Origin of the sequence: Streptomyces sp. V4I2 (genome assembly GCF_030817655.1) — a bacterium.
GTDB lineage: Bacteria > Actinomycetota > Actinomycetes > Streptomycetales > Streptomycetaceae > Streptomyces > Streptomyces plumbiresistens.
In genome coordinates this window covers 113,698-1,024,545 of the sequence record NZ_JAUSZM010000003.1, presented here as the reverse complement: position 1 = coordinate 1,024,545, position 910,848 = coordinate 113,698, and the positions used below count along the sequence as shown (strand labels likewise).

Genomic DNA, 910,848 nt, shown 5'->3' with positions numbered 1-910,848 from the left:
TCTGATGCAGCTGTTGACGCGGGCCGAACGACTGGCCGCGCGGAGGCTTCAGACCGTCCTCGACGAGGACGGCTGCTCGCTCGATTCCTGGCGGGTGCTGGCCCTGCTCGCAGACGGCGAGGGGCACAACATGACGGCGGTGGCCGGAGCGGTGTTCCTGCCGCCGCCGACGCTCACCAAGCTGGTCGACCACCTCGTCGACCAGAACCTCGTCTACCGGCGGGTGGACCCCCTGGACCGCCGCCGCATCCTCGCCCACCTCACCCCGCGCGGCCAGAGCTACTGGCGGCGCATCAGCCGCGAGGTGCGCGAGCGCTGGCCGGTCATGAACAACGGCGACGACGAACTGCTGCGCGGCCTGCTGGAGCGGCTGGTCGACACCCTCGACGGGGCGTCGGCGGAGTCCGCTCGCTGATCGCCGACCGCACGCGTCACCTACGTAGGTGAAGGTTCTGGGCCCGTACGCAGGTGAAGGTCCGGGCCCGCTGGTTCCGTGCCGGCGGCGGGCCTGCGACCGCGGACCGCCCAGGCGCGGGCCGCTAGCTCGATCGTTCCGTCCGGACCGGTCCGCACCGCCTCCCGCAGGGTCTCCCGCAGCCGGGCTCGCACGTCCGGCGACAGCGCTGCCACGTAACCGGGAGCCGGGCCCTGGCCTGCCAGGAACGGCTCCCACAGATCGGCGAACCCGGCGAAGCGGGTCGGGACCTCGATCGGGGCGACGGCCGTCTCCACCAGCCCTGCCCCACTCCACAGCTCCCGCAGCGGCTCCGGGCCGCACAGCGGGAACCGGCCACCCTCCTCCAGCGCCCCGGCCGACGGATCCACCGCGATCGCGGCATCCCAGAAGCGGCGCAGGAACCCCATGCCTTCGGCGTAGTCCCACACATACGCGGCGACCAGCCCGCCCGGCCGCACCGCCCGGGCCGCCTCGGCCACCGCGCTGCCCGGCTCGGGCAGGAAGTTCAGGACGAGTCCGCTGACGGCCACGTCGAACACGGCGTCGGGCACCGGCAGCGACTGTGCGTCCGCCCGGGCGAAGCGCGCCGGTGCGGAGACGGCAGCCCGGGCCGTGGCCACGAACCCGGGGGACGGCTCCAACCCCAGCAGCGTCCGGGGGCGGCAGCGGGCGGCCACCGCCTGCGTCAACGCCCCCGAGCCGCAGCCCACGTCCAGCCACCGCAGACCGGCCTCGCAGCCGAGCCAGGACACGAACCGGGCCGCGACCAGCCGGCTCCACCGGCCCATGTACCGCTCGTAGGCATCACCGGCGGCCCACACGTCGACCTGCTGCTCGCTCATCTCCTCACCTTCTCCGACCGAGCCCCGACCCGCCATTCCCCGCGCCCCACGTGAGTTGACTGGTCTACACCCTTGACTGGTACAGACCAAAGGAGTTGAGTGTGCCACCACCACCCCCCACCACGGCCGCGCCCACGCCGTGCCGGGCCGACCGGCACGTGCGCTCAAGGCCCGGCTCCGCCCTGCCCTTGTCCGGGTGCGGCCGTGCTCCGCAAAGGAGTTGATCCTGTGTCGAGACGCCGTATCTCCGCCGTGGTCGCCGCTCTCGTCCTCGGCGGCGCTGTGCCGGTCCTGCTGCCGGCCTCGCCCGCGTCCGCCGCCGCCTGCTCGAGCTATCCGAGCTGGGTGGCGGGAAAGTCGTACGTCACCGGCAACGTCGTGCGGTACACCGACGGCAAGGCCTACATCGCCGAACACGACAACCCGGGCTACGACCCGACCATCAGCACCTGGTACTGGGAGCCGTACGCCTGCGACAGCGGCTCCGTCGCCACCTTCGTGGTGAGCGAGGCCCAGTTCAACCAGATGTTCCCGAGCCGGAACCCGTTCTACACGTACAGCGGCCTGACCGCCGCCCTCAGTGCCTACCCCGGCTTCGCCAACACCGGCAGTGACACGGTGAAGAAGCAGGAGGCGGCCGCCTTCCTCGCCAACGTCAGCCACGAGACGGGCGGGTTGGTGCACGTGGTCGAGCAGAACACCGCCAACTACCCGCACTACTGCGACTGGAGCCGGCCCTACGGCTGTCCGGCCGGGCAGGCCGCCTACTACGGGCGCGGCCCGATCCAGCTCAGCTGGAACTTCAACTACAAGGCCGCGGGCGACGCCCTGGGGATAGACCTGCTCAACAACCCCTGGCTGGTGCAGAACGACGCGGCCGTCGCCTGGAAGACGGCCCTGTGGTACTGGAACACCCAGAGCGGCCCCGGCACCATGACCCCGCACAACGCCATGGTCAACAGCGCCGGCTTCGGCCAGACGATCCGCAGCATCAACGGCTCCCTGGAGTGCGACGGCAAGAACCCGGCGCAGGTGCAGAGCCGGGTGACCAAGTACCAGCAGTTCACCCAGATCCTCGGGGTGTCGCCGGGCGGCAATCTGTACTGCTGAGGTGCCGTAAAGGAGTTCGTAAAGTGCATACGGCGGTGTGCCGCCCGTGTGCCAGACTCCGCCGATGACCTCCGAAACGATCGTCGCGGACGCCGCGGGCACCTGGAAACTCGGCGACCTCACCGTCAACCGCATCGGCTTCGGCGCGATGCGGTTGACGGGCAGCGCCGCCTTCCACCATGGGACGCCCAGCGACCGTGAACGCTCGATCGCCGTCCTGCGCAAGGCGGTCGAGCTCGGTGTGAACCACATCGACACGGCCGCCTTCTACTTCTCCGCCCTGCGCTCCGCCAACGAACTCATCAACAGCGCGCTGTCGCCGTACGCCGACGACCTGGTCGTGGTCACCAAGGTCGGTCCGTTCCGCCACTGCTCGGGGGAGTGGAGCACCTCGGCCCCCCGCCCCGACGCACTGCGCGGCCACGTCGAGGAGAACCTGCGCCAGCTCGGCCGCGACCACCTCGACGTCGTCAACCTCCGCCGCACCGGGCAGGATTCGATCGCCGAGCACTTCGGTGCCCTCGCCGACCTTCGCGCGGAGGGCCTGATCCGGCACCTCGGCATCTCCGGCATCGAGCCCCGGCATCTGGCCGAGGCGCAGGCTGTCGCGCCGGTGGTGTGCGTGCAGAACCGGTTCGGACTCGACTCCCACGACCCCGCCACCGACGAAGTGCTGCGGCTGTGCGGCGAACAGGGCATCGCCTTCGTGCCGTTCTTCGCCGTCGCGGGCGACGCCGGTCCCATGGGCGCGACCACCCACCACGAGGACGCGGTGCTCGCCGTCGCCCGGGCCCACGACGCGACCCCCGCCCAGGTCAGAATCGCCTGGACCCTGCACCAAGGCCCGCACGTGCTGGCCATCCCGGGCACCGGCAACCCGGACCACCTAGCCGAGAACGTGACCGCGGGCGCGATCCGCCTCACCGACGACGAGCTGGCCACGCTCAACGCGCTGCACCAAAAGGCCGGTTGACCGGCTCAGGCAACCCACACGCCGTCGCGCATCACATGCCGCCCGCGCAACTCATGCTCCCCGTGCCAGGACTGCACGGCGTACGGCAGGATGCGGAAGAACGCGTACGACGCGCTGTCCGCGCGCGGATCCCAGCCCGTCCTCGCCGCGAACGCGTCGGCGGCCGAGCCCGGCACCTCCCGCCCCTCGAACGTCCGCACCTCCCCGTCGAGAAGGACCACATCCTGGGTGTCGCCGAACGCCAGCCGGGCCCGGCCGCCGTCGCGGAGATTGCGCCCGGTGGGATTGGTGAGCCGCGTGGACACCCAGACGGCCTCGCCGTCCCAGACGAACCACAGCGCAACCAGACACGGCAGCCCGTCGGAGCCCGCCGACGCCACCCACACGTCCAACTCCCGTTCCAGACGGGCCAGTACGTCACGCTTGCGCTGCTCGGTGGTGCGGGGCGGCTCGGTGATCTTCATGCCGGGGACGGTACCCGCCCGCCCCTCTCGCCGCCTCGGGCCGGAGACCTAGGCCCGCTTTCCGGATCTCGTCGGGTGACCGTCCGCCCGGTGCCGCGCCGGTGGCAGAGTGTGGAGGCCCGCATCCGAGCAACGGAAAGAGAGCCTTCGGCATGGCCGTCATCCACCGCACCACCCTCAAGCCGACCAAGCTCGAACTGCTCACCGCCTGGCTGCCCACCCGCCCCTGGTACTCCGGCGGTCCCGGCGACCCTGAGCTGACCAAGGTCGGCGGGTTCCGCCTCGACGATCCGGAGGGCGAGGTCGGCATCGAGTTCATGGTGGTCACCGACACGTCCGCCACCCACCCGGTCACCTATCTGGTGCCGCTCACCTATCGCGGCGCCCCGCTCGACGGGGCGGAGGACGCCCTCGTGGGCACCATGGAGCACGGGGTCCTGGGGCAGCGGTGGGCCTACGACGGCTGCCACGACCCGGTGCTGGTGGCCGAGTTGCTCGCCCTGATCGAGGGCCGCGCGCAGGCCCAGGCCCAGAGCATCAACGACACGCCCGACCCGGACGTCATCCGCTCCTGCGCGGGCGCAGTCCCCGCCCCTTCGGCCGCCCTCACCGTCACCGACACCGACGAGGGCACCGAACTGTCCCTGCCGGAGGGCGCGACGCTCCGCCTGCACCGGGTCCTGCACCCCGCCCCGGACGACGCGCCCCTCCCACCGCAGGGCGCGACCGGACACGTCGCCGCCCCGTGGACCACGCCGGACGGGGCACGCCCACAGGGACTGTTCGCCGTCCTGTACCCGTAGAGCGGTTCAGTCAGGAGCGGTTCAGCCCAACTGCTCGTGCAGGAACGGCACGGTGCTTCGCCAGGCGCGGTCCGCCGACTCGGCGTGGTAGACCGGGCGGCCGTCGTTGAAGAAGGCGTGGTCGGCCGGGTAGCGGCGGAAGTCGGGGGTCACCCCCGACTGCCGCTGAATGGCCTCGGCCAACCGGTCGACGGTCTGGGCCGGGATGCTCTGGTCGAGTTCGCCGAAGTGCCCGAGCACCTGCGCCTTGAGCCCCGTGAAGTCGGGCAGCTCGCCCTGAATGACGCCATAGAACGGCACGGCGGCGCTCACCCGAGGATCGGCCGCGGCCAGGTACAGCACGAAGCCGCCGCCCATGCAGAAGCCGACCGCGCCGACCGTGTCGGAGGTGACCTCGGGCAGCGACAGCAGATGGTCGACGGCGCCGGACAGCAGCTCGACACCGCGCGACACCGGGAGGGCCTGCATCATCCGCAGGGCCTCCTGGCTCTCGTGGGCCACATTGCCGCCGTAGAGATCGGGGGCGAGGGCGACGAAACCCTCCCGTGCGAGCCGGTCGGCTATGTCGGCGATGTGGTCGGTCAGACCCCACCACTCCTGGATGACGATGACGCCCGGTCCGCGCCCGGACGGCGGCAGTGCCAGATAGCCGTGCGCGGTGGTCCCGCCACTGGGGAACGTGACGTTCTGACGGGCCGGGGCACCGGTCGACTTCGGCAGTTCGGTCATGGCACTCGACTCCTGTGCGGCAGTTCGTGGGTGGGGGCGCAGCCCCCGACGTGATCTCCAGCCTGTCATGCACCGACCGGGCCGCATCGACGCCCCCTCCCGGCTGACTGGCGCACGCGACGTTTTACGTATAACCTCTCGCGTCAATCACCCCTCCGGAAAGGCCCCGATGAGACGCATCGCCCTGGTCACGCTCGTCGTCGACGACTACGACGAGGCGATCCGCTTCTACACCGAGGCCCTCGGTTTCCGGCTCGTCGAGGACACCCCGCGCCCCGACGGCTCCCGCTGGGTCGTCGTACGGCCGGGCGCTCATCAGGACGGCACCGATCTGCTGCTGGCCCGCGCCAAGGACGAGGGCCAGCGCGCCCGCGTCGGCGACCAGACCGGCGGGCGCGTCGGCTTCTTCCTGCACACCGACGACTTCGCCCGCGACCACGCCCGCATGCTCGCCGCCGGCGTGACCTTCCTGGAGGCCCCGCGCCACGAGCCGTACGGCTCGGTCGCGGTCTTCCAGGACCTGTACGGAAACCGCTGGGACCTGCTTCAGCCCACCATCACCGCCTGAGCCCGAGAAAGACACACCGCACATGACCGCGCCCCGCATCGACACCGACACCCTCCGCCGGCTGCCCAAGGCCGTGCTGCACGACCACCTCGACGGCGGCCTGCGCCCCGCCACCGTGGTGGAGCTCGCGGACGCGGTCGGCCACACCCTGCCGACCACCGACCCGGACGCCCTGGCCGCCTGGTACTTCGAGGCCGCCAACTCCGGTGACCTGGTCCGCTACATAGCCACCTTCGAGCACACCCTGGCTGTCATGCAGTCCCGCGAGGGTCTGCTGCGCACCGCCGAGGAGTACGTCCTCGACCTCGCCGCGGACGGCGTCGTCTACGGCGAGGTGCGCTACGCCCCCGAGCTGCTGGTCAACGGCGGGCTGGCGCTGCCCGAGGTCGTCGAGACCGTCCAGGAGGGCCTGGCGGCCGGTATGGCGAAGGCGGCGGCCGCGGGCACCCCGGTGCGGGTCGGCACCCTGCTGTGCGGCATGCGGATGTTCGACCGTGTCCGGGAGGCCGCCGACCTGGCCGTCGCCTTCCGCGACGCGGGCGTCGTCGGGTTCGACATCGCCGGCGCCGAGGACGGCTTCCCGCCCGCCGACCACCTGGCCGCCTTCGAGCACCTGCGCGGGGAGAGTGTCCCGTTCACCATCCACGCCGGTGAGGCGCACGGTCTGCCCAGCATCCACCAGGCGCTGCAGGTGTGCGGCGCCCAGCGCATCGGCCACGGCGTCCGCATCACCGACGACATCGTGGACGGCAAGCTCGGCCGTCTCGCGGGCTGGGTGCGCGACCGCCGTATCGCCCTGGAGATGTGCCCGACGTCGAACCTCCAGACCGGCGCGGCCACCTCGATCGCCGAGCACCCGATCACCGAGCTGAAGGACCTCGGCTTCCGGGTCACCCTCAACACCGACAACCGTCTGGTCTCGGGCACGACCATGACCCGCGAGATGTCCCTGCTGGTCCAGGAGGCCGGCTGGACGGTCGAGGACCTGCGCACGGTCACGGTGAACGCCCTCAAGAGCGCGTTCATCCCGTTCGACGAGCGCGAGGCCCTCATCGAGGACGTCGTCCTGCCGGGTTACGCGGCGGCGCTCTGAAGCAGCCCGCGGACATAGGCGGCCTGTCCGACGTGCTCGAGATCGTCGGACAGGACGCTGACCAGCCGTACGCCCAGGGTGACCGGCGGATCCCAGCGCTCGTCCACGATGCGCTCGAAGTCCTTGGCGGCCAGCCCGCGCACGTACCCGAGGGTCTGCTCGTGCACGGCGTCGTAGTACCCGGTCAGCAGGTCGGCGGAGTCGACCCGCACCTTGGCGACCTTCGCCGAACTGTGTCCGTAGCCGGTGTCCAGGCGCGGCAGGTCGAGTCCGAAGCGCTTCTCCCAGCCCTGTGACAACCAGACCTGGTCGAGCCCGGAGGCGTCGGCCACATGGTCGTCCTGGACCCGGGTGAGGTGCCAGACCAGCCAGGCGACGGAGTTGGCGTCGGCGCCGGGGCGGGCGTGGAGATCGTCGGGCCCGAGGCCCTCCACGGCGGCATGGACTTCTTCCTGGATGCGGCTGTACGCGTCGATGAGGATGTCCTTGGCATGCATACGGTCCACCATCGCGCATCCGCGTCCGTCATGCGCCCTCTGTCTCCAGAAGCGTCATCAGCGCCCGTGCCGCCGGGCTGGCCGCCTGTGGGGGCGGCAGCAGAGCGACCGTCTCGTACACCGCCTCGCCGGTGCCCTTCAGCGGCAGGGCGGTGAGGGTCTCCCGCTTGTGCCGGAAGTGCCGAGGTACGACGGCGATGCCGAGGTTCTCGTCCACCAGGTCGAGGAGGCTGTGCACGTCGTTGACCTCGAGCGCGACCGTCCGCCTGACGCCCGCCGCGGCGAACGCGGCGTCGGTGATCCGGCGCGGCCCCCAGTCCGGGTGGAAGTCGACGAAGATCTCGCCGCCGAGCTCGTCCGGCGTCACCGCCGCGCCGGCGGTCGCGAGCCGGTGGCTGGGGTGGCACAGCACGGTCATCGGCTCGCTGGTCAGCGGTACGGAACGCAGCTGGTCGGAGTCCGCCTGCGTACGGACCGCGAAAGCGAGGTCGAGGCGGCCGGCGGCGACCTCCTCGGCGAGCGCCCCCGCCCCCGCCTGCCGCAGCCGGATCTCCACGTCCGGATGCAGCCGCCGGAACGCGGCCAGCAGCCGCGCCACGTGCACGCCCGCGATGCACTGCTCGGTGCCCAGCGCCAGCGTGCCGCGCAGAACGCCCTGCACGGCCGCGACGGCCTCGTGCGCCGACCGCACCTGCGCCAGGATCCGCTCGGCCTCGCCGAGCAGCGCCCGCCCGGCCTCGGTGAGCGTCACCCGCCGGGTCGTCCGGACGAACAGCGGGGTCTGCAGCTCCCGCTCCAGTGCGCGGATGGAGGCGGACAGACCGGACTGCGACACCAGCAGCCGTTCGGCGGCCCGGGTGAAATGCTGGTCCTCGGCGACCGCCACGAAGTGCTGAAGATGGCGTAGTTCCATGATTGAGAAGCTTATCCGCTGAATTCCATCGGATTCTTCTGTTGGACCACTGACCCCAGGTCGCGAAAGAGTGGGCAGCGGTTCTCAGGGAACCTGGTTCCACCGTGCCCAACCCCTCTGGAGTCGCGTTGTACACCGCACACCCCGACCGCTACGCCGACATGCCCTACCGGCGGACCGGCCGCAGCGGACTGAAGCTTCCCGCGCTGTCGCTCGGCCTGTGGCACAACTTCGGCCCGGCGGACCGCACGGTCGAGACGCAGCGGGCCATCCTGCGCCGCGCCTTCGACCTCGGCGTCACCCACTTCGACCTGGCCAACAACTACGGCCCGCCCCCCGGCGCCGCCGAGTCCGCGTTCGGCGAGGCACTGAAGGACGACTTCGCTGCGTACCGCGACGAGCTGGTCATCTCCACCAAGGCCGGCTACCTGATGTGGCCCGGTCCGTACGGCGAATGGGGTTCGCGCAAGTACGTGCTGTCCTCGCTCGACCAGAGCCTGAAGCGGATGGGCCTGGACTACGTCGACATCTTCTACTCGCACCGCCCGGACCCTGAGACTCCCATGGAGGAGACGATGGGCGCCCTGCACTCGGCGGTCCAGCAGGGCAAGGCGCTCTACGTCGGCATCTCCAACTACTCCGCGGAGCAGACCCGTCAGGCCGCCCGCATCCTGGGCGAGCTGGGCACCCCGCTGCTGATCCACCAGCCGCGCTACTCGATGCTCGACCGTCGTCCTGAGGACGAGGGCCTCCTGGACGCACTGGACGAGCTCCAGGTCGGCTCCATCGTGTTCTCCCCGCTGGAGCAGGGCCTGCTGACCGGCCGCTACCTCGACGGCATCCCCGAGGACTCGCGGGCGGCGAGCGACAGCCCGTTCCTGAACTCGGAGGCGGTCACCGAGGACCTGGTGGGCCGGCTGCGCGCCCTCGACGACATCGCCAAGTCCCGCGGTCAGAGCCTCGCCCAGCTGGCCCTGGCCTGGGTGCTGCGCGGCGGCCGGGTGACCTCCGCCCTGGTCGGCGCGAGCAGCCCGCAGCAGCTGGAGGACAGCGTCGGCGCCCTCGCGAACCTGGACTTCGACGCGGACGAACTGGCCCGGATCGACGCGGTGATCAAGCCGTAATCCGCTCTTCGAGCCGCACGGTCACGGTGTCGCCCTCCTCCTTCCCGATCGCCTTGCGCACCTCGGCCTTCACGGGCAGCTTGTGCGTGCCGTCGCCCAGGGCCATGAAGGAGCTGCGGAAGGGGTGCCCGTCGATCGTGCCCCGCACCTTGACCAGCCCTCGGGTGCCGAAGAAGGCGACGGAGTCGGGCCAGACCAGATAGGTCCAGCCGCCCTGCTGCGGACTCCTGCGCAGGACGGCGGTGAATTCCGTGTCCAGCTTTCCGGTCGTACCCATGATGGTCTCCGCTCCTGGTGGTCTTCTCTCAAGAGACCGCCGGGAGCGGAGAAACTCATCGCGGACCGGTCCCTCACGCCCCGGCGGGCACCCGGTCGAGGAAGCCGAGCACGGCCTTGATCCGGCCGTCCGCGTCCAGGACGATCACGTCGGAGCCGGCCACGGGCGCCGAGCCGTCGGTCTCGCTCACCAGTTCCCAGGAGAAGCGCGCCGTGTCGTGGTGCCCGTCCACCGCACCGGCGAGCCGGAAGGCGAAGCCCGGGAACTGCTCGTGGGTCCCGGCGATGACAGCGGCGATCTGCTCGTGACCGCCCGCCTCGCTGAACGGGTCGGTGTAGCCGCCGTCCGCGGTCCAGGCGGCGGCGACCGCTTTGGCCCGCGCCTCGGTCTCCCGGGCGTTCCAGGCCTCGAAGTAGCGGGCGACGGCATTCTCGTATCGGTCTGAGTTCATACCGGAACCATGCCCGGATCGCTCCCGGCGGTCGATTACCCCTCAGGTAATGACGGCGTCACCATGTACTCGTCATTTTTCGGCCAGGAAGGGCCGTGAATATGCCAGGAGACTGGCCAAAAAGTCGTGGTGACAGTGTTTCAGTAGTGAACATACTCGACTGTTAGGGCTTCACATCCAGCGAAGCACCCGTCACGCACAGCACATGAGCCGCATGGAAAGCGAGGCCCGGCCGACAGGCTAGCGAAGTAGCGGGGGAGTGGATCGTGCACGACGAATTCCTGTGCCATGTCACGGGGTACGGCACTTGCGGCGGGCGGCGCATCGGCGTGCCGCTCGGGACCTACCGGGCTCCCACCCTCGCCCTCGCCCTGTGGTGGCTGCGCGACCGCGCCGCCTGGATCGCCGACCGTCTCGACCCCCAGCCGGAGTCCGAGCACTTACCGGCGGGCGCGCTCGTCCCGGTGGCGGACACGGTGCTCGACGTGCCCGCCGTGCTCCGCTCCTGGTGCGGAGACCGGGACCAACAGGCCCTGGTCGCCGACGAGTTGGCCGCGGGGCGGCTGGTGAGGATCGCCGCCAGCGACGACACCACCGAGTACGAACTGCTGGCGGAGTCCGTGGACGCCCTGCGCATGCAGCGGACCGCCTCGACCCTGTTCACGCCCGTGGCCTGACCGGCGACGCCGGGCGCAGACCGGTACTAATCGATAGAATTCCGGTATGGCGCAGCAGCCGGTGGCACCGACGGCGCCCGAACTCGTGGTGGAGACCGAGACCGGCTCCACGGTGATGAGTCCGGGCCACGACTACCACGTCGGTCGCGATCCCCTGTGCGACATCGTCATCGACGACGCCCGGGTCTCCTGGCACCACGCGGTACTGCGGCCCGAGGCCGACCACTGGACCCTCGAGGACGAGAACAGCACCAACGGCACCTACGCCGACGGCCGCCGCGTCCACGAGTGGGGCGTCGGCCCCGGCAGCGTCATCCGCTTCGGCAGCCCCGCCGACGGCCCGTGCGCCGTCCTGGCCGGCCTGCCGCCCCCGGCCCCGGAGCGCCCGTCCGCGGTCTCGAAGCCCGCGCTGACCGGCACCTTCCGGCAGCCGACCAGCGTACGGCCGCTGCCCACCCGCACCGTGCGCATCGGCCGCGCCGAGGACAGCGACCTGGTCATCGACGACCTGGTCGTCTCGCGCCGGCACGCCGAGCTGCGCGCCCTGCCGAACGAGACGTACGAGATCGTCGACCTGGGCAGCCACAACGGCACGTTCCTCAACGGCCTGTCCATCACCCGCGCCCTCGTCCGACCCGGCGACATCGTCGGCATCGGCCACTCGGCGTTCAGCCTGGTCGGCGACCAGCTGCAGGAGTACGTCGACACCGGCGAGGTCTCCCTCGACGTGCAGGACCTCACCGTCGCCGTCGACCGCGGCCGAAAGACCCTGCTCGACCACGTGTCGTTCCCGGTCGGGGAGAAGTGCCTGCTCGCGGTCGTCGGCCCGAGCGGAGCGGGCAAGTCCACGCTCCTCAACGCCCTGACCGGCCAGCGCCCCGCCGACCACGGCACCGTCCTCTACGACGGCCGCGACCTCTACCGCGACTACGCCGAGCTGCGCCAGCGCATCGGCCTCGTCCCGCAGGACGACATCCTGCACGCCCAGCTGACCGTCCGCAGCGCCCTGTCCTACGCCGCCGAACTGCGCTTCCCGCAGGACACCGCCAAGGCCGAGCGCCGGGCCAGGGTCGACGAGGTCATCCGGGAGCTCGGGCTGGAGGAGCGGGCGGGCCAGCCCGTGCACAGCCTCTCGGGCGGCCAGCGCAAGCGGGTCAGCGTGGCCCTGGAACTCCTGACCAAGCCGTCCCTCCTCTTCCTCGACGAGCCGACCTCGGGCCTGGACCCCGGCATGGACCGCTCGGTGATGCACATGCTGCGCGGCCTCGCCGACGACGGCCGCACCGTCATCGTCGTCACCCACAGCGTCCTCAGCCTCGACGTCTGCGACCGGCTCCTCGTGCTCGCGCCCGGCGGGAAGATCGCCTACTACGGCCCGCCCGAGGACGCCCTCGTCTTCTTCGGCTTCGCCGAATGGCCGGAGGCCTTCGAGGCCTTCGAACGGGACCGCGAGCGCGACTGGGCGGAGGAGTTCCGCACCTCCCTGTCCCAGCGCCAGTACGTCCTGGACGCCACCGCACAGCCCCGGCGGCCCCGCGAGGGCCCCGTCCTCATCACGCCCCCGGCCCGGCCCCGCAGCCGCGGCGCTCAGCTCGGCACCCTGGTGCGCCGGTACGCGGCCGCCCTCAGCGCCGACCGCACCTTCCTCGCCATCATGATCGCGCTGCCGTTCGTGATGGGCGCCATGGGCCGGGCCCTGGCCGGCAGCAAGCTGACCCAGGAAACGGCGATGAACGCCCTGCTGATCCTGTGCGTCGGCGGAGTCCTCACCGGCGCGGCCAACGCCGTGCGCGAACTCGTCAAGGAACGCGTGATCTACCAGCGTGAACGGGCGGTCGGCCTGTCCAGATCGGCGTACCTGATGTCCAAGGTCGTCGTCCTCGGCACGATCACCGTGCTGCAGGCCGTGGTGCTGACCCTGGTCGCCCTGCTCGGCGTCGATCTCAACGCGCCCGGCGGCGAAGGCGTGTTGATGCCGCCCCTTGCCGAAATCACCGTCGCCGTCGCCCTGCTGGCGTTCACCGCGATGATGCTCGGCCTGCTGGTCTCGGCGCTGGTGCGCAAGGAAGAGGTGACGATGCCGCTGCTCGTGCTGCTCGCCATCGTCCAGGTGGTCTTCTGCGGCGCCCTGTTGAAGCTCGACGGCGTGCCGGGCCTGGAACAGCTGGCGTGGCTGGTGCCCTCGCGGTGGGCGCTCGGCGCGATGGCCGGCACCGTCGGCCTGGCCCGGATCGTGCCCGGCGAGCTCACCGGCGATCCGCTCTTCGAGCACTCGTCCGGGGTGTGGCTTCTGAACGTGGCCATGCTGGTCGTGCTGTCGGCGGTCTTCGGGTACGTCGTCTCCCGGCTGCTGCGCCGGCGCGAACCCGCCGTGATGCGGAAGTAGGGGCCGCGATGACAACCGTCGGCTTCCGGCCCACCCACGTCGTCCCCCAGAACGGGATGCCCGCCTGGGAGGCCCCCGACCCCGCCCGCCCCACCGTGCCCCTCGACGCGCTGCTGCCGGTGCAGCTCGTCGAGCGACGCGGCGACTGGGGTCACGTCCTGTGCGCCAACGGCTGGTCCGCCTGGGTCGACGGCCGCCACCTGGTCGCCGTACCCCAGGATCCACCGCTCGCCGACGGCCCCCTCACCCGCACCGCCGACCCCCGCCCTCTGCTCACCCGCGCCGAACGGACGCTGGCCCGATACCGGGCCGCCGTCGAGGAACTCGCGGCCGGGGGCCTTGCGGGCGAGGCCTTCCGCGTGCGTACCCGGGGACTGCGGCTCGGCGTCGTCGTGGACGGGGAGTCCATGTGGCTGTACGACGCCGAGGAGGGTCGGTGGGCGTACGCGGACGGGGCACGGCTGAGCACCTATGTCACGGACGACGGGCCCCGAGCCGCCGCCGCGGATCCCGGGCACGCCCCCACCCAGGTCGTGACGCCCGATGGCGCGTGAGGCGAGCCTCTTCTCCGGCCGGCCCTCCGAGCTGATCGGCAGGCAGGTCGCGGGCTACCGCATCGAGCACGAGATCGGCCGGGGCGGCATGGCCGTCGTCTACCGCGCCCGGGACCTGCGCCTGGACCGGACCGTCGCCCTCAAACTGCTCGCCCCCGAACTCGCCCGCAACGACACCTTCCGCCGCCGCTTCACCCACGAGTCCCATGTGGCCGCCGCGATCGATCACCCCAACATCGTGCCGGTCTTCGAGGCGGGCGAGACGGACGGCGTCCTGTACATCGCCATGCGCTACGTCCCCGGCAGCGACCTGCGCCACCTCCTGGACCGCGACGGCCCCCTGCCGCTCGCGACCGCGGTCCGCATCGCCGCCCAGGTCGGGTCCGCGCTGGACGCGGCCCACGAGCACGGCCTCGTCCACCGCGATGTCAAGCCCGGCAACATCCTGGTGGCCCGCGGCACCGACAGCGACCACCCCGAGCACGTCTACCTCACCGACTTCGGCCTGACGAAGAAGTCCCTGTCCCTGACCGGCTTCACCACGGTCGGCCAGTTCGTCGGCACGCTCGACTACGTCGCCCCCGAGCAGATCTCCGGCCGCCCCGTCGACGGCCGCTGCGACGTCTACGGCTTCGCCTGCGTCGTCTACGAGACCCTCGCGGGCCGCCCGCCCTTCCGCCGCGACGACGACATGGCCCTGCTGTGGGCCCACCAGTACGACGAACCGCCCCCGTTGACCGAGTCCCGCTCCGACCTTGCCCCGTACCTCGACACCGTGTTCGCCCAGGCCCTGGCCAAGAGCCCCGACGACCGCTACGACTCCTGCCTCGCCTTCGTCGCGGCCCTGCGCGGCGCCCCGGCGGCCGGCCACCCGCCGACCGAGGTCGACCGGGGTGTCGTGGAACCGGCTCACGACCGGCCGAAGCCGCCGCCGCGCTGGGCCGAGCCGGTCTTCCGGCAGAGGTAGGCGCTCAGCCCTGGCCCAGACCGTTCAGCGGTACGCGCCGCGCCAGCACTCTGCGGTGGGAGATGCGCCAGCCGTCGCCGACCCGCACCACGGTGTCCTCGTACGTCGCGGACCCGCACGAGCCGTCCGCCATGACACCGAGCCCCTTGGACCGGGCCCGCACCCGGTCGTCGGTCGCCTCCTCGATCACCACGTTGGTGATGTGGTGTGCGACGGGATTCGCCGCGCCCTGGGCCAGGGCCGCCTCGGTGAGGGCGGCGAGCCCGGTGAGCCGGCCCTGGCCGAAGTCCGACACGTCGTAGACGACGTCCGGCGTGAAGACCTCGGCCCAGCGGTCCAGTTCCCCGGCGTCTACCAGGTGCCCGTACAGGCTGATCAACTCGGTGACCGCCAGGCGGTCTTCGAGTGCCAGTTTCATGTCCTGCCCTTCTTCGACTGCACGCACCTTCCCATGCCCGACGTCACCGCTGCCGGCCGTTTCCGGCCGCGCCCCGCCGCCGTACCGGCCTGGCCAGCAGCGCGCCCAGGAAGCCGGTGACCAGCCCCCACAGCAGGGCCAGGCCGACCGCCGACCACAGTTCGGGTTTCAGGAACAGGTCGCCGCCCAAGTCGCCGCCCAGGTCGCCGATGCCGAGGACGGACAGGCCGTAGTGCGCGGAGATGCGGCCGACGAGGCAGATCATGAGCACCGTGAGCGCGAGGGCGACCGCCATGTGCACGGCGTGCTGCCAGGCGCGCATCCGGGCCGGTGAGCGGGCCGCCATGACGAAGGCGGCGGCCAGCAGCAGCACGGCGTCCACGACGACGAGCCACCACACCCTGCCGTCGTGCTCGGCGAGCGTGCTCAGATCGAGCGTGGCGGTGTCCGAGGAGCGCAGCACCTCGTCGAGCACGTGCGGCATGGGCAGCCCGAAGGGCCCTTCCACCCGGCCGTTCCAGGTGGCGCCGAGGCCGATCGTGAGGGTGAGCCACACCAGGTTGGGCATGCCGAGCAGGATCACCGCGAGCGTCTCAGGCGCATGGCCCCGCGTCGCCGCGACGACGAGGGCGATGAGGACGCCGAGGACGACGTACGCGAGCAGCAGCACGACCATGGCGTACGCGGCCGGCCGCACCGACGCCTGGAACCGCAGCAGCCGGGCCGGCAGTGGCGCCCCGCGCGAGACCGCCAGGGCCACCACCAGCACTCCCGCCAGCCACAGCAGACCGAAGAACAGGGTCGGGATCACGTCCGTGGTGAAACCGACCTCCGGCGACACACCGAACAGCTCGCCGAGATCGCTCAGCGTGCCCTCCCCGAGGGAGAGCCGGAACGTCTGGCGGGCCGCCAGAGCCAGCCCCAGAAGCGCGAGCAGCCACAGTACGGCGATCCGCGCCGCCCACCCGGCCAGTTCCCCGGCACCCGTGACCGCCCGGTGCCGCAGCGGCCGCAGAAAGCCCGCGCCGAGCGCCAGCGCCCCGACGAGCGTGACCGAGAGCGGAATCACGGTGAGTCCCGCGTTCGTGTCGGCGAGCCCGCCGGCGTTCCCCGACAGCTCGATCGTGCCGCCGACGGCCGTGACGACGGTCGCCGCCACCACCCGGGGGAACGCGTTGTCCGGAAGGTCCGCCGCACCGGCCGCCCACAGCCCCAGCGCGGCGACCACCCCCATGGCGATCAGCGCGCCCAGGACCGTGGCCACCGCCTGCACCCAGCCGTGGCGGGCGAGGACTGCCTGGTCGGAGCGGGTTCGGACACTCACCCTGCCACGCTAAGCAGCGCCCGGGGGACGCGCCTGCCGGGAGGGCCGTCCGCGTCGGCTTGCGGGAGGCACGGGATCGGAGCACACAATGGGGATGTTGCGGAAATCAGCTGCGAAAACCTGATAAAGCCGCTGGAAATCCTCGTAGGGAAGAAGAGCTCGTGAGAGTCGAACCGCCGTCCTCCGGCCGTCCCACAGGACCTCCCTCCGGCCCGCTGTCGGGTCCCTCCCAGCCGCCCTCGGGCCCGCCCTCACAGCCTCCGGGCAGCGGCGGAGCCCACGCGCCGGAACCGGGCCGCCCCTGGTGGCGGTCGGTCCCGCGGGTCGCGATCCTCGCCGCCCTGGTCGTGGCCGCCGTGGTCCTCACCGTCGTCTTCACCCGGTCCGACGGCGGCGGCTCGGCCAAGGGCGGCGAGGTCTTCCTGCAGGCCGCCGGCAAGTCCGGCCCCGACCCCTTCACCGAGTCCACGGCGACGGACAGCTCCGCCCCACCGCTCTCGGCCTCCCCGACCACCGAGTCGGCCCCCGCCAATGCGGTGCGCGGCGTCGACGGCGGGGCTCCCGGCCTCTACGGCGGCACCCGCAAGGTCGCCAGCTGCGACGTGGAGAAGCAGATCACCGCCCTGAAGGGGGCCCCGGAGAAGAACCGGGCGTTCGCCTCTGTCGCCGGCGTCGACCCGGCCGAGGTCCCGGCCCACCTCCGCTCCCTCACCCCCCTGCAACTGCGCATGGACACCCGCGTCACCAACCACGGCTACCGCGACGGCGCCGCGACCAGCTACCAGGCGGTCCTGCAGTCCGGCACCGCCGTCCTCGTCGACGGCCACGGAGTGCCCCGGGTCCGCTGCGCATGCGGCAACCCGCTCACCCCGCCCGTCGCGCAGCAGACCACGCTCCGCCGCACCGGCGACTCCTGGCCGTCGTACCAGCCCTCGAACGTGGTCGTGGTCGCCCCCTCGGCGCGGGTCGTCAACACCTTCGTGGTCTACGACCCCGACCGCGGCGACTGGTTCGCCCGGCACCGCGGCGACACCGGGGAGAAGGACAAGAAGACGGACCCGCCGGCGCGCCACCCCACTCCGTCGGTGAGCGTGTCCACGCCGACGTCCCCGACGACCGGCTCCCCGGAGCCGTGCGTCTCCCTCTCCGCCGGCAGTACGCGGACGCCCACCGGTGATGAGACTCCGTGCCCGGCCACTTCGACGTCGACCGCCCCGTCCTCGCCGTCGAGCTCCGAGCCGCCCACGCTCGACCCGGACACGACCGAGCCGCCGTCGCCCGAGTCCTCGCCTCCGCCGCCCCCTCTGACCTCCGACTCGACGACATAGCCCGCGTCCCTCGGATCGGCTACGACCTTCCCGGCGCTGTGACCCGTCCGGGTTGTTCGACGAGGGCGTAAGCGCCGTCACGGGGGCTGGGGGACTGCGGAGCGCGGCTCGGGGTACGAGCACTGGTGCAGCAGCGTCCGGCCAGTCCGGCTTCCGAGAGAGAAACGCATGATCGAGCATCTGGACGGGGCAGTGGTACCGACTGGTTTCGACGTGCCCGTGGAACCGCTACGGCGGGCGGCGCACTACACGGGCGAACCGGGTTGCATAGCCGAGGCGAGGTCCTTCGCCGCGGGCTTCATCGAGCAGCTCAGGACCGAGTGGTGCGCCGAGGTCGAGAGCCGGGCCGAGGACGCGGTGCTCCTCGTGGTGAGCGAACTGGTCACCAACGCCGACCGGCACAGCAACGGGCCGTACATCCTGGAGCTGGAGGGCACGGACGCGGCGGTGGCGGTGATCGTCTACGACAGCAGCGCCGCGCTGCCCCGGCGTTTCCCCAAGGATCCCGAACGCGTCGGCCGGCACGGCCTGGAGATAGTCCACGTGCTCGCGACCGACCTCGCCTTCGAACGGGTGCCGGTCGGCAAACGCGTACGCGCCGTCGTGGACCTGGGTACGGAGTGACGCACTGGGCCTGAGCCGCCCGTCGCGGGTGCCGCTCCACTCCTGATTCCTGTGATTCCTGCCTGTGGGGCGGCACCCGCTGCGCGGTGTGTGTTCGGGTCAGGCGCAGCCCAGCTCCCCCAGCATGCCCTGGCGCAGCCGCATGATGATCCGCTTGATCAGCCGCGACACATGCATCTGGGAGCAGCCGAGGCGTTCGCCGATCTCCGCCTGGGTGGCCTCCTCCACGAACCGCATGTGGAGGATCTGCCGGTCGCGTTCGCTCAGTTCCGCCATGAGCGGAGCCAGCGACTGGAAGTCCTCCACGAGCCGCAGCCCGTCCTCCTCCACGCCGATGAAGTCGGCGAGGACCGACTCGCCGCCCTCGGGGCCGTCGCCCGTCAGCGCGGCGTCCAAGGAGGAGGAGTTGTAGCCGTTGGAGGCGATCTGCGCCTCGACGACCTCGTTCTCGGCGATGTTCATCAGTGTGGCGAGCTCGGCGACGGTCGGGTCGCGGTCCAGGCGGCTGGCGAGTTCCTCGCGGGCCTTGGCCAGCTCCACGCGCAGCTCCTGGAGCCGGCGCGGCACGTGCACCGCCCAGGTGGTGTCACGGAAGAACCGCTTGATCTCACCCACGATGTAGGGCAGCGCGAACGACGTGAACTCGACCTCACGCGCCAGTTCGAAGCGGTCGATGGCCTTGATCAGACCGATCATCCCGGTCTGGACGATGTCCTCCATGTCGTCCCCGCGGCCGCGGAACCGGCCGGCCGCGAAGCGCACGAGGGACATGTTCATCTCAATGAGGGTGTTCCGTGCGTACTGGTATTCGTGCGTGCCTTCCTCAAGTTCGGTCAGGCGCTGGAAGAACTGGCGGGACAGCTCTCGCGCGTCGCGCGGAGCAACGGTCCGCGGATTCTCGACTCCCGGCAGCGGTCCGTCACCCGTCGTCCTGGTCCCGGCGGTCTCCTCGACGACCTGTGCCTCCGACCGGATCACGGCGGTGTCCATTACCTCTCCCACGAAAGTCACGGCTCGACGTCTGCCTCTTCGGCCTCGGTTGTCTCGGTTCCTGCTCAGCGCTCGTCGGCTGCGGGTACCCGGACAGCGGCGACGTATGCACGCCGACCGCCGAGCAGGTCCTTCCTGGCACGTACCCGGGCTGTGACGGCGCATGCCTGTTCTGTGTCCATGCGGCGAAAAACCGGTGGCGGTGCGGCCGCGGATTCCGCTCAGGTACGGGTGGCGACGATCAGCTCGTGCAGGTAGCGCTTGGTGACGCTGCCGCCGTGCCGGCTTTCGATCAAGTCCCGGATACAGGTCAGGAGGCCGCCCCGACGGGCCTCGTCGAGCGCGCGGTGGCCCGAGTAGGTGAGCAGCACGTCGACGTACCCGTCGGCGGAGTACGTGATGTCCTGGAGGTATCGGGTGGCCACGACGTTCCCGAAGCGCCCGCCGCGTTCCCACTCTGCCGTGTCCGTGGCGATCTCCGACTCGTCCTGGAGTCGCAGTCCGGGCGGGGTGGCCGGGTCCCAGCGTTCGTAGCAGCGCTGGGCCTGCGCGAAGAAGTCCGTGCTGCCGCCCGCCACGTGCTCGGTGGTGACGACCGCGAGCCGGCCTCCGGGGCGCAGCGCGTCCGCCGGCTTCCGCAGGCGCACGGCCGGATCGAGCCAGTGGAACGCGGTGGCGCACACCACCAGGTCGAACGGCCGGGGCGGCAGCGGCCAGTGCTCGAAGTCCGCCACCTCCACGTCGGCCAGCGGAAATTCCCGCAGCCGCCGCCGGGCCACGGCCGCCATGGCGGGCCCGAGCTCCACTCCCGTGACCCGGCAGCCGAACTCCGCCAGCGGGACGGTGAGTTGGCCGGTCCCCGGAGCCACCTCCAGGACCCGGCTGTCCGGCCCGAGGCCCGCTGCGCGCGCCAACTCGTCGACGAGGGCGCGGGGATAGCGGGGCCGCGCCCGGTCGTACAGCTCCGCGACCTCGTTGAACGTTTCTCGTAGCACTGTTCCCACGCCCCTCGGCCGCCGCGATTCCACCCAGGGCAGAATGCCGACCTCTTCCCCTGGCGTCCAGGAAATCTAGTCTGAAGAGGTGAGCAGCCAAGCGCCGAACCAAGCCCGCGTGATCCCCCTGCGCCCGCCCGCCGCGCGCCCCGGGACCACCGGCCCAGTGTCCGAACGCCCCGTCACCGCCCCTCCCGAGCCCGCCGCCAAGGAACCCCTCCTGCGCGACCTCGTCGGAGACGTCCTGCGGCGCGAACGCCTCGCCCAGGAACGCACGCTCAAGGACGTCGCCGATACGGCCAGGATTTCCATGCCGTACCTCTCCGAGGTGGAGCGCGGCCGCAAGGAGGCCTCCTCGGAGGTCCTCGCGGCCGCCGCCGGCGCCCTGGGCCTGGGCCTCGGCGACCTGCTGTCCCTGGCGCAGGGCGAGCTCGTCCGGCGGACGACGCCCCGGTCCGTCAGGAGCCACGGCCGCTCCACGGCGCCGTACAACGGGCTCTGCCTGGCCGCCTGACGAACCCCGCGGCCGGCGCCTCAGACCGTCACGAGGCGCCGGCTCAGCACCTGGTCGGCGAGCCCGTACGCCACCGCCTCCTCGGCGGTGAACACCTTGTCGCGGTCCATGTCCGCGCGCAGCTTCGCGATGTCGTGGTGCGTGTGCCGCGCCAGGACCTCCTCCACCTGGGAGCGGATCCGCACCATCTCCTTGGCCTGGAGCGCGAGATCGGACACCGTGCCCCGCTGTCCGCCGCTGGCCGGCTGCCCGAGCAGTACGCGTGCGTGCTCGAGGACGATCCGCCGCCCGGGATCCCCGCCGGCCAGCAGTACGGCCGCCGTGGAGGCCGCCTGGCCGACGCAGACGGTGGAGATCGGCGCCTGGACGTACGTCATCGTGTCGTAGATCGCCATCAGCGAAGTGAACGAGCCGCCGGGGGAGTTGATGTAGATCGCGATCTCGTTCTCCGGGGCCGACGACTCCAGATGGAGGAGTTGCGCGATGACGACGTTCGCCACGCCGTCGTCGATCTCGGTGCCGAGGAAGATGATCCGTTCCGACAGCAGCCGGCTGAAGACGTCGTAGGACCGCTCGCCCTGCGGGGTCCGCTCGACGACGTTCGGAATCGTGTAGGTCCCCATTGTCACAGCCCCATCCGTCGCTTCGAGGCGCCCGGGCGGACGTCCGCGAAGGACTCCACGACCCGGTCGACCATGCCGTACTCCCTGGCCTGCTCGGCCGTGAACCAGCGGTCGCGGTCGCCGTCCCGGGAGATGGTCTCCGGGCTCTGCCCGGTGTGCTCCGCGGTGATCCGCTCCATGGTCCGCTTCAGTTGCTCCAGGTTCTCCGCCTGGATCTCGATGTCCGCGGTGGTGCCGCCGATGCCCGCCGACGGCTGGTGCATCATGATGCGCGCGTTGGGGAGCGCGTAGCGCTTGCCGGGGGTGCCCACACTCAGCAGGAACTGGCCCATGCTCGCGGCGAAGCCCATGGCGAGTGTGGACACGTCGTTCGGGATCAGCCGCATCGTGTCGTAGATGGCCAGGCCCGCGTGCACGGAACCGCCCGGGCTGTTGACGTACAGGCTGATGTCGGTGCGCGGGTCCTCCGCGGACAGGATCAGCAGCTGGGCGCAGACCCGGTTCGCGGAGACCTCGTCGACCTGGGTGCCCAGCAGGACGATGCGCTGTGCGAGCAACTGGGCGGCCAGGTGGTCGTCGAAGCGCGTGGGCGCGGTGTCGCCCTCCTCGGCCCGCGGAGCGAGCATGGTGCGTGGAGTCATCGGTTCTCCTCGTGGTGGCGGGGATGCCGTCCACTCCACTCTTGACCTCGGACGATACTCTTCACTGCTTTCTCTGCCCGTGGCAGATTCGCCGAGGGCAGAGCGGGCGCTCAGCCCTTCTCGCGCAGCTGCCGGAAGAACGCCCGCACGTCGCCCACCAGCAGGTCCGGCTCCTCCATCGCCGCGAAGTGGCCGCCCCGGTCGAACTCCGTCCACCGCACGATGTTCTCGGTGCGCTCCGCCTTGTGCCGGAGGGGGACCTGGATCTCGGCGGGGAAGAGGGCGAGGGCGGTCGGCGCCGTCGACGGCTCGGTGGGGCGGGCCACCCGGTCGCCCCTGGCGTGTCCGCGCTCGTAGTAGATCCGCGCGGCCGAACCGGCGGTCCCGGTCAGCCAGTACAGCATCACGTTGGTGAGCAGTCGGTCCCGATCCACGGCCTCCTCGGGCCTCAGGTCCGAGTCCGTCCACTCCTGGAACTTCTCGACGATCCAGGCGAGTTGGCCGACCGGTGAGTCGGTGAGCGCGTAGGCGAGGGTCTGCGGCCGGGTGGAGTGCAAGATCGCATATCCGGTGCCCTCGCTCGTAAACGCGCTCCATCGGCGCCACGACTCGAGCGTGTTCTTCCGCTCCTCCGGGCCGAGCGCGGCGAGTTCCCCGGCGGTCGGTTCGTGGGTCGCCGCCGCGCCCGGCAGCAGGTTGAGGTGGACGCCGATGATGCGGTCGGGGTGGGCGCGGCCCAGCTCCCGGGAGATGGCCCCGCCCCAGTCACCGCCCTGTGCGCCGAACCGCTCGTAGCCGAGCCGCGACATCAGCTCGGCCCACGCGTGTGCCACCCGGCCCGCCTCCCAGCCGGTGTCCGCGGGCGGTCCGGACAGCCCGAATCCCGGAATGCCCGGTACCACGACGTGGAAGGCGTCGGCCTGGTTGCCGCCATGGGCCGCCGGGTCGGTCAACGGCCCCACGATGTCCAGGAATTCGACGATCGACCCCGGCCAGCCGTGCGTGATGATCAGTGGGGTGGCGTCGGGCTCGGGGGAACGGATGTGGGCGAAGTGGATGCTCGCCCCGTCGATGACGGTCGTGAACTGCGGCCACTGGTTGAGCTCCGCTTCGGCCGCGCGCCAGTCGTAGGAGTGCCGCCAGTGCTCGACGAGCTCCCTCAGGTAGTCCGCCGGCACGCCGTACGCCCAGCCCGTGGCGGACAGGTCATCCGGCCAGCGGGCGCGGTCGAGCCGTTCGTGGAGATCGTCGAGCTCGCTCTGCGGGATGTCGATGCGGAACGGATCGATTCTGCGGCTGCTGTCTGCGGGCGATGACGTCATGAATCGGAGCGTAGTTCCGAAGCGTCATGGGGCCACCTGGATTGATGGGCGGCCCGACCGATGAGTTCCGGGCCGAGGATCAGTCGACACAGATGACTGAAGTTTCCACGCCCCAGGAGGTACCCATGGCAACCGACGGTTTCACCACGTGTCTCTGGTTCGACGGCCAGGCGGAGGAGGCCGCCCACTACTACGTGTCCGTCTTCAAGAACTCCAGCGTCGGCAAGGTGGCGTACTACCCCGAGGGAGCGCCCCAGCCCGCCGGCAGCGTGCTGACCGTCGAGTTCACGGCCAACGGACACAAGTTCCTCGCGCTCAATGGCGGCCCCGAGTTCAAGTTCACCGAGGCGGTCTCCTTCATGATCTTCTGCGAGAACCAGGAGGAGATCGACTACTACTGGGCCAAGCTCACCGAGAACGGCGGCGAGCCCGGCCCCTGCGGCTGGCTGAAGGACAAGTACGGACTGTCCTGGCAGGTCGTCCCGGACCGGCTCCAGGACATGGTCACCGACCCGGACCCGGCGAAGGCGGCCCGTGTGACCAAGGCGTTCATGGCGATGAGCAAGTTCGACCTCGCCGCCCTGGACAAGGCCTACGCGGGCGAGTGACGCACCCGCCTCCCCGCACCACAGCGAACCGGCCGCGCCCCCGAGGGGCGCGGCCGGTTCGCCGTCACCGGCGTAACCACTGGGTTTCCGAGGTTAATTTCCGCGCCCGAAGGGTTGGCGCCGCACCGCGCCCTCGTTATCGTTCACGCACTTCACTCAATCGTTCCACTGAACGAATAGCGAGAGGGACGGTCGGTTCATGTCCGACATCCACCACCCGGGACGGCGGTCGGTGCTCGCCGCGGGCGTGGCCTCGGCGGCGTCGCTCGGTGCGTCCTGGCTGCTGTCCGGCTGTACCGGGGCAGCGTCCACCCCCGTCCTGCCGGCCGTCGCGGCGAAGGGCGCCCCCGACCGCGGCGGCACCCTGCGCATCGCCCGGCCGCCCGCCTCCGACGCCGAGACCCTGGACCCGGCGAGCGCCCTGTCGGCGTACGAGTACCTGGGCGCCCTCTACAACCGGCTGGTCCGCGTCGACGCGGACGGCGAACTCGCCCCCGACCTGGCCGAGTCCTGGGAGCCCGACAGCACGGCCCGCACCTGGACCTTCCGGCTCCGCAAGGGCGTCACCTTCCACCACGGCCGCCCCTTCACCGCCGCCGACGCGGCCTACACGCTCCGCCACATCCTCGACAAGGCGACGGCGTCCCCGCAGGCCGCCGTACTCGCCCCGCTCGTCGACCCGGAGCGGCTGCGCACCCCCGACGCCCACACCCTGGTCGTCCCGCTGAAGTCCCCGAACGCCGAGTTCCCGAGCCTCCTCACGCACTACAACTGTTATGTCGTCCCGGACGGCAGCGCGAAGTCGATCGGCCGCACCGGCATCGGCACCGGCCCCTTCAAGCTTGAGTCCTTCGCGCCCGCCGGACCCGGCCGCGTCACCGCGTACCGGGACCACTGGGCGGGCGCTCCCGTCCTCGACGCCATCGCCTTCTACTCGGTCGCGGACATGTCGGCCCGCTCGAACGCCCTGCTCGCGGGCCAGGTCGACCTGCTCTCCCAGACCAACCTCGACTTCGCGACCGCCCGAGTGGTCGCCGCCTCCGACCGGGCCACCATCGCGCGCGTGAAGAACGCCCAGTGGTACGTGCTGCCGATGCTCACCACGGAGAAGCCCTTCACCGACGTCCGGGTACGGCAGGCCATGAAGCTCGCCTACGACCCCGAGCACGTGGTGAAAGTCGCCCTCCAGGGCGCGGGCACCGCCGGCTGGGACAACCCCGTGCCGCCGAGCGACCCCGTCCACATTCCCGCGCATCCCAAGCACGACCCGGAACAGGCGCGCCACCTGCTCAAGAAGGCGGGCCAGGAGGGCCTGGCCGTCGACCTCCACACCTCCTCCTACGACCCGCTGTTCACGCCCATGGCCCTCGCCTACCAGGACTCGGCCAGACGGGCCGGCATCCGCATCCGGGTCAAGACGGCGTCGGCGGACTCGTACTACACGCAGATCTGGATGAAGAAGCCCCTGATGGCCACCTACTGGTTCACCGGCAGACCCGTCGACCAGCTCTTCACCCAGATCTTCCGAAGCGGCTCCTCGTACAACGAAACCGCCTGGTCCGACAAGGACTTCGATGCCCTCCTGGACCGGGCGCGCGCCGAGACGGACGACGCGCGGCGCCGCGAGCTGTACGGCGAGGCGCAGACGACGGTGATCGAGAAGGGCGGGGCGATGACCCCGATGTTCGCCGACCGGCTCGTCGGGATCTCGCGCGCGGTGCGCGGATACGCCGAGCACGGCTTCGAGTTCGACTACCTCGGCATCGGCCTGAAGGGAGCCTGAGCATGCTCTCCTTCCTGGCCCGCAGGATCGCGGCCGCCCTCGGCACGCTCTTCCTCTCCTCCGTGCTGGTCTTCCTCGCCGTCCAGGCCCTGCCCGGTGACGTCGCCACCCAGGTCCTCGGCAAGGACGCCACCCCGGACGCCGTCGCCGCACTGCGGGGGCAGCTCGGGCTCGACCGGCCCGCCTGGGAGCGCTACGCCGACTGGATCGCGGGCGCCACGCACGGCGACTTCGGTACCTCCCTCGTCTCCAGCCGGCCGGTGGGCGGCGAGGTGTCGTCGTACCTCGGCAACTCCGCGCTGATCGCCCTCGTGACCGTCCTCTTCGCCGTCACCGGATCGGTCGTCCTCGGCATCCTCGCGGGTCTGTACCGCGACCGCTGGCCCGACCACGTCATCTCGACCGCCGCCCTCGTCGGCATGAGCGTCCCCGAGTTCGTCGTGGCGACCGTGCTGGTGCTGTGCTTCTCGGTGGCGCTGCCGTGGTTCCCCGCGGTCGTCCTCTACGGCCCCGACGCCACCGTCGGCCAACTCCTGCCCGCCGTCTGGCTCCCCGCCCTCGCGCTCGCCGTGGTCATGGCCGCCTACATCGTCCGCATGACCCGTACCTCGGTGATCGACGTGATGGCGGGCGAGTTCGTCACGACCGCCCGGCTGAAGGGCCTGTCGACCTGGCGGGTCGTCACCCGGCACGCCCTGCCGAGCGCTCTGCTGCCCACCCTGCACGTGATCGCCCTCAACGTCGCCTGGCTCGCGGGCGGCGTCGCCGTCGTCGAGAACGTCTTCAACTACCCCGGCATCGGCAAGCTGATGCTCTCCTCGGTGCAGAACCGGGACCTGCCCGTCATCCAGGCCATCGCTCTGATCAGCGCGGTCGTCTACGTCGTCTGCAACCTCGCCGCCGACCTCGGCGCGATGGCCCTCAACCCCAGGCTCCGCACGCGCGGGAGGACCCGATGACCACGCTCGCCGCAGCCCCGGCGGCCGCACGCGCCTGGCGGACCCTGCGCACCTCGCGCACCGCCGTCCTCGGCCTCGCCGTCGTCGCCGTACACGTCGTGATCGCCGTGCTGGCCCCGCTCCTCACCTCCTACGACCCCATCGCCAACGACCCCGCGCAGGCCCTGCTCGGCCCGAGCCCGGAACACTGGGCGGGCACCGACCAGTACGGCCGTGACGTCCTGGCGCGCGTGCTGTACGGCGGCCGGTACGCGCTCGGCGTGTCCGTCGCCGCGACCGTGCTGACCGTCGCCCTCGGCACGGTGATCGGCTGTGCGGCCGCACTGCGCGGCGGCCTGTTCGACGACGTGCTCGGACGGGTCCTGGACGCGGTGCTGTCCGTGCCCTCCGTCCTGGCGCTGCTCGTCGTCGTGACCGCGCTCGGCACCGGCCCGGCCGTCATCGTCCTCGCCGTCGCCGTCGTGTACGTCCCTCAGGTCGTCCGCGTCGTGCGCGGCGCCGCCCTCGCGGTGGTCCCCGCCGACTACGTCACCGCCGCCCGCGCCCGCGGGGAGGGCACCTGGTCGATCCTGCGCCGGGAGATCCTGCCCAACATCACGGACGTGGTGTACGTCGAGTTCGCTATGCGGGCCTCCTGGGTCGTGCTGCTGATCTCCTCGCTGTCCTTCCTCGGCTTCGGCGCCGACCCGCCGACCCCCGACTGGGGTCTGATGGTCGCCGAGAACCGCACCGCCATCACCGTCGTCCCGATGGCGAGCCTCGCGCCGATCATCGCCCTGGCCACGCTCGTGGTCGGGCTCAACCTCGCGGCCGACGGCCTGTCCAAGGCGTGGGGCGTGGACCGGATCAGGGAGGGCTCCTGATGGCCTCGATCGTTTCCGTGAACTCCCTGTCGGTGGCCTACCGTTCGGGCGGCCGGGACGTGCCCGTCGTGCGCGAGGTGTCCCTGGAGGTCGCCGAGGGGCGGACACTTGCCCTGGTCGGCGAGTCCGGCAGCGGCAAGTCGACCGTCGCCGCGACCCTGCTGGGGCATCTGCGGCACGGCTCCCGCATCACCGGGGGCTCGGTCCGCGTGGACGGCCGCGACGTCTTCGCCCTGTCCGCACGGGAGTTGCGGCGGCTGCGCGGCGGGACCGTCGCGATGGTCGCCCAGAACGCGGGTCATGCGCTCACGCCCTCGATGCGGATCGGGAAGCAGATCGAGGAGGTCGGCGGTGATGTCCCCGTCGTCGAGCTGCTCGAACAGGTCCGGCTGCCCCGCCCCGCCGAGCTGGCCCGCCGCTACCCGCACGAGCTGTCCGGCGGCCAGCAGCAGCGTGTCGCCATCGCCATGGCCGTCGCGGCCCGCCCGAAGCTCCTGGTCCTCGACGAGCCGACCACCGGCCTGGACGTCGTCACCCAGCGCAGCGTCCTCGACCTGATCGCCGCCCTGCGGGACGAACTCGGCCTGGCGGCCCTGCTGGTGAGCCACGACCTGGGCGTGGTCGCGCACCTGGCCGACGAGGTGACCGTGCTGCGCTCGGGCCGGGCGGTCGAGTCGGCGCCCACGCGGAAGCTGTTCGCGGCACCCGAAGACCCGTACACCCGACGGCTGTTGGCGAGCGTGCCGCGCCTCGACGACGCCGGGCTCGCGCTGGTGGGTGAGGCGGGGGAGCGGGAGGTCAGGCCCAAGGCCGGCGTGGCCGCAGACGCCCCGGTCGTCCTCTGTGCGCGGGACGTCACCATCGACTACGGCAGGACCCGCGCCGTGCACGGTGTCTCCTTCGACGTCCGGCGCGGTGAAGTCCTCGCGCTCGTCGGCGAGTCGGGCAGCGGCAAGTCGACCCTCGCGTGGACACTGGCGGGCCTGCGCACCCCGTCCGGCGGCACCATGACGCACGAGGCCGGCGACCTGAACCCGCCCGCGCACCGGAGGCCACTGCCCCTGCGCCGCCGCGTCCAGCTGGTCTTCCAGAACGCGGACACCTCGCTCAACCCCCGCCGCTCGGTGGGCGAAGCGGTCCGACGGCCCCTGCGCTTCTTCGGCACCGCCACCGGTCGTACGGACGCGGCCGAGCGCGCCCGGCAGCTCATCTCGGACGTGCGCCTCGACCCGGCCCTCGCCGACCGCCTGCCCGCGCAGCTCTCCGGCGGCCAGCGGCAGCGCATCGGCATCGCCCGGGCACTCGCGGGCGAGCCGGACGTGCTGATCGCCGACGAGATCACCACCGCCCTCGACGTCTCCGTGCAGGCCGACGTCCTCAGGCTGCTCGACGACCTGCGCCGGGAACGCGCTCTCGCCTGCCTGTTCATCAGCCATGACCTGGCCGTCGTACGCGGCGTGGCGGACCGGGTTCTCGTCCTGCGGCACGGCGTAGTGGTCGAGGAAGGCCCGACGGAAGCCGTTTTTGCCGCGCCCGGGCACCCCTACACCCGGCAGCTGATGGCGGCCGCCCTCGAACCCGACCCTGACGCGCCGACGTTCGTCGAGGACGTCGCCGAGTGGGAGGACGCCGCCGCACCGGACGACCTGTGGACCGACCACGGCGACGGACACCGCGTCCGCCGCTGGAGCCCCGTCAACGCCCCGATCGCCGAAGGAGTTTCGTGAGGTACCGCGAGCAGTTCGAGCGCCAGGTGATCCGCGAGGACGTCTGGATCCCCACCCGGGACGGAAGGACCCGGCTGCACGCCCGCGTCTGGCGGCCCGCCGACGCCGAGTCCGACCCCGTGCCCGCGCTGCTCGAATACCTCCCGTACCGCAAGAGCGACTGGACCGCCCCGCGCGACGCCCAGCGCCACCCCTGGTACGCGGGTCACGGCTACGCCTCCGTCCGCGTCGACATCCGCGGCCACGGCGACAGCGAGGGCACGCCCGGCGACGAGTACGACGCGCAGGAGCTCGCGGACGGTGTCGACATCGTCCACTGGCTTGCCGCACAGCCCTGGTGCACCGGCAAGGTCGGCATGTTCGGCATCTCGTGGGGCGGCTTCAACGCACTCCAGATCGCCGCGCTCGCCCCCGAACCGCTGAAGGCGATCGTCACCGTCTGCTCGACCGACGACCGCTACGACAACGACGTCCACTACACCGGAGGCGCCGTCCTCGGCATCGACATGCCCGCCTGGGCCGGCACCATGCTCGCCTTCGCCTCCCGCCCGCCGGACCCGGCGACCGTCGGCGCCGACCGCTGGCTGCCGATGTGGCGCGAGCGCCTGGACGCCCTCGAACCCTTCCTGCACACCTGGCTGGACCACCAGCAGCGCGACGCGTACTGGCGGCACGGGAGCGTCTGCGAGGACTACGGGGCGCTGCGGGCGGCCGTCCTCGCCGTCGGCGGCTGGCACGACCCCTACCGGGACGCCGTGCTCCGGCTCGTCGAGCACCTGCCCGCCGACCGGGTACGGGGACTGATCGGCCCCTGGTCGCACCAGTACCCCGACCGGGGCCTCCCGCCGGGCCCCGCGATCGGCTTCCTCCAGGAGACCCTGCGCTGGTGGGACCAGCACCTGAAGGGCACCGACACGGGCGTCATGAAGGAACCCCTCCTGCGTGCCTGGATCAACGACCCGGTGCCGCCCGCCACCTCGTACGACGTGATGCCGGGACGCTGGGTCGGCGAGACCGACTGGCCCTCGGCGCACGTCACCTTCGAGAAGCGGGCCTTGGGTGCGAGCGCCCACCCGGTGCTCGTACGGTCCCCGCAGCACACCGGCATCGACGCCGGCCGCTTCTTCCCGTTCGGCAACGCGAGCGACCTGCCGCCGGACCAGCGCGAGGAGGACGGCCGTTCGGTCTGCTTCGACTCGGACCCCCTCGCCGAGCGCGTCGAGATCCTCGGCCGCCCGCGCGTACGGCTCCGCCTGGACAGCGCCACCCCGCGCGCCCACGTCATCGCCCGGCTCTGCGACGTCGCCCCGGACGGCTCGTCCACCCTGGTCAGCCGCGGTGTGCTCAACCTGCTGAGCAGGCAGGGCCGCGAGCGGGCCGTCGAGTGGACCCCGGGGACGTACGAGGACGTCGAGGTCGAGCTCAACGGCATCGGCTACGCCTTCCCGCCCGGCCACCGTGTCCGCGTCGCCGTCTGTGACGCGTACTGGCCGTGGGTGTGGCCGCACGGACAGCGCGGCGAACTGCGGGTGGTCCCCGCCGAGAGCGCCGTACTCCTCCCCGTACGGGAAGCCGTCGACGGCCCGCCGATCCGCTTCGAGGAACCCGAACAGGCCCCGCCGCTCGCCGTCACCTACGACCGGCCCGCCGACCCGGCTCCCGAGCGGCTCGTCACGCACGACGTGGCGAAGGGCGAGTGGACGTTGGAGGTCGACCCCAACTACGGGGGATCGCGGACGTACCCGGACGGACTGCGGTACGAGGAGAGCGCGCGGGAGACGTACCGCATCCGCAGCGACGACCCGCTGTCCGCGCGGGCCGTGTCGGAGTGGCACATCAGGCTGCGGCGCGGGGAGGACAGCGCCGACTGGGCCGCTGAGATCATGGTGCGCACGGAGCTGCGCGCCACGGCCGCGGACTTCGTCATGGACAGCCGCGTCGAAGCACGGGCGAACGGAGAGACAGTGGCCAAGCGCGCATGGCACCGCACCACCCCGAGGACGTCCGGATGACGCCCGCGAAGCCCTCCCAGGCCGCGAAGTCCCCACGTCGTGCCGTCGCCGCCGCCGACCGTACCCGCCAGCCCACCGAGGTGCGCCGACGGCTCATCGTCGAGGCGGCCGTCCCGCTGATCGCCGAACGCGGCTATGCCTCGGTCGGGGTGCGGGACGTGGCCGCCGCGGCCGGAGTGTCCGTCGGTACCGTCACCTATCACTTCGGCAGCGTGCAGGAGATCCTCTCCGAGGCGATGGTGCTGCACATCGAGCGGTACTACGCCGAGCTGAGCGAGGCCGCCGAGCAGGCCTCCAGCGCGGCCGAGGCGCTGCGGCTGCTGGTCGACGCCCTGTTCACCGAGGACACCGACCGGCACTGGCGCATGTGGTTCGACTACTGGAACGCCGGCGACCAGGGTACGGACGAGGCCTTCGCGCGCGGGCAGGCCCAGCGGTACGAGGCCTGGCATCAGCAGATCCGCGCCCTGGCCGAACGGGGCGTCGCCGAGGGCGAGTTCACCGGTGACGACCTCGACGGCTTCACCGTCCGCTTCTCCGCCCTCGCGGACGGACTCGCCCTGCAACGGCTGCGCCAGGTGCCCGCGCTGAGCACCGAGGACGCGCGCCGTCACCTCAACCGGCTCATCGAGACCGAGCTCGTTCGCCGATCACCCGCGTGACCTCCCGGGCGATGCGCAGGATGCCGGGGGAGCGGACCGGGCAGGGCTTCGGCGTGGCCGTCGTGGGCGCCAGGCAGAAGTGCAGGTAGTCCTTGTCGAGGTGGAGGGCGGTGCGGTCCCGGTCGGGCTGGGTGCAGTAGTCCGGGTGGTCGTGCTCGTAGGCGGTGCACGGCAGGTACTGGACCCAGGTCTGCCGGGCACCGGCGGGGCTGACCGTCTTTCCCGCGTCGGCGACGAGATCGCCCGCGGCGGCGGCCTGATCCTCGTAGAGGCTGTTCACGCGCCGTACCCGGTCGGGGGTGATCGGGTCCGGGCCCTGCAGCACCCAGACGATCTTCGGCCGCTTCGCCCCGCCGGCCGCCGCGATCTGCTCGGTGAGCCGCTCGGCGTCCGCGGCGTACCGCTCGAAGTAGTCAGTGGGCGAGTCGTTGTGGGTGATCCCGTCCATGCACCAGGTGTAGCCCCAGGCGTTGCCCCAGAACTGCAGGACCACGAAGTCCGGGTGCAGCGACCGCACCAGGGCGGCCGCCTTGTCCCGGTCGGGGACGAGCGACCGCGCCCCGGTGCCTTCCAGGTAGTCGCACACCGTGGTCCCCGAGTAGGGCGCGCTCGTGTACTTGGCGCCCAAGTCGCGGCGCAGCTCCTCGCCGAGCACCCGCTGGTTCTCCATCGCCAGGGAGTCGCCCAGGTACAGCACGGTGGGCGCCTTCGCCGGTGCGCGCGGCGAGGCGGGCGGCCGCCGGTGCTCGGTGGCGGGGGACGAGACGGGTACGTCGGGGGACGGCGGCGCATCCTCCGGACCGGACGCCGGATCCGTGCACGCGCCGAGCAGCAGCCCGGCCAGCAGCATCCCCACGGCCCACACCCTGCGCATACGAGCCCCCCCGCCCCGGCCGACGAAACGGCTCCCCAGGCAAGCACAGCCGGGCGCAGGGCGGAAGACACCGGACCGGCCGAGGTCCGACCGTGACTCACACCCGGTCGGCCGCGATCAGCAGGTACTGGAAGCTACCGTTCCGGTAGGCGGTCAGAAAAGTGTCCTCGATGCCCGTGACCAGGTGGTCCGCCTCCTTGCGCAGGTCCCAGTACGGGAGGGCCGCCTCCGTCAGATCCTCCACGTGGACGGGCACCAGCCGGTTCCTGGCCATGGCGCGAAAGTACTCCGAGCGCGGGTGGATGTCGCAGATGTAGTGGGTGAGACTGGAGGCCTGGGCCCGCCGGCTCGACCTGTTCCCGCACCCTGCCGGCCGCTCTCCGCTGATGATCCGGACCGTTGCGCGGACAGCGCGGAGCGCAATCCTCGTCGGCGAGCCGGAGACCGCCGCGCCTGCAGTGCCGGTCGGCGGGCACGTCGTCGCGGCCGTCAGGTCCACCCGTGGGAGAAGGCGGCGGACACGGTCGTGTACACCGCGTAACCCCTACCGCCCCGGCGACCCCGCACGCCTCGTTCTGTCCGCCGAACCGCTCCCGTCGCGCCGCAGATCTCGTCACGTTCTGTCGAAAGCCGCCCTCTTCTGTCCACTCCGAAACGGACCCGACCGTTCGACGCGCGGTCCGGCGAAGCGATGGCTAGCGTGAGGAAGCGGACAGCCGGAAACGGACCACCCACCGACTCGGAGAGGGCCGCAGCCATGGCCGTACAACCTGAGGGAACCCCCTGTTGGGCCGACGCGATGTTCAGGGACGTGGAGGGAGCCAAGAGCTTCTACGGCGACGTCCTGGGCTGGACCTTCGGCGAGGCGTCGTCGGAGTACGGCAACTACACGCAGGCCTACGCGGACGGCAAGGCCGTCGCCGCGGTCGTACCGCCGATGTCCGGCCAGGAGGGGCACTCGCAGTGGTGCCTGTACTTCGCGTCGCCGGACGCCGCCGCCACCGCCGGCAAGATCCGTGACAACGGCGGCGAGGTGGTGATGGAGCCGATGCAGGTGGGCGACTTCGGCACCATGTGCCTGGGCCGCGACCCCAGCGGCGTCGTCTTCGGCGTGTGGCAGGCCGGCGTCCACGAGGGCTTCGAGGCGCCGCCCGAGCAGCCCGGCGCGTTCTGCTGGGCCGAGGTCTTCACCCGTGAGCCGGAGAAGTCGGACGCGTTCTTCCCGGCCGTCTTCCCGTACACGGCCAAGCAGATGCAGGACGAAGCGGTCGACTTCCGCATGTTCGACGTCGAGGGCAACACGGTCCTCGGCCGTATGAAGATGACGGACGAGTTCCCGCCCGAGGTGCCGCCGTACATCAACGTCTACTTCACCGTCGACGACTGCGACGACGCCGTCGCCCGCGCGACCAAGCTCGGCGGCGTCCTCCGCTTCGGCCCCATGGACACCCCCTTCGGCCGCTTCGCCGCCCTCAGCGACCCGCAGGGCGCGAGCTTCTCGGTGATCGACGTCACGACCACCTCGGGAGAGATGCCGCAGGTCACGGACCTGTCCTGAGCACCGTCCGAACGCCCCGCGCGGCCATGGCATGATCGGGCGCATGGGTGAACGTGTGGTGGCCGCGTGCGACGGGGCTTCGAAGGGAAACCCGGGACCGGCGGGCTGGGCCTGGGTGGTCGCGGACGAGTCGGAGACTCCCTCCCGCTGGGAGGCGGGGCCGCTCGGCAAGGCCACCAACAACGTCGCCGAACTGACCGCGCTGGAACGCCTGCTGGCGTCGACCGACCCGGACGTACCGCTCGAGATCCGGATGGACTCGCAGTACGCCATGAAGGCGGTCACCACCTGGCTGCCCGGCTGGAAGCGCAACGGCTGGAAGACCTCCGGCGGCAAGCCGGTCGCCAACCAGGACCTGGTCGTACGCATCGACGAACTGCTCGACGGCCGCTCGGTCGAGTTCCGCTACGTGCCCGCCCACCAGGTCGACGGCGACCGGCTCAACGACTTCGCCGACCGCGCCGCCAGCCAGGCGGCCATCGTGCAGGAGCCCGCGGGCAGCGGTCTCGGTTCGCCGGAGCCGCCGCCCGCACCGGACGCACCGGTGGCCCGCGGCCCGCGCAAGCGGCCCGGCGGGCCCAAGGCGTCCGGCAAGAGCGGCGGCTCCGCACGGACCATCAAGGCGAAGTTCCCCGGCCGCTGCGTCTGCGGACGCCCGTACGCGGCCGGGGAACCCATCGCCAAGAACGATCAGGGCTGGGGCCATCCGGAGTGCCGTACGGCTGCCGCCGGATAGCGCGGGGCGGCTGTCACACGACGACGGCTGTCACACGACGACACCGCGCCATTCCCCGGTCTCCTGGCCGCGCTCCTCGATGAACTTCTTGAAGCGCTCGAGGTCACCCTTGGTCTGCCGCTTCACGAACCCGAGCTTGTCACCGACCTTCTCGGTGACCTTGTCCGGATGGAAGTCCATCTGCAGCATCACCTTGGTGTGCTGGTCGTCGAGCCGGTGGAAGGTGACCACGCCGGCCTGCTCGGCCTCGCCGGCGACCGTGGTCCAGGCGACCCGCTCGTCCGGGATCTGTTCCGTGATCTCCGCGTCGAACTCCCGGTGGACGCCGTTCACATTGGTCACCCAGTGGGTGAGCGTGTCCGTGCGCTGCTCGATGCGCTCCACCCCGCTCATGAACTCGGGGAAGGTCTCGAACTGCGTCCACTGGTTGTAGGCCGTGTGCACGGGGACGCCGACCTCGATGGATTCTTCGACCTGCGACACAGGTCATCGCCTCCTTCGTCTCGTCGGGTTGTCCGGCGCGAGTACCCGTGACCTGCGGAGCCAACCCCGGACCGGCGGCCGTCAGTCGGTGTCGAAGGTGTAGTGGGCGGTGTGGTCCAGCAGGTCGGCGGGACGCGTGTCGTGCCAGGGCTTCATGGTCTCGTCGAGGTCGACCACCTCCGGCGTCCCGGCGGCCGGGGCGTATCCGGAGCCGGGATGCCGGCGCTGTGCGGACGGTCATGTGCGGGTCTCCCAACGAACGGGCGGATCAGGTCAGTTGGCGGGGAAGGGGAGCAGCGCGGCGCCCTGCAGTTCGTCCACCGCGGCATGGGCGCCGGCACGCGGGATGGTCACCGGGTCGTAATGGCTGACGACGCTGATCCAGCTGCCGTCGGCGTTGCGCATCACGTGCAGCTCCACGCCGTCGACGAAAACGGCGTGTCCGGTGCCGTGTCCGGTGCCGTGGTGGTGACCGCCCCCGGCGGCCGGCCGGCCCTGTATCCGGCGGCCCTTGTAGACCTCGAAGAAGGGTGCGGGGAGTCGCGACGGCTGAGTTCGGGCATGCGGGACCTCCTGGGGTGTGTTCGGTCGGTGACCCGGCATGCCTATCGGCCCGGGCGAGAGGGGGAGAAATCCCCGGCGGCCGGTTGGCTCCGGTCCGGACAATTACCAAAATGTCGTACAAAGTTGAATGAAGTTGATTTTGCCGTGGAGAGGGCTCGCGGCGCCCCGGAAGGGGCAATTCCTTCTCGTGGATGCGGTGTTTCCGGTGGTCCTTCGCGGACCGGTGTGCCCCCTGTGGGCTGTCTCACCTGCGGAAGGTGACGCGATCAGGAAGGCCTCAGGAGTAGACCCTCGAGGCTGCTACCCTGCGTTGCCAATCGACCGCCATGGGTAACCACTAGGGGTGTGCGTGAAGGTCGCCTGCGTCGGCGGCGGGCCCGCCGGCCTGTATCTCTCGATCCTGCTGAAACGACGGGACCCGTCCCACGACATCACCGTCCATGAACGCGACCCGGAGGGCTCGACCTACGGCTGGGGCGTGACGTACTGGCGCGGACTGCTGGACAGACTCCACGAGTACGACCCCGAGTCGGCCCGCGCCCTGGAGAAACACTCGGTCCGCTGGGCCGAGGGCGTCGCCCACGTGGGGGAGGCGGCGACCCGGCAGCAAGGCGACGAGGCCTTCGGCATCGGCCGTCACCGCCTGCTGGAGATCCTCGCCGCACGGGCCCGCTCACTCGGCGTACGGCTGGAGTTCGAGCACGGGATCACGGACGCGAACGTTCCCGCAGCCGACCTGGTCGTGGCCGCCGACGGCGTGCACAGCACCCTCCGTACCCGCCACGCGGACCACTTCGGCACGGAGATCAGGACCGGCCGCAACCGCTACATCTGGCTCGGCACCACCAAGGTCTTCGACGCCTTCACCTTCGCGTTCGTCGAGACCGACCACGGCTGGATCTGGTGCTACGGCTACGCCTTCGGCCCCGAGCGCAGCACGTGTGTCGTCGAGTGCGCACCGGAGACCTGGACCGGCCTCGGTCTGGACGAGGCGAACGAGCCCGACGGCCTGGCCCTCCTGGAGAAGCTCTTCGCCGACGTGCTGGACGGCCACCCCCTGATCGGGCGCACCTCGGCCCGGGCGGGCGCCCAGTGGCTGAACTTCCGTACCCTCACCAACCGCACCTGGCACCGCGACAACCTCGTCCTGCTCGGCGACGCGGCCCACACCACGCACTACTCCATCGGCGCCGGCACCACCCTCGCCCTGGAGGACGCCGCCGCCCTGGCCGACGCCCTCGGCGCGCACTCCACCCTCTCGCAGGCCCTCGCCCGCTTCGAGCGGGAACGCAAGGCGCAGCTCCTGTCCCTGCAGAGCGCGGCCCGCTACAGCGCCCAGTGGTACGAGAACCTGCCGCGCTACATCCACCTCCCCCCGGACCGGATGTTCGCCCTGCTCGGCCAGCGCCACTCGCCCCTGCTGCCCCACGTCCCGCCCCAGCTGTACTACCGGATCGACCGCGCTGCCGGGCGGCTGGAGGCGTTGCGCAGGTTCAAGCGCTGGCTCGGACCGAAGGTGGCGCGGACCGTGCAGGCGCGGACCCTGGCGTCCCGCGAGTAGCTCCGCCGGCGAGCCTCATCGGAACAACCGGTCGAGGAAGCCGTTCCCGAAGACGCGGTGCGGGTCGAGCCGGTCGAGTGTGCCGGCCGCCTGCCCCCACACGCTCTCGCCGAAGGAGGCGGGCACCACCGTCCCCAGCACCTCCTCGTCGCTCCACACGGCCTCGTCCGTGTACGCCCACCCCTTGGACCACTCGACCCGGGTGAGGGCATGCCCGCCGTCGTAGGTGTCCAGCAGGAACCGCTCGATCTCGCGCAGGAACATCTCCGCGTACGGCGTCCCGGGCAGTGTCAGCACATCCAGCCACACGGCCGTGTCCCACTCGGGGTGCTCCTCGCTCGGCCGCAGCGCCGACAGCAGCGGGGTGCGGGCCTGGTCCACTGCGACGTCGCCCGGCTCGTCGAGGCCGGTCACCCGGATCTCGACGGTGCCGTTGACCGGGAACCGGCCCCGGGCCGCGTACGCCGTGAGCCGCTCCCGGTAGTAGGACGTGAACTCGGCGACGACTCGCTGCACGTGGTCCCGTGTCGTGAGCACCGCGTACCCGTTCGCGGTCACCCGGAGGGTGGTGGGCTTGAGGTACAGCAGCGTGTTCTTGGAGGGTCCCCAGATGTCGGCGGACAGCGTGGTCACGAGTCCGAGCGCCGCCGCGTCGTACTGGGCGTTGCCGAGCACCGGGGCCAGATACCAGGCCGCGTCCGACACCATCCGCCCGGCCAGGTCCGCCACCAGGGTCGGGACGTTGTCGGAGAACGGGTAGTTGTACGGCGACGTCACGCGGCGCGAGGTGAGCGGCCGGGTGGGGGAGACGCTCCACACCTTCAGCCAGGGGAACTCGGTGAAGGCGAACCAGATCGCCTCGACCCGCCCGGCCTCCTCCAGGAAGCTCGCGAAGGTCCGACCGTCCTCGCCGGGCGCCGCGAACAGCTCGCCCGCCGGGATGTCCACCCGGCTCACACACCGCAGGTTGGTGTTCGCGCCCACCCGCAGCACCACCTCGACGACCAGGGCCCGCCCGAGATGAGTGAGGAGCGTGGCACAGTCCGCCTCGTCCCGGCGGAACGTCCGCAGCACGTAGGCGCCGCCGTCCTCGTCCCACACCACCGCCGTCAGCGCCAGCACCAGATTGCTCAGCGAGCCGTACGTGTGCCCGGGCAGCCGCCGCTCGCCCTTTGCCGGTACGGCGGTGCCGTGCGCGTCGACGGCCAGGGCGCCGCCCAGGGTGAGGTCGCCGGGCGCGGGCGCGGCCGTGACGCCGAGGCCGTGGTCCTCGAGGTAGGTGAGCAGCGACTCCAGCGTGACGCCCGTGCCGGAGCGGACGGAGGAGTCGGACTCCAGGGCCAGACCGGTGAAGTGGGAGGCGGTGTCGACGAGGAGGACCGGCGCATCCGACGCCGTTCCCTCCGTGACGGTCAGCGGCGACCAGCCGTGCGAGGAACCCCGGGCCCGCACCGTCCAGCCGTGCCGCCAGGCCCAGTTGACGACGGCGACCGCCTGCTCGCCGTCCTGAGGGGCACAGGCCCAGAGCCCGTCGGCGGTGATCTCGCCGACCCAGTTCCGGTACGCCGAGCGGTACAGGGCGACGCCCGCCGGGAAGTCCGGCACTTCCTCGGCGGCGGCCGCCGGATCGGCGGCCACCAGGACGGGTACGGCGGCCAGGGCGGCGGCGGAGCTGAGGAAGCCCCGGCGGCTCCAGGACGAGTCTTCCGACGGGCGGTTGCTTACTGAACGATCAGTCACGGGCTCACGCTAGGGGCCCGTTGACACGTGCATGCCTTCCCGGTCGTCCAATCACTCGTGTGGGTGAACGACGTCCAGGTCACCGGCCGGAGCAGCCGGTTCCGCGCGGGGTGACGGCGGGTGACAGACTGACGCCATGGACGAGCGCACATTCGATAGGTCGCAGCAGCACGCATCCGTCGTCGGTCTCGGCACCTGGCAGCTGGGTGCCGACTGGGGAGACGTCGACGACAAGGAAGCCCTGACGGTGCTGGAGGCGGCGGCCGAGTCGGGGGTCACCTTCTTCGACACGGCCGACGTGTACGGCGACGGGCGCAGCGAGCAGACCATCGCCACCTTCCTCGGCAGCCGGCCCGACCTGCACGTGCTGGTCGCGACGAAGATGGGCCGCCGCGTCGACCAGATCCCGGAGAACTACGTCCTGGACAACTTCCGGGCATGGAACGACCGTTCCCGACGCAACCTCGGCGTCGACCGCCTCGACCTGGTCCAGCTGCACTGCCCGCCCACGCCCGTGTACTCCACGGACGAGGTCTTCGACGCCCTCGACACCCTCGTCGAGGAGGAGCGCGTCGCCGCCTACGGCGTCAGCGTGGAGACCTGCCAGGAGGCGCTGACCGCGATCGCCCGGCCGGGCGTGGCGAGCGTCCAGATCATCCTGAACCCGTTCCGCATGAAGCCCCTGAACGAGGTCCTGCCGGCGGCCCGGGAGGCCGGCGTCGGCATCATCGCCCGCGTCCCGCTCGCCTCGGGCCTGCTGTCCGGCAAGTACACCAAGGACACCGTCTTCCCTGAGAACGACCACCGCACCTACAACCGGCACGGCGAGTCCTTCGACCAGGGCGAGACCTTCTCCGGCGTGGACTACACGACCGGCGTCGAGGCCGCCGCCGAGTTCGCCGCGCTCGCGCCCGAGGGCTGCACCCCGGCCCAGCTGGCGCTGCGCTGGATCGTCCAGCAGCCGGGGGTGACCACCGTGATCCCCGGCGCCCGCTCGCCCGAGCAGGCCCGCGCCAACGCGGCCGCCGCCAAGCTGCCGGAACTGTCCGAGGCCACGCTCGCCGCGATCCGCGAGCTGTACGACCGGCGGATCAAGGACCAGGTGGAGACCCGCTGGTAGCTCAGGGCGTGAGCAGCAGCTGGCGTTCCTGCTCCTGGTCGCCGGACGCGGTTCCCTGGTCGTGCGCGGAAAAGGCGTGGGCCAGGGTTTCGCTCGCCTTGTCGACGGCCTCCGGCGTGCCCTGCACGGTGACCGTGACCGGCGTGGACAGCCGGCCGACGCTCCCCTGAGGATGCCCGGCCCCACCGACGGCGAACGTGGCCGTGTGAACGGTGGCGTTCTCGTCGGTCGGCAGCCGGTCGGGGGAGCCGAAGGCGGGCTCCAGGGCCCGTACGACCTGCTGCGCGTCGGTGGCGCTGCCGCCGGACAGTGTGACGGTGAGTTCGGTGCGGGGCGTGGTCAACGGGACTCCTCGGGTGCTGGATGTCATCGGGCGGGGCGTGACGGCCGTGGCCGTCACGCCGTTCGCCTCGGGCTCCGTGTAACCGCCCGGTGATCGTCGAAACAGCCGCCCCTCAGATGCGCCCGCCGGTCAGCCGGGTGACCGGCCCGTATGTGTGGCGCTCGGCCCGGCGGCCCGCCGCGAAGGACGCGGCGCCCAGCGCGGTCAGGCCCGCCCCGACGCCCGCGGCGACGAGCTTGCGGTGGCTGAGCACCGTCCACGCCGTCTTCGCGCCGGCCGCGACCTGGCCCGAGGCCGAGACGACCGCCTGCCGGCCCGCCTCGACGCTCTTGGCCGCCGTGTGCGCGGCCGCGCTCGTGGCGTCGGCCGCCCGCTGCGCACCTGCCTTGGCGGTCGACGCCGCCTCGTCGGTCTTCGTGGCTGCCGCCCGCGCCGTCTGTGAGGCCGGGGCCGTCGCCTTGTCCGCGCTCTGCCGCGCCTTGGAGGCGGCGGTCCTGGCGGCTGCTGAGTTCTTGCTCGTGTCCTTGTCCGATTCCGTCATGGGATCCGGATTGCCGTTCGACGGGTCCGCAAACACGTTCCGTCACGGCCGTTTCCTCCGCTGCCACGACCGGTCAGAAACGCGCGAAACAGGGAACCCGGTGCACAGGAACGAAGCGGGGCCGGTGCACAGGAACGAAGCGGGGCAGGAACGAAGCGGTTCGATCGGCCAGGGAGGAAGCTTGTCGGCCACCGGAAGCACAGCGGACACGACCAACACCGGGCGCCACGAGACCGAACTGGAGAGAGCCGACCGGAAGTGGGCGGAACTCATCCAGGAGGTCAGGGTCGCCCAGACGGGCGTGCAGATCCTGTTCGGATTCCTGCTCACCGTCGTGTTCACCCCCAGGTACGTGGACCTGTCGGACACGGACAAGACCATCTACATCGTCACGGTCGTCCTGGGCGCCGCCGCCACCGGTGCGCTGATCGGACCGGTGTCCCTGCACCGTCTGGTGGTCGGGCGCAGGGTCAAACCGCAGACCGTCGAATGGGCCGCCCGGCTGACCTTCGTCGGCCTGATCCTGCTGCTCGCCACCCTGACCGCGGCCCTGCTGCTGATCCTGCGCGTCGCGACCCACGACGGGTACGTGCCCTGGCTGGTCGCGGGCGTGGTCGTCTGGTACGTGCTGTGCTGGTTCCTGGTACCGCTGCTGGTGCGGTTCCGTCATACGACGAAGTGACGGCGCCCGGTGCGGGTGCCCCGGTCAGCTCCCGGCGATGACCTCCTGCAGGAAGTCGTCGATCCGCACTTCCTCCCGCCCCGGCGCCACGACCTCGCGGGTCTCCCGCAGAAAGGTCGCGAGCGCCGGAGCCCACGCGTAGACCACGGCGCACTGGCGGCCTCCGTCGGGACGGGCATCGCCGAGGAACTCCAGGCGCAGTTCCTCCCAGACCCCGGTCGAGACCGGCCGCATGCGCACGTCGCCCACGCCGACCGGGCGGCCCAGACCGTCCGTGAGCATCTCGCGGTCCAGCCGCCACCGCGCCAGCACACGGCCGTCATGGCTGAACACCACGGTGACGGCGAACGGGTCCGCCGCGTCATAGCTCAGGTGGGCGAGCACCGGAAAGCGGTCCGAGGCGCCGGCCTGGAGCTGCACGACGAGGGTCTTGTGCACGAAGGAGTTCACGAGAGGGCCTCCGGAAGGAACAGTCGTAGAGCCCTCTAGTACCCCCGTCGCGCACAAGATGCTCAGCCCTACGGGTGAATCCCACGCGCTCCGCGCAGCTCCGTGATGCACAGGGCGATGGCGTTCTGGAGTTCCTCCAGGCGCTGGACCATGTCGTCCTCGTAGAACTCCTGGGCGTCGTCGAACGTGAGCTCCTCGAACACCTTCGTGGCCTTCTGCAGGCTGCTGTAGAACTTCGTCCGCCGTTCCAGGACGCGCAGTTCGGGGTCGGCCTCCACGGCATCGGCGACGAGCGACTTCATGGTGTCGTAGGCCTCGGTCGCCCACTCGCCGGTGTCCTCGTCCTCCTCCAGCTCGTCGAGGAGCGACAGGTGCCGCTCGGCCTCCTGGCGGAGGTCGACGGGCGCGTCGATCGTCTGCCCGGCGGGCGTCCTGACCTGACCGGACTCGGCGATCTGGCGCACGTATCCGATCCGGTCGGCCGCCCGGCTCTCGGTGGCGACGGCCTTCTTCAGGTCGTCGGTGCGGACGACGTCACGCGCCAACTCGGCCTGGAGCTCCGGGTCCTCCCTCAGCCGGTCCAGGAGCGCGCTGCGGGCCGCGCGGGCGGTGGAGGGGTCGGCGAGGATCGCCGCGCGCAGCGCGGTCGGGTTCTCGGCGACCTCCAGCGCCTTGGTCGGCCGGATGCCCTCGGCCTCGGCGGCCTCCGTGATGGCGGTGCCGCGCTCGGAGGTGGCGCTGGAGCGGGAGACGTAGTAGCCGAGCCACAGGTCGGCGTCCGGCAGCTCCACCTCCTGGCCGGGCGCGAGCGCCTCGAAGTGGGGGACGAGACCGTCGTCGGCGGCCCGGTCCCAGGCCTTGTAGTAGCGCATGACACGCTCGGGCGAACAGCCGGCCAGTTCGGCGAACTCCTTCGCCGACACCTTCGGCGTCTCGTCCGCGCTCTGGCCGCCGGGCCGCACGCTGCGCGCCACCATCAGACCGAAGGCCCATCCGCCGGTTCGCGCGTAGACGCCGAACTCGCGCGCGTCCCGCGCCACGAGGTCGGACAGGGGCACGGGGGACGTCTCGGACGGAACGATCGCAAGGGTCACGGGTGATTCTCCTGGGCAGGCTGGTCGGACCGCACACGGTGCAGGTCAGAAGCCTATGTGGCACCCGCGGGTGCCGCCGGGGCGGCCCGGGCTCGCTCAGGCGAACGCGTCGCGCAGCTCCGGCAGCAGGGCCTTGCCCGCCCAGTCGAGATACTCGGGCTGCGACTCCCCGCCGATCTGCACCAGGGCGATCTCGGTGAAACCGGCCTCCGCGTACGGCCGTACCGCCTCGACGAAGTCCTCCGGGTCGTCGCCGCACGGGATCGAGGCGGCGACGTCGTCGGGGGTGACGAACTGCGTGGCCGACTCGAACGAATCCGGGTGCGGCAGCTCGGAGTTGACCTTCCAGCCGTTGCCGAACCAGCGGAACTGGGCGTGGGCGCGCTTGACCGCCGCGTCCCGGTCCGGGTCGTAGCAGACCGGCAGCTGGCCCACGCGCGGCTTGCCCGCGCCGCCGTGCCGGTCGAAGGCATCGAGGAGCCCCGCCTTGGGCTCGGTGGCGATGACCAGGTCGGCCAGCCGGCCCGCGAGGGCGCAGGACTGCTCGCCGGAGACGGCGATGCCGATCGGCGGCGGCTGGTCGGGAAGGTCCCACAGCCGGGCCGACTCGACGTCGAAGTGCGTCCCGTGGTGGTTCACATGGCCGCCCCTGAAGAGCGCGCGGATGATCTCGACCGCCTCCTCGAGCATCTCGTGCCGCGTGTCGACGGACGGCCAGCCGCCGCCCACCACATGCTCGTTGAGGTTCTCGCCCGAGCCGAGCCCCAGCCGGAACCGGCCCTCAGACAGCAACTGCATCGTCGCCGCCTTCTGCGCCACGACCGCCGGGTGGTAGCGGACGGTGGGACAGGTGACGTACGTCATCAGCGGAATGCGCGAGGTCGCCTGGGCCGCGGCGCCCAGCACACTCCATGCGTACGGCGAGTGCCCCTGGGTGCGCAACCACGGAAAGTAGTGGTCCGAGGTCACCGAGAAGTCGTAGCCCGCCTCCTCGGCCCGGACCACATGGTCGACGAGCTCACGGGGGCCGGCCTGTTCGGTCATCATCGTGTATCCGATTTGCACCATAAGGCCTGAGTCCCCGGTGAGCGGCAGGGAAAACAGGCCGACCGCCGCCTCTCGATCACGACGAGGGCTCGGGAGAGGATGCCCTCATGAGTACTGGCCGTGAGTCCCTTCGCCCGCTGCCCACGAGTACCCCGGCCGCCCAGGGCGTCGACGCGTCGGGTGTCCACGCCTTCCTCGACGCCCTCGAAGCCGCCCCGGGCATCGAGCCGCACGGCCTGATGATCCTGCGGCACGATCACGTGGTGGCGTCCGGCTGGTGGGCGCCGTACACCCCGGACCGCCTCCACCTCCTGTACTCCCTCAGCAAGAGCTTCACGGCGACGGCCGTGGGCTTCGCGGTCGCCGAGGGGCTCATAGGTCTGGACGATCCGGTCATCTCGTACTTCCCGGAGTTCGACGCCGACATCACCGATCCGCGCAGCCGCGCGATGCTCGTACGGCATGTGGCGTCCATGTCCAGCGGTCACCTCGACGAGACCTACGACCGGGCGCGCGCACTGGACCGGGACGAGTTGGTCCGGGGTTTCCTGCTGCTGCCGCCGGAGCGGGAACCGGGGACCGTGTTCGCCTACAACCAGCCCACCACCTACACGCTGTCCGCGATCATCGAACGTGTGACCGGTCAGTCGCTGACCGAGTACCTGCGGCCGCGGCTGCTGGATCCGCTGGGCATCGGCGAGGTGGCCTGGACGCGCGACCGGGCGGGCCGTGAGCTGGGCTTCAGCGGGCTGCACGCCACCACCGACGCGATCGCCCGGCTCGGCCAGCTCTACTTGCGGGACGGCGTGTGGGAGGGCGAGCGGCTGCTGCCCGAGGGGTGGGCGGCCGAGGCCACGCGCGTGCACACAGCGAACGACGACGGTACGCCCGAGGGCGCACGGTCCGACTGGCAGCAGGGCTACGGCTTCCAGTTCTGGCGGTCGCGGCACGGCTACCGGGGCGACGGGGCGTACGGGCAGTACTGCCTGGTGCTGCCCGAGTACGACGTGGTGGTCGCGATGACCTCGGCGAGCGAGGACATGCCGCAGATCCTGAACCTGGCCTGGGAGCATCTGCTGCCCGCCTTCGGGACCGAACCGCTGCCCGGCCGGCAGGCGACGGACGCGGCCCTGGCCGAACGGATGGCCCACCTGGCGCTGCCGACCCTCCCCGGCAAGCCGGCGCCGCCGGACCGGGCGGAGGCCTGGTCCGGCGCCGATTTCGCCCCGGACGACGTGGTGCGCGAGAGCCTGCCTGCGCTGACCGGAGCTCAGGTCTCGGTGGACGGGGACGGCTGGCGCCTGACGCTCGTCGAGGACGGCCACCGGCTGGAACTGCCGCTGGGACAGGGTGGTTGGACTGTCACCGAGGAGCCGCTTCCCGTCGCGGCGGGCGGGGGATGGACCGACGCGGACACCCTCGCAGTCGACCTGGCCTGCCTGGAGACACCGCACCATCTGGTGGTGACGTGCTCGCTCTCGGACCGTACCTTCACGGCACGATGGCGCCCGGAGCCGCTGAGCGGCGGGCGGCTCCGCTCGATGAAGGCTCCCCGACGGCCGTCAGTCTGAGGGCTGTCGGAACGTCTTGAGGAAGGTGTTCAGCGCCTCCCGGTTCGCGCTGTCGTTCCAGTCCGTGGCCGGGGTCGTCCAGCGCAGCGAGTAGCCGCGGCCTTCTCCGATGAGGAAGCCGCGGCCGAACGTGCGCACGCGGGTGCCGTCGACGTCGGCCAGCCACTCCATGTCGGCGGCCTCGCGCCCCTGGTACGTCGTCGCGCTGATCTCGCCGATCCGCCGGTAGTCGCCCGACGTCTTGAGCTCCGGCTCGACGTCGTCCCGCCAGACGGCGACGGCGTCCTCGCCCACGCGTTCGCTGTAGGTGACGGCGAGCGTGCGCGGGTCGCCCTTCGCGCCGAAGGTCACGCGGTACGCCAGGTCGGCCGCGCGCGTGGTGTCCAACGGCTTCCAGCCTTCTGGGAGGGCCACGGAGAAGCCCTCGGGGGAGCTGTAGACGCTGTATCCGGAAGGCAGCGCGTTGCCCGAGGGGGTTGCCGTCGGTGTCGGCTTGGGAGTCGGAGTCGGAGTCGGAGTTGGTGTGGGGGTGGGCGTCGGTGGTGTGGCTGTCGGCGTCGTCGGTGGTCGGGAGGCCTGTCCGTCGGTGCCGCCGCCGGGCGCGACGGCCGAGGCGGAGGGGGCCGGACTCGGCGGCGCGTCGCTCGCGGCGGTGCTGGTGCCCGGCAGTTGGCGCGTCACGGCCAGGACGGCGACGGCGACCGTGACGACGGCCAGGGCGGTTCCGGCGACCATGGTGCGCCTGCTCCACCCCGGGCCCGCCGTGTACATCCCGCGCAGCCGGGTTCGGGGCATCGGACTCACGGCCATGTCCGGGTCCTCATTCAGAACCCGGGTGAGCGCCTCGCGGACCACCGGGCGGGTCAGCCGCTCCTGGCAGTTCTTGCGCAGTAGCCCCTGCACGGTGCGGGTGAGCGGCCCCGCCCGCAACGGCGCCCGCAGCGGCAGCCGGTCCACGCCCTTCAGGGTGCTCTCGGGCCGGTCCCGGTCCCGGAAGGGCGGACGGCCCTCGACCATCGTGTAGAGGATCGCGCCCAGCGCCCACAGGTCCGCGGCCGGCCCGATGCGCTCGTCACGGGCCTGCTCGGGGGAGGCGTACGACGGCACCGTGACCCGGGGCGCGAGGGTCGCGCCGGCCAGGCCGAAGCCGGTGACGACGACCGTGCCCCCCTCCCGTACGAACACCTGGCCGGGGCTGAGTTCGCCGTGCGTGATGCCCTCGCCGTGCGCCGCCTCCAGCACGTCGAGCAACTCGAGACCGATGCGTGCCGCCCGTACGTAGTTGATCGAGCCCTGCCGGCCGATCACTTCGCCCAACGGGATGCCGTCGATGCACTCGGTGACGATCCACAGCGTGTCGGACTCCACCATGGCGTCGACGACCGGGGCGACCCGGCCGGGGCACAGCAGGGCCATGGTCTCCGACATACGGATGACCCGCGCGGTGGCCCGGCGCGTGCTCTCCCCGTCCGGGTCGGCCGGCAGCCCGATCTGGGTGAGCAGACAGGGGCGCTCGACCTGGATGTCCTCGCCGTACCAGCAGATACGGTTGGTCTCGCGGTGGAGGACCTCCAGGAGCCGGTACCTTCCGGCGACCAACTCGTGTGTGGAGACGTGCGCCTTGACCATGTCATCCCTCGCTGAACCCCTGGCTCTCACCTTTCACAGAGGTACGGCGCCCGCGGCGGGATGTGTTCAATGAATTCTCAACTGAACGGCGTCTCTTTTCATTTGTTCACCCGCTGTACGACAGCTCAGTAAGAACTGTCCGTCCGGCGATCGGAGTTGACCCGACTCAGCGCAGCCCGAACCGCTCGGACCAGTCCAGCACGTCGCCGGTCGTCGCGTTGCCCCCGCAGACCACGAGCCCCAGCCGGGCACCCTCACCGACCCGCTCCAGGACCCGCCGGGCCGCGGGAAGCAGGCACCCGGCAGCCGGTTCGGCCCACACCTTGGCGTGGTCGGCGAGTTCCAGCGAGCCTCGCACGGCCTCCCGGTCGGGGACCACCAGCACCTCGGTGACCAGGGCGGACACATGGTCGTACGTCAGCTGCGACACCGAGGGCGCGCTCAGCGTGGACACGATCGACGACAGCGGGACCGGCACCGGACCGCCCGCCGCCAGCGCCCGGGACATGGCCTCGGCGCCCTCGGTCTCCACGCCCCAGATCCGCAGGCCCGGACGGCGGGCCCGCAACGCGGCCGCGACACCGGCGATCAGCCCGCCGCCGCCGACACTCACCAGCACGTCGGTGAGGTCGTCGGAGTCCTCGGCGAACTCCAGCCCGACCGTGCCCTGTCCGGCGATCACCACGGGGTCGTCGAACGGGTGCACCAGCGTCAGCCCCTCGTCGCGCAGCCGGGTCACGAGTGAGAAGGCCCCGTCCATGTCGTCGGTCAGCTGCACCGACGCGCCCGCCTCCCGCACGATCTCGACGGAGCGGGCGGGCGCCGAACGCGGCATGACGACCGTCGCCTTCACGTCGAGGGCCGCCGCCATGACGGCGAGGGCGATCCCGTGGTTGCCGCCGCTGACCGCCACCACCCCGGCGGCTCGCTCGGCCCCGTTCAGCGCGAGCAGCCTGGCCGTCGCCCCGCGCGCCTTGAACGAGCCGGTGCGCTGGAGCAGTTCGAGCTTCGCGGTGACGGGGGCACCGAGCAGCGCGGACAGGCCGGGGCTCGGCACCGTCGGGGTGCGTACGACGTGTCCGGCGATCCGCTCGGCCGCGTTCTCGATGTCCGTGATCCCGATCAAGGCAGTCATCCTCCCGGCGCGGGGCGATGATCCACGCCGACTCGCACCCTGACGTGCGGGGCGGGCGCGGGTCAACCCGGTCTCAGAGGTCGCGCCGTACCAGGAAGCCCAGCAGCGACCGCAGGTCGCCGGCCGCTGGTGTCGCCGTCGCGCTCGCCCAGCTCGCAGCGATGTTCCCGGCGGCCTGAGGCGCAGATCACTGCATGGGGCCTCAGTGCTGCTGGGGTTTCTGGGGCGTGGCCTCGCTGGGCCGGACCACGACATATCCCTGGCCCTCGAGCATCAGCTGCACGGCCTCGCCGGAACCGCCGCGCAGCATCGACCCGATGGACTGCGAGCGGTGCAGCGAGGTCTTCAGGCCCGCCGTCCAGCCGACGACCGCGTCCGTGTCCACGTACACCGGGTACTGCGGCGAGACCGGAATGACCAGCGGAGTGCCGTCGCACACCAGGCCGAGCTTGCCGTGCCCGGTGAACACGCTGTTGAACAAACCACCACCGGTCATGCCGGCGCCTTTCACGGTGGCGATGCGGTACGACAACGAGGCGTCGAAACACAGGACGTTGCGGCCGTTGACGGTGAACTCGTCGCCGGGGTCGATCTCGACGACGAAGCAGCTCTGCGCCTCGTGCGCGAACCACGCCTCGCCCTGCCCGCGCACCGCCATGAGGGGGAGCCCCTCACCGGTGACCGCGCGCTTGAGCATGCCACCCACGCCCTGGCCCTTGCGCTCGAACTGGAGATTGCCGCGGTAGGCGACCATCGCCCCCTGGCGGGCGAGCATCTCGCCGTGCACCGCGTACCTGATGCACTTGGAGTTCTCGACCGTCATGCCCGGCGCTGTGGCCGGCTGCACCATGTGCTCGCTTGAAAACAGGTCACCCTTCATGCAGGCATCCTGGCCCGGAGGGACGCCTTCCGCCAAGATCGCGGACGGGGCGTTTCTTCGGGGACGGCTGGGGACGGCTGGGGGCGCCTGCCTCAGGCGCCGAACAGCTGTGTCCAGTACGTGCCCGCGGGGCCGCCGCCCGCGAAGCCGACCCCTATGTGGGTGAAGCCGGGCTTGAGGATGTTGGCACGGTGACCGGGGCTGTTCATCCAGCCCTCCACGACGTCGACGGGGGAACGCTGGCCGCAGGCGATGTTCTCGCCGATCGAGCGCCGGGTGGAACCCGCCGCGGCGGCCCGGTCCCAGGGCTGGGTGCCTTCGGGCGAGGTGTGGGAGTAGAACGCGCGGGCCGCCATGTCCGTGCTGTAGGCCTGCGCGGCGGCGGTCAGCGGCGGGTCCGGCGCGAGGGGCGGCAGCCCGGCCCGGGCGCGCTCACGGTTGGTGAGCTCGACGACATCGGCCTGCGCGCGCGCCAGTTCGGCCGGAGTGAGGGGCCTGGCCCACAGCGCGGTCCAGAACGTGTCACCGGAGCGGCTGTCGGTGACGTACCCCAGACCGGTGTGGGTGAACGCCCGGTTGTGCAGGGTGCGCCGCGGCTGTTCGGTGCGCAGGCAGTACGCGACGAACTCGGCCGGCGTGCGCGGGCCGGAGACCAGGTGCTCGCCGACGGTGACATACGCGTATCCGGCGGCGGTGACGCGCTGGTGGACGGAGACCCCGTCCGCGCCCTCGACGCCGAGCCGCCCCGCCGAGGCCATGGCGGACGCGTGGGCGCGTGCCGCGGCGGCCAGGCGGGCATCGAGGGCGACCGGCGGTGCACCGACCGCGGCCCGGGCGGAGTTGACGAGGCCGAGGAAGCCGTCGGGGTCGGGTGCCGACACGATCTGGCGTGCCGTCCGTGGCGGCAGCGACGGTACGGACGGCAGTGGCGGCCGGGCTGTCGGCAAGGAGGCGGGCGGCGTCGGGCGGGTCGTCGGCGCTGGTGGGGCGTCGGCGACGTCCACTCCGAAGTCGCGGGCCAGGCCCGCCAGGCCGTCGGTGTATCCCTGCCCCAGCGCCCGCAGCTTCCAGCCGTCGCCGCGTCGGTAGATCTCCGCGAGCAGCAGGACGGTCTCCTGGCTCGGGCGTGACGGGACGAACCGGGCGAGGGGACGGCCGCTCGCGTTGGTGACGTGGAGGGTGGGGGCGGGCAGCCGGCCCAGGGGAGTGGCGGGATCGGCGGGGCTGACGACCACCGTGAGGCGGGTGGCGCCGGCGCGCAGCCGCGACGGGTCGACGATCAGGGTGTCGCCGTGCAGGCGGGCGCCCTGAGTGGCCGGCTGGTTGTAGAAGACGAAGTCGTCGTCGCCCCCGACCTTGCCGTCGTCGTCCGTGATGAGCGCGGACACGTCGAACGGGCCGGGGACCCGGACGGTGACGGCACCGCCCGGGAGGGGCAGATTGCCCCCGGGGACCAACTCGCTCATCGTGCCGCCCTGCTGTCGTCGCTCGGGACCCCTGGGGGTCGTCCGGACAACGTGCGCAGGCGCGTGAGCGTTCCCCGCCCGCCTGTCCCGCGGTCAGTCCAGGGCGATTCCCGGAGCGATGTCCTCGTGCCGCTCGACCGGCGTGGCGGAACCACGCGCAGCCTTCGACCGCTTGCCGCAGAACGCCGACTCCAGCGTGCCCAGCATCGTGTTGAGGACCGTCCCGTTGTTGGACGTGGTGGCGAGCGCGCTGAGGCTGCGCCCGCCGTGCTTCGTGGTGAAGGCGTACGTGTAGTAGCCCTGGACGGCCCCCGTGTGGCCGTACACGGACACACCGCACGACAGGGTGCGGCGGCGCAGCCCGAGCCCGTAGGCCTGCGAACCGCCCGCCGGCACCCACCGCTGCATCTGCGCCAGTTGCGCGGCCGAGGTCAGCCGGCCGCCGAGCAGTGCCGCGAGGAAGGTGTTGAGGTCCCGGGTGCTGGAGATGAGCGCGCCGGCGCTCTGGGCCCAGGACGCCGTCTGCCTGGTGGCGTCGACCATGGCGGAGCCCGCCTGGTCCGGGGTGAGGTAGCCGCGGGCGTGGCGGCCGGGGATCTCTGTGGCCGGATGGACGTAGAAGGTGTCGCGCAGCTTCAGCGGCTCGATGATCCGGCTTTGGTACTCGGTCCGCAGGGAGTGGCCGGTCAGCTTCCTGACGAGCATCCCCGCGATGACGAAGTTGGTGTTGGAGTACGAGTAGCCGGCGCCCGGCGCGCCGGTCCGCGGCCGGCGCAGTGACCGCTCCACCAGCTGACGGAGGGTGAAGGCCTTGGTGCGGACCGCCTCGAACCCGGGGACGGTCCTCGCGAACATCTCGTTCGTGTAGTCGTACAGCCCGCTGCGATGGCTCAGCACGTGCCGCACCGTGATCCGGCTGTCGGGCAGCAGGCCGGGCAGATAGCGGTTGACCGACGAGTCGAGCGTCAGCTTCTTCTCGTCGACCAGTTGCAGCAGCACCGTCGCGGTGAAGACCTTGGTGACGCTGCCGATGCGGAAGCGGTCGGTCTCGCCGATGGCCCGCTGTGTCTTCCGGTCGGCGACGCCCTCGACGGCCAGACGGACCGTGCCGTCGGCGTGGTCGATCCGGGCCAGCGCGCCGGGTGCGCCCTGCTTCAACGCCGTGCGCAGGACTCCGCGCAGACCGGTCAGGTCGGGTTCCGGAAGCGCGCCCGGCGCGGTGGTCCCGGTCTCGGAGGCCGTCGATTCCCGGGGTGCGGCCTGTGCGGGAACCGCCAGCAGGGACAGCAGGACCGCCCCCACCACCGTGCCCCTGCGCACCGTTGCTGATGCCATGCGACTGCTCTCTCTTCCTGTCGACGAGTCACATCGGCACAGCGGACAGACGGTTGGAGATTCGCTGATCACTGCGCGATGCGGATTCGCGCAGTATTGCCGCTTAATCGCATGAAATCGACCATTTCGGCCCTTGGTTCGCTGTCGTTCCGCAGGGACCGGCCATCCAGCGGGCCGTCAATTCTGCTTCTTTTATTGACGACGGAAAAGAACCCCTCTAGGTTCCCGGCCATGCGCTTCACCCACCGCGCCGAGACCTTCCCCGTCAACACCCCGGCCGCCGCACAGATCTTCACCGTCGTCCTGTCCCAAGGCCCCCTCACCCGCCTGGAGCTGGCGCGGCGCGCCGGACTGTCCCCGGCCGCCGTCACCAAGGCGGTCCGGCCCCTGATCGAGGCCGGGTACCTGGTGGAGGACGCCGACGAGGAGGCGCGTCCCGCGCTCGGGCGGCCGGCGAACCTGGTGCGGGTCGACGGCGGCCGGGCGCTGTTCCTCGGGATCAAGGTGACCGGCGACGAGATCATCGGCGTGCTCACCGACCTGTGCTGCCGGATCCGCGCCGCCCGCCACGTACCGCTGACGGACCGTGACCTCAAGGTGGTGCTGGCCGCGACCGCGGAGGTGGTCCAGGAACTCCTCGTTGAGGCGGACGGCCTCGGCGTGGGAGTCCTGGGTCTCGGCATCGCCGTCTCCGGCGACGTCGACCGGGGCGCGGGAGTCGTCCGTTACTCGCCCTTCCTGGAGTGGCGCGACGTCCCGCTCGCCGAACTCGCCGCCACCACCACGGGGTTGCCGGTCACCGTCGACAACGACGTGCGCGCGCTGACCGTCGCCGAGCAGTGGTTCGGCGCGGGCGCCGGCCTGTCCGACTTCGCCGTGGTGACGGTCGGCGCCGGCATCGGCTGCGGTCTCGTGGTGCACGGCAAGGTGGTCGCCGGTGCGCATGGCGTGGCGGGCGAGATCGGCCATGTGACCGTCGACCCGGCCGGACCCCTGTGCCACTGCGGCAACCGCGGCTGCGTGGAGGCGATCGCGGGGGACGCCGCGATCCTGCGGCGGATCCGCGAGACCACGGGCGTCGACGTCACCGACACCGCGTCGGCCGTACGGCTCGCCCGCCGTGGGGTTCCCGGAGCCCGCGAGGCGTACGCGCGCGCGGGCGAGGCGATCGGCCGCGGCATCGCCACCGTCGCCAACCTGCTCGGCCCCGAGCGCGTGATCATCTCCGGCGAGGGACTGGCCGCCCACGACCTGTTCGCCGAGCAGATCCGCGACGCCTTCACCGCGGCCGCCTTCGGTTCCGCCGCGCAGTGCGACGTACAGACCCGCCCGCTGCCCTTCGAGGAGTGGGCGCGCGGGGCCGCGGCCACCGCGATCCAGTCCTTCCTCCGAGCCGACACCCAGGGCGCGCCGTAACGCGCCCCCGATCCCCCACCCGCAGAGCCGACACCCAGGAGGTACGACCCATGGGGTCATCCTCGTACTCCGTCCTGCCCGCACGCGCCCTCAGAGCCGTGGTGGTCCTGGCCCTCGCGGCCGGAGCCGTCACCGCCACCCCGGTGGCCGAGGCCGGCACAGCCGCCCCGGAACTCGCCGCCAAGCCCTACATGGGCTGGTCGAGCTGGAGCATGCAGTCGTCCAAGTACCCCGGCCTCAACCCGGACGGCGACTACAGCTACCTGACCGAGGCGAACGTCCTCAAGCAGACCGACGCCATGGCCGCCAAGCTCAAGAAGTACGGCTACGAGTACGTCAACATCGACGCCGGCTGGTGGCGCGACAGCACCTGGAAGCCCGGATTCGACGCGTACGGGCGGCAGCAGGCCGACCCGGTCCGCTTCCCCAGCGGCATGAAGTCCGTCGCCGACCGTATCCACGCCAAGGGCCTCAAGGCCGGCATCTACCTGCCCGCCGGCCTGGAGAAGGAGGCGTACGGCGCCGGCCAGGTGCCGGTCCGGAACGCTGACGGCTGCACGACCGCCGACATCGTCTACGACGACCTGCGCACCACCAACGGCTGGGACAGCTCGTACAAACTCGACTTCTCCCGCCCCTGCACGCAGAAGTACATAGATTCCCAGGCGCAGTTGATCGCCGACTGGGGCTACGACTTCCTCAAGCTCGACGGCGTCGGCCCCGGCTCCGGCAAGAGCGGAGACCAGTACGACAACGTTGCCGACGTGGCCGCCTGGAACCGGGCGATCGCCGCCACCGGCCGCCCCGTCCACCTCGAGCTGTCCTGGTCCCTCGACATCGGCCGCGTCGCCGACTGGAAGAAGTACTCCAACGGCTGGCGCATCGACACCGACGTCGAGTGCTACTGCAACACCCTGGTCAGCTGGGAGAACTCCGTCGACGACCGCTGGGACGACGCCCCCGGCTGGACCCGGCACGCCGGCCCCGGCGGCTGGAACGACCTCGACGCCCTCAACGTCGGCAACGGCGAGATGGACGGCCTCACCAAAGCCGAACGGCAGAGCTACGCCACCCTGTGGGCCATCGCCAAGTCCCCCCTCTACACCGGCGACGACCTCACCCGGCTCGACTCCTACGGCCTGTCCCTGCTGACCAACCGCGAGGTCATCGCCGTCAACCAGGGCGCCACCCCGCCCGCGCGCCCCGTCACGCCCTCCGACCCCCAGCAGGTGTGGGCCGCGAAGAACCCCGACGGCACCTACACCGTCGCCCTCTTCAACCTCGCCGACGCGCCCGCCGCCGTCACCGCCGACTGGTCCACCCTCGGCTTCACCGGCAAGGCGGCCGTCCGGGACCTCTGGAACCACGAGAACCTCGGCACGTACAAGAACAAGATCACCCAGGCTCTGCCCGCCCACGGCTCCCGCCTGTTCACCGTCACCCCGCAGGGCAGCGCGCTGACCACGACCGCCTACGAGGCCGAGTCCCCGGCGAACACCCTGAGCGGCAACGCCTCCCTCGCCGACTGCTCCGACTGCTCCGGCGGCAAGAAGGTCGGCAACCTGTACCTCGGCGGCAAGCTCCGCTTCAACGATGACGTCGTCGGCAAGGCGGGCACCTACTGGATCAAGGTCGCCTATGTCAGCGGTGAGGCCCGCTCGGTCGACGTCTCCACCAACACCGGCGGCGCCACCCGCCACAAGCTCCCCTCCACCGGTGACTGGGGAACCTCCGAGACGGTCAGCGTGCCGGTGCCCCTGAAGGCGGGCAGCAACACGGTCACCTTCGACAGCGGAACGGGCTACGCCCCCGACATCGACCGCATCGACGTTCCGAAAACGTCCTGAACCACCTCCCCGGAGCGGAGCACCCATGGACACCGACCGCCCTTCGGACCAGCTGCCCAGACGCAGGCTTATCGCCCTCGCCGCGATGACCGGCGCACTCGCCGGCCTGCCGACGTTCACCGCCACCGCCGCTCCGCAGCGGCCGGCCGACTCGCTCCTGCCCGGCGGCGACGCACGCCACGAGCTGTGGTGGCAGGCCCCCGCCGACGACCGCTCGATGATCGAACAGGGGCTGCCCGTCGGCAACGGCCGCCTCGGCGCCCTCGCGAGCAACGACCCCGGCCGTGAGGTCCTCCTGATCACCGACGCCACGATGTGGACCGGCGGCCTCAACGACTCCCTCGACGCCGACGGCCAGTTCCCCTACGACCGCGAGAACTTCGGCTCCTTCACCCTGCTCGCCCGCCTCACCGTCGACCTCCCCGACCACGACCTGTCCGCCGTCTCCGGCTACCGCCGCGCCCTCGCCCTCGACCAGGGCGTGGTGACGACCTCGTACGTCCGCTCCGGCGTGACGTACCGACGGCGGATCTTCGCCAGCCGCCCCGACGACGTCATCGTGCTGCACTTCACGCAGAGCGGCGGCGGCCACCACACCGGCACCCTCACGCTGGAGGGCACGCACGGCGAGGGCACCGCGACCTCGTTCGGCGCCGCCTTCCCCAACGGGCTGCGCTACGGCGCCGCGGTCACGGCGTACGGCAGCGGCGGCCGCGTCGCCGTCGAGGGGCCGCGTGTCTCCTTCTCCGGATGCCGGGAGCTCACCGTGGTCGTGAGCGGAGGCACCAACTACGCGCCCGACGCCGAAACCGGCTACCGGGACCCCTCCCTCGACCCCGAGCGACTGGCCCGTACCAAGGTCCGCGCGGCCGCGGCGCACTCGGCCGACTCGCTCCTGCGCACCCATGTCGCCGACCACCGAGCCCTGTTCGGACAGCTGGACGTCAGCCTGGGCACGTCGTCCGCCGAGCAGCGCTCCCTGAACACCTGGGAGCGGCTGAAGGCGCGGGCCCGGGACGGGGCACCCGACCCCGAACTGGAGGCCGCCTACCTGCAGTTCGGCAGGTACCTGATGATCTCGGGGTCCCGTGGCAGCCTGCCGCTCAACCTCCAGGGACTCTGGCTCGACGGCAACGACCCGGACTGGATGGGCGACTACCACACCGACATCAACATCCAGATGAACTACTGGATGGCCGACCGCGCGGGTCTGTCCGCCTGCTTCGACGCGCTCACCGACTACTGCCTCGCCCAGCTCCCGTCCTGGACGGACCTCACCCGCAGACACTTCAACGACCCGCGCAACCGCTACCGCAACTCCACCGGCGAGAACGCCGGCTGGACCGTCGCCATCTCCACCAACCCCCATGGCGGAAACGGCTGGTGGTGGCACCCCGCGGGCAACGCCTGGCTGTGCACCACGCTGTGGGAGCACTACGAGTTCACCCGGTCGTCATCCCATCTGGAGAGGATCTACCCGCTGCTGAAGGGTGCGTGCGAGTTCTGGGAGGCGCGATTGCTCACCACGACCCTGCCGGGCACCTCGGGGGAGGTCCTCGTCGCCGACAGCGACTGGTCGCCGGAACACGGACCGCTCGACGCCAAGGGCATCACCTACGCCCAGGAACTGGTGTGGGCGCTGTTCGGCATCTACTGCACCGCCTCGGCGGAGTTGAAGAAGGACACCGGGTACGCGGACACCATCGCCTCATTGCGGCGGAAGCTGTACCTGCCGCAGGTGAGCGAGAAGACGGGCTGGCTGGAGGAGTGGATGTCTCCCGACAACCTCGGCGAGACCACCCACCGCCACCTGTCCCCGCTGGTCGGCCTGTTCCCCGGCGACCGCATCCGCCCCGACGGCTCCACCCCCGCCGACCTCGTCGACGGCGCCACCGCCCTGCTCACCGCCCGCGGCATGGAGAGCTTCGGCTGGGCGAACGCCTGGCGCAGCCTGTGCTGGGCCCGCCTGAAGAACGCCGAGAACGCCTACCAGCTGGTCGTCAACAACCTCCGCCCCTCGACCGGCGGCGGCAACGGCACCGCCCCCAACCTCTTCGACATCTACGAAGTGTCACCGGGCCGGGGCATCTTCCAGATCGACGCCAATTTCGGCACCCCGGCGGCGATGCTCGAGATGCTCCTCTACTCCCGCCCGGGCCACATCGAACTCCTCCCGGCCCTCCCGGAGGCCTGGGCGGAGTCCGGCTCCCTCACCGGGGCCGGCGCCCGCGGCGGCTTCGTCGTCGACCTGGACTGGCGGGACGGCAGGCCGACCCGGGCGCGGCTGCGCAGCGTGGGCGGCCGGACCACGACGGTGGCGTACGGCGATAAAATCCGGACCGTGAGTCTGCAGCCCGGGGGGTCCGTGACGCTGAAGGACTTCGCTCGGTGAAGGCCCGTCTCGCGCGTGCGGGCCGCGCCGTCGCCGTACTGCTGCTGGCCTCCGCTTGCCAGTCCACGGCCACCCCTGCGGGGGCACCCGACGTCCCCGCCGGCGTCGTCACCTGGGCAGCGAGCGCAGACCGCTTCGGCGAGGCCGCCGCCGACCGCGGCTACCGGCTCGTCGTACACACCAGCGTCGGGGGCCACGATGCGCGGATCCGGCTCTCCAACGCCTTCGGGGACCGGCCGGTGACCTTCGACAGCGTGTACGCCGGCCTTCAGAAGCAGGGCGCCGAACTGGTCCGCGGCAGCAACCGGAGGCTGTCGTTCGGCGGGGCGCGCTCCGTCACCGTCCCCGCCGGTCAGACCGTACTGAGCGACCCGCTGCCGGGCAGGCTGCCCGCAGCGGTCAACCTGGTGATCAGTCTCCACACACCCGACGCGGCCGGCCCGGCGACCGGCCACTGGATGGCCATGCAGACGTCCTACGCCACCCGGGGCGACCACACCGCCGAGGAGAGTGCCGGGAACTGGACGGAGACCACCGGCTCCTGGTTCTACCTCGACGCGGTCTCCGTCCGGGCGGGCGCGGACATCGGAGCCGTCGTCGCCCTCGGCGACTCCGTCACCGACGGCTGGCAGTCCACCAGCGACCAGAACCGCCGCTGGCCCGACTACCTCGCCCGCCGCCTCCACCGGGCGGACACCACCGTGAAAGGTGTCGCCAACGAGGGCATCTCCGGCAACAAGGTCCTCGCCGATGGCGCCGGACAGAGCGCCCTGAACCGACTGGACCGGGACGTGCTCTCCCAGCCCGGCCTGCGCACCGTCTTCCTCTTCGAGGGCGTCAACGACATCAAGGCCCACACCGGCGTCACCGCGGACGAATTGATCGACGGCTACCGCGAGATCGTCGACCGGGCGCGCACGGCCGGCAAGTGCGTCGCGGCGGCCACCGTCGGCCCCTTCAAGGGCTGGTCCGAATGGGACCCGGAGGCCGAAGCCGTACGCCGGGAAGTCAACGAATTCATCAGAACCAGCGGCGAGTTCGACTCCGTCACCGATTTCGACTACATCCTCCGCAGCCCCTACGACCACGAGCGCATCCATCCCACCTTCGACGGCGGCGACCACCTGCACCCCAACGACAAGGGAATGCAGGCGATGGCCGATGCCGTCGACCTCAAGAGCCTCGACTGCGGCGACCCGCTGCCGTAGGTCAGGACGCCACTCCGCGGCCCGATCCGCTCGGCTCCGGAGCGATCAGGCCCTGCCGGTAGGCGACGGCCACCGCCTCCGTACGGCTCGCCGCACCCAGCTTGGCGAGGATGTTGGAGACATGGACGCTCGCCGTCTTGCCGCTGATGAACAGCTCCTCGCCGATCTGCCGGTTGCTGCGGCCGAGGGCGAGGAGCCGCAGCACGTCCTGTTCGCGGGCGGTGAGGATCGCGGCGCGGTCGGCGGTGGAGGCGGTGTCCGACAGGCGGCCGCGGCGGATCAGGGAGTCCAGCCGGCCGAGGAGCGGAGCCGTTCCGAAGCGGACGGCCGTCTCCCGGGCCGCGCGGGCCTGTACGGCGGCCTCCTCACGTCGCTCCTCCGCCAACAGTGCCTCGGCGAACCGAAGTTGACAGCGCGCCCGCTCGTACATGTCCCCGAAGTCGAAGGCTTCGACCGCCCTCGCCCAGGCCGCCGCGTCCGGCCCGGCCACCGCCCACGCCCACTCCGCCTCCACGCGGGCGAGCCACGCCTGCCCCTCCGGACCCTGCGGTGTGGCCTCGTCACCGCGCACGGCCGTGACCCGGGCCAGGTCGCGGAGTTCGGTCGCCGTGGCCGCCCAGCCGCGCGCCCCGTTCTCGTCGCCGGCGCGGCGCAGTGCGGCGGCCCGGTCGGCCACCGCCGAAAGCGCGAGGGCGGCCAGCCGGACCGTGACGTCCGGCGGGGTGCCCGCGTCGTCGGTGAGAGCCGCGACGGTGGACCGCATCCGCTCCACGGCCGCCTCCGGCTCCCCCTGCTGCGCCGCCGCGTCGGTCAGCACGATGGCCGCGATGAGCGTGCCCATCCAGTCGAACGGCCCCTCCAGCAGGGCGCGGGCGCGGTCGGCCGCCGTGAGGTCGCCGCGCGCCAGTGCCACGTACAACGCGGGCCCGACCGTGTACCCGCCGGCCGCCGGAAGCACCGCGGCGTCCGCGGTCGCCGCGTCGACGCACTCGTCCCAGCGGCCCAGCGTGTACAGCACCAGCAGCCGGAGATAACGCATCTCCAGCGGATACGGCGAGGACCGCAGCCCCGCGCGCCGGGCCCGGTCCAGCCCCTCGGTCAGCCACGGCAGACACTCGTCCAGCTCACCCGACTCGAAGCAGCCGATGGCCAGATTGAAGAGGGCGCGCAGCTCCACTTGCGCGTTGCCCGCACTGCGCGCCAGGTCCCGGGCCTCCCGCAACCGCTCCCGGGCCTCCGGCGTACGGCGGCCACCGCCTTCGAGAATTGCCAGGGAGACGAGCAGGTCGGCCCGGGCGTCCGCCGCGTCCAGTTGGTCGGCGACGGCCAGGGCCTGCCGGGCGACCCGCAACGCCGTCTCGTGCGCACCGACCTGACGCGCCGCCAGGACGTGTGTGGCCGCCGCCCACACCCAGGTGCGGGACGGGGGATCGGCGGGGATCAGGGCCAGCGCCTCGCTGCTGTAGGCGAAGGCGGCGGTGAGACTGTCCACGGTGATCAGGTTCCCGGCGAGTGTGTACCGCACCCGGGCGGCCAGTTCGGAATCCGCGTCCTGGTCGATGCCCGCGAGCGCCGCCCGGGTGAGGGAGACCGCCCGGTGCGCCTCCCCGGCGTGCGCGGCCGCCGCCGAGGCACGCAGCGTGAGCGCCACCCGGTCCACGCCCTCACCCGTGGGCCGGGCGGGTGCTTCCACCGCCGACCACAGGTCGAGGGCGGCTTCGAGGTGCCGTAGCTCCTCGGCGGGGGCGCCGACCCGCTGGGCGTGGTCCGCGGCCTCCAGCGAGGCGGCGAGCGCCTCGGGCAGGTCGTGGCTCGCCCGGTAGTGGTGGGCCCGCTCGGCGGCGCTCTCGGCCCGGCGGCCCCGGCCGGCGAGCAGCCGGGCGAACGCGCCGTGCAGTCGGCCCCGTTCCCCCGGGAGCAGGTCCGCGTACACCGCCTCGCGGGCCAGGGCGTGCCGGAAGGCGTACGTGTCGCCGTCCCCGAGTGCCAGCAGCTGTCGGCCCACCGCCTCGCGCAGAGCCGACTCCAACTCGTCCTCGGGCAGCCCCACGGCCTCCCTCAGCAGGTCGTGCTCGACGCGGCGCCCGGCGACCGCGGCCGTGCGCAGCACCTGCTGGGCGGTCTCGGACAGCTGCTCGAAGCGGATGAGGAGGACGTCCGCCAGACCACTGGGCACCCCGCCGACGTCCGTCTCCGTGGCCGCGACCAGCTCCTCCGCGTAGAAGGCGTTGCCCTCGGCGCGCTCGACGATCCGCCGGACCGTGACATCCGGCAGCGGGCGGTCCTCCAGCGCGCGCACCAGCCGCGCCACCTCGACGTCGGCCATCGGACGCAGCTCCAGCCGCTCCACGGCGGGCAGCCGCACCAGCTCGGCCAGCAGCGGGCGCAGGGGATGGCGACGGTGCAGGTCGTCCGCGCGGTAGGAGCCGAACACCGCCAGCCGGTGTGTGGGCGCGCCGCCCGCCGACCGCTGGAGGATGCCCCGGCTGAGCAGGAACCGCAGGAGATCCCGGGAGGACTGGTCGGCCCAGTGCAGGTCCTCCAGGACCAGGAGCAGGGGAGCGATGTCCGCCACGTCGGCCAGCAGCGCCGCGATGCCCTCGAACAAGCGCAGCCGTCCGCCCATGTCCCGCACGGCGTCGGTGCCGCCGCCCAGCAGACGGTCGACCACCGGATGCCCGGCGAGGACGTCCGCGAACCGCTCGTCGGCCGCGAGCACGCCCAGGACCTCGGTGAACGGCAGATACGGCAGGCCGACATCACCGAGGTCCACGCAATGCCCGGTGAGGACCGTCATCCCGGCCGCGGCGGCCTGCCCGGCCACCTCGTCCAGCATCCGCGTCTTGCCGACCCCGGCATCCCCGGCGACCAGCACCGCCCGGGCCTCACCGCCTCGGGCGCGCTCCAGCAACCCGGAGAGCCGGGCGAGTTCTTCGTCCCGGCCGATGAGCGGTGTGGTGAGCGAGGTATGCGACACACATCCATCCTGGCACGTGACACTGACAGCACCTCTGCGAGCAAGGGCCACTGGTCCGACCGTCAGGGGCGCGGGGCTGTATCAGTATGCGGCTCCGCCGCGTGGGCGCGACCGGCCACCCACAACCGGCAGCCGCCGTCGAACGCAACACCCCGAGCTCCTAGGCGTCACTGCCGCAACACCCGAGCCCAGTCATCCGGCACCCGCCCCGCAGGGCCGGGCGTCGGCTGGTCCGCGGGGTGACTGACCGGAGGGGCCAGCTCCGGCCCGGCCTCGAACAGTTCGTTCGTCGCGAAGTTCCAGTACCAGCCCTCACCCGGCTCGTAGCTCTGCACCAGCGGATGCCCGGTCTCCCGGAAGTGCCCGGTGGCGTGCTGCGCGGGGGAGGAGTCGCAGCAGCCGACATGTCCGCACTGCGCGCAGCGCCGCAGATGGAACCACCATCCGCCGGCCGCGTCGCACTCCACGCACCCGGCACCGGTCGGCGGAACGCCGGTGTCGACTCCCTCGATCGCCCTGTCGGTCATGCCGTCTCCTCTGGTGCTGTGTCGGACTCCGCGGCCGTGAGGGGGAGGAGGACCTGGAAGCGGGTGTCGCCCGGCTCGGACTCGACCTGGAGCGTGCCGTGGTGCTTGTTGACGACGATCCGCCAGGAGATGTCCAGTCCGAGGCCGGTCCCCTCGCCCACCGGCTTGGTGGTGAAGAACGGGTCGAAGATACGGCCCCGGATCTCCTTCGGTACTCCGGGCCCGGTGTCGCGGAACTCCACCAGCAGCCGGTCGTGGTCGAGCGCGGTCCGCACGGTCAACGTGCCTTCGTCGCCCGTGCCGTTGATGGCCTGGACCGCGTTGTCGATCAGGTTGGTCCACACCTGGTTGAGCTCCGCCGGATACGCCGGGATCCTCGGGACCGTACGGTCGTACTCCTTGACGACCTTGATCCGCGGGCCGATCTTGCCCGACAGCATCAGCAGGGTGCTGTCCAGGAGTTCGTGCACGTCGGCGACCTGGTAGGGCGCCCGGTCGAGCTGCGAGTACTGCTTGGCGGCGTCGACCAGATGGGAGATCCGGGTGGTGGAGTCCGCGATCTCGTCCATCAACAGCTCGGTCTCGACCGTGTAGTTGAGCCATCCGATCGCGCTCGGCAGGAGCTCCTCGTCCACGGCCGCGGCGACCTGGTCCAGCCAGTCGCTGTCGAGCCCGGCCTGGACGAAGGTGGGGGCGATCCGCCAGCCCTCGGGGATGTCGTGGTCGTCGAGCCAGTCGGAGAGCACGTCCTCGCGGTCCGAGGCCTCCAGGGGGCTCAACGCGGGTGCTTTGGCGACGCGTTCGGCGGTGCGTTCCTGGATGTCGATGAGGTTCGCCAGGGTCTCCGGCGAGAACGAGCCCGCGGAGATGACCCGCAGCTTGTGCCGCATCTTGCCCACGCGTTCCCGCAGGGTCGCGGTGGCCCGTACGGCCGCCGCCGCGGGGTTGTTGAGCTCGTGCGTGAGACCGGCCGACAACGAGCCCAGTGCCAGCAGCCGTTCGCGCTGCCCGATGGCCCGCTGCGTGCTCTTCGCGCCGAAGAACAGTCCCTCCAGCAGATGCACCGCCATGGGGAACCATTCCCGCATGATGTTCGCGAAGGTGTCCGCGGGCAGCACGAAGAACCGCGTCGGCTCGGTGACGCGCATGGAGTTGTTGTACATCTGCTGCACCCGGTCACCGAGGTACGCCTGCATGGACCCCGCGTACACCCCGCGCTGGGAGGTCCGGCTGACCTCGACGTCGTCGTGGCCGACCCGGCGGTAGAGCACGACCGTGCCCTCGAGCATGACGTAGAAGCAGGTGGCGGGCTCGCCCTCGGTGTAGACGGGACCGGGCTCGAACTTCTCCACCCGCCCCTCGCTGCACAGTCGCCCGAGCTGTTCGGGGGACAGCTTCTCGAACAGGAACAGCGACCCGATCTCCTGCGGGCTGCAGGGCATGAGGTCCCCGCTCACGACTGCTCCAGATAACGGTGGACGAGCATCACGGCCATGGCTCCCTCTCCGACGGCGGACGCGACCCGTTTCGCCGACTCGGCACGGGCGTCGCCCGCGACGAACACGCCGGGAATGCTGGTCTCCAGGTGGTACGGCGGCCGGTCCAGCTCCCAGTCCGCCGGTGGCCGCCCGTCGGGGGTGAGGTCGGGCCCGGCCAGGATGAACCCGTTCTTGTCCCGCAGCACCGTGCCGTCCAGCCAGTCGGTCAGTGGGGCCGCGCCGATGAACACGAACAGCCACTGCGCGTCGACGAGTTCGGTCGCCCCGGTCCCGACGTCGCGCAGCGTGAGCTGCTCGAGATGCTCGGAGCCGTGCGCGGCCTCGACGACCGTGCCGCAGCGCACCGAGATGTTGGACGACTCCTCGATCTGCTGGATCAGGTAGTGCGACATCGAGGCCGACAGCGACGCCCCGCGCACCAGCAGTGTCACCGACTTGGCGCCCTTGGCGAGATGCATCGCCGCCTGCCCCGCGGAGTTGGCGCCGCCCACGATGTACACGTCGTGGCCCTGGCAGGAGGCCGCCTCGGTCAGTGCCGAGCCGTAGAAGACCCCGCAGCCGGTCAGGTCGGTCGTGCCGGGCGCCTGGAGCTGCCGGTACGACACGCCGGTCGCCAGGATCACGCTGTGCGCGGCGATGGCCGAACCGTCCGAGAACCGCACGACCCGCGCGGCCCCGTTGATCTCCAGTCCCGAGACCTCTCGCGCGGTGAGGATCTCGGCGCCGAACTTCGTCGCCTGCCGCCGGGCCCGGTCGGTGAGCTGGGCCCCCGACACGCCGTCGGGGAACCCGAGGTAGTTCTCGATACGGGAGCTCTGCCCGGCCTGCCCGCCGGTCGCCGACCGTTCCACGAGCACGGTCCGCAGCCCCTCGGAGGCTCCGTACACGGCCGAGCCGAGCCCGGCCGGGCCGCCGCCGATGACGACGAGGTCGTAGAAGTCCGCCGCGGGCGTCGTGGCCAGCCCCACGTGCGCGGCCAGCTCGGGCGCCTCCGGCTCGACCAGGGGCGTGCCGTCCGGGGTGATCACCAGCGGCAGCCGCTGCGCGTCCTGCCCGGCCGCCGCCAGCAGGCGCTGCCCCTCGGGCTCGTCCGCCGAGTACCAGCGATACGGCACCTGGTTGCGGGCCAGGAACTCCCGTACGTCCGAGGAACGCGCCGACCAGCGGTGTCCGACCACCTTGGTGGCGGGCACCGGGCGGTAGTCGCTGGACCGCCACGCCTCCAGGAGGTCGTCCAGGACCGGGTACAGCTTCTCCTCGGGCGGATCCCACGGCTTGAGGAGGTAGTGGTCGAGGTCGACGACGTTGATCGCGTCGATCGCCGCGTTCGTGTCCGCGTACGCGGTCAGCAGCACCCGCCGCGCGCCCGGATACACGTCCAGGGCCTGTTCCAGGAACTCGATGCCGTTCATCTGCGGCATCCGGTAGTCCGCCAGGATCACGGCCACCAGATCCCCGCGCAGCTTCAGCTCGCGCAGCGCCTCCAGCGCGGACTCGCCGGACTCCGCGCGCACGATGCGGTACGACTCGCCGTAGCGGCGCCGCAGGTCCCGGGCGACGGCCCGGGAGACTCCCGGGTCGTCGTCCACGGTCAAGATGACGGTCCGCGTCGCGTCCGCGGCCTGTGCCATACGTCTCCCACCCCGAGGTCGGACTCACGGCGCGGTGCCCCGCAGTCCTGCAGCCAGGCATGCGGCCACCGGCCGGTTTCAGCCCATCGTATGTTCGATCGTCCGGCTTCGCTCAGCCATACGGGGCGCCCGCCGGGCGGTCAGCCCCTGCGCGGCCCGAGCACGCAGAACTCGTTGCCCTCGGGATCCATGAGGGTCACCCACGGCTGCTCGCCCTGGCCGACGTCCGCGTGTCGCGCGCCGAGGGCGAGGAGGCGAGCCACCTCGGCCTCCTGGTCGTCCGGCCGGAAGTCGAGATGGAGGCGGTTCTTGACCGTCTTGCCCTCCGGCACCGGCGCGAAGAGCAGCCCGGGAAGACGGTCCTTCTCCGGCCGGATCTCGAACTCGTCGGGAGAATCGCCCACGACCACCCACCCGAGCGCCTCGGCCCACCAGCGGCCCAGCGCGACCGGGTCGGCCGAGTCCACGACAACCTGTTCCCATTCCAAGGTCATGTCGTGAGCGTAGTAGTGAAGACTGGGTACCGGTCACGAATCACGACGCAGGGAGGCCGGCAGCATGACGCGCCCGATCACGGCAGGGGTCGACGGAACCGAGGAGAGCCTGGCCGCGCTGGCCTGGGCGGCCCGGGAGGCGGTCCGCCGGAGGCTGGCGTTGCGCGTGGTGCACGCCTGGCGGTACCAGCGGCACGAGGCGATCGAGGCGGCGGACCCCGACGTCCAGGTCGGCTGGGCCCGGGAGGCGGTCGGCGAGGCCGCCCGCACCGTCACCGAGCGGCACCCGGACCTCGAGGTGTCCACGGACGTTGTGGAGGGCGCCGACGTGGAGGCGCTGGTCGCCGCGGCGGCCGAGGCCGAGATGCTGGTCCTCGGATCGCGCGGCCACGGCCGGGTCGTCGGCTTCCTGCTCGGCTCGGTCGGCCAGCAGGTGATCGTCGAGGCGCCGAGGCCGGTCGTCCTGGTGCGCGCGGACGACGACCCCGCCGGCGAGGCCGCGGGGCGCGAGATCGTCGTGGGCCAGCAGGGCGACCCGCTGGACAGCGCCGAGGCGCTGCGGTTCGCGTTCGAGACGGCCGCGGCGCGCGGAGCGACCGTGCGCGCGGTACGGGCCTGGACCCTGCCGCCGGTCTTCGCCTACAGCCCGGGTTCCCTCAAGCTGCTCGACGAGGCCGGGGGACTGGAGCCGTACGAGAAGAAGGCCCTGGCGGCGGCGCTGGAACCCTGGCGGGGCCGCTTCCCCGAGGTGCCGGTCGTCGAGCACGTGGAGATGGGCAGCGCCGGGCAGGTGCTGCTGTCGGTGGCCCAAGCGGCCCAGCTGATGGTCGTCGGGCGCCGCGCCCACCGTACGGCCGTCGGCGCCCGCATCGGCTCGGTCGCCCATGGCGTGCTGCACCACGCGGGCTGCCCGGTGGCCGTGGTGCCGCAGGCCTGAGTCAGTCGGCCGAGGGCGTGGGCTGGAGGGTCTCGCGCGCCTTGGGGAGGATGTTGTTGATGTAGTCCTCGACGGCCGTGTCCAGCCCTATGTCGTGCTGGGCCCGCTCGGACAGGTACCAGCGGTGTTCCAGCAGCTCGTGGTAGATCTCGGCCGCGTCCATGGAGCCGCGCATCTCGAGGGGCACGGCCCGCACGGTGGGGCGGAAGACGTCCCGCACCCAGCGGTGGGCGAGGACTTCGGGGCGGGCCGCGAGGGGGTCGCCCGGGGCGTAGTCGTCCTGGGTGGCCATCCAGGACTCCAGGTCGCCCAGGAGCCGGCGGGCCTGGTTCTCCTCGGTGTCCAGGCCGGTCAGGCGCAGCAGCTGGCGCTGGTGGTGGCCCGCATCCACGACCTTCGGCACGAAGGTGACCGTGTCGCCGTTGGAGGAGTGCTGGATCTGCATCTCGGCCACGTCGAAGCCGAGTTCGTTCAGACGGCGGATGCGGCGCTCGATGTAGTGGTACTTGCCCGCCGGATAGACGGACTTCCGGGTCAGCTCCTCCCACAGGCGCCCGTAGCGCGCGCAGATCTCCATACCGAACTCGATCGGGTCCACGGAGGGGTGCAGCGCCCCGGACGCCTCCAGGTCGAGCAGCTCGCCGCTGATGTTCACCCGGGCCAGATCGAGGTCGTAGTCGCGCTGCCCGGTGCTGAGCTGGGCGTGCAGATCGCCGGTCTCCGCATCCACCAGGTACGCGGCGTACGCGCCCGCGTCGCGCCTGAAGAGAGTGTTGGACAGGGAGCAGTCGCCCCAGGCGAACCCGGACAGGTGCAGCCGCACCAGCAGCACCGCCAGCGCGTCCATCAGCCGGTGCATGGTCGCGGGCCGCATCGTCGTCTCGAACATCGACCGGTACGGCATCGAGCCGCCCAGATGCCGGGTGATCAGCACCGGCTCCAGCGGGGCGTCGCCCGCGTCGGTGCGGCCGGTGACCACGGCCAGCGGGTCGACCGCGGGGATGCCGAGCCGGTCCAGGTCGCGCAGCAGCTCGTACTCGCGCAGCGCCGGGCGCTCGGCGAGCTCCTTGACGGCGATCACCTCGTCGCCGGCGCGGGCGTAGCGCACGACGTGGCGGGAGATGCCGCGCGGCAGCGGCACCAGGTACTTCTCGGGCCACTCCTCCAGGGGGAGGTGCCACGGCAGTTCGAGCAGGAGCGCGGGATGCTCCGGGTTGGTCGCGCTGATCTGCAGTGCCATGGGTCGCGTGTCCTTGCTTCGCTGGTGATCGTCACCTCACCCTAAAGCGCGCGCTCCCTGGCCTGAAGTGCCGCTTCAAGGATCGGACCGCGATGCACGGGCCCGTGGCCGGGCAGCAGCAGGTCGCCCTTCAGCTCTTCGAACGCGTCCAGCGAGGCCACGGCACGCGCCCGCTCGTGGTGGAACATGTCGGGCAGCAGCTGCGGCCCCTTGACCCGCGAAGTCGGGTGCCCGCTCACCAGGGCGTCGCCCGAGATCACCACGCCGACGTCCGGGAGGTGGTAGGCGGTGTGCCCGTCGGTGTGGCCGGGCGTGTGCACCGGGACGGGCCGGCCGGGCAGGTCGAGCGGACCGGCCGTCGGGAACGGCTGGGGCGAGGCGACCGGGACGTGCGCGGTGCCGCCCGAGCGGATCGCGTGCACGGCCCAGGGCAGGACACCGGGCCGCCAGCCGTTCCTCAGGACCGTCGCGACGTTCACCTGGTGCGGGAACTCCCGCCGGGCGTGCGGTACTTCGGCCTCGTGCAGGTACACGGGCATGCCGTACACGGCACGCAGGTACTCCGCGGAGCCCAGGTGGTCGTTGTGGGCGTGGGTGATCAGCACGGCCGTGACCGCCTCGGGCGAACTGCCCACCTCTGTGAGGGAGGTGAGGAGCTGCTCCCGGTCGCCGGGGTAGCCGGTGTCGACCAGCGTGACGGCGTCCCCGTCCGTGAGGATCACCCAGTTCGTGTTGCTGCCGTGCACCAGATAGGTGCCGTCGGCGACTTGCTGGACAGCTAAGCGCATGACACGTCCCCGCGTGGTGAGGTCCCTGACCGACGGACCCAGCCAAGCAGATCAGGAGGCGGGCGGAGTCGGCGGGTCCGTTCGCATGCCGAACAGGAAACGGGTGAAGCGGGTGCGACGTACGAGGCACTCGTACGCGACGAGGATCACCGCCAGGGAACAGGCCACGATCACCGCGTACTTCACCACGATCGGCGCGGACCAGCCCACGACTCCATAGGCGAACGCGACCACCACGGGTTGGTGCAGCACGTACAACGGCAGGGCGGCGACGGCGAGATACGGCAGCACGCGCGAAGGCGGACCGGCCTCGCGCGGCTTGCGCCGGCGCGGCCGGTCCAGCAGCCCCAGGATGGCCACCACCCAGCACCAGCCCGCCGCCCCGAACAGTGCCCGGGTGGACAACGCGACCGCGTTCCACGCGGTGAACGGATCGTCCTCGGAGAGGAATCCGGGCGCGGTCCCCAGGAACAGGACGATCCCCAGGATCCCGACCGGAACGGTGAGCCGCCGCATGGTCGCGCGGATCCGCTCGTCGTCGGCCAGGGCGTACCCGAAGAGGAAGAAGAGCAGGTAGGCCCAGCGGTTCCAGCCCGCGAAGCCCTCCTCCATGCCGAGCAGCGAGTTGATCAGGGCGAGCGGCAGCGCGGGCAGCAGGAGCAGGACCGGCCGTCGCTCCACCGCGTCCCCGGAGCGCCGGGCGGCGGACTCCAGGGGTCCCGCAACGGGTGCGAGGAGGAGACTGAAGGCCAGCAGGAGGACGACGAACCAGAGGTGGCCGGTCTCGAAGTGTTCGCCTTCGAGGACGAACGGGAAGTCGCCGGGGTCCGGGTGGACGGTGAGGAAGCGCGGCCAGAACTCCCAGTACGACTCGTCGTAGCCGGGGTCGGCGGCGCGCAGCCGCAGCCACTGGGGCAGAGGGCACAGGACGAGCGTCGCGAAGACCAGGGGAACACCGAGGCGCAGCAGTCGTTCGCGGGCGAAGCCGCCCGGTCCGCGCCGGCGCAGCGAGTGGCGGGCGCCGAGACCGGCGACGAGGAACAGCAGGGGCATCGCCCACACCACCGCGAGCCCGGAGGCGACGGTGACGACGTCGGTCGTCTCCCGGTTCTTGACGTAGAAGTCGTCGTCCGGGGAGAAGACCAGCGCGGCGTGGAAGAAGACCAGGCCGAGTACGACGAGCGCACGGAGCAGGTCGAGTTCGACGCGCCGACGGACGGCCGGCGGCTGCCCGGTCCCCGCACTCATCCCGGCCCCCTCCCCAGATGTGCGCCAGTGTGGGGGAGAGGGGGCGGGGACGACAGCGTTCCGCCGGAACGGGACTGCCTCCGGCACCGTCCGCCGGAGGCAGCCCCCGCGTGCTGCCGAAGCGGCCGCCTCTCCGCCTCGGTGCACGCCGTCCCCGGGCCCTACTGCACGCCCTGCGGCCGGAACTGGATGCTGATGCGCGGCCCCGAGGCGCGCGTGGTCTTCGGTATGGAGTGCTCCCAGGTCCGCTGGCAGGATCCGCCCATCACGATCAGGTCACCGTGCCCCAGCGGCCGTCGGACCGTGTCCCCGCCGCGCGTCGGCCGCAGCAGCAGGTCCCGGGGCGCGCCCACCGAGAGGATCGCGACCATGGTGTCCTCGCGGGCGCCCCGCCCGATCCGGTCGCCGTGCCAGGCCACGCTGTCCCGGCCGTCGCGGTAGTAGCAGAGTCCGGCCGTGGTGAAGGGCTCGCCCAGCTCCTCGGCGTAGTGCGCGGACAGCGCCTCGCGCGCCTGCGTGAGCAGCGGGTGCGGCAGCGCGTCGTCGGCCCCGTAGAACGCCAGCAGCCGGGGTACGTCGACGACCTGGTCGTACATCTTCCGGCGCTCCGCACGCCAGGGCACCTCGGCGGCCAGCTGTTCGAACAGGTCGTCCGAGCCGCTCAGCCAACCGGGCAGTACGTCGATCCAGGCGCCGAGACCGAGCCCGGTCCGGCGGATCCCGTCGAGGGAGCCGAGGCGGAGCTCGTCGGTCTGGCCGAAGAGGGAGCCCTGGAGGTGCCTGGTCATGGATCCAGCGTACCTCTTATTCGAAAATCTGTTCCCATATAATTTCGGACACCCGAGGGATGTCTGCCCGGCCTTTCGATACATCGCTGTATCGGATACATTCTCGTATCGAACGGAGGTCCGAACATGGCGGTGGAGCAGACGACCCGGCGCGTCACCAAGCGCCGTGTCCGCACGCGGGCCAACCTGCTGGACGCCGCCTTCGAGGTGTTCGCCGCCAAGGGCTTCGGGCGGGTCTCCATCGAGGAGGTCTGCGAGGCCGCCGGCTACAGCCGGGGTGCCTTCTACTCGAACTTCGACAGCCTGGACGAGCTGTTCTTCGCCCTGTACCGGCAGCGGGCCGACCTGATCGCCGAGCAGGTGGCCGAGGCCCTGGCGCTCGACGGCCCCGAACTCGACGTACCGGCGTCCGTGGACCGGGTCACCGAGGTGCTCCTGCTCGACGTGGACTGGCTGCTGGTGAAGACGGACTTCCTGGTGCACGCGGCCCGGGACCCGGCCGTCGCGCACACCCTGCTGGAGCACCGCCGGCGGCTGCGGCGGGCAATCGAGGACCGGCTCGGCCGGGCCACGGGACGCACCGCACTGCCCGCCGTGCTCGGCGGCGTCGACGGCGCCGCCCGCGCGGTCGTCGCCGCGTACGACGGAGTCACCACCCAACTGCTGCTGGACAAGGACGTCGAGCGCGCCCGCGTCTGGCTGGGGCAGTTGCTCACCGCCCTGCTGACCGACGGCAGCGGCACACCCGAATGAAGCCCAGTGAGACCCCAGTGAGACCCCAGTGAGACCCCAATGAGAAGGGCAACGGTCGCCATGGATGCGGACGTCATCGTCGTCGGAGCCGGACTCGCGGGCCTGGTCGCGGCACACGAACTCACCAGCCGGGGCCGCAGGGTCGCGCTGGTCGACCAGGAGAACGCCGCCAACCTCGGCGGACAGGCGTTCTGGTCCTTCGGCGGGCTGTTCATCGTCGACTCCCCGGAACAGCGGCGCCTCGGCATCAAGGACTCCTTCGAGCTCGCCTGGAACGACTGGCAGGGCAGCGCCCAGTTCGACCGGGTCGACGACGAGGACTCCTGGGCGGTGCGCTGGGCGCGCGCCTACGTCGAGTTCGCGGCGGGCGAGAAGCGGTCCTGGCTGGAGGGGCACGGCATCAAGTTCCTGCCCACCGTCGGCTGGGCCGAGCGCGGCGATCTGACGGCCCACGGGCACGGCAACTCCGTACCCCGCTTCCACATCGCGTGGGGCACCGGCACCGGGGTCGTGGAGCCGTTCGTCGAGTACGCCAAGCAGGCGGCGCGCGACGGACTGCTCACCTTCCACCACCGCCACCAGGTCGACGAACTGGTCGTCGAGGAGGGCACCGCGCGCGGAGTGCGTGGCACCGTGCTGGCCGAGGACCGCTCGCCCCGCGGTGTCGCCTCCAACCGGGACCGCGTCGGCGACTTCGAACTCACCGCCCGGGCCGTCGTCGTCACCACCGGCGGCATCGGCGCCAACCACGACATCGTGCGCCGCTACTGGCCCGAGCGGCTCGGCACGCCGCCCGCCGAGATGGTCACCGGCGTACCGGCGTACGTCGACGGCCGGATGCTCGAGATCAGCGCCGAGGCCGGGGTGCGCCTGGTCAACCGCGACCGCATGTGGCACTACACCGAGGGCCTGCAGAACTGGGACCCGATCTGGCCCGGCCACGGCATCCGCATCCTGCCGGGCCCGTCCTCGATGTGGTTCGACGCCCTCGGCCGCCGGCTGCCCGAGCCGTGCCTGCCGGGCTACGACACCCTCAGCACCCTCAAGTACCTGCGCACCACCGAGGACATCGCGGGCCACGACCACTCCTGGTTCATTCTCACCCAGAAGATCATCGAGAAGGAGTTCGCGCTGTCGGGCTCCGAGCAGAACCCCGACATCACTGCCAAGGACCGGGCCGGTTTCCTGCGCACGCGGGTGCTCGGCAAGGGGGCACCCGGCCCCGTGGACGCGTTCCTGCGCAAGGGCGCGGACTTCGTGACCGCGCCGAACCTGGAGCAGCTCGTCGAGAAGATGAACGGGCTGACCGACAAGGCGCTGCTGGACGCGGCCGAGATCCGCCGTCAGGTAGAGGCCCGCGACCTGCAGATCGCCAACTCCTACAGCAAGGACGCCCAGGTGCAGGGCATCCGCAACGCCCGCCGCTACATCGGCGACCGGCTCGGCCGTGTCGCCACCCCGCACCGCATTCTCGACCCGGCCGCCGGGCCCCTCATCGGCGTGAAGCTGCACACCCTCACCCGCAAGACCCTCGGCGGCATCCAGACCGACCTCGACTCCCGTGCCCTCGGCACCGACGGCAAGCCCCTCGACGGCCTGTACGCGGCCGGCGAGGTGGCCGGCTTCGGAGGTGGTGGCGTGCACGGCTACAACGCGCTGGAGGGCACCTTCCTCGGCGGCTGCCTCTTCTCCGGGCGGGCGGCGGGACGGGCCGCCGCCCGGCAGACGGCCTGACCGCGACGGCCCGTCTCCTTATCCCTGGAGGAGACGGGCCAGCACGGCGGCGTGGCTCTGCTCGGGGGACTTGGCGGCGGTCAGCAGCGTGACGGCACCTTCGTCCGTCAACTCCCTCACCTGATCGAGGAGTTCGGCCGCCTCGGGAGCGGCCAGCTCGGCCTCGTACCGTCGGCTGAACTCCTCGTACGACCCTTCACTCCCGTGGTACCAGCGGCGCAGTTCGGTCGACGGCGTGAGGGCCTTGGGCCACTCGTCGACACGTGCAGCGTCCTTCGACAGGCCGCGCGGCCACAGCCGGTCGACCAGGACGCGTACGCCGTCCTCGGGCTCGGGCGGTTCATACACGCGGCGCACGCGCACACTCACGGGCGGGCCTTTCTCGAGTGGATCAAGGTGCCGGGAGCGTACCGCCGGGTACCCGGTATGTCCGGTCTGCGCAACGCGACGGGATGGCACAGCCCTCGAACCTGACGACTTCCTCACAAGTGTCGGTCAGAGTCGATCCGTGATGATCGGACACAGACCTTCCGCCGCACTGCTCGCCGCGTCCCTGCTGCTCACCGGGTGCGGCAGCGGCGCGGCGGCGATCTCGGACCACCGGCCCGAGGCCGCCCCGACGACGAGCACACCCCCACCCTCCCCGGAGATCTCCACAGAGGCAGCTCCGGCGGCTCCCCGGCACCTGCCCGGCCTGGGGCCGAAGACCCTCGCCCAGGTGCCGTCCCGGGCCCGGCAGGCGGTCGTGGTGACCGGCCGCGGGAAGGATTCCCCGCTGTCCACGGTCACGCTGTACGAGCGCACCGCGGCCGGCTGGGAGGCCGCCGGCCAGAGCCGGCCCGCGCACAACGCGCTCAAGGGCTGGACCGACCATCACCGGGCCGGTGACCTGCGCTCACCCATCGGGGTCTACACCCTCACCGACGCCGGCGGCCGGCTCCGCGACCCCGGCACCCGACTGCCGTACGACCGCGGCAGCGGGTTCACCGCGACCGGCACCGGATTCGAGGGGGAGCCGCTGGCCGGGTCCTTCGACTACGTGATCGCCATCAACTACAACCGCAAGCCGGGCACTTCGCCTCTCGATTGGACGCGCCCGCTCGGCGCGGGCCGCGGCGGTGGCATCTGGCTGCACGTCGACCACGACGGCCCCACACAGGGCTGTGTCAGCATCGCCCGCTCGGACATGAAGGAACTTCTGCTGGCACTCGACCCGGACCTGCACCCCGTCGTCGTCATGGGCGACGCCAAGTCGCTGGCCCGCTGAGGCCCCTGAAGTCTCCCCGACCGCTTAGGATCCGCCGCGTGTGCGCACATGTGCTGGTCGCCGAGGACGACGAGATGCAGGCCGAACTCATACGCCGCTCCCTGCTGGCGGAGGGTCACACCGCCACGGTGGTCCACGACGGCCGGGCCGCCCTCGACGCGGCCCGCAGGCTCCGGCCGGACCTCGTCGTGCTGGACCTGATGCTGCCGGTGATCGACGGCTTCGGCGTGTGCCGGGTGCTGCGGCGGGACGACGACGTGCCCGTCCTGATGCTCACCGCCCGCGCCACCGAGGACGACCTGTTGCTGGGCCTGGAACTGGGGGCCGACGACTACATGACCAAGCCCTACAGCCCGCGCGAGCTGATGGCGCGCATCCGCACGGTGCTGCGGCGCAGCGGGCGCGTCGTCGTCGACCGGCGGGAGGACCCCGTCGTACGCGCCGGGGGAATCACCGTCGATCCGGTACGGCACGAGGTGCGCTGCGACGGAGTGCCCGTGGAGTGCACGCCGGCCGAGTTCGAGATCCTCCTCGCCATGGCCACCGAGCCCGAACGCGTCTTCTCCCGGCGGCAGTTGCTCGAAGTCACCCGAGGCACCGACCGCTCCTCCACCGAACGGGCCGTCGACGTCCACATCATGAACCTGCGCCGGAAGACGGAGACGGACCCGCGCCGTCCGGTCCGGCTGCTGACCGTCTTCGGGGTCGGCTACAAGCTCAGCGGCGGCCGCGGATGAGCGGCCGGATACCGCTGCGCAAGCGCCTGCTGGTCCGGCTGCTGATCACCTCCGGCCTCATCGCCGTGTGCTCGGTGGCGGCCACCGCCTGGCTCGCCGTCGAGACCACCACCCGCGCGCTGCGGGAGGAACAGGGCCAGGCCCTCGCCGACGACATGGACGTCCTCTCCCGGCTCAGCGGCTATGCCGCCACCCATCCCGACTGGACGGGAGTGGAGAAGACCGTACGGGAACTGTCCGCGAAGACCGGGCGGCGCATCGCCCTCACCACCGCCGACCGCACGCCGATCGCCGACTCCGCGCCGCCCGGCACCTCGCTGCCGCGGAGCGCCGCCGCCACCGTCGACCCCCTGCGCACCGACACCTTCAGCGAACGCGGCGCCCAACTGGGCGGCACCGACCCGCGTGTGGTGGGCCCCTACCGGCTCACAGGGCCGGAACGCGGGAAACTCGAGGCCGTGGCCCGGGAACGGCAGCGGTGCTTCGACCGCTACGGCCTCGACACGACCCTCACCCGCACGCCGAGCGGCCGCCCGGTCCTCACCACGGCGGACGGTGTCGCCGACCCCGGCTACGTGCCCGAGCCGTGCGCCGACGGCAAGCTCAACACCCCGGTGCCCACGGAGGAGAAGGCGCTGATCGCACTCCAGAAGCAGGCCCGCGGCTGCCTGACCCGGGCGGGCCTGGATCCCGGCATGCCGCTGGCACTCGGGGCCGACTTCATCGGCTTGCCTGCCAAGACGCCGACCCGCGCGCCCGCGTTCGCCAAGGCAGGGGACGACAAGGCCTGGCGCACGGCCCAGGCATGCCTCGACGACGCCCGCCGCGCCCAGCTCGACCCGTACGTCGCCCCCGCCGCCGAGCTGTTCCTGGGCGGCGGCGGGGACACCCCCGCCGTGCGCTTCGACATGTCACCCGCCAACAAGACCAAGGTCATCGGCACCGCCGGGCTCGTCCTCGCCGTCACCGTCGCCGTGACCGCCGTGGTCGCAACGCGGCTCGTACGGCCGTTGCGCGCGCTGACCGAGGCGGCCCAGCAGCCACCGGACCGGCATGTCCGGGTCCCCGTCACGACCCGGGACGAGACCGGCATCCTCGCCGCGGCCTTCAACGAACTGACCGAGCGCCGTGAACGCCTGGAAGCCCAGCGCAGGGCGATGGTCAGCGACATCGCCCATGAACTGCGCAGCCCCCTCACCAACATCCGCGGCTGGCTGGAGGTCACCCGCGACGGCGTCGTCGACCCCGACCCCGCCCTGCTCGCCTCACTGCACGACGAGGCCCTCGTGCTGCAGCGCGTCATCGACGACCTGCGCGACCTCGCCGACGCCGACGCCGGCACCCTGCGCCTGCACCCCGAGCCCGTGCGCTGCGACGAACTCCTCGACCAGGTCGCCGCGGCCCACCGCGTCGCGGCCGACGCCGCCGGCGTGAGCCTGCGCACCGCGGTCGACGGCACGCCGTGGCTGAACGCCGATCCGGTGCGGATGCGGCAGGCGCTGGGCAACCTGGTGTCCAACGCGCTGCGCCACACGCCCGCGGGCGGCACCGTCACACTGGCCGCGCGCGGCGACGGCGACTCGGTCCTGCTGGAGGTCGCCGACACCGGCACCGGCATGGCGCCGGACGATCTCGCGCACGTCTTCGACCGGTTCTGGCGCGCGGAGAAGTCCCGCAGCCGCCGCACCGGCGGCAGCGGTCTCGGCCTGCCGATCGTCCGTCACCTCGTCGCCGCGCACGGCGGCACCGCCGAGGTCACGAGCGAACCCGGCAAAGGCAGCGTCTTCACGCTGCGGCTGCCCGGGACGGCGGGGCAGGACGGACCGCCGGGGGAGCCGACCACCTCCGTGGTCCCGGCGCGGTAGCGATCGGTCCGATTCCGCTCCCGCCGAGCGGGGTACTCCGTCACCGCGACGGCAAAGAGGGAGGTCAGGAACATGAGCACAGCGGACGACCTGCCAGTGGTACGGACGCTCGCCGAACTCGCCGACATGGTCGAGCGGCACCACGGCCTCTACGTCCGCTGGTCCCAGGGCCCCGAAGCCGATCTCGCCGACGCCTCCAGCACCGACGACCTGACGGGCGTCCGCATGTCGGGGCTGTCGGCGAACCCGCTCGACGTCGAGGACTGGTGGGACGACCGGCCCGTGGAGGTGTGGGTCGCCCGCCGCCTGTACGACTACTCCCATCTGCCGCACGAGAAGGGCCCCGGGGTGTACCCCTGGGTCCTCAGGGGCCGGGAGACGAGCCGAGGACCCGACAACGAGCCGCTGGTCGCGGACGTCCGGCCGATGTGCCGGCTCGACGCCCGCACGATCGACGAGGCACGCGACACAGTGGACCGCCAGGACAACGCCTGGGGTCCACTGCGCCGCCCCGGCCGCTGACGCGGCCCTGTTCACCCGTCCCGTGTTCGCCCGTCCCGCGTCACCCGGAGTTCCGCCGGGAGCCCGCACGCCTCCTCAGCGCACGGCGTTCGTTCTCGCTCGTACCGCCCCAGACGCCGAGGGTCTGCCCGGAGTCCAGCGCCCACCGCAGGCACTGCTCCTGCACCGGGCAGCGGCGGCAGACGGCCTTCGCCTGCTCCTGCTGCACCAGCGCCGGGCCGGTGTTGCCGATCGGGAAGAAGAGATCGGGGTCCTCGTGGCGGCACGCGGCGTGGTCTCGCCAGTTGTCCATGAAATGTCACCTGCGATCGAAAGTCGTGTGCCCTCGGGGATGCTTTACTCGTTTCCGGGTCACCTGTCGATGCGTGGGTGAAACAACCGAGTCCTGTGGGACACGGAAAGGACGCGGCCGGGGAGCGGTTATTGCTCGCGCACGCCCCACGGCGAGCCGTAGTCGGTCAGCAGATCCAGGAAGGGGCGGGCCGGGAACGCCTCCGGGCCGAGGACGCCCGCGCCGGACCAGGCGCCGCCGGCGAGGAGTTCGAGGGCGACGACCGGGTTGACGGCGGTCTGCCACACCACCGCCTGGCAGCCGTACTCCGCCATGGACCACTGGTTGTCGACCACGTGGTACAGGTACACCTCGCGCGGCGCCCCGTCCTTGACGCCCCGCACCCAGGTGCCCGCGCAGGTCTTGCCGTGCATCCGCTCACCCAGCGTCGCCGGGTCCGGCAGACAGGCGGCGACGACGTCCCGCGGCGAGACGGCGACCGGCCCGGCGGCGCTGGGCACGGTCACCGGGCCGGTACGGTCCAGGCCCAGCAGGTGCAGGGTCCTGAGGGTCTCGATGAACTCCCGGCCCAGGCCGTACTTGAAGGTGACGCGGCGCGCGCCGATCCAGCGTGGCACGAGCAGCACCTCCTCGTGCTCCACGTTCACGCACTCCACCGGCCCGATGCCCTCGGGGAAGTCGAACACCTCGGGCTCGCTGAAGGGTTCCGTGGTGAACCAGCCCCGGTCGGCCTCGTAGACGACCGGCGGGTTGAGGCATTCCTCGATGGTGGTCCAGATGCTGAAGGAGGGTGCGAAGTCGTAACCGTCGACCGTCAGATTCGCTCCGTCGCGGATGCCGATCTCCTCGATCTCGTCGAAGAGTTCGTCGGCCGCGTACCGGGCGAAGACGTCCGACAACCCCGGCTCGACCCCCATGCCGACCAGAGCCAGCACCCCCGCCTTCTCCCACTCCTCCGCCTGCGCGAACTGCTCGTCGCCGAGCTTCACCCCGCACTCCCCGTACGGACGTTCGGCGTGCGGTCGGGACAGTGACATCGCCATGTCCAGGTAGGTGGCGTCGGCGGTGCGTGCCGCCCGGAACAGTGGCATCACGAAGCGGGGGTCGGTGGCGTTGAGGAGGGCGTCGCAGCCGTGCCGCTCCAGCAGCGCCGCCACGGCCGCCTCGTCACGGGCGTCCACGCGCTCGGCCAGGAACCGGCCGCCGTCGTCGCCGAGGGCCGCGACGGCCGCCTCGGCCCGGGCCGGGTCGTGGTCGGCGACCACCATCGTGTCGAAGAACGGCCGGCGGGCCGCGATCCGGGTGATGGCGGTGCCCACACCACCGGCTCCCACGAGCAGTACACGCATGACAGAACTCCCTCGGTCGACACTCGGTCGGGCGGGCCCGGGGCAGATACAACGCCGCCTCCTCACATAAGGTCAATGGCGTTGGCATAAGGTCCGGAGGGAGACGGTCGTGCCGAAACCAGTGGTCCCCGAGGAGAAGCGGCGGCGGCGCCGGCCCACCAAGAGCGGCACCGTGCTGTCCGAGCGGCTCATCGTCGAGACCGCGCTGCGCATGCTGCGCGAACACGGCAGCGCGGGCCTCACCGCCCGCCGTCTCGGCCTCGCCCTGGACGCCGACCCGTCCACGCTCTACCGGTACTTCCGCGGCATGGACGACCTGACGCTCGCCATCGGCGACGCGCTCATCGGCCAGGCGCTGAGGGGCTGGCGGCCGACGGGGGAGTGGCGGGCGGACCTGCGCGCCGTCGGACTGCGCATCCACGCCGCGTACGTCTCCCACCCTCAGGCCGCCCTGCTGACCACGAGCCGGGTCACCGGCCGCCCGAACGAACTGGCCGTCGACGAGGCCGTCCTGGGCGTCCTGCGCACCGCCGGATTCCCCTTGCCGGACACCGTGCGCATCTACCACGCCTTCATCGACCAGACCCTGGCCTTCGCCGCCCTCGACGCCGCCTCGCTCGCCCTGCCGAGCGACTCGCTCCACGCCGACGAGGACATGTGGCGCTCCACGTACGCCCGCCTGCCCCGCACCACCCACCCGCGCATCGCCGAGGCCGCCCCGCTCCTGGCCACCCGCATGGTCACCAGCGCCTATCCGACGGCGCTGGAGATGCTGCTGGACAGCGCGCAGGCTCAGCTCCAGGAGCACTAGGGCTCCCCTAGCCGCGCAGTGCCTCCGCAGCGGTCGCCGCGACCGCATCGGCCACGGCGGCCAGCGCGGGCGAGTCCAGCTTCCACTGCTGCCAGTACAGCGGTACGTCGACCGGGCGGTCCGGCGCCAGGGAGAGCAGGCGGCCCTCGCGCAGCAGCCGGTCCGCCTGCACCTCGGGCACCAGGCCCCAGCCCAGCCCGGCCGTGACGGCGTCCAGGAACCCCTCCGAGGTCGGCATCGAGTGCCGTACGGGACTCGCCCCGCCCCGGCCCCGCCGCAGCCGCCGGACGAAGGCGTCCTGGAGGTCGTCGCTCCGGTCGAAGGCCATCACGGGTGCCTGGGCGAGGGCCTCCCGCAGCGGCCCGCCGAGGTGTCTCGCGGCGAACGCCGGGCTCGCCGCCGCGAGGTACCGCATCCGCCCCAGTGCCCGCACGGAACAGCCCGCCACGGCATCCGGCGACGAGGTCACCGCGGCCATCACCAGGCCCTCCCGCAGCAGCGCCGCGGTGCGGGTCTCGTCCTCGCGGCGCAGCTCGAAGCAGAGCGGCGGCTCCTGCGGGACGCGGGTGAGCGCTCCCAGGAACCACGTGGACAGGGAGTCCGCGTTCACCGCGACCGACACCCGGGTCGGCTCGCCCTCCCCGCGCATGCCGAGCTCGGCCCGCGCGTCCCGCTCCAGCCGGGCCAGCTGCCGGGCGAAGCGCACCACGACCTCACCGGACTCCGTCGGCCGCACCGGCTTGGTGCGCACCAGCAGCACCCGCCCCGTGCGCTGCTCCAGCGCCTTCACCCGCTGGCTCACCGCCGACGGCGTCACATGCAGGGCGGCGGCCGCCGCGTCGAAGGTGCCCTCGTCGACCACCGAGAGCAGCGTCCGGACCTGGTCCAGCGGGAGTGCGGTCATCATCACGACAGCTAATGATACGTAAGAATCTTTAGCTGTACTCCCGGTCATCGCTTCCCTAGCGTCGACGTCATGACCGCCTCCCTCAGCGCCGCGGCCGCCGGCTTCGGCACCGGCCTCTCGCTCATCGTCGCCATCGGCGCCCAGAACGCCTTCGTCCTGCGTCAGGGGGTCCGCCGCCACGCGGTCCTCGCCGTCGTCGGGATCTGCGCCCTGTCCGACGCCCTGCTCATCGCCCTGGGCGTCGGCGGCGTCGGCGCCGTGGTGGTGGCCTGGCCGGGCGCGCTGACCGCGGTCGGCTGGATCGGTGGCGCCTTCCTGCTCGGCTACGGCGCCCTCGCCGCCCGCCGGGTCCTCAGGCCGGGCGGCGCCCTGCACACCGAGGGGGAGGCGGCGGGGTCGGTCCGGCGGGCGGTGCTCACCTGTCTGGCGATGACCTGGCTCAACCCGCACGTCTACCTCGACACCGTGTTCCTGCTCGGCTCCGTCGCCGCCGACCGCGGCACCCAGCGCTGGACCTTCGGGCTCGGCGCGATCCTCGCCAGCCTGTGCTGGTTCACCGCGCTCGGCTTCGGGGCCCGGCTGCTCGGCCGGTTCCTGGCCCGGCCGGCCGCCTGGCGGGTGCTGGACGGCCTGGTCGCCGCGACCATGATCACCATGGGCCTGATGCTCGTCGCCGGAGCCTGAGAGGTCCCAAACGCCTGCCGGCGGAAGCTGAGCATGCGGATCCCGAACGCCCGGCCGGTGCTGCCATAGTGATCCCTGGTCCGAAAGATGTATCGAACAACCAGGAAGCCCGTGGACACCAGCGAGAGCAGCAGCGAACCACAGACACCGGCCGCGGACGAGGGGAAGCGGACCCGGCGCGGCCGGCGCCGCTGGGCCATGGACACCCGCCCGCTGCACCGGCCGGCCTACCGCCGGCTGTGGTCCTCGACGATCGTCACCGCCGTCGGCAGCCAGCTCACCGCGGTCGCCGTGCCCAAGCAGGTGTACGACATCACCGGCTCCTCGGCCTGGGTCGGCGCCGCCAGTCTCGCGGGGCTGCTGCCCCTGATCGTGTTCGCCCTGTGGGGCGGAGCGATCGCCGACAGCATGGACCGCCGCAAGCTGCTCCTGATCACCAACAGCGGCATAGCCGTGACCTCGGTGCTGTTCTGGCTCCAGGCCGTCACCGGGCTGGAATCGGTGGTCGTCCTGATGCTCCTGCTCGCCGTGCAGCAGGCCTTCTGGGGCCTGAACGCCCCCGCCCGCAACGCCTCCATCGCCCGACTGGTCCCCGAGCAGGAACTGGCCGCCGCGAACGCCCTGGGCTCGACGGTCATGCAGACCGGCCAGGTGGTCGGCCCACTGCTCGCCGGCGTCCTCATCCCCGTCATCGGCCTGCCCGAGCTGTACCTCATCGACGCCCTCGCCCTGTGCGTCACGGTGTGGGCGGTCCACCGGCTGCCCTCGCTGCCGCCCCTCGCCGGCACCGCGCCGCGCCGCGCGGGCGTGCGGGAGATCGCGGCCGGCTTCCGCTACATCTCCCTGCACAAGGTGCTGCTGCTGTCCTTCCTCGCCGACATCATCGCGATGGTCTTCGGCATGCCCCGCGCCCTGTTCCCGCAGCTCTCCTCCCAGACATACGCCCCCTACGGCGAGGGGCTCGCCCTCGGTCTCCTCTTCGCGGCGATCCCCATCGGCGCGGTGCTCGGCGGACTGTTCTCCGGCACGTTCTCCCGGGCCCGCCGGCACGGCTGGATGGTCATCGGCGCGGTCGTCGCCTGGGGCGCCGCCATCACCGGCTTCGGCCTCAGCGACAGCCTGTGGCTCGCCGTGGTGTTCCTCGCCCTGGCCGGGGTCGCCGACATGGTCTCGATGGTCTTCCGCGGGGCGATCCTGCTGTCCGCCGCCACCGACGAGATGCGCGGCCGTATGCAGGGCGTCTTCACAGTGGTGGTCGCGGGCGGACCCCGCCTCGCCGACGTCCTGCACGGTTCGGCGGGCTCGGCCTTCGGCGCCCGTACGGCGGTGGCGGGCGGCGGGATCCTGGTGGTGGTCGTGATGCTGAGCCTGGCCCTCGCGGTGCCGGCGCTGCGTCGCTACCGGGTCTGATGTCCTAGGGCCTGTCCGGCGGACCATGCCGCAGACGCGGGGTCTGGCACGCCCATCTGCGGCGTTGTCGTCAGTTGTCGACTCCCCCATCGCGTCGACGCCCTCCTCCGCCTTGCAGCTGGACGCACCAGACCCCGCTCACCTGCGTTGATGAGGCGCCGCCGATTTCCTGCGGCCTGATCCGCCGGACAGGCCCTACAGCACGCTCCGCCGGCCCGTCGTGTACTGCTCCATGAGCTTGCCCCGGGTCGTCTCCAGCCGGTGCGCGAGGATCTCGGCGACGGACCGCACCAGGATCATGCCGAGCTGCGCGTCCTCCTCGCACAGCCCGAGTACCGCCGCCGCGTCGAACTCGTGGGCGCGCACCGGGCTGAAGGCCTCCGCGCCGAAGTCCCACCGGTACGGCGGGAACAGCCAGGACCAGCCGAGCAGGTCGCCCGCGCCGAGCCCGGCGACGGTCACCCGCCGGTGGGCGGTCACCTGCTGGGTGAGGGAGACGGCGCCGGAGCGGATGACCCAGAAGCGGTCGGCCGTGCCGCCCGCCTCGAAGATCCGGGCGTCCTCCGGGAAGGAGACCTCCCGGGCGAGCGACATCAGCCGCTGGCGCTGGGGCGACGGAAGGGCGGTGAGCAGTTTGATCGCTTTGGTCATGACGCGGGGCTCCTCGCCGGCGATGGATTCCGGTTTTTTCCCTACGCCCATTTCAGCGGCTGCCGCCGCCCCGGGCACCTCGGCGGACGGAAGAATCGATCGCGGGGCGTCCGGGAGCCATGAGCGCGAAGGGGTGCCGAGGGCAAGAAAAAGCCCTGGCTGGACGGGGGAGGCCAGCCAGGGCAGTTCAGGGGTGGCACAGGGAGGACGCTGTGGTCGACTCCGTAGCCACTATGAATGAACGGTAAACCATACGTGGGGGTAGCGCGAAACCGGATCCGGGTCACGTGACCTGTTTCACTCAATCGTTACTCAGCGACCCGCGTGGCGACTCTGATCGTCTCCAACCCGGCGTCGGTGGCATCCGGCAGGTTCATGCCCGCCTCCAGGCCGGTGAGCAGGTACCGCAGCACGGGCTCCGTCAGGCGCTCACCCGGCAGTACGGCGGGGATACCCGGCGGATACGGCGTGATCATCTCCGCCGCGATCCGCCCGGCGGCCTCCGACACCGCCACCTTCTCCGCGGGACCGAAGAAGGCGTCCCGGGGCAGGCATGCCTGGGTCATCCGGAGTTCGGACGGCAAGGGCACCTCCACCCGGGGCCCCGGGTGGAGTTCCGGCGCGGCCTCGGCCAGGTCCTTGAGCGCGGCGAGCAGTTGGCCGGCCGTCTCCCGGTCGTCGGCGTGCGTGATCTGCGCGCCGATACGACGGTGGTCCGTCAGATGCATGTCGATGCTCCGGTGCTCCCGCAGCCAGTCCGCGGCCTGGTACCCGGTGATCCCGAGCGCGTCGACGTCGATGATGCCGGGCAGCGGGTCCAGGTCGTAGGCCATCCCCGCGCCGCAGTAGTCGTCGCGGTCATTGACGTGCATCCCGTCGATCGCCTCGACGGCGGTCCGCACCTCGGCGGCGAGATCCAGTGCGGCGCCCAGCAGTTCCTCGCCGTGCAGTGCCATCTGCCGCCGCCAGCCGTCGAGCCCCGCGTACAGCAGCACCGACGGGCTGGTGGTGCCCAGCAGATCGGCGCGCATCTGCAACAGGTCGGCCGGGACCAGATCCCCCTGCAGATGGAAGACCGAACCCTGCTCCAGACCGCTGCCCATCTTGTGGATGCTGGTCACGCAGATGTCGGCGCCCGCGTCCATGGCCCAGGACGGCAGAACCGGATGGAAGGGCAGATGCGCGCCCCACGCCTCGTCCACGATCAGCGGGACCGAGCGGCGGTGACAGACCTCGGCGACCGCGCTCAGGTCCGCGCAGGCACCGTACGGCGTCGGGCTGGTGATCAGCGCGCCCTTCGCGTCCGGATGCGCCTCGAAGGCCTGCTCGAAGTCCGCGGTGGACGGCGGATGCGCCAGATGACGCTCGGCGTCCCACCGGGGTTCGATCCAGACCGGCTCGATGCCGGAGAGGATCAGCCCCGACACCACGGACTTGTGGGCGTCCCGCCCGATCAGCAGCTTCTCGTGCGGGCCCGCGACAGCCAGCATCGCCGCCTTGACGGACAGCGAACTCCCGCACGTGGTGAAGAAGGTGTGGTCGGCATGGACGGCGTCGGCCATCAACTCCTGGGCCCGCTCCAGCACCCGGCCCCGGGTGAGCCGGTCGTCCAGCCCGCCCGACGCCAGTACGTCACCGAGGAACACCGCGTCACCGAGTACCTCCCGCACCGCGGGATCGGCGCCCCGGGCCTGCTTGTGACCCGGCGGCGCGAACGACATCCGGCCCTGGCGGTGATAGTCGGCCAGGGCTTCCAGAACCGGTGCGCGGGTGTGATCGGCAGCCATGGACGACGGGTTCCCGGACCGGGCGCCCGCCAATCCGCCGACTGTGCCCGTCACTCCTGCGCGCTGTGCCTGCCCGGCGTCAGGATCTCGTCCAGCACCGTGACCACGGCCTCGAACGCCAGCGTTCGTACGCCCGCGTCACGAGCCCCGTCCGGGTCCGCCCGGCGAAGGTCGTCGCTGCGGGTACGCCAGGTCCGTTCCTCCTCGGCCGCACAGGCCCGGGCGCGTTGGATACGTCGCAGCAGTTCGTCTGAGTCCACCACATCGGTCATGGCATCCGCGTACCCGCTTCAGGCGCAGGGATGGCACGGGTTCCCGCCCGGCACGAGAGGTTTGGCACGCCGGGGAAGGGTCAGCCGAAGAGGAGAGACCTGCGGAAGCTCACGCAGCGTGACACAGGAGCCGCTCGCAGCCGGGGCAGTCCGGCCGTCTGTCCGCGGGGGCCTGTGAGGTGTCCGCGCCCGGCCGCGATCGCCGCGGCCGGCACCGGGCGCGGTTCTCTTCTTCAGCGATTCAGGGAGCACAGGGATGTGCGAGGAGCACAGGACCGAATACGTCCTCCAGTCGTCGTTCGCCGCGGACCGGCGCGGGCAGCCAAGGCTGTGCAAACCGGCCGACGCCCGCCGGGCGGTCGAACGGGCCGTGACCGAACGCTGCCGTGCCGACCACACCCCGTGCGACGCGAACGCCCTCTCTGACGCCCTGCTCGTCGCCTCGGAACTCACCACCAACGCGATCCTGCACGGCGGCGGCATCACCGACTTCCACGTGGACATCGTGGGGCCCGGCGTCCGCGTGTCGGTGAGTGACCGCAGCGACGAACTGCCGGTGGTCGACCCGCCGGTGGACCGGTACGGCCGACGGCGCGTCGGCGGCCACGGCTGGCCGATCGTCTGCCGGCTGTCCCGCGACGTCCGGGTCACCGACCTGCCCGCGGGCGGGAAGTGCATCACCGCCGTGGTGCCCCTGTCCTGAAGACTTTTCGGAACCGGAGTTTGCACCCAGGGGGGCAGGGCAGACGCAGAATCGTGCTTCGGACCGGAGGCGCGCCAGCGGGAGCGGTATGGCTGCCCCGGGGCCCTTCCCGGTCATCCGGGCAGCGCCTTCACCTCCCGCGGTAACCACCTGAAACGACGTTCAGGAGCGATTCCGCATGCTCATCGATATGTCGACAAGCCGTCCCGGCACGCCCGCTCGGCAGACCACTACCACCCGGCGTAGGCACGACGACGCCCCCGACACGACCGCCCTGTTCACCCGACTGGCCGCCCTGGACGACGGCCCCGAGCGGGACGCCCTCCGCGACGAACTCGTCACCGCCTGGCTGCCCATGGCCCACCGGATCGCCGGCCGGTTCCGCGACCGAGGGGAGTCCGTCGAGGACCTCCGGCAGGTGGCGGCGCTCGGCCTGGTGAAGGCGATCGACCGGTTCGAGCCGGAGCGGGGCGCCTTCGAGAGCTATGCCGTGCCGACCATCACCGGCGAGGTCAAGCGTCACTTCCGGGACCGGATGTGGGCGCTGCGGGTGCCCCGCAGGGTGCAGGAACTGCGCAACAAGGTGCGGGTGGCCCGGCGCGAGCTGACCCAGAACCCGGGTTCCCCCGAGCCGTCGGCCGCCGACATCGCCGCCCACACCGGTCTGACCGAGGAGGAGGTCGCCGCGGGCATGGAGGCGCTCGAAAGCTTCAGCACCCTGTCGCTGGACGCCGAGCTCTCCGCCGGTGACGACGGCTACAGCCTCGCCGACACACTCGGCTCGTCCGACGCGTCCTACGACGTCGTCGTCGACCGCGAGTCGGCCAAGGAGGGGCTGCGCCGACTGCCCGAGCGTGAGCGGGCCATCCTCTACATGCGCTTCTTCGAGGACATGACCCAAAGCCGTATCGCCGACCGGCTCGGCATCTCCCAGATGCACGTCTCCCGGCTGATCAGCCGCAGCTGTGCGCGGGTGCGCGACGAGGTGCTGGGCCAGCGGGCGAACCGGGGCGGCCCCGGCGGCCGGGCACGGTGAGCGTGAAGGGAGCGAGACGGATGCTGAGGCCCCATCCGGAGTTCCTGCGCCGACTCGTCGAGCAGTACGAGTCGCTCCGGGCCGAGGAGACCGCGCGCGGCCCGGACGCACCGAGCCCGCGCTCCCTCGACCTCGCCTACACGCTCTGTGTGTCGACCGGCACGCGTGACGTGCGACTGGCACTGGACACGGCACACCGCCTGCTGAGGGCGGTGCCGGAGTCCGGGTCCGCGCCGCTGGCCGAGTGACGGGGCCCGCATGGCGATCTCCTGACGCGTCTGCGCCGCCGTACCGGGCGTCGCCACGGCGCGACGCCGAGCCGCCCGCGCCGTGGCACAGCCCGCCCCGCTCGCCGGGGTGTGCTCGTCCGGGACCAGGGCATTCGGATTCCAGGAGGTCGACATGAACACGAGTGCCACGGCGCGAACCCCCCGGATGGAAGCCCGCCGGGTAGCGAACGGGTCGGCACGTGAAGGGGCCGCGCGGGCCGGACTGACAGCGCGGGGAGTGATCTACCTGCTGGTCGGAGTCCTGGCCCTGCAGATCGCCTTCGGCGACGGCCGGCGTCAGGCCGACCGCGGCGGCGCCCTCGCCGAACTCGCCGACCAGCCGTTCGGCGCGGCACTGCTGTGGGCGCTCGGCATCGGCCTCGTCGGTATGGCCCTGTGGCGGCTGTCCGAGGTCCTTTTCGGCTCGGTCGGGCCGGACGGCCGTAAGGCGAGGAAACGACTGCTGTCGGCCGTGCGGTGCGCCTTCTACACCTTCGTCGCCTACTCCGTGCTGTCCTTCGCCGCGGGCTCGGGCGGCAGCGGCTCCAGCGACGAGCAGTCCAAGGACGTCACCGCGCGGCTGCTTGAGGTCCCCGCCGGGCAGTGGCTGGTCGGCGGGGCGGGCGCCGCGATCACCGTCGCCGGCGTGTGGATCGCCGCGCGGGCGGCGCTGCGCAAGTACCACGACAAGCTCAGGCTCGGCCAGATGTCGCTGCGCACCCGGCGACTGGTCGACGTCACGGGCGTGGCCGGCGGCGTGGCGCGCGGAGCGGTGTTCGCCGTGGCGGGTGCCTTCGCCGTGCGCGCGGCCGTCGACTACGAACCCGACAAAGCCAAGGGCCTCGACGACACCCTCCGCTCGTTCGCCGACACTCCGCTCGGGCCGTGGCTGCTGGTCTGCGTCGCGGCCGGCCTCGTGCTCTTCGGGCTGTTCTCCCTCGCGATGGCCCGCTGGCGCCGGGTCTGAGAGGCGGCGCAGGGTTCCGGGAGCCGGGATCGCGTCTGAGATCCGTCACACGGGGAAGACGGACCAGATGAACGAACCCGAGCTCCCGCCCGACGGCCGGCCCGTGGACGTCTACCTCGACCTGCTGCGCGTTCGCATGGAGACGGAGGACTACCGTCTCCTGCTCAGCGTGGTCGAACCGGTTCTGCGGGCGATCGAGGAAGAACGCCTGCCGGCACTCGACTTCGCCCTCGACGAGACGCATGCCGAGGGGCTGCCCCAGGAGGTCCGCGACGAGGCGGCGCTGGTCATCGCCACCGCCGTCACGGGCCGACTGGACAACGAGGTGGTCGAACTGCACGTTGAGGACACCGGCCCGGTCCGGGTCGTCACCGACGCGGCCACCGCCTCCGACCCCGTGCGCCTCGGCGAGATCGCCGACTACATCCGCGAACGACAGCGGATGAACGACGAACTGCGCGGCATCGCCGAAGTGAGCGACCTGCCGACGGACATCTGAGGCGAGCGCCCCGCTGTCACCGCCGGGGTGCCGGCACCGGCATGCCCAGCGGCCGGGCCAGCCCGGCCACCGACTCGTCCAGGCGTTGCAGATGCCGAAGCACGCGGTCGGTGACCCGGCCGTACCGGGGTGTGCCCGGGACGTCCGGCTCCAGGAGCGAGGCGATGCTCGGGCCGGTCTCGATCTCGACGGCGGCCCGCTCATCGGCGACGTGCGCGGCGACCGCCCCGATGTTGTGCTGGATCCGCCGCCCGGCCCGGCGCAGCCTCGGGTCCGCCGCGATCGAGGGGTGGGTGGGCAGCAGTTCGGCCGTCGCCGCCAGCGAACGCGCGTGGTACGCGCAGGTCTCGAGCAGCGCGACGACATAGCGGGCGGTGTCCCGGCGGGCCCGCAGCGGCGTGACCGGGTGGGTGAGCGGCTGGGTCGCGGCGCGCAGGTCGGCCAGGGCCTGGTCCAGGTCGCGCGCCTTGTCCAGCAGTTCGACCGGCGGACCGCCGCTGAGCTGGTCCACCGCCCCTTCGGTGACGTCCGCGAGCCGGTCCAGGACGGTGACCAGCAGTTCGTTCGTACGGCGGTCCGTGTGCACCGGCAGCACGAACGCCGCCGCGACGATCCCGCAGGCCGCGCCGAGCGCCGTCTCCGCCACGCGCAGCAACAGCACCGAGGCGCTGTAGGTGTGCAGGAGGGTGTAGAGCACGCCCAGCGCCGCGGTGACGAAGAAGGACATCAGGGTGTACGACAAGGGTGCCGTGTAGAACATCGCGAACACGCACAGCAGCACCAGCGCGAACGCGGTCCAGGTGTGCTGCCCGACCAGCGCGGCCAGCACGATCCCGGCCACCACCCCGAACACCGTGCCCAGCAGCCGCCGGTAGCCCTTGACCAGGATCTCGCCCGTGGACGCGGTGTTGAGGAACACGATCCAGCAGGTCAGCACCGCCCAGTACCAGCGGTGGCTGGAGAGGAACTCCCCGCCGACGATCGCGAGCGACGAGCCCACGGCGACCTGCACGGCGGCCCGTGTGGTCGGCCGCCGCAGCCCGGTCTGCTCCTCGTCGCCGGTGTCGTCCTCGCCGGCGTCGATGGCGGCGTCCTCGGCGTCGAGCTCCTCGCGCGAACGGGCCGTCGCCGGGGTGTCGTCCGAGTCGTCCTGAGGCCCGTCCAGGGCGATCCGCAGGCCCAGGACCGCCCGGGAGGCCTCGCCGATGCCTCGGAAGACGTCCTGGACGGCGGGTGAGGCGGGCGGCAGGTTCTCCTCGTCGCGGTACCCGAGCAGCCGGTTGCGGACATGGGACACGGCCGTGCCGGACTCCCCGGTGACGGGCCGCAGCACGAGCATGCGCAGCGCGTCCAGATCGCGGCGCAAGGTGGCACTCGCCTCGTCCCGCACGGGCAGATGACCTCCCGCCGGGACGGGGGCGCCGGGCAGATGCAGGGTCAGGGTGGTCGCCCGCTCGGCGCTGCGCGCGGTCAGCAGCAACAGGCCCAGCCGCTCGGCGGCGATCTCGGCGTCCGCGATACGGCGCTGCACGAGGCGGGCCGCGGCCTCGTCGGACGTGCCGTCCTCCAGCCGCCCCTGGATCATCATCGCCGTCTCGTTCAGGCGGGCGGTGCCGCTGCGCACGTCCTCCAGCGCCTTCTCCACCTCGTCCGGCCCGGCGTCGAGCAGGTCGAGCTGCGCCGACACCAGCTGGGCCAGCCTCGCGCGGAAGGCCTCGCGCAGCCGCTGAAGAATGTGCGCGGGCGTCTCGGGCACGAGCACGAACCGCACCAGCGCGCTGCTGAGGAAGGCGACGACGATGGCGCCGTACAACTCGGGCAGTCCCGAGACGGTGGCGCCGACGAACAGGGACAGGAAGTAGACCTGGAACCCGATCAGGCCGAGCGCGGTGCCGCGGTCGCCGAACCGGCGCCCGTAGACGGCGAAGAAGATGAGCGCGACGAAGAAGAGGTCGCCGGCCACCACACGGGAGCTGAGGAGCGCGCCCAGCGTCACCGACGTCAGCGCCACCGGCAGCCCCAGCGCGAGCGTGACGGCCTGCTGCCCGCGCTGCTTCTCGCGGATCGCGAAGGTGGCGACCATCGCCGCCATGGCCCCAGCGACCAGATGCGTGACGTCGACGTCGAGAAAACTGAGGACGGCCAGCGTCAGCGCGATCGCGCCCACGGTCCGCAGACCGGCGGTCAGTCTCAGCAGACCGGGATCGGACGCGGCGATGCCGTCCCGCAGTCGTGCCCGCACCGATCGTCCCGCTGCCCTCACGCCGCCGTACTCACTCCCGTGTCCCGTCATGATCTCCGGCATCAGCATGCCACGGCGGGGCGGGCCTCACCGGTCCCGGGTCTCGGCCAGGGTGTACGCCACGAGGGCGTTGGCATGGCCGTGGCCGAGGCCGTGCTCCGTCTTCAGCCAGGTGACCAGCTCCATGTGCCGGGTCAGCGGCGAGGAACGGATGAGTTCCTGCCACTCGGCGATCGGCCGGCCGTATTTCTTCTCGATCGAGGGGAAGTAGCTCGCGGGGCCCTTCACATTCTCGGCCATGGCGGTTGCCCTTTCGCTGTGACGCTGTCCTGTCCCTCCTTGGACCGCCGACCGGCCGGCAACTGATCGGCGGTCCAAAGTGACTCACGTCACGTTCGGGGAAGGGTCACTGCTCGATCCGCTCGGAGCCCTCGACATGGGCCCGCACCTTTTCCGGCGTCAGATAGGCGTCGACGGCCGCCAGGTCCTTCAGCTTGAGGGACCTGCCGTGCTGGAAACCGGTGCGGACGAAATCGTCGCCGGCGACCGCGTTGAGCACCCAGTTCGTCATGACCCGGGTCTTGGCGACGTTGGTGCGCAGCGCCGACCAGTGGTAGCCGCGGGCCACCGCCTGGGCGGGCAGGCCGCGCAGTTCGATGCCGAGCGGCTTGGAGACGGCGTCCGTGCCGCCGAGGTCGACGACCAGGCCGAGGTCCTTGTGGACGTACGGCTTCGTCGGCTGACCGCGCAGCGTCGCGATGACGTTGTCGGCGACGTGCTTGCCCTGCCGCAGCGCGTGCTGCGCGGTCGGCGGGCACACCGCGCCCTCCACTCCCTTGGCCTCGTCGGGCACCGCGGCGGCGTCGCCGAGCGCGAACACCCCGTCCTGGCCCGGCAGGTTCATGTCGGCCGTGACCGCGAGCCGCCCCCGCACGGTCTCCGCTCCGAGCGTGGCGATGAGCGGGCTCGCGACCACACCCGCGGTCCAGATCAGGGTGCGGGTGGGGATCACCCGGCCGTCGGTGAAGGTGACCTCTTCCGGGCCCGCCTTGTCGATCGAGACCCCCAGCGAGATCTCGATGCCGCGCCGGCGCAGGATCTGAGTGGCGCTGCGGCCGAGCTTGTCGCCCAGCTCCGGCATCAGCTTCGGGGCGATGTCGATCAGATGCCACTTGATCAGGCCCGGATCCAGGCGGGGGTAGCGCTTGACGGCGGCGTGCGTGAGGCGCTGCAGGCAGGCCGCGGTCTCGGTGCCGGCGTAGCCGCCGCCGACCACCACGAACTGCAGCCGCGCGGCGCGCTCGGCCGGGTCCTCGCTCGCGTCGGCGAGGTCCAGCTGGGAGATGACGTGGTCGCGGACGTACGCGGCCTCGGCGAGCGTCTTCATGCCGAAGGCGTTGTCGGTGAGGCCGGGGATGTCGAAGGTGCGGGTGACGCTGCCGGGGGCCAGCACGATGTAGTCGTACGGCTCGTCGACGATCTGGTCGGTGATGGTGCGGATGACGCAGACCTTGGCCTTGAGGTCCACGCCGATCGCACCGCCCGGAATGATCCGGGTGCGGTACTTCTTGCTGCGGCGCAGCGAGACGGCGATCGACTGGGGCGTCAGCACGCCGGAGGCGACCTGGGGCAGCAGGGGGAGGTAGAGCTGGTAGGCGCGCGGTGTCACCAGGGTGACGTCGGCCTCGTCGGGGGAGAGTTTGCGTTCCAGACGGCGAACGCACTCCACGCCGGCGAAGCCTGCGCCAACCACCAGGATCCTGGGTCGTGTCACGGTGTTCATCCCTTTCTGCGGCTCCAGGCGGTATGCCTCGGACGCCTTTCGCCTGCCCGTGGATCGCTGCTTGGCACCTCATCGATCCCGGGCGGACGAACGCGTCGAGCACCACCATGCCCGCCCGGCAGCCGTTGCGCACCGGGGCGCTCGTGAAGATCGTGGGACAGAAGCCGTGGACGGCGCCTCAGGCGGCCAGATGACACAGCAGCAGGCATACGTCGTCGTCCCGTTCGGAGTCGCTGAGCAGGGGGTCGAGGATCCGGTCGGCCGAACCCTCCAGGTCCGCGTCCAGCTCCGCGGAGTCGAACGAACCGAGCGCCCGGGCCAGGCGTTCGATGCCCGGGTCTATGCCCTGGGCGCGCCGCTCCACCAGGCCGTCCGTGTACAGCGCCAGCGTGGAGCCGGGCGTGAGCGGCGCGGTGTGGTCGTGGATCTCCTGCCGCAGCGGGATGCCGAGCATGGCGCCCGGTTTGGCGTCCAGCGTGTGCACCTGCCCGTCGGGGGTACGCAGCACCGGCGGCGGATGGCCCGCGGCCGCCCAGGTCAGCGTCGGGTCGCCGGGGCGGAAGCGGGCGATGACCGCGGTGGCGTACAGATCCGGCTGGAGATGGTGCAGGAACGTGTGCAGCTGCGTCAGCAGCCGTCCGGGGCTGCCGCCGTCGACGGCGTAGGCCCGCAGCGCGGTGCGCAGCTGGCTCATCATCACGGCCGCGTGCAGACCGTGTCCGGTGACGTCGCCGATGACGGTGATCAGGCTGCCGTCGGGCTGCCGGAACGCGTCGTACCAGTCGCCGCCGATGTTCAGCCCGCGCGTGGCCGGCAGATAGCGGGCGGCCAGACTCAGGCCCCGCGTGCTGGGCAGGTCGGTGAGCAGGGCACGCTGGAGCGTCTCGGCGATGTCCCGGTTGTGCTCGAAGCGCCGGGCGTTGTCGATGGCGATGCTGGCCCGTCTGGTGAGCTCGATCAGCATCACGGCGTCGTCCGGGTCCCAGCGGTCGCCGGGCGGCGACAGGGTCAGCACGCCCAGCGGGGTGCGCCGCGTCGGCAGCGGGATGCACAGCAGGGGCCGGGCCGGATCCAGCGCGGAGGGCGGCCGGTCCACGACGCCGGGCAGGCCGCCCGGATGGTCGGCCGCGTACTGCGGGCGGCCGGTGCGGGCGGCGAGTACGGCGGCGGCCGGGTGCGGGGCGGGCGGATGCCGGTCGTCGTCGCCGTCGAACAGCCAGACGTCGACGGTGCCGGCGTACTCGGGCACCAGCAGATCCGGCAGCCGGCGCACGATCTCGTCGTGGTTCAGCGACGCCGTCAGGACCGCGCTGGCATCCGCCAGGAACGTCAGCCTGCGGCGGGCGCTCTCCGCCTCGGTGCGGGCCTTGCGCTCGGCGGCGAACGCGTCGCGCTGGGCCCGCCCGGCGGCGTCCAGCTCGGCGTGCAGCGCCAGCACGCCCTGGTTGGTCTGGTGCAGCTCCTCCCGGTGGAAGGCGACCAGCTCCTCCTGTTCGCTGAGCCGCTCCAGCACCAGCGCGGTGTCCTCGTCGGCGCCCAGCAGGGCCTCCGCCAGGACCGCCGGGTCGTTCGCCACCGCCGTGCCGTCGGGTGCGTCCGCCGCCCGGTCGCAGCGGACCGTCGTACGCCACGGCGGCTGCGCGGCGGCGGCACCCGTGCCGTGCCACGGGGTCACCACCACCTGCAGCAGCCCCTCCTCGGCGGGCGCGGCCGTCGTTTCCAGGGTGAGCCGCCAGGTGCCGCCCTTGGTGAGGCACTGCCGCAGCTGGGAGCTGAGCGCCGTGGTCAGACGGGTGCGGTCGAGGGCCGACACGCCGTACGCGGCGGCGAGGCGGGCGGTGGCGATCCGGGCCCGGGCCGCGTCGACGACGGTGGTGATCTGCAGACTGCGGGTCATGGAGCCTCCGCCGGAGTCGGGGCGAGTACCGCCACGGCCGTGTCGTCCCGCACCGGCCACGCGGAACTGCTCGCGTCGCGCACCGTCACGGCGGCCACGACGGCCGGGTCGGCGGCCGGCAGGTCCGCGTCGGACGGCGGTGTCCAGCGGCTGGGCAGGCCGTCACTGTGCAGGATCAGCAGCCGGTCGGCCGCCCAGGTCAAACGGTCCTCCCGCAGCGTCGCGTGCCGGTGGACGCCCACGATGCCGGGCCGGGACAGCAGGGAACGCCACCTCTCGCCCTCACGCAACCGGGCCCCTATGTTGCCGACGCCCGCGAACCGCAACAGCCCGGCACCGGTGTCCACCTGGGCGACGGCGACGGCCGCGCCCCGCGTGCCGCGCAACGCCGTGTCGAGGTGCACCAGGGCCTCGGCGGGCGGGAGGTGGGCGGCGCGGTGCAGGGCCTGAACGGCCGCCGTCGACGCGCGGGCCGCCTGCGGACCGTGGCCCAGCCCGTCGGCCAGCATCAGGGTCAGCCGGTCGCCCGAGCGGGCCCACGCCCAGGCGTCGCCCGAGTACTCCGCCCCGGCGAACGGCACGTTCACCCCGCCGGCCCGCACCACGGCGACCGGCGCCGGGTCCTTCGGGCGGGCACCGACCCGGGCCAGCGCCACCGTGCCCCGGCCCGGCGCACTGTGCAGCCCGAAGCCGTCGGCGATACGGCGGCACGTGCCGAGCCCGGCCCCGAGGGAACGGGTGGTCGAGAAACCGTCGCGCAGGGCGGCGGCGACATCGGCCATGCCGGGACCGTGGTCGATCGCGGCGATCTGCACCAGACAGGCGCCGTCCGAGGGCATGGGCGGGGCCACGAGGTCGACGAGCATCCGGCCGCCCCCGGCGTGCTTGAGCAGGTTGGTGGCCAGCTCGGTCGCCACCAGCGCGGCGGCCGCCGTACGCGCCTCGTCGAGCCCGGCCAGGGCCGCCGCGCGCTCCGCGGCCACCCTCGCGTCCCGCACCCGGGTCGAGTCGTGGACCGGGACCTCCCACACGCGCGGCATCAGAACTCCCCGCGCGGGCGCGGCGACCGGTCCGCCCAGGAGACCACCGTGACCTTGGTGCCGACCCCCGGAGTGCTGTCGACGGCGAACTCGTGCACCAGGCGGCGCGCACCGCCCAGGCCCATCCCCAGCCCGTCGCCGGAGGTGTAGCCGTCGCCCAGCGCCCGCTCCAGGTCCGGGATGCCCGGCCCCTCGTCGGAGAACGTCAGCCGCAGCCCGCGCGTGTGCCCGTTGGTCAGGCCCGCCGTCTCCATCCGGCCGCCCCCGCCGTGCACCAGGGTGTTGCGGGCCAGTTCGCTGGCCGCGGTGACCAGCTTGGTCTGCTCCACCAGGCCGAAACCGAGCAGGCCAGCGGCCTGTCGCACATGCTGGCGCACCCACACCAGATCCATGTCCGAACGGATCGGCAGGCAGGCGTCGACGCCCGCGGCTGTCTCCATCACCGGCTCTCCTGGCGCGGGCCACCGGAGCGGGAGGCCGGATCGGACCCCGCGAGGAGGTCCATGGCCACCTCCGTGGACAGCGCGGTGCGCAGCCCCGGAAGCGTCAGCCCCAGCTCCACCAGCGTGATCGCGACCGCCGGACGCATGCCGGCCACCACGGTCCGCGCGGCCAGCAGCGAGGCCCGTGCCGCGATCTCGGCCAGCACCCGCCCGAGGAACGAGTCGACCATCTCGACACCGGAGATGTCGATGACCAGCCCGCTCACCCCGGTGCCCGCGACGGTCTCGCCGATGTCCTGCTGGAGCTGCTGCGCCGTGCTGTCGTGCAGGTCCCCCTGAAGGGTGACCAGGAGGACGTCGCCGAGCCTGAGGACCGGCACGTGCCCCGTGACGGGGCCGGAGAGGTCGTGGTTCACCGGTGCCCCGCACCACCGGGCGTCGCGTTGATGATGTCCGCCCCCAACTCGTGCAGCGCGTAGGCCAGGGCGTCGGCCAGGCTCGCCCGGGTGATCACCGTGCCCAGGTCCAGGCCCAGCTGGACGATGGTCTGCGCGATCGCCGGACGGATGCCGGAGACGACGCACTCCGCGCCCATCAGCCGGGCGGCCGCGACCGTCTTCATCAGGTGCTGGGCGACCAGGGAGTCCACGGTCGGCACACCGGTGATGTCCAGGATCGCGAACCTGGCGTGCTGGTCGACGACCGCCTCCAGCAGCGTCTCCATCACGACCTGGCTGCGGGCGCTGTCGAGCGTCCCGATCAGAGGGACGGCCACGATGCCGTCCCAGAGCTTGATGACCGGCGTGGCCACTTCCATCAGCTGCAGCCGCTGCCGCTCGATGAGGGCCTGTCCCTCGCTCAGCGCCGTCTCCAGCACGACCAGCCGCATCGTCCCCATGAGCACGGTCAGGGCCGTCGTGCAGTCCCGGACCAGCTCGGTCGGTTCGTCGGGGAGGTCGGCGACCAGGAGGTTCTCGACGGGCGGGCGCAGCGCGTCCACGTCGTTCGAGACCTGCGCGGTGGTGAAGCCGGCCCGGGAGCGGGCCGCGCCCATCCGCGACAACTGCTCGCGCACCACGGTGAATCCGGCGGCGTCGGGATCGTGCACCTGATCCGTGTCGGCGACCTGGGCCAGCGCGTCGACGACGATCCTGCCCGCTTCCACCGCCTCGTCCCGCGAGACGGTGAACACCGTACGGAACAGCGGCTCGTCGGCCCACCGCTGGGAGATCTGCTCGGCGCGGCGGCGCAGGAAGGCCCCGACCTCCCGTGCCGGCGACCCGTGCTGCCCTGTCGATGCGTGCTCCGGCACCTGTTGTCTGCTCCTAGCCCTGCTCGTCGGTGTCTTGTCGTACCCAACCGCTGTGGGAATCAGGCCCGTTGCCCGTCCGAACCGGCCTGGCTCTCGTCCCGGTCCTCGTCCGGGTCCTCGTCGTGGGCGTCGACGCGGGCGAGCGCCTCCTCCAGCCCCTCCGAGACCGGGACCGTGATGCTGACGCCGGTGAGGTCCAGGATCCGGCGCACGGCCGGTGTGGGGGAGATGATGTGCACGCTCCCCGGAAGGGTGCGGGCCTCCTGGTACACCCTCAGGATGATGTTCATGCCGGAGGAGTCCATGAACGGCACGGCCGACAGGTCGAGCAGGAAGTGCCGTCGGCCGTGGTGGAGTTGGTTCGCCAGATGGTGCTGGAACTCGGTCGCGGTGTCGACGTCCAAGTAGCCTTCGACCGTTATCAGGGCCACGTCCTCGCGGGGCAGGGTGACCTCGATGGACAGCGGGTTCTGGGCAAGGGGCACGGGTACCTCCAACAGGTGCTGACAGCCAGGGCCGGTTACCCCTGGCGGCGACTTCGATGCACACCGGTTCGGTTCCTGGGTGGTGATCAACCTCTCATCCGGGCTCAGTCGTTCACGCGGTCGCCTGGCAGTCGCCCGGTCTTCCACCGCGCCCCCGCGCATACCCCTGAATCACCCCCCCATTCACGGGCAACTGTGCCGAACGGCGCCGAATGCACGTGCGGGAGGCGGGTAACTGCTGCTGTGGAGGCCGGAGGAGGGAGCAGCGTGGCTGTTGACAGGATCTGGTCGTACGGGCCGGACAGCGGGTACGTCGAGGGGCAGGACCTGACGGGGTTCACCGTCGCCGCCGGCGACGGCGCCCTCGGCCGGGTGGACCGGCAGGCCGACCCCCGGGGCATGCGGCACCTGGTGGTCGACACCGGCGTCTGGCTGTTCGGCGGGAGCGTCCTCGTACCCGTCGGCGTCGTCACCGGGATCGACGCCGGGGCCCGCAGGGTCACGCTGGCCTGCACGGTGGGAGAAGTGAAGGCAGCACCCCGCTTCAAGACGGACAGCGAGACGAGGGATCCCGCGTATCTGACCGCCGTCGGCGACTACTACCACCGGCTGCCGCCGCGAGAGACGACCACGGTCTGACGGCCGGGGTGCGGGACGCACCGGCCGGGCGGATCTCAGGGACACGACACGCATGGAACACATCGACGCGGCCGCGACCGCGCTCTTCGACCACCACCCCTCCGGCGACCTGCCACGGGCTACGGTGACGAGTCCGGCGACGGCCCGCGCCTACGCGCGGTCGGTGGTGCGCGAGCGCTGGGAATCCCCCTCCCGCGGGGCGCGGGACGAGGACATCGTGGACCTGCTGCTGGTCGTCTCCGAACTGGTCACCAACGCCGTCCGGCACGGTGACGGGGTGGCCGGCTTCCACGTGACACCCACCGAGGAAGGCCTGCGGGTGGCCGTCCGCGACCACAGCGACCTCGTCCCCGACGTCTCGCAGGGCGCCGGCGCCTTCCCGGTCGGACACCACGGCAACGGGTACGGCTGGCCCCTGATCATCCGGCTGGCCCGCGAGATCACCGTCGACCGGCATCCCGGCGGCGGCAAGACCATCGGCGTGCTGGTGCCGCTGCGACCGGCACCGTGACCGGGCGGCGTCGGCTCACCAGGGCAGGAAGACGTGGATGTCCTTGCCGCCGTCGTCCGTGACCACGCTCACCTGGTCGCACAGCGCGTGCACCAGATGCCAGCCGATGCCGCCACCGCCGTGCCGCGGATCGAAGGGGCGCGGCGCGGGCGGAGTGCTGCTGGTGTCGTGGACGGTCACATGGACGCCGTCGAAGGTCCGGCGCATGCGCAGGGCGAACGGGCCGGGAGCGTACTGGACCGCGTTGGCGGCCAGCTCCGTGACGACCAGCAGGATGTCGTCCCAGTACTCGGGTGCGGCGGGACGCGCGGTGCGTGCGAGGTCACGGAGGAATTGCTCCGCGGCGAGTCGCGCACCCGTCACGTTCTGCGGCTCGCCCGCGAAACTGGTGCTGCGGCTCGGGATCGCCTCGGAAGCCAGTGTCTTGTCCCAACGCGGCTCGCTTGCCATGTCGCCTTTCCGGCCCCGGATCAGCAGGGCTGTCGTCCTTTCTCATGTGTCGCAGGGTTCGTGTTCCCGAGGGCGCGGAGCCTACGCGTTCTCGGGACGTCGGGTCGGCGGCAGGTCCCTCACCGGAACACGTTGTCCGCGTCGTCCCAGCTCGCCGAGTCGTCCGGCACGACCTGCCGCCCGCCGCGCGAGCGCGCCTGGTACATCGCGTCGATCTCGAACGCGTACGCCCGCACGATCAGGTCCCGGCGCAGCTTCATCGACGGCGTCATCAGCCCGTTGGCCAGGTCGAACGGTTCCGGAAGCACCCGGAACACCCGGATGGACTCCGAGCGCGACACGGCACTGTTGGCCGCCGCCACGGCCCGGGTGATCTCCTCCCGCAGCGCGTTCTCCTCCCGCGCCTCCCGGTTCGGCGCGTCGCTCTGCCACGCGAGGCCGGCCCGCCAGTGCGCGAGGAACTCCGGGTCCAGCGTGATCAGCGCCCCGACGCAGGGCCGGTTGTCGCCGACGATCACCGCCTGGTGGATGAGCGGGTGCATCCGCAGGCGGTGTTCCAGGGCGGCCGGGGCGACGCTCTTGCCGCTGTTGGTGATGATGACGTCCTTCTTGCGCCCGGTGATCGTCAGATATCCCTCGGGGTCCAGCTGCCCGATGTCCCCCGTGGCCAGCCAGCCGCCGTGCAGCGCGGCCCGGGTAGCCGCGTCGTCGCTCACGTAGCCCTGGAACACCGACGGCCCGCGCACCAGGATCTCGCCGTCGTCGGCCACCCGGATGTCCGTGCCCGGCAGGGCCTGTCCGACGGTGCCGGACTTCTCCCGCCCGAGCGGCTGCATCGTGATCCCGCCGCTGGTCTCGGTGAGCCCGTACCCGTCGTGGACGTAGATGCCGATGCCCTCGTAGAACAGGCACAGGTCACGGTTGAGGGGGGAGCCTCCCGACGTGGCGCGGCGCGCCCGGCCGCCGAGGGCGCCCCGCAGCTTGCGGTACACCGTGCGTTCGTACAGGGCGTGTTGCAGCCGGAGATCGAAGCCCGGTCCGGGCCCTGCGCCCAGCCGATGCCGCTCGCACGCCGCGGCGTAGTCCCGTGCCGTCTCGGCCGCCCGCTCGAACAGGGCGCCGCGGCCCATCTGCTGGGCGGTGCGCAGGAAGGTCTTGTAGATCTTCTCGAAGAGCGACGGCACGCCGTAGAAGTAGGTGGGCCGGAAGGAGCGCAGCGCCGACGTCAGCGCCTCGGCGCTCAGGTCGGGTTCATGGGCCATGAGCAGACCGCCGCGCACGCACATGCCCTGGATCATGAGGCCGTACACATGGGACAACGGCAGGAACGCCAGGACGGACCCCTGCTCCCCGGGCGGCGCGGCCGTGTGTCCCCAGCCCTCCAGAAGGGTGTCGCAGGGGTTCGCGAGGCCGCGGTGGCTCAGCGCGCAGCCGAGCGGGTGCCCGCTCGTGCCGGAGGTGTAGGCGACGACGGCGGTGGAGTCCGGCAGGACGATGCGGCGCAGCGAGTCGACGGTGGCGATCGGGATGAACTCGCCCCGCTGCACCAGGTCCCCGAGAGCCCCCGCGTCGAGCTGCCAGACGTGGCGCAGCCGGGGCAGTCCCGCACACACGGAACCGACCGTCATCACGCTCTGCTCGTCCTCGACGGCCACGGCCACACAGCCGGCGTCACGCAGGATCCATTCGACCTGGTCGCGCGAGGAGGTCGGATGGATGGGCACGACCTCGGCACCTATGGTCCACAGCGCGTACCCCAGGATCGTCCACTCGTACCGCGTGCGCGCCATGATCGCTACGCGGTGCCCCGGCGAGATCCCGGAGGCGACCAGCCCCTTGGCCACGTCCACCACCTCGTCCCGCACCTCCACGGCGGTCACCTCCTCCCACTCGGAGGCGGCGTCCGGGCGCCGGGCCAGCATCGGCAGGGTGGGGCTGTGCGCCGCCCTGTCGAAGACACTGTCGGCGAGACCGCCGGTCAGGTGCGAGACGGCCGGGGGAGCGAGGGCGAAGTCGCGCATGCACTGCTCCTGATGTGTACGGGGTGTGACGTCGCGGACGAGCACGGTTATCCGCGGTGCTCGAATCTAGCCCAGGTGTGGGGCGCCCGGTGCCCGGGAACGGAGAACTGGCCGACCGTCGATGATCTCGGCATATTCGGGGGACTCGGACGGCATGAGTTACACGAACCCCGACCCCGATCCCGAACGCACCCCCGGCCTGGAACCCGGCGGCGGCGTGCCCCCGGGCGAGACCCCGCCGGCCGAGAGCAGCCTGCCCGAGGCGGGCCCGCGGGAGACACACAATCCGCCCAAGGGCTGGGCCAAGGCACCGCTGACGCTGATCCTCGGTCTCGCCGTACTGATCGCCGCGTTCTTCCTGGTGTACGCCATCGTCCTCATCCTGTGACAGCAGTACGACAGCAGCACGAGACGTCCGGCCTCTCAACGTCCGGCCCTCTCACGCCTGCGTGATGCGCACGCACTCGGTGACCACGTCCCGCAGGCTGCCGGTCTCCTTCATCAGTGCCCGCTGCACTCCGGCGCCGCTGCCGATGCGCAGCAGCTCGGCGCAGGTGGCGCGGGCACGGTCGAGGTCGCCGGTCTCGGCGAGGGCCTCCCCGACGTGGTCCAGCAGGGCTCGCACCACCGTCTCCGCCGGCATGCGCCGCATGGTCGCCGGGTGCAGCAGTTCCTCGGTGAGCCCGGAGCGGGCGGCACGCCAGGCGGCCAGCCGGAGCAGGCTCACGCTGTGTCCCAGCGGCTCCCGGCCCGCCCGCCAGTCACGCGCTGCGGTCTCGACGAGGCCGCGGGCGAGGGTGGCGACGAGGACGGCGGTGCCGGAGTGCAGGCAGACGTCCGAGACCCGGATCTCCACGGTCGGGTAGCGCCGGGACAGCCGGGCGTCGAAGTAGATCATCCCCTCGTCGAGGATCACCCCGGTGGCCACCATGTCCGCGACCCGGCGGTGATAGCGCTCGGCCGAGCGGAACGGCTCGGTCGGACCGGCCGACGGCCACCGCTGCCACACCCGACTGCGGTAGCTGCTGTAGAAGGTGTCCTTGCCCTGCCAGAACGGGGAGTTGGCGCTCAGCGCGGACAGCACCGTCAGCCAGGGCTGGATCCGGTCGATGACGGCGACGCCCTCCTCGTCGGACTCCACGGACACGTGCACATGACAGCCCAGGACGAGCTGCTCCTGGGTGGCGATCCCGTACTGCTCCGCCATCCACTGGTAGCGGCGGCCCACCCCCACCGAGGGGCTGACGGGCAGCGGCGAGGTGGCGAGCGCGGCGACGGTGCAGCCGATCTCCCCGGCATGCCGGGCGGCCTCTTTACGGCAGCGGACGATCTCCGCCCGCAGTGCCTCCATGCCCGACTGCGGATGCGTCGCGAACTCGAGCATCTGGTTGTGCAGTTCCTTCTCGAAGACGTCCTGTTCGGCGTCGTCCTGCGCGGCACGGGCGAGCACCGCGGCGGACAGCGCCTGCGGTTCGCCGGTCTCCGGGTCGACCAGGAGGAGTTCCTCCTCCACTCCGACGGTGCGCACCTGATCAAGCCTTTCTGTGGCCCCTTGGCGGCGACGAGGATTGCTCGCTCGTGTACGACCCCGACTGCCCCTCCGGGGCCGTTCGAACACCTGCCGCCGCCGCGGAGCCTCAGCCGGGCTGCGGTACCAGCCACACCGTCGCGAGCGGCGGCAGTGTCAGCCGCAGGGCCCCGTCCTCCGGCTTGACGGGGTCGGGGAGGGTGAGGTCGCTGCCGCCGTACTTCGCCGCGTCGGTGTTGAGGGCTTCCTGCCAGACGGGGACGTCGTCGGGGACGCCGAGGCGGTAGTCGTGGCGGACGACGGGGGAGAAGTTGGAGACCGCGAGCAGCGGGTTGCCCTCGGCGTCGTACCGCAGGAAGGCGAAGACGTTGTCCTCGGCGGCGTCCCCGATCACCCACCGGAACCCGCCGGGATCGGTGTCGCGCTGCCAGAGGGCGGGGCTCTGGCGGTAGACGGTGTTGAGATCGCGGACCAGGTCCCGCACCCCACGGTGGTCCGGCTCCGCACTGTAGGCGGGGTCGAGGAGCCACCAGTCCGGGCCGTGCGCCTCGGACCACTCGGCGCCCTGCGCGAACTCCTGGCCCATGAAGAGGAGTTGTTTGCCGGGGTGGGCCCACATGAAGCCCAGATACGCGCGGTGGTTGGCGCGCTGCTGCCACCAGTCGCCGGGCATCTTCGACACCAGGGCCTGCTTGCCGTGGACGACCTCGTCGTGCGAGATCGGGAGGACGTAGTTCTCGCTGTACGCGTACATCATCGAGAAGGTCATCTCGTTGTGGTGGTACTTGCGGTGGACCGGCTCGTGGCTGATGTAGCCGAGCGAGTCGTGCATCCAGCCCATGTTCCACTTCAGCCCGAAGCCCAGGCCGCCGCTGTCGGTGGGCCGGGTCACCCCGCCCCAGGCCGTGGACTCCTCGGCGATCGTCACCACTCCGGGCGTCCGCCGGTACACGGTCGCGTTCATCTCCTGAAGGAACGCCATCGCGGCCAGGTCCTCGCGGCCCCCGAACGCGTTGGGTGCCCACTGGCCGGAGTCGCGGGAGTAGTCGAGGTAGAGCATCGAGGCGACGGCGTCCACCCGCAGGCCGTCGATGTGGAACTCCTCGCACCAGTACACGGCGTTGGCGACCAGGAAGTTGCGCACCTCGGTGCGCCCGTAGTCGAACTCGTACGTCCCCCAGTCCGGGTGCTCCGCCCGCCGGTCGTCTCCCGGCTCGTAGAGCGGGTCCCCGTCGAAGCGGGCCAGCGCCCAGTCGTCCTTCGGGAAGTGTGCCGGCACCCAGTCCATGATCACGCCGATGCCGGCCCGGTGCAGGGCGTCGATCAGGTACCGGAAGTCGTCCGGCGTGCCGAGCCGTGGCATCGGCGCGTAGAAACCGGTGACCTGGTAGCCCCAGGAACCGCTGAAGGGGTGCTGCGCGACCGGCATCAGCTCGACATGCGTGAAGCCCAGTTCCTTCACGTACGGCGGCAGCACGTCGGCGAGTTGTCGGTACGTCAGTCCCGGTCGCCACGACGGGAGATGGACCTCGTACACCGAGAACGGCGCCTCGTGCACGGGTACGTCCCCGCGCCCGGCCATCCACTCCCGGTCGCCCCACTCGTACTGCGAGGAGGTCACGATGGACGCCGTGTCGGGCGGCACCTCGGTGCGGCGGGCCATCGGGTCGGCCTTGAGGAACCGGCCGCCGTACCGGGAGGTGATCTCGAACTTGTACCGGGTGCCCTCTCCGATGCCCGGCAGGAACAGCTCCCACACGCCGGACGAACCCAGCGACCGCATCGGGAAGGCCTTGCCGTCCCAGAAGGTGAACTCCCCGGCCACCCGCACCCCTTGGGCGTTCGGCGCCCACACCGTGAAGCGGGTGCCGGTCACGCCCTGGTGGGTCATCGGCTCGGCCCCGAGCGCCTTCCACAACTGCTCGTGCCGGCCCTCGCGGATGAGGTGCAGATCGGTCTCGCCGAGAGCGGGCAGGAAGCGGTACGGGTCGTGCACCTCCTGCTCCTCGTCCGCGTACGCCACCAGCAGCGTGTACGCGGGGATCGCGTCGAGCGGCAGGACGCCGGAGAACAGCCCGTCGCCCTCGGAGGCCAGCTCTCTGCGCTCGCCGTCGACCACGACGCTCACCGAACGGGCGAACGGGCGCAGCGCCCGGAACACGATCCCGTCCGGCACCGGGTGGGCGCCCAGCAGCGCGTGCGGGTCGTGGTGGGCGCCCGACAGCAGACGTCCACGGTCGGCGGGGTCGAGCGGAGGGGCCGTACCGCACCGGCCAGGTCCGGACGGCTCGGGCAGCGAAGGATCGTCGCGCAGGGCCACGGGTCAGTCTCCTCTCACGGCGAGACGTTCGATCGCCGCCATGGGTACAGGGAGCCAGTCCGGTCGGTGCCTGGCCTCGTAAAGGACTTCGTACACAGCTCGGTCGGTCTCGTAGGCCCGCAGCAGGCCGTGCTTCTTGCGCGGGTCCCAGCCGGCGCGGGACGCGTAGCCCGCGCAGAAGGCCTCCCGGCAGCGCCGCGCCCACTCGGGACGCCAGGGGCGGCGCTGCCGGGCGGCGTAGTCGAAGGAGCGCAGCATGCCGGCGATGTCCCGCACCGGGGAGTGGGCGCTGCGCCGCTCGTTGAGCGGACGGGACGGTTCGCCCTCGAAGTCGATGACGAACCACTCCCGGCCCGCCCACAACACCTGCCCCAGATGCAGGTCGCCGTGGATGCGCTGGGCCGGTGGCCCGGCGTCGCAGGTGGCCAGCGCGCCGAAGGCGGCCCGCAGACCGGGCACGAAGGGCTTGAGCGCCGGCACGCAGTGTGCCGCGGAGTCCAGCCGCTCGGTCATCGCCTCCGCCGTGCGACCGCTCTCGCCGTGCGTACCGGCCGGGAAGGCCGCGGCCAGCGCGAGGTGCACCTCCGCCGTGGCCTGCCCCAGCTCGTGCGCCTGCGCGGTGAAGTCGTCACCGGTGGAGAGCGCGCGCAGCGCCAGCGTCCAGCCGTCCGAAGCGTCGCGCAGATACGGCTGGAGCACGCCCAGCGTCGCCTCCTGCGGCTGCGTCGTCCGGAACCAGGCCACCGGCGCGGGCACCCGGCGGCAGCCCTGTCCGGCCAGCGCGCCCGGCACCTCCAGGTCGGGGTTGACACCGGGCTGGATGCGCCGGAACAGCTTCAGGATGAACTCGTCGCCGTACACCAGCGAGGAGTTGGACTGCTCGGCGTCCAGCAGCCGCGGCGGCAGCCCGGCGGGCACCGACACGGACGGGTCGCACTCGAACCGCAGGGGACCGGCCGAGCCCGGATGCCGCAGCCGCTCCAGGAGCAGCTGCGCCGACCGGGGGTCGTGCAGCGCGTCGTACACCGTCATGCCCGCGAACGGGCCCTGTTCCGCACGGCCGACGAGCGCCCGTCCCAGGCGCGGCGACAGATGCTGCCGTACGCCGAGCAGCAGTTGGTAGCAGTCACCTGCCGGTGTGCCGCCGCCGGGGACCGGCACGGGCGCGTGGTCGGTCTGCACCAGCAGGTGCAGACAGCCCGGGAACAGCTCCGTCATCGACAGCAGGGTGAGGTCCGTGACGGGCCGGTCCTTGCCCGCGAACCAGCGCTGCCTGGGCAGCCAGTCGCGCAACAGGCCGCCGAGCGAGACCATCGGGTCGGCGACGACCGTACGTCTGGGGCGGAGGAATGCGGTCTTCGGCATGGTGACGCGTCCTTTCGTCGGCACGCTCAAAGTCGTCGACCGATGCGGGATGCCACTCGGGAGAGCCGGAACCAGTAGAAGCCGTGGCCGCCCAGGGTCAGCAGATACGGCAGTTCACCGATGGCCGGGAACCGGACCCCGCCGAACAACTCGACCGGGTGCCGCCCTGCGAACTCCCGCAGATCCAGCTCCGTCGGTTGCGCGAACCGGGCGAAGTTGTTCACGCACAGCACGAGGTCATCCTCGTACTCCCGCAGGAACGCCAGCACCGCCGGGTTGGAGGACTGCAGCTCGGTGAAGGAGCCGAGGCCGAAGGCGTGGTTCTGCTTGCGGATCTCGATCATGCGGCGGGTCCAGTGCAGCAGCGAGGAGGGCGACGCCATGGACGCCTCGACGTTGGTGACCTGGTGGCCGTAGACCGGGTCCATGATGGTCGGCAGGAACAGGCGACCGGGATCAGCCGTGGAGAAGCCGGCGTTGCGGTCCGGCGTCCACTGCATGGGCGTGCGTACGGCGTCGCGGTCGCCGAGCCAGATGTTGTCGCCCATGCCGATCTCGTCGCCGTAGTAGAGGATCGGCGAGCCCGGGAGGGACAGCAGCAGGGCCGTGAACAGCTCGATCGTGTCGCGGTCGTTGTCGAGAAGGGGCGCGAGCCGCCGCCGGATACCGATGTTGGCGCGCATGCGGGGGTCCTTGGCGTATTCCGCCCACATGTAGTCGCGTTCGTCGTCGGTGACCATTTCGAGGGTGAGCTCGTCGTGGTTGCGCAGGAAGATGCCCCACTGGCAATTCGAGGGAATTGCCGGTGTCTTGGCGAGGATTTCCGAGACGGGATATCTGGATTCCCTGCGCACGGCCATGAAGATGCGCGGCATGACCGGGAAGTGGAAGGCCATGTGGCATTCGTCGCCGCCGGCCCGGTAGTCGCCGAAGTAGTCGACGACGTCCTCGGGCCACTGGTTGGCCTCCGCGAGCAGCACCGTGTCCGGATACATCGCGTCGATCTCGCGGCGCACCCGCCGCAGGAACTCGTGCGTGGCGGGCAGGTTCTCGCAGTTGGTGCCCTCCTGCGCGTACAGGTAGGGCACGGCGTCGAGCCGGAAACCGTCGATGCCCAGATCCAGCCAGAAGCGGAGGGCGGCCAGGATCTCCTCCTGGACGGCCGGGTTCTCGTAGTTGAGGTCCGGCTGGTGGGAGAAGAACCGGTGGAAGAAGTACTGCTCCCGGACCGGGTCAAAGGTCCAGTTGGATGCCTCGGTGTCGACGAAGATGATCCGGGCGTCCTGGTACTGCTTGTCGTCGTCGGCCCACATGTAGTAGTCGCCGTACGGCCCGTCCGGGTCCTTGCGCGACTCCTGGAACCACGGGTGCTGGTCGCTGGTGTGGTTCATGACGAAGTCGATGATCACGCGCATGCCGCGCTGGTGGGCGGCGTCGACGAACTCCACGAAGTCGGCGAGGTCGCCGAACTCGGGCAGCACGGCGGTGTAGTCCGAGACGTCGTAACCGCCGTCCCGCAGCGGCGACTGGAAGAAGGGCGGCAGCCAGAGGCAGTCGACGCCCAGCCACTGCAGGTAGTCGAGCTTGGCGGTCAGTCCCTTGAGGTCGCCCACCCCGTCGCCGTTGCTGTCCTGGAAGGAACGGACGAGGACCTCGTAGAAGACGGCGCGCTTGAACCACTCGGGATCCCGGTCCTTGACGGGGGTGTCCTCGAAGGTGTCCTGGACGGGCTCGTTGACGGTCATGATGCGGGGGACTCTCCGATCTGCGGCGCGGCGGAAAACCGTTGGACGTGGAACACGTGCGCGGGCGCCCGACCGGGCTCCAGCCGCACGTAGTTGTTCCGGCCCCAGCGGTAGGTCTCGCCCGCCAGTTCGTCATGGACGGACGGGGACTCGTGCCACTCCAGGCCGAGTTGCGGCATGTCCAACGAGACCGTGGCCTCCTGGGCTCGGTGCGGGTCGAGGTTGACCACCACCAGAACCGTGTCCGAACCCGTGCGCTTGCTGTACGCGATCAGCGCGTCGTTGTCGGTCGGGTGGAAGCGGATGTTCCTGAGCCGTCGCAGGGCCGGATGGGCGCGCCGGATCGTGTTGAGCCGGGTGATCAGGGGGGTCAGGGAGCGGCCCTCGCGGTCGGCCGCCTCCCAGTCGCGAGGTTTGATCTGGTACTTCTCCGAGTCGAGGTACTCCTCGCTGCCGTCCCGCAGCGGGGTGTTCTCGCACAGTTCGTACCCGCTGTAGATGCCCCAGGCCGGCGACAGCGTCGCGGCGAGCACCGCGCGCACCTCGAACGCGGGCCGGCCGCCGCGCTGGAGGTACTCGTGCAGGATGTCCGGGGTGTTGGTGAAGAAGTTGGGCCGCATGTAGGCGGCCGCCTCGCCGGACAGCTCGGTCAGGTACTCGGTCAGCTCCTGCTTGCCGGTGCGCCAGGTGAAGTACGTGTACGACTGCTGGAAACCGGTCTGCGCCAGCGTGTGCATCATCGCCGGCCGGGTGAACGCCTCGGCCAGGAAGATCACGTCCGCGTCGGTGCGGTTGATGTCCGCGATAACCCGCTCCCAGAACACCACCGGCTTGGTGTGCGGGTTGTCCACGCGGAAGATCCGCACCCCGTGGTCCATCCAGTACCGCAGCACCCGCAGGGTCTCGCCGATCAGACCGTCCAGGTCGGCGTCGAAGGCGATCGGGTAGATGTCCTGGTACTTCTTCGGCGGGTTCTCCGCGTACGCGATCGTGCCGTCCGGGCGGTGGTGGAACCACTCCGGATGCTTCTGCACCCACGGATGATCGGGCGAGCACTGCAACGCGAAGTCCAGGGCGATCTCCATGCCCAGGGCCTGAGCCTGGCCTACGAACCAGTCGAAGTCCTCGATCGTCCCCAGGTCGGGGTGCACCGCGTCATGGCCGCCCTCGGGGGAGCCGATCGCCCAGGGCACCCCGACGTCCTCCGGTCCGGGTGAGAGCGTGTTGTTGCGGCCCTTGCGGAAGGTGTGGCCGATCGGGTGGATCGGCGGCAGATACACCACGTCGAAGCCCATCGCGGCGATCGCCGGCAGCCGGCGGGCCGCGGTGCGGAACGTGCCGTGCGGCCGCTGCGGTGTGCCCTCCGAGCGGGGGAAGAACTCGTACCAGGAGCCGTACAGGGCCCTCTCCCGCTCCACCAGCAGCGGCAGCGTCTCCGACGCCGTCACCAGCTCCCGCAGCGGATAGTGGGTGAGGACCGCGTCCACCTCCGGCGTCAACGCGGCGGCGAGACGTGTGGCGACCGGCAGGATGTCGTTGCGCAAGGTCTCCACGGCCGCCAGCACCGCCGTACGCTCCGGGCCCTGCGGGACTCCGGCCGCCGCCCGTTCGTACAGGTCGGCGCCCTCCTCCAGGACCAGCCCGGTGTCGATGCCGGCCGGGACCTTTATGCCGGCCGTGCGGCGCCAGGTGGCCAGCGGGTCGCTCCACGCCTCGACGCGGTACGTCCAGCGGCCCTCGACGTCGGGGGTGACCTCGGCGCCCCAGCGGTCGGTGCCGGGGGCCAGTTCCCGCATCGGCGTCCATGGGCCGTGTCGGCCCTCCGGATCCGTCAGGACGACGTTGCAGGCGACCGCGTCGTGGCCCTCGCGGAACACGGTCGCGGTGACCTCGAACGTCTCGCCCACGACGGCCTTCGCCGGACGCCTGCCGCACTCCACGGCGGGCCTGACGTCCCGCACCGGAATGCGGCCGATGACCTGGTTCGAACTCATGGGATGCACCTCCGCCGTGCTCGAGGCCGGGCTCGTGGCCCGGTCGGGGATCCAAGCTGCGCCGGAAGGTGTCTACCTCCCCGCGGGGGAACGCCGGCCCGTGGCCGGCGGGGCCCGTCTGTCCCGGACGCGGGTCCCGGGCCGCTCGCTCTCCTCCCGGAGATAGGCGGTCAGAGTGGTCCGCAGATAGCGCTCGGCGGCGTCCGCGGCCTCACGCGCGCAGCGCTTCCCCATCAGCACGCAGAGGGTGTAGCCCGAGTTCTCGAAAGTGGCCCGAACCCTGCGGTCGGTGGGGGCCGCCAGCATCATGCGTTCCCACGCCCGGTACCGCCGCAGTTGGCGGGCCACTTCGGCTTTGGCCGGCAGCAGCATGGTGCCGTTCACCTTCCAGGGGCTCGATGGCGCGTCTCCCGACCGTCGGGCGGTGGCCATGCGCGGGCGCGCACGGATCCGTTACGGGCATCGAGGTCTTCACACATGGTGCACGCGTCACGACTCAGCGTCTTGTTGGAGCTTCAACCACCTCGTGAGGCCCATCCACCTCGGTCACCTCGCCGCCTCTCTCGTGTTGCACGAATGGCGTAGGCCATCCACCCTTGAGGTGACTCAGAAGCGATCAGTGCTCACGCTTCGTGTTCGGGGCCCAGTCCCCGCAGGGGGTGAGGGGAAGCGAGAGCTTCGCCGGTGAGGAGCGAACGACGATGAAGACCGCATCGCCCTGCTACTACCACCTCGACGTGGAGGTCAGCCCGGAACGGGTCCGACAGGTCAGGCGCATCCTGGCCGCTCACCTCCGGTACTGGGACCTGGACATCCTGGTCGAGCCCGTCTGTCGAGGCACCGAGATGCTGCTGAAGGCCATCGACGAGCACGCCACGGACAAGAACACGTCGATCGAGATGTGGTGGAACGGCCAGCACCTCATCACCGCCATCGGTGAGAACGACTGCGAACTGCGCCCGGACCAGGACCTGCGCGGCTGTCTGGAGCACATCGCCGCGATGAGCGACGGCTGGGGCTGCTGCGCCACCGACACCGGCAGCAAGGTCATCTGGTTCTCGCAGCGCGCCCGCGCCGGCGAGCGTGTCCCGCTCGTTCCCACGACGCCGTGGCCCAGCCTGCCCGAGGTGCTCCAGGTGCCCCGCGAGGTCCCCGTCGCGGCCCTGGCCGGGCCCGCGAGCACACCGGACGGCGTTCTGGAGGACGCGCGGTGACCGCGCGCCGACCGCAGCGGAAAGGGGTGCCCGTGTGGAGCGGGCGCCCCTACCCGCTGGGCGCCACCCATGACGGGAACGGCACCAACTTCGCCCTGTTCAGCGAGGTCGCCGAACGCGTCGACCTGGTTCTCGTAGACGACCGCGGCGCGCACCGCGCCGTCCAAATGAACGAGGTCGACGGCTTCGTGTGGCACTGCTACCTGCCCGGCATCCGGCCCGGGCAGCGTTACGGCTTCCGGGTGCACGGCCCCTGGCAGCCGGCCCTCGGCCACCGGTGCAATCCGGCCAAGCTCCTGCTGGACCCGTACGCCAGAGCGGTGGACGGGCAGGTCGACAACCACGCCTCGCTCTTCGAGCGCGCGGCGGACGGCCCGACCCCCGCCGACAGCGCCGGGCACACCATGCTCGGCGTGGTCACCGACCCGGCCTTCGACTGGGGCGACGACCGGCCGCTCGGGCGGTCGTACGCCGACAGCGTGATCTACGAGGCGCACGTACGGGGCCTCAGCCGGACCCACCCCGACGTCCCGCCCGACCTGCGCGGCACCTACGCGGGTCTCGCGCACCCGGCGGTCGTCGAGCACCTGACCTCGCTCGGCGTCACGGCCGTCGAGCTGATGCCGGTGCACCAGTTCGTGCAGGACGGTGTGCTCACGGACCGCGGCCTGTCCAACTACTGGGGCTACAACACCATCGGCTTCTTCGCGCCCCACAACGCCTACGCCGCCCACGGCACCCGCGGCCAGCAGGTCACCGAGTTCAAGTCGATGGTGAAGGCGCTGCACGCGGCCGGCCTCGAAGTGATCCTGGACGTCGTCTACAACCACACCGCCGAGGGCAACGAGAAGGGCCCGACCCTGTCCTTCCGCGGCATCGACAACGCGTCGTACTACCGCCTCGTGGACGGCGACTGGGGCCACTACTACGACACCACCGGCACCGGCAACAGCCTGCTGATGCGCCACCCCTACGTCCTTCAGCTGATCATGGACTCGCTGCGGTACTGGGTCACCGAGATGCATGTCGACGGCTTCCGCTTCGACCTCGCGGCCACGCTGGCCCGGCAGTTCCACGAGGTGGACCGGCTGTCGGCGTTCTTCGACCTGATCCAGCAGGACCCGGTGATCAGCCGGGTCAAGCTGATCGCCGAGCCGTGGGACGTGGGCGAGGGCGGCTACCAGGTGGGCAACTTTCCGCCCCTGTGGTCGGAGTGGAACGGCAAGTACCGGGACTGCGTACGGGACTTCTGGCGCGGCCAGCCGCACACGCTCGGCGAGTTCGCCTCCCGGCTGACCGGCTCCGCCGACCTGTACCAGCACAGCCGGCGCCGCCCGCGCGCCAGCGTCAACTTCGTCACCGCGCACGACGGGTTCACCCTGCGCGACCTCGTCTCCTACAACGACAAGCACAACCAGGCCAACGGCGAGGACAACCAGGACGGCGAGAGCACCAACCGCTCCTGGAACTGCGGCGCCGAGGGCGCGACCGCCGACCCGGCCGTCCTGGACCTGCGCGCCCGTCAGCAGCGCAACTTCCTGGCCACCCTGCTGCTCTCGCAGGGCATCCCGATGCTCTGCCACGGCGACGAGCTGGGCCGTACCCAGGGCGGCAACAACAACGCCTACTGCCAGGACAACGAAGTCTCCTGGCTCGACTGGCGGCTGACCGAGGACCAGCAGGCCCTGGCCGACTTCACCCGCTACGTCATCGGGCTGCGCGCGGCCCACCCCGTGCTGCGCCGGCGCCGCTTCTTCCGCGGCGAGACCGTGACGCACGCGGGCCAGCCGCTGCCCGACCTGGTGTGGCTGCTGCCGGACGCACGCGAGATGGCCGACGAGGACTGGGACCGCTCCGACGCCCACTCCGTCGGCGTCTTCCTCAACGGCGACGCCATCGCCGAACCCGATCCGTGCGGCGAGCCCGTGGTGGACGACTCCTTCCTGCTCCTGCTCAACGGTTACTGGGAGCCGGTGGACTTCCTCCTGCCGGACGTCACCTACGGCGAACGCTGGACGACGCTGATCGACACCGCCGAGCCGCAGGGCGCCGACGAGGCCGAGCACAAGGCGGGCACGGAGATGACGGTCGAGGCACGCAGTCTCGTCCTGCTGTCGAGGCCCTCGCGCAAGGCCAAGTGACGCTCCGCGCGCGCAATCATCGCGGCCCCGGGCCATGTGCCCGGGGCCGCGTTCTGCTGTCCGTCAGCGTTCGCGTCGCGAGGTCACCGTGAACTGCGCGCCGTCGGGGTCGCGCAGGACGGCCTCCTCGCTGCCCTTGGACAGGACGCTGCCGCCGTGCACCTCCGCGGCCCGCACACAGGCCGCCACGTCCGAGACCGCGAAGTGGACCTGCCAGTGCGGCCGGATCGCGGGATCGGGAGCGGACCCCAGCGCACCCGACTCGATGCGCGCCACCACATCGCCCCGGCTGCGCAGGACGACCTCGCCGCCCTCGTAGTGCACCTCGCAGCAGCCGGGACGGTCCGACGCCCAGTCGAGGACCTCGCCGTAGAAGATCGCGGCGTCGAAGGCATCACGCGTGTGGAGCTTGATGAAGGCCGGCTGGGCCTCGCGCCAGCTCTCCCAGTTCGCGACGAGCTCGCCCTCCCAGATTCCGAAGGTCGCGCCGTCCCGGTCGGCGAGCAGCGCTGCCCGCCCGGGCGGGAAGGACAGCGGCCCCACCGCCGCCGTACCACCGCGCTCCTGGGCCCGTGCCGCCGCCTCGTCCGCGCTGGGCACGGCGAAGTACGGCGTCCAGGCCACCGCCATCTGCCACATGGAGGCCACCGCGGCGATCCCGGCCACCGGTGTGCCGTCCGCCAGCGCGACCCGGAAGCGGTCGCCGAGCTTCGCCGGCTGCCACTCCCAGCCCAGCACGGCTCCGTAGAACTCCTCCGTGGTCTGCTGGTCGCGGCTGGTCAGGCTCACCCAGCAGGGCGCGCCGAACACCGAGTGCGTGGACAGGACCTTCTTGGTGGCGCTGGGTCGTTTCAGGTCGTGGTTCATGGCGTTCCTGTCCTGCTCTCGTCGGCCGGGGGCCACAGGTTTCCTCCCAGTGTCCGACCGGAACCGCTCGGGGCGCCTGCCGAGTACCCCGGAGGCGGCACCGAAACGGTGGCCTGTCCGCGTCCCGTCCGGTGGCGCGGGGCCGGACGAGTGACAGGATGGAAGCGTGTCAGCAGTACCGGGCGAACCCGCCGACGAGTCGGACCGCATCTTCGAGCTGCAGGCAGAGATCGACCAGCTCAAGGAGGCGGTGGCCTCGCATGCCGTCGTCGACCAGGCGATCGGCATGGTCGTCGCGCTCGGCAGGGTCACACCCGACCAGGGGTGGGAAGTGCTGAAGGACGTCTCCCAGCACACCAACATCAAGCTGCGCAACGTCGCCGAACTGATCCTCCTGTGGGGGCGGGCCGGGCAGATGCCCCCGGAAATCCGCGCCGAGCTGGAAGAGGCCCTCGACCGCTACGGCCCCACGCAGATTCCCGGGGTGCCGCCGGAGTGACGGCGCGGCTCACTCGGCCTCGGTTCACTTGGCCTCGGTGAGGATCTCCTCGCGCAGCCGGTCGAAGCAGCTGCTGAGCAGCCGGGAGACGTGCATCTGGGAAATGCCGAGCTGCTCGGCGATGTGGCTCTGGGTCATGCCCCGGAAGAACCGCAGATAGAGAATGGTCCGCTCGCGCTCGGGGAGCGCCTCCAGGCAGGGCCTGACGGCCACCCGGTCGACGACGATGTCGAACGCCGGGTCCGGGCCGCCGATCGCGTCACCCAGGGCGTACCCCTCGGTGCCGGGCATCTCGGCCTCCAGCGACAGCGCGGTGAAGCACTCCAGGGCCTCCGTCCCGGTGCGCGCCTCGTCCTCGGTCATGCGCGCGAACTCGGCGACCTCGGCGAGGGTCGGCGCCCGGCCCGGAGTCGTCTGGGACAGCTCCTTCGTGGCCTGACGCACCCGGTTGCGCAGGTCCTGGACACGGCGCGGCACGTGCAGCGTCCACATGTGGTCCCTGAAGTGCCGCTTGATCTCGCCGGTGACGGTCGGCACTGCGTACGCCTCGAAGGCGCAGCCCCGCGCGGGGTCGTAGTGATCGACGGCCTTGACGAGGCCGAGGGCGGCGACCTGGTACAGGTCCTCCAGGGACTCGCCGCGCCCCCGGAAGCGGACGGCGATCCGCTCGGCCATCGGCAGCCAGGTCTCGACCAGCTCGTCGCGGAGCGCCTTGCGTGCCGGGCCGGCGGGCAGGCGCGCCAGCCGGGCGAAGTCGGCGGCGGTGTCGGGGGCGTCGTCGTGCGGGTGCGGCTTCGTTCTGCCAGTGACAGGCATGGTGCGCGCCTCCCTCAGCAGGGTGCTGGTGGGGACAGAAACCGTGGGGGCGCGGGCTCGGACCGGGCGGAGGCACCGGGGTCGCACGGCCCGGCTCCCACAGACGTGCCTCCTGTCCGAAGCACTGAATTGCGCATTCCCGGGACGGCCGGCGTCGAAACAATCCCGTGAGTACTTCTGCTGAATATGACGAGGGCGTGCGAACACGTGATTCTGGAAGGTTGAAAAGGCACCGGAATTACTGCCGACGGGGCACGTTCCGAAATCTTTGGAATTCACTGAGTGATATTCGCGCCCGGGGCGCTCGCCCGAACCCGTAGCTCTTGACCGGCCCTTGGGTCAGTTACCTCTGCTACAGAGGTAACCTCCTCGGTGTGGAACCGGAGACCTTTCCCGAGGAACTGGCCGACGCGCTCGTCGGTGTCCAGCGGCTGATCCGGCGCCGGCTGCGGCGGGACATGCCCGATCCCCGGCTGCGCGGCGCCGAGGTGGAGCTGCTGCGCCTCGTCGTGGACCGGCCCGGCATCGGGATCTCGGACGCCGCCAAGGAGCTGTATCTGGCAGGCAACTCGGTCTCGACGCTGGTCAACCAGCTGTCCCGGCAGGGCTATCTGGTACGCGAGACGGACCCGGCCGACCGGCGGGCCGCGCGACTGCTGCCCACCCCGGCGGCCGAAGCCCGGCTCAGCGAGTGGCGCAGACGCCGCGCCGACCTCGTACGACGCCAGCTGGCCCGGCTCGACGCCGCCGACCAGGAAGCGCTGCACGCGGCGATCCCTGCCCTGCGCGAGCTCGCCGTCAATCTGCACGAGGAGGCCGAGGAGTCATGACGCGGGACGATCCAGGGGCCGTCGCCTGCACGGGGCTCACCTACTCCTTCGGTGAGACCAACGCGGTGGACGCGCTCGACCTGTCGGTGGCGCGGGGCGAGGTCTTCGGGCTGCTCGGACCCAACGGCGCCGGAAAGACCACCGCCATCCGCTGCATCACCACCCTGCTGCCCGTCCCCGCCGGGATGGTCCATGTCTTCGGCCGCGACGCCGCCGAGGAGGCCATGGCCGTACGACGCCTGCTGGGCTACGTGCCGCAGCAGCTGTCCGCCGACGCGGGCCTGACCGGCCGGGAGAACATCGCCCTGTTCGCCCGGGTCTTCGACGTGCCCCGCCGCGAGCGCGCCGAGCGCGTCGCACAGGCCCTGGCCGCCGTCGACCTCACCGAGGCCGCCGACCGGCTCGCCGGCACCTACTCCGGCGGCATGATCCGCCGCCTCGAACTCGCCCAGGCCCTGGTCAGTGCACCCCGGCTGCTGATCCTCGACGAACCGACCATCGGGCTCGACCCGATCGCCCGCACCGACGTGTGGGAGCACATCAACGCCGTGCGCGCCGCCACCGGCATGACGGTCCTGGTGACCACGCACTACATGGACGAGGCCGACCAGTACTGCGACCGGGTCGGCCTGATGCACCGCGGCCGCATCCGGGCTCTCGGAACCCCCGTCGAACTGCGGCGGGGACTCGGTGAGCGCCGGGGCGCCAAGGCAACGGACCCGCTGCCCACCCTCGAGGACGTCTTCCGTGACGTGGCAGGCAGCGGTCTCGACGACCAGTCAGGAGAGTTCCGCGATGTCCGAAGCACCCGCCGCACCGCAAGGCGCGTCGGCTGACCGCGCCCGCGAGAGCGGCATCGGCCTGCTGCTGCGCCCGCCCGAGCCCCGCGCGGGCTGGCGGCTGCTGCCCACCCGGGTCGTGGCGATGTGCACCGTCGAACTGCAGAAACTGCGCCACGACCGCACCGAGCTGTACACCCGCGCGGTCCAGCCCGCCCTGTGGCTGCTGATCTTCGGCCAGACCTTCACCCGCATCAAGGCGATCCCCACCCCCGGCGTCCCCTACATCGACTACCTCGCGCCCGGCATCATCGCCCAGTCAGCGATGTTCATCGCCATCTTCTACGGCATCCAGATCATCTGGGAGCGGGACGCCGGCATCCTGAACAAGCTCCTCGTCACACCGACCCCGCGCTCGGCGCTGATCACCGGCAAGGCCTTCGCGGCCGGTGTGAAGTCGCTGATCCAGGCCGCCGTCGTCATCGTCATCGCCGCCCTGCTCGGCGTGGCGCTCACCTGGAACCCGCTCAAGCTGCTCGGCGTCGCGGCGGTGGTGATCCTCGGTTCCGTCTTCTTCTCCTGCCTGTCGATGACCATCGCCGGCATCGTCCTGAGCCGCGACCGGCTGATGGGCATCGGCCAGGCGATCACCATGCCGCTCTTCTTCGGCTCGAACGCCCTCTACCCGGTGTCCCTCATGCCCGGCTGGCTCCAGGCGATCAGCACGGTCAACCCTCTGAGCCACCAGGTGGACGCCCTGCGCGGCCTCCTCATCGGTACGCCCGCCCACCTGACACTCGACTTCGCGGTGCTGATCGTCGCTGCCGCGCTCGGCATCACCGCGGCCTCCTCGCTGCTGGGCCGGCTGGCCCGTTGACCACCCGTCCGGAAAGTGATGTGCGGCACGCGCGCGAATCCGGCCGCCCGGCCGGCCGGCGAATTGTTCCTGCGCACGGCTTGATCACCGATCAAGGGGACGAATTCGCTGGCCACAGCGCATTCTGCTCGTTTGACAGTGCGCTGAGCACACAGATAAGAAGCAGCTCTCTGAGGTCGAGAGGTGGATTGTGTACGAGCCGAATGTGGTCGGGGACTGGCAGGAGTACGACGAGCATGCCGGTCTGCGTGTCCGCGTCCACCGCCTGGAAGCGGCCGAGCCGCCGCGTGGGCGGGACGACGCCGCCGAAGGGCTGACGTATTTCCGGGTACGCGTGACCGTCGAGAACCGCGGCAGCCGGCACGCCACCGTGCACCTGGAGGACGGCCAGATCGACGTGCGCATCGGGCCCGACGGGGAGAGCGCCTTCATCGACTGGCGCAACTCGCAGTTCATCGAGGGCTTCGACGTCTACCCGCTGCGCCGGGCGACCGCCGTGCTGTACGCGGCCGGTCCGGAGGCGTCACTGAGCCAGGTGGACGTCCAGGTGCAGCTACGGGCCGACGACGAGTGGGCCGAGCGCCGGCTGTGGGCGGGCGGCATCGGACTGAAGGAGGGAGCCGTCGGCACCGGCGCGGTGCGTGACGGCCTCGCCTGCCAGGTGAGCAACTTCCTGCGGGACCAGGCCGAAGAGGGCACCGCCTGACGCGGGCCCCCGCCGCTCAGTGTGGAATCCCGTCGATGATCTCGCGGGCGCCCTGACGCAGCAGCGCCACGGCGACCGAGGTGCCGAGCGTTGCCGGGTCGAGACGGCCCGCCCACTCGTGGGCGTTCAGCCGCGTCTTGCCGTCCGGCGTGAACACACACGCCCGCAGCGACAGCTCGCCGCCGCGGTCCACGCGCGCGTACCCGGCGATCGGGCTGTTGCAGTGCCCCTGTAGGACGTGCAGGAACATGCGCTCCGCGGTCGCCTCGCGATGCGTGTCCGGATCGCCGAGCCCGCTGACCGCGTCGATGAGCTCGGTGTCGCCCTCCCGGCACTGCAGGGCGAGGATGCCCGCGCCGATCGGCGGCATCATCGTCTCGGGGGAGAGGACCTCGCTGATCACGTCCTGCCGGTCGATCCGCTCCAGTCCGGACACCGCGAGCAGCAGCGCGTCCGCCTCCCCGGCCGCCAGCTTCGCCAGCCGCCGGTTGGCGTTGCCGCGGAACGGCACGCACTCCAGCTCCGGGTGGGTGGCGGCCAGCTGCGCGACCCGGCGCACCGACGAGGTGCCGATCCGGGTGCCCGCGGGGAGCTCGTCCAGGGTGAGGCCGCCGGGGTGCACGAGGGCGTCGCGGATGTCGTCCCGCTTCAGGAACGCGGCGAACGTGGTGCCCGCCGGGAGCGGCCGGTCGGCCGGCACGTCCTTGACGCAGTGCACCGCGAGATCCGCCTCACCGGCCAGCAGCGCGGCATCCACCTCCTTGGTGAACGCCCCCTTGCCCTCGACCTGGGACAGATCCCCCATCCACTTGTCACCGGTCGTCTTCACCGGCACGACCGCGGTGCGCGCCCCGGGATACAGGGCCGCCAACTCGGCGCGGACACGCTCCACTTGGGCGAGTGCCATGGGTGAGTCGCGGGAGACGATACGGATCAGTTCGGGCACCGACATGTGGCCACGATAGACCCTCCCGGCACTCTCTCAGTGCCGTACCGCCCGACTCGTGCACGCCCCGCGGGCTGTAGCGCCTCGGCGACCACCGCGTCCATCAGGAGGCCGCCGACGCCGAGACCGCGGTGGCCGGGCTCCAGGAACAGGCGGTCGGGTGCAGGTGTTCGCACCCCGCCCAGCCGGAGATTTCGGCAGCGCGGGGCGGGTCCGGGAGGTGGTCGGCCACCTGGTGAAGGGGTACGCGCTGGAGGCGCCCGGCAGCGGCACGCGATCCGGTCCCGAGCGGCCCGGGCGGCGCGGGCGTGAGGGGACTCGCTCAGGGCGGTCAGGGCCTTGGCGTCGACGGCCACGAGCAGTTGCTCGAGGTGATCCATCCGGACATCAGGGGCCGCCGGATCCGCGCCCCTCCACGGCGGTGCTCCGGCCGTCGTTCAGGACAGCGGCGCACTGAGTTCGACCGAGCGGAGCGCGGCGGCGAGCGCCCGTTCGTCGCCGACGTCCAGTGCCGTGTCGGTGAGCTTGATGACGTGCTCGTCACCGTGGGCGAGGGCCCGCTCCAGGACCTCCTCGGCCGTCAGTCGGGCGGGCGGCGCGTACGCGACCGGCTCCGCGGGCGCGTACATCGCGGTCACCGCCGCCGATGCCGTCCAGGCCGCGCGCAGACTCGGCACCCACATCTCCCGGGGCAGCGCGCCCAGGGTGCGCAGCACGGCGTTGGGGGCCGTCGCCGCGTGCACGAGCATGGTCTCCTCGCCGTGGCCGTGGGTGGCGTAGCGGTGCGTCGCGGCACGGACGAGTTCGGCGAGCCGTGCCCTGGCCGTGTCCGGGTCGCTCACGTCGTCCGCCCAGTCGGGCAGTCGGCGTACGGCGGCGAGCCGGGCCGGGAATCCGCCCTCGGCCGGGTCGATCGCGGGCACGGCGTCGAGCGACCGCGCGGCGGAGCGCGCACCGGGCAGCGGGGTGATGCCGGAGGCCGGGTGGTGGCGGGCCGCCCAGTAGCCCAGGCCGTGGGCGAGTTCGGTGCGGCGGGGCGCGTTCTCCTCGGCCTGTAGGGCACGCACGGCGTGGCCGACCCGGATGACCGGGTGCGTGGAGCCGCCGTAGATGCCGGGCAGCAGGCGCGGCCACCACACGGCGAGGACGTCCTTCCACGTGTGTTCGGCGAGCGCGCGCCTGAAGTAGGCGATCCAGTCGGCGGCCCGGCGTGGATCACCCAGCGCCGAGGGCCAGTTGTCGTCGGTGACGGGGGCCACCCGGTCGGGGAAGGCCTCCAGCTGTCCGCGGTAGAGGTCCAGCCAGCGGTGCACGGCGCCGGCCTGCCCGTGCGCGGCGAGCGCCTCGACGACCATGGGGGCGTGGTTGGTGAGCCGGCCCAGGCGCTCCGGGCCAGACGTGTGCAGGCGTTCCAGCGCTTCCTCGAGCCGCCCGCTCGTGTCACTCATGTCGCTCGTGTCCATGCACAGGACGCTATGCCGCGCGGAGCGCATGGGGATCGGGCGCGGGACGTAGGCCGCAGGTGCCTCGGGTCCTACGTCCCGGGCCCGAACCGTGGTGCGCGGGCTCAGGCAGCCGGGTCGAAGGCGATCCCCGACGGCTTGGCCGACGACAGGTGGGGGGCGAAGTTGCCGTCCTTGAGGCCGAAGTTGGCGCTGCCGAAGTCGTACGCGCTCAGCTTGTCGCGCACGCCTGCGGGGTAGCCGTTCCAGCCGACCAGGGGCGGGTACTGCCAGCTGCCCTTGTGGTTCTCCGGCGGCTCGTCATTGGAGTTCGCCAGCCGGAAGCAGTGCGTGCTGACGCCGTCCTTGTGGTAGACGATCTTGGCGTGTGTGCCGTCGAAGCGGACCCCGGACGCCGCGGTCACCGTGAACGAGCCGTGGTTGGAGGTCGAGACGTACTGGACCTGGTTGTTCTGCACCCACACCACGACGTGCTCGAAGTCGTGGCGGTGGCCGCCGATGCTGCTGCCGGCGACGGCCTGGTCCTTCTCGAAGTACAGGCCGTACATGTAGGCGCACCAGCCGTTGTTGCACTTGTAGCGCGAGTAGCTGTTGGTGTTGTCGAGGTCCGAGGCGTCGCGGCAGTTGCCGTTGAGGGCGCCGGTCGGGTTGAGGCCGCCGTTGACCGTGCCGTCGGGGCCGATGGCGGGAGTGGGGTAGCAGCCGTCCGTGTCGTAGTCGAAGGCCGGCTGGAACGTCTTCTCGGCGGCTTCGGCGTTGCCGGGCAACGCCGTCGGCGGGGCCGCGAAGGCGGCGGTGGGGAAGGCGATGACGAGAGCGGCGGCGCCGCCCAGGACGGTGGTCCATCTCCTGCGGTGTGCCTTGAACGACGGTGACGACACTGCGTCCTCCTCTGGTCCGGGCGCAGCCCAACGGCTGTGGGGGGTTAGGGCAGTTCAGCTTGGCCGCTTTTCATGTCCGCGCCAAGATGGCGCGGGCGACTCTCTGGTAACGGCCGCCCCAACAGTCGGAACTTGACGAGCTGTCAGATGGGGTGCTCAGGCGAGGTCGTCCGGCAGATCGGCCGCCGACTCCTCGGGCGCGAGGTCCGGCCGCAGCCGCAGCCAGGACGGCTGGCGCAGCATCCCCGCCCGGGTACGCGTGCTGTAGCGGACCTCGCCGACCAGCCGGGGCAGCACCCAGTGCGCACCCGGCACCCGCGGCACCGGGTCGAAGGGGCACACGTCCGTCGCGGCGGTCCGCAGCAGCGCGGCGAGTTGCTCCCGCTCCGCCTCGCTCCAGCCGGTGCCCACACCGCCGACGTACCGCAGCCGCCCGGCGGCGCGCTGGCCGACCAGTACGGCGCCGGGCAGGCCGGTGAGCCGTCCCTTGCCGGGCAGCCAGCCGCCCACGACGACGTCCTCGCTGCGCATGTTGCGGATCTTGATCCAGGCACGGGAGCGGACGCCCGGCTCGTACGCCGAGTCCAGCCGCTTGCAGACCAGGCCCTCCAGACCGTGCTCAAGGGTGGCCCGCAGTGCCTGTTCGCCGTGGCCGACGAGCGCGGCCGGAGTCGACCAGTGGGGACCGGCCAGACCCAGCTCCTCCAGCAGCGTGCGCCGCCGGGCGTAGCGGAGCGCGACGAGGGAGCGCCCTGCCAGGTGCATCACGTCGAACAGCACGAGATGGACGGGGACCTCCGCCGCCCGGCGCGCCGCCCTGCCGGGTGCCTGCACCAGCCCCATCCGGGACTGGAGCAACTGGAAGTCGCCGCGGCCCTCTTCGTCCAGCGCCAGGACCTCCCCGTCCAGCACGGCCGGGGTGGCGCCGAGCGCGTGGCCCAGCGGCAGCAGCTCGGGATAGGCGACGGTGACGACCTCCCCGGACCGGGCCCGCAACACCACGCTGCCGTCCCCGGCGAGATAGACCACCACCCGCTGGCCGTCCTGCTTGGTCTCGTACGCCCACCGCGCGTCCTGCGCGCCGGGCGGCAGGGTGCCGGGGGTGGCGAGCATGGGAGGGATCAGCGGGAGGCTCACGGGTCAGTTGTCGACCGGCCCGCCCACCGCCACGCGCCCTCCGGGCAGGTTTCCCCTGAACGGGCGTCGCCCCCGGCTCAGCGGTCGGTGGTCGGCGGCAGGGCCTGCACCAGGCCCGACTGGTAGGCCATGACGACGAGTTGGGCGCGGTCGCGGGCGCCCAGCTTGGTCATCGCACGGTGCACATGGGTGCGTACGGTCAGCGGGCTGACGAAGAGCTTCCCGGCGATCTCCTCGTTGGAGTGCCCCTCCGCCGCCCACGCCATCACCTCGCGCTCACGGGTGGTCAGGATGCCGAGGTCCTCGGACGCCGCCAGCCGGGTGCCGAGCCCGGGAGCGGCCAGGAAACGGCTGATCACGGTGCGGATGGCGGCGGGGGAGAGGAGGGAGTCGCCGGCGGCCACCGTCCGGACGCCGTCGAGGAGTGCCTCCGCGGTGACGTCCTTGCCGAGGAAGCCGCTCGCCCCGGCCCGCAGCGCCTGCGCCACATACTCGTCGATCTCGAACGTGGTGAGGATCAGCACCCGGGTGCCGGCCAGGTCCGGGTCCGAGCAGACCACGGACGTGGCGGTCAGGCCGTCGGTGCCGGGCATGCGGATGTCCATCAGGACGACGTCGGGGCGGTGGATCCGGGCCAGGTCGACCGCCTCGGCGCCGTCGGTGGCCTCGGCGACCACCTCCATGTCCTCACAGGAGTCGATCAGGATGCGGAAGGTGGCCCGCAGCAGGGCCTGGTCGTCGGCGAGCAGCACACGGATGGTCATGGGGTCCGTTCTTGGTGGTGCGGAGCGGTGGGGTACAGGGGAAGGCGGGTGGTGACCTCGAAGCCGCCGCCCTGCCGGTGGCCGGCCTGGAGGGCGCCGCCGACCGACCGGGCGCGTTCGCGCATGCCGATCAGGCCGAAGCCGTGGCCGGGCTCGGGTGCTCCGGCGGTGGCCCGGCCGGTGCCGTCGTCGGTGACGGTGATCGTCAGCTGGTCCTCGCCGTAGCGCAGTCGTACCCGGGCCGCCTCGGCCGAGGCGTGCTGGGCGACGTTGGTCAGCGCCTCCTGCACGATCCGGTACGCCGTCAGGTCCACGCCGGGCGACAACGGCCTGGGCCTGCCCTCGGTGCTGACGTGGACGGCGAGACCGGCGGACCCGAACCCGTCCGTCAGCTCGGTGAGTTGGCCGAGCCCCGGGCTGGGTGCCAGCGGTGCGTGGGGCGCGTCCGCCTGGCGCAGCAGACTCACGGTGGCCTTCATCTCGCGCAGCGCCGAGGACGTCGTACCGGTGAGGTCGGTGAGGATCCGCCGGGCCTGCGCGGGATGCGTGTGCGAGAGGTGCGCCGCGGTGCCCGCCTGGGCGTTGGCCAGCGCCAGATGGTGCGCCACCACGTCATGCAGCTCACGGGCGATCCGCATGCGTTCCTCGGCGACCCGGTGCCGCGCCTCCTCCTCCCGGCTGCGCTCGGCGTACTCGGCGCGGGCCTGCACGGCCTCCAGGTAGGCGCCCCGCAGCCGGGTCGCGTTGCCGGCCGCGACCGGGAGCAGGAGGCAGGCGGCGGGGCTGAGCGTGTCGAGCTGCCAGGGATGGTCGAGGGGGTCGAGGAGCAGGGCCGCCGCGACCAGCAGGGCGAGGGCCGCCAGGAAGGAGAGGCGTGCCGTCCTGCGGTCGGAGGCGACGGCCAGCCGGTAGAGCGCCAGCATGAGCGGCCCCAGCAGCAGCGGCGTGAGCAGATGGCCGAGCGTGGCGGCACCGGCCGCGCCCAGCGCGGTCACGGCGACGGCGGCGCGGGGGCGGCTGCGCTGCCAGAGCAGCGCGGCCGCGGAGACGGCCGCCAGGGCGATCGTGGCCCCCATGGCGTCCGGCCGCCGGGTGCCCGGCACGCTGATCTCGCTGCCGAACAGGAAGGCGGCGAACAGCAGCGCGGCCGTCATAGTGTCGACCGTACCGACGTGGTCGTCGGCGTAGCGCTGCAGAGGGAAGCTCATCGGGTTCTCCGGTCGGTGTCCTGGAGACATGGTGGGCGATGCCGGCGGCAACGACGGGCGAGGGTCGCCCGTGTCCTGCAACACGGACGACCCTCTCGGGGAGGGAGGCGTCAGGCGAGAGAGGCCTCCCGCCCGACCGGGTATATGGGAGCCGAGACGGCCGGCGTGAGGATCGCGCCCCCGCTCGGGCCGGCCCCGACGGCGACACCGGCCGGCACCACGACCCACAGCGGGAGGGCGGGCAGGCGTCGGCGCAAGGCCGCTCGGCCCGGTCGACACAGAAGTACGGCCATGGAACGGAGGTCTCCCCGGCTGGTCTCGGCCACCTCCACAGCCTTCCGGTACCGGGCCGCCGTGTCGTCGTTCGTCTGCCGACAATCGGGGCTACGTAGAACGCAGTACGGGCGGCCTGCGCATCATCCTCGGGCAGGAGGGCACGGCCGGTGGTGCAGAGGGCTACACCACCGGTCCGGTAGCGCACTCCATCGAGTCGGGCGGCACGCGACGGAATCGTGGACGGCGCAAGGTCACGCGATACCCACCGAGCGCGTTCACCGTCCCGGAAGGAAACCCCCGATGAAGCCGATGCTGTCGTCCAGGCCCGTGCTCTGGTTCCTGTTCCTGTTCAACCTCGCGGTCGCCGCCGTCGCTCCTTTTGTCGTCGACGGCGACCAGGGCGTCATGACCAGCGTCGGCATGGGCGTCGTCTCGCTGGGAGCGGGCGTGAGCCTGTTGCGCACCCGGGGATAGCCCACCCGGCGGGATCAGTCGCGCGCCCTCACTTCACCGAGGGCGCGCCCGCCGCCGGCTCCGCGGCCGCGGGCGCCGACACGGCCGTGACCTCGGGCCGCCGGCCGGGGATGAACGAGGCGATCGCGAAGGCGAGGAGGGCGGCCCCCGCGCCGAGGGCCATGACGGTCTTGAAGCCGCTCTCGGACGGCAGGGCGTAACCGCCGAGGCTGATGGTCATCTGCGAGAGGACGACGCCCGCGATGGCGCTCGCCACCGACGTACCGATGGACCGCATCAGGGTGTTGAGGCTGTTCGCCGCGGCCGTCTCGCTCGCGGGCACCGCGCCCATGATCAGGGCGGGCATCGAGCCGTACGTGAAGCCGATGCCGGCGCCGATCACGCAGGAGACCATCACCAGGTGCCACACCTCGGACATCAGCACGATGTTCAGGCCGTACCCGCAGGCCACGATCACCGCACCGATCATCAGAGTGATCTTCGGCCCCTTGGCCTTGGACACGGCGGCGGAGACCGGCGCGGTCGCCATCATCACCAGCCCGGAGGGAGCCATCACCAGGCCGGCGGTCAGCAGGGACCTGCCCAGGCCGTAGCCGGTCCGCTCGGGCAGCTGGAGCAGCTGCGGCAGCACCAGGGACATCGCGAACATGGAGAAGCCGATCGCGATCGAGGCGAGGTTTGTCACCAGCACCTGACGGCGGGCCGTGGTGCGCAGGTCCACCAGCGGCTGCGAGGTGCGCAGTTCGAAGACGCCCCAGGCGAGCAGCACGAGAACCGAGGTCGTGAACAGGCCGAGCGTGGTGCCGCTGGTCCAGCCCCAGTCGGCGCCCTTGGAGATCGCCAGCAGCAGGCACACCAGGCCCGTCGCCATGCCGAAGGCGCCGACCAGGTCGAAGCGGCCGCCGGTGCGCACCTTCGACTCCGGTACGAACGACACGACGAGGGCGAAGGAGATCACGCCCATCGCGGCGGAGGCCCAGAACAGCACGTGCCAGTCGAAGTTGTCGGCGATCAGCGCGGCCGTGGGCAGACCGAGGGCGCCGCCCACTCCGAGGGAGGCGCTCATCAGTGCCGTCGACCCGGCCAGCCGCTCGGCGGGCAGCTCGTCCCGCATGATGCTGATGCCCAGCGGCACGACACCGGAGGCCAGCCCCTGCAGCGCCCGGCCGACGATCATCGGCACCAGGGCGTCGCTGAGCGCGCAGACCACCGAGCCGGTCACCAGCAGCACGATGCTGACCAGCAGCATCCGGCGCTTGCCGAACATGTCGCCGAGCCGTCCGACGACCGGGGTGGCCACCGCCGCGGCCAGCAGGGTCGCAGTGACCGCCCAGGCGGTGTCGGAGGCGGGAGCGTCCAGGAGCCGGGGCAGGTCCGGCACGATCGGGATGACCAGGGTCTGCATCAGCGAGACGACGATTCCGGCGAAGGCCAGCACCGCCACCACGGCGTTCGACCTCGGCGGGGCGTCGCTCCCCGCGTCGGCGGGTCTGGCGAGGGCGTCGGACATGCGGAGCCTCCGTAGGCGTCGTGAAAGGGTCTCGGCAAGAAATAAGTCAGCCGCTTGACTTACTTTAATGGCTTCGCTTGCTTGCGTAGGCTTCGGTCCTGGAACCGCTGCTCAGGCGGTGGACCCGCGGCGGCTCGAGGGACTGGCCGCCACGGAGACGCGGGAAGTCCCGGTGCGGTGGTGAGGGTGGTCATGGCGGGCGGGACGGTACGGGCCGAACAGGTCGGCGCGACACGGGAGCTGATCCTGACCTCGGCGGAGCGGCTGTTCGCCGAGCGGGGTGTGTACGCGGTGTCCAACCGTCAGGTCAGCGAGGCCGCCGGCCAGGGCAACAACGCCGCGGTCGGCTACCACTTCGGTACCAAGGCCGACCTGGTGCGGGCGATCATCCGCAGGCACGCGGCGCCCGTCGAGGAGATCCGCACCCGGCTGCTGGCCGCGACCGGCGACTCCACGGACGTACGCGACTGGGTGGGCTGTCTGGTGCGCCCGGTTCCCGAGCACCTCGGGGCGCTCGGCAGCCCCACCTGGTACGCCCGGTTCTGTGCCCAGGTGATGACCGACCCGGCGCTCCGGCCGATCATGGTGGAGGAGTCCCTGTCCTCGCCGTCCCTGCGCCAGATCCTCGACGGACTCGAGCGGTGTCTGCCCGAGCTGCCGGCCGAGGTCCGCGCCGAACGCGGGGACATGGTCCGTCATCTGATCCTGCACATGTCCGCCGAACGGGAGCGGGCCCTCGCCGAGGGTGCCCGCACGCCCCGGTCCAACTGGCACGACGCCGCCACCGGCCTCGTCGACGCGGTGGTCGGCATGTGGCTGGCGCCGGTCACGTCAGGTTCCTGACCGCTGTGGTGCCTTGCCTTGAACTGGCCTGAAATTAATTGAGTCAGGCAAGCAGGGCGGTAGGGTGAGGCGCATGTACGGCAGCACCCGTGACAGACCGGCGCTCGCCCGCGGGGCCGGTCAGCACCTCCTGGTCGTCGTCGGTGAGCCGGACGTCGCCGAACTGCTCTCCACCACCCTGGAACTGGCGGGATACCGGATCAGCCTGGCCGGCACCGGAACCGAGGCGCTGGCCCGGCTCGGCGAGGGACGGTACGACCTCGTGGTCCTCGACGCCGGTCTGCCGGACGTGGAAAGCATCGGCAGGGATCGTCCGGTCCTGGCCCATCGCCCGCCGGTGCTCCTGCTGACCGCGTACGACGCCCTGGACCGGCTGATTCCCGAACTGGGCCTCGGTGAGCGGGACTACGTCACCAAGCCCTTCCGGATGCCGGAGGTCCTGGCCCGCGTCCAGGTCCTGCTGCGAGGTGTGGGGCCGGGCCGGCCGCGGGACGGCTCACTCGGCTATCGCGACCTGGTGCTGGACGACACGCTGTGCGAGGCGCGCCGCGGTACACGGACGCTCGACCTCACGCCCGCCGAGTACCGCCTGCTGCGCCATCTCCTGGTCAACGCGCACCGGGTGCTGTCCAAGGAGCAGATCGGCCGGTACGTCTGGGGCGACCACCGCGGTGACAACGCCATCGAGCAACTTGTCTCCCGGCTGCGGCGCAAGGTGGACCGGGAGACTCCCGTGCTGATCCACACGCGCCGGGGGTTCGGCTACTGGCTGGGGCGTGCCGACGCCGAGGCCTGAGGCCGCCGCGCGGCGCGAATCTCTACAACTCCCTTACTGCACGGGGGAGTTGCCTGGCTCGCATGCGGTGTGATCTGGGTCACGTCAGCCTTCTGTCAGGAAACTGGCGGGAAGGCGTCAGCCCCCTCTGTTTGCATGTGCTCATCGATGTCCTCGACCACTTCACCCCGGCGCTCCGCCCGTCGAGCGGAGCACCCCCACACCGAGGAGAGCCATGGCCGACACCCTGACCGGCCCCGCGCCCGAAACGGCCGCACCCGTCCCCGAGTTCCCGATGGCGAGGGCGGCGGGCTGTCCCTTCGACCCGCCCCCGGCCCTCCAGGCCCAGCAGGACGAGGGCCGGCTCGTCAAGGTCCGTCTCTGGGACGGCAGCACGCCCTGGCTGGTCACCCGCTACGAGGACCAGCGCGCCCTGCTCCTCGACCCCCGGGTCAGCGCCGACATCACCAGTCCCGGATATCCGCTCCAGGCTCCCAGCAACGGCAAGAACAACATCAGCTTCATCCTCATGGACGACCCGGAGCACGCCCGCCTGCGCCGCATGGTGACGGCCCCGTTCGCGGTGAAACGCGTCGAGGCGCTGCGGCCCGGTGTGCAGAAGATCGTGGACGACCTCATCGACGACATGCTCACCGTCGGCGGCCCCGTCGACCTGGTGCAGGCGTTCGCCCTGCCGGTGCCCTCGCTGGTCATCTGCCGGCTGCTCGGAGTGCCGTACGCGGACCACGACTTCTTCCAGGAGAACAGCAAGACCCTCATCACGCGGGACGCGGCCATCGAGGACCGGATGGCCGCCCACGGCAGGCTGCTCGGCTACCTCGACGAGCTGATGGGCGAGAAGGTGGCCGATCCCGGTGACGACCTGCTCTCCGGGCTCGTGGGGAGGGTCGAGTCGGGTGAGCTGTCCCGGCAGGACGTCGCCCAGATGGGTGTGCTGCTGCTTCTGGCCGGTCACGAGACCACCGCCAACATGATCGCCCTCGGCACGCTCGCGCTCCTCGAACACCCGGACCAGTTCGCCTTGTTGCGCGACACCGACGACCCCAAACTCGTCGCGTCGGCGGTGGAGGAACTGCTGCGCTACCTGAGCATCGTGCACGGCGGACGGCGTCGGGCGGCCCTGGAGGACATCGAGATCGCCGGACAGGTGATCCGGGCCGGCGAGGGCGTCATCATGCCCAACGACATCGCCAACCGCGACCCGGAGGCCTTCGCCGACCCGGACCGGCTGGACCTCACCCGCGACGCCCGCCGCCACGTCGCCTTCGGCTTCGGCGTCCACCAGTGCCTCGGCCAGCCGCTGGCCCGCATGGAGCTCCAGGTCGTCTACAGCACCCTCTACCGCCGCATCCCGACCCTGCGCCTGGCGGCCGAGGTCGACGGACTGCCCTTCAAGCACGACGGCTCGGTCTACGGCGTCTACGAACTGCCCGTCACCTGGTGAAGCCACCGCAGACCGTCACTCCCCCCACAGAAAAAACGAACGAGGTACCGATCATGCGAGTGGAACTGGACGAGCCCAAGTGCGTCGCGTCGGGGCAGTGCGTGATGGCCGCCCCTGAGGTCTTCGACCAGCGGGACGAGGACGGCATCGCCTTCCTGCTGGAGGAGAAACCCGCGGCGGACTCCCTCGACGACGTGCGCGAGGCCGTGGCGATCTGTCCGGCCGCCGCCATCCGACTGGTCGAGCAGTGAGGCGGATCGTCGTCGTCGGCGCCTCGGCCGCCGGGCTCGCGGCGGTCGAGACACTGCGCCGCGAGGGCTACGACGGCACGCTCACCCTCGTCGGCGACGAACCGTGGACGCCGTACGACCGCCCGCCGCTGTCCAAACAACTGCTGGCCGCGGAGTGGGAGCCGGACCGGCTCGCCCTGCGCACCCCGGACGACCTGGCCGGACTCGGCCTCGACCTGCGGCTGGGTGTGGCCGCGACCGGCCTCGAACTCGCCGACCGGACGGTGACGTTGGCCGACGGCAGTGACGTGCCGTACGACGGACTGATCGTGGCCACCGGCGTCCGGCCGCGCCGGCTGCCCGGTGAGGGCGCGCACGTGCTGCGCACCCTCGACGACGCCCTGATGCTGCGGGAACGGCTCACGCCGGGGCGGCGTCTGGTCGTCGTGGGTGCCGGCTTCCTCGGCGCGGAGGCCGCCGCCGTGGCCTGGCGCCTGGGCGCCCACGTCACCCTCCTCGAACCCGCCCCCGTGCCGCTGGCCCACGCCGTCGGCACGGAGGTCGGCCAGGTACTGTCCCGGGCCCATGTGGACCGGGGCGTGGACCTGCGCTGCGGTGTCACCGTCATCGAGGTGACCGAGGACGGAGTGCGGCTCGCGGACGGCGAGGTGATCGACGCCGACGAGGTGCTCGTCGCCGTCGGCTCGCTGCCCAACACCGAGTGGCTCGACGGCAGCGGACTGGCCGTGGGCGACGGCGTGGTGTGCGACGAGTTCTGCGAGGCCGCGCGCAACGTGTACGCGGCCGGTGACGTCGCCCGCTGGTACAACCCGCTGTTCGGCACCTCGATGCGGATCGAGCACCGCACCCACGCCGCCGAACAGGGCATGGCCGCCGCCCGTAACCTCCTCCACCCCAAGGCACGCAAGCCGTTCGCGCCGGTGCCGTACTTCTGGTCCGACCAGTACGACATGAAGATCCAGGCGTACGGCTTCCTGCGGGGCCACGACGAGGTGGCCGTGGTGGACGGAGACCTGGCCGAGCGCCGGTTCGTCGCCGTGTACCGCACCGGGGACCGGGTGAGCGGCGCCCTCGCGGTCGGCATGCCGCCCAAGGCGATCCGGCTGTGGCGGCAGGCGATCGCCGCGGGCGCGGCCTGGAGCGAGAGCGTGCGCACGGAGGTCCCGGCAACCGGGGCCTGACAACAAGGAGGTTGTCCCATGGCGGGTCTTCCCTACGACGTACGCCGCGAGGTGGTGGTCGTCACCGGGGCCGGAGGCATCGGAACGGCGGTCGCGCGCCGGCTCGGCAGCGGCCGCATCCTCTTCCTCGCCGACGCCGCGCGCTGACAGCTGGACCGGACCGTCGCCACCTTGCGCGCCGAAGGGTACGAGGCGCAGGGCGTGGTGATCGACGTGTGCGACCGCGCGTCGGTACGGAAGCTCGCCGAGACCGCCGCCGGTGAAGGGCCGCTGGCGGCCGTCGTGCACACCGCGGGCGCCTGCGCCGCGATCGCCTCCGCGCGGACCAACTTCGAGGTCAACATGGTCGGTACCGCCCATGTGATCGACTGCTTCGAGGCCGTCGCCACCCGGGGCACGTCCCTGGTGTGCATCGCGGGCGTCGCCGGCCACTACGCCACCCTGTCCGAGGAGGACGAGTCCGCCCTGGCGACGACGCCGACCGAGGAACTCCTCGACCTGGACGTCGTCGCCGCGGCCGGGGACGACGCCGTGCCCGCGTACATCGTCTCCAACCGGGCCGTCCAGGTACGGGTCCAGGCTGCCGCGCTCGCCTGGAACCTGCGCGGCGCCCGGGTGAACTCGGTCAGCCCGGGCGCCGTCGTCACGGCGATGACGACGGCCGAGGCCGACTCGGTGTACGGGGAGCACCTGCGGAAGATGCTCGACGACTGCGGTGCCGACCGCGCCGCGACACCCGCGGAGATCGCCGACGTGGTGGCGTTCCTCGCGGGGCCGGAGGCGCGGTACGTCACGGGCACCGACCTGGTGGTCGACGGCGGGCAGAGCGCCTGGGTACGTCGGCACTGAGGGCCTCAGGGGGGTGCCGGCGACCGGCGGGCCGCCGGCATCCCACCCCGGTCAGCGGCCGATACGGACCCGCGTCACCTGGTTCTCGCCGGCCGCGCCGGCGCCGGACTTGTCGACGACGTAGGCGGTGCCGTCCACCGACTCCAGATGGTTCGGGTTGGCGCCGGTGGGGACGGTTTCCTCGACCGTGCCCGTGCGCGGGTCGACGACGGTGACATTGGCGGCCGTGCGGTTGACGACCAGGACGTCTCCGGAGCGGTCGTCCGCGGCCACGGACAGGGCGCCCGCACAGGTCACCACCGACCTGGTGACGGTGCCGGTGCGCAGGTCCACCACGGACATCGTGCCGGCCGTCTGGTCGGCGGTGTACGCGGTGCGGCCGTTCTCGGAGAGGGCGACCGCGATCGCGCCGTCACCGGCCGGGACGAACCGGGGGGTCGCGGAGCCGGGGGAGACCTCGATGATCCGGTCGTTGGACAGGTCGGCGGCGTAGACCGTGCCGGTGCGCTCGTCGACGGCGAGGCCCGCCGGTCCCGCGCCCTCGATGGTGATCCGCTCCTTCTCCTTGAAGGTCCGGCTGTCGTACGCGACGAGCGTGCCGTCGCCGAAACCGCTCGCCCACACCGTGTTGTGCTTCTCGTCGACGCGGATGTCGCGGGCGTGGTTCACGTCCGGCAGCGTGGCGAGGTGCTCGCCGGTGCGCCGGCTGTAGACGGCGACGGTGTTGTTGCGGGTGTTCGTCGTCCACATGGTGTTGTGCTCGTCGTCGACGGCGACACCGTAGACGGCCTCCACGGCGCCGGTGGTGGTGTCGGTGACCGGCGGGGCGTAGGTCGCCTCGACCTGTCCTGCCGGCCGCGTGGATGGGCGCCCTGCTGGTGTCCGCGGCCGATCTGCTCACCCAGCGCGTCACCGGCTCCGCCCTGCTGCTGGTCGGCGTGGTCACGGGCGTGGGCGGCGGCGCGTATCTGGCGTGGCTGCTGCGGGCGGAGCGCAAGGCGGACCGGGTGTAGGGAACGTCTCGTGGGCGGTGTCCCTCCGGCGCTTGACGGACCCGCCCCCCAGGCGGTGGGGTGGCAGCACGCCAGATCAACTCGGGGAGTTTCCATGCCACTTGACGTCCCGCTCATCGACAGCAGCGTGCCGCACTCCGCCCGGATATGGAACTACTGGCTGGGCGGCAAGGACTGCTACGAGATCGACCGGCAGGTCGGCGACCAGATCGTCGCGGCCAATCCGCAGATCCTCCACATCGCCCGGGCCCAGCGGGCGTTCCTGGTGCGCACGGTGGAGCACCTCGTCCGCGAGGCCGGCATACGCCAGTTCCTGGACGTCGGCACCGGACTGCCCACCGCCGACAACACCCATGAGGTGGCGCAGCGGATCGCCCCCGAGACGCGGATCGTCTACGTCGACAACGACCCCATCGTGCTGGCCCACGCCGAGGCCCTGCTCACCAGCGCGCCCGAGGGCGCGACGGCGTACATCGACGCCGACCTCCGGGACCCGCAAACGATCCTGCGGCGGGCTGCCGAGACGCTGGACTTCGGCGAGCCGATCGCGCTCGTGCTGCTGGGGATCACGGCCCACATCGTCGACGACGCCGCGTACGACCTCGTGGGCCGCCTGGTGGACGCACTGCCGTCCGGGAGCCACCTCGTGCTCTGCGACGACACCGAGGTCATCGATCCGGAGGCGATGCGCACCATGATCGAGCAGTGGAACGAGGCGGGGGACAACCCGCGGATCAACCGCAGCCCGGAGCAGCTGGCCCGCTTCTTCGACGGTCTGGAGCTGCTCGAACCGGGTGTGGTCTCGGTCACCCGCTGGCGCCCGGGACCGGCCGCCGGAACCGACATCCCGGAGGTCGACGACTTCGGCGGTGTCGGCCGCAAGCCGTGAGACGTAGTACAGGTGCAGTACTCATCCGAAACTCAGGCAGTAAATTACTTGAGTTACGCAACAAGATGGTAAAGTGGAGCCCATGTCCACATCACCGCTCCCCGACGTCCCCGCGTCCCCGGAAGTCATCGAGATCGAGCGGGCGCTCACCCGCATCACCTATCTGAGCACGCGTGCCCGGCAGCACGACCGGCTGATGGCCCTGGCCGAAGTCCCCCTGGACCGCGCTGCCGTGGCCCTGCTGCGACAGGTCGCCGACTCCGAGCCGCTGCGGCCCGGGGAGCTCGCCGCCCGGCTGGGCGTGGAGGCCTCCCACGTCACCCGCACCGTGCAGCAACTGCAGAAATCCGGATACGTCACCCGCGTACCCGACCCCGACGACCGCCGCGCCCAGCGCATCCAGCTCACCGAGACCGGCCAGCAGGCCATCGACCGCATCCGCGAGGCCGGCGCCCGCGGCATGCAGCTGGCGCTGTCCGACTGGGCGTCCGAGGATCTGCGCGAGCTCGCCACGCTCTTCCACCGCATGGTCGACGACTTCCTGTCGCACGCCGTCGACGACGAAGCCGAGCGGCAACCCACGGCACCGGCCGGCACCGCCTGAGCACGCCCGTCCCCCGCATCGCCGCCGTCCCCGAGGACTCAGTCAACTACTGTTCATGCGGTAATAGCTGGGCTGGTCAGGCGGCTGGATGAGGTCGCCCCGTGCACTCCGGCGTAGTCCCTCGCCATGCGTCCTCGGCACGGTCTACAACTGATCAACCGTCCCATGGAGGTCCCCCGCAAGAGTCCGCAACGCGATCTTGTAAGTTTGACGGCTCGTCGGCCCAGTCGTCGTCGGGGTCCAGTACGGGGCCAGCGAGAGCGTGGCAGGCACGTGGCGGTCTGATGGTCCTGCTCGCTTTGCCTCTGATTGTCGGCCTCACAGCATCGGCCCCGGACCCGCGAGCCGTCGGGCAACGGTCCGAACATGACCCGGACCGACGCACCCGCCCTACACGCCGCGCTACTACGCGACGCAACCAGTCCGTTGCCACCGCGAGACTGATCGGAAGTCTCTATCGTGGGCGCGGTAGCAGAGGCAGCGCAGGGGAGTGCCATGCAGGTCCAGATCAAGGTTGCCGAAGATGACGGCGGTACGACGCTCACCGATCTCTACCGCTGGTTCCGGGAGGACGACGATCTTCGGCGCCATGCCGAGGTGCGGCTGCGGCCACCGCGTCAGACGGGCGGCTTCATGGGGGCTCTGGAGGTCATTGACCTGGTCCTCAGCCAAGGTTTCGCGGCAGCCAATTTCGCGCTGGCCTACGCCGCTTGGCGCGCCGGACGGCCCGCGGCTCCTGCGGTGACGATCACGGTTGATGGAGTGTCGGTCACGGTACGGGACGGTTCTGACGAATCGGTACGCCAGATCGTGGAGCTGCTGCGGTCCAGGAACGACTGATGGACTTGCCCAATCCTGCGAGATCCCGTGCGGTCGTCATCGGAGTGGACCGTTACCAGCACTTGGAGAACCTGCCCGGGGTGCGCAATAACGTCAGCCATCTCGCTGGGCTGTTGAGGGATCCCGAGGTATGGGGCCTGCCCGCAGAGCACTGCGTGGAGTTGCGCAACCCCGAGTCCTACGAGGAACTGCTCGATGAAGTGCATAAGGCGGCGAACGCCGCGGAGGAGGCGTTCGTCGTGTACTTCGCGGGCCACGGGCTGCTGTCGCTGAATGGCGACCTGCATCTGGCGCTACCGAGGTCGGACAATGAGCGGCTGTACCGGGCCGTTCCCTATGACTCGCTGCCACACGAAATAGTCGTCACATGTACCGCGCTCAGCCGGGTGGTCATCCTGGACTGTTGCTACAGCGGACGCGCGCTGAAGGGATACATGAATCCGGCAGTCAAATTGGCGGACCTGGCCGACGCCGACGGTACTTATCTGATGACCGCGTCGTCCGAAACCAAACTCGCCTGGGCCCCGGAGGGCGAGGAGTTCACCGCCTTCTCTGGCGAACTGGTGAAGGCCCTGTCAGAAGGCATCCCCGGTGCGCCGGACCCTCTGCAGATGGACTCCCTGTTCCGCCATGTGCGCAGGGAGTTGAAGGCGAAGGGACGGCCGGAGCCGCAACAGCGGGCCCGCAACGCCGGACACAGCATTGCCTTGACACGCAATCGCTGGGCCGCGACCGCGACTGCAACCCCACAAGAGAGAACCGACGAGCCGCGGCAAGACACAGCTGTCCAGCACACGGCACCACAGCCCACGACGTCCGACCCCAAGACGCCGCAGCCCCTGAACGAGAAGCCCTTCGCGTCTGCAGCGGCAGGGCGGGCGCTTTCGCGGCGTCGGAGGGAAGTAAGAAACGTAGCCATTGCCCTGGGGACATTCATCGCCGTCGTCAGCGCTATCCTCATGGTTCTCTTTAAAGGATGATGATCGGTGCTTCTTGAGGCGTCGCCAGCAGGTGAGGCCGCAGGCCAGGGAGACGAAGGCGTCAGTCAAGCCGTGCTCATACAGTAACAACTTCGCTGGTCAGGGGGGCTGAGGCTATTCCGTACACCTGGCCTCGGCCTGCGCCAGGAATCCTCAGTGCGGTTGAAGCGTGTCCGGCGCACGTCGGGATTGGTCACCCGTAGGCGTGCGCCGGTTGGCTGATCAAGGCGCGTCGGGTGCTCGGATTGCGTGTGTCCTGCCAGGGCGCAGGTTTCACCCGCGCTGTTCGACGTCCGTGCTCCTGGCAACGCATCCGGGAACCGAGGTCGGGCGCGGAACTCAGGATGTGTTTAACCCAGTGTCAGCCATCGGCCGTCCAGGCGGTCGACCTCCAACGCTTCCTCCTTGGTGATCGGTTCGCGCCCCGTCGCCTTACGTAGGAAGCGAAGCTGTCCCCAGCCCAACTTCCCCAGCGCCGCTGCCCCATCCGGGCCACCTAGCAGAAGATCCTGCACCACATCTGCGGCCTGAGGAGTCAGCCATGGTTCGCGCCCCAGGGCGTCGGCCAGGTCCAGGCCGTGCACGGCTACCTCAACCACCCGCGTCAGCAGGAACTCCGACAGAAGCATCGGATCGCCGTGTCGGGTGCGAACTACACGACCTTCCGGCTCGGCCTGGCACAGTTGATCCACTTGCTGCCAGGTGGTGTTGAAGTCCTCGGCAAGCGCAGCACCGCTGAGCTGATCGGCCGCATGATCCTGGGCCAGAGCGATCCGAGCTGCGTTGGCATCCGGAGCGAAACGGTCGTCGGGCCGGTAGTACTCCACTGCCGAGACCTCGGCACGGATCGGCGCCGGCGCGGCCAGCATGCCCGGTAACCAGGCAATCACTACTCGGACATGGGCCAGCAAGTCGCTCACTGTCCACGGCGTGCACCGCGTCGGCAGATGCCACTCGGCCGCCGAGACCCCGGTCATGGCCCGTGCGAGCTGCCCAGCCTCAATACGAAACGCATCAACTACCCGCCCCTGGTCCATGCGATCAAGCTACCCGGCCAGGTCTGGTGCAGCAGCAGGTCTCGAACGCGCTCAGAGGGGCACGTCGGTCAAGCCTTGCTCATGCGGTAATAACGTCGCTGGTCAGGGAGTTGGCTGAGGTGATTCCGTACACACGGCCTCGTCCTGCGCCATGAATCCTCAGCAAGGTTGAAGCCGTGTTCGGGGCACGTCGGGATTGCTCACCCGTGGGTGCCGCGGTTGGCTGATCAGGCGCGTCGGGTGCGCGTGCGGAACGCCACGCAATTCCCCATGAGTAGCATCAGCTTCCCCAGCCAGACGTTCGAGCACGGCGACGGATGTCGTCTGTGCTCTCGCCCGAATAATCGCTGAGACGGCCTGCGACAACCTCCGTATCTTGGCGCCATGACGAACCAGGGAGAGCCGGCGCTCTTTGTGAACCGCTGGGGCGACACGTCGGACCCGGCCCCAGGACGGCGCGGGTCCTACAGGGACATCTGCTCGTGCTTCGACCAGTCCAGGCCGCGTCCGCGAGCCCGTGTTGGATTTCACGCCGAGCGACAGGACACCTCCGCTCCGGGCTGGCAGCATCTGCTGGAGCTGATCGACGAAGCCGCCGCCGACAGGCGCGAGGAGTTTCGCCCCCTGACCGAACTCAGCCCAGAAGAGCGACGGCAGATCATCACCCTGCCACCGAGCATCGCCACGCTGACGGCGGTCAAGCACCTCGTGCTCTACGGCAGCAACCTGGTCCGGATCCCGCCCGAGATCGGGGCCATGACGAACCTGGAGGAGTTCACCCCCTACACCTCCTACCGGCTGCACTGGTTCCCCTACGAGATCACCCGATGCCGGAAGCTGACCCGTAGCACTGTGAGCACGCGCGCGTTGTTCGGCAACTACAAGATGCGACCGCCGTTCCCGCGTCTGCAGCCTTCCCCGGACTCCGTCGCGGACATCGATCTGGGAAACCTGGATCCCCGGCGCTGGGGAGCCACCGCCATCCGCAGTTGCAGCGTCTGCGACCGCCCGATCGAACAGCACGGATTCCATCAGGTGTGGATCTCACTGCGCGTGGCCACTGATGTATTGCCGCTGCTGGTCAGCGCCTGCTCATCGGCGTGTGTCGCCGCGCTGCCCGGCGGTGCTCGCGACTACATCCCTACACCACACAAGGGCGGCCGAGTCGATCAGCCGACGTCCGACTGGGACTGAGCCGAACACCTCGCTCGCTGTTCGCCAAAGAAACGGCCACAGCCACGTGCTGATCCGCTTCAGCGGCCCGGCTTAGCCACGGCACCGACCGAGTTGCTGTCGGCGCTGATCGGCGCGCTGGAGACCGGGGGCGCGTGTGTGATGAACCTGCGGCTGGTCCCGCACTGGCTGATCGCCGGGGGTACCCGCTCGGGCAAGTCCACCCTGCTGGCCCGGCTCATCACCCAACTCGCCCCGCAACCGGTCGCCCTGGTCGGCATCGACTGCAAGGGCGGCATGGAACTCGGCCTGTTCTCCGGACGGTTGAGCGCGCTGGCCACGTGCCGGCGCGAAGCGGTCGCGGTGCTGGCGGCTCTGGTGGTCGACATGCAGGACCGGATGAGCGCGTGCCGGGCGGCGGGGGTCCGCTCGATCTGGGAGCTGCCGGACAAGCTGCGACCGGTGCCGGTCGTCGTCCTGGTCGACGAGATCGCTGAGCTGTACCTGTCCGATGGCACCCGTGAGGGCAAGGCGGAAGCGGAACAGTGCTCCACGCTGCTGCTGCGGCTTGCGCAGCTCGGTGCCGCCCTCGGCCTGCACCTGGTCGTCGCCGGGCAACGGGTCGGCTCCGACCTTGGCCCCGGCGTCACCGCCCTGCGCGCACAGCTCGGCGGCCGGATCTGCCACCGCGTCAACGACCCCGGCACCGCCGAGATGACGTTGGGCGACCTCAACAAGGACGCCGTCGCGGTCGCGCAGGCGATCACGGCGGAGGAACGGGGCGTGGCCGTGTGCACCGGCCCGGACGGCGGCTGGAGCCGTGCCCGCTCGCATCTGACGCCGACGGATGAGGCCGTGGCGACGTCCCGGAAGCACTCCGCCCTGACCCCGGAACTGCCCGCCATAGACCGCGCCCTTGCGGTGCTGGAAGGAGACGTCAAGTGATCAGCGAAGGAACGGCGTTCACGTTCGCGGTGATCTTCGGGATCATCACCGTCCTCCTCGTCCGCTCCCGCGACGTACGCGCCTGGGAAGCCGTCTGCGTCGGCCTTTTCGGCGTCTACCTCGGCCAGACCCCCGTGATCTACACCGTCCACGGGCTCGTCACCTGGGTCATCAGCGGCTTCTCCCACACCTGAGCAGAAAGGACACGACGCAATGCCTATGCCTCGCGTGAGGTGCCCGCACTGCAAGGGCGACGGAGCCCGGAGGACCTGGACCGGACGGCTGCGGCGCTGCCGCGTCTGCCGGGGCGCCGGCACCATCCGATGAACCCACCGCACCACACCTGATCAGGAAGGACGTGGTCCCCATGACCACCGGCGCACCACCAACCATCCGTGCCGCTACGGCGGCCCACCCCGGAAGGTCACCACCATCACCCCGGAGTTCACCCCGGCTGACCGGCGCGCCGCCCTCGACCGCGCGGCGCGCCTGCGTCAGCTCCCCGAAGCAGACCGCGACGCAATCCGCATCGCCCAAGACCCCAAATTCCGCCGCTGGCTGGAGCAGATCACCGCAACCGGCGGCTGCTCCCACCCCGTCCACCTGACCGGCTCCACCACCATCCTGGACGGTGCAACCGGCGAGATCCTTCGCCACTACGACACCCGCACCGAACCCGGCGAACGCCTCCTGATCCGCTGCAGCAACCGCCGCGCAACCATCTGCCCGGCCTGCTCCCGGCTCCACGCGGGAGACACCTTCCACCTCGTCCGCGCGGGCCTCCTCGGCGGCAAGAACGTCCCCGCCACCGGGCGTACCCGGCCCCGCCTGTTCGTCACCCTCACTGCCCCGTCCTTCGGGCCGGTCCACAGGACTGGGGAACTGTGCCGGCCTCGCCGCGGTGGCGGCACGTGTGAGCACGGCCGATCCCTCGGCTGCGGCGCCGTTCACGGCCCGGCTGACTCCCTCGTTGGCCAACCGCTCTGCCCGGACTGCTACGACTACACCGGCCACGTGCTGTGGCACGCACACGTCTCCCAACTGTGGGATCGCTTCGTCATCGACGTCAGACGCCGCCTCGCCACCTCGGCAGGCATCGTGCAGTCCCGCTTCGCCCAGCACACGCGGTTGTCCTTCGCCCGCGTCGCCGAGTACCAGAAGCGGGCGGCCGTCCACGTGCACGCCGTCGTCCGGCTCGACGGCCCGGACGGACCGGCTGATGACCCACCGGCCTGGGGTACTGCCGACCGGCTCACCGATGCCGTGCGTGCTTCGGCCGGTCGGGTCCTGGTCCGCACTTTGTACAGCCCTGCCGTGGGCGAGCTGGTGCTGCGCTGGGGCGCTCAGATCGACGTCCGGCAGCTACGTGCGGACGGCGACGGGCCCGACGATGACGCCGTAGCGGCTTACGTCGCCAAGTACGTCACCAAAGGGGCGGACGAGACAGGCTCCGGCACCGACCACAGGCTCACCACCTGGGCAGACGTCGACACGGCACCCGTGAGCGCACACGTTCGCGCCCTCATGCGCACCTGCTGGCGCCTCGGTGGGCTCCTCGAGTACGCGCCCTTGCACCTGCGCACCTGGGCCCACACGCTCGGCTACCGGGGCCACATCCTGACCAAGTCGCGCGCGTACTCGACGACGTACGCGGCACTCCGCGTCGAACGCGCCCACCACGTCGGCCACCTCGACATACCCGATACGATCACGGAGGCCCACTGGCGCTACGTCGGCTCCGGCCACACGCCCGGTGCCGCACTGATCGCCGCCGGACTTGGCGAAGACCTCGCCGCTAACCGCGAGATCGCCCGTGAAGAGCGTGAGGTGCCCCGGTGACGAGACGGCACAACGAGCAGTGGGCGCGGGCTGTCGAGCGCCAGGCGGCCAAGTTCCCCACACGGGTAGGGCCGAAGAGCGCTACGCGACTCGCACGGCTTCTCGGCCCTGCACGGAAAGGATAAACGGTATCACCCTTGACGAGGAGAGTGCTGTGAGCCAACTCGCTTACTGCGCCAAGTCCGTCCCGCTCTGTGCCCCTTCGCGCATAGTCATATCCCTGTGATGGGCGGGCTCCGGTAACGGAGTCTCGGGGTGGCTTGATCGTCGGCCGTTGGCTGACAGCTGCCGGGGTGGAGAGTGAGCCTCCATGGTCACCGTGGGCTGGGTCTCGGCGATCACCGTCCTCGTAGGTGGTGCCTTTCTGGTCCTCCGGTACGTCTGCGGTCAGTTGGTCATTCTCAGCACGGACCTGATCCGCGTCATTCGTGCATTCCGCAAGGTGCGTGAGGAGCTGAAGAACAATGCCGATCGACCTCCGACTAAGCCGGGCTCGCAGCGAAGTGACGAGACCGAGGCTGCTTAACCTCACGCTTTCATGAAGCGGGCTGTCCGGCAGCCCGGCAGGTGGTCAGGAAAGCAGAAAGTGCCTCTGACCAGCAAGAATGAGGATTGTCGAGGCCCTTGTTCCTGCCACCGCCGGAGGCACTTCCCAGGTGAAGCGCGCTATCGGGTTGTACCCCCGTGTCCGCGTCCAGGACGACGGCACCCCGAGTCAGTCAATCCGCAGACCTGTTCTTCAGGCCGAAACGGACGATGGCCCAATCGTCCTGGCCGACGACCTCGGAGTTGACCAGCCGTGTTTCATTTACGATGGGCTGTGATCCGACCGTGGCCTTTGGAACGACGAAGCGGAATGGCTGGGTGTCCTCCAAATCGCTACTGCTCGTTGACTCCCCCTCGTAGAACCGGCACTCACCCCACACCTCCATCGCTTCATCTCCAGTGGCAAGGAGCTTGGCATTCACGTCAACCTCCACCCTGCACTCGCCTCCCCACGTGAAACGCTGGGGAAGGTTTACGGCTTGATCGGTGAAGAGCAGGTGATCCACGACCCGCTCCTCGTGTATGAACTCGTCCGAACCGATGGTCTCAGCATCCCTGCCGTCGCAGCGAACCCTGCCCACGAGAGAGCGAACAGCCATGCCACTACCCCTTTCAACGAGTCGGCGGTTTGGGTTACTTCCATCCTGCTACGGAGGTGCCACACCTGCAAACGGGGTCATCCACTTGTAGTTGAACCTTCATTTCGTGAGTTCTTAAACAGATGAAACCGCGTCTTGTTCAACACATTGCCATCCATGCCCACTAGCCTCGCGCTTTCAAGAAGCGGAGCGCAGGATGAAGCCGGCGCCTCGCAGTCGGTTTTTGAGTTCGGCGAAGCCGTTCTCGATCTCCCAGCGTTGGTGGTAGAGCTGGGCCAACTGCCGTGCGGACACCTGACGGTGGTCGAGCAGGCTGGTCGCCAGGCGGAACTTCTCGGCATGGGGCGGCATGTCCTGGGACATCGGCGGACCGTCACGAAAGATCGAGGTTAACTTGGGAAGCCCTCACCATCACGGTGGGGGCTTCCCTTTTGAACGTATGAGTGACTAGTACTCCAGCTGTAGATCGTGATCTTCATGGGTGATGGGTGGCCTGCCGTTCGTAGTGGCAGACCCGGGACCGGGACCGGGACCGGGCTTGACCGAGAGAAGACGCGATTCACCACATCGACCCAGACATCGCTGTGCTCCGTCGGGTGATGTGCGACACGGGTCCGCCAGCTGATGTGCGACACGGCTGGATCGGCTCCCTGCGCCGGCGGCCCGTCGAGGACGGGCGTGACGAGGGCCCGGACTGGCGGACCGCGGCCACGGGGGCCTTTGGCACACAGTCGGCGGGACCCGCTGTGGACGGATATCACCAGTGCTGGTCAGCCTCCCGCGAATGCGGCGATCGCGTCCGCCAGGTCGCTGACCACGCGCTTGCGGTGGGACTCATGGGGATCGAGCGGCAGGTCCAACTGCAGGCCCATGAACGCGGCGTCCAGCAGCGCCACCGCGCGCCCCGCCCGTTCCCGCGTGCAGCCCGCAGCGACCAGATGGTCGGCGAGGGCTTCCACCCAGCGCTCGTTGGCCTCGCGGACAACCGACACGTAGGGCTCACGCCCGAGTAGACCCAGGGCGGCGGCCTCGACGTACACCCGGTGGCAGTGGTCGGACTCGTCCGAGGTGCTGGCCCGCCACAGGTCCAGGACCGCCGTGCGCACGCTCTGGGACCGCGGCAGCGCCCGGACGGCCTCGACCGACCGGTCGTTGGAAATCCGGAGCACGGTGGCGACGAGGTCGTCCTTGCCTGCGAAGTGGTAGAGCAGCATCCGGTCGCTGGTGCCGATCGCTGCGGCGAGGGGTCGCAGGCTCAGGCCGATCAGGCCGTGGTCGAGCACGTAGTCGGTCGCCAGCGCGGCCAGCTCCTCACGTCGCGCGGTGTTTCGGACCATGACGCCTCCTCGTCCCGTTGAGCCCGATTGTAGCGACTGCTACAGTCGTAGCAGTCGCTACACAAGAGGTGCGTCATGGGTTTGGCCTGGGTGCTGCTGTTGTCGGCCATCGGCGTCGAGGTCGCCGCGACCGCATCGCTGCCACGCACCGACAGCTTCCGCGACCCCCTCTGGACCGGGCTGGTGCTACTTGGCTACGCACTGTCGTACTGGCTGCTGGTCATGGTGATCCAGAACATCCCGGTTTCGGTCGCCTACGCGATCTGGTCGGGCCTCGGCACCGCCGGCATTGCGGTCATCGGCGTGCTGTTCCTCCAAGAGCGCCTCGACCTGGCCAAGGTCGCAGGGATCGCGATGATCATCGTCGGCGTCGCGGTCCTGAACCTGCACGAGGCGCACTGAGACGGGCACGTGTCGAGACAGCAAGCCTGGACTCCTGAGAGGTACGAGATCATGAGCATGAGCGAAGCGGAACTGGAAGCATTCCTCGCCCAGACCTTCCCCACCCCACTTGGTGTCATTGCAACCTTGCGTCGTGACGGATCACCACACGTCATCCCGGTCTGGTTTCGGTGGGACTCAGGCGCCGTGACGATCTGGACGACCGAAACACGCGTCTGGGTGCGCAACCTGCTGCGTGACCCGAGGCTTGCTTTCTCCGTCCAGACCTTCGAGGAGCCCTACCCAGCAGTCATGATGCGCGGAGGCGCGACCGTCGCGACTGCAAATGACGCCGCCACGGTCGAGCAGGCTCGGGCGATCGCCCGCCGCTACCTCGCCCCCGAGGACGTTGAGGGCTACGTTGCCCGCTGGTCGGACCTACGCACCATCGTCACGATCATCCCAGACCACATCGTGTCCTGGTCGGCCGGAGGCTGAGGCCTTATGAGCGAGGACCAGAAAGCTCCGCGTTCGCGAGACGACGATGACGGCTCTGCTCACCCTGGCCAGCGCGTTCACCTGCTACAAGATCCTGAACCGCCCGGGCCGGTTCTGAGTCGACCGACGGCGGTGCGTAGGTGGTCCCCGGGCTACAGGCAAGCCCAGTCCGTGGAATCGAAGGCCGCCGCCACGGACCGCATCAAGCTCCTGGAATTCCAGCTTAGATCGTGATCTTGCTGGTCGGAGCCGGTCCTGGAACGGCTACGGCCACCGGTGATCATCGGTGTGTGAAGACAGAAGATCAGAAGGTGGCCGCAGGTCACAGCATAGATCCTGCCCGCTGGCAGGACACGTTCGAGGTCCTGATGGGCCGTATTGCGGGGCGGTTTGCCCGGGTGGAACCGCGGCGGCGGGCACGGGAGTTCGTGCTCGGGCTCCTGTCGGACCTGCCACGCAAGAATTGCTGGACGCTGGCCGAGCACGCCGGGGATGCGACCCCGCACGGCCTGCAGCATCTCCTGTCGAGGGCGAAGTGGGATGCCGACGCGGTCCGTGACGACCTGCGCGGCTTCGTCGTCGAGGAACTGCACGACAAAGACGCCGTGTTGGTGGTCGATGAGACCGGGGACCTGAAGAAGGGCACGGCCACGGTGGGCGTGCAACGCCAGTACACCGGCACCGCCGGACGCATCGAGAACAGCCAGGTCGCCGTCTACCTCGCCTATTCCAGCCCGCGCGGCCACGCGGCGATCGACCGGGAACTGTATGTGCCGCGCTCGTGGACGCAGGATGCGACCCGCTGCCGGCTGGCCGGGATCCCCGAGGAGGTCGGCTTCGCCACGAAGCCTCAACTCGCCGCACGCATGATCAACCGGACCCTGGATGCCGGGATCCAGGCGCCCTGGGTGGCCGCTGACGAGGTCTACGGAGGCAATCCGCAACTGCGGGGCGCGCTGGAAGACCGCCAGGTCGGCTACGTCCTCGCGGTCGCCTGCGATCACCGGATCGCCACCCGGGCGGGCAAGGTACGGGCCGATGCCCTGGTCAAGAAGCTGCCGAAACGAGCCTGGCAGAAGCTCTCCGCAGGCGCCGGCGCCAAGGGGCACCGCTTCTACGACTGGGCCCTGGCCGACGTCGCCGACGACCGTCCCGGTCATCGCTATCTGCTCGTTCGCCGCAACCGTAGCAGCGGCGAACTCGCCTTCTACCGCTGCTACTCGGCCGACCCTGTTCCGCTGACCACGCTGGTGCGGGTGGCCGGGCGCAGATGGACCGTCGAGGAGACGTTCCAGACCGCCAAGGGCCTGGCCGGGCTGGACGAACACCAGGTCAGGCGTTGGACGTCCTGGCACCGCTGGGTCACCCTCACGATGCTCGCCCATGCCTTTCTGGCCGCGACCACCGCCCACGAACGCGGCCGCCATCCGGCCCCGGACGGGTTGATCCCGTTGACCTGCAACGAGATCCAGCACCTGTTCACCGCACTCATCACCGCCGTCCCACCAGCCGCACATCGCCTCGGCTGGTCCGACTGGCGACGACGCCATCAGGCCCGGTCCCGGGCCTGCCACTACGAACGGCAGGCCACCCATCACCCATGAAGATCACGATCTACAGCTGGAGTACTAGCGGCCGCGGGGAGCCGATTAGTCCAGCGGGTTCGGCTTGATGTCCACTCGGTCGGTGTCGAACCCCCGGCCCTTCCTCGTCGGGGGGCAGACGACCATGGCGGCGAATAGGAAGCGGTAGATCGCGTTCATGCGTGCGTAGTTCTGCTCCTTCTCCAGTCTCTCCCAGTTGGCTTCGGCGTCTGGGCCGGCGATCCCTTCCAGGACAGCGACAGGTCGTTGACGGTCTTCCGCTGCCGCTCCTTCATCCGCTTGACGATCGGTGTGCGCATGGCCTGGAAGTCGGCGGTCGTGAAGTCGTCGTCGTTGAGCCACATTTCCTTCAGCTCGTTCAGCTTGGCCCGGTCCATCTCGTCCGCCATGACATCGGCCTCGGGGCGTGTGGTCGCGGCGGGTTCGTAGCCAGAGGTGTCCAATTTGGTCAGCACCGTGATCGCGACGTCCCGCACGAAGTCCTCCAACGGCCCGGCCGAGACGGAGCGGTTGCACTTCTGCTGGTCGGTGTTGTCGGAGCGGGTGCAGCGGTAGTAGGCGTACCGGCCGCTGTTCGTGCCGCCCATGCGTGCGCCGCACGAGCAGGTGGCGACTCCGCGTAGGAGGTAGTTCCGAGCAGGGCGCTTCTTCGTGTCCTGGTGCTGCTGGGCGCGGTACTCCCGGAGCCGCTGGACCTCGTCCCACTGCCCCCGATCGATGATTGCGGACCATGCCCCGACGGCCACTTCTTCGCCCAGGTGGAACCGCAGCCCGGCCACGAAGTGGGACGCCAGCAGATGCCGAACGTTCTCGGGGTTCCACGCTTTCCCCTTCGACGTGGGGATGCCCCGGGCGACGAGGTCTTGAGCTATGACGTGCGGCGACTCCCCGTCCAGGTAGCGGCGGTACACCTCACGGACGATCTCCGCCTCTTCCTCGACGATCGCGTGGCCGTCTCGGGTGTAGCCGTACGGTCGGTTACCCACGTGTGGCCGACCTTCGCGGGCGTGGTCCTTCAGCGCGTCCTTGAGGCGGCGGGACGTGTCGTCGGAGGAGCGGCACGCGTGCGCGACCTCGATGCGGAGGATGAAGCGGTCATCGGGGTCCGAGAGATCGCGGCGGTTCGCCTCGCCATGGAGCAGGACGCGCTTGTCGTCGGCGATGGAGAGCAGCTCTTCGAGATCCTTGGGCTGCCGCATGAGACGGTCGGGGTGGTAGACGATGACGTGCCGGATCTCTCCGGCCCCCATCGCCCTCAGCATCGCTTCCCAACCGGGGCGCTTCCGGTCGCGCTGCCATGCCGAGCGGTTGTTGTCGACGTAGATGTGCGTCGGCTCGACACGGAGCTGGAGGCGTTCGGCGATCTCCCGGCAGATGCGTTCCTGTCGGTCGACGCCGGTCTGATCCTCGTCCCTGGTGTGAGAGATCCGGCAGTAGATAACCGCGGGCTCGCCGGGGGTGATGGCGGCCTTGGGTAACTCTGATCGGCTCATGACAAACACTGTATGAGCCGGGTATGACAACCCCGTCCGAAGGCGCGGCGATGCGCGCGACCCTCCCGGCGCGCCCTCGAAGGGAGTCGCCCTCGAGGAGACAGCAGGGGGCGGCGGGCCCACACACCTCTACCGTCCAGTAATATCGCGCGGCAGGTCACCAGAGGAGAAACCGTGTCACGGTCCGAACGCTCGCCCCTGCTACTCGCCGGCCTGTTGGCCGCCGCGGGTGTCGCCCACTTCGCCGCGCCGCGCTCGTTCGACGCGACCGTTCCGAGCAGCCTGCCGGGCACGCCCCGGACCTGGACGTACGCCAGCGGAGTCGCCGAACTGGCGCTGGCCGCCGGGATCGCCGCACCGCGCACCCGGCGGGCGGCCGCACGGGCCACCGCCGCGTTCTTCGTCGGCGTGTTCCCCGCCAACATCAAGATGGCCGTGGACTGGCGACACCGCCCCGCCCCTTTGAAAGCCGCCGCCATCGGACGGCTGCCGCTCCAGGTGCCCCTCGTCCTGTGGGCCCGCAGCGTCGCGCAGAGCGCGGAGGCCCGGTCATGAGCAAGCGTGTGGAGATCGGCGACAAGATCGAGGACTTCACGCTGCCGGACGAGACCGGCACGCCGCGCAGTCTGACCGACCTGCTCGCCGACGGTCCCGTCGTGCTGTTCTTCTACCCCGCCGCCCTCACCCCCGGCTGCACCGCGGAGGCCTGCCACTTCCGTGACCTGGCCGCCGAGTTCGCCGCCGTCGGCGCCCGGCCCGTCGGCATAAGCGGCGACGCCGTCGAACGCCAGCAGGAGTTCGCCGGACAGCACAACCTCGGCATGCCCCTGCTGTCCGACCCGGACGGGACGGTCCGGGAGCTGTTCGGGGTGAAGCGGGGCTTCTCCCTGGCACCCACCAAGCGGATCACCTTCGTCATAGCCGAGGACCGGACGCTCCTGGAGGTCGTCCGCAGCGAACTGCGGATGAACACCCACGCCGACCGGGCCCTCGACGCGCTCCGCGCCCACCGCGCCTGACGGACGGGACCCCAAAGGCCGCACGGACGGGGACCCAAAGGCCGCACCACGGTTGATGCCGTGCCGCAAAGGGACCATCCTGGACGATATGGAGCACGCCTCCGCTGCGGCGACCACCGATGCCCGAGGCATCGTGACGGGGTGGAGCGACGGTGCCCGGCGCCTGACGGGACACCCGGCCGAGGAGATCGTGGGACGCGCGGCACGGGAGCTGCTCGCCGAGGACCCCCCGGACCGGGCCGTGGCGGCCCTGACCGGCACCGTCGTACTGAGACACCGGGACGGTTCCCCCGTCCCGCTCCACCTGACGGCACACCCCGTGCTCGGCGGTGACGGCACGGCGAACGGTTACGTGATCACCGCCGACCCGCCCGGCGAGACGACGCTCGCCGGGCAGGCGTTCCAGCAGGCGTCCGTGTCCATGTCGGTCTTCGACACCCGGCAGCACTATCTGCGCCTCAACGACACGGCCTGCCGGGTGATGGGCGTGTCCGAGGACGTCCTGCTCGGCAGACCCTTCCCGGAGACCGTGGAGGACGCCGAGCACAGCCGGGGCTTCCACAGCAATCTGCGCCAGGTCGCCGAGACGGGCCGGCCGGTCCACTACGAGAGCTTCACCGGCGCGCCCGCCCTCAACCGGGAGCACGCCTGGAACATCGAGATGTGGCCGGTGCGGGACGCCTCGGGCGAGGTGACCGGAGTCGCCCTGGCGGCGCTGGACAGCAGTGACCAGTACTGGGCCCGGCAGCGCCTCGCGCTGCTGAACGAGGCGTCGGCCGCCATCGGCACCACCCTGGACGTGGTGCGCACCGCCGAGGAACTGGTGGAACTCCTCGTCCCGCGCTACGCCGACTTCGCCAGCGTGGATCTCCTGGAATGGGTCCTCGGGGCGGACGAACCGCCCACGATGCTCACCGGCGACCTCGTTCTGCGCCGCATCGCGCACGGCTCCGCCACCGAGGGCACACCGGAGGCCGCCGTACGTCTGGGCGGGGCGGACATCTATCCCGCGTACTCGCCGCCCGCGCGGGCGCTGAGGCAGGGGAGGGCGGTCCTCAGCCAGGCCGGCGAACCGGACTTCATGCGGTGGGTCGCCGAACGCAACGCGCGGGCCCCCGCCGGCCGCCCCCAGCGCAGAGGGGTCCACTCGATGATGGCGGTGCCGCTGCGCGCCCGCGGCACCACGCTGGGCGTCGCCGTCGGCGTCCGGATCGCCAACGTGGACGACTACGGAGACGACGACGCCGTCCTCGCCGAGGAACTCGCCAGCCGCGCCGCGGTCTGCATCGACAACGCCCGCCGCTTCGCCCGCGAACGCACCATGGCCCTGGCCCTCCAGCACAGCCTGCTGCCCCGCGGCCTGCCCGGCCAGGCCGCGGTCGAGGTGGCCCACCGCTATCTGCCCTCCGGGTCGATCGCCGGCATCGGCGGCGACTGGTTCGACGTGATCCCGCTCTCCGGCAGCCGGGTCGCCCTGGTCGTCGGCGACGTCGTCGGCCACGGCATCCCCTCCTCGGCGACCATGGGACGCCTGTGCACCGCCGTCCGCACCCTCGCCGACGTCGACCTGCCGCCCGACGAACTCCTCACCCACCTCGACGACCTCGTCACCCACCTCGCGTCCGACGACACCGACGAGGAGGCCGCGGAACTTGGGGCCACCTGCCTCTACGCCGTCTACGACCCCGTCTCCCGCCGTCTCACCGTTGCCGCCGCCGGCCACACCCCCCGCCGGCCCTCGTGCTGCCCGACGGCACCACACAGCTCATCCCCGTGGCCGCGGGTCCCCCGCTCGGTGTCGGCGGCCTGCCCTTCGAGGCCAGCGAAGTGGAACTGCCCGAAGGCTCGGTCGTCGCCCTCTACACCGACGGGCTCATCGAGGACCGGGACCGCGACATCGACCACGCCATCGACGAACTGTGCCGCGCCCTGACCGCCCGCACCGAGACCCTCGACGCCCTGTGCGACACCGTGCTGAAGGCCGTACTCCCGGAGGAGCCCGGCGACGACGTGGCCCTGCTGCTGGCCCGCACCCGGGCGCTGGGCGCGGACCAGGTCGCCACCTGGGACGTGACGCCGGACCCGGCCCACGTGGCCGCGACCCGGCAGGCCGCCACCGAGCAACTCACCGAGTGGGGACTGGACGAGGCCGCCTTCGTCACCGAACTCGTCGTCAGCGAACTGGTCACCAACGCGATCCGCTACGGCGAACCGCCCATCCAGCTACGGCTGATCCGCGACCGCACCCTCATCTGCGAGGTCTCCGACGGCAGTTCCACCTCCCCGCACCTGCGCCGCGCCCACGCCTTCGACGAAGGGGGCCGCGGACTGCTCCTGGTCGCGCAGCTCACCCAGCGCTGGGGCAGCCGGCAGACCGGCAGCGGCAAGACCATCTGGGCCGAGCAGACACTGACTCCGGAGTGATCAGTCGAAAGGCACTGATCACTCGAAAGGCAGTGAGTCTCGCGAGCGGCTCAGTCCTCCCGGTCCTCGGCGCCGACCTGGGCGAGCGTGCGGCCGGAGCGCACGGAACGGGCCCGGCGCGGATCCGGCGTGCCGTGCCCCTGGGCGCGCCCCTCGGCCTTCTTCACCAGCAGCCAGGACTCGTCGTCGCCCCGGAACCGGGTCAGGGCGTACGTGCCGTGCAGCTTCGCACCGTGCAGCCGGAACATCGCGTGCCCGTGCTCCAGCGACTCCCCGAAGTCGACGGGCCGGCCCTTCCGGTCGTGGCTCAGCGGCTCGTACGTGCCGTGGTCCCAGACGATGACCGTGCCGCCGCCGTACTCGCCCCGCGGGATCACGCCCTCGAACTCCTCGTACTCCAGCGGGTGATCCTCGGTGGGCACGGCGAGCCGCTTGTCCTTCGGGTCGGCGGAGGGGCCCTTCGGGACCGACCAGGACTTCAGTACGTCGTCCACCTGGAGCCGGAAGTCGAAGTGCAGGGTCCTCGCGTCATGGATCTGCACGACGAAGCGGGGCTCCTCGCCGGACGAGGCCTGTCGCCCGCGTGGCTCGGCGGTCCGGCCGAAGTCCCGTTTGCCGTGGTAGTCCCGCAGCCGGTCGCGCTCGCCCACCGTCGGCTCCTTCCCGGGCGTCCCGTACCACCGGGCCGCCCTGTCGTGCGGGCCTCCGAGTACCCCGCCGACGAGTCAGAACTCCTCGTGCGTCTCAGGGTCACCGCCGATCCGCCGAGGGGCGCGGTCGGCGATCGCCGCCATCTGGGCGGCGTCCAGTTCGAAGCCGAAGACGTCGAGGTTGTGGCGCTGCCGCTCCGGGTCCGCCGACTTCGGGATGGGGATCGCGCCGAGTTGGACGTGCCAGCGCAGCACGACCTGCCCGGGCGTCACCCCGTGGGCCTCGGCGACCGCGACGACAGCGGGGTCGTCCAGCAGAGTTGTGCCCCGGCCCAGCGGGCTCCAGCTCTCGGTGACAATGCCCTTCTCGGCGTGGAAGGAGCGCAGCTCGTCCTGTGGGAGGAAGGGGTGCAGCTCGATCTGGTTGACGGCGGGCAGGACGCCGGTCTCCTTCTCCAGCCGTTCGATGTGCTCTGCCGTGAAGTTGGAGACGCCGATCGAGCGGACCAGCCCCTCCTCGCGCAGCCTGATCATGGCCTTCCAGGAGCCGACGTACTTGTCGACGCGGGGGAGCGGCCAGTGGATCAGGTACAGGTCCACCTGGTCGAGGCCGAGGCGGGTGCGGGACTCCTCGAAGGAGGCGAGGGTCTCCTCGTAGCCGTGATGGCGGCCGGGGAGCTTGGTCGTCACCACGATCTCCTCCCGGGGCACGCCGCTGCCGGCCACGCCACGGCCGACGCCGGTCTCGTTGCGGTAGTTCGTCGCCGTGTCGACCAGGCGGTAACCGGACTCCAGCGCGCCGCGTACCGCCTGCTCCGCCTGCGTGTCGTCCATCGGCCAGGTGCCGAGGCCGAGGGCGGGGATCGTCGTACCGTCGTTGAGGGTGTGGGTCGGGATGCTGATCACTGCGGGACCTTCCCTTGACTGTGTCGTGCATCCAGGGTCAGGGACAGGGACAGCAATGATCAACCGGACGGGCGGGGTGCAGGGAGGTGTCGCGCGTGTGGGATGTGCGGGTGGTGCTGATCGGGGGACGTCCCACGCCGGGAAGAGGCGGAGTGGGAGATGCACCCGCACGTCGCCGAGCACTACGCGACTCTCGACGTCGACGACCTGATCCGTTCGGTCCTCGACCACTACGCCCGCCTGTGGCCGCGCATCGAGGAACTGATCACCGACCGCGCGACCGGCGACGGCCCCGGCCTGGTCCTGGAGGGCTCCGCGTTGTGGCCCACCCGCGTGACCCGGCTGACCGTCCCGCGCACCCGGGCCGGGAACAGTACTTGGTGGACAAGTTCCTGTCCCGTACCCGGCGTTATCAGCAGCTGATGCGCGACGAGGGCCACGGCCTGGCGCACATCGACACGTCCGGGCGCTCCGTCGCGGGCGTGGCGGACGCGGTGCTGGCTGTCGTACAGGCGGGACGAGGCCCTGTCGCCAGGCCCGCCGAACGCTGTCACGATCTCCCTGGAACCGGCCCGACCCGGGCCGGCGGGGACGGACCATCGGAGCGCGCATGACGACGGACAGGGCCACCGCGGACCGCTCGCACGAGGGGATCGAGGTGAAACCGGTCGCCGGACACATCGGAGCCGAGATCACCGGCGTCGACCTGGCCGGCGGCCTCGACGACGCCGTGGTCGCCGCGATCCGGGCGGCGGTGCTGCGCTGGAAGGTGGTGTTCTTCCGCGGGCAGCGGCTCGATCACGCGGGGCACATCGCGTTCGCTCGCCGCTTCGGCGAACCGGTCGTGCTGCGCAAGCGCGGCGGCGCCTCGACGCCGGACTTCCCGGAGATCGAGACGACCGCCGACCGGCTGGAGCTGGGCGGCAGGTTCGGCATGGAGCACGACGAATGGCTGCAGCGCCGACGGCACACCCTGCTGCGCGGCTGGCACTGCGACCACGGCGCCCGCGTCGACCCGCCGGCCGCCACGATCCTGCGCGCGGAGACCGTCCCGCCGTACGGCGGCGACACCACCTGGTCCAACCTGGCGGTCGCCTACGCCGGACTCTCAAGCCCGGTAAGGGAGTTCGTCGACGGGCTGCGCGCCGAGCACCGGCTCGGCGTGGGCTACCAGCCGCGGCCGGGCGAGGACGCGTACGTGCGGCATCTGCTGGACCATCAGGTCGCGTCCCTGCACCCCCTGGTGCGCGTCCACCCGGAGACGGCGGAGCGGATCCTGTACGTCAACGGCTACTACGTCGAGCAGATCGCCGACCTCTCCCGGGCCGAGAGCGCCGCGATCCTGGAGATGCTGCTGGAGCAGGCGACCCGGCCCGAGTACACGGTCCGGTTCCGCTGGGAGCCGGGCAGCGTCGCCTTCTGGGACAACCGGGCCACCATCCATCTCGCGCCCGGTGACAACGCCCACCTCGGCTTCCCGCGGACCATGCACCGGGTGATGCTCACCGGAGACGTCCCGGTCGGAGTGGACGGCAAGCCGTCGGAGCCGATCACCGGCACCGAGCCCGGGCGCTGGTGACCGTGCTCAGACGCCGGGTCGCCACCCCAGCGCCGGGCCCAGCTTCGTCGCCATGTCGGTGAGGATCTGCACGTAGTCCTCGTGCTCGAAGGTGAACGGCAGCGCGAACGCGACCTCGTCGACCTCGCGGAACGCGGCGTGCGCGTGCAGCCGTTCGGCGATCTCGGCCGACGTGCCGACGATGTCCGGGGCGAACATCAGACGGGCCGGGCCCTGCGGCGTCGCCGTGCGAGGAGTGCGCTTGGCCGCGTACTCCTCGTACTTGGCGCGCTGCTCGGGCGAGGCGGAGTCGGTGGGGATGACGACGAGGCCCTGGGAGACGCGGGCGGCCTCGCCGTCGGGGTGGGCGGCGCGGAAGGCGCGGATGTGGGACAGCTGGATCTCGGCGAAGTCCGGTGCCCCTTCGGCCCCTTCGGCCCTTTCGGCCTTGACGACGCTGCTGACCAGGAAGTTCATACCGTGCTCGCCGGCCCACCTCGCCGAGCCCAGGCTGCCGCCGCCGTACCAGAGGCGGCGGCCCAGCCCGGGGGAGTGCGGCTGCACCCGGTCACTGAACACCTCGAACCCCTCGACCCCGCTGAAGTCGGTGGCCGGCTCACCGCGCACGAAGCCCAGCAGCCGCCGCACCCGCTCGTAGCTGAAGTCCTCGGCCTCCGCCGTGTCCGGGTACAGGGCGCCCTTGACCTGGTCGTAGTGCATGGGCGGGCCCACGCTCACCCCGGGGTTGAGGCGGCCGCCGGACAGCAGGTCGACGGTCGCCAGGTCCTCGGCCAGCCGCAGCGGGTTCTCCCAGCCCAGCGGGATGACCGCGGTGCCGAGCTCGATCCGGCGGGTGCGCTGCGAGGCCGCCGCCAGGACCGCCACCGGCGACGAGATGCCGTACTGCAGATGGCGGTGGCGCAGCCATGCGCTGTCGAAGCCCAGCCGCTCGCCCAGCTCGATGATCTCCAGCGTGGACTCGTGGCCCCGGCGCGGATCCGCCTCGTCGAACAGCCCGATGGTCAGGAAGCCCAGCTTGCGCAGCGGTCGAGAAGTCGGCGGCACGGGCTCCTCCAGCGGTCGTGTCGTACAGCGGTCGGGTCTGGATTGTCGCAGGCGGTGAAGGGACGGCTGCGATCAGGTCAGCGGGATGGTGATCTCGTCCTCGACCGGTGGATCGATCTCCTGGGCGCGGTTGCCGGTGGCCGCGTAGCAGCGCAGCCGGATCGTCTCCGGCGTGACGTCCAGGCGCAGGAAGCACTTGAAGAACGGCGGGCTGTACGTGGCCGAGCTGGGCGAGAACAGCTGCGTGTAGATCTTGCGGACCGGGAGCCGGAACCGCGAGGTCCGGTCGGGGCGGCCGCCCGCGCCCAGCAGGCCGGCCACCAGACGGGTGCGCCGGGTGATCCGCGTGGGCTCGCCGGGGGTACGGGTCGGTGTGATGCCGAGCCGTTCGGCGATCACGGCCGTCGCCTCGGCCTCGGTGAGGGTGAAGAAGCGGCGCAGGCGCAGCCGACGGCCGTACAGCCTGCTGTAGAAGGCGAGGGAGTCGCCGCGCAGCGGATAGCAGCGGAAGTCCTTCTCGGTGACGTTCGCGACCGAGATGTGGGGGATCGTGTGGGTGGCGTGCATGAACGCGCCGCCGCCGCCCGCGACGACGTACTGGATGGTGCGGCCGTCCACCTGCACCGGGTAGCGCTGGTAGTTGTGGATGTCGCCGCCAATCGCCGCCACGTAGTGGTGGTCGGGGTCGCGCACAATGTCGTCGACCGTGCCGCCGCCGTCGATCGCGCACGGGTGGTGCTCGCCGTCCACGTACAGGGGCGACCCGGTGATCAGGATCTTCGGGCGGGGGCCCTGGGAGACCTCGCGCAGCCAGGCGCCCTGTTCGGCGTCGAGGGTGCCCAGCAGGCCCGTGTCGATGCCGATGATCCGCACCGGTCCGGCGTCGACGGCCCAGTACGGGCCGGGCTGGACGGCCTGTTGGGCGGCCGCGGAACGCAACGCCCGTACCTCGTCGAGGCGTTGGCCGTCGTTCGCGCGAGGCCGGTGCCACAGCAGGGACCGCAGCCAGGCGCGGGTGAGGGGGCGGGGCCTGCGTTCCGGTTCGAGGGGCGGGGCGTCGTCGCAGAAGACCCGCATGAAGGCGCCGAGGTCCTCGTACCAGTCGTGGTTGCCGGGTATCGCGTATATGGGCGCCCGGTAGTCCTGGTACGGGCGGAAGAACTTCGTGCCGTAGTCGTCCGCGCTGCCCACCGGGTAGATCACGTCACTGGCGACCACCGCGAACCGCGTGTCCTGACCGACCTTCAGGAATCCGGGCACGACCGCGTACTGGGGATCGTCGCCCTCGCCCGTGTCGCCGATGACCATGAAGGAGAACCGGTCCGGGTCGTCTCGCCGGATCACCTTGTCGGCCGGTGCGCCGGCCGCCGCCCGCTGCTCGACCCACCGGTTGCGGGTACGGGCGGTGGGGTCCCCGAACCAGGAGGCCACGACGCCGTTGCGGGCGGCCCAGAGCATCCGCGGGTCGAGCCAGGAGATCTTCTCGACCTTCTGCGGCATGAGTTGCTGGTACGCACCGCGTTCCGCGGAGCCCCAGCCGGCGCCTTCGGCGGTATCACGTGAGGAATCAGACACCGGTGCACCGTAACAACGATCTAGAATCGGACGGGAGTTGGGTCAGCTCACCGGCGGCGGGTGCGCGGTGGAGTCTCGTACGGCTGTCGCGGTCGCGGTACGGCACCGGCCGTGCTCCCGAAGACGGAGCGCGGCGGTTCGGCGGGCGCGGGCGGCGTGGCTCGCCCGAGCCGTGCGGACCGGCTCCAGTCGCCGTCGCCCAGGACCAGCAGCGGGTCGAACATCACCACCACACCCGCGAGTACGAGGAAGACGACCGGCCCCAGCAGCATGGGCAAGAGCAGCGAGTGGGGTGAGTCGCCGGCCCAGGTGCCGCTCCCGGTGCCGTGCAGGTGAACACTCACGGCGGCCATGCCCGTGTAGTGCATCCCGGACACGGCCACGCCCATGATCAGGCTGGCCCCGAGACTCGTCAGGAAGCCGCGGATCGTGACGGCCGCCCACAGGGCCGCCGTGGCGGCGACGATCGCGATCAGCACCGAGAGCGCGACGACGAGCGGGTCGTAGCGCACGTCTCCGTTCAGGTGCATCGCGGCCATGCCCAGGTAGTGCATGGCGGCGACACCGAGTCCGGTGACGACGCCCGCGGCGGACAGCGCGACCGGGCTCGCACCGCGATAGCCCACGATGAACACGCCGATGCCGACCACCACGATCGCCACGGCCAGACTGAGCACCGTCAGGCTCACGTCGTAGCGGATCCGGGTCTCCTCGACCTGGAAACCGATCATGGCGATGAAGTGCATCGTCCAGATGCCGCAGCCGATCGCGGCCGCGCCCAGCGCCAGCCAGCCGGCCTTCCACGACTGCGTGTCGAGCAGGGACCGGACCGTGCAGCGCAGCCCCAGCGCGCCTCCCAGACATGCCATCACATAGGCCACCACCGGGGTCACTAACCCATAGCGGAACCCGTCAACCGTGCCTTCCATATGCCAACTCCCCCCGAGTCATGGCCTGAGGGGGGAAGAGTTACGGGTAATGGCTGCGTATAGCAAGCGGTTCCTGAAGGTAACCCGGGGTAAGGGGTCAACTCACCTGCGGCAGGGTTGAACTTCGGTCAGGCAAGGGCGAGTTCCGGCCAAACCGGCTCTTGGGAGCGCCCGGGTGGGACACGCTCCAAACACACCTACCCCGCGTGACACCGCCGTCAGAAGGTGCGCTTCAGGAGGTCGAGCAGGGCCGCCCAGTGCCGCTCGTCGGCCGCGCGGTCGTACGTGTCGGTGTCGGCCTGCGTGAAACCGTGGTGCGCGCCGGAGTAGACCTCGCAGGTGTGGCGGACGCCGGCCGCGGTGAGCGCTTCCTCCAGGCGTTCCATCTGCTCGACCGGCAGCGACGGGTCCTGGTCTGCGTGCCCGAAGTACAGCTCGGCGGTGATGTCGCCGGCCACCAGATGCGGGCTGTCCGGGGCGTCGGTCGCCAGCCGCCCGCCGTGGAAGCCGGCCGCGGCGGCGACCCGGTCCGGGTAGGTGCCGGCGGTGAGGAGAGCCAGCCGGGCGCCCATGCAGTAGCCGGTGACACCGATCGGGCCGTCGGCGGCCACCGGCGAGTCGGCCAGCAGACGCAGATACGCGTCCGCGTCCCGCATCGCCAGTTCCGGGGTCAGCGCCGCCATGATCGGGCCGATCCGCTCGAAGAGCTTCGGCCGCGTCCCCTCGTCGATGAACTCCGGCAGCTCCGCCACGGGCGCCCGCCCGTCCCGGTAGAAGACGTTGGGCACCAGCACCGTGTAACCGGCCTCGGCCAGCCGGTCGGCCATGGACGTCAGCTGCGGCCGCAGCCCGAAGGCGTCCATGTAGAGCAGCACGGCCGGATGAGGGCGGCCGTCACCGGGATGTGCCAGATAGGCGTCGGCGGTGCCGTCGTCCGTGGTGATGTCCACTGCGGTTCCCTGTACGGCGGTCATGGCTGGGGCTGCCTCTCTGGGGGAGTGTCGGCCGGCTGAACCGTCCGGGCGACCGAACGGATCATGGGCATCGTGACACGCCCGATCAGGGGCACCTTCCGCGCCCCTGGTCCCCTGACCTCGCCGTGAACACCGCTTGAGGAACCCGTTACTCGAACCGTGACGTGTCGCCCGCGCCCTTTCGTACGATCTCGGCCTCGCCGCTGGAGAAGTCGATGACCGTCGTCGGCTCGGTGCCGCAGTCCCCGGAGTCGACCACCGCGTCCAGCACGTGGTCCAGCCGGTCCTTGATCTCCCAGCCCTGCGTCATCGGCTCCTCCTCCTCGGGGAGCAGCAGCGTGCTGGACAGCAGCGGCTCGCCGAGCTCGGTGAGCAGGGCCTGGGTGACGACGTGGTCGGGGATGCGCACGCCGACCGTCTTCTTCTTCGGATGCTGGAGCATGCGTGGCACCTCCTTCGTCGCGGGGAGGATGAAGGTGTAGCTGCCGGGCGTCGACGCCTTGATCGCGCGGAAGACGTCGTTGTCGATCCGTACGAACTGGCCGAGCTGCGCGAAGTCCTGGCACACCAGGGTGAAGTGGTGCCGGTCGTCCAGCCGGCGGATCGTCCGGATCCGGTCGATGCCGTCGCGGCTGCCCAGTCGGCAGCCCAGTGCGTAGCAGGAGTCCGTCGGATACGCGATGAGCGCGCCGGAGCGGACGCTGTCGGCGACCTGGGAGATGGTGCGCGGCTGCGGGTTGTCGGGGTGCACGTCGAAGTACTTGGCCATCTCTCGAGCTTATGCCGTGCGGGGTTGCGGGCCGCGCAGGCCCGGGTGCGGGCATGGTGTGCCGGTCGCGGGGTTGGCGTGGGTGGGATGGTGTGCCGGTCGTGGCAGCGGTGTGAGCGTGGCTATGAGGGCAGCGCGGGGCCGGGGCGGCATGGTGTGCGGGTCGGGGGGTTGGTGTGGGTGGGATGGTGTGCCGGTCACGGGAGCGGTGTGAACGCGGCCACGAACTCCGCCACCTCGGGCCGGGCGTCGTCGGCGCGCCACACCAGGGCCAGCTCCGCCGGTGCCAGGCCCCGCAGGGGGCGACAGATCACGTCGGGGCGCGGGTAGAGCCGGGCGTTGCCCTCCGCCAGCAGGGCCACGCCCAGTCCGGAGGCGACGGCCTCGAAGGTGTCGGCGGGAGATGTCACCTCGGTGCCGATCCGGGGCTCGAGGCCCTCGCGCGCGTCGGTGGCCAGCCAGAAGTCCCGCACCGGTCCGGCCGAGCGGGGCAGCGCCGCGAAGGGTTCGTCGGCGAGGTCGGCGAGGTCCACCGCCGGCCGGGCGGCGAGCCGATGGCCGGCCGGCAGGGCGACCCAGCGGTCTTCGCGGACCAGCGTGCGCGAGACGAGGCCGGGCACGGGAAGCGGCAGCCACAGGAACGCGACGTCAGACCCTCCGTCGCCGAGACCTGCGGTCGGATCCTCCCAGCTGACCAGCCGCAGGGAGATCCGCCAGCCCTGGTCCCGGAACCGGGCCAGCGCCTCGCGCTGCAGGTCACGGCCGACGGCCGTCTGCATGCCGACGGTGAGCGAGAACGTCGGACCGGCGGCCCGCGCCTCCCGCCAGGCCTCGTCCCAGGCCGCCACCAACTTCCGGGCCTTCGGCAGCAGAGCCTGCCCCTGGGGCGTCAACACGACCTCGCGAGGCCTGCGCTCCAACAGCGGAAAGCCCAACTGCCGCTCCAGCACCCGGATCTGTTTCGACTGTGAGGATGATCGGGTGCCGTTCCGGGCGGTGGCCTGACCCGTGTTTCGACTGGCGTTGTTGCCTTGGCGTTGATCTGTCGGCCACTGCCTGGAGCGGTACTCGCTGCCGCCGGGCAGGGGACGTGTCCCGATAGGGGCCTTCGCGACAGGCACCGTCACAGTCTTGACCGCCCCGGCCCGGCGACGGCCACCGGCACCCGAGGCGATCAGGAGACCAGCGGCCTTGACCAGGATCACGCAGCCCACGGCCCCATGTCACGTCCCAGCCGAAGCCGAGGAGGACATCCTGCTCGGTGTTGACACCCACAAAGACGTCCACGCCGCGGCCGTCATCACCACGCTCGGCGCCGTTCTGGACGGCCGCAGCTTCCCGGCGACCGCCGAGGGATATCGTCAACTTCTGTCCTGGGCACGCTCGTTCGGCAGGCTGCGGCGAGCCGGGGTCGAGTGCACCGGCTCCTACGGCGCAGCCTTGACGCGACACCTGCGGGCCGAGGGCATCGAGGTGACCGAGGTCAACCAGCCCGACAAGGCCGCCCGGCGGCGCCACGGCAAAACCGACGCCGTCGATGCCGAAGCCGCCGCCCGCGCCGTGCTGTCCGGTCGCGCCACCGCCGCAGCGAAGACGAGTGACGGCCCAGTGGAGATGCTGCGGCTGTTCAAGCTGGCGAAGGGGTCCGCGATCAAGTCCAGGACCCAGGCCATCAACCAGCTCAAGAGCGTTCTGGTCTGCACCGATGCCGAACTTCGCGAGTCCCTGGCAGGGCTGAGCAACCCGAAACTATTCCAACAGTGCGCTCTACTCGCGCAGTCGGAAGTCTCCGGGCCGGCAGGGGCCGCGCGGCACACCTTGCGACTGCTGGCCCGCCGCATCCAGCACCTGACCGAGGAGATCAACGACCTCAACAAGCGGATAACAGAAGCGATCCGAGCAAGAACTCCGGGCCTGCTCGACGTCCACGGCGTCGGCCCGGACACCGCAGCAGCCCTGCTCATCTCGGCCGGTGACAACCCCGAACGCCTCGACAGCGAGGCATCCTTCGCCGCCCTGTGCGGCACCAGCCCGGTCGAGGCATCCTCCGGCAAGACCCAGCGCCGCAGACTCAACCGCGGCGGCGACCGCCAGGCCAACGCCGCCCTCTACCGGATCGTCCTCAGCCGCCTGCGCTGGGCAGGCCCTTCCCAGGACTACCTGCAGCGACGCCTCGCGGAGGGCAAGACCAAACGCGAGATCATCCGCTGCCTCAAACGGTACGTGGCACGAGAGATCTACCGGCATATCGCCCCCGCAAACACCGCGGCACACCCCACGAAACCAGCCCGAGACGCCGCTTGACATCCATAGGGGCATCAACGCGGGCTGCGAGATGAAGAGCTTCTGGGCCGCCACGGTGAAATGCAGATGCTCCGCGAGCACCGTGAAGTACCGAAGGTCGCGCAGATGAACGTCCATAACCAACGGTTATAGCGCTAGGTCTTGGACGACGGCAGGGAACCGGGGACAGGCTGGGGCCATAAGAGACCGCAAGTCACAGCAAGTGGCCGAGACGACAAGAGACCGGACACCAGGAGCAACCCGATGACCACCCTGCCCCGCCGTTTCCTCGGCGACCTCGAGACCTCCGCGATCGGCTTCGGCGCGATGGTGCTGTCACCCGGCATGTACGGCGAGATCGACGACGAGCGAGCCGTCGCCGCACTGCGCGCCGCACTGGACGAGGGCGCCACCCTGATCGACACCTCCGACGGCTACGGCGCCGACGGCCACAACGAACGAGTCGTCGGCGAGGCACTCAAGGGCCGCCGGGACGGCGTGGCCGTCGCCACCAAGTTCGGCTTCCGCGTCCCCGAGGGCGCCGAGAGCCACCGCTTCCCGGTGTCGTACGCCTTCGGCGAGCTCGCCGTGAACGCCGAGCCGCGCTACGTACGCGGGTACGCCGAGCAGTCGCTGCGCAACCTGGGCACCGACGTGATCGATCTGTACTACCCGCACTTCCCCGACCCGCAGGTCCCGCTGGAGGACACCGTAGGCGCCGTCGCGGACCTCGTGAAGGACGGCCTGGTGCGCCACCTGGGTCTGTCCAACGTCACGGCCGACCAGCTGCGCCGGGCCCACGCGGTCCACCCGGTCGCCGCGGTGCAGACCCAGTGGTCGATGTGGCAGCCCGTCGAGCCCGAACTGCATGCCGCCGCCCGGGAACTGGGCGTCGGGATCGTGGCCTGGAGCCCGCTGGGCGGCGGCTTCCTGGCCGGCACCGTGCAGAACCTCGCCGAGGACGACTTCCGCCGCAACATCCCGCGCTTCGACGAGGCCAACCTCAGGACCAACAACGACCGTTACGCCCCGCTGCGCGGCATCGCGGCCGACCTGGGGCTGACGCCGGGCCAGTTGGCGCTGGCCTGGCTGCTGCACCAGGACGACCACGTGGTGCCGATCCCCGGCAGCCGCACCCCGGCCCACATCGCCGAGAACCTCTCCGCCGCCCGCGTCGACCTGCACGACGACACTCTCGCACGCGTCGACGAGGCCTTGGCCGGCTTCGCCCCCCAGGGAACGGGCTCGGTGCTCACCTGAACCCAGCCACGGCGAGCGGCCTTGACTCTCCCGACGACCACCGGCACGTTCGCGTGGGCGACAGGACGAGCGCTCGCACAGGCGGGCGTCCGGCAGGGGTGAGGTAACGTCCCTGACCGAAATGCCGGGTGATGCGATGGGCGAGGAGAGGGCCGACGTGGCTGGCCGAGAGGACGGATTCCGTCACCCGGAGGTGACGGGCACGGACGCGGCATGGGCGCAGGAGTTACTCGACCAGCTGCGGCCGACCGGGCGCGACGTACGCCGGGTCGTCGCGTGGCTCGCCGACGCCGTGCGCGGCGAGGCCTCCCTCCAGGACGGCGCCGGCGCGCTCCTCGGCGGCACCCCGGTGCGCCTGGACGCGGATCGTGACGCGGGCCTGGTCGCGGACATAGTCGCCGGGCGTATCGCCTCCGCCGCATGGGAGGGGGAGGGCCGGCACCTGCGGCTGGTCAGGGTGGAGCGGTCGGTCCCGTCGTCGGCCGGCGTCCTCGCGGTGGCGCGCACGACGCCGTTCGACCGGCGGGCGTCCGACATCGTGACGCACACCGCGCAGGTCGTCGAGCTGCTGCTGCGGGCACGTGAGTCGACCGTCGCCGGACGCCGGCTGGAGCGGGCGACCTCCGATCTGCGGCTGGCGATCCTGCAACTGCTGATGGTGGAGGACACCGTGTCCGCCCGCCGGGTCGCCGCGGGCCTGTGGCCGGGGCTGCTCGACACGGACACCGCCTGCGTCTACGTCCTCGAAGGCGACGCCGAGGAACGCGACCGCATCGCCGAGGAGTGCCTCGCGGCGATCCAGGATCAGGCCCTCGTCGTGCGCTGCCCCGCCATGGACGGGCACGTGATCGTCGTGACCCCCGGGGACGCGGTCGGTGAGGCCCTGCGATCGTTCATCGGGCGCAACCCCGGCGTCTTCCTCGGCGGCAGCGTCCGGCAGAGCCTGGCCCGCACCGCCACCGCCTACGGGCAGGCCGTCAGCGCCCTCGCCGTCGCGCACTTCCGGCCCGACAAGGCGGCCGTCTACGCCGAACGCACCCACCCCGAACGCCTGATGGACCCCGTCGCCCTGCGCGACTGGACCGCCCGGGTGCTGCGCCCGCTCGACACCCTGCCGCACCACACCCGCGCCGAACTCCTCGCCACCACGCGGCTCGGGCTGGAGTTCACCGCCGTCAACGCGGCGAAGGTCCTCGGCGTCAGCCGCAACACCGTCCGCGCCCGGATGGAACGCGTCGAAGGCATGCTGGGCACCGACTTCTCCGACCTGACCGTCCGCGCCGCCGCCCACCTCGCCCTGAACACCCAGGTCGGCCTGGCCGAGATCCCGGCCGCGCGGGGCGCGGAGCAAACCGCCCCCACCCGGCTCGCCGACCTTCTCGCCGGGACCGCGGTCCACACGTGGGCGCACGACCTCCTCGGCCGGCTGGACGCCGACGCCCGCGACCTGCGCCGGACGTTGCGCACCTGGATCGCGGCCGGCGGGAACTCCGAACGGGCCGCCCAGACACTCGGGATGCACGCGCAGACCGTGCGCGAGCACGTCCGCAGCGCGGAACCCGTTCTCGAACGCCGACTGCTGGCCGCCGGCAGCGATCTCTACGAGGTCGTCCTGGCCCACCTGGTCCTGGGCGACCTCGAACCGCCCGTCCTCGACCGGGCGAAACCGGGCCATCCGGACTCACCTGTGCACGGGTGAGCCCTGTGCACGGCACAGCGGGCATCGACGCGATTCACATCTGTTCCGTTTCACACGTAAGTTCTAGGCACCGCGGGGGCCCGACCGGAACGGGGGACCGGTCGCGCTCCCGCGCCTCACTTCCGTGCAGCCGTACTGACCCTCCGGTCAGCCGTGCAGCCGTACCGGAATCTCCTGCCAGCCGAACGCGATGAACGACGGCACCTGCCGCAGCTCGTCCGCGTCCACGGCCGGCCGCAGGTCCGGGAACCGCTCGAACAGCGCCGGCAGTGCGGTCAGAGCCTCCGTACGGGCCAGCGGCGCGCCGATGCACCGGTGCACGCCGATCCCGAACGCCAGGTGGTCGTCGGCCCCGCGCGCCGCGTCGAAGGCGTCCGCGTCCGGCCCGTAGTGCGCGGGATCCAGCCCCGCGGCGGCGTACGTCGTGATGATCGCGTCCCCGGCCGGAACGGTGACGTCGCCGACGGTGAGGTCGGTGACGGCGAACCGCAGCGGCAGCGAGGCGATGGAGGGGTGGACCCGCAGCGTCTCGTCGACCACCGCGTCCCAGCCGATCTCCCCGGACCGTACGGCCGCCAGCTGTTCGGGACGCCGGAGCAGGGCGACGACCGCGTTGCCGATGAGGTTGACCGTCGTCTCGAATCCGGCGCCGATGACCAACAGCAGCGTGTACAGGAGTTCCTCGTCGCTGAGCCGGTCGCCGTCCTCGGCCCGGACCCGGATCAGTTCCGTCGTCAGGTCGTCGCCGGGGTGCTCGCTGCGGTGCGCGATGAGCGCGGGCAGCACCGTGCCGATCTGCTGCTGCACGAACGCGGCGTGCTCCGGGCTCGGGTCGGAGGTGTCCATGATGGCCGCGATCAGCCGCCCGGTGTCCGCACGCAACTCCTCGGGCACGCCGAACAGTTCGCAGATGATCTGCATCGGCAGGGGCTGAGCGAGCCCCGCCTTGATGTCGACGACGTCGGTGTCGGCGGCCTCCAGCGCGTCCAGCAGCTCCGTGGTGATCGCCTCCACCCGCGGCCGCATCGCCTCGGTGCGCCGGTGCGTGAAGCTCGGCGCGACCAGCTTGCGCAGCCGGGCGTGGTCGGCGCCGTACGTCGAGAGCATGTTGACCACGCCCACCCAGCCCAGGACCCAGCCCCAGGACGGGTGTTCGCCGAGCTCGGGCCACAGCCGCCAGTGCTTGCGGGGATCTCTGCTGACCCGCGGGTCGAGGATGAGGCCCTTGAGGACGCCGTAGCCGGTGGGCGCCCAGGCGGGGATGCCGCCCGGCAGCTCCACGGGCACGATCGGGCCGAGGGCGCGCAGCCGGGCGCTCTCGCCGGCGATGTCGGATCCGAAGGGGTCGATGACAAAGCGGTCGATGCGGTCGGTCACGGTCACGACGGGGCTCCTGGCTGGTCGGGGGAGCGGGGGCTGAACCGGACGGGCAGTGAGGTGAGCGAGCGGTGGAAGGGCCCGGGCCGCCAGCTGAGGCGCTCGCGAGGCACAACGGGTTCGAGGCCGGGCAGCCACTGGGTGAGCTGTTCGATCGCCTCCGTCGCGATGAGCAGGGTGTGCTGCTTGACCGGGCAGGCATGCGGGCCGGCCGACCACGACAGGTGCGAGGCGTCCTTGGGGTGGCGCCCGCTGGTGACCTCCTGCTCGGCGCTGTGGGCGAGCGCCCCGTAGGAGATCACGACCGGGACGGCCGCCCTGATCCACACCCCGTGGAGGGTCACGGGACGGCGGGCGTAGTGGATGCCGTAGTTCGCCAGCGGCGTCTCGTGGTGGAGCACCTCGACCACGGCGTCCGTCACGGTCCGGGCACCGCTGGTGAGGGTGGAGTAGTAGAGCGGGTTGCCGAGGATCCGCGACAGCGCGTTGGACACCAGGTTCGCGGTCGGCTCGTGCCCGGCGCCGAGCGTCAGGAACACCTGCCAGGCGACCTCCTCCGGGGTCAGCCCGGCCGGATGGTCCAGGAGCCGGCTCGGCAGGTCGTCGCCGCGCCGCTCCGTCTTGGCGGCGATCAGCCCGAGGACGTACCTGCTGAACTCCACCTCGCCCCGGGCCGCTTCGGCGCCGCCCTCCATCATCTTGCCGAGCGCCGAGTCGAGCCGGTCGCTGCGACTGTCCGGCAGTCCGAAGAGGCTGTTGAACACCAGCGCCATCAGCGGCCGCGCGAACTCGCCCACCAGATCGGCCTCCCCGCGCGGCCCGATCCGGCTCACCAGCAGACGTACCGCCCGGTGCACCCGCGCCCGCAGGTCGTGCGGCTCGACCTGCTCGAAGGTGTCGATCAGCGCACCACGGTAGCGCAGGTGGGCGGCGCCGTCCGCGAACAGCGAGTTGGGCCGCCAGCGCATCATGCCGAGCACCGGCGAGTCGTCCGCGACCGTCGACTCCCAGGGCCGCGGGTCGTGCGAGAACGCGTCCGTGTCGTTGAGCAGATCCAGCGCGGCCCGCCGGTCCGTGACGACGTACGCCGGCACGCCCGGCGCCAACTCCGCCCAGCCGACGGTGCCTTGGGCGCGCAGGGCGGCGTAGTAGCGGTACGGGTCCAGCGCGAAGCCGTTCTCCCACAGCCGCACGGGCGTCGAACGGGAGAAGGACTGCTGGGGCGGGGGATAGGTGGTCACCGGTGCTCCGGGGGGTGGCGGTCGATCAGGTGGTGGACCAGCGCGAGCAGCGCGTCGATCGAGGAGTCGGCGTCCCGGGCGTCGCACGTCACGATCGGCGTGCCCGGCTCCAGGTCCAGGGCGGCGCGCACCTGCGCCTCGGTGTAGTGGCCCGGCGCGTCGGGGAAGGCGTTGAAGGCCACCGCGTGGGGCAGCCCGGTCTCCTCCACCAGCCCGAGCACGTCGAACGACGCGTCGATCCGGCGGCTGTCGACCATCACGAGGGCGCCGAGTGCCCCGTACGCGATGTCGTCCCACACCGACCGGAACCGCTCCTGGCCGGGCGTGCCGAACAGGTAGAGCACGATCCCGCCCGGCAGGCTGATCCGCCCGAAGTCGACGGCGATGGTCGTCGTCGACTTGTCCCGCGCCCCCTCAAGATCGTCCACCTGCGCGGACGCCTCGCTGAGAGGCTCCTCGGTGTGCAGCGGACGGATCTCGGACACCGAGTCGACGAGTGTCGTCTTGCCCACCCCGAAGGGGCCCGCGACCAGGATCTTCACCAGGTCACGAGCCGTGTCGGGCAGGTGGATCCCGCTAGTCGTGCTTGAGGGTGCGGAGGCCATCAGCCACTCTCTTCAGCAGGTCGGGGTCGAAGCGTTCGGCGGGCGGGATCGGCGGGCGGGCCAGTACCAGGTCCTGGTCGATCAGGTCGGCGGCCAGGACCCGGACCGCCGAGACCGGCAGCCGCAGCAGGGCCGCCGCCTCCACGACCGTGAGCGACCCGTCCTCCAGGGCGTCGAGCAGGGCGTGCGCGGCGGCGGGCAGATCGGCGGACAGCCCTGTCGCCACCGGCACACCGCTGCGGGTGAGCACCGACAGCCGTTCCAATGGCGGCCGGCCGGTCTGGGCCACACCGCCCGTCGACAGATACGCGGGAACCAAGGGACGGCCGGCCCGGCGGCCGGTCATGCCGGTGTGCCGCCGTCGGCCCCTCGGGTCGCCGCGGCCATCGCCTTCTCGCCCAGCCGTGCCACCTGCGAGTGCACCCGGTGCGCGAGCAGGTCGAGGCGCACGTCGCCGTCCCCGTAGGCGGCCACACAGGTGCCGTGGTCCGTCGGCACGATCAGGACGTAGCCGTGGTCCGACTCGACGACGACCTGCCGCACCTCGGCCCGGTCGGCGTCGGCGAACGCGGCGGCCGCGGCACGGCACGCGCCCTGCACGGTGCTCGTGATCGCGGCGACCCGCTCGGCCGAGGCCTGCGACAGCGCCTCCGTGTAACCCGTCACCAGTCCGTCCCTGGTCAGCAGGACGGCGGCGACGACATGCGGAACCTGCAGGATCGGTTCGAGCACCCACGCCGTGTCGCCCGCATCGCGGCTGGTCATCGAGCCGCTCCCCCTTCGTAGTCGGTCTGTTCGGTGTCGTGCACGGTCATGTCCGGTACGGCGGTCTCCTCCGGTACGGCGATCCGCGCGCTCTCGGTGTGTCCGCGGGCCGCGGCGGTGCCGGACTGCAGTGCGCCGAGCGCGGCCGCGGCCTCTTCCGGGCGGAGTGCCGGCTGCTCCGGCGCGGGTGGGGCCGGGGTTGCGCCCGGTGTCCGGCGGCGCCGCTGCGGTAGTCGGCTTGCGTCGGGTTGTGATGCCTGATGGCCCGGTACAGCGGTTTCCTCCGGTACGGCGATCCGCGCGCTCTCGGTGTGTCCGCGGGCCGCGGCGGTGCCGGACTGCAGTGCGCCGAGCGCGGCCGCGGCTTCTTCCGGGCGGAGTGCCGGCTGCTCCGGCGCGGGTGGGGCCGGGGTTGCGCCCCGTGTCCGGCGCCGCCGCCGCGGCAGACCGCCCGCGTCGGCCTGTGATGCCTGATGGCCCGGTACGGCGGTGGAGGCGTCGTCGCTCGGCTCGGCCCCGTACCCGTGGCTCTGCTCGCCACCGTCGTGGCCGTGGGAGACGGCGGCCGGTGCCTGTGGCGCGGACCTGCGGGTCGAGCGCGGCGTGCTGGCCGCCGGCGGGTGCTCGACCGGGTCGATGCGGCTCAGGAGGTGACTGTCGACCCGCAGCACCGCGCGCACCCCGCCGTAGGGCGACGGCGAGGACAGGTCCACGCCCAGGTCGAACTGCCGGGTGAGCCGGCCGATCGCGGCGAGCCCCATGCGCGGCGGATCGCCGAGGTCGGTGAGCAGGATCGGCTCGGAACCGGCCACCAGCCGCTGCGCACGGGCCCGTTCGTCCTGGGTCATGCCGAGGCCCGCGTCGTCGACGGTGACGCAGACGCCGTGATGGACGTGCTCCAGGTTGACCAGGACGTCGGTGTCCGGCGCGGAGTGCCGCAGCGCGTTGTCGAGGAGCTCCGCGACGATGATCGCGACCGGTTCGACGGCGTGCGAGACCAGCGCGGTGCCCGGTTCCAGATGGTTGTGCACCCGGACCCGGTGGTAGCCCGCCAGCCTGGCCTGGCCACCGGTCACCGCCTCCACCAGATGCGACTCCTCGCGGGCGAGTCCCACCCAGGCCCCGCACACCACCGCGGCGACCTGCGCGCGCCGCAGCGACTGCTCGTTCTCGTGGTCCAGTTGGAACAGCGTCTGTGCCAACTCGGGATCGTCATAGCGCTGTTGCAGTCCGCGCAGCGCGTCCTGGAGCCGGTACAGCGCGGCCTGGATCTCGCGGGTGGCCCCGCGCATCCCGGCCTGCGCGGCCGCGTCGATCCGGGTGCGCTGCTCGGCCAGCTCGGCCCGCAGCCCGCTCAGCACGTTCTCCAGCGCGAGGCCGAGCGGCGCCCCGGCGATCTGCGGATCCAGGGGGCCCGGGACGACCACGTGCGGATGGGCCAGTCGGCGGGCGGCGGCGGGTACGCGCTGCGCCGCCAGATGCTCCACCTCCGCCATGAACACCCGTGTCGCGCCGTCGTGTTGGGCGCGCAGTGCGGTGATCTCCGTGCGTTGCGCGGCCTGTTGGCGCCGAGACCGCAGCAACCCGCCGCCGAGGACGAGCGCGGACAGTGTGCCGGCGGCGAGACCGCCGGCCACCAGGTCCGGTAATTCGATCATCGAATCGGTTCCAAGGGAAAGTCGGGAGAGATCCGGGAGGAGGTGGGGGGAAACCGGGCAGCGGAGAGCACGAAGCCCTCACGCGAGGCACCCGCAGCACAGTACACACCGTCATCGACCGGTCTCGCACGGTCGATGGAAACATCGCTTCGAAAGTGCCCGGGCTCTGTTCGCTTCTGTGGCAACTGTCGGAATTGCTGGGCGGTGTGCCCGGCCGGAGGGCGGGTACCCGGGCGGTCCCGGAACGTCTACCGCTGGAGGAGGCCCGAATGACCAGCAGCACGGAGACCGGCGGCGTGACCGGTACGCCGGACAAGGACTACAACCTGATCTGGTATGTGGAAGCGTGCCTGAGCAACGCGCTGCGCCTGGAGAGCTACGTCCAGGACGCGGAGCGCGAGAAGGACACCGAGGTCGCCGACCTGTTCCGCAAGGCCCAGGCGGACAGCCGCAAGGGTGCCGAACTGGGCAAGGGGCTTCTGCGCGCCCGACTCGACGGCGGCTGACGGCAACCGGCCCGCAGGGCCCGGACACCGAGATGCTCGGTGTCGGGGCCTTTTGCGTGCAGCCATCCCTGGATGAGCGGGCATGTCGTTGAGCTCTCAAATTCCGTTTGATGCACAGGGTTTACACTGTGGCGGCCCGCCGGGGCCGTCGGGCTTGCTAGCGTGTTACTCGCCGGTAGCAAGTGGTGTTGCGGCACCTCGAGCGAGCGGTCGAGAGGGACGGACGGGCAAGGGGGCCGGTCCGCCCGCGGCTTGCGTGCGCACCCTTGCCGTGGCCCTCGAACTCCAGTTCCTCGCCACCTATCCAGACAGGTGAGACACGTACATATGGCTCGTTCCCTGGTCGACCTGCTGACCACGCACGCCTCGCACCAGCCCGACCGGACCGCGTACCGCTTCCTCGTCACGGGCGACTGCGGCGGGGAGATCCAGGAGATCTCCTACGGGCGTCTGGCCGGACGCGCCCGGGCCGTCGCCGCCTGGCTCCAGGAGTGCGGCCTGACCGGGACCAGGGCCATGCTGCTCTACCCGCCCGGCCTGGAGTTCATTACCGGCTACCTGGGCTGCCTGTCCGCCGGGGTCGTCGCCGTTCCGGGCGTGCCCCCGCAGGGCCGCGCGCAGAACCACCGTGCGCTGACCCGGATGAGACGTCTGATAGCCGATGCGGACGCCAAGGTCATCCTGGGCGGCCGCGAGGTGATCGACGCCCTGACCGGCATGGCCGAGCAGCTGCCCGAGCTGGCCGACATCACCTGTGTGGCCACCGAGGACATCCCCGACGGTCTGGCTGCCTCCTGGCGCGAACCCGACCTCACCGCCGACTCGGTCGCCTTCCTCCAGTACACCTCCGGCTCCACCTCCGCCCCCAAGGGCGTGGTCGTCACCCACGGCAACCTGCTCGACAACGAGCGGATCATCACCGAACGGATGGGCCACACCCCGGACATCATCGAGGAGTACGGCCGCGAACTGATCGTCAGCTGGCTGCCGATGTACCACGACATGGGCCTCATCGGCCCGGTCCTGAACACGCTCTACCTCGGCGTCACCGCCACCCTCTTCTCCCCGCTGCACTTCCTCCAGCGCCCCGACCGCTGGCTGGAGGCCGTCAGCCGGTACCGCCCGCACAGCAGCGGCGGCCCCAACTTCGCCTACGAGCTGTGCCTGAAGCACGCCACGCCGGAACTCGTCGACGAACTCGACCTGACGTCCTGGAAGGTCGCCTTCAACGGCGCCGAACCGGTACGGCCCGCCACCCTGCGGCGCTTCACCGAGACCTTCGCCCCGGCCGGCTTCCGCCGCGAGGCCTTCTACCCCTGCTACGGCCTGGCCGAGTCCACCGTGATGGTCACCGGCGGCCGGGTGGACACTCCGCCCAGCCTCCTCCGCCGCCGCGGACACCGGACCGCACGCGGGCGAGGCGGACGCGGCGGCGGTCGGCTGCGGCCGGCCCGGCCCGGGCGTGACCCTCGTGATCGCCGACCCCGAACGTCACGAGGAACTCCCCGAGGGCGAGGTCGGCGAAATCTGGGTGGCCGGCGCGAGCGTCGCCAAGGGCTACTGGCGCAATGCCCTCGCCACCCGCGAGACCTTCCGCGCCACCCTCGCCGGCCGCGCGGGCCGCTTCCTGCGCACCGGTGACCTCGGATTCGTGCGCGAGGGCGAACTGTTCGTCACCGGCCGCCTCAAGGACCTCATCGTCATCGACGGCCGCAACCACTACCCGCAGGACCTCGAACTGTCCGCCGAGATGGCCCACCCCGCCCTGCGCCCCGGCTGCACCGCCGCCTTCTCCGTCGACGGAGGAGACGGCGGAGTGGAGGGTGAGCAGGTCGTCCTCGTCGCCGAGGCGGCCCCGGAGGCCGCGGGCGAGGCGGAGAAGATCACCGACCTGATCCGCAGCGCGATCGGCGAGGCCCACGGCGTGCCCGTGCGGGACGTCGTCCTGGTCCACCCCGGCACGATCCCCAAGACGTCCAGCGGCAAGATCCAGCGCCACGCCTCCCGAGCGGCCCACCTGGGCGGCACTCTCGCCGTGCTCGCCACCAGCTGAGATCACCCGTCGTACCCCCGCCCTGCCGGCCGTATCGCCCCTTTCGCCCGTACGGGAATCAGCCCGAGCCCGACGTCACGAGGACACCTCCCCAGATGCCTGCGAACGAGTCCCCGAAGCAGTCCGTCACCACACCCGAGGGGGTGCGGGCGTGGCTGGTGTCCGCCGTGGCCGAGGCATCCGGGCTGGACCCGCTGGCCGTCGACCCGCACCGGCCGATCGCCGAATTCGGCCTGGGCTCCCGCCAGTTGGTGACCCTGGCCGCGGAACTCTCGGAGCGGACGGGCCGGACCCTCAATCCGTCCCTCGTCTTCGACCACCCGACCGTCGCGGCACTCGCCGACGCCGTGTTCGGCGACGCCCCGGCTCCTGCCGTCGTCGAGTCTCCGTCCGTGACTCCCGTACGCGCGGACGACGACATCGCGATCGTCTCCATGGCCTGCCGTTTCCCGGGCGGCGCCGACGACCCGGAGGCGCTGTGGCGGCTGCTGTCCGCCGGCCAGGACGTCGTCACCGAGGTACCGCCGGGCCGCTGGAACACCCAGGGCCTGTACGACTCGGACCCGGAGGCCACCGGCACGGCGTACTCCCTGCGCGGCGGCTACCTCAACGGCATCGACCGCTTCGACGCCGCCTTCTTCGGCATCTCGCCGCGCGAGGCCGCCGCCATGGACCCGCAGCAGCGGCTGCTGCTGCAGACCGCCTGGGAGACGATCGAGCGCGCCGGGATCGTCCCCGAGACACTGAACGGCAGCTCCACGGGCGTATACGTCGGCCTCTACGACAGCGGCTATCTGGCCTCTGCCCCGCTGGACCAGCTCGACGGGCACGTCGGCACCGGCTCGGCCGCCAGCGTGGCCTCGGGGCGCATCGCCTACACCCTCGGCCTCCAGGGCCCGGCGGTCACCGTCGACACCGCCTGCTCCTCCTCCCTCGTCGCCCTCCATCTGGCGGCGCGGGCGCTGGCGGGCGGCGAGTGCGACCTGGCGCTGGCCGGTGGGGCCACGCTGCTGGTGACCCCGCGCGGGCACGTCGAGTTCAGCCGGCTGCGCGGACTGTCGCCGTCCGGGCGGTGCGCGCCCTTCTCCGCCGGCGCGGACGGCGTGGTGTGGGCCGAGGGCTGCGGCCTGGTCCTGCTCAAGCGGCTGGCCGACGCCCGACGCGACGGGGACCGGGTCCTCGCGGTCGTCAAGGGCTCGGCGATCAACCAGGACGGCCGCAGCCAGGGCCTGAGCGCCCCCAACGGGCCCGCGCAGGAAAGGGTGGTGCGCGCCGCCCTCGACGCGGCCGGCCTCCGGCCCGACGACCTCGACCACGTCGAGACCCACGGCACCGGGACCCCGCTCGGCGACCCCATCGAGGGGCGGGCACTGGCCGCCGTGTTCGGCCCCGGCCGCCCCGCCGACCGCCCGCTCGGCATCGGCTCGCTGAAGTCCAACCTCGGCCACACCCAGGCCGCCGCGGGCATCGGCGGCGTCATCAAGACGGTACTGTCCCTCGCCCACGAGCAACTCCCGGCATCCCTGCACGCCGACACCCCGACCGACCACATCGACTGGCCCGACAGCGGCCTGACCCTGCTCACCACCGCCCGGAGCTGGCCCCGGGACGACGAGCGAATACGGCGGGCCGGCGTGAGCGCGTTCGGCATCAGCGGCACGAACGCGCACGTGGTGCTGGAGGAGGCGCCGCGGGAGCCGGATCGGGCGGGCGGGGAACCGGAGCGGTGCCCGGTTCGGGCGAGCGAGGAGCCCTCGAAGGACCCGGCCCGTCCGAGCGCCGACGACCGTCCAGCCCCGAGCCTCTTCCCGCTCTCCGCCCGTACTCTCCCCGCCCTTCAGGGGCAGGCCGACCGGCTCCACCGGGCCCTCGCCGGGGAGCCGTACGCGCCGCTGTCGTCCGTGGCCGCCACGCTGGCCCACCACCGCACGCACTTCGAGCACCGTGCCGTCGTGCAGGCGGGCGACCGCGACGCGCTGCTGACCGCACTGCGTCGGCTGGCCGAGGGACAGCCCGAGCCGGATCAGATCGTCGGCCCCCAACAGGCCAGACCGCACGGGAAGTTGGCTTTCGTCTTTCCAGGCCAGGGCTCCCAGTGGACCGGCATGGCCCGCGACCTGCTCGACAGCGACGCGGTCTTCGCCGACGAACTCGACCGCTGTGACGCCGCGCTGCGCCCCTTCACCACCTGGTCGGTCGCGTCCGTCCTGCGCGGCGACGCGGGCGCCCCCTCCCTGGACCGGGTGGACGTCGTCCAGCCGGTCCTCTTCGCCGTGATGGTGTCCCTGGCGGCCGTATGGCGGGCCCGCGGCGTACGCCCCGACGCGGTGATCGGGCACAGCCAGGGCGAGGTCGCCGCGGCCTGCGTCGCCGGGGCACTCAGCCTCAACGACGCCGCGGCCGTGGTCGCGCTGCGCAGCCAGGCCCTGACCGACCTGTCCGGCACCGGCACCATGGCCGTCGTCGCCCTCCCGCACACCGAGGTGACCGCCCGCCTCACCGAGCACGACGGCCGTATCTCGGTCGCAGCCGTCAACAGCGGCCGCTCGACCGTGATCGCCGGTGACCCGGACTCCGTGGAGTCCCTGCTCGCCGACCTCGTCCGGCAGCAGGTGTTCGCCCGCCGCCTCGACGTCGACTACGCCTCCCACAGCGCTCAGGTCGAGCCGGTCCGTACGGCGATCCTCGACGAACTCGACGGGGTCACCACCTACCCGACCTCCGTCGCCTGGTACTCCACGGTCACCGGCGAACCCGTCACCGGGGAACTCGAGGCCGACTACTGGTACACCAACCTGCGCGAGCCCGTCCGCTTCGCGCCCACCGTCGAGCGCATGGCCGCCGACGGGTACCGCCACTTCGTCGAACTCAGCCCCCATCCCGCCCTGCTGACCGCCCTGCGCACGGTCGCCGAGGACACCAACCACGACCTCATAGCCGTCGGTTCACTGCGCCGCGACGAGAACGGCCCCGCCTGCCTCGACCGCGCCGCCGCCGAACTCCACGTCCACGGACGGCACATCGACTGGCGCCGCCTGGTGCCGGACACCGCCCCGGCGGACCTGCCGACGTACGCCTGGGACCAGCAACGCCACTGGATCGAGCCCGCGACCGCCACCGGGAGCCCCGGCTTCTTCGACCGCGCGGCCCACCCCCTGCTCGGCATCCAGCTCCAGTCCCCGGACGAGACCCGCTGGACGTTCCGCAACGAATGGTCGACGGCCACCGCCGACTGGCTGCCCGACCACACCGTTTTCGGCCGCACGGTGGTGTCGGGCACCACCCTGATGGAACTGTGCCGCGCCGCGCTGGCGGTGGCCCGCCCGGGTGACCTCACCGACCTGCTCCTCCTCGCCCCCCTCGCCCTGCCCGCCGTCGGCACGGTCGAGGTGTCCGTCGAGGTGACCACCGCCGGTCCGGTACCGGAGATCACCGTGCACAGTCGCCCACGTGGCGACGAGTCCGTCGGGTGGACGCTGCACGCCACGGCGTCGGCCGCGGAGCCGGCCTCCGCGACGGCGGGGCAGCCACCGGTGTGGCCGGAGACCGTCGAAGAAGCCTGGAGCGAGCAGACGTACGAACGCCTGACCGGCCTCGGTCTGGGCTACGGCCCCTCCTTCCAGGGCGTACGGCAGGCCGTGGCCACCGGCGACGGCGAACTCCTCGCCCGGCTCTCCCTGCCGTCCGTGGCCCGGGAAGCGGACGACCCCTACCCGGTGCACCCGGCGCTCCTGGACGCCGCGCTGCACGTCGCCGCCGCGTTCGACGCGTCCGAGGACCGGGTCCTGCTCCCGGTCGCGGTCGGCCGCTGCGTCCTGCCGCCCGGCGGCGCCACCGAACTGACCGCGTCCGTACGGCGGACCGGCGGCTCGGGCACCGACGTGACCCTGGACGTGACGCTGTGGGACACCGACGGTCTCCTCGCGGGCCGCCTGGAGTCCGTACGACTGCGCGCGGCGAGCCCCGCGGACCTGCGGGGCGGTTCGGAGAACGGGCGGCATCTGTACGAGGTGGCGTGGACGGCGGTCGATGTGCCGGAGGCCGAGGCGCCCGGCACGGTGGGGAGCGTCGTCGGTGACCGCGCCGAACCGCAGGTCGCCGAGGCACTGAGTGGCCTCCTGACGTCAGGCGCGGGCACCGACGTTCGCGTACGGTTCTGGCCGCGCCCGGCGGCGGACGAGGAAACCGCCGCTGTCGCGCAGGAGTTGGCGGCCACCGCCCTCGCCGAGCTGCAGGCGCTGATCGCCCTGCCGGCCGAGGAGGCGCCGGCCCGGACCGTGTGGGTGACCCGGGGTGCGGTCGCGGCCGGCGACGGCGACACCGTGCCCGCTCTCGCCCAGTCGGTGCTCTGGGGCCTGGCCCGCAGTGCCCGCGCCGAGCATCCCGACCTCGGACTCACCCTGCTGGACCTCGACGCGTCGGACCCCGCCGCCGCTCTGACCGCCACCCTTGCGTCCACGGACGAGCCCGAACTCGTCGCCCGCGAAGGCGTGTTGCTCGCCCCCCGGCTGGTGCGGGCCCGCCCGGTCGACGCGGCGAGCATCCCGAACGAGATCCCCGCCGACGGCACCGTACTGATCACCGGCGGGCTGGGCGCCGTAGGCCGCCACATCGCCCGGCTGCTCGCTGAACACGGCGTTCCTCGCCTGTTGCTGACGTCTCGTCAGGGGCCCACAGACGCTCGAACCGCCGACGTCGTCGCCGAGTTGACCGCCCTCGGCGCCCGGGTCGAGGTGGCGGCGTGCGACATCGCCGACGCGGGGGCTGTGGCGGACCTGCTCGCCCGGGTCGGGGACGACCTGCCCCTGCGCGGTGTCGTGCACTGCGCCGGTGTCCTGGCCGACGGGATCGTCGCCGAACTGACCCCCGAGCGCCTCGCCCAGGTCCTGCGCCCCAAGGTCGACGGCGCCGCCCACCTGCACCGCCTCACCGCCGACCTGCCGCTCGACCTCTTCCTTCTGGTCTCCTCGGCGGCCGGTGTCCTCGGCAACCCGGGCCAGGCCAACTACGCGGCCGCCAACTCCTTCCTCGACCAACTCGCCCACCACCGCAGCGCCTTGGGCCTGCCCGGCGTCTCGGTGTCGTTCGGCGCGTGGGCGGGCGAGGGACTGGCCGCCGCGCACGCGGACCTCGACCGCATGGCCCGCCTCGGCCAGCACGCCCTCACCGCGGACCAGGGGCGCGACCTCGTCGGCCTCGCCCTGCGCCGCAGCAGCCCGCACCTGGTCGCCTGGGCCCTGGATCTGCCGCGTCTGCGGAAGAACGCGGCCACGACGGACGGCCCGACGTCCGCCTTCTGGCGCTCGCTGCTGCCCGCTCCCCGCGCCGGTCGTGACACCGGCCAGGGCCTCGCGGACCGCCTCTCCCGACTGCCCGAGGAGGAACGGGCCGCCCGTGTCCTCGCCCTCGTCCGGGAGGAGGCATCCCTCGCGCTCGGCCTGCGCTCGGCGCAGGCCGTACGCCCCGACCAGCCGCTGCGCGACCTCGGCATGGACTCGGTGACGGCGGTCGAACTGCGCAACCGCATCAGCACCCGCCTGGGCACCAGACTCCCCGCCACCCTCCTCTTCGACCACCCCACACCGACCCGCCTCGCCGACCACCTCCTGACCACGGTCCTCGCGGCAACCCGCCGCACGGCCCCGGCCCGGCCGACGACCCGCCCGGCGACGACATCGGCGACCGACGAGCCCGTCGCCCTGGTCGCCATGGCCTGCCGCCTGCCCGGCGGCGTGAACGACCCGGAGGGCCTGTGGGACCTCGTCACCCAGGGCCGTGACGCGGTCGGTCCGTTCCCCGCCGGGCGCTGGGACGTCGAGTCGCTGTACGACCCGGATCCGGAGGCGATGGGCAAGTCGTACGCCCGCGAAGGCGGGTTCCTCGACGACATCGAGTCCTTCGACGCGGGCTTCTTCGGCATCACCCCGAAGGAGGCCGCCGCCATGGACCCTCAGCAGCGACTCCTGCTGGAGACGACGTGGGAGGCGCTGGAACGCGCCGGAATCGTGCCGTCCCGGCTCGCGGGCAGCACCACCGGCGTGTACGTCGGCATGTTCAGCAGCGACTACCTGTCCGGCTCCCGGCTGGAACAGCTCGACGGATACGTCGGCACCGGCACCGCCCTCAGCGTCGCCTCCGGCCGGCTCGCCTACACGCTCGGCCTGGGCGGTCCCGCGTTGACCGTCGACACCGCCTGCTCGTCGTCCCTCGTCGCGGTGCACCTGGCGGCCCAGGCTCTGCGGGCGGGCGAGTGCGACCTCGCGCTCGCCGGCGGGGTGACCCTGATGGTGACACCGCAGACCTTCGTCGAGTTCAGCCGGCTGCGCGGACTGTCCCCGACCGGCCGCTGCCGCTCCTTCGCCGACGCGGCCGACGGTGCCATCTGGGCCGAGGGTGCGGGGATGGTCGTACTCAAGCGGCTCGGTGACGCCCGCCGGGACGGTGACGAGGTGCTGGCCGTGCTGCGCGGCACCGCCGTCAACCAGGACGGCCGCAGCCAGGGGTTGTCCGCGCCGAACGGTCCCGCGCAGGCACAGGTGATCAGGCGCGCCCTGGATCTGTCCGCGCTGGAGCCCGCCGACATCGACTATGTGGAGGCGCACGGCACCGGCACGACCCTCGGGGACCCCATCGAGGCGAACGCCCTCGCCGAGGTCTTCGGCGACGCACGCCCCCAGGACCGCCCGCTGTACCTGGGCTCGCTGAAGTCCAACATCGGGCACGCACAGGCCGCCTCGGGTGTCGCCGGGCTCATCAAGATGGTGCAGTCGCTGCGTCATGAGACGCTGCCGCGCACCCTGCACGCCGGTCTGCCCAGCCGTCATGTGGAGTGGGACGACAGCGGGCTGCGCCTGCTCCAAGAGCCGGTGCCGTGGCCGTCGTCGGCCGAGCGGCCGCGTCGGGCCGGGGTGAGCGCCTTCGGGATCAGCGGAACCAACGCGCACGTGATCGTGGAGGAGGCCCCCGCCTCACGCGTCAAGGCCGAGCCCAAGCCCCAAAGCGCCTTGGGCGAGCGGCTGTTCGTGCTGTCCGGGCGCAACGACACCGCCGTACGGCAACAGGCCGCCCGTCTGGCCGCGCACCTCACCGAGAACACCGACCTGTCCGACGTCGCTCACTCTCTGGCCCGGCACCGCAGCCACTTCGAGCGGCGCGCGGCACTCGTCGCGGCCGACCGGGACCAACTCCTCGCGGGGCTTGAGGCGTTGGTGGAGGGACGGACGCCGATCGCGCCGGTCCGGGAGGAGCACGCGGGCAAGGTCGCCTTCGTCTTCTCGGGGCACGGCGGTCAATGGCCCGGCATGGGTGAGCGGTTGCTCGCCGAGTCGGAGGTGTTCCGGGACGAGCTGACGCGGATCGACGAGGCGGTGGGCCGGCACGCCGGCTGGTCCGTGCTCGACGTCCTGCGCGACCCGCAGGACACCGCACGCCTCGACCGGACGGAGATCCTCCAGCCGGTGCTGTTCGCCGTCAACGCGGCACTGGCCGCCGCCTGGCGCTCCCTGGGCGTCACTCCGGACGCGGTGACCGGGCACAGCCTCGGTGAGATCGCCGCCGCGTACAGCGCGGGCGCGCTCACCCTGGACGACGCCGTGACGGTGGTGACCGGGCGGGCTCAGGCCGTCGTACCGCTGGCGGGCCGGGGCGGCATGCTGGCCCTGGAACTGGCCCGCCCGCAGGTCGAGGAACTGCTCACGCCCTACGCCGGCCGGCTGTTCGTCGCGGCGGTCAACAGCGCCCACTCCACAGCCGTTTCCGGCGACACCGAAGCCCTCGCCGACCTGGCCCGGCACCTGGAGGAGCGACGCATACCCGCCCGCCGGCTGTCGACGCCGTTCGCCTCGCACACCCCCTTGATGCATCCGCTGCGCGAGGAACTCCTCGGCCGTTTCGCCGCCGTCCGGGGAACCGCGACGCCGACCCCGCTGTACTCGACGGTCCTGGCTGAGCCGGTGTCCGGGGAGGGGCTGGACGCCGGGTACTGGTTCGCGAACCTCAGCGAGCCGGTCCGTTTCGCCGACACCGTCCGGCGGATGCTGGCCGACGGCTACCGCTACTTCGTCGAGCTGAGCCCGCACCCCTCCCTCGGCGCGTCGATCGAGGCCGTGGCGGCCGAGGAAGGCGTCGAAGCGGTCGGCGTCGGGTCACTGCGCCGAAGGGACGGCGGACCGGACGCCCTCCTGCGCGGACTGGGGGAGTTGTACACCGCCGGGCACACCCCCGACTGGTCGCCGCTGTTCCCGGCCGGGCGCCGCGTCGACCTGCCGACGTACGCCTTCACCCGCGAACGCCACTGGCTCGCACCCGCCCCGACCAGCAGCGGCTCGCCGCTGATCGGCACCCACGTCGAGACCAGCGACGAACCCGACCGCCACCTCTTCCAGACCGACATCGACCTGCGCGACCCGCGCTTCGCCTACCTGACCGACCACCGGGTCACCGGCGAGGTCTGGCTCCCCGGCGCCGCCTTCCTCGACATGGCCCTGGAAGCCGCCACCGCCGTGCAGGACGGCCGAGAGGTGCGGCTGGCCGACGTCAGGTTCGTACAGCCGCTGCGCCTGGACGCGGAGACGCCCGTACGGCTGCAACTCGTCCTCCAGCCGGCCGCGGACGGCTTCCGGGACTTCACCATCGCCTCGGCGGCCACGGGCACACCGTGGGAGCGGCACGTGGTCGGCCGGATCGGGGTCACCGCACCTGGAGAGGGCACGGGCGAGGACCTCGCCGCGTGGCGCGAGCGGTGCGAGGAACCGTCCGACCTCCCGGCCGTCTACGCCGGACTCACCGCCCTCGGCATCGACTACGGCCCCGCCTTCCGCGGCCTGGAGGAGGGCCGGCACACCGCCGAAGCGGCGCTCGGCAGGCTGACCCGCAGGCCCGCCGACGGCCACCTGCTGCACCCCGCCGTCCTCGACGCCGCGTTCCACACGGCCGCCCTGCCCGGTGACGCACCGCAGGGACGGGCGTTCGTACCCGCCGGAGTCGGCCGGCTCCGCTTCACCGGACGCGGCACCGTACCCACCTGGGCGACCTGCACTCTTCGCTCGCTGGACGGAGACACGGCCACCCTCGACCTGCGCCTGTACGACGAGGACGAACAACTCCTGCTGGAGGCCGAGGAGTTCGCACTCGCCGCCCTCTCACCCCTGGACGGCGCACTGTTCGAAACCCGCTGGCAGCCGCGCCCGGCCGCCAAGGAACCGCCGACCCGCGCCAGTTGGCTCATCCTGGCCGACGGGACGGGCGTGGCCGACGCCCTCGGGGAGCGCCTGCGCTCCGCCGACGTGCCCCATGTGATCGCCCGCAGCGGATCGGCGTACGCCATGGAGAGCCCGGGCCGCTACGTCCTCGACGCGGCCGATCCGGGCCAGCTGACCCGACTCCTCGACGAGGCCTTCGCCGGCGCACCGCCCGAGCGCGTGGTCCAGCTGTCGGCGCTCGACGCCCCGCCCGTCGAGGACGCCGGCACGGCACAGCGGGCGGCCCGGCTGTGCTGCCTGAACACCCTGCATCTGGTACGGACGTTCGCCGACCGGGCCCAGGGGCGCGCACCCCGCCTGTTCGTCGTCGTACGGGGCAGCCAGGCCGCCGGTGACAGCACCCGGGTCACCCACCCCGAGCAGGCGCTCGCCTGGGGCTTCGGCCTCGCCGTGGCCCAGGAGCACCCGGAACTGTCGACCACACTGATCGACCTGCCGCCCGCCGACGGCGTCGACGCGCTGTGGACACAGCTGCGGCACGCCGACGACGAACGCCTCGTCGCCCTGCGCGGCGACAGCCGCCTGGTCCCGCGCCTGACCCGCACCCGCCCCGACGACGGCGGCCACGGCGAGATCACCCCGGACGGCGTGTATCTGATCACCGGCGGTCTGGGCGGCCTGGGCCGGGTCGTCGCCGAACGACTGGCGGGCCGGGGCGCCCGCCGACTGGCCCTGCTGAGCCGCGGCACGCCCGGCGAGGACGCCGCGAACTGGATCGCGGAACTGGAGGAGCGCGGGATCACCGTGCACCTCGCCCGCGCCGACGTCGCCGACCGTGAGAGCCTGACGGCCGCCCTGGACGCCGTACGACACGAGGCCGGGCCCATCGCCGGGGTGGTCCACGCGGCCGGTGTGCTCGACGACGCCGCCGTCACCAACCTGAACGACGAACGCGTCCTGGGCGTCCTCGCCCCCAAGGTCCTCGGCACCGCCCTGCTCACCGAACTGGTCCCGGAGGCCGACAGCCTCGTCCTGTTCGCCTCGGCCGCCGGCCTCCTCGGCTCGGCCGGACAGAGCCCCTACTCGGCGGCCAACGCCTTCCTCGACGCATGGGCCCACCACCTGTCCCGCACCGGCCGCCGGGCGCTGAGCCTGGACTGGGGCGCCTGGGCGGGCGTCGGCATGGTCGCCGCGTCCGGCACCCGGGCCGCCGAGACCGGCCGGTCCGGCCTGGTCGCCTTCTCCCCGCAGGAGGGCGGCGAGTTGTTCGACCGGGTGCTCGGCACCGAGCGCCGCCAGCTCGCCCCCCTCGCCCTGGACTGGGAGCTGCTGGCCCTCGACCCGGACGCGGCACGCACCCGCCCGATCCTCGCCGACCTCGTCGGCGCCCCGACGCCCACGGCCGGCTCAGACGACCTCGTCAAGAGCGTGTTCGCGGCGACCACCGACCAGGAACGCGCCGAACGGCTCGAAACGTACGTACGGGCCCGGGTCGGCCAGGTCGCCGGCGGAGCCGGGGACGTGTCCGCGACCACGGCCCTGAAGGAACTGGGCCTGGACTCCCTCATGCTGGTCCGCCTGCGCAACGCCTTCGCCCGCGAACTCGGCGCCGAACTCCCGGCCGCCACCGTGTTCTCGGCGTCCGACATCCGCGGCCTGGCCCGCGCCCTGGCCACCGCCCTGCCCGAGGGAGAACGCGAGCACCAGCCGGCCGAGGCCGTCGCAGAGGTACCCGAGACCGCACTGTGGCCCGCCACCCGTGACGTCGTACGCCTCCTGCGCAGCGCCCAGCCCGGCATGCCGGACGCGGCCCACGCGGTCGGCCTCGCGCTACGGCTCACCACGCCGACCGGCCCAGACGCCCTCACCGGCATCCTCGACCGGCTCACCGCACGGCACGCGGCACTGCGTACCGCGATCGTCACGAGCCCGGAAATCGGGCGACAGTTGCTCGTCGAGCGGGAGTTGGTGCGGCCCGTGCTGCGTTGGACGACCGTCACCGACGGGACTCCCGATGCCGCCGACCGGCTGCGCCGCCTGCTGGAGCCACCGTTCGACCTGACGACCCCGGCGCTGTGGCGGTTCGAACTCCTCGACGCCGGTGCGCAGGGCCAGACTTTGGTCTTCGGCGCGCACCACGCCGTGAGCGACCTCCAGTCGCTGCTGCTGGTGGCCGGGGAGATCGACGCCGAGCTGTCCGGAACCGCACTGGACGGCACCGTCACCAACCGTGACATCGACCTGCTGATCAAGGCTCAGCAGACGGTCGACCCCGGCGTCGGCGCGGCCGAGTGGCGCGAGGCGTTCCAGGGCAGTGCCCGGCTCGACCTGACGCTCGCCCACCCCCGTCCGGCGACGCGGTCGTACCGCGCCGGCAGCGTGACCGTGACGATCCCCGACGGACTCATGGAACGCGTGGCCGCGACCGCGAGCCGACTCGCCGTCACCCCCGCCGCGTTCTGCCTGGGCACCCTGACCGTCCTGCTGGCCAGGCTGCGGGAGCGGGAGCGCTTCGTGCTCGCCGTGCCCGTGGACACCCGCATCCACGCCGACGCGTTCGACGCGGTGGGCTTCTACGGCGTCCCGGTCCCGTTCCCGGCCGAGGCCCGCTCGGACGAACGCGTCGAGGACGTACTGCGCCGCACCGACAGCCGCCTTGAGAAGATCGTCGCGAAGGGCGCGATGTTCTCGGACGTCCTGGCGACCCTGGCCAAGCAGGGCCTCCACCGCGCGAACGCGCCGCTGGTGGAGGTGTACTTCAACTACGTGCGCTCCGGCGCCGGCCGTCTCACCCACCTTGAGGTCCTGCCGGCCGGGACCGGCTACTCCGACCTCGACCTGATGATCACCATGACCCCGGACGCGGGCCGCATCCGGCTCGACCACAACCTCGACATCCTGGACGCGGCGAGCGCGGAACAGCTGGGGGAGGAGTTGGTGCGATTGCTGGAGGAGACGGCCGACGAGCCGACGGCGCCGGTGCGGACCACGACTCCCCTCGTTGTCGCGCACGGCACGCTCGCCCTCGCCGCCACCTTCGCCCTCGGCAACCTGCCGCCGCTGTACGAGGCGGCGGTCGACGAGGACGCGCAGGACGGTGGGCCGACGGTCGCGGAAGCCCCGTACCACCACGTGCTCGCGAGCCTTCAGGATCCGTCCGGCGCGTTCGCCGATCCCGCCATGGCGGTGGGCACGGTGCTGCTGCGGGCGGCGGACTTCGAGCGGTTCGGTCCGGTGGACGACGAGCTGCTCGCCGAGCTCCGCACCGCCTACCCCGCGGCGTTCCGGGCCCTGGTGGAGCGCACCCGAAAGCCGCTGCTCGTCGGCTTCCTGCCGTGCGCGCGCACAACGGACCGCTTCACCCGCTGGGAGCGCGAAGTAGCCGCCGAACTCGCCGAGTTGCCCGATATCGCGGTGCTCGGCCCCGACGACTGGACCCGCCACCACCAGGTCGACGAACGCTTCGACGAGCGGACCGAACGGCTGGCCCACCTGCCGTTCACCCCGCACTTCCAGGCGGCGGTGGCCCTGCGCCTCGCCGAAGTCGTACGGGCCGTCCGCCGGCCCGCGCCGAAGGTGATCGCGGTCGACGGCGACGAGACCCTGTGGGGCGGCGTCGCCGGTGAGATCGGCCCGGAGGCGGTCGACCTCACCGGTCCGCGCGCCCTGCTCACCCGCAGACTGCTGCGGTGGCGGGAGGCGGGCACGCTGCTGGCGCTGGTCAGCAACAACGACGAGGACACCGTACGGGCCGTCCTGGACCGCCCCGACAGCCTGCTGAAGGCCGACCACTTCAGCGTGCTCTCCGCCACCTGGGGACCCAAGTCCGGCCGCCTGGCGGACGCGGCCCGCACGCTCGGCCTCGGGCTCGACAGCTTCCTCTTCCTCGACGACAACCCCGTGGAGATCGCCGGCGTCCGCTCCGCTGTGCCGCAGGTGCTGTCGCTCACCTGCCCGCCGACGGACCGACTGGAGGAGTTCCTCGGCCGGTTGTGGCCGCTCGTCCCGGCCGCGACGACCGCCGAGGACACCCTCCGCGCCCGGTTCTACGAGCAGGAACGGGAGCGGGACGCGGCACGCGAACAGGCCGGCTTCGAAGAGTTCCTCGCGCGGCTGGAGTTGGAGGTCGACATCCGCGCCCTGTCCGAGGCGGACGTGCAGCGGGCCGAGCAACTCGTACGCCGCACCAACCAGTTCACCCTTCGCGCCCGGTCGGCCGACGGCGGCGACCTTGCCCGGTGGCGGGAGCACGGCGAGGTGTGGACGGCCGCCGCGCGGGACCGGTTCGGCGACTACGGCCAGATCGGCCTCCTCGCCGTACGGGCCGACGGCGACCGGCTCGACGTACTGGCCTGGCTGATGAGCTGCCGCGCCCTGGGCCGGGGCGTCGAAGAACGCCTGTTGCAGTGGCTCGCCGACCGCGCCGAACAACTCGGCTGCACCAAGATCCGACTGACGGCGGAACGGACCGCACGCAACGTACCGGCCCGGCGTCTGGTGGCCGCGCTAGGTGGTGGCGACCAGGACGACGAGCGACTGGAGACCGTGGTCACGCCGGAGCAGCTTCGGGGGTTCCGGTCGTGGCGGCAGCGGTGACGGGATCGGCAGCGGTGATCGGACCGGTGGCCGCGTGGGAAACAACAGCGCACATCTTTGAAGGGCACTCATGCGTGAGGTGAACGAGGCCGCGGCGGCACATGCCGCACAGCGGGCCACCGCCGAGGCGATCGAGCGGGGCGGGACGGGACTCAGCGTGAGCGAGCTGCTGGCGAAGGTGGCGCGAGCGGCCGACTCGGCGGGGCCGGATGCCGGTCCGCAGTCCGGGTCGGGGGGTGGTCCGGTGCCGGGCGTTGAGCCTGCGCCTGGTGTTGACCGCGGGGTCGGGGTGGAGGCTGGGCCTGGCATGGAGCCCGGCGTTGGCGTGGAGGCCGCGCTTGGCAGTGTCCCTGCGTCCGGCGTTGAGCCTGCACCTGGCATTGCGTCTGGGCCGGGCGTCGAGGCTGCGCTCGGGATTGAGGCGGCGCCCGGCAATGTCCCCGAACTCAGGGTTGCGCCGGCACCTGGCATGGAGCCCACGCCCAGCACTGAGCCTGTGCCCGGCATAGTGCCCGCGCATGGCATGGGGCCCGGGCCCAGCACTGAGTCCGTGCCCCGCACGGTGCCTGCGCCCCGCACGGTGCCCGCACCGGGCACCGATCCCGTGCTCGGTCAGGTGTCCGCGCCGGGAACGGATCCCGCCGCCGAACCGATGACCGACGCGGCATCCGACCCCACGCCCGCCTCAACCCCACTCCCGGACGTCGATGGCCTGGCCGCCCTGATCGCCACCGCCGCCGGCCGCCACCTCCCCGGCGGGCGCCTCTCTGCTGACGCCGACTTCTTCGACGTCGGCGGCAGTTCCGTGAACGCCGTGGAATTCGTTGCGGAGCTGGAGGACCTACTGGGCCTGGAGATCGACCTCGACGAGGTGTTCGCGGACGCCCGCCCGCGCAGCCTCGCCCAGCGCTGGCTCAAGGCCGCCCCCGCGGCAGGGCTCCGCATGCCCACGCCCGCGACAATCCAGCGAACACCCACACCCGCACCCTCGACCACTCTGGCCACGCCCGCCCCGGCAACACCCCACACCACCGCTCGCCGCGAGGACCTCGACCAGATCCTCGCCGACCTCGCCCTCGTCGACCGTCTGCCCTTCACCGGTTCCCCCGAGCCGCTGCCGCCCCGTCGGATCCTGCTGACCGGCGCGACCGGCTTCCTCGGCAGTCACATGTTGCTGGACCTGCTGCGGCACAGCGACGCACACGTCTACTGCCTGGTCCGCGCGGCCGACGAGGACGCGGCCGTCGTCCGACTCGGTGAGGCGCTGAGGAGTTACCGCCTGCCCTGGTCCTCGGAGGTGCGCCGTCGGATCACCGTGCTGCCCGGCGACATCCGTCGCCCGCACCTGGGCCTGTCCGACGACGTGTGGGGCACTCTCGCCCAGGAACTGGACAGCGTCGTGGGCGTCGCCGCCGCCGTGGACTTTCTGCGCGGCTACCAGTCACTGCGGCAGAGCAACGTCCTCGGCACCCTGACCCTGGCCGAACTCGCCGCGACCGGCCGCCCCAAGCCGCTGCACCACATCTCCTCGATCGCCGTCTTCAACGAGGTCGGCATCACCGCCATGGGGGAGGACGACCCGCTCGCCCACGTGGACCGCCTCGTCGCGGGCTACGACCAGACCAAGTGGGCCGCCGAGGTCGCCCTGCGCCGCGCCCGCGACCACGGCCTCGTCGTCACCGCCCTGCGCCCCGGCGGCATCGGCGGCCACACGAAGACCGGCGCCTACAACCCCCAGGACCTCAGCAGCGGCCTGTTCTCGGCCTTCGCCCGCTTCCGGACCGTACCGGCCTTCCGTCATCTGAACGCCGCCCCGGTGGACTGGGTGAGCCGGGCCGCGGTCGCCGCCGTCTGCGAGCCCGACGCCTGGGGCTACGACTACAACCTGACCGGCGTGCCCAACACCCTCGACGACGTCGTACGCGACATGACCCTCGGCGGCATGCACGTACGCGTCCAGGACTGGGAGGAGTGGCGTACGGACACCCTCGCCCGCCTCCAGGCCGACCCGGTGCCCGAACTGACCTTCCTGACCCGCGTGTTGCAGAGCCCCACCGCCCTCAAACTGTGCGAGGCGACGCTCACGGGCCCGGCCGCCACCATGGATCGCACCGCCACTCTCGTCGAGGCGCTCGGCCTCGAACCCGCCACCCGCTACGACGCACGGGCCCAGCTGAAGACGTTCGAGCGGCTCGCCGGCGACGGCCTGGCCCGGCTGCCGCACAAGGACGACCAGCCCTACCTGTGGTTCAAGGAGACCGCCGAGGGCGCCGTACGCCCCATCGGCACGTCCGCCCCCGCCACCCCCTGTTCCACGGAGCTCACCCTCTCCATCGCGAGCATGCACCAACTGGTGACCGAGCGCCGGGTAGACGTGCGCGGCGGGCTCCACTGCACCGCCGTACACCCCGAACCGCTCCTCGTGGAGCGTGGCGACGTCTGGATCCGCCCCGAGGAGGGCATCCCGCAGCAGCACGGCCTGCGCCACCAACTCCTGCGCTACCGGCTCCAGTTGCGCGACACCGACGGCGGACGCTGGTGGCTAGAGGGCCGCAAGTACGCCCGCGCCCGCCGCGACGTATGGCGCCAGACCCGCGCGCTGACCGTCGAGATCGGCCGGGAGGGCGAGAGCGCCCACCTGGCGGGCGAGATCGTCGTCCCCGCCGACAGCTACGTACGCGACCAGATCGACGGCATCAAGGTCGACCCGCGCCTCACCAGTCAGGAGAAGCGGGCCGCCAAGCTGACCTGGCTGGCCTGGTTCGGCCTGGAGATGGGCCGCGGCCTGCTCGGCCCCTTCGCCCGGGCCGCCGCCGACCTGCTCGACCTGCGCCGCACCCAGACTCCCACGGAGCACAACCGATGATCTTCAAGGCGACCGGCATCAGTGCCAGGCCCACTCTCCGCAAGGTCCGCACCACCACGGCCCTGCGCCCGCTCCGCCACCGCCTCGACCCGACGCGCGTCGAGGAGATCCCCTTCCGCGCAGGCGACGGGGTCCGCCTGGGCCTGACCCGCGTCGACGGCGGCGACACGGACCGTCCCGCCGTCCTGCTCCTGCACGGCCACACCGCCTCCGCCGACATGTTCCTGCTGCCCGAGACCCGCAACCTCGTCGACGTCCTCCTCGACGACGGCTACGAGCCGTGGCTGCTGGACTGGCGCGGCAGCTGCCGGCTGCCGTACAACGAGACCGGCCAGAAGTACACCTACGACGACGTCGCCCTGTACGACATCCCCGAAGCCGTCGCCCACATCCGTGCCCGCATCGGCGACCGGCCCCTGTTCGTCGTCGCCCACTGCATCGGCTCGCTCACCCTCTCGCTGAGCATGACGGCCGGCCTGGTGCCGGGCCTGGCCGGGGTGGTGTCCCAGGGCGTGTTTCTCACGCCGAAGCTCGCCGGACGCACCTCCCTGCGCATGACCCTGGCGGGAGAGCTGCTGAAGTCCCGCATCGACCACATCCCCGTCGACATCCGCAAGGTCGGCCTGTGGTCGAAGTACACCCCCCTGTTCGCGCTGGCCTCCCGCAAGGCGAGCTGCCCCGACCCGACCTGCCAGATCCTGCACAACTCGGCCTGGGGCACGGGCGCCTCGCTCTTCGTCCACGAGCACCTCACCGAGACCACCCACGACCGCCTCGCCGAACTCCTCGGCCCCGCGCCCCTGTGGATCCTGCCGCACCTGCGCCGCATCGAACTGGCCCGCACGGTGGTCCGCTGGCACGACACCGACCTGCGCTACCGGTCCCTGCCGCCGAACGCCCTGGACGCGGCGGCCCGCATCGACACCCCCGTCCTGCTGCTCTCCGGCAGCGAGAACGGCCTGTGGCAGGACTCCCAGAAGCTCTGCCACGACGTCCTCGCCCACCGGCAGCCCCAGCTGGACGTCACCTACACGGAGATCCCGGGCTACGGTCACCTCGACACGTTCCTCGGCCGGGGCGCCGCCCTCGACGTGTTCGGCCACATCCTCGATTTCCTCGGGCCGCTACGGTGACGGCGGCCCCCGGGCCCATTACCGTACTCGGCAGTAACTCCATCGCCATCGCCATCGCAGGAGGCCAGGCCCCATGCCAACGCTCGCTCTCGACGCCGCCACACTGACGTACGACGACGAGGGCTCCCGCGACGGTGAGGCCACCCCGCTGGTGTTCATCCACGGCTGGACGGCCAACCGCCACCGCTGGGACCACCAGATGGCCCACTTCGCCCCGGGACGCCGGGTGATCCGCCTCGACCTGCGCGGCCACGGCGAGAGCACCGGATCGGGCGCCCGCACGATCGAGGACCTCGCCGACGACGTCCTGGCCCTCCTCGACCACCTCAAGGTGGACCGCTTCATCCCTGTCGGTCACTCCATGGGCGGCATGATCGCGCAGACCATCGCCCTCGCCCACCCCGACCGGGTCGACCGCATGGTGCTGGTGAACTCCATCAGCAAGATGACCTACAACCGGGGAAGAGGCCTGCTGATGGCGGCCTCCACCCTGGTCCCCTTCAAGCTCTTCGTCGCAGCCAACATCCAGCGTGCCTTCGCCCCCGGCTACCCGCGCGAGGAGATCCGCGCCTACATCGGCGCCTCGGCGGCCACCCCGCGCGAGGTGGTGATGACGCTCTACTCCGCCATGCGCGCCTTCGACGTCCTCGACCGCGTCGGCGAGATCCGCACCCCCACCCTGCTGGTGCACGGCTACCACGACGTCCAACTGCCCGTCGCCCAGATGCTCCGCATGGCGAAGGGCTACCCGGACGCGGTCATCCGCATCCTGGACGCCGGCCACGAACTCCCGGTGGAGAAGCCCGCGGAACTCACCGTGGCGCTCGACTGGTTCGTGAGCCCCCGGGACTGACAGGTCAGCGAAGGCGGCGCCCGCTCGTTCTCCGCGATGTCTTCGGCGGCCGGAAAGCGGCGCTGAACCTGTGGGGAACCTGAGAAGTTGTGTGAACTCTGCCGCGCTGGGCAGGCGCCGTCGTCATGAGCACCCCCCATCGGAGCACGGTAGACGAGGCCGGCGAGGCTACGGAGTGGCAGAGCCCGGACGTGCGAGCGGCGCTGCCGCTCGTCCCCTCACCGGCGCACCGGCGCAGACGTGGCGGGCGGGGCTTTTCGTCGGCACTGCGTGGTGGGCGGGTGGCGGGGCTGGACGGACTGCGGACGGTCGCGGTGATGCTGGTGATCGTGTATCACGTGGAGCCGGATCCGCTGCCCGGAGGTTCCGTGGCCGTGGACGTCTTCTTCACGCTCAGCGGTTTCGTCATCACCCGGCTGCTGGTCGCCGAGTACGCCCGTACCGGCCGGATCGGCCTGGGGTCGTTCTACCGGCGGCGGTGGCTGCGGCTGGTGCCGGCCATGCTGGTGATGTGCGCGGTCACCACCTTGCTGTCCCTGGCGTTTGTGCTGCCGCTGTTCGACGGGGCATGGGTGGCGGCGGCTCTGGCCGCGGCGTCGGTGGTCAATCTCGTACGGGCCGGGGAGTCCGGGCCGTACTCGGACCTCACCGCGCCGCTCAGCCACACCTGGTCGCTGGGGGTGGAGGAGCAGTTCTACCTGGCCTGGCCGCTCCTGCTGCTGGTGCTGCTGCGGCACGCGAAGGCGCGGTCGGTGCTGGGCTGGGTCGCGGCGCTGTGCGTCCTGCCGGTGCTCTGGCGGGCGGTGCTCTGGGACCCCACGGCGGCGCACCGCATCTACAACGGCCCCGACACCCGCGCCGACCAGCTCCTCGTCGGAGCTCTGCTGGCCGTCGTCCTGGCCCGGCTGCGTGCCGACGACCCCCGACTGGCACTGCTGCGCCGATGGGCGGGACGGCTCTGCTGGCCCGCGCTCGCACTGCTGGGGCTGATCGCCTGGCAGGTCCCGATCACCGAACCGAGCCGGTGGAACCCCGTGTGGTACACGGTCGGATTCCTCGCCGTCGCCGTCCTGTCGGCCACGGTGGTGGCAGCCCTGGACCTGTGCCCCCGGTCGTGGCCCTCCCGTCTGCTGTCGGTGTCCGCCCTGGCATGGGTCGGACGCAACCTCAGCTACGGGATGTACCTGTGGCACTACCCCGTCATCCGGCTGCTCTCCGATCTCGGCGTGGACGGCGGCCGGCTGCTCCCGGCGGGTGTCGTGGCGACGGTAGCGGCGGCCCTCGCCTCGTACCTCCTCGTCGAGCGGCCCTTGCTGCGCCGCGACCGGTTCCGCGTGCGCCCACTGGAGCCCGTGGCCACTCCAGCGCGTGCGCCGGCCGCGTGACGGGCGCGGCGAGCTTCCCTACGGGGCGGCCAGTTTCCGCAGGAGCAGTGCGGACAGGGGTGTGGGCAGCGCGCGCAGTGTGCGGACCAGCGCCGCTGTGGGCCAGGGAAAGCACGCCTGCGCCGGTTCCTTCTCCAGGGCGCGTACGACGTGCCGGGCCGCCCGCTCCTGGCTGACCTGGAAGGGCTTGGGCAGTCCGTCTTCGCTGATGCGCTCGGTGGCCACGAAGCCGGGGTGGATCGTGGTGAACCGGATGCCCCGGGGAGCCAGTTCGACGCGCGCGGCGTCGATGAGCGTGCGCGCGGCCGCCTTCGCCGCCGAGTACGGCCCCCGGTGACCTGGTCCATGGACATGTCCGGTCCCTGGCCGGCGTTGAGCAGTGCTATGTCGATGGTCCCGTACTCCGCGGCCGCGGCCGCCACGACGTCGGCCGCTGCCTGCGGGTCGAGGGCGTCGGCGGCGATGTGCAGGCAGGCGCTGCCCGCGGCTCGTATCTCCTGCGCGACGGCGGCCAACTCGGGGGCACGGCGTGCGGTGATGACGAACCGGTTGCCGCCGGGGGCGAGGTGGCGCGCCACCTCGGCGCCGATGCCCGACGAGGCGCCGACGATCAGGATGGTCCTGCCGGTGATGCGCGCCATGGCGTTCCCTCGCTCGAAGACCCTTGCCCCGTTACAGCGGCCACAGGTGTCAGAGGTGTCACAGGTGTCACGAGCAGTGTCACGCCTCTGCGCGGTTCTTGGGCACGGCGGAGTCGGATTGTCCGACGGTCCGAGCCGGTGCGTCCTTGCGCCGTATGCAGCAGCACGAGGAGCAGGCGGCCTGCGCACCAGGTGAGGCTGGATCAGCCCCGAAGCTCACCCTCAGGAGCCGCCATGCCTCTGCGCCCCGCACCGCCCCGCACCCCCCTCCGTCGCCCACGGCTACGGCCGGCGCTCGTCATCGCGATCTGCCTGGCGGGCCTGGCCCCGGCCGCCGTCAGCAGCGCCGCCGACGCCACCCCGCGACCGCCGGACGACCGTACGCTGCAGAACCAGCTCGACGAGTTCGTACGCAGCCCGGGCGGCCCGCCCGGCATCATCGCCGTGCTCCGCCGCGGCCACGACAAGCAGGTCCTGCGGGCCGGCGTCGCCGACCTCGCCACGGGCCGGCCGCCCCGCACGGACGACCACATGCGCATCGCGAGCACGGCCAAGGCCTTCAGCGGTGCGGTGGCGCTCACCCTGGTCGACCGACACGCCCTGCGTCTGAACGACACCCTGCGCAAACGCCTGCCCCGGCTGCCCCGTGCCTGGGGCTCCGTGACGCTGCGGCAACTCCTGAACCACACCAGCGGCCTGCCGGACTACACGGACGACCCCGCCTTCCTCGAGGAGGTGATCGCCGACCCGCGGCACCGCTTCGACTCCCGTCGCCTCCTCGACTATGTGGCCGACGAACCCCTGCGGTTCCGGCCCGGCAGCCAGTACCGCTACTCCAACTCCGACAACATCGCCGTAGCCCTGATGGCGGAGGCGGTCACCGGCACGCCGTACGAACAACTGCTGCGCGAACTCGTCTACGAGCCGCTGCGCCTGCGCAACACCAGCCTTCCGCAGGGCTACCGGCTCCCCGAGCCCTACCTGCACGGATACGACGTGAGCCCGCCCGCGCCCCCGGAGGACGTCAGCGAGCTCCTCAGCGCCTCCGGCGTGTGGGCGTCCGGAGGGATCGTCTCCACCCCCGCCGACATGACCCGCTTCATCCGCGGCTACGCCGGGGGAGCGCTGTACGGCAAGGGCGTCGTACGCGCGCAGCGGCGCTGGATCGACGGCGCGTCCGAGCCCGCGGGGCCGGGGCGCAACTCCGCGGGCCTCGCAATCTTCCGCTACGCGACGCGCTGCGGTGTCGTGCTCGGGCACACCGGCAACATCCCCGGCTACACGCAGCTGATCGCCGCCACCCCGGACGGCAGCCGCTCGCTGACCTTCTCCGTCACTACCCAGATCAACCAAACCGCGGCCCCCGCGCAGTTGCGCCAACTGCGCGCCATCCAGGAGAACTTCGTCTGCGCGCTGCTGACCGACGGCGGTCGTTGAGACAGACAGCCGCATGGGGCTTGCCCGACCTCGCCGGGCAAGCCCCATGCACGCGGTGGCCGACGGACGTCAGCAGTCCGGGACGCCCTCGATCTTCACGCCGCCGCGGAGGTACAGGTTGTTGACCCAGGCGATGTCGCTGCCTGCGAACTCCTGTACCGCGGTCCACCAGTTGTTGGTGCCGACCGCGGGGTCGGTGACGGTCTGGCCCGGCGTCTGGCACACGGCGTCGAGCCAGTACTTCGAGCGGACGGCCAGGCGGTTGGACTCGCTGGTCGGCTGCTCGCGCAGATTGACGTTGGTGGCCCAGATGTAGACGTCGGTGAGCGTCGGGTCGCCGCCGCTCACCGCGGCCGGCGCGGCCGCGGCCGTGGTGGCCAGGACTCCCGCGCCGAGCGTGGCCACGGCCAGCGCGACGGCGGAGCGCTGCATCAGCTTCTTCATGTGTGTTTCCCCCTGAACTGATCTGCTGCTGCACGGCACTTGGCCGGCACTCAGGACTCTAGGGAAAGGTGTGGTGCCGCGGTCCCTGACAGATGTCAGGGTCAGTGCGCGTACCCGAGGAGGCGTTGGGGCAGCAGGGCCAGGTGCTCCTCGCGCACCAGGTCGAAGCGCAGCGCGAGCGTGACGAGGTCCTCCCGCTTGGCACCCACCCGCGTCTCGTCCTCGTTCCCGGTCCGCAGCCGGAGTTTGGCGGACGTTAGGTAGTCGATGTGGTAGTTCACGGCGGAACGGGTCAGATCCCGGCACGACTCCAGGGGCCGCAGCCGCTCCACGATCTCGCCGGCGCCGGGCAGCGCCACGCCGGACGCGGTGCGCAGCCGGGGCTCGCACAGCGCGACCAGGACGAGGAAGTACTTGGACGTCGGTCGAGGGAGAACGGGCTCACGGTCCGCTCCCCGTGGTCGGGCCCGGCGCCGTCCTGCGCATAGGCGTGCTGCGGCGCGAACACTTTGAAACTCGCGGTGCTGTCCAGAGCGGGCAGCACCACCCGGGAGAATTCGAACGGCACGGGCGCGCCGAGCCGCCCCGGAGCCACCTTGACGTATTCGCCGGCCCCTTCGAGATTCTCCACGACATATGTGGAGGTCGCGCTGAAGTTCGACAACCGCCAGAAGTCCCCGGCTGCCTCGATGCGTCCCGCGTGCCGCGACACACCGGGATCGGGCAGGGCAATGGGCAGCGCTCTGCCCGGGGCTCCCCGCCCGAAGTCCCTGGTCTCACCCGGCCCCATGTGAAGAAGCCGCGGCTTTTGATGAATTGCTCCCGGACGAGACTCTGTTTCGTCGGGCAACTGCACGATAACGGTGTCCATAACACTCATCCCCCGTGTCGGTCGCCAGAATTCTAAAGCGGCGACCGCGCTGTCCGGAGTGCTGGAACAGGCCGGTTCCCGGTCCTGAGGGGACCGGGAATCGGGCCGTGGCCTGAATCGTCCGGCACCGGGTAGGCGCAGCAACGAGGGAACGAAACCCGCCGACCGGAGGAGAGACGACCATGCCGAGCGTCATCCAGCGCATCAAGCAGTACACGCGGAGTCCTCAGGGCCGTCGCACCGTTGAGCAGGCGCGGCGCGCCGCATCCGACCCGCGCCGCCGCGCCCAGGCGAAGCGCCTGCTGAGCAAGTGGCGCACTCGCCGCTGACCGGACGGCCGTGACGGTTCGTCAGCCGTGGAAGGTGATGTAACCGTTGCGGTCGGGGTCGGAACCGCTCTTGGTGTACGCGTGTACGTCCGCCCGGCTTCCGCCCGGCTTGTACAGGTAGATCGTGTCCTTGTCGTTGTTCCAGATGAAGTTGCAGTTCTGGCGGTAGACGACGTTGTTCGCGTCCGAGTCGGTGCCCTTGCCGCCGCGCAGCTTCACGTAGTCGCCGGGCTGGAGATAGTGGTTGGCGGTGAAGGCGAAGCGGTTGCCCGTGGCGTCCTTGACGACGTAACCCTTGAGGTTGACGGTCTTCGAGGCCGAGTAGTTCTTGATCGTCAGGTACTCGCTCTTGGTGTTGCCGGTGGAGCAGCTGTTGGAGTCCGCGCCCGGTGCGTCGTACTGAACGCCCTTGAGCTTCAAGGCCGACGTGTATTCGGCGGCCTGCGCGGGCGCGGCCGACACGGCGGCTATCGCCCCGACGGCAGCGGACATCGCCAGCACATGGCGTATACGCATGAGAAATCCCCCCTGTGGTGCGAATGGAGCGCCCGGAGTCTATCCCGTCGATGAACGTGACGTGATGGGAACGTGTGGGAAATGTGAAGCTGCCAGTGTCCAGGCGGCCCGCCGACGGCGATAGGGTCCCGGCATGGTTCATACCGATGTGGGGATCGTGCACCCCGGAGCCATGGGTGCACAGGTGGCGGCACAGGTGAGGGCCGCGGGCAGCAGGGTCTGGTGGCTGCCGCAGGGACGCTCGGCCGAAACGCGGCGGCGGGCCGCGGAGTTGGGGCTGCTGCCTGCCGGGAGCATGGCGGAGCTGACCGCCGAGTGCACCCTGCTCCTCAGTGTGTGTCCGCCGGCCGCCGCCCTCGACGTCGCCCGTCAGACGGCGGCCGCCGGCTTCGAGGGTGTCTACGTCGATGCCAACGCGGTCAGTCCCCGGCGCATGGCACAGATCGCTGAGGCGCTGCACGGCACCGGCGCGACACTCGTCGACGGAGGCATCACCGGACCGCCGCCCCGTGAGGCGGGAACCACCCGGCTCTATCTGTCGGGCGACGACACGGTCGTATCAGGGATCCGGGCGTTGTTCGACGCCACTCTGCTGACGCCGGTCGTCCTGGCCGGCCCGGTCGGCCGGGCCTCGGCGCTCAAGCTGGCCTTCGCCGCCTACAACAAGATCTCGTACGCGCTCGCCGCCGAGGCCTGCGCCCTCGCGGAGGACCACGGCGTCCTGGACGACCTCCTCGACGTCGCCGCGCACCTGCTGCCGGACACCCCACTGGCCCGGCCGGAACAACTGGCGAGCGCCGGCCCCAGGGCCTGGCGCTGGGAGCCGGAGATGCGGGAGATCGCCGAGGCCTGGCGGGGGAGCGGTCTGACGGGCTCCTTCGCCGACGCCGCGGCGGACACCTTCGAGCGCTGGCACGCCCACAAGGACGACCGGAGCGTGACCAGCGGCCAACTGCTCGCCGACCTCCTCGGGCGCGGCCCGGAAGAGGCCGCGTGACGACCGGCCAAGGCGCCGCTCAGTTCCACAGCGAGTAGGTCACCGTGCGCGCCAGCCGCTCCGGCCGGTCACCGGGGAAGGTGAGCGTCATCCGCCCGTAGCGCTGCTGCTGCGGATCCTTGTTCCAGCTCTGCGGCTGGTCGAGCCGGACGACGACGCGATACGAGTGGAAGGTCCCCGCCGCACAGTACGGATCGCAGTCGTTCACCCAGTTGACGCCCCTCGCCTTCGCGGAATCGGCGTCCCAGTGCGTCCACCGGAGCGAGGCCAGGCGACTGTTGCCGTCGCCGCAGGCCAGGATGAAGTCGGCCGGACGCACCTGCGGCTTCGAGGAGCAGTCGACGAGCACGGTGTCCCTGACCGGCTGCGCCGCGGCCTGCACCGCCGACGACGGCGCCGCCGCGGGGGAGGCGGAGGCCGGGCCCATGGCCGCCACGAACGCCACCGCGGCACACAGCGCCGCCGCCTTGGTCACCGCGAGTCCTGGCATGTCCGCTCCCGGCCGCCGTCCGCACCCGTCCCTGCCTCGACGCTACGACCGTGACCGGCGGCGCACCACTCGAACGGCGCAACGCCGGCGATCGTGGGCCGCCCGGAGGAAGGCGGCACGCAGGCTCACGGCGCGATCCCGACGCAGGCGACCTGCTGGGCGTCAGGACGCGGCGTTCGCGCGAACCGGCTATGGACTTATGGACCACTCAACCCCGCACACTTTGGCTCTGTCGGCCGGACCAAGACCGCGACAGGGTGAGAGCACAACGAACCCTGCGGAGGCCCTCCTTGAGCATCGCGTTCCTACTGACCAGCCTCGTCGTGGTGGTCACCCCCGGCACCGGCGTGGTCTACACCCTCGCCGCCGGGCTGTCCCACGGCCGCCGCGCGAGCATCGTCGCCGCGTTCGCCTGCACCCTCGGCATCGTGCCGCACCTGATCGCGACGATCACCGGCCTCGCCGCACTGCTGCACACCAGCGCCGTCGCCTACGAGACGGTGAAGTACCTCGGCGTCGCATACCTCCTCTACATGGCGTGGGCCACACTGCGCGACAAGGACGCGTTGACGGTCGAGACGGAATCCGAGCCACGACCGGTGTCCCGCGTGATCGCCTCCGGGGTGCTGCTCAATCTCCTCAACCCGAAGCTCACGATGTTCTTCGTCGCGTTCCTTCCGCAGTTCGTCCCTGCCGGAGAGTCCGGCTCCCTCGGCGCGATGCTCCGGCTCGGCGCGGTGTTCATGGCCCTCACCTTCGTCGTCTTCGCCGCGTACGGCATGTGCGCCGCCGCCGTGCGCCACCGCGTGCTGGCCCGGCCCCAGGTGATGACCGGCATCCGCCGGGTGTTCGCGGTCTGCTTCGTGGGTCTGAGCGCACGACTGGCGGTGGCGTGAGCATGCGCTTCCGGCACGCGGACGCCCTCTGGGCCGACCATCCCGAACTCTCCGCCGGCGCGCTCCACGCCACCGGCATCGACATCTCCGCCGACGTCACCGCGCGCGTCGCCGAGTACACCTCCCGCGCCACGGCCCGGCTGGCCGGCGCCTCCGAGAGCGCGTTCCCCGAGGTACTGGCCTGGCGGCGGACCTTCTCTCGGATGGGGCTCAAGCCGACGCAGTACCGGTGCGCCTCGGAATCACTGCTGCGGCGACTGCGCAAGGAGGGCGAACTGCCCCGCATCCACCCGGTGGTCGACCTGTGCAACGCGCTCTCGGTCGCCTACGGCGTACCGGTCGCGGCCCTCGACGTCGACCGCATCTCCGGCCCCCTGCTCGAGGTGCGCCGCGCTCTCGGCGACGAGCACTACACGACCTTCGGCGGCGACACCGAACACCCCGCACCCGGCGAGGTGACCTTCGTCGACTCCGCCGGCCGGGCACACGCCCGCCGCTGGACCAACCGCCAGAGCGGCCACTCCGCGGTCGGCGAGCACACCGGCCGGATCCTCGTGGTCACGGAAGCGATGCACGAGGGCGGCGCGCAGACCGTATCGGATCTCCTGAAGACCGCCGCCGAGGAACTGACCGCGCACTGGCCGACCACCACGGCGTCGGCCGTCCTCACCCGCTCCGCACCGGAGTTCGTCTTCGGCGACTAGATTCCGCGCGAGACGCTCAGAGGACCCGTGACACCATGGACCCGATGAATGAGGGGGACCGAACATCGCAAGAACCCAGCTCCGCCAGGCCCACGCCGACGGACGGCGGCGCTCCGACGCAGGGCTCTGACGCGGCCCGGTCGGTGGGCGGCGAGATCCCGGCGCATGGCTGTGATGCGGCCCGGTCGGTGGGCGGTGGGATGGTGGCGTACGGCTCGGATGGGTCTGGGTCGGTGGGTCTGGGTTTCCCGTCCTTCGGCTCCGCCAGTTCTTCGTCGGTGGGTGGTGGGGCTCCGGGCCGGGGTGCTGAGGCGGCTCGGTCGGTGGGCGGTGGGATGGTGGCGTACGGCTCGGATGGGTCTGGGTCGGCGGGCTTGGGTTTCCCGTCCTTCGACTCCGCCGAGCCCGCGCCGGCGGACGGCGGCGCTCCGGTCCAGGGTTGTGATGCAGCCCGACCGGGGGACGGCGGGATTCTGGCGTACGGCTCTGATGCGGCCCCGTCGGCGGGCCCCGGCCCCTTGCCTCGCGGCTCCGACGAGGCCCCGTCGGCGGACGGCGGCTCCACGTCCCGCGGCTCCGGCAGAGTCCCGCCGCCAGACCCCGGCCTACCGTTCTACGGGTCCGGCAGAGTCCCGCAGTCAGACCCGGACCGACCGTTCTACGGGTCCGGCAGAGTCCCGCAGTCATGCCCGGACCGACCGCCCTACGGCTCCGGCCGAGCCCCGCAACCAGACCCCGACCCATCGCCCTACGGCTCCGGCAAAGCCCCGCAGTCAGACCCCGACCCACCGCCCTACGGCTCCGACTTCCTCCAGCTCGATGCCGGTGACGCATCAGGTTCCGGCAAGGCCGACTGGCTGGCTCGGCGGCTGCGCCAGGCGATAGCCGACGGTCGGCTCGCGGTGGGAAGCCGGCTGCCGCCCACCCGCGTGCTCGCCGGCGAACTGCGGGTCTCCCGCGGGGTGGTCACCGAGGCCTACCGGCGGCTCACCGAGGACGGTCACGTCGAGGGGCGTCGGCGCGGCGGGACGGTGGTGGTCGCGGCCCCGGCCCTGCCGCCGTCCGCGTCCCCCACCGGCCACGCCCGTGCGGTCGACGACTCCGCACCGGGCACCCTCTTCGTCGGCGAACCCGGCGCCAAGGTCTTCGACGCCCTGCGCGCCGTCCGCGCCCGCGTCGACTTCACCCCCGGTCAGCCCGACCTCGCCGCGTTCCCCCGCACCGCCTGGCTGCGCGCGGAGCGGGCCGTACTCACCGGCCTGTCCTCCGAGCAGCTCGGCTACGGCGACCCGCGTGGCGCCCCACAACTGCGCCGGGCCGTGGCCGGCTGGCTGGCCCGCAGCCGAGGCATCCGGGTGGAACCGGACGAGGTACTCATCGTCGCCGGCACCGCGCAGGCGCTCACCCTGCTGCACCCCGTGCTGCGGGCGGCAGGCATCGACAGCATCGCGGTGGAGGACCCGGGCTCGCTCGGCACCCGCCAGCACCTGGCGAACGGAGCCCTCGCCACCCCACCGGTACCCGTCGACGACGACGGCGTCCGCGTGGACGCACTGCGCGCCACCGGCGCCCGCGCGGCGCTGCTCACACCCGCCCACCAGTTCCCCACCGGCGTGGTCATGAGCGGCGAACGCCGCCGCGACCTCCTGCGCTGGGCCGAGGACGGCGGCCTGATCATCGAGGACGACTACGACGCGGAACACCGCTACGACCGGCCGCCGGTCCCTGCACTGCGCGCCCTGCTCGCCGACCACGTCTGCTACGCGGGCAGCGTCTCCAAACTCCTCGCCCCCGCCCTGCGGATCGGCTGGCTGGTACCCCCGCCCCGCTACCGCGACGCGCTGACCGAAGCGAAGCGCTTCACGGACCTGGGCAACGCGGTCCTGCCCCAGCTGGTACTCGCCCGGCTCATGGACTCCGGCGACCTGGAACGCCACTTGCGCCTGCTGCGCGGCCGTCACCGACGCCGCCGGGACGCGATGATCGACGCCATCGCCCGGCATCTCCCGGGCGCGACCGTGCACGGCGCCGCGGCCGGTCTGCATCTGACCGTCACGTACGAGCCGCAGGTACCCGACACCGATCTGGCCGCCGCCGCGCTCGCCCGGGGCGTGAAGTGCCAGCCCCTGTCCTGGCACCGCCAACTCCCCGGCCGCCCAGGCCTCGTCCTCGGCTACGCGGCCACCGCACCCGGCGCCATAGCCGAAGGCGTAGCGGCACTCGGCGAGGCGCTGCGCACGCTGAGCCGGACAGCATCGCGGCCGCAGGTGGATCCCCCCGCTTGATCAGAACAGAGGGGTACTAGCATATGAGCGCCACCTAGCTCGAAAGAGAAAACTGTGACTGTCAACGAGGACTCGTTCACCAACTGGAAGAACCGCGAGGAGATCGCGGAGTCGATGATCCCGATCATCGGGAGGCTGCACCGGGAGCAGGACGTCACCGTGCTGCTCCACAGCCGTTCCCTGGTGAACAAGTCAGTGGTCAGCATCCTCAAGACCCACCGGTTCGCCCGGCAGATCGCCGGGGAGGAACTGTCCGTCACCGAGACCCTGCCGTTCCTCCAGGCCCTCACCACCCTGGACCTCGGCCCGTCCCAGATCGACATAGGCATGCTGGCCGCGACGTACCGGACCGACGATCGAGGGCTGTCGGTGGCGGCCTTCACCGCCGAGGCCGTAGCCGGTGCCACGGGCGCCAACAAGATCGAGCGCCGGGAAGGACGCGACGTCGTCCTGTACGGCTTCGGCCGCATCGGCCGCCTCGTCGCCCGCCTGCTCATCGAGAAGTCCGGCTCCGGCAACGGCCTCAGGCTGCGTGCCGTCGTCGTCCGCGGCGGCGGCGAGCAGGACATCATCAAGCGCGCCTCGCTGCTGCGCCGCGACTCCATCCACGGCCAGTTCCAGGGCACGATCACCGTCGACGAGGCGAACAGCACGATCATCGCCAACGGCAACGAGATCAAGGTGATCTACGCCAATGACCCGTCGGAGGTCGACTACACGGCCTACGGCATCAAGGACGCCATCCTCATCGACAACACCGGCAAGTGGCGCGACCGCGAGGGCCTGTCGCAGCACCTGCGCCCCGGCGTCGACAAGGTCGTCCTGACCGCGCCGGGCAAGGGCGACGTGCCCAACATCGTGCACGGCGTCAACCACGACACCATCAAGCCGGAGGAGCAGATCATCTCCTGCGCCTCCTGCACCACCAACGCGATCGTCCCGCCGCTGAAGGCGATGGCGGACGAGTACGGCGTCCTGCGCGGCCACGTGGAGACCGTCCACTCGTTCACCAACGACCAGAATCTGCTGGACAATTACCACAAGGCCGACCGCCGTGGCCGCTCCGCGCCGCTCAACATGGTCATCACCGAGACCGGTGCCGCCTCCGCCGTCGCCAAGGCGCTGCCGGACCTCAAGGCGCCGATCACCGGCAGCTCGATCCGTGTCCCGGTGCCGGACGTCTCGATCGCGATCCTCAGCCTGCGGCTCGGCCGTGAGACCAACCGCGAGGAGGTCCTCGACCACCTCCGTGACGTCTCGCTGACCTCGCCGCTCAAGCGCCAGATCGACTTCACCACGGCCCCCGACGCGGTCTCCAGCGACTTCATCGGCTCCCGCCACGCCTCGATCATCGACGCGGGCGCCACCAAGGTCGACGGCGACAACGCCATCCTCTACCTCTGGTACGACAACGAGTTCGGCTACTCCTGCCAGGTCATCCGCGTCGTCCAGCACGTCTCCGGGGTGGAGTACCCGACCTACCCGGCTCCGCTGGCCTGAGCCCGGAGGCGGCGGCCCCGACCCACGGGGCCGCCGCTTCCCGGGCCGTGGACTACCGCCGGGCCAGGTCCGTCTTCGTGGCCCGGAACCGGAGCAACTCCGCTTCGGAACCCGCCAGATGGAAGCCGGCCTTCTCCAGCACCCGGACCGACGGCGGGTTGGACGACGCGACGTCGGCGTACACGGTGTGCACCTCGGGCGCGGCGAGGGCGAACGCGGTCAGGCGCCGGGTGGCCTCAGCGGCGTAGCCCAGCCCTCTGCGACTCGCCACGATTCCGTAGCCGATCTCGAGTCGGCCATCGGCAGGCGGCCAGAACAGACCGACCGAGCCCACCACCGGACCACTGTCGCGTTCGAGAACCTGACGGTGGCCGTACTCGCCGAGCCACTCGGGATGCTCGGCGAACAGGCCGGCGACGACCTGATCGCCTTCGGCGGGAAAGTCCTCGGCCCAATGGCAGAGCCGGACCCCGCGCAGCACGGCATCGATCTCGGCGGTGGCCCACGACCGCAGGACGAGGCGGTCGGTCAGCAGATCTGCGTGGGTGGGTGTGAGGAAGGAAGACACGTGACACTCCTGGTCGTCGACGCGACCCGGACCGTGCTCCTCGACAGGGGCGCGGACCGGACAAGGGCATGCTGAACACGGCCGACGGCAGCCATACTCATCAACCTCCCTTGCCGCACTGTGATCACGCGCTTCTCGCGCGGCGACGTTATCCACGCCCTCGTAGGCGCAGCAACTCCTTTTCACCTTCCTCATACCGTTTGGCCAGTTCAAGCAGCACAAATGTTCACTACGAAGTGGTAACGGGCGGCAACCCTAAGGGCAGTTGGCATGGTCTAGTCCGCCATGAAGATCTCTTTCCTGATCCACAACGCCTACGGGATCGGAGGCACGATCGCCACCACCTTCAACCTGGCCCACGCACTGGCCGAGCGGCACGAGGTGGAGATCGTCTCCGTGCTGCGGCACCGGGAGCGCCCGAACTTCACCCTGGACCCGAAGGTGTCGCTGCGGCCTCTGGTGGATCTCAGGCAGGAGAAGGAGCATCCGTTACATCTGAGACCGGCGAGGGTGTTCCCGCGGGCCGAGTACCGATACCGCCAGTACAGCGAGTTGACCGACCAGCGGATCGGTGAATGCCTCGCCACGATCGACGCGGACGTGGTGATCGGGACCAGGCCGGGGCTCAACGTCCATCTCGCGCTCCAGACTCCGCGCCATGTCGGACGCATCGGGCAGGAGCACCTCACCCTGGACAACCATCCGCCCAGGCTGCGCAACGCGCTGCGCCGGGCCTACCGTCGGCTCGACGTCCTCACCACGGTGACCGAGGCGGACGCCGCCGCCTACCGGCGCAAGATGAGGCTGCCCGGCGTGCGGGTGGAGGCCCTCCCGAACAGCGTGCCGGACCCCGCGCTCCCGGCCGCCGACGGCACCGCGAAGGTGGTCGTAGCGGCCGGCCGGCTGGTCCCGGTGAAACGGTACGACCTGCTCATACAGGCCTTCGCCGTGGTCGCCGCCGAACGCCCGGACTGGCAGCTGCGCATCTACGGCAAGGGTGAGGAACACGATCGGCTGCGCCAGCTCATCGTGGACCTGCGCCTGTGGAACAACGTCTTCCTGATGGGGGCCGCGGCACCCATGGAGGCGGAGTGGGTGAAGGGCTCGATCGGTGCGGCCGCCTCCAACTTCGAACCGTTCGGCATGACGATCGTCGAGGCGATGCGCTGCGGCCTGCCGGTGGTGAGCACCGACTGCCCCTATGGACCCGGTGAAATCATCAAGGACGGGGTCGACGGACGGCTCGTGCCCGTCGGGGACCGCGACGCGCTCGGCGCCGCCCTGCTGGACCTCGTCCGTGACGACGACCGGCGCCGCCGTATGGGCCGCGCGGCCCTGGAGAACGCGGGGCGATTCGCGCCCGGCCCCGTGGTCGAGCAGGCCGAACGGCTGCTCGCCGAGGCGGTCACGGCACGACAGGCAGGGCGACCGGCCGCACAGGAACGCGCCCGCGCCGGCCGTGTCCTGGTCAGCCAGGGCTTCGCCGCCCGCGACGCCGCGTTCGGCGCGGCCAGCGGCGCGCTGCGCATCGTACGGAAGGGACAGCGGTGAGCGTGGAACAGCACAGGGAGCCGCCACGCGTTGCCTGCGTGGTGGATGCGGACGGCCGGATCACCTTCGACCTCCCGCCGGGCTCGGCCCCGGGGCAGCAGCTGCTGCTGCGGCTGCGCCCGAAGAAGGGACAGCCCGAGAAGGACCTCCACCTCCTCGACCTGGAACCCGTCGACGACGGTCGCCAACGCGTCGTCCTCGGGCCGCAGCCCGTTCTCACGGAGGGCCGCTGGGACGTGTACCTGATCCCGGAACCGGGTTCCGGGCGGCAGCGTCTGCGTCCGGGCCCGCGCGACCTGCGGACCCTCGTCGACGGACACCCGCCTGACCGGCAGACTCCGCTGGCCGTCCGTATTCCGTACGCCACCCTGGACGGCTATCTCGCCGTACGGGCCTGGCTGCGCCCCGCCCACGCGGAGGTCGGTGCCCTCGATCTCACCGACCGATCGATGACCGTCGACGCACGTCTGCACGGCGCCACGTTCCAGGAGGGCGCCGTCGTGCGCCTGCGCCGACGGGGCAGTAGTGGCACCGTCCTCACCCTGGAGCCTGAGGTAGCACAGGACGGCCGAGGCTTCTCCTTCACGGTCGACCACGGCGAGCTGGCCGCAGCGACGGGCACCGAAAGCGGCGTCTGGAACGCCTTCGTCGAGCCCGCCGTACAAGCACCTGCCATCCGGATCGCCCGACTCCTGGACGACGTGGCAGACCGCAAGGATGTGTACGTCTACCCGACGGCCACGGTCGACGGCGCCGTCCTGCGCCCCTACTACACGGTCGACAACGACCTCTCCGTGGAGGTGAGGACGGGCGTGGTGTGATCACCCCGTCCCGGCGCGGGCCCGGGCGACCCCTGCGTTCGGATCCCGCCGGAACGCCCACGCCATCGTCGGCTCCATCACGCCTCGGAAGACCCGGCGGACGGGCGGGGTGCACAGCGCGGTGACGACCGCGCCGGCGACGAGGGTGACGGCGATCTCGCCGAGCGGCCGGTGGGTCCAGTCGAGGCGGGACCAGTGCCAGTGATTGGCGGCCTGGACCACGAAGCCGTGCAGCAGATAGCCGTACAGCGTGCCCGCGCCCAGCGCGGTGAACCACGTCCGGCGCCCGGGCACCCAGGCGAGGAAACAGGCGACCAGAGTCAGGGAGCAGCCGAAGAGAGCCAGCGTCATGAGGGGTCCGTACCACGCGGGCACACCGAGTTCCTGGGCACTGGCACGGTGGAAGAACCAGGCGTAGTCCATCCGCGGGACGGCCCAGTACGCCACGGCGAGAGCGCACGCGAAGACCGGCACGGCCAGGACGCGCGCCTCACGTCGCCGTACCAGCCGGAAGTGCTCGGGCTTCAGGCACAGACCGAGCACGAAGTACGGCAGGAACTGCAGAGTGCGCTGCAGGTCGAGGTCGCTGCCGATGGACGGTGACAGCGTCGCCAGCGCCGCGATGCCGAGCGCGAGCGGCAGCGGATGGCGCACGCTCTTCCAAAGGGGCGTGGTCAGCCGCCAGATGAACAGCGCCGCCAGGAACCACGTCAGATAGAGCGGGTCCAGCAGGGTGACCGGCCGGTCCGGAACGTCGTCGGTCCACCGCGTGAAGAGCGTGTACGCCGTCTCGAAGACGACGTAGGGGACGACCACACCGGTGATCAGGCGCTTGATCTTCTCCGGGCTCGCGTCGAAGCCACGCGAGAAGTACCCCGAGATGACGATGAACGCCGGCATGTGGAAGGCGTAGACGAGCGTGTAGAGCGCGGTGACGGTGCGGCTGTCGGAGCGCAGCGGCTCCCAGGCGTGCCCCATCGCCACCAGCACGATCGCCAGGTACTTGGCGTTGTCGAAGAACGAGTCGCGCTGCTTCGTCGGCGCGGGGGCGCTCCCGACGCGTGTTACTGGAGTCAAGGCTGTTGTGGGGGAAGACAGCATTCCGCGCGCCTCACCAATTCTCCGGGATGTAAACCACCTTGTTCGCCACTGAGACGGCCAGGTCGGCCGGGTGGGGTAACGGTGGGCGTGGAAGCCGTTCGGGGGATGTACTTTGCTGTCTACTGCCGGTGGCAGGCCGGGTTGGCGTGCCGGTGCGGAGGTGCGTGGATGACCGGACGAGCGGGCCGGGTGGCCGTCACCGTCGTCCTTGCCGGCGCGGTGAGCGCATGCGGCACGGTGTCGGAGCGGCGCGACGAGGTGCGGGACGCCGCGGTCGCGTTCGAGAAGGCGGTCGCCGCGGGCGCGTACGGCCGCATGTGCACGGCCCTCGCGCCCGGAACCGTGGAGGAGTTGGAGCAGTCGGCCGGCAGCCCGTGCGCGAAGGCGCTGAGTGAGGAATCACTGGCCTCGGGTGGTGCCGTGCGCGTGGTGGACGTCTACGGCAACCAGGCGCGGGCGGTGCTCGCCACGGACACGCTGTTCCTCTCCCGTTTCGCCGCCGGGTGGAAGGTCGTGGCCGCCGGGTGCAGCCCGCGGCCGGAACAGCCCTACCAGTGCCGTGTCAAGGGCGGGTGAGCCATGAGAGTCATGTTCACCACGGTCGTCCTGATCATCGCGGTCGGCCTCGCCTACCTCGCCGCGGTGGGACTGATGCAGCGATGACCCAGCACTCGTCCCGCACCACGCCCCCCGAACACCGTGGCCTGCGGGGCTTCGTGCGGGACAACGGGCTCGGCCTGTTCTTCACCGTCACGTTCCTGCTGGCCCTGGCCGGGCAGGCGATCGCCGGGCACGCCGACTTCAACAACCAGTTGGTCGCCGACCAGCTGCGGCCGATCAGTCTCGCCGAGTATCTGACGTCGTCCGACTTCGCGGTCGACGTGGCGGAGAACTGGCAGTCGGAGTATCTCCAGTTCTTCCTCTTCATCGGTGTGACCGTCTGGCTGGTGCAGCGGGGGTCCCCGGAGTCCAAGGAACTGCACAAGGGCGGCACCGAGTCCGACAAGCAGCAACTGGTCGGCAAGTACGCCAAGGAGGGCGCGCCCGCATGGGCCCGGGTCGGCGGATGGCGGCGCGCGGTCTATTCGCACTCTCTGCTGCTGGTGATGGGGGCGATCTTCCTGCTGTCCTGGCTGGTCCAGTCGATCACCGGCGTGGCCGCCTACAACGAACAGCAGTTGAGGCAGCTCCAGGCCCCGATCAGCTGGTCCCAGTACCTGGGCGCCGCGGACTTCTGGAACCGTACGCTGCAGAACTGGCAGTCCGAACTGCTGGCCGTCGCCTCGATGGCGGTGCTGTCGATCTACCTCAGGCAGCGAGGCTCACCGGAGTCGAAGCCGGTCGGATCCGCCCATGGCGCCACCGGCGTGGAAGGCTGATAGGGAATCAGCGGGGAGTTCACCGCGAAGCCGGCGCGGTCCTGCGCGACGATCGTCGGCCCGGCGGTACCCGATTCATCGTCCTCACCATGCCGCCGGACACCGCGATGGCCGACCCGGCCTTCGACCCCGTCGCCTTCGACCGCGAACAGCGAGCCGGCTCGCCGAACCGACCGTTGATGCGACGAACCGCGGACCGGCCCGGGCGTGCCTCGCCCGGTCCCGGTGTTCACCCGTACAGCAGGGCGCGTCCGAGCCAGTCGGATCGGTCGCGTACGCCGGGGAGGGCGAAGAAGTACCCGCCGCCGGTGGGAGTGATGTAGTCGACCAGGGGTTCGTCGACGAGCCGTTCCTGGGTGGCCTCGAACTGGCGGGCCACGTCCTGCTGGTAGCAGCAGAACACCAGCCCCATGTCGAGGTCGCCGACCTGGTCGATGCCGCGGTCGTAGTTGTAGCCGCGGCGCAGGATGCGTGAGGAGTCCGACTTCGCGGTACGCGGATTCGCGAGGCGGATGTGGGCGTCGAGCGGGATCGCCCGGCCGTGCGGATCCTTGGCGTAGTGGGGCGCGTCGGTCTCCCGGGCACCGTCGAGCGGGGCGCCGGTGTCCCGCCGCCTGCCGATCATCTGCTCCTGCTCGGTGAGCGAGACCCGGTCCCAGAACTCGACACGCATCCGGATGATCCGGATCACCTGGTAGCTGCCACCGACCGTCCAGGACGGCTCACCGTCGGCCTCGGCGACCCAGACCAGCTTGTTCATCTCGCGGGCGGAGGCGGTGTCGGGGTTGACGATGCCGTCCTTGAAGCCGAGGAGGTTGCGTTGGCTGCCGGACGGACGTGAGGGGTTCTGGAAGCCGTCGATACGCCACTTGACCTGCATGGCGCCGCGGGTGTGCCGGGCGATGTCACGCAACGCGTGCAGCACGGTGTCCGAGTGGCCCGCGCAGATCTGGAGGGACAGGTCGCCGTGGCACTGGCCCGCGTCGAGGTCGTCGTTGGGGAAGGTGCGCATCGGCGTGAGGCGCCGTGGCTTGGCGGCGGCGATACCGTAGCGGTCGTCGAAGAGCGAGGAACCCAGGCCCACGGTGACGGTCAGACCGTCGGCCGGGAGGTCCGGGCCGAGGATGCCGCTGTCGGACGGCGGCGCGCCCACGCCCAGGTCCTCGGGGGTGCCGCCGGCGGTCAGGAACCGGGCCCGCGCGGTGAGGGTGCGCAGCAGGTCGGTGAGTTCGGCGCGGTTGTCGGCGACGACGTCGAAGGAGACGAAGGCGGCGGCGGTCTGCTGAAAGGTGGTGATCCCGGCCTGGTGCACGCCGTGGAACGGCACCTTGTCGCCGTCCGTGGTGACGCCTTCCGCCGCGTCGGCACGCCCGCCGGTGAGCTCCGCACCGGCGAACCCGGCTCCGGCCAGCGCCGCTCCGGCCGCGCCGATTCCGAGTGCGGTCCTGACGAACGTACGACGGCCCGCGGGGCGGACACCCTCGTGACCTCCTTCGGGGCCCGGCTGCTGGGGCGTCATCGGGATGGTCCTTTCCTGGTGGTGCGGCGTGCGGCGGTGCGGCGGTGGTGAGGCGCAAGGGTGTTCAGGCTGACTTGCGGATCTCCAACAGGTCGGGAATCGGGGCGAGTTCCTCCAGCAGTTGACCCATCGCGCCGTCGAGCTTCTGGCGGGTGGCGGCGGGGAGTTCACCGACCGGCGTCCACCTCCCGTCACCGCGACGGGCGGAGAGCACCAGCCGCTCGGTGCGGCGCAGCCAACTGCCCACCGCGGGGGAGACCTTGGGGTCACGCTTGTCGATCAGGGGGCGCAGGAGGCCGAGCAGTTCCCGGGTGCCCTTGATGTCGGCCTCGGCGGTCGCCAGACCCGTGCCGCTGCCGTATTCGGTGGCACCGGTCAGCTCCTGCTGGAGGGTGCCCTCCAGGATCTCGTGGGTGCGCAGCGGCAGGTCGCCCGGGTCGAAGTCCTGGTGGGGGAAGTCCTTCCGCAGGGCGGCCACGTCGGCGGTGAGCTGCCGCGCGGCCCGGGCGAGCGAGCCGGCCGGCTCGCCGTGCCACAGGCCGTACTCGACCCGGTGGAAACCGGTGAAGCCGGAGTCCTTCACCCCGTCGGGCAGTCCGGCCGTCGTCCCGTTGATCTCCGCGTCGAAGTCCCCGAACGTGCCGTAGGCGGCGCCGAGCGAGGCGTACTGCTCGTGTGCGGGCAGCCAGTCCCTGCGCGCCCGGTCGAGCCGGCCGGCCTCGATGTCGTCTTGCAGGGTCCGGGTTCTGGTCAGCAGGAGGGCCAGACCCCTTTGTACGTAAGCGCGGTAGGAGGCGAGCGGCGCTGCGAGATCCTTCTCGGAGACGGGCAGTACGGCTCTCACCGTGCCGCCGCCCGTGACCCGGACCGCCGCGGAGGTGACGGCCTGCCCGCTGGTCGGCACGCAGCGCCAGGCGTAACTCCCGCCGCCGATCGTGGCGATCAGGGTGCGGGTCGTGCCGGGCGCGATGCCCTCGGCCTCGCCGTAGACGGCCGCCGTGGCCGGGTCGATCAGGTACGCCTCGACGGTACGGCTGCCGCTGTTGCGCACCTGGAAGGACTGCCGTCCGGGCTTGGGCGTGGTGAATCCCTTGCCGCAGTGCGCGGCGGAGACGGTGACGGTGGCCGCGGAGGCGGGCTTCGAGTCGCCGACCGCCACCAGGACGCCCGCGATCAGCGAGGGAGCGGCGAGCGCGGCCACCGGTAGGACCCACCGGGGCAGGCGTCGCCCGCAGGCGGCGGCGGGACGAGGGGCGGCCGGATCGGCCACGGACGCGGAGGCAGGCGCCGCCGCTACGGGCGGGGCGGCGACGGGCGCGTCCGTGCCGCGCACTCCGCGGACGAACAGCGTCATCACCACGACGAGATACGCGCCGTAGGCCATCACCTGAAGCCACGTCATCTGCGGCGTCAGGTTGAGTGTGCCGCTGAGCAAGGTGGCGTACCAGGAGCCGGAATCGATGCCGGCCGACAGGTCGAAGGCGTACGCCGTCGCCCCCGGCAGCACTCCGCCCTCCTGCAGATCGCGCAACCCGTAGCCGAGCACCCCGGACGCGATCACGATCAGTGCGGCACCGGTGTAGTTGAAGAACCGGGTCAGGTTGAGGTGCAGCACCCGCCGGTACAGGCCCCAGCAGACGACGGTGGCCAGCAGCAGGCCCGCCCCCGCACCGACGAGCGGGCCGGCGGACTCGCAGGCCGTCTGTCCCGTGGTCCACAGGAACAGGGCGGTCTCCAGCCCCTCGCGGCCGACGGCGAGGAACGAGGTGACGACCAGCACGCCCGAGCCCATGCCCAGCGCCGCGGTGACCTTCTCCTTGATCTCACCGGAGAAACTCCGCGCTGACCGGCGCATCCAGAACACCATGGCGGTGACGAAGGCGACCGCGACCACGCTGAGCGCACCGCTGAACGCCTCCTGCGCCTGCCCGGACAGGCCGGCCGAGGTGAACGTCAGCACCGCGCCGAACCCCATCGACAGCCCCACCGCGGCGAGGACCCCGGTCCACACGTGCGGCAGCCGGGAGCGGTGGCCGGAGCGGACGAGGGTGGCCACCAGAACAGAGACGACCAGGCCGGCTTCCAGGCCCTCACGCAGGCCGATCAGGAAGCTCGGGAGCGCGTTGTCCCACACCGGGGAACTCCTCTCAGGCACGCCCCGGTACGATCACGTGCCAGGGCGGGCTGAGTGTAGGCAAACCTAAGTAGCCATGACGATGGTCCCTCGATGGGATCTCGCGGCACCCAGCTCCCGGTGACCGGTCAAATGGGCAGCTCAGAAGGGGAGTTGGGGGACGAGTAAGAGTCCGGTAGGAAGCCGGGACGCGCTACTCGTAACGCGACATTTCGACCGTCGTGCTGCCTGTGCCACCGCTTCGTTCAGGCGCGCAGCGGGTTGGTGCGTGTCGCTGCCAGCAGGTACCAGGCCGTGGCCCCCGCATGCCGGTAGGGGTAGTAGCCGAACCCGAAGCCGGTGTCGAGCGGGCTGCTCGCCGAGACGACTCCGGACCTCTCGGCAACCGCCTTGCTCCCGATGGTCTGGTCGCCGCCCAGGAGGTCCTGGGCCCGCTCGATGGAGGCGATCAGCCGCCGGGCGCGTGTCTCGTCTCCGCGGGCGTGCCGGTTCCGCAGGGCGAGTGCGAGGTGGGCCGTCCCCTCGAACCACACGCCGTTGCGGTTCGGCTTGGGCTGGCCCTCCGCGATCGGGGCGTCCTCGTTCGCCAGGAGGGCGGCCGAGCTGAAGGTGACGCCTTCGTAGGACTGACCCGCGGGAACGGAGCTGTTGGGCCGGTCGGCCGTGTCCAGAACGGCCAGTTCGGTCGCGGCCCAGTCCAGCGACACGGAATGGGCGGGGGAGGACAGGGCGAGCTGAGTCCAGGTCTGGGTGTCCTCGGGGATCGGCGACTTGTTGATCGTCACACCGTCGTTGGTGCCGGTGTAGAAGAAGCCCCCGGACGGCTCCCACATCTTCATGACGAAGGCCTTGGCGCGCGCCCGCCGCTGCAGCCACACCGAATCGCCGGTGAGCCGGGCGAGCTGTCCGAAGAGGCCGATCAGGTCGGTGTTGTGCTCGGTCGAGGTAAAGGGCAGTTTCTCGTCGGCCCCGTTGACCCCGAACTTGTAACCGCCGAGGGGTTCGTCGGTGCGGCCGACCCGCTCGATCCACTCACCGATCCACACGGCACCCGTGAGGAAGCGGCGCTGTCCGGTCCGGCGGGCGAGTGCGCCCAGCGCGACGGCGGCCCAGGCCATGTCACCCACGGCCGTGCCGGTGAAGCCGAACTGCGTTCCGACGTTGGCCGTACCGTCCGCTCGCACGAAGCCGTCCGGCTGCGGCGAACCGTCGTAGAAGGTGTACGGCCCGACGTTGTAGGCCTGGCGCAGCCTGCCGTCGTCGTACACGGGGTCATGGGCCTGGGCGTAGAGAAGCGCGTCGCCGAGGGCCACGGCTCTGGAGCGGCCGTCCGTGGTGCGGGAGGCGAGCGCGGCCAGGATCACGAGGGCGTTGTCGTAGGTGAACGCCGTGCTGAACAGACCGGCCTGGTCGGTGTAGCTCTGGGCCAGCCGGACGGTGCCGTGGTCCGGATAGGCGTCCATGGCGGCGGCGAGGAAGGCGTACGCCCGGCGCTGCGCGGAGCCGGCGCCAACGGACGAGCCTTCCGCGGCCAGGGCCGCGCCGGAGCCGGCCGCGGTGAAGACCGCGGCGCCGACACCGAGCCCGGTCCCGATGAGCGCACGGCGGCTGAGTCCCGGGCCTGGGCTGCCGGTCATTGGTCTCCTCGAAGGTGTGGGGCGAAGCGAATGACATGGAGGCACTGAGAGCGCTCTCACACGCGCGCCCTCATTGTGCTGTTGCGTCAGATCCTGGTCAACGCCTGTGTCATGCGCGCCAATTGGGGGCGGAGGGAAGGAGTACAGCCTCACACGAAGCGCCCCGCTGCCGGGGCCCGGCTGGGCATACTGGCAGGCATGGCCGTCTATGACACGCTCGGCGCCTACGAGCCGCCGCGGACGGTCCTCGCCGTCGAGCCCAGTCACGTCATGCTCGCCCAGCGCCCGCCCCGTTCCGCGCCGGCCGTACGCGCGGTCGCTGAGCGTCTCCCACTGTGCGACGACGCCGCCGACGCCGTCATGGCGCTGCTCACCATCCACCACTGGACCGACCTGGCGGCCGGAATCGCCGAACTCCGCCGGGTCGCGCGGCGCCGCGTCGTCGTCCTGACGTGGGACCAGCAGATCTTCCGCGAGCGGTTCTGGCTCGTACGCGACTATCTCCCGCGGGCCGCCGCCTTCGACGACACCCGTGCCGTCCCGATCGGCCGGTTGGTCGCCCTGCTCGGCGGGGCGCGTCAGGAAACCGTCCCCGTCCCGCACGACTGCACGGACGGGTTCGGTGCGGCGTACTGGCGGCGCCCCCGTGCCTACCTCGACCCACGGGTGCGGGCCGGTATCTCCATGCTCGCCCAGACCGGAGAGGACGCCCTCGCGCCCGGCCTGGCAGCACTCGCCGACGACCTGGCCACGGGCCGCTGGCACGAGCGCCACGCCGAGCTGCTGGTCCTCGACGCCATCGATGTCGGCTACCGGCTCCTCGTGGCGGACATCTGACCCGCGTCACGGGGCACGGACCCGGCGGGCGTGCGGGCTGACGTACGCAGGTTCCGGCCACGACGGGTCAGGCCCCAGGGCTTCAGGACCGAGAGCACCGTCATGAAGAGGTAGGCGGACAGCGAGACGACCGGCCCGAACAGGACGTCGCCGGCATCGGGCAGCGGCCCGCCCGCGGCGACGGCCGACACCGCGGAGTTCACCCCGGGGCGCAGTGCGAAGACCGTGGCGGTGGTTGTGGCCAGGGTGAGCCAGAACTTCGTGCAGACCCAGCGGTGCTTCGCCAGTCCCCACGGGGTGCCCAGGGAGAGCACCAGGCCGCTGAGGAGGGTCAGGAAGGCGAGGGGGAGCAGCAGCCAGTCGGCGAAGAGCTTCATGGCTCTGACGGAGGCTTCCACGGTCACCGCGGAGCCGGTGGTGGTCGCGGTGATCCCGAGTGCGAGCAGCCCGAGCGTGAGCCCGAGCCAGCCGGCGGAGGCGGCGACATGGACGACGAGGGAGGCCCGGCGTGCGGGGCGGCTGAGTTTCACCTGGAACACGGTGCCGGGTACGAGCGGCGAGGACGTCCGGCGGCGGGAGTAACCGCGCGTACTCGTCCCGGCGTACGCCGAGCCCGCGGTGGGCCCGAGTGGCTCCGAGCCACCCTAATGGGTCAAATAGGTTTTTATACTCATAGGGACGCTAACCTTCCGGAGTGGTCGATGTCCCGCAAGCCCTCAAACGACGACGGTGACGAACTGCTCGCCCGGCTCGGGACGCTGACCGCTCAGGCGCGTGAGCGAGCCGAGCTCCAGCGGTCCCTGGTCGAGCTGGCCGTCGCCCTGCAGCGCGGCATGCTTCCCGGAGACCTGCCTGTCGCCCCCGGGTTCCACCTGGCTGTCCAGTACTCACCCGCCTTTCACGGTCTCAACGTAGGGGGCGACTGGTACGACGCCTTCAGGATGCTCGACGGGTGCATCGGGCTGTCCATCGGTGATGTGCAGGGCCACAACATCGAGGCCGCCGCGTTCATGGGACAGGTCCGGGTCGGACTGCGCGCGCTCGCCTCCGTCACGAGCGAGCCGGGCGAACTCCTGTCCCGAACGAACGAGCTGCTCCTGTCCCTCGGCACCGACCTGTTCGCGACCTGCACGTTCATGCGGCTCGACCCGTCCACCGGGGTGCTGGAGAGCGCCCGGGCGGGACACATCCCCTGCGTCTGGGCCACCGCGGACGGCAAGTCCGGTATCGCCGAGGACGAAGGGGGGCCGCCGCTGGGCATCCAGGAGGGGCAGGACTACCCGGTGACCCGGTACCGGCTCAGCACGGGTGGAGTGTTCGTCCTGCTGACGGACGGCGTGGTGGAGGGGCCCTTGCTGAACGTCGACGAGGGGCTCGACCAGGTGGTGCGGCTCGCGGGCATCGCCGCCGTGGCGGGCATGGACGCCGGCTCGCTCGCCGCCGCCGTGATCAAGGGCGCCGAGTGGGTGGGACACGAGGACGACGCGGCCGTACTGGTCGTCGGCCACGACGCACCCGACGTCCGGCGGTAGGCGGGCAGGGCCGCGTCTCTCGGCTCGCAGGCCGGGCGGCGTCGGTATCTGATGGCTGCTGTGGTGGGTATCCAGGATCTGCGTCGGCCTGCCCTCTTCGCCGTCCAGACGCTGGCGGTCGCCGCCTGCTACTTCGCGGCGGGGCGGCTGGGCCTCGTGCGTGAGCTCGTCGTCCAGGGTGCCGTGGTCACACCCATTTGGCCCCCCACGGGCGTCGCGGTGGCCTGCCTGCTGATCTTCGGGCTGCGGTCCCTGCTCGGAATCACTCTGGGTGTGCTGTTCGTGATCACGTCCATCACCACACTGCAGCCCGCTGTGCTCGGAACACTGGCGGGCAACACCGCGGCACCGGTCTGCGCGTACCTGATGCTGCGCCGGGTCGGGTTCCGGACGGACCTCAGCCGACTGCGGGACGGCGTCGCGCTGGTGTTCCTGGGAGCCCTTGCCAGCATGCTGATCAGCGCGACCGCCGGCGCGGGGCTTCTCGTCCTCCTGGACAAGCTCGACGCGTCCAGTTTCTGGCCCGTCTGGCTGGCCTGGTGGGTGGGCGACGCGATGGGCGTCCTGATCGTCACCCCCATCCTGCTGCTGCTCCACACAGCACGCCTGCCACCGCGCGTGTCCCGATGGAAGGAAGCCTCGGGGCTGGCCCTCATCGCCTGCGGCCTCGTACCGCTGGCCACGTACAGCGGCCTCAGCCTGCTGTTCCTCGTCTATCCGCTGCTGATCCTGGCCGCCCTGCGCTTCCAGTTGGCGGGCAGCATTCTGTGCGCCCTCCTCGCCTCCACAGCTGCCACCATCGCGGCGACGGACCAGAGCGGTCCCTTCGAAGGGCTGTCGCATATGGAAGTGATGTTCAAGCTCCAGGCGTTCAACGGCTCCATGGCCCTGACGGCGCTGCTGCTGTCAGCCGTCATCACCGAGCAGCGCAACACCAGACGCTCGGTGGAAAAGGCCTGCCAGGACCTGGTGGAGGTCCTGGAACACCTCACCGCGGGCGACTCTCCCCGCAGTCGGCCACCGCGGGACGCCGAGGGACTGCGCCACCAGCAGTGAGCCCGAGGGGACTGAGACGCGGCCCTCGTGTCATCCGCCCTGCCGGGTGAGAGCGGGACGTAGCGTGACCCGCACAGCAGGACGGATCCGCACGACGGTCGACCCTATGGTGGCGTGATGTGTTGGAGTGCGACGGCCGACCTCGTGGCGGGCGTCGGTGTCGCGGGCGTCGGGGCGGCCTGCGTGGCGCGGGTGCGCAGCATCGGAGACCTGCCGCTGGCCGCACTGCCGCTGCTGCTCGGGGCCCACCAGATCGCCGAGTCGGTGGTCTGGGCCTCGGACGGGGGCAGCGGACCGGCCACCGTCCTCTGGGCCGTCATCGCGCTGCCCCTGCTGGCGGTGTGGGTGCCTGCGGGCGTCCTGTGTGCCGCCCCGCCGCACGCCCGGCCGCGGCTGATCCTCCTGCTCGCAGTCGGGTCCGCGACTGCCGCGATACTTGCCCACGGCCTTGCCACCGGACCGGTGACGGCCGAGATCCGCGGCCGCACCGTCGGCTATGCGGTCGGCCTCTCCCATCCGGAGCTCCTGGTCGCGGGCTACCTGCTGGCCACCGTGGGCTCGCTGCTGCTGTCCGGCGACCGGCGGCTGCTGGTGCTGGGGATTCTGGTCACCGTCGGCGCAGTGGCCTGCTGGGCCCTGTGGCGGCTGGAGTTCGTCTCGACCTGGTGCGCGTTCGCGGCGGTGTGCTCAGTGGTGCTGCTCGGATGGGTACGTGCACGGCCGACCCCCTCGAAGACGCCCCACAGCCCGGCCGGAGCCCGCTGACGCCGCACCTGCGGCCGCCGGCGGGCTGTCCCCTACTGACGCAGTTCCAGGGAAATGTGCGCGGACAGTGCGCGCAGGAGGTCGGGAGCGTCGAAGATCTCGCCGGCGGACGCCACCCCGACCGCCTTGGTCTGCCCCGCGAGGATGCGGTGCACCGCTTCCACCGCGAGCGGCGCGGTGACCGCGTAAATGTCCTGGCCCCTGGCCACAGCGCGCCGTTCGGCGCCGCCGGAGCGCACGACGACGTCGACGAGGAAGGTCTGTGCGGACCGCCCACGCTCGTCGACCGCGGCCGGCGTCGGCGTGTCGGGGGCCGACACGTCCTTGGCCGCCTCGACCGTCATGTACGTGCGCACCTCGGGGATGGACAGGTGGCTGGGGATGGTGACGACATCGGCCATCGTGAACTCCCCGAGGACGGCCCGGGTGCCCATCGGCTCCGGGAAGGGCCACTCCAGGGTGGGCAGCTCGTCGGTGTGGTACTCCAGCCGCCCGTTCGTGTAGCGGACCCGTCGGCCGTTGCGCCGCTCCTGGACGGCCTTGCTCGCGGCGCGCGTCCCGGCGGTGGGGTGCCAACTGTTCAGCCCGTACGCGATGTGCGCCTCGTCGGCCGTCGTCCAGTCGCCCATCGCCGCGGTGGCCAACAGGTCGCCGAGGCCGCCGTAGAAGGCCATCGCGGGGACGATCACCGCTCCCGCGGCGCGGGCACGGTCCGCGAAGTGCGCGAACGTGTCGGCATTGGCCTCGATCTCGGCCGCCACATCCACGTACGGGATCCGGGCCCGCAGTGCCGCCTCGATCACGGGGGCTGCGGTCGTGCCGAAGGGCCCGGCACAGTTGATCACGGCCGAGGTGCCGGCCAGTGCGCGGTCGAGCGAGGCCGGGTCGGCCACCGACGCCGGCCGGGCGTCGAGGCCGGGCTCGGACGCCGCCAGCGCCCGCAGCTTGCCGGCGTCGCGGCCGGAGAGAACCGGGACGAACCCGCGATCCCGCAGCTGCGCCACCACGAACCGCCCGGTGTGCCCGTACGCGCCGAACACCGCGACTCTGTGCCCTGATCCCATGACGTCTCCCCCTGATCGAAATGATCTAGTGCGCACATCCTGGCAGAGGGAGCGCGGTCCGCTGTGAGTGTCTGGAACGCCACGCCCCGTACAATTCCGGACATGGGCACTGTCGCACTGGCCGTCACCGACGGAATGCTCCACTTCGAACTGTCCGTGGCGTACGAGGTGTTCGGCGCCGCCCCGGCCGGCGTGACCGCCCCCTGGTACGACATCGCCCTCTGCGGGACGGACGCCGTGCGGGTCGGACGGTTCCTGCTGGAACCCGACGCCGGGCTCGACCGGCTCCGGCGCGCCGACACCGTGATCGTCCCCGGCTGGGCGGACGTCGACGAGGACCCGCCCGCCGACCTGGTCGACGCGGTGCGCGCGGCCCACGCGGCGGGCGCGCGCGTGGCCTCTCTGTGCACCGGCGCGTTCGTGCTGGCCGCCGCGGGCCTGCTGGACGGGAGGCGCGCGACCACGCACTGGGCGCACACCGATGCCCTGGCCGCCCGCTACCCCGAGGTGCGGGTCGACCCGGACGTGCTCTACGCCGACAACGGCAGCGTGCTCACCTCCGCCGGCAAGGCCGCCGCGCTGGATCTGTGCCTGCACCTCGTCCGCCTCGACCACGGCTCGGCGACCGCCAACGCCGTCGCGCGCCGCCTGGTCGTGGCGCCGCACCGGGCCGGCGGCCAGGCCCAGTTCGTCACCACCCCGGTGCCCGCCCGGGACGACCGCCCGCTCGCCGCCCTGTTCCCGTGGGTGATGGAACGCCTCGACCAGCCGCTGACCGTGGAGGACCTGGCCCGCCAGGCACGGATGAGCTCACGCAACCTGGGCCGCCACTTCAGGGCGGCCACCGGCACCACCCCGCTGCAGTGGCTGCTGACCCAGCGGATCCGCCGCGCCCAGGAGTTGCTGGAGAGCACCGACGACGGTGTCGCCGCCATCGCGACGGCCACCGGCATGGGCACTTCCACCACGCTGCGCCGTCACTTCAACCGCACCGTGGGCGTGCCCCCGGACACCTACCGCCGCACGTTCCGCTCACGGTCCGACTCGGGCCCGTCTCGACTGTTAGAATGAGCGCGTTGGCCTTCGGCGCCCCAACCGGTGCGTGCGGAGGCTTTTTTCATGCCTTCCGACACGTCGGCGCCCGCCGCGCCGCCCCCTTCCAGCTACCGCGTCCTGCTCCGCACCAGCGAGTTCGCAGGCCTGTACATCAGCTTCACACTGACGGTCGCCGCGACCACCTTGTCGGGTTTCGCGCTCGGCACCCTGGTCGACCACCAGACCGGTTCGCCGTTCCTGACGGCCGTGAGCATGTACGGCGCCACCTTCGCGACGGTGCTCGGTGCCTTGACGCTGATGTCGGTCGCGGACGGGCGCCGTCCTCGCCGGACCCTCGTCGCGCTCCAGGGGGTCTCACTGGGGGGCGTCGCCGCGCAGGCGGTTCCGGGGCTGCCGTTGGCCGCCCGGTTCGGTCTGCTCCTGGTACTGGGATTCTTCCAGTCCCTGGGCACGGGCACGCGGATGGGGCTGATCGCCGAGGTCGTACCGACCTCCACCTATGCCCTGGCACGTTCGCTCATGAACATCACCTCGGGAGGCATGGCCGTCCTCGGCTATGCCGTCGGTGCCGTGCTGCTGCGGCACCTCGGCCCGCACGAGGTCTTCCTCGTCGCCGCGGCCCTGACCGGACTCGGGTCGGTCGTGGTGGCGACGACCGTTCGGGAGCACTCGATCCGTCCGACCTGTCGCCCCGGACTGCGTCAGACCTGGACGACGAACATCGCGCTCTTCTCCCACCCCGGCCGACGGGCGCTGCTGCTGAACCTGTGGGTGCCCAACGGGCTGATCGTCGGCTGCGCGGCTCTGTTCATCTCCTACGCCCCGGGACACGCAGGCGCTCTCCTCGCCGCCGGATCGGCAGGCATGCTCCTCGGGGACCTGGCCATCGGACGACTGCTCACCGCCCACCAGAGACGCCGCTGCGCCTTCGCCCTGCGGTTGCTGCTCGCCGCCCCGTACCTGGTCTTCGCACTCCATCCGCCCATGGTGGTGGCGACGGCCGCGGTGTTCGTCGCCAGTGCCGGATACGCCGCCACCCTGCCCCTGCAGGAGCAGCTTCTCGCGCTGACCCCCGATCCGGTCCGTGGCCAGGTCCAGGGCGTCGAGTCCGCCGGCCGGATGACCTGGCAGGGCATCGGTGCCGCGATCGCCGGCGGCGTCGCCCAGTACCTCACTGCCGGCACTGCGGTGACCGTCCTTGCCGCGGTCTCCCTTGCCGCCACGGTCGTCTCCCGGCCCTACGTGGTCCGGGCCCGCGCCGTGCCGGCGGTCGGCGCTACTGGCCCAGCGCCTCGCGCGCGGCCGTGCGGGCCGCCACCGCCCGGGGGAAACCGGCGTAGCCCGTGGCGTGGTAGATGACCTCGGCGAGCTCGTCCTCGGTCAGGCCGTTGGTCAGCGCGATCCGGACGTGGGTCGCCGGCTCGCTCTCCGCGCCGAGGGCGATGAGGATGCCCAGCGTGACCAGGCTGCGGTCACGGCGGCTGAGCCCGTCGCGCGCCCACAGCGCGCCGAACACACTGGTGACGCCGATCTCGACGAGTTCCTCGCCGAGGCGACCGTCCCGGAGGTCGATGTCGTCCCCCTCGGGGAACACGCCCGGCAACAACTCGCGCAAGGCCTTGAGACCCGCGGTTCGCAGATCGGATCCGCCGCCGGTTTCGGCAGTTCCGGCAGTTTCGGCGGAAGGAGGGGCGGGCTGTGCACCATCGGACTCGGACTCGGACTCGGACTCGGACACAGCCTCTGACTCAGCCGCAGGGGATCCCTTGACCGCCTTGGCTCTCACGTGACTCCCGTTCCATGCGTTGTGAGATGGATGCCGGGCCCGGAGCGATCTCGCTCCGGGCCCGGCCCGCGGCTCGGTCGGGCCTCAGGCGTCCTCCGAGACCGGAGCCAGCTTCTTGCTCTTGTCGAAGCCCACGACGTCGGCCAGCGTGCCGCCCAGGATGGCGGCGCGGTCCTCGTCGGACACCGTGTCGTCGAAGTTGTACGCGATGCAGTCGGCGCTGCTGCGGAAGGTGCCCTCGGCGTGGGGGTAGTCGTTGCCCCACATGATCGTCGACACCCCGGTGATGTGGCGGGCCTTGACGGCCGTGGGGTCGTCCGCGAACTGGACGTGGATCTGGCGCCGGATGTACTCGCTGGGCTTGAGGGGGTAGGGCCACTTGTCGTTGATGGTGAACAGCAGCCCCATGGCCGACTGCTCCTTCGGCGAGCGGTTGTCGTCCCAGAACCCGAGCCACCAGTCGAGGTCCTGGCCGATACCGGTCCGGAAGGACTTGTCCATCCCTTGATCTTCGCAGGGAATCGGGGCCTTCAGGCCGGGCGGGAATGCGATCCTCGGCCCGGAGGCGCGAAGCGGCGGAGATCTCTGCGCCTGGGTGGTGACGGTCAGGCTGGGCGCTTCTGGTTCTCGATGTAGTCCTTGACGATGCTCAGGGGTGCGCCGCCGCAGGACGCGGCGAAGTAGGACGGGGACCAGAACACCGAGCCTGTCCCGATCCGGTTGATCCGGCCGGTGTACTCCGCCCGCAGGTATCGCGAACTGACGCCCTTGAGGGAGTTGACCAGCTTGGACAGGGCGATTTTCGGCGGGTAGTGCACGAGCAGGTGGACGTGATCGCCTTCGCCGTTGAACTCCCGCAGCTGGGCGCCGAAGCTCTCGCACACGTCGCGCATGATCTCCTCGCAGCGTGTCAGCATCTCGCCGTTGAAGACCTCACTCCGGTACCTGGTGACGAACACCAAATGTGCGTGGAGGTTGTAGACGACGTGGTTTCCCCGTCTGATATCGGGATCTGGTTCCCAGCGTGGTGACATGCGCCAAGTGTAGTAGGATCAAGCGGACTCGACCGGAGGGGGGTGGGCTGAGTTGATCCGTGCGTACAAGTTCCTCCTGCGGCCCACCGTCCGCCAGGAACAGGCGCTCGGCGAGATGCTGCGGGACCACTGTTCCCTCTACAACGGTGCGTTGCAGGAACGCCGCGACGCCTGGCGGCACGTCTCGAAGACCAGCGTCAAATACGGGATGCAGTCCGCGCAGCTCAAGGAGATCCGGGCGTTGGATCCGGAGCGTCAGGGCCGCTGGTCGTTCTCCTCGCAGCAGGCCACCCTGCGCCGTCTCGACAAGGCGTTCGCCGCGTTCTTCCGCCGGGTCACGTCCGGTGAGACGCCCGGCTACCCGCGCTTTCGCGGGGTGAACTGGTTCGACACGGTGGACTTCCCGAAGGAGGGGGACGGCTGCCGGTGGGACTCCACCCCGCACGACCCCCTCACCCGCGTCCGCTTCCAGGGCGTCGGCCATGTCAGGGTCAACCAGCACCGCCCGGTGGCCGGCCGGGTCAGGACCGTGTCGGTCAAGCGCGAGGGCCGTAAGTGGTTCGTCGTGCTCACCGCCGGACAGGACCAGCCCGAACCGCTGCCCGCGACCGGCAGCGTGGTCGGGATCGACCTGGGCATCGCGAACTTCCTCGCCGACTCAAGCGGCGAGTTCGTGCCCAACCCACGCCAGGGCCGCCGTGCGGCCGAGAAGCTCCAGGCAGCGCAGCAGGCGCTGTCCCGGTTCCCGCGCCGCAAGGCCAAGGACCGCACCGCCAACCACCAGCGGGCCGTGGACAAGGTCGCCCAGCTCCACGGCAAGGTACGGCGTCAGCGCCTCGACCACGCCCACAAGACCGCCCTCGGCCTGGTCCGCGCGCACGATTTCATCGCGCACGAAGACCTCAAGATCCGCAACATGAGCAAGGCCCCCACGCCGAAACCCGACCCGGACCAGCCGGGCGTGTTCTTGCCCAACGGGGCAGCGGCGAAGGCCGGGCTCAACAAGTCGATCAACGATGCCGGTTGGGGGGTGTTCCTGACGATCCTGCACGCCAAGGCTGAAAGCGCCGGACGGGAAGTGATCGCCGTGGACCCCCGCAACACCTCCCGCACCTGCCCCGGATGCGGGCACACCGCCAAGGAGAACCGGCCCACACAGGAAAAGTTCCACTGCGTCGCATGCGGCCACACCGCCCACGCCGACACAGTGGCAGCCACCAACGTTCTACGGGCCGGGCTGGTCCGTCGCGACGCCAACCCAGCGTAACGAGAAGCCCCCGGCCTCAGCCGGGGGAGGAGTCACGTAGGAGACCAGCCAGCCGGCGCTGAACTCGATCAGGTTGAAATGCAGGTTCGGGTACCGTTCGCAGACACCGCCGCCGACGAGGTCGGCGATGATGCGCTGTGGGTTGGCGAACCCGGCCGCGGACTGCTGGAGCCGGCCCGACACCATGTCGTCGGTCAACTGGCCCTTGCCCGTGTTGACGGCCGTCATCATGCTCCGGACGGTCATCGCCGTCTCCGACGTGTCTTCCTTGGTCTTCACCCCGCCGGTGGCGACGTGGATGAACACCGGCATCCCGTTCGCCTGAGCGGCCGCCCACACCGGGTCGTACAGGCGGGAGGCGTACGGCACGGGCGGGGTCTCCGGGATCAGGATCGCGCCCAGGCCGAGGCGCGCGCACCGCTCGATCTCGGCGACGGCCTCGGGGATGTCTGTCATGGGGATCGCCGCTGTCGGGCGCAGCCGGTCCTTGTACGGGAGGAACCGCTCGACGATGTAGTCGTTCCATACGCGTGCGTGCGCCATCGACAATTCGTGGTCGTCGGTGAACAGGACGAACAGCGACAGGTTGGGGAATATCACCGAGGCGTCGACGCCGTCGAGGTTCATGTCCCGGATGATGTGCTCGGGCTCGCCGTCCGGGGTCTCCCCGCCGAACTGACGGTACTTGGAAATGGTCCAGCCGTCGTACCCGATGGTGTGCAGCTTCTTGAACTCGGTGTGCCCGCCCTCCACGATCGGCTCCTCGAGCGTGAACTCCTCTTCCCGGAGGGCCCGTTCGCGAAGAAGCTTGGGCAGGCGGGTCTTGAAAAGATCGACCGGCTCGATGATGTGCGAGTCGCCGGACACGACAAACTCTTTGAACACAGGGCTTACCTCTTTCCGAACCTCGTCGTTCGTTCCAGAACGTGCCCCCGGGTGATTGGTGTAGTTACCTGTACCGTGCGGTCTAGTCAACGATTCAGTGCATCTAATGTCCTGTGCCGTTCGGGGGTTCCGGTGCGGGTTCCGGTGCGACTCGTGCGCCTCACTCGTCGACTGACTGTAATTCAGGGTACTTAAAGCGGGTGGAATGGCGGACTGGTCAGGCAGTCGACGCAACGCCGACGAGCGCGGATTACCAATGTGGCCGTTGCCTTCGGCAGGATGGACGCCATGATCGAGATTCGCACGCCCCGCCTCCTGCTCCGTCGCTGGCGCGACGACGACCTCGTGCCCATGGCGGACATCAACGCGGACCCGCAGGTGATGCGGTGGATCGATGACGGCTCGGTGCGCGACCTGGAGTACACGGCGGAGGCCATCGAGCGGTGGGAGGAGGAGTGGGACGACGAGGGCTTCGGCCTCTTCGCCGTCGAGCTGCTGGCCTCGGGCGAGCTGGCCGGCTTCACGGGCCTGTCCGTGCCCGAGTCCCTGCCGGAACTGGCGGCCGAAGTGGCGATCAGCTGGCGGCTCGGCTCACCGTTCTGGGGCCAGGGATACGCGTCCGAAGCGGCCCACGCCACGTTGGAGTTCGCACTCCAGGACCGTGGCCTCGACCGGGTCATCAGCGTCGTCCGGATCGGTGACGAGGCCTCCGAGAACGTCATCCGCAAGCTCGGGATGGCGCTGGAGCGCGAGATCGAACACCCGGTGTACGGCTTTCCGCTGCACGTTCACGCCATCGACCTCACCGAGTTCGACGGGTGACTCGGCCGTACATCCCGCACACGGTTACGCGACGATCACCTCGCCCCCGGCCTGCCGGCAGAGGTCGAGGGTGTGCGGGTCGGCGCCGCCGGTCGTGACCAGGGCGTCCACATCGGCGAGCGAGCAGATGCGCAGTGAGCCCGTGCCGGGGAACTTCGCCTCGGACGCGATGAGGACGACTCGGTCGGCTGCCTCGATCATGGCCTGTTTGATCGGCGCCTCGACGGCCATGTCGTCCACGACGTGCCCGTTGGTGCGTACGCCCGTGCAGCTCAGCATCACCAGGTCGGCGCTGACCTGGCGCAGGGCCGTCTCGGTCAGCGAGCCGACGAAGGACTGGTAGTTGCGGCGCAGGACTCCGCCCAGCAGGATCAGCCGGACGGCCTCGTCGTCCCGCAGTTCATCCACCACGGCCAGGTTGCTGGTGATGACGGTGACGGGCCGGCCTTTCAGCCGGCGGGCGATCCGCTGGGTGCTGGTACCGATGTCCAGCACGACCACGCTCTCGTCCGGCACGAGCGCCGCGGCGCGCTCGGCCATGGCGTCCTTCATGGTTCCGTCGTGGGACGCCGAGATGCCGAAGGGCTCTTCCTCGGCCGGCGCGCGCAGGGACAGCGCCGCGCCCCCGTAGGTACGGATCAGTTCGCCGTTGCGGTCCAGGAGCTTCAGGTCCCGGCGGATCGTGGACTCGCTGACGTGGAGGCGCTCCGCCAGTTCGCGCACGGAGGCCACTCCGGTCGTACGGAGGGCGTCGACGATCCGCGCGTGTCGTTTGCTCGAAGTCACAGGGAAAGCTTAATCGGATGACCGACTTCGGTCATCCGGCCCAGGAAACAGGCTCGTTACTGACCGACTCTTGTCATGTCATGGCGTGCACGCTCATAGTTGAGCAGCATCCGAGGATGTCCCCCTAACTGCTCAGGAGCGTCTGGGATGTTGGCACAGTTGCGAAGAGCCCGGGCGGCGGTGGGGGCGTTCGCCCTCGGTGCGGCTCTGGTGCTGGTGGCGGGAGCCCTGCCCGCGCAGGCAAGTACACCGAGTACCTCGAGCGCACCGGGAGCGGCCGTGAACGCGCGCGACCGGGCCACCGCGGCCGTCGAAGCGATGATGGGGTTCTACGACGAGAACACCGGCCGCTGGGATCCGGACGCCCCGTGGTGGCAGTCTGGCAACGCGCTCCAGGCACTGCTCGACTACACGGCGAAGACCCGGTCCAAGAGATATCTGCGGCAGATCGAGAACACCGTCGAACAACAGCGCAAGCCCCTGCCCTGGTGGCCGGAGGGCGGCGGCGAGTTCCGCGCCGACTCCACGGACGACACCGGCTGGTGGGGACTCGCCATGACCAGCATGTACGACCTGACCCGCGACCAGGAGTACCTGACGATCGCGAAGCTCGACGAGGAGTACATGTACAAGTACTGGGACGACGTCTGCGGTGGCGGCGTCTGGTGGGACATCCCCGCCGCGACCTACAAGAACGCCATCAGCGTCGAGCTGTACATCAAGCTCGCGGCGGCCCTGCACAACCGGATCCCCGGTGACACCGTCTATCTGAAGCGCGCGCTCACCGCGTGGAAGTGGCTCAAGAGCAGCGGCATGATCAACGGCGACAACCTGGTCAACGACGGGCTGAACACACAGGGCGGCGGCTGCGCCAACAACGGCGGCATCACCTGGACGTACAACCAGGGAGTCGTCCTCGGCGGACTGGCCGAGCTGTACAGGGCCACCGGCGACCGCGGACTGCTCAGGGACGCACGGAAGATCGCCGACGCCGTGGTCGACAGCCCTCAGCTGTCACCGAAGGGGATCCTGACGGAGCCCTGCGAGGCGAGTGGCACCTGCGGGTCCGACGGCACGGCGTTCAAGGGCATCTTCGCCCGCAACCTCGGCGAACTCGACGCCCTGCTGCCCGGCCGTCCCTACCGGGGCTACCTCCTCACCCAGGCCCGCTCCGCCTACCAGTACGACCGCAACAGCTCCGACCAGTACGGGCTGAGCTGGTCCGGTCCGTTCGACCGGGCGAGCATCGGCCGTCAGGAGTCTGCCGTGTCGCTGCTGGTGTCCGTCCTCTGATCCAGGCGCTCGGACCTCGCACAGCGGTGAGCCGCGCGGCCGGTGTTCCGCCGCGCGGCTCCCTTCCTCAGAACGGGCGGTCGCCCGCGATGGCGACCCGTTCCGCCACCCGTCGGTGCGGTCCGTAGTCGTTCACCGCGTAATGCTGGGTGGCCCGGTTGTCCCAGAACGCGATGTCGCCCGGCTGCCATCGGAACCGCACCTGGTACTCCGGCACATGGGCCTGCTGCGTGAGGTACCGCAACAGCCGATCGCTCTCCTCGCGCTCCATGCCGGTGATCCGGGTGCTGAACGAGGTGTTGACGAAGAGCAGCCGCCGTCCCGTCTCCGGGTGGGTGCGCACCACCGGATGCTCCACGGGCGGAAAGGCGGACTGGAGCGGGATGAGCCGCTCGGGCGGATAGAAGCGGGCGAAGCCGGGGATGAAGTCGTGCACGGCGGTGGCCCCGTCGATACGGTCCTTCACCTCCTGCGGCAGATTGTCGTAGGCGGCGGCCATGTCCGCCCACATGGTGTCCCCGCCGAACGGCGGGACCTCGTGCAACTGGAGCACCGCGCCGAGCGCCGGCCGCTCCCGGAAGGTCACGTCGGCGTGCCACACGTTCTCGAAGGTGGGCATGGCTCCGTCGCCCTTGTCGAAGCGCACGACGTCCTCGCTGGACCCCTGGGCGAGCAGCGGGTTCGTCTCCAACTCGCCCCAGCGCCGGGCGAAGTCACGCTGCTGCGCGGAGGTCAGCCGCTGGCCGCGGAAGAAGAGAACCTTCCACTCCAGCAGCGCGCGGTTCAACTCCTCGCGCAGCGCGTCCCCCAACGGCCGCGCGAGACTGATGCCCCGTACCTCGGCCCCGATCGTGCACCCCTGTGGCACGAGCTCGACATGCTCGTACGGGCGCTCCTCCCACCCCTCGGGCAGCCGGCGCAGCACGCGGACACCCTCGTACATCCCGCCTTCTGGCACGCGGGCCTCGCGCAGTGTGGGCTGCGGCCCGGCGTTCACGACAGTCATCGCATCCATCTCCTTGTACATGTTCTGCAGGTGGCAGACGGCAGTTGGCTTCAAGGCGCGTGCTCTCGCGGGCCGTGTACGAAGGAGTTCGTGATCCAGTGCGGACGTATGCCGGGAGTCATCCGGAGCGTGGGGAAGGAAGATGACCGGCACGGCCTGGGCTGCGGCGCGCGGCGAGCACACGGCTCGGCGGCAGTCCGGTCAGCGGCCTGAACGCTCGCAGCCGGTCCGATCCGGGACGCGCAACGGCCCCGTCGTGTCGAACCAGTGTCCGGTCATGGTGTTGATTGTGTGAGTCCCGATATGCCCTGTCAACGGGACATTGCTGCCAGGCGCCTTGGGGCGGGGAGCCGGGGGTGCGCGACTCGTCGCGGCGAACGCTGCGGCGGACCGTGCGTCGACACGCTCCGCCGGGCAACAGTCCACGACCTCGGCGCGGCCGCCGTCGGCGGGTCCGCCGGCGCAGGCCGGGCCCTGGCCGCGACGTCCTCGCCGAAGCGCTCTCGGCCATCGACGATTCCGGTGTGGACGTGGCACAGCGCCTGGAGACCCTGCGCAGGCTCGTCCGCCTGAGCCGTGACGAGCCCGGACTGCGTGCCGTCTGGCTGGAGGCGCACTTCGACGCCGAGGGCATTCTCGCCGGCTTGATCGCCGAGGGCACCGATCGCTCCGCGGACGACCTCGCTGTCCGTCTGGAAGCGGGCATGATGAACACCGCGCTGCGCGTCGCGGCCGAGCACTGGGCCCTCCAGCCCCACGAGCCGACCCGTCTCCCGGCCGCCGGCCGATGATCCACCTCCCGGCCACCGACTCCCGGCGCCGGCGGTGAGGTGGAGGCCTGTTCCCGCCGGGAGTCGGGACGAGGCTCTGTTCGGAGGCCCGCCCGGTCCCGGGCCTCGTGGTAGCTTCCGTATACAAGGTGTATGCGACGGTTGGGGGTAGTGGTGGCGTCCGGTCGGGAGAAGGCGTACGCGTACCTCAAGGACACGGTGCTGACAGATCCGGCGATGCAGGGGGAGTTCCTCTCCGAGCAGGACCTCGCCGACCGGATCGGAGTCTCGCGCACCCCGATCCGGGAGGCGCTGCTGCTGCTCGCGGCCGAGGATCTGGTCGAGCTGGTGCCCAAGCGCGGGGCGCGGGTGGCGCCGTTGTCCGGCCGGCAGATCTCCGAGCTGATGGAGCTGCGCGGGATGGTCGAGCGGTACGCGGCCGAGCGGGTCATCGCCACGGACAGGGTGCCGCTCCGGCAGCTCAACGAACTGCTGGACCGTCAGGCCGGCCTGGACGGGCCCGAGCAGGCCAAGGAGTTCATCGCGGTGGACCACCTCTTCCACGCGACGCTGGTGTCGGCCGTGGGGAACACCCTGCTGGAGCGGCACTACGACGGGTTGCGCAGCCGTCAGGTCCGGGCCGGTGTGGTCGCGCTGTACAACCAGCAGGGGCGCCAGGAAGGGGTGCTCGACGAGCACCGGGCGATCGTGGAGGCGCTCGCCGCCGGTGACGCGGCGGCCGCCTGCCTGGCGATCGACAACCATCTGGATTCCACGCTGAAGGTCCTGCTCGCCGGCTGAACACGTGCCCCGTGGGTCAGTCCGGGTAGGTGATCACCAGCATGGTGACGCCTTCGGGCGCGGTCCACGGGCCGTGCGGCATGCCCGGCGGTCGGCACGCGTAGGTGCCCCGGGCGAACGTCTCGTCGAGGGTCAGATCGTGCAGGGCGCCGTCGAGGATGTACACCTCCTCCCAGAACGCGTGCCGTGCCACGCCCTGGGCGGAGCTGTCGGTGCCCGGATCCCAGCGCACGAGGACGGTACGGCGCGCCCTGCGCGCGTCCTCGGCCAGTACCCGCTCGGCCACCCCGGGGGCGGCGTTTTGCGGCGCCGTCCAGGGCCCGGCGGGCAGGTGGAACTCCAGTTCCGGCTTGGGCACGGCTATACCCCCAGTCGGCGGTTGGCGAGTACCGGGATCTTCTCCCGGACCGCGGCCACCTCGTCGATGTCCACGTCGGCCACGAGGAGCTCGGGTTCCGCGTCGAGGCGGTGGCGCAGAGTCCCGTCGGGGCCGACGAGCGCGCTGTGTCCGATGCCGGTGGGTGCCGTGCCGCGGGCGACGACTCCCGCAGCGGCCGGGTCGGCCTGGCCGACGGCGGCGACCCACACCGTCGCGTCCAGCGCCCGGGCCCGCACCAGCAGCTCCCACTGGTCGGCCTTGCCCGGGCCGGCCCCCCAGGAGGCCGCCAGCAGGGTGGCCACCGCTCCCGTGTCGGCGTGGGCGCGGAACAACTCGGGGAAGCGCACGTCGTAGCAGGTGGCCAGCCCGAGGCGTACGCCGTCCACGTCGATCGTGACGATCCGCTCGCCCGGGGCGACCGTCTGGGACTCGGCATACCCGAAGGCGTCGTAGAGGTGGATCTTGTCGTACGACGCCTCGACGCCCGGCCCTGTGGCCAGCAGGGTGTTGGTCACCCGCCCGTCGGCGGCCGGGGTGAACATGCCGGCCACCACCACGATGTGCGCCGCCTCGGCGATCTCGCGCACCGCGGTGGCCCACGGGCCGTCCAGGGGTTCGGCGACGGCTGTGAGGTCGGTGCCGAAGCAGGCCATGGACGCCTCCGGGAACACGGCGACGCTCGCGCCCGCTTCCGCGGCACGTGACGTCCACTCCTCGATGAGGCGGAGGTTCTTCTCGGGGTCGGCGCCGGTGGTCAGCTGGCTCAACGCGATGCGCACGGGGCACCGCCTTTCTGCGTCGGGAGGGAAGCGGGGCAGGGGCGACGGGAGGCCGTCACACCACTTGGGCCGGTTCGGCCCGCCGGGAGGCGGCGAGTCGGGCGTCCTCCTCCATGGCCGGGGCGGAGTCCCGGCCCAGGCAGAGCCCGCCGACGGTGACGACCGCCGCCACGGCGATGTACAGCGCCAGCGGGACCCAGCTGTCGTAGGAGCTCAGCAGCGCGGTGAACAGCAGCGGAGCGACCGCGCCGCCGATGAGTCCGGCGAGCGTGTAGGCCAGCGAGGAGCCGGTGTAGCGCAGCCGGGGCGAGAACTGCTCGGCGACGAAGGCCGCCTGCGGTCCGTACATGAAGGAGTGGATGGCCAGGCCCACGACGACGCCGGACATGAGCAGCATCCAGCTGCCGCCGTCGACCAGAAGGAAGAACAGGAAGGGCCACACCCCGGCGGCGACGGCGGAACAGCCGTACAGCAGACGCCGGTTGACGCGGTCGGAGAGGGCGCCCGCCAGCGGGATGAGGAACACCTGCAACGAGGAGCCGACCAGGACGGCCGTCAGCGCGGAGTCGCGCGACATGTCCAGCCTGTCGGTCGCGTAGGTGAGCACGAAGACGGTGAACATCGCATACAGCACGTCGGGTGCGACCCGGCTGAGGATCGCGGCGAGCAGGGCGCGGGGCTGGGTGGTGAACACCTCGCGGATCGGCGCCTCGGGGCGGGACTGCTCGGCCTCCATGGCCTTGAAGACCGGTGTCTCCTCCAGCTTGGCCCGGATCCACAGACCGAAGCCGACCAGTACTCCGGACAGCACGAACGCCACCCGCCAGCCCCAGGACAGGAACTGGTCCTCGGTGAGCAGGACGCCGAGGGCCGCCAGCACACCGTTGGCGAGGAGGTTTCCAGCGGGCGGTCCGACCTGCGCCGCGGAGGCGTAGAAGCCGCGGCGGCGCGGATCGCCGAACTCGCTCGACAACAGCACGGCCCCGCCCCACTCGCCGCCGACCCCGACGCCCTGCGCGAAGCGCAGCACGACCAGCGCGATCGGTGCGGCGACGCCGGCGGTGTCGTACGCGGGCAGCAGGCCGATGAGAAACGTGGCCACCCCGATGAGGACCAGGGTGGCGATGAGGACCTTCTTGCGGCCGATCACATCGCCGAGACGGCCGAAGACGAAGCCGCCGAGCGGGCGGGACACATAGCCGACGGCATACGTGGAGAACGCCAGGAGTGTGCCGGTCAGAGGGTCTTCCGAGGGGAAGAAGAGGTCACCGAAGACCAGTGCCGCGGCGGCGGAGTAGACGGCGAAGTCGTACCACTCCAGAGCGGTTCCGGTGAGGCTGGCGAAGAAGGCCCGGCGCATGCCGGAACGGTCGGGGAGAGCCGCCTGATCGCCCTGCGGGGTGTGCTGCATACGTCCGAATCCTTGCGTCGAGGGGACATCGACCTTTCGGCATACTTCTTGTATACAGGTCGTATGCGCAACCCCTGCGCCGGAAGTTAACCGCTTCGAAACGCCCCCCGAGGAGATCCTGTGGCCGTGCTGACCTTCGAGCTGCCCGACGGTTCCACCCGCGATGTCGACGTCCAGCGGGTACTCAACGCCGGCTACGCCGGGCGCAGCCAGGACGACGTCGCCGCGCACGTCGCGGAACTCGCCGAGCTCGGAGTCCCCGCCCCCACCGTGACGCCCGCGCTCTACCCCGTCTCGCCCTACCTGGCCCAGCAGACCGACCGCGTGGCCGCCCAGCACGCCCGCACGTCCGGTGAGGCCGAGTGGGCCCTGGTCGTGGCGGCGGACGGGGAACTGCTGCTCACCGCGGCCTGCGACCACACCGATCGCGATCTGGAAGTGCACGGCGTGGCCTGGAGCAAGAACGCCGGTCCGGATGTGCTCGCCCGCCGTGCCTGGCGCCTGGCCGACGTCGAGCAGCGGCTCGACGAGCTGACCCTGCGGGCCTGGGTCAGCCACGACGGGGAGGAGAGCGAGATCCAGCACGGCACGCTGGCCGAGTTGCTCACCCCCGCCTACTGGGCGGACGTACTGCGCTCCCGAGGTGACCTGGTGCCGGGCACGGTCCTCATCTCGGGGACCATCCCCATGGCCGAGGGCGTGGACCAGTTCGCCGACGGCTGGCGGGTGGAACTGGGCGACCCGGTCACCGGGGACAGCATCCGGCTCTCCTACGACGTGGTCCCCATGCCCGAGCCGATCGGCTGACCGCAGGGCATGGCACCGGGCCGCCCGCACCGCCCGGGCGGTCAGTCGTGCGGGTGCAGCAGGTCTTGGCGCTGACGGTCTCGTGGCCGTCGTCGGCCGGGGCGATTGTGCACGCGGAAGGGCCGCTTGCCGTGCCCGGTGTCGACGACCTCGACGATCGCGTGGTCGACCTGCGACACGTCGGCGTCGGCCGGGGCGAGGGCGGCCGGGCGCTGGGAGACCTGCTCCATCAGTCCGGCGTACTCGGCCTCGTAGTCGGGGGTGACGGTCTGGTCGCCGGGGTGGCCGCCGGTGGTGAAGTGGTTGGTGCCGGAGGTGAAGGAGCCGGGCACGACGATGGTCGTCTCGATGTTGTCCTCGCCGCGGCGGGAACGGCCGACGACCGCGACCCGTGCCCCCATGGCCACCGCGTAACGGATGGCCAGGGTCCCGATGCCGCCGGCGCCGATGACCGCGACGCGCGAGCCGGCCGTCGCGCCCCCCTTGCGCAGACCGTTGAAGGCGGTGAGGCCGGTGCACATCAGGGGAGCGGCGGCCACTGGGTCGAGCCCGGCGGGCAGGGGAGTGACGTAGTCGGCCTTGAGGACGGCGTAGTCGGCCAGGTCCGGCTCGGGCCTGCTGTAGGCCTGTTCCGTCTGTGACACGACTGTGGCCGGAGGTGTGGCTTCCACCACGCCGGACGGATCACCGCCGGACCAAGATCAACGGATGCCCAGAGACCTCACAAGTCCCAGACGTCCCTTACTCGTTGCACCAAGCCGCCCCGTCGTGGCGGTGCTCGCCGCGGTCGGCGTCGTCGCCGGCGTACTGACCGGCTGGCCGGCCTTCGACACCGTCAACGGCTGCGGGTTCCCCGTCGATCGGTACCCGTCCGCAACCGCACGGGACTGGGTCGACCACGCCGACGTCGTGATCGTGGGACGCGCCGTGCGGGAACGGGAGAGCGGCCGCAGGGAGTTGGCCGCCGGTGCTTACCTCTACCAGCTCGAGCGCACCGTCGAACTGACGCGAGAGTCCCTCCCGTTCACCTCTCCCGCCCGTTCGCACCCCAACGTCGGCGCCGCCGTCGACTACATCGCCCCCGGCTGGAAGATCCTCCGGTCCGACGGCAGCACCCGCGTCGACGACCTCGTGGGAGACGCCCCGCGGGTCGTCCCCGGCCATACCTACATCCTCGCCCTGCGGTGGCAGGACGACCGCTGGGTGGCCCTCGGTGAGGGCGCGGTCGTACCGTTCGACGACCAGGTCGTGGGCCGTGGGGAGTGGTGCGGGGACGTCCTGGATACCGACGGCTTCGCCGAGGGCGAGCGGGTCTCACGGTACGACGACCACAGCCTGGAGAAATCCATGATCGGCCGGGGCGAAGACGCGCTCACCCGCGAACTCGACCGTGCGGCACGGCAGAAGAGCAACGGCTGAGCCCCCTGGCCCGGGCGCCCCGCCCACAGTGCGTACAGCAGGTACGGCACCGCCCGGCCTCGCCGCCAGGGACGCCTGCGCTTCACCGACTTGCACCGGCAGGTACCGGGGATCCGCAACGGATGCTGACGCTGACACTCCGGAACCTGGAGCGCGACGGCCTCGTGTCCCGGACCGCGTACGCCGAGGTCCCGCCGCGAGTCGAGTACGACCTGCCTCCCACCGGGCGGAGCCTCATGCCGCCGGCGCTCGGGCTCGCCGGCTGGGCGATCGAGCACATCACGGAGATCGAGACCAGCAGGGCGGCCCACGGTGACCGAGCGGGATGATCCCGGTACGCCGGGGGGCGACGGGGTTACTGCTGCGGGCCACCACCGTTGGATCGGAGTGCAACTCGCGGGTTGCACCTGGAATCGCGATGTGCAACTCTGGAGTTGCACACAACGACGGCAACGAATGGAGTCACCTCATGAGCGAGGACCGGATCGAGCGCGAGACCCTGATCGCGGCACCCCTGGAGCGGGTCTGGTCGCTGGTGGCCCAGCCCGGGTTCTGGGTGGCCGACAAGGCGAGCCTGCCCGGCACCGTGGCCAGGGAAGGCGAGTCGATGGTGGCGAAGAACGCGGAGCACGGCGACTTCCCGGTGCGCGTGGAGAAGGTCGAGCCGCCCACCTACCTGGCGTACCGCTGGACCAGCGCCTTCCCCGGGGAGGAACTGCGCGAGGACAACAGCACCCTCGTGGAGTTCACGCTGACCCAGGAAGGCGAAGGCACCCGGCTGCGCGTCGTCGAGAGCGGCTTCGCGGCACTGGCCGGGTCCCAGGAACTGCGCAGCCAGAACCTGAAGGACCACACCGCGGGCTGGCCGCTGGAGCTCGACGCGCTCAAGACGCGCGCCGAACAGCCCTCCGCGTGACGGACGAACGTGCCGCCGCCGGCGAGGCGGTGGACAGCGTCCTCGCCGCGCTGGCGGACCCGACCCGACGCCGGCTGCTCGACCTGCTCGCCGCACGGGGCGAGGCCACCGCGACGACACTCGCCGAACCACTCCCCGTCTCCCGGCAGGCAGTGGTCAAGCACCTCGCCGTCCTGGACGCCGCCGGTCTGGTCTCCGGCAGCCGGGTCGGACGCGAGATGCGCTACGCGGTACGGCCCGCGGCACTGGACGCGACGGCCCGGTGGATGGCCTCACTCGCGGCCGACTGGGACCGGCGCCTGGCGAACATCAAACGCGTCGCCGAGGCAGCGGAGCGGGACTCGCGCTCGACACCACCCGACTGACTCGACACGAACCGACCGAAGGGAAGCACGCTGTGGACACGACAGCACTGCGCAGCGCCTACGACAGGCTGCTCGACGTTGCGGCCGGCCCCGACCTCGGCGACGCGGACGACGGAGGATGGAACGCCGACCAGATTCTGGCCCATGTCCTCAGCGTCGATGCCGGGACCGCAGCGGCCGCTCTCGCCGTCGTCGCCGGCTCGCGCCCCGCCTTCGACAACCGGGTCTCCCTCGACCCCTGGAATCTCGACCGGATCATCGCCGAGCACTCCGGCAGGGCGGACCTGATGGGCCACGTCCGCAACCAGGCCACCGTCCTGTGCGATATCGCCGATCAGCTCAACGAGGAAACCGCCGCGGTTCTGGTTCCGACGTTCCTCCAGTCCAACGGGGCCCTGGTGCTGGACCAGCCGATTCCGCTCGCGGCCCTCATCAATGGCCTCGCCACGGACCACGTACCGGGGCACACCCAACAGCTCCTCGACCTTCGCGTCGCTGCCCCTGGCCCACCTGGATGAGCAGCTCGCGGTCAGGCGGTGCGGCGGGAGCGGGCCAGGGCCAGCCCGCCGAGAACCAGCGCGATCAGCCCCACCACCAGGGCGACGATGGCCCCGCCCAGCCCGTTGCCGGTGCCGATACCACCGTCGGAGGTGGCCACGACCAGCCCACCGAGGGCCATGGCGATCAGTCCGGCCGCCAGCGCCAGGGTGGTTCCGAGCCGCCCGGAGCCGGAGCCGGAGCCGGTGCCGGTGCCGAAACGGCCGGTGGGGCGGGCCAGGGCCAGTCCGCCGATGACCACGCCGACCAGCCCCAGCACGGCGGCCGAGGAGGCCCCGAGGCGCCCGGCACTCATGGCGTAGACACCGGCGGCGACCGGTTGGACCGACATGCTCGCGGCCGCCGACGCGGCCATCACCAGTCCGACTGACGTCAGGGCTCCTGATGGGCTCATGTCCCTCTCCTCTTTCCTATTTCCTGTGTCTCGTTTCGTACGTCTCGTCTCCGAGGTTCGGAGGTGGCTCGAGCATGTCGCCGGACGGGCCGCCGGTCGTCCGTCAGACGGAGTCACTTCGCGCTGCCGCCGAGGACGCGCCCGGCTGCCGCGGACGCCGCTGGCGCCGTGAAAGTACTGCGTACGCGGTAGTCGGCCGCTCGTCCGCGAGCGGGACTCGCGGCTGGCGGCATCCGGCTAGGGTGCGCGCATGAGTACAGGACGGTCCGGTGTTCCGGCCGGCGTCAGAGACTGGGCGATCGCCGTCGGCGTGGCGGCGACGCTGCTGGTCACCGGGCTGTCCGGACAGCACTCCGTGACGGGCCTCGACCTGCTCGGCTACGCGCTGCTGGTGGCCGGCGGCCTGGCGCTGGCCGCGCGCCGCCGGGCTCCGGTGCCCGTCCTGGCCGTCACCGGGCTGTGCGCGGTGGGTTATCAGGCGGCCGGCTTCGACGTGCCCGCCGTCGCGTACCTCTTCGCGGTGTACGCGGCCGTACGGGCGGGACACCGCACCCTCACGGTGGCGGCGAGCGTGACCATGCTGGCCGCTCTCCCGCTCGCGGCCCTCGTCTCCCTGCACGATGCGAGCGAGGCGTTCGCGCAGGCCCGAGGCGCCCTCGAGCTGGCCTGGCTGATCGCGGCCGGCGCCGCGGGCGAAGCGTTGCGACAGGCCGAGCGGCGGGCGGACGAAGCCGAGCGCACCCGGGAGGAGACCGCGCGGCGCCGCGCCGACGAGGAGCGGCTGCACATCGCGCGGGAGTTGCACGATTCGCTCACCCACCAGATCTCGGTCATCAAGGTGCAGGCCGAAGTCGCCGTCCACGTGGCCCGCAAGCGCGGCGAAGAGGTGCCGCAGGCACTGCTGGCGATCCAGGCGGCCGGGCGTGAGGCGACCCGGGAGCTGCGCGCCACCCTGGGAGCACTGCGCGACGACGTCACGACCCCGCCGCGCGGGCTCGACCATGTCCCGGACCTGGTGGAACGGGCCCGTGTGATCGGCCTGGACGCGACATTGACGATCGAAGGACAGCGGCACGCCGTGCCGGCAGCGGTGGACCGGACCGCCTATCGGATCGTCCAGGAATCGCTCACCAACATCGCCCGGCACGCCGGCGCCGCTACCGCGTCGGTCCGGATCGACTGCCGTCCGGACTCCCTCGCGATACGCGTCGACGACGACGGCAGGGGCACACCGGACACCGCCGCGGTGCCCGGCGTCGGCCTGCTCGGGATGCGCGAACGCGTCACCGCCCTCGGCGGCCGGCTGCGAGCGGAGCCGCGTGGCGAGGGCGGCTTCACCGTCCAGGCCGAACTCCCCGTGGACCGGACGTCATGATCCGAGTCCTGCTGGTCGACGACCAACCGCTCCTGCGCAGCGGATTCCGCGCGCTCCTCGACCTCGAAGACGACATCGAGGTGGTGGCCGAGGCCGCCGACGGTGAGGAGGCCCTGGTCCTCACCGAGGAACACCTGCCCGACATCGTGCTCATCGACATCCAGATGCCGGTCGTCGACGGCATCGAGGCGACCCGGCGCATCGCCGCCGACCCGGCCCTGTGCCGGGGTACACGTCGTCATCCTGACCAACTACGGCTTCGACGAGTACGTCTTCGACGCACTGCGCGCCGGCGCAGCCGGGTTCCTCGTCAAGGACATCGTGCCGGAGGACTTCCTCCATGCCGTACGCGTCGCCGCGCGCGGTGACGCCCTGCTCGCACCGTCGATCACCCGCAAGCTGATCAACCGGTACGTCACCCAGCCGCTCCACACCGACGTCGGCGCGGGACTGAAAGAGCTGACCAACCGCGAACGCGAGGCCGTCGCCCTGGTCGCGCAGGGCCTGTCCAACGACCAGATCGCCGACCGCATGGTGATCAGCCCGACGACCGCGAAGACCCACATCAACCGGGCCATGGCCAAGCTCCACGCCCGTGACCGAGCCCAACTCGTCGTCCTGGCCTACGAATCCGGCCTGGTCACCCCACGCAACGCCTGACCTCGAAGGAACTCTTCCGGGGGCTCAGCCCTCATCCGTGCGTACCCTGTCCCCGTGTCAGCCTCCCGCCTCCGTCGCGTCGCCGTTCTCGTGCTGGAAGGCGCGAAGCCCCTCGATGTCGGCATCCCCGCCCAGGTGTTCACCACGCGCGCGAGCATGCCGTACGAGGTACGGCTGTGCGGTGCGGCACCTGGTCTGGTGACCGGCGGCGACGGCCTTTCCTACCACGTCGCCCACGGCCTCGACGCGCTTGCGTGGGCCGACATCGTGTTCATCCCCGGCTACCGGTTCCCGGACCGCGACGATCCGCCGCAGGCCGTCGTCGACGCGCTGGTCGCCGGCCATGAGCGGGGTACACGGCTCGCCGCCATCTCGACGGGCGCCTTCGCGCTCGCCGCGACGGGCCTGCTCGACGGCAAGCGCGCCACGACGCACTGGCATTACACACGGGCACTCAGGGCGAAGCATCCGCTCGTCCAGGTCGACGAGAATGTTCTGTTCATCGACGAGGGCAGCGTGCTCACGTCGGCCGGCGCCGCCTCGGGCATCGACCTGTGCCTGCACATTCTGCGCGGCGACCTCGGGGTGGCCGCGTCGAACCACGCGGCCCGGCGCCTGGTCGCGGCTCCCTACCGCAGCGGCGGTCAGGCGCAGTATGTGCCGCGCAGCGTGCCCGAGCCGCTCGGCGAGCGCTTCGGCGCCACCCGAGAGTGGGCGCTGCACCGGCTCGGCGAGCCCCTCACCCTAGAGATACTCGCGCGGCAGGCCGCGGTCTCGCCGCGCACGTTCTCGCGGCGCTTCGTCGAAGAGACCGGGTACACGCCGATGCAGTGGGTCATGCGCGCACGCATCGACCTGGCCCGCGAACTGCTGGAACGTTCGCAGCGCAGCGTCGAGCAGATCGCCGCCGACGTCGGCCTCGGCACCGGTGCGAATCTGCGGCTGCACTTCCAGCGCATCCTCGGCACCACACCGAGTGAGTACCGGCGCACCTTCGCCCCGGGCGAGTAGCCCTGCCACTGGCGCGATCCTTGCGAACCGTGGCGATCGCGCCACTGTCAGGGGCGGAAGCCGCGAGCGAACCTGGTGGGGAACCGAAGGGAGACCATTCATGACTCGCATCGCCGTCAACGGATTCGGCCGCATCGGGCGCAATGTGCTGCGCGCACTGCTCGAACGCGACAGCGACCTCGAGGTCGTCGCCGTCAACGACCTCACGGAGCCCGCCACCCTCGCGCGGCTGCTCGCCTACGACACCACGGCCGGCCGGCTCGGTCGTCCGGTGACCGTGGACGGGGACGCCCTCGTCGTCGACGGCCGTCGCATCACGGTGCTCGCCGAGCGCGAACCGGCGCAGCTGCCATGGGCCGAACTCGGTGTCGACATCGTCCTCGAGGCGACCGGCCGCTTCACGTCGGCCAAGGCTGCCCGCGCTCACCTCGACGCGGGTGCGAAGAAGGTGCTCGTCAGCGCGCCCTCGGACGGCGCCGATGTCACGCTGGCGTTCGGGGTCAACACGGACGCGTACGACCCAGCCGTGCACACGATCGTCTCGAACGCCTCGTGCACGACCAACGCGCTCGCACCACTGGCATCGGTGCTCGACGAACTCGCCGGTATCGAGCACGGCTTCATGACGACGGTGCACGCCTACACGCAGGAGCAGAACCTGCAGGACGGTCCGCACCGCGACGCCCGTCGTGCCAGGGCCGCCGCCGTCAACATCGTGCCGACGACGACCGGCGCCGCCAAGGCGATCGGCCATGTGCTTCCGAACCTGGACGGCAAGCTGTCGGGCGACTCGATCCGGGTACCGGTTCCGGTGGGTTCCATCGTCGAGCTCAACACGACCGTCGCCCGCGACGTCACACGCGACGACGTGCTGGAGGCGTACCGCTCCGCGGCACAGGGGCCGCTCGCCGGCATCCTCGAGTACTCGGACTTCCCGCTCGTCTCCTCCGACATCACGGGCAATCCGGCCTCGGCGATCTTCGACTCGGACCTGACCCGCGTCGACGGCCGCCACGTGAAGGTGGTCGCCTGGTACGACAACGAGTGGGGCTTCTCGAACCGTGTGATCGACACGCTGGAACTCCTCGCCACTCCCTGACGTCACGACGCGTGAACAAGGCCGGTCAGTCGGCGGTTTTCTCCCAGACCGAGACGTGCCGGCCGCTCTCGCTGGTGAAGGGCTCCCGCGTCCATCCCTCCCACCGCTCGCGCAGTCGCAGCCCGGCGAGCTGGGCCATTAGGTCGAGTTCGGACGGCCACACATACCGGAAGGGGATCGACCGGTACTCACCACGGCCGTCGACGACTTCGACGTAGTTCGAACTCGTCGCCTGGGTGGCGACGTCGTAGACGTCGAACGCCCACCGCGTCGGGCTCACGTGGAACGGCACGACGCTCTGCCCCGCCGGGAGCTTGCGCAGTTCGGGGATCATGACCTCGATGACGAAACAGCCCCCGGGTTCCAGGTGAGCCGCCGCATTGCGGAAACAGGCCACCTGGGCCGCCTGCGTCGTCAGATTCATGATCGTGTTGAAGAGCAGGTAGGCGACGGAGAACGTCCCGTCCACCCTGGTCGTCGCGAAGTCACCGATCGTGACGCCGATCGCGGCACCGCCTGGTTTGGCACGCAGCCGGGCCACCATCGCCCGTGACCGATCGATGCCGTGGACCGGGACTCCGTGACGTGCCAGCGGCAAGGCGATGCGTCCCGTCCCGATGCCCAGCTCAAGGGCCCGGCCGCCGCCGGCCAGCTCCGCCAGGAAGCCGGCCGTCGTCTCCACGACACTCGGGTCGAACATGTCCGCTGACGACTCGTCGTAGGCCGCCGCGACCCGTTCTCCGAAGTAACCGTCCTGATCGTCCATCGCCAGACCGTACTGCGGGAGCCCTTCGCGCCGCGCGTGGATTTCGCCCGGGGGCGGGGCCGGCAGCCGGCTTCGGTACTGACCGGTGGCCTGGCCATGACGGTGCCGGGTCGGGGCATTCGTAGCGGCATGAAGGCGATACCGACAAGGCGGGTGCTGTCCGTGACCGTCGTGCTGACGGTTCTTCCCGTCGCCGTGTCGTGCGGTGACCATGGGGGCGGGGCGTCCAACGGCTCGGTCGCGGCGGGACCCGCCCTTGGGGCCTCCGGTCGTCACCTGGTCATCACGACCGACAACGGGCTGCTGCTGCGCCCCGCGGACGGTCACCGGGCCATCGTGGACGACCGTGCCGGTGCCGATTGGTCGCACCGCGACGGCACATGGACCCTCGACCTCTCGTGTGCGGACCGGGCCCGGGGCGGGGGAGCGTGTCCCCGCATGCCCTACGTCAAGGTCCCGGACGGCGTGAGCGTCACGGTCAGTGCCCGCAACGCGGGCATCGACGCGGCTGACATCGCTGCCGCGTTGGACCTGACGACCCTCAACGGCGACGTGACGGTCACCCGATCCGGAGACGACGATGCCGCGGTACGGCTGTCCACCCGCAACGGCTCGGTGCGCGCGACGGCCCTCGACACGCCTCGGCTGTACGCGGCGACCACCAACGGCGATGTGAAGCTCGCCTGCGCTACCGCCCCGTCGAGCGTCACCGCGACGACCACCAATGGCTCGGTCGGCGTCACCGTCCCGCACAACGCCCCTGCCTACGCGGTCACCGCGGGCACGGACAACGGTCGCGCCACGGTCGCCGTCCCCACGCGGGACGTTCCCCACGGGCCCAGCATGACGCTGACCACGGTCAACGGTGACGTCGACGTACGCAGGGACTGAACCCGGCACCACACGTCGAGCCCCATACGGCGAGCCACGGCCGACGCCCGCCGGCTCCTCGTGCCGTGGGCCGACCTCGACCTGCGGATCACGGCGCCGGGTGTGAGGCTGGGGCCAGACGATCAGTCCACTAGGCGGTGATGACGTGACGGCCGAGGTCAGCGACGAGCAGCTCAGGGAATTCCTCGCCGACCCTGTCAACTCCACACTCGAGTTGTCCACCGCGGTGGCCCGCTGCACAAAGGCACTGGGACTTCAGCACGCCGTGGTGTACCTCGCCGACCTGCAACAACGCAGCCTCGTCCCGCTGACCGACATTGCCTCCACCCTGCCGATCGACGGCTCGCTGGCGGGCTGGACCTATCGCACACAGTCACTCCGGGTCGAGGAGTCGGGGACGGACGGGATGACGGCCTGGTTCCCACTGCTCGACGGAGCCGAGCGCCTTGGAGTCCTCGCCGTGCACGCCCGTGTGCTCACGGCGGCATCACTCACTCGCGGCAGAGCACTCGGCGCACTGCTCAGCAGGACTCCTTCGTCCGCCGGACGCGCGTCGAACCCATGCTGCTGCCCGCCGAACTGCTGCGGGCGTTTCTCCCTCCGCGCACGATCGGCAACGGGCACGTCATCTCCACGGCCGTACTCGAGCCTGCCTAAGAGATCGGCGGCGACGCCTTCGACCATTCCCTGACGGACACGACGCTGCACGCCACCGTCCTGGACGCCATGGGGCACAACCTCGCCTCAGGACTGACCAGCGCCGTCTCCCTCGCCGCATGCCGCAACGCCCGGCGCACCGGCGCGGATCTGTCCGAACTGGTCGACCTCGTGGACCAGGCGCTCGCCGAGTGTTTCCCGATCAGTTCTGTACGGGCGTACTGACCCAGTTGGACCGCGCCACCGGGATGCTGCGGTGGGCCAACTGCGGTCACCCCGCGCCCCTTCTCATCCGTGACCAGCAGTTGATTGTCGACGCGCTCGAACGTGAGCCGGACCCGCCGATGGGACTGCCGTTCCTCTTGGCAGGACGACCGCGCCGGATTCACGAATGCGCCCTGCAACCGGGCGACCGGGTGTTGCTCTACACCGACGGCGTCACCGAGGCGCGCACCCGCGACAACAACCTCTTCGGCCTCGAACGCTTCGCCGACTATGTCATCCGGGCGACGGCCGCCGGAGAACTCGCATCCGAAACGCTGAGGCGTCTGATCCACTCCATCCTGGACGCGAAGTCCAGTCACCTGCGCGACGATGCGACGATCCTGCTGCTCGAGTGGCAGCCGCCCACCCGGCTGGCGTAGCGCAGGGCAAGAGAGCGCGATCTTGGCGCATCAAGGAGCACCTCACTCGCACATTGAGTGGGAAATCTGCAGCACGTGTGCCCGAATGCTGAATATCTCTGGGGCGTGTAACACGGCGGCGGACCCATGACGCAGACATGCACGTACCCGTGTGCCGAGTTGCGCGGGAAACGCGGAGACATTGCCGTACTCCGGCTTGCAAGATCATGAGTCAGATGGGAAATCAGTGAGCAATCCCGACCCGGTGCCCGGATACCACTCCTACGACCAGCCCCCGACCGGCCCGCGCCCCTACCAACGGGACCAGGCCGGTGCCCGACGCGCAGCCCTGGCCATCCACACGATCGCTGACATCGCCGCCGGCTTCCTGGGCCTGTGGATTCTGCTCCACCTGCTCGGGGCCAACGAAGCGAATGTCTTCGTCGAGTTCGTGCACGGAACGGCCGATTGGCTGGCCTGGTGGTCGCAGGACATTTTCACCATGGAAACAGAGGGCCTTCGAGTGTTCCTCAATTACGGTCTGCCCGCCGTGCTTTATCTGCTCGTCGGTCACGGGATCGCCGCGCGGCTCAACCGTGCATGACCGCATTACCGGCCTTGAGAGCCCCCAGAATTTCGCGGCGCGGCCAGGCCGCCCGGAGTACGACACCGATAAGGATCAGCCCAGTGAAAACCAACTCAGCCGAAAACGATCACCTGCCGGTCTACGAGAGCTTGGTGCGTGAACGCGGGGATGCCGTGGCGGAAGCCCGCGTGGTGGCCGAAGAGACGCACCACCAGGTGACGCAAGCACTGAACTGGCATGACGCAGTTCAACCGGAGTCCGAGTCCTGAGCGATTTGGACTCCCTGCTGTTGACCACCGAGTGCGGAACTACGACCCGCATACCTGGGGAGCGCCCGGCTGGTGCGCCGAGCACGGCTACGACGGTCCGCCGGTCCCAGACCGGGCCAAGCGCATGACGCCGCAGGACTTCCAGACCCGGCGCGCTCGAAGTCGCCGTAGACCGGCTGCTCGTTGGCCGGGAGGTCCACCCCGCGGGCTGAGGAGATCGTGGGCGTCGACATCGAGGAGCTGGACCGGGCCGGGCATGAGGACTTCGTATCGGAGACGGACTTCTGGGAAGCCGACACTGGGCTGCTGCTGCCCGGCCTGATCAAGGGCCGCACGCGTGGCCCCCGACCGGGCAGGCCGTCTCGCCCGGAGATGTGTGCTCGTGCACCGGGCCGGCGCGGTGTCGTACGGGCAGGCCCGCCCGCTGCCGGACCCGCAATCCGCGCCGGCCGGGCGGGGCACCGGCTGGGACCTGCACCAAGGGAGGCGCTCCGGCCTGACCGTCTCGGGAGCCGGAACGAGCCTGCTGATGCCTTTGGCTGAGCGAGGCACGACAATCCGGAGAACGTGAAGCGCTGCTTCAAGTCGTCACCGGAGCCCATCGCATCGCGGAAGCCACCAGCTTGCCGGCACCCGGGGCGGCAGGCGCTTACCGGTCGTAGGCGTATGCGCGTTGACGGGGCCGGACAGCCTCTCGCGCAGTCCGAGGCGCCCCGACACGCCGGACTGCTGATCGTGGCACTAGCTCTGCGGGACGTCTTTGACGAACACCAGGCCGTCGCTGCCCGCCAAGTGGGCTGGGTCGAACGGGGCGTAGCCGAACCAGGGGGATACGCGGAGCGCGGGCCGCGTGGTGTCGAGGGCGGTGGCCAGCCGCGGAGCGTCGATGACGCAGCGGTCCTCCGGGAGTGCGTAGAGGAGTCCTTCGACGGTGTCCGGCGGCGGGGCGCCCACTCCCTGGTGCCGGATCGTGCCGAGGGCCGTGGCAAGGAAGGCGTACTCCTCGCCCAGGTGGGCGCTCACGATTGCGCCGGCGCTCCACCACTCCAGCAGCGGCTGGTCCCACATCCGCATCGTGCTCTTCGCCCGCTGGAGATGGGAGTTGTGGGCGTGGACGAGTGCCGGGCCCCGTTCGGCGACGGCGAGGAGGTTGTCGGCCATCATCTGGTCCCGCAGGCCCACCAGCCGGGTCATGCGGGCCGGTGAGGTGTCGGCCATCCAGTAGTGGTAGCGCAGCAGGCCGACAGCGGTACGCCCGTACAGGCGGGCCCGGTCCCAGCCGTCCCGCGAGGTCGCCGTGATCAGGTGCGGCGTCTGCGCGTCGAGCAGCGCCACCAGATCGTCGGCGAGCAGCCGCAGCCGACTGGCCTCGGCCGACTGCCCCACGGACTGGGACGGGTCCGTCATCGCGCCGGGATGGGTCCACCGGTCGTCGGTGCCCAGCAGGCGGTCGAGTGTTTCCGCGGTGCAGGGGAGCAGCACCGCGTCCAGGTGGGCCGCGAGGTAGCTGTGGAGTGCGGTGAGGGTCTGCCGGGGGCTCGCGGCGTGGGTGATCTCCAGCGGGCCGTCGGCACCCGTGAAGCGGAGCCGCTCGGACGTGGGCCGGCCGTCGTTGTGGGCGCGCATCCAGCGCACCAGCTCGCGGTTGGCCGCGGACGTGCCCCACCCGTGGCTGAATCCGTGCTCCATGACCTCGTCGAGGGTGCCCGTGCCCGAGGTGACGTAGTCGTCCACGACCAGGCCCCTCACGCAGTCGCTCTCGATCGCGATCGTCCGGTAGCCCTCCTGCTCGACGAGCTGCCGGAAGAGTTCGTTGCGCAGGTCGAGCAGAGTGTCCTCGCCGTGGGTGGGCTCGCCGAGGGCGAGCAGCCGAGGCCGGGCCGGAAGCAGCTTCATGACGGCGGCGGCCTCGAAGGCATGAGTGGTGTCGCTGATGTCAGTGGCCATGCCTTCAACGGTATCGTTGAACCTTCCGTTGAAACTTTCCCGCGATATGGTCAGGTCCGTGGGACAGAACCTTCAAAGCGGCAGGCAGCTCAGGCCGGTTGACCTGGCGCGCGAGCACGGCCTGTCCACGCAGGCGGTCAGGAACTACGAAGAGGCCGGCATCCTTCCGGCCGCCGGTCGCACACCCCACGGCTACCGCACCTACACCTCGCTGCACGCGGGGGCACTGCGCGCGTTCCTCGCCCTGGTACCCGGCCACAGTCACCGGACGGCGACGTCGATCATGAGGGCCGTGAACCAGGGCACGGTCGATGAGGCATTCCGGCTCATCGACGAGAGCCACGCCCAGCTCCTCGACGATCGGCGGACGCTCCAGGCCGTGGAGAGCGCCCTCCGCGGCCTGCAGCCCACCACGGCCTCCGCGCCCGGCACAGTGTCCGAGCCGGCCGCGGTGTCCGGGGCCGGCGGCACGTTCATCGGGCCGCTGGCGGCGGAACTCGGAATCCGGCCCGCGACGCTGCGCAAGTGGGAGCGCGCCGGGCTGGTGCGCCCGTGCCGCGACCCGCTGACCGGGTACCGCGTCTACGACGAGGCCGACGTACGGGACGCCCGGCTGGCTCACCAACTCAGGCGGGGCGGCTACCTGCTGGAGCAGATCGCCCCGCTGATCACCCAGGTACGGGCGGCCGGCGGGCTGGAGCCGCTGGAGGCCGCGCTGCGCGACTGGCACGGTCGGCTGTCCGCCCGCGGGCGGGCGATGCTGACAGGTGCCGCAGCGCTGGAGGCGTACCTCCGCGAGCGCGGATGAGACCTCCGCAGTCGGCCGAAGAGAAACACGGGGAGAGGAGAGCGCGACACGCACCCTGAGGTGGCGTGTGCGCGGCCTTGTGCAGGGATGTGCGCCAGGGCCAGAACGACTGAGTTCCGGCGCCCGCGCCCGGCCGCATCGTGGTACGCGCGTCGGCGTGACCGTCACGGGACCCGTCAGGAGCCGGACGCCCTCGCCGTGGACGACGACGTCCTGCACGCCCGGCTCGCGCAGATCACCGAGTGGTGCGGCGTCAGCGGCCCTTGCGTACCCGGGCCGCCGCGCGGGCCTCCGCGGTCTTGCGGGCCTCGGCGGCTTTGCGGGACTCCTTCGCGGGGCGGCCCGGACGGGTGCCGAGGCCACGGAAAGGGGCGTTGCCGCTGCCCTTCGACTCGATCGGCGGGCGCTTCGCCCCGGTGATGGCGGTCAGCTTCTCCTCGCCGGAGCGCACCTGCGTGACCGTCGGCCGGATGCCCGCCTCGGACATCATCCGGTTCACATCGCGGCGCTGGTTGGGGGTGACCAGGGTGACCACGTTCCCGGACTCCCCGGCGCGCGCCGTGCGCCCGCCACGGTGCAGGTAGTCCTTGGCGTCGGCCGGCGGGTCGACATTGACGACGAGGTCGAGCGCGTCGATGTGAATGCCCCGCGCCGCGACGTTGGTGGCCACCAGCACGGTGATCTCACCGTCCTTGAACTGGCCGAGCGTGTGCGTGCGCTGCGGCTGCGACTTCCCGCTGTGCAGGGCGGCCGCCCGTACACCGCTGGCCCGCAGGTGACGGGTGAACTGGTCCACGCCCGCCTTGGTGTCCAGGAACATCAGGACCCGGCCGTCGCGCGCGGCGATTTCGGTCGCGGTCGCGTACTTGTCGGCGCCGTGGATGTTCAGCACGTGGTGTTCCATCGTCGTGACGGAGCCCGCGAGCCGGTCGACCGAGGCGAGAACCGGGTCGTGCAGGTAGCTCCGCACCAGCTGGTCGACGTTGCGGTCGAGCGTGGCCGAGAACAGCAGCCGCTGCCCGTCGGAGGGGACCTGGTCCAGGACGTCGGAGACTTGCGGCAGGAACCCCAGGTCGCACATCTGGTCCGCCTCGTCCAGCACCGTGATCCGCACATGGTTCAGGACGCAGTCCCGACGCGACACCAGGTCGGCCAGCCGCCCCGGCGTCGCGATGACCACCTCGGCGCCGGTCTTCAGCTCCGCCGACTGCCGGTTGATCGACAGCCCGCCGACGACCGTCGCCAGGCGTACCTTCAGCGTCTGCGCGTACGGTGCCAGCGCGTCGCTCACCTGCTGTGCGAGTTCCCGGGTCGGCACCAGGACCAGAGCGAGCGGCCGCTTCGACTCCGCTCGCAGGCCTGCCGTCCGCACGAGCAGCGCAAGCCCGAAAGCCAGCGTCTTGCCGGAGCCGGTCCGCGCGCGGCCGAGGACATCGCGGCCGGCCAGCGCGTTCGGAAGGGTCGCCGCCTGGATCGGGAAGGGCTCCGTCACCCCGAGGCCGGTCATCGTCCTCACCAGCTCCGGCGGCAGCCCGAGCGCGTCGAAGGACCCGGCCGGCGGCAGGCCCGGGGACACCGTCTGCGGCGTCGGGAGTTCGCCCAGCGGCGCTGCCGCCCGCTGGGACTTGCCGGCGCGGGAGAGCCCAGGGGCCGGCGGCTTCGCGTTCATGGGGAACCTTCCTGATCTGGCGCCCGGAACGCGCCGGGGCCCGTACCGAGTGGTACGGGCCCCGGCGGTGTCGAAGCGTGCCCCCATTTTACCAGCGGCGGCGCGGGAGTCCGCCGGTCCGGTCGGCGCACTCCGGACATGGGGCGATGGCTGCGCGAGGAGCGGTCCGACAGTCCGAAGATGTCGGCCACGACTGTGATCGGGAGGAGGCTCACGGCGACACCGATGATCGCGGTCAGCAGCGGCAGTCCGGCGGCGACCGGGTCCGGAAGGGATCACCGGCGCTGTCGTCCTGAGGGCCGTCGGCCGGCTTGGTGACGGCCTTCCCGATGGCCGTCCTGTGGTCGGCCGCGGTCACCTTCTGCCCGTCCGGGGCGACGAACACGACCCGCGCGCTTCCGCTGTCGGCCGTGGCCCCGGGGAAGCGCTGCGCCTCGATGCCCTGACTGGCACCTCACTACTGAGGGGGCAGTACAGCTGTGGTCACCGGATATCCCTCCGGTACAACGGCTGCCGGGCGCGGGGACGTCAGCAGGACGGGTCCGGCGCGTCCCACGGAACGGTGCCCGACACCCAGTGGGTGAGCCCTTCCGCCTGGTCATGGCCGGCCAGGTGGCGTGGCGGAGTCGCGTAGGTGGCGTAGGGCCGGCAGCGGATGACGACGCGGTCCTCCTTCTCGGCCATCGCTTCGACGAACGGCCGGGCGTCCGCACCGAGTTGCCCGCCGGACATGCGCTCGCCGACCGCCGTCATCACGTCGACCACGAGGCCGCGGTAACGCTCGACCACCGCGTTGGCGTACACCTGGAGGTAGGTGAAGGGCCACCGCTCGTCGAGGAGGCAGAGACCGACCTTGCCGTACCGCTGGACGAAGCGCCCCTTGCCTCGTCCCGCCTGCGTCGACACGAGCAACTCGTCGTTGTCGGTCGGCACGTAGTACACGACCGACATGGCCGGGCCGTCGCTGCGGCGCCGGTAGCCGAACACGCAGGTGCGGTGCGTGCGGACGAACTCCCTTCGTTCCGAGGGGAGCATGTCCCGGTCGGTCGGAGCCGTGAACGGATCGGTGGTGAACGGAAGCAGCATGTCGGAATGACCTCCTGTGGTGGGCAGAGGATGCGTCGGCGGGTCCAGGTGAGCGGGGCGCGTCCTGCGGTCAGGTGCTGTCCCTCGCCTCCCGGCGTTCGGCGCCCAGACCGGCGAAGAACGCGAGGAGTTCGGGGCTGTCGGCGGCCGAGGGGTCGACGACCCGGTCGGCCGGGGCTCCTTGGAGGAGGCGCTTGACGGGGACTTCGAGTTTCTTGCCGGTGCGCGTGTGGGGGATGCCCGAGACGGCGAGGATCTCGTCGGGGACGTGACGCGGTGACGCGCCGGTGCGGACGGCGTGGCGGATCCTGTCGCGGAGGGAGTCGTCGAGGGTGACTCCGGCCGCCAGGACGACGAACAGGGGCATCCAGTAGCCGCCGTCCGGTTCCTCGGTGCCGATGACCAGGGCTTCGGTGATCTCCGGGAGGCGTTCGACGACGTCGTGGATGTCGGCGCTGCCCAGGCGTACGCCGTTGCGGTTGAGGGTGGAGTCGGAGCGGCCGTGCACGATCACCGAGCCATGACCGGTGAGCGTGATCGAGTCGTCGTGCCGCCACACACCGGGTACGCGCTGAAGTAGGCGTCGCGGAAGCGGGTCCCGTCGGGGTCGTTCCAGAAGTACAGCGGCATGGACGGCATGGGCCGGGTGACGACCAGCTCGCCGACCCGGTCGACCACAGGGGAGCCCTCGTCGTCGTACGCCGCCAGGGCCACGCCCAGATGAGGCGCGGACAGTTCGCCGGCCCAGCCGGGCGTGGTCGGGGCGCTGCCGGCGAAGGCGGAGACGACGTCCGTGCCGCCGGTGATGGAGGCCAACTGGACGCGCTCGCCCACGTGGTCGCGCACCCAAGGGTAGGCGGAGGCAGGCAGCGCGGAGCCGGTGCAGCCGACGGCGAGGATCGACGACAGGTCGTGCACGGACGGGTCGATGCCGAACTTGGCCATGCCGAGGAGGTGTTGAGGGCTGGTGCCGAAGAGGGTGACGCGGTGGCGGGCGGCCAGGTCCCACAGGACGTCCGGGCGGGCGAGGGGGGCCGGGCTGCCGTCGTAGGTGCAGGTGGTGGCGCCGGTGAGGAGGGCGGAGGCGACCAGGTTCCACATCATCCAGTGGGTGGTGGTGTACCAGAGGAGGCGGTCGCCGGAGCCCAGGTCGGAGTGGAGGCCGAGGGTCTTCAAGTGCTCCAGCAGGACGCCGCCGTGGCCGTGGACGATGCCCTTGGGCAGGCCGGTGGTGCCGGAGGAGAAGACGACCCACAGGGGGTGGTCGAACGGCACCGGCGTGCAGGCGAGTTGGCGCTGACGTCGTTGGTCACCACGAGCCCGGCGACGTACGACGGCAGGTCCTGCTCGGTGACGACGGTGCCCACGGGCAGGGGAGCGCCCATGACCAGCCCGAGTTCGATCTCGTAGTCCAGGAACTCCACATGGGAAGGCCGGACGACGGTGTCCTGCGGGCCGCTGACCGAGCCGGACGCCTTGCGGAAGAAACTGCCCGCCGACCAGGTCCGTCAGCTCGTCCCGGTAACGCGTGCCGAGAAGTGAGCCGAGGACCGCGATGCCGAGTCAGGCGCCGAGTTCCAGCGCGGTGTCGTTGGCGCCGCCGCCGACGCCCAGCTCGGCCTCGGGGAAGGAGTCCATGATGGCGTCCGTGGCCGGGGACACGCTCAGCCCGATCGCGAAACCGAGCGTCATCATCGGCGCCAGGAAGTCGGTGTACGTCGAGCTCTTGTCGACCTGCGTGAGCAGGAGGACCCCCGCGGTGCCGATCGCCATGCCGGCGACGACCGAGGTGCTCCTGCCGTCACGGTCAGGGCTTGATGCCCACCCCGGTCCACAAACTGACGGTGGCGTCCGTGAGGGGCTGCGTGGGCTCGTCCTTGTCCGACAGGTCGGGGCGCCAGCGGTGGCCGACGGTGACGCCGGGGTCGAGCAGGTCGAGTCCGTCGAAGAAGCGCGCGACGTCCTTCTGGGAGCGGAACTGCACGGGCGTCCCGGCACCGGTATAGATGTCGGTGACCTTCTGCCAGGTGGGCGGGTCGAAGTCGGGCGTGCAGTGGCTGAGGGCGAGGGCGCTTCCCGACGGGAGGGCGTCGAGCAGGCGGCCGACGATGCCGTACGGATCCTGCGCGTCGGTGACGAAGTGCATGAGAGCGTTCAGTGACAGGGCCACGGGTCGGTTCAGGTCCAGTATCTGGGCCAGTTCGGGAGCGCTGAGCAGTCCCTCCGGGTTGTTGACGTCCGCTTCGATGTACGTGGTGCGGCCCTGGGGAGTGCTGCGCATGAGGCGTTCGGCGTACTTGAGAACGAGGGGGTCGTTGTCGGCGTACACCACGCGCGCTTCGGGAACCACGCTCTGGGCGACCTGGTGCAGATTCGGCTCGGTGGGAATGCCGGTCCCGATGTCGAGCCACTGGCGGATGCCGTGCTCCTGGGCGAGCACTCGGGTGGCCCGGTGCATGAAGGCCCGGTTCTCGCGGGCGCACACGAAGATGCCGGGGTAGGCGGCGGCGACCGTCTCGGCGGCCTGCTTGTCGATGTCGAAATGGTCCTTGCCGCCGAGGTAGAAGTCGTACATGCGGGCGGAGTGCGGCCTGCTGGTGTCGATGCCCCGTGCGGCGTGGGTGTTGCTCATCCTGTCCCCTTCAGTGGTGGGCGCGGTGTGCCGGGCGGGTCGCGGCCGGGCAGGCTCGGACTTCTCCCGCTTGCGGTTCGGTCTGGTGGACCTGGATCGTCAGGTGATCGGCGAGACCCTTCTTGATCCCCTGGACGAAAGCGGCGATCTCATCGGACGTGTAGATCAGCGCCGGACCGGTGGGATCGGTCGACTGCCGCAACGCGATGCGGCCGTCGGCGAGTTGCTTGGTCTCCACGCACTGGCCCCCGTTGGGGCCGCTCCAGGGGCATTCCCAGCCCTGTTCGCCGAGGTCGGAGGCGGGCATCCCGTTGTAGACACTGCCGTCGGCGATGGTCATGAGTACTCCTTGCGCATGCGATGCAGCAGGGCCCTGCTGTCCGCGGAGGAGGTCAGAAGAGACATCCTGTTGTGCGCCTCGAGATGGGCCGCGACATCGGAACGCTGGTCCAGGTACACGGAGGCGGACAGGATTTCGCTGTAGACGACGTCGGGCAGTTCCGGTTCCTCGAACCGGAAGTAGGTGAAGGGCGCGCACGCTCCGACGTGCGCGCCTGCGCCGAAAGGCACGATGTCGACGCTGATGTGATCCAGCTCCGAGACCTCCAGGAGCCGGTCGATCTGCTCCCGCATGACCTCGTTGCCGCCCGCCATCCGGTGCAGGACGGCCTCTTCCATCACCACCCACAGCGTGGGGGCGTCGGCCTTCTCCAGCAGGCTCTGGCGGCGCAGCCGCAGATCGACACGGCGCTCCAGGTCCTCCTCGCCGGCATGGGGGAAGCCCCCGCGCAGGACGGCGCGTGCGTACTCGTACGTCTGCAGCAGCCCGGTGACGTACTGGGGCTCATAGGTACGCAGGGTCTTGGCCCCGCTCTCCAGGCTCACGTAGGCGGTGAACCAGCTCGGCACCACGTCGCGGTAGGCGTGCCACCAGCCGGGCTCGTTGGCCCGTTCGGCGAGCTCGACGAACTCGTCGATCTCCTGCTGGTCGGCCCCGTAGGTCTGCAGCAACTTCTCCACGTACAGGGGTCTGAGGCCGACCTCCGCCTTCTCCAAGCGGCGGATGGTCAACGACGTCACGCGCAGCGCCTTTGCCGCATCTTCCAGGGACACGCCCGCGCCGAGCCGCCTCTCCTGGAGCCGGCGGCCCAGGATCATGCGCAGGACGGTCGGAGCGCTGGTGCCCGTACCTGAACGATTGTCGCCCACCGCGCCACCTCCTGAGGAGCCGTCACCAGTGCTGTACGTGCAGCGACTTGGTGATGCAGCCAAGCGGATACCGTCTTGCTGAAATTATCAGGGAGTCGGTTGCAGTGTGAACTCAGCTGCGAGCATAGTGACTTGTGCAAACGATTCCTTCGGACGCGAAGGCATCGTTGTCAACCATCGCGCCACTACGCGGGGTTGACGCGCGCCGACACGACGAATCCACGTGACTGTCACACCGGGAACACCCCCTCTCCCGGCAGGTCCGTTGCTTGCCCCCCCACTGCTCCTCTCCCCCCACTGCGCCCCTCCTGCCGGAAGGCGACAAGCGTGTCCCCCCACACGACTTCTTCCCCCCAACTCTTAACTGCTGCGAGCCCGGAGCGTAGGCACTGGATCGAGCTCCCCGCGCACCGATCCCATGTCGCAGTCGCCCGCCGTTCGACGGACGCGCGCATGAGAGCCTGGCGGCTGCCTGCCGAGACGTCCGCGGACGCGGTACTCCTGGTGTCGGAGCTGGTCACCAACGCGGTGTGTCACACCCTCAGCGTGCGCATCCTGTGCGGCATCGGACTGATCGCCGGCGACTGCCTCCGCGTGGAGGTGCACGACCACGGCCGTGCGGCCGGCGGTCTGCCCCGATGCGAGCCCGGGCCCGAGGACGAAGGCGGCCGCGGCTTGCTCCTGGTCCAGGAGATCGCGCACACCTGGGGAGTCGACCGGTCCCCGCTCACCGGCGGCAACGCGGTATGGGCAACCTTGATGGTTTCCGACCGAGGGCGCGGAACACGCGTTGACGAGGAGATGCCCGGCGCCGCCGCTCCAAGTCGTGCATCTTGATCGTCTTTTGAGCGGCGCACAGGCTCCCATGCCCATGGAGACGGGGGAGCCGGACCGCGGTCGCAGGGCGTGGCGTGACCGGCTGGTCAGGCCTCGTGCGATCGCGGGCCTGCTGGCCGGGACAGCGGGGCCGGCCGTTCTGGGCGCGGTGCTCGTCGTCCTGCCGGGTGTGGTGGTCGACCATGATCTCGCCGGGGCGAGCGTCGCCGCGCAGGACCGGCTGAAAGCGGTGAACGACGTCCGTACGACACTTCTGCAGGCCGGGGGCGGCATGGTCCTGCTCTTCGGCGCGTACGCCACCTGGCGGCAACTGCGCGTCAGCCAGGACGGCTTGCGCGTGGCCGACTTGCGGGGCTCCGACCTGAGCACGGCCGGCCTCCTCCAGACACGTCTGACCGGCGCGGTGGGCAGCGAGCACACTCGTTGGCCGGCCGGATTCGACCACGCGGCCGCCGCCGGCGTCGTCGTCGCAGAGGATCCCGGTCCCGAGCCCCCGCCACTGCTTCAGCCCTCAGGGACAACGACACAGCACCCGCCCCTGCGGTCCGTGCCGTGAGCGAAAGGCCCAGGTTTGGGCGGCACCCGCCCGGGAGCATCCGGCGCGATCTCACTTCCAGCCGTACGCGTACGCCGCCACCCAGGTGATGTCGAGCTGTGCGCTGCTGCCGGGCGCCGCCCCGGGGCCCTCCAGGGCGCTCTCGTTCTGCAGCACCCAGGACAGAGGGTGATCCGGCACCTTGCGGGTGTCGTGCCCGGTCTGCCGACCGTCGACGAAGAACCGTACGTTCCCCGGTGTCCACTCGGTGGACACGGTGTGCCACTCGGTCCAGTCGTCGCTTCCCGGGAAGTAGCCCTGCTCGCCGCCGCCGCACGGATGGTGGAAGGCGGTGAGGGAGCCGGTCCACTCGCCTTCGGGGTGGTCCATCTCGCAGCCCCGACCGTAGTGCAGCCAGGCGGACTTGTAGCCGGGAGCCAGCTTCGTCACCTTGATGCGTGCGCTGTACTTGCCGTACTTCATCTGCATGACCGCACGCGGCACCACCGCGGCGGCATGCACCGGACCTCCGTTGCCGGGCCGCCACATCCGTACGAACATCCTCCCGTCGCCGTTCGCCGCAGGACCGACGCTCACGGTGTCCTCCGGGTGATAGACACCCACCACTTCCCGACCTCGGCTGTTGGCCGTGTCACGCCAACCGGTCGGATAGGCCCACCAGTTGTCGCGGAACTCTCCGCTCAGGCCCCCGCAGTAAGCGGCGGACGTGTCGACATGGTGGTCGCAGTCGCTGAACGCGCCCAGCGGCACCCGGTCGCCGTTGAAGTCCTCCGCGAGGACCTGCCAGAAGGGACCACAGTCACCGCGGGGCAAAGTCACGCCCGTACTGCGGCAGGCGTCGGCAGCGGCGGGCGCAGCGGGCGCCCCGTCGGCCCGGGGAAGCCCCAGCAGTACAGCCACGAGCGCGAGGCCCACGGACATCAACAGAATTCGCTTACTGACGTGTTCGTGCGGCGCTGCGTGTGAACCCATCCCAAGGCTCCCTCAGGCTCAGCGGCCGGCCGTCGTCCCGAAGGAGCATCCTCGCGTGCGGGCCCGTGCGGCGCCACCCTGAGAGCGAGCCGTGAACCGGACGTCCATGCTCCGCCGTAGCCGGCGCGCGACTTGAGCTGAGTGATCGCGCATCTCTCCAAGGCCCACGTCGTGCGGAGATCCACGCAGGACACACCTCGTCAGAACTCGCGGTCGATGCCGGTCACGATCGCCGCGCCCAACGGAGCGTCCTCCTGGGCGAAACCGCTGTCGCGCAGCGCCCGGGAGACCAGCCGCACGGCTTCGGCCTCGGCTCCCGACTGATCAGCGGCCTCGACCTCGACCCGAGCGGCGAACATGCCGTCCTCGTCCACCGTCAGCAGACTCAACTGCTCGCTCTCCCCGAGATCCGTGTTCTTCGGGTCCTGGGGCCGAAGCCTGCGCTCGATGTCCGAGCAGACGTCGTCGGGAACTCCTCGGAGGAATGTGCCGGGGACGGTGATGACGTATGTGGTCACCGGGACTCCTTTCGAATCTGCGGCACGCGCCTCGTGACTCTCGTGCACCCTCGACCGGCACGTACTCGCTGCGCGTCTTCCCTGTCCGTGGCCGTGAATGCGCCCACGGACAACTCATCACCCGGTTCGTTCGGTGGCGCCGGCGGCCGCAGGAATGGCGCGCCGCCTCTCGTGACGCAGAGCCGCACCCGTGGTCACAGCGCCCAGTCCCTACCACAGGCCCACGCCGAAGAAGCCGGACGGGGCGCGACCGCCGAGCACCGCGAACGTGAAGACGGCGCAGGTCAGTAGGCGAAAGGGGACAGTCCAGCGGAAGAACGCCTTCCAGTCGGCGAGCGAGGCCAGTACGTAGTAGGCGCCCATGTTGAGCGCCGCCATGGACGATGCGGTCAGGAAGGCCAGGGTGTGGTCCTCCTCCGCGCGCCGCAGGCCCGCCCGGCACCCGTCGGGCAGGGAGGGTCGGTGGTGGCGCAGTTTGACGGATTGCGGTCTGCCCGGTGTGGGCAGTGAGCCTGGCAGGGTTGGCATGAGCATGCCTTCCTTGCCTTCCTCACCCCCACAGGAGGTAGACCATGTACTCGCACGTGTTCGTCCGTGGCTGCACCGCTGCCCTGACGGCGGCTCTCACCCTGGCCGGTGGCCAGGCCTACGCGGCTGCGCCGGGCTCCGGCGATCAGCTTCTCGCCGCCCGCGTCGTCACCTACGACGCCGGCGCCTCGGCGGAGTTCAAGGCCGCTGTCGATCGGGGCGCGGCGATCTGGAACGAGAGCGTGGACTCCGTCGAACTGCGCCCGGCGGCCGCCGGGCAGCGCGCCAACATCCGGATTCTGGCCGACAACGGCTGGCCCCGGGCGCTGACCACCTCGCTCGGCAACGGAACGGTCTACATCGGGCGGCAGGCCGTCAACGAGGGCTACGACACGGTGCGGATCTCGGCGCACGAACTCGGCCACATCCTCGGCCTGCCGGACCGCAAGCCCGGCCCCTGCACCAGCCTGATGTCGGGCTCCAGCGCCGGCGTCGCGTGCACGAACCCCTACCCGGACGCGGCCGAGAAGGCGGAGGTCGAGGGCAACTTCGACGCCGCGCTTGCCCGTCCGGCGCCGGCTGCCCGCACCACGGTGATCGTGGACTGACCCAGGGACGTGCGCGGGGACGGCCCGTCGCCGCGCACACCGTCGGCCGGATGCTGCGGGTTACGGCTGCCGGCAGCCCTGGCCGGCCTCTTTACGGCGTGGACAACCGACCGGAGCGGTGCACGGACGCCGGCCGGCGCGAAGGTGGCTGCCGGCGTCCGCGCACCGTCAGCGCGCCCGGCGGGACAGCCAGGCGGCGGCCAGGGCACCGGAGATGTTGTGCCAGACGGAGAAGACCGCGGCCGGCAGGGCGGCCGGCGGACTGAAGTGAGCGGTGGCCAGCGAGGCCGCGAGCCCGGAGTTCTGCATGCCGACCTCGAAGGCCATGGCACGGCTCCCCGGCTCGCCCAGCCGGGCCATCCGTCCCGCGCCGTATCCCAGTGCCAGGCCGAGGCCGTTGTGCAGCACGACGGCGACGAAGACCAGCAGCGCCGCCGACTTGATGGCATCGGCACTGCCCGCGACGACCACGGTCACGATCACGATCACGCCGATGGTCAGGGCGGACAGCCACGGCAGCACCGGCAGGGCCCGCTGTACGTGGCGGGCCGCCAGGAGCCGCACGACGAGGCCCGCGAGCACCGGCAGCAGCACCGTCTTGAGGATGTCGGTGACCATGGAGCCGGCGTCGACCGGCAGGTACTCGCCCGCCAGCAACAGCGTCAGGGGCGGGGTGACCAGCGGGGCCACGAGCGTGGAGACGGTGGCCACGGAGACCGACAGCGCCACATCACCACGCGCCAGATACGTCACCACGTTGGAAGCGGTGCCACTGGGGGCACAACCGACGAGGATCACGCCCGCGGCGAGCTGCGGCGGGAGCTGGAGCAGGTGGGCGACGGCCCAGCCGAGGCCCGGCATGATGACGTAATGCGCGACCAGACCGAGGGCCACTGCCCAGGGCCGCTTGGCGACTCCCCGGAAGTCCTCGGGGGTCATGGTGACGCCCATGCAGAACATCACCACGCCCAGCAGGTACGGCACCGCCTCGCCCCAGCCGGTGAAGCTCCCCGGGAGCAGAAGCCCGACGGCGCCGGCTACGAGGACGAGGACCGGGAAGACGGTGACGGCGCGTCGCGCGGAGCGGTCGCCCTCGGCGTCGGCGCCATGGTGTTCTGACTGTTGGGTGTGTTGGGTCTGTTGGGTCTGTTCGTAGTGTTCGGATCGTTCGGCACTCACCGTTCGAGACAACGCCTGGTCAGGGGCATGACGCAAAGGCATCTCGCGATGTGATCAACATGCGACGGCGGGGTGCCACGTGAACCTTCTCGCCCCCTGTGGCGGTCACCGTCGGTCACGCCCGTCGTGCTCCTGCGTTGCCACGGGTCCCTGGGTCCCCGCGGTGGTGGCGGCGCCGGTACCGGCTGCCTCGCCGAGGCCGGGGGCGACCGAGCCGTCGTCCGCCACGCCGAGCGTGACCTTCGTCCAGCCCGCTTCGCGCCGGTCGAACGTGCGGTAGGCGTCGACCGCGTCTTCCGTACCCACCCAGCGGGTGATCAGCGGTGTGGGGTCAAGGCGGCCCGACGCGACCATCGACACCAGGTCGGGCAGATAGCGGCGGTGGTTGCAGTTGCCCATCTTGAGGGTGAGGTTCTTCATGAACGCCTCGCCGAACGGATAGTGCTGCACCTGCGGCGGATAGACACCGACGGTGCCGACCGTGCCGGCCTTGGCCGCCAGCTGCACCGCCCAGCGGGCCGCCAGCGTCGGGGCGTCGCCCGGCACCCACGTCTCCCCGTCCGGATTCCGCTCCGGGGCCGTCTCCTGGCGTTCGTGGTCGAACTGCTCGGCCTGCTCCCGCAGTGCCTCGGCGGCCGGCCCGTGGGCGGGTCGTTGGGCGTCCACGCCCACGGCCTCGATCACTCGGTCGACGCCGATGCCGCCGGTCAGCTCCAGAGCGGCCTCGACCGGATCCTCCGCGTTGAAGTCCACCGTCTCGGCATGCTGGTCGCGGGCCAGGTCCAGCCGGTCGGCCACGCCGTCGACGACGATGATCCGCCCGGCGCCCTGCAGACGGGCGCACGCGACAGCGGCCTGCCCGACCGGCCCCGCGCCCAGAATCGCCACGGTGTCGCCGTCGCCGATCTCGGCCAGCTTCGCCCCGAACCACGCGGTGGGGTAGATGTCCGACAGCAGGATGGCCTGGGCGTCGTCGACCGTGTCCGGCAACGGCACCAGGCCGACGTGGGCGAACGGAACGCGGGCGTACTCGGCCTGGAGCCCGTCCAGGCCCCCTGCGGCCTCCGGACCACCGAAGAACACCGTGCCCGCCCGCGGCCCTTGCGGGTTGGCGTTGTCGCACTGCGCGTAGTAGCCCGCACGGCAGTAACTGCAGGTCCCGCACGCCACGGTGGACGGCACCACCACCCGGTCGCCGGGGCGGAAGTTGCGCACCCCTGAGCCTGTCTCCTCCACGACGCCGACGGCCTCATGGCCGAGGATCCGCCCCTCCTGCAGGCCGGGCATGGTGCCGCGGACGAAGTGCAGGTCGGTGCCGCAGACGGCGGACGTCGTGATCCGCACGATCGCGTCGTACCGGTCCTCGATCTTCGGCTCCGGCACGTCGTCCAGACGTATGTCCCCGAGTGAGTGCCACACGACAGCCTTCATGCGAACCCTCCGTTCGTGCGCCCCGGTGTCCCCGTCTCCCGTGTCCGATTCCGGTGTTTCTTCCGGGGTTACCTATCGGGCAGCGCCAAAACCGGAACACCGGGGTACTCGTCAAACCCAACCCAACCCGTCCAAGCCCTCGTACAGCCTCAGGGGAGATGACGACGATGGTTTCCGAAGCGGTGATCGTTCCTTCGGGGGAGGCGGCTCTCCACGGCGACCTCGTGATTCCCTTCGGGGCACGTGGGATGGTGCTGTTCGCGCACGGCAGCGGCAGTTCACGCCTCAGTCCCCGCAACCGTGCCGTCGCCGCCGAGCTTCAGCGCGCCGGCATCGGCACCCTCCTGCTGGACCTGCTGACCGAGCAGGAAGAGCACCAGGACGTCGTGACGGGCGAGCACCGCTTCGACATCGGCCTGCTGGCCCGGCGCCTGGCCGATGCCATCGACTGGCTGGAGCAACGACCGCAGACCGCAGACCTGCCCGTGGGCCTGTTCGGGGCGAGCACGGGAGCGGCCGCGGCCTTGGTGGCGGCCGCCGAGCGTCCGAGGCGGGTCGCGGCGGTCGTGTCGCGCGGCGGACGCCCCGACCTGGCCGGCGACGCGCTGGCCCTGGTCGGGGCCCCGGTCCTGCTCGTCGTCGGCGGCAACGACGAAACGGTTCTCGACCTCAACCACCAGGCCGCCGGCAAGCTGTCCGTGGCACACAAGGTTCATGTGGTGCCCGGCGCGACCCACCTCTTCCCCGAACCCGGCACGCTGCGGCAGGCCGCGGAGGCCGCCGCCGACTGGTTCCGGGATCACTTGGGCGAGGCGCCCGATGACGAGCGTTCCGGCTGAAGCCTCCGTCGTCCCGGACGAACGGCTCACGGACGTACAGCGCTGTCGGTGCCGTCAGTACCGTCAGCGCTGGTACAGCCCCACCAGAGTGCCGCTGGCGAGCTGCTGCTCGTCCACCGCCTGATGCACCTCCTGGGCGCTGGGCGCGTCGGGCAGCACGCACGGCTTCGACAGGGCGTAGAGCCGGAAGAAGTAGCGGTGCGCTTCGTCCCCGGGAGGAGGGTGCGGCCCGCCCCAGCCCCGCTCGTGGTAGCCGTTGACGAGTTCGGTGCCGCCGGTCGGGCACTGCCCCGCCGCGACGCCCTCACTGTGGGGATCGATGCCGACCACGATCCAGTGCGCGAAGGTGCCCGACGGGGCGTCGGGGTCCTCGCAGAGCAGCACCAGTTCGGTCGCGTCGTCCGGCACACCCCTCCAGGCCAGGGGAGGGGAGACGTTGTCGCCCTCATACGCGTACCGGCGCTCGATGACGGAGTGATCGTTGAATGCGCTGCTGCGCAACTCGATACCAGCCATGTCTCCCGGAGTACCCGGCATGAGTCGGGCATACCGGGCGCCGGTCCAGCCCGTCGCGTTCACGGCAGCGGTGTACCCCCCGTGGCGTTGACGATCTCGGCGGTGATGAAGGACGCCTCCTGCGAGGCCAGGAAGACATAGGCGGGCGCCATCTCGGCGGGCTGGGCCGGCCGGCCCAGCGGTGCCTGCTTGCCGAACTCGACCGTGTCCGGCATCGTCGCCGGGATCAGCGGCGTCCAGACCGGTCCCGGGGCGACGGCGTTGACGCGGATGCCCCGGTCGGCCAGCATCTGGGCCAGCCCTTGGGTGAAGGTGACGATGGCCCCCTTGGTCATCGCGTAGTCGAGCAGATGAGGGCTGGGCTTGTACGCCTGTACGGAGGTGGAGTTGATGATGCTGCCGCCTTCGGGAATGTGCGGCAGAGCGAACTTCGACAGCCAGAACATGCCGTAGAGGTTGGTGCGCAGCACGCGGTCGAACTGCTCGGTGGAGATGGACTCGATGCCCTCCGGCTGCGACATCTGGTACGCCGCGTTGTTCACCAGGATGTCGATGTGGCCGAACTCGGTGACGGCCTGGTCCACCAGGGACCGGCAGGCGTCCTCTTCACGGATGTCGCAGGAGACGGGGATCGCGCGGCGGCCGGCATCCTCCACCCACCGGGCGGTCTCGCGGGCTTCGTCCTTCTCCTCGTCCAGGTGGGTGAAGAGCACGTCGGCTCCCTCACGGGCGAAAGCCAGCGCCACCGCCCGTCCGATCCCGGAGTCTCCGCCGGTGATCACGGTCTTGCGGCCCTCGAGGCGGCCGCTGCCCCGGTAGGACTCCTCACCGTGGTCCGGCGGCGGGTCCATGGGCCCGGTCCAGCCGGGATGAGGCTGATCCTGGGAGGGGAACTCGGGCTGCGGATGCTGGTGGGCGGGGTTCTGTGATTGGTTCACGGCTTCGGCCTTCCTCGTCTGCGACACGGTCTCGGCAGGGCCCGTCCGGGGAGCATCCGGGGAGTACACCGTCTTGCCGGGGCGGCGGCTACGCACCGTCACGACACCGGCGACGATCCCGTAGGCCGCTGTGGCGTCGGTGAGGCATGCCCTCGATGCGGAAGCGTCTCGTCCCGCACTTCCCCTCTTCGGCCACACGAAGTACCCACGCTGCCGACGGCCACACCCGGGGCCGTGCCGGTCGACGGGCTGCCTGTTGCTGCGGAGGAATCCCCCTTCCCCCAGAGAGGGGAGGGGTTACACGCGGTGGTCAGTCCGCTGCTGAGCGGGTGACCTGGCTTGGTGTGCGGCGACGGCCATGACGATGACGGAGATCAGGGCGATACCGGCGCCGACGTAGAGCGGCGCCGTGTAGCCGAGACCCGCGGTGATGGCCAGGCCTCCGAGCCAGGCGCCGAGCGCGTTGCCGATGTTGGACGCGGACACATTGGCGCTGGCGGCCAGCGCCGCTCCGTGGGCGAAGTCGGTGACGCGAGTGATCAAGCCGGGGACGCCGGCGAACCCGAACAGCCCCATCAGGAACACCAGGATCACCGACGCGGTGGGGCTGCCGGCCAGCAGACCGAATGCGGCCAGGGTGATGGTGAGTCCGAGCAAGGCGAGGACCAGGGCGCGGTCACGGTCATGGTCGGCCGCTCGCCCGCCGACCAGGTTCCCGACGACCAGGCCGACGCCGTACACCATCAGCAACCAGGCGACATCGGCCGGGGAGAAGCCGCCGACCTCGGTGAACGTGTAGGCGATGTAGCTGAACGCACCGAACATCCCGCCGTAGCTGAGCGCGGTGGCCGTCAGGGTCAGCCAGACCTGCCAGGACCGGAACGCTCGGAACTGGGCCCGTAGGCCGCCGTCCGCCATCGGGTCCGCGCGGCCCGGCACTGTCGACGGCCGCGTCTCTCCCGCCCGGCCGGGGACGAGGGTGACGATGCCCACCAGCGCGAGTACGCCGATCGCGGTGACCGCCCAGAAGGCCGCTCTCCAGCCCCAGCGCTCACCGACCAGCGCGCCGAACGGCACACCCAGTACGTTCGCAACCGTCAGCCCGGCGAACATGAGCGCCACCGCGCGGGACTTCTTCTCCGGCGCGACCAGACTGCGAGCGACCAGCGAGCCGATGCCGAAGAACGAACCGTGGCACAACGCCGCGACGATCCGCCCGAGCAGCATCACCGGATAGGTCGGCGCGAGAGCGGACAACAGGTTGCCGACGACGAACAACGCCACCAGGCCGACCAGGACCGCCTTGCGGGGCAGTCGCGCCGTCGCCGCTGTCAGGGCGATCGCGCCGATCGCGACGCTCAACGCGTACCCGGAGATCAGCCAGCCGGCGGCGGCCTCGGACACCGAGAAACTGGACGCTACCTGAGGCAGCAGCCCGGCGATCAGGAACTCGGTCAGGCCGATACCGAAACCGCCGAGTGCCAGCGCGAGGAGTCCACCCGGCATCCGCAGCTCTCCGATCGACCGCCCAACGAGTCGTGATCGTACGGTACTTGCCGCCGCGGCTTGCGGGTCGCCCGGTCCTCGAAGCGCACGCACCTGGCTCGATGCGGGACCGCACGGCGTCGGGACCGCACGGCGTCGGCGCGGCACGACTATGCCGTTACGGCCCTCCACCCAGCGGCGGCCTCCTGCCCCGTCTGCCCCAGGCGTTTCAGGTGCCGCCCCGGGGGAACCCGGCAAAGCCCCACTGCCGATGGGAGGGCGGGCATGACCAGCCGGAAGAGTCACCGCGGAGACCGCTTCGACCGGGCACGCGACCATGACGAGCCGGGGGCGCACTCGGGCGCGGAGAGCCAGGCACAGGAGCGATCCGTACCGAGTACGGCCGGCGCGAAGGAGGGCTACCAGGCGGAGAAGGGCACGGCGGCGGGCAAGCCCCTGGAGGGTGTCGATACCGAGGAGCGCGCCCGGCGGGAGCCGGACGACGACGGAGAATCCACGTAGGGCTTCACGGCGTCATGCGGCGGTTGCCGCCGTGAACGCCGCGGTGATGGCGGTGTCGGTCCGCGCGTGAATGACCAGTCGGGGACCGGTGGTGTCGGCATTGGCCTCGAGGAGCCGTCGGGCGGGGGCACTGGGGGTTGCCACCGACATCAGGACACAGAGGTTGCTGCAGGTGCGATGGGCGCGCAGGACCGCACTGATCGCTGCGCCACCTGGGGCCGGCTCGTCCAGGACGATGACGACGGGCGCCGGCTTGTGGGCACGGATCAGGTTGCTGATCTCCGCTGCGAGGGTGGCGCGTCCGCCGATGCCGGGATCGCGGTGCACAGTGATGACCAGAACGCCACGCTCGAGTGTATGAGACAGCATGTCCGGATTCCTCCCACGGGCCAGTCCGTCCATATCGGAAGTACCCCATGTGAGTCCCATAAATCGCCAGGGCATGAGCAACTGCGGTGGCGCGGAGGTGAGTAACTGCGGTGGCGCGCAGGTCCGATCGAAGCCGGGGCGCCCGAGAGACGGCCGCCCTCAGGTTTGCCGTCCCCCGTTCGGCGGGCCACTGCGGTCGCCGCCGGGCGACCCACCCCGGCCTGTGACAGGCTCCTGGAAGCGGGCCCCGCAGGCTCTCGCCTCCCGGCCGCCAGGTGTATCGCCCCATCCGGTCATCGGCGGCCACCGAGCCCTCACACCGGCCATGGCAGTGCATCCACGCCAGATGACAGGAAGGAGCGCCCACACATGGGGCACGGAGGAAACGTCATTGAGGAACTGACAGCGGATCACCGGGAAGTTGACGGTCTGTTCGCTGAGATGGAAACCCACGCCGCAGCCGAGAACAGGCGCCGTGAGCTGGCTGACCAGCTGACCATGGAGCTGGTACGGCACTCGGTGGCCGAGGAAGAGCACCTCTACCCGGCGGTCCGCCGATACGTCGACGGCGGTGACGACCTCGCCGACATGGAGATCGCCGACCACAGCGAGGTGGAGCGCCTGCTGAAGGAGCTGGAAGCCTGTCGGCCCGGTGACGCGCAGTTCGACACCCTCGTGGCGCAGCTCAAGTCGTCGGTCACCGCACATGTCAGGGACGAAGAAGACCGCCTGTTCCCCCTGCTGGCCGACGCCTGCCCCGCGGAAACCCTCAACGAGCTGGGTGACAAGGTACGCAGGGCCAAGGAGTCCGCCCCGACCCGCCCGCATCCCGCAGCCCCGGACACCCCGCCGCTCAACAAACTCCTGGCTCCAGGGGCCGGAATGGTCGACCGGGTCCGCGACATGCTCACCGGCCGCGGGAAGAACGACTGACATTGCCGTGAGGGCGCAGTGCGCGCAGCCGGGGCGGCGCCCTGACCGAAACGCGAAGCGACCAGAGGCAGAAGGCTGGGCGCCGGACCGGCTACCGCAGGGCGGCGAGCACCGTCTCCGGGGCCAGAGTGCGGCGTACAAGGGCCTGCGCGACCTCGGTGAGGCGGTCGCCGTCGCGGCAGCAGTAGGCGTGCAGGGCGTCCATGGCCTGCGCGGGATCGAGGCGGCCGTACTCGGCGAGCATGCCCTGGGCCATCTCGACGGTCGCCTTGGCGGCGACGGCGGCCTGGGCCTGAGTGAGGATGTCCATGGGCCGGGCCGGGTCCGGACTCCAGTGGACCAGGGCCACGGCCGCCACGTCGGCGAGGGCCTGGGCCAGGCGCAGGTCGGTCGTGGGCAGGCCGCCCGGGGCGGTGAGCAGGAGGGTAACGGCACCGATGGCATGGTGGTTGACGCGCAGTGGCAGGGAGTGCGCGGCTCGGTAGCCGGCCTGCCGCGCCCGGGGAGCGAACTCGGACCAGTTGTCGGCGTCGCCGGACAGGTCGGTGGCGTTCACCGGTCGGCGTGTGCGGTAGCAGTCCCGGGCGGGGCCCTCTCCGGCCTGCAGCCGGACGAGCTCGGTCAGGGTCTCCTGCTGGTGCGGAGCGACGGCCATGATGCGCAGGTCGCCGCGGGTGGTGGCCATGGTGACACCGACCGCGTCGGCACCGGTGAGGTCGATGCAGTGCCCGGCGAGGCGGTCCAGGAGGACCACCGGGTCGAAGCCGTCGGCGAGGGTGTCGGCCAGCCCGACGAACGCCTTGGTGAGCTGTTCCTCACGGGTCATGACCGGTCACCGTCTCCTTCGTCGCTCCTGAACCGACCGGGGCCCTCTGGACGTTCTTCGCCCTCCGCTTCCGGCCGGAAGCGGAGGGCGCGCGCGCGAACGTCCTCGGCCACCTCGGTGACCGTTCGCCCTTGGGTGAAGGCGCGTGCCCGCGGCCGGTCCAGGGTCCGCTGCGGGTCGACTCCCAACTGCACCATGACCATGCCGACGGCTTGGTGGACTCTGTGGGGTCTGCCTCCGCGGCCTCCACCCATGACGCTACTCCTGCTCCGTCCGCGGGAGCGTAGTCGTCCGTTCCGGAGTCGAGCTTCAGCATGGCGAAGGTGACCGCGTCCCGCGCCGGCAGGGCGATCCGCAGATCCCGGTCGTCCCGGTCGGAGGGAGCGCCCGGGGTGGCGCGGTAGAGGTCGAGCGTGCCGATCGCCAGCGCGCTGGTGCCCAGGGGCAGCGAGAAGACCGCCCGCACGCCGAGTTCGGTGGCCTGGTGGGCGAAGACCGGCCGGCGGCGGGCGTCCGGACCGCGGGTGAGATCGGCCGCCGGCACCGGTGCCGTCCGGGCGAGGGCGGTCTGGCAGGGGCCGTCGCTGAGCGTGTACTGGGCTTCGGCCAGGCGGGAGGCCGTACGGTCGCTGGCGCACCACAGCGCACGGACGGTGGTGCCGTCGGTGATGGACGTGGAGGCGCCGGTGATCGGGGGCAGCTCCACGCATGCCTGGCACAGCAGCGCCGGAACCTGCCGTACGTCCGCGGCCGCGGCTGCCGAGGTGAAGGTGTCGGCGACAGTGCGCCGGTCTTCCAGGACGGAGGGGTCGACGTGCTCAGGGGGCTCGTCGCTGTCGTCGTCCGCCAACCGCATCGTCATCACCTCCGCCCGGTGGTACGGACAGCAACAATGAGCCACCAGTGGCGCCCGTGACGACAGCCCGACCGGGACATCGTCATCCGTCCGGCCCGGCGACACCCCGGCCCACCGGACCGGCCGTACCTCCACCAGCTCCCGCCGTCAGTATGCGTCGCCCGACGATACCGGCCCATGTGGCCGACGACGCCTACTCATCTTCAGCCGGGCCCGGCTGCCTGCCGGGCGGAGGTGGCCCGGTGACCTCCACGTGCGCCGGGCGCAGCAGTCGGTCACCGGGCCGGTAACCGGGGCGCAGGACTCCGGTGCAGGTCAGGTGCTCGGCGGAGAGGGCGACGTGGTGGGTCAGGGCCTCGTGACGGTTCGGGTCGAGACTCCCAGGAGAGGGCTGTGACTGGATGCCGGAACGTACGCATACCACTGACGGCGGTCAAGGACGTGAAGGTCGAGCCGGACTGGTGGCGTGCCCTGCGCGGCGTGAGGCGGCGCGGGCGGTGGCGCCCCGGCCGGTTCTGCCTGGGAGAGTGGCGGCACCGCGACGGCCTGGATTTCATCGCCGTACGTGCCGGCACGCCAGTGGTCCGCGTGGACCTGTGGCGCTCCGCTCCCTTCACCCGGCTGTGCGTCTCCGCCGCGGATGCCGAGGAAGCCGCCCGCTCGGTACGGGCACTCGGGGCAGCACTCCGCCGTGCCGCGGCCCCGGCACCTACATCCCGAGCTCCGGAGCATTGAAGTGCGGACGGCCGACGGCCATCGGTGCCGCCAGGGCCACGACTTCGCGTGCGCGTTCGGTGCGGGCACCGAGGAGTTGGGGGAGGGCGAGGAGGTCGTCGGTGTCGGCGCTGACCGAGTCCTCGGCCTTCGTCCTCGAGGGGTCCAAGCAAGCGTTTCACCGTCGAGCGGTGCAGCAACCGCCTCCGCAGCGGCGAGGCACCGCCACCCGCGCGAAAACCAGTGGAGCCGCACCTCCGTGCGCGATTACCGTGCTCCCGCCCCCTGTCGCCTTGTTGAGGACATGCCGTTGTACACCCAGTGAGACCTCCTGAGCGCTGATTCGTCGCGCGTCGCGCAGGTGCGCCGCGCTCCTTTTCGCTGCGGACTTCTCACTGGAACCGGTGTATTTCTGTGTCCAAAATCTGGGTGGTCGTGCCCACCCGCCTGCCGCTCGTTCTCCGCCGTTGCCACGCGTGCGCCTCCGAGCGCTTCCGGTCAAGCGGCAAATTCCGTGTCAACGCGAACCACAAGCTCATCGACGCCTGGCTCCTCGCGCTGTGCACCGTGTGCGGGGCGACCACCAAGCTCACTGTCCTGGAACGGCTGCACGTGCGCTCCGTACGTCCAGACCTCCTGGACCTGCTCCACGGCAACGACCTTGGCCTTGCAGCCGAGCTGCTCCAGGATCCGGTCGTGCGGCGCCGTAATCGCATCGCCCTCGACTGGGACCACGCCTGGCGCCTCGACACCGGCGGATCGGATCAGCTGGAGGGGGAGGCGATCGAGGTCTTGGTCCGCTTTGCGGCGCGGATCCCTGTCCGGCCGGTACGACTGATCGCTGAAGGCTTCGGCTTTTCGCGAGCCGAGGTCGAGAGACTGATCACCGAGGGGAATCTCGTTTCGGCAGTCTGCCTGAGCGGCAGGCTCTCCGGGGACTTCACCTTCACGCTCAAGCGCTGAGTCCTCCGGGACAGGGCCTGTCCGGCAGGATCCGCCGGACAGGCCCTACTGGTGCTGTCGGCGCACCATCTCGGTGATCCAGACGGGCGCGAACGGAGACGTGCAGCCCGGTGCGGTCGGGTAGTCCTTGAGCACCTCCAGGCGCTCACCGATGGCGAGTGCACGGGCGCGGTGCTCGGCGTGCTCGATCCCGATCTGAGCCAGGCAGTGGTTCATCGCCCACTGCAGGCGATCCGGGGCGTCTTTCATCTCCGCCTCGATGACATCGAGCAGTCCTGCGAGGTCGAGTCCTTCGGGCTTCTTCGCCACGCGTTCGGTGGTCAGCGCCCAGCCGGCACTCGCGACCACTGGATCCGGATCGGCGGACCAGGCCAGACGCAGCTCCTCGGAGTGCGGGTTCTTCTTCACCACGTAGTTCACGAGCCAGTCGTGCACCTTGGGTGCGCGCGCTGCGCGCACCATGGCGTCCAACTCGTCGCGCTCGAACGCCTTCGGGCGGCTGATCAGGATCGCCAGCAGTCTCGCCGCGGTGTCGTCCGTCTCCCAGAGCCGGCACGCGAGGTCCTGCTGCGTCTTCAGCCGCTTCGCGAGTGCACGCAGCTTGCCGAGGTTCACACCGTGATCGTCACCGTGCTTCTCGTTCACCGCGCGTGCTTTCGGGTCCTCCAGCTCGGCCAGTTCGGCCATCACCTCGACCACCATCACCTCGACCACCATCGTCTCGGTGAGCGTGGTCTCGGACACCTCAGCCTCCCTGTCCATCACGGGCGGGATTCAGCCTACGACGGAAGTCGGCCCCCTTGTTGTGCACGGGGTGTCGTGGTCTCGTCCGGGAGTTCCCACATCGTCTCCGGGGCGGCGAGGTCCAGGGCCGAGCCGAGGACCCGGTTCTCCAGGGCCGTGATCAGCGGCATGACGTCCGGGAGGGCGAAGCCGGCGTCCAGCAGCAGCGTGACGGCACGCTCCTACTGCTCCAGGACGCGAGGCGCGCGCACGGGTGAGGTCATCAGGAGCGGGATGCTCCTCGGGTGGGCCGCGAAGGCGGCGCGGTAGGAGTGGGCCCAGGCGGCCAGGGCCGTGTCCCAGGGGGGCAGCGTCAGTGGAGGGCGGCACGGCCTGGCTGCAGCAAGCGGACTGCCACGGGCAGGGCACGCACGCGTTCTGGCCGGACCCGGCCGCGTACACCGCCGCCGTACGGCAGCTGCACGCGGCCGGTCTTCGCACGGCCACGCACGCGATCGGGGACGCGGCCGTGCGGCATGTCCTCGACACGGTGGAGGGGCTCGCCGACGGCGGGCGGTTCGCCCACCGGATCGAGCGCATCGAGACGGTGCCGGACGACATGCTCAGCCGCTTCTCCCGGCTCGGGGTCATCGCGTCCATGCAGCCACCGCACACCGCGTACACCCGGGCCGACCAGGACGACGAGTGGTCGCGGCGGCTGGGGCCCGAGTGAGCCGGTCGGGCGTGGCGCACCCGCGACCTGCGGGGCGCGGGTGCGGTGGTGGCGCTGGGTTCGGACTGGCCGATCCCTCTACGACGTGCGCGGCGTCCTGGCGACCGCACGCGCCCCCTCGGCGCCGCGGCCTCGCGCGGCGGCCTCACGGGGCTGCAGGCGTTGGAGGGCTGCACGACACACGCGGCGCTCGCCGCGGGCGAGTCCGATACCGCCGGGCGCATCGCACCCGGTTTCAGGGCCGACCTCACGGCCTTCGCTCTCGACCCGGTGAAAGCACCGGCGGACGAACTCGCGCAGGCCCCGGTGCGCCTCACCGTGACGGGTGGCCAGGTGGCCCACCGGGTGGCGTGACAGCGCTCGGCACCGCGCACTGCCGTGCGCTGCTCCGTCGGTCGGCGCTCACACAGTTCTGAGGCACGATCACCTCTCGGCACCGTCGTCGTGTGTCGCGCACCCTTCCGGGGCGAGCGGGGCGTTTGCCGTGAGTCATGCGACCCGGACGTCTTCGGCCGACGAGGCGGGCTCAGGGGCGGACAGATGTATCCGTCTGGGCAGCAGGAGCGGGGTGGCCAGCAGGAGGACGCCGGACATGGTGATCGCGGCGAGCGGGCTGGTGAGGGTGGCGAGAATGCCCCAGATCACCATCAGGGCAGCCTGCAGGAGTTTGCTGACGGCACTCCATGTACTGAGGACTTGGGCGGTGTGGTTCACGGGAGTCCGTTGCAGGCGTTCTGTTGCGTAGATCGGGTTGAAGATGCCCATGCAGGTGATCAGCAGGCCCTCGACGATGATCACGGTGAGCAGTCCGGGGATGCCGGGACGGACGAACGCGAGACCCAGCGGGAAGAGCGATCGCAGCCAGCCGGAGACGATCATGACCCGGTGCCGGCCGTAGCGGGTCACGAGGCGCGCGGAGAGGCGGGCGCCCACGAAGCCGCCGAGTGCCGGGATACCGAAGGCAAGACCGTATTGCCAGGCCGGGAAGTGGTACTGGCCCAGCAGGAGGACGGACAGGAGCGGGACGGTGGCCATGATGAGGCCACTGACCAGGATCGAGTTGAGGAACAGGCGCCTCAGTGCCCGGTCGCGGAGGATGAACCGCCAGCCGCCAAGCAGGTCGGCTCCGCGCAACCTTTTGGCCCGGTCGCGGGGTACCGCGACGTCGCCTCCGCGGATGCGGAGGACCCCGAGCGCGGACAGCAGGTAGCTGAGGGCGTCGGCCAGGACAGTGACGACCGGGCCGAGCAACCCGATGAGGGCACCACCGAGGGGCGGGCCCGCCGCGGTCGCCACCCAGCTCGTGCCCTCGAATCTCCCGTTCGCCACGAGGAGGTGATCGCCACGGACGAGATACTTGAGATACGCGCCGGACGCGGCGGTGAAGGCGATGCTCGCGGTCCCGGAGATGACCGATACGACCAGCAGTTGGCCGTACGAGAGCAGGCCGAGGACGTACGCGATCGGGACGCTTGCCGTCGCGACGAACCGGATCAGGTCCATCGCGATCATCACCGGACGCTTGGCCCGGTGCTCGACCCACGGCCCCAGCGACAACGCAACCAGCGACGCGACGGCAAGCCCGGCCGCCTCCAGGACCGACACGGCGAGTGCCGACGAGTGCAGCACTCGAACCGCGATCAACGGGAACGCGCCGAAGGCAATCCATGTCCCGTATGTACTGACCGCGTAGGCCGACCACAGCCAATCAAAACTGCGCCCCAACTGTACGCGCATGCGACTCCCTCGCGACAACCGATGTTCGGGTCTGCGCATCACACCGGCCGCTGCGTCGCGGGATCAAACAACCGACTCCCGGGCGAGCCACAACCATCGGTTGGGCACGCTTATGCTCGATCAATGGATACCGAGGCGGTGCGATCGTTCGTCCGCGCGGCCGAGCTCGGACAGCTGCAGCACGCGGCCGACGAGCTCGGCGTAACGCAACAGGCCGTGTCGAAGCGGATCGCCGCTCTCGAGCGCGAACTCGACGTCCGGTTGTTCACCCGAACCGCCCGAGGGGTCGAGCTGACACTCGACGGCCAGGCTCTCCTGCCGCACGCCCGGGACATCGTCACGGGTGTCGATCGCGCCATCACCGCGATCAGGCCGGGCTCGCGGGCGCTCCGGATCGACGTTCTCGGCCTGCGATCCGCGCAGGCCGTCGTCCTGCACGACTACTGGCGGTCGCATCCCGAGACCGACCTCGACGTGGTGACCCTCAGGGTCAACGACCCGCGCTTGGTGGTCACCGCCGTCCAAGCAGGCGATATCGACGCCTCGTTCCGCTCGGTCACCGACCCGGCCACACTGCCGCGCGACGTACAGATGATCCACGCCTTCGACTCACCGCTGGAACTCCTCGTCGGCCCGAGGCACCCGCTCGCCTCCGCACGAACACTCACACCGTCCCAGCTGCGCCGGCACCGGATCTGGGTGCCGGGTATCGCGCCGCGAAGCGAATGGGCAGAGTTCTACGATCAGCTTGCCACCGACTTCGACCTACGCATCGACGCCGCGGGTCCGCACTTCGGCGACGAGGTACTCCTCGACATCCTCGCGGACTCCGCGGACGTGGCAACCCTCGTGGGCTCGCGCGACCGGTACATCTGGCCGACGAACCACGACCTGCGGCGCATCCCGATCGTGAATCCGACGCTCGCGTACCCGCTCTTTCTCATCCTCCCCCGAGCGAATCCACACCCAGGACTCCGGGCAGTCATCAACCACTTGGGAAGCCTGGCACCGCTCCCCGAGACCGTCTGGCGCCCGTCCTGGGCAACGACAGCACACGACGGAGATGATCGCCCGCGGTCCGACCTTCACCGGCGACGGTGAAACGCCCACCGGCAGCGTGCACATCGTCGACCTGCCAGATCCTGCTGCCGCCCGCTCGTTCCCGGTGGCGCGACCGGTGGCTACCGGTGCCTCGTGCTGGGCCTCGGCTCGGGGCGACGTCGGCACCACCTGACTTGGTACGGCGGTGCTGGTCCGGGTCTCGGACCCGGACACGGCACGCGCCGTCCTGAGCGCGGACCGATACGCCGATGCCGAGGTACACGCCCGGCAGTTCGGCGGGCGGCCGTCATGAACCGTTCCTCAGGACTGGGCACCTGATGGAGCGGTGGTTGGTGGAGTGGACGAAGACGCAGACAGGGCGAGGCGTCCACCACCAGACGGCAGTTGAGTTCCTCGAACGCCTCGCCGGCTGTCACGGCCGTCTGCTCAACCGTGCCCTCACGCCGGGTCGGGCTGTTGGGCGAGCTCACGGGGACCGCGACCGGGCGTCAGTATCAGTGCCAGGACCGCTGCGGCGGCGGCCACGACGGCGCCGGTGGTGAATCCGCGTGAGAAGCCGTCGCTTTCGTTTCCGGCGATGCTCGCCGCGGCCATGCTGGAGACGACGGCGGCGCCCAGCGAGGCGCCGAACTCGTGGAAGGTGCTCACGATTCCGGAAGCGAGGCCGGCCTCGTGCGGTTCGATCTGCCCGAGCGCGGTGGCGGAAGCGACGACGAAGAGCACTCCGGTGCCGGCGGCAGCCACCGCGATGCCGGTCACCAGAGCGGGCGTGCTGTCCCAGAGCGCGGGGATCGACATGCCGGCGGCGGCGACGAGAAGACCGGACACCCCCAGCGTCCGGGGCCCGGTGCTCCCGATCACGCGGCCCGCCGCGGTCGCCCCGGCCATCGTCGCCAGCGCGACGGGCAGGAAGAGCAGACCGGTGGCGAGCGCCCCGTGTCCACGGTGGTCCTGCAGGGAGAACGTACCGAGGAAGAACACCATGATCATCAAAGCGGTGGCCACGAGGATCAGCAGCGTTCCCGTCGCGACCGGCCGGCGGACCAGAAGCCTGACGTCCATCAGCGGAGACGCCGCCCGGTGCTGACGGACGACGAAGGCTGCGTAGAGGAGCGCCGCCGCGGCGACGAGACCGGCTGTCGCCATCGTCAGCCATCCCTTGTCGCCGGCCCTGATCAGGGCGTAGGTCAGGGTGCCCGTGGCGGCGGTCACCAGCACCGCGCCCACCACGTCGAGCCGGCCCCGCGTCGCCGCGCGCGGTTGCGGCGGGAGCTGTGTGCGCAGGACGACGAAGACCACCACGCCCACGGGGACGTTGAGGAAGAACACCCACGGCCACCCGGGGCCCGCGGTGAGCAGCCCTCCCAGGAGCACGCCCAACGCCGCTCCGGTGCCGCCCAGTGACGACCAGATTCCCAGCGCCTTGTTCCGCTCCTCGCCGTCGAAGAGCGTGACGATCAGCGACAGGGCCGCCGGGGACAGCATGGCCGCCGCAAGTCCCTGCACCACGCGTCCCCCGAGCAGCAGGGGGCCGGAAGTGGCCAGGCCCGCCAGCAGCGAGGCGCCGGCGAACAGCAGCAGAGCCACCAGGACCAGGCGCCGGGCCCCGAACAGGTCGGCGGCGCGGCCTCCGAGCAGGAGCAGGCCGCCGAACGCGAGGGTGTAGCCGCTCACGACCCAGGTGAGCGCCTCGCGCTCCAGGCCGAGGTCGGCGCCCAGGTGGGGCAGCGCGATGGCGACCACGGTGACATCCAGGATCAGCATCAGCTGCGCGACGCCCACGAGTCCCAGGATCTTCCAACGGCGCGGGTCGGGACCGTCGCTGCGACTGGTGGAGGCCATCGGTTCGGTCATGACGGAGACCCCTTCACGGTAAGTCAAACACCAGTGTTCGAGTTATAGGCGCTACTCTAACCCGTACACCACTGTTTGAGTTAGGGGTTGCATGTCTCGCTCAGTGCCCGGAGCCACCCGCAGGGCCGACGCCCGGCAGAACGTGGAGAAGATCGTCGACGCGGCCATCGACTGCCTCAGCCGCAGTTCAGACGCGAGCGTGGTCCAGATCGCACACGCCGCAGGGGTCGGCCGGGTCACCCTCTACGGCCACTTCCCGTCCCGGGACAGCCTGATCGAGGCGGCGCTGACCCGCCTGCTCGCCCAAGGTGACGAGGTGTTGGAGGACCTCGACCTCACGGGTGATCCGCGCACCGCGCTGGACACCCTCATCAGGTCGAGCTGGCTCCTGATCGCGCAGGCGAGCGCCGTCCTCGAAGCGGCGCAGACGGTGCTGCCCCCCGGACGGATTCACGCCCTGCACGCCAGGCCCGAGCAGCGTGTCCGTGACCTGATCACGCGCGGCCAGGCGGAAGGCGTCTTCCGGGGCGACCTCCCCGCGAGCTGGTTGGCGAGCGCCCTCCATCACGTCCTCAAGGGTGCGGCGGCAGACGTGGCGAACGGAACGCTGGATCCGGAGGACGCCCCGCGCTTCGTCACGCAGATCGTCCTGGCGGCCTACACCCCGCGCGCGTGAAGGGTGGCACGCACGTCCTGGCTCGGGCGCCTGCGCCGCTTCAACGCCCCGCGATCTCCACGGGCATTGCCTCCACCTGCCTCCATCTCTAATCTGTAGCAGGTGAAAGCTGATATCAGTCCTTACGTGGTGCGTGCGATGACGCCTTCCGTGGAGACGTATCTCCGACTCCGGTCCGTGTCCGGCCTGAGCGCCAAGACGGCTGAGGCGGCTCGGGCCGGGCTGCCGAACACGTGGCAGGGCGTGACCGTGCTCTGCGGGGACGAGCCGGTCGGGATGGGACGTGTCATCGGCGACGGAGGCTGCTTCTTCCAAATCGTCGACATCTGCGTCGCGCCCGAGCACCAAGGCCGAGGCCTGGGCAAGCGGATCATGGCCGAGCTGATGCAAGAACTGGAGCATCGAGCACCGGCCGGTGCGTATGTGTCACTGATCGCGGACGGTGATGCCCGCTTCCTGTACGAGAAGTTCGGCTTCACACCGACCATGCCCGCCTCGATCGGCATGCACCGCACCGTCTGAGATGCCGGCCGAGCCCTCAGGCCGCCGAACGTCCACTGCTTCTACAGACCTATCCAGCTGTTTCTAGAACTAGTGCTTCGTTCCTCAAAGGACGTACACATATCGGCGGCGTAAGCGCCGTGTGGGCGGTGCGGGTCTGCCCCAGATCCAGGGTCGGGCGCGGGCGTTGAGCTGGGCTGTGGCCACTTCGGTGGCGTGGGTGATGTGGTCGCGGTCGCCGAAGGAGCGTCCGGCCAGGGCGGTCTTGCGGAAGATGCGCCACCAGCCCTCTTGGAGGTTCAGCCAGCAGGCGCCGACCGGGATGAACACGTGCCTGATGCGGGGGTGGTCCTCGAGCCAGGTTCGGGTGGACACGCTGTTGTGCGAGGACAGATTGTCGGTGATCACATAGATGTCCCCGACGGGGTTGGCGTCCTCGACCAGCTGAAGGAACTGCTGGTAGAAGGCGCTGTTGCGGGAGGTGGCGGTCATCGTGAGCTCCTGGCCGTCGCGGACGCGTAAGGCGCCGTAGACCCAGGTTTTCTCCGGTCCGCGGGAGTAGTCGATCTCGTTCTTGATGCGGTGTCCGTCCGGTGACCAGCCCGGTGCCGGCGGGAAGGCGCGTGGGATCACCGGGCCGAGCTCGTCGGCGCAGACGACCGTCGCACCGGCGGGCGGGCTGGTGTAGAGCTCGACGATCCGCGTCCTTTTCCCTCGAAGTCTGCATCTCTCGGGCGCGTCCACGAGCGTGTGCGCCGCCAGCGCACGCCCTCGGCCAGCAGGATGCGGCGCACCTGGGAGCGGCTTACCTCGATTCCCAGGTCCCGGGCCGCGGCAGCCAGTGCGTCCAAGGTCCATTCCGAGGGTCCCGACTCGTCCGCGGCCCACATCTCGTTCGACGGCTGCACCTCAAGCCGACCGGGCGGGGTCTGCTTGACCATCGCGATGATCCGGGAGCGTTCGGCCTCGGTGATCCTTCGCTTGCGGCCCTGCCCGCCCAGATCTTCCAGGCCCTCAAGCCCCAAGCGGTTGAACCGGTGCAGCCAGCGGCGCACCGTCTTCTGACTGCACCTCAGCTCGTCGGCGATCTGCGGGACCAGCCAGCCGTCCCAGCTCAGCTCCACCATCCGGCACCGCTCCACCAGAACCTTCGGCGCCTTCCTGGCAGCCGCCAGACGGTGGACCACCGCTTGCTCGCCCTCGTCACGGCCCGGCCGTACCCGTAACACCATCGTCCAGCACCCGCCCCCGAGTACCCGCAACCACCCCGCTACCAGCAGCTCTACCCACCGAAAGCGGAATTCAGCACTAGTGTGCTGCGCCGGAAATCCTGAGGGTTAGTAAGTACCCTGTCGTCATGTCGCATTCGGGGCCTTCTGCTGCAGAGATCACGTTGTCCGAGGCCGAGCGTGCCGAGTTGGTGCGCCGGACGCTGATGCCGCACCGGCGCTCGGCCGAGAAGGCCCGCATCATCCTGGCGTGCGCTGACGGCATGTCAAACGCGGGTGTCGCACGGCTCGTCGGTGTCCAGGCCAAGACGGTCGGCAAGTGGCGTCGGGCTTTCGCCGCAGAGCGGATGGCTGGGCTTGAGGACGCCGGCTGGATCGGCCGGCCGAAGGCCGACCTGATCCTCGACGATGCTGAGCGCAGGCAGCTGCAGCAGTGGGCGCGGCAGGCGAAGACCGCTCAGTTCCTCGCGTTGCGGGCCAAGATCGTGCTGCGCTGCGCGGAGGGCGGGACGAACCAGCAGGCCGCGGCCGACCTCGGCATCGACAGGTCGACCGTGGACCGCTGGCGGGCCCGGTTCATCGCGAAACGCCTCGATGGTCTGCAGGACGAGCCACGCTCGGGCCGGCCGCCGTCGATCCTCCTCGACCAGGTCGAGGAGGTCGTCGTGGCCACCCTGGAGTCGGTCCCGGGCCAGGACACGCACTGGTCACGGGCCTCGATGGCCCAGCGCACCGGCCTGTCGAAGTCGACGATCGGGCGGATCTGGAAGCGGTTCGGCCTCAAGCCCCACCTGCAGGACTCCTTCAAGCTGTCCACGGATCCGCAGTTCGTCGCCAAGGTCGTCGACGTGGTCGGCCTGTACCACCACCCGCCCGAGAAGGCGGTTGTGCTCTGCGTGGACGAGAAGAGCCAGATCCAGGCGCTGGACCGCTCACAGCCGGTCCTGCCGATGATGCCGGGCATGCCCGAACGCCGTACCCACGACTACCTGAGGCACGGCATCACCAGCCTGTTCGCCGCCTTCAACATCGCCGACGGCACCGTCATATCGGCACTGCACCGCCGCCACCGGGCGATCGAGTTCAAGAAGTTCCTGATCCGGATCGACAAGGCGGTGCCCGCCGGCCTCGACGTCCACCTCGTCTGCGACAACTGTGAGACTCGTGGGGTGCCGCCGGGGGCCGGAGCCTGACCCGTGCGACAACTGGCCTCAGCTGCCTTGGAGTAGATCTGTCGGTTCCGGCCCCCCGGCGATGCTTGCTGCCGCCGGACCGGCGGGCGTGTCCCGATAGGGGCCTTGCCCTACAAGGCACCATCACAGTTCTGACCGCCCACCCGGCCCGGCGTCGGCCATCAGCCCCAGCCGATGAAGGAGCCGCGTGACCGTCACCAGCATGCCCCAGCCGACCCTGCCCGCACAGCGGGCAGCACAGCCCGCGGAGGACGTGATCCTCGGGGTCGACACCCACAAGGACGTGCACGTCGCCGCAGTGATCACCGTGCTCGGCGCACTGCTGGCTCACCAGGAGTTCCCGACCACCGCTGCCGGATACCGCCAACTCCTCGCCTGGGCCCGCTCCTTCGGCATCCTGCACCGTGCCGGAGTGGAGTGCACCGGATCCTACGGAGCCGCCCTGGCGCGCTTCCTGCGGCAGGAGAACATCCAGGTCATCGAGGTCAACCAGCCTGATCGTGCCACCCGGCGCAAGCGGGGCAAGACCGACGCCGTCGACGCGGACGCCGCTGCCCGTGCCGTTTTGTCCGGACGCGCCACCACCACGCCGAAGACGGGTGAAGGCCCGGCCGCGGACCTGCGCGTCCTCAGACTGGCCAAGGAATCGGCCGTCAAGGCCCGCACCCAGGCGATGAACCAGCTCAAAGCCGTACTCCTGGGCGTCGACCCCGTACTGCGCGAGTCCTTGTCCGGACTCAGGAACCCGGCGCTGATCGCGCGGTGCGCGGACGGCCTTGCCGACAGCAACGACGCGGCCGCCTTCACCCTCCGGCTCCTGGCCCGCCGCATCCAGCACTTGACCTGCGAGGTTAAGGATCTCGCCCGCCGAGTCACCCGGGCCGTCCGCGCACACCGCCCGCAGCTGCTGGAGATCGTCGGCATCGGGCCGGACAGCGCCGCAGCCCTCCTCGTCGCCGCCGGCGACAACCCCGACCGGATCGCCACCGAGGCGTCATTCGCCGCTCTGTGCGGCGTCAGCCCGGTCGAACAGTCCTCCGGCAAGACCCAGCGCCGACGGCTAAACCGCGGGGGCAACCGGCAGGCCAACGCCGCCCTCTACCGCATTGTCATGACCCGCATCCGCTGGGACGAGCGCACCCGCTCCTACCTGGAGCGACGCACCAAACAGGGCATGTCGAAGCGTGAGATCATCCGCTGCCTCAAGCGCTACGTCGCCCGCGAGATCTACCACCAGATCCAGCCGAAGACGGTCACCCCAAATCCCTCTCCCGCAACTTGACGAAACATAGGGGCATCTACGCCACCCACAACACCGCCGAGATCAGGACGTGGCTCGGTAAGCACCCACGCTTCCACGTCCATTTCACCCCCACCGGCTCCTCCTGGATGAACCAGGTCGAGCGGTGGTTCGGCCTGCTCACCGACAAGCTCATCCGCCGCGGCGTCCACACCTCCGTGAAGGCGCTGGAGGACGACATCACTGCATGGATCGACACCTGGAACGAGAACCCGCGGCCCTTCACCTGGACCAAGACCGCCGACGAGATCCTCAACTCCCTCGCCGACTACCTCACCAAGGTCGGAACCACCGGCCAGAAAACAGAGCAGAACTAACCCTCAGGATTTCCGGCGCGTCACACTAGGGCCGCTGCAGGCAACGTTCGCCCGTCAAGGAGCGGCGTCCGGTGCGGCGAGTGGGGGCACCGCCCACGCCCTTGAGGCAGTGGGGGAGCGTGCCGGGCGTCGTGACGGGGCGAGCGTTGCCTGTCGGGGCACTGGAGCCCCGTCCAGCGGTCAGCGCAGCGGATGCAGAGGAGTGAGCTCGGCGGCGCTCCGCCCGGTCACGATCGACTCGGCCAGGAGCTTGCCGCTCAGCGGGCCCAGGGCGATGCCCCACATCCCGTGGCCGCCGCAGACGTGGACGCGCGGTGAGCGGGTCGGGCCTACGAGGGGCAGCCCGTCCGCGGTGCAGGGGCGTGGGCCCGCCCATTCGTCGCTACGGCGGCTGAAGTCGGCGCCGGGCAGCATGGGGCGGGCCGCGTCGATGACGGCCTGGACGCGGCGGGGGTCCGCGGGCCGGTCGGGGGCGGTGAACTCCATCATTCCGGCGACCCGTACCCGATCGGCGCCCAGCGGTGTGCAGACCACGCGCTGGGCGGCGAAGTACGTGGGCCCCGTGGGCAGTCCCCCGGCGGGCAGGGTGAAGCTGTAGCCGCGGCCGGACTGGACGGCGGCGCGGACGCCGAAGGGTGCCGCCAGCCGGTTCAGCCATGCTCCGTTGGCCAGGACGGCCACGTCGGCGCGCAAATCCGTGCCGTCGGAGCCCAGCACGGCGACTTCGCTCCCGTGATCCTGTACCCGGGTGACACGCAGACCCTCGACGACCTTGCCGCCCCGCTCGCGCACCGCGTCGGCGAGCGCCGCCACATAGGCCCCCGGGTTCAGGAAACGCTGGCCGTGCAGCCGTACGGCGGCGCCCGTCCGTTCCGACAGCGCCGGCTCTTGGTCGCGGGCCTCGGCGCCGGAGAGCAGGTCGTAGTCGACGCACTGGCCTGCCGCGCGCACCGCCTCCAGCTCATGAACGAACGGCTGGCGGGCGGCCTCGGTGGTGAAGGCGATGAGGCACGGGTCGCTCGCCCGGGTCGGTTCGGCGACGCCGCCTCGGGCGAGTTCGTCGTACGCGGCCAGCGCCTGCCGGTTCAGCGGGGCGAGGGCGCTCATCGCGACCTGCCAGCGCCGAGGAGTGCAGTTGCGGCTGAACGACAGCAGGAACCGGGCCAGCCGCGGGTCCGCGCGGGGCGGGATGTAGAGGGGCGAGGCCGACGAGAGCAGGGTGCGCAGCCCCAGCCGCAGGGCGCCCGGCTCGGGCAGCGGTACGGCGAGGGCGGGCGAGAGCCAGCCGGCGTTCCCCCAGGACGCGCCGGCCGCGACCTGCCGGCGGTCGACGACGGTGACCTCGACGCCGGCTTCCTGGAGGAACCAGGCGGTGGCCAGGCCGGTCATGCCGGCGCCGATCACGAGGGCGGTGCGCGGAGGCACGACGGTCTTGCGCGGGGTCATACGGTGCTCCTGTCCTTGAGGGCGACGGGCGGCCTGCGCTCGCCGGTCCGCAGCGCCTGCTCGATGGCGTATCCGGCTTGCAGCACCGCCCGGTCCTGTCGGTGCGGGCCGACCACCTGAAGCCCGACGGGCAGACCCTCGGGGGTGAAACCGGCCGGCACCGACAGCGCGGGACAACCGGTGACGGAGATCAGGTAGGCCGAGCGCATCCAGTCCAAGTAGGTCTCCATCGCCGTGCCGTCCACGGAGGCGGGGTAGGGGAGCCGGATGTCGAACGGGGCGACCTGGCTGACCGGCAGCAGCAGAAGGTCGTACGTCTCGAAGAACTCCCGGACGCGGTGGAAGAGGGCGGCCTGCAGCAGCTGCGCCCGGCTGAGGTCCGGGCCCGTGAGCCCTCGCCCCTCCTCGATGTTCCACACCACGTCCGGGGCCATCCGGTTGCGGTGTTCGTCGAGCAGGGGGCCGTAGGCGAGTTCCATCTGCCAGGCGCGCTGGACGAGGAAGACCTCGTCGGCCCCGGACAGATCAGGGCAGGCCTCCTCGATCTCGCAGCCCAGGGAGGCGAACGCCTCGACCGCCGGCTCGAGTGCGTCCCGCACCTCGGCGTCGACGGGCACGGTCCCGCCGAGGTCGGGCGACCAGGCCACGCGCAGGCCGCGCACCTCGCCATCCAGGGGTCCCATGAAGGCGGAACCCGGCGTCTCCAGGGCGAGCGGGCTGCGCGGGTCGGGGCCCGCGAGCGCGGACAGGAGCAGTGCCACGTCCGGCACGGTCCTGGCCATCGGCCCCTTCACCGACAGCTGTGCCCACGGCGCCTTGTCGGGCCAGGACGGAACCCGCCCGGGGGAGGGGCGCAGCCCCACGACGTTGTTGAAGGAGGCGGGATTGCGCAGCGACCCTCCCGTGTCACTGCCGTCGGCGATCGGCAGCATTCCGCAGGCGAGCGCGGCCCCCGCACCGCCGCTGCTGCCGCCCGCGCTGCGGGAGAGGTCGTACGGATTGCGGGTGGGCCCGAACACCTTGTTGACGGTGTGCGAACCCATGCCGAGTTCGGGGACGTTGGTCTTGCCGAGGGTGATGGCCCCGGCGTTCTTGAGGCGCTCGACGACCAGGTGGTCCCGGTCGGGAATCCGGTCGGCGAAGACCGGCGAACCGTACGTCGTCCGGATGCCCGCGGTGTCGTGCAGGTCCTTGTGCGCGACCGGCAGACCGTGCAGCGGGCCCACCTCCGCACCCGACACCAGCCGCGCGTCGGCCTTGGCAGCCTCTTCCAGCGCCTGATCGGCGACCAGGGTGACGATGGCGTTCACCGCCGGATTGACGCGTTCGATGTGTTCCAGGTGGGCGGTGACGACCTCCCGGGCGGACACCTCGCGGCGCCGGATCGCGGCGGCGAGATCGGTGGCACTCCGGAAGCAGAGTTCATCCATGGGGTTCACTGCGGGCTTCACGCCTCTCAGAACGTTTCCTTGACCTGTACGACGGCCAGCACCCCGAAGAGGAGGAAGGCGCCGGACAGCAGCACATTCGACATGATCTTGTTGCGGTAGAGCGGCTCGATGCCCCGGCGGTTGAGCAGCACCAGCAGCGCCCCGGACAGCAGCGGCAGGATCAGGGACCCGAAGGCGGCGTAGGTCAGCACCAGGGCGACCGGCTTCCCCATGAACGTGACGGCGATCGACGCGGCCGCGCAATAGACCACGAAGGCGCGGAAGGGCCGGCTGTTCTGCGCCATGTGGGGCTCGGCGTCGGTCTCCGGAATGCCGCGCATCGTCCGCAGCGAGTCCGCCAGCAGATAGCACAGGGCGTTGAACCCGCCGACGAGGGCGCTGAGCGTCACGAAGAAGAAGGTCAGCAGGAACAGGACGCGGGCCGCCGACCCGAGGTCCGCGCCGAGCGGGTCGGCGAGTGCGGCCAGCCCGTCGTTGCCGCTGATGGTGTTGCCGGTGCCGTAGAGCAGGCCCGTCCCCACGACGGTGGTGCAGAGCACGAAGAGGAAGGTCACGGCGTAACTGACCGCCGAGTCCGCCCGCATGACGGGCAGCCAGCTCCGGTGCTGCCAGCGCTTCTCCCGTACCCAGTAGCTGTACGAGGCGATCCCGGCCGTGCCGCCCACACCGCCGATGAGGGCGAGCACCGTCACGACGTCCCCCTCCGGGAGCCTCGGGCGCATCGTGGAGACGAGGCCCGGCAGGTCGTCGACGGTGGCGAGCATGGCCACCGCCAGGACGACCATGCCGAGGAACTTGACGAGAATGAAGACACTCATCACCCGCTCGAAGAGCGCGTACCGGCCGACGTACACGAGCGCGGCGGACGCCAACGCGATCGCGATGCCCAGCGGCCGCGCGGGGAGCGCGGGGAACAGCGTGGACAGGGCCAGCGAGGCCACCGAGCTCAGGGCGGCTCCGTACAGCAGTCCGATGACCAGGACGAAGAGGAAGAACGCCGGAGGAAGCCAGCGTCCGACCGAGCGCAGGCTGGCGATCACGGTCTGGCCGGTCGCCATGTAAAGCCGTCCCACCGCCTCGGTGAGGACGAATTTCAGGACGACGCCGATGAGGATCGCCCACAGCAGCGCCATCCCGTATCCGGAGGCGCCCGCCAGGGACGTCACCATGTCGCCGGCGCCCACGCTCGCGGCCGCCAGGACCAGGCCGGGGCCCAGCAGAGCCAGTCGGCCGCGCCTCGTGGTGGGGGCCTGGGCGGGCTCGACCGCTTGTTGCCGAAGGGGAGTTCCTTGCGTCGTGGTCACGTCGACCATCTCCGTACGTGGTGATGAGAGCGGGGAGTCATCGGTTCGTGCGGCTCATGTCGTGCAGGTTCGGGCACCCTGACGGAAGGGAACAAGAATCTCGGCCGAGATGACGGAATCGGCCATAAACTTGGTGCGATGAACGCACAGCAGCCCGGTCCTGTGGCGGATTCGCTGGATCGCCGCATCATCAGCGCACTGCAGATCGACGGCAGGGCCTCGTGGCACCGCATCGCGGCGGCGCTCGGCGAGGCCGAACGCACAGTCGTCCGCCGGGGAACCCGCTTGCTGGACTCCGGGCTGGTGCGGATCGGCGCCATGGCGCTGCACGGCCGCAGCACTGTGGTCGGTGTGCGCTGCGCCCCGGGGCAGGCGCGGATGGTCGCGAGCGCGCTGGCCCGCCGGCCCGACTGTGTTTTCACCCATGTGCTGACCGGCTCCCCGGACTGTGTCGCGGAGCTGCTCTGCCCCCGGGACCAGCTGGCGAGCCTGGTGATGGACGAACTGCCGGGACTGCCCGGCATGTTGGAGACCTTCACACTGCCGGTGCTGCGCCACATCCGCACGATCCGCGAGTGGCACTCCGGGCTGCTCACCGACGACGAGATCGCCACGCTGGAGGGCCCGTCCGGGGCGCCCGCACCCTCGCCGACGGACGGGGATGTGATGCCGCCCGCCGACGTGGCACACGACCTCTCCCGGTCGGACCGGCTGCTCCTGAACGCGCTCGCCGAGGACGGGCGGTGCACCTATGAGGAACTCGGCCGGGTCGCGGGCGTCTCGGAAGCCACCGCGCGGCGGCGCCTGGGCGCGCTGCGGCGGGAGGGCAGGGTGCGCATCCGCGCTGTGATCGAGCCCGCGCTGCTCGGACTGCCGGTGGAGGCGATGCTCCGGGTACGCACCGTTCCGGCCGGGGCCGAGGCGGTGGCGGCGGCGCTGGCGGACAACGTCCACGTCCGGTACGCCAGTTTCGTCACCGGAGAGCACCAGATCCTGGTGCTGGCCGCGCTGCCCAGCGAGTCGGCCCTGTACGACTTCGTCACCCGTGCCCCCTGGCTGCGGGACGTGGCCTCCATGGACGTCTCGCTCGTCCTCAGCTCGCTGAAACGCGGCGGCATGCTCGCGCGCCGGTCGCGGGACTGAGCGACAGCGGCACCAGGCGCAGGCGGTGATGGCGCGGAGGCTCGGTCAGTCGTCGGCGTTCAGTCGACGTCCCGGTTGACCTCGATCCGCCGAAGCGACGGCACGAGCAACGGCATCAGCATCGCCAACGCCGCCACCCCGCCGCCGGTGACGGCGACCGCCGCCGTCCCGAACGCCGCAGCGAGGACCGGCGCGGACAGCTGGCCGACGGGGACGGACGCGAACGACAAGCACTCGTCGTAGGCACCGACCCGGGAGAGCAGCCGCTCGGGGACGTGGGTGTAATTGACGGTCTCCCACACGACGGTGAAGAACTCGGCGACCACTCCCGACACGAACGCCGCTGTGGCCAGCCAGACGGTGTGCGCGCCGGTGCCGAGCAGGATCAGCGGGACGGCGCCCAGGGCCATCGAGGACAGGGCCGGCACCATCGGCCGCCGCACCGTCAGCTTCACCATCGCCACACTGGCCGCCAGTGCCCCGATTCCGCGTGCGCTCAGCACCAGGCCCCAGCCCTCCGCGCCGATGGTGTCGTTCGCGATCACCGGGCCGAGGATCTGCCAGACGCCCATGTTCGCGGAGTTGAAGACGGCGAAGGCCAGCGTGACCGTCCAGATCCACGGCTTGGAGCTGAAGTAGGCCCAGCCCTGCCGCAGTTCGGCGAGCATCGTGGGGCCGCCCTTGGCGCGCGGCGGCAGGTCGGGCAGCGAGATCCGGGCGAAGAAGGCGGCCGCCAGCAGGAAGGACGCGGCGTCGGCGGCGATCGCCCAGCCGCCTCCGACAGAGGCGGTCAGCAGGCCGGCGGTGGTCGGGCCGAGGATCCGGGTGGTGTTCCTGACGGAGGCCAGCAGCGAGCTGGCCTGCTGGAAGCCGCGCCCCGCCGCCAGGTTCGGGACGATGCCGCGCAGCGCGGGCGTGGTCAGTCCCTGGAAGATGCCGTTGAGAGCGGACAGCGGCAGCAGCAGCGCGGGGTTCTGGTGGGTGAGCAGGAGGATCGCCACGGTGGCCTGGCTGAGGCCGGCACCCAGACTGGTGAGGCGCAGCACGGTGTCGCGACGGTAGCGGTCGGCGATGCCGCCTCCGAGGATCATCGTGGCGATCATGGGGACCAAGGAGGCGGTGGTGACCGCGGACAGCCAGGTGGCGCTGTCGGTGAGCTCCAGGACGCCGAAGGCCAGGGCGACGGGCGACATGGCGCTGCCGGTCATGGAGATCGCGCGGCCGGCGAAGAACCACCTGAAGGCGGGGGAGCGAAGGGGCTGTTCGGCCCCGAGGCCGGTGGTGGATGCCCGCGTCGCATCGCTTTCGGAGGGCTCGGTGTCCCGACTTTCGGGCGTTTCTGTTTCGGGCACGAGGAGCCACGCTGCCAGCGCGCACCGAATGCATCAAGTGATTTCAGGGCAGGGCGACAGGGACCGCTCTTCCGGCTCGCGGCAGCCTCACCGGCTCCAGGACCTCGCGGGGCCGGACTGGCTCCCATGCCTTCGGACACTGGCGTTGCGGGTGGCGGGAGGAGGTGTCGGATGTCGGCGGGCAGGCAGGCCGGTCGGTGGGAGACCGACAGCGGCCGCTCTCGTCGATCCGAAGCCGGGGTGATGAAAGCTCTCCAGGTCGCCGAGCGCCGGCGGACGACATGGGTTGCGACGACACGGGTTCTGCCTCCGGGAACGCCGACGAGTAAGGCCATCGACCTTCAAGGCCATCGACCTTCCGCCGATCCGAAAGCGTAGACATGTCCACTGAACTCACCGAGTCTGCTGTTCCTCCTCCTGCCGAACCCCCTGAATCCTCCTCGACACCGTCCCGACGGGCGTTCATCGCGACGACCACCGCTGTCGGCGGTGCCGTCGTGACCGGCGGCCTGATCGCGGGAACACCCCTGCTCGGCTCCGAGGAGGCAGCCGCCGCTGAGGCGCCGCCGGGCGGGAACGTCTCGCTGACCGTCAACGGCAGACGGCACACCGTCACGGTCGACAACCGGACCTCGTTGCTGGACCTGCTGCGCGAGCACTTGGGTGCAACGCCGGTGCTTGCGGCGCGTGCACGGTGCTGGTCGACGGGCGCCGGGTCATCTCGTGCCTGACGCTCGCGGTCCGTCTGGAGGGCGCCGAGGTCACCACGATCGAAGGTCTCGCCCCCGGAGGTGAGGACGGTGAACTGCACCCGCTGCAGAAGGCGTTCATCGACGCACCGAAGTCGGCGGCGACGCCGACACCTGCCCCGAGAAACTGTCCGTCCTCGTCCACACCCACGCGCCCCGCCCCCGGATGCTCATCTTCGGCGCCGTCGACTTCGCCGGTGCGCTGAGCGAGGTCGGACGCTTCCTCGGCTACCGCGTCACCGTCTGCGACGCCCGTCCGGTCTTCGCGACCGCAGCCCGCTTCCCGCACGCCGACGAGGTCGTCGTCGACTGGCCGCACCGCTATCTGGAGCGCGCAGAAGTGGATTCCCGCACCGCGGTCTGCGTCCTCACCCACGACGCCAAGTTCGACATCCCCCTGCTCCGACTCGCCCTCGACCTCCCCGTCGGCTACATCGGCGCCATGGGCTCCCGCCGCACCCACGACCACCGCCTCGACGCACTGTGCGAAGCCGGTGTACCGGACGACCGGCTCGCCCGCCTGAACTCCCCGATAGGCCTCGACCTCGGCGCCCACACCCCCGAGGAAACCGCCATCTCCATCGCCGCCGAGATCATCGCCCACACCCACCACGGCACCGGCCTGCCCCTCTCCCGCGCCACCGGACCCATCCACCGCCCTGGCGCAGACGCCCTTTCACCAGCCGTACGAGGGACCGCGTGACGCCCCGACGGCAGCACCGCAACGGGGAAGAAGGCACGGATGTTGCCGACGAGGAGTTCGGGTTGTTCCATGGCGGCGAAGTGGCCGCCGGTCGACCCTGCCCTCCGGTCGGTGCCGTCGGTGCCGTCGGTGGCGCGTTGGCGTATCCGCGTGCGCGCGAGCGGCCTGACTGTCGAGTTCCGGCGCTGCGGACGCCATGTCTCGTAGTCGTAAGGGCGTCCGGCAGCGGATCAGCGGAACGACAGGCGGCGCGGCTCCCCCTCGACGAGCGTCAGGTGAGGTACAGGAGGTCCATGCCCGCGAAGTCCTCCGCCGCGGCGTGCCGCAGGAACGTCGCCCTGCGCGTCAGTGCTTCTGGGCTGTCGGCTCGAGAACGAGGACCGGGATAACGCGGTCCGTGTTCTTCTGGTACTCGGCGTAGCTCGGGAACGCCTCGACGGCTCGAGCCCACCACGCGGCTTTCTCGTCCCCGGTCACCTCTCGTGCCAGCATGTCCTGGCGCACCGGCCCGTCCTGAAGCTCGACTCGAGGGTCGGCCACCACGTTGTGGTACCAGACCGGGTGCTTGGGGGCTCCTCCCGCGGAGGCGACCACGGCATAGGAGCCGTCGTGCTCCACCCGAATGAGCGGGGACTTGCGGATCTTGCCGCTCTTCGCACCCAGGGTGGTCAGGATGACGACGGGCACGCCCCCCAGTTCCTCGTCTTCTTCACGTGTGACCAGGAAACCCAGCGTCGTTCCCTGCGTACCGCCGGAGCTTTCGTACAGGGCGACCTGGTCCCGCACGAACTGCGCCGTGCTCGGCTCGTACTCACCTTTCAGTGGCATGCTGCCCCCCTCAGACGGTGGTGTCGTCGTAGGCGAGGCTGTCGCCCAGTTCGCGGGAGGCTTCGGCCTGGGCGAGGAGTTCCCTCGCCTTGGCCTCGGCAGCCTCGATGGCGTCCGCCCCGGCGACGAAGCGCTGCAGGGGCTTGTTCTGGCCGGCGAGGGTGAGCAGGGCGCGGGCGAGCTTGGCGGGGTCACCGGGCTGCTTGCCGTTCATGCTCTTCATGCCTTCGATCCGCGGGGCGGTGCGCGGGGCGTAGTCGTCGATGGACAGCTCGGGCCAATTCGTGGAGCCGTCCACGAGGAGTTCGGTGCGGAAGTAGCCGGGCTCCACGACGGTGGTGCGAATGTTGTACGGCTCGACGTCGTAGCGCAGGGACTCCATCCAGCCCTCTTCCGCGAACTTGGAGGCGGCGTAGGCGGAGGTGAACTCCATGCCGACCAGGCCGGCGGTCGAGGTGATGGTGATGACGTGGCCGTCGCGCTGCTTGCGCATGATGGGCAGGACGGCGCGGGTGACGTTCATCGGGCCGAAGAGGTTGGTCTCGAACTGGCGGCGCATCTGCGCGGGTGAGATCTCCTCGAAGTAGCCGGTGAAGAGGTTCCCGGCGTTGTTGATGAGGACGTCGATGCGGCCGAAGCGGTCGACGGCGGCCTGCGCGGCGGCCTCGGCGTCTTCGAGGCTGGTGACGTCGAGCTTGGTGACCAGCAGGTTGTCCTGCGGTCCGCCCAGGGTCTTCTCGACCTCTTCGGGGCGGCGGCCGGTAGCGACGACCTGGTGGCCGGCGGCGAGGGCCTCGCGGGCGATGTCCGTGCCCAGACCGCGTCCGGCACCGGTGACGAGAATGACCGTGCTCATGTGGGGTTTCCTTTCAGGTGCCGTGATCCGGCACCGGGTGTGTGCGGGGATGGTGCGTCGTGCCCGTCCCGGCGGTCGGCCGGGCGGTGGATGGGGGAGGGAAGCGGACGGGGCGTGGCCGAACGGCGTCAGGCTTGGTCGGTGGGCATGATCCACAGCTCGGCGATCGAGGCGTGGCGGGGCCGGGTGACCATGTAGGCGACGCCGTCGGCGATGTCCTCGGGGGCGAGGATCTCGGTCGTGTCGAGGAAGGGCTGGATCATCTCGCTGTGGATCTCGGGCTTGTTGTGCGAGTCCAGCTCGGTGTTCACGCCGCCCGGTTCCAGGACACCGACGCGGAGGTGCCGCTGGGTGACTTCCTGGCGCAGGGACTCGGTGAAGCCGTTCACGCCGAACTTGGTGAGGTTGTAGACGGCATAGCCGTTCCAGGCGACGCGGCCGGCGATGGAGCTGATGTTGACGATGTCGGCGACCTGGCGCGGCCCGTCCTCGGCAGCCTTGAGCAGGTGCGGGAGGGCGGCGTGTGTGGTGTGGAGCAGGCCCCGCACGTTGACGGCGATCATGCGCTCCCACTCAGCGGCGTCCGCGCCGACGACGGGGCCCAGCAACATCAGGCCGGCGTTGTTGACGAGGGTGTCCAGCCGCCCGAAGTGCTCGACAGTCTGCTCGACGGCAGCCTCGGCCCGGGCGCGGTCGGTGATGTCCGCCTCCACCACCAGCGCGCTACCGCCCGCCCTCTCGATCTCGGCGGCCAGGCCGTGCAGGCGGTCCTTGCGGCGGGCCACGAGGACGACGGACGCGCCGTCCTCGGCGAGCCGACGGGCGGTAGCAGCGCCGATGCCGCTGCTCGCACCGGTGACGAGAGCGACGGTGCCGGTCAGTTTCGTTGCCATGGGGGTGTCCTGTGTCCTGCGTCCTTGGTTCGCTTCTTCGGTTCCCTGCATGTGCGGCACAGGGTCGGCGGGGGCGGACCCGTACGTGCCGAGGGCGCGGCGAGGGCAGGTCATCGCGTCGGCGTGGGGGAGTGGATGCGGGTGCCGTACAGAGCTCCGCCGCTATGCGACGGGGACGGCGCCCATCTGCCGGAGGATGCCCAGCATGTCGAGCTGGGCGCGTTCCTCGACGATCTTGCCGTGGGACAGACGGTAGAACGCCATGCTCTCCGAGCGGATGGCCTTGCCCGTGGCCTCGACCCCGGCGAACGGTCCTTCGTGGGTGCCGGTCATGGAGTAGCGGATGGCCACGGTGTCGCCCTCGGCCCGCACATCCTCCACCGTCCACTTGAGGTCGGGGAACGCCTTCAGGTTCGCGGCGACGATGCCGAGATAGGTGTCCCGGCCCTGCCACGTCTGGCCGCCGGAGTGCACGACGATGTCCGGGCTGACGAACCTGCTCGCCAGAGCGGGGTCGCGACCGGGCAGGTACTCACTGGTGTAGCGCTCCATGATGCGCTTGTTCACCTGAGCGGTCCGGTGGTTCCACGAGTCGGATACCGCCGTGACTCGGGACTCCGACCAGGAGCCGGTATTCCGGTCGGCCGTGCCGGCCGCGTCCGCGGCTCCTGATCCGAAGGCCGCGAGGCTGAGCGCTCCCAGCGCCGTGGCTACGGCGGCCGGCTTGGTGTAACGACGCATGTTCGTCCTTCTGACTACGGTGATCGCGGCGCCGACGGCGCCGCGAAGGGGCTGGAGACCGGCGGCACAAGCAGCGCCGTATCCGGGCCATTCACACCGCCGTGGGCGGTGCACCACCAACAGAACCGGTTGTCACGGGAGCGTGGGAGTCCCTGATGAGGGGGTCACTGACAGGGACCCCCAACCCGGCGGAAGCGCTCGTAGAGTGAAACGCATGGCAGGCAGAAACGACCCTCACGGCACCAACCGCGACATCCGCGGTGATTTCCGCGCGGAGATCCGGGAGTTCCTGGGCACGCGACGGGCCAGGGTCACCCCCGAGCAGGCCGGACTGCCCTCGTACGGCGGAGACCGCCGACGGGTCACCGGGCTGCGCCGCGAGGAGGTCGCCCTGCTCGCGGGCATCTCCAGCGAGTACTACACCCGGCTGGAGCGCGGCAACGCCACCGGCGTCTCCGAGAGCGTCATCGACGGCATCGCGCAAGCCCTGCAGCTCGACGAGGCCGAACGCATCCACCTGCTCGACCTCCTGCGCGGCGCCGGCACCACCCGCCCGCCACGCCGCCGACCCGCCCAGCAGCGCGTACGGCCCGCGGTGCAGCGCGTCCTCGACTCGATGACCGGTACACCCGCGTTCGTCCTCAGCGGTCGCGGGGACATCCTGGCCGCCAACCCCCTCGGACGCGCCCTGTTCTCCCCGGTCTACGCCGACCCGCTGCGGCCGCCCAACAACGCCAGGTTCGTCTTTCTCGACCCGCACGCGACCGAGTTCTTCCGCGACTGGGACCAGGTCGCCAACGACGCGGTCGCCATGCTGCGCGCCGAGGCCGGCCGCGACCTCTACGATCGCCGGATGACGGACCTGATCGGGGAACTGTCCACCCGCAGCGAGGACTTCCGTCGCCGCTGGGCGGCCCACAACGTGCGGATCCACACCACCGGCGTCAAGCGCCTCCACCACCCGGTGGTCGGCGACCTCGACCTTCCGTTCGAGACGTTCCCACTCGGGGCGGATCCCAGCCAGTTCCTCCTCACCTACACCGCCGAGCCCGCGTCAGCCTCGCAGGACGCCCTGAACCTGCTGGCCAGCTGGGCCGCGACCAACGACGACATCGAGCGGTCCGCGCCGTCCGACTCCGAATCGGCCGAGACACCCGACTGATCGACGAGCCATGCGCAGGCAGGTGCGGCCGCACGAGCCGGTGTGCCACGCTTGTGCGATGGACCAGTTGCGGAAGATCGTGGACCTGGTCGGCCAGGTGCTCGGGCCCGAGGCCATCGGAACGTATCTCCACGGCTCCTGCGTGCTTGGCGGTCTCAAACCGGCTAGCGACGTGGACATCCTTGTCGTCTCACGGCGGCGCATGAACGGTCGGGAACGGCAGTCGCTCCTCGACGGGCTGCTGAAGATCTCCGGTTCCGGTGCACCTGACACAGCCCGCCCGGTCGAGCTCACTGTTGTCGTCCAGTCCGAAGTCCGCCCATGGCGGTTCCCGCCGAACGGTGACTTTCTCTACGGCGAGTGGCTGCGCGACGAGTTCGAGTCAGGCGGGCCCCCTCAGGCGGGGCCGATGCCGGATCTTGCCCTGCTGATTTCGATGGTGCTCGCCGGTGACCACGCCGTCAGCGGCCCGCCGCCGGCGCGGGTCCTGGATCGCGTCCCCCATGCCGACCTGGTCCGGGCCAGTGTGTCGGGGATCCCTGGCCTGCTCGACGACCTGGAGAGCGATACCCGCAACGTCGTCCTGACCCTGGCGCGCATCTGGACCACGCTCGCCACCGGTGAGATCAGACCCAAGGACGCCGCAGCCGACTGGGCCCTCGTCCGGCTCCCTCCGGATCAGCGCCCTGTCCTGGAACACGCCAGAGAGCTGTACCTCAACTGCCGTTACTCCGAAGAGAACTGGAGCCGGGAACTGAAGGCGCGCGTACGTCCCCACACAGAAGCCTTGCTCACCGAGATCGGTCGGCTGACACCTGCATGAGGCGTACACCCGCCCAGCGCGCGCCTTCAGTTCCCGGCTCACTTCACCCGGCTGCCTCTGACACAGCGTCAACGCCTCCACTGCCACGCGCGGTGTCTTGGGCTTGCGCCGGGAGGCGTCGTACGGCTGGGACGTACAGCAGCGCGAGAGCGGCGGGGACGGCGAGAACAGTCATCGCGTACAAAGTGGGCCGCAGGCCGAGGGACTCGGACACCGGACCCGCGGGTGCTGACGGGGCTGCCGCCCAACGCCGTTGACTTCAGAGTGCGTCGGCGGTTAGAACGTGGGACTCGCGGATCTTGCGGCGTTGGCATGCTCACGCGCGCCCGGGGCAGGGGGAGGAGGCGGCGGCCCGGCGCCGGGCCGGCCGAGAGGCGTTTCCGACGAATCCCGGTGCCCGACAGGAATGGAGGCTGCCCCGTGCGTACCGGACGGACGCCGAGTGGCGGCGTTCGCCGCACCCGGCAAGCCGTGAGGTGGCCGCGAGCCCGCGACGGCGCCGCCTGGGCGATACCGACGGCCTTGGTCATCGACGCGGTGGGCACCGGGCTCTATCTCCCGCTGTCCATGGTCTACTTCCTCGCCGTCACCGACCTGCCGGAGAGCGGCGTCGGCCTGCTGCTGACCGCCGCCACCGCCTGCTCGCTCCTGCTGCCGCTGCTCGTCGGACGGATCGTCGACCGCGTCGGCCCGCGGTCGGTGGTGATCGCGGGGCTGTCGTTGCAGGCCGCCGGGTTCTTCCTGTACCTGGGAGTGGCCGGTCCGGTGTCGCTGTTCCTGGCGGCGCTGGTCGAGGCGGTGGGGCTGCGGGTGTACTGGTCGTCGGTCTTCGCGCTCATCGCCGAGCAGGCGGACGGGGCGGCCAGGGACCAGTGGTTCGCCCGGGCGGGCATGATCCGGGCGGCCGGCACCGGCGCCGGCACGGTGCTCGCGGGCGTGCTGCTCGCGCTCGCCTCGCAGCACGCGTACCGGGGCATGGTGCTGGCGGATGCGATCTCCTTCGTCGTCGCGGCGGTGACCGTCGGGCTGTTCGTACGTGGTGCACGGCGGCCGGCCGGCGGGCCTGGCGGTCAACCGCCGGAGGCGGTACGGCACTTGCTGCGCAACCGGCCGTATCTGGGGCTGATCGGAGTGAACGTCCTGTTCAACATCTGCACGGTCTTCCTGGCCGTGGGCGTACCGGTCTACGTGGTCCGCGGGCTGCGCGCGCCGGACTGGGCGGTTGGTGCCTTCCTCACGATCACCACGGTGGTCGTGGCCACCTGTATGGCCGAGGTCACCCGCCGCTCCCGACGGCGCACTTCCCGCGGCGGCGCGATGGCCTGGGGCGGCCGGCTGTGGGCGGCCTGGTGCGTGGCCGCCGCCATGGCGGTGCTGCTGCCGCGGGGGCCGCTGCTGGTCGGTTACCTGGCGCTGGTGATGCTGCTGTGGGCGACAGCGGAGATGTTGCACGGGCCGGCCTCGAACGCGCTCTCCGCGGAGGCGGCGCCTCCGGGGGTGCGAGGGACCTATCTGGCGGCCTTCCAGTACTCGTTCGCGACGGCGGACATGGTGACGCCCGGCCTGTTCGGCGTCCTGTACGGCGTGAACCGGGTGCTGCCGTGGGTGGTCGTCGGCTGCCTGGCGCTGACGGCGAGCATGGCGATCCGACCTCTGGAGCGGCGCCTCGCGGTCGGCGGTGCGGCCGGAGGTTCCTTGGAGCGCCTGACCGGTGACGGGACGCGGGAAGCGCCTGAACGGCGGGGCGCGGGAGGCGCCTGATCGGCGGCTGACCGACTGCCGGGCGCGGGAGGAACGCGGCGCGGATCACGGCCGTTCGGCGGAGGCGGCGGCGAGCGCCGCCGTGAGCCGAGCCGGCCGTCGCCTCATCAGCATGGTCATGGCCCACTGCATCAGGGCATGCTCCTCGGGCAACTGCTATGGATCTGTTCTTCCGGGAGGGGTGCTGGGGCGAAAGCGATGGCTACGGTAGCAGTACGATCTTGCCGCCGACGTGTCCCGTACGGCTCAGGTCGAGTGCGGCGGCTGCCTCCGCGAGGGGGAAGGCGCGCCAGATCGGGACGTGCAGCCGTCCTTCCTCGATGAGGGCGAGGATGTCGTGCAGCGCCCTGATGCCGTTGCCGCTCGGGCCGTCCGTGTGGACCTGGATGCCCAGATGGCCGGCGTCGAAGGCCAGGAGGGTGAGGACGCGCTCGGGGCCTCCCGCGAGTTCGATCGACAGCGGTATCTCGCCGCGGCCGGAGGCGTCGAGTACGGCGTCGACTCCGTCGGGGGCGATCGCCCGTACCCGGTCGGCCAGACTGTCGCCGTGGGCGACGGGGATCACGCCGAGCGAGCGCAGCCGTTCGTGGTTGTCCTGGCTCGCGGTGCCGATCACGCGCGCGCCCCGGGCCACGGCGAGCTGGGCGGCGAACGCGCCCACGCCACCGGAGGCGGCATGGATCAGCAGGGTCTCGCCCTGGGTGACCTTGAGGCGGTCGAGGACCGTCCAGGCGGTTCCGCCCGAACCCGCAAGAGTTCCGGCGACGTCCCAGGCAAGGGTGGCCGGCTTGGTGACCAGCGCGGCGGCGTCGGCGACCGCGGTCTGGGCATAGGCCGGGGTGCGCGAAGTCCCGAGGACCTCGTCGCCGACGGCGAAAGCGGTCACTCCCTCCCCGACCTGCTCCACCACACCGGCCACGTCGGAGCCGAGACCCGCCGGGAGATCGAGAGGCAGCATCTGGCTCATGAACCCGTGCATGACCTTCCAGTCGAACGGATTGACGCCCGCTGCCCGTACCGCGAGCCGCACCTGCCCGGGGCCCGGGGCGGGCGCCGCAACGTCCACGACGCGCAGCACTTCGCTGGTGCCGTACTCGGAGAACTGCGCTGCAAGGGACATTCTGTTCAGCTCCTCATTCATGCCGGGGCAAACGGTTCGGGGAAGCGGTGGGGCGGCGGTCGCCGCCGGTGTCACTGGCCGCAGGGGCCGGAGTGGTCGCAGTACGGCTGCAGCTGACTGTTCCCGCAGCCGCACAGCACGGCCCTGGTCTCGGTGTGCGTCCCCTCCCGCGTGTCCAGCGACATCTCGCCGCGCACCAGCAGCTGTCCGGCAGGGGTCCGGGTGATGTGGGTGGGCCGGTCCGGGGTCTCCCTGCCGCCGTCCGTCAGTTCGTACTGCAGCGCTCCCGAGGGGCAGCGGCGCACCACTTCTGCCAGCTGATCCGCGGAGGCGGCCTGGGGCTGAATCCATGGACGCCTGCTCGGGTCGAAGACTTCGGGCAGCCCGTTGATGCACTCGGTGGCGTGCAGACAGCGCCTCGCCTCGAAGGTCACGGTGATCTCGGGCGCCGTGTAGGCCTTCACCTGGGCTTTGCCGCTCATACCGGTCTTCCTCACTGCGTCTTCGGCCGGTCGGCCGATTCAGTCGCTGACCTTGCTCCGGGCCTGGTACAGCAGGTCGGCGTACTCGGGGTGGCGGCCGATCCAGGCCGCGTAGAAGGGGCAGGTGGCCAGCACTCTCAGCCCCGCGGCGCGTGCCTCGTCGAGGGAGGTCCGAGCCAGAGCGGAACCGACCCCTCTGCCCTCGAACCTCGGATCGACCTCCGTGTGCAGGAACGCGATCAGTTCCGTTGTACGGATGTACTGCGAGAAGCCCGCGACCTCGGACCACCCGTCCAATGTGGCCTCGTAGCGGCGCGCTTCGGGTACGTCGATGACCTTGACCGTCACTTGTCCTCCTTGGGAATCCGGCGACTGGAGGCAACCGCCGTCCCAGCGCTCGGCTGCGAGTTTACGATCACGGAGATGACTGATCGGAGATGGTTGGTTGATGCATCAACAGCATATCCCACGCTTCCCGTCGCCGAGCCCGCGGATTCGGCCTCGGCCTCGCGCGCAGCGAGCAGTGCGGCATGGGTGGGGCCGGCGGGCACGTTCGCGGGGCGGTTCTCGGCGAACTCCTTGCGCAGGACGGGGACCACCTCCTCGCCGAGCAGGTCGAGCTGTTCCAGCACGCTCTTGAGCGGGACTCCGGCGCCGTCGATGTTGAACAGCTGGCGCTGGTAGTCGCCGAAGTGCTCGCGGAAGGTCAGCGCCTTGTCGATGACCTCCTGCGGACTGCCGACCGTCAGCGGGGTCTGCTCCATGTACTGCTCGAGCGAGGGACCGCCGCCCATCTGCGGCGAGTGGTCGAAGAACGGGCGGAACTCTCGCGCCGCGTCCTGGGAGTTCTTCCGCATGAAGACGTGGCCGCCGAGGCTGACGACGGCCTGTTCGGCGGTGCCGTGGCCGTAGTGCTCGTAGCGCTCGCGGTAGCGGACGAACGGCGGCACGCCGTCCAGCGGGCGGGGCGTGGAGGTGAAGCCCCGCAGCGGCGTGCGGAACTTTCCCTCCCAGTTCACGACATCCTCGCGCCACAGGCGGTGCAGGAGTGCGTAGTTCTCGATGGCCAGCGGGATGCCCTGGTGGACGTCCTTGCCGAACCAGGGATAGACCGGTCCGGTGTTGCCGCGGCCCATCATCAGGTCGACGCGGCCGTCGGCCAGGTGCTGGAGGATTGCATGGTCCTCGGCGATCTTCACCGGGTCGTTGGTGGTGATCAGCGTCGTGGCGGTGGAGAGGGTGATGCGGTCGGTACGGGCGGCGATCCAGCCCGGCATGGTGGTGGGGGAGGAGGTGACCTCCGCCTTCTGCGCGATGGTGACCAGCGCCTTGATCCTCTCGTGCTCGGTCGGTGTCCGTCCCGTGGTCGAGTCGGTGGCGACATCGCCGACAGTGAAGGTCCCGGACCGCATCGTCCTCAGCCTCTTCCATGGGGTTGATGGATCAACTGTATGCGGAACGTGAGGGCTGAGGTTGCTATTCCAGTGAGGGAGGTGGCGCGCCCCTGGGGGTGCATTGACGCATCAACCATCGCGTCCTATGCTCTCGGTTGATTCATCAACCAATGGCGTGTGGCCTAGCCCGGGACATGCGTCGAGCTGGAAGGAAATCCGCCCCCATGTACATCGCCGCTGCCGTCCTCAGTGTGATCCTGGCTCTCGTGGCACTCGCTGCCGGCGCACCCAAGGCCCAGCTCAAGGGGGACGTTTCCGCCGGTCTGCAGTCGCACATGGGCTTGAGTGCCGGGTTCGTGCGCTTCATCGGGCTCGCCGAGGTGGCCGCAGCCGTCGGACTGGTCGTGGGGCTCTTCTGGCAGCCCCTGGGGATCGCCGCCGCTGTCGGCTTCGCCATCACGATGATCGGGGCGATCGGCTTCCACGCCAAGGTCGGTGACTACGCCAACCCCGAGACCCGAGGCAACGCGATGGCTCCCTTCGCTCTCGTCCTCGTCGCGGTTGCCGCAGCTGTCACTCTCACCTTGGCGATGTGACAGCGTCCCTTGCTCTGGACCATCCGCTCGATTCCTGCGTACCCGTTGTCCGACGGTTCTGCCCGATCGGGAGCAGGAGATCCTCCGTCCGCCGGTTCCGGCCGTCAGGACTGGTGGGCGACTGGCGAAACACTCACCACGGGAGATCCCCCACGCGCCGGCGTGATGGCTGTGAACGAGGTGTTCTGCCGGGCTGCCGATGCCCTTCTGCCTCTGCGGCACGTGTGGGTGGGCCGCGGGGCCTGCCGCGGCGCCGCCCTGCGCGTCTGCTCGGAGGGTGCCGGCCATCTCTCCATGGCCATACTCCTGGTGCGCCGTGGGGCAGGGCTCGGCTCTTGATCCGAGTCTCGCGTGTCGTCGGATCACGGCATGGTGAAGCGAAACGGCCGGGGCGGAGTGGCTTGGGAAGCGCCCCGGGCGGACCGTGATGGCTGAGTGCCGCGCCGCTTGCTCATGGGTAGTCCTTCTGGAGCCTTTCGATGATGTGGTCGGAGGTCTGGGCGAGCATGGCGAGCGCTGCCGGGGTGAGCGGGTCGATGAACAGGCGGCGGACTGCTTCGACATGGCGGGGCGCCGTCATCGCGCGGGCCTCACGGCCGGTGGGCGTGACGGCGACGAACGCCACGCGTGCGTCGGTGGGGCAGTCCTCCCGGACGGCCGGGCCGCGTGTGGCCATCCGGTTGATGTGGTGGGACATCCGGCTCGTTTCCCACTCCACCGCCTTGGCCAACTCCAGGACGCGCAGCCGGCCCTCGGGGACTTCGGCGAGGTGGACGAGTATTCCGTAGTCGGCGGTGGACAGGCCGGACTCGGCCTGCACCTCGCGGCCTTGGTGCGGCCCTCGAATGGACATGGTAGGTGACGTGTCAACTCACGGCGGCGGCCAGGGAGGTCGGCGCCGACTTCGCCTCTGACGGCCCAGGACGGTGGTGTCGGCGGCCGACTCGGGGAAACCCGGACACCGGTCCGCGAGGCGGTCGACGCCGGGGGCGTCGGCGGCGCAAGGTGTCTTGGTGACCCCGTCGTGAAGCCCCTCACTACGGCAAATCTCGCCCGCTTCCACCACCCAATGGGGCACCAGAACTGTCGACAAACCCGTTCAAGGAGGTCCCTGGTGCGTGCACCGACCGTGGCACAGCAGTTGATCGATGTTCTGCGACAAGCAGGGGTGGAACGGATCTACGGCGTCGTAGGCGACAGCCTCAATCCCGTCGTGGATGCGATCCGGCGTACCGACGGCATCGAGTGGATCCATGTGCGTAACGAGGAGGCGGCGGCATTGGCCGCCGCGGCCGAAGCGCAGCTGACCGGGCGGCTCGCGGTGTGCGCGGGCAGTTGCGGCCCGGGCAACACCCACCTGATCCAGGGGCTGTACGACGCGAACCGCTCCGGGGCCCCGGTGCTCGCGATCGCCTCCCACATTCCGTCGAAGCAGATCGGCACCGGGTTCTTCCAGGAGACGCACCCGGAACGGCTGTTCACCGAGTGCAGCCAGTACTGCGAAATGGTGAGCCAGCCGTCGCAGATGCCCCGCCTGGTGCGGATCGCCGTACAACGTGCGCTGGCCGACAACGGGGTGTCGGTGCTCGTCATGCCCGGGGACCTGTCCCACGCGCCCGCCACCAACCCCACCGGATCGAGCAGTTTCGTCACCGCCCGCGGCCGGGTCGTACCGCCGGCCGAGCAGGTGCGGGAACTCGCGGCGAAGCTCAACGCGGCCGAGAAGGTGATGTTCTTCTGCGGTGCCGGCGTACGGGACGCGCACGCCGAGGTGATGGAGCTCGCGGGCCGGGTGCACGCGCCCCTCGGGCACACGCTGCGCGGCAAGGAGTGGATCCAGTACGACAACCCGTACGACGTCGGCATGAGCGGACTGCTCGGCTACGGCGCCTGCTACGACGCCATGCACGAGGCCGACCTGGTGGTACTGCTCGGCACCGACTTCCCCTACGACGACTTCCTGCCGCAGGCCCGCACCGTACAGATCGACCACGACGCGGGGCGGATCGGGCGGCGGACCGCGCTGGAGCTGGGCGTGCACGGCGACGTGGGCGAGACGCTGCGCGCGGTGCTGCCGCTGGTCGAGGCGAAGCGCGACCGCTCGTACCTGGACCGGACGCTGCGCCACCACGCCAAGTCCCTGGAGAACGTGGTCTCCGCCTACACCCGTAATGTCGAGCACCACGTACCGATCCACCCCGAATACCCCGCGTCGATCCTGGACGAACTCGCCGCCGACGACGCGGTGTTCACCGTCGACACCGGCATGTGCAACGTGTGGGCGGCCCGCTACATCACGCCCAACGGCCGCCGCCGCGTGATCGGTTCATTCCTGCACGGCACCATGGCCAACGCACTCCCGCACGCCATCGGTGCACAGTTCGCCCATCCCGCCCGTCAGGTGATCTCGATGTCGGGGGACGGCGGGCTCGGCATGCTCATGGGCGAGCTGCTCACGGTCAAGCTGCACAAGCTGCCGGTGAAGACGATCGTCTTCAACAACTCCTCCCTCGGCATGGTCAAGCTGGAGATGATGGTCGACGGCCTGCCCGACTACCAGACCGACCACGAGCCGGTGGACTACGCCGCCATCGCCGCGGGGGTCGGAATCCACTCGATCCGCATCGAGAAACCCGGCCTGATCCGCGAAGGCCTGCGAGAGGCGCTGGCGTACGACGGCCCCTGTCTGGTGGATCTGGTCACCGATCCCAACGCACTGTCGATCCCGCCGCACATCTCCGGCGAACAGGTGAAGGGATTCGCCTTCTCGGCGGGGAGGACGGTACTCAACGGAGGCGTGGGCAAGATGCTCGACCTGGCCAGGACCAACCTGCGCAACATTCCGCGGCCCTGAACCCGGCCGCCGCATCTCTGTGCGGGTCTGACCCGCAAGCCCGGTGGCGAGAGAGCGCCTTCGAGACCCGCTCAGCTCATGTGGAACTTGGAGGCGTTCTCGGCCGGCCAGTGGTCGAAGTTCTTGAGTGCCGGGTTGAGTTCGCGCACCTTGTCCAGATCGCGGGCGCCGGTGAATTGCTGGTCGCCGACTCCCACGGCGCGCTGACCAGCCATCGCGCCCGCGCCACCATCGCCACCCAACTCCTCAACGCCCGCGAGCCGTTGACCGTCAACGGCCTGCAGCAATGGCTCGGGCACAAGCATCCCGCCAGCACCCGGTACTACGCCGAGATCCTGCGGCGCACCCTCACCGCCGCCTACAAGAAGGCCGACTACTTCGCCCGCAACGTCCGCACCATCCAGCCTGGGCGAGGGCTACTGCAGCTACGACTTCTCGCCAAGTGCCCCCACCGGCCGGCCTGCGCACGCTGCCCGTTCTACGTCCCCAAACAGTCCGCCCGCGGCCAGCTTCTGGCCGTGAAGGACGGCATCGACCAGATGCTCGAACAGCTCGATCTCACCGACGACGAACGCGATGCTCGCGAAGGCGACCGCGAAGCGGTCACCGCCCTTGCCGAACGCCTCGCCGACACCCCCACACCCGCCGGCCCAACCCCCAGAGAGCTCGGTACGACCAGCGGCTTCATTTCTTTGACCCAGCTCACGAACACCCTCTCCGCGAAGACGCCGGGTCAGCGCGACATGCAAGATACCGACCGAAAATCTCCTGACTGTCAGGAGTGAAGGTCCACTGCTGCAGAGTCCGCCGCAGCTCGGACTCGGTCAGCCACCCGTGCCAGGCCACTTCTTCCGGGTCGGCGGCGCCGATCTCCGGAAGCACGGCATCGCACACCCCAAGCCAGTGAGGGCTGAGCCCACCCCGGTTGAGGAACTTGAACCGAAGGCACACTGTCGCCCGCGCCCCCAGCTCCTCACTGAGCTCGCGGGCAGCCGCCTGCTCATAGGACTCGCCGACTCCCGCGGCGCCCCCGACACCGAGTTCGTAGTGCCCTGGGAAACGGGACAGCTGCTCGGCACGCCGATGGACGAGAAAGCGACCTTGCCTGTCGCGGCACACCACCACGCCAACCCGGTGCAGCCAGCCCTCCCGGACGGCCCCCCTCCGGCTGACCACTCCCAGCACTCGGTCCTGAGCATCGACACGTTCCACGAGTTCATCCACGACGCACACGGTCCCAGACACCACTGACATCCGACCGAAATGCCCAGAGGTCAGGTCATCAGCCCTGTCGGGCGAACTCCACTACCGCACGAGGACGTTGATCTCCTCCGTCTCCTTGGCCGCCGAGGCGTGCGCCCAGAAGTTGGTGACCAGGAAGGCGCCGTAGGCACCCTTGAAGGCCGTCGAGCGCGTCGCCGGGCCTGCTTTCCGCATGAAGTCGGTGAAGTGAGGGGGCCCAATCGATGGGCGGTCGGACCGGCAGGATCCCCTGGTGAGCGGCGGAGGAAGGCTCAGCAGGCGCTGGATGAGGTGACTGCCCAGGTTCATCGGCGACGTCCTCCGTCTGCTCGTACGCGGTGACTGGCGGCGAACAACGACCCGAGACGGAGCATACGGCGCGCCAACTCCCCCTGGCTCCAAGGGATCCGCGCCGTCGATCACCTAGCGGAGAAGGGGTGCATCGTCGGCGACCTCGTGCACCACACGCGGGAGACGCCGTGCGGCAGGGGGCGCTTGGCCGGGTCGGGAATGAGGCGGCGGGAGTCGTTGTTACATGACTCGAAGCTGACATGCACCGATCAATATCGGTGATGTGGGCGAAAGGAGGACCTCATGGCACGCAACACCGCGCGTCCCGTCGTCACGCTGAGGTCGACGGCCGGGACCGGCGTCACCTACGTGACGCGCAAGAACCGCGGCAACGACCCCGACCGGCTTGTTTTGCGGAAGTACAACCCGGTGGCCGGGCAGCACGTCCCCTTCCGGGAGCAACGCTGAACCACACCTCTGCCATCAGGTGACCACAAGGAAGGAAACACCATGAGGTCTGGCATCCATCCCGACTCCCGGCCGGTCGTCTTTCGCGACCGCGCCGCGGACGCCACATTCCTGACCCGCTCCACGGCGAGCTCGGCTCGGACGATCGAGTGGGAGGACGGCAACAACTACCCGCTCATCGACGTCGAGATCTCTTCGGCGAGCCATCCGTTCTACACCGGGACCTCGCGGGTCGTGGACACCGCCGGCCGGGTGGAGCGCTTCGAGCGCCGCTACGGCCGCCCGGCCGCGGCCCAGCACTGACCGCGGGCTGTCGCGAGAGTAAGAGGAGAGCAGACCCATGAAGGTGCGCAAGTCCCTGCGCTCACTGAAGTCCAGACCGGGGGCCCAGGTGGTCCGCCGCCGGGGCGTGGTCTTCGTCATCAACAAGAAGGACCCGCGCTTCAAGGCCCGCCAGGGCTGAAGCTGCCCCGTTGAGCCGGCCGGCCTGCCCTGCACGCGGGGTCGGGCCGGCCGCGCAGTTGCCCGGCTTCGACGGTCACCTGAGCGGCGCTTCACGGTCCAAGAGGGTGCCTCAGGGGGAGCGCGTGCCCCATGCCGGGGATGTCGACAATGTGTGCGCCGTGGATCGCTGGGGCGAGCTGCTCGGTGCGGTCCCTGTAGGAGGCGTCGGCGCAGGTATGCGCGGTGCCGGCGGTGTGGTGCCCGGTGTGCGCGATGACCTTCCGCTCCAGCGCGCGGGCACACTCGGCGTCGAAAGGAAGCTGATCGCCGGGAGTTCCTCGGGCGGTCCGGCTTCCGCCCGGCTGGATGTACGGGACGGTGCTGAGTGCGCTGGTGCCGATCAGGGTCCCGCTGAGCAACCCGTCGGGATGGTCGGCGATGAGGAGTTGCGGCCGCCGGTCGTACGCCCAGGTGGAGCGGCCGGTGCCGCGGTGGTCGTAGCGGATCACGCTGCCTGCGTCGACGTCACGCGCATGACACGCCACCGGATGGACTATCCGACCTGTTTAAGGACCTTCAGGTCATACCGTGCGGAATATGACGAAATGCCATATCGCCTTCCTGGCGTGTACCGCAGCGCTGATCGGGACGGGGCTTGGGGCCGCCCCGCCGGTCGTTGCCGCCCACAGGACCCACGTGGTCTTTCCGGGGGAGTCGATCCAGAAAGTGGTGGACGCCGCCGAATCGGGAGACACCGTTCTCCTGACCCCCGGCACGTACCGCGAGAGCGTCCGGGTGAGTACGTCCGGGCTCACCCTGCGCGGCATGGGCCGCAACACTGTCATCGCACCGGGCACGAAGAAGACCGCCAACCCCTGTGCCGAGGACGGCAACGGCATCTGCGTGGTCGGGACGAAGGACCGCAACGTCGAGGGCGTCACCGTCGCTTCCCTGACCGTGACCGGCTTTGCCAAGAGCGGAGTGTTCGCTCTGGCGACCGACGGGCTGACCGTGCGGAACGTGACCGCAGTGAAGAACGGCGTGTGGGGCATCGCCCAAGAGCGTTCGGTCCGCGGTGTGTTCCGGAAGAACATCGCCCGGGACAACGGCGACGCCGGCCTGTTCCTCGCCAACGCCATCAAGGCCGAGGAAGGCGCCGCGGACACCGAAGGAACGGTGGTCGCACGCAACCGCCTGGAGGGCAACCGGATCGGCATCACCGTCCGGCGCCTGCGGAACCTCACCGTCGCGGACAACCTCATGACCGGAAACTGCGCGGGCGTCTTCGTCGTGGGTGACGAGAACAAGCCGAGGGCCGGCGCCCTGACCGTGCGCGACAACCTCGTCGAGCGGAACAACAAGTCCTGCCCGAAGACCGAACGGCTGGACGCCCTGCAGGGCTCCGGCATCGTCCTGACCGGCACCGAGGACACCCTGGTGACGGGGAACCGGGTCACGGACAACGCCGGTAAATCCTCGATGTCGGGCGGCATCGTCCTGGTCAAGAGCTTCGTGGGGACCCCCGGCGAGCGGAACCGGATCACCGGCAACCAGCTGAGCGGCAACGCCCCGGCGGACCTCGTCAACGCGGACACCGGCAAGAGCAACACCTTCGAAGGCAACTCCTGCGGGGCGTCCAAGCCCGCCGGACTGTGCTGACCGGCCGTGGTCGCCCATGAACTCGAAGAAGGAAGGCGGCACATGACGACCGCACAGACCACACAGGTCACGCAGGCCGCGCAGGCCGCCCCACCGCCGTCCATGCGGCTCAGGGAGCTCGTGTTCGGGGCGGCATGTGCCGCCGCCCTTCGCGCGGCCGCCCGGCTGGGGGTCGCCGATGCCCTCGGCGACAGCCCGCTGTCCGCGGAGGACCTCGCGGCGGCGGTGAAGACCGAACCGAAGCCGCTGCGACGGCTGTTGCGAGCCCTGTCCTGCTACGGCATCTTCGCCGAGCAGCAGGACGGGACGTTCACGCACACCGATATGTCCCGCCTGCTGCGCGAGGACGACCCGAACAGCCTGCGCGACATCACACTGTGGTGCACCGAGCCGTGGACCTGGGACGCGTGGCCAATGCTGGACGAGGCGGTGCGCACCGGCCGCAACGTCGTGGAGAACCTGTACGGCAAGGAGTTCTTCCAGTACCTCAACGAGGACGCCCCGGAATCGGCCGACGTCTTCAACCGCGCTATGACGACGTCCAGCGTGCAGTCGGCGCGGGATGTCGCACAGTTCCTCGATCTGTCGGGGAGCAAGTCCGTCGCGGACATCGGGGGCGGTCAGGGGCATGTGGTGGCGAGCCTGTTGGAGAAGTACCCGTCGCTCCACGGCACCCTGCTCGACCTGCCGCGCGTGGTGGACAAGGCCGACCCACGGCTGCGCGCGGGAGGCGCGCTCGCGGACCGGATGCGCATCGTGCCCGGTGACTGCCGCGCGGCCATCCCGGTCCAGGCTGATGTGTACATCATCAAGAACATCCTGGAATGGGACGACGACAGCACCACCCGCACCTTGCGCAACGTCATCGAGGCGGGTGGTCCCGGAGCACGGGTGGTGGTCATCGAGAACCTCGTCGACGACACGCCTTCGATGCGGTTCAGCACCGCCATGGACCTGCTGCTGCTCCTCAATGTCGGAGGGGCCAAGCACACTACCGAGAGCATGGTCGGCAGGCTGACGGACGCGGGCCTGGTCATCGACGACGTTCGCCCGGTCAACCCCTACCTGCACGCGTTCGACTGCACCGTCCCCGGGTGACCACGTCCCCCGGAAAGATCCCGTAGACCGCCGGTCGCCGGGCACACGATCCTCGTGTGCCCGGCGACCGGCGTTCCCATGGGTGGTTCAGGAGGTGGCGTCCCGCTCCCAGCGGTAGAAGCAGTGCGCCATCGCGTCCTTCGGCGAACGCCAGGTCGCCGGGTCGTACGCGGTGACGTACGCCGACAGCCGCTCACTGACCTCCCGGAACTCGGGGTGCCCGGCCGCCTTCGCGATGGCGGGTCCGGGGTCCCGCTCGGACTCGATGAGGTGCAGGTACACGTCGTCGAACTGGAAGAGGCTGCGCCGGGCGACTCCCACCAGGTGCGGCAGTTCTCCCCGGTCCGACTCCTCGAACACCTTGGCGATGTCCAGGGCCGACCCCGGAGCCATACGGGCGACGATCAGGGTTTGGTGCATCGTCTGTTCTCCGTCCGGCTCAGTCGGACAGCGTCGGCACGGCCCGACGCTCCATGGCGGCCTGCTCGATACGGTCCCGGATCAGGGCCATCTGGGTCTTGGAGTTCCGGTTGATGTTGTCCGTCATCCAGGCGTCGTCGACCGGTGCGTCCGGCTTCATCGCGAAGTCCTGGGTCCAGACCATCCGGGTGCCCTCGGGCACCTTCTCGTACTGCCACACGATGTTCATGTAGGCGAAGGGCCCGGTCTCGATGCGGCGAGCCCGCACGCTGAGCGCGTCGCAGTCCGTCTCCCGCTCCGAGACCCAGCTCCACACCTTGCCGTTCTCGTCGGGGTGCATGGTCAGCCGGAAGGTGACCCTGTTCCCCTCCCGGGACATGATCTCGACGGAGGCGTACTCGCTGAACAGCTGCGGCCAGCTCTCGACGTCGTTGGTCATGTCCCAGACCAGGTCGACCGGTGCGGCGATGGTGATCTCGTTCTGCGTGTGTCCGGTCATGTCACGCTCCTGCCAGAAGTGCGCCGTTGACGAGCTCGAGGAACTGCCGGGGGCTCTTGCTCTTCTCCGCGTCGGGAGGCATCGGCGTGCCGTACCGGTTCTCCAGCTCGCCCACGATGCCGAGCAGACCGAGCGAGTCGATGCCGAGGGCGTCGAAGCCGGAGTCGGACCGCTGCTCGAGTTCCTGCGGGGCGACGGTGACTCCGGCGGCCTTCTTCATGAGCTCGGACAGCTCTTCCACGGTGATTCGGTCACTCATGTGGTTTCTCCTTGCTTCGTGATGGGTGCTGGGGATGCCTCGCTACGGGGCGTCGGTGGCGCCGCGCCGTAGCACCAGCGCTGAGTTCGACCCCATGAGTCCTCGGCTGAGGACCAGCGCCGTGTGCAGCTCGGCGGCACGGGCGCGGGCGGTGACGAGGTCGAGGTCGTGGCAGACGTCGAAGACGTTGGGGGTGGGTGGGATCACGCCGTGCTCCATCGCGAGCACCGCCGCGGCGACGTCCAGCACGGGCGCCGCGCCGTAGCCCCGGCCGATGGCGGTCTTCGGCGCGGTGACGGGGACGCGGGTGCCGTGCGGGCCCAGGGCGTCCGCGATCGCCAGCGCTTCGGCACGGTCCGCCTCCGGTACGCCGAGCGCGTCGGCGAAGACCACGTCGATCTCCTCGGGGGCGCAGTCGGCCTCGCGCAGGGCGCCCCGGATGGCCTCGGCCAGTCCCTCCCGGGACTGCTTCCAGCGGGAGGCACCGGTGAACGTGGCCGTGTGTCCCGCGAGGGTGGCCCGCACGGGCGCTCCCCGTTCCCGGGCCGAGGTCTCGGCTTCCACGACGAGCATGGCGCCGCCTTCGGCGGGCACGAATCCGCAGGCCGCGGCGGTGAACGGGCGATAGGCGCGATCCGGGTCCTCGACGGTGCTCAGCTCCTCGTAGCCGAGCTGGCAGACCACCGAGTAGGGGGCCAGCGGCGCCTCGGTCGCGCCGGCCACCATCACATCGGTGCCGCGCCGCACGGCCCGCGCCGCATGCGCCAGGGCGTCCAGACCGCCGGCCTCGTCGGAGGCGACCACCCCGCAGGGGCCCTTGAAGCCGCGGCGGATGGAGATCTGCCCGGTGCTCGCGGCGTAGAACCAGGCGATGGACTGGTACGGCCCGACGAAGCGACTGCCCTTGTCCCACAGCTGCTGCAGCTCCCGCTGCCCGAACTCGCCGCCGCCGGAACCGGCCGCGGTGACCACGCCCACGGAGAACGGCGAGGCGTCGGTGTCGGAGCGGGGGAGCCGGGCGTCGTCGAGTGCCAGGTCGGCCGCGGCCATCGCGAAGTGCGTGAACCGGTCGGTCTGGACGAGGAAGCGTTCCTCGATCGCCGACGGCGGGTCGAAGCCCCGGATCTCGCCGGCCACCCGCAGCGGCAGGTGCTCGCACCCTTCCCGGGTGATCCGGTCCAGGACGCTGATGCCCTCCCGGGTGGACTTCCAGAAGGTCTCGGTGCTGGTTCCGTTGGGCGCGACCACGCCGATTCCGGTGACGGCCGCGCGCCGAGGATGCGGTTCGCTCATCGTGTCTTCTCCCTCGGCAGAGTCAGGATCACCGTGGACTGGAAGCCGCCGAACCCGCTGCCCACGGAGAGCACGCTGTTCAGTCTTCGCTCGCGAGCGACGCGCGGAACGTAGTCCAGGTCGCACTCGGGGTCCGGGGTCTCGTAGTTCGCGGTGGGCGGGACGACCTGGTGAGTCAGGGCCAGGGCACAGGCGACGAGTTCGATCGCCCCGATCGCGCCGAGGGAGTGGCCCACCATGGATTTGATGGAGCTCATGGGCGTGTCGTAGGCGTGCGCGCCCAGGACTCGCTTGACCGCGGCCGTCTCGTGCCGGTCGTTCTGCTGGGTGCCCGACCCGTGAGCGTTGACGTAGTCGATCGCTGTGGGGTCGAGCCGGGACTGGTCGAGGACGTCCTCGATGGCCCGGGCCATCTCCAGGCCCTCGCTGGTCAGACCGGTCATGTGGTAGGCGTTGCCGAAGGTGGCATAGCCGCTGATCTCGCAGTACACGTGCGCGCCGCGGGCCAGGGCGTGTTCCAGCTCCTCCAGGACGAGTACCGCACCGCCCTCACCCATGACGAAGCCGTTGCGGTCGGCGTCGAAGGGGCGGGATGCGTGGGCGGGGTCGTCGTTGCTCGGCGACGTGGCCTTGATCGCGTCGAAGCAGGCCATGGTGATCGGTGAGATCGGCGAGTCCGAGGCGCCGGCTATGCAGACGTCGGCCCTGCCCTCCTCGATCGTGTGGAAGGCGTACCCGACCGCGTCGAGCCCCGAGGTGCAGCCGGTTGAGACGGTCTGCACCGGCCCGCGCGCCTCGAACCGCTCCGCCACCGTCGAGGCGAGGGTGCTGGGGGAGAACGCGCGCTGCAGGTGCGGGCCGGCCTCGCGATGGTCCACGTCCCAGCGCTGCCCACGATCGCTGACCAGGACGTAGTCGTGCTCCAGCCGGGTGGTGCCACCGACCGCGGTGCCCAGGGAGACCCCGACCCGCCAGGGGTTCTCCACGGCGAGGTCGAGACCGGAGTCCCGTATCGCCTCCTCCCCGGCGACCAGGGCGAACTGGATGTACCGGTCGCACCGTGCGACCTGCTCCGCGTCCAGCCCGTGGGCCGCCGCGTCGAAGTCGCACTCGGCGGCGATCCGCGACCGCAGTCCGGTCGGGTCGAAGAACGTGATGCCCCGCGTCGCCGTGCGACCGTTGGCCAGGAGATCCCAGAACGCCGGTGCTCCGATACCGCCCGGGGCGACGATGCCTATGCCGGTGACCGCCACGCGCCTCGTCATGAATGCACCTGACGTCGCTCGGCCGTTCCGCCCCCGCCGGCGTGGGCCGCCTCCACCGCGATCGGTACGCCGTCGGCGTCCTCCGTGTCGACGTGGCCGAGCGGCGGGCTGGGAGCCAGCGGGCCGAGGTGGAAGACCATGCGGGCCTCCACATTGCCGACGTTGCGGAAGCGGTGCCGCATGTGGGCGGGGATCATGAGACCCTGCTCGGGCTGCAGCGGGTGGGGCTCGCCGTCCAGGTCCACCTCGAGCTGCCCGCAGACGACGTAGATGAACTCCTCGGAGTACGGGTGGTAGTGCTCAGCGATGCGGTCGCCGGGCTGCACGATGGCCACGCCCATGAAACCGCTGGTGGAGCCCACTGTGGTGGGGGTGAGCATGGCGCGCAGATCGCCACCGCGCCGAGTGTTGGGCTCGACCTCGCTGACATCCACGATTCCGGGATGGCGTTTGATCACGACGTTCCTCCGAACATGTGCTGCATCGACATGAGGGCTTGGCCGTCACGCCCGGGCGCTGGGATTCAGGCGTCCGGCGCGCGGCGGTCGGTGACGAGTTCCATACGGGAGACCGTGAGGAGGCGAGCGGGGGTGCCGTCCCTCAGCGCCGAGGCGTCCGCCCCGAGGGCTTCGCCGTCGAGGAGTTCCGTCAGCTCGGCCGCCTGACCGCGGCCCGCGAGACCGAGCACGGGGCCTGGATCGGTGTCGAGCCCGCCGCGCACGTCGACCAGCCGCACCACGACGTCGTCGCGCTGGAAAATCGTGCTGCGCAGCACCGGCCCGTTCGGATCGTCCGCCGCCGCCTCGTCCTGCCGGGCGAGCAACTCCGCCAGCCGCAGACCGCAACCCTCGCGGGCCGGGTAGTACAACGCGTGCCGCACGGCGTCCGGGCTCTCCTGGCCCGCCGTCACATGGTGTACGGCGGGCAGCGCCGCGCGGGTGAAGAAGACCCGGGCGGACTCGGGATCATCGAGGTCCCGGTCCTGCTCCAGATAGGGGTTGATGGCCTCCTCGACAGCCCGTACCTCGGGCTGCCGGGCGACGTGGCGCAGCGCGGCGAGCAGGTCGCCCCGCACCTCGATGGCCCGAACCACCCGGTTGCCGTGCATGAAGAGGGAGGTGCGGCACAGCCGGGTGGTGTCGTCGACCTGCGGCTCCGGTGAGGAGTAGCCGGCGAGAATCTTGGCGACGGTGTCCTCACTGCCCGGCTTGACCGTGAAGGTGAGCGCGTGACGGATCAGGCCGTCACCGATCCTGGGCGACGTCTGGAGTCGGCGCTTCCCGGGCTCGGCGTCCGTCGGACCGCCGGTCTCGCGGACGATGTGGAAGCGCAGCGACCTGGTGTCCCGGACACAACTGTGCAGCGGCTCCACCATCCGCACGTGTTCCTCGCTGTTCACCCAGGTGAGGAAGGGCGGGGCGCTCTCCCACTCACTCGTGATGAGCCACTGGGAGGGATTCTCGATGGACTGGCACAGCTGGTCGCTGACATGCCCGGGGACGGACGCGACCTGGTTGCACAGCTGCTCGTACGCCTCGAGGAACTGCTGCTGGGCGCCGTCGTAGACGTCCACCAGCAGGACGACACGGAGCCTGGAGCCGTCGAACACGGACTGGGAGACACGCTGCGACGGCTGTCGCGTCAGCGGTTCCGAAACACGTTCAGACGTGGTGGTCATCCTGTGCACATCTCCTTCGTGGGGGCAGAGGCGGACGAGCGTCGGCCACTTCGGTGTGACGTCGGCGTGCCTCGATCCTGAGTCCGCCCCCGGCGGCGCGCGACTCGTATGCACTACGCGGGTGACCGGCCGGCCCGAAAGCCGGCAGTTGCTCAGGCTGTCCGTGCGGTCCTTGGCCCTACGGTCGCGGTCACCCGTACAGGTGATGAGCCGGAGCTGCACCTGGCCGTATCGCCGCCGAGGTCGGCGACCACGGCCGCCGCGGCTCAAGCCGTCCCGTGGCTGCCGAACAGGCCGACGGCCGCCGGCACAGGAAAAGGGCCGGGCCGCCACGCGGCACACGCGTGACGGCCCCGGCGGCTATCTCATCCGGCATGGGTCAGGCCACACTTCCCGCCGTCTTCTTGCGGCGCGCCGCGTACAGACCGGTCGCGGCGACGGCCAGGACGGCCAGCCCGCCCGCGGTCACGGCAGGAGAGGCCAACGCGCCGCCTCCGGTGTGCATCCCGCCGCTGGGCTTCTCGTGGTCACCGCTCCAGGAGTTGCCGTCCTGCTTCCCGCTCCACGAGTTCTCGTCCTGCTTACCGCTACCGGACTCCTTGCCCTGCTCGCTGTCCTTCTCCTTGTACGTCTCCGGGTCGTGCTTGGGGTCCTTCGTGGTGCCCCAGTCGTCCTCGTTCACCGCGGTCAGTGCACCGCCACCCGTGTGCATGCCACCGCGCGGCGAGTCGTGGCTGCTGTCCTTGTCGTGCTGCTTGTCGTGCTCCTTGCTGTAGGAGGAGTCCGCGTGGTCCCAGTCGTCCCCGGCCGCATAGGCGCCGGGTGCGCCGAGAGCGAGGACTGTCGAAGCCGCCGCAGTGGCCAGGAGCATGCGAGCAGAGTGCATCTGACGTTCCTTCCGTCGACAGCCGGGCAGCTGGTGCTTCGTCAGCTGATGTGACCCGCCTCCGACGTGATCCACCGTCAGCCAGCGGCCCGCCCGCCACCACTCAAGGGGATCACTCGGGTGAACCGCCCCAGGTCCCGGCGATCCATCGCCGAGCCCCTTGCAGCCCCGTGCGCGATCTGTCGCCTCGTCAACTCCGGTGCAACAGGCCGCCGTCCGCGGCTGCGCCCTGGCAGCCGAGCCACCGCAGTGGGGCCGTCGACATCACCGACTTGGCGGTCACGGACCGGACCTGCCACATGCTTCGGTCCCGGACCCCTCGCGGCGAGGGGGCCGGGACCGTCTGCTGAAGTCAGACCGTTGCCAGCAGTGTGGTCAGGACGTGGCGCAGTGCCGACTCGGCGTCCGGGGTCGGCTCTGACGATCGCCAAGCCACGAACCCGTCGGGACGGACGAGTACGGCGCCTGCAGGTGTCGTGCCGTGGGCGGCCGACCAGTCCGTATCGCCCTCGGGAGTCAGCTCGGCATCGGGTCCGTCGCCCATCCGGTACGAGATCAGGGGGATGGACATCTCTTCGGCGAGGCGGAGGGCGGCCTTGTGCCAGCCAGTCGGGTCATCGGCGTCGCTGAGCAGGACGAATGACCGTTCGTACAGGTCCAGCGTGGAGATCTGTTCGCCTCGGTGCCGTACCGACAAGTGGGGTGCCCTGCTGCCGGGTTCACCGGACAGGTCGAGACGTTCCGGGACGACCGGAGTCGTGGGGTCGGTGCCGACGACGGCGCCCTGCGGATAGCGGTAGCCGAGGGCCACGTTGAGGATGCCGCGCTGCGGGGCACCGCCCGCTCCGGGAGGCGGGGCGAAGCCGGGATGACTGTGCTCGACCGACCGTGCGGCGGCGCGGGCGCTGGTCGCCTCCGCCACCGGGCGGCGCTCGGCGTCGTACGTGTCCAGGAGTCCCTCCCCGGCCCAGCCGCCGACCACCGCGGCCAGCTTCCACGCGAGGTTGTGGGCGTCCTGGATACCGGTGTTGGAGCCGAAGGCCCCGGTGGGGGACATCTCGTGGGCCGAGTCGCCGGCCAGGAAGACGCGTCCTGCGCGGTAGCTCCGGGCAACTCGTTGGGCGGCGTGCCAGGGAGCCCTGCCGGTGACCTGTACGTCGAGGTCGGCGACTCCGACCGCGCGGCGGATGTGCTCGACACACCGCTCGTCCGTGAACTCCTCCAGGGTTTCGCCGTGTTCCGGGTGCCAGGGAGCGTGGAAGACCCAGTTCTCACGGTTGTCCACGGGCAGCAGCGCGCCGTCGGCGTCCGGGTTGGTCAGATAACAGACGATGAAACGGCGGTCGCCCACGACCTCGGGGAGGCGGCGGGAGCGGAAGGTGATGCTGATGTTGCTGAACAGGTCACCAGGACCGCTCTGGGCGATGCCGAGCTGCTCGCGGACGGGGCTGCGGGGACCGTCGGCGGCGACGAGGTAGTCCGCGCGGATGGCGGTGTGCTCGCCCGTCTGACGGCTCTTCACCATCGCGGTGACACCTGAGGGATCGCTGTCGAACGACATCAGTTCGGTGGCGTACCGCAGGTCGCCGCCGAGCCGCGCGGCGTGGTCGAGCAGCACCGGCTCCAGGTCGTTCTGGCTGCACAGGCACCATGAGCTGGGGCTGAAGCGGGCCAGTCCGCCGCCCGGGTCGATCTCACGGAAGAGCCACTCGCCCGCGTCGCCGACCAGGGTGGGTGTCTGCAGGATCCCGTGGTTGTCGGCCAGCGTGGCGGCGGCCTGCCGGATCATCGGCTCGACGCCGGCCGCCCGGAACAGCTCCATGGTACGGACGTTGTTGCCGCGGCCGCGGGGGTGGATGGACGTCCCGGCGTGGCGTTCCACCAGCGTGTGCCGCACCCCCAGCCGGCCCAGGAAGAGAGAGGTCGACAGGCCGACGAGGGAACCGCCGACGATGAGGACCGGGACCCGGTGGGTTGTGTGGTCGGTTCGATCGGCTCTCTGGTTCATCACTCGCCTCCAGCGCGTCGTGTCCGCCAAGTCGGCCGGATGCGGCCGCGAGCTTCATGCATGCCCCGCAGTGGAGACGCGGGCTCAAGCTTCACCCGCTTAACCCGCCCGGTTCGCCGAGTCGGCGGCCACGTCCGCGGTCCATCTCCCCCCGACATCCGAACGGATCACGGCTCGACCCGCGGGGCGGAGCCGTGCCAGGGGCCGCTCGATCAGCCCGCCCCGTGGGGGTGCGAGCGAGACTGGTCGGAGTCCACCACATCCGCGTGTCCGACGAGAGACGCGCTCACTGCCTTCGCCTCACCCGTTGGCCCAGCCGGCCGTGGCCGTGCCCTACCCGTTCGGCTCGGCCTCCGTGCCGGTGATGGCGGGGCACGAGAGCCTGGAGGCCCTGGCCGTGGTGTGGGCCGCCGAGTCGGGCGGGCAGGGGCTGTCGAAGGCGAAGCGACGGCACCTGCGCACCACGGCCGGGCGTCTCGGTGCGGCGCCGGGCCTGCTGCGCGCGTACGGCGCCGACCGGGACGCGGGCCGGACGAGTACGACAGGGCGGACCGCACGGACGACATCGCCCCTGCTCCTCACGCAGTACGCCCATGACCCGCCGGGGTCGATGACCGTTGCCCGTCGCCCGTCCGTCACGTGTCGGTGAGCGGCTCGGGCGGCGGGAGGGCCGGGAGTCTCGGTAACGATTTCGTCTGATAAACGCATGCCCCCGAACGAAGGAAGCGGCCTCACCCGATGGGGCCATGCCGGTCCGAGGGCGTACCAGCCGCGCACGCCGTCGCGTTGCATCAGCATGGATTGCAACGTCACCACCGGGCGTCTCCTCTGGAAGAACGACGGCAGACAGGCGCCGCACGGCGACTTCACCAGGACGGCCCAGGGAGATCCGCCCATCTTCGCCGCGCTCGTCAGGGAGTGGCGGGCCAGCGGCCGGACGGTTCCGGACAGCCGGGGTTCGCAGGGTGCCTCGCCCGTTTCCGTCGGCACCGCAACGACCAGGCTGCAGCGGCACCCGGCCATCCCGTGTGGTCCGGGCCGATGGGAACGCGACGGCGAACTGCCACCAGGGCGCGAGACCGAACTGGTCACGACTCGCTGAAGCAGCCGTATGGCGGTGTGTCAGCTCGTGTGCCGCAGCGTCCTTGGCGGCGGTTGCCTGCGGTCAGCCCGGCCGGTCACCGCTCTGGTTGCGTGCCCCTGCGGTCGGTGCCCCGCACGTCGGACAGCGCCGCTTCGTACTGGACTGCCCGGTGAGCCTTCCCAGCGCCACCTGAAGCGCCAGTTCCACGGTGGCCGGAACGAACAGTGACCCGGTTCCGTCGGGCGGGACCAGCCAGCGCAGCCGTCCTGCGGCCCGATGCGGGGCGGGCACGGCGAGCCACGTTCCTTGGCCCGCGTACTGGATGCCCGACCCGATCCAGCGGCCCTCGGGATCCGGCGGCAGAAAGAAGGCCACCCGACGGGCGGCGGTGTCCGCGAGCGCGGGACCGGGAGGCTGCGGAATGCACAACAGGGTGTCAAGGGCCGGCATGCCCAGGTCCTCCGGCACGCTGAGTACGTCCCAGAACCGCCCGCAGGCCAGTACCGCGACCCCGGTGTCTCCGTGCCACTGCCGCTTGCAGGTGCGTGGGTCGGTGGAGGCTGCAGCGAGCCATTCCATGGCCTGACGCGTGGCTGATCGCATGCGTTCCTCCGGATCCGTCTGTCCGCGGTGCCGACATGCTGATGTTTGTATATATTTCTATGTGGCGGAAGGGGTGGCGAACCGTGGCGATTGGCTTCGGAACGTTCGCCGATGGAGCAGATGTTCTCCGAATCCTGGCCAGTCCTTCGACATCATGAAGATGGTCGGCTCATGGGCCCGGTGTCGGCGAGCGTGGCGGGAGCAGTGCCGGAAGGCGTGGGCTTCACTGCGTGGGCGCCCCTTTGAGGGGGATCCCTTGGCTTCCCTGGTGGAGACGGCGCGACGCCTCGACTACGGTGCCGGCCGGTGTCACCGCCAGGAAGATGACGAGGCGTAACGTTTGCGCGACCCGGCCGAGGGCGACCTGTCCCGACCGCCCGTCGAACCCGTCAGTGCAAAACGCCTGAGGCGTATCGGTCGCGATCGCGGTATCGCTGTCGGCATGGGCTCCGTTCATTTGCTTGGAGTCTCCGTGGAACCTGAGACAACAGCTCCAGCCGCCCGCACCTCGCGTCGCACTGCCCTTGCCCTGAGGGGAGCGCTGACCTCCGCCGCAGTGTTCGGCCTTCTGCCCGTCGCTGCAGCGACGGCAGCCGCACCGGGCCTCGATGACCCGGCGACGAAGGAGATCGCCATGCAACTGGTGTCGAGCGCGGAGAACTCCACGCTCGTCTGGAAGGCCCAGTACCGGTACATCGAGGACATCGGTGACGGCCGCGGCTACACCGCCGGCATCATCGGCTTCTGCTCCGGCACCGGAGACATGCTCGACCTCGTGGAGCTCTACACCGACCGGAGGCCCGACAACGTCCTCGCCGAGTACCTGCCGGCCCTGCGCCGCGTCAACGGCACCGACTCGCACGACGGCCTCGACCCGCACTTCACCGACGCCTGGCGCAGGGCGGCTCAGGACACGGCGTTCGAGCAGGCGCAGAACGACGAACGCGACCGCGTCTACTTCAACCCCGCCGTCAGGCAGGGCAGGACGGACGGCCTGCGTGTACTCGGCCAGTTCGCCTACTACGACGCCATCGTCATGCACGGCGACGGCGGCGACTGGACCAGCCTCAGCAACATCCGTCGGCGCGCCCACACACAGCGACACCAGCCGCGTCGACACCGCGCAACGCGTCTTCCTGCGCCAGGGCAACTTCGACCTGAACCCACCCCTGGACTGGAAGCTGTACGGGGACAGTTACCACATCGGCTGACGAAGACCAGGACATGAGCGAGAGAGTCGAGCGCCCAGTGCTCGGCAACACCAACACTGGGCCTTCGCTGATACAGGAGAGCGCCTATGTGAACGCTGTGACGGATGTTGCAGACTGACCGCATGACTCGCACGAGGAAGATCGCCGCCGCGCTGCTCGCCGCATCGGCCGCGCTGCTCGCGATACCCCCACCGCCTCCGCAAGTCCAACCCCGCACTCAACCCTCTTCAGGGAGAGCTTCGACCGCCTTCCTGTCGGCCCCGTGACCGCGGGCCGTGGCTGGACCACCGACACCGCCGACGGTTCACTGACCGTCGAACCCAGCACCACCGGTCACGGCCGCGAACTACGGCTCCACACAGAAGGCAACGGCCGTGCCTTCCTGGTCCTGTCCGACCTCGCGCCCCCCGGCAACAGTTTCTGGGCCCGGTTGCGGCTGCGTGTGAACGACTTCCCGACGGCACCGGACTGGGCGCACTGGACCATCGCGGAGGCATCCGGTTCCGATGTCCCCACGCTGGTACGCCCGTTGGGCGGCCAGTACGTGCCCACCTCACAGACCAACTTCCGGGGAGTCGGCTCCGACCTGGGTGCCACGGGGGACTGGACCGCCTGGAAGACCTCCGCTCCCGCCACGGCCGCGACCTGGCAGTGCGTCGAGTTCCACCTCGACGCGAGTGACAATCGCGTCACCGTCTACCTGGACGGCGTGGAGGAGTCCGAGTTGACGGTGTCCACGAAGGAACACGGCGGCACGACCGACGACTTCGTCTTCCCGACCTTCGACACACTCAAGCTGGGCTGGCAGTTGTACCAGTCCGACCCCACGCCGTCGGCGTACGACGTCCGCATGGACGACGTGGCGCTGAGCACCGAGCGGGTCGGCGGGTGCGCCTCATGACCGGAGGACTTCCCCGCAGGGCGGTGCTGGGTGGGCTCGTCGGCGGGCTCGCCCTCACGTCCCTGCCGACCGGCCCGGCCGTCGCCACCGGGCGGGAGCGCGAGCCGTACGTCCCGCTGGCGGTGGCCGGCGGGGGCGGTCCGGCAGGATCGGACCGGGTCCACGTGCTCAAGGTCGGTCCGGACACGGCACACACGGTGGTGGTGCTGGTTCCGGGGATGTTCGGGGCGGCGGGCGACTTCCGCCTGTTCGCCCGTGACCTCGTGCAGGCGGTGCCCGGTGTGCAGGTGTGGGCGTTCGACCGACGCGAGGAGAACCTGGCCGACCGCTCGGGCTTCACCACCGAGGACCCCGCCGGGTACTACCTGGACGGCCACTACCGCACTCAGGATCCCGCAGCCTCCGCCTTCGCCGCTCGCTGGGGCCTCGCCCGCACCGTGGAGGACCTGCGTACGGTCGTACGGGCCGCGGCCGGTGGCGGCCGGCGGCGGGTGGTGCTCGGCGGCCACTCCTGGGGCGCCACCACCGCGATGGCCTACGCGGCCTGGGACTTCGACGGCCGCCCGGGGTACCGGGACCTCACCGCGCTCGTACTTGTCGACGGTGGCGTGCACGGGGCGTTCGAGGGGACCGGACAGCCGGTGCACAACTCTCCGGAGGAGGTGCGGGCGCGGCTGGCCCGCATTGAAGGCGGGGCGGTCTTCGACATGACCCTGAGCGGAGTCGGGCTGGGCAGCCGGGCGGAGAGCACACAGATCTGGTACCAGCTCGCCGGCTGGTACGCACACCGCGACCCGGACGGCCGCTCGGTCCTCCAGCCCCGGATGCCCGACGCGCTGCGGCCGCCGTATCCCGTCACCAACGCCGGTCTGCTGGGCACCTTGGTGGATGCCGGGTTCGGCTGGCCGAACGACATCAGTGTCCACTCGGGGCACCTCGCCTACAGCGGCGACCCGCGCGGCTGGGTCGACACGGGTATCACCCCCATCAGCCGTGTCGCGACGGCGTACGCGGGTGGCCCGAAGCCGGCCGTGTGGGAGTGGTACTGGCCGTCCCGGCTGTCGGTGGACCTCGACGTCGTCGATCCCTACGCCGACACCGACCTGGCCCGCTCACTGGGGCTGCGGCTGCTGCACACCGGGAGCCTGGACACACCGCTCTACGTCTTCGAGACGAGCTACGCGCAGGGGACGGTCGTGTCGTCGGCGCGCGAGGTCATGGCCAACTCCCGTATCCCGTACGGGAGGTACGAGACAGACGAGGGGATGAACCATCTCGACCCGCTGTTCGCCGCCGCGCGGCACAACACCCTGACCCACACCCTCGCACCGTTCCTCGCCGGACTGCGGTGACGAGTGACGACAGGCATCGGCGGGGCATCGCAGGGATGCCCCGCCGATGACGGGTCGGGTGATTCCCGCGAAGGGGGACGAGCCCGGAGCCCGGTCACGCGGCGCCTTGTCAGCCGTGCGAGACGTTCAGCCCGTAGGCGACCCGCGCGCACGGAGGGGATTTGCGGCGCCGATCTTGACCGCTCGGGGATCCCGGGCTTAACGTTCCCGCGTTTACAGGGGATTGAAACGATTCAACCACTTGGGGTGATACATGCAGAAGCCCATCCCGCAGCGTGGCGGGATATCCCGGCGCACGGTGCTCACGGCCTCCGTGGCCGCCGGCGCCGCCACGGCGTTCGCCGCAGTCGGCTCGATGGAAGCCGGCGCCGCCCCCCTGACCGGTCGTCAGGACCTGTCCGGGGACTGGTTCGCCACCTCACCGCGGTCCGTGCGTCCCAAGTTCCGCTGGTGGTGGCCGGACGGTCTGGTCGAGCCGGCGGAGATCGCCCGTGAGATCGACCAGATCGCCGACGCCGGCTTCGGGGGAGCCGAGATCGCCGCCGTCCACCACAGCATCAAGGACAAGTCCGTCCTCGACACCGCTCACCACGGCTGGGGCAGCACCCCCTGGCGCGACGGCGTCCAGGCAGCCCTGCGCCAGGCTGCCCGACGCGGCCTGACCATCGACCTCACCCTCGGCCCCAGCTGGCCCGTCGCCGTGCCCGGCGTCACCCCCGACGACGACACCGCCGCCCAGGAACTCGCCTACGGCCGCACCTTCGTGGCCGCCGGCGCCACCTACCGGGGACCGGTTCCCGAACCCGTGCACGAGGCCGCCTCCGCAGTCACCCGGCGCCGCCTGCTCGCCGTCCAGGCCGCCCGCGTCGAGCCGGCCAACGCCACCCGCAAGGAGACCGGCCTCGACCTCGCCAGTGTCCGAGACCTCACCACCACCGTCCGCGACGGCGCTCTGACCTGGACCGCCCCCGCGGAGGGCGACTGGGTGCTGATCTCCTACTGGCAGCGCGGCTCAGGCCAACAGCCCGAGTCCGGCCCGCACTCCTCCCCGGCCGCCCACGTCGTCGACCACTTCAGCCCCGCCGGCACCGCCGCCGTCACCGGCTTCTGGGAACGCGCCGTGCTGACCGGCACCATGCGGCGACTGCTCAAGGCCGCGGGCGGCGCCTTCTTCGAGGACTCCATCGAGCTCGAGACCGACTCCCTCGTGTGGACCTCCGCCCTGCCCGACGCCTTCGAACAGCGCACCGGCCGCTCCCTCCTGCCGTACCTGCCCGCCCTCGTCCTCGACAACAGCAACCAGGTCTTCGCGTTCGAGGCGCAGCTCACCCGGCAGATCCGGCACGACTTCTGGGAGACCGTCTCCCACCTGTTCAACACCCACCACGTCACCGCCCTGCGCAACTGGGCGCACTCGCTCGGCATGTCGCTGCGCTCGCAGCCGTACGGCCTGCAGACCGACGCCATCGCCTCCGCAGCGATCCTCGACATCGCCGAGGGGGAGTCGCTCGGCTTCAAGAACCTGGACGACTACCGCTGTCTGGCCGGCGGTCGGGACATGGCCGGGCACACGGTGCTGTCCTGCGAATCGGGCGCCTACAACGGCTCCGCGTACAGCACGACCTGGGACAGGTTCCTGCGCACCATGGGCGGCGCCTACGCGGCCGGCGTCAACCAGACGGTCGTGCACGGCTTCTCGTACGCCACCGCCCCCGGGGTGAGCTGGCCCGGCTTCGCCGCCTTCAGCCCCTACAACGGTGCGGCCGGCTACGGCGAGTCCTGGGGGCCCCGACAGCCCACCTGGCGGCACGCCGAGGACATCGCAGGCTATCTCGGCCGCGTGCACCACGTCCTGCAGACCGGCACCCCGCGCGCCGACGTCGCCGTCTTCCGACAGACCGGCTACACCGCCACCGGCATCGGCGCCTCCTGGTTCACCGCGACCGGCGTACCGCTCGGCTGGACCCACCAGTTCCTCAGCGGACCGCTCCTCGACCTCCCCAGCGCCCACGTCTCAGGTGGCCGCCTCGCCCCGGACGGCCCCGCCTACAAGGCCCTGTTCGTCGAGGGAGACTTCTTCTACGGCTCCACCCCGACCCTCGCCCTCGACGACGCCCGCAAGCTGCTGAGGCTGGCCCGGGCCGGACTGCCGATGGTCCTGCTCGGTGCCTTCGACCAGGCGCTCACCCCGGGCGTGCCCGACCAGGACGAGACGGACGCGCTGCGCGAGGTACTGGCCCGCCTCCTCGCCCTGCAACACGTCACCGCCGTCACGGACAAGGCCGCCGTCGGCGACGCCCTCACCACCCTCGGCATCACCCCCGACGCCCGCTACGCCACACCCTCCACCCTCCTCAACAACCACCGCGTCAGCGGCGACACCGACTTCTACTACCTGTGCAACGGCAAGCATGCCGAGACCGTCAAGCCGCCCGTCGCGGCCATCGACCACGATGTCACCCTGCGCCGCACCCGGCGGGGCACCACCGTCCCCTACCTGCTCGACCCGTGGACGGGCGAGGCGACCCGCATCGCCCGCTACACCGAGGACGGCGACACGGTCACCGTGCGCGTCACCCTCGTCCCCGGCCAGGCCACCGTCATCGCGCTCGGCAGACCCGGACTCTTCGGAGACCGCAACGGCAGCCGCCCGCACGCCGTTTCCGGTGACGCCGACCGGGTGCTGTTCACCGACCGCGGCCTGGCCGTGCGCGCCGCGGCCTCGGGTACGTACACCACCCGGTTCTCCGATGGCCGTACTGCGGTCACGACCGTGCCCGCAGTGCCCGACGCCGTGACACCGGACCGCTGGCGGCTCGACGTCGAGGACTGGCACCCCGGCGCCGACGCGACCAGCACCGACATCGTGCGGCGCACACTCACCCTCGACACCCTGCTGCCCTGGTCCCAGATCCCCGAACTGGCCGACTCCGCAGGCATCGGCCGCTACCGCACCACCGTCGTCCTGCCCCACCGCTGGACCTCGGCCCACGGCGCATACCTCGAACTGGGCCAGGTCAGCGACACCTTCCGGGTCACCGTCAACGGCACGCGGCTGGCCCCCGCCGACCGGCTCCACCCGGTCGTCGACCTGGGCGGACATCTGCGGCGCGGCGACAATGTGATCGAGGTCGAGGTGGCGACCCCGCACATCAACCGCCTCCGGGTCGCCCAGCCGACGGTCTTCGGCGCCGCCGCCCGTCAGGCGTACGGCCTCATGGGCCCGGTCCGCCTGGTGCCGTACGTCCAGGCCGTGGCGCGCCCCTGACTGCTCCCGTCCCTGGAGGGTGAAGATCCCTCACCCTCCAGGGACCAACTCCGGGACATCGTGAAACACCGGCTGCGTCGCATGCAGTACCGGCCGGAGTTACTCGCCGGACTCCTCGCGAAAACCGGACCCGGCCCCCCCGGCCCACAGCCGCAGCTTCTCCGGGTTGCGTACCGCCCAGATCCGGGTGACGCGCCCGTCGGAGACGTCGAACGAGGCTACGGTCATGACGACGCCGGCACGCTGGGCCACCAGGCCCGGCACACCGTTGACCGACCGCTCCAGGAGTTCGAGCCCCGGAGCCCTGTCGGCAATGGCGACCATGTACTGGGCGATACGCGCGCCGCCCTCCACGGGGCGCAGGACGGTGCCGACCATGCCGCCGCCGTCGGCGGTCATCACGGCGGTCGGGTTGAGCAGACCGACGAGGGCTGCGATGTCCTTGGCCTCCCACGCCTCTTTGACGTGCCTCACCACGTCGGCCCGGCCGGTCGCCGCCACCGGAGCGCGCGCGACGTTCACCCGACGCCGGGCGGAGGCCGCCAACTGCTTGCAGGCCGCCGGAGTCCGGTCGAGTACGTCGGCGATCTCGGCGAACGGGTACCGGAAGACATCATGCAGGACGAACGCCACCCGCTCGGCAGGCGTCATCGACTCCAGGACGACGAGGAAGGCCATGGCCACCGACTCGTCCAAGACGATCTGGTCGGCGGGATCCGCAGGGCCGGTGGGACCGGCGCCGCCCGCGTGGTCCCACTCGGTGCGGTCGGGCAGCGGCTCGGGCAGCCATGCGCCGACATAGCGTTCACGGCGGGCCCGCGCCGAGCCGAGCAGGTCCAGGCAGATACGGCTGGTCACCGTCGTCAGCCAGGCACCGGGGGACAGGATCTCTTCCTGCCGGCTGCGGGGCAGCCCGTACCAGCGTGTGTAGGCATCCTGCACGGCGTCCTCGGCCTCGGTGACCGAACCGAGCAACCGGTACGCCACGTTGATCAGTTGGCGTCGCTCGCCGGATATCTCATCTCCGCTGGTCCCGACAGTCCCCATGCTTCCGGCCGCCCCCTCGCCTTACCTTTCGCGGGCCCGCGTCGTCGGGCTGGTGAGACCTTATCGATCTGCTGCCCGAGGGCGGAAAAGGGGACTGTGGCATGACTACTCAGGCGACGGCGACGGCGAACGCACAGCGCAGCTCCTCGTTCATGCAGATAGCCATCGCCCTGCAGACCCTGACCATCTTCCTTCAGGCGGTCTCTGCCGGTCTGCTGCTGACCTCGTCCTACGGAGAAGTGCTGCACAGTGTCGGAGCCCGTGTGATGTACGGGGCGTCGATGCTGTACGTGCTCGCGGCGGTCCTGGCGTGGAAGCCGGGCGGCGGCTCGCCCCGGCCTGTCTGGCACGCGTCGGGTTTCCTCGTACTCGCCTCGGCCCAGGTGGTGCTCGGCATCGCGCACGTCCCGTCGGTCCATCTCCCCCTGGGCGTCTTGATGTTCGGTCTGAGTGTGCTGGCGCTGGCCCGTCGCTGAGGTCAGTTCGACGGCGCGGCCGACGGCCCGGGCAGTTGCCCGTGGGATGCTGCGGGGATGCTCCTGGTGGTCTGTGCGCGCCGCGGCAGCGAGACTTGGGCGCGGTGCCGACCGTCCGGAAGTGGGCCGGTCGTGCCTCACATCCCGTCCGGTGAAGGACAACAGATGCGTCTTCGCAAGCGTGCGACCGCCGTGGTGTTCGTAGGGGCGACCGCCCTCGGAGCCCTCGCCCCGCAGGCCATGGCAGCGCCCATGCCCTGGGACAGCCACAAGGCCCCTGCAGCCACCCAGCCCGCGCCCACCGGCCATGTCGATGGCGGCTGAACCTTCGGTCGGCCGTCGGCCGCCACGGAGAGGCCACACTGCCCACCCCTTGCCGTGAGCGTCTTCTCCGACGAGCCATACGAGACGCCGGGGACCTGGGCGGAGCGGGCGTACCCCAATCAGCCGGTCTGATCGCGCTGTAACACCGTGGGCCAACCAGGCGAAGCCTTGCGGACAGAAGCTGACCGCAAGGCTTCCTACGGTCGTGGCATGACACAGACACAGAAGATCCTTGTCGCCGGCGCCACCGGAACCGTCGGCCGTCAGGTCGTCGCCGAACTGCTCGCCCGCGGGCACGCGGTCCGCGCCCTCACCCGGGACGCGGCCAGGGCAGACCTCCCGGCCGGTGTCGAGGTCGTCCAGGGCGATCTGACCGAACCCGACAGCCTGATCCCGGCATTGGAGGGCGTCACCGGCCTCCATCTGATCACCTTCGGCGGGGCCTACTTCGCCCCGCTGGAGACCGGCCCGCGGATCCTGGAGCTGGCCCGCGCGGCCGGCGTACGCCGGGTCACCGTGCTGCACGGTGGCGGGCCGTCCCTGCTGGAGGACACCGTACGGGCCGACGACGGCGTGGACTGGACCGTGCTCATGCCGGTCGAGTTCATGGCCAACGCCCTGGAGTGGGCGGACCAGATCGTGGCCTCGGACCAGGTCCGCGAGCCTTTCGTGGCCCGACTGAGCGCCATGGTCCACGAGGGCGACATCGGTGCCGTCGCCGCGGTCGCGCTCACCGAGGAAGGCCACGCGGGCCAGGAGTACGTGATCACCGGCCCTGAGCTGCTGACCGTCGGCGACAAGGTGGCGACCATCGCCGCCGCCCGCGGCCGGGAGATCGCTTTGGTGGAGCTGACCGAGGAGCAGGCCGTCGCACAATGGCGGGCGGCAGGGCACCCGCAGGACGTCATCGGCTTCCTGCTCGAGGCGTACGGGAACACCCCGGAAGTGGGCCGTACGGTCGTCGACACCGTCGAGAAGGTCACCGGCCACCCGGCCCGCACCTTCGCCCGGTGGGCTGCGGAGCACGCGGACGCCTTCACGGCGTAGCCCCGCGTCGTACGTGGAGGACGGACGCGGAAGGATCCGCATCATCGGTGACGACCGCGTCCGCGTCCGGCGTCGGCCGACGGGTGGCGCAGGTAGTCACAACGTCTTCACTGGCGCATGCGGACGGACGAGGCTCCGCGGCCTTCGGCCTGACCTGCCCTTGACGGCTGCTGCGCCTGGAGATCCGAGGGTAGGGTCGTGACTGATCAGTGTCGGTCAGGAGGGGGTCGCGAGGTATGAGCGCAATAGTGACGGCGGTCAGCAGCAACGGCGAGTACTCATTCACCAAGCCGAACCGGGACAGCATCACGCTGCTCGCCGGGCTCGGTGTTGAAGGCGACGTACATGCCGGTGTGACGGTGAAGCACCGCTCGCGGGTCGCGCAGGATCCCACGCAGCCGAACCTGCGTCAGGTCCACCTCATCCACGAGGAGCTCTTCGCCGAGGTCGGCGAAGAAGGATTCCCGGTGGCACCCGGTGAGCTCGGCGAGAACATCACTACGCGCGGCATTGACCTGCTTGGCCTGCCCGTTGGCACCCTGCTTCACATCGGTGACGAGGCAGTCCTCGAGGTGACCGGACTGCGCAATCCCTGCCTGCAGATCGACAACTTCCAGGACGGGCTCCTGAAACAGGTCGTCGGGCGGGACGAAGCCGGGAACATCGTGCGCAAGGCCGGAATCATGAGCATCGTGAAGGAAGGCGGCACGGTGCGCCCCGGTGACACGGTCAAGACGGAGCTTCCCAGCGGGCCGCATCGGCCCCTGGAGCGGGTCTGAGGCCCTCCGGCTTTGCGGTCTCTCTCGCCGACACCTCGGAGAGTTGATCGAGACTGGTTGCCGGCGGTCCTGGCCCACCTGCCCTCAGCTCCATGCTGAACAAGTGCTCCACCGGGTGGGTGGGCATGCTCGACCCCCTCCGGACGACGAGGCGGCTGAGGGCGGCATGCGCACCCTGGCCCTGTGCGAGTTGGATCCGACCCGCACCAAGGTCAGGCCGCTGTACGAGAGCCGGGCGGGGGTGCTGGGACGCGGTGGCGGCCGGGATCAGGCGGATCACCGACCGCCTGCGCGGATCGGCGTTGTCAGCTCAGGCGTCGGCTGGTGCGGGCTGCTCCTCGGCCTGCGGTGATGCCGCCTGAGCGTCGGGTGCGGTGTAGTAGACGGAGGCGCCTTGCTTGGAGCGCTGTGCCTGGTTGCGGGCGACCAGCCCTTCGAGGGTGGTGCGCACCACGGTCGTCTTGATGTTGCGGTCGGGATGGGTCTGGCCGAGTGTGGTGGCGATCTCGGCTGCCGAGCGCGGTTCGCTCTGCTCGGCGAGGTGGCGGCGGACCAGTTCGACCAGTGTCGGCGGCGCGGTCTTGGCGGCTTCGGCGGTGTCTGCCTGCTTCTCGGCGGCCGGCTTGGCCGTCGCGGCGGGGCGGGACTTGGTGGCGGACTTCTTCGTCCGGGCCCGTGTGCCCGGACCGGTCTTGGCGGTGGTCTTCTTGCGAGGGGCGGGCACCGGGACACTGTCCGACGGGACCACGGGCTCGGCGGAAGCCGGCGCTGTGCCGAGCGCGCGCTGAATGCTGACGAGGACCTTGTGGTCACTCTCGAGGGCCGCCAACTGCTCCTGCAGGGCGGCAATCTCCCCACCGATACGTTCTTGCTCCTTGGTGTTGCGTTCGAGGTCGGCACTGACTTGAGCGGTGTACTGCGATGTCAGTTCGGTAGCGGAAGCGTTCTCGGACATGGGATGCACAACCTTTCCTCGGCCAAGGGCCGTAGTTGAAGAGCCTGCCACGTGTGTGCCGGCCCGCACCGGTGTCTCCGGGCGGCAGCCGTACCCATGCACAGTGCCCTGTCGTAGCGATGGTACGGACAACCGGAAGTGAGGTGTCCTCCCTTGAACGGTCTGAGCCGAGCTCATCCCTCAGTGGGTCCGCGCAAAGCCTGCGGGCGGTGAGCTGAGGGTGCAGACACGGCGTGGCCCTCACACTGTCACATGTGTAGCCGGACTGGGATGGTCGTGAGTACAGACGACTCCCACGCGGGCAGTCGGCACATCCAAGGCTGCGCGCAGGGTGGCCTGCGCCTCTGGCTTCCAACTGCCGTATTAATACGTGGAGTTGGAGGTAATGCGCTGCCGACGGCGGATGCCACATGGACTGTTGCGCGGGGCGGGCACGACGAGGGGGAGGCAGTAGATGCCGTGGATTGACAGGTACGAGTGCGCGGACGGCTTCTCCGCGATGGGCGGCGGCAGCCGGCGAGGCGGGGCCCATCGGCGAACCGAACGGCAGCAGCGGGACGTGCAGCTCGCCGTCTTCCTGGTGGTGGCCGTGGCGGTGGTGAGTCTGGCGGTGATGGGGGTCAACTGGCTGCTCGCCCACTGGTGGGTGCTGCTCGTCGCCGCCGTACTGGCGTACTGGCCGGCGTCGGCTGGTGGCAGCAGCGGGTGCAGGCACGCTGCGGGTCTTCGGTGGATGTGTGCGGCGTTGATGTCTGCGAGGACGAGGCGCGCGTCCTGTGCGGCGAAGGCCTGGGCGGTCGTGCGGCCGATGCCGAGGCCGCCCCGGTGATGACCATCGCCTTGCCGGACAGCCTGCGGTGAGGCTCGTGCCTGGGTCTCCCGCATTGCTGGCGGATCGGGCCGGCGGTGTTGAACGGCCCCACTTTCGACCGCCGTGCGCGGTCGGCCTGGCGGCAGGCCGCCCGCCTGCTGCGCGACGCACGCTGGGAGCGGCCGGGCCTGGGTGTCGCACTCGCGCTCAGCTATGCGGACTGCGGGTTGCCGCGGGCCTGGCGGACGTTCCGCCACCAGCTGCACGACCCGGTCGAACGCAAACTCTGTCACCTGCGTACCCCGGTGGTGGTCGTACGCGGCAGCCGCGATCCGGTCGTACCGCGAGCCTGGGCAGAGGAGGTCGTCGCACTGCTGCCGCGGGGCAGCTTCGCCGAGGTGCCCGGAGCGGGGCACACCCTGAACTACTCGGCTCCGGCGGAACTGGCCCGTATCACCCCGGCACTCCTGGGTCGGGCCTGACCTGTCCTTCTGCGATGCCGGATGTGCGAAGTGGGCGACTCTGAAGGCTCAACCGTGCGGTGGTGCCTGCCGCTCACCGCCGTCCGGGACGACGCGGTGCGCGAAGCCGCGCACCGGCTGCGACCACGCCTCGGGGTCCAGCCAGGGAAACGTGTGCGCCCCCGCAACCTCGACGTACTCCCCGTCCGGAACCAGGCCGGTCAGCCGGCGGCCCCAGCGGGCGGTGCCGATACGGTCGTCCCTGCCCCGGATGACCAGCAGGGGCACCCGCAGCCGGCCCACCGAGTCCTCCAGGGCGTCGTCGAGGTGGACCCGCGCCGTGTGCAGGAGCCGGCGAAGACCCGCTCGCTTCCACTCCGGGCGATGCGACTCGGACAGTCCCGACGGTTCCCGTCGTCCGTCCAGCTGCCAGTGGACGAGCAGGCGTACGTAGCCGCGGGCCATCGGGTCGACGGTGGGACTGGCCAGCACCACACCCGCGACGCCGGGATGCCCCAGCGCGGCCTGGGCGGCGACCTGGGTTCCACTGGAGTGCCCGGCGAGAATTACCGGCCCCAGGTCGCGCTCGGTGATCCAGTCGGCGACACAGCGGCCGAACTCCGGCACATCGAGCTCGTGCGGGGGATCGCCACTGCCCGCGAACCCCGGCAACTCCACCAGGTGCGCCCGCGTCCACCGGCCGAACGCCGCGAGACCGGGCAGCAGGTAGTCGGCCACCCCCATGCCCTGAACGAGTACGACCTGAGGCGTGCCAGGGTGTACGTCGCCGACGGCGCGGCTCCGCATCCGTCCGAGGGCACCGTCGTGGTACGTCGTGACGGTCCGTTCCGGAAACGGCGGCTGATGTTCGTGTCGGGAACCCATGGCCTGCGCACCTCCGCCAGCCCGATCCTTCCGGTCCGATCCTTATCCGGTCTGCTCGCCCGACGCGGCCGGTCCTCCCTCGGCGGGACCGAGGGTGTCGAACCGGGCCAGTCTGCGGACGCCGGTGTGCCGCTCCTCGCCGAGGAACTCGTCCAGCTCCTCAAGGCGCAGCGGGGGCGGCAGCGGATGCCGCTCGGGAAGGGCCGCCAGGGCCGGTTGGTAGCGCAGTGTGCTGCCGATGTCCTCGGGATAGGCCCGGTCGTCCACACCGAGCAGCCCTCCCTCCGCGTCGGCGTACCGGCGGGCGAGCTCGCTCCACGTCCCGGCCGGGACCTGACCGACCGAGCGCAGGCCGTTGGAGAACAGGTTCACGTGGATACGCCGGTACGGCTGCTCCTCGTGCCGCAGGTACTCGTCGAGCAGGCGATGGGAGGACTCGGCGGTGAACTGCAGCCAGAACGGAACGGCACCCACTCGCAGCGCCCAGTGCGGCTCCCACTGGTTGTAGGTCTCGACGAGCAGCCGGTCGGCCGGCAGCTCTCGCCGGCGGTACCACCAGCGGTACAGGTCGGCGACGAGCGGACTGAGGTGCTCCGGCTCGCCGATGGTGATCCGTCGTACCTGGTAGCCGCAGCGGGCTGCCAGTGCCGTGATGTCGGGGGTGAGGTTGTCGTCGTACCCCCATTCCGCTTCCGGATACTGCTCGTCCGGTGGCGGGGCGTCCCACTGGCGGACCTGCGCGTTCTGCTCGGCGAGGTGCCGGGCGATGCGCTCGCTCCCGCCCGCGTACTCGTCGGCCGACATGCCGCCGAGGGCGCCGAACTGGAAACGGTGCCGGTCGCCCAGTACCGACACGGGCCAGGTGAGGGTGCAGTCGACGATGAAGATGGTCGCGCCGGGAACGAGGCGCTGCTCCAGGAACCGCTCCAGCACGGCGCCGAGCCGGAGCCGCTTGAACCGGAAGTACATGAAACGCACGAGCATCGCCCGGTCCTGGCTCGGGTCGTGCATGTGACACAGCGCGAGGTCGGGATTGGCCTTCACCAGCTGCCGGCCGAGTTCCTGACCGGCCTTGAGTGCCGCGCGCGGCTGGTCGGGGTCGAGCCGGGCGCGCACCGGCACCAGGTAGGTCTGTGGCAGGACGGGTGCGCGCAGGGCGGCGGCAAGGTGTACCGCGGCCCCGCTGCCGGCCCCGATGAACGCCGCGGGGTAGGGGCCGGGGCCGTACTGGGCGGTGGTCCATGCGGCCAGGTCGTCGCCGCTCAACCGGCGTACTCGGGGGAGTGGCGCGCCCTGCAGATGTGCGGCCAGAACGAACAGTCGCCGTCGTGCGGGTGAGGGCAGGTGGGAGGCCAGGTCGGCCAGCCGCGCGGATCCGGGACCGACGCCGAGCCCTCTGAAGTCCCGGCCCCGCAGGAACCGGCTCACCGCCCGCACCGCTGCCACCGAGGAATCGAAGTCGCACAGGCAACGAGCGGTCCGCAGGCGCTGACGCACGGTCTGCCTCCCTCTCAGGACAACGTTCACCGCACCGGGCGGCGCGGGTTGCCGTCCCGGGCTGTCCGTCACCTTCCGCGACCACCCGTGGGCCCGTGCGGGCGGCCGCCGTCGGTACCGGCTATGTCCTGGCCGGTCCGTTCGTTCTCCGCCGACGCAGAGAGAGCGATTCGGCTGTCGGCGACAGCCATCTCTGCCTCGACCCAACAGTGAGTACCCCTGCGGCCGCACTTGATGAATTTCAGGTGCCAGGGAGCGCGTCGTGCGCCGGGATCGCGATTGGGGATTGGGGATTGGGGATTGGGGTGGGGTGCGTGCGTCGGGTTTGTGGATTTTCGTGTGTCAGGTGTCGGCGTGGGTACGCGGTGGCCGTCTTCGATCTGTGTGAGCGGTGTTATCCATGGCGCATGCGACGGTGGATGAGGTGTTGGGCGCTCTGGAGGATGTGGATTTCCCTGCGGACAAGGCGCAGCTTGTGGAGGCGGCTCGTTCCGCTGGTGCCTCTGGTGGGGTGATGTCCGCGCTGCGTGGTATTCCGCCGGAGCGGTACACGAATCGGGAGGACATCGTCCGGTCGATCCGGACGGATCCCGATTCGGATCTGGGGCACACTGCGGCGCAGCGTGGTGAGCAGGCTCGTCAGGGTGGCAAGCCCGGTCTGTCGCAGCATATGCGGGAGGTGCCCAAGACGCCGGTGGAGGAAGAGCTGGACCGCTGAAACGCCCGAAAGGAGAGGGAAGGCGACGAGGCGCCGGCGACGCCGGGTAGGGGCGACGCCGGGTAGTGAGAACGAGCCGCGCCGTGGGGCAGACACGCCGGCCGACTCCGGCTACCGGCGTCCGCTCTTGGACGGCGAGGCGCTGTGCGCGTGCAGGGTGCTGTGCGCGTGCAGGGTGCTGTGCGCGTGCAGGGTTTCGATGACCTCTTCGTCGCTGACCTGGTCGAAGTCGTCGTACCACTGGCCTACCGCCCAGAAGTCCGGCGGCTGGTGCAGGCAGACGATGTCATCGGCCTCGGAGCGCATCGCGGCGGCTGTCTCGGGAGCGGAGACGGGCACGGCGAGGATCAGGCGGGCGGGGCCCCGACGGCGCAGGTACCGAAGAGCGGCGCGCGCGGTGGCACCGGTGGCGAGCCCGTCGTCGACGAGGATCACGGCCCGGTCCTTGACGTCGGGCGCGGAGCGGCCGCCCCGGTACCGCTGTTCCCGGCGGTGCAGTTCGGCTCGTTCCCGGGCCACGTCCGGGCTGAGCCGCTCCTCGCTCAGGCCGAGCATCTCCAGAGAGCGCCGGTCGAACAGCGGGGGGTCGTCACCCACGATCGCGCCGACGCCGGTCTCCGGGCGGCCGGGGATGCCGATCTTCCGCGCGACCAGTACGTCCAAGGGCGCCTTGAGGGTCTGGGCCACCTCGGCTGCCACCGGGACGCCACCTCGGGGCAGCGCGAGTACGACGGTGTTGACGAGATCTCCGTCGGCCGCCCACTCCATCATCCGCAGGGCGAGTTCCTGGCCGGCGTGGCGACGGTCGTGGAATCGCATGACCTGATGCCTGCCTTCCTCCACGAGGGGATGTGCTGTGTGTCCTCTGGTCGGCGAGCTCTGTCCGGCGGACGGGCCTTGTCGCCGCGCCGACGCAGGGGCCGCCTGCTGAAGGGCGCCGGGATACGGCAGCGAGTGCATGTCCCGCACGGCATGGTGGACGTCACCACCACGCGGTCGCCGGGACCGAAGGTGCGCACCCCGGATCCCCTCTCCTCCACGAGACCGACGGCCTCATGACCGAGGATGCGGCTCTCTTGCAGGCCGGGCATGGTGCCGCGGACGAAGTGCAGGTCCGTGTAGACGTCATCTGTCCCTGTCCGGGGTTTCCTGTTCCACCGCACACCAAACTGCGTCGGCGCGTCAACTGGCTGCGCGCGTGCGGGATCGGTTGGCCTTACGGATCGCGTCGAGCAGGTCAGACTTCGACATCCGTGACCGTCCGTCGATGTCCAGTCGCCGCGCGAGATCGTAGAGATGCTCCTTCGTGGCGTGCTCGTCGAGGCCCTCGCCACTGCGGCCGCCCTGCCGGCGGGGACGGGCCGACCGCGGGTCAGAGGGGCCCTTGCGGCCGCCCTCCTTGCGCTCCCAGTGATCGCCGACCTTCTCGTGCGTGTGCTTGAGCGCGCCGTAGGCGACCCGGTGGGCCCGCTCTCCCTCGCCATACTGCTCGACGGCGGAGTCATGTGCCTTGACCCATGTGCGCTGGGCCTCGTTCGAGGAGCGCTCGAGGGTCGACGGCAGCTCCTGTCGGCCGGGCATGTGACTCACCTCCTTGGACGTGGCTGATCCGCGTCACCGGGTTCCCGCCGCAGTGCCGTGGTAACGGCGGCGCCCGGCCCGACGACGGGAGCTGAGCACGGCCCGCGGGCCGGCGGGGCGTTGCGTACCCGACATGAGCGGCGAGGGTGCCTGGCACGGTGCGCCGGCTGATCCGGCGCCGGGTTTGTGGAGGGAGTCGGGGTACTCGGGTTTCCGAATCTCGAGGGAGGTACCGGGGAGTTTCCGCGATGTCTCCCCGGCCACGTTCGACCCATCCGAGAGGGCTGGCCAATCGTGACTGACCACTTTCCCAATGGCGCCGCCTCTGCCGTTCAACTGGCCCTGCGGGCGGTTGTCGAGGGCGACGCCGACGAAGCGGAACTGGACACCCTTGCCGGCAGCGAGGTTCTCGTCCCGACCGGCGCCGCCGCCGGGGACCAGCCTGCCGGGACGGTGAGTCTTCCCGTCTACGAGCAGCCGGACGGCACCGAACTGGTGCCGGTGTTCACCTCGCAGGCCCGCATGAGGCACGCGTTCCCGCAGATCTCGGAGCACCGGCGGATCCTCCTCGGTGCGCTCGCCCACGGCTGGCCGTCCGAGGATCTGGCGCTCGTCATCGACGCCGGCACGCCGGAAGAGCTGGCGTTGACGGCTCAGGGGGTCAGGGAACTGCTCGACCGCCACATGGACTGAGGCTTTGTCCCCGACCACAAAGTCTGACGCGGTGGGTTCCGACTCGGCGCCGACCGCGTCAGACCTTCTCCCTGCGCCTCCAGGCCAGGTGGTCGCGGCAGGCGGCAGCCGTCACTCGTGGATCGTCGGCGTGTGCCCGGCCCTTGCCCCGGCCTCGCTGGGGCCAGGCGGCCGGTGCGCTCGCGTTGTTTGTGTCGCTGGTCTGTATTGACCTGTCCGGCGCGGACGCGGGCACGGCCTCCGCGTACCGGTGTCTGCCGGCCGTACCCGCCCTGGTGCTGGCGCTCCCCGAGTACCGCCGCGCAGGCCGGCCGCCTCGGCCACAGGTGCTGTACGGACTGGCCGGCGGGGCATTGTTCGCCGGGGACATGCTGCTGTGGGCGAAGGCGATCACCGAAGTGGGGGCGGCACTGTCCACCGTGCTGGTCAATGTGCAGGTGGTGCTGGTGTCGTTCCTCGCCCGGGCGGTGGACCGCGAGCGCGTGCCGCGCCGATTCCTGCTCTGGCTGCCGGTGCTGCTCGCGGGCGTGGTGCTGACCGGCGGGCTCTTCGAGCAGGGCGCGAGCGGCGGCGACCCGACCGCGGGCGCGGTGCAGGCGGTGCTGGCGGCCCTGAGCTACTCGGGCTTCCTGTTCCTGCTGCGCCGCGGCGGCTTTGCGGGGCACGTCCGTACCACGTACACGCTGGTGATCTGCGTCTCGTCCGTCGTCTCCGCGCTGGGAGGCGCCGTCTGGGGCACCCTCGGCCTCGCACCGTCCTGGCGGACTCTGGGCTGGCTGGCGGTGGTGGCGCTGAGCAGCCAGATCGTCGGCTGGCTGCTGGTGGCCGTCAACTCGCCCCGGCTGCCCAGCCACATCGGGGCGGTCCTGCTGCTCCTCACTCCGGTCGGTGCACTGGCCCTGGGCGCTCTGGTGCTGGGTGAGCGGCCGACGCCCGCGCAGTGGCTCGGCTGCGGCCTGATCATGCTCAGCGCCTACGTCACGACAGGTGGCGCGCCGGGGAACCGCGACGGTGGCGGCCCTCAGCAGACTCGGACGTCGTCGAGCCGCAGCCGGAGCCGCGGCGGCTGAAGCGGACCCGCAAGCCCTCCGCCCGGCGGTCCTGCGGTTCGGGACGGCCACCGCGTCGGACCGGAGCGTCGGCTACCGGACCGGTGACATGGCTGGCCACTTCACTGTGACCGGTCGGGTACCGCGTGGCCGGCCGCTTCACTGTGCGGGTGTGCCCGTTGCTCCGGTGGGGAATTCCTCGATGCCCACCACCCGCAGCAGCTCCAGCCGTTCGCGGGCCTCGGCGTCAGCGGGGGTGAGAACCAGCAGTTGCTGGCCCTGGTCGGGGGTGAGCAGGGTCTCGCAGTCCATCAGCACGCGGCCGACCCGTGGGTGCAGGACGGTTTTGCGGTCGACGCGTCGGACCGCCACCTCGTGCTCGGCCCAGAGCCGGCGGAAGTCGGGGCTCGCGGCCTGCAGCCGGTCGACGAGTCCGGCGACCGTGGAATCGCCGGTCCGGCGGCCGGCGGCCGCACGCAGGTCGGCCACGAGCTGGCGGGCGTGGCGTTCCTGCTCCTCGGGCGGGGAGACGGCCTGGACCGCAGGGTCGGTGAACCAGCGGTATGCGATGTAGCGGCGGTCGCCGGACAAGCCGGTGTGGTCGCCCATGAGCACGAGGGCCGCCCGGTTCTGGGCGAGGACCTCACCCAGGTCGGACAGCACCAGGGCTGGAGTGTCGCCGAGCAGGTCGAGCATGCGGATCAGGCCGGCGCGGGCCAGGCGAGCCACCCCGTCGGCCGGCGGGGGCCGATGCCCGGCCAAGTGGAACAGGTGGTCGCGCTCGTCGTCGGACAGACGCAGTGCCCGGGCCAGAGCCCCGAGCAGCTGGGGGGAGGGCTGACTGCTGCGGCCCTGTTCGAGGCGTACGACGTAGTCCACCGACATGCCGGCGAGCATGGCCACCTCCTCCCGGCGCAGGCCGGTGGTGCGCCGACGGGGGCCGTCGGCGAGCCCGACATCGACCGGGCGAATCGCCTGACGGCGGCGGCGCAGGAAGTCGGCGAGCTGCTCACGTTGCATGACCCGATGGTCCCTCGTGGCGGGCGGGCCGAGCCAGGGAGCGGCTCTCCCAGGATGAACGCTCCGCTCCCGCACGTCGCGGCCCCAACGCAAGGTGGGTGGCAGACCGACGACGAGGGAGAACACGATGCAGACACGAACCCTGGGCAGCACCGGCCCGGCCGTCTCCGCGCTGGGACTGGGCGCGATGGGCATGTCGGGCGCCTACGGCGCGGCCGACCGCGCGGAGAGTACCGCCACCGTGCACGCCGCACTTGAGGCCGGCGTCACGCTGATCGACACCGCCGACTTCTACGCCATGGGCCACAACGAGCTGCTGCTCGCCGAGGCGCTGCGCGGCCGGGACCGGGACAGCTACCGGCTGAGCGTCAAGTTCGGCATGCTGCGGGGCCCGGGGCACGAGTTCGGCGGGCAGGACGGCCGTCCCGAGGCGGTGAAGAACTTCCTGGCCTACTCGCTGACCCGGCTGGGCACCGACCACATCGACATCTACCGTCCCGCCCGCCTCGACCCGGCCATACCGATCGAGGAGACGGTGGGCGCGATCAAGGACATGATCGACGCCGGATATGTGCGCCACCTCGGCCTCTCGGAGGTCGACGCGGCGACCGTCCGCCGGGCGCACGCCGTGCACCCGGTCGCCGACCTGCAGATCGAGTACTCGCTGATCTCCCGCGCGGTGGAGGCGGACATTCTGCCCACACTGCGGGAGCTGGGCATCGGGTTGAGCGCGTACGGCGTCCTGGGCCGCGGCCTCATCTCCGGGCACTGGACGGCCGCCCGCAGCGCCGACCCCGGCGACAACCGCAGCCACAGTCCCCGATTCTCCGGCGCAAACGTCGAACACAACCTCGCCCTCGTCGAGGCACTGCGCCGGGTCGCCGAGGCCAAGGAGTGCACCGTCGCCCAGCTGGCCATCGCCTGGGTGGCTGCACAGGGCGACGACATCGTGCCGCTGGTCGGCGCCCGCACCCGCGAGCGGCTGGCGGAGGCGCTGCCCGCGACGGAGCTGAAACTCACCGCGGACGACCTCGCCGAGATCGAGAAGGCGGTGCCGCCGGGCGCGGCGCGCGGCGACCGATACCCGTCAGCCTTCATGTCCAGCCTCGGCGTGGGCAACTGAGCCCGCCTCCCCGGCGGGGCCGCAGTGGCGTGGGTTTCCGTCGGGAAGTTGGCACCCTGTGCAACGAATTGATCGGCGCCAGAACCTGATCAAGGTCTGCCGCGCAGCCGCGCAGCCGCGCAGGCTCTACTTCGTTTACGACGCGGAACCGCCGGCCGGTCGTCGGCGCGGACGGCCGCGAACCACTCCGGGGCAGGCGTCGTACATATCTGCGATGCGATCACCCGATGGTGAGTTCGTCCTCGCTCCCGGTCGGCGGGGCGCGACGCTGTGGGCGGTGGTGCGTGACCGGCGCCGCCTCGGCGATGAGTGGGCAGGGGACGGGATGACGCAAGAGGCCGGGTCTGACAGGGGTTCAGCCGAGCAGGCGGTGCTGTTGGCGGCGGGGCTTGTCGACCTGGCGGTGAGTTGCCTCGGCTCGGCCGTGGGCAGCGTGCGGGGGTTGCTGAGCCGCTCGGACGCGGCGGAGTTGGCGGCTGACGCGCAGCGGGATCTCACGGTGCGCGGGCGACTGGCTGTGGACCGGTACGCGGTGGTGCCGCCGGCCCATCTGGAGGTCCTCGCCCAGAGCGTCCTGGCCCGGCGGGCTGCCGACGGTGGCTGACCGGGACGAGGCGGCCGTGTTCAAGTTACGCGTCGACAAGGTGCTGAGCCGGTTCGTGGTGCAGGAGTCGGACCAACTGCTCGCCATCGATGCGGACTTGGGCCCGGTGGCCGACCAGGTCGAGGCCGCCGTGTCGGACGGAAAGCGGCTGAGGGCGGCGTTCTGCTACTGGGGCTGGCGGGCGGCGGGCCAGCCTGACAGCGACGCGCTGGTGCGGGCGGCAGCGTCCATGGAGCTGGTCCACGCCGCCGCGGTCGTACACGACGACATCATCGACGACAGCGCAGTGCGGCACGGCCGGCCCACCACGCACGTTGCCCTTGAAGCCGCGCTACGTGGTCGTCCACGTGCCACGGCGACAGCCCGGGCACTGGCGATGCTGGTGGGGGACTGGCTCATGTCGCTGGCCGGGCAGCTGTTCGCCACCAGCGGCTTGCCCGCGGCCTACCTGGCCCGGGCCCGCCCCCTGTGGGCGGCCCTGGCCCGGGAGCTGGTCGCGGGCGAGTGCCTGGAACTCCTGCACACCGGTGGCGAACCGGACACGGCGCAGTCGTTGAAGGTGATCCGCTACAAGACCGCGAAGTACACCGTCGAGCAGCCATTGCTGATCGGAGGCGTGCTGGCCGGCGCCGGGCATCAGCTGAGAGAGGGCTACTCCCGCTACGGGCTGCCGCTGGGCGAGGCCTTCCAGTTGCGCGACGACCTGCTCGGTCTGTTCGGGGATCCGGCCCTCACCGGCAAGGCCAACACGGACGACCTGCACGCTCACCGGCCCACCGCCCTGCTGGCGGAGACCTGGAGGCTGGCCGACGAGACCGACCGACAGCGCCTGCGCGCGCTGCTCGGCCGACGGGAGGTGGGCACGCCCGGCCTGGAGGCGGTGCGCGAGGTGATGAGCCGGCTCAATGCACCCGACCGCATCGAACAGATGATCACCGCCCGGGTCGAGGAAGCAACCCGCTCTCTGCACGACCTGGACATCCCCGCACCCGCCTCACGAGCCCTCACCGGCCTGGCGCATGCGGCCGCGGTCCGCCGGCACTGAATTCCGGTGCCACTGAATTCCGGTGCCACTGAATTCCCATGGCGCTGAACGCCGGTGGCCGGCGCCACGCCTCGTCCCTGTCCGGCCCCGCCTGTTCCGACTGGAGACAACAAGCCCGTGATGACGTACACCCAGGCGTCGATGGACGCCTTGCGCAACAGCGGTGACGAACTCGCCGACGCCACGGTGGCCACCCTCTTCGAACGCGGGGAGGTGGGCACGTTCAACACCCTGATGCGCTACGTGTCGACCGCCGGCGCACCACTGCCCGACGGTCTTCCCGAGGTGGCGCGGGAGTACCTGCACGCCACCGCCGCACCACCGGCGTGGGTCGACTGGGCCGAGATGGAGAAGGCCAGGCTGTTCTTCATCGACAACAACGTGCACATCTCCACCGCGCTGTCCTTCGCCTCCATGCCCGCCTGCTACGTCATCCCGCACGTGGCGAAGCTGCTGGCGACGACGCACTCGCTGGAGTACCCCTCCAAGCGGATGGCGGAGACCGGGCAGTTCACCGTCTACCTCATGCAGCCCGGGGCGTTCGAGGCGGGCAGCAGCTTCATCCCCGCCGCCCAGAAGGTCCGTCTGCTGCACGCGTCCATCCGCCACCACCTCAAGAAGGACAACCGCTGGGACACCGACGGTCTGGGGGTGCCGATCTGCCAGGAAGACATGATGGGCGGCCAGATGCTCTTCTCGCTGCTGGTGCTGGACTCCCTGCACCGGCTGAACATCCACATGAGCATCGAGGGCGCGGAGGCGTACCTGTACGCCTGGCGGGTGGTCGGTGCGATGCTCGGCGTCGACCAGAGCCAAGTGCCCAAGGACATGGAGTCCGCCCGCCAGTTCCTCGACCTGTACATGGTCCGCCACATGGGGCCGAGCGAGGACGGCGCACATCTCACCCGGCAGCTGATCGATCTGTACGAGGAAGTCGTCCCCGGCACCTTCTTCGACCCGGTCGTCTCCGCCCTGATCCGTCATCTCGTCGGCGACACCTGCGCCGACTGGCTGGACGTCCCGCGCACCGCCTGGGACACCGTCGTCAAAGCCGTACCCCACCTGCTCGGCGTCCTGGAGACCATCGAAGACCGCTCCCCGCTCGGCGCCTGGGCCCTGGACCGCCTCGGTCACCTGACCACGATCCTCGAACTGTCCTCGCTCACCCGGGGCCGCGTCATGCACTACGCGATTCCGGAGCAACTGAAGAAGGACTACGGCGTCTCCTCCACCATGCCCCGCACCCACCGCTGGACCCCGCCCGCCCCCGCAGCCGATCCGCTCTGACCGCCGACCTGACACCCATGGCGACGGCCGTACCGGAAGGAGACGGGACAGGCTCAGGCAGTGGCCCCGCCGCGGCTCCGCGTGCGGGCGATCAGCCACATGAGATACGGCGCGCCGACCGCCGCGGTCAGCACGCCGACCGGCAGTTCGGTGGGGGAGAACACGCGCCGGGCCAGCAGATCCGCCGTGGTCACGATCAGGGCACCCGTCAACGCCGAGCAGAGCAGAGGGATCTGCGCGGTGCGGGTGAGGCGACGGGCAATCTGGGGCGCCAGCAGGGCGACGAAGTCGACGGGCCCGGCCGCCCCCGTCGCCACCGACGCCAGCACCACGCCGAGGGCGGTCAGACCCAGCCGTACGCGATCCAGCGGGACACCCAAGGCGGTGGCGGTGTCGTCGTCCAGGGACACCGCCCGCTGGGCCCGGGCGGCCCACAGCAGCGGCGGTAGCAGGACGAGCAGGGTCAGGGCGAGGGGCGTCGCCTGGTCGTAACCGCGTCCGTTGAGGGAGCCGGTGAGCCACACCTTGGCCTGCTGGGCCACCAGATAGTCGCCCTTGGTCAGGAACAGCCGGGTCAGCGAGCCCAGCGCGATCGAGACACCGATCCCGACGAGGACGAACCGCGTGGCGTGCAGGCCCTTGCGCCAGGCGAAGGCATAGACGAGCACGGCGGCGGACAGCCCGCCGACGATCGCGACGTACGGCAGCGTGGTGGGGGACGTGACGCCGAAGGTCATCGCGGTCACGGTCGCCGCGCCCGCGCCGTGCGTGACGCCGATGACGTCCGGACTGGCCAGGGAGTTGCGGGCGACCGTCTGGACCAGCGCGCCCGCGATCCCGAAGGCGGCGCCGACCAGCAGACCCGTCACCAGGCGGGGCAGCCGCAGCGTGCCGACGACCAGCTCGTCGGGGCTCGGCTTCCCGAGCAGTACGCGGACGACCTCGGTGGGGGAGACGAAGGATTCGCCGATGCACAGCGAGGCGACGACGGTCACCGCCAGCGCGACCGTGAGGACGGCGGCGATCACGACGGCCCTGCGGTGCAGCAAGAAGCTGTTGTCGCGCACGCGGACGACGGAGTAGCCGACGGGGCGGGCCGTCGCCGTGCCGGTCCGGTCGAGTTGCGTCATGCCGCCACCGTCGCCTTCCGCCGTACGAGCGCGACCAGGAACGGCACGCCCAACAAGGCCGTCATCACGGCCACCGGGACCTCCGAGGGCGGGAAGAGGACACGCCCGAGCACGTCCGAGACCAGGATCACCGAGGGACCCAGTACGGCGGCCATGGGCAGGACCCAGCGATGGCCTGAGCCCACCAGAGCGCGGGCGATGTGCGGCACGGCGAGCCCGACGAAGGCGATGGGACCGGCCGCGGCCACCGCAGCCCCGGTCAGCACGGTCGCGGCGAGGGCCCCCAGGATCCGCACCCGAAGGACGTGGTGGCCGAGTCCCCTGGCCACGTCGTCGCCCAGGGCGAGCGCGTCCAGGCCGGGGACCGTGATGGCGACCAGCAGCAGTCCCGCGAGCAGGAACGGCCACGTCTGCGCCACGACAGAGCCGTCCCGTCCGCTGATCGAGCCGACGTCCCAGAAGCGGAACTCGTCCAGGACCTGGGCATCGGTGGTGACGATTCCGGACACCACGGAGGCGAGGAAGGCGTTCATCGCGGCACCGGCGAGGGCCAGTTTCACCGGGGAGGCGCCGCCGCGGCCCCCGCTGGCGACGGCGTACGCGGCCACCGCCGCGAGCCCGGCGCCGACGAAGGCGAACCAGACGTATCCGTTGAGCGTGTGCACCCCGAAGAACGCGATCGCGCAGACCACGCCGAGCGAGGCGCCCTGGCTGACGCCGAGGACGCCGGGCTCGGCGATCGGATTGCGGGTGAGGCCCTGCATGACCACGCCGGCGACCGCCAGGGCGAGGCCGACCATCGCGCCGATGAGCGTGCGGGGCACCCGAAGGGCCCGCACGACCTGCGCGTTGTCGCCGGTCCCGCCGTGCAGCAGCGCGTCGAACACCTCGGAGGGGGCGATCTGGCGGCTGCCGACCGCGAGACTGAGCAGGACGGCGAGAAGCAGCAGGAGCACGCCCGCGACCAGCCGGACGACCGGGCGCCGGGTGGCACGGGACATGCGCTACCTCTTCATGTGATGCATGTGATTCACGTCTGATGCAGGTGGTTCACGTCGTTGAGGTGGTTCAGTGGTTCACGCGGACGGACGGACGGACTGACGACCGAACGCCGGGGCCGGAGCCCCGGTCGTCTACTTGGTCAGGTACTTGTCCAGGTCCGCGACGACCCGCTCGGCCGCGGTGACACCGAGTCCGAGGTACCAGGTCTCGTCCGGTACGTCATAGGCGTGCCCGGCCTTGACCGCCTTGAGGTTCTTCCACAACGGGTTGCCCTGCGCACGGGACTTGTCCGTGGCCTTCGCGTCGCCGTAGACGCCGGTGAAGATGTAGTCGGCGTCGGCCTGATCGATGTTCTCGGCGCTGACCTCGGCGGCCAGGTCCTCGATGTCCTGGTTCTTCGGGCGGGGGATGCCGGCGTCCTTGAGGATGGTGCCGATGAAGGAGGCGTTCGCGTAGAGGCGGATCAGGCCGTCGGGCAGGTAACGCACCATCGAGACGGTCGGCTTGTCGGTGCCGAGTTCGGTGCCGAGTGCCTTGACCTTGGTGTCGTACGCGGCGAGCTTCGCCTTGGCCTCTGCCGTCTTGTCGAGGGCCGACGCGTTGAGGAGGTAGTTCTCCTTCCACGTGAAGCCGGGCCGGATGGAGAAGACGGTCGGGGCGATCTTCGACAACTCGTCGTACTTGTCCGCGGCGCGCAGCTGGCTGCCGAGGATGAGGTCCGGCTGGAGACCGGCGATCGCTTCGAGGTTGAGGTTGTTGATGGTGCCGATGTTCTTCGGCGTGCCGGCGTCCTTCTTCAGGTACGACGGCAGCTCGGGGGAGCCCTCGGTGGGGGCGAGTCCGACCGGCTCGATGCCCAGCGACACCACGTTGTCCAGCTCGCCGACGTCCAGGACGACCACGCGCTTGGGCTGGGCCTCGATCACGGTCTTGCCCATCGAGTGCCGGACGGTGCGCGGCCACTCGCCAGGCTTGGCGTCGGTGCCCATCGCCGCGGTCTTCTGTGCGGCGGACCCGAAGTCCTCACCGCCCTGCGCCACGGCCTTCTTGTCACCGCCTCCGGATCCCGTGTCCTTGCCGTCGTCGGCGGAACCGCCACACGCCCCGAGGATCAGCGCCGCGGCGACGGCGAAAGCGAGGGCGGACGGGCCGCGACGCCGAGGGAACATGCCAGAACTCCTTTGTGACACCACTTGTTGGCCATTAGGCCAGGCTCACCTTATCTGGGGGCTCGCCATGCTCGACAAGCGGTCCTGTGTGGTTCCTGTCACCGTCACACGCCTGTTCCTCGCCGTCCGCTGCCTGCCCCGCGACGCGCGACCCCTGGGCCGACGGAGTGCACGACAGCAGCCCGCCGACCGACGCTGCCGACAGACTGCCTGACGTCGCACCGCTAGCCTGGTTCCGAACGACTCGGACGGAGGCGCGGGCGCAGATGAGCGAGACCGATCCGCACATACACGTGGAGCAGAAGGTGGCGCAGGCCGGTGCCGCCGTCCGCAACGTGATTGCGTCGACGTTGGGCCGCGCAACCGACGCCCCGAGCGTCGTCACCACCGGTTGCGGACGCCAGGTGGCCTATGTGATGACCTCTCCCCGCCCGGACAGCGTCACTTGCCTGGCCTGCCGGGAACACGCCCACCGGGAGCACCTGCGCTGCGCCGACCAGATCGAGCGATTGAGCCTGCCCGGCATGAACATCACCAGCGACCAGGCGGCGAAGGTCGCGGAATGGCACCGGGACCTCGCGAGGAGGTTCTCCGGACAAGAGGGCACCTGATCTACGTAGTTGATGTTCTCGGGGCTGTGTCCGGTCGCCGGGGACTGACCGCTGCCTCGGACCGGGGTCTCGCCTTCTCGTACGGGCCGCCCGCGACCGGTGGTCGTCCGCCGGAGTGACCGACGACCGCAAGACCCGGTCCTGCCCGCGACTGGGCCGGGAGTTCGCCTTTGGGCTGCCCGCCGGCGGGCACGACGTGCGCTTGTACGCCCTTGGCATCGGCGCCGCCCGAGGCTCACAGCTCCAGCCCGGACAGCCATGGCCCTGCGCCGCATTGCCGCCAGGACGGATGGCTGTCGGCCGACTTCTTCTACCGGTGCTCGGCTCGGTGTACTCCTGCATTAGGGTGCTCGCTGGCCGAGCACAAGGAACATCATGAGAACCGCTGCTGACTCGCCGTCAAGGATCAGCACACCGTTGAAAATCCCGGCCTTCCGGCGGTTCGTGTCGGCCAATCTCATCTCGACCGCCGGGTCCGCGATGGCCCCTCTGGCACTGGCCTACTCCGTCATCGAGCAGGGCGGGGGAGCGGGATCCCTCGGTCTCGTGCTGGCCATGAACACCGTCCCGACGATCGTGTTCCTCCTCGCAGGCGGCCTCTTCGCAGACCGCCTGTCCCGCAGCAAGATCCTCTTCTTCGGCAACCTGCTGGCGGCGGGCGCGCAGGGTGCGCTGGCGGTCACCGTGGCCACCGGTCACGCGACGACGGCGTCGATCGCCGTATGCGGCTTCGTCTCGGGAACCGCGGTGTCCTTTATCGTGCCTGCCACACAAGGTGCCGTCGCTCAGATCGTTCCCGCCGAGTACCTGCAACAGGCCAACGCGCTGCTCCGGTTGCCGAGCAACGTGGTCAAGGTGCTGGGCCCGGTCGTCGGCGGATTTGTCGTCGCCGCAAGTGGTGCGGCGTGGGCCCTGGCCTGGGACGCGTTCACCTTCACCGCCGCGGCCTTCCTGCTTCTCGGCCTGTGCCTCGACGCCCCGCTCACCACCAGCGGCGTTCTCGCCGATCTGCGGGCCGGATGGACCGGCTTCTGGTCGCGTACCTGGCTGTGGACCTATACGGCTGCCGGGACCGTACTCGTTGCCGCGTGGCTGGCCGGCTTCCAACTCCTCGGCCCTCTCGTCGCGGCGCGACAGTATGCCGGGGCACGCGACTGGGGCCTGGTCCAGGCGGCCTTCGCATGCGGTCTGCTGGCCGGGACACTCGTGTGTCTGCGCTGGAAGCCGTACCGCCTGCTCACCGTCGCAGTCGCGGCGAGCGGTGCTCTCGCGCTTCCCCTGGCCGCCATGGGACGGGGCCTGCCGCTGCTTGTCGTCCTGTTGACCGCCCTTGTCGCGGGGATCGGGCTCGACATCGCGATCGTCGCCTGGACCACCGCGTTCCAACAGCACGTTTCCCACGCCGAACAAGGCCGCATGAGTGCCTTCAACGGAGTCGGGGAGCGCCTCGCCATCCCCCTCGGTTACCTCATTACGGCCCTTGCAGCCCACTCGTGGGACAGCCAGAGCGTGCTGTTGGCATGCGCCGGCATGATCGCTGCCGCTGCCGTCGTCAATCTCTGCGTGCCGGACGTGTACCGCGTCAACCGTCTGACGGGAAACGATCAGTCCAGGATCACGAAGTGACCATCACAGGCAGGGGTGGCGGGGCGGCCATCACCGCACAGGGGTAACCACAGCGGTGGCCTGGCAATGCCGATGCCCGTCAGTGGCGCCATGATTCGATCCGCGACGAACTCACCCCGACGAACGTGACAGTCTCCTCGAGCGGCGCCCGACTCGTACGCGCGTGATCCATCGTGACGTCCTCGAACCCGATCGACATGCCGCAGAAGAGGGTGAGCTCGTCCGGGGGCGACCTCCGCGACGGTCTTGCGACACACCGACCACGCCGTCTGCGCGCAATTGTGCAGCCCTTCGGCGCGCAGCAGCAGCATGACGGTCTGCAGATACATGCCGACGTCGGACCATTGGGCCGGGCCCAAGGAGCGGTCGATGCAGCAGAAGAGGGCGGCGGTCGCGCCGAAGCACTCACAGTTGGCGGCAGCGGCCCGCAGGCGCGCCTCCCAGTCCTCGCACGTTGTCCCGAGTGCGCCGTAGCGCTGCTCGCCGAAGGCAGAACGGCGTTTCTTGTACGGGTATTTCAGCGCGGGCGGGTACATCTCGCACTCCAGCTCGTCCCAGGGATCGCCGGCAGTCACGCGCCCGGGCGGCGCCCTTCTTGAGCTTGACCAGCGGGCCGCCGGTCGTGACCGCCTCAACTCTCCTTGCACACCACAGGCCAGATGCAGCTCCGTCGGCGCCGCACCGCATGACACACCGGCCGACTCTGTTCTGTCTACCTAGCCATCCGTGACCGACTTCTTACTGCGTTCGACCAGGCGGCGTCGATGCCGCCCGGCGCCGAGCGGCAGAGGCTGCCCACGGTCACGTTCGTGGGCGGCGGGTTCTCCGGTGTCGAGGGCTTCGGCGAACTGCTGTCGCTGGCCACCGCGATGCTCACTGCCTATCCCGAACTGAGCTTCGACGACCTGTCCTTCCACCTGGTGGAGGCTCGGGACCGGATTCTGCCCGAGGTGACCGGCAAACCCGGAGCCTGGGTGGTGCGCTCCCTGGAACGCCGTGGTGCGCACGTGCACCTGAACACCCAGCTCATCTCCGCCGAGGGCGGGCACGTCGTACTCTCCAGAAAGCCTTCGTCGATGCGGCCTGCGGCAGTGTTGGTGTGCGACGGCCGAACTCCGGCGGAGTCAGACGAGTTCGAGTCCTCCGTCGGCCGTCAGCACCTGTCCGATCGCAGAGCAGGCCGTTGGGATGCGCTCGCGCTCGTAGGCGTACATCTCGTCGATGGTGTGATCGGGAAGGCCTGGCGCGGCCAGGACATCCGTCTTGGTGGCCGCGTAGCCCGTCCCACCGGCCATGGGGGGTGGCCGTACGTTCTGGACACGTTGACTCCAGGCCCTGCCGACGACCGTTTCCGCGGCGCCCACCGCGCAGGTGTCGAGCGGCAGGATCTCGATGCCTGTGTGCGCGAGCAGTCCGCTCCAGAGCGTTTCGGCGCCCCCGCCGAGTACCCGGGCTCCTGACTCGGCCAGGGCGACGGCTGTGGCATGAACCACGCCAGCGTGTGACACAGTCGTTCCGAGTGTGCCGTGAACGCCGGAAGTCCGTCTCCCCGCTGGCTTCGTAGGTGGGTGAGAACTGACATCGCTCGGTGGCGGAGTCGATGTCTCTCCGCTGCTATTTGGTGATGTTTGGGGTGCTGTTCAGGATGTCCTCGGTGTTCTGCTGCCTCACCGGTCCGCGTCCTGTCGGCGAAGGCCGTCGAGGACGACGTTCATCAGAGGCCGCGCCGTTGATTCCCATTCATCCCGGTCCAGTCGGCCGAGGTAGGCGATGAGCAGGAGGACCCCGTGGGCGTCCACGTCCGCGCGGATGGAACCGGCTGCTTTCCCGGCGTCCAGCAGGTGACCGAGGGCGTTTTCGATGGGGTTCTGGCTGTGGGCGACAAGGTCTTGCCATGCAGCCGGCTCGAGCGCTGCCAGGACGCCGTACTTGATCTCGGCGTAGTCGATCACTCGGTCGAGCCAGTGACGCAAGGCTTCCACGGGCTCGTGTTCCGCCAGCAGAGCGGAGGCGGCGGTCACGAGTTCTTCGACGTCGCGCTGGTACACCTCGGCGAGGAGCGCTTCGCGGTTGGGAAAGTTCCGGTAGAGCGTTCCCTGTCCTACGCCGGCGCGCTTGGCGATCTCGTTGAGGTGGACGTGGTTGGACTCGGCGAGGGCCGCGCGGGCGGCTTCGACGATGCGGGTTCGGTTCTGCACCGCGTCCGGACGGCGTGCTGGCGCGCTCATAGGCATCTCCTGATGTTCCGCCTCTCACAAGTGGACACGTGTCCGGTAGGGTGAACCAAGCAGCGGACACGTGTCCACTTTACTTGGAGGTAGTAGTGCTTTCTCTGCACGGCAAGATCGTCGCTATCACCGGAGCGAGCGGCGGCATCGGCGAAGCCACGGCCCGCCTGCTCGCCGGCCGCGGCGCCGCAGTCGTCCTCGCAGCGCGCCGCAGCGAGCGCATCGACGCCATAGCGCAGGACATCCGGGAGGAGGGGGGCCGTGCTGCCACGTGCGTCGTCGACGTCACCAAGGCCCAAGACCTGCAGCGCCTGGTGTCCACCACCATCGACCAGTGCGGCCGTATCGATGTACTGGTGAACAACGCCGGCATCGCCCCGATCAGTCCGCTGGCCGACCTCGACACCGAAGGCTGGTCGGCCATGATCGATGTCAACCTTCGCGGCATGCTCAACGGCGTCGCCGCCGTGCTGCCCGTCTTCCGCGAGCAAGGGTCGGGCCACCTGGTCAGCATCGTCTCCGTGGCCGGCCTGCACGGCGCGTCCCCCTCGATGGCTGTCTACGCCGCGACCAAGAACGCAGTGCGCACCGTCCACGAGGGGCTGCGCGCGGAGTCCACCGACGGGGTGGTGCGCACGACAGCCATCTCGCCGGGATACGTCCGCACCGATCTCGCCGACTCCATGGCAGATCCGCAAATCCGCGAGCAGACGCGCAAGAACATGGACGCGATGGGCATCCCTCCGGCGGCAGTCGCCCGCGCGGTGGCCTTCGCCATCGAGCAACCCGGCGACGTCGAGATCGGCGAGATCAATGTTCGCCCCACCGTCCAGGCGTGACACTTGCGGTCACCGGTCAAGTGAGACGGCCGCCAGTCGCTTACGCAACGCCACTGTCTGGCCCGACATGCCGACGAGCAGAACACAACTCCGGGCCTGGCTCCCGGCCTCAACGGGAGCGATGACTCCTGGTGAAGTGAATCCCAGAGCGGTCAGCCTGCCTTGCCGTCCTGGGCAGCTGCCCGGGCTTGGGTGATGGCGAGGCGGTAGGAGTCGGTGCCTGTCTGGATCAAGTTGCCGCCGAAGGTGAGCCGGTCGACGATGGCCGCGCAGAGCCGGGGATCGGTGAAGGTCTTGGTCAGCACCTTCTCGTCCGCGGCCTGGACCAGTTCGTTGACGAGTTTGGTGGCGAGCTTGTAGAGGACGCGGTAGCCGGCCATCGCGGCTTCGGTGCCCAGCGCGATCAGCAGGTGCGACTTGCCGGTGCCCGAGTCGCCGATCAGGCAGAGCGGCAGGCCCTTCCTGACCCACTCGCACGTCACCAGGGTGTGGATGACCGCCGGGTCCACGCTGGGGTTGGCGTCGAGGTCGAAGGCCCGCAGTGGTTTCTCACGGGGGAAGGCGGCGGCCTTGATCCGTCGTTCCGAACGGCGGCGAGCCCGGTCGTCTCACTCGGCCATCTCAGCAGTTCGGCGAGGAACCCGCGATACGACATGTGGTCACGGGCGGCTGCTTCGGCCAGCTCGGGGAACTGGGCTCGGATGGTGGGCAGCCGCAGCATGCGGAATGCCTGGTCGACCGCGATATCGGCGGCCTGTTCGGTCAGCCCGCGGTGGCGTTTGAACGTCGTCATGGCCTGTCTCCCTCGGCGGCAAAACGGTTCGGCCGCTGCCTGGGTCGCAGCAGCTGGTCGTAAGCTGCGACCGACGGCAGCGGCCGGTTATCGGGCGGCAGATGGGCCAGCCGCCGCTCGGTCAGGAACGTCACACTCGCCCGGTCCGGCTCCGGTTCAGTCGTGGGGGGCGGTGCCTCGTCGGCTTCGGCGGCCTTGCGTGCCTCCAGGGCTACCGCGTCCGCGGTCAATGCGCCGGCCCGCAGAGCGGCGGCGAGCCCGGTCACCAGGTACTCGTGGTGCAGATGCCGGCCCAGCAGCAGGATCCAGAGCACGGGTGCCGTCCCGGTCACTGTGGGCCTTGCAGGCGGCCGTCCACCACGCGTCGTGGACGGGGGTGAACTTGCCTGCGGAGCGGGCCCGTTCCAGCGCGGTCGCGCCGGGGAAAGCCCCGGGCTTGCGAACCAGAGCCGCCAGGTAATGGTCGAGCTCCAGGCGGGCCTGGCCCTTGGCGATCAGACGCTCGTGCCGGGCGACTTCCTTGCGTCCGTCAGCGTCACCCGAATGGTGCGGCCGATCAGCCCCACCGATGACGAGAGGCCGGGGACTGTGCTGACCGGGGTGCGATGGTGTCGTTCAGGCGGCGGCCAGGGTGGCGGTCCCCAGCGCGACGAGCGCGACCAACTTGACCGACTCGCAGGCCACGTAGACGAGGTGAGCGCGGGAGCGCGGGACGTCCGCTCCGGCCAGGACCCGGTCGGAGCGGCGGTTGAGGACGGGCCGGACCGCGGCCATCTGCACCGCCAGCAGTGCGACGGCGAGGACCGTCAGGACCAGGACCGTCACCGGGGGATCGCCGACGGCGACGGCCGCGACCACCACGACGACCTGGACGACTTCGGCGCGGTTGAGCGCGCGGAAGACGAGGCGGCCGATGCCGAGTCCGATCCGTACGGTCACGTCGGGCGCCCGGAACTTCAGCGGCGCTTCCAGGAAGGAGATGGCCAGCACCATCCCGAGCCAGACGAAAACAGCCGCGGCGGCCACGGCCGCCGAAGTGTCGTTCATACGCGGTACCGTTCCTAAAGACTGAGCGGGGAGTGAGTTCTGTTGCCAGGACTGCTGCTCAGCCGGGTGTCCCGAACGGTGTTGGGCACCCTGGTCGCCCGCTTTCGCTCCACCACCGGGCGGCGCGCATCGTGTGCGCGGTCCGGGAAGGTGGGGGCGGGGTTCCTCACGCCGTCGGGTGTCCGGTCGGGCCTGGGCGGTCCGATGCCCACCACGATCGCTCTGGTCGGGGTGGGGCGGTGTCGTCCGTCGCCGGATCGGGTGTCCGAGGGCGCGTCGCCCGACCGCGATGCTCGCCGCATCGTGCCGGGACGTCTTGCGTCGCGGGGTGGCCAGGGGTTTTTGCCAGTGCTGGGCACCCCACCGGGAGGTGTAGGCCGGGTCGACCGCCACGACGGCCAGGTTCTGTTCGGCGGCCATCGACACCAGCCGGGCCCTGAGCTTGGCGGTGGGGAAGCGGGACAGCAGGCGGCGGAAGCGTGTGTTGCGGCCGTGCTGCTCACGGCTGGTGCCGTCGGTGAAGTCGAGGTCCTCGATGGCGATCGCGGCGGCCCCGCAGCGCCGGGTGTGGTGCAGCAGCCGGGTCAGCGCGTGCCGGAGCTGCGCGTCCCGGTGCTCGGCGGTGCCGGTCAGGTCGTAGAAGAAGCGCCGTGGTTCGCCGACCGGGTTGCCGTGCACATCCAACTGCCAGGCGGCCAGGTGGTCATCGTTCATGTCCACCCCCACCACCCCCCGGGCCAGGGCCGCCTGAAGCGGCAGGACGGGGGCGGCGGCGCGCTGCCAGGACGCGGTCACATACCAGCGGCCACGTGCGGTGTCGTGGTGGATGCGGTAGGCCACCGCCCGGTTCGCGGTGACCCGGTCACACCACTCCTGCCCGCGGTGCTGGAACCGTACGACCGCGTCGAGGAGGTAGCGGCCGTGCGGGGCGTTGGCCAGGTGGACCAGCGGGGCCGGAAGCTTGACCGAGAGCCGGCCGGTGTCGGTGACGCGGATCGTCTCGTTGCCGAACCGCTTGCCCGCCTCCCCGTCGGCGGACAGGAACATCCGCTCCCCCCGCCACCGCTCCCGCCACGCCGCCGCGTCCAGTCCAGCCGCCTCAAGGTGGTGACGGGCGTTCGCGAGACGCTTGCCGCCGCGCACCACCTGCACCCGGCCCGCCGCCCGGTCCGCCTCCACCACCACGAGCCGGTCCTTCAAGCCATGCAGGCGGCGGGACTTGGCATGCCACTCACCACGCGAGGCATAGCCGCGCGCCAGGCCTTCGCGCTTGTCGGCCTTGGCACCCAGCGGCGGGGCCAGCCGCGCCTCGATCAACGCGATCTGCCCGCGAAGCCAGCCCAGATGGGCCGCCTGGCCGCGCCGGGCCAGCGCCCACTGGTCATGGGTGGCCTTGGTGATACTGCCCGCCCACCGCGCCGACGACCTCCCCGTCAGCGCCCGCTTGCGCACCGCCCGCGAGGCCGCATCATGCACCAGCCCCTGCCGGGACCGCTCCGCGAGATCACCCGCCGCCAGCGAACCCAGGAACATCCCCACCTCGGCGAGCACCGCCGCGTCCGACTCCGACACTCGCAGCCGGTCCCGGATCGCCACCCCCGCCGGGCCGGGCACCACGAACGACGCCGCTACCTCCCGCAGTCCGCTCACCCCTTCACCCCCGCCCGGCCGAAGAGCCCCGTCACCGAAGTCAACGAGCAACCTCCGCAAGGGTCACCCATTCGATCCAAGAACTCCCGTTCCCCTGCCGAGTGCGAAGGACCACAGCACAGCCCAGGCCGGTGGAGCCCTGACGCCAGCGGAACAACCGCATCCAGCCCCCGGCACTCACTCACTCTCACCAGAAGTCACTTCTGCTCAGTACACCGGCAGCAGTTCCCAGCCCCTCTCTCGTGTGATCGTTTCCCGTTGCGGCGGGCACGGTTTCCGTGCGCCGTGCGCCGTTCGCTGTTCCCGTATGGCCGCCGAAGTGTCGGCCGGGTCCGCGGGCCCTGTCCCGCCTCCGTGGGGAATCAGTTCCTACTGGCCGAGCCAGAGGTCCGGGCCGAAGACCTCGTAGTGGATCCTCTCGGCAGGCACGCCGCACCGCAGCAGGTCACCACGCACCGCCCGCATGAACGGCAGCGGCCCGCACAGGTAGGCGGTCAGGTCGGCCGGGAGGTGCAGGCTGCTCACGTCGGCTTGGCCGGCCGCGGCCTCTGATGCCTGGTCGCCGGGCACCTCGTACCACAGGTGGTGCCGGGCGTTGGGCAGTGCCCGCACCAGGCCGAGTTGCTCCGCGCGGTGCGCGTGGTCGGCGGGGGAGCGGTCGGCGTGGATCGTGATGACCGGGCGGGTGGAGCCGGTGGAGGCCAGGTGGTCGAGCATGGCCAGCATGGGGGTGTTGCCGATCCCCGCGGACGCCAGCAGGAGTGGGCCGTCGCCCGCGGGCAGGACCAGGTCTCCGAACGGTGCCGACACGGTGAGCGTGTCGCCGGGCTGTGCGTGTTCGTGGAGCCACGTCGAGACCTCGCCGTCCGGCCTCGCCTCGTCGCGGACGCGCTTGACGCTGATACGCCAATTCTGCCGACCGGGGGCGGAGGAGAGGCTGTACTGGCGGATCTGCCGGGCGCCGTCAGGGAGTTCGACCTGGACGCTGACGTACTGGCCCGGTCGGAAGGGGGCAGCCGGGCACCCGTCGGCGGGCCGCAGGAGGAGGGAGACGACATCGGACGTCTCCTGGCGCCGCTCGGCGATCTCCATGCGCTGCCGGACCTCGCCGTCCGCGGCGCCCGCCTCCTGGTACAGGCGCGCCTCGATGGCGATCAGCGCGTTGGCCATGAGCCAGTAGACCTCGTCCCAGGCCGCGGCGACCTCGTCGGTGACCGCGTCGCCGAGCACCTCGGTTATCGCAGCGAAGAGATGGCGGTGGACGATCTTGTACTGGTCGGAGGTGATGCCGAGTGAGGCGTGTTTGTTCGCGATCCGCGCGAGCATCGAGTCGGGGCGGGTGTCGGGCTTCTCCAGCAGCAGGCCCGCGAACGCGGCGATGGAGCCGGCCAGTGCCTTCTGCTGATCCCCGCTGGCCTGGTTGCCGCGGTTGAACAGGTCCCGCAGCAGCTCGGGCTGGGCCTCGAACAGCTTGCGGTAGAACAGCTCGGTGATGTTCCCGATGGCGGCTCCGACCGCCGGAAGGGTGGCCCGGACGACGGGGACAGACTGTTCGGAGAGCACTGGGACTCCTAATAGGTAAGTGATCTTCGCATTTTGAGGCGTGTGTGACCGCACCCCAGGGAGCGTGATGGCCGTGACGGCCGGGGTGGGTGCCAGGGCTTGGCTCTATTCCGCGGGAGGGCCGGCCAGAGCGATCAGCACCGGCCCGGTGGGCGAGGTGACGAGGTCGGCCACGGTCAGCGGATCGAGCGTGGCGTAGAACGCCTCCTGGGCGTCGCGCAGTGCGCGCCGCAGACGGCAGGCCCCGCGCAGGGGACACGGTGGGTCGTCGCAGGAGACGACCTCGCCCTCGCCCTCGAGTTCACGCACCAGCCAGCCCACCGAGGCTCGCCTGCCGAGGCCGGTCAGGGCGAGACCGCCGCCGCGGCCGCGCCGGGCCTCGACCACGCCAAGGTGTTGCAGGCGCGTGATCGCCTTCGCCGTGTGGGTGTGCCGCACGTCCATGGCTTCGGCCACCTCGCGGGTGGTGAGCACCTCGTCGTCGGCGCAGACCGCCAGACGCATGACGGAGCGCAGCGCCAGGTCGGTGAACTTCGTCAGTCTCACAGCCCGGACGCTAGCAAATGCGAATGCTAGATTCCTATTTGATGGATGGTGTGACCGTGTGGAGTGCGTCACGGGCGGCTGCGTCCGGCGTTCCCCCGGCACAGGGCCGGCCCATGCCGGCGACGGAGAAGGCAAGGCGAGATCGGATGGTGGCAGTGACTGTGGCAGACGGCGACTCCCCGGGCCCGGCCGATGGCGCGCCGGTGCCTCGGATTCTGTTCGACACCGAGGCGCTGGAGGCGCTCGGCCCGGCATCGACGGGCGCGGTGTGGAGGCTGTCCGAGCCCGGCCGGCAGATCGACGCCAACATCGTCCGGCTCGTGTCCGAGCAGCGCGTCGAAGCCCATGCCGAGCCGGACCTGGACGTACTCCTGCTGGTCGTGGCGGGAGACGGCACCCTGCTCACCCCGGAGGGACCGCACGCGCTGGGCGAAGGCAGCCTGGTCTGGCTGCCCCACGGCTCCACCCGCGGCCTGGAGGCGGGCGAGCGCGGTATGTCGTACCTGACCGTTCACCGCCGCCGGCCCGGCATGCGGATCCAGTCCGCCGTAAGCCGGGACCGTGGGTCCGGCAGGCCGCGCCCCTGAACCGTGGGCATGCCGAACGGGGCGTCGAATATTCCATGCCCTGGCGGTCGTCGGACGTGCAGACTCGTCCCATGGCGGACATGCGCGCATTCCGGGACGCGGTCGGTCGCTGGGCGGCCGGCGGTCCCGGCGAACCGGCGACTGATCTGGCTGTACAGCTGGGGGTACGGACGGCGGTGCTGTTGGAAGGACCGAGTGACCTCGCGGCCGTCGAGGCGCTGGCCGCACGGCGTGGCCGGGACCTGGCCGCCGAAGGAGTGTGCGTCGTGTCGATGGGTGGGGCGATGAGCGTCGGCCGCTACGCCGGCCTTCTGGGCCCACCCGGTCTTGGTCTGCGCCTGGCAGGACTGTGCGACGAGCGCGAGCAGCCCTTCTACGAACGCGGCCTGAAACGGGCCCGGGCGCCGCACCGGGGCTTCTTCGTGTGTGTGGCCGACCTGGAGGACGAGCTCATCCGCGCGTTGGGCACGGCGCGGGTCGAGGAGATCATCCGCGCGGAGGGCGACCTGCGGGCCTGGCAGACCTTCCTGCACCAGCCCGCACAGCACGGTCGGCCCCGGCACCAGCAGTTGCGGCGCTTCCTCGGCACGAAGAAGGGCCGCAAGATCCGCTACGGCCGTCTCCTGGTGGAGACGCTCGACCTTGGGCAGGTACCGGCCCCGCTCGACGACCTCGTCACGAGCCTGTGACCGACGCCCGAAAGGGTGTTCATGGCCGCTTCGGGCGCTCTGTTCCGCCGTCCGTCGACGTGGCCGACTGGCGCTGCCGACGGCCGTCTGCAGGCGACTGTGATGCGATGCGAGGGCGGGGCCTCCCGCTCCGGCCAGGTGCAGACGATGCCCGGTCAAGGAACGTGCGAACTCGTCCACGGGTGGGGGACCTTGATGGCCGTGAACCAGCCCGCGCCGAGCCGCAGTGCGCCGGATTGGACCTGTCCCCGCAGCCACTCGGTGCGGTTGGGATGACGCCGTGGGCAACAGCATCTGGGCCGGCCCTGCCGCGGACGCGTGTCGAGGCAACGCGCTCCGCCTGAACCACCAGCACCCCTCACCGGCTCATGACGATTCACGCACGACGAGCTCGGTGGGAAGCGTGACATGCCGACGCGGTGACTCGGGATCGCCGATCTCCTCCATCAGGATGTGGGCGATCATGCTGCCGATCTCCTCGACGGGCTGACGCACGGTGGTGAGGGGCGGATTGCTGTGCCGGGCGATGATGGAGTCGTCGAATCCGACCACCGCCACCTCGTCGGGGACGCCCCTCCCCTGCCTGCGCAGCTCCACCAGCGCCCCGGCCGCCATGACGTCCGAGGCGACGAACACGGCGTCGAGCTCGGGGACTTGTTCAATGAGTGAACGCATCGCGGCCTCGCCGCCCTCCTCGGTGAAGTCGCCCGAGGCCACGAGTCGGTCCGTGGCCTCGTGCCCCGCCTTCTCCAGGGTCTCGCGCCAGCCCTGGAGCCGGCTGCGCGCCACGTCCATGTCGAGGGGGCCGCTGATGGTGGCGACGGTCCGCCGCCCCCGCGCGAGGAGGTGGCTGACGGCCGTCGCGGCCCCGCCCGCGTTGTCGGAGTGCACGTGGCTGAGCGACTCGTCGGGGGAGCGGCGCCCGGCGAGCACCGTGGGCAGCCCCATGTCCTCCAGCAGCCCCGGCAGTGGATCGTGCTCGTGCACCGAGACCAGGAGCACTCCGTCGACGCGCCGCTCCGCCACCGACTCGGTGAGCTGGTCACGCTCGGCCTGGTCGCGTACGAGCATCAGTTGGAGCTGGGTCCGGGTCTCTGCGAGGGCGGTGCTGACCCCGCGGATCACCGCCGAGAAGTAGGGCTCGGAGCCCAGTCTGCTCTCCGACTCGGGGATGACCAGGGCCACGGAGTTCGTCCTGCTCGTCACCAGCCCCCGGGCAACCGAGTTGGGTACGTAGTTCAGCTCGGCGATGGCGGCGAGGACGGCGGCCCTGGCTTTGTCACTGACGAGCTCCGAGCCGTTGATGACTCGTGAAACCGTGGTGCGTCCGACGCCGGCGCGCGCGGCCACGGTCTTGATGGTCGGGCGTTGCCTGCCCCCCATGACGCCTCCCTCGCATCCGCGCTGCCCAGACGGCTTTCACCTGCGCATTGTGCCAGACCGCCGCGGCGCGTCCGCAGGGTCTGATCTCGAGGGCGGGACATCTTCCCGCAACGAAGTGGATTCAACTTCTTGACAGACACCTTTCGCGGCGGCCAGGCTTCGGGCTCCTGAGTGGGCACGTTCCCATCGCCGTTTGGGAACGTTCCCACCGGACAAATGGGGCCTGCGGAGCGGACCGTGGGGCTCGAACTCCGGTGCGTCAGCGCCGCCGCTAGGAGGACGAAATGGACAAGTTCCGAAGGAAGTTGCGTACGAGAGTCTTGGCCGCCGTGTCGGCCGCGTCGGCTCTCGGGCTGGTCGTGGGCTGCGGGGGCAGCAGCGACGGGGGGACCGGCGGGGGGAAGAAGGACGGCAAGGTCACCATCACCATGGGGCTGTTCGGCGTCATGGGCTTCAAGGAGACCGGTCTGCTCGACAAGTACATGAAGGAACACCCGAACGTCGTCATCAAGGCGGACGTCGCGGGCGACGAGCAGACCTACTACACCGCCCTGCAGACCCACTTGGCCGCCGGCAGCGGACTGAAGGACATCCAGGGCATAGAAATTGGTAGGGCCAAGGAACTGTCCGACACCCAGAAGGACAAGTTCGTCGATCTGGCCGGCGTGGCCGGGACGGACCACTTCCTTCCGTGGAAGCAGAGCCAGGTCACCACCGCGGACAAGAAGGTCATCGGCCTCGGCACCGACATCGGCCCGATGGCGGTCTGCTACCGCAAGGACCTCTTCGAGCAGGCCGGCCTGCCCACCAACCGCGACGAGGTCGCCAAGCTGTGGGACGGCGACTGGTCGAAGTACGTCGCCACGGGCAAGCGGTTCAAGCAGAACTCGAAGGCCGACAAGGTCGCCTACATGGACAGCTCCAGCGGACTGTTCAACGCCATGATCTACGGCAACTCCCAGCAGTTCTACGACAAGCAGGGCGAGCTGATCTACAAGACCAACCCTGTCGTGAAGGACGCGTGGAAGCTGGCCTCCGAGGCGGCCACGTCCGATCTCACCGCGAAGCTCCGCCAGTTCCAGCCCGGTTGGGACCCCGGCCTGGCCAACAGCACCTTCGCCACCACCGTCTGCCCGGCATGGATGCTCGCCCACATCAGCGAGAAGGCGGGCCCGAAGAACAAGGGCAAGTGGGACGTCGCCAAGGCACCCAAGGGCGCCAACTGGGGCGGAGCGTTCCTCGGCGTGATGGACAAGAGCCCTGTCAAGAAAGAGGCGCAGGAGCTCGTGGCCTGGCTCACCGCCCCCGAGCAGCAGGCCTACCTCTTCAAGGAGATCGGCAACTTCCCCTCGTCGCAGACCGCGTTGTCCCTGCCCGAAGTGGTCGATGCCAAGTCGGACTACTTCAGTGGCGCGCCCATCGGCAAGATCTTCAGCGCCGCGGCCCAGGAGATCCCCGACGAGCAGGTGCTCGGCCGTAAGGACGGCACCATCAAGGACATCTTCTCGCAGGGTCTGACCTTGATCGAGGCGCAGAACAAGAGCCCGAACGAGGCATGGAAGACCACTGACACGCGCATCGAGAAGGCCGCCGGCTGACCGAGGGCCCTGTTGCCCATCTCCGCAGCAGCTCGGCGCCCCATGCACTGCCTGTCTGGGCCGCCGGGCCCCTGCTCGCCTCTCTCACCCTCCAGGAAGGACGCCTTCCGGTGGCCATCTCCACCTCGACACCCCCACACGGTGCGGCCGGCACCGCCCCGCCGGCCGGGACCGGCGGGGACCGTCAGCGGCGCCGTACGCTGCTGCACCGCATCGACCTCCGGGGCGCCCCGTACGCCTTCGTCGCCCCGTTCTTCATCGTCTTCGCCGCCTTCAGCTTCTACCCGCTCATCTACACCTCGTGGATCTCGCTGCACCGCGTCGAACTGTCGACCCTGAACCTCATGGAGTGGGTCGGCTTCGACAACTACACGGCCCTGTGGGACGACGACCGCTTCTGGAACGCGCTGCTCAACACCATCACCATCGGCGTCCTGTCGACCGTGCCGCAGCTGCTGATGGCGCTCGGGCTGGCACACCTGCTCAACTACCGGCTGCGCGGCTCGACGTTCTTCCGCGTCGCCGCCCTGACCCCGTACGCCACTTCGGTGGGCGCCGCGGCCCTCGTGTTCACGATGCTCTTCGAACGCGACTTCGGCATGATCAACTGGATGCTGAGCCTGGTGGGTGTCGACAACATCGACTGGGAGAACAACAAGTGGGCCGCACAGACGGCGATTTCCTCGATCGTCATCTGGCGCTGGACCGGCTACAACGCCCTGCTCTATCTCGCCGCGATGCAGGCGATCCCTCGCGACCGGTACGAAGCCGCGGCCATCGACGGCGCCTCGCGGTGGCAGCAGTTCCTGACGGTCACCGTCCCCGGCATCCGCTCCACCATCGTGTTCACCATCGTCCTGTCCACGATCGGCGCCACCCAGCTCTTCGGTGAGCCCCTGATCTTCGGCCAGGGTCCCAACGGCATCACCGGGGGAGCGGACAACCAGTACCAGACGCTGGGTCTGCTGCTGTACGAGGAGGGCTGGAAGAACTACCAGATGGGCCGGGCCGCCACGGTCGCCTGGGCGATGTTCCTCGTGCTCATCCTCGTGTTCGTCGTCCAACGAGTCGTCAAGCGCGTCCTGGCGCGCAAGGCCTGACCGGGAGGTTTCCATGACCACAGACAGCATCCCGGTCCGGACGGCGGACGCGCGCCCCGGGACCGAGCGCAACGCCCGCAAGACCACCCCGTCCGGCCGACGACGCCGAGGACTGTTCCGGCACCCGGGCGCCGGACGACAGCACCACGCGGGTCCCGTCGCCTACATCCTCCTGGGAATCGCGGCGCTGTTCTCGCTCTTCCCGCTCTACTGGACGATGGTGGCGGCGTCGACCGACAACACGCGTGTCACCCAGACGCCTCCGCCGTTCCTGCCGGGACCCCACCTGCTGGAGAACCTCGGCAAGGCCTGGCAGGACGCCGCGCTGGGCAAGGCCATGCTCAACAGCCTGATCGTGGCCGGCGTGATCGCCCTGTCCACGGTGCTGTTCGCCACCCTCGCCGGCTTCGCGTTCGCCAAACTCCGCTTCAAAGGCCGCAACATCCTGCTGATGCTGGTGATCGGCACGATGATGGTGCCGCCGCAGCTCGGCGTCGTACCGCTGTTCATGATGATGACCGAACTGGGCTGGGGCCAGAAGCTGCCCGCCGTCATCTTCCCCACGCTCGTCAGCGCCGTCGGCGTGTTCTTCATGCGGCAGTACCTGTCCGAGGCGTTGCCCGACGAACTCGTCGAGGCCGGGCGCGTGGACGGTGCGCACTCCCTGCGCATCTTCTGGAGCATCGTGCTGCCGATCGCCCGGCCTCCCATGGCCGTGCTGTTCATGATCACGTTCGTGCACGCCTGGAACGACTTCTTCTGGCCTTTCATCGTGCTCGACATGACCAATCCGACGGTGCCCGTCGCCCTCACCCAGCTCAGCGCGGGATACGTGCGTGACCAGTCGCTGATCATGGCGGGCGCGCTCCTCGGCACGCTGCCCCTGCTCGCCCTGTTCATCGTCTTCGGCCGTCAGATCGTCGGCGGCATCATGCAGGGAGCGGTCAAGGGATGAGCACCCTGCCGTTCCCCCGATGCCGAGGCCCATCGACGCCGGCCACCCCGCTTCGCCGCTCTCGCCCCGCCTAGCAGTCCATCTGGAAGGACCCACGTGACCACCACCGCAGCCCGACCTGTCGCGCCCGCCCCGGAGAACACCGCCGCCCTCAGGTTCCCGCAGGGATTCACCTGGGGCACGGCGACCGCCGCGTACCAGATCGAGGGCGCCGCCGCCGAGGACGGACGCACCCCTTCCATCTGGGACACCTACTCGCACACGCCCGGCAGAGTGCGCAACGGCGACACGGGTGACGTCGCCACCGACCACTACCACCGCTGGCGCGAAGACATCGCGATCATGGCCGATCTGGGCGTCAGCGCCTACCGGTTCTCCGTGTCGTGGCCGCGCGTGCAGCCGACCGGCCGGGGCCCGGCCGTCGAGAAGGGACTCGACTTCTACCGCGCCCTGACCGACGCACTGCTGGAGAAGGGCATCGAACCGGTCGTCACCCTCTACCACTGGGACCTGCCGCAGGAGCTGGAGGACGCGGGCGGCTGGCCGGAGCGCGCCACCGCAGACCGGTTCGCCGACTACGCGACGCTGGCGGCCCGCGCGCTGGGGGACCGGGTGAAGACCTGGATCACCCTCAACGAGCCCTGGTGCAGCGCCTTCCTCGGATACGGCTCGGGTGTCCACGCGCCCGGGCGCACCGACCCGGTCGCGGCCCTGCGCGCGGCGCACCACCTCAACCTCGCCCACGGCAAGGCCGTCTCTGCGCTGCGCGCCGAACTGCCCGCCCGGGCGCAGGCGTCCATCACGCTCAACATCCACCACGTCCGCGCGCTGACCGAGGCCGCCGAGGACCTCGACGCGGCCCGCCGGATCGACGCACTGGCCAACCGCGTCTTCACCGGCCCTGTGCTCGAAGGCCAGTACCCCCAGGATCTCCTCCAGGACACGGCGAGCCTGACCGACTGGTCCTTCGTACGGGACGGCGACACCGCCACGATCCACCAGCCGCTGGACTTCCTGGGCGTCAACTACTACACACCCACGCTCGTTTCCGCCGCCACCGGCGAGGCCAGCCACGGCTCCGACGGCCACGGGCAGAGCGAGCACAGCCCCTGGCCGGGCGCCGACAAGGTCGCCTTCCACCGTCCTCCGGGCCGTACGACCGCGATGGGCTGGGCGGTCGACCCCAGCGGCCTGTACGACCTGCTGATGCGACTGAAGGCAGATTTCCCCGCGATGCCTCTGATGATTACCGAGAACGGGGCCGCGTTCGACGATTACGTGAACCCGCAGGGCGAGGTGGCCGACCCCGAACGCATCGACTACCTCCACGGCCATCTGTCGGCCGTGCACCGAGCGATCGGCGCCGGCGCCGACGTGAGGGGCTACTTCCTGTGGTCCCTGCTGGACAACTTCGAATGGGGCTACGGCTACAGCAAGCGCTTCGGTGCCGTCTACGTCGACTACCCGACCGGCAAGCGCATCCCCAAAGCCAGCGCGCGGTGGTACGCCGACGTGGCCCGCACCGGCATTGTGCCGGAGGGGAGCGGCGGGAACCGCTGAGCAAGGGGGAGTGCCGCATGGCCGGCCGGGCCGCTGGGGCCCTCGCCACGGAGCGGTCTCCGAGCGGCAGCGCCACTGTCGCTCGGAGACGCTCCGCGTCGGCCTTCGCCTGATCCAACTCGCGGCGTAACCGGTCACCGGTCACGGGGCCGGTGAGCCTTGGTGCCCCGGGCCACGGCACAGTTCAGGCGACGGTCCAGTCGTGCAGCTGTCGGGCGAGCAGGGCAACGCCGAGTGCTCCGGAGCCGGCATCGCGGACGAGCACCACGGCCGACTTGGGCGGATGGTCGAGCCGCCGCCCGTTGAGGAACAGATACGCCTCCGTGGCGTGCGGGCGGTCCGCAGGCTGCCACAGCCCCGCGTCGGAGTCTGGACGCGCGGCTTTGAAAGTTTTCGCCGGTGAAGGCGGCGGGCGGGGTGTGGTCCAGCAGTAGGACGAAGTGCAGAGCGAACGGCGGACGGTCCTCGTACGGGATGCCGTCGGCGTCGAGCTGGAAGTTCGCGGCCCAGGCCGCCTGACAGAGAACCGAGACGAACAGTCCCAGGAACTCCGCGCCGAGAGGTCGTCGGCGTTGTCGATCAGGATGGCGACATCTCGGTTGCCGTGCCCGGGGCCGTGCCAGTCGTGGAGGCAGTCCACCAGCGCGTCCCAGTTGGGTCGTTGCACCATCTGTGCTGACCTCCTGAGCACCTCGGTCAGGGCCGCGATGCTGTGGTCTCCACAGGGGAACATCCCCTCGAGCAGTTCCGGGCCGGTCGCGAAACGTCGCGCCGTCACAGCGTGTCACTCCCGGCCGTAACCCGGGTGCTGCCCGCCATAAACCGATCGCTCCAGCTGATCCCTGGGGCAGCCCGGCTGCACCGGCTGTCCGGCTAGGGGAACGCGTCCGCTCCTCGTTCCAGCCACACTCGAAGGTGGGAGGGGTGCTCGGCATCCATGTGTACGGTGTTCGCGGCTATGGCGGTCCGGCGGGCTGTTGCCTCCGGTTCGCCGGTGTTGGTGTTGATGTCGAAACGGGGGAAGTTGCTGGAGGAGACGTCGAGCCGGATGCGGTGGCCGGCGGCGAAGCGGTTGGCCGTGTCGGGGGCGATGACCTCGATCTCGTACACCGTGCCCGGAGTGAGCAACTCCGGCTTCTCGTAGGAACGGTGGAAGCGGCAGCGAGCGATGCCGTCGGTGAGGTTCATGGCGTAGCCGTGCGGATAGTCGGCGTTGGGCGGGTGGACGTCGATCAGCTTGATGGTGAAGTCGGTGTCCGGGGCCGTGGTGGAGATGTGGAGCCTTGCCGACACGGGGCCGGCCAGCACCACGTCATGCTTGAGTGGCGGGGTGCTCAGGCTGATGACGTCCGGGCGGGAGTCCAGCGGCAGGTACGGTGCGCGCGCCCCGTACACCCGGCCGTCCGGGGCGTTCTGGTCGTACGCCCCGCCCGTCATCACCGGTTCGCCCGAGGTGACTTGGCCTCCCATGGTGGGGACCGGCCGGCGCGGGTCGAAGTCGTAGGTCACCGACGCGGCGGCCACGGTGGGCGGGGAGAGGGCGAGGGCGCCTGCGGCGGTGAAGTACAGGGAGACCGGGGCCGTCGACGCCGGCGGCCACTGGGCGTCGGTGCGCCATGCGCCGCCGTGCCGCATCCGCCCGGCCGCATCCCTTCGGCCGTCGCCGCCGCCCATCAGGAAGTACTGGACGGCGGGGAGGTCTCCGCTCTCCGGATTCCCCTCGTCCTCCCGGCCCAGCGCCCGGTCGAACCAGCGGCGGCGGAACTCCAGGTACGACGGGGCGAGGTTGCCGTCCAAGGTCGCCCGCGGTCCGAAGTCCACGTCTCCGGCGTACGTCTCGCAGCGGTGCCCGTGTGTCCACGGGCCCATGACCATGTAGGAAGGTGCCGACTTCAGCTCCCGCAGGGCGGTGAAGTTCTCGATGGTGGAGCGGACGTAGGGGTCGTACCAGCTGCCCATGTGCAGGCTCGGCGCGTCCGGGAAGCGCCCGTAGAAGCCCCGCCCGTAGATCGCCGGGTTGCGGTAATAGTCCCCGAAGGTGTCCTGGCGCCACTGCTGCAGCAGGAAGTCCTCGTACGCCGGCAGGTGCCGCAGCGGCGTGCAGCCCGGCCGCCACGGCATCGCACCGAACCAGCCCCTCGCGTCGACCCGCAGCAGCTGCTCGGCCAGCACAGGGTCCGCCGCTGCCTCCGGACTCTGCACCGCATGCCGCAGCGCCCAGGTCACCTGCTTCAGCTCGAAGGCGCCGCCCATCCGCATCCCCGCGTCGTACGCGCAGGAGAATCCGCCCGAGTCCTGGAACATGGCGGCCAGTCCCGTCGCCCCCTCGGCGGCTGCGGCTGCCTGGACATGGGCGGAGTAGGACACCCCCGTCATCACGACCCTGCCGTCACACCACGGCTGGTTCCTGAGCCAGGCGATCGTGTCCGCCCCGTCCGGGCCCTCGCCGAGGTACTTCACGAACGTTCCCTCGGAGTCGCCGCGGCCCCGGCAGTCCTGCCGTACGACGTGGTACTGGGCGTCGGTGAAGTGCCGGGCGATGTCCTCGGGTTGCGGGACCGGCGCGTCGCTGTGGTCCTGGTCCGAGCCGCGCTGCCTGCGCCGGCCGTACGGGGTGCGCTCGAGGAGCACGGGAAGCGCGGTCGCCTTCGGTTCGGGTGAGGCGGAGTACAGGTCGGCGGCGAGATGGATGCCGTCCCGCATGGGGATGCGCAGGGTGCGGCGCCACAGGGCGCCGTCCTGGAGGGGTTCGGGCCGGCAGGTGTGGGAGGTGTCGTACGAGGTCATTCCCGTGACGCTAAGCAGTGGCTCACCTCATGGCGATCACTTGACGTCATCAGGTCAACTGTTCCGTCGGACGGTGACGGGATCGGACACGGGACCTACTGTGCAGCGCAACCCGGCAACACGCCACGTACCTCGCGACGGATCGTGCACGGTTCCGGGTCCCTGGTTTCCCACACAACGCTCGCCACGCGGCCGCGTCGTGCCCTCGTTCACCGTCCTCACAGGAGGCCGCCATGACCACACCTGCCCAACGCCCTCAGGAGGTGCAGGCCCCGGAGCCCGACGAGGGGGGCCGTGGCTCCAGGCTCCTCGACCTGGTCGAGCGCGCGGGAAACGCACTGCCGCATCCGTTCTGGCTGTTCTGGATCCTGTGCGGGGTGGTCGCCCTCGTCAGCTCGGCGCTGAACGCCTCCGGCCTGCGGGTCGAGGACCCCTCCTCGGGTGACCTGGTCGGCGTACGCAGCGCTCTGTCGGCGGACGCCGTACGGGACCTGATCACCGGCGCCGAGGAATCCTTCGTCACCTTCGGCCCACTCGGCACCGTGCTCATGGTGATGCTGGGTGTCGCGGTCGCCGAGCGGTCGGGACTCTTCGAGGCACTGGCCCGCCGCATGCTGTCCGGCCTGTCCCCGCGCAAGGTCGTCCTGGGCGTGGCCCTGGGCGGCGTACTGGGCAAGTTCCTGTCCGACTCCGCGTACGTGGTCCTCATCCCGCTCGGGGCGGTGGCCTTCCGCGCCGTGGGCCGCTCTCCCCTGCTCGGCATGATCGTCGCGTTCGTCTCCATCAACGCCGCGGGCGACGCCAACCCGCTGATCGCGCCCGGGGACGCGCTGTTCGCCTCCGTGGCCACCGAGGCCGCGCAGCTCGTCGACAAGGACGTGGTGGTCCGCGCGACGGACAACATGTACTTCACCACCGTCTCGGCGTTCGTGCTGGCCGGCACCATCGCCCTGGTCGTGGACAAGATCCTCGCCAAACGCGAGCATCATCTGACCCCCGACGCGGACCTGGAGGCCGCCGCGGCACAGCGGGTCGTCGCCGCGGAGATCGACGACGCCACCGAGGTGCGGGCCCTGAAACTGACCGGTCTGGTCGTGCTCGGCTACGCCGCGCTGATCGTGCTCACGATGCTGCCCGCCTCCTCACCACTGCGCGGCGAGGGGGGCGCGATCGTGGAGTCCACCTTCATGAACGCCATCGCCGTCTTCCTCACCGTCTTCTTCCTGCTGATCGGCGCCGTGTACGGGCGGCTCACCGGGCGGATCAGGGGGAGCCGCGCGATACCGGAGTTCATGGCCGAGGGAGTGCGCTCCATCGCACCGCTGTTGGTGCTCTTCTTCGCCGTGTCGCAGTTCCTCGCCCTGTTCAAGTGGACCAACATCGCCACGGTCGTCGCCGTCGAAGGCGCGGACTTCCTCAAGCAGCTGGGCGCGCCCACGCTGGTGCTGTTCTCGCTGCTGATCGTCGCGGTCGCCCTGATGAACCTCCTCATCACCTCCGGCTCCGCCCTGTGGACGCTGGTGGCCCCGGCACTGGTGCCGATGCTGATGCTGCTCGGCACCAGTCCGGCCACCACCATGGCGCTCTACCGCATCGCCGACTCCTGCACGAACTCCATCACCCCGATGAGTACTTCGTTCATGCTCTGTGTCGGCTACCTGCAGACCCTGCGTCGCAAGGCCGGCATCGGCACCCTGGTCTCCTTCACCCTGCCCCTCGCCATGATCATGCTGGTGGTCTGGGTACTGCTGTTCTTCGCCTGGTACCTGCTGGGCATCCCGCTCGGCCCGGGCGCACCCGTACGGTGAACTCCGCCGTACGCTGACGGCGTGAGCATCGTCCTCGACCTCGGAGGGCTCGGCCCCGCGGACCTCGCGGTCGGGCCCTCCGCGCTGTCGGAACTGATGGCGAGCCTGCACGTGCTCGCCGAACCCGAGCACCACCCGGAGGCCGCCGGCTGGACGGCCCGCGCCGCCGCGGCGGGACCCGAACTGCGCGACGAGTTGTCCGTGTTCGCTCCGCTGTGGGCACGCTTCCGCTGCCGCCTGTTCTTTCCCCGTACCGTGCCGCTCACGGCGAACCTGGACGAAGAACTGGCAGCAATAGGGGAGTTGCAGAAGGGGGACTTCCTCGAGCTGGTGGCGCCCGGAGTCCTCGGCACCAGCGCGCAGCCCGTGCCGCAGGCCCGCGAGCTGCGGCCCGGCACCGCCGCCGCGGAGGACTACACACGCCGCTGTCTGCGCCGCTCCTACGCCCGCGGTGAGCTGGCGCGGCAGCTGGTGGCGGCACCGCTGGAGCTGCGGAACCGGCTGCTGGAGGTGCTGCGGGCCGCCGACACCGCCTTCTTCGCCGAGGACTGGCGCACCCTGCGGCCGGCCCTGGAGGACCACGCGCGGGAGGTACGTCGCCGGCTGACGGCCCGGCCGCCCGCGGAGGTACTAGCCGAACTGCTGCCGACCGCGGCCCGGGTAGGGCCGGGGGAGCGGATACGGCTGGACAAGCTGCAGATCGACGAAGTGAAGGTGGCTCCGCGCCCCCTCGTCCTCGTCCCGTCCGCGCGGGTGTGGCCGCATCTGACCGTCAAGAACGAGCACCCGTCGTGCGTGGTGGTGCAGTACGCGGCGCGTGGCGCAGCCCCGGCCGGACAGCTGACCCTGCGGGATCTGCACCACCGGCTGATGGCGCTGACCTCGCCCGCCCGGATGGAGCTGTGCCGCCATCTGCTGGGCGAGCCCATCACCACCTCGGAACTCGCCGCCCGGCTGGGCTCCAGCGAACCACAGGTCTCCCGCGCCCTGCGCACCCTGCGCGACGCGGGCCTGGTGTGCTCCACCCGAGACGGCAAACTGGTGCGGCACCGGCTCGCCACGGACGTCATCCAGCGACTGGGCCACGATGTCCTCGCAACCGTGGCACGGTGAACCGACGAGGAAAGCACTGGCCGTCTCCGGCGCCCCGGCGAGCGGATCCTGGAAGAGGCAGACCACCGGGTCGCGGGCATCGGCGTCGACCGGGTGGCCACCTGTCCGCCGGCCCTCATCGACCCCGGCTCCGACACCGGCATGATCTCCGGCGCGGGTCATCATCCGCCGCCCGGAGAGGTGCTCCCGCTGTACACCGACGATCTGGTCGAACACCGCCGGACGGACATCGATGCCTCACTGCGGCGCTGTTCTGGTGCACGGACTCACCGAAGACGACGTGACCCTGTCGCCGCCGGCCTGCGGGCCGCACCACTCGGGCTGGGGGACGGCGGGACAAGCTTCCCGCAGCCTCTGTCCGACTCCGCGGGTGAGATGCGCGAGGTCCACGGCAGGGAAGTTGGCCAGGTGGCGTGCGAGCAGTGGCCGACCTCCCGCCTCAGAGCTTCCTTGCGCCCCACCGGTCCGTGTTGTGGTGGTTGCCCGGGGTGGTGCCTACTGCCGCGCGGAGAGCTTCGCTTCGAGCCGGTTCAGTGTGCGGGTCAGGATGCGGGAGACGTGCATCTGGTGATCCCGAGGTCCTCACCGCCGTGCCTCAGAGTCACGCATGCAGGTGAGGGCGGCTATAAGTCGGATAGTTTAGGGCAGGTGAAACAAATGGCCGAACTTTCACAGCTGTTGCAACAGACCATGCGACGCAGGCACCTGAACGCAGAGGACCTCGCCGACCGTACGGGCATTCGCACCCCGCGGATCCGCGTCTTCGCCGCGGACGGAGCCCACGGTCCCGTGCGGCCCACCCCGGAGGAACTGTCGGAGCTCGCCGAGGCTCTGGCACTGCCCTTGCGGGATGTCCAGGAAGCTGCCCGCACCGCTGCACCGGCGCCGGCCTGACGGCTGCCGCGGGACTCCCCGTCACGACGCAGGCCCGAGACCTCGGGCGTGGCGAATTCGGGACCTGATCACTTTCCCCCGGCCGGGTTGGCCGGGGCGGCAGCCGCATGGCCCTGCTGCCCCAGCCACCGTCATGACGCCGAGGCCGACTGCCTGCGGCATGAAGGCGAGGCGCTCCAGCGCGGCCCGCGCACATGCCCCGCAGGCCCGCTACGTCCCAAGGCTGCGTCATGCAACCAGTGATGCAGGACATCAGGCTCTGCCCGGCTGGGCAGAACACCGCAAGGACATGATCCGCCCCGTGCGCTGCCTCTGCTGGGCCGGTCGCCCGGCCAGGCAGCTGCGTGTGCGCAAAGGATGGAGGTTCGCCGGGCCAGGAAGACTAGAGTGAGCGAGCCCCCTACACAGCGCCGTGCCGGGGTCGGTTGAGGACGCGGGGTGGGGGAGAACTCCTGTGAACGATCAGGACCGGGGCGGCGGGAAGATGCTGGCCGGTCTGCTGGCCTCGAGCAAGCTGATACCCCTGGAGTGGTTGCCGGCCAAGACGGTCGAGCATGCGGCGTCCGCAGGTTTCGCAGGCGTTGATCTATCTGGCGGACCTGCAGCGCGAGACGCTGCACCTGCTGACCGGGCAGGGACTGGACGCCGCAGGTGAGCCCGGCGGTGAGGAAGCCGGGATCAAGATCGAGGGCACGCTGCCGGGCCGGGCCTACCAGTACGGGCAGATACTGCACGGTGGCCGCTCGGATCCGGAAGAACAGCAGTGGTGGGTGCCGTTGCTCAACGGCACCGAGCGCCTGGGCGTACTGCGCCTCACCACGCAGGCGGACGACGCGCGCACGCGCGAGAACATGGAACTGTTGGCCTCCCTGCTCGCACTGATCATCGTGAGCAAACGGCAGAGCAGCGACTCCTATGCCCGGCTGATGCGCACCGAACCGCTGAACATCGCCGCCGAGATGCAATGGCACCTGATGCCGCCTCCCACCTACGCCGACAGCCGCGTGGCGATCTCCGCCGCGATGGAGCCTGCGCACCACGTCAGCGGCGACGCCTATGACTACGCCACCGCCGGCTCGGTGGTGCACGTCTCGATCTTCGACGCGATGGGCCACGACACCGCTGCCGGCCTGACCGCGGCCCTGGCCATGGGGACTTGCCGCAACACACGCCACCACGCCGACGGACTGCCCGTCCCCGAAACCCTGCGCCGCCTCATCCACACACTCCGCGACTACCACGACGGCCAGCTCCAGGACGATGCCACCATCCTGATCTGCCGATGGCTCGGTCCCGCCGATGCCCCCGTGGCAGACGAGACGGACCGCACCTGAAGCAGCCCCTCTATCCGTCTGTCGGCGGGCCCTCAGTCGGCGGCAATGGCCGATCGTTGGGTGAAGCGGTGCCACCAGTGGCGGCGCCCGGGTACAGGGCGCGGCTCAGTTGACGACCGATCAGCAGGTAGCCCAGCAAGGCGCCCGACGTGTTGAGCAGGACGTCGTCGACGTCGAAGGCCCGCCCGGTGATCACGGCGCGCTGGACGAGTTCGACCAGCAGCATCACCAGCGCCATCACGCCGACGTGGTCAGAATGCTGCACCGGTAGTGCGACGACCGCGCCTTGACCCTGGAATGGCGACGCGTCCTGGTCCCCAATGCATTCGTCGTCGAGCTCCCACCGGAATCACACCAGCAACTGTCCAGCTCATCCCGGCGGAGGGGAACGAGGTCAGGCCGGCCCCGTCAAGTCGCCCGCACGCCTGCGGGTTGGCGATCACCCTCCAGGGGCATCAGGACTGGGCAGGACCGGCCGCCCAAGATATGGCGCGGCCCCGGCGAGCGGCCAGGCCGCGGGCATGCCGGGTGTCCTAGGAGGGGAAGTGATCCGCCATGCGTACGCATCGGCGTACCCATCGGCGTTCCGTACGAGTGGAGTATCTGCTGCCCGATGAGGCCACCTCGGCCGGACTGGCGCGGAGGCTGACCTCAGCGTTTCTCGCCCGGCCTCGCCACCGGATGGCGCCGGTGCATGCCGAGCAGATCGACGACGCGACGCTCATCGTGTCCGAACTGGTCGCCAACGCCACCCGGCACGGCCACGGTGGCTGCCGCCTGCGCCTGCGGGTGAGCGATGGGCAGGTGACAGTCGAGGTCTCCGACGACAGCCCGGCCCGGCCCCGCCTGCGGCCACCCGCGGCCGATGCCGAGAGCGGGCGGGGCCTGGCCATGGTGCGGTGCCTGGCCGAGCGCTTCGACGTCACTCCGGTCACCGGGGGCGGCAAGCGGGTACGCGCGGTCCTGGCCGTCTGACGCTGCACCCGCGTCCGGTCGACCGCCGAGGGAATCGCCGCGCTCCTGGAAGACGAAGCAACCGTCAACGTACTGGGCCGGCAGGAGCGACAGGTGGAGCTCATGCCCCGCCCCCGCCTACGAGCCGACCCCCGGCGAGCAGGCGCAGATCCTCGGCAAGGTCGTCGGCATGCTCCGCCTGCTCCAGAACTGCGCGGCCTTCACGACAGGCCGCCTGGACGTCGTACCGTCCGGCTGCTCAGTGCGCGGTGAGTCCGCCGTCGACCACAAGCTCCGAACCGGTGACGAACGAGGAGTCGTCGCAGGCGAGGAAGAGGATTGCGGGTGCGACCTCGTCGGCGCGGCCGGCTCGGCGCATGGGGGTGCGTCGGATGTCCGGCTGCTGGTCGCCCTGGTCGTCCAGGAGTTCCTGAATCATCGGCGTGGCGATCACCCCGGGATGCACCGAGTTGATCCGCACCCCCTGCCGGGCGTACTCGACCGCGGCGGTCTTGCTCAACAGGCGTATCGCGCCCTTGGACGCTTGGTAAGCCGCGGCCGCGCCGCTTCCCACCAGGCCGAGCACCGACGACGTATTGATCACCGACGCGTTGCCGCTCGCACGCAGGAGCGGCATCGCCGCCTTCATGCCGAGCCATGTGCCCTTCTGGTTCACGTCGATGACGCGGTCCCAAGCCTCCTCCCGCGTTTCCTCGATACCCGGCCAGTCCAGGATGCCGGCGAGGTTCACGAGCACGTCCAGCGTTCCGAACCGGTCCCGTACGCCGGTGATCACTTCGTCCCACTCCCGCGCGGAGGAGACATCGAGGCGGGCAGCGAGGACCTCCACGCCGTGGGCCTCGATCCGATGAGCCAAGTCCCTCAGGGGGTCTCCGGCGACATCAGTGATCACTATCCGGGCGCCTTCGCGGGCGAAGAGTTCGGCGGTTGCTGTGCCGAGGCCGCCGGTCGCGCCAGTGATCAGCGCGACCTTGCCGTCAAGTCGTTGTCCTGGCATGGAAATTTCCTTTGATTCTCGCTGATGCTGACTGCTGTGTCGGGCTTCTCTTTGCCGCCGATCTCGCCGATCTCGCCGATCTCGCTGCTCGCTGCGGTGACCAGGAGGACCTTGGCGCGTGACCAGGAGGACGTTGGCGCGGCCTCCGTTACGGCGACTTCTGCTCCCGGTAGAGCACGAGGTGCTCGTGGTAGAGCACTCCGTCCCGGATGTCGCCCGTCGCGGTGAACCCGGTGTCGTCGATGTAGTCCAGGTGGCTGCCGGTCACCGTGTACCGGCCCGTGTACGCGCTGCGCCGCTCGCCGCGGGCTTCGTTGTAGCGGCCGTCCGGCAGCAGCTCCTGGCGGATGTGACCGTCCGCGGTCACCCACATCCCGACCACGTCGACGTGGTCGCTCTCAGCGGTCCCGGCCATGGCGGACTCCTCTCCTCGGTTGGTGCGGTCCTTCCCGCTCCACCGAGTCTGGGCAGGTCGGCGGCCATCAACCAGGACGTGTGCTGCCTGGGTGTGGCACACCCAGGCAGCACACCGGACCGCCGCCTAGCCTGAACTCATGGACGACAACCACCTGGGAGACTTCCTGCGCTCACGCCGTGCCGGCCTGCGGCCGGAGGACGTCGGCATGGCGAGCTACGGGGCCCGCAGAGTCGCTGGACTGCGCCGCGAGGAGGTCGCCGTCCTGGCCGGAGTGAACGCCGACTACTACACCCGCCTGGAACAAGGGCGCGAGCGCAACCCCTCACCCCAGGTACTCGAAGCGCTCAGCCGTGCGCTGCGCCTCGACGCGGATACCCGCGCGCACCTGTACCGGCTGGCCGGGGCCGCACCGAGCGACCGGCCTGCCGTTCACGCCGCCGAGCGGGTCAGTCCCGCTCTGCGCCAATTGATGGACGGCTACCCGAACACACCGGTGTTCGTCATGAGCCGGACTCTGGACCTCCTCGCCGCCAACGCCCTGGCCGACGCCCTCTACGCCCCATTCGAACCGGCGGACAACCTGGCCCGCATGACCTTCCTCGACCCCGCGGGCCGGCACTTCTACTCAGATTGGAACCGGGCGGCCCAGGCCACCGTCGCCAATCTGCGCCAGGCGGCCGGCTTCGACCCGGACAACCCACGGCTGCGCGAACTCGTCCGCACCCTCACCGAGCACAGCACGGACTTCACCCGCCTCTGGAACGCCCACACCGTGCGCGGCAAGACCCAGGACGCCAAGCAATTCCTCCACCCTGACGTCGGCCCCCTCACCCTCACCTACCAGGCCTTCGACGTACGCGACGCCCCCGGCCAGCAACTCGTCATCTACCACGCCGAACCAGGCAGCCCCAGCGCCCAGGCCCTCAATCTCCTCGGCTCCATCCACGCCACCCGGCGCCAGGCCGAACCCTGGCCCCACCCCTACTGAGTCGACGCACATGGAGATCGGCGACAATGGTGCAACAGCAATCTTCACCTTGGCGTGGATTGTTTACAGAAGTGATTCTTCTGAGGTGCTAGGTGCTGTTTGGGGTGGTTTGGGTCCAGGTGGAGTTAAGCGTTTCCGTTCGGTTGGTTTGACCACCTGTTAGCGTGCGCGGGTGGATGATCTGGGACCCGTGGCTTGGCCGCCTGAGCCGATCAGGACCGAGAGGCTCGTGCTCCGAGAGCCCGAGACCCGGGACCGTGCGGCGTTCATCGAGCTGCTCGCCTCGCCAGAGGTGCACACCTACCTCGGCGGCCCTCGGCCGCGTGACGAGCTTGAGCGCGAGATGTCCGGGGCGCCCGAGCGGTGGCCCGGGAGCTTCGTCGTTGATCTCGACGGGTCGATGATCGGCCAGATCCTGCTCAGGAGAGCAACGGAGCACCGTCGCCCGGCGGCCGTGGGGAAGACCGATCTTGGCTACATGTTCCTGCCGCGGGCGTGGGGGTTCGGGTACGCCGCCGAGGCGTGCGCGGCGGCACTCGGCTGGCTCGCCGGCGCGCTGCCCGGCGAGCCGGTGGTGCTCGCCACCCAGACCGCCAACGTCGGCTCGATGCGTCTCGCGGCGAAGCTGGGGTTCACTGAGGTAGAGCGGTTCGAGGCCTGGGGCGCCGAGCAGTGGCTCGGCATGTGGTCCCCGGTCACGCCGTCCAGTTGAGTCTGTGACCTCTAAGGCGTGTCCGGCGGACCATGCTGCGATCGGCACGGTGAAGCAGGCCATCTCACTACGATCACGGGATGTTTGAGTACCACGGTTGGATCACGGTCAGGGAGACAGCAGCTGATGACGACGATGAGTCCCGTCTGCGGCAGATTGTCGATGAGCTTCGGCTTCGCATCGCCCAGATGGACAGCCCGTACTTGCTTGACCTCAGGTGGATGAACGGCCAGCCGTTCATCCACCTCGGCGGCTACTCCAATCACCGCTCCTCGCCGGATGTTGTCGAACTGTTCGAGCATGTGGCCGTAGTTGCCCCTGGTTCCTACGGGCTCCTCCACGTTCGCGATGACGAAGAACCGGACCACGAAAACGAGGTACGCGTGCTCAGGCTCGTTCGGGGCGTGGTCACGCAGCACACGGCGGCGCTGCTGTCTCCGTGCATCCCGACGGTGGAAGATGCCTTCACCGACTGAGGCGTCTCCGGCGAATCACGCTCGGAGCCAGAGCTGATCGTGGCCACCGTGACGGTGCCGTGGAAGACGTAGGCCCGCTTGTCGTAGCGGGTCGCGACGGCGCGAAAGCTCTTCAGGCGGTTGATCGTCCGCTCGACCTCGTTGCGGTAGCGGCGGCGTGCCACCAGCCGGGCGGGGATGCGCTAGTGATCTCGGCGGTGGGTTGGTCGGGATGGAGCCCGAGTCGTCGTAGTGCATCTGGGTGGACGCGGACGTTGAACCAGCCGTGCCAGTGGCCGTCAGGACCGATGCTGCAGGACAAGTCCCAACGGATTTCGTCCGGGCCGAACGGCATCCAGTCGATGCCGCGGTCGCGCAGTCAAGCGCGTGCGGCCGCCATCGGGTGGAGGCGGCCGAGGTTTTCGTATGCCGCGATGGTGATCAAGTCGGTGCTCGGCGTGTCCATAGCGACCATGATGCTGAGCGATCGTGCGGGTGTCATAGCCATTCGTTGAGAACGGCGATGAGGATGGTGGCCTCGTAGCGGACAGCAAGCTTGTCACGGCGAGTGGCCACCGTCCGGTGCCGCTTGAGCGAGGATCGGGGCCACGCCGCCGCCGGTGACCAACTTGATCGGCAGGTTGGGGAACGGTCGTGGGCATCTCCTGGATGCCGGACACAGCACTGACGAAGCCAGGTGATTGAGCGTCAACTCGGTTGTCAGTGCCTCCCCATAGAGTGGAGACATCGCTCGGGGAGCCTCGGAGGGGGAGCAGAAGCATGTCCGCAAACAAGATCCAGCACAAGGTGAATCACGTCGCGCTGGTAGTGGACTGTTCGGGTTCAATGCGTCCGCACCAGAGTCAACTCATTCGCGTTGTGGACGAGTTCGTGGCGGGGTTGAAGGCCGAATCGGACAGCCTCGGCCACGAAACCCGGATCAGCCTCTACTCCTTCGACCATAGGGTGGAGAACCTGGTTTGGGACATGGACGTGAAGCATCTGCCGTCCATGCGAGGGCTGTACCAGGTCAACAATGGCGCTACGGCTCTCATTGAGGCTTCTCTGAAGTCCCTGGACGACCTGGGCCATATCTGGGAGGAATACGGCGAGCACAGCTTCCTCCAGATCGTGGTGACGGACGGCGAGGAGAACGCCTCCGGCGGCGATCGGCGGCACGACGGCGACATGGCCATCCTCGGCCCCTGGCTCGACAGGATCACTGCGAAGATGAGCGGGCTTCCGGGCCACTGGACCTCCGCGATCCTCGTTCCGAACTCCCTGGCCAAGCGGACCGCCCAGAACTACGGTTTCCCGGCCGGAAACATCGCCATCTGGGATGCGGATTCCCAGAAGGGCGTCGAGGAGGCGATCGGCACCGTGCGCGCTGCCGCCACGAGCTTCCTCCGCGGACGAGAGCAGGGGGTGCGCGGCACGAAGAACCTGTTCGCCGTCGGTCAGGACATATCGGTTGACGAGGTGCGGGCGAAGCTCGAACCGATTCCGGCCGACAAGTACCGGCTCCTGAAAGTTGACAAGGAGGTCGAGATTCGCCCCTTCGTCGATTCACATCCGGGCGTGACGTACGAACGTGGTTCGTGTTACTACCAGCTGGGCGCTCGGGCTCAGGTTCAGCAGAACAAGGAAGTCATCGTGGTTGAGAAGGACACCGACCGCGCCTATACGGGCGACGCGGCGCGCAGCCTTTTGTTCGGTACGGGTGTCCAGGGAACCGTCTCCGTGAAGGCGGGGAACAACCCCAAGCTGGAGGTGTACGTACAAAGTCGTTCGGTGAATAGGAAGCTCAAGCCGAAGACGCGTCTGCTCATCATGCTCTGAAATCAAAGAGCGACGAGCGGGGGAGGGGCTCGGGCGCATTCTGCTCCCATCGCTCGATACCTCCGTGAGCAGCAGATGTCGCCCCGTGCGGTCACCGGCGGCACGGGGTGGCGCGAAGGCCGGGGATTGTTCACAGACACTGACGGCGACACCTGATTCGCCTCCTGACAGGGCGGACGATCGCCGAAGCGCGGCAAGGAGTTCCACTTTGCCGAGCCCGACACCTGGGGTGAGCCTGACGCCGCGACCGTGCAGGTCACCAACCGCTATGGCACCGCTCGCGCGATGGCCTGGGAGCCGCATCTGTCCTTGTCTGACCACCCGATTGGCGTGTAGGTCGACAATGTCGGCGAACTCCCTTTGATCGAAGGTACGTTGATCCGCCTGGAGACGACCGCCTGCTCGGCGCCCACGATGCACTCCCGGTCTGGCTGCGGACGTCGGTCACCGGGCTGTCCGGCGAGGACGTCGACGTGCGCTGGTCGGCGTTCTTGATTCGATCTCGAGCACGCCTTCCAGATGATCAAACAGAGGCTGGGCCGGACACCACCCCGAAGCTCCGCACGCCCCCAGGCGGCGGGCCGGTGGACGTGGCTTGTCGTCGCCGCCTACACCAACGCTGCCTCGCCCGGCCGCTGACCGCGGAACTCCGCCGCCCTTGGGAGAAGCCAGCCGAGCCCGGGCCGGCTCACCCCGCCCGGGGCGCCGGGGGTTCAGTACCTCCGCCCGGACTTGTCCTGTCCGGCCCGTGCACCGAGACCCAACCGGCCTGGCCCCGGCAGCCACTCGGCTCGAAGAACCGACATCCAGCCACCCACCATGACGTGGGGAAAACCGTCCCGCGACCCGAGACCATCGCCGGATTTGACCAGGTCAGACCATACGCATGAGCTCAGAACTCGCCTACGAAGCAGGTAGTTCCAGGCGGGGCCCGTGGAAGCGTTCGCGTAGGAGCCGGTCGTGCGTCACCACGACCAGCGTGCCGGTGTAGTGGGCCAGGGCTGCCTCGATCTCTTCCACCAAGGCGGGGGCCAAGTGGTTCGTCGGCTCGTCGAGCAGGAGCAGATCGAGTGGGCCGGCCGTCACGAGACGGGCCAGTTCGAGCTTGCGGCGCTGCCCGACCGACAGGTTCCGTACGGGAACAGTGAGGTCGGCGGCCTGGAACAGGCCGAGCGCAAGGAGTGCGTCGGCGTGCTCGTCGGGCTGCCCCGCCCTGTCGGCTGCGAATGCCGCGAGCAGCGTTCGGGCATCGAAGGCGTCGTCGGGCGCGCTCTGCTGACGTAGGAATCCGACCCGCCGCGGTCGGTGCACGATGCCGGCGTCAGGCGTCAGTTCCCCTGCCAGCAGCTGGAGGAGGGTGCTTTTGCCGACACCGTTGGGGCCAGTGACGAGGAGTCGGTCACCAGGGGCGAGTTTCAGGGACGGAAGGTACAACCGCCCTTTGACCAGGACGCCTTCCAGGTGTGCTGCCGTTGGTGTTTCCCCGGCGGTCGGCGTGCCTTCGACGCGGCCTGTGAACCGCAGTGGCTGCGGAGGCGGCGGCACGGGGTGCTCCGTGAGCCGTTGCAACCGCTCGCGTGCGTTCCGGATGCGGCTTTGTGCGCCGTGTGCCCGTGAGCGCGCTCGAAAAGCGCCGGCGCCGCTGAACGCCCATGGCGCCTTGCGGGGGATCTCGGCCAGCCGCCCGATACCGGAGTCGGCGAGGTGTTCCTGCCGGGCGACCTCATTGCGCCATTGCTCGTGATCCCACGCCCACCGGGCCCGGGCCGCCGCCTTGGCGGCCAGAAAGCCGGCGTATCCATTGCCGTAGCGCCGTACCGTGCGCTGATCGTGGTCCACTTCCAGGATGGTGTCGGTGACGCGTTCCAGGAACGCCCGATCGTGTGTGGCCACGATGACCGTGCCCCGATGACGGCGCAGATGTCCTTCGAGCCAGGCCACGGCCTCGTCGTCCAGATCGTTGGTCGGCTCGTCGAGCAGCAGCAGTTCGGGGGCCAAGGCAAGGGTCGCGGCGAGCGCGAGCCGGGAGCGCTGCCCCCCGGAGAGGGTGCTCAGCACACGCTTCCGGTCCAGTGGCGCGTGCTCGCCGAGCCGGCGCAGGCTCACCTCGACCCGGCGATCCGCTCCGTTTCCGCCCCGCGCATCGAACTCGGCCACCAGTGCGGCGTAGCGCTCGAACTCAGCGGGGCCAGCCGTGCCCAGTGTGGCCTCGGCGACACGAATACGGTGCTCCAGGGCGCGCAGTTCGCCCAGTACGTGATCGACGGCATCGCCCACGCGCGCCGAACCGGGCAGATCGAGAGTCTGGCTCAGGTGGCCGACCCCGCCCGGTGCCATGACGGTCAGGCTGCCGTTGTCGACAGGCTCCTGTCCTGCTAGCAGCCGCAGGAGCGTGGACTTCCCAGAGCCGTTGTCCCCGACGATCCCGACCTTTTCGCCCGGTCGGACTGTGAGAGACACGCGGTCCAGCACCATGCGATCGCCGTAGCGCTTGGTCACCTCGGCGAGAGCGATCTGAGACGTCGTGAGAGGAAGAGCGGTGACGGTGGTGTCGACGGAAGCACAGTGCAAGGGCAGTCCTTTGCCGGGTGACCTGGATAGTGCGGCAAGCAGAAGGCGCATGAGCTGCTGACCGACGAGCATACGTTAGACGAGACGGTTCGTCTCGTCAAGGGCAGCCTGCAGCGGAAAGGTCCTCGGCACCGGCAACGTCGCCACCCAGGGCAGCAGCATGATCCAGTTGTTGCCGCTGGCCGGTCCGAAGCGCACGGCGCACAGCCGCAAGTCCTCTCGACGTCTGGGCGCGGACGGCTCGGTGCGCACAGTGCTCTGATCAGCTCACTCTGCGCGAGGTCCACCTCACGCAGAGTCGTTCGACCGCCCGCAGGTAGCGCTGGCTTGGACGATCTGTTCTGGCGGGCCCCATTAAGGTCGCTTCTGGATAATCCGCCTCGGATCGATCTGCTCTACGCTGGCAGGTATGACCGCCATGACGCCCGCACGCACCGAACCGGACCTGTCGTTCCTGCTTGACCGCACCAGCCACGTCCTGCGGAGCAAAATGTCCGCTGCACTCGCCGAGATCGGCCTGACCGCCCGGATGCACTGTGTGCTCGTCCACGCCCTGGAGGAGGAGCGCACCCAGATCCAGCTCGCCGAGATCGGCGACATGGACAAGACCACGATGGTGGTGACGGTGGACGCTCTGGAGAAGGCGGGTCTGGCCGAGCGTCGCCCCTCCAGTACGGACCGGCGGGCCCGGGTCATCGCCGTCACTGAGGAGGGTGCCCGCGTCGCCGGGCAGAGTCAGGAGATCGTCGACCGCGTGCACCGCGACGCCCTGGCCCCGCTTCCCGAGGGGGACAGGGAGGTCCTCCTGCGGGCCTTGAATCGTCTGGTCGACGACGGTCTGGCGACCCCTGCCGAGACCCCGCGCGCCGCCCGCCGGGCGCGCCAGTCGAGGTAGCTGGGGGAGCGGGTCAAAAGTAAGCCCGAAAGTAAGTCCGAAAGAAATAGTCTGCAACAAAACCATCTGTTACGGTCTCTCCTGTCGCCCCAACTGACAGGAGAGACCGCATGTTTGCCGCATCCGACTCCGCGCCGTCACTCGCATCTCCCGCCGCTCCGCGCTCACGTCGGCTCGCCCTCGGCGTCATCGCCACCGCGATGCTGATGATCATCCTCGACGGCTCCATCGTGACCGTGGCGATGCCGGCCATCCAGAACGACCTGGGGTTCACCCCCGCCGGCCTCAGCTGGGTCGTCAACGCCTACCTCATCGCGTTCGGCAGCCTGCTCCTGCTGGCCGGCCGACTCGGCGACCTGATCGGTCGCAGGCGCATGTTCCTGGCCGGTACCGCCGTCTTCACCGCCGCCTCGCTGCTGGCCGGCGTGGCCACCTCGCCTGCCGTACTGATCGCCGCCCGCTTCCTCCAGGGCATCGGCAGCGCGATGGCCTCCGCCGTCAGCCTGGGCATCCTCGTGACGCTGTTCACCGAGCCCAGGGAGCGCGCCAAGGCCATCGCCGTCTTCAGCTTCACCGGCGCAGCGGGCGCGTCCATCGGCCAGGTCCTCGGCGGTGTACTCACCGACACGCTCAACTGGCACTGGATCTTCTTCATCAACCTGCCGATCGGCATCGCCGCCCTCGCGATCGCCGTCCGCGTCCTGCCCCGTGACGTCGGTCTGGGCCTCAGGGCGGGCGCGGACGTCGTCGGCGCGGTGCTGGTCACCGCAGGTCTGATGCTCGGCATCTACACCGTCGTCAAGGTCGAGGAGTTCGGCTGGACCTCGGGCCGCACCCTCGGCTTCGGCGCCCTCGCCGCCGTACTGCTCGCCGCGTTCCTCGTCCGTCAGGCCACCGCGAAGAACCCGCTGATGCCGCTGCGGATCTTCCGTTCGCGCAGCGTCTTGGCCGCCAACCTCGTCCAGATCCTTATGGTCGCCGCGCTCTTCTCCTTCCAGATCCTCGTCGCCCTGTACCTCCAGAAGGTCCTCGGATACGGCGCCGCCGAGACCGGCCTCGCGATGCTCCCGGCAGCCGCCGTCATCGGTGCCGTCTCCCTGGGAGTCTCCGCCCGTCTCAACGCCCGCTTCGGTGAGCGCAACGTCCTGCTGGCGGGCATCGTGCTCCTCATCGGCGTCCTCGCCCTCCTCGCCCGCGTCCCCGTGCAGGCCAGTTACGCCGTCGACCTCCTCCCGGTCATGCTGCTCGCCGCGGGCTTCGGCCTCGCGCTGCCGGCGCTGACCACACTCGGTATGTCCGGCGCGAACGAGGAGGACGCCGGTCTCGCCTCCGGCCTGTTCAACACCACCCAGCAGATCGGCATGGCGCTGGGCGTCGCGGTCCTGTCCACCCTGGCCGCCTCCCGCACCGAGAGCCTTGCGGCGGAGGGCCGGACAGTGGCCGAGGCACTGACCGGCGGCTACCGGCTCGCCTTCGCGGTGGGCGCGGGGCTCCTGGTCACCGCCTTTGCCGTCGCCTTCATGATGCTGCGCCGCCCCGAGCGGCAGACCGCCCAGGAGCCGGCCGCCGACACACCGGCTCCCGCCCCCGCCACAGCCGTCTGACCCGCCCTCTCACCCACCCACACCCCGACCACCGAAAGACTCATCCCATGAGCGAGAACACCGCCACCGAGACCACCACCAAGAACGACGGCCCGGCCCCCCGCGTGCTCACCGACCAGGAGCTCTCCGAGCTGCTGCGGCAGCAGCAGTTCGGCGTACTCGCGAGCGTCAGGAGCACCGGCCACCCGCACCTGTCGACCGTCCTGTACGACTGGAACGCCGAGGAGCGCGTACTGCGCGTCTCCTCCACCGCCGACCGCCTCAAGGTCCGCCAGCTGCGCCGCAACCCGCACACGTCACTGCATGTCAGCGGCCCGGACGTCTGGTCGTTCGCCGTGGCGGAGGGCGAGGCGGAGATAGTGGACCTGGCCGACGGGGCGGCCCCCGGCGAGCAGCCGCTGCCCGACCGGCGCATGGTGATCCTGATCCGGGTCTCCCGCCTGTACGGCACCGCCCTTGACATCCCCGCCCAGGACTGAGGACTCAGTGCGTGCGCCGGATCGCGGAGGATCGATGTAGCGCAGGGCGGAGGGCTCTCCCGCCCGAAGTAGCGTTCGCCGACGTCACCGGCGCCGAGAGCGAATCGGTGCTGCACTGCCGAGGGCGAGCGAGTGAAGGTGCCGGCCTGCCCCGGTGCTGCGAAAGGGGGCGGGCCGGCAGTGTGGCAGGCGCCGGTCAGAGGGTGAGGAGCACCTTGGTGGCGCGCCGCTCGTCCATGGCCTTGTAACCCTCGGCGGCCTCGTCCAGCGGCAGGGTGAGGTCGAAGACCTTGCCGGGGTCGATCTTGCGGTCCCAGATGAGCTGGATCAGGTCGGGCAGGAACCGGCGCACCGGGGCGGGGCCACCCTCCACGTGGATGCCGGCGAAGAACAGCTCGATGCCCTGGATCGTGACGTCGTAGTTGACGCCGACGAAGCCGAGGTGGCCGCCGGGGCGGGTGGAGTTGATCGCCTGCATGGTCGACTCCTGGGTGCCGACGGCCTCGACCACCGAGTGCGCGCCGAGCCCGCCGGTGAGTTCCTTGATCTTGGCAACGCCCTCGTCGCCGCGCTCCTCGACGATGTCGGTCGCGCCGTAGAACTTGGCCAGCTCCTGCCGCTCGGGGTGACGGGACATCGCGATGATCCGCTCCGCGCCCAGCTGCTGGGCAGCGAGGATGGCCATCAGGCCGACCGCGCCGTCGCCGACGACGGCCACCGTCTTTCCAGGGCCGGCCCCGGCCGCGACCGCGCCGTACCAGCCGGTGCCGAGCACGTCCGAGGCGGCCAGCAGCGAGGGGATCAGCTCCGGGTCCGGCTGCCCCGGCGTGGCCACCAGGGTGCCGTCCGCATGGGGGATACGCGCCTTCTCGGCCTGGGTGCCGACCGTCTGCGCCACGAATTCACGGTGCACGCAGCCGGACTGGTAGCCCGAGCGGCAGATCTCGCAGGTGTTGTCGGAGATCACGAACGACCCGACGACGAAGTCGCCGACCTTGACGCTCTTCACGTCGGAGCCGGCTTCCTCGACCACGCCCGCGTACTCATGTCCCATGGCCGTGTGATCGGCGGGCTCGACCCCACGGTACGGCCACAGGTCGGAGCCGCAGATGCAGGTTGCGGTCAGCCGGACGACGGCGTCGGTGGGCTCGATGATCTTCGGGACGTCACGGTCCTCGACCCGGACGTCGCCGGCCTTGTACATGACTACGCCACGCATACCTGGATCTCCTTGCTGTTCTTGCTTCACTTGCTGTGCGTGTACCGGCGCCTGCGGTCCCGAATCATTGCCTCGGGCTCGTTCGGCCGTTTGCGTGCGACTGATGGACCGATCGGCTGCTGCGCGGTGTCGGCCCTGACGTCACCCGCGTCCGTGTCCCGGACGAAACCGTCCGGTCGGCGCACCCGCCGCACCACCGGTGACGGCCAACCGGAAAGCATCGCGTCATCCATGCAAGCCCCATTCCGCGCGCGCAGCGAGTTACTGGTGAGGGGTCGGGAACTGCTGCCGGTTTCTTGAGCATGAGTGCCGTCTGGTGAGCGTGAGTGAGTGCCGGTGCTGGATGCGGTTGTTCCGCTGTGCGTCAGAGGGCTCCCCCTGCCTGGGGTGTGCTGTGGCCCTTGGCTCTCGGGAGGGGAACGGGAGTTCTTGGGTCGAATGGGTGACCTTTGCGGAGGCTGCTCGTTGACTGCCGTGACGGGGCTCTTCGGCCGGGCGGGGGTGAAGGGGTGAGCGCACTGCGGAAGGTGACGGCGTCGTTCGTGGTGCCCGGCCCGGCCGGGGTGGCTGTTCGGGACCGGCTGCGGGTGAGCGAGTCGGATGCGGCGGTTCGATCTCTCCGGCAGCAGCAGTCCCACGGTGATGTCGTTGCCCTTGGTCGGGCTCGCGTCGTCGCTGTTCGCCGTCGCGTTGAGCGCGCCGCAGCCCGTGAGCGAGACGGAGATCGTGGTGGCGGCCGCGGACAGGGCGATACGACGCATCGAGGGCTCACTTCAGGTGCGATCGGGAAGTGGGCACCGCTTTGCTGCCCACCTGGCGGACAAGTCGGCGCGGAGGTGACCCTCGGCGTCGAGCGGGAGCTATCTCTCGCGATGAGAGATGGCATCTCGTAGAGTGTTCTCCCGAGCCCTTCCAGCCGCGGCATCCCCGCCACGGACATCAACAGGGCTCCTTCCATCGGGGCCTGGGCATCGGCTGCCGCCGACCGTCTGCTTCCAGCGCTCACCGCAGTGCGGCGGGCCGTTAAGCGGGGAAGCCGTCCGTGTAGGCGCTCGGGTATCCCGGTTGCCCTCAGGCCCTGTGGGGGGAGTTCATGCCCTGCGCGAGGATGGCGTGCGCCGACCCCGGGCCATGAACGGGCGCCCGGCGCCGAAGGCGGACGTCACGGGAGAAGAACTGCCCGAGGTATGTGCGGTGCCGACGCTGACGCCGATGGCCTTGTGGCCGCCTAACCTCGCCGTTTCGGTTGGGGTGATGAGACGTCGCTGATCGCCAACTGTCGGGTGGCCGAAGTGTTTTCGCTGCTTGGGCATGGCGGAGTCCCGGCGCGGTGGCCGGGTTCTCCAAGGTCTTTCGGGTCGTGGGCGTGCAGGGGTTTGCCGGTCAGCCGGCGGGACGGGGTAGTGCGGTGAGGCGGTGGAAAGCCGTGGCGAGTTCGTGTCTCCAGGGCCAGGTCGCCGAGATCCTCAAGCGCAGACGCCGGCCGCCGCGGGTGAGGCGTGCGGCGACGTGCAGCAGCCGGTAGCGGAGCTTCTTCGGCTCGGCAGAGGCGAGTTCGCCGTCCAGCAGCAGGACGCGCATCCACGACAGCAGGTCGATCGCCGTGAGGCTGAGTTCGAGCCAGGCGGCATTGACGTTGAAGTCGCGGGAGGGGAAGCGGCCGAAGCCGGTGGTCTTGCCGCACCGGATGTGGTCCTCGACGCAGGCATGGCCGCGGTGGCGGACCTCCAGGAACTGGGCGGAACCACCATCGGCGTAAGGGGTGTGGGTGAGGAACACCTGATGCCGCAGGCCCTCGTCCTGGTCGAACAGGGACAACTGGGCTCCGGGGTGCGGCCGCTCCCGGCGCACGATGATGCGGGTGCCGACCGGGTAGCCGTCCATGTCGACCATGCCGGTCAGTTCGGCGACCTCGGCACCGTCACGCAGCATTCCGTCCTGGTTCAGGGCGGGGTACCAGAGGTGGTCGGGCATGGCCCGGACAGCGCGGCGGACCGGTTCGGTGATGGCGTATCCGACCGAGAAGAAGGTACAGATTCCTCGGTTGCGCAGGTCGCGGACGTGCGCGAGGAAGGCTTTCGCGGATCCGGCGCTGTCGGTGCGGACGAGGAAGTCGGTGCCGTGGCGGTGGGCGTCGGGGATCTGCGCGAGCGCCTGGTCGAGCACCGTGATGTGGTCGCTCGCGGTGTTGGCGCCGGCGTTCCCGGGCCGCAGTCGGCCGGACAGCGCCTCGCCGGTGTTGGCCAGGAAGCACAGCAGCGGGTGGAAACCGAAGCCGCCCTTGTAGGTGGGTGCGGCCTGCGCTTTCTCTGAGTGGCAGGTGATCAGGGTGGCATCGAGGTCCAGAACCAGACCGGGCAGCACGCGCCCCGCCGTGCGGACGGCGGGTATGCCCTCACCGTGTTCGGCGGCCTGCAGCCAGGCGACTTCCCGGGCCTGGGCGCGGGCACAAGCCAGCGAAGCGAGGGCGGTCTCGTCGACGTCGGCGAGCAGCCGCCAGGCCGTCGGTGTCGAGGCGATCGGGCCGAACACCCCTGCCTGGTCCCGTAGTACGGCCAGGTCCGCGATGGCCTCGCCGCCGTCGGCGAGCATCACCGCCAGGTCGGTGGCGATCCGGCCCGGGTCATGTCCGGTCCCGCGCGGCCGAAGCGGTCTGAGCGCAGTGGAGTACGCGGCGGTCAGCCCGGTGGCATCGGCGAGATCCGCCAGCAGCCGTGCCCCCGCATGCCCAACCACCCCCGAACCATCGGCACTGACCTGGACCTTGGGACGCCACCCGATACCCTGCACGTAGAAAGTGCCCTCCTCCTGGACCGACAGAACCCCTCAGCAAGGTTCATCGTCCCAGGTCAGGAAGGCACTTTCGCGTTTGCGCCTCAACAGCCGTCGTACCCAAGCGAAACGGCGAGGCTAAGGCGGAGTCGCCCGGGGAGTCGCTGCCGCGCCCGGGCACGGGGATCCGCACGGCAGCCCGCGCTGTCCTGGTCGGCCCGCGCGGCTCACGTCAGTGAGCCTCGGCCCGCCACACATTGTCGCGGGTGGGCGTCATGGCCCGGGGCCTGGGTCCGGGTGCACGGCGTCGGTGATTCCGGCCCGGGCCGCTTCGAGTTGTGCTGCGAACGCGATGCCCAGGAACAGTGCCACACCGGTCAGGTTGGCCCACAGCAACAGGGCGACGAACGCCGTCAGCGGTCCGTACACGGCGCCGAATGATCCGCTCTTGGCGACGTAGAGAGCCAGCAGCCACGTGGCGGTGATCCACAGGACCAGGTGGACCGCGGAGCCGAACGCGAGCCAGGTGTAGCCCGGCTGGTCCCTGCGCGGAGCCCAGCGGAAGATCACTGCCGACGCGGCCCACGCGAGGACCGTGCCCACTGGCACTTCGAGGGGCCGCCACCAGTCGAGCCACTCCCGGGGCCAGCCGAGGGCCTCCACGACCGCGTTGCCGATGGCATCGCCCGCGACGAGCACGAGGAATCCCAGGACCATCGGCATGCCCGCTGTGAGGGCGAGGAGCAGGGATCGTCCGTACTTGGCCAGGAACGGCCGGTCGCGTTCGATGCCGTAGATGCGGTTGGCGCCTCGCTCGACCTGCCCCATCGCCGAGGCGAGGTTGAGTACGGCGAAGGCCAGTCCCAGCCACATGGCGACGGCGTTCCAGACTCCGGAGCCGGCGCTGCGCGCGGTGGCGTCCACAGCGTCCTCGACCAGGCTCGCGCTGGCGCCCGGCACGATCTGTCCCAGGGTGAGTTCGATGATCCGCCCCACGCTCTGCGTGTGCACGGTGGTGGCGACGCCAACCAGCGCGATGGTGAACGGAACCAGGCCAAGGACCACTTGGAAGGCGAGGGAACGAGAGTTGGTGAAGCCGTCGGCGTAGCGGAACCGGGCGAATGCGTCGAGGAGCAGCCGGCGGCCTCCGTAGTGCCTCAGCGCGGTGAGCGCCTCGTCTCCGGAAAGCTCGTCCCCGATCATGTCCCGGGTCTGCGGGACGTGCACAACGGTCCCCATCGAGAACGCCTCCTCCTGTCGTGCGTACGGCCAGATGAGGAACGCGATCTTGCCGCCGGGAGAACCGTACAGCCGGACGACTTCGGCGGTCGGCCGTCAGGTGGATTGAGGGGGGCTGCCGGGCCCGCTGGCGCGGTGGGGCACAGGAGCGGACGAAACGGCGAGAAGGCGCACCGAGAGGGCGGGCACGCGCCTCGGCCGGCAGGAGTTGTCCGGCGAGTTGCTCGAGGATGTGGTGGGTGCGCTCTGGCAGGGATGGTGGAGGTCGCGGGGTTCCGGCCGAAGCAGGAGCGGAGCACCTGGCCGGCATGCAGCGCCTGGTCGTGCCGGTGGGCCCGCGACCAAGAACGGCCGAGAAGACCAGGAGCCCTGCCGCGTCCACGGCGTATCAGGCGGCCAGGCCGGAGCCCGCGATGAGCAGTCCGCCCGCGGTGGGGCCCAGCAGCGCCGCGAGTTGGGTGGAACCGGAGGTCAACGCGCCTGCCGCAGCGAGGCGTTCGGTGCCGACCGGGGACGGAATGGCCGCCGGCATGGCCGGTCCGCCGAGTCGGGCGAGGAGCCCGGTCGACGCGGTGGCGACGTAGACGAGCCACACCTGCGGGTCCGGCAGCAGCGCGTTGGCGGCCAGGGCCGCCGGAGCGAGCGTCAGCGGGAGCCGGGTGGCCAGCATCAGCGGACGGCGGTCGTTGCGGTCGGCCAGGACCCCGCCGACCAGTACGCCGGCCCCCAAGGGGAGGGCTCGCGCGAGGCTGACAAGGCCGATGTGCAGCGGCGACCGGTGAGTTCGTAGATCTGGACGGCCACCGCCACGCTCGTCGAGAGCGTGGCGAACATCGCTCCGATGAACCCGTCGTGCGTACAGGAGCCGGAAGCCGCGACTGACAATGAGCGGGGTGAGGTCCATGGCGAGACCGGCCGGGCGGCACATGCGGCGACTCCGGACCAGCTGCGGATCGGCACGCCGACGGAATGACACTCGCCGACAGCGCCCGGCAGGGAAGCTGTGCCGGAGGCTGAGCGAGTAGGCGTCCGCGAGATCGATGACGACGAGGGACAGAGCCTGCTGCTGATCATCCGCACCGGGGGCACAAGCTCGCTGTCGACGAACGGCTGCGCAAGGTCGTCGACAGGGCGAACGTTGCCCGATGCGGCCCCAGGACAGGCTCACAGGAAGCCATCGGCGACGGCACCCATCCGCAGATTCCAGCGGCCGCCCCGGCCAGTGAGCTGGACGGCGGTCAGGGGCGGAACGTCCACCTTCCAGAACGACCGCTGCGGCGCGTCCAGCACACGGACCACCGCAGCACGCGCCACGGCCTGCTCGACCACGGCCAGTACCCGCCCCGCATCGCTCGACAGCCCGTCCAGCCAGCTGGAGACCCGCTCGCACACCTCGGCCACGGACTCGCCGCCATGCGGCGCTGCTTCCGGATCCGACATCCAGGCGACGAGGCCCGGCCCGTCACTCGCCGCGACCTCGTCGAGTGTCCGGCCGTGCCACGAGCCCATGTTGACGTCCCGCAGCGCCGCTTCTACGGTGACGGCGTCCCACCCCAGGGCCTGGGCCGTCTGCGTGCACCGCTGGGACGGCGCCGTGTACAGAGTGGCCGCCGCGGGGACGGTTCCGGCGACCGTCTTCGCCTGCCGGAGCGCCCGCTCGTCGAGGGGCACGTCGGCGAAGCGCACGTCTCGCTCCGCGCGGGCGGCGGCGCACAGCAGGGTGAGGCGGACGGTCATGAGGGCTCTTTCGCCAGGTGGCTGAGGTCGGTTCATCGTAGGTGGCGTACGCCATGTTGGCTGAAGCCCTTATTGCCCCTACGCTCTGGGGCGACAAGGACGACGGCGCCACGGAAGCCGGTGCAAGCCCGGCACGGTCGCGCCACTGTGTGCCGCCCCCTCCCTGGAGGTGGTGGTGAGTCAGACCCAACGCCGTCGTCGCGTGCTCCACACGATGCGGGACGCGATGTTCCCGAGGAGGTCTCGCCATGGCGCAGTCCACTGCCGCCCCCACCCCCACCACCCAGACCCTCACGCCGCTGCCGCTGCGGGCGATCGCCCCGTGGGCGGTCTTCTTCGGCGTCCTGATGCTGGTCCTGCTGTACTTCGTCGGCGCCGAGCAGGGCGCCACCGCGCTGGTCTCCGGTGAGGGCGTGCACGAGTGGGTGCACGACGCCCGCCACCTCCTCGGCTTCCCCTGCCACTGACGGGTCCTCATCCATGAACTCCGTCACCGTACGCACCCTGCTGGTGCGCGGCATGCTCGCCGGCGTCGCCGCCGGCCTGCTCGCCTTCGTCTTCGCCTACCTGGTCGGAGAAGGCCCGGTAGATGCGGCCATCGCGTTCGAAGAGGCCAACTCCCACGAACACGGCGGCGAGGAACTCGTCAGCCGTTCCCTGCAGTCGACGGCCGGTCTCGCCACGGGCGTCCTCGTCTTCGGCGTCGCCATCGGCGGCATCGCGGCGCTGGCGTTCTGCTTCGCGCTGGGCCGGATCGGCCGGTTCGGTGCCCGGGCGACGGCGGCACTCACCGGGCTCGTCGGATTCCTCCTCGTCTACCTGGTACCGATCGTGAAGTACCCGGCGAATCCGCCTGCCGTCGGCAACCCCGACACGCTCGACAAGCGCACCATCCTGTTCGTCCTGATGATCGCGCTGAGCGTTCTGCTGGGCATCGGAGCCATCCTGCTGGGCCGTCGCCTGGCACCGGCGTGGGGCAACTGGAACGCCTCCATCGCCGCCGGCGGGGCCTTCGTCGCGGCAGTGGCCGTCGCCATGGTCGTCCTGCCGTCCGGCGAGAACACCCCGAAGGGCTTCCCCGCCACCGATCTGTGGGAATTCCGCCTGGCCTCCATCGGCGTCCAGGCCGTTCTGTGGGCGGCGTTCGGGCTCCTGTTCGGCTACCTGGCCGAACGCGTCCTCGAACCGAAACCGGCCCGCGGCCGGGTTTCCACGCTGGCCGCCTGAACCATCGGCGACCTGCGGCGGGGTCTGCCGGGGGCGCGCCCGGCAGACCCCGCAGAACGAGCCCGAACTGCCGCCCGGTGAGCACGAGGTGACCGCGCTCGACATCAACGGTTCCTACCTGTCCTTCCCCTCCGCCTCCAGCTGGAGCAGCACGGTCGACACGAAGGTCTTGGTGATGCTGGCGATGCGGTAGCGGTCCTGGGCGCCGCGCGGCTGCTGGGTCTTCAGGTTTCCGACGCCCGCGGTGCCGTTCCAGGTCCCGTACTTGTCCATCGCCTGGCCGGTCACTCCGGGCACGCCGTCCTTGACGGCGGCGTCCATGGCCCGCTGGGTCGACCGGTGCTGATCCTTCTCGGTGACGAGGGCGGAGGCAGGGGCAGCGGGGTCCGCCACGGCGGGCGCTGTGAACGACGATGCCGTCATGGCTGCCACCGCCGCCGTGCCCGCCAAACCGAACCGCATGGTGCGAGTTGTCATGCGCCGTCCCTTCGTTGATGGCGAACAACGGGAGGGACCCGGACGGCGTGTGCGAAGGTTGCCCGCCCCGGGCCGGTTGAGCGGCATTCAGCCCTTCTTCAGGACCTTTGGAAGCAGCTCCGCAGCGCGGTCGCCCTGCGTGCCGGGAAGGGTTCGCGCCTGCCCGGCGCGTTGAACGACAGCTCCCGGCGGAGGACAGGCGAGCAGGATCCCCCCGCACGCCCGCTGGACACCCACCCACTCCGTATCAGGCGTGCTGTCCCGCGCCGGGTCGTGACAGGCGGACCATGGCGCGGTAGAGAGCCGTGGGCCTGGGGGCTTCGGGCAGCGCGGGGATCGGTGCGTCGGGGGCGGCGTAGGAGCGGAGCATGTGTCCGACGAGGCGGCGCCAGGTGTCGGGGGCGGCGTCGCCGGTGGCGGCGATGACGCCGGCGTTGGCCATGAGCAGGATGACGACGTCCTGGTGGGTGAAGTCGTCGCGCAGGTGTCCGCTGTTCTTGGCGCGGGTGATGAGTTCGAGCAGCCGGTCGTACGCCTCGGCGCGGCGGGCCTCCAGGGCCTTGGCGGCGGGGAAGGTCATGGTCAGGACGTCGGCGAAGCCGCGGTCGGCGGCCTGCATGGCGCAGACGGCGTGGAGGTAGCCGGTGAAGCCGTGCCAGGGATCGGGGTCGGCGTCGGCGTAGGCGTCCATGCGGTCGGCGAAGACCGCGTTGACGAGTTCCTCCCGGGTGGCGAAGCGCCGGCCGAGCGTGGCTTTGCCGACGCCTGCCTCGCGGGCGACGGAGGCCATGGAGACGCCGAGTCCTTCGGTGGCGTAGAGGCGGCGGGCGGCGGCCAGGATGCGGCAGCGGTTGCGTTCGGCGTCGGCGCGCAGTCCCGTGCCGGGCTGCGGACACGAGGCGGCTCTGCTGCGGCACGGTCTGCCCGAGGCCGCTGTCCGGGCCGCCGTCCCCGGTCTCCTCGGGCCCGCCGGCCTGTCGGCTTCTCCCGAGGTGACCCTGCGCGGCATCGAGGCGGTGGCCGGCCTGCGCCGCCGCTTCGATCCGGACTGGCAGCCCGCCGGACCGCTCACGTCCCTGATCGGTCCCGGTCGGGGACGCTGAAGCAAGCGGGGACCGAGTTCGATCCCCGCGATCTCAGTCCGCCTGGCGGGGCCATCGCCATCGGCCATCCGCCGGGCGCGCCCGGCGCGCGGCCAGCCAGGGCCGTCGCCCACCAGCCGGCCGCCGAAAGCTCGAGTGTCGGTGTGGCGACCCTGTGCATCGGCGTGGGACCAGGTCTCCTGCTCCTGCCTGACGACCCGGAACCCGCAGGCCCAGGTGGATACAGTGACGCGCTGTCTGCACGTGGCCGGGCGCAGTCAGGCGAGTCATGACTGGGCAGTTGGGAGGGGTTTCCGTATCGGCTGCATACACACTGGGTAGACTCCCGGCGTGAGCAGGAGCAGGAACACGTCCTCCAAGGACCAGGGGTCGGCCGACGTCGGCAGCGAAGGGCAGGCCGATTCCGTGCCGCCGGACGAAGGCCCCGCGGTCGCCGCGGGCGGTCGCCGCCTTGCTCTCGACGTCCACGGGCGGTTGCGAAACATGATCCTCAGCGGTGAGCTGCCTCCGGGGTCGGTGTTGCTCCAGGCCGAAATGGCGCGGAATCTGGGCGTCAGCCGCACGCCCATGCGGGAGGCGTTCCGGCTGCTCCAGGAAGAGGGGCTCATCGACGCGCGGCCCGACCAGCGGGCCCGGGTGCGGGCGGTGGACCCTGAGGACCTGGACGCTGTCTACGGGGCTCGCATCATGCTCGAAACGCTCGCTGTCAGCATGACGGCCAGGTCGCTCACGGCTGAGGACCTCAAACGCATGAGCGACGTCCTGCAGCGGATGCAGGAGCTGGCGGGCGGCGACCGGCCGGACGAATGGCATGCCGCGCACAGGGAGTTCCACCGCATCGCCACCCGGGCGGTGGGGCCGCATCTGCGGCGCATGCTCGTGTCGCTCGGCGAACACAGCGATCGTTACATCCGCCTGGCTCAGCTGGGCGTGCCCGGCTCATGGGGCCGGGCACACGCGGATCACGAAGCGCTCCTGGAGGCACTGCGCCTGAGCGACGCGACCGAAGCCGCACGCTTGATCGCCCGCCATCTGGCGCGCACCGCTCTGAGCGTGCTTGCGGACGTCGCCCCGGAGTACGAACCCGCGGCGACTCGTACAGCACTCGGGATTGCGGGCAACGGTCAGCCCTGACGCCACCTCGATCAGTTGCTCCGGTACAGCCTAGGTGGCCAGGCCGCGTACCTGGTGTGGTAGCGCGGTCCGGTCACTTCGGCAGACGGGTCAGCGTGGCTCGCGGACGACGGCGACGCCTCCCGGTGGGATGGTGACGGTTCCGGTGATCGGTGTGCCGGTGAGGAGTTCGACGCCGTCGGCGGGTGCTTCGGCTCCCTTTCCGGCGTGGTCGATGAGGAACAGGTAGTCGGCCTCCGTGCCGCGGCGCCGGACCACCTCGATCCCGGCGGGCGCCTCGTGCTCCGGTGTGACGCCGGCCTCCCGGCGCACGTGGTGGAGCAGGGTGGCGAGCGTGTCCTGGTCGGGGTGGGTGGCCAGATACCAGGCGGTGCCGTCGCCGTGGTGGTGGCGGGTGACGGCGGGGTGGCCGGCCAGTGGGCCGTCGGCGTAGGAGGCGACGGTCTGCGCGCCGGTGAGCCGGACACGTTCGGACCACAGGTCGGCCGTGGCGCCCGTAGGTACCTCGCCGCTCAGGCCGGCGGTCTCTCCGGGAAGCAGGGGGAAGAGTTCGTCGGTGACCACGCCGAGGAGATCGCGGAACGCGCCGGGATACCCGCCGAGGAACACATGGCCGTTCTCGTCGACCACGCCGCTGTGGAAGCCGATGGCCAGCGTGCCCCCGCGTTCGGTGAACCGGGCGAGGTTCGCGGCGGCTGCCTCCGTCACCAGGTACAACGACGGCGCGAGGACGAGTTTGTAGCGGTCGAGCCCGGGCTCGCCGGGGCGTACGAAGTCGACGGCGACCCCCGCCCGCCACAGGGGTGCGTACCAGTCGCGCACCAGATCCTGGTAGCGCAGTTCGCCGCTGGGCTGGGCGGGCAGTTCCAGCGCCCAGCGGGCGTCCCAGTCCCACACGATCGCCACGTCCGCACTCACGCTGCTGCCGCGCACCTCGGCCAACGCTCGCAGGTCGGCGCCGAGTTGGACGACGTCCCGCCAGATCTGGCTGTCGGTGCCGGCGTGCGGCAGCATCGCCGAATGCCACTGCTCGGCTCCCGCCTTCGACGCACGCCACTGGAAGAACGCGATGCCGTCGGCGCCGTGGGCCACGTGGGCCAGTGCGTTGCGCCGCATCTCTCCGGGGCGCTTGGCGCGGTTGACCTGCTGCCAGTTGACGGCTCCGGTCGAGTGCTCCATGAGGAACCACGGGCCGCCCGCGAGCGACCGCATCAGGTCGCCGCTGAGGGCGATGTCGATCTCCGCTTCCGGGTCGTCGGACATCAGGTAATGGTCGTTGGAGAGGATGTCCAACTCGGGTGCCCAGCGCCAGTAGTCGAGGGCGTCGAAGGTGCGCAGGACCATGAGGTTGGTGGTCGCGGGGATGTCCGGAGCGGCCCGGTGCAGCACGTCGCGTTCGGCGGTGCACAGTGAGAGCAGTTCGTCGGAGCAGAACCGGCGCCAGTCCAGCTGGTGGGTGGGGTTGGGGACGGCACCGGTGGCGCGGGGCGGGATGATCTCGTCCCAGTCGTAGTACCACTGGCTCCAGAAGGTGGTGCCCCAGGCGCGGTTGAGCGCGTCCAGGTCGTCCTCGTAGCGGGTGCGCAGCCAGGTACGGAAGGCGGCGGCGCTGGTGTCGCAGTAGCAGGCGGCGTTGTGGCAGCCGTATTCGTTGTGGATGTGCCACATGGCGACGGCCGGGTGGGCGGCGTAGCGGTCGGCGAGGGCTTTCGCGATACGCAGCGCCGCTCTGCGGTAGGCGGGGCTGCTGGGGCAGAAGGTCTGGCGGCTGCCGTACGACAGCCGCCGGCCGTCCCGGTCGACCGGCAGCGCCTCGGGATACGCCCTGAAGAACCAGGCGGGCGGGCAGGCGGTCGGGGTCGCCAGGTCGGCGGCGATGCCGTTCTCGTGGAGCAGGTCGAGGATCCTGTCGAGGCGCGAGAAGTCGTACTCGCCCTCGGACGGTTCGAGCAGCGCCCAGGAGAAGATGCCGACGCTGACCATGGTCACCCCGGCCTCGCGCATCAGGCGCGTGTCCTCGGCCCAGGTCTCCTCGGGCCACTGCTCGGGGTTGTAGTCACCTCCGTAGGCGATTCCGGGAATCCGAAGACGGCGTGCGGTACTCACTGGTGGTGCTCCGGGAGAGGTAGGAGAAACAGGTGACAGGACGGGTTGTCAGCCCTTGTTGGCGCCGAGGGTCAGTCCGCTGACGAACTGGCGCTGGAGCACGAAGTAGACGATCAGGGTGGGGATGGCGGTGAGCAGGGCGCCGGCGGCGACCAGGTTGGGGTCGGTGAAGTACGCGCCGGTGAGGTTGTTCAGCGCGGAGGTGATGGGCATGTTCTCGCCGGTGGAGATGAGGACCAGGGCCCAGAAGAAGTCGTTGTAGATCCAGATGGACAGGAGTGTGGCCAGGGCGGCCATCGCCGGGCGGCACAGCGGCAGCACGATCTGCCAGTACATGCGCCACACCGAGGCGCCGTCGACGAGGGCGGCTTCGGTCGGCTGTGTCTTGGACAGCACAAGTCGGAAGTTCTTGCCGGGCTTCCAGCATCCTCGCTGCGGAGGGAACCGTTCCGCCACGGTGCGGTATCTGGCCCGGCATGGGTTTAGTGATGTTGTTCTTCGGGCTGTGTTTCATGGGCGGGTGGGCGGCGGCCATCGGTGCGTTGGTGTACGCCGTCGTCACGCTGGTGCGCATTTGGCCGCGGGACTGGGTGCGGCACGACGGACACCTGGCGGTACGGCTACTGGTGCCGACGCCCGTGTACGTGCGCCTCGACGTGGCACTTGCCGTGTTGGCCTTCCTGGTCGACCTGTGGCTCGTGTCGGCGGCCATCGTGTTCGGTTCGGACGGCGTCTTCACCGAGGACTGGATGGGGTACCCCGGCATGACGGATCCCTCCGGGCAGGGATATCAGGCGGGAGTGGTGCACGCACTGCGGACGATGGCGTGGTGGACCTCCGGGATCGCGGTCCTGTGCCGGTGCTGGATCACAGCCGGCGTACAGGTGTGCGTGCTGCCGTTGGCGGCATGGTGGATCGGATCGTTCGACACCTACTACACCTGACGTGTGCGGCCGACCACGGGCCCCGGCCTCGCACTCGAGCCGAGCCGAGCGGCCCCTGACCCTGGTTCAGAGGGAAGACCGCAGCCTGAACACCACGTCAAACTCTCGTGATAGCAGCCCAAGTTGGACCGATCGGCCATGTGGGCACTTGCGCAACGTGTCCGTGCGGGCTGTGGGGCAGGTGATGGGACGAGCGCCCCAAGCGTTCTGGAGTCACACGGTTCAAGGCTGGCAAGGCCAGGGACGCTGGGGCGAAATTCGCTTCGTCACTGGAGCACCTCGGCGCGTCGGCCGGCCGCGAGCACGGCGCGGAAGGGGAACGCAATGAGCAGTGTGATCGCAACCAGGAGCCCGCTTGCCCACAGCGGTCCGAGGTTCCCGGCCGCGGTGCTGAGGGTGGTTGCGGCGAGGAGGGGGCCGACGGCGGCGCCGACGTTGAGTGCCGCGGTCGCATACGACCCGGCCATGGTGGGGGCTTCCGCGGCCTCATAGAGGACCCGTGTGATCAGGGTGCTGCCCAGCGCGAACGACAGGGCGCCCTGCACGAACGCGAGGGCGAACAGGGCGACCGGCTCGTCGGCCAGCACCGCCAGGGCCGGCCAGCCGACGAGCAGCAGCGGGCCGCCGACTGCGATGACCAGACCGGGACGCTGGTCGGACAGCCGGCCGGCGACGGTGACCCCGGCGAAGGAACCGGCGCCGAAAAGCACCAGAACGACAGAGATCCACAATTCTCCCAGCCGGGCGGTGTCGGTCACGACGGGGGCGAGGAAGGTGAAGCTGCCGAACGTGGCTGCGTTCACCAGCGCGCCGAGCAGCATCACCAGAATCAGTGGCTGCCTTGTGAGCTGGGCGAGCTCCGCTTGCAAGGCTGGTCCGCCAGTCGCCTCTTCGTTCACACGTTCCGCCGGGATCGCCTTCAGGATGCCGAGAGCCGCCGGCAGGCAGAGAGCGGCGACGGCCCAGAATGCGGCCCGCCAGCCGAGCACAGTGCCCAGTACCGACCCACCGGGGACACCGGCGATCGTGGCCACCGTCGTGCCTGACAGCAGCACGGCCAGCGCACGTCCCCTCTTGTCGGGCGAGACCAGCGTGGCGGCAGCCGTCAGAGCGACGGCAAGGAACCCCGCGTTCGCGAGCGCGGCGACGATCCGGGTGGCGAACAGGACCGGGAAGCTCGTGGTGATGGCGCCCACGGCGTGAGCTGCCGCGAAAGTGAGGATAAACCCGAGAAGGCCGGAGCGCCTGGGCCAGGTGCGGGCGAGCGCGGCCACCAGGGGAGCACCGACGACCATGCCGACCGCGAAGGCCGAGGTGAGCGTGCCTGCTGTTCCGACGGTGACGTCGAGATCCGAGGCGATGTCCGGCAGAAGGCCGGCGAGCATGAACTCCGAGGTGCCCATGGCGAAGACCGCCATGGCAAGCAGATACAGCGGGAGAGGCATATCGAGTGGCTCCGAGGTGAGGAGAAGCACGAGAAGGTCATCTCGTCACCGCGGCCAGCCCCAAGGGCACCCTCGCCCGGCCGCAGAACGCGGCGCGACGACAGGGCTACGAGCTCAGTGGTTCAGGGGGCTGACGGCGTGACCGAAAGCCCCGACCTTGTCTGACTCAGGACTCGACATGGCCCGCACGGTACCCGGCTGATGCCCGTAGAGGCACCCTGGTTTTACCGGCATGGGATCGCCGATCGCCCGGTCCGGCGTCCGATGGTTGTGCAAAACGTTTTGGATATCTAGCTTGTGCGCCATGAGCGACAGAACGCCTCCGCGGACCGGCCGCCTCCTGGTGAGGGGCTGTGATGTGTTGCGGGTCCCGTCCCACGGCGAGTGCGAGATCCTGCGGGCACAGGACATCGTGGTGGCGGACGGCGTCATCGAGGAGGTGCGGCCGACCGGCACCCTCGGTGCGACCGGCACTCCCGGCCCGCTCGGCGCCTCTGGTCCGCTCGACGTCTCCGGCCCGACCGGCCCCTCCGGTGCGGGCCACGCGGTGGACGTGATCGACGGGCGCGGGCTGCTGGCCGTTCCCGGTCTGGTCAACGCGCACACGCACAGCCCCATGGTGCTGATGCGCGGCGCGGCCGAGGACGTGACGGTCGAGGGCTGGTTCAACGACCGGGTCTGGCCGATGGAGTCCAACCTCACCCCCGCCGACGTACGGATCGGGGCCAGGCTCGCCTGCGCCGAGATGATCCGCTCCGGTGTGACCACCTTCGCCGACCACTACTTCTTCCCCGAGCAGATCGCCGAGGCGGTCGCCGAGACCGGGCTGCGGGCCGACATCGCGCCCACGTACTTCAGCAGCCGGGGCGAGGAGGCCCTGGCGGACACGGTGAAGTTCGCGGAGGCCTGGCACGGCCGTGCCGACGGCCGGGTCACCGTCTCGCTCGGGCCGCACGCGCCGTACACGGTCGACGACGGCGACCTGCGCACCCTCGCCGGGCACGCCCGGCGGCTCGGCCTGCGGATGCACATCCACGCCGCCGAGCACCTGGAGCAGACGCAGTCCAGCCTGGAGCGACGCGGTGTCACGCCGATCCGGGTGCTGCACGAGACCGGGGTTCTGGACGCCGGCGCGCTGATCGCGCACGGCTGCGGGATCGTCGAGCAGGATCTGCCGTTGCTGGCCGAGTACGCCGGAACGACCGCCGTGGCCTGCTGTCCAAAGGTCTATCTCAAGCACGCCCTGTCCCCGCTCACCCCGGTCCGCGACCTGCTCGCCACCGGAGTGACGGTCGCCGTCGGCACGGACGGTGCCGCCGGCCACAACACGCTCGACGTGTGGGAAGCACTGCGGCTGGTCGCCCTCACCCAGAAGCAGGCGGTACGGGACGCCACCTGGATGACCGTCTCCGACACCCTGCGCCTGGCCATGCGCGGCGGGGCCCGAGCTCTCGGGTTGCAGCGAGAGATCGGGGCGCTGGAGCCGGGCATGCGCGCCGACATCGTCCTCACCGACCTGTCCGGGCTGCACTGCCGTCCGCTGCACGATCCGCGCGCCGCGCTGGTCTACAGCGCCCGCGCCAGTGACGTACGGACGGTCGTCGTCGACGGCCGGGTCCTGATGCGCGACGGCCGGCTGCTCACCGTGGACGAGCCGGCGCTGCTGGCCGAGGCCGACACTCGGGTGGCCCGCATCCTCGACACCTCGCACGGCGGGGCGGTGCAGCACTATGACCCCTGAGCCGTACAACCGGGCGGCCGTCCGGCGACCCGCGTCCATCAAGGACGTGGCCGCCGCGGCAGGCGTCAGCGCGACCACCGTCTCCCACGTCCTCAGCGGCAACCGGCCGGTCAACGAGCACACCGCCGCGCGGGTCCGCAGCGTCGTCAACCGGCTCGGCTATGTCCCGGCCTCGCTGGCCCGCAGCCTCCAGGCCGGTTCCACCTCGGTGATCGGCCTGCTGATCCCCGACATCAGCAACACCTTCTTCGCCGAACTCGCCAAGGGCGCCGAGGACGCCGCCCACGACCTCGGCTACGGCCTGATCCTGTGCAACACCGAGTTCGACGCCGACCGCGAGGACCGTTACCTCGGCATGATCCGCAGTCGGTTCATCGACGGCATGGTGTACGCCTCGGGGTCCGCGCCGTCCCGGCGGCGGCTGGAGGCACTGATGGGCAAGTTCCCCATCGCGCTCGCCGACGAGGAGGTCGAGGGCCTGGAAGGCGCCCTCATCGCCACCGCCGACCACGAGGCGGGCGGGCGACTGGTGGGGGAGCACCTCCGGTCGCTCGGCCACCGCCGGGCCCTGATGCTGACCGGCCCGCGTGCCTTGAAGAGCAGCAACGCCCGCGCGAACGGTTTTGTGCGGGCCTTCCGCGGCGAGGTCGTCGAACGTGTCGGCGACTTCAAGGAGACCTCCGGACACGGCCTCGTCGCCGAACTCCTCCAGGACGGCGGTCTCCCCGGGGACTGCACGGCCGTCTTCGCGGCCAACGACCTGATGGCCTTCGGTGCCCTCCTGGCGCTGAGGGAGTCGGGGCTGTCCGTGCCGGACGATGTCTCGGTGGTCGGCTTCGACGACATCCGGGCGGCCTCGCTGGCGCATCCGCCCCTGACCACCGTCCACCAGCCGGCCTACGACGTGGGCCGCACGGCCACCGCCCAACTCCTCCAGTACGTCACCCGGGGCGAGGTCCCGCCCGCCTCCCGGCACACCCTTCCCGTCGAACTGAAGGTCCGCGGCAGCACGGCACCAGTCACCCGCTGACCCTGACCTGACCCCAACTGTCCGCGCGCCGCACGGAGTTGCCGTGCCGCGCGGCAATGCCCCCTGCCTCGAAAGGCGGTTCGCCATGCCCAGAGTGCTCGTTGTCGGCGAGTCCTGGTTCACCTACACCGTCCACCAGAAAGGCTTCGACGCCTTCCACAGCTCCGAGTACACGGAGGGCGGAGGCGCCTTCCTCGAGGCGCTCCGCTCCCGCGGCCACGAGGTGACCTATGTGCCCTCGCACGAGATCCCGACCCGGGTTCCGGCCACCGCCGACGGCTTCGACGCGTACGACGTCGTCGTCATCAGCGATGTGGGCGCCAACAGCTTCCAGCTCCCGCCGGAGACCTTCAACCACTCCGTCCCCTCCCTCGACCGGTCCGAGCTGGTGCGCGGCTTTGTGGAGCGGGGCGGCGGGGTGCTGATGATCGGCGGCTATCTGACCTTCAGCGGGATCGACGCCCGCGCACGATGGGGACGCTCCCCGCTCGCCGCCGCCCTGCCGGTGACGATGCTGGACCGCGACGACCGGGTGGAGCTTCCGGCAGGCGCCGTCCCCGAGGTGGTGGGCGAGCACGCCGTCGTCCAGGGACTGGACCGGTCCTGGCCCGCGCTCCTCGGCCTCAACGAGGTCACCGCGCGACCGGAGGCGACGCTGCTGGCCGAGTGCGCCGGGCACCCCCTGCTCGTCGTCGGCAGCGGCCACGGCACTGGCAGATCAGCGGCGTTCACCTCCGACGTGGCACCGCACTGGGCGCCGCCGCCCTTCCTGGACTGGAAGGGCTACCCCGAGCTGTGGGACCGGCTGGTGCGCTGGCTCGCGGGGGCGGAGCTGTGACGCCCGGACAGGTGAGCAGGCCGGTCACCGGCACCCCTCACATCGCGGCCCGGCCGGGCGACTTCGCGCCGATTGTGCTGATGCCAGGCGATCCGCGCCGCGCCCGCCGGATCGCCGAGACCTTCCTGCAGGACGCACGGCAGGTCACCGACGTACGCGGCATCCTCGGCTACACGGGAAGCCACCGGGGCGTATCGATGTCGGTCCTCGCCTCCGGCATGGGTATCCCGTCCGTGACGATCTACGCGACGGAGCTGTTCCGTCACTACGGCGTGCGCAGGATCGTCCGGGTCGGCACAGCCGGCGCGATCCCGGCCTCGGTGTCCGTACGGGACGTGGTGATCGCCTCCGCCGCGCACACCGACTCCAGCCTCAGCCGCGTCCTCATCGACGGCGTGACCCTCGCGCTCGCTCCCTCCTACCGGCTGCTGCGCGCCGCCGCGGACGCCGCCGAGAAGGAGCCCACCGCCGTGCACATCGGACCGGTGTTCAGCAGCGACCACTTCTATCTCGACCGCCCCGCCCTCTTCGACGCCCTGGAGCGCCGGGGCACGCTCGCGGTCGAGATGGAGGCGGCGGGACTGTACGCCGTGGCCTGTGCCGAGGGCGCCGAGGCCCTCGCCGTGCTGACCGTCTCCGACCACCTCCGCACCGGTGAGGCCCTCACCGCCGAGGAACGCGAGACGGACTTCGACCGGACGCTGCGTATCGCCGCGTCCGCGCTGCTGACCGATGTCTGATGACCGATGTCTGAAATTCCCACACCGGAAATCAAACAGAAACCGGGCAACGTAGCCAAAACGTTTTGCACTTTCTACTGTCAACGCAGCCGCTCACTCAGCAACGAAATGATCAGGAGACCGATGATGCGATACGGAAGAAGCGCCGCCCTCGTGGTGACAGGGATGCTCGCGCTGGCCGCGTGCGGAGGGTCGGGCGGAGACGATTCCGGAGCGGCATCCTCCGGCAAGCCGCGTATCAAATTGGTGATCAATGGCGGGCTGGGCGACAAGTCGTTCTTCGACTCCGCCTACGCGGGTCTGAAGAAAGCCGAGAAGGACCTCGGCTACGAGCTCAAGGTCGTTGAGCTGGGTTCCGACCGCACCAAGTGGGAGCCCGGATTCGAGGACGCCGCCTCGGCCGACGACTACGACATCCTCGCCGCCGGGACCTTCGAGGTCACCGAGTACATCGGCGAACTCGCCCCGCAGTTCCCGGACAAGAAGTTCTGGCTGTTCGACGCCCCGGTCGACTACAGCGGCAAGAACGGCGGCTGTTCCAACAAGTGCGAGAACGTCTACTCCGTCACCTTCAAGCAGAACGAGGGTGGTTATCTCGCGGGATTCCTGGCCGAGAAGCTGGTGGCCGCGAAAGCACTCAAGGGAACCGAATCGCTGAAGAAGGTCGGCGTCATGGGCGGCGTGAAGATCCCGTTGATCGAGGACTTCGTCGTCGGTTTCAAGTCGGGCTTCCAGGCCGCCGGCGGAAAGAACTCCGACGTCCTCGTGCAGTACGTGGGCGGCGACAAGCCGTTCGGCGACCCCGCAAAGGGCAAGGAGATCAGCACCGCCATGTACGGCCAGGGCGCCGCGCTGGTGTGGCCGGTCGCCGGGCTCTCCGGACTCGGCACCTTCGAGTCGGCCGTCGGCGCCAAGCGGTACACGTTCGGTGTCGACTCGGACCAGTACCAGACCCTCACCGACCAGGCGCAGAAGAACACCGTCGTCACCTCCATCCTCAAGAACGTCGGCAACGCCCTGTACAAGGCCGCGCAGGAGGACCAGAAGGACTCCCTGAAGTACGGCGCCGTCTCCACCGTCGGCCTCGCCGAGGACGCGGTCGGCTACGTGAACGACGACCACTTCAAGGAGTTGGTGCCCGAGACGATCCGCACCGAGGTCCAGGAAGCCGCAGACAAGGTCAAGTCCGGCTCCGTCACGGTGCCCAGCGCCCTCTAATCGAACGGCCTTGATGATGAACGAGCCATGGGGCAAGGACGGACCGGCCGTCGCCGCCCGCCAGGTCACCAAGACCTACGCCAACGGGGTGCGCGCGGTCCGCGCCGTGGACCTGGAGGTCCCGCCGGGCGAGATCCGGGCGGTCGTCGGGGAGAACGGCGCGGGCAAGTCCACGCTGATGAAGCTGTTCTACGGCCTGGAGCAGCCGAGCGCCGGCGAGATCCTGGTCGGCGGACGGCCCCGTGTGCTGCGGGGCCCCGCCTCGGCGATCGCGCTGGGCGTGGGCATGGTGCACCAGAACCTGATGCTGGTGCCGTCCTTCACCGTCGCCCAGAACGTCGTCCTCGGCGTCGAGCCGGGCCGTCGCGGAATGGTCGACCCGAAGACGGCCGTGGAGACGACCGCCCGGCTCGCGGAGGAGTCCGGACTCGTCGTGGACCCCAAGGCACGCGTCGACGAGGTGTCGGTCGGCATGCGGCAGCGCACCGAGATCCTCAAGGCACTCCACCGGCGGGCCCGCGTGCTGATCCTCGACGAGCCGACCGCCGTGCTCACCCCGCAGGAGACCGAGGATCTCTTCGCCGCCGTGCGCCGGCTGCGCGACGGCGGGATGACCGTGCTGTTCATCTCGCACAAGCTGCGCGAAGTACGGGAGATCAGCGACAAGGTGAGCGTGATGCGCGCCGGCTCCCTCGTGGGCACGGTCGCCACCGCCGACGCCACCGAGCGCTCGCTCGCCTCCATGATGGTCGGCCGCGACATGTCCCTGGACGTGGACCGCACCCCGGCCCGCCCCACGGAGACCACCCTGCGGGTCCGAAGCCTCCGCTACGACGCCCCGACCGGCCAGTCCCTGCACGGCCTCGACTTCGACGTGGCCGCCGGGGAGATCGTCGGCGTGGCCGGCATCGAGGGCAACGGCCAGAGCGAACTCGCCGAGATCCTCGCCGGGTTGCGCCGCCCCACCACGGGCACCGTCCACGTCGGCGGCACCGACACGGCCGGCCTCGACGTGGCAGGACACCGCCGGGCCGGCATCGGCTACGTGCCGGAGGACCGGCTGCACAACGGCGCCGCCCTCGACGCGTCCATCGCCGACAACCTCGTCGTCGACCGCCACGACCGCCCGCCCCTCGCCCGACGCGGCATCCTGCACCCGGGCGCCGTACGCGCCCACGCCGACCGTCTGATCGACCAGTACGCCATCCGCACCCCCGACCCGTCGGTCCCGGTGCGCGCACTGTCCGGCGGCAACATGCAGAAGGTCATCGTCGCCCGCGAACTCTCCGCAGGACCACGCCTGTTGATCGCCTCGCAGGTCACCCGCGGGGTGGACATCGGCGCGATGCGGTTCATGTACGAGCGCCTCGTCGCCGCACGTGACACGGGCGCCGCCGTCCTGCTGATCTCCGCCGACCTCACCGAACTCCTCGCCCTGTCCGACCGGTTGCTCGTCCTCAAGGACGGCCGCCTGGTCGCCCGGTTCGACGACACGAGCGGCCTCACCGAGAAGCGGGTCGGGCTCTACATGCTCGGCGTCGAGGAGCACGACCACGACGACCTGACGGCCGGTCTGGAAAACCTGGGGGAGACGCCGTGACCACCACCCCCATGACCGCGATCGAGATCGAGGACCGGAGCCAGTACCGCGCGACCCGGCGCCGCGACTTCGCCGTCGACCTCAGCATGGCCCTGGCCACTATCCTCGCCGCCCTGGCCATCGGCTTCCTCGTCATGCTCGCCACCGGCAACGACCCGATCCGCGCCTACGAGGCGATGCTCACCGGCCCGCTCGACCGCTCCTTCCGCGTCGGCCGCTGGCTGGAGGACGCCACCACGCTCACCCTGCTCGGGCTGTCGGTCGCCATCCCCTTCCGCGCCCGCCAGATCAGCCTCGGCGCCGAGAGCCAGGTCTACGCCGGTGCGCTGGCGGCCGCGACCGTCGCGATCTTCCTGCCGCTGCCGCCCGTCGTCGCCGTGATCGTGCCCATGGCCGCGGCAGCCGCGGCGGGCGCCGGAATGGGCCTGATTCCGGGATCGATGAAGGCACGCCTCGGCGCCAACGAGATCGTGGCGACGCTGATGCTCAACGCCATCGTCGTCCGCGTCTACGACTACCTGGTCAACGGCCCGCTGAAGGAGCCGGGCAGCAGCGCCGTGCACTCCGAGTCCATCCAGCAGGACTCCGTGCTCACGCCGCTGAGCGACGTCTTCGGCATCCCACTGGGCCGCGCCAACATCGGCCTCGGGGTCATGCTGCTGACCGCCGTCGCGCTGTGGCTGCTCATCACCCGCACCCCGCTCGGCTACCGCATCCGCATGACCGGCGCCAACCCCGACTTCGCGGCCTACGGCGGCATCCGCGTGCCCCGGGTCATCGAGTGGAGCTTCGTCATCGGCGGCGCCGTCGCCGGGCTGGCCGGAGCCCATCTCGTCCAGGGCGTGTACGGGCGGCTCGAACCCGGGCTCGCCGGAAGCCTCGCCTTCGAAGGGATCGTGGTCGCGTTGCTGGCCAGGAACAACCCGCTGGTCGTCGTGGTCGCCGGATTCTTCTACTCCTACCTGCGCGCCGGGGGCGACATCATGGAACAGCAGACGGACGTCGGCACCGAGATCGTGGTGGTCATCCAGGCGGTCATCGTGCTCCTGGTCACCGCCCAGGCCCTGCCCAACCTCCTCAAGCGGCGCATGGCGCGGAGGCAGGTGGGCGTCCGATGAGTTCCGTGCTCGACGTCGTCCTCAGCAGCGCCTTCCTGGCGGCCGTACTGCGGATCGCCACGCCGTACCTGCTCGCCGCGTTCGGCGGGCTGGTCGCCGAACGCGCCGGCATCAGCAACATCGCCCTGGACGGCCAGATGCTCTCCGCCGCCTGCACCGGGGCGCTGGTCGCCGGCTACAGCGGCTCCGTCGCGCTGGGCGCGGTCAGCGGCGTCGCGATGGCGACACTCCTGGGCCTGCTGCTCGCCGCGCTGCGCCTGGAGCTGGGCGCCGACGCGATCATCGCGGGCATCGGCCTCAACCTCCTCGCCTCCGGCGGCACCGCCTACGCCGTCTACAGCCTCCTCGACGACAAGGGCGGCACCACCGGCCTGAAGAGCGGCAGCCTGCCGACGGTCACCCTGCCGGGTATCGAGAACATCCCGGTGGTCGGCGATGTGCTGAGCGGCCAGAACATGGTCACCTGGCTGGCCTTCCTGGCGGCGCCGTTCGTGGCCTGGCTGTTCTTCCGCACCCGCTTCGGCTTCCACCTGCGCGCGGTCGGCGAGATGCCGGACGCCGCGGCCTCGGTCGGGATCGCGGTACGTCGTGTCCAGTACACCGGACTCGCCCTCAGCGGGGCCCTCGCAGGACTCGCCGGGGTCTTCCTCAGCATGGGCTACGTCTCCTTCTTCGTACGGGACATGACGGCCGGCCGCGGTTTCATCGCCCTCGCCGCCGTGTTCCTCGGCGGCCTGCGGCCGTGGGGTGTCTTCCTCGCCGCGCTCGGCTTCGGAGCGGCGGAGGCACTGGCCGTGCAGCTCGGCACCCTCGACGTACCACCGCAGCTGGTGTCGACGATTCCGTACGTGATGACGCTGGTCGCCCTCGCCCTGTACGCGTGGCGCCGCAAGCGCCGGGGCCGCGCCGTGCCGGCGGCCGCCTCACTCTGACGCCTCGTCAACCCCCCTCTCACCGGGCTCTCCCACTCGCCCGCCCGCACCTCGCCGGGAGAACGGGTCGGCGAGCCATGCCCGCACGCCTCCCTTCGGAAGGACACTCATGCGCCACAAATCCCCAGTACGCCGCAGACGCGCGCTCCTCGCCTCCCTCGCCGCGGCCGGCCTCCTCGGCAGCCTGGCCCTCACCAACGGCTTCGCGGCGGAACCGGAGGCAGATGCCTCCGGGAAGCCGCAGGACGTCCGGCTCCTCGACACCCTCACGGTGCCCGCCGGGACGACGGAGTTCGGCATGCCGTTCGGCGGGCTGTCGGGAATCGACTACGACCCGCGGTCCGGCGAGTACGTCGCCCTCAGCGACGACCGTTCGGAGAACGGCAAGGCCCGCTTCTACCGCCTCCGACTCCCGCTCGACGGGGCGGCCTTCGCCGGTGACAAGCCCGACCTCGACGGCCTGACCGTGCTCGCCGACACCACCGGCGACCCCTTCGCCCCGAAGGCGGTCGACCCCGAGGCGATCCGCTGGACCCCCGGCGGCAAGAGCCTGCTGTGGACCAGCGAGGGCGCCTCCTCCGCCGGGCAGCCCGCATTCGTCCGCGAGGCGGACACCTCCGGCGGGTATGTACGCGAACTGCCGCTGCCCAAGGCGTACGCCCCCGTCCGCTCGGCCTCGGGCACCCTCACCGCCGGAGTGCGCAACAACCAGGCCCTCGAAGGGCTCACCCTCTCCCCGGACGGGAGCAAGGTGGCCACCATCACCGAGAACGCCCTCGTCCAGGACGGCCCCGCGGCCGGACTGACCGCCAAGAGCCCGTCCCGGCTCCTGCTGATGGACCGTAAGACAGGGGAGCCGGAAGCCGAGCACGTCTACGAGGTCGACCCGATCTCCGACGCACCCACCGCGCCTTTGCCCGCCCCGGTCGGCACGTACTCGGCTGACCGCGGAGTCTCCGAGATCCTCGCGATCAACGAGACCGACTACCTCACCGTCGAACGGTCCTTCGCCTCCGGTGTCGGCTTCTCCATCCGCCTCTACTGGACCAGCACCATCGGCGCGACGGACGTAGGCGGCAAGGAGGCCCTGTCCGGCACCGAGAAGCCGATGCCGAAGAAGCTGCTGTACGACTTCACCACCTCCGGTACCGACGCGGACAACGTCGAGGGCATCACCTGGGGGCCGCGGCTGCCCGACGGCTCCCGCTCTCTCGTCCTCGTCGCCGACGACAACTTCGGCTTCAACGGCAGTGTGACCAAGTTCCATCTGCTGTCGGTCCGTTCGGGGCTACTGGCGCACCGCACACCGGACGTGAACGGCGACGGCTCTGTGAACGCCAAGGACTTGGCAGCCGTCCCGACCGCCGGCCCGGCCGGAGACCTCGACGGCAACGGCCGTACGGACGCCGCCGACGTCCGGTTGTGGATCTCGTACACCCGCGCCTTCCCCACAGCCCAGAAGCCGCCGTCCACCGTCGACGTCCAGCTGCTGTCCTTCAACGACTTCCACGGCAACCTGGAGCCGCCCACCGGGCGCGACGCCAACCTCGGTTCCAAGCTCGACCCGAAGTCCACACCGGTCGGCGGCGCGGAGTACCTCGCGGCCCGGCTGGGCCAGCTCCGGCAGGGCACCGACACCTCGCTGACCGTCGCCGCGGGCGACATCATCGGCGCCAGCCCCTTCCTGTCCGGCCTCTTCCACGACGAACCCACCGTCGAATCCATGGAGAAGCTCCACCTGGACGTCACCAGCGTCGGTAACCACGAGTTCGACGAGGGCACCGAGGAACTGCTGCGGATGCAGCACGGGGGCTGCCACCCCGAGGACGGCTGCTTCATCGAGGGCGAGCCGTACGACGGCGCGGCGTTCCCCTGGCTGGCCGCCAATGTCATCGACAGAGACTCCGGCAAGCCCCTCTTGGCGCCCACCTGGGTGAAGAAGGTGGACGGGGTGAAGGTCGGCTTCATCGGCATGACCCTGGAGGGCACCCCCGAGGTCACCGGCCAGTCCGGCATCACGTCCGTATGCTTCCTCGACGAGGTGCAGACCGCCAACGCCTCCGCCCGTGAACTGCGCCGCCAGGGTGTGGAGGCGATCGTCGTCCTGTTGCACGAGGGCGGCGTGCAGGCTGGATCGTACGGGCAGTGCGACGGCATCTCCGGCCCGATCGTCGACATCGCCAAGAGCCTCGACCCGGCGATCGACACCGTGGTGACCGGCCACACCCACCAGCCCTACATCTGCTCCCTGCCCGACCCGGCCGGCAACCCCCGCCTGGTCACCTCGGCGTCGTCGTTCGGCCGGGTGGTCACCGAGACCCGGTTGCCGGTGGACCGCCGTACCGGCGACGTCGTACGGGAGCAGGTCGCCGCGATGAACCACCTCGTCACCCGCGGCGCCAAGGACGCCGATCAGACCGCCGTCATCGACAAGTGGAAGTCCCTGTCGGCGCCGCTGGCGAACCGGGTCGTCGGCAGCGTGACGGCCGACATCACCCGCTCCGAGACCCGCGACGCCGAGTCCGATCTGGCGAACCTCGTCGCCGACGCCCAACTCGCCGCCACCTCGGCACCGGAGCGCGGCGGGGCCCAGATCGCCCTGATGAATCCGGGCGGGGTGCGGGCGGACCTGGTGCACGGGTCGTCGACTGGCGGGGAGGCACCCGGCGAGATCACCTACGCCGAGGCCTTCGCCGTACAGCCCTTCGCCGGGTCGCTGGTCTCCGTGAACCTGACGGGCGCGCAGATCGAGAAGATCCTGGAGGAGCAGTTCAACGACTCCGGCACCCGGGCACCCACCCTCATGCTCGGCGTCTCCAAGGGCCTGACGTACTCCTTCTCCCACAGCGCGCCGGTCGGCGACCGCATCGACCCGGCGTCGATCACGCTCAACGGCGAACCCCTGCTGCCGGACGCCACCTACCGGGTGACCGCCAACACCTTCCTCGCCGCCGGCGGCGACGGCTTCACCACCTTCGCCGAGGGCACCGACACCGTCGGCGGCGGGGACGACATCGCGGCCCTCACCGACTACCTCACCGCCCACAGCCCGGTCGCCCCACCCGGCACGGACCGTGTGACCGAACTGCCCTGACGAAAGCCGAGGCAAGCAGAGTCCCCGAGAGCGGCTGCTGGACGCGGCGGCCGCGCTCACCATCACCGTCGCCGAACTGCGCGGCGGGAAACCGGTGGCCTACCCCGACGCCGAGGTGAACCGCGAGGACGCCTCCGACCTGGCCGGGCACTTCCAGTCGGTGCAGAGCGTCGTCGTCGACCCGGCCGACCGGCTCTGGATCCTCGACACCGGAAGCCCGCTGTTCGCCGGGTCCTCCTACGGCGGTCCCAAGCTCGTGGCGGTCGACCTGCGCACCGACCGGATCGTACGGAAGATCCTCTTCCCGCCCGAGGTGGTGTCGGCGAACAGCTACCCCAACGACGTGCGCTTCGACCTGCGGCGCGGCGCCGAGGGCATGGCGTTCATCACCGACTCGGGCGGCTCGAACGGCGTGATCGTGGTCGACCTCGCCACGGGCCGCTCCTGGCGGCGACTGGCCGGGCATCCCTCGGCGCTCGCGGACAAGCAGTTCCTTCCGGTCATCGAGGGCGAGCCCTTCATGGTCCGCCCCGCGGGCGGCGAGCCCACGTACTACGAGACCGGCTCCGACGGCATCGCTCTCAGCGCCGACGGCACGCGCCTGTACTACTGCCCGCTGTCCAGCCGCCGGCTGCACAGCGTGTCCACCGACGCCCTCGCCGACCCGGACGCCACGGACACCGAGGTGGCGGCGACGGTCGAGGACCTCGGGTTCAAGCCGATGGCCGACGGCCTGGAGAGCGACGACAAGGGGCGGCTCTACGGCGGCGACCTGGAACACAACTCCCTCTGGCGCAGGAGCCCGAACGGCACCTACCGGACCCTCGCGCAGGGGAGCGACCTGATCTGGGTCGACACCCTGTCCGTCGCCCCGGACCGGCACCTGTACGCCATCGCCAACCAGCTCAACCGGCTGTCGCCCTTCCACGAGGGCAAGGACCTGCGCCGCAAGCCCTATCTCCTGGTCCGCCTGCCGATCGACGCCGGGCCGGTCAGGCTCGTGTGACCTCTCCGGCTCGCCTCAGGCGGCCGGCTGGACGTGCTGACCGGCATCGTCTACGTCCTGGGCTCAGGCGTGACCTGGCGCGAGATGCTCGTTGCTGTTCCGCGGTCGCGTTCAGGGAGAACCATCGCCGCTACGACGAATAAGTGCGCGAAGAGAACTTGCTGTGCACCCACACCTGAGGATCCCTCGGCGGGTCGTGGCCGTCCGCGATGCCCAACACACCGTCCGCCGCAGCGCGGAGGCGCACGCCGCCCGGCTCGTGGCACGCGTACGCCCGATGTGATGACCCGCCTGCGCGATCCCCGACAGCGAGGACGGCACGCTCACGCCGTCGTGTCGACCGACTCCTGCCACGGACCGCCGTGGCGAACGAAGCGAGGCGGAAGCCGGTCATCGGTTGCCGCCTCGCACATGAGCCGCTTTGAGGTCGGCGCGGGGAGCTGCGGCTGTCAGCAGCCGCAGCCCGCCGTATGAGCAAAGGTCGTCGCGGCCGACGCCACCGAGGTGCCGGAGGCCGACTCCTGGTCCTGGGCGATGCGGCCGTGCAGCATGTTCTCCTGGCCGAACATCTCGCGGCGACGCTGCGAACGCGCCTGGAGTCGCTGTGGGGCAACTGACCGCTCCTGCTCCGGAGTTCACCGGGGACTGACCGAGAACACCGAAGAGGACGCCGTCCGGGGAACGACGGTGTCCCCTTCGAGTTCAGCGCGCCCTCGGCCCGACTTCCCGACCTGTCAGAAACTGGTGCTCGACCTGCAGTCCCGCCGCACATCTCGGCCGGCCAGGTGAAGGGTTCGCCTTCGCGGCGGGCCGGACCGCCGCCGATCCCGCGCCCAGGACCACGCCGCGGGCCGTGGGGGAGTGCGTGGTACGAGCGGGCACGGACGGGGCGACCCCGCTGCTGCCACAGCTGGCGGACATGCGGGACGCGGCCCGCAAGATCGCCCTGGCCGTGGCGAAGGCCGCGGTGGAGGACGGTGTCGCCCCCGAGGCCACGGAGGCCGAGCTGCGCGACGCGATCTGGGCGACGCAGTGGACACCGCGATACGCGTCCTGCCAGCGGAGGCCCGGACGCCGTGCGCGGGCCGGTGTCCTGATGGGTCGCCCTTCGCCAAGCTGGATGACCTATCAACTCATTTACACTCGCTTGTATGGATGAAGAGGTGCGGTGGTTGACGGCGGAGGAGCAGCACGCCTGGCGGAGCTTTGTTCGGTTGCATGAGCGGCTGGGGGGCCGTCTGTCACGCATGTTGCAGAGCGAGTCGAAGCTCTCGGCCGCGGACTTCGCCGTGCTGGTCAGTCTCACGGATGTGCCGGACGGCCGGCAGCGTTACCAGGATCTGGGTCGGGCGCTCGAGTGGGAGAAGAGCCGGATGTCCCACCACATCGCACGGATGGCCGGACGAGGGCTGGTGATCCGCGAGGAGTGCCCCGAGGACGCCCGGGGAGCGTTCGTGGTGATCACGGACGCCGGGCGGGTGGCGATCGAGGCGGCGGCTCCGTTGCACGTGGAGGCTGTGCGAGAGCTGTTCCTGGACCATGTCACCCCGGCGGAGCTGCGGACTCTGGCCGACATCTCCGACCGAGTAGTGGCGAAGCTGGACGAGGACCCCGCCTGAGCGGCTGCACGGGCCTGCGGCCGCGTCGGCAGGGCCGGTGACCCGGGTCTTGTGACGCGCAGCGATAGTTGGGCCCACCGCAGTGCTCCTCGGCCGCTGAGCGCCCTCGCATTGTCCTGGACGTCGGAGCCGGAGGCCCCTCCTCGTCAGGCGTGGGGCGGGGCGGGGCGGGGCCGGTGGCGATGGGTGACGCGTCAGCGTCGGAGGCGTCGAGGTCGCTGTTGGCGGTCACGGCATGGAGGCGGAGGAGGGCTCCGGCGCTGTGCAGCACCTATGGCACCGCTTGCGCGATGACCTGGGGCCGCAGCACCCTGGTCCGACCACCCGCTCCGGTCCTGGCCGGCGCCGCGGACAGCGTGGGCGACGTCGAGATCGCGGCCGTGCACGGCTTCCGTGTCTCCTCCCTGATCGAGACAGCCGCCACGCTCCTCCGACTGATCCTGGCCCTCTACCTGCTCCGCCAGTGCCTGAGGCTCCGGCCGAGGCAGCGGGCTGAGCCCCGATCCGCATGGCGACTTCCGGTCCGTCGTGCGGTCCCTCAGCCGAGATGTGTTGCGGCCCGCGTGAGGCTCCCCTCGATCCGGCCCAAGACCTCGAGAGCCTCGGCACTCGGTTTGTCCATGCCTGTGAGCCTAGGGATCCTCTGGCGCGGGCCTGAAGTGGAATCCTCATCACACGGCACGCGATGCTTTGGGATATCCACCGGCGGGGGTGCTCTCAGGGATCCGGGGTGGTCTGACGGGCCGCGTAGGCGGCGGGTGTGAGGCCGGTGTGCTGTCGGAAGAAGCGGCCGAAGTTGGCCGTGCCGGTGAAGCCGAGGTGGTCGGCGACCGCGCGGGCGGTCCACCGGGCGTGGCCGAGCAGTCGGCGTGCTTCGAGCAGGCGGCGCTGGTCGATGACCTGCCGTGCTCCGGTGCCGGCGGCGGCCCGGGTGGCGCGGCTGAGGGTTCGTACGGAACAGCCGAGCAGCCGGGCGTAGTCGTCGACGTGGTGCAGCTCGCGGAAGTGCATCTCCAAGGCGTCCAGGAATCGTTCGTAGACCGGCATGTCTCCCGGGTTCCTGGCATCAGTGTTGTTGGCCGAGGAAGTGTTTCCGGTGGTGACCGGAGTGTGTGCGATGTCCGGTGAGTTGGCGAGACGTAGCAGCAGGGCTTCGAGGAGGCTGCACCGCAGGGCGTGATGGGTCGCGAGCGGGCGGCGTCCCAACGCACGGTGTTCGTCGAGGAGTTGGAGCGCGGTCTGTTCCAGCCAGGGGGCGTCGTCGGGATGCGGGGTCAGCACGGCGGGGGCGTCGTGCGAGGTGACGGGAGCCAGCCGGCGGGCGATGTCGGGCCGGAGCGCCTCCGGTTCGAACAGGATGAAGGGGCCACGGGCGGTGCTGGGGTCGTGCCAGCACTGCACGTGCCCGGGGCGCACCCACAGCCACTGGCCGGGAGCGACGGTGCGTGTGACGTGATCGACGTCGTGCCGCAGTTCACCCTCCGTGACGTGGATCAGGTAGTGGAAGGTGGCCCGGCCCGGACGGGGCGGATTCCACGGCCAGTCGTCGTGGTCGGCGTGGAAGTCCTCGACGGTGGTCACTTCCAGGCCGTACGGCGTACCGACCGGGGGCTGGAAGCCGTACAGCGGGACGGACGCGGGCTCTGCGCGTGCGGCGGAGTCGGGCCGCGAGACGAAGAGGGCGGCGGAAGCCTGCTCCGGCCTCGGCGGGTGTCGCCTGTCGACCATCATGTGTCCGCAGTTTACCGGCCGCATTGTCGTCCGCGGGAAGAGGATGGGGACCGCGGCCCGCGCATGCGTGCCGTCAGCCAGATGGCTCGCACCGGCAACGAGCTCCCCGGACGCGACGGCAGCGAGATCCTCCTGGACATCGCCCGTCGCCTTTCCCGCGGAGGGCCCCCTGCGCGGGACAGCGCGGATGCAGGGCGACTGCTGTTCGTACTGATCATGCTGGAAGCGACAATCCGCGCCCTGACCGCCGGTCGGGGCGTTCGATCGATGAAGGAGCTGATGACCATGGACGGAGAGACGCTGCAGAAGACCGCGGCCGACTGTGCCGAGGAACTTCCCGGGGCCGGGCTGGAGCACCCGTTCGGGCCCGAGTGGGAGGTGTACAAGGTGCGCGGCAAGGTTTTCATGCTCATGACGCAGGTGACGGGTGAGCCGATGGTGATTCTCAAATCGGCCCCCGACGAGGCGGCCGCCCTGCGTCACGAGCACGTCGAGATCACCCCCGGCTACCACATGAACAAGAAGCACTGGATCACGCTGGAAGGCGGGAACACGATCGACGAGACGCTGGTGAAGGAGCTCGTGACCGACTCCTACCGACTTGTCGTCAGCGGGCTCGCCAAGTCCCAGCAGCCCGTCGACCCGCACACCTACGGCCGCCGCGTCTGACCTCCGGCATGTCCTTCAGCGGCACGAAGCTCCAGGACACCGCGCGCCGCACCGCACTCGCGCTGGCGGGAGTCGGCCACGGGCGCCCGTTCACCGAGCAGCTGGACGTCTACAAGGTGGCGGGCAAGGTCTTCCTGATCGTCACCGACGACCCGGACGAACTCATCGTCACCCTCAAGGCGGAACCGGAGTACGGGCGGCTGCTGCAAGGCCAGTACCCCTCGCTCACTCCGGGCCGCTACCTCGACAAGCGGCACTGGATCTCCGTAGGAGCCGGCCGGGGCATCACCGCGGACCTCGTCGCCGAACTCGTCGACCACTCCTACCACCTCGTCCTGGAGACGGTTCCGCGCAACCGCCGTCCCGAATGACCAACCGGCCAACCGACCAACCGGCCAACCACGGAAAAGGACCGCCCATGCACACCATGTCGACCGAGGAATGGCACGCCTTCGTCACCCGCGGCGCGGCCACCGGACGGTTCGCCACCGTCGGGGCCGGCGGCACGCCGAACATCACCCCCGTTTGGTACGTCTTCGACGGCGAGGCATTCCTGTTCACCACGGGTGGCGCGACGGCCAAGGCCCGCAACCTGCGGCGCAATCCCCGCGCATCCCTCTGCGTCGCTGACGACGCGCCTCCCTTCGCCTACGTCGAAGCGCGTGGCGAGGTGACGCTCAGCGAGGACCTCGACGAACTCCTCCATGTCGCCACCAGGGCCGGTGCCCGGTACATGGGCGCGGACAAGGCTGAGGAGTTCGGCAAGCGCAACGCCGTCCCCGGCGAACTCGTCGTCCGCCTGCACCCCACCAAGGTCATCGCCTACGGCGGCGTCACCGACTGATGAACACCCGGCCGCTCTCCACGTCCACCGCGCGCGGCCTGGAGCCAAGGACCCGCCCATGAAGAACCGGCGAGTACGGCCTGTGCCTGTACCCCGAGCGGCTGTGGGATCAGTTCGAGGGTGTGATCCGGAGGTTCAGGACACGCGCGCAGCGGCGGGAGATGCCGGGAGAGTTCGGGCCCTGGCCGACCGTCTACGGACGCTTCCGGGTCTGGCGGAACGCCGGTGTCTTAACCGCCCTGTTGGAATGGCTGATCGCCGAAGCCGCCGCCAGGGCAAGACAGACTTACTCTCGACGCCGGCGCCGAGCGGCCTCACCCTCGCCCTCGACATCGCCGGGGCGGCACCGCGGCGCTGACTGCGCAGACTCGCCCTGGTGACCAGAGCGGGAGCGGTACCTACTAAAGGGTGTGCCTTCAGGTGTAGCGGCGCAGGACGAGGCGGCGTTGGCCGTTCTCCTCGAGTACGTCGGAGTCCACCTCGTAGCCGTTGTCCTCGGCGTAGCGCAGGGCGGCGGTGTGGCCGTAGGCGCGGGCCAGCTCAGTCAGCCATGGCTGGTCGTAGCCGGACCTGTCGTACTCGCTGATGACGGCTTCGAAGGTGCCGTCGGTGCGGCGGCGGAAGCCGATGTCGTTGCTGTGGCGGCCGATGTGGCGGCGGCGGATGATCACTTCGGCGCGTTCGGGGCGGGCGTCGCCCTGGTAGCCGTAGAGGGTCTGCGGGGTGTCGTGGCTCTCGACGGTGGTGAAGCCGAGCGTGGCGAGGGCCTGGACGAGCAGGTCGGGGTCGCGCAACGCGGTGCGGACACGGGTGAAGTGGGACATGAGGACTCCTCGGATGTCGTGACGGATCGGATGTCGTGACGGGAAAGGCAGCGCCGGCTGGTCACGCCAGGCGGACGACCGGTTGCCGGTCCAGGACCAGCGTGTGGCGGCGCAGGTCGTAGGCCGTGACGGTGAGACGTTTGTGGGCGTCGATGCGGAATTCCAGGTGGAAGCGGTCCTCTCCGGCGGTGGCGGGAGGGTCGGCCTCCAGGAAGGTGGGGCTGTCCTCGTTGAGCCAGAGCATGGACCGCTGCTGGCGTTGTTGCGGGGTGACGGTCATGGCGCGGGCGCCGCCGCCGGCGTCGAAGGCGATCTCCAGTTCGGCGCCGGCGTCGCGGTAGGTGGCGTGGGCCAGTTCGTAGACCGCCAGGCCCAGCTTGCGCTGCTTTTCGTGCACTGCCCTGACGGTGAGCGTCCTGACCGGCTCCTCGGTGGGATAGGGGGTGCCGGCTTCGACCAGGGTCTCGAACTCGTAGGCGCCGGTGTCGTGATCGACGTGGCGGATGGCGTAGTCGTGCTGGATGTGGTCGAACAGCTCGCTGCCGCCGGCGATGGAGGCGGCGCCGGCCGCGACCGCCTCCAGCGGCCGGTCCAGGCGCACCACGTCGGGGTCGAAGTGCAGATGCACCAGGTCCTGCACGGCGGGGATGAGGCAGCTGCCGCCGACGAGGAAGACCTCCCGGATGTCCTGAGTGCCGAAGCCGCGGGTGCCGGCCAGGTCGAGGCAGGAGCGCAGGGCCTGGTTGATCCGGCGCAGCACGCCCTTGTCGCGCAGCAGCGCGTCGAACTCGCCGTGGGTGACGGTGACCTGGTGCGTACGGTCGGTGCGGGCGTCAGCGGCGCGGATGACGGCCTGTTCGGCGGTGGCGAGTTCCCGCTTGGCCCGTTCTGCAGAGGCCAGGAGGCGGCGGAAGACCTGGTTGCGGCCGATCTGATCGCCGTGCGGGAGCGAGAGGCGGTCGATGGCGTGTTCGGCGAGGAGCGCGTCGATGGTGTTGCCCCCCAGGTCCAGGCCCCGCTTGGCGATCGTGCGCACCCCGGCGCCGGAGCCCGCCTCGTCCGGTTCCTGGACTCGGACGACGGAGACGTCGAGGGTGCCGGCCCCGAAGTCGATCACCGCGAAGGCGTCACCCGGGTTGAGCCGGGCGCTGTAGCCGACGGCTGCCGCGGTGGCCTCGTCCACGACCCGCAGCCGGGCGGTGGGCAGGCCGTCGCGGACCTCGCGCACCAGCCAGTCGCGGTAGCCGTCGAAGGACTCCACGGGTGCTGTGGCGACGATCTCCAGGTCGTCGTCCTCGATGGCGAGCACGGCCAGCGCCATGATGTCGCCGAGGAACTGGGTGGCCGCTTCCCGGCCGGTGATCCTGCGGTCGCCGACGGTGCGGGCTGCATCGTAGGCGTGTCCGGCGACGTTGCTCTTGGTGGAGGCGAAGACGGTGTGGCGGGGGTCGTCGTCCATCACGGGGGTGACCTGGGCACCGAGGCGGCGGGGTCCGCCGTCGTGGGCGTAGGCGATGAGGGAGGGCACCACCCGCTGGGTGGGGCCGGGGCCGGCCTCGCGCAGTACGTCGACGCCGGGCAGCGGGACGGGGACGCCGCGGCCCCTCTCGTGGTCCCAGCCCGCCACGACGGTGTTGGCGGTACCGAAGTCGATGCCGATCCGGGTGGTCATGCGTCTCCCTGGGGTTGGTCGGGGTGGCGGGCGAGGGCGATGTCGGTGGGGCCGCCCGCCGGCACGGGACCGGCGGGCCCCAGCGCGATGTCATGCCCGAACCGCTCCTCAAGACAGCGCCGCAGCACGTCGAGGGCGTCCCGCACCGTCGGGTCACCGATCTTCGGCAACAACTCCCGCACTCGCCGTAGCTGTTGCGGATCGGCGTGCGCCGGCGGCTGGCGCAGCAGTTCGCGTGCGGTGGGCAGGTGGGGGCTCACCACTTCGAGGCGCGCCTGCCCTTCGACCACCGTGGTGAGGGCCTGTATGTCCCCCCAGGGGGACTGATCGGCGACGTCCCAGCCGAACCAGGTCCCGTGGCTCTGGGCGAAAGGCGAGCTGGTCTCCGGCGTCCACTGGAACGGGCCGACGGGCACGTCGGGGACGCGCTTCGCGCTCTGCGGCGAGAACTCCCACGTGCGGATGTGCTTGCCGTAGCGCACCGCCAGTGTGTTCGGCGCGCGGAAGAGGAGGCCGTGGCTGGTCACCTCGTCTTCGGCACGCTCGAGGCGCGCCGGGATCTGGTGCACGGGCCTCCCGTCCTCGTCCACCACACGGATGCTTGTCCCGAGGCGGAACGCGATGAGCCGGGCGGATGGCAGTGTCGCCAGGGCGCAGGAGCGGACGTACGCCGCGAACTCCTTGGGGCCGGTCATGCGTTGGAAGCCGGGAATCGGCTGATACCGCAGGGCCTTCGCGCCCCGGTCGGCGAACACCAGTCCCTCGGGGCCGAGCATCACGGCCCCGCCGCTCGCCCTGCGGATGATGGAGACGGCGGGCTCCGGCAGTTCGAACACACGCTTGTCCGGCAGCGTGCGGACGATCTGCTCCGGGGGTCCGTAGCCCCAGATCTGGACGAGGATCTCGTCGCCGAGGTGCAGGGCCCCGCTGTACAGGACGGAACGCGCGTTCCGGATCCAGCGGCGTCGGTGTGTCAGGTTGTCCGAACCGACCCGCAGGGTGTGGAGGTCGAACTGGTATGGGTAGTCGGACCAGGGTCGCCGCGAACTGGCGCGGACCACGGCCAGTTCCGACAGATCCGGGGAGAAGGACGCCCCTACGTGATGGTATTCGTGTACCTTCCCGACGTCGTACCGGACGAGCCGGTCGGCGGGCAGCCGTTCGGTCAGTGCCCGTAGCCCTGGCACCGGCTGTCCGGCCAGCAGCGTGAGCGCGGCCGCGTGACGGCCGGTGCGTTCGTGCGGCGGCAGCAGGCCGGCGGCGGTCGCCGCAGCGGCCAGGGGCAGGTCGGTGGCGAGCCGGCGCAACTCGTCCCAGTCGTGGTGGTGGGCCAACTGGCGGCTCAGGTAGTCGGCTTCGTCGTACGACAGTGTCGCCAGGCGGTCGCGCCGGTCGCCGGTGATCACGACCCGGATCGCCGTGCTGTCGCCCGCGGTGGCCAGCGCCGTACGCAGCCGCTCGCGGATCTGCGGACGCGTGGCCCGGTACGCCAGGGCCAGCAGGGAACCGTCGGGGTCCAGAGCCTGGCGCTGGGCGTGCTGTCCGATCAAGGTCAGGTAGGCGGCCTGGTCGGTGGGTTCCTCGGGGGCCGCCGCCAGCAGGTCGAGGACATCGGGAGCGGGCAGTTCGGCGGTCCTTAGCGCCTCCTGCGCCACCGGGTCGCCCTGCGCGCACGCCCGTAGCAGCTGCCGCCAGGCCCACCGGGCGCGCATCCCGCGGGAGCCGTCGGCCCGCCGCCGCGTGGCCTGCCGCACCAACCGGGCGGCGTCTTCCGTGCTGAGCACCATCGTCCCTACACCTCGCCCAGCTCGATCTCGAAGTCCCCCGCGTCGGTCGCACCTGCCGTCCGCCCGATACCCATGTCGTGCCGGAACCGGTGTTCCAGGCAGCTGCGCAACGCGTGGAGTATCGGCCGGGACTTGTGGTCCAGGGCGGGGCTCTTCACCGCCGCGGTCACCTCGGCCAGATCCTGGTGACTCATCAGACCCATGGGTCCCGCGACGCGTGACCGCAGGGTGAGGAGGGGGAGGTAGTAGAGGTCGACGGCCGGGCTGCGGCTTATGGAGTCCAGCGAGGCCAGGACGTCCCCCTTCGGAGACAGCCGCACGCGATGCGGGTGGCCGGGAAGGCGGATCTGACGGGCCACGAGGTCGTCGGGCAGGGGACTGTCGCGGGTTTCGGGTATGTCGAGGACCCACAGGGTCATCGATCGGGAGTGTTGTCTCCCGACCGCCAGGAACCGGTTCAGCGCGGGTGACCAGGCGAGGGCGTACAGGGACGTCGTGTTCAACCAGACGTTTCTCGACACCGGTGCCTGGTCGGACACGAGCGGTTCGTGCCATATGTCCAGGCCGCCCAGGGCATCGGCGCGAACGAGGACGGAGTCCGACATGGCGCTGAGTGGCGTCGAGCCGGTGATCTTCCTGGGGCCGTTGTCCAGAACGTTCACGAGGGTTCCCCCGTGGTCGGCGACCACGACGGTGTCGCCGTTGACCACGGCGATCCGACGGCCGCCGGGACTCACGGTGACGCCCCGCGGGGAGACGTCGGGCAGCCCGCCGAGGATTCCGCTGTCGGTGAGGGAGCCGTCGCGGTCGCCCACGGAGACCCTCGCGTGCCAGCGATACCCGTCTATGTGTCTGGAGGACACGACGAACTTGCCTTCGGCGGTGGCGCGTTGCAGGGCGCTGACCACGGTGGCCGAGAAACCTGTCGGGCGTACGCCGTCCGGGGCGAAGCGGTGGATGTGCTTGGGACGGTTCATGTCGCCGGCTTCCTCCGCGTCGACGACGACGAGGGTGTCGGCGCCCAGGTGCGCCACCCGGGCCAGCGGGCGCGCGGCGTCGGGATACCGGTGCGACAGCCGCCCGCCGGCCAGGTCGATGATCCCGGCGCGGCCGCGGCCCCCTGCGTGTCCGGCGAAGGCGAGTTGAGTGCCGTCCGGCGCGAAATCCATGTCGCGGACGAAGGTGTCCGGCCCGTCGAGCCCGGGGATGGTGATCCGGGCCGGAACGAGCCCGGACGACCCGTCACCGTCACCCGTCCACGCCTCCAGGGCAGCGGCTCCTACGCCCCACAACGCCTCGAACACCCGAAGGTCGTCCTCACCCGAAGGCCGCCAGGCCGCGTCGACGACATCCTTGACCGCCCGCACGGCGTCGAGCAGCGGCATCAGCTGGACCAGCGCCCACCAGTGGTCCCAGTCGTGCCGGGCCGCGAACTGCTCCAGCAGCCGCCTGCGTTCCGTTCCGCCGAGCGCGGCGAAGCCGTCGGGTCCGGAGTGCCGGCCCGCCAGCACCCGCAGCAGATCGGCGCCGCCCGCTTCGCTCACCGTCTCCAGCAGGGCCTTGCGCTCCTCGGACGGCGCGCTGTGGTAGCCGAGCGCCAGCAGGGCCCCGTCGGGGTCGAGCGCCTGATACTGCTCGTGTTGCCCGGTCCGCAGGAAGAAGACGGCGCGTTCCACCTCGTCGGCGGGGGCCAGGTGATGCGTGACGCAGAAGGCCGCGGTCCTGGGCGACGTGAGTGCCGTACGGCACAGCATGTCGACGGCCTCGGCATCGTTCACGGCGATCAGCCGGGCGCGGGCCCGCTCACCGATCGGGTGGTCGAAGCGGGCGGCGGTCCCGGCCAGCAGCCCTGGGCCGAGCTGCACGTCCGCGTCGCCGAGCGCCAGCCGGCTGAGGGTGTGCGCCGAGGGGTCGGATCCGCTCGCCGCGCATCCCTGTCTCTCCAGCAGGGCCCACAGGGCCTGATCAGGTGCGGCGAGCCAGGCCTGCCACACCGTGTCGAGGGCCCGCCTCCACAGCGGGCCATGGCCCAGGGGCAGCCGCAGCAGCAGCGCGGCGGTGCGCGTGCGCATCGGGCTCACCGCTTCCCCTCCTCGCCGAGGGCGAGGTCGTGCGGCCCGCCGAAGGGGCCGGAGTCCGTGGCGTCGAGGGCGATGTCGCCGCCGATGCGGTCGGTGAGACAGGCCGAGAGCAGGTCGAGAGCCGCCTGTACGTCGGGGGCGCCGATCGTGTTCCGCAGTTCCCGGATCCGCTGGAGGTCCGCGGGTGTGGCGTGCAGCAGGGGGCGCTCCAGGAGTTCGCGGGCGGCGGGGAGGTGGGGGCTGTGCACTGCGAAGCCGCGGCCTCTGGCGATGGGACTCGTGACCAACACGTCCTGTCCCGGGGACAGGGCGAGGAGCCGGCGCAACCGCGTGAACTGGAGGGGGTCCTTGGGGTCGGCTTGCAGCCAGGGCACGTCACGGTCGAGCCGGCGCCCCTCGGCCGAATGGACGCGGGCGGCGAAGGCATCGTCCAGGACCAACCCGCGCCACTCCTCAAGGGGCCACCGCTTCCGGATCGGGCCCCGGTGCTTGCCGGTGAGGTGTGGGGCGGCGTGCGGCCCGAACTCCCAGACGTGGGTCGACTGTTCATCGTGCCGGCTGCTTCTGCGATGCACCGCCGACGAATTCGGGGACAGGAAGGACAGCGCGGGCCCGAACCGGGGGACTCCCAGGGAATCGGCATCAGGTGCATCAGGTCGCCGTCCTCGTTCGCCACGTGGTGATACCGCCCGAAAGTCCGCCGCACCACCGCTCGACCTTCGCATGACCGACAAGGGGGCCGGCGGGCCGACGGCCTCGTCGTCGGGAGAGACCCGGATGATCCGGTGAAGGTCCTTCCTCGTCTTCAGCCTGACGAGGATCTCGTCGCCGAGGTGCAGGACCGAATCGCCGATGTCCCTGTCGGTCAGGACGTCTCCGTTGAGAGCGCGGGTGACCGTTCCGGTGTCGATCCGGAGAATGTCCAGGTGAAGTTCCCTGATCCTGGGCCGCTTCAACGGCCGGTAGCGCAGGGCCGGTTCGGAGGTGTCCAAAGAGAACGACGCGCCCTCGAACGACGTGGTGACGTCATGCCTGACCAGTCGCCGTCGCGGCAGCCGCTCGACGACCGCCCGCAGCTGTCCCGGCGACGGCGCGGACGCCGTCGAGACCCCGTCCGGCAGCAGCAGCGCAGCCGCGGCCGCCTTGGCCAACGGGAGATCGCGGACGAGGCGGCGCAGCTCGTCCCAGCTCCGGCGCTCGGCCAGATGGTGGCCGAGGTAGGCGAGTTCGTCGTACGACATCTCGGCGAGCCGGTCGCGCTGCTCGCCGGTGACCACCACCCGGATCACCTCGGTGTCACCCTCGGCGGCCAGGGCCGTACGCAGCCGTTCACGCGTCTCGGGCGCGGCCGCCCGGTAGGCCGGCGCCAGCAAGGAGCCGTCGGGATCGAGGGCCTGGTGCTGCGCGCCCTGGCCGATGAGGACGAGGTAGGCGGCGTGGTCGGCGGGCTCGGCCGGTGCCGCTGCGAGCAGCTCCAGCACGTCCGGTTCCCTCAACTCCGCTGTCCATACGGCCTCCTGGGCCGCCGCGTTCCCGGCCGCGCACGCGCTCACCAGCCGCCGCCAGGCGCGCCACCCGCGGGAGCCGTCGTCCCGCCTGAGACCGGCGCGCCCGGCCAGCCGGGCGGCCTCCTCTGCATGGATCACCTTCATGACACCCCTCACCCGCCCAGCTCGATCTCGTGGCTCCCCGCGACCGCCCCGTCGCGGGCGTGGCCGATCCCGATGTCGTCGCTGAGCCGGCGCTCCAGGCATGCCCGCAGCAGGGTCAGCGTCGTTCGGGTCCCCTCGTCGAGGGCCGGGTCTCCCAGCACCCTGACCACCTGTGCCAGGTTCTGGGGGGCCATCAGGGCCATGGGCCGGGCGATGAACGGGCGCAGGGAGAGGGTGGTCAGGCGGTAGAGGTCGAGTGTGCTCGCGTGTGCCACGGCCAGCGTGTCGCCCTTCGGTGACAGCCGGGCGACGGGTGCCAGGTGGGTGGCGCCGGCGAGCGCGATCGACGCGGACACGAGTGTGTCCGGCACCGGGACGTCACGGGTCGGTGGCACCTCCAGGAGTTCCAAGCGCGGTCGGCGGACGAGGTGGACCCCGACGAATCGGTTCAGTGCGGGCGACCAGGCCAGGGAGTCCGGACGGGTCGCCGGGGACCAGGCGGGAATCGTCGCCGTCGGTTTCTTGGCGGTGAGCGGCTCGTGCCACGCTTTGAGGACACCCGTGGCGGTGCAGCAGATCAGGGTGGAAGGCGACAGGGCGGCGGTCGTCGTGGGGACGTTCTCCAGTGTTCCCGAGCCGTCGTCGAGCCTGTTCACCACGGAACCGGTGAGGTCGACGACCACGGCATCCTCCAGCTCGTCGACCAGGGCGATCAGCCGGCCGTCGGGATCCACCGCGGCGATCACGGGCTCGAAGTCGTCCAGACGGTCCAGGCCGTCGAGCAGCCCGGCGGGGACGAGGAACCCATCGGGAACGCCGACCAGCAACCTCCGCCTGCGGTCGGACGTTTCGAAGTCACATGCGGTCACGACGAAGGCACGGTCTCCGGCTGTGCGCTTCAGGCCGAGAATCACGTCGGCTTCCGGGTCGAGCGCCCGCACGCCGTCGCGGTCCATGTAGTGGATCTTCAGCTTGTGGAGGCGTTCGCCCGCTGTGTCGTACGTCAGTTTCTCCGCGGTGACGACGGTGTCGGAGCCGAGATGCGCGACGCGCTCCAGAGGGCGTTGGAAGTCGCAGTGCAACTGGGACAGCGTTCCGCTGCCGAGATCCACGACCCCGGCCCAGGCGACCGGTTCGTGCAACGGGTCGGGGCTGTCGATCGCCCTGCGAACGCGGAGCGCGCCGACCAGGGCGAGCTGGGTGCCGTCCGGTGAGAAGTCGAGGTCGGTGACGGCACCCAGCCGCTGGTGGAGGCCGACGAGCTGGATCCGGACGTGCGGGGCGGGCGCCGACGCGGACCCTTCGGACAGGGTCTTCACACAGCCGGCCACAGCCCGCGGATCCGCTCCACGCAAGGCCTCGAAGACGCCGCGCTCGTCCTCGTCGGAGGGCCGCCAGTCGTCGCCGCAGCCTCGGACCGCCTTCACCGCCTCGGTGAGCGGCATCAGCAGGGTGCAGCTCCACAGGCGGTCCCAGTCACCCCGCTCGGTGAACTGGCCCACCAGATAGGCACGTTCCCGCTTGGTGAGGCGGCCGAAGTCGTCCTGCGCGACACGCTGCCCCGCCAGCACCCGGAGCACATCCACGTCGCCCATGTCCGTCATCTCGGCCCGCAGCGCCGCGCGCGCCTCGGCCGACGAGCCCCGGTAGCCGAGCGCCAGCAGCGACCCGTCGGGATCCAGCGCCCGGAACTGTTCGCGCTGACGGGTCCGGACGAAGAACACCGCCCGTTCCACGTCATCGGCGGGCGCCAGGTGGTGTTCGACGCAGAAGGCCGCGGCCTCCGGCGATTTCAGTGCCGTACGGCAGAACAGGTCGACGGCCGTGGCGTCGCTCAGCGCCAGGAGGCGGGCACGGGCCCGCTCACCGAGGGGATGGCCGAAGCGTGCGGCGGCGTCGGCCAGCACCCGCGCGTCGACGGCCCCGTCGCGGCTGTCGCCGTCGTCGAGCGCCAGACGGCTGAGCGCGCGCACCCGGGGCTTGGCGGTGGCCGTCGCGGTCCGGTTCCATCGCTTCAGCAGTGACCACAGCTCGTCCTGGTGGGCGTCGAGCCAGTCGTGCCAGCCGGCGTCCACGAGCACGTCGGGAACCCGCGCCGCATCTTCGGCCAGCAGCTCGGCCGCGAGAGGGGAGGCCCACGGGCGCCGGGGCGACTCGGCCCACGTCCGCCACACCGTCTCGGGGCCCAGGGACTCCAGAGCGCGGGCGACGGCGCGCAGGGCCGCCGGGGTACCGGCGTCGGCCGCGCGCAACACGGTCACCAGCGCCTCGCGACGCCGTCGGGAGTGCTGCCCGAGCGGCAGCCGCAGCACCAGCACGGCGGTCCGTACCCGCACGGGCCTCACTCCGTCCGGTCCGGGTCGAGGGCGAGGTCGTGCGGGCCGGCCGTGACCGCGGCGTTGCTGCCGAGAGAGAGGTCCGTGCCGAACCGGTCGGTGAGCGCGTGTGTCAGCAGGCCGAGCGCCTTGCGCACCGCGGGGTCGCCGATCTTCGTCCGCAGTTCCCGCACGTGGGTCCAGGGCCTGCCGTTGCGCCCGCTGCCCGAGCAGCGTCAGCCAGGCCGCCCGGTCCGCCGGCTCCTGCGGCCCCGCCGCCAGCAGCTCCAGCACCTCACGGCCCGTCAACTCCGCTGTCCGCACGGCCTCCTGGGCCGCCGCGTCCCCGGCGGCGCACGCCCGTACCAGCCGCCGCCATGCCCGCCGGGCCCGCGCTCCCTGCGAGGCGTCCCGCCGTCGCACGGCCCGCCGCAGCAGCCGGGCCGCGCCGTCCTCCGTCAGGCGTGCCACCCCCCTACACCTCCAGCACCGGCACCTGGTGCTCGGCCGCCTGCGCCGCCCCCGCGAAGGACGCCGACTGGGCGCGGCCCTCGCGCAGCCAGGCGCGCAGGTCCTCGATGACCTCGCGCTGGGAGCGGCTCAGCGGCACGGTACGGGCGGCGGCGCGGGCGACGTTGTCGGTCGTGATGTCACGTTCCTCGGCGAACGCCTCGTACATCGCGTCCACGACGACCTGTTCCAGCTCGGCGCCGACGAACCCGTCGCAGTCCCGGGCCAGTTGGTGCACGTCGAACATCTCCGGCTTGCGGCCGCGCTTGCGCAGATGGACGGTGATGATCTCGCGGCGTTCCTCCTCGGTGGGCAGGTCGAGGAAGAACACCTCGTCGAACCGGCCGCGGCGCAGCGTCTCCGGGGGCAGCGCGCTGACATCGTTGGCGGTGGCCACCACGAACACCGGCGCGGTCTTCTCCTGCATCCAGGTCAGGACGGTGCCGAACACGCGCTGCGAGGTGCCCCCGTCGTGGCCGCCGGACGCCAGCGCCTTTTCCACCTCGTCGATCCACAGCACACACGGGGAGACGGTCTCCGCCAGCCGCAGCGCCCGACGTACCCGTTCCTCCGACTCGCCGACCAGCGAGCCGAACAGCGCGCCGACGTCCAGGCGCAGCAGCGGCAGCCGCCACAGTCCGCCGATCATCTTCGCGGTGAGGCTCTTGCCGGTGCCGGGGATGCCGATGAGCGCGATGCCCTTGGGCGCCGGCAGGCGGAACTCGCGGGCGGCGTCGCCGAAGGCTCGCTCGCGCAGCCGCAGCCACTCCTTGAGCACGTCCAGGCCGCCCAGGTCGTCGGGGCTCTCCTCGGCGCCGTAGAACTCCAGGGCCTCGTTCTCCCGGATGACGGCCTTCTTCTCCGCCAGCACGGCCTCGATGTCGCGGTCGTCGAGCACCTCGTCGCGCACGATGGCCTTGGCGAAGGCCCGGCGGGCCTGGGCGGCGGTCAGGCCCAGGGCGGCCTGCGCCAGGCGGCTGCGGCCCGCCGGGGTGAGCGTGGACTTCACGCCCTTGGTGCTGTCGATGAGGTGGTCGAGTTCGCGGCGCAGGGCGTCGGCCTCGGGCAGCGGCATCTCCACCACCACCGCGTCGTCGCCCAGCTCCACGGGGAGGGTGCGCACCGGGGTGGTCACGATCAGGGAGGAGCCGGTGAAGACGAGCTTGTGGGCGAGGTTGCGCAGGCGCCGGCGTACCGCCGGGTCGCGCTCCCAGAAGGCGTGGAAGTCCTTGAGCACGTACAGGTCGCGGCGGCGCGGCTCCTTCTGCGCCAGCTCCTGGATCTTCGTCAGCGCGTCCACGGGGTTGCCCTGCTTGACCTCGGGCAGCTGCCGGCCCGCCGCGGACTGCATGCCGTCGGCGATGTCCCAGGTGACCAGGTCGGACGAGGGGTCCCGGTCCCGCCGCACCTGGTCCAGTACGTCCAGGGCGCGCTGTTCCTCGACCGTGACGAGCACGATCAGCGCCACCCGGGCGCGCAGATACAGCCGGATCTCGTCAGCGATGCCCGTGGTGCCCACCGAAGAACTCCCCTCCCGGCGCGGCCATGCCGGTGAATGTGAGCGTCGCGTCGTCCGCGACGGTGATCTCCAACTCCGGTACGGCGGCCAGGTCGTCCGCCGTGTAGCGCCCGGTGCGCGTCCAGTACTCCTTGTTCGACGAGCCGCGCAGCCCCCGGGCCAGCCGCAGCCGCGCGTTGTAGCGTCCGGCGATCACCAGATCGGCGTCGGCGACGGCCGCCGACCGTGCCGGGTCCGTCTCGATCTCGGCGCGGGTGAACCCGGTGAGCACGATCACCGACAGCCCGCTGCGGGCCTGTAGTTCGGCGCAGAACGCGGCGACCGCGGCAGGCTGCTCCAGCGGCTCGCCGCCGGTCAGGGTGACGCCCTCCAGATGCGCCGCGTCGGCCAGCGCCTCCTCGGCCACCTCGCCGGCCGTGCGAACCGGAGCGGAGCCCGCCGCCGAGTGGGTCTCGGGGTTGAAGCACCCCGGGCAGCCCAGAGCGCACCCCTGGCTCCAGACGACGTACCGAACACCCGGACCGTTGGCGCTGCTTCGGGGCACGACGGCATGCAGCCGCCACGGCGTGCCCGGGCCGCTCACCCCTGCCACAGCCGGTCCTGCTCGTCGTCCGCGTTCTGCTGGTAGGCCTCCTCGGTGAGCACCTGGTGCTGCACATCCCCGCCGAGCAGCCGGACCAACTCGTCGGTGTCCTGCAGACACCGTGTGCCCGAGACCCCTTGGACATGCACCTCCACGGTGCCGTCCGCCGAGATCACGACCTCGACGCTCTCCTCCGCCATCAACTCGCCCTTCGCCCGCGGGGAAATGACTCCGCCCACTGTGCCGGGCGGGACTCGGGAGGGGTCCCGAGGGAAGCCGGCGGTGCGCTTCCGGGACCCGTCCCGGAAGCGGGGCCGCACCATGCGGTCACCCAAACGATGTGCGACCGGGGGAGATCAGGATGAGCAACCCGACGTATGCCGAGCCCGTCGTGCCGGTGCCCGCGCCCGACGGGGGCCGGGCGAACGACCCACTGGCCGTCGCCCTGGGCAACGCCTCCCTGCTCGGCGTCGGCTATCTGCTGATGCGGCGGTGGAGACTCGCCGTCGCCTCCGTGGCCGTCACCGTCGTGCTCGTCTCCCGGCTCCTCTCGACCGAAGAGACGTCGTACGAGATCGCCGTGCTCCTGTGGTGGGCGGCCGTCATCATCCACGGGTGGTACCTGGCCGGCAGAGGCGGCGAGCGGGTCGCGGTACGCCGTCAGCGCCTGGTCGCGCTCGGGGTCACGCTGCCGGTGCTGCTGACCGCGGGGCTCCTGCGGTTCGACGCCTTCGGCATCGGGCAGAGCGTCACCGACGCCCGCGAACGCGGCGACTGCGCAGGGGTGTCGAGCGCCCAGGACGAGGTGTGGTTCGGGCACCGCATCGCCGACGCGCCACTCGCCGCCCGCGGCGACGAAGCCGTACGGGCCTGCGAGCGACTCCAGACCGCCCGGGCCGAGCTGATCACCGCGCTGGGCGGGGACACCGAAGCCCTGGAGGACGGCTTCGGCACGCTCGCCTCGGTGCTCGCGGAACCCGGCAACGAGAAGACGGTCGAGACGACCCTGAACGGATTCCTCCGCGACCTGCCCGCCAAGGATCCCTGCGACACCGTCACCGTCACCGACTGGCTCCGCGACCGCAAGCCCAGCAACGACGTCCTGGACCGGACCTCCGACACGGTCGCACGGACCGAGCCCGCCGCGCTCGTCGAATGCGGTGACGACCTCATGGCGGAGGACAGCTGGGACGCGGCCCGCAAGCACTACGACAGGTTGATCAACCGGTACCCCGACGGCCCTCTCACGGACGAGGCCCGCAAGGGCGCCCGGAAGGCCACGCTGAGCATCGAGCTGGCCAACGTCCGCAGTCTGCTCGCGGGCGGGTACGGCTCACAGCCCGAGTACTGCTCCAACCCGGCGAAGTACAGCGGCGCCAAGCCCATGGGCAAGGGCACCAACCGCGCGCTGTTCTACGCCTACGACGAGTACAACACCGACTTCTCCAAGCAGCTCCCCGGCTCCTGGAAGGCGGGCGACGCCGCCCATGCCGTCCTGGTCGTCTGCGCGGGAGAGCAGACGTACGGAGACGGCGTCGAGACCTGCTCGTACTACAAGAGTGGCTCCTCCGGCGCCACCTCGAACGTGACCTTCCACAAGATCGCGGTCCCGGTGAAGGTGTACGAGTTGCGCACGGGCAAGCTCGTCGCCGACCGCACGATCCAGATCAACGGCACGGGCTGCCCGTCGTCCATCTTCGCCACCGCGGACTCGACAAGCGAGTACGTATCGGAATCCAAGTCCGACGTGCGGTCCGCGTTCAAGCCGCTGGTCGTCCGGTGACCGTGGCGCCGACCATGCCTTCAGCGAATGAGCGGTCCGGGACCGCTCCCGGGCGGGGCGAGTGAGCATGAGGCCGGCGGCCGCAAGGAGCCTTGGGCGGCCGGTCCGGAAACGCGGCAGGGAAGGGGACGTTGGTGCCACGCGATGAACGGGTCGTCGCCGGGCGGTACCGGCTGCGGCAGCGGCTGGGGTCCGGCGGCGGAGGAGACGTCTGGCTGGCCGAGGACGAGCAGCTCCGGGTCCAGGTCGCGGTCAAGGAGATCGACGTACCGCGGGAGCCGGACGCGTCCGGCGGTGACCCCGCCGCCCGGGGGCACAAGGAGGCGCTGAAGGCGGCACAGCTGCGCGAGCACCCGAACGTGATCACGGTGTACGACGTCGTGGAGGACGACGACCGCCCGTGGATCGTGATGGAGTACCTGCCGGGTACGCGGGACCTGCGCGCCGTGGTGACGGAGCACGGCCCGCTGCCCAGCGGCGAGGTGGCCGGGATCGGCGCGGCCGCCCTCGACGCGCTCTGCGCCGGGCACCGGCTCGGCATCATCCACCGGGACGTGAAGCCCTCCAACATCCTGCTGGCGCCGGACCGTTCGGGCGCAGCCGACCGCCGGGTCCTGCTCACGGACTACGGCATCTCGCTGTGGCCCCGGGAGACCCGGGTCACCCAGAGCGGCATGGTGGTCGGCACGCCGGGCTTCGTGGCGCCGGAGCGGCTGTCCGGCGGAGAGGCGACGCCCGCGACCGACCTCTTCTCCCTCGGGGTCACCCTCTACTTCGCCGTCGAGGGCACCGCCCCCTTCGAGCGGGACACGCTCGACGCCGCCCTCATGGCGGCGCTGACTTCGCAACCCGACGTGCCGCAGCGGGCCGGCGACCCACTCTGCCGGGCGATCATGGGGCTGCTGGCCAAGGATCCCGCCGAGCGGATGCAGGCGGCGCAGGCGCGCGAACTCCTTGCCGAGGCAGCGGGAGCCACCACCCGTGGTGCTCCGTCCGCCTCGGCCGGGGCGGACGCCACGGCGGGCGAGCCGGAGCAGGGAGCGGCGAGCGACGGATCGAGGCCGGGGCAGACCCTGGGCTCCGACGATCCCGTGCGCACGGATCGGCCCGACGGCTCGGCCGGCGCCGAAGCCGCGACGGACTCCGGCGCCGCCGGTGCCCGCCGTGGCCCCTCGGACGAGGCGCGCCGGGTGCCGGGCCGGCTGGCGGCCGCGCTGCTGGCGCTCGCCGCCGTGCTGGTCGGGGGTGGCGGGTTCGCGCTGGGGGCCGTCGCCTACCACGACGAAGGGCCCGCGGCACAGGGCTCGGAGGTCCGGGCGAAGGCCGCCCCGAGCTCCTCCCCGACTCCCTCCCCGACCGTGACCCGCAGCGCGTACCCGTACGGCAGGCAGGTGGGGCTGCGCGAGGCGCTCACACCGGGCCAGTGCGTCGACGCCGACTGGAAGGACGGGGAGTTCGAGGGGCGGCCCGGCCTGAAGCTCGTCGACTGCCACGACGACGACCCCGAGGGACAGGTCATCGCGACCGTGGCCGCCGACAGCACCGCGTCGGCATCCGGCACTGAGGCCGTACGCAGCGAATGCGCCCGGCGCACCGCCGAACTGCGCGGAACCATGGCCGCCCCCGTGCTGTCCGTCCTCACCCCCGAGACGGGGCAGAGCGAACCGCCCGCCTCCGCCTGCCTGCTCTTCCTGAAGAACGCCACCCTCGGCGGCCCGCTCGGCGACTACCGGCAGTTCGGCGACGAGGTGTACGTCACACAGCTGGGCCCGGGTGACTGCTTCGACGAAGAGGAGGACGAGGACGGCTCGTACACCCAGACCCTGGTGAGCTGCGACGAGCCGCACCACGCGCAGGTCGTCGGCTGGACCTGGGCCTCGGGCGACGGCTCGTCGGACAGTGTGGACAAGGCGGACCTGTGCGACGAGAAATACGGCCTCAACTGGGCTCGCGGCAAGGGCCACGAGATGTGGGCCTGGTCCTCCTCCGACGAGGAGTGGGAAGCAGGGTTCCGCCACGTGCTGTGCACCGTGGCCCGGGAGGACGAGAAGAAACTTCCCGCAGGAGCGCTGAAACCGGCGTACTGACCATGGCTGGCGCCGAACCGGCTGGGTCAACCCCTCAACCTCTTTAAGAGGCCATCTCATTTGGCAAGGTCGGTAGGCTGTCGGTCGTGGCACGGTCCAGGTCGGGCCTGCTCAACGAGGTGTCGAGCCGAAAGACGCAATCGGTGAGAACGTGTTCGGCGTGACCCGGACGTAGTTCCGTTCCGGCCCGAGCCACGCTGCCGGTGCCGAGATACACGAGGCCTTCCGGTACCCGGGCCGTCAGATGGACAGGCAGCCTCACGTCGGCCGTGCCGGGTTCCCAAGGCTGATCCACAAGTCTTTGCCTGACCGGCGTCGGTGCCGGCCCGAGGAGACGGACCTCCTCGGCGTTCCACACGCTGCTCCGGTCGCGTGCGTCCCCCGCTTCCACGATGATCACCGTCCCGGCGTTGCCGATGACGGCGGTGGCGCTGCCGAAGGTGTAGTTCTCCCTGGTCGCCGCGTCACCGGCGAGCGCAGACGCCTGCATGTCGTTCAGGAGTGACATGAGAGGTACCGCGGAAGAGTGATCAACCATGCGCACATCTTCCATGACGGTCGGATGGTGCCTTCCGCTGCGTAAGCGGTTGGCTGCCCGCGGCCCAGTGAGGTTTGTCAGCGAGGCTTGACGTGGGTCATCAAGCCGCGTTGACAGACTCTTGTAACCGCAGCCGCAGACAGGCGAGTACGGCGATCCGTCCGCGCTCGGGACGAGGCCGCCCGATGCTCGGACAGCGCGGACTGAGCGCTGATCGAGCCAACCTTCGGGCCTGCGACTTGGCCGGCCAGGCACTTGGGCACAAGCGCTTGCGCGACGGTCATTCGAATCTCTCCCTACCCGCATCCTCGCCCTGGTCAAAAGAAGCCCCAGCAAACCGATGAGTCTTCGCGCCCGCGCGTGTCTACAGGGGCGACAGTGCCGACCAGGCATGAAAACGAGGAGACGAAGCATGAGTACCGAGCAGACCACGCCGGCCAACGGTTTCTCCTACAAGCTGACCCGAACGCTTGACGCCCCCGCGGTGAAGGTGTGGCGGGCGTGGACCACTCCCGAGCAGTATGCACAGTGGGCTTACGCCGCCCCTGGCTCCGTCGAGATGGACGTACGGCCGGGCGGAGCGTGGAAGGCCACGATGGTCACGCCCGACGGCGGACGGTTCCCGCTGACCGGCTCCTATCTTGAAGTCGCCGAGAACCGCCTCCTGGTGGTCGGCATGGACGTACCCGGCAAGCCCGTGCCCGCAGCCATGACCATGGAACTCGATGAGCAGGACGACCACCACACGCAGATCGTGCTCCACCAGACCTGCGACACCGCCGAGGAACGCGACATGGCCGAGCAAGGCAGCACCATGCTCCTCGACAGCCTGAGCGCCTTTCTTGCCGATGAGGCGAGGAACTGAACTCCGCTCAGAACCACAACCGGTCGTGGATCACGGGGCAGGCCGGAACACACCCGGCCTGCCCCGGCCGACCGCGCGTGGAGTTCAATCCTCGTCACCAGGACGGGTATCTGCGGAAGTGGAACCACCGAGCCGAACGGAATCTCTGTGCAAAAAGGGTTGTGAGCGCGGCTTGACGTGGATCAAGCCCTCCTTCCTCTGGATGATGTACCGCTGCGGATGGGGCTCCAAGGACGGCCAGGAAACTGTCCTCGCGATCGAGATCATCCGCGAAGGCTTCGAATGGGCACTGGAACATGCCTGCCTGGCCCACTATGAGCACGGCCTGCATCCTGACCGCGCAACCTGGAAACGCCAGTTGAAGCGCTCTCCAGCTCGGGTCCAGTGGGACCCGGAACGTGACCTGCACCTACAACCGCTTCCTCACCGCTCGCTACAGCTCGGTCTCACAGGAGAAGCCGCACACCGCTACGCGGACGAGTGGACGGTCTCCATCACCGACATCACCACACTTGCGCACACGACTCACGACCACGTACGGGACGGGGACCTGACTGCAGCACGACGTCTCCTACCCGCAGAGCATTCCTACCCAGTGCCCGAAGGAGGCTTGGACCACTTGCACCGGTGACCAGATCCGCCAATTGAGATGACTTCTAAGACGGGCCAGGATTGGGGAGGGGTCCCGCAGCGGGTGCGGACACTGGTCAGAGCGCCGTGCGCGTGCCGAGAAGCCCACACACCGACGATCCCAGAAACCGAGGAACCAGCGATGCCCTACTCCGCCAGCCTCGCGCGCGGTGTCACGCCCACCATCCCCGGGACCCTGCACGCCCGCACGGTCACCGGTGAGCTCAGTGCCCCGCCCAGGCCGGGTCTGACCCTCCGCTTCGGGCGCGGTGAGGAGCCGGACGTGGACCTGGGAGTCGGCGTGGACGACCTGGGGGTGAGCCGACAGCACGGCGAGCTGTCGTACCGCCAGGGGCTGTGGTGGCTGCGCAACACCGGGCAGCAGCTCGTCCGGCTGCCGCGCGGCGGGATGATGCACCTCAGCACGGAGGCGATTCCCCTCGACACCGGTTACACCCCGCTGTTCGTGAAGGGCTCCGGCTACCGCGAGCACCTGGTCGAGCTGTACGTCTCGGGCCACGACGACCAGGGGCCGGTGTCGCGACGCACCGCCAAGACCGTGTCGCCGAAGATCTGGCCCCTCGACGACGACGAACGGCTGCTGCTGGTCGTCCTGGGCCAGCGGTATCTGCTGTACGAGGAGGACCCGCGCCCCCTGACGTACGCCGTCGCTGCCAAGCAGCTCGCCTACCTCCGCCCGGACGCGCGCTGGACCGAGCGCAGGATCGAGCACCGGATCGAGGCCGTACGCCGCCGTCTGGACCGCGACGGCTTCAGGTACCCGCTGTTGCACGACAAGTCCGAGGGCCGCCCCGGCGACAACCGCCTGCTGCACAACCTGATCAAGGGACTGGTGGAGTCGACGACGCTCGTACCACCGGATCTGGACCGGATGGAGGACGACACCGCCTGGCCGGACTCCGCGCCGTGAGGAGGCGCGAACGCCCCCTGTGTCATCGCGCGCGGAGTTCGGCCGCGGCGGAGGCCGCCAGACTCCTGGCCATCGCGCAGAGCTCCACCGCGGGCCGCCCACCGCCGACTTCGAGGCGCACCATCTCGGCGGCGGTCTCGGCGCCCTGACCGCTGTACCTGTGGTCCTCGACGAAGGCCGTGCAGGTGTCACCGTCGTCGTTCGGTTCGACGACGGTGCGGTATCCGCTGAGCGTGAGGGCCGTGCCGTCCTGAGCCGACTTGGGCTGGTCGCGGAAGAAGCTCACCTCCGCGTCCAGTTCGTCGACGTCGCTCGACCACTCGCAGCTCCAGTTCGCGATGCCGACGTCCGGCACGTCTACCTTGAGGCCGGGAACGACGGACAGCGCCTTGGCGTCGAGGAGCTTGCAGGCGTTAGCCCAGGCGAGCGACCTGCGTGGGTAGGCCGGTGAACGGCGGGGGACCGGACCCCGGTCGAGGACCTCGGCCGCGCTCGTGGCGGCCTCGTTGGCGACCGTGCACAGCGTCGCGTTGCCGCCGACCACCGAGCCCTTGCCCATGTTGGCGCGGACCTCCACCAGGGTGTCTTCGGTGTCGCCGCCCGCGGTCAGCAGCAGTTTGCACTCGTCGCTCTCCGCCTCGTCCTCGCGGATGCCGATCCGCCCGACGGTGCGGGAGGGCTTGGACCCCTCGGGCGGCGAGCCCTTGAGGACCCGGATCGACACATCGATGCGGGTCTTGTCGTCGATGCCCACGAGCACGTCGCAGCGGTCGAAGTTCCCGTAGTCCACGTCCTTGCGGACATCGCCGTCGCCGAACGTGTCGAGAGCGGCGGGGTCGGCCAGGGCGCACACCTCGGCCGTGTGCGGATCGCCTATCAGGGCCTGCGTCTTCTCCTGTCGGCTCTGGCCGGGTGTGGGGGTGGCCTTCCCGTCGTCGCTGTCGCCATGGCCGGGGATGAGGACGAGCCCCAGAGCCAGTACGGCGCCGATGCCGAGCGCGGCCGCGACCAGTGGCCGGCGCCGGCGTCGGCGCACGGTGACGGTGCCGGGGGTGGATGTGTCCCCAGGGGTTTTCGGACCGGCTCCGGCGATGTCCTCCAGCAGCCGCTTGACCTCGGTGGCATCGGGGCGTTGCCGGGGGTCGCGTCGGAGCATGGCGGCGAGCACGGGGTGCAGCGGTCCCACGGCGTCGGCGTCCATCTCGACGGCACCCTGCTCGGCCTGCCAGTGCCTCAGCCGCTCGGCGCTCTCCCAGGAGTCCGGATCCTCCGGGTGGCCGTCGTTCTCCACAGGCTCGCCGCCACGCGGCGGCACTCCGGTGACCAGGGCGTGCAGGGTGGTGGCCAGGCAGAACACGTCCGAGGCGGGCTGGGGGATGTTGCCCCGGGCCAGTTCCGGGGCGGCGTAGTCCGGGGTGTAGCTGTACGGGCCGTTGACCGTGATGGTCTCGCTGCCGCCGGCACGGTAGGCGGCACCGAAGTCCAGTAACTTCGCGTCACCGCGCCGGGTGAGGCCGATGTTGGCGGGCTTGACGTCGCAGTGGACGATGCCTTCCTCGTGCAGAGCGGCCAGCGCGTCGGCGAGCTGGGCACCGATACGGGCCGCCCGCGCGGGAGAGACCGTCGGCTGCCGGTCCAGACCGCCGCCGGGCACGTACTCCATGACGAACCAGTACGTGTCTGTTCCGTCCCCGCCCTCGGCCAACGGCACGGTCACGACGTCGAACAAGGTCACGACGTGGGGATGACCCCGGAACTTGGCCATGGCGCGCGGCTCGCCCAGCAGCCGCCGCACCGCGGTCTCGCCCCCGCCGTCCGTCCGTTCCGGTTTCAGCGCGACGTCCTGGCCCACCACCGTGTCGTGGGCCAGCCACACATCGCCGCCGCGCCCCGCGCCGATGACCTCCTTGAGGACATAGCGGTCGGCGAACTCCTCCCCGGAACGCACGGATCTTCCCCCTCGGTCGAGTCCGGAACGCAGACGGCCATGGTTCAAGGGCCGCGCGCATGGGTCGAACCGTACTGCGTACGGCGGACCGTACGCAGTGTCTACCCAGAGCCTTCATCGGATTCCTTTCGTTTCCTCCCGCGGTTTTAGCCGGGGGGAAACGAAATCCCTGCGGAGCAGGGCGCAAGGAGCTGGGATGTGCCGCCGGGCGGATCGCAGTGCCCTGACCGGCAGGTTTGGTGTTGACCTGCGGTCTGGTTAGTTTGTGGGCGTGGCCGCGAACCGTACGAAGCGGGCGTTCAGGTACCGCTTCTATCCGAGTGATGTGCAGGCAGTAGAGCTGTTGCGCACGTTCGGGTGTGTGCGGAAGGTCTACAACCTGGCGCTCGCCGCCCGCACCGAGGCGTGGGCGCGCAAGGAGCGTGTCAACTACAGCCAGACTTCGGCGATGCTGACGGCGTGGAAGAAGACCGAGGAGCTGGCCTTCCTGAACGATGTGTCGTCGGTGCCGCTTCAGCAGACGCTGCGGCACCTACAGACCGCGTTCACCCACTTTTTTGCCAGGCGGGCGAGGTACCCGCGTTTCAAGTCGCGGAAGAGGTCGCGGAAGTCGGCGGAGTACACCGCGAGCGGGTTCCGTTTCCGGGACGGCCGGCTGACGCTGGCGAAGATGGCGGAGCCGTTGGACATCGTGTGGTCCCGGCCGCTGCCCGACGGGGCGAAGCCGTCCACGGTGACCGTGTCGCAGGATGCGGCCGGGCGCTGGTTCGTCTCGATGTTGTGCGAGGATCCTAATGTCAAGCCGCTTCCCGCCACCGACGGCGCGGTCGGCATCGATGTCGGCCTGGACCATCTCCTGACCCTCTCCACCGGGGAGAAGATCGCCAACCCCCGGCACGAACGCCGTGACCGCACCCGCCTTGCCAAGGCCCAGCGCAAACTGTCCCGCAAGGCCCCGGGCGACGGAGCCAACCGCCGTAAAGCCCGGCGCAAGGTCGCCAGAATCCAGGCCCGGATCGCCGACCGGCGCCGGGACATGCTCCACAAGCTGACCACTCGGCTCGTGCGTGAAAATCAAACGCTCGTGATCGAGGATCTGACCGTGCGCAACATGGTCAAGAACCGCACACTCGCCCGGGCCATCTCGGACGCGGGCTGGGGCGAGTTCCGCTCGATGCTGGAGTACAAGGCCACCTGGTACGGGCGTCGAGTGATTGCGGTGGACCGCTTCTTCCCCTCCTCCCGGCTGTGCTCCGTGTGCGGCACCGTGCAGGAGAAGATGCCGCTCAGCGTCCGTACGTGGACGTGCGCGTGCGGTGCAGCGCATGACCGGGATGTGAACGCGGCGAAGAACCTTCTGGCCGCCGGGCTGGCGGTATCTGTCTGTGGAGCTGGTGTAAGACCTTAACGGAGTTCTCCGGGCGGGCAGTCGGCGGTGAAGCAGAAATCCCCACGGCGCGAGCCGTAGGAACCCCTCCTCGTTCACGAGGGGGAGGAAGTCAACAGTCGCACTCATGCGTAGCAGGCAGGGTTCCGGGACCCCTCCCGGCAAGGACGCCTACGGTACGCATCGGCACCCACCGAACACCCCGACCGGGAGGACCCTCCATGCCAAGCACTCGGACCGTCGTACTGGCCGGCATCACCGCGGCTGTCTCGGCCGCCGCACTCACGTTGCCCGCGCACGCGGACACCTCCGCCGCGCACAAGCCGGCGGCCGCCGCATGCACGTACCCCTCCGAGGTCCTCGACCTGACGAACTGGAAACTGACCCTGCCCATCGGCGAGGACGAGGACCCCACCGAGATCACCCAGCCCGAGCTGGCGACCTTCTCCGCCGATCCGTGGTTCCGGGCCGAAGCCGGCTGCGACGCGGTCGGATTCCGGGCCGCCGTGAACGGCGTGACGACGGGAGGTTCCAGCTACCCGCGGGCCGAACTGCGGGAGATGACCGACGGCGGCGAGGACGAGGCCGAATGGTCCACCACGGACGGCACCCACACCCTCGTGGTCAGGGAGGCGTTCACGGCGTTGCCCGAGGAGCGGCCGTGGCTGGTCGGCGCGCAGGTCCACGGCGGGGACGACGACGTCACGGTCTTCCGCCTCGAAGGCAGCAGCCTCTACGTCACCGACGGCGACGACCGCCACCACTATCTCGTCACCGACGACTACGAGCTGGGCACCGAGTTCGAGGCCAGGTTCGTGGCCGAGGACGGGAAGATCAAGGCGTACTACAACGGTCGGCTACAGACCACGATCTCCCACGACGGCGACACCAACTACTTCAAGACAGGCGCCTACACGCAGGCCAACTGCACCAACTCCGAGCCGTGCGGCGACGACAACTACGGCGAGGTCCGCATCTTTGACATCGAGGTCAGCCACTCCTGACCGGAGCGCGACGTCCGGGAGACACGCCGGATGACGGGGGACCAGCGATTCCGTTCACGGCGGAGCGGTGGGCGTCGTCAGCACGACGCCCACCGCTCGATACTCGGACTCAGCTGCACTTACGTCCGGTGTTGATGCACTGGACCGCCTTGTTCATCAGCTTCGCGTCGAAGACGTTGATGAAGTCACCATGGTCGGTGACCGGCTTGTGCTGCTGTTCGGGGAAGCTGTCCAACGAGAAGAACGGACGGGTCTTGCCGTTGTCCTTGACGCTGGGCGCGTCCACGTCGTACACGAGACGCTGCACCAACTGCGGAATGGCCTTGAAGCCGGCCGGGCAGTTCCCACCCGCGTCAGCGAAGGCCACGTGCGTACGGTGGTTGGCGCTGTCGATGTTCCTGCCGTCCCAGCAGCTCTGGAACTTGAAGGTGCGCACCACGTCGCTGCCTGACGGGCAGAGGGGGTACTTGTCCTTCAACTGCACCTTGTTCTCGAAGCCGGTGCAGCTCCAGGAGGCGTTGGCGTTGGCCGTGCCGTTGACGAACGCCTTGGCGTCACCGGTGATGATGCGCAGGAGCTTGGGCATCGCCACCACCTTGCCGCGGGGGCTGCCCACGAAGTCCAAGGTGGCCTTCTTGGCCGTCAGAATCCGGCCCGTGTTGCCCTCGGCGCCGCCGCCCTGCTTGTCGGCGTCGAACTCCTTGGTGCCGTCCTGCAGGCGCAGCACCGGCCAGTAGTAGGACGACTTGTCGCCCTTGTTCTGGCAGCTGGTCCCGGCCTTGGCGAAGTCCTGGTCGCTCGAGAAGGCGTCGTTGTCCTGGTTGCCGACGTAATCGTGCACGTGGTGTGCGCCGTTGGTGACACCGGGCGCGACGATGACGTTGTCGCTGTTGTACAGCTTGTTGGCGTTCACCCCGCACTTGCTGACGAAGACACCCTTGGAAGCCTTCGCCGACTTGGCGGGCGTGCGCACATTGGACTTCACCTTGGTGATGTCCACGAAGTCGGCGGAGACGGGGCCGTTGCCGGTCGCTCCGGCATTGGTGTTGTTGCCCCCCTGGTTGTTGTTGCCGCCCTGACCGGGGGTGGGCTGGTTGCCGGTGGCGCGCAGTGTGCAGGCCGCCAAAGCGTCAAGGCCCTGCGGCTTGGCTGCCACACGGCCGATGGCGGTGGCGATCCGGTCGATCGTCGCCTTCCGCTTGTCCTTCAGCGGACCCACGATCGCGTTCTGGGCGAAGTTGGGGTCCTGCTGAATCGCCTTCTGGGAGGTGGAGAGGCGCTGGTATGCCTCGGATATCTGCTTGTCCAGGAGTGCCAGTTCCTTGTCGACCTGGGCCTTCGCCTGGGCGGGCACTGATGTCAACTGCTGGCCGACGTCGGGGCAGTCGATGGTGGAAGTGCCGGCCGCGAGCACCTGGTTCTGGGCAGAGCCCTTCGATGCGCTGGTCTCGTCGGCCGAGGCGTAGATGTTGACCGCCACCAGGCCACCGGCCCCTATGGCCAGTGCGGCCGCCGCGCCTACCGCCCGGCGGGCAGTCTTCGATCTTTTTCGCGTGTTGCGTCTCATCAGGCCTCTCAAGGACATCTCCGGAGTCGGCAGGACTTCCGGCATGGGTGCAGCGCATCCTCAGATACGAATGTGCGCGCCGAATGCTCAGTGGATTCTCAGGTTCATAGGTTCCTCCAAGCCGTAAACGGTGCATGAGTGCCCAATCCGGGCCACAGTTTCCAGGAATTGCTACGACCAGTGCACTGACTGACTGTCTTCGCCACGCCCTTGGCCGGAAGTTCGGGTGGTCGCGGGGATGGTGGAGGACGGGCAGCAGCGCGCCCAGTTGGATCTGGTCCAGCACTGGGGCGAGGGGCGCCGCTCCTGGGCCGCCACCCTTGCCGCGGGGCCTACCGCCTCGGCCAGGTCCGCACCGCAGGGCGACCCTGAGTCGCCGCAGACCTGCGGTGCCGTCGCCAGACACCAGCTCGGCATGGTGGGTGTCCACGCTGAGGGAGGGGCCGGACTTTGCCGGTCGTCAGCGTCGTCAGCGTCGTCAGCGTTGATCAGCGTCCATCAGCGCGGAGGGCAGGAGGCACGCGTGAGTCGGGCAGCAGAACCGCTCGGCCTCGTACCCGCCCCTGGCGCAGCCGGCCGAATGCCTCGGGTGCCGCGGACAGGGGGAACTGCTCGGTCTCGACGTGGAGTGAGCCCGCGCGTGCCAGGGCGATGACCTCGGCGAGTTCGGGGCGGGTGCCCCAGAACGGCAGGGAGAGCCGGAAGCCCGCGGGAAGGAAGCCCGGCTTGCGTACCGTCAGCCGGCCGCCGCCGCTGCCGACCACCGCCAGTTCCCCGCCGGGGCGCAGCAGGCTGACGGCGAGGGCGAACGTCGCCTCGTTGCCGACGAAGTCGAGGACGGCGTCGACCCCCACGCCGCCGGTCTCCGCCCGGAGCACCTTGGCCGTGTCCGCCCCCATCGGGACGCCGAGATGCGCGCCGGACCGCAGGGCGAGGTCCACCGCCTCCTCGCGGATGTCGACCGCCAGCACCCGGCTCGGCGTGGTCGCACGCACCATCTGCACGGCCAGGTGCCCCAGCCCGCCGACACCGATGACCAGGGCGACGGTGCCCTCGCCGAGCGCGTGCCGCACTCCGGCCAGGGCGTGATACGACGTCAGGCCCGCATCGGAGAGCGGTGCCGCCTGCGTGGCGGGCAGGTCACCGATCGGCACCAGGTGGCGGGCGGAGGGGACGAGGAGGTGGTCGGCCATCCCGCCGTCCCGGCCGAGCCCGACCCCGTGCCAGCCGAGGTCGCCCCGGCGGTCGCAGTAGTTGTCCCGACCGGCGGCACAACGGGTGCAGTTCCCGCAGCCCCACGGGCCGTAGACCACCACGCGTTCACCCGCCGCAGTTCCTTCGGCGTCGGGGCCGAGCGCCGCCACGTGGCCGGCGACCTCGTGGCCGAGGGTGAACGGTGGCCGGTAGGGGAGTGCCCCTTCAGCCGCGTCGATGACATGGACGTCGGACTGGCACAGCCCTGCGGCTTCGACCCGCACCAGCACCTCGGTCCCGCGCGGGACCGGGCGCTCCAGCTCGGCGAGCGCCGGTTCCCGGCCCCATTCAGTCAGTCGCACCGCTTGCATGCACACCGTCCCGGGTCTTGTCAGTCGGCCGCCGGAGACGATAACAGAGGTGAAGTCAGTTCAGGAATGACTGGCCGACGCCGCAACGCGGCCGAGAGGGAGAGCGCGGGATGGACGGGAATGAGCAAGGGGTCCGGTTCGAGGGCAGGGTCGTACTGGTGACGGGGGCCGCCTCCGGAATGGGGGCGGCCATCGCCAGGCAGGTGGCCGCGGAGGGGGCGCGGGCCGTGGTCGTCGCGGACGTGAACGGAGACGGAGTCGAGACCGTCGCCAAGGAGCTGACGGCCGGCCGTGCGGTGCCGCTCGACGTGGCGGACGCCGCCGCGGTCGACGCGGTCGTCGAGGACGTACTGCGCGAACACGGGCGGCTGGACGTCGTCGTGCACGCAGCGGGCGTCGACGACCCGCAGGCCAAGCAACTCATCGCCGACGCCCTGGTCGAGGGGCGGCCCATCGAGGTGACCGACCGGCTCGACGACGCGGCCTGGCGGCGCGTCACGCGCGTCAACCTGGACGGCACCTTCCATGTGCTGCGGGCCGCGGTGCGGGCGATGCGGCCGGTGGGGGCGGGTGCGATCGTCGTCATCGGCTCCTCCTCGGCCTTCGACACCCCGGTCGGTTATCCCCATTACGCGGCTTCCAAGGCGGGGGTGCACGCGTTGAGTCAGGCGGTGGCCAAGGAGGTCATCGCGTCCGGGATCCGGGTGAACGTGGTCGCGCCCGGCCCGACGGAGACCGGGATGGCGGCGCGCACGCCCGAGGTCCTGCGCAGCGGTTTCGCCGACCCCCGGGTGCGCCCTTATGCGACGCCCGAGGAGATCGCCGACATCGCCCTGTTCCTCGCGAGCGAGGCCTCGGTGAACCTGGTCGGCGCGGTGCTGCTGGCCAACGGTGGCCGCTTCACGGCCTGACCGGGCCGGTCCGGACCGGTCAGGGCCGGGGGCGCCGGTCCCGACTCTCCATGGTCGAAAGCGCTCGAACCAACTCGTGCACGGGTATTGCCCCTCCCCGGCCCGTTGCTTACGGTGCATGAATTGAGTTCAGTTTGCAATGCGCGCGAGTGCTGCTGAGTGTGCCGGGCGCGCGGGTCTTGGATGCGAGGAGACGGTCGACGTGGATCAGTTCCTGCTCATCCTGGTGAGCGGTCTCGCCAGTGGTGCGGTGTACGGCCTGATGGGCCTCGGGCTGGTGATCATTTACCGGGCGACCGACGTGGTCAACTTCGCCCTCGCCAGCCTGGCGACCGTCGGGCTGTACGCGGCGCTGGCGCTGAACGAGCGCGGTCTGCCCCTGCTGTTGGCCGCCATGGCCGCGATCGTCACGACCGCCGCGGTCGGCCTGGTGGCCCGGGAAGCGGTGATCAGGCCGCTCGCACAGGGGGAACTCCTCTCGGCGCTCGTCATGACCATGGGCGTCTCGCTCATCGCGGAGAGCGTCATCAGCACGGTCTGGGACGACCAGCCACGGCTCTTCCCGAGCCTGGTGGAGGGCTCCGTCTCCCTCGGGAGCGCCGCGATACCGGCACAGAGCCTGCTGACCATCGCGGTGGCCGCCGTCGCGATGGCTCTGGTGGCGTATCTCTTCGGACGCACCAGCATCGGCACCGCGATGCGCGCCGTCGCGGAGTCCGCCGACACCGCACGGATCCTCGGCCTCGGTTCCCAGCGCATCGCCCGGATCGCCTGGGCGCTCGGGCTCGGCCTCGCGGCGCTCGCCGCCTTCCTGTACGCGCCCCGGGCCGGACTGGTGCCGACCGTACTCAGCGCGCCGCTGTTCCGCGCCTTCGCCGGGATCTTCCTCGGCGGTCTGACCAGCATGTACGGGGCCGTCATCGGCGGACTGACGGTCGGCGTCCTGGACAACCTGGCCGCAGGTTATGTCTCGGCCGGCTACCGCGACACGTTCGTCTTCTCGTTCACCATCCTCGTGCTGCTGATCCGCCCGCAGGGGCTGTTCGGCGTGCGCACCTTCCAGCGGGTCTGAGGGAGCGGTCCAATGTCCGTCGTCAGTCGTTCCAGCAACTCCCTCGTCAGCCGTTCCACCCTCTCGCTCGTCAGTCGCTCCACCGTCACCAAGGCGGCGCTCGGGCCGCTCGCCGCGGCCGTGCTCCTCGTCGTGCTGAATACCGGCGCCATCCCGCCTTACCAGGCCTATTCCGTGGGTCTCGCGGCCATCTACACGATCCTCGTCCTCTCCGTGAATCTGCTCGCCGGGTGGGCCGGCATCTGGTCGATCGCCCACCCCGCGTTCTTCGCCCTGGGCGCCTACTTCGCGGCGTACGGCAGCACGCACGGCTGGTCGCTGGAGCTCGTGCTGCTCGGCGCGACCGGGTGCGCCGCGGCCTTCGGGGCGTTCCTGGGGGCCGCGGGGGCCCGCTTCTCGATGCTGTACGTCGCGCTGCTCACGCTCGCGTTCACCATGGTGTCGCTGGAGGTCATGGGCCAGTGGACCGGAGTGACCGGTGGCGACCAGGGCATTCCGATGGAGGAACTGCACAGTGCCCTGGGTCTGGGCACGCTGGCCAGTGCCGGCACTCAGGCGCAGTACCTCGCGGTAGGTGCCGCCGGGATCGCGCTCGCCGTGGCCGCGGTGGCCCGTCCCAGTGCCCTGCGGATGCGGCTGGTCGCCGCCAAGTCCCATCCGATGGCCGCCCGTTCGATCGGGATCGCCCCCGAGGCCCAGTCGGCGTTGGCCTTCGCGGTCAGCGCCGTGTTCGCAGCGCTGGCGGGTGTGCTGCTCGCCCTGGTCGTCGGATTCGTCAGCCCCGACCCCTTCTCCCTGGCCCTGGCGATCGCCCTCATCTCCGCGTGCGTGCTCGGCGGCGCGGGCACGCTGCTGGGCGCGGTCGTCGGCGGCGCCTACCTGACCTGGGCCCCGACCGTGGCCGAAAGCGCCGGAGTGGCGCAGCCGATCCTTCAGGGGGTCGTCCTCATCGCCGCGTTGCTGTTCCTGCCGGGCGGAGTGGTGCTCTTCCTCGGACGCACGGCGCGTCGGCTGCTGCGGCGTCCGTCCGCGCGCCCCGCGACACCGGTGGAGCCGCCCGAGGAGTCCCCGCAGCGCGTGCCGGCACCGGCAGCAACCGCGGACGAACTGCTGCGACTTGAGGAGATCGCGGTCACCTTCGGCGGGCTCAAGGCGCTCGAGGGCGCCTCCTTGTCCGTGCGGGCCGGTGAGACCCTCGCCATCATCGGGCCCAACGGCGCGGGCAAGACGACCCTGTTGAACGTCCTGTCCGGGCTCGTCGGCGGCGGACGGGTGGCGGGCAGCGCCCATTACGAGGGCAAGTCCCTGCTGAAGAGCCGCGCCACCGCTCGCCGTCGGCTCGGCATCGGGCGTACCTTCCAGCACGCCGAGACGTTCCCCGAGCTGACCGTCCTGGAGAACGTGCTCTGCACCCGTCGCCGTATCACCGCGCACGACCGGGACCGGGCCGCCGAACTCCTGGACCGCTTCGGTCTGGCGCACGTCGCGGACCGCTACCCGGCCGACCTGCCGTTCGGCCTGCACAAGCGCCTCGATCTGGCCCGGGCGCTCGCCGAGGAACCCGGACTGCTCATCCTGGACGAGCCGTTCGGCGGCCTCGACGCCACCGAGCGCGCACTGCTGACGCGGCAGATCGTGCGGCAACAGGAACACGGCACAGCCGTCGTGATCATCGACCACGTCCTCGACGACCTGTTCGCCGTAGCCCATCGGGTGGTCGCCTTCGACTTCGGCCGGCCGATCGGCGAGGGCGGCCCCGGCGAGATCCTGGACGACCCCCGAGTGCGCTCCTCCTACCTCGGCCAGGGAGGCACACGCGACGAACTCCCCGCCCGGCACGGCACCGAGAGCCCCGCCGTGCACCTCGACGCAGTGGACCACGCCTACGGCGGGGTCACCGCGCTGCGCGAGGTCGGCCTCACCGTTGCCCGGGGCAGCGTGCTCGGAGTCGTCGGCGCCAACGGCGCGGGCAAGAGCACCCTGGGCCGGATCCTGCACGGGACCCTCCCGCCCACCCGGGGCCGCCGCAAGGCCGCGGACGACCTGCGCACCGCGCTGGTACCCGAGGGCCGCGCCCTGTTCAAGACGCTGTCCCTGCGCGAGAACCTGGAGGTCGCCGCCTACGCCGCCGGCATCCGGGGGGCCGAACTGCGAGCACGGCTCGCGGAGACCACGCAGTGGCTGCCACCTCGACTGCGCGAGCGCATGGGGATGCCTGCCGCCGGGCTCTCCGGAGGCGAGCAGCAGGTCCTGGCGATCGCCCGGGCCCTGATGGCACGGCCGGACCTGCTGATCGTCGACGAACCGGCGCTCGGACTGTCCCCCGCGATGGTCGACGAGGTGTACGCCCGTATCGGCCGCCTCGCCCGCGAGGGCATGACGATCGTCCTGCTGGAGCAGTCCCTCGGCCGCGCCGCCTCGGCCTGCCACGAGGTGGTCGTGCTCCACGAAGGCGCCATCGCGGTCCGTGGCGTACCCGCCGACCCGACCTTCCTCGCCCGCGCCGAACAGGCCTACTTCGACGGTCAGGACGATGCCGCCGTACCTGTCCCACAGGGCTGAGACAGCGCGGATTCCGTAGCGGGATTTCCCTTGGCCCGAGGAGAGTGGCGTGCACACAGAAGGCGTGGATCTGCTGATCATCGGGGCGGGGATGGCGGGGATGGCGGGGATGGCGGGGCTGACCGCCGGCGCCCGCGCCGTCCGAAGCGGCCTGTCCGTCGCGATCGTGGAGATCGCCGCGGACGTCGGCGGCTCGGCACGCTTCGCCGGCTACGCGTGGACCGCCCCGAGCCATCAGGTCATGGACCAGCACAGCCGCGCGGAAACCGCGCTCTGAAGCGCGCGCTGGTGGACCGCTTCAAGAAGTCGGGGATCGGCCGCGAGCACGGTCCCTACGCGGTGGAGGAGTACCTCCAGACGAAGACGATCTCGATCGATCCGGGCCAGGAGCTTCCGGAGTCGGTCACCAGGAACGTTCCCTGCGGAACCGGACCTGGGACGCGCGGCTCCGCCGGCTGACCTCAGCCCCCGTCCAGTTGCCCACTCCCTCTCCGCCACCCGAGCACGATGGAGACCCCATGCACCACCACCGTCACCCCGACATCGACCCCCAGCTGCTGTCCGAGACCGAGGAACAGCGCGAACTGCGTACGGTCTTGCGGGACTTCTTCACCGAGGAGAGCGGCCCCGAGGACGTCCGCAAGCACCTGGCCACCCCGCGCGGACACGACGAGACGCTGTGGGCGCGGCTCGCGGGCGAGATCGGGGTGCACGGGCTGGCGATTCCGGAGGAGTTCGGCGGATCCGGCTTCACCTTCGCCGAACTCGCCGTGGCGATGGAGGAAGCAGGGCGTGCGCTGTACTGCGCGCCGCTGCTTCCCACGGTGGTCCTCGCCGCGCACACCCTGCTGAACAGCCAGGACCAGCAGGCGCGCGAGCGCTATCTGCCGCGTATCGCGGACGGCACCCTCACCGCGACGGTGGCCGGGTTCGACGAGGCCGAGCCCGGCGTCGGCGCCGAGCGGCGCGGGCCGGGGTGGGTGCTGCGCGGGGCCGCCGACTTCGTACTGGACGGAGCCGGCGCGGATCTGATCGTGGTCCGGGCCCGAACCACCGAGGGCGCCCGGCTGTTCGCCTGCGAGCCGGCCGAGGACAGCTGCTCGCGGACACCTCGCCGGGTCCTGGACGAGACGCGCCGCCAGGCGCTGGTGGAGTTCCGCGGCGCACCCGCCACACCCGTGGGCGAGTCGGGCGAGGTGACGGCGGCACTCGACGCCGGGCGGGCCGCGCTCGCCGCCGAGCAGGTCGGCGGCAGCGGCCACGCGCTGGACGCCACCGTCGAATTCGTCGCCCAGCGACAGCAGTTCGGGCGTCGCATCGGCTCCTTCCAGGCGGTCAAGCACCGGCTGGCCGACGTGCTGGTCGCCCTCGAGGCAGCACGCTCGGCATCCGCGTACGCGACCGCCTGCGTGGCCCTGGCATCGCCGCAACTGCCGGTGGCCGCGAGCGCCGCCGCCGCGGTCTGCTCCGAGACCTACCGTCTGGCCACGGCCGAATACGTCCAGTTGCACGGCGGGATCGGCTTCACCTGGGAACACCCGGCACACCTGTACGTGCGCAGGGCACGCAGCAGCGAGGTGCTGTTCGGCACCGCGGACCACCACCGCACCCGGCTCGCCGAACTCGTCGGCCTCACCACGCGACCCGCGGCCTGAGCGGGCACGGACAGCCCCATGACGCCAACGCCAAGTACCGACCTCACCCTCGCCACGCCGTTCACCCTCGGTGATCTCACCCTCCGCAACCGCCTGGTCGCCACCGCCCACGCCACCGCCGCCGTCGTCGACGGCGCCCCCACCGACACCGACGCGGCCTACTGGCGGCGACTGGCCCGGGGCGGTGCCGGGATGGTGATCACCGGAGGCACCGCCGTGGCCCCCGAGTCGACCCTGCCGCAGCGCTACCTGACCGAGGCGTGGCGCCCCGAGATCAAGCACGCCGTACGCCACCGGGCCGAGGCCATCACCGACGGCGGTGCCGTCGCCGTCGCCCAGCTCGTCCACCTCGGCCGCGAGACCCTCGGCGCGGGCACCTACTACCCCCCGGTCTCCGCCGCCACCGTCCGTTCCCCCCGGGAGGCGACCGCGCCCCACCCGCTGAGCACGGAGGAAGTGCGCCGAGTCGTCGACGCCTTCCGCGTCTCGGCGGCGAACAGTGTGCAGGCCGGCTTCCACGGCGTCGAACTGCACGCGGGCCACGGCTACCTGCTCGCCCAGTTCCTCTCCCGCGTCAACAACACCCGCGACGACGAGTACGGCGACCGTATCGCCCTGCTCGCCCAGGTGATCGACGCCATCCGCATCGAGATCGGCCGACTCCCCATCGGCGTACGGGTGTCGGTGGAGCCCGGTGACAACTCCGGGCTCGGCCTGGACGACCTGACCGAGCTGCTTCCGCGCCTGTACGAGGCATCGCCCTTCACCTACGCCAACGTCACCACCGGCGTCCGCAACACCTACGTCCCCGGCATGGCCACCACCCGCCCGCCCCTGCTGGAGTCGGTGGCCCGGCTGCGTACGGCAATCACGGTGCCGTTGCTGATCAGTCAGGGATTCCGGTCGGCGGCCGACATCGAGCGGGCGCTGGACTCTGGGGCCGACCTGGTGGGCATGGCACGGCCCTTCATGGCGGACCCGGACTTCGCCCGCAAGGTCATCGCGGGCGACGAGCGCTCGGTACGCCCCTGCACGGGCTGCAACGAGGGCTGCCGGACCATCGAGCCCACCGGGTCGTGCTCGGTGAACCCGGAGCTCGGCCCGCCGGGAGCCGCGTCCCGCCCGGCCGTACCGCTGTTGCTGACCCGGCGCGCATCCCGCACCGGATCCGTCGCCGTCCTCGGCGCGGGCCCCGCGGGCATGGAGTGCGCCATGGCCCTCGCCCGTACCGGCGCCGAGGTCGTCGTCTTCGATAGCGCCCGGGAGGCCGGCGGCCAGGCGCGTCTCGCCGCACGCGCCGCGCACCGGTCCGGCTGGCGGAAACTCGTCGCATACCAGTGCGACCAGCTGGCCGACCTGGGCGTGCGCCTGCGGCTCGGTACGTCCGTGACCTCCGCCGAACTGGCCGAGTACCCCCAGCTCGTGCTCGCCACCGGCGCCGAGGAGACGGTCGTCACCGTGCCGGGCGAGCTGCGCACGCTCACCAGTACGGACTTCCTCGAGCAGTACGCCGACATCGTGCCGCGTGCGCCCAGGGTGGCCGTCCTGGACGACGGCTTCGGCTGGTGGCAGGGCATCAGCGCCGTCGAGAGCGCGCTGGCGGCGGGTGCTCGCGAAGTCACGGTCGTCACCCCCGGCACCGGGTTCGCGACGGGCCTGTCACCGGAGAACCGGACCCAGCTGATGAACCGCCTCACCGGCGCACCGCTCCGCATCGCCGCGATGAACACCGTGACGGCCACAACAGCCGGCGAACTGCGCCTGCGCAACGTCATGGACGGCCACGAGGCATCCCTCGCCGCGGACATCCTGGTGACGGTCGGCGAACGCCGCCCGCGCCGCCCGGACTTCACCGCGGCCGACGGCCAGACCGTCCGCGCGATCGGCGACTGCGTCGTGCCGCGCCGCATCGCGCACGCCCTCGCGGAGGGGCGTGCGGCTGCGGAGGCGGTCGCGACGGTGGGCACTGTGAGCAAGCGATCGTAGACACTCCTCGTGTATGAGCCGGCCACTGGACTACCAGCGGCCGGCCAACACACACCCGGTCCACCAAGCCGGAGGTCGATCACGTCGTCGCCGACTCGGGCGCCCACGTCGTTCTCGGATCCGGCACTGCCCTGCCGGATGGGGAACCGTTCGCGCAGGGCACGGCGGCCGCCGACGACGTGGCGGCGATCTTCTACACATCCGGAACGACTGGCCACCCCAAGGGGGTGCAGGGGCTGTTCGCGGTCGGCCTCGCAAGCTTGCCGCGCCGGAGACCGCGGCCCAGGGGCGCCGTGAAGCGCTCGCGGCCGGCCGCGGCCAGCTCAGGAGTCGACTCGGCGACGGTGACGTCGAGGCCGCGTAGCGCGGCCACCTCGGCGATGCCGGAGCCCATGAGTCCGCAGCCGGCGATGCCGAAGCGGGAGATGACAGGGATGAAGGTTCTTTTCTGGAGGGGTGGGCGGAGTGAGCCGCCGCCGACGCGGTCGAGGTGTGATCTTTCGGTCGGTGGAAGCCGGAAGCGGATGTGGGCCGGATTGAGCCTTTCCCTACTGAACCGAAGTAGGCGAGGGTCTATAGCAGTCTATTGAAGTCAGTTCAGTTCAGTGGCAACCTCGGGAGGGTCGTACGGGACCGACAACTTACGGAGGAAGCATGCTGGCTGCGAGGCTGTACGGAGCCAAGGATCTGCGGATCGAGGAGATGCCCGAGCCCGAGCCGGGACCGGGTGAGGTGAAGATCCGCGTGGCGTACGCGGGGATCTGCGGCACCGATGTGCACGAGTACTTCGAGACGCCGCGGGCCACGCACGTGCCCAACCCGCTCACCGGCGCCACCCTCCCGCAGACACTGGGGCACGAGTTCGCCGGGACGGTGGTGGCCTGCGGGGAAGGGGTCGACCGGGTCGCCCCCGGGGCCAGGGTCTGTGTACGGCCGATCCGCACCTGCGGAGTGTGTCCGCGCTGCACGTCGGGGCTGTCCCATCTGTGCAAGGACCTGGCGGCGATCGGGGTGACCGCCCCGGGCGGCGGGCTCGCCCAGTACGTGGTCGTGCCGGCCGACTCCGTGCATCAACTCCCGGACAGGGTCCCGCTGGAGCAGGGCGCCCTGGTGGAGCCGATGGCGGTGGCCCTGAACGCGGTGGAGCGGGCCCGTGTGCCCCGTGGTGGCAGCGCGCTGGTGACGGGCGCGGGTGCGGTCGGGATGGGCGCGTTGTTCGCGTTCAGGGCGCACGGTGTCGCGGACGTGCTGATGGTGGAACCCTCGCCGGCACGCCGTGCGGCGGCCGCACGGCACGGGGCCCGGGTGCTCGACCCCGGCGCGGTCGACGTGGCCGAAGAGGTGATGGCCTTCACCAGGGGCCGTGGCGTGGACGCCGCCGTCGAATGCTCGGGGCGGGCCGATGCGCTGAACGCCGCGATCCGCTCGTTGGCCGCCCGGGCGCCGGTGGTGATGGTGGCCCTGTACTCCGGCCCGGTCGCCATCGACGCGTCCGTCGTGCGCCTGGCCGAACTCGCCCTGCTTGGCTGCGAGGCCTACCCGGACGGGGTCTTCGAGAGGGTTATCGAGCACATGGCGAGCGGTCACTACCCGACGGACGGCTGGCTCGACCACATCCCCCTCCATGACGCCCTCGCCGGGCTGCACGACGTCCGGGACGGCCGACGGCTCAAGGTGCTCGTGGACATTCCGGACGACAGCGGGAGCTGAGTCGGGCGGACGGCGGATGTCCGCCGGCGCAATCTCGAACAGGGGGTTGACAGTCGATCAACGCCTCCGCAGACTCGTAGTGAATTCAGTTCAGTTTGGAGGATCTGAGATGGCAGTGGAAGACGAAATCCAGTTCGAGCGTGACGGTCATGTCGCCCGCGTCTGGCTGAACCGACCGTGGAAGAAGAACTGCGTCACGGTGCCGATCCTGGACCGGCTCGACGAGATCATCACCGAGGTCGACGAGGACCCCGAGCTGCGGGTCCTGGTGTTCCGCGGCCGTGGGGGCACCTTCTGCTCGGGGTTCGACCTCGACAGCCTCAAGGCGGACTTCGTCGGCAAGTCGACCGCCATCGAGGTCGCGGTGAAGTCCGCGAAGGTGTGCGACCGCCTCTACTCGATGAAGACGCCCTCCGTAGCGGTCCTTGAGGGCTACGTCACCGCGGGCGGCTTCGAGATCATGATCTCCTGCGACTTCGCCATCTCCGCGGACGACGCCAAGATCGGCGACTTCCACATCCGCCGCTCGCTGTTCGGCGGGGCCGGCCCGATCTACCGCGTGCCGCGCATGATCGGCATCCGCAAGACCAAGGAGCTGATGCTCACCGGCAAGCTGCTGTCCGGCATCGAGGCCGCCGAGTTCGGCCTGATCAACAAGTCCGCCCCGGCCGACAAGCTGGACGAGACGGTCGAGGACTTCATCGGTGACCTCACCGACAAGAGCCCGTTCACGATGTGGCTCACCAAGATGACGATCGACCGCAGCCTGGACGCCGACACCCAGTCGCTGATGGTGATGGAGCACCTCGCCGTGGGCGTGGCGCTCAACTCCGAGGACGCCGCCGAGGGCGTCTCGGCGTTCCTGGAGAAGCGCGAGCCCAAGTGGCAGGGGCGCTGATCCGCATGACCACGGATCCGCGCAGTCCGGCGACCGCACTCCAGGGCTCACGCTGCTCCGGCTGCTCGGTGACGGTCTACCCCGCGGACGACGCGTGTCCGTGCTGCGGAGGACCGGCCGACCCGGCGGCCCTGTCCGGCGCGGGCACCCTGTGGACCTGGACGGTGCAGCGCTACGCACCCAAGTCACCGCCGTACCAGGCCCCACCGGGCGGCTTCGTACCGTTCGCGCTCGGCTACGTCGAACTGCCGGACGGCGTACGGGTGGCAGCCGTCCTCGACGTCGACGACCTCGAGGAGATCCGCATCGGCATGCCCCTCACGGTGACCGCGGGCGAAGGGGTTCCCCGGGCCCGCCCCACCACCGCCCACAAGGGGAACTCATGAGCGCCGACGTCCTGATCTGCGGTGCCGGTCGCACCCCGTTCGGCCGCACGGAGGCAAGCGGTCGCCAACTGGCCGTCGGCGCGGTGAACAGCGCTCTGGCGGATGCCGGAATCGAGTGGTCGCGGGTGAAAGCGGCCTTCGGCGGCAGCGACAGCGCCGGGCTCGCCGACACCCTGGTGGCCCAACTCGGCCTCACCGGGCTGCCGTTCGTCAACGTCAAGAACGGCTGCGCGACCGGCGGCAGCGCCCTGGTCTCCGCCGTGAACGCGATCCGCTCCGGCATGGCGGACGTCGTCCTCGCCGTCGGCTTCGACAAACACCCGCGCGGCGCCTTCGACCCACGCCCCGAGGACTGGGGACTGGGCGCCGAGTACGGCAGCGACGGACTGATGGTGACCACCCAGTTCTTCGGCATGAAGATCCAGCGCTACATGTACGACCACGGAATCACGCCGCAGACCCTCGCCCTGGTCGCCGAGAAGGCGTACCGCAACGGAGGGCTGACCCCCGAGGCATGGCGGCGCAAGCCGGTGTCCGCCGAGGAGATCCTCGACTCCGGCATGGTCAGCGATCCCCTGACCCGCTTCATGTTCTGCTCGCCGGGAGCGGGCGCCGCCGCGCTCGTCCTCTGCTCGCCCGAGGTCGCCCGCACCCTGGACGGCCCGTCGGTCACCCTGCGCTCGGCGGCTGTCCGCACCCGCCGCTTCGGCTCGTTCGAGGTGTTCAGCCCCTGGATCCCCGGGGGCGAGCTCACCAGCGTCAGCCGCGACGCCTCCGCCGCCGCCTTCGAAGAGGCGGGGCTCGGTCCCCGGGACGTGGACGTGTGCCAGCTCCAGGACACCGAGAGCGGCGCCGAGATCATGCACATGGCCGAGTGCGGGTTCTGCGAGAACGGCGAACAGGAGCGGCTCATCGCCTCGGGCGCCACCGAGATCGGCGGCACCCTGCCCGTCAACACCGACGGCGGCTGCATCGCCAACGGCGAACCCATCGGCGCCTCGGGACTGCGCCAGGTCTACGAGGTCGTCCAGCAACTGCGCGGCCGGGCCGGCGAACGCCAGGTCCAGGGCGAACCGAGGGTCGGCTTCACCCATGTGTACGGCGCCCCGGGTGTGAGCGCCTGCACGGTGCTGTCCCGCTGATCCGCGACGGAAGGTTCCGCGACGGACGAAGGAGAGGAAGGACATGAGCGGTATCCCGGACCCCGGCGAGTTCCGCGCGCAGGCCCGGCAGTGGCTCGCCACGGTCGCCCGCCCGCGCACCGCCGACGGGGCGTGGGGCAGCGGCTCCGACTCCGTCGCCGTGTTCGAGAACTGGACGGAGCAGCAGGAACGCGAGCACACCGCCCGCACCCAGGAATGGGAACGCACCCGGTACGACCAGGGCTGGGGCGCCCTCAACTGGCCGACCGCGTACGGAGGCCGCGAGCTGCCCGCGTACTACGAGCAGCTCTACCGCACCGAGGAAGCGGCCTTCGACGTGCCGCACCGCACCGAGATCTTCCCCGTGACCCAGCAGCTCGTCGCCCCCGCGATCGGCATCTGGGGCACCGACCAGCAGAAAGGGCGCTGGCTGCGACCCATGCTGCGCACGGACGAGCTGGCCTGCCAGCTCTTCTCCGAGACCGAGGCGGGATCCGACCTCGCCGCGGTGCGGACGAAGGCGGTGCGCGAAGGCGACCACTGGGTGCTGCGGGGCCACAAGGTGTGGACCTCCGGGGCCGGGGTCGCGACCTGGGGGGTGGCGGTGTGCCGCACCGACCCGGACGTACGCAAGCACGCCGGCATCACCGTCTTCCTGGTGCGCATGGACGCGCCGGGCGTGACCGTACGGCCCATCCAGCAGATGACCGGCGGGGCCAGCTTCAACGAGGTCTACCTCGACGACGTGATCGTGCCCGACACCGACCGGCTGGGACCGGTCGGCGAGGGCTGGCGGGTCACGCTGAGTGTGCTGGCCGCCGAACGGCTCGACTCCGGAAACCTGGGCCTCGACAACGCCGACCGGGCCTTGGACCTGGCCAGGAACCTGCCTCGCCCGCTCACCGGCGGCGAACAGCGCCAGGCCGCCGACCTCTACCTCCGCGCCCTCGTGCAGCGGCTCATCGGACTGCGGGTGACCGGCGCCCTCGTCGCCGGACGCGAACCCGGAGCCGAGGCCTCGGTCGGCAAGCTGTACGCCACCGAGACCATGCGCCGCACCAGCGACCTGGTGTCCGAGTTGCTCGGACCGCGCCTCGTCGCCGACACGGGGGAGTGGGGCACGTACGCCTGGACGGAGCACCTGCTCGGCGCGCCCGGCTACAGCATCGCGGGCGGTACCGACGAGATCCAGCACAACATCCTCGCCGAGCGGGTGCTCGGCCTGCCCAAGGAGCCCGTCCGATGAGCACGGCCACGCAGGTGTCGGAGCTGGCCGCACGGGTCCGTGACGCTCTGGCCCGCCGCCATCCGGGGGCGCCCGTGGGCGAGTTGAGGACCCTGCCCGGCGGCCACTCGGGGCTGACGTATGCGGTGAGCGCGGGCGAGGCGGCGTACGTCATCAAGGCGGTGCCTCCCGGCCAGCGGCCCGTCGGGCGCAACGACGTGTTGCGTCAGGCACGGGTCCTGGGCGCACTCGCCGCAACCGCGGTGCCGGTGCCGGGTGTCGCCGCCGTCGACGAGAGCCAACCGGCCTGGTTCGCCATGGACTTCGCCGCCGGCGAGGCCGTCGAGCCCGTCCTCGACGAACCCGAGGTACCCGCCGCCACGGCCCGCGCGCGCATGCTGCGGATCGCCTCCGTGCTGCGGCAGCTGCACGAGACCGACGTCGACGCTCCCGGCCTCGACGCGCCCGAACCACTCGACGCCGTCGGCGAGCTGGAGCGGTGGAGCCGCACCCTGCACGCCGTACCGTCCGAACTGCGGCCGGGAGGCGAGGAGTTGCTCAAGCGCCTCGCCGACAACGTGCCCGACGGACTGCCGTCGGTGCTGCTGCACGGCGACTTCCGGCTCGGCAACGTGCTGTGCGTCGGCGAGCGCGCGGTGGCGGTCGTCGACTGGGAGATCTGGAGCGTCGGCGACCCGCGCATCGACCTGGGCTGGTTCCTGCTGTTCGCCGACCACCGCAACTTCCCGCAGTTGGGCCGCGCCGTGCCCGGACTGCCCACCGAGGCCGAACTCCTCGACGCCTACGGCGATGGCGGGCCCGCGTTGCCCGCGATGGACTGGTTCCGCGCCCTGGGCCGCATGAAGATGGCCGCGATCATGGGCCACAACCTGCGCCGGCACCGCGAGGGCAAGCACCACGACCCGGACCAGGAGCGACTGCCGCCCACCATCGCCGCGATGATCCGCACGGCGCGCGACATCCTCGGCTGATCCGGACCCGCCAGGCACACCCCAGCATGAGGAGCAACTCGTGGATTTCGGATTCTCGCCCCGGGCGAGTGAACTCCAGGACCGTATGCGGTCGTTCATGGAACAGCACGTCTTCCCCGCGGAGGCCGTCTACGACCGGCAGCTGGCCGAGGCGGACGACCCGCACGCGCTGCCGCCGGTGATGACCGAGCTGAAGGAGAAGGCACGCGCCGAGGGCCTGTGGAACCTCTTCATGGCGCACGGCGGCTGGGGCGCGGGGCTCACCAACCTCGAATACGCACCTCTCATGGAACTGGCGGGCCGCTCCATCATCGGCCCCGAGGTGTTCAACTGCTCGGCGCCCGACACCGGCAACATGGAACTGCTCGCGCTGTACGGCACCCCCGCACAGCAGGAACGCTGGCTGCGGCCCCTGCTGGAGGCCGAGATCCGGTCCTGCTTCGCGATGACGGAGCCCGAGGTAGCCAGCTCCGACGCCCGTAACATCCGCACCCGCATCACCCGCGACGGCGACAGCTATGTCGTCAACGGCCGCAAGTGGTACACCTCCGGGATCCTCGACCCCGACTGCAAGCTGATCATCCTGATGGGCAAGACCGACCCGGACGCGCCCACCTACCGCCAGCAGAGCATGCTGCTCATCCCCCGCGACACGCCGGGCGTCACCGTCGTGCGCGACCTGCCGATGTTCGGCTACACCGACCGGTGCGGTCACGGTGAGGTGCTCTTCGAGGACGTCCGTGTGCCCGTGGAGAACATCCTCGGCGGTGAGGGGGACGGCTTCGCGATCGCCCAGGGGCGGCTCGGCCCCGGACGCATGCACTACGCGATGCGCGCCGTGGGTTTCGCCGAGCGCGCCCTGCAGCTGATGTGCGAACGTGCCACCCAGCGCGTCGCCTTCGGCGGGCCCCTCGCCGATCGCGGCGTGGTGCGCGAGTGGATCGCCCGCAGCCGTATCGAGATCGAACAACTGCGGCTGCTGGTGCTGAAGTCGGCCTGGCTGATGGACACCGTCGGCAACGCCGCCGCCCGGATGGAGGTCGCCGCGATCAAGGTGGCGGCGCTGGAGGTCGCCCACAAGGTCGTCGACCGCGCCGTCCAGACACACGGCGCGGCGGGCGTCAGCGACGACACCGTACTGGCCCGGCTGTTCTCCATCACCCGGGCACTGAAGATCGCCGACGGGCCCGACGAGGTGCACCTGCGCACGGTCGCCCGCCAGGAACTCGCCCGGTACCGGAAAACCGACCCGAAGGCCGAACGGCAGACGGCCGACACGAAGGCAGGGGCAGCGTGAGCGCCAACACCCTCGACGGCAAGGTGGCCGTCATCACCGGCGGATCCCGCGGCATCGGCCTCGGCATCGCCACCGCCTACCGGGCCGCCGGCGCGCACGTGGTCATAGCGGCGCGCAAGGCCGCCGGACTGGCCGAGGCGCGCGAGGAACTGCTGCGCGTCAAGGGCGACGGCGACCTCCACACCGTGGTGGCCAACGCCGGCGAACCCGACCAGGCCGAGGCCTGCGTCGACGAGACCATGACCCGCTTCGGCCGCGTCGACATCCTCGTCAACAACGCGGCGACCAACCCGTACCACGGCGACCTGCTCGACCTGGACCTGCCACGCGCGGAGAAGACGGTACGGGTCAACCAGTACGGGATGATCGCCTGGACCCGCTGCGCCTGGCGCGCCTGGATGGCCGAGCACGGGGGAGCGGTCGTCAACATCGCCTCCGTCGGCGGACTGATCGTCGACCCGCACATCGGCTACTACAACGCCACCAAGGCGGCCATGCTCCACATGACCCGGCAGCTCGCCTACGAACTCGGGCCGCGAGCACGCGTGAACGCCATCGCCCCCGGCCTGATCAAGACCGAACTGGCGCGTGCGGTGTGGGAGGTCCGCGAGACCGTCCTCACCGCCAAACTGCCGATGCGGCGCCTGGGCACAGTGGAGGACGTGGCGAACGCGGCCCTGTTCCTCGCCTCCGACGCCTCCTCCTGGATGACCGGCCAGACCCTGGTGCTCGACGGCGGCGCGACCGCCCTGCCGATCGGCGTGGACGAGTGAACGCGCCGCGACCCGCCGACGGAGCGGGACGACCGAGCACGCCGCGCCCCGCCGGTGAACTGTTCTCGCTGGCGGGCAGGACGGCCATCGTCACCGGCGCGTCCGCGGGGCTCGGCGCCCGGTTCGCGAGCGTCCTCGCGCAGGCCGGCGCCACCGTGTTCGCCGCCGCCCGCCGCGCCGACCGGCTGAAGGAACTTGCCGACTCCGACGCGCGCATCCACCCGGTCGCCTGCGACGTCGCAGTGGAGACCGACCGTACGAGGCTGATCGAGACGGCGCTGGCCACCACCGGTCGCATCGACATCCTCGTCAACAACGCCGCGACCTCGGGCCAGACCCGTGCCGAGGACGAGTCCCCGGACGCCTTCACCGACGTCCTCGGCGTCAACCTCACCGCGCCGTTCCATCTGGCCCGGCTGACGGCCGAGGCCCCGGCCCCGGCGAGCGGTGGCAGGAGCATCATCAACGTCTCCTCCATCCTCGGCCTGGTCTCGGCCGCACCCCTCGGCGGCGCGAGCTACTCCGCGTCCAAGGCCGGCCTCATCGGCCTGACCCGTGAGCTGGCCGGACAGTGGGGCCGTAGCGGGACACGCGTCAACGCGCTCGCCCCGGGCTGGTTCCGCACCGAGATGACCGAGGACCTCTTCGGCGACGAGCGCTCCCGCCGCTGGGTCGAACGCAACACCCTGCTGCACCGCGGCGGCGATGGCCATGAACTCGACGGCGCACTGCTGTTCCTGGCCTCGGACGCGTCCTCGTACTGCACCGGACAGGTCCTGACCGTCGACGGCGGATGGACCGCGCGGTGACGGGGACCGGATCGGGTGCGGGGGACCGCGGGGTGACGGGCGCCGGATCGGGTGCGGGGGGCCGCGCGACGGCGGATGTCGGTCCGGGTGCAGCGGATCGCGCTACGACGGGCGTCAGCCGACGTGCAGCGGATCCCGCGGCGAGTGTCGGCCGACGTGCAGCGGATCCCGCGGCGAGCGTCGGCGTCGAGATCCAGGACGACGGCCTCGCCCGCGTCACGCTGCGCCGGGGCCAAGCAGGCAACGCCATCAACCTCGAGACGGCGCGCGGCCTCCTCGACGCGGCGAGGGCCTGCGAACGTGCGGCCGTACGCGCCGTGCTGCTCACCGGTGAGGGGAAGTCCTTCTGCGTCGGCGGCGACCTCAGGGAGTTCTCCCGGCTGACCGGTGAGACCCTGGAGAAACACCTCGTCGCGGTGACCGACGCGCTGCACGAGGCGCTGCGCACGTTCGCCTCGATCGACGCGCCCCAGGTGGCCGCCGTCCAGGGAGCCGTCGCCGGCGCGGGCATCGGCCTTGCCGCGGCCGCCGATGTGACACTCGCGGCCGACAACGTCACGTTCACCGCCGCGTACACCGGTATCGGCTACTCGCCGGACGCCGGCGTGAGCTGGCAGCTGCCCCGCCTCGTCGGGCCCAAGCGGGCGGTGGAGCTGCTGCTGACGAACCGCCGTGTACCGGCGGCGGAAGCCGCCACGATCGGTCTGGTGAGCCGTGTCGTCCCGTCCGGCGAACTGGCCGCCGAGGCCGAGCGGACCGCCGAGGCCCTGCGCCGCGGCCCCACCCGCGCCTTCGGCGCCACCCGCCGCCTCGTCGCCTCCGGTCAGACGGCGGATCTCACCCGGCATCTCGACGACGAGGCCCGTGCGCTCGCCGCCGCGGCCGCCTCCGACGAGGGCCGCGAAGGCGTCGCCGCGTTCCTCGACAAGCGGGCGCCCGACTTCACGCGCATCCCGTCCCGGCCCTGACCACTCAACTCGTCCAGGCCCTGATCACTCAACTCGCCCTCCGCACCAAGGGAGCCCACCGTGTCGGAAGCATTCATCGTCGGGGCCGTCCGTACCCCGGTCGGCCGCCGCAAGGGCACGCTCAGCGGCGTGCACCCGGCCGATCTCGGCGCCCATGCGCTGCGTGCCCTGCTGGAACGTACGGGAGCCGACCCGGGCGCGGTCGACGACGTGTATTTCGGCTGTGTCAGCCAGATCGGGGCCCAGACCGGAAACATCGCCCGCACCGCCTGGCTGTCGGCGGGGCTGCCCCAGCACGTACCCGGAACCACCATCGACCGTCAGTGCGGCTCCTCCCAGCAGGCCTTGCACTTCGCCGCCCAGGCCGTCGGCTCCGGTGCCGCCGACCTGGTGGTCGCGGGCGGGGTGGAGGTGATGAGCCTGGTACCGATAGCCAGCCCCATGTTCGTGGGCGAACAGGCGGGGATGGGCAGTCCCTTCGCGGGGGACGGCTGGCGCGAACACTTCGGGGACCAGGAGGTGTCGCAGTTCCGTGGCGCCGAGCTGATCGCCGAGAAGTGGGGCGTCTCCCGCGAGGACATGGAACGGTTCGCGCTCACCAGCCATCAGCGGGCCCTCGCCGCGCAGGCCGGCGGAGCCTTCGACGAGGAGATCACCCCGGCCTTCGGGCTCGCCGTCGACGAGGGCCCGCGCGCCGACACCACGCTCGAGAAGATGGCGGGACTGAAGACCCTCACTGAGGACGGGCGGCTGACGGCCGCCGTCGCCAGCCAGATCTCCGACGGTGCCGCCGCCCTGCTCATCGCCTCCGCGGACGCGGTCCGCCGCCACGGTCTGACCCCCCTGGCCCGCGTGCACTCCATGGCGGTGGTCGGCGCCGACCCGATCCACATGCTGACCGGCCCGATCCCGGCCACGGAGAAGGTCCTGGACAAGGCGGGCCTGTGCAACGACGACATCGACCTGGTCGAGATCAACGAGGCCTTCGCCTCCGTCGTCGTCGCCTGGCAGAAGGAGATCGGCGCCGCCCAGGAGCGGGTCAACGCCTTCGGCGGGGCGATCGCGCTCGGGCATCCGCTCGGCGCGACGGGCGCCCGGCTGATGACCACGCTCGTCCACCAGCTGCGCAGGACCGGTGGCCGCTACGGTCTGCAGACGATGTGCGAGGGCGGCGGGATGGCCAACGCGACGGTGCTCGAACGCCTCTGACCGGCCATGCTCGAACGCCTCTGACCGGATCCGATTGGCAACTGAGTTCAGCTTGGGTTTACTCTCGGGTACGGACACGGTGGGTGACGGCCATGGAGAGGGAGCATGACGAGGATCGTTGAACCGGAGGCGGGGCCGCGGTCCAAGCGCGCGGCCATTCTCACGGCCGCGGTGGACTGTTTCGGTGAGACCGGCTTCGAGGCCACCAAGTGGTCGACGGTGGCGGAGCGCGTCGGCATCGGGCAGACGGCCCTCTACCACTACTTCGAGTCGAAGACCCACTGCCTGCTCACCATCATGCGGCTTGAACTGCAGCGCTCCCATGACCGGTTCGTGGAGGCGACGAAGGACGCCGCGGACCCCGTCGAGGCGCTGCGGGCCGCGGTCCGTGCCGCCTACGACGTGTCCCCGCAGGAGGTCCTGCAGATGCGCATTCTGCAGAACCACATGGATCTGCTGTCCGGTTCGCGCAGGTCCAAGCGCGAGGAGGACGAGCGCGTCGCGGCCCGCCAGCTGGTCCAGGTCGTCGAACGGGACTGGACGACGCTGCTGGTCAAGGGCATGTCCCAAGGCTCCTTCCCGCTGCGTGACGCGCAGCTGCTCGGTGCGAGTGTGCTCGGGCTGATCGTCAGCGTGTGGCGGTGGTACCGGCCGTCAGGACCGACCCCGCTCTCGGAGGTCAGCGAGCTGATCGAGGGCGCGTGCGTCCGGATGGTCGCCTCCTGACGCGCTGAGCGGTCACCGCGCCTCGCGGCCCTCCGACGGATACCCCGTCGGAGGGCCGCACTGTTTTCTCCGGCAGTGACCCGCCGTGATCGGTCGTGGTCGCGGGTGATCCTGCGCGGTCACGGAGATCGAGTACGTGACGAGCCATTGCCAGGGCTGTTTCCGCGGGATTAAAATCCAAACTGAACTGAACTTAACTCAGGTTGATCTGAGGAGGGGTCTTGCGACGACGCATGACACGCTCGCTCATCGCCGCAGCCACCGCCCTGCTCGCCCTGACGGCGAGCGCCTGCGGCGCCGGCCGCCCCGCGGCGCAGGACGACGTCATCAGGATCGGCGCGTGGTACCCGCTCACGGGAGCTCTCGCCTCGTTCGGCATTCCCGAGAGGGCCGGTGCCGACGCGTACTTCAAGTCGGTCAACGCCCGTGGCGGGATCAACGGACGCAAAATCGACTGGATCGTCAAGGACAACGCCTACGATCCGCAGCAGACCGTGCAGATCGCCCGCCGGCTCGTCGACCAGGACGGAGTGGTGGCGATCGTCGCCACCAACGGCACCGCCCAGTCCCAGGCCACCTTCCCCTTCGTACTCGAGCAGTCGAAGGTCCCCGTCCTCAACACCCTGGGCGGAGACAAGTCCTGGTACCAGCCGGCCCGCGACGGCCTGTTCGGCATGCAGACCCTCTACGAGGACCAGGCATCGGCGCTCGGGCAGTGGGCGGCACGCGACGGGGCGAAGAAGGTGCTCGTCGTGCACAGCGACCCAGCGGCGTTCGTGAACGTCGCCAAGGAGATCGGTCCGGCCGCCCGCAAGACCGATCCGTCGGTCCGGGTCAAAAGCCTGTCGGTCAAGTTCCAGACCACCGACTACAGCCCGGTGATCAGCAAGGTGAAGCGTGAGAAACCCGACGCCGTCGTGGTGATCCTCGCCGCCGCCGAGGCCGCGTCCTACCTGAAGGAAGCCAAGCTGCAGGGGCTGTCCACCCCCGTGTACGGCTACGCTCCGGTCGCGGCACAGTCCACCCTCACCCTCGCGGGCAAGGCGGCCGAAGGCGTCAAGGCGGTGCAACTGGTGAAGTCACCCAACGACGACGACCCGGCCATCAACGAGTTCCGCTCCGCGATGGCGAAGTACGAGCGCGGGCAGCCGGCCGACTTCATCACCCTGTGGGGCTGGGCCGCGGCCAAGGCGTTCGTCGAGATCGCCCAAACCATCGATGGCCCCGTCACTTCCCAGGCGCTGACCGCCGCGTACCAGAAGGCCCGAGCGGTCGACACCGGCGTCGCACCGGTCCTGAACTTCTCCGCCGGGCACCACCTCGGCACCCGTGACGTACAGAAGGTCGTCGTCAGAGACGGCCGCTGGGAGTCACAGGGTGACTTCTTCACTCCGCCCGCCCGTGACTGAATCCCACGCGTGACTGACTCGTCCGCGACGGAAACCAGCCGTTCCCAGCATGGAGAGGACTCCCATGGCCGGCATAATCCCCGACTACATGGCCCGCATGGACAGCGACGACCCCCGTCAGGCACTCGAACTGCTCGTGCCCGACTTCCGATTCCTGATCGCACTGCCCGGCCGCGAGGCAACGGGAACCTCCAGGGACGACTTCGCCGCCTACATCGCCGGCCGCAACGCAGTCGAGAGAGGACACGAAATCCTCCGCCACAGCTCCGACGGCGATCTGGAGACCGTGTACGGAGTGGTCACCGAGTCCGGGAAGAGTGTCGGCTCCTTCCTGTCGGCCGCCGTCGTCACGCCCGACGGACGCATGGCGCGCTACCAGTCGTACTTCAGCACCACCTACGACCTCATCGACCGGCCGCACTAGCCGCGACCCACCCCGGCACACACCCACCGATTCCCGGGAGCCGACATGACGGACACATCCACGGACGCCGCCCCCGCACCCTTCCTCACCGCCTGGTTCGACATCCTCGACAGCGACGAACCGACCCGGATCTTCGACCTGATCAGCGACGACTTCACCCTCTCCATCCTGTTCTCCACCGGCGACGGCAACGCGACCGACTTCGCCGGCGACCGTGCAGCCCTCGTCGGCTATCTCGAACAGCGCGAGAAGGGCACCCGCACCCACCATCTCCTGTCCGCGACCACCCTCGGCCAGGACGAGCTCTTCCTCGGCGAGGTGCGGCGCGCGGGAGTGCCCGAGGCGAGCTTCGTCGCCGCGGGCCGGGTGGACGGCCACGGGCGTCTGCAGCGCCTGCTGATCGGCCGGTCGTCCGAGATCCGCTTCACCTGAACCCACCAGGCCGCATGCAATTGGACATGCAAATTCCGCTTCGACCGGACACCCACGGAGGACCGTCATGTACAACCTCGTCCTGCTGGCCGCCAGGCCCCCGGAGTGGACGCACGAGCAGTTCATCGACTGGTGGCGCGGCGACCACGCCGAGCTGACCTACCGCCTGCCCGGTCTTCGCGCCTGGCGGCACACCGAGATCGACAAGGCGCTGGAGCCGCGCTCGGACGGCTGGGACGGGATCTCCGTGCTCAGCTTCGACTCCCCGCAGGACCTGAAGGAGGCCCTCGCGAGCCAGGAGTGGGCGGACGCGATCGCGCAGGTCGGGAACATGAAGGGCCGCCGCATCGCGGTGATGGGGCACGAGGCGCAGCTGTTCGGCGGCTGAGACCGCCGGAGCGAGCGTCCACCCGTTCCGTCAGCACGGCATGCGCCGGGCAGGCACCACAGCGTTCATCACAGAGTTCACCACCGCGTTCATCACAGAGTTCTTCACGGAGTTCGGCCACGTAGCGAGGAAGCGGGATGCGACAGGTAGTGCGGGAGTTCCAACGAAGGGCAGAGCAGGCGGACTTCGTCGCTGTCATCGACGACGAGGGCAGTCATACGGCGCGCGAGCTGCTCGCCGAGGCCGGCCGGCTCGCCGAAGCGATGTTCCCCGCCGGCCCGGGCGGCACCGTCATGCTCCAGGCCGACAACTCCTGGCGTACCGTCGCCGGCTCCCTTGCCGTGGGACTGCGCGGAGGGGTCCTCGCGCTGGTCAACCGGCACACCACCCAGGCCGAGTTCGCCGCGGCCTGGGAGGACATCCGTCCGGACGCGGTCGTCGCCGAGGCCTCGGCGAGCGACGAATGGGGGCTCCCCGAACTGCTGCCGGGCCCGGTGGACGCGGTGCTCGACGGCTGGACCTGCCGTGCCACGGCCAGCCCGCGTGATGTGTCACGGTGGTCGGGAGGTGTCCTCATCGGACTGACCTCCGGCTCGACCGGGCGGCCCAAGGGCGTCGTGCAGTCCGAGGAGGCCCTGCGCTACGCCGGCGCGAGCACGATCGACATCAACGGCCTGGCCCCCGGCGACGCGGTGGCCGCGATCGTGCCCCTGTCATCGACCGCCGCCTACTGCTTCGGCGTGTACCTCTCCCTTCTGCTGGGCGGCCCGCTCGTCCTGACGGCGAAGTGGGACCGGGCCGTCGCGCTGCGGCGGATGGCCCAGACCCAGGTCCGCTGGACCATGTGCGTACCGACGATGGCGCTGCAGTTGGGGGCCGAGGCGGCCGGATCCGGCGTGCTGTCGCACGTCCGCGCCATCACCGTGGGCGGCGGTCCCATGGACCGTGGCGCCCTGGCACGTGCCGAACGGTCACTGGGCACCAAGATCCTGCGCGTCTTCGGCATGTCGGAGTGCCTCGGCCACACCTCGCCCCGCCCCGACGACCCCGAGGAGATCAGACTGGGCAGGGACGGCCGCCCCTTTTCGGGCACGCACCTGCGCGCGCTGACCCCCGACGGTGCCGAGGCCGGACCGGGCGTCACCGGCCGGGCACAGGTCCGCGGCCCCTCCCTGTTCGTCGGCTACGCCCGCGACGGCCGGGTCGAGCGGCCCACGCTGACCGAGGACGGCTTCTTCCCGACCGGTGACCTGCTGTTGACCCACGAGGACGGCACCGTCAGCATCATGGGCCGGGAGAAGGACATCATCATCCGTGGCGGCCGCAACATCGACATCACCGAGATCGAGCGGGCGGTCGCCGGGTACCCGCGGGTGGCCAGGGCCTGCGTCGCCGCGGTCCCGGACGACGTGCTCGGCGAACGCGTCGCGCTGCTGGTCGTCACCGAGGACGGACACGGCATCGACCTGGCCGAGGTGACCGGACACCTGGAGAGCGTCGGACTGTCCAAGTCCAAGTGGCCCGAGTTCGTGTACGACGTCGAGGAGCTGCCCCAGACCAAGGTCGGCAAACTCGACCGGAGCGGAGCCCGCGAACTCGCCCACCGGCTACGCACGGGCACACCCGACTTGGCCTGATCAAAGGCGATCCGGCTTGACCAGAGGACGGACCTGGCGGGGTCGCACCCCCCCGCACCCCGCCGGGTCCGGTCCCCAGCGAAACAGCAGCATTGGAGAATCATGACAGCGCGGTTCGACCAGGGCCCATGGGCCGCAGCCGGAGTCCAGACCGTCCAGGCCGGAGTGCACCGCGTTCCCCTGCCACTGCCCAACGACGGCCTGCACGCCGTCAACGTCTATCTGCTGGAGAACCTCGCGGAGGACAACGGCATCGTCATGATCGACGGAGGCTGGGCGATCCCCGAGGCGCGCAAGGCGCTGGAGGAGGCGCTGGCCGCCATCGGGCGCGACCTCGGCGGCATCAGCCACATCCTGGTCACCCACATCCACCGTGACCACTACACCAACGCCGTGGAGCTGCGCCGGCTGCTGGGCTCGCGGGTCTACCTGGGCGCGGGCGAGCGGCCGGGTCTGGAGTTGCTCGACCGGCTGCGCAGCGACGAACCCGCCGGCTCGCTGGAGACGCTGCGCAGGGGAGGGGCGGCCGAACTCGCCGACGAGATCGCGGCGATGGACCACGGTGGCTATGACCCGAGCGTGTGGGAGGCTCCCGACCAGTGGCTCGGCGCGGAAACGCTCCGCTTCGGCGAACAGGAACTGCGCGTCGTACCGACTCCCGGGCACACCAAGGGACATGTGGTCTTCCTGGACGAACAGCGCGGGCTGCTGTTCGCCGGCGACCACGTCCTTCCGCACATCACCCCGTCCATCGGCTTCGAGCTGACCGAAGCCGGCGGGCGCCCCCTGGCCGACTACCTGGACTCGCTGCGGCTGATGACGCGGTACGCCGACACCCGTCTGCTGCCCGCGCACGGGCCGGTCACCGACAGCGCCCACACCCGCGTCGCCGAACTGCTCACCCACCACGACGACCGGCTGGCCAAGAGCCTGACAGCGCTGGGCGAGGACACCCTCGACGCGCACGCGGTGGCGCGCAAGCTGGGCTGGACGCGCCGCGAGGTGCCGTTCGGCGACCTCAACGCCTTCAACCAGATGCTCGCCGTGAACGAGACGGCGGCCCACCTGGACGTCCTGGTGCTGCGCGGCCGCGCCACGGTGGCGTTCGTGGGCGGGGTGAACCAGTACACGCGTGTGCGCTGACACGGCACGTGTACAGGGGGCGGGGCTCGGTCATCGCCGAGCCCCTTCTTTTGTCCTTCCGTGTCAGCGGACCATGTCGGGGGAGCCCGTCGGGGACCTCGTCAGGAACCTCGTCAGCGGGCCGTCCAGCCGCCGTCCACGTACAGCTCCGATCCCGTCATGAACGTCGCGTCCTGGGAGGCCAGGAAGGCCACCGCGCCCGCGACCTCGTCGGGCCTGCCCAGCCGCCCCATCGGGGTGCCCTCGACCATGGCGGTGTGCCGGGGCGTGCCCCGCCACAGTTCCCGGGACAGGGGCGTCTCGATGAAACCGGGGTGGATCGAGTTGACGCGGACGCCGCGCGCGGCCCAGTGCAGTGCCGCGTTCTTCGTCATCAGGCGGACCGCGCCTTTCGCGGCGTGGTACGAGAACTGGCTGCCGAAGCCGCCGACGGTACCGAAGATCGACGCGATGTTGACGATGGAGCCGCCGCCGGAGCGTTCGATCGCGGGGCCGCCGTGCTTCATGCCGAGCCACACCCCGCCCTGGGTGACCGCGATGACCTTGTCCCAGGACTCCTGGGTCTCCGTCTCGACGGTCCGCATCTCGGCGATGCCCGCGTTGTTGACCAGCACCGACAGGCCACCCAGCTCGGCGGCCACACGCTCGACCGCGCCGCGCCACGCCTCCTCGTCGCTGACGTCCAGCGCGAGGCCGAGCGCCCGTGCCCCGTCACTCGTCAGCTCCTTCGCCAGGTCGTTGCAGCGACCGGCGTCCACGTCCGTCACCACCACCGTCGCGCCCTCGGCGGCGAGCCGGTGCGAGACGGCATGTCCGATGCCGCCGGTCGCGCCGGTGACCAGGGCAATCTGTCCGGACAGTCGGTCTCCCACGGGCTCTCCTCGGTTCGGCGTGTGCGCGGTCACGGTCATGGCAGCAGCTCCAGCCCCGAGCGCAGCAGCGCGGGGACCGCGGACCCGACCCGCTCGAATCCGGTGCCGACGGTCTGTCCCGCGAGGTAGCGGGCGTGGATGCCCTCCGCGATGACGGCGAGCTTGAAACAGCCCAGGGCCTGGTAGTAGGGCAGGGCGTCGATGGTGCGGCCGGATTTGGCGGCGTAGCGCTCGGCCAGTTCGGGGCCGGTGGGAAAGCCGGGGTTGGCCGTCGGGACGTGGCGCGCCGCGAGGACCGGTTCGCAGGTCGGGTCCCAGTACATGAGGAGCATCCCTAGGTCGGCGAGCGGATCGCCGAGCGTGGCCATCTCCCAGTCGACGATCGCCGCGATCCGGCCGTAGCCGTCCGGCGCCAGGATGGTGTTGTCCAGGCGGTAGTCGCCGTGCACGATCGCGGGAGCGCCACTTACGGGCGCGGCGCGGGCGAGCCTGGTGTGCAGTTCGTCGACGTCGGGCAGCGAACGCGTGGCGACCTTCTCCCACTGCCCGCGCCAGCGCCGCACCTGACGCTCCAGATAGCCGTTCGGCCGACCGAAGTCACCGAGCCCGATGGCGGAGGCGTCGACCGAGTGGAGTGCCACCAGCGCGTCCACGAGCGCGTCGGCGGCCCGTCGTGCCTCGCCGGGCGGCAGTACGGCAGCGTCGTCGCCGTCGCGCAGTACGGTCCCCTCCACGAAGTCGACGACGCAGAACGGCGCGCCGATCGCCTCCGGGTCCCGGCACGACAGCACGGCACGCGCGACGGGCACCCCGGTGCCGCCGAGGGCGGCGACGACGCGGTACTCGCGGTCCATGTCGTGCGCCGTGGGGGTCAGCACCCCCAGCGGGGGCCGGCGCAGCACCCACCGGTGGGTCCCGTCGGTCACCTCGTACGTCAGATTGGAGCGCCCGCCCTGGAGCAGCCTGATCCTCAACGGACCGGCGCACTCGGGGACATGCTGTTCGAAGTAGCGCTGCAGCGCGGGCAGTTCGACGCCGACCACGGCAGCCTCGGCTGCGGTCACTGTGCGGCCACCCGCTCCCGCGCCGCCCGTACCGCACGCTTGGCGATGGCCCACCGGTGGGTCTCGGAAGGACCGTCGTAGATCCGGAAGGGACGCACCTCCCGGTAGAGCCGGGACAGCGGGGCGTCCCCCGAGATGCCGAGCGCGCCGCACACCTGCACGGACCGGTCGACCACCCGGTTGACCGCCTCGGAGACGTACGTCTTGGCGATCGAGGTGTGCTGGGCGGCCGAGCGGCCCTGGTCCAGTTCCCAGCAGGCCCGCCACAGCACCGCACGGCCGGTCTCGATGTCGATCTCGGAGTCGGCCAACAGCTGCTGCACCATGCCGAGTTCGGCCAGCGGTGTGCCGAAGGCGTGGCGCTCCGTCGCGCGCTCCAGGGCGATGTCCTGGGCCCGCCGCGCCACGCCGAGCCAGCGCATGCAGTGCGTCATCCGGGCGGGCCCGAGGCGCACCTGCGCGTACCTGAATCCCTGGTCCACCTCTCCCAGGACGGCGCTGTCGGCGACTTCGCAGCCCTCGAAGACGATCTCGCTGTGTCCGCCGAACAGACCCTGGTCCAGCGTGTCGATATTGCGGACGATCTTCATTCCCGGGTTGTCGGCGTCGACGAGGAACATCGTCGCGCCGCCCGCGTCGCCCGGTCCGCCGCTGGTGCGGGCCATGCAGATGGCGAAGGCCGCCCCGTCGGCGCCGCTGATGAACCACTTGCGTCCGTCGATCCGCCAGCCGCCGTCGATCCTGGCCGCGGTGGTGGCGAGGGCACGCGGATCGGATCCGGCCCCGGGCGCCGGCTCGGTCATCGCGAAGCAGGACCGGATCTCACCTGCGGCCAGCGGCCGCAGATAGCGCTCCTTCTGTTCGTCTGTGGCGACCACTTCGAGCAGATGCGTGTTGCCCTCGTCGGGGGCCGCGCAGTTCAGCGCCAGCGGCCCGAGCAGCGAGTACCCGGCCGCCTCGAACACCACTGCCTGGCCGCACAGGTCGAGCCCGAGCCCGCCCCATTCGGTGCCGACGTGGGGTGCGAACACGCCCGCGTCGCGGGCGGCCTGCTGGAGCCGGCGGCGCAGTGGTTCGGGACCGGCGTGGACGTTCCCGTCGCACGCCCGCTCCTCGGGTATCACCACGTCCTGTACGAACGCGGTGGTGCGCCGTGCGACAGAGGCGACCCTCTCGTCGATCTCGAACCCGATGGGCATGTTCACTCCCGAGCTTGGCTACTGACCATTAGCCATCTCAGAGGTGAAGGGGTCGGCCTGTCAAGGGTCCGGGCTATAGTGGACACCTCAGTAGACGAAATCGGCTAACGGTCGATAGCTTCAGGAGTGCACGTGAGCTCAGCCCAGAGCGAGGGGCGCGGCAGGTCGCAGAGCGGACCGCGCAGCGGGTCGTACGAGCGGCCGCACCGGCCGGCCCGGGCCGAGGGCACGCCCGTCACCGACCGCCGGTCGGCGATCCGTCAGGCCGCGCTGCGTCTCTTCGCCGCACAGGGCTACCGGTCCACCACCATGGCCGACATCGGAGCCGCCGTGGGCATCCGAGGCCCGAGCCTCTACAAGCACGTGGCCTCCAAGCACGAACTGCTGGCCGAGATCATGATCGGCACGATGGAACAGCTCATCGCCGACAACATCGTGGCCGTCTCCGGCACCGACGACGTCCGGGAACAGCTGCGCCGCTCCGTGGAGGCGCACATCCGCTACCACGCCCGCCACCGCCTGGAGGCCTTCGTCGGCAACCGCGAGATCGGCAGCCTGGACCAGCCCGACCAGGACCGGGTGCTCGGCCGCCGTAGCGACTACGAGCGCCGCTTCCGCGAACTCATCGAGCAGGGCGCCGCCGAGGGCGCCTTCCACGTGCAGTCGGCCCGCATCGCCTCGTACTCGATCCTCGACATGGGCATCGGCGTCGCCAGCTGGTTCCACGAGGGCGGCGAGTTCTCCGTCGACCAACTCGCCTACCAGTACGGCGACATCGCCCTGCGCATCGCGGGAGCGCGCCCGCACGGCGGCACGGCGGCGGGGGAAGAGGAGGCAACAGGCACACGGAGGAGACCCACGCTTCCCTCGCCGCCCTGCACCCGGTCGGGCGGATGGGCGAGGTGAGCGACATCGTCGACGCCGTGCTGTACCTGGAGACGGCCCCTTCGTCACCGGCGAGATCCTGCACGTCGACGGCGGCATGAGCGCGGGTCAGTCAACTTGACCCGGCCCTGAAGGGCCGGGCTTGGAGGTAGTGCCCAGCTGGCTGCTGGGGTGGACTCCTCCGTCCAGACACCCCGTTATGGGGTGGCAGGGACGCGTGACTCACGCCCCGCATTCCACACGCTCTCGCCACGGGTGGCGATGTTGTGGGAAGCATTCCGGTCGGCGTGGGCAACGACCCCGCACCCCCGGCAGATGAAAAGCCCCTGGTCGACACGGTTGCGTTTGTCGACGTGGCCGCACTCGGCACACGTCTGCGACGTGTACGCGGGATCAACGAAGACCAGGGGTACACCGGCCCGCTTGGCCTTGTAGACGACGAAGTCTCCGAGCTGGGCGAACGCCCAGGAATGGAGTGCGACCCGTTGGGGCTTGCGGAGCCGTACCCGGTTGCGGATGCCCCCCAGTTCTTCGAGGGACAGGCCGCGCCCGGTGCGTTCAGCCTCGGTCACGATCGTCTTGGAGATGATGTGGTTGGTGTTCGCGGCGTGCCGCGCTTCCTTGCGGGCACGTGCCTTGAGCCGCCGCTTGGCGCTCTTGGTGCGCTTCTTCTGGAGCTTGGCACGCAGGGCAAGCTGTCGCTTGCGGTACCGGTTGAGCCCCCGCCCGGCGGCGAGGTAGCCGGTGGAGGCGGTGGCGATGTTCTCGATGCCGAGGTCCACGCCGATGAAGCCGTCCGGCTCGTACTGCTCGGCCTCGGGCACGTCACAGGTGGCGACGAGGTAGAACACGCCGTCGCGCTCGATCAGGTCGGATTCGCCCTGCCGGTGCGCCTGGAGCATCTTGAGCGCGTCGGCGGAGCACACGAACGGCACGTTCTTGACCCGGCCGTCCACGGTCCAGATGGACACGGTCCGCTGGTCGTACTGCCAGCTCAGGCACCGGTCGTCATACGGCTGGGCGGCCACGGGGCGAAAGGTGATCGGCTTGGACTCGGCCTTGCGGCGACGCTTAGAGCCTTCCGTGCCGAGGTTCCCGGCTCGGATGTTGGCCTTGAGCGTGGTGTACGAGTCGCGCACCTTCTTGATGACGTGTTGCGCGGCCTGCGCTCCCAGCCCCCGCGCTTTGAGTTCGGCGTAGGTGTGCTTGCGCAGCTCGTACTCACGCGGCACGCCGTGCTCGAACGTCACCTCCGATACCCAGTTCGCGGCGTCATTGACCGTGCGCAGGGTGCGCTCAAGCACGGATGCCTGCACGGCATCCGGTGTGAGTTTGACCTGCGTCACGATCTTCACGGGCGTGATCGTAGCATTGATCTATGTCACGACGCTGGGGGCCAAACCCCTGGTATTCGCAGGGGCCGTAGCATTGTCTACACCCTGCACGCGCACTTGGTCTTCACCCCCAAGTACCGGCGCGGACCGTTCACCGACGAGATCCTTCGGCGCTGCGAAGAGGTCATGCGCGACGTGTGCACCGACTTCGGCGCGGAGCTGCGGGAGTTCAACGGCGAACGCGATCACGTCCACCTGCTCGTGCACTACCCGCCCAAGGTCGCCATCTCCCGCCTCGTAGGCTCCCTCAAGGGTGTCTCCGCCCGGCGCCTGAGGCAGGAGTTCCCCGGCCACATCCGCAAGTACCTGTGGGGTGAGCACTTCTGGTCGCCGTCCTACTTCGCTGCCTCGTGCGGCGGCGCCCCGCTCGCTGTCATCAAGGAGTACATCGAGAACCAGAAACGTCCCGGCTGAGGTCAATAGTGCAGACCTGCGCGCCCGCGCGGGTCAGAGCAGTGTTAAGAAGCGCTTCCTCCCGGGTGTGAACGCCCAGGGTTCCGCGCTAGATCATGCTGAAACGCCCGACAGGAGGAACACCATGAACGGCACCACCGACGACCACGCGGTCCTGCGCGGCGTCCTCGACCAGTGGAAGGCGGCCGTCGACGCCCACGCCCCGGAGCGGGTCGCCTCCCTCTTCACCGAGGACGCGATCTTCCAGGGACTGCACCCCTACAGCGTCGGACGGAAGGGCATCGCCGGCTACTATGACTCCCAACCCCTCGGCCTCACCGCCGAATACCGGATCCTCGAGACCAGACGGTACGCGGGCGACCTCGTACTCGGCTATCTGGACGTCGACTTCTCCTTCACCGACCGCCCCACCCTGGGCGTCAAGCTCTCCGTCCTGGTGCAGCGGGTGGAGGACGGCTGGCTGATCAGCCACTACCAGGTCTCCCGCCTCGACTAGGCTGATCATCCGTTCGAACGGTTGAGGGGGAGCATGATCGACGTCGACGGATATCTGGCCGTGCTGGGGGTGGCCCGGCCGGCGACCCCGACGGCCGAAGCGCTGTGGGCACTGCACAGGGCGCAGGTGGAACGGGTCGCCTACGAGACCCTCGACAACCAACTGGGACGGTCGACGGGCATCGGCGCCGCGGAATCCGTGGCCCGGATCCTGCGCGGGCGCGGCGGCTACTGCTTCCACCTCAACGGGGCCTTCGCCGCGCTGCTGACGGCCCTCGGCTACGACGTGACCCTGCACCGGGCCGGGGTGCAGGACGAGGTCGAGGATCCCGAGGGCCCGGGCGGCGACCATCTCGCGCTCACCGTGGGGCTCGACGGCGAGCGGTGGCTGGTCGACACCGGGCTCGCCGGCGGGATGTACGAGCCACTGCCACTGCGCGAAGGCACCTACACCCAGGGGCCGTTCACCTACATGATGGCCCCGTCGGTGGTGGTGCCCGGCGGCTGGCGGTTCACCCATGACCCCCGCGGCGCCTTCACGGCGATGGTCTTCGCGCCGGAGCCCGTGGAGCTGTCCTCCTTCGCCGCGGAGCACCAGCGGCTGTCCACTTCCCCCGAGTCCGGATTCGTCCGGGTCCTCCAAGCCCAGCTCCGCGACGCCAAGGGCGTGGACATGCTGCGCGGCTGTGTGCTGCGCCGGATCGACGCCGAAGGCGCGTACGAGCGGACCATCGACTCGTCCGACGACTGGTACGACGTACTGGCCGACGTGTTCCATCTGAACCTGACCGACGTCGACGCCCCCGCGCGGGCGGCGCTGTGGCGCCGCGTCCACACCGCACACCAGGAGTGGGAGGCCGCGGAGCAGCCTGAAACCACGCTCTGGCGGGACGGTCGGCTCACCAGTTCCTGCCCGCTGTAACCGGGCGGTCTTCTACGATCCGGTACATGCTGGATCCCCAGGAAGACCGGTACCCGCCCTCGGGGCACACGCGTACGGTGGGACGCGTCGGACCTGAGCACAGGTGAGAAGGCACGGAAGGCTGAGGGAAACGAGTATCCCAGCCGGTGTGAGAGCGGGCTGCGCCCGCCCTCACCACGCGCTTCGAAACATCGCCAGGAATCCGAAGCCAGGTACTTCAGGTTTGGTTTCCGAGCTGGAGCCTCACCTGTTGGCCAGGGTGCGGTCGAGGAGCGGCAGCAGGCGGTCCCAATGGCGCTGCAGCGCGGCGGGGTTGAAAGTGTCGGTGTCGGACATGGTGAAGCCGTGGACGGTGCCGGGGTAGATCTCGGAGGTGTAGTCGACCCCCGCGGCATCCAGGGCCTGGTTGAGCTCGGCGAGCGCCACGGGCGTCATGTCACCTTCGGCGTGGCCGAGATGGACCTGGGCAGTTATCTTGGCGAGGCTGTCGGGCCCGTCGGCGCCCACGGGACCGTGGAATGCGGCGACGGCGGCCACCTGGCCGGGGTGGGACGCGGCGGTGCGCATCGCCAGAAGGCCGCCTATGCAGTAGCCGGTCACCGCGAACGGTCCGGCGCCGACTTCGGGCTGGGTGGTGAGGAACCTGAGGTAGGCGTCGGCGTCGCTGAGGACACGTTCGGCGGTGTGCGCCTCGATCAAGGGCATCAGCTGGGCCATGACCTGGGGCCGGGCCTCTTCTCCGATGTGCTCGGGAAGTTCGATCACCGGTGCCGGGCCGTGCCGGTAGAAGGGGTTGGGGACGAGCACGTAGTACCCGTGCCCGGCCAGTTCGCGGGCCATCTCCCGCAGCACGGGCCGGATGCCGAAGCCGTCCGCGTACATCAGCACCCCTGGGTGCCGCTCGCCACCGTCGGGGAAGGCGGCGAAAGCGTCGGCCTGGCCGTCCGCGGTGGGAATGTGCAGCGTGTTGGTGGGCATGCGTTCTCCTGTCGTGGTTGACGTGTCGAGCTGTGATCAACACGACAGGAGGCGGAGCCCGCGCAGCAGCGCCGGATCCCCGATCCAACAGCGGGCCGGTGTCGGCCCGTACGGCGCTCAGGAGAGCACCGGGTCACCAATCCGTGCGTGGCGCAAGGCCGTCCCGGTAGTCATCGCCGCACAACGTAACCCACCGGACAGGATCGATGCCAGCCCTCCCCAGGCCACGCCGCTGTTCGCGAGAACAATCTTGCTTGACACCTCGGATCCTGCACCCGGTCGACGCGCTGCCCGTGACAGCGACGCCGATCTTGAGTCTGCACGGCCCTCACCACACTTCGAAGGTCACGCTCGAATTCTGAGCTGGCCAAACGCTCGCCAGCGATCGAAAGCAGGCACTCGTGAAGCCCAGCAGACGACCTCGCCGACGTTGCCCTGCCCAGCGATCGAGTCGCATCTCCCCATTGGCGGTCGAGTCGTCGCGGGGCTCCGGGCGGCCAAGCCTTTCCAGCCATCGGACGGCTATCCGCATGACAGCCGTACCCAGAGCCCCTGGGTGCGTTCCCCAGCCGGCCGCCGACTGCACTTCGCCACCGTCCGGCTCCCGGATTTCATCGTGCACGCGGCCTGCCGCTTTCCCGTCGGGCTCGGCCTCGCCGTGCCCGACGGACCTGGGCACGAAGCACAGTTGCGGGCTCGCAAGCCGGTCCGGCTCGCCGCGCCCCGGAGGCCGTGGCCCGGGGCCGGTGTTCCCGTCCGCGGGACGGTTCGGTGGAGTACATGGTGCGCCACGTCGACACGGCACCTGTGCACGAGTGTGTCGTATCAGTGGTGTATGAGGTTCCGTTCCGCGCGGAGCCCCCCGTTTTCCAGGGCCTTTCGACCAACTGACAGGCCCTGGAAGCCTCAAGCCGACCAGGAGCCGACCCGGGCCAGATCAGGTGGGGAAGATCGTGACTCCCAGCCCCGCCAGTATCAAGGCCCACCTGCCTGCATCAGCGTGTTGACGGTGACGTCCAACTCTGCGGCCTGCTGGACCAGTCAGCCTCGTCCGCCGGCAGCAGGACGAGTTGCTTGTGCCTCCGCCCGGCGCACGCATGCGAGGATGCCCGGCTGACGCTGGCTCCTCAGGGCAACATCTCGGGCCACTGTACTTCGGTGCCTGGTGCTGCCAGCTAGGGCCGACAAGCGGTGTCTGGCCCCGCAGCGACTGCCTGGACCAGAGCCTGAAGAACAATTACAAAGCCACGAAGCATGGATCGGCGCCTCACTGCTCATCCGGGGATGGCTGCCGGGCAAGGAACTCCTCGAACGCCGCCTTCTGCTTCGGATCCATGAAGCCTTGGCGGACATTGCGGGCCTGCTCCTGGAGCCAGTGCGCCTCGTCGGGGTCCAGGAGCTCGGCGACCACCACGCCCTTGCGAGCAACCGCCGTGCGCCCTCCTACGCGACGACGAAAGAGCGTGAACGCGCCGTATTCCGCTGGGTGGGCCAGCTCCGGCTCCTCCGTCACAGCGCGGTTCTCGTCCCCAGCGCCACCCTTCGGGTAGGCGGTCGGGGCCCAATGCTCCCAGAGCGCCAACGTGGCCGCGGGAACCAGCACCGCGCGCTCCGCCTCTTCACGCCCCTCCCACATGAACGTGACAGTGACGGGCTCGCCGACCGCCTCGGCCAACCCGAGCACCCTCTCCATCTCATCGTTGATCGGGTAACCCGCCACTACATCGATCTGAATGCCCATGGTGTCTGAGGTTACTGGCCGCTTCCGACATGCCAGGCTCACAACCCCTGTGCCTCGTCGACCAAGGCGCACCAGGGGACCGTCCGAACCCGGTGATCACCGACTGAGCGCCTGTTTGAGGCAACCCCTGCGACGGAGAGCAATCGCTCCGCTGTCGGCGCCTGAAGGTTCGAACGAAATCCTGAGTGGGCACCCGGTGCCTGTCCTTGAAGGCCCCTGAAGGCCCCTGAAGGTCCCTGAAGGTGGCATCGTGCCGTAGCAAACAGGGATGGCCACGAGCGAGGATGCCCGTCATGACCACTGACCAGACCCTCGTTCCCCTCCGCTCGACGCGCTCAGTGCCCGTGGTGTTCGGCGTGGGAGGGGCCATCGGAGTTTTGGGCGGGATGATCGGTCTGGGCGGTGCGGAGTTCCGCCTGCCGCTGCTGGTCAGCTTGTTCGGGTTCGCCGCGCTTTCGGCGGTCATCCTGAACAAGGCGATGAGCCTGGTCGTGGTCCTGGTCGCGCTGCCTGCCCGGCTGTCCGCGGTCCCGGCCGCCGAAGTGGCCGCACGCTGGCCGGTCGCGGTCAACCTGCTCGCCGGCAGCCTTGTGGGGGCCTGGGCGGGAGCATCCTGGGCGGTGCGGATGCGCAGCAGCACCCTCTACAAAGTGCTGTCGGCTCTGATGGTGCTCATGGCCGCGGCCCTCCTGATCACGCACACCAGCACCCTGGACTCGCTCTCGCTGCCGCTCTGGGCGCAGGTGCCCTGCGGAGTCGCGGCCGGCTTCGGCATCGGGGTGGTCGCAGCGATCATGGGCGTAGCCGGTGGCGAACTGCTGATCCCGACGATCGTGCTGCTGTTCGGGGAGGACATCAAGACAGCGGGCAGCCTCTCCCTGCTCGTCTCCCTGCCGACCATGCTGGTGGCCTTCGCCCGCTACAGCCGCGACGGCAGCTTCGCCGTCCTGGGCGCCAACCTCCGCTTCACCATGATCATGGCCGCAGGCTCGATCGCCGGCGCGGTGCTGGGCGGGCTACTCCTCGGCGTGTTCCCAGACCTGCTGCTCATCCCCGGATTGGCCGTGATCCTGCTCGTTTCCGCAGCCAAACTCGCCCGTCACGACTGACGGCACCCAGGCAAACAGGGCACTTCCGTCCTGAGCGCTGCGCTGAAATTGCGTCGATGACATGTGAGTTCGGACGCATGCTGAGACAGGCCGCGAGCGCACCGCTGCACGGCCTCGCGGACGGCCCCAACCGCCGTGAGCGGTCTCACCGGGCGAAGCCGTAGTAGCCGCGGCCAGCGGTGAGCGCGATGCCGAGGCTGTCCTGGTCGAAGGTGACGATGAGCGAGGTCGTGATGCCACGGGCGGAGCCACGCAGCACCCAGACGATCGCGGCGTCGGTGCCGCCCGGCAGTTGGCTGCCGCTGATCGCCAGTCCTGCCGCGCCGTCCCGGTTGGTGTCCAGCAGGGCGGTGTCGCCGCCGAAGCCGGCCTGGATGTCGTCCGGTCCGGGGATGCCCGGGGAGAGCTGGCTGAAGAGCCGGGCGCCGCGCGTGGTCAGTCCTTTGGCGCTGCCCAGCAGCAGGATGACGGTGGGTCGGCCGTCGTCGTAGTCGTGTCACCGTGCCGGTGATGACGACGTCGGTGCATGTTGCGGGCCGAGTCGGTCAGCGCGTTGCCCCACCGAGCCGAGACCCCCTCCAGCGGATCGATCAGCCGGGCCAGAGCGACACGGTTTCGCTCGTGGATCACCTGATGATTCAGCCCGGCCAGGCGGCCGAGGGCCGCCCGTTCTTCTGCAGTCAGAACTGGGCTCTGAGCAGCGGTTTTGGCGCAGTACTGCGCAAGCGAGGCAGGTGCTGGCCGTTCGGTCGCGCTCACCGGACTGCCGCCACTGCTGCCAGCAGGTTCTCCCTGTCCTGCTGGATCGATGCGGACGCGCGGTGCAGCCGAGCAGCAAGCTCCCGGCCGGACAGATGGATGTAACGCATGGTGGTCGCCAAGTCTCGGTGGCCGGCGTACTGGGCGATCTGGTCGATGGTCCAGTCGGCGCGGGCCAGATCGGTCAGCCTCAGATGCCGGAAGGTGTGAGTGGACAGCCGTGCGGCACCGGCCCTGCGGGCGATGCCTTCGACGGTCTTTGACCAGGTGGAAGGCCCCAGCGGCTTGCCGTAGTTGCGGTTGGAGGCGGATCGGAAGAGCGGTCCGTCGATACGGCCGAACATGCCGCGTCGTTCGTTGAGGTAGGCAAAGAACAGCTGAGACGAGGTGACGCCGAAGGCGACTTCCCTGGCCCGCTGGAACTTGGTCGTCTCTGCCCGCAGATGGATCAGGCGGTGCGCGTGCTCGAAGTCCCCGACATCGAGTTGGACCAACTCCTCTCGGCGCGAGGCACCGTCATAGGAGAGCGTGACCATGAGCCGGTTGCGTAGTGACTGCTCGGCGCACGCAAAGAGGATCCACTGCCAGACGTCCTCGTTGGGGATCCAAGGTGCCTGCTCGAGGCGCCGCACGAGCCCCTGCCGAGGAGGACGGCCACGGCGGCTCGACTGCCCTCGACGTACGGGATTCCGTTCGCGCAGTCCGTCTTCCACCAGGTACTCGTAGAAGCACCGCACGGCCACCACACGTTGCTGGACAGTCGCGTTCGCCAGTGCCGTCTCCGGATGCAGCGGCGCCTTCGCTGATCGCTGGCGGGGACGGTCGAGCATGTCCCCGATCCGGCGGCAACCGTGTCCGCACCGGCCAGTAAGGGATCTGTGCCTTCAACTGCACAGAACCGCAGGTGGTCCTCGACCGCCCGCCCGTACGCGTCGATCGTGTTGGAAACCCGACCGATGTTCGCCATGAACTGCAGCAACTGTCGGGCCAGTTGATGTTCAGCGAGAGTGGGGATCTTGCCCCACGGGATGGGGGCCATAACAGCAGGCCAGTAGTTGCGACCGTGCCTACTTGTGCACGTGGAAGCGCAGCATGGTGACCCCGCCCGACTGGACGTTGCTGAACGGTTCCAGGTCGATCCGGTCGAGGCCCGGCGGCGTGAAGCGGACGCCGTCGCCGAGCAGCACCGGCAGCACGTACACCAGGATCTCGTCGACGAGGCCGCGCTGCAGGCACTGGGCGGCCACGTCGGCGCCGAGGATCTCCAGGTTCTTGTCGCCGGCGGCGCGGCGTGCCGTGGCCACGGCTTCCTCGATGTCGCAGGTGAGGAAGGTGACGTTGGGGTCCGGCTCGTCGGGCGGGCGGTGGGTGAGGACGAACTGCGCCCCGCCGTCGTAGCCGGTGTTCTCGTCGGACATGCGCTTGCCGATCTCGTACGTGCCCCGGCCGATGAGCATGGCGCCCGTGGCCGCCATGACCTCCGGGAACGTCGCCGACGTCATGTGCTCGAAGATCCAGTCCATCGTGTGGCCGGGACCGGCGATGAACCCATCGAGGGACATCACCCTGTTCACGACCACTTTGCCGGTGCTCGCATCCGTCATGCGTCTTCTCCAAGCAGGTGGAGGGCCCAGATCGCATCATAGGTCGGTGAGCAACATCTTCTCCGGCGGTAGCCACGACCTGGACCTGTCCAATGGCGCCACCGCGGTGTTCATCGACGTGCTGATGCTGGCCGTGTCCGATCTCGCCTCCGAGGACTGGGACTTCCGCTTCGCGGCGCTGTTGACCCTGCAGGACCAGAACGTCATGTGGCGCGGTGCCGTCGGGTTCGACCTGGCGGAGTTCGACTGGGGTGCGACGGAGCGGGAACGCGCCCGCGCGAAGGACTTCGTGCTGCGTGCCACAGCACTCGCGGCGAGCGGACATCGCTGGAGCGAACTGGGCTATCACCCGCCCCGCGTGCGTGACTACCTGCACCGCTTCACGACCATGGTGGAGTCCTGCACCCCGCCCGCCGACAGCAGCGCCGCACGCGGCTTCCCCGGCCCGGACGAGGCCGCGATGGCCTCGTGCGTGCGCCACCGCGTCCTCAGCGCGCTCCCGCTCTGGGACGGCTGCTTCCTCTGCAATCGGCCGCACTACTAGCCCGGCTCGATTCCACATAAGGCAGGCCCTGCCCGCGGATTTCCCCCCATGGGAGACGGTCTACGGGTTCTTCTGGAGGTGGAACCGGATCGGGGTCGTCACCTACATCCGTTACATCCGTGACCAGCTCCGCCGGAGGATCCGTACCGGCAAAGGCCGCTGCCTGCACCCGGTCACGCTGATCGTCGACTCCCAGTCGGTCAAGGGCTCCTCCACCGTCGGCCGCAGCAGCCGCGGCTACGACGCCGCGAAGAAAATCAACGGCCGCAAGCGACATATCACCGTGGACACGCTCGGCCTGCCCGTGATGATCACGGTGACGCCCGCCGACATCCAGGACCGCGACGCCGGCCTGCGACGTCTTCTGGCACCTGCGCCTGACCCAACCGCAGATCACCCAGGTCTGGGCCGACCGCGGCTACGCCGGCGAACTCGTGGACTGGTCCCGCGAACGCCTCTGGCTCACCCTGCGCATCGTCTCCCGGCCCAAGGGCACCAAGGGCTTCGTCGTCCTGCCCCGGCGTTGGAAAATCGAGCGGACGATCGGCTGGTGCATGAACGCCCGCCACAATGCCCGCGACTACGAACGGCTGCCCCAGCACTCCGAAGCACATCTGAACTGGGCACATCACCATGATGACCCGGCGTCTGACCCGCAAGAGCCCCCACACAAGTCAGTGGGCGAAGAAGCCGCGTTGACCTGCGAGAGAGCCGCAGGCACACGCGCTTCAGAGCAAGGTCGGCTTGTCCAAGGAGTACACCGTGACCGGAATTCCGAAGAGAACGTCCTCACGCAGAGGGGCAAAGCCAAGCCGCTCCGCCACACGCACCGAGGCAGTGTTCCCAGGGCGCATCATGGAGATGAAGTAGGGCTCGTCCAAGGTCGCAAACCCCCAGTCCAGACATGCGCGGGCCGCCTCGGTCGCATAGCCGTGGCCCCATGTCTCAGCCTTGAGAGTCCAGCCGAGTTCCACCTCGTGGAAATTCTCCCAGTAGTTCAACCCGACCCGACCGATGAACTCACCGGTGGACTTGAGCTCGACGGCACACAGCCCGTGGGCGCGTTCCGCCCACTGCTGTTCCACGGAGGCCAGCCGTTCCAACGCCTGCTGGTGTGAGTAGGCGCCGACGAACCGGTTTACCCGCTCATCGGCATGGAGCTCAACGAACGCGTCGACGTCCTCAACCCGAAGAGGCCGCAGCAAGAGCCGTTCAGTCTCGATCACCCGACCAGCCTATCCACATGGCCATCGGCACACTCCGGCATCCGAACCCACGGCAACTTGCTGACACGAAGAAGAAAAACACCTGCTCAAGGCGTGGGCCCGCGGTGAGGTGGCCGTCGGGTGTGCCCGGATACAGGACGGTGGCGCGGGGGGTGAGCGCTTCGTCGGCGTAGACGTGCGACCAGGTGACGACGGGGTCGTCGCGGCCGTCCCCGGCGGCGGAGGGGGTGGCGATGTAGTAGTCCCTGGCGGGCTTGCCGCCCGGGGTGAGGTCGAACGGGACGGTGCTGTGCGGTCTGCCGCGCGGTGAAGGGGCCGAGGGCCAGTGTGGCGGCGCCCTCGGCCGCGTCCGTGGTGCCGACGTTCGTCTCGGCGTCCCTGGCGACGAGATCGGTGTGGCCGTCGCCGTTGAAGTCGCCGGTCACGGGTGACGCGCCGGTCGGCCGGGCCGCCGCTCCGGACAGGCCGCTCTTGCCGCCCCAGACGACGAAGAGGGACTTGCTGCCCGCTGTGGCGATGAGGTCCGCGTGGCCGTCGCCGTCGAGATCGGCGCTGAGGGAGTGGGAGCCGAAGCAGTCGCCCTGCCCGGCCTTGCCCAGTCCCAGGTCGTTCTGGTCGGTGACCTGCGACTGGGCGGTGTCGGGGCCGTCGCAGAGCCGTAGACCACGACCACCTCTCCGGCGTCGTGGACGTCCTGGCCGGTGGCGCCGGAGTCCGTGACGACCAGATCGCCGTCGCCGTCGCCGTTGAAGTCGGAGGCGGCGTCGGAGGCGTCGGAGGCGGACCGGATGACACCGAGGGCGTCACCGAGCCGCCCAGCGCGCCTCCATGGTGGCTGTCAGCTGCGAGACGGCACTGCCGCCCGCGGGCACTTCGAGCCGGACGGTGATCGAGTAGGAGACACCGGGCGCGCTCATACGGGCTGTCCATGTCGAGGTCCTTCTCCCACCTGCCGATCACGATGGTGGCGACGGCGTTGCCGAGGACGTTGATGAAGGCGCGGCCCTCGGTGACGAGCTGGCCTGCGGTCGCCCCATTGACTCCGAGACCTTGGGCGACGAGGCCGAACTGTCCGCCAGGACGTATTCGGCGACTCCGGCCGTGAACGTTGCACAGGAGAGCACGGCAGTGATCAGCACGGGATGGTTGTTTTCCCGGGTTTCTACGGTTGCGCAATGTGCTCAATTTCGTTTCGCTCAGGAGTGTTGGAGCGGCCCGCCCCGCGCCGTGCCGGGCCGCTTCAGATCGCCAACCTCGGCGGGCCGGGTGCCGTTACTGGTGCGTGGCCAGGAACGGCAGGACGACGTCGGCCATCTCGTCGGGTACTTCCTCTGCAAGGTCGTGGCCGGCGGCGAAGGTGTGTCCGGTGACGGCGTGGGCCATGAGCCGCATCTGGGACTCATTGCGGTCGCCGATGAACGCGGATCCGCCGAGGGCCAGGACCGGGATGTCCAGTTTCTTCTGTGCGGTCTGCCGGTTCTGTTCGGCGTCGACGAGCATTGCCATGCGCAGCATCCGCGCTCCCCACGCCGGCGGTGCCGCGAACACCAGCCGCCACAGGGACTCCCACCGCCCGGTCGCGCCGAGAATGCCGGCGATGGCCGACCAGTCCCGATCGGTCACCACGGCAAACTGCCCGGACGGCCGTTCGCCCACGACCGCCCGCACCCATTCCAGGCAGGTCTCGGCGCGGGCGCGTTCGGCCAGGCGGAAGCGGAGCATGTCGTCGCCGCGGTCGTGCACCTCGCGCAGCGCCGCCCCCGTCGCGTCGAGCCCGCGGTATCGCTCGACGTCGCCGGTGAGGAACGACACCACCGCGTGGGACCATCCGAATGCCGGTAGCCGGCCGCCTCGACCAGAAGAGCGAGCCACGGATCGCCTGTCTCCAACAGCACATCGCAGGCCGCGTCCACCAGCGTCTGCTCGTCAAGGCCGGTGAACGCCGTCCGCGCGATGTCCACGACCTTGTGGTCCCTGTGAGAGACCAAGAGGGACACGGCAATCCCCGCAAGAGCCCGGACCGAGACCGGCGTTCGAAGCTTCGCGAGCCGCCGCACGGCCCGTCGGCGCTCCCACCAGCCGCCCGACCTCACCCGCTCGACGAGCACCCCGACACTGACCATCCCGCTCCGTCAACTCGCTGAAGACCGAACCCACATCACTGACGCTATCGCCAGGTCTCTGGGACCGGTCCCTACGACAGCCGAGCGATGGCCCTGGGTGCCCCAAAGACCAGGTGGGTGATGAGGGTGTTGCGGGCATGCCGTCAACGCTCCTGACCGCTCAGAGCGCTGTGCCCGTTTCCTCGGCCAGCGTCCGCAGGAGGCGGTCCTGGAACGCCTCGTCCTGGACGGCGCGGTGCGGTTGCAGCCGCCCGCGGTGGTACCAGTACCCGCCGGTAGTCAGGGCCTGGGGTTCGTCGCTGGAAGCGAGCCATTCCTGCGTCCGATGGCCGAGCTCCAGGTCGTCCGGGGCGCCCGGTCCGCCCATCCTCGTCGGTACCCAGCCCGGATCGACCGCATTGCTCAACACCTCTGGGCGCAGGCGAGCCACCGCGGCGGCGAGCGCCGTGACGAACAGTTTGCTGTCTGAGTAGGAGCCTGCGTTCTTGCCCTGCCAGTCGACCCCGTCGAGCGAGGGCTGCCCACCGAAATGCGAACTGCTGCTGAGGTACACCAGCCGGCGCGGCCCGCGCAGCAGGACCGTCAGCAGGTACGGCGCGACGATGTTGACCGGCATGACCGCCGGTCCGCTCCACACGCCCGCGTTGTGAATGACGGCGTCGAGCGGCTGCGCGTCGTTCAGCTCGGTGGCGATGCGCCGCACGGCGTCGCGTTCCGTGAAGTCGCCCACCACGAGGTACGCCCCACGGTCGACCAGCGTGTCGAGGCCCGCAGCACGCTGCTGGCTCCGGGCGTGCACCACCACGTCGTGTCCGGCGGTCAGCAGCGCATCGGCTGCGGCCCGGCCGAGGCCGTCCGCGGAACCGGTCACCAGGATCCGGCTCACGATCGCACCATCCCTTCGACGCACGAGGCCCCGGCGGGCGCCACGGCAGCGAGCCTGAGTCCCGCGCACACCGTCGCCGGGAGCGTGGTCACGCCGCGAGGCGCTGGGCCGGTTGCTTTGTCCCGTTGGTCGACGCGGAGGTTGTCGGCAAGGCTCATGACTGGTTCTCGCATGGGGAGAGTGTCCTTCCGTTCGTGATCGCTGCCCAGGGCCCGCCGAGAGGGGAGGAGCTCGACGGCTCCTCCTCGCAGCTCAGGCCGAGAAGACCTGCTTCGCAACGGTGATCGCCGTCATGGCCTTGGGCCAGCCGGCGTAGAACGCGAGGTGCGTGATGGCCTCGATGAGCTCAGTCTCCGTGACGCCGTTCTCCTTGGCCCGCCCGAGGTGGAAGCGCAGCTGGTCGGCATCGCCGCCCGCGATCAGGACTGCCACGGTGATCAGGCTGCGGTCGCGGGCGGCCAGCTCGGTGCGATTCCACACGTCCTCGAACAGGACGTCGTCGGTCAGCTCGGCGAGCTTCGGAGCGAAGTCGCCTAGCATGCGGCGTCCGCCGCCGATCTGCTTGGGCTGGTCGGTCATCGAAAGTCCTTACTTCGGCCCCCGGGGCACAGCCGAGGGAACTCGTGCTGAATCGGGGACCGTTGCGGTGTCAGCGGCTGCGGGCGCGGTTGTACTGCTCGTCGGTGACCGGCTCGTTCCAAGTGGTTTCGGTGCTGCCGTCGCCCTTGCCCTCCCACATGGCGATGTGCTCCATGAAGCGGTCGGGGGTGGCGCCGTGCCAGTGCTCCTCGTTCGGAGGGCAGGTGACCGTTTCGCCGGGGTGCGCTTCGAAGACGGTGCCGTCGCGGGTGCCGATCAGGCGGTGCCGGAGACGACATGGAGGGTCTGCCCCAGCACGTGCGAGTGCCAGTGGGTACAGGCGCCCGGGGAGAAGCGGACCAGTTTGGCACGCATCCGGGACGGCTCCTTGCCCGCATAGATCACGTCGAACCAGACGTCGCCGGTGAACCAGTCCGCGGGAGCCTTGACAGTGGCCTGCTGCTTGACGAATTCCATGGTGTCTCTTTCAGAAGTGCAGGGATGTGGGATGGATCAAGCGGCGTCGGTGTAGGTGAGGCCGAGCCCAGCGCGCGGAAGGCGTCGACCTGGGCGAGGAGCTCCTGGGCTTTTGCCCCGACGGCTGCGAGGCAGTCGTCGCCTGCCACGAACCGCAGCGGGGGCTGGTCCTGGCCTGCGACCTTCAGCAGCTGAGAGGTGCCCGGTCCCCGACCTCCGTCACAGTCGATGAAACCGCAGCTCAAAGAGGTGAGGAAGGGTCGGTCGTTACCGGTACTGACAGGGCCCCCTCACCTGTGCGGTCCGGCTTAGCCTGGACCGTGTGAGTACCGAGAGCGACATCCGCGAGTTCCTGGCCTCCCGCCGTGCCAGGATCGCTCCCCAGCGGGCGGGCCTGCCCGCTTACGGCGGCAACCGGCGCGTGCCGGGCCTGCGCCGCGAGGAGGTCGCCATGCTCGCCGGCGTCAGCGTCGACTACTACATCCGCCTGGAGCGCGGGAACCTCGCGGGAGCCTCGGAGGAAGTCCTCGACGCCGTCGCGAATGCTCTCCAGCTCGACGACGCCGAACGCGCCCACCTTGACGATCTGGCCCGCGCCGCCGCCAAACGCCCCACCCGGCGCAAGCGCGCCCGTGGCCCGCTGGCCGACAGCGTCCTGCGCGTCCTGCACTCCATGACCGACTCCCCGGCCTTCATCCGCAATGGCCGCCTGGACATACTCGCCGCCAACCGCCTCGGCCGCGCCCTGTACTCCCCGCTCTTCCCCGACCCCACCACTGCGACGGCCAACATCGCCCGCTTCCAGTTCCTCGACCCGAACGGCCGCGACTTCTTTCCCGACTGGGAACAGTCGGTGCACACCACCGTCGCCCTGCTGCGCACCGAGGCCGGCCGCGCCCCGCACGACAGTGGGCTGACCGGACTCGTCGGCGAACTCGTCACCCTCAGCGAGGAGTTCCGCGCCGCTTGGGCCAGGCACAACGTGCGCCTGCACCACACCGGTCGCAAGTCCTTCCGCCACCCGGCCGTCGGCGTTCTCACCCTCGACTTCGACGCCATGGAACTGCCGGCCCAGCCCGGCCTGACCCTCACCGCCTACAGCGCCGCCCCCGGCACACCCGAGCACGACGCCCTGCAGCTCCTTGCCGCCTGGGCCGCCACCGAAGTCGCCGAGCCCACCAGTCACCCTGCCGGCCACCAGGACCGGTGAGCGTCAGGGCCGGGTTCCGCTCGTGCCGTTGAGGGGGTCCCGCGAGCCGGTCCAGCCGACAGCCGGTCCGCACGATCGCCTTCGTCCATCGGTCATGGAGTTCACCGGACTCTTGCGAGGATGCCCCGGTGTTCACGCCGGGGAGGGATTCTCAATGACCGCGTCAAGTGATCATGTCAAGCGGTCGGCGCAGCCGACGGTGGGACGGGAGTGAACAGCCTCGGGGAGGGGCCGCGCCGCATCATCGCGGTCTGTGCGGCCATGCAGAACACCCAGCGCAGGCGGCGGTGGTATCGCTTGGGCCAGTGGTTGTCGCCGGTGGTTGTTGCCGGTGCGGCAGCCGGAGTCACGTGGCACCGGAGCGAGGCCCGCGTGAGAGGCCAGACGGCCGGCGCTCACGTAACCGGACAAGTCGCCGACGATCGCGACCAGTTCAGCGCTGAGGATCGACCCCATGCCGGTGAGCAACTCGATGATCTCGGCGCGTTCGTCGAGCGGAAGGTGTCGCCCGATCTCCTGGTCGGTGTCCTTGATCCGCTCGTCCAGTGCGAGGGTCCACGCTGACGGTCCCTTGGAGTCGTGCCGGTGATGGACGTGCGATCAGCGCCCGGCCGCGATCGTGACCGCGGTGGCGCCCGTTGCCAGGCTTGGCACCGTTTCGTGTAGTCGCCGGCGGAGGAGCGGTGTAGCGTCGAAATTCAGCAGTCGTGGTTCCGAAGTGTCCGTTCGCCCGTGATCACGATCGCGGGCGACTTTGCTTTCTCAGTGTTCCTCCGGGCCAGGCGATCACCTCCGGATTCGACTACGCGAGTCCGTTCCGAGCCGTCTTGAAGGAGAAGCTATGGCTACCGGCACCGTGAAGTGGTTCAACGCTGAGAAAGGCTTCGGTTTCATCGCGCAGGACGGCGGCGGCGCCGACGTCTTCGCCCACTACTCCAACATCGACGCCCAGGGCTTCCGCGAACTGCAGGAGGGCCAGAAAGTCGAGTTCGACATCACCCAGGGGCCGAAGGGCCCGCAGGCCGAGCGCATCCGCCCCCTGTAGCCCTGGCAGCACGTTTCCGGAGGCCGGCAGGCGCCTGGCCTGCGGTCGCCCCGTCTCCAAAGGCGAGTGAACGGCAGCGTTCGAGGTGCGATCACTGCTGGTCAGGGGTGCGATGGAATCATGCCGCAGGCCATCGCGAAGCTGTCGATCTCCTGGGGTCTGGTGGCGATCCCGGTGACCGTGCATGCCGCGACCGCGCCGCATCCGGTCCCCCTGCACCAGGTCCACACCCGGTGCGGAGGCGGCCGGGTACGGCTGCATCGCTTCTGCGAGCGTGAGGGCGTGGAGGTTCCGTACGACGAAGTGGCGCCGGGCTGGGAGGCCGATGACGGGCGGGTGGTCGTCCTCTCGAATGCCGACCTCGCCGATCTGCCGCTGCCGAACTCGCCCCGGGCGATCGAGGTCCTGGCCTTCGTCCCCGCGGACCGGATCGACCCGCTCCTCCTGCACAGGCCCTACTACCTCGGCGTCAGGGGCGGCCCGGCCGCCGCGCGTCCCTACGCCCTGCTGCGCGATGCGATGCGCGAAAACGGCCTGGTGGCCGTCGTACGCCTCGCGCTCCGCGGTCGTGAGTCCCTGGCCCTGCTGCGGGTCCGCGAACAAGTGATCACGATGCAACCTCTGTTGTGGCCCGATGAGCTGCGCCCCACCGAGGACATCGCCGTGCCGCGCACCGAGCCTCCAGGCCGCCAGGAGCTGGACATGGCCCGCTCACTCATGGACGCGATGAGCACCGACTTCCGCCTGGAGGAGCAGCATGACGACTACCGGCACGCCGTGGAGCAAGTCGTCGCCGCCCGCCTTGCGGGCTCGAAGCCGCCCCACGCCCACGCCCCCGCGCCGGTGACCGGCGCGGTAGTGGATCTGATGGCGGTCCTGGAACAGAGCGTGGAAGAGGTTGAGGAGCGGCGCCGCACCAGCCCGGCCGCGAGGAAGAGGGCGCGGGCGAAGAAGACGGAGAAGGCCAATCCAGCGACGGCACCGGGGAACCGGCCCACCGGCTGATGCGGGGGCTGCCTCTCGCGTGACCGGGCGGAATGGCCGTGGAGCACATCCAGGGACAGCCCGTCACGTAGCTGCATCACGGGGCTTCCCGCGGTCTTGGTCACCTGGGCGGCTGGCCAGGTGGCACTCATCCTCCGGCCCGGTGGCACCGGCTGCACTCACACGGCTGGGGGCGTGCGACAGCATCACCGCCGTCTGCCAGCGAAGGGAGGCGATCGCCTCGGCCAGCTGGTCACGCAGGCACGCACCCGCATCGAATCCGGCCGCCCGCAGGCCATCTGGCCCCACCTGACCGCCCATCTCTGCATCTCTCAAGCGAGCCGGTCCGCTACGGCAAGGACCGCAGCAGCCGCAACGATCACCGCTGAGTAGACGACCATCACGGCCCGGCTCCACCCGCCGTCACGCTTGACGCCCGCACCCAGACCCTCCCGCTCGGGCTGGGAGCCAGTAAGGCCGAGCAGTGCCGCATGTGACACAGCGTCGTCAACGCGAGGATTCACGCCCGGACCAACGCGTGACCAAGAGTCTCGACACAGCGCAACCGCCATCACCACCCATTCAGCCCACACCCGGCGGATCCTGTCGATCAACCGCCGCCGACATACCGACGGCCTGCCCAACACCGCGACCGGCACCAACGGCCCCAACACCGCCCACTGGTCATCTGAAAGATCCCCTCGCCCCACACCGAGATCATCACGGCACTAGGCGAGACACGGACCCCAGTTCTCAGCACGGCGCAGCCGAGCGGCAGGTTTCTGGTCGTAGGCGCCGGAGTGCAGCAGATCCCAACGCCGCGCGGCAGCGCCGCTCACGTCCCCGACGGCCGCGGCTGCTCCGGCGGAACTGAGGTCTCGGCAACCGCCATCCACTGGTCCAGGTCGGTCTGGGTGAACTCTGCCCACGGTGGGATCCCGGGGAGCTGGCGGAGGAGGTCGTAGGCCTCGGGGATCTGGGCTCCGCGGAGGACCGGGCAGTGGCAGCCGGCGATGACCTCGGCGTTCAGCTGTTGGAAGTCGGTGACGACCGCCCCGAACTTTTGGACGTCCAGCAGGGCGACCCAGGGGGAGACCAGGCTTCCGCCGAAGAACTGGCCGTCGCGGAATTCGTCTGGCGACAGCGCCGCCATTTCGGGCATAGGGGTCGGCACGTTCGTGGCGAAGGTGTCTACGGCCCACAGGACGTTGGCCTTCGGGTCGAAGAGGGCGCGGGTTGTGGGGTTGTCGTACAGGGGCGGTCGCTTGGCGACCAGGGTGCGATCGCCCGCGTCGATCGTGTCGCCGTCGGTCATGAAGCGGCACCGGTTGATGGGAGTCTCCCACTCGTCGGCCATGCGGCCGATGGAGAACCATGTCGTCAGCAGGGTCGCGTTCGGGCATTCCGCGAGCACCGCCAGGAGGTTGCCGGCGTGGTCGCGGTCATCGTGGGTGAGGAAGATCCACCGGACGTCCAGGGGATCCACGATGGACCAGGCTGCCTCCAGCCACTGGGAGCGCACTGCGGGCGCCCCGGTGTCCACGAGGACCGGTTCGGTTCCCCGGATCACCATCGAGTTCATCGGGAAGTGGCCGACCGGCGGGGCCTCAAGGGCCCACGGGATGACGAACGTCTCCTCGGCGATCTTGTACGGCTGCAGAAGGTTGAAACTCTCTATGGTTGTCATCGCTGCTCTCCCTAGGACGGAGTCGCCGCAGCGTCCATGAATCCAGTGCAGCCCCGTGCCGGGCTGTCGTCAAACGCAGAACTCGTGACGGTCGGCTTCGGTGAGCGACGAGGGGTGCGCGGTCGGCGCCGGCCGGTCCTGGGCCGTGCTTGGGCGGGCGGCCGTTGACGCCCGTAGGACCGTCTTCGGCGGGTATGTGAGCACTGGCGCCATACCGGCACGCGGGGCTGATATCGGAGCCGGACGCGTCACCCGGCCGCCGCACCGTCGGCAGCCCGGCCCGGCAGCGGCGCCGACGCGGGCAGCACCGCCGACTGCGGACGGCTCAGCTGGATGACGCTGAAGGCCGAAGACGAGGAGCGAGAGCTGAGCATCATGTGGCCCCGACGACAGGATGCTCGGTCGGGATGAAGCGTGTGTCTCCCCGCCGACCGATACAGCGCGGGTGAATGCCGACGGCATTGACGGGTACGTCGTCGACATCGGTACCTACCTCCTCATGGGAGGCACCATGTCTGTCTGGTCGTGGATCCGTGAACACTCGCGGCACAAAGGCGGTGAGCGACCCTCCAGGGCTGGAGACACCGCAGAAGTCGGCTCCGGCAAGTCACAGGACACGGGCGGCGAACCGGAGGCCGACGCACCGGACCAGCACAGCACGACAGGGACGACACCCAACGACACGTTCGTGGGCCGGGTCTCCGGTGACGACCCCGGCTCCCTGGAGACGGGCGCTGAGAAACGCGCTGAATAGCGCGGCCGAACCGGCGGTTGTCCCCCTGAGAACCCCCGGGCCCGCTGCCGCAACCGCTTCGAAGAGGCGCACCTCGCGTTGACGCGACCCGTGCAGGCGGGCCGACTGCTCCTCTGCCTGCGTGCGTGATCGTCACCGCGCGGCGAAGAGGCGCTCGTACGTTCAGCGCTTCCACACCTCTGGCCCGCCCTCATGCCATTCGATCAGGCCAGAGTCGGCGACATCCAGTTCGTCCCAGCCGGTCAGGCCGGCGTTCTGCAGGAACACGGTGAGGTCGTGAAGGCTGTACGCGGTGCCGAGGGTCCGATCGTCAATTCCCACCTTGCGGCCACCGGTCTCCAATGGCGGGTAGACGATCACGCGGCGCTCGGACATGGCACCAGCCTCACCCACGACGCGTAGCCACGCATCCCGGGGCTGCGGAGGATTCCTCACAGAAGCAGAGCACCGGGCAGCTGGTTCTGTTCACGAGATCCTCGACGCAACAGCCTCAGCGGTGCTGCTCATCATCGAGCCTCGGAATACCGGCCTCTCCACCAGTTGGACGGCAGTGCGGAGGCTGCGGGGTACCGGGTGTGGGTGCGCCCCGGAGCATGTGCGGCCGGTCGACGGCGTCGACTACGACCAGGTCGTCACCGAGCGGCTGGAGAAGACGCCGCAGTGGTGGGCGACCGCGACGGTGGACCGTACGACCCGACCCGGCGTCTGGCTGAGCTGCTACCTGGACGTGCGCCAGGAGCGAACTCGTAGCACCGAACAAGCACAGGGCCGGGGAGTCGCCGCAGCGCGCTGACCTGCCGTGGTGGGCGTGATGGTCGGCGGCGTCCAGCCGTGATCGGGTGATCCCGGCGTGCGCTGTGCGTCCAGGGGTGTCAGCGTGGTCAGCAGGGCATCGTGTGTAGGACCTTGCGGCTCGTGGCACAGGCCGAGCTTCTGAACTGCGGTTTTCAAGCTGTCTCGGGGCGATGGCAGACGACTCAGGCTCACGAACGTGGCACTTCCTGGGCCTATGGTTGTGAGCTCGGGCTCGCCTCGTAGGTGATCACGAGCTAGTGTCCTGCGCCAGTAGTTGATCGTTAGCGGGCCAATCGGCCGACCTCAACTGAGATCTCCCGTCACGCTTCCTGGCGTGAATAACGATCTTGTGCCCGATGGTCTGTGGACGCGTATCGCTCCCCTGGTGCCGCCACACCCGCCGCGGCGACGACGACTTGTGGGCGCCGATCGGATCGTTGCTGCTGCCCTGGCCCGAGGAGGCGCCGGGCTCATCGACAAGCGTCCGTGAAGGCACGGGCTCGTCGGGTGATCTCCGGCCAGTTCCCGGCGGCCACCAGGGAGGGCGGTACGACGTTCGAACCGGCGCACACCGCACGCGCCCCGGCGGCGAGGAAAGCGGCCGCGTTGTCCTCGCTGACGCCTCCCGACGCCACCAGCGGTACGCCCGGGAACGGGCCGGCCAGATCCCGGAGGTAACCGGGGCCGAAGGCGCGTGCGGGGAAGATCTTCACCGCGTCGGCTCCGAGGTCGAGTGCCAGCCCGACCTCTGTGGGGGAGAGGGCGCCGAGGACGACCGGCACTCCGGCCGCTGACGCCGCCTTGGCCACCTCCGGGCGGCAGCCGGGGGTGACGAGGTACCGGGCTCCCGCGTCGATCAGCTCCTCGGCCTGTTGGGCGGTCATCACCGTGCCCGCGCCGATGCCGTACCCGTCGTCGGCCACCGCCCGTCGCAGGTGCGCGGCGAGATCGGGGGTGGTGCGGGTGAACTCGATCCAGTGGATGCCGCCGGCGCGCAGGGCCGCGCACAACGCCGCCGCGTCGGGGATCGCTGGTGCGCGGACGACGGCGATCACGCGGTCTTCTGACAGCTGGGAGAGGAAGTAGGCGGTCATGGACGGGAGTTCTCCTTCGGCGGGGCCGGACTCGGGTTGTTGCGGGGTGGTTTCCCTCAGCGGGGTGCTGTGGCGGCCCAGGCGTCGTCGTCCAGGGCGAGGCACCGGTCGGTCTTCGTGCGCGGCGGCATGACGGGAACGTCGTCCCTGGTCCGCAGCGCGGCGGCGGCCGCCAGATGGCCGAGGCGCAGCCGTGAGCGTTCGTCGCGATCCTCCAGGACGCCGGTCAGGTAGCCGGCCGCGAACGCGTCGCCCGCGCCGACCGGCTCGACCACTTTGACGGGCAGCGAGGGTACGAACGTCCGTACTCCGTCGGCATACGAAGTCGCTCCGTGCTCGGCGTCCTTGACGACCACAACGGGCGAGGGATCGAGCAGGGCCGCGATGTCGTCCGGACGGGCGGTGCCCCACAGCTCCTGGGCCTCGTCCCGTCCCACGAACACGATGTCCGCGGCGCGGGCGAGTGCCAGCAGGCTTCGTGCGGCGTCCGCGCTGCCGCCTCGCCAGAGGGCGGGGCGGTGATTCACGTCGAAGGAGACGACCGGACCACGTGTGGCGCGTCCTTCCCGTCCGAAGAGCAGCGCCTCCAGCAGGCGGGCGCAACTGTCGGAGATGGCCGCGGCGACGCCCGACACATGCACGATGCGGGCCCGGCGGAGCGCGGGCCGCCGAGCGAGCTCGGGCCCCATCCGGGTCGCGGCCGAGCCGCCGCGGTAGTAGTGCGTACGGGTGCGGTCCGGACCCGGATCCTTGAAATAGATGCCGGTCGGCCGGTCGGGATCGGTCTCGACGGCGCTCACGTCCACGCCGCGCGCGGCGAGTTCGGCCAGGATGCGACGGGCGAACGGATCGTCGCCCAGACGGCTCAGCCAGGCGGCGCGGTGCCCGAGTCCGGCCAGTCCGCAGGCGACGTTGGACTCGGCGCCGCCGATGGCCATGCTGAGCACGGGCTGCTCGGCGAGCGGGCGGGCGTCCGGCGGGCTGAGGACGGCCATCGTCTCGCCGACGCACACGACGTCGGCCACTGGCTCCCGGCTGTCGGCGGCGTGGGGAAGGGACGGCAAGGGCACGGGATTCTCCTGGCGGACGGTGCGGGATCGCGGACGTGGTGGCCTGATGGTGGGAGTGCGCAGGGACGGCGCGAAGGCGCCGGTGCGGCGGGCGGGCCCGTACTCAAGGACCCGCCGTGCGTCACAGACCGGCGGCCTTGGGGGCCTCGGTGGCCTCGGGGGCCTCGGGGGCCTCGGGGGCGAGGCGCAGCATGACCTTGCCGCTCCCGCTCCCCGGGTCGGCGGCGACGGTGAGGGCCTCCTCGGCCCGTTCCAGCGGGAAGCGGTGGGTGATCAGCGGGGTCACGTCCAGGCCGTCCCGGAGCGCGCGCAGTGCTTCGTCGATCTCCTCGACGAAGCGGTACGAGCCGATCCAGGTGATCTCCCGGGTCACCAGGTCGCCGAGAGCCGCTGCTGCGGCCGTACCGGGCAGGTTGCCCACCTGGACGAGCGTGCCTCCTCGGGCCGTGGCCCGCAGCACCGGCCCGAGCGCGGCCGGGGCGCCGGACGCCTCGAAGACCACATCCACGTCCTCGGGCAGCCCGTCGCCTGCGGAGAGGTTGTACGTCTCGTCGGCGCCCATGGCACGGGCGACGGCGAGGGAGGACGAGGCAAGATCGGCGGCGACGACCCGGTCCGCTCCCCGGTACCGCGCGGCGGCGATGACCAGGCAGCCGATCGGTCCGCAGCCGTTGACCAGGACTGTACGGCCGCGCAGCTCGAGGGCCCGGCCGACGGCGTGCAGGGCAACGGCCAACGGTTCGGCGAGGGCGCCCTGTTCGGTGCCGACGCCGTCCGGCAGCGGCCGTATCTGGGCCGCGGGGACCGCCCGGTACTCGCTGAACCCGCCGTCGGTGTGCGGGTCGAAGGCCGCCGAGCCGAAGTAACGGACGCGCGGGTAGAGGTTGGTCCGTCCGGCGATCCGCTCGGGAAGGACGCCGTCGCCGACCAGTTGGGCCGGGTGCACGGTGACCGGCTGCCCTTCGCGGAGGCCGGTGACCCCGTTGCCGAGCGCGGCGATTCGGCCGGCGACCTCGTGTCCGAGCACGAGCGGGTGCGCGAGGGCAGCGGTGCCGGACGCGCCCTTCTTCCAGTACGCGATGTCGGATCCGCAGATCCCGCCCCACTCCAGGGCCAGCAGCACCTCGCCCGGGCCCGGCACCGGCCGGGCCCGTTCGTCGACCCGTACGTCGCCGGGACCGTGCACCACGACCGCCCTCATACGGCATCCTCCAGCCGGACCAGGTCGCGTCCGCGTGTCTCGGGCGCGAGGAACGCGCTGACGAAGGTGATGAGCGAGTAGACGACGAGCATGGCCGCGATGGGCCACCAACTGCCGGTGACAGCCGTGAGCGTGGCCGCGAGGACCGGGCCGATCGCGGTGGCGAGGATGCCGCCGATCTCCTTGGCGAGTGCGAGCTGGGTGAACCGGGTGCGGGAGCCGAAGAGTTCGGCCATCGTGACGCTTTCGAGCGAGAACAGACCGAGGACGCCGACGTTCAGGCCGAGGACCATGCCGATCATCACGCCCGGGGTGGACCCTGAGGTGATGAGGAGCATCACCGGGAAGGCGAGGACGACGGTCAGCAGCGAGAGGGCGAGGTAGACCGCGCGGCGTCCGAAGCGGTCGCCGAGCAGGCCGATCACGGGGACGGTTGCGAAGCCCACCAGCGAGCCGTACACGATCGCGTCCGTCGGGACGGACCGGCCGACCGCCAGGTTGGTGGCGATGTAGCCGACCAGGAACGTCTGGATCAGCCCGGAGTTGCCCGCCTGGCCGAAGCGCAGCCCCATCGCCAGGAAGAACGCCTTGCCCTTGCGCTGGCGGATACCCGCTGCCAGGACGCTGCCCTCGTGTTCGTCCGCCGTGGCGATCGCGGACTCGACCTCGTCACGGGCCAGTGCCACACCGTCCACCACGTCGGGGCGCTCCTCGAAGACCGGGCTCTCCTTGAGACTGCGGCGCAGCCATACCGCGAAGATCATCAGCACGAAGCTCAGCAGGAAGGGCAACCGCCAGCCCCAGGAGAGCAGTTGGTCCTCGCTGAGCACGGCGAGCAGAACGGCCCACAGGCCGGAAGCGGCGAGTGTCCCGGAGTTCGTGCCGAGTGACACCAGCGAGGAGATCAGGCCGCGCTTCTGTGCGGGCGCGTACTCGGCCAGCATCACGGTGGCCCCGGCGATCTCGGCACCCGCGCCGAAACCCTGTACCAGGCGCAGCACGACGAGCAGCACCGGCGCGAGGATGCCGATGGTGGTGTACGTCGGCAGGGCGCCGATCAGGGTGGTGGAGGCACCCATCAGCAGGATCGTGAGGTAGAGGACCTTCTTGCGGCCGAGCCGGTCGCCCATCCGCCCGAAGTAGACGGCGCCGGCGAGCCGGGCGACGTACCCGACGCCGTAGGTGGCCATCGCGGCGATCAGTCCGATGGCCGGGCTGACGTCCGGGAAGAAGATCTTGTTGAAGACGATCGCGGCGGCCAGCGAGTAGAGCTGGAAGTCCATGAACTCCATGGCTGTGCCGAGCCAGCCCGAGACGGCGGCCCGGGTCAGATCGCGTGTGGTGCGCTGAGCGGATGGCGTCTGCTGAGCGGCCATGACGCTGTCCTTCATCGTGAACTCCGTTGTTCGGGGGCTGAAGTGAGGCTCAGATGTGAGGGGACGGAGAGGGGTTCGGACGGTGGGCGCGGAGGGGGTTCAGATCTCGACGCGTCCGGCGCGCAGGGCGGGGAGCCGGTCCGCGACGGCGGCGGTGAGGGCGTCGTCGTCCGCCAGGTCCGCCGCGCCGAGCACGCGTAGCAGCGCGCGTACGGTCCCGGCGGGGTGGGTCGCGGGCTCGTCCCAGCAGGCGGTGAGTGCTTCGGCGGCGGGATCGGCGGGTGCGTCGGCCTGGCGGGTGCTGTGCGCCCAGGCGGCGAGGGCGAGTTCGAGGACCGGGGTGTTCGTGCCGCGGGCCCGCAGTTCGCGCAGGGCCGGCAACCAGCGCTCCGTGATCTTCAGCGATCCGTCGGAGCCGATCTGCCGCAGTAGATGGCGCATGGCGGGATTGCGGAAACGTGCGACGAGATCGTCGGCATACGCGACCGGATCGGGGCCGTCGGCCGGGAGGGTGGGCGCGACCTCCGCGCACAGCGCCCGGACGAGGCGCTCGCCCCAGTCCGCCGCCATGGCCTCGGCGATCGTGGAGAGCCCCGCGGCCGTACCGAGGTAGGCCAGCGCGGAGTGGGAGCCGTTGAGCAGCCGCAGCTTGGTGAGCTGGTAGGGCGCGACGTCCGGGACGAACAGGGCGCCGTCGAGCTCCCAGGGCGGCCGGGGCGCGGCCAAGGAGTCCTCCAGCACCCACTGCCGGTACGGCTCGCCCGTCACGGGGAGGGCGTCGCGCATCCCGAGCGCGGCGCCGGCCGCCGTCCGGTCGGCCTCGCTCGTCGCGGGCACGATCCGGTCCACGACCGTCGCGGGGAAGGAGACGGCTTCGGTCATCCGGTCCAGGATCTGAGCACGGTCCGGCCAGGCCGACGCACGGACGAAATCGTGGACCACGCGCCTCAGGGCGGCGCCGTTGTCCGCCATGTTGTCGCAGGACGCGACGCTGACCGGGGGCGCGCCTGCGCGCATCCGCGCGGCCAGCCCGGTGGCCAGCCGCCCGACCACCGTGGTGAGGGGCCCGTCGGGGGCCGCCGCGAGGTCGGCGGTGACGGGTCCAGCCGCGGTGTCCAGCCCGCCGGTCGACGGGGAACGGTGATAGCCCTTCTCGGTCACGGTCAGGGTCACCACCGTCACCTCGGGGTCGGCGAGAAGGGCATCGACGGCATTGGCATCGGGTCCCATGGCCAGCGCACCCACGACGGCACCCACGACGCGCGTACGGTGACCGTCCGGACGGCGTTCGGTGAGCGAGTACAGACAGTCCTGGCTCCGCAGCTCTCGTACGGTCCCGGCCGACCGGGGCGCGACCGCGGTGATACCCCAGGGTTCGCCGGAGCGGGCGGCGGCCTGCTCGGTGTACACGGCCTGGTGCGCCCGGTGGAAGGCGCCGAGACCGAAGTGGACGACACGGGTGCGCAGTTCGGCGGGGTCGACCGCGGGCCGCAGCTCGGGCGAGAGCCGGGGGAGCGCCGCGCGGTCCAGCCGAGAGAGGGCGTCGGCGCTCACCAGTCGTGCACCGACCCGTCGAGGCGGCGGGCGACCGGGAGGTAGCGCCGCTGGTAGGGGAAGCGCTCGGCGGCCTTCTCGTCGTACTCGACGCCGAGGCCCGGCTCCTCGGTGGGGTGCAGCATGCCGTCGGCGAAGGTCACCCCCGTACGGAACACCTCGGCGGTCTCGGCGGGGTGGCCCATGTGCTCCTGGATGCCGAAGTTCGGCACGGTGATGTCGACGTGCACGGCGGCCGCCATGCTGACGGGGGAGAGGTCGGTCGCCCCGTGGGATCCGGTCCGCACCTGGTAGAGCGCGGCGAGGTCGAAGATCCGCCGCAGATGGGTGATGCCGCCCGCGTGGACGACGGTGGTGCGGACGTAGTCGATGAGCTGTTCGGTGATCAGGTGCTGGACGTCCCAGATCGAGTTCATCACCTCGCCGACCGCGATCGGTGTCGTGGTGTGCCGGCGGATGAGCCGGAACGACTCCTGGTTCTCGGCCGGAGTCGGGTCCTCCATCCAGAACAGCCGGCACCCCTCGACGCTCTTGCCGAACCGGGCCGCCTCGATCGGGGTCAGCCGGTGGTGCACGTCGTGCAGGAGGTGGAAGCCGAAGCCGAAGCGCTCCCGCACCGCCTCCAGGTAGGCGGGCGCGAAACCGAGATAGGCCTCGGTGTCCCAGGGCTGCTCGTCGGGCAGCTCGGTCGCGGCCGGCTCGTAGACCGTGCCCTTGCGTACGCCGTACGTGCCGCCGACGTCGGGCACCGCGGCCTGCGCCCGGACGGCCTTGTAGCCCAGCTCCAGATAGCGCTCGACGTCGTCCAGCAGCGAGGGCGTGTCGGTGCCGCTGGCGTGCGAGTAGACCAGGACGCCGTCGCGCGACCGGCCGCCGAGGAGCTGGTAGACGGGCAGCCCTGCTGTCTTGCCCTTGATGTCCCACAGCGCGGTGTCGACGGCGGCGATCGCGGTCATGGTGACCGGCCCGCGCCGCCAGTAAGCACCCTTGTAGAGGTACTGCCACATGTCCTCGATACGGGCGGGATCCCTGCCGATCAGCAGGGGAACCACGTGGTCGCGCAGGTAGCTCGCGACGGCCAGCTCACGACCGTTGAGCGTGGCGTCACCGAGTCCGGTCACTCCGTCCGTGGTGGTGATGCGCAGCGTGACGAAGGTACGGCCGGGGGAGGCGACGAACACCTCGACGCGTTCGATCTTGCTCACAGGTACTCCTTGGTCGCGAAGTACTTGTATACAAGCAGCTGTCGCTTAGTGTGGCAATACTTGTGTCGTGGCCCTACGTACGATGTCCACATGCCTCAAAGGAATGGGCGGACGAGTCGGCGCGACATCTACCTGAAGTTGCGTCAGATGGTCCTGACCCTCGAACTCGCCCCGGGTGCGGCCCTCTCGGAGAACGAGCTCGCCGCGTCACTGGGCGTCAGTCGCACGCCCGTGCGGGAGAGCCTGATCCTGCTGGCCCAGGAGGGCTTGGTGCAGGTCTTCCCGAAGATCGGGTCGTTCGTGTCCCGGGTGGATCCGGCGCAGGTCGCTGACGCGCAGTTCCTGCGGGAGGCGGTGGAACTCGCATCACTCAATGATCTTCCCGAGCGGCTCGACCCCGCGGTAGTCGAGGAACTGCGGGGCAATCTGAACCGTCAGCAGTGCGCGGACCTCGACCTGGAGGAGTTCTTCGATCTGGACGAGGCGTTCCACCAGGGCCTGATGCGGTTGAGCGGTCATGGCAATGTCTGGACCACCGTCGCCGCGGCCAAGGGCCACCTGGACCGGGCCCGGCGCCTCGGCCTCCACGAGAACGTGTCCCCGGCCGCGTTCGCCGCCCAGCACCACGAAATCTTCGAGGCGATCGTCGGCGGGAACGTCCCGCTCGCCCGCACGGCCATGCGTACCCACCTGCGGGCCGTCTTCAGTGACATCGAACGCATCCGCGCACACTCGCCCGAACTGTTCGCCACCGGCGCCTCGACGGTGCCCGTGCGACGCAACGTCGTGGTCTGGGAGTGACCTCCGCCGGTCGCCCCGTCCCCGCAGAAGTGTTTCCCGTCCGCAATCAGCGGAGACGCGTTCGTCACTTCAGTCCCGAATCGGGGAGCCGGAGGGATACACGCACGGAACCCGCAGGGCGTCGCCGTACGACCCTCACGGGCGCAATGTGCCTCCGCCGCCTCAGGGTCCGTACCCGGCAATGCCCTACCGCCGCAGGGCGGTTAGCCTTCCGAGGCTTCATATCTACCCTCCGCACCCCGGCGGCTCTCCGCACCTCCGGCCCTCCGTCTCATGAGGGCGGCGGTGACCGCACTGGAGTGGGCGGGGTGGGTGTTGCAGATCCGTGCCGTCGGGACTGGTCGAGTTTGACGAGGTGCGTGGCTGCCTGCGGTGGTTACTCGCCGTCGGGGAAGTCGGCCGAGCGGGAGAGGGATTCCCAGGGAGGTGAACTCGGTGCGGAGCTGGTCGAGCTTGTCGAGGGCGAGGCAGTGGGCGAGGCCGCCGAGCAGGAGCCGGTGCGGTGGGTTGTCGGCTTCGACGGCGGTGATGATGGCGGCGGCGCGGGCGGGGTCGCCCGGTTCCTTGCCGGTGCCCGCGCGGAGGCCGGCCTGCTGTGCGCCGGCCGTGGGCGCGTAGTCGGCGATCTCGTGGCCGGGCAGGGTCTCGGTTGCCGAGCGGCCTGTCCAGTCCGTGCGGAAGGGGCCCGGCTCGACGAGGAGGACGCGCAGGCCGAGAGGTTCGATCTCCTGCCACAGGGCTTCGGACAGGCCCTCGACGGCGAACTTGGTGGCGTTGTAGTAGCCAACCGAGGGGAAGGCGCGCAGGCCGCCGATGGACGAGAAGTTGACGATGGCGCCTTTGCGGCGACGCCGCATGCCGGGCAGGACGGTGCGGGTGAGGTGGACAGGCCGAAGAAGTTGATCTCGAACATGCGGCGGATCTCGTCGTCGGTGCTTTCCTCGACGACGGCGAAATAGCCGATGCCGGCGTTGTTGACCAGCACGTCGATGCCACCGAAGAGGTCCTCGGCCGCGGTGACTGCGGCCGAGGACCTGTTCGGGCCGGGTGACGTCCAGCGGCATGGCCAGGGCACGCTCGCCCGCAGGGCGTTCGGCTGGGCGCGCGTGGCGCCCTCCGGAGCTGCTTCCGGCGGTCACGTCCGGTGACAGGCCGGCGAACCACACGACCTGGCGGGCGTCAGCGCAGATAGATCCGGTCCGGGTCGACGGTGTCGCGCAGCAGGCTCAGCTCCGTGCTGGTCGGTGGCTCGATGAGGGCGAGGTCGTCGGCCACTTCCAGGTCCCAGCCCGTCGCGGCGCGCGCCCGGTCCACGGTGACTCCCGGGTGAACCGCTGTCAGGCGCAGCTCTTTGCCCACCCCGCCGCGAGCCAGGATGCCCAGCTCGGTGATGACGCGGGTGACGCCCGCGCCGAAAGGCCGGATGCCGTCCGCGAGCGCGCGGTCGGGGCCCGGGGACGTACAGAAATCGAGCGAACCGGTGAGTGAGCGCGGCTCGTGGCGGCGCATCACGACGAAGTTCGAGCGCGTGACGGGCTAGCCGAGCCTGTTCGGGTGGCAGAGCCTGCTCGGCCCGGACGGGTCCCGGGTCCCGTCGCGGGGGTGATCCCTCTCGAGTGTCACTCCCGCGACGGAAGCGGCCACCGACCGGGCGCGGACTCAGTCGCATCAATCCGGCTCACTCAGTCGCATCAACGCGGCTCAGCCGAAGAGCAGTTGCTGCAGCAGATAGACGTTGATCCCGGAGATGAGCAGCGCCGCCACCCAGCCCAGGAACGTGGTCACCGGCCGGTTGACCAGGTCACCCATCAGGTCCCGCCGCCGACTGATCAGGACGAGCGGGATCAGGGCGAACGGAATGCCGAACGAGAGCACCACCTGCGACATCAGCAGCACCTTGTCCGGAGACACTCCGAGTGCGAGGACGACCAGCGCCGGCGCCATCGTGATGCCCCGCCGGACGAAGAGGGGGATCCGCACCTTCAGGAAGCCCTCCATGATGACCTGCCCGGAGTACGTGCCCACGCCGGAGGAGGAGAGCCCGGACGCCAGCAGCGCGGCGGCGAAAGCCAGCGCGGCTCCGCCGCCGATGAGCCGGGTGAACCCCTCGTGGGCGCCGCTCAGGCTGCCGTCGAACCCTCCGGCAGCGCCGTGGAAGACGGCGGCCGCCACACAGAGCATCGAGAGGTTGATCAGGCCGGCGATGCTCAGGCCCAGCGTGGTGTCAATGCGCAGCGTGCGCAGCGCCCGCCTGCGCTCGGCCGGGCCCTCCGGCGCCTGCCGCTGCGCGGTCAGGGCCGAGTGCAGATAGATGACGTGCGGCATGACCGTCGCCCCGATGATGCCGATGGCCAGCACGACGGAGTCGGTCCCGTGGAACATGGGCACCATCCCGGACGCCAGACCGGAGGGGGACTGTCCGCCGGCGGCGAGGAGGGTGTACACGAAGCCCAGGGCGATGATGGCGAGCAGGAAGACGATGGCCAGCTCGAAGGGGCGGTAGCCGCGTCGCTGCAGGGCGAGGATCGCGAGGCTGACCACGGCGGTGATCAGTGCGGCGGGCAGCATGGGGATGCCGAAGAGCAGGTAGAGCCCGATCGCCGCGCCCACGAACTCGGCGAGGTCGGTCGCCATGGCCACGACCTCGGCCTGCGCCCACAGCCCCATGACGACCGGGCGGCGGAAACTCTCCCGGCACAGTGTCGGCAGGTCGCGGCCGGTGGCCAGGCCCGTCTTGGCGGACAGGTACTGGATGAACATGGCGACTGCGCAGGCCGCGACGAGCACCCACACGAGTAGATAGCCGTGCCGGGCGCCCGCCTGGAAGTTGGTGGCGAAGTTGCCGGGATCGACGTAGGCGACGGCGGCGACAAAGGCGGGACCGTAGAAGGCGAGCCGACGGCGGCGCACGGACCGGCGGAGGGCGGGTCCTTGTACGAGGGTCGGGGCCGCTGCGGAGGTACCGGTGCTCATCAATGGGCTCCTGCGGGTCGGGGGACAGACGGGCGACGGGGACGCACACGGCGAAGCCGCGGTCGCCACTCGACATGTCAGACAATATGTTCGTACTACCTGGCCCTCGGTCTCAGATGGGGCATGTCTCTGATCAGGGAAAAGCCCCTTGCCGATTGGTCGAAGTTGAACAAGATGCCAGCTTGCGGCCCTGCCTAACTCGTGTACGATCGTCATACAATATCAGCAGAAGGGGCCCTGAACAATGAAGGCAGCCGTATTCGCCGACCCGGCCGGACCCTTGGTGGTGGAGAAGCTCCAGTTGCTCCCACCGAGCCCCGGCCGGTTTATCGTCCGTACCGGTGCGACCCCGTTCTGCGCGACCGATGTGATGAACGCGCGCGGGTTGTTCGGAAAGGTGCCGCCCACCATCCTCGGCCACGCGTCCACCGGGGTCGTCGAAGAACTCGGCCCCGGAGTCACCGGACTCCGCATCGGTGACCGGGTTGTAGTGCACGGCACCGCCGAGTGCGGCCGCTGCTTCTACTGCGGCATCGGTCGTCCCGATCAGTGCGACGAAATCTTCGGCCGCCCGGACGGGCCGCCGGTGGTGGCCGCCCGGTCCGACGGTGAACCCGTCACGGCCGCCGGCAACGTCGGCGGCTATGCCGAGTTCATGTGCGTCTCCGCCGCCCAGGTGTTGCCCGTGGCGACCGACCTGCCGGACGAACACCTGGCCCTGCTGGGCTGCGGAGTGACCACCGGCCTCGGTGCGGTCTTCAACGTGGCGCGCGTCGTGCCCGGCACTGCCGTCGCCGTGGTGGGCTGTGGGCAACTGGGTCTGTGGATGGTGCAGGCCGCCCGTCTCGCCGGGGCCGAGCGGATCATCGCCGTCGAGCCGCTGGCCGCGAGGCGCGAGACGGCTGCCCGGCTCGGCGCCACCGACCTGGTGGATCCGGGCGAGGCCGATCCTGTGGAGCAGGTCCGGGCCCTGACCTTCGGTCGCGGTGCCGATTACGCCCTGGAAGCGGCGGGACCCGCGGCCGCACAGACCCAGGCGCTGCTCATGACACGCCGGGCCGGAACCGTCGTCCTCACCGGAGTGGCACCGCTCGGCACCGTGGTGACGGTTCCTCAGATCGAGTACGCCATCCACGGCCGCACGGTCCTCGGCTGCCAGAACGGCCGCGTCCGCATGCGGCGCGACATCCCCGCGTACGTCCGGATGCTCGAGGACGACCGCTTGGACGCCGGCCCTCTGATCACCGCCCGTTACGCGCTCGAAGACATCAACGAAGCCCTCACCGCCTCCGCGGACCACAACGACCTGAGTGGCCTCGTCATCCCCGCCCTGTAGTCCCGGGCAAGTCCCGGCAAGAGGCGAGTGGCCGCCCCGGAAGGCGGCCACTCCCTCGACACTCATGGGCCTTCGCCCGGAGCAGGTGGGGCATTGCCCTTGCTCACGGGCACCGCGTCATAGGGCGCAGCGGTTACTGCCGGTCGTCACCCGCTCCACCCCTTCAGCGCCTCGAAACCCGACTCGTACGACCGGTCCAGATGGGTGGCGCAGGCCCGGACGGCTCGTTCGGCGTCCCGGTCGGCCAGCGCCTCGTAGATCTCGCGCAACTCGGTGCCCGCGACCCGGGCGCGGCCCGGCAGACGCAGCGAGGCACACATCAGCACGATGATCCGGGCCCGCAGTTTGACCAGCTCGTCCAGCGTGGCCATCACACCGGCGGCGCGCAGCAGCAGACCGTAGAAGTTGTCCCTCGCCTGCATCAGGGCACCGGGATCCGGCGGGAGCTCCGCGACCGTCTCGAACGCCGTCAGCGTGCGGTGCAGCGCCCGCAGCTGGGAGTCGGAGGCCAGCGCGACGAAGCGGCGCACCATGACCTCCTCCAGTGCTCGCCGGACCTCGTCGATCTCGGCGGCCTCTTCGGGCGAGGGCACGGATACCACGCAGCCCTCGGCCGCGGTCGTCAGCCAGCCCTGTTCGGACAGGTCACGGACGGCCTGGTGCACCACACTCAGCGGAACACCCGTCCGGACCATGACGAGGCTCTCGTCGAGCCGCTGTCCCGGCCTCAGCTGGGACGTGTAGATGTCCTCGCGCACTGTCCGCAGGACACGCTGTCGCAAGTCCGCCGTGACTACGGCCGACTTCAGCTGCCATGAGGGCTTCCTTGCCCACGAGCCTTCGTGCTCCACGCGAGTGAGGCTACGGCCAGTTCGTCATACAATCAATGGTGGAGCGATGTCAATTTCGACGTATCCGCGCAGCTTGCCCAAGCCTTCGTCGGTGCTCAGAGCCTCGTCGTCGAACCTGCCCCAGGGGGCGTTGCCGGTCAACTCCCGCCGTCGTGTCCGACCGGGCGCCCGGTCTCAGTGACGACCTGGACCCGTTCGAGCAGGCGAGTGCGGAGCATCCGGCGCAGACGCACGATCGAGTCCTCGTTGAGGTGGTGCAGCGGGTCGTCGTACGTCGTCAGCTCGATCTTCCCCCCGAGGGAGGCCAGGGCGCCGGCCGTCCTCTCCACCCGGGTCAGCGGGACGAACTCGTCCTCCTCCGCGCACAGGAGCACGGTCTCGGTTCCGGGCACGCCGGTTCCCGGGACGGCGGGCCAGGGCCGGGCCTCCGGGCCCAGGTAACCGCCGGTGTGGAGGAACGCGCCGGCGCACGACGGCTGATCCCTCAGCAGGTACTCCGCGAGCAGGCAGGCTCCCTGGGAGAAGCCGAACAGGATGACGTCCTCGGGCGCCCAGCCCATCCGCCCGAGGTCGGCCAGGTGGGTCCGAACCGTGTCGAGCGCGTTGTCCAGGCGCGGCTGGTTCTCGTCGAGCGGCGCCAGAAAGCTCTGCGGGTACCACGTGTCGTCGTCAGCGCGCGGGGCCACCCATGCCACCCCGGGGAGACCCACCCGGTCGGCCTGCTCGACCATGAATTGCGGGCCCTGGGTCCGCCCGTGCACCGCGTACACCACCAGTCCCGCCTCGGCCAACGGTGCGCCGTGCAGGACCGGAGGGCCGGTGAGGTGCGGGTTCTCGGACGAGGTGGTGAACGCCGTCGTGTCGATGTCATCCATGTCAGGCCGCCTTCCGGTCCTGGGCGGGCTCGCCGGCCCACGCGCGCGTGAGCAGGTCGGTGAGCTCCTCGGCACCGACCTGGACGGGGTTGTCCGGCGGCACATACGGCAGGATCAGCTGGACCGCCTCGGGGATGTCCTCGCGCCGCATGCCGTAGTCGGCCAGCGCCCGCGGAGCTTCCAGCTCCCACCGAAGATCGTTCAGTCCGGCCACCGGCGTGGCACTGCCCAGAGCGCCCGCGATCCGGTGCGCCGTGTCCGGCACACCCGGCGCGTTGAGCTCCAGTACATAGGGGAGCACGGTGGCGTGGGTCTGCGCGTGCGGCAGGTCGTACGCGCCGCCCAGCACATGACAGATTTTGTGATGGAGCCCCGAGCCCGCGGAGGTGAAGGCGACCCCGGACAGGTAGCAGCCGTGGAGCGCGGCGTCCCGCCCGTCGACGTCGTCCGGCTTGCGGGCGATGCGTCGCAGCCCGTCCGCGACGGCGCGCAGGCCCTCCATCGCGAAGGCCTGGTTGATGGGATTGGTGCGCGGGGCCCACATGGAGTCGACGCAGTGGGCGACGGCGTTGAGCCCCGAGGCCACGGAGAGGTCGACCGGCAGCGACATGGTGAGCTCGGAGTCGTACACCACGGCGGCCGGGAGGACGGCGTCGTCGACGCCGGTGGTTTTGCGGGAGGCCTCGGTGAGCCCCCAGACGTTGGTGGCCTCGGACCCGGCGTATGTCGTGGGTACGGCCACGATCGGCAGCCGCGTCGTGAGCGCCACGGCCTTGGCCAGCCCGGTCGTGGATCCGCCGCCCACGCAGACGAGGAGGTCGGCTCGGCACTCGGCCGCCGCGGCTCGGGCGGCCTCGGCCTTCTCCACGGGTACGTGAGGACGTACGTCGCTGTGCCGGAGCACCACCGGAAGGTCGGCGGTGACGCGCTCGGCGATCTCGGCCTCGGGCGGCGCGGCGATCACCATGACCCTGCGGGCGCCCAGTCGCTCGGCCTCCGCGCTGAGGTTCCGGGCGGCGCGGCCGTACCCGAAGAGGACGCGTTGGCCGAGCGTGACGTTCTCGAAGCTGAGGCTCACTGTTCGTTCCCTGGTGTGGGGCGGGTGGAGGGGGCGGTGGCGTCTGCGGCAGGCGCCGGATCGAAAGGCCGAGGCGGCGCCGGCCCGGACGGCCGATGCTGCGCCGGGGCCCGGGTGCGGAGGAAGCGCCCGGGCCCCGAACCGCTGTCGCGGGCGTCGGTCAGTCGGTCGTGACCGGCTCGAGGCGCGAGAGGATGTCCTCCCGCTCGCTCTCGAACTGCGGCGGCAGCATGAAGTTCTTGCCGAGCTCCTCGGGAGACTCGTCGCAGTCCCAGCCGCCCTCCTCGTCGGTGACCGCCAGCTCGAACAGGGCGCCGCCCGGGGTCCGCACGTAGTGGGACTTGAAGTAGGTGCGGTTCTTCAGCTCCGAGATGTCGGTGTAGCCGGCGCCCTCGACCTCGAACCGCACCTCGGACTGGTTCTCCAGGGTGTCGAGGTTCCAGGCGAAGTGGTGGTAGGTGCCCGCGCCGTAGCGCCACGTGCCCTGGTCGTCGGACCGGTTCCCGCGCAGCTCGATGAAGTTGCCGTACTCCTGCGTCCCGACCTGGACGCAGGCGAGGTCACCATCCTCCTCGACCTTGCCCTGGGAGAAGAACGTCTCGTTCGTGAAGTCGACCATGCGGTCCTGGTCGTACACGTGGATGCCCATGCCGTGGATGCCGTGGATGGCGGCCTCGGGGGACACACCGTTGCCGGTGAAGCCCTCGCGCGGGTCGCTCTCGTTCCCGACCAGGACGTACTCGATGCCGGACGGGTGGAGGAAGGCGACCCGGCCGCGGCCGAGGGCCTCGAAGCGCTTGGTCTCGATGTCGTGCTCGCCCAGTCGCTGCGCCCAGTAGTCGAGCGAGCCGGCCGGGACGGAGAGGAGAACCTCGCGCGCCTGGTTGGTGCCTCGCTTGCCGTACAGCCCGGCCTGGGCCCACGGGAACGTGGTCACCACCGACGAAGGGTCACCGTTCGCGTTGGAGTAGTAGAAGTGGTAGATCGGCGTGGAGCCGTCGTACAGCACGGTCTTCTTGATGAAGCGCATGCCGAGGACCCTCGTGTGGAAATCCACGTCCTCCTGCGCACCACCCACGGACAGCGTCACGTGGTGGGAGCCGACGAGATACGTCATGTGCTCGGTTCTCCTTCTCAGGTCGTGCCGGAGCGGAGTGGCCCGGCAAGCCGTATGATTGTCATACGATATTATGGGCAGGTCAAGAGTCGTCACCGGAATCGCCAGGCGCATGTTGGAGCGGCACCGAGGCTGAGGTCGGCCCTCTATGTGGCTCCGCCCGACTGCATTGCGATCGGCGACTGAACTGGGCTAACGTGACCCACCAACCGATTGTCAGACGATCATACGAGGCTTCCGTGAGTAATCCGAACGCCGACGAGACGTACGAGGTCCTCATCGTCCGCTACGCGTCCCGTACGACGACGCGCGGCGAGGTCTTCCTCAACCACCACCTGTCCGGCGAGCCGGACGGCCCGATCGGGATGGACTACTACGTCTGGGTCGTGCGCAACGAACGGCGCACGCTCGTCGTCGACACCGGCTACAGCGAGCTCGGCGGGCGCAACCGGAAGCGGGGCCACCTCATCCATCCCGGGGAGGCGTTCAGCCGCCTGGGGATCGATCGGGCGGAGGCCACGGTGGTTCTCACCCACGCCCACTACGACCACGTGGGCAATGTGGACCTGTTCGCGGACTCGAGGGTGATCGTGCCCCGGACGGAGTTCGACTTCTGGACCGGCGACTGCGCCCGGCGGTTCCACTTCCACCACACCGTCGAGGACAGCGAGATCGACCACCTGCGGGCTGTCCACGAGCAGGGCCGCATGGTGTTCCACCGCGGCCACGAGGAGATCGCGCCAGGTGTGGAGATGATCGAGCTGGGCGGCCACTCGCCGGGGCAGGCGATCCTCACCGTCAACACGAACGAGGGCCTGGTGCTCCTCGCCTCCGACGCGACGCACTACTACGAGGAACTCGAGCGCGATCTGCCGTTCCTCGTCGTCGCCGACCTGGAAGCGATGTACCGGGGCTTCGACCACATGAACCAACTCATCGCGGACCGTGACGCGATCCTCGTCCCCGGCCACGATCCGGCCGTGCTCGACCGCCACCGGCGGCTCGACGGTCCGATGGGGGAGTTCGTCGCGGTCATCGGCGGCCCACAAGGTGGAGGAGCAGCATGACGGACACGACCTCGCCGGTCTCGCAGCTGGGCTTCATCGGCCTCGGCAACATGGGCGGGCGGATCGCCCGCTGTCTGGTCTCCGCCGGGTACGACGTCCTTGGCTACGACACCCGCGCGGAGAACGTCACCGCCTGTGGTGCCACGAGGGCGGCGTCCGTCGCCGAGGTGACACGTACCTGCGACGTCGTCCTCCTCTCGCTGCCGGAGAGCAAGGTCGTCGAGGCGGTGGTACTGGGCGAGGAGGGAGTGCTCGCCGGGGCTCGTGAGGGTCAGGTGGTGGTCGACCTCAGTACCTCGGCCCCCGCCTCCACCCTGCGCCTGCACGAACGGCTCGCCGAACGCGGCACAACCCTGCTCGACGCCGGGATCTCCGGCGGTGCCGCGGCGGCGGAGAAGGGGGCGCTCACCCTCATGGTCGGCGGGGAGCGGGCGACTCTCGAACGCGTGCGTCCGGTGCTCATGGCCGTCTCCTCCAACGTCTTCCACTGCGGATCCGTCGGAGCGGGGCACACGGCCAAGCTGCTCAACAACTTCCTCAACGCCGTCGCGCTGTCGGCGACAGCCGAGGTGATGGTCGCCGGGCGCAAGGCGGGGCTCGATCTTCAAGTGCTCCTCGATGTGCTCAACACGAGCTCGGGGGTGAACTTCGCGACGCTGAACAGGTTCCCGAAGATCATCAACGGCGACTACCTCAAGGGCGGCCTGACGAACGCGCTGATGATGAAGGACGTCCTCGCCTACCTCGACCTCCTCACAGGGCTCGGCGTCGCGAGTCCCAACTCCTCCGCCCCCATGGCCTCCTTCGGCCTCGCCCTCCAACTGGGCTACGCCGACGACATCAGCAACACCGTCGTCGACGCCATCGGCGATGTCTCGGGGCGGGTCCGTATCCACGACGGTGTGTACGACGCCGGGAAGGACAGGCCGTGAAGCTGATCCACGGAACAACCCAGCACGGCGTCGGCACCAAGACCGGCTCGCAGTTCACCGGCACGGTGCACGCCTACCTCACGATGCAGGCCACCGACGGCGTGACGATCAACACTGTCAACTTCACGCCTGGTGCCCGCACGTACTGGCATGTCCACGAGCACGGCCAGATCCTCCAGGTGCTTGCGGGGAGCGGCTACGTCGGGACAGAGCAGGAAGGCATCCGCCGACTGCGGGCCGGGGACACCGTGTGGTGCCCACCCGGTGAGCGGCACTGGCACGGCGCCGCCCCCGACTCCTTCATGACCCACACCGCCATCTCGCTCGGGACGACGTCCTGGGCCGAGGAGGTCGGCACGGAGCAGTACCCCGCCCCCGTCACCGAAGAGGACTGAAATCCCATGACAACGGACATCCCCATCCGCGACACCCCTCACAGCGACACCTACGAAGCCGGCCTGGCCACGCGCAAGGCCGTGCTGGGCGCCGAGCACGTCGAGCGCTCGCTCGCCCAGGTCACCGAGTTCTCGCGCCCCATCCAGGAGCTGGTCACCGAGTACTGCTGGGGCGCGGTGTGGAACCGTCCCGGGCTCGAGCGGGCGACGCGCAGCCTGGTCAACCTCGCCATGCTGACCGCGCTGGGCCGCAATCACGAGCTCGGCGTCCACGTCAAGGGAGCCCTCACGAACGGGGTGACCGTCGAGGAGATCCAGGAAGTACTCCTCCAGACGGCCATCTACGTCGGCGTGCCGGCCGCACTGGAGTCCTTCCGTGTCGCCGAGCGTGTGATCGGTGAGGTCAAGGGCGATGCCTGACCGTTCCGATCGGCCCTCGGTCGCCTTCGTCGGCCTGGGGAACATGGGCACGCCGATGTCGGTGCGGCTCGTCGGCGCCGGATACGCCGTGACCGGGTTCGACCTGAGCCAGGACGCCCGTGCCGCGGTGGCCGCCGCCGGCGCCCGGACCGCCGAGACCGCGGCCGACGCTGTTCGAGGCGCCGATGTCGTCATCCTCATGCTGCCCAGCAGCACGGTCGTCGAGGCGGTGCTCGGCGACCCGACGGTTGCCGATGCCCTGGCCGAGGGCAGCACCGTCGTGGACATGAGCTCCTCCGACCCGCTCTCCACCAGGCGTCTCGCCGCCGGTCTCGGGAGCCGTGGTGTCACCCTCGTCGACGCGCCGGTCTCCGGAGGGGTCAAAGGCGCCGAAAGGGGCAAGCTCACGATCATGGTGGGCGGCGCCGAGGATGACGTCGAGCGCCTGTCCGCGCTGCTGGAGACCATGGGCACCGTCCGTCGCGCCGGCCCGGTGGGCGCCGGGCACGCGCTCAAGGCCATCAACAACCTGCTCTCCGCCACGCACCTGCTGGCCACGGCCGAGGGCGTCCTGGCAGGCGAGCGGTTCGGGCTCGACCCCGCTGTCATGGTGGAACTGATCAACGCCTCCAGCGGGCGCAGCGGTTCGACGGACAACAAGTTCCCGAACTTCGTGCTGCCCGGCACCTACGACTCCGGCTTCGGAATGAAGCTGATGGTCAAGGACATGCGTATCGCCGTCGACCTGGCCCAAGAGCTCGGCGTCGCGAGCCCGCTCTCCGGGAGTGCCGTGGAGATCTGGGAGCGTGCAGTGGAGGAGCTGCCCGACACTGCGGACCACACCGAGATCGCCCGGTGGACGTTTGAGCGAACAGCCGACCGGAAGCTGGTGACGGGATGAGTACGGAGATTCAGCTGCCGTCGGAGTGGGAGCACCCGTCGGCGCAGGAGCTCCCATCCGGACAGGAGCTCCCAGCGGCACAGGAGCTCAAAGACGCCGTCGTCGAGCTGCATGGCGCGTGGGACAAGCAGTGGGAGGCGGTGCTCGAGCTCGCACCGCGGCTCCTCGCGGCGTACGTGCGGCTGGCCGGTGTGCCCCAGCGCAAGGGCCACCTCGACGCCAAGACCCGCGAGCTGGTCTACCTGGCCGTCGACGCGGCGGCCACGCACATGTACGCCCCCGGCGTGCGCCGACACATCCGCAGGGCCCTCGATCTCGGTGCGACCCCCGGCGAGATCACCGAGGTCATCGAGCTCACAACGACCGTGGGGATCCACGCGATGAACATCGGCGTGCCCCTGCTCGCCGAGCTCCTCGAAGAGCGCGGTCTGCGCCACGGGCCCGGTGAGCTCGACGCGTACCGGACCGAGCTGAAGGAACGGTTCACCGCCAACCGCGGCTACTGGCACGAGTTCTGGGACGAGATCCTCGAACTCGACCCCGAGTTGTTCGAGGCCTACACCGACTTCTCGTCCGTGTCCTGGCAGAACGGCTCGCTGGAGCCCAAGGTCAAGGAGTTCATCTACACGGCGTTCGACTGCGCTTCCACGCACCTGTACGTGAAGGGCTGGAAGGCGCACATGGACAACGCGCTGGGCTACGGCGCCACCGTCGGTGAGCTGCTGGAGGTCATGGAGATCGCCAGCGTCATGGGCATGCAGAGCGCGCTCCAGGCACTCCCCGTACTGAGTGAGGAGCTCCTCACCAGGACGGCTCCGGCGGGCCGGTGACCCATGCCACCGGCCACTCCGCCCTCCGAGGGGTGGAACTCCAAGCCCCTGGGACGGGTGGCAGCGCCCCTGCGTGAACAGGTGGGCGCCCTCCTGCGCGAGGCGATCGCGGACCTCCGTCTGGTGCCGGGACAGCGGCTGGTGGAACGCGAGCTGGTCGACCAGCTCGGCGTCTCGCGGACCACCGTCCGCGAGGTCCTGCGCGAGCTGACCGCCGAGGGGCTGGTGAGCGTCGTGCCGAACCGGGGTGCGGTGGTCACTGCTCCCTCGTTGGAGGACGCCCGCGACCTGTACGACGTACGCGCGTCGTTGGAGTCGCTGATCGTTGAACGATTCTGTGCGCGGGCCGCGCGTTCACAGGTCCTGCGCCTCGGGGCGGCCGTCGATGGGTTCGCCGAGTCCGTCGCCGAGCGGCAGGACATCCGTAGCGTCCTAGTGACGAAGGACCGGATATACGAGGTGCTCGTCGAAGGCGCCGGTTCGGCGGCCTTGCGGCAGATCGCCGACGGTATCCAGGCCCGGGTGCGGATGCTCCGAGCCACCTCCATGTCCGCCGACGGCCGGGCCGACGCCTCCGTCGACGAGCTGCGCGCGATCGCCGCGGCCATTGAGGCGAAGGACGCCGTGGCCGCCGCGTCGCTGTACCGCGACCACATCCAGGCGGCGTCCGTCACGGCGCTGCGCAACCTCAAGCAGAGCTTGAGTCCCGACCCCCCTACGACAACCACGACACCTACGACAACCACGACACCTACGACAGACGTGAGGCGAACGAGATGACACTGCGCGGACTGGCTGGGAAGGTCGCCGTCGTCACGGGGGCCGCGGGCGGCCTCGGACGTGCCACGGTGGAGCGGCTCGCCGAGGAGGGGGTGCAGGTCGTCGCCGTCGACCTCGACGAAGGTGCTGCCAAGGCGGTCGCCGCGGCGGTGCCCGGAGATGCCGTCGGAGTCGGTGCGGACGTGGCCACCGAGGACGGCGTGAACGCGTACATGCAGGCTGCCGTTGCCGCGTTCGGACAGGTGGACCTGCACCATCTCAATGCCGGGATCGCCGGCTCCTTGACCGACCTCGTCGACGTGTCCGTCGAGGAGTGGGACAAGGTGATGGCCGTCAACCTGCGGGGCCCGTTCCTCGGCGTACGGGCGGCATTCCGCCACTACCTCGAGCGCGGCAGTGTCGGGTCCATCGTCGTCACCTCCTCCATCGCAGGCCTGCGCGGGAGCAACGACCTGCTCGCGTACACCACCTCGAAGCACGGCACGGTTGGGCTGGTCCACGGCGCCGCCGTCTACGGGGGGCCCATCGGAGTGCGGGTGAACGCCGTGGCTCCGGGCATTGTGCCCACGCCGATCTTCGGCGAGGCCGGCATGGCCGACATGCGCCGGCGCGCGGCCACGTCGCCGCTGCGGCGCGCCGGCAGGCCGGACGAGGTGGCTGCGACGGTGGCGTTCCTGCTCAGCGACGAGGCCACCTACGTCACCGGTGAGATCCTCTCCGTCGACGGTGGCGCCAGTGTCCAGAACACCAACCGCCGCGGCGGGGGAGCGGGTCTGTGGGACGTCTCGGTGACGGACGACGCGCTCCTCGAGCGGCATCGCGCGGGGGATGCCTCCCGGTGACGGGTGACGGGTGACGGGTGACGGGTGACGGGTGACGGGTGACGGGTGACGGGTGACGGCGATGCGAGCCGCTCTGCCGGCAGGCGTCGCACCCACCTTCACGGCCGAGGCGGACGGCGCGTCGTAGGGGACCTCGGGCGCGGGCAGCCCGGCGGCTCCACCGGTACGGCGCAGCCGGCGTCGTCATTGCCACTCGCCCGGTCGGCGCGGCCGACGTCGTGGACCGCCCTCTCGTGCCAGATCGGTCAGGTCGCGTCTCGCGACCTGACCGATCTGGCACTCACCGGCGCAGGCGTGGGTTCTCGGTCTGGAGAACCGGGTATCTTTGTAGGACGGTCTGATCGCCATTCAAGAAGGGTCGGGTCATGTCCATGACCTCCAACTCGCTCGCCTCGGCCTGGACAACGAGCCCTGTCGGCCGTGTCGCCGCACCGCTGCGCGAGCAGGTTGCCACGGCCCTGCGCGAGGCGATCCTGGACTTTCGCCTGGAGCCGGGCCAGCGTCTCGTCGAGCGGGAGCTGGTCGAGAAGCTCAACGTCTCGCGAACGACCGTGCGTGAGGCGCTCCGGGAGCTGACCTCCGAAGGTCTGATCAAGGTCGTGCCCCAGAAGGGCGCCGTGGTCGCGGTGCCCACCCTGGACGAGGCGCGCGACCTCTACGAGATCCGGGCCGCCCTGGAGAGCCTGCTGGTGAGACGGTTCGTCGAGAAGGCGACGCGCTCGCAGGTGCACGCCCTGCGAGTGGCGGCGGAGCGGTTCGCCGAAGTCGCGTCGGAGGAGTCCGCCGAGCCGCGCAAGGTCCTGAAGGCGCGTCACCACTTCAACGACATCCTGCTGGCGGGTGCCGGCAGCGGGGTGCTGAGGCAGCTCGTGGAGAGCGTCCAGGCCAAGGTGCGGGTGCTGCGGGTCAAGGGCATGTCGGCAGACCACACCGAGGCGATCCAGGAGTTGCGCGACATCGTCACCGCCGTCCGGGAGCGGGACGCGGACACGGCGGCCGAGGTCTCCACCAAGCACACGCGGCGCGTCGCCGCCAACGTCCTCCAGAGCCTGAAGGAGATACAGGACCGGTGAGGCTCGCGCAGACGGCAGACGGCAGACGGCAGACGGCAGACGGCAGACGGCAGACGGCAGACGGCAGACGGCAGACGGCCGAGGAGCCGGGCGCCGGCGGCGGCGAGGACCGTGGTTCCGAGCCTCTTGACAGGGGCTCGGTAACCCAGTCCGGTCCCACTGCGGTGCATGCCGGCTGGAACGCCGTCGCCACGTGGTGGCTCAGAACGTCAGCGGCTGCCCGAAGTGGTAGCGCGAAAGCGCCCCGTACGTGACGTCCCACTGTGCGGCGATGTGCGTCCTGAACATCGCCACGTCCCGGTAGTACTTCGCCATCGGCGATCCGAGTCGCGCCGAGCTGGACCCGGCCGAGGAGAAGGCCAAGTCGACGGCGTCGTTGGCCAGTTGAGCGCCCTGAAGGATCACGCCACGCAGCCGGGCGTCCTCCTCGGGCGTGAACTCCTGGCGTGTGCGCTCCCAGCGCCGCCCCAGCTCGGTGTACTGGCGCATCGCGCCGAGCAGCAGGGTCTCGGCGGCGTCGGTCTGCGCGAGCATCTTGCCGTACCAGCGGTGGTACTCCGTGGACTCGGTCCTCGGCATCATGGGCGGGAAACTTGTCGGGCGCTCCGTCATCAGCTCCTCGAACATGTCGACGGCAGCCCAGGCGGCGCCGATCTGCGTGGCGGCGAGCTCGCAGTTGAAGAAGGCGATCGTCCGGCCCAGGTACATCGGGTTGCGGTGCAGCTGGTAGCCGATCGTGCCCTGGTCGCCCAGGACCTGCTCCTTGAAGTCGTAGACCACGCTGAGGTGTTCGGGGACCAGCGCGTCCGGGACGTGGATGGAGTTCGAGCTGGAGGCCCGCATCCCCAGGATGCGGTCGCCGCCCCAGTCGTCGAGGATCTCGTAGTCGCACCGCGGGACGATGAACACGCGCAGCCCGAGCGCCTCGTCCGCATCGGTGAAGGTCGGGGCGACGAGCATCGCATGGGTGCTCCACATCGATCCCGAGCAGTAGTCCCACGTGCCGGAGAGCCGGTAGCCGTGCGCGGTGCGGACCGCCCGACCACGGGGAATGGTGCGACCGGGCGCGATGAGGTCGCCCGCGAAGAGCTCCGCCTGCGCCTGTTCGGGGAAGAAGGACGCGATGTGCCACGCGTGTCCGGCGCCGAGGATGAACGACCAGCCGACGCCCGGGTCGCCGCGTGAGATCTCTGTGCCGACACGGAGGAAGTCCTCAAGGGGCAACTCCAGGCCGCCGTACCGCTTCGGCTGGAGCATTCGGTAGAAGCCGGCGTCGAGGAGCTGTTTGTGGATCACCTCCGAGTAGCCGCCGAGCGCTTCGTGTTCTGTCTGCGCGGCCCGGAGGGCGGGGCGAAGTCTGGCGGCCACCCCGAGGAGGTGGTCGACCGTGCCCTCCGCCGCAGGGTGGGGCGCGGAGTCCGCGGCGTACAGGCTTGCGGCCATCGAGCTCTCCTCTCGACATGAAACTTTGTATGACGATACTATAGGCAGGCAGGGAATCAGCGCCAGTGGCGACCTTGGTTTGCCGAACCTTCTGGTCGGCACGTTCTATCCCCTCTTTACGCGATTGTGCGATCGTCATACAGTCCCGTATCGAGTTCACACAGAGTTCACGCGGAGCCCTGCCCGGCGGGCCTCCAGAGGAGTTGGTTGTGATGTCCACGCCGTCATCCGTCACGCAGGCCGGCCCCAGCCCGGTCACTTCGCGGGAGTTCCGCGACGTCATCGGGCGCTTCGCCACCGGCGTCACCGTCATTACGACGGAGTGCGACGGCACCCGGTACGGCAGCACCGCGAGCGCGGTCAGCTCGCTGACCGACGACCCGCCGATGCTGCTCATCTGTCTCAACCGGAACTCGGCCACCGCCGCGGCGGTGCGCGACAGCGGGGCCTTCGCGGTGAACGTCCTCGCCGAGGACCACGTGGACCTGGCCACGCGCTTCGCCTCGCGCGTCCCGGACAAGTACGACGGGGTGCCCACCGAAACCGCGTCTAACGGCTCGCCCTTGCTGGTCGGCGCCATCGCGCACCTCATCTGCCGGGTCGCCGAGCAGGTCGAGGCGGGCACCCACTACGTGTTCCTCGCCCACGTCGAGGAGGCGACGTCGTACTCCGGCCATCCGCTCGCCTACTTCCGCGGCCGCTTCGGCCGGATGCAGACGGCGCCGGAGGCCTCGGTCCTGCGCGAGGTCCGTGCCCGCGTGCTGGACATGGGCAGCGACTTCGAGGAGGCCATCGAAACCGGCCGGTGGGCCGAGGAGTTCGGGGTGGACGCCAACCGCATCCACCGCGCTCTGGCCGCGCTGGCCGACGAGGGGCTCATTCGGCGAGAGCGAGGGGAGTACCTCATCGCGCCCGTCCCGAACTCGATCATCGACGAGGTGTACAAGGCCAAGCTGGCCATCGAGATCGGCGTCGCGCAGTTGACCGTCGGGAAGGCGAAGCCGGAGCAGCTGGCGCGACTGCGTGAGCTCATGGAGGACACCCTCGGCTTCGTCCAGGACGGCCACTTCACCGACCCCGAGGGGTGGGTGCGCGCCAACGAGCGCTTCCACGAGTGCATGGTCGAGCTCGCGGGGTCCGCGATCCTGCTGGACACCTACCGCCGCCTCTGCCTGCCGGGGCTCAACCTGCGTGCACTGGACCGCGGAAGCTATGCCTCCAACTCGCTCCTCGACGACCATCGCGAGCTCGTCGAGGGCTACGAGGCAGCTGATCTGGCCCGGGTCGCCGCCGTACTCGGGCAGCACGCGCAGCGCCCGCTGGAGATGCGTGGCCAGGACGAGCTGCGCCGCGGCATCCACGTGACCGCCGTCGACTGAACCCCTCAAAACCACCTCTGCCGCTGCGACGGCAGCAAACGTGATGTGTGCCTCCGGGCGCTTAGGAGATGCGATGACCACAGCACACGCCGCCGCGCAGACCGACCTGGCCGCGCCGTCGGAAGAGGAGCTCGTCGAGCGGGCGAGGGCGATGCGGGAGGAGTTGCTCGCCCACCAGGAGGAGGCGGAGCGGCTGACCCACACCCCGCCGGACATCCACGAGAAGTTCCTCGCGAACCGCTTCTACGACATGTTCGTGCCGAAGACGTACGGCGGGCTCGAGACGTCACCCAAGACGTTCTTCGAGGTGTGCAAGGAGCTTGCCCGAGGTGACATGGGCAGCGCCTGGTGCTTCGCGCTCGCCGCGAACCACGCCCTCCACGTCGCCTCCTGGTACCCGAAGGAGGTTCAGGACCGGGCGTTCGACAACCGTGACTTCAGGGCGGCGTCGGTGTCCGCACCGACGGTCAAGGCCCAGAAGACCGAGGGCGGCTACGTCCTCAACGGCGTCGTCGACTACTGCTCCGGCATCCCCTACTCGACGTGGTATCTCGGCCAGTGCATGGTCGCGCAGGAGGACGGTTCCGCTCCGGTGATGGGCATGTTCCTGGCCCCGGAGAAGACCTTCGAGCGCCTGCACAACTGGGGCGAGTCGACCGGACTCAAGGCCACGGGCTCGGAGAGCATCAAGTTCACCGACGCCTTCGTGGAGACGGCCCTCGTCATCGAGGACGCCAACATGATCGACATCCCGGTGAAGGACGGCACGGTCGGCTCCCAGCTGCACGGCAACCCCATGTACGCCGGCCGCGGCCTGCTCACCTTCACGGTGTCGCTGGCAAGCCTGGCCGTGGGCGGCCTCTACCACGCTCTCGACGAGTTCGAACGGCTCATGCGCACCCGCAAGACCCCGCTGCCGCCCGTACAGCTTCGGCTGTACGACGTGGACTACCAGCGTCACTACGGCTCCGCCTGGACGAAGATCAAGACCGCCGAGCTGGCGCTCGACGGAGTCATCGCCAAGCACATGGAGTACTGCCGCGGCACAGTCGACGGCAGCCGGGAGTACACCTTCGTCGACGACTGGAGCCTGGCCTGCGTGGTCCGCGAGATCATCGTCCAGCTCTGGGAAACGCTCGAGCACGACCTGCTCCGCACCGTCGGGTCGGGTTCCATGCGGCAGGGCGAGAGGTTCGACCGGATCTTCCGTGACATGACCTCGCTCGTCACCCACCGGAACCCGATGCTGCGCGAGCAGGCGTTCCGCAACACCGCCAACCTGCTGCTGGAGATTCCGGCGCCCGAGGCCCGATGACCCTCCCCTCCTGCCTCACCTGTCCCCCCAACCTGCCCCACCGTCCCTCCCCGCGCCGCTGCGAGACAGGACCGACCATGGACCCGACCATGAGCAAGACACCACCCCATCTCGACGACAGGGTCGAGCCGATCACCGTCCGCACCGGGTCCTTCTGGGTTCCGGGGGAGCAGATCTCCACGCCGTACGGCACCCTCCCGCGCGGACCGCTCTACGTCGAGTGGATGTCACCGGTCGAGGTCACCCGCCCCTACCCGCTCCTCCTCGTCCACGGCGGCGGCGGGCAGGGCACCGACTGGCTCACCACACCCGACGGCCGGCAGGGCTGGGCGTACGACCTGGTCCGCGCCGGGTACGCCGTGTACGTCGTCGACCGGCCCGGCCACGGGCGCTCGCCGCACCACCCGGACGTGCTGGGAGACGTGGCCCCGCCGCTGCCGCTGGAGTTCGCGAGTTTCCTGTTCGCTCCGCCGGAAGCCGCCGGAACACAGACCCAGTGGCCCTGGGACCGCACGCTCGACGGGGAGGAGTTCCAGCAGCTCACCTCGGCGATGGGCTTCTTCATGGCCGACTTCGCCGAAGCGCAGCGGCTGGACGGCGAACGGCTCGCCGCACTGCTCGACCGCATCGGCCCGGCTGTGCTGATCACGCACTCCGCGGGCAGCCCCGGCGGGTGGCTCGCCGCGAACCGGCGCCCCGAGCTGGTCAAGGGGATCGTCGCGGTGGAGCCGATGGGGCCGCCGTACGCCGAGTTCCCGGGCCTGGGTGAGATCACCTACGGCCTGACCTACGCCGAGCTCGCGACCGAGCCGGCGATCGAGTCCCCCGAGCAGTTGAAGGCGGACCCCTCCCAGTACCGCATCCCCGGTCTCAGCGGCACCCCGGTCGGCGTCGTGACGGGCAGCGCGTCCGGCAGCGCGGCCCAGTCGCCGCCGCTGGTCGAGTTCCTCCGCGCGGTGGGCGCGGACGCCGCGCTGCTGGCGCTCGCCGACGCCGGGATCGTCGGCAACGGCCATGGGCTGATCCTGGAGGCCAACTCCTCCGACACGGTCAAGCCGGTCATCGCGTGGCTGGAGCGGCTGGAGACAGACCTCTCCTCCACGGGGGTGTCGCTGTGACGGCCGCCGCGGAAGACCGCACGAGCCCGACCGCCCAAGGCCTGCCGGACGAAGCGGTGCGCCGCCTCGTCGCGATCGTCGGCGCCGACGCGGTCCTGCTGTCCGACGACGAGCGGGACACCTACCGGGACCCGTACTGGTTCCAGGGCGACCGCACCTACGACTCCTCCGCCGTGGTGTTCCCCACCTCCACCGAGCAGGTGCGGGAAATCCTCCGGGTCGCGAACGAGTACCGCATCCCGGTATGGACGTCCTCCCAGGGACGCAACAACGGCTACGGCGGCCCGTCCCCCCGCGTTCGGGGCTCGCTCCTGATCAGCTTCCGCCGGATGAACCGGGTACTGGAGATCAACCGCGAGCTGGCGTACGCCGTCGTGGAGCCCGGAGTCCGGTGGTTCGACCTGTACGACGCGCTCGAGGCCTCCGGCAACGGTGACCTGTGGTGCTCCATCCCCGACATCGGCTGGGGCAGCGTCATCGGCAACTCCCTCGAGAACGGGGTGACTTACGGCCCGAACGGGTCGGGCTTCCAGAAGATCTGCGGGATGGAGGTCGTCCTCGCCGACGGGGAGCTGCTGCGGACCGGCATGGGCGCCGTACCGGGCAACCCGTCCTGGCACGTCTATCCGCGTGGTCTCGGTCCGGTGCTCGACCCGCTGTTCATGCAGTCCAACTACGGCGTCGTGACGCGCGCGGGCGTGTGGCTGCAGCGCCGTCAGGAGGCGTACGCCCCGGTCTATCTCACCGTTCCCCGGGACGACCAGCTCGCGCAGGCCGTCGACATCATCCGCGAGCTCCGCCTGGACGGCGTGATCGGGGGCGTACCGAACCTGCAGAACACGATCACCATGTCCGCTCAGTTCCCCGAGCTCCTCGGGGAGTTCATGGGCGCCGAGGGCCCGATGAGCGAGGAGGCCCTCGAAGAGCTCGCCACGCGCGCCGGCGTCGGGCGATGGGGGCTGCGCACCGCACTGTGGGGCGACGTGCCCGTCGTCGAGCACCAGCTGCGGCGCATCCGTGCGGCGTGGGCGGCCATCGACGGATCGCGTGTCGACCACAACCGCACCTTCCTGCGGGACGAGTGGGGCGAGCTGAGCACGTTCATGGAGAAGGTCCAGGCCGGGATCCCGAGCATGGACATGATGGAGGTTCTCCCGGAGTTCCTCGGGCACATCGGCTTCTCGCCCGTCGTACCTCTGACCGGCGGCGAGGTGCGCCGCGTCGTCGACATGATCCAGCGGCTCGTCACCGAGCGGGCCGGCACGAACTTCGTGTGCGCGATCTTTCCCATCAACGACCGCAGCGCCATCGTGTGCAGCAGCCTCAGCTTCGACACCCGCGACGAGAAGCAGGTACGGGCCGCGGTGGACACCGCGAAGATGCTGGTGAGCGAGGTGGGCGCACTCGGATACGGCGAGTACCGCGCGCACCTGGACTTCATGGACCTCGCGGCCGACCAGTACTCCTTCAACGACCACGCCTACCGGCGCTTCGTCGAGAAGATCAAGGACGCTGTGGACCGAACGGCATCCTGTCGCCCGGACGGCACGGCGTATGGCCCAGCGCCCACCGGACCGGCCCTTCGACTGACCTCACGACGAACGGGGAGGCTCGCCCATGACCGCGATCAAGGACGTCAGCGGCCTCGTCGCCGTCGTGACCGGCGGCGCTTCGGGCATCGGCAAGGGCATCGCGCAGCGGCTGGCGGAGCGCGGCGCGAACGTGGTGATCGCCGACATCGAGGAGGGTCCGCTCAGCACCACGGCCGCGGAGATCGCGGCCGTGGGCGTGCGCACCGACGTCTCGGACGCCGCGAGCGTGCAGGCGCTGGCCGACCAGGTCCTCGACCGGTTCGGCAAGGTGCACCTGGTGTTCAACAACGCCGGCGTGGCCCCGGAGTCGGCCATCGCCGACATGACTGTCGTGGACTGGAAGTGGATCATCGACGTCAACCTCCACGGCGTCATCCACGGCGTGAATGCCTTCCTGCCGCTGCTGAAACAGCACGGCGAGCCGGCGTACATGGTGAACACGTCCTCCATGGGCGGCTTCGTCGCCGACATGCCAGGACTGGGGGCGTACGCCACCACCAAGTTCGCCATCATGGCGCTCACCGAGGCGCTGGCCTGCGAGCTGGAGCGGGAGGGCTCCACCGTGGGCGCCGCGGTGCTCGCGCCGGGGACGGTCCGCAGCAACATCGCACGGAGCCTGCGTACCAGGCCCGCCGGGGTGGAGGACAGCAGCTTCGTGCAGAACGACATCTCCGAGAACAAGGAGCTCGCCGCGCTGCGTTGGCTGGACCCGGCCGAGGTGGGCGACATCGTGCTCGCCGGCCTCGCGCGCGGCGAGACCCACATCGTCACCCATCCCGAGTGGTACCCCATGGTCGCCGAGCGCGCGGCCAGGATCGAGGCGGCGTTCGGCCGCGCATCCGCCGTCACCGCAGGAGAACTCTGATGCCCACAGACCCGAAGGACGTCGTCCGCGCATTCGTTGACGCCCTCAACCGTCAGGACTGGGACCGTGTCGGCGGGCTGATCACCCCGGACTTCAGCGAATTCTTGCGAGGAACACCGGGCGTTTACGCTCGGGAGGAATCGCATCCCCGTGGCTGCGGCGCGGAGCGCCGCAGCATCACTGTGTCGGCTCGGCCGGGGAGCGGCCGGGTGATGCGAGCGCGTGGTCGGTTGAGTCACTCGATGTGATGAACGCGGCCGAACGCGTGGTGGCATCTCGTACGGGTGCCTACGATCAGTGATCGTGAAGCTGGTGGTGCAGGTCAAACTGGAGCCGACGCCCGGACAGGCGGCGGCGCTTGAGGCGACCCTGCACGCCTGTAACGAGGCCGCCACCTGGGTAAGTGAGATCGCCTTCGAGCGCGGGGAGTTCAAGAACTTCCCCCTGCGCAAGCACACCTACGACGAGGTGAAGTCGAGGTGGAGCCTGGGCGCGCAGGCCGCCCAGCACGTGATCAAGAAGACCTGTGATGCGTACACCACGCTGAAGGCGAACCTGAAGGCCGGCAACCTCGGCAAGCCCGGCTCGAAGCGCTACCGCAAGGCCACCGAGAAGCCGGTCGCCTTCCGCCCCCAGGGCGCCCAGCCCTACGACGACCGGATGCTCTCGTGGCAGATCGCCGCGCGCACGGTGTCGGTCTGGACCACGTCGGGGCGGGTCAAGAACGTGGCCTTCACCGCCTCGGTGGAGCAGCTCGCCACGCTCGCCCTGTACCGCAAGGGCGAGTCCGACCTGCTGGAACGCGACGGCATGTGGTTCCTCAGCGCCACCTGCGAGGTTCCCGAGGCGGAGCTGAACACGGCTCCGGCGGACTTCCTCGGCATCGACCTGGGCATCGTGAACATCGCAACCACATCCGACGGCGAGATCATGGCCGGGCGCGAGCTCAACCGCGTCCGGGTCCGTGAGCGCGGCCTGCGCACCAAACTGCGGAAGAAGAACACCCCGTCCGCGAAACGGCGCCTGAAGAAACGCAGGCGCAAGGAGGCGCGGCGGGCCAAGGACATCAACCACAAGATCGCGAAACATGTGGTGGCCGAGGCAGAACGCACCGGTCGCGGAATCGCCCTGGAAGAGTTGACGGGCATCCGTGAGCGGGTACGGCTTCGCAAGCCCCAACGGGCCACCCACTCCTCCTGGGCGTTTCACCAGCTCGGAGAGTTCATCGCGTACAAGGCCCGCAAGGCCGGGGTGCCAGTAGTGCACGTCGACCCGGCGTACACCTCGCGCACCTGCGCCGAATGTGGGCACATCGACCCGGCGAACCGGGTCTCCCAGGCCTTCTTCGCATGCCGGAACTGCGGATTCGTTGATCACGCAGACCGGAACGGCTCCCGCAACATCCGCGCCCGCGCGTGGGAGTTGTGGCGACGCGGGGCCCAGTCAACGGCCCCCGCCCCACTCCGGAATTCCCAGGGTGGGGCTGGACGCAAACGCAGCATCACAGCCAGTGATGCCCGTTGTGCAAGCCCGGGACTTTAGTCCCGGGTAGTTGACCTACACGATCATGTCGTACGACCTGCCCGGGGCCCAGACGCCGCTGCCGGGAACTGATTCTCGAGACGGCGAAGGCCGGTTACGGCGAGTACCGGGCCCACCTCGACGCGATGGACCTGGTCGCCGACCAGTACGACTTCAACGACCACGCGATGCGCCGCTTCACCGAAAAGCTCAAGGACGCGATCGACCCGGTCGGGATCCTCGCCCCCGGCAAGCAGGGAATCTGGCCGGCCGCGCACCGACCCTGATAGCAGGAACAAGCACTGAGGCCCCGGCTGTTGCCGGGGCCTCACCGCATGTCAGAGACCGTCTCAGTCGCGGTCGGCGAGGTGCCGCAGCCTCTCCGGCCAGATGCCGTGGCGGCCGGGCGACAGGATGCCGTTCGGGTCCACCGCGTCCTTGATCGTCTCGCAGAACCGCCGGTAGGCGTGGTCGTTGAAGGAGTACTGCGCCGATGCCAGGTCCATGAAGTCCAGGTGGGCGCGGTACTCGCCGTAGCCACGCTTGCCCGCCTCGGCCACCAGCACCTTCACCGCGTCGTAGGCCTTCCGGCACTGCTCCGCGTCGCGGTAGTCGTAGTTGAGGCCGGTGACGTAGAGCGCCGTCCGCTCATTGATGATCAGCAGCCCTCCGGCGACGTTGACGCCGACCTTCTCCCTGACGATCCGGTCGAAGAGGTCGACGACCTCCCGTACGTCGGTCCCGACCAGCGGGATGGCGGGGGAGAAGCCGATGTGGGCGATGCCTTCCGGGATGGCGTCGAGCAGCTCGACGGTGGGAAGGCCCGCCTGGCACTTGTCGGGGATGGTGTGGAGCTGGTCGTACTCGTCGGGGCCGTACGTCCGCTCGAAGAGAACCTTGCCGCCGGGAATCGCGCTCCACGCCTTGCGGATCTTGTCCAGCTGGTACTCGACGATGGGGGTGTCACCCCACAGGGCCCCGCGCATGGCCCACCGGCCGAGACCCGTCGCGTCGGCCAGCTCGTCGAGCGTCTCCTCGCTGAACGCCCCCTCCGCGCCGGCGAACCGGCCCATCACGTCGGGGAACTGGGCCGCCAGCGTCACGGTGTTGTACATGCTCGGTACGCCGCGCAGAGTGCCGTCCAGGCGGAGCCCTCGGATGATGTCGATCGCCTGATCGAGGTGCTCGTCCCGTGGCACCGTCAGGAAGAACGGCGCGTAGGCCTGTGGCCGTGGCATGAGCCAGTAGCCCATCCTCGTGACGATGCCGTAGTTGCTCTGCATGAACAGGCCGTCGAGGACCGGGCCGAGGCCGCGCTTGTAGGTGTGCCAGGACTTGTTGTCCGGGATGGCACCCATGCCGGTGCGCAGCAACTCGCCGTTGGCCAGCACGACTTCCATCCCGCATGGCGCCATGAAGTCGGCGCCGTAGGGCTGGTAGGTGATCCCGCAGTCGAGGGAGTTGCCGATGACGCTTCCCCAGCCGAGGTCGGGAACGGTCACCATCAGGTCCTCGTTGCCGGACTCCTTCAACGCCTCATGCAGGTCGAACCATCGCACGCCCGGCTCGACCACCGCGTAGGCCAGGTCACGGTTGATCTCGAGGACGCGGTTCATCCGGGTCAGGCTGACCACGACGGTCGCCTTGATACGGGGAGAGGAGCCGCCGTACCCGTAGTTGCGGCCCTGCGAGGACGTCCAGATCGGCACTCCGAACTCGCCTGCGATCCGGACGACCGCCTGCACCTCCTCGGTGCTGCGGGGCAGCAGGACCGCGGCCGGGTCGTAGGTGTCGTCGTCGCGGTGCCAGTACTTGTCGCGGTACTGCTCGTGGAAGCGGCCCTCTCCGAGGACGACACCGTCTTCACCGAGTACGTCGGTGAAGGCCTGCAACGCCTTCTCGCCGAGGTACGTCGTGTCCTCGCCGGTGTGCGCGCTGGTCATCGTGCTGCCTCCACAACGCTGTCGACCGGGGCCGGCTGCGGGGCGGCGCCCGCGGGCGGCCAGGTGGGCGCGGCCGCTTCGAGCACCGAGCGCATCGAGCGCGGGGCCCGCCCGCCCAGGGTCAAAACGGCGTCGCTGAGGGACGACATGTGCCCCACGCGGATCGCGCGGCTGAAGGACACCATGTCGTCACTGTTCCACGGGATGGGGGAGGAGGACATGTCGTCCTGGTACTCCCGGGGTACACCCATGGCGTCGAACATGGCGTACTGGTCCTCGTCGCTGATCGGGACGTACTCGATGGCGGCGCCGCTGATCTCGGCGGCCATGGCGCACACTTGACGGTAGGTCAGCTTCTCCGGACCGGTGACCTCGTAGGCCCGGTTGTCCTCGCCCCGGCCGAGCAGCGCGCCGACGGCGGCAGCCGCGCAGTCCTCCTTCGCGACGAACCCGACCGTGCCCTCACCCCAGGCCCCGATCATCTTCCCGGTGGCGACGGCGCCCGGAGCGATGAAGTAGGCCACCGCCTCGGCGTACTGGGCGTCGCGCAGCGCGTTCCAGCGCAGGCCCGAGTCGCGGAGCATCGCCTCGGTCGCGCGGTGCTCGACGCAGACGACGGCGTCGTTCTCCTCGATACCGGCGCCGACGATCGACGTGTAGGCGATGTACTGGACCCCGGCGCGCCCGGCCGCCTCGATCGCGTTGCGGTGGAACCCGATCCGCGACCCGACCTGGGCGGTGGAGACGATCAGCAAGCGCTGCGCCCCCGTGAAGGCGGTTTCCAGGCTGTCCGGCTCGGCGAAGTCGGCGTACCGCACCTGCGCGCCGCGGTCGGCGAAGGACTGCAGCTTCTCGGGAGCCCGCGTGGTCAGAATGACCTGGTCGGCGGGAACCGACTCGAGCAGCAGCTCTGCTGCGGTCTGTGCCAGCTCTCCGCTGGCACCGGTGATGAGGTACACGCGCGCTCCTTATGTGCTCACCGGCCCGGCCCGCCCGGACGGTGTGACGACCCCGTCAGAACCCGCTGGGTGGGGCGTTCTACGGCTGGGCGTTTCAGTAGACGCTACTCTTTGTATGACGAGACGACAATCGCTGGGCTGAGATTCCTGGTGACAGCGACGGGGTGCGGACCTCCGGCGCCCCACGGCCACCTCGATCGCGTTGCGGTGGAACCGGCCATGGCCCGCGTCGGCTTGCTGTCGGGGCCCGTTGCGGCCCTCCGTCACGGGACTCTGACGGCCGATGGCGGTGTGATGCCCCGAGAAATCCGGTTCATGAGATGGGTTTCCGCCTATGGACGTCGGTTTCGGCAGACACTACTGTCTCCCTCGCTCAGCTTTGTATGACCAGACGACAATCACACAGTCTGGGAATCCAAGTCCTCATAGTCAGGAGGGGTCAGTGGCGACCCACCCGCTCACAGCCGAGCCGGACACCGTCCTGGCGGTCGACGGTCTGAGGAAGCACTTCGGTCCGACGGTCGCTCTACGAAACGCCGGCCTCCGCCTGCTCCCGGGCGAGGTGCACGCCCTCGTGGGGGAGAACGGGTCCGGGAAGAGCACACTGGTCAAGATCCTCAGTGGAGTGCACCGCCCCGACGTCGGTTCCATGGAGGTCGGCGGTCGGCCCTTTGCCCCGCGGATGCCCGCCCAGGCCTTGCGGGCGGGTATCGACACGGTGTTCCAAGAGGTGCTCGGCGTCGAGAACAGGACCGTGCTCGACAATCTGTGGCTCGGCGCGGACGGCCTGCTGCGCCCGGTGTCACGGGACGCGGGCCGACGCGCGAAGGCGGAGAAGATCCTCACCGCGCTGCTCGTCACGCCTCCGCCGCTGGACATCCCCTTCGGCGCGCTCCAGCTCAGCGACCGCCAGACCTGCTGCATCACCCGGTCACTGCTGCGCGACCCCAAGGTACTGATCCTCGACGAGGCGACCTCGGCGCTCGACTACGACACCCGCACCCGCCTGTTCTCGCTGCTGAAGGAACGAGCGGCGCAGGGCATGAGCATCGTCCTCATCACGCACCGGATGGACGAGATCCGCGAGATCGCCGACCGCGTCACCGTGCTGCGGTCGGGGGAGACGGTGGCCACCTTGGACGCCGACTGGGACCACGACGAGATGATCCGGCTGATGACGGGTGGCGCGCACCTGGTTCAGGACACGGTGCGCGTGGCCGCCGATGCCGCCGACACCGCCGAGCGCCCGGTCGTCCAACGGGTGCGGGGCTCCCGCCTCCGTCCGGGCGGCGCCCCGTGCGATGCGGTGTTCCGGCAGGGCGAGATCGTCGGCCTCGCCGGCCTCGAGGGCCACGGCCAGGACGAGTTCCTCCGGCTCCTCCTCGGGCACGGCGACACCGAAGGGGTCGTACGGATCGACGGTGACCGGGAGCACCGGGTGACCGACCCCAGGAGAGCCCGGGACCTCGGCATCGCGTACGTCCCGAGGGACCGGCGCGGGGAGTCGATCCTGCCGTGGTTCTCCATCCTGGACAACTTCGCGATCGCCACCGCCGGCCAGGACGTCAGGCGGGGGCTGCTGTCCGGACGCTCCGCCGAGAAGCGGTTCGGCCACTACGTCGAGCGGCTCAACATCAAGTACGGCCGCACGTCGGACGCGATCACCACGCTGAGCGGCGGCAACCAGCAGAAGGTCGTCATCGCCCGCTGGCTGGCCTCCCAACCCAAGGTCCTGCTGCTCAACGACCCGACAAGGGGTATCGACGTGGGCGCGAAACGCGACCTCTACCGGCTGCTGCGCGAGCTGTCCCGACTCGGACTGACCGTCGTCATGCTGTCCTCGGAGGTCGACGAGCACGTCGAGCTGATGGACCGCGTCCTGGTGTTCCGGGAAGGTTCGCTCGCCGCTGAGCTCGCACATGAGGAACTGAGCCGGGAACGGCTCGTCGACGCCTTCTTCGGCGGAGCGGCGGTGACCGCATGAGCACGACCAACCACCCGGCCCTTACCCCAGTCCCGGACCCAGGCCCGCAGACCACGGCCACGACAGCACCCCGGCGCAGCCTCAGATCCCTGTTCGCCCGGCACACCTACCTGTTCGCGCTCGGCCTGGCGCTGGCGCTGCTGGTCGCCAACCTCGTGAACCAGCCCAACTTCGGGGCCACCTCCCAGCTGGCCAACCTGGCTCCGCTCGGCATAGCCGCGATGGCGAGCGTGCCCTCGATCATGAGCGGTCGCGGGGGCATCGACCTGTCGATCAGCCCACTGATGACGTTGAGCGCTCTGCTCTACGCGACCCAGCTCCATCCGATCGGACTCGGTGGGTACGTCGCACTGCCAGTCCTCATGGTCACGGGTGCGCTGGTCGGAACCCTCACCGGTCTCCTCATCGTCGTCGGCCGGCTCCAGCCGATCGTCGTCACCCTCGCGATGTTCTTCGTCCTCACCGGCGTCGACCTCAAGCTGGCTCCCAGCCCGACCACCGTTTCCGGCACCTGGATGGCGAATTTCGCCGGGTCCATGGGACCGGTCCCGGGAGGGCTGGTCGCGCTCGCCATCCCGGTGGCCGTCTGGCTGCTGATCACCAGGCTGACGACATACGGCAGTCTCCTGCGCTCGGTCGGCGGCAACGACGTCACGGCGTTCACCAGCGGCGTGCCCGTCGGCGCCGTCCGCGTGCTCGCCTACGCCATGGGCGGCGCGATGGCGGCCGTGGGGGGCCTGGTGCTCATCGGCCTGGCATCGACGGCAGAGGCCGGCACAAGCTCCGCGTACACCCTCATCGCCATCGCGGCGGTCGCACTCGGCGGCATCCCGCTCCAGGGCGGGGGCGGCGGGATCGCCAACGCGCTCGCCGGCGCCGCCGCGATCTACCTGCTGCAGAGCCTGCTCGGAGTGCTGCAGGTCTCGCAGACCTGGCTGCAGGTGATCTACGGGGCCCTGCTCATCAGCGCGGTGCTCTTCGGCGCGATCGCGGCACGAGAACTGAAGGCAGGGCGATGATGACCACCCAGCAGGACTCGCTCAGCGCGGCCGAGGCCGCCCCCGGCGTCGACGCCGCGACGTCAGGAGCCGACTCGGCAGAAGTCCGCCCGACCCCCTCGGCCGGACAATGGCTCCTCTCCCTGCAGCGGCGGTTCCCGCTCGTCCAGGTCCTGCTCACCGTGGCCGTGTTCGCCTGGGGCGCGGCCACCATGCCGGGCTTTCTGGAGCCGACGAGCATCCGGTCGGTCCTCGTGCTCTGCGCGCTGGCCGGCCTGGCCTCGATCGGGCAGACACTGGTCGTACTGATCCGGGGGATCGACCTGTCCCTCGCCGGGTTCATCGTCGTCGGAGCGGTCACCGTGACCCGGTTCAGCGACGTTCCCGGCGTACCCCTCCCTGTCATGCTCGCCGTCGCCGTCGCCTGTGGCGCCACGGCGGGCGGCCTGGTCGGGTACATGTGCCACCGCTTCGCCATCCACCCGATCATCGTCACTCTCGCCGCAGGCTCGATCGCTGTCGGCGTGACCGCGGTCCTCAGCGGAGGGGGCTACGGCGCCGGTGCGCCCGGCTGGGCGACCCGCCTGAGCTCTCCCATGTCGTCGACCTTCGGCATCCCGGTGCCGCCGGTCGTGGTCATCTGGGTCCTCGCCACCGCCGTGGTCTCCGTCCTGCTGCACCGGACCCTGCCCGGCCGACGGCTCCTGGCCACGGGCGCCGGCCCGGTGGCCGCGGATCTCGCGCACATCAGCACGCGGAAGGTCTGGGTCACCGTGTACGCCATCTCCGCGGCGCTCGCGGTCCTCGCCGGCGTCGTGCTGGCCGGCTTCGCCGGGAATGTCGACAACCGGCTGGGCAACCCCTATCTCTTCCTGAGCATCGCCGCGGTGGTCCTCGGCGGGACAGCGTTCGGCGGGCCCGGGAGCTACACACGCACCACGGTCGGGGTGCTGCTGCTCACCGTCGTCTCCACCGTGCTCGTCGGCATGGGCTTCCAGGAAGCCGACCAACAGATCCTCAACGGCGTCGTCATCCTCGCCGCGATGGCCGTCTACGGCCGGGAGCGAAGGCTCCGCGACCAGGTCTAACGAGCCCGGCCAGTTCCTCCCGGGAGCCGGCCGGCCCGAGCAGTCCCCCTCGGGTCTGACCGGCCCGGCCCAGGTCTCTCTCGGGGCCTTCACCTGAGTACCCTCCATGAAAGGCAGTCCATGAACAGATCCACCCACCGGCGCGCCCGCACGCGCGTCGTGGCGTCATCCTCCGGCATCGTTCTCACGGTCCTGCTCGCCGGCTGCGGCGGATCGAGCGGCTCCGTCGGCAACGGCGCAGCCGGCGGCGGCACGACGGAGGCCAAGGGCAAGGCGTCCGCCGACTGCGGCCAGGTGCCGACCATCGCCCCCAAGGACCCCGACGGCGCCGTCAAGGAACTGCCCGCGGAGCTCCAGAAGGCCTACAACGCCTACGGCGAGGAGGTGTTCGCGAGCGCGTGGCGGGACAGGAAGGCGCTGGGCCGGCCCGCCAAGGTGGGCTTCTCGTACCTGCCTACCTCCAACGCGTACGCCGCCGCAGTCGTCAAGCAGCTGGAAGCGAGCTTCGCCAAGGCCAAGGCCGATGGCCTGGTCAAGGGCAAGCTGGTCAAGCGGATCATGACCGACCCGGCGACCATGACCCCGGCCGAGCAGATCCGCGGCTACAACGAGCTGGTCGACTCCGGCGTCGACGTCATCTACGTCACGCCGCTCTCCGGCGACGCGATGGTCGCCGCGGTTGACGCCGCCGGCAAGAAGGGGATCGTGACGGTCGCGCTCTCCTCGACCATCCGCTCCAAGTACGCCGTCAACGTGGCCGAGAACTCCTACCTGAACATCGCGGAGCCGACAGCCCTGGTCGCCGAGCAGCTCAAGGGCAAGGGCAACGTCGCGGTCGTTCGCGGCTTCCAAGGACTGTCCGCGGAAACGATCGGCTACAAGGCGGTCAAGGACGTCCTCGCCGCATGCCCTGACATGAAGGTGATCGGCGAGGTCAACGGCGCCTACGTGCCGCCGGTGGCCAAGGGCGAGCTGCTGAAGTTCCTGTCCAGCCACCCGCAGAAGATCGACATGGTGGCGCAGCTCGGCGTGATGGGTTCCGGGGTCTACGCCGCCTTCGAGTCGACCGGGCGGGACACACCCAAGGTCGTGGACGCCGGTGCGTCCGCCTCCTCGCTGGCCTCCTGGGAGAAGCTGGCAGCGGATGGCTACGAGACCGCCGGCACGGGTGGCAACGGCACCCAGCAGGCGAAGGCCTGGTTCGACGTCGGGATGCTGGTGCTCCAGGGAGCGGGCCCCAAAGTCGGCACGATCACCCGCGAGCCGTCGGTGATCACCAAGGACAACCTGGCCGACTACCTCCCGCAGGGTGCGAAGCCGAGCGACCTCGGAGAGGTCAAGGACGGCGAGCCGTGGATGCCCGAGGAGTACCTCGCCCAGTTCTTCGACAACCCTGCCAAGAACTGAGGGCAGGGCGCGCATGAGCGTTTCATCAAGCGACGGCCGCCGGGAGTCTTCCGGCGGCCGCCTCGCCGGCAAGGTCGCTCTCGTCACGGGCGCCGCCTCGGGCATCGGCCTGGCCACGGTCCGTCGTTTCGTCGACGAGGGCGCCCGGGTGGTGGCGGTGGACCTCGATGCCGAGCGAACGGCCAGAGCGGTGGCCGGGTACGACGGCGTGGTCCCGGTCGGTGCCGACATACGGGAGAGCGGTCAGGTCGACACGGCGTACGAGCGCGCTCTCGACGAGTACGAACGGCTCGACGTCGTGGTGAATGCCGCGGGCGTCTCGGGTGCGCAGGCAGACATCTGCGATCTCAGCGATGAGGATTTCAACGACGTCATCGCGGTGAACCTGGCGGGCACGTTCTACTCCGTGCGGGCCGCGGTGCGCGCGATGCGCCGCAACCGTCCGTCGAGCGGTTCCATCGTCAACCTCTCCAGCGTGGGAGCGCTGGCCAACTTTCCCCTGCCGGCGATGTACCCGGCGTCCAAGGCCGGCGTGCTGGGGCTGACCCGTGCGGTGGCCGCGCTGGTGGCGACCGACGGGATTCGCGTCAACGCGGTGGCGCCCGGGGCGACGGACACACCGATGCTGCCCCAGGACCGGGAGATCCGCCGTGCCGTCGTCGAGATGGGGGTGCTGCGCCGGGCTGCCTCCGCGGAGGAGATCGCGCACACGATTCTGTTCCTGGCAAGCGACGAATCGGCGTTCTACACGGGACAGACGCTGTCACCGAACGGCGGATACGTCATGCACTGAGCCGCAGGGCCGCAGTGGGCTCCAAGACCGCAGCGCTTACGAAGGAGTGCGGCTCAGAGCGTGGCGCCGCTGAACGGCAGCCCGCTGGTGGCGGAGAGACCCTCCAGCCCTGCGCGTTTCGCCTGTTCGATGTGGTGGTTGCAGGCACGCACCGCGGCGTCGGCGTTGCGTGCCTCGATCGCCTCGATCATCGTGCGCAGTTCCTGCACGCTGCGGCCTGTACGCCCGGGCTGCGCCAGCGACGTGGCCCGAAGCAGGCTGAGCCGGGCCTGTACGCCGCCCAGCGTGGAGTGCACCGAGCGGTTTCCGCAGCCGCGCAGCAGGACGTCGTAGAAGCGGTCCTTCGTCTTGAGGACCCGGAGTGTGTCGCCGGCACCGGTGGCGGCCTCGGCCAGTGCCTCGAACGCCTCGCGCAGCTCCGCCACCTGCTCGTCCGACGCCAGCTCGGTGAACCGGCGCACGGCCAGTGCCTCCAGCACGGCGCGCAGTTCGTACAGCTCCACGGCCTCCTGGGGCGAGGGCACCACGACGACGGCGCCCTTCTGCGGAATCGTCTTGACCAGGCCTTCCGCTGCCAGTTCGCGCAGTGCCTCACGGATGGTCGTGCGCGAGACGCCGATCTCCTCGATCAGCTCGCGCTCGATCAGCCGCTGGCCGGGGGCGTAGTGGAAGCTGAGGATGGCCTGACGCAGCACATCCAGCACCTGCTGACGCAGAGGCGCCGCGACGCGGCCCACCTGGGCGGCGAGGTCGGTGGTCTCGGCCGAGCTGCTACGGGGTGCTGAGTTCCCTGATACGGTCACGCTGATCAGGATACGGTAAGGCGATCGTACAACCCAGCGGCCTCGGGCTCCGGTAGGAGAATTTCGGCCATCGTCTCGCGATGTTCAAACGGACGACACATGGGCGGCCGATGTGGACGCCCCCCCCGGCGGCGCGTGTCGAGGGCCTTCGTAGGCCCCGCCGCGGCAGCTTCGGCAGCCGTCGGCTGTTACTGGGCGTGGATGCGCGTCCGGTTTGTCGGGCACCGGCTCGACCGCACGCTCCAGAGCCGCGCATCGCCGCCGAGCCGGGGCGGCGAGCGTGGTGCTCCGCGACGCCCACAGAGAAGTGGTCAGTTCCGGCTCTGCATCACCGTCCGCGGTGGGGCATGCGGGGCGCGGTTCCGGTCCTGCACCGCGGTCAGGTCCCACACCCGAGGGCGTCAAAGGCCTCTCCGCCGCCTCGCGGCATCCTCGGTCGTTGTTGTATGACGAGGATACGGTTGCCTCGCGTGCGGTGCCGCTCTGCGCAGTGCCTTGGCCCGCGAATGGTCCGGATCTTGGATTGGAGGAGGAAGCAGGCTGGCCTGCAGCCGGAGATGAGGCTTAAGAGCACTGACCAGACGTAATGTCGCCCCGATCGAATTGCGCCTTCAAAGGTTCAGGTGCAGTTGCCGTCGCTCGGTCGTGCCGGGCTGCCCTCCTCCACGAGGTCCACGCCCAGCTGGGCGAGCACGCGGTCGCGCAGGGCCGCGTACTCGGGGCTGCCGTGGCGGCGCGGTGCCGGGAGCTCCACGGGGAGGTCGGCGGCGATCCGGCCCTGGTCCAGCACCACCATCCGGTCCGCGAGGACGATCGCCTCGTCGACATCGTGCGTGACCAGGAGCACGGCGGGCCGGTGCCGCTCGCACAGGCGGCGCAGCAGGATGTGCATCCTGATCCGGGTGAGGGCGTCCAGCGCGCCGAACGGTTCGGCGGCGAGCAGCAGTTGGGGTTCGCGTACGAGAGAACGCGCGAGCGAGACGCGCTGCTGCTCCCCTCCGGACAGCTCGACGGGCCAGGCCCGCTCGCGCCCGTCGAGACCGACTTCGGCGAGGGCGGTCCTGCCGCGCTGTTCGGCGTCCGGTCCGGTCAGGCCCAGGACAACATCGTCGAGCAGTCGCTTCCAGGGCAGCAGCCGGGCGTCCTGGAAGACCACGGAGACGTGGTCGGGGGCGGCGAGTTCGCCGCTCCCCGCCACTTCGTGGTCGAGTCGGGCCAGGGCCCGCAGCAGCGTGCTCTTGCCTGAGCCGCTGCGCCCGAGCAGGGCCACGAACTCCCCTGGAACAATGCTCAGTTCGAGCCCGTCCAGCACCTGGCGCGCGCCGAAGGAGCGCACCAGATTCTCGATCCGCACGGTTGGCGCGAGGTCTTTGGCCGTCGTCAGTCCGCCAGTGTGCGCCGCCATGTCAGCGTCCTCCTCTCCACGAGCCGTACCAGGGCGTCGGAGAAGAGCCCGAGGAGTCCGTACGCGACGAGGCCGACGAGGATGATGTCGGTCTGTCCGTACGTTCGCGCGAGCTCCATCATGTAGCCGATGCCGCTGGTCGCGTTGACTGTCAATCCCCTGGTTGCGTAGAGACTTTGGTTAAGCAGCCCGGCCTTCCTGATCGGTCCCCGCTCGCGCCTCCTGGATGATCCGTTCGAACTCGACGGGTGGCCTCCCGCCGGCCGTGCTGTGACGGCGTTTCGTGTTGTAGAAGTCTGCGATCCACGTGGCGGTCTTCAGCCTCGCCTCGGCGCGGGTGGCGAAAATGTGCCGGTGGGCGTACTCGACCTTGAGGACCGAGTGGAACGACTCCGCGGCGGCGTTGTCCAGCGCCGACCCGACGCGTCCCATCGACTACCACGCCCCAGCGGCCGCACAGCTGCCGGAACGACCGGTTGAGTCCAGGCTCGCTGCCGCGGTCCGTGTGGAAAATGACGCAGCGCACGTTCCCGCCGCGGGTGGCCGCCGCCATGTGCGGGCGGCGACGACCAGTTCGCCATCGTGATGTGCCCCCATCGCGTAGCCGAGCAGGCGGCGGGAGAAGAGGTCGATGACCGTGGCCAGGTACAGCTTGCCCTCACCGGTGTCGATCTCCGTCATGTCCCCGCACCAGACCAGGTCGGGTGCCTCGGCGGTGAAGTCCCGCCGCACGAAGTCCGGGGCGGCCTGCCGTTTCCCCAACCGAGTCAGCCCCCGCCGTCTGCGCACCTTCCGCGCGACCAGGCCGAACTCGGACATGATCTTCGCGATGGTGTTCACCGAGACCCGCCAGCCCTGCCTTACTAGCCTGATCCAGATCTTCGGCGAGCCGTGGGTGCCGCTGAGTCGTCGAACTCCTCCCTCACCGCTTCGATCAGATGCTGTCTGCGTAGCTCACGCCGGGTGGGCCGGCGGGTGCGGTGCTTGTAGAACCACGCCTCGCTTACGCCCAGAGCGCGGCAGGAGACGCGGTGCGGAATGCCGTGCTCGGTCGCGTGGAAGCCTCCGTAAGCCTCCGGGGGTGTGACGCGCTCGATCGCGCTGTGCGGCCGATGAGCTTTCCCGGGACCGGGTCGGACGGGCGGATCAGCGCAGTCCGGCGAAGAGATCGTTCTCGGGTACGGCGGCGCCGGTGGCGTCCTTGACACGTACGAAGGTCTCTATGCCCATCAAGTCACCGAACCTCTCCTTGCCCATCTTGAGGAAGAAGATGTTCTCGCCCTGACTGGCGTGCGCGGCCAGCGCATCGAACTTCTGGCCGCTGAACGCGGTGGTGTCCACCCACGTGGTGATCTCATCGTCGGGAAGACCGATCTCGGCCATCGCGGCGGCCTCGGCAGGATCCGGCTCCGGCATGTCCTCATGGAACTCGCGCACGATCTCCCCGAACCGCCGCATCATCGAGCGGGGCATCGTCGTCCAGTACACCTTCGGTGTCAGCGCGGTCATCTCCAGCGCCGCCATCGTGATGCGGTGGGCCTGGATGTGGTCGGGGTGGCCGTAGAAGCCGTTCTCGTCGTAGGTGACGACCACATCGGGTCGGTAGTGCCGCATGAGTTCCGCAAGTCGGGCGGCGCCTTCCTGCACGGGGGTCTGCCAGAAGGATCCGGGGGCGTCGTTGCTCGGCCAGCCCGCCATCCCGGAGTCGGCGTAGTCCAGCATCTCCAGATCGCTGACCTTCAGGACGTCACAGCTCGCCTGGAGTTCTTGACGGCGTATCGAAGCGACGGCCGCCGGATCGTGCCCGGGATCGCCCGGCTTGGCACCACCCGGTCCGTCACCGCAACCGCCGTCGGTACACGTCACGAGAACCGTGCGGATGCCTTCCGCCGCGTACCGCGCGAGGACCCCTCCGGTTCCGGTGGCCTCGTCGTCGGGGTGGGCGTGTACTGCCATGAGCGTCAAGGGCCGGTCAGTCATGAAAAAGTCCTCCTGCAGAAATACGTCTTGGTCCGAGTGCGCGGCGGGCCTACCGCGATCCCGGGGCCGGATTCTGGAGCCCGGACCCCGGTGGGCGGACGACCTTGTGGTCTCCGTGTTCCCCGTCCGTGCGGCGCGGTGCCTCGGTCGATGCAACAGTGCCTGCTGGACCGGCTGTTCCCGACGCGGCCGTTTGGCCTTCCAGGCATCGGCGTTCCCACGCGAACGAGGTACAGGCGGTACCTGCACGTCTCAGCGCCACGTCGGATCCGGCTTCGATCCGGCACCAGGCCCGAGATCCGGACACGGAATTTGAGAGCCTACAGATATAGGTTCTCGCAGCCCGTGGCATTGCCCGATGCCTCGACCTGCGGTTTCTCGGGGTGTCCCACGACCGGTGGCATGCCTTCTGTCTCACGGTCATGTCATTTCCTCGGGCACTGACCACGGTTCCGCAACTAGCACCGACGTGCTTTGTCGAGTCTCAGCGTGAAGCTTGACAATTCGGCGTCGGGTGATGCTTGACGTCTGACCCAGACGATCTCATGCCGCAGGGCGGCTTCGTCTCGCTGTTCGATAGTCCCCTGCCCCGTTGGGTGGTCCTCGAAGCGACAGTAGTGTTCCCCCATGGCGGAGGCGGAGATGGCCCGGCGGGCGCCCAGACAGCTCACCGAGATGCGCGATGTGTACGACCTCCTGGAGGAGGTGCGACTACGCCCGGGGATGTGGGTGCGAGGTAGTTCGCTGCAGCATCTGAGTTCCATGCTGTTCGGCTATCACGTGGCGTTGAAGGTTCACGGCGCCGAGGAAGAGCTTGACTTCCGGCAGGGCGGCCCGTTCGCCGACTGGCTGTGGCCGCGGCTGGGGTATGAGTACCAAAGCTCGCTGGGCTGGGCGATCGAGATCGAGCGCACGGCCGAGGCCACGGACCGGCCCGCGATCGAGCTGTTCTTTGAGCTGCTCGACGAGTTCCGTGCCGAACAGGGCCTGCCAGGCGTCTAGTGCCGCATCAGGCATCGTTCGCCCTGTTGTGACGCGCCGTCCGGGTGTCGGTCCGGGCGGCGCGGACACGCCATGCTGTCCTCGTGGCAGAACGAGTACAGGTTCGGGAGATCGATGACGACGAGGGCCGGCGGCTGCTGCGGATCATCCGCAGAGGCACCGGGTCGGTGGTGACCTGGCGGCGGGCCCAGATGATCCTGCTGTCCGCGCAGGGCATGCCCGTGGCGAGGATCGCCGAAGTGTCGTTCACCAGCGACGACCGGGTCCGCGATGTGATCCACAACTTCAACACCGATGGCTTCGACTCCCTCTACCCCAAGTACAAGGGCGGCCGGCCGAAGACCTTCACGCTGCCCGAGCGCCGCGAGATCAAGAAGATCGCCAAGTCCAAGCCCACCGAGCACGACCTGCCGTTTTCCACCTGGAGCCTGACCAAGCTGGCGGACTTCCTGGTCGCCGAGGGGGTGGTCGACGACATCAGCCACGAGGGCCTGCGCATCCTGCTCCGCGAGGAAGGCGTCTCCTTTCAACGCCTGAAGACCTGGAAGACCTCCCGAGACCCGGACTACGCCGCCAAGAAGGCCCGCGTCGAGCACCTCTACGCGATCGCCGACGGCGAGGTGATACCCGAGGACGACGAGCCCGAAGTGGTCTTCTGCATGGACGAGTTCGGTCCGCTCAACCTGATGCCCCACCCCGGCCGGCAGTGGGCCGAGCGCGGCGGCAGGCACAAGGACCCCGACCGCGACCCCCGCCGCAGACGCCGGGCCACCTACAACCGCTACGGCGGAGTACGGCACCTGTTCGCCGCCCTGGACCTGGCCAAAGACAAGCTCTACGGCCACATCAAGCCGATCAAGAGGCGGACGCAGTTCCTGGAGTTCTGCCGCTACCTGCGCACCCTCTACCCGGTCGACGTCCGCATCGCGATCGTCTGTGACAACTTCTCCCCGCACCTGACCACGAAGAAATGCCAGCGGGTCGGCACCTGGGCGGCCGCGAACAACGTCGAAATCGCCTACACCCCGACCAACAGCTCCTGGCTCAACCGCATCGAAGCCCAGTTCACCGCCCTGCGCTACTTCACCCTCGACGGCACCGACCACGCCACCCACAAGGAACAGGGCAGCATGATCCGCCGCTACATCATCTGGCGAAACCACCACGCCGACGACCAGCGCCTACGCGCCGTCGTCGACAGGGCGAACGTTGCCTGACGCGGCACTAGCTACAGTAGGGCGATCGCGGGAGCGGAAGGGCAGAAAGGCTCACCCGCCCGGCAGACGGTGAGCCTGCCGACCGGCAGCCCTGCGCCACTGCTCGCCCCGTCCGCACAGGTCAAAGACACAGCGACACGCCACAGCTACCCGAGGCAACCCCCGGTTTCAGGGCGCTGAATGCACCCTGAAACCGCGCTGAATGCACGCTGCCCCAACCTCTGCGCCATGACGACAACGACATCCCGCTCACTCGCCATCGCGGCCAAGGGGCTGGCCAAGGCCTACGGGGACAAGACAGTCCTAGACGGTATCGATCTCGCTGTGCCGACCGGCACCGTCTTCTCCCTGCTCGGCCCGAACGGCGCCGGCAAGACCACCGCCGTGAAGATCCTCTCCACCCTCATCAGGGCCGACGCCGGCGAGCTGCACGTCGGCGGCCACGACCTGGCGGCCGACCCGCAGGCCGTGCGGGCCGCGATCGGTGTCACGGGGCAGTTCTCCGCCGTGGACGGGCTGATCACCGGCGAGGAGAACATGCTCCTCATGGCGGACCTGCACCACCTGTCGCGCGGTGAGGGCCGCCGTACTGCCGTCGAACTGCTGGAGCGCTTCGACCTCACCGAGGCGGCGAAGAAGCCCGTCTCCACCTACTCCGGCGGCATGAAGCGCCGCCTGGACCTCGCCATGACGCTGGTCGGCAACCCGCGGATCATCTTCCTCGACGAGCCGACCACGGGTCTCGACCCGCGCTCCCGCCACAACATGTGGCAGATCATCCGCGAACTGGTCTCCGACGGGGTGACGGTCTTCCTCACCACCCAGTACCTGGAGGAGGCGGACGAGCTCGCCGACCGCATCGCGGTGCTCAACGACGGCAAGATCGCCGCCGAAGGGAGCGCCGGCGAGCTGAAGCGGCTCATCCCGGGCGGACATGTCCGGCTCCGCTTTACTGACCCGGCCGCCTACCAGTCCGCCGCCGTCGCGCTGCGCGAGGTGACCCGGGACGACGAGGCGCTGGCGCTGCAGATCCCCAGTGACGGCAGCCAGCGCGAGCTGCGCGCCATCCTCGACTGGCTGGACTCCGCCGGTATCGAGGCGGACGAGCTGACCGTGCACACCCCGGACCTCGACGACGTGTTCTTCGCCCTGACCGACGGTGCCGGCGTCCCTGATCAGCCCAAGGAGACTGTCCGATGAGCGCTCCCCTGGCTCCCGCCCGCCCGACCCGGATCTCCCTCGCCGTGCGCGACTCGTCCACGATGCTGCGCCGCAACCTGCTGCACGTGCGCCGCTACCCGTCCATGACGCTGAACCTGCTGCTCACGCCGATCATGCTGCTGTTGCTCTTCGTCTACGTCTTCGGGGGCGTGATGAGCGCGGGCATCGGGGGCGGCGGCGCCGACCGCTCGGACTACATCGCCTATCTCGTCCCGGGCCTGCTGCTGATGACCATCGGCAGCACCGTGATCGGCGCCGCGATCTCCGTCTCCATAGACATGACCGAGGGGCTCATCGCGCGCTTCCGCACGATGGCGGTCTACCGCGGGTCCGTGCTGGTCGGGCACGTCGTCGGCAGCGCGGTGCAGGTGCTCGCCAGCCTGGTCCTCGTCGGTGCCATCGCCGTGGCCATCGGCTTCCGGTCCACGGACGCCACCGCCCTGGAGTGGCTGGCGGCGTTCGGACTGATCGCACTGTTCACCCTGGCGCTCACCTGGATCGCGGTCGGGATGGGCATGGCCAGCTCGAACCCCGAGGCGGCCGGCAACATGGCGACGCCGCTGATCCTCCTCCCGCTCATCTCGTCCGCCTTCGTCCCCATCGACGCGATCCCGGGCTGGTTCCAGCCGATCGCCGAGTAAGCCCTTCACGCCCGCCATCGAGACCCTGCGCGGCCTGCTGCTCGGCACCGGGATCGGCCACAACGGGTGGCTCGCGCTCGCCTGGTGTCTCGGCCTGACCGCACTCGGCTACCGCTGGTCGACCTCGCTGTTCAACCGAGACCCGAAGTAGCCGCTACGACAGCGCGGGCCGCCTCCCGCAGCTCATCCCGCTCCAGGGCGGCGTACTCCGACACCGCATCGGCGTACGCCGCCCTGGCCGTATTCCCGGCCGCCCCGACCGCCTTCCGGGCGCGGTCCGCCGACATCGTCGGCTGGAACTCGCGCAACACCCGCAGCCGTTCTGCCAGCGCGATCATCCGCACGGCACGGGCCTCGCCGGAGGCGAGCCCTGCCATGCCGAGCGCGTGGAGCACCGTCCCGAACAGATGGAGATCCATGGGCGAGGCGGACGGACCGGAGAGCAGGGTCCGCAGCCCCTGCCGCAGCCGGTGGACCGGCTCCGCGACCAGCTCGAGGCGGCCGGCGTGCGCGTGTGCCGTCACCGCCACCGACTGGATCTGCAGGGCCCATCGGTCGAGGAAGGGGTCGCCGCTGTGCATCGAGCCGAACCCGGCTACCTGCTCCGCGGCGCTGCGCCACAAGCCGAGCCCGACCTCGGTCAGTCCGCGGGCGAGCGCGATCTCGGCACGGCCGCCGAGGTCGGAGAAGTCGTCGTCCTGCGGCGTGTTGCCGTCCTCCGCCTGCCGCAGCCAGTACTCGGCCTCATCGGGGTCGCCGCGCTGCAGGCAGGCGAGGGTGAGGCCCCAGCGGACGCCGATGAAGTCGTGGAAGTCGTGCTCGCCGCCGAGCCGCGGCAGCGCCTCGAGCACCGCCTTGAGGTATCCGTACGCGGCCTCGCCCTGCTCCGTCTTCAAGCACAGCTCGCCCAGCCGGGCGTAGCCCATGACCCGCAGGAACGGGTTGTCGACCGGCGCCAGTGCGATGATGATCCGGCGCGCAGAGGCGAGCGCCCGGTCGATGTCGTGCTCGTACTCCCAGACGTAGGTGGCGACGCACTCCGCTATGCCGGCGAGCAGCGGCTGCTCGCTCTCACAGAGCTCGTGCAGCACTTCGTAGTCGGGAGGCAGCATCTCGGGGAACGCGTTCAGTACTACCGCGATGGCGCGCAGCAGCGTGTCCGGCGGGGCCGGGGGCAGCCGCCTGAGGGTGACGAGTTGGCGTACGACGTGCGGGCCGTAGCCCATGAACAGGCTCGTCGTGCACAACACCGCGGCGGCGCGGGCGACTTCGACGTATTCGGGCTCGGGGTAGTAGTGCGACAGCGGCGGGCCGGTGTCCGCGGCGAGGGCGGTGAGTCGGGGGTAGTTGTTGCCGATGGACCACAGGGCGGCGAGGACGGCGGTGAGGGCGGCGATGGTGGGGCCGTCCGTACGGGCCAGGGCGTGCCGCAGGGCCAGCACGAGGTTGTCCTGCTCGGCCCTGATCCGCTCCCAGGCGGTCAGCGGTTCCGCGCGGAAGAGCCAGTCGTGGTACGCGACCCCGAAGTCCCGCGCCCAGGCGAGGAACCGGCCGATGGCCTCCTCTTTTTCACCCGCCTCCGCACGCCGGGCCGCGCTGAACTCCCGTACGGTCTCCAGCATCCTGAACCGCACGCCGGCCGGGGTGTCGACGACGGTGAGCAGCGACTGATCGGCCAACTGCTCCAGCAGGAACAACGCGTCCTCGCCCAGCACCTGCTCCGCCGCCTCACCCGAGAAGCCGCCGGGGAAGACGGACAGCGTACGCATCGCCGCCCTGGCGTCCTCGGCGAGCAGGTTCCAGCTCCAGTCCACGACCGCGTGCAGCGTGCGGTGGCGCTCCGGCACGTCCCGTGCCCCGCCGCGCAGCAGCGCGAACCGGTCGCCGAGGCGGCGGGCGATGTCCGGCACTGAAAGGACCCGCACCCTTGCCGCGGCCAGCTCCACGGCGAGCGGCAGCCCGTCGAGGTGGCGGCACAGCTCGGCCACCGCGTCCGGTGGCAGCTCCACGCCGGGCCGGGCGGCCCGGGCCCGCTGTGTGAACAGCTCGACCGAGGTGTCGAGAGCCAACTCCGGCAGCGCGTACACCGCCTCCGAGCTGAGACCGAGCGGGGCCCGGCTGGTGGCGAGCACCCGCAGGTCCTTCGAGGACGCGACCAGGGCCTGTACGAGGTCGGCGGCGCCCCGGATGACCTGCTCGCAGTTGTCGAGGACCAGCAGAGCGGGCCCGGAGCCGAGTACGCCGAGGACGCCGGACACCGGGTCGGCCGAGGCGTGGCTGCTCATGGCGCCGTGCCGCCCCTCGCCCACGCCGAGCGCGGAGGCCACCTGCGCGGCCACGTCCGCGTCCGCGGTGACACCGGCGAGCGGCACGAAATGCACCACGCGCTGCTCGGCCCGGCGGCTGACGGCGTGCGCGAGCCGGGTCTTGCCGAGGCCGCCGGGGCCGACGACGTTGACGGCGCGGGAGGCGCGCAGCAGCCGCTGCACCGCCGCGATGTCCTCGTCCCGCCCCAGGAGCGGGTTCGGCTCGTGCGGCACACCGTGCCGGACCACGGGTGCCTCGCCGCGCAGCAGTTCCCGCTGTACGGCCTTGAGCGTGGCGCCCGGATCCGTGCCGAGCTCGTCGCGGAGCTCACGGCGGTATGCCTCGTACCGCGTCAGCGCGGCGGACGGGCCCGCCGTCGCTGCCTCGCCGCGCAGCAGCTCGGCGAGCACTTCCTCGTCGCGCGGATGCTCCGAGGCGGCCACGGCCAACGGCCCTGCCGCCTCCGCGTGCCGGCCGAGGCGGGCGAGCGCGAGCGCCCGCGCGCGAATGAGCGTGCGGCGGACGGGGGCGCGCTCGGTGCGCAGCGCGGCTACAGGGTCGCCGGGGTCGTACGCCTCGTCAGGGGTGCCCTCCCACAGCGCGAGCCCGGCCTCGGCCGCGGCCAGCGATCCCGCGTGGTCCCCGGCCCTGGCCCGGTCCGCGCTCGCGGCGGCGTGCAGCAGCAGAGCGGAGCTGTCGACCTGGTCCTCGGCGAGGGTGAGACGGTATCCGGTCGGCGTGCCGGCGATGACGTCGGCGCCCAGCTGAGCCCGCGCCCTGGACACGAGGACCTGCACCGCCTTCGCCGGCCGCTCCGGTAACTCGTCCGGCCACAGCCCCGCCACGAGCCGCTCGGTGCTGCAGCCCGTGCGCAAGTCGCCGGCGAGCAGCGCGAGGAGGCCGCGGAGCCGGGGCGCGGTGATCTCCTGTCCGCGATGGGCGACACGCGGCAGAAGGGTCAGGTCGGTGGTCACGGGTGCAGATTAACCAAGTCGCCCGCCACTACGAGGGCGCACAGGGATCGCACCCACCCACGGCCTCAACCCAAAAAAAGTGTCCCGGACCTGGCCCGACGCTTCCCTTCCGCCATCTCATCACGCACCCCGCCCGCTCGCGGAACGGGCCGGGCGGGGCGAGGGAGCGGTGACGCGGCCGGGGAGGGCATCGACAACACCCCGGCTGCATGGCCGAACTCGCCGGTGTGCCGGGCCGTCTGCTCCACGGGTGTGAGGTCAGGCGCCTGGCCCCGTCGGCTCGGAAATCGACTTCCAAGCAGGAAAGAAGCCTTTGCTCGCACGTTTGTCATGCGGGGTGCTCTGCGTGTTTCGTGGCGGTGCCGTCTGCGGTGCGCGACCATACGGACGCCGACATCACATTCATCGGCATGGTGCGTGGAATCACCGAGACAGAAAGAAGGACGACGTGTCCGGTAGCGAAAGCGAGAACCCGGCAATCGCCTCCCCGACCCCCACGCCGACTCGGCCCAGGACGAACCGGGACTGGTGGCCGAATCAGCTGGACCTTCAAATTCTCCACCAACACTCGTCCCACTCCAATCCGATGGACGAGGACTTCGACTACGCGAGAGAGTTCGCGACCCTCGACCTCGACGCGCTGAAGCAGGACGTCTTCCAGGTAATGACGACGTCACAGGACTGGTGGCCTGCCGACTACGGCCACTACGGGCCGCTCTTCATCCGGATGAGTTGGCACGCCGCGGGCACGTACCGTGTCGCCGACGGCCGGGGCGGTGGCGGCAGCGGCGCTCAGCGCTTCGCCCCCCTCAACAGTTGGCCGGACAATGCGAGCCTCGACAAGGCACGCCGTTTGCTGTGGCCGGTCAAGCAGAAGTACGGTCAGAAAATCTCCTGGGCCGACCTTCTGGTCTTCGCCGGTAACTGTGCCATGGAATCAATGGGATTCAAGACGTTCGGGTTCGGATTCGGGCGAGAGGACATCTGGGAACCCGAGGAGATCTTCTGGGGGCCCGAGGACATCTGGCTCGGAGATGAGCGCTACAGCGGCGACAGGGAACTCGCCGCTCCCTTCGGTGCCGTGCAGATGGGACTGATCTACGTCAATCCGGAGGGGCCCAACGGCAACCCGGATCCGATGGCCGCCGCCCGGGACATTCGCGAGACATTCGGGCGCATGGCGATGAACGACGAGGAGACGGTCGCGCTCATCATCGGTGGCCACACGTTCGGCAAGTGCCATGGTGCGGTCGATCCCGCGTACATCGGCCAGGAACCCGAGGCCGCACCCATCGAGCAACAGGGCCTCGGCTGGCGGAACTCGTACGGCAGCGGAAAGGGCGCCGACGCGCTCACCAGTGGGCTCGAGGGCGCATGGACCGCCGAGCCGACCAGGTGGGACAACGGGTACCTGGACAACCTGTTCAGGTACGAATGGGAGCTGACGACGAGCCCCGCCGGTGCCAAGCAGTGGACTCCCACGGATCCTTCGGCCAAGGGCACGGTGCCCGATGCTCATGATCCGTCGAGGAGGCACGCTCCCATGATGCTGACGACGGACCTCGCGCTGAAGCTGGATCCGATCTACGGCCCGATCTCGAAGAGCTTCCACGAGAATCCGGGCAGGCTCGCGGAAGCCTTCGCCAAGGCGTGGTACAAGCTGTTGCACCGCGACATGGGACCCGTCACGCGCTACCTCGGCCCGTGGGTTCCCGAGCCGCAACTGTGGCAGGACCCGGTCCCTGAGGTCGATCACCAACTCGTCGTGGACGAGGACATCGCTGCGCTCAAGAGCAGGATCGTCACCGCAGGACTGTCCATCTCCCAGCTGGTCACCACCGCTTGGGCGTCCGCGGCGAGCTTCCGCGGCACCGACAAGCGTGGCGGGGCCAACGGGGCACGGATTCGCCTCGCGCCGCAACGGGACTGGGAGGTCAACCACCTGCCCGAGGTGGCCGAGGTGCTGCAGAAGCTGGAGCAGATTCAGCAGGACTTCAATCTCTCACATGCCGGCGGCACGAGGGTCTCGCTCGCCGACCTGATCGTCCTGGGCGGGTGCGCGGCCGTCGAGCAAGCCGCGAAGAACGCCGGTTACGACATCACCGTCCCGTTCGCACCGGGGCGCACGGACGCCTCGCAGGAACAGACCGACGTGGAGTCGTTCGCCGTGCTCGAACCCAGGGCCGACGGATTCCGGAACTACGTCCGCGCGGGAGAGAAGTTGTCGCCGGAGACACTCCTGCTGGACCGCGCCAACCTGTTGACGCTGACCGCCCCCGAGATGACGGTGCTGATCGGCGGCATGCGGATCCTGAAAACCGGCTACCAGCGATCCTCACACGGCGTCTTCACGCACCGGCCGGAGACACTGACCAACGACTTCTTCGTCAACCTGCTCGACATGGGCACGGAGTGGAAGGCGTCGACTTCGGACGAGAACGTGTTCGAAGGCCGGGATCGCGCCACAGGCGAGCTCAAGTGGACCGCTACCGCGGTCGACCTCATCTTCGGCTCACACTCCCAGCTTCGAGCCGTCTCGGAGGTCTACGCGTCCCAGGACGCGGGACACAAGTTCGTGCGTGACTTCGTGGCCGCGTGGGACAAGGTGATGAACCTCGATCGGTTCGACCTCTCCTGACCCCCCGATGTCCCGGCCGGGGCGGTGACGCCGATCGCTCAGAGGTCCCGCAGCGCTTCCACGGTGGGCACGCGCGCTCCACCCCCAGCACGCGTGCCCGCCGCCCAGAGCGGCACTCGAACCAGAGCGGCTCTGCGGCACCGTGGGGTACCCGACCTGTTCCCGCAGCCGGAGAGCGACATCCGAGCAATGCGGGACCGGGCCCCGATCGTCAATGCTCCTGGAGTACGGAGAGAACGTTCCCGGCGGGGTCGGTGAACCAGGCGATCGCCGCAGGGCCGCCGTCACCGACGCGGACCACGCCCTTCCCGTCATGGTCGAATCCGGGATAGCGCTCAAGGCTCACGCCGCGCCGCTCCAGTTCATCGACGGCGGCCTCGATGTCGTCCACAGGGAAGTTGAGAATCGTGAACGTTGCGGGGGTGTGGGTCTCCTTCGGGTAAACGAAGACACGCGCGCCGCTGCCGAGTGTGAGGGTCAGCATCGCCATGTCCCCCTGCCCGGTCTCCTCCACCTGGAGACCGAGAGTCTCACCGTAGAACCGGCGGGCCTCGCCAAGGTCGTCGACCGCGAAGCCGCTGAACGCCTGCGACTGTCCGAACATGCCGTATGTCTCCTTCACAGGTGAGCCGTCACGAGATCTCAGGGCACACCACACGCACCACAGCCAACGGCACGCCACGCGGTCGACGCCCGGATGGTCGTGCGCCCTTCACCCTCACCGAGCGACGGCCGGCCGCCGCCTGTGCTCCGCCGACGGACAGTCGCCGGAGCCGATCACCATCGACCCCGTACAGACCGCACCGGGATTCGGCCTCCCCGCGACCGTCACCATGCTGCCCATCGGGGAAGTCCGCCAAGGCGAACAGGAGGAGGCTCAATGATCGCGGACATGCTCAACTGGAAACGGCTACAGCACGGTCTCCGCTACCGGGATTCATTCGCATTGCCCCGGCGTTCACGCCGGGGGTGAAGCGAATCTGATGGTTGCGACGCGGAGCGTCGCGGTGTCCTTCCGGCGGAGCCGGACTGGGCTGCGGGAGCGGTGAGGGTTCGCACGAATGTTCCGTCGTGACGGTGTGCCTGCGACATGTCCAGTGTGATCGTCATGCAGCTCAGGTACGCCTTCAGGTTGTACCCGGACACCGGCCAGCGCATCGCGCTGTCGAGGGCGTTCGGGTGCGCCCGCGTCGTGTTCAACGACGCGGTGCGTGCCCGTGAAGACGCCCGCAAGGCCGAGCAGCCGTTCCCCAAGGCCGGGGAGCTGTCCACGCGCCTGATCACCCAGGCCAAGCGGACAGCGGAACGGTCCTGGCTGGGCGAGGTCTCCGCCGTCGTCCTCCAGCAGTCCCTGCGGGACGCCGAGACCGCGTACCGCAACTTCTTCGCCTCCCTCAAGGGCACCCACAAGGGGCCGAAGACCGGTTCGCCCCGCTTCAAGTCCCGCAAGGATGCCCGGCAGTCGATCCGGTTCACCGCCAACGCCCGCTGGAACATCACCAACAGTGGCCGGCTGAACCTGCCGAAGATCGGCGCGGTGAAGGTGACGTGGTCCCGCACCCTGCCCACCATCCCCACCTCGGTCACCGTCATCAAGGACGCGGCCGGGCGGTACTTCGCGTCCTTCGTCATCGACACCGACCCCGCCGCCGACGCGGCACGGATGCCCGAAACCGACCGCACCATCGGCATCGATCTCGGCCTGACCCACTTCGCGGTACTGTCCGACGGCACGAAGATCGACTCCCCGCGGTTCCTGCGGCGCGCGGAGAAGAAGCTGAAGAAGGCCCAGCGGGAGCTGTCCCGCACACAGAAGGGATCCAAGAACCGCGAAAAGGCCCGGCTCAAGGTCGCTCGTGCCCACGCCCAGGTCACCGACGCCCGCCGCGAGTTCCACCACCAGCTCTCCACCAGGCTGATCTCCGAGAACCAAGGGATCGCCGTGGAGGACCTGTCGGTGGCGGGACTGGCCCGCACCAGGCTGGCCAAGTCCGTGCACGACGCCGGATGGTCCTCGTTCGTGAACATGCTCCAGTACAAGGCGGCAAGATACGGGCGGACTCTGGTGAAGATCGGCCGGTTCGAGCCGACCTCCCAGACCTGCTCCACCTGCGGCGTCAAGGACGGGCCCAAACCCCTGAACGCGCGGGAATGGACCTGTGCCGCCTGCGGCACGGTCCACGACTGGGACCACAATGCCGCAAAAAATGTGAAGACGGCCGCCGGACTGGCGGCATCGGCCTGCGGAGCGCCGGTAAGACCGGGAGCAATCCCGGCACAGCGCGAAGAAACAGGAAGCCACGGATTCCCGACCCAAGCCCGTGCCGCCTAGCGGCACAGCAACAAGTCGAGAAGGCCAGAATCCTCGGGCTTCAGCCCGAGGTGCAAGTCAATCCAAGCGCCACACGTGGATCGTGCGGTGCTGGAAGCCGACGGTGGCCCGGGTGCGGCCGTCGGGACTGAAAGCGAGTTGGCTGATCGCCTCCACAGAGGGCCTCCAGGATGGCCCGGCCTTCGTGGGTGCACGCGCTCCAGACACGAAAGCCCGCGTAGTCGTGCGGTGAGCACGCTCTTGCCGTCCGTGCTGTAGGCGAGGCCGGCGACGGAGCCGATGTGCCCGGTGAGCGGTCTGCCGTTCTCCTTGCCGGTGGCCGCGTCGAAGAAGAACACCTCTGTCGAGTCGTTCGCGACAGCCAGCGTCCCGCTGTCGGGACGGGTGGTCTCCCAGAGCCCTCCGCCACCTTCGGATCCGGCTACCGCGAAGGAACCGCCAGACGCCAGCTGAACCGCCGCCCCCGCCGCGACCACCCCGCGCCGAAGCCGGGACGGCGCCCGCCCGCGATGTCCGGGTGGGTGGCCGAGCGGGCGCAGACCATCCCGTACACCTGCCCGTCCGTGGTCATCAGAGGTAGGCCAGTCGCCGGGGCGGACGGGAGAGCGGATCTGGTAGACGTCGGCGAGGTGACCGAGAACTCGTAGACATCGAAGCCGGCGGTGTCCGTCGGGTCGCCACCCTCGCGGCCCGCAGGTCGAGGCCGCCGTTGCGGGTATCCGGCGGCCACGGCGGAGCTGCGTCGCGTCGTCCTCGGCGAGGGAGAAGGCCGTGGCATTCAGCCCGGGGACGCGTGGCACCGCGGCGCCGGTGCCCGGGTCGTACAGGACGAACGGTCGCGGGCAGCCACTGTCCCGTCCGCCGAGCGGATCCACGGACGGTCCGCGCTGGCGACGACATGGGCGTTGGCCATCACCAGGCCGTCGCCGTAGACGAACCGTTGCCCTCGGAGCCCCGCCCGGTGTCGCCGACCCGTCAGGTGACCTCCACCCTGCTCTGCTGCGCGACACATGTCGCCGTGGCGATCACGGCGTCGCCGGACGGCTCGGCGACCCCGGTGGCCGGCTCGCACTGGAACGGGTTGAGCACTCGCGGGAAATCGGCCTCAGTGAGCACCATAGAGGCCCGGTCGACCTACCTGACCTTCTGCTGGGGCAGCTGGTCGGCCAGGGTGTGCATGGTTGTCGACTCGCGTATCTGACGCTGCATGGCGGTCTAGGTGTACGGGGATCCCGCCGCGGTGGCCGAACGACGCCGAACTGCCCAGCATTGGATACCGCGTTCTGGGATGAGATGGCCGACCGCCGGCGTCCGCGCATGGGAGGACGAGACAGGTGAACCGGTCCATGAGAGATGGTCGGCCCGCTCCGTGTTACGGCGTGGGAGGCCGCTGCGGGGAGCGGAGTACGAGCAGGGTGATCTCGCTGGGGGCGAAGACGCGGAACGGCGGGCCCCAGAAACCGGTGCCGCGGCTGGTGTAGAGGAGGGTGCGGGTGCCGTGGCGGCTGAGGCCGGCGACGGCGGGCTGGTCGAGGCGGACGAGGTGGTGGAAGGGCCAGATCTGGCCGCCGTGGGTGTGGCCGGAGAGTTGGAGGTCGATGCCGCCTGCTGCCGCCCGGTCGACGAACTTGGGCTGGTGGGCCAGGAGCAGGACGGGCAGGTCGGGGTCGGCGCCGTTCAGGGCTCCGGCGAGGTGGGCGCGGTGGCCGGCCAGGCCGGAGGACTCGGCGGTGACGTCATCCACGCCGGCGATTACAAGGGTGTCGCCGCCGCGTTCGAGCAGCAGATGACGGTTGCGCAGCGGCTCCCAACCCAGCTCGTCCATAAGGTCGACCCAGCCCTGGGCCTCGCTGTAGTACTCGTGGTTTCCGGTGACGTAGACCCGGGCCCGGGTGGCGCGCACGGTGCTGAGCGGAGCGGCCTGGGCGCGGCGGCGTTCGGCCGTGCCGTCCGCGATGTCGCCGGTGTGGCAGACCAGGTCGGCCTCCAGGGTGTTGACCTTCGCGCAGACTTGCGCCGACCAGCGGGCGCGGTCGAGCGGGCCGTAGTGGGTGTCGGTGATGAGGACGACGCGGGTGCCGTCCAATCCGGCTCCCAGGCGCGGGAGTTGTACGTCGAGCTGGCGCACCCGTGGTACCCGGCGGGCCTCGGCGTACCCCCAGGCGAGCAGCACGCCGGCTACGCCGAGGACCGCCCAAGTGACGATCCGGGCCCGGTCCTGACCGCCGCCTACGCCGGCCACCGTCAGGGCGAGGCGCAGCAGGACACCGAGCAGGACGGACCAGGTGAACAGCACCCAGCTGGTCCCAAGGAGGGTGTCTCCGACGATCGCCGCCCAGTCCTGCTGCCGCCGGCCGTGGCCGCGCACCATCGCGAGTGGCATAGCGATCAGACCGAGGACGAACAGGGCTGTGCCGCCTGTCGCCACGGGGAGCGGCCAGTGCTGGCCGGCGTGCAGCAGCACCCAACAGGGCACGGTCCACAGCAGGACGGGAGCGATCAAAGGGATGTAGCGCATCAGGCGGCGTAGTCGGCCCTGTTGGGGCGCATGCGCCGCACCGTCCGCGGATCGGGTTTCGCTGGTGGCGGTCACGCTTCCCCTCCTCAAGTAACCAGACTGCCGACCCGCGCACTGTATCCGGTCGTCCTGGGGGACGTCTTGCCGATCATTGACGCCCATTTCATCGGCAACGTGCGCGACGGGGCGACCGGCCCGGAGCTGACGTCCTGCGTGGTGGTCGCTGCGGCAGCCGGACCGGCCGCGTAAAGAACGGCCGAACTGACGGCCGCCGCCACAGCTGAAACGGCAGCACCCATGGTTCTGAGACGCATGAGCCCCCCTCACGTTGATCTACGGCAGACGGCAGACGGCAGACGGGAGCGGCCTGGCAACTGTGCCACGAAGTGCATTCCCTGCTGATGGTTGTGCGTTCACGGCGGGAGCAGTTTTTTGTGCCTCTTCGCCGGACTCCTGGTCATTAGACATGGCATGCACAGGACCTACGAGGTCCGTTCACTCACTTGCCTGCCAGGGGAGTTGTATGACGGGGTGGCGCGATGGAGGCGTGCGGCCTGCCCGACCGGTTGGCTGATTCTTGACCGCTCCCCTGCCTTTCCCTGACCAGCGGCTCACCGGGGCATTGATGCGACCGAAGTTGTCGACCGGCAGTTCATCGCGGTAGCCCGCCCGGTGAAGGAGACCGCCGCCGCTGGGCGGGTGTTGTGGGACCTGACGGCTGCCTCCTGCACGGAGCCCCTTGTGGGCCGCTGCCGACCTCTTCTACGGCGGCTGCTCTGAGCCTGCTCTTTGGTACGTGTCCTCATGGGCGGAGCCGAAGGGTTCATCTTGCTTCGTGGACCGTGCGTTGTCGGACGTCGGCCATCAATTTGTCCAGCAACTCGATGAGCGAGGCGCGTTCGTTGGCTGACAGGCAACTGACGAGGGTGGCCTCTCGGCCGAGCACGGTGTCGACGGATCGTTCGATGAGTGCGTGTCCTTCGGCCGTGAGCCGCACCAGGACGGTTCGGCTGCCGCTGGGCCCTGGGGTGCGCTCGACGAGGTCGTCCTGTTCGGCCCGGGCGACGCGCTGAGAGATCGCTCCGGCGGTCACCAGTGTCCGCCGGGCGAGCTCGCGGGTGCTGAGGGTGTAGGGCGGACCTGAGCGGCGGATGACGGACAGCAGGTCGAGGGTGGCCGCGTCGATCCCGGCATCCCGCAGGGCCCGGTTGCGGTCGTCGGCGAAGAGCTTGGCCAGCCACCAGATAGGCGTGACGATCTCGATCGACTCGGTGGGGGTGCCGGGTCTCTCCCGTCTCCAGGATGCGGCGATCTCGGCTGGGGAATGGGCGGGTCCGGGTCCTCGCGGCGAGGAGGGGAGGGCGTCGGCCATGGTGCGATCCTCTGTCCGCGTCGACTACGTTTAGATCTAAACGTAGCACCGGCAGGAGGAATCTTGACTCGCATTGTTCTCGTCACCGGAGGCACCAGCGGCATCGGCCGAGCCATCGCCGCACGGTTCGCCGCCGACCAGGCAGAGGTCTTCATCACCGGACGCAACCCCGACACCGTCGATGTGGCCGCCAAGGAGTTGGGGGTGCATGGCGTCGTCTGCGACGCGACCGTCACCGGGCAGGTCGCGGAGCTTGCCGCCCGGCTCGACGAGGTGGATGTCCTGGTGAACGCCGCCGGTGGCCTGTCTCGGCCGACCGGCGACGGAATGACCCTGGACGAGGTGCTCGCCCTGTGGCATGCCAACCTGGCGCAGAACCTGCTCACCGCGGTGCTGACCACGGCCTCGGTCAAGGACAGGCTCACCGGCGGAAGTTCCGTCGTCAGCATCGGTTCGATCGGTGCCGAGCGCGGAGGAGGATCCTACGGCGCGGCCAAAGCCGCTCTGGGCGCCTGGAACGCCTCGCTGTCCGCCGAACTCGCCCCACGGAATGTCACGTGCAACGTCATCTCGGCGGGCTACATCGCCGGCACCAACTTCTTCAACGGTCAGCTGAGCGACGAACGTCATCGCGAGCTGGTGGAGGAGACGCACAACAAACGACCGGGCACGGTGGATGACATCGCACAGACGGCATACTTCCTCGCGTCGCCAGGGGCCCGGCACATCACCGGCCAGACTGTCCACGTCAACGGAGGCGCCTTCACCACGCGGTAGCGCCCGTCGGCGCGGTCGAATGGTGCCGCCGAACATGTTGCCCGTACGGGGACTGGTTCCGGAGCCTGATCGCCGGGCTCCGGCGCCGGAAGGCTGCCCGCGCTACCCGCACTGTCGCCGACCTCCAACACGACGTCGGCCCCCGAGACACAAGTCTCGGGGGGCCGACCCAAGATCCCGCAGCCGGATGCGCCAACAGGGTCTGGAGTACGCCGGGGCTGAACGGGATCACTCCCGCTCAGTCCTCAGGAGCGGTACGGAGTTACTGGGCGACGGTGAGGTAGGCCCGTTCGATCGTCTGGACCATCGTGTTGCCGGCCCGGTCGGTCAGCTTGGCCCGCAGCGAGACGGAGCCCGCCTTCGCCGGGTGGGTCAGCGACAGGTGCGTACCGCCGACCGTCTTGGCGGGCTGCCAGGTGGCACCCTCGTCGTACGACACGTCGAAGGCGAGCTTGGCGGGCCGCTGGCCGGCCGCCGCGCCCGCGACGGTGAAGGGCACCGTGAACCGCTTGCCGGCCTTCGCCGTGCTGGACAGGCTCAGGTCGGGCGAGAAGCGGATCACCGACAGCGGGAGCGCGGTGATGTCGTCCTCCGGGGTCGTGGCGGAGCGGAAGGTCCACTCCGTCCGGACACGGGTGCTGACCGGATACACCGCGGGATCACGTGAGGAGTCCACGGTCAGCTTGTACGCGCTGTCCTGGGCGGGAACGGTGAACTCGGTGAGCTCGGTCACCGGGACGCCGTACTCGTCGGGGATTTCCTTGCCGTCCGCCTCCAGCTTGCTGCTCACCGAGGTGTAGCCGCTGATGCCCCAGTGGCCGGAGCCGTCACCGAACTGCGGCAGATAGGCCCTGATGACGTTCCCGTACCGCACGATGCCGGGGAATCCCTCCTCCGGTCCGGGGTGTCCGGTGCCGTTCAGGACCGGGCCGAAGACGCCGACGTTGAACCGCTCGGTGTAGTTCCGACCGGCCTGCCAGGTCCTCGGCATCCGCATCAGGAAGTTCTCCCAGACCGTTTCGCGGCCGTCGCCGCTGGTCTGCCAGGTACGGAAGGACCATTTGACGTCGTTGGCGAGGATGTAGTCCGTGGTGCTCAGCGGCAGGTCGCCGCGCAGGTCGTGGGAGCCGAAGACCAGGCTTCCGTCGGGTGCGTGGGGCGACACCTCGACCTGGACGCGCCTGCCCTCGACGGGTACGCCGACCTGGAGGTCGACCTCGGCGAGCTGCTTCCGCTCGATGTCGGCGGCGAAGCCCTCCAGCTTGCCGGGGCGGTTCCAGGCCAGGTGGTAGGTGACCGGCCGGCCCTCGTCGTCCTCGCGGGTCCAGTCGCCGGCGAACACGGCGGACGCCTGGTCGGCGGACGGCTCGGGTCCGAGCTGTCCGAAGCCCGCGCCCTGGAAGGTCGGCAGGATGAACTGCATGATGCCCGCGCGCAGGCCCTCGCCCCGGTCGTAGGTGTAGAGGACCATGGCTTCGGTGTTCTCCGCCGCCGCGTCGGGCACGGTGACCTCGACCGGCCGCGTCTGCCGTGCGTCGACCGTGACGGTGGTGTCCCCGTCCAGCGTCAGCTTCGGCTGCACCAGCATGGCGTGCGTGGCGGAGTCGAAGGACGGGTGGATCACCCCGGTGAGGGTGTAGTCGCCCTTCGGCAGCCGCACCGTGAGCGCGCCGTCCTGCTCGTCGGCGTAGGTCTCGTAGAAGTCGCCGTCGTAGGCCGAGACGGAGGTGGCGGCGTCGCCGGTCGGCTCGCCGTTCTCGTCGAGGTGCTTGAGCGTCAGACTGTACGACTCCACCTCGCGCTCCACGCCGACAGCGGTACGCGCCTGGACCTTGCCGTCGGCCGAGACGGCGGCCACCGAGCCGCCGAAGGAGCCGTCGGCGGTGCCGGCGCGGGTGTCGACGGTGACGGAGGCGCTCGCCTCGCCGCCCGCCGGGACGGTGACCTGCTGCGGCGACACGGCGAACATGCCCTCGGCGGCGGGCTTGCCGTCCACGGAGAAGGCGTCGACGGACAGGTCGAGGGTGACCGGCTCCGTATCGAGGTTGCGGTACGTCACTTGCTTGGTCGCCGGAGCGTCGTCGCCGTGCGGCCACTGCTGGACACCGAAGTCGAGCGGCTGTTGCTCGGTGACGACGCGCTGCTCCAGCGCCCGGCCCAGGTCGGTACGGCCGGTGCCCTGCTGGAAGGAGCTGTACGAGCCCGGCTTCGCGGAGCCCGTGAGGACCGCCTTGATGCGCTCGCCGGTCCAGTCGGGATGCTGCTGGGCGAGGATCGCGGCGGCGCCCGCGACGTGCGGGGTCGCCATGGAGGTGCCCTCGATGGTGAGGTAGCCGGGTATGTCGGAGGGGTACCACTCCTCCAGGGCGCTGCCGGCGGCCGCGGCGGCCGTGATGGCGACGCCGGGCGCGGTCAGGTCGGGCTTGACCCCGCCGTCCCCGACGCGCGGGCCACGGCTGGAGAAGTCGGCGAGCTCGTCGGCCTTGTCGACCGCGCCGACGGTGAGCGCGGCGTCGGCGCTGCCGGGTGAACCGACGGTCTTTTCGCCGTACTCGCCGTCGTTGCCCGCCGCGATGACGAAGAGGGAGTCGCTCTCGGCCGAGAGCCGGTTGACCGCCTCCTCCATCGGGTCGATGCCGGGCAGGTCCGTGCCGCCGAGGCTGAGGTTGACGACGTCGGCGCCCTGGGCCACCGCCCACTCCATGCCCGCGATGATCCCGGAGTCCGAGCCGAAGCCGTCGTCGGCCAGGACTTTGCCGTTCAGGAGCTTGGCACCCGGGGCGACACCCTTGTACTTGCCTCCGTCCTTGGCGCCCGTACCGGCCGCGGTGGACGCCACGTGGGTACCGTGGCCGAATGAGTCGCCGGTACCGGTGGACCCGGAGAAGTCCTGCTCGGCGATCACTTGGCTCGCGAGGTCGGGGTGGGTCGTGTCGATGCCGGTGTCCAGCACGGCGATCTTGATACCGGTGCCGTCGTAACCGGCGGCCCAGGCCGTGGGCGCGCCGATCTGCGGCACGCTCTTGTCGAGGCTCGCCTTGCGCCTGCCGTCGAGCCACAGCTTCTCAACGGCGGTGGAAGCGGTGAACTCCGTCGTTCCCTCGCCCTTGTCGGCGGTGCCGGTGCCGGTCACCGCGTTCCAGAACTCGGCGCCGCGCTTCTTCACGGGACGTATCGACTTGCCGTTGACGACCGGAAGCGAGCGGCCGATCTTCGCCCCGGCCCCGGTGAAGGGGGTCATCGAGGGCGCCTTCTTGCCCCGGAAGGTGACGATCAGGGGTACGTCGCCGCGGCCGGCGTCGTCGTACCCGTCGGCGACCAGCTGCGTCACGTCGAACAGCCGGGCGTCCAACTTACCCTGTGCCAGCAGCAGTTCGGCATCACCGGGCACGACCTGGGTGTGTCCGGCGACCACCCGGACGGAGAACGGCACCCGCTCCCGGCCCTCCGCCCGCATCACGCCGGTGACCTTTCCGGCGCCGTCCAGCATGACCCGGTCACCGGTGACGAGGGTCACTGTCTTCACTGCCTGGGCGGTACCTGGCGCCTTGGACATACCGGCCGCCTCGGCGGTCATGACGGTACTGGCGCCGCTCGCGCCCTGGGCCACCCCGCCCGGAACACCGGCCAGCAGAAGGGCCGTGGAGGCCACCCCTGCCGCCACGGCCGCACGCCTTGGTCTCGCGGGTCTCGCGGGTGTCGCGGGTCTCGCGTGTAACTCCACCTGAACTCCTGACACTTCGACATCGGACAGTGGCCGTCCCGCGTACGCCGACGGCTCGCACCAAGAGACGGACGGGGGCGGCGTCGGGTTGGAAAAACATCCGACTAGTTTCTGACGACGTGTCAGTGGGCGGTCCTCCACAGACCCCCCTCCTGCACCTCTCGGCCAGCACAGAAGCGGTCCGGGCCCGAGGGGGCCCGGCCGTTCGACCGAGGCGGTACTGCCCTTCGGGGCAGGAGATTGGGCTGCCGGGACGCGCGGAGGCGCTGACTTTCTCCTCTGCGCGCGCGGGACGCGTTTGAGAAGTGCCTCCGACGGTGGCGGCAACAAGGACCTTGACAATCCTCCTTCTTGCTGGCCAGAGGTACTTTCCGCCCTCCCCTTGAGGGATCGTCATTCGGTCCGGATACGGAGGCTCCGCGCCAGGGTGGGGATCATCACCGTCGCAGGGATGAGGTGCAGCCCGAGGAGGGCGGTAGTGGTGGCGGCGCTTGCCCCGGAGAGGAGGGGCGGGAGCAACGAGATCGCGGTCAGCGACACTGCCGTCCACACGAATCGCTCGGCGGGGCGAGCGCTCCAACGAAGAAGAGCGGCGGCAATGACGATGCCCACGACCGAGAAGAAGCCGGTCACCACGGCGAACCCGGACAACGGGATCGTCTCGCCACCATCGGGGACCTCGAAGTCGACGCCAACGGCCTGGGCAAGCGCAGCGGCGAGGGCGGTGGCCACCATCGCTGCGAGCGTGGCAATGATGCCGGTGCCGGCGAGCCCGCGGAGTCGGTGGGTGCGGCTGGTCCGGCCTGATGCCGGGCCTGCGACGCCCCCGGTGTCATTCGTGCTGTTCATGTCGCTCCTCCGTCAGTGACTGGCGCTCCGGGCGTGCTGACTGGCAGGTGACGGTCCTGGCCATGGGGGTGACGATGCGCACCTTCGCCGTGCGACGGCCGGGGTTCCGCAGGGCGCGGACCCCGGTGCCGCGGAGCCAGAACCCGGCGTCGTGTCCGAGGACCGGCCCGGGCTCGCCGTCGCGCAGCTCCAGCTGCACCCGCCCGCGGGTGACGACGCCGAACGCGTCGTACCACTGGGCCGTGACCACCGCTACACGCGCGCCACCGCGCAGCACGAGCGTCCACACCGGGACTACTCCGTGCCGTCCGCCGGCAGGCGCTCGGGCAGCCCGAGCCGCGGGAACTGGTCGTCGTGGAAGATGACGATCTCGGTGATCGCCCCGCCGGTGACGCGCAGGACGTCGATTGTCAGTGGCAGGTACGCGCCCTCCTGCTTCTGCCAGAGGTAGAAGGCGACGGCGGGCTGCCGGTTCACGGAGGTGGGGACGGCGCGCAGGCCCTTCATTCCCTCGAAGCCGTCCTCGATCCAGTCGTTCACCACCGCGTCGCGGCCGACGTACAGGCCCGGTGTGGGCGGCATCGAGCAGCGGACGTCGTCCCGCAGCATCGCGGCGAGCGCCGGGATGTCCGTGGCCACGCTGGCGTCGGTGAAGCGGCGCACGAGCTCGCGCATCCCGGCGTCCTGTTCGCCGCCGGTCCAGTCCTGCCGCTCGGCGGGCAGGTGCTCCCGCATGCCGGCGCGGGCGCGCTGCAGCGCGCTGTTCACGGAGTTGACGGAGTCCCCGAGGAACTCCGCGACGTCCTTCGCCGGCCAGCCGAGCACGTCCCGCAGGATCAGCACGGCCCGCGGGCGCGGCGCGAGATGCTGGACTGCGACCACGTAGGCCAGCTCGATCGTCTCCCGCGCGACGGCGACGGTCTCGGGCTCGTCCGCGTCGCCCGCGAGCAGCTCGTCGAGCAGCCGGTCCGGGTACGGCTGCAGCCACAGCACCTCGCCGCCGGTCGCAGGCTCCGGGCGGCACTTGGCGAGCAGGTCCAGGCAGGCGTTGGTGGCGATCCGGTACAGCCAGGCCCGGAACGTCGACCGCCCCTCGAAGGTCTCCCGCCGCCGCCAGGCACGGAGGAACGTCTCCTGCACGGTGTCCTCGGCGTCCTCGAACGACCCGAGCATCCGGTAGCAGTGCACGTGCAGCTCCCGCCGGTGCCGCTCCGCAAGCCCCGAGAACGCCGGCTCGTCGACCTCGCCCAACCCGCTCACGCCCAACTCCTCCAGCCGCGTGTCCGCACTCATCACGTCATCCTTCCGCCTCGTCGTGCTCCGTCGTAGGTGTGACGGCTGCCGGCGCGAAAACTCATCACCAGCGTCGGTCGGCATGGCTGAGCGTTCTCTCATCCCTGGCAGGTCGGGTCTTCGACGTGGTGGAGAACGAGGACGGCCTGCACCATTGCGGTCGTCCGGGAGGGGCTGCAGCGTAGCTTGGTCACGATCTTCCAGGTCTTGAGGGTGGCGACGGCGCCTTCGCCGCGGCAGCGGATCCGGGCGTGGGCCTTCCACGGCCTTCTGCCGGCGCGACAGCTTCGACCGGCAGCGGTGCCGCTTGAACGGGATAGACACGAAACCGCCGGCGCCTTGAGACGCCCTGTCCGCGAAGGTCATCACCTCAGCGTCGGTCAACGCGGCGATGACGCCGTGGGTTCGCGCAGCAGTCAGGTCGTGTGCCGAGCCGTGATGATCACGCCATTGACTGGGCGACCAAGACATTCGTCGCCCACCGCGATCTGCTCTTCACCGTCGCGTACGAGATGCTCGGCTCGGCGGCCGATTCCGAGGACGTCCTGCAGGAGACCTGGCTGCGGTGGGTCGAGGTCGACCTGGAGCAGGTGCGCGACCAGCGCGCGTACCTGGTCCGGATCACGACCCGGCAGGCACTCGACCGGCTGCGCACGATGTCGCGGCGCAGGGAGTCGTATGTGGGCCCGTGGCTGCGGGACCCGCTGCTGACCGCGCCGGACGTGGCCCAGGACGTCGAGCTCGCCGAGAGTGTGCCAATGGCGGTGATGCTCGTCCTGGAAACGTTGTCGCCGACCGAGCGGGCCGTTTTCGTGCTGCGCGAGGTCTTCGACGTCGGCTACGACGAGATCGCGGCGGCGGTCGGCAAGACCCCGGCAGCCGTCCGTCAGATCGCGCACCGGGCCCGCCGGCACGTGGATGCCCGTCATGATCATGTGAGGCCGAGTAGTCCATTGCCCCACTTGCTGGCCGCACTCGACCACACCAGCCGCCTGGTCCTCGCCCAGCTGGACGTCGGGGACAAGACGAACGAGATCACCTGCTTCCAACCCCTACTGGACACTCTCGCCGTCCCGGCCGAACACCGTTGTGACCAGCGAAAGGGAATCAGAAGAAGCTCCGCAAGCAGCTCAAAGCCCTTCCCTGGCAGCGGATTCCGTTCCAGAGCCGCATCCGCGAGAGCGGTCACGGCCGTGGCGAGATCCGCCGCATCAAGGTGTGCACCGTGAACAACCTGCTCTTCCCCGGCGCCCGCCAGGCCGTTCAGCTCAAGCGGCGCCGCCTGCACCGCGAGAGCGGCAAGGTCAGCATCAAGACCGTCTACGCGGTCACCAGCCTGAGTGCCGGGCAGGCCACTCCCGCCCAGCTCCCGAACATGATCCGCTCGCACTGGCAGATCGAGGCCCTGCACCACGTGCGGGACACCACCTTCGCCGAGGACGCCTCCCAATTTCGCACCGGCAACGCGCCCCGCACCATGGCCACCTGGCGCAACCTCGCCATCGGCGCCCTACGCATCGCCGTCACCCACAACATCGCCGGTGCACTCCGCGCCAACTCCCGCGACCCAAAACGCCCACCCGCACTACTCGGCCTCACGTGATCACGAAACGGACATCATGCAGCTATGCCGAAGCCCGGGGCACCGTGCATGAGCGGATACGCGACGTGTGGCAAGGCGGGAACCTCAGGAGCATCAATGCCGCTGATCCCGTCGAGCCAGGGCTCTCACAACCGCACCTGGGCGAGCGGCACCCGATGGCTCGGAAGTGCGCGCGAACGAGGCCCGTTGATTCAGCCGGCGCGGCGGGCGCGGCCACCTGTGGCGTGGGACACGCCGAGGCGCTCGAGCAGTAGTCCTTCCCGCGTCGACCAGGGGCAGATCTCGACCTCCTTGGCCCCGCAGGCTTCCATGAGGGTCTGTGCGATCAGGGCTCCGGCCAGGGACTGCTCGGCGCGGTGCCGGGAGATGCCCGGCAGCTTCGCCCGACGGGAGGGTCCCGCGTCGGCCAGGAGGGAGACCGACCTGCGCAGTTGAGGTAGCGCCAATTGCCACTTGGACCGGGGGGACTTGGCCCGGGCGGCGGCGAGACGAGCGAGCTGCTCGAAGGTTTTGGAGCAGGCCAGCACCCGCCCGCCCGGTTCGGCCTGCGGCAGGCCGGGGACAGCTTCCAAGGACCGGCGGAGGTGCTGCCGGATCTCGGCCAGGCGGCGTTGGGACGGCACGGTGCCGCCGGGAAGCCAGTCCCGGGTGATCCTGCGGGCGCCCAGCGGCAGCGAGTAGACCGCGCGAGGCTGGTCCCCGGTGCCGGAGGCGATCTCGACGGTGCCGCCGCCGATGTCCAGCACCAGCAGCGGCCCGGCCGTCGGACCCGCCCACTGACGGGCGGCCACGTACGCCAGCCGCGCCTCCTCCTCGCCGGTCAGCAGGCGCAGGCGGGTGCCAGTAGTGCGTGCTACACGCGCGACGATCTCGTCGCGATTGGGCGCGTCCCGGATGACCGAGGTCGCGAACGCGAACACTTCCGGCCCGCGCAGACGCGGGCCGGCGGCGACGGCCTCAGCCACTGCCCGCTCGACGCTCTCCATGCCGGCCTTGCCCAGCCGCCCCTTACCGTCGAGAGTCTCGTGCAAGCTCAGCCGCACCTTGCGGGAGAACACCGGCTCCAGAACCGTACCCGGGCGCCGCCGCACCACCGTCAGCAGAGCACTGTGGCACCCGACGTCGAGCACACCTGCCTGCCGCATCCCATGACCTCCCCCTGATCCCGCACTCGACCGGACCGACTCCTGCCCCCATCCTCCGACAGCCCAGACGACGGCCGGACGGGGACTCCGGCCCACCGTGTGAGCATATCGTCACCACCCGTGCACCCTCCGCCCCGGCCTACGCCGGTGGAGCCGTTGACGAGGTTAGTCGTTCAGCCAGTCGCCTGGAATCAACGCGCGAACGCGATCGAGGTCTTCTGCCGTCCGTCCGCGGGCCAGGACGGCCGCGCCGTCATCGTCTCGCAAAAGGACGTCCTGACCAAGGAACCACCGGGATCCGTGTTCCTGACCGGTGGGATACACCGGGAACGGCAACCGGACAGCGTTCGCCTCCAGCAGCTCGATGCTGTCTTCGTCCGGGTCGAGGAAGGCGCAGAGATCTTCATCTGCCCGCAAGGACTCGGACAGAATGATCTCGACGAAGCAGAGGGAAAGGCGCTCCAGCCAGTCCTCCCACCGCTCGGCGCTCTTGTCCGCGAGGTCAGGCCGCACGCACACCGCGGGGTCGTCGTCCTGGAGGCTGTCGAGGAGGAGCCCCCAGGATGCGGCTCCCTGGTTCTCGTGCCGGAAGACCAGGGCCTCCTTGGCGTCATCCACATACAGCTCGGCCGGGCCGAGCAGCACATCATGGTTGCTGGTGAGATCGCCGCGGCGCCCGAACAGTAGATACGCCTCGCGCAGTGCTGTCGGCAGGCGGACACCCAGCCTCTCTTCGGCAGCGACCAGGTCTGCCTCCGCCCACCCGTCGCCGTTCTCCAGGGCACGGCCCCAGTGGGCAGCCAAGCCCTGGATGAAGCTCCACGCACCACTGCGGCGTTCGACGCCTCTGGCAAGAGACGCGGCAAGATCAAACCCGTGTGTCATGCCCGGACGATAGCCGTCCCTGCTCAGCAGCCCGCTCCACACCCCGACAGGCCGACGAGCGTTCGCCGTACTCGGCAACATTGCGGATCCGCTTGATCAACACCTGTTGCCCGAACTCGGCATCAACCGTTCTCCCTTTGCGCCGCCGGAGCCAGACCCGCGAAGGCATACACGAGGGTGGCCGCGGGGAACCGTTCCTAGAGACTGAGTGGGAGAAGCTCCTATAGACCGTCAAGCGGCTTGTTTGAGCTGTTCGGCGGTGATGTGAGGGCGGGGTAGATGCTGGTAGACCTCGCGGGCGACGAACCGTTTCAAGCAGCGCATGATGTCCTTCTTGGTCATGCCTTCGGCGGTGCGTCTGGCGACGTACTCGCGGGTGCGCTGGTCGTGGCGCATGCGGACCAGCACGATCGTGTGCAGGGCCCGGTTGGCTTGGCGGTCTCCGCCCCGGTTGAGGCGGTGCCGGTTGGTGCGGCCGGAGGAGGCCGGCAGCGGGGCGGCACCGCACAGGTGGGCGAAGGATGCTTCCGAGCGCAGGCGGTCCGGGTTGTCGCCGACGGTGGTCAGCAGCTGGCCCGCGCTCTCGGGGCCGACGCCGGGCAGAGCGATCAGCCGTGGTGCGGCCCGGGTGACCAGCGGGCCCAGGTCCGCGTCGGCTTCGGCGATTTCCTCCTCCAGCCGCTGGCAGCGGCGGGCGAGCCGTCGCAGCGTGATCCTGACCGCGCAGTCCGGATCCGCGAGGTCGCCCACGGGCCGGGACCGGGCCAGGGCGTCTATCAGCTCGCCGGTGGCCAGGCCGCGCAGCCTCTCGCGCACCGCGGCCGGTGCGGTGATGATGAGCGTGCGGATCTGGTTGATGGTCTGGGTGCGGGCCTTGACGGCCGAACTGCGGGCCACCCGCAGGGTGCGGATGGCCTCCACGATCCCGTTGCGGGTCTTCGGAATGCCCGAGGCCCGGCCGGACAGCACGGCGGTCGCGGCGGCGTAGGCGTCAACCGGGTCGGACTTGCCATTGTCCCGCCTGGCCTTGCGGTCGGGTCGGTCGACCTCGATGACGGTGACACCCTTTGTGGTCAGGAAACGGGCGATCTCGGCCCCGTAGGCGCCGGTGCCCTCGATGCCTACCGCCAGAACCTCGCCGTGCGAACGCAGCCAGTGGAGCAGCTGCTCATAGCCGGCGGGACCGGTCGGGAACGGCTCGGTGGCCAGGTGCCGGCCCACGGTGTCGATCGCGGCCGCCTGGTGCAGGTCGGTGTGGGTGTCGATCCCGCCAATGACCGCTATCTCATCTGCTGCCATGCTGGACGTGCTGTCCTTCCGTACGACGCATCAGGGAGGGCACGCGCCGGTCGGGCGGACGGACAAGACAGTGATGGGACCTTTGGCCGGGCTCCTATGAGGTCACGAACGCCTGACCGGCACGCGCGCGCGGTGGCACCGCCCGACAGGCCGACGGTTCTCCCGACAGACAGCCGAAGCGCCAGTGAGTCCTTGAGTCAGACCTCCGAGCGGTGCCACCGCAATCATCACTGTGAGTCCTGTTGCCAGGACTGCTGCTCAACCGGGTGTCCCGAACGGTGTTGGGCACCCTGGTCGCCCGCTTTCGCTCCACCACCGGGCGGCACGCATCCGGTGCGCGGTCCGGGCAGGTGGGGGCGGGTCTCCTCACGCCTGCGGGTGTCCGGTCGGGCCTGGGCGGTCCGATGCCCACCACGATCACTCTGGTCGGGGTGGGGCGGTGCCGTCCGTCGCCTGATCGGGTGTCCGAGGGCGCGTCGCCCGACCGCGATGCTCGCCGCATCGTGCCGGGACGTCTTGCGTCGCGGGGTGGTCAGGGGCTTCTGCCAGTGCTGGGCACCCCACCGGGAGGTGTAGGCCGGGTCCACCGCGACGATCGCGATGTCCTGCTCGGCGGCCATCGAGACGAGGCGGGCCTTGAGTTTCGCCGTGGGGAAACGGGACAGCAAGCGGCGGAAGCGCTTGTTGCGGCCGTGCCGCTCCCGGCTCTTCCCGTCGCAGAAGTCGAGGTCCTCGATGGCGATCGCGGCAGCGCCACAGCGCCGGGTGTGGTGCAGCAGCCGGGTCAGGGCGTGCCGGATCTGTGCGTCCCGGTGCTCGGCGGTGCCGGTGAGGTCGTAGAAGTAGCGTTGCGGCTCGCCGACCGGGTTGCCGTGCGCATCGAGCTGCCAGGCGGAGAGGTGGTCATCGTTCATGTCCACCCCCACCACCCCGCGCGCCAGGGCCGCTTCCAGGGGCAGCACCGGGGCGGCGGCGCGCAGCCAGGACGCGGTGACATACCAGCGGCCGCGCGCGGTGTCGTGGTGGATGCGGTAGGCCACCGCCCGGTTGGCGGTGACCCGGTCGCGCCACTCCTGCCCCCGGTGCCGGAACGCCACCGTCGCGTCGAGGAGGTAGCGGCCGTGCGGGGCGTTGGCCAGGTGGGCCAGCGGGGCCGGGAGCTTGACCGAGACCTGGCCGGTGTCGGTGACGCGGATCGTCTCGTTGCCGAAGCGCTTGCCCGTTTCCCCGTCGGCGGCCAGGAACATCCGCTCCGCCCGCCACCGCCGGCGCCAGGTCTGCTCGCTCAGGCCGGCCGCCTGAAGGTGGTGGCGGGTGTTCGCGAGGCGCTTGCCACCACGCACCACATGCACCCGGCCCGCCGCCCAGTCCGCCTCCACCACAGTCAGCCGGTCCTTGAGGGCCTGCAGACGGCGGGACTTGGCATGCCACTCGCGGCGCGTGGCATACCCGCGCGCCAGCCCCTCACGTTTGTCCGCCCTGGCGCCCAGCGGCCGGGCAAGCCGCGCCTCGACCGAGGCGATCTGCCCGCGCAGCCAGGCCAGATGGGCGGCCTGTCCGCGCCTGGCCAGGGCCCACTGGTCGTGGGTGGCCTTGGTGATGCTGCCCGCCCAGCGTGCCGACGACCTCCCGACAGCTTCCGTTTGCGCACCGCCCACCCGGCCGCGTCGTGCGCCGGCTCCTGACGGGAGCGCTCCGCGAGATCACCGGCCGCCAGCGACCCCAGGAACATCCCCACCTCGGCGAGCACCGCCGCATCCGACTCGCTCACCCGCAGCCGGTCCCGGACGGCCACCCCCGCCGGGCCGGGCACCACGAACGATGCCGCCAACTCGCGCAGTCCGCTCACCGGTTCACCTCCGTCCGGCCGAAGATCCCTGTTACGGCAGTCAACGAGCAGCCTCCGCAAAGGTCACCCATTCGACCCAAGAACTCCCGTTCCCTTCTCGGGGAACGAAAGGCCGGAGCACACCCCAGGACGGAAGAGACCTCCCGACGCACAGCGGAACAACTCCATGCAGCACCGACGCTCACTCGCGCTCACCAGAAGTCGCTCCTACTCAGTACAACGGCAGCAGTTCCCAACCCCTGGAGGATCCTGCCCATCCAGCACTGCAGGTAGTGCCCAGCCCCGTCGCCAACCGCCAGGACCGGGGCGCGCATGCCCCGTCGAGTACTGGATCCGTCTGCGGGCCACGAACCCGATCGAGTCGACCTTCACCACCGTGCGGCTGCGGACCAACGTCACCTGAGGTGCCGACTTCGGCACCGCTGCCCTCTCGATGGTCTTCAAGCTGACCGAGTCCGCCCAGGCCCGCTGGTGGGCCGTGAACGCACCCCGCCTCGTCGCGCTCGTCGGTGCTGGAGCCCGCTTGGATGCGGCCGACTCATCGAACGCCCCGAGGTGGTTGCGGCATGATCGAGGCCAGCCGATTCCCTGGAGGATCCGACGTGGCGGGGTCTGAACATGTGGTGGTGCGAGGCGGCGTCCGGCTTGCCTGCCGGGACTGGGGCGGGCCGGGGCGGCCCATCGTGTTGCTGCACGGCCTGGCCGGTCACGCGGGTGAATGGGACGTGCTGGCACGGCGCTTGAGCTCTGGGCATCGGGTCGTCGCGGTCGACCAGCGCGGGCACGGCGCCAGCGAGCGCCACCCGCTGGACGTCTCCCGCGCCGCTTACGTCGCCGACGTCATCGCTGTTGTTGATCAGCTGGCGCTGCGGCGGCCTGTCCTGGTCGGCCAGTCGCTGGGTGGGCACACGGCCATGCTCACCGCCGCTGCACATCCCGGACTGGTCCGCGCGCTCGTGCTCATCGAGGCCGGCCCCGGCGGTCCAAACCCGAACAGCCCCGTGGACATCGGCGGATGGCTCGGCTCGTGGCCGACACCGTTCCCCTCACGCGAGGCAGCGGCCGCGTTCCTCGGCGGCGGACCGGTCGGCGCGGGTTGGGCGGCCGGGCTGGAGGAACGTGAAGGCGGATGGTGGCCTCGCTTCGACCGGGACGTGATGGTCCGCTCGCTGGCGGAGACCGCCCGGCGTTCCTTCCTGCACGAATGGGGGCAGGTCGCGTGCCCCACCCTGGTCGTCCTGGCTCAATCCAGCTTCATCCCCGCGCAGGAAGCCGACGAGATGCTCCGGCGGCGCCCCGCCACCCTGGCCATGAGCATCCCCGGCACCGGCCACGACCTGCACCTGGAACAGCCCGGAATCCTGTACACCGCTCTATCGGACTTCCTCGAGGGCCTTGCCTGAGAACTGTGGGGCGGTCACGACGAGACCACCGTGAGACCTCGCAGATAGCCATCGATCCACAGATTTTGACGGCGACTCGCCACTCATAATCGGCTCCACTCAGGGACCAAGGGCCGATTTTTGGCGAGAAGTTCGTTTCCGCATACGGGTGCCATGCGGGTGCTGCGCAAGTGCCCGCTGGACGAAGGCTTTTGATCTTCTGCGTGGGAAGTGATCCGGAACGCGGTGTGGGAATCCATGGTGGCAGTCGATATCGACCACCGTCATGCGGCTGAGGACATCTCCGTTCGCCTAGGGCTCGGCACCGTGGCCCATCAGGATCTGTTCGGCGCGGGCGCCCCCGGCCACTCTCCGTCGGACGGAGCGGCTGGCCCGGGAGGACGAGGAGCCGGCCGTCACTCTCGGTGTTCAGATCACGGGGAGCAGCCTGGTGGTGCAGAACGGTCGCGAGTGCCTGCTGAGGTCGGGGGAGTTCGCCGTCTACGAATCGATCGCTCCCTACACACATCTCTTCGACGCGGGTGTCGACTACCGCTTCATCCGTTTCCCCCGCGCGGCACTTGCGCTCCCTGACCGGTTGCTACGAGACATCGCCGCGGTCCCCCTGGGATCCGACAACCCCGTTGCGCGCCTCGCCTTCACCTACTTCTCCCAACTGGCCGGCAGCGACGAATTGCACCAGGGTGTGCATGCCGACGCCGTCGTGGAACCCAGCGTCGAACTCCTCCGTGCCGTCCTGACGTCCCAGCACGACAACACCAGCCTGGCCAAGGGGCCGTTGAAGGCAACCCTCAGCCTGCGGATCACTCAGTACATCCGGGCCCACCTGGCTGATCCCGATCTGTCGGCGGCACAGATAGCCGCCGCGCACGGCATCTCCGTGCGTCACCTCTACGCGGTGCTGTCCCGGTCGGCCATCAGTCTCGGAGACTGGATCCGTACCCGCCGCCTGGCCGAATGCAGGCGAGAGCTGGCCGGCCCGAACGGCGGGCTGCGGACCATCGCGGCGATAGGACGAAGCTGGGGCTTCGTGGACGCGACCCACTCGGGGCCGGTGCTGCCGCTGTGGTCGCGACGGGCTGGCCCTGCGCGACGACCGCTGCCGCAGCTGCCACCTCTACCGCCTCCTGGACAAAGCCCGCCCCGCCTCCCGACGGTTCACGCAGCTGGTGATCTCGCTGCCGACCGGCAAGGGCGGCCCGTTCGAGGCGATTCCGGTCGGCGACAGGGAGGTGCCGGACTACGACGAGCGGCGACCTGCTCTGCACACGAGCCGCGGGCAGGAGGCGCTGTTCACCATCCGGCGTGACTGGGCCCCAGTGCTGGCCCGACTGCGGAGCGCGCCTGCGGGCGAGCCGCCGCTGACCGCGACCGCCCGCCGCTTGGTCGAGGAGTTCACCCGCGATCGACCGGCGCAACGGCCGGACTACAAGAAGAACACCCGCACGCTCACGATCCTGCTGTACTGGCTCGGCGCCGACACGGCCGTCTTCGAGCGCGACGTGTACGACCTCGCCCGGATCGACGTGAACCTCGCGGCCAAGCCCGTCTGCCAGTTCCTGCGCCTGCGCGGCCTGCTGGTGGAGGACCCCGACCTGCACCGGGACGCGGATCAGGTGTGGATCGAGGCAGCCCTCGCAGCGCTGCCGGAGCCGGTCGCGAGCGAAGTGCGCACCTGGGTGAAGGTCATGCGCGAACAGGGCCCCCGCGAGGGCGAGCCGCGCGGCTACGACGGCATCCGCCGCTACCTCAGTAACCTCCAGCCCGCCCTTACCGTCTGGACCACGACGGCCGGCGCGACCTCGCTGAGGGAGATCACCAAGGAGCAGGTGGAGGACGCCGTGGACGGGGTGTCCGGTTATGCACGCCGAGGGCTCGCCACGGCACTGCGCAGCCTCTTCCGCGCGCTGAAGCGTGAACGCGTGATCTTCCACAACCCCGCCCGGGACCTCCCGGTCGGCGACATCAAGGGCATCCCGAAGTCGATCCCCTCCGACCTCCTGATGGGGCTGCTCGACCAGGCGACGACTCCGCTCGGCCGCCTGGTCATGGCTCTCGCCGCCGTTCACGCGCTGCCGGGCAAGGAGATCCGGACCCTGCACACCACGGGCCTGGATCTCTCCCGGGGCACCCTCGAAGTTCGACGAGGTCTGCTGCGGCACACCCTCTACCTGGAAGGGCTCACTCACCAGCTCGCCGCCGACTGGACGGCCTACCGCCACCACCGTTGGCCGGCCTCGTCCAATCCCCACCTCCTGGTCAGCCAGAAGACCGCGGTCGACCCCGACCACCCGGCCGTCAGCATGGCACCCTGAGCGGTGCCCTTCCCCGCGGGCTGACGCTGAGCGGCCTGCGCCAGGACCGCATCCTCAACGAAGCGGCCGAAAGCGCCGACCCGCTCCGGCTGATGCGCCTGTTCGGCATCACCGAGCAGACCGCCATGCGCTACGTCACCGCCGCCCACCCCGAGCGCACCAGCAAGCTGCCCCGGTGAGCGCCGCCGCCATGACGAGGTCAGCGCGCGGCGGCCCCGGCCGGTTGCCCCGCAGGCACCAGGCGAGGCACGAGTCGGACGTAGGTGACCATGCCGATCACCTCGACCAGGGTCTGGGTGACCACGACGACCGCGGCGGCGGCAAGGTCGTCGGGCAGAGCCAGGGCCAGCGGCAGGACGACGAGGGAGTTGCGGGTCGCGCCGGTGAAGACGATCGCCCGCCCGGCGGGCGCGTCCAGGCGGAACAGACGGGCCACGGCCTTCCCCGCGCACGCCATCACCACGGGGAACACCACATAGAACGGGATGACGGCGCCGACGTCGGCCACGCTACCGCCGAGCTTGGGGACTTGGGAGGCGACCACGGTCAGCAGGGTGGCGGCCATCAGCGGCACCATCGTGGTGGTCGCCGCGTCGGAGACCTTCTGTCCGGCCGGGCGGTGTCCGGCCCACGCCTGCAGGGCCCATGCGAGGGCGAGCGGGATGACGATCAGGACAACGAACGCCTCGACGAACGGTCCGACCTCGACGATGTCGGCGAGTTCCGAGCGCATGAACAGGTAGAGGAATCCCGGGAGCAGCAGCATCTGCGCGACCAGCAGGATGGGAGTGGCGGCGAGGAGACGGCGGCTGGAGCCGCCGGCGAGCCCGGAGAAGACGATGACGTAGTCCACGCACGGGCACAGCAGAACCAGCAGGACCCCGAGGCGGACCGCCTGGTCGGCGGGCAGGAACGTGAACATCGCGGCCACGACCAGGGGCACCACCACGAAGTTCACCACGACCGCGGCGGACAGGAAGCGGCCGTCGCGCAGCGAGCGGACGAGCTCGGCGGCCGGGACCTGGAGGAAGGTAACGAACAGCAGCGCCCCGAGGACCGGATTGATCGCGTGCTCCAGTCCCGGCCCGAGGCCGGGGGCCGCCCAGCCGAGCAGTCCTCCGGCGGCCATCGCCGCCAGGTAGATCGCGACCTGGTGGTGTTCCATCCGCTCGACCAGGCCCTGCGGTCCCTGCTGCGACACCCGAACTGCTCCTTCATACGGTGCCGGCCGCCCTATGGCGGCCGCGCGCGTTCATCCTCACAGGCCACCGTGCCCGGCCTGACCACGCCTCCGGCTCAGCGGTCGGAGGCGTGGTCGTCCGCCCCGGGCCGCAGACCGATGGTCGGCATGCCGAGGTCGGCTGGTGCCGGGGAAGTCCGGCAGCCTGCCGTCCGGCGTCGGCGTCGGACGACGAGGACGCCGAGTCCGGCGACTACGGCCAGCACTGCCAGGGCGGGCATCCATACCGCGCCGATCGCGGAGGTGATGCCGATGCCGCCGAGGACAGCCAGCAGCGGGCCCGCGCAGCACACCGCGCAGGCGGCGATCGTGGCCGCGCCGGCGCCGAGGGCGCCCCAGGGGCGCGACGGACGGGAAGCGGCGCGGGACGGGACGGTGGTCATACGGTCGCTCCGAAGAGGTCGGCCAGCATCGCGGCGGCGGACTCGGGCGCCCGCACCTCCAGCTGGAGAGTGGTCGGGGTCAGGTGCAGACGGAAGTCGAAGAATGCGCAGCAGCCCTGCTCAGCCGCGGCGAGAGCGGCGACCTCACTGGCGAGCTCGGCGCCGGTGGGGAAGGACAGGCGCACGCCGTCGTCGATCTCCTCACGCTGTTCGGCCTTTCCGACCAGCTGATGCCACTGCTCGGTGCGCTCGCCCAGCTCGGCACCGCCCAGCGTGCACGCCACCGGGGTGTCCCGCCATGCCTCGGCGGCCGGGCTCGGGCGAGTGGTGGACAGCGTGATCGGCACGGGCCCGGTCGCCGACGCTGCACTGGTCGTGCAGCCGCAGTCCGGACCGCACGCCCCAGCGGGCGCTGGACCCGACAGGTCGACGTGGACGGCGGCCAGGTGAGCGGAGAACGCACGCAGCTCGGCGATCCGGCCGTCGGTCTCAGCGATCCGGCCCGCGACCAGCGGCAGCATCCGCGCCCGGACTGAGGCACACACCCCGTCCTCGCGGACGTCGAGGAGCTCGCGGATCTCCTCCAGGGCCAGGCCCAAGAGCTTGGCCGAGGAGATGAAGGCCAGACGCTCCACCGCGTCCTCGCCGTACACGCGGTACCCGGACGGCGTGCGGTCCGCGGGGAGCAGCCCGGCGTCCTCGTAGAAGCGCAGCGTCGTGGCCGGCACGCCGGAGCGCTCGGCCAGCTGCGAAATGCGGTAGGTCGTCACACTGCCGACGGTAAACCTTCGACTCGACTCGAAGGTCAAGCCGGAACCCGAACCTGATCAGCAGCGGATCGCGCACCTGCGTACGTGTTCGCCCGAGGACCCCTCCAGGAATCGACGAATTCGCGCGCTTCCGACCGGGCGGCAGAGAATGTCCGCCGCCAGGAGCAGGGCCACGAGTATGCAGAAGCCGAGCTCATCGCGCTCGGAGCGCCGGTGCCGCGGGCCGGCTGCAACCGGGCCGTCTGGCTCCGAGGCCTGGTCACGGTCGGCGCTCGCAACGTACGCCACCGCGGCGATCACCGCTTATGCGGACAGTTTCTACGTATTGGCGCTCGGCCGACGACGCTACCAGGGGCGACTCAGGTAGGGCCCTGGGACGCGCCTGGGTTGGGCTTGCGGTCCACGGCTTCTGATGACCACCATGGCGGGCCCGAGCATGGGGTTCGGACATGCGAAGCCTCCGGCCCGGTGCTGCAATGGATGCAGATGCGGGCTGCAGTCGTATGACGCGGCGAGCGTATGGCGACGCTGGGACATGGAGCTGAGAGACGTCGAGGAGGGGCCGACCTGTCCCTCTTCCCGGCGCTGCCTTCGGGGTCCTGGATCAGCTCAAACAGCTGGGCGAACTGAAAGCCCGAGGGTCCTGACAGAAGAGGAGTTCGCGGTGCAGAAGGCCGGAATTCTCGGCTAGAGCCTGCGGGACGAGCGGAAAGGGAGCCCCCATGAGGGACCCGGATTCCCAGCCCGACGCGCCCGCCGGGAAGACACAGCCCGAGGAGGCGGACCGGCTGCGGGAACTGCTGCGCAGTCCCGGCTACCTCAAGGCGCTCGTGTTCTGCGCCCTCATCGGTATTCCGGTCTCGTTGGTGGCTTTCTTCTTCCTCGTCGCGCTCCGCGAGCTGAACCACCTCATGTGGTCCGATCTTCCGGATGCTCTGGGCTGGCAGGCCCCGCCGTGGTGGTGGCCATTGCCGCTGCTGCTCGCCGCAGGCATTGCCGTGGGTCTTCTGGTCACCCACCTGCCCGGCGGTGGCGGCCACATCCCTGCCGCGGGGCTGCACGCGGGTGGTGGCGCGCCGCGAGCCCTGCCTGGCGTGATGCTCGCCGCTCTGGCCAGTCTTCCGCTGGGCGCGACCCTGGGCCCTGAGGCGCCGCTGATCGCTCTCGGTGGTGGCCTGGCACTGCTCATCAGCAATCTGGCCCGAGTCCCCGTCACCGCGCAAAGTACCGTTCTGCTGGGCACCGCCGGAGCTGCGGCGGCCGTCTCTGTGATCTTCGGAAGCCCGCTGATCGCGGCCGTGATGCTGATGGAAGTGGCTGGGGTGGGCGGCTCGCGGCTCTTCGCCGTCATGCTGCCCGCGCTGTTGTCGAGCGGGGTCGGCTCCCTGGTGTTCACCGGCTTTGGCCGCTGGACCGGTCTGGAGGGCGACAGCCTGTCCATGACGCTGGGTGTGCCCGTCCCGCGTCTCGACACCGGGGACGTGGTGTGGTCGGTATTCATGGCGGCGGCGATCGCTGCTGCTGTGCACCTGATCCTGCAGGGCGGGCGGCTGACCGCAGTGTTCGTCGCGAGACGTCCGGTCGCCCATATGGCCGGGTGCGCGCTGGCCGCCGGCGCCTGCGCCGCCGTGTACACACTCACCACCGGCCGGTCACCGGTGGACGTGGCCTCGTCGGGGCAGGCCACTCTGAGCCGCTTGGCCGCCGACCCCCACGCCTGGGGGGTCGGTGCTTTGATCGCCGTTCTGCTCTGCACCGGTGTCGCGTACACCTTGTGCTTGGGCAGTCTGCGTGGCGGCCCTGTTTTTCCTACACTGTTCCTGGGCGGTGCGGTGGGCGTACTGCTCGCGCCTTTGCCGGGCCTGGGAGTCGTGCCGGGACTGGCCGTGGGCATGGCGGCGGCAGTGACCAGTGCTCTTCGCCTGCCGATCAGCAGCGTGGTGCTCGTTGTCCTGCTGCTCGACAGCACCGCCATGATCCCCGTGATCATTCTGGCGTCCGTCGTGGCCTTCGTGACCACCCAACTGCTGCCTCCCGGCCGAGCCGTTCCGGCAGCGGGCAAGCCCGCGGAACCGTCGACCGCGCAGTCCCGGGCAGTCGGCAAGGCCGACTCCGGCGCCGGCTGAGAACGCGGCGGGACCCGCGCGGCCGATGCGCTCCTCTACTGGTGGGACCGCGACCGGCCTCCGATATCCTGGCGGTCGGCGCACTCCGCGACGGCTCGATGGGCCGGGTCCGCGGACCCCCGCTCCACCGACTGGCGCAGTAGCTCCAACTCCGCTTCCAGGACCGGCGTGCAGTTCCGTCTCGGTGTGTCTCGCGCCCGCGGCAGGCTCCGGAGCTGTTTGAATCACCGCATGAATAAACGTGATGATTCGGATCTTTTCGGCAATCGATTCCTGACGGTGCCCGCTCCCTCGGAGACCTTCCCCGAGGAAGGTATGGCCGCGACGGACGCAATGAGACTCGTGGATGTGGATCTCGCCATGGAGGGCGACCCGCAGCGCAACCTCGCCACGTTTGTCACCACTTGGATGGAGCCGGAGGCGCAACGGCTGATCGCCGAGAACCTCCACCGCAATTTCATCGACCATGCGGAGTACCCCATTTCCGCCGAGATCGAGCAGCGCTGCGTGCGCATGCTCGCCGACCTTTTTCACGCGCCGGGCAGGACGACGGGATGCCGGACTCAGGGCTCATCCGAGGCGATCATGCTCGGCGCGCTGTCGCTGAAGTGGAAGTGGCGCGAGCGCCGCCAGGCAGCCGGCCTGTCGATCGACCGGCCCAACTTGGTTTTTGGGGGAGACGTCCACGTCGTGTGGGAGAAGTTCTGCCGCTACTTCGACGTCGAGCCGCGGATCGTGCCGCTTGCCGAGGGCAAGTACACGATCGGCGCGGAGGACGTGGAGCCCCTCCTCGACGAGAACACGATCGGCGTCGTCGCCGTCCTCGGCACCACGTTCACCGGCCACAAGGACGATGTCGTCGGGATCGACAAGCTCCTGCGGGACGTCCGTAAAGAGCGGGACCTCGACATCCCGATTCACGTCGACGGCGCCAGCGGCGCATTCGTGTGGCCCTTCCTCTACCCGGACTCGAAATGGGACTTCCGGCTCGAGCAGGTCCGTTCGATCAACGTCTCGGGTCACAAGTACGGCCTGGTCTACCCCGGCATCGGTTGGCTGGTCTTCCGCGAGGAGTCCGACCTGGCCAAGGACCTCGTGTTCTACGAGAACTATCTGGGCAAGACCGACGCGACGTTCACGCTGAACTTCTCGACAGGTGCGTCGATGGTGCTCGCGCAGTACTACAACTTCGTGCGGCTCGGTCGCCAGGGCTACACCTACGTCATGAAGATGATGCAGGAGAACGCCCGCGCACTGGCAGACCAGCTGCGGAGCAGCGACCGTTTCGAAGTGATCGGGAGCGACCTCGAGCAGCTGCCGCTAGTCGCTTTCCGTCTCGTCGGCAAGCACGCCTACGACGAGTCCGACATCGCCTGGCAGCTGTCGGCCGAGCGGGGCTGGATGGTGCCGGCATACACACTCCCGCCCAACGCGGAGCGGGTGAAGATCCTGCGAGCTCTGGTCAAGGAGACTGTGAGCCGCGAGCAGATCGATCGCCTGAGCCAGGACATTGCCGACGCGTGTCACACGTTGGACGACAAGGGTGCTGCCCACGGGATCGAGCGGACCCAGGTCAAGCGTGGCACCGGCTACTGACGCACTGTGACGGAGCGTAGTTTCGGGCGACCGGGCACCGACGACTCCAGCGATGGAGACTGCGGCGCGCTACCGCTGCCCGGCACCCTCACAACCAACACGGTCAGCCGACCGAAGCCCTCCCAGAAAATACTCCGGCAGGTCACCCCACCGTCGAAGACGCATGTGAGGGGTCGTGCCGCCGCTGGGGGGCGTCCCTGTCAGGCGACCAGCTCCGCGATGCTCCGGGCCGTCAGCCACAGGCCAAGAACCAGGGCGAGCGTGACGATCAGCTGCTCCTGGTGCTGCGCGAGCCAGCTCCGTAGGGCGTTCAACCGGGCGTTTGCGACCGTGGGCGCCCAGACCACATACATCTCCATGACGATCAGGCTGAGTGTGGCCAGCAGACAGTAGCCGGTCAGTGCGAGCCAGTCGGCGAGGGTGGAGAGCTTGGCGTCGACGGCGGTTGCGGCGCCGGCGCCGACCAGTGCCCAGGGCTGCAGCAGCCATGCCAGGCCGGCTGCCGCGGCCGGGGAGGCGTTGTCGATCCGGGCGGTCCAGCGTGGCGGGCCGTGTGGGCGGGACGGTCGGCGGTGCCGGTGTGCGCTGTACAACACCAGTGCCAGGCCGACGGCGAGTTTCGCACAGATCGCGGCAGTCGAGGGGGCGCTGTGCCGGGCCGGGGGCTGACCGCCGGTCAGCAGTATCACGCAGGCGATCACCGCAATCAGGTTGGCCAGCCACGACAACAGGAACGCCAGGCCCTGGCGAACGCCGTGCCGCGAGGAGAGCAGCAGGATGAAGGCGCTGTTGTGCAAAGGCCCCAGAGTGACGGCCGTACCGATCACAACCAGGTCGAGGACCATCGGATCAGCTGCTCCTGGATGTCAGGGCTGTGTGCCACCTGGGGACGGGCGGATTGGTCGGCAGAGTGAGGCGGTGCTGCGGTGCCGAATCCCGACTTTGCAGGCGGAGGCCCGGCTGGTCAAGCAGGCCACGCCCGCGTGGCGGCGCTGGCAGCCCGGCGGACTCCCGGCCGAGCATGACCTGGGAACGCCGGGGGCCGTCGAGGGTCTCCGGTCGGGCGCGTGACCGCTCCACATGGCACGCCCGACAGGATCCTGCATGACGCTGTGGCCCCCCGCGCCAAGAGAACCGGCGTCTGAGACAGCACGCGGGGCGGGGGCCACAGTCTGCACATCCCCTCGCGCACGGCCCGCCGGGCGGCTGGGGGTTCGTGACGACCCGCCTGCTGCCTCCCGGCCGAGCCGTTCCGGCAGCGGGCAAGCCCGCGGAACCGTCGACCGCGCAGTCCCGGGCAGTCGGCAAGGCCGACTCCGGCGCCGGCTGAGAACGCGGCGGGACCCGCGCGGCCGATGCTCTCCTCTACTGGTGGGACCGCGACCGGCCTCCGATACCCTGGCGGTCGGCGCACTCCGCGACGGCTCGATGGGCCGGGTCCGCGAACACCCGCTCCACCGACTGGCGCAGTAGCTCCAACTCCGCTTCCACACCTGGACGTTGCGCTGGCGGAACGCTTTCGCGAAGGCCGTCGAGCAGGGCACGTAGTCGTCGGCAGACCTGCATGGAGGTCGCCCCGTAGTCGCGGATCTCGGAGACGGCGAGCTGCAGGTAGTCCTCCCAGGCACGTCCGTGCAGGACGAGACGAGGCCGGCCACGGTCGTCCGCCATCACGTAGCGGCCCCGCAGTTGCGCGCTGCCGACCACGGTGAGGAACGACTCGATGTGATTGAGCACCTGAACGGCTGTCGTGGGGTCGTTGACCGCCGGGGAGAGGGCACGGACGGCGATGTCCACGAGAACCCGCAGGGCGAAGGCCGAGTCCTACTCGATGGTGCGTTCGGCGCCCAGGGCGATGAGTCCGGTCACCTGGCGGGAGTCGGGCGCGGAGGTACCGCCGTGGACCTCGACGAGTACGGCGCCGGGAGGGACGTAGTCTCCGATGAGGTGGAGCACGACGAACATGCAGTCGTGGCGCGCCCCGGCAGTCACCAAGCCTGCTACGTGGAATGCCTGGATGGCCCCGCCGCGGGGCGAGCGGAAGAGCGTCACTGGTCCGCGCGCCGGCCCGGATGCACCGTCGGACGGCGCCGACGCACCAACTTCCATGGCCCCGCGGGCGAAGACGCCTTCTCCCATGCGCCCGACGAGGTCGGCGATGGCCACCGGCCTGAGATTGTGCGTGAAGCGATTGAGGTAGACGAGCAGGAGGAGAAGGCTGACGGCCACAGCCGCGCCGGCGAGGGTGACTCCGAGGTCCGGAACCGAGTCCGACTCGATGCTGCGCAGCAGCGAGAAGGCGAACGCGAACGTCCCGGTGAAGGTGGCAAGGACGGTTTTCTGCAGTCGGTCTCGGTACCAGAGGCGCATGTACCGCGGGGACAGTGCTCCGGTCGCCTGTTGGATGACGAGGACACCGATCGTCACGACGAAACCGAGCAGTGCCACCGTCGCCCCGACGATGGAACTGAGCACGCCGCTCGCGGTGGTCGCGGAGTAACGCCAGCCGCTCGGCGGCCAAGGCTGATGCGTTCTCAGTCGGCGAGATGAGCTGATCGCCTGCGTACGTGCCGCCGTGGGCGGTTCGTCTGGTTCGGTAACGAGAGACGCGACCCCTGATGATCAAGGTTGTCGAAGCCTTTGATCACGAACAGGGGTCGCGTTCGCGTGCCATCCTCTCTGATCGGTGTCCTGCAGCGCCCCTGCGAGGACATCGACTCCGCCTGCCCGGATCCGGAACCGTCGCAACTCATGTCCCTGGCCGAGGCCTTGGGCCGGATACCCGATCCACGCCGGGTCCGGGGCCGCCGCTACCGCCTGGGCTCCCTGCTCGCGCTGTGCCTGGTCGCCGTCCTCGGCGGAGCAACGTCCCTGGCCGCCATCGCCCGCTTCGCCGCCGATACCGACTCCGACCTGCGCGAGGCACCGGGACTGGCCTCCAGCACACCGAACGCCTCCACGCTGGGACGACTCCTGTCCCGCCTGGACGGCGACGCCCTGGACGACGCCGTGGGCGCCTGGCTCACCCGGTTCGCCGCCGACCCGGTTAACGAACCCGGCGATAGGCTGGTCGGCCTGGCCGTCGACGGCAAGACCGTGCGCGGATCCCGCACCGGCGGCGAGGCCATCCACCTGCTCGCCGCCGCACTGCACGCCTGCCAGACCGTGATCGCCCAGCGCCAGGTGGCCGCGAAGAGCAACGAAATCCCCGCCTTCGCCCCTTTGCTGGACCGGATCGCCCTGCGCGGCGTCGTCGTCACCGCCGATGCGATGCACACCCAGCGCGCCCACGCCGAGTACGTCATCAACGCCGGCGGCCACTACCTCCTGGTCGTCAAGGGCAACCAGAAGAAGCCGCGCAAGCAACTGCGGCGCCTGCCCTGGCGGGAAATCCCGCTGCAGGCCCGCACCACCGAGGCCGGGCACGGCCGCCGCGAGGTCCGCCGCCTGAAGGTCTGCACCGTCCAGACCGGCCTGCTCTTCCCGTATGCCGTCCAGGCCATGGAGATCAAGCGCCGCCGCACCCACCGCAAGACCGGCAAGGTCGAGACGAAGACCGTCCACGCGGTCACCAGCCTGCCGCCTGAGCAGGCCAGCCCGGCACGACTCGCCGAACTCGTGCGGGATCACTGGTCAGTTGAAGCCCTGCACCACATCCGAGACGTCACCTACAGAGAGGACGCTTCGCGGATACGTACCGGCACTGCACCCCGCGCAATGGCAACCCTGCGCAACCTCGCCATCGGACTCATGCGCCAAGCGGGCTGGACTAACATCGCCGCCGCAGCCGATCACTACCGGTCACGTCCCCAGCACGCGACCGCCATGCTCCGACTCACAGCGTGAGAACGCATCACCCCTGCCCCTGGTCCGCGTCACGCAACGCAGAACTCGTTGCCTTCGGGGTCGTGCATCACGACATGCCCGAGGTCGTCACCGTAACGCTCTTCGCGCGTGGTCTTCGCTCCGGCGGCCGTCAGTTCGGCCACCTTGGCGCGGATGAGCTGCTCGCGCTCGCCCATGTCCCACGGCGGCTCTCCGGCTACCCGAATGTCGATGTGCATCCTGTTCTTGGCCGTCTTTGGCTCGGGCACCCTGAGGAAGCCGATGGCTGGGCCCTTGCCGTCCGGGTCGATAAGCGATGCCCCGTCGGCGTCCTCGTAGCCAGGTTCATCCACGTACCCGAGGGCCAGCGCCCAGAAGGCCGCAAGCCGGTGCGGATCGGCGGAGTCACAGCCGAGCGTCCAATGTGTCGCCATGCCCACGCAGGCTACTTGACCTCAGCACGTTCATCGGCAGGAGCGGATGCAACTGCTCGATCGAGGCTGCGCCGCGACAAGAGCCGTCAGTCTCGTGGCTTTCGCCGAATTCGCCAGCTGTCTTGCCAAACGGCTGGGCATCGCACGCGTTTCCTGTCATCTCGTCGGCTTACCGCTGGCCGCTGTGTAGGTTGCTGTACCTGGCTGCGCACGCGAAAGGCCGCCCTACCCGCGTGGAATGCCTACCTGCAGCGTCTCAGAGGGCAGGCCAGCCATTCCTCGTCCCCTCGATCGCGCTGTCCGTCTTGTACCCTCGTTCGCCCTGAGTGCGGCATGAGCGGGCGCTTGCCGATCGCTATTGCTTGGCGGCTAGGAGGAGAACAGCTTCCAGTGCCCCTCGGAGACGACGTCGACGGTGCCGCCGGTCACTGTGATGGCGGTCTCGTCGTCGATCGCGTACGCCGGACCCGGGATCTCGGCCGCCCATCTCTCGGCGTCGGCCATGGTGTTCTCCGGCAGGAGCTCGTGATCCAGGTGCGGGAAGATCGAGAAGTCGACGATGCCCAGCGCGCTGTCGCCACCGGTGGGCGGCTTCCACTCGACGAAGTCCTCCCCGATACGGGGGGTCATCACCATGCTCCCGGCGCTCAGACCCACCCAGACGGTCTCGCGCAGCGACGGCAGGAGATCCGCCAGCCCGGACTGCCGCATCCAGTGGCACAGGTACAGGGCGTCGCCGCCATTCACCAGCAGGACGTCTGCCTCTCGGACCCAGGGGACCCAGCGTTCTTCGTCGATGCTGGGCAGCGCGGTGAGCTCCAGCACTCCCAAGGACTTCCAACCCAGCTCACACATGGGTGTGGAGGACTGACCGGTGATGAAACGCCATGTCCCAGCAGGACTGCCCTGGGGGTGCCCGTACCCCGCAGTGGGGATACAGAGGGCGTTGGAGTCGGCGATCGGTTTGCCCAGTAGGTCGACCAGCGCGTTGTGGATGCTCGTGTTCTTGATGCCGGCGGAAGTAAGAAGAAGCCTCACGCTGCCTCCCGGTGTCATTGGCGGGGCCAGACTACCTGCGACGGCCGCTCTTGTAGGGCTTGCGCTCGCTCACGGTGTTCAGCCCAGCACGCCCGAGCCCGCCGACCTGCTGGGATGTCGCATTCCCATACGTTCAGGTGACGGCGAATCACCTACCAACTCACATACCGCCCTCTCAGGCAGCGAAGCGTTCAATCGCTGTTGCGAGGTCATTTCGAGTCAGAGGCTGCTGCATGTCGCTGAGGGCTCTTGCCACCGAGGGGAGAGCCCTCTGCTGGTTGGTGACGAGAACGCTCACGTAGTCCTTGTCGGGAACCAGAAGCATCGCGGCCAGGTATCCGGGCAGACGCCCATTGAGATACATCTGGCCTGAAGGACCAAGTGCCCATCCGAGGCCGTACGCCATGGGGTCGTCCGGCGTGGTGCGCGGTCGGCGGATGTCCTCCAGAAGGGCGCGATCAGCGAGCAGTCCTTCACCAAGTGCCAGGAGATCCGAGACAGACGACCACAAACCTCCGCTGGGGCGGCGCGAGCGTGGGTAACCGAGTAGTGGGAGCTCGGTCGGACCGTCCCAACCGGTGACCGAATCGCGCGGTGTGTCGAAACTCGTTCGAGAGAGATGCCTAGCCTCGATCTTTCTTGAGGGTCCGCCGACGGAGTCGGTGGACCCTTTTGCCTTCCGGAGCTGATACCGGGTAGCCCGGTGGCCCGGCTGTCGCGTCGGGTGGGCGCCGGGTTCCACTGCCCGGGGCGGGTGATGCTGTCGCAGGGACGGTGGGTTGCTGGTCAGCCGGGGTCGGGCAGGAGCGCGAGTCGTTCGAGGGCAGCGGTGATCTCGCCGGTCCAGGGCCAGTGCCGGGCGAGGCGGAGAATCCTGCGCCGACCGGTGGTGACGAGCCGGCCGGCTGCGGAGAACAGGCGGAATCGCAGGCGGCGGGGTTCCCAGAGACGGGCCTGGCCGGTCAGGGCGAGCATGGGCATCCAGGCCAGCAGGTCGAGCGCGATCTGGACGATCTCCATCCAGACCCGGTTCTGGGCGGTGTCGTGCAGGGGCAGGTTGCGCAGGCCGGTGGCCCGGGCGGCCCGGATCCGGTCCTCGGCCCGTGCCCGGAGCCGGTGACGCAGCTCGAGCTCGGCGATCGGCCGGCCGGTGGTGTTGGTCGCGAAGCACGTGATCCGCATGCCGTCCGCGTCCGTGATCCTCAACTGGGCGCCGGGATGGGGCCGTTCCTTGCGGACGATGAGCCGCATGCCCTTGGGCCAGCCGTCCAGGAGCCTGCCGGTGAGCTCGGCGGCCCAGGCCCCGTCCCGGGCCTCACCGTCGGCCTCGACGGCCGGGGTCCAGGCCGAGGCGGGGACCTTCAGCACATGCTCGTGGATCGCTTCGGTGACCGTCATACCGACCGAGTAGGACAGCCATCGGCCCTGCTTCGCGAGCCAGGACACGAAGTCGTGGGTTCCGCCGGCGGAGTCCGTACGGATCAGCGTCTGCCGTCCTCGTCGGTAGCGCTTGGGCAGTTGGGCCAGGGCGAGTTGGGCGGTGGTGATGTGGTCGGCGGCGGTGTTGGAGCCCGCGTTTCCCGGTCTGAGGAGGGTGGCGACGGGCTCTCCGGTTCCGCCCGGTCCGTGGTCGACGAAGGCCGTCAGCGGGTGATGGCCGTAGGTCTTCTTCCAGGTCGCGGCCGCGTCCTGCTTGTCGGAGTGGGCGAGCACGAGGACGCCGTCGAGGTCGACGGTGACCTGGCCGTCGGCGTCCGGGGCGTTCTCGCCGGCCAACGACCAGGCACGATGGCGGACTTCGGAGCGTGCGGACCGGATGGCCTGCAGGGCTTTCTCGCCGGATGCGGCGAGGGTGTCGATCAGGCGGGAGACGGTCGGGTCGGAGGCGACCGGGCCGAAGACGGCCGGCTCACACCGCAGCATGGTGACGTCCGCGAGGCAGTCCCCGCCCAGTGCGACCGCTATGGCGACGTCCAGGAGGATCTTGCCGGGATCGTGGACGGCCCGCGGTTTGCGCCACGGAGCCAGAGCTGCGGATATCGCCTGGTCAAGGCCCGTCTTGCGGACCGTCTCCAGCAGCAGGACCGCACCGGCCTGCGAGACCACCTGCCGACCGTCTCCCTGGACACTGACACGTGGGTACGACGAGATAGGCTCTCTCACCTGGAAAGTGCTCTTTTCCTTGCAGCCAACAGGACCCTCAGCAAGTCCTATCGTTGCAGGTCAAGGGCACTTTCCGTGTTTCTGATCAACTCTTGGAACAGCCCACCTCGTGAAAGCGCGAGGCTAGGTTCGAGCAGCTTCTTCTTCAATGCCCTCTCGTACGAAGCGCCGCTGAGGGCCGCGAGGATCGCACCGGCCAGGAAGTAGTTGCCGTTGTAGTAGGACCAGCGCGTCCCGGGCTCCAGTTCGTGCCCAGCGCGTACTACGAGTCGGGCTGCCTCGTTGAGCGCGTGACGTCCGTCGCCCAAAGCGGACACAGTGGTCGCGTCCACGGACTCGCGCAGCCCCGAGACCTGCCCGAGGATCTGCTCGATGGTGAGGCTCACATCGGCTCGCCAGTCAGGCGCGAGGCCTGGAAGCAGCTCGATGGCGGGTGTGCTCAGCGGGACATCGTTCTCCCGCAATGTCTGCACGAGCGCAGTAGAGGTGAAGATCTTCGTCAACGACGCGATTCGAAAGCACGAATCCGAGGTCACCCGAACCGCCCCGCGCATAGCCACGCTTCTTGCCCCCGCTGCGGAAAGCCCCGCTATCACGGCCGGGGCACCGCGAAGATCGACCTGCTTGTCGAGTAACTCCTGGAGATTCACAGCAGACACCCTACCGACGTCCACGAGCTGCGATGCCTCGTCGAGAAGACCTGATGAGGCCCTGCACCACCTACGAGATGTCACGTTCGCCGAGGATGCCTCCCGCGTCCGCACCCGAAACGCGCCCCGCGTCATGGCGACCCTGCGCAACCTCGCCATCGGCCTCATGCGCCAAGCCGGCTGGGCGAACCTCGCCGCTGCCACCGACCACTACCGGTCACGGCCCGAGCACGTACTCGACCTGCCCCATCTCACAAGCTGAGAACGCATCAGCCCTGGCTCGGCGGCCAGTCCGCCCCGTTGGCGGCAATGGCCAATTCGGCGAGGACGACGCCCAGCGCCATTCCGAACAGCGGCACGATCCACAAGCTGGCCTTTGTGTACTGCCGCAGTCGGAATACGGAGGCCCAGGACATCATGCTGCGCATGCCCGTACCTTTCCCTCGGCCGGGAGGGCCTTCGTTGCAGGTACGGCCACCGTATGGCAATGAATGGACGTGCGCAGCGGCACGGCATCAGCAGTGCAGCCGCTGGATTCGTTCAGCAGGACCGACGGGACCTTCTTGCATAGGCTGGACAGGTGAACCACTGCTACGAGTCCTCGTGCGGCGTTTCCGCCGTCCGGTCGACGCCCGATGACATGCGCGGAGTACGCCGGACCGGCTGGGGGTTCGCTTCTGGGTGAAAGCAGGCTGTTGATGAATGAATCCCCGTTGATCGAAGACCATGGCCTGATCGGTGATCTGCAGACGGCGGCCCTGGTGACCACTGACGGCACCATCGACTGGTTCTGCTGTCCGCGATTCGATTCGCCCAGTGTGTTCGGCGCTCTGCTGGATTGGGAAAAGGGCGGTCACTTCACTGTCCGGCCTGCCAACACGACCTACACGACGAAGCAGCTGTACTTTCCCGACACGGCCATTCTCGTCACCCGCTTCATGACGGAGTCCGGCACCGGCGAAGTGGTCGACTTCATGCCGGTGACCGGAGCCGTCGCAACCGACCGCCATCGTCTCGTCCGCATGCTGCGGTGTGTGCGTGGCAGCATGACGTTCGAAGGGGACATCGCCCCCCGGTTCGACTACGGCCGCGCACCGCACGAACTGCACATCACGGAGCACGGCGCGGTGTTCACCTCACCAGGACTGGAAGTGGCCGTGCACGCCGTCCGCGAGCCGGAGGACGAGCGGCTGCTGAACCTGCTGTCGGGTGACCGGGATCTTCACTTCACCCTGCCCCTGCGGGCCGGACAGCAGCGCGGCGTCGTCCTGGAGTCGTCGCCGGATGGGCCGCCCCATGAAATCCGTGTCGCGGAGTTCCAGCAGCTCCACGCGGAGACGATCCGCTTCTGGCGGTCATGGCTCGCCCAGTCCCGTTACTCGGGCCGGTGGCGCGAGGCGGTGGAACGCTCGGCCGTGACGCTGAAGCTCATGACCTATGCGCCGAGTGGAGCCCTGGTCGCGGCCCCCACGGCGGGCCTGCCGGAGCAGCTGGGCGGCGAGCGCAACTGGGACTACCGGTTCACCTGGATCCGGGATGCCTCCTTCTCGGTCTACGCCCTGCTCGGCCTGGGTTTCAAGGAAGAGGCGACAGCGTTCATCAGCTGGCTGCGCGATCGCGTGAGGGAAGAGGCCGGGGGAGACACCGATACGGGACCGCTGAACATCATGTACCGGGTCGACGGCTCTTCCGACCTGGTGGAGGAGACTTTGGAGCACTGGGCGGGGTACGAGGGCTCCGCTCCTGTGCGCATCGGCAACGGGGCCGCGAACCAGATGCAGATGGACATCTACGGCGAGGCGCTGGACAGCATCTACTTCGCGCACCAACACGGAATCCAGCTCGACATCAAGGGCTGGACCGCACTGCACACACTCCTCGACTGGCTGGTCGACCACTGGGATCAGCCCGGCGAGGGACTGTGGGAGACCCGCGGCGGACGCAAGGACTTCACCTACGGCCGGGTGATGTCGTGGGTCGCCTTCGACCGGGCCCTGCGGCTTTCCTCGGTGAGTGGCCGTCCGGCGGCCCGTGGGCGCTGGGCGACCGAACGTGACCGGATCTACGACCAGGTGCTGACACAGGGATGGGATCCGAAGCACGAGGCTTTCGTGCAGCACTACGGCAGTGACGTATTGGACTCTTCGCTGCTGCGGATGCCGACGGTCGGCTTCATCACCCCGGACGACCCGATGTGGGGCTCCACGCTGGACGCCGTGGACCGCGAGCTGGTCAGCGACAGCCTGGTCTACCGCTACAACCCGGAGGTGTCGCCCGATGGACTGCGCGGCTCCGAAGGGACCTTCTCCCTGTGCACGTTCATGTACGTCGATGCCCTGGCACGAGCCGGGCGGACCGATCAGGCCAGGCTCGTACTGGAGCAGATGCTCACGTACGCCAACCACCTGGGGCTGTATTCCGAGGAGATCGACCTGACGGGGCGACAGCTCGGCAACTTCCCACAGGCGTTCACGCACCTCGCGCTGATCGATGCGGCCATCACCCTGGACGCGACGCTCAACCGGGCCCATGCGGGCGCGACGTAGCCCGGGCGGCGGCTGGTCGAGGCCTACGGCGGGGGAGGGGCGGAGCCGAGCAGTACGACGCTGTCGCCCTCTTGCGGCGTGACGGGGCCGGTGCGGGTGACCGGTTCGAGCCGGTGGTTGGCCCGCACCACGAAGAGCGTGTCGTGGCGGCCGGCGGGCACCGGGATGGAGGCAGGCTGGACCAGGAAGCGGGCTCCCGCCTCGTAACGCGCTGCCAGGGCGTGCCGGACGAGTGTACTGCCGAAGAGGATGGCACCGCCGGTGTAGGGGGCGACGACGCCGTGGCTTTCGTGCGGAGGTCCGACCCGGTAGACAGGGCCCTCGACGTTGTCCTGCATCACGACCGAGGCGAGGGCGTTGAAGTCGTCGTCGTCGGTGGCCAGGAACACGGCGGTCACCCCCTCCAGCCGTGCCCCGGGGTTGGTGGCCGTGGCCAGCAGATCGCCCCTGGCCAGCTGGATCCCCGCATCCTTGATCCTTTGCCGCTCCTCGTCGAGCCCTGCCCACATCAGCATGTCGAGTCCGGCGGATTGCAGGGACCGCCCCAGGTCGACCACCCAGGGCTCTCCGCCCACCAGGAGGATGCGTGTGCCCGACGGTTTGACGACGGCCAGCCGTCGGGCCACCGGGACCGCGGTCAGCGCGTACAGCAGGACGGTTCCCACGATGACCAGGAAGGTCACCGGGAGGATCCTGGAGGCGCCGGTCACCCCTTGGTCGACGAGCCCGGCCGAGAAGGCCGACGCCGTGGCGGCGGCGACGATGCCGCGCGGGTCCATCCACCCGATGAATGCCCGTTCTCCCCGGGTCAGGCCCGAACGTGCCGTTGCGGCGAAGGCGACCAGGGGACGCACCACCAGTACGAGGATCGCGATCAGGGCGAGGGCGGGGAGCAGTACGGGGACCAGCGAGGACGGGGTGACGGTGGTCGAGATGGAGACGAACAGCACGCCGATGATCAGCTGGACCAGGGTCTCGAAGAAGGGCCGGCGAGCGGGCATGTCGAAGCCGCGGATGTTGGTGACGGCCAGTCCCGTGACGATCGCGGCGATGAGTCCCGTGTCGTCCCGGACGATGTCACAGCCGGCCGACACGGCGATCACCGTCGCGAGCTGTGCAAGCGTGCCCAGCGTCTCGCCGAGGCGCAGGACGCGCAGCGTCCACCACAGCAGCATCGCGCCGACGGCTCCGCCGATCAGGCCGACGGCAAGGCTGATACCGAACTGGCCCAGCTGGTAGCCCCGGCCGATGTCGACCTGGTGGGACGACGCGATGGCGTGGAAGGTGAGTGCGCCGAGAATGCCGCCGATCGGGTCGGTCAGCGTTCCTTCCCAGATCAGGATGCGTCGGACCTTGTCGTTGGGCCGTACGTAGTCGAGCAGCGGACCTACGACTGTCGGCCCCGAGACGACGAGGATCACACCGAGCATCGCGGCCACCCGCAGCGGCATGTCGAACAGGGCGGGTGACACCGCGGCGGTGACCAGAAACGTCACCAGGACCCCGTACAGCAGCAGTCTGCCCACGATCCACCGCGTCGGACCGGTCAGGTTGCGCAGATTGAGGCCCAGACCGGCGTCGTAGAGGATCACCGCCACGGCCAGGGACACCAGGGCGGAGAAGTTCGCCCCCATCAGCTTGTCGGGGTGGACGACATCGGTGAGGGCGCCGGCGGCGAATCCCGCGGGCAGCAGCAGGATCAGGGCAGGTACGCGCAGCTTGCTCGCCAGGATCTGTGAGCCGGTGGCGAGCACCATGGTCAGTGCCAGTCCGAGAAGAATCTGGTCGTCGGTCACGGCGCCTCCTTGCGGAGCGCTGCCCGATCGGATGCGACCGCGAGCCGGGGCATCAGACGGTGCCTGCCGTGCCGTCGCCGTCCGGGCCGTTTCCCTTGCGCAGGTCGGCGTCGGTGAGTGCTTCCAGTTCGCCGTGGGTGTCGAGCCAGTACAACAGGACGACCGCCGGCACGACGAGCACCAGGGCCACCAGGGTGACCACCACGAGCCAGGTCAGCGTGCCCGATGCGCCCGCCCCGTCGGCCACGGTCAGCGAGGTGGGGACGAGATAGGGACGCTGGGCCATGCCCCAGGCGATGACACCGGAGGCGACGACCCCGATGGCCGTGACGCGGGCCCAGTTTCCCGGCGTCCGCAGCATCAGCCAGGCCGTGGCGAGCGCGGCCACTCCGGCGATGACGGCGAACAGCAGCCCCGCTCCGTGGGTGAGCCCGTGCGAGACGTGCGGGGCGTCGTCAGCGAGGACGAACAGGGTGATCACCGCGAGGACGGCCAGCACGACGAGACTGGCCAGCGCGCGCCGCCGGAAGTAGCCGATCAGCTCAAAGACTTCGAACCGGCGGGCATCCCCGGAGAGAAAGACCGCGCCGAGGAAGGCCGTCGTCGTGATGGCCAGCAGCCCGATCAGGAGCGAGGTGGGGTTGGACCACGCGTCCGCCGTTGCCTCGGTGCCGGCGGCCACCCGGCCGGAGGCGACTGCGCCGACGGCGGTGCCGAGAAAGAACGGTGTCACGAGCGAGGACACGGCGAACACGGCTCCGTAGACGCGTCGGCCGACCAGCCGGCGGCTGGCCTTGCGGAAGGCGAAGCCGGCACCGCGCAGGACGAGGCCCACGGCCGCCAGCGCCAGGGGCAGCCACAGCGCGGAGAACACGGTCTGGAAGAACGACGGGAAGCCGGTCCACAAGATGACGAAGACGAAGATCAACCAGACGTTGTTGACTTCCCACACAGGCGCCATGGCATGGTCGATGAGCCACCGCGGGCGCTTGCCGCGGTCCGTGCCCCCGGCGGTGAGGTCCCAGAATCCGGCCCCGTAGTCCGTGCCGCCGGCGCCGGCGTACGCGGCGACGGCGAGCAGCAGCACCACTGCGACGAGGTCGGCGGTCACGGTCGGCCGTCCTCGGACGGGGCGGGTCCGCTGCCGGTGGTGGCGTCGCCGCCGGGAACAGGTACCCGCGGCCCGTAGGGACCGTCCGCCTCCGGCGCATGGGCCGGGTGCCAGGACGCCTGCTGTTCGTCGGCGAGCCGCCAGCGGGTCCGCATCTTGAGCAGGATGCCGAGGAGCGAGCCGAAGACGAGCAGGTACACCACGATCACCACGCCGAGCGTGATCCACAGGGTGAGGGACGGGGTCGAGGTCACAGCCTCGGCGACCTTCATGTTCTGGTACACGATCCAGGGCTGGCGTCCCACCTCGGTGGCGATCCAGCCGCATTCGACCGCCACCACGGAGGCGACGCCCGCGCAGGCCGCGCTGCGATAGAACCACCTGGAGGCCGGAAGCCTGCGGTGCCGCAGCCAGACCAGGCCGTACAAGAGAGCCAGGAGTACCAGAGCGGACCCGACGCCGACCATGATGTCGAAGGCCCAGTGGGCGATGGTTGCCTGCGTGGCAGTCGGCCGTTCGTCGGCCGGCACGGAGGTCAGCCCGACCACCTTGGTGTTCGGGCTGAAGCCGGCCAGGAAGGAGTCGAGCAGGGGGATCTTGATGCCGCCCGATACGGATCCGTCCGGGTGCAGGCGGCCGAAGAGGTACTCCGGTACCCGGGTGTCGGTCTTCCAGACGATCTCCATCGCGGCGAACTTCACCGGCTGCTTGTGGAACACCGACCGGGCGATGGCGTCACCCAGGACGAACTGGACGGGCGTGGCGACCGCGGCGATGGTGAAGGGAACGGCGAAGCCGAGCCGGTGGTAGTGGTCCCGGCGGCCGCGCAGCCAGCCGACGGCGTAGACCCCGGCCACCATGTACCCGGCCGTGAGCAGCATCGCCACGACGAAGTGCCAGTACTGCGGCCCGAACATCGGCGTGAAGATGGCCTTCCACACGTTCACGTCGACGGGATCGCCGTCGGCGTTCAGGGAGAAGCCCTGGGGCGTGTTCATCCAGGAGTTGGCGGCCAGGATGCCGAACGCCCCGAGCAGGGCGGTGATCGGCAGCGGCAGCCCGAGCAGGAAGTGCGTACGGGGCTTCAGCCGGCGCCATCCGTACAGGTAGATGGCGATGAGCACGGCTTCGAGGAAGAACGCCCATGCCTCGACACCGAACCCGATACCGAAGACATCACCCCACCTGCCCATCAGGCCCGGCCAGAGCAGGCCGAACTCGAAGGAGAGCACCGTGCCGGTGACCACACCGACCGCGAACTGGACCGCCATGACGGCCGACCAGCGCCGCGCCAGCAGGAGGGCGGTGGCGTCGTTGCGGCGCAGCCCGAGGAAGTGCATGACCAAGGTGATGAGAGGAAGCGCCACACCCAGGGGGACCAGGATGATGTGAGAGGTCAGGGTGAAGGCCATGAGCTCCCGGGCGGGCAGCAGCTGAGCGGGGGCATCCGCGAGCAGATGGACCGAAGTGTGCATGAAGGCCTTCACTGTTCAGGACATACAGGAGAAGGTCAGCCGCCGGTGGCGAAGCCGGGGAAGAGGGTCATTCCGCCGTCGACGTAGAGCGTCGTGCCCACCACGTAGTCCATGAGGTCGGAGGCGAGTGCGACGACGGCATGGGCGATGTCCTGAGGGTCGCCGATCCGGTTGTAGGGGATGAGCCGCAGCAGCTCCTCGCGGGCCTCCGGCGTCTCCCAGGCACCGCGGTTGATCGGCGTCCGGATGGCTCCCGGGGCAACCGCGTTGACCCGGATCTTGTGCGGGGCGAGTTCCTGGGCGAGGGTCGCCATCATCATCTGCACGCCGCCCTTGGACGAGGCGTAGTTGACGTGGCCCGACCAGGGGATGAGCTGGTGCACCGAACTCATACAGATGATCTTTCCGGCCGAGGAGGACACCGCCGGTACGACTCCGCGGCGCCGGAACTCCTTGGTCGCTTCCCTGGCGCACAGGAACTGGCCGGTGAGATTGACGTCGAGCACCTTCTGCCACTGCTCGAGCGCCATCTCGGTGAACGGCGCGTCGCGTTGCATGCCGGCGTTGGCGACCAGGATGTCGATCGTCCCGAACTCCTGGACCATCCGGTCCATCACGGCCGTGACCTGGTCCTCCTGGGACACGTCCGCTTCGTAGGCGGCCGCACGCACCCCGAACGAGGTGATCTCCTTAACCACTTCCTCGGCGGCGTCGCGGCCGGACACGTAGTTCACGACCACGTCGGCGCCGGCCCGGCCCAGCCCGATGGCGGTGGCCTTGCCGATCCCTGAGTTGGCCCCGGTGACCAGTGCCTTCTGGCCCTTCAGAAGCTCTACCGGAATGACGCCCTGCGTTACTGCCGCGGTGGAAGCCACGATCCACTGTCTCCTCGCTGCCGTCTCCGGGGCCTGGTCGCACCCGGCCCGGCACAAGGGCCAAAGCAATCACCTGCTGAAGGAGAGCGGGCGGTCGGGCAAGGCGCCGTTGGGCCGTCCGGCGGAACAATTCCCCCGGTCGGACCACCGACACCGCACGTCGGCCCAGCCCAGCCGGTCCCAGAGGTGGTCGCCGATCCGTAGAGCGTCGGCGATGGCCGTCTAGGACGGATTGACCGCACCGATGCCGGGGAGGAAGCTCGTGCCGACGACGCACAGGCTGTCCAGGGCACAGCCCTTGCAGGTGACGTCGAGAGCGGAAGACGCCGGGTCACGGTCCATGCCATCGTGGCCGCGCTCGACGTGGCCGAGTCGGACACTGCTGCCGAAAACGCGACCCGCCGAGTCCGGGATCGGAATCACTCAAGAGGCGAGCAGCCTGCTCTTCTGCTCGTTGAACTCGGCCTCGGTGAGGACACCCTGAGCCTTGAGCTCCCCGAGTTGCTTCAGCTGATCGATCTTGCTGCTCATGTCGACGGGGGCCTGGGCGGCAGCGGGCGCGGCGGATGCCGCAGGCTGCAGCGCGGCCTCCCGGTAGTCCTGCTGGGCCCATCGGCCCTGCTGGCGGCGGGACACACGGTTCGACACGGCGGTCGCTGTACTGGCCACGACGGCTGTGCGGGCGACCCCGCGGAGAAGACCTGGCACGGCGGTTCCTTTCTCGCTCGCAGGAGGCACAGGGGAAAACAGCCCACCCGGCCGACACGCGATTGCCAGCGCACCGGACCCTTCCATGGGAACACCGTATGAATCTCCTCGCACTTCGGCTTGGGCGCTGTCCTGCGTAAATGTCGGCGTTCTGCCGGTCTGCGGCTTTCATGGCAACCTGATAAGTGGGCCAATTGATCGCAGCCACATCAAAGTTCTGCGTGGGAGGAGCCCCGAATGACCACGACTGGAATGCACCACCGACACGGAGCCAGGAGTAGCGGCGCAGGGGCGTGGGTGACCGGCTGGACCGGCTTTGCCGGGGTCATGATGATCTTCGGTGGGTTGATGGCGATATTTCAAGGCATCGCCGCCATCGCCGAGGACGACGTCTTCGTCGCCACCCGCGACTACGTCTACAACTTCAACCTGACGAGCTGGGGCTGGATCCACCTCGTCCTCGGTGTCCTGGTGGTCCTCGCGGGCGCCGCCGTGTTCCGTGGAGAGGTGTGGGCCCGGGTGGTCGGAATCGCCCTGGCCGGCCTGGCGATGATCGCCAACTTCATGTGGCTTCCGTACCAACCCGTCTGGGCCATCGTGCTGATCGCCGTGGACGCCTTCGTCATCTGGGCACTGTGCGTCGGGAAAGGTCGAGAGGCCAGCAGCGATTAGTCGACTGCGCCGTTCCGAGCAATCCGAGGCATCGGCACTCAAGGCAGATACGAGTTCGAGTGGAAACGAAGGCGCCGGTGCCTGGTCCTACGGAACTCCGTGATCGCCGCGCTGCTGACCATCGGCGCGGCCGAGTAGCCGAGTACCTCGCAGCAATGTTCCTCTTCGCCGACGCCCGCCGCTGCGACGCCGCCGATTTGGGCGGCTGCCTTCCGGTCGGCGGTACCGAGGCGGCTCTGCGGCAGACAGCGGCCGGACGGGAACCGGAGGCCCGTGACCGGTGCCAGAGCCGGCCAAGGGCCGCCGATCGTGCTGGTCCTGGGCGTGACGGGGTCCAGGAAGACCACCGTCGGCAAGGCGGTCGCCGAGCTGATCGGACTGCCTTTCGTCGAGGGCGATGCCTTCCATCCCGCCGCGGACGTCGCCAAGATGAGCGCCGGCCACGCACTGGACGTCGCCGACCGCGAGCCCTGGTTGCGTGCCCTCGGCGACCGTACCCGTCACTCCGCCGAGGCCGGCGAGGGACTTCTTGACGCCACAGCCGGCCTCCCGGCGGCCCTCACCCGGGTGAGGGCCGCCGTCGCACGCTTCGGCGACCCCACGGCCTCTTGACCGGTCCGTCGCTGAGAGCATTGCGACGTCTCCGTCTCCGTCTCGTCGTGCCAGGGGCGGAGCCGCTACGCCCGGGGCCGACCGGGATCAGTGGCGTCCAGCGCGGCCAGGACGGCCGTCGCCGGGATCCGCCCGGAGGCGACCAGCTGCGCACCGCCGCGTCGCAGCGCGGTGGCGAAGGGCGCGGCCCACAGATTCTCGTAGACCAGGATCCCGGCGGAGTGGCCGGGTTCCAGGGCGGTCCCCGCCTCCTCGATATCGTCCTGGCCCAACAAGCCGGAGGAGGCGCCCTCGAAGACGGCCAGGTCCAGGGCCCCGTCGCCGGTGAGGTCGGCGATTTCCAGGCCGACCACGGATCCGTCCTCCTCTTTTCTGACGAACAGCAGGTCGAGGATCCGAATGAGGCCGCGATCCACCAGGTCGACCAGGAGGGGAAACCCTTCGCCCGTCATCCGGTTGCCTGGGAATTCGACGACCACATAGTCGATCGGTCCCATCGTTTCAGCGGATTCATCGCTCATGGCTTCACCTCTGGGTGGTCATGACATGGATATTTCCCCCGGCATCGAAAAGCCATTGCATCACCGGACGGAAGCGGCCGCACCTCAGTGCGGTATTCAACCCGTCGGGTCCGTTCAGGTCGCGGAGCCGGATCAGCGCCGGTCTCCTGTGACCATGACGAGCGCACCTCCGCCGGACCCGGACGAGCCCTCCGCAGGCCCGTCCGGCGGCCCGCAGGCCTCGGCGCGGGAACGCGACGAGCTGGACGAGCTGCGGCACAGGGTGAGGGCCCTGGAGAGCACCGGGCAGTCGCCCGCCACGAGGCGCCACTGGTTCCGGCCGACGGGGTCGTTCCTGCTGATCCTCCTCGCCTCGCTGCTGTCGCTGCTGGCCGTCGTCTCGGTCTGGGCGAACAGCATCGTGCGGGACACAGACCGCTACGTTGCCACCGTCGGGCCGCTGGCCAGCAGCCGGGACGTACAGAAGGCGGTCACCGACCGGGTCACCACAGCGGTTCTGGCACAGGTCGACGTGGAGAAACTGGTCAAGGAGCTGGAGCAGGCGGCCGCACAGAGGGGAGCTCCGCCCAAGGCGGCCGAGCTGCTCGGCAACCTGAAGGGCCCGATCACCAGCGGCTTGAAGAGCCTGGTCGGCGACACCGTGGAGCGGGTGGTCTCCAGCAGTGCCTTCGACACCGTCTGGGTGAACGCGAACCGCAGGGCACACAGCGCGATCGACAAGGCCCTCACGGGCGAGTCCGACAGTGCGGTGTCCGTGAAGAACGGTCAGGTCGCCATCGACCTGGGTCCGATCGTGGCCCAGGTCAAGGAGCGACTGGTCAGCGCCGGTTTCAAGCCGGCCGCTCGCATCCCGGCAGTCCACACGCAGTTCCTGGTGTTCGCGTCGGAAGACGTCGACGAGATCAAGTGGTATCTGAGGGTGCTGGAGATCATGGGCAGCTGGCTCCCCCTCATCGTCGTACTGATCGCCGCTGCGGGCGTCTATCTGGCCGTGCACCGCCGCCGGGCCCTGATCGGGGCCGCACTGGGGGTGTTCACCGCCATGCTGCTGCTCGGCATCGCGCTCACCGTCCTACGATCCGTCTACCTCGACCATCTGCCCGCCGGGGCATCCGACGCTGCCGCCGGTGCGGTGTTCGACTCGCTGGTCAGATTCCTGCGCGCCGGTGTGCGGGCGGTCGGTGCGGTCGCTCTGGTGACGGCCGCCGGTGCCTTCCTCGTGGGCCCGTCCCGGGTCGCCGTCCTCACCCGTACGGGCTGCCGCAGGGCCATCGGTGCCCTGCGGGACGTCTCCTTGTCGGCGGGGCTCCCGCTGGGGGCGGTCGGCCGGTTCGTCCACCGCTACAAGCGGTGGATCGGCGGTGTGATCCTCGTGGTCGCCGCGGTCGTCCTGTTCACCTGGACCTACCCGACCGTGGCGGTCGTGGTGTGGACGCTGGTGATCGTGCTGGTCGCCTTCGCGATCCGCGAATTCCTGGACAGCGGCACTCCTGACACGCCGTCCGCCGCCACGCCGTCCCCTTCGACGCCGGCCGCCTGACCGCGCGCTCGCGGCGGCGTGCGCCTACCCGGTGCCAGATTGCGCGCCGGCACTTGAGCGTGCCGGTGCCGACCACGATCAGCACGACGAGGTTGAGCAGCAGTTGGAGCAGCGAACCCCAGGCATCGCCCCAGCCGGCGAACGCCGACGAGACCCCGATGTCGGCCGCCGTCGGAATGGTGGTCAGCGAAATGAAGACGCCGAGCAGTGCGCTCGGCCGGGCTCCTCGGCCAGCGAGACGATGCCGGCCAGCACCGCTACCACGGCTGAGAAGAAGTTGGGGGTATTGACCAGGTTCGAGACGGGTCTCAGCCCCACGAAGGCCTTCGGATGCAGCGCGAACCCCAGGATGAGGAGGGCGAAGAGGAAGGCCGCGGCAAGGGCCGGCAGGAACCACGAGCAGCGCCGTATCGACGGCGTCACCGTCGGGATTGCGTACGCTGCCCGACCGTCTGCCGGAGCAGGTGCAGGACGCACGGCCCGGCGCTCATCCATTGGCGCGGCGGTCCCGTAGGCCGGCGACTCGGAGTGCGAGGACCTCCTGCCTGCCGCAGGGTGGGGGGCTGGGAACTGCTGCCGGTGTACTGAGCAGAAGTGACTTCTGGTGAGAGTGAGTGAGTGCCGGGGGCTGGATGCGGTTGTTCCGCTGGCGTCAGGGCTCCACCGGCCTGGGCTGTGCTGTGGTCCTTCGCACTCGGCAGGGGAACGGGAGTTCTCGGGTCGAATGGGTGACCCTTGCGGAGGTTGCTCGTTGACTTCGGTGACGGGGATCTTCGGCCGGACGGGGGTGAAGGGGTGAGCGCACTGCGGAAGGTAGCGGCGTCGTTGGTGGTGCCCGGCCCGGCGGGGGTGGCGATCCGGGACCGGCTGCGAGTGTCGGAGTCGGATGCGGCGGTGCTCGCCGAGGTGGGGATGTTCCTGGGTTCGCTGGCGGCGGGTGATCTCGCGGAGCGGTCCCGGCAGGGGCTGGTGCATGATGCGGCCTCGTGGGCGGTGCGCAAGCGGGCGCTGACGGGGAGGTCGTCGGCGCGGTGGGCGGGCAGTATCACCAAGGCCACCCATGACCAGTGGGCGCTGGCGAGGCGCGGCCAGGCCACCCACCTGGCCTGGCTGCACAGGCAGATCGCGCGCATCGAGGCGCGGCTTGCCCGGCCGCTGGGCGCCAGGGCCGACAAGCGCGAAGGCCTGGCGCGCGGCTATGCCACGCGTAGTGAGCGGCATGCCAAGTCCCGCCGCCTGCATGGCTTGAAGGACCGCCTCGTGGTGGTGGAGGCGGCCCGGGCGGCGGGCCGGGTGCATGTGGTGCGCGGCGGCAAGCGTCTCGCGAACGCCCGTCACCACCTTGAGGCGGCTGGACTGGAGGCAGCGGCGTGGCGGGAGCGGTGGCGGGCGGAGCGGATGTTCCTGTCCGCCGACGGCGAGTCCGGCAAGCGCTTCGGCAACGAGACGATCCGCGTCACCGACACCGGACAGATCTCGGTCAAGTTCCCGGCCCCGCTGTCCCACCTGGCCAACGCGCCCCGCACGGCCGCTACCTCCTCGACGCGACGGTGGCGTTCCGGCACCGGGGGCAGGAGTGGCGTGACCGGATCACCGCGAACCGGGCGGTGGCCTACCGCATCCACCACGACACCGCACGTGGCCGCTGGTATGTGACCGCGTCCTGGCAGCGGGCCGCCGCCCCCGTCCTGCCGCTTCAGGCGGCCCTGGCCCACGGGGTGGTGGGGGTGGACATGAACGATGACCACCTGGCCGCCTGGCAGTTGGATGTGCACGGCAACCCGGTCGGCGAACCACGGCGCTTCTTCTACGACCTGACCGGCACCGCCGAGCACCGGGACGCGCAGCTCCGGCACGCGCTGACCCGGCTGCTGCATTACGCCCGGCGGTGCGGGGCCGCCGCGATCGCCATCGAGGACCTCGACTTCACCGACGGCACCAGCCGGGAGAAGCACGGCCGCAACACACGCTTCCGCCGCCTGCTGTCCCGCTTCCCCACCGCCAAGCTCAGGGCCCGGCTGGTGTCGATGGCCGCCGAACAGAACCTGGCCGTCGTGGCGGTCGACCCGGCCTACACCTCCCGGTGGGGTGCCCAGCACTGGCAGAAACCGCTGACCACCCCGCGACGCAAGACGTCCCGGCACGATGCGGCGAGCATCGCGGTCGGGCGACGCGCCCTCGGACACCCGATCAGGCGACGGACGGCACCGCCCCACCCCGACCAGAGTGATCGTGGTGGGCATCGGACCGCCCAGGCCCGACCGGACACCCGCAGGCGTGAGGAGACCCGCCCCCACCTGCCCGGACCGCGCACCGGATGCGTGCCGCCCGGTGGTGGAGCGAAAGCGGGCGACCAGGGTGCCCAACACCGTTCGGGACACCCGGTTGAGCAGCAGTCCTGGCAACAGGACTCACAGTGATGATTGCGGTGGCACCGCTCGGAGGTCTGACTCAAGGACTCACTGGCGCTTCGGCTGTCTGTCGGGAGAACCGTCGGCCTGTCGGGCGGTGCCACCGCGCGCGCGTGCCGGTCAGGCGTTCGTGACCTCATAGGAGCCCGGCCAAAGGTCCCATCACTGTCTTGTCCGTCCGCCCGACCGGCGCGTGCCCTCCCTGATGCGTCGTACGGAAGGACAGCACGTCCAGCATGGCAGCAGATGAGATAGCGGTCATTGGCGGGATCGACACCCACACCGACCTGCACCAGGCGGCCGCGATCGACACCGTGGGCCGGCACCTGGCCACCGAGCCGTTCCCGACCGGTCCCGCCGGCTATGAGCAGCTGCTCCACTGGCTGCGTTCGCACGGCGAGGTTCTGGCGGTAGGCATCGAGGGCACCGGCGCCTACGGGGCCGAGATCGCCCGTTTCCTGACCACAAAGGGTGTCACCGTCATCGAGGTCGACCGACCCGACCGCAAGGCCAGGCGGGACAATGGCAAGTCCGACCCGGTTGACGCCTACGCCGCCGCGACCGCCGTGCTGTCCGGCCGGGCCTCGGGCATTCCGAAGACCCGCAACGGGATCGTGGAGGCCATCCGCACCCTGCGGGTGGCCCGCAGTTCGGCCGTCAAGGCCCGCACCCAGACCATCAACCAGATCCGCACGCTCATCATCACCGCACCGGCCGCGGTGCGCGAGAGGCTGCGCGGCCTGGCCACCGGCGAGCTGATAGACGCCCTGGCCCGGTCCCGGCCCGTGGGCGACCTGGCGGATCCGGACTGCGCGGTCAGGATCACGCTGCGACGGCTCGCCCGCCGCTGCCAGCGGCTGGAGGAGGAAATCGCCGAAGCCGACGCGGACCTGGGCCCGCTGGTCACCCGGGCCGCACCACGGCTGATCGCTCTGCCCGGCGTCGGCCCCGAGAGCGCGGGCCAGCTGCTGACCACCGTCGGCGACAACCCGGACCGCCTGCGCTCGGAAGCATCCTTCGCCCACCTGTGCGGTGCCGCCCCGCTGCCGGCCTCCTCCGGCCGCACCAACCGGCACCGCCTCAACCGGGGCGGAGACCGCCAAGCCAACCGGGCCCTGCACACGATCGTGCTGGTCCGCATGCGCCACGACCAGCGCACCCGCGAGTACGTCGCCAGACGCACCGCCGAAGGCATGACCAAGAAGGACATCATGCGCTGCTTGAAACGGTTCGTCGCCCGCGAGGTCTACCAGCATCTACCCCGCCCTCACATCACCGCCGAACAGCTCAAACAAGCCGCTTGACGGTCTATAGGAGCTTCTCCCACTCAGTCTTTAGGAACGGTCCTCCTCGACATCCCCGGGCTGCACGGCGTCCCCTGGCTCGAACCCGGAACGCATGTGAGCGCCGAGGATCTCGCCGCCGCCGAGGCACGGCAAAGGGTGCGGGTCGGGCGGGGCGACATTCTGCTCGTACGGGTCGGACACCGCCGGCGGCGGGAGGAGCTGGGCCCTTGGGACGTCGCCGACGCGCGTGCCGGTCTCCATCCGACCGCGATGGAGTTCCTGGCCGAACGGGAGGTGGCCGTGCTCGGCGGCGACGGGAACAACGACACCGCCCCCAGTGCCGTACGGGGGGTCGCGTTCCCGGTACATGTGCTCGCCGTGCACGCGATGGGACTGCATCTGCTCGACCACCTGCGGTTCGAGGACCTCACACCGATCTGCGCACGGGAAGGCCGCTGGTCGTTCCTCTGCGTGATCGCCCCGCTCCGGCTGTCTGCGGCGACCGGCTCCCCGGTCAATCCTCTCGCGATCCTGTGACGGCCGGCCCGTCGTGGTGGGCCGGCCGGCATCACCGCCGGAGCGGTCATCGCGCGGGAACCCGCCGTGTCCCGTCGCCTCAGCTCACCCGAATAGTCCAACTCGCCGCAGCCATGCCCCGGAGATACGTTGGTGGTCGGGCTTGATGCCCCTTTCGAACCGGCAGGACCGGAGCACGTTCCGAGGGCGGTGGCCGGCATGACCGATGCTCAGCACTACGACGTCATCATTGTCGGAACGGGTGCGGGTGGTGGCACCATCGCCCACCGGCTGGCATCCACCGGAAAACGGATCCTCCTTCTCGAACGCGGTGACTACCTGCCCCGCGAACGCGACAACTGGGAATCCACCGCGGTCTTCGTCAAGGGGAAATACCGCGCACCGGAGTTCTGGTACGACAAAGACGGAAACCAGTTCCCGCCCGAGGTCAACTACTACGTGGGCGGCAACACCAAGTTCTACGGAGCCGCACTCTTCCGCCTGCGCCCGGAGGACTTCGGTGAACTCCGCCACCACGACGGCGTATCCCCCGCCTGGCCACTGAGCTACGAGGAACTGGAGCCGTACTACACGCAGGCCGAGCACCTCTACCGCGTCCACGGCCGGCACGGCGAGGACCCCACCGAGGGCCCCACCAGCGCGCAGTACGCCTACCCACCGGTCCAGCACGAGCCGCGCATCCAGCAACTCAGCCACGACCTGGAGAAGCAGGGCCTGCACCCCTTCCACCTCCCCATCGGGGTGAACCTCACCCAGGACGACCGGGGCCGGGCCACCCACACCAGCGCCTGCATCCGCTGCGACCGCGTCGACGGCTTCCCCTGCCTGGTCGGCGCGAAGTCCGACGCGCAGGTCATCTGCGTCGACCCCGCCCTCGAACATCCCAACGTCGAGATGGTCACCCATGCGGACGTGCGGCGTCTCGACACAGACGCGACCGGCCGCAGCGTCACCTCGGTCGTCGCGACAGTGGGGGACGGGGACGCCTCGACCGTGGAGTTCAGCGCCGACATCGTGGTCGTCGCCTGCGGTGCCGTCAACTCCGCCGTCCTGCTGCTGCGTTCGGCGGGCGACCGGCACCCGCGGGGCCTGGCCAACAGCTCGGACGTGGTGGGCCGGCACTACATGCGACACAACAACCTGGCCCTGATGGCCGTGTCCAAGGAACCGAACGACACCAGGTTCCAGAAGACCCTGGCGCTGCACGACTGGTACCTGGGATCCGACGACTGGGACTACCCTCTCGGCGGCATCCAGATGCTCGGCAAGTCCGACGCTGAGCAGATCCACGGCGAAGCGCCCCGCTGGGCCGGGGCCGTAGCCCCCGACATGCCCTTCGAGGTACTCGCCCACCACGCGGTCGACTTCTGGCTGTGCGGAGAGGACCTGCCCGCCGCCGGCAACCGCGTCACCCTGGACGGGGACGGCGGCATACACCTGGCCCTCGACGAGAAGAACAACGTCGCCGGGCTGAGACGCCTGCGGCACAAACTGCAGGACATGCTGGGCCACTTGGGCATGCACGAACACCGCCTCCTGTCGCACAGCATCTACCTGCACAAGGGCATGCCCATCGGCGCCACCGCGCATCAGGCGGGCACGGTCCGCTTCGGCCATGACTCCGAGACCTCCGCCCTCGACGTCAACTGCAAGGCCCACGATCTCGACAACCTCTACGTCGTCGACACGAGCTTCTTCCCGAGCATCGGAGCGGTCAATCCGTCTCTGACCGCCATCGCCAACGCCCTGCGCGTCGGCGAGCACATCGCGGAGCGACTGCAATGATCCACGGCCACCTGGCGACAGCGGCACCAGGCACCGCACCCCGCAGGAGCGAGCCGCACTCGGAAAGGCCGCCCGGTCGTCCAACCCCGCGCCAGCCGCTGCCGCCTCCGGTGGGGCGGAACTGGACGCGGCCGTGCAGCCGCGCTTCCGCCGGCAGGACGCCCCGGACGCGGAAGCCCCGTAGAGCGCCGTGGCCGGGTTCGGGATGGGCCAGGGGGACCAGGGCCCGCTCGACGGTGGAATGGCGGCCGATGACCTGGTGCAGGCCGACGAGCTCAAGGACCCGCAGCACCGACGGCAGGGCGCCTGCAGCTCTCGGCAAGCGGTGGCGCCTGAGCGCGCGCTGTCAGCCACTGCTGTCCTCGCCCACCTCCGCAACGGCCAGCCCTATGCCCAGCTCGCGGCCAGCTTCGGGATCGGCACCACCACCGTCTGCCGGTAGGTAACCGAGGCCGTCGAGCTCTTGGCTGCCCTCGCACCCACGCTCGCCGAAGCAGTACGGGCCGCGCGTCGATGAAGGCGTATCTGGTTCTGGACCTATCTGAGCGCTTCAGGCGGGCTAGGCGTCTCGGACGGGCTGGTAGGTGAGGAAGGCGAGGCCGTCACCGATGGTCCGCGCGCCAAGGAGTCGCAGGGGCTTCTTGTCACTCGTCTCGCCGAAGAGGCGTTCGCCGTCCCCGAGCACGACCGGGAAGACGACCAGTCGCAGCTCGTCGACCAGGTCGTACTCCATCAGTGCGCGCACAAGCTGGTAGCTGGCGTAGACGAGGATTTCCCCGTCGAGCTTCAGCTTCAGTTTCGAGACCTCGTCCACCACGTCGCCCTTCAGCACAGTCGCGTTGCTCCACGTGGGCTCTTCGAGGGTGGAGGACACGACGTACTTGGGCATGCTGTTCAACCTGTCCGCCCACTCGCCCTTCCGGGACGACCACCGCGAGGCGAACCACTCCTCGCTCCGCCGGCCCAGGAGCAAGGCATCTGCGTCCAGCGCCTCGTCGGTCTCGAGCTTGGCCCACACTTCGAGGTCCTTGCTGCCAAACTGACCGAACCAGCCGCCCAGTCTGAAGCCCTCCTGACCGTCCGGGTCCTGGACGACTCCATCGAGCGAGACATTCGTGGTGATCACGATCTTTCCCATGGTGATTCTCCCTGGTCGGCGTTGTCAGCTACCAGTGAGGTAGACACCGCGGCGTCGGGAAAGGGGCGCCCGCTGACCGCCTCTTTCCTGCTCCGGCCGGTGTCAGTACACGAGGGAAGTGCCACAACGTTCGGGAAGAAGGTGACGCGAGGGTGGTAACCAGTGATCTGATGTCCAGGGCGCGGTCCGGGGACGGCGAGGCGTTCCGGGAGCTCACCGAGCCGTACCGCCGGGAGCTGCAGGTGCACTGCTACCGGATGCTCGGATCGTTCCAGGACGCCGAAGACGTACTCCAGGACACGCTGTTGGCCGCCTGGCAAGGCTTCGCCGGGTTCGAGGGACGCGCCTCGCTGCGTACGTGGCTGTATCGGATCGCCACCAACCGGTGCCTCAACGCGCGCCGGTCGGCCGGCCGACGCCGGGCCAAGGAGTGGGACGTGCCCAATGTTGAACCCCCCGAGCCGACCCGGCTCGGCGAAGTGGTCTGGCTCGAGCCAATTCCCGACGCCCTCCTCGAGGGTGTCGTCGACGCACCGCTCGGCCCGGAGGCCCGGTACGAGCAGAGGGAATCCATCTCCCTGGCCTTCGTGACCGCCCTCCAGATCCTGCCGCCGCGCCAACTCGCCGTTCTGATCCTGCGCGACGTCCTCGCATTCCACGCCAACGAGGTGGCCGACATGCTGGACTCCAGCGTCGAGTCGGTCAAAAGCGCCCTCAAACGGGCGCGCGCCGGCCTGCAGCACCGGCGCCCCACGAGCGACGACAGTCAACCGCCGCCCGCCCCCGACTCGCCCTCCGAGGATGCGATCGTGGCGACATTCGTCCGCGCGTGGGAGTCCGCCGACGTCGACGCACTGGTGGCCCTTCTCACCGACGACGTCTTCATATCGATGCCACCGATGCCCTTCGAATACCAGGGCCGGGATGTCGTGGCCCGTTTCTACGCCGGCATCTTCCGCGCAGGTCGCAGGTTTGACCTCGTCCCCACACGAGCCAACGGTCAGCCGGCCTTCGGCTCCTACCTGCGCGCCCCCAACGGCATCAGTCATGGGACCGGCCTCTACGTCCTCACCCTCACCGGCGACCGGATCTGTGCGATGACCCGCTTCGAAAACAGCGTCCTCCCATCGTTCGGGCTACCGCGATCACTCCCAGTCCGATAGCCGGCTTCCCAGCGGATCAGCTGAGCGATCACCGGCATGCTGTTCCCGCCGGCCGAGGCCAGCATCATCGCCCGCCGGTAGCGCACGGAACTGGTTGCCCCGGCGCAGGATCTGCTACAGCCGCTGCCCGTCCTCATCGGTCAACCTGAGCACTCGCAAGGGCTGTGCCATCGCGCCGGCGGCGTAGCGGGGGAGATGCGAGCGGTAACGGCGAACCTTCACGGTCGCAGCACCAGCTCTGTGATCCCACTGCGTACCGACCATGCGCTCATGTCCCGCGCGGCTGACAGCACTAACCCAAGAAGGGTGCGGCTCCTTTCGAGGGAGCATGCTCCGTGACCGCGATGAGGTTGTCCTCAACTGTGCTGTCGGCGAGTAGGGCCGGTTACGGGTGGGCGATCAGGACGCTGTTCTCTCTGGAGGAGGCGAACCGATCTCCTTCGCCACGTCCCACACACGTGCTCCGTCGTCGTACCCCGCGGTGATGATCAGCGGTGGGCCCTGCGCCGGTCGGACCTGGCAGGCGGCGCGTACCCAGCCGTGGCCGCTGAGGAGGCCGGCGAGGTCCATGCCCAGGTCGCCGGCGCGCTCGCCGGTGAACGGGTCCCAGACGGCGGTGCCCGGTCCGTCTCCGCCGGCGACGAGGAGCGTGCGGTCCCCGGCTTCCGCCTGGCACAGGGCGTACACGGGCCCGACACCGGCGGTGAACGCCCGTGCCTCCTGCGGTGCCTCCACGTCCCACAGTCGCACGACCCCGTCCCAGCCGGAGGTGGCGAGCAGCGTGCGGTCGCCGTCGGACACCTCGCACAGGGTCCACACGGCGCGGTTGTGCGCAGTCAGCTCCAGTGCGGCATGCCCGGACTCGGCGTGCCACAGGGTCACTGTGCCGTTGCCGTGCCCGGACGCGAGCAGTGTTCGCCCGCCCGTACGCACCTGACACAGGGCGAAGGTCCACCCCCTCCGGGGGCCGGCGTCGATCGTGCGCACCAGCCGGCCGTCGCGTGGGTCCCAGATGCGTACTACGCCGTCCCGGCCCGCCGAGGCCAGCAGGTCGCGCCCCGAGACCCGCACCGTGCACAGCGCGTACACCCAGCCGCGATGACCGGGGAGGGAGGCCACCAGCGCGCCTCGGTTCTCCAGATCCCAGAGCCGGACGACCCCGTCCCGGCCGCCGGACGCCAGTAGGGGCCTGCCGTCGACGTGGACCTCGCACAGCGTACGGATCCAGGTGCGCGAGTCCGTGAGGACCGCCGTGTCCTCGAGCGTGGCCGGGTCCGCGAGCCGGATCACCTTGCGGTGCCCGGAGTACGCCACGAGTCTTTGGCCCCCGACCGTGACCTCGCAGGCCGCCTCGAACGACGGCCGGAACCGGAACCGGCCGTCCGACCGCCGGACCACCCATACGACGATCAGAACGATCAGCAGGACGATCCCTGCCACTATGCCGACGATCAACATCCGTCCTCCCCGAAATCCCCGGAGCCTTCCAGATGCGGCAACAGCCGCGGCCCCTACGGGACTTGATTTTTCCGCGTGCGTCGGGCCGGGACGATCGTGCTGTTACGTAGATCGGTTACGTAGTTTCCGCATCCGTTCGTCCGCCCCGTCTCACCCGGAGGAGGTTGTCCGTCCCACGTTGATCGACGCTCACCCGCTCGGGCCGGCGGCTCACCGTCGACGCGTGGCCGTCGACGCGGTGTGAGATCGAGGACATGAACCCACAGGTTGTCAGTGGCGTACGACAGGATGTGCGGGGGAACCAACTGTCGCGGGGGTGTGAGGGCATGACGACGGAACGGACACCGCTGGTCGGCAGAGAGGCGGAACTCGCGCGGCTCGACCGGCTGTTGGCGGATCTGGTGGGGGACGTGCCCGGCCGCCCGGCGGTGCTGGACGTCGGCGGTGAGGCGGGCATCGGCAAGAGCCGGCTGGTCCACGAGCTGTGCCTGGCCGCAGCGCGGCGCGGGGCGGCGGTGCTGCGCGGCCGGGCAACAGAGTACGAACGCCACATCCCGTTCCAGCCGTTCACCGACGCCTTCTCCGACCTCGCCCCGGAGACCGTCGAATCCTTCCCGGCGGCCGCCGAGGTCGCCCCGGTGCTCAGCGGCACTTCCCGCAGCACGGACCGCTTCCACCTGCACCGGGCCACGGCCGCCCTGTTGACCCACGCCGCCGCCTCTCCGCTGGTCGTGGTCCTGGACGACATGCACTGGGCGGACGCCGCGTCGCTGGAACTCCTCGACCATCTCGTACGGCACCCCGTGCGCGCCCGCGTCCTGCTGGTCCTCGCCCGCCGCGACCGGCAGAGCCCCGCGCCGCTCGCCGCGACCCTCACCCGCGGCACGGAGACCGGCACGGTACGGCGGACGGTCCTGGGCCCGCTCGGCGAGCGGGAGTGCGTCGAACTGCTCACCCCCGACCTGGCCCAAGACGACGCCGTACGGCTCTTCACGGCGAGCGAGGGCAACCCGCTGTACCTGCTGACCCTGCTCCAGGCACACCGCGACGGCGCGTCGGTGAGCCGGCTGTCCACGACCGGCCTCGGGGCGCTGCTGCTCGACGAGCTGACCCCGCTGACGCCGTCGCAGGGCCGGCTCGTCCAAGTGGTGGCCGCGCTGGGCGACCACGCCACGCCCGCGCTGCTCGGCCCGGTGACCGGCCACGAGCCGGGACCACTGGCCGAGGACCTCGCTGTACTGACCCGGCGCGACCTGCTGCGCACCGGCACGCACGGGCGGATCACGCTGCGCCACCCCGTGCTGCGCAGCCTCGTCCGCGACGGCACCGACCCGTGGCTGCGCACAGAGACCCACCGGCTCGTCGGCGCCGAACTCGCCCGGACCGGCGCCCCGCTGGCCGAGCGGGCCCACCACGCCGAGCAGTCGCTGTCCGGCTGGGACCCGCGGGCGGCGGCGGTGCTGGACGAGGCCGCCGAGCAGGCCGCGCAGACGGCGCCCGCGAGCAGCGCCCACTGGCTGGAGGTGGTGCTGCGGCACCTTCCGCATACGCCGGAACACGCGGGCAGACGGCGCGAGTTGATGCTCCGGCGGGCCCGGGCGCTGGGCGTGGGCGGCCGGCTGCGGGAGAGCCGGGACCTGCTGCACCAGGTGATCGCCCTGCCCGACCCGGGCGACGGGACCGGGTCGCGGGCGTCCGCTGTCGTGCTGTGCGCCGTCATGGAGCGCCATCTGGGGCGTTACGCGGAGGCGGTCGCCCTGCTCCGCCGCGAGTTGCACCGCACTGATCCCGTGCCGTCGCTCGCCGACCAGGTGGCGCTGGGCCTGGAGCTGGGCTCCTCGGCCCCGCACGACACCTCCTACCCGGCGGTGCGCTCCGAGGTGGCACACACCCTGGAGGTGGCCCGCTCCCTCGGGGACGAGACGGGGGTGGCGGGTGCGCTGAGCGTCGCGGCCCTGGGAGAGGCGTACGAGGGGGAGACGGCCGCGGCGGACGACTTCACCCGCCGGGCGGCGGCCCTCGTGGACTCGCTGCCGGACAGCGATCTGACCGGCCTGTGCGAGCCGCTGGTACGGCTGGCCTGGGCGGAGGCGTTCCTGGAGCGCTTCGCCGACGCCGAGCGGCACGCCGATCGCGGTCTGGCCATAGCCCGCCGCACCGGCCAGCTCTATCTCCTGCCCCACCTTCTGCTGTGCAAGACACACGTGCGCACCCAGACCTGCCGGCTCGCGTCGGCGGTGGAACTGTCCGAGGAGGCCGAAGACATCGCCCGCGGCATCGGCAGTGACGAACTGCTCGCCTTCGTCCTCGCGACCAGGGCCCACGCCCTGGTTGACGCCTGCCCACCCGGCGATCCGCGGCCACTGGCCACCGCCGAGGAGGCGGTGGCCGCGGCGGGTCTGGGCGTCAACTGGTGGGCGTCCATTGCTTGGTGTGTACTCGGCTACGCGGCACTCACCGCCGGCGACCCGGCTCGTGCCCGGGAGGCGGTGCTGCGTGCCGGCGGCCCCGGCCTGCGGCGGTTGCAGCCCTCCATGCGTCCGCTGTTCCTGGAGGTCCTGGTGACCGCCGCCGTCACCATGGGTGACCTGGACGCGGCGAAGGACTGGGCCGAGCGGGCCCACGAGGAGGCCGAGCGGCTCGATCTGCCCGTGCAGCGTGCCTCGGCCATGCGCAGCGCCGCGCAGATACGCCTCGGTCTCGGTGACGACAGAGCGGCGGCGGACCTGTTCGTGGCGGCGGCCGACGAGAGCGCCCGCAGCGGAGGGGTGTTCTGGGAGGCGTTCTCCCTGCTCTTCGGCGCCTCCCTGCTGGCGGCGGACCCGGGCGGTTCGCGGCGCGGGCAGGCGGCCTGGCACCGGGGGCGGCGGCTCGCCGTGGCCGGGGGCTGCGGGATGCTGACCGGTCTTGCCGAGGCGGTCGGCCCGGCGGTGGCCGCCGCCGACGGGCCCGAACGCCGCCTCGCCGAGCTGACCGCCCGCGAACGGGAGATCGCCGACCTCGTCGCCGACGGCCTCACCAGCCCGGCGATCGCCGAACGACTCTGCCTGAGCCGCCGCACGGTCGAGACGCACATCTCCCGGGTCTACCGCAAGACGGGAGTCTCATCGCGGGCAGCTCTGGCAGGCCTGATGGCGGGACGCACGCCGAGGCCTTCCTTGAGAGGTTGAGCCACGCACGGTTCGAGCCGCGGATACCGAAGCCCTGTGCATCAGCCACAAGCCACAAGCCACAAGCCACAAGACTGTGTGAGCGAGCGGCGGTGTTGGTGTGCCAGACCGGTCAGCTGCCCCGCCCGACCTAACTACCGTGACTCGCACCGTCCACGCGCCTACCAGGTCCGGCCCTCCTGGGCGCCCGACCTGGGCACCAGGAGCGAAGCGCCGGTCGACGTGTCGCTCGTGAGACGCGTCGCCACCTGCGCACCCCTGCTCGCCGAGGAACTGGTCGAGGCCGTCTACTCCCTGCCCCACCAAGTCGTCAGCGACGGCGACCTGTTCGCCCTGAGCTCAGCTTGCTGCTACCGAGATCGCTGAACTGCTGCGTGCTGAGGGTGAACCGCTAGCCGAAGTGGTCGCTGACCTGCCCTACCAATCATCTGGCTGAGCTTTCACCTGATGGCCTCGAACGATGCCCCGAACGTGATCGCCCGTACGGGCATTACCGGGACGCGAACACGGCCTCCGTCTGATCCTGTGCTCCGACCATTGCGACTGTCCGGACGCTTACGACCCGGACGTCGCTTCGTCGGGAGTAAGCAAGGGATGCACCCCAGGAGATGGCCTGCTCGACGTGTCAGAACGCTCTCGTAGCTGTCGGGCCCGCGCAGCCTCACATCTGGGATCTCAGTACGTCGACTTCACAGCCCGGCGCGGTCGGGTCGAAGCCGTGCTCGACCAGCCAGCGAACCGCCAGCAGGCTTCGCAACGACCACCACGCGCGGATCACGTCGAGGTCGACGTCGGTGCCATAGCCGGCGAGGATGTCGCCGAGGTGCTCCTCGTGTCCGAGCGTCAAGGTGGCGAGGTCGAACAGGGCATCACCCTGGCCCGCCTCGGACCAGTCGATGATGCCCGTGATCTCGTCGCCGTCGACGAACACGTGAGTGATCTGCAGGTCGCCGTGCGTGAACACCGGAGTCCACGGCCGGAGCGCGGCATCGGCGACCTGGCGGTTGCGGGTGACCAGGTCGGCGGGCAGGACGCCGTTCGTCACGAGCCGCTCGCACTCGCCGTCGAGATCCGCCGCCAACTTGTCGAGGTCCCGGCCTGCCCGGCCGGGCCAGGGCGGCAACGGCGCGTCGTGCAGCTTCCGGATGGCGGCACCCGCCGCGGCCCACGCCGCCGGAGACGCGGTCGACGGCTCGCCGAGGCGGCCGAGCGCCGTCCCCGGGACCGCGGCGATCGCGAGGACGGGCGGCTTGCGCCACAGAACCTTCGGGGTCGGGACCGGCACCAGGGCCATCGCCTCGACCTCGACGTCGATGCGCGCCTGATCGGCGTCCACCTTCAGAAACACGTCGCCGACGCGCAGGGTCGCGCGCTCGGAATGGGCGACGACGACTTTGACCTCATCCATGGGCGACCAGTATCCCGGGGATGATCGTCGACGTCGCCGGGTTTATCGCGGGCGATTGCACGGCCGACCGCGTCCCGCTACCCGGCGGCCTCGTGCGCGACACCGACCGCCGACGACGTCAAGCCCACCACTTTTGTTGGGAGCCCTTGGGTGAGGCCTAGTTGAGGTAGTCGGCCACCAGGGCGGCGAATTCGTCCGGGGTGGCCAGGCGGATCGCGAGATCCTCGGCCTTGGCTCGCTTGGACCCCGCGCCGTCGCCGGCGACGACGAGAGAGGTCTTCTTGGAGACGCTGGAGGACGAGCGACCGCCGGCGCGTTCGATGAGCTCGTTCATCTGGTTGCGGCTGAGCTTCTCCAGGGGGCCGGTCATCGCGCCAGTGACGACCACGGTCATCCCGGCCAGTGGTCCGCCCACACCCTCGGTGTTCTCGTCGGCCTCGCCGGTATCACCGTCGGACGAGGCGGGTGGGGTGGCGCCGGGTTCCGTCATGTTCACCCCGGCGGCAGCGAGTTTGTCGATGAGCGGGGCGAGTTCGGCGAGCTCGGCGACGATCGAGGGGGCCTTCTCGGTGCCGATGCCCTCGACCTGCTGCATCGATTCCGCGTTGGCGGCGCGGATGTTGTCCATGCTGGCGAAGCGCCTCGCGATACGGCGGGACATGGAGCGGCCGGTGCCGCGGACCCCGAGCGCGCACAGCACCCGCGACAACGGCTGGCCCTTGGCCGCGGCGATGGCGGCGAGGAGGTTGTCGGTGCTGGTTACACCCATGCGCTCCAGGCCCATCAGCTGCTCGCGGGTCAGGGTGAACAGGTCGGCGAGATCGGCGACGAGGCCGGCATCGACGAGCTGGACGACGCGGGTGTGACCGAGGCCTTCGATGTCGAGCTGGTCGCGGCCGGCTGCGTAGGACAGAGCGGCCACCAGATGGCAGTTGCGTCCGTTCTCACAGCGCCAGCGCTGCTCGCCGGTGTTGATGCCGGCCCCGCAGCGCGGACACGCCTCGGGGAAGGCGATGGGCTGTTCGTCACCGGTGCGCAGGTGGGCGACGGGGGCCTCGATGCGGGGAATGACGTCGCCGGCCCGATGCACCATGACATGGTCGCCCAGACGCAGGTCGCGGCGGGTGATGTCGGCCGGATTGTGGAGGGTGGCATACGTGATGGTGGCGCCGTCGATCTCGACCGGTTCCAGGACGGCACGCGGGGCGATGATGCCGGTGCGGCCGACGTTCCACTCCACCTCAAGCAGCCGGGTGATCTTCTCGACGGCCGGCAGCTTGTAGGCGATCGCCCAACGCGGAGCACGCGAACCCGATCCTGCCGACTGCTGGTCGGCGGCCAGGTCGGCCTTGATGACGATCCCGTCGATACCGAACGGCAGCTCGGCCCGCAGGGCGGCGATCTCCTGCACGCGGGCCAGCACCTGCTCGACGGTGTCGGCGGTGATGCCGGGTACCGCGGTGGTGGCGGTGGTGTTCACCCCGTATGCGGCGGCCTGAACCATGAGGTCGCTGTGCGCGAGCTCGCCCAGCCGCGGGGCGAGCGCCTTCTCGGTGTTGGGCAGGGGCAGCAGACCGTAGCCGAAAAACGTCATCGGCACCGTGTAGGCGCGCTCCTTGGCGCGCAGGCTGCCGGCCGCGGCGCCGCGCGGGTTGGCGAACGGCTGCCCGCCGTGCGCGGTGCGCACCTCGTTGGCGTGCTCGAACTGAGCGGTCGTCATGAGGACTTCGCCGCGGACTTCCACGGTGACCGGCTCGGCGAGTTCATGCGGCAGACCCTCGATGGTGCCGATCGCATGCGAGACATGTTCCCCGGCCGTCCCGTCCCCGCGTGTGATCAGCTGTCTCAGGCGACCGCCTGCGTAACGGGCGGCAACCGCGAGCCCGTCCAGCTTCGGCTCGACGCTGAACCGCTCGACCTCGTGGCCGATGCGCCGGGCCAGGGAGGCGCTCCAGGTGGTGAACTCCTCCGGGGAGAACACGTTGTCCAGACTCAGCATCGCCACTGTGTGCGGGACATCGCCTTCCACGGCACCGCCGGCGACCTTGCCTGTCGGGGAGTTGGGCAGCACCTGATCGGGATGTTCGGTTTCCCATGCGGCGATGCCTCGCACCAGCCGGTCGTAGGCGTCATCGTCCAAGGCCGACGTCCCACCGGTGTAGTAGGCGGCCGACGCCGTCACCGCGTCTTCGACCGCCTGCGCATAGGCGGCGGCATCCGTGATCACAGCTGCAGGTGTTGTCATGCCCGTCATCCTGCCTGCCACCACTGACAACGGCCGATGCCGCGGGACGGAAGAACGACCGTGAAGAAGACAAGGGCAGAGGCCGCGCAGCCCCTGGCCGCACCTCTCAGCGCCAGCATGCGAAGCGGCGCATGCACTCGCAAGCCGCAGGTAGCGAATACGGCGGCGTCACGCCCGAGGAATGGGCCGACTTCGAGGAGCACTTCGACAAGCGCAAGGTCGAGCTCGGTAACTGCGCTCGCCCTTACGGATCACCGTGTCAGCACGAGCACGCCTGCATCCGATGTCCGATGCTGCAGGTCAATCCGAGGATGCTGTCCCGGCTCGCCGAGATCGAGAAAGACCTGATGCTCCGTCGGAAACGTGCGGAAGAGGAGCGATGGCTCGGCGAGATCGAAGGGATCGACATGACCCTGACGTTCATCCGAGGCAAGCAGGCCGAAGTCGCGCGGCTCAACAGCCGATCGCCGGTGGCCCTCGGATTCCCGACTCCCCGGCCCCACCGCGAATGACAGCCAGTTAGATCGGGCTCGCGAAGGGCAGGCCGACCCGTTCGATGCGAGCTTGTGGCGGGACGGTCGCTGAGGTGGTCTCGGTTGGTCAGCCAGCTGTCGGGCTCTGCGGGACCTGCGCTCGCGTGAACCCGTGGCTCCGCTCCACTTTCGCCACATGCAGCGTGTAGTTCTGGTACCACTCGTCTTGCCCGCGCTTCTGCGCCGCGCGGTGCTCGGTGTTGGTCCGCCACTCCGTGAGGGCATCGGCGTCGCGGAAGTAGCTGACGGTGATGCCCAGCCCGCCAGGAGTCTGTGCGTGGTCCATCCCCAGATACCCGGGGACGTCCTTCACCAAGTCTTCCAGCCGTGCGTTGGTCTCGCTGTAGCCGCTCTGGTCCTGGGTTCGTACCGTAGTGAAGACAGCCACGTAGTAGGGGGGTTCATAGGCCCGGACGGGCACGACAGGCGCTTCCGCGCGATTACTCATGGCGCCACCGTAAGGCGGGATGCGCCGCCGCGCGTACACCTCTATTTCGATCTTCATCCGCGGGTCGGCGAGACCGCACATGAGCATCGTGGCGGCCGGCCGAACATCGCCGAAGTAGCGGCGCAGGACCGGCCAGCAGGGTTCGAAGTCTTCTCGGTCGGGCAGTAGGTAGCGCACGCGCACCACGTCGGCAACGGTGCACTTCGCCTCGGCCAGGGCGGCCTCGATGTTGCGCAGGCACTGCTTGGCCTGCTCCACCATGTCGTCGGAGATCGTCATGGTGACGTAGTCGAACCCGGTCGTCCCGGACACATGCACCCAGTCGCCGTCGACCACAGCACGGGCATAGCCGATCTGCTCCTCAAAGGTCGAGCCGCTGAGGATCGCGCGTCGCTCTGTCATGCGCCGAACGCTAAATGACCAGCATTAGTACGTCTAATACAGCCGCATGCATGACCTGATATCTCTAGGCGTATGGAGCGCCCCGAACTCCCCCTACCGCAGCTGCACGCCTTCGTCGCGCTCGCAGAGGAACTCCACTTCGGCCACGCGGCCGCCCGCCTGGGCATCGCCCAGCCGCCGCTGAGCCAGCAGATCCGCCGCCTAGAGGACAAGGTCGGCCACGCGCTGTTCACCCGCGCCCCAGGGCGTGTCACCCTGACCCCAGCCGGCAGCGAACTGCTGCCCGCCGCCCGGCGGGCGCTCACCTCTCTCGCGGACGGCCTGGCCGCAGCCCGGGCCGTCGGGAGTGGCAGTGCCGGCCGCCTACGGATCGGCTTCGCCGCCTCCCTCGCCCTGACGATCCTGCCCGGCCTGCTGCGCACCTTCCGTCAACAGTTTCCTGGCGTGCACCTGGACATCCACGAGATGACCACCGCTCCGCAGATCGCCGCCCTGCATGGCAAGACCATCGACATCGGTCTACTACGCGAACCGCCCACTGACGAGACGGAGCTCGGCTTCAGGACGGTACTCAGCGAGCCTTTCGTGGCCGTGCTGCCGGCCACCCATCCTCTGGCCGCCCAACGGACCGTACTGCTTGCACAGTTGGCGGACTCGCCCTTCGTGCTGCTGCCCCGCATGGTCGGCCCGTCACTGCATGACCAGATCATCGGCCTGTGCACCGCAGCAGGTTTCATACCGCAGGTAGTCCAGCACGCAGTGGAGTGGCAAACCGTGTGCGCCCTTGTGGAAACCGGTCTGGGCGTCTCCCTGGCCCCGGCGAGCATCCGACGGATCCGCCTCAAAGGCGTCGCCTTCCGCAGGATCGAACCCGGCACCGCCCGCACACGAGTGGCCGTCGCGTGGCGCGAAAACGACCATAATCCTCTGGTCACACGCTTGCTGGCGACCATCAGCCAAGATCCGCCGAACAGCACACCTAGCCGCTCGTCGGGCTGATGGCATGAACACAATGGACGATCCTTTGGGCAGCCTACGCTCTCACGCATCACCCGCCGCGTCGCCTTGCAACGTGCAGAGAAGGAAGAAGATCAGGCATGCGCAAACCGTGGATGCCGCCGTCGTCGGCAACACCGGACCGGCCGCGCGGCCGCGGGCACTCGCGGGACGCCTACCCGACGGACGTATCGCGCTCACCCGGCCGAGCGGCCGCTCACCGAGCACCACGGCTGGCGCGAGCACAAGCGCCGTCAGTCCTCCCGGCGGATCTGCGTCGAGCACGCGAATGCAGAAGTACGCCAGCGGCGCCCACTCCAGCGATACACCGGCCGCCGCGGGCTCATGATCAATCGCGGGGGAGCCCGTTAGCGGGCCAGTAGGTCCTGGATCGCCGCCGTGATCTCGTCGGGTGCCTCCTCGGCCATGAAGTGCCCCGCCCGGGTCAGCCGGTGGTCCAGGTCCGGCGCCCACGCCTTCCATACCGCGGCAGCGTCGTAGCCCAGCTGCGCGCCCCAGTCCTGCTGGATGACCGTCACGGGCATGGCCAGCTGCGACCCGGCGTCCAGGTCCGCTTGGTCGTGCGCGACGTCGATGCCCGCCGAGGCCCGATAGTCCGCGACAATCGACGTCACCGCCGCGGCGCTCGCCCGCAGGTACTCGGCACGCACGTCCTCCGGCATGGCGGTCGGGTCGTTTGCCCAGGCGTCGAGGAACGAGCCGAAGAACGCGTCCGCGCTGTTGGCGATCATCGCCTCCGGCAGGCCTGGCGGCTGCGCCATGAGGAAGAGGTGGTAGCCGACCGCCGCCGAGGCGCCGTGCAGGATGTTCCACATGTCGAGCGTCGGCACGATGTCGAGGATGCCCAGGTGCGTGATGGTCTCGGGATGGTCCAGTCCCGCCCGGAAGGCGACCAGGGCGCCCCGGTCGTGGCCGACGAGGGCGAAGCGCTCGTGGCCGAGGGCCGCCGCCAGGGTCACGACGTCGGCGGCCATGGTGCGCTTGGCGTACACGTCGGGACCGGTGACCGTCGGCTTGTCGCTGGCGCCGTAGCCACGCAGGTCAGGACAGATCAACGTGTGCTCGGCGGCGAGCCGCTCGGCGACATGTCGCCACATCAGGTGGGTCTGGGGGAAACCGTGCAACAGCACGACCGGACTGCCGCTGCCGCCGACAGCGGCAGCCAGCTCCACACCGTCCGCACCGGGCAGGCGGATGTGATCGAAGCCGGGAATGGTGAGCGTCATGGAAGGCCGTCTTTTCGGGTGGGGGACTGGACCGGATCAGCCTGGGGGACGGCGATCAGCAGCCGATCAGTACGGTTGGGCGCAGCCGATCCCTGGCACAGAGGATGGGGGCATGCGAATCGACGTGCTCGGTGCCGTGCGGGCCTTCCGCGACGACGGCAGTCCGGTTGACCTGGGTGGACCCCGCCATCGCGAGGTACTCGCCCGGCTCGTCGCCGCCGAGGGACGGATGGTCACCACCGACAGTCTTGTCGACGACCTGTGGACCGACCCGCCGGCCCGCGCCGTGGGCGCTTTGCGTACGTTCGTCGCCGCGCTGCGCCGCGCCCTCGAACCCGACCGGCCGCCCCGCGATCCGCCGCGCGTACTCGTCACCGAAGGCCCCGGCTACGCGCTGCGCCTGCCGCGCGAGGACGTGGACGTCCATCGGTTCCAGGACACCCTGGCCCGAGCCCGGCGCAACCCCGACGCGGTGACCGACCTCGGCGCGGTACTCGCGGACTGGCGTGGCCCCGCCTACGCCGATGTGACCGGCTCCGCATGGGCGCAGCGCGAGCGGACCCGACTGGAGGAGCTGAGGTTGGAGGGGGCGGAACTGCGCGCCCGCATCCTCCTCGACTCCGGGGAAGGGGCCGATCTCGTCGCCGAACTGGGTGCCCACATCACCGAACATCCGTGGCGCGAGCCGGCCTGGGGGCTGCTTGCCCGCGCGCTCTATCGCGCGGGCCGCCAGGCCGACGCGCTGGCCACCCTCCGCCGGGCCCGCGCGATGCTCATTGATCAACTCGGGCTCGACCCTGGTGCCGACCTCCAACGCCTGGAGACGGACATCCTCAAGGGGTACGTGCCCCCCGAAGGCGCACGTACCGCGTGGACCGGCCATGGGGTCCGTCTCGGCCCGCGCACCACCGTGGATCTGGCCCGCACCCTCGCACTGGCGGGGGGCGACGCCCTCGTCCACTCGCGGCGCGACCGCCTCGCCGCCGTCCAGGCGGCGGAACGCACGGGAGACCTCTCCCTGACCGCCCGGATCATCGGCGCCTACGATGTGCCCGCCATCTGGAGCCGGGCCGACGACCCCGAGCAGTCCCGCGCCGTCGTCGCGGCTGCCGAGCGCACGCTCACCGCACTCGGCCCCGACGGCCCCGCCGACCTGCCCGCCCGCCTCCTGGCCACGGTCGCCGTCGAGAGCCGCAGCGCCGATCTGTCCAGGACCGAGCTGCAGCGCGCGCAGCAGGCGGCACAGCAGGCCGAGGCGCTGGCACGGGACCTGGCCGATCCCGCCCTGCTGGCGTTCGCCCTCAACGGGGTGTTCCTGCACTCTTTCACCCGCCCCGGGCTCGCGGCGGTACGGGACCGGATCGGCGCCGAGATCCTCGACCTGGCCACCCGGCACGAGCTGCCGAACTTCGCCGTACTCGGCCGACTCGTCCGCCTGCAATCCGCCTCGGCCCTCGGCGACCTCAACGCCGCAACCTCGCACGCCAAGGCAGCCGAACAACTCGCCGCTACCATCGAGGCGCCCCTCGTCTTGGTCCTCACCGGGTGGTTCCGGGCACGGGTCACAGCCGCCCGCAGCGCCGAACCCGGCGGACCGACCGCCGCCACGGCCGCAGCCCACTACCGCGCTGCCGAGGACGCCCTGCAGACGGCCGGAATGCCGGGGCTGCACTGTGGCCTGTTCCCGCTCGCCCTACTGGGGCTGCGCCTCCTGCACGACCGGCCCGCGCCCACCGACCCGCACCTCGACTGGGGCCCGTACCGCCCCTGGGCGCGACCCCTCGTGCTGCTCGCCCAGGAGCGAGTCGAGGAGGCCCGTGCCGCCCTCAACGCGGTGCCCGAACCACCGCGAGACCACATGCAGGAGGCACTGTGGTGCCTGACCGCCCGCGCCGCCGTACGCCTCGGCGAGCGCGGAATCGCCGCACGCGCCGAGGCTGCCCTGCGCAACGCCCGTGCCGAACACGCCGGCGCCGCCAGCGGAATGCTGACGCTGGGCCCGGTGGCGCGCTACCTGGCGGAGGCGGAGGCATGCGCCCGAGCGGGGTGAGCGACCGCAACACGCGAACCCCGAGCTCGTGCGCGCCCGCCCCACGGCCCGGCGTGATCAGGTCTCCAGGGCTCAGAGGGCGTCCATTGCTGCCGCCAGGCGGTCGGTGACGGTCTCGGCGTCGGCCGCTGTCGAGTCTTGGAAGAACGGTCTGTGCCGCCCCGAGGCTCACGAACTCCTCAAAGTCGCCCCCACCCCTGCCAAGGCCGCCCGGTTAACCCGTCCACAGCTGCAACCTGTCATGTTCCGCGCCGCACATGCCCACCCGGAACGTCCGTCCGAGCCCATCGACCACCACGACCTGGTGCTGCAACCCCGGGACGTCACCTTCGACTGGGGCACCCCCCGCTGCACTGGCTGCCGGGTGAGCCCTTCGCGACCCACACCTGCGACGTGCTCCACCTCATGCTCCCCGAGCTCGAACGCTGGTTCGTGCGCACCTTCGAGCAGGCACTGCCACTGATCACCGATGACCGGCTGCGCGAGGACGTACGCGGCTTCATCGGCCAGGAAGCGAAGCACGCCTAGGCGCACCAGGAGGTCCTGGAGCACCTGCTCACCAAGGGGCTGGACCCGGCTCCGTACACCCTGAAGTCCGAATGGATCTTCCGAAGGGTGCTCGGAGACCGGCCGGAGCTGACGCCGGCCACCACACACGCGCACCTCCTCCAACGGCTCGCCCTCATAGCGGCCTTCGAGCACTTCACCGCGTACATGGGTCACTGGATTCTCAGCAACGGGCACCTGGACCAAGCCGGCGCGGACCCCGCGATGCTCGATCTGTTCCGCTGGCGCGGCGCGGAGGAGGTCGAAGACCGTTCGGTCGCGTACGACCTGCTGGTGCACCTCGATCCCCGGTACCGGCGCCGAGTGGTCGGCATGCTCGTCACCGCTCCGGTGCTGACCCGGCTATGGATCCGCGGAGTCCGCTTCCTGATGAGCGCCGACCCCGAACTCGACGACCGGGTCAAGGTCCGTTTCCGCGACTACCTGGCCGCGGCCCGCAGGACCTGTTGCCCCGGCCGGGCGCGTTCGCCCGCTCGGTGCTGCGCTACTTCCGCCCCGGCCACCACCCGACCCAGGAGGGCTCGACCCAGCAGGCGGTCGCCTACCTGGCAGCGTCCCCCGCTGCCCGAGCGGCTGCCCGATGACCCGGGCGGTGAGACGTCCCATGGGACAGCGGCCAGATCCAGCGGCACGTCGCCTCGAGAGCCACCAGGTCGGCCACCGGGCGCAGCGCGAACGGTTGACGGGACATCACTTGGCTGCAGAGCCTCGGGGCACCGCGCCGGGCACCCTCGGGGCAGGCGCCCGCCCGGTCGGGACAGATGATCTCCATGCCGGCGTGGCGGATCAGCCAGGGGGCCAGCGGCCCGGCGTCACGCGTCGGGAGCACATCGACCACACGGTGGTCTTCGACGCTGGTCAAGAGGGTGGAGTAGGTCTGGCCTCGACGGATCGCGAAGTTGTCCACGCCCAGCACACGCGGAGTACTGAACTGCGGATCGGGCAATGCCATGGCCCCGCCTAACTTCTCCTTCCCGCACCGAGAGCCCAGCTGGGCAGCCGGCCGAGCGCCGGCCCGCCCGGCCGGCGCGAGCCCCACTCGCTCCAGGGCGTGGTTGAACCGAGCGGTGAACCGTGCGTGCGGAGCGGCCACTGCGCGAACGGCTCGACGAGCGTCCGGCGCTTCATCCGCCGAGCCGCAGATGAAGCGCCGGACCGGCAGACGGATCACAGAGGCAGTCCCTCGCAATCGGCACCGAGGTAACGCTCCGCGACCGCGGGCGCTCATCAAGGCGGTGCGCTCGGTGAGCAGCGCGGATGAGTCGCGCTGGTTGGAGTGGAGGTCCGATCTGGACGTGTCGAAGCCGGTGGAGGGCTTTCGCCATTGCCAGGGGGATGGCTCGACGACCGGGAATCCGACGGTCCCAGCGGACAGGTTTATCGCGAGGCGCTGGCGACCGGCGCGGTGATCTCCGGCCGTCGGACCTTCGAACTCGCCGGGCGTTGGCAGGGAGACCATCACGACGGTGTGCCGATCTTCGTCCTCATCCACCATGTGGATGACGGGGACGTGCCACCCGGCCACGCGCGATTCGTCACCGACGTCGAGGACTGCGCCCGTCAGGCTCGCGCGGCCGCCGGGGACCGGCCGGTCATGGTCCATGGGGCGGGCGCGGCCCAAGCCCTGCTCCGAGCCGGACAGATCGACGAGATGGAGATCCACCTGGTGCAGGTCCTCCTCGGGGACGGTCGACGGCTGTTCGACCACCTCGGTGGTGATTACATCGAACTCGACCTCGTCCGGCGGCTCGAGGACCGAGACGTCACGCACCTCCGCTACCGGGTGCGCCGACCCGATGAGGCCGCATGAAGACGCTCTTCGTCGGCTACCGCGTCACCGACCTGGACCGCTCGCTCGCCTTCTACACGGCCTTGGGCTACGTCGAGCTGGGCAGGGTCGACGGCGGGGACGGGAGTCACCTCGTGATCCTCAAGTTCCCCGGCGAACCGGCGGCCTCCCTCGAACTGGTCCACCGCCCCGGTGACGGACGCGTCGACGTGGGCAGCGGCTTCGACCACCTCGCGATCCAGGTGGACACACTGGCCGCCACCCTGGAAAGGCTGACCGAAGCCGGCCTGGAGCCGGGACCTGTCCAGTACCCGGGCGGGCCTCGCGGTCCGAAGACGTCGTGGCTCACCGACCCGGATGGCTACCGGATCGAGTTTGGTGGAGTGGCCGCCTGGACACCCCGACGGCATCACCGCCGCGGACTTCTCCTGAGCGGTCCGGTGAGTGGAGTGAAGAAGCTTTGCTCCGGGGCGGTCTGCTGTAGCGGTGCTGAGGCGCGATCCAGAACTTTCGGAGTTCGGCGGTCTGAGGATGTCGAGAACGTGCCACCGGCTCCGTCCCAGGCCCATCAGCGGCCACCACCGGCCGCACGAGGAAGAAGGAGAAACGAGCATGGCGATTCAGCGCATGGACAACGTCGGCATCGTCGTCGAGGACATGGAGGCCGCCATCGCGTTCTTCGTGGAACTCGGTATGGAGCTGGAGGGCCGGGCGGAGGTCGAGGGGCTGGTCGCCGACCAGTGCACCGGACTCGACGGCGTTCGCTGTGACATCGCGATGGTCCGGACCCCGGACGGTCACAGCCGGCTCGAGCTGGCGAAGTACCTCAGCCCCGCGGTGATCAGCGCCGGGCCGCGTAACCGGCCGCACAACATTTTGGGCACGCACCGCGTCATGTTCGCCGTCGACGACCTTGAGGACACCGTTGCCCGCCTGCGCCCTCACGGGGCCGAACTCGTCGGCGAGATCGCCCGGTTCGAGGACAGCTACCTGCTCTGCTACGTCCGCGGTCCGGAGGGCATCATCGTCGGGCTGGCCGAGCAGCTGCGCTGAGAAGGAGGAACCGATCCATGCGGCCGAACGGGATCATCGAGGTTCTGAACCGCCCGATCAGCCAGGAGCTGCCGGCCATCGGGGGCCTCCGCACGGCACGAGCGGAGAAGCAGCACGGCCACGCCGCAACGCCTGCAACTCCCGCTTCCCTTTCGCGCATCCTCGGCCTCGGATGAGCGCGAACCGGACACCACGCGACTACGTCGAAGCCCTGGCCCCCGGACCAGCGATGAAGGGACCACGACTGCGGTGTCAGTGGGCTGAAGTATCCTTCCCGCCGTCGCGCACCGACTGGGAGGATCAAGAGAATTGACTGGCATGTCTGCTTTCCCGCTGCCCTTTCGTACGTCCCGTTCTATATCGTTTGCCACACCCCGAACGCTGCGGGAACTTCAGATGATGCAGTGCAGCTCACACGTCCGGGCGAAGCCGGGGTGGTTCGACAAGATGCACGATGCCGACATCGTCGCCAGGTGGACGCAAGAAGCGGTCGCCCAAGGCCTAACCGAAGCGCAGGTTCGTTACGTGCTGGCCGAACTCCGTCATTACGCCGCGCTGCGGGACGGAAGAACCGGTGTCGAGGTGTCCGCCGTTGACGGGGTGTGGCAGTCGGACACCTTGGTCGACGACAAGCTCAGATCCCGGCTGCGCGAGGCGGTTCAGGTGCTGGAACAGGTCCCCGAAGCAGAGCAGGACTGGCATCCCGGATCCGACGGCCAGGTACTGGATCTGGTCCATCCTTCACTGTTCTGCCTGGTCAGAGAGATGAGCGGTGCGCCCGCACGGGCTTGGCAGAACCCGACGGACCGCTACTCGAAGTACGAGTTCTCGGAAAAGTTCCAGTGGCTGCCCACGGACGTCGACGTCAGTGACGACGGCGATGTCACCTTCCGCTCGTACGTCAACAACGTCCATCCCGAGACTCATCGCGAACTGGCCTCCGTCCTACCGGACTTGTTCGCACGCTTCCGCCCGCTGTTGGAGAATGTCCTCACCGATCTGCGCCATCCGCGGCCCCTGCGGATCGAGGCCGATCCTTACGGGTGGTACGACTCGGAGCCCGAGTATCCGGAGAAGTCCTCCCACAGTGATGACGAGGCCTACGCGGAAGCCCTCCGTGCATGGGAAGAGGCCCATGAGGACTGGTGGGAGAACCGCCGCCCGGTCATTCCGGACGCCCCGGAATTCACCCCGCCCGCGTTGCCCGAGGAATCCGTTCGTGTCGACCTGCGCGGCTGCCGTCTCCAGGTCATCGTCAAGCTCGCCACCATTCAACTCACCCCGGACAAGCCGGAATACCCGGGCGGTTCCTGGCATGTCGAGGGGATGATGAACGAGCGGATCGTCTCGACCGGCATCTACTACTGGGACAGCGAGAACATCACCGAGAGCCGGCTGAGTTTTCGGGCGGCACTTGACGACCCCAACTACGAACAGAACGACGACAACGGTCTGCGTGAGGTCTACGGCCTGGAGGACGAAGACGCGCTGAACCAGATGCTGGGATCGGCCTCGACCCCAGCGGTTCGCTGCCTGGCGTTCCCGAACGTCCTGCAACACCGCGTCGGTTCATTCCGCCTCACGGACCCCACCCGCCCGGGGTATCGCAAAATTCTCGCGTTCTTCCTGGTCGACCCATCGGAGAAGATCGTCTCGACGTCCGATGTGCCACCGCAACAACCATGGTCCGGCACCTCGACCATGACGCTCGAACAGGCTAAGGACTACCGCGACCAACTCATGCAGGAACGCAAGTTCTTCGTCGACGAGCACAACGAGCAGGTCTACGAACGAGAATTTTCCCTCTGCGAGCACTGAATCTTCTGTCCTGAATATGTGCAGGTCAGGGAGGCGTGGACGGCCTGGGTGACAGTGTCGATGCGGCGGGTGGAGCCTGTGGCCCGCCGGAGCGGCCGCCGGGTTTTCAGCTGGGCGTGAGCACGGTTGAACTCCTGGAGGTGAGAGGTGCCAGGGCCGTTCGCGGTGGTGGTAGCAGTGCGAACGGGGGCGCCGGCTCACTGGCAGGCCCGGTCCCAGTGCTCTGTTTGGGACGGGAGTTGGGGTTGGTGCAGGAACGGACCTCTGTCGACGGACACTTCCGTGTCAGTGAGCTTCTTCAGCGTTGCCGCTCCAGGGTGAGGACGGCTTTGGCGTTTGACGTCATGCGGTTGGGACTGCACCGGGATCTGAGGAAGATGCGCCAGGACTTCAGCCGCGCAACACCGCGCTCGACCGGTGCCCGTGCCACGGACAGCGCCCGGTTGACGGTCTTCTCGGTCTGGGCGAGTTCCTGCAGGGGCTTGCGCTTGATGCCGGTACTCACCCAGGGACCGCCACCCTGGTAGGCGAGATCGGCCAGGATGGGGATGCCCTGGCGCTCACAGATGCGGATGATCCGGTGGGTGCGAGCAGCGGTCAGGTCGTGAGTGCGGCCCGGCAGGGCGGGCGAGAGCCACAGCAGCCGGCCGCCCGGATCCGTGACCACCTGCAGGTTCACCCCGTGCCGGCGGTGTTTGGCCGAGTAGTCGGCCCGTCCGTCGCCGACCCGGTCGCACTCGGCGAGCGTGCCGTCCAGCAGGGCGAAGTCCGCATCGGCCTCGCGCAGGACCTTCAGCAGGACCGGCGCGCGTTCGGCGAGCAGGTGGATGACCGCGCTGGTGTAGGCGTGGGCGGTGGACTCGCTGATCCCGAACCCGGCAGCGATCTTCGCCAGGGTGGTGTGTTCGCGCAGGTACACCACTGCCACCATCGCGCGCTGGGACGGGCGGAGCTTGCAGCGCCGGTCACCCTCGCGGGTGACGGCGAGCATGGTTACCCATTCCACGAGTGCATGGGGCAGGTCGAGTCCGGCAGGATAGATGACCAACGAGGCCCCCGAGCAGCGTGGTTGAGACGTCAGACACCTCGATCAACAGCCCGGGGGCCTCGCTCGTTGCGCTGCATGGACCGTCACCTGTTTGGTGGCCAACTCGAAGAAGCTCAGTGGTCACTGACGTCTCTGGTATCACTCCTGCGTCGTTTCTCCGTCATGTTCGGCTCACTTCTTACGGAACCAACTACCGCTACTGAGGTTTCCGTCCTAGGGTGACCGTGATCTCGCCGGTGGGTGTATCCCGGTGTCATGCGGTATCCCGATGGGGGTGGCCTGACCGCGAAGCAGCGGACTCAGCGGGAGCAAGTGCGGTTCGAGGCCGCCGAGTTATTCACGCAAGGGGTGGCGCCGCCGCAGGTCGCGCGGCGGTTACGGGTCTCTCGTAAGTCCGCTTACGCCTGGCATGCCCGCTGGCGTGAGGGCGGTGTGGAGGCGCTGCGGTCCAAGGGGCCGTCGGGGCAGCCCTCCCGGATGAAGCCCATCTGGCGGGAGTGGCTGGCCACGGAGTTGGAGAAGGGGCCGGCCGCGCACGGTTGGGTGGAGGACCAGCGGTGGACGCTGGACCGCATCGCCATGGTGATCGCGAGGCGCTTCCATGTCCGCTTCAGTGCGGCGCAGACCTGGCGCATCCTGTACCAGATGGGCTGGACGGTGCAGGCCCCGGCGCGCCGGGCCGCCGAACGCGACGAGGACGCCGTGGCCACGTGGATCAAGGAGACGTGGCCAGGGGCGTTGCGTGAACAGGATTCGTCCGGTTCGCTGGTCTTGTGATTGACGTGGCGTCATGTCCGTTGTGTGGCAGGGGAACCCGAACAGCAGAGCAGGCACGGTGCCGGTGATCATGTGGTTGTCGAGACCCATGAGAACCGAGCGAGACCGTGCCTGCCCGAACATCATCGTTCATCCCCGCCGCGCTGGAGCAACTGGGTTCCCAGACGGCTTCGTTCGCTCCGGACGAGGTCGTTGACCTGCGTCGTTTCCTAAGTCGGGTGCCCGATCCACGCGATGTCCGCGGGCGGAGATATCCAGCGGCTGCGTTGCTGTGCGCGGCTGTCGCAGCAGTACTGACGGGAGCGCGCTCGCTCCTTGCGATCAGCGAGTGGATCACGGACGCTCCGCAGCAGGTCCTGGGCACCTTCGGCTTCGCCATCGACCCGCTCACCGGTTTCCGGCCCGTGCCGCACGCCGCCACCGTGCGCCGTTTGCTGCACCGCATCGACGGCGACGCGCTGGACGCGGCACTCTGCGCATATCTGCAGGCTCGAACGCCGCTCGTGTCCCAGCCGGAGGCGAAGCGCACGGTGCGGCGAGTGATCGCCGTCGACGGCAAGGTGGTCCGCGGCTCGCGCACCAGGACTGCCACCGCGATCCAGCTGCTGGCTGCGATGGACCACCACGGCGTGGTCCTGGCCCAGCGGCAGATCGCTGCCAAGAGCAACGAAATCCCCTCCTTCCAGCCGTTGTTGGGCCCACTCGACCTGGAGAATGCCGTGCTGACCACCGATGCCCTGCACACCCAGCACGATCACGGCGCCTATCTGATCGGCCGTGGTGCCCACTACGTGGCTGTCGTCAAGAAGAACCATCCCGGCCTGTATGCCCAGGTCGCAGAGCTGCCCTGGCGGGACATCCCGCTCGGGCACCGCGCCCGTGAGCGGGCCCACCACCGTGACGAAGTCCGCCGTCTCAAAGGCGCCGCGTTCTCTCACCTCGACTACCCCGGCGCCCGCCAGGCGATCCAAGTCGTGCGTTGGCGAAGGGAGATGAGCACGGGCAAACTGACCATCGAGCGCGTCTACCTGATCACGAGCCTGAGCGTCTTCGATGCCACCTGCGCCGAACTCGCCACCTGGATCAGAGGCCACTGGGGCATCGAGAACCTCCTGCACCACGTGCGTGACCGCACCCTTCGCGAAGACGACTCCAAGATCCGTACCGGCACACTGCCCCGCGCCATGGCCAGCCTGCGGAACCCCGCCATCAGCGTCTTCCGCCAGGACGGCAAGACCAACATCGCTGCCGCCCTCCGCCACACAAGTCGCGACTACCGCCGGCCCCTACGGATCCTCGGGCTCACGTGACGAACCCGGACACATCTCGATCATGCAATGCCCCTGGGCTCGCCGCCTGGCGCGGATGGCAAAGGAGAAGGCCGGTCCCCACCCTTCGCGAGCGCGGGGAGCAAGAAGTAGATCCCCAGATCCTGTAAGCGGACATCCTGGTCCAGACATCGAAGGCTTCAGGCGCGTGAGCAGCTCGGCATGCCTCAGGACAGGCGCCCGTACGCCAGGCGGTGCCGGCGCACCCCTCCAGGCCCCCGACTGGGCCCGCCCAGGACAACGCGCCTGTCTGATCAGGCCCGTCGAGGTGGCCGGTCGAGGTGGCCGGCTGCGGTGGATCGGTGAGCCTTGGTCCACCGCGGCCGACTGCCGGCGGTACCGGGCAACGGCCTCAGTCCGGCACGTGTCAGACCGCCTCCAGATTGTTGCCGTCCAAGTCCCTGACTGTACTGAGCGGTAGGTCTGTTCCGTGGGTGAGGTTTACGCAGAGTCGACTGTCCGGCGCCGGAGAATGCGTGGGCTGCGCTGGCTGTTTGGTGCTGCGCAGTGAGCTGAGGGGGGCAGCCGTTTTTGCACGGGTTGTTGGCGCGCCTATAGGTACCGGTGCTGGCCGGTCTTGTGAGGGCTGGGGCGGCGAGGGGTGTGTGTTGGTTCAGCGGAGGGTCAGGCGTTGCCAGAGCAGGTCGTGGTCGGCGGGTGCGAGGCGGGGCAGTTGTAGGCTGCGATTGTGTCCCGCGAAGTGGTGTAGCCGGTTGAGCGTGGGCGTGAAGGTCGCCGCGTCCACGGTCTGGGGGATCTTGAAAGAGGCCGGGATCGACCCGGCACCCGAGCGGGCCTGCAGCACCTGGGCCGACTTTCTGGGCTCCCAGGCCGACGCCCTGCTGGCCTGCGACTTCTTCGAAACAGTCACCTTGTTCGGGGTGCGACTGTACGTGCTGGCAGTGATCGAGCACGCCAGCCGACGGATCAGGATCCTCGGCGCAACCACCCATCCGACCGCCTCGTGGGTGGCGCAGGCCACCAAGAACATGGTCATGGACCTTGACGACGCGGGCTGCCGGATGCGGTTCCTGATCCGGGACCGGATGGAAAGTACCGTTCCTAGAGACTGAGCGGGAGTGAGTTCTGTTGCCAGGACTGCTGCTCAGCCGGGTGTCCCGAACGGTGTTGGGCACCCTGGTCGCCCGCTTTCGCTCCACCACCGGGCGGCGCGCATCTGGTGCGTGGTCCGGGCAGGTGGGGGCGGGGTTCCTCACGCCTGCGGGTGTCCGGTCGGGCCTGGGCGGTCCGATGCCCACCACGATCGCTCTGGTCGGGGTGGGGCGGTGTCGTCCGTCGCCGGATCGGGTGCCCGAGGGCGCGTCGCCCGACCGCGATGCTGGCCGCATCGTGCCGGGACGTCTTGCGTCGTGGGGTGGTCAGGGGTTTTTGCCAGTGCTGGGCACCCCACCGACTGGTGTAGGCCGGGTCGACCGCGACGATCGCCACTCCCTGTTCGGCGGCCATCGACACCAGCCGGGCCTTGAGTCTGGCGGTGGGGAAGCGGGACAGCAGGCGCCGGAAGCGTTTGTTGCGGCCGTGCTTCTCCCGGCTGGTGCCGTCGGTGAAGTCGAGGTCCTCGATGGCGATCGCGGCGGTCCCGCAGCGCCGGGTGTGGTGCAGCAGCCGGGTCAGGGCGTGCCGGATCTGCGCGTCCCGGTGCTCGGTACTGCCGGTCAGGTCGTAGAAGAACCGTTGTGGTTCGCCGACCGGGTTGCCGTGCACGTCCAACTGCCAGGCGGCGAGGTGGTCGTCGTTCATGTCCACCCCCACCATCCCCCGGGCCAGCGCCGCCTGAAGCGGCAGGACGGGGGCGGCGGCGCGCTGCCAGGACGCGGTCACATACCAGCGGCCGCGCGCGGTGTCGTGGTGGATGCGGTAGGCCACCGCCCGGTTGGCGGTGATCCGGTCACGCCACTCCTGCCCCCGGTGCCGGAACACCACCGTCGCGTCCAGGACGTAACGGCCGTGCGGCGCGTTGGCCAGGTGGACCAGCGGGGCCGGGAGCTTGACCGAGATCTGTCCGGTGTCGGTGACGCGAATCGTCTCGTTGCCGAACCGCTTGCCGGACTCCCCATCGGCGGTCAGGAACATCCGCTCCGCCCGCCACCGCTCCCGCCACGCTGCTGCCTCCAGGCCGGCCGCCTCAAGGTGGTGGCGGGTGTTCGCGAGGCGTTTGCCGCCGCGCACCACGTGTACGCGGCCCGCCTTCCAGTCCGCCTCCACCACCGCGAGGCGGTCCTTCAGGGTGTGCAGGCGGCGGGACTTGCCATGCCACTCACCACGCGAGGCATAGCCGCGCGCCAGGCCTTCCCGCTTGTCGGCCCTGGCGCCCAGCGGCCGGGCCAGCCGCGCCTCAATGGACGCGATCTGCCTGTGCAGCCAGGCCAGGTGGGTGGCCTGGCCGCGCCGGGCCAGCGCCCACTGGTCATGGGTGGCCTTGGTGATGCTGCCCGCCCAGCGCGCCGACGACCTCCCGGTCAGCGCCCGCTTGCGCACCGCCCACGAGGCCGCATCATGCACCGACCCCCTGCCGGGAGCGCTCCGCGAGATCCGCCGCCGCCAGCGACCCCAGGAACGTCCCGACCTCGGCGAGGACCGCCGCATCCGACTCGCTCACCCGCAGCCGGTCCCGAACAGCCACCCCGGCCGGGCCGGGCACCACGAACGACGCCGTCACCTTCCGCAGTGCGCTCACCCCTTCACCCCCGCCCGGCCGAAGATCCCCGTCACCGCAGTCAACGAGCAGCCTCCGCAAAGGTCACCCATTCGACCCAAGAACTCCCGTTCCCCTCCCGAAGAACCAACACCACAGCACACCCCAGGCAGGGGGAGCCCTCTGACGCACAGCGGAACAACCGCATCCAGCACCGGCACTCACTCACGCTCACCAGAAGGCACTCATGCTCAATAAACCGGCAGCAGTTCCCGACCCCGCCCTGTTCGACGCCATCCTTGCCGATGCGGGAATCGAGGTCGTGCTCAGCGGCGTCCGGCTACCGAGAATGAACTCGACCATGGAACGGTGGGTGCAGACCTGCCGACGCGAACTGCTGGACCGGACCTTGATCTGGAACCAGCGGCACCTGCTTCACGCGCTACGGGAGTTCGAGCAGTTCTACAACGCTCATCGGCCACACCAGGACCTTGCGAACGCCCGCCCGCTGCACCCGTTACCCGCGCCGATCACCGATCCAGACCAGATCACGGCCTTGACATACGACAACACGAGCGCCTCGGCGGCATCCTCCACGAGTACCAGCATGCCGCGTGAACTGCGCGGATGAGATTTCCGGCAAGCGCAACGTCAGGCCGCCCGCGTCGCTGCGGCGAGTTCGCCGCGCAGCCGTACCGTCTGGGCGGGGTCCCAGCCCTCGCGTGGTACCGAGGAGAGCAGGAGCCGGGTGTACGGGTCCGCCGGGGCGTCCAGGACACGGGCCGTCGGGCCGGCCTCGACCATGCGGCCGCGGCACATCACCAGCGTGTCGTCGGTGATGTGCCGTACGACGGCCAGGTCGTGACTGACGAAGACCAGGGCCACCCCGGTCTCCCGGCGGATATCGGCGAGAAGCTGGAGGATCTGCGCCTGGATGGACACGTCCAGCGCCGCCACCGCCTCGTCCAGAACCAGCACCTGGGGATCCACGGCCAGCGCACGGGCGATGGCCAGCCGCTGACGCTGCCCGCCCGACAGTCCACGGGGCCGGGCATCGGCCTCCCTCTTGCCCAGGCCCACCTGATCGAGCAGTTCGCCGACCCGCGTCGCGGCGGCCTCGCCCTCGCAGCGGCCGTGCAGCCGCAAGGCGCCGTGCAGGCACTGACGCGCCGTCAGGCGGGGGTCCAGTGAGACATACGGATCCTGGAAGACGATCTGGATCTCGCGGGCGCGGCGCAGACGTGCCGCCTTGCCCCCTCCCGGCCGACTCAGCCTGGGCAGCTTTCCGCCGCCGCGTTCCCCGGGTGTCCGCTCCCGCCCGTTCACGGCGATCGTTCCCGCGTCCGGCCGTACGAGGCCCACCAGCATCCGGGCCACCGTGGTCTTTCCGGAGCCGGACTCACCGACGACGCCCAGCGAACCGCCGGCCGCCACGGAGAACGAGACGTCGTCCACGGCTGTAGTACGGCCGCCGCCCGGGAGCGGATAGCTCTTGTACAGGCCCTGTACGACGAGTGCGGGTTCGGCTCTGGTCATGCGCTGCTCCTCGCTACGAGTTCCAGACGGCGGCAGGCTGCCGATCCACTGTCCGCCGGTCCGCTGGCGCCACCGAACGGCACCGTCACTGGCGTCCAGCTCTCGCACTCCGCCTCGGCGCGCGGGCAGCGCGGGGTGAACGGGCAGCCGGTGAAGGTGTCGGACAGTGACGGCGGGCGGCCGGGGATGGGGCGCAGTTCGCGCTCGTCGCCCAGCGCGGGCGAGCAGTCCAGCAGGCCGCGGGTGTAGGGATGCCGGGGGTCGGCGAACAGGCCGCGGGCGGGCTGGTGTTCCACCACACGGCCCGCGTACATCACGTACACGCGGTCGCAGTAGGCGGCGGCGAGCGGTAGATCGTGCGTGATGAACAGCGTGCCGAGGCCGCTGCCGGCCTGTCGCCGCTCCTCCTGGAGGCCGCGCAGCAGGGCCAGCACCTCCGCCTGGGTGGTCGCGTCCAGCGCACTCGTCGCCTCGTCGGCGAGCAGGAGGCCGGGGTCGGTGGCGAGCGCGGCGGCGATCACCACCCGTTGCAGCATGCCGCCGGACAGCTCGTGCGGGCGCTGTCGCATCCGGCGTTCGGGATCGGGCAGCCCCACGGCGGCCAGCAGCTCCACGGCCTTCGCTGCCGCCTTGCGCTTGGGCAGCCCCAGGACGCGTACGAGCGGCTCGGTGAGGAAGTCGCCGATCCGGCGGACCGGGTTCATCGCCGAGCGGGGGTCCTGGAAGACCATGGAGACGGTACGGGACCGGTGGGCGCGCAGGCGACCGGGTTCCATGGCGAGTACGTCCTCACCGTCCACCCGCACGGAGCCGGAGGCCGACGCGCCCTCGGGCAGCATGCCCAGCACCGCCCGCGCCGTGGTCGACTTCCCGGAGCCCGACTCGCCGACCAGGCCGACCACTTCGCCCCGTCCGACGGTCAGCGACACCTCGGCGAGCAGGGGCCGGGCGGCGGCCCCGGAGGGCAGCCGGAGGGTGAGATTCTCGATGTCCAGCAGCATGGACGGTTACCTTCCTTGGCCCAGCCGGTCCGAGACCCAGACCCCGACGATGTTGAAGGCCACCACCACGGCGGCGATGGCCGTGCCCGGTACGAGAGCCGGCAGCAGCGCTCCCTGCACCACCGCGTCCTGGCCCTCCTGCACCATCAACCCCCAGTCGATACTGGGCGATCCGGCGCCGAAACCCAGATAGCTGAGCGTGGCCAGGCTCATCAGTCCCTCGCCGAACAGCACCACGAGGTAGCCGACGAGCGCACCGGACAGGTTGGGTACGAGATGACGTACGCAGATCCGCGCCCCGCCCATGCCCTGGACCCGATAGGCGTCGATGTAGGGCTTGGACCGCTCGGACAGGGCGAGACTGCGCGTGTACCGGGCGATGGTTGGCGCGTACGCGAGCCCCATGGCCACGACCGAGGTGGTGAGGCCGTCGCCGAACACCGCGATCACCAGGACGACGAACAGCAGGCCCGGGAAGGCGTACATCACATCCGTCACCCGTGACAACAGGGTGTCCACCCAGCCGCCGTACCAGGCGGCGACGGTGCCCATGGTGATGCCGAGCAGTGCGGCCAGCGCCAGCAGGGCCAGGGGAGCGAGCAGGCTCGACCGGGCTCCGTACAGCGCCCGGGAGAGCAGGTCCTGTCCCGAGGCGTCGGTGCCCAGCAGATGCTCGGGGCTCGTCCCGGCGAGCGAGGCGGACAGATCGACCGCGTCGGGCGCGTACGGCGCGAGCAAGGGCGCGAAGACGGCCGCCACCACGACCAGGGCGAGGAAGCCGCCCGCCACCATCACCGGTACCGGCCGCCGGGCCCGCACCTTGACCGGGAGCAGTGCCCCGGCTGTCAGAGTCGTCATGCGGCCCTCCCTCCGAGCGAGACCCGTGGGTCGATCAGCGGATGTACGAGGTCGACCAGCGTCGTGACGACGACATAGCCGATGACCATCAGCAGCAGCACCGCCTGCGTGACGGGGAAGTCGTGCGTGGTGATCGCGCTCACCAGCAGCGAGCCGACGCCGCTGAGGCCGAAGGCGGTCTCGACGACCACTGTTCCGGCGAGCATGCCCGCCATGACGAGACCGCACATGGTGACGATCGGACCGAGCGCGTTGCGTAGCACATGCCGCACGACGATCTCACGCTCCGTCAGACCGGCGGCCCGGGCGGCCTCCACATGATCGGAGGCGTACGCCTCGGCCATCGCCTGCCGGGTCACCCGGCTGATCACTGCGAGCGCGCCGAGCGCCAGCGCGAACGCCGGGAGCGTCAGATGGTGCAGCCGGCCGGCGAATCCCTCGCCCTGGCCGGTCACCGGGAACCAGCCGAGCTGCACCCCGAACAGCGACACCAGCGCGATCGCGGCGACGAACGAGGGGATGGACGCGGCGAGCGTGGTGCCCCCGACGACGGCCGAGTCCACCCAGCCGCGGCGCAGCGCCGCCAGCACCCCGGAGCCGACGCCCAGGACCACGAGGAACACCGTGGCGTAGGCGACGAGTTCGAGGGTGGTCGGCAGTCGCGCTCCGATCAGGTCCGCCACCTGGTCGCGGTACTGGAACGACCGGCCCAGGTCGCCCTGCGCGCTCTCCCACAGCCACCGCCCGTACTGGACGACGAGCGGCTCGTCGAGGTGGTACTCGGCGCGGACCGCCGCGAGTTTCTCAGGAGTGAGCTCCTGCCTGCTGCCGGAGAGGAGGACGGCGGGGTCGCCCGGTGCCGCGTAGACGGCGGAGAAGATGACGAACGAGGCGACGAGCAGCGTCGCGAGCAGGCCGGCGATGCGCCGCGGCAGTCCGCGCAGCATGGCTTCAGCCCTTCGTTCCGAGGTCGGCGGCCCAGGGGTAGTACAGCGACACCATGGACGCGGGCGGGCCGGTGTACTTCTCGCCGAGCACCAGCACCGACGGCACCTGCACCAGCGGAATCCACACGGCGGCGTCGGCGAACTTCGACTGCGCCTCGATGACGAGCTTCGCCCGCTGCTTGTCGTCGATCGTCTGCTGGGCCTTCTTGACGAGGGCGTCGTAGCCGCTGTCCGAGTAGCCGAGCCAGTTGTTGGCGTTGCCGGACATGGCGTTGTCGTAGAAGCCCACCGGGTCGGCCTTGGAGATGTACCAGTCGACCGCGATCAGATCGAAGCCTTCCCGCGCCTTCGGGTCGGCGAAGAACTCGTCGTACTGACTCGGCGGCACGGTCTTCACAGTCACCTCGAGACCGATCTTCTGGGCCGCGCCGCGCACCGCGTTGGTGATGACCGTCTGGCTCTCACCGCCGTCACTGGCCACGACGATCGGCTGCGCGGCCGCCCCGGCCTCCTCGACCAGCTTCTTGGCCTCGTCGATGTTGTCGGACGACGGCGACGCCGTGTAGGCGGTCGACTTCTCCAGGTCCGTCTGCGCCTTCTGGAACGTGGCCTTCTCGTAGCCCCACGCGCCGGGCCCGACGGGCGTCGCCCAGGGCGTGGCGAGCCCGCTGAACCCGGACTTGGCGATGCCCTCACGGTCCAGCGCCAGCGACAGGGCCTTGCGCAGCCGGGTGTCCTTCAGCGCGCCGCTGTCGGTGGGGCTGAGCGACCAGGCGGTGGTGCTCTGCCCGTAGTAGGCGCGTACGCCCTTCTTCTCGGCCAGCACGGCGGCCGGGCCCGTGGCGGTCAGATACGCGCCGTCCGCCGCGCCGGTGGAGACGGCGTTGACCAGCGCGCTGCCGGTCGCCCAGCGGAAGACGACGTTCTTCGTCAGCGCCGGGCTGCTGTCGTCCCAGTAGTCCGCGTAACGCTCGATGTTGATCGACGAACCGGAATCCCAGCTCTTCAGCCGGTACGGCCCCGTGCAGGCGTCCGGCCGGCCAGGGGTGCCGTACTCGTCGCCCTGCTTCTCCACCGTCTCGCGGTCCATGATGATCCCGGCGTCACCGGCCAGCGCCTTCATGAACAGGGCACTCGGCTCCTTGAAGGTGACGGTGACCTCGGATGCGCCGGTCTTGGTGATCTCGTCGACGTCCTCGTACTCGTCCGACTCCGACATCTCCGGCTGCGCGTGCCGCTTCAGGCTCCACACCACGTCGTCGGCCGTCATGGGGGAGCCGTCGTGGAAGGTGACGCCGTCGCGGAGGGTGAGGACGAGCGTCCTGTCGTCGGTGTACTCGGCCTTCGCCGCGAGCTGCGGCTCGGTGGTGAGGTCGGGCTGGAGCTGGAGCAGCCGCTCGCAGACGTTGGCCAGCACGGTCCGTCCGCTGGTGTTGCCCTGCCGGTCCAGGTCCAGGGAACCGGGCTCCTGCTCCACCAGCCAGTTCACCGAGGCGGCCGCGCCGGACGCCTTGGCGGTGGTGTTGGTGAGCTTGAGCGCGGCGGCATCGGCAGTCGCGCCGCCCGACCCGGTGGAGGCCCCGGAGCATCCCGCGGTGAACAGCAGTGCTCCCGCGAGGCCGGCTGCGGTGGTACAGAGCTTGGTTCTCATAGCAGGCTCTTCCTGGTGGTTCGAGGGGTGAGGGGGAGTCGGCGCGGGGTGGCGGGACGTTCCGGGCCGCGGATGATGGCGCGTCAGTTCGGCGCGTGCGGGCCGTCGTAGAGGTTCCAGGGCAGGTACTGGTACTCGTGGTCGCAGGGGGTGCCCGGAGTCACGTAGTAGTCACCGGTGGTCAGGTCCACGCAGGAGGACAGCAGCGTCGTCCACCGCTTGACCTCCGCCTGGCGCGGATCGGGGTGGGTGCACAGGCCCTCGGGGTGACCGAGGTGGTCGGACATGGCCTGGCGGATCAGCTTGCGGGAGTCGTCAGGCGCGGTGGCCGTGCGCAGTTGGCGCAGGCCGGCCTCGGCGCGGGGTACGCGGATGAGTGAATCGGAGGACGCGGGGCGGTAGTTGGCGGCGAGCTGGACGGGCACGCCGGCCTGGTAGTGGTTGCCGTGCACGAGCAGGCCATCGGTCGGATACAGCCAGCCGTGCGCGCCGGGGGTGGTCTCCAGATCGACGGCGAAGCCTTCGCGGCAGGTCAGCAGGGCGTTGCTGGCGATATGGCCGCGGGTGCGGCACAGCACCTCGACCGCTTCGCTGATCGACTCGCTGTCCAGTACGCGGCGGCGGATCACGGTCTGGGGCAGGCCCACGGCGTCGTCGAAACGACCGCCGAGACCGTTGGCGTTGAGGGCGATGCCCGCGGAGTTGGCGCCCTGGCGGCCGATCTGGCCCGCCTCGACCTGCATGATCACCGTGGGCCGCGAAGGCTGGACGATCCGCAGCATCACGAGGGTGTCCGCGGTGCCCGCCCGCCAGTCCCAGTTCTGACCGCAGTACACGTGCCCGTCGCCGCTGGCCTCGCCCATGACGGCGAACGAGGTGCAGCCGTCGGCTGTGCCTTTCTCCTCCACGGTGTCGTCCGTGGAGTCCTCCTGGCCGCGCATCCCTGCGAAGGTCTCGTCGTAGAGGATCTCGCCCCGGGCGTTCAGCGCGAGCACGTCCAGGAGACCGACCCCGGCACCCTCGGCGATCCCGCTCATCTCCTCGACGAGATCGGGGGCGTACGTGCGCACCGGCTCCAGCCAGCGCTCGGCCCGCGCGGTGACCTGGTCCCAGGTAAGCCCCGACGACTGGCCGAAGGCTTCCTGGTAGTAGGCGAGCGCGGCGCCGAGTCTGCCGCGCACGGCTTCGCCGTACTGGCGGCCGCGCTCGACGGGCGTACCGGAGATCTCGACGATCGGGATGGCGCTGGCTGTCATGCCTCTCCTGTGCTCTGCGACTGTGCTCTGCGACGCATGTGATCCACGGCCCGGACCCGCAACGGCCTGTAATGTGCGTTTCAGGATCCGGAGCTTCTGGAATGATGGCACCAGGTTAGTAATGGACGCTACGAGGAAGTCAATAGCTGTAATGAGCGAAACAGAAGACGTAACCGGAGCGACACGACTCCATGCCACGATTCGCGACCTATGGGGTGAGTTGTCCGCCTCGGAACGCGTGGTGGCCCAGTACCTGGCGAACACTCCGCCGGAGCACCTGCTCTTCGCCAGCGCGCAGGAGCTGGGCGCGGCGAGCGGAACCAGCAACGCCACCGTCGTACGCGCCCTGCAGCGCCTCGGCTACACCGGACTGCCCGCGCTCAAGCGGGAACTCGCCGCAGACTTCACCTCCGCGACCGCTCCCGAGGAACGGCTCAAGCAGCGCATCGCCCATGTCGGCCACGACCTGGAGCAGATCAAGGACCGCGTCTTCGACGAGGCGGCGGAGCGTCTCGAACAGTGCCGCCGGCTGCTGGAGACGGACGTGCTCAAGCAGGCGGTCCAGATCCTGGCCGACGCGCGCGAAGTGGTCGCGTACGGCGTCGGCGCCTCCGAACTCGCCGCCCGCCACCTGGTCTTGAAGCTGCGCCGGGCCGGCCACCGGGCCCGCTTCGTCGGCGCCACCGGCTTCACCATGGCCGACGAACTGCTGGACCTCGGCCGCGGCGACGCCGTGGTGATCCTCCAACCCGGAAGGCTGCTGAGGGAGTTCACCGTTCTCACCGAGAGGGCACGGACCGTCGGTGCGAGCGTCCTGCTCGTCACCGACGAACCCACCAGCCCGCTCGCCGACCGCGCCGACGTGGTGATCAGCGCCCCCCACACCCCCACCGGCATCACCGCCGAGTCCCTGGCCGGCACCGTCGTCATGGACACTCTCGTCCTGGCCCTCGCCTCACTGGACGAGCACCGGGCCGTCGAGACCTCCCACCAACTCACCGTTCTGCGCGGCCAGTTGCTGGATCCCACCGAGCCACGGCCACGCAAGAGCTGAAGCCCACCCCGCACCCGAACGCAAGCGAACCGGAACCGCCCATGGACCGACAACCGCCGCCCCATTGGCCGGGCGGGGCACGCTGCGCCGTCATGCTCAGCTTCGACCTGGACGGCCCCACCCTGTGGCTCGACCGCGCCACCGGGCAGTGGGACGACGCGCGGGGCTTCTCCATCGGCGCGTACGGCCCCTGGCGGGGTGAGAGCTGCTTGGAATGAGGGAGTCTGACGGCCAGGCCCCAATTGGTTGTCGCGTCGAATCCCTCTGGCCGGCCGGCCCGCCCCGTGACGGGCGCCGCGGCGTACGGCCTGCAGACGGCCGAGTGCCATCAGCTCAGGGCGCCGTCAGCCTCGCCGCTCTTCTCCCGGCCTTGGGCGCCCTCCTCCACCGGAGGCATGAAGGCACGCAGCCACCGCTCCGTCTGGGTGACGTGGGCCTCGGCAGCGCCCGCGGCGGAGCCAGGGTCGCGGTCGGCGATCGCGGTGGCCAGCACGCGGTGGTCCGCGTCGCTCTTGCGCCGCAGCTCGGGGCCCTCAGGGAGGGTGAAGACCTGGTACTTGCGGGAGCGGGCGCGGAAGACTGCGAGCAGGGAAGCGAGGGTGGGGTTTTCGGCCGCCCGGGCGATCTCCGCGTGGAAGCGGTGGTCGAGCTCCGAGGCCTCGGCGGGGTCGTCGGTGGCCTCCATGGCCTCGATGAGCGAGAAGAGCGTCTTCACGGTCTCGGGGGTTCGGCGCGCGGCGGCCTTGGCCGCGACATGAGCCTCCAGGACCCGCCGGATCTCGTACACCTCCAACAGGCCGGGCAGTGGCAGAAGTTCGAGGGTCAGCGAGAGGCTGCCGATGATGTCCTCCGGCCTGAGCTGGGAGACGTAGGTACCCGAGCCGTGCCGCGGCTCGATCACTCCCAGGGCCGCGAGCATCCGCACGGCCTCACGCAACGATCCCCGCGAGACGCCGAGTTCCTCGCCGAGCTCGGCTTCGGGCGGGATGCGCTCGCCCGCACCGAGACGTCCCGTCGCGATCATGTGTCGTAGGCCGTGGAACGCCTTGTCGACTGCGGACATTCGACTCCTCCTGACGGACCGGCGGCATCACCGAAGCTCTTGTGCACTGTACCGAGTCATCAGATGTCTTGTATGTATCGGCCAGGATTCATCTGATGACTTTCCCCTGCGCGAGCCTTGCAGGCGCGAAAGTGCCATGCCAGGATGCCGAGTCATCATATGTCTCCGGGAAAATGGCAGACACTGTCTGATGTCTCGGGCACTCAGGCCGGGCAGATATGGAGTGATGTGAGCGAGACCGAGGTCACCACCGCCCCGCGCCCCCTCCTGCTGGCCGACGGCCGGCCCGCCGCTCGGGCGTGGTCGCTGGATCCCGCGATGACGCACCTGAACCATGGCTCGTTCGGGGCGGTCCCCTCGGTGGCGCAGGAGCGGCAGAACCAGCTGCGGGCGGAAATGGACCGCTCCCCGGTGGTGTGGTTCCCGGCGCTGCCGCAGCGGATCGCCGCCACCCGGGTCGAACTCGCCGCCTTCCTGCGGGTTGCCCCGGACGACCTCGCCCTGGTGCCGAACGCGAGTGCCGGTGCCAGCGTCGTGTTCGCCGGCCTCTCCCGCCGCCGCGGCGGCGAGATCGTCGTCACCGACCACGGCTACGGGGCTGTGACCATGGGCGCCGAACGGTTGGCACGCCGCTGGGGCGGCCGGGTCCGCACCGCCCGGGTGCCGCTGGACGCGGACGAGGAGCAGGCGTACGAGGCCGTGGCCGCCGAGATCGGCGAGGCCACAGATCTCATCGTCCTCGACCACATCACCTCGGCGACCGCCCGGCGGATGCCGGTGGAGCGGATCGGCGCGGAGGCCCGGCGGCGCGACATCCCGCTTCTCGTCGACGGCGCCCACGCCCCCGGTCTGATCACCGCCCCCCTCGACGGTGTGACGTGCGACTTCTGGGCCGGAAACCTGCACAAGTGGGGCTGCGCACCGCGAGGCACCGCCGCGCTGGTCGCCCGCGGCCCGCGGCGCGAGCAGCTCTACCCCTTGATCGACTCGTGGGGCGCCGCCGATCCGTATCCCGACCGCTTCGACCAGCAGGGCACGGTGGACCTCACCAGCTATCTGGCGGCGCCGACGGCGCTGGACCTCATCGAGCGCACCTGGGGCTGGGGGACCGCCCGCCAGTACATGGACGACCTGGTCGGCTACGCCGAGCGCGTCGTCGGCGCGGCCTTCGCCGAGCTCACCGGCGAACCCAGCGCCGTCGACGTGGGCATGCCGGTGCCCGGCATGCGTCTGGTGCGGCTGCCGGCGGGACTGGGCGCCAGCCGCGTCGAGGCCGACGCGCTGCGCGACCGGGCCACCCGGGAACTGGGCGTGGAGACGGCCTTCACCAGCTTCGGCGGCACCGGTTATCTGCGGCTGTCCGCACACGTCTACAACACCGCCGCCGACTATGAGTACTTCGCCGAGGACTGCGTCCCCGTCCTCGGCGAGTGGGCCCGCGCGGCCCGCGAACACCCCGCCGCGCCGTAGCGGCGCGAATCCCCCGTCCCCGAAGCCGCCGCCGGTGCGGCCGCATCCACGGAAGAGGTCGGCATGATGAGAAGAAGGACGGTAGCTCTCGCCCTCGGCACGGCCGGCGCGTTGGTGCTGACCGGATGCTCCACCGTGAGCGGTGGTGGTGGCGGAACGGTCACCCTCAACATGGTCGAGAGCCTGACGAACCCCGCCCGCACGGATCTGCTGAAGGACCTCATAGCGGACTTCGAACAGCAGAACCCCAAGATCAAGGTCAATCTGGTCTCGCCGCCCACCGAGCAGGCCGACCAGAAGATCCAGCAGATGCTCCAGTCCGGCAGCGGTGTGGACACCCTCGAGGTGCGGGACACCACCGTGGGCCCGTGGTCGAACAACGGCTGGCTCTACGACATGAAGAAGGACCTCACCGGCTGGAAAGGCTGGGAGGCCATGACGGAGAACGCCGTCAAGGCCTCCCAGGACGACGACGGCGAGACCTACTTCGTCCCGTACGGCTTCTACGGCCTGAGCGTCTTCTACCGCACCGACCTGATCAAGGAGGCCGGCTTCAGCGCGCCGCCGGCCACCTGGGATGAGCTGCTGACGCAGGCCTCCGCCATCCACGACCCGGCGAAGCGCCGCTACGGGTACGCCTTCCGCGGCGGGGCCAACGCCAACGGCAACGCCACCGCCGTCATCGAGGCCTACGTCGCCGACGAGATCGACCCCGCCAACGGCTTCAAGCTGAAGGACGGCAGCACGATCTTCTCCGTGCCCGAGGCCCTCGACGCCATGGAGACCTACCTCAAGCTCTTCAAGCAGGCGTCCCCGAAGTCGTCCGTTTCCTGGGGCTATCCGGAGATGGTCGAGGGCTTCTCCAACGGCTCCACGGCCTTCCTGCTCCAGGATCCCGAAGTGATCGCCACGGTCTCGGAGTCCAAGGCGATCGCGAAGGACCAGTGGGACACCGCCCCGCTGGTGGCAGGTCCCAGCGGCAAGACCGTTCAGCCGCTGGCCACCGCCGGATGGGGCGTCGCGGACGGCAGCAAGAACAAGGCCGAGGCCGTCAAGCTGGTCGAGTTCCTGTCCGAGGGCGAGGCGTCGACGACCTTCACCAAGAAGAACAGCCTGGTTCCGATCCTGAAGGCGGCCACCGAGGACCCGTTCTACAACACCGGCCCCTGGTCCAGTTACGTCACCATGACGGAGCAGCCGGAGAAGTACCTCAACGTCAGCCAGCCGCGCGGCGTCGCCTGGTGGACCGAGTGGCAGCAGAAGGCCGACGCCGATGTGCAGAAGATGGTGCTCGGCAAGCTGAAGCCCAAGGCGCTGCTGGCCGGCTGGGACGCGTACTGGACCGAGAAGTGGCAGCAGGAGGACTAGGCAAAATGTCGTCCGCGTCCGAAACGACGAGTTCGAGTACGAGTACACGTACGACGGAAACGATGAAAACGGCGTCGGCGGGCTCCTCCCGGAAGCGGAAGAGGGGAGCCCCGCCCGCCCGAGGCACCGAACAGGGCCGCCGCAAGCCGGAGTTCACCTCCCGGCGCGGGCTGCTCATCGCCGCCTTCATGGCCCCGGCCGCGATCTTCGTGGCGGTCTTCACGTACTACCCGATGATCGCCGGCAGCCAGATGGCCTTCCGCAACTGGAATCTGACGGACCTGAGCGACACCTCCTGGGTGGGCCTGAAGAACTTCCGTGACGTCTTCGCCGACCCGGCCTGGGGCACCGTCCTTACCAACACCGCCGTCTGGGTGTTCGGTTCGATCGTGCCCCAGTTGGTGATCGGCTTCGCCCTCGCCCTGTGGCTGCGCCGGAAATTCCGCTTCCGCGGCCTCTACCAGGCGCTGGTCTTCTTCCCCTGGGCGATCTCCGGATTCCTCATCGGCATCCTGTTCCGCTGGCTGTTCAACAGCGAGTTCGGTGTCGTCAACGACCTGCTCCAGAAGGCCGGGCTGATCGACGAGCCGGTCGCCTGGCTGGCCGACCCGAAGACCGCGATGTTCGCCGTCGTGGTCGCCAACGTCTGGTACGGGGTCACCTTCTTCACGATCATGATCCTGGCCGCGCTGCAGTCCGTCCCGGAGGATCTGTACGAGGCGGCGGCGCTCGACGGAGCCGGCAAGGTGCGCACGCTGTTCCAGATCACGATCCCGGACATCAGGGTCACCCTCGCGCTGACCGTGCTGCTGCGGGTCATCTGGATCTTCAACTTTCCCGACCTCATCTTCGGAATGACCGGCGGCGGACCCAACAACGAGACGCACATAGTGACCACCTGGATGATCAAGATCACCCAGCAGGGCGACTACGGCAGGGCCTCCGCGCTCGGCCTCATCGTGGTCGCCACGCTGCTGGTGTTCGCGGTCTTCTTCCTTCTGGCCACGCGCGAGAAGCGAGAGGTGAAGCCGTGATCGGCAAGGAGTCCACGGCCGGCCGGGCCACCAAGTTCACCTTCCTGGGGCTGTGGCTGGTCTTCACCGTCTTCCCGCTCTACTGGATCACCATCACGTCGCTGAAGGCACCCGGCGACATCTTCACCTTCCCGATCGCCTACTGGCCCGAGCGCTTCTCGCTCGAGAACTACAGCGGGCTGTTCGGCAAGGCCGACTTCGGCGTCTACCTCACCAACAGCCTCATCGTGGCGACCGTCGCGGGCGCGGTCGCCACGGCGATCTCGATGCTGTCGGCGTACGTACTGGCCCGCTTCGAGTTCCGTACCAAGTCCGCGCTGCTGATGGCCGCCCTGGTCACCCAGATGATCCCGACCTTCATCGCGCTGGGACCGCTGTACCTGCTGATGACCGACCTCAAGCTGGTCGACAACCGGCTCGGGCTGATCCTCGTCTACATCGCCGTCTGCATCCCGTTCTGCACGGTGATGCTCCGCGGCTTCTTCGAGAACATCCCGGACGCGCTGGAGGAGGCCGCCATGATCGACGGCCTGTCCCGGTTCGGGGCGCTGTTCCGGGTGCTGCTGCCGGTGATGCGTCCCGGGATCGTGGCCGCGTTCATCTTCAACTTCGTCAACTGCTGGAACGAACTCTTCCTGTCCGTGACGCTGATGAACAGCGACACCAACAAGACCGTCCCCACGGCCCTGAACGGATTCATCTCCAGCTTCAACATCGACTGGGGCTCCATGTCCGCGGCGGCGGTCCTCACCATCCTGCCCACGATGCTGCTGTTCGCCTTCGCTAGCCGTCACATCGTCCAAGGCCTCACGTCCGGCGCGGTGAAGGGCTGAGAGAGGCGGCAGGTCATGTCCGTGATCGAGTTCCCCTGCCCGATGCCGTCCACGTGATCAGCGCGGCGGACGGGGCCCCGCGCTCCGCCACACCGGCGGGGCCGGGCAGCTGGACCGTGCCCGGCGCCGAGTGACGGCATGTCACCAGCCGGACGGGGGACTGGAGCTGACTCTCGCAGCCCTGGGCCCGCCCGGCCTGTCGAAGGTGGCGCTGCGCTGGCGGCACCACCCGCCTCGCCCAGCACAACCGTTTCTACGCGGTGGACGCCGACTGCGTGCCGTGCACCCCCGACCGAGTGGGCGCTGAACCGTCAGTTCCTCGACCTCGTGGCTCGCTCCGGCACCGCCCTGTTCGTCTCCGTCGACTCGCGGCCCGCACCCCTCATGCCGACGCCGACCTCACCGCGGCCGTCCGCCTCGCCCTGGACGGCGGGCAGCCGGGCGGCGTCGAACCTCTGGACCGGCTCGCCACAACCACTCCGCGCCGCTGGCGGACCGGCGACATGAACCTCGCGTACTGGTGGTCGCAGCCTTGGAGGGCGTGGCCGCTGCTTCCGCTGTAGGCGAGGAGCTCACGATCAGGCGTTGTCATGTTGTTGGGTGCGTGACTGTCTGATGGTGCGTCGGGGCGCGGTGGGCACGCGGTCCGGGTGTGTGTTCAGACTGTGGTGGGCTGGCCGACGGCGCGGGTGATCTGGTCCCAGATGGCGAAGCGGAGGGTCATCTCGGCTCGGTAGCCGGAGGCCGCCATCAGGTGGCGGCTGGGTCGAAAGTGGGGTGAGATCCCGCTGAACGCGGAGAGGAACCGCTGGGCTGCGCCAACGCCGCGGAAGCCCTTCATCGCCCGTTCACGCTGCCTGGTTGGCTGGTGGCTGTTTTCCGCCCGGTTGTTCAGGCCCTTGTGGGAGCGGTGCTCCACGGAGGGCATGACCTCGCGGTGGGCCGCGCCGTAGGAGCGAAGCTTGTCGGTGACGACCACCCGCGGCACCGCACCCGTGTTCTTCAGCAGGCGGCGGAAGAAGCGCCTGGCCGCGGCGGGGTCCCGCCGGTTCTGCACGAGGATGTTGAGCACCATCCCGTCTTGGTCGACGGCCCGCCACAGGTACGTCTGCTCACCGTTGATATTGATGAAGACCTCGTCCAGATGCCACTTGTCCCCAGGCCGGGGCAGCCGGCGACGCAGCTCGCGGGCGTAGGCCGGGCCGAACTTCACAAACCAGCGGCGGACCGACTCGTAGGAGACGACGACACCGCGCTCGAGCGTCAGCTCCTCGACCTCGCGGAAGCTGAGCGGGAAACGGTGCTAAAGCCACACGCAGTGGGAGATGACCTCGACCGAGTAGCGGTGCCCCTTGTACGACGGCGACCTGCTCTCCACGGGCACCCCTCCAGCAGGATTAACCCGAAGATCCTCCCACGCCATAGCCAACGTGACAGCGCCGTGACGACCGCTCCAACCGCTCCCTGAACAGGGAGTGGATGGAGGTCACCAACACCACCCGCCGCAGCGTGAACCTGGACGGGTGGACGCTGTCCGATGAGGACGGTCACACCTACACCTTCGACTCCTGCCGCCTGGCCGGCCGTGCGACCGTCCGCATCCACACCGGCGAAGGCCGCGACACCGCCACCGACCTGTTCCAGGACCGCCGCAACTACGTGTGGGACAACCGCTCCGACACCGCCACCCTGCACAACCACCGGGACCGCTTCGTCGACGAGGCCTCCTGGGGCGACGACCGGGGTGAGCGCGGTGACCGGGGTGAGCACCGCCAGCGCTGATGCTCAAGGCCGCGTGCCGGTGACTGCTGAAGAGGGCACCCGCAAAACGCTCTGGTGAGGCGGCGGCGCACCCGGCCCTGAAAGCCCGCCACCACCGTCGGTCTGCGACGCAGGCAGACGGTGGTGGCGGGCGGCAAACTGCAAGGGTCGCGTCCACCGGGCCAGCGGGGGCTCAAAGAGTCACCCCCTCTACGATGCGGAGAAGGCGGGTGCGGGTCCCTATCTGACAGGCAGGCTGTCGCTGTTCTGGGTCCGGGTGAGGGTCAGTGGTGTTTGTCGATGGCTCGGAAGCTGCCTACGAGCGCGAATGGCACCACGACGCCGTCGAAGACCGTTGTGCCGGGGATTGCGCTGCTGGAGTTCCGGGGCCCGATGGTGGCGATTGCGGCGCCGTTGTCGCAGGTGATCCCAGTGAAGAATTCGACGGTTCTGTCACTCTCGTTTCGGATGTTGAAGCTGGTGGCGGGACTGCTGATGACGGCGGTGCACACACCTGGCTCGGCTGCATACGTGCGCTCGTTGACGTGGATCCGTCCAGCGTCGTCGTTCCTGTAGGCGTGGGTCTGGCCGTCGCCTCCGAGGGGGACAGAGGCATCGGCGTCCTGTACCGACGGGGCGGACTGCGGGACGGAGCTGGAAGCCGAGGCGTAGTTCACACCGGTTGCAGTCAAGACCGCGACGCCCACGGACGCTGCGATCGCGACAACGGTACGCCTACGCGTTCCGTTTCTCCTTTTCTCAGGCATTCCGTTTCTCCATCTCTCAGGGATGTCAGCTGAGCGGCCGACCATGAACGAACCTAGTCGCGCCTACTTCTGTCGCCACCTCAGAAATGTCTGGGAATGACGAATAGGGGCCGATCGGGTGTTCGAGAGGTCAGAAATGCTCTTCTGACGGTTCATCAAAGAGGCTGCGGCCAAAGCCCTTTGGAGGGAAAGTTGCGCCGCTCGGGGGACTGAGTAGACGTCCTTCACACTGCTGCTGGCGTGTCGTGTATTGATGAAACTCCACAAAACGGCTAGGGCTCCACCCGAACGTCTGGGTTTTCCCTGGTCAGCGGCCTGGCAACTGGGAGTCGGGTCCCGCACCGGCACCCCAAGGAATGTGCACGGAGTGAAGCAGTGTCCGAGGCAGGCTGCGATCTGCACGCAGATGAGGACAGCGTGCCGTGAAGCGGCGGGCTGCAGGGGGAGCGACGTCGGCGGAGGAGAGGTCGGGGCGGGCGCGGTGCCAGCGTGCGGGGTGGCGCCACCGGCCGGAGGCGTCGCGGGCGACGTCGACGCCGGTTTCAGCCCCGCATACGCACACCGCCGGCGTCCCAGTGCGTCGGGCCGGTCGATCTCTAGTGCTGAATTCCGCTTTCGGTGGGTATAGCTACTGGTAGCGGGGTGGTAGCGGGGTGGTAGCGGGTGCTCGGGGGCGGGTGCTGTCCGCGTACTCGTCTGAGTGCATCACCGAGTACGGAGTTATGTGCACCGGTGCTCAGGCCACGTCAGTGTCCCGCTCGGTGGCCTGGAGGCGGTTCTTGAGCCGGTAGCTGTTGCCGTTGATCGGGACGACCTCGCAGTGGTGCAGGAGGCGGTCGAGGATCGCGGTGGCCAGGACCTCGTCGCTGAAGACCTGGCCCCACTCGCCGAAGGTCTTGTTCGAGGTCAGGACGATGGAGCCTTTCTCGTATCGCTTGGAGATGACCTGGAAGACCAGGCTCGCCTCTCGTCTCTCGCCACGCCGTAACGGTACTGCCGGTCAGACGGGTTCCATGAGATCGACGACGGAGAGCCCGTCGGCGTTGACGATTGGATCCTGCCAGGCACCACCCGCAAGGCGACGATCACCTGGTACGTTCGCTGGAGACTTGAAGGGGCACCCGCCGTCCACGCCGCTGCCCCTCTCTTCTGCCCGAACGCCCTCGGTAGGGGTCAGGCTCGCTGGTATCGTCGCTCGTATGGACCAGAACGGACCCCAGCTGCCGCCCTTCGAGCCGGAGGAGTACGCGCGCGTCGAGGCGGCCGCGAACATCGTCGGAAAGTCCCCCGAGGACTTCGTCCGCGAGGCGGCGCTCGCGGCCGCCGACGACCCGTTCCTCAAAGCCCTCGGCAAGGCCCGCGACCGCGTTCCGCGGCTCGCCGAAGTCTTCGCCACTCAGGACGCCCGCGCAGCCGATCCCGGTACGGCCGCCTGGCCTGACCCCGCTCCCATGGGCAGCCGTGACTTGCAGGAGATCCAGCAGCACGGTCACGCCGCGTGACGCGGTTTCTCATCCCGCAAGAGCTTCTGCAGATCGCGCAGACCCTGCCGGGCGACCCGGCCTGTCTCGACCTGGGCGTGCTGGACGCCGCCTGTGCCCGGGTCCAGGCCCACTACATGGGCCGCGACGTGTACGCGAGCGACTGGCTGAAGGCCGCGGCCATGCTGGAGACCGTTGCGCTGCATGAGCCGCTGGAGGCGAAGAGCGATTTCTTCGCCTGGCTGGTTGCCGAGACGTTCCTCAACACGAACGGCCAGACCCTGGACTACGAGCCGGAGGAAGCCCTCGCGCTGGTTATGCGCGCCAAGCACAAGGGCGCCCGCGTTCAGGAGGTCGCAGCGCAGCTGCGCGCCTGGTCCACCGGCTGAGGCCGGGAGCGAGGAGCATCGGAGCGGAAGGCCGGTGAACTCGCCTGTTCTCCACCGCTCTGCCAGGGCGGGGGTGTCTGAGCCTCCTCCTCGGCGAGGCTCTCTCATTTGTGGGCCGTCGGCCCGCTTGAATTCGACAGGGTGAAGCAGAGCCAGTGGGGGCAGTGAGAGTGAGAGCCACTGCTTCGGCAACGAGGTTGGGAGCCACCCTTCCTGATGGCGTGTGACAAGCTGCTGATGGCGTAAGGGTGGCTTTGGGTCGTTTGGTCGAGGAAGTACCTGAGCCCCGCCGCGACCTCGGCGGTGCTCAGGTGCGTTATCCTGGGGCTTTCCGTTCAGGTACTCAAACGCACGAAGCCAGCGTCTCCACCTTCCCGCCTACCCTGCTTGCCGCTCGACCTTGCCGATCGGGATGCAGTTGTTCTCAAACCCCAACTTGTCTTCTGCATCGATGAGTTGACACAGCCGGGCGTTCGACAGGTCCTCGGACTCTTTGACCGGCTTCCAGACGTAGATGTAGTAGTGCTGGTTGGCCTCCAGCATGGTGTGGCCGTCATACCCGAACGAAGCGTTGGGGAGCTCGTCCTCGGTATAGGCTCCGGCGCTGTCGACGTCCGCTACTCCGCATCCGGTGGGGCAACTCTTGTGCTCGATGGTCCAGGCGAGAGTGCCGGTGGGTGCCGCGACGGGGCGGCTCGGCGGGTCCCCCTCCACCCGTACAAGGATCAGCAGGTACACCTCGCCAGCGCGCGCCGGCCGAGCACCCCCGCGCACCGACGGATTCCCGACCGCGAACTCGGTCGTGGCCCGAACGATCTGGCCGGTGAACGGGTAGTCGCCCTTACCGCGCAAGATCGGTCCTCTCGGCGAGGGCAGTCCTGAGGACGAAGCAGAAGCCTCAGAATCTTCCTCACCGGCCGCTGCCCGGCTGTCTCCGATGCCGTCGGTAACCCTCCCCGGTACCGCGGCACCCGCACCGGGCGCGGGGACGTCGTCGGTGAACAACTGAAAGCTCCCGTAACCGGCGAGGGACAACACCAGCAGCAGGGCCACGCCGATGCCCATCAGTGACATCCGCGCAGTACGTGTGTTGTGGATCGTCAGCGGACCGAAGGAGAACTGGCTTCTCCGCATCCCACCGGTGATGACGACGTTGTTCTGGTCCCTACCCACAGAGTTTCCGCTGCTCTGTGTGGTGGAAGAGGCGGCGGCCGCCGCCTGTTCGAGCTGCCCTGCGAAGTCGGGGTCAGCCCTGATCGCATCGGCAAGCGCCGACTGAAGGGCTTCCGCCAGCGTGGGCTCAGCAGGCCGGTCGGTGAACGCGTCCAACGCCGCGCGCCCCTCGGCGGAGCGGCCCAGCCGGTCCTGTACCAGGGCGTAGACACGGTCAACGGCTGTGTTCGTAGCCTGATCGGCGGCGCGTGCGACCACACCGGCCGACAAGCCTGCGATTATCTGCACCACCGACGATGCGAGTTCGGTTGTTTCCACTCAGTATCCCCCTGTACTGCTGCAAGCTCCTGAGGAGTTACGAACCCTCCAACCTGTCGCCAAGGCGTACCGCATATCCAGGGGCACAGGCTCGGCTCCGCGTCAAAAGTCACCCGATAGAGGTGGCTCCCAATCCCATTGCCGATCATGGACCTGTGTCGTGTCCATCCCCTTCTCGGATGGCGCAACGCGGCTCTCGTCCTCGTTGCCGCAGTGGTTCCCATTCACGTTGCCGAAACAGCCCGCTGGGTGCGTAAGCGGCGTGGGCCGTGGAGCCAGGCGATGGCGGACTCGGCAACCCACCGCACCCGGCCCAGGCCCGAGCCATGTGGTTGACCGCGCCGGGCGATCTTCGGGACGATGCCCCGCTCGCGCAGACCCCGGCGGTAGTTGTCGTGGTCGTACCCGCGGTCGGCGTACAACGCCCGGGGCTTGCGCCGGGGCCGGCCCTGCTTGCCCCGCACCGGCGGCAGCCCGGCTTCACGAGACGGCGTTGCCGCCGTTGCCGTCCGCCTCCGGCGCGGGGATTCCGGCTCGGCCGCCTTATCCGCCCGGCGCTCCGCTGGGATAGCCGGTTTGAAGCTGCGGGTGCGTTGTGGTTGCTCGCGCCTGCGCGGCGGAGCCGCACATTGATACAGCCCCGCGCCCCTGGGTGGGTGGGGGGTGTGGGGCCGTGGGCCGGTGCGTCAGCCCGTCGCCGGGTGGGCATACGGCCCGGTGTTGGTACAGGGTGCGGGTGGCCTGAGACAGAACCTACGCGACGGGCGTACGACGCACCGGCCCACGCCCCCTCCCGCCAGTGGGAGAGTGGCGGGTTGTTCGTGGTTGAGCATGCCCCTCAGGAGCGTGTGCTTGTCGCGATGATCCAGCCCGTCGGCGGCAGGGCTGCCCGGCCTCCGGTCAAGCGGCCGTCGCCTGCGGTGGGACGCCAGTCGGCGGTGGGGAGGGGGAGATCCGCGGGGTGGTCGGCGACGTTGAGGGCCACCGCCAGGAAAGTGGTGTCGTCGGCCAGGACGTAGACCAGTTCCGTGTTGGTCAGGTGATGGACCGTGGTGTGGGCGCGGACCAGCCAGGGGTGGCGGCGGCGTAGGCCGATTAGTTGTTGGTGGAGGCGGTACACCTGCGTGCCGTGGGGGGCGAGTTGGTCGGGGTGGTCGGGGAAGGCCGGGCGGATCTCGTCGTCGCCGCCTTCCCGTTCCTCCTTGACGCCTCGGAACGCCTGCTCGTCGCCCGCGTACACCGCGGGTACGCCGCCGACCGTGAACAGGATCGCCAGGGCGTGCGCGAGGTGGCGTTCGTCGTCGAGGCGGCTGGCGATGCGGGTCACGTCGTGGTTGCCGACGAACGTCTGCGGGGCGAAGGTCTCCAGGAGGGTGTTGTGGCGGTCCAGGGCCCAGGCCAGCTCGAAGAGGTTGTGGTCGTTGAGCGAGCTCCAGATCGCCTTCCACAGCTCGTACTGGGGTGACCGAGTCGAAGCCGCCGTTCTTCACGAAGCCGGTGTAGTCGCCGTGGAGGACCTCGCCGGTCAGCCAGGCGTCCGGGAAGCGGGTGCGCACCCGGTCGGTCTGCGCCAGAACGCCTGCGGGACGGCGTACGCGGCGTCCAGGCGCCAGCCCGCGACGCCGCGCTCCAGCCAGTGGGTCGCGGGCCACGACGGAGTTGCCGATCCGCTGGACCGTCAGGTGCGGCAGAGCGCGCAGCATGGCCTCGACGGCGTCGGTGAGTTCGGCCTCTTCGCCGCTCTCGGAAGGGGTGTCGACCAGGGCGCGGGTGAGGGACACGATGTCGGCGGTCGCGGGGAGGGAGGTCTGCGAGGTCAAGGGGCGGTCCTGTCTTTCGAGGGGCTGAAGGATCGGCCGTGGCCGAAAACAAGCCGGTAACAGCAAGTCGATAAGGTGCCGCCATGGCCATGACCGCAACCCAACCCGGGGTCGCGTCGCTGGTCGCGGCCCTCGGTGCCGAACTGCTGCGGCCGCTGCACCTGCCGGCGGACGCCGATCCGTGGATCGGTGACCCTGTCATCTGGGACGCGGAGTCCGAGCCGCCGCCCGGATCGCACTCGATCCTCCTCATGGTGGGCGGGCGGTCGAGCGTGGCCGCGGCTCGTGGCGCCCTTCACGAGGCAGCCCGGCTCGGTTACGCCGCCGCGGTCGTCAAGGCGTACGGCGAAGACCCGGACCGCTGGCGCCGGTGCGCCGCCGAAGCCGGCATCCCCGTGCTGCTCGCCCCCGATGACACGCCGTGGCGTCATCTGGACTCCCTGATCTCCGCCATCGTGGCGAGCGAGGCCGGCCGGACGAACGTGCCCGATCTGTCGCGGGTCGCGATCGGCGACCTGTTCTCCCTCGCCAACGCGGTGGCGGCCATGGTGGGGAGCGCGATCACCATCGAGGACGTCGACCGCCGGCTCCTGGCCTACTCCAACATCGAGGGACAGCCCATCGACAGCTGCCGGCGTCGTACGATTCTCGGCCGGCAGGTGCCCGACGACCCGCTGTACTCCGACGAGTACCGGGTCCTGGCGCACCGGGACGGGCCGGCCGGCTTCCCCGCCTATCCGGAGCAAGGGGGCGACTTCGCGCGGCTCGCCGTGTCCGTGCGGGCCGGTTCCCGCGTACTCGGCTCGATCTGGGCGATCGACAGCGGCGGCATCGATGCCGCCGTGGCCGGGCAGGCCCTGTCCTCGGTCACGGGCATCGTGGCCATGCACCTGCTGCACGGCGGCACGACCACCGATCTGAAGCGCGTTCGCCGCAGCGAGTGGCTGAGCGGCCTCCTCTCCTCGCGGGCCTCGGACCGCGATACGCCCTCGGAGTTCCCGCTCAGTCCCCAAAAGCCGGCGGTCCTGCTGGGTTTCAGGATGAACGCGCGGCCCGGCGAGGTCGTCGACAGCGCACGGGTCATGGACCTTGTCGCGGTGTTCTGCGAGTCGCACCACAAGAAGGCCGCCTGTACCGCCTTCGACGACACCGTTCTGGCGCTGCTGCCCGCGGCGCTCCTTACCCGGGACCAACTCGTCTTTCTCGCACGCCAGATCATCGACAGTGCGCGGAGCAGCCTGGGAGTCACGCTCATCGCGGCCGTCGGCGACGCCGTCACCTCGGTGCAGGAGGTGACGGCCGGCCGGGGTGAGACCGAGCGGGGGCTGCGCGCGCTGCTGCATCGCCCGGAGCGCGGACCGGTCCTGGACATCGCGGCGAGCCGGGAGGTCCTCGCGCTGGAGGAGCTGGCCGAATCGGCCTGGGCCAGCCGGACGCGTCCGCTGCCCGTGCTGACCCGGATCCTCGAGTACGACCGGGTCCACGGGACCGAGTACCTCGCGACCCTGCGCGTCCATCTGGACTCCGGCGGCGACGCGCTCGTCGCCGCACAGCGGCTGACCGTCCACGTCAACACGTTCCGGTACCGGCTGCGCCGGTTGTCCGAGCTGTTCGACCTGGACCTGTCCGAACCGGAGTTCCGGCTGGCCGTCTGGCTGCAGATGCGCATACTCGCCCCGTTCCGGTGACGAATCGCCCCGTGCCGGGGATGCGGGCCGTCAGAACTTCGCGTTGTCGACGGTCTTCTCGGTGTAGGAGCAGCACTTCGTCAGCCCCCACTTCTTCATGATCCTCGCGTAGGTGCCGTCGTCGATGAGCCGTGCCATCGCCGCGTGCACCGCCCTGACGAGCTCGGTGTCCGCCTTCGGCACGGCGAGACCCAGCGGTACGTCTTCGGAGAGCTCGTCCGGAGGGATGACGATCTCGAGCTGTCCCTCGGCCTGGTCGACCAGGTAGGCCCCCGAGCCGCCGGTGCTGACCGCCGCGACCGCCCGTCCGCTCTGCACGGCGAGGATCGCCTGGTCCTGGCCCTTGTACTCCTTGATGGCCACCGGCTTCTCGCCCTTGTCGGTGCACAGCTTCGACTGTGTGACGAGGTTGTCCGCCATCGAGGTCGCACTCTGCACCGCGACGTTCTTGCCGCAGAGGTCGGCGAAGGTCTTGATCGAGGTGTCGCCGGGTTTGAGCAGGAACGCGGGGTCGTTGCGCGCGTAGTCGACGAAGGTGATCAGCTTGCGGCGTTCCTCCTTGTCGGCCATGCCCGCGGCGGCCAGGTCGGCCTTACCGGAGTCGAGCGTGGGGATGAGGCCGTCGAAGGACACGTTCGTGAGCGTGACCTTCACGCCGAGGACGTCACCGAGCGCCTGCGCGAAGTCCGCGTCGGCGCCGATGATCGTCTTGTTGTCCGTGTCGAAGTACTCGAACGGGGGGTAGGTGGCATCGGTCGCCACCCGCAGGACGCCCGCCTTCTTGATGTCGGCGGGCAGCAGCTTCGCCGCGGCGGGGTCGACGTCGAGCTTCTCGGAGCTCTCGGCGGGGGCGGCGGACGTGCTGCCTCCGGAACCGCAGGCGGCGAGCAGGAACGTACCGGCCGACGCCATCGCGAGGTAGCCGTACGTGGTGCGCGGGGATCGATGTCTGGGGATGTTCACGTGGGCCTCTTCACTGATGAGCGGGGGACGGGGCCGGCAGGGACGATGCCGTCACTTCGGTGGTGCTGACGGTGAACCGCCGCAGTGCCTCGAGATCGACGCTGACTCCGAGACCTGGTCCGGTGGGCACCGTGAGGTGCCCGTCGGTGAGTTCGAACGCCGCGGTGATGTCCTCGGCGAAGTAGCGGCGCGTGGCCGAGATGTCTCCGGGGAAGGTGAAGCCCGGCAGGGCCGCCAGGGCGAGGTTCCCGGCGCGCCCGACACCGGACTCCAGGACCCCGCCGCACCACACGGGCACGCCCTGGGACCGGCACAGGTCGTGGATGGCGCGAGCCGCCGGATAGCCGCCGACCCTGGCGGGCTTGATGTTGACGATGCTTGCCGCGCCCAGGGCCAGGGCGGTGGCCGCGCTGTCCGGTCCTGTGACGGACTCGTCGAGGCAGACGGGGGTGTCGATCACCTCGGTGAGGCGGGCGTGCGCGAGGAGTTGTTCCGCCGGGAACGGCTGCTCCAGCATCTGCAGGCCGAGTTCGTCGAACCGGCGCAGGTGCGTGACGTCCGCGGTGGTGTACGCCTGGTTGGCGTCGGCCTGCAGGGCGAGGTCGTCCCCGAAGGCCCGGCGCACCGCGCGCAGCGGCTCCAGGTCCGCACCGGGGCGGATCTTCAGCTTGACCCGCTGGTAGCCCTCGGCGAGGTAGCCCTCGACAGAGGTCAGGAGGGTTCCGATGTCCGGCTGGATGCCGATGGAGACGCCCACCGGAACTTCGGAGCGGGTCGCGCCGAGGAAGTCGGCCAGCGGCATCGCCGCCCGCTTCAGCTCGGCGTCGAGTACGGCACCGCTCACCACCGCCTTGAGCAGCGGATTGCCCGGAACGCCCGTCAGGCACTGCGCCACGGCCGCGGAGGTGAGCCGGGGAAGCGCGCCGATCATGGGCAGCACTCGCGTCGTGAGCAGGTCGGCGACACCGCCGATGTACTCCGCGTAGTAGAGGGGCTCCGGGTCGGCCGCGCACTCCGCCCAGCCGTCGACGCCGTCGACGCGCAGTTGCAGCAGCAGGAGTTCGCGGTGCGTCTCGGTGGCCATGGAGGTCCGGAAGGGAGTGACCAGGGGCATCCGCAGCCGATGGATACGGGCGAACTCGAAGGCCGCCGCCATCACGCGACCTCCCTGTCCCGTGCCGGGCCGTCCTGCGCCGCCCGCGCGTCCCGTACGAGCAGGTACCAGCCGTCTCGTGTCATGCCGCGCGCCGTGTAGCCCTGGTCGACGGCGGCCGTGAACGCCTCACGGACGGCGTGCCGCCACCGTCGCGCCCGGTCGGGGCTGGTCCCGCGCAGTGCCTCGGCGTCGCGGGGAACCCAGAGTTTGAGGACGGCTTCGCCGTCGGGCTCGCCGATGACGGGCAGCCCCTCGACCGGTCGCAGGATCGTGCACGCGTCGGCCGGCTCCGCTGTCGGCGGGCGGGCGCCGACCGGTCGGTCCAGGGCCCAGCGTGCCACCAGCCGGTCGGTGAGATCGTTGCGGTTCACGGCGTCGTTCAGGGGCGCGTAGAAGTCGGGGATGTACGCGGACGCCACCGCTCCCAGGCGGGTGAGGTTGAAGTACGCGTTACGGCGGAGCAGCGGGTCGAAGGTCCAGCGCATGGCGGTGGCCCCGCGGTCGAGTCCCCACGCGCGCTGCGCGAGCTTCAGCGCGTAGCCGATGCCGCCGCCCGTCACGTCGGCGTCGACTCCGGCGATCAGGGAGTAGAGATCGGTGGAGTGGGGCGCGCCCGCGACGCACGCGGCCGTGCCGACCAGCCGGCCGTCCCGGTAGGCGCCGACCACGCATCCGCCGGCGTGGGCGAGGCTGCGCAGCACGTCGTGCTGGACGGGCGACGCGTCGTACGAGGTGCCGAAGACGCGGGCGAGAAGCCGGCTCGCGTCGACGCAGTCGTCGGCCTCCGAAACCGGTCGTACGGTCACGGCCGCACCGGCCGCGGCCTCATCGGCGTCCTGCCGGGCGGTCGTGGAGGGCGTCGTGGAGGGCAAGGGGTGGGATCTGGAAGACACGCCCAGCAGACTCGCTGTTCACCGCCGGTACGGGCTTTGTCCTCAGGCTCAAACTCAGCGCCCGTTCTTGGTGCTGGAAGACATCATCAGGGTGTCCGGCGCCCTCGGATACTGATCCGGCGTCAATGGAGCCGCGTCCGTCGGCCGGGCCCTCATACCGGCCACCACGCCCGATTCCAGCTGGGAGGCCGTATGGCGCAGCTCCACACGGAAGCGTCGACCGCGTCGGCGGCGCCCGACGAATCCCTCCAGGTGGTGCCCCGCCGCCACCCGTGGCGCTGGGCCGCTTCCACCGTCATCGTCGTGCTGGCCGCCCAGCTGCTGGTCAGCGCGGTGACCAACCCCCGCTTCCAGTGGTCGACCGTGCGGCAGTACCTCACGTCCGAGTCGGTCCTGCGCGGTCTGCTGATGACGCTCGAACTCACCGCCCTCGCCATGGTCATCGGCATCGTCGGCGGCACGGTCCTCGCCGTGATGCGGCTGTCGCCGAACCGGCTGCTGGCGCGGACCGCCTCGGTCTACATCTGGTTCTTCCGCGGCACCCCGGTCCTCGTCCAGCTGCTGTTCTGGAACTTTCTCCAGGCCGTGTACCCGCAGGTCAGTCTGAGCGTCCCGTTCGGGCCCGACCTGGTCTCCATCCAGGCCAACTCGATCATCACCCCGTTCGTGGCGGCACTGCTGGGCCTGGGCCTCAACGAGGCCGCGTACATGGCCGAGATCATCCGGAGCGGCATCCTGTCCGTCGACCCCGGCCAGGAGGAGGCCGCGCACGCTCTCGGCATGCGCCGTCCGCTCCTCCTGCGCAGGATCGTGCTGCCACAGGCGATGCGGGTGATCGTCCCGCCGACCGGCAACGAGGTCATCGGCATGCTCAAGGCGTCCTCGATGGCCAGCGTGGTCGCCATGCAGGAACTGCTGTACTCCGTCCAGATCATCTACTCCCGGACGTACCAGACCATCCCGCTGCTCATGGTCGCCAGTCTCTGGTACCTGCTGGTGACGTCGATTCTCTCGGTGCTCCAGCACTACATCGAAACGTATTTCAGCCGGGGCCGGGGCTCGTCCCCGCAGCGCAGGAGTCTGGCGGCCGCCCTGGTCTCCGGCCTGCGCATCCGCCAGAGCAACCGGAGGAACGGAGCATGAGCGCCCTCGACAAGAGCGCGGGAACACCCGCCGAAGTAGCCACGGGAACATCCACCGACGTAGCCACGGGAACACCCACCGACGTCACGACGGAGACACCCGCCGTTGTCGCCGAGGGGGTACGCGCCCGCTACGGCGATCTCGAAGCGCTCACCGGGATCGATCTCACCGTCCGGTCCGGCGAGGTCGTGTGCCTGGTCGGACCGTCGGGGTCCGGGAAGTCGACCTTTCTGCGGTGCGTGAATCACCTGCACCCGATCTCGGGCGGGAAGCTCACCGTAGCGGGCGAGCGCGTCGGCTACCGCCGGCGCGGCAACCGGCTGTACGAGCTGTCCCCGCGCGAGGTCGCCAGGCAGCGCGAGCGGATCGGCATGGTCTTCCAGCGGTTCAACCTCTTCCCCCACATGACGGCGCTCGGCAACGTCATGGAGGCACCGGTGAAGGTCAAGGGCGTACCCAAGGCGAGTGCCCGCGAGGAGGCCGTGGCACTGCTCGACCGGGTGGGCCTGGCCGCCAAGGCGGACGCGTATCCCGAACAGCTCTCGGGCGGCCAGCAGCAGCGCGTGGCCATCGCCAGGGCACTGGCCATGAAGCCGACGCTGATGCTCTTCGACGAGCCGACCTCCGCACTCGACCCCGAACTCGTCGGAGAGGTCCTCGATGTGATGGGCCGGCTCGCGGCCGACGGGATGACCATGATCGTGGTCACGCATGAGATCGGCTTCGCACGCCGGGTCGGCGACGCGGTCGCGTTCATGGACGAGGGCCGGGTCGTGGAGTTCGGGACGCCGGGGCAGGTGCTGGAGAACCCGGCCCATGAGCGGACCAAGTCCTTCCTCGCAAGGGTGATGTGACGTGGCATCGGCTCTCGTCCACGGCGGGACTCTCGTGCACGGCGCCACGGTCGTCGACGGCACCGGGGCGCCGCCGCAAGCTGCCGACACCCTTGTCGTCGACGGCCGGATCACCGCGGTCGAGCCTCCGGGACGTATCCCGCGCGAGACATCCTCGTACGCCGCAGTCGACGCCACCGGCCTCGTGGTCTGCCCCGGCTTCATCGACGCGCACTCGCACGCCGACACCTCGCCGCTCCTGGAGACCGACGACCTGAGCAAGATCCGCCAGGGGGTGACGACCGAGATCGTCGGCAACTGCGGCGATTCGCCGGCGCCCGCGGGGCCCGGCTCCGACGGCGAGAACCCCGCAAACCCGGAAAGTCCGGAAAGCCCTGAAGACACTGAGAACTTCCTCTTTCCGGACGGCGGCCGCCCCTACCGCAGCTTCACGGAGCTCTTCACCGCACTCGACGAACGCGGGTACGTCACCAACTACTGTCCGCTGATGGGTCACGGCAGCCTCCGGCTCGCCGCCATGGGCATGCGCGACGCACGAGCCACCCCGGAAGACCTGGCGGTGATGCGTGAGCTGGCTCACGAGGCCCTCGACGCCGGGGTGTTCGGGCTTTCGAGCGGCCTGATCTACCCGCCCGGGGCGTACAGCGACCGCGCGGAACTCGCCTCCCTGGCCGGCCTGTTGCCGGACGGACGCGTCTACGCCACGCACATGCGCGACGAGAACGAGCGGCTCCTGTCCAGCATCGAGGAGACGCTGGACGTGGCCAGGCGGGCCGGCTGCCGCGTGCAGGTGTCGCATCTGAAATGCGGTGGCCGGGACAGCTGGGGGCGGATGCCCGAGGCGGTCCGGCTGCTCGACGACGCCCGGGCCGCCGGGGTCCGGGTGACGCACGACGTGTACCCGTACGAGGCGGCTTCGACGCATCTGTCCGCCTGCCTGCCGCCCTGGGCGCACGAAGGAGGGCCGGGTGCCCTGCTGCGGCGGCTGAACGACCGTGGCGAACTGCGCAGGATCCGGGCGGCCGTCGAGGCCGAGCACAGCGCCGGCTGGGAGAACCTCGTCGCCGGCGCGGGCGGCTACTCCTCGATCATGGTGTCGAGCACCCGCAGCCACTCCTACGAGGGGCGCACGCTCGACGAGATCGGTGCCCGGCTCGGCATGGCGCCGTTCGACGCGATGGTCCAAGTGCTGTGTGAGGAGCGGCTGCAGGTGACGATGGTCGGTTTCTGCATGGAGGAACGTGACATCGAGGTGGCCATGACGGCGCCGGGAGCGATGGTGGGTTCGGACGGTCTCCCGTTCGGGACCGGGGGGCGCCCGCACCCGCGCCTGTTCGGAACGTTCCCCCGGGTTCTCGGCCGCTACGTCCGCGAGCGGCGCACCCTCGAACTCGCGGACGCCGTACGGAGGATGACCTCGCTGCCCGCTGACACCTTCTCCGTCCCCGGCCGCGGCCGGGTGGCGGTGGGTGCCGTCGCCGACCTGGTGGCCCTCGACCCGGCGACCGTCTCGCACCCCGGTGACTACCTCGAACCGGACGTGGCTCCGACGGGGATCTCCTGGGTGATGATGGCCGGTGAAGTCGTTGTCAGCGACGGCCGGTGGGCCGGTACCCGCCGCGGCCGCCGCCTGATTCCGGCCTGAGAGCACGACTCGGGCCTGAGCGGACGGCTCAGGTCACTGCCCGCCCGGCCCGTCGTGGAGATTCCAGGGGACGAGGGTGTAGTCGTTGGCGCACGGGTTGCCGCCCGTCACCCGGTACTCGCCTGACGTCAGGTCGATGAGGCTGGACATCAGCGTCTTGTACCGCTCGACCCTGGGCAGCCGGTCGTCGTCGTGTTCGCACACCGAGCACGGGTAGCTGAAGTGGTCGCTCAGCACCTCGCGCACGACCTGGTGGAGCTTGTCGGGGATCGCCACGTCGTCGAGCCGCGCGAGGCCCGCCTCGATGAGGGGGAGCCGGTAGACGGAACTCATCGACGAGGGGCGGTAGGTGCTGCCGATCTCGTCCGGGACCCCGTACTGGTAGTGGTTGGTGTGCACGACGCGGCCCCGCAGGGTGGTGCTCCACCGATGGCTGCCGGGAGTGGTCTCCATGGCGACGGCGAGCCCGTCGCGGTGGACCATCAGCAGGTTGACGGCGATCTGCAACCGGGCGGTCACGGCGGCCTGCAGCGCGTCGTGCATGATCGCGCTGTCGAGGATCAGCCGGCGAAGGACCGGCTGCGGGAGGCCGATCGACCGGCCGAAGTCGCCGCTCAGTCCGTTGGCCTGGAGGGCCAGGCCGGCCGAGTTCGCGCCGTGGCGGCCGACCTGTCCGGCCTCGACCTGCTGGATGATCGTCGGCTTTCCGGGCTGGACGATGCGGATCACGATCGTTGTGTCCTCCGTGCCGGAACGCCAGTCCCAGTTCTGGCCGCTGAAGACCCGGTCGACACCGGAGCCGCCGGGCAGGATCGCAAACGTCGAGCAGCCTTCCTCATCGTGGCCCGCGTCTGCCCCCGCCTCCCACCCCGACCGGCCGAAACGGCTGTCCGCGGCTCTGACGATCTCGCCGCGGGCGTTGAGCGCGAGGATGTCCGTCTCGGACACCCCCGCCCCCTCCGCGATGCCCGCCATCTCCTCCAGCAGTTCCTCGGAGGCCGCGGCGACGACCGGACGCCACTTGCGGGCCTCGTCGACCACCGATTCCCAGGTGAGCCCGGTAGCCGCGCCGTAGGCCTCCTCGTAGTAGGCCATCGACCGGGCGATCTCCTGACGGGCGGCCTCGCCGTGGACGCGTCCCCGCTCCCTCGGCCCTCCCGAAATCTCGATCATCGGTATGGCCCTCGTCCCCGCCGGAACAGTCGTGTCGCTCATCGCTCGCCTTCCTCTCGAGAGGCAAGAATGTAGTAGCAACTACTACACAGTCAACGTCTAGGGTGATCGCATGCCCCCCAGTAGCCCTCATGGCGACACGTTCGAGCACCGGATGAGCGCGCGGCTCGACGACCTCAAGCCGGCGGAACGCCGGGTGGCCGAGTTCGTTCTCAAGCGCCCGCGCGAGGTCCTGTTCGCGACCGCCACCGACCTGGGCGCCGCGACGGGTACGAGCGACGCGACCGTCATCCGCACCGCGAGGTCCCTGGGCTACTCCGGCCTTCCGGAGCTCAAACGCCACCTCGGCCGCGACCTCACCGACCGCACCCCGCCCTCCGCGCGCGTGGCCGAGCGCATCGAGCGGACCGGGACCGCCGACGGAAGCCTGGCGCACAAGGTGCTGGGCGACGGCGCGGAGGTGCTGCGGGAGACCGCCGCCCTCCTCGATCCCGACGAGCTCGATACGGCCGCGACAGCGGTCGCCGGCGCCCGGTCCGTGCTCAGCTGGGGACTTGGGGTGTCGGCGCTGGCCGCCGAGTACGCGGCGGTCCGCCTGGGCCGGCTCGGCGTCGTGACGCGCGGCGCCCGTGCCACCGGCTTCCAGCTCGCCGACCAGCTGTTGCCGCTGACTGCCGAGGACACCGTTCTCCTCTACAGTCCGGGGCGGCTGAGCCGTGACCTGGAGGTCGTCCTCGACCATGCCGCACGGACCGGTGCGGACGCCGTCCTGGTGACCAGCACGCTCGGCCCGGAGCTGCACGACCGGGTGCGGGCGGTTCTTCAGGCCCCCAACTCGCCGACCCGGCTGACCGGCGAGATCCTGTCCGCCACTGTCGTCACGGACGCCCTCGTCCTCGCGGTCGCCGCCCTGGTCCGCGACCGCGCGACCGGCACGGCCGACCTGCTCGATTCCCTGCGCTCACAGCTGTCCGGCCCGGGCCAGGCCTGAGGGGTCCTTTCAGAATGCTGGGTCCTTGCGGGCGAGGGGCATGCAGTGGGCGAGCTGGAGGAAGGCGTCGTGCACGTCGTCTCGGGATTCCCAGCGGGTGCGTAAGCGGCGTGGGCCGTGGAGCCAGGCGATGGCGGACTCGGCAACCCACCGCACCCGGCCCAGGCCCGAGCCATGTGGTTGACCGCGCCGGGCGATCTTCGGGACGATGCCCCGCTCGCGCAGACCCCGGCGGTAGTTGTCGTGGTCGTACCCGCGGTCGGCGTACAACGCCCGGGCGTGCTGTGACTGGGAACGTTCGCCGGGTTGGTGGTTGGGGCGGTTGGATGGGCGGTGACGTCGGTTCCGACCGTGGAGGTGTGGTGGCTGAGCCCGTGCGGGTGCGCAGACTGACCGATCAGGAAGGGCAGAAGCTGCAGCAGATCGTGCGCCGGGGAAGTACCAGCTCGGTGCGCTACCGGCGGGCGATGATGATGCTGCTGGCGTCCGCCGGCGGGAACCGCGTCCCGGTGATCGCCCAGCTGGTCCAGGCCGACGAGGACACCGTCCGGGATGTGATCCACCGGTTCAACGAGATCGGCCTGGCCTGTCTGGACCCTCGATGGACGGGAGGCCGTCCCCGCCTGCTCACCCCGGACGACGAGGACTTCGTCGTCCGGACGGCCACCACCCGCCCCAACAAGCTCGGTCAGCCCTTCACCCGCTGGGCGATCCGCAAACTCGCCGCCTACCTGCGCCGCATACACGGACGTGTCATCCGCATCGGCCGGGAAGCCTTACGGTGCCTGCTGTCGCGCCGCGGCATCACCTTCCAGCGCACCAAGACCTGGAAGGAGTCCCCAGATCCCGACCGCGACGCCAAGCTCGACCGGATCGAGCAGGTGCTGGGGCGCTTCCCCGACCGGGTCTTCGCCTTCGACGAGTTCGGGCCGCTGGGGATCCGGCCCACCGGGGCTCCTGCTGGGCGAAACAGGGCAAGCCCAACCGGCTGCCGGCGACCTACCGCCGCACCCACGGCGTCACCTACTTCCACGGCTGCTACTCCGTCGGCGACGACCGTCTGTGGGGCGTCAACCGCCGCCGCAAAGGCACCGCCAACACCCTGGCGGCGCTCTGAAGTCGATCCGCGCCGCCCGACCCGACGGCGCCCCGATCTACATCATCTTGGACAACCTCTCAGCCCACACCGGTGCGGACATCCGCCCCTGGGCGAAGAAGAACAAGGTCGAGCTGTGCTTTACCCCGACCTATGCCTCCTGGGCCAACCCGATCGAGGCCCACTTCGGACCGCTGCGGCAGTTCACCCTGGCCAACTCCCACCATCGCAGCCATCCCACGCAGAACCGGGCCCTGCACCGCTACCTGCGCTGGCGCAACGCCAACGCCCGCCACCCCGACGTACTCGCCGCACAACGCCGAGGGCGTGTCCGCATCCGCAGCGAGAAAGGCATCCGCTGGGGCGGACGTGCCAGATGCCCTGCGGCGTGAAGGATCGACAACCGGCACAGCCCACTCCCACAACACGGACCGCGAGGAGCTCTGCATGGACCATCAGGACGTCGACGCCGCCGTGGCAGAGATGCTGCGGGTGCTTGGCCCCCATACCGCCGAGGACTGGACGGTGCCGGCGGGGCCGCTCGAATGGACCTGCTGGCAAACAGCAGCCCACATCGGCCACGACCTGCTGGCCTACGCAGGGCAGCTGGCAGCACAGCCCGCCGACGCCTACCTTCCCATCGACCTGAACGTTCGCCCCACTGCCTCGCCGGCCGAAGCACTCCAGGCCGTCACCGCCTGCGGCGGACTGCTCAGCAGCGCCCTGGCCACAGCCAACCCGACCCTGAGGGCCTGGCACTGGGGCCCGTGCGACCCCGAAGGGTTCACGGCGATGGGCGTCGCCGAAACCCTGCTGCACACCTACGACATCACGCAGGGACTGTCCGTGGACTGGCTGCCACCAGCACCGCTGAGCGCAGCAGTACTCAACCGGCTCTTCCCCGCCGCCCCACACGGAGACCCCACTCAGGTACTCCTCTGGTGCACCGGACGCGAAGAACTCGACGGCCTCCCTCGCCAAACCTCATGGAGGTGGGAAGCAGCACGATCGGACTGATCGAGCTGACCCCGGCGAACGTTCCCGGTCACAGCACTCGGCAGGGGCGAGTACCTGCGGATCTCCGGGTACGGCGCTGGGCTCAGCAGGGCCTTGCCGCGGCCCTGCGGACGGCGGCGAAGCTGTTGGAGAAGGCCGGGAGATGGCCGGCGGAAACAGAGCTGGGCGGTCGGGATTGCCGACCTGGACGTCGGCAATCCCGACCTTTCTACGGCGTTGTGTCATCCCTGGAGCAGGATCATTGCATGTTCGGGATCGGTCCGGTTCGCCGGTCTCGTGCATGACGTGACGTCATGTCACGGCCTGGGCAGGGATGTTTTCCGGGAAGCAGAACAGGCACGGCGCTGGTGATCATGTGGTTGTCGAAGACCCATGAGAACCGAGCGAGACCGTGCCTGACCGAACATCATCACCCATGCCCTCCGGGCTGGGACAACTGGCCCTCCCGAACCTTCACGGCACCCCACAGGATGCCGCTGACCTGCGTCGGTTCCTGATCTGGGTGCCCGATCCACGCGGCCATCGAGGACGGCGGTATCCGATGCTGCCCTTGTTGTGTGCGGCCGCCGCGGCCGTGCTGGCCGGCGCCCGCTCCCTTGTCGCGATCGGCGAATGGACCACCGACGCCCCGCCGTCCGTCCTGAGCGACCTCGGCTTCCCGCCCGACCCGCTCACCGGCATCCGGGCCGTACCGCATCCGGCCACCATCCGTCGTCTGCTCCAACGCCTCGACGGCGACGCGCTCGACGCGGCGATCAGCGCTTACCTGCGGGCCAGAACAACACCACCGCAACCGTCCGAACCGCCTGCGAAGCCCGCGCTGCGGGCGATCTCGGTCGACGGCAAGACCGTCCGCGGCTCCCGCACCCACACCACGACCGCGATCCAGCTGCTGGCCGCGATGGACCACCACGGCGTGGTCCTGGCCCAGCGGCGGATCGCCGCCGAGAGCAACGAGATCCCCGCCTTCCAGCCCCTACTGGACGCCATCGACCTCACCGGCAGCGTGCTGACCGGCGACGCCCAGATGCTGAACATGTCGGAAGCCTGCCCCCGGCCAGGCCGCGCCCGTGCCTGTCAGGCGGCGTTTCCCGCCGAGGTCCCGGCAGCACCAGGGACCGGGACGGCGCCCGTGTCCTCAGCGACTGCGGCCTTCGCCGGCGCCCCGATTCCGAGCTTCTCGAGGATCTTCTTCTCGATCTCGTCGGCGAGGTCGGGGTTGTCCTTGAGGAAGTTGCGGGCGTTCTCCTTGCCCTGACCGAGCTGGTCGCCCTCGTACGTGTACCAGGCGCCGGCCTTGCGGACGAAGCCGTTCTCCACGCCCATGTCGATCAGGCCGCCCTCGCGGCTGATGCCATGGCCGTAGAGGATATCGAACTCGGCCTGCTTGAAGGGCGGCGCGACCTTGTTCTTGACGACCTTGACGCGGGTACGGTTGCCGACCGCGTCCGTGCCGTCCTTCAGCGTCTCGATCCGGCGGATGTCGAGTCGCACCGAGGCGTAGAACTTCAGCGCGCGGCCACCGGTTGTGGTCTCCGGGGAGCCGAACATCACGCCGATCTTCTCGCGGAGCTGGTTGATGAAGATCGCGGTGGTCTGGGACTGGCTCAGCGCGCCGGTGATCTTGCGGAGTGCCTGGCTCATCAGACGGGCCTGCAGACCCATGTGGGAGTCGCCCATTTCGCCCTCGATCTCGGCGCGTGGCACCAGGGCCGCGACGGAGTCGATCACGATCAAGTCGATCGCGCCGGAGCGGATCAGGATGTCGACGATCTCCAGCGCCTGTTCACCGTTGTCCGGCTGGGACAGGATGAGGTTGTCGGTGTCGACGCCGAGCTTCTTGGCGTACTCGGGGTCGAGTGCGTGCTCGGCGTCGATGAAGGCCACCGAGCCGCCGGCCTTCTGTGCGTTCGCTACTGCGTGCAACGTCAGGGTCGTCTTGCCGGAGGACTCCGGCCCGTATACCTCCACCACACGGCCGCGGGGCAGACCGCCCACGCCGAGCGCCACGTCCAGCGCGGTCGATCCTGTAGGGATCACCTCGATGGGCTCATTGGGCCGCTCGCCGAGGCGCATGACCGCGCCCCTGCCAAATTTCCGCTCGATCTGTGCGAGCGCGGTGTCCAGCGCCTTTTTGTGGTCGGTTCCTGCCATGAGCTTTCACCCGGTCCGATTGTGTGGCACGCCGCACGTCGGAGAACGTGAGCGTCTACTGCCGACAACGGACGTCTCGGAGATCCCAGAAACGAACATCCGATCGATTTGCGTGTCCAGTGAAAGGTATCAAACAGAGGGGAGCGGGACGGGTCGCGCACCGGACCGCTCCGGACGCCGACCGCGCCGCCGCCCGCTTTCCCTCGCTGAACCGCGGCGCCGTCGAATGTCGTCACTGCTTCCGAGAATGCCCTCCGCCGACTTCGGGACGTATGAGACCTCGCTGCGGTCGGGCTCCTCGCTGGCATGAGGTGTACTCAGGTGGCCGTGCCGATCGCGAAGTCGTAGTCACGCAGTCCTGCGTCTCTCGGTAACCGGCTCGAGTCACCTTGCTGAGTCTCGTTGACCTGTTCCCGATGACCTCGCATGTGGAGTGTGTGGCGATTCTCGAACCGGCTTCAAAGGCGCTCTGACCTGCGGTTTTCTTGGACTGCTCAGGTGCGTCGAGGTGTGCCCGACCTGTTTCCCTCAGTCCATCGCGTGGAGTGCGTCGCAGGCTCGCGCCACATGCCTCACCTGCTGCTTCGAACAGCGGGGTGCGGGCGATGAACGCTCTGCCTCGGCTTCGTGAGGGGGCGGTGGGGGACGTGTCTTGACGCTCGTTCGACGCTGCTTCTGATGGGGCGTCACGCCGCTCGTTCGACTGGCCATCAAGCCCGCGAAGGTCCTGTTCGGCGTTCGCGGTGCCCAGCGGGACGGGGGAGCCGCCCGTGGAGAAAGCGCCGTTCGTCCTGCCGGACGGCACCCAGGACGTCCTCGGGCGTCCGAGGCGGCTGGTGGCCCGCACCACCGAGCGGTACACAGCGGTGCAGCAACTGCTGTCCGAGGGCAAGTCCCTGGCCGCGATCAGCCGCCAGCTGCGGCTGGACCACTCCACCGTCCGGCGCTTCGCCCGCGCACGGAGTCTCGACGAACTGCTCGTCAAGGCCACCAACCGGGCATCCATCCTCGACGAACACAAGCCCTACCTGCACATGCGCTGGTCGGAGGGCTGCCACGACATCCCACAGCTACACCGCGAACTGCGCGCGCACGGCTTCACCGGCGACATCCAGTGCGTCCGCCGATACTTCCGCCCCTTCAAAAAGCCGCACAGCCCCAAGCCGAAGAACCCGCCCGCGCCCGCTCCCGAGCCAAGGCCCGCACCGAAACCCCGGCGCGTCGTCCGCTGGATCATGACCAACCCCGGACACCTCGCCGAGACCGACGCTGCCGAGCTCAAAGAGATCCGGGTCGCCTGCCCACACCTCGACGCCACCGCACGCCACGTCCGTGACTTCGCGGACATGATGCACGACCTGCGCGGCGACGAGTTGCCCGCATGGATGGACCGCGTCCTCACGGACGACCTGCCCGCCCTGCACTCCCTGGTAAACGGAATGAAGAGGGACCTGGACGCCGTCACCGCCGGCCTGTCCACGCACTGGAGCTCTGGCCAAGTCGAGGGACACGTGACCAGAGCCAAGCTCCTCAAGCGCATGGGCTTCGGCCGCGCCAACCTCGACCTCCTCCGCAAGCGCATCATCCACAGCCCGTGATCGCCGAACCTCGCCTATGCTGCGGGCTGATGGAGGGAGCGGACACGGTGAGCGAATCGTTCTTACTGGTCTGCGACGACCCGCCGCACACAGTGGTTCTGACCAACTCTGGCCCCCGGTCCATTGAGATCGTGAAGTTACTTCACAGGCGGACCGGGCTGAGCTTGTGGCACTGCAAGTCCCTCATCAGCGAACTGCCTACGAGCATCCTCGAGAACGTGCCGGAAGGGGTCGCAAGGGCCATGCTGGCCGAACTCCGCGAAGTCGGTGCCAGCGCTCATGCCGAAGCGAATCAGTAGGGGCTTCGGCGCTCTGATCGTCACAAGATCCTCGACAGAGCCCGATAGTTCTCGCCGTTCCTCGGGGATTCTCCCTCGCGAGTGCACTCGATGTGCACTGTGATGTGCGCGGACGTCGGCTGGGCCCCGGCCTACCTCGCCCGCGACCTGGTGCCAGGGCGTGATCAGTCGCGCGGGATGCGCCCCTTGCTGAGCATCGCAGTACGGACGCGTTCCTCGGCGAGGCCGCGGCCGGCGGCATGCGGAGTTACCTCCCGGCGCTCGGACTCGTCGAGGACGGTGATCGTATTGGCCCGCAGCCTGGTCGAGATCGTCTCGAAGATCGTGGCGGTGTCCGGCCGGAAACCGGAGTAACGGGCATCCATCGCGAAGGCGGCGGCGACGACGCCGCCGGCGTTGGCGACGAAGTCGGGGACCACCGTGATGCCGCGCTGAGCGAGGATGCCCTGGGCTTTCGCGGACGTGGGCAGATTGGCGCCTTCCACGACGAGCTTGGCCTTGATCTCGTGAGCGGCGGTGTGGTCGATGACGTCCTGCAGTGCGGCGGGCACCAGGACGTCGCAGTCCACGGTGAGTTCCGCCCCGGGAGCGAGCGTGGTGCCCCGGCGCAGGCGGGTGACGAAATGGTCGCCGTGCTCCTGACGGGAGACCAGGAGGTCCTCGACATCGAGGCCACTGGGGTCGTGCAGGGCTCCGTGGGCCGTGGAGACCGCCACGACGGTGGCACCGAGTTCGGCGAAACGCCGGGCGGCGGCGCTGCCGACGGCGCCGAAGCCCTGGATGGCGACGCGGGAGCCGGCCAGGGGGAGGCCCTGGCGCCGGGCCGCGGCATCGGTTGCCTCGGCGACCCCGTAGCCGGTGACGCCGAGCTTGTCGTACGCCACGCCGCCGAGGTGCTCGGGGGTGCCGACGGCGGCCCCGCGGTCGCCCAGCTCGTCCTGGATGATGGCGGCGTCGCTCTCGGTCAGCCCCATGTCCAGCCCCATCACGTACTCGCGGGGCACCTCGTTGGACAGGGCCCGGGCGAACGCCCGCAGGATCGCCTCCTTGTCGCGGGAGGCGGGGTCGGCGACGATGCCGGCCTTGGCTCCGCCGTAGAAGAGGTCGACGCCGGCCCACTTCCAGGTCATGACACGGGCGAGGCGGGCCACCTCGTCCACGGTCACGGTGGGGCTCATGCGGGTTCCGCCCTTGCCGATGCCCCGGGCGGTGTTGTCGATGACCAGGACGCCCTTCATGCCGGTGCGCCGCTGGGAGACGACAACGATCTTCTCGGGGCCCCAGTCGTCGACGAGGGAGAGTGCGTCAGTCAAGGGTGTTCCTTTGTCGGTAGGGGAGGGGTGGCGGGTATCAGGCGGAGGTGTCGGCCGGGGGCAGCGCGCGGGCGATGAGCTGCGCGACGTGGGTGCCCGTACGGTCCGTCTGTTGTGCGATCTGGGTGCGGCAGCTGAAGCCGTCGGCAAGGATGTGCGTGTCCGGTGCGGCCGAGCGCACGGTGGGGAGCAGGACCTGTTCGCCTGCGGCGACAGAGACGTCGTAGTGGCCGCGTTCGAAACCGAAGTTGCCCGCCAGGCCGCAACAGCCCGAGTCCAGCGTCGTGTTGTCGACCCCCATGCGGCGCAGCAGCGCACTGTCGGCGCCGAAGCCGGAGGTGGCGTGCTGGTGGCAGTGGGTCTGGCTGATCGAGGTGGCTTCGATCCGTGGGGGCTGCCAGTCGGGCGCCCGGTGGACGAGGAGCTCGGCCAGGGTGACGGTGGACCGGGCGATGGCGCGGGCGTCGGCGTTTCCGTCCAGGAGTTCGGGCAGGTCACTCCTGAGGGCGGCCGTGCAGCTGGGCTCCAGGCCGACGACGGGGATGCCCGCGCCGGCGGCGGGGGCCAGGGCGGCGGTGGTGCGCCGGGCGATGCGGCGAGCTGTGCCCAGCTGTCCGGTGGTGATCCAGGTCAGTCCGCAGCACTGGGTGCCGTCGGGGACCTGGACGCGGAAGCCGGCGCTCTCCAGCACGTCGACTCCGGCCTTGAGGACGTCGGGGGTGAAGTGATTGTTGAAGGAGTCCACCCACAGGATGACCGGGCCGAGGTGTCCATCGCCCTGGGGTGCGCGGTCGCGGAACCAGGTCAGGAAGGTCCGGTCGGCGAACCGGGGAATGTCGCGCTGCGCTGCGATCCCTCCGAGCCGCTTGATGAGGGGGGCCAGGCGTGAGGAGGTAAGCGCGTTGACCAGCCGTGGCACACGGGCGGCCGGCCGGGACAGCAGGGGGAGCCAGCCCATCGTGTAGTGGGAGGCGGGCCGGATCCGGCCCTTGTAGTGGTGGTGCAGGAACTCCGACTTGTAGGTGGCCACATCCACGCCGACGGGACAGTCGGCGCTGCACCCCTTGCAGGACAGGCACAGATCGAGGGCGTCGCGGACTTCCGTGGACCGCCATCCGTCGGTGATCACCTCGCCCTGGGTCATCTCGTACAGCAGGCGTGCACGGCCACGGGTGGAGTCCTTCTCGTCCAGCGTGACCCGGTAGCTGGGGCACATGACGTCGCCGCGGTGGCTTGCGGAGCGGCACTTGCCGACGCCGACGCAGCGGCGGGTGGCCTTGGCGAAGTCACCGCCGTCCGCGTGGAAGGGGAAGACGGTGGTCAGGGGCAGCGGGGTGCGGTGGGGGCTGACCCGCAGGTTGCCGTCGACAGGCAGCGGGTGCACGATCATTCCGGGGTTGAGGCCGTTGTCGGGGTCCCAGATGTTCTTGAACTCCTCGAACAGGGCGATGATCTCGGACCCGTACATCAGGGGCAGCAGTTCGGAGCGGGCCTGGCCGTCGCCGTGTTCGCCGGACAGCGAGCCGCCGTGCGCGGCGATCAGTTCGGCGGCGCCGGTGACGAAGGCGCGGAAGACGGCAGTGCCCTGCTCGGTGGTGAAGTCGAAGTTGATACGGACGTGCAGACAGCCCTCGCCGAAGTGCCCGTAGACCGCGCCCCGTAGATCGTGCTGCGCGAGCAGCTGGGTGAACCGGCGCAGGTAGGAGCCCAGTTGACCGGGCGGGACGGCCGCGTCCTCCCAGCCGGGCCAGGCTTCGGAGCCGTCGGGCAGACGTGTGGCCAGGCCCGCTCCGTCCTCGCGGATCCGCCACAGCTGTCGGGCCCGCGCGGGATCGATGACGACCTCACTGCCGGTGAAGCCCGTGGCCTGCCGGGCGGTCTCGGCGAGTTCAGTGGCCCGCAGGGGCAGTTCGTCGGCTGTGCCGCCGAGTTCGGCGAACAGCCACGCCTGGGCGGCGGGCAGGTTGTCGATCGCGGCGCGGGTCTCCGGCCGGGTGACGATGTCGGTCAGCGCGTGGTCGAGTCCCTCCAGCGCCAGCAGCCGGTGCTTGAGCAGGGCGGGCACGGCATCGGCCGCAGCGCAGGCGTCCTGGAAGCCGAGGACGACCAGGGCCCGGGCGGGCGGCGGGGAGATGAGGCGGACGGTCGCGGAGAGGATCACGGCGAGCGTGCCCTCGCTGCCGACAAGGGCCCGGGCGAGGTTGAAGCGCCGCTCGGGCAGCAGGTGTTCCAGCGCGTACCCCGACACCTGGCGGGGGAACTGCCCCAGCTTGGTGCGCAGCGCCGCCAGATTGCTCTGGGCGAGCCGGTACAGGGAGGCGATCAGCTGGGCGCGCTCATCACCGGCGGCCATGGCCTCGTCGATCTCGTCCTGGGTCATCTCGCCGAGACGGACCACCGTGCCGCGGTAGGTGACCACTTCGAGTTCCATGACGTTGTCCGCGGTGCGGCCCCAGGCCACGGAGTGGGTTCCGCACGCGTTGTTGCCGATCATGCCGCCGAGCGTGCAGCGGCTGTGGGTGGAGGGATCGGCGCCGAACAGCAGGCCGTGCCCGGCGGCGGCCGTCTGGAGATCGTCCAGAACGATGCCCGGCTCCACCGTCGCGGTGCGTGCCTGGGGGTCCAGGGCGATGAGGCGATTGAAATAGCGGGAGAAATCCAGCACGACTCCTGGACCGACGGCCTGCCCGGAGGTACTGGTGCCCGCGCCCCGGGATGTGACCGGCACGCCGAGGCGGCGGCACACGGCAAGGGCATTGAGGACGTGCAGGCGCTCGCGCGGGAAGACCACCGCCAGCGGAATCCGCCGGTAGTTGGAGGCGTCGGCCGAGTACTGTGCGCGGCGGCCGGCATCGCCGGCGACCTCGCCGCAGTTCCCCCGGCTGAGGGCTTCTGTCACTGCTGCCGCGTCCACGCTGCCGAGGCCTTGCCCTGTCGTGGCCACTGGTGCTCGCTCCTTCGTGCTCACCGGTCGCGTTCGACCCGGCCACCCCACGATGTCCGCCGGCCAGGCCACGCCACAAGGCCCAGCAGACCGAAAGCATTGACACCCCAGACCAAGGATTACTTATGCTCAGGCCTCCGCACCTCTCAGGAGCCCGCCTTGCTGAAGCCTCTGCATCTGCTCACATTGAAGGTCGTCGTCGCCAGCAAATCGTTCGCCATCGCAGCCCGCGACCTCGGCTACACGGCCTCCGCGATCTCGCAGCAGATCTCCGCCCTGGAAAAGGAGACGGGGCTGGTCCTGTTCGAGCGGGAGGCGCACGGGATCCGTCCGACCACCGCGGCGCACCGCCTGGTCGACCTCAGCGCGCGGGCGCTGGCCGCCATGGACGATCTGGATTACCAGGTGCGGGAACTCGCCACCGGCGCCACCGGCCGACTGAGGCTGGGCAGTTTCCCGACGGCAAGCGTCAGGCTGGTGCCCGCCGCGCTCTCGGCGCTCGGCGAAACGCATCCGCGCGCCCAGATCCAGCTTGACGAGGGCGAACCCGAAGAGCTCATCGCATCGCTCGGGAGCGGCGACCTGGACATCGCGCTGGTGTACGAGTACGGGCTCAGCCCGCGGCAGTGGCCCGACGGACTGACCTGCCATCACCTGCTGCGGGAGGACCTCATCCTGCTGCGGGCGCACGGCAGTGCCCTGGGCGCACATCTTCCCCACCTGTCCAGGGCGCGGTGGATCACCAGCCGGGAAGGCACGGCTGGGGCCCTGTCGCTCACCCGGCTGTGCGCCGCCGCCGGATTCGATGCCGCAGTCGCCTTCCGCAGCAACAACTACGACGTGGTGCGGGAGCTGGTCTCCGCCGGTCTCGGAGTGGCTGTCGTACCGGCCCTCAGCCACGTACCCAGTGAGGACATCGAGGCCACATGCCTGACGCAGCGCTCCGCGCACCGCCAGGTGATGGCGTTGCACCGCGCCGAGAACAGTAATCCCCTGCTGGCTACGATGCTCGATGCCCTGCGGCGTGCGGTGCCGGCCGGCGAGCCGTATCTGCACCCGGCCTGAACCAGGCCTACGCCGGGATGCCGCGCCGGGTCCCGGCCACCGCCCGCAGGACGTCGACCAGCGCCGCCACCGTGGGGCGACGCTCGGCCGAGGAACGGAACACCACGACGATGTGCCGCTCGATCGTCTCGCGCAGCCTCACCACGTCGAAGCGTGAGGCGCGCAGTCTGAGCATCAGATCCGTCACGGTGCTCACCCCGATGCCCGCCTCGACGAGTGCAAGGGTGGCTGCGGTGTCCGTTACCTCGTGTTGTACATCCGGCTCGATGCCCGCCCGCCGGCAGGCGGTGCGCACGGCGCGGCCGTAGTAGCTGTCGGCCGAGGCCATGATCCATACCAGGTCCTGGGTGTCGGTCAGGGCGACCTCGTCCCGGCCGTCCATCGACCCGGCGGGCACCGCGAGTGAGAACCGCTCCCGGTAGAGCTGCACCACCCGCAGGGCCGGATCACGACGGATGGGCAGATCCGGGTAGTCCAGGCCCAGCGCCAGGTCCACGCCGCCGGAGGCGACTGCGTCGTACACCTCGTCCACGTCCATGTCGCGGCTGTGCACGGCCAGCCCGGGATGGGCCTCGCGCACCCGCCGCAGGGCCTGCGGCAGGATCTCGGCGGCGGCCGTGGCGAACAGGCCGACCAGCAACACCCCGGAGATCTCGTTGCGACTGCGCTCCAGGGCCTGGACCGCCTCGGCCTCCGTGGACAGGATCCGCTCGGCGTGATCGGCCAGCGTCATCCCGGCGTCGGTGAGCTCCACCCGTCGCCCCACACGCTGCAGCAGCTCCATGCCGGTTGCCTTCTCCAGCGCGGCGATCTGCTGGGAAACCCCGCCTGGGGTGTATCCCAGGGCCTGTGCCACCGCGGTGATGGTTCCGCGCCGGCGCAGCTCCACCAGGGAGCGCAGCTGGGAACTGGTCCAGTCCATATAGAGATCCTAATAGATCAGACGCACTAACTGTTCATAGACGTCAACGGTTGGGGGCCGTCACGATGACAGGCAGATAGCTGATCAGCACGTCTCACCACAAAACTGACAGCCCGAGCCACGCCCCGAACGGATGCCTCTTCGGCTCTGGCGTCGGCCTCTGGAAAGGGGATCGGCCACTTGCCCACCTCATCCACCCTCCGCACCGTTCCGCAGGCAGCCGATGTCGTGATCATCGGCGGTGGCGTGATGGGTGCCAGCATCGCCTTCCACCTGGCCGAGGCCGGAGTGACCGACACCGTCGTGGTCGAGCGCGGCGACCTGGGCTGCGGCAGTTCCGGCAAACCGATCGGCGGAGTGCGGGCCCAGTTCTCCGACCCGCTCAACATCGAACTGGGCAACCGGAGTCTGCGGGCCTTCCAGGACTTCGCGCACCGCCCCGGCGCCGACATCCGTCTCGACAGCGTCGGCTACCTCTTCCTGCTCACCAGCGACCAGCAGGCCGCGGACTTCGAGGTCAGTGTCCGGATCCAGAACAGCCTGGACGTGCCCAGCCGCATGATCAGCCCGGACGAGGCCCGCCGGCTGTGTCCCTACATCACCACCGACGGACTCGTGGCCGCCGTCTACTCAGCCGCCGACGGCCACGCCCGCCCCGCCCTGGTCGTCCACGGATATGCCGACTCCGCGGCCCGGGCCGGCGTCAGGTTCGCTCCGCACACCGCCGTGACCGGCATCGACACCGCCGGCGACCGTGTCACCGCTGTTCACACCGACCGCGGCCGGATTTCCTGCTCCACCGTCATCTGCGCGGCGGGCGCCTGGTCGGGGCAGATCGGCGACATGGCCGGCATCAACCTGCCGGTGCGGCCGGTGCGTCGCCAGCTGGCTTTCACCGAGCCGCTGACACCTCCGGCACCTCGCATTCCCTTCACCATCGACTTCTCGACCTCGGCCTACTTCCACAACAGCGACGACGGTCTGCTGTTCGGCCTGGCCGATCCCGACCAGCCTGACGGCTTCGACACCACCTGGACCCCCGACTGGCTCGATCTGTTCCGTGCCGCCGCGCGGCGCCAGGCCCCCGCGCTGGCCGACATGGAGATCGCCGACGGCTGGGCCGGACTGTACGAGGTCACCCCGGACCACAACGCGCTGATCGGACGCTCCGGCGAACTGGCCAACTTCCTGTACGCCACCGGATTTTCCGGCCATGGCTTCCTGCAGGCCCCTGCCGTCGGCGAGATCGTGCGCGACCTCTGCCTGGACCGCGAACCGTTCATCGACATCTCACCCCTCAGCGCCGACCGCTTCCGGGCCGGGGCCGAGATCCGTCCCGAAGCCCACGTGGTGTGAATTCCCGTGACCGCCCAACTGCCCGACTGCCCGACCGCCCGCCCGATCCAAAGCCCGATGGAAAGGCAGACCCGTCGATGATCAGCCAGTGGCAACTGCGCGCCGCCTTCGCCTCGCGGCTCTCGGACATGTACGGGCGGGAGGTCCCCGCCTACACCACGCTCGTGGACGTCTCGCGCGAGGTCAACGAGGACGTCCTGCGCGCGCAGGGTGCCGACGCGGAACGTCTGGGATCCATCAGCCGGGTGACCGCGGAACGGCACGGCGCCATCCGCGTCGGCACCCCCGGCGAACTGCGGCAGGTCGCCCGCATCTTCGGGGCCCTGGGCATGCACCCGGTGGGGTTCTACGACCTGCGCGAGGCCGCCGCCAGCGCGGTGCCCGTCGTATCGACCGCGTTCCGTCCCATCGACGGCGAGGAACTGGCACGTAACCCCTTCCGCGTCTTCACGTCCTTGCTCACCCCGGCGGACCCGCGGTTCTTCGACGCCGGTCTGCGCTCCCGCCTGGAGACGTTCCTCGCCGGCCGCGAGCTGTTCCCGCCGGAGCTGCTCGCCCTGGCCGACCGGGCCGAGGCGGAGAAGGAACTGCCGGACGCCGCAGCCGAACGCTTCCTCCTGCTCGCCGTGCAGGCCTTCGAGTTGTCGGCCGAGCCGATCGACAAGGCCTGGTACGAGACCCTGGAGAAGGTCTCCGCCGTGGCCGCGGACATCGGTGGTGTGCGCAGCACCCATATCAACCACCTCACCCCGCGCGTCCTGGACATCGACGAGCTCTACCGGCGCATGACCGGGCGCGGCATCGAAATGATCGACGCCATCCAGGGCCCCCCGGACTGGAAGGGCCCCGACCTGTTGCTGCGTCAGACGTCCTTCCGGGCGCTGGCCGAGCCCCGCGCCCTGCGCACCCCGGACGGCAGCGTGATCACCGGTGCCCTGCGCGTGCGGTTCGGCGAGGTCGAAGCCCGTGGCATCGCCGTCACCCGCGAGGGCCGGGCCCTCTACGACCGCCTGCTCGCCCTCGTCGACCAGCAGGCCGCCCTCCACCCCCGGGCGGACCGGAGCGAACTCGCCCGCACCCTGTGGGCCGAGCACGTCCCCGGCAGCGAGCGAGAACTCGCCACCCAGGGGCTGGCGTACTTCACCTACCAGGTCGCGACCGACCGGCCACGGGACGGAAGCCGCCCGCCGACCGGCATCGGCGACTTGCTGGGGCAGGGCTGGGTCCGGGCCGAGCCCGTTGTCTACGAGGACTTCCTGCCCCGCTCCGCGGCCGGCATCTTCCAGTCCAACCTCAGCGGCGAGGGCTCCAGGAACAACGACCAGGAAGGCGCCGCCTACGACAGCGCATGGCTCTCCGGCGCCATCGACCGCGAAGTCCTCGACCCCTTCGCCCTCTACGAGGAGCAGCAGAACCGCTCCATCGCCCAGGTCGCCAGGGAACTGGGACTCGACGGCGCAATCGGCTGACCCCGCCGATCCGGTCCTCACCCCTCAACCCCCAAGGGAGCATCATGACCAGCACCACCCTGCCCACCACCGAGGACCTGCGCGCCCGAGCCCGTGCCGCCCTGGAGCGCGTCGGCGTCACCGTTCAGGAAGGCACCGACTTCCAGGCCCGTACGCCCATCACCGGCGAGGACCTCTTCGGCCTGACGGCCGCCACCGCCGCTGACACCGAGGAGGCCATCAGCGCCACCCGCGAGGCCTTTCTCACCTGGCGCACCACACCGGCGCCCCGTCGCGGCGAACTCGTCCGCCGCCTGGGCGAGTTGCTCCGTGATCACAAGAGCGACCTGGCCGACCTCATCACCATCGAAGCGGGCAAGATCCGCTCGGAGGCGCTGGGTGAGGTCCAGGAGATGATCGACATCTGTGAGTTCGCGGTGGGCCTGTCCCGTCAGCTCTACGGGCGCACCATCGCCTCCGAACGCCCGGGCCATCGCCTCGCCGAGACCTGGCACCCCCTCGGTGTCGTCGGTGTCATCTCCGCGTTCAACTTCCCCGCCGCCGTGTGGTCGTGGAACACCGCCGTGGCTCTGGCCTGCGGCGACACCGTGATCTGGAAGCCCTCCGAGCTCACCCCGCTCATCTCGCTCGCCTGCGACCGGCTGCTGGCCCAAGCCGCCGAAGAGGTCGGCGCCCCCCTCGACGTACACCGTCTGCTGCTCGGCGACCGCACCATCGGCGAGAAGCTCGTGGACGACCCCCGCGTCGCGCTCATCAGCGCTACCGGTTCCACCCGCATGGGCCGCGAGGTCGGCCCCCGCGTCGCGGCCCGCTTCGGGCGCACTCTGCTGGAGCTCGGCGGCAACAACGCCGCCGTTGTCGCGCCCTCCGCCGACCTCGACCTCGCCGTCCAGGGCATCGTCTTCGCCGCCGCCGGTACCGCGGGACAGCGCTGCACCACCCTGCGCCGACTCATCGTCCACCGCGACATCGCGGACACCCTCATCGCACGGCTGACGGCCGCGTACGCCAAGCTCCCCATCGGCGACCCGTTGGACGAGAACACCCTCGTCGGACCGCTCATCTCCACCAAGGCTCTCGAAAGCATGCAGGACGCCCTCACCCGCGCACAGGCGCGGGGCGGCAAGGTTCTCGTGGGCGGCGGCCGCCGGCTGGCCGACACCGCCCCGGGGGCGGCCTACGCCGAACCGGTCATCGTTCGCGTCGACGAACAGACCGACGTCGTACGGGAGGAGACCTTCGCCCCGGTCCTCTACGTGCTGACGTACGACACGTTCGAGGAGGCCATCGCCCTGCACAACGATGTTCCCCAGGGCCTGTCCTCGAGCATCTTCACCCGCGACCAGCAGGAGGCCGAGCTCTTCCTCTCCTCCGAGGGCTCCGACTGCGGCATCGCCAACGTCAACATCGGCACCTCCGGCGCGGAGATCGGCGGCGCCTTCGGTGGTGAGAAGGAGACCGGCGGCGGCCGCGAGTCCGGCTCCGACGCCTGGCGCGCATACATGCGCCCGGCCACCAACACCATCAACTACTCCAGCAGGCTCGCCCTCGCCCAGAACGTCAGCTTCCTCTGAACGCGCGCCCTCAGCCTCGCCCCGGACCTGTGCCGGGGGCGGGCCTGACGGACGCTCGTCCGGGACTGCGGCTACATCGGCTGGAGCGAGGGTGCCCCGTTACTCGAGGACTTCTCGTAGGCGGCGAGCAGGCGCTCGGTGTCGGCCATCTGCCGGAGCCAGCCGTCGCGGACGACGTCGATGCCCGTCTCGGGGTCCTGCAGGGAAGCCAGGTACCCGGCGAGCGGGGCGCCCCCCGGGCCCGCCTGCTCGTGCAGTTCGATCATTTTGGCCACGAGCTTGGTCTGCACGCCGTAGATCGGGATCTGCGGGCCGCGCGGTGCGATGAGGCCGATGAAGTACAGCTTCTCGGCGGTTTCCGTCACGATGCCGCCCGCGTAGCGCACCGGAGCCCCGGCGGCGGAGGGGAAGAGGGAGTCATCGAGGAACGGGAGCCGGACGTTGAAGCCGGTGGCCCACAGGATGGTGTCGTAGTCGCGGGAGGTGCCGTCGCCGAAGTGGACGGTGTTGCCATCGAACCGCTCGATGCCCGGACGGACGGTGATGCGGCCGTGGTGGATCCAGTACAGGAGGAGGTCGTTGACGACCGCGCGGCCCTCGGCGAGGGTGGCTCCCTCGGGCTCGGGCAGGCCGGGGTAGGCGTTCCACTCCCCGATCGACAGGCGGGCCATGAGCCGGCTGATCAGGTCCTGCTCCGGCGGCGAGAAGTCGGCCAGAAACGGGACTTCCTGGCGTGGCACGCCGAAGTAGGTCTTGGGCTGGAACCACGAGCCGTGCCGGATGACGATGTCGGCGTCCAGGCGGTGCTGGGCGACGTCGACGGCGAGGTCGCAGCCGGAGTTTCCGGCGCCGACGACGAGGATGCGGTCGCCCTCCAGTTCCGAGACGTTCTTGTAGACGCCGGAGTGGATCGTCTTTCCGGTGAACTCGCCGGGGATGTCCGGGATCCTGGGGTCCCACAGGTGGCCGTTGGCCACGAGCACGCCGTCGTAGACCTCGTCGTCCCCGGCGGAGGTGGTCACCCGCCAGCCGTACGACCCCGTCCGCGCGTCCGTGACACCTTCGGGGGCCGGGACCGGCTCGACGCTCGTCACGGCCGTGCCGAACCGGATGATCTCGTAGAGGCCGTGCTCGCGTGCGTACGACTCGATATAGGCGCGCACCTGGTCGCGGCGCGGGAAGTGCGGGTACTCGGCGGGCATCGGAAAGTCCTCGAACGCCGTCATGTCGCGCGAGGTGATGAGGTGAAGGGCGTCGTAGTCGGTGTGCCAGTGGCCGCCGACCCGGTCCGTCTTCTCGAAGCAGTCGACGCTGTGGCCGCGCCGGCGCAGTTGCTGGAGGGCGGAGACGCCTGCGGCTCCGGCGCCGATGATGCAGTAGCGGGACATGGGGGTTCCCTTCGTGGTCCGGGACGGTGGCTTCCGAAGCCGTCACCCGGCGGCCTTGGACCGGGGCGGGGTTGGCGTGCGGAGCGAGGGCTTCGTTGCATCCAGACGCGGTCAGGGGTGAGTGGGTCCGCCCGTCAGGATGACCAAAGTATTGACGGGACAACTGCTCTAGGTGAATGCGTGATTTACGCCATGCCCATAGGGTTTTCCTATGGTCGGCCCGCTCTCCTCAGGGGCGGCCGGGTCTCACTCGCCGCCGGCTCCCTCGGTGTGGCTGATCACCGGGTCACAGGTCTCCAGCGCCGCCAGGTGCTTCGTGACCAGTTCCATCAGCACGCGCGTGGCGGGGGAGAGGTGGGCGTCGCGCCGGGTGATGAACGCGAACGTCTCGTGCAGGGGCGGGTCCAGCGAGACGGAGTGCAGGCGCTCCAGATACCCCAGCGAGCGGGCGAGGGGCAGGGAGATGACGGTGTCGCCGACGCCACGGGCAGCGAGGGTGAGGGCCAGGGCGGGGGACTCGACCTCGGCCACGGGGTTGAGGGAGACGCCCGCCCTCTGGACACGCCCCAGCAGCTGGCGACGGGTGGGGTCGATATTGCCCCAGCGCGCCTCGGGGAGGATGAGCGGTGCTTCGGCCAGCCGCTGCGCCGTGGGCGGCTCGGTGACGCGCGACGGATAGGCGCTGACGTAGACGACCTCGCACGTCCATACGACGCCGCTCACGTCCAGGCCGCGGTCGTCCACCGGCAGGGCGACAAGCCCCGCCTCCAGTGCGCCGTCGCGGACGGCGTCGGCGACCTCGCTGGAGTTCAGCCCCACGACACGGATTCTCACCCTCGGGTGCTGGGCGCGGAAATCGGTGATCAGGTCGCTCAGCAGCAGGTGCTGCGCGCTGCTGAAGGTGCCGAAGGCCACGGTGCCGCCGGTGAGCGTACGCACTCCGCGCACCGACTCCTCTGCCTCATTCGTGGCGATGCGGACGTGCTGGGCGCGCGGCAGCAGCAGATGTCCGGCTTCGGTCCGCACCAGCTTCCGATTGGTGCGGACGAAGAGCGGGACGCCGAGCGAGTGCTCCAGGCGCCGGATCTGCTCGGACAGGCTCGGCTGCGCGATGTACAGCGCTTCCGCCGCCGCGGAGAAGGAGCCGTGCTCGACGGCGGCGAGGAAGTAGGTCAACTGCTGCAGCGTCATCGTGTTTGCCAAAGGCTGATCCTTGAGGAGCCTCGGAATTTCGAGGGTTTACCAATTGCCGTGGAGATCTCCATACTCTCCGCAAGCGCTGGGGTGGTCAACGGCCGGACGCACATCACCGTCGCCGGACCGTGACCAGCCCGCACCCTCCGGCCCGTTCACTGAGCCAGTTCACAGGTCCCCAGCCTTCTCGTCCCCCTCCAGCCCGCTCACGGCTGGAGAAGGAGGTCTCCCCGTGCGGAACTCCCCTGAGCAAGTCCGCGAATCGGTCCTGGAACCCAGCCGCGATGCCCGGGCCCGCCGCACCGATCAGTACATCCCACCCAGGAGACGGCATTGAGTACGCATCCCAGCACGCCGGCCGGCGCACGGCTGTCCGGCAGGACCGTCCTGATCACCGGCGGTGCCCGCGGTCAGGGAGCCTCGCACGCCGAACGGCTCGCCTCCGAAGGGGCGCGGGTCCTGGCCTGCGACGTCCTCGACGACGCGGGCAAGGCCACTGCCACCCGCCTCCAGGAGGCAGGGCTCGACGTGGAGTACATGCACCTCGACGTCACATCACCCGACGACTGGGCCCGGGCCGTCCAGCATGCCCGGACGGCCACCGGACGCCTGGACGTACTCGTCAACAACGCCGGGATCATCCACGTCAACCCGCTCCTCGAGGAACGCGCCGAGGACTGGAACGCCACCCTCTCCGTCAACGTCACCGGCCCGCTGCTGGGCATCCAGGCAGCCGCACCCCTGATGCGTGAGAACGGCGGCGGCTCGGTCATCAACGTCGCCTCGATCTTCGGAGTGGTCGGTGCCGCCGGCTACGTCGCCTACTGCGCCAGCAAGGGCGCCCTGATCGCGCTCACCAAGACCGCCGCCCTGGAACTGGCCGCCGACGGCATCCGCGTCAACGCCCTCTGCCCCGGCGGAGTCAGCACCCCCATGAACGAACACGAGAAGGAAGGCGGCGTGATCCCGCAGACCCCGATGGGCCGCCGCGCCCACGTACGGGAGATCTCCGGAGCCGTCGCCTTTCTCGCGTCCGACGACTCCAGCTTCACCACCGGAACGGAGATGATCATCGATGGCGGCTTCCTCGCCCACTGAGCCCCCGCACTCGGGGCCCCCGCGCTCCACGGCCCTGGTGACCGGCGCGGCCAGCGGCATGGGCCGGGCCGTCGCGGAGCGGTTCCTCGCCGAGGGCTGGTCCGTCCTCGGCGTGGACCGCGACACCACGGCCCTCGACAAGGTGGCCGACGAGCTCGGGGCCGCCTTTCGGCCTGTGGCGGTGGACATCACCGACCGTGCCGCCGTTGCCACGGCCCTCGGCTCCCCGGAGGGGCTGCGCGCCGTCGTCAACGCCGCCGGCATCTATCCCCCCACCCTTCTCGCCGACTTCGACGAGCCGACCTACCGGCGCATCTTCGACGTGAACGTCCTCGGCACCCTCAACGTCACCGCCGAAGCCGTCCCCGCATTGCGCGGCGCGGGCGGCGGATCGGTCGTCAACTTCGCCTCCATCGACGCCTTCGCCGTCTCGCCCGGCCAGTTGATCTACAGCGCCTCAAAGGCGGCCGTGGTCTGTCTGACCCGCTCCCTCGCCCAGGAGCTGGCCGCCGACGGCATCACCGTCAACGCGATCGCCCCCGGCTGGGTCGACACCCCGGGCACCCGCGCCGGCGGCCGCATGGAACAGGCCGTCTCCACCATCCCGTTGGGCCGGGCCGCCCAGCCAGAGGAGATCGCCGACTGGGTCTGGAAGCTGTGCCACGGCACGTACATGACCGGCGAAACACTTGTCGTCAGCGGCGGCATCGCCGTCCGCTGACCCCTTTTGAAAGGTCCCGCCACGCAACGGAGACATGCCCATGACCGTCCAGCACGGGCCGACGGACATAGGAGTACGCGCGTTCGCCGCGCAATGCGTGACGGCCGACTGCATCGGCTCACGGCCGGGAACGGCAGGTTACCCAAGGCGCCGAAAGTTACTCTTCGGTCTCGGCGACTGAATACAGGAGATTCGTTTCCGGCGAGTTAATTCCTCGCGAGATGGTGGCCCACGTGGTCCGCCCTGTTTTCGCATGCCCTCTTGGCGCATCCCGGCATGAATAACAATTCAACGCCGAAACCTGATGAAAACTTTGCCGTGACCTGTAAGTGACGTGGAAGCCCCAGATTTCCCATTACCTTCGGAGTTGAGGAGTGGAATGTTCAGAGCAGCCAAGATTTTCGCAACGGTCGCGGTGGCCGGGCTCGCTGCAAGTGCCTGCGGGGGCAGCGCTTCGGGCGGCTCGGACGGTGGCTCGAGCAGCGGCACGATGGTCATCGGTATTGACCTGCCGCTCCAGGGCGCGTCCAAGGACGCGTCCGAGTCGACGGTCAACGCGATGAAGCTCTACCTGGACCAGGTGGGCGGCAAGGCCGGCAAGTACAAGGTGAAGCTCAAGGTTTACGACGACTCGACTGCCGCCAAGGGAGCCTGGGACGACGCGACCTGTGCCAAGAACGCGCAGGACCACGTGGCCAACACCGAAGAGGTCGCGGTCATGGGCACGTACAACTCCGGCTGTGCGAAGATCGAGGTCCCGGTCCTGAACCAGGACCCGAAGGGCCCCATGCTGATGGTGTCGCACGCGAACACCAATCCCGGTCTCACGAAGTCCTGGGACCCGGGAGAGCCCGAGAAGTATTTCCCGTCCGGTAAGCGCAACTACGCCCGTGTCATCGCCACCGACGATTACCAGGGTGCGGCGGGAGCCCAGTTCGCCGCCAAGGATCTCGGCGTCAAGAGCTGCTACGTCCTCAACGACAACCAGACCTACGGTATCGGTGTCGCCAAGGCGTTCGTGGACGAGGCGAAGAAGCAGGGCATCAAGGTGCTCGGCAACCAGGCCTGGGACCTCAAGCAGCCGAACTACACCGCGCTCTTCACCAACATCAAGGCGACCAACCCGGACTGCGTCTACCTCGGCGGCATCTTCGACAACAACGGCGGTCAGCTGGTCAAGGACAAGGTCAAGGTCCTTGGCGACAACTCCAAGGTGAAGCTGATAGCACCTGACGGCTTCAGCGGTTACCCGGACTTCGACAAGCTGGCTCAGGCCCAGGGCTCGTACCTCACCTTCGCGGGCCTGACCACCACCAGCCTGCGCGAGCAGGGCGGCGTCGGCGCGAAGCTCCTCGACGCCTACAAGAAGAAGTACGGCGCCGACCCGGCGACCAACTACGCGCTGTACGCGGTAGAGGCGCTGCAGGTGATCATGAAGGCGATCGAGGGGTCCGACGGGACCCGGGCGAGCATCCGGGACCAGGTGTTCTCGGGCAGCGGGATCAGCATCCCGGCCGACGTGTCGGCAGTGGGCAAGAAGCTCACCATCTCCCCCAAGACGGGTGATGTCGATGTCCTCGACATCTCGGTGATCAACGTCAAGGACAACGAGGAGAAGTTCCTCAAGCCGTGGCCCGTCAGCTGAGCTGAGGCCTACGGGGCGGGCGGCATCCGACCAGGTGTCGCCCGCCCCGGACCGCCTTCCGGCCGGCTCCCCTGCACGTGATCTCACCTCCCCGAGGACCCTTCATGGCAGCAACTGCTACCAGCGTCGTGGTGCCAGCCACGATCGACCGCAAAGCGGTTTTCCAACGCTATGCCACGTACGCCATCCTCTTCGGCGTCGTCGTCTGGCTCGGCGTCAACCTGATCCACGCACCCGCACAGTTCTTCTCGGCGGGCGCTGAGGGACTCAACAACGGGATGCTCTACGCGCTCATCGCGCTCGGGTACACCCTGGTCTACGGCATCATCGAGCTGATCAACTTCGCCCACGGCGACCTGTTCATGCTCGGAGCCCTGTTCAGCGGATTCCTGCTGACCACCGTCATGGGGCAGACCACCTCCACTCTCCTCGGCTGGGTGCTCCTGCTCGTCACGCTGGTCGCCACCATGGCCTTCTGCGGCGGCGTCAACGTGACCCTGGAGTTCGTGGCCTACCGGCGCCTGCGGCGGGCTCCCAAACTCGCCCCGCTGATCACCGCGGTCGGCATGAGCTTCATCCTTCAGTTCATCGGCCTGAAGTGGAACGGCTCGACGCCCCAGCAGTGGCCGACCATTCTTCCCGAGGGGTCCTTCGGGTTCGGCGGCTTCGAGGTCGACTACAGCCTGCTGGCCGTCGTCGCGGTGACCGTGCCCGTCCTGCTGCTGCTGAAGTGGGTCGTCACCAGCACCAGGCAGGGCAAGGCGATGCGGGCCGTCGCCCAGGACCAGGACGCCGCCCGGCTCATGGGCGTCAACGTGAACCGGACCATCTCCTTCACCTTCCTGATCGGCGGGGCGCTGGCCGGCACCGCGGGCGTGATGTACCAGCAGGTCGTGGGCACCACGGCGTACAACCTGGGCTACCAGATGGGGCTCATCGCCTTCACCTCCGCGGTCCTCGGCGGCATCGGCAACATCTCCGGCGCGGTGCTGGGCGGCCTGCTGATCGGCGTCATCCAGGGCTTCAACGACGGCCTGCCCTACGGGTTCCACCAGAAGTGGTCCCAGACAGTGGTCTTCACCATCCTCATCCTGCTCATGGTCTTCAAGCCCGAAGGCCTGCTGGGCCGACCGACCACGGAGAAGGTGTAGCCCATGGCTTCCAAATCCGTATCCGTACCGCACCGGCTGCGGTGGCCGCTGGGATACACCGCCGTGGCGGTCCTGGTGTTCCTTGCCTACTACTACGTGATCCCCAACCTCGGACCCGACGCCCAGACGTTCTTCCGCAACTGGCTTCCGCTCACCTCGGTCAACGAGGCGCTCGTCTGGGTGATCTGCGCACTCGGCCTGAACATCGTGGTCGGCTACGCCGGCCTGCTGGACCTGGGCTTCGTCGCCTTCTGGGCCATCGGCGGCTACGTCGCGGGCTGGCTGATGTCCGGCAAGTTCTACGATGTCAACTTCAACTTCCTCGGCGGCGCGTCCGGGCCGGGCATCCACATCAGCTTCTGGCTGGTGCTGATCGTCGGAGGAGCGTTCTGCGCACTGTGGGGCGTGATCATCGGCGCGCCCACCCTGCGCCTGAAGAGCGACTACCTCGCGCTCGTGACGCTCGGCTTCGGCGAGATCATCCCGCAGGTCTTCCTCAACGGTGACAACATCGGCGGCTTCAACCTGACCAACGGCGCCCAGGGCATCACCCCGGTCGACCCGATCGCCATCGGCTCCACCAAGCTCGGACCGTTCGACCTGGTGTGGAAGTACCTGATCTTCGTAGGGATCGCCGCGCTCGTCGTCTTCATCACGCTGCGGCTGCGCGAGGGCCGGCTGGGCCGCGCCTGGCTGGCCATCCGCGAGGACGAGCTCGCTGCGAGCATGATGGGCGTACCGCTGATGCGCACCAAGCTCGCGGCCTACGCGGTCGGCGCGGTGGCGGGAGGCCTCGGCGGAGTCGCCTTCGCCACGCACGTCAACGGTGTGCTGCCCGACCGGTTCAACTTCTCGATCTCCATCACCCTGCTGGCCATGGTCGTGCTGGGCGGCATGGGCAACGTCTGGGGCGTCATCCTCGGTGCGCTCGTGCTCGCCTGGATCAACTCCACCGGGCTGCCGCAGTTCGGCACGTCCTTCAACGACCAGTTCGGGACGAACGTCAACTTCCCCTCGTACAACTTCCTGCTGTTCGGCGGCATCCTCGTCCTGATGATGCTGTTCCGGCGCGAGGGCATCCTGCCCGAATCCCGCACCCGGCTGATCCTGAAGGAACCCAGCCGGACCGACATGGAGTCGCTGCACGCCGACATGGAGGAAGCGGCACCCGAACTGGACGAGGACCTGGAACCCGTCATCGCCGCCGACGGAACAGGGGAGAAGGCATGACGACTCCGCAGACAGCACCCCAGAACACCGAGACCGGGCTGAAGCTGCGCGCCGACCACATCACGGTGCAGTTCGGCGGCCTGGTGGCCGTCAACGACGTCAGTTTCACCATCCCCGAGCAGTCCGTGGTCAGCCTGATCGGGCCCAACGGCGCGGGCAAGACGACGTTCTTCAACGTGCTCACCGGCCTGTACCGGGCGACCAGCGGCCGGGTGGTCCTCGGCGACCGGGACATCACCACTCTGGTCCCGCACAAGATCGCCGCCCTCGGCATGGCCCGTACGTTCCAGAACATCCGGCTCTTCGGCCTGATGACGGCCGAGGAGAACGTGAAGGTCGCCATGCACTCCAAGCTGCGGGCGGGGCCGTTCCACACCATTGTGCGGACCCCCCGGCAGCGCCGCGAGGAGCGGGAGGCCCATGAGACCGCCCGGGAGCTGCTGGAATTCGTCGGCATCGGCAAGTTCGCGGGCGAGTACGCACGCAATATCTCCTACGGCGACCAGCGTCGGCTGGAGATCGCCCGCGCGCTCGCGCTCGACCCGAGCGTCCTGCTGCTGGACGAGCCGACCGCCGGTATGAACCCGCAGGAGTCGGCGACGTTCACCTCGTTCGTGCACAGGCTGCGTGACGAGAAGGACCTCTCGGTCCTGCTCATCGAGCACGACATGAGCGTCGTCATGCAGGTCTCCGACCGGATCACGGTCCTCGACAGAGGAGAGAAGATCGCCGAAGGCGGCCCCGACGACATCAGGAACGACCAGCGGGTGATCGAGGCGTATCTCGGGAAGTCCGGAAGGGACAAGAAGATATGAGCGGCGCCAACGGCGTGACCGAGACGCGCGAGCCGATGCTCGAACTCGACGAGATCCACGTCTACTACGGCAACATCGCTGCGGTGAAGGGCCTGTCGCTCACCGTCTACCCGGGCGAGATCGTCACCCTCATCGGCTCCAACGGCGCGGGCAAGTCCACCACACTGCGGGCGATCTCCGGCCTGCTGCCGGTGCGGCGCGGCACCGTGACCTTCCAGGGCCGCAAGCTCAACGGCGTGGCCGATCACGAGGTCGTCAGGCGCGGCATCGCCCATTCTCCGGAGGGGCGGCGGATCTTCCCCAAGATGACCGTGGACGAGAACCTCGACATGGGCGCGTTCCTGCGCAAGGACAAGGAGGGGATAGCCGAGGACCGGGAGATGATCCTGGAGCTCTTCCCCCGGCTCCGGGAACGCATCAGCCAGAAGGCGGGCACCATGTCCGGTGGCGAGCAGCAGATGCTGGCCGTCGGGCGGGCGATGATGGCGAGGCCGCAGCTGCTGCTGCTCGACGAACCCTCCATGGGTCTGGCCCCGGTGCTCGTCGACGTCATCTTCGAAACCATCGTCCGGATCCGTGAGCAGGGCACCACGGTGCTGCTCGTCGAACAGAACGCGCTGGCCGCGCTCGAGGTCGCGGACCGCGCCTACGTCCTGGAATCCGGCTCCCTGAAACTCCATGGTCCCGCGGACGAGCTGGCCGAGGACCAGGAGATCGTCAGCGCCTATCTCGGCGGCTGACACACCCCGGGCGCGCGGGTGCGCCCACCTGGCGCGGCCACCCGCGCACCCGGGGTGTCGGTTTTCGACGAGGATGAACAGGGGGAAGTGGCGCGGTGGTGACGAGTGCGGTGGTTGCCGTGCCGCGGATGACCCCGTCGCACCGGCTCGGTTTGCTGATGGGCGCCGTCTCCGCCGTCCTGGTGGGCGTGTCCTTCGTGGCGAGCAGCGTGATGGCGCACTACCCGTTCCTGGGTGGGCAGTCGGTGCGCTACGCCCTCGGGTTCCTGCTGCTGGCCGTCCTGTGCACCCGGCGTGGATGGGCCCCGGTCCGCCGGCTCACCCCACGGCTGTGGGTGCGGCTCACCCTGGTGTCGGCGGCGGGCCTGGTCGGGTTCAACGTGGCGGTGCTCTGCGCCGAGCGCACCGCCGAGCCCGCCGTACCGGGCGTCGTGGTGGGGTGCACACCGGTGGTGGTGGCGATCCTGGCGCCGTTGATGGAGTCGAGACGCCCCTCGGGCCGGGTGGCCTGCGGGGCGCTGGTCGTGGCGGCGGGGGCCGCGGTGGTCCAGGGCTTCGGGCGGACGAACGCGGCCGGCCTGCTCTGGTCGCTGGCGGCGATGGGCGGGGAGGTGGTCATGGCCCTGTTCGTCGTGCCGGTGCTGAGAGTGCTGGGGCCACTGCTGCTGACCACCTGCGCGTGCGCGATCGCCTCGGTGGAGGCTGCGGCACTGGGCCTGGCCCTCGACGGTTCGGCGTGGGTGCGGATGCCCGACGGTGCGGAGTCGGCTGCGCTGGCGTGGCAGATCCTGGCCGTGACGGTGCTGGGCATCGTGCTGTGGTTCGGGGCCATCCACCGGATCGGCGCGGTGGGCATGGCACTGCTGTCCGGCCTGATCCCGGTCTCGGCCGCACTGACGGCGCCCATCGTGGGCACGGGAAGCTTCGGCGCCGGGCAGTTGCTGGGCAGCCTGCTCGTCGCCGCCGGTGTGTCGCTCGGCGCGTCCTCCGCGGCGGCCGACGCGGGCCCGGTCGCCGCCGCAGCGCCGGCACGCCGCCCAACGCCGCGGCAGGCTACCGTAACGAGCCCCGTGACGAAGAGGCAGGAGCGCATGCCGGAAGCACCGCAGGAGATTCTCTTCCTGTCCGAGCGTCAGGTGGCGGCGCTCTTCGATCCCGACACCGCCATCGAGTCCCAGCGGGTGGCGTTCACCGCCCTGGGCGACCGGACCGCCGAACTGCCGGAAAAGATCCTCTATCCCAGCCGCTTCGACGGCTCGATCGTCTTCTGCTACGCCTCCCGCCTGTCGGAGGACACCGGCGCGGTCTGCAAGTTCGGCAGCCTCAACCAGGGCAACAGCGGGCGCGGACTGCCCAACGTCAGCGCCCTGATCACCGCGCTCGATCCGGAAACCGGCCGCCCCGTGGCCGTGATGGACGGGACGACGGTGACGACCCTGCGCACAGCCGCCGCGAGCGCCCTCGCCGTCTCCGTCCTCGCGCGTCCTGACGCCACCCGGCTCGCGGTCATCGGCTCCGGCGTGCAGGCCCGGGCCCACGTACGTGCCATCGCCCGGGTACGCCCCCTGCGGACGGTGCGCATCTGGAGCCCCACACCGGGCAACAGCCTGGCCGCAGCGGCCGAACTCGCCGCCGAACTCGGCATCGAGGTGGCAGCCGCCAGGACTGCCGAGGAGGCGGTGGCGGAAGCCCATATCGTCGCCGCATGCACGCTGAGCGAGACGCCCGTCGTCCTCGGTGCCTGGCTGGCGAAGGGCTGCACCGTGGTGAGCGTCGGATCAGTCGAGCCGACGCGCTGCGAAGCCGACCCCGAGGTGCTGCGCCGGGCGGGAGCCGTCGTCGTCGACGACCCCGCCACCGCCGCAGGGCACTGCGGGCCGGTCGTGGCGGCACTGCGGTCGGGAGACCTCCTACGGGAGGACCTCGTCGGCCTCGGGGACGTCGTCGTGGGCCGTGCGACCGCCCGGAAGCAACCCGACGACATCGTGTTCTACGGCAGCGTCGGCATCGGCGTACAGGATGCCGCAGCCGCCTGGGCGGTGATCCAGCGGGCGCGCCACGGGGGCCAGGACGCGGCCGGGAGCGAGTGTCTCGTGCTCTGACCCGTCGCCCGCCGACGGGTTTCAGATCGTCCGGCAGAGGCGGGGCGTATCCAGCATCGCGACATCAAGCAGCTCGTCGTAGAGCTCCTGGACCGGACCGGTGCCCATCTCGGCCACGACGGGAGTACCGCGGCCCGGAGGTGCCCTGATCGCGCTGAGCGCGTTCGATCTTCAGGCAGCCGGCATCGGCCCTTCCTTCTCTTACACGGTGGGGCCGATGCGGGCGGCCCCGCGCTTCACAGTCTCCGGGACTCGCTTCAGGTCCGCCTGGGGCACTTGAAGCCGTCGATCACCCGAGTGCACTCGATGTGCACTGCGATGCACGCGCTCCGCCCTGGTCCCGGTCTCGGGGCCATGCAGCCGCCGCCCAATGGGTGCCGTCACCGAACGGCGTCTTGATCCCAGACGCCTTGGCATCAGGGAGCCGGACAGTGTGAACGCTATCCCCTGGAAGCGATCGACATTTTCCATAGACCATGTTCAGCGTGATCTAGCGCGGAACCCCGGGCGTTCACGCCCGGGAGGAAGCGCTTCTTAACGCTGCTCTGACCCGCGCGGGTGTACTTGGCTGCGCTGTTGACCTCAGCCGGGACGTTTCTGGTTCTCGATGTACTCCTTGATGACAGCGAGCGGGGCGCCCCCGCACGAGGCGGCGAAGTAGGACGGCGACCAGAAGTGCTCACCCCACAGGTACTTGCGGATGTGGCCGGGGAACTCCTGCCTCAGGCGCCGGGCGGAGACACCCTTGAGGGAGCCTACGAGTCGGGAGATGGCGACCTTGGGCGGGTAGTGCACGAGGAGGTGGACGTGATCGCGTTCGCCGTTGAACTCCCGCAGCTCCGCGCCGAAGTCGGTGCACACGTCGCGCATGACCTCTTCGCAGCGCCGAAGGATCTCGTCGGAGAATGGTCCGCGCCGGTATTTGGGGGTGAAGACCAAGTGCGCGTGGAGGGTGTAGACGACGCTACGGCCCCTGCGGATATCGGGGTTTGGCTCCCAGCGTGGTGACATAGATCAATGCTACGATCACGCCCGTGAAGATCGTGACGCAGGTCAAACTCACACCGGATGCCGTGCAGGCATCCGTGCTTGAGCGCACCCTGCGCACGGTCAATGACGCCGCGAACTGGGTATCGGAGGTGACGTTCGAGCACGGCGTGCCGCGTGAGTACGAGCTGCGCAAGCACACCTACGCCGAACTCAAAGCGCGGGGGCTGGGAGCGCAGGCCGCGCAACACGTCATCAAGAAGGTGCGCGACTCGTACACCACGCTCAAGGCCAACATCCGAGCCGGGAACCTCGGCACGGAAGGCTCTAAGCGTCGCCGCAAGGCCGAGTCCAAGCCGATCACCTTTCGCCCCGTGGCCGCCCAGCCGTATGACGACCGGTGCCTGAGCTGGCAGTACGACCAGCGGACCGTGTCCATCTGGACCGTGGACGGCCGGGTCAAGAACGTGCCGTTCGTGTGCTCCGCCGACGCGCTCAAGATGCTCCAGGCGCACCGGCAGGGCGAATCCGACCTGATCGAGCGCGACGGCGTGTTCTACCTCGTCGCCACCTGTGACGTGCCCGAGGCCGAGCAGTACGAGCCGGACGGCTTCATCGGCGTGGACCTCGGCATCGAGAACATCGCCACCGCCTCCACCGGCTACCTCGCCGCCGGGCGGGGGCTCAACCGGTACCGCAAGCGACAGCTTGCCCTGCGTGCCAAGCTCCAGAAGAAGCGCACCAAGAGCGCCAAGCGGCGGCTCAAGGCACGTGCCCGCAAGGAAGCGCGGCACGCCGCGAACACCAACCACATCATCTCCAAGACGATCGTGACCGAGGCTGAACGCACCGGGCGCGGCCTGTCCCTCGAAGAACTGGGGGGCATCCGCAACCGGGTACGGCTCCGCAAGCCCCAACGGGTCGCACTCCATTCCTGGGCGTTCGCCCAGCTCGGAGACTTCATCGTCTACAAGGCCAAGCGGGCCGGTGTACCCCTGGTCTTCGTTGATCCCGCGTACACGTCGCAGACGTGTGCCGAGTGCGGCCACGTCGACAAACGCAACCGTGTCGACCAGGGGCTTTTCATCTGCCGGGGGTGCGGGGTCGTTGCCCACGCCGACCGGAATGCTTCCCACAACATCGCCACCCGTGGCGAGAGCGTGTGGAATGCGGGGCGTGAGTCACGCGTCCCTGCCACCCCATAACGGGGTGTCTGGACGGAGGAGTCCACCCCAGCAGCCAGCTGGGCACTACCTCCAAGCCCGGCCCTTCAGGGCCGGGTCAAGTTGACGGCCAGGTTGTCGGCCCACCCCTGGCGCCACTGTGCCGGGTCTTCGAGCGGCGACCCGAGCCAGGCTCCAGCGTTGTTGACCAGGACGTCGACACGGCCGTGCCAGGCCAGAGCCTCCTGCCACATGGTCTCCGTCCCGGTCTCGTCACGAAGGTCGGCGCGGACCAGGCATCCGCGGTCTCCCAGGCGGCGCTGGAGGTCGAGGGCGGCCTGTTCGCTGTTGGCCCAGTGCGCGACGACGTATGCGCCTTCGCGGTGAGCGGCGAGTGCGGTCGCCCGTCCGATGCCGCGCGACGCACCTGTGACGAGGACCGTCTTTCCGGCAAGGAGAAGGCTGCCGGGGGAAGTTGTCTCGATGCTCATGAGACTGCCTGCGCTCCGGTGATCTCGACAATGGAGCCGCACATGTACGGCGCCTCGTCCGAGGCGAGGAACGCGACCAGCGCCGCGACCTCCTCCGGTGTCCCGATGCGGCCGAACGGGACCAGAGCGTCGAGGTCGGCGACGGTGCGTCCCGTTCGGACGAGATTCGCCTCCACCATCGGTGTTCGGATCTCTCCCGGGCACACGGCGTTGACTCGGACGCCCTGGTTGGCGTGGTCCCGGGCGAGGCTGTGGGTGAAGGCGACAACTGCGGCTTTTGTCACGTTGTACGCGATATGTCCCGGCGTCGGCTGCAGGCCCCACTGCGAGGCGGTGTTCACGATGGCTCCACCGCTGTGGGACGCCATGTGCGGCAGTGCTGCCCGGCACAGGTGGAACAGCGGGTGCACGTTGATGGCGAAGCTGGTCTCCCAGCCCTCTTCGGAGAGGGCGAGGAGGTCGCCGCGTCGGTTGATGCCGGCGTTGTTCACCAGCACGTCGAGGTGTCCGTGGCGGGCGACCACCTCGTCGACGACCTGGACGCACGCGCTCGCGACGGCGAGGTTGAACTGTGAGACCTCGGCTGTCCCGCCCTCTCCTGTGATCTCCGAAGCGATTTTGCCTGCTGCGGCGCCGTCGACGTCGCAGACCACGACGGTGGCCCCTTCGCGTGCCAGACGCCGCGCGATCGCGGATCCGATACCGCCGCCCGCGCCGGTGACGACACAGACCTTCTCCGTGAAGCGTGAAGCAGTGGCCGAGACGGCCATGACACTCCTCTTCGATGGCTCAGCTCGGACGGCTCAGCTCCGGACGACTCAGCTCGGACGGTTCAGCGGCTGGTGAAGATCACGTCGTGCCAGCCCTTGTGCGGGGCGCCGGTGATGTCCGACATGACGTGCTTGATGTTGGTGTATTCGTCGAAGGAGTAGGCGGACATGTCCTTGCCGAAGCCGGAGGTCTTGTAGCCGCCGTGCGGCATCTCGCTGATGATCGGGATGTGGTCGTTGATCCAGACGCAGCCCGCCTGGATCTCGCGGCCGGCCCGCCCGGCGCGGTAGACGTTGGTGGTCCAGGCGGAGGCGGCGAGCCCGTACGGGGTGTCGTTGGCGAGGCTGAGTGCCTCGTCGTCGCCGTCGAAGGGCAGGCAGACGAGAACCGGGCCGAAGATCTCCTGCTGCACGATGGGCAAGTCCTGTGCGGCGTCGGTGATGAGGGTGGGCTCGTAGTAGGCGGCCCGGCCGAGTGGTCCGTCGGGGATCTTTCCGCCGCGTACGACGGTGGCGCCGGTCCGGCGAGCGTCCTCGACCATGGCGGCGACCTTGTCGCGCTGCCGGAGGGAGATCAGGGAGCCCATGTCGGTGGCCGGGTCGTCGATCGGGCCCAGGCGTACGTCGTCCATCAGCTCGGCGACGCGGGCCACGAACGCCTCGTACAGCGGACGCTGGACGTAGGCGCGGGTGGCGGCCGTGCAGTCCTGGCCGGCATTGATGAGGGCCCCGGCCACCGCACCGCGGGCCGCGGCCTCCAGGTCGGCGTCGTCGAAGACGACGAAGGGAGCCTTGCCGCCGAGTTCGAGGTGGACGCGCTTGACCAGCCCGGCTGCCTGCGCGGCGACTTGGCGCCCCACCGCCGTGGAACCGGTGAAGGAGACCATGGCGACGTCGGGGTGCGTGACCAGCGCCTGGCCGGCGACGGGCCCGGTGCCGGTGACGATGCTGATGACACCGTCCGGGATGCCCGCCTCCTGGGCCGCCTCCGCGAACATCACCGAGGTCAGCGGGGTCAGTTCGGACGGCTTGAGGACGATGGTGTTGCCTGCGGCGACGGCGGGCAGCACCTTCCACGCCGCCATCTGCAACGGGTAGTTCCAGGGGGCGATGGAGCCGATGACGCCGACGGGTTCGCGGCGGATCGTGGAGGTGTGGTCGCCGGAGTACTCGCCGGAGGCGCGGCCCTCCAGGTTGCGGGCCGCACCGGCGAAGAACCGGACGTTGTCGATGGTGCCGGGGATGTCGAAGCCACGGGTCAGCCTGATCGGTTTGCCGCCGATCCGGCTTTCGGTGTCGGCGAACTCCTCGGCACGCTCCTGGAGTCGGTCCGCCCAGCGCAGCAGTGCCTCGGAGCGTTCGGCGGGAGTGGTGCGCGACCAGTCCGCGAAGGCATCCCGGGCGGCGGCGACCGCCTCGTCGACGTCCTCGGCGCCGGCCAGGGTGTCGGTGGCCAGGACCTCTCCGGTGGCCGGATTGGTCACCGAGAACTTCTCGCCGGACGTGCCGGGGCGTCGCTTGCCCGCGATGAACTGCGTTCCGGTGGTCTCCATCAGCGCTCCTGTTCGGCGGCGCCCCACAGGTCGCCGAGGGTGTAGCCGTGCGGGAAGGGGTCGGTGTCGTCCAGGACGTACTGGTTGAATCCGGTGATCCAGCCGCGTCCGCTGATCGTCGGCAGCACCGCCTCGTGCGGCCCGACTTGGGTGGTGTCGAGCAGCGTGCCCGTGAAGGTCGTTCCGATGATCGATTCGTGGACGAACGGTGTGTTCAGGGGGAGGTCGCCCCGTGCGTGCAGGGCGGCCATGCGGCCGCTGGTGCCGGTGCCGCACGGGGAGCGGTCGAGCGAGCCGGTCCAGGTGGCCGGGTCGGCCAGGTCCACCTCGCCGTTGGGCAGGACGACGGTGTTGCGGCCGGAGACGCCGGGCGTGGGCGAGGGGCCGTGGATCATCGTCAGAGCGATCTGGTCGATACCCGGGTTATGGGGGTGGCTGACCGGGAACTGCTGCTGGGCCGCTGTGCGCAACACCGCTCCGGCGCGGGCGAGTTGCTTGGCGGCGCCCGGCTCCAGGGTGATGCCCAGATCGGCGGCCCGGGCCTGTACGAAGAACTGTCCACCGAAGACGATGTCGACCGGCACCCGCCCGTACTCGGGCAGGTCCAGCACGTGGTCCAGGGCGACAGCGAAGGCGGGTACGTTGGCGAAGGTGACCCGGGTGGCCTTGCCCCCGGACACGTCCACCCGGACCCTGACCAGCCCGACCGCGGTGTCGACGGTGAGTTCCGCGACCGGTTCGCTCACCGGTACCGCTCCCGTTTCCACCAGCGCGGTGACCGTACAGATGAGGTTGGAGCCGGACATGGGGCGGAAGCCGCCCTGTTCGAGGATTACCAGGCCGAAGTCGGCGGCCGGGTCGGCCGGCGGCAGCACCAGGGCGCCGCACAGGGCCGGGTAGCCGCGCGGCTCCCGGAGCAGGAGCCGGCGCAGGTCGTCGAGGTGCTTCTCGCAGTACTGCAGTCGCTCGGCCATCGTGGCGCCCTTGACGTGCAGATGGCTGCCGATGAGCACGCGGCCCGGCTCGCCCTCGGCGTGTACGTCGATCGCGTGGACGCGGCGGTACGAGGCCATCACGCGGCCACGCTCTCCTCAGTCACCGTGACACCGGCCGCGATGAGCCGGTCGCGGAACTCGGCGACGTACTGCGGGGCGAGCGGCAGGACGGGGCGGCGGGTGGGGCCGGCGCTGACGCCGACGAGGTCGAGGCCGGTCTTGATGCCGCAGGCGTAGTTGTGGGACTCCAGGAACTGGCAGATCGGAAAGATCCTGGCCCACAGCTCGCGTCCGGCGTGCAGGTCGCCGCGGACCGCGAGGGCGTCGTACAGGTCGGCGCACAGCTGGGGGATCACGCTGGCGGTGCCCCACACCCCGGCCTTCGCGCCGCTCGCGAGGGCGGCGAAGGTGAGGGTGTCCCAGCCGTTGAGGGCGGTGATGTCCTGTGCGTGCTGCTGCTGGACCGCGGAGAACCACGCGAAGTCGCCGCCGGTGTCCTTGTAGGAGGTGATCGCGGTCTCCCGGGCCAGCTTCGCCAGCTCCTCGGGCGCGAGGCTGACGCCCGTGGCCGAGGGGATGTTGTAGTACATGATCGGGATGTCGATGGCGTCCGACACCGCGCCGAAGAAGCCCCGCATTTCGTCGAAGGTGGGGGCGTCGTAGAACGGCGGCACGATCATCACGGCGGAAGCGCCCGCCTTCTCCGCGTGCACGCTCAGCTCCACGGTGTCCGCCGTGCTGAGCGCGCCTGTCCCCGCGACGACCGGGACGCGTCCGCCGGCGGCCTCGACGTACAACTCGGTGACCTGCTTGCGTTCGCCGAGGCTCAGCGTGGTGAACTCGCCGGTGCTGCCGCCGGGCACGAGGCCGTGGATGCCGCCGCCGATGATGTGGTCGGCCTGGCGCCGGATGCCATCGGCGTCGACGGCCGAGCCGTCCGTGGTCAGCGGGGTGACGACGGCAGCGAGGATGCCGGTGAACTGGGGGGCGCTCATGAAGGAACTCCTGATATCAGCATGAGGGAAAAGGGTCGGCAGTGGGAGGCCTGTGCGATTCACCGGCGGGTGAAGCGGCGCGGCGAGACCGCCTCGGCGACGGACGGAAGGCGGCGCGTGGTGATGGCCTCGGTGATGATCTCGGCGGTGGCCGGCGCGAGGGTGAGCCCGAGCATGCCGTGGCCCGAGGCGACATAGACGTTGGGCAGGGGATCGAGGCGGCCGATGATCGGCAGGCCGTCCGGGGTCATCGGGCGCAGCCCGGCCCATGGACTCGCTTCCCCCGGCGGGTTGTCCCAGCCGGTGAGGGAGTCGGCGGCCGCCTGCTTGATCGCGGCGATGCGCCTGGGGTTGATGCTCTCCTCCAGGCCGCCGAACTCCATGGTGCCCGCCAGCCGCAGGTAGCCGTTCAGCGGGGTCACCGCGACACGGGCGTCCTCCAGCGTGAGGGGCGTGCGCAGCGGCACCGGGGAGGGCGAGTAGTCGACGCTGTAGCCCTTGCCCGGCCGGATCGGCAGGGGGACGCCGAGCTGGGCGGCCATCCGGGCGGTCCACACGCCGCCGGCCAGCAGCAGGGTGTCGCCCGTGTACTCGCCCTTGTCGGTGAGCACGCCGGTGACGGTGTCGCCCTGGCGCAGGAAGCGGCGTACGGGGGTGTTTTCGTGGATCTCGACGCCGAGTTCGCTGCACCGCTTGAGCAGGCCCCGGGTGAGGGAGTCGGGCTCGACCTGGCGGTCGTCCGGGAAGAACAGGCCGTGCTTGATGCGGCTGTTGAGCACCGGTTCCCTGGCCTGTACGGCGTCTCCGTGCAGGTGTTCGGCGATCATGCCGAAGCTCTCGAAGATGTCGAGGGAGGCGAGCTGCTCCTCGTAGCGTTCCTTCGTCTCGAAGGCCAGCAGGACGCCCGCCTTGTGCATCTCGAAGGCGATGCCGTCCCGGGTCCAGTCGTCGAGGAGGTCCATGGTGCCCTCGGCGAGGCGCAGGGTCGTCTCCAGGCCCTGGCGGAAGTCCCGCGCGGTGCAGTGCCGTGCCATGGTCAGCATGAACTTCACGAAGGCGGGGTTGAGCGAGGGCTTGACGTAGAGCGGGCTGTCCGGCTTCAGCATCCACTTCAGGGACTGCAGGATCACGCCCGGCGCCGGCACCGGGCCGCTCTCCGCCAGGGCGATCTTGGCCGCGTTGCCGTGCGAGGCGGCGGAGCCCGCGCGCCGGGCGTCGAGAACGGTCACCTCGCAGCCGCTTTTGGCCAGCCGGTAGGCGGCGGCCAGACCGACGGCGCCGCCTCCCACAACGATGGTCCGCATGAAGTCGTATACCTCCTCACAGGGCGCCTGCGGCGCCTCTCACCAGCGGGCCGGGCCGACCCCACCGACGACGACCTTGCCGGACTCGCCCTCGGCATGCGCGTCCACCACGTTCAAGGCGCGGCTGAACCTCATGGGTCTTTTCGGGATCGCAGATTGTCAAACAATCGGCGGCTCGGCTGACGCTAGACCGGGCCGCCCGGTGCGGTCAATGCCCGGAGGTGAATGAATCGACCGGCCCCGCGCGGTCGCACACCCATTTCGTGGCCCGTTCGTACGAGCTGGACACCGCGACGCCCGACGCCGGTGGAGGCCTCGGGATCGCCCTTTACGGCCAGGTCAAGGCCCTGTTCGCGCCGTGGGCGGTCGCTGTCACGGGTTGCGGTGCCGACTGATCGCCGCATCGGGACATCACGATTTCGGCTATTGACGCGGCGGAGTCGCGTTCCTAACCTTCCAACATCTCGCTGCTTGTCTGACAATCTACGGCGCACCTTCCCAAGGGACTGCTCCGCCTCAAGGGGCATCGCCTGCAGCGGCGCCTTCCTTGTCACCTGAGCAGTCCGCTCACCCACTGTCGATCGCAACGCCGCGCGCCCCGGACCGACCGAATCCCCCTGCCGCGCCCTGCACCACTCAGCCTCTAGCACTGGAGCACCAGCCATGGCCCTCACCAAGCAGAGCAGGTACACCTTCTACGTGGCCGGAGTTCTCATCCTGGCCTGGCTGGCCGGATACTTCGGCGGGAAGGCCGGCTCGGACGGCGGCTCGACGCAGACCGTGGCCGCCTCCGCCGACACCAGCAAGTCCGCCTGGGTCAACAAGATCAAGAAGGCGGGCGTACTGCGGGTCGGCTGCGCCGACGCCCCGCCCACCATCGTCGTCAAGACGGACGGCACCTGCACCGGACCCGACCTGATTCCGCTGGAGAACTTCGCGGACGGCATCGGCGTGAAGATCAAGACGGTGGCGACCACCTGGCAGAACATCGTCGCCGGACTCCAGGCGGACAAGTACGACGTCGCCGCCGACCTCGACCAGACCGTCGAGCGCAGCCTGGCGATCGGCTTCACCCACGGCTCGTGGTCCTACCCGGGCGTGCTCCTGGTGGAGCGTGACAGCGACTACAGCACCAGCAAGCAGGTCCTCGACGCGAACAAGCCCATCGCCACCACGCAGGGCTCCGCGCTGGACGCGGCCCTCCAGCAGGCCAAGGCCAACGAACTGCGCGTGGACACCTACCAGAACGCGGCCGCCGGGGTGAAGGCGGGCAAGGCCATCGCCGTCTTCACCGACCTGGGCACCGCCGTCGACATGGCCACCAAGGACAAGTCCCTCGGCATCGTCGTCCCCGACCCGGCGATCTTCGTCCACCACGTGGCCTACGGCGTCCCCGCCGGCATCGACACCCGCTCCATGGACATCCTCAACGTCGCCGTCGACAACTCGGTGGCCAGCGGCGAGATCGGCCGCGCCTTCGCCGAAGCCGGCTACCGCGACGTGGACGCCCTCGGCGACCTCGAGATCAAGTCCTGACCCGGTCTCGCCGTCCTCTCGGAGGTAGTCCGCGATGAATTCCGTGAACCTCGCCTACTCATTCGACCTGAGCGTCATCGGTCCCTCGCTGCCCACCCTGCTGGACGGGCTGTGGCTGACTCTGGAGATCTCGACGATCGTGATCGTCGCGAGCGCCGTCCTCGGTTTCCCCCTCGCCGTGGCCCGCATGTCGAAGATCGAAGTCATCCGCTGGCCGGCGCAGCTGTACATCGAGGTGTTCCGCTGTACGCCGCTGCTGATCCAGCTGATCTGGGTGTTCTACGCCCTTCCGGCACTCCTCGGTATCAACCTGCCCGGCAAGCTCTCGATCATCGTCGCGCTCACCGCGCACCTGACCGCGTTCATGTCGGAGACCTACCGCGCCGGCATGCAGTCGGTGCCCGTCGAGCAGATCGAGGCGGCGCATATGCTGCGCCTGAACCGGGTGCAGATCCTGCGGTACGTCATCGTGCCGCAGGCCTTCCGCCAGCAGATCCCCACGATCCTGTCCCTGAACGTGAGCATGTTCAAGGACACCTCTCTGGTCTCCGCGCTGGGCCTGGCGGACCTGACCTTCCAGGGCAACATCCTCGCCAGCCAGACCTACCGGCCCATGGAGATCTTCACCATGGTCGCCGTCATCTACTTCGCGATCGCGTTCCCCGCGACCCTGCTCACCAGCTACATCGAGCGGCGCCTGCTCACCAGCGGCTCGCGTGGTGCCCAGCCGCCCACGCCGGGGCTGCGTAGCACGCTCGCACGGCTGCGCCCCGGACAGCGGCCACCCGCCCTGGCCAACCCCGCCCTGAAGTCCGTACCCAAGCCGGAAGGTGTCTGATCACGATGACAGAGACCAACCCGACCCTCGACAAGACACCGGACACCGACACGGGGTTCGACGGCGCGTTTCTGCGCACTCGCGGGGTGAGCAAGTCCTTCCACGGCCGCCCCGTCCTCAAGGAGGCCGACTTCCGGATCGGCAGCGGCGAGATCGCCGTCCTCATCGGCAAGAGCGGTTCCGGCAAGAGCACCCTGCTGCGGGTGATCGCCGGTCTTGAGGAGCCGGATGCCGGGGACATCGACCTCGCCGGCCAGGCCGTCGTACGCGACGGCGAGTACCAGGACGCGTGGAAGGACCTCCGTGGCCAGATCGGAATGATCTTCCAGAGCTACACCCTGTGGCCCCACATGAACGTCCTCGACAACCTCACCATCGCGCCTCGCCTCGCCCTCGGCGAGTCCAAGGCCCAGCTGCTGGAGCGGGCCGAGCAGGCCCTGACCGAGGTGGGCATGGCACACCACCTGCGCAGCCGCTGCACCCAGCTGTCCGGTGGCGAGCGCCAACGGGTGGCCATCGCACGGGCGTTGATGATGCGGCCCCGTCTACTGCTGTGCGACGAGATCACCTCCGCGCTCGACCCGCCGGTGGCGGCCGAGGTGCTGGGCGTACTCACCAAGCTGAAGGAGGAAGAGGGCATCGCCTGCGGCATCGTCACCCACGACATGGCCTTCGCGTCCAAAGCCGCTGACCGTATCTGCTTCTTCGAGGACGGACTGATCAAGGAGGACGTGCCACCGGACCGGGCCTTCAACGATCCGCAGACACCAGGGCTTCAGGCATTCATCGACGCCGTCCGCTTCTGAACGGCCCCGGCGGCCGACCCGGAACGGCGACCCCGCCCACCGCACAGGGCCGGCCTCCGCTGCGCCGGTCCGGGCGGGGCCGCGTACGGTGGCAGGCCCCCCACACTCCTCCCCGCGTGGGGGGCCTGCCACCGCCCCCTCCCTGAAAGCTCGTCTCCTACCGAAAAGGTGACCGACATGCCCCAACTCACCGAGCTGGCACGGAAACTGGCCTCCGAGCCCAACTTCGCGACGCTCGCCACGATCGGCAGGGACGGCCTGCCCCAGCAGTCCATAGTCTGGGTGAAGGCCACAGACGACGGAGACGGGATCGCCTTCTCCACCGTCGAGGGCCGCGTGAAACACCTCAACCTGCTGCGCGACCCCCGCGCCGGCATCCTGATCACCGACCGCGACAATCCCTACGTCTACGCCGTCGTCCGCGGACCGGTCACCATCACCCGGGACGGCGGGCCGGAGCTGATCGACGAACTCTCCCACAAGTACGAGGGCAAGCCCTGGCAGGAGGCCGCGACGACGCCAAGAGTGGTCGTCACCATCAGCGCCGAGCGCGTGACCGAGTACGGCGCCTGATCGACCCGCGAAGCCGCCGGCCCACTCTCCCGGCTTCCGGGCCGCAAGGATGTCATGGCGGTGGCTACTATGTGGTCTGACAATCTGCGGAGGACCCATGAGTGACCACGCCCCCCAAGCCACCACCGGGCCCCGGCCGGTCAACAACCAGACCCGCCGCGACGCCGTGGTGAACGAGTTGCGGCGGGCCATCCTGGCCGGAGAGCTGGGACCGGGGCAACGGCTTCGGGAGGTCCAGATCGCCCAGCAGATGGGGGTCAGCCGTCCCACCCTGCGTGAGGCCGTCTACCAGCTGACCCACGAAGGACTCCTCGAACAGCAGCCCTACCGCGGAGTCGTCGTCACCGACATCGACGAGAAGTTCATCACCGACGTGGCCGCGGTCCGGGTCGCCCTGGAAAAACTGGCCGCCCGGGCCCTGGCCGACGATCCCGACGGCTCCCGGAAGGAGAAGCTCCGCCGTAGCTGGGAGGAGTACCAGGCGGCCCACGCCGTCCAGGACCCGGACCGCCTCCACCAGGCCCACGTCAACCTCCACTGGACCGTTTGGACCGCCTCCGGGAACACCATGCTCGAACGCCTGTGGCCCACCGTGGAAGCCCAGATCAACATCGCCATCACGGTCGACGAGAGCGCCCGTTCGGATCCCGACCGCGCCCTGCACGTCCATGAGCGGCTCATCAAGGCGATCCTCGACGGCGACCCGGCCACCATCGATGCCGAGGTGGAACGCCACACCATGGCGAGCGCCGGCGAACTCATCGAGATACTCGCCGAACGGAAGAAGTACGCCCGCGACCCTGATGCCTGACAAGGAACCGGGCCCGGTTCCTTGTCACCTGGCAACCGGAGGATGCCCCGGCCTTCAGGCCGGGGAGGTATCCGGCTTCCCGCGTAGCGGGGCAGGAGTAGACGAATCGCCGTCAGGGCGATTCGTCGTCCACCTCAATAGTGCTGAGGGCGACCTCGATGAGGTGCAGAATCTCGGAGTTGATTGACCGCCGGTCCGCAGCGGCTTGCGCGGTCAGTCGGGCATGGAGGTCTTCGGGGATGCGCAACGCGAAACGAATCATGATGCTACGGTAGCCGCATCATGACATCACGTGAAGCGGGGGAGGCCGGGCACGCCCGGTGGACCTACCGACTCGCGTGTCGTCCACCGCCCGCACCGCCCTGGAAGCCGAGTGGAGCCGGTGCCGGTGGGTGTGGAACGAGTGCGTCGCCAAGTCCAAGGCCGGGCATGCCTGGAACCGGCACCGGCCCGAAGGGCGAGGACAAGCGGACGTGCGGTCCCGCGCAGCTCGACAAAATGCTGACCGAGGCCCGCACCCGCACTCCGTGGCTGCGAGAGGGCTCGTCGGTTCCGCAGCAGCAGATCATCCGCGATTTCGGCAAGTCCCGTGCGAAGGCACAGAAGGACATTCGGGATCGTCTGCCCCAGCGGCAGCGGGCCGGGATGCCCAGATGGAAGAAGAAGCACGGGGCCGACCCGAGCCTGAACTACACCAAGCGGGGCTTCCGGCTGAAGGACGGCCTCCTGCACCTGGCGGGCAACATCGTGCTGACGGTCGTGTGGTCGCGGGACCTGCCCGCCGATCCCTCCTCGGTGCGGGTGTACCGGGACAGTGTCGGCCACTGGTACGCCTCGTTCGTCGTCCCGGCCGAAATCCAGCCGTTGCCCGGGACGGGCGAGGTGATCGGTGTCGACTGGGGCGTGAAGGAGACCGCCACCACCACTTCGGACGCCCACGACTTCCCGCACGCCGAGCACGGCAGGAAAGCCCAGGCGAAGCTGTCGCGGTACGACCGGATGATGGCCCGCCGCAAACCCGCCAAGGGGCAGCCCGGCTCGAAGGGCTATCGCGCGGCCAAGAAGCTGCGCGCAAAGACCTACGCGAAGATCGCCCGGCAGCGGCAGGACGCCGGCCGCAAGTGGGCCAAGAAGGTTGTCCGCGACCATGACGCGATCGCGGTGGAGGATTTCCGCCCGAAGTTCCTCGCCAAGTCCTCGATGGCCCGCAAGGCGGCCGACGCCGCGATCGGCGCCACCAAGAAGGCTCTGACCGAGATGGGCCGTAAGCACGGGCGGGATGTCCGGCTCGTGCACCCCGCACACACCACCATGGACTGCGCGCATTGCGGAGCGAGAGCCAAGCACGCACTGCCGCTGTCGGAACGTACCTACACCTGCACCGCGTGCGGAGCCGTCTCGCCGAGAGACAAGAACTCCGCCCGCGGTGATGCTCGTCCGGGCTGGTCTCAACCCGGCTGGTGTCGAGGGCGTAAGACCTCCCGGAGCGCTGCTCCAGGAGGCGGCCTGAGCCAGGAATCCCCCTCGTTCACGAGGGGGAGGATTCAAAGCTCCGCTCGGGTGCACGGCCGGTACGTACGCAAGTTGCGTGACGTCGCCGTGGGCGGGCTGGGCGTGGTGATCGAGTTACGCATACGCCGGTTCCGCCGCGAGAACACTGCCTGCACGGCGGTGACGTTCGCGGAACAGATCGTGGGACTGACGACCCCGCACAGTCGGCCGACCCCGCTATTGCGCGGGGTGCTGACGCGGATCGGGCTGGCCCTGGCCGGCCGGGCAGGAGCCCGCCTGGCTTCTGCCCGGCCGACATGACCGTGGGCAGGGACACGCTGCTGCGGCTGGTCAGAGACCTGCCCGAACCGGAGGTCGGCGAGGTGGAAGTCCTCGGCGTCGACGATTTCCCTTTCCGCAAGGGCCGTCACTACGGCACGGTCGACATGGCAACCCACCGCCCACTGCGTCTCTATGAGGGGCGCGAGGGCGAAGACCTCGCCGCATGGCTGCGCGACCACCCCGAGGTGAAGGTGATCTGCAGGGTCCGCTCCAGCGGTTACGCGGAAGGCGCACGCATCGGAGCGCCGCAGGCCGAGTAGGTCGCTGATCGCTATCATCTGTGGGCCAATCTCGGCCAGGCGGTCGAAAAGACAGTGAACGGTCATCGCTCCCGTCTGGCCGAACCGCCTTTACAACCCGCAGACACCCCCGACGAACCGCAGGTAGTCCAGCTGCCGACGGAACTGAAGATCGTGACTCGGCTCCGTGAGCGACATGCTGCCGCCCACGAGTTGTGGCGGCAGGGAATGTCGAAGGCGGGGACCGGCCGGAAACTCGGACTGCACCAGGCCATCGTCCGCAAACTGGTCAAGGCCCCCTCCGTGGACGACGCGTCACCAGAAGCCTGCAGCGGGCGCACGTCGTCGACCCGTATGTCGGCTACCTGCACCGGCGCTGGAACGATGGCGTCAGGAACGTCAGCCAGCTCTACCGCGAGATTCAGGAACAGGGCTACTCCGGAGGCGAGTTGGCCGTCCAGCGTCATCTGCGGCAGTACCGCACCGGGCGCGGACACGCACCCGATCCCGGGCCGAAGCCTCCGTCGGTCCGCGAGGTCACCTCATGGACCATGACTCATCCCGAACACCTGCGGGACGGGGATACCGGCAAGCTTCATCGGCTGCATGAACGCGATCCCGAACTGGACCGGCTTACTCTTCACGTCAGGAAATTCGTCGTCATGATGACCGCACGCCACGGCGACCGCCTCGAGGAACTGGATCGCCGAGGCCGAACGAGACTCCCTCGCCCCACTCGCGGACTTCGCCCACAACCTCCGCCGCGACTTCGACACCGTCCGCAACGGACCGTCCCTTCCCCACAGTTCCGGCGCCGTCGAAGGCAACATCAACCGACTGATGCTGAAACGGCAGATGTTCGGCCGGGCCAGCCTCGATCTCCTTCGCAAACGCGTCCTGCTCGCGCGATGAGTCCAACCCGCCCGGATCACAAGATCGTCGACAGAACCAAAATCCGGGACGGGCCTGGGCCCCCGTCCCGGATCTCGTCCGTGCCGCCGCGCTCACCGTTGCAGCGCGGGCTCCTCGTCGTCGGCGAGCGACTGTTGACCGTCCGGCAGCTCCGTCGCTGGACGGGACAGCCGGCTCGGCCACCAGATCCGCCGGCCGATCAGCAGGGTGAGGGCGGGCACCAGGACCGACCGCACCAGCAGGGCATCGAGCAGCACGCCGAAGGCGACCAGGAACCCGACCTCGATCAGCATCACCAGCGGAAGTGTGGCGAGGACCGCGAACGTGGCCGCCAGGACCAGGCCTGCCGAGGTGATGACGCCACCGGTGGCCGAGAGGGCTTTGAGCATGCCCTCTCTGGTGCCGAGGCGTACGGTCTCCTCCCGGGCCCGGCTGGCCAGGAAGATGTTGTAGTCGACGCCGAGCGCCACCAGGAACAGGAATGCCAGCAGCGGCACCGAATAGTCGATCCCCTTGAACCCGAGGATCGTGTCGAAGACGAACACGCTGCCGCCGAAGGCTGCGGCGAATGAGACGATCACGGTGGCCATCAGGACCAGCGGGGCCAGGATCGCGCGCAGCAGCAGCCCGAGGACGATCAGGACGACGGCTAGCACCAGCGGGATCACCAGCTTCTCGTCGCGCTTGGTGGTCACCTCGGTGTCGAGGTTCTCCGCACTCGGCCCGCCGACGATCGCCTCCGCCCCGCTCACCGCGTGCACGGCGGTGCGCACCCGCTTGATCGTGTCGTACTCTGCGACGGTGTCCGGCGCGTCCTTCGGGAACACGGAGATGTTGGCCCAGCCACCGCTGGTCTGCTCCGGGATGGCCAGGGCCACACCGCGAGTGTCCTTGACGATGTCGAGCACCCGCTCCTGGTGCGCCGGCCGCGTGAAGATCGTCATCGGCTGGCCGCCGAGCTCCGGGAAGTGCTGGCGGAGAACGGTGAAGCCGGTGACCGACTCCGGCGCGGACAGGAACTGGTCCTGCTCCCGCAGGGCGCCGGTGTTGCCCGCCAGCCCGAGGGCGAGCACGCCGAGGACTCCGAGCGAGCCGAGCGTCGCCACCCACCGGCGGCGGCTGATGGCGGTGCCGAGCCGTCCCCACAGCCCCGGCTTCTCCTCCACGGCCGTGCTGAACCGCGGGATGGCCGGCCAGAAGATCCGCCTGCCGAGCACCACGAGCACCGCCGGGAACAGCGTCAGCATGGCCACCAGCGCGCACAGGATGCCGGCCGCACCGATCGGGCCCAACCCGCTGGTGCTGTTCAGGTCCGCGACGAGCAGGCAGAGCAGGGCGGCGACCACGGTGGCCGCGGACGCCACGATGGCCGGCGCCGCGCCGCGTAGCGCGTGGACCATCGCGACCCGGACGTTCTCATGGTGGTGCAGTGCCTCCCGATATCGAGCGATGAGCAACAGCGCGTAGTCCGTGCCGACGCCGAATACCAGGATCGTCAGCAGCGCCGAGTTCTGGTCGTTGACCACGATGCCGAAGCCCTTGACGAGCAGGTAGACGGTCCCCATCGAGGTCAGTGCGGCCGCGCCAACGGCCACCAGCGGGATGATCCACAACACCGGGCTGCGGTAGGTGAGGATGAGCAGGAGCGTGACGACGATGATGGTGGTGAGGAGGACCTGCACGTCGATGCCGTCGAAGACGGCATCCATGTCGCCGTCGATCGCGCCCGGGCCGGTCACGTCGAGTTCCAGGCCGGAGGGGCGGTCCTTCGCGGCGTCACGTAACGGGCCGACGATGTCCTCCGGTGCGCCGTAGGCCGTGCTCACCTCGAGGGTGAACATCATCGCCTTGCGGTCGGTGGAGGGGCTCGTCGGTGAGCCCTCGTCGTCCTCGCCGGCCGCCGCCGTCGCCTTCGGCGGGTACCGCTTGGCAAGGGTGTTGTAGTGGCGCTCGACCGTCGCGCGGTCGGCGTCGGTCATGCCGCCGGCGCGGTGGTACACGAAGACGAACGTGTTGTCGTCACCGCCGGGGAGACTGTCCTCCAGCACCGCCACCTTGGTGGACTCGGCACTGGCCGGCAGGGTGTCTACGACGCTGTCGGTGGTGACCGAGCTCAACTTTCCGCTCAGCGGCATCATGCCCGCCGCCAGCACCAGCCACAAGCCAATCACTAACCATGGCACCCACCGGCCTGCCAACCGACCGGCCGGCGCTTCCCCGGACGGCGCTGCGTTGACTGCCATCACTAGCCTCCTACATACGGGTTGCATCGCTTATCTGGACGCCTACTTCTTACCGAGCGAACCTGAGACGACTGTTAGAGTCCGTCTTCAAAGATCATCAGATGGTGGATCATGGTGGGGTGATACGCCGCCATGAACTCACCGACCATGAGTGGCAGTTACTCGCTCCGCTGATACCTCGGGCTGCGACGGGGCGACCGCGCATCGCGGACCAGCAGGTCATCAACGGCATGGTCTACAAGATCCGCACCGGGGTCTCCTGGCGTGACCTGCCGGAACGCTACGGCCCGTGGCAGACCGTCTACACCCGCTACCGCCGCTACGCCCTGGACGGCGTGTTCACCAGAGCCCTGCCGCAGATCCAGGCCCAGGCCGACGAGGCCGGCGACATCGACTGGCTGGTGCAGATCGACTCCACCATCGTCCGCGCCCACCAGCACGCCGCCGCGACCGGCCCCTCAACAGATAAGGGGGGCCACCGGCCGGACGAACCGGACGATCACGCCCTCGGCGGGTGTGTACAACTAACGGCCCTGTCTCACATTCGGTGGTGACGGAGCGTGCTGTTATCCGAGGAGGATGCGGTGCCGGAGCAGGGTGAAGCCTGCTCGTCCGTGCATCTGGCGCGCGATCCGTTTGGTCTTGGTGTTGACGCCCTCGGTGGGGCCGTTGCTGTACGGAAGCGTGAGCCCGGCGATCACGGCTTGGATGTCCCGGTCCAGGCCCCGGGTGAAGGCGTGTAGGTGGGGCAGGTCGGCTGTTCGGACTTGGGCGATCCAGTGCGTGAGCGCGTCGGCGTTGTCGGTGTGTGGCGTAAGGAGCGGGGCGAAGTCTCTGATACCTGCGGCCAGTTGGGTCATCTCGGGGCAGGCGGCGGTGAGCTTGGCCAGGAGTTCGTGCTGCTCGGGCTTGAGGTTGTCGGGTCGGGTCAGCAGCATCCGGGCGAGCCGGCGTGGCGAGATGTGTCTGCGGTCGGCGTCCGCGCGGCCTTGGTTGATGTACTTGTGCAGAAGGTTCAGGCAGCCCGTGAAGCCGAGGGCCTTGATCTCTTCGAAGAGGTGCTGGACGGGGACGCCGGGGTCTTCACTTCGGCGTTTGCGCAGGTGCTCACGGTAGGGATCGACCAGGCTGGCACGGTACTTGGGGACGCGGAGCATGCGCTCGGGCCGGTCGGCTCGGGCGTAGCGTTTGACGGTGTTCAGGGCCAGTTGCAGACGGCGGGCGCATTCGAGCAGGCCCACGCCCTTCTCGAGCAGGCCATGAACCTGATGCCAGCGTTCGAGGGTGGTCTGAGCGCGGGGCCCGTCGTAGATCGGCGCGTTCAGTACGGTGGCCCAGCAGGCACTGTGTGCCTTCACCTCGCTCAGGGCGGCTTCGCACAGGTTCTTCCATAAATGCCAGCGATCACCGACTTGCACCGCGTCGGGCAGGGCGCGGCGGATGGCCTCGGCGTAGGTGGCTGAGCCGTCGCGGCACACGATCTCGATGCCCCGATGCCCCGATGCCCCGATGCCCGGATGCCCGGATGCCCGCGCAGCCACGCTTCCAGCGTGTCGGCCGTGCGGTCGGGCAGCACGTCGATCCGCTCATGGGTCTCGGCGTCGATCACCACGGTGGCATAGCGGTGCCGCCGGCGCAGGGCGAAATCGTCGACGCCGATCACGCGGGGCACCCGCCCGGTGGGCAACGGGATGCGCAGCAGGGTGCGCAGGGCCGTGTGACGGGACAGGCCCACCGCGAGTATCGCCAGCAAACGTGATCCCGCCCGGCCCGCTAACTCTTTGACCACGGCCTTGACCTGCCTGGTCAGACGAGCGGTGCGTCGCTGGTATCGCTCCAGCACCCCGGGCACCTGTTCGCGGAAGGTGTGGCGGCAGCCTCGCGTGGGGCACACCAGACGCCGCACCCGCACACGGACCACCACCCGTCGCCCGTCGACCGGAACGTCGGCCACCGTCCGCCAGTGATATCCGTGCACCCGTCCCGACGAGGCCCCGCACACCGGGCAAACCGCGGTGTCCAGCGGCGTCCGGGCCCGCACCACGATCCGCTCACCCTCGTCGGCCACATCCTCCATGACCAGCGGGGACAGACCCGAAAACACCGTCTGCACAAGCTCGTTGACATCCATCACATGAAGGGCAACGAACCTCACGACTCTCCGTCACCACCGAATGCGAGACAGGGCCGTTAAGTTGACACACCCGGACGCCTCGTGGACACCCGTCCGGGATCCGCGGGAAAGGTGCAACTGCAGAACCTGGCGGCCGACGGGGGCCACCAGACCAGCTATCTTCGGCCAAGCTTCTTTCGATTCGAACACCCGTCTCAGCGGGCCTGTGGTGTCGTGAAGTAAGCGTTACCTGCACGAAGGGTGACGTAAGTTCTGGCTTGTTCTCGCGAGTATCCATGCAAAGTGCAGCCACTTGGCGCTTCTTGTGTGGGACCTGTGACAACTTGTGGATCCCCGGTGACCGAAGCGGTTGCCGGGTTTTCGTTTCCCTGGGGGGATCCGCATGGTTCCAAATGCTTCCGGTGTGCCATCTCGGCGCGCCCGCAACCGCGTCAAACACACCCTGACCGCCGCCTTGGTCGTGCTCGCGCTCGGCTCGTCCGCTCTCCCGGCCCTGGCGCAGCCCGCCGGTGCGCCGTCCGCTGATCCGAAGCCGGTGTCCGTGTGGGGCAAGGGCGCCCCGGACGCGAAGGTGCCGGAGGTGAAGGTCGGTGAGACCAAGCCGGTGTCGCCGGTCGCTGAGGCGAAACTGAGCGCGGAGCGGGCTGAGTGGCGGGATGCGCAGAAGAAGCGCGCCACGACCACGTCCGGTGGGGCACGTTCGGCCGGTGTCGCGGCCGGTGCGCAGGCTTTGGACGCTTATGTGCCTGAGGGGCAGGGTGATGTGCCGTGGCATCAGATGTCGGACTTCCGCATCAGTGACTCCCTCGTCGCCCGCATCGACTACTCCACGGGCAACCTGATGCTTGCCGCCACGGACTTCGATGTGGCAGGCGTGGGGCAGAAGCTCCAGCTGGCCCGCACCTACAACAGCCTGGACGCTCCGTGGGGGAAGGTCTCCCAGCGCTGGTGGCAGACCTACGAGCGCTACGCGCAGATCAGCGACACCGACGTGGTGCTCTACGGCGCCACGGGTAACTCGATGTCGTTCACGAAGAACTCGGACGGGACGTACACGACGCCCGCCGGGTACTCCAAGGACCTGAAGAAGAACACCGACAACACCCTCACCCTGACCGATCGCAAGTCCGGAGTGAAGGACACCTACAGCGCGTCGGGGACGCTGACGAAGGTCACCGACCGTAACAAGGGCACGATCACCGTCGAGCAGCACGATGACGGCGCAGAGCACAGGGGCTTCAAGCTGACCGAGTCCCGCTCGGGTCGTTCGGTGGATCTGCTGAAGACGAACGCCTCGCAGTGGCAGGCGACGGACCACACCGGTCGCACGGCGGTCTTCGACCTGAATCCCGCCGGTGACCTGGCCAAGACGACGGACACCGGGGGCAAGGCGACGCTCTTCGAGTACGACTCGTCCCGCCGTCTCACGAAGGTCACGACCCCGGAGGGCCGGGTCACGGTCTTCACGTACGACAGTGCGAACCGGGTCACCTCGATGCTGCGGGCGACGCAGTTCAACGGTTCCGGGCTCACCGGTCCGACGTACCGCTACGCGTACTCGGCCGACGACCCGAAGGCCGCGGGCACGACGACGGTGACCGACCCCGAGACGCATGCCACGAAGTACGAGCACGACAGCAAGGGGCGTGTCTCGCAGGTCACCGACCCGCTGAACCACTCCCGCAAGCGGTCCTACGACGCGAACAGCAATGTTCAGACCGCCCAGGACGCCATGGGCGTCGGCGGGACGGGTGCGAACGTCACGACGTACGGGTGGGACGCGCGGAACAACAACATCTCCGCCGCCCTGCCCACCGGGGCGAACGCGGCCACGAGCTACCAGACGGTCGCGGGCACCGACCTCCCGGGAACTCTCACCACCCCCGACGGTGACAAGACGACCAACACCTACGACACGGCCGGCAATATCAAAGCCGTCGTGGTCTCCGGCGCGCAGGGGGGAACGCAGAAGTTCGACTACAACACGAGCACCCCCACCTGTGGTGGTTTTGAGGGCCAGCGTTGCAAAGTCACCGACGGCCGCGGCAAGGTGACCTCGTTCCACTACAACACCAAGGGCAACCTCGACACGGTCACCCCGCCGGCCGCCCTGGGCAAGACGGTCTACACCTACGACGCCCTGGGGCGCCCGGAGACAGCGGTCGACGGCCGCGGCATTATGAGTGTGTACACCTACGACAACCGCGACCGGGTCAGGGAAGTCTCCACCACGAACACGACCGTTACCTACTCCTACGACGGCGACGGCAACATCAAGCAGCGCACCGACGACATCGGGACGATCAAGTACGATTTCGACCCGCTGTCCCGTGAGACGGTCCGCACCCTGCAGGATGGCTCGCAAACGGTGCTGGCCTACACCCCGGCCGGGAACGTCGACACCTACACCGACCCCCAGGGCACCGTCGACTACACCTGGGACGCGGCGAACAACCTCAAAACCCTGAAGGACCCCGCCGGGCGCAGCACCGGCTACGCGTACAACAACAACGACGTGCGCACCACGACCACCTACCCCGGCAACACGGTCCAGACGGTGACCCCGGACGAGTCCGGGCGCCCCAAGACGATCAAGACCACCTCGCCCAAGGGCACCCTGGTCAACCTCGCCTACACCTACGCCTACGGTGCCGCCAACACTGACGGAACGAAGATCCGCACCTCCACCGACGCGGTCGCCGCGACCAAGACGACCTACAGCTACGACAGCGCGGGCCGCTCCGGCTACACCAAGGAGGAGAAGGGCACCACCCTCACCTCCTCCTGGCAGTACTGCTACGACGCCGACGGCAACCTCACCTCCCAGGGCGTCGACCCCGGCTGCCCCCGCGGTACGACGTACACGTACAACGACGCGGCCCAGCTCACGTCGAAGAACGGCTCGACCACCAACTGGTCCTACGACCAGGCCGGCAACGAAACCGCCGGCGCCTCCACCCCCGAGGAGACCCGCACCGCGGAAAAGTGGTCGGACTTCTCCCAGCTCACCTCCCTCACCGTCGCCGGCAAGACGTACGCGGGCGAGTACGGCTCCACCGACAGCAGCGAACGCCTGCGCCTGGGAGATACGTACTTCCACCCCGGCCCGATCGGCCTGGCGGCCGAGACAACGTCCGGTACCGATACGGGATTTGTTCGCGAAGCTGAGGGCACGCTCAACTCCATGACCCGTGGAGGCAAGGCGTACTACTACCTCACCGACGCCCTCGGCTCGGTCGTCGGCCTCGCCGACGAGGCGGGCACGAAGGTCAACACGTACGCCTACAGCCCCCGCGGCGTCACCCGCGCGGGAACCACCGAGAAGGCAGGCGTCAGCCAGCCCTACCGGTTCGCCGGCGGCCACCAGGACCCCACCGGCATGTACCACCTCGGGGCCCGGTACTACGACCCCAACATCGGCCGCTTCAACCAGCCCGACCCCTCCGGCCAGGAGAAGAACCCCTACCTCTATGCCCAAGGCGACCCTGTCAACCGCATCGACCCCAGCGGTCAGTTCAGCGTGGGTGCGTTTCTCGGAGGCGTCGGGTCTGCCGTGGTGGCTGTGGGCTCTGGCATTGCCACTGTCGCCGCCGCTCCGGCGTGCGTAACCATCGTCGGATGTGCGCCCGCGATCATTGCTGGGGGAACCACAATCGGTGCCGTAGGGGCCTCGTACGAGTTCTTCAGTAGGGCTTTCTGATGAGTCCTGAACGCAGGAAACAGCTGGCTGCGGTCGTAATAATCCTGGCACTCGTGGCAATCGGTTTCGGAATCGCAAAGGCGACTGGAGAACGAGCGAGCATCGTGTTGATCGTCGTGGGTATAGCGACGGTAGCACTTGGTGGCACTACTCTCCTGTTTGGGCGGCATCGCAAATAAGCGGCGCCAAAACTACAGTCGGCTCTAAAAGGCTGAGGTCTTCCCTCCCTCCTCCTGGGCCGTCAGCGATTGGTCTTTAAGCCGGTCGCCAACCTGTTACGGGCCGGTCTCCTCACGAGGAAGCCGGCCCGTATACGTCGCTGGACGAGGTACTGCCACAGCAGCATGAGCGCCGACCCGTCGACTCGGACTGGCGCACGACGAGTACGACGGCTCGATCCTTGATCGACTCCCGCATCGTCGACCTCGCCGACGATGCGGGCACGAAGCAACACGTACGCCTACAACCCCCGCGGCGTCAGCCGGGCCGGTGCGAGAAGTAGGAGAAAATGGAACCAGTCTGGGTCGTAGCGCTCATCGTGGGCGCAGTAATCGGAGGGCTCACGGTTATACTCATGGGCCGGAGGCGTTAAACGAGTAGCCATCCGCATTCACTCCCGAAGTTTCGAGATTTAATTCGGTCCTTCAGGGAGTCTTCGTAAGCGGTAATTAAGAAGTGATGGTGGCGGGCTCACGGCATCTTAGGGGTCCTTGCGGGATGATCCTTTTGTGGCACGGTTATGTGATCCCGTGTTTTGTGGGGTGTGTCCATGGCGCGGCGGAAGCCGTGGGAGGTCAGTGACGAGTTGTGGGCGGTGATCGAGCCGCTGTTGCCGAAGCATGAACGGCGTTACAGGTATCCGGGGCGCAAGCGGATCGATGATCGCAAGACGCTGCAGGGTGTGCTGTTCGTCCTCTACACCGGCATCCAATGGGAGTTCCTGCCGCAGGAGTTGGGGTTCGGTTCGGGGCCCACATGCTGGCGGCGGCTGGCCGAATGGCAGGCGGCCGGGGTCTGGGAGGAACTCCAGCGGGTCCTGCTGGATGGGTTGCGGGCGGCGGACCGCCTCGACTTCTCCCGCGCCACGATCGATGCGTCCCACGTGCAGGGGCGAATTCTAGGGATCGTCGCAACACATGATCACTGACGTGTGGTGGCGAGCAGTTTATGCAGGCGCTCGGCTGGGGTCTCCCAGCCGAGCGTTTTGCGTGGGCGGCTGTTCAGCTCGGCAGCCACGGCGTCCAGGCGCTCACGGCCGTGGACAGCAAGGTCGGTGGCCTTGGGGAAGTACTGCCGCAGCAAGCCGTTGGTGTTCTCGTTAGAGCCGCGCTGCCAGGGCTTGCCGGGGTCGCAGAAGTAGACCGGCATCCGGGCCGCCATAGCGAACTCGTGATGACGGCCCATCTCGCTGCCCTGGTCCCAGGTCAGGGATCGCTTCAGGTGGGGTGGCAGGTGTCTGACGGTGTCCAGGAGGGCGTCGCGAACACGTTCCGTGCTGCGACCTTCAGGCAGGTGGACGAGCATCAGGTAGCGGGTACTGCGTTCGACCAGGGTGCCGATCGCGGAGCCGTTGTCCTTGCCGATGATCAGGTCTCCCTCCCAGTGGCCCGGGATCGCACGGTCGACGGCTTCGGCTGGACGGTCGCTGATCATGACCATCGGCGTCGAGTAGCGCGGCTGGCGCTGCTGGGCCTGGCGGCGGGGCTTACGGCGGGCGCGGCCGGTGCGGAGCGCTTTCACCAGGTCACGGCGAAGTTCTCCGCGGCCTTGCACGTAGAGGGCCTGGTAGATCGTCTCGTGGACCACGTGCATCTCCGGCCGGTCGGGGAAGTCCTTGCGCAGGTGGTGGACTATCTGCTCGGGGCTCCAGCGCCTTCCCAGGCGCTCCTGGATGTAGTCCCGCAGCTCCACCTTCTGGCCGATCTTCCCCGGCTTCGGGCGAGGCCGGCGGGCCAGGGCACGCGCATCGGCTGCGAACGGGCGGTACTGGCCGTTGCCTGGGTGCCGGTTGCGACTGATCTCGCGGCTCACGGTGGAGGGGCTGCGGCCGAGCTCGGCGGCGATCGAACGGATCGAAGCGTCCTCCCGCAGTCGATCAGCGATGTAGATCCGGTCTGCCTCTCGCAAGTACCGAGACGGCCCGGAAGTGGGCCCCACCGTGATTGGCGGTACCCACTTCCTGCGGCCGGTCGGCTGGGAGCCATGCCGCCATCGTTTCCCGGTCCGTCGGTTCACTCCGACGATCCGGCACGCCTCCGTGTTGCTCACGCCCCGGTTCACGAGCTCGAAGTATGCCTCCCGTTCCCGGTACAGCTTCTTCGGCCCTTGCCCCAGGCGTTCCCCACGAATCTCGAAGTCCATCGCATCCCCTGAGCTGGGGTGTTGCGACGACCACTAGAACTTAAGAGGCCAAGCGGGGGCGCAGCAGCCCAAAAGTCGGCCCGAGCCCGGTTGACCGCGCACGGCCGGGCTCCAAGCACCATGTCCTGACCGATGCCCGGGGCACCCCGCTTCGGGTGTCGCTGACCGGCGGCCACCGCAACGACATCACCCAGCTCCTGCCCTTGATCGACGGGCTGCCGCCGGTGCGGGGCAAGCGGGGCCGACCCCGCCATAAACCCCGCACGTTATACGCCGACCGCGGCTACGACCACGACATCTACCGCCGCCGCCTGCGCGAGCGCGGCATCGTCCCGAAGATCGCCCGACGCGGCCAGCCGCACGGCTCGGGACTGGGCAAGGTGAGGTGGGTCGCAGAGTCCGCTATCGCCTGGCTCCACGGCCCCCGCCGCCTACGGACCCGCTGGGAAGCCCGAGACGACATGCACGACGCCTTCCTCCAACTCGCCCACTGCATGACCCTCGCCCGCAAGAACCCGGCATTGTGAAAGGACCCCTACTTGGTGTTTAACCTCGGCCGTTCACCTGACCCGCTGATCTTGGTTCGTTCTCGGGACAGCAGGACGGCCGTTCTTCACGCTTCGAGGTGTCGAGCAACGTCGCGTGAAGGAACGGCCGCTGGTGAAGAGTCTCGCCGCTGAACAGTCCGCTGACGCCGCGTTGGGCGTCCTGTCCCACTTTCGTGTCCAGTTCTACGACTGCCTCTACACCCGGGCGGATGCGCTCTTCGAGCTGACCGACGCGGTGCTGTGCTCGGACGGGCCGGTGACGTCGCTGGTCGAGTTGACGCTCACGGCCGAGCACCGGCGTGGGCACGGGGCGATGTACGACGCGGTCAACCACGGCTGGCTGGAACCGCGCCGTCTGCGCAGGCTGCTGGCCTCCACGCCGCTGCCGCGCGCCGCTGACGGGCGGATCGTCCTTGCCGTTGACGTGAGCAACTGGCTGCGTCCCGACGCCCCCACCAGCCCGGAGTTGCTGTTCTGCCACGTCTACGGGCGGGGCCGCAGCGCGGATCAGTTCATCCCCGGCTGGCCCTATTCCTTCGTCGCCGCCCTGGAGACGGGGCGCACGTCGTGGACGGCCGTGCTGGACGCGATCCGGCTGGGGCCGTGTGACGATGCCACCGCGGTGACCGCCACCCAGCTGCGCGAGGTGGTCACCCGGCTGGTACACGCCGGGCAGTGGCGGCCGGGCGACCCGGACATCCTCGTCGTCATGGACACCGGCTACGACGTCACCCGCCTCGCCTACGTCCTGGCCGACCTGCCCGTCGAGCTGGTTGGCCGACTGCGTTCGGACCGGGTCATGCTCCGCGATGCCGGACCGCGGCGCTCCACCCCGCGTGGCGGGCAGCCCCGCAAGCACGGCGGTGTCCTCACCTTCTCCAAGCCGGAGTCCTGGCACACCCCCGACCAGGCCACGACGTGCGACACCACCCGCTACGGCACCGCCGAAGCTCTCGCCTGGGACCGGATGCACCCCCGATTGCAGGCCCGTGGCCCCTGGCTCGATCACTGCGGTGAACTCCCTTTGATCCACGGCACGTTGATCCGGCTGAAGGTCGATTACCTGCCCGGTGACCGCGGCCCCAAGCCGGTGTGGCTGTGGTCCTCGCGCACCGGGATGACCGGAGCAGACGTCGACCTGCGCTGGCAGGCGTTCCTCCGCAGATTCGATCTTGAACATACCTTCCGGCTGTTCAAGCAGACCCTGGGCTGGACCGTCCCCAAGGTCCGCGATCCGCACACGGCCGATCTGTGGACCTGGCTGATCATCGCCGTCCACACCCAACTCCGCCTCGCCCGGCCCCTCGCCGAGGACCTCCGCCGCCCCTGGGAACGGCCCTCCGAGCCGCGTCGGCTCACCCCTGCCCGGGTCCGCCGGGGGTTCCGCCACCTCCGCGTGAAGACCGCCCGTCCCGCCGATGTGCCCAGACCCTCCAAGCCCGGCCCCGGACGCCCACCCGGCTCGAAGAACCGCAGGCCAGCCCCACGTCACGAGCCCGGGAAGACCGTGAAGCGAATCGAAACCCTCACCGAATACGTCCGCCTGAAACAGCAGCGAGGTTAATGATCAAGCTAAGTGGTTGTTGTCGTTCCGATCTTGAGAGATGCGCGTCGAACGGGAGTCCCGATTGGGTGATCGTGGGGCGCTTGACGCATATGGACAAGGCCTCCTGAACAGCTCGTTGGTGTCGAATCACCGAGCAGCAGTCTTCCGTGCCGACGGCCGGGCAGTCCAGCTCGGTCACCTGGGAGTGTGACTGCCTGGCTCACCGGTTCGGAAACGCCGCCGACAACGGGTTGCGGCAGCCGCGCTACCCGACGGACATGACGGACGCGGAGTGGGCGGCCGTCCGGCCGTTGCTGCCGGTGCCGGGCTGGATGCGCGGTCGCGGCGGCCGGCCGGAGGCGTACTGCCACCGGGCTGCACTCGATGCAATCCGCTACCTCGTGGACAACGGCATCAAGTGGCGGGCGATGCCGGCCGACTTCCCGCCGTGGGACCGTGTGTACGCGTTCTTCCGCCGCTGGCGCGACCATTACCTGGCCAAGGAGTTCCATGACCGGCTACGTGCGCAGGTCCGCGAGAAGGCGGGCCGCGACGCGGAGCCGACGGCCGCAGTGATCGACTCGCAGTCGGTGAAGGCGGACGCGGTCGTCGGCTCCGACAGCCGCGGCTTCGACGGCGGCAAGCTGATCAACGGCCGTAAGCGGCATGTCGTGGTCGACGCCCTCGGCCTGCTGCTCGCGGTGATGGTCACCGCCGCGGATGTCGGCGACCGCGCCGCAGCCCAGGTCCTGCTGCACCAAGTCGCCGACGCGCACCACCGGCTGGCCCTGGTCTGGGCGGATGGCGGCTACACCGGCAGTCTCGTCGAGCACTGCCTGGCCACGCTCGCCCTGGTCCTGGCGATCGTCAATCGTCGGCCCTATGCCCGACCAGCGGAAACGCAGTCTTCAACTCCGGAAAGACAACGGCTTCTTACGCCCCGGCGACGAGACCGTCACCGACCTCAGGATTCTCACCGGCCGTCGCATGGACCTGGTCGCCGCCCGCACCCGCACCGTCAACCGGCTCCGCGCCCAACTCACCGATACCTTCCCCGGCCTGGAGCGGGCCCTGGACTTGACCAACACCGGCCCGCTCACGCTGCTGACCGGCTACCAGACCCCGGCCGCCATCCGCCGGACAGGCAAGAAGCGGCTCGAGACCTGGCTGCGCAACCGCAAGGTCCTCCGCTCCGACCGGATCGCCGAGGCAGCGTGGGAGGCCGCCGGGCGCCAGTACAGCAGCCTGCCCCGCGAGAAACTGACCTCCCAGATGGTGTACACGCTCGCGCGGGAAGTGATGGCTCTCAACCAGCAGGTCGCCGAACTCGACAAGGCGATCGAGGCCCGGTTTCGCGAACATCGGGACTTCGAAGTGATCACCAGCATGCCGGGCCTGGGCGTGATCCTAGGCGCCGAGTTCCTGGCCGCGGCCGGCGGCGACATGAGTCTCTTCGGCACTCCTGACCGCCTCGCCGGCTTCGACGGCGTTGCTCCCGTGCCCCGCGGCTCTGGCAAGATCAGCGGCAACCTCCGCCGCCCGCGACGCTACAACCGCCGACTCCAACGCGTCTTACATCTCCGCGTTGTTCAGCATCCGAAGCTGTGAGGACTCCCGCCGGTTTTACGAACGCAAGCGAGCCGAAGGCAAACGCCACATCCAGGCCGTCCTCGCCCTGGCCCGCCGCCGCGTCAACGTCCTCTGGGCCCTCCTCCGCGAGGGACGGACCTACGAACCCGCGCCACCAAGCACACTCGCGGCTTGACAAACCGCATTAGGAATCACCGAGATCACCACGTGAGTTCCCGAAGAGGCGCAACGACGCCATCACCGGAGTTCAGCTGCGCGCCGTTACCTGCGTGCCCTTGCGCTGTGACTGCGATGGCCGTGCACGGGTACGGTGCCAGGTCGGTCGCGGAGCCGGAGGCTGATCAGCGCAGTGATCGTGAAGACGGCGACCTGGTAGAGCATGGCGTGCCGAAATGCGGTGACCGTCCCCGAGGAGGACCGGAACCAGATGGATCTCCATCTCGTCCAGCTGCCCGGCTCGGAGAAGTGCTTGGGCCGCCCCCGCCCCGTGGACCATGACCGGCCGGTCCCCTGCGGCTGCGTGAGCCTGACGGGCACAGTCCTCGACATTGGTGACGAAACGCGCGTGGCCGGGTGGCACGTCCCCGTCATCCACCTGGTGGGTGAGGACGAAGATCGGCACGCCGTCGTGATGGTCGCCCTGTCAGCGCCCGGCGAGTTCGAAGGTCCGACGGCCGGAGATCACCGCGCCGGTCGCCAGCGTTTCGCGGTAGACCTGGCCGCTCGGACCGTCGGACTCCCGGTCGTCGAGCCAGTTGAAGAGCCGTCCACCGTCGCGTCCGAGCTCCTGCCCTGGCCGATCGTCCGGGCCGGCGATGTAGCCGTCGAGCGACATCGACATGTACAGCCGAATCGGATTGTTCATCCTGTACTCCATCTCTCCTCCATGACACCGGGATCCGGCGTTTCCTGATCCGCCGACGGGGGGGCTTGTCACAAGGGAGACTTCAGCCAACCGGCAAAACTAATCGGCCCGACGCGCCAGCCTGCTGCCGGGCTGAGGGGGCAGGAGTCATGACCCGTGGATCAATTGTGATCGTCCAGGCCGCGTGGCTCTCGGAGCGTTCGACGAGGTGGCCACGCTCGAAGCGGGCTCCGGCACGGACCAGGGCGACGAGGTGGGGTGCGTTCACGGCCCGCCACCGTTGCTGGGCGTCAGGCCGGTCGGCGTGCGAACTGCGCCGGTGTCGCTTGATACTGCTTCTTGAATGCGCGGATGAAGTGGCTGCTGTCGGTGAAGTGCCAGCGTGCGGCGGCCTCGGAGACGGTGAGGCGTGATCCGGGGGCGGTGAGTGCCTGGGCCGCTTTCTCCAGGCGTCGGCGGCGGATGTAGGCGCTGAACGACTCGTCCAGACTCGCGAAGGCCCGCTGAAGGGTGCGGACGGAGACGTGGAGGTGTGCGGCGACCGTGGCCGGCGACAGCTCCGCGTCGGTGAGCCGGGCATCGGCCAGGTCCTTGGCCGCTTGCGCCAGTGCCGGGGTGAAAGTGGGCTCGCGGTCGTCGAAGTGGTCGAGGATCAACCCTTTGGCGAGTTCTAGCAGGGCGTTGCGGGAAGCGTGCGCGGCCGCCGGGCCGAGGTCACTCACGGTCCGCTGGATCATGGTGGTGTGTGCCATGAGGACCTGCGCCGCGGGCGAGGTGGCCTGCCCGGCGCGTGGTTTCCCGGAGACCAGAGACCGCAGGTCGTCACCGGGGAAGATGAAGATGCGGTTGCCGATCTCGGGCGTCGTGTGGAAGTGGTTCTCCGTCACGACGTGGTGCATGAAGTAGGTGCCGGTCGAGACGTGGGCGTCACCGCCCTGGTCGTGCGGGTCCCGCAGGGTCATCGCACCTCGGAGCACTACGTACAGCCTGATGTGGTCGTGTTCGTGCGTACCGACTGTCTGGGTGCGCAGGGACGAGGAGCCCCAGAGTTCGTTGACGGCGGTGTCCTGCAGGGTCACCGAGCGCATGACTCCCTGGAAGCCGTCGAGCGTGGAGGAGCTGAACTCCGGCAGGGGGTACAGGTCTCCCATACGGGCGTTCCAGGTGTCGACGAACGACTCCCACGTACGCCGACCGGTGCCTGTGGAGTCGGCGTCGGCGGTGAACGTGCCCACCTTGCCGCTCGGTCCGAGTAAATGAAGTCTCCTGCTCATCCGCCCTCCGCGCCGATGAAGACGTCGCCTGGATCCCATCTGGTGTCGCAAACGTACACGCTTTCTATGCACACTCGTTCCTACTCTTGGCTACGTCCCGACCGTTGACGATCTTCCGCCCGTGCCTGCCGCGTACTCAAGTTCGTCGCTCCGTATCCCTCGTGATCCACATGCCGTGGTCCGAAGGGCACTCCGCCGACAGGTCCCTAACCAGCGATGACCGCAGTTTTCAATCAGTGGCCGGATCGTCCCGGAGGACCGGGCGGCCATTTCTTTCGAGCCATCAACGGCCATACCACAGCAGCCACACCCGGTCCTCCCGGACCGCCTCACATTCTTAGGGACAGCACATGAACCCAAGTTACGGACACTGAAGCAACTCTCCCGACTCGCGCCGAGCTGGTCGCCGGTCTGGTCTCTGCCATGGCGAACCCAGCGCGCTCGCCGATCCTCCGCTCGCCGGCGGACGACGGCATCGCCTTCTCCGATGTCTTCTTCCCCGCGATGGACGGCGTGACGATCGAGGGCTGGTTCATACCGGCCGACAGCGATCGTCTGATTATCGCCAACCACCCCATCTGGGCAAACCGCTACGGCTTCCCCGGGCACCTCAAGCCCTACAGCGACGCCTGGGAGGCGAGCGGCAACAACATCGAAGTCAACTTCATGCCGGACTACAAGCACCTGCACGAAGCCGGCTACAACATCCTGGCCTACGACCTGCGTAATTTCGGCCAGAGCGCGGTCGGCAGCGGCGGCGCGATCGGCAACGGCATTCGCGAGTATCGCGATGTGATCGGCTCGCTGCGCTACGTCCGCTCGCAGCCCGACCTCAAGAACATGAAGATCGGCCTGCTCAGCCGCTGCTGCGGCATGAACGCGACGATGGTCGGCATGTCCAAGCACCCTGAAGAGTTCGAGGATGTCCGGGCGATCGTCGCGCCGCAACCGATCTCGCTGAGCGCCTTCTACCGCACAATTCTCGGCCACATGGGCATGCCAGACGCGCTGCCGGAGGTCGCGGACGCCCTGCGCCGCGCAACCAGCATGGAACTGAAAGACATGGACATGCCGCAATACGCCATGGCAGTGGACATTCCGACGCTGCTGCTGCAGGTCCGCGACGACACGCTGACCACGCCCGATGACGTGCAGGCGATCTTTGACGCCATGCCGACCGACCGGAAGGATCTCATCTGGGTCGAGGGCACGAACCGGCGTTTCGACGGCTACAATTACCTGCCCGAGAACCCGCAGCCGATGCTCGACTGGTTTAAGCGCTTCGTCGCCTGACCCACCACCACGCTGGGGTGGTCGTCCACCTCAAACGGTACCGGAACGAGGGCAATGCACTGTCTGACCAGATAGGACAGTCCCGCTACAAGCGAGTACACCGCGGCGAACACCAGGACGCAGAGGGGCAGTCGGCCCGTTGGTAGCGTCGCAACACGGTAGCGCCCATCGACCATCAATATTCCCCGCTGGGCTGAGCGCGAAAGCGCTGTACTAGCGGCGCAGGCTCAGTACGTCCTCGCCCCGGCCGAGATCCTCGCGGCGGCACCGAAGGGCATCCCGCTGGCTGATGCGGCCGCGCTGCCGCTGGTGGGACTGACCGCGTACCAGGCGCTGTTCGACCACGGCAAGCTGACCGCCGGGCAGCGCGTGCTGATCAACGGCGCCGGGGGCGCGGTCGGCGGCTACGCGGTGCAGCTGGCCAAGAACACCGGTGCCCACGTGATCGCCACGGCCAGCCCGCGCAGCAGCAAGCAGGTCAGGACGGCGGGTGCCGACGAGGTCGTCGACCACACCGCCACCGAGGTGACCGCGGCGGTGACCGAACCGGTCGACGTCGTACTCAACGTCGCGCCGATCGACCCGGCGCAGTTGGCCGCACTCCCTGGGCTGATCCGTTCCGGTGGAGTGCTGGTGAACACCACGGTGTGGATGCCCGCCCCTTCCGACGAGGAGCACGGTGTGCGCGGCATTGACCTGTTCGTCCGCAGTGACGCCGAGCAGCTGGCGCAGTTGGTGGCGCTGGTCGACCGCGGGGAACTGCACGTCGCCGTCGCCGAGCGGGTGCCGCTGGCCGAATTGCCGACGCTGCACGCCCGCGCCGCCGCAGGCGCGGTGCACGGCAAGGCCATCGTCGTCCCGCCCACCGCCTGACCCCCGACTCCGGAAGGCAACAGTCATGGCCCTCAGCCTGGATCCGGAAATCGCCGAAGCGCTGGCCCCGATGGCCGGTGCAATGGCCGACGCCACGCCACCAGCTGTGGGTGACGTCGCGGCGCAGCGCGCGCTCTGGGAGCCGATCATCGGCGCCGCGGGAACCGCCCAGCCGATCCCGACCGACGTCAAGACCAGCGAGCACTTCGCGATCGCCGACGACGGCGCACAGATCACGATGCGCTGGTACGCCAAGGACGGCGCCACACCGGGTCCGGCGGTGGTGTTCTTCCACGGCGGCGGGTACATCTTTGGCCACATCGACCTGTTCGACGGGCCGGTCGCCCGCTACGTGTCCGCCAGCGGCGTGCCGATGCTGTCGGTCGAGTACCGCCGTGCCCCCGAGCATCCCTTCCCGACCCCGCTCGAAGACGCCTATGCGGCGCTGCGCTGGCTGCACGAGCACGCATCCGATCTCGGCGTCGACTCCGACCGGATCGGTGTGATGGGCGACAGCGCCGGCGGCGGCCTGGCTGCGGCCGTGTCGATCCTGGCGCGCGAGCGTGGCGGCCCGACGATTGCCCGCCAGATCCTCATCATGCCGATGCTTGACGACCGCATCCCCACTCCCGATCCGCACATCGCGCCCTATCTGTTGTGGTCCTACGACGACAGCCTCACCGCATGGCCGGCCCTGCTCGGCGAGGCTGCTGGCGGGCCCGACGTCCCGGCCACGGCTGCCCCGGCCCGGCTCGAGGACGCGACCGGCCTGCCGCCGGCCTACATCGAGGTCGGCCAGCCCGACCTGTTCCGCGACGAGGACACCGCCTACGCGACCAAACTCAGCCGCGCCGGCGTGCCGGTCGAATACCACCTGCACCCCGGCGCCCCGCACGAGTTCGACTCCATCGCCTTCACCTCCGACGTCGCCCGGCGTGCCATCGCCGACCGCATCCGGGTCCTGAAGTCGATCTGAACCGCCACCACCCAGCCACCCACTGCACGGAAAGAATGCAATGACCCTCTGGACCCCCATCACCGTCGGCGCCCTCCAGCTGCCGCACCGCCTGGCCATGGCGCCGATGACCCGTGACCGCTCCAGACCGGACGGCGTCCCCACCGACCTCAACCGCGCGTACTACCGTCAGCGCGCGGAGATGGCCCTCATCATCACCGAGGGCACCCAGCCCTCCGCCGACGGCCAGGGCTACCTGCTGACCCCCGGCATCTACACCGAGGCGCACATCGCAGGCTGGCAGGAGGTCACCAGCGCGGTGCACGCTGCCGGCGGGCGCATCGTCGTCCAGCTCATGCACATCGGCCGCATCTCCCACCCCGACAACACCCCCCACCACCGCCAGCCCGTCGCCCCCTCGGCCGTCCGCCCCCAAGGCGCGATGTTCACGGCCGCAGGCCTGCAGGACATGCCCACCCCGCGGGCGCTGGCCACCGGTGAAGTCGCCGGGGTGGTCGACGAATTCCGGCACGCGGCGTCTGCGGCCATCGCCGCAGGCTTCGACGGGGTGGAGATCCACGGCGCCAACGGCTACCTGGTCCACCAGTTCCTGGCAGGCAACACCAACCAGCGCACCGACCGCTACGGCGGCCCGATCGCCGACCGCATCCGCTTCGCCGTCGAGGTGGCCTCGGCGGTGGCCGACGAGATCGGCGCCGAACGCACCGGTCTGCGCATCTCGCCGGGCAACCCCTACAACGACATCGCCGAGCACGATACCCGAGACCTGTACCCGGCACTCGTCACGGCCCTGGCACCGCTGAGCCTCGCCTACCTCCACCTGATCCACGGCGGCGACGAGGAGTTGCTGCGGCAACTGCGGCAGCAGTGGCCGATGGCCCTGTTCCTCAACCGTGCGGGCGCCGACATCGACACGCGCGTCGCCGACCTCGACGCCGGCCTGGCGGACGTCATCACGGTCGGCACGACGGCACTGGCCAACCCCGACCTCCCGGCCCGCCTCCGCTCGGGCGCACCGCTGAACCAGGCCGACCCGGCCACGTTCTACGGCGGCGACCACCGCGGTTACACCGATTACCCCACCCTCGCCGCGGCGGCCGCCAGCGGTGCCAACCACCATGAGGAGACCGCGTGACCACCTCCGGACCCCAGCTTGCTGAGCTCTTCGTCGAGATGACCAACACCCACAACCCGGACCTGGTGGACCGATTCGTCGCCAGGGACTACATCAACCATAACAACTTCGTCGCCGACGGACGCGAGGCCAACCGCCAGTTCTGGGCCGCGTTCTTCACCGGCCTGCCCGACGTGAAAGTCACGATGGAAGACCTGATCGTCTCCGGTGACCGCGTCGTCGGCCGCTTCGTCTACCGCGGCACCCACACCGGGGACCTGCTGGGCATCCCTGCCAGCGGCCAACGCGTCGAGATGCGCAGCATCGACATCTGGCGCGTCGATGACGGCATGTTCGTCGAGCACTGGGACGAGCTGAACCTGATGCAGATGTTCCAGCAGATCGGCGTCCTGCCGCCGCTCGACGGCCCGGAGGCGAAGGCATGACACTTCTCTCGCAACTCGCCGCGTTGCTGGCGATCCTGAGCACGGGGATCGTCTACGGCACCGACGTGTTCTGCGCGCTGGTTCAGCGCGACGCGCTCGAGCGCGTCGATGACACTTCTCTTACCGCGGTCATGGGCAACGTGCACCGCTTCGCCGACCGGCGCATGCCAGTCCCCGGAATCCTCGGCGTCGTCGCAGCCGCCGCCGCGTCCGTGCTCGCCGCGGTGGCCGGCCGACCCGCTGGATCGGTGACCGCAGCAGCGGCCTTCCTGCTGCTGGTGGTCTGGGTGCTGCTCTACCTGCGCACCAGCGCACCCATCAACCGCCAACTCACCGCGGCCGCCGACGCCCACGAAACCCCTGCCAACGCCCGCAGCCTGCAGCGGGACTGGGACCGCATCATCGTCCCCCGAGCCGTCCTGCAGGGCCTGGCCGTCCTCGCTCTGGGCGCAAGCCTCATCAGCTGACCCGGCACTCCGCCCCATGCCGCAGTCCACCGCCCAGACCGAAAGGATCACCAGCTCAGGATCTACACCCTGCGCACGGCCGAAGCGCTCCACGACTACGCGACCGTGCACTGGCCGCGACACATCCCCAGCCTGCGCGCCTTCGGCGTCACCACGCACGGCATCTGGACCGACCATGCCACCGAGGCGCACCGCCTGATCGCGCTGATCTCTTACCCCGACGACGCCGACCCCGGCGAGGTCACCACCGCCTACATGGACAGCCCCGAATTCGCAGCAGACATGCACGATCTGCTACCGCCGCCTAGCCAATTGAGATGACCTGTTATACAGCACCCGCCCCCTGGTCAGTCTGTACCGCGCCCTCCCACCGGTAGACGCTGGTGATCGGCCCCCCGATCTGTGCGCAGACCGCCACCGTCGCCTCCACGGCGCTGCTGGCCAGAGCCTCGGCCTTGTCGAGGGCGTCAGTCGTGGTCAGAACGGTCAGGTACTCGGCCACGGCGGTCCCCTTCGCATGCGGATGCTGGGACCGTACTCGGAAGGTTCGCCGGCCACCGGCCCCGGGTCACCACAGTGACCCCGCAACGCAGGAACGGAAAAGAGCCCCGCACTCCCGATAGATCCACGAGTGCGGGGCCTTTGTGCAGCTCAGGCCTTGAGGGGGCCGGACCGCTTCCCCTGCAAGGTCGAGCAGTGCTGCGTCCCTGAATCCCCCGGTCCGCGGCGCTATGCCACGTAGAGGTACGCCCTGATCTCGGTGCCGTTGGCTACCCAGTTGAACCTCGTGGTGGTGTTCTTCGGGCACGCCTTGGCATCCTTGCGGCTGCTGCCGTCCGTGAAACTGGCGAAGGCCTTGATCCAGGCGCACTTTCCGTCAGCATCCGTGTCCCTTACCCAGCCGTCGATGTAGACCTTGCTCCCCACGCACTCGATCGACCACGAGGCCGCGCCGCCGTCGGTCTCGGGGGAGAGAGTTGCCGGGCATGCTGCGGTCGTCCCCGTCGATCCAGCGGAAGCCGGCGCGGCCATAAGCAGGCCCGCCGTCAGCGCGGCTCCGGTCGCGGCTGCCAACTTCGTGGAAATGGTCATGTTTCCTCCGTTGAACGAGCTGATGTGTCCCTGTGCCATGACGGTAGGGACGGCGGCGCGGCTGTCGCGTCCCGCGGTGGGTGGAACTCCCGCCCCACCGCGCGCGGTAGCCGCGTGGACCCGGCGACTTTCGCGGTAGGGGTTCCTGCAACTTCCGCGGTACCGCCAAAGGTTGACGCCGCCCCGCGGGTGCCGGCGTTACGCTGCGGCGATGCGCTTGCGTACGCCCCGCCCGTTCGTCGTCGACACGCTGGTCGCGCTCGTCATGGTCTGGGCGGCCGTCAGGCTGGGACAGGAGTCGGTGGCGCAGGGCTGGCCGGAACTCGACGCGAATGCCTACGTGCTGCTCGCCCTGGCGCATCTGCCCGTCGCTCTGCGGAGCCGGGCACCGCTCGTGGTCTTCGCAGCCGTGCAGTGCGCGAGCGTCGCCTACATCAGCCTGGGGTACTGGCCGGTGTTGTCCGTGTTCGGCTCGATGCTCGCCTTGTACACGGTGGCATCCGTGCGCCCGGCACGGCTCGCCATCGGCTGTGCGGCCGTGATGACCGCCAAATGGGTGTACAGCGGTGTGATCAGCGACAGCCCGGCCATGGGGTTGGTCGTGGCCCAGGCACTGGTGTACTGCGCCGTGCTGGTGTGGTTCGGCACTCTGGCCCGCCGCTCCCGCGAACTCGCCCAGCAGCTGCGCGTCGAGCAGGCCGAGCGGGCCCGCCGTGAGGTCGCCGCCGAACGCGGGCGCATAGCGCGGGAACTGCACGACGTCGTCGCCCACCACATGTCGGTGATCTCCGTGCAGGCGGGCCTGGCCCGGTTCGTCCTCGACTCCGATGCCGCGACGGCCCGGGGCGCGCTCAGCACTATCGAGGACACCAGCGGGGAGGCCCTGGAGGAGTTGCGGCGCATGCTCCATGTCCTGCGGGAACATGATCTGGGCGGCGCGGATTCTGCCGCGCCCATGCCCACCCTCGCCCGCCTCGATGACCTGGTCGAGCGCGTCCGGGCCGGAGGCGTCCTGGTCGAGCTGAGCGTCGAGGGCACCGTGCGTCCGCTTCCGCCCGGCGTCGAGTTGTGCGCGTACCGCGTCGTCCAGGAGGCCTTGACCAACGTCCTCAAACACACCCGCCATGCCGATGCGCAGGTGCGGCTCCACTACTGGCAGCACCAACTGACAGTCAGCGTCACCAACGACGGAGAGGAGGTGATTTCGGACAATGTCGCGACGGGTGCCGGACATGGCTTGATTGGCATGCGGGAGCGGGCCAAGCTCTACGGCGGGACGATCAGCGTCGGCCCACGCGCCGAGGGGGGTTTCGCGGTCCGCCTGACTCTGCCGACGTCGGCGACTGGCGCACGGTGGGGAGACGAGCGTACGAGATGACCAGAGTGCTCGTCGTCGACGATCAGTTCCTCATCCGCGCCGGCCTCGTCGGCCTGCTCGACGCCGCGCCCGGCTTCGAGGTCGCCGGCGAGGCGGGAGACGGCGAGGAGGCGGTGCGGCTGGCCGCCAAAACGCGGCCCGACGTGATCCTGATGGACATCCGCATGCCCGGCATGAACGGCATCCAGGCCACCAAGCGCATCATCGCGGACGCGGCCGGCCCCGCTCCCCGGGTGCTGATCCTGACCACCTTCGACCTCGACGAATACGTCTACGGAGCATTGCGCGCCGGCGCGTCCGGCTTTCTGCTCAAGGACTCAGGCCCCGAGCGGCTGCTGGCAGCGGTGGCCGCGGTCGGGGGCGGCGACGCGCTCTTCGCTCCCACCGTGACCCGGCGGCTGGTCGAAGCATTCGCCCACCAGGCCCGGTCCGAGCCGGGCGCCCAACCCCCTCTGGACCTGGGCACGTTGACGTCCCGCGAGGTCGAAGTCCTCAAGCTCATCGCGCGCGGCCTGTCCAACCCGGAGATCGCCGACCGGCTCTCCATAAGCGAAGCGACGGTCAAGACCCACCTCAACCGCACCATGACCAAGCTGGACCTGGACAGCCGGGCGCAGGCGGTGGTGGTGGCGTACGAGACGGGGCTGGTGACACCGGGCGGGTAGGCGGGCCTGGCGGCACGCGACCGCAGACGCTGCCGGCTGTACCGCGCCGAGTGCCCTTGCCGCCTTGTACCTGCGGGCATCCGTGCCGCTGAGGGCGGCAGGAAATGGCGGAGCGGGGCCCTGTTGGAACCGGTGAGCGACAACGCCGTGATCTCAGTGGCCGGTTCGTAAGGCAATGTCTGTTTCTGGCTGAAATGGGAGCAAGGACGCTGGTGGAGGTTCCGTCGGCTATTGCTTCCTGGCGAAGTTGCCGGTGTCGGCCTCGGTGAGGATGCCGAGTTTGACCAGTCGCTTCAGCTTGGCGCGGGTACCTTCGACGTTCTTCGGCAGCAGTTCGTGGCCGAGGGCTTCGCAGACGTCCTTGGCCCGTAGCGGCCCGGTCGCGTGGTTGATGGCGGCGAGGATGCGGGGGTAGTCCGGGTGCTCGGGCAGGTCTGGCGCGAGGGCCGGGAGCCGGTCGGCGAGGCCGGTGACGGTCTTGCGGTTGATCGTGAGGTGCTCCAGGTGCATCCCGGCCTCCCGCAACCGGGTCTGCAGGCCGTCGATCTGCGTGCGAAGGTCGTCGGCCAGGGCCCGGGCGGCGTCTTCCTGGAGGTCCAGGGCATCGAGCAGGGGCTGGATGTTCACGCTGCCACCGCCTGTTCTTCGCGCCAGGTGGGGGCGTTCGCGCCGGTGAGGCGTCGGGTCATGACATGAGTCATAGCCCAGTAGACGCGGGAGGCGGAGGAGGAGGGGCGGTGCTCGTAGTCGCGGACCAGGCGCCGGTGCAGTATCAGGATCCCGTAGGTCTGCTCGACCCTCCACCGCTTCGGCTGCGGCACGAACCCCTTGTCCTGCGGGTTGCGTGCGACGATCTCGACGTCAATTCCCAGGCCGGCGCCGTGCATCACGACCTGGTTCTTGAAGCCCTGGTCGACCAGGGCCTTGCGGACGGTGTCGCCGGCGTGCTCGGCGACCTGGTCCAGCAGGATGATGCCCGCGGCGTTGTCGTGCGCGTTCGCGGCGAGGACGACGACTGCGATGACCAGGCCGAGGACGTCCACGGCCAGTCCGCGTTTGCGGCCGGGCACCCGCTTGGCCGGATCCCGGCCACTCGTGGCGGCGGGGACCCCGGCGGCCGCGTGGACACTCTGGGTGTCCAGGACCACCAGGGTCGGGTCCTCTAATCGGCGGGCGCGTTCACGGACCTGGCAGCGCAGGAGTTCGTGGATGACCTGGTCGGTTCCGTCGTCCCGCCAGGCGGCGAAGTAGTAGTAGGTCGCGCTCTTCTGCGGCAGGTCGTGCGGGAGATAGGCCCACTGGCAGCCGGTCCGCCCCTGGTAGAGGATCGCGTTCACGATCTCCCGCATGTCGTAGGCGCCCTGGTGGCCGCTGACCGAGCGGTGCCGGTCCTTCCATGCGGTGATCACCGGCTCGATCAACGCCCACTGCTCGTCCGACAAGTCGCTCGGGTACGGCTTGCGTTCACTCACCCGGTCACATCACCAGATCAACAACCGCGGACCGGCAGATTCCGCCACGCCGCCACACCATCAGGCGACAGCAGATCCCCTCAAAGACTCACGAACCGCCCACTGAGCGGGCGGATAGGACGTGCTGCGGGTGCGGGTTGGCTGCTGTTGGTGCGGTGACGGGCGGCGTTTGTGAGAGCCGTCCACGCGAGGGGCCTAGCGGTCCAGGATCCAGCTGACCCAGGCGCGCACAGCGCCGCTGACTGCCGCGGCTGCGATGCGCACGAGGGCCGGCAGGAATTGGTCGCGGCTGGCGTGGGGCGCCGGGGTGGTTGAGGGGTTCGGCACGAGGACCTCCATGTGCTTGGCCGACCGCGGGCTGGGTCGGCGTGGCCTCCAGTCCTGCACATCAACAGGGCTTCCGGCGCGGCCTGTTGAGGGGGGGAAGGCGCTCTGGCCTGCTAAAGGGGTCATTTCCGGGTTTTCCGGGGATGCCTAAGGTCGGAAGTCGGAACTTGAGGCCGGGTGAGGCGGGGGGTCCCGCCGGGCGGGGGGCAGCGTGGCCGGTCAAGCCGACAGGTTCTGGAGGGAGTTGTCGCTGACGTACCGGGCGGCGGGGACTCCCGGATTGGAAGCGATGCTCGCCTGGGGCAGGGACAGCAAGCCGCCGGTGGAGTCGTCGACGTCCACGGTCAGTGACTGGCTGTCGGGCAACACCATTCCCGGCACGGCGAGCACAGAGTTCTTCCTGATCATGGTGATCGGGCTTGAGGAGCGTGCCGCTGCCCGGCCGAAGGGCGAGGGCGGCTTCTGGACCAAGCGGGACAAGCCCTGGTGGGAGCAGTTCCTCACGGCGGCGCGCGCCGAGCGGGCACCCCGAACTGCGGCCGGTCCGGTGCAGTTGCCCACGGCTGATGGCTTGTTCGTGGGCCGGGAGGAGCCGCTGGGCGGGCTTATGGACTGGCTGGATCCGGCAGGCGGGAGCAGGGACGTTCCGGGCCCCTGGGAGGGGCTTGAGATGCCCGCTCGCGCGACGGCTGCTGCGTCCGTTTTGGAGGTCACGGGGATGGGCGGGGTGGGGAAGACGGCGCTGGTGGTCGAGGCTGCGCGGCAGGCGGTGGAGCGCGGCTGGTTCCCCGGAGGCGTCCTTTTCGCCAACCTGCGGGGCCACAGCACGGGCCACGACGCCATACCGGAGGAGACGCTGGATGCGTTCCTGCGTGCGCTGCGACCGAGGGAGGAGCCGCCGTCTGTGCCGGCTGAGAAGGTCCGTCGTTGGCGGAAGCTGCTGGACGAACTGGCCGCGCAGCAGAAGCGGCTGCTGATCGTCCTGGACAACGTGCGGCAGGCTGGGCAGATCACGGAGCTGTTCCCGTTCCTTCCGCACCGGGCACTGGTCACTTCTCGGCACACGCACACGGACGCGATCCGGCAGCGGCTTGTCCTTGCCCCGTTCCCGCCGGCGGAGGCTGAGCAGTTCGTCCGGCTCCGGCTCGCGGAACCGGGCCACGGCCAGGTCGCCGCGCCGGACCGCGACACTGAAGCTGCTCACGCTGATGATGTGCGCCGCGTCGCCGAGTTGTGCGGCCAGCTGCCGCTCGCGCTGCGGATCGTCGTCGCCCTGCTGCGAACAGAACCCGACCGTTCCCTGCGCGAGCGGGTTGACGAACTGGACCGCACCCTCCTGGACGGCATGGAGGCCGACGACACCGATGCCGAAGGGCGCCCGTTGACCGTGCGTGCCTGCTTCTCATTCTGCTACCGGCATCTCCCAGCGCCCCGAGCACAGGCGTTCCGGCTGCTGGCGGCGGCGCCCGGCCAGGATGTCTCCACCGCTTCGGCCGCGGTTCTGCTCGGCGTCCCGGAAGATGCGGCCCGTCTGTCGCTGCGAGGCCTCGCGACAATGCATCTGGTGGAACGGTCCCGGCGAGGCGGCCACGAACTGTCGGAGGCTGAACGGGATCACTGGTCGATGCATGACCTCATCCGCCTGTACGCCGAGGAGCTCGGGCGCGCGCATGCAAGTGAGGACGGCCGAGAGGAGGCGGTGCTTCGGCTGATGCATCATTACCGGGACGCCGCCCGGTTTGCCGCTGAAATTCCCGTGATCCGGCGCAAGGAAGACGCGCTGGGCGCGGTCCTGGCTCATCGCAGGGCAGATGTCTGGCTGGAGGCGGAGCGCGTCAACGTGGTTGCCGCAGCGACCACCGCACCTGCCTCAACGTGGCGGGTGGAGCTCGCCCTGGCGTTGGAGGAGTTCCTTAGCAAACGCCGCTACTACGCAGAGTGGGCCCGCCTCGCCGAGTCTGCCGTCGACGCGTGCCGTCGGGGGCACGGCAACCGGCACCAGGAGTTCCGGGCGCTTGGCGACCTCTCGGAGGCGCTGGCCGGACTGGGCCAGTTTGAGAAGGCGTTGGCCACGCTGGATGATGCCCGTGAGGTGGCCCCGTTCCTCGGCAGCTTGGCCCATGCGCTGGTCGCCCAGCAGCGCGGTGTCGTCCTCGGGGAGGCGGACCGGCCTGAGGAAGCCCTGCGGTCCTATGAGGCGGCAGAGGCTCTCTTCCGGCAGCACGGCGACCCGGCTCGCTTGGCGGACTGCCTGTGCCAGATCGGTGAGACGTGGCTCCGTTGCGGTCACCCCGAGAAAGCCGAGGAGGCCTACCAGGCCGCCGTGGCCTACTACCGAATGGCCACCGACACCCGCGGGGAGGCCACGGCGCTTGGCGCGCTGGGGACGGCACAGTCGATGTTGGGTCACCACGACGAGGCAGTCGAGTCACTGAAGATTGCGACTGAGTACACGGCTCACACTCGTGACCTGGCGCGCCATATCGCCCACCTGTCCAACCTCGGTCTGACCTTTCACCGCGCCGGACGAGCACAGGAGTCCCTGGACCATCTCCAAGAGGCGGCTCGGCTGGCTCGGATGTTCCTGTACCACGAGGACCAACTGGGCCGGGTTCTGATGTGTTTTGGCCAGGTACTCAAGGAGCAGGGGCGCCTCCAGGCGGCCCAAACAGTGTTGAGCAAAGCGGTCTATGTCTTCCGCCAGTTGGCGGGCGACCCACAGAATCTGGCCCATGCCGAGCAAGACCTCGGTCGGCTGCGTCGAACCCTGGAGCGGAGACGGCGTAGCCGACCCTTTCCCTGTAACCAGGGCGTCCACACGGTGCACACGCGGCGTGGGCGAAAGTTGCGTTTCAGCGCAAGTTTCGAGGCCTACTTGCGGTGAAACGCAAGTTTTACTGCTTGGCGCCGACAGACGCCGACACCCACGGAACCTGAATGTCGGCGTCCACCGACATTCAGGTTCACGAAACCGCAGGTCAGCGATCCAGCGCACCTTCGGTGCGCGCCGGGGGCGTGGTAAATGCCGTGGCGTGCGCCGAGGTGCTTCTTGTGTGCCCTGACGTGGGCTGATGCCGGTCCGGGACGCTGGTGGAGTTCGTTCCGGCCGAAGCCGATGCCTCTGTGATGCCGGTGAGCTCGCAGGTCAGCGTGGCGCTGAGGGCCGTCCACGGGAACCGTGGAGTGTTGCTGTGAGCACGTGCGTCAGAATTCCTGATTCACCCTGGCCCTCCCGGAACGGCGTACCGCTCTGCCATTCGGAGAGGGAGGGAGCGGGGCCGTGGACGTGCTGCACGAACGCTGCGCCGGTGTGGACATCAGCAAGAAGGACGCCAAGGCGTGTGTCCGCAGCCCGAGTACGAAACGGCGGGGTTCGTTCACCAACGAGACCACGACCTGGGGCTCGACCACGAACGCCGTGCTCGCCCTGCGGGATCACCTGCTCGCTGCCCAGGTCACACTCGTCGTGATCGAGGCGACCTCGGACTACTGGAAGCCGTTCTACTACCTGCTGGCCCAGGACTTGAACGTGATCCTGGTCAACGCCCGGCAGGTCAAGAACCTGCCCGGCCGCAAGACGGACGTCTCCGATGCCGCCTGGCTGGCCCAGCTCGGCGCCCATGGCCTGGTCCGCCGCTCATTCGTGCCGCCGCAGCCGGTGCGCGAACTGAGGGACCTGACCCGGGCCCGCACCCAGATGACCCGCGAGCGCGGGCAGATCGTGCAGCGACTGGAGAAGCTGCTGGAGGACACCGGGATCAAGCTGGCCGCGGTCGCCTCCGACATCATGGGCGTCTCCGGCCGGGCCATGCTGGAGGCTCTCATCGCGGGTGAACGCGACCCACAGGCACTCGCGGAGATGGCCAAACGCAAGCTCCTCAACAAGATCCCCGAACTCACCGAGGCCCTGACCGGACGCTTCCGCGACCAACAAGCCTTCCTCACCCGGCTGCACCTGGACCACTACGACCAGCTCACCACCGCCATCCAGCGGCTGGACGAGCGGATCGAGGAGGCGATGGCCCCCTTTCGGCCCGCCCTGGACCTGCTCGACACCATCCCCGGCATCAACCAGGCCGTCGCCGAAGTGATCATCGCGGAGACCGGCGGCGACATGGCCCGGTTCACCACGGCCAGGCACCTCGCGTCCTGGGCCGGGGTCTGCCCCGGCCACCACGAGTCCGCCGGCCGCACCAAGAACACCAAAGTCCGGCCCGGCAACTCCTACCTCAAAGGAGCCCTCGGCTTCGCCACATTCGGGGCGGTCAGAACCAACAACACCTACCTGCAGGCCCGTTACAAGCGGCTCACCGCCCGCCGCGGCCCGCTCAGGGCACTGGTCGCCGTCGAGCACTCGATCATCACCGCGATCTGGCACATGCTCACCGACGACGTCCCCTATCACGAGCTCGGTGGCACCTACTTCACCCAGCGCGACCCCGAACGCGCCACCCGCCGCGCGATCACCGCACTCAACCAGCTCGGCTACACCGTCACCCTCAACCCCCTGGAAGGCGCGGCCTGACCGACCACAGTCAGGACACCCGGCGACCGCCACGGCCACCGGGCACTCAGACCTGCCTAAGGTCTGGTGGCGGCGGATGGCGCGGTCGGAGCGGACTTGGAAGTCGGCCCAGCCGAGTTCGTCCTTGATCTGCTTGTAGCTCTGCTCGATCCACGGTCGCAGGCCGTATAGGCGGACGATCTCGGCGAGGTAGGCCGGCGGGTGGGGGCTCGTGGCAGCGTGGGCTACGTCGGGATGGGGCAGGCTGGTGGCCAAGTACCAGGTGGCCTTCAACGGCAGACTCGTCGGGTCAGTGGTCGCCACGACCAGCCGGCAGGGTGAGTCGGGTCCGTAGCCCGCCCAGGCGGGCATCGGCGGCCCACCAGGTCTCGGTGTGCCCGTCGTGGAAGTGACGCTCCACGGGCGTCCACTCGCCGGGACGTTTGGCATTCTTCCAGGTGAGGGCGTGGGCGGCTTCGATGGGGGTGTGAGGCTGGTCGGCCGGAGCCCAGGTGCCGCGGTGCGGCTTGAGCGCGACCACGCAGGGCAGGCCGGCCTCGCGCAGTGCGAGGTACCAGTCGTCGCTGACGGAGTAGGCGCAGTCGGCGACCACCGCCCGGCAGCCGAAACCCGCCTCTTTCCCGCGGGCCGCGAGGGCAGCGGCCAGCTGCGGTTTTGTGCGGAAGGCCGGATCCGAGCGGCCGCGGGCGAAGTGGTGGGCGGGGGTGTAGGGAGGCGGTTCGGCACTACACGCGGCCGTCGGTCCACACCGTGGTCACCGTGACGATGCCGTTGTCGGTCTTGCCGGACCGGCCCAGCCACTGCCGGCCCACATGCGCGGTCGCCGTGCCGCCCTTGCGGTCCCCGGAGTCGTCGATCACGATGACCCCACCCTCGTGCGGAGCCGTCGCCGACTCCTCGCGCAGCAGCTCAAGCCGCCGGTCGTTGACCTGCTCGGCTCCCCCCAAGGGGGACTCGGACAGGAAGAACTGCAGCCGTTGCACCCCCGGCTTCCCCGCACCGGCCACTGGCTCCGCCCCTGCCAGGCAGGTGATCGTCTTGTTCCGCTCCCGCGGCGCCAGCAGTCCGGTCAGATACTCGCGAAACCCTCGCCGCTGGGCCAGGCTGAAGAAGAGGTCGTCGAACCGGGCCGCGTAGTCCTCCAACGGACCCGGCGCAGGCGGACACGTACAGCGAGCGGTCATCTTCATGCTCCAGCAAGGCAGTTGACGCCTACCACCGGCCTAGGACCAACCCGACCTGCCGTCAACCCACGCCACCACCGGATTTAACGAACTACCGGTAATGGTGGAGTCGGCTCCGGATGACGCGGTCGCTGACGCCTATCGCGGCCTTCACCTCGTCGTGCAGATCGGCGGGGAAGGCGCGCGCGCCGAGCGCACAGGCATGGAGGAGGGCACGGCAGTCCCGCGTCTCTCGATCGGTCGCGAGGGCTGTGAACGATGGGTGCGCAAGGATCTCCCGGGCGGCATACCCGTCGGTCGTCTCCGTCGCCCGGCGGTGGAGTTCCGCAACCACCCGGCGTGCGGCGGGGTCCTCGGGGGACGCGACCGCGTCCAGTACTGTGAGACCGAGTCTGGTGTTGAAGACGGTCATGCCCTGCTCGTCCGCGCGGAGGAGATAGGTGGCCACCAGGTCCTGCAGGTGGCGTTGGAACGGTTGGCCGGCCGCCCGGCGGCTCAGCACGGTCAGGCAGCCCGTGACGGCGTCCTCCCACGGCTCCCCGGGCTCCGTGCGGGCCAGGAGGTCCTCGGCGGGGGGAGCGTCACCTGCGGTGAGATGGGCGAGGACAGCGACCTGGCGGCCGTCGAACATCCTTTGCCCGACACCGCGGTGTTCCTCAATGTGGGCGAGCGCTTCGGCCCAGCGGCCGGCAGTCGTCAGGGTTCGTGTCCCGTCGGCGAGGAGGACCCGCCACAGCCAGGCGCGGACCTCTTGGCGATCCTCGGTGCTCACTGTGAGGTCGGCCGGGACGGTGATGCCCTCGAAGTCGGCTGCGGTGCCGGTGCTGACGGCGTCGTACAGGGCGAGTAGGCGCTGGCGGCCGTCGTCGGCGTGCCCGGCGCGGATCTGGAGGCGCGCGAGGTTGACGACGGGTTCGAGGGCCCGGATCGCGGTCATACCCGGCAGGGGGCAGGCGTGGAGGTAGGCGGCGGCGTGCTGGTGGCACATCTCGCGGGCCAGCTCGGGCAGGCGGAGGTCGGAGGCGACGAGGGCGGCCTGGTTGTAGACCGCGGAGGCCAGGCCCTGGTCCGCCTTGGCGGCGGCGTTGTCAGCCAGTTCGGTCAAGGCGCGCACGCGCTTGGGCAGCGGCAGGCAGGCGGGCCGGAAGCGGGCGACGAGCGGGAAGCGCTGGGCTATGGGTCCGTGCGGGTCCATGGGTCCCCCCGGGACGAGAGCGGAGAGGTGCGGAAACGACGGTGCCCGCCGGGATGTGGCCGACGGGCACCGACCGCTGGGACGGGGTGTCAGTGCCAGTCGACGATGACCCGGTTCAGGGGGTTGTCGATGACGAACCGGCCGGGACGCTCCTCGACGGCGGGGGCGTCGAGGGTCTGCAGTTCGAAGGTTGCTTCCCGTCCGCGGTACTCGCGGTCCCAGGTGTGGATGGCGTCGGCGACCTTCGCGGCCAGCTCGTCACTCCCGGGGCCGTGGCCGATGACGCCGAACTCCCACAACTTGCCGCCCTCGGACGTCTTCTGGTCGGACAGGCGGCGGGCGAGGTAGGTCACGGCGCCCTTGTCGACGGCCGCGGTCGACGAGGGGTAGGGATCCTCAGTCAGCAGGGTGCCCTTGGCGGCCTGCGGGAAGTGCATACGGACCAGGCCCGACGGCATGGCGCAGGAGACGAACAGCTCCATCCATTCCGGTGACTCCATGGCGCGGACCATCATGCCGGTCCACTCCTCAGTGCGTGGCTGCTCCAGCACTCCGGCCATGGCGTCGGCGTCGATGTTCTGGGCCGCAGGCGCGTGGAGCCGTACGGTGCCGTCCGTGCTGAGCGGGATGTCGCGGCGGTCGTCGTCGGCGATGCCTCGGCGCAGCGGCATGAAGGTGTTCATCTCGCTGCCGCGGGACACCCACCGGCCGTCATGCTGCTCGTAGACGATGGAGCGGGAGACACTGCCCTTGAGCCGCTGAGGGGCCACGAGCCGGCCACCGGGGGCGAGTTGTTCGAGCCAGGCGTGGGGGATGCCGTACGCGCCGACGGTGGCGATGATCCGGTCATACGGAGCCCCCTCGGCGTGTCCGAGGGCGCCATCGCGGGTGACCGCCTCCACGTTGGTGAAACCGGCCGCAGCGAGGTGCGCGCGGGCTCCCTCAACCAGGTCGTCGTCGACGTCGATGGTGGTGACGTGGCCGCTCTCGCCGACGAGGTGGGCGATCAGAGCAGCGTTGTACCCAGTTCCGGCGCCGAGTTCGAGAATCCGCTCGCCCGGCTGGGCTTCGAGCTGGTCCAGTATGAGGGCGACGATGCCCGGCTGGGAGGCACAGGAGATCGACGAGCCGTCAGCGTCGCGCTTCACGTCCACCACGTTGTTGGCATACGCGGCCTCGAGCGTCGCCTCGGGCACGAACAGGTGCCGGGGCACGGTGCGCAGGGCGGTCTCGACGGCGGGGGTGCGGGCCTGCCCGTTGGCCTTGACCTGGTCAACCAGGGCGTTGCGGAGCCGGGCAGCATCGGCTTCGGCGGTGGTAATGGTGTCGGTGTTCACTGCGCTGACGCTATCGGCTGCGGGCGGCGATCCTGCTGATGAAGAGCTGTTTTCACTCGATCCCATGACTACCTCTTTCGCGATGTGAGACAAGGCGTGCTGCTCCTCCGAAGAGAGGCCAGCACGGTTGGCGTGGAAGAGAACGTGGTGCGCGAGAACGGCGCGAAGTCCGCGGGTGAGTCCTCCACCCGTGGCGAGGCCGGCGAGGGCCGCGCCGGCCCGCTCGAAGGCGGCCACCCACGGGGTATGGCCGTCGAGCGGGCCCCCGGGGCGACACAAAGCTGGGGTGCTGGCGGTCATCAGCGTGCGCATCGCCGGGGCCAGGGCGGCGGTCCTCTCCGGGGGGATCGGTCCGGCGGCCGGGCGGAGGGCGGCGTACTTCGCCCAGACGTCGCCCTGCTCGAACCAGTCCAGACCGGCGGCCCGCATCATCGCGCTCGCCAAGAGAACAGCCGTCTCCCGGCGGCCCAGCCGTCCCGGGCCGGGCGGGTAGCTGAGCAGGTGACGACAGTCAGCGTGAAACAGCTCATGCGCCGCGTCCATGGCGTACCGGCCACCGAACGCGACCGTCTCAGGCTCGTAGATGCCGGGCGGCCAGGAGCGGACGGTCCCATCGTCGGCCAAATCACTCAGGAGCCGTTCGACGAGCGGGGACGGCTCGGGCGCCTGGTAACGCAGCGGCCACGGCTGCTTGTTCATGAACCACCAGCCGCTGACCTGCCCAGCTTCCTCGGCCGCGAAAAGCGCCGGGCCGAGGCGTTCGGTGATGGCGCGCTGCGCGCTCTCGCGGTCGGCGAAGACGACGTTGTGCTGGTGCCAGTCCGGGGGCATGACGTTCCTTCGATCGGCGGTGGTCAGGCAATGAGGAGGCAGGCGTCCCATGCGGTGCGGGGCGGCGTGATGGTGGCGGGAGCCAGGAGTGCCAGGGCGATGCCCGCGGCGCCGTCGAGGAACCCGGGTCCGGCTTCGTTCGCCACGGTGGGCGCGGCGGCTGCCGGGTCGGTGCCGGGTGGGCAGACCGTGGCGAGGAGCGCCGGGATGACGGCCTGGAGCTGTCCGGCGGTCGAGGAGTGGGCGTCTTCGGCGGTCCGGGCGGCGATGTGGGCGAGGCCGGCGAACCCGTGGCACAGGCCGTTGTCCGTGGTGGCCTTGAGCTGTGCGGAGTCAGTGAGGGCGGCCACGAGCGCGTTCTCCGCAGCGATACGACGGGGGTTGTCGCCCAAGGCGAGGGCCGCGAGCTGCTGGGCGCGGGCCAGGCCGGCGGTGCCGTAGCACCACGACGGTCGCCGCGGCGTGGACGGGGCGAGTCGGTCGTCGCGAAGTTCGGCCATGGTGACCCAGTACGGCCAGGCGGGGCCGTGGCCGGTCTCTTCCTGCCAGCGGTCGAGCCACGCGAGGATGGTGCGCATCGCGTCGTGGTGTCCGTCGACGACGGTGTTGTGCCGGGCGGCGAGGGCCAGCAGCGCGAGGACGCCCCCGATGCCGTGAGACATGCCTGAGTTGGCGTGCCCCTCGGGGAACCGGTCGGTGTCCGGCCGGCCGGTGGGTGCGGTCGGGGTCCACCAGCCCGGCAGGGTCTCGCCGTTGTGTGTGATCGGCTCCGTAAGACGTACGCAGTAGTCGAGGACTGTATGTACCGCGGCGCTGCCCGGGTTGCGGCGCAGAAGGTAGGCGCCATAGCCGGATAGGCCGCGGATCGTGTCGAACTCTGCGATGTCGGGGAGATGACCGGCGTCGAGGCGGCGGTGCGCGGCCGTGAGGCGCCGCAGGACGTCCCGGGCGATCTGCTCATCCAGGGTGTTGAGGGCACGCTTGTACGAGCCGGGCATGTGGTCGGTGGCGCAGGCGAGGACCTGGGCGAGGGCGGGCGCCCCGTAGAAGGGGTGGCTGTCGGCCCCGCTGGTGAACGGTTGCCGGGCAGCGGCGGCGAGCCAGGCATGGGCGCGGTGCCACGGCGCGAGTCCGGCCGCGGCGCGCTCGATGTGGAGCAGCGCGATCCCAGGAAGGCCGTAGGCGATGTGCTGCCGGTCCTCGGCCGCGGCGCGTGGGCCGAGCGGGGCGGTCTCGGGGTCGGCCAGGAGGTCTGCCAGGGCAGTGGACAGCTCGGCAGCGGGAGCGATCACGGGCCTGTCCCCTTTCTCTTCTTGGTGCGGCCGGTCCAGGCCAGGGCGGCGGCGCGCGCGAGGTAGAGGCAGACCTCTTCCTCGGGGAAGTTCACGGCGACGTGCCGCACGAAATGCGTGTGCAGCAGCGAGGTGAGGACGTCGTCGATCGCGATGCCGTCGGTGTCTGGGCTGGGCAGGTGCGGCCGGTACGCGGCGAGCGCGACGTCGCGGTCGGCCCAGCCGGTGACGATGGCCGCACCGCCCGGCTCGGCGTGCAGCGCCGACCAGCCGTCGGTGGGGTCGGCGAGCCGTACGGCTTCGGTGAACTGCTCGCGGGGGACCGGCTTCGGGGCTGTGGCCGGGACGTGGTCGATCAGCCATCGGGTACCGGCCTCGACGCTGCCGAGGAAGGCGCTGGTGATCGCGACGGTGTGCGCGGCCACCAGCGCACGCTGGTGTGGGCGCTGCGGCTCGCGGAGCTGGGTGAGCACGGCGCGCGAGTCTGCCCGGAAGACGTCTTCGGCGGCCTCCCATGCGGCGCCGGAGCCCCACCGGCCCATCTCGCGGTAGGAGGTGGGGAACCGCAGGTCCGACACCAGTCCGGCCGCGCGTAGTTCTTCGGCCCAGGCGGCGACCTCCCCGGCGGTCTCGGCGAACGCGCCGGGGTCGGGCAGGGCGATGCGTAGACGGAGGTGCTGATCGGGATCGCGGAAGCGGATGAACCACCACGGCGGTGCGCCGAGGCGTTCGAGGAGGCCCGGCAGGTACTGCGCCAGGAGAGTGTCCTGTCGACGCAGGTCGCCGTACACCGCGGCGAGCAGGACCGAGGAGGCAGCGGGCGTCTGCATCTGCGCCGAGGAGAGCGTACGGGCCACGGTTGGTGTCGGCAGCGGTGGCCACCCCGGGGCCCGGGTCGCCTTGAGCGGCAGAACGACCTCGTGGGCGCGGCCGTCGCACCAGCCGTACGCCTCCGGGGCCGGTGCTTCGTGAAGGACGGCCGTACCCACGCGGTTGAGGTGCTGACGCAGCAGCGTCTGGTGGCCTGCCTGGTCAAGGTCAAGGAAGAGTCGGCGATCGTCTTCCACGAGGAAGACACGTCGCGGCGCGCGCCGTCGTGTCCGCCAATCTCCCAGGGCGGCGTCCCAGTCCGCTGCGGGGGGAGCAAGTCGGGGGAGGTCTGCCGCGATCAGGCGCCAACGTGCTGGAGCGAGCACCGTGCGGCCGTACCGCAGCCGGGGCAGGTACGGCATCGACGCGGCGGCACCCCAGTCGAAGACGGTGACCTGGGCGCACTGGGCGCGGGACAGCTCGGTGAGGAACCGCACCAGCGGCGGGGTGTGATCCTGGAGGTTCAGTGCGTGCATCCCTACCGGCTCGACACGGTGGCCGCGCGCGGGGGCGGCCAGGTACATGCGGCGGCCGTCGCAGGCCACCGCCAAATCCGCGGGCGTGAGTACCTGGTCGGCCGAAGCACGGTGTTCCTCAACGCTGAGCAGGGTGGGCAGCACCTGCGGGGTACGAGTGACGTGGGCGCTCTCGGGCAGCAAGGGCGGGAAAGAGAGCTGCACGGGGACGGTGTCAGCGTCGGCGGCCGGCAGGCCGGACAGCTCGGTAGCCAGGGTCTCGCGGTCGTCGGGGGCCAGCACGCTCAGGAAGCGGCCGGAGGAGACGCCGGCGCCGCGCGAGACGCTGACTACCTCAAGCCGGAACCGGCCGTGCTCCAGGTCCTCGATGCTGGCCGCGTGCACGCGGATGCCGATCTCCAGGTGCGGCGGGACACGGGGGCTCTTGGGGCCGACGTCCAGGTCCGCGAGCAGCTCGTCAGTGAGGATGACCTCGTCACGGCCGTCGAGCACAGCGGTCTGCGCGATGCGCACCAGCGCGTCATCCCGGGTGGAGTGCTGAGGTCGGCGCGGGCTGGCCGGTGTGCCCGGGTATCCCTCCGGGAAACCGGTGCCGCTGTCCGCAACGACTTCGCCCAGTGGCACCATCGTGCCGATGCCGTACCGCTCGTAGAACTTCTGGTGGTAGGCGCCCCATGCGGCGGTGCCGTACGGGCGGGCACACACCCGCGTGAGGGCCCAGGCGGCGCGCTCGGCCTCGCGGGCGACCGCTTCCGGCAGGGCGAGGCGGGCGTCCAGGCGGAGGTCCAGCGCGAGAGGGTGACGGCGTAGACCTGGCACCAGGGTCCGCATCCGTTGGGCCACCTGCTTCCGTGCGGCAGGGGTCTCGCACGTAGTCAGGTCCGCGTGGATCGCGTGCAGTTCGCGCACCGTGTCCGCGACGGGGCCGACGGCTCCGGCGTCGAGCTGGTCAAGGAGATACGTGAGGGGATCGGTCTCGGTGCTGGGCGCCTGCAGTGCGGTGAGGAGTACGCGGCGCCGGATCAGCCCCTCGATGAGCTGCTGTACCCGCTCGGGCGCGGTCCCGGGGAACTCTGCGGTCAGCTTGCCGGCGAGTGCGCCGACCTGAATCGGTGTCCGGCTGGCCGCGAGCACTGTCCGTACGGGATCGGTCAGGGCCAGCGACGCCTCGACGGCGTGCGGGCCGTCCTCGTGGCTGTCTGCCTGGAACGGCACGATGAGCCGGTCGCCGCGGATGCTGATCGTGTTGTTGACGAGCACGGTCAACCGGTCGAGCAGAGATGAGCAGGTCTCCAGCCGTTGGACGACGGTGGCCAGCCACTCCGCGCCGGCGCGGGCGGTAACGGTATGCCGGGTGCCCCACTCCGCCCGTGCGCGTTGGCCGACCGTCGCCGTGATGATGCCGGCGAACAGGCCGAACGGGGTCGGTCGGTGCTGGGCACGCAGGAGGTAGCGGGCCACGGAGAGGACGGCGCGACGCACGTCGCGCGCGGAGGGCTCGTCGGCGGCGAGCAGGGCCTCGACTTGCGCAGCCAGCGCCGGCGCGGCGTGTTCGAGCGCTTCGGCGTTTTCGCCGGTGGCCCAGATCTCACGCAGCCACCTCATGCGGTCGCCAGTGGATGCGGGGGAGCGGTCATCGAGATCCGGCGTCGCGGGGCCGGTGAAGGCCGGGCAGGCGACGGCGCGCACGAGAGCGGTTGTGCTGGTTCGAAATGCTGTGGTCGAAGCAGCCACCACTACCTCCGAGTGGGATAAGGGGGTGGGCGGCCGGTGCCGCTGCACAGTGGCGCAGCGGCACCGGCCTGGAGGCACGTCGTCGTGGGTCAGGCGACGTTGGTGGTGCAGGCGCCGCAGGTGGTGCCGCAGTTGTCGTTGGTGAGGTTGGTCAGGCTGGCGCTGTCGGCCACCTCCACGAGGGAGACGTCGAGGTCGAACCCGTCCGAGGAGGCGGTGGCGGGGGACTGCCCGGTGGTGCTCGAGGTGATGATGGGTGCCATGAGTCTCAACTCCAGTTCAGTCGTGCCGGATTGGTCTGGGAAGTGCATGCCAGGGCGTCATCGGCGGAGTGTGGCCACGGGGCTACCTCGCAGGTGACTTTCCTGGCCATCCCGGTTCACCAGGCTGGTGGGCCTGAGCGAGCTGGGAAGTTGTACGCCGCTCGGTGGGCCGGGCTCGTGGCATTCGTCCCACCGAGCGGCAGTCTCAGGGGGAGACCAGCGGCTCGAGCGCGCTCGGCTGCTGGTTGAGGACGTCCGCGAGGCGGTCGCCGTCGAGCGTGACCCGAACGATGTGGTGGTCCGAAAGCTCCTCGGGGACCTCGATCACATCCACGCCTGTCACCGCGTCCAGTAAGTCAGTGGTGGCGTAAACGCGGTCGATGCGGGAGTCCGGCCCGTGCGTCTGGGAGGCGTTGACCGTTCGGGAGACAGCCGCCTTGTCTCCGTGCTTGGCAGACCAGTGACGGGCTACGTCCTCCAGGCCGGCGGTGCGCAGTGCCTCATCCGGGCGGGTATCCATCACCCGGGTACCGTCCGGGCCTATGAACGAGCGGTGTAGGCGGTGCGGCCGGTCCTTGATCTCGTTCAGCACCGGCAGCACGGGGTCGCCCTCGATGCCGGGAACTGGATAGCTGTTGTTGTCCCCTGCGACGAGACACGGCATCCGTACGGTCTCGCCCTGTGGGGTGGTCCACTTCTTGTCGGCCCACGTGGACAGCCATTCCGCCTCGGCGGCACGGTTGGTGCTGGATGCGTAGTTGAGGTGGTAGGAGGCCAGGGCAAGCGGTATGGCGTCGCTGCCAGCGGGCAGGTAGCGCATGGTCAGCGCTGTGGGCGGCAGCACCCACATGGGGCCTGGCTTCGGCCACTCACGCACCGGGTGGAAGAAGCGCGGGTCGGCAAATATCGCAGTGCACGATTCCGGGCCGAGCCAGCTGCGCATACCGAGAACGCTCTCCAGCTCGTACAGGATCGCGTTGCCGTCGGTGTCCGCACGCCACATCTCCTGGCGAAGCACCAGGTGCGGGCTAAGGGACACCAGCCTCTCGTGCGCCTGCAGACGTTTCGCGGAGTCACCGCCGCCGTTGTTCTCAAAGTTCCATGACAGCACGGTGATTTTGGTGCTCATGCTGCGACCGCCTCCTTGCCCGAGGCGGGGGACAGGGCACGACGCAGCTTGGAGAGGCTGAAGGTAGCGACAACGGGGGCGTGGTCGGATACCTCGCGAACGTCGTCGGTGACGATGACCTCCAGCCGGGTCAGGGCCTCGGCTACCTGCGGGGTCGCATAGATTCGGTCGATCCGCCGCATCGGGCCTTGGTCTGTGCGCCACAGCGATGCCGTGGGGTTTAGCGCGTCCGGCTGGCCGAGCACGGTCGCGGCGTAATGCCCGAGGTCCTTGAAGACCGGCGGCCGCCCGTCGCGCTCGCCGGCGAGGATTTCGTCCGGCCGGGTGTCGGAGACTCGCTCGTCACCCCGTTCGATCGTGCGGGCCTCAAAGTGCGACCGGTCAGTGATCTCCTCCCAATCGGGTAGCGCGGCGCTCTCGTCCTTGGGGCGGTGTGGGTAGGAATTGCCGTCGCCGCCGATGATCGCCGCCATGCCCGGCTGCCCCAGCGTGGCCAGACGCTTCGCTTCGCTCGCTCGTTGGGCTGTGTCAAAGGAACACAGGTGGAATGAGGCCAGGCTCAACGTCGACCGCGCGCCCTTGAGCCGTACAACCGGGTTGCAGATCGGATGCCACATGCCGGTGACGTGCTCGAAGTATTGGACCGGCCTGAGCAGGGACGGGGCGGTGTAGACACCGGTCGGATTGGCTGACTCCGGGGTGGCACTGGCGAGGAACGCCGTGTGCGCTGGGCCATTGCCGCCGAGACGAGCAGCCTCCGCCCAGATCGCTCGCCCGCTGCTGCAGTTCGGCATGCAGGCGCAGCCGTCGCCGGGCCGGGGGCAGGCGCTGCGAGACCGGCGCCCAGACGTCTTCTTGGCCGCAGTCTTTTTCGTGGCGGCCTTGGCGGTCTTCTTGGCCGACTGCTTCTTCGCCGTCTTCTTGGCCGCGGCCTTCTTCGTCGGCAGTTCGTGGACATCAGCGTCTTCACCACGTGACGACCTGGCCTTTTCCACCGACTCCTGCAAGGCGGCCATCAGATCGACTACCTTGCCCGGCTCCGCGGGCGCCGGCGTCTCCGGAAGGGGCTTGTCCTCGCGCTTCGCTTCGATGATCTTCGCCATGGCGTCGGTATAGGCGTCCTCGAACTCCGGTCCTTCGAGATCGTCGCGCCTCATCGTCTCCATCAGCGCGAGCGCGCCCTCGATCTCCTCCTCGGAGACCTCAGTCAGCGGCGGCAGGAGCTCGGCGGGGTCGCGGATCTCGTCCGGCCAGTGCATCGCGTGCAAAACGATCACGTCGTCCCGCACCCGCAGCAGGCCCAGCCTCTCCCGTCCGCTCCACGCGTACTTCGCGATCGCCACCTTCGATGACCGGCCGAGGGCCTGGACCAGCAGCTTGTACGGCTTGGCCGCGACCTGCCCGTCCGGCTGGAGGTAGTAGCCTTCCCCGATCTGGATCGGGTCGATGGACTGCAAGGGCACGAAAGCCTCGATCTCGATTGCTTTTGCGGTCGGCAGCGGCAGCTCTCTCAACTCAGCGTCACTGATGGCGACGATCTGGTTCTTCGACCACTCGTAGCCCTTGCCGATCTCCGACTGGGCGACCTCGCGATCCTCCACCTCGCAGATCTTCCGCACCCGCACCCGCCCCATGTCCTCCAGGTGGTACTGGTGGAACTGGATGCTGTGGTTCTCGGTGGCACTCGCCACGCGGATTGGGACCGTGACCTTCTCTGAACTAAGGCTTGGCCCCCGCGCCGCGCGGGAGGCGCGGGAGGCTGCTCCACTGATGAACGAATGACGACCAAGTGCGCTTTCCCGTCGCCCCGTCAGCTCCTGCGCCCGACTGCCTTCGCTTGGCCGCACGCCCAGCCCGCAACAACCGCGCCGATGGCGACGGCGACGAGGTAGACGGTGATGCTCGCCGCGAATCCGCCTGGCAGCCAGCCGAGTAGGCCGACGTTGCTGCGGTCGACAAGCTGGCGGATCGCTCCCTGCCCCCCAAGGACGATGAGAGCCACACCGAGGATCTGTAAGACGTCGTACTTCACGTGATGCCCTCCGGCGCTCAAGATGTCGCTGCCGCGGCTGAAGCACCGCCAAGAACGGTGGTGAACCACGTGTAAACGGGAGCGAGTGTTGGTGATGCAGGCCATCCATTGATCGTCGCCAGCAGCTGCCAATAGCGCTTGGCGTGTGGGTCAACGGTCATCTGCAGGCGGGCGACGAGCCAGCGGCGCAGATCGCCGTCGCCAGCACGCTCGAATGCGTGGTCGTAAAGGCCGCCCAGTGATTCGGCAAGGGGTGCGGCTTTGGAGGAGGCTGGGAGGATGCCGACGGATACGGCTTCGTCGATTCGTTCACGCATCGCTTGGTTGAGAACGTCGTGCAGACTGCTGACGTCCTGCTGGGATGGCTCTTTCGCCTGCTCCTCAGCTATGCGCCGTACAGCGGTACGGAAGTCTGGGTTGAGCAATGCTCAGGAGTTGTGGATCGGTCCTCGGGGTGGACGCAAAGGGCGTACCTTCCCGGGTGATCGATAACAAGCTCACCGAGTAGGCCCGCGTTGCAGCGCGGGTCGGGAAGGGTGACACGCCCGTGCTCAGCGTAGTGAACGCCGACGGTTCGACCGAGTCCGGCTCCCTGATCGACGAGATCGTCCGTGAGGGCGCCCGCCGCATGCTCGCCGCGGCTCTGGAGGCCGAAGTCAACCAGTACATAGCCGAGTTGGCTGCGGAACGCGACGGGAGCGGGCGACGCTTGGTGGTGCGCAACGGCCGCCATCGGCCCCCCGCTGTGACCACCGCCGCCGGTGCCATCGAGGTGGCCGCGCCGCGGGTGAACGACCGCCGCGTCGACGCGGCCACCGGCGAGCGGAAGCGGTTCTCCTCCAAGATCCTCCCGCCGTGGTGCCGCAAGTCCCCGAAGGTCAGCGAGGTGCTGCCGCTGCTGTACCTGCACGGCCTGTCCAGTGGCGACTCCGTGCCCGCGCTGGAGCAGTTCCTCGGCTCGGCCGCCGGCCTGTCCGCGCCGACCGTCACTCGTCTGACCAAGCAGTGGAGCGACGACCACGCCGCCTTCCAGCAACGCGACCTGTCGGGCAGCGACTACGTGTACGTGTGGGCCGACGGCGTGCACCCCAAGGTCCGCCTCGGCCAGGCCCACTCGTGTGTTCTGGTGCTGATGGGCGTGCGCATCGACGGCACGAAGGAGCTAATCGCGCTGGCGGAGGGGCTGCGCGAGTCGACCGAGTCGTGGGCGGACCTGCTGCGCGACTGCCGGCGTCGCGGCATGCGCGACCCGGAGCTGGTCGTCGGCGACGGTGCGATGGGGCTGTGGCGGGCGCTGGTGGAGGTGTTCCCCGCCGCTCGGCATCAGCGCTGCTGGGTCCATAAGATCCGGAATGTCGTGAATGCTCTGCCGAAGTCCGCCCAGCCGGGAGCGAAGAAGGCGTTGCAGGAGATCTACAACGCGGAGGACCGCGAGCATGCCGAGAAGGCCGTGAAGGTGTTCGCGAAGACCTACGAGGCGAAGTGGCCCAAAGCGGTGGCGAAGGTCATCGACGACGCGGAGGAGCTGCTGGCGTTCTACGACTTCCCCGCCGAGCACTGGATCCACCTGCGCACCACAAACCCGATCGAATCGACCTTCTCCACGGTCAAGCTCCGGACCAAGGTCACCCGCGGCGCGGGCAGCCCGGCCGCCGCGCTCGCCATGGTGTTCAAGCTCGCCGAGTCCGCCCAGTCCCGCTGGCGCGCGGTCACCGCGCCGCACCTGGTCGCCCTCGTCCGCGCTGGGGCCCGCTTCGAGAACGGCCGGCTCGTCGAGCGTCCCGAGGCCGCCGCCTGATCATGAATGAACGAATCCCTTGACTTCCGCCCTTGACTTCCGCCGTTCTGGCAGGCGGGTGACCGTGCGGCGAGGCGGTGTCGGGGCTTGCTGTGGACCCGCCCGCCTGTCTTCGTTCGTTCAAGCGGCGCCTCGTCATGCCTCTGGGGCCCAGGCCGCGACCAGGTCGAGTAGGCCGGGGAAGCAGGCGTTGAGGTCGTCCACGCGTACGTGACTGCGGCGTTCGAGCCCGTACTGGCGCTGGCGCGTGACCCCCGCCTCTCGCAGCGCCTTGAAGTGGTGCGTGAGCGACGACTTGGGCCGGTCGAAGCCGAACCAGCCGCAGGAGTGGTCGAACTGCTCTGATTCCAGGAGGAGTTTGCGGACGATCGTCAGCCGCAAGGGGTCGCTGAGCGCCCCGAGAACGGTCTCCAGGCGCAACTCCTCGACCGTCGGCTCCGGCAGCGGTTCGGGTAGGCCGGGAGGGGCCGGGAGCACCTTGATGGCGGGTGCGGTGCCCGCAGTCGAAGACATGGGCAGGTCCTCACGACTCGATTCCTTTGTACGACTCCAATCGTACTGCATGCTAAGTTCGACTAAAGTCGTACTGCAGGAAGTCGGAGGGAACAGTCATGTCCGAGACCCGGAACGCGCCCGTCCAGGCCGTCGACGGGAGGCAACGAAGTGGCACCGCGGAGCCCGGCGGAGGGTCCGCCGCTCCGCGGGGGTGGGTATGGCTGGCCGCCTGGCCGGTCACGGCCGTCTTCGTCCTCTCGAACGCGGCAACACCGTTGTACGTGCTGTGGCAGCGAGACATCGGCTTCTCCAAGGGCACCCTGACCGTGGTGTTCGCGTTCTACATCCTCGGGCTCATCGGCTCGCTCCTGGTGTCCGGAGTGGTCTCCGACCGGCTCGGGCGCAAGCCCGTGCTGCTGCCCGCCCTGGTGCTCGCCTTGGCCGCCTGCCTGATCTTCGCGATCGCCACCACCGTGGCCGCGCTGATCGTGGCACGGCTGTTCACCGGAATCGCCGTCGGCGCCGTCGTCTCGGCCGGCATGGCCGCGGTGACCGACGTGGCTGGTCCCGAGCGCAAGCGGATCGCCGCCCTACTCGCCTCCTGCGCGATGGTCTTCGGTGCCGGTCTCGGCCCGCTCCTGGCCGGGGTGCTCTCCGAGTCGCTGCCCGGGCCGACCGTCACCGTCTTCGTCGTCGAGGCCGTGCTGCTCCTCACCGCGATGCTTGCCGTGCTGCGCATGCCCCTCCGGCGTCCCGCGGCGCCCGCGAAGGGCGCCTGGGTGCGGGTGCCCGGCGTGCCGCGCGGCAACGGCCGCCAACTCGCCCTCGGCATCGCCGTGTTCGCGCCCGGCATCACGGCCACCTCCTTCGTGCTCTCGCTTGGCCCCTCGCTCCTGACAGGCCTGCTCGGCACCACCAGCCGGATCGTCGCCGGGGCCATGGCCTTCGTCATGTTCCTCGCCGCCACCGGCGTGCAGTTCGCCGTGCAACGCCTCGACCGGCGGACCATCCTCACGGCCGGCGCGGTCAGCACCACGCTGAGCATGATCACGCTGATCGTCGCCGTGCACACCTCGTCGGTGCCGGTCCTCATCGCCTCCGCGCTGCTCGCCGGCGCTGGCCAGGGCATGGGCCAGCTCGGCGGCCTGTCGCTGCTCAACTCCAGCGTCCCGCCCCAGCGCCTCGCGGAGGCCAACGCCGCGCTCAACGTCGGCGGGTACGTCCCGGCGGGGCTACTGCCCGTGTCCGCCGGTTACCTCAGCGACGCCGTGGGCCTGACCAGCGGTGCCACGGTGTTCGGTGCCGTCCTCATGGGCCTCGCGGTCATCGGCGGCCTGGTTGTCCTCGCCAGTCGGCGCCAGGCGACGGAGCCAGCCTGACGGCCGCGAGCCACAGCAAGCCTCGACACCGCCGCTGATCACTAATGCCTGCCAGAACGTCGAAAGTCGAGCGAATCCACAACTCTTGACAATTACTCCTCGAGGCCTACGCCAACCTGCCTGAGGGGCTTGCAGACGAACTAACCGAGCGGCTGCTCTTCCTTCGGTGAAGCAGATGCAGATTACTCCGGCGAATCTGCTACTCGGCGGAGGTGACAGTTGGAGATGCGCACTCCTCTGCTGGCGGCGCCTGCGCTCCGTGTTGAGCGGCGCCGTGGGCTAGTCACCCGCTGCCAGTCGGTTGAGAACTTCCATCGGGGTGAAGCTCCAGCCGACGAGGCGCGGTCCGCTCCAGTTGATGCCGATCATGTATCCCTCTCGGGCGGCTTCAGGCAGATCGCGATCGCACCAGGCATCCAGGGACATGGATTCAACACGTAGCCCATGCCCCCAGATCTTCGCTGCCCTCTGGGCCCGGGTTGATGTCGACCAGTAGGGAAGACTTCGCGTGCCGTCCGCGGAGAGAGGAGCCGGGCTTCCCTCGTCATCCCGAACAAGCCAGACCACGCCGCGCTGACGGGCATCTCGGAAGAATGCTGCCGCTTGCGAACCGCTCTGACTCATGCCGATGAGCCTAGCTAGCGTTCCCCGCCAGCACGACCGGACCCGCGAACACCTGAAGACGGCCGCCCAACTCGACTCGCAGGGCAGCCGCATGGAGGCCATGGGCACATTGGCGGTTGCGTTCGAGGACCTCATGGACGCGCAGATCCACGGCGAGGACGTATCGCGCCGGTTGTCGGTCTACGGCTTCGGCGAGCGGCTGCCACGCCACATCCTGCGCACCGATGAGGTCCGCGCGATCCTGCGCGAGCCGGACCACGCTTCGCGCCGCGGTGTGCCCACGCGTGGTGCGGACAGGCTCGCCGATGAGTACACGCAGATCCGCGACGTCACCCGAGCTCTGCAAGAGGGCATGCGTCTGATGGTGCTGGGCGTGGACTTCCACCAGTACCAGCGGTTCACCCAGCTCACTCCGGCTGTGGGCTACTACGGCAATTCGCCGGAGCCCCGCTTCTCGGTGGAGACCGGATACGCCCCCAACCAGGAAGAATTCGACTTCTGCCGTTAGTTCGTCATCACGGTGGCACTCCGCCTCACCGAGATCAACGCGCGCGCCGTACCCTCGTCGTGGAAGTGACACCGGCCCGCGCTGCTGTTCGCGGCCCGTCGCGTAGCAGCGCGCCCTGGGTAGTCCGGCCTCGCCCGCGCTTCGCGCGGGCAGCATCTCGCCTCACGGGTCCGGACGCCATTCCCCGAACGGGTTGTCCTCCCCGGCTCACATCTCGTGGGAGAGCGCCCAGCTCTTCAGAAGGCCGCTGACAGCCCGCAGATCGCCGTCCCGGAGTTTCTCACCAGGGCAGGATGCCTCGCCGGCATCTACGCCGACCGCCACCGCACCACTGACCAAGCCCACGTCGAACACGGCCAGTGGCTACGCGGCAACGCCAGGAGGGCTACTGGCGACACCTGGGGTGCTCGAAACCGACGCGTCGGCGGCTTGCTTCATCGGCAGGCCCGCGGCGGTCGCCCGGGTGAGCAGATCCATGACGGCCGGGGTGAGGAGCGAGGGGCGGCCCTTCTGGCGTCGCGGCTTGCGGCGGGCGGGCTGAGTCGTGTTCGTGTGAGTCATGGGCGCGCACCGTAGAGACCCGCGCGGCTACCGTCGCGGGCTTCACGGGACTTCTGGGACCGGCCCAACGCGCGCGAGATACCAGTCCATCCCGCTTACGTCTCGGGCTCACCGACGTCGCGGGAGGAAGGAGCCACACGCCCGCGCGGCGACGCCTGGTCCGGTAGGCGGTCAAGGGGGGACCCGCCCGCCCGATCCATCTGGCTGCAACCGCTGGCTTCCGGCATCTTGTCTTCTTCGTCATGACAGGCAACCGAAAGCCGCGATCCGCGCCGAATGATCGGGAGCTGCGGTTGTGGAAGGTCGGGTGGGTGCTGGTCCTCGCTTTCGCCGCCGCGGTCCTCACCGCGGGCAGCATCTTCTACGGCCTGGTGGTGCTGCTTGACTTCAAGGAGATCGGCTCCACTCCGAAGTTTGACGCGAAGACGCTCTTCGACTTGGTGAAGCTGTCCTTCGGGGTGGTCGCCGGGGCCGGCGCGCTCGTCGCCCTGGTCGTTGCCTACCGGCGCCAGCGCGTCGACGAGGCTGGCGCCCACCGGGAAGCCACCCGGCTGCACACCGAGCGCTTCACGACGGCCGTCTCCCAGCTCGGCAACGACTCCCCCGCCGTCCGACTCGGCGGGGTCCACGCCCTGGCCGGTCTTGCCGATGATGCCCCCACCCAGGACCTGCGTCAGACCTGCATCGACGTCCTGTGCGCCTACCTGCGCCTGCCGTTCGCTGCCGATCCCGGCGATCTGCCTGACCCCCTGCCCGACGGCACCTCGCCCACCGACGAACGGCACAACGCCCACCAGGACAGGAAGGACCGACACCGCGCCCTTCGCGAGGTCCGGCACACGATCTTGCGCCTTATCGGAGACCACTACCGCATCCCCAAGGGCACTCACCGCTCCTGGCAAGGCTGCAACCTGGATCTCACCAGGGTCACCATCGACGGCGACATGGACTTCGTCGGCGCGACGTTCTCCGACGGCAGCGTGTCCTTCCGCGGCGCGACGTTCTCCGACCGCAGCGTGTCCTTCAGCGCCGCGACGTTCTTCGGCGGCACCGTGGACTTCAATCGATCGCATGGCCCCGCTCCTTCGGGGCTTCTCGCGGCAGCCGGTATTCCAGTGCCACCCGAGGTTCACCTGCGCGCCGACTGGCTTACTCCTGGTCCATAGAGACGGGGGGTGCCCCTATCTCCTTCGTCAAGCGATCGTGATGATGACGGGCATGACGGATGAGGATCAGGGCTTGGGTCGTGAGAGCCGCCAGGGGTGGACGCAGCTGCACTTCGCGGCGGATGAGCAGGATGCCGCGGCTGTCGGCTCTCTCCTGGCGGCGGGTGCGCAGGTGGATGCCCCGGATGGGCAGGGCAATACGCCTTTGTGGCAGGCCGTGTTCACGTATCGAGGCGATAGCGCGGTGTTGTCGCTGCTGGTCAAGGCCGGTGCTGATCCGGACAGGGACAACCTTCATGGTGTGAGCCCGCGGCGTCTTGCCGACTGGCGTATTGGTTCAGATGTCGCGGTGCATTTCGGGGAACGTCCTTCCTTGTAGTGCAATTTCTGCAGGTCAGGCCGCCTTGGCGGGCTGGGGTTCGTAGAAGGTGCCGTCGCGGAGCATCGCGAAGAGGACATCGGCCCGGCGTCGGGCGAGGCAGAGCAGGGCTTGGGTGTGGTGCTTGCCCTGGGCGATTTTCTTGTCGTAGTAGGCCCGGGATACCGGGTCGCCGAGGGCGGCGAAGGCGGAGAGGAAGAAGGCTCGCTTGAGCTGCTTGTTTCCCCTCCGGGACGGCTGTTCGCCACGGATCGAGGAGCCCGAACTGCGGGTCGCGGGTGCGAGTCCTGCGTAGGCGGCGAGGTGGCCGGCGGTCGGGAAGGTGCTGCCGTCGCCGACTTCGATCAGGATGCGGGCTCCGGTCCTGACGCCGACTCCCGGCATGGACGTCAGGACCTTGGAAAGAGGGTGGGCCTCCAGGAGTTCCTCGATCCGCCCGGCCAGCAGCTTGCGCTGGTCGAGCACGGCGGTGAGGGAGTTGGCCAGGCTCGGGACGATCAGCGCGGCCGCCTCGGTCCCCGGAACGGTGACGGTCTGCTCGTCCAGGGCGGCGAAGATGTCCTCGACCAGCCGCTCTGCCATCCTCGGGGCCTTCGGCCGTAACAGCGTGACTAGCCTTCGGCGGCCGGCCTTGCGGATCTGGGCGGGTGACCCGAACCGCTCCAGCAGGGTCAGGACGGCCGGGTGCTGCAGCCGCGGCCCCAGTACCCGCTCCAGCGACGGATGGATCTGGGTCAGCAGGCCGTGCAGCCGGTTCGCCACCCTGGTGGCCTCGCCGGCCAGGTCGTCGTCGAACCCGACGATCATCTCCAGTTCGGCGATCGTCTCGTCCTGGCCGTCGATCGCCCGGAGCGTGTGGGGCATTGCGCGGGCGGCGTCCGCGATGATGAACGCGTCCTTCGCGTCGGTCTTGGCCTCGCCGGGATAGAGGTCGGCGATCCGCCGCATCGTCAGCCCCGGAAGATAGGCGACAGGGCAGCCCATGTCCCTCGCGACCGCCAGCGGCAGGGCCCCGATCGATGCCGGCCACGACCAGCACCGTTCCGTGCTTGGCCTGGAGTTTCGCGAAGAGCTCGCGGAGTTTGGGTTCGGTGTTGGGCAGGCGTTTGTCGAAGGCTTTCTTGCCGGCCGGGGTGACGGCGGTGGCGTGGTGTTCGCCCTTGCCGACGTCCAGGCCGAGGAAGACGTCGATGTCGCCGGTGTCGATCACGTGCAGGCCCCTCCATCACGCTTTCGTCCGGCCTTGCCTGGGCACCGAGCTGCCACATCCACGTTACGGAGAGCTCTTCCGGCTCGGGTGAAGCCGGTGCTCAAGCCCCTCATCAGCGGTCCGTCGATGCCTCCGGGCCCGGTGACACCACCCCCCGGATCATCAACAACAAGGGGGGGAAGTCATGCCGGACCCGAAGGCCGGAGGCCCCGTTGCGGAGCCACGAAAAAGGTAACGGGGGGGCAGCCGAGGGCCGCTCGGTGAGCAGTGGGACGTGCGGAACGAAGCCGAGGCGGCGCGCAAACTGCCTCGGCTGAGCGCGATGTTTCCCCTGCGGCCGCTGGCCCAGTAGGGGCGGCGGCGCGAGGAATCAGGTCAGCGTTTCGGCAAGGGTGTCGACGGACAGACGATGCCATTCGTGGCTGCAACCGTCGGAGCAGTAGCGCTCCCGTCGACGTCCGTCGGCGACGGCCAGCACCGCGATCAGTAGCCGGAATGACTTGAGGCGCTCGTCGTGGGGGGTGAGGCTGACGATCTTCCCGAGTTGCTGGTCGATCCGCCCTCGTGCGATCAGAACCGCCGGTGTGTGCGTGGCGCGAAGTCCGGCACGTCGGATACTTTCCGGACCGTCCTCGGTGGTGGCGCGGGCCTGAATGCAGAAATGTGACAGGAGGCGCAAGGTGGTGGACTGCTCTTCAGCGGAGAGGCTCTCGAACCACTCGATGCCCTGTGACATCGGCCGAAGCTCCTGGGCGAGCTCGTTGAGAGTGACGTACGGATCAGCCATTCGCATGCCCCCGTTGCGCTCGGATCGCCGTCGTCCATGGTGCTGCGATGTGGAAAGCCCCGAACCCGCCCTCACCGCTTCGGATCTGCACGTGGTGATGTGCTGTGCGATGTGCACCTTTACCTGTACGCCGTGCTGAGCTGCACTGTTGATGGGGAGTCGAACCCCCGCGTTGCTCTTCACGCGCCAGGAGTGGGCTGGAAAACCGCCGGCCCTCGGTGTGTGCACGCCTCCGAAGCTGCTACCTGCTCCACATCGTCCCCGCCTGCTGGACTACTCAGTCCAGCAGATCCACCTCCCAGTTCGTACGCTGGATCCGCACATCGACCTCGCGGATCTCCCGCGCGAGAACATCCGCCTGACCGCGCAGTTCCGCGACCGGAAGCGCGGAAAGCATCATCAGCTCGGATCGGAGTTGCCGGCCGTATCCCCGCTCGCCGCTACCCGCCGCCGCGTCCGCCGCCGCAGTGACCACAGAGTGACGCAACCGCAGGACATCCCGGCGTGCGAGGGCATCGGTGAGCGTGCCGTCGGGACCCATCTCCACGGTGGCATTGGTCCGGTTGATCCGCCGGATCAACGTTTCCAGAGCGCTCAGCACTTCACCGGCCTCAGCCAACAACTGGGCGGCATCCTCAGCGGGCACCTCCCCCTCTTGGTACCGCGCACTGCTGACGACGCGCGCTCGCAACTGTTCTACACGGCGCGTCGCTTCCGCACGTTCTGCCAGAGCCTCAGCAAGCTTCACTGTCTCCCCCTCCCCCTCCATGAGCTCGCACGAGTATACGAGTGCGAACCAGCTCGTATCCTCGAGGTCGACAACGAGGCCGCCGCGCGGTGACCACACGTCCCTGCACCCGATCGCCTTCATCGCCCTCACGCTGCTTGACCGTGCCATCCAAGCTGCCCAGAAGGCGGGTTGGGACGTCTGCGTGATTCTCAGACGCCGGTCGCGCATGACGGATATGCGGAGCCGTCACCGAACCACAGCAGAGCAGCGGATTAATGACTGTTCCGGATGGACGACACCGTAGGGAGGACACTCGGGTCCATGGGGATGAGCGTGGGTGCGGACCCGAAGACACAAAAGGCGGCGCTGGAGGGTGTCATGCCGTGGCTGGCCCCGGCCGGCCTGGCGGTGGAGGCTCTGGCGAAGCTGGACCGGCCGCTGCTGGCCTGGATGCGGGATCCCGAGTTCCACCTGTTCGACTCGGCAGCCCACTACACGGAGTACGAGGAGGAACCCGGCGGCCTGTCGCGCCTGGAAAAGAAGATCGCGAAGCTGCCGCCGCGCCCGGAGTGGGCGATGGAACGGGTCTGGACGCCGGACGCGGAGTCCGGCGAGGCGTACGAGGCGGCGTACGAAAAGGCGTGTGTGACGATCGGCGGGCACCTGCTGCATCCCCGCGACTTCGACGCTTACACCGCCATCGCCTACAAGCTCGCCGATCTCACCGACCGGGACGGCGACTTCGACCCCGACGACCTGGAGAACGAGGCAGATCTGGTCCGCGGAGACCTGGAGGCCGCACTGTCCTGGGCGGCTGCCGGAGTGTGTGTCCTGCAGCAGTCGCTGCCCTACCCCTTCCGCGATGTCCTGCCGTATGGCGACACCGACAACCGTCCTGCCCATAGGCTCGTGTTCGCCTACGCCAGCCTGCTGCGGCTGAAGAACCCGCGCCAGTCCGCTGCCTGGTTCACGGCGATGGTCTACTTCAGCCCGATGGACAACATGGGTGCCCGCTTCTTCACCCCGGGAAGATCCTCCACCCCTGTCCGGTGAGCACTTCGACCGTCCTGGTCGCCGAAGAGGTCAGCGACCGCATCCGCGCCAGGTTCGGGCCCGGCACGATCGGCCCGTAGCCACGCGGCTGCGGGGCTCCCCGATAGTCCGGCGCTGTGGCGGATGCGGCGGTCCCGCCCGGGGAGAGGGCGCGCGAGGACGCCCTCATGACCTGTACCCGCCTCTTTCCGGCCGTGGGGTCCGCAGAACCTGGAGCGGGTAGATCCTCGGGATGGCGAAGAAGAAGACGAAGAGAACGACAGCCAAGAGGACGGCGACGGCAGGTTCCTTAACGGGGTCGGTCCGGTTGACGCGCAGGCAGTTACTGGACGGTGTGCCGGGGCCCGACGACGTGCGGATCGGGTTCGCGAGACCGGGGGAGGCCGCCGTGGTGAACACGCTGCTGAAGGAGGCCGCCGACGATCTGGAGGCTGGCCATCTTGAAGCACTCGCTCGCGGGGAGTGCGGGACTTGGCTGGTGGACGCCCTCGCGGGCACCGATCCCGGGGAGCGGCTCGTGAGGGCGGCGGCAGCCGGGGAGCTCCAGCGGGCGGCGGGCGAACTGTCCCTGCCGCTGGTCGCGCGGGACGGCGACGGCCAGGTCGTCGGCGCGCTGCTGGGAGTTCCCTCAGGCACAGTCCTCTCCGGGCTCGCCCGGATGCCGGTCGCCAAGCAGCAAATCCTGATGTCGATGCTGGTGTACGCGAAGATCAAAGCGGTCGCCGTGTCCGAGGACGTCCGCGGTCGCGGAATCGGGGCCGCGTTGATCGCACGGTGCGTGCAGGTGTACTGGCAGCTGGACTACACGCTGCTGTTCGGCGAGTTCGACACGACGCGCACCCTGGGGCCCTACTACTCGCGGCAGGGCTTCAGCGTCCTGCGGCCCGGGGAGGGCATCGACGTCGGCACCCTGCTCACCGGTGTCCCGCTTCATCTCGGTGCCGGACCGGGACTGACCTTTTTCCACCAGTGGCGGACCCAGGACACATGAGAGCTCCGGCGGCATCAGAGTGTGGGCGCGAGCGTGGACACGGCGCAAGCTCACCGAATTTCCTCAACCTGACGGCGTGACCGACACCTCGTTCTGGCAGCAGGCCCTCTCCGGGGGAGACCCGGAACCCGGCAAGCCCAAGCTCGCCTGGCCCGGCCCGGCGGAAGACCAGACGGCCAAGAGCATGCGCGGAGGACTGGCACCGTTGGCCGGCGCGCTGAACAACCTCGCGACCGGACTGAACCTCACAGTCAGGAACGTCGCGACGCACACTCGCGATGAGCTGACCGAACAGGAGGGCATGGAGCGGCTGGCCGCCTACAGCTACTTCGCCCGGCTGCTTGATCAGTGCGAGATTCGGCGAGCAGAGGAACCCGAAGGCACATGAGCCGTTGCTGGCGGTCGCCGCTTCCCGTCAAGTGGAGCACGACCAGGTCGCGCAGAGCCTCAACGTGTAGGGGGTCGGCGAACCGGGTGTCGGCGCGCACGGCCTCGAAGGCAGCGGGAGTGCGCCTCTCCACAGAGCTCCACAGACCTCGGCAGAGGGGGAGTCGAACGCAACGAAGGTGTCGGCCCAGCCGCATGCCCGTGTGCTCTTCAAGGGCCCTTTGTTCGCCGCGGGTTGCGCTGATCAGACGTTGACGCCGAACGACTGGGCGATGCTGCGCAGTCCCAAGGGCGTCCCCTTGCCGATGGCTTGGAAGTCCCACGTCGTGCCATGCCGATAGAGCTCGCCGAAGACGATCGCGGTATTGCTGGCGCCGGGATCCGCCGCGAGGTTGTAGCGCGCGATCTCCTGACCATCCGCCTGGTTGAGGACCCGGATTTGGGAGTGCAGAAACCCGAAGGACTGCAGGCGAGTTTCGGCGTCATAGATCGACAACGTAAAGACGATCCTTTCGACGGCGGCAGGAATCGCTACGAGGTTGACCGTGATCTCTTCGATGTGGCCTTCACCGGTGCGGTCGCCGGTGTGCTCGACGGAACCGTCCGGGCTCTGAAGGTTGTTGAAGAACACGAAGTCCTGGTCGCTGGCAACCATGCCCTCCGCGTTCAGCAGCAGCGCGCAGGCGTCCATGTCCACGTTCAAGTCGAGATCAGATACGGCTGCGTGCCAACCCAAACCGACGGTGACTGCAGTCAGGCCCGGCGCCTGCTTGGTCAGAGATACGGCGTCGCCCTTGCTGAGGGGCCCCCGTAGGCCGACGTCCTCATCTCGTCATCGGCTTCGCGGCGCACCCGGGTACGGCAGTACTTCCGACATGCTCGATGCACACAGCCAGATCCGCGACCTGAGGTGCCAGCGGCCGCCGCAGACCCTCAAACTGTTCAGGCCATCGGGAGTCGTAGTCGCCGACCACGATCATGTCAGTCATGCTGGCAGTCTCGCAGGACCGCCAGGCCCCTCGAATCGTTCCGAGAGCCGCGGCTATCGCGTACCGAGTCGTAAGGGCTTGCCGGGAATCAACGTGTTGCTTCCCGTTCCGGGGATCGTTGTTGTGGTATGCGCATTTCGGATGAGACTCGTGATCAACTTGCCGTGAAGTTCGCGGTGTTGCTCCCGCACCTGGACGGGTTCTGGCACACCGGTGCGCGGTGGAAGTGGCCGGTGTCCGGGTGGAGCTCCAGCTGCTCGTCGGTCGGGCGCAGCTAGCGGGTCGGGATGGTGTGGACGACCGTGGCGGGGAAGGTGAGGGCCTCCCCGTCAGCGTCGGTGACGGTGCCGGTGATCTCGTACTGCTGGCCCTCGGCGAGGTCGAGGGCGGCAGCCTGCTCGGCGGTCAGGCGCAGGGCGACGCGGCCGGCTGGGACGTCCCGGGTGACGACCACTGTGTCGGGCTGCTCGCCGAAGCCGGTCGCGGTCACGGTGATGCGCCGCCCGCGGACGAGGTACAGCTGCATGTCCGTCCGCCGCCGGTCGGCGCCCGCGCCCGCAGGCCGCGCCGGGAGCCGCTGGGGGATGTTTGAAAGGAAGCGCCGCAACGCGCGCCTCCCCGTTGCACCTTGCGTGGCAGTCTTCGTAGAGAGTTTCGGCTGCCAGCTGGCCGGCTTGTCCGGCGGGAGGCGCGTCTGGCAGGTCATCGTTGCCGATTGCCAGGCAGAGTTTAGCTTTGTCGGCCGGAGTCGCCTTGCTGCTCGGCCGGCCTCCACTCGTGGGCGCGGCTCCGTCCTGCCCTGACGGGCCGGACGCCGCGAGGTCATGGCCTTCCGGCGGTGTGCACCGGGCAGCGTGGCCAGGGCCGCGGCCGTGCCGATGAGGACGGCCGCCGGGGCCGTCACTCGGCGGCTCTGATTGACTGTCCGTCAGTCGGGTAGGGAGGGGCGGCACATGGACTGGTTCCGGCGCGGGAAACGGTACGAACGGGCCCAAGCTGCCGCAGCGGCCGCCCGGGCGGCGGAGTGGGGCGGCGGCCCGGAGGGGGAGGCGCTGGCCGACCTCCACACCTTCCGGGACGAGGTCCTGGCGCTCACCGCCCTCCCCCCGGACGTCGAAATCCTGCTGTCGGACCTGGCCGTCGGCTGGGAGGACGTCACGCCGGAGCGCCCCGCCCTGACCGTCCTGCCGATGATGGAACGCCGGGGACTCGTCGCCTTGCCCCGGGGCGGCGACGGACTGCGGCGGATCACGTTCCCCGGACGGCTGCACGCCCTCATCTCCTCCCACCGCACCCCGGAGGAGATCCGCGCCGGGCACCGCCGCGTCCTCGCCCGGGCCGTCACCCTGCCGCCGGAGGGCGGCCACTGGTGGCAGCTGCCGGTCGCCGAGACCTACCTCTGGCACCACCTGCCCTGGCACATCGCCGCCCACGACCGCGCCGCCGCCGGACGACTGGTCCAAAACCCCCGCTGGCAGGCCGCGAAGGTCAGGGTCTGCGGCGTGGCCGCACTCCGCGCGGACCTGGCGATGTTCGACACCCCCGAGATCGACGCGGCCCGCCGGGCCGTGGACCGCGTCGCCCACCGCCTGGAGCGCCGCGCCTGCCCGGACCCGGTTCTCCGGGCCGGGCTGCTGCTCGACGCCCTGGCCGGCGAGGCCGTCCTGCGGGCGGAGGCCGACCACCTCCGGCAGGAGCTGCGGGAGGAGGCCCCGGGTCGCGTCGCCACCGACCTGACGTCAGCCCTGGTGGGCGTGCTGCCGTCCCCGTCGTACGTCAAGGACGTCGCCCTGGCGGCGGACGGCAGCTGGCTGGTGACGGCCTCGGGCCACAAGGCCAGCCGGATCCACGACGTCGCCGACCGGAGCGTGCGGCACGTCCTGGGCCCGACCGAGGGGATCCACGAGGTGTGCGCGATCACGCCGGACGGCAGCCGGGTCATCACCGGGGACTATGACGCCGCCCGCTGGTGGGACGCCGCCACCGGCCGGCACCTGCGGTCGGTCGACGGCTGGACCACCCAACTCGCCCTCGACCCAGGCGGTGCCTGGGTCGCCACCGACACCTCGCCCCGCCCCGCGGTCATCGACAGCACGACCTACGCGATCAGACGGCTCGGGAAGAAGTCGGACCCTCGCGCCCCCGTCAGCGCCATGGCCTGCTCCCCGGACGGCCGGACCGTCGCCGTCGGCGACGTGAACGGGCGGATCCGGCTGTGGGACCCCGTCTCCGGCAAACTGCAGGCCGAACTCCCCACGTCACCGGGGGCCGTCTACCGCCTGGCCTTCGCCCCCGACGGCAGCTGGCTGGCCACCGTCACCCTGGACGGGGTCCGGATCCTGGGTCTGCCCGGCGGCCAGGAGCGCCTGCACATCCCGGGCTCGCACCGGTTCGCCGTCGGTGACGGCGGCCGCTGGCTCGCCGTCCCGGGGGACACCGTCCGCATCCACCGGACCGACACCGGCGAACTGCTCGGCGAGTTCACCCCGGACCGCCGCGGCAGGGCCCACCAGGTGCGGACCTCGCCCGACGGCCGGTACCTGGCCACCTGGCACCTGAGCAGCGCCTCCATCCTTGTCTGGGACGCCCGACGGCTCGTCCGCTGACACACAGGGACAGCGCAGGAGAGCCGCCCGGCGCCGGCCCTTCACGCCCGCCATCGAGACCCTCCGCAGCCCGATCCCCGCTCCCCGGCACCCGCAGCCGCCCCGACGGCCCGATCCACATCGCCGTCCAAGTACACCGCGGCGACGAGTGGGACATCCTCACCGGCAGCCCCGTCCCGGACGGCCAACTCGAGGACTACTCAGGTTGAAATCGTAGTGGCGGGTGGGGCTGACCTGGGTCTATCAGGAATTACGTGTGATTCGTCTGATTGGCCTACGGGTTGTTCGGTGGGCTGATTGGCCTACACTCGTCCGGCGGTAAGGCGGCCGTCGAAGAGGACGTCGAACTCGTTGAGGGCGGACTTCCAGCGGTTGTTCCAGCGCTGGCGGCCGCGGCCGGTGGGGTCGACAGCGAGGGTGGCGAGGTAGAGGCGCTTGAGGGCGGCCTGCTCGTTGGGGAAGTGCCCGCAGGCCCGGGCCGCACGACGGTAGCGGGCATTGAGTGACTCGATGGCATTGGTCGTGTAGACGACCTGCCGGATGGCGTCGGGCAGGCCGAGGAAGGGCACGAACTCGCTCCAGGCCCGCTGCCAGGTCCCGGCGATCGACGGATACCGTTTGCCCCACGTGGCGTCGAAGTCGGCCAGCCGTTGCCGGGCCTCGTCCTCGTTGACGGCGGTGTAGACGGGCTTGAGGTCGCGGGCGACCTCGGCCCAGTCGCGGCGCGAGGCATAGCGCAGGCTGGCACGGATGAGGTGGACCACGCAGGTCTGCACCACGGCGGCCGGCCAGACGGTGTTCACCGCATCGGGCAGGGCACTGAGTCCGTCGCAGACCAGCATCAGCACATCGCGGACCCCTCTGTTCTTGATCTCGGTCAGGACGGTGGTCCAGTACTTGGCGCCCTCCCCGCCGTCGCCGGCCCACAGGCCGAGGATCTCCCGGTAGCCGTCGGCGGTGACCGCGATGGCCACGTAGACGACTCTGCTGGTCAATTCACGGGTTCGGGGAGGGTGGCCTGAGGCGGGCGAAGTGGGAGACGCGGGTTGGTCCGAGCGGGATACCGGTCTGCCAGGCGTCGACACGGACGAGATTGATCGCGCAGGCGGTCAGGACGTGTTGCAGGTGGGTCTTGCGGAGTCCGATGTAGCGGGTGCGGCGCATTCCGCAGCGCAGGACGCCCTGCGAGATAGTGCCCTCGATCCCGGCCCGGTGTTTGTAGCGTTCCTGCCATTCCGGGGTGATCTGTGCAGCCCGGGCCTTCACCAGGGCCTCGTGCGTCTCACGGGGGTGGAAACTCATGCCGCGGGCCGGGGAGTTGGTGCAGTCGGCTCGGACCGGGCAGGGCCCGCAGTCCTTGCGGGAGAAGGCGGTCTCGATCACGTTGTAGCCGCCGCGGACGGCGGGATGCCAGCGCATGCTCTTCGCCCCACGAGGGCAGGTGACCTGCTCGTTCTCCCAGTCGATGGTGAAGTGGGGCAGGTCGAAGCCCTTGTTCTCCTTGGTCTGACGGGTAGTGGGGGTGTGCACCGGGCGCAGCAGTTCGATGCCGTACTCGCGAGGGGAGTCGACCATCAGGTCGGCGCTCGTGTAGCCGGTGTCGACGAGGTGGACATCGGGCAGCAACTCGCGCTGGTCGAGGCCGGCGTGGACATCGGCGGTGGCCTCCACGTCCGTGGTCGTGCTGTGGGTGGTGGCCACGTAGGTGACGATGTGCGGGGCGTCGGGCTCGCAGTTCTCGGTGAGATGGATCTTGTATCCGGTCCAGCGGGCCTCCCGCTTGACCGAGGCACGAGCCTCGGGATCAAAAGGGGAACGGATCAGCACCCGGCCCGGTGGGAGTTCTTTGTCCCTGCGCCACAGGATCTTGCCGTCCTCCCGCAGGAAGTGCTGGACCCAGACCTGACGGAGGATCTTCAGACGAGGGATCTCGCGCAGCCATTCCGGCGCCTGAGCTGCCCATACGGCTTCGAGCAGGAGGAACCCGTCCGTGCCGACCGTCACCGCGTACTCGGTGCGTGCGGCATCGCCCACGGGGAGACGAAAGGCATCGACACGGCGTTCGTAACGGTCGTACCACTCGGCAGGGGCCAGGGCCTCCAGCCACTCCGGGGCCGTGATCGCCAGGGCCTCCAACGCGGCCCGCAGGGTTTCGGTGATCAATTCGAGACGGTTCAGCGTACGCACCGCTGCCAGCACCCGTGTCGAGTCGGTGCGCGCCCGTCCGCCGGCCTTGAGCAGGTCGTGCTCGCGAAGCTTCTCCAGCATCAGGTTCAGCAGCCGCTCGCTGTCCTGGTCCTCCACCAGCCGGGACCGGAACTCGCAGAGCACGGAATGATCGAAACCAGGGTCCTCGAGCTCCATGGCCAGGGCGTACTTCCAGTCCACCCGGGCCCGGACCGCATCGGCGGCCTGCCGGTCAGTGAGGTTCTCGGCGAACTGCAGTACCGAGACCATGGCCAACCGGGCGGGCGAGAGCGCCGGGTGCCCCCGTTTGGCGAACAGATCGGCCAGATCACCATCGCTGAAGAGCTCACCGATGGCGTCTCGTGTCCGGATCGCGAGCGACCCGTGCGGGAACGCGGCCCGCGCCACCCGGGCAGTCAGTTCTGGAATCTCACGCATCTTCCTCGGCCACAGACACATCGGGAACCCCTCCTCCGGATCCCCGCGCTCAACTCCTCAGCACCAGACTGCCAGTTGACGACCGTCGACACCGCTCTACGTCGTGAATTGACCAGCAGAGTCGTAGACGGGCCGGTTGGCGACATGCCCGTCTCTGATCTTGGTTCTGTCGACGATCTTGTTACTCGGGTGGTTGAGGCTCACCGTGTGAGCAGGACGCGTTTGCGAAGGAGATCGAGGCTGGCCCTGCCGAACATCTGGCGTTTCAGCATTTTCAGCCGGTTGATGTTGCCCTCGACGGCGCCGGAACTGTGCGGCAGAGACAGCCCGTTGCGGGCCGCGTCGAAGTCGCGGCGGAGGTTGCGGGCGAAGCCCGCAAGCGGAGCCAGACTGTCCCGTTCGACGTCGGTGATCCACTCTTCGAGGCGGTCGCCGTGGCGGCCGGTCATCATCGCGGCGAACTTCCTGACGTGAAGAGTGAGCCGGTCGAGTTCGGGATCGCGCTGACGCAGCCGGTGCAGTTTGTCGGCATGCTCGTCCCGCAGGTGCTCGGGGTGGGTCATGATCCAGGAGGTGACCTCGCGGACCGATGGAGGCTTCGGTCCCGGGTCGGGTGCGTGTCCGCGCCCGGTCCGGTAGCGCCGCAGATGCCGCTGAACAGCCAACTCGCCACCGGGATAGCCGAGTTGTTTGATCTCGCGGTAGAGCTGGGCGGCGTTCCTGACGCCCTCATTCCAGCGCCGGTGCAAGTAGCCGACGTACGGGTCGACGACATGCGCTCGTTGAAGGTTCTTGGCCACGACATCGTCGGCGGAGCGGGCGTTGACCAGTTTGCGGACGGTGGCCTGGTGCAGCCCGAGCTTCCGGCCGATCGCCGCCTTCGACATCCCCTGCTGCCACAGCTCGTGGACGGCAGCGTGCTGCTCGCGCAGCCGGATTACGATCCTCAGCTCTTTCGGCGGCTGGACCACCTCGGGCTCCACCTCCACGTGGTCGGGGCTGGAGGTCGAGCCGGGAGGCGTTTCGGCCAGGCGGGAGCGATGGGCGTTGACCGTCTTCTCCACCGCCTGGCCGAGGTTGGCCCACAGGTGATAGCGATCCGCGACCTGTTCGGCCTGCGGCGCCCCGACCCGAGCGCCCTCCGAGTAACCGCTGGAACGGTCCCGGCAAATGACCCTCACCTCGGGGTGATCGCGGAGCCAGGCGGCCAGGTCCTCACCTTCACGGCCGTCGTAGAGGTGCAGCGGCCGGTGGGTGGCCATGTCGATCAATACCGTGCCGTAGTGGCGGCCCTTACGGAAGGCGAAGTCGTCGACGCCGAGGATCTCCACCTTGCCGATCTCTGGCTCGGGCAGGGCCCTGACCAGCCGCAACAGCGTGTCCTTACCTACAGTGAGGCCGACCGCGGCCGCCAGTCGGGTTCCTGCCCGGCCGGCCAGGGCCAGCCCGATCTGCGTCAACACCCCGCGCAGCAGCGGGGTATGCCGACTGTGCGGGGTGGTCAGTCCCGAGACCTGTTCGGCGAACGTCACCGCCGAGCAGGCAGGGTTCTCGCAGCGGAAGCGGCGCACGCATAACTCGATCACGACACCGAGCCCGCCCACGGCGACATCACGCAGCCTGCGTACGTACCGGCCATGCACCCGGGCCGAGCTCTGGCCGCACCGACAAGAACCAGTCGCCGCCCGCACCCGCGTTCTCAGCACTAGCTGGTCCGGTCGCCGCTCGACCTCCTCGATCAGCAACGCGGACAGGTACGGAAACAGCTCCAAGAGCACATCACGAGAGCACGCAATGCGCGATCGCGAACAGGCGAAGCAACATGCTCAGCCGTCCGGATCGCTGAGTAGGCCCGGAGCGCGGTGCCGGGATTGCTCCCGGTCCGTTTCTCCGGACCTCTCGCCGAACCCGCCGTGCGCCTCTCAACGCAACGGGCTCTCCCCGGTCTCTGCCGTCAGGTGTGGTTGATACCGGCCCAGGGGTTGGGGATCCTCGACGCCCGGTAGCGGTAACGGGTAACCGTCACCGTCTCAAGGTCGAAGAGTTCGATCCCGTCCGCATGTGGGCGACGCCAGCCCCCGTGGGGGTTGGCGAGCCACCGGCGAACGTCCTTCCATCTCCAGCGATGCAGAGCTCTCAGCCACCGGACCACCCGCCACCAGACGAAGTACTCCAGTTTGCTGAAGGTGTGTTTCGCTACTGCGTGCTTGAAGTAGTTGGCCCAGCCGCGCATGATCTGGTTGAGCCGGATCAGCACGTCCCTGGGAGGGTGTTGCGACGTCCTGTGCGTCAGGGCACGGATCTTCGCCTTCAACGACCGGAGGGGCCGGTCGGCGATGAAGGTGTAGACGTACCACTTGTCGCTGGTTCCCTGCTTGCGGCGCCACTGGATGCGGAACCCCAAGAAGTCGAACCCGTCGCTCATGTGCACGATGCGGGTCTTGGCCGGTGACAGCCGAAGACCCAAGGGCTCCAGCACATGAGCGATGTCTTCGCGCAGCGTTTCGACGTCGTCGCGGGTGCCGTGCACGAGGACGACGAAGTCGTCCGCGTAACGAACGACCCGCCACCTGGGCAGGCCCAGGTACCGACGCCGGTCCCGCCGGGAGCCGGTGCTCAGCTCCCCGCCGCTCTTCCACGGCCCGTGCAGGTGCTCATCGAGCGCCGACAGGACGATGTTGAAGATCAGCGGTGAGAGGATCCCGCCTTGCGGGGTGCCGGTGTGGGTGTCCCGATACTGGCCGTCCTCGGTGAGGACACCAGCCTTCAAGAACGCCTTGACCAGCTCCAGTACGCGCTTGTCCTTGACTCTGGCCCGCACCGCGTCCATGACGGAGCGGTGCGAGACGTTGTCGAAGGCCGCCTCGATATCCGCGTCCAGCACCCATCGGTAGCCTCGGGTGCCGAAGTAATGGATCTCGGCGATCGCGTCCTGGGCCCGCCGGGCGGGACGGAACCCGTAGGAGACCGGCTCGAAGTCGGCCTCGAAGATGGGCTCCAGCACCAGTTTCAGTGCCGCCTGGACCAGGCGGTCCTCCACCCGGGGAATCCCGAGCTTGCGGACCTTCCCCGAGCCGCCAGGCTTGGGGATCTTGCGCTCGCGTGCCGGCATCGGGCTCCAGGCCCGTGCCTTGAGACGCTCACGCACCTCGGCCAGGAAGACGGGGACGCCGATCTCGGACTCGATCCAGACGACCGTACGGCCGTCCACGCCGGGAGTCCGCGCTCCCTGATTACCCGCGACCCGGTCCCACGCGATGCGCAGGGTGGCCGGGTCGTGCACGAAGTTGAACAGGTCGTCGAACCTGCGGCCCGGTTCGGCCGCCGCCCAACGGTGAAGCTTGGCCTGCATCTCCGATACCCGCTGACGAGGCCCCAGTTCGGGGTCCGTCGACGGAGCACCGCCGTTCGGCGGCGCGTCTTCCGGCATTGCAGCATCCTTCCCTTCTCGAAACCGCTGCCGCCCTTCCCCATGTGACCGGCTTTCCCGGCCTCGGAGTACTACGGCGGCTCCGCCCCGTCACGGACCGATCAGTCGTCGGTGGACTCAGCCCCATCACCACCACCGGGCGCGGCGTGCGGGGCGAGGACCGGGACGGTTCCCGTGTTCACTGTGGTTCGCTCGATGAAGGAGGAGCCCGACTGTGTCCCTGTGGCATCGCCGCGAGTACGCCGCAGACCTTCCCCACGGCCTCCCGGGCAGCTCTTGAATACCGCCCCAGGAGTTCACCGGATCACCCGAAAGGGCGACCCGGATACGCGCCACACCCGGCCCAGATCCACCAGGTTCGAGCCGGTGTCGCTTTAAGAGACGTAAAAAAAACGCCGGTTCCTCGCGTACTCCTCTCCATCACGCTCGCCGGACCCGCACCATCTGGCAGTACTGGCACGTCCCGGCTTTGTCAGGGCTGCTTCCTGCCCTCCCCGGCACCACCCGGATCAGGCTGCCCTCAGCTTCAACAACCCTGCTGCGACAGGGCGTTGGCGCAGGTTTTCCACCTCCACTCGAACCAACAGCGCCTCACGGCGCAAACAAGATCGTCGACAGAACCCTGATCTTGACGTGTACGGCGTCGATGAAGACGACCGGATAGACCGCATCGAGCGGGCGGGTGCGCCATTCCGCCATCGATTCCAGGGCCTTGTCGGTGATCGTGGAGATGGTCTCCTTCGTGGTCGTCATCCCGTACGTCTGGGCGAGATGGGAGACGATCTCACCGGAGGTCAGGCCCTTCGCGGTCAGCGAGAGCACCAGATCGTCCAACGCGCCCGTGCGGCGGGCGTACTTGGGCAGCATCCGGGGCCGGAAGGAGCCCAGCCGGTCCCGGGGCACCTGCACCGTCACCGCGCCGACCTCCGTCATCACCTTCTTGGCCCGGTAGCCGTTGCGCATGTTGCCGCCCGAGCGCGACCCGCGCCCGCCGGCCCGGCCGGCCTCGGCGGCCAGGTGCTCGTCCATCTCGGCCTCCAAGGCGGCCTGCATCAGGTGCTGAGCCAGCTCGGGCAACAGCCCGCCCTCACCCATCAGCCGCAGACCCTCCCCACGGACCTTCTCGGCTGCGAGCGCGGCCAGCTCCTCCAGCAGCTCACTGGACAGACCGTTCGGCGACACCGGCATCGACTTCACGTCGGCACCCTCAGCGCTCTTGCCGACCACGGCAAGCGACACGCCCTCAGCACTCTCGATCAGGTGATCAATCGTCGTACTCATCAGGTGACTCCTTCGGGGAAGATCACACCTGATTCATGACACTCCCTCCACGGGCCAACTCACCGGAGGCCGGGGCAGCTGTGGTGGATCAGCCGGCGCTGCCTGTCAGTGCTACGGCTTCGGGAGTGCCCGGGTATCCGACGACCTGCTCGGTGGCGTCCCACTTTCCGTTGGCGTGGCGCAGGGTGTGCTTGATCTTCCCATCGTTGGTGACGACAGCGGCCTGGAGTTCTCCGTCGACGGCGGTTGCGTCGACGCTGACGGTCGGTTCCGTGCCGAGTTCGTCTCCGAGGTCCCCGAAGGCGCTCCAGGAGGCGTCAAAGTACCGCGTTGCATGCTTCTTCTGTCCGTTGGCGCTGGTGAGAACGACCTGGATGTCTCCGCCGAAGCTGGCGAACGCCATGCCGTTGATCGAGGAAAGACCTGTCGGCAGCGTATGTACGCCGCCCCACGCGGTGCCCCAGGATCCGTCGCCGTAACGGATGCCGTGGTAGGCCTTGTTGTCAGCGGTAACCCCGACGTGAGTACGGCCACCCGTGGTGTACGCGACGGTTACGTTGGTGGCATTGCCCAGGAAGCCGAGTTTGGCACTGACATCGCCCCACTTCGACCACTTCTCGTCCGCGTCCTGGACGGCGTGGTAGACACGTCCGTCGGCCAGGCCGATGAGTGCAAGCCCGGAGCCGGTGGAGGACACCGCCACCTTGGTCAGGCCGGGCTTGTCGCCGAGTTCGGCGGTCAGGTCACGGAAGGCTTCCCAGCCTCCGGTGGGGCGGCGATTCGCCTCGTACACATGACCGTCTCCACCGACGGCGAAGACGTAGTTCTTGCCTCCGATCGCCGCATGTTCGGCGTACGCCACGTCCTGGATGCTGCCGGCCACGTTCTGCACGTTGCCGAAGCCGGACCAGTCGCCATTGCTGTTGCGCATGGCGTGGTAGATCCCGGTGCTGGTCTTGGCGATCGTCTGCAGGTTCCAGTGGTTGAGCGTGGAGGCAGTGGTCTCCGTGATCCAGGAACGGATGTCGTCTACGCGACTCGCGCGGGCACCGGTGCGGGTTTCCTCAACCCCCAGACAACCGCCCTGCCAGGACGCGGTGATGACAGCGGCAAGTTCCGGGCGGCCGTTGACCTCACGGAAGACCGGTGCGCCGCTGTCTCCCATGCAGACGGGCGTGCCGTCGATCCCCAGTGTGGTGCTCTGCACCTCACCGGCGGTGAAGGACGCGGTGCGCAGCAGGTTGGGCACCCAGGTGTACTTGGTCCGACCGTAGCCGGCGCCCTTGAGTGACTCTCCGGACGATGGCGCGCTGGTGGAGGGGTGTAGGAAGGACAGGCCGTAGACCGGGGCGGACAGCTTGGCCAGCACCAGGTCACGGTCCTGACGCGGCACCAGATGCGTGATCTCGCGTACTTGACCAGCCGTCGTGGTCAGATTCGTGCGGCCGATCGTGACCGTCGACTTGTGCTGCGGCGCCCCCGCTGGGAGGGACGTGGCCTGCGACGGGTGATCAACGAAGCAACTCGCCGCAGTAATCAACCACTGGTTGTTGATGAGCGTCCCCGAGCAACTGCGAAGGTCACTCACGTTGACCTTCGCAGTGAAGCTGTGCGCCCCACTGGCCGCGTCCTCACCTTCCAGCGCCGGTGCTGGTGAAGTCGAGAGTGTCCCAAGCGAGACCACGGCGGCGAGCAGCGCGGCACGCCGCATCATGCGTGAACGTGTGCGAAGCATTGAATTTCCTTACAAGTGTTACCGAAGGGCTGTTACAGACGGACGGCCGAGCACGGTCAGCCCGGGATGCGGTCGGCGCTGACTGCCTCGCGCCTTCCGAGGTCGAGCGGCTGTGCTCTGCCGGGTTGATCCCTGCCCTCTGATCTCAGGGGCCTGCGGGGAGTGTCTCTGTGCCGGTCAGCCGGTAATGCGGAGTTCGACTAGTGCTGCCATCTGTCCTCCGCCAGGGATGTCGCGTTCCCCGACTTCGGCCATGTCGCCCTAGGGGACGTTGACGGTGGAGGTCTCGGTGCCGACCGTGAGCTTGGCCTGGATGGAGTTGCCCTCCGCGAGGAGGACGAAGGCGTCCTTGAGCTCCATCGGCAGGTAGCCGTCGTTGGCCGTGGCGCTGAAGCAGAAGGTGCGTAGCTTGCCGTCCTCGGTGGTGTAACGGACCTGGATGTTCCAAGGTGTGGTCCGTCCGGTGGCCGGGGCACTGCATCCCGATCAGTTAGTGAGGCAAGGCCTGATGAGGCAGAAGCCTGCCAAGGGTCAGTTGTTGACCCGCAGTTCGATGAGAGTGCTGACCTCACCGGTGCTGCCGGACTCACCGAGGCCGGTGGTCTTGTTGGGAGGTGCATCAATAACGGTTTCCGTACCGCTGTCGCGGCCCTTGATGGTGGTCTCCACGGTGTCGGTCGCGGGACGGATGGAGAAAGCCTGGGGAATCTCAAGGGAGAGGAAGGCCGGCTTGGCCGTGACGTCGAAACAGACCTCGATCTGCCCCACGTCGGGGCGGCGGCGGATAAGGATGTCCTCGGTTCCGTCGCAGCTCGTCATGATGAGGTGGCCATCGCCTCGCTTGAGGATGACGCCGGTCTCCTCCTGGATCTTGGCCGCGCCCGGGTAGTTGAAGTCCTCTACCGCGACAGGCATTTCGGCCACTTCAGCCGCCGACGCACCGTTGCTGGTACCGGCCTGCGCCACACCGAAGGACGTAGCCGCGACGACCAGGGCTGAGGACACGCCAAGAAATAGAAGTTTGCGCGAGAGCACCGTTTTGCACCTTTCGAATGGGGCGGGGGTGTTGGTCCCGCCATTTTCGAAGCGAAGTCAATCACGCCCACAGATTCCAGCAACTCGCGGCCTGTGACTCACGTCACAAGGGAATTCGGGGGTGTAGTACAACCATCTTTGAACTGTCATCCGAGAGGTTGATCTTCACCTATCGAGAGCACTTTCAAAGCCTCACAGATAGGACAGAGAGCGGACTTGCAGGCAATGACGACACTGGGCCCCAAGTGGGGCAAGCGGCCGCAGATAACGATTTGGGATCACCTGCAACTGCACCCGCTCGGACTAGAGTTGGCGCACGTGGCAGGCGTCGGCGAGCAGAACTTGCGGTGTACGCTCGGGCGGCTCCAGCCAAGCGCGAATGCTGCAATGGGACGTCCGACTCCTTGCTTGTCGAACGAGTTCCCAGGCTTTCTACTGCCTATTTTGTTGCAGTTGCGCTCCGACCGGCTGGGCCTTTCCGAATATTGAAGGAGGGGTCGCCGAGTGAAACGGCGAATACGCGGTCGAGCCTCAGGCTCGAGACCGCCGCAGAGATTTTCCGCAAGAAGAACAGGACTGGGCACGCTGCTGTCTGCGGTCATGGTGTCGGGGTTGCTCGGTGCGCCAGCAGCCGTGGCCGCCGAGGCACCTACCGCGTCGCCCGCAGATCTTCGCGCCCAGATCGTCGCGTACTGGGAAACCGGTGGCCCCGGTCTGCAAGCGGCTGCGGAGCAGGCCCTGTTGGGCGATGATGCGGCGATCCAGAAGTTCTTCGAGGATGCCCCGGCCATCCAGCATTCGGACAACCTTGTCGATACCGTTCGGCTGATCATGACGGGCGGTCGTGGTCTTCGGGAGGAGGCCGAGGTTGCCCTCACGAAGTCGCCCGCCGAGCTGGAGAAGTTCCTCTTCGACGGCTACCAGGCCCCGATGGACGAGGACCGCAAGGTCGAAATCGTCCGCATGCTCAATAGCAGCGGCCGCGGCGTGCAGGAAGCCGCCGAGGCCGCTCTCGTGGGCACCTACGAGGATCGCGAGCAGTTCCTTTCGACGGGCTACTCCGAGGCGGAAAAGCAGGACAACCTCGTCGAGGTGGTTCGGCTGGCCTCCTCGGGGGGTCCAAATGTGCAGGCGGCCGCAGAAGTTGCGTTGGAGGGCACGCCTGAGGACATCTTCGAGTTCCTCAACATCGGGCAATTCATTGCCCGCGACAGGGACACCGAGCACGCTTCGATCGCAGACTTGATCAAGCAGGCGGAACAGGCCGGCAAGCAGGCCGAAGACGCGACAAAGGAAGCTCAGGAAGCATCCGCGAAGGCGGTCAGGGCCTCCGACTTGGCCAAGGAGGCGGCGGTCAAGGCCGCTGCCGAGGCCGAAGCTGCGAAGGACGACTCGAAGACGGCCGCCATCAAGTCCAAGCAGGCCGCCGATGCGGCGCGCGGCGCGGCAGAAGCAGCCCAGGAAGCAATCGGTGCTGCGGATGCGGCAAGCCGTGCGGCTTGGCGTGCTTCGATCGCTGCCGCGCAAACCGCATCAGCCGCCGGTCTTGCCTCGGGGGCCGCGAACAAGGCACACAATGCGGCGATCGCCGCAGCCAAGGACGAAGGCAACGCGGACGAAGCCAACGCGGCAGCAGCCGAGGCCCGTGCCGCAGCCGATGCAGCCCGCAAGTCCAGTGTCGCTGCAGAGAACGCCGGAATAGCCTCTGCGGCCGCTGCCGTTGCCTCGGATGCGGCCAAGGGCGCCTCCAACAACGCACGCGATGCCGCAGATGCCGCCGAGGAGGCAAACGGATACGCGGACGCGGCAGGCGTGCACTCTGATGAGGCTCGTCTGGCTGCGGCCGAGGCTCGTCGTCACGCCGATGCTGCCGACCGCGCCGCGGACCGCTCGGCTGCTCTGGCACGCCGTGCTGCCACCGCTGCCTATGGGGCTCGTAACGCCGCCATCTCGGCCGCGGGGCATGCAGACAAGGCAGCTGACTATGCCGAAGACGCCGCCAAGTACGCCGGTGACGCCACCAGATACGCCGCAACAGCGCAAAAGAACGCCGATGCGGCAAAAGTTGCGGCTGACGCATCCACGGCCGCCGTGAACAAGGCGAAGGACGTCTTCGCTCTGGCGCGGGAGACCGAGGCCGCCAACCTGGAGACGCGCAGGGACGCAGCGGTTGAACGTGCCCGATCGCAGAAGACCAAGTCGGAAGCGGAGATCTCCGCATCCGCAGCTGAGCAGGTCAAGGCGTTGTCGCTGGACGGGAAGGCCGCGGAGCTGGCCGAAGAAGCCGCCCGCCCCGACGTCGACATTGCAGCGACCGCGGCCAAGGGCCGCGAACTGGCGATGCAGGCCCTGAAGTTGCTCGGCCCCTGGCACCGGGAGGCGGCCGCCCGCGCGTTGTCGGGAACTGACCAGGATGTTCTCGACTACCTGCGTACACGGTGGAAAGAGGCCAATCACAGCGACGTGCGCGAGCGCGTCGTCGAAATGAGCACCCAAAGCCCGTATGAACCCGTGCGCACGGCAGCGGCCGCAGCGCTGACGGGCACACCGGAGCAGATCAAGGCCTTCTACACCACCGGACAGTACAACGCCGGCCGAATCGACATGCAGGTCGAGGTCACCCGACTGGCCAACACCGGCGGCCCAGGCGTTCAGAAGGCAGCAGAAGCCGCCCTTGCCGACGGCACCGGCAAGGCGCTCGCGTCATTCCTGCACATCGGTCAGTACGATCAGCGACTCGCCGACGAGCAGGTCGTCACAGCCGAACGGGCCACCCACGGCGGCCCCGAGGTCAAGGCCGCCGCCGAGATCGCACTCGCCGGCCCACCCGACCAGATCCACGAATTCGTCACCACCGGCCAGTACACCGCCCAACGCAAAGACGACCTCGCCACCACCCATATCCATCAGGTCGCAGGTCTTCTACACCAAGGCGACCTGATCCAGGCCAAAGCCCACGAGAACGCCTGGAAAGCCGCCCAAGCCGCAGCGCTTGCCCGCAACGCCGCTGACGAGGCAAACGACGCCAAGACCAGGGCAGACCAGTCCGCCGCCGCTGCCAAGACCTATGCGGACCAAGCCGACGCCTCCGCGGACGACGCAGAACAGAGCGCTGCCGACGCAGCCGCCTCGGCAGCCAGCGCACGCAACGCCGCCAACCGCGCCGACGCCGACGCCGACGCAGCAGCGGACTCGGCCGCCGATGCCGAATTCTCCGCCGCCTACGCCCGCGACTCGGCACGCAGAGCCCAGGACTCCGCCGACGCGGCCTTCCTGTCCGCCTACGCCGCAGGCAAGAGCGAGGAGGAGGCCCTCAAGGAGGCCGAAGCCGCCTGGACCAAGACCCGCCAACTGGCCGAGCAGGAAATGGAGGCCCAACGCAAGGCCGCCGAAGAAAACCGGAAAGACCAAGAAAAGCCCAAGAAGCGCTGCTACCAAAATCCCTGGATCCCTCTTCCCCCAATGTGCGCAACACTCTGGGGACGGACCGTAGAGTGGATATCAAAGCCCAGCAACATCAAGGGCCTCGTCTGGGAGATGTCGGGTATCGCCGACATTCAGGCCTGCATTGATAAGCCAACGGCCACAGGCTGCATCATGGCCGTCGTCGGTGTCACTCCGCTAGGCAAAGCCAAACTCGCGGGTAAGGCCATCGACGACGCCGTTGACTGGCTCAAGGGATGGCGAGCGAGCCGCAAGGCAGTTGACTGCCTCACCAGATCCACCAGCCGCATGGCCACAACCGCTTCAGGGTGCCCAGTCTGGGTTACAAATCTCTTCGATGAACTAGCCGATAAGTGGGTTACTACCGGCGCAGTTCGAGACGCCCAGGGGAATCGTTTCCCCAATCTTCCAGACCAGATCTCCAGCGGTCGAGACGCTGAAACGAATGCAATTGTCGCATACCTGAAGGAAATTAAGTACGGAAAGCCGAATCAGAATAGATGGCACGGGGACACGCATGTCGAAACAAAGCTCGCATACTGGATGCGCGAGAGCAAGGTGAAGGATGTCACCGTCGTGATCAATAACAATAAGGGGGTGTGCACTGGAATGGATAGCTGCAGCCAACTCGTCCCAGTACTGCTCCCCGAAGGTTATACGCTCACGGTGTACTACCCGGGCAAGCCGACTCCGACGGTGCTCCCCGGCAGGGGAAAGCCCTAGCCGGCGAAGGCCAGCATACTTAGCAGATTACTATCAGGAAGGTCGCGCTAAGTTGCATCGAAGGGGTGGTTCCGTGAACACGGAACCGCCCCTTCGTTTACTCACACCACAGCCTTCAGTTTGATAATCGTGATGTCACCAGTGCCGCCACACCTCTGCTGGCGCGATATCCCAGGAGCTGTCGCCAATCTGTCCCGTTTTGACGAATGAAGCCCAGCTCACGGCCTGATCACCGCAACGCTGCGCCCCTCTATCGAAATCAAAGTCGGCCCAGCTGAGATCGCCCGAAGGGCAGTACCAGATGTCAAAGCCCTTCTCCGTGGCGGATTCTTCCATCTCCGCGTCCAGCTCCGTTGGCACACGACCAATTAGCTTGATGCCCTCGAATGTGACCTGTGGACCGTTCAGCCCGTCAACAAGCACGCACGTGAGACCCACACCATCAACGAAGTATGCTTTAAATGCGGGCCTTTGCTCGTCCGACCCAAAACGCCGAAATTCGGCACGCCATTGCGCCCGCTGCGGGCTCCAGCGTTCAATCTCGCTTAGATCTGCAGAAAATCCATGGCTCGCCAAAAGTGTGATGGCAGTATCTGGGGCGTCCCCAAATTTCAGAGGGCCGACAGCGTGTCGCGGAGAGTACTTCCACTGCTCCCGCTCCGAGTCAGCCAGTTTGGCCCAGTAGTCCGTGTTCATCTCCTAATGATCGTCGATCGCAAGCGCTGGAGACAAGTACTACAGCCTCAGTGCGTTGTGGCAAACCGGATCTTGTTCGAGCGGCAGCGGATGATCATCTGGACTGAGGTTCGGGTGCGGTCGTGGGCATGAGAGAACGGGCCCCTTGGTAGTGACGCGGTTACGACACCAGCACGACCAAGGAAGCCCGTTGCCTGATCAGTTGAGCAGTATCTCTGCGCCTGCGTCCACCGCGGTCACCCCTGGGTGTTGAACAGCGATCGGGGCGCCCGTCCGCGCATGACGACGATCTGCGCGTCCTGGCCTACCAGTTGATGGATGCTGCCGGTCTGCAGCGCGGCCGCCTGACCGGACTCGCCCTCAAAGGCGACGACCTGGTCGACGCCGACCAGGCCGCAGAGCAGATCAGCCTCGACGGCGCCCGCGAGGCCCGGCTGGTGGCCGAGGCGGCCATCGACCGCGTCCGCGACAAGTTCGGCCCCGGCATCATCGGCCCGGCCACCGTCTTCCGGCGCGCCTCATGACCGAGCCGTTCCTGCTGTGTGGAGGTGAGGCGTGTGCTGCTTGACCCGCCGGGATGGCCAGGAATGCCCCAGGGGCTGCCGCACTGGCCCTACGTCCAGGCCGTCGATGAGGCCCTCGCCGAACGGGGTGTCCCGCCGGGCACGGTGCGGGCCGACTGCCACGGCCTCGAGCAGGGACTGGGCACCTACATGCGGCTGACATGGGACGCCAGCCGCACCAGCGGCCGCGGCGGGATCCGGCTGCACTGGGAGGAGCGCACCGGCTGGGCGTATGCCCTGCTCGGGCTGAGCCCCGCCGATGTCCTCTTCTACAGCGTGCTCCCCACCTTCCGCACCGTCTTCGCGACGCCCCAGGCGGTGGCCGACGTCGCGGAGAACCTGGTGCGCCGCCGGCAGCTGCCCGATGTGGAGTACCGCACCGAGTGGGACGGCGCGCAGGCGGTACGCGCCGCCGCCCGCGACTTCCGCCGTGTCCGCCTGGGCCTGCCGCCGGTCGGGCGACAGGAGACTGGGGGCGACGGCAGGACGGGATCGGCGAGCGCTGAGGGGACGGGTGTGCAGCTGACCATCGACACACACACCGATACGTACGAGCAGGCGATCGCGGCCGTGCAGGCCGCGTACGGCCGTAACCCCACCGCCGTGGCGCGATTGGCCGGCAGCCGCCGCGCCGACTCCCCGCCCGGCCCCGGTGGACCTGAGCGGCGAGGACCTGTGGGAGGGCTGGACGGACCGGATGGTGTTTGACACCGTCGCGCCGTGATACCCGGGGCCCGGGCCGTACCGCGCCGCCTGGCCTAGCTGGGCGGCACAGGCAGGCGACGCGTCCCGCGCGCCGCAGCGGCCGCCGCCCGCGCAACTCCGGCACTGGCCCCTCGCGCGCGACGCTCAGCAGACCAACCTGACCGTCCCTTTGATGCCGCAGGTGTGCGGCCGGTGCGTGCGGGTGGTCCGTGCCGACTGCGTTCGGCACGGACCACCCCGGACCTTACCCAGGCGTGTTCGCGAACCAGGAGCCGGCCGGGGTGTGGGGCCGCTACGCTGTGTGAGCTGGTGGTGTACGGCGGGTTGCGGGGGACGGCATGGGCGGCATCGAAGCGTCTGACGGTGCGTGGTTCATCAGTCACGCGGGGGCGGACCGGGCGTGGGCGGAGTGGGTGGCCTGGCAGCTCCTCGACGCCGGTTTCCAGGTGGAGTTGGACTACTGGGACTGGGGCGCGGGCGACAACTTCGTCCTGAAGATGAACGCCGCCCTGGAGCGTGGCCGGTTCTTGGCGTTGTTCTCGCCGGCCTATTTCGAGCCGGAGCGGTTCACCACCCCGGAGTGGACCGCGGTCATGGCGATGCGGGAGAAGATCATCCCCGTCCGTGTCGCTGACACCGTCACCCCGGCGATCCTGCGCCCCCTGATCACCCGGGACCTGTTCGACCGGGACGAGGACGCCGCCCGTCAGGTACTGCTTCAGGCCGTCAACGGGCCCTCCCGCCCCACCACGCCGCCGGCCTTCCCGGGGGCTGGGGTGCTGCGGCAGTTGGGCGTGAGTGGCCCGCGTCTGCCCGGGTCGTTGCCGCGGGTGTGGAACCTGCCCCCCCGAAACGCCTCTTTCACCGGCCGCGACACCCTCCTCGTCCAACTGCGGCAAACCCTCGCAGCCGGTAGTCGGGTGGCTGTCCAAGCCCTCCACGGCCGGGGCGGAGTGGGCAAGACCCAGCTCGCTACCGAGTACGCGTACCGCTTCGCCGGCGAGTACGAACTCGCCTGGTGGATCCCCTCCGAGAACCCTGTCCTCATTCCGCACCAGCTCGCCCAGCTCGCCACCCGGATCGGCGCCGCACCCTCCGGCACGACTCCCGCGGCTGCCGTGGACGCACTGTTGGGAGAGCTGCGTACGCGCTCGCGGTGGCTGCTGGTCTTCGACAACATCGAAGACCCCACCGATCTCTCCGGCTACCTTCCGGGTGGCAGCGGCCACGTCCTCATCACCTCCCGCAACCCCAACTGCCGCGCCCACGCGATCCCGCTGAATGTCGACGTCTTCACCCGCGCCGAATCCATCGCTCTGCTCCACGCCTACGGGGCCGTCCTGGACGACGGTGACGCCGACCACCTGGCCCAGAGCCTGGACGATCTGCCACTGGCTCTCGCCCAGACTGCTGCCGTCCTGGCCGACGGCCTGTCCGCCGCCGACCTGACCGCCGAACTGGCCAAGAGCACGGCCGCGGTCCTGGCCCAGGGCCACCCGCCCGGCTATCCCGGCCCCCTGGCCGCGCAGATCCACCTCACCACCAGCCGCCTCCAATCCGACCACCCGGGCGCCGCCGCCCTGCTGTCCGCCCTGGCCCTGCTCGCCCCGGAACCCTTCCCCGTCACCACCTGCGCCGGCCACCTCCCCGACTACGCCTCCACACCTCTCACCGATGCCCTGGTCACCCCACTGCACGCCCGCCCCACCCTGCACGCCCTCACCCGCCACAGCGTGGCCCGCGCCCAGGACGGCACCCTCCAGCTCCACCGCCTCACCCAGACCGTCCTCGCCGACCAGCTCACCCCCGACCAACACCAGCAGGCGGCACGGGATGCCGAAGCTCTCCTGACCGCGGCCGCTCCCGGAGACGTCAACGAGCCCTTGGCATGGCCGGCCTGGCGGGTGCTCCTGCCCCACCTCCTCACGGTGGACCCGGCCCACATCACCACCCTGGCAGGACGTGACGTGGTCCGCGACGCCTGCTGGTACCTGATGGACCGGGGCCAGGCCGGCCCCGCACGCGACCGCCTCCAGCAGCTGTACGACACCTGGGCGCCACGCCTCGGCCCGGACCACGAGGGCACCCTGTGGACCGCCCACTATCTCGCCCGCGCCCACCACGACACCCAGGACCATGAGCGGGCACGCGCCTTGGACGAGGACGCTTTCCAGCGGCGCCGCCGCCTCCTGGGTGAGGATCATCCCGAAACCCTGGCCGCTGCTTCCAATCTGGTCGTCTGGCTGGCGGCGGTGGGGCAGTTGGAGGAGGCGCGCGCGTTGGGTGAGGACACGTTGGCTCGGCGGCGGCGGGAGCTGGGCGAGGATCACCCCGACACCCTGCATACCGCCTCCAACCTGGCCGTAGATCTGGCGGCTGTGGGGCGGACGGAGGAGGCGCGCGTTCTGGGTGAGGACACGTTGGCCCGGCAGAGGAGGGTGCTGGATGAGGACCACCCCCACACCCTGGCCACCGCCGGGTTCCTGGAGGAGTTGGATGAGGAGCGGGAGAATCCCGGCTTGGGGGAGTGATCTGCCAGAGTCGCGGCTCCTTCCAACGCATGCCGAGCGTGGTCAGTTCTGCGTGGCGTTCCGGGCTCAGTTTTACGGCCCTGCGGCGGGTGTTGTCCACGAACGCCCCCAGTTTCACGGCCACCTCATGGCCACGGTCCTCCTCGCCCGAAGTGATCGTTTCGATGTGTTTGCGGGGCACGTTCAGGTGGCCTTCGCGGGTGTGGAACTGGCGGGCGGCGGCGAGGTTGGTGGCCCGCCGGTTGCTCTGCGTCCGGAGCAACGTGCAACCACGGCCCGACCACGGGTACGGCCGCGCTGTACGCAGCCCCGACCGCGGCTGGTCAGCGCGCTGGCCTAACTCGCCGATCGCCCGCACGCCTGGCGTTCCTCGAGGAAGCCGTCCGGGTGGGTGCCTTCTTCGCGGGCTTGGCCGGAAACCTCGGGCCCGTCCGTCTCGCCGCGCGCCGCCCGGCCTTGCCGACGGACTCCTGCAGTGCGGCCATCAGGTCCATCAGCTGCCCCGGCCGGCCCGCCGGTTCCGGATGCGCTTCGTTGATCGGCCTCATGGAGACTGAGGCGCTGTTGGCTGCGCTCGCGGAGCTCCGCGAGGATCTCGACACCGGCGCGTGGGTGCCAGATGAGTGCGAGCGCGTGATGGCCGTGGCGACGGGGACAGGGGGCGAGGCGAGCGCGGACGCTGTCCGGGCCGGGCTGCGGGCGGCCTGGCCTCGACGGGACGGACGGCTCGCGCCGGTCGCGGCACGGTGCGGGTACATGCTGGGACGGCCTGAGCCTCACTGACGTGAGCAGAGGGCAATAGGGCGGGCGGAGGCCGAACGCTGAGCGCCCGCCCGGGCCCGGGTGTCACCTTCGTGAGACTGGCATCCGTGAGCGACAGCCGGCCGCCGAGGAGTTGACGGGATCATCCCCAAGCGGGGGCCCGTCGGCATGATGACCGCTATGCATGATTTCTTGGGGAAGCTCTGGTCGATGGAGTTCGGTGCCGCGCTCCTAGGCGCCCTGGCCGGTGGGTTCTTCACCATCCTGGGGTCCTGGTGGCAGTCGCGGTACAGCGACAAGGCGGCAGCTCTGGCCCAGGCCAAAGCGAACGCCCAGCGCGCCTTCGACACCCTCACACAGCTCAGGGCTCATCTTGAGGCCCAGACCTTCCTGGGCAGGGGCACGGCCGAGACCCGAGCGGCCTGGAATCGGGAACGCAAGACGCTGATCGCCACGGCCAACAGCGCGATCATGCTGCTGCCGGACGCGTACAAGGAGACACGCGGCCAGGCCCTGATGCTGCTCCGGATGATCAAGGAGTGGTACGGAACTCCCGAGTGGCGGGAGTACGAGGTGGAGACGGACGTCCTCCTGTCCGAGGCTCTGAAGTTCCTGGGGTTGTTCGTCCGTGGGTCGAAGGTTCCGGAGAAGCGCGACATAACCGGGGTCATCGCGGAGGCGATCCACCACTACCGGCGGGTATGGATGACCGCTGAGTTGGAGGACCTCGCTCGACAAGCCGAGGAAAGCGGCTTGGACGAAGAGGACCAGGAACGGGCCCACCAACTTCAGCAGGCGCTGGGGATCCTCCCCTCGGAGGGTTCGAACCCTGACACAACGACCGATCCAGTCCAGACGCCCGAGGCGGAGTAACAGGGTGCAGGCCGAGACATTGGCGGGGCTGATGGGTCTCGCCGGTGCCGTGGTCGGTGCCGCAGTCTCTACGGGGGCGGTGATCTGGCAGCAACGGAAGACCGCCCAAGAGACGGAGCGGGCGGCAGAGGGCGCCAGCGGTCACGAAGCAGCAGAGGCCGCCCAGGCCGCCTTCGCTGAAGCGTTCGTGAAGTGGGAGACGATCGAGTACCCCGCCGCCTGGCTTCGGAAGGTCGCTATCCGCCTCTACCTGCGCCAGCCGGTCAGCCGTGAGGACCTCACCGACGACGTCCCGGAACTGCCGGGCGGCGTCTGCCCTTTGCGCTCAGTGGAGCTCAAAGAGGAAGAGGCCCGCGTCTACGCCGCCCTCGCTACCCTGCCGCCACTGCAACGTGCAGTCCTCGCCTGGCACCTGGACGGCTTTGCGACCAGTGAGATCGGTGACGCTCTCGACATGACCCACGAAGCCGTACGGCAGAACTTGAGTCGCGGCCGTGCCCGGCTCAAGACGACCCTGCTCAGCGCGAACGACGGAGGCGAGCGATGACCCACTTCGACAGCGACGCCGAACTCGATGCCCTGCTGCGGTCCGCGGACGAGGCGGTGCTGACCGCTGTGGAGGACGGCCTGGACCTCGACGCAGGCCGCGCGGCTCTGTTTGCCCAGGTGACGGTTCGCGAGCGCGGAGACCGCCAGCCCCCGAGCTGGAAGATCGGCCCGGACGGCAGCGTCACTGACTTTGCCGGCATCCCTGTAGAAGCGGCCCTCCAACGAGACCTCTACGCGAACGGGCCAGTAGGGCACCGCACCAGCGTGAATGATGTGAACGGCCGGGTCACCCAGATCCTGGACCTGCTGGACCGGATCTCCATCGACCTCGACCTGCTGCGGCGGTGGCTGGACTGCATGTCGGAGGGGCACCGGCTGGTTCCGGGCTATGTGGAGAACACCGCCACGCTGCTCGCTGCCCTGGTCGTGGGGGTCCGGGAACGGAACATGAGTGAGCAGACAGCTCTTGGCCTCGTTGGACAGGCCAAGACGGTACTGCGGACGCTCTGGGCAGATCTCCGTCGCCGCATCGAGGGCAAGTGGGACGAGGAAGACCAGCAGTCAGCCGCGAAACGGATCCTCGACCTGGACCTCGCCCTGGTGGTCGCCAAGTCCCTTGTAGTCGAGCTGTTCGCCGACGACGGAGACCAGTCGTCCCTCCGCCCTGTCCCTACACGGTGACACTGGCCGGACACCCACGGGCCCCGGGGAGCCATGACATCCCACGGGGCCCGCTGCGTGTTCCAACGTCAACGACCGCGAGCCTTGTAGGTGTCATCAGCAGGGCGCTCGCCCAAGCGATTCCGGCCCTGGGCATCGACGAACCCCAGGCCCTCCGCGAGGTGTAATCCGGCATGGTCTCGGAAGAGGCCACACGGGTTGGTGCCCAGTTCTCCAAGCCCCCAGTCACACGTCCCCGGTTGGCGAATCTCACGGGCACCAGGCACCCTCGACCGCCAGAACATCCACATGTCCAGGTCGCACATACCGTCGTCGCTGATTCCGATCTCCGACGCGTGCGCGTCCTCGTGCCGCGGCGCCAAATCGCAGCGCAGAGTGGAGCGAACCTCCGGAGTGATCATCTCGGCGAAGCAGATCCCGAAGTGGGCGTTACGGCCTCGGGGGCACCGCTCCGCAGGGTGCCCCGGGTCGATCGCGAGTTCTTCCCAGAAAAGAGACATCCCCGGCGTCTCCTGCACGTAGGCAGTCTCACGGGGGAGCAACCTCAGCCGCGCTGAACAGTAGTCGCGATCCGGGGCTACCTCGGTCCCAGCAGCAGTCTGCGTCGTCATACCAGGTCAACGACACGGACCGCCGCGCTGCACTCGGCTCATCGGGTGACGCCGCAGCCGCCCCAGCGGGACGGGGAGGTCTCGGATCACCTGCCTCTGGCGATGTCCTCGTCCGGTTCTCGGTCCGCGTCAGAGCTGGAGTCGTCTTCGGTGTCCCAGGGGTTGTCGTGGAGGAGGTCGGGGTCCGGTTCCCAGTTCGCGTAGAAGTCCTCCGGAGGGTCGTCAAGGACGACTTCGTCATTGAAGTCGCCTCCCAACTTCCAGAACTCCTCGTTCTCGAGGTCCAGGTCGCATGCGGAACAAACGAAGATGTAGGGCGTAAAGACGACGATCGACTCGTCCGTCTCGTCGATGTGGGTGGTGCATGAGCCATGCCTCTGAGACCGCGTTTGAGATCTGCAGTGAAGCCGTAGGCCCGACTGAGGTCCAAGGACTGGCAGGACGATCCGCCTTGGTGATCGGTAGGATCGGCAGGCCGGAGGTCATGTGATGTTGCAGGTTCTGTACAGCGGGGAAACCAGAGAGCTCGAGCTCTCTGGGACGCGTCGAGGGCTCCTGGCGCTCGGGCAGCTGCTGCGGGGGAAGACTGGAAGCTGTGATCTCTCGGAGAACCGGCACCCCTTTCCCTACGAGAGGTCGCTGTCCGAGATCGCGTTCCGGGAGGATCCGGAGCGCGACACCGCTTCGATCGTCACGGAGGACAGGATCCTGAGGATCCAGGGAGGGCGGGATGCTCTCAACCTCCTCGCCGACAACATCGAAGACTTCGCCTCCGAGGCAGATGCAAGCGATCATTGCCACGTCGACTCCCCGACATACGACTACATCGCGCCAGAGTCGGAGCCGCTGGTGATCGCGTTCATGAGGTGAGCGGAGAGCTCTCGGCCCACGGCGGTCACAGGCCTCAGTCGTCGCCTTTAGCCGACACGTGCAGAAGTCCCCGTTGGCCGCTGGCGCAGAGCGGCTGCCGGGGGCTTCGTCGTCGTCCGGGCGGGGGTGCCGGGAATCGCCTCCCTGCGCGAAGCGGGCGTCTGTCGGCGGCCATTGGAAATTCCCCACGTACGGCCACCCCCACCGTCACTCTCCGTCGATGTCCCGGGGCCCGAGTCGCACGGTGCGAGTCAGGCCACAGGTGGGTCCTGGGCGCGGACGGCAGCGCCGTCGGTAGTGCTCTTGGGAATACGGATCCGCGCCTGATCTTTGAATGCGGTGGCACGGTCGGCGTCGGCCCTCTGGCGTGCGGCTGGCCAAGCCTTGTCCGGACGAGAAAGTGCGGTGATCACGCAATGCGGGCGGTGCGGTTTCACGAGTACGGCGGGATCGATGTGCTGCGGGTGGAGGAGGTGGAGCGGCCGGTGCCCGGTCCTGGGCAGGTGCTGGTCGAGGTCCGCGCGGCCGGGATCCAGCCCGGCGAGGCCCACATCCGCACGGGCGCGCTGCACGAACGCTGGCCGGCTGCGTTTCCCTCCGGGCAGGGCAGCGATCTGGCTGGCGTCGTGGTGGAGGCCGGCCCGCATGTCCGGGGCTTCACGGTGGGCGATGAGGTATTGGGCTTCACCCACAGGCGGGCCAGCCATGCGCAGTTCGTCGTGGTCGACGACGTGAATCTGGTCTCCCGTCCGGCGGAGTTGGCCTGGGAGGCTGCCGGGGCGCTGTACGTGGCCGGCACGACCGCCTACGCCACCGTGTTCGCGGTGGACCCGGGCCCGGACGACACGGTCGTCGTCTCCGGTGCGGCGGGCGGCGTCGGGTCGCTCGCCGTGCAGCTCGCGCGGCGGCGCGGTGCCACGGTGATCGGGCTGGCGAGCGAGAAGAACCACGCCTGGTTGAAGGATCGCGGTGTCCTCCCGATCGAGTACGGGCCAGGTGTGGCCGAGCGGATCCGTCAGGCATCCGGCGGCAGGGTCGACGCGTTCATCGACACCTTCGGCGACGGCTACGTGGCACTGGCAGTGGAGCTGGGCGTGCGGCCCGAGCGAATCAACACGATCCGCGACTGGCAGGCGGCCGCCAAGGTCGGCGCGCGGACCTACGGAGAAGGTGCGGCGGCGTGCGCGGTCGTCCTCGGCGAGCTGGCCCGGCTTGCCGCGCGCGGGCAGTTGGAGGTGCCGATCGCCCGCACCTACCCGCTGGAACAGGTGCGAGACGCCTTCCGCGAGCTGGAACAGCAGCACACCCACGGCAAGATCGTGCTGCTGCCCTAGCCGCGGCTGCCCGAGGCGACCATCGAGCAGGCATCCCCGAACATCAACACAGCGTCACCACTGGCGGCCAGGTGACTCCCCATCAGGTGGCCGCCAGCGGGGAATTGCAACTGGCCACTGACATGCCCTGCAGGCGGGCACTTGCAGCGGTCACATCGCCACTTGACCTGAACCAAACTTGAGCTTCTAAGTTCGTTCCAGATCCGCAGGAACTGACCGCGGTGCTTTTCAAGGAGGTTCACCATGGCCGAGCGCACAGCTCACATCGAGATTCCCGACCGCTACCGCTATGCCGTGATCCCGCACATCATGGTCGACGACGCCGCCGCAGCGATCGTTTTCTACCAGCGGGCCTTCGGCGCCCGTGAGGACTTCAGGATCGATGCTCCTGGTGGCGGGATTCTGCACGCCGAGATCACCATCGGACGCTCGACGCTGATGTTGGGCGACGCCAGCGCGGACGAGGCTGAGGCCGGCTCCTTTACAGCGCCGACCTCGCTTGGTGGAGGCACGTCCGTCACGCTGCACGTTTTTGTGCCGGACGTCGACAGCCTGGCGGAGCGTGCAGAGGCTGCCGGTGCAGAGATCCTCCAGCCGCCGACAGACATGTTCCATGGTGACCGCACCGTCATCCTCAAGGACCCTGCGGGTCACATGTGGGTATTCCTGACCCACGTTGAAGATGTCTCGGAAGAGGAGCTTCGGCGACGCCTGGCCGCTGCCGGGTGACCGGTCGTGGTGCACGCGCTGACCGGAACGAGTAGCCGGAACGCTGCGCAGTCAACAGGTGCGGCGGGTCGGAGCGGCTGGTGACACAACCGTGCTTCCCGTGCTGTTGGTGACATGAAGCGTGCTGATCCAGTGACAAGTACCGTGCCTCGCCGCCCTGAACCCGCAGGTCAGAGACTGCCATTGGTGACACCTATCGCGCTTCGGCTCAACCGGCTGAGGTCGGGTAGCCGCGGTAGTTGTCACATGGGCAGGCTTGTTGTCATCGAGATCGCTCCTTCAGCCCAGTGTGATCCGAGCGGTGACCGGCAGGTGGTCGCTGCCGGTGGGCGACAAGGTGCGGATCTGGCGGACGGTTGCCGAGTGGGCCATGACCTGGTCGATACGGGCCATGGGAAAGCCGGCGGGGAAGCTGAAGGCGAAGCCTCGCTCCGCTGTGTTCATCCGTGAGGTCAGCGGGGCCAGCCCACGGTCGTCGACGGTGCCGTTGAGATCGCCGAGCAGGAGGACCGTTTTCAGCTTCTCGGCGGCGATGGCCTCGCCAAGCAGGCCGGCGCTCTCGTCCCGGTGGGAGGATGCGAGGCCGCTCGCCCGGACGCGGACCGAGGGCAGGTGCGCGACGTACGCCACGATATTGCCGTGCGGTGTGTGGACCACGGTCCGCAGCCCGCGACTCCAGGTCTCTGTGATCCCCTGGGGTTTGATGTCCACCAGCCGGGCACCGGTCAGTGGATGCTTCGACCAGAGTCCGACGGTGCCCCGGACGGCGTGGTACGGGTAGTTCGGGGCGAGGGTCTGCGCGTACACCGTCAGCGTCGGGGGCACCAGTTCCTCCAACGCGATGAGATCGGGGTCGGCGTCAGCCAGGGCGCGGACCGTGCCCGCCGGGTCGGTGTTCTCGTCGCTGACGTTGTGTTGCACCACGACCAGATCGTGCGGGCCAGGCTCCGGCCCGGGCAGGAGCAGCCTGCCGAAGAGGTGCGTCCAGGCCACCACCGGCAGCAGCAGCGCCATCAGCGCGGTTGCTGAACGGCGCAGCAGGGCCAGGACGAGCAGCAACACGACCACCAGGCCGAGCCACGGAAGGAACGCTTCCAGCAGACTGCCCAGGTGGCCCACGGAGTTGGGCACCGCCCGGTGGAAGGCCATAAGCCCGGCTGTCAGCACCGCGAACACGGCGGGCACCCGCCCCCGTCTCCAGGCCGGCCGGCACCATGGATCCCGCTTCGCGCTCTCGCCCGCAGCCCACGGCCCAGATCGGCGTCGCACCCATCGGGCCACTGCTGCCTTCCCCTCCACCACGGTTTTCCATCTGCTTGACCTTGCTGCTCAAGACGGGTCATCAGGTAGATCGGTTTCGACAGCCACGCTCCCGTCGCACCGCCACCACTTCGGCGGCGGCGAGCACCAGCCGATGCGACCAGGCGTCAGCAGATCGAAGCCGCGCCCGGGCCGGTGACAACTCTCATGCTCAGTGCGCTGATGGTGACAAAGAGCCTGCTGATCCGCTGACAACTATCGTGCTTCGCCGCCGCAGAACACCAAGTCAGCCGCTCTCGATGGTTGTCACAAAAGCAGGGCTGCTGTCACCGCCATGACAGAGGTTGGGTCGGTGTGACCTAGGGCCTGTGTGACGTCGTGATCAATCTTGCCGATCCGGATCCGCATGGAAGGCGGATCCGGTAGGAAGACAATCGTGACGCGCAGGCAACTCACCGACAGGCAATGGAAGTTGATCCAGCCGTTCCTGCCGATAGGCGAGTACGGCCCGTATCCCGAGCGGCTGCGGGATCAGTTCGAGGGGGTGATCTGGCGGTTTCGCACCAGCAGCCAGTGGCGGGAGATGCCAGGCGAGTTCGGCCCATGGCCGACGGTCTACGGCCGCTTCCGGGTATGGAGGGACGCCGGCGTCTTCACCGCGCTGCTGGAAGGCGTGATCGCCGAGGCAGCCCGCCAGGGAAAGACGGACCTGTCCCTGGTCAGCGTGGACTCCACGACCGCCCGCGCCCACCACGACGCCGCCGGGATGTGCATCGGCAAGGAGATCATGGACGCCCTCGAGGAAGCCGCCGCCGAGCAGGAGGAGGCCCGGCAAAAGGGGGCGGCCCGCCAGAACAGAACGGACAGGACGCAGGTCACGACCCCGAGGGGGAAGAGCGGCGGCACATCAGGCGGAGGCGCAAGCTCCGCTTGAAGCAAGCCCTGCTCGGCAGGTCCCGTGGCGGGCTGACGAGCAAGGTTCATCTCGCCGCGGACCGCCGGTGCCGTCCGTTGTCGTTCGTCCTGACTGCGGGACAGGCAGCCGACAGCCCGCAGTTCGTCCCCGTGCTGCAGAAGGTGCGGATCCCTCTGCCGGTCGGTCGTCCCCGGACCCGGCCTGACGCTGTCGCCGCGGACAAGGCCTACTCATCGCGCGCCAACCGCTCTTACCTGCGCAGACGCAACATCAAGGCAGTCATCCCGGAGAAGAAGGACCAGGCCGCCAACCGGAAGAAGAAGGGCAGTCGCGGCGGCCGGCCCACACGCCACGATGCCGATCTCTACAAGGAGCGGAACACCGTCGAGCGCCTGATCAACAAGTTGAAGGCCTGGCGGGGCATCGCGACTCGATACGACAAGACACCCGAGAGCTACCTCGCCGGTCTCCACCTCCGCGCCGCCATGATCTGGATCAACGACCTGCTGAAGGCACCTGGTTGATCACGACATCACACAGGCCCTAGTAGGACTCCGTTAGGTTGCTCTGGCTGGTGGGTTCTTCACCATCCTGGGGTCCTGGTGGCAGTCGCGGTACAGCGACAAGGCGGCAGCTCTGGCCCAGGCCAAAGCGAACGCCCAGCGCGCCTTCGACACCCTCACACTGCTCAGGGCTCATCTTGAGGCCCAGACCTTCCTGGGCAGGGGCACGGCCGAGACCCGAGCGGCCTGGAATCGGGAACGCAAGACGCTGATCGCCACGGCCAACAGCGCGATCATGCTGCTGCCGGACGCGTACAAGGAGACACGCGGCCAGGCCCTGATGCTGCTCCGGATGATCAAGGAGTGGTACGGAACTCCCGAGTGGCGGGAGTACGAGGTGGAGACGGACGTCCTCCTGTCCGAGGCTCTGAAGTTCCTGGGGTTGTTCGTCCGTGGGTCGAAGGTTCCGGAGAAGCGCGACATAACCGGGGTCATCGCGGAGGCGATCCACCACTACCGGCGGGTATGGATGACCGCTGAGTTGGAGGACCTCGCTCGACAAGCCGAGGAAAGCGGCTTGGACGAAGAGGACCAGGAACGGGCCCACCAACTTCAGCAGGCGCTGGGGATCCTCCCCTCGGAGGGTTCGAACCCTGACACAACGACCGATCCAGTCCAGACGCCCGAGGCGGAGTAACAGGGTGCAGGCCGAGACATTGGCGGGGCTGATGGGTCTCGCCGGTGCCGTGGTCGGTGCCGCAGTCTCTACGGGGGCGGTGATCTGGCAGCAACGGAAGACCGCCCAAGAGAGACGGAGCGGGCGGCAGGAGGATGGTTTCCAGGATGGAGGCAACGTCGCTGGTGCTCAGCAGCCAGCGGCTGGCGACGGCGCGTGACCAGGCCCAGCCGATGGCGGTCAGGCGTCGACCACGTCCGGTCTCACCCGGCCGAAGGCGGAGGTTCGGCCGCTGAGGGTCGGGTCAGCTGGTGCGGCGGTCGATCTCGCTTTGCACGGTGCCGATGGCCGCGAGGGTGCCTGCGATGGCGGCTCCTTGCTGGCGTGAGAGGTCCAGCAGGTCGTCCAGGGGGATGCGTTTGGTACTGAGGTTGCGCCGGAAGTCGTCTGGCAGCGTGGTCTTCCTGTAGGCGTCGATATGGGCGACGACGGTACCGAGCGGTAGTTCAGGGAAGCGGCGTTCGGCCTGCTTGATCCGGCTGAGGAGTTCGCTGAGGGTGGTCAGATCGGCCTTCTGCGCTGCGGTGCCGGCGAGCTTGTCGAGGATGACGACGGTTTCGTTGAGTAGTTCGTAGTCGGCCTGGAAGCGCTTGGCCTGCCTGGTGCGCTGGCTCTTGCGCACCTGATCGATGGAGAAGTACGTGGTGACGGCCAGCGTGGCGAGGCCGACGACGGCCGGCCACGTCCAGGAGCTGGTGAAAGTGTCCTGGGTGGCGTCGCTTCCCAGCATCAGGCGGATGCATGGGTGAGACGCCGTCTCCATCAATGGGGATGCTGAACAGTGCATCATCGGGATTGTCCTTGTTGGGGAGGCGCTCTAAGGAGGCCGTGTCGAGGGGACGTGTGTGACGTTCCGCGTGACCGATGGCAGACCACCGGCATGGGCCGGTCATTTCTGGGGGCAGGCGCGTGAGCGCTCATGGGGGCCCGGCTTCGCAGATCCGTACACATGTGCTGCGTCTGGCGTCTTGCGCCAGGAGTTCCTGCTCCTGCGGTGGCGCATGTTCTGAACTACTGCATTTGGAGAGCGTGTGGTCCGTCGGCCGACTCAGGCGCCGCTGTTGCTGGTCGGCTTCCAGGAGGTTTTGATGTCCAGGGCCGGGCGGACGGTGTTCATCTGCGCTGTGGCGGCAACTTGCTCGGAGACGGCTTCGGTCTCCGTGACCCTGTTCGCGCGATCCGGCTCGCGCTTGGGGGAACTGGGCCCCATAGGGTCGTCCATCAGGCCGGCAGCCTTGGCGAGCCGGCGGTGTCGGTGCCCGTTCTGGCGCGAGGACATAGTGTCGTAGTCGTGGACGAGCAGGACGTCCAGATAGAACGGCCGCTGCACATGGCGCCGCAGAGCCTCTTCCAGAGCCGGGTGCCACACACCGGACTGCAGCGTTGTGAGGGTGGTGCGGTCTGCCACGAACACGGGCACGTCCAGATGGTCGCGATGCAGGCGGGCCTGCAACACCGTGGCGGCGCGCAGCGCGCGCACGTGCTGACGACTGAGCAGTCCGGAGCGGTTCGTCAAGAGCTCTGCCCAGGCTTCCCGCACGTGTTCGGTGAGCTTCGGACAGTCCGGACACGTAGCACGCACCAGAACGACATCGGACAGCCGAATGCGGAACGTGGCGGCACACTCCAGGCACTCAACCGGCCACGGTGCGTCGAAACGGCGAAAGCGCTCCAGCGCATCGAAGCCGGCCTTCCGCAGCATCCGTACGGCGGCCTCATGTGATACCTGGCCGCGGACGTTCTCGGCGACCACCGACTCGAGCTTTCTCATCTCCTCTCGCCGCGTAGCGTTCTGGCGGGCAGCGCGCCACTGTGCCTGGCGCCAGGCATCGAGCCACACCGTACGATCCCGCGCCGGCACCTCACAGGCGACGAGGAACGCCTCCAGGCACTCAGCCGACGCCGGCGGCTGCTGACCAGTCGAGATCCGGAAAGCGGTGCTGCGCGACAGCTCTCTATCAGTGGCCCGCGCCCTGCGCTCCATCATCCGGAACGACGGTGCCCCGTTGGCCTGCCGCAACTCCTCCAGCGCCGGGCAAAAACCGTGCAGGTCCTTGATGCGGTCAGGATGCGGCTCCGGATCCCTGGGCCTGCTGGTGCCGCGCCCACCCGGGCTGCCGCGATAGGCGGCGTGCCACAGCCGCGTGATCTCATCGACGTCCATACCGCATACGCGCGCAAAAGCCTGTACCACTTCCCGCTTGGGAAGGACCACACCCGAGGCTGCCCGCTGCAAGGTCCCCGGGCTGATGAACCGCGTCCGCTCCGATAGCTCAGCATAAGAGAAGCTCGCTCGCCGACGCCCGTTGCGCAAGGCAACAGCAAGTCTACCCAGCGGACTTGTGGGGTCCGGAATCGGTTTTTCTGGTCGTCCCACCTAATACTCCAGCAGGATTTCGCTGTCTGACCTGGGGGTTTGGATGGGCGGCTGGAGTGTAGCGGGTCTTGGAGTGGTGAGGGGTGGCCTTATGGAGGCTGCCCCTCGAACGTGTGCTGTCGCCGCTGGTAATGGCAGGCGCCGGGGAAATCTCCCGATGTGATCACCGAGCGTGCTGTCGAGCAGTGGGACCTGGAACTGGACGACCTCTTCGTGGCCATCGGCCACCGTTTCCGCCGCGTCGAACTCCGCCGTCGCATGCGTGACTATGTGCGCGGGCTGCTCGCCCCGGTAGCCCGCAAGAACAGCTGGCAGCTGGCCGAGCAGGCAGGCCACTCCACTCCCGACGGGCTGCAACACCTGCTCGCCGGTGCGAAGTGGGAGCCCGACGACATCCGCGACGACCTGCAGGAATACGTCGCTGACAAGCTCGGTGAGGACGACGGAGTCCTCATTATCGACGACACCGGCTTCATCAAGAAGGGCACCACCTCGGCCGGGGTTCAGCGCCAGTATTCCGGGACCGCGGGCCGCACCGAGAACTGCCAGATCGGCGTCTTCGCCGCCTACGCAACCTCCCGCGGCCGGGCTCTGGTTGACCGCGAACTGTACCTTCCCAAGTCCTGGACCACCGACCGTGACCGCTGCCGCGCTGCCAAGATCCCCGACGTGCGTGAGTTCGCGACCAAGGGCGAACTGGCCCGGCGCATGGTGCTGCGTGCCCTGGCCTCGCCGCTGCCCATCGCCTGGGTCACCGCGGATTCCGCCTACGGACAGGAGAGTCGCTTCCGTCGGCTCCTGGAACAGTCGGGCATCGGTTACGTGCTGGCCGTGCCCAAGTCCCAGTTCACCGTGGGCTGTCCCCGGATCGAGGGCCTGTTCGCGCAGGCGCCGGACGAGGCGTGGGAGAAGACTTCGTGCGGCGACGGCGCGAAGGGACCGCGCGTCTACCACTGGGCGGCGGTGCGGCTGCCAGCCGTTGCCGAGTTCGACTACCAGGGCGAGGTTCCCTACCGGATGCGGTGGGCGCTGGCCCGGCGCAGCATCAGCAAGCCCGACGAGATCGCCTACTACCTCGCCTACGCCTCCTTGGAGACAACCGCGCGGGAGTTGGTGCGGATCGCGGGGTCGCGCTGGGCGATCGAGGAATGCTTCGTGCGACACGAGGCTGCTTGAGCTGAGTGAACTCACTGAGAGGAGGTTCCGTTGAGGAACGTGTAGTTCCGGGCCAGTGTTCAGGGCCTGTCCCCGCCCCGGCGTGCGTTCCTGGTAACGGGAGGGTGCGAAGCCCGGGGGAAAAGCCCAAGGACTCCCGTTCCATCCGGGAGTTACAGGCAAGGGGAATGAGTGGACGGGTGAATGCGAATGAACCCTTGGCTATGCCTCGTAACTTCGACCCCCGCCGATGGGATGTCTAAGCGGGGTACAGGACTGGTCGTTGAGAAGCGGCAGGCGCCGGCTGGAGAGAAGCAGTCAGCCGGGAGAACACCGCCGTCCCGGGGTAGAGAGGGCACCCACCCCACTCGCATCTCGCTCATGCAGAACGTGGAAACCCCGCAAGGGTCCCATTACACGAGTGATGGGTAGGCCGACCGCAAGGAAGGCTCAAATCCCCGTCGGGAACAGGATGACCCAAGAAGCGAATGCCGGTGGCCGAAAGGCAGCAGGAAACCGGGACAGCTCAACTGGCCACTCCGGCCGGTTGTCCCGCATAACTGGCCGGATAAGGTCCAGGTGACCCGGCCCGAAAGGGTGCCGACGTGGGTCAGGTGAGCCTGCGAAGAGGACGATGAAAAGGACGACGGAACTGAAGGACACGTTAGACGCCGTGCCGCCGAGCGGCCCGGTGAACGGACCGGAAGACGAACTACTCGACTGGCATGCGATCGACTGGGATGCCGCCGAGGAGAACGTACGTCGTCTGCGCCAGCGCATCTTCGCGGCGTCGCAGGCAGGGGACCTGAAGAGGGTCCGCAACTTGCAGAAACTGATGCTCCGCAGCCGCAGTAACACGCTGATCAGCGTGCGACGAGTGACGGAGATCAACGCTGGCCGCCGGACGGCGGGCATCGACGGCAGAGTCGTGCTCACAAACCCGGGAAAAGCCGAACTGGCCGCCTGGGTCCAGCACAGCTCAACTCCGTGGAAGCCCAAGCCCGCCCGGCGCGTCTACATTCCGAAGAGCAACGGGAAGCGGCGTCCCCTCGGCATTCCAGTCATCATTGACAGAGTCCTGCAAGCCAAGACAGTCAACGCGCTGGAACCCGAATGGGAAGCCCGGTTCGAGCCGAAGTCCTATGGGTTCAGACCGGGCAGGGGATGTCAGGATGCGATCCAGGCGATATTCACGGTCGCGCACGGGAAGACCCCGAAGCGGAAGTGGGTACTGGATGCAGACCTGGCAGCGGCATTCGACCGCATCGATCACGGTCACCTCATCGAGATGCTGGGCACTTTTCCTGCGACGGGAATGGTCACCCGATGGCTGAAAGCCGGAGTCATCGAGAAGGAGTGCTTCACCGCGACCGAGGAAGGAACACCTCAAGGCGGCGTGATCAGCCCCCTCCTGCTCAACATTGCTCTTCATGGAATGGAAGAGGCTGCCGGAGTCCGCTATTTCACCGGCGGATCACACGCCGGTGAAACAAGACCGGGCTCACCGGTGCTGATCAGATACGCCGACGACCTGCTTGCCTTCGCTCATTCCAGAGCCGAGGCCGAGCAGATCCAGGCGCGACTGGCCACCTGGCTGAAACCCAGAGGTTTGGTCTTCAACGAGGACAAGACGAGCATCGTCCACCTCAACGAGGGCTGCGATTTCCTGGGCTTCAACATCCGCCGCTACCGCGGCGGGACGGTGCTTCTGATCAAGCCCAGCACGGCAGCCGTGCGACGCATCCGGAAACGGCTGGCCGTCGAGGTCAAGGCCCTGCGAGGGGCCAATGCCGAAGCGGTGATCCATAAGCTCAACCCGATCATCCGGGGCTGGGCTGCCTATTACCGGAGCGCGGTGTCCAGCCGCATCTTCCATGCCCTGGACGCCTACGTGTGGAAGCTCATCTACAAGTGGGCAACCCACACACACCCGAACAAGCCGAAGCACTGGGTCACCGCCCGCTACTTCGGCATGTTCAACAAGGCCAGGCGAGACCGGTGGGTCTTCGGCGACCGCAACAGCGGCCGCTACCTTGCCAAGTTCTCCTGGACGAAGATCGTCCGGCATCAGATGGTCAAGGGCACGTCGTCAGTGGACGACCCAGCCCTTGCCGACTACTGGGCCGAACGACGTCACAAGCACAAGCCAGCACCTGCATACGCCTGCGAGCCATCAGGGCTTGCTTGAGCCGTGTGCTCGGACAACGGGCCCGCACGGTTCTGAGGGGGGACCGCCGCAGCAATGCGGCGGTCCTACCCGACCAGGCCGCGAAGAACGAGTGCGGCCTGGACCAGTACGAAGTCCGCCGTTACGTGGGCTGGTACCGGCACATCACCCTCGCCATGCTCGCGCACGCCTTCCTGGCGGCCACCACGCACCAGATCAGGGAAAAGGGGGCAGAACCGGTGAGACTGCCGGGGCCATCGAGCTCACAGTGGCGGAGGTTCGGCGACTCCTGGCAGCTTGTCGGCCCCGACCCCCGCACCTGCGCGGGCACCGGGGCCGATGCCACGCGATGAACTGGTCGAACTGGCGTCGGCAACGCCAAGCAGTTGCCCGGCGCTGCCATTACCAGCGTCGACGGCACACGTTCGAGGGGCAGCCTCCATAAGGCCACCCCTCACCACTCCAAGACCCGCTACACTCCAGCCGCCCATCCAAACCCCCAGGTCAGACAGCGAAATCCTGCTGGAGTACTAACCGACCTTTCAGCTCATGAGCCCCTGCGTGCAGGCCCTGCTTACATCACGTACAGCTCGCTTCAGCCAGCCGCACACTCTTTGCTCCAACCCGACGATGCTCCAAGGCAGTTGGCGCTACCAGGAAGCCGCACAGCATCCTGCCACCTGAATGCCACGCCGCGCATAGGGATGGCATTTAATTCAGAACCGTCCCACCGCCAAAAACACCAGCACCACGACTGAGACACCTTTAGGCAATCTCTGACCAGGCATTTCTCCCGCGATCCAAACTGATCGCGGCTTCCTCGAGCCGTTTAACTTAATCTGTCCCACGGTTGATGGAGTGGGCGCCACTCACTGCCCATACTTTCCACACCACCGCCGACCAGTGCGACGGTGCCCTGCTTCCTTGGCTCCAACCGCGATTGAACAGGGAATATGAGCCTGACGCGTTGGCGCGCGGAACGGCAAATGAAAGAGTCGGCCCACCAAGTGAGCCGACTCTTTCACTTTCACGAACTGGTTTGATCGAAACGACGACCCTTCCGGATCGAATTCTGACTACGCGGATCTGGGACACCGCCCCCTACACGGGACGGCGCCCTGTCAGTTCGGTGTGAAGGCGTCGACCGCTTCGTCGACGACGAGTCCTGGGACGGCCCCCACCACGGTGGTGGCCGCCACCATGACGGCCCGCCGACATCACCGCCACCTGAGTAGGTGTTTTTCTTCCTCCCTGCTATGACACGACGGAGGCGAGGATGCGATGAACGGTGAACGACACACCATCCTTGCGGCGCTTTTCCGGCCACCGGTTGGAGGTGTAACGCCAGTCCTCCACCGTCCGGCGCTCCACGCCGATGTCGTCCGCGAACATCTGCAACGACTCCGTGACGGTGAACAGGTCGTCCGTGCCGTTCGGCATCGACCCGCCCACCGCCCTCATCGGCTCGATCTCCAACGCCATGTCACCCAGAGCAAATTGAGAGCGGGCGATCTGCGCGATCAGTTCCTTGGCCTGGGTGACGAGCTGTTCGTAACGCTGCCGGGTGACGTTCCCGATCCGGTCGGCCACGTCGGTCATGATGACCACCGTCCTCGCCCGGGTCCGGCCCGGTCACCACGACGGGACCGGTCAGGGGGGCCGGCCCCGGTCACCGTCCACCGTGACGCGCGCGCGACACGCCGGGGCAGGGCGTGAACCAGGGGCGCTCGAAGCGCTCGGTAATCGCTCCCAACTACCCTGCAAAACAAGGGGTGTTCGAGGTGCGCGCGAGGCGTTCGGCTATGGCGTTTCCGTAATGTCGTTCCGCGACGCCCGCCGCTGACGGCAAGCCCGCACCCGGCAACGGTCCGAGCAGTACACCGCAGCCTTCGACCGCTCCACTCCCACCGTCCAAGACCTCCCACAAACCGGGCACTCCGCCTGCTCACCCCGCTGCATCGCCATGACTCGCTGCCGAGTCTGCTGAAGCCTCCGCCCACCGCCGTGACCTGCACTGACCCGAGCAGAACACCGCCTCCGCAGCCATCGTCTGCGGCAGCGGATCACCGCACTCTCGGCAGTACCGCCGAGCCGTCTCACGAGCCCCCACACACCAGATCATCCAGCCGTACCCACCTCACGGCCAGGGATCAAAAACACCTACTGAGCGAGGGTGGTGGTGAGCCCGACGTACTGAAAGCGTCCTTCGGCGTCGTACCTGCCGAGCAGCAGCGTGCGGGGAGCAACCAGGGAACCGGTGATCGCGCCGACGATCGCCTCGCTAGTCTCACGGACCTACTGGTGAAGTAGCAGCATTCCGACGCTGCGCTATTCATGGTCGTTCCTGGCTTCGTGTGCCGCGCTCCCGGGCTGGATGTGATCTCGTCCGGCACATGCGGGGCCGGAGCCGGATCACCGGGGCGCCTTGAGGTAGAAGCAAATCGACTGAAACGGGCTGAGGTTCGATGCACCTGTCGCTCGAAGTGCGTAGAGCGCATACGCCTCAGCGAAACCAGCCGGGACAAACGTAGGCTTCGGACGGGCGAAGCAACCGGGGTCGCCAACCGACTGCCTCGCCGGCCGTCGGCCCGCCTGCTCACTCCGGCGGGCCGGTGGCCGGATCGTGGTGGCGCGCGATCAGGGCCCGGTCTTCCGCCGATATGAGGGCGTGCACCAAGGGTCGGTGGGATGCCAGCGCATGGGACAGTGCATCGAAGACGGTCACCGGCAATGGTTGTGCCCTCTCGCTGTCACCGAACATGAGCTGGATGAGCTGTGCCAGAAACTGCAGGACGTCGTCGTGTGCGTCGCCAGGGACTCGTCCCCTGTCCTGGCCGAAGGCCGTGAGAAGGGCGTGCACGGCCGACACCAGGTTGGGGTGGCGCATGTCCATCAGCAGCCGCGTTCCCTGGAGCGCCCGGTCGTAGAGATCGCCGAGTTCCCTGTCGCTCATGGTCGTGCGATCGGCCAGCAGCAGTTCGAGCAGGTCGTGGGCGAGCGATGAGGCCGGAGCACCGTCGACCGGACTGAACATGGTCACGGCCTGGCCGAGCCACCGGAATACCGGGTCCAGGGCATGCCGCATCACCGAGTCATTGGTTCCGCCGGACACGGCCGTTTTGTGCCACAGCTCGTCCCAGTACGACCGTGACCAGCCTGGGCCTCCGCTGCCTCGCGGGTAGCGGAAGTGCCAGTTCATGTCGAGGGACTGTGGTGGGGTGCCTGGCTCGGAGCGAAGCGATATCTCCAGGGCCCGGCCCTCGCCGTCCCACGTGTGATGCACGTCGAGGGACAGAGCGAAGTCCGTCCATTGGCTCTCGTTCATCGCCGAGCGCCACAGCAGGCAGTGCCGGTGCCAGGCACCCGGCGCGTCCGCGGAGCCCGGGAACAGCTCGGCGGCGGAGCAGCGCTCGGCGAGTAGCACCGTCAGGAGCACGAGGTTGGAACCGTACAGGCCGTGGCGTGTCGTCGTGCGCAGCAGGGCGGGCCGGTAGGCCGGGTGCTGGTCACCGGTGCGCGTCGTGTGCTGGGTCAGAACCTGGATGAGGGTCCGAGTCAGCCGGCGCCGTTCCGCCATGGACAGCCTGCCGGTCAGCGACCGCGCGAAGCGCAGCATCTGCCGGGACGCCAGGGAGGTGTAGGAAAGCAGTGCGTAGGCGAGGTCGTCGTCGATGCGGGTGTCCCCGAGAGAGAGCGCGGGGCGGGGTGCGAGCAGGTCGGTGAGCAGGTGCAGGGTGAGGCGTACGGCCAGATACTCGCCGAAGGTCGCGTGCAGGAACTCGTAGGTGGCGAGTACCTGGCCGTCCCGCACTGACTGGGCTCGCTGGACGAAGAAGAAGCGGCCGAGCGCCGTTTCGGCGGCGGTGAGCGGGGTGCGGAACCCCGGTGGCCGCACCGGCTGCCTGCCCAGTACGGCGGTGAGGTCCTGCTCGAGTTCGTCGGCCGACACCCACTGGCGACCCCGGTTCAGCTGGGCGAAGGCCACGAGCGACAGGCGCTGCAGTTCCTGCTCGACGAGGGCGGCCGTGTCCTCGTCGGAGACGGCGTGGAGTGTCGTCTTGCCGACCTCGCGCCGGGCGAAGGAGGACAGCAGCTGCTCGTACAACTCGGTGACGTCGAAGTCGTCGTCGGCGCGCCGCAGAGCACCCTCGGCAGCGTCGTACAGCGCGAGCATCGTCAACAGCAGGGGCTGAGAGGCGAGTTCGGCGTGCCGTTCGAGGTGCTGCCAAGTGAGCGGGCCGCGGCCGTGCGCCGAGAGTCCGGCCATGTTGGCCTCGTTCCACACGGCCAGCCAGATCGTGATCTGCTCGGCGCGGAAGGGCTCCAGGCGCAGGACGACCATGCCGGTGGGGTATCGGGCGCGGTCGGCCACGGAGGTCCGGCTCGTCACCAAGGCCAGCACGGGCCGCCCCTGATCCGCCTCACGCCGCTGGAACTGGGACACGCGCTCCAGGAAGTTGGTTTGGTGGACGCCGGTCGTCTGCAGCAACTCATCGAAGCCGTCCAGGAGCAGAACAGGAGTACTGCCACCTGCCGCGCGCACCAGTTCCGGCCAGCTGACCCGTTCGCCGGTGGAGGCGCGGATCGCCTGTTCGATCTGGTTCTGCAGTTCGTCCTCCACCCGGACGTCCCGCAGCGGCACGCGCACGGGGAGAAAACCGACGGAGGGGAGCCGTGCGGCGAGCACCCGGGTGAGGACGGATTTGCCGGCACCGGGCTGGCCCAGGATCAGCAGGGGCGCCTCGGCGAGCTGAGGAGAGGTGAGGGCCCCGGCAAGGTAGCGGGTGAGGTCTCGGCGGAGGGGCAGTCGCCCCCACCACTCGTGGTCGGCCGGTGCGGCCTGCCCGGAAACGGCACTGACGCGGAAGTCCGGGTCGAGGTAGAGGCCCTGAAGGGTGGGAATCCTAATGCCGTCCGGCGCCGACGCGGCGTCCAGCACAGGGTGCGCGAGCGCCGCCCGGTGAGCGCGCGCCAGCGCGGAGGCCACGTCGACCGGCGGGCGCAGCGCCTCGGTGGTGCGGGTGAGGAGAGTCTCGATCCCGGACAGGGCACGGCCGACGTCTGTGTGGATCGCCTGCTGCGCCACATGTGTGACCCAGAAACCGAATTCGGGTGCCTCCTTGGCGAGCTCGACGTACAGGCTCTGGTATCGGTCATGCGCCGCGCGCGGCAGGTCATCCATGAGAGCCGCATGGGCCCGAAGGCGCCGCAACGCGTCCATGTGCTCCCAAAGAGCAAGGCCTTCGAGGAAGGCGTAGAACCTGCGGGCGTAGTCCGCGTAACTCGCGAGCAGCATCGCGGTGAGCGCCGAGGCCGGTATGTGCGGTGCCGGGCAAGGCAGGTCCGTGGCGAGCAGCAGCGATATCAGGTCCGGCGTCTGCGGGGTCGAGCCCGATTCGGTCCGGGCGAGGGCGAGTTGCTCGTCCCGGGTCAACCGCACCTCGGCGAGGGTGAACGGAAGCTCCAACTCCTCCATCGCCTCGAAGAAGGCCACCACGACGATGACCGTGTGCGCCGCGCGCAGCACATCGGTCCGCTCCGCACGCCCCTGGGCACGGTCCAGACGGGCGCCGACGCCGCGGATCGCGTCGCGTCCGAGGCCGAGGAGGCGTCCGTTGGCGTCGGCCATGCCGATCACCGTGCCGCTGACCCCGGCGGTCGCCAGATTCAACGCCCCACCGAGCGCCCGATCCAACGCCGCCAGCCGCGGCGGATCGGCACCGAGAAGCACCAGAGCGTCGGCGAACGCCAGGAGTCTGCGTGCCACCATGTCCCCCACTCCCGCATCTCTACAGGCCCGGCCGAAGCCGACGCTACCGCGCGCTGGTAGTCCCGTCGGTATGATTCGAAGGACGCGGAGGACCGCGAAGCCGGGTGATCAGCATTGGCTGCGGCGGCGTCCATGTCATGCGGTGCCATCGGCAAGCGCGTCACCCTGGTCCACCCGAACGCCGCAGGACACGAAAACACCGCCAACCGGGTCGAACGAGCCATCCGCATCGCCCTCCTGAACTAACCGACCGTCCAGTTGCTGAGCAGGGCGAGGTTCTCATCGCGTGGCGGAAGTAGGCCTGCGGTGGTGAGCAGGCTGCGGACGTAGGTGGTGGCGTGTCCTTGGGGCAGCGCGTCCAGGGCCGCGTGGTCGAGTTCGCCGGGCGCGGTTACCAGATGGCCCAGGAGGCGCGCGGCGGGGCTTCGGCGCAGCCAGGCCAGGACGGGGTAGGGGTTGGGAGCGTCGCTGAGTACATCGGCGAGCCGTATTCCTCGTCTACGTCCAGCCCGAACAGCGCGCCGCCCTCCGTGCGGCACGCCAGCAACGTCGCGATCGGGCGCGCACTGGAGCATGAAGCGCCACGGGCACCGCGGTCCCGGATGCTGCGCCCATGCGGCCACCGCAGCGACTTCGCGAACAAGCGTCAGATGAGTGGCCGGGTGCGCTGAAGGTTCAGCAGCGTGGGCGGCAGGCCAAGGTCACTCATCGCCTTCTCAATGGTTGGCTTCATGGGGTTGCCCACCAGCAGCGGGCTGATGGCTGCTGCCGCCTGAAGCAAGGCCACGGGAATCCACAGCCGCTCGGCGGTGATATCGGCCTCACCACCCTTGGGCTCCGTGGTGAACTTCAACTTGCCGTCGTCCACGATCAGGAAGGCGTCAGCAGTCGCGCCCGTTGTGTGCGAGTAGGCCGACTGGTGCCGGTAGACCGGATAGACGTCGGCAGTGCCGTACGCCTTGACCATGGTGTCGAAGTTCTTGAGCTCGCCGACCAGCCGCCTGTGGATCTGCTCGCTCTCAGGGTTGGCAAACACGATCGGGTCTTCTGAAGGCGCGGGAGCCGGCTCCGGAAGATTCCAGGTCTCGTTCACGTTCTGGGCGAGCTTCCGACGGTGCTCGTTCCAGTAATCGGTGAGCGCCACGACGGCTGGCTCGCCACTGTCTGCCAGCCAGTTCATCGCGTAGGAGTGTCCCAGCAGATTCCGCATCAGGGGCGCCGCCTCCACGGTGTACCCCTGGTCGTACAGGGATACCAGTGCCTGCGCCGTCCGGTTCGTGAACTGCCACCAGCCCATGAGCGGCCGGACGACATCCTGATGCTCGAACAGCACCCGCACACCCTGGCTGGTTACCTGCTCAGCCGCTCGCAGAATCACCGGCACTACCGCCCGGCAGCGCCGTAGGCACTGCTCATTGGGCCCGAACTTGTAGACCATGATGAGCAACCTACCGATGAATCCCACGCATGAACGAGCGATATTTGCTGGTCACGGGGCGGCACCAGATCACGGCGCCGCCCTTCGCTACATCGCCCAGCCGATGCCCAGCTTGCGCAGGGCGTCCAGTTGCTCCTGAGTGAGCCGGTCCCGCCTCGATTTGGTGTTCGATATTCATACACCCAGGTTCACGGCCACCGGCGCCAGGCTTAAGGCTTGATGTCCTCTTCCTCGCCATCGGACTGTTCATGCTCAGAATGGGGCTGGGGCCACTGCCGCGAGTTGATCCGGTGAGCCAGCAGAGGCCAGTCGGCGATGCTTTGCTTGGAGAGGGAACGCAGACCACGATGCCTCTCGAGCTGTGAGACGAGACTTGTCCCTGAGGGCAGGCCGGCCTCAAGGAACAGGCGAAGCGTGATGACGGCCTCGGTCAGACGCAGTGCTCCCACAAGCGCTCCGGGATCCTCATGAACACCATCGGGAGCCGCGAACCAATGACTTAGAACGTTCCGGAGGCGAGCGGTTACGTAGGCCCAAGGGCGGACGTTGCCGTCGAAGAGCCAGTCGCAGACTTCCGAGCCAAGCACTTCCGCCAGCGCGAGGAGACGGTTCTCCAAACTAGTTTCTGTGAACTTGACCGCGTCGCGTACGGTGCGGCGTTCTTCGGCGCTGAATCCGCCGAAGTCTTTCAGGGCCTCACGCACGCGTTCAGCGAAGGGATACTCCGCTGGTTCTGCATGCAAAGACCGGTGCAGTGTCTCTGCTGCGTTCACGACATCCAAGAACTGCAACTGCAGAGATCCCGAGCGCTGGCGGGGCTCTACCGCGTCAAGCGGGACAGAGCAGCGCCGGGCCACCTCCAACCACGCAGGGATGAACGAAGGCACATCCGGCAACGCAGGGGACAGGGGAAGCGGGGCCGGAAGCGTCGAAGGGAGCTCTTCGGGCTCTGCACTATCCTGAGGGTCAACCTCGAAAGAGCGCGACGGTCTCCCATCCGGATCGGGACTGAGGGGGTTGACGCGCAGGTTGAAGACGCTGACAGGCTCGTCGACTCCGATGGCGACCAGGGCTCTCAATGGCTCCACCGTGTCCTTCGCCAGGTCTTCCAAGGTGAATCCGGTCGACTTCTCAACCCAGACCACAACTCGTTCACGCAGTGAGCGCACGCGACGCCCGTGGCGGGGCATTCCCCGTACGCCGATGGTGATCTCGCCATCCTGGAGCGGCACGCTCACATCATCGGGCTGCTCGTAGGCCCCTGAGCGTGCCTGCGGACCCCGCAACCCGCTCGGGGGCCACCATGCTGGCAGACCGGTGATCTCAAAACTGGCGCTGCGGAAAGGCGTTGCCTCCGTGACAGTGCCTCCGCGAACAACGCTTTCGACACGCCACGTGGTGAGCCATTGATCGCTTACGTCCTCGGGAACTCCGGTTCCTCGCGAATTCAGCACATCGCGCAGGTAGCACTCCATGAGCGTGTAGAGGACGCCTCGGCAAGCTCCCCAAATAGTCTGGGGCGGTACGAGATGAAGACTGTCTTCACCGCTCGGGTCGGTGCTCAGAGCACCGATGAGATCCAAGCGCCATCCGTCTTCGACCCGAGTCAGCGTCCCCGGGACCCGCTGGTCCGGAGTACCTGGGGTCCACCACATGCCCTGAATCTGCTCACTCACACTTCCCCCTGTCACAGCCCAGTCGCAGTTTAGGGATGGTTGAGCCTCCTGGCCCGGAGCAGAGCAGAGGCAGCGCCAGGGCATTCGAGTCTCCGAGACCATGGCAGTGTGACGTCTTCACCGGGACTCCGCGCCTCGACCAGCTCAGGGTCCGGTGGGGGAACGTTCAGTGGTCGGCTCAGTACGGCCATGGGGACCAGCGGTACAGCCGTTGGCGCTAAGCACTTGATCACAGCCACTAGCTGCGGACCTCCGCGTTCGGATGAGGCTGGGACTGGAGCCGTTCGCGGAGGTCGATCTCCTCGGAGGTGAGCGGGTCCTCGGGCCGGCGGATGCGGACGGGCTTCGGCCTGAGCGGCAGGCCGTCGTCCGCTGCGGCGGCTTCGGCCTCCGCGAGCGCCCGGTAGAGCGAGGCGACCGAGGGGTGTTTGCCCGCGTTCTTCCCGACTTTGATGGCGAGCTTCTTGACGATCTCGGGGACAGGGACGCCCTTGTCCTTGAGCGCGACGGCGAAGGTGAGCATGTCGTCGTCGATGACCTTCGGCCGTCCGCCGTGGTTGCCCTTGGACGCGGCGATGACCTGGCCCTCCAGGGTCTTCTCCCGGATGTAGTTGCGTTCGATCTGCCCGGCGACGGCGAGCACGGCGAAGAACATGGCGCCCATGCCGTCGGGGTCGTAGATTCCGGTGAGCGGGCCGGTGAGGAGTTCGAGCTGGATGCCGCCGGCCTGCAGCTCGGCGGACAGCGTCATCAACTCGGCCGCGTTCCTCGCCAGACGCTTCAGCTCGTGCACCGTGAAGATCACCGGCGTCTCAGGTGCGGCCTCCTTGAACTGGCGCGCCAGCGCGAGTGCGGCCTCCAGCTCGGGACGGACCTTGATGCGGGTGCTGATCTGCTCCTTGAAGACCTTGTGGCACTCCGCTCGGTGGAGGGCTTCGAGCTGGCTCGCCAGCTCCTGGCGGGCGGTCGACGTACGGGCGTACCCGATTCGTACCGGCCGCGCGGCGCGGGGCGCGGGCACCACCGCGAGCGCGACGCCCTGCTTCCACGCGCGGCCGGGGAGCCGGTCGACGGGGACGGGGATCTCCAGTTCCTCACGGAGCGCGGGGACCAGAACGAAGCGCGGGGTGTGGTACTTCGCGGCGGTCTTCCCGCCCCGGGTGCGACAGGCACTGCCGGCGGGCACGTCACAGTTCGGGCAGTCGTGACGTTCTACCGCCAATGCGGCCTGATCGGGCGTGAGTGGGCGGTTCGTGAGTCTTTGAGGGGATCTGCTGTCGCCTGATGGTGTGGCGGCGGGGCGGAATCTGCCGGTCCGCGGTTGTTGATCTGGTGATGTGACCGGGTGAGTGAACGCAAGCCGTACCCAAGCGACTTATCGGACGAGCAGTGGGCGTTGATCGAGCCGGTGATCACCGCATGGAAGGACCGACACCGCTCGGTCAGCGGCCACCAGGGCGCCTACGACATGCGGGAGATCGTGAACGCGATCCTCTACCAGGGCCGGACCGGCTGCCAGTGGGCCTATCTCCCGCACGACCTGCCGCAGAAGAGCGCGACCTACTACTACTTCGCCGCCTGGCGGGACGACGGAACCGACCAGGTCATCCACGAACTCCTGCGCTGCCAGGTACGTGAACGCGCCCGCCGATTAGAGGACCCGACCCTGGTGGTCCTGGACACCCAGAGTGTCCACGCGGCCGCCGGGGTCCCCGCCGCCACGACCGGCCGGGATCCGGCCAAGCGGGTGCCCGGCCGCAAACGCGGACTGGCCGTGGACGTCCTCGGCCTGGTCATCACAGTCGTCGTCCTCGCCGCGAACACCCACGACAACGCCGCGGGCATCATCCTGCTGGACCAGGTCGCCGAGCACGCCGGCGACACCGTCCGCAAAGCCCTGGTCGACCAGGGCTTCAAGAACCAGGTCGTGATGCACGGCGCCGGCCTGGGAATTGACGTCGAGATCGTCGCACGCAACCCGCAGGACAAGGGGTTCGTGCCGCAGCCGAAGCGGTGGAGGGTCGAGCAGACCTACGGGATCCTGATACTGCACCGGCGCCTGGTCCGCGACTACGAGCACCGCCCCTCCTCCTCCGCCTCCCGCGTCTACTGGGCTATGACTCATGTCATGACCCGACGCCTCACCGGCGCGAACGCCCCCACCTGGCGCGAAGAACAGGCGGTGGCAGCGTGAACATCCAGCCCCTGCTCGATGCCCTGGACCTCCAGGAAGACGCCGCCCGGGCCCTGGCCGACGACCTTCGCACGCAGATCGACGGCCTGCAGACCCGGTTGCGGGAGGCCGGGATGCACCTGGAGCACCTCACGATCAACCGCAAGACCGTCACCGGCCTCGCCGACCGGCTCCCGGCCCTCGCGCCAGACCTGCCCGAGCACCCGGACTACCCCCGCATCCTCGCCGCCATCAACCACGCGACCGGGCCGCTACGGGCCAAGGACGTCTGCGAAGCCCTCGGCCACGAACTGCTGCCGAAGAACGTCGAAGGTACCCGCGCCAAGCTGAAGCGACTGGTCAAACTCGGCATCCTCACCGAGGCCGACACCGGCAACTTCGCCAGGAAGCAATAGCCGACGGAACCTCCACCAGCGTCCTTGCTCCCATTTCAGCCAGAAACAGACATTGCCTTACGAACCGGCCACTGAGATCCATGGCGGCAGTCTCGCAGAAGTGCCTCGCACAACACGTTGGTTTCGAGAGGACTTTTGCGAGCGGCGACCTGCGAAGACGTGATCGCCCCCGGGGCTCTCGCAGAACTCTCACAGATGTTCATTTGTGAGAATGAGGCCGAGGGCATCACCCTACGGGGCCTGGTAGTTGTGTAGGACACGGAGCAACCCCGCCCGGACGCCGTCTTCGAGGCCTCACGGGCGTGCCCGCCCCGCGGGCCGATGCCGTCGCCGTCGCCGTCGCCGAGCAGACGAACATGGCTTTGCGCTCCCAGTCATCCCCAGGAGCGCCAAGCCATATTGCAGGGCGAGCTTTGTGTGTTCTGACAGGCGATGTTGTGACACACGAGGTGAACCGTACGGGGTTCAGTGCTGCACCTGACTCCAAGTCGCGATTCCGCCGCCGGTGTTCATCGCAGGGTGAGCGGGGTCTCGGCTTGGACGCGGGACAGTTTCTCCGGGTTGCGGACGTAGTAGAGGCCGGTGATGCGGGCGTCCTCAGCATGTATCGCGATGACGCCGTCGATCTCGCCGTCCAGGCGTACGAGGAGTGCCGGGCTGCCGTTGACCACGGTGGGGCTGAGGGCGATGACCGTGATTCCGGCCCTGCCGGTCATGCCGGCGAAGAGGCGGGCCACCTTGTCGGCGCCGATGACCGGCCGCACCGCAGCGTGCTTGACGCCGCCGCCGTCGCCCATATAGACGACCTCAGGGGCGAGGACGTCGAGGAGGCCCTGAAGATCTCCGGTTTCAAACGCGCGCTGGAACGACTCCAGGGCCACCCGGGTCTGGCTCGGGGAGACCGCCTGGCGAGGGCGGCGGGCATCGACGTGCCGACGGGCGCGGTGCGCGATCTGGCGGACGGCGGCGGGGCTCTTGTCGACGGCGGCGGCGATCTCGTCGTAGCCGATATCGAAGGCCTCGCGCAGTACGAAGACGGCGCGCTCGGTCGGCGACAGCGTCTCCAGGACGAGCATCATGGCCATCGACACGCTCTCGGCGAGCTCCACGTCGTCGGCCACGTCCGGCGCGGTGAGCAGCGGCTCGGGCAGCCAGGGGCCGACGTACGCCTCCTTGCGGCGCTTCATGGTGCGCAGCCGGTTGAGTGACTGCCGGGTCGTGATCCTGACCAGGTAGGCGCGCTGGTCGAGCACCTGCTCCAGGTCGACCTTGACCCATCGCAGCCAGGTTTCCTGTAGGACGTCTTCGGCGTCGGACGCCGATCCGAGCATCTCGTAGGCGACGGTGAAGAGGAGGTTGCGGTGGGCGACGAAGGCCTCGGTTGCCGGGTCCGTGGCGTGGTCGCTCATATCTCAAACCTTCTCGTTCGCTGCCGGGCATGGTTGCCGAAGGCCTTCAAGCGTGCATCCACAACAAGGTCCCTTTCGTTGGCAGCCGTTCGGTCCGACCCACCTGTTCGGTGCGGTCGCGAGTGGGACTCCACCCGGCGCACGGCTGTGGAACGCCAAGTTGATCATGATCCGTTGCTGAAAGGGCCGCTGATGAGCGCGTGCGTGCAGCGGCGCCCGCGATATGGGCGTCGCCGCACGATATGCACGCCGGATCCGTTTCGGTCGGACCGGACCGGATCGACCACGAGCGCCCGGCTAGGCGGCCCGTTGAGCGGTGGCCGGGGCCTCCCCGTGCTTGGCCTCCAGCGCCTCCTGGCGCCCGGCGCCTCCCTTCATGCGGTGCAGGCTGTACCCGCCGGGCTTGTGCGCCTCATCGGCCAGGTGCTTCACGATGCCCTTGCACACGGCCTCCTTCATCTTCGCGCCGAGGCGGCCGTCGATGTGGAACCACACCGCGACGTCGGACCGGTTGCCGAACTGGAAGATCCCGGTGCGTCGGCCCAGGCTGATGCACTGCGCTCCGAACGACTGGTTGAGCGTCTCGGGCTGCTCACCCGCGATCAGGCTGAGCACCGTGTCGGCGGCGCGCGCGCCCAGAGGCATCGCAGCCTGGCAGCTCATCCGCAGCGCCAGGCCCGACGGCGCCGCCGAGTCCCCGGCCGCGACGATGCGGTCGTCATCCACGCTCGTCAGCGTCTCGTCCGCGAGCAGCCGGCCCAGGGCGTCGGTGCTCAGCCCGCTGCGCGCGGCCAGGTCCGGCACGGCGAAGCCGGCGGTCCAGATGGTCACCGCGCTCGGCAGCTCGCGGCCGTCGGCGAGCCGCACGGCATCGCGGGTCACCGCCGTCACCTTGGCGTCGGAGCCGTCGAGCACGGTCACTCCGAGTGCCGCAAGCCGCCCGGCCACCGAACGCCGGCCCCGGGTGTGGAGGTACGGGCCGAGCACGCCGCCGCAGACCAGGGTGACGGTACGGCCCTGCTCGGCCAGTTCGGCGGCGGTCTCGATGCCGGTGGGCCCGGCTCCGACCACCGTCACCGCGGCCGTCGTGGGCGCGGAGTCGAGGACCGGCCGCAGCCGCTCCGCCTCCTCCAGGGTGGCGATCGGGTAGGCGAACTCGCCCGCTCCGGGCACACGCGGGTCAGCGCTGCCGCTGCCCACCGCGTAGACCAGGTAGTCGTAGCCCACCGTGCCGCCCGACGCCAGCGCCACGCTACGGTCGGCCGCGTCGATCCGCGCCACGGTGTCGACCACCAGCCGGACGCCCTCGGCCAGGACCTCCCGGTAGTCCACGACCCCGCCGTCGGACCCGCCCACCAGCTGGTGCAGACGGACGCGATGGACAAAAGTCGCACGCGGGTTGATCAGGGTCACGGTCACGTCGTCGCGCTGCGTCAAACGATTCGCCGCCATGACGCCGGCGTACCCGCCACCGATCACAACCACATCCGTGTTCTCAGCCATGATGTCTCCCTCGTTTCCAGCGGTTCGAGCACAAGACACCGCCTAATCGATCCCTGTGACAGCGTGTGAGTCAGATCACTTCGCAGGCGTGGCCGTCTGGACGGATTCCGGCCCGACCGCCGGGACGCCACCGGCGCCATCATCTGCTTGGCCGGTGCCGCCGTCGCGAAGCTGGTGAGGACCGATGGCCGGCCGAGAACAGAGGCGAGGCCCCGACGGCGCCGCTCAGCCGGTACCTGGACCGCAGCGTCAGGGTCACCCGGATCCCGTCCCAGCCATAGCCCGTTCAGTCCTCGCGGCCGTCGTCATCGTCGTCCAGCTCGACCGCGTTCGGGTCGCGCAGCGGCCGCAGCCCCTCGCGCGGGACGGAGGCGGTGAAGCTGTAGCGGCCCAGTACGTTGAGGTTGCGGTGCTTGAGCGGGGACAGCCGGGCGATGTCCTCGTCCCGGATCTCGTGGCCCTCGGCGCGGAGCTGGGCGACCGCGGCGTCGATGTACCGGGTCGTCCAGAGCACGACGGCGTTCAAGACCAGGCCGAGGGCGCCGAGCTGGTCCTCCATCCCGTCCCGGTACGCCTGGTGGATGGTGCCCTTCTTGCCGTGGCAGATGTCGCGGGCGAGCTTGTGCCGGGACTCCTGGACAGTGAGCTGCTTGTGCATCTGCCGCCGGTAGGTGTCGTCCACCGGGTCTACCACCGCCAGGAGGTGGAGGGTCTTGGCGATCCGCCCGTATTCGGCGAACGCCTGCCCCAAGGGCGTGGGGTGGCCCTCGCGGCCGAACATCCGCAGCAGGTCGTAGGCCCTGACCTGGTTGGTAACCAGGGAGCCCGCCACCCGAAGCATGTCCGGCCAGGCCGTGAGCACCTTCTTCACGTTGACCTTGTTGCGGGCGAGGGCCTCCAGCGGCCCGTACCCGCCGGCCGTCTCGGCTCCGGGCATTGCCGCCTTCCAGAACCTCTGGTCTTCGAGGTCTTTGAAGCGCGGGGAGAAGCGGTAGCCGAGCATCTTGAAGATGCCGAAGACCATGTCGGAGTAGCTTGCGTTGTCGGTGGCGACCATCTCCGGCTTCACTCCGCCGTCGAGGTTCAGCAGGGCGTCCAGGATGAACAGGGAGTCGCGCGGGGTGCCGGGCACCACCATCTGCCCGATACCGATGACCTGGTCGTTGATGGCGTTCAGCCAGGTGATGCCCCTCTTCTTCGCGAAGTACTTGGGACTGGGGGCGGCGTTGATGGTGCGGACAGGGACGACGAAGCGCAGGCCGTCGACGGAGGCGAGCAGTCCCTTGCCCCAGTGCTGGACGATCGGCACCCGGGCCTGGGCCTCGATCAGCGCGGCGTTCGCCGCGGCGATGGTGTCGGCGCGCAGGTAGTACTGGTCGACGTGGACGAGCCGGGCCCGGGTGAGCGCCTCATAGTTCGGGTTGATGACCGGGGTCATGCCGATGTTGCACGCCTCGCTCACGAGCAACGCGACGACCGAGGTGGCCAGGTCCTTCATGCGGGTCCTGCCGTCGCCCAGGTGCACGAAAGCGTCCAGGAACCCAGTCCAGGCGTGCACCTCGAACAACAGGTCCGGCAGGTCGATCTTCGGGAGCATCTTCTCGACCCGGCCACGCAGCCACACCAAGGACTTCGGCTCTTCGAGCGCGTGGAGCTTCTCCACGTTCAGCTTCGCCCGACCGTTGGGCTGGACCTCGATGCTGATCTTCGCGTCCATGCCGGCCTCCTCCAGGCGCTCGGCCATCTGCTTCCACGTCGCGTCCAGGACCGCCGTCAGCTCCCGCAGGTGCTCCTCGGCGTCCTCCTCCAGACTCAGCCCCGCCAGGACGTCCTCGCGGACTGCCTCCCAACCCTTGCCGTCCAGCAGGCGGGCGCGCGGGTCGGACCAGCGGTGCGAAGGGGAGGCGAAGATGTCGCGGCGCTTGAGCGCGCGGAACAGCTGCTCCAGCACGCACACCACGTACGCGTCGCGGTCGACCGCTCCCTGCGGCAGCTCGGCGTTGGCGTACACCGCCTTGCGCCAGTGCCCCGGCACCAGCTTGTCGTCGACCTCCCGCGGCAGCAGCGGCTTCTCGCCCACCTTCGGCCGCGACAGCGCCGGCAGCCTCTGCACCCCGGCCAGGATGCGGGCTCCGCCGGTCGCGGCCCCCAGCGCCTTCGACTCGCCCAGCAGCGACAGGAACGGCTTGACGGTGTTGTAGCGCAGCGCCAGCGCCCCGCGCAGCGCACTGTCGGCCGTACCGTCGTCCTCCGGGACCAGGCTCACCACCACGGTGGCCGCGCTGGACAGTGCCGCCCGGGGTGCGACCTCCTCCAGCGCCGCCCACAGGGCGGCCACGTCCACCTCGCAGCCGCTCTGCTCGATGAGCTCCAGCTCCTCGATGAACACCGTCGCCGCCCTGGCGACGAGCCGCGATGCCTTCTCCAGCTGCGGCAGCGTGGACAGGCGCCGTTTGTCGGTGGACCGCTTCGCGGTGCTGATGAGCCTCGTGGCCATCAGGATCTCGAACAGGTCCAGGGCGTCGTCGATCGCCTTGGCCTCCAGGTGGCGCATCACTGCGGTGAGCATCGCCGTGCGCTTCGGCTCCGGGGTCCGCTCTAGCTTCGGCGCCTTGGTGCCCAGCCCGTAGCGGGCCAGCGCGGACAGCCGGTTCGGCGGGATCTGCTCCAGCTTCAGGCGGCCCAGCTGGAAGGCGGCGATGTCCTCGACCCGCTGCAACGCGCCCTTCATAGCGGTACCCGTGGTTCGCGTCGGCGGCTGGCGCATCCGCTCCAGCTCCGAGTACCGCCTGCCCTCCGGCGTCTTCAGCGTGGCGACCAGATCGCCGGGCAGCGCCGGGTCCGCCCGGCGGGCGGCTTTCGCGACCGTGGTGTGCAGCCGCTTCTCCGCGATGGCGCGGACCTCGGAGACCTGCCGGGCGAGCACGCTCACCCCCGGCAACAGCACCCGGTGCCGGCGCAGCCAGCCCACCGAGTGATCGAACAATGCTTTCGGCCCCTCGGCGTGCGCCGTCCACGCCCGGCCATGTAGGAATGCGCGGAATCTCCGGCCCTGAGCGTGGTCCTCGAACGGGTGGTAGCCGTACGCATCGCGGATCTCCCACGCGTGCTCGTACGCCGTCTTCAACCGCTCGGTGTACTCCTTGACGCAGGAGACGTCCTCGATCCCCAGTTGCGCGGCCAGGTGCTCTACCACCGGCCACGGCACGGCCAGAGGGTCCTCCAGGAACAGCCCGATGTAGCGTTCTGTGCACATCTGAAGGGCGAAGCCGAGCCGGTTGTGGTCACCACGCCGCTTCGCGATCAGCTTCCGGTCCTCGTCGTCGAGGAAGAAGAACCGCTCCAGCTCGGGCCTCGTCGGCTCCTCGGCGAACTTCCCGTACGCCTCGGCCTGCTCATCAGTCAGAAATTCCACCGGCATGCGGCGGACGGTAGTCAGCCCCCGCCAGCGGTCGAGGATCTTCCGCAGAACCCCCGCAGCAGGCCGATCACCTGTGCTAGGGCCTGTGTGACGTCGTGATCAATCTTGCCGATCCGGATCCGCATGGAAGGCGGATCCGGTAGGAAGACAATCGTGACGCGCAGGCAACTCACCGACAGGCAATGGAAGTTGATCCAGCCGTTCCTGCCGATAGGCGAGTACGGCCCGTATCCCGAGCGGCTGCGGGATCAGTTCGAGGGGGTGATCTGGCGGTTTCGCACCAGCAGCCAGTGGCGGGAGATGCCAGGCGAGTTCGGCCCATGGCCGACGGTCTACGGCCGCTTCCGGGTATGGAGGGACGCCGGCGTCTTCACCGCGCTGCTGGAAGGCGTGATCGCCGAGGCAGCCCGCCAGGGAAAGACGGACCTGTCCCTGGTCAGCGTGGACTCCACGACCGCCCGCGCCCACCACGACGCCGCCGGGATGTGCATCGGCAAGGAGATCATGGACGCCCTCGAGGAAGCCGCCGCCGAGCAGGAGGAGGCCCGGCAAAAGGGGGCGGCCCGCCAGAACAGAACGGACAGGACGCAGGTCACGACCCCGAGGGGGAAGAGCGGCGGCACATCAGGCGGAGGCGCAAGCTCCGCTTGAAGCAAGCCCTGCTCGGCAGGTCCCGTGGCGGGCTGACGAGCAAGGTTCATCTCGCCGCGGACCGCCGGTGCCGTCCGTTGTCGTTCGTCCTGACTGCGGGACAGGCAGCCGACAGCCCGCAGTTCGTCCCCGTGCTGCAGAAGGTGCGGATCCCTCTGCCGGTCGGTCGTCCCCGGACCCGGCCTGACGCTGTCGCCGCGGACAAGGCCTACTCATCGCGCGCCAACCGCTCTTACCTGCGCAGACGCAACATCAAGGCAGTCATCCCGGAGAAGAAGGACCAGGCCGCCAACCGGAAGAAGAAGGGCAGTCGCGGCGGCCGGCCCACACGCCACGATGCCGATCTCTACAAGGAGCGGAACACCGTCGAGCGCCTGATCAACAAGTTGAAGGCCTGGCGGGGCATCGCGACTCGATACGACAAGACACCCGAGAGCTACCTCGCCGGTCTCCACCTCCGCGCCGCCATGATCTGGATCAACGACCTGCTGAAGGCACCTGGTTGATCACGACATCACACAGGCCCTAGTGCCGCATCAGGAAATGTTCGCCCGGTCGCGTTGCGCGGGCTGAGTTGCTTGGGAGGTAACGGCGTGCGTGGGGTCCTTGGATAGGCTCAAGCATGCGATCTCGAACAGGCGGCATGTGGTGGGGGACGACAATCGAAGCGCCGGACCCCAGTGGCTTGGCGAAGTTCTACGCCGAACTCCTCGATTGGCACATCGGGCACGAAGAGCCGGGAACGGCCATCGTGGCCGCCTCTCCGCAAGGACCGTTCTTCGTGTTCCAGCAGGAGGAGGGCTACCGGGCTCCGGTGTGGCCACCGGCCGATGGTGACCAGCGCCCGATGATGCACTTCGACTTTCAGGTCGGCGACCTGGACTCAGCGGTCGCCGAGGCGGTCGCCCTGGGAGCGACCGTGGCGGAGTTCCAGCCGCAGGAAAACGTCCGGGTGCTCTTCGACCCGGCCGGCCACCCCTTTTGCCTGTGCCGCGACGACGATTAGATCAGGCAACGTTTGCTCGCTGGACGACCGCGCGTAGGCCCCGGTCGTCGGCGTGGCGGTTTCGCCAGATGATGTAGCGGCGGATCATGCTGCCCTGTTCCTTGTGGGAGGCGTGGTCGGTGCCGTCGAGGGTGAAGTAGCGCAGGGCGGTGAACTGGGCCTCGATGCGGTTCAGCCAGGAGGAGTTCGTTGGCGTGTAGGCGATCTCGACGTTGTTCGCCGCGGCCCAGGTGCCGACCCGCTGGCACCTCTTCGTGGTCAGGTGCGGGGAGAAGTTGTCACACACGATCGCGATCCGCACCGTCGACGGATACAGGGTGCGTAGGTATCGGCAGAACTCCAGGAACTGTGTCCGCCTCTTGATGGGCTTGATGTGGCCGTAGAGCTTGTCCTTGGCCAGGTCCAGGGCGGCGAACAGGTGCCGTACTCCGCCGTAGCGGTTGTAGGTGGCCCGGCGCCTGCGGCGCGGTTCGCGAGCGGGGTCTTTGTGCCTGCCGCCGCGTTCGGCCCATTGCCGGCCGGGGTGGGGCATCAGGTTGAGCGGACCGAACTCGTCCATGCAGAAGACGACTTCGGGTTCGCCGTCCTCGGGTATGACCTCTCCGTCCGCGATCGCGTAAAGGTGCTCGACGCGGGCCTTCTTGGCCGCGTAGTCGGGGTCGCGGGAGGTCTTCCACGTCTTCAGTCGTTGAAAGAAGACGCCTTCCTCGCGGAGCAGGATGCGCAGGCCCTCGTGGCTGATGTCGTCGACCACCCCCTCGGCGACCAGGAAGTCCGCCAGCTTGGTCAGACTCCAGGTGGAAAACGGCAGGCCGTGCTCGGTGGGCCGGGACTTGGCGATCTTCTTGATCTCACGGCGCTCGGGCAGCGTGAAGGTCCTCGGCCGGCCGCCCTTGTACTTGGGATAAAGGGAGTCGAAGCCATCGGTGTTGAAGTTGTGGATCACATCGCGGACCCGGTCGTCGCTGGTGAACGTCACTTCGGCGATTTTCGCCACGGGCATGCCCTGGGCGGACAGCAGCACCATCTGGGCCCGCCGCCAGGTCACCACTGATCCGGTGCCCCTGCGGATGATCCGCAGCAGCCGCCGGCCTCGTCGTCGTCGATCTCCCGCACATGTACTCGTTCTGCCACGGGACCAGCATGGCGTGTCCGCGCCGTCCGGACCGACACCCGGACGGCGCGTCACAACAGGGCGAACGTTGCCTGCCGGGGCACTAGACGAGGTTGATCAAGTGCTTAGCGCCAACGGCTGTACCGCTGGTCCCCAACGCCGGATGAGCACACCGCCCTTCGGGGGCCGGGCACGGGCTGGGACCTTCACGAGTACCGCCACTCCTCGCTGACCCACCTCGGCGAACAGGGCGCGTCCCTGTTGATGCTGATGGCGAAGTCCCGCCACAAGAAGCCGGAGAACGTCCGCCGCTACTTCAAGCCGTCCCCCGAGGCGATCGCCGAGCTCACGAGCCTGCTCGCGCCCGGCGGCAGCAACCGCTGAGCCGCGCCTTGATCCTTCTCGGTGGCGACGGCGGAGGCGGAGAGGAGCGTCGCAGCGGCGAGGCTGCCCCAGAGGGCGGCCGAGCCGTGGGGTGCGAGAGCGGTGATGACTGCCGGGGAGGCGGCGAGGCCGAAGCCCGTGGAGAGCTGGAAGCGGGCGAGGGCGCGTCCCAGGACATGGGCCGGGGCGAGGGCGGTGACGAGCGCGGTGGCGCTGCCGGCATAGATGATCTCGCCGATCGTGCAGACCACGGACACCGTGGCGACGGCGGGGGCGCCCCAGCCGTGTCCCAGTGAGGTGGCCGCGAGGAAGCCGAGGTAGGACGCGGTGAGTACCACGCCGGCGAGAGCCAGCACGGTCCGCCGGGAGAAGCGGGACATCAGGACGGTGACCGGAACCTGCAGGGTGACCACCAGCACCGTGTTCGCCACGAAGATGGCTGCCGACCACACCGGGGATGCGTGCAACTGTGTCACCAGGACCAGAGGGAGCGCGATTTCGGTGATGTTGAGGCAGAAGACGTAGACCACGTTGGCGGCCAGCAGCGCGCGCATCCGAGGTGCGGGCCTGTCGGCCCTGTCCTTGGCCGAAATAGCGGCCGGATGGGCGTGCAGGTGAACCGACCATGCCAAGGCCGCCGCAGTGAGATAGGCGAGCCCGGTGACGGCTGCCAGCGCCTGCAGTGCGGTGGTGCCGCCCGCCAGGCATGCGGTGGCGAGGAGCGCGCCCGCGCCCATGCCGGCGTTGCGCAGGGCGCGGCCTGCCGCGAGAGCGGCGTCGCGTTCCCGGCCGTGGGCGACCGTGGCCACGAGGGCTGCGTGGGCGGCCGGCCATGCCTGGTTGCCGATGCCGAGGAAGAGCGCCGCCGTCGCGAACAGCCAGACGTGTCCCGCCGGGGCGGCCAGCAGCAGCGCCACGCCCAGCACCCGCACCAGCATCGACGCTGCCACGACCGTGCTGCGTGCGCCCCGGTCCAGCCATCGGCCGACAGCGGGCATGCACACCAGACCCACGACGGCGCCGACCGTCATGGCGATGCCGGTGGCCGACGCGGACAGCCTCAGCACCGTTAGCCCGTAGAGCAGCAGAAAGGGCCGCAGCATGCCGGTGCCGAGCGCGTCCACGGCCAGGGCGACGGCATAGCGGGGGCCTCCGGAGGCACGGACGAGGGCGCGCGGCTGGATCTTGGTGGTGGTTGCCATGGCGTCAACGGTGCGTTCGGCCGCCGGGCTGGGCACGTCGGTTGACGGACACGGTCAATCGACGCGGTCGTCGGCCGTACGGTCAGTGATGATGAGGGGGTGACGTTGAGGATCGACATCGGCGGCCTGCCGTCCGAGCGATTGCGGTTCGCTGCCTCCCCGCTGGCCGAGCTGACCGCGATGCTGCACGTGCTGGCCGAACCCGGGCATCATCCACGACTCGCCGGCTGGGCCGGGGATGTCTGGGCTGGGCTGCGGCCGGAGCTGGCCGAGCGGTTGCGGGAGGCGGAGTTCCTCTGGCGTTCCTCACGAGCCGATTTCCTGGTCCCCGCCCGTCCCCGGCCGACCCTCGTCGAGGAGCTGGACGACGTGGACCGGATCGACGACGAAACGTATGTGGCTTCCGCGCTCGTTACCACGTGCGGCAGCAACCGGGTCCACTTCGCTGCGCCGTCGCCGCTCGCCGACGCGACGGCGCGCGAGCGGGCCCTGGACCTGGCCCAGGCCCGCGGCCCGCTGCAAGAGGCCTTCGCAGAACGGCTGCTCGCAGATCCAGCCGCCGTGCGGGCACGGGTGCGCTGCACCCTCGAACAGTGCGTCGACACCTTCTTCGACGCCGCCTGGACGGGCGTCGCCGTGCAACTCGCCACCGACCTGCGCCTGAAGAACGACCTGCTGAAGCGCCAGGGCATCGGGGCGGCACTCGCATCGGTCTCCGACGCGGTCACCTTGGCGCCGGACGGCGACAGCATCATCGTGGACAAGCTGCAGGACAAGGCGACCGCCGCCCACGGCACCGGGGTCACCTTCATCCCCAGCGTCTTCGGCCGCCCGCACCTGGTGGTGGTCCACGCGCCCGGGTGGCAGCCGGTGGTGCAGTACCCCGTGGCCGAGCCGAGTCCATCAGAGCCGGTACCGCTGGAAACGGTCACACTACGGCTGGAGGCACTCGCACATCCGGTACGGCTGCGGCTGCTGCGTACCCTGGCCCGCGGCCCGCACACCACCGGTGAGCTGGCCCACGCCTGGGAACTTTCACCCCCGGAGGTTTCCCGCCACCTCGCTGTCCTGCGCCGCGCCGGGCTGCTCACGGCCCGGCGGCGCGGTCGCTACGTCCACTACACCCTCGACCTGTCCACGATGACGACGCTGGGGGCCGACCTGCTGGCGGCCGTACTGCGCTGAGTAGCTTCGGTCTGCCAGAACACGGGCGACCGCCGCCTTCGCAACATCGTCCGACTCGGCAGGCGCCGTGCAGTACCGGCGCGACCGCCTGCTGCCCTCGGGCAGCCGGGCAGCGCACTGGCTGCACCGCCGGACGTTCCTCCTGGCCATACCCCCAGGGGGCATCCTGTCCGGCCGTGCGGGCCAGGGCGTGTCACTCCTCGTCGATCGCGTCCTTGTCGCGAAGCGGACGCAGACCGCCGGGCAGGTCGGGGAGCTGGAAGGAGTAGCGGCCGAACACATTGATGTGGTGGCGTACGAACGGGGACAGCCTGGCGACGTCCTCGTCACGGATATCGAAGCCGTCCTCGCGGAGCTGGGTGACGGCGGCGTCCATGTAGCGGGTGTTGAACAGCACGAGTGCGTTGAGGACCAGGCCGAGCGCGCCGATCTGGTCCTCCATGCCGTCCTGGTAGGCTTGGTAGAGCTGCCCGGCCCGGCCGTGGAAGATCTTCCGTGCGAGCGCGTGGCGACCTTCCTGGAGGTTGGCCTGCACCTTGATCTGCCGGCGGTAGCCGGGCTCGTCGGCCAGTCGCAGGATGTGCAGGGTCTTCGCGATCCGCCCGTAGTGCGCGATCGCGTCCCCCAGCGGCGTGGGGCGTCCGTCCCGCGACAGCATCCGGATCACGTCGCAGGCGCGGACGGCGCCGGTGTGGATGGAGCCGATGATCCGCAGGATGTCCTCCCAGTGCCGCTCGATCCGGGCGAGGTCGATCCGGCCCCGGGCGGCGTCCTGGAAGGCGCCGTAGTCGGCAGCGCGGTCGATGCGCCACATCTTCTGGTCCGGCAGGTCGGCGAGCTGCGGCGCGTACGCGAACCCGGCCAGGGTCAGGAGCCCGAACACGATGTCGGAGTTCGCGGCGGTATCCGTGACGATCATCTCCGGGCGCTTGCCGCCGTCGCGGTCGTAGAGGACGTCCAACACGTACAGCGAGTCGCGCGGGGTGCCGGCCACGACCTTCCCTCCGAGCCCGGCGGCCTGGTCGTTGATCATGTTCAGCCAGGTCGCGCCACCCCGGCGTCCGAAGTACTTCGGGTTCGGCCTGGCGTACACCGACGGCACCGGCACCACGAACCGCATCCCGTCCACGGAGGCGACCAGCCCGCCGCCCCACGCCTGGGCGAGCGGGATCGCCGCCTGGTGCTCGATCAGAGCGGCGTTCGCGGCCCGGTAGGTCGCCAGCCGCAGATACGTCTGGTCGACGTGGGAAAGCCGCCCGTACTTCAGTGCATCGATGCCGCTGATGACGGGGGTGTAGCCGACGTTACAGCCGTGGGCCACCAGGAGCGCCGCGATGGTGACGGGGAGGTCCTTGAGCCGGGCCTCGCCGCCGGTGACCAAGGTGAACGCCTGGTCGGCGCCGGTCCAGGAGAACACCTCCAGCAGCACCTCCGGCAGGTCGACGCGGGGCAGCATCGCGTTCACCGCCGCCCGCAGATCGAGCAGGGAGGCTGGTTCGGGCTCCGGCTCCAGCGCGGCGAAGTGTAGGCGGCCGTCATCGTCGAAGGAGATCTGTGCATTGTCGGGCAGACGGCCCGAGACCTCCCTATAGGTACCGTCCAGCAGCGAGGCCCGCGCGGCCAGGTGTTCGTCCGCCTTCTCGGGGAGGCCCAGGGAGGCAAGGACGGTGGGCTTGGCCTGCTCCCATGCCTCACCGGCCAGCAGCTTCGCCCTCGGGTCGCCCCACTTGGAGGAGTTCTTCGCGAAGATCTCCCGCCGGCGCAGCATGCGGTGGAACTGCTCCAACACGCAGAACACGTACGCCTTCCAGTCCACTGTCCCCGGCTCCAGGTTCGGCGCGGCCAGCACTAGGCGCTGCCAGGACCCGGCCAGCAGCTCGGTGTCGATCTCGGCAGGTCCCACCTTCTTGCGGCCCATCAGCTCCGGCAGGGTCTTCAGCGCGGCCAGAACCGGGGCACCCTCCGGAGTCGCGCCGAAGTCCACGACCTTGACCAGGAGCTTCAGGAACGGTCGCACCGTGCCAAACCGGGTGACCAGCATCGCCCGCCATGCCTGATCCGCATCGGAGTCCAGCGGTGGCGTCAGCTCGAACAGCGCCGCGATCGCGGCGGCCAGCTCGTGGCGCGGCACCACCGCCTCGATCTGCTCCTACATCGCCGTAAGCGTCTCCACCTTCGGCGGGCTGATCTCACCGGTGTCGGTATCGACCTGCTCGGCAGTGGTGTCGAAGACGACCTGGAACGCGGTCGCCAGCTTCGCCCCGGCTCGCTCGACCCTCGGCAGGGTCTTCATCTTCTCCTTGGCCGTCTCCCGCTCGGCCTTGGCCAGTAGCTTCGTGGCGATCAGCACCTCCAGCAGGTCTAGGGCGTCATCGACCGCCCGCGTCGTCAGGTGCACCGCGGTGGCCAGCAGCGTCGCCAGGCGCCGCGAATCGTTGTGCCGCTTGAGCAGCGTCGCCTTGCCGTCCACCCCGTACCTCGACAGCTCCGCCAGCCGGCGCGGCGGTATCCCCGACACGTCCAGCTCACCCATGCCCAGGTCGGCGATCTCCTCCGCCCGGTCCAGGGACCACTTCATCTGCGGGCCCGACACCCGCACCGGCCCGCGCCGCAGGCGGTCCAGCTCCGAGACCCGCGCACCGGCAGGGACAGTCAGCAGCGAATCCAGCACCGCCCGCTGGCCAACGTTCAGCAGCCCGTAGAGCGTGTCCCACAGCCTCTGGTTCGCCGCCTCCCGGACATTGCCCACCAGCCGTGACAGGCGAGTCGCACCGGGCAGAAGCACCCTCTGCTCGCGCAACCACCCGGCCGCCGCGTCGAACAACGCCTTCGGCCCGTCCCCAGTCGTCCACGCCCGCGCGTCCAACCACTCACTCAACTCGGCCGATACCTCAGCGAAATCCCGCCAGCCCCCGCCCTCCTGGATCTCCCCGGCATGCGAGCGGGCCGTCCCGTCCCGCTCGCCGTACTCCTTCAGGCATGACGGGTCCGCGAACTCCAACTGCTCAGCCAGGTACTCAGCCACCTCCGCCGGCACCTGCCGCGGGTCCGCCATGAATCGGCCCAAAAAGCGCACGCTCGCGAGCTGGACCGCGTACCCGAGCCGATTGTGCGCACGACGCTTGGCCTGCACCGCCTCCCGGTCCGCATCGTCCAAGAAGAAGTACCGCTCCAACTCCGCACGGGACGGTGCCCCGACAAACGCCCCGTACCCAGCCTGCTCACCCGATAGGAACTCGACCGCCACAACAACTCTCCGAAGATCGACAACAGCGACCTACGAAGGCTCTGACAGGTGATCACCCCAGGTCAAAGCGCCAATCAACGCCGAGAAGGCTTAGCGCACGATCTGACATGGATGTTCCTCAAGCCCCGACTACGGACTGATCGCCCGTTACCGGGCGCCGTCCGCCCGGCTGAACGCGCCGATCACTGTGTACTCCGGGGACAGCGACACGGATGTGGACGAAGCGGCCGTCGCGGCCTGGTCGAAGGTCACCGCCTCGGCCTTCGCGGCGCGGTCCTTCGAAGGCGGTCACTTCTACCTGACGGAAAAGACACCGGCACTGCTCGGGGACCTTTTCGCCCGCCTCGGCTCGGCGGCCCCCCGATCCCTGCCCGAGGAGAGGAACGCATGATGCCCAACCCGTTCGAGGACGCGGACACCGGATTCCTCGTCCTGGTCAACGAGGAGGGCCAGCACTCGCTCTGGCCGTCGTTCGTCGCGGTTCCGCCAGGATGGGAAGCCGTGTTCGGGGAGGACCGGCGCGAGAGGTGCCTGGAGTACGTGGAGGAAGCCTGGAGTGACATACGGCCGCACAGCCTGATCGCCGCGATGAAGCAGCGTTAGGACGTGTCGGATCCGCGAGGCGGGGCGGGCAGATCCCGGTCGGAGCTGCCCGCCGCCTACTGGTGGCTCTGGGTCAGCATTCTCGTCAACCGGCTGGGGGGCTTCGTCGTCCCCTTCCTCGCTCTGTACCTGACGACCGAGCGGGGATTCTCGGCGGCGTACGCCGGTCTGGTCGCGGCCCTGTACGGGCTGGGCGGCTCGGTGGCGGCGGTGGCCGGCGGGGTGCTGGCCGACCGGCTCGGCCGGCGCACCACCCTCCTGGCCGCGTCGCTCGCCGCGGCGGCGACCACGGCGACGCTGGGGTTCGTCACGCAACCGGTCGTCATCGCGGTCGTGGCCGGTGCGGTGGGCCTGACCGCCAACGCCTCCCGGCCGGCGGTGTCGGCGATGATGGTCGACCTCGTGAGGCCTGAGCAGCGGGTGCGCGCCTACTCCCTGAACTACTGGGCGATCAATGTCGGATTCGCCGTCTCGGGCGCGGTCGCGGGGCTCATCGCCGAGCGGACGTACCTGTGGCTGTTCCTCGGCGACGCGCTGATGACGGCGCTGTGCGCGGTGGTCGTCTTCGCCCGGGTCCCCGAGACCGGGCCGGTGGCACACGGGCCGGTCGAGGGTGGGGCGAGAACGGGAATCGGGCAGGTCTGGCGGGACCGGCGCTTCATGGCGCTGGTCGGGCTCACGTTCCTGCTGGGCAGCGTTTTGCAGCAGGCATTCACCACACTGCCGATCGACATGAGCGAAGCCGGCCTCACCGCGTCCGACTACGGCCGGGTGCTGGCGCTCAACGGGCTGCTCGTGGTGGTCCTGCAACTGCCCGCCTCGCGCTGGGCCGCGGGGCGCGAACCGGTCGCGCGGCTCTCGTTCGGTGCCCTTCTGCTGGGCTGGGGTTTCGGGGTCACCGCTGTCGCCGGCGGGGACTCCCGGGCCGGGACCCTGTGGCTCTATGCCGCGAGCGTGGCGGTCTGGACGCTGGGGGAGATCGTGCACGAGCCCGCGTCGATGGCGGCGGCGGCGGAACTGTCGCCGCCGCGGGCGCGCGGGCGGTACCAGGGCGTGTACACGCTGGCGGCGTCGGCGTCGGCGTCGGCGTCGGCGTTCTGCGGCCCGGCGGCGGGCGGGGCGGTGCTGGACCTCTACGGTTCCACGGCCGTCTGGGGTGCCTGCGCCGTGGTGGGCACGGTCACCGCCGCGGGGTACTGGCTGCTGCTGCGGCGGGGCAAGGGGGCGACGGCCGAGGCCGGACCGGGTGCCACCGCCGGCCCGGACGACGTGGGCCGAACGCTCGAGGGAAGATCGGCGGATGACGGAAATCATTCTGATGTCTGATCCCAGGGTCGAGGCCGTACCGGTGCGGGAATCGGGCGAACCGCTCGTTGACGCGAGCCTGCGGAAGGCGCTGCTGATCGACGACCGCAAACACGACGACGCGGGAGCCTTCGCCCACTTGCGAAGCGGCGTGCTGGACCGGCTGATGGAGGCCCAGTCGCACCTCCCCGACGGCCTCCGGCTCCTCTTCGTCGAGGGATACCGGCCCCCTGGCCTGCAACGCTTCTACTTCCAGGCGTACTTCGACGGCCTGCGTGCCGCTCACCCCCTGCTGGCCGGAGGACCGCGTCCGACGGGCCGCCAGCCGCTATGTGTCCCCTCCCGGGATCGCCCCGCACAGCGCAGGCGCGGCCGTCGACGTGACGCCCGCCGACGCAAACGGCCGTGAACTGGACCTCGGTACGCGGGTGAACGCGAGTCCGGAAGAGAGCGACGGTGCCTGCTACACGGAGGCGGACAACATCGGTGCTCGGGCTCGGCTCCACCGGAACGTACTGAATGCCGCCCTGCACTCGGCGGGTCTGGTCAACTACCCCACCGAGTGGTGGCACTGGTCCTTCGGGGACCGCTACTGGGCACTGGCCACACAGGCGCCGACGGCCCTCTACGGCCCGAAGGACCTCCCGAGCGCGGACCGGCCCTAATACTCGAGTCGTGCTTCTCCATTTGTCCTGTTCACGGGGGTGTGACAATTTAACGGCTGATCTTGGTTGTTGAGTGGTCAGTTGTTGCTCGGGGTCAGGCGACCCTCGAAGGCGATCTGGAACGCGTTCAGGGGTGCTTTCCAGCGCATGGTCCACCGCTTGCGGCCCTTGCCCGTGGGGTCCAGGCTCATCAGCGCCATGTAGATGCACTTGAGGGCGGCGGCCTCGTTGGGGAAGTGGCCGCGGGCGCGGACGGACCTGCGGATGCGGGCGTTGACGCTTTCGATCGCGTTCGTGCTGCAGATGACCTTGCGGATCTCGACGTCGAAGGAGAGAAAGGGCACGAACTCGGCCCAGGCGTCCGACCACAGCTTCACGATCGCCGGATACTTCCGGCCCCACGCTTCCTGGAACTCCAGGAACCGCTCCGTCGCCGCGTCCTCGCCGGGTGCGGTGTAGACGGGCCTGAGGGCCCCCGCGACCTTGTCCCAGTCCTGACGGGCGGCGTAACGGAACGAATTCCGCAGCAGGTGAACCACGCACGTCTGGACAATCGTGCGAGGCCAGACGGCCTCCACCGCATCGGGAAGGCCCTTGAGCCGGTCGCAGACCAGCATCAGCACGTCATCCAGGCCGCGGTTCTTCAGCTCCGTGAACACGTGCAGCCAGTACTTCGCGCCCTCGCCGCCGTCGCCGGCCCAGATGCTGAGGATGTCGCGGGTGCCGTCCACGGTCACCGCCATCACCACGTAGATGGGACGGTTCGCGACCTTCCCGTCCCTGATCCTGACGTTGATGGCATCGACGAACAAAACGGGGTAAACACGGTCGAGAGGACGGCTCTGCCATTCCGCCATGCCGTCCATGACCTTGTCGGTGATGGTGGAGATGGTCTGCTTGGAGACCTCCGCCCCGTAGACCTCGGCCAGGTGAGCGGCGATCTCCCCATGGGTGAGGCCCTTCGCCGAGAGCGACAGGACCATCTCGTCCACTCCCGTCAGCCGCCGCTGCCGCTTCCTGACGATCTGCGGCTCGAACGTGCCCGAGGTGTCACGCGGGACTTTGACCTCGACCGGCCCGACGTCGGTCAGCACCGTCTTGGCCCGGCTCCCGTTGCGGGAGTTGCCGCTGCCCCGGCCGCCGGCATCGTGCTTCTCATAGCCGAGGTGATCGGTGATCTCACCTTCCAGGGCCGATTCCAGGACCCGCTTGGTCAGCTGCTGCAGCAGCCCGCCCTGCCCGGTCAGCTGCAGTCCCTCCGACCGGGCCCGCTCCACCAGCATCGTGACCAGCTGCTCGTCGGACACGGGCTCAGGCTGCCCCAACTGGGCACTCTCGACAGGCTCCACGGTCTCCAACTCCACGGCGGTGTAAGTCACTTGACGTCTCTCCCATGATCGTCGGATCCGCCGTTAGATTTACACTCCCGCTGGTGGCTGTTCTCCGCCCGGTTGTTCAGCCCCTTGTGGGAGCGGTGCTCCACGGAGGGCAGGACCTCTCGGTGAGCCGCTCCGTAGGAGCGGAGCCTGTCCGTGACGACCACCCGCGGCACCGTACGCGTCCTCTTCACCAGAGGACGGAAGAATCGCCTGGCCGCGGTCTTGTCCCGCCGGTTCTGCACCAGGATGTCCAGCACCAAGCCGTCCTGGTCGACAGCCCGCCACAGGTACTTCCGCTCGCCGTTGATCTTGATGAAGACCTCGTCCAGGTGCCTTGTGTACCACGGACGACCTCGCCGGCATTGCTCTACACAGCGACTTGTTCGCACTTCCCAATCGGCGGCCGAGTCGTCGTGGGGAGCCGGGCGGCCAAGCACCTGAAGCCACGAACGGCAGCCACTTGTCAGCCACACCCAACTCCCCTGGGTGTCCCCACCCTACGAACGGGAGGACCAACCCGTTCAAGAAGTTAGAGCCACTTGTCACCAGGCCGGGGCCGGCGGCGGCGCAGCGAATTGGCGTACCGCTGCCCGAACTTCACGCACCAGCGGCGGATGGTCTCGTAGGAGACGATCACGCCGCGCTCAAGCATCAACTCCTCGGCCTCACGGAAGCTGAGCGGGAACCGGTGATACAGCCGCACGCAGTGGGAGATCACCTCGACCGGGTAACGGTGACCCCTGTACGACGGCGACGCGCTCCCCACGGACGATCCCCCTCCACCATGATCAACCCGGAGGTCATCCCACCCACTCAGCCAACGTGACAGCGCCGTCCTGGCGACTGCTACGACAAGCCCGATGCTCGACCAACCGCATCGGCAGAGTGGTCGCAGCAGTCCACACCCTCCTCACCTGCGAATACGCAGGATGAAAGAGGTTCAGTCAGTCACTACCGTCTGTGCTGCCTATCGTGCGCATACCCACCCCAGACTGACCAATTCTCTCTGCTGCGGGGTGGTATTCGCCGGGTAGCTGCTGGTGAACGTCAGGTATACCTTTTGCGGGTACCCGGTCGGCCACGCAACGGTGGAGTTCGAGTCGGCTTGGAGCTGCGGCGACGAGTAAGTTTTCGTCTCGCCGGTCCCCTGCTTGCTTGTACCCGTGTCGAAAAGGGGATAGGCCGAGGGGCAGTCCATCGGGGTCCTGAGCGGCGGCTCACCCGACCTCACGACGGCATTGTTGTACTTCGGGTACGTGGTCGGCGTCGTCGAACATGTATAGGTGACTGCGAATACACCCTCGTGAATCCCCGATTCCGGGACGGTCATGTTTTTCACCGTCGCCGTCCAGCGGTGGGCATCGGCACCCCGCTGTATCTTCAACTCCTCTTCGTATTCCAGCCATGAGTGCATCGAGATGCCCAGTCCGGCCCTCACCAGGTAGGGGGCTCCGGAAGGGCAATTCCCGGTGAGCGTGCGGGTTTCGCCGAAATTTACCGTGAAGACGGACTCAAGGCGCTGGTCGGCGGCTGATGCGGCCGGTGCGGTGGCGATCAGACCGGTGGCGGCAATCGCTGCTGCCGCCCCGATGCAAGCTGTTCTGCGGAATCTCATTTCTCGTCCTCCTGGAAGTTCGTGCTGCGTGTGTGTACGGGTGCTGTCGGCCACAAGCGGATCGGGCACAAGAGCTGGCGCCTCAGGTGATGTCGAACTGCTCCCTTCTTCAGGCGCGTCGCTCCTGAAGAAGGGAGCACCCGGGGCCGGGGAAGCGGGCGACTCGGCACCGCTCACCGAGTAGAGCGGCTCGGCGGCAGCGGCGAGGGAGCCTTTCGTTGTCCGCCCGGCCGTGACCGGCCGTTCTCGGCGTGCTGGTGTGCTGGTGTGCTTACGTAATGTCGAAAGACCCCTTCTTCAGCAGCGACGCGCCTGAATCAACGGGGGCATCGCTCAGCGTCTGGGGAGCGGTCGACTCGGTACTGCTCACCCCGTACTCCGTTGCGCCGGACAGGCCTTGGCCCCACTGGGACGGGTCGCCGGCGCTGGCCGCGGTGGCTCCGAGCGCCAGGCCGGCGACCGCCAAGAGGGCCACCATCCCAACGCGAATCGCGTGGTTCACGACTGTCTGCCTTTCGTGTCAGCCACCGAGGTTCATCCGTCGGTGGTGCACACACCATCGCCCTCGCGACTTGGCCCCCACTTGCAGGCGGCTTACACCCGCGCCAGCAGTCGTCCACAAACGCGGTCCTGGTCCGTGCGGCGGCCCTTCCTCTGGCTCGGTCGATCCGCACGTCGGTCGGCTCCGTCGCCGACAGCTCCACGCCCCGTCGAGCCGGCGGACACCCCGCCACCATTCAGCTTCACGGACGCCCTCGGGTTGGTACAGCCGTACCGGGCTCCAAGATCGGTCCGAGGTGGACGTTAGGCGATCCAAACGGCACAATGCGGGGCGAGCCGCGGCACAGGCCGCGTGCGGTACGTTCACGCCATACGGTGGCCCAGGCGCCGGGCAGGGATATGCAGGAGGGCACTGCCTCGTGCGCGACATGGATGGGGCCGACGATGCCGGCGACGGGGACAGACCTGTCGGCGATGGGCTTTCGATCTCTGTACTGGGCGAACTGACCGCCAGGATCGGCTCGGACGTTCTCGGCCTGGGCGGGCGGCAGCAACGTGCGGTGCTCGCCCTGCTGTTGGTGGCGCATGGAGACGTGGTCCCCGCCGATCGCCTCGTCGACGCCCTGTGGGATTCACAGACGGTCCAGAATCCCGTTGGCGCGCTCCATGCGTATGTCTCGCATCTGCGGCGGCAGTTGGAGCCCGGCCGGATAGCCCGGTCCCGCGGCACCGTCATCGTCAGCGAGGGCTCCGGCTACGCGTTGCGGGTGGACCGGGACGCGGTCGACGCCTGGCGGTTCGATCGGCTGGTCCACCACGCCGGCGCCATGGACGAGCCGGCCGGCGTGGTGAGGGTTCTGTCGGAGGCGTTGGCGCTGTGGCGCGGCCCTGCCTTCGTCGAATACGCCGCAAAACCGTGGGCCGAAGCGGAAGCGAACCGTCTCACCGCGTTGCGGGCGGTCGCCCGGGAACGGTTGCTCGAAGCCCGTCTGGACTGCGGCGAGAGCGCCGTACTCGTACCGGAGATCGAGGCACTCGTCAGTGAGGAGCCGCTGCGTGAGGAACGGTGGCGGCTGCTCGTGCTGGCTCTGTACCGCGCGCACCGGCAGGGCGAGGCGCTGGCCGCGCTGCGGCGGGCCAGGGCCGTGCTGGCCGATGAGTTGGGGGTGGATCCCGGCCCGGCCCTGCGCCAACTGGAGACCGACGTACTGGCGCAGTCCCCCGCGTTGCAGGCGCCGTCACCTGCCGACGCCGCTCCCGCCCCGCGGATCGCGCGCTCGGCCGAGCTCACCGGTACGGATAACGCCCCGGCGCCGGTGTCCCAGCGGGCGCCGCGGGCGGATGACACCCTGGTGGAGCGAGTCCGGGAGGTCGCCGAGCTGCGGGATTGCCTGGAGGAGGCGATGGGCGGGCGGGCCTGTCTGGTTCTGGTGGAGGGTCCGGCAGGGATCGGCAAGACCCGGCTGTTGGCCGAGACCCGGCGACTGGCCGCGGAGCGGGGCGCTCTGATGATGTCTGCGCGGGGCAGCCAGTTGGAGAAGGCGTACGGCTTCGGCGTGGTGCGGCAGCTCTTCGAACCGGTTGTGGCCGACCCGGCGCGCCGTGAACGGGTGCTGTCCGGGGCGGCGGTGTCGGCGAGTTCCGTCTTCGACGTGGCCGAGGCGCAGACGCAGGCCGATGGTTCGCTGGCGGCGCTGCACGGTCTGTACTGGCTGACGGTCAACGTGTCCGCCGAGCACCCGATGGTGCTGGCCGTCGATGACCTGCAGTGGTGTGACAGCGGCTCGCTGCGCTTCCTGGCCTACCTGGTGGGCCGGGTCCAGGGGCTGCCGGTCCTCATCGTCGCGACACTGCGCACCGGTGAGCCGCATGACGACGAGGAGTTGCTGGCCGAGCTCGCGCACGACGCCGTCACGGTGCGGATCAGCCCGCCGCCGTTGACCGCCGAAGGTACCGCCGAACTGGTGCGCCACCGCCTCGGCGACCTCGCCCAGGATGTCTTCGTCGCCGCCTGCCACCGCACCACCTCAGGGAACCCGCTGCTGCTGCGCCAGTTGCTGCGCGCCCTGCAGTCCGAGGGGGTTCCCCCCGAGGCGTCGCACGCCGACACGGTGACCGCGATCGGTTCACGGGCCGTATCGAGCATGGTCCTCATGCGGTTGGCCCGGATGCCCCGGGCGAGCACGGCGATAGCGCGGGCGGTCGCGGTGCTGGGCAGCGGAGCCGTGCTGACGACGGTTACCGCGCTGGCGGATCTGCCGGAGAGCGAGGCGGTGGCCGCGATCGCGGCGCTGGCACGCGCCGAGGTACTCCGCGACGAGTACCCGCTTAGTTTCGTCCATCCGCTGGTGGCGGATGCCGTGTACCGGGATCTCCCGCCCGGGGAGCGGCAGTTGCAACACGAGCGGGCCGCCCGGGTACTGCACGAGTCCGGAGCGCCGGCCGAGCAGGTCGCGGCGCACCTGCTTCAGGTGCCGCACCGCGCCGACCCGTGGGTGGTGCGGGTCCTGCGGACCGCCGCGGCCACGGTGGCAGCCCGTGGGGCGGCGGATGCCGCCGTGACCTATCTGGCCCGGGCGCTGGCGGAGCCGGCTGGACCGGGTGAGAGACCCGAGGTCCTCCTGGAACTCGGGCGGATGGAGGCACTGACGATCGGCCCCTCGGCGATCGAGCACCTGCGAGAGGCGTACGGCACGTTGCCGGATCCGGCGCAGCGTGCGGAGGTGGCACAGATGCTGGCGCGTGCGCTCGTCTTCGCCGGCGAAAGAGGAGAGGCCACCGGATTCGCCCGGGGGGCCGCCGCCGCGCTGCCCCCGGACTTGGCCGAGCCACGGCAGGCACTGCTCGCGCTGGAACGCCTCAGCAGCTACATGCACGGTCTCGAGGCCGCGGTGCCGCGGGAGGACGAGCCGAAGGTGGTCGGCGAAGGACCAGGAGCCCGGATGCTGGCCGCCGCGCTGGCCTTCGAGGCACTGAGGGACGGCGTCGACCGGAACAGCACGATCGGTCTGGCGCGGTTCGCCCTCGGCGCCGGTGTGCTGCTGGAGACCGACATCGACCTGATGGGCGTGACGGCCGCTAACGTGCTGTACCTGTCCGACGGCGACCCCAGCGCCTTCTGGGAAGAGGCGCTCGCTCACGCGTACCGGCGCGGATCGATCGCAGCGGCGCTGGCAGTCAATCTCTTCCGCGGCAATCAGGAGTGGGGGCACGGAGACCTGCGCGAGGCCCACCAGTCGCTCACCACCGCACTGGAACAACAGGACAGATGGCGCAACAACGTCGGCGCCGCGTACACCTTGTCATCCATCGTCGGTGTCCTGCTCGACCTCGGCGAGACCGACCACGCCCGGTCCTGCCTCGAGCAGCATGCCGGCATCCGCGGGATCGGCGATGGCGCCCGCCTGCTGGCCGAGGCGCGCGCCGCTCTGTTCATCGCCGAGGGACGGTACGAAGAAGCACTGGCCGGCGTCGAGCAGAGCCGGCGCATGGCCCCGCAGTCCGCCAACCCGGCCTGGTGGCCGTGGCGCAGCCTGCGGGGCCGGGCGCTGGGCGGCCTCGGCCGTCAGGCCGAGGCGATCGCGCTGGTCGAGGACGAACTCGCCGCGGCCCGACGGTGGGGGGCGCCGACTCTCGTCGGACGGACGCTGCGTGTACTCGGCGAGCTGCGCGGTGGTGACGGTGCCACCGACCTGCGTGAGGCGGTGGCCGTGCTCGCGGAGACGCCGGCGCGGTTGGAGTATGCCAGGGCTCTGTACGCGCTCGCCGGAGTCGCCCCGGCTGCCGAGGCCGTACCACTGCTGGACCAGTCGTACGGCATAGCCCGCCGCTGTGGCGCGGCCGGGCTATGCCGGTCGATCGCCGACGATCTCGCGCGCGTCGGCGTGACCGCGCCGGCGGAGCCGGCGGGCGCGGTCACCCTGACCTCGACCGAACGGCGGCTCGCGGCCATGTTCGCGGACGGGGCCGACGAACGCGACATCGCGCAGGCGCTGTTCCTCACCCCGCAGTCGGTGCAGGTGACCCTGCGGTCCGTACGCGGTCGGCTGGCCGCGACCTCGCGTGACGACCTGCGGACGGCTCTGTCCGCCGTGCGACCGTAGGCTGTCAGGAACTTCTGCAATCGAGGGTCGCCCGGACGTTTTGAGTCGTGTCCGTCGTGTTCTGCCACTCTGAAGCGTGTGGGGCGCCGTTGACCTGTGGAAAGTGCTGGAAGTGGCACTGCATCCCTATTGAATCGGCGTGTTGAAGCCGATCTGACAGGGTGGCGGAATGAGCAAGTGGCGTGTCTTCTGGGTTCCCAAGCTGGCGCCGATCGCCCCACCGCAGGCACCTGTTCTGGCAGGGTGGACTGATCTGGCGGAGCGCGAAGCGTCAACAGGCATCCGACCCGGCGACCCGATTTTGCTGGCGCCGGACTACCACATCGACGAGCTCGTCAGCCTGTACACGCGCAGTAGCCCCTTCCGGGGATACACAAAAGAGACGAAGCGGAACTACATCACGGACCTCTGCCTGTTCCTCAACTTTCTGTGGCAGCGCGGAAAGGTCTGGACGCAGGCGGTCGAGACGGATGTTGACGACTTCCAGTTCTGGCGGCAGACGGCGCCCGAGAACCCGGTGCGGGTGGGTGGGAACAAGTGGAATCGCGAACTGGCTGCGCTGATGAACCTGTACACGTGGGCGACGAAGCCGGGGAACGAGTTCCTGCCGCGCAACCCGGTGCCGATGCATCGCGTGGTCGGTCGGCGTGGGCAGATCGTCGAAGTGCCGGACGGGAAGGCGAAGGACGCCCGGGGCAGCAACGTTCACTGGCTGACACCCCGGACGTTCCGGCTCTGGGTGGACATTGGGCTGCGCGGTTACGGCACTGACGGTCTTCCCGCGCCGGGCTGGGTGGGTCGCCTGGAGGACCGCAACGTCGCCTTCGTGCACCTGTTGACCTCGTCGGGGGTGCGGCGGTTGGAGGGCGCCTCCCTGTTGACGTTCGAGGTGCCGTCACTGCGTCTGGAGGGCGGCCGTTACTACACGGGACGCCTCGCGGCGGCGGTCACGCGTTCCAAGAAGGCGCGTACCTACTACGTCGAGGCTCATGTGGTGGGCGATATCGAGAACTACATCGACTCCTCGCGCGCCGAGGCAATCCGCAAGGCCCAGGCGCGGGGCCGGTACGACGGCGTGCCGGGCATGCGGCTGGTCACCCGGGTGAGCCGGGGACCGAAGCCGACGGTGTACTGGTGCGACCGCCAAGGCGTCACGGGCCGCGTCGCGCTGACGGAGGCGACCGCAGACGAACGGATGACGTGGTACACCGAAGGCCCGGAGGGACCGGAGCCGTTGTGGCTGTGGCTGAATGAGATGGGTCTGCCGTTCCAGCCGCATTCGTGGAACAACGTCTTCACGGCGGCGAACCGGCGGTGCCGGGCGGTGCTGGATCCGGAGCCGGAGCATCGGCTGGACCCGCATCGCAGCCGGGCGCCGTATGCGACGCCGCATTCCTGCCGGCACAGCTTCGCCCTCTACATGCTGGTGATCCTGCACCACTTGTTGGACCGGCGGTTCGGTCTGAGCCCGGAGGAGCGGCGGGACTACCGGCTGCTGTACGGGGATCCGTGGCGGATGGTGCAGGACCTGTTGGGTCATGCGTTCCTTGAGACGACCCGCGAGCGGTATCTGGCCCCGGTCGCCGACCTTCAGCTGCGGTCGCTGCTGACCACCGCGCCCCCGTTCGGCGAAGGGGAACGGCCGGCAGAGGGGATGGATGAGGTGTTCGCGCGTCTGGCACGGGAGGCCGAGGGCATCCAGGACATCGACGCCAAGCTGCAGGTCACCCCGCGGACGACAGGATGAACCGGCGCGGGCGTACGGCGCCTTTGCCGACAACGCCAGTGCGCAGACCACCGGTTCTGATGGACGACGGCCTCGTCGTCGAGCACCGAGACCGAGCGGGAGCCGTCGCGGTCTACGACTTCGGTACTCTGCCGGTCGAGGATGCCTTGCGCCGGTCGCTGGCCCGCCTGTTCGCCGCGCGGTGCGTGCCGAGCCGGTGGACCTCCCACCACAGCAGCAGGTACTTCTGGCTGCCCTTGCAGGCGTTTGCCGCGTACCTGGCCACGCTGGACGCACCGGTTGCCGACCTCGACCAGCTGACCGCGGGGGTGTGGCAGCAGTGGAGGCTCAGCCGCCAGAACACCCGGTTCGGCTACCGGCAGCTCACCACCGTGCGGGGGCTGCTGCTGGACGACCCGCGGCTGTCCGCTGCGGCACGGGAAGCGCTCGCCCGCCGCGTCCTGCAGCCCACGGCTAAGGAAGCGTCCTTCCAGGAGGCCGAGTTCGACGCACTCGTCACCACGGCGCGGCGCATGTTCCGTGCCGCGCATCTGCGGATCACAGGCAACGCCCGCCACCTCGCCCAATGGCGGTCGGGAACGTTCGCTCGCGGCAGCGAGACATGGCTGCTGGGTGAGGCTCTGGACTGTCTGGCCCGGACCGGTGAGGCGCCCCACGACACCAGGGTGCGTCGCCAGCGTGGCCGGGTGCTCGCCCGCTATGCGCGGGTGCTGGGCGGGGAGCGGCCCGAACACACCTGGCAGCGGCTGTTCTTGACCCGGATGGAAACGGTCGCGCTGGGGGTGCTGCTGCTGGCCGAGCTCGGCTGGAACCTGTCGGTGATCAACCGGTTGAAGGTGCCGCAAGCGTCCCCGGACGCCGGCAGCGACGGCCTGCGGATCTACCGAGTCGAGCTGGAGAAGCACAAGCGAGGCGCCGGACGGTACTTCGAGACCCGCAACCTCACCGACGACGGTGCCTCCTCCCCCGGACGGCTCATCACACAGGCGCTGGAGGCCACCGTATTCGCCCGCGCGGTCGTGCACGCGCTGAGCCCCGGGACGGACCGCTTCTTGATCTGGCGCTCCGCCAGGGCTCCCCTGGAGGACCCGCGCGACGAGGGCGGCAAGGAGTCGGGTATCGGGGTGTTCGGGTTCGGCATCTCCGGCCGTACGGCCAAGGAGTGGGCGACCCAGCAGGGCTTCTCGTCTTCGCCGTTCCGCAGGGGGAGGCGGACGGTGAACACCCTGCACCGGCGCGCGCCCGGACAGAACAGCCAGGCCACCCACGACCGCGTCTACGCGCTGACTGATCCCCAGGTCCGTCGGAGAGCGATTCCGGTCATCGCCGAGGCAGCCGAAGCCGTCGTGTCCCAAGCCCACGCTGCCGTGCTCGCCGCCGAACTGCGCGAGGGGGCCGATCCGGCCGACCAGCCAACCGCCACCGCCGACTGCCATGACTACGACAACAGCCCCTATCCCGGGCCCGGCGGCAGCTGCGGGGCCTCGTTCCTGATGTGCCTGGCCTGCCCCAACGCCCGGATCCACCCCGCCCACCACAGCCGCCTGGCTCACCTGCATCACGCGCTCGATAACCTGCGCAGCGCCCTGGAACCGGGCCAGTGGCAACGCCAGTGGGAGGACGGGCACGCTCGCCTGGACCACCTCAAGGGCCAGCTCGGCACCGCGGTGTGGACCCGCGCCCTGGCTGATGTGACCGACACCGACCGCGACCTCATCGCCCTGCTGCTCAACGGAGACCTCGCCCCGTGACGGCCACCCCAGCCCCCGTCCGTGCCCTTCCCGGACCCGACACCCCCGTTATCCCCGCTCACCGGATCGCTGGCGGCTACACCGGTCCCATCGCGCGCTACGCGGCGCCGGCCTGGCCGCTGCTCCCCATGAACGCCAACCCGGGCGTCACCCACAGCACCATCCACTGGCCGACATTCCCCGCCACGTTCCGGGAGGAGATGCGGCTGGCCGCCTGGACCTTGATCAACGGTGAATTGCCCGCCGTGTTCCTGCGGGAGCGCCATCCCACCTGGCGCTCACGCCAGGCACCCAAGGCGCTCTGCCAGACGATCGGGACCTGGTGCCGGCTCGCCGTGTGGCTCACCGACCGGGGCATCACCACACTGAGCGACTGCACCACCCAGGTACTGAGTGAGTACGGCCGTCATGTGCGCGACAGCGGGACGGCCCGCATCACGGTGCACAGCGTGCTGTCGTCGCTGACCCGGCTGTGGGTCTTCGACCAGCTCAGTGCCCGTCCCAGCGGAATCGGCCGCCCGCCCTGGGAGACCGAGGGGGTGGACGACTACCTGCCCCCGGCGACGCCGGGCGGCGAGAACTCCGCCGAAGCGATCGCCGAACAGACCATGGGCCCCCTGCTCGTGTGGGCGATCCGCACGGTCGACGAGTTCAGCGACGACATCCTGTCCGCGTGGACCGAACGCAACCGGCTGCATGCGCAGGCTGCCGCCAACATCGCCACACCCGCCTCACGAGCCGCCCTTCGGGCCTTCATAGACCGCACCGACGCCGGCCACCTGCCGATTCCGACCACACAGTGGCTGGGCAGAACCACGATCGCCGGCGCCTATATCGCCGCGCTCACCGGCGCCTCTCTGAGCCAGGTCTACAGCACCACCCGTGATCACGGCTGGCGGCAGGCCGCCCTGGACCGGCCAGGCCCCTGCCCGCTCCGGGTGCCGGTCACCGGCACACTCGGCGCCACCCCCTGGAGAGAGGCCCTCGACTACACCGAAGCAGGCTTCCTGATGCGCCAGTTGGGCACGGCCTGCTTCATCGTCATCGCCTACCTGACCGGGATGCGGCCCGGCGAGGCGGCCGGACTGCGCAGCGGATGCTGCCCCGACCCACAGCCGGACAATGCGGGGCGCACAGGGCGGCACCTGATCACCAGCACCGTGTACAAGACCGCCCGCGACGAAGATGGCAACCACCGCTCCGAGGGCGAAGTCCGCGATGCTCCCTGGGTGGCCATCGCCCCCGTCGTGAACGCGATCCGGGTCCTGGAACGCATGGTTCCCCCAGGGCAGCTGCTGTTTGACCACCACGCCCACGACCTGCGTGGCACCCGGGCCGGCACCGGCTCCCTCACCGTGCACACCCTGGGCACCCGAGTGGAGGACTTCATCACCTGGGCCAACCACGAGGCAGCCACTCGCGGGCTGGCCCACGAGGTCATCCCGCCGGATCCGCACGGCAGGATCGGAACCGAGCGGTTCCGCAGGAGCCTGGCCTGGCACATCGCCCGCCGTCCCGGGGGCCTGGTCGCGCTCGCGATTCAGTACGGCCATCTGCGGACTTCCGTAGCGGCCGGATATGCCGCGCGCAGCCGGGACGGCATCCACGACCTCCTCGACGTCGAGACGGCCCGTGCCACCATCGACACTGTCGCCGACCTGAACGCCGCTCTCGAGGACGGCCTCGGCATCTCCGGGCCCGCCGCCCGCCGGGCCATCAAGGCCGCCGCCACCGCGCCCCAGTACACCGGCACCGTCATCACCGCCCGGCAGGCCCGTCAGATCCTCGCCAACCCTCACCTGGCCGTCTACGACAATCCCCGCACGCTGCTGATGTGCGTCTACAAGCGCGACAAGGCTCTGTGCCATCGCGGCCTCAAGGACGCCCCCAGCCTCGACCAGTGCGTCCCCGCCTGCGCGAACATCGCCCGCACCGATCAGCACGCCACCGGTCTCCGCCTCCGCGCCACCGCGCTTGAGCAGCAGGCAGGCCACGTCCCCGGTCCGCTGGGCGAGCGCCTGCGTGACAACGCCGCCCGCCTGCGCGACCTCGCCGATACCCACCACCGCACCCGCATCAGCCTCCAGGACGGCACCGCATGAGCCCTGCGCCCGACGAACGCGACCGGATCCGCGCGGCCATGGACCGCATCCTGCAGGGGAAGGCGCAGCACTCCAACGGTGCGCTGACGATCGTCGCCCTGGCCCAGGAAGCCGGCGTGCCCCGCAACGCGCTCACCCAGCGTCACCCGGACCTCAAGAACGCCTTCTACGCGCAGGTCAGGGCGCACGGACAGACACCGGACTCTGAGGTCCGTCTGCGCCAACAGATCGTCAAACTCAAGGAGCTCCGAGCCAAGGACACAAGGGAGCTGTCCCAGCTGCGGACCGACGTCGCTCACCTGGTACGCGCTGTCAATCAACTGACCGTGGAGAACCGACAACTGCGCGGTGCATTGTCACAGCCCACCTCCCCCGTTCGAGTGCTGCCGACCCAACCGCATCCGAACCGGGCCCTCTGAGAAGTCCACGTCCTTAAAGCAGCAGCTCAAAGGGCTGGCAAGAACAGCGGCATGCGTACTAGCCCCGGTCGGCGAGAGTGATCAGTCTGCGGTGCGCCCGCGGCTCAACGAAGGGATTCGGCCGCAGTGCAGGTCACCAACAGCGAGATCCTCGAGGTGCCCCACGACTCGAAGCTCCAGCGGGCAGGATCGATCTGAGGGCGCTCTTCGCCGGGGACACCGGGTGAGGCGACGTCAGCGGGGTACCGCGATCTCCCGTTTGAGGATCTTTCCGCTGGGGCCCTTGGGCAGTACGTCCAGGTAGAGGATGGTGCGCGGGTACTTGTACGGTGCCACGCGCTCCTTGACGAACCGGCGGAGTTCGTCGGGCTGTTGCTCGGCGCCGGGCCGGAGCACGACGGCGGCGGCGATGTCCTCGCCCAGGGTGTCGTGCGGGATGCCCAGGACGGCCGCCTCCAGCACGTCGGCGTGTTCGTAGAGGACTTCCTCGATCTCGCGGGGATAGACGTTGTAGCCGCCCCGGATGATCATGTCCTTCTTGCGGTCGACGACGAAGAGGTAGCCGTCCTGGTCCTCGCGCACCAGGTCGCCGGTGCGCAGCCAGCCGTCCACGACGGCCTCCGCCGTGGCGTCGGGGCGGTTCCAGTAACCCTTCATCACGTTGTGGCCGCGTACGGCGAGTTCACCGGTCTCGCCACGGGGCACCGGAGTGCCGTCGGGGGCGAGGACGCGTACCTCGACTCCTTCGACCGGTGTGCCGATCGAGCCGGCCTTGCGGGGCCGGCCGAGGTGGTTGAAGGAGACGACCGGGGAGCACTCGGACATGCCGAAGCCTTCCAAAACCACGCACTCGAACCGCTTTTCGAAGCCGTGCAGGACAGGGACGGGCAGCGAGGCTCCGCCGGAGACGCACAGCCGCAGGGAGGAGGTGTCCGCCTCGCCCGGCTCCGCCATAAGCGCCGCGTACATGGTGGGGACGCCTTCGAAGACCGTCACCCCGTGCTCGGCCACGGCGCGCAGCACGGAGGCCGGTTCAAAGCGGGGGATCAGTACGAGGCACGCACCCTGCTGGAGGGCGGTGTTCATCGCACAGCCCTGACCGAAGATGTGAAACAGCGGCAGGCCGCCCAGCACCACGTCCTGCTCGGTGAGGTCGAAGAGATGGGTGACGACGTCGACGTTGCGGATGAGATTGTCGTGGGTGAGCTCGGCACCCTTGGGGCGGCCGGTGGTGCCTGACGTGTAGAAGATGGCTGCCGTCGCGTCACCGCTGCGGTCGCACACCGTGGGCAGCGGTTCATGCGCTCCCATCAGCGTGGTGAGGTCGGTTGGGTCGACACGGAGTAGCCGGGTGCCCGTGGCGCGCGTGGCGGGTTCGGCCTCCGTCATGGCCTGGTCCACCGCGAACAGGCGGCCGGCGCCGGAGTCGGAGAGGTAGTACTCCACCTCACGGGCCTTGAACAGCGGGTTGATCGACACGACCACACCACCGGCCCGCAGGATTCCGTAATAGAGGACAACGAAGGAAGGCACGTTCGGCAGCATCAGGCCCACACGGTCGCCGGGGCGCAGCCCGTCGGCGGTGAGTGCCGCTGCGACGCGGGCGGACATGACGTCCAGCTCGCGGTAGGTCCAGGTCCGGTCGCCCAGCCGCAGGGCTGGGCGGTGGGGGTGTCGCTCGGCGGCGAGCACGACGTTGTGCGCCAGATTCGGCATGACCGCACCTTCCGGGTGTGGGGCGGCCCGGGGTGGTACCCGGGCCGCGGGGTTCAGTGGATCGGCTCTTGCGTGAGGTGTCCCGCCCGCGTGCGGCTTGCGTAGCGTGCCCGCACCGGGACGAGCAGTCCGATCAGCGCGAGGAGCGTCTCGGCGGCGGCCAGGACGAGGGCGAGGTGCATAGCGGTGTCGCCACCGCCCTGCCCGTGGATGTCGTTCATGTGATCGGCCATGGGCCGGGACGACGGCCACGCGAGGTGGGCGATCACCATAGTGGCGCCGAGCACGGCCATGACCGTCCACTCCCGCCGCCCGGGCGAGCGCGGCAGCATGACCGCACAGCCCAGACAGGCCATTGCCAGGACCAGCAGGACGAGGGCGAGAGCACCGGTGTGCTGCGTGAGCATGGTGACGTGGACGAGAGCGGACAGGCCGGCGGTCACGGTGGCCGCCCGGCGCGGGATCCCGTACGCCCTTGTGGTTGCCGGCATGGCGTCAGGACCCGTGGCAGTGCGAGGAGTTGTCGGAGCTGTCGGGCTTGCTCTCCGCGCAGTGCGACGACGTGCTGCGCGGGGCGTTGAGGGCGGGGTTGCGGTCGAAGAAGCCGACGGGCTTGAGCTTGAAGCCGGTGTAGTCGACGGGCATGACCGGCCAGTCCTCCGGGCGCGGGAAGTGGGTGAGGCCGAAGGTGTGCCACAGGACCACGTCCTCGCCGTCCAGCGGGCGATCGCCCGCGGTGAAGGCTTCCAGGCCGTCCCCGCCGGGGCTCTGGTTGACGATCTCACCGGCCGGCCACTTCTGCGTGGGGTCGTACTGGCTGACCCATAGGTGCCGGGTCGCGAACGCGCCACGGCTGGCGATCACGCTGGACGGGTCGGCCAGCAGCGTCGGCTGTCCTTCCGGGTGCAGCGCGTACGCCACGTCCTCACCGAGCCGGTTCTGCTTGTCGGGATTGCTGACCAGCCAGGTGCGGGAGCGCAGGTTGTCCGCGGTGCGGCGAGCGTCAAGTTCGGACGTCAGACGGGTCCGGGACTGGCGGAAGGCGTTGCCGTAGGGGTTGGTGTCGCTGACCGGGACGGGGACGGCGTCGACCTCGTCGACGGCGTTGCGGTGGCCGTCGACGGCCATGTCGAGGCGGGCGCAGAACAGGTGCTGGTGGAAGGGGGCGCCCAGGCCCGGGGCCATCTGGGTGGCGTAGCCGTCGGGGCCGGTGTAGGCGGAGGTGAACACCACGCCGGTGGCCTTGGCCTCCAGCTCGATGGTGCCGTCGAGGTAGAGCGACCAGTAGAAGCCGTAGTCGTAGTTGCCGATGGTGAGGAAGAAGGAGATCACCAGACGGCGCGAACGGCGGGTCTCCGTCATGCCGTTGAACATGTCGGTGTGCTTCCACAGCACGCCGTAGTCCTCCTCGTGGAGGCAGATCGCGTTCTTGATGACGCGGGGGCGGCCCTTCTCGTCACTGATCGTGGCGTCGAAGTAGGTGATGTCGCCCAGGCAGTCGCAGCCCAGCTCGAGGGAGTTGGTGTAGCGGGCGAACATGTACTCGCCCTGGTCGAAGTAGTTGATCCAGTAGCGGGCCGGGGAGGGGTCGCCGTAGGGGACGACCATCTCGGGGATGGAGGCCCGGTGGACGACCGGTCGGACCTCGTCGCCGTCGCGGAAGCCGAGCTGGTGCAGGACGAGTCCTTCGCGGACGTCGAAGGTGAACCGGAAGGACCAGTCGGCCCACGTGATGAGGTTGCCGTCGACGGTGAAGCTCGGCCCCTCGGGCTGGGTGATCTCCAGCGGCTTCAGGTCGGTGCGCTCCGGTGAGGCGTGCGGGGCGGCGTTCCACTCGCCGCGCTCCATGGGCACGGCCAGGTCGGCGCTGTCGACGACCTTGAAGACCTCGCCGGCGATGAGGTCGACGTACGCGCAGACGCCGTCGACGGGGTGGGCCCACGGCAGGTCGGCCTCGTCGAGCTGGAGGAAGGCCAGCACACGGCAGACCCGGCGGCCGGTCTCGTCGTCGTGCCCGAAGTTACCGGCCGACAGCGGGACGGCGCGGACCTTGTGCGGGTCGATGCCACGCTTGTCCAGGGCGCTCAGCCAATCCTCGCTGCGCAGCAGCATGGCCTCGATGTCGTCGAACTCCTCGTCCAGGATGGGGGCCTGGCCCTCGCCGGTGGCGTCCACCGTCCGTGCCTCGACGATCTCGCCGCTGGTGACGTCGGCGGTCGCGACCGTACCGACGCCCGTGGCCCGGTCGATGAGGATCATGCTCACGCGGCGGCGTACGGCATCACCGTCGCGGTGGGCCAGGACCTCGTGCTTGGGGGCCTCGTCCAGGCCGACGTACACGAAGCGCGTGGTGTCCGTGACCAGCCCGGCGCGGTCAGCTGCCAGCCGTGCCGCGTCGATCTCGTCGGCGGTCAGCAGTGACAGGGGGTGGCTGACGGACTCGGGGGCCGTCGTCGTTCCGGTGGGTACGGCGAGGTCGGTCATGCTGCTTCCTTCGCTGGAAAATCGAGCTGCCGAGGGCAGCGGGACCCGACGCGGCGAAAGTATCAGTACCATTCGGTTAGGACAACCAATTGGTACGGATATTTCGCTCACGTGGATCGCGGTGAACGGGTCGGTGTCGGCTCTGGGTGTGAGGTGCGCCTGCCGTGCGGTCAGGCGGTCTCGGGAACGGGAGACGTGGTGGACGCGCCTCGCGTCGACGGCCTCTCGCGCCTGGAGAGGAGCACGCCGGCGGCGAAGGCCGCCAGCGGCATCAGCCCCAGCACCGTCGCCAGCGCGGTCGAACCCCCGATGAGCAGAGGGAAGTTGGCGACGGCGAGGACCAGGCAGCCGACCAGCCCGAGCAGGCCCAGGCCGGGTGCGGCGAGCGTGTGCCAGATGCGCCGATCCTGCCGGGTGCGGCGGAAGTGGACGATGACCGCCAGGCAGGTCAGGCTCATCAGCAGCAGGATGCCGAGGGTGGCCGTGCCGGCGAGCCAGGCGAAGACCTGGGCGACCGGGTCCATGCCGGCCGCGACGCAGACGGCGACCAGGACGGCGGCGCAGGCCGACTGGAGCAGGGAGGCCAGGTGCGGCGATCCGTGCCGGGCGTGGCGGCTGCCGAACAGGCGGGGCAGCGCGCCCGAGGTGCCCAGGGAGAAGCCGTAGCGGGCGAGGACGTTGTGGAAGGACAGTGCCGCGGCGAACAGGCTGGTCAGCAACAGGACTTGGGCTACGTCCGCGGCCGTGCCGCCGAGGTCGCGTTCGATGGTGGTCAGCAGCATGCCGCCCGGGTCGCTGCCGGCCGCCTGTACGGCCTGGTCGTCGCCCCAGGCCGACACCAGCGCCCAGCTCGACAGGGTGTAGAAGCCGCCGATCAGCAGCAGGGACAGGTAGGTGGCGCGCGGGATCGTGCGGTCGGGGTCGCGGGCCTCGTCACGGAAGATCGCGGTCGCCTCGAAGCCGAGATAGCTGGCGATGGCGAAGACGAGCCCGAGCCCGAGTGAGCCGGAGCCGATCTGTTCCGGCTTGAGGAACGCGGTCGACGGCCCCGACGGACCGCCGTCCGCGACGACCACCGCGTCCAGGGCAAGGACGATCCCCACCTCGCACAGCAGCAGCACGCCGAGCACTTTGCCGCTCAGGTCGATGTGCCGGTACCCGAGGACCCCGACGCCGGCCAGGGCGACGCCCGACCACAGCCACCACGGAAGCGCGGGACCCCCGTAGTGCCGCACCAGGTCGGCGGCGACCGCGCCCATGTAGCCGTACACGGCCAGTTGTACGGCGGTGTAGGTGACCAGGGCCAGGTACGCCGCACCTCGTCCGTTCGCCCGGCCCAGGCCGTGCCGCACATAGGAGTAGAAGGCGCCGGCCTGCGGCACATGGGGCGTCATGGCGCTGTAGCCGACGGCGAACAGCATCAGGACGGCGCAGCAGATCACGAAGGTGGCGGGGAAAGCGGCGCCGTCGCCCAGCGCGATCCCGAGCGGTACCGTGCCGCTGACGACGGTGAGCGGGGCGGCTGCGGCGACGACCATGAAGACGATCGAACCCGTGCCGAGGGAACCGGTCAGCGCGGGAGCCGCGCGATCGGTGGAACTGGTGGACATCGCACCTCCAGATGGGGACTGCGCACACCATCGGCCGGGGCGGTTGCCCGGCCGTCACCATGTCGTCAAACGCCAGTCACTCCTGTCGGGAAAAACCGGCCCGCGCGTTCTCACCTGAAGAAACATGTGAGACACGTTCTCGATACGTCCGGCAACACCAAGGCCGCTTACGGTGCCGCCCATGACGATGCAGACGGACCCGCCGACGCTGCGTCCGGGCCCGCGCATGCCGGGCCTGGACCGTCGCAATCTGGGGCCGGTACAGGTGTTCGCCCAGTCCGTGTCCGCCGCCGGCCCCACCGCGGGGATGGCCGCCACACCGGCGATCGCCGCGAGCACCGCCGGAGGGGGCACCGTCTGGTCGTTCGTCATCGCCACCGTGGTGGCGCTCCTGATCGCGGGCTGCATCGGCCAGTTCACCCGGCGGATGGCCGCCGCCGGTTCCCTGTACAGCCTGGCCGCCAAGGGCCTGGGGCCCGCCGGTGCGTTCGCGTGTGCCTGCGCGTTGCTGGTCGGGTACACGCTGCTGGTCTCCGCGGGGCTCGCGGGAGCGGCGGTTCATCTGCACGCACTGTTCGGCCCGGCGGGCCTGGCGGGCCCGGCCACGGGCGTCGCGACGGTTCTGGTGAGCGGAATCGTCGCGGGCTGCGCCGTCAAGGGCATCAGGCTGTCCGCACGGCTGATCCTGCTCGTCGAGGGCGTGTCGATCGCCCTGATCCTCGCGGTGTACGGCCTGCTGCTCGGCGGCACCGACTTCCGCCCGCCGCCCCATGTCCCGCAGTCAGGGCAACCGCCCGGCGGCGTCGTGGGAGTGGCCGCCGCGGTACTTCCCGCGCCTCGCCGCCTTCATCGGCTTCGAGTCCGCGGCGGCACTCGGGGTGGAGGCCCGACGGCCCTTCCGGAACGTGCCGCGTGCGGTGACGTGGACCGCGGCTGTCGTAGGCCTGATGCATGTGTGCGCGGCCGCGTTCCAGGTAAGTCTGCCGGCCGGCGCCCGTCTGCTGCCGCTCAGCGACATCGCATCCGCGCAGCGACTGCCCTGGATGGCGGCCCTGGTGGACGCCGGCATCGCGAGCTCCTTCCTCGCCTGCGCCCTCGCTGGGGCCAACGCGCTCGCCCGGGTACTGTTCTCGCTCGGCACCGAAGGCATCGCGCCCCGCGCACTGTGCCGCACCCACCGGTCCCACCGCACCCCCCATGTCGCCGTCGCGGTGGCGCTTCCGGTGGCCACCGCGCTGCCCGTGACCATGCTGGCCTGCGGGATTCCGGCAGAGCGCGTGCTGGAACTGCTGCTCCAGGCGTCCACGGTCGGCTGTCTGATCGCCTACCTTCTGGTCTGCCTGGCCGTGCCGTTCTTCCTGCGCGCCATCGGTGAGGCGACCCCGGGACCGGTCGCCCGCGCCCTCGCGGTCGTACCGGTGCTGGTGCTCGCGCTGGGCGCGTTCGCCGCCTCGGCGCCCAGCGGCCCGTCCACCCTGGCCTTCGCGACTCTCACCGGGGCGGCCCTGGCCTGGTACGTGTGGCTGCGCCGACGGCGCCCCGCACAGCTCAACGGCATCGGGGTATACGACGAGACCTCGCTGGCCGACGTCCTCGACCCCCGGCTTCCGCAAGCCACTTCGCAGAGCGATTGCAGATGAGTACGCCCGCCGGCCTGCTGCACGTGCTCGAACACGTCGTGACCGCAGGCGCCGGAGTCACCGCGAAGGAGATCTCCACGGCGCTGCGACTGCCGCCCGCGACCACGTACCGGCTGCTGAACCTGCTGGTGGCCGAGGAGTACCTGGTCCGCCTTCCGGACCTGCGCGGCTTCGCCCTCGGCCGACGCGCCGCCCGGCTTTCGCTCCCCTACGTCCCGCAACCGTGCACCGCCGCTCGTGCCGTGGTGACGGACCTGCGGCAACAGGTCCGCTGGGGCGTCCATCTGGCCGCCTACGCCGGCGGGCACCTGACGGTCACCGATCCCGACCAGGACCACCCGCCCACCGACGCGGCCGTGCTGGCCCGTCATCTGCACGCCTCCGCACTCGGCAAGCTCCTGCTGGCCGATCAGCGTTCAACTCAGGCGCGGGTGCCCTTGCGGGAGCTGCCGCATCTCACCGAGCACACCATCACCGATGCCGAGCGCCTCGAACGCGAACTCATCGCTGTCCACGGCAACGGGGTCGCCCACCAGCTCGGCGAGCTGCGCCCGGACCGGGGCTGCCTCGCCGTGCCCATCCATGACCCCGCCACCGGCGCGCTCGTCGCGGGGCTGGCGGTGTGCGCCCCGCCCGACCGTATACAGAAGCTGGGCGCCGACCTGGTGCCCCTGCTCCGGCAACACGCCCACCGGCTCGCCCCGTTGCTCAGCTGACATGCGTGTGGGGAGACCACCAGACGGCGGTCTCCCCACACGGATCAATACGTCAGGCCGACCTTCAGTCGCCGGCCCGGGCGACCGCTCGCAAGAAAGCGACGGTCTCGTTCTCGCGATTGTCGGCCTCCTCCTCCGAGGCGCCGTACCTGGGGTTGGCGGACAGCTTCACTATGGTGGTGCGGCTCGCCGGGTCGACGTAGACGAACTGGTTGTACACGCCGATCGCGCTGAACTCCCCGCGGTCCCCGTCCGGCAGCCACCACTGGTAGCCGTAGCCGAGGTCGAAGGTGTGCCCACCGACCCACGGCCTGCCGGGCTGAAGGTGTTCGGCCGCGACGGTCACCGAGTCGCCTACCCACTGGGCCGGGACGACCTGCTTGCCCTGCCACACCCCGCCGTTGCGGTACAGCTCGCCGATCCTGGCGAAGTCGCGTGCGGTCAGGTTGAGTCCGGCGAAGGCCATCTCGGTGCCGGTGGAATCCGCGACCCAGTAGCCGGGGGACTCCATCCCGAGAGGCTCGCACAGCTTCTCCCACATGTACTCGGAGACCGGTCGCCCCGTCGCCGCGGCCAGCAGTGCTCCCAGAGCCTGGGTGTCACCGGAGTTGTAGCGGCAGACGGTGCCCGGCTCGCTCTCACCGACGGCGCTGGCGACGAAGTCGTCGAGCGTACCGACGCCGGACAGGACGGCCCCGAGCCGGAAGATGTCGGACTCCGGGTCGCTGTAGTCCTCGACCCAGCGCGCGCCGGACGACATCTGCAGGACATGCCGGATGGACACGCCGTCGTACGCGGAACCGGGCCGTACGGGCACATAGGCGCTGATCGCGTCGTCGACGCTCTTGATGTGGCCCTCGTCGACCGCGATGCCGACGAGCGCCGAGACGAAGCTCTTGGCCACGGACATCGACAGCCACTGGACGTCGGGTCCCCCGGTGAGCCAGTAGCCCTCGTAGCGCACGGCGCCGTCCGTCAGGACCAGAAGTGCCGAGGTGTCGGTGTCCGCGAGGAACCGCTCAGTCGCTCGGACCTCCCCCTCGAACGTGTAGGACTCCGGCAGGGTGACGGGCTCCCCCTGCGGCCAGGGGGAGGGAGCCAAGGAGGCGGGCATGGCCTGGGTCGGCATCAGATCCTTGATGCGGGCGAAGTTCTCGTACTGCGGCACGCCGGTGAACAGGCCGAGTTCGGCCATGCTCCTGGGCTGAAGATCGGTCATCGTCGTCCTTCCGCGAAGGGGAGCGGGGAATCGGTGAGCGACCGACACGGACGCCTTGGGTACCGATGCGCGAGAAACTAGCAGTACCAATCGGTTATCACAACCGATTGGTACGTCCAATTTGGGCTTAGGAGAGCTCCGGTCGGATCGACGGGATCAGCGAAGGCCGGAAACGGAGAGTGGCCGCCTCCGTGACTATGGACTGCTCCGCCCAGATCACCTTCCCATCGAGGCTGTGCCGCGTGCCGCAGCTCTTGGTGAGCTGGGCGAGCGGTGCACGCCACACGAGGAGAGCGATGTTGCAGGAAGGGGTCAGCAGGGTGCCCTTCGGCAGGTCGTCGCTACGGCCATCGGTCGCGCTCCTCCTGGTGCGCCGTGACAGCCTGCTCCGACGTGCGGTCGACGTAGGCGAAGCCCAGGCGAGTGAGGGTGTTCATCGTCTCGTGGACCAGGTTCGGGGCCCTTGGTGAGACGCAATACCGGTTCATAGAGGACGTGCAGCAGGGCGGCGTGGCCGAGCCGGTAGATGCGCAGCAGATCGCTGATCGGCAGTCCGTGGGTGGCGAGTCGGCGAGCAGTCTCGATGGCCTGGGACGGCGCCCGACCTGGGTCAGGTCGAGGCCGTGCTCGAGAACGTCGAGGACGGCGGTGATGTGTCCGGTCGTCGTCGCCGGCTCCTGAGCGACGAGATCCTCGTACTCCCACACGTCGGGCAGTTCGCTGCGAGAGACCTCTGTCAGTTCGGCGGCCAGTCGATCCGCCCGTGGCCTGGGCTCTCTGGCGAGATCACGAAGAAGCAGGTCGACGCCCGTCGCCATGTTCTGGATGTACGGCAGATGCCGATGATCGGGCTTGTATCGAAGGGCAGGACAGGTCAGGCCGGGCGGTCGAGCATGCGGACGGCGAAGTCGATGGCGCGGTCGGCCCGTGCGCGGTCCCCGGAGACGAGAAGATCGAGCTGGAGGCCCCGGACCTGGGCGAGCAGGAGGGTGGCCAGGGCGGGAGCGTCCTCGCGCGGCCATCCGTCCAGGGTGAGACGGTCGACCAGGACGTCGATCCAGCCCTGGACGATCGACTGCGCAAGGTCAGTGTCCCTGCCGGGCTTCCAGCCGTGGTGACCGACGAGTTCGAAGAGGAGCAGGAACTGGCGCTGCTCCTGCGGCTCGCACAGCCGGATCCACACGGCTTTCACCAGCGCCGCCGTCGAGGGTGCCCCACTCAGCTCCGGATCCGAGGACAACCGCGTGGCCAGGTCGGTCCGGATCTTTTCCAGGACGGCCATGATCAGCTCGTCCTTGGAGGAGAAGTGGCGCAGCAGTGTCGCGTGGGTGACGCCGATGGCCTGGGCCACCGGCCGAAGGGAAAGATCGCTCACGCCGTGTTCGAGGATGTACTCGGTCGCCGCGGCCAGCAGCTCCGGGCGCCGGTGCTGGAAACGCAGTGTGCGCCCGTCGACACGAGGGGTGCTCATAGTGGCCTTCTCTCGCTCAGCGTGATCGACCACTAAGCGTACCGCCAGGTTAGGATAACCGCTCGGTACTGCATCCGCCATGAGTGAGCGCAGGATTTCCGCGACGCGTTCGGTCACGGCCTCACCCCATGAGTCCCCCGAGCGAAGATTAGGACGCTAATGAGGGGCCTCCCGGGGTGCGCCTCAGGAGCCCGACAAGCGGGCGCGAGCCCCTGAACACGCACGACTTGACAGGGAACACTGCCGGTCGACGTACAACTTGTGCGCAAGTTGGGCACCGCAGCCACTCACCAGAAGCCCGTACCAGAAGGTGTCGTGGGCATGCGCGCGGCGGAAGAAATCCAGTTCGATCGCCTCGGTCGGCAGCACGACGGGCACGTCCGAGTGCTCGTCGCCGATCACAGCAGTCTGCACCAGCCGCGTGTCTCGCACGATGACGACCCCCAATCGCCCAGGGTCAACGATAGGTCTGTAGGCCGTGCACACGACAGGCCCACCGACGGCACTGTCACGTTGGCTGACCGGTGGGATGATCTTCGGGTTGATCAACCTGGGAAGGGTCGTCCGTGGGGAGCGCGTCGCTGTCGTACAAGGGGCACCGGTACCCGGTCGAGGTGACTCCCACCGTGTGTGGCTGTACTTCCGCTTCCCGCTGTCATTCCGCGAGGTCGAGGAGCTCATGCTCGAGCGCGGGATCGTCGTCTCCTACGAGACGATCCGCCGCCGGTGCGGCTTTCGTCCACCGCCCCCTCTACGTCCTGCCCGTGTCCCACACCTGGACCCACGTCCCCGGGGTGACGCTACTGGGCGACGCCGCCCATCTGATGCCCCCCTTGGGGGTGGGCGCGAACCTCGCGATGCTGGAAGGCGCCGAACTCGCCGAGTCGCTCGCCACCGGCCCTGGAGACCTGGACGAGACCGTCCGCGCCTTCGAGGAACAGATGTGGGCACGGGCCAGCAGGTGGGCGAAGATCACGACGGCCGGTCTGGAACGCCTCGTGAGCCCGGACCCCGCCGAAGCCCTCGCCCTCTTCGACCAAGTCCAGCCATCCTGAGCACCAGCACTATCACCGACCGGAATGCGGCCGTGGTTCCGTGAGAGGTATTCGCGAACGTACCCATGGGTGCATACTCGGGATATGGCTGACACCACCGTAAAGGTCGACTCCGAGACCAGGGACCGGTTCGCCGCGGTTGCCGCGGCCCGCGGACAGAGCGTGCGCGCCTACCTGGCCGAGCTGGCCATAGAGGAAGAGAACCAGATCAAGCTGAGCAAGGCGACGGCCGTGTTCCGCGAGATCATCGCCCGGCCCGGCCTGGCCGAGGCATTCGATGAGGCCTTCCCTGACGACGCCCCGGCCCGGCGAAACGCCGCGGGGCGGGCGGCCTGACTCTTGGACCTGCATATCGACATCCGATGGCTCCTTGACCGACAAGAGGAACTACTCGGCAAGGCACTCGGGGTCCGAGACTACTCGGGCCTGGTGGCCGCCGTTGCTCGGCACCGGGTGAACACACCACAACTGGACATGGGCGAGCCCGACGCCTACTGGCGGGCTGCCGCCCTACTTGAGCAGCTGGTCCTGCTGCGCCCGTTGCCGGCCCGCAACGCGTACTTCGCGTATGGCGTGGCGGTGGCGTACATCCGAGCCTCCGGGGAGGAGGTCGACGACTCAATCGAGCCGTGGCGGGACCTGATCACCGACATCCGCGCGCTGCGGCTCACCGTCTACGACATCGCCGACCGTCTGCGCTCGTGGCGCAGCACCGGGTGACCCGTACAGGATGTGCGAGCGGGGACAGCCGGCGTCCGCCCCGAGACGCTCGGGCGCGATAGCGGCCACCGAACCGTCAGAACGAAGCCGAATCAGGCGGTGGCCTTCTCCTCCGCGCGCCCCTGCCCCCACTCCGGGGCCGATATCGGGACGGTCCCCAGGCGCCGGCCGACGTGAGCAAGCTGGATGTGCTCGCTGCCCTGGAGGTCCTGCGCACACTGGGGTCTGCAGCACCCAGCCCTGCGCCTGCCGAAAACCCCATCCATCCTGGTGGAAGGTGGGTGGGAGATGTAGGGAACCTCGTCGGAGATCACTCGAACCGTGCCCTCGCGCAGCTGTCGATCGCCGCGGCAGGCGCTGTCACGTTGTTGGGCGGATAGGTGTCTGATGGTGTGTCGCGGTGTGGTGGGGCCCAGTTCCGGGCTGTGCTCAGGCCGTGGTGGAGAGGCCGGCGACGCCGGTGATCTGCTCCCAGATTGCGAAGCGGACGGTCATTTCGGCTCGGTAGTGGTGTGCGGGCATCAGCTGGCGGCGGGGCCGGAAGTGGGGTGAGACGCCGCTGAATACGGACAGGAACCGCTGGGCTGCGCCGGGGCTGCGGAAGCCTTTCATCGCCCGCTCGCGCTGCCTGGTGGGCTGGTGGGCTGGTGGCTGTTCTCCGCCCGGTTGTTCAGGCCCTTGTGGGAGCGGTGCTCGACGCAGGGCATGACCTCGCGGTGTGCCGCGCCGTAGGAGCGGAGCTTGTCGGTGACGATCACCCGCGGCACCGTGCGGGTCTTCTTCATCAGCCTGCGGAAGAAACGCCTGGCCGCGGCCTTGTCCCGGCGGTCCTGCACGAGGATGTCGAGGACGTTGCCGTCCTGGTCGACGGCCCGCCACAGGTACCGCTGCTCGCCGTTGATCTTGATGAAGACTTCGTCGAACGGGAGGACCAACCCGTTCAAGAAGGTAGAGCCACTTGTCCCCAGGCAGAGGCTGCCGGCGGCGCAGCGCGCCTGCGTACTGCTGCCCGAACTTCCCACACCACCGCCGCACCGACTCATAGGAGACGCTCACGCCGCGCTTGAGCATCAGCTCCTCGACCTCGCGGAACGACAACGGGAAGCGGTGCTACAGCCGCAGTGGGAGATGACCTCGACCGGGTACCGGTGCCCCTTGTACGACAGCTGTTGCGCGACGCGCTGGATGAGCACGACGGCGACACTGCCGTTGATGACGAGCGGGCGTGAAATGACCCCTGCGGCCGCAGGCCGCAGGGGTTCTTGGTGTTCACGGTGTCGGCTTCGTGTTCACGGTGTCGTGGAGAGAGCCGGTGTCTTGCCTGGGAGGGACGGCTGGAAGACTGGATGTCTGTGACTCATTCTGATCTTGCTCGCCGTATCCATGCTGTCTCCCATCTGACCGGGCAATTCACGCTCCGGTCCGGACGTACTGCCACGGAGTACTTCGACAAGTACCGGTTCGAGGGTGACCCGGTCCTGCTGGACGAGATCGCCCAGCGGATGGCCCCGCTGGTGCCCTCGGGCACTGAGGTGCTGGCCGGCCTGGAGATGGGCGGCATCCCGGTGGTGACCGCACTCGGCCGGCACACGGGTCTGCCTTGCGCGTTCGTGCGCAAGCAGGCGAAGCCGTATGGCACCTGCCGTCTCGCCGAGGGCGCCGATGTCGAGGGCCGCCGGGTGCTGGTGGTTGAGGACGTGGTCACCAGCGGTGGGCAGATCGTGCTGTCGACCGCGGACCTGCGGGGTCTGGGGGCTCAGGTGCAGGAGGCTCTGTGCGTGATCGACCGTGAGCAAGGCGGAGCCGATGCCCTCGCCGCCGAGGGCATCGGACTGTTGTCGCTGCTGACGGCCGGGGATCTTCGGGCCGCTGCCGCCTGACCCGCCGGGCGCCCTTCAGTCTGTCGCGTGTGTCTCGGAGATGGCGAGGCGGGTGGAGGACTCGTCGACGATGCTCTTCTCGTCGGCGAACGCGGCGATGAGGGACTGCAGGGCGATGTTGTTGACCGACCGAGGCAGGCCGCGGCTGGTGAGGTGGATCAGGTCGACGGCGTCGTCGGAGAACAGCGGATCCGATCGTCCGGCGATCGTCAGGTGGTGCTTGATGTAGCTGGCGGTCTCCTCCTTGCTCATCGTCGGCATCTGGAAGCTGATCGAGATCCGCTGGTCCAGGGCCGCCAGGACGCCGTGTTTCATTCGTTTGCGCAGAGTGGGCTGGCCGATCAGCAACACCGCGAACGGCGTTGTGGAGTCCATGTCGTAGTTGGTGAGCATGCGGATCGCGTCCAACTCGTGGTGGTCCAGGAGGTGCGACTCGTCGATCACGACCGCGGGGGTGCGTCCACGCTCGTCGACCTCGGCGGCCAGCGCGGCGGACGCCTGAGCTGCGAGAGCGGCGGACTGGTATTTCGGGGTGCCGCCCAGGCTGGTGACGATCCGGTCGTAGAGGCCGCGCATGCCGACCTCGGGGTTGGGCTGGTAGATCACGGTGAAGCGGGCCGGGTCGAGGGAGGCGACGGCGCCCTTGAGGGCGACGGTCTTGCCCGCGCCGACCTCGCCGGTGACCACGCCGATCGCCTTGTTGTTGATGCACCACGCGATGCGGGCGGCGGCCTCCCGGTGGGAGTTGTGCTGGTGGAGCATGGAGGGGGCCAGATCCCGGCCGAAGGGGACGCGGGTGAATCCGTAGTAGCCCTGGACCCGGTCGATCATGGAATCCTCCTGGAGCAGGGGCAGAACTGCGCCTGGGCAGCGGCCAGTTCGGCTGAGTCGTCGGCCGCGGCCCGCTGTCCGAGCCGGACGGCGAGACGGACCGCGCGCAAAGCGGTGCGGACGGCGGGAGTGTCGAGGGTGCCGGCGTCGTGGTCGGCCCGGTGGCAGCTGCCCTCGGCCAGGGCCAGGGCCCGGTCGGCCAGTTCGCGGGGTGTGAGCATGAACAGGTCGGGTTCGGGGTCGAAGTACAGTTCCTCGGCCCGGGTCGGCTTCACTGCCGGCCCCGTGAATCGTCCATCAGGGACGAGTAGTTGATGCCCTTGGCGGTGTTCGCGGTGTGTGCCTCGTTGAGGATCTTGAGGTAGTCGATCCCGGTCGGCGGCGCCGGCTCGGCCGGTGTCTCCGGGCTCGCCTTGGGGTGGGCATGGCGGCCGACGTGGTGCGGGACCGCCTTGCCCAACGCCTTGCCGGAGGCCCTGACCTCGATGTCGGTCAGGTCGAACGGGTCGAAGACCAGCTCGATCCTCATCCCGGCCAGGGACGGGTCGACCTCGTAGGAGTTGCCGTGCAGGCTGACCGTCGCGGTCTTCGTCACGGTGCGGAACTCCGACCACAAGAACGCCTCCCGCAGATCCGCCGGGGACGGCAGGGGCAGCGGCCTGGGAATCGAACCCAGCCAGCGTTCGATCGGCGGCTGCCCGGTCTCGGAGTGCACCGCGCGGTGATAGACCGTCTCCACCCACGCGGTGAACAGCCTGTTCAGCTCGGTGAGATGCTCGATCTGTCCGACGCGTTCCTCGTCGAGTTCGACGAGGAACTGGTCCCTGACGGTGCGGAAGAAGCGTTCGATTTTTCCCCTGCCCTGCGGCCGTCCGGGCTTGGAGTGGGTGAGCCGGATGGCCAGGGACACGCAGGCCCGCAGCAGCCACGTGTCGACGAAGGCACTCCCGTTGTCGACGTAGATCGATTCGGGGACGCCGCGGGCCGACAGGGCCGGCCGCAGGGCGGCGGCCAGGCGGACGGTGTCCTCGGCGAACCCGAACCGGTGTCCCACGATCGCCCGGGAGTGGTCGTCGATGAACGCGAACAAGTATGTCTTGCGCCCGCCGATCTTCGGGCCGTGCAGGGCGTCCCCGGTCCACAGCTCGTTGCCGCGGGTGGCCTCGAACCGGCCGAAGACGTTCGTCTCGCCCCCGCCGGTGCGGGTCAGCCCGGCGGTCACGAAGTGCCGCTGGAGCGTGCGCTCGGTTGGCGACCAGCCCTGCGTGGTCCGCAGGATCCGCTGGATCTGCGCGGCCGTCCGGCCCGGGTTCTCCCGCTTCAGTGCGGCCGCCAGTTCCAGCACCTCCGGCGGTGTCCGGGGGACCGCCTTGCGCGGCTCGGGGACCAGCGCGGCGAACCCGCCGCCGCGGTAGTCCCGCGTCCACCGGTCGATCGTGCCCCGGGACACCTTCACCTGCCGGCCGAACGGATCCGTGTGCTCTTTGTCTGCCAACTCCCGTGCCAGACGGCCTCGTTCGCGGGTCGTGAGGCTGTTGTCCAGCAGGTCCTGGATCAGGGAATAGCGGAACAGACCGATCTGCCGGGCCTTCTCCGCCCGGCGGCGGTCCTCGTCCTCGCTCAATGCCATGCGCGGACTCTCCTCGCATCTCGATCAGTGTCCGCCCCGGTCGCGGACGGACACGATCAAGACTCACCTCGCCTCCGATCACCGCCCAGGGGCGGCCCGTGTTGATCAACCAGCCGAAGGAGTGCAGGTCAGCACCCGGCCGTCTATCGCCCGGCCGGCGAAGGCCCACCGCGACACCGTGTTCATCTGCGGCCACTTCATCGCCGCCGCCCGATGGGCGGCCGCGACGACCGAGACCGCATCCGACAACGGCGTCTGCGTCGGCTCCGGCATCACCGGATCGTCCGCGAGCGCGACCAGCGCGACGGTGAAGTACCGGCGGACATCCTCCGACCTGCGGCGGAAGCGGCGGATCCAACCGCGGACCGTGCCGTCCGCCAGTCCGAGATGGGCGGCGACCTGGCGGTGCCCCATGCCCAGGGCCGCTATCTCCAGCCCGGCCCCGATCACCTCGGCCGCGTCCGTCCGTCGCGGCCACAGCATCTCCGGCAGCAGCACATGCGTGACCTGGCAGCCCGTGCAGCGCGAACGACGAGGACGTACGAACAGCCGGGACCCGAGATCACCACGAATCTCCCGCGGCCGGCCGTGTCCCCACGGCGCGAGTACGGCCCCGCACCCAGGGCACGTCAACTCACCGGCCCGCAGCTGGCGTTCCACGCAGGCGACATCGGTGTCGACGATGAGCACTTCACACCTCCACCTCGTGCACACCGTGTCGTCGTGCACGAAGCAAGATCAGACTGCCCACCAAGATCAGCATTCATGTTCACCGCGACTGTCGCCAACCCCCAGCTACGTGCTCACGCAGAGAGTCGTCCAACAACAGCGACGCGCTCCCCACGGACGACCACCCCTCTCAGGCTGACCAACCAGAAGATCACCCCACCGGTCAGCCAAGGTGACAGTGCCCGTCCTTCCCCTGATGCCCACTGACTGACGGATGCCGGGCCTTCCATGCCGTGATCATGGGTTCGACGAGCTCCCACTGCTCATCGGTGAGATCGCTCGGGTACGGCTTGCGCATGCTCATGCCACAACCCAGCGAACCCCGAACGCCTGACCGGCAGCGATGCCCCAACGTCACACCATCGAGCGATGACAAGACCGACGGAACGCCACATCCCGCACTCTGAGTGCCGCCGGGTCCGAGCCGCAGGCTGGACCAGGGCCAGGAAAGACCTCCTGCTTCCTGCGGGGATGCAGGTGCAAGGCCTGCTGGCGCTCGATCAGGGAGGGGCCCGTACGTGCACAGCGTGGACGGGCCCCTCGCGCTGTTGGATGCCTCATGTCGTGTGGTGCAGCCAGCGCTGCAGGGTGGTGTTGATGCTTGCGGGCAGGGCGCTGAGCTGGTCGATGGCTTCGCGGTCTCCGGGACGGGGCGGGATGCCGGCCGCGGTCAGAACGGCGTGCAGATCGAGGCGGCGCTGGTCGCGCGGGTCGATAAGGACGCTGAGACGTTCCGCGGGGTTGGGCGGCGGCAGCAGGTAGTCCATGTCCTGCCCGTGTGCGGCCGGGGCGGGCCAGGCGGTCTCGGCCGGATCGGCGGCGTAGGGGTCTGCGAAGGTCTGCGGCGTGTGATGTCCAAGGGTGATGGTCATGTCGGTCTCCTCACCGGCAGCGGATGGGTATGCGGGAGGAGAGCCGCGCATGGCCCGGCTTGGTTGCGGCCGCGTGGAGACGTCACGCCGACGGCGTCATCGGCGGCTCATCCGTTTTCCTGACCAACGCGCCGAAAGACGGCGCCGTGCGGGGGTGTTACTCGGACGGCGCCCTAGGGACCCGAGCGGAGGGGAAACCGGACGCTGCGCCGGAGCGGGGTGTGGTCCCTGAACTCTGGCAGCGAGGCGGGCTGCAGGCGAATCCCTGAGTCGGCTGCGGCTGCGGAGGCGCTGTCAGCGGTCGGGCCTGCTTGGGCCGCTAGGTCGACCTGAACGGGTTGCACGAGCGTTGGAAGCGGGGGAGGTCCTGAGTCCGCGGGAGTCGTGCCTGCGCGAGGCCGGCGTGACGCTGGTTCAGGCGGCACGGCGGTCAGCGGGATGACAGGTACCAGCCAGCCGGTGCGAACCACACGAAGGTCAGGTGTTGCCGACGGAGGCATGCCGCTACGTGCAGGGCGGCAGGGCGCTTTACGTACCCAGAGTGGTGACTTCCCTTGGCGGCTTGGCCGGCCCGACCACTTCCCGATGTTCGGCAACCCGCCGAGCGGCGAGGCCGTGACCGTTCTGACCTCTTCCAGGATTCGCTTTCTCCCGGAATGGGGTGGTTGTTACTCACTTTCGGGTGATGGCGTGGGTGGTGCCGGGTGGCGCATCGTGGCGGACGCAGGCTACGGGCCGGTCGCCGCAACGGCGCCCGGCCCGACGAAGCGTCAATTGGGCGCTTGTGGGGCATAGATGGATGTTGCAGGTGAGAGTCACAGGAATATGGACGATCTGTAACACGGTTCACGTCGCGTTCACTTGGCCCGGCCTGGTGGTCAAGGTGTGGGTGTGCGGCCAGCTGGCCGCCGCCCGCATCCGCACTACCCCCGCGCACAGCCCTTTTGTCTGTGTGCGGGACGTGCCCGCACATGAGGGGGACTCTGTGTCCGTTTCCGTGAAGGTAACCACCCGCCGTCTGGCCTCCGCCGCGCTCGTGGCCGCCGCTGTCGTCGGGGCGGTGGCGCTGCCGGCGTCCGCTGCCGACGTACGCATGTACCAGCCGCGTGTCCAGATCAGCGACGTGCAGTACGACTCCCCGGGCCGTGACGACCGCTCCAACCGCTCCTTGAACAGGGAGTGGGTGGAGGTCACCAACACCGCCCGCCGCAGCGTGAACCTGGACGGGTGGACGCTGTCGGACGAGGACGGCCACACCTACACCTTCGACTCCTACCGCCTGGCCGGCCGCGCGACCGTCCGTATCCACACCGGCGAAGGCCGCGACACCCGCACCGACCTCTTCCAGGACCGCCGCAACTACGTGTGGGACAACCGCTCCGACACCGCCACCCTGCGCAACGACCGCGACCGTTTCGTCGACGAGGCCTCCTGGGGCAACGACCGCGGCGACCGCAGTGAGTGGGGTGACCGCGGGACCGCGGTGACTGGGGTGACCGCGGTGAGCGCCGCCAGCACTGACGCTCAAGCCCACGTGCCGGCGACTGCTGAGGACGGCGCCCGCACACTGTGACGCGGCGGCGCGCCCGGCCCTTTCACGGGCCGGGCGCGCCGTCCGGCGTACGCGGGTGCGCGATGGCGGGGGAGTGGCGGTGTCCGGGGCCGGCGGACTGCAGGACACGTCGGGCGGTTCCGGCCGGCCGGTGCACGCCTGGTGTCTGCGGCGGCGGCCACTGTCCGCCCGGCCCGCGCCCCTGCGGCGAAGAGTGTGACGAGAAAACGGTCACCGCCGCGCGCACGACCATCACCATCTGGGCTCTACCCGCCTTCCCGCATGGTGACGACGTCCGGGTCCTCCCGGCCCTGCTCGATGAGGTTGATCCGGAGAAGGCGCGCTTTCGCCGGACCAGCCACGACGATGTGGCCTTCGTCGGCCAGGTCAGCGAATACCTCGCCTGATCCAGCGGATCACGTGGAGAGCCGGATGCTCGGCCAACGGGCACGTCCGGTTCGGCGGGCGGGGACGGGAAAACCGACACCCGAAACGGTGCACGGCGTCCCGTCCCCGACCCAACACCTCGACCTGGACAAGGCCGGGGCGAAGCTGCTGTTCCAGGTGTTCACCGAACGCGAGGAACGACGCGCGATCGCCATTGCTTCGAATGCCCCGTTCTCGAAAGCGCACATGTTCCGGCGAACCTGTGCCAGGCAGCGCCGAAACTTCACAGGTTCCGGTGGCGCCTCGGATACTGCATGATCGACCCGTGCTGATCGAACTGGTGAAGGTCGCGAGGTTTCCCGGAACCTCCTGGCTGGCCGATGTCCGAACCTCGTTCGGTCACACGGCAGTCCGGTGGTGCGGGGACCGGGCCGCAGAGCCTGGTGAGTACCACGTCGAGTGGACCATCGACGAGGACATCGTCTGGGGGCGGAACGCCAAGCCAGCTGCCGGTATCGGTCCTAGGCTCCGGACTGGCGGGCATTGCGTTGTGATGCGGGGCCGGTTGAGCCTCACAGAGGATGGTGCCGCCCTGCTGGACCTGGACGGCACAACTATCCTGTTGGACCTTGCCGATCAGCTGCCCGAAGGTGTTGCCGGCACCTGGGTCGAGCTCTTCATCGAGCGCGAGAAGATCGCTCTCTACCCCTACGAACTCTGACCAGAGGTCAGTCCTTGGTCGTCTCCCACTCTGACAAGCGGGTCTCGTCGACGCGATCAGACAGATAGATCATGGTGGCCTCGGGGTCCATGCCGAATGCGGCGGCGACGAGTTTGGGGTCCATGGTGTTGACCAGGTCAAGCAGTCGAGTGCAGCGGATCATTCGGGGCGGGAAGCCGCAGGCGTCGAGGACGTGACTGACATAGGCGGTGGACGCCGGGCCCCGGCCGGACTTCGTCTGGCGGGTGACCATGACGTGGGGATTGTCTGTCCGCTGGGCTTCGCGATGAGCCAGACAGCGTTCCAACACTGCCCACGACGCCGGATCCAAGGGAACCGGATGCGGACGGTCGCCGAGCCGGGTAGTCCGGGCGTGAGGGTCGAGGTCAGCGGTCTGCAGCATCTTGACCTCGCGGCTTGAGGCGCCGTGCAACAGCGCGAGCATGCCCAGCAAAGCCTCGTGCGGGTGGACAGCCGGACCAGTGGTCCAGCGACGGAACAGAACGCGCTGCTGGTCGAGTGTCAGCGTCGCTCCGGTGAAGCCGCTCGGCCCTTGGGAGGCCAGACCGCGGGAGGGATCGACGAGCACGATCTTCCGGGAACGCGCGAAACGGAAGAACTGCCCGAGCACGACCAGCCGACGTTTCCGGGCCTGGGGCGAGCCGGCGAGGAAGGCTTCGATGTCGTGGACATCGGTCAGCGCCCAGTCCTGCTTTCCACGCTCACCGGCGAGGAAGCGGGCGAGGTCACGCATGATGGCCAGTGCCGCCTCGATGGTTCCGTCGCTGCGAGGTCGTGTTCCGGCACGGCGGGCCCTCTCCCGCGAGCGCATCATGAAGTCGGCGAATGCGTCCACCGTTGGCCTCAGGGTCTCGGGGACGGCATCGATGCGGCGCTGTCGGCGGCCGGCCGCGAGCCGTTTGGCCTGATCGGTGGCCATGGCCATGCCGTGACCGGTGAAGAAGGTTTCCAGCGCGCGGGCGAGGGAGCCCATCGAGCGTCCCGAACGACGGGAGCGTTCGAGCAGAGCCTGCGGGTGGTTGAGTTGCTCGTCCAGGAGAAGTCGTCCCAGGGAGGTGATCATCGTGCATGCGCGGCTGACGCAGTACTTGGCAGCGAGGTCGGCGGTGAAGTCCCGCAGCCAGTCCGGGGGTTCGGCAAGTTCAGCGATCAGGTTCTCGGCCCGGATGAAGGGCCGGTCGGGGTGACGCTGCCAGCAGGCTGAGCACAGTCCCAGCCCGGCATGCCGTCGCACGCGGCCGCATTCGCGGCAGGGCCGGGGCGGCTGCTTGGTCTGGCGGGGACGCGAGCAGTGCCCGCACCAGCCGGTGTCCTCGCGCAGATAGCCGGGCCGACTGCACCGAGGACAGGGCGCCTTGGCGGCGTCGCGTTCCGTCTTGCGCGAGCAGTCCCGGCACAACGTCGCTGTTTTGTCTCTGACCGGATGGCCGCAGGTGGTGCATACGCGTGAGCAGGTGATGCACCGGCCGGTGTCTTCCTGGAGGACACGCTGCTGGCCGCAGCGGGGGCACGCGGCCTGGGCCGCCGCTTCCTTCTGCCGGGCGGTGCAGCGACAGCAGTACTGCCGGTCGATGATGCCGACCGGGGCTCCGCAGCCGACGCAGTCGCTCTGTTTGATGCCCACGATGCCACCCGGGTCAGAGCGGCGGCATCGAACGGCCGCGGGCTGAGACCGCCTTGGGCAGGTCAGCGGCTGGCCGCGGTGGGGCGGCAGGACGCTCGACGGGGGTGGTGTCGACCTCGAACAGGTCGTTGGGAGTGCATTCCAGTGCGGTGCACAAGGCGATCAGGGTGGACATCTTCACCTGGGAGGGCTCCTTGGTGAACAGCGCGGACACCGACGCGGAGGACATCTGCAGGCCGGCACGTTCGGCCAGGAGCCGCTGCAGTTGGGTGCCGGTCCAGACCTCGCGCTGGGCGGCGGCCATCCGCAGGCGCCATCGGATCTTCATGCGGGGCTGCCTTCCTCGGCGGTGAGTTCGCTCAGCGTGGTGGTCACCGCGCGGCGATAGGCGTCCTCGATGAACGTCGCGGACGGCCGGACGTATCGCATGGTCGAGCTGACCGTCCAGTGACCGAGGAGTTGCTGGATCGCCACGAGGTCCACACCGCGTTCGTAGTTGTGGGTCGCGCAGGCCCGCCGCAGGGCATGCGGGCTGAACCGGTCGGTGGCCGGACGTCCTTCGAGTTCCATCAGATAGCGCAGGCGGTTGCGGATCGTCCCGCGGTGCAGGCTGCCGCCGGACTCGTCCGCGAACAGCACCGGCGAGTTGGGGAACTTGCCCCGCACGTCGTCGAGGAACCAGTGCAGGACGAGGTCGAGGCCGTCCAGCATGGGCACCCAGCGCGGCCTGGGGCCGGAAGTGCGGGCGCCTTTGCCAAAACGTACGTGGAGTTTTCCGAACGGGCCCCGCGAGAAGTGGACGTCGGGACGCTCCAGCAGGGAGGCTTCTTCCGAGCGCAGGCCGGCGTGATACAGGGTCCGGAACATTGCATAGTCCCGGGCCGCGGGCCCGTACTTGCGGGCAGTGGCGATCCGGGCCTTGAGGAAATCGAAGAACTCCGCCACCCGTTCCGGGGTCGGCGGCGGCAATTGAGCCGGGGAGTCGTCCCCGACATGCCGTGAGGCGTTGAACTCGTCCACCGGGCAGACCAGACGGACGCCGAACCCCGCTTCAATCTCAACGGCCTTGCGGACCTGCAGGAACCGATGGAAACCCTTGAAGATCTGCACATACTCGCGCCGGGTCGAAGCCGCCCGCCCCGCGAGGGCCAAGTCACCGACGACGCGATCGATGTCCTCCGGAGTGACGTCCCACGCGGGTCGGCCCAGCGCGTTCAGCGTCCGTTCCAGCAGGCCAATGTCATTCTCGACTGTCACCGGGCTGAACCCGCGGGCCCTCCACGAGGCAACGAACGCCTCGACACACTCGGCCTGGAACTCCCACGGATCGGCAGTCACCGGCTCCAGCAGGACGGCACCACCCTCGATCACCCGCAACTGGGATGTCACCGGCACACCTTCCTCGCACCTGACCGATCAAGGCAGCGCCTGGAGAATCCGAGCACCACCGTGAAGACCAACGAGGACCGCAGGAGATGGATACGGGCCGGTGGCAGCGGCGATCCTCGAAAAGGAACATGTGCCAGCCCCAGATGAGTGGAAGCAGACGTTCACCGATCCCCGGCTCTGCGCGGCGATCGTGGACCGGGTGACCTTCAACGCGCACATCGTCGAGACCGGCACCGACAGCTTCCGCTTCAAGAAGACCCAGGAGAAGCACCGCAAGTCCTGAAGGGGTGTCTGAGCCCCGCATGACAAATTGCGCGGGGCTTCAGTCTCGCCGCACGAGGCCACCGCGAGCGTCTCGCGCTGGGCAGCGTGCAGCAGACCCATCCCCCACAACCTTCGTACTGATCACGTGCCGGGTTACAGGATCAGCCAAATACCGCCCGCCAGTCCCGTGATCACCCGAACGAGCAAGCGACTTCAGGGCAGAATGACGGGCCCATGGACATGCATCCCCTCCGGCTCACCGCTCATGGCCTGTTGCTTCGGGAATGGACGAGCGACGACCTCGCCGTCTTGCACGAGCTGTTCGACGACCCCGACGTCGCCTACCGGACCCCCTTGGAGTCGCCGTTCGACCAGGCCGCCGCACGGCGCTACTTGCACAGCGCGCACCAGGCACGGCGCGGACACGAGCGCATCCACCTGGCCATCACGACCGACGGGCAACAGGCCATGGGAGAAGTCCTGCTCAACCTGACCACTGGTGGCATCGGCTATATCGTGGGCGCCGCCCACCGAGGCCAGCGCCTCGCAGCGCGAGCTCTTCGAACTATGACCGAGTACGCGCACCACACGGCGGGCCTGACCCGGGTGATCCTCGAGATCGAGCCCGACAACCACCCCAGCATCGCCGTCGCCAGATCCGCAGGCTTCCGCCTCACCGACGTCAAACCAGAGACAGTCACCGACAAGGGACGGACCTACGACTTGCTCACCTGGGAACATCCGGCTCCGGCTTCCCGAGGTTAACTGATCGTTTCAGAATGAGCTCTGGCTCTGTTCGCGAGAACGGGAGTCGTTTGTCGATGAGCTCAGAAGGCGCCCTGTTGGCGGCCAGGCCGATGTTCACGAGGTCGGGAGGCACCTGCTGAGAATGATCTTGCTAGGGTCCACCCAAGACCTGGGGCGTTCAACGCATGGGAGGTGGTCAGGCGATGACCCCTGAGGAGCAGGATCTGATCATGGGCCTGGTGTTCGTACCAGGTGTGGGTCGGACGCGCACGCTCGACGAGGTGCTCGCCCACTTCGGCGAGTCCGACGGTGGGGCCCTGGCGCTCCGGCTGCTCCGGGACGCCATGGAGCGCCGGGACGCCGACGACGTCGAGATGGCGTTGATCGTCCATGGCGCCGCCGACGCCTCGGTCGAGGAGTTCATGGAGCCGTTGATCGAGCTGTTCCCTGCCGAATGGCACAGGGAGCACGAGGACATCGTGTCCATGCTGGGCAAGCTCCGCTCGCCCAAGACGGTGCCGACGCTGGTCTTGGCGACTCGCTGGGTTCCCGAGTACCTGGACTTCGACGACTGCCGGGCGCTCGCGGTGAAGGCGATCTGGGCGCTCGGCGGCATTCCCGGCCCGGAGGCCCGGGAAGCCCTCGAGGGGTTGCGCGACGACGAGAACGAGATCATCCGTGAGAACGCGGTGAAGCAGCTCGCACGCCGCGGCGAGCTCTGACCGCGGAGCTGTAGCCGTTCGTCCGGAACGCCCGACCGCGTTTCCTCGGCCAGTCGTTCCGACCAAGATCAATCTCGCCAGGGTTTCCTGTACCTCAACTACTCACGGGACGTCGCACAAACCACCCGGCGGGCCGTGAGTGACTCCCAAACTCGGCTCTGGCACAGATCTTGGTTGCGCCGTGAGGCGCTGTTGGTTCGAGTGGAGGTGGAAAACCTGCGCCAACGCCCTGTCGCAGCAGGGTTGTTGAAGCTGAGGGCAGCCTGATCCGGGTGGTGCCGGGGAGGGCAGGAAGCAGCCCTGACAAAGCCGGGACGTGCCAGTACTGCCAGATGGTGCGGGTCCGGCGAGCGTGATGGAGAGGAGTACGCGAGGAACCGGCGTTTTTTTTACGTCTCTTAAAGCGACACCGGCTCGAACCTGGTGGATCTGGGCCGGGTGTGGCGCGTATCCGGGTCGCCCTTTCGGGTGATCCGGTGAACTCCTGGGGCGGTATTCAAGAGCTGCCCGGGAGGCCGTGGGGAAGGTCTGCGGCGTACTCGCGGCGATGCCACAGGGACACAGTCGGGCTCCTCCTTCATCGAGCGAACCACAGTGAACACGGGAACCGTCCCGGTCCTCGCCCCGCACGCCGCGCCCGGTGGTGGTGATGGGGCTGAGTCCACCGACGACTGATCGGTCCGTGACGGGGCGGAGCCGCCGTAGTACTCCGAGGCCGGGAAAGCCGGTCACATGGGGAAGGGCGGCAGCGGTTTCGAGAAGGGAAGGATGCTGCAATGCCGGAAGACGCGCCGCCGAACGGCGGTGCTCCGTCGACGGACCCCGAACTGGGGCCTCGTCAGCGGGTATCGGAGATGCAGGCCAAGCTTCACCGTTGGGCGGCGGCCGAACCGGGCCGCAGGTTCGACGACCTGTTCAACTTCGTGCACGACCCGGCCACCCTGCGCATCGCGTGGGACCGGGTCGCGGGTAATCAGGGAGCGCGGACTCCCGGCGTGGACGGCCGTACGGTCGTCTGGATCGAGTCCGAGATCGGCGTCCCCGTCTTCCTGGCCGAGGTGCGTGAGCGTCTCAAGGCACGGGCCTGGAGCCCGATGCCGGCACGCGAGCGCAAGATCCCCAAGCCTGGCGGCTCGGGGAAGGTCCGCAAGCTCGGGATTCCCCGGGTGGAGGACCGCCTGGTCCAGGCGGCACTGAAACTGGTGCTGGAGCCCATCTTCGAGGCCGACTTCGAGCCGGTCTCCTACGGGTTCCGTCCCGCCCGGCGGGCCCAGGACGCGATCGCCGAGATCCATTACTTCGGCACCCGAGGCTACCGATGGGTGCTGGACGCGGATATCGAGGCGGCCTTCGACAACGTCTCGCACCGCTCCGTCATGGACGCGGTGCGGGCCAGAGTCAAGGACAAGCGCGTACTGGAGCTGGTCAAGGCGTTCTTGAAGGCTGGTGTCCTCACCGAGGACGGCCAGTATCGGGACACCCACACCGGCACCCCGCAAGGCGGGATCCTCTCACCGCTGATCTTCAACATCGTCCTGTCGGCGCTCGATGAGCACCTGCACGGGCCGTGGAAGAGCGGCGGGGAGCTGAGCACCGGCTCCCGGCGGGACCGGCGTCGGTACCTGGGCCTGCCCAGGTGGCGGGTCGTTCGTTACGCGGACGACTTCGTCGTCCTCGTGCACGGCACCCGCGACGACGTCGAAACGCTGCGCGAAGACATCGCTCATGTGCTGGAGCCCTTGGGTCTTCGGCTGTCACCGGCCAAGACCCGCATCGTGCACATGAGCGACGGGTTCGACTTCTTGGGGTTCCGCATCCAGTGGCGCCGCAAGCAGGGAACCAGCGACAAGTGGTACGTCTACACCTTCATCGCCGACCGGCCCCTCCGGTCGTTGAAGGCGAAGATCCGTGCCCTGACGCACAGGACGTCGCAACACCCTCCCAGGGACGTGCTGATCCGGCTCAACCAGATCATGCGCGGCTGGGCCAACTACTTCAAGCACGCAGTAGCGAAACACACCTTCAGCAAACTGGAGTACTTCGTCTGGTGGCGGGTGGTCCGGTGGCTGAGAGCTCTGCATCGCTGGAGATGGAAGGACGTTCGCCGGTGGCTCGCCAACCCCCACGGGGGCTGGCGTCGCCCACATGCGGACGGGATCGAACTCTTCGACCTTGAGACGGTGACGGTTACCCGTTACCGCTACCGGGCGTCGAGGATCCCCAACCCCTGGGCCGGTATCAACCACACCTGACGGCAGAGACCGGGGAGAGCCCGTTGCGTTGAGAGGCGCACGGCGGGTTCGGCGAGAGGTCCGGAGAAACGGACCGGGAGCAATCCCGGCACCGCGCTCCGGGCCTACTCAGCGGTGCGGTCGCGGAGCGTCACCACGGCGTTCGATTGCAAGTGCTCAGATTCGTGTGGGACCGCGTACGCCTTCCCGCCTTGCTGCAGGGAGTGACGCTCCATCAGCTCTGCGCTCGGCCTCGCCGGTGACCGCGGCGAGCGGTGACGGTGCTGGTCATGCAGGCCGATGCAACGTTCTGGGACTCGCTTGTGTTCGACGGAATCGACGACGTGGACGTCGAAGCGATAACCGCCGCCTTCGGCACGGTCGATGTCACGGCCAGAGGCCGGGCAGCCGGGGTCGCGCGTCCGGACTGCGGCTGCTCCTCGAATCGAGTGCATGACTCCTACCAGCGCAGACTGAAGGATCTACCGCTCGCTGAACAGAGTGTCGTGATCCATCTGACGGTCCGGCGTTTCATCTGCAGCACGGACAACTGTCCGCGTCGCACTTTCGCCGAGCCGTTCGCGCAGTTGGCTGCCCCGTACGCACGCTTCACCACGCGGCTGGGCCACGTCCTGGAGCGCGTCGGGCTCGCCCTCGCCGGACGAGCCGGCGCTCGGCTGACCGCCCAACTGGGCTTCCAAGTGGGACGGATGACCCTGCTGCGCAGGGTCATGGCGCTGCCCGACCCGCAGTGCGGCACGCCACGCGTGCTGGGCGTGGACGACTTCGCAACCCGTCGTGGGCAGACCTACTCCACTGTCTTGACCTGCGGAGAGACTCATCGCGTGGTAGACGTGCTCCCGACGCGCGACTCCGGACCGCTGGCCGCGTGGCTGGCCACCCACCCGGGCGTGGAGATCATCTGCCGGGACCGGGCGGGTGCCTACGCGGAGGGCGCGCGCCTCGGCGCTCCCACCGCAATCCAGGTCGCCGACCGGTTCCACCTGTGGCAGGGCATCGGCAGAGCAGTGGAGACCTGCGTCGCCGCCCATCGCAAATGCCTGAATGGGCCAACACCACCAACACGAGCGGACGTCGGGGCGTCGACCAACGACCCGGTGCGCGGCGGACCGGACCTTGATGGCCGGCGGGCCCAGCGCAAGAAGGCCGCGCACGCCCTGGTCCACGAACTGCTCGCTCAGGGGTACTCGCGCCGGGCGATCGCCCGGCATCTGGGCTGGGGACTCAACACCGTGCTGCGATATGCACGTGCGGCCACCTGGCAGGACACCCTCCGGGAGAACCGTCCCCGGCCCAGTCGTCTGGACCCCTACAAGCCCTATCTGGAGCGGCGGTTCGCCGCGGGATGCACGAACGTCACTCGCCTGCATCGCGAACTGATCAACGAGAACGCCCCCGTCACCTACCAGATGGTCCGCGCCTACATCGCTGCCCTGCGCGCCGTGCCGCCGCAGGCGCCGCCTCCTCCGCCGACGGTGCGGCGGGTCACCGGCTGGCTCACCCGTCACCCCGCAACCCTGAGCGAGGACGAGCGCGCCGCGCTGAAGGCTGTCCTGGCACGCTGCCCCGAGCTGGATACCGCCGCCGAACACGTCCGGGGCTTCGGCGAGATCCTCACCCATCGGCTCGGCTTCACGCTTCCCGCCTGGATCGACGCCGTCGACGCCAGCCAACTGCCCGGCCTCACCAACTTCGCCCTCCACCTGCTCCGAGACCGCGACGCGGTGACCGCCGGCCTCACCCTGCACTGGAGCCCCGGCGGCACAGAAGGTGCCGTGAACCGCAATCAAGAAGATCAAGAGACAGCTCTACGGCCGTGCCGGATTCGAGCTACTCCGCAAGATGATCCTGCTCCAGTAGAGTCTCGCTCCAGCTCTGCAGCCATCCCTGGTCACGCCAGCGACTGTGGTGGGCTGAGAAGATCGCCGCGAGATCGGATTCCAGCGAGACCGCGAAGGACGGGGATGTCGAGAAGACTGCCCATAGGCCAGGCCCAGGAGCGACTTCGACATGAGCTGAGCCCTGGGCAACAGCCCCTCGCTGAGCTGGACGTGGACGAGGTGTGGCTTAGGTTCGTTCGCTTCGGCTCGCAACGCTTCGATACCGCGGGCACACCCGACGCTGATGGTCTTCTCTTCCAGTACGGGACCCACTCCTTCGAGGGCCCGCGCGTCTTCACGCTGGACTTTGCCCGGCAGTTCGAAGTCAACGACGCTTCCGGCGAGCATGATCATTACATCCAGCTCCACTGCGAACTTCGGTACGAACCCGTCCTCCAACTCCGCGCATTGGGGCACTTCGAGTCCTGGTTCTTCCACGACACGGACGACGAACTCGACCACTGGACCGATGGCCTGGGCCTCCACGACTTCTGGGCGACCCTCCGCAACTTCCGTCCCACTGAAATCAGGGTCTACCAAGAACAGGTGTGATCAAAGCCGCGAAGCGGCCTGTCCAGTAACGCTCCGCGACCGCTCCGCTGAGTAGGCCCGGAGCGCGGTGCCGGGATTGCTCCCGGTCCGTTTCTCCGGACCTCTCGCCGAACCCGCCGTGCGCCTCTCAACGCAACGGGCTCTCCCCGGTCTCTGCCGTCAGGTGTGGTTGATACCGGCCCAGGGGTTGGGGATCCTCGACGCCCGGTAGCGGTAACGGGTAACCGTCACCGTCTCAAGGTCGAAGAGTTCGATCCCGTCCGCATGTGGGCGACGCCAGCCCCCGTGGGGGTTGGCGAGCCACCGGCGAACGTCCTTCCATCTCCAGCGATGCAGAGCTCTCAGCCACCGGACCACCCGCCACCAGACGAAGTACTCCAGTTTGCTGAAGGTGTGTTTCGCTACTGCGTGCTTGAAGTAGTTGGCCCAGCCGCGCATGATCTGGTTGAGCCGGATCAGCACGTCCCTGGGAGGGTGTTGCGACGTCCTGTGCGTCAGGGCACGGATCTTCGCCTTCAACGACCGGAGGGGCCGGTCGGCGATGAAGGTGTAGACGTACCACTTGTCGCTGGTTCCCTGCTTGCGGCGCCACTGGATGCGGAACCCCAAGAAGTCGAACCCGTCGCTCATGTGCACGATGCGGGTCTTGGCCGGTGACAGCCGAAGACCCAAGGGCTCCAGCACATGAGCGATGTCTTCGCGCAGCGTTTCGACGTCGTCGCGGGTGCCGTGCACGAGGACGACGAAGTCGTCCGCGTAACGAACGACCCGCCACCTGGGCAGGCCCAGGTACCGACGCCGGTCCCGCCGGGAGCCGGTGCTCAGCTCCCCGCCGCTCTTCCACGGCCCGTGCAGGTGCTCATCGAGCGCCGACAGGACGATGTTGAAGATCAGCGGTGAGAGGATCCCGCCTTGCGGGGTGCCGGTGTGGGTGTCCCGATACTGGCCGTCCTCGGTGAGGACACCAGCCTTCAAGAACGCCTTGACCAGCTCCAGTACGCGCTTGTCCTTGACTCTGGCCCGCACCGCGTCCATGACGGAGCGGTGCGAGACGTTGTCGAAGGCCGCCTCGATATCCGCGTCCAGCACCCATCGGTAGCCTCGGGTGCCGAAGTAATGGATCTCGGCGATCGCGTCCTGGGCCCGCCGGGCGGGACGGAACCCGTAGGAGACCGGCTCGAAGTCGGCCTCGAAGATGGGCTCCAGCACCAGTTTCAGTGCCGCCTGGACCAGGCGGTCCTCCACCCGGGGAATCCCGAGCTTGCGGACCTTCCCCGAGCCGCCAGGCTTGGGGATCTTGCGCTCGCGTGCCGGCATCGGGCTCCAGGCCCGTGCCTTGAGACGCTCACGCACCTCGGCCAGGAAGACGGGGACGCCGATCTCGGACTCGATCCAGACGACCGTACGGCCGTCCACGCCGGGAGTCCGCGCTCCCTGATTACCCGCGACCCGGTCCCACGCGATGCGCAGGGTGGCCGGGTCGTGCACGAAGTTGAACAGGTCGTCGAACCTGCGGCCCGGTTCGGCCGCCGCCCAACGGTGAAGCTTGGCCTGCATCTCCGATACCCGCTGACGAGGCCCCAGTTCGGGGTCCGTCGACGGAGCACCGCCGTTCGGCGGCGCGTCTTCCGGCATTGCAGCATCCTTCCCTTCTCGAAACCGCTGCCGCCCTTCCCCATGTGACCGGCTTTCCCGGCCTCGGAGTACTACGGCGGCTCCGCCCCGTCACGGACCGATCAGTCGTCGGTGGACTCAGCCCCATCACCACCACCGGGCGCGGCGTGCGGGGCGAGGACCGGGACGGTTCCCGTGTTCACTGTGGTTCGCTCGATGAAGGAGGAGCCCGACTGTGTCCCTGTGGCATCGCCGCGAGTACGCCGCAGACCTTCCCCACGGCCTCCCGGGCAGCTCTTGAATACCGCCCCAGGAGTTCACCGGATCACCCGAAAGGGCGACCCGGATACGCGCCACACCCGGCCCAGATCCACCAGGTTCGAGCCGGTGTCGCTTTAAGAGACGTAAAAAAAACGCCGGTTCCTCGCGTACTCCTCTCCATCACGCTCGCCGGACCCGCACCATCTGGCAGTACTGGCACGTCCCGGCTTTGTCAGGGCTGCTTCCTGCCCTCCCCGGCACCACCCGGATCAGGCTGCCCTCAGCTTCAACAACCCTGCTGCGACAGGGCGTTGGCGCAGGTTTTCCACCTCCACTCGAACCAACAGCGCCTCACGGCGCAACCAAGATCTGTGCCAGACCCCCAAACTCATCGACACTAATCAAGGAACCGGCTCACGCGGTGACTCCCGAAGCCGTCGACGAACGACTTCCGTTCTCGTGTACAAAGCCAGAGCTCCGCAGGCGGCGGAGACATATGAGGCTGCAGGCCAGCTCGAGCAGGCCCTGGTGGAGATCGGCGCGTCGCTCGTAGCGGATGCGGAGCCGTTTGAACTGGTGCAGCCAGGCGAAGGCCCGCTCGACCACCCAACGCACCTTGCCCAGTCCTGAGCCGTGGGCGACGCCGCGTCGGGCGATCACTGGCTTGACGCCGCGCTTCCACAGCAGGCGGCGGTACTTGTCGAAGTCGTAGCCCCGGTCGGCGTACAGACGCCGGGGCTTGCGGCGGGGGCGTCCTCGCAGGCCCCGGATCGGTGGGACCGCGTCCAGCAGAGGCAGGAGTTGGGTGACGTCGTGCCGGTTGCCGCCGGTGAGCGTGACGGCGAGCGGGGTTCCGTGGCGGTCGACGATCACATGGTGTTTCGAGCCGGGGCGGGCGCGGTCGACAGGCGAGGGCCCGGTGTGATCCCCCCTTTGAGGGCCCGGACGTGGGACCCGTCCACGGCGCAGTCGTCCAGGTCCAGCAGGCCGGCGCGGCGGAGCTCGGTCAGCAGGGCGGCGTGCAGGTGTGGCCAGACGCCGGCCTCGGTCCAGTCCCGCAGCCGGCGCCAGGCCGTCACCCCGGAGCAGCCCACGGTCTCCGCCGGGACGTCGCGCCAGGCCACACCGGTCCGCAGCACGTACATCACACCGGCGAGTGCCACACGGTCCGGAACACGCAACCGCCCGGGATGACGGTGACGCCGTTCAGGAGTAGGAGGCAGCAGCGGAGCAACCCGCTCCCACAGGCCGTCAGGAACAAGATCAGCACGCACGCCTGACACTCTGCCGACCAAGATCGTCGAGCACAAGACCCGCAGCGCAACTCATTTTGAAACGATCAGTAAAAACAAGCTGACCCGACCCGCTTCAAGAACCGAGGCCGGCGCCCCATGCGGGGCGCCGGCCTCGGCCCGGTTAGGCACGAGCCGTTCTCCGCCAGTCGTGCCAATGCCCGTCCTCTGAAAGGCGATGTACGCACCGCCGGCGCCCGCCAACAGCAGTACAGCGGTGCGGGTGTCGAGACCGTTCACGTTGAACTCCAAGGACGGTGAGACGCGGTCCGTCCGCGTCAGGACCGCACCTTGCGGTACGCGAGGGTTAGCCCGGCAACTCTTGCGAAAATTCGCACCCCTGCACGGGAAAACCCCAGCTCAGATGGTATAAAGCCCGGACAGGTCCGAATGGTGGCCGGGTGATTCCTCATGGCTGACGCCACCGCCTGGCCGTCGATACTGCACCAGCAGCCCAGCATCGGGACGGCGAAGGGCCCGGCCAGCAGGCCGAGCCCGTCTGTCTGTTCGTCGTCAGGAAGCCGGGGGCAGTGTCCGTTCCGCCAGCTGCCCGACCGACGCCATCCGGGCCGTGTCCCACCCAGGTTGGGGCGGGAGGCTCCGCAATGGAGGACAGCTTTGCATCCTGAGTTGGGCAAGCTACTGGAGACCGGAGAGCGGCTGGTGGCACAGTTTCACCGGCACCCCGGGAGCCTCGGTTGCCCGGTTCGTCGGCCGGAGAAGAGCGTCCGGCGCCCAGTAGGCTGCTCCGGGTGACTAGTGAATCCTCCAGCGTCAACAGCTTCCGCCTGATCGTCACGGGAGGAGGCACCGGCGGCCACACTTATCCGGCGCTCACTGCGATCCGCACGCTGCAGAATCGGCTGGCGGCTGAGGGGAGGGCCCTGGAGGTGCTGTGGATCGGCACTGCCGACGGTCTGGAGGCGCGTGTCGCGCCCGCCGAGGGGATCGCGTTCGCCACGGTGGCCACGGGGAAGATCCGCCGCTCAAGCAACCCCCTCATGATGATGTCGGCGTCGAACGTGCGGGACATGGCGCGTGTGCCGCTCGGCGTGGCCCAGGCGAGGAAGCTGGTAGCGGACTTTCGGCCGGACGTGGTACTCGCCACCGGCGGTTACGTCGCCGTCCCCGCGGGGCTGGCCGCGCGTATGTGCCGGCGTCCGCTGGTGCTGCATGAGCAGACTGTGCGCCTGGGTCTGGCCAACCGGAAGCTGGCCGGTTCGGCGACGCGGATTGCGGTGTCGTCCGAGTCGACGTTGCCCCTTCTGTCGGAGGCGGTACGTGGCGCTGCGGTCGTCACCGGCAATCCGATCCGGCCGGAAGTGCTGTCCGGGCACCCGGACAAGGCGGTGGAGGCCCTGGGCCTGCAGGGCTTCGACCGGCGGCTGCCGACCGTGTACGTCACCGGCGGGGCGCAGGGTTCCCAGCAGATCAACGGCGTCGTCCGGGACGCTCTGCCCTGGCTGCTGGAACGGGCGAACGTGATCCACCAGTGCGGCCCGGACAACGTCGAGGAGCTGCGGCAGTACGCGGCAACCCTGCCGGCCGCGCTGGCTGGCCGGTACTACCTTGCCGGGTTCGTCGGCCCGGAGCTGCCCGATGTCCTTGCGCTCGCGGACGTCGTGGTGTCGAGGAGTGGGGCCGGGACCCTGGCTGAGCTCACCGCTCTCGGTAAGCCGGCCGTGTTCATCCCGCTGGCCTCCTCGGCGGGAAACGAGCAGGCGCACAACGCGCGCCACCTGGAGGAGGCCGGGGCCGCCGTCGCCCTGCTCGGTGACGTCACCGCAGACCATCTTCGAGACGCCGTTGGCCCGCTCCTCACCGATCCCGCACGGCGGGACGAGATGGCGAAGCGGGCCCGGGCTCACGGCCGGCCGGATGCGGCGGACCGGCTCGTAGACGTGATCCTGTCCGCCGCATCCGGCTGACTCGCCTGCTACGCGCAGCGGCCGCCGATGCCCAGCGCCGTGCCCGCCTCGATCAGCACGACGCAGCCGGTGAACACATCGTCCCTCCGGCGGACTTGAGGAACTGTCCGAGGGCGGAGACCACGTGCTCGATGTGCTGCTCGGTGAGGTGCTGATGGAAGGGAAGGCTCAGGATCTCCTGGCCGGCCTGCTCGGTGGCGGGCAGCGTGCGCTTCCAGGCTGCGAACGCGGGCTGACTGTGGTTGGGCGGGTAGTGGACACCCACTCCGACACCCTGGGATCGCAGCCGCGCGAACACCGCATCCCGGTTCTTCACTCGGACCTGGCACAGGTGGGGCACGGAACGGTCAGGGTCGACATCGACGGACGTCACGCCCTCCAGTGAGGAGAGCGCCGACCGGTAGGTGCGCCACAGGTCCCGGCGGGCACGCTCAGTGGCGCCGAAGTGGGCGAGCTGGGCCAGACCGACGGCCGCGTTGAGGTCGGAGAGCTGGTACCGAAGGCCGAAGGACTCCACACGGTAGGTGGTTGTGTTCGCACGCTCCGCCTGGGACTGGGCGACGCCAAGGAGCCGGAGTCGACGAATCGCGTCGGCTTCTTCCGGCGTGCGGGGGATGACCATGCCGCCCTGGCCGCAGGTGAGGTTCTTGATCGGCCCGAACGAGAAGCAGGTCAGGGCGCGACCGGCGCCCACGCGCCGTGGACCGTTGCGGGAGCCGAAGGCGTGCGCGGCGTCCTCGATGACGGCGACGCCCCGCTCGTCCAGTTCCCCCTGAACGGCGGCAAGGTCGACCGCACGGCCTCCGAACAGAACCGGCATGACGGCGGCCGTGGCGTCGCTGACCGCTTCCATGACGAGCTGGTCGTTCACGCACAGCGTGCCGAGTTCGATGTCCACGAAGCGCGGAGTGGCGCCGACGGCCAGGATTGCCTGAACGGTCGCACAGAACGTCATGGACGGAACGATCACCTCGTCCCCGGGACCGACCCCTGCGACGATCAAAGCCAGGTGCAGGGCGGCCGTACCAGAGGCGACGGCCACAGCATCAGGGATGCCGAGGAAGTCAGCAACGCGACGTTCGAACTCCTCGGTGACAGCGCCGTGCCCGTACTGCCCGGACTCCAGCACCCGGGCCACCGCCTCAGCTTCCTCTCCGTACAGGTACGGGCTGGCGTTGCGCCGGGCGTCCGGCCTCGACGAGTTGGTCATGACTCCCCCTTCGTTGCGAGCATGGGCATGATCACTTCGCCCCCCTTGACCGGCCGGACTATCGGCCGGATCAGTGCGCCGGCCGCATCCAGAGCCGAGGATGCGTCGGCAGGCGACGCCCCGGCGGCCACGAGCAGGCCGATCTTGTGGCCGGACTGGTCGTGCGGCCGTACGCGGTCACCCGGCTCGGCGTACAGCTCGACATCAGTGATCCCGGGGATGCTGCGCGCCTCGGCGACCCCTTCCCATGCGATCAGTTCGCCTTCCACGGCGAGCGGTGAGCCGATCAGCTCCAGCGCCGCATGCGCGGCGCGCGTTGGCACCAGGTGGCCGCCGACCGGCTCACCGAGCGCGAGCGCGACGAGCGCACGCACGACGTCCACGCCGTAAGCGGCGGCGAGCAATCGCGGGACGCCGTCACCGCCGAGACGCGTGTTGGCCTCGATGACACGCTCCTGGCCGTCCGCGCCGAGGACGACGTCAAAATTCGCTGGACCATCGACGATGCCCAGTGCGCGGCACAGTCGCTCAACGGTGGCCTCAAGCCGGTTGCGTGTCGCCAAGGGCAACTGGGTGGTGCGCAGCCGCCTGACGACGAAGCCCCCATTGACGAACTCCTTGTCCTTGATGCAGGTCAGCACCGCCCTGCCGTCCCGCATGAAGACCTCGATGGCCAGCGGGCGACCCTGGACGAACTCTTCGGCGATCACGGTCTGAGAGGCGGAGTAGGAGCGGGCGTAGGCGACGGCAGCGGGCAGGTCCTCAGGGCGGGGGACGCGGGTGACACCCTTGCTGCCCGAACCGTCCACAGGCTTGACCACGAGCGGGAAGCGCAGCCCCGCGGCCTCCGCGACGACCTCATCTGGGTTGTCCGACGCGGTCCACCCGTATCCGGTGACGCCGCAGGACGCGGCGATCGCGTGGAAGGTGGCCTTGTCGCCGGCCGCGAGTGCGCTCTTGGGGTACACGTAAGTGGTGCCGTACCGCAGGCCCAAGGCGTGCCAACTGGCCAGCGCGGCGTCGCTCGCGCCGCATACGATCCCGGCCGGGCGCACGTCGCCTAACGCGTCGGCGATGGCGTCGGTGTTCCGGGTGGAGATCTTCAGGGCTGCGTCGGCGGCCGCAAGCGCGGGAGCGTCCGTTCGCATGTCCACCGCTATGGTCGGGATTCCGCGACGCCGCGCCTCCCGGTAGAGCGGGATCTGCTCCTCCGAGGCGCCAAGCACAATCAGCGCGCCCTGTGGCCAGTGCTCAGACATGCTGCGGCTCCCGGGCTGTGTCGAGGGTGATGCGTGGACGCGTGGCGGCGGAGTCGCGCGTCAACGGCGCCCACCGGTCGCGGTTGCGGCGATACCACTCGACGGTGTCGGACAGAGCCTCGCGGAAGTCGCGCTGGGGCTTGTAGCCGAGCTGGCCTGCGATCTTGTCCCAGACCATTGAGTACCGAATGTCATTGGCATGACGGTCCGGGACGTAGGTGACCGAGTCCCAGTCGGCACCGCACAGGCGCAGCAACTCCCCGGTCAGCTCCTTGCTCGTGAGGTCGGTGCCGCCGCCGATGTTGTAGACCTCGCCCGGGGCGCCGCCGCGCAGGACGAGTTCGATGCCGGCGCAGTTGTCCTCCACGTGCAGCCAGTTCCGCACGTGCTGGCCTCGGCCGTGGAGGGTGACCTGCTCGCCCCGCAGGAGCCGGGTCGCGAACAGAGGGATGATCTTTTCGGGGTACTGATGGGGGCCGTAGTTGTTCGAGCTGCGCGTCACGCACACCGGGACGCCGTAGGTGTGGAAGTAGCTCAGCGCGACCAGGTCGCTGGCCGCCTTCGACGCGGCGTACGGCACCGTCGGGCGCAGCGGGTAGGCCTCGGTGGCCGATCCATGTGGCAGCGGCCCGTAGACCTCGTCCGTCGAGACGTGCACGAACTTGCTGATGCCGTGCCGCAGTGCCGCGTCCGCAAGGGCCTGGGTGCCGAGCACGTTCGTCGACAGGAAGACGTCAGCGGCGTAAAACGAGCGGTCGACGTGCGATTCGGCGGCGAAGTGGACGACCGCCGTGTGCTCTCGTACGAGGGTGTCGACCAGGTCGGCGTCGAGGATGTTGCCGTGGACGAACGTCAGCTTCGGGCTGAACGCTTCGCCGAGGTTCTCGATGCGCCCCGCGTACGTGAGGGCGTCGAGCACCGTCACATGGCCAATGTCCTCGGCCCGCAGGATGCGCTTGACGAAGTGCGAGCCGATGAACCCGGCCCCGCCCGTGACAAGCAGTTTGTCCATGGAAGCCTCCGGAGAGTGTGAGCAGCGGCCGGGATGACCGTCATGCACCCCCGGCCGCTGGAACCTGCGGGGGAGCCCCGAAGGTGTCGAGTTCAGTCAAGTCAGTGGTAAGCAGGGCCAATAGGACCCACGATGTAACCCCGCGTAGTCCTCTGTAACCCTGGGGAGGGGGTCCACAGATGGCGCAAGAACCGGAGCCGTTGACACAGTTGATCCGTCAGGCCTGCGAAGAACGCGGTTGGGGCCCGTCCAAGCTGGCCCGAGAACTCGGCCTCGCCGCCGGGCGCGGGCCGCAGGGCATGTCCCGCCAGTACGCGCGGAAACTGCTGATCGGAGAGCGCGGGCTGGGAGACCTGTGGTTCCCGGCGGTCATCCGGGTCCTAGGGATCAACCCCCACAGCGCAGGTCCAGCCGAGTACGCGGCGCCGACCATGGATACCGTGACATCAGTGCTGGCCCTTGGGAGGAGTGACGTGGACCGTCGGAGCTTCCTGCTGTCGGCCTCAACCGGCGCTGCCCTGTCGTTCCTCGGCGTGCCCGACTCGGACGCCATCACCCGCCGTGTCCGCGCCGCCCCCGCAACGGCTGTACGGGTCGGCAAGGGCGAGGTCGAGGCAATCAAGACCATGGTCAAGACTCTCGGCGACAGCGCCGCCGAATACGGCGGCGGCCACGTCCGGAATCTCGCCGTGCGCCACCTGACCGAGAACGCCGCACCCTGGCTGAACGGCCGCTACACCGAGGCCACCGGCCGCGACTTATACGCCGCCACCAGTCAACTCGCTCACGTCATCGGATGGATGGCGCAGGACGAAGGCGATGACAAACGGCACCAGATCCTCGCGCGCCACTACTACGCCCACGCCTGGCGTCTCGCCGACGAGGCCGCAGAACCCGAACTCGCCGCCACCGCACTGCGCGGCCTCACCGTGCAGGCCATCAACCAGGGCCTCCGGCACCGCGCCGAGGCGGTTGCGCTGGCAGAGATGACCATGAACTACGCGAGACACCTCGACGACCCGCGTGCGGTGGCCTACTACCAGTCGACGCACGCCGACGCCGCAGCGCTCGACGGCGACCACCGCACCGCCACCAGCTCCCTGAACGCTTCCCAGACGCAGATCGAACGTACTGCCAGCGCACCCCCCGGCGAGTCCTGGGCATCGCACTTCACCATCGGCCGCTGGGCCTACGCCTCCGGCATGACGCTGGCCAGAATGGGGGACCTGACTGCCGCCGCCGAACATCTCGATCAGGCCCTCGAAGAATACGGCTTGGACCGCCGGCGCACCCGGGCCAGCGTGCTCGGACACCTCGGCGAGATCCGCATTCACCAGGGCGACTTCGACGGCGCGCTGAGCGCCTGGTCAGAATTCGTTGACTGCGCGGAGGGCGTGAAGTCCGTGCGTGTCCGCGACGCCGCCGAGGATATGCAGGTCCGCCTTGGACGGTTCCCCGGTGACGCGACAGCGCGCGAGCTCACCGCCCGCGCGAGCCGTCTCCTGGCGGCCAGCTAACCCGGATTGAGGCGAGCGATCATGCATGCCCCAACTCACCTCGGAATATCACCTCAGACACCACAGTTAGGCAGGGTTACCGAAACGTGCGGTGTCATCGAGGGAGAGGTCGGGGCGCGGGCGGTACCAGCGGGCAGGATGGCGCCAGCGCCCGGCACTGTCCCGGGCCACGTCGACGCCGACCTCCACCACCAGCTCCGGTTGCACCAGGGTCACGGTCAAGGTCTCCCTCGTTCCCCACCCGGCAGAGAACGTCCAGCCCGTCCACGGATGCTCATCCGCGGCAGGGGCCAGCATTCCTGCGACGGCGCGGCCGGCCGCCTGCGGCAGCGTGGTGGTGCGGCCGGTGTACTGCAGCCGCCCGCCCCGGTCATACCGCCCCAGCAGCAGGGTCCGCGGCCCGGTCAAAGGCCCGGTGACCGCGGCGACGATCGCCTCCTGCGTCTCGCGCACCTACTGGTGAAGCGCCGTTATTTGGAAGCTGCAGTATTCCCTGGCGGTTGTCATCGGGCCCTCGGCCGGAGAGCAGCTCTAACTCGTTGACGCGCCAGGCCAATCAGGGGCTTTACTGAGAATCTCCAGCGCGTCGACGTGAGACGTCGCAGCGTCACGGGCCCCTGGGGGAAGAAGATCCCGTTGGGGCCTGGCGCGGGATCTTCGCTGTTCAACAATGCTGCGAGGTACGAGTCACGTGACAGTCAGCTGCTGCTCGAACGATGCGGTCGCTACTGGTTCCAGCCTTGGAAAACTGCTGCCCAGATGCGACTGGGACCGCTACTTTCAGGCCGTATGAGCAAGCATCTCTTTCTGCGTAAGGCAGTGTTGTCGTGGCTCGAGTATGCGGGCGGTCTGTCCCCGACACCCCAGTCCATCGTGGTATTGATGCTCCAGCCCCACTGGGAGGACGTGGTGAGAGAGGTGGCCGCCGCAGCGCCTAGTGCTTCGTTCCTCAAAGGACGTACACATATCGGCGGCGTAAGCGCCGTGTGGGCGGTGCGGGTCTGCCCCAGATCCAAGGTCGGGCGCGGGCGTTGAGCTGGGCTGTGGCCACTTCGGTGGCGTGGGTGATGTGGTCGCGGTCGCCGAAGGAGCGTCCGGCCAGGGCGGTCTTGCGGAAGATGCGCCACCAGCCCTCTTGGAGGTTCAGCCAGCAGGCGCCGACCGGGATGAACACGTGCCTGATGCGGGGGTGGTCCTCGAGCCAGGTTCGGGTGGACACGCTGTTGTGCGAGGACAGATTGTCGGTGATCACATAGATGTCCCCGACGGGGTTGGCGTCCTCGACCAGCTGAAGGAACTGCTGGTAGAAGGCGCTGTTGCGGGAGGTGGCGGTCATCGTGAGCTCCTGGCCGTCGCGGACGCGTAAGGCGCCGTAGACCCAGGTTTTCTCCGGTCCGCGGGAGTAGTCGATCTCGTTCTTGATGCGGTGTCCGTCCGGTGACCAGCCCGGTGCCGGCGGGAAGGCGCGTGGGATCACCGGGCCGAGCTCGTCGGCGCAGACGACCGTCGCACCGGCGGGCGGGCTGGTGTAGAGCTCGACGATCCGCGTCCTTTTCCCTCGAAGTCTGCATCTCTCGGGCGCGTCCACGAGCGTGTGCGCCGCCAGCGCACGCCCTCGGCCAGCAGGATGCGGCGCACCTGGGAGCGGCTTACCTCGATTCCCAGGTCCCGGGCCGCGGCAGCCAGTGCGTCCAAGGTCCATTCCGAGGGTCCCGACTCGTCCGCGGCCCACATCTCGTTCGACGGCTGCACCTCAAGCCGACCGGGCGGGGTCTGCTTGACCATCGCGATGATCCGGGAGCGTTCGGCCTCGGTGATCCTTCGCTTGCGGCCCTGCCCGCCCAGATCTTCCAGGCCCTCAAGCCCCAAGCGGTTGAACCGGTGCAGCCAGCGGCGCACCGTCTTCTGACTGCACCTCAGCTCGTCGGCGATCTGCGGGACCAGCCAGCCGTCCCAGCTCAGCTCCACCATCCGGCACCGCTCCACCAGAGCCTTCGGCGCCTTCCTGGCAGCCGCCAGGCGGTGGACCACCGCTTGCTCGCCCTCGTCACGGCCCGGCCGTACCCGTAACACCATCGTCCAGCACCCGCCCCCGAGTACCCGCAACCACCCCGCTACCAGCAGCTCTACCCACTGAAAGCGGAATTCAGCACTAGTGCCGACATCCAGCAGCACCGGCTTAACAACGAAGACCTGGACGACGACTGGATCTTCGAGGACCCTCGGTTGGAGCTCATCGCCAACGCCGCGCGACACGCACTGGAACCAGACAGCCACGACGAACCCGCCACGACAGCCTGGCTCGGACTCGCACGCAGACAGCAGGCCGGTCATATGCGCGGTGGCGGATCCGAGCCCTTGCGCACCCACACTCCAACACCCAACACAGCTCAGCGAATCGGGACGCGGCCTGCAGATCATCGCAGCACTCAGCGCGTCCTGGGGTTGCTCCCAGCCGCAGAGCTCAGGAAAGATGGTCTGGGCCCGCGTCCCAACACTCCCGCACTCCTAACGCTGTCCACCGCTCTACCTGGACAATGCGCCGTACAGACCCCGGAGGCAGCGGGAGGCTGCCCGATACGCCCCGGACGGCTCGTCGGCATGTTCCTTCCAGCGATACGACGCCCGAACGGGCCGGAGTCGAGTTGTTTTCAGCGACCCCTGCCACCCCGTCGCCCGTCGGGAGGAGTGATTCTTTGACTGTCATTCCTTCGCCAGGGTGTCGAGCCAGGTGTTCCCCGGAGGCGGGACGAAGAAATAGCCGCCTCCGACAGTGAGGGTGTACTTGGCCATGGCCTCACCTTCCAGCCGGGCCTGTACCGCTTCGAAGCCCTTTTCCAGGTCGCGTTGGAAGCAGGAGAAAACCAGCCCTTGATCGCCGGTGCCTCGGCGATAGTTGTAGCCGCGCCGGACTAAGGGTGGGGGACTGCGTCTGTCCGGGGCCGCCCTGCGGACGTGGGCGTCAAGCGGGGTGATCTTGCCGAGGGCGTCAGCCGTGAACACCGGCCGCTCATCGCTGGGCGTACCGTCCAGCCAGCGCCCGTCTCTGCGTCGGCCGATGATGCGCTCCTGGGCGGCAACGCTGTCTCGGTCCCAGAAGTCGGTGGCGAGCCGGATGATCCGGATCACCTGGTAACTGCCCCCCACTGCCCAGGACGGCTCCCCCTGGTCGGCGGTGACGATGGCGCGCTCAGTGATCCCGGCCGGGCTGGCGGGGTTGCCGTATCCCTCGGTGAAGTGGAAGGGATTGCGGGCGAGTCCCTGTCCGTGCTCACTGCGGGTTTCGGGACGGTTGCCGTCCAAGCGCCAGCGCACTCGCCACTGGGGCAACAAGGCCAGTGCCCGTGCCGCAGCCTGTCGAGCGCCCGAGGCCGAGGCCCCAGTGATCTGCAGCAGGAGGTCCCCGTGCGATTGCGATGAATCCAGGACGTCACCAGCGAACGACGGCATCCGCTTGAGGCGCCGCGGCCTGCTGGCGCTCCCGGCCAGGATGCTGTCGCCCAGCGCCAGCCAGGCGGCGTACTTGCCGCCGTCGATCGCCGTGACGGCGTCGTGCGCGGCGCGCAGAGCCTCTGCACGGCGTCCTGCGCTTGCGAGATCAAAAGCGACGACCTGTGCATACGGCAGGGGTGCTGCTCCGCGCAGATGCGCCGGTTCCGGTGTGTTGTGGTCAGGAGATTGCGTATACAGGGCCACAGCGCCTGTGGCGGTGAGACTTCCGGCTCCAACGGCCGCGGCGGCAAGGGGAACGCGCAGGACCTTCCGCCTGCTTGTCGTCACGGGCCCTCCTGATCGTGAGTGGGCTTGGCGGGCTGGCTCCGCTTGTCGGAAGAGGTCAGTGGCGGGGACCGGACACCGCGGAGCATCCTGCGAGACGGGCCGGGGTCCAGGGTTCCGTGCTGGCTGGCCGAGTTGCGTAGAGCGATGGCGCTCACTGTGGTCGGCCCGCCGACCACAGATGCGGATCCCGCGCGGCTGGTGCTGCGCGTTTTTTGAGGCGGCTTGCCTCGGCCTGAGGTCTCCTTTCGGTCCGTTGGGGGAGAGGGAGTCCGTGTCTGCGGTACCCGGATCACGGCGTCCCGCCCTTGGACCACATACGGGCGCCAGCCTGTCGCATCAACTCCTGGGCGGCATCAGCACCGATGAGGAACGGATGCACACGCTGGACGTAATCGGCCTGTCCCTGGAGGGATTTCCGCAACTGCTTCAGGTTTCGGGCACTGAAAGAGATGCCGCCGCGCCTCTCCACCACTCCGGCGGTGATAGCCAACGGCTCAATGTCCACCGTCAGGAGGTAGGTGTCTGCTTCTAGTTCGACGCTGCACCCCACGGTTCCCTCCGAGTAGTCGAGAGAGATCCAGTACTCGACGGTAGGACCCTTGTAGTGAGCACTTGGCATCACCCGTTCGGTCTCCTCGGGACCGGTGAGCCCCAGGACATCTGCCGTGGGGGCATAGGCTGTTCGAACTTCGTCGAAGAAGACTTTCGCTGACGGAACCACGGGTGCCTCCGGCTCTCGCTGTTGCGGCTGGGCTAGGGCCTGACCCTGACGACTTCCCAGTACTCGCCCACCTTGCGCCAGCCGTACCCCTTGTCCCTGAGATACCTCAGTTCCCGCTGGTAGCCGTTCCCGCCCTTGTAGATGGGCTTGGTGGGATCGGTCACCAGACGGATCGTCTTGCCACTGGCCAGCGCATCATCGATGAAGCGCTTGTTGCGAGTCCAGTTCCAGGCACCGACGCCGCGGCCGCCTCTGGGGCCGTTTATGGTGCCGCGGAGGTTGAGGATGTCGTCGCCGTAGTCGACGCCAGGCCGTGCACGGGTGTACTTTCTGATGTCGTCTGTGCGCCCCAGGATGCAGGTGGAGTTGTGGGTCAGGAGGTCCTGGCTGCCTGCGGTGACGAAGTAGGTGTGGAGGTCGTCGACGGTGAGGTTGTAGACGGCGGTCGACTGGGTGTGATGCCGGATGGCGGTGATCTGGATCCAGGTGCCGGCGCTGGTCTGCAGCCACTGCCCGGCCGTGAGGTCGGCGGCGTCGAGCCACTGGTGGAGGGCGGGGACCCAGAAGGGGTGGCCGTCGGTGGCGGTGACCGTGGCGGATTCAGATCCGGCGGTGTCGTCGGTGTCGACGGTGATGTCGACGAGTTGCTTGTCACCGCTCCCCTTGATCAAGGCGGTGACCTTGCGGGGCCCGGTTTCCCCGGTCTCGGGATCGGTTGCGATCACCGTGTCGCCGATCGCAACATCCTTGATCGGCTTGCGGGTGCCGTCGGCCATCAGGACGTGAGTGTCACCGGTGAAGCTGTTGCAGCCCGGTACACGTGTTCCCACCTTGGCGCCCAGGCCGGCGCCGAGCATGCCGCCGATGCAGCCGATGGCAGCGGCCTGCCCGACCTGGCCCCAGTCGACCTTCCGGCCGGACAGACGCTGGGCGAGCCAGTCCAGGCCGCCGTCCATGAGCCCGCCGATGAGGCATCCGGCGATCATGGGGTTGTTGCCAGACGGGTCGGTGTAGGTGGTGGGGGAGGACAGGGCGTACTGGTAGAGGTTGGTGCCGCCTGCCTGGCCGATGGAGTCCTGCGAGATGAAGCGGCCGGTCTGGGGGTCGTAGTAGCGGTCGCGGTAGTAGAGCAGACCGGTGCCGTCGTCTTCGCGGCCGGTGAAGGTGTACGGGTTCGACGATGCCGTGCCAGAGGCGGTGGGTGCTCCGTTGGGGTCGTAGGCATAGGTCGTGGCGACCGTGCCGTCCGTGTTGGCCAGGCCGACCACGGTGCCCAGGGTGTCAGTCAGATAGACCTGGGTCTTGCCGCCCTCGGTGCGGGCCAGGAAGTCGTCCAGGCCGGCGGATGCCACGGTGGCCGTCGTTGTCCCCGAACCGTTCTGCTCCACCAGAGGGTTGGAGCCGTCGGTGAGATACCGGCTGGTGGCAGTGCCCATGGTCTTGGAGATGCGTCCGCCGAGCGGGTCGTAGCCGAACGACGAGGCGGTTCCTGCCTTGGTCAGGCCGGTCAGTTCGCCTCGGCCGTTCCAGGCGTAGGTGCGCAGGCCGTCACTCTTGAGCTGGCCATCTGCGTCATAGGCGAATGTGCGCCCGGCGTAGGTGGCGATGCGGTTGTCCTTGCCGAACTGCGTCCCGCTCTCCGCGACAGGTAGAGCGACCTGTGCCAGCGAGCCGGTCAAGCCGGTCTGCAGGGCGCGTTGGTCTCGCGTATAGGCCAGATCGCCTATGGTCTTGGTGCCTTGCGCGTACGCGATGGACTTGATGACACCGGTTGTGTCGTAGCCGGTGGTGCGGGTGATGTTGCCGGGCAGGGATGCGGTCTTCTCCCTGCCCACTTGGTCGAGGCCGAAGGTGACCTCCTGGGCGCCGGAATTGACTGACGTGAGGATGTCCGACTTGTCGTACCCGTAGGTGGTGCTCACTCCGGCCGCCGTCACCAGGGTGCGGCGGTCCCCAGAGTCGTAGCCGTAGTCGACCTTGCCCGTGGGGCTGGTGGTGGAGGCCAGCCGGTCGTAGACGTCATAGGTGAAGGACTGGCTGCCGGACTGGCTGTCGGTGACCTGCTTGAGTAGATCGTTGGCGTAGTAGCCGTATGTGACCGTGGATTCCGCGACGCCCTGGGGATTGACGCCGTACTGGGTGCTCTTGGGGCGGCCCAGCAGGTCGTACTCGGCCGTGGCCGCCTGGCCGGATCGGCTGGTGGCCCTCTTCAGGAAGCCGGCCGCGTCGTACTCGAACAGCGCCTGCGCACCCAGGGGGTCGGTCGCAGACTTCGGGCGGTCCGCCTCGTCATAGGCCCAGGTCGTGGTGTTGCCGCGGGCGTCGGTCAGGACGGTGAGATTGCCGTTGGCGTCGTAATCAAGGTCCGTGGTGTTGCCCAGCGGATCGGTGACCCTGCGGGTCTGGTTGAGCTCGTCGTACGTCACAGTCGTCGACGAGCCAGATTCGTCGGACAGCGCGCTCGGCCGGCCGACGGCGTCCGTGAACTGGACGGAGGTGCGGCCTTCGGCATCTGTGATCGCCGTGAGGTCGCCATTGCTGTAGCTGTAGGTCGTGACCGCGTGCGAGGTATCGGTGACCGTCTCGAGCTGCCCGGCGCTGTTGTACGTGTAGGCGGTCTCCCGCCCTTCAGGATCAGTGGTCTTTGTCAGATTGCCGTCTGCGTCATAGGCGAACGTGGTCGTGTGGCCGAGTGCGTCGGTGATGCTGCCCGGCTGGTCGTATGCGCCGTCGTAGACCACGGTGCCGCTGGGGCGCGCATCGGTGGTTCCGGCGAGTTCGACCGCGCCCGTCAGATGGCCGTTGGCGTCGTAGGACAGCTTGGTGCGCCGCTCGGAGGGGTCGACGACTGCGTCGATGCGGTGCCCTGTGCCTCGTTCATAGACCGTTTTTCTGGCGAGTTCCGTGCCGTATGCCTGGGTGTCGGAGTAGCCGTAACCGCCGTCGAATTCCACCCGCCGCACCGCGTTGCCGGGTTGGGTCACCTCTGTGGCCGTGACCTCGCCGGTCCCGGTGGTGGTGTAGGCGAAGGAGTACTGCTGTCCCGCGGTCAGGATCTGCTTTTTGACCCGGCCGTTGGCATCGTATGTGTTGGTCATGTAGACGATGCCGCGGGCGTCCTTCGCGGTCGCGATGCGGTTGGACGTGGCGTCGTAAGTGTACGAACTCACCTTCCCTGCAGGGTCGGTGACCGATTCCAGACGCCCGGCGCTGTCGTAGGCGTACGACACCGCGCGGCCAGCGTTGTCCCGGGCCCCGGTCACGCGGTCTTGTGTGTCGTAGGTGAAGTTGATCCACCGGCCGCCGGACGTGACGAGCCGGGTGATTGGTCCCCTGTAGCGGTTGGCGCGAGTGAGCGTCAGCGTGTTGCCATAGCGGTCACGGATCTCGTGGAGCGGGGAGTACTGAGGGAACTCCCAGACGGTGCCGTCGGGGAAGGTCAGGTCCCAGCCCGAGGTGCGGTTCCACTTGATCACGGTGCCGCGGAAGCGGCTGGAGGCGCTCGCCGGCTGGAAGACGGCGTCGCTGAAACTGGTGCCGGCGGAGGTACGGACGTAGTGCACCTTCTGCCCGCCGGGAAGATACAGATCGACTTCCTTGTACTGCTCCTCGGAGTGCAGGAACGCGTTGTAGATGAGGTCGCGTCCGATGCCGAAGGAGCGCTTGGCGGTATCGCCCTGCCAGTAGGTCCTGGTGACCTCGATGGGGACCAGGCCGTCGTCGACGGCCAGGTCGGTATGGGCGTCGGTGAGCAGGCCCGTGGAGAGCTCTACCGGGTCGCCGGAGAGCCAGTCGATGGTGTCGTCCAGCCAGGAGGTGAGCCAGGAGGGCAGGGCTGGGGTGTTGAACATGGCGCCGTGGAAGGCCCACACCCGGGTTTTGTCGTCCGGGATGACCTGGGTGCCGTTGGCACTGACCTCGCCGTGTCCGTAGACGTACCAGCCCTTGCCGTCCGGGTCGTAGTCCATGAAGTCGACAACGGTGCCCGGCGGTTCGTTGGTGTAGTTGGGGTAGATGATCTGAGCGCCCTTGGGGAACACATACATCCCGCCGGGCTGGACGGTGAAGTAGATGGGAACGACGCTGTTCGTCGGCAGCGGGAAGGGTGGCCTGTCGATTGGGATCGCGGTAATGCCCAGCTCGGTGACGGGCTTGCCGTGTTCGTCGCGTACCACCGAGCCCTTGGGGATGCGGACTTCAAGACCCGGGATCTGCGGGGTGGTCAGGACGACGTCCTTTTCCGCAGGAACCTCGAAGGTGACGGTGTGCTTGGTATCCAGCGGCGTCATCCACACCGGGAAACCGAGATCCACCGACATCCCGGCCTGGGGCTGGACGCGGATGTCGAAGCGGCCGTAGGTGCGCTTGCTGGTGTTGGCGGTAGAGCCGTCGACGACCAACGTGGTGGCGTCCGCACTGATCCCGGCAAGCAGGAATCGGCCCTTGGCGTCCGTGCGCGTGGTCCTTATGCCGACCCGGACGCTCACGTCGGCCAGTGGCTTGCCGTCCAGCTTGAGCACGTGCCCGGTGAGCGCGGTCTTGCCCGGCGGAGCACGCAGTTTCGCCGGAGCCTTCGGTGCCGTGCCGCGCCGGGTCGCCCAGTCCCGGCCGATGAGGTTGTGCTTGTCCGGCTGCCAAGCATCGGCGCCGGCCGGTACCGTGCCGTCGCCGGTGCTCTTGGCCGGGCCTTCCACGTCTTGCGCGCTGTCGGCTGACGCGGACGCGGTGGCTGACAGGCCGATGGTGCCGCATCGGTTGCAGAAGTCAGAAGATTCTCGAGGCTGGTCGGCTCCGTCGCTCCCGGACTCAGCAGCTTGATTGCGGTGGTCCCCGTGAGCGTGGTGCCGGTGAACACCACGGATGCCCCGTCCCCGGCCTGGGCATCCAGCGTGTACTCCAGCTGCTGTCCGGGGCGGCTGATTGTTCCGGCGCGGTCGGCCTGCGACAGTGCACCCGCCTTGGCCGGAGTGGACAGCCACAGCGTTACCGCACCGGTGCCGGCGGACTGTGGTTCGAGCAGCAGCATGTAGGCCGCGCCAGCTGTCAGGGGGCTCAGCTGGGCCGCCTGCGTGGTGTTCTTGCTCACGGAGGTCACCGAAGTGCCGTCTCCGCCTGCCGAGCCGATCACATTGAGGGAGGTGGTCTGGTTGATGCTGTTGCTGGCCAATCCGACGCCGACGAAGTCACTGCCCGCTGTGAAACGTGCGCGGATCCGCTGACCGGGGCGCGCCGCGGTGGCCGACACCGAGGCGCCGTCGACAGCGACGTCGACAGCAAGATCGGCGGAAAGCGTCAGCTTCAGGCTGCCCTGCGCGCCGCCGGAGGGATCGAGGATCACCGTGTACGTTCCGGTTTCCGGCAGATCCGACAGCCCCTGGGTTCGTGCACCGCCGGATGCCACCGTGGTGGTGGCGCCGACCTTGGCGCCTTACGGAGCGATCACGCCGAGAGAGGCGGAACTTGTGAGCGTGTTCTCCGTGATGCCGAGCGACAGATCGTCTCCCGCCGAGGCGTTGAAGGTGGCCTCCGCGTTCTGCCCGAGACGGGTGATGTTCGCCGAGGCCGCGTCGCCCGTCGAGCTGAGACGTCCAACGTCCACCGGTCGGGAGAGCGTGGTCGTCGGCGCTCCCGTGCCGAGGCGGGCAGGCGACATGCGCAGTCGGTAGGTGCCGGTCTGGGGGAGAGCCGCACTGTCCCAGTCCGTCGTGCTGCCAGCAGAGACGGAGAAACTGTCCACCTCGCTGCCGTCCGGGGCGTACACCCGATAGGTGACGGATGAGGAGAATCCCGTGGACGTGGCCCCGAGCGACACCTTCTGCCCGGCCGCAGCGGTGAAGGAGGCAGTGCCATCCTGCCCGGGACGGCTGATCGCCAGTTGCACGGCCTTGCCGGCCGGTTCCAGCGCGGCAGCCTGCGCATAGTGGGAGACGGTGACGGTGGCGGTTCCGGTCGCGCCATTCGACGGATCCAGATACAGGGTGTATGTCCCGCTGGCGGGCAGCCCATCCAGGTCAACAGAGCCGTCGTACGCCTTCGACACCGACAGGGAATCGAGCTGACTCCCGTCGGGCGCGTACAGACGGGCAGTCAGGCTGTCGGTCATAGCAGCCGTGTCGATTCCGAGACTGAACGAGTCCCCCGTCGACGCGGCGAACGTCCACGATCCGTCCTGTCCGGCCCGGCTCATCGTTGTGGCAGCCGGATCGTCAGTGAAGTGCAGCTGCCCGCCGGCCGGCTGAGACAACGTCACGGTCACCGCGCCCGTGATGTCCGAGGAGGGGTCGATCACCAGTGTGTATGTTCCGGAGACTGGGAGGCTGCGTACCTCCCAGTCACTGGCGCCTGAGGGGATGCTCCTGCCACTGCCGACAGTGTCACCACGCGGATCGATCAGCTCCACGACGGCCGAAGGGCTGAACGTGGACTGGGTGAAACCAAAAGAGATGTCCTGTCCCTGCTCAGCGTCGAAGAACACCCTGGCGCGCTTGCCGGTCTGGGTGACGGCGATGGAGGACGGATCGTCGGACACCGAGGTGCGGACCGTGGTCTCGAAGCCTTCCGCATCCTCCGCGACAGGCACAATGAAGTCAGCCGGGGAGGTCACCCTTCCGTCCGGTGTCTGTACGGTGATCCGCCCACTGGTTGCCGATTCAGGCACCTTCACCGTGAGCGTGGCCCGGGAGGTGCTGACTGTCTCCGCGAGCGTTCCACCGTTGAAGCGCACCACGTTGTCGGTTGCGGCCGCGGCGAACCCCGCACCTGAGACGCTGACTTCCGCGCCGGGTGCGCCGGTTGCCGGTTCTACCTTTGAAATGGTCGGTCCGGAGGCCACGGTGAACGACTCCGGTGCTTCGGCGGTCGAACCGCCTGCCGTCACGGAGACCGTGCCGCTGACCGCGCCCGAGGAGGGGACGGTCACGACAAGACGGGTTGCAGAGGCAGAAGCGACCGTCGCTGCCTTGCCGCCGAAGGTCACAGTGTTGCCCGCGGCGGTGGTGGCAAAACCGGTGCCGGACAGGGTGACCTTCGCACCCACGGGGGCCCGCACGGGCACGATGGACAGCACGGAGAGGGTGCTGGAAGTGAACCGGTCGATGCCGAGCCGGTTGCCGGCCTTGTCGTAGCGGTAGCGGGCGGTCTCACCGTCGGGATCGGTCACGCCCACGAGGCGTCCGGCTGCATCGTAGGCATACACGGCGTTGTCGGTGGTGGGCTCGGCAGCCGCCACGTCAGGCGTCTGCGCTGGCTCCGCTGCTGCCGTCGGGGCCGGCTGGGTTGACGAGCGATCGTCTGCTTTCGTCGCACCTGTGGCTTGTGCGGTCGGTGTCGGAGGCGGCACGGCGTCGGCCGACACCGAGCTACCCGCCCAGCGCCAGCACGAGTGCGCCCACTGTCAGTAGCCGATGACGTCTATTGCTGACCACATGAAGAAGCCCGGTCTGTGATCGCATGCGCCCTCCCCAGAGCACTTCAGAGGGCACGTCGACCCCATGATCCCCACCCTCAACGCACGAGCCGTCACACCGTAGACACTCAGGGTCATGTACGCGACAGGCATTGTGTGATCTGGCTGAGATCGATCTGATGGCAAAGGCGCCACAGGCATGCCCCCATGTGGACGGCGCGCATGTGCCGAGCTGCAACAAGCTGGCTCGGGGAGGGCGATGGGGCCGCCAGGCGAACGGGCGCAGCCGAATTGGTCATGGCTCGAATCTGTGAGGCGTGAGAGATGAACCCTCAGGCGTGGACCGGCGCCCGCTGTCGCAGGGCCGGACGAGGCAGTGAACGTTCGATGCGCCGGCTGCCGCGGTCGCGGCGCCGGCCCGCAGGCGCTTGGTGCACGCATTCCCGAGGCCGTCCAGGCCGACATCAGGAATCTCTGGGTCCAGATCAGGCACACGGCCAGCCCGGGCAGGCGGGGCCGTTGGCCGTGTAGCTGAACTGCTCACTAGGTGTTTCTCAACCCCCGCCGCGATAGCCAAAAGATCTTGCTGATGCCGCACTCATCGTGCCGGCGCCCGCCGGCCAAGTCCACGACGTGCTGGTGCAGGCGGCATCCGCACGGCACGGTCTTCTCCTCCGGGGCAGCGGCCGAAGGCTTCGGGCACGTCGGCCGACGCGACCCGTATCCGTGCTTCCACGAACTCCCCTTCACCGTCAGGCTGTTCACCATCACCTGACCCTGCCACGCAGGTTGTCGCCTGTCAGCGACATGATCGGCCAGCCGTAGGGCGCGTGTGGCTGGAGGCAGGGTGTGTGCCGCTACCGAGATACGACCGGACCAGGCGGGGACCGCGGCGCCGGCGCGGTCCCTTCGACGCGGGTGTGTCGGTCGAGATCCCAGTCCCGGACGACTTGCTCCACCTCGTAACCGGGGAGGCGGGGAAGGAGAGCGATCGCCGCTTCGACCTGGTCGGGGTGTCGTGCGAGACCGGCGACCAGTCCGGCCCAGACCCGGCGGGTGCGCAGGATGGCGGGCAGGTCGGCGGTGGTCACTGTGCCGTCGGCCGCCAGGGCGGCCAGCATCTTCTCGTCGGCCTGTACCAGGAGCCGGTTCCGCAGCCGCTTGGCAGAGGTCCGGGCCAGCAGCGTGGGCAGGGCAGCTTTGAGGGCTTCCTCCCGCCACCGGTCGGCCTGGGAATCGATGCCGTGAAGGCTGATCGCCGGGGCGCACAGGGCCTCAACCACCGTCTTGAGGGCTTCCTGGGGAAGGTCCTCGCTCATCGCAAGACCCCGCCACAGCGGGTACGTACGGGCATTGACCATCCTCGGAACCCCTCCCATGCCTGACCCGGCGTCACCACCCGGTCGCCATCCGTAGAAGGGACCGTACGGCGCACCCGGGTTTGAGCGGGGCGCGATCCGCGAAGTCGACTAGTTTCGCAGCCTTCAGCTGCCGCTACGCCCCAGCAGGCGTCGACCCTACTGACGCTGCCGACGCCGTCACCCGCGCCCACCTTCAAGAGGAGATGAGCCGACGCACAACCGGCTCGGCCCGGGCGACTGTGACTGATTCCTATGTCCGTGTTCCGGGCCATGGATCCTGCTCGTTCGCACGGCACGAGCGCGCGCCTGCCCCGCTCCGGGGTGGCCCGCCTTGCCTGGCAGCCCGGGCCAACGCGGAGGCAGCGAGCCAGCTTTCGGTTTCGGCGCGCTCGCGGCGGCCGAGGAGATCGGACTCGATCTCTGCCAGGCGGTCGAGCATCTTCGGGTCGACGTGGAGCATGGGGCAGCGGATGCAGGCTTCTCTGAACTAGCGATCGCTACTCGGTGCCCCTGGGTAAACCGCTGACAGCTGCGTCCTCGCCCGGCAAAGATGCAGCCATGCGCTATGCCAACACCGACCCGGAGCTCATGGACCTGGTCCGACGATTCGTCACGCCCGGCCAGCGGTACCTGCGGTTGGGTGGAAGCTCGCTGCGGTTGAGCGGGCCTGAGCGCGACCTTTTCATGAGGGAGCTGGTCGAGGCTGCCGGGGAGATCACTCCCGCTGAGCTCGGCATCCTTTTCGAAGGCGGTTGGCGAGAGCGTAAGACTGCCTCCTGGCTGGTTGCCGTGGCTGGCAGGACCGAGTTCCGCAGCCGCATCGGCGAACTCTTGCTGGCCAGCGGAGGCCCCTACGGCGGGTCCTACTGCATCACTCTTGCCACTTTCGGCACCAGCGCGGACGCCGATCTGGTCTGCAGATACCTTGATCGCTACTTGCCTCAACCTGACCTCGTCTACGACCAGACCTTTGCTCTCAGCACACTGCTTCACCTCGATGCCGTCCTTGGGACCGAGCGAGCATCCCGATACCTTGCCGCCGGTGGCCTGTGGCAGCAGTGGACCGATGCCACGTCGAACATGGTGCGGGATCCGCAGGAGTACCAGCAGGTCGTAGACCAACTCTGTTCTTTCGCCAGCGAGTGCGCTGAACTCTTCGTCAGAATGAAAACCAGGCCCTGATCCTCCCGGCCTGACCGCTGGACGCCGACTGCTTCGGACCCCTCGGTAGAGTCTGGGCAATGACAGGAAGCCAGGGCCGCTGGCCAAAGATCGACCAGGATGGTGGCATCGAGGACGTGACACTCCTCATCCTGGAATGGCTTGGTGAGCAGGGCGTGAATGCCATGATCAGGATTGACGCCGAGAGGGTGGCTGACAGCACGCCGGCGTGGACGTTCGCAGCCAGCGGCGGTCCCTTGGAGCATGGCATGCGTGCTGATGGGAGGACGGTGCAGCAGTGCATGTCCACAGCCCTCTCCCAGCTGCGCGAGGCCGGGCTGTCGATTCCGTTTTGATCCTCGTCTTCGCTCGTCTCTGGCTTCGATCATGACGTTGGTCTCGGCGTCCCAGCGATTCCTCTGGACCGGCTGAAGCCCGGCATGCCGAGCTGGACCGCAGCCGACTGTCTCTCGGCTAGTGCGTCGACCTGGGCGAGCTTGTCTATGGCGCCAGCCAGGCTGACCCTGAGCCCTTCGACCTCCCCGAGCCAGCCTTCGCGCTCGGCCTCGGCGATGCGGGCGAGGAGGTTGTCGCGGATCTCCTCCAATCGGCCGCGCTGGGCCGGGTCCGGCCGAAGGAGCGAGCAACGAACACAAGCGTGTTCATGAACACAAGGGCTTGAAAAGGCACGACCGCAGGTGCCGATGGAGACCTTGCGTTTCTCGAAGTGCGCGAGGAAAGCGTCCCATTCCTCCTCGGTGGGGGTCCGATACTCTTCGCTGGGTCGCGCAGCCCTTGGGTCGGGTCGTCCAGCTGCTGCCCGAAGCGCCGTGCTGAGTGAGGATCTGTACTGGCTTGTCCATCCCTGGCTGATGCCGACGCCTCTCTATACAGGGCGAATGCGGAGCTGCTGCTGCGCCAGGTCAAGCGGGCCAAGCGCCGCATCGGCGAGGCAAGCGTGTAGAGGGTGCACCTGGTGGGGGGTCTGCGCAGCCGTCGGCCCTCCCGTGGGGAGGGCCGGGAGGGGCGGCGCGGCCCCGCCCAGGTGACAGCACACGGACGGGGGCCAGGGGCGGGGGCCTCCGCCTGGGGGGAAAGAGGATCACCGCGGTCACAGGATGGCACTGGATTCGGCCATGCAACAGGGTTGTGACTGGAATCGGCCGCATGACGGGATAAGCCTTGGCATGCGGCCCTGGGCCGGTAGGGGAGTCATGCCGTCTCTCGCCGCGCCCCGGTGCCGCACGAAGTCGGTCAGGGCGCGGCGTTGGGGTGTCGTGTCAGCCGACGAGGGTGACCGTGACGGGGACGTCGGGGCAGCGGACGAGCGTCTCGGACAAGACAGCCTTCTCCCACGGCCGGGAGCGGTGGCTGAGGCTGGATGAGATTCCGCTGCCGCCGCCCACTCCGGTTGCCTGACCGCTCGTAGGCGGCAGTCGTCTGCAGGTTCCGCGCGAAGTCTGCCGCCTGGTGGCCGGCGCACGGCAGAGAGCCCTCACCGCCCTCGGCGCCGCGTTGCTGGCACCGAGGGCCGGGCTGCCTTCGTCCGTACGGGCGCTTCGGACGGTCGGCTGGTCCGAGCTCACAATGGGGAGGTGAGGTGGCGCAGTTGCTCAACGAGGGATGGCTGGGGGAGGGGGACCGTGCCGATTTCGGGGTGGTGTTGGCGGGTGATGTAGGGGTGGATCTGGTCGAGCTGTGGCGGGTGGATCAGGGGGGCGGTGGTGCGGTCGCCGCACAGGCAGGTGGGTTCAAAGTGGTGGCGCAGTAGTTGGGTGCGCCAGTAGTCGGCGTCGTGGTACTCCCCGCTGTGGGCGTGTTCGAGGAAGAGGCAGTATTCGGCGACCTGATGTTCCAAGCCGGCGGCGAAGCGCCACCAGAAGCGGGCGCCGTTTGAGTCGTCGGCAAGGTGGAGCAGGCAGGCGAAGACGAGGGCGCCGGTCTTGTCGGCGTACTGGCTGGCGATGAACTCATCGAGGTGGCTGTCGGCGTCAGGGGTCGTCGATGGTGCGGTGGTCGGACGGCAGCGGGGTCATGAGCGGTTCTTCCCGTCGGGGTGCTCCGGGCAGCGGAGTTTGAGCAGGGTGGCCAAGCGTCGGCGGCCGGTGCGGAGTTGGGAGCGGACGGTGGCTTCCTCGTTGCCCATCACTTCAGCGGCTTCTGCGGCGGTGAAGCCCATGCATCTATGCGGGCACCATCCTGATACCGGAGCAAACCCCCGGATCAGGACGAACCCGTACACC

General features: G+C 69.8%; 807 protein-coding genes and 92 pseudogenes (1 of these 899 only partly in view). 455 read left to right on the top strand and 444 right to left on the bottom strand.

Annotation, left to right across the window (positions count from 1 at the left end):
* On the top strand, positions 1-415 hold the 3' portion of the coding sequence (locus QFZ76_RS05680; protein WP_307672662.1) for a MarR family winged helix-turn-helix transcriptional regulator. 32 nt of this gene lie to the left of the window's left edge; the window shows 415 of its 447 coding nt (coding positions 33-447); the start codon falls outside the window, past its left edge; the stop codon is at positions 413-415.
* Between the two features lie 20 nt (positions 416-435).
* Here the strand turns inward: QFZ76_RS05680 and QFZ76_RS05675 are convergent, their stop codons facing one another.
* On the bottom strand, positions 436-1,299 hold the full coding sequence (locus tag QFZ76_RS05675) for a class I SAM-dependent methyltransferase (RefSeq protein WP_307672661.1): 864 nt from the start codon (positions 1,297-1,299) through the stop codon (positions 436-438).
* Positions 1,300-1,527: 228 nt separating this feature from the next.
* Between QFZ76_RS05675 and QFZ76_RS05670 the strand changes: the two genes are divergently transcribed.
* On the top strand, positions 1,528-2,409 hold the full coding sequence (locus QFZ76_RS05670) for a glycoside hydrolase family 19 protein (protein WP_307672660.1): 882 nt from the start codon (positions 1,528-1,530) through the stop codon (positions 2,407-2,409).
* A 64-nt stretch (positions 2,410-2,473) separates the two neighbouring features.
* Complete coding sequence (locus tag QFZ76_RS05665; protein ID WP_307672659.1) at positions 2,474-3,382, top strand: aldo/keto reductase; 909 nt, start codon at positions 2,474-2,476, stop codon at positions 3,380-3,382.
* A gap of 5 nt (positions 3,383-3,387) precedes the next feature.
* On the opposite strand, the gene QFZ76_RS05660 is transcribed toward QFZ76_RS05665, so the two are convergent.
* Positions 3,388-3,846 (bottom strand): pyridoxamine 5'-phosphate oxidase family protein, encoded by a 459-nt coding sequence (locus QFZ76_RS05660; RefSeq protein WP_307672658.1) that lies wholly within the window; start codon positions 3,844-3,846, stop codon positions 3,388-3,390.
* 152 nt (positions 3,847-3,998) lie between these two features.
* Between QFZ76_RS05660 and QFZ76_RS05655 the strand changes: the two genes are divergently transcribed.
* On the top strand, positions 3,999-4,649 hold the full coding sequence (locus QFZ76_RS05655) for a 1,4-alpha-glucan branching protein (RefSeq protein ID WP_307672657.1): 651 nt from the start codon (positions 3,999-4,001) through the stop codon (positions 4,647-4,649).
* Positions 4,650-4,670: 21 nt separating this feature from the next.
* Here QFZ76_RS05655 and QFZ76_RS05650 read toward each other — a convergent pair whose 3' ends face one another.
* Complete coding sequence (locus QFZ76_RS05650) at positions 4,671-5,378, bottom strand: dienelactone hydrolase family protein (RefSeq protein ID WP_307672656.1); 708 nt, start codon at positions 5,376-5,378, stop codon at positions 4,671-4,673.
* Between the two features lie 169 nt (positions 5,379-5,547).
* Here QFZ76_RS05650 and QFZ76_RS05645 point away from each other — a divergent pair, with 169 nt between their 5' ends.
* Both QFZ76_RS05645 and QFZ76_RS05640 read left to right on the top strand, forming a co-directional pair.
* Positions 5,548-5,946 carry a VOC family protein gene (locus QFZ76_RS05645; protein WP_307672655.1) on the top strand — a complete coding sequence of 133 codons (399 nt, stop codon included), beginning with the start codon at positions 5,548-5,550 and terminating at the stop codon, positions 5,944-5,946.
* 22 nt (positions 5,947-5,968) lie between these two features.
* Complete coding sequence (locus QFZ76_RS05640) at positions 5,969-7,039, top strand: adenosine deaminase (protein ID WP_307672654.1); 1,071 nt, start codon at positions 5,969-5,971, stop codon at positions 7,037-7,039.
* Here the strand turns inward: QFZ76_RS05640 and QFZ76_RS05635 are convergent.
* A complete protein-coding gene (locus QFZ76_RS05635; RefSeq protein WP_266445779.1) occupies positions 7,021-7,536 on the bottom strand; it encodes a DUF664 domain-containing protein in 516 nt (171 codons plus the stop codon). The genes QFZ76_RS05640 and QFZ76_RS05635 overlap by 19 nt on opposite strands.
* A 28-nt stretch (positions 7,537-7,564) precedes the next feature.
* Positions 7,565-8,449 carry a LysR substrate-binding domain-containing protein gene (locus QFZ76_RS05630; protein WP_307672653.1) on the bottom strand — a complete coding sequence of 295 codons (885 nt, stop codon included), beginning with the start codon at positions 8,447-8,449 and terminating at the stop codon, positions 7,565-7,567.
* A 128-nt stretch (positions 8,450-8,577) separates the two neighbouring features.
* Here QFZ76_RS05630 and mgrA point away from each other — a divergent pair, with 128 nt between their 5' ends.
* Entirely contained in the window at positions 8,578-9,573 is a 996-nt protein-coding gene (gene mgrA, locus QFZ76_RS05625; protein ID WP_307679936.1) for an L-glyceraldehyde 3-phosphate reductase, read from the top strand.
* Here the strand turns inward: mgrA and QFZ76_RS05620 are convergent.
* On the bottom strand, positions 9,563-9,850 hold the full coding sequence (locus QFZ76_RS05620) for a DUF1905 domain-containing protein (RefSeq protein WP_307672652.1): 288 nt from the start codon (positions 9,848-9,850) through the stop codon (positions 9,563-9,565). The genes mgrA and QFZ76_RS05620 overlap by 11 nt on opposite strands.
* A gap of 73 nt (positions 9,851-9,923) precedes the next feature.
* The gene (locus QFZ76_RS05615) at positions 9,924-10,301 is read right to left on the bottom strand and encodes a nuclear transport factor 2 family protein (RefSeq protein WP_307672651.1); all 378 of its coding nucleotides are present in this window, start codon (positions 10,299-10,301) and stop codon (positions 9,924-9,926) included.
* A 266-nt stretch (positions 10,302-10,567) separates the two neighbouring features.
* Between QFZ76_RS05615 and QFZ76_RS05610 the strand changes: the two genes are divergently transcribed.
* From QFZ76_RS05610 to QFZ76_RS05595, 4 genes are read left to right on the top strand one after another with little or no spacing between them, the layout of a single operon-like run.
* Complete coding sequence (locus QFZ76_RS05610; RefSeq protein ID WP_307672650.1) at positions 10,568-10,978, top strand: hypothetical protein; 411 nt, start codon at positions 10,568-10,570, stop codon at positions 10,976-10,978.
* A gap of 46 nt (positions 10,979-11,024) precedes the next feature.
* Positions 11,025-13,364, top strand: coding sequence for an FHA domain-containing protein (locus QFZ76_RS05605; RefSeq protein WP_307672649.1), 2,340 nt, complete (start codon positions 11,025-11,027; stop codon positions 13,362-13,364).
* Between the two features lie 8 nt (positions 13,365-13,372).
* Positions 13,373-13,918: a hypothetical protein gene (locus QFZ76_RS05600; protein WP_307672648.1), complete on the top strand. Its 546-nt coding sequence runs from the start codon at positions 13,373-13,375 to the stop codon at positions 13,916-13,918.
* A complete protein-coding gene (locus QFZ76_RS05595; protein ID WP_307672647.1) occupies positions 13,908-14,885 on the top strand; it encodes a serine/threonine-protein kinase in 978 nt (325 codons plus the stop codon). The genes QFZ76_RS05600 and QFZ76_RS05595 overlap by 11 nt, the downstream gene beginning before the upstream one ends.
* Before the next feature lie 4 nt (positions 14,886-14,889).
* On the opposite strand, the gene QFZ76_RS05590 is transcribed toward QFZ76_RS05595, so the two are convergent.
* Both QFZ76_RS05590 and QFZ76_RS05585 read right to left on the bottom strand, forming a co-directional pair.
* Positions 14,890-15,303 carry a nuclear transport factor 2 family protein gene (locus tag QFZ76_RS05590; protein WP_307672646.1) on the bottom strand — a complete coding sequence of 138 codons (414 nt, stop codon included), beginning with the start codon at positions 15,301-15,303 and terminating at the stop codon, positions 14,890-14,892.
* A gap of 43 nt (positions 15,304-15,346) precedes the next feature.
* Positions 15,347-16,627 (bottom strand): streptophobe family protein, encoded by a 1,281-nt coding sequence (locus QFZ76_RS05585; RefSeq protein WP_307672645.1) that lies wholly within the window; start codon positions 16,625-16,627, stop codon positions 15,347-15,349.
* 161 nt (positions 16,628-16,788) lie between these two features.
* Between QFZ76_RS05585 and QFZ76_RS05580 the strand changes: the two genes are divergently transcribed.
* Together QFZ76_RS05580 and QFZ76_RS05575 are read left to right on the top strand one after the other, a co-directional pair.
* Positions 16,789-17,955: a DUF6777 domain-containing protein gene (locus QFZ76_RS05580; protein ID WP_307672644.1), complete on the top strand. Its 1,167-nt coding sequence runs from the start codon at positions 16,789-16,791 to the stop codon at positions 17,953-17,955.
* Between the two features lie 168 nt (positions 17,956-18,123).
* Positions 18,124-18,579: an ATP-binding protein gene (locus tag QFZ76_RS05575; RefSeq protein ID WP_307672643.1), complete on the top strand. Its 456-nt coding sequence runs from the start codon at positions 18,124-18,126 to the stop codon at positions 18,577-18,579.
* Positions 18,580-18,678: 99 nt separating this feature from the next.
* On the opposite strand, the gene QFZ76_RS05570 is transcribed toward QFZ76_RS05575, so the two are convergent.
* Positions 18,679-19,569, bottom strand: a complete 891-nt coding sequence (locus tag QFZ76_RS05570) for an RNA polymerase sigma factor SigF (RefSeq protein ID WP_307672642.1) — start codon at positions 19,567-19,569, stop codon at positions 18,679-18,681.
* Positions 19,570-19,790: 221 nt separating this feature from the next.
* Entirely contained in the window at positions 19,791-20,564 is a 774-nt protein-coding gene (locus tag QFZ76_RS05565) for a class I SAM-dependent methyltransferase (protein ID WP_307672641.1), read from the bottom strand.
* A gap of 88 nt (positions 20,565-20,652) precedes the next feature.
* On the opposite strand from QFZ76_RS05565, the gene QFZ76_RS05560 reads away from it, so the two are divergent.
* Positions 20,653-21,078 (top strand): helix-turn-helix domain-containing protein, encoded by a 426-nt coding sequence (locus QFZ76_RS05560; protein ID WP_307672640.1) that lies wholly within the window; start codon positions 20,653-20,655, stop codon positions 21,076-21,078.
* 20 nt (positions 21,079-21,098) lie between these two features.
* On the opposite strand, the gene QFZ76_RS05555 is transcribed toward QFZ76_RS05560, so the two are convergent.
* From QFZ76_RS05555 to QFZ76_RS05545, 3 genes are all read right to left on the bottom strand, one after another.
* Positions 21,099-21,701 carry a ClpP family protease gene (locus tag QFZ76_RS05555; RefSeq protein ID WP_307672639.1) on the bottom strand — a complete coding sequence of 201 codons (603 nt, stop codon included), beginning with the start codon at positions 21,699-21,701 and terminating at the stop codon, positions 21,099-21,101.
* A 2-nt stretch (positions 21,702-21,703) separates the two neighbouring features.
* A complete protein-coding gene (locus tag QFZ76_RS05550; protein WP_307672638.1) occupies positions 21,704-22,342 on the bottom strand; it encodes an ATP-dependent Clp protease proteolytic subunit in 639 nt (212 codons plus the stop codon).
* A 110-nt stretch (positions 22,343-22,452) separates the two neighbouring features.
* Entirely contained in the window at positions 22,453-23,664 is a 1,212-nt protein-coding gene (locus QFZ76_RS05545; protein ID WP_307672637.1) for an epoxide hydrolase family protein, read from the bottom strand.
* A 125-nt stretch (positions 23,665-23,789) separates the two neighbouring features.
* Here QFZ76_RS05545 and QFZ76_RS05540 point away from each other — a divergent pair, with 125 nt between their 5' ends.
* From QFZ76_RS05540 to QFZ76_RS05510, 7 genes are all read left to right on the top strand, one after another.
* A complete protein-coding gene (locus QFZ76_RS05540) occupies positions 23,790-24,272 on the top strand; it encodes a VOC family protein (protein ID WP_307672636.1) in 483 nt (160 codons plus the stop codon).
* A 199-nt stretch (positions 24,273-24,471) separates the two neighbouring features.
* Positions 24,472-26,055 (top strand): ABC transporter substrate-binding protein, encoded by a 1,584-nt coding sequence (locus QFZ76_RS05535; RefSeq protein ID WP_307672635.1) that lies wholly within the window; start codon positions 24,472-24,474, stop codon positions 26,053-26,055.
* A 2-nt stretch (positions 26,056-26,057) separates the two neighbouring features.
* Positions 26,058-27,014, top strand: a complete 957-nt coding sequence (locus QFZ76_RS05530; protein ID WP_307672634.1) for an ABC transporter permease — start codon at positions 26,058-26,060, stop codon at positions 27,012-27,014.
* The gene (locus QFZ76_RS05525) at positions 27,011-27,877 is read left to right on the top strand and encodes an ABC transporter permease (RefSeq protein WP_307672633.1); all 867 of its coding nucleotides are present in this window, start codon (positions 27,011-27,013) and stop codon (positions 27,875-27,877) included. The genes QFZ76_RS05530 and QFZ76_RS05525 overlap by 4 nt, the downstream gene beginning before the upstream one ends.
* Positions 27,877-29,604 (top strand): ABC transporter ATP-binding protein, encoded by a 1,728-nt coding sequence (locus tag QFZ76_RS05520; protein ID WP_307672632.1) that lies wholly within the window; start codon positions 27,877-27,879, stop codon positions 29,602-29,604. The genes QFZ76_RS05525 and QFZ76_RS05520 overlap by 1 nt, the downstream gene beginning before the upstream one ends.
* Positions 29,601-31,616 (top strand): CocE/NonD family hydrolase, encoded by a 2,016-nt coding sequence (locus QFZ76_RS05515; protein WP_307672631.1) that lies wholly within the window; start codon positions 29,601-29,603, stop codon positions 31,614-31,616. Before QFZ76_RS05520 ends, QFZ76_RS05515 begins: the two co-directional genes overlap by 4 nt.
* On the top strand, positions 31,613-32,278 hold the full coding sequence (locus QFZ76_RS05510; RefSeq protein WP_307672630.1) for a TetR/AcrR family transcriptional regulator: 666 nt from the start codon (positions 31,613-31,615) through the stop codon (positions 32,276-32,278). Before QFZ76_RS05515 ends, QFZ76_RS05510 begins: the two co-directional genes overlap by 4 nt.
* On the opposite strand, the gene QFZ76_RS05505 is transcribed toward QFZ76_RS05510, so the two are convergent.
* Complete coding sequence (locus tag QFZ76_RS05505) at positions 32,241-33,152, bottom strand: SGNH/GDSL hydrolase family protein (protein ID WP_307672629.1); 912 nt, start codon at positions 33,150-33,152, stop codon at positions 32,241-32,243. The two genes, QFZ76_RS05510 and QFZ76_RS05505, sit on opposite strands and share 38 nt — an antisense overlap.
* Before the next feature lie 97 nt (positions 33,153-33,249).
* Positions 33,250-33,474, bottom strand: a pseudogene (locus QFZ76_RS05500) (SAM-dependent methyltransferase); the annotation flags it as partial.
* A 435-nt stretch (positions 33,475-33,909) separates the two neighbouring features.
* Between QFZ76_RS05500 and QFZ76_RS05495 the strand changes: the two are divergent.
* Positions 33,910-34,710, top strand: coding sequence for a VOC family protein (locus tag QFZ76_RS05495; protein ID WP_307672628.1), 801 nt, complete (start codon positions 33,910-33,912; stop codon positions 34,708-34,710).
* Between the two features lie 31 nt (positions 34,711-34,741).
* Positions 34,742-35,446 (top strand): ribonuclease H, encoded by a 705-nt coding sequence (locus QFZ76_RS05490; protein ID WP_307672627.1) that lies wholly within the window; start codon positions 34,742-34,744, stop codon positions 35,444-35,446.
* Between the two features lie 30 nt (positions 35,447-35,476).
* On the opposite strand, the gene QFZ76_RS05485 is transcribed toward QFZ76_RS05490, so the two are convergent.
* From QFZ76_RS05485 to QFZ76_RS05475, 3 genes and pseudogenes are all read right to left on the bottom strand, one after another.
* Positions 35,477-35,929, bottom strand: a complete 453-nt coding sequence (locus QFZ76_RS05485; protein ID WP_307672626.1) for an SRPBCC family protein — start codon at positions 35,927-35,929, stop codon at positions 35,477-35,479.
* Positions 35,930-36,010: 81 nt separating this feature from the next.
* Positions 36,011-36,157, bottom strand: a pseudogene (locus QFZ76_RS05480) (tyrosinase family protein); the annotation flags it as partial.
* Between the two features lie 45 nt (positions 36,158-36,202).
* Positions 36,203-36,532, bottom strand: coding sequence for a tyrosinase cofactor (locus tag QFZ76_RS05475; RefSeq protein WP_307672625.1), 330 nt, complete (start codon positions 36,530-36,532; stop codon positions 36,203-36,205).
* Between the two features lie 304 nt (positions 36,533-36,836).
* Here QFZ76_RS05475 and QFZ76_RS05470 point away from each other — a divergent pair, with 304 nt between their 5' ends.
* On the top strand, positions 36,837-38,054 hold the full coding sequence (locus tag QFZ76_RS05470) for an FAD-dependent monooxygenase (protein ID WP_307672624.1): 1,218 nt from the start codon (positions 36,837-36,839) through the stop codon (positions 38,052-38,054).
* 15 nt (positions 38,055-38,069) lie between these two features.
* Here QFZ76_RS05470 and QFZ76_RS05465 read toward each other — a convergent pair whose 3' ends face one another.
* A complete protein-coding gene (locus tag QFZ76_RS05465; RefSeq protein ID WP_307672623.1) occupies positions 38,070-39,794 on the bottom strand; it encodes a cholesterol oxidase substrate-binding domain-containing protein in 1,725 nt (574 codons plus the stop codon).
* 136 nt (positions 39,795-39,930) lie between these two features.
* Here QFZ76_RS05465 and QFZ76_RS05460 point away from each other — a divergent pair, with 136 nt between their 5' ends.
* A complete protein-coding gene (locus QFZ76_RS05460; protein ID WP_307672622.1) occupies positions 39,931-40,914 on the top strand; it encodes an aldo/keto reductase in 984 nt (327 codons plus the stop codon).
* A 1-nt stretch (position 40,915) separates the two neighbouring features.
* Here the strand turns inward: QFZ76_RS05460 and QFZ76_RS05455 are convergent, their stop codons facing one another.
* The gene (locus tag QFZ76_RS05455; protein ID WP_307672621.1) at positions 40,916-41,257 is read right to left on the bottom strand and encodes a hypothetical protein; all 342 of its coding nucleotides are present in this window, start codon (positions 41,255-41,257) and stop codon (positions 40,916-40,918) included.
* Between the two features lie 112 nt (positions 41,258-41,369).
* Complete coding sequence (locus QFZ76_RS05450; RefSeq protein ID WP_307672620.1) at positions 41,370-41,798, bottom strand: hypothetical protein; 429 nt, start codon at positions 41,796-41,798, stop codon at positions 41,370-41,372.
* Positions 41,799-41,979: 181 nt separating this feature from the next.
* Between QFZ76_RS05450 and QFZ76_RS05445 the strand changes: the two genes are divergently transcribed.
* Positions 41,980-42,480 carry a DUF6328 family protein gene (locus QFZ76_RS05445; protein ID WP_307672619.1) on the top strand — a complete coding sequence of 167 codons (501 nt, stop codon included), beginning with the start codon at positions 41,980-41,982 and terminating at the stop codon, positions 42,478-42,480.
* A gap of 24 nt (positions 42,481-42,504) precedes the next feature.
* Here the strand turns inward: QFZ76_RS05445 and QFZ76_RS05440 are convergent, their stop codons facing one another.
* From QFZ76_RS05440 to QFZ76_RS05430, 3 genes are all read right to left on the bottom strand, one after another.
* Positions 42,505-42,930: an SsgA family sporulation/cell division regulator gene (locus tag QFZ76_RS05440; RefSeq protein WP_307672618.1), complete on the bottom strand. Its 426-nt coding sequence runs from the start codon at positions 42,928-42,930 to the stop codon at positions 42,505-42,507.
* Positions 42,931-42,998: 68 nt separating this feature from the next.
* The gene (locus QFZ76_RS05435; RefSeq protein WP_307672617.1) at positions 42,999-44,024 is read right to left on the bottom strand and encodes a hypothetical protein; all 1,026 of its coding nucleotides are present in this window, start codon (positions 44,022-44,024) and stop codon (positions 42,999-43,001) included.
* Between the two features lie 96 nt (positions 44,025-44,120).
* Positions 44,121-45,092, bottom strand: coding sequence for an LLM class F420-dependent oxidoreductase (locus QFZ76_RS05430; protein ID WP_307672616.1), 972 nt, complete (start codon positions 45,090-45,092; stop codon positions 44,121-44,123).
* An 86-nt stretch (positions 45,093-45,178) separates the two neighbouring features.
* Here QFZ76_RS05430 and QFZ76_RS05425 point away from each other — a divergent pair, with 86 nt between their 5' ends.
* Complete coding sequence (locus tag QFZ76_RS05425) at positions 45,179-46,642, top strand: serine hydrolase (protein ID WP_307672615.1); 1,464 nt, start codon at positions 45,179-45,181, stop codon at positions 46,640-46,642.
* Here QFZ76_RS05425 and QFZ76_RS05420 read toward each other — a convergent pair.
* The 5 genes from QFZ76_RS05420 to QFZ76_RS05400 form a co-directional block, all read right to left on the bottom strand.
* The gene (locus QFZ76_RS05420; RefSeq protein ID WP_307672614.1) at positions 46,634-48,271 is read right to left on the bottom strand and encodes a serine/threonine-protein kinase; all 1,638 of its coding nucleotides are present in this window, start codon (positions 48,269-48,271) and stop codon (positions 46,634-46,636) included. The genes QFZ76_RS05425 and QFZ76_RS05420 overlap by 9 nt on opposite strands.
* A gap of 166 nt (positions 48,272-48,437) precedes the next feature.
* Positions 48,438-49,397, bottom strand: a complete 960-nt coding sequence (locus tag QFZ76_RS05415; RefSeq protein ID WP_307672613.1) for a threonine/serine dehydratase — start codon at positions 49,395-49,397, stop codon at positions 48,438-48,440.
* 211 nt (positions 49,398-49,608) lie between these two features.
* On the bottom strand, positions 49,609-50,286 hold the full coding sequence (locus tag QFZ76_RS05410; protein ID WP_307672612.1) for an AIM24 family protein: 678 nt from the start codon (positions 50,284-50,286) through the stop codon (positions 49,609-49,611).
* 92 nt (positions 50,287-50,378) lie between these two features.
* Positions 50,379-51,752, bottom strand: a complete 1,374-nt coding sequence (locus tag QFZ76_RS05405) for a CAP domain-containing protein (protein WP_307672611.1) — start codon at positions 51,750-51,752, stop codon at positions 50,379-50,381.
* 93 nt (positions 51,753-51,845) lie between these two features.
* A complete protein-coding gene (locus QFZ76_RS05400; protein WP_307672610.1) occupies positions 51,846-53,087 on the bottom strand; it encodes a serine hydrolase in 1,242 nt (413 codons plus the stop codon).
* A gap of 231 nt (positions 53,088-53,318) precedes the next feature.
* On the opposite strand from QFZ76_RS05400, the gene QFZ76_RS05395 reads away from it, so the two are divergent.
* Genes QFZ76_RS05395 through QFZ76_RS05380 form a run of 4 tightly spaced genes read left to right on the top strand, consistent with a single transcriptional unit; the run spans position 53,319 to position 59,950 of the window.
* Positions 53,319-54,503: an ROK family transcriptional regulator gene (locus QFZ76_RS05395; RefSeq protein ID WP_307672609.1), complete on the top strand. Its 1,185-nt coding sequence runs from the start codon at positions 53,319-53,321 to the stop codon at positions 54,501-54,503.
* A 50-nt stretch (positions 54,504-54,553) separates the two neighbouring features.
* Positions 54,554-56,350, top strand: coding sequence for a carbohydrate-binding protein (locus QFZ76_RS05390; protein WP_307672608.1), 1,797 nt, complete (start codon positions 54,554-54,556; stop codon positions 56,348-56,350).
* Positions 56,351-56,375: 25 nt separating this feature from the next.
* Complete coding sequence (locus QFZ76_RS05385; RefSeq protein WP_307672607.1) at positions 56,376-58,742, top strand: glycoside hydrolase N-terminal domain-containing protein; 2,367 nt, start codon at positions 56,376-56,378, stop codon at positions 58,740-58,742.
* Entirely contained in the window at positions 58,739-59,950 is a 1,212-nt protein-coding gene (locus QFZ76_RS05380) for an SGNH/GDSL hydrolase family protein (RefSeq protein ID WP_307672606.1), read from the top strand. The genes QFZ76_RS05385 and QFZ76_RS05380 overlap by 4 nt, the downstream gene beginning before the upstream one ends.
* Position 59,951: 1 nt before the next feature.
* On the opposite strand, the gene QFZ76_RS05375 is transcribed toward QFZ76_RS05380, so the two are convergent.
* The 5 genes from QFZ76_RS05375 to QFZ76_RS05355 all read right to left on the bottom strand — a co-directional run bounded on the left by QFZ76_RS05375 (position 59,952) and on the right by QFZ76_RS05355 (position 67,078).
* Complete coding sequence (locus tag QFZ76_RS05375; RefSeq protein WP_307672605.1) at positions 59,952-62,927, bottom strand: helix-turn-helix transcriptional regulator; 2,976 nt, start codon at positions 62,925-62,927, stop codon at positions 59,952-59,954.
* Between the two features lie 167 nt (positions 62,928-63,094).
* The gene (locus QFZ76_RS05370) at positions 63,095-63,454 is read right to left on the bottom strand and encodes a UBP-type zinc finger domain-containing protein (protein ID WP_307672604.1); all 360 of its coding nucleotides are present in this window, start codon (positions 63,452-63,454) and stop codon (positions 63,095-63,097) included.
* A complete protein-coding gene (locus QFZ76_RS05365) occupies positions 63,451-64,911 on the bottom strand; it encodes an ATP-binding protein (protein WP_307672603.1) in 1,461 nt (486 codons plus the stop codon). Before QFZ76_RS05365 ends, QFZ76_RS05370 begins: the two co-directional genes overlap by 4 nt.
* A complete protein-coding gene (locus QFZ76_RS05360; RefSeq protein ID WP_307672602.1) occupies positions 64,908-66,584 on the bottom strand; it encodes an FAD-dependent oxidoreductase in 1,677 nt (558 codons plus the stop codon). Before QFZ76_RS05360 ends, QFZ76_RS05365 begins: the two co-directional genes overlap by 4 nt.
* Positions 66,585-66,724: 140 nt before the next feature.
* The gene (locus QFZ76_RS05355) at positions 66,725-67,078 is read right to left on the bottom strand and encodes a VOC family protein (protein ID WP_307672601.1); all 354 of its coding nucleotides are present in this window, start codon (positions 67,076-67,078) and stop codon (positions 66,725-66,727) included.
* 64 nt (positions 67,079-67,142) lie between these two features.
* Here QFZ76_RS05355 and QFZ76_RS05350 point away from each other — a divergent pair, with 64 nt between their 5' ends.
* Positions 67,143-68,015 carry a universal stress protein gene (locus tag QFZ76_RS05350; protein WP_307672600.1) on the top strand — a complete coding sequence of 291 codons (873 nt, stop codon included), beginning with the start codon at positions 67,143-67,145 and terminating at the stop codon, positions 68,013-68,015.
* Position 68,016: 1 nt separating this feature from the next.
* Here the strand turns inward: QFZ76_RS05350 and QFZ76_RS05345 are convergent, their stop codons facing one another.
* The 4 genes from QFZ76_RS05345 to QFZ76_RS05330 all read right to left on the bottom strand — a co-directional run bounded on the left by QFZ76_RS05345 (position 68,017) and on the right by QFZ76_RS05330 (position 72,079).
* Positions 68,017-69,255, bottom strand: a complete 1,239-nt coding sequence (locus QFZ76_RS05345) for a DUF4032 domain-containing protein (protein WP_307672599.1) — start codon at positions 69,253-69,255, stop codon at positions 68,017-68,019.
* 41 nt (positions 69,256-69,296) lie between these two features.
* Entirely contained in the window at positions 69,297-70,043 is a 747-nt protein-coding gene (locus QFZ76_RS05340; protein WP_307672598.1) for an MBL fold metallo-hydrolase, read from the bottom strand.
* Positions 70,044-70,094: 51 nt separating this feature from the next.
* Positions 70,095-71,291 (bottom strand): acyltransferase, encoded by a 1,197-nt coding sequence (locus QFZ76_RS05335; protein WP_307672597.1) that lies wholly within the window; start codon positions 71,289-71,291, stop codon positions 70,095-70,097.
* Between the two features lie 161 nt (positions 71,292-71,452).
* A complete protein-coding gene (locus QFZ76_RS05330) occupies positions 71,453-72,079 on the bottom strand; it encodes an alpha-ketoglutarate-dependent dioxygenase AlkB (RefSeq protein WP_307672596.1) in 627 nt (208 codons plus the stop codon).
* A gap of 126 nt (positions 72,080-72,205) precedes the next feature.
* Here QFZ76_RS05330 and QFZ76_RS05325 point away from each other — a divergent pair, with 126 nt between their 5' ends.
* Both QFZ76_RS05325 and QFZ76_RS05320 read left to right on the top strand, forming a co-directional pair.
* Positions 72,206-72,832, top strand: coding sequence for a TetR/AcrR family transcriptional regulator (locus tag QFZ76_RS05325; protein ID WP_307672595.1), 627 nt, complete (start codon positions 72,206-72,208; stop codon positions 72,830-72,832).
* 60 nt (positions 72,833-72,892) lie between these two features.
* Entirely contained in the window at positions 72,893-74,566 is a 1,674-nt protein-coding gene (locus QFZ76_RS05320; protein WP_307679935.1) for an FAD-binding dehydrogenase, read from the top strand.
* An 18-nt stretch (positions 74,567-74,584) separates the two neighbouring features.
* Here QFZ76_RS05320 and QFZ76_RS05315 read toward each other — a convergent pair whose 3' ends face one another.
* Complete coding sequence (locus tag QFZ76_RS05315) at positions 74,585-74,935, bottom strand: DUF488 domain-containing protein (protein WP_307672594.1); 351 nt, start codon at positions 74,933-74,935, stop codon at positions 74,585-74,587.
* Positions 74,936-75,077: 142 nt separating this feature from the next.
* Between QFZ76_RS05315 and QFZ76_RS05310 the strand changes: the two genes are divergently transcribed.
* The 4 genes from QFZ76_RS05310 to QFZ76_RS05295 all read left to right on the top strand — a co-directional run bounded on the left by QFZ76_RS05310 (position 75,078) and on the right by QFZ76_RS05295 (position 78,957).
* Complete coding sequence (locus QFZ76_RS05310) at positions 75,078-75,833, top strand: L,D-transpeptidase family protein (protein ID WP_307679934.1); 756 nt, start codon at positions 75,078-75,080, stop codon at positions 75,831-75,833.
* Positions 75,834-75,871: 38 nt separating this feature from the next.
* The gene (locus tag QFZ76_RS05305; RefSeq protein ID WP_307672593.1) at positions 75,872-76,570 is read left to right on the top strand and encodes a response regulator transcription factor; all 699 of its coding nucleotides are present in this window, start codon (positions 75,872-75,874) and stop codon (positions 76,568-76,570) included.
* Entirely contained in the window at positions 76,567-78,435 is a 1,869-nt protein-coding gene (locus QFZ76_RS05300; protein WP_307672592.1) for a cell wall metabolism sensor histidine kinase WalK, read from the top strand. The genes QFZ76_RS05305 and QFZ76_RS05300 overlap by 4 nt, the downstream gene beginning before the upstream one ends.
* Before the next feature lie 72 nt (positions 78,436-78,507).
* Positions 78,508-78,957, top strand: a complete 450-nt coding sequence (locus QFZ76_RS05295; protein WP_307672591.1) for a DUF6098 family protein — start codon at positions 78,508-78,510, stop codon at positions 78,955-78,957.
* 40 nt (positions 78,958-78,997) lie between these two features.
* Here the strand turns inward: QFZ76_RS05295 and QFZ76_RS05290 are convergent, their stop codons facing one another.
* Positions 78,998-79,249, bottom strand: coding sequence for a WhiB family transcriptional regulator (locus QFZ76_RS05290; RefSeq protein ID WP_266445947.1), 252 nt, complete (start codon positions 79,247-79,249; stop codon positions 78,998-79,000).
* A 128-nt stretch (positions 79,250-79,377) separates the two neighbouring features.
* Positions 79,378-80,598 carry a saccharopine dehydrogenase family protein gene (locus QFZ76_RS05285; RefSeq protein WP_307672590.1) on the bottom strand — a complete coding sequence of 407 codons (1,221 nt, stop codon included), beginning with the start codon at positions 80,596-80,598 and terminating at the stop codon, positions 79,378-79,380.
* Positions 80,599-80,707: 109 nt separating this feature from the next.
* Between QFZ76_RS05285 and QFZ76_RS05280 the strand changes: the two genes are divergently transcribed.
* The gene (locus QFZ76_RS05280) at positions 80,708-81,409 is read left to right on the top strand and encodes a TetR/AcrR family transcriptional regulator (RefSeq protein WP_307672589.1); all 702 of its coding nucleotides are present in this window, start codon (positions 80,708-80,710) and stop codon (positions 81,407-81,409) included.
* 7 nt (positions 81,410-81,416) lie between these two features.
* On the opposite strand, the gene QFZ76_RS05275 is transcribed toward QFZ76_RS05280, so the two are convergent.
* On the bottom strand, positions 81,417-82,316 hold the full coding sequence (locus QFZ76_RS05275; protein WP_307679933.1) for a LysR family transcriptional regulator ArgP: 900 nt from the start codon (positions 82,314-82,316) through the stop codon (positions 81,417-81,419).
* 69 nt (positions 82,317-82,385) lie between these two features.
* On the opposite strand from QFZ76_RS05275, the gene QFZ76_RS05270 reads away from it, so the two are divergent.
* Both QFZ76_RS05270 and QFZ76_RS05265 read left to right on the top strand, forming a co-directional pair.
* Positions 82,386-83,000 (top strand): LysE/ArgO family amino acid transporter, encoded by a 615-nt coding sequence (locus tag QFZ76_RS05270; protein WP_307672588.1) that lies wholly within the window; start codon positions 82,386-82,388, stop codon positions 82,998-83,000.
* Between the two features lie 87 nt (positions 83,001-83,087).
* A complete protein-coding gene (locus QFZ76_RS05265; protein ID WP_307672587.1) occupies positions 83,088-84,410 on the top strand; it encodes an MFS transporter in 1,323 nt (440 codons plus the stop codon).
* Between the two features lie 195 nt (positions 84,411-84,605).
* Here QFZ76_RS05265 and QFZ76_RS05260 read toward each other — a convergent pair whose 3' ends face one another.
* The 3 genes from QFZ76_RS05260 to QFZ76_RS05250 all read right to left on the bottom strand — a co-directional run bounded on the left by QFZ76_RS05260 (position 84,606) and on the right by QFZ76_RS05250 (position 87,120).
* A complete protein-coding gene (locus QFZ76_RS05260) occupies positions 84,606-85,061 on the bottom strand; it encodes a cyclic nucleotide-binding domain-containing protein (protein ID WP_307672586.1) in 456 nt (151 codons plus the stop codon).
* Between the two features lie 308 nt (positions 85,062-85,369).
* Complete coding sequence (locus QFZ76_RS05255; protein WP_307672585.1) at positions 85,370-86,848, bottom strand: aminotransferase class I/II-fold pyridoxal phosphate-dependent enzyme; 1,479 nt, start codon at positions 86,846-86,848, stop codon at positions 85,370-85,372.
* Positions 86,849-86,898: 50 nt separating this feature from the next.
* Positions 86,899-87,120, bottom strand: a complete 222-nt coding sequence (locus QFZ76_RS05250) for a hypothetical protein (protein ID WP_307672584.1) — start codon at positions 87,118-87,120, stop codon at positions 86,899-86,901.
* Positions 87,121-87,376: 256 nt separating this feature from the next.
* Here QFZ76_RS05250 and QFZ76_RS05245 point away from each other — a divergent pair, with 256 nt between their 5' ends.
* The 5 genes from QFZ76_RS05245 (at position 87,377) to QFZ76_RS05225 (ending at position 90,594) form a co-directional block, all read left to right on the top strand.
* Complete coding sequence (locus tag QFZ76_RS05245; protein WP_307672583.1) at positions 87,377-87,823, top strand: ATP-binding protein; 447 nt, start codon at positions 87,377-87,379, stop codon at positions 87,821-87,823.
* Between the two features lie 178 nt (positions 87,824-88,001).
* Positions 88,002-88,859, top strand: coding sequence for a SigB/SigF/SigG family RNA polymerase sigma factor (locus tag QFZ76_RS05240; protein WP_307672582.1), 858 nt, complete (start codon positions 88,002-88,004; stop codon positions 88,857-88,859).
* Between the two features lie 20 nt (positions 88,860-88,879).
* Complete coding sequence (locus tag QFZ76_RS05235) at positions 88,880-89,107, top strand: DUF5133 domain-containing protein (protein ID WP_307672581.1); 228 nt, start codon at positions 88,880-88,882, stop codon at positions 89,105-89,107.
* A gap of 154 nt (positions 89,108-89,261) precedes the next feature.
* Positions 89,262-90,095, top strand: a complete 834-nt coding sequence (locus QFZ76_RS05230) for a DUF1206 domain-containing protein (RefSeq protein WP_307672580.1) — start codon at positions 89,262-89,264, stop codon at positions 90,093-90,095.
* Between the two features lie 67 nt (positions 90,096-90,162).
* Positions 90,163-90,594, top strand: coding sequence for a hypothetical protein (locus tag QFZ76_RS05225; RefSeq protein ID WP_307672579.1), 432 nt, complete (start codon positions 90,163-90,165; stop codon positions 90,592-90,594).
* Between the two features lie 16 nt (positions 90,595-90,610).
* Here the strand turns inward: QFZ76_RS05225 and QFZ76_RS05220 are convergent, their stop codons facing one another.
* The 9 genes from QFZ76_RS05220 to QFZ76_RS05180 all read right to left on the bottom strand — a co-directional run bounded on the left by QFZ76_RS05220 (position 90,611) and on the right by QFZ76_RS05180 (position 99,796).
* Positions 90,611-92,887, bottom strand: a complete 2,277-nt coding sequence (locus QFZ76_RS05220) for an FUSC family protein (RefSeq protein ID WP_307672578.1) — start codon at positions 92,885-92,887, stop codon at positions 90,611-90,613.
* A gap of 36 nt (positions 92,888-92,923) precedes the next feature.
* Entirely contained in the window at positions 92,924-93,136 is a 213-nt protein-coding gene (locus QFZ76_RS05215) for a DUF4287 domain-containing protein (protein WP_307672577.1), read from the bottom strand.
* Positions 93,137-93,242: 106 nt separating this feature from the next.
* Positions 93,243-94,619: an NAD(P)/FAD-dependent oxidoreductase gene (locus QFZ76_RS05210; RefSeq protein WP_307672576.1), complete on the bottom strand. Its 1,377-nt coding sequence runs from the start codon at positions 94,617-94,619 to the stop codon at positions 93,243-93,245.
* A gap of 178 nt (positions 94,620-94,797) precedes the next feature.
* Positions 94,798-96,516 (bottom strand): PP2C family protein-serine/threonine phosphatase, encoded by a 1,719-nt coding sequence (locus QFZ76_RS05205; RefSeq protein ID WP_307672575.1) that lies wholly within the window; start codon positions 96,514-96,516, stop codon positions 94,798-94,800.
* A complete protein-coding gene (locus QFZ76_RS05200) occupies positions 96,513-97,556 on the bottom strand; it encodes a SpoIIE family protein phosphatase (protein WP_307672574.1) in 1,044 nt (347 codons plus the stop codon). Before QFZ76_RS05200 ends, QFZ76_RS05205 begins: the two co-directional genes overlap by 4 nt.
* Positions 97,556-97,996 carry an anti-sigma regulatory factor gene (locus tag QFZ76_RS05195; RefSeq protein WP_307672573.1) on the bottom strand — a complete coding sequence of 147 codons (441 nt, stop codon included), beginning with the start codon at positions 97,994-97,996 and terminating at the stop codon, positions 97,556-97,558. The genes QFZ76_RS05200 and QFZ76_RS05195 overlap by 1 nt, the downstream gene beginning before the upstream one ends.
* Positions 97,996-98,415 (bottom strand): STAS domain-containing protein, encoded by a 420-nt coding sequence (locus QFZ76_RS05190; RefSeq protein ID WP_307672572.1) that lies wholly within the window; start codon positions 98,413-98,415, stop codon positions 97,996-97,998. The genes QFZ76_RS05195 and QFZ76_RS05190 overlap by 1 nt, the downstream gene beginning before the upstream one ends.
* Positions 98,412-99,311, bottom strand: coding sequence for an STAS domain-containing protein (locus QFZ76_RS05185; RefSeq protein WP_307672570.1), 900 nt, complete (start codon positions 99,309-99,311; stop codon positions 98,412-98,414). Before QFZ76_RS05185 ends, QFZ76_RS05190 begins: the two co-directional genes overlap by 4 nt.
* Positions 99,312-99,370: 59 nt before the next feature.
* Complete coding sequence (locus QFZ76_RS05180) at positions 99,371-99,796, bottom strand: STAS domain-containing protein (protein ID WP_307672569.1); 426 nt, start codon at positions 99,794-99,796, stop codon at positions 99,371-99,373.
* 267 nt (positions 99,797-100,063) lie between these two features.
* On the opposite strand from QFZ76_RS05180, the gene QFZ76_RS05175 reads away from it, so the two are divergent.
* Entirely contained in the window at positions 100,064-100,435 is a 372-nt protein-coding gene (locus QFZ76_RS05175; RefSeq protein ID WP_307672568.1) for a PRC-barrel domain containing protein, read from the top strand.
* A 52-nt stretch (positions 100,436-100,487) separates the two neighbouring features.
* A complete protein-coding gene (locus tag QFZ76_RS05170) occupies positions 100,488-100,946 on the top strand; it encodes an ATP-binding protein (protein ID WP_307672567.1) in 459 nt (152 codons plus the stop codon).
* A 15-nt stretch (positions 100,947-100,961) separates the two neighbouring features.
* Here the strand turns inward: QFZ76_RS05170 and QFZ76_RS05165 are convergent, their stop codons facing one another.
* Together QFZ76_RS05165 and QFZ76_RS05160 are read right to left on the bottom strand one after the other, a co-directional pair.
* Positions 100,962-101,396, bottom strand: a complete 435-nt coding sequence (locus tag QFZ76_RS05165; RefSeq protein WP_307672566.1) for an ATP-binding protein — start codon at positions 101,394-101,396, stop codon at positions 100,962-100,964.
* A 119-nt stretch (positions 101,397-101,515) separates the two neighbouring features.
* Positions 101,516-103,417, bottom strand: a complete 1,902-nt coding sequence (locus QFZ76_RS05160; protein WP_307672565.1) for a long-chain fatty acid--CoA ligase — start codon at positions 103,415-103,417, stop codon at positions 101,516-101,518.
* A 154-nt stretch (positions 103,418-103,571) separates the two neighbouring features.
* Here QFZ76_RS05160 and QFZ76_RS05155 point away from each other — a divergent pair, with 154 nt between their 5' ends.
* Positions 103,572-103,805: a DUF6480 family protein gene (locus tag QFZ76_RS05155; protein WP_307672564.1), complete on the top strand. Its 234-nt coding sequence runs from the start codon at positions 103,572-103,574 to the stop codon at positions 103,803-103,805.
* Positions 103,806-103,856: 51 nt separating this feature from the next.
* On the opposite strand, the gene QFZ76_RS05150 is transcribed toward QFZ76_RS05155, so the two are convergent.
* The 6 genes from QFZ76_RS05150 to QFZ76_RS05125 all read right to left on the bottom strand — a co-directional run bounded on the left by QFZ76_RS05150 (position 103,857) and on the right by QFZ76_RS05125 (position 112,741).
* Positions 103,857-104,945, bottom strand: coding sequence for a glutamate--cysteine ligase (locus tag QFZ76_RS05150; protein ID WP_307672563.1), 1,089 nt, complete (start codon positions 104,943-104,945; stop codon positions 103,857-103,859).
* 109 nt (positions 104,946-105,054) lie between these two features.
* A complete protein-coding gene (gene glgB / locus QFZ76_RS05145) occupies positions 105,055-107,265 on the bottom strand; it encodes a 1,4-alpha-glucan branching enzyme (protein ID WP_307672562.1) in 2,211 nt (736 codons plus the stop codon).
* Between the two features lie 3 nt (positions 107,266-107,268).
* Positions 107,269-108,630, bottom strand: coding sequence for a phosphotransferase (locus tag QFZ76_RS05140; RefSeq protein ID WP_307672561.1), 1,362 nt, complete (start codon positions 108,628-108,630; stop codon positions 107,269-107,271).
* A gap of 26 nt (positions 108,631-108,656) precedes the next feature.
* The gene (treS, locus tag QFZ76_RS05135; RefSeq protein WP_307672560.1) at positions 108,657-110,375 is read right to left on the bottom strand and encodes a maltose alpha-D-glucosyltransferase; all 1,719 of its coding nucleotides are present in this window, start codon (positions 110,373-110,375) and stop codon (positions 108,657-108,659) included.
* Complete coding sequence (locus tag QFZ76_RS05130) at positions 110,372-112,369, bottom strand: alpha-1,4-glucan--maltose-1-phosphate maltosyltransferase (RefSeq protein ID WP_307672559.1); 1,998 nt, start codon at positions 112,367-112,369, stop codon at positions 110,372-110,374. Before QFZ76_RS05130 ends, treS begins: the two co-directional genes overlap by 4 nt.
* A gap of 72 nt (positions 112,370-112,441) precedes the next feature.
* Positions 112,442-112,741, bottom strand: a complete 300-nt coding sequence (locus QFZ76_RS05125; protein ID WP_307672558.1) for a DUF5133 domain-containing protein — start codon at positions 112,739-112,741, stop codon at positions 112,442-112,444.
* A gap of 329 nt (positions 112,742-113,070) precedes the next feature.
* Between QFZ76_RS05125 and QFZ76_RS05120 the strand changes: the two genes are divergently transcribed.
* Positions 113,071-113,583: a pep a2 gene (locus QFZ76_RS05120; RefSeq protein WP_307672557.1), complete on the top strand. Its 513-nt coding sequence runs from the start codon at positions 113,071-113,073 to the stop codon at positions 113,581-113,583.
* Between the two features lie 26 nt (positions 113,584-113,609).
* The gene (gene glgX / locus QFZ76_RS05115; RefSeq protein ID WP_373464500.1) at positions 113,610-115,724 is read left to right on the top strand and encodes a glycogen debranching protein GlgX; all 2,115 of its coding nucleotides are present in this window, start codon (positions 113,610-113,612) and stop codon (positions 115,722-115,724) included.
* Positions 115,725-115,787: 63 nt separating this feature from the next.
* Here the strand turns inward: glgX and QFZ76_RS05110 are convergent, their stop codons facing one another.
* Positions 115,788-116,591, bottom strand: coding sequence for a VOC family protein (locus QFZ76_RS05110; protein ID WP_307672555.1), 804 nt, complete (start codon positions 116,589-116,591; stop codon positions 115,788-115,790).
* A 166-nt stretch (positions 116,592-116,757) separates the two neighbouring features.
* Here QFZ76_RS05110 and QFZ76_RS05105 point away from each other — a divergent pair, with 166 nt between their 5' ends.
* The gene (locus QFZ76_RS05105) at positions 116,758-117,090 is read left to right on the top strand and encodes an ANTAR domain-containing protein (RefSeq protein WP_307672554.1); all 333 of its coding nucleotides are present in this window, start codon (positions 116,758-116,760) and stop codon (positions 117,088-117,090) included.
* Between the two features lie 24 nt (positions 117,091-117,114).
* Here QFZ76_RS05105 and QFZ76_RS05100 read toward each other — a convergent pair whose 3' ends face one another.
* A complete protein-coding gene (locus tag QFZ76_RS05100; RefSeq protein WP_307672553.1) occupies positions 117,115-117,906 on the bottom strand; it encodes an RNA polymerase sigma factor SigF in 792 nt (263 codons plus the stop codon).
* 374 nt (positions 117,907-118,280) lie between these two features.
* Here QFZ76_RS05100 and QFZ76_RS05095 point away from each other — a divergent pair, with 374 nt between their 5' ends.
* The 4 genes from QFZ76_RS05095 to QFZ76_RS05080 all read left to right on the top strand — a co-directional run bounded on the left by QFZ76_RS05095 (position 118,281) and on the right by QFZ76_RS05080 (position 121,098).
* Positions 118,281-118,736: a MarR family winged helix-turn-helix transcriptional regulator gene (locus QFZ76_RS05095; protein WP_307672552.1), complete on the top strand. Its 456-nt coding sequence runs from the start codon at positions 118,281-118,283 to the stop codon at positions 118,734-118,736.
* Entirely contained in the window at positions 118,733-119,572 is an 840-nt protein-coding gene (locus tag QFZ76_RS05090; protein ID WP_307672551.1) for an ABC transporter ATP-binding protein, read from the top strand. Before QFZ76_RS05095 ends, QFZ76_RS05090 begins: the two co-directional genes overlap by 4 nt.
* On the top strand, positions 119,532-120,392 hold the full coding sequence (locus tag QFZ76_RS05085) for an ABC transporter permease (RefSeq protein ID WP_307672550.1): 861 nt from the start codon (positions 119,532-119,534) through the stop codon (positions 120,390-120,392). The genes QFZ76_RS05090 and QFZ76_RS05085 overlap by 41 nt, the downstream gene beginning before the upstream one ends.
* A 190-nt stretch (positions 120,393-120,582) precedes the next feature.
* Positions 120,583-121,098 carry a hypothetical protein gene (locus QFZ76_RS05080; RefSeq protein WP_266446050.1) on the top strand — a complete coding sequence of 172 codons (516 nt, stop codon included), beginning with the start codon at positions 120,583-120,585 and terminating at the stop codon, positions 121,096-121,098.
* 16 nt (positions 121,099-121,114) lie between these two features.
* Here the strand turns inward: QFZ76_RS05080 and hemC are convergent, their stop codons facing one another.
* The 7 genes from hemC to QFZ76_RS05045 all read right to left on the bottom strand — a co-directional run bounded on the left by hemC (position 121,115) and on the right by QFZ76_RS05045 (position 127,790).
* The gene (gene hemC, locus QFZ76_RS05075; protein WP_307672549.1) at positions 121,115-122,050 is read right to left on the bottom strand and encodes a hydroxymethylbilane synthase; all 936 of its coding nucleotides are present in this window, start codon (positions 122,048-122,050) and stop codon (positions 121,115-121,117) included.
* A 431-nt stretch (positions 122,051-122,481) separates the two neighbouring features.
* Positions 122,482-123,507: a questin oxidase family protein gene (locus QFZ76_RS05070; protein ID WP_307672548.1), complete on the bottom strand. Its 1,026-nt coding sequence runs from the start codon at positions 123,505-123,507 to the stop codon at positions 122,482-122,484.
* Positions 123,508-123,611: 104 nt separating this feature from the next.
* Entirely contained in the window at positions 123,612-124,388 is a 777-nt protein-coding gene (locus QFZ76_RS05065) for an NPP1 family protein (RefSeq protein WP_307672547.1), read from the bottom strand.
* Positions 124,389-124,544: 156 nt separating this feature from the next.
* A complete protein-coding gene (locus QFZ76_RS05060; protein ID WP_307672546.1) occupies positions 124,545-125,525 on the bottom strand; it encodes an RNA ligase family protein in 981 nt (326 codons plus the stop codon).
* A 77-nt stretch (positions 125,526-125,602) separates the two neighbouring features.
* Positions 125,603-126,289 (bottom strand): response regulator transcription factor, encoded by a 687-nt coding sequence (locus QFZ76_RS05055; RefSeq protein ID WP_307672545.1) that lies wholly within the window; start codon positions 126,287-126,289, stop codon positions 125,603-125,605.
* Entirely contained in the window at positions 126,286-127,497 is a 1,212-nt protein-coding gene (locus tag QFZ76_RS05050; RefSeq protein ID WP_307672544.1) for a sensor histidine kinase, read from the bottom strand. Before QFZ76_RS05050 ends, QFZ76_RS05055 begins: the two co-directional genes overlap by 4 nt.
* A gap of 110 nt (positions 127,498-127,607) precedes the next feature.
* The gene (locus QFZ76_RS05045) at positions 127,608-127,790 is read right to left on the bottom strand and encodes a hypothetical protein (protein ID WP_307672543.1); all 183 of its coding nucleotides are present in this window, start codon (positions 127,788-127,790) and stop codon (positions 127,608-127,610) included.
* Positions 127,791-128,073: 283 nt separating this feature from the next.
* Here QFZ76_RS05045 and QFZ76_RS05040 point away from each other — a divergent pair, with 283 nt between their 5' ends.
* Positions 128,074-128,247, top strand: coding sequence for a hypothetical protein (locus QFZ76_RS05040; RefSeq protein ID WP_266446072.1), 174 nt, complete (start codon positions 128,074-128,076; stop codon positions 128,245-128,247).
* Between the two features lie 28 nt (positions 128,248-128,275).
* Here the strand turns inward: QFZ76_RS05040 and QFZ76_RS05035 are convergent, their stop codons facing one another.
* A complete protein-coding gene (locus QFZ76_RS05035) occupies positions 128,276-129,757 on the bottom strand; it encodes an MFS transporter (RefSeq protein ID WP_307672542.1) in 1,482 nt (493 codons plus the stop codon).
* Positions 129,758-129,949: 192 nt separating this feature from the next.
* Here QFZ76_RS05035 and QFZ76_RS05030 point away from each other — a divergent pair, with 192 nt between their 5' ends.
* The 7 genes from QFZ76_RS05030 to QFZ76_RS05000 all read left to right on the top strand — a co-directional run bounded on the left by QFZ76_RS05030 (position 129,950) and on the right by QFZ76_RS05000 (position 135,121).
* A complete protein-coding gene (locus QFZ76_RS05030; RefSeq protein WP_307672541.1) occupies positions 129,950-130,600 on the top strand; it encodes a TetR/AcrR family transcriptional regulator in 651 nt (216 codons plus the stop codon).
* A 73-nt stretch (positions 130,601-130,673) separates the two neighbouring features.
* The gene (locus QFZ76_RS05025; protein ID WP_307672540.1) at positions 130,674-131,396 is read left to right on the top strand and encodes a response regulator transcription factor; all 723 of its coding nucleotides are present in this window, start codon (positions 130,674-130,676) and stop codon (positions 131,394-131,396) included.
* A 214-nt stretch (positions 131,397-131,610) separates the two neighbouring features.
* Entirely contained in the window at positions 131,611-132,840 is a 1,230-nt protein-coding gene (locus tag QFZ76_RS05020) for a cytochrome P450 (RefSeq protein WP_307672539.1), read from the top strand.
* Positions 132,841-132,893: 53 nt separating this feature from the next.
* Complete coding sequence (locus QFZ76_RS05015; RefSeq protein WP_307672538.1) at positions 132,894-133,091, top strand: ferredoxin; 198 nt, start codon at positions 132,894-132,896, stop codon at positions 133,089-133,091.
* Positions 133,088-134,272, top strand: a complete 1,185-nt coding sequence (locus QFZ76_RS05010; protein ID WP_307672537.1) for an NAD(P)/FAD-dependent oxidoreductase — start codon at positions 133,088-133,090, stop codon at positions 134,270-134,272. The genes QFZ76_RS05015 and QFZ76_RS05010 overlap by 4 nt, the downstream gene beginning before the upstream one ends.
* Positions 134,273-134,290: 18 nt before the next feature.
* On the top strand, positions 134,291-134,419 hold the full coding sequence (locus QFZ76_RS05005) for a hypothetical protein (protein ID WP_307672536.1): 129 nt from the start codon (positions 134,291-134,293) through the stop codon (positions 134,417-134,419).
* Between the two features lie 24 nt (positions 134,420-134,443).
* A complete protein-coding gene (locus QFZ76_RS05000) occupies positions 134,444-135,121 on the top strand; it encodes an SDR family oxidoreductase (RefSeq protein WP_307672535.1) in 678 nt (225 codons plus the stop codon).
* 51 nt (positions 135,122-135,172) lie between these two features.
* On the opposite strand, the gene QFZ76_RS04995 is transcribed toward QFZ76_RS05000, so the two are convergent.
* Positions 135,173-135,916 carry a YncE family protein gene (locus QFZ76_RS04995; protein ID WP_373464264.1) on the bottom strand — a complete coding sequence of 248 codons (744 nt, stop codon included), beginning with the start codon at positions 135,914-135,916 and terminating at the stop codon, positions 135,173-135,175.
* 68 nt (positions 135,917-135,984) lie between these two features.
* On the opposite strand from QFZ76_RS04995, the gene QFZ76_RS04990 reads away from it, so the two are divergent.
* The 5 genes from QFZ76_RS04990 (at position 135,985) to QFZ76_RS04970 (ending at position 139,447) form a co-directional block, all read left to right on the top strand.
* Positions 135,985-136,134 (top strand): hypothetical protein, encoded by a 150-nt coding sequence (locus tag QFZ76_RS04990; protein WP_307672534.1) that lies wholly within the window; start codon positions 135,985-135,987, stop codon positions 136,132-136,134.
* A gap of 94 nt (positions 136,135-136,228) precedes the next feature.
* The gene (locus QFZ76_RS04985) at positions 136,229-137,023 is read left to right on the top strand and encodes an SAM-dependent methyltransferase (RefSeq protein ID WP_307672533.1); all 795 of its coding nucleotides are present in this window, start codon (positions 136,229-136,231) and stop codon (positions 137,021-137,023) included.
* An 82-nt stretch (positions 137,024-137,105) separates the two neighbouring features.
* Complete coding sequence (locus QFZ76_RS04980) at positions 137,106-137,627, top strand: MarR family winged helix-turn-helix transcriptional regulator (protein ID WP_307672532.1); 522 nt, start codon at positions 137,106-137,108, stop codon at positions 137,625-137,627.
* A 495-nt stretch (positions 137,628-138,122) separates the two neighbouring features.
* Complete coding sequence (locus QFZ76_RS04975) at positions 138,123-138,467, top strand: hypothetical protein (protein ID WP_307672531.1); 345 nt, start codon at positions 138,123-138,125, stop codon at positions 138,465-138,467.
* On the top strand, positions 138,467-139,447 hold the full coding sequence (locus QFZ76_RS04970; protein ID WP_307672530.1) for a caspase family protein: 981 nt from the start codon (positions 138,467-138,469) through the stop codon (positions 139,445-139,447). Before QFZ76_RS04975 ends, QFZ76_RS04970 begins: the two co-directional genes overlap by 1 nt.
* Before the next feature lie 350 nt (positions 139,448-139,797).
* On the opposite strand, the gene QFZ76_RS04965 is transcribed toward QFZ76_RS04970, so the two are convergent.
* Complete coding sequence (locus tag QFZ76_RS04965) at positions 139,798-140,484, bottom strand: maleylpyruvate isomerase family mycothiol-dependent enzyme (protein ID WP_307672529.1); 687 nt, start codon at positions 140,482-140,484, stop codon at positions 139,798-139,800.
* A gap of 384 nt (positions 140,485-140,868) precedes the next feature.
* On the opposite strand from QFZ76_RS04965, the gene QFZ76_RS04960 reads away from it, so the two are divergent.
* From QFZ76_RS04960 to QFZ76_RS04940, 5 genes and pseudogenes are all read left to right on the top strand, one after another.
* A complete protein-coding gene (locus tag QFZ76_RS04960) occupies positions 140,869-141,678 on the top strand; it encodes a leucine-rich repeat domain-containing protein (protein WP_307672528.1) in 810 nt (269 codons plus the stop codon).
* Positions 141,679-141,729: 51 nt separating this feature from the next.
* Positions 141,730-142,602, top strand: a pseudogene (locus QFZ76_RS04955) (FtsK/SpoIIIE domain-containing protein); the annotation flags it as partial.
* Positions 142,599-142,796 carry a hypothetical protein gene (locus QFZ76_RS04950; RefSeq protein WP_307672527.1) on the top strand — a complete coding sequence of 66 codons (198 nt, stop codon included), beginning with the start codon at positions 142,599-142,601 and terminating at the stop codon, positions 142,794-142,796. The pseudogene QFZ76_RS04955 and the gene QFZ76_RS04950, both read left to right, overlap by 4 nt.
* Positions 142,797-143,034: 238 nt before the next feature.
* Positions 143,035-144,441 (top strand): replication initiator, encoded by a 1,407-nt coding sequence (locus QFZ76_RS04945; protein ID WP_373464499.1) that lies wholly within the window; start codon positions 143,035-143,037, stop codon positions 144,439-144,441.
* 310 nt (positions 144,442-144,751) lie between these two features.
* Positions 144,752-144,967, top strand: a complete 216-nt coding sequence (locus tag QFZ76_RS04940) for a hypothetical protein (RefSeq protein ID WP_307672526.1) — start codon at positions 144,752-144,754, stop codon at positions 144,965-144,967.
* A 193-nt stretch (positions 144,968-145,160) separates the two neighbouring features.
* On the opposite strand, the gene QFZ76_RS04935 is transcribed toward QFZ76_RS04940, so the two are convergent.
* The 3 genes from QFZ76_RS04935 to QFZ76_RS04925 form a co-directional block, all read right to left on the bottom strand.
* On the bottom strand, positions 145,161-145,586 hold the full coding sequence (locus QFZ76_RS04935) for a hypothetical protein (protein ID WP_307672525.1): 426 nt from the start codon (positions 145,584-145,586) through the stop codon (positions 145,161-145,163).
* A gap of 177 nt (positions 145,587-145,763) precedes the next feature.
* Entirely contained in the window at positions 145,764-145,949 is a 186-nt protein-coding gene (locus QFZ76_RS04930; protein ID WP_307672524.1) for a transposase, read from the bottom strand.
* Positions 145,950-146,356: 407 nt separating this feature from the next.
* Entirely contained in the window at positions 146,357-146,923 is a 567-nt protein-coding gene (locus QFZ76_RS04925) for a TetR/AcrR family transcriptional regulator (RefSeq protein WP_307672523.1), read from the bottom strand.
* 75 nt (positions 146,924-146,998) lie between these two features.
* Here QFZ76_RS04925 and QFZ76_RS04920 point away from each other — a divergent pair, with 75 nt between their 5' ends.
* From QFZ76_RS04920 to QFZ76_RS04910, 3 genes are all read left to right on the top strand, one after another.
* Positions 146,999-147,325 carry a multidrug efflux SMR transporter gene (locus QFZ76_RS04920; RefSeq protein ID WP_307672522.1) on the top strand — a complete coding sequence of 109 codons (327 nt, stop codon included), beginning with the start codon at positions 146,999-147,001 and terminating at the stop codon, positions 147,323-147,325.
* A 51-nt stretch (positions 147,326-147,376) separates the two neighbouring features.
* Entirely contained in the window at positions 147,377-147,802 is a 426-nt protein-coding gene (locus QFZ76_RS04915; protein WP_307672521.1) for a TIGR03618 family F420-dependent PPOX class oxidoreductase, read from the top strand.
* 368 nt (positions 147,803-148,170) lie between these two features.
* The gene (locus QFZ76_RS04910; RefSeq protein ID WP_307679931.1) at positions 148,171-149,406 is read left to right on the top strand and encodes an IS701 family transposase; all 1,236 of its coding nucleotides are present in this window, start codon (positions 148,171-148,173) and stop codon (positions 149,404-149,406) included.
* 155 nt (positions 149,407-149,561) lie between these two features.
* Here the strand turns inward: QFZ76_RS04910 and QFZ76_RS04905 are convergent, their stop codons facing one another.
* Entirely contained in the window at positions 149,562-150,899 is a 1,338-nt protein-coding gene (locus tag QFZ76_RS04905; RefSeq protein ID WP_307672520.1) for a recombinase family protein, read from the bottom strand.
* A gap of 174 nt (positions 150,900-151,073) precedes the next feature.
* On the opposite strand from QFZ76_RS04905, the gene QFZ76_RS04900 reads away from it, so the two are divergent.
* The 3 genes and pseudogenes from QFZ76_RS04900 (at position 151,074) to QFZ76_RS04890 (ending at position 154,342) form a co-directional block, all read left to right on the top strand.
* On the top strand, positions 151,074-151,454 hold the full coding sequence (locus QFZ76_RS04900; protein WP_266446094.1) for a DoxX family protein: 381 nt from the start codon (positions 151,074-151,076) through the stop codon (positions 151,452-151,454).
* Positions 151,451-151,918 carry a peroxiredoxin gene (locus QFZ76_RS04895; RefSeq protein WP_307672519.1) on the top strand — a complete coding sequence of 156 codons (468 nt, stop codon included), beginning with the start codon at positions 151,451-151,453 and terminating at the stop codon, positions 151,916-151,918. Before QFZ76_RS04900 ends, QFZ76_RS04895 begins: the two co-directional genes overlap by 4 nt.
* An 88-nt stretch (positions 151,919-152,006) precedes the next feature.
* Positions 152,007-154,342 (top strand): annotated as a pseudogene (locus tag QFZ76_RS04890) (SpoIIE family protein phosphatase).
* A 50-nt stretch (positions 154,343-154,392) separates the two neighbouring features.
* On the opposite strand, the gene QFZ76_RS04885 reads toward QFZ76_RS04890, so the two are convergent.
* Together QFZ76_RS04885 and QFZ76_RS04880 are read right to left on the bottom strand one after the other, a co-directional pair.
* Positions 154,393-154,992, bottom strand: coding sequence for a DNA polymerase ligase N-terminal domain-containing protein (locus QFZ76_RS04885; RefSeq protein WP_307672518.1), 600 nt, complete (start codon positions 154,990-154,992; stop codon positions 154,393-154,395).
* 75 nt (positions 154,993-155,067) lie between these two features.
* Entirely contained in the window at positions 155,068-155,898 is an 831-nt protein-coding gene (locus QFZ76_RS04880) for an aldo/keto reductase (protein WP_307672517.1), read from the bottom strand.
* Positions 155,899-156,057: 159 nt separating this feature from the next.
* Between QFZ76_RS04880 and QFZ76_RS51660 the strand changes: the two genes are divergently transcribed.
* Positions 156,058-156,321, top strand: coding sequence for a hypothetical protein (locus QFZ76_RS51660; protein ID WP_373464263.1), 264 nt, complete (start codon positions 156,058-156,060; stop codon positions 156,319-156,321).
* Between the two features lie 187 nt (positions 156,322-156,508).
* Positions 156,509-157,477 (top strand): TauD/TfdA family dioxygenase, encoded by a 969-nt coding sequence (locus QFZ76_RS04870; RefSeq protein ID WP_307672516.1) that lies wholly within the window; start codon positions 156,509-156,511, stop codon positions 157,475-157,477.
* A gap of 6 nt (positions 157,478-157,483) precedes the next feature.
* Here the strand turns inward: QFZ76_RS04870 and QFZ76_RS04865 are convergent, their stop codons facing one another.
* The 6 genes from QFZ76_RS04865 to QFZ76_RS04840 all read right to left on the bottom strand — a co-directional run bounded on the left by QFZ76_RS04865 (position 157,484) and on the right by QFZ76_RS04840 (position 163,889).
* Positions 157,484-158,521 carry an LLM class flavin-dependent oxidoreductase gene (locus QFZ76_RS04865; RefSeq protein WP_307672515.1) on the bottom strand — a complete coding sequence of 346 codons (1,038 nt, stop codon included), beginning with the start codon at positions 158,519-158,521 and terminating at the stop codon, positions 157,484-157,486.
* Between the two features lie 72 nt (positions 158,522-158,593).
* Positions 158,594-160,096, bottom strand: coding sequence for a metallophosphoesterase (locus QFZ76_RS04860; protein ID WP_307672514.1), 1,503 nt, complete (start codon positions 160,094-160,096; stop codon positions 158,594-158,596).
* A gap of 47 nt (positions 160,097-160,143) precedes the next feature.
* The gene (locus tag QFZ76_RS04855; protein ID WP_307672513.1) at positions 160,144-161,025 is read right to left on the bottom strand and encodes an MHYT domain-containing protein; all 882 of its coding nucleotides are present in this window, start codon (positions 161,023-161,025) and stop codon (positions 160,144-160,146) included.
* Positions 161,026-161,243: 218 nt separating this feature from the next.
* Positions 161,244-161,999: a dienelactone hydrolase family protein gene (locus tag QFZ76_RS04850; RefSeq protein WP_307672512.1), complete on the bottom strand. Its 756-nt coding sequence runs from the start codon at positions 161,997-161,999 to the stop codon at positions 161,244-161,246.
* Positions 162,000-162,147: 148 nt separating this feature from the next.
* On the bottom strand, positions 162,148-162,768 hold the full coding sequence (locus tag QFZ76_RS04845) for an L-threonylcarbamoyladenylate synthase (protein WP_307672511.1): 621 nt from the start codon (positions 162,766-162,768) through the stop codon (positions 162,148-162,150).
* A gap of 197 nt (positions 162,769-162,965) precedes the next feature.
* On the bottom strand, positions 162,966-163,889 hold the full coding sequence (locus tag QFZ76_RS04840; RefSeq protein WP_307672510.1) for a LysR substrate-binding domain-containing protein: 924 nt from the start codon (positions 163,887-163,889) through the stop codon (positions 162,966-162,968).
* 70 nt (positions 163,890-163,959) lie between these two features.
* Between QFZ76_RS04840 and QFZ76_RS04835 the strand changes: the two genes are divergently transcribed.
* The gene (locus QFZ76_RS04835; RefSeq protein ID WP_373464262.1) at positions 163,960-165,072 is read left to right on the top strand and encodes an IS110 family transposase; all 1,113 of its coding nucleotides are present in this window, start codon (positions 163,960-163,962) and stop codon (positions 165,070-165,072) included.
* A gap of 15 nt (positions 165,073-165,087) precedes the next feature.
* On the opposite strand, the pseudogene QFZ76_RS04830 reads toward QFZ76_RS04835, so the two are convergent.
* Positions 165,088-165,189: pseudogene (locus QFZ76_RS04830) on the bottom strand (LysR family transcriptional regulator); the annotation flags it as partial.
* A gap of 126 nt (positions 165,190-165,315) precedes the next feature.
* Here QFZ76_RS04830 and QFZ76_RS04825 point away from each other — a divergent pair.
* Positions 165,316-166,311 (top strand): aldo/keto reductase, encoded by a 996-nt coding sequence (locus QFZ76_RS04825; RefSeq protein ID WP_307672509.1) that lies wholly within the window; start codon positions 165,316-165,318, stop codon positions 166,309-166,311.
* 157 nt (positions 166,312-166,468) lie between these two features.
* Positions 166,469-168,010 carry a helix-turn-helix domain-containing protein gene (locus QFZ76_RS04820; RefSeq protein ID WP_307672508.1) on the top strand — a complete coding sequence of 514 codons (1,542 nt, stop codon included), beginning with the start codon at positions 166,469-166,471 and terminating at the stop codon, positions 168,008-168,010.
* Positions 168,011-168,157: 147 nt separating this feature from the next.
* Here QFZ76_RS04820 and QFZ76_RS04815 read toward each other — a convergent pair whose 3' ends face one another.
* Genes QFZ76_RS04815 through QFZ76_RS04790 form a run of 6 tightly spaced genes read right to left on the bottom strand, consistent with a single transcriptional unit; the run spans position 168,158 to position 173,656 of the window.
* Entirely contained in the window at positions 168,158-169,393 is a 1,236-nt protein-coding gene (locus QFZ76_RS04815; RefSeq protein WP_307672507.1) for a cytochrome P450, read from the bottom strand.
* A complete protein-coding gene (locus tag QFZ76_RS04810; RefSeq protein WP_307672506.1) occupies positions 169,390-170,628 on the bottom strand; it encodes a cytochrome P450 in 1,239 nt (412 codons plus the stop codon). The genes QFZ76_RS04815 and QFZ76_RS04810 overlap by 4 nt, the downstream gene beginning before the upstream one ends.
* Positions 170,625-171,233 (bottom strand): ATP/GTP-binding protein, encoded by a 609-nt coding sequence (locus QFZ76_RS04805; protein ID WP_307672505.1) that lies wholly within the window; start codon positions 171,231-171,233, stop codon positions 170,625-170,627. Before QFZ76_RS04805 ends, QFZ76_RS04810 begins: the two co-directional genes overlap by 4 nt.
* Positions 171,205-171,579: a DUF742 domain-containing protein gene (locus QFZ76_RS04800; RefSeq protein ID WP_307672504.1), complete on the bottom strand. Its 375-nt coding sequence runs from the start codon at positions 171,577-171,579 to the stop codon at positions 171,205-171,207. Before QFZ76_RS04800 ends, QFZ76_RS04805 begins: the two co-directional genes overlap by 29 nt.
* On the bottom strand, positions 171,576-171,998 hold the full coding sequence (locus QFZ76_RS04795) for a roadblock/LC7 domain-containing protein (protein ID WP_307672503.1): 423 nt from the start codon (positions 171,996-171,998) through the stop codon (positions 171,576-171,578). Before QFZ76_RS04795 ends, QFZ76_RS04800 begins: the two co-directional genes overlap by 4 nt.
* Positions 171,995-173,656: a sensor histidine kinase gene (locus tag QFZ76_RS04790; protein WP_307672502.1), complete on the bottom strand. Its 1,662-nt coding sequence runs from the start codon at positions 173,654-173,656 to the stop codon at positions 171,995-171,997. Before QFZ76_RS04790 ends, QFZ76_RS04795 begins: the two co-directional genes overlap by 4 nt.
* 269 nt (positions 173,657-173,925) lie before the next feature.
* Here QFZ76_RS04790 and QFZ76_RS04785 point away from each other — a divergent pair, with 269 nt between their 5' ends.
* The 8 genes and pseudogenes from QFZ76_RS04785 to QFZ76_RS04750 all read left to right on the top strand — a co-directional run bounded on the left by QFZ76_RS04785 (position 173,926) and on the right by QFZ76_RS04750 (position 196,248).
* Positions 173,926-174,162 (top strand): hypothetical protein, encoded by a 237-nt coding sequence (locus QFZ76_RS04785; protein WP_307672501.1) that lies wholly within the window; start codon positions 173,926-173,928, stop codon positions 174,160-174,162.
* Positions 174,163-174,489: 327 nt separating this feature from the next.
* Positions 174,490-175,464, top strand: a pseudogene (locus QFZ76_RS04780) (AMP-binding protein); the annotation flags it as partial.
* 229 nt (positions 175,465-175,693) lie between these two features.
* Positions 175,694-176,215 (top strand): hypothetical protein, encoded by a 522-nt coding sequence (locus QFZ76_RS04775; protein ID WP_373464582.1) that lies wholly within the window; start codon positions 175,694-175,696, stop codon positions 176,213-176,215.
* Between the two features lie 95 nt (positions 176,216-176,310).
* Positions 176,311-190,011, top strand: coding sequence for an SDR family NAD(P)-dependent oxidoreductase (locus QFZ76_RS04770; protein ID WP_307672499.1), 13,701 nt, complete (start codon positions 176,311-176,313; stop codon positions 190,009-190,011).
* A gap of 550 nt (positions 190,012-190,561) precedes the next feature.
* Positions 190,562-192,877, top strand: a complete 2,316-nt coding sequence (locus QFZ76_RS04765; protein ID WP_307672498.1) for a thioester reductase domain-containing protein — start codon at positions 190,562-190,564, stop codon at positions 192,875-192,877.
* Positions 192,874-194,010, top strand: coding sequence for an alpha/beta hydrolase (locus QFZ76_RS04760; RefSeq protein ID WP_307672497.1), 1,137 nt, complete (start codon positions 192,874-192,876; stop codon positions 194,008-194,010). The genes QFZ76_RS04765 and QFZ76_RS04760 overlap by 4 nt, the downstream gene beginning before the upstream one ends.
* Before the next feature lie 73 nt (positions 194,011-194,083).
* Positions 194,084-194,863, top strand: a complete 780-nt coding sequence (locus QFZ76_RS04755; protein ID WP_307672496.1) for an alpha/beta fold hydrolase — start codon at positions 194,084-194,086, stop codon at positions 194,861-194,863.
* A gap of 125 nt (positions 194,864-194,988) precedes the next feature.
* Positions 194,989-196,248 (top strand): acyltransferase, encoded by a 1,260-nt coding sequence (locus QFZ76_RS04750; RefSeq protein ID WP_307672495.1) that lies wholly within the window; start codon positions 194,989-194,991, stop codon positions 196,246-196,248.
* Positions 196,249-196,266: 18 nt separating this feature from the next.
* On the opposite strand, the gene QFZ76_RS04745 is transcribed toward QFZ76_RS04750, so the two are convergent.
* Both QFZ76_RS04745 and QFZ76_RS04740 read right to left on the bottom strand, forming a co-directional pair.
* A complete protein-coding gene (locus tag QFZ76_RS04745) occupies positions 196,267-196,539 on the bottom strand; it encodes a hypothetical protein (RefSeq protein ID WP_307679929.1) in 273 nt (90 codons plus the stop codon).
* Between the two features lie 71 nt (positions 196,540-196,610).
* Positions 196,611-196,889, bottom strand: a pseudogene (locus tag QFZ76_RS04740) (SDR family NAD(P)-dependent oxidoreductase); the annotation flags it as partial.
* A gap of 234 nt (positions 196,890-197,123) precedes the next feature.
* Here QFZ76_RS04740 and QFZ76_RS04735 point away from each other — a divergent pair.
* The gene (locus QFZ76_RS04735) at positions 197,124-198,326 is read left to right on the top strand and encodes a serine hydrolase (protein ID WP_307672494.1); all 1,203 of its coding nucleotides are present in this window, start codon (positions 197,124-197,126) and stop codon (positions 198,324-198,326) included.
* 69 nt (positions 198,327-198,395) lie between these two features.
* Here the strand turns inward: QFZ76_RS04735 and QFZ76_RS04730 are convergent, their stop codons facing one another.
* Entirely contained in the window at positions 198,396-198,770 is a 375-nt protein-coding gene (locus QFZ76_RS04730) for a peptidase M23 (RefSeq protein ID WP_307672493.1), read from the bottom strand.
* Positions 198,771-198,871: 101 nt separating this feature from the next.
* Positions 198,872-199,641, bottom strand: a pseudogene (locus QFZ76_RS04725) (serine/threonine protein kinase).
* A 182-nt stretch (positions 199,642-199,823) separates the two neighbouring features.
* Between QFZ76_RS04725 and QFZ76_RS04720 the strand changes: the two are divergent.
* Positions 199,824-199,970, top strand: coding sequence for a hypothetical protein (locus QFZ76_RS04720; protein WP_266446172.1), 147 nt, complete (start codon positions 199,824-199,826; stop codon positions 199,968-199,970).
* 21 nt (positions 199,971-199,991) lie between these two features.
* On the opposite strand, the gene QFZ76_RS04715 is transcribed toward QFZ76_RS04720, so the two are convergent.
* Positions 199,992-200,486, bottom strand: a complete 495-nt coding sequence (locus QFZ76_RS04715) for a lamin tail domain-containing protein (RefSeq protein ID WP_307672492.1) — start codon at positions 200,484-200,486, stop codon at positions 199,992-199,994.
* 133 nt (positions 200,487-200,619) lie between these two features.
* On the opposite strand from QFZ76_RS04715, the gene QFZ76_RS04710 reads away from it, so the two are divergent.
* Entirely contained in the window at positions 200,620-201,483 is an 864-nt protein-coding gene (locus QFZ76_RS04710; protein ID WP_307672491.1) for an NAD(P)-dependent oxidoreductase, read from the top strand.
* 19 nt (positions 201,484-201,502) lie between these two features.
* Here QFZ76_RS04710 and QFZ76_RS04705 read toward each other — a convergent pair whose 3' ends face one another.
* Positions 201,503-201,973: a hypothetical protein gene (locus tag QFZ76_RS04705; protein ID WP_307672490.1), complete on the bottom strand. Its 471-nt coding sequence runs from the start codon at positions 201,971-201,973 to the stop codon at positions 201,503-201,505.
* A gap of 290 nt (positions 201,974-202,263) precedes the next feature.
* Here QFZ76_RS04705 and QFZ76_RS04700 point away from each other — a divergent pair, with 290 nt between their 5' ends.
* The 4 genes from QFZ76_RS04700 (at position 202,264) to QFZ76_RS04685 (ending at position 207,358) form a co-directional block, all read left to right on the top strand.
* Entirely contained in the window at positions 202,264-202,869 is a 606-nt protein-coding gene (locus QFZ76_RS04700; RefSeq protein ID WP_307672489.1) for a LysE family translocator, read from the top strand.
* A 2-nt stretch (positions 202,870-202,871) separates the two neighbouring features.
* Positions 202,872-203,573, top strand: coding sequence for a B3/4 domain-containing protein (locus QFZ76_RS04695; protein ID WP_307679928.1), 702 nt, complete (start codon positions 202,872-202,874; stop codon positions 203,571-203,573).
* Between the two features lie 857 nt (positions 203,574-204,430).
* Positions 204,431-205,858 carry a PLP-dependent aminotransferase family protein gene (locus tag QFZ76_RS04690; RefSeq protein ID WP_307679927.1) on the top strand — a complete coding sequence of 476 codons (1,428 nt, stop codon included), beginning with the start codon at positions 204,431-204,433 and terminating at the stop codon, positions 205,856-205,858.
* A gap of 54 nt (positions 205,859-205,912) precedes the next feature.
* Complete coding sequence (locus QFZ76_RS04685; RefSeq protein WP_266446190.1) at positions 205,913-207,358, top strand: glyceraldehyde-3-phosphate dehydrogenase; 1,446 nt, start codon at positions 205,913-205,915, stop codon at positions 207,356-207,358.
* 52 nt (positions 207,359-207,410) lie between these two features.
* Here QFZ76_RS04685 and QFZ76_RS04680 read toward each other — a convergent pair whose 3' ends face one another.
* Entirely contained in the window at positions 207,411-207,926 is a 516-nt protein-coding gene (locus QFZ76_RS04680) for a GNAT family N-acetyltransferase (RefSeq protein WP_307672488.1), read from the bottom strand.
* A 285-nt stretch (positions 207,927-208,211) separates the two neighbouring features.
* Here QFZ76_RS04680 and QFZ76_RS04675 point away from each other — a divergent pair, with 285 nt between their 5' ends.
* Positions 208,212-209,477, top strand: a complete 1,266-nt coding sequence (locus QFZ76_RS04675) for a glycosyltransferase family 4 protein (RefSeq protein ID WP_307672487.1) — start codon at positions 208,212-208,214, stop codon at positions 209,475-209,477.
* Between the two features lie 2 nt (positions 209,478-209,479).
* Complete coding sequence (locus QFZ76_RS04670; RefSeq protein ID WP_307672486.1) at positions 209,480-210,298, top strand: hypothetical protein; 819 nt, start codon at positions 209,480-209,482, stop codon at positions 210,296-210,298.
* On the opposite strand, the gene QFZ76_RS04665 is transcribed toward QFZ76_RS04670, so the two are convergent.
* Positions 210,299-211,399 carry an acyltransferase family protein gene (locus tag QFZ76_RS04665; RefSeq protein WP_307672485.1) on the bottom strand — a complete coding sequence of 367 codons (1,101 nt, stop codon included), beginning with the start codon at positions 211,397-211,399 and terminating at the stop codon, positions 210,299-210,301.
* A 168-nt stretch (positions 211,400-211,567) separates the two neighbouring features.
* Here QFZ76_RS04665 and QFZ76_RS04660 point away from each other — a divergent pair, with 168 nt between their 5' ends.
* Together QFZ76_RS04660 and QFZ76_RS04655 are read left to right on the top strand one after the other, a co-directional pair.
* A complete protein-coding gene (locus tag QFZ76_RS04660) occupies positions 211,568-211,975 on the top strand; it encodes a hypothetical protein (protein WP_307672484.1) in 408 nt (135 codons plus the stop codon).
* 83 nt (positions 211,976-212,058) lie between these two features.
* Positions 212,059-212,778 carry a DUF6766 family protein gene (locus QFZ76_RS04655; RefSeq protein ID WP_307672483.1) on the top strand — a complete coding sequence of 240 codons (720 nt, stop codon included), beginning with the start codon at positions 212,059-212,061 and terminating at the stop codon, positions 212,776-212,778.
* Between the two features lie 229 nt (positions 212,779-213,007).
* Here QFZ76_RS04655 and efeB read toward each other — a convergent pair whose 3' ends face one another.
* From efeB to QFZ76_RS04640, 3 genes are all read right to left on the bottom strand, one after another.
* On the bottom strand, positions 213,008-214,297 hold the full coding sequence (gene efeB / locus QFZ76_RS04650; protein ID WP_307672482.1) for an iron uptake transporter deferrochelatase/peroxidase subunit: 1,290 nt from the start codon (positions 214,295-214,297) through the stop codon (positions 213,008-213,010).
* Between the two features lie 64 nt (positions 214,298-214,361).
* Entirely contained in the window at positions 214,362-216,431 is a 2,070-nt protein-coding gene (gene efeU, locus QFZ76_RS04645) for an iron uptake transporter permease EfeU (RefSeq protein ID WP_307672481.1), read from the bottom strand.
* 245 nt (positions 216,432-216,676) lie between these two features.
* Positions 216,677-218,068 carry a Tat pathway signal sequence domain protein gene (locus QFZ76_RS04640; RefSeq protein WP_307672480.1) on the bottom strand — a complete coding sequence of 464 codons (1,392 nt, stop codon included), beginning with the start codon at positions 218,066-218,068 and terminating at the stop codon, positions 216,677-216,679.
* A gap of 198 nt (positions 218,069-218,266) precedes the next feature.
* Between QFZ76_RS04640 and QFZ76_RS04635 the strand changes: the two genes are divergently transcribed.
* Positions 218,267-218,905, top strand: coding sequence for a class I SAM-dependent methyltransferase (locus tag QFZ76_RS04635; RefSeq protein WP_307672479.1), 639 nt, complete (start codon positions 218,267-218,269; stop codon positions 218,903-218,905).
* On the opposite strand, the gene QFZ76_RS04630 is transcribed toward QFZ76_RS04635, so the two are convergent.
* Positions 218,878-219,435, bottom strand: coding sequence for a DUF2269 domain-containing protein (locus QFZ76_RS04630; protein ID WP_307672478.1), 558 nt, complete (start codon positions 219,433-219,435; stop codon positions 218,878-218,880). The genes QFZ76_RS04635 and QFZ76_RS04630 overlap by 28 nt on opposite strands.
* 171 nt (positions 219,436-219,606) lie before the next feature.
* On the opposite strand from QFZ76_RS04630, the gene QFZ76_RS04625 reads away from it, so the two are divergent.
* The 3 genes from QFZ76_RS04625 to QFZ76_RS04615 all read left to right on the top strand — a co-directional run bounded on the left by QFZ76_RS04625 (position 219,607) and on the right by QFZ76_RS04615 (position 222,258).
* Positions 219,607-220,437 (top strand): PP2C family protein-serine/threonine phosphatase, encoded by an 831-nt coding sequence (locus QFZ76_RS04625; protein WP_307672477.1) that lies wholly within the window; start codon positions 219,607-219,609, stop codon positions 220,435-220,437.
* Between the two features lie 51 nt (positions 220,438-220,488).
* Positions 220,489-221,493, top strand: coding sequence for an MASE1 domain-containing protein (locus tag QFZ76_RS04620; protein WP_307672476.1), 1,005 nt, complete (start codon positions 220,489-220,491; stop codon positions 221,491-221,493).
* 117 nt (positions 221,494-221,610) lie between these two features.
* Positions 221,611-222,258, top strand: coding sequence for a DUF6629 family protein (locus tag QFZ76_RS04615; RefSeq protein ID WP_307672475.1), 648 nt, complete (start codon positions 221,611-221,613; stop codon positions 222,256-222,258).
* Positions 222,259-222,290: 32 nt separating this feature from the next.
* On the opposite strand, the gene QFZ76_RS04610 is transcribed toward QFZ76_RS04615, so the two are convergent.
* Positions 222,291-223,322, bottom strand: a complete 1,032-nt coding sequence (locus QFZ76_RS04610) for a trans-acting enoyl reductase family protein (protein WP_307672474.1) — start codon at positions 223,320-223,322, stop codon at positions 222,291-222,293.
* Between the two features lie 102 nt (positions 223,323-223,424).
* Here QFZ76_RS04610 and QFZ76_RS04605 point away from each other — a divergent pair, with 102 nt between their 5' ends.
* Entirely contained in the window at positions 223,425-224,393 is a 969-nt protein-coding gene (locus tag QFZ76_RS04605) for a helix-turn-helix domain-containing protein (RefSeq protein WP_307672473.1), read from the top strand.
* 48 nt (positions 224,394-224,441) lie between these two features.
* Entirely contained in the window at positions 224,442-225,737 is a 1,296-nt protein-coding gene (locus QFZ76_RS04600; RefSeq protein WP_307672472.1) for an MFS transporter, read from the top strand.
* On the opposite strand, the gene QFZ76_RS04595 is transcribed toward QFZ76_RS04600, so the two are convergent.
* The 3 genes from QFZ76_RS04595 to tnpA (QFZ76_RS04585) all read right to left on the bottom strand — a co-directional run bounded on the left by QFZ76_RS04595 (position 225,655) and on the right by tnpA (QFZ76_RS04585) (position 227,198).
* The gene (locus tag QFZ76_RS04595) at positions 225,655-225,993 is read right to left on the bottom strand and encodes a carboxymuconolactone decarboxylase family protein (RefSeq protein WP_307672471.1); all 339 of its coding nucleotides are present in this window, start codon (positions 225,991-225,993) and stop codon (positions 225,655-225,657) included. The two genes, QFZ76_RS04600 and QFZ76_RS04595, sit on opposite strands and share 83 nt — an antisense overlap.
* A gap of 255 nt (positions 225,994-226,248) precedes the next feature.
* Complete coding sequence (locus QFZ76_RS04590; protein ID WP_307672470.1) at positions 226,249-226,665, bottom strand: hypothetical protein; 417 nt, start codon at positions 226,663-226,665, stop codon at positions 226,249-226,251.
* A 104-nt stretch (positions 226,666-226,769) separates the two neighbouring features.
* The gene (gene tnpA, locus QFZ76_RS04585) at positions 226,770-227,198 is read right to left on the bottom strand and encodes an IS200/IS605 family transposase (RefSeq protein WP_307672469.1); all 429 of its coding nucleotides are present in this window, start codon (positions 227,196-227,198) and stop codon (positions 226,770-226,772) included.
* Between the two features lie 52 nt (positions 227,199-227,250).
* Between tnpA (QFZ76_RS04585) and QFZ76_RS04580 the strand changes: the two genes are divergently transcribed.
* Positions 227,251-228,465 (top strand): transposase, encoded by a 1,215-nt coding sequence (locus tag QFZ76_RS04580; RefSeq protein ID WP_307672468.1) that lies wholly within the window; start codon positions 227,251-227,253, stop codon positions 228,463-228,465.
* On the opposite strand, the gene QFZ76_RS04575 is transcribed toward QFZ76_RS04580, so the two are convergent.
* Positions 228,424-229,332, bottom strand: a complete 909-nt coding sequence (locus tag QFZ76_RS04575) for an amidohydrolase family protein (protein WP_307672467.1) — start codon at positions 229,330-229,332, stop codon at positions 228,424-228,426. The genes QFZ76_RS04580 and QFZ76_RS04575 overlap by 42 nt on opposite strands.
* Before the next feature lie 306 nt (positions 229,333-229,638).
* Between QFZ76_RS04575 and QFZ76_RS04570 the strand changes: the two genes are divergently transcribed.
* Complete coding sequence (locus QFZ76_RS04570) at positions 229,639-230,172, top strand: GNAT family N-acetyltransferase (protein ID WP_307672466.1); 534 nt, start codon at positions 229,639-229,641, stop codon at positions 230,170-230,172.
* A gap of 24 nt (positions 230,173-230,196) precedes the next feature.
* Here QFZ76_RS04570 and QFZ76_RS04565 read toward each other — a convergent pair whose 3' ends face one another.
* The gene (locus tag QFZ76_RS04565) at positions 230,197-230,958 is read right to left on the bottom strand and encodes a DeoR/GlpR family DNA-binding transcription regulator (RefSeq protein ID WP_307672465.1); all 762 of its coding nucleotides are present in this window, start codon (positions 230,956-230,958) and stop codon (positions 230,197-230,199) included.
* A gap of 147 nt (positions 230,959-231,105) precedes the next feature.
* Here QFZ76_RS04565 and QFZ76_RS04560 point away from each other — a divergent pair, with 147 nt between their 5' ends.
* Positions 231,106-232,251, top strand: a complete 1,146-nt coding sequence (locus tag QFZ76_RS04560; RefSeq protein ID WP_307672464.1) for a glycoside hydrolase family 76 protein — start codon at positions 231,106-231,108, stop codon at positions 232,249-232,251.
* A gap of 67 nt (positions 232,252-232,318) precedes the next feature.
* Here QFZ76_RS04560 and QFZ76_RS04555 read toward each other — a convergent pair whose 3' ends face one another.
* Complete coding sequence (locus QFZ76_RS04555) at positions 232,319-233,257, bottom strand: TauD/TfdA dioxygenase family protein (RefSeq protein ID WP_373464261.1); 939 nt, start codon at positions 233,255-233,257, stop codon at positions 232,319-232,321.
* Positions 233,258-233,781: 524 nt separating this feature from the next.
* Here QFZ76_RS04555 and QFZ76_RS51655 point away from each other — a divergent pair.
* Positions 233,782-234,048: a hypothetical protein gene (locus tag QFZ76_RS51655; RefSeq protein WP_373464260.1), complete on the top strand. Its 267-nt coding sequence runs from the start codon at positions 233,782-233,784 to the stop codon at positions 234,046-234,048.
* A 153-nt stretch (positions 234,049-234,201) separates the two neighbouring features.
* Positions 234,202-234,828: a GntR family transcriptional regulator gene (locus QFZ76_RS04545; protein WP_307679926.1), complete on the top strand. Its 627-nt coding sequence runs from the start codon at positions 234,202-234,204 to the stop codon at positions 234,826-234,828.
* Positions 234,829-234,844: 16 nt separating this feature from the next.
* Here QFZ76_RS04545 and QFZ76_RS04540 read toward each other — a convergent pair whose 3' ends face one another.
* From QFZ76_RS04540 to QFZ76_RS04530, 3 genes are read right to left on the bottom strand one after another with little or no spacing between them, the layout of a single operon-like run.
* On the bottom strand, positions 234,845-235,186 hold the full coding sequence (locus tag QFZ76_RS04540; protein ID WP_307672461.1) for a cupin domain-containing protein: 342 nt from the start codon (positions 235,184-235,186) through the stop codon (positions 234,845-234,847).
* A gap of 2 nt (positions 235,187-235,188) precedes the next feature.
* On the bottom strand, positions 235,189-235,986 hold the full coding sequence (locus QFZ76_RS04535; RefSeq protein WP_307672460.1) for a carbon-nitrogen hydrolase family protein: 798 nt from the start codon (positions 235,984-235,986) through the stop codon (positions 235,189-235,191).
* 55 nt (positions 235,987-236,041) lie between these two features.
* Complete coding sequence (locus QFZ76_RS04530; RefSeq protein ID WP_307672459.1) at positions 236,042-237,397, bottom strand: MFS transporter; 1,356 nt, start codon at positions 237,395-237,397, stop codon at positions 236,042-236,044.
* Between the two features lie 120 nt (positions 237,398-237,517).
* On the opposite strand from QFZ76_RS04530, the gene QFZ76_RS04525 reads away from it, so the two are divergent.
* Positions 237,518-238,204 (top strand): DUF2848 domain-containing protein, encoded by a 687-nt coding sequence (locus QFZ76_RS04525; RefSeq protein ID WP_307672458.1) that lies wholly within the window; start codon positions 237,518-237,520, stop codon positions 238,202-238,204.
* A gap of 41 nt (positions 238,205-238,245) precedes the next feature.
* Here the strand turns inward: QFZ76_RS04525 and QFZ76_RS04520 are convergent, their stop codons facing one another.
* Positions 238,246-238,848: a hypothetical protein gene (locus QFZ76_RS04520; RefSeq protein ID WP_307672457.1), complete on the bottom strand. Its 603-nt coding sequence runs from the start codon at positions 238,846-238,848 to the stop codon at positions 238,246-238,248.
* Between the two features lie 124 nt (positions 238,849-238,972).
* On the opposite strand from QFZ76_RS04520, the gene QFZ76_RS04515 reads away from it, so the two are divergent.
* From QFZ76_RS04515 to QFZ76_RS04495, 5 genes are all read left to right on the top strand, one after another.
* A complete protein-coding gene (locus QFZ76_RS04515) occupies positions 238,973-239,623 on the top strand; it encodes a hypothetical protein (protein WP_307672456.1) in 651 nt (216 codons plus the stop codon).
* Between the two features lie 122 nt (positions 239,624-239,745).
* Complete coding sequence (locus QFZ76_RS04510; RefSeq protein WP_307672455.1) at positions 239,746-239,952, top strand: helix-turn-helix domain-containing protein; 207 nt, start codon at positions 239,746-239,748, stop codon at positions 239,950-239,952.
* Between the two features lie 140 nt (positions 239,953-240,092).
* Entirely contained in the window at positions 240,093-240,539 is a 447-nt protein-coding gene (locus QFZ76_RS04505) for an SRPBCC domain-containing protein (RefSeq protein ID WP_307672454.1), read from the top strand.
* A complete protein-coding gene (locus QFZ76_RS04500) occupies positions 240,536-240,904 on the top strand; it encodes a helix-turn-helix transcriptional regulator (RefSeq protein WP_307672453.1) in 369 nt (122 codons plus the stop codon). The genes QFZ76_RS04505 and QFZ76_RS04500 overlap by 4 nt, the downstream gene beginning before the upstream one ends.
* A gap of 32 nt (positions 240,905-240,936) precedes the next feature.
* Entirely contained in the window at positions 240,937-241,422 is a 486-nt protein-coding gene (locus QFZ76_RS04495; protein WP_307672452.1) for a hypothetical protein, read from the top strand.
* An 11-nt stretch (positions 241,423-241,433) separates the two neighbouring features.
* Here QFZ76_RS04495 and QFZ76_RS04490 read toward each other — a convergent pair whose 3' ends face one another.
* A complete protein-coding gene (locus QFZ76_RS04490) occupies positions 241,434-241,856 on the bottom strand; it encodes a DUF6223 family protein (protein ID WP_307672451.1) in 423 nt (140 codons plus the stop codon).
* A 250-nt stretch (positions 241,857-242,106) separates the two neighbouring features.
* On the opposite strand from QFZ76_RS04490, the gene QFZ76_RS04485 reads away from it, so the two are divergent.
* The 4 genes and pseudogenes from QFZ76_RS04485 to gap all read left to right on the top strand — a co-directional run bounded on the left by QFZ76_RS04485 (position 242,107) and on the right by gap (position 246,001).
* A complete protein-coding gene (locus QFZ76_RS04485; RefSeq protein WP_307672450.1) occupies positions 242,107-243,231 on the top strand; it encodes a sensor histidine kinase in 1,125 nt (374 codons plus the stop codon).
* A pseudogene (locus tag QFZ76_RS04480) lies at positions 243,228-243,891 on the top strand (response regulator). Before QFZ76_RS04485 ends, QFZ76_RS04480 begins: the two are co-directional and overlap by 4 nt.
* Positions 243,892-243,945: 54 nt before the next feature.
* On the top strand, positions 243,946-244,902 hold the full coding sequence (locus QFZ76_RS04475; protein ID WP_307672449.1) for a GlxA family transcriptional regulator: 957 nt from the start codon (positions 243,946-243,948) through the stop codon (positions 244,900-244,902).
* A gap of 100 nt (positions 244,903-245,002) precedes the next feature.
* Positions 245,003-246,001: a type I glyceraldehyde-3-phosphate dehydrogenase gene (gene gap / locus QFZ76_RS04470; RefSeq protein WP_307672448.1), complete on the top strand. Its 999-nt coding sequence runs from the start codon at positions 245,003-245,005 to the stop codon at positions 245,999-246,001.
* A 25-nt stretch (positions 246,002-246,026) separates the two neighbouring features.
* Here the strand turns inward: gap and QFZ76_RS04465 are convergent, their stop codons facing one another.
* On the bottom strand, positions 246,027-246,767 hold the full coding sequence (locus QFZ76_RS04465; RefSeq protein ID WP_307672447.1) for a class I SAM-dependent methyltransferase: 741 nt from the start codon (positions 246,765-246,767) through the stop codon (positions 246,027-246,029).
* A 162-nt stretch (positions 246,768-246,929) separates the two neighbouring features.
* Between QFZ76_RS04465 and QFZ76_RS04460 the strand changes: the two genes are divergently transcribed.
* The 4 genes and pseudogenes from QFZ76_RS04460 to QFZ76_RS04445 all read left to right on the top strand — a co-directional run bounded on the left by QFZ76_RS04460 (position 246,930) and on the right by QFZ76_RS04445 (position 249,793).
* Entirely contained in the window at positions 246,930-247,658 is a 729-nt protein-coding gene (locus QFZ76_RS04460; protein ID WP_307672446.1) for a DUF4097 family beta strand repeat-containing protein, read from the top strand.
* A 121-nt stretch (positions 247,659-247,779) separates the two neighbouring features.
* A pseudogene (locus QFZ76_RS04455) lies at positions 247,780-248,959 on the top strand (PP2C family protein-serine/threonine phosphatase).
* 226 nt (positions 248,960-249,185) lie between these two features.
* Positions 249,186-249,542 carry a hypothetical protein gene (locus tag QFZ76_RS04450; RefSeq protein WP_307672445.1) on the top strand — a complete coding sequence of 119 codons (357 nt, stop codon included), beginning with the start codon at positions 249,186-249,188 and terminating at the stop codon, positions 249,540-249,542.
* 83 nt (positions 249,543-249,625) lie between these two features.
* Positions 249,626-249,793: a hypothetical protein gene (locus QFZ76_RS04445; protein ID WP_266446283.1), complete on the top strand. Its 168-nt coding sequence runs from the start codon at positions 249,626-249,628 to the stop codon at positions 249,791-249,793.
* Positions 249,794-250,534: 741 nt separating this feature from the next.
* Here QFZ76_RS04445 and QFZ76_RS04440 read toward each other — a convergent pair.
* Entirely contained in the window at positions 250,535-251,740 is a 1,206-nt protein-coding gene (locus QFZ76_RS04440; RefSeq protein WP_307672444.1) for an erythromycin esterase family protein, read from the bottom strand.
* Positions 251,741-251,798: 58 nt separating this feature from the next.
* Here QFZ76_RS04440 and QFZ76_RS04435 point away from each other — a divergent pair, with 58 nt between their 5' ends.
* Entirely contained in the window at positions 251,799-252,548 is a 750-nt protein-coding gene (locus QFZ76_RS04435; RefSeq protein ID WP_307672443.1) for a TioE family transcriptional regulator, read from the top strand.
* Positions 252,549-252,801: 253 nt separating this feature from the next.
* On the opposite strand, the gene QFZ76_RS04430 is transcribed toward QFZ76_RS04435, so the two are convergent.
* From QFZ76_RS04430 to QFZ76_RS04390, 9 genes and pseudogenes are all read right to left on the bottom strand, one after another.
* Complete coding sequence (locus tag QFZ76_RS04430) at positions 252,802-254,217, bottom strand: DEAD/DEAH box helicase (RefSeq protein WP_307672442.1); 1,416 nt, start codon at positions 254,215-254,217, stop codon at positions 252,802-252,804.
* Positions 254,218-254,452: 235 nt separating this feature from the next.
* Positions 254,453-254,602: a hypothetical protein gene (locus tag QFZ76_RS04425; RefSeq protein WP_307672441.1), complete on the bottom strand. Its 150-nt coding sequence runs from the start codon at positions 254,600-254,602 to the stop codon at positions 254,453-254,455.
* Between the two features lie 143 nt (positions 254,603-254,745).
* Positions 254,746-255,303, bottom strand: coding sequence for a pyridoxamine 5'-phosphate oxidase family protein (locus QFZ76_RS04420; RefSeq protein ID WP_307672440.1), 558 nt, complete (start codon positions 255,301-255,303; stop codon positions 254,746-254,748).
* Positions 255,304-255,373: 70 nt separating this feature from the next.
* Positions 255,374-256,605, bottom strand: a pseudogene (locus QFZ76_RS04415) (acetoacetate--CoA ligase); the annotation flags it as partial.
* A pseudogene (locus QFZ76_RS04410) lies at positions 256,596-256,793 on the bottom strand (fumarylacetoacetate hydrolase family protein); the annotation flags it as partial. The pseudogenes QFZ76_RS04410 and QFZ76_RS04415, both read right to left, overlap by 10 nt.
* Positions 256,788-257,088: pseudogene (locus tag QFZ76_RS04405) on the bottom strand (MFS transporter); the annotation flags it as partial. The pseudogenes QFZ76_RS04405 and QFZ76_RS04410, both read right to left, overlap by 6 nt.
* Positions 257,089-257,110: 22 nt before the next feature.
* Positions 257,111-257,935: an SAM-dependent methyltransferase gene (locus QFZ76_RS04400; RefSeq protein WP_307672439.1), complete on the bottom strand. Its 825-nt coding sequence runs from the start codon at positions 257,933-257,935 to the stop codon at positions 257,111-257,113.
* 97 nt (positions 257,936-258,032) lie between these two features.
* A pseudogene (locus QFZ76_RS04395) lies at positions 258,033-258,275 on the bottom strand (DUF397 domain-containing protein); the annotation flags it as partial.
* Positions 258,272-259,144, bottom strand: a complete 873-nt coding sequence (locus QFZ76_RS04390) for a helix-turn-helix transcriptional regulator (protein WP_307672437.1) — start codon at positions 259,142-259,144, stop codon at positions 258,272-258,274. The pseudogene QFZ76_RS04395 and the gene QFZ76_RS04390, both read right to left, overlap by 4 nt.
* 327 nt (positions 259,145-259,471) lie before the next feature.
* Here QFZ76_RS04390 and QFZ76_RS04385 point away from each other — a divergent pair, with 327 nt between their 5' ends.
* Positions 259,472-259,981 (top strand): ATP-binding protein, encoded by a 510-nt coding sequence (locus QFZ76_RS04385; RefSeq protein WP_373464259.1) that lies wholly within the window; start codon positions 259,472-259,474, stop codon positions 259,979-259,981.
* Positions 259,982-260,009: 28 nt separating this feature from the next.
* Entirely contained in the window at positions 260,010-260,537 is a 528-nt protein-coding gene (locus QFZ76_RS04380; protein WP_307672436.1) for a hypothetical protein, read from the top strand.
* Between the two features lie 51 nt (positions 260,538-260,588).
* On the opposite strand, the gene QFZ76_RS04375 is transcribed toward QFZ76_RS04380, so the two are convergent.
* From QFZ76_RS04375 to QFZ76_RS04365, 3 genes and pseudogenes are all read right to left on the bottom strand, one after another.
* The gene (locus tag QFZ76_RS04375) at positions 260,589-261,356 is read right to left on the bottom strand and encodes a glycoside hydrolase family 16 protein (RefSeq protein ID WP_307672435.1); all 768 of its coding nucleotides are present in this window, start codon (positions 261,354-261,356) and stop codon (positions 260,589-260,591) included.
* Positions 261,357-261,709: 353 nt separating this feature from the next.
* Positions 261,710-262,027: a hypothetical protein gene (locus QFZ76_RS04370; RefSeq protein WP_307672434.1), complete on the bottom strand. Its 318-nt coding sequence runs from the start codon at positions 262,025-262,027 to the stop codon at positions 261,710-261,712.
* Positions 262,028-262,144: 117 nt separating this feature from the next.
* Positions 262,145-262,561 (bottom strand): annotated as a pseudogene (locus QFZ76_RS04365) (hypothetical protein).
* Positions 262,562-262,599: 38 nt separating this feature from the next.
* Between QFZ76_RS04365 and QFZ76_RS04360 the strand changes: the two are divergent.
* Positions 262,600-263,163 carry a snapalysin family zinc-dependent metalloprotease gene (locus QFZ76_RS04360; protein WP_307672433.1) on the top strand — a complete coding sequence of 188 codons (564 nt, stop codon included), beginning with the start codon at positions 262,600-262,602 and terminating at the stop codon, positions 263,161-263,163.
* A gap of 168 nt (positions 263,164-263,331) precedes the next feature.
* Here QFZ76_RS04360 and QFZ76_RS04355 read toward each other — a convergent pair whose 3' ends face one another.
* Positions 263,332-264,342: a bile acid:sodium symporter family protein gene (locus QFZ76_RS04355; RefSeq protein WP_307672432.1), complete on the bottom strand. Its 1,011-nt coding sequence runs from the start codon at positions 264,340-264,342 to the stop codon at positions 263,332-263,334.
* Positions 264,343-264,447: 105 nt separating this feature from the next.
* Entirely contained in the window at positions 264,448-265,773 is a 1,326-nt protein-coding gene (locus QFZ76_RS04350; RefSeq protein WP_307672431.1) for a zinc-dependent alcohol dehydrogenase, read from the bottom strand.
* A gap of 167 nt (positions 265,774-265,940) precedes the next feature.
* Between QFZ76_RS04350 and QFZ76_RS04345 the strand changes: the two genes are divergently transcribed.
* Entirely contained in the window at positions 265,941-266,612 is a 672-nt protein-coding gene (locus tag QFZ76_RS04345) for a dienelactone hydrolase family protein (RefSeq protein ID WP_307679925.1), read from the top strand.
* Between the two features lie 63 nt (positions 266,613-266,675).
* Here the strand turns inward: QFZ76_RS04345 and QFZ76_RS04340 are convergent, their stop codons facing one another.
* The 3 genes from QFZ76_RS04340 to QFZ76_RS04330 form a co-directional block, all read right to left on the bottom strand.
* On the bottom strand, positions 266,676-267,128 hold the full coding sequence (locus QFZ76_RS04340) for a YbhB/YbcL family Raf kinase inhibitor-like protein (RefSeq protein WP_307672430.1): 453 nt from the start codon (positions 267,126-267,128) through the stop codon (positions 266,676-266,678).
* A 59-nt stretch (positions 267,129-267,187) separates the two neighbouring features.
* The gene (locus QFZ76_RS04335) at positions 267,188-268,066 is read right to left on the bottom strand and encodes an SDR family oxidoreductase (RefSeq protein ID WP_307672429.1); all 879 of its coding nucleotides are present in this window, start codon (positions 268,064-268,066) and stop codon (positions 267,188-267,190) included.
* Positions 268,067-268,363: 297 nt separating this feature from the next.
* The gene (locus QFZ76_RS04330; protein ID WP_307672428.1) at positions 268,364-269,572 is read right to left on the bottom strand and encodes an MFS transporter; all 1,209 of its coding nucleotides are present in this window, start codon (positions 269,570-269,572) and stop codon (positions 268,364-268,366) included.
* Between the two features lie 264 nt (positions 269,573-269,836).
* Here QFZ76_RS04330 and QFZ76_RS04325 point away from each other — a divergent pair, with 264 nt between their 5' ends.
* On the top strand, positions 269,837-270,073 hold the full coding sequence (locus QFZ76_RS04325) for a hypothetical protein (protein ID WP_307672427.1): 237 nt from the start codon (positions 269,837-269,839) through the stop codon (positions 270,071-270,073).
* Between the two features lie 12 nt (positions 270,074-270,085).
* Here QFZ76_RS04325 and QFZ76_RS04320 read toward each other — a convergent pair whose 3' ends face one another.
* Positions 270,086-270,442, bottom strand: coding sequence for a hypothetical protein (locus QFZ76_RS04320; protein ID WP_307672426.1), 357 nt, complete (start codon positions 270,440-270,442; stop codon positions 270,086-270,088).
* Positions 270,443-270,811: 369 nt separating this feature from the next.
* Here QFZ76_RS04320 and QFZ76_RS04315 point away from each other — a divergent pair, with 369 nt between their 5' ends.
* The gene (locus tag QFZ76_RS04315; RefSeq protein WP_307672425.1) at positions 270,812-271,375 is read left to right on the top strand and encodes a hemerythrin domain-containing protein; all 564 of its coding nucleotides are present in this window, start codon (positions 270,812-270,814) and stop codon (positions 271,373-271,375) included.
* Between the two features lie 91 nt (positions 271,376-271,466).
* On the opposite strand, the gene QFZ76_RS04310 is transcribed toward QFZ76_RS04315, so the two are convergent.
* The 3 genes from QFZ76_RS04310 to QFZ76_RS04300 form a co-directional block, all read right to left on the bottom strand.
* Entirely contained in the window at positions 271,467-272,201 is a 735-nt protein-coding gene (locus QFZ76_RS04310) for a GAF domain-containing protein (RefSeq protein WP_307672424.1), read from the bottom strand.
* Complete coding sequence (locus QFZ76_RS04305; protein ID WP_307672423.1) at positions 272,191-273,057, bottom strand: hypothetical protein; 867 nt, start codon at positions 273,055-273,057, stop codon at positions 272,191-272,193. Before QFZ76_RS04305 ends, QFZ76_RS04310 begins: the two co-directional genes overlap by 11 nt.
* A gap of 193 nt (positions 273,058-273,250) precedes the next feature.
* Positions 273,251-273,481 carry a nucleotide exchange factor GrpE gene (locus QFZ76_RS04300; RefSeq protein ID WP_307672422.1) on the bottom strand — a complete coding sequence of 77 codons (231 nt, stop codon included), beginning with the start codon at positions 273,479-273,481 and terminating at the stop codon, positions 273,251-273,253.
* Here QFZ76_RS04300 and QFZ76_RS04295 point away from each other — a divergent pair.
* Positions 273,451-273,792 (top strand): hypothetical protein, encoded by a 342-nt coding sequence (locus QFZ76_RS04295; RefSeq protein WP_307672421.1) that lies wholly within the window; start codon positions 273,451-273,453, stop codon positions 273,790-273,792. The two genes, QFZ76_RS04300 and QFZ76_RS04295, sit on opposite strands and share 31 nt — an antisense overlap.
* Here the strand turns inward: QFZ76_RS04295 and QFZ76_RS04290 are convergent.
* Positions 273,767-273,940: a hypothetical protein gene (locus QFZ76_RS04290; RefSeq protein WP_307672420.1), complete on the bottom strand. Its 174-nt coding sequence runs from the start codon at positions 273,938-273,940 to the stop codon at positions 273,767-273,769. The two genes, QFZ76_RS04295 and QFZ76_RS04290, sit on opposite strands and share 26 nt — an antisense overlap.
* A gap of 245 nt (positions 273,941-274,185) precedes the next feature.
* Between QFZ76_RS04290 and QFZ76_RS04285 the strand changes: the two genes are divergently transcribed.
* Positions 274,186-274,734, top strand: a complete 549-nt coding sequence (locus tag QFZ76_RS04285) for a DUF1062 domain-containing protein (protein ID WP_307672419.1) — start codon at positions 274,186-274,188, stop codon at positions 274,732-274,734.
* A gap of 45 nt (positions 274,735-274,779) precedes the next feature.
* On the opposite strand, the gene QFZ76_RS04280 is transcribed toward QFZ76_RS04285, so the two are convergent.
* Both QFZ76_RS04280 and QFZ76_RS04275 read right to left on the bottom strand, forming a co-directional pair.
* Positions 274,780-275,451, bottom strand: coding sequence for a DNA alkylation repair protein (locus QFZ76_RS04280; RefSeq protein WP_307679924.1), 672 nt, complete (start codon positions 275,449-275,451; stop codon positions 274,780-274,782).
* Positions 275,452-275,543: 92 nt separating this feature from the next.
* A pseudogene (locus QFZ76_RS04275) lies at positions 275,544-275,834 on the bottom strand (TetR/AcrR family transcriptional regulator C-terminal domain-containing protein); the annotation flags it as partial.
* Here QFZ76_RS04275 and QFZ76_RS04270 point away from each other — a divergent pair.
* A pseudogene (locus tag QFZ76_RS04270) lies at positions 275,732-276,544 on the top strand (amidohydrolase family protein). The pseudogenes QFZ76_RS04275 and QFZ76_RS04270 sit on opposite strands and share 103 nt — an antisense overlap.
* Before the next feature lie 135 nt (positions 276,545-276,679).
* Here QFZ76_RS04270 and QFZ76_RS04265 read toward each other — a convergent pair.
* Positions 276,680-277,927, bottom strand: coding sequence for an MFS transporter (locus QFZ76_RS04265; RefSeq protein WP_307672418.1), 1,248 nt, complete (start codon positions 277,925-277,927; stop codon positions 276,680-276,682).
* 123 nt (positions 277,928-278,050) lie between these two features.
* On the opposite strand from QFZ76_RS04265, the gene QFZ76_RS04260 reads away from it, so the two are divergent.
* Together QFZ76_RS04260 and QFZ76_RS04255 are read left to right on the top strand one after the other, a co-directional pair.
* Positions 278,051-279,028 (top strand): LysR family transcriptional regulator, encoded by a 978-nt coding sequence (locus QFZ76_RS04260; protein WP_307672417.1) that lies wholly within the window; start codon positions 278,051-278,053, stop codon positions 279,026-279,028.
* Positions 278,976-279,281: pseudogene (locus QFZ76_RS04255) on the top strand (hypothetical protein); the annotation flags it as partial. The gene QFZ76_RS04260 and the pseudogene QFZ76_RS04255, both read left to right, overlap by 53 nt.
* A 146-nt stretch (positions 279,282-279,427) precedes the next feature.
* Here the strand turns inward: QFZ76_RS04255 and QFZ76_RS04250 are convergent.
* On the bottom strand, positions 279,428-280,843 hold the full coding sequence (locus QFZ76_RS04250; protein WP_307672416.1) for an MFS transporter: 1,416 nt from the start codon (positions 280,841-280,843) through the stop codon (positions 279,428-279,430).
* A 91-nt stretch (positions 280,844-280,934) separates the two neighbouring features.
* On the opposite strand from QFZ76_RS04250, the gene QFZ76_RS04245 reads away from it, so the two are divergent.
* The gene (locus QFZ76_RS04245; RefSeq protein WP_307672415.1) at positions 280,935-281,519 is read left to right on the top strand and encodes a TetR/AcrR family transcriptional regulator; all 585 of its coding nucleotides are present in this window, start codon (positions 280,935-280,937) and stop codon (positions 281,517-281,519) included.
* 138 nt (positions 281,520-281,657) lie between these two features.
* Entirely contained in the window at positions 281,658-282,041 is a 384-nt protein-coding gene (locus tag QFZ76_RS04240) for a GNAT family N-acetyltransferase (RefSeq protein WP_307672414.1), read from the top strand.
* Positions 282,042-282,125: 84 nt separating this feature from the next.
* Here QFZ76_RS04240 and QFZ76_RS04235 read toward each other — a convergent pair whose 3' ends face one another.
* Entirely contained in the window at positions 282,126-282,719 is a 594-nt protein-coding gene (locus QFZ76_RS04235; RefSeq protein ID WP_307679892.1) for an IS630 family transposase, read from the bottom strand.
* Positions 282,650-283,252 carry a helix-turn-helix domain-containing protein gene (locus tag QFZ76_RS04230; RefSeq protein WP_307672413.1) on the bottom strand — a complete coding sequence of 201 codons (603 nt, stop codon included), beginning with the start codon at positions 283,250-283,252 and terminating at the stop codon, positions 282,650-282,652. The genes QFZ76_RS04235 and QFZ76_RS04230 overlap by 70 nt, the downstream gene beginning before the upstream one ends.
* Before the next feature lie 125 nt (positions 283,253-283,377).
* On the opposite strand from QFZ76_RS04230, the pseudogene QFZ76_RS04225 reads away from it, so the two are divergent.
* The 3 genes and pseudogenes from QFZ76_RS04225 to QFZ76_RS04215 all read left to right on the top strand — a co-directional run.
* A pseudogene (locus QFZ76_RS04225) lies at positions 283,378-284,412 on the top strand (IS630 family transposase); the annotation flags it as partial.
* 217 nt (positions 284,413-284,629) lie between these two features.
* Positions 284,630-285,724, top strand: a complete 1,095-nt coding sequence (locus QFZ76_RS04220) for an IS110 family transposase (protein WP_307672412.1) — start codon at positions 284,630-284,632, stop codon at positions 285,722-285,724.
* A gap of 17 nt (positions 285,725-285,741) precedes the next feature.
* Positions 285,742-286,059, top strand: a pseudogene (locus tag QFZ76_RS04215) (IS630 family transposase); the annotation flags it as partial.
* 180 nt (positions 286,060-286,239) lie between these two features.
* On the opposite strand, the gene QFZ76_RS04210 reads toward QFZ76_RS04215, so the two are convergent.
* From QFZ76_RS04210 to QFZ76_RS04200, 3 genes are read right to left on the bottom strand one after another with little or no spacing between them, the layout of a single operon-like run.
* Positions 286,240-287,505: an FAD-binding oxidoreductase gene (locus QFZ76_RS04210; protein ID WP_307672411.1), complete on the bottom strand. Its 1,266-nt coding sequence runs from the start codon at positions 287,503-287,505 to the stop codon at positions 286,240-286,242.
* Positions 287,502-288,935, bottom strand: coding sequence for an amidase (locus tag QFZ76_RS04205; RefSeq protein WP_307672410.1), 1,434 nt, complete (start codon positions 288,933-288,935; stop codon positions 287,502-287,504). Before QFZ76_RS04205 ends, QFZ76_RS04210 begins: the two co-directional genes overlap by 4 nt.
* Positions 288,936-288,961: 26 nt before the next feature.
* Positions 288,962-290,269: an Nramp family divalent metal transporter gene (locus tag QFZ76_RS04200; RefSeq protein WP_307672409.1), complete on the bottom strand. Its 1,308-nt coding sequence runs from the start codon at positions 290,267-290,269 to the stop codon at positions 288,962-288,964.
* Positions 290,270-290,398: 129 nt separating this feature from the next.
* Between QFZ76_RS04200 and QFZ76_RS04195 the strand changes: the two genes are divergently transcribed.
* Positions 290,399-291,403, top strand: coding sequence for an Lrp/AsnC family transcriptional regulator (locus tag QFZ76_RS04195; RefSeq protein ID WP_307672408.1), 1,005 nt, complete (start codon positions 290,399-290,401; stop codon positions 291,401-291,403).
* A gap of 59 nt (positions 291,404-291,462) precedes the next feature.
* On the opposite strand, the gene QFZ76_RS04190 is transcribed toward QFZ76_RS04195, so the two are convergent.
* On the bottom strand, positions 291,463-292,755 hold the full coding sequence (locus tag QFZ76_RS04190) for an MFS transporter (RefSeq protein WP_307672407.1): 1,293 nt from the start codon (positions 292,753-292,755) through the stop codon (positions 291,463-291,465).
* Between the two features lie 380 nt (positions 292,756-293,135).
* On the opposite strand from QFZ76_RS04190, the pseudogene QFZ76_RS04185 reads away from it, so the two are divergent.
* Positions 293,136-293,590, top strand: a pseudogene (locus QFZ76_RS04185) ((2Fe-2S)-binding protein); the annotation flags it as partial.
* A pseudogene (locus QFZ76_RS04180) lies at positions 293,590-294,207 on the top strand (XdhC family protein); the annotation flags it as partial. The pseudogenes QFZ76_RS04185 and QFZ76_RS04180, both read left to right, overlap by 1 nt.
* A 345-nt stretch (positions 294,208-294,552) precedes the next feature.
* On the opposite strand, the gene QFZ76_RS04175 reads toward QFZ76_RS04180, so the two are convergent.
* The 4 genes from QFZ76_RS04175 to QFZ76_RS04160 form a co-directional block, all read right to left on the bottom strand.
* The gene (locus QFZ76_RS04175; RefSeq protein ID WP_307672406.1) at positions 294,553-295,035 is read right to left on the bottom strand and encodes a nitroreductase family deazaflavin-dependent oxidoreductase; all 483 of its coding nucleotides are present in this window, start codon (positions 295,033-295,035) and stop codon (positions 294,553-294,555) included.
* Positions 295,036-295,045: 10 nt separating this feature from the next.
* Positions 295,046-295,891: an SDR family oxidoreductase gene (locus QFZ76_RS04170; protein ID WP_307672405.1), complete on the bottom strand. Its 846-nt coding sequence runs from the start codon at positions 295,889-295,891 to the stop codon at positions 295,046-295,048.
* A 128-nt stretch (positions 295,892-296,019) separates the two neighbouring features.
* Positions 296,020-296,784 (bottom strand): SDR family NAD(P)-dependent oxidoreductase, encoded by a 765-nt coding sequence (locus QFZ76_RS04165; RefSeq protein ID WP_307672404.1) that lies wholly within the window; start codon positions 296,782-296,784, stop codon positions 296,020-296,022.
* A gap of 162 nt (positions 296,785-296,946) precedes the next feature.
* A complete protein-coding gene (locus QFZ76_RS04160; protein WP_307672403.1) occupies positions 296,947-297,525 on the bottom strand; it encodes an ester cyclase in 579 nt (192 codons plus the stop codon).
* 214 nt (positions 297,526-297,739) lie between these two features.
* Here QFZ76_RS04160 and QFZ76_RS04155 point away from each other — a divergent pair, with 214 nt between their 5' ends.
* From QFZ76_RS04155 to QFZ76_RS04145, 3 genes are all read left to right on the top strand, one after another.
* Positions 297,740-298,687 (top strand): helix-turn-helix domain-containing protein, encoded by a 948-nt coding sequence (locus QFZ76_RS04155; protein WP_307672402.1) that lies wholly within the window; start codon positions 297,740-297,742, stop codon positions 298,685-298,687.
* A 58-nt stretch (positions 298,688-298,745) separates the two neighbouring features.
* Complete coding sequence (locus tag QFZ76_RS04150; protein ID WP_307672401.1) at positions 298,746-299,510, top strand: aminoglycoside adenylyltransferase family protein; 765 nt, start codon at positions 298,746-298,748, stop codon at positions 299,508-299,510.
* Between the two features lie 471 nt (positions 299,511-299,981).
* Positions 299,982-301,271, top strand: coding sequence for an MFS transporter (locus tag QFZ76_RS04145; protein ID WP_307672400.1), 1,290 nt, complete (start codon positions 299,982-299,984; stop codon positions 301,269-301,271).
* 202 nt (positions 301,272-301,473) lie between these two features.
* Here QFZ76_RS04145 and QFZ76_RS04140 read toward each other — a convergent pair whose 3' ends face one another.
* The 4 genes from QFZ76_RS04140 to QFZ76_RS04125 all read right to left on the bottom strand — a co-directional run bounded on the left by QFZ76_RS04140 (position 301,474) and on the right by QFZ76_RS04125 (position 304,285).
* Complete coding sequence (locus tag QFZ76_RS04140; protein ID WP_307672399.1) at positions 301,474-302,391, bottom strand: NADP-dependent oxidoreductase; 918 nt, start codon at positions 302,389-302,391, stop codon at positions 301,474-301,476.
* A gap of 71 nt (positions 302,392-302,462) precedes the next feature.
* Positions 302,463-302,873 (bottom strand): (4Fe-4S)-binding protein, encoded by a 411-nt coding sequence (locus QFZ76_RS04135; protein ID WP_307672398.1) that lies wholly within the window; start codon positions 302,871-302,873, stop codon positions 302,463-302,465.
* Between the two features lie 39 nt (positions 302,874-302,912).
* The gene (locus QFZ76_RS04130) at positions 302,913-303,221 is read right to left on the bottom strand and encodes a GNAT family N-acetyltransferase (RefSeq protein ID WP_307672397.1); all 309 of its coding nucleotides are present in this window, start codon (positions 303,219-303,221) and stop codon (positions 302,913-302,915) included.
* Complete coding sequence (locus QFZ76_RS04125; protein WP_307672396.1) at positions 303,218-304,285, bottom strand: LLM class flavin-dependent oxidoreductase; 1,068 nt, start codon at positions 304,283-304,285, stop codon at positions 303,218-303,220. Before QFZ76_RS04125 ends, QFZ76_RS04130 begins: the two co-directional genes overlap by 4 nt.
* Before the next feature lie 206 nt (positions 304,286-304,491).
* Here QFZ76_RS04125 and QFZ76_RS04120 point away from each other — a divergent pair, with 206 nt between their 5' ends.
* A complete protein-coding gene (locus tag QFZ76_RS04120) occupies positions 304,492-304,863 on the top strand; it encodes a DoxX family protein (RefSeq protein WP_307672395.1) in 372 nt (123 codons plus the stop codon).
* A gap of 451 nt (positions 304,864-305,314) precedes the next feature.
* On the opposite strand, the gene QFZ76_RS04115 is transcribed toward QFZ76_RS04120, so the two are convergent.
* Positions 305,315-305,716 (bottom strand): MarR family winged helix-turn-helix transcriptional regulator, encoded by a 402-nt coding sequence (locus QFZ76_RS04115; RefSeq protein ID WP_307672394.1) that lies wholly within the window; start codon positions 305,714-305,716, stop codon positions 305,315-305,317.
* Positions 305,717-305,977: 261 nt separating this feature from the next.
* On the opposite strand from QFZ76_RS04115, the gene QFZ76_RS04110 reads away from it, so the two are divergent.
* A complete protein-coding gene (locus QFZ76_RS04110; RefSeq protein ID WP_307672393.1) occupies positions 305,978-307,717 on the top strand; it encodes a pyruvate dehydrogenase in 1,740 nt (579 codons plus the stop codon).
* Positions 307,718-307,788: 71 nt separating this feature from the next.
* Here QFZ76_RS04110 and QFZ76_RS04105 read toward each other — a convergent pair whose 3' ends face one another.
* Positions 307,789-307,914 carry a hypothetical protein gene (locus QFZ76_RS04105; protein WP_307672392.1) on the bottom strand — a complete coding sequence of 42 codons (126 nt, stop codon included), beginning with the start codon at positions 307,912-307,914 and terminating at the stop codon, positions 307,789-307,791.
* Here QFZ76_RS04105 and QFZ76_RS04100 point away from each other — a divergent pair.
* Complete coding sequence (locus QFZ76_RS04100) at positions 307,894-308,502, top strand: hypothetical protein (protein WP_307672391.1); 609 nt, start codon at positions 307,894-307,896, stop codon at positions 308,500-308,502. The genes QFZ76_RS04105 and QFZ76_RS04100 overlap by 21 nt on opposite strands.
* Here the strand turns inward: QFZ76_RS04100 and QFZ76_RS04095 are convergent.
* Both QFZ76_RS04095 and QFZ76_RS04090 read right to left on the bottom strand, forming a co-directional pair.
* Positions 308,420-308,971, bottom strand: coding sequence for an NUDIX domain-containing protein (locus tag QFZ76_RS04095; RefSeq protein WP_307672390.1), 552 nt, complete (start codon positions 308,969-308,971; stop codon positions 308,420-308,422). The genes QFZ76_RS04100 and QFZ76_RS04095 overlap by 83 nt on opposite strands.
* A gap of 51 nt (positions 308,972-309,022) precedes the next feature.
* Positions 309,023-309,154 carry a hypothetical protein gene (locus QFZ76_RS04090; RefSeq protein WP_307672389.1) on the bottom strand — a complete coding sequence of 44 codons (132 nt, stop codon included), beginning with the start codon at positions 309,152-309,154 and terminating at the stop codon, positions 309,023-309,025.
* Between the two features lie 399 nt (positions 309,155-309,553).
* On the opposite strand from QFZ76_RS04090, the gene rpmG reads away from it, so the two are divergent.
* The 3 genes from rpmG to ykgO are packed head-to-tail and all read left to right on the top strand — an operon-like array spanning position 309,554 to position 310,181.
* Positions 309,554-309,718: a 50S ribosomal protein L33 gene (gene rpmG, locus QFZ76_RS04085; protein WP_307672388.1), complete on the top strand. Its 165-nt coding sequence runs from the start codon at positions 309,554-309,556 to the stop codon at positions 309,716-309,718.
* A 42-nt stretch (positions 309,719-309,760) separates the two neighbouring features.
* The gene (locus tag QFZ76_RS04080; protein WP_307672387.1) at positions 309,761-310,021 is read left to right on the top strand and encodes a type B 50S ribosomal protein L31; all 261 of its coding nucleotides are present in this window, start codon (positions 309,761-309,763) and stop codon (positions 310,019-310,021) included.
* Between the two features lie 37 nt (positions 310,022-310,058).
* Positions 310,059-310,181 carry a type B 50S ribosomal protein L36 gene (gene ykgO / locus QFZ76_RS04075; RefSeq protein ID WP_266801006.1) on the top strand — a complete coding sequence of 41 codons (123 nt, stop codon included), beginning with the start codon at positions 310,059-310,061 and terminating at the stop codon, positions 310,179-310,181.
* A gap of 91 nt (positions 310,182-310,272) precedes the next feature.
* Here ykgO and QFZ76_RS04070 read toward each other — a convergent pair.
* Positions 310,273-310,671, bottom strand: a pseudogene (locus QFZ76_RS04070) (alpha/beta hydrolase); the annotation flags it as partial.
* 88 nt (positions 310,672-310,759) lie between these two features.
* Between QFZ76_RS04070 and QFZ76_RS04065 the strand changes: the two are divergent.
* Positions 310,760-311,821: a nitrous oxide reductase family maturation protein NosD gene (locus tag QFZ76_RS04065; RefSeq protein ID WP_307672386.1), complete on the top strand. Its 1,062-nt coding sequence runs from the start codon at positions 310,760-310,762 to the stop codon at positions 311,819-311,821.
* Between the two features lie 42 nt (positions 311,822-311,863).
* Positions 311,864-312,919 (top strand): methyltransferase, encoded by a 1,056-nt coding sequence (locus QFZ76_RS04060; protein WP_307672385.1) that lies wholly within the window; start codon positions 311,864-311,866, stop codon positions 312,917-312,919.
* A gap of 87 nt (positions 312,920-313,006) precedes the next feature.
* Here QFZ76_RS04060 and QFZ76_RS04055 read toward each other — a convergent pair whose 3' ends face one another.
* The 9 genes from QFZ76_RS04055 to QFZ76_RS04015 all read right to left on the bottom strand — a co-directional run bounded on the left by QFZ76_RS04055 (position 313,007) and on the right by QFZ76_RS04015 (position 321,227).
* Entirely contained in the window at positions 313,007-313,339 is a 333-nt protein-coding gene (locus tag QFZ76_RS04055; RefSeq protein ID WP_307672384.1) for a TcmI family type II polyketide cyclase, read from the bottom strand.
* Positions 313,340-313,358: 19 nt separating this feature from the next.
* On the bottom strand, positions 313,359-313,838 hold the full coding sequence (locus QFZ76_RS04050) for an SRPBCC family protein (RefSeq protein ID WP_307672383.1): 480 nt from the start codon (positions 313,836-313,838) through the stop codon (positions 313,359-313,361).
* Position 313,839: 1 nt separating this feature from the next.
* Positions 313,840-314,097 (bottom strand): acyl carrier protein, encoded by a 258-nt coding sequence (locus tag QFZ76_RS04045; RefSeq protein ID WP_266451935.1) that lies wholly within the window; start codon positions 314,095-314,097, stop codon positions 313,840-313,842.
* Between the two features lie 42 nt (positions 314,098-314,139).
* The gene (locus QFZ76_RS04040) at positions 314,140-315,390 is read right to left on the bottom strand and encodes a ketosynthase chain-length factor (RefSeq protein ID WP_307672382.1); all 1,251 of its coding nucleotides are present in this window, start codon (positions 315,388-315,390) and stop codon (positions 314,140-314,142) included.
* Positions 315,387-316,655 carry a beta-ketoacyl synthase gene (locus QFZ76_RS04035; protein WP_307672381.1) on the bottom strand — a complete coding sequence of 423 codons (1,269 nt, stop codon included), beginning with the start codon at positions 316,653-316,655 and terminating at the stop codon, positions 315,387-315,389. Before QFZ76_RS04035 ends, QFZ76_RS04040 begins: the two co-directional genes overlap by 4 nt.
* Complete coding sequence (locus QFZ76_RS04030) at positions 316,652-317,113, bottom strand: cupin domain-containing protein (protein WP_266451938.1); 462 nt, start codon at positions 317,111-317,113, stop codon at positions 316,652-316,654. Before QFZ76_RS04030 ends, QFZ76_RS04035 begins: the two co-directional genes overlap by 4 nt.
* Before the next feature lie 65 nt (positions 317,114-317,178).
* Positions 317,179-318,333, bottom strand: a complete 1,155-nt coding sequence (locus tag QFZ76_RS04025) for a SchA/CurD-like domain-containing protein (RefSeq protein WP_307672380.1) — start codon at positions 318,331-318,333, stop codon at positions 317,179-317,181.
* Between the two features lie 379 nt (positions 318,334-318,712).
* Positions 318,713-319,219: a hypothetical protein gene (locus QFZ76_RS04020; RefSeq protein ID WP_307672379.1), complete on the bottom strand. Its 507-nt coding sequence runs from the start codon at positions 319,217-319,219 to the stop codon at positions 318,713-318,715.
* 352 nt (positions 319,220-319,571) lie between these two features.
* Complete coding sequence (locus QFZ76_RS04015; RefSeq protein WP_307672378.1) at positions 319,572-321,227, bottom strand: FAD-dependent monooxygenase; 1,656 nt, start codon at positions 321,225-321,227, stop codon at positions 319,572-319,574.
* Positions 321,228-321,534: 307 nt separating this feature from the next.
* Between QFZ76_RS04015 and QFZ76_RS04010 the strand changes: the two genes are divergently transcribed.
* Complete coding sequence (locus tag QFZ76_RS04010) at positions 321,535-321,876, top strand: hypothetical protein (protein ID WP_307672377.1); 342 nt, start codon at positions 321,535-321,537, stop codon at positions 321,874-321,876.
* A gap of 516 nt (positions 321,877-322,392) precedes the next feature.
* Here QFZ76_RS04010 and QFZ76_RS04005 read toward each other — a convergent pair.
* Together QFZ76_RS04005 and QFZ76_RS04000 are read right to left on the bottom strand one after the other, a co-directional pair.
* Positions 322,393-322,914, bottom strand: a complete 522-nt coding sequence (locus QFZ76_RS04005; protein WP_307672376.1) for a hypothetical protein — start codon at positions 322,912-322,914, stop codon at positions 322,393-322,395.
* Positions 322,915-323,137: 223 nt separating this feature from the next.
* Positions 323,138-323,371 carry a hypothetical protein gene (locus QFZ76_RS04000; protein ID WP_307680379.1) on the bottom strand — a complete coding sequence of 78 codons (234 nt, stop codon included), beginning with the start codon at positions 323,369-323,371 and terminating at the stop codon, positions 323,138-323,140.
* On the opposite strand from QFZ76_RS04000, the pseudogene QFZ76_RS03995 reads away from it, so the two are divergent.
* The 4 genes and pseudogenes from QFZ76_RS03995 (at position 323,357) to QFZ76_RS03980 (ending at position 329,646) form a co-directional block, all read left to right on the top strand.
* Positions 323,357-324,125: pseudogene (locus QFZ76_RS03995) on the top strand (chitosanase). The gene QFZ76_RS04000 and the pseudogene QFZ76_RS03995 sit on opposite strands and share 15 nt — an antisense overlap.
* A gap of 122 nt (positions 324,126-324,247) precedes the next feature.
* Positions 324,248-325,026 (top strand): annotated as a pseudogene (locus QFZ76_RS03990) (hypothetical protein).
* A complete protein-coding gene (locus QFZ76_RS03985; protein ID WP_307672375.1) occupies positions 325,023-326,378 on the top strand; it encodes an alpha/beta fold hydrolase in 1,356 nt (451 codons plus the stop codon). The pseudogene QFZ76_RS03990 and the gene QFZ76_RS03985 overlap by 4 nt, the downstream one beginning before the upstream one ends.
* A 253-nt stretch (positions 326,379-326,631) precedes the next feature.
* Positions 326,632-329,646 carry a glycosyl hydrolase gene (locus QFZ76_RS03980; RefSeq protein ID WP_307672374.1) on the top strand — a complete coding sequence of 1,005 codons (3,015 nt, stop codon included), beginning with the start codon at positions 326,632-326,634 and terminating at the stop codon, positions 329,644-329,646.
* 99 nt (positions 329,647-329,745) lie between these two features.
* Here QFZ76_RS03980 and sigJ read toward each other — a convergent pair whose 3' ends face one another.
* Entirely contained in the window at positions 329,746-330,693 is a 948-nt protein-coding gene (sigJ, locus tag QFZ76_RS03975) for an RNA polymerase sigma factor SigJ (protein ID WP_307672373.1), read from the bottom strand.
* Between the two features lie 101 nt (positions 330,694-330,794).
* Here sigJ and QFZ76_RS03970 point away from each other — a divergent pair, with 101 nt between their 5' ends.
* The 4 genes from QFZ76_RS03970 (at position 330,795) to QFZ76_RS03955 (ending at position 333,319) form a co-directional block, all read left to right on the top strand.
* On the top strand, positions 330,795-331,169 hold the full coding sequence (locus QFZ76_RS03970; RefSeq protein WP_307672372.1) for a hypothetical protein: 375 nt from the start codon (positions 330,795-330,797) through the stop codon (positions 331,167-331,169).
* A gap of 165 nt (positions 331,170-331,334) precedes the next feature.
* The gene (locus QFZ76_RS03965) at positions 331,335-331,493 is read left to right on the top strand and encodes a hypothetical protein (protein ID WP_307672371.1); all 159 of its coding nucleotides are present in this window, start codon (positions 331,335-331,337) and stop codon (positions 331,491-331,493) included.
* 210 nt (positions 331,494-331,703) lie between these two features.
* The gene (locus QFZ76_RS03960; RefSeq protein ID WP_307672370.1) at positions 331,704-332,540 is read left to right on the top strand and encodes an NAD(P)H-binding protein; all 837 of its coding nucleotides are present in this window, start codon (positions 331,704-331,706) and stop codon (positions 332,538-332,540) included.
* A gap of 236 nt (positions 332,541-332,776) precedes the next feature.
* The gene (locus tag QFZ76_RS03955; RefSeq protein WP_307672369.1) at positions 332,777-333,319 is read left to right on the top strand and encodes an MOSC domain-containing protein; all 543 of its coding nucleotides are present in this window, start codon (positions 332,777-332,779) and stop codon (positions 333,317-333,319) included.
* A gap of 310 nt (positions 333,320-333,629) precedes the next feature.
* Here the strand turns inward: QFZ76_RS03955 and QFZ76_RS03950 are convergent, their stop codons facing one another.
* A complete protein-coding gene (locus QFZ76_RS03950; RefSeq protein WP_307672368.1) occupies positions 333,630-334,274 on the bottom strand; it encodes a hypothetical protein in 645 nt (214 codons plus the stop codon).
* A 454-nt stretch (positions 334,275-334,728) separates the two neighbouring features.
* On the opposite strand from QFZ76_RS03950, the gene QFZ76_RS03945 reads away from it, so the two are divergent.
* Both QFZ76_RS03945 and QFZ76_RS03940 read left to right on the top strand, forming a co-directional pair.
* Positions 334,729-335,103, top strand: a complete 375-nt coding sequence (locus QFZ76_RS03945) for a hypothetical protein (RefSeq protein WP_307672367.1) — start codon at positions 334,729-334,731, stop codon at positions 335,101-335,103.
* 80 nt (positions 335,104-335,183) lie between these two features.
* A complete protein-coding gene (locus tag QFZ76_RS03940; protein WP_307672366.1) occupies positions 335,184-335,567 on the top strand; it encodes an alpha/beta fold hydrolase in 384 nt (127 codons plus the stop codon).
* A 48-nt stretch (positions 335,568-335,615) separates the two neighbouring features.
* On the opposite strand, the gene QFZ76_RS03935 is transcribed toward QFZ76_RS03940, so the two are convergent.
* Positions 335,616-336,431 (bottom strand): alpha/beta fold hydrolase, encoded by an 816-nt coding sequence (locus QFZ76_RS03935; protein ID WP_307672365.1) that lies wholly within the window; start codon positions 336,429-336,431, stop codon positions 335,616-335,618.
* 42 nt (positions 336,432-336,473) lie between these two features.
* Positions 336,474-337,928: a hypothetical protein gene (locus QFZ76_RS03930; protein ID WP_307672364.1), complete on the bottom strand. Its 1,455-nt coding sequence runs from the start codon at positions 337,926-337,928 to the stop codon at positions 336,474-336,476.
* 400 nt (positions 337,929-338,328) lie between these two features.
* On the opposite strand from QFZ76_RS03930, the gene QFZ76_RS03925 reads away from it, so the two are divergent.
* Positions 338,329-338,646, top strand: a complete 318-nt coding sequence (locus tag QFZ76_RS03925) for a DUF2795 domain-containing protein (RefSeq protein ID WP_307672363.1) — start codon at positions 338,329-338,331, stop codon at positions 338,644-338,646.
* A gap of 111 nt (positions 338,647-338,757) precedes the next feature.
* Here QFZ76_RS03925 and QFZ76_RS03920 read toward each other — a convergent pair whose 3' ends face one another.
* The 3 genes from QFZ76_RS03920 to QFZ76_RS03910 are packed head-to-tail and all read right to left on the bottom strand — an operon-like array spanning position 338,758 to position 340,227.
* Positions 338,758-339,465, bottom strand: a complete 708-nt coding sequence (locus QFZ76_RS03920; protein ID WP_307672362.1) for a phosphoribosyltransferase — start codon at positions 339,463-339,465, stop codon at positions 338,758-338,760.
* Entirely contained in the window at positions 339,414-339,809 is a 396-nt protein-coding gene (locus QFZ76_RS03915) for an alcohol dehydrogenase catalytic domain-containing protein (protein WP_307672361.1), read from the bottom strand. Before QFZ76_RS03915 ends, QFZ76_RS03920 begins: the two co-directional genes overlap by 52 nt.
* Positions 339,810-339,828: 19 nt before the next feature.
* Positions 339,829-340,227 (bottom strand): ChaB family protein, encoded by a 399-nt coding sequence (locus QFZ76_RS03910; protein ID WP_307672360.1) that lies wholly within the window; start codon positions 340,225-340,227, stop codon positions 339,829-339,831.
* A 294-nt stretch (positions 340,228-340,521) separates the two neighbouring features.
* Here QFZ76_RS03910 and QFZ76_RS03905 point away from each other — a divergent pair, with 294 nt between their 5' ends.
* Complete coding sequence (locus QFZ76_RS03905; RefSeq protein ID WP_307672359.1) at positions 340,522-340,920, top strand: SseB family protein; 399 nt, start codon at positions 340,522-340,524, stop codon at positions 340,918-340,920.
* A 143-nt stretch (positions 340,921-341,063) separates the two neighbouring features.
* On the top strand, positions 341,064-341,990 hold the full coding sequence (locus QFZ76_RS03900; protein ID WP_307672358.1) for a DMT family transporter: 927 nt from the start codon (positions 341,064-341,066) through the stop codon (positions 341,988-341,990).
* A gap of 138 nt (positions 341,991-342,128) precedes the next feature.
* Here QFZ76_RS03900 and QFZ76_RS03895 read toward each other — a convergent pair whose 3' ends face one another.
* Complete coding sequence (locus QFZ76_RS03895; RefSeq protein ID WP_307672357.1) at positions 342,129-342,989, bottom strand: helix-turn-helix transcriptional regulator; 861 nt, start codon at positions 342,987-342,989, stop codon at positions 342,129-342,131.
* 127 nt (positions 342,990-343,116) lie between these two features.
* Between QFZ76_RS03895 and QFZ76_RS03890 the strand changes: the two genes are divergently transcribed.
* The 4 genes from QFZ76_RS03890 (at position 343,117) to QFZ76_RS03875 (ending at position 347,048) form a co-directional block, all read left to right on the top strand.
* On the top strand, positions 343,117-344,112 hold the full coding sequence (locus tag QFZ76_RS03890; protein WP_307672356.1) for an aldo/keto reductase: 996 nt from the start codon (positions 343,117-343,119) through the stop codon (positions 344,110-344,112).
* A gap of 325 nt (positions 344,113-344,437) precedes the next feature.
* Positions 344,438-344,716, top strand: coding sequence for a polyprenyl synthetase (locus QFZ76_RS03885; RefSeq protein WP_307679923.1), 279 nt, complete (start codon positions 344,438-344,440; stop codon positions 344,714-344,716).
* The gene (locus tag QFZ76_RS03880) at positions 344,709-345,761 is read left to right on the top strand and encodes a polyprenyl synthetase family protein (protein WP_307672355.1); all 1,053 of its coding nucleotides are present in this window, start codon (positions 344,709-344,711) and stop codon (positions 345,759-345,761) included. Before QFZ76_RS03885 ends, QFZ76_RS03880 begins: the two co-directional genes overlap by 8 nt.
* Positions 345,762-345,881: 120 nt before the next feature.
* A complete protein-coding gene (locus tag QFZ76_RS03875; protein WP_307672354.1) occupies positions 345,882-347,048 on the top strand; it encodes an oxygenase MpaB family protein in 1,167 nt (388 codons plus the stop codon).
* A gap of 53 nt (positions 347,049-347,101) precedes the next feature.
* Here QFZ76_RS03875 and QFZ76_RS03870 read toward each other — a convergent pair whose 3' ends face one another.
* From QFZ76_RS03870 to QFZ76_RS03860, 3 genes are all read right to left on the bottom strand, one after another.
* A complete protein-coding gene (locus tag QFZ76_RS03870; RefSeq protein WP_307672353.1) occupies positions 347,102-348,178 on the bottom strand; it encodes an iron chelate uptake ABC transporter family permease subunit in 1,077 nt (358 codons plus the stop codon).
* A complete protein-coding gene (locus tag QFZ76_RS03865; RefSeq protein WP_307672352.1) occupies positions 348,175-349,179 on the bottom strand; it encodes an iron ABC transporter permease in 1,005 nt (334 codons plus the stop codon). The genes QFZ76_RS03870 and QFZ76_RS03865 overlap by 4 nt, the downstream gene beginning before the upstream one ends.
* A 132-nt stretch (positions 349,180-349,311) precedes the next feature.
* Entirely contained in the window at positions 349,312-350,349 is a 1,038-nt protein-coding gene (locus QFZ76_RS03860) for an ABC transporter substrate-binding protein (protein ID WP_307672351.1), read from the bottom strand.
* A gap of 266 nt (positions 350,350-350,615) precedes the next feature.
* On the opposite strand from QFZ76_RS03860, the gene QFZ76_RS03855 reads away from it, so the two are divergent.
* Together QFZ76_RS03855 and QFZ76_RS03850 are read left to right on the top strand one after the other, a co-directional pair.
* Positions 350,616-350,960: a hypothetical protein gene (locus tag QFZ76_RS03855; protein WP_307672350.1), complete on the top strand. Its 345-nt coding sequence runs from the start codon at positions 350,616-350,618 to the stop codon at positions 350,958-350,960.
* Positions 350,961-351,335: 375 nt separating this feature from the next.
* A complete protein-coding gene (locus QFZ76_RS03850) occupies positions 351,336-352,586 on the top strand; it encodes an MFS transporter (protein ID WP_307672349.1) in 1,251 nt (416 codons plus the stop codon).
* Here the strand turns inward: QFZ76_RS03850 and QFZ76_RS03845 are convergent.
* On the bottom strand, positions 352,565-353,161 hold the full coding sequence (locus QFZ76_RS03845) for a hypothetical protein (protein WP_307672348.1): 597 nt from the start codon (positions 353,159-353,161) through the stop codon (positions 352,565-352,567). The two genes, QFZ76_RS03850 and QFZ76_RS03845, sit on opposite strands and share 22 nt — an antisense overlap.
* Before the next feature lie 141 nt (positions 353,162-353,302).
* Between QFZ76_RS03845 and QFZ76_RS03840 the strand changes: the two are divergent.
* Positions 353,303-354,046: pseudogene (locus QFZ76_RS03840) on the top strand (FAD-dependent oxidoreductase); the annotation flags it as partial.
* Positions 354,047-354,253: 207 nt separating this feature from the next.
* Here QFZ76_RS03840 and QFZ76_RS03835 read toward each other — a convergent pair.
* Positions 354,254-354,814: a TetR/AcrR family transcriptional regulator gene (locus QFZ76_RS03835; protein WP_307672347.1), complete on the bottom strand. Its 561-nt coding sequence runs from the start codon at positions 354,812-354,814 to the stop codon at positions 354,254-354,256.
* Positions 354,815-354,909: 95 nt separating this feature from the next.
* Here QFZ76_RS03835 and QFZ76_RS03830 point away from each other — a divergent pair, with 95 nt between their 5' ends.
* Positions 354,910-355,653, top strand: a complete 744-nt coding sequence (locus QFZ76_RS03830; protein WP_307672346.1) for an SDR family oxidoreductase — start codon at positions 354,910-354,912, stop codon at positions 355,651-355,653.
* 152 nt (positions 355,654-355,805) lie between these two features.
* Here the strand turns inward: QFZ76_RS03830 and QFZ76_RS03825 are convergent.
* The 5 genes and pseudogenes from QFZ76_RS03825 to QFZ76_RS03805 all read right to left on the bottom strand — a co-directional run bounded on the left by QFZ76_RS03825 (position 355,806) and on the right by QFZ76_RS03805 (position 361,252).
* Positions 355,806-356,446, bottom strand: a pseudogene (locus tag QFZ76_RS03825) (ATP-binding protein).
* Positions 356,443-356,760, bottom strand: a complete 318-nt coding sequence (locus tag QFZ76_RS03820) for a hypothetical protein (protein WP_307672345.1) — start codon at positions 356,758-356,760, stop codon at positions 356,443-356,445. Before QFZ76_RS03820 ends, QFZ76_RS03825 begins: the two are co-directional and overlap by 4 nt.
* A gap of 301 nt (positions 356,761-357,061) precedes the next feature.
* The gene (locus QFZ76_RS03815; protein ID WP_307679922.1) at positions 357,062-357,493 is read right to left on the bottom strand and encodes a hypothetical protein; all 432 of its coding nucleotides are present in this window, start codon (positions 357,491-357,493) and stop codon (positions 357,062-357,064) included.
* Between the two features lie 2,019 nt (positions 357,494-359,512).
* A complete protein-coding gene (locus QFZ76_RS03810) occupies positions 359,513-360,706 on the bottom strand; it encodes a globin domain-containing protein (RefSeq protein WP_307672344.1) in 1,194 nt (397 codons plus the stop codon).
* Between the two features lie 105 nt (positions 360,707-360,811).
* Entirely contained in the window at positions 360,812-361,252 is a 441-nt protein-coding gene (locus QFZ76_RS03805) for an Rrf2 family transcriptional regulator (RefSeq protein WP_307672343.1), read from the bottom strand.
* Between the two features lie 146 nt (positions 361,253-361,398).
* Here QFZ76_RS03805 and QFZ76_RS03800 point away from each other — a divergent pair, with 146 nt between their 5' ends.
* A complete protein-coding gene (locus QFZ76_RS03800; protein ID WP_307672342.1) occupies positions 361,399-361,839 on the top strand; it encodes a hypothetical protein in 441 nt (146 codons plus the stop codon).
* Between the two features lie 71 nt (positions 361,840-361,910).
* Complete coding sequence (locus QFZ76_RS03795; RefSeq protein WP_307672341.1) at positions 361,911-362,528, top strand: TOPRIM nucleotidyl transferase/hydrolase domain-containing protein; 618 nt, start codon at positions 361,911-361,913, stop codon at positions 362,526-362,528.
* A gap of 366 nt (positions 362,529-362,894) precedes the next feature.
* On the opposite strand, the gene QFZ76_RS03790 is transcribed toward QFZ76_RS03795, so the two are convergent.
* Positions 362,895-363,911, bottom strand: coding sequence for a LacI family DNA-binding transcriptional regulator (locus tag QFZ76_RS03790; RefSeq protein WP_307672340.1), 1,017 nt, complete (start codon positions 363,909-363,911; stop codon positions 362,895-362,897).
* Positions 363,912-364,195: 284 nt separating this feature from the next.
* Here QFZ76_RS03790 and QFZ76_RS03785 point away from each other — a divergent pair, with 284 nt between their 5' ends.
* The 4 genes from QFZ76_RS03785 (at position 364,196) to QFZ76_RS03770 (ending at position 369,124) form a co-directional block, all read left to right on the top strand.
* Complete coding sequence (locus QFZ76_RS03785; protein ID WP_307672339.1) at positions 364,196-365,509, top strand: extracellular solute-binding protein; 1,314 nt, start codon at positions 364,196-364,198, stop codon at positions 365,507-365,509.
* A gap of 110 nt (positions 365,510-365,619) precedes the next feature.
* Positions 365,620-366,609: a carbohydrate ABC transporter permease gene (locus QFZ76_RS03780; RefSeq protein WP_307672338.1), complete on the top strand. Its 990-nt coding sequence runs from the start codon at positions 365,620-365,622 to the stop codon at positions 366,607-366,609.
* A 13-nt stretch (positions 366,610-366,622) separates the two neighbouring features.
* Positions 366,623-367,564: a carbohydrate ABC transporter permease gene (locus tag QFZ76_RS03775; RefSeq protein WP_307672337.1), complete on the top strand. Its 942-nt coding sequence runs from the start codon at positions 366,623-366,625 to the stop codon at positions 367,562-367,564.
* Between the two features lie 96 nt (positions 367,565-367,660).
* Entirely contained in the window at positions 367,661-369,124 is a 1,464-nt protein-coding gene (locus tag QFZ76_RS03770; protein ID WP_307672336.1) for a GH1 family beta-glucosidase, read from the top strand.
* A 184-nt stretch (positions 369,125-369,308) separates the two neighbouring features.
* Here QFZ76_RS03770 and QFZ76_RS03765 read toward each other — a convergent pair whose 3' ends face one another.
* Both QFZ76_RS03765 and QFZ76_RS03760 read right to left on the bottom strand, forming a co-directional pair.
* Positions 369,309-369,794, bottom strand: a complete 486-nt coding sequence (locus QFZ76_RS03765; protein ID WP_307672335.1) for a barstar family protein — start codon at positions 369,792-369,794, stop codon at positions 369,309-369,311.
* A gap of 203 nt (positions 369,795-369,997) precedes the next feature.
* A complete protein-coding gene (locus QFZ76_RS03760; RefSeq protein WP_307672334.1) occupies positions 369,998-371,911 on the bottom strand; it encodes a CocE/NonD family hydrolase in 1,914 nt (637 codons plus the stop codon).
* Positions 371,912-372,144: 233 nt separating this feature from the next.
* Here QFZ76_RS03760 and QFZ76_RS03755 point away from each other — a divergent pair, with 233 nt between their 5' ends.
* From QFZ76_RS03755 to QFZ76_RS03740, 4 genes are all read left to right on the top strand, one after another.
* Complete coding sequence (locus tag QFZ76_RS03755; protein WP_307672333.1) at positions 372,145-373,719, top strand: AbgT family transporter; 1,575 nt, start codon at positions 372,145-372,147, stop codon at positions 373,717-373,719.
* 21 nt (positions 373,720-373,740) lie between these two features.
* A complete protein-coding gene (locus tag QFZ76_RS03750) occupies positions 373,741-374,832 on the top strand; it encodes a DUF5937 family protein (RefSeq protein ID WP_307672332.1) in 1,092 nt (363 codons plus the stop codon).
* Positions 374,833-375,489: 657 nt separating this feature from the next.
* Positions 375,490-375,726 carry an XRE family transcriptional regulator gene (locus QFZ76_RS03745; protein WP_307672331.1) on the top strand — a complete coding sequence of 79 codons (237 nt, stop codon included), beginning with the start codon at positions 375,490-375,492 and terminating at the stop codon, positions 375,724-375,726.
* Between the two features lie 554 nt (positions 375,727-376,280).
* Entirely contained in the window at positions 376,281-377,060 is a 780-nt protein-coding gene (locus QFZ76_RS03740) for a hypothetical protein (protein WP_307672330.1), read from the top strand.
* A gap of 10 nt (positions 377,061-377,070) precedes the next feature.
* Here QFZ76_RS03740 and QFZ76_RS03735 read toward each other — a convergent pair.
* Positions 377,071-377,295, bottom strand: a pseudogene (locus QFZ76_RS03735) (VanZ family protein); the annotation flags it as partial.
* 320 nt (positions 377,296-377,615) lie between these two features.
* Here QFZ76_RS03735 and QFZ76_RS03730 point away from each other — a divergent pair.
* A complete protein-coding gene (locus tag QFZ76_RS03730; RefSeq protein WP_307672329.1) occupies positions 377,616-378,035 on the top strand; it encodes an ATP-binding protein in 420 nt (139 codons plus the stop codon).
* Between the two features lie 238 nt (positions 378,036-378,273).
* Here the strand turns inward: QFZ76_RS03730 and QFZ76_RS03725 are convergent, their stop codons facing one another.
* Entirely contained in the window at positions 378,274-379,032 is a 759-nt protein-coding gene (locus QFZ76_RS03725) for an SDR family NAD(P)-dependent oxidoreductase (protein WP_307672328.1), read from the bottom strand.
* A 148-nt stretch (positions 379,033-379,180) separates the two neighbouring features.
* Positions 379,181-379,447 carry an Atu4866 domain-containing protein gene (locus QFZ76_RS03720; protein ID WP_307672327.1) on the bottom strand — a complete coding sequence of 89 codons (267 nt, stop codon included), beginning with the start codon at positions 379,445-379,447 and terminating at the stop codon, positions 379,181-379,183.
* 139 nt (positions 379,448-379,586) lie between these two features.
* Between QFZ76_RS03720 and QFZ76_RS03715 the strand changes: the two genes are divergently transcribed.
* The 3 genes from QFZ76_RS03715 (at position 379,587) to QFZ76_RS03705 (ending at position 381,626) form a co-directional block, all read left to right on the top strand.
* Entirely contained in the window at positions 379,587-380,438 is an 852-nt protein-coding gene (locus tag QFZ76_RS03715) for a helix-turn-helix domain-containing protein (protein ID WP_307672326.1), read from the top strand.
* A 172-nt stretch (positions 380,439-380,610) separates the two neighbouring features.
* Positions 380,611-381,150 (top strand): GNAT family N-acetyltransferase, encoded by a 540-nt coding sequence (locus tag QFZ76_RS03710; RefSeq protein ID WP_307672325.1) that lies wholly within the window; start codon positions 380,611-380,613, stop codon positions 381,148-381,150.
* 80 nt (positions 381,151-381,230) lie between these two features.
* Positions 381,231-381,626, top strand: coding sequence for an Imm7 family immunity protein (locus QFZ76_RS03705; RefSeq protein WP_307672324.1), 396 nt, complete (start codon positions 381,231-381,233; stop codon positions 381,624-381,626).
* 15 nt (positions 381,627-381,641) lie between these two features.
* On the opposite strand, the pseudogene QFZ76_RS03700 reads toward QFZ76_RS03705, so the two are convergent.
* Positions 381,642-381,778 (bottom strand): annotated as a pseudogene (locus QFZ76_RS03700) (IS5/IS1182 family transposase); the annotation flags it as partial.
* Entirely contained in the window at positions 381,739-381,960 is a 222-nt protein-coding gene (locus tag QFZ76_RS03695; RefSeq protein WP_307672323.1) for a hypothetical protein, read from the bottom strand. The pseudogene QFZ76_RS03700 and the gene QFZ76_RS03695, both read right to left, overlap by 40 nt.
* Between QFZ76_RS03695 and QFZ76_RS03690 the strand changes: the two genes are divergently transcribed.
* The 3 genes and pseudogenes from QFZ76_RS03690 to QFZ76_RS51650 all read left to right on the top strand — a co-directional run.
* A complete protein-coding gene (locus QFZ76_RS03690; RefSeq protein ID WP_307680378.1) occupies positions 381,914-382,120 on the top strand; it encodes a hypothetical protein in 207 nt (68 codons plus the stop codon). The genes QFZ76_RS03695 and QFZ76_RS03690 overlap by 47 nt on opposite strands.
* Before the next feature lie 265 nt (positions 382,121-382,385).
* A complete protein-coding gene (locus QFZ76_RS03685) occupies positions 382,386-383,444 on the top strand; it encodes a vWA domain-containing protein (RefSeq protein ID WP_307672322.1) in 1,059 nt (352 codons plus the stop codon).
* Positions 383,445-383,612: 168 nt separating this feature from the next.
* Positions 383,613-384,334: pseudogene (locus QFZ76_RS51650) on the top strand (transposase); the annotation flags it as partial.
* Positions 384,335-384,347: 13 nt separating this feature from the next.
* On the opposite strand, the gene abc-f reads toward QFZ76_RS51650, so the two are convergent.
* The gene (abc-f, locus tag QFZ76_RS03680; RefSeq protein ID WP_307672321.1) at positions 384,348-386,087 is read right to left on the bottom strand and encodes a ribosomal protection-like ABC-F family protein; all 1,740 of its coding nucleotides are present in this window, start codon (positions 386,085-386,087) and stop codon (positions 384,348-384,350) included.
* Between the two features lie 337 nt (positions 386,088-386,424).
* Here abc-f and QFZ76_RS03675 point away from each other — a divergent pair, with 337 nt between their 5' ends.
* The 3 genes from QFZ76_RS03675 (at position 386,425) to QFZ76_RS03665 (ending at position 388,993) form a co-directional block, all read left to right on the top strand.
* On the top strand, positions 386,425-386,910 hold the full coding sequence (locus QFZ76_RS03675; RefSeq protein ID WP_307672320.1) for a MarR family winged helix-turn-helix transcriptional regulator: 486 nt from the start codon (positions 386,425-386,427) through the stop codon (positions 386,908-386,910).
* Positions 386,911-387,020: 110 nt separating this feature from the next.
* The gene (locus QFZ76_RS03670) at positions 387,021-388,514 is read left to right on the top strand and encodes an MFS transporter (RefSeq protein WP_307672319.1); all 1,494 of its coding nucleotides are present in this window, start codon (positions 387,021-387,023) and stop codon (positions 388,512-388,514) included.
* Between the two features lie 47 nt (positions 388,515-388,561).
* Positions 388,562-388,993 (top strand): pyridoxamine 5'-phosphate oxidase family protein, encoded by a 432-nt coding sequence (locus QFZ76_RS03665; protein ID WP_307672318.1) that lies wholly within the window; start codon positions 388,562-388,564, stop codon positions 388,991-388,993.
* Between the two features lie 196 nt (positions 388,994-389,189).
* On the opposite strand, the gene QFZ76_RS03660 is transcribed toward QFZ76_RS03665, so the two are convergent.
* The 6 genes and pseudogenes from QFZ76_RS03660 to QFZ76_RS03635 all read right to left on the bottom strand — a co-directional run bounded on the left by QFZ76_RS03660 (position 389,190) and on the right by QFZ76_RS03635 (position 395,960).
* On the bottom strand, positions 389,190-390,212 hold the full coding sequence (locus tag QFZ76_RS03660; protein WP_307672317.1) for a zinc-dependent alcohol dehydrogenase family protein: 1,023 nt from the start codon (positions 390,210-390,212) through the stop codon (positions 389,190-389,192).
* A gap of 602 nt (positions 390,213-390,814) precedes the next feature.
* Positions 390,815-390,973: pseudogene (locus tag QFZ76_RS03655) on the bottom strand (ABC transporter substrate-binding protein); the annotation flags it as partial.
* Between the two features lie 622 nt (positions 390,974-391,595).
* On the bottom strand, positions 391,596-393,032 hold the full coding sequence (locus QFZ76_RS03650) for an IS1380 family transposase (protein ID WP_373464498.1): 1,437 nt from the start codon (positions 393,030-393,032) through the stop codon (positions 391,596-391,598).
* A 225-nt stretch (positions 393,033-393,257) separates the two neighbouring features.
* A complete protein-coding gene (locus QFZ76_RS03645; protein WP_307672315.1) occupies positions 393,258-394,223 on the bottom strand; it encodes a YihY/virulence factor BrkB family protein in 966 nt (321 codons plus the stop codon).
* Positions 394,224-394,611: 388 nt separating this feature from the next.
* A complete protein-coding gene (locus QFZ76_RS03640) occupies positions 394,612-395,127 on the bottom strand; it encodes an MFS transporter (protein ID WP_307679921.1) in 516 nt (171 codons plus the stop codon).
* A 260-nt stretch (positions 395,128-395,387) separates the two neighbouring features.
* Positions 395,388-395,960 (bottom strand): histidine phosphatase family protein, encoded by a 573-nt coding sequence (locus tag QFZ76_RS03635; RefSeq protein WP_307672314.1) that lies wholly within the window; start codon positions 395,958-395,960, stop codon positions 395,388-395,390.
* A gap of 248 nt (positions 395,961-396,208) precedes the next feature.
* Between QFZ76_RS03635 and QFZ76_RS03630 the strand changes: the two genes are divergently transcribed.
* Both QFZ76_RS03630 and QFZ76_RS03625 read left to right on the top strand, forming a co-directional pair.
* Positions 396,209-396,427, top strand: coding sequence for a CbtB-domain containing protein (locus QFZ76_RS03630; RefSeq protein ID WP_285514592.1), 219 nt, complete (start codon positions 396,209-396,211; stop codon positions 396,425-396,427).
* A gap of 13 nt (positions 396,428-396,440) precedes the next feature.
* Entirely contained in the window at positions 396,441-397,187 is a 747-nt protein-coding gene (locus tag QFZ76_RS03625; protein ID WP_307672313.1) for a CbtA family protein, read from the top strand.
* Positions 397,188-397,301: 114 nt separating this feature from the next.
* Here the strand turns inward: QFZ76_RS03625 and QFZ76_RS03620 are convergent, their stop codons facing one another.
* Positions 397,302-397,664, bottom strand: coding sequence for a serine hydrolase (locus tag QFZ76_RS03620; protein WP_307672312.1), 363 nt, complete (start codon positions 397,662-397,664; stop codon positions 397,302-397,304).
* A gap of 247 nt (positions 397,665-397,911) precedes the next feature.
* A complete protein-coding gene (locus tag QFZ76_RS03615; RefSeq protein ID WP_307679920.1) occupies positions 397,912-398,538 on the bottom strand; it encodes a TetR/AcrR family transcriptional regulator in 627 nt (208 codons plus the stop codon).
* Here QFZ76_RS03615 and QFZ76_RS03610 point away from each other — a divergent pair.
* From QFZ76_RS03610 to QFZ76_RS03600, 3 genes are read left to right on the top strand one after another with little or no spacing between them, the layout of a single operon-like run.
* On the top strand, positions 398,516-398,767 hold the full coding sequence (locus tag QFZ76_RS03610; protein WP_307680377.1) for a hypothetical protein: 252 nt from the start codon (positions 398,516-398,518) through the stop codon (positions 398,765-398,767). The two genes, QFZ76_RS03615 and QFZ76_RS03610, sit on opposite strands and share 23 nt — an antisense overlap.
* A complete protein-coding gene (locus tag QFZ76_RS51645) occupies positions 398,713-399,039 on the top strand; it encodes a hypothetical protein (protein ID WP_373464497.1) in 327 nt (108 codons plus the stop codon). The genes QFZ76_RS03610 and QFZ76_RS51645 overlap by 55 nt, the downstream gene beginning before the upstream one ends.
* 58 nt (positions 399,040-399,097) lie before the next feature.
* Positions 399,098-399,901 (top strand): GntR family transcriptional regulator, encoded by an 804-nt coding sequence (locus tag QFZ76_RS03600; protein ID WP_307672311.1) that lies wholly within the window; start codon positions 399,098-399,100, stop codon positions 399,899-399,901.
* Between the two features lie 90 nt (positions 399,902-399,991).
* On the opposite strand, the gene QFZ76_RS03595 is transcribed toward QFZ76_RS03600, so the two are convergent.
* Both QFZ76_RS03595 and QFZ76_RS03590 read right to left on the bottom strand, forming a co-directional pair.
* A complete protein-coding gene (locus QFZ76_RS03595; RefSeq protein ID WP_307672310.1) occupies positions 399,992-402,007 on the bottom strand; it encodes a beta-galactosidase in 2,016 nt (671 codons plus the stop codon).
* Positions 402,008-402,055: 48 nt separating this feature from the next.
* Positions 402,056-402,382, bottom strand: a pseudogene (locus tag QFZ76_RS03590) (carbohydrate ABC transporter permease); the annotation flags it as partial.
* 101 nt (positions 402,383-402,483) lie between these two features.
* On the opposite strand from QFZ76_RS03590, the gene QFZ76_RS03585 reads away from it, so the two are divergent.
* Positions 402,484-402,951 carry a hypothetical protein gene (locus QFZ76_RS03585; protein ID WP_307672309.1) on the top strand — a complete coding sequence of 156 codons (468 nt, stop codon included), beginning with the start codon at positions 402,484-402,486 and terminating at the stop codon, positions 402,949-402,951.
* Positions 402,952-403,217: 266 nt separating this feature from the next.
* On the opposite strand, the gene QFZ76_RS03580 is transcribed toward QFZ76_RS03585, so the two are convergent.
* Positions 403,218-404,396, bottom strand: a complete 1,179-nt coding sequence (locus tag QFZ76_RS03580) for a Cmx/CmrA family chloramphenicol efflux MFS transporter (protein ID WP_307672308.1) — start codon at positions 404,394-404,396, stop codon at positions 403,218-403,220.
* A gap of 304 nt (positions 404,397-404,700) precedes the next feature.
* Between QFZ76_RS03580 and QFZ76_RS03575 the strand changes: the two genes are divergently transcribed.
* The 12 genes from QFZ76_RS03575 to QFZ76_RS03520 all read left to right on the top strand — a co-directional run bounded on the left by QFZ76_RS03575 (position 404,701) and on the right by QFZ76_RS03520 (position 419,332).
* Positions 404,701-406,137 (top strand): amidohydrolase, encoded by a 1,437-nt coding sequence (locus QFZ76_RS03575; RefSeq protein WP_307672307.1) that lies wholly within the window; start codon positions 404,701-404,703, stop codon positions 406,135-406,137.
* Positions 406,127-407,167, top strand: a complete 1,041-nt coding sequence (locus QFZ76_RS03570; RefSeq protein ID WP_307672306.1) for a LacI family DNA-binding transcriptional regulator — start codon at positions 406,127-406,129, stop codon at positions 407,165-407,167. Before QFZ76_RS03575 ends, QFZ76_RS03570 begins: the two co-directional genes overlap by 11 nt.
* Before the next feature lie 85 nt (positions 407,168-407,252).
* The gene (locus tag QFZ76_RS03565) at positions 407,253-408,005 is read left to right on the top strand and encodes a glutamine amidotransferase (protein WP_307672305.1); all 753 of its coding nucleotides are present in this window, start codon (positions 407,253-407,255) and stop codon (positions 408,003-408,005) included.
* An 11-nt stretch (positions 408,006-408,016) separates the two neighbouring features.
* Positions 408,017-408,745: a purine-nucleoside phosphorylase gene (gene deoD, locus QFZ76_RS03560; protein WP_307672304.1), complete on the top strand. Its 729-nt coding sequence runs from the start codon at positions 408,017-408,019 to the stop codon at positions 408,743-408,745.
* Positions 408,746-408,898: 153 nt separating this feature from the next.
* A complete protein-coding gene (locus tag QFZ76_RS03555; protein WP_307672303.1) occupies positions 408,899-409,963 on the top strand; it encodes a BMP family protein in 1,065 nt (354 codons plus the stop codon).
* Between the two features lie 13 nt (positions 409,964-409,976).
* Positions 409,977-411,563, top strand: coding sequence for an ABC transporter ATP-binding protein (locus QFZ76_RS03550; protein ID WP_307672302.1), 1,587 nt, complete (start codon positions 409,977-409,979; stop codon positions 411,561-411,563).
* Positions 411,560-412,681 (top strand): ABC transporter permease, encoded by a 1,122-nt coding sequence (locus tag QFZ76_RS03545; protein ID WP_307672301.1) that lies wholly within the window; start codon positions 411,560-411,562, stop codon positions 412,679-412,681. The genes QFZ76_RS03550 and QFZ76_RS03545 overlap by 4 nt, the downstream gene beginning before the upstream one ends.
* Entirely contained in the window at positions 412,678-413,613 is a 936-nt protein-coding gene (locus QFZ76_RS03540) for an ABC transporter permease (RefSeq protein ID WP_307672300.1), read from the top strand. Before QFZ76_RS03545 ends, QFZ76_RS03540 begins: the two co-directional genes overlap by 4 nt.
* A 109-nt stretch (positions 413,614-413,722) precedes the next feature.
* On the top strand, positions 413,723-416,707 hold the full coding sequence (locus QFZ76_RS03535; RefSeq protein ID WP_307672299.1) for an esterase-like activity of phytase family protein: 2,985 nt from the start codon (positions 413,723-413,725) through the stop codon (positions 416,705-416,707).
* A 94-nt stretch (positions 416,708-416,801) separates the two neighbouring features.
* Positions 416,802-417,713: an L-dopachrome tautomerase-related protein gene (locus QFZ76_RS03530; RefSeq protein ID WP_307672298.1), complete on the top strand. Its 912-nt coding sequence runs from the start codon at positions 416,802-416,804 to the stop codon at positions 417,711-417,713.
* 853 nt (positions 417,714-418,566) lie between these two features.
* Positions 418,567-418,872 carry a hypothetical protein gene (locus tag QFZ76_RS03525; RefSeq protein ID WP_307672297.1) on the top strand — a complete coding sequence of 102 codons (306 nt, stop codon included), beginning with the start codon at positions 418,567-418,569 and terminating at the stop codon, positions 418,870-418,872.
* Positions 418,865-419,332, top strand: coding sequence for a MarR family winged helix-turn-helix transcriptional regulator (locus QFZ76_RS03520; protein ID WP_307672296.1), 468 nt, complete (start codon positions 418,865-418,867; stop codon positions 419,330-419,332). Before QFZ76_RS03525 ends, QFZ76_RS03520 begins: the two co-directional genes overlap by 8 nt.
* 717 nt (positions 419,333-420,049) lie before the next feature.
* On the opposite strand, the gene QFZ76_RS03515 is transcribed toward QFZ76_RS03520, so the two are convergent.
* Positions 420,050-421,063, bottom strand: coding sequence for a helix-turn-helix domain-containing protein (locus QFZ76_RS03515; RefSeq protein ID WP_373464258.1), 1,014 nt, complete (start codon positions 421,061-421,063; stop codon positions 420,050-420,052).
* A gap of 285 nt (positions 421,064-421,348) precedes the next feature.
* Between QFZ76_RS03515 and QFZ76_RS03510 the strand changes: the two genes are divergently transcribed.
* From QFZ76_RS03510 to QFZ76_RS03495, 4 genes and pseudogenes are all read left to right on the top strand, one after another.
* Positions 421,349-421,732, top strand: coding sequence for an MmcQ/YjbR family DNA-binding protein (locus QFZ76_RS03510; RefSeq protein ID WP_307679918.1), 384 nt, complete (start codon positions 421,349-421,351; stop codon positions 421,730-421,732).
* Positions 421,733-421,740: 8 nt separating this feature from the next.
* Complete coding sequence (locus QFZ76_RS03505) at positions 421,741-422,103, top strand: MmcQ/YjbR family DNA-binding protein (RefSeq protein ID WP_307672295.1); 363 nt, start codon at positions 421,741-421,743, stop codon at positions 422,101-422,103.
* 47 nt (positions 422,104-422,150) lie between these two features.
* Complete coding sequence (locus QFZ76_RS03500) at positions 422,151-422,576, top strand: PPOX class F420-dependent oxidoreductase (protein ID WP_307672294.1); 426 nt, start codon at positions 422,151-422,153, stop codon at positions 422,574-422,576.
* An 89-nt stretch (positions 422,577-422,665) separates the two neighbouring features.
* Positions 422,666-422,932 (top strand): annotated as a pseudogene (locus QFZ76_RS03495) (transposase); the annotation flags it as partial.
* Between the two features lie 60 nt (positions 422,933-422,992).
* Here QFZ76_RS03495 and QFZ76_RS03490 read toward each other — a convergent pair.
* From QFZ76_RS03490 to QFZ76_RS03445, 10 genes are all read right to left on the bottom strand, one after another.
* On the bottom strand, positions 422,993-423,400 hold the full coding sequence (locus QFZ76_RS03490; protein ID WP_307672293.1) for a DUF1257 domain-containing protein: 408 nt from the start codon (positions 423,398-423,400) through the stop codon (positions 422,993-422,995).
* A gap of 61 nt (positions 423,401-423,461) precedes the next feature.
* Entirely contained in the window at positions 423,462-425,072 is a 1,611-nt protein-coding gene (locus QFZ76_RS03485) for an Hsp70 family protein (RefSeq protein ID WP_307672292.1), read from the bottom strand.
* Positions 425,069-426,859: a hypothetical protein gene (locus tag QFZ76_RS03480; protein ID WP_307672291.1), complete on the bottom strand. Its 1,791-nt coding sequence runs from the start codon at positions 426,857-426,859 to the stop codon at positions 425,069-425,071. Before QFZ76_RS03480 ends, QFZ76_RS03485 begins: the two co-directional genes overlap by 4 nt.
* 5 nt (positions 426,860-426,864) lie before the next feature.
* A complete protein-coding gene (locus tag QFZ76_RS03475; protein ID WP_307672290.1) occupies positions 426,865-428,931 on the bottom strand; it encodes a hypothetical protein in 2,067 nt (688 codons plus the stop codon).
* Between the two features lie 5 nt (positions 428,932-428,936).
* Positions 428,937-430,592, bottom strand: coding sequence for a hypothetical protein (locus QFZ76_RS03470; protein WP_307672289.1), 1,656 nt, complete (start codon positions 430,590-430,592; stop codon positions 428,937-428,939).
* Positions 430,593-430,600: 8 nt separating this feature from the next.
* The gene (locus QFZ76_RS03465; RefSeq protein WP_307672288.1) at positions 430,601-432,928 is read right to left on the bottom strand and encodes a hypothetical protein; all 2,328 of its coding nucleotides are present in this window, start codon (positions 432,926-432,928) and stop codon (positions 430,601-430,603) included.
* A 5-nt stretch (positions 432,929-432,933) separates the two neighbouring features.
* Entirely contained in the window at positions 432,934-433,101 is a 168-nt protein-coding gene (locus QFZ76_RS03460; RefSeq protein ID WP_307672287.1) for a hypothetical protein, read from the bottom strand.
* 281 nt (positions 433,102-433,382) lie between these two features.
* A complete protein-coding gene (locus QFZ76_RS03455; RefSeq protein ID WP_307672286.1) occupies positions 433,383-434,936 on the bottom strand; it encodes an AAA family ATPase in 1,554 nt (517 codons plus the stop codon).
* The gene (locus QFZ76_RS03450; RefSeq protein ID WP_307672285.1) at positions 434,914-435,480 is read right to left on the bottom strand and encodes a 4Fe-4S cluster-binding domain-containing protein; all 567 of its coding nucleotides are present in this window, start codon (positions 435,478-435,480) and stop codon (positions 434,914-434,916) included. Before QFZ76_RS03450 ends, QFZ76_RS03455 begins: the two co-directional genes overlap by 23 nt.
* 35 nt (positions 435,481-435,515) lie before the next feature.
* Positions 435,516-435,719 (bottom strand): DUF2997 domain-containing protein, encoded by a 204-nt coding sequence (locus QFZ76_RS03445; RefSeq protein ID WP_307672284.1) that lies wholly within the window; start codon positions 435,717-435,719, stop codon positions 435,516-435,518.
* A gap of 161 nt (positions 435,720-435,880) precedes the next feature.
* Here QFZ76_RS03445 and QFZ76_RS03440 point away from each other — a divergent pair, with 161 nt between their 5' ends.
* Together QFZ76_RS03440 and QFZ76_RS03435 are read left to right on the top strand one after the other, a co-directional pair.
* A complete protein-coding gene (locus tag QFZ76_RS03440; RefSeq protein WP_307672283.1) occupies positions 435,881-437,302 on the top strand; it encodes a tol-pal system YbgF family protein in 1,422 nt (473 codons plus the stop codon).
* Between the two features lie 134 nt (positions 437,303-437,436).
* The gene (locus QFZ76_RS03435; RefSeq protein WP_307672282.1) at positions 437,437-439,389 is read left to right on the top strand and encodes a serine/threonine-protein kinase; all 1,953 of its coding nucleotides are present in this window, start codon (positions 437,437-437,439) and stop codon (positions 439,387-439,389) included.
* A 43-nt stretch (positions 439,390-439,432) separates the two neighbouring features.
* On the opposite strand, the gene QFZ76_RS03430 is transcribed toward QFZ76_RS03435, so the two are convergent.
* Positions 439,433-439,942, bottom strand: coding sequence for a hypothetical protein (locus QFZ76_RS03430; RefSeq protein WP_307672281.1), 510 nt, complete (start codon positions 439,940-439,942; stop codon positions 439,433-439,435).
* A 397-nt stretch (positions 439,943-440,339) separates the two neighbouring features.
* Here QFZ76_RS03430 and QFZ76_RS03425 point away from each other — a divergent pair, with 397 nt between their 5' ends.
* The 3 genes from QFZ76_RS03425 to QFZ76_RS03415 all read left to right on the top strand — a co-directional run bounded on the left by QFZ76_RS03425 (position 440,340) and on the right by QFZ76_RS03415 (position 442,353).
* Positions 440,340-440,792, top strand: a complete 453-nt coding sequence (locus QFZ76_RS03425) for an SRPBCC domain-containing protein (protein WP_307672280.1) — start codon at positions 440,340-440,342, stop codon at positions 440,790-440,792.
* On the top strand, positions 440,776-441,423 hold the full coding sequence (locus QFZ76_RS03420; RefSeq protein WP_373464257.1) for a DUF4291 domain-containing protein: 648 nt from the start codon (positions 440,776-440,778) through the stop codon (positions 441,421-441,423). The genes QFZ76_RS03425 and QFZ76_RS03420 overlap by 17 nt, the downstream gene beginning before the upstream one ends.
* Positions 441,424-441,564: 141 nt before the next feature.
* Positions 441,565-442,353 carry an FHA domain-containing protein gene (locus QFZ76_RS03415; RefSeq protein WP_307672278.1) on the top strand — a complete coding sequence of 263 codons (789 nt, stop codon included), beginning with the start codon at positions 441,565-441,567 and terminating at the stop codon, positions 442,351-442,353.
* 22 nt (positions 442,354-442,375) lie between these two features.
* Here the strand turns inward: QFZ76_RS03415 and QFZ76_RS03410 are convergent, their stop codons facing one another.
* Entirely contained in the window at positions 442,376-444,301 is a 1,926-nt protein-coding gene (locus tag QFZ76_RS03410; RefSeq protein ID WP_307672277.1) for a serine/threonine-protein kinase, read from the bottom strand.
* 265 nt (positions 444,302-444,566) lie between these two features.
* On the opposite strand from QFZ76_RS03410, the gene QFZ76_RS03405 reads away from it, so the two are divergent.
* Positions 444,567-445,709 (top strand): RNA-guided endonuclease InsQ/TnpB family protein, encoded by a 1,143-nt coding sequence (locus QFZ76_RS03405; protein WP_373464256.1) that lies wholly within the window; start codon positions 444,567-444,569, stop codon positions 445,707-445,709.
* Positions 445,710-445,909: 200 nt separating this feature from the next.
* Positions 445,910-446,692 (top strand): polysaccharide lyase family 7 protein, encoded by a 783-nt coding sequence (locus tag QFZ76_RS03400; protein ID WP_307672275.1) that lies wholly within the window; start codon positions 445,910-445,912, stop codon positions 446,690-446,692.
* 109 nt (positions 446,693-446,801) lie between these two features.
* On the opposite strand, the gene QFZ76_RS03395 is transcribed toward QFZ76_RS03400, so the two are convergent.
* Entirely contained in the window at positions 446,802-448,259 is a 1,458-nt protein-coding gene (locus QFZ76_RS03395) for a DUF1996 domain-containing protein (protein WP_307672274.1), read from the bottom strand.
* Between the two features lie 488 nt (positions 448,260-448,747).
* On the bottom strand, positions 448,748-449,824 hold the full coding sequence (locus tag QFZ76_RS03390) for an NAD(P)-dependent alcohol dehydrogenase (protein WP_307672273.1): 1,077 nt from the start codon (positions 449,822-449,824) through the stop codon (positions 448,748-448,750).
* Between the two features lie 110 nt (positions 449,825-449,934).
* Between QFZ76_RS03390 and QFZ76_RS03385 the strand changes: the two genes are divergently transcribed.
* From QFZ76_RS03385 to QFZ76_RS03355, 7 genes are all read left to right on the top strand, one after another.
* Positions 449,935-450,735 (top strand): SDR family NAD(P)-dependent oxidoreductase, encoded by an 801-nt coding sequence (locus QFZ76_RS03385; RefSeq protein WP_307672272.1) that lies wholly within the window; start codon positions 449,935-449,937, stop codon positions 450,733-450,735.
* Between the two features lie 202 nt (positions 450,736-450,937).
* Complete coding sequence (locus QFZ76_RS03380; RefSeq protein WP_307672271.1) at positions 450,938-451,807, top strand: branched-chain amino acid ABC transporter permease; 870 nt, start codon at positions 450,938-450,940, stop codon at positions 451,805-451,807.
* A gap of 12 nt (positions 451,808-451,819) precedes the next feature.
* The gene (locus tag QFZ76_RS03375; RefSeq protein WP_307672270.1) at positions 451,820-454,369 is read left to right on the top strand and encodes an ATP-binding cassette domain-containing protein; all 2,550 of its coding nucleotides are present in this window, start codon (positions 451,820-451,822) and stop codon (positions 454,367-454,369) included.
* 49 nt (positions 454,370-454,418) lie between these two features.
* The gene (locus QFZ76_RS03370; RefSeq protein ID WP_307672269.1) at positions 454,419-454,646 is read left to right on the top strand and encodes a hypothetical protein; all 228 of its coding nucleotides are present in this window, start codon (positions 454,419-454,421) and stop codon (positions 454,644-454,646) included.
* 11 nt (positions 454,647-454,657) lie between these two features.
* Positions 454,658-454,828: a hypothetical protein gene (locus QFZ76_RS03365; protein ID WP_307672268.1), complete on the top strand. Its 171-nt coding sequence runs from the start codon at positions 454,658-454,660 to the stop codon at positions 454,826-454,828.
* Between the two features lie 59 nt (positions 454,829-454,887).
* On the top strand, positions 454,888-456,024 hold the full coding sequence (locus QFZ76_RS03360) for an acyl-CoA dehydrogenase family protein (protein ID WP_307672267.1): 1,137 nt from the start codon (positions 454,888-454,890) through the stop codon (positions 456,022-456,024).
* Between the two features lie 18 nt (positions 456,025-456,042).
* Entirely contained in the window at positions 456,043-458,010 is a 1,968-nt protein-coding gene (locus QFZ76_RS03355; protein ID WP_307672266.1) for an FAD-dependent oxidoreductase, read from the top strand.
* A 193-nt stretch (positions 458,011-458,203) separates the two neighbouring features.
* Here QFZ76_RS03355 and QFZ76_RS03350 read toward each other — a convergent pair whose 3' ends face one another.
* Positions 458,204-458,404 (bottom strand): 3-hydroxyacyl-CoA dehydrogenase NAD-binding domain-containing protein, encoded by a 201-nt coding sequence (locus tag QFZ76_RS03350; protein WP_373464255.1) that lies wholly within the window; start codon positions 458,402-458,404, stop codon positions 458,204-458,206.
* A 260-nt stretch (positions 458,405-458,664) separates the two neighbouring features.
* Between QFZ76_RS03350 and QFZ76_RS03345 the strand changes: the two genes are divergently transcribed.
* The 18 genes from QFZ76_RS03345 to QFZ76_RS03260 all read left to right on the top strand — a co-directional run bounded on the left by QFZ76_RS03345 (position 458,665) and on the right by QFZ76_RS03260 (position 475,578).
* Positions 458,665-459,720, top strand: coding sequence for an alcohol dehydrogenase catalytic domain-containing protein (locus QFZ76_RS03345; RefSeq protein ID WP_307672265.1), 1,056 nt, complete (start codon positions 458,665-458,667; stop codon positions 459,718-459,720).
* Between the two features lie 109 nt (positions 459,721-459,829).
* Positions 459,830-460,618 (top strand): enoyl-CoA hydratase/isomerase family protein, encoded by a 789-nt coding sequence (locus QFZ76_RS03340; protein WP_266452198.1) that lies wholly within the window; start codon positions 459,830-459,832, stop codon positions 460,616-460,618.
* Between the two features lie 5 nt (positions 460,619-460,623).
* Positions 460,624-461,004, top strand: a complete 381-nt coding sequence (locus tag QFZ76_RS03335) for a Zn-ribbon domain-containing OB-fold protein (protein ID WP_307672264.1) — start codon at positions 460,624-460,626, stop codon at positions 461,002-461,004.
* Positions 461,001-462,146, top strand: a complete 1,146-nt coding sequence (locus QFZ76_RS03330; protein ID WP_307672263.1) for a thiolase family protein — start codon at positions 461,001-461,003, stop codon at positions 462,144-462,146. Before QFZ76_RS03335 ends, QFZ76_RS03330 begins: the two co-directional genes overlap by 4 nt.
* A 43-nt stretch (positions 462,147-462,189) precedes the next feature.
* Positions 462,190-463,392, top strand: coding sequence for an acyl-CoA dehydrogenase family protein (locus QFZ76_RS03325; RefSeq protein ID WP_307672262.1), 1,203 nt, complete (start codon positions 462,190-462,192; stop codon positions 463,390-463,392).
* Positions 463,389-464,363 (top strand): phosphotransferase family protein, encoded by a 975-nt coding sequence (locus tag QFZ76_RS03320; RefSeq protein ID WP_307672261.1) that lies wholly within the window; start codon positions 463,389-463,391, stop codon positions 464,361-464,363. The genes QFZ76_RS03325 and QFZ76_RS03320 overlap by 4 nt, the downstream gene beginning before the upstream one ends.
* A gap of 40 nt (positions 464,364-464,403) precedes the next feature.
* Positions 464,404-465,660 (top strand): acyl-CoA dehydrogenase family protein, encoded by a 1,257-nt coding sequence (locus QFZ76_RS03315; RefSeq protein WP_307672260.1) that lies wholly within the window; start codon positions 464,404-464,406, stop codon positions 465,658-465,660.
* Positions 465,657-466,433: an SDR family oxidoreductase gene (locus QFZ76_RS03310; protein WP_307672259.1), complete on the top strand. Its 777-nt coding sequence runs from the start codon at positions 465,657-465,659 to the stop codon at positions 466,431-466,433. Before QFZ76_RS03315 ends, QFZ76_RS03310 begins: the two co-directional genes overlap by 4 nt.
* Complete coding sequence (locus tag QFZ76_RS03305; RefSeq protein WP_307672258.1) at positions 466,430-467,242, top strand: SDR family NAD(P)-dependent oxidoreductase; 813 nt, start codon at positions 466,430-466,432, stop codon at positions 467,240-467,242. The genes QFZ76_RS03310 and QFZ76_RS03305 overlap by 4 nt, the downstream gene beginning before the upstream one ends.
* Complete coding sequence (locus tag QFZ76_RS03300) at positions 467,239-468,210, top strand: enoyl-CoA hydratase-related protein (RefSeq protein WP_373464254.1); 972 nt, start codon at positions 467,239-467,241, stop codon at positions 468,208-468,210. The genes QFZ76_RS03305 and QFZ76_RS03300 overlap by 4 nt, the downstream gene beginning before the upstream one ends.
* A 60-nt stretch (positions 468,211-468,270) precedes the next feature.
* Positions 468,271-469,419: an acetyl-CoA C-acetyltransferase gene (locus QFZ76_RS03295; protein WP_307672257.1), complete on the top strand. Its 1,149-nt coding sequence runs from the start codon at positions 468,271-468,273 to the stop codon at positions 469,417-469,419.
* Between the two features lie 105 nt (positions 469,420-469,524).
* Complete coding sequence (locus tag QFZ76_RS03290) at positions 469,525-470,145, top strand: TetR/AcrR family transcriptional regulator (protein ID WP_307672256.1); 621 nt, start codon at positions 469,525-469,527, stop codon at positions 470,143-470,145.
* A 221-nt stretch (positions 470,146-470,366) separates the two neighbouring features.
* Positions 470,367-471,554, top strand: coding sequence for an ABC transporter substrate-binding protein (locus QFZ76_RS03285; RefSeq protein WP_307672255.1), 1,188 nt, complete (start codon positions 470,367-470,369; stop codon positions 471,552-471,554).
* A 64-nt stretch (positions 471,555-471,618) separates the two neighbouring features.
* Positions 471,619-471,978, top strand: coding sequence for a nuclear transport factor 2 family protein (locus QFZ76_RS03280; RefSeq protein WP_307672254.1), 360 nt, complete (start codon positions 471,619-471,621; stop codon positions 471,976-471,978).
* A gap of 45 nt (positions 471,979-472,023) precedes the next feature.
* Complete coding sequence (locus QFZ76_RS03275; RefSeq protein ID WP_307672253.1) at positions 472,024-472,410, top strand: hypothetical protein; 387 nt, start codon at positions 472,024-472,026, stop codon at positions 472,408-472,410.
* Positions 472,411-472,477: 67 nt separating this feature from the next.
* A complete protein-coding gene (locus tag QFZ76_RS03270) occupies positions 472,478-472,798 on the top strand; it encodes an EthD domain-containing protein (RefSeq protein ID WP_307672252.1) in 321 nt (106 codons plus the stop codon).
* Between the two features lie 137 nt (positions 472,799-472,935).
* Complete coding sequence (locus QFZ76_RS03265) at positions 472,936-474,435, top strand: class I adenylate-forming enzyme family protein (protein ID WP_307672251.1); 1,500 nt, start codon at positions 472,936-472,938, stop codon at positions 474,433-474,435.
* A gap of 102 nt (positions 474,436-474,537) precedes the next feature.
* Positions 474,538-475,578 carry an MBL fold metallo-hydrolase gene (locus tag QFZ76_RS03260; RefSeq protein WP_307672250.1) on the top strand — a complete coding sequence of 347 codons (1,041 nt, stop codon included), beginning with the start codon at positions 474,538-474,540 and terminating at the stop codon, positions 475,576-475,578.
* A gap of 113 nt (positions 475,579-475,691) precedes the next feature.
* On the opposite strand, the gene QFZ76_RS03255 is transcribed toward QFZ76_RS03260, so the two are convergent.
* Genes QFZ76_RS03255 through QFZ76_RS03245 form a run of 3 tightly spaced genes read right to left on the bottom strand, consistent with a single transcriptional unit; the run spans position 475,692 to position 478,713 of the window.
* A complete protein-coding gene (locus QFZ76_RS03255; RefSeq protein WP_307672249.1) occupies positions 475,692-476,450 on the bottom strand; it encodes an SDR family NAD(P)-dependent oxidoreductase in 759 nt (252 codons plus the stop codon).
* Positions 476,451-476,485: 35 nt separating this feature from the next.
* Positions 476,486-477,514: a phosphotransferase family protein gene (locus QFZ76_RS03250; protein ID WP_307672248.1), complete on the bottom strand. Its 1,029-nt coding sequence runs from the start codon at positions 477,512-477,514 to the stop codon at positions 476,486-476,488.
* A complete protein-coding gene (locus QFZ76_RS03245; protein WP_307672247.1) occupies positions 477,511-478,713 on the bottom strand; it encodes an acyl-CoA dehydrogenase family protein in 1,203 nt (400 codons plus the stop codon). The genes QFZ76_RS03250 and QFZ76_RS03245 overlap by 4 nt, the downstream gene beginning before the upstream one ends.
* A 132-nt stretch (positions 478,714-478,845) precedes the next feature.
* Here QFZ76_RS03245 and QFZ76_RS03240 point away from each other — a divergent pair, with 132 nt between their 5' ends.
* Both QFZ76_RS03240 and QFZ76_RS03235 read left to right on the top strand, forming a co-directional pair.
* Positions 478,846-479,619, top strand: coding sequence for a TetR/AcrR family transcriptional regulator (locus tag QFZ76_RS03240; RefSeq protein WP_307672246.1), 774 nt, complete (start codon positions 478,846-478,848; stop codon positions 479,617-479,619).
* Positions 479,556-479,719: pseudogene (locus QFZ76_RS03235) on the top strand (SDR family oxidoreductase); the annotation flags it as partial. The gene QFZ76_RS03240 and the pseudogene QFZ76_RS03235, both read left to right, overlap by 64 nt.
* A gap of 76 nt (positions 479,720-479,795) precedes the next feature.
* On the opposite strand, the gene QFZ76_RS03230 reads toward QFZ76_RS03235, so the two are convergent.
* Positions 479,796-480,953, bottom strand: coding sequence for a transposase (locus tag QFZ76_RS03230; protein WP_307672245.1), 1,158 nt, complete (start codon positions 480,951-480,953; stop codon positions 479,796-479,798).
* A gap of 54 nt (positions 480,954-481,007) precedes the next feature.
* Here QFZ76_RS03230 and tnpA (QFZ76_RS03225) point away from each other — a divergent pair, with 54 nt between their 5' ends.
* The 3 genes from tnpA (QFZ76_RS03225) (at position 481,008) to QFZ76_RS03215 (ending at position 482,823) form a co-directional block, all read left to right on the top strand.
* On the top strand, positions 481,008-481,406 hold the full coding sequence (tnpA, locus tag QFZ76_RS03225; RefSeq protein ID WP_307679916.1) for an IS200/IS605 family transposase: 399 nt from the start codon (positions 481,008-481,010) through the stop codon (positions 481,404-481,406).
* 124 nt (positions 481,407-481,530) lie between these two features.
* A complete protein-coding gene (locus QFZ76_RS03220; RefSeq protein ID WP_307672244.1) occupies positions 481,531-481,902 on the top strand; it encodes an SgcJ/EcaC family oxidoreductase in 372 nt (123 codons plus the stop codon).
* 33 nt (positions 481,903-481,935) lie between these two features.
* Positions 481,936-482,823 (top strand): arylamine N-acetyltransferase, encoded by an 888-nt coding sequence (locus QFZ76_RS03215; protein WP_307672243.1) that lies wholly within the window; start codon positions 481,936-481,938, stop codon positions 482,821-482,823.
* A gap of 243 nt (positions 482,824-483,066) precedes the next feature.
* Here the strand turns inward: QFZ76_RS03215 and QFZ76_RS03210 are convergent, their stop codons facing one another.
* On the bottom strand, positions 483,067-483,801 hold the full coding sequence (locus QFZ76_RS03210) for a dienelactone hydrolase family protein (RefSeq protein ID WP_307672242.1): 735 nt from the start codon (positions 483,799-483,801) through the stop codon (positions 483,067-483,069).
* A gap of 1,267 nt (positions 483,802-485,068) precedes the next feature.
* On the bottom strand, positions 485,069-485,542 hold the full coding sequence (locus tag QFZ76_RS03205) for a hypothetical protein (protein ID WP_307672241.1): 474 nt from the start codon (positions 485,540-485,542) through the stop codon (positions 485,069-485,071).
* 293 nt (positions 485,543-485,835) lie between these two features.
* On the opposite strand from QFZ76_RS03205, the gene QFZ76_RS03200 reads away from it, so the two are divergent.
* Positions 485,836-486,651, top strand: coding sequence for a sulfite exporter TauE/SafE family protein (locus QFZ76_RS03200; protein WP_307672240.1), 816 nt, complete (start codon positions 485,836-485,838; stop codon positions 486,649-486,651).
* Between the two features lie 755 nt (positions 486,652-487,406).
* Here QFZ76_RS03200 and QFZ76_RS03195 read toward each other — a convergent pair.
* On the bottom strand, positions 487,407-488,240 hold the full coding sequence (locus QFZ76_RS03195; RefSeq protein WP_307672239.1) for a site-specific integrase: 834 nt from the start codon (positions 488,238-488,240) through the stop codon (positions 487,407-487,409).
* Between the two features lie 237 nt (positions 488,241-488,477).
* Positions 488,478-489,014 (bottom strand): dihydrofolate reductase family protein, encoded by a 537-nt coding sequence (locus QFZ76_RS03190; RefSeq protein ID WP_307672238.1) that lies wholly within the window; start codon positions 489,012-489,014, stop codon positions 488,478-488,480.
* A 46-nt stretch (positions 489,015-489,060) separates the two neighbouring features.
* On the opposite strand from QFZ76_RS03190, the gene QFZ76_RS03185 reads away from it, so the two are divergent.
* Both QFZ76_RS03185 and QFZ76_RS03180 read left to right on the top strand, forming a co-directional pair.
* A complete protein-coding gene (locus QFZ76_RS03185) occupies positions 489,061-489,558 on the top strand; it encodes a hypothetical protein (RefSeq protein ID WP_307672237.1) in 498 nt (165 codons plus the stop codon).
* A 22-nt stretch (positions 489,559-489,580) separates the two neighbouring features.
* Positions 489,581-490,254: pseudogene (locus QFZ76_RS03180) on the top strand (IS5 family transposase); the annotation flags it as partial.
* A 32-nt stretch (positions 490,255-490,286) separates the two neighbouring features.
* Here the strand turns inward: QFZ76_RS03180 and QFZ76_RS03175 are convergent.
* The 6 genes and pseudogenes from QFZ76_RS03175 to QFZ76_RS03150 form a co-directional block, all read right to left on the bottom strand.
* Positions 490,287-490,784: a GNAT family N-acetyltransferase gene (locus tag QFZ76_RS03175; protein ID WP_307672236.1), complete on the bottom strand. Its 498-nt coding sequence runs from the start codon at positions 490,782-490,784 to the stop codon at positions 490,287-490,289.
* 86 nt (positions 490,785-490,870) lie between these two features.
* Positions 490,871-491,383, bottom strand: coding sequence for an FG-GAP repeat domain-containing protein (locus QFZ76_RS51640; RefSeq protein ID WP_373464496.1), 513 nt, complete (start codon positions 491,381-491,383; stop codon positions 490,871-490,873).
* Positions 491,384-492,056: 673 nt separating this feature from the next.
* Positions 492,057-492,287 (bottom strand): annotated as a pseudogene (locus QFZ76_RS03165) (alpha/beta fold hydrolase); the annotation flags it as partial.
* A 780-nt stretch (positions 492,288-493,067) separates the two neighbouring features.
* The gene (locus QFZ76_RS03160; RefSeq protein ID WP_307672234.1) at positions 493,068-493,793 is read right to left on the bottom strand and encodes an SDR family NAD(P)-dependent oxidoreductase; all 726 of its coding nucleotides are present in this window, start codon (positions 493,791-493,793) and stop codon (positions 493,068-493,070) included.
* Between the two features lie 252 nt (positions 493,794-494,045).
* Entirely contained in the window at positions 494,046-494,372 is a 327-nt protein-coding gene (locus QFZ76_RS03155; protein WP_307672233.1) for a carboxymuconolactone decarboxylase family protein, read from the bottom strand.
* Positions 494,373-494,442: 70 nt separating this feature from the next.
* Positions 494,443-494,849, bottom strand: a pseudogene (locus tag QFZ76_RS03150) (cupin domain-containing protein).
* A gap of 322 nt (positions 494,850-495,171) precedes the next feature.
* Here QFZ76_RS03150 and QFZ76_RS03145 point away from each other — a divergent pair.
* Entirely contained in the window at positions 495,172-496,059 is an 888-nt protein-coding gene (locus QFZ76_RS03145; RefSeq protein ID WP_307672232.1) for a helix-turn-helix transcriptional regulator, read from the top strand.
* 224 nt (positions 496,060-496,283) lie between these two features.
* Here QFZ76_RS03145 and QFZ76_RS03140 read toward each other — a convergent pair.
* A pseudogene (locus QFZ76_RS03140) lies at positions 496,284-496,611 on the bottom strand (IS110 family transposase); the annotation flags it as partial.
* A 289-nt stretch (positions 496,612-496,900) separates the two neighbouring features.
* Here QFZ76_RS03140 and QFZ76_RS03135 point away from each other — a divergent pair.
* Complete coding sequence (locus QFZ76_RS03135) at positions 496,901-497,104, top strand: cold-shock protein (protein ID WP_307672231.1); 204 nt, start codon at positions 496,901-496,903, stop codon at positions 497,102-497,104.
* A 120-nt stretch (positions 497,105-497,224) separates the two neighbouring features.
* Positions 497,225-498,109: a Ku protein gene (locus QFZ76_RS03130; RefSeq protein WP_307672230.1), complete on the top strand. Its 885-nt coding sequence runs from the start codon at positions 497,225-497,227 to the stop codon at positions 498,107-498,109.
* A gap of 814 nt (positions 498,110-498,923) precedes the next feature.
* On the opposite strand, the gene QFZ76_RS03125 is transcribed toward QFZ76_RS03130, so the two are convergent.
* Positions 498,924-499,775 (bottom strand): MBL fold metallo-hydrolase, encoded by an 852-nt coding sequence (locus tag QFZ76_RS03125; RefSeq protein WP_307672229.1) that lies wholly within the window; start codon positions 499,773-499,775, stop codon positions 498,924-498,926.
* Positions 499,776-500,220: 445 nt separating this feature from the next.
* Between QFZ76_RS03125 and QFZ76_RS03120 the strand changes: the two genes are divergently transcribed.
* The gene (locus tag QFZ76_RS03120; protein ID WP_307672228.1) at positions 500,221-500,529 is read left to right on the top strand and encodes a hypothetical protein; all 309 of its coding nucleotides are present in this window, start codon (positions 500,221-500,223) and stop codon (positions 500,527-500,529) included.
* Positions 500,530-500,691: 162 nt separating this feature from the next.
* On the opposite strand, the gene QFZ76_RS03115 is transcribed toward QFZ76_RS03120, so the two are convergent.
* A complete protein-coding gene (locus QFZ76_RS03115) occupies positions 500,692-500,904 on the bottom strand; it encodes a hypothetical protein (protein ID WP_307672227.1) in 213 nt (70 codons plus the stop codon).
* A gap of 220 nt (positions 500,905-501,124) precedes the next feature.
* Between QFZ76_RS03115 and QFZ76_RS03110 the strand changes: the two genes are divergently transcribed.
* The gene (locus tag QFZ76_RS03110) at positions 501,125-501,322 is read left to right on the top strand and encodes a DUF6207 family protein (RefSeq protein ID WP_307672226.1); all 198 of its coding nucleotides are present in this window, start codon (positions 501,125-501,127) and stop codon (positions 501,320-501,322) included.
* A gap of 472 nt (positions 501,323-501,794) precedes the next feature.
* On the opposite strand, the gene QFZ76_RS03105 is transcribed toward QFZ76_RS03110, so the two are convergent.
* The 6 genes from QFZ76_RS03105 to manD all read right to left on the bottom strand — a co-directional run bounded on the left by QFZ76_RS03105 (position 501,795) and on the right by manD (position 508,824).
* Positions 501,795-502,418 carry a bifunctional 4-hydroxy-2-oxoglutarate aldolase/2-dehydro-3-deoxy-phosphogluconate aldolase gene (locus tag QFZ76_RS03105; RefSeq protein WP_307672225.1) on the bottom strand — a complete coding sequence of 208 codons (624 nt, stop codon included), beginning with the start codon at positions 502,416-502,418 and terminating at the stop codon, positions 501,795-501,797.
* A gap of 56 nt (positions 502,419-502,474) precedes the next feature.
* On the bottom strand, positions 502,475-503,488 hold the full coding sequence (locus tag QFZ76_RS03100) for a sugar kinase (protein WP_307672224.1): 1,014 nt from the start codon (positions 503,486-503,488) through the stop codon (positions 502,475-502,477).
* 121 nt (positions 503,489-503,609) lie between these two features.
* Positions 503,610-504,689, bottom strand: coding sequence for an L-idonate 5-dehydrogenase (locus tag QFZ76_RS03095; protein ID WP_307672223.1), 1,080 nt, complete (start codon positions 504,687-504,689; stop codon positions 503,610-503,612).
* Positions 504,686-506,080, bottom strand: a complete 1,395-nt coding sequence (locus QFZ76_RS03090; RefSeq protein WP_307672222.1) for an MFS transporter — start codon at positions 506,078-506,080, stop codon at positions 504,686-504,688. The genes QFZ76_RS03095 and QFZ76_RS03090 overlap by 4 nt, the downstream gene beginning before the upstream one ends.
* 84 nt (positions 506,081-506,164) lie before the next feature.
* Positions 506,165-507,619 carry a mannitol dehydrogenase family protein gene (locus tag QFZ76_RS03085; RefSeq protein ID WP_307672221.1) on the bottom strand — a complete coding sequence of 485 codons (1,455 nt, stop codon included), beginning with the start codon at positions 507,617-507,619 and terminating at the stop codon, positions 506,165-506,167.
* Complete coding sequence (manD, locus tag QFZ76_RS03080) at positions 507,616-508,824, bottom strand: D-mannonate dehydratase ManD (RefSeq protein ID WP_307672220.1); 1,209 nt, start codon at positions 508,822-508,824, stop codon at positions 507,616-507,618. The genes QFZ76_RS03085 and manD overlap by 4 nt, the downstream gene beginning before the upstream one ends.
* A gap of 90 nt (positions 508,825-508,914) precedes the next feature.
* Between manD and QFZ76_RS03075 the strand changes: the two genes are divergently transcribed.
* Positions 508,915-509,625 carry a GntR family transcriptional regulator gene (locus tag QFZ76_RS03075; RefSeq protein ID WP_307672219.1) on the top strand — a complete coding sequence of 237 codons (711 nt, stop codon included), beginning with the start codon at positions 508,915-508,917 and terminating at the stop codon, positions 509,623-509,625.
* A 203-nt stretch (positions 509,626-509,828) separates the two neighbouring features.
* Here the strand turns inward: QFZ76_RS03075 and QFZ76_RS03070 are convergent, their stop codons facing one another.
* The gene (locus QFZ76_RS03070) at positions 509,829-510,482 is read right to left on the bottom strand and encodes an SDR family NAD(P)-dependent oxidoreductase (RefSeq protein ID WP_307672218.1); all 654 of its coding nucleotides are present in this window, start codon (positions 510,480-510,482) and stop codon (positions 509,829-509,831) included.
* Positions 510,483-510,614: 132 nt separating this feature from the next.
* Between QFZ76_RS03070 and QFZ76_RS03065 the strand changes: the two genes are divergently transcribed.
* Positions 510,615-510,773, top strand: coding sequence for a hypothetical protein (locus tag QFZ76_RS03065; protein ID WP_307672217.1), 159 nt, complete (start codon positions 510,615-510,617; stop codon positions 510,771-510,773).
* A gap of 31 nt (positions 510,774-510,804) precedes the next feature.
* Here the strand turns inward: QFZ76_RS03065 and QFZ76_RS03060 are convergent.
* Both QFZ76_RS03060 and QFZ76_RS03055 read right to left on the bottom strand, forming a co-directional pair.
* Positions 510,805-511,152: pseudogene (locus QFZ76_RS03060) on the bottom strand (3-oxoadipate--succinyl-CoA transferase subunit B); the annotation flags it as partial.
* 174 nt (positions 511,153-511,326) lie between these two features.
* On the bottom strand, positions 511,327-512,598 hold the full coding sequence (locus QFZ76_RS03055) for an Nramp family divalent metal transporter (RefSeq protein ID WP_307672216.1): 1,272 nt from the start codon (positions 512,596-512,598) through the stop codon (positions 511,327-511,329).
* A gap of 244 nt (positions 512,599-512,842) precedes the next feature.
* Here QFZ76_RS03055 and QFZ76_RS03050 point away from each other — a divergent pair, with 244 nt between their 5' ends.
* Positions 512,843-513,934, top strand: coding sequence for a zinc-binding dehydrogenase (locus QFZ76_RS03050; protein ID WP_307672215.1), 1,092 nt, complete (start codon positions 512,843-512,845; stop codon positions 513,932-513,934).
* Positions 513,935-514,080: 146 nt separating this feature from the next.
* On the opposite strand, the gene QFZ76_RS03045 is transcribed toward QFZ76_RS03050, so the two are convergent.
* From QFZ76_RS03045 to QFZ76_RS03030, 4 genes are all read right to left on the bottom strand, one after another.
* Positions 514,081-514,716: a GntR family transcriptional regulator gene (locus QFZ76_RS03045; protein WP_307672214.1), complete on the bottom strand. Its 636-nt coding sequence runs from the start codon at positions 514,714-514,716 to the stop codon at positions 514,081-514,083.
* Positions 514,717-514,922: 206 nt separating this feature from the next.
* On the bottom strand, positions 514,923-515,660 hold the full coding sequence (locus QFZ76_RS03040; protein ID WP_307672213.1) for an alpha/beta hydrolase: 738 nt from the start codon (positions 515,658-515,660) through the stop codon (positions 514,923-514,925).
* A 1-nt stretch (position 515,661) separates the two neighbouring features.
* Complete coding sequence (locus QFZ76_RS03035; protein ID WP_307672212.1) at positions 515,662-516,738, bottom strand: maleylacetate reductase; 1,077 nt, start codon at positions 516,736-516,738, stop codon at positions 515,662-515,664.
* A gap of 160 nt (positions 516,739-516,898) precedes the next feature.
* Entirely contained in the window at positions 516,899-517,855 is a 957-nt protein-coding gene (locus tag QFZ76_RS03030) for a VOC family protein (RefSeq protein WP_307672211.1), read from the bottom strand.
* Positions 517,856-518,094: 239 nt separating this feature from the next.
* Between QFZ76_RS03030 and QFZ76_RS03025 the strand changes: the two genes are divergently transcribed.
* From QFZ76_RS03025 to QFZ76_RS02985, 9 genes are all read left to right on the top strand, one after another.
* Positions 518,095-518,922, top strand: a complete 828-nt coding sequence (locus QFZ76_RS03025; RefSeq protein WP_307672210.1) for an N-acyl homoserine lactonase family protein — start codon at positions 518,095-518,097, stop codon at positions 518,920-518,922.
* Positions 518,919-519,854: an NAD(P)-dependent oxidoreductase gene (locus tag QFZ76_RS03020; RefSeq protein ID WP_307672209.1), complete on the top strand. Its 936-nt coding sequence runs from the start codon at positions 518,919-518,921 to the stop codon at positions 519,852-519,854. The genes QFZ76_RS03025 and QFZ76_RS03020 overlap by 4 nt, the downstream gene beginning before the upstream one ends.
* The gene (locus QFZ76_RS03015; RefSeq protein ID WP_307672208.1) at positions 519,851-520,249 is read left to right on the top strand and encodes a cupin domain-containing protein; all 399 of its coding nucleotides are present in this window, start codon (positions 519,851-519,853) and stop codon (positions 520,247-520,249) included. The genes QFZ76_RS03020 and QFZ76_RS03015 overlap by 4 nt, the downstream gene beginning before the upstream one ends.
* Positions 520,250-520,255: 6 nt before the next feature.
* The gene (locus QFZ76_RS03010) at positions 520,256-520,669 is read left to right on the top strand and encodes a carboxymuconolactone decarboxylase family protein (protein WP_307672207.1); all 414 of its coding nucleotides are present in this window, start codon (positions 520,256-520,258) and stop codon (positions 520,667-520,669) included.
* Entirely contained in the window at positions 520,662-521,570 is a 909-nt protein-coding gene (locus QFZ76_RS03005) for an NAD(P)-dependent oxidoreductase (protein WP_307672206.1), read from the top strand. The genes QFZ76_RS03010 and QFZ76_RS03005 overlap by 8 nt, the downstream gene beginning before the upstream one ends.
* The gene (locus QFZ76_RS03000; protein WP_307672205.1) at positions 521,567-522,400 is read left to right on the top strand and encodes a carboxymuconolactone decarboxylase family protein; all 834 of its coding nucleotides are present in this window, start codon (positions 521,567-521,569) and stop codon (positions 522,398-522,400) included. Before QFZ76_RS03005 ends, QFZ76_RS03000 begins: the two co-directional genes overlap by 4 nt.
* 57 nt (positions 522,401-522,457) lie before the next feature.
* Complete coding sequence (locus QFZ76_RS02995) at positions 522,458-523,180, top strand: GntR family transcriptional regulator (RefSeq protein ID WP_307672204.1); 723 nt, start codon at positions 522,458-522,460, stop codon at positions 523,178-523,180.
* Positions 523,177-524,022 carry an SDR family NAD(P)-dependent oxidoreductase gene (locus QFZ76_RS02990; protein WP_307672203.1) on the top strand — a complete coding sequence of 282 codons (846 nt, stop codon included), beginning with the start codon at positions 523,177-523,179 and terminating at the stop codon, positions 524,020-524,022. The genes QFZ76_RS02995 and QFZ76_RS02990 overlap by 4 nt, the downstream gene beginning before the upstream one ends.
* Positions 524,023-524,387: 365 nt before the next feature.
* A complete protein-coding gene (locus QFZ76_RS02985) occupies positions 524,388-525,095 on the top strand; it encodes a GntR family transcriptional regulator (RefSeq protein ID WP_307672202.1) in 708 nt (235 codons plus the stop codon).
* 201 nt (positions 525,096-525,296) lie between these two features.
* Here QFZ76_RS02985 and QFZ76_RS02980 read toward each other — a convergent pair whose 3' ends face one another.
* On the bottom strand, positions 525,297-526,538 hold the full coding sequence (locus QFZ76_RS02980) for an acyl-CoA dehydrogenase family protein (protein WP_307672201.1): 1,242 nt from the start codon (positions 526,536-526,538) through the stop codon (positions 525,297-525,299).
* A 212-nt stretch (positions 526,539-526,750) separates the two neighbouring features.
* Here QFZ76_RS02980 and QFZ76_RS02975 point away from each other — a divergent pair, with 212 nt between their 5' ends.
* The 4 genes and pseudogenes from QFZ76_RS02975 to QFZ76_RS51635 all read left to right on the top strand — a co-directional run.
* The gene (locus QFZ76_RS02975; RefSeq protein ID WP_307672200.1) at positions 526,751-527,917 is read left to right on the top strand and encodes a flavin reductase; all 1,167 of its coding nucleotides are present in this window, start codon (positions 526,751-526,753) and stop codon (positions 527,915-527,917) included.
* 73 nt (positions 527,918-527,990) lie between these two features.
* Positions 527,991-529,232: an acyl-CoA dehydrogenase family protein gene (locus QFZ76_RS02970; RefSeq protein ID WP_307672199.1), complete on the top strand. Its 1,242-nt coding sequence runs from the start codon at positions 527,991-527,993 to the stop codon at positions 529,230-529,232.
* Positions 529,233-529,321: 89 nt separating this feature from the next.
* Positions 529,322-530,350, top strand: coding sequence for an alpha/beta fold hydrolase (locus QFZ76_RS02965; RefSeq protein WP_307672198.1), 1,029 nt, complete (start codon positions 529,322-529,324; stop codon positions 530,348-530,350).
* A pseudogene (locus QFZ76_RS51635) lies at positions 530,299-530,925 on the top strand (FAD-binding oxidoreductase); the annotation flags it as partial. The gene QFZ76_RS02965 and the pseudogene QFZ76_RS51635, both read left to right, overlap by 52 nt.
* A gap of 281 nt (positions 530,926-531,206) precedes the next feature.
* Here the strand turns inward: QFZ76_RS51635 and QFZ76_RS02960 are convergent.
* A complete protein-coding gene (locus QFZ76_RS02960; RefSeq protein ID WP_307672197.1) occupies positions 531,207-531,791 on the bottom strand; it encodes a hypothetical protein in 585 nt (194 codons plus the stop codon).
* A 176-nt stretch (positions 531,792-531,967) separates the two neighbouring features.
* Here QFZ76_RS02960 and QFZ76_RS02955 point away from each other — a divergent pair, with 176 nt between their 5' ends.
* The 3 genes from QFZ76_RS02955 to QFZ76_RS02945 all read left to right on the top strand — a co-directional run bounded on the left by QFZ76_RS02955 (position 531,968) and on the right by QFZ76_RS02945 (position 534,615).
* Entirely contained in the window at positions 531,968-532,807 is an 840-nt protein-coding gene (locus QFZ76_RS02955; protein WP_307672196.1) for an SDR family NAD(P)-dependent oxidoreductase, read from the top strand.
* Between the two features lie 303 nt (positions 532,808-533,110).
* A complete protein-coding gene (locus QFZ76_RS02950) occupies positions 533,111-534,349 on the top strand; it encodes a transposase (RefSeq protein WP_307672195.1) in 1,239 nt (412 codons plus the stop codon).
* Between the two features lie 125 nt (positions 534,350-534,474).
* A complete protein-coding gene (locus QFZ76_RS02945; RefSeq protein ID WP_307672194.1) occupies positions 534,475-534,615 on the top strand; it encodes a hypothetical protein in 141 nt (46 codons plus the stop codon).
* Positions 534,616-534,678: 63 nt separating this feature from the next.
* On the opposite strand, the gene QFZ76_RS02940 is transcribed toward QFZ76_RS02945, so the two are convergent.
* Both QFZ76_RS02940 and QFZ76_RS02935 read right to left on the bottom strand, forming a co-directional pair.
* Entirely contained in the window at positions 534,679-536,271 is a 1,593-nt protein-coding gene (locus QFZ76_RS02940; RefSeq protein WP_307672193.1) for an FAD-binding oxidoreductase, read from the bottom strand.
* The gene (locus QFZ76_RS02935; protein ID WP_307672192.1) at positions 536,268-537,230 is read right to left on the bottom strand and encodes an NAD(P)H-binding protein; all 963 of its coding nucleotides are present in this window, start codon (positions 537,228-537,230) and stop codon (positions 536,268-536,270) included. The genes QFZ76_RS02940 and QFZ76_RS02935 overlap by 4 nt, the downstream gene beginning before the upstream one ends.
* Before the next feature lie 442 nt (positions 537,231-537,672).
* On the opposite strand from QFZ76_RS02935, the gene QFZ76_RS02930 reads away from it, so the two are divergent.
* The 5 genes from QFZ76_RS02930 to QFZ76_RS02910 all read left to right on the top strand — a co-directional run bounded on the left by QFZ76_RS02930 (position 537,673) and on the right by QFZ76_RS02910 (position 543,500).
* A complete protein-coding gene (locus QFZ76_RS02930; protein ID WP_307672191.1) occupies positions 537,673-539,214 on the top strand; it encodes a sugar ABC transporter ATP-binding protein in 1,542 nt (513 codons plus the stop codon).
* On the top strand, positions 539,211-540,233 hold the full coding sequence (locus QFZ76_RS02925) for a hypothetical protein (protein WP_307672190.1): 1,023 nt from the start codon (positions 539,211-539,213) through the stop codon (positions 540,231-540,233). The genes QFZ76_RS02930 and QFZ76_RS02925 overlap by 4 nt, the downstream gene beginning before the upstream one ends.
* Positions 540,230-541,300, top strand: coding sequence for an ABC transporter permease (locus tag QFZ76_RS02920; protein ID WP_307672189.1), 1,071 nt, complete (start codon positions 540,230-540,232; stop codon positions 541,298-541,300). Before QFZ76_RS02925 ends, QFZ76_RS02920 begins: the two co-directional genes overlap by 4 nt.
* A gap of 120 nt (positions 541,301-541,420) precedes the next feature.
* Positions 541,421-542,707, top strand: coding sequence for a substrate-binding domain-containing protein (locus tag QFZ76_RS02915; protein ID WP_307672188.1), 1,287 nt, complete (start codon positions 541,421-541,423; stop codon positions 542,705-542,707).
* A 13-nt stretch (positions 542,708-542,720) separates the two neighbouring features.
* Positions 542,721-543,500: an SDR family NAD(P)-dependent oxidoreductase gene (locus tag QFZ76_RS02910; protein WP_307672187.1), complete on the top strand. Its 780-nt coding sequence runs from the start codon at positions 542,721-542,723 to the stop codon at positions 543,498-543,500.
* 53 nt (positions 543,501-543,553) lie between these two features.
* On the opposite strand, the gene QFZ76_RS02905 is transcribed toward QFZ76_RS02910, so the two are convergent.
* The 7 genes and pseudogenes from QFZ76_RS02905 to QFZ76_RS02875 all read right to left on the bottom strand — a co-directional run bounded on the left by QFZ76_RS02905 (position 543,554) and on the right by QFZ76_RS02875 (position 547,688).
* Complete coding sequence (locus QFZ76_RS02905) at positions 543,554-544,303, bottom strand: GntR family transcriptional regulator (RefSeq protein WP_307672186.1); 750 nt, start codon at positions 544,301-544,303, stop codon at positions 543,554-543,556.
* Between the two features lie 619 nt (positions 544,304-544,922).
* Positions 544,923-545,708: an ABC transporter ATP-binding protein gene (locus QFZ76_RS02900; RefSeq protein ID WP_307672185.1), complete on the bottom strand. Its 786-nt coding sequence runs from the start codon at positions 545,706-545,708 to the stop codon at positions 544,923-544,925.
* Positions 545,684-545,857: pseudogene (locus QFZ76_RS02895) on the bottom strand (ABC transporter permease); the annotation flags it as partial. The gene QFZ76_RS02900 and the pseudogene QFZ76_RS02895, both read right to left, overlap by 25 nt.
* Before the next feature lie 31 nt (positions 545,858-545,888).
* The gene (locus QFZ76_RS02890; RefSeq protein ID WP_307672184.1) at positions 545,889-546,140 is read right to left on the bottom strand and encodes an integrase core domain-containing protein; all 252 of its coding nucleotides are present in this window, start codon (positions 546,138-546,140) and stop codon (positions 545,889-545,891) included.
* Between the two features lie 3 nt (positions 546,141-546,143).
* Positions 546,144-546,497, bottom strand: coding sequence for a DDE-type integrase/transposase/recombinase (locus QFZ76_RS02885; RefSeq protein ID WP_373464495.1), 354 nt, complete (start codon positions 546,495-546,497; stop codon positions 546,144-546,146).
* A pseudogene (locus QFZ76_RS02880) lies at positions 546,498-546,596 on the bottom strand (IS3 family transposase); the annotation flags it as partial.
* Between the two features lie 258 nt (positions 546,597-546,854).
* Positions 546,855-547,688: a PIG-L family deacetylase gene (locus QFZ76_RS02875; protein ID WP_307672183.1), complete on the bottom strand. Its 834-nt coding sequence runs from the start codon at positions 547,686-547,688 to the stop codon at positions 546,855-546,857.
* A 627-nt stretch (positions 547,689-548,315) separates the two neighbouring features.
* Here QFZ76_RS02875 and QFZ76_RS02870 point away from each other — a divergent pair.
* The 4 genes and pseudogenes from QFZ76_RS02870 (at position 548,316) to QFZ76_RS02855 (ending at position 551,920) form a co-directional block, all read left to right on the top strand.
* Positions 548,316-548,690 (top strand): hypothetical protein, encoded by a 375-nt coding sequence (locus QFZ76_RS02870; protein ID WP_307672182.1) that lies wholly within the window; start codon positions 548,316-548,318, stop codon positions 548,688-548,690.
* 83 nt (positions 548,691-548,773) lie between these two features.
* Positions 548,774-549,907, top strand: a complete 1,134-nt coding sequence (locus tag QFZ76_RS02865; protein ID WP_307672181.1) for an IS630 family transposase — start codon at positions 548,774-548,776, stop codon at positions 549,905-549,907.
* Positions 549,908-550,135: 228 nt separating this feature from the next.
* The gene (locus tag QFZ76_RS02860; RefSeq protein WP_307672180.1) at positions 550,136-551,107 is read left to right on the top strand and encodes an ATP-binding cassette domain-containing protein; all 972 of its coding nucleotides are present in this window, start codon (positions 550,136-550,138) and stop codon (positions 551,105-551,107) included.
* Positions 551,104-551,920 (top strand): annotated as a pseudogene (locus QFZ76_RS02855) (ABC transporter permease). Before QFZ76_RS02860 ends, QFZ76_RS02855 begins: the two are co-directional and overlap by 4 nt.
* Here the strand turns inward: QFZ76_RS02855 and QFZ76_RS02850 are convergent.
* Complete coding sequence (locus QFZ76_RS02850) at positions 551,901-555,050, bottom strand: BTAD domain-containing putative transcriptional regulator (protein WP_307672179.1); 3,150 nt, start codon at positions 555,048-555,050, stop codon at positions 551,901-551,903. The pseudogene QFZ76_RS02855 and the gene QFZ76_RS02850 overlap by 20 nt on opposite strands.
* A gap of 448 nt (positions 555,051-555,498) precedes the next feature.
* Between QFZ76_RS02850 and katG the strand changes: the two genes are divergently transcribed.
* Positions 555,499-557,688, top strand: a complete 2,190-nt coding sequence (gene katG / locus QFZ76_RS02845) for a catalase/peroxidase HPI (RefSeq protein ID WP_307672178.1) — start codon at positions 555,499-555,501, stop codon at positions 557,686-557,688.
* A 211-nt stretch (positions 557,689-557,899) separates the two neighbouring features.
* Here katG and QFZ76_RS02840 read toward each other — a convergent pair whose 3' ends face one another.
* Positions 557,900-558,292 carry a VOC family protein gene (locus QFZ76_RS02840; protein ID WP_307672177.1) on the bottom strand — a complete coding sequence of 131 codons (393 nt, stop codon included), beginning with the start codon at positions 558,290-558,292 and terminating at the stop codon, positions 557,900-557,902.
* A gap of 504 nt (positions 558,293-558,796) precedes the next feature.
* Here QFZ76_RS02840 and QFZ76_RS02835 point away from each other — a divergent pair.
* On the top strand, positions 558,797-560,020 hold the full coding sequence (locus tag QFZ76_RS02835) for a transposase (protein WP_307679914.1): 1,224 nt from the start codon (positions 558,797-558,799) through the stop codon (positions 560,018-560,020).
* Between the two features lie 421 nt (positions 560,021-560,441).
* On the opposite strand, the gene QFZ76_RS02830 is transcribed toward QFZ76_RS02835, so the two are convergent.
* The 4 genes from QFZ76_RS02830 to QFZ76_RS02815 form a co-directional block, all read right to left on the bottom strand.
* Positions 560,442-560,591: a hypothetical protein gene (locus QFZ76_RS02830; protein ID WP_307672176.1), complete on the bottom strand. Its 150-nt coding sequence runs from the start codon at positions 560,589-560,591 to the stop codon at positions 560,442-560,444.
* A 404-nt stretch (positions 560,592-560,995) separates the two neighbouring features.
* The gene (locus QFZ76_RS02825; protein WP_307672175.1) at positions 560,996-561,139 is read right to left on the bottom strand and encodes a hypothetical protein; all 144 of its coding nucleotides are present in this window, start codon (positions 561,137-561,139) and stop codon (positions 560,996-560,998) included.
* A gap of 253 nt (positions 561,140-561,392) precedes the next feature.
* Positions 561,393-562,613, bottom strand: a complete 1,221-nt coding sequence (locus QFZ76_RS02820) for a metallophosphoesterase (protein WP_307672174.1) — start codon at positions 562,611-562,613, stop codon at positions 561,393-561,395.
* Between the two features lie 748 nt (positions 562,614-563,361).
* The gene (locus QFZ76_RS02815) at positions 563,362-563,910 is read right to left on the bottom strand and encodes a MarR family winged helix-turn-helix transcriptional regulator (RefSeq protein ID WP_307672173.1); all 549 of its coding nucleotides are present in this window, start codon (positions 563,908-563,910) and stop codon (positions 563,362-563,364) included.
* Between the two features lie 63 nt (positions 563,911-563,973).
* Between QFZ76_RS02815 and QFZ76_RS02810 the strand changes: the two genes are divergently transcribed.
* Entirely contained in the window at positions 563,974-564,687 is a 714-nt protein-coding gene (locus QFZ76_RS02810) for an SDR family NAD(P)-dependent oxidoreductase (RefSeq protein WP_307672172.1), read from the top strand.
* Between the two features lie 262 nt (positions 564,688-564,949).
* Here QFZ76_RS02810 and QFZ76_RS02805 read toward each other — a convergent pair whose 3' ends face one another.
* From QFZ76_RS02805 to QFZ76_RS02785, 5 genes and pseudogenes are all read right to left on the bottom strand, one after another.
* Positions 564,950-568,351, bottom strand: a complete 3,402-nt coding sequence (locus QFZ76_RS02805) for a S8 family serine peptidase (RefSeq protein ID WP_307672171.1) — start codon at positions 568,349-568,351, stop codon at positions 564,950-564,952.
* 453 nt (positions 568,352-568,804) lie between these two features.
* Positions 568,805-569,260, bottom strand: a complete 456-nt coding sequence (locus QFZ76_RS02800) for a DUF6069 family protein (RefSeq protein ID WP_307672170.1) — start codon at positions 569,258-569,260, stop codon at positions 568,805-568,807.
* Positions 569,244-569,549 carry a hypothetical protein gene (locus tag QFZ76_RS02795; protein ID WP_307672169.1) on the bottom strand — a complete coding sequence of 102 codons (306 nt, stop codon included), beginning with the start codon at positions 569,547-569,549 and terminating at the stop codon, positions 569,244-569,246. The genes QFZ76_RS02800 and QFZ76_RS02795 overlap by 17 nt, the downstream gene beginning before the upstream one ends.
* Positions 569,550-569,554: 5 nt before the next feature.
* Positions 569,555-570,553: an RNA polymerase subunit sigma-70 gene (locus tag QFZ76_RS02790; RefSeq protein WP_307672168.1), complete on the bottom strand. Its 999-nt coding sequence runs from the start codon at positions 570,551-570,553 to the stop codon at positions 569,555-569,557.
* Between the two features lie 98 nt (positions 570,554-570,651).
* Positions 570,652-571,045, bottom strand: a pseudogene (locus tag QFZ76_RS02785) (transposase family protein); the annotation flags it as partial.
* Between QFZ76_RS02785 and QFZ76_RS02780 the strand changes: the two are divergent.
* Positions 570,979-571,782, top strand: coding sequence for a sigma-70 family RNA polymerase sigma factor (locus QFZ76_RS02780; protein ID WP_307672167.1), 804 nt, complete (start codon positions 570,979-570,981; stop codon positions 571,780-571,782). The pseudogene QFZ76_RS02785 and the gene QFZ76_RS02780 sit on opposite strands and share 67 nt — an antisense overlap.
* On the top strand, positions 571,707-572,156 hold the full coding sequence (locus QFZ76_RS02775; RefSeq protein WP_307679913.1) for a transposase: 450 nt from the start codon (positions 571,707-571,709) through the stop codon (positions 572,154-572,156). Before QFZ76_RS02780 ends, QFZ76_RS02775 begins: the two co-directional genes overlap by 76 nt.
* A gap of 191 nt (positions 572,157-572,347) precedes the next feature.
* Here QFZ76_RS02775 and QFZ76_RS02770 read toward each other — a convergent pair whose 3' ends face one another.
* The 4 genes and pseudogenes from QFZ76_RS02770 to QFZ76_RS02755 all read right to left on the bottom strand — a co-directional run bounded on the left by QFZ76_RS02770 (position 572,348) and on the right by QFZ76_RS02755 (position 577,217).
* Positions 572,348-573,301: a Ppx/GppA phosphatase family protein gene (locus QFZ76_RS02770; RefSeq protein WP_307672166.1), complete on the bottom strand. Its 954-nt coding sequence runs from the start codon at positions 573,299-573,301 to the stop codon at positions 572,348-572,350.
* Between the two features lie 165 nt (positions 573,302-573,466).
* Positions 573,467-574,186: an SMI1/KNR4 family protein gene (locus tag QFZ76_RS02765; RefSeq protein ID WP_307672165.1), complete on the bottom strand. Its 720-nt coding sequence runs from the start codon at positions 574,184-574,186 to the stop codon at positions 573,467-573,469.
* 231 nt (positions 574,187-574,417) lie between these two features.
* A complete protein-coding gene (locus QFZ76_RS02760) occupies positions 574,418-575,485 on the bottom strand; it encodes an IS110 family transposase (protein WP_307672140.1) in 1,068 nt (355 codons plus the stop codon).
* Positions 575,486-575,712: 227 nt separating this feature from the next.
* Positions 575,713-577,217 (bottom strand): annotated as a pseudogene (locus QFZ76_RS02755) (IS200/IS605 family accessory protein TnpB-related protein).
* Between the two features lie 433 nt (positions 577,218-577,650).
* Here QFZ76_RS02755 and QFZ76_RS02750 point away from each other — a divergent pair.
* The 4 genes and pseudogenes from QFZ76_RS02750 to QFZ76_RS02735 all read left to right on the top strand — a co-directional run.
* Positions 577,651-577,904: pseudogene (locus QFZ76_RS02750) on the top strand (IS256 family transposase); the annotation flags it as partial.
* 32 nt (positions 577,905-577,936) lie between these two features.
* Positions 577,937-578,737, top strand: a complete 801-nt coding sequence (locus QFZ76_RS02745) for an alpha/beta fold hydrolase (protein WP_307672164.1) — start codon at positions 577,937-577,939, stop codon at positions 578,735-578,737.
* Between the two features lie 210 nt (positions 578,738-578,947).
* A pseudogene (locus tag QFZ76_RS02740) lies at positions 578,948-579,794 on the top strand (AraC family transcriptional regulator); the annotation flags it as partial.
* Between the two features lie 112 nt (positions 579,795-579,906).
* Positions 579,907-581,052, top strand: a complete 1,146-nt coding sequence (locus QFZ76_RS02735) for a hypothetical protein (RefSeq protein WP_307672163.1) — start codon at positions 579,907-579,909, stop codon at positions 581,050-581,052.
* Positions 581,053-581,251: 199 nt separating this feature from the next.
* Here the strand turns inward: QFZ76_RS02735 and QFZ76_RS02730 are convergent, their stop codons facing one another.
* From QFZ76_RS02730 to QFZ76_RS02720, 3 genes are all read right to left on the bottom strand, one after another.
* A complete protein-coding gene (locus QFZ76_RS02730) occupies positions 581,252-582,217 on the bottom strand; it encodes a bile acid:sodium symporter (protein WP_307679912.1) in 966 nt (321 codons plus the stop codon).
* A 131-nt stretch (positions 582,218-582,348) separates the two neighbouring features.
* On the bottom strand, positions 582,349-582,675 hold the full coding sequence (locus QFZ76_RS02725) for a hypothetical protein (RefSeq protein WP_307672162.1): 327 nt from the start codon (positions 582,673-582,675) through the stop codon (positions 582,349-582,351).
* Positions 582,672-583,445 (bottom strand): heavy metal-responsive transcriptional regulator, encoded by a 774-nt coding sequence (locus QFZ76_RS02720; RefSeq protein ID WP_307672161.1) that lies wholly within the window; start codon positions 583,443-583,445, stop codon positions 582,672-582,674. The genes QFZ76_RS02725 and QFZ76_RS02720 overlap by 4 nt, the downstream gene beginning before the upstream one ends.
* A gap of 722 nt (positions 583,446-584,167) precedes the next feature.
* Between QFZ76_RS02720 and QFZ76_RS02715 the strand changes: the two genes are divergently transcribed.
* A complete protein-coding gene (locus QFZ76_RS02715; RefSeq protein WP_373464253.1) occupies positions 584,168-585,571 on the top strand; it encodes a chloride channel protein in 1,404 nt (467 codons plus the stop codon).
* A gap of 231 nt (positions 585,572-585,802) precedes the next feature.
* Positions 585,803-587,167 (top strand): glutamate decarboxylase, encoded by a 1,365-nt coding sequence (locus QFZ76_RS02710; RefSeq protein ID WP_307672159.1) that lies wholly within the window; start codon positions 585,803-585,805, stop codon positions 587,165-587,167.
* Positions 587,168-587,367: 200 nt separating this feature from the next.
* On the opposite strand, the gene QFZ76_RS02705 is transcribed toward QFZ76_RS02710, so the two are convergent.
* Both QFZ76_RS02705 and QFZ76_RS02700 read right to left on the bottom strand, forming a co-directional pair.
* Entirely contained in the window at positions 587,368-588,012 is a 645-nt protein-coding gene (locus tag QFZ76_RS02705; RefSeq protein ID WP_307672158.1) for a GAP family protein, read from the bottom strand.
* Between the two features lie 520 nt (positions 588,013-588,532).
* A pseudogene (locus tag QFZ76_RS02700) lies at positions 588,533-589,642 on the bottom strand (DUF2254 domain-containing protein).
* Positions 589,643-589,834: 192 nt separating this feature from the next.
* Between QFZ76_RS02700 and QFZ76_RS02695 the strand changes: the two are divergent.
* Positions 589,835-591,013: an ISAs1 family transposase gene (locus tag QFZ76_RS02695; protein ID WP_307672157.1), complete on the top strand. Its 1,179-nt coding sequence runs from the start codon at positions 589,835-589,837 to the stop codon at positions 591,011-591,013.
* 29 nt (positions 591,014-591,042) lie between these two features.
* Here the strand turns inward: QFZ76_RS02695 and QFZ76_RS02690 are convergent, their stop codons facing one another.
* The 5 genes from QFZ76_RS02690 to QFZ76_RS02670 all read right to left on the bottom strand — a co-directional run bounded on the left by QFZ76_RS02690 (position 591,043) and on the right by QFZ76_RS02670 (position 595,277).
* Positions 591,043-591,426 (bottom strand): VOC family protein, encoded by a 384-nt coding sequence (locus QFZ76_RS02690; RefSeq protein ID WP_307679911.1) that lies wholly within the window; start codon positions 591,424-591,426, stop codon positions 591,043-591,045.
* A gap of 369 nt (positions 591,427-591,795) precedes the next feature.
* The gene (locus QFZ76_RS02685; protein ID WP_307672156.1) at positions 591,796-592,464 is read right to left on the bottom strand and encodes a Type 1 glutamine amidotransferase-like domain-containing protein; all 669 of its coding nucleotides are present in this window, start codon (positions 592,462-592,464) and stop codon (positions 591,796-591,798) included.
* Between the two features lie 175 nt (positions 592,465-592,639).
* The gene (locus QFZ76_RS02680) at positions 592,640-593,206 is read right to left on the bottom strand and encodes a serine hydrolase (RefSeq protein ID WP_307672155.1); all 567 of its coding nucleotides are present in this window, start codon (positions 593,204-593,206) and stop codon (positions 592,640-592,642) included.
* 44 nt (positions 593,207-593,250) lie between these two features.
* Entirely contained in the window at positions 593,251-594,627 is a 1,377-nt protein-coding gene (locus QFZ76_RS02675; RefSeq protein WP_307672154.1) for an IS1380 family transposase, read from the bottom strand.
* A gap of 47 nt (positions 594,628-594,674) precedes the next feature.
* Positions 594,675-595,277, bottom strand: coding sequence for a serine hydrolase (locus QFZ76_RS02670; protein ID WP_307672153.1), 603 nt, complete (start codon positions 595,275-595,277; stop codon positions 594,675-594,677).
* Between the two features lie 133 nt (positions 595,278-595,410).
* Between QFZ76_RS02670 and QFZ76_RS02665 the strand changes: the two genes are divergently transcribed.
* Positions 595,411-595,539 carry a hypothetical protein gene (locus tag QFZ76_RS02665; RefSeq protein WP_307672152.1) on the top strand — a complete coding sequence of 43 codons (129 nt, stop codon included), beginning with the start codon at positions 595,411-595,413 and terminating at the stop codon, positions 595,537-595,539.
* A 7-nt stretch (positions 595,540-595,546) separates the two neighbouring features.
* Here the strand turns inward: QFZ76_RS02665 and QFZ76_RS02660 are convergent, their stop codons facing one another.
* Positions 595,547-595,705, bottom strand: a complete 159-nt coding sequence (locus QFZ76_RS02660) for a hypothetical protein (protein WP_307672151.1) — start codon at positions 595,703-595,705, stop codon at positions 595,547-595,549.
* Between the two features lie 270 nt (positions 595,706-595,975).
* Here QFZ76_RS02660 and QFZ76_RS02655 point away from each other — a divergent pair, with 270 nt between their 5' ends.
* Complete coding sequence (locus QFZ76_RS02655) at positions 595,976-597,823, top strand: glycoside hydrolase family 15 protein (protein ID WP_307672150.1); 1,848 nt, start codon at positions 595,976-595,978, stop codon at positions 597,821-597,823.
* 23 nt (positions 597,824-597,846) lie between these two features.
* Here the strand turns inward: QFZ76_RS02655 and QFZ76_RS02650 are convergent, their stop codons facing one another.
* The 5 genes from QFZ76_RS02650 to QFZ76_RS02630 all read right to left on the bottom strand — a co-directional run bounded on the left by QFZ76_RS02650 (position 597,847) and on the right by QFZ76_RS02630 (position 603,788).
* On the bottom strand, positions 597,847-599,619 hold the full coding sequence (locus QFZ76_RS02650) for a sodium:proton antiporter (RefSeq protein WP_307672149.1): 1,773 nt from the start codon (positions 599,617-599,619) through the stop codon (positions 597,847-597,849).
* Between the two features lie 52 nt (positions 599,620-599,671).
* The gene (locus tag QFZ76_RS02645; RefSeq protein WP_307672148.1) at positions 599,672-600,730 is read right to left on the bottom strand and encodes a cytochrome d ubiquinol oxidase subunit II; all 1,059 of its coding nucleotides are present in this window, start codon (positions 600,728-600,730) and stop codon (positions 599,672-599,674) included.
* Positions 600,727-602,205, bottom strand: coding sequence for a cytochrome ubiquinol oxidase subunit I (locus QFZ76_RS02640; RefSeq protein ID WP_307672147.1), 1,479 nt, complete (start codon positions 602,203-602,205; stop codon positions 600,727-600,729). Before QFZ76_RS02640 ends, QFZ76_RS02645 begins: the two co-directional genes overlap by 4 nt.
* Positions 602,206-602,240: 35 nt before the next feature.
* A complete protein-coding gene (locus QFZ76_RS02635) occupies positions 602,241-603,080 on the bottom strand; it encodes an SDR family oxidoreductase (RefSeq protein ID WP_307672146.1) in 840 nt (279 codons plus the stop codon).
* A gap of 423 nt (positions 603,081-603,503) precedes the next feature.
* Positions 603,504-603,788: an SHOCT domain-containing protein gene (locus tag QFZ76_RS02630; RefSeq protein ID WP_307672145.1), complete on the bottom strand. Its 285-nt coding sequence runs from the start codon at positions 603,786-603,788 to the stop codon at positions 603,504-603,506.
* A gap of 237 nt (positions 603,789-604,025) precedes the next feature.
* Here QFZ76_RS02630 and QFZ76_RS02625 point away from each other — a divergent pair, with 237 nt between their 5' ends.
* A complete protein-coding gene (locus tag QFZ76_RS02625; RefSeq protein WP_307672144.1) occupies positions 604,026-604,460 on the top strand; it encodes a hypothetical protein in 435 nt (144 codons plus the stop codon).
* 273 nt (positions 604,461-604,733) lie between these two features.
* Positions 604,734-605,072: a shikimate kinase gene (locus tag QFZ76_RS02620; RefSeq protein WP_307672143.1), complete on the top strand. Its 339-nt coding sequence runs from the start codon at positions 604,734-604,736 to the stop codon at positions 605,070-605,072.
* Positions 605,073-605,137: 65 nt separating this feature from the next.
* Here QFZ76_RS02620 and QFZ76_RS02615 read toward each other — a convergent pair whose 3' ends face one another.
* Positions 605,138-605,593 carry a DUF6325 family protein gene (locus tag QFZ76_RS02615; protein ID WP_307672142.1) on the bottom strand — a complete coding sequence of 152 codons (456 nt, stop codon included), beginning with the start codon at positions 605,591-605,593 and terminating at the stop codon, positions 605,138-605,140.
* A 154-nt stretch (positions 605,594-605,747) separates the two neighbouring features.
* On the opposite strand from QFZ76_RS02615, the gene QFZ76_RS02610 reads away from it, so the two are divergent.
* A complete protein-coding gene (locus QFZ76_RS02610; protein WP_307672141.1) occupies positions 605,748-607,133 on the top strand; it encodes a hypothetical protein in 1,386 nt (461 codons plus the stop codon).
* Here the strand turns inward: QFZ76_RS02610 and QFZ76_RS02605 are convergent.
* A pseudogene (locus tag QFZ76_RS02605) lies at positions 607,126-607,526 on the bottom strand (DUF389 domain-containing protein); the annotation flags it as partial. The gene QFZ76_RS02610 and the pseudogene QFZ76_RS02605 overlap by 8 nt on opposite strands.
* A 519-nt stretch (positions 607,527-608,045) precedes the next feature.
* Here QFZ76_RS02605 and QFZ76_RS02600 point away from each other — a divergent pair.
* The 5 genes and pseudogenes from QFZ76_RS02600 to QFZ76_RS02580 all read left to right on the top strand — a co-directional run.
* Positions 608,046-609,553, top strand: a pseudogene (locus QFZ76_RS02600) (IS200/IS605 family accessory protein TnpB-related protein).
* 227 nt (positions 609,554-609,780) lie between these two features.
* The gene (locus QFZ76_RS02595; RefSeq protein WP_307672140.1) at positions 609,781-610,848 is read left to right on the top strand and encodes an IS110 family transposase; all 1,068 of its coding nucleotides are present in this window, start codon (positions 609,781-609,783) and stop codon (positions 610,846-610,848) included.
* A 39-nt stretch (positions 610,849-610,887) separates the two neighbouring features.
* Positions 610,888-611,367: pseudogene (locus QFZ76_RS02590) on the top strand (cyclase family protein); the annotation flags it as partial.
* A 198-nt stretch (positions 611,368-611,565) separates the two neighbouring features.
* Complete coding sequence (locus QFZ76_RS02585) at positions 611,566-613,152, top strand: GMC oxidoreductase (protein ID WP_307672139.1); 1,587 nt, start codon at positions 611,566-611,568, stop codon at positions 613,150-613,152.
* A 311-nt stretch (positions 613,153-613,463) separates the two neighbouring features.
* Positions 613,464-613,689 (top strand): annotated as a pseudogene (locus QFZ76_RS02580) (transposase family protein); the annotation flags it as partial.
* A 22-nt stretch (positions 613,690-613,711) separates the two neighbouring features.
* Here the strand turns inward: QFZ76_RS02580 and QFZ76_RS02575 are convergent.
* The gene (locus QFZ76_RS02575) at positions 613,712-614,290 is read right to left on the bottom strand and encodes a dihydrofolate reductase family protein (protein ID WP_307672138.1); all 579 of its coding nucleotides are present in this window, start codon (positions 614,288-614,290) and stop codon (positions 613,712-613,714) included.
* Positions 614,291-614,442: 152 nt separating this feature from the next.
* Between QFZ76_RS02575 and QFZ76_RS02570 the strand changes: the two genes are divergently transcribed.
* Positions 614,443-615,453 (top strand): sigma-70 family RNA polymerase sigma factor, encoded by a 1,011-nt coding sequence (locus QFZ76_RS02570; RefSeq protein WP_307672137.1) that lies wholly within the window; start codon positions 614,443-614,445, stop codon positions 615,451-615,453.
* Positions 615,454-615,464: 11 nt separating this feature from the next.
* Here QFZ76_RS02570 and QFZ76_RS02565 read toward each other — a convergent pair.
* Together QFZ76_RS02565 and QFZ76_RS02560 are read right to left on the bottom strand one after the other, a co-directional pair.
* A pseudogene (locus QFZ76_RS02565) lies at positions 615,465-615,624 on the bottom strand (IS630 family transposase); the annotation flags it as partial.
* Positions 615,625-615,852: 228 nt separating this feature from the next.
* Positions 615,853-616,893 (bottom strand): WD40 repeat domain-containing protein, encoded by a 1,041-nt coding sequence (locus QFZ76_RS02560; protein ID WP_307672136.1) that lies wholly within the window; start codon positions 616,891-616,893, stop codon positions 615,853-615,855.
* 344 nt (positions 616,894-617,237) lie between these two features.
* On the opposite strand from QFZ76_RS02560, the gene QFZ76_RS02555 reads away from it, so the two are divergent.
* Positions 617,238-620,081, top strand: coding sequence for a LuxR family transcriptional regulator (locus QFZ76_RS02555; protein WP_307672135.1), 2,844 nt, complete (start codon positions 617,238-617,240; stop codon positions 620,079-620,081).
* 231 nt (positions 620,082-620,312) lie between these two features.
* The gene (locus QFZ76_RS02550) at positions 620,313-620,447 is read left to right on the top strand and encodes a hypothetical protein (protein ID WP_307672134.1); all 135 of its coding nucleotides are present in this window, start codon (positions 620,313-620,315) and stop codon (positions 620,445-620,447) included.
* A 295-nt stretch (positions 620,448-620,742) separates the two neighbouring features.
* On the opposite strand, the gene QFZ76_RS02545 is transcribed toward QFZ76_RS02550, so the two are convergent.
* Both QFZ76_RS02545 and ligA read right to left on the bottom strand, forming a co-directional pair.
* Entirely contained in the window at positions 620,743-621,489 is a 747-nt protein-coding gene (locus QFZ76_RS02545; RefSeq protein ID WP_307672133.1) for a phosphotransferase family protein, read from the bottom strand.
* Positions 621,490-621,646: 157 nt separating this feature from the next.
* Positions 621,647-623,734 carry an NAD-dependent DNA ligase LigA gene (gene ligA / locus QFZ76_RS02540; protein ID WP_307672132.1) on the bottom strand — a complete coding sequence of 696 codons (2,088 nt, stop codon included), beginning with the start codon at positions 623,732-623,734 and terminating at the stop codon, positions 621,647-621,649.
* Between the two features lie 131 nt (positions 623,735-623,865).
* Between ligA and QFZ76_RS02535 the strand changes: the two genes are divergently transcribed.
* Positions 623,866-624,246 (top strand): hypothetical protein, encoded by a 381-nt coding sequence (locus QFZ76_RS02535; RefSeq protein ID WP_307672131.1) that lies wholly within the window; start codon positions 623,866-623,868, stop codon positions 624,244-624,246.
* Positions 624,247-624,334: 88 nt separating this feature from the next.
* Here the strand turns inward: QFZ76_RS02535 and QFZ76_RS02530 are convergent, their stop codons facing one another.
* Both QFZ76_RS02530 and QFZ76_RS02525 read right to left on the bottom strand, forming a co-directional pair.
* Positions 624,335-624,715 carry an antibiotic biosynthesis monooxygenase gene (locus tag QFZ76_RS02530; RefSeq protein WP_307679910.1) on the bottom strand — a complete coding sequence of 127 codons (381 nt, stop codon included), beginning with the start codon at positions 624,713-624,715 and terminating at the stop codon, positions 624,335-624,337.
* An 87-nt stretch (positions 624,716-624,802) separates the two neighbouring features.
* Positions 624,803-625,117 (bottom strand): annotated as a pseudogene (locus tag QFZ76_RS02525) (RidA family protein); the annotation flags it as partial.
* A gap of 72 nt (positions 625,118-625,189) precedes the next feature.
* Between QFZ76_RS02525 and QFZ76_RS02520 the strand changes: the two are divergent.
* Entirely contained in the window at positions 625,190-626,116 is a 927-nt protein-coding gene (locus QFZ76_RS02520; RefSeq protein ID WP_307672130.1) for a LysR family transcriptional regulator, read from the top strand.
* A 365-nt stretch (positions 626,117-626,481) separates the two neighbouring features.
* On the opposite strand, the gene QFZ76_RS02515 is transcribed toward QFZ76_RS02520, so the two are convergent.
* A complete protein-coding gene (locus QFZ76_RS02515) occupies positions 626,482-627,360 on the bottom strand; it encodes an alpha/beta fold hydrolase (RefSeq protein WP_307672129.1) in 879 nt (292 codons plus the stop codon).
* A 112-nt stretch (positions 627,361-627,472) separates the two neighbouring features.
* Here QFZ76_RS02515 and QFZ76_RS02510 point away from each other — a divergent pair, with 112 nt between their 5' ends.
* From QFZ76_RS02510 to QFZ76_RS02485, 6 genes and pseudogenes are all read left to right on the top strand, one after another.
* Entirely contained in the window at positions 627,473-629,410 is a 1,938-nt protein-coding gene (locus QFZ76_RS02510; RefSeq protein ID WP_307672128.1) for an AfsR/SARP family transcriptional regulator, read from the top strand.
* 153 nt (positions 629,411-629,563) lie between these two features.
* Positions 629,564-630,742: pseudogene (locus QFZ76_RS02505) on the top strand (metal-dependent hydrolase).
* 559 nt (positions 630,743-631,301) lie between these two features.
* Positions 631,302-631,787: a dihydrofolate reductase family protein gene (locus QFZ76_RS02500; RefSeq protein ID WP_373464252.1), complete on the top strand. Its 486-nt coding sequence runs from the start codon at positions 631,302-631,304 to the stop codon at positions 631,785-631,787.
* Positions 631,784-632,198: pseudogene (locus QFZ76_RS02495) on the top strand (VOC family protein). The gene QFZ76_RS02500 and the pseudogene QFZ76_RS02495 overlap by 4 nt, the downstream one beginning before the upstream one ends.
* Positions 632,199-632,378: 180 nt before the next feature.
* Positions 632,379-632,819, top strand: coding sequence for a VOC family protein (locus QFZ76_RS02490; protein ID WP_307672126.1), 441 nt, complete (start codon positions 632,379-632,381; stop codon positions 632,817-632,819).
* Positions 632,820-633,137: 318 nt separating this feature from the next.
* Positions 633,138-634,637 (top strand): DUF4246 domain-containing protein, encoded by a 1,500-nt coding sequence (locus QFZ76_RS02485; protein WP_373464251.1) that lies wholly within the window; start codon positions 633,138-633,140, stop codon positions 634,635-634,637.
* Positions 634,638-634,935: 298 nt separating this feature from the next.
* Here the strand turns inward: QFZ76_RS02485 and QFZ76_RS02480 are convergent, their stop codons facing one another.
* Positions 634,936-635,685: a transposase family protein gene (locus QFZ76_RS02480; RefSeq protein WP_307672124.1), complete on the bottom strand. Its 750-nt coding sequence runs from the start codon at positions 635,683-635,685 to the stop codon at positions 634,936-634,938.
* A gap of 255 nt (positions 635,686-635,940) precedes the next feature.
* Here QFZ76_RS02480 and QFZ76_RS02475 point away from each other — a divergent pair, with 255 nt between their 5' ends.
* The 3 genes from QFZ76_RS02475 to QFZ76_RS02465 all read left to right on the top strand — a co-directional run bounded on the left by QFZ76_RS02475 (position 635,941) and on the right by QFZ76_RS02465 (position 638,863).
* Positions 635,941-636,462 (top strand): winged helix-turn-helix domain-containing protein, encoded by a 522-nt coding sequence (locus QFZ76_RS02475; protein ID WP_307672123.1) that lies wholly within the window; start codon positions 635,941-635,943, stop codon positions 636,460-636,462.
* Between the two features lie 218 nt (positions 636,463-636,680).
* Positions 636,681-637,772, top strand: a complete 1,092-nt coding sequence (locus tag QFZ76_RS02470) for an ISAs1 family transposase (protein WP_307672122.1) — start codon at positions 636,681-636,683, stop codon at positions 637,770-637,772.
* Between the two features lie 737 nt (positions 637,773-638,509).
* The gene (locus QFZ76_RS02465; RefSeq protein ID WP_307672121.1) at positions 638,510-638,863 is read left to right on the top strand and encodes a hypothetical protein; all 354 of its coding nucleotides are present in this window, start codon (positions 638,510-638,512) and stop codon (positions 638,861-638,863) included.
* On the opposite strand, the gene QFZ76_RS02460 is transcribed toward QFZ76_RS02465, so the two are convergent.
* Complete coding sequence (locus tag QFZ76_RS02460; RefSeq protein WP_307672120.1) at positions 638,853-640,313, bottom strand: transposase; 1,461 nt, start codon at positions 640,311-640,313, stop codon at positions 638,853-638,855. The genes QFZ76_RS02465 and QFZ76_RS02460 overlap by 11 nt on opposite strands.
* Positions 640,306-640,488, bottom strand: coding sequence for a hypothetical protein (locus tag QFZ76_RS02455; RefSeq protein WP_307672119.1), 183 nt, complete (start codon positions 640,486-640,488; stop codon positions 640,306-640,308). Before QFZ76_RS02455 ends, QFZ76_RS02460 begins: the two co-directional genes overlap by 8 nt.
* Before the next feature lie 205 nt (positions 640,489-640,693).
* Between QFZ76_RS02455 and QFZ76_RS02450 the strand changes: the two genes are divergently transcribed.
* A complete protein-coding gene (locus QFZ76_RS02450; RefSeq protein WP_307672118.1) occupies positions 640,694-641,077 on the top strand; it encodes an integrase core domain-containing protein in 384 nt (127 codons plus the stop codon).
* Between the two features lie 20 nt (positions 641,078-641,097).
* On the opposite strand, the gene QFZ76_RS02445 is transcribed toward QFZ76_RS02450, so the two are convergent.
* The 6 genes from QFZ76_RS02445 to QFZ76_RS02420 all read right to left on the bottom strand — a co-directional run bounded on the left by QFZ76_RS02445 (position 641,098) and on the right by QFZ76_RS02420 (position 647,695).
* On the bottom strand, positions 641,098-641,982 hold the full coding sequence (locus QFZ76_RS02445) for an ABC transporter ATP-binding protein (protein ID WP_307672117.1): 885 nt from the start codon (positions 641,980-641,982) through the stop codon (positions 641,098-641,100).
* Positions 641,979-642,983, bottom strand: a complete 1,005-nt coding sequence (locus QFZ76_RS02440) for an ABC transporter ATP-binding protein (protein ID WP_307672116.1) — start codon at positions 642,981-642,983, stop codon at positions 641,979-641,981. The genes QFZ76_RS02445 and QFZ76_RS02440 overlap by 4 nt, the downstream gene beginning before the upstream one ends.
* A 6-nt stretch (positions 642,984-642,989) precedes the next feature.
* Complete coding sequence (locus tag QFZ76_RS02435; RefSeq protein WP_307672115.1) at positions 642,990-643,841, bottom strand: ABC transporter permease; 852 nt, start codon at positions 643,839-643,841, stop codon at positions 642,990-642,992.
* Positions 643,838-644,788: an ABC transporter permease gene (locus tag QFZ76_RS02430; RefSeq protein ID WP_307672114.1), complete on the bottom strand. Its 951-nt coding sequence runs from the start codon at positions 644,786-644,788 to the stop codon at positions 643,838-643,840. The genes QFZ76_RS02435 and QFZ76_RS02430 overlap by 4 nt, the downstream gene beginning before the upstream one ends.
* Positions 644,789-644,792: 4 nt before the next feature.
* Positions 644,793-646,439 carry an ABC transporter substrate-binding protein gene (locus QFZ76_RS02425; RefSeq protein WP_307672113.1) on the bottom strand — a complete coding sequence of 549 codons (1,647 nt, stop codon included), beginning with the start codon at positions 646,437-646,439 and terminating at the stop codon, positions 644,793-644,795.
* An 83-nt stretch (positions 646,440-646,522) separates the two neighbouring features.
* Complete coding sequence (locus QFZ76_RS02420) at positions 646,523-647,695, bottom strand: C45 family peptidase (RefSeq protein ID WP_307672112.1); 1,173 nt, start codon at positions 647,693-647,695, stop codon at positions 646,523-646,525.
* A gap of 151 nt (positions 647,696-647,846) precedes the next feature.
* Here QFZ76_RS02420 and QFZ76_RS02415 point away from each other — a divergent pair, with 151 nt between their 5' ends.
* Complete coding sequence (locus tag QFZ76_RS02415) at positions 647,847-648,749, top strand: MurR/RpiR family transcriptional regulator (RefSeq protein WP_307672111.1); 903 nt, start codon at positions 647,847-647,849, stop codon at positions 648,747-648,749.
* A gap of 92 nt (positions 648,750-648,841) precedes the next feature.
* Positions 648,842-648,967 (top strand): hypothetical protein, encoded by a 126-nt coding sequence (locus tag QFZ76_RS02410; RefSeq protein ID WP_307672110.1) that lies wholly within the window; start codon positions 648,842-648,844, stop codon positions 648,965-648,967.
* A gap of 110 nt (positions 648,968-649,077) precedes the next feature.
* On the opposite strand, the gene QFZ76_RS02405 is transcribed toward QFZ76_RS02410, so the two are convergent.
* Positions 649,078-649,812, bottom strand: a complete 735-nt coding sequence (locus tag QFZ76_RS02405) for a FadR/GntR family transcriptional regulator (RefSeq protein ID WP_307672109.1) — start codon at positions 649,810-649,812, stop codon at positions 649,078-649,080.
* Between the two features lie 228 nt (positions 649,813-650,040).
* Between QFZ76_RS02405 and QFZ76_RS02400 the strand changes: the two genes are divergently transcribed.
* The 4 genes from QFZ76_RS02400 to QFZ76_RS02385 all read left to right on the top strand — a co-directional run bounded on the left by QFZ76_RS02400 (position 650,041) and on the right by QFZ76_RS02385 (position 654,517).
* Positions 650,041-651,282, top strand: coding sequence for an aminotransferase class V-fold PLP-dependent enzyme (locus QFZ76_RS02400; protein ID WP_307672108.1), 1,242 nt, complete (start codon positions 650,041-650,043; stop codon positions 651,280-651,282).
* 66 nt (positions 651,283-651,348) lie between these two features.
* A complete protein-coding gene (locus QFZ76_RS02395; protein WP_307679909.1) occupies positions 651,349-652,650 on the top strand; it encodes a sugar ABC transporter substrate-binding protein in 1,302 nt (433 codons plus the stop codon).
* Positions 652,651-652,712: 62 nt separating this feature from the next.
* Positions 652,713-653,684 carry a carbohydrate ABC transporter permease gene (locus QFZ76_RS02390; protein WP_307672107.1) on the top strand — a complete coding sequence of 324 codons (972 nt, stop codon included), beginning with the start codon at positions 652,713-652,715 and terminating at the stop codon, positions 653,682-653,684.
* A complete protein-coding gene (locus QFZ76_RS02385; protein ID WP_307672106.1) occupies positions 653,681-654,517 on the top strand; it encodes a carbohydrate ABC transporter permease in 837 nt (278 codons plus the stop codon). The genes QFZ76_RS02390 and QFZ76_RS02385 overlap by 4 nt, the downstream gene beginning before the upstream one ends.
* Before the next feature lie 658 nt (positions 654,518-655,175).
* On the opposite strand, the pseudogene QFZ76_RS02380 reads toward QFZ76_RS02385, so the two are convergent.
* Positions 655,176-655,940 (bottom strand): annotated as a pseudogene (locus tag QFZ76_RS02380) (IS6 family transposase).
* Positions 655,941-655,960: 20 nt separating this feature from the next.
* On the opposite strand from QFZ76_RS02380, the pseudogene QFZ76_RS02375 reads away from it, so the two are divergent.
* Positions 655,961-656,299: pseudogene (locus QFZ76_RS02375) on the top strand (lamin tail domain-containing protein); the annotation flags it as partial.
* Between the two features lie 263 nt (positions 656,300-656,562).
* Here the strand turns inward: QFZ76_RS02375 and QFZ76_RS02370 are convergent.
* Together QFZ76_RS02370 and QFZ76_RS02365 are read right to left on the bottom strand one after the other, a co-directional pair.
* Positions 656,563-657,045 (bottom strand): hypothetical protein, encoded by a 483-nt coding sequence (locus QFZ76_RS02370; RefSeq protein ID WP_307672105.1) that lies wholly within the window; start codon positions 657,043-657,045, stop codon positions 656,563-656,565.
* 736 nt (positions 657,046-657,781) lie between these two features.
* Positions 657,782-658,018 (bottom strand): annotated as a pseudogene (locus QFZ76_RS02365) (ATP-binding protein); the annotation flags it as partial.
* A 226-nt stretch (positions 658,019-658,244) separates the two neighbouring features.
* Here QFZ76_RS02365 and QFZ76_RS02360 point away from each other — a divergent pair.
* Both QFZ76_RS02360 and QFZ76_RS02355 read left to right on the top strand, forming a co-directional pair.
* A complete protein-coding gene (locus QFZ76_RS02360; protein ID WP_307672104.1) occupies positions 658,245-658,547 on the top strand; it encodes a hypothetical protein in 303 nt (100 codons plus the stop codon).
* The gene (locus QFZ76_RS02355) at positions 658,544-658,915 is read left to right on the top strand and encodes a fic family toxin-antitoxin system, toxin component (RefSeq protein WP_307672103.1); all 372 of its coding nucleotides are present in this window, start codon (positions 658,544-658,546) and stop codon (positions 658,913-658,915) included. The genes QFZ76_RS02360 and QFZ76_RS02355 overlap by 4 nt, the downstream gene beginning before the upstream one ends.
* Before the next feature lie 378 nt (positions 658,916-659,293).
* On the opposite strand, the gene QFZ76_RS02350 is transcribed toward QFZ76_RS02355, so the two are convergent.
* The 3 genes and pseudogenes from QFZ76_RS02350 to QFZ76_RS02340 form a co-directional block, all read right to left on the bottom strand.
* The gene (locus QFZ76_RS02350) at positions 659,294-660,406 is read right to left on the bottom strand and encodes a hypothetical protein (RefSeq protein WP_307672102.1); all 1,113 of its coding nucleotides are present in this window, start codon (positions 660,404-660,406) and stop codon (positions 659,294-659,296) included.
* A gap of 245 nt (positions 660,407-660,651) precedes the next feature.
* Positions 660,652-660,879 (bottom strand): annotated as a pseudogene (locus QFZ76_RS02345) (transposase); the annotation flags it as partial.
* Positions 660,880-661,244: 365 nt separating this feature from the next.
* The gene (locus QFZ76_RS02340; RefSeq protein WP_307679908.1) at positions 661,245-661,775 is read right to left on the bottom strand and encodes an alpha-amylase family glycosyl hydrolase; all 531 of its coding nucleotides are present in this window, start codon (positions 661,773-661,775) and stop codon (positions 661,245-661,247) included.
* A gap of 52 nt (positions 661,776-661,827) precedes the next feature.
* On the opposite strand from QFZ76_RS02340, the gene QFZ76_RS51630 reads away from it, so the two are divergent.
* Together QFZ76_RS51630 and QFZ76_RS02330 are read left to right on the top strand one after the other, a co-directional pair.
* Positions 661,828-662,286, top strand: coding sequence for a hypothetical protein (locus QFZ76_RS51630; RefSeq protein ID WP_373464250.1), 459 nt, complete (start codon positions 661,828-661,830; stop codon positions 662,284-662,286).
* Between the two features lie 29 nt (positions 662,287-662,315).
* Complete coding sequence (locus QFZ76_RS02330; protein WP_307672101.1) at positions 662,316-663,914, top strand: CdaR family transcriptional regulator; 1,599 nt, start codon at positions 662,316-662,318, stop codon at positions 663,912-663,914.
* A gap of 30 nt (positions 663,915-663,944) precedes the next feature.
* Here QFZ76_RS02330 and QFZ76_RS02325 read toward each other — a convergent pair whose 3' ends face one another.
* From QFZ76_RS02325 to QFZ76_RS02315, 3 genes are read right to left on the bottom strand one after another with little or no spacing between them, the layout of a single operon-like run.
* The gene (locus QFZ76_RS02325; RefSeq protein WP_307672100.1) at positions 663,945-664,877 is read right to left on the bottom strand and encodes an ABC transporter substrate-binding protein; all 933 of its coding nucleotides are present in this window, start codon (positions 664,875-664,877) and stop codon (positions 663,945-663,947) included.
* 10 nt (positions 664,878-664,887) lie between these two features.
* Complete coding sequence (gene menC, locus QFZ76_RS02320) at positions 664,888-666,033, bottom strand: o-succinylbenzoate synthase (protein WP_307672099.1); 1,146 nt, start codon at positions 666,031-666,033, stop codon at positions 664,888-664,890.
* Positions 666,033-666,926: a chorismate synthase gene (locus QFZ76_RS02315; protein ID WP_307672098.1), complete on the bottom strand. Its 894-nt coding sequence runs from the start codon at positions 666,924-666,926 to the stop codon at positions 666,033-666,035. The genes menC and QFZ76_RS02315 overlap by 1 nt, the downstream gene beginning before the upstream one ends.
* A 192-nt stretch (positions 666,927-667,118) precedes the next feature.
* Between QFZ76_RS02315 and QFZ76_RS02310 the strand changes: the two genes are divergently transcribed.
* The 3 genes from QFZ76_RS02310 to QFZ76_RS02300 are packed head-to-tail and all read left to right on the top strand — an operon-like array spanning position 667,119 to position 670,568.
* Positions 667,119-668,069 (top strand): amino acid ABC transporter permease, encoded by a 951-nt coding sequence (locus tag QFZ76_RS02310; RefSeq protein ID WP_307672097.1) that lies wholly within the window; start codon positions 667,119-667,121, stop codon positions 668,067-668,069.
* Positions 668,066-668,923, top strand: coding sequence for an amino acid ABC transporter ATP-binding protein (locus tag QFZ76_RS02305; RefSeq protein WP_307672096.1), 858 nt, complete (start codon positions 668,066-668,068; stop codon positions 668,921-668,923). The genes QFZ76_RS02310 and QFZ76_RS02305 overlap by 4 nt, the downstream gene beginning before the upstream one ends.
* A gap of 1 nt (position 668,924) precedes the next feature.
* The gene (locus QFZ76_RS02300; RefSeq protein WP_307672095.1) at positions 668,925-670,568 is read left to right on the top strand and encodes an amidohydrolase family protein; all 1,644 of its coding nucleotides are present in this window, start codon (positions 668,925-668,927) and stop codon (positions 670,566-670,568) included.
* Between the two features lie 33 nt (positions 670,569-670,601).
* On the opposite strand, the gene QFZ76_RS02295 is transcribed toward QFZ76_RS02300, so the two are convergent.
* Entirely contained in the window at positions 670,602-671,783 is a 1,182-nt protein-coding gene (locus QFZ76_RS02295) for a C45 family peptidase (protein ID WP_307672094.1), read from the bottom strand.
* A 70-nt stretch (positions 671,784-671,853) separates the two neighbouring features.
* On the opposite strand from QFZ76_RS02295, the gene QFZ76_RS02290 reads away from it, so the two are divergent.
* Positions 671,854-672,732: a MurR/RpiR family transcriptional regulator gene (locus tag QFZ76_RS02290; protein ID WP_307672093.1), complete on the top strand. Its 879-nt coding sequence runs from the start codon at positions 671,854-671,856 to the stop codon at positions 672,730-672,732.
* Between the two features lie 9 nt (positions 672,733-672,741).
* Here QFZ76_RS02290 and QFZ76_RS02285 read toward each other — a convergent pair.
* Positions 672,742-673,080, bottom strand: a pseudogene (locus QFZ76_RS02285) (transposase); the annotation flags it as partial.
* A gap of 14 nt (positions 673,081-673,094) precedes the next feature.
* Here QFZ76_RS02285 and QFZ76_RS02280 point away from each other — a divergent pair.
* The 3 genes and pseudogenes from QFZ76_RS02280 to QFZ76_RS51625 form a co-directional block, all read left to right on the top strand.
* Positions 673,095-674,220: pseudogene (locus tag QFZ76_RS02280) on the top strand (IS630 family transposase).
* A 55-nt stretch (positions 674,221-674,275) separates the two neighbouring features.
* Entirely contained in the window at positions 674,276-674,845 is a 570-nt protein-coding gene (locus tag QFZ76_RS02275) for a maleylpyruvate isomerase N-terminal domain-containing protein (protein WP_307672092.1), read from the top strand.
* Positions 674,846-675,260: 415 nt separating this feature from the next.
* Positions 675,261-675,599, top strand: a pseudogene (locus QFZ76_RS51625) (transposase family protein); the annotation flags it as partial.
* Between the two features lie 323 nt (positions 675,600-675,922).
* Here the strand turns inward: QFZ76_RS51625 and recA are convergent.
* Complete coding sequence (recA, locus tag QFZ76_RS02265; protein WP_307672091.1) at positions 675,923-676,999, bottom strand: recombinase RecA; 1,077 nt, start codon at positions 676,997-676,999, stop codon at positions 675,923-675,925.
* 770 nt (positions 677,000-677,769) lie between these two features.
* On the opposite strand from recA, the gene QFZ76_RS02260 reads away from it, so the two are divergent.
* Together QFZ76_RS02260 and QFZ76_RS02255 are read left to right on the top strand one after the other, a co-directional pair.
* Positions 677,770-678,597, top strand: coding sequence for a transposase (locus QFZ76_RS02260; protein WP_307672090.1), 828 nt, complete (start codon positions 677,770-677,772; stop codon positions 678,595-678,597).
* A gap of 47 nt (positions 678,598-678,644) precedes the next feature.
* On the top strand, positions 678,645-678,896 hold the full coding sequence (locus QFZ76_RS02255; protein WP_307672089.1) for a ribosomal protein L7/L12: 252 nt from the start codon (positions 678,645-678,647) through the stop codon (positions 678,894-678,896).
* A gap of 164 nt (positions 678,897-679,060) precedes the next feature.
* Here QFZ76_RS02255 and QFZ76_RS02250 read toward each other — a convergent pair whose 3' ends face one another.
* On the bottom strand, positions 679,061-680,209 hold the full coding sequence (locus tag QFZ76_RS02250; protein WP_307672088.1) for a Glu/Leu/Phe/Val dehydrogenase: 1,149 nt from the start codon (positions 680,207-680,209) through the stop codon (positions 679,061-679,063).
* 37 nt (positions 680,210-680,246) lie between these two features.
* A complete protein-coding gene (locus QFZ76_RS02245; RefSeq protein WP_307672087.1) occupies positions 680,247-683,153 on the bottom strand; it encodes an FAD-binding and (Fe-S)-binding domain-containing protein in 2,907 nt (968 codons plus the stop codon).
* 159 nt (positions 683,154-683,312) lie between these two features.
* Here QFZ76_RS02245 and QFZ76_RS02240 point away from each other — a divergent pair, with 159 nt between their 5' ends.
* The gene (locus tag QFZ76_RS02240; protein ID WP_307672086.1) at positions 683,313-684,218 is read left to right on the top strand and encodes a LysR family transcriptional regulator; all 906 of its coding nucleotides are present in this window, start codon (positions 683,313-683,315) and stop codon (positions 684,216-684,218) included.
* Between the two features lie 7 nt (positions 684,219-684,225).
* Here QFZ76_RS02240 and QFZ76_RS02235 read toward each other — a convergent pair whose 3' ends face one another.
* The gene (locus QFZ76_RS02235) at positions 684,226-685,140 is read right to left on the bottom strand and encodes a LysR family transcriptional regulator (RefSeq protein ID WP_307672085.1); all 915 of its coding nucleotides are present in this window, start codon (positions 685,138-685,140) and stop codon (positions 684,226-684,228) included.
* A 180-nt stretch (positions 685,141-685,320) separates the two neighbouring features.
* Between QFZ76_RS02235 and QFZ76_RS02230 the strand changes: the two genes are divergently transcribed.
* From QFZ76_RS02230 to QFZ76_RS02220, 3 genes are all read left to right on the top strand, one after another.
* Positions 685,321-686,496, top strand: coding sequence for an FAD-binding oxidoreductase (locus tag QFZ76_RS02230; RefSeq protein WP_307672084.1), 1,176 nt, complete (start codon positions 685,321-685,323; stop codon positions 686,494-686,496).
* 77 nt (positions 686,497-686,573) lie between these two features.
* Entirely contained in the window at positions 686,574-687,965 is a 1,392-nt protein-coding gene (locus QFZ76_RS02225) for a VOC family protein (protein WP_307672083.1), read from the top strand.
* 44 nt (positions 687,966-688,009) lie between these two features.
* Entirely contained in the window at positions 688,010-689,539 is a 1,530-nt protein-coding gene (locus tag QFZ76_RS02220) for an aldehyde dehydrogenase family protein (protein WP_307672082.1), read from the top strand.
* A gap of 71 nt (positions 689,540-689,610) precedes the next feature.
* Here QFZ76_RS02220 and QFZ76_RS02215 read toward each other — a convergent pair whose 3' ends face one another.
* On the bottom strand, positions 689,611-690,927 hold the full coding sequence (locus QFZ76_RS02215) for an NAD(P)/FAD-dependent oxidoreductase (protein WP_307672081.1): 1,317 nt from the start codon (positions 690,925-690,927) through the stop codon (positions 689,611-689,613).
* 246 nt (positions 690,928-691,173) lie between these two features.
* Positions 691,174-692,130, bottom strand: coding sequence for a LysR family transcriptional regulator (locus tag QFZ76_RS02210; protein ID WP_307672080.1), 957 nt, complete (start codon positions 692,128-692,130; stop codon positions 691,174-691,176).
* A gap of 324 nt (positions 692,131-692,454) precedes the next feature.
* On the opposite strand from QFZ76_RS02210, the gene QFZ76_RS02205 reads away from it, so the two are divergent.
* From QFZ76_RS02205 to QFZ76_RS02165, 9 genes are all read left to right on the top strand, one after another.
* Entirely contained in the window at positions 692,455-693,219 is a 765-nt protein-coding gene (locus QFZ76_RS02205) for an SDR family NAD(P)-dependent oxidoreductase (protein ID WP_307672079.1), read from the top strand.
* Complete coding sequence (locus QFZ76_RS02200) at positions 693,197-693,940, top strand: SDR family NAD(P)-dependent oxidoreductase (protein ID WP_307672078.1); 744 nt, start codon at positions 693,197-693,199, stop codon at positions 693,938-693,940. Before QFZ76_RS02205 ends, QFZ76_RS02200 begins: the two co-directional genes overlap by 23 nt.
* Positions 693,941-694,430: 490 nt before the next feature.
* A complete protein-coding gene (locus QFZ76_RS02195) occupies positions 694,431-695,585 on the top strand; it encodes a branched-chain amino acid ABC transporter substrate-binding protein (protein ID WP_307672077.1) in 1,155 nt (384 codons plus the stop codon).
* A 104-nt stretch (positions 695,586-695,689) separates the two neighbouring features.
* Positions 695,690-696,736 (top strand): branched-chain amino acid ABC transporter permease, encoded by a 1,047-nt coding sequence (locus tag QFZ76_RS02190; RefSeq protein WP_307672076.1) that lies wholly within the window; start codon positions 695,690-695,692, stop codon positions 696,734-696,736.
* Positions 696,737-696,739: 3 nt separating this feature from the next.
* Positions 696,740-697,966 carry a branched-chain amino acid ABC transporter permease gene (locus tag QFZ76_RS02185; protein ID WP_307672075.1) on the top strand — a complete coding sequence of 409 codons (1,227 nt, stop codon included), beginning with the start codon at positions 696,740-696,742 and terminating at the stop codon, positions 697,964-697,966.
* Positions 697,963-698,781, top strand: a complete 819-nt coding sequence (locus tag QFZ76_RS02180) for an ABC transporter ATP-binding protein (protein WP_307672074.1) — start codon at positions 697,963-697,965, stop codon at positions 698,779-698,781. Before QFZ76_RS02185 ends, QFZ76_RS02180 begins: the two co-directional genes overlap by 4 nt.
* Positions 698,778-699,521 (top strand): ABC transporter ATP-binding protein, encoded by a 744-nt coding sequence (locus tag QFZ76_RS02175; protein ID WP_307672073.1) that lies wholly within the window; start codon positions 698,778-698,780, stop codon positions 699,519-699,521. The genes QFZ76_RS02180 and QFZ76_RS02175 overlap by 4 nt, the downstream gene beginning before the upstream one ends.
* Before the next feature lie 128 nt (positions 699,522-699,649).
* Positions 699,650-701,623: an EamA family transporter gene (locus QFZ76_RS02170; RefSeq protein ID WP_307672072.1), complete on the top strand. Its 1,974-nt coding sequence runs from the start codon at positions 699,650-699,652 to the stop codon at positions 701,621-701,623.
* A gap of 100 nt (positions 701,624-701,723) precedes the next feature.
* Entirely contained in the window at positions 701,724-701,903 is a 180-nt protein-coding gene (locus QFZ76_RS02165) for a serine dehydratase beta chain (protein WP_373464249.1), read from the top strand.
* A gap of 302 nt (positions 701,904-702,205) precedes the next feature.
* Here QFZ76_RS02165 and tnpA (QFZ76_RS02160) read toward each other — a convergent pair whose 3' ends face one another.
* On the bottom strand, positions 702,206-702,634 hold the full coding sequence (gene tnpA / locus QFZ76_RS02160; RefSeq protein WP_307672071.1) for an IS200/IS605 family transposase: 429 nt from the start codon (positions 702,632-702,634) through the stop codon (positions 702,206-702,208).
* 23 nt (positions 702,635-702,657) lie between these two features.
* On the opposite strand from tnpA (QFZ76_RS02160), the gene QFZ76_RS02155 reads away from it, so the two are divergent.
* Complete coding sequence (locus QFZ76_RS02155; protein WP_307672070.1) at positions 702,658-703,815, top strand: transposase; 1,158 nt, start codon at positions 702,658-702,660, stop codon at positions 703,813-703,815.
* Positions 703,816-703,880: 65 nt separating this feature from the next.
* On the opposite strand, the gene QFZ76_RS02150 is transcribed toward QFZ76_RS02155, so the two are convergent.
* The 6 genes from QFZ76_RS02150 to QFZ76_RS02125 all read right to left on the bottom strand — a co-directional run bounded on the left by QFZ76_RS02150 (position 703,881) and on the right by QFZ76_RS02125 (position 709,881).
* A complete protein-coding gene (locus QFZ76_RS02150; RefSeq protein WP_307672069.1) occupies positions 703,881-704,264 on the bottom strand; it encodes an SDR family NAD(P)-dependent oxidoreductase in 384 nt (127 codons plus the stop codon).
* Positions 704,261-705,034, bottom strand: coding sequence for an SDR family NAD(P)-dependent oxidoreductase (locus tag QFZ76_RS02145; protein WP_307672068.1), 774 nt, complete (start codon positions 705,032-705,034; stop codon positions 704,261-704,263). The genes QFZ76_RS02150 and QFZ76_RS02145 overlap by 4 nt, the downstream gene beginning before the upstream one ends.
* A gap of 62 nt (positions 705,035-705,096) precedes the next feature.
* Positions 705,097-706,587: a gamma-aminobutyraldehyde dehydrogenase gene (locus tag QFZ76_RS02140; RefSeq protein ID WP_307672067.1), complete on the bottom strand. Its 1,491-nt coding sequence runs from the start codon at positions 706,585-706,587 to the stop codon at positions 705,097-705,099.
* A complete protein-coding gene (locus QFZ76_RS02135; protein WP_307679906.1) occupies positions 706,587-707,660 on the bottom strand; it encodes a proline racemase family protein in 1,074 nt (357 codons plus the stop codon). The genes QFZ76_RS02140 and QFZ76_RS02135 overlap by 1 nt, the downstream gene beginning before the upstream one ends.
* Entirely contained in the window at positions 707,660-708,577 is a 918-nt protein-coding gene (locus QFZ76_RS02130) for a dihydrodipicolinate synthase family protein (RefSeq protein ID WP_307672066.1), read from the bottom strand. The genes QFZ76_RS02135 and QFZ76_RS02130 overlap by 1 nt, the downstream gene beginning before the upstream one ends.
* 59 nt (positions 708,578-708,636) lie before the next feature.
* Positions 708,637-709,881, bottom strand: a complete 1,245-nt coding sequence (locus QFZ76_RS02125) for an FAD-binding oxidoreductase (protein WP_307672065.1) — start codon at positions 709,879-709,881, stop codon at positions 708,637-708,639.
* Positions 709,882-710,144: 263 nt separating this feature from the next.
* Between QFZ76_RS02125 and QFZ76_RS02120 the strand changes: the two genes are divergently transcribed.
* The 6 genes from QFZ76_RS02120 to QFZ76_RS02095 all read left to right on the top strand — a co-directional run bounded on the left by QFZ76_RS02120 (position 710,145) and on the right by QFZ76_RS02095 (position 714,445).
* Positions 710,145-710,276, top strand: a complete 132-nt coding sequence (locus tag QFZ76_RS02120; RefSeq protein ID WP_307672064.1) for a hypothetical protein — start codon at positions 710,145-710,147, stop codon at positions 710,274-710,276.
* 268 nt (positions 710,277-710,544) lie between these two features.
* Entirely contained in the window at positions 710,545-711,417 is an 873-nt protein-coding gene (locus QFZ76_RS02115; protein ID WP_307672063.1) for a transporter substrate-binding domain-containing protein, read from the top strand.
* A 34-nt stretch (positions 711,418-711,451) separates the two neighbouring features.
* Positions 711,452-712,255, top strand: coding sequence for an amino acid ABC transporter permease (locus QFZ76_RS02110; RefSeq protein WP_307672062.1), 804 nt, complete (start codon positions 711,452-711,454; stop codon positions 712,253-712,255).
* Between the two features lie 5 nt (positions 712,256-712,260).
* The gene (locus tag QFZ76_RS02105) at positions 712,261-713,061 is read left to right on the top strand and encodes an amino acid ABC transporter ATP-binding protein (RefSeq protein WP_307672061.1); all 801 of its coding nucleotides are present in this window, start codon (positions 712,261-712,263) and stop codon (positions 713,059-713,061) included.
* A gap of 177 nt (positions 713,062-713,238) precedes the next feature.
* Complete coding sequence (locus tag QFZ76_RS02100) at positions 713,239-713,634, top strand: PPOX class F420-dependent oxidoreductase (protein WP_307672060.1); 396 nt, start codon at positions 713,239-713,241, stop codon at positions 713,632-713,634.
* 97 nt (positions 713,635-713,731) lie between these two features.
* Positions 713,732-714,445 (top strand): GntR family transcriptional regulator, encoded by a 714-nt coding sequence (locus QFZ76_RS02095; RefSeq protein ID WP_307672059.1) that lies wholly within the window; start codon positions 713,732-713,734, stop codon positions 714,443-714,445.
* Positions 714,446-714,557: 112 nt separating this feature from the next.
* Here QFZ76_RS02095 and QFZ76_RS02090 read toward each other — a convergent pair whose 3' ends face one another.
* Positions 714,558-714,707: an Arc family DNA-binding protein gene (locus QFZ76_RS02090; protein WP_307672058.1), complete on the bottom strand. Its 150-nt coding sequence runs from the start codon at positions 714,705-714,707 to the stop codon at positions 714,558-714,560.
* 20 nt (positions 714,708-714,727) lie between these two features.
* On the opposite strand from QFZ76_RS02090, the pseudogene QFZ76_RS02085 reads away from it, so the two are divergent.
* The 4 genes and pseudogenes from QFZ76_RS02085 to QFZ76_RS51620 form a co-directional block, all read left to right on the top strand.
* Positions 714,728-715,955: pseudogene (locus QFZ76_RS02085) on the top strand (RNA-guided endonuclease InsQ/TnpB family protein).
* Between the two features lie 74 nt (positions 715,956-716,029).
* A complete protein-coding gene (locus tag QFZ76_RS02080) occupies positions 716,030-716,257 on the top strand; it encodes a hypothetical protein (protein WP_307672057.1) in 228 nt (75 codons plus the stop codon).
* Positions 716,254-716,538 carry a hypothetical protein gene (locus tag QFZ76_RS02075; protein WP_307672056.1) on the top strand — a complete coding sequence of 95 codons (285 nt, stop codon included), beginning with the start codon at positions 716,254-716,256 and terminating at the stop codon, positions 716,536-716,538. Before QFZ76_RS02080 ends, QFZ76_RS02075 begins: the two co-directional genes overlap by 4 nt.
* Positions 716,539-717,207: 669 nt before the next feature.
* Positions 717,208-717,429, top strand: a pseudogene (locus QFZ76_RS51620) (ISL3 family transposase); the annotation flags it as partial.
* Positions 717,430-717,521: 92 nt separating this feature from the next.
* Here QFZ76_RS51620 and QFZ76_RS02070 read toward each other — a convergent pair.
* Positions 717,522-719,672, bottom strand: coding sequence for an MMPL family transporter (locus QFZ76_RS02070; protein ID WP_307672055.1), 2,151 nt, complete (start codon positions 719,670-719,672; stop codon positions 717,522-717,524).
* 101 nt (positions 719,673-719,773) lie between these two features.
* Here QFZ76_RS02070 and QFZ76_RS02065 point away from each other — a divergent pair, with 101 nt between their 5' ends.
* Complete coding sequence (locus QFZ76_RS02065) at positions 719,774-720,226, top strand: IS5 family transposase (RefSeq protein ID WP_307672054.1); 453 nt, start codon at positions 719,774-719,776, stop codon at positions 720,224-720,226.
* A 12-nt stretch (positions 720,227-720,238) separates the two neighbouring features.
* Here QFZ76_RS02065 and QFZ76_RS02060 read toward each other — a convergent pair.
* Positions 720,239-721,803: pseudogene (locus QFZ76_RS02060) on the bottom strand (ISL3 family transposase).
* A gap of 781 nt (positions 721,804-722,584) precedes the next feature.
* On the opposite strand from QFZ76_RS02060, the gene QFZ76_RS02055 reads away from it, so the two are divergent.
* The 3 genes and pseudogenes from QFZ76_RS02055 to QFZ76_RS02050 all read left to right on the top strand — a co-directional run.
* Complete coding sequence (locus QFZ76_RS02055) at positions 722,585-725,506, top strand: RHS repeat-associated core domain-containing protein (protein ID WP_307679905.1); 2,922 nt, start codon at positions 722,585-722,587, stop codon at positions 725,504-725,506.
* Positions 725,506-725,685: an LPXTG cell wall anchor domain-containing protein gene (locus tag QFZ76_RS51615; protein ID WP_373464248.1), complete on the top strand. Its 180-nt coding sequence runs from the start codon at positions 725,506-725,508 to the stop codon at positions 725,683-725,685. The genes QFZ76_RS02055 and QFZ76_RS51615 overlap by 1 nt, the downstream gene beginning before the upstream one ends.
* A 590-nt stretch (positions 725,686-726,275) precedes the next feature.
* Positions 726,276-726,620, top strand: a pseudogene (locus QFZ76_RS02050) (transposase); the annotation flags it as partial.
* 26 nt (positions 726,621-726,646) lie between these two features.
* Here the strand turns inward: QFZ76_RS02050 and QFZ76_RS02045 are convergent.
* Complete coding sequence (locus tag QFZ76_RS02045) at positions 726,647-727,774, bottom strand: IS30 family transposase (RefSeq protein ID WP_373464494.1); 1,128 nt, start codon at positions 727,772-727,774, stop codon at positions 726,647-726,649.
* 164 nt (positions 727,775-727,938) lie between these two features.
* Here QFZ76_RS02045 and QFZ76_RS02040 point away from each other — a divergent pair.
* The 4 genes and pseudogenes from QFZ76_RS02040 to QFZ76_RS02025 all read left to right on the top strand — a co-directional run.
* Positions 727,939-728,394: pseudogene (locus tag QFZ76_RS02040) on the top strand (IS5 family transposase); the annotation flags it as partial.
* Between the two features lie 133 nt (positions 728,395-728,527).
* Positions 728,528-729,979 (top strand): NF041680 family putative transposase, encoded by a 1,452-nt coding sequence (locus QFZ76_RS02035; protein ID WP_373464247.1) that lies wholly within the window; start codon positions 728,528-728,530, stop codon positions 729,977-729,979.
* A gap of 260 nt (positions 729,980-730,239) precedes the next feature.
* Positions 730,240-730,860: pseudogene (locus QFZ76_RS02030) on the top strand (IS5 family transposase); the annotation flags it as partial.
* 10 nt (positions 730,861-730,870) lie between these two features.
* Positions 730,871-731,726, top strand: a pseudogene (locus QFZ76_RS02025) (IS110 family transposase); the annotation flags it as partial.
* Positions 731,727-731,798: 72 nt separating this feature from the next.
* Here QFZ76_RS02025 and QFZ76_RS02020 read toward each other — a convergent pair.
* From QFZ76_RS02020 to QFZ76_RS02015, 3 genes and pseudogenes are all read right to left on the bottom strand, one after another.
* Positions 731,799-732,416, bottom strand: a pseudogene (locus QFZ76_RS02020) (dihydrofolate reductase family protein).
* Positions 732,417-732,498: 82 nt separating this feature from the next.
* Positions 732,499-732,705 (bottom strand): annotated as a pseudogene (locus tag QFZ76_RS51610) (hypothetical protein); the annotation flags it as partial.
* A gap of 1 nt (position 732,706) precedes the next feature.
* Positions 732,707-733,690, bottom strand: coding sequence for a helix-turn-helix domain-containing protein (locus QFZ76_RS02015; RefSeq protein ID WP_307672052.1), 984 nt, complete (start codon positions 733,688-733,690; stop codon positions 732,707-732,709).
* A 423-nt stretch (positions 733,691-734,113) separates the two neighbouring features.
* Here QFZ76_RS02015 and QFZ76_RS02010 point away from each other — a divergent pair, with 423 nt between their 5' ends.
* The 7 genes from QFZ76_RS02010 (at position 734,114) to QFZ76_RS01980 (ending at position 739,180) form a co-directional block, all read left to right on the top strand.
* Positions 734,114-734,983 carry a S9 family peptidase gene (locus QFZ76_RS02010; protein ID WP_307672051.1) on the top strand — a complete coding sequence of 290 codons (870 nt, stop codon included), beginning with the start codon at positions 734,114-734,116 and terminating at the stop codon, positions 734,981-734,983.
* 309 nt (positions 734,984-735,292) lie between these two features.
* Positions 735,293-735,856 carry a zinc-binding dehydrogenase gene (locus QFZ76_RS02005; protein WP_307672050.1) on the top strand — a complete coding sequence of 188 codons (564 nt, stop codon included), beginning with the start codon at positions 735,293-735,295 and terminating at the stop codon, positions 735,854-735,856.
* Positions 735,857-735,881: 25 nt separating this feature from the next.
* On the top strand, positions 735,882-736,832 hold the full coding sequence (locus QFZ76_RS02000) for an alpha/beta hydrolase (RefSeq protein WP_307672049.1): 951 nt from the start codon (positions 735,882-735,884) through the stop codon (positions 736,830-736,832).
* Positions 736,833-736,872: 40 nt separating this feature from the next.
* Positions 736,873-737,967, top strand: coding sequence for an alkene reductase (locus QFZ76_RS01995; RefSeq protein WP_307672048.1), 1,095 nt, complete (start codon positions 736,873-736,875; stop codon positions 737,965-737,967).
* On the top strand, positions 737,964-738,392 hold the full coding sequence (locus tag QFZ76_RS01990; RefSeq protein ID WP_307672047.1) for an ester cyclase: 429 nt from the start codon (positions 737,964-737,966) through the stop codon (positions 738,390-738,392). The genes QFZ76_RS01995 and QFZ76_RS01990 overlap by 4 nt, the downstream gene beginning before the upstream one ends.
* A complete protein-coding gene (locus QFZ76_RS01985) occupies positions 738,389-738,859 on the top strand; it encodes a DUF1772 domain-containing protein (protein ID WP_307672046.1) in 471 nt (156 codons plus the stop codon). The genes QFZ76_RS01990 and QFZ76_RS01985 overlap by 4 nt, the downstream gene beginning before the upstream one ends.
* Positions 738,860-738,964: 105 nt before the next feature.
* On the top strand, positions 738,965-739,180 hold the full coding sequence (locus QFZ76_RS01980) for a hypothetical protein (protein WP_373464246.1): 216 nt from the start codon (positions 738,965-738,967) through the stop codon (positions 739,178-739,180).
* Between the two features lie 22 nt (positions 739,181-739,202).
* Here QFZ76_RS01980 and cutA read toward each other — a convergent pair.
* Both cutA and QFZ76_RS01970 read right to left on the bottom strand, forming a co-directional pair.
* Positions 739,203-739,361: pseudogene (gene cutA, locus QFZ76_RS01975) on the bottom strand (divalent cation tolerance protein CutA); the annotation flags it as partial.
* Between the two features lie 227 nt (positions 739,362-739,588).
* Complete coding sequence (locus QFZ76_RS01970) at positions 739,589-739,951, bottom strand: hypothetical protein (protein WP_307672045.1); 363 nt, start codon at positions 739,949-739,951, stop codon at positions 739,589-739,591.
* A 211-nt stretch (positions 739,952-740,162) separates the two neighbouring features.
* Between QFZ76_RS01970 and QFZ76_RS01965 the strand changes: the two genes are divergently transcribed.
* Both QFZ76_RS01965 and QFZ76_RS01960 read left to right on the top strand, forming a co-directional pair.
* Positions 740,163-741,329: a sensor histidine kinase gene (locus QFZ76_RS01965; RefSeq protein WP_307672044.1), complete on the top strand. Its 1,167-nt coding sequence runs from the start codon at positions 740,163-740,165 to the stop codon at positions 741,327-741,329.
* Entirely contained in the window at positions 741,326-741,994 is a 669-nt protein-coding gene (locus QFZ76_RS01960; RefSeq protein WP_307672043.1) for a response regulator transcription factor, read from the top strand. Before QFZ76_RS01965 ends, QFZ76_RS01960 begins: the two co-directional genes overlap by 4 nt.
* A gap of 228 nt (positions 741,995-742,222) precedes the next feature.
* Here the strand turns inward: QFZ76_RS01960 and QFZ76_RS01955 are convergent, their stop codons facing one another.
* Together QFZ76_RS01955 and QFZ76_RS01950 are read right to left on the bottom strand one after the other, a co-directional pair.
* Positions 742,223-742,621, bottom strand: a complete 399-nt coding sequence (locus QFZ76_RS01955) for a hypothetical protein (protein ID WP_307671989.1) — start codon at positions 742,619-742,621, stop codon at positions 742,223-742,225.
* Positions 742,618-743,466, bottom strand: coding sequence for an IS5 family transposase (locus tag QFZ76_RS01950; RefSeq protein ID WP_307672042.1), 849 nt, complete (start codon positions 743,464-743,466; stop codon positions 742,618-742,620). Before QFZ76_RS01950 ends, QFZ76_RS01955 begins: the two co-directional genes overlap by 4 nt.
* Positions 743,467-744,082: 616 nt before the next feature.
* On the opposite strand from QFZ76_RS01950, the gene QFZ76_RS01945 reads away from it, so the two are divergent.
* Together QFZ76_RS01945 and QFZ76_RS01940 are read left to right on the top strand one after the other, a co-directional pair.
* Positions 744,083-746,677, top strand: coding sequence for a tetratricopeptide repeat protein (locus QFZ76_RS01945; RefSeq protein WP_307679902.1), 2,595 nt, complete (start codon positions 744,083-744,085; stop codon positions 746,675-746,677).
* A 396-nt stretch (positions 746,678-747,073) separates the two neighbouring features.
* The gene (locus QFZ76_RS01940; protein WP_307672041.1) at positions 747,074-748,318 is read left to right on the top strand and encodes an IS110 family transposase; all 1,245 of its coding nucleotides are present in this window, start codon (positions 747,074-747,076) and stop codon (positions 748,316-748,318) included.
* 289 nt (positions 748,319-748,607) lie between these two features.
* Here QFZ76_RS01940 and QFZ76_RS01935 read toward each other — a convergent pair whose 3' ends face one another.
* The 11 genes from QFZ76_RS01935 to QFZ76_RS01885 form a co-directional block, all read right to left on the bottom strand.
* On the bottom strand, positions 748,608-748,964 hold the full coding sequence (locus tag QFZ76_RS01935) for a transposase (RefSeq protein WP_307679901.1): 357 nt from the start codon (positions 748,962-748,964) through the stop codon (positions 748,608-748,610).
* Between the two features lie 79 nt (positions 748,965-749,043).
* Entirely contained in the window at positions 749,044-749,502 is a 459-nt protein-coding gene (locus QFZ76_RS01930) for a transposase (RefSeq protein ID WP_307672040.1), read from the bottom strand.
* Between the two features lie 91 nt (positions 749,503-749,593).
* Positions 749,594-750,697, bottom strand: coding sequence for a hypothetical protein (locus QFZ76_RS01925; RefSeq protein ID WP_307672039.1), 1,104 nt, complete (start codon positions 750,695-750,697; stop codon positions 749,594-749,596).
* An 89-nt stretch (positions 750,698-750,786) separates the two neighbouring features.
* Entirely contained in the window at positions 750,787-752,865 is a 2,079-nt protein-coding gene (gene fxlM / locus QFZ76_RS01920; protein WP_307672038.1) for a methyltransferase, FxLD system, read from the bottom strand.
* Between the two features lie 23 nt (positions 752,866-752,888).
* The gene (locus QFZ76_RS01915; RefSeq protein WP_307672037.1) at positions 752,889-754,157 is read right to left on the bottom strand and encodes a lanthionine synthetase C family protein; all 1,269 of its coding nucleotides are present in this window, start codon (positions 754,155-754,157) and stop codon (positions 752,889-752,891) included.
* Positions 754,154-757,108 carry a lantibiotic dehydratase gene (locus QFZ76_RS01910; protein WP_307679900.1) on the bottom strand — a complete coding sequence of 985 codons (2,955 nt, stop codon included), beginning with the start codon at positions 757,106-757,108 and terminating at the stop codon, positions 754,154-754,156. The genes QFZ76_RS01915 and QFZ76_RS01910 overlap by 4 nt, the downstream gene beginning before the upstream one ends.
* Positions 757,109-757,326: 218 nt before the next feature.
* Positions 757,327-757,500 carry an FxLD family lanthipeptide gene (locus QFZ76_RS01905; RefSeq protein WP_307672036.1) on the bottom strand — a complete coding sequence of 58 codons (174 nt, stop codon included), beginning with the start codon at positions 757,498-757,500 and terminating at the stop codon, positions 757,327-757,329.
* A gap of 205 nt (positions 757,501-757,705) precedes the next feature.
* Positions 757,706-758,629, bottom strand: a complete 924-nt coding sequence (locus tag QFZ76_RS01900) for an endonuclease/exonuclease/phosphatase family protein (RefSeq protein WP_307672035.1) — start codon at positions 758,627-758,629, stop codon at positions 757,706-757,708.
* Complete coding sequence (locus tag QFZ76_RS01895) at positions 758,626-760,476, bottom strand: Ku protein (protein ID WP_307672034.1); 1,851 nt, start codon at positions 760,474-760,476, stop codon at positions 758,626-758,628. The genes QFZ76_RS01900 and QFZ76_RS01895 overlap by 4 nt, the downstream gene beginning before the upstream one ends.
* Entirely contained in the window at positions 760,440-760,661 is a 222-nt protein-coding gene (locus QFZ76_RS01890; RefSeq protein ID WP_307672033.1) for a hypothetical protein, read from the bottom strand. The genes QFZ76_RS01895 and QFZ76_RS01890 overlap by 37 nt, the downstream gene beginning before the upstream one ends.
* Positions 760,662-760,678: 17 nt before the next feature.
* The gene (locus QFZ76_RS01885) at positions 760,679-761,086 is read right to left on the bottom strand and encodes a hypothetical protein (protein ID WP_307672032.1); all 408 of its coding nucleotides are present in this window, start codon (positions 761,084-761,086) and stop codon (positions 760,679-760,681) included.
* Positions 761,087-761,208: 122 nt separating this feature from the next.
* Here QFZ76_RS01885 and QFZ76_RS01880 point away from each other — a divergent pair, with 122 nt between their 5' ends.
* Complete coding sequence (locus tag QFZ76_RS01880) at positions 761,209-762,459, top strand: IS256 family transposase (protein WP_307672031.1); 1,251 nt, start codon at positions 761,209-761,211, stop codon at positions 762,457-762,459.
* A gap of 135 nt (positions 762,460-762,594) precedes the next feature.
* On the opposite strand, the gene QFZ76_RS01875 is transcribed toward QFZ76_RS01880, so the two are convergent.
* Positions 762,595-762,972, bottom strand: a complete 378-nt coding sequence (locus QFZ76_RS01875) for a helix-turn-helix transcriptional regulator (RefSeq protein ID WP_307036818.1) — start codon at positions 762,970-762,972, stop codon at positions 762,595-762,597.
* Between the two features lie 98 nt (positions 762,973-763,070).
* On the opposite strand from QFZ76_RS01875, the gene QFZ76_RS01870 reads away from it, so the two are divergent.
* Positions 763,071-764,333, top strand: a complete 1,263-nt coding sequence (locus QFZ76_RS01870; RefSeq protein WP_307672030.1) for an MFS transporter — start codon at positions 763,071-763,073, stop codon at positions 764,331-764,333.
* Positions 764,334-764,612: 279 nt separating this feature from the next.
* Here QFZ76_RS01870 and QFZ76_RS01865 read toward each other — a convergent pair whose 3' ends face one another.
* The gene (locus QFZ76_RS01865) at positions 764,613-764,957 is read right to left on the bottom strand and encodes a DUF2750 domain-containing protein (RefSeq protein ID WP_307672029.1); all 345 of its coding nucleotides are present in this window, start codon (positions 764,955-764,957) and stop codon (positions 764,613-764,615) included.
* Between the two features lie 4 nt (positions 764,958-764,961).
* Here QFZ76_RS01865 and QFZ76_RS01860 point away from each other — a divergent pair, with 4 nt between their 5' ends.
* The gene (locus tag QFZ76_RS01860; RefSeq protein WP_307672028.1) at positions 764,962-765,465 is read left to right on the top strand and encodes a hypothetical protein; all 504 of its coding nucleotides are present in this window, start codon (positions 764,962-764,964) and stop codon (positions 765,463-765,465) included.
* A 363-nt stretch (positions 765,466-765,828) separates the two neighbouring features.
* Here the strand turns inward: QFZ76_RS01860 and QFZ76_RS01855 are convergent, their stop codons facing one another.
* Positions 765,829-766,026, bottom strand: a complete 198-nt coding sequence (locus QFZ76_RS01855) for a hypothetical protein (RefSeq protein WP_307672027.1) — start codon at positions 766,024-766,026, stop codon at positions 765,829-765,831.
* 242 nt (positions 766,027-766,268) lie between these two features.
* On the opposite strand from QFZ76_RS01855, the gene QFZ76_RS01850 reads away from it, so the two are divergent.
* Both QFZ76_RS01850 and QFZ76_RS01845 read left to right on the top strand, forming a co-directional pair.
* Positions 766,269-767,192 (top strand): pentapeptide repeat-containing protein, encoded by a 924-nt coding sequence (locus tag QFZ76_RS01850; protein ID WP_307672026.1) that lies wholly within the window; start codon positions 766,269-766,271, stop codon positions 767,190-767,192.
* Positions 767,193-767,244: 52 nt separating this feature from the next.
* Positions 767,245-767,571, top strand: coding sequence for an ankyrin repeat domain-containing protein (locus QFZ76_RS01845; RefSeq protein ID WP_307672025.1), 327 nt, complete (start codon positions 767,245-767,247; stop codon positions 767,569-767,571).
* A 15-nt stretch (positions 767,572-767,586) separates the two neighbouring features.
* On the opposite strand, the pseudogene QFZ76_RS01840 reads toward QFZ76_RS01845, so the two are convergent.
* The 3 genes and pseudogenes from QFZ76_RS01840 to QFZ76_RS01830 all read right to left on the bottom strand — a co-directional run bounded on the left by QFZ76_RS01840 (position 767,587) and on the right by QFZ76_RS01830 (position 770,316).
* Positions 767,587-768,781: pseudogene (locus tag QFZ76_RS01840) on the bottom strand (IS110 family transposase).
* A gap of 370 nt (positions 768,782-769,151) precedes the next feature.
* On the bottom strand, positions 769,152-769,568 hold the full coding sequence (locus QFZ76_RS01835; protein WP_307679899.1) for a DUF5958 family protein: 417 nt from the start codon (positions 769,566-769,568) through the stop codon (positions 769,152-769,154).
* A 277-nt stretch (positions 769,569-769,845) separates the two neighbouring features.
* Positions 769,846-770,316: a DIP1984 family protein gene (locus QFZ76_RS01830; protein WP_307679898.1), complete on the bottom strand. Its 471-nt coding sequence runs from the start codon at positions 770,314-770,316 to the stop codon at positions 769,846-769,848.
* A gap of 303 nt (positions 770,317-770,619) precedes the next feature.
* On the opposite strand from QFZ76_RS01830, the gene QFZ76_RS01825 reads away from it, so the two are divergent.
* From QFZ76_RS01825 to QFZ76_RS01815, 3 genes are all read left to right on the top strand, one after another.
* Positions 770,620-771,351 carry a hypothetical protein gene (locus QFZ76_RS01825; RefSeq protein ID WP_307672024.1) on the top strand — a complete coding sequence of 244 codons (732 nt, stop codon included), beginning with the start codon at positions 770,620-770,622 and terminating at the stop codon, positions 771,349-771,351.
* Positions 771,352-771,739: 388 nt separating this feature from the next.
* A complete protein-coding gene (locus QFZ76_RS01820) occupies positions 771,740-772,342 on the top strand; it encodes a GNAT family N-acetyltransferase (RefSeq protein ID WP_307672023.1) in 603 nt (200 codons plus the stop codon).
* A gap of 19 nt (positions 772,343-772,361) precedes the next feature.
* The gene (locus tag QFZ76_RS01815) at positions 772,362-772,730 is read left to right on the top strand and encodes a TIGR02391 family protein (protein ID WP_307672022.1); all 369 of its coding nucleotides are present in this window, start codon (positions 772,362-772,364) and stop codon (positions 772,728-772,730) included.
* Positions 772,731-772,973: 243 nt separating this feature from the next.
* Here the strand turns inward: QFZ76_RS01815 and QFZ76_RS01810 are convergent.
* From QFZ76_RS01810 to QFZ76_RS01805, 3 genes and pseudogenes are all read right to left on the bottom strand, one after another.
* Positions 772,974-773,531 (bottom strand): annotated as a pseudogene (locus QFZ76_RS01810) (TerD family protein); the annotation flags it as partial.
* Between the two features lie 22 nt (positions 773,532-773,553).
* Positions 773,554-773,709 carry a GrpB family protein gene (locus tag QFZ76_RS51605; RefSeq protein ID WP_373464493.1) on the bottom strand — a complete coding sequence of 52 codons (156 nt, stop codon included), beginning with the start codon at positions 773,707-773,709 and terminating at the stop codon, positions 773,554-773,556.
* 283 nt (positions 773,710-773,992) lie between these two features.
* Entirely contained in the window at positions 773,993-774,244 is a 252-nt protein-coding gene (locus QFZ76_RS01805) for a hypothetical protein (RefSeq protein WP_307672021.1), read from the bottom strand.
* A gap of 427 nt (positions 774,245-774,671) precedes the next feature.
* Between QFZ76_RS01805 and QFZ76_RS01800 the strand changes: the two genes are divergently transcribed.
* The gene (locus QFZ76_RS01800; protein ID WP_307672020.1) at positions 774,672-776,324 is read left to right on the top strand and encodes a WD40 repeat domain-containing protein; all 1,653 of its coding nucleotides are present in this window, start codon (positions 774,672-774,674) and stop codon (positions 776,322-776,324) included.
* Positions 776,325-776,626: 302 nt separating this feature from the next.
* On the opposite strand, the pseudogene QFZ76_RS01795 reads toward QFZ76_RS01800, so the two are convergent.
* From QFZ76_RS01795 to QFZ76_RS01765, 7 genes and pseudogenes are all read right to left on the bottom strand, one after another.
* A pseudogene (locus tag QFZ76_RS01795) lies at positions 776,627-777,331 on the bottom strand (IS256 family transposase); the annotation flags it as partial.
* Positions 777,321-778,970 (bottom strand): IS1182 family transposase, encoded by a 1,650-nt coding sequence (locus QFZ76_RS01790; RefSeq protein ID WP_373464245.1) that lies wholly within the window; start codon positions 778,968-778,970, stop codon positions 777,321-777,323. The gene QFZ76_RS01790 and the pseudogene QFZ76_RS01795, both read right to left, overlap by 11 nt.
* Before the next feature lie 179 nt (positions 778,971-779,149).
* Positions 779,150-780,727 (bottom strand): ISL3 family transposase, encoded by a 1,578-nt coding sequence (locus tag QFZ76_RS01785; protein ID WP_307672017.1) that lies wholly within the window; start codon positions 780,725-780,727, stop codon positions 779,150-779,152.
* Positions 780,728-780,903: 176 nt separating this feature from the next.
* Positions 780,904-782,379 (bottom strand): group II intron reverse transcriptase/maturase, encoded by a 1,476-nt coding sequence (gene ltrA / locus QFZ76_RS01780; RefSeq protein WP_307671949.1) that lies wholly within the window; start codon positions 782,377-782,379, stop codon positions 780,904-780,906.
* A gap of 591 nt (positions 782,380-782,970) precedes the next feature.
* Positions 782,971-783,660: a transposase gene (locus tag QFZ76_RS01775; RefSeq protein WP_307672016.1), complete on the bottom strand. Its 690-nt coding sequence runs from the start codon at positions 783,658-783,660 to the stop codon at positions 782,971-782,973.
* 88 nt (positions 783,661-783,748) lie between these two features.
* A complete protein-coding gene (locus QFZ76_RS01770) occupies positions 783,749-785,395 on the bottom strand; it encodes a trypsin-like serine protease (RefSeq protein ID WP_307672015.1) in 1,647 nt (548 codons plus the stop codon).
* Positions 785,396-785,926: 531 nt separating this feature from the next.
* Positions 785,927-786,430, bottom strand: a complete 504-nt coding sequence (locus QFZ76_RS01765; protein WP_307672014.1) for a hypothetical protein — start codon at positions 786,428-786,430, stop codon at positions 785,927-785,929.
* A gap of 633 nt (positions 786,431-787,063) precedes the next feature.
* Here QFZ76_RS01765 and QFZ76_RS01760 point away from each other — a divergent pair.
* Positions 787,064-790,597 (top strand): DddA-like double-stranded DNA deaminase toxin, encoded by a 3,534-nt coding sequence (locus QFZ76_RS01760; RefSeq protein WP_307672013.1) that lies wholly within the window; start codon positions 787,064-787,066, stop codon positions 790,595-790,597.
* A gap of 135 nt (positions 790,598-790,732) precedes the next feature.
* Here the strand turns inward: QFZ76_RS01760 and QFZ76_RS01755 are convergent, their stop codons facing one another.
* Positions 790,733-791,293 carry a hypothetical protein gene (locus QFZ76_RS01755; RefSeq protein WP_307672012.1) on the bottom strand — a complete coding sequence of 187 codons (561 nt, stop codon included), beginning with the start codon at positions 791,291-791,293 and terminating at the stop codon, positions 790,733-790,735.
* A gap of 314 nt (positions 791,294-791,607) precedes the next feature.
* Here QFZ76_RS01755 and QFZ76_RS01750 point away from each other — a divergent pair, with 314 nt between their 5' ends.
* From QFZ76_RS01750 to fxsT, 3 genes are all read left to right on the top strand, one after another.
* Positions 791,608-791,817, top strand: coding sequence for a hypothetical protein (locus QFZ76_RS01750; protein ID WP_373464244.1), 210 nt, complete (start codon positions 791,608-791,610; stop codon positions 791,815-791,817).
* Between the two features lie 63 nt (positions 791,818-791,880).
* Positions 791,881-792,564, top strand: a complete 684-nt coding sequence (locus tag QFZ76_RS01745; protein WP_307672011.1) for a DUF6292 family protein — start codon at positions 791,881-791,883, stop codon at positions 792,562-792,564.
* A 335-nt stretch (positions 792,565-792,899) separates the two neighbouring features.
* The gene (fxsT, locus tag QFZ76_RS01740) at positions 792,900-795,092 is read left to right on the top strand and encodes an FxSxx-COOH system tetratricopeptide repeat protein (RefSeq protein WP_307672010.1); all 2,193 of its coding nucleotides are present in this window, start codon (positions 792,900-792,902) and stop codon (positions 795,090-795,092) included.
* A 40-nt stretch (positions 795,093-795,132) separates the two neighbouring features.
* Here the strand turns inward: fxsT and QFZ76_RS01735 are convergent.
* Positions 795,133-795,450, bottom strand: a pseudogene (locus QFZ76_RS01735) (helicase associated domain-containing protein); the annotation flags it as partial.
* Positions 795,451-796,034: 584 nt separating this feature from the next.
* Between QFZ76_RS01735 and QFZ76_RS01730 the strand changes: the two are divergent.
* The 3 genes from QFZ76_RS01730 to QFZ76_RS01720 are packed head-to-tail and all read left to right on the top strand — an operon-like array spanning position 796,035 to position 797,957.
* Positions 796,035-796,727: a hypothetical protein gene (locus tag QFZ76_RS01730; RefSeq protein ID WP_307672009.1), complete on the top strand. Its 693-nt coding sequence runs from the start codon at positions 796,035-796,037 to the stop codon at positions 796,725-796,727.
* 4 nt (positions 796,728-796,731) lie between these two features.
* On the top strand, positions 796,732-797,274 hold the full coding sequence (locus QFZ76_RS01725; RefSeq protein ID WP_307672008.1) for an RNA polymerase sigma factor: 543 nt from the start codon (positions 796,732-796,734) through the stop codon (positions 797,272-797,274).
* Positions 797,271-797,957 (top strand): hypothetical protein, encoded by a 687-nt coding sequence (locus QFZ76_RS01720; RefSeq protein ID WP_307672007.1) that lies wholly within the window; start codon positions 797,271-797,273, stop codon positions 797,955-797,957. Before QFZ76_RS01725 ends, QFZ76_RS01720 begins: the two co-directional genes overlap by 4 nt.
* Positions 797,958-798,654: 697 nt before the next feature.
* Here QFZ76_RS01720 and QFZ76_RS01715 read toward each other — a convergent pair.
* Positions 798,655-798,825, bottom strand: a complete 171-nt coding sequence (locus QFZ76_RS01715) for a hypothetical protein (protein ID WP_307672006.1) — start codon at positions 798,823-798,825, stop codon at positions 798,655-798,657.
* 232 nt (positions 798,826-799,057) lie between these two features.
* Between QFZ76_RS01715 and QFZ76_RS01710 the strand changes: the two genes are divergently transcribed.
* From QFZ76_RS01710 to QFZ76_RS01700, 3 genes are all read left to right on the top strand, one after another.
* A complete protein-coding gene (locus tag QFZ76_RS01710; protein WP_307672005.1) occupies positions 799,058-799,438 on the top strand; it encodes a hypothetical protein in 381 nt (126 codons plus the stop codon).
* A 416-nt stretch (positions 799,439-799,854) separates the two neighbouring features.
* Positions 799,855-800,772, top strand: a complete 918-nt coding sequence (locus tag QFZ76_RS01705) for an NADP-dependent oxidoreductase (protein ID WP_307672004.1) — start codon at positions 799,855-799,857, stop codon at positions 800,770-800,772.
* Positions 800,773-801,015: 243 nt separating this feature from the next.
* On the top strand, positions 801,016-801,501 hold the full coding sequence (locus QFZ76_RS01700; RefSeq protein ID WP_307672003.1) for a VOC family protein: 486 nt from the start codon (positions 801,016-801,018) through the stop codon (positions 801,499-801,501).
* 279 nt (positions 801,502-801,780) lie between these two features.
* Here the strand turns inward: QFZ76_RS01700 and QFZ76_RS01695 are convergent, their stop codons facing one another.
* Entirely contained in the window at positions 801,781-802,650 is an 870-nt protein-coding gene (locus tag QFZ76_RS01695; protein ID WP_373464492.1) for an endonuclease/exonuclease/phosphatase family protein, read from the bottom strand.
* Between the two features lie 547 nt (positions 802,651-803,197).
* Here QFZ76_RS01695 and QFZ76_RS01690 point away from each other — a divergent pair.
* Both QFZ76_RS01690 and QFZ76_RS01685 read left to right on the top strand, forming a co-directional pair.
* Positions 803,198-804,201 (top strand): annotated as a pseudogene (locus QFZ76_RS01690) (IS5 family transposase).
* 274 nt (positions 804,202-804,475) lie between these two features.
* Complete coding sequence (locus tag QFZ76_RS01685; RefSeq protein WP_307672001.1) at positions 804,476-804,877, top strand: hypothetical protein; 402 nt, start codon at positions 804,476-804,478, stop codon at positions 804,875-804,877.
* Positions 804,878-805,160: 283 nt separating this feature from the next.
* Here the strand turns inward: QFZ76_RS01685 and QFZ76_RS01680 are convergent, their stop codons facing one another.
* Positions 805,161-805,646, bottom strand: a complete 486-nt coding sequence (locus tag QFZ76_RS01680; protein ID WP_307672000.1) for a hypothetical protein — start codon at positions 805,644-805,646, stop codon at positions 805,161-805,163.
* A gap of 318 nt (positions 805,647-805,964) precedes the next feature.
* A complete protein-coding gene (locus QFZ76_RS01675) occupies positions 805,965-807,293 on the bottom strand; it encodes a helix-turn-helix transcriptional regulator (RefSeq protein ID WP_307671999.1) in 1,329 nt (442 codons plus the stop codon).
* A gap of 159 nt (positions 807,294-807,452) precedes the next feature.
* Between QFZ76_RS01675 and QFZ76_RS01670 the strand changes: the two genes are divergently transcribed.
* The 3 genes and pseudogenes from QFZ76_RS01670 to QFZ76_RS01660 form a co-directional block, all read left to right on the top strand.
* Positions 807,453-808,469: an IS701 family transposase gene (locus QFZ76_RS01670; protein WP_307671997.1), complete on the top strand. Its 1,017-nt coding sequence runs from the start codon at positions 807,453-807,455 to the stop codon at positions 808,467-808,469.
* 613 nt (positions 808,470-809,082) lie between these two features.
* Complete coding sequence (gene ltrA, locus QFZ76_RS01665; RefSeq protein WP_307671996.1) at positions 809,083-810,636, top strand: group II intron reverse transcriptase/maturase; 1,554 nt, start codon at positions 809,083-809,085, stop codon at positions 810,634-810,636.
* A gap of 74 nt (positions 810,637-810,710) precedes the next feature.
* Positions 810,711-810,968 (top strand): annotated as a pseudogene (locus tag QFZ76_RS01660) (hypothetical protein); the annotation flags it as partial.
* Positions 810,969-811,869: 901 nt separating this feature from the next.
* Here the strand turns inward: QFZ76_RS01660 and QFZ76_RS01655 are convergent.
* The 7 genes and pseudogenes from QFZ76_RS01655 to QFZ76_RS01630 form a co-directional block, all read right to left on the bottom strand.
* On the bottom strand, positions 811,870-812,214 hold the full coding sequence (locus QFZ76_RS01655) for a hypothetical protein (protein ID WP_307671995.1): 345 nt from the start codon (positions 812,212-812,214) through the stop codon (positions 811,870-811,872).
* A 997-nt stretch (positions 812,215-813,211) separates the two neighbouring features.
* Positions 813,212-816,385, bottom strand: coding sequence for an NACHT domain-containing NTPase (locus tag QFZ76_RS01650; protein ID WP_307671994.1), 3,174 nt, complete (start codon positions 816,383-816,385; stop codon positions 813,212-813,214).
* Positions 816,386-816,627: 242 nt separating this feature from the next.
* Positions 816,628-816,924: a hypothetical protein gene (locus tag QFZ76_RS01645; RefSeq protein WP_307671993.1), complete on the bottom strand. Its 297-nt coding sequence runs from the start codon at positions 816,922-816,924 to the stop codon at positions 816,628-816,630.
* A gap of 107 nt (positions 816,925-817,031) precedes the next feature.
* On the bottom strand, positions 817,032-817,823 hold the full coding sequence (locus QFZ76_RS01640; RefSeq protein ID WP_307671992.1) for a DUF5677 domain-containing protein: 792 nt from the start codon (positions 817,821-817,823) through the stop codon (positions 817,032-817,034).
* 87 nt (positions 817,824-817,910) lie between these two features.
* Positions 817,911-818,024, bottom strand: a pseudogene (locus tag QFZ76_RS51600) (helicase); the annotation flags it as partial.
* An 8-nt stretch (positions 818,025-818,032) separates the two neighbouring features.
* A complete protein-coding gene (locus tag QFZ76_RS01635; RefSeq protein WP_307679897.1) occupies positions 818,033-819,478 on the bottom strand; it encodes a HEPN domain-containing protein in 1,446 nt (481 codons plus the stop codon).
* A gap of 259 nt (positions 819,479-819,737) precedes the next feature.
* Positions 819,738-820,685 (bottom strand): recombinase family protein, encoded by a 948-nt coding sequence (locus QFZ76_RS01630; protein ID WP_307671991.1) that lies wholly within the window; start codon positions 820,683-820,685, stop codon positions 819,738-819,740.
* Positions 820,686-820,844: 159 nt separating this feature from the next.
* Between QFZ76_RS01630 and QFZ76_RS01625 the strand changes: the two genes are divergently transcribed.
* Entirely contained in the window at positions 820,845-821,693 is an 849-nt protein-coding gene (locus QFZ76_RS01625; protein WP_307671990.1) for an IS5 family transposase, read from the top strand.
* The gene (locus tag QFZ76_RS01620) at positions 821,690-822,088 is read left to right on the top strand and encodes a hypothetical protein (protein ID WP_307671989.1); all 399 of its coding nucleotides are present in this window, start codon (positions 821,690-821,692) and stop codon (positions 822,086-822,088) included. The genes QFZ76_RS01625 and QFZ76_RS01620 overlap by 4 nt, the downstream gene beginning before the upstream one ends.
* 509 nt (positions 822,089-822,597) lie before the next feature.
* Here QFZ76_RS01620 and QFZ76_RS01615 read toward each other — a convergent pair.
* The 3 genes from QFZ76_RS01615 to QFZ76_RS01605 form a co-directional block, all read right to left on the bottom strand.
* Positions 822,598-823,497, bottom strand: coding sequence for an RNA polymerase sigma-70 factor (locus tag QFZ76_RS01615; protein WP_307671988.1), 900 nt, complete (start codon positions 823,495-823,497; stop codon positions 822,598-822,600).
* Positions 823,498-823,794: 297 nt separating this feature from the next.
* Positions 823,795-825,000, bottom strand: coding sequence for an NAD(P)/FAD-dependent oxidoreductase (locus QFZ76_RS01610; protein ID WP_307671987.1), 1,206 nt, complete (start codon positions 824,998-825,000; stop codon positions 823,795-823,797).
* Between the two features lie 286 nt (positions 825,001-825,286).
* Positions 825,287-828,421: a Tn3 family transposase gene (locus tag QFZ76_RS01605; protein WP_307671986.1), complete on the bottom strand. Its 3,135-nt coding sequence runs from the start codon at positions 828,419-828,421 to the stop codon at positions 825,287-825,289.
* A 153-nt stretch (positions 828,422-828,574) separates the two neighbouring features.
* On the opposite strand from QFZ76_RS01605, the pseudogene QFZ76_RS01600 reads away from it, so the two are divergent.
* Together QFZ76_RS01600 and QFZ76_RS01595 are read left to right on the top strand one after the other, a co-directional pair.
* Positions 828,575-829,578: pseudogene (locus tag QFZ76_RS01600) on the top strand (IS5 family transposase).
* Positions 829,579-829,694: 116 nt separating this feature from the next.
* Positions 829,695-830,078 (top strand): VOC family protein, encoded by a 384-nt coding sequence (locus tag QFZ76_RS01595; protein WP_307671985.1) that lies wholly within the window; start codon positions 829,695-829,697, stop codon positions 830,076-830,078.
* A 1-nt stretch (position 830,079) separates the two neighbouring features.
* Here QFZ76_RS01595 and QFZ76_RS01590 read toward each other — a convergent pair.
* A pseudogene (locus QFZ76_RS01590) lies at positions 830,080-831,212 on the bottom strand (IS630 family transposase).
* Between the two features lie 142 nt (positions 831,213-831,354).
* On the opposite strand from QFZ76_RS01590, the pseudogene QFZ76_RS01585 reads away from it, so the two are divergent.
* A pseudogene (locus QFZ76_RS01585) lies at positions 831,355-831,576 on the top strand (site-specific integrase); the annotation flags it as partial.
* On the opposite strand, the gene QFZ76_RS01580 reads toward QFZ76_RS01585, so the two are convergent.
* The gene (locus QFZ76_RS01580) at positions 831,504-832,778 is read right to left on the bottom strand and encodes an MFS transporter (protein ID WP_307671984.1); all 1,275 of its coding nucleotides are present in this window, start codon (positions 832,776-832,778) and stop codon (positions 831,504-831,506) included. The pseudogene QFZ76_RS01585 and the gene QFZ76_RS01580 overlap by 73 nt on opposite strands.
* 99 nt (positions 832,779-832,877) lie before the next feature.
* Between QFZ76_RS01580 and QFZ76_RS01575 the strand changes: the two genes are divergently transcribed.
* Entirely contained in the window at positions 832,878-833,963 is a 1,086-nt protein-coding gene (locus QFZ76_RS01575) for a helix-turn-helix domain-containing protein (RefSeq protein WP_307671983.1), read from the top strand.
* A 193-nt stretch (positions 833,964-834,156) separates the two neighbouring features.
* On the opposite strand, the pseudogene QFZ76_RS01570 reads toward QFZ76_RS01575, so the two are convergent.
* Positions 834,157-837,210: pseudogene (locus QFZ76_RS01570) on the bottom strand (Tn3 family transposase).
* A 136-nt stretch (positions 837,211-837,346) separates the two neighbouring features.
* On the opposite strand from QFZ76_RS01570, the gene QFZ76_RS01565 reads away from it, so the two are divergent.
* The 4 genes and pseudogenes from QFZ76_RS01565 (at position 837,347) to QFZ76_RS01550 (ending at position 839,783) form a co-directional block, all read left to right on the top strand.
* The gene (locus QFZ76_RS01565) at positions 837,347-837,601 is read left to right on the top strand and encodes a thioesterase II family protein (protein ID WP_373464491.1); all 255 of its coding nucleotides are present in this window, start codon (positions 837,347-837,349) and stop codon (positions 837,599-837,601) included.
* Entirely contained in the window at positions 837,601-837,813 is a 213-nt protein-coding gene (locus QFZ76_RS01560) for an MbtH family protein (RefSeq protein ID WP_307679896.1), read from the top strand. Before QFZ76_RS01565 ends, QFZ76_RS01560 begins: the two co-directional genes overlap by 1 nt.
* A 3-nt stretch (positions 837,814-837,816) precedes the next feature.
* On the top strand, positions 837,817-839,139 hold the full coding sequence (locus tag QFZ76_RS01555) for an MFS transporter (protein ID WP_307671981.1): 1,323 nt from the start codon (positions 837,817-837,819) through the stop codon (positions 839,137-839,139).
* A pseudogene (locus QFZ76_RS01550) lies at positions 839,114-839,783 on the top strand (M15 family metallopeptidase). Before QFZ76_RS01555 ends, QFZ76_RS01550 begins: the two are co-directional and overlap by 26 nt.
* A gap of 77 nt (positions 839,784-839,860) precedes the next feature.
* Here QFZ76_RS01550 and QFZ76_RS01545 read toward each other — a convergent pair.
* The 4 genes and pseudogenes from QFZ76_RS01545 to QFZ76_RS01525 all read right to left on the bottom strand — a co-directional run bounded on the left by QFZ76_RS01545 (position 839,861) and on the right by QFZ76_RS01525 (position 842,777).
* Positions 839,861-841,066 carry an IS256 family transposase gene (locus QFZ76_RS01545; protein ID WP_307679895.1) on the bottom strand — a complete coding sequence of 402 codons (1,206 nt, stop codon included), beginning with the start codon at positions 841,064-841,066 and terminating at the stop codon, positions 839,861-839,863.
* Positions 841,067-841,215: 149 nt separating this feature from the next.
* A pseudogene (locus tag QFZ76_RS01540) lies at positions 841,216-841,494 on the bottom strand (transposase); the annotation flags it as partial.
* Between the two features lie 245 nt (positions 841,495-841,739).
* A pseudogene (locus QFZ76_RS01535) lies at positions 841,740-841,928 on the bottom strand (IS6 family transposase); the annotation flags it as partial.
* Between the two features lie 201 nt (positions 841,929-842,129).
* On the bottom strand, positions 842,130-842,777 hold the full coding sequence (locus tag QFZ76_RS01525) for a hypothetical protein (RefSeq protein ID WP_307671980.1): 648 nt from the start codon (positions 842,775-842,777) through the stop codon (positions 842,130-842,132).
* 929 nt (positions 842,778-843,706) lie between these two features.
* Here QFZ76_RS01525 and QFZ76_RS01520 point away from each other — a divergent pair.
* From QFZ76_RS01520 to QFZ76_RS01500, 5 genes are all read left to right on the top strand, one after another.
* A complete protein-coding gene (locus QFZ76_RS01520) occupies positions 843,707-847,381 on the top strand; it encodes a BTAD domain-containing putative transcriptional regulator (protein WP_307679894.1) in 3,675 nt (1,224 codons plus the stop codon).
* Positions 847,382-847,550: 169 nt separating this feature from the next.
* Complete coding sequence (locus tag QFZ76_RS01515; protein WP_307671979.1) at positions 847,551-849,128, top strand: site-specific integrase; 1,578 nt, start codon at positions 847,551-847,553, stop codon at positions 849,126-849,128.
* A gap of 59 nt (positions 849,129-849,187) precedes the next feature.
* Positions 849,188-850,879, top strand: coding sequence for a hypothetical protein (locus tag QFZ76_RS01510; protein WP_307671978.1), 1,692 nt, complete (start codon positions 849,188-849,190; stop codon positions 850,877-850,879).
* A complete protein-coding gene (locus QFZ76_RS01505; protein ID WP_307671977.1) occupies positions 850,876-852,981 on the top strand; it encodes an integrase in 2,106 nt (701 codons plus the stop codon). Before QFZ76_RS01510 ends, QFZ76_RS01505 begins: the two co-directional genes overlap by 4 nt.
* Complete coding sequence (locus tag QFZ76_RS01500) at positions 852,978-853,400, top strand: hypothetical protein (RefSeq protein WP_307671976.1); 423 nt, start codon at positions 852,978-852,980, stop codon at positions 853,398-853,400. Before QFZ76_RS01505 ends, QFZ76_RS01500 begins: the two co-directional genes overlap by 4 nt.
* A 234-nt stretch (positions 853,401-853,634) precedes the next feature.
* Here QFZ76_RS01500 and QFZ76_RS01495 read toward each other — a convergent pair whose 3' ends face one another.
* From QFZ76_RS01495 to QFZ76_RS01475, 5 genes are all read right to left on the bottom strand, one after another.
* On the bottom strand, positions 853,635-855,116 hold the full coding sequence (locus tag QFZ76_RS01495; protein WP_307671975.1) for a long-chain fatty acid--CoA ligase: 1,482 nt from the start codon (positions 855,114-855,116) through the stop codon (positions 853,635-853,637).
* A gap of 53 nt (positions 855,117-855,169) precedes the next feature.
* A complete protein-coding gene (locus tag QFZ76_RS01490) occupies positions 855,170-855,607 on the bottom strand; it encodes a hypothetical protein (RefSeq protein ID WP_307671974.1) in 438 nt (145 codons plus the stop codon).
* Between the two features lie 4 nt (positions 855,608-855,611).
* The gene (locus tag QFZ76_RS01485; RefSeq protein ID WP_307671973.1) at positions 855,612-857,600 is read right to left on the bottom strand and encodes a primary-amine oxidase; all 1,989 of its coding nucleotides are present in this window, start codon (positions 857,598-857,600) and stop codon (positions 855,612-855,614) included.
* 170 nt (positions 857,601-857,770) lie between these two features.
* On the bottom strand, positions 857,771-859,210 hold the full coding sequence (locus QFZ76_RS01480) for an APC family permease (protein WP_307671972.1): 1,440 nt from the start codon (positions 859,208-859,210) through the stop codon (positions 857,771-857,773).
* Positions 859,211-859,264: 54 nt separating this feature from the next.
* Positions 859,265-859,582 carry a hypothetical protein gene (locus QFZ76_RS01475; RefSeq protein ID WP_307671971.1) on the bottom strand — a complete coding sequence of 106 codons (318 nt, stop codon included), beginning with the start codon at positions 859,580-859,582 and terminating at the stop codon, positions 859,265-859,267.
* 398 nt (positions 859,583-859,980) lie between these two features.
* On the opposite strand from QFZ76_RS01475, the gene QFZ76_RS01470 reads away from it, so the two are divergent.
* Together QFZ76_RS01470 and QFZ76_RS01465 are read left to right on the top strand one after the other, a co-directional pair.
* Positions 859,981-860,850 (top strand): APC family permease, encoded by an 870-nt coding sequence (locus QFZ76_RS01470; protein ID WP_307671970.1) that lies wholly within the window; start codon positions 859,981-859,983, stop codon positions 860,848-860,850.
* The gene (locus QFZ76_RS01465; RefSeq protein WP_307671969.1) at positions 860,847-861,566 is read left to right on the top strand and encodes an IclR family transcriptional regulator; all 720 of its coding nucleotides are present in this window, start codon (positions 860,847-860,849) and stop codon (positions 861,564-861,566) included. The genes QFZ76_RS01470 and QFZ76_RS01465 overlap by 4 nt, the downstream gene beginning before the upstream one ends.
* A gap of 64 nt (positions 861,567-861,630) precedes the next feature.
* Here the strand turns inward: QFZ76_RS01465 and QFZ76_RS01460 are convergent, their stop codons facing one another.
* From QFZ76_RS01460 to QFZ76_RS01445, 4 genes are all read right to left on the bottom strand, one after another.
* Positions 861,631-862,785 carry a serine hydrolase gene (locus tag QFZ76_RS01460; protein WP_307671968.1) on the bottom strand — a complete coding sequence of 385 codons (1,155 nt, stop codon included), beginning with the start codon at positions 862,783-862,785 and terminating at the stop codon, positions 861,631-861,633.
* Positions 862,786-863,126: 341 nt separating this feature from the next.
* Complete coding sequence (locus QFZ76_RS01455) at positions 863,127-863,603, bottom strand: hypothetical protein (protein WP_307671967.1); 477 nt, start codon at positions 863,601-863,603, stop codon at positions 863,127-863,129.
* A 56-nt stretch (positions 863,604-863,659) separates the two neighbouring features.
* A complete protein-coding gene (locus QFZ76_RS01450) occupies positions 863,660-864,256 on the bottom strand; it encodes a TetR/AcrR family transcriptional regulator (protein ID WP_307671966.1) in 597 nt (198 codons plus the stop codon).
* Between the two features lie 183 nt (positions 864,257-864,439).
* Entirely contained in the window at positions 864,440-864,703 is a 264-nt protein-coding gene (locus tag QFZ76_RS01445) for a hypothetical protein (RefSeq protein WP_307671965.1), read from the bottom strand.
* A gap of 134 nt (positions 864,704-864,837) precedes the next feature.
* Here QFZ76_RS01445 and QFZ76_RS01440 point away from each other — a divergent pair.
* From QFZ76_RS01440 to QFZ76_RS01425, 4 genes and pseudogenes are all read left to right on the top strand, one after another.
* Positions 864,838-864,980 (top strand): annotated as a pseudogene (locus QFZ76_RS01440) (IS6 family transposase); the annotation flags it as partial.
* Between the two features lies 1 nt (position 864,981).
* Positions 864,982-865,311: pseudogene (locus QFZ76_RS01435) on the top strand (FAD-dependent oxidoreductase); the annotation flags it as partial.
* Positions 865,312-865,395: 84 nt separating this feature from the next.
* A complete protein-coding gene (locus QFZ76_RS01430; protein ID WP_307671922.1) occupies positions 865,396-865,647 on the top strand; it encodes an antitoxin MazE7 in 252 nt (83 codons plus the stop codon).
* Positions 865,648-865,650: 3 nt separating this feature from the next.
* A complete protein-coding gene (locus tag QFZ76_RS01425; protein ID WP_307671964.1) occupies positions 865,651-866,031 on the top strand; it encodes a toxin Doc in 381 nt (126 codons plus the stop codon).
* 429 nt (positions 866,032-866,460) lie between these two features.
* Here QFZ76_RS01425 and QFZ76_RS01420 read toward each other — a convergent pair.
* Positions 866,461-867,197, bottom strand: a pseudogene (locus tag QFZ76_RS01420) (IS6 family transposase).
* Between the two features lie 180 nt (positions 867,198-867,377).
* On the opposite strand from QFZ76_RS01420, the gene pyrE reads away from it, so the two are divergent.
* The gene (gene pyrE, locus QFZ76_RS01415) at positions 867,378-867,911 is read left to right on the top strand and encodes an orotate phosphoribosyltransferase (protein WP_307671963.1); all 534 of its coding nucleotides are present in this window, start codon (positions 867,378-867,380) and stop codon (positions 867,909-867,911) included.
* A gap of 15 nt (positions 867,912-867,926) precedes the next feature.
* On the opposite strand, the gene QFZ76_RS01410 is transcribed toward pyrE, so the two are convergent.
* The 6 genes and pseudogenes from QFZ76_RS01410 to QFZ76_RS01385 form a co-directional block, all read right to left on the bottom strand.
* Positions 867,927-868,742: an ExeA family protein gene (locus QFZ76_RS01410; RefSeq protein ID WP_307671962.1), complete on the bottom strand. Its 816-nt coding sequence runs from the start codon at positions 868,740-868,742 to the stop codon at positions 867,927-867,929.
* Positions 868,739-869,017: a hypothetical protein gene (locus QFZ76_RS01405; RefSeq protein WP_307671961.1), complete on the bottom strand. Its 279-nt coding sequence runs from the start codon at positions 869,015-869,017 to the stop codon at positions 868,739-868,741. Before QFZ76_RS01405 ends, QFZ76_RS01410 begins: the two co-directional genes overlap by 4 nt.
* A complete protein-coding gene (locus QFZ76_RS01400; protein WP_307671960.1) occupies positions 869,014-870,372 on the bottom strand; it encodes a DDE-type integrase/transposase/recombinase in 1,359 nt (452 codons plus the stop codon). Before QFZ76_RS01400 ends, QFZ76_RS01405 begins: the two co-directional genes overlap by 4 nt.
* Positions 870,373-870,477: 105 nt before the next feature.
* Positions 870,478-871,062 carry a DUF6431 domain-containing protein gene (locus QFZ76_RS01395; RefSeq protein ID WP_307671959.1) on the bottom strand — a complete coding sequence of 195 codons (585 nt, stop codon included), beginning with the start codon at positions 871,060-871,062 and terminating at the stop codon, positions 870,478-870,480.
* A 229-nt stretch (positions 871,063-871,291) separates the two neighbouring features.
* Positions 871,292-871,405 (bottom strand): annotated as a pseudogene (locus QFZ76_RS01390) (transposase); the annotation flags it as partial.
* Between the two features lie 253 nt (positions 871,406-871,658).
* A complete protein-coding gene (locus tag QFZ76_RS01385) occupies positions 871,659-871,973 on the bottom strand; it encodes a hypothetical protein (RefSeq protein ID WP_307671958.1) in 315 nt (104 codons plus the stop codon).
* 997 nt (positions 871,974-872,970) lie between these two features.
* Between QFZ76_RS01385 and QFZ76_RS01380 the strand changes: the two genes are divergently transcribed.
* Together QFZ76_RS01380 and QFZ76_RS01375 are read left to right on the top strand one after the other, a co-directional pair.
* Complete coding sequence (locus QFZ76_RS01380; RefSeq protein WP_373464243.1) at positions 872,971-873,546, top strand: lamin tail domain-containing protein; 576 nt, start codon at positions 872,971-872,973, stop codon at positions 873,544-873,546.
* A gap of 691 nt (positions 873,547-874,237) precedes the next feature.
* On the top strand, positions 874,238-874,633 hold the full coding sequence (locus QFZ76_RS01375; protein WP_307671956.1) for a hypothetical protein: 396 nt from the start codon (positions 874,238-874,240) through the stop codon (positions 874,631-874,633).
* Between the two features lie 7 nt (positions 874,634-874,640).
* On the opposite strand, the gene QFZ76_RS01370 is transcribed toward QFZ76_RS01375, so the two are convergent.
* The 3 genes from QFZ76_RS01370 to QFZ76_RS01360 are packed head-to-tail and all read right to left on the bottom strand — an operon-like array spanning position 874,641 to position 877,667.
* A complete protein-coding gene (locus QFZ76_RS01370) occupies positions 874,641-876,278 on the bottom strand; it encodes an integrase (RefSeq protein ID WP_307671955.1) in 1,638 nt (545 codons plus the stop codon).
* 13 nt (positions 876,279-876,291) lie between these two features.
* Positions 876,292-876,606 carry a helix-turn-helix transcriptional regulator gene (locus tag QFZ76_RS01365; protein WP_307671954.1) on the bottom strand — a complete coding sequence of 105 codons (315 nt, stop codon included), beginning with the start codon at positions 876,604-876,606 and terminating at the stop codon, positions 876,292-876,294.
* Positions 876,603-877,667: a tyrosine-type recombinase/integrase gene (locus QFZ76_RS01360; RefSeq protein WP_307671953.1), complete on the bottom strand. Its 1,065-nt coding sequence runs from the start codon at positions 877,665-877,667 to the stop codon at positions 876,603-876,605. Before QFZ76_RS01360 ends, QFZ76_RS01365 begins: the two co-directional genes overlap by 4 nt.
* 148 nt (positions 877,668-877,815) lie before the next feature.
* On the opposite strand from QFZ76_RS01360, the pseudogene QFZ76_RS01355 reads away from it, so the two are divergent.
* From QFZ76_RS01355 to QFZ76_RS01335, 5 genes and pseudogenes are all read left to right on the top strand, one after another.
* Positions 877,816-877,950 (top strand): annotated as a pseudogene (locus QFZ76_RS01355) (ATP-binding protein); the annotation flags it as partial.
* Between the two features lie 215 nt (positions 877,951-878,165).
* Complete coding sequence (locus QFZ76_RS01350) at positions 878,166-878,696, top strand: GNAT family N-acetyltransferase (RefSeq protein ID WP_307671952.1); 531 nt, start codon at positions 878,166-878,168, stop codon at positions 878,694-878,696.
* 185 nt (positions 878,697-878,881) lie between these two features.
* Positions 878,882-879,400: a HEAT repeat domain-containing protein gene (locus tag QFZ76_RS01345; RefSeq protein ID WP_307671951.1), complete on the top strand. Its 519-nt coding sequence runs from the start codon at positions 878,882-878,884 to the stop codon at positions 879,398-879,400.
* 776 nt (positions 879,401-880,176) lie between these two features.
* Positions 880,177-881,652, top strand: a complete 1,476-nt coding sequence (gene ltrA, locus QFZ76_RS01340; protein WP_307671949.1) for a group II intron reverse transcriptase/maturase — start codon at positions 880,177-880,179, stop codon at positions 881,650-881,652.
* A 254-nt stretch (positions 881,653-881,906) separates the two neighbouring features.
* Positions 881,907-884,084, top strand: coding sequence for an ISL3 family transposase (locus QFZ76_RS01335; protein WP_307671950.1), 2,178 nt, complete (start codon positions 881,907-881,909; stop codon positions 884,082-884,084).
* A 159-nt stretch (positions 884,085-884,243) separates the two neighbouring features.
* Here QFZ76_RS01335 and ltrA (QFZ76_RS01330) read toward each other — a convergent pair whose 3' ends face one another.
* The 3 genes from ltrA (QFZ76_RS01330) to QFZ76_RS01320 form a co-directional block, all read right to left on the bottom strand.
* Positions 884,244-885,719, bottom strand: coding sequence for a group II intron reverse transcriptase/maturase (gene ltrA, locus QFZ76_RS01330; RefSeq protein WP_307671949.1), 1,476 nt, complete (start codon positions 885,717-885,719; stop codon positions 884,244-884,246).
* Between the two features lie 654 nt (positions 885,720-886,373).
* Positions 886,374-887,233, bottom strand: a protein-coding gene (locus QFZ76_RS01325; RefSeq protein ID WP_373464242.1) for an IS5 family transposase whose coding sequence is annotated in 2 segments (ribosomal slippage) — positions 886,374-886,894 and positions 886,894-887,233 — 861 coding nt in all. Because the reading frame shifts where the segments join, the coding sequence is not laid out codon by codon here.
* Between the two features lie 51 nt (positions 887,234-887,284).
* The gene (locus QFZ76_RS01320; protein ID WP_307671947.1) at positions 887,285-887,491 is read right to left on the bottom strand and encodes a hypothetical protein; all 207 of its coding nucleotides are present in this window, start codon (positions 887,489-887,491) and stop codon (positions 887,285-887,287) included.
* A gap of 551 nt (positions 887,492-888,042) precedes the next feature.
* Between QFZ76_RS01320 and QFZ76_RS01315 the strand changes: the two genes are divergently transcribed.
* Positions 888,043-889,179, top strand: coding sequence for a glycosyltransferase (locus QFZ76_RS01315; RefSeq protein ID WP_373464490.1), 1,137 nt, complete (start codon positions 888,043-888,045; stop codon positions 889,177-889,179).
* 52 nt (positions 889,180-889,231) lie between these two features.
* Here QFZ76_RS01315 and QFZ76_RS01310 read toward each other — a convergent pair whose 3' ends face one another.
* From QFZ76_RS01310 to rfbB, 3 genes are read right to left on the bottom strand one after another with little or no spacing between them, the layout of a single operon-like run.
* Positions 889,232-890,389: a DegT/DnrJ/EryC1/StrS aminotransferase family protein gene (locus tag QFZ76_RS01310; RefSeq protein WP_307671946.1), complete on the bottom strand. Its 1,158-nt coding sequence runs from the start codon at positions 890,387-890,389 to the stop codon at positions 889,232-889,234.
* Positions 890,386-891,648 carry an ATP-grasp domain-containing protein gene (locus QFZ76_RS01305; RefSeq protein WP_307671945.1) on the bottom strand — a complete coding sequence of 421 codons (1,263 nt, stop codon included), beginning with the start codon at positions 891,646-891,648 and terminating at the stop codon, positions 890,386-890,388. The genes QFZ76_RS01310 and QFZ76_RS01305 overlap by 4 nt, the downstream gene beginning before the upstream one ends.
* The gene (gene rfbB / locus QFZ76_RS01300; protein ID WP_307671944.1) at positions 891,641-892,660 is read right to left on the bottom strand and encodes a dTDP-glucose 4,6-dehydratase; all 1,020 of its coding nucleotides are present in this window, start codon (positions 892,658-892,660) and stop codon (positions 891,641-891,643) included. The genes QFZ76_RS01305 and rfbB overlap by 8 nt, the downstream gene beginning before the upstream one ends.
* Positions 892,661-892,839: 179 nt before the next feature.
* On the opposite strand from rfbB, the gene QFZ76_RS01295 reads away from it, so the two are divergent.
* Positions 892,840-894,177: a tetratricopeptide repeat protein gene (locus tag QFZ76_RS01295; RefSeq protein WP_307671943.1), complete on the top strand. Its 1,338-nt coding sequence runs from the start codon at positions 892,840-892,842 to the stop codon at positions 894,175-894,177.
* A 66-nt stretch (positions 894,178-894,243) separates the two neighbouring features.
* Here QFZ76_RS01295 and QFZ76_RS01290 read toward each other — a convergent pair whose 3' ends face one another.
* The 8 genes from QFZ76_RS01290 to QFZ76_RS01255 all read right to left on the bottom strand — a co-directional run bounded on the left by QFZ76_RS01290 (position 894,244) and on the right by QFZ76_RS01255 (position 905,906).
* Positions 894,244-894,630 carry a hypothetical protein gene (locus QFZ76_RS01290; protein ID WP_307671942.1) on the bottom strand — a complete coding sequence of 129 codons (387 nt, stop codon included), beginning with the start codon at positions 894,628-894,630 and terminating at the stop codon, positions 894,244-894,246.
* A gap of 496 nt (positions 894,631-895,126) precedes the next feature.
* Positions 895,127-895,720 carry an IS630 family transposase gene (locus tag QFZ76_RS01285; protein WP_307679892.1) on the bottom strand — a complete coding sequence of 198 codons (594 nt, stop codon included), beginning with the start codon at positions 895,718-895,720 and terminating at the stop codon, positions 895,127-895,129.
* A complete protein-coding gene (locus tag QFZ76_RS01280) occupies positions 895,651-896,253 on the bottom strand; it encodes a helix-turn-helix domain-containing protein (RefSeq protein ID WP_307671941.1) in 603 nt (200 codons plus the stop codon). Before QFZ76_RS01280 ends, QFZ76_RS01285 begins: the two co-directional genes overlap by 70 nt.
* A gap of 627 nt (positions 896,254-896,880) precedes the next feature.
* The gene (locus tag QFZ76_RS01275) at positions 896,881-897,957 is read right to left on the bottom strand and encodes a Dyp-type peroxidase (protein WP_307671940.1); all 1,077 of its coding nucleotides are present in this window, start codon (positions 897,955-897,957) and stop codon (positions 896,881-896,883) included.
* A 289-nt stretch (positions 897,958-898,246) separates the two neighbouring features.
* A complete protein-coding gene (locus QFZ76_RS01270) occupies positions 898,247-898,678 on the bottom strand; it encodes a hypothetical protein (RefSeq protein ID WP_307671939.1) in 432 nt (143 codons plus the stop codon).
* A gap of 32 nt (positions 898,679-898,710) precedes the next feature.
* Positions 898,711-902,529 (bottom strand): RHS repeat-associated core domain-containing protein, encoded by a 3,819-nt coding sequence (locus QFZ76_RS01265; protein WP_307679891.1) that lies wholly within the window; start codon positions 902,527-902,529, stop codon positions 898,711-898,713.
* Positions 902,530-903,161: 632 nt separating this feature from the next.
* The gene (locus QFZ76_RS01260) at positions 903,162-904,079 is read right to left on the bottom strand and encodes a hypothetical protein (RefSeq protein WP_307671938.1); all 918 of its coding nucleotides are present in this window, start codon (positions 904,077-904,079) and stop codon (positions 903,162-903,164) included.
* Positions 904,080-904,106: 27 nt separating this feature from the next.
* A complete protein-coding gene (locus QFZ76_RS01255; RefSeq protein ID WP_307671937.1) occupies positions 904,107-905,906 on the bottom strand; it encodes an IPT/TIG domain-containing protein in 1,800 nt (599 codons plus the stop codon).
* A gap of 766 nt (positions 905,907-906,672) precedes the next feature.
* Here QFZ76_RS01255 and QFZ76_RS01250 point away from each other — a divergent pair.
* Positions 906,673-906,858 (top strand): hypothetical protein, encoded by a 186-nt coding sequence (locus QFZ76_RS01250; RefSeq protein ID WP_307671936.1) that lies wholly within the window; start codon positions 906,673-906,675, stop codon positions 906,856-906,858.
* Positions 906,859-906,940: 82 nt separating this feature from the next.
* Here QFZ76_RS01250 and QFZ76_RS01245 read toward each other — a convergent pair whose 3' ends face one another.
* Positions 906,941-907,402 (bottom strand): hypothetical protein, encoded by a 462-nt coding sequence (locus QFZ76_RS01245; RefSeq protein ID WP_307671935.1) that lies wholly within the window; start codon positions 907,400-907,402, stop codon positions 906,941-906,943.
* A 600-nt stretch (positions 907,403-908,002) separates the two neighbouring features.
* Here QFZ76_RS01245 and QFZ76_RS01240 point away from each other — a divergent pair.
* Together QFZ76_RS01240 and QFZ76_RS01235 are read left to right on the top strand one after the other, a co-directional pair.
* Complete coding sequence (locus tag QFZ76_RS01240; protein ID WP_307671934.1) at positions 908,003-908,626, top strand: DUF6000 family protein; 624 nt, start codon at positions 908,003-908,005, stop codon at positions 908,624-908,626.
* A gap of 59 nt (positions 908,627-908,685) precedes the next feature.
* Complete coding sequence (locus QFZ76_RS01235) at positions 908,686-908,961, top strand: hypothetical protein (RefSeq protein ID WP_307671933.1); 276 nt, start codon at positions 908,686-908,688, stop codon at positions 908,959-908,961.
* Between the two features lie 29 nt (positions 908,962-908,990).
* Here QFZ76_RS01235 and QFZ76_RS01230 read toward each other — a convergent pair whose 3' ends face one another.
* The 3 genes from QFZ76_RS01230 to QFZ76_RS01220 all read right to left on the bottom strand — a co-directional run bounded on the left by QFZ76_RS01230 (position 908,991) and on the right by QFZ76_RS01220 (position 910,784).
* Positions 908,991-909,212 (bottom strand): hypothetical protein, encoded by a 222-nt coding sequence (locus tag QFZ76_RS01230; protein ID WP_307671932.1) that lies wholly within the window; start codon positions 909,210-909,212, stop codon positions 908,991-908,993.
* A gap of 975 nt (positions 909,213-910,187) precedes the next feature.
* A complete protein-coding gene (locus QFZ76_RS01225) occupies positions 910,188-910,463 on the bottom strand; it encodes a hypothetical protein (protein ID WP_307671931.1) in 276 nt (91 codons plus the stop codon).
* A gap of 174 nt (positions 910,464-910,637) precedes the next feature.
* The gene (locus QFZ76_RS01220) at positions 910,638-910,784 is read right to left on the bottom strand and encodes a hypothetical protein (protein WP_307671930.1); all 147 of its coding nucleotides are present in this window, start codon (positions 910,782-910,784) and stop codon (positions 910,638-910,640) included.
* Positions 910,785-910,848 lie beyond the last annotated feature (64 nt).

Bases quoted from the DNA above. Each gene is read 5' to 3' on its own strand.
- QFZ76_RS05675 (WP_307672661.1), bottom strand. From the start codon at position 1,299: ATGAGCGAGCAGCAGGTCGACGTGTGGGCCGCCGGTGATGCCTACGAG.
- QFZ76_RS05665 (WP_307672659.1), top strand. From the start codon at position 2,474: ATGACCTCCGAAACGATCGTCGCGGACGCCGCGGGCACCTGGAAACTC.
- QFZ76_RS05660 (WP_307672658.1), bottom strand. From the start codon at position 3,846: ATGAAGATCACCGAGCCGCCCCGCACCACCGAGCAGCGCAAGCGTGAC.
- QFZ76_RS05655 (WP_307672657.1), top strand. From the start codon at position 3,999: ATGGCCGTCATCCACCGCACCACCCTCAAGCCGACCAAGCTCGAACTG.
- QFZ76_RS05650 (WP_307672656.1), bottom strand. From the start codon at position 5,378: ATGACCGAACTGCCGAAGTCGACCGGTGCCCCGGCCCGTCAGAACGTC.
- QFZ76_RS05645 (WP_307672655.1), top strand. From the start codon at position 5,548: ATGAGACGCATCGCCCTGGTCACGCTCGTCGTCGACGACTACGACGAG.
- QFZ76_RS05640 (WP_307672654.1), top strand. From the start codon at position 5,969: ATGACCGCGCCCCGCATCGACACCGACACCCTCCGCCGGCTGCCCAAG.
- QFZ76_RS05635 (WP_266445779.1), bottom strand. From the start codon at position 7,536: ATGCATGCCAAGGACATCCTCATCGACGCGTACAGCCGCATCCAGGAA.
- QFZ76_RS05630 (WP_307672653.1), bottom strand. From the start codon at position 8,449: ATGGAACTACGCCATCTTCAGCACTTCGTGGCGGTCGCCGAGGACCAG.
- QFZ76_RS05620 (WP_307672652.1), bottom strand. From the start codon at position 9,850: ATGGGTACGACCGGAAAGCTGGACACGGAATTCACCGCCGTCCTGCGC.
- QFZ76_RS05615 (WP_307672651.1), bottom strand. From the start codon at position 10,301: ATGAACTCAGACCGATACGAGAATGCCGTCGCCCGCTACTTCGAGGCC.
- QFZ76_RS05605 (WP_307672649.1), top strand. From the start codon at position 11,025: ATGGCGCAGCAGCCGGTGGCACCGACGGCGCCCGAACTCGTGGTGGAG.
- QFZ76_RS05600 (WP_307672648.1), top strand. From the start codon at position 13,373: ATGACAACCGTCGGCTTCCGGCCCACCCACGTCGTCCCCCAGAACGGG.
- QFZ76_RS05595 (WP_307672647.1), top strand. From the start codon at position 13,908: ATGGCGCGTGAGGCGAGCCTCTTCTCCGGCCGGCCCTCCGAGCTGATC.
- QFZ76_RS05590 (WP_307672646.1), bottom strand. From the start codon at position 15,303: ATGAAACTGGCACTCGAAGACCGCCTGGCGGTCACCGAGTTGATCAGC.
- QFZ76_RS05575 (WP_307672643.1), top strand. From the start codon at position 18,124: ATGATCGAGCATCTGGACGGGGCAGTGGTACCGACTGGTTTCGACGTG.
- QFZ76_RS05570 (WP_307672642.1), bottom strand. From the start codon at position 19,569: ATGGACACCGCCGTGATCCGGTCGGAGGCACAGGTCGTCGAGGAGACC.
- QFZ76_RS05555 (WP_307672639.1), bottom strand. From the start codon at position 21,701: ATGGGGACCTACACGATTCCGAACGTCGTCGAGCGGACCCCGCAGGGC.
- QFZ76_RS05550 (WP_307672638.1), bottom strand. From the start codon at position 22,342: ATGACTCCACGCACCATGCTCGCTCCGCGGGCCGAGGAGGGCGACACC.
- QFZ76_RS05545 (WP_307672637.1), bottom strand. From the start codon at position 23,664: ATGACGTCATCGCCCGCAGACAGCAGCCGCAGAATCGATCCGTTCCGC.
- QFZ76_RS05540 (WP_307672636.1), top strand. From the start codon at position 23,790: ATGGCAACCGACGGTTTCACCACGTGTCTCTGGTTCGACGGCCAGGCG.
- QFZ76_RS05535 (WP_307672635.1), top strand. From the start codon at position 24,472: ATGTCCGACATCCACCACCCGGGACGGCGGTCGGTGCTCGCCGCGGGC.
- QFZ76_RS05530 (WP_307672634.1), top strand. From the start codon at position 26,058: ATGCTCTCCTTCCTGGCCCGCAGGATCGCGGCCGCCCTCGGCACGCTC.
- QFZ76_RS05525 (WP_307672633.1), top strand. From the start codon at position 27,011: ATGACCACGCTCGCCGCAGCCCCGGCGGCCGCACGCGCCTGGCGGACC.
- QFZ76_RS05520 (WP_307672632.1), top strand. From the start codon at position 27,877: ATGGCCTCGATCGTTTCCGTGAACTCCCTGTCGGTGGCCTACCGTTCG.
- QFZ76_RS05510 (WP_307672630.1), top strand. From the start codon at position 31,613: ATGACGCCCGCGAAGCCCTCCCAGGCCGCGAAGTCCCCACGTCGTGCC.
- QFZ76_RS05505 (WP_307672629.1), bottom strand. From the start codon at position 33,152: ATGCGCAGGGTGTGGGCCGTGGGGATGCTGCTGGCCGGGCTGCTGCTC.
- QFZ76_RS05495 (WP_307672628.1), top strand. From the start codon at position 33,910: ATGGCCGTACAACCTGAGGGAACCCCCTGTTGGGCCGACGCGATGTTC.
- QFZ76_RS05490 (WP_307672627.1), top strand. From the start codon at position 34,742: ATGATCGGGCGCATGGGTGAACGTGTGGTGGCCGCGTGCGACGGGGCT.
- QFZ76_RS05475 (WP_307672625.1), bottom strand. From the start codon at position 36,532: ATGCCGGGTCACCGACCGAACACACCCCAGGAGGTCCCGCATGCCCGA.
- QFZ76_RS05460 (WP_307672622.1), top strand. From the start codon at position 39,931: ATGGACGAGCGCACATTCGATAGGTCGCAGCAGCACGCATCCGTCGTC.
- QFZ76_RS05450 (WP_307672620.1), bottom strand. From the start codon at position 41,798: ATGACGGAATCGGACAAGGACACGAGCAAGAACTCAGCAGCCGCCAGG.
- QFZ76_RS05430 (WP_307672616.1), bottom strand. From the start codon at position 45,092: ATGGTGCAAATCGGATACACGATGATGACCGAACAGGCCGGCCCCCGT.
- QFZ76_RS05425 (WP_307672615.1), top strand. From the start codon at position 45,179: ATGAGTACTGGCCGTGAGTCCCTTCGCCCGCTGCCCACGAGTACCCCG.
- QFZ76_RS05420 (WP_307672614.1), bottom strand. From the start codon at position 48,271: ATGGTCAAGGCGCACGTCTCCACACACGAGTTGGTCGCCGGAAGGTAC.
- QFZ76_RS05410 (WP_307672612.1), bottom strand. From the start codon at position 50,286: ATGAAGGGTGACCTGTTTTCAAGCGAGCACATGGTGCAGCCGGCCACA.
- QFZ76_RS05405 (WP_307672611.1), bottom strand. From the start codon at position 51,752: ATGAGCGAGTTGGTCCCCGGGGGCAATCTGCCCCTCCCGGGCGGTGCC.
- QFZ76_RS05400 (WP_307672610.1), bottom strand. From the start codon at position 53,087: ATGGCATCAGCAACGGTGCGCAGGGGCACGGTGGTGGGGGCGGTCCTG.
- QFZ76_RS05395 (WP_307672609.1), top strand. From the start codon at position 53,319: ATGCGCTTCACCCACCGCGCCGAGACCTTCCCCGTCAACACCCCGGCC.
- QFZ76_RS05390 (WP_307672608.1), top strand. From the start codon at position 54,554: ATGGGGTCATCCTCGTACTCCGTCCTGCCCGCACGCGCCCTCAGAGCC.
- QFZ76_RS05385 (WP_307672607.1), top strand. From the start codon at position 56,376: ATGGACACCGACCGCCCTTCGGACCAGCTGCCCAGACGCAGGCTTATC.
- QFZ76_RS05370 (WP_307672604.1), bottom strand. From the start codon at position 63,454: ATGACCGACAGGGCGATCGAGGGAGTCGACACCGGCGTTCCGCCGACC.
- QFZ76_RS05360 (WP_307672602.1), bottom strand. From the start codon at position 66,584: ATGGCACAGGCCGCGGACGCGACGCGGACCGTCATCTTGACCGTGGAC.
- QFZ76_RS05355 (WP_307672601.1), bottom strand. From the start codon at position 67,078: ATGACCTTGGAATGGGAACAGGTTGTCGTGGACTCGGCCGACCCGGTC.
- QFZ76_RS05350 (WP_307672600.1), top strand. From the start codon at position 67,143: ATGACGCGCCCGATCACGGCAGGGGTCGACGGAACCGAGGAGAGCCTG.
- QFZ76_RS05345 (WP_307672599.1), bottom strand. From the start codon at position 69,255: ATGGCACTGCAGATCAGCGCGACCAACCCGGAGCATCCCGCGCTCCTG.
- QFZ76_RS05340 (WP_307672598.1), bottom strand. From the start codon at position 70,043: ATGCGCTTAGCTGTCCAGCAAGTCGCCGACGGCACCTATCTGGTGCAC.
- QFZ76_RS05335 (WP_307672597.1), bottom strand. From the start codon at position 71,291: ATGAGTGCGGGGACCGGGCAGCCGCCGGCCGTCCGTCGGCGCGTCGAA.
- QFZ76_RS05330 (WP_307672596.1), bottom strand. From the start codon at position 72,079: ATGACCAGGCACCTCCAGGGCTCCCTCTTCGGCCAGACCGACGAGCTC.
- QFZ76_RS05325 (WP_307672595.1), top strand. From the start codon at position 72,206: ATGGCGGTGGAGCAGACGACCCGGCGCGTCACCAAGCGCCGTGTCCGC.
- QFZ76_RS05320 (WP_307679935.1), top strand. From the start codon at position 72,893: ATGGATGCGGACGTCATCGTCGTCGGAGCCGGACTCGCGGGCCTGGTC.
- QFZ76_RS05310 (WP_307679934.1), top strand. From the start codon at position 75,078: ATGATCGGACACAGACCTTCCGCCGCACTGCTCGCCGCGTCCCTGCTG.
- QFZ76_RS05300 (WP_307672592.1), top strand. From the start codon at position 76,567: ATGAGCGGCCGGATACCGCTGCGCAAGCGCCTGCTGGTCCGGCTGCTG.
- QFZ76_RS05295 (WP_307672591.1), top strand. From the start codon at position 78,508: ATGAGCACAGCGGACGACCTGCCAGTGGTACGGACGCTCGCCGAACTC.
- QFZ76_RS05290 (WP_266445947.1), bottom strand. From the start codon at position 79,249: ATGGACAACTGGCGAGACCACGCCGCGTGCCGCCACGAGGACCCCGAT.
- QFZ76_RS05285 (WP_307672590.1), bottom strand. From the start codon at position 80,598: ATGCGTGTACTGCTCGTGGGAGCCGGTGGTGTGGGCACCGCCATCACC.
- QFZ76_RS05275 (WP_307679933.1), bottom strand. From the start codon at position 82,316: ATGATGACCGCACTCCCGCTGGACCAGGTCCGGACGCTGCTCTCGGTG.
- QFZ76_RS05270 (WP_307672588.1), top strand. From the start codon at position 82,386: ATGACCGCCTCCCTCAGCGCCGCGGCCGCCGGCTTCGGCACCGGCCTC.
- QFZ76_RS05265 (WP_307672587.1), top strand. From the start codon at position 83,088: ATGTATCGAACAACCAGGAAGCCCGTGGACACCAGCGAGAGCAGCAGC.
- QFZ76_RS05260 (WP_307672586.1), bottom strand. From the start codon at position 85,061: ATGACCAAAGCGATCAAACTGCTCACCGCCCTTCCGTCGCCCCAGCGC.
- QFZ76_RS05255 (WP_307672585.1), bottom strand. From the start codon at position 86,848: ATGGCTGCCGATCACACCCGCGCACCGGTTCTGGAAGCCCTGGCCGAC.
- QFZ76_RS05250 (WP_307672584.1), bottom strand. From the start codon at position 87,120: ATGACCGATGTGGTGGACTCAGACGAACTGCTGCGACGTATCCAACGC.
- QFZ76_RS05245 (WP_307672583.1), top strand. From the start codon at position 87,377: ATGTGCGAGGAGCACAGGACCGAATACGTCCTCCAGTCGTCGTTCGCC.
- QFZ76_RS05240 (WP_307672582.1), top strand. From the start codon at position 88,002: ATGCTCATCGATATGTCGACAAGCCGTCCCGGCACGCCCGCTCGGCAG.
- QFZ76_RS05235 (WP_307672581.1), top strand. From the start codon at position 88,880: ATGCTGAGGCCCCATCCGGAGTTCCTGCGCCGACTCGTCGAGCAGTAC.
- QFZ76_RS05230 (WP_307672580.1), top strand. From the start codon at position 89,262: ATGAACACGAGTGCCACGGCGCGAACCCCCCGGATGGAAGCCCGCCGG.
- QFZ76_RS05225 (WP_307672579.1), top strand. From the start codon at position 90,163: ATGAACGAACCCGAGCTCCCGCCCGACGGCCGGCCCGTGGACGTCTAC.
- QFZ76_RS05220 (WP_307672578.1), bottom strand. From the start codon at position 92,887: ATGACGGGACACGGGAGTGAGTACGGCGGCGTGAGGGCAGCGGGACGA.
- QFZ76_RS05215 (WP_307672577.1), bottom strand. From the start codon at position 93,136: ATGGCCGAGAATGTGAAGGGCCCCGCGAGCTACTTCCCCTCGATCGAG.
- QFZ76_RS05210 (WP_307672576.1), bottom strand. From the start codon at position 94,619: ATGAACACCGTGACACGACCCAGGATCCTGGTGGTTGGCGCAGGCTTC.
- QFZ76_RS05205 (WP_307672575.1), bottom strand. From the start codon at position 96,516: ATGACCCGCAGTCTGCAGATCACCACCGTCGTCGACGCGGCCCGGGCC.
- QFZ76_RS05200 (WP_307672574.1), bottom strand. From the start codon at position 97,556: ATGCCGCGCGTGTGGGAGGTCCCGGTCCACGACTCGACCCGGGTGCGG.
- QFZ76_RS05195 (WP_307672573.1), bottom strand. From the start codon at position 97,996: ATGGAGACAGCCGCGGGCGTCGACGCCTGCCTGCCGATCCGTTCGGAC.
- QFZ76_RS05170 (WP_307672567.1), top strand. From the start codon at position 100,488: ATGGAACACATCGACGCGGCCGCGACCGCGCTCTTCGACCACCACCCC.
- QFZ76_RS05165 (WP_307672566.1), bottom strand. From the start codon at position 101,396: ATGGCAAGCGAGCCGCGTTGGGACAAGACACTGGCTTCCGAGGCGATC.
- QFZ76_RS05160 (WP_307672565.1), bottom strand. From the start codon at position 103,417: ATGCGCGACTTCGCCCTCGCTCCCCCGGCCGTCTCGCACCTGACCGGC.
- QFZ76_RS05155 (WP_307672564.1), top strand. From the start codon at position 103,572: ATGAGTTACACGAACCCCGACCCCGATCCCGAACGCACCCCCGGCCTG.
- QFZ76_RS05140 (WP_307672561.1), bottom strand. From the start codon at position 108,630: ATGCCGAAGACCGCATTCCTCCGCCCCAGACGTACGGTCGTCGCCGAC.
- treS (WP_307672560.1), bottom strand. From the start codon at position 110,375: ATGACCGTCAACGAGCCCGTCCAGGACACCTTCGAGGACACCCCCGTC.
- QFZ76_RS05130 (WP_307672559.1), bottom strand. From the start codon at position 112,369: ATGAGTTCGAACCAGGTCATCGGCCGCATTCCGGTGCGGGACGTCAGG.
- QFZ76_RS05125 (WP_307672558.1), bottom strand. From the start codon at position 112,741: ATGCTGCTGCCGGCCAAAGCCGAAGTGGCCCGCCAACTGCGGCGGTAC.
- QFZ76_RS05120 (WP_307672557.1), top strand. From the start codon at position 113,071: ATGAAGACCGCATCGCCCTGCTACTACCACCTCGACGTGGAGGTCAGC.
- QFZ76_RS05110 (WP_307672555.1), bottom strand. From the start codon at position 116,591: ATGAACCACGACCTGAAACGACCCAGCGCCACCAAGAAGGTCCTGTCC.
- QFZ76_RS05100 (WP_307672553.1), bottom strand. From the start codon at position 117,906: ATGCCTGTCACTGGCAGAACGAAGCCGCACCCGCACGACGACGCCCCC.
- QFZ76_RS05090 (WP_307672551.1), top strand. From the start codon at position 118,733: ATGACGCGGGACGATCCAGGGGCCGTCGCCTGCACGGGGCTCACCTAC.
- QFZ76_RS05085 (WP_307672550.1), top strand. From the start codon at position 119,532: ATGTCCGAAGCACCCGCCGCACCGCAAGGCGCGTCGGCTGACCGCGCC.
- hemC (WP_307672549.1), bottom strand. From the start codon at position 122,050: ATGTCGGTGCCCGAACTGATCCGTATCGTCTCCCGCGACTCACCCATG.
- QFZ76_RS05070 (WP_307672548.1), bottom strand. From the start codon at position 123,507: ATGGACACGAGCGACATGAGTGACACGAGCGGGCGGCTCGAGGAAGCG.
- QFZ76_RS05055 (WP_307672545.1), bottom strand. From the start codon at position 126,289: ATGACCATCCGTGTGCTGCTCGCCGACGACCAGGCCCTGCTGCGGGCC.
- QFZ76_RS05050 (WP_307672544.1), bottom strand. From the start codon at position 127,497: ATGAGCTTCCCTCTGCAGCGCTACGCCGACGACCACGTCGGTACGGTC.
- QFZ76_RS05045 (WP_307672543.1), bottom strand. From the start codon at position 127,790: ATGGCCGTACTTCTGTGTCGACCGGGCCGAGCGGCCTTGCGCCGACGC.
- QFZ76_RS05040 (WP_266446072.1), top strand. From the start codon at position 128,074: ATGAAGCCGATGCTGTCGTCCAGGCCCGTGCTCTGGTTCCTGTTCCTG.
- QFZ76_RS05035 (WP_307672542.1), bottom strand. From the start codon at position 129,757: ATGTCCGACGCCCTCGCCAGACCCGCCGACGCGGGGAGCGACGCCCCG.
- QFZ76_RS05030 (WP_307672541.1), top strand. From the start codon at position 129,950: ATGGCGGGCGGGACGGTACGGGCCGAACAGGTCGGCGCGACACGGGAG.
- QFZ76_RS05025 (WP_307672540.1), top strand. From the start codon at position 130,674: ATGTACGGCAGCACCCGTGACAGACCGGCGCTCGCCCGCGGGGCCGGT.
- QFZ76_RS05020 (WP_307672539.1), top strand. From the start codon at position 131,611: ATGGCCGACACCCTGACCGGCCCCGCGCCCGAAACGGCCGCACCCGTC.
- QFZ76_RS05015 (WP_307672538.1), top strand. From the start codon at position 132,894: ATGCGAGTGGAACTGGACGAGCCCAAGTGCGTCGCGTCGGGGCAGTGC.
- QFZ76_RS05005 (WP_307672536.1), top strand. From the start codon at position 134,291: ATGGCGGGTCTTCCCTACGACGTACGCCGCGAGGTGGTGGTCGTCACC.
- QFZ76_RS04990 (WP_307672534.1), top strand. From the start codon at position 135,985: ATGGGCGCCCTGCTGGTGTCCGCGGCCGATCTGCTCACCCAGCGCGTC.
- QFZ76_RS04985 (WP_307672533.1), top strand. From the start codon at position 136,229: ATGCCACTTGACGTCCCGCTCATCGACAGCAGCGTGCCGCACTCCGCC.
- QFZ76_RS04980 (WP_307672532.1), top strand. From the start codon at position 137,106: ATGTCCACATCACCGCTCCCCGACGTCCCCGCGTCCCCGGAAGTCATC.
- QFZ76_RS04975 (WP_307672531.1), top strand. From the start codon at position 138,123: ATGCAGGTCCAGATCAAGGTTGCCGAAGATGACGGCGGTACGACGCTC.
- QFZ76_RS04970 (WP_307672530.1), top strand. From the start codon at position 138,467: ATGGACTTGCCCAATCCTGCGAGATCCCGTGCGGTCGTCATCGGAGTG.
- QFZ76_RS04965 (WP_307672529.1), bottom strand. From the start codon at position 140,484: ATGGACCAGGGGCGGGTAGTTGATGCGTTTCGTATTGAGGCTGGGCAG.
- QFZ76_RS04960 (WP_307672528.1), top strand. From the start codon at position 140,869: ATGACGAACCAGGGAGAGCCGGCGCTCTTTGTGAACCGCTGGGGCGAC.
- QFZ76_RS04940 (WP_307672526.1), top strand. From the start codon at position 144,752: ATGGTCACCGTGGGCTGGGTCTCGGCGATCACCGTCCTCGTAGGTGGT.
- QFZ76_RS04935 (WP_307672525.1), bottom strand. From the start codon at position 145,586: ATGGCTGTTCGCTCTCTCGTGGGCAGGGTTCGCTGCGACGGCAGGGAT.
- QFZ76_RS04930 (WP_307672524.1), bottom strand. From the start codon at position 145,949: ATGTCCCAGGACATGCCGCCCCATGCCGAGAAGTTCCGCCTGGCGACC.
- QFZ76_RS04925 (WP_307672523.1), bottom strand. From the start codon at position 146,923: ATGGTCCGAAACACCGCGCGACGTGAGGAGCTGGCCGCGCTGGCGACC.
- QFZ76_RS04920 (WP_307672522.1), top strand. From the start codon at position 146,999: ATGGGTTTGGCCTGGGTGCTGCTGTTGTCGGCCATCGGCGTCGAGGTC.
- QFZ76_RS04915 (WP_307672521.1), top strand. From the start codon at position 147,377: ATGAGCATGAGCGAAGCGGAACTGGAAGCATTCCTCGCCCAGACCTTC.
- QFZ76_RS04910 (WP_307679931.1), top strand. From the start codon at position 148,171: ATGGGCCGTATTGCGGGGCGGTTTGCCCGGGTGGAACCGCGGCGGCGG.
- QFZ76_RS04905 (WP_307672520.1), bottom strand. From the start codon at position 150,899: ATGAGCCGATCAGAGTTACCCAAGGCCGCCATCACCCCCGGCGAGCCC.
- QFZ76_RS04895 (WP_307672519.1), top strand. From the start codon at position 151,451: ATGAGCAAGCGTGTGGAGATCGGCGACAAGATCGAGGACTTCACGCTG.
- QFZ76_RS51660 (WP_373464263.1), top strand. From the start codon at position 156,058: ATGCACCCGCACGTCGCCGAGCACTACGCGACTCTCGACGTCGACGAC.
- QFZ76_RS04870 (WP_307672516.1), top strand. From the start codon at position 156,509: ATGACGACGGACAGGGCCACCGCGGACCGCTCGCACGAGGGGATCGAG.
- QFZ76_RS04855 (WP_307672513.1), bottom strand. From the start codon at position 161,025: ATGGAAGGCACGGTTGACGGGTTCCGCTATGGGTTAGTGACCCCGGTG.
- QFZ76_RS04850 (WP_307672512.1), bottom strand. From the start codon at position 161,999: ATGACCGCCGTACAGGGAACCGCAGTGGACATCACCACGGACGACGGC.
- QFZ76_RS04845 (WP_307672511.1), bottom strand. From the start codon at position 162,768: ATGGCCAAGTACTTCGACGTGCACCCCGACAACCCGCAGCCGCGCACC.
- QFZ76_RS04825 (WP_307672509.1), top strand. From the start codon at position 165,316: ATGACCACCCTGCCCCGCCGTTTCCTCGGCGACCTCGAGACCTCCGCG.
- QFZ76_RS04805 (WP_307672505.1), bottom strand. From the start codon at position 171,233: ATGGCCTCCGCACCCTCAAGCACGACTAGCGGGATCCACCTGCCCGAC.
- QFZ76_RS04800 (WP_307672504.1), bottom strand. From the start codon at position 171,579: ATGACCGGCCGCCGGGCCGGCCGTCCCTTGGTTCCCGCGTATCTGTCG.
- QFZ76_RS04795 (WP_307672503.1), bottom strand. From the start codon at position 171,998: ATGACCAGCCGCGATGCGGGCGACACGGCGTGGGTGCTCGAACCGATC.
- QFZ76_RS04790 (WP_307672502.1), bottom strand. From the start codon at position 173,656: ATGATCGAATTACCGGACCTGGTGGCCGGCGGTCTCGCCGCCGGCACA.
- QFZ76_RS04785 (WP_307672501.1), top strand. From the start codon at position 173,926: ATGACCAGCAGCACGGAGACCGGCGGCGTGACCGGTACGCCGGACAAG.
- QFZ76_RS04770 (WP_307672499.1), top strand. From the start codon at position 176,311: ATGCCTGCGAACGAGTCCCCGAAGCAGTCCGTCACCACACCCGAGGGG.
- QFZ76_RS04760 (WP_307672497.1), top strand. From the start codon at position 192,874: ATGATCTTCAAGGCGACCGGCATCAGTGCCAGGCCCACTCTCCGCAAG.
- QFZ76_RS04755 (WP_307672496.1), top strand. From the start codon at position 194,084: ATGCCAACGCTCGCTCTCGACGCCGCCACACTGACGTACGACGACGAG.
- QFZ76_RS04750 (WP_307672495.1), top strand. From the start codon at position 194,989: ATGAGCACCCCCCATCGGAGCACGGTAGACGAGGCCGGCGAGGCTACG.
- QFZ76_RS04735 (WP_307672494.1), top strand. From the start codon at position 197,124: ATGCCTCTGCGCCCCGCACCGCCCCGCACCCCCCTCCGTCGCCCACGG.
- QFZ76_RS04730 (WP_307672493.1), bottom strand. From the start codon at position 198,770: ATGAAGAAGCTGATGCAGCGCTCCGCCGTCGCGCTGGCCGTGGCCACG.
- QFZ76_RS04720 (WP_266446172.1), top strand. From the start codon at position 199,824: ATGCCGAGCGTCATCCAGCGCATCAAGCAGTACACGCGGAGTCCTCAG.
- QFZ76_RS04715 (WP_307672492.1), bottom strand. From the start codon at position 200,486: ATGCGTATACGCCATGTGCTGGCGATGTCCGCTGCCGTCGGGGCGATA.
- QFZ76_RS04710 (WP_307672491.1), top strand. From the start codon at position 200,620: ATGGTTCATACCGATGTGGGGATCGTGCACCCCGGAGCCATGGGTGCA.
- QFZ76_RS04705 (WP_307672490.1), bottom strand. From the start codon at position 201,973: ATGCCAGGACTCGCGGTGACCAAGGCGGCGGCGCTGTGTGCCGCGGTG.
- QFZ76_RS04695 (WP_307679928.1), top strand. From the start codon at position 202,872: ATGCGCTTCCGGCACGCGGACGCCCTCTGGGCCGACCATCCCGAACTC.
- QFZ76_RS04675 (WP_307672487.1), top strand. From the start codon at position 208,212: ATGAAGATCTCTTTCCTGATCCACAACGCCTACGGGATCGGAGGCACG.
- QFZ76_RS04665 (WP_307672485.1), bottom strand. From the start codon at position 211,399: ATGCTGTCTTCCCCCACAACAGCCTTGACTCCAGTAACACGCGTCGGG.
- QFZ76_RS04660 (WP_307672484.1), top strand. From the start codon at position 211,568: ATGACCGGACGAGCGGGCCGGGTGGCCGTCACCGTCGTCCTTGCCGGC.
- QFZ76_RS04655 (WP_307672483.1), top strand. From the start codon at position 212,059: ATGACCCAGCACTCGTCCCGCACCACGCCCCCCGAACACCGTGGCCTG.
- efeB (WP_307672482.1), bottom strand. From the start codon at position 214,297: ATGACGCCCCAGCAGCCGGGCCCCGAAGGAGGTCACGAGGGTGTCCGC.
- QFZ76_RS04640 (WP_307672480.1), bottom strand. From the start codon at position 218,068: ATGACCGGCAGCCCAGGCCCGGGACTCAGCCGCCGTGCGCTCATCGGG.
- QFZ76_RS04635 (WP_307672479.1), top strand. From the start codon at position 218,267: ATGGCCGTCTATGACACGCTCGGCGCCTACGAGCCGCCGCGGACGGTC.
- QFZ76_RS04625 (WP_307672477.1), top strand. From the start codon at position 219,607: ATGTCCCGCAAGCCCTCAAACGACGACGGTGACGAACTGCTCGCCCGG.
- QFZ76_RS04620 (WP_307672476.1), top strand. From the start codon at position 220,489: ATGGCTGCTGTGGTGGGTATCCAGGATCTGCGTCGGCCTGCCCTCTTC.
- QFZ76_RS04615 (WP_307672475.1), top strand. From the start codon at position 221,611: ATGTGTTGGAGTGCGACGGCCGACCTCGTGGCGGGCGTCGGTGTCGCG.
- QFZ76_RS04610 (WP_307672474.1), bottom strand. From the start codon at position 223,322: ATGGGATCAGGGCACAGAGTCGCGGTGTTCGGCGCGTACGGGCACACC.
- QFZ76_RS04605 (WP_307672473.1), top strand. From the start codon at position 223,425: ATGGGCACTGTCGCACTGGCCGTCACCGACGGAATGCTCCACTTCGAA.
- QFZ76_RS04600 (WP_307672472.1), top strand. From the start codon at position 224,442: ATGCCTTCCGACACGTCGGCGCCCGCCGCGCCGCCCCCTTCCAGCTAC.
- QFZ76_RS04590 (WP_307672470.1), bottom strand. From the start codon at position 226,665: ATGGACAAGTCCTTCCGGACCGGTATCGGCCAGGACCTCGACTGGTGG.
- tnpA (WP_307672469.1), bottom strand. From the start codon at position 227,198: ATGTCACCACGCTGGGAACCAGATCCCGATATCAGACGGGGAAACCAC.
- QFZ76_RS04570 (WP_307672466.1), top strand. From the start codon at position 229,639: ATGATCGAGATTCGCACGCCCCGCCTCCTGCTCCGTCGCTGGCGCGAC.
- QFZ76_RS04560 (WP_307672464.1), top strand. From the start codon at position 231,106: ATGTTGGCACAGTTGCGAAGAGCCCGGGCGGCGGTGGGGGCGTTCGCC.
- QFZ76_RS04555 (WP_373464261.1), bottom strand. From the start codon at position 233,257: ATGACTGTCGTGAACGCCGGGCCGCAGCCCACACTGCGCGAGGCCCGC.
- QFZ76_RS04530 (WP_307672459.1), bottom strand. From the start codon at position 237,397: ATGCAGCACACCCCGCAGGGCGATCAGGCGGCTCTCCCCGACCGTTCC.
- QFZ76_RS04510 (WP_307672455.1), top strand. From the start codon at position 239,746: ATGCTGACGCTGACACTCCGGAACCTGGAGCGCGACGGCCTCGTGTCC.
- QFZ76_RS04505 (WP_307672454.1), top strand. From the start codon at position 240,093: ATGAGCGAGGACCGGATCGAGCGCGAGACCCTGATCGCGGCACCCCTG.
- QFZ76_RS04490 (WP_307672451.1), bottom strand. From the start codon at position 241,856: ATGAGCCCATCAGGAGCCCTGACGTCAGTCGGACTGGTGATGGCCGCG.
- QFZ76_RS04485 (WP_307672450.1), top strand. From the start codon at position 242,107: ATGAGTACAGGACGGTCCGGTGTTCCGGCCGGCGTCAGAGACTGGGCG.
- gap (WP_307672448.1), top strand. From the start codon at position 245,003: ATGACTCGCATCGCCGTCAACGGATTCGGCCGCATCGGGCGCAATGTG.
- QFZ76_RS04465 (WP_307672447.1), bottom strand. From the start codon at position 246,767: ATGGACGATCAGGACGGTTACTTCGGAGAACGGGTCGCGGCGGCCTAC.
- QFZ76_RS04440 (WP_307672444.1), bottom strand. From the start codon at position 251,740: ATGGCCACTGACATCAGCGACACCACTCATGCCTTCGAGGCCGCCGCC.
- QFZ76_RS04430 (WP_307672442.1), bottom strand. From the start codon at position 254,217: ATGAACGCGAAGCCGCCGGCCCCTGGGCTCTCCCGCGCCGGCAAGTCC.
- QFZ76_RS04420 (WP_307672440.1), bottom strand. From the start codon at position 255,303: ATGCTGCTTCCGTTCACCACCGATCCGTTCACGGCTCCGACCGACCGG.
- QFZ76_RS04400 (WP_307672439.1), bottom strand. From the start codon at position 257,935: ATGAGCAACACCCACGCCGCACGGGGCATCGACACCAGCAGGCCGCAC.
- QFZ76_RS04380 (WP_307672436.1), top strand. From the start codon at position 260,010: ATGCCCATGGAGACGGGGGAGCCGGACCGCGGTCGCAGGGCGTGGCGT.
- QFZ76_RS04360 (WP_307672433.1), top strand. From the start codon at position 262,600: ATGTACTCGCACGTGTTCGTCCGTGGCTGCACCGCTGCCCTGACGGCG.
- QFZ76_RS04350 (WP_307672431.1), bottom strand. From the start codon at position 265,773: ATGAAGGCTGTCGTGTGGCACTCACTCGGGGACATACGTCTGGACGAC.
- QFZ76_RS04345 (WP_307679925.1), top strand. From the start codon at position 265,941: ATGGTTTCCGAAGCGGTGATCGTTCCTTCGGGGGAGGCGGCTCTCCAC.
- QFZ76_RS04340 (WP_307672430.1), bottom strand. From the start codon at position 267,128: ATGGCTGGTATCGAGTTGCGCAGCAGCGCATTCAACGATCACTCCGTC.
- QFZ76_RS04330 (WP_307672428.1), bottom strand. From the start codon at position 269,572: ATGCCGGGTGGACTCCTCGCGCTGGCACTCGGCGGTTTCGGTATCGGC.
- QFZ76_RS04325 (WP_307672427.1), top strand. From the start codon at position 269,837: ATGACCAGCCGGAAGAGTCACCGCGGAGACCGCTTCGACCGGGCACGC.
- QFZ76_RS04320 (WP_307672426.1), bottom strand. From the start codon at position 270,442: ATGCTGTCTCATACACTCGAGCGTGGCGTTCTGGTCATCACTGTGCAC.
- QFZ76_RS04315 (WP_307672425.1), top strand. From the start codon at position 270,812: ATGGGGCACGGAGGAAACGTCATTGAGGAACTGACAGCGGATCACCGG.
- QFZ76_RS04310 (WP_307672424.1), bottom strand. From the start codon at position 272,201: ATGACCCGTGAGGAACAGCTCACCAAGGCGTTCGTCGGGCTGGCCGAC.
- QFZ76_RS04305 (WP_307672423.1), bottom strand. From the start codon at position 273,057: ATGCGGTTGGCGGACGACGACAGCGACGAGCCCCCTGAGCACGTCGAC.
- QFZ76_RS04280 (WP_307679924.1), bottom strand. From the start codon at position 275,451: ATGGTGGTCGAGGTGATGGTGGTCGAGGTGATGGCCGAACTGGCCGAG.
- QFZ76_RS04265 (WP_307672418.1), bottom strand. From the start codon at position 277,927: ATGCGCGTACAGTTGGGGCGCAGTTTTGATTGGCTGTGGTCGGCCTAC.
- QFZ76_RS04260 (WP_307672417.1), top strand. From the start codon at position 278,051: ATGGATACCGAGGCGGTGCGATCGTTCGTCCGCGCGGCCGAGCTCGGA.
- QFZ76_RS04250 (WP_307672416.1), bottom strand. From the start codon at position 280,843: ATGACCGAACCGATGGCCTCCACCAGTCGCAGCGACGGTCCCGACCCG.
- QFZ76_RS04245 (WP_307672415.1), top strand. From the start codon at position 280,935: ATGTCTCGCTCAGTGCCCGGAGCCACCCGCAGGGCCGACGCCCGGCAG.
- QFZ76_RS04240 (WP_307672414.1), top strand. From the start codon at position 281,658: ATGACGCCTTCCGTGGAGACGTATCTCCGACTCCGGTCCGTGTCCGGC.
- QFZ76_RS04230 (WP_307672413.1), bottom strand. From the start codon at position 283,252: ATGGTGTTACGGGTACGGCCGGGCCGTGACGAGGGCGAGCAAGCGGTG.
- QFZ76_RS04210 (WP_307672411.1), bottom strand. From the start codon at position 287,505: ATGACCCCGCGCAAGACCGTCGTGCCTCCGCGCACCGCCCTCGTGATC.
- QFZ76_RS04205 (WP_307672410.1), bottom strand. From the start codon at position 288,935: ATGGATGAACTCTGCTTCCGGAGTGCCACCGATCTCGCCGCCGCGATC.
- QFZ76_RS04200 (WP_307672409.1), bottom strand. From the start codon at position 290,269: ATGGTCGACGTGACCACGACGCAAGGAACTCCCCTTCGGCAACAAGCG.
- QFZ76_RS04195 (WP_307672408.1), top strand. From the start codon at position 290,399: ATGAACGCACAGCAGCCCGGTCCTGTGGCGGATTCGCTGGATCGCCGC.
- QFZ76_RS04175 (WP_307672406.1), bottom strand. From the start codon at position 295,035: ATGCCACTGAAAGGTGAGTACGAGCCGAGCACGGCGCAGTTCGTGCGG.
- QFZ76_RS04170 (WP_307672405.1), bottom strand. From the start codon at position 295,891: ATGAGCACGGTCATTCTCGTCACCGGTGCCGGACGCGGTCTGGGCACG.
- QFZ76_RS04165 (WP_307672404.1), bottom strand. From the start codon at position 296,784: ATGGCAACGAAACTGACCGGCACCGTCGCTCTCGTCACCGGTGCGAGC.
- QFZ76_RS04160 (WP_307672403.1), bottom strand. From the start codon at position 297,525: ATGCGTCGTTACACCAAGCCGGCCGCCGTAGCCACGGCGCTGGGAGCG.
- QFZ76_RS04155 (WP_307672402.1), top strand. From the start codon at position 297,740: ATGGCAGGCAGAAACGACCCTCACGGCACCAACCGCGACATCCGCGGT.
- QFZ76_RS04150 (WP_307672401.1), top strand. From the start codon at position 298,746: ATGGACCAGTTGCGGAAGATCGTGGACCTGGTCGGCCAGGTGCTCGGG.
- QFZ76_RS04140 (WP_307672399.1), bottom strand. From the start codon at position 302,391: ATGTCCCTTGCAGCGCAGTTCTCCGAGTACGGCACCAGCGAAGTGCTG.
- QFZ76_RS04135 (WP_307672398.1), bottom strand. From the start codon at position 302,873: ATGAGCGGCAAAGCCCAGGTGAAGGCCTACACGGCGCCCGAGATCACC.
- QFZ76_RS04125 (WP_307672396.1), bottom strand. From the start codon at position 304,285: ATGCGGTCCGGGACCTTCACTGTCGGCGATGTCGCCACCGACTCGACC.
- QFZ76_RS04120 (WP_307672395.1), top strand. From the start codon at position 304,492: ATGTACATCGCCGCTGCCGTCCTCAGTGTGATCCTGGCTCTCGTGGCA.
- QFZ76_RS04115 (WP_307672394.1), bottom strand. From the start codon at position 305,716: ATGTCCATTCGAGGGCCGCACCAAGGCCGCGAGGTGCAGGCCGAGTCC.
- QFZ76_RS04095 (WP_307672390.1), bottom strand. From the start codon at position 308,971: ATGTCAGTGGTGTCTGGGACCGTGTGCGTCGTGGATGAACTCGTGGAA.
- QFZ76_RS04090 (WP_307672389.1), bottom strand. From the start codon at position 309,154: ATGCGGAAAGCAGGCCCGGCGACGCGCTCGACGGCCTTCAAGGGTGCC.
- rpmG (WP_307672388.1), top strand. From the start codon at position 309,554: ATGGCACGCAACACCGCGCGTCCCGTCGTCACGCTGAGGTCGACGGCC.
- QFZ76_RS04080 (WP_307672387.1), top strand. From the start codon at position 309,761: ATGAGGTCTGGCATCCATCCCGACTCCCGGCCGGTCGTCTTTCGCGAC.
- ykgO (WP_266801006.1), top strand. From the start codon at position 310,059: ATGAAGGTGCGCAAGTCCCTGCGCTCACTGAAGTCCAGACCGGGGGCC.
- QFZ76_RS04065 (WP_307672386.1), top strand. From the start codon at position 310,760: ATGACGAAATGCCATATCGCCTTCCTGGCGTGTACCGCAGCGCTGATC.
- QFZ76_RS04060 (WP_307672385.1), top strand. From the start codon at position 311,864: ATGACGACCGCACAGACCACACAGGTCACGCAGGCCGCGCAGGCCGCC.
- QFZ76_RS04055 (WP_307672384.1), bottom strand. From the start codon at position 313,339: ATGCACCAAACCCTGATCGTCGCCCGTATGGCTCCGGGGTCGGCCCTG.
- QFZ76_RS04050 (WP_307672383.1), bottom strand. From the start codon at position 313,838: ATGACCGGACACACGCAGAACGAGATCACCATCGCCGCACCGGTCGAC.
- QFZ76_RS04045 (WP_266451935.1), bottom strand. From the start codon at position 314,097: ATGAGTGACCGAATCACCGTGGAAGAGCTGTCCGAGCTCATGAAGAAG.
- QFZ76_RS04040 (WP_307672382.1), bottom strand. From the start codon at position 315,390: ATGAGCGAACCGCATCCTCGGCGCGCGGCCGTCACCGGAATCGGCGTG.
- QFZ76_RS04035 (WP_307672381.1), bottom strand. From the start codon at position 316,655: ATGACGAGGCGCGTGGCGGTCACCGGCATAGGCATCGTCGCCCCGGGC.
- QFZ76_RS04025 (WP_307672380.1), bottom strand. From the start codon at position 318,333: ATGACCACCACGTCTGAACGTGTTTCGGAACCGCTGACGCGACAGCCG.
- QFZ76_RS04020 (WP_307672379.1), bottom strand. From the start codon at position 319,219: ATGCACTCTGCTCGCATGCTCCTGGCCACTGCGGCGGCTTCGACAGTC.
- QFZ76_RS04015 (WP_307672378.1), bottom strand. From the start codon at position 321,227: ATGAACCAGAGAGCCGATCGAACCGACCACACAACCCACCGGGTCCCG.
- QFZ76_RS04005 (WP_307672376.1), bottom strand. From the start codon at position 322,914: ATGCGATCAGCCACGCGTCAGGCCATGGAATGGCTCGCTGCAGCCTCC.
- QFZ76_RS04000 (WP_307680379.1), bottom strand. From the start codon at position 323,371: ATGAACGGAGCCCATGCCGACAGCGATACCGCGATCGCGACCGATACG.
- QFZ76_RS03985 (WP_307672375.1), top strand. From the start codon at position 325,023: ATGACCGGAGGACTTCCCCGCAGGGCGGTGCTGGGTGGGCTCGTCGGC.
- QFZ76_RS03980 (WP_307672374.1), top strand. From the start codon at position 326,632: ATGCAGAAGCCCATCCCGCAGCGTGGCGGGATATCCCGGCGCACGGTG.
- sigJ (WP_307672373.1), bottom strand. From the start codon at position 330,693: ATGGGGACTGTCGGGACCAGCGGAGATGAGATATCCGGCGAGCGACGC.
- QFZ76_RS03970 (WP_307672372.1), top strand. From the start codon at position 330,795: ATGACTACTCAGGCGACGGCGACGGCGAACGCACAGCGCAGCTCCTCG.
- QFZ76_RS03965 (WP_307672371.1), top strand. From the start codon at position 331,335: ATGCGTCTTCGCAAGCGTGCGACCGCCGTGGTGTTCGTAGGGGCGACC.
- QFZ76_RS03960 (WP_307672370.1), top strand. From the start codon at position 331,704: ATGACACAGACACAGAAGATCCTTGTCGCCGGCGCCACCGGAACCGTC.
- QFZ76_RS03955 (WP_307672369.1), top strand. From the start codon at position 332,777: ATGAGCGCAATAGTGACGGCGGTCAGCAGCAACGGCGAGTACTCATTC.
- QFZ76_RS03950 (WP_307672368.1), bottom strand. From the start codon at position 334,274: ATGTCCGAGAACGCTTCCGCTACCGAACTGACATCGCAGTACACCGCT.
- QFZ76_RS03945 (WP_307672367.1), top strand. From the start codon at position 334,729: ATGCCGTGGATTGACAGGTACGAGTGCGCGGACGGCTTCTCCGCGATG.
- QFZ76_RS03935 (WP_307672365.1), bottom strand. From the start codon at position 336,431: ATGGGTTCCCGACACGAACATCAGCCGCCGTTTCCGGAACGGACCGTC.
- QFZ76_RS03925 (WP_307672363.1), top strand. From the start codon at position 338,329: ATGGCGCATGCGACGGTGGATGAGGTGTTGGGCGCTCTGGAGGATGTG.
- QFZ76_RS03920 (WP_307672362.1), bottom strand. From the start codon at position 339,465: ATGCGATTCCACGACCGTCGCCACGCCGGCCAGGAACTCGCCCTGCGG.
- QFZ76_RS03910 (WP_307672360.1), bottom strand. From the start codon at position 340,227: ATGCCCGGCCGACAGGAGCTGCCGTCGACCCTCGAGCGCTCCTCGAAC.
- QFZ76_RS03895 (WP_307672357.1), bottom strand. From the start codon at position 342,989: ATGCAACGTGAGCAGCTCGCCGACTTCCTGCGCCGCCGCCGTCAGGCG.
- QFZ76_RS03890 (WP_307672356.1), top strand. From the start codon at position 343,117: ATGCAGACACGAACCCTGGGCAGCACCGGCCCGGCCGTCTCCGCGCTG.
- QFZ76_RS03885 (WP_307679923.1), top strand. From the start codon at position 344,438: ATGACGCAAGAGGCCGGGTCTGACAGGGGTTCAGCCGAGCAGGCGGTG.
- QFZ76_RS03875 (WP_307672354.1), top strand. From the start codon at position 345,882: ATGACGTACACCCAGGCGTCGATGGACGCCTTGCGCAACAGCGGTGAC.
- QFZ76_RS03870 (WP_307672353.1), bottom strand. From the start codon at position 348,178: ATGACGCAACTCGACCGGACCGGCACGGCGACGGCCCGCCCCGTCGGC.
- QFZ76_RS03865 (WP_307672352.1), bottom strand. From the start codon at position 349,179: ATGTCCCGTGCCACCCGGCGCCCGGTCGTCCGGCTGGTCGCGGGCGTG.
- QFZ76_RS03860 (WP_307672351.1), bottom strand. From the start codon at position 350,349: ATGTTCCCTCGGCGTCGCGGCCCGTCCGCCCTCGCTTTCGCCGTCGCC.
- QFZ76_RS03855 (WP_307672350.1), top strand. From the start codon at position 350,616: ATGAGCGAGACCGATCCGCACATACACGTGGAGCAGAAGGTGGCGCAG.
- QFZ76_RS03850 (WP_307672349.1), top strand. From the start codon at position 351,336: ATGAGAACCGCTGCTGACTCGCCGTCAAGGATCAGCACACCGTTGAAA.
- QFZ76_RS03835 (WP_307672347.1), bottom strand. From the start codon at position 354,814: ATGAGCGCGCCAGCACGCCGTCCGGACGCGGTGCAGAACCGAACCCGC.
- QFZ76_RS03815 (WP_307679922.1), bottom strand. From the start codon at position 357,493: ATGAACGACACTTCGGCGGCCGTGGCCGCCGCGGCTGTTTTCGTCTGG.
- QFZ76_RS03800 (WP_307672342.1), top strand. From the start codon at position 361,399: ATGGTGGCAGTGACTGTGGCAGACGGCGACTCCCCGGGCCCGGCCGAT.
- QFZ76_RS03795 (WP_307672341.1), top strand. From the start codon at position 361,911: ATGGCGGACATGCGCGCATTCCGGGACGCGGTCGGTCGCTGGGCGGCC.
- QFZ76_RS03790 (WP_307672340.1), bottom strand. From the start codon at position 363,911: ATGGGGGGCAGGCAACGCCCGACCATCAAGACCGTGGCCGCGCGCGCC.
- QFZ76_RS03785 (WP_307672339.1), top strand. From the start codon at position 364,196: ATGGACAAGTTCCGAAGGAAGTTGCGTACGAGAGTCTTGGCCGCCGTG.
- QFZ76_RS03775 (WP_307672337.1), top strand. From the start codon at position 366,623: ATGACCACAGACAGCATCCCGGTCCGGACGGCGGACGCGCGCCCCGGG.
- QFZ76_RS03765 (WP_307672335.1), bottom strand. From the start codon at position 369,794: ATGGTGCAACGACCCAACTGGGACGCGCTGGTGGACTGCCTCCACGAC.
- QFZ76_RS03760 (WP_307672334.1), bottom strand. From the start codon at position 371,911: ATGACCTCGTACGACACCTCCCACACCTGCCGGCCCGAACCCCTCCAG.
- QFZ76_RS03755 (WP_307672333.1), top strand. From the start codon at position 372,145: ATGACCACACCTGCCCAACGCCCTCAGGAGGTGCAGGCCCCGGAGCCC.
- QFZ76_RS03745 (WP_307672331.1), top strand. From the start codon at position 375,490: ATGGCCGAACTTTCACAGCTGTTGCAACAGACCATGCGACGCAGGCAC.
- QFZ76_RS03740 (WP_307672330.1), top strand. From the start codon at position 376,281: ATGCGGCGTCCGCAGGTTTCGCAGGCGTTGATCTATCTGGCGGACCTG.
- QFZ76_RS03730 (WP_307672329.1), top strand. From the start codon at position 377,616: ATGCGTACGCATCGGCGTACCCATCGGCGTTCCGTACGAGTGGAGTAT.
- QFZ76_RS03725 (WP_307672328.1), bottom strand. From the start codon at position 379,032: ATGCCAGGACAACGACTTGACGGCAAGGTCGCGCTGATCACTGGCGCG.
- QFZ76_RS03720 (WP_307672327.1), bottom strand. From the start codon at position 379,447: ATGGCCGGGACCGCTGAGAGCGACCACGTCGACGTGGTCGGGATGTGG.
- QFZ76_RS03715 (WP_307672326.1), top strand. From the start codon at position 379,587: ATGGACGACAACCACCTGGGAGACTTCCTGCGCTCACGCCGTGCCGGC.
- QFZ76_RS03705 (WP_307672324.1), top strand. From the start codon at position 381,231: ATGTTTGAGTACCACGGTTGGATCACGGTCAGGGAGACAGCAGCTGAT.
- QFZ76_RS03690 (WP_307680378.1), top strand. From the start codon at position 381,914: ATGCTGCAGGACAAGTCCCAACGGATTTCGTCCGGGCCGAACGGCATC.
- QFZ76_RS03695 (WP_307672323.1), bottom strand. From the start codon at position 381,960: ATGCCGTTCGGCCCGGACGAAATCCGTTGGGACTTGTCCTGCAGCATC.
- QFZ76_RS03685 (WP_307672322.1), top strand. From the start codon at position 382,386: ATGTCCGCAAACAAGATCCAGCACAAGGTGAATCACGTCGCGCTGGTA.
- abc-f (WP_307672321.1), bottom strand. From the start codon at position 386,087: ATGCTCGTCGGTCAGCAGCTCATGCGCCTTCTGCTTGCCGCACTATCC.
- QFZ76_RS03675 (WP_307672320.1), top strand. From the start codon at position 386,425: ATGACCGCCATGACGCCCGCACGCACCGAACCGGACCTGTCGTTCCTG.
- QFZ76_RS03670 (WP_307672319.1), top strand. From the start codon at position 387,021: ATGTTTGCCGCATCCGACTCCGCGCCGTCACTCGCATCTCCCGCCGCT.
- QFZ76_RS03665 (WP_307672318.1), top strand. From the start codon at position 388,562: ATGAGCGAGAACACCGCCACCGAGACCACCACCAAGAACGACGGCCCG.
- QFZ76_RS03660 (WP_307672317.1), bottom strand. From the start codon at position 390,212: ATGCGTGGCGTAGTCATGTACAAGGCCGGCGACGTCCGGGTCGAGGAC.
- QFZ76_RS03645 (WP_307672315.1), bottom strand. From the start codon at position 394,223: ATGGGGACCGTTGTGCACGTCCCGCAGACCCGGGACATGATCGGGGAC.
- QFZ76_RS03640 (WP_307679921.1), bottom strand. From the start codon at position 395,127: ATGGACCTCACCCCGCTCATTGTCAGTCGCGGCTTCCGGCTCCTGTAC.
- QFZ76_RS03635 (WP_307672314.1), bottom strand. From the start codon at position 395,960: ATGACCGTCCGCCTCACCCTGCTGTGCGCCGCCGCCCGCGCGGAGCGA.
- QFZ76_RS03630 (WP_285514592.1), top strand. From the start codon at position 396,209: ATGGCGCAGTCCACTGCCGCCCCCACCCCCACCACCCAGACCCTCACG.
- QFZ76_RS03625 (WP_307672313.1), top strand. From the start codon at position 396,441: ATGAACTCCGTCACCGTACGCACCCTGCTGGTGCGCGGCATGCTCGCC.
- QFZ76_RS03620 (WP_307672312.1), bottom strand. From the start codon at position 397,664: ATGACAACTCGCACCATGCGGTTCGGTTTGGCGGGCACGGCGGCGGTG.
- QFZ76_RS03585 (WP_307672309.1), top strand. From the start codon at position 402,484: ATGGGTTTAGTGATGTTGTTCTTCGGGCTGTGTTTCATGGGCGGGTGG.
- QFZ76_RS03580 (WP_307672308.1), bottom strand. From the start codon at position 404,396: ATGCCTCTCCCGCTGTATCTGCTTGCCATGGCGGTCTTCGCCATGGGC.
- QFZ76_RS03575 (WP_307672307.1), top strand. From the start codon at position 404,701: ATGAGCGACAGAACGCCTCCGCGGACCGGCCGCCTCCTGGTGAGGGGC.
- QFZ76_RS03570 (WP_307672306.1), top strand. From the start codon at position 406,127: ATGACCCCTGAGCCGTACAACCGGGCGGCCGTCCGGCGACCCGCGTCC.
- QFZ76_RS03565 (WP_307672305.1), top strand. From the start codon at position 407,253: ATGCCCAGAGTGCTCGTTGTCGGCGAGTCCTGGTTCACCTACACCGTC.
- QFZ76_RS03550 (WP_307672302.1), top strand. From the start codon at position 409,977: ATGATGAACGAGCCATGGGGCAAGGACGGACCGGCCGTCGCCGCCCGC.
- QFZ76_RS03540 (WP_307672300.1), top strand. From the start codon at position 412,678: ATGAGTTCCGTGCTCGACGTCGTCCTCAGCAGCGCCTTCCTGGCGGCC.
- QFZ76_RS03535 (WP_307672299.1), top strand. From the start codon at position 413,723: ATGCGCCACAAATCCCCAGTACGCCGCAGACGCGCGCTCCTCGCCTCC.
- QFZ76_RS03520 (WP_307672296.1), top strand. From the start codon at position 418,865: ATGGATGAAGAGGTGCGGTGGTTGACGGCGGAGGAGCAGCACGCCTGG.
- QFZ76_RS03515 (WP_373464258.1), bottom strand. From the start codon at position 421,063: ATGATGGTCGACAGGCGACACCCGCCGAGGCCGGAGCAGGCTTCCGCC.
- QFZ76_RS03510 (WP_307679918.1), top strand. From the start codon at position 421,349: ATGGACGGAGAGACGCTGCAGAAGACCGCGGCCGACTGTGCCGAGGAA.
- QFZ76_RS03505 (WP_307672295.1), top strand. From the start codon at position 421,741: ATGTCCTTCAGCGGCACGAAGCTCCAGGACACCGCGCGCCGCACCGCA.
- QFZ76_RS03500 (WP_307672294.1), top strand. From the start codon at position 422,151: ATGCACACCATGTCGACCGAGGAATGGCACGCCTTCGTCACCCGCGGC.
- QFZ76_RS03490 (WP_307672293.1), bottom strand. From the start codon at position 423,400: ATGTCCCACTTCACCCGTGTCCGCACCGCGTTGCGCGACCCCGACCTG.
- QFZ76_RS03485 (WP_307672292.1), bottom strand. From the start codon at position 425,072: ATGACCACCCGGATCGGCATCGACTTCGGTACCGCCAACACCGTCGTG.
- QFZ76_RS03480 (WP_307672291.1), bottom strand. From the start codon at position 426,859: ATGGTGCTCAGCACGGAAGACGCCGCCCGGTTGGTGCGGCAGGCCACG.
- QFZ76_RS03475 (WP_307672290.1), bottom strand. From the start codon at position 428,931: ATGCGCACGCGCACCGCCGCGCTGCTGCTGCGGCTGCCCCTGGGCCAT.
- QFZ76_RS03470 (WP_307672289.1), bottom strand. From the start codon at position 430,592: ATGAAGGTGATCCATGCAGAGGAGGCCGCCCGGCTGGCCGGGCGCGCC.
- QFZ76_RS03445 (WP_307672284.1), bottom strand. From the start codon at position 435,719: ATGGCGGAGGAGAGCGTCGAGGTCGTGATCTCGGCGGACGGCACCGTG.
- QFZ76_RS03440 (WP_307672283.1), top strand. From the start codon at position 435,881: ATGAGCAACCCGACGTATGCCGAGCCCGTCGTGCCGGTGCCCGCGCCC.
- QFZ76_RS03430 (WP_307672281.1), bottom strand. From the start codon at position 439,942: ATGGAAGATGTGCGCATGGTTGATCACTCTTCCGCGGTACCTCTCATG.
- QFZ76_RS03425 (WP_307672280.1), top strand. From the start codon at position 440,340: ATGAGTACCGAGCAGACCACGCCGGCCAACGGTTTCTCCTACAAGCTG.
- QFZ76_RS03420 (WP_373464257.1), top strand. From the start codon at position 440,776: ATGAGGCGAGGAACTGAACTCCGCTCAGAACCACAACCGGTCGTGGAT.
- QFZ76_RS03415 (WP_307672278.1), top strand. From the start codon at position 441,565: ATGCCCTACTCCGCCAGCCTCGCGCGCGGTGTCACGCCCACCATCCCC.
- QFZ76_RS03400 (WP_307672275.1), top strand. From the start codon at position 445,910: ATGCCAAGCACTCGGACCGTCGTACTGGCCGGCATCACCGCGGCTGTC.
- QFZ76_RS03395 (WP_307672274.1), bottom strand. From the start codon at position 448,259: ATGAGACGCAACACGCGAAAAAGATCGAAGACTGCCCGCCGGGCGGTA.
- QFZ76_RS03390 (WP_307672273.1), bottom strand. From the start codon at position 449,824: ATGCAAGCGGTGCGACTGACTGAATGGGGCCGGGAACCGGCGCTCGCC.
- QFZ76_RS03385 (WP_307672272.1), top strand. From the start codon at position 449,935: ATGGACGGGAATGAGCAAGGGGTCCGGTTCGAGGGCAGGGTCGTACTG.
- QFZ76_RS03375 (WP_307672270.1), top strand. From the start codon at position 451,820: ATGTCCGTCGTCAGTCGTTCCAGCAACTCCCTCGTCAGCCGTTCCACC.
- QFZ76_RS03360 (WP_307672267.1), top strand. From the start codon at position 454,888: ATGCACCACCACCGTCACCCCGACATCGACCCCCAGCTGCTGTCCGAG.
- QFZ76_RS03355 (WP_307672266.1), top strand. From the start codon at position 456,043: ATGACGCCAACGCCAAGTACCGACCTCACCCTCGCCACGCCGTTCACC.
- QFZ76_RS03350 (WP_373464255.1), bottom strand. From the start codon at position 458,404: ATGGGCTCCGGCATCGCCGAGGTGGCCGCGCTACGCGGCCTCGACGTC.
- QFZ76_RS03345 (WP_307672265.1), top strand. From the start codon at position 458,665: ATGCTGGCTGCGAGGCTGTACGGAGCCAAGGATCTGCGGATCGAGGAG.
- QFZ76_RS03340 (WP_266452198.1), top strand. From the start codon at position 459,830: ATGGCAGTGGAAGACGAAATCCAGTTCGAGCGTGACGGTCATGTCGCC.
- QFZ76_RS03335 (WP_307672264.1), top strand. From the start codon at position 460,624: ATGACCACGGATCCGCGCAGTCCGGCGACCGCACTCCAGGGCTCACGC.
- QFZ76_RS03330 (WP_307672263.1), top strand. From the start codon at position 461,001: ATGAGCGCCGACGTCCTGATCTGCGGTGCCGGTCGCACCCCGTTCGGC.
- QFZ76_RS03325 (WP_307672262.1), top strand. From the start codon at position 462,190: ATGAGCGGTATCCCGGACCCCGGCGAGTTCCGCGCGCAGGCCCGGCAG.
- QFZ76_RS03320 (WP_307672261.1), top strand. From the start codon at position 463,389: ATGAGCACGGCCACGCAGGTGTCGGAGCTGGCCGCACGGGTCCGTGAC.
- QFZ76_RS03290 (WP_307672256.1), top strand. From the start codon at position 469,525: ATGACGAGGATCGTTGAACCGGAGGCGGGGCCGCGGTCCAAGCGCGCG.
- QFZ76_RS03280 (WP_307672254.1), top strand. From the start codon at position 471,619: ATGGCCGGCATAATCCCCGACTACATGGCCCGCATGGACAGCGACGAC.
- QFZ76_RS03275 (WP_307672253.1), top strand. From the start codon at position 472,024: ATGACGGACACATCCACGGACGCCGCCCCCGCACCCTTCCTCACCGCC.
- QFZ76_RS03270 (WP_307672252.1), top strand. From the start codon at position 472,478: ATGTACAACCTCGTCCTGCTGGCCGCCAGGCCCCCGGAGTGGACGCAC.
- QFZ76_RS03265 (WP_307672251.1), top strand. From the start codon at position 472,936: ATGCGACAGGTAGTGCGGGAGTTCCAACGAAGGGCAGAGCAGGCGGAC.
- QFZ76_RS03260 (WP_307672250.1), top strand. From the start codon at position 474,538: ATGACAGCGCGGTTCGACCAGGGCCCATGGGCCGCAGCCGGAGTCCAG.
- QFZ76_RS03245 (WP_307672247.1), bottom strand. From the start codon at position 478,713: ATGCCCATCGGGTTCGAGATCGACGAGAGGGTCGCCTCTGTCGCACGG.
- QFZ76_RS03220 (WP_307672244.1), top strand. From the start codon at position 481,531: ATGAACGGCACCACCGACGACCACGCGGTCCTGCGCGGCGTCCTCGAC.
- QFZ76_RS03215 (WP_307672243.1), top strand. From the start codon at position 481,936: ATGATCGACGTCGACGGATATCTGGCCGTGCTGGGGGTGGCCCGGCCG.
- QFZ76_RS03210 (WP_307672242.1), bottom strand. From the start codon at position 483,801: ATGCCCACCAACACGCTGCACATTCCCACCGCGGACGGCCAGGCCGAC.
- QFZ76_RS03205 (WP_307672241.1), bottom strand. From the start codon at position 485,542: ATGGGCATTCAGATCGATGTAGTGGCGGGTTACCCGATCAACGATGAG.
- QFZ76_RS03200 (WP_307672240.1), top strand. From the start codon at position 485,836: ATGACCACTGACCAGACCCTCGTTCCCCTCCGCTCGACGCGCTCAGTG.
- QFZ76_RS03195 (WP_307672239.1), bottom strand. From the start codon at position 488,240: ATGCTCGACCGTCCCCGCCAGCGATCAGCGAAGGCGCCGCTGCATCCG.
- QFZ76_RS03190 (WP_307672238.1), bottom strand. From the start codon at position 489,014: ATGACGGATGCGAGCACCGGCAAAGTGGTCGTGAACAGGGTGATGTCC.
- QFZ76_RS03155 (WP_307672233.1), bottom strand. From the start codon at position 494,372: ATGACCGACCAGCCCAAGCAGATCGGCGGCGGACGCCGCATGCTAGGC.
- QFZ76_RS03135 (WP_307672231.1), top strand. From the start codon at position 496,901: ATGGCTACCGGCACCGTGAAGTGGTTCAACGCTGAGAAAGGCTTCGGT.
- QFZ76_RS03130 (WP_307672230.1), top strand. From the start codon at position 497,225: ATGCCGCAGGCCATCGCGAAGCTGTCGATCTCCTGGGGTCTGGTGGCG.
- QFZ76_RS03125 (WP_307672229.1), bottom strand. From the start codon at position 499,775: ATGACAACCATAGAGAGTTTCAACCTTCTGCAGCCGTACAAGATCGCC.
- QFZ76_RS03115 (WP_307672227.1), bottom strand. From the start codon at position 500,904: ATGTCCGAGCGCCGCGTGATCGTCTACCCGCCATTGGAGACCGGTGGC.
- QFZ76_RS03105 (WP_307672225.1), bottom strand. From the start codon at position 502,418: ATGACCGCCTACTTCCTCTCCCAGCTGTCAGAAGACCGCGTGATCGCC.
- QFZ76_RS03095 (WP_307672223.1), bottom strand. From the start codon at position 504,689: ATGAGGGCGGTCGTGGTGCACGGTCCCGGCGACGTACGGGTCGACGAA.
- QFZ76_RS03090 (WP_307672222.1), bottom strand. From the start codon at position 506,080: ATGAAGGACAGCGTCATGGCCGCTCAGCAGACGCCATCCGCTCAGCGC.
- QFZ76_RS03075 (WP_307672219.1), top strand. From the start codon at position 508,915: ATGCCTCAAAGGAATGGGCGGACGAGTCGGCGCGACATCTACCTGAAG.
- QFZ76_RS03070 (WP_307672218.1), bottom strand. From the start codon at position 510,482: ATGCGGCGTCGCCGCAAAGGCGCCATCGTCAACTTCTCGTCCATCGGC.
- QFZ76_RS03065 (WP_307672217.1), top strand. From the start codon at position 510,615: ATGCCACCGAAGAGGTCCTCGGCCGCGGTGACTGCGGCCGAGGACCTG.
- QFZ76_RS03055 (WP_307672216.1), bottom strand. From the start codon at position 512,598: ATGAGCACCGGTACCTCCGCAGCGGCCCCGACCCTCGTACAAGGACCC.
- QFZ76_RS03050 (WP_307672215.1), top strand. From the start codon at position 512,843: ATGAAGGCAGCCGTATTCGCCGACCCGGCCGGACCCTTGGTGGTGGAG.
- QFZ76_RS03040 (WP_307672213.1), bottom strand. From the start codon at position 515,660: ATGGATGACATCGACACGACGGCGTTCACCACCTCGTCCGAGAACCCG.
- QFZ76_RS03030 (WP_307672211.1), bottom strand. From the start codon at position 517,855: ATGACGTATCTCGTCGGCTCCCACCACGTGACGCTGTCCGTGGGTGGT.
- QFZ76_RS03020 (WP_307672209.1), top strand. From the start codon at position 518,919: ATGACGGACACGACCTCGCCGGTCTCGCAGCTGGGCTTCATCGGCCTC.
- QFZ76_RS03010 (WP_307672207.1), top strand. From the start codon at position 520,256: ATGACAACGGACATCCCCATCCGCGACACCCCTCACAGCGACACCTAC.
- QFZ76_RS03005 (WP_307672206.1), top strand. From the start codon at position 520,662: ATGCCTGACCGTTCCGATCGGCCCTCGGTCGCCTTCGTCGGCCTGGGG.
- QFZ76_RS03000 (WP_307672205.1), top strand. From the start codon at position 521,567: ATGAGTACGGAGATTCAGCTGCCGTCGGAGTGGGAGCACCCGTCGGCG.
- QFZ76_RS02990 (WP_307672203.1), top strand. From the start codon at position 523,177: ATGACACTGCGCGGACTGGCTGGGAAGGTCGCCGTCGTCACGGGGGCC.
- QFZ76_RS02985 (WP_307672202.1), top strand. From the start codon at position 524,388: ATGTCCATGACCTCCAACTCGCTCGCCTCGGCCTGGACAACGAGCCCT.
- QFZ76_RS02980 (WP_307672201.1), bottom strand. From the start codon at position 526,538: ATGGCCGCAAGCCTGTACGCCGCGGACTCCGCGCCCCACCCTGCGGCG.
- QFZ76_RS02975 (WP_307672200.1), top strand. From the start codon at position 526,751: ATGTCCACGCCGTCATCCGTCACGCAGGCCGGCCCCAGCCCGGTCACT.
- QFZ76_RS02970 (WP_307672199.1), top strand. From the start codon at position 527,991: ATGACCACAGCACACGCCGCCGCGCAGACCGACCTGGCCGCGCCGTCG.
- QFZ76_RS02965 (WP_307672198.1), top strand. From the start codon at position 529,322: ATGAGCAAGACACCACCCCATCTCGACGACAGGGTCGAGCCGATCACC.
- QFZ76_RS02960 (WP_307672197.1), bottom strand. From the start codon at position 531,791: ATGAAGTCCAGGTGCGCGCGGTACTCGCCGTATCCGAGTGCGCCCACC.
- QFZ76_RS02955 (WP_307672196.1), top strand. From the start codon at position 531,968: ATGACCGCGATCAAGGACGTCAGCGGCCTCGTCGCCGTCGTGACCGGC.
- QFZ76_RS02945 (WP_307672194.1), top strand. From the start codon at position 534,475: ATGGACCTGGTCGCCGACCAGTACGACTTCAACGACCACGCGATGCGC.
- QFZ76_RS02940 (WP_307672193.1), bottom strand. From the start codon at position 536,271: ATGACCAGCGCGCACACCGGCGAGGACACGACGTACCTCGGCGAGAAG.
- QFZ76_RS02925 (WP_307672190.1), top strand. From the start codon at position 539,211: ATGAGCACGACCAACCACCCGGCCCTTACCCCAGTCCCGGACCCAGGC.
- QFZ76_RS02920 (WP_307672189.1), top strand. From the start codon at position 540,230: ATGATGACCACCCAGCAGGACTCGCTCAGCGCGGCCGAGGCCGCCCCC.
- QFZ76_RS02915 (WP_307672188.1), top strand. From the start codon at position 541,421: ATGAACAGATCCACCCACCGGCGCGCCCGCACGCGCGTCGTGGCGTCA.
- QFZ76_RS02910 (WP_307672187.1), top strand. From the start codon at position 542,721: ATGAGCGTTTCATCAAGCGACGGCCGCCGGGAGTCTTCCGGCGGCCGC.
- QFZ76_RS02900 (WP_307672185.1), bottom strand. From the start codon at position 545,708: ATGGCGGCGCACACTGGCGGACTGACGACGGCCAAAGACCTCGCGCCA.
- QFZ76_RS02890 (WP_307672184.1), bottom strand. From the start codon at position 546,140: ATGGGACGCGTCGGGTCGGCGCTGGACAACGCCGCCGCGGAGTCGTTC.
- QFZ76_RS02875 (WP_307672183.1), bottom strand. From the start codon at position 547,688: ATGACTGACCGGCCCTTGACGCTCATGGCAGTACACGCCCACCCCGAC.
- QFZ76_RS02870 (WP_307672182.1), top strand. From the start codon at position 548,316: ATGGCGGAGGCGGAGATGGCCCGGCGGGCGCCCAGACAGCTCACCGAG.
- QFZ76_RS02860 (WP_307672180.1), top strand. From the start codon at position 550,136: ATGACGACAACGACATCCCGCTCACTCGCCATCGCGGCCAAGGGGCTG.
- QFZ76_RS02840 (WP_307672177.1), bottom strand. From the start codon at position 558,292: ATGTTCGGACAGTCGCAGGCGTTCAGCGGCTTCGCGGTCGACGACCTT.
- QFZ76_RS02835 (WP_307679914.1), top strand. From the start codon at position 558,797: ATGCAGCTCAGGTACGCCTTCAGGTTGTACCCGGACACCGGCCAGCGC.
- QFZ76_RS02830 (WP_307672176.1), bottom strand. From the start codon at position 560,591: ATGACCACGGACGGGCAGGTGTACGGGATGGTCTGCGCCCGCTCGGCC.
- QFZ76_RS02825 (WP_307672175.1), bottom strand. From the start codon at position 561,139: ATGGTGCTCACTGAGGCCGATTTCCCGCGAGTGCTCAACCCGTTCCAG.
- QFZ76_RS02815 (WP_307672173.1), bottom strand. From the start codon at position 563,910: ATGGCCGACGCCCTCCCCTCCTCGCCGCGAGGACCCGGACCCGCCCAT.
- QFZ76_RS02800 (WP_307672170.1), bottom strand. From the start codon at position 569,260: ATGAACAGCACGAATGACACCGGGGGCGTCGCAGGCCCGGCATCAGGC.
- QFZ76_RS02790 (WP_307672168.1), bottom strand. From the start codon at position 570,553: ATGAGTGCGGACACGCGGCTGGAGGAGTTGGGCGTGAGCGGGTTGGGC.
- QFZ76_RS02770 (WP_307672166.1), bottom strand. From the start codon at position 573,301: ATGCGGCAGGCAGGTGTGCTCGACGTCGGGTGCCACAGTGCTCTGCTG.
- QFZ76_RS02765 (WP_307672165.1), bottom strand. From the start codon at position 574,186: ATGACACACGGGTTTGATCTTGCCGCGTCTCTTGCCAGAGGCGTCGAA.
- QFZ76_RS02760 (WP_307672140.1), bottom strand. From the start codon at position 575,485: ATGGCAGCAGATGAGATAGCGGTCATTGGCGGGATCGACACCCACACC.
- QFZ76_RS02730 (WP_307679912.1), bottom strand. From the start codon at position 582,217: ATGGAACACCACCAGGTCGCGATCTACCTGGCGGCGATGGCCGCCGGA.
- QFZ76_RS02725 (WP_307672162.1), bottom strand. From the start codon at position 582,675: ATGACCACCGTCCCGTCCCGCGCCGCTTCCCGTCCGTCGCGCCCCTGG.
- QFZ76_RS02715 (WP_373464253.1), top strand. From the start codon at position 584,168: ATGAGGGACCCGGATTCCCAGCCCGACGCGCCCGCCGGGAAGACACAG.
- QFZ76_RS02710 (WP_307672159.1), top strand. From the start codon at position 585,803: ATGAATAAACGTGATGATTCGGATCTTTTCGGCAATCGATTCCTGACG.
- QFZ76_RS02705 (WP_307672158.1), bottom strand. From the start codon at position 588,012: ATGGTCCTCGACCTGGTTGTGATCGGTACGGCCGTCACTCTGGGGCCT.
- QFZ76_RS02690 (WP_307679911.1), bottom strand. From the start codon at position 591,426: ATGGCGACACATTGGACGCTCGGCTGTGACTCCGCCGATCCGCACCGG.
- QFZ76_RS02665 (WP_307672152.1), top strand. From the start codon at position 595,411: ATGGCGACCCTGCGCAACCTCGCCATCGGCCTCATGCGCCAAGCCGGC.
- QFZ76_RS02660 (WP_307672151.1), bottom strand. From the start codon at position 595,705: ATGCGCAGCATGATGTCCTGGGCCTCCGTATTCCGACTGCGGCAGTAC.
- QFZ76_RS02655 (WP_307672150.1), top strand. From the start codon at position 595,976: ATGAATGAATCCCCGTTGATCGAAGACCATGGCCTGATCGGTGATCTG.
- QFZ76_RS02640 (WP_307672147.1), bottom strand. From the start codon at position 602,205: ATGCACACTTCGGTCCATCTGCTCGCGGATGCCCCCGCTCAGCTGCTG.
- QFZ76_RS02625 (WP_307672144.1), top strand. From the start codon at position 604,026: ATGACCACGACTGGAATGCACCACCGACACGGAGCCAGGAGTAGCGGC.
- QFZ76_RS02615 (WP_307672142.1), bottom strand. From the start codon at position 605,593: ATGAGCGATGAATCCGCTGAAACGATGGGACCGATCGACTATGTGGTC.
- QFZ76_RS02610 (WP_307672141.1), top strand. From the start codon at position 605,748: ATGACGAGCGCACCTCCGCCGGACCCGGACGAGCCCTCCGCAGGCCCG.
- QFZ76_RS02595 (WP_307672140.1), top strand. From the start codon at position 609,781: ATGGCAGCAGATGAGATAGCGGTCATTGGCGGGATCGACACCCACACC.
- QFZ76_RS02585 (WP_307672139.1), top strand. From the start codon at position 611,566: ATGACCGATGCTCAGCACTACGACGTCATCATTGTCGGAACGGGTGCG.
- QFZ76_RS02575 (WP_307672138.1), bottom strand. From the start codon at position 614,290: ATGGGAAAGATCGTGATCACCACGAATGTCTCGCTCGATGGAGTCGTC.
- QFZ76_RS02555 (WP_307672135.1), top strand. From the start codon at position 617,238: ATGACGACGGAACGGACACCGCTGGTCGGCAGAGAGGCGGAACTCGCG.
- QFZ76_RS02545 (WP_307672133.1), bottom strand. From the start codon at position 621,489: ATGGATGAGGTCAAAGTCGTCGTCGCCCATTCCGAGCGCGCGACCCTG.
- ligA (WP_307672132.1), bottom strand. From the start codon at position 623,734: ATGACAACACCTGCAGCTGTGATCACGGATGCCGCCGCCTATGCGCAG.
- QFZ76_RS02535 (WP_307672131.1), top strand. From the start codon at position 623,866: ATGCACTCGCAAGCCGCAGGTAGCGAATACGGCGGCGTCACGCCCGAG.
- QFZ76_RS02530 (WP_307679910.1), bottom strand. From the start codon at position 624,715: ATGAGTAATCGCGCGGAAGCGCCTGTCGTGCCCGTCCGGGCCTATGAA.
- QFZ76_RS02520 (WP_307672130.1), top strand. From the start codon at position 625,190: ATGGAGCGCCCCGAACTCCCCCTACCGCAGCTGCACGCCTTCGTCGCG.
- QFZ76_RS02515 (WP_307672129.1), bottom strand. From the start codon at position 627,360: ATGACGCTCACCATTCCCGGCTTCGATCACATCCGCCTGCCCGGTGCG.
- QFZ76_RS02510 (WP_307672128.1), top strand. From the start codon at position 627,473: ATGCGAATCGACGTGCTCGGTGCCGTGCGGGCCTTCCGCGACGACGGC.
- QFZ76_RS02490 (WP_307672126.1), top strand. From the start codon at position 632,379: ATGGCGATTCAGCGCATGGACAACGTCGGCATCGTCGTCGAGGACATG.
- QFZ76_RS02485 (WP_373464251.1), top strand. From the start codon at position 633,138: ATGTCTGCTTTCCCGCTGCCCTTTCGTACGTCCCGTTCTATATCGTTT.
- QFZ76_RS02475 (WP_307672123.1), top strand. From the start codon at position 635,941: ATGCGGTATCCCGATGGGGGTGGCCTGACCGCGAAGCAGCGGACTCAG.
- QFZ76_RS02450 (WP_307672118.1), top strand. From the start codon at position 640,694: ATGCTCAATAAACCGGCAGCAGTTCCCGACCCCGCCCTGTTCGACGCC.
- QFZ76_RS02445 (WP_307672117.1), bottom strand. From the start codon at position 641,982: ATGACCAGAGCCGAACCCGCACTCGTCGTACAGGGCCTGTACAAGAGC.
- QFZ76_RS02440 (WP_307672116.1), bottom strand. From the start codon at position 642,983: ATGCTGCTGGACATCGAGAATCTCACCCTCCGGCTGCCCTCCGGGGCC.
- QFZ76_RS02435 (WP_307672115.1), bottom strand. From the start codon at position 643,841: ATGACGACTCTGACAGCCGGGGCACTGCTCCCGGTCAAGGTGCGGGCC.
- QFZ76_RS02430 (WP_307672114.1), bottom strand. From the start codon at position 644,788: ATGCTGCGCGGACTGCCGCGGCGCATCGCCGGCCTGCTCGCGACGCTG.
- QFZ76_RS02425 (WP_307672113.1), bottom strand. From the start codon at position 646,439: ATGAGAACCAAGCTCTGTACCACCGCAGCCGGCCTCGCGGGAGCACTG.
- QFZ76_RS02420 (WP_307672112.1), bottom strand. From the start codon at position 647,695: ATGACAGCCAGCGCCATCCCGATCGTCGAGATCTCCGGTACGCCCGTC.
- QFZ76_RS02415 (WP_307672111.1), top strand. From the start codon at position 647,847: ATGAGCGAAACAGAAGACGTAACCGGAGCGACACGACTCCATGCCACG.
- QFZ76_RS02410 (WP_307672110.1), top strand. From the start codon at position 648,842: ATGCTCAGCTTCGACCTGGACGGCCCCACCCTGTGGCTCGACCGCGCC.
- QFZ76_RS02405 (WP_307672109.1), bottom strand. From the start codon at position 649,812: ATGTCCGCAGTCGACAAGGCGTTCCACGGCCTACGACACATGATCGCG.
- QFZ76_RS02395 (WP_307679909.1), top strand. From the start codon at position 651,349: ATGAGAAGAAGGACGGTAGCTCTCGCCCTCGGCACGGCCGGCGCGTTG.
- QFZ76_RS02390 (WP_307672107.1), top strand. From the start codon at position 652,713: ATGAAAACGGCGTCGGCGGGCTCCTCCCGGAAGCGGAAGAGGGGAGCC.
- QFZ76_RS02370 (WP_307672105.1), bottom strand. From the start codon at position 657,045: ATGCCTGAGAAAAGGAGAAACGGAACGCGTAGGCGTACCGTTGTCGCG.
- QFZ76_RS02360 (WP_307672104.1), top strand. From the start codon at position 658,245: ATGGACCAGAACGGACCCCAGCTGCCGCCCTTCGAGCCGGAGGAGTAC.
- QFZ76_RS02330 (WP_307672101.1), top strand. From the start codon at position 662,316: ATGACCGCAACCCAACCCGGGGTCGCGTCGCTGGTCGCGGCCCTCGGT.
- menC (WP_307672099.1), bottom strand. From the start codon at position 666,033: ATGGCGGCGGCCTTCGAGTTCGCCCGTATCCATCGGCTGCGGATGCCC.
- QFZ76_RS02310 (WP_307672097.1), top strand. From the start codon at position 667,119: ATGGCGCAGCTCCACACGGAAGCGTCGACCGCGTCGGCGGCGCCCGAC.
- QFZ76_RS02305 (WP_307672096.1), top strand. From the start codon at position 668,066: ATGAGCGCCCTCGACAAGAGCGCGGGAACACCCGCCGAAGTAGCCACG.
- QFZ76_RS02295 (WP_307672094.1), bottom strand. From the start codon at position 671,783: ATGAGCGACACGACTGTTCCGGCGGGGACGAGGGCCATACCGATGATC.
- QFZ76_RS02290 (WP_307672093.1), top strand. From the start codon at position 671,854: ATGCCCCCCAGTAGCCCTCATGGCGACACGTTCGAGCACCGGATGAGC.
- QFZ76_RS02275 (WP_307672092.1), top strand. From the start codon at position 674,276: ATGGACCATCAGGACGTCGACGCCGCCGTGGCAGAGATGCTGCGGGTG.
- recA (WP_307672091.1), bottom strand. From the start codon at position 676,999: ATGGCAGGAACCGACCACAAAAAGGCGCTGGACACCGCGCTCGCACAG.
- QFZ76_RS02235 (WP_307672085.1), bottom strand. From the start codon at position 685,140: ATGGACTGGACCAGTTCCCAGCTGCGCTCCCTGGTGGAGCTGCGCCGG.
- QFZ76_RS02225 (WP_307672083.1), top strand. From the start codon at position 686,574: ATGATCAGCCAGTGGCAACTGCGCGCCGCCTTCGCCTCGCGGCTCTCG.
- QFZ76_RS02220 (WP_307672082.1), top strand. From the start codon at position 688,010: ATGACCAGCACCACCCTGCCCACCACCGAGGACCTGCGCGCCCGAGCC.
- QFZ76_RS02215 (WP_307672081.1), bottom strand. From the start codon at position 690,927: ATGTCCCGCTACTGCATCATCGGCGCCGGAGCCGCAGGCGTCTCCGCC.
- QFZ76_RS02200 (WP_307672078.1), top strand. From the start codon at position 693,197: ATGGCGGCTTCCTCGCCCACTGAGCCCCCGCACTCGGGGCCCCCGCGC.
- QFZ76_RS02195 (WP_307672077.1), top strand. From the start codon at position 694,431: ATGGTCATCGGTATTGACCTGCCGCTCCAGGGCGCGTCCAAGGACGCG.
- QFZ76_RS02190 (WP_307672076.1), top strand. From the start codon at position 695,690: ATGGCAGCAACTGCTACCAGCGTCGTGGTGCCAGCCACGATCGACCGC.
- QFZ76_RS02185 (WP_307672075.1), top strand. From the start codon at position 696,740: ATGGCTTCCAAATCCGTATCCGTACCGCACCGGCTGCGGTGGCCGCTG.
- QFZ76_RS02180 (WP_307672074.1), top strand. From the start codon at position 697,963: ATGACGACTCCGCAGACAGCACCCCAGAACACCGAGACCGGGCTGAAG.
- QFZ76_RS02175 (WP_307672073.1), top strand. From the start codon at position 698,778: ATGAGCGGCGCCAACGGCGTGACCGAGACGCGCGAGCCGATGCTCGAA.
- QFZ76_RS02170 (WP_307672072.1), top strand. From the start codon at position 699,650: ATGACCCCGTCGCACCGGCTCGGTTTGCTGATGGGCGCCGTCTCCGCC.
- tnpA (WP_307672071.1), bottom strand. From the start codon at position 702,634: ATGTCACCACGCTGGGAGCCAAACCCCGATATCCGCAGGGGCCGTAGC.
- QFZ76_RS02150 (WP_307672069.1), bottom strand. From the start codon at position 704,264: ATGAGCATCGAGACAACTTCCCCCGGCAGCCTTCTCCTTGCCGGAAAG.
- QFZ76_RS02145 (WP_307672068.1), bottom strand. From the start codon at position 705,034: ATGGCCGTCTCGGCCACTGCTTCACGCTTCACGGAGAAGGTCTGTGTC.
- QFZ76_RS02140 (WP_307672067.1), bottom strand. From the start codon at position 706,587: ATGGAGACCACCGGAACGCAGTTCATCGCGGGCAAGCGACGCCCCGGC.
- QFZ76_RS02135 (WP_307679906.1), bottom strand. From the start codon at position 707,660: ATGGCCTCGTACCGCCGCGTCCACGCGATCGACGTACACGCCGAGGGC.
- QFZ76_RS02130 (WP_307672066.1), bottom strand. From the start codon at position 708,577: ATGAGCGCCCCCCAGTTCACCGGCATCCTCGCTGCCGTCGTCACCCCG.
- QFZ76_RS02125 (WP_307672065.1), bottom strand. From the start codon at position 709,881: ATGCGGACCATCGTTGTGGGAGGCGGCGCCGTCGGTCTGGCCGCCGCC.
- QFZ76_RS02115 (WP_307672063.1), top strand. From the start codon at position 710,545: ATGGCCCTCACCAAGCAGAGCAGGTACACCTTCTACGTGGCCGGAGTT.
- QFZ76_RS02110 (WP_307672062.1), top strand. From the start codon at position 711,452: ATGAATTCCGTGAACCTCGCCTACTCATTCGACCTGAGCGTCATCGGT.
- QFZ76_RS02105 (WP_307672061.1), top strand. From the start codon at position 712,261: ATGACAGAGACCAACCCGACCCTCGACAAGACACCGGACACCGACACG.
- QFZ76_RS02100 (WP_307672060.1), top strand. From the start codon at position 713,239: ATGCCCCAACTCACCGAGCTGGCACGGAAACTGGCCTCCGAGCCCAAC.
- QFZ76_RS02095 (WP_307672059.1), top strand. From the start codon at position 713,732: ATGAGTGACCACGCCCCCCAAGCCACCACCGGGCCCCGGCCGGTCAAC.
- QFZ76_RS02090 (WP_307672058.1), bottom strand. From the start codon at position 714,707: ATGATTCGTTTCGCGTTGCGCATCCCCGAAGACCTCCATGCCCGACTG.
- QFZ76_RS02075 (WP_307672056.1), top strand. From the start codon at position 716,254: ATGACCGTGGGCAGGGACACGCTGCTGCGGCTGGTCAGAGACCTGCCC.
- QFZ76_RS02070 (WP_307672055.1), bottom strand. From the start codon at position 719,672: ATGGCAGTCAACGCAGCGCCGTCCGGGGAAGCGCCGGCCGGTCGGTTG.
- QFZ76_RS02065 (WP_307672054.1), top strand. From the start codon at position 719,774: ATGGTGGATCATGGTGGGGTGATACGCCGCCATGAACTCACCGACCAT.
- QFZ76_RS02055 (WP_307679905.1), top strand. From the start codon at position 722,585: ATGTCGGACTTCCGCATCAGTGACTCCCTCGTCGCCCGCATCGACTAC.
- QFZ76_RS51615 (WP_373464248.1), top strand. From the start codon at position 725,506: ATGAGTCCTGAACGCAGGAAACAGCTGGCTGCGGTCGTAATAATCCTG.
- QFZ76_RS02015 (WP_307672052.1), bottom strand. From the start codon at position 733,690: ATGAGCAGGAGACTTCATTTACTCGGACCGAGCGGCAAGGTGGGCACG.
- QFZ76_RS02010 (WP_307672051.1), top strand. From the start codon at position 734,114: ATGGCGAACCCAGCGCGCTCGCCGATCCTCCGCTCGCCGGCGGACGAC.
- QFZ76_RS02000 (WP_307672049.1), top strand. From the start codon at position 735,882: ATGGCCCTCAGCCTGGATCCGGAAATCGCCGAAGCGCTGGCCCCGATG.
- QFZ76_RS01995 (WP_307672048.1), top strand. From the start codon at position 736,873: ATGACCCTCTGGACCCCCATCACCGTCGGCGCCCTCCAGCTGCCGCAC.
- QFZ76_RS01985 (WP_307672046.1), top strand. From the start codon at position 738,389: ATGACACTTCTCTCGCAACTCGCCGCGTTGCTGGCGATCCTGAGCACG.
- QFZ76_RS01970 (WP_307672045.1), bottom strand. From the start codon at position 739,951: ATGACCATTTCCACGAAGTTGGCAGCCGCGACCGGAGCCGCGCTGACG.
- QFZ76_RS01965 (WP_307672044.1), top strand. From the start codon at position 740,163: ATGCGCTTGCGTACGCCCCGCCCGTTCGTCGTCGACACGCTGGTCGCG.
- QFZ76_RS01960 (WP_307672043.1), top strand. From the start codon at position 741,326: ATGACCAGAGTGCTCGTCGTCGACGATCAGTTCCTCATCCGCGCCGGC.
- QFZ76_RS01945 (WP_307679902.1), top strand. From the start codon at position 744,083: ATGCTCGCCTGGGGCAGGGACAGCAAGCCGCCGGTGGAGTCGTCGACG.
- QFZ76_RS01930 (WP_307672040.1), bottom strand. From the start codon at position 749,502: ATGACCGCTCGCTGTACGTGTCCGCCTGCGCCGGGTCCGTTGGAGGAC.
- QFZ76_RS01925 (WP_307672039.1), bottom strand. From the start codon at position 750,697: ATGGACCCGCACGGACCCATAGCCCAGCGCTTCCCGCTCGTCGCCCGC.
- fxlM (WP_307672038.1), bottom strand. From the start codon at position 752,865: ATGCCCCCGGACTGGCACCAGCACAACGTCGTCTTCGCCGACCGCGAG.
- QFZ76_RS01910 (WP_307679900.1), bottom strand. From the start codon at position 757,108: ATGAGGTGGCTGCGTGAGATCTGGGCCACCGGCGAAAACGCCGAAGCG.
- QFZ76_RS01905 (WP_307672036.1), bottom strand. From the start codon at position 757,500: ATGGCACCCATCATCACCTCGAGCACCACCGGGCAGTCCCCCGCCACC.
- QFZ76_RS01900 (WP_307672035.1), bottom strand. From the start codon at position 758,629: ATGAGCACCAAAATCACCGTGCTGTCATGGAACTTTGAGAACAACGGC.
- QFZ76_RS01875 (WP_307036818.1), bottom strand. From the start codon at position 762,972: ATGTCTTCGACTGCGGGCACCGCACCCGCCATCAAGGTGCTCCCGGCC.
- QFZ76_RS01870 (WP_307672030.1), top strand. From the start codon at position 763,071: ATGTCCGAGACCCGGAACGCGCCCGTCCAGGCCGTCGACGGGAGGCAA.
- QFZ76_RS01865 (WP_307672029.1), bottom strand. From the start codon at position 764,957: ATGAGTCAGAGCGGTTCGCAAGCGGCAGCATTCTTCCGAGATGCCCGT.
- QFZ76_RS01860 (WP_307672028.1), top strand. From the start codon at position 764,962: ATGAGCCTAGCTAGCGTTCCCCGCCAGCACGACCGGACCCGCGAACAC.
- QFZ76_RS01855 (WP_307672027.1), bottom strand. From the start codon at position 766,026: ATGACTCACACGAACACGACTCAGCCCGCCCGCCGCAAGCCGCGACGC.
- QFZ76_RS01850 (WP_307672026.1), top strand. From the start codon at position 766,269: ATGACAGGCAACCGAAAGCCGCGATCCGCGCCGAATGATCGGGAGCTG.
- QFZ76_RS01845 (WP_307672025.1), top strand. From the start codon at position 767,245: ATGACGGATGAGGATCAGGGCTTGGGTCGTGAGAGCCGCCAGGGGTGG.
- QFZ76_RS01835 (WP_307679899.1), bottom strand. From the start codon at position 769,568: ATGGCTGATCCGTACGTCACTCTCAACGAGCTCGCCCAGGAGCTTCGG.
- QFZ76_RS01825 (WP_307672024.1), top strand. From the start codon at position 770,620: ATGGGGATGAGCGTGGGTGCGGACCCGAAGACACAAAAGGCGGCGCTG.
- QFZ76_RS51605 (WP_373464493.1), bottom strand. From the start codon at position 773,709: ATGATCGTGGTCGGCGACTACGACTCCCGATGGCCTGAACAGTTTGAG.
- QFZ76_RS01805 (WP_307672021.1), bottom strand. From the start codon at position 774,244: ATGCAGCTGTACCTCGTCCGCGGGCGGCGCATCACCGTGACCGCGACC.
- QFZ76_RS01800 (WP_307672020.1), top strand. From the start codon at position 774,672: ATGGACTGGTTCCGGCGCGGGAAACGGTACGAACGGGCCCAAGCTGCC.
- QFZ76_RS01790 (WP_373464245.1), bottom strand. From the start codon at position 778,970: ATGTGTCTGTGGCCGAGGAAGATGCGTGAGATTCCAGAACTGACTGCC.
- ltrA (WP_307671949.1), bottom strand. From the start codon at position 782,379: ATGCCGGAAGACGCGCCGCCGAACGGCGGTGCTCCGTCGACGGACCCC.
- QFZ76_RS01775 (WP_307672016.1), bottom strand. From the start codon at position 783,660: ATGAGTACGACGATTGATCACCTGATCGAGAGTGCTGAGGGCGTGTCG.
- QFZ76_RS01770 (WP_307672015.1), bottom strand. From the start codon at position 785,395: ATGCTTCGCACACGTTCACGCATGATGCGGCGTGCCGCGCTGCTCGCC.
- QFZ76_RS01755 (WP_307672012.1), bottom strand. From the start codon at position 791,293: ATGAACACGGACTACTGGGCCAAACTGGCTGACTCGGAGCGGGAGCAG.
- QFZ76_RS01750 (WP_373464244.1), top strand. From the start codon at position 791,608: ATGGATGCTGCCGGTCTGCAGCGCGGCCGCCTGACCGGACTCGCCCTC.
- QFZ76_RS01745 (WP_307672011.1), top strand. From the start codon at position 791,881: ATGCCCCAGGGGCTGCCGCACTGGCCCTACGTCCAGGCCGTCGATGAG.
- fxsT (WP_307672010.1), top strand. From the start codon at position 792,900: ATGGGCGGCATCGAAGCGTCTGACGGTGCGTGGTTCATCAGTCACGCG.
- QFZ76_RS01730 (WP_307672009.1), top strand. From the start codon at position 796,035: ATGCATGATTTCTTGGGGAAGCTCTGGTCGATGGAGTTCGGTGCCGCG.
- QFZ76_RS01720 (WP_307672007.1), top strand. From the start codon at position 797,271: ATGACCCACTTCGACAGCGACGCCGAACTCGATGCCCTGCTGCGGTCC.
- QFZ76_RS01710 (WP_307672005.1), top strand. From the start codon at position 799,058: ATGTTGCAGGTTCTGTACAGCGGGGAAACCAGAGAGCTCGAGCTCTCT.
- QFZ76_RS01705 (WP_307672004.1), top strand. From the start codon at position 799,855: ATGCGGGCGGTGCGGTTTCACGAGTACGGCGGGATCGATGTGCTGCGG.
- QFZ76_RS01700 (WP_307672003.1), top strand. From the start codon at position 801,016: ATGGCCGAGCGCACAGCTCACATCGAGATTCCCGACCGCTACCGCTAT.
- QFZ76_RS01695 (WP_373464492.1), bottom strand. From the start codon at position 802,650: ATGGCCTTCCACCGGGCGGTGCCCAACTCCGTGGGCCACCTGGGCAGT.
- QFZ76_RS01685 (WP_307672001.1), top strand. From the start codon at position 804,476: ATGCTGCTGCCGGACGCGTACAAGGAGACACGCGGCCAGGCCCTGATG.
- QFZ76_RS01680 (WP_307672000.1), bottom strand. From the start codon at position 805,646: ATGCTGGGAAGCGACGCCACCCAGGACACTTTCACCAGCTCCTGGACG.
- ltrA (WP_307671996.1), top strand. From the start codon at position 809,083: ATGAAAAGGACGACGGAACTGAAGGACACGTTAGACGCCGTGCCGCCG.
- QFZ76_RS01655 (WP_307671995.1), bottom strand. From the start codon at position 812,214: ATGACCGACGTGGCCGACCGGATCGGGAACGTCACCCGGCAGCGTTAC.
- QFZ76_RS01650 (WP_307671994.1), bottom strand. From the start codon at position 816,385: ATGGTGGCACGCAGACTCCTGGCGTTCGCCGACGCTCTGGTGCTTCTC.
- QFZ76_RS01640 (WP_307671992.1), bottom strand. From the start codon at position 817,823: ATGGTCTACAAGTTCGGGCCCAATGAGCAGTGCCTACGGCGCTGCCGG.
- QFZ76_RS01635 (WP_307679897.1), bottom strand. From the start codon at position 819,478: ATGTGGTGGACCCCAGGTACTCCGGACCAGCGGGTCCCGGGGACGCTG.
- QFZ76_RS01615 (WP_307671988.1), bottom strand. From the start codon at position 823,497: ATGAGCGACCACGCCACGGACCCGGCAACCGAGGCCTTCGTCGCCCAC.
- QFZ76_RS01610 (WP_307671987.1), bottom strand. From the start codon at position 825,000: ATGGCTGAGAACACGGATGTGGTTGTGATCGGTGGCGGGTACGCCGGC.
- QFZ76_RS01605 (WP_307671986.1), bottom strand. From the start codon at position 828,421: ATGCCGGTGGAATTTCTGACTGATGAGCAGGCCGAGGCGTACGGGAAG.
- QFZ76_RS01595 (WP_307671985.1), top strand. From the start codon at position 829,695: ATGCGATCTCGAACAGGCGGCATGTGGTGGGGGACGACAATCGAAGCG.
- QFZ76_RS01580 (WP_307671984.1), bottom strand. From the start codon at position 832,778: ATGGCAACCACCACCAAGATCCAGCCGCGCGCCCTCGTCCGTGCCTCC.
- QFZ76_RS01560 (WP_307679896.1), top strand. From the start codon at position 837,601: ATGCCCAACCCGTTCGAGGACGCGGACACCGGATTCCTCGTCCTGGTC.
- QFZ76_RS01545 (WP_307679895.1), bottom strand. From the start codon at position 841,066: ATGCTGGTGGAGCGGGCCCGGTCGGAGGGACTGCAGCTGACCGGGCAG.
- QFZ76_RS01525 (WP_307671980.1), bottom strand. From the start codon at position 842,777: ATGAGATTCCGCAGAACAGCTTGCATCGGGGCGGCAGCAGCGATTGCC.
- QFZ76_RS01520 (WP_307679894.1), top strand. From the start codon at position 843,707: ATGGATGGGGCCGACGATGCCGGCGACGGGGACAGACCTGTCGGCGAT.
- QFZ76_RS01515 (WP_307671979.1), top strand. From the start codon at position 847,551: ATGAGCAAGTGGCGTGTCTTCTGGGTTCCCAAGCTGGCGCCGATCGCC.
- QFZ76_RS01510 (WP_307671978.1), top strand. From the start codon at position 849,188: ATGGACGACGGCCTCGTCGTCGAGCACCGAGACCGAGCGGGAGCCGTC.
- QFZ76_RS01500 (WP_307671976.1), top strand. From the start codon at position 852,978: ATGAGCCCTGCGCCCGACGAACGCGACCGGATCCGCGCGGCCATGGAC.
- QFZ76_RS01495 (WP_307671975.1), bottom strand. From the start codon at position 855,116: ATGCCGAATCTGGCGCACAACGTCGTGCTCGCCGCCGAGCGACACCCC.
- QFZ76_RS01490 (WP_307671974.1), bottom strand. From the start codon at position 855,607: ATGCCGGCAACCACAAGGGCGTACGGGATCCCGCGCCGGGCGGCCACC.
- QFZ76_RS01485 (WP_307671973.1), bottom strand. From the start codon at position 857,600: ATGACCGACCTCGCCGTACCCACCGGAACGACGACGGCCCCCGAGTCC.
- QFZ76_RS01480 (WP_307671972.1), bottom strand. From the start codon at position 859,210: ATGTCCACCAGTTCCACCGATCGCGCGGCTCCCGCGCTGACCGGTTCC.
- QFZ76_RS01475 (WP_307671971.1), bottom strand. From the start codon at position 859,582: ATGACGAACGACCAGACGGTGCCCCCTCCGGCGGTGCTCGCGGCGATC.
- QFZ76_RS01470 (WP_307671970.1), top strand. From the start codon at position 859,981: ATGTCCCGCAGTCAGGGCAACCGCCCGGCGGCGTCGTGGGAGTGGCCG.
- QFZ76_RS01465 (WP_307671969.1), top strand. From the start codon at position 860,847: ATGAGTACGCCCGCCGGCCTGCTGCACGTGCTCGAACACGTCGTGACC.
- QFZ76_RS01460 (WP_307671968.1), bottom strand. From the start codon at position 862,785: ATGACCGATCTTCAGCCCAGGAGCATGGCCGAACTCGGCCTGTTCACC.
- QFZ76_RS01455 (WP_307671967.1), bottom strand. From the start codon at position 863,603: ATGGCGACGGGCGTCGACCTGCTTCTTCGTGATCTCGCCAGAGAGCCC.
- QFZ76_RS01450 (WP_307671966.1), bottom strand. From the start codon at position 864,256: ATGAGCACCCCTCGTGTCGACGGGCGCACACTGCGTTTCCAGCACCGG.
- QFZ76_RS01430 (WP_307671922.1), top strand. From the start codon at position 865,396: ATGGCTGACACCACCGTAAAGGTCGACTCCGAGACCAGGGACCGGTTC.
- pyrE (WP_307671963.1), top strand. From the start codon at position 867,378: ATGTCTGTGACTCATTCTGATCTTGCTCGCCGTATCCATGCTGTCTCC.
- QFZ76_RS01410 (WP_307671962.1), bottom strand. From the start codon at position 868,742: ATGATCGACCGGGTCCAGGGCTACTACGGATTCACCCGCGTCCCCTTC.
- QFZ76_RS01400 (WP_307671960.1), bottom strand. From the start codon at position 870,372: ATGGCATTGAGCGAGGACGAGGACCGCCGCCGGGCGGAGAAGGCCCGG.
- QFZ76_RS01385 (WP_307671958.1), bottom strand. From the start codon at position 871,973: ATGACCATCACCCTTGGACATCACACGCCGCAGACCTTCGCAGACCCC.
- QFZ76_RS01365 (WP_307671954.1), bottom strand. From the start codon at position 876,606: ATGAAGATCCGATGGCGCCTGCGGATGGCCGCCGCCCAGCGCGAGGTC.
- QFZ76_RS01350 (WP_307671952.1), top strand. From the start codon at position 878,166: ATGGACATGCATCCCCTCCGGCTCACCGCTCATGGCCTGTTGCTTCGG.
- QFZ76_RS01345 (WP_307671951.1), top strand. From the start codon at position 878,882: ATGACCCCTGAGGAGCAGGATCTGATCATGGGCCTGGTGTTCGTACCA.
- ltrA (WP_307671949.1), top strand. From the start codon at position 880,177: ATGCCGGAAGACGCGCCGCCGAACGGCGGTGCTCCGTCGACGGACCCC.
- ltrA (WP_307671949.1), bottom strand. From the start codon at position 885,719: ATGCCGGAAGACGCGCCGCCGAACGGCGGTGCTCCGTCGACGGACCCC.
- QFZ76_RS01310 (WP_307671946.1), bottom strand. From the start codon at position 890,389: ATGACCAACTCGTCGAGGCCGGACGCCCGGCGCAACGCCAGCCCGTAC.
- QFZ76_RS01305 (WP_307671945.1), bottom strand. From the start codon at position 891,648: ATGTCTGAGCACTGGCCACAGGGCGCGCTGATTGTGCTTGGCGCCTCG.
- rfbB (WP_307671944.1), bottom strand. From the start codon at position 892,660: ATGGACAAACTGCTTGTCACGGGCGGGGCCGGGTTCATCGGCTCGCAC.
- QFZ76_RS01295 (WP_307671943.1), top strand. From the start codon at position 892,840: ATGGCGCAAGAACCGGAGCCGTTGACACAGTTGATCCGTCAGGCCTGC.
- QFZ76_RS01280 (WP_307671941.1), bottom strand. From the start codon at position 896,253: ATGGTGTTACGGGTACGGCCGGGCCGTGACGAGGGCGAGCAAGCGGTG.
- QFZ76_RS01265 (WP_307679891.1), bottom strand. From the start codon at position 902,529: ATGTTCAACACCCCAGCCCTGCCCTCCTGGCTCACCTCCTGGCTGGAC.
- QFZ76_RS01250 (WP_307671936.1), top strand. From the start codon at position 906,673: ATGCCGCACTCATCGTGCCGGCGCCCGCCGGCCAAGTCCACGACGTGC.
- QFZ76_RS01245 (WP_307671935.1), bottom strand. From the start codon at position 907,402: ATGAGCGAGGACCTTCCCCAGGAAGCCCTCAAGACGGTGGTTGAGGCC.
- QFZ76_RS01240 (WP_307671934.1), top strand. From the start codon at position 908,003: ATGCGCTATGCCAACACCGACCCGGAGCTCATGGACCTGGTCCGACGA.
- QFZ76_RS01235 (WP_307671933.1), top strand. From the start codon at position 908,686: ATGACAGGAAGCCAGGGCCGCTGGCCAAAGATCGACCAGGATGGTGGC.
- QFZ76_RS01220 (WP_307671930.1), bottom strand. From the start codon at position 910,784: ATGGGCTTCACCGCCGCAGAAGCCGCTGAAGTGATGGGCAACGAGGAA.